The organism is Microcella frigidaquae (genome assembly GCF_014200395.1).
Lineage (GTDB): Bacteria > Actinomycetota > Actinomycetes > Actinomycetales > Microbacteriaceae > Microcella > Microcella frigidaquae.
Genome location: NZ_JACHBS010000001.1, coordinates 1126247 through 2032220, shown reverse-complemented (window position 1 = coordinate 2032220; position 905974 = coordinate 1126247). Strand labels below are relative to the sequence as shown.

Genomic DNA, 905974 nt, shown 5'->3' with positions numbered 1-905974 from the left:
GGCCGAACGCCACCGGCTCGGCGAGGGTGACCACCGACAGGCCGTCGCAGCGCACCTCGGGGCCGGGGCGCGCGTGCGCGAGAGCCAGGCCGGGTGCGATCACGATGTACGGGCCGTGAGCATCCACCATGCGGATCATCGCCTCGGTGTACTCGCCCGTCGTGCAGCCGCTGTCGACGAGGGCATCGCCGGCGGCACGGATCGCGTCGCGCCAGTCAGCCGCACGGGCCTGCAGCACGATGGCGCGATCGGCGAGGGCGGGCAGGGTCACAGGGCGCCCTCGAAGCCGTCGATGAGGGTGTCCATGAGCGCCTCGCGGTCCTCCACGGGCAGGAAGGCGGCCTGCGCCGCGTTCAGCTGCAGCGCGAGCAGGTCGTCGAGGTCATACGCGAAGGCCTCGGCGACGAGCGCGAGCTCGCGGCTGAGGGTGGTCGCGCTCATCAGGCGGTTGTCGGTGTTGACCGTCACCCGGAAGCCCAGCTGGTAGAAGAGGTCGAGCGGGTGGTCGACCATCGCATCGCCCCAGGCCGCGATGGCACCGGTCTGCAGGTTCGAGCTCGGGGAGGTCTCGAGCGCGATCTGGCGGTCCTTGACCCACTCGGCGACGGGGCCGAGGGTGGCGATCGTGCTGCCGCCTTCCTCGGTCAGCGTGATGTCCTCGAGCAGGCGCACGCCGTGGCCGAGGCGCAGCGCGCGTCCGTCGAGCAGGGCGCCACGGATGGACTCGAGGCCGTCGGCCTCGCCCGCGTGCACGGTGGCCGGGAAGAAGCTGGCGGCGAGCAGGTCGAAGGCGTCGCGCATGCGGCCGGCCGGGAAGCCCGCCTCGGCACCGGCGATGTCGAAGCCGACGACGCCGCGGTCGCGGTGGCGCAGCGCGAGCTCGGCGATCTCGCGACCGCGGTCGGCGTGGCGCATCGCGCTCACGAGCTGGCCGACACGGATGCGGTGGCCCGCGCCGCGCGCCTCCTCCACCCCGGCGTCGAGACCCGCCTGCACGGCCTCCACGGTCTCGTCGAGGCTCAGCCCGCGCGTGAGGTGCTGCTCGGGCGCCCACCGGATCTCGCCCCACACCACGCCGTCGGCGGCGAGGTCGAGCACGAACTCGCGGGCGACGCGCTCGAGGCCCTCGCGCGTCTGCATGACGGCGGTGGTCACATCGAAGGTCTTCAGGTACTCGACCAACGAGCCCGAGTCGCTCTTCTCGGCGAACCAGGCGCCGAGCGCAGCGGCATCCGTCGCCGGCAGCTCGAGGCCGATCGCGTCGGCGAGTTCGATGATCGTCTGGGGGCGCAGACCGCCGTCGAGGTGGTCGTGCAGCGACACCTTCGGCAGCGATTCGATCGCGATCTCAGTGCCCGGAAGAAGGTGCGGTGTCGCCGTTGTCATACCCACAAACCTACCGGTTCGTTACCGGGTCGTGACCCGCTCTAGGCTCATTGCATGTCCGATTCGATGCCCGAGAAGATCATCCTCGACTGCGACCCCGGTCACGACGACGCGGTGGCGATGCTGCTCGCGCACGGCAGCCCCGCGATCGAGCTGCTGGCGGTCACGACGGTCATGGGCAACCAGACGCTGGAGAAGGTCACGCGCAACGCCCTCTCGGTCGCGCGAGTCATCGGCATGGATGCGGTGCCGATCGCCCGCGGCGCCCACCGGCCGCTCGTGCGCACGATCGAGACGGCCCCGGACATCCACGGCGAGTCGGGCCTCGACGGCCCCGTGCTGCCCGAGCCGGTCGTCGAGCTCGACCCGCGGCACGCCGTCGACCTCATCATCGACACCGTCATGAGCCACCCGCCGAAGACGGTGTCGCTCGTGCCGACCGGGGCGCTGACCAACATCGCGCTCGCCGTGCGCAAGGAGCCGCGCCTTGCCGAGCGCGTGAAGCAGGTCGTGCTCATGGGCGGCGGCGTGCATGTCGGCAACTGGAGCGCCGTCGCCGAGTTCAACATCATCATCGACCCCGAGGCCGCGCACATCGTCTTCAACGAGCCCTGGCCGCTCACCATGATCGGGCTCGACGCCACCCACCAGGCGCTCGCCACCGACGAGGTCGCCGCGCGCATCGCCGCCGTCGGCACCGCCCCGGCCCGCTTCGTCGGCGAGCTGCTCGAGTTCTTCGCGCATTCGTACAAGGACGCGCAGGGTTTCGACCACCCGCCCGTGCACGACCCGTGCGCGGTCGCGTTCCTCATCGACCCCACCCTGCTGCGCGTGGTCAAGGCCCCCCTCGACGTCGAGCTGACGGGCGGCCTCACGCTCGGCATGACCGTCGCCGATCTGCGCGGCCCGGCTCCCGAGGGATGCACGACGCAGGTCGCCCTCGACATCGACAACGACCGCTTCTGGGGCCTGGTCGTCGACGCGCTCAAGCGCATCGGCGACGTGCGGGTCTGAGCGCGCCCCGCTCTCAGGGCGGGGAGTCGACGAGCGAGCCGAGCAGCGCGATCAGCGCGGGCTCGACGAGCTGCGGCGGCAGCGCCTCGATGAGGGCGGTCAGTGTCGCCGCCTCAGCGGGCAGGGTGCCGTCGGGGCCGATGCCCGCGAGCCCGAGCAGGGCGCCGAGTGCCTCCGGCGGCACCGGGCCGGTCGGCCCACCCGCGGCGACCGCGAGCACATCGGGCGGCAGGGAGCTGAGGAGGGAACCCGTGTCGACCGACGGGACGCCGCGCACCTCGTCGGCGGCCGCGCGCAGCACCGCGCCGAGGGAGTCGACGCTCTCGGCCGTCACCGGCGTCACCGTGAGGTGCGTGCTGCGCGGCAGGTGGGTGCCGTCGCCCTGCACAAGGCCCGGCTGCTGCTGGAGGACCCAGCCGCGCCGGCGCACCGCGTCGGCCCAGTGATGCGGATCGACACGGTTCTCGGGGTCGCTCTCATCAGCGACGACGGCGAGCAGTGGTCCGACCGGCGCACCGAAGACCCGCAGACCGGGGACGTCGTCGATGGTCGCCCGCAGCGTCTCGGTGGCCGCTCGTGCGCGCTGCATGAGCTCGCCGTACCCCTCGACCCCGAGCGCCTGCACGATCGCCCAGGCGGCAGCGAGCGGCCCAGCGGAGCGCGAGCCGAGCATGGTCGGGTTGACGACCGGGTAGCCCGGCCACCGGGTGGTCGCGAAGTACTGCGCCGCGCGGCGCTCGCGACTGCGGTGCAGCAGCACGCTCGCGCCCTTCGGAGCGTAGCCGTACTTGTGAAGGTCGGCCGAGATGCTCGTGACCCCCGGGACGCGGAAGTCCCACGCCGGCACGTCCGGCCACCAGGGCAGCGCGAAACCGCCGATGCACGCGTCGACGTGGCAGGCGATGCCCCGAGCGGCGGCCGCAGCAGCCACCTCCGCGATCGGGTCGAGCGCCGCGTGCGGGTACGACGGGGCGGAGACGACGACGAGCGCGACATCGCGGTCGAGCCGGTCGGTCATCCGTTCCGCGATGACGGCGCCGGTCGCCGGGTCGACCGGGACGAGGTCGAGAACGAGACCGAAGTAGTGCGCCGCCTTTTGGAACGCCGCGTGCGCGGTCACGGGCGCGACCAGGCGCGGGCTGCCCTCGCCGCCCGCGGCGCGCCAGAGGTCGCGCGCGGCCTTCACGGCGAGCAGGCAGCTCTCGGTGCCGCCGGTCGTGACGGTGCCGACGATGTCGCCGTCGTCGTCTCCATGCAGCATCGTGCGGGCGAAGGCGACGAGCTCGCCCTCAAGGCGCGCCACGGAGGGGAACGCCGTCGGGTCGAGGCCGTTGATGGCCTGCACCCGGCGCATGGCCGACGCCGCGAGCTCGTCGAGATCGGGGCGCCCGGTGTCGTACACGTACGAGAGCACGCGCCCGCCATGCGTGGGCGCGTCGTCGACGCGGAGAGCGTCGAGCCGCGCGAGCACCTCCTCCGCGGTCGGCCGCGGGGTCACGCGGCGCTCCGTGCCGCGACAGCGCCGCCGACCGGGTCGGCGTCGATGTCGTCCCGCCGCAACCGGTAGCTGCGGAACACGAGCAGGCTCGCGAGCAGCAGCGCGGCCGGCAACAGGCTGAAGGTGAGCGCGATGCCGAGCAGGGCGCTGTCGGGCTGGGTGGGCACCACCTCCGCGGTCGACTCGACGTAGCCGGTCACGGCGAGAACGATCGCGAGCACCGTCGCCCCGAGGGCCATGCCCGCGGTCTCCCCCGCCGTCCAGACGCCGCTGATCACGCCGCCGCGGGCCGTGCCCCGTGCGCGAGCATCGTGGTCGATGACATCGGGCAGCATCGCCAGGGGCAGCGCCTGCATGCCCGCGTAGGCGGCCCCGGCGAGCGCGACAGGCAGATAGATCCAGTCGCCTGGAGCCAGCGCGACCGGTACGACGCCGAGTGCGGCGATGCCGAACAGCACGGAGGCGAGCAGGAACGCACGCTCCTTGCCGACACGGCGGGCGAGCATCCCCCAGAGCGGCGTCACGAGCACCGCGGGCGCGATGAGGGCGAGGAACAGGAGCGTCACCGCATCTTCGCTGCGCAGCAGCCAGGTCGCCACGTACTGCGCCGCCGCGAGCATGATCCCCGTGGCGAGCGCCTGCAGCACGAAGGCACCGAGCAGCGCGCGGAGCGCCGGCACCTCGCGCAGAGCTGCGACCGCCTGCGGGTAGCCCGCAAACGGGTTCGCGCGCGGCTGCGGGATGCCCGCCGCACCCCGCGGCGCCGTCAATGCCGCCACGAGCAGACCGGCGCCGATGACCAGACCAGCGACCGCGGCCATGACCAGGTAGCCCGTGCGAGGGTCGTCACTGAGACCGCGCAGCAGCGGACCGCCGGCGCCGAAGAGCAGGATCGCGACGGTGAGCACGATGACGCGCCAGGTGAGCAGGCGGGTGCGTCCGTCGTAGTCGCCGGCCAGCTCGGCGGGCAGCGCGATGTACGGCACCTGGAAGAGGCTGAAGGCCGTCGTCGAGAGAACGAACGCGGCCACCACCCAGACGGCCGCGACCGCCGGCGCGAATCCGGCCGGTACGGCGAAGGTCGTGAGGAAGGCGAGCGGCAGGGTGAGCGCGCCGGTCAGCATGAGCTGCCGGCGCGTACCCGAGCGCGACTGCAGGCGGTCGCTGAGGGTGCCGATGAGCGGATCGATGACGACGTCCCACAGCTTCGCAAGGCCGATGATCACGCCACCGATCAGGGCGGTGATGCCCAGCGAGTCGGTCATGTAGTAGAGCAGGACCAGCCCCGGGAGCGTGCCGAAGCCCCCCGTGCCGAGCGAGCCGATCGCGTAGCCAACGACGGTGCGCCGACGGAGGGGCGCGATGGGTGCGGGCGCCTGCGCGCCGGTGAGCGGAGCCATGGCGCGAGCCTAGCCGGAGCCTCGCCCCGTCGGCGATCGCCGGGCTACGCCTCGACGACCCCCGCGACGAGCGGGCCGCCCGTCTGCACGGCCTCTCCCGCGTCACCGATGCGGTAGCCGCCCTGCAGCGCCTCGAGGGCGCGCTCAAAGCGCGCCGGCTCGTTGGTGTGCATGGTGAACAACGGCTGACCCGCCGTGACGGCGTCGCCCGGCTTGACGTGCAGGTCGATGCCCGCGGCGTGGTCCACCGGGTCCTCCTTGCGGGCGCGGCCGGCACCCAGGCGCCAGGCGGCGATGCCGAAGGGCAGCGCGTGCTGCTCGACGAGCACGCCGTCGCGCTCGGCGGTGACGACGTGGTGCTCGCTCGCGACCGGGAGCGCCGCATCCGGGTCGCCACCCTGGGCAGTGATCATCGCGCGCCAGGTGTCCATCGCCTGGCCGTTCGTCAGGGCACCCTCGACGTCGGCATCGGTGATGCCGGCGAGCTCGAGCATGTGACGGGCGAGCGTCACGGTCAGCTCGACGACGTCGGCGGGGCCGCCGCCGGCGAGCACCTCGACCGACTCGCGCACCTCGTTGGCATTGCCGATGGCGAGGCCCAGCGGCACGTTCATGTTGGTGAGCACGGCGCGCGTGGCGACGCCGGCGTCCTCACCGAGGCGCACCATGACCTTCGCCAGCTCGCGCGACTGCTCGGTGTCCTTCAGGAAGGCGCCCGAGCCGAACTTCACGTCGAGCACGAGCGCGGCCGTGCCCTCGGCGATCTTCTTCGACATGATCGACGAGGCGATGAGCGGGATGCACTCGACAGTGCCGGTGATGTCGCGCAGCGCGTAGAGCTTGCCGTCGGCGGGGGCCAGGCCCGAGCCCGCGGCGCAGACGACCGCGCCGGCGCTCTCGAGCTGCGCCATCATCTCGTCGACGCTCACGTTCGCGCGCCAGCCCGGGATGCTCTCGAGCTTGTCGAGCGTGCCACCCGTGTGGCCCAACCCGCGGCCGGAGAGCTGCGGCACGGCCACGCCGAACGAGGCGACGAGCGGCGCCAGCGGCAGCGTGATCTTGTCGCCCACACCCCCGGTGGAGTGCTTGTCGGTGGTCTTCTTCGACAGGCCGGAGAAGTCGAGGCGGGTGCCCGTAGCGACCATCGCGAGGGTCATGTCGCGCACCTCCTCACGGGTCATCCCGTTGAGGAAGATGGCCATCGTCATGGCCGACATCTGCTCGTCCGCGACGTAGCCGCGCGTGTAGGCGTCGACCATCCAGCCGATCTGCTCGGTGGTCAGGGCGCCCTTGTCGCGCTTGGTGCGGATCAGGTCGACGACGTCGAACGGCTCGATGGTCATGAGCGGTACTCCTCCAGGGTGCGCGGCCCGAACGCGTCGGGCAGCACCTCATCGATGGTCTTGATGCCCGAGACGGTCTCGAGCAGCATGCCCTCGGCCGAGTGCTCGAACAGCAGCTGACGGCACCGCCCGCAGGGCATGAGTGCGCCGCCGTTGCCGTCGACGCAGGTGAAGGCGACGAGCTTGCCGCCCCCGGTCATGTGCAGGGTCGACACCAGGGCGCACTCGGCGCACAGCGTCAGACCATAGGAGGCGTTCTCGACGTTGCAGCCAGCGATCACGCGACCGTCATCGACGACCGCGGCCACCCCGACCGGGAAGTTCGAGTACGGCACGTAGGCGTGCGTCATCGCCTCCAGGGCGACCGCGCGGAGGGCATCCCAGTCGATGCTGTCGGCGGGCGTCACGGATGCTCCGCTCACGACTTGACGTAGGGCTTGCCGGAGGCGGCCGGCGGGCGCGAGAAGCCGACCAGGCCGGCGACCGCGAAGATCGTGACCAGGTAGGGCAGCATCAGCATGAACTCGCTCGGCACCGGCGAGCCCACGATCGACAGCGTCGACTGCAGGTTCGTGGCGAAGCCGAAGAGCAGCGCCGCGAGGGTCGCCTTGATCGGGTTCCACTGGCCGAAGATGACGGCCGCGAGGGCGATGAAGCCCGCGCCGTTGGTCATCTCCTTGGTGAACGAGCCGATGGCCACCAGCGTGAAGAACGCACCGCCGCCACCGACGATGACGCCGGCGAGCAGCACGTTCCAGAAGCGGGTCTGCGCAACCTTGATGCCGACGGTGTCGGCGGCCTTCGGGTGCTCACCGACCGCGCGGAGGCGCAGGCCCCAGCGGGTCTTGAACAGACCAAACCAGACCAGCGGTACGAGAAGGAACATGGCGTACACGATCAGCGACTGGTTGAACATGATCGGTCCGATGACCGGGATGTCGCTCAGCAGCGGGATCGGAAGGCGCTCGAAGCGCGCCGGCTTGTTGAACAGATCAGGGTTGCCGACCATGACCGTCGAGTAGAGGAAGCTCGTGAGCCCGATGACGAGCACGTTGAGCACGACACCGACGATGACCTGATCGACCAGGTACTTGATGGCGAACGCGGCCAGCACGGCCGAGACCGCGGCCCCGGCGACCATGGCGGCGATGAGCCCCGCCCAGGCCGAGCCGGTGGCCGTGGCGACGAGCGCGGCGGTGAACGCGCCCGCCAGCAGCTGACCCTCGATGGCGATGTTCACGACGCCGACGCGCTCGCTGATGACGCCGCCGAGCGAGCCGAAGATGAGCGGCGTGCTCACCGTCAGGGCGCCCGCCAGCAGGCCGACGAGCGGCACGGTGGAACCGGCCGCTGCCCAGGTCAGGAACCCGAGCAGGAACAGGATGGCGAAGATCGTGGTCAGCCAGAGCGGGATGCGCCGGCCGGCCCGCACGATGAGGAAGCCGTAGACCGCGATCGCCGCCATGAGCAGCACGGTGACGATGCCGGTCGCGTCGGCCGGCAGCACGATGGCCGGCAGCACGATGGCGTCGCCGTCGTTGCTGAGGCGGTAGGTCGTGTCGCCGCCGCGCGCGAGTGCGATGAACAGCACCGCGCCGAGCACGCTGAAGATCGCGAACGCGATCGGCGCCTTCCAGCTGCGCACCACCATGGGCGAGGGGGCGAGGCCCGAACCGGCCTCACGGGTCGTCGTCACGACGCTCACTGGGTCACCTCCGCCTTGGGGGCAGTCGCAGGGGTCTTGGGGGCACGCCACTGGAAGAGCGGATCCGGCGTAGGCAGGCGGAAGATCGCGCGCACCAGCGGCGGCGCCGCGATGAAGAGCACGATGAACGACTGCACGACGAGAACGATGTCGACCGGGATGCCCTCCGACGCCTGCATCGTGTAGCTGCCGGCCTTCAGGGCGCCGAACAGGATGCCCGCGAAGAAGACTCCCCAGGGCTTCGAGCGCCCGAGCAGGGCGACGGTGATCGCGTCGAAGCCGATGCCCGCATCCAGACCCGCGGCGAAGCCGCCGGTGAAGTTGCCGAGCACCTGGTAGACGCCGGCCAGGCCGACGAGGGCACCGGCGATGAGCATGACCTGCACGTACACGCGCTCGACCTTGATGCCGGCGACGCGAGCGGCGTGCGGGTTCTCACCGACGGCGCGGAAACGGAAGCCCATCGCCGAGCGGTTGAGCAGGTACCAGACGTAGATCGTCGCGACGATGACCAGGATGAACCCGAGGTTCAGGTTGTACTGATCGCCGAGGAGCGCCGGGAACTGCGCGCTCTCGAGGATCGGACCGCTCTTCGGGTTGTTCTGGCCGGGGGCCTGCAGCGCGCCGGGGGTGCGCAGCAGGTACGAGACGAGGTAGAACGCGATGTAGTTGAGCATGATCGTGACGATCACCTCGTGGGCGCCGGTGCGGGCCTTGAGCAGACCCACCAGGCCGCCCCAGAGCGCGCCGCCGATGAGGCCGACGATGAGCGCCACCAGCAGGTGGACGACTGGCGGCATGGGGATGTACGCGCCGACGTAGCCCGCCGCCGCTGCGGCGATCAGCATCTGGCCGCGGCCACCGATGTTGAACAGGCCGACGCGGAAGGCGAGAGCCACACCGAGACCGGCCGCGATGAGCGGGGTCGCGTTGGCGAGGGTCTCGGTGATGGGACGGAAGGCGACCGCGAGGTCGTCGACCCGGAGGTAGTTGAACACCGAGCCGCGGAACAGCGCCGAGTAGGCACCCGCGACGGCGTCCCACGCCGCCTGGAGGGTGTCGAGCGGGCGGGAGAAGAAGTAGGCGCTCGCCTGCGCGACCGCCTCGTCGGTGAAGACGATGAGGATGCCGCCGAAGACAAGGGCGAGCAGCACCGCGAACACGGAGATCGCGGCGCTGCCGCCGAAGATCTCGCGAAGGATCTGGTTGCTGCGCGGCGCCTCGGGAGCGGCGGAGTCCTTGCCGGTCTCGTGAGCCACGACCTGCTCGTGCACGGCCTCGGCGGTCGCGACGTCGGTCGTCGGCGCCGCGGGCTTCTTCGCCGCGGGCTTCTTCGCCGCGGGCTTCTGGGTCTCGTCGGTCACGCTGCCACCTCCGCCGGGGTCTCGCCGGCCATCATCAATCCGAGAACGTCACGAGGCGTGTCGCCCGGCACGATGCCGACGATGCGCCCCCGGTACATGACCGCGATGCGGTCGGCGAGCGCCGCCACCTCGTCGAGCTCGGTCGAGACGACGATGACGGGGATGCCCGCGTCGCGCGTGGCGACGATGCGCTTGTGCACGAACTCGATCGACCCGACATCGAGGCCGCGCGTGGGCTGCGCAGCGACGAAGAGTGCGAGGTCGCGGCTGAGCTCGCGGGCCAGCACCACCTTCTGCTGGTTGCCGCCCGAGAGCCGGCCGGCCTGCTGGGTGATGCCCTGGGTGCGCACGTCGAACTCGCGCACGCGCTCCTCGGCGAAGCGGGCGAGCTCGTCGAGCTGCAGGGTGCCCCACTTGACGAAGGGCTCGCCGGTCGACCGGTCGAGCATGAGGTTCTCGGCGATGGTGAAGGTGCCGACGAGGCCGTCCTCCGTGCGGTCCTCGGGCACGAAGCCGACACCGGCGTCGAGCACCTCGCGCGTGCTGTCGCCGACCAGTTCATTGCCCTCGAGCACGATCGAGCCGTGCACGCGGGACTGCAGGCCCATGATCGCCTCGGTGAGCTCGGTCTGGCCGTTGCCCTGCACACCCGCGATGGCGAGGATCTCGCCGCGGTGGAGGGTGAACGAGACGTTGTCGACGAGCACCTGGCCGCGCGGGTCGGTGACGACGAGGTCCTTCACCTCGAGCGAGGGCTCGCCCGGGCTCGCCGGGGCCTTCTCGACGGTGAGCTCGACGGCGCGACCGACCATGAGCGAGGCCATCTCGGCGTTGGTCGCCGTCGGCGAGGCCTCGCCGACCACCTTGCCGAGGCGGATGACGGTGATGCGGTCGGCGACTTCGCGCACCTCGCGCAGTTTGTGGGTGATGAAGACGATCGAGGTGCCCTCGTCGCGCAGCTGGCGCATGATGCCCATGAGCTCGTCGGTCTCCTGCGGCGTCAGCACGGCGGTGGGCTCGTCGAAGACGAGCACGCTGGCATCGCGCGACAGGGCCTTGATGATCTCGACGCGCTGCTGGACCCCGACGGGCAGGTCTTCGACGAGCGCATCGGGGTCGATGTCGAAGCCGAAGCGGCCGGAGATCTCGCGCACCAGCGCTCGTGCCGCGTCGAGGTCGAGCAAGCCTCCCGTCTTGGTCTGCTCGTGACCGAGCATGACGTTCTCGGCAACCGTGAACACGGGGATCAGCATGAAGTGCTGGTGCACCATGCCGATACCGGCGTTCATCGCGTCGCCGGGGCCCGCGAACTTCTGCACGACGTCGTCGAGGAGGATCTCGCCCTCATCGGCCTGGTAGAGGCCGTAGAGCACGTTCATGAGCGTGCTCTTGCCGGCGCCGTTCTCGCCGAGCAGGCAGTGGATCTCGCCCGGCTCGACGACGAGGTCGATGTGGTCGTTGGCGGTCAGCGCACCGAAGCGCTTGGTGATGCCGCGAAGCTCGAGCTTCATGCTCCTTGGCCTTCCTGCGCCGGTGTCGGGGCCAGCGCGGTATCGGATGCGGGTGCGGCGCACGCGAGAGGCCGAAGCGACTGCGGTGTGCTCGTGACACCACTGTAGGGGAGAGTCGGCGGGCGAATCTGAGCAGTGCAGCGCGCATCTGAGCAGAAACTCCGATCGTCGCCGGATGCCCGGAAACGGGCCGGGGGAGGCCAGCAGTGCTGGCCTCCCCCGGGTGGAACCGGTGTTGCTTACTGACCGGGCGACGCCGGCGAGGTGACCTCGATCGAGCCGTCGATGATGCCGGCGATCAGGGCCTCGACCTCACCCGCGAGCTCCGCGTCGACAGTCGACTCGAAGTCGTGGAACGGAGCGATACCGACGCCACCGTTCTCGAGCGTGCCGACGTACGGCGCCGAGTCGAAGCCGCCGGTGGCGGCACCGGTGACGACGTCGTAGACCGCGGTCGAGATGTTCTTCAGCACCGAGGTGAGAACCAGGTCGGCGATGTCGGGGTCGGACACGAAGATGTCCTTGTCGACGCCCATCAGGGCGATCGAGCGACCCGAGTCGCGGATGGCCTCAGCAGCGCTGAAGTAGATCGGGCCACCGACGGGCAGCAGCACGTCGGCGTTCTGGTCGATGAGGCCCTGGGCGGTGGTCAGCGCCTCGGTGCCGGGGGCGAAGCCACCGGTGAAGGCACCGGTCTGGCCGGCGAGGTCCCACCCGAGCGCCTGCACCGAGGTGCCCTTCTGCTCGTTGTAGTAGTCGACGCCCTGCACGAAGCCGTCCATGAAGATGGTGACGGGCGGGATCGGGATGCCACCGAAGGTGCCGACGACGCCGGTCTCCGAGTAGCTGGCGGCCACGTAGCCGGCCAGGAACGCGGCCTCGACCGTGTTGAACTGGATCGGCTTGACGTTCGGGGCGTCGATGAACTCGTCGATGATCGCGAAGTTGATGTCGGGGTTCGCGGTGGCGGCGTTGGTGGTCGCCTCAGCGAGGAGGAAGCCGACGGTCACGATGATGTCGCAGCCCTGGTCGACCATCTGCTGCACGTTCGGCTCGTAGGCGTTCTCGTCGGCCGACTCGACCGCGGTGAACTCGACACCGAGCTCCGCAGCGGCCTGCTCCATGCCGTCGTACGCGGCCTCGTTGAACGACTTGTCGTCCCAGCCGCCGGCGTCGGAAACGATGCAGGGCGTGAAGTCGAGCGCCTCGGTCTCATCGGGCGTCTCCTCGGGGGCCGCGGCGCAGCCGGCGAGCACGAGGGCGCTCGCGCCGAGCAGAGCAAGCCCGCCGAAGGCGCGCTTACGGGTAGTGGTGATCACTGTGTCCTCCAAAATTGCTGCCCAGCAGGACGCTGGAGCGAATTGGCTCCACGTTAGCGAACGGCGTGGGGGTTGAGCAGTGCCGAAGGGCCCTCCGAGGGCAAGCGTTACGAATCCGCGACCCGGGCGTGATTCCGCGGAAACACGGGGCACCATGCCCCGCACGCGCACGCGGGTGCGCAAATGAGCACGTCGACGGGCTGACCCGAGGCGCTCCCGGCCCGCGCGCGTCGGCTAGAGGAGGTCGTCGCGGCCGGCCTGCTTGATGGCGTCGACGACGCTCTTCACGCGCTGCGCGTGCTCCCGCGTGGTCACCAGGAGGGCATCCGGGGTGTCGACGACGACGATGTCGGTGACCCCGATGAGGGAGATCAGCCGTTTGCTCTGCGTCACCACGACGCCGCTGGAGGCGTCGGAGAGCACACGGGCCCCCTCGCCGAGGATCGCCAGGTCGCCCGAGCGCCCACCGGAGAGCAGCTTCGCCAGCGACGAGAAGTCGCCCACGTCGTCCCACGGGAAGTCGCCCCGCACCACGGCCAGGCGCCCGGCGGCCGCGGCGGGCTCGGCGACGCTGTAGTCGATCGCGATCTTCGGCAGCAGGGGCCAGACCGCGTCGACGACGATGTCGCGCTTCGAGGTGTCCCAGGCGGCCGCGATCTCGAGGAGCCCCTCGTGCAGGAGCGGCTCGGTCTCGGCCAGCTGGGCGAGCAGCTGATCGGCGCGGGCGATGAACATGCCCGCGTTCCAGAGGTAGTCGCCCGACGCCAGGTAGGCGGTCGCGGTGGCGAGATCGGGTTTCTCGACGAACGAGTCGACGAGATGGGCGTGGCTCGCGCCCTCGATCGCCAGCGGCGCCCCGCAGCGGATGTAGCCGAAGCCCACCGAGGGCTCGCTCGGCGCGATGCCGATGGTCGTGATGTAGCCCGACCGGGCGACGGCCACGGCCTCCTCGACCGCCTGGCGGAACCGCTCGCCGTCGGTGATGACGTGGTCCGCCGCGAACGAGCCGACGATGACCCCGGGGTGACGGCGGTTCAGGATGGCCGCCGCGAGGCCGATCGCCGCCGACGAGTCCTTCGGCTCGCTCTCGAGGACGATGTTGACCTCGGCCAGCTCGGGCAGCTGCTGCTGCACCGCCGTGCGATGCGCACGGCCGGTCACGACCATGACCCCCGCCGCGCCCGCGAGGGGCAGGATCCGGTTCCAGGTGTCGCGCAGGAGCGTCTCGCCGCTGCCCGTGAGATCGTGCAGGAACTTCGGGGCCTCGGCCCGCGAGAGCGGCCACAGCCGCGAGCCCACGCCGCCGGCCGGGATGATCGCGTGGAAGTCGGGGAGCGCCCCCTCGATCGCATGCATGCGCGCCACCCTATCGGGCCGCGCCCAGGGCACCGGCCGCCTCTGCCGGGCACTCAGAAAAGTGGACGTAGACTGCGTGTATCGGCGACCACCAGTCGAGAATTTCGGAATCCAACCGGAGACCGCACGCGCGAGCGATCGCGCGTGTCGTCACTGCCCTGAGGAGGGTTTCTCGTGCCAGCGAAGGCAACGGGAGCCGGAGCATCCAGCTCGTCGGCGACCATCGAAGTACCCGCACCGCGCCGATCGGTCATCCCCGGCGGCACGCTCTATCGCGGGAATGAAGGCATGTGGTCGTGGGTGCTGCACCGCATCACCGGGATCGCGATCTACTTCTTCCTGCTCGTGCACATTCTCGACACGGCCTTGATCCGCGTCAGCCCGGAGGCGTACAACATCGTCATCGGCGCCTACAAGACGCCGATCATGGGGCTGGGCGAGCTCGCGCTGGTGGGTGCCATCGGCTTCCATGCCCTCAACGGCCTGCGCATCATCCTGGTCGACTTCTGGGGCGTCGGCACCCGGCACCACAAGGCCATGTTCTACGGCGTCCTGGGCGTCTGGGCCGTGCTCATGCTCGGCTTCGCCCCCCGCCACCTGATGCACGTGTTCGGAGGCTGACAATGAGCACTGACCTGACTCTCGACGCCCCCCGCTCGCCCTACGCCCGCACGAAGCGCGGCATCAACTGGGAGAAGTGGGGCTGGATCTACATGCGCGTCTCGGGCGTGCTGCTGGTCGTGCTGATCTTCGGCCACCTGTTCGTCAACCTGATGGTCGGCGAGGGCATCAACCGCATCGACTTCGCTTTCGTCGGCGGCAAGCTCTCCGACCCGTTCTGGCAGTGGTACGACGCGCTGCTGCTCTGGCTGGCGCTCATCCACGGCACGAACGGCATGCGGACGATCGTCAACGACTATGTGGCGAACCCCCGGGTGCGCCGCATCCTGCACGTGGCCCTCATCGCCTCCACGGCCGTGCTGCTCGTCCTCGGCACCCTCGTGCTGTTCACCTTCGACCCGTGCCCGCCCGGGGCTGACCCCGAGCTCGTCGCATCCTTCTGTGGAGACATCCTGTGAGCACCGCTACTGAGAGCACCGCGACCGCGCCCGCCGGGCCGGTCGAGCACCACCACCAGTTCGACGTCGTGATCGTCGGCGCCGGTGGCGCGGGCATGCGCGCCGCCATCGAGGCCGGCCCGAACGCGAAGACGGCCGTCATCTCGAAGCTGTACCCGACCCGGTCGCACACCGGCGCGGCCCAGGGCGGCATGGCTGCCGCGCTCGCGAACGTCGAAGAGGACAGCTGGGAGTGGCACACCTTCGACACCGTGAAGGGCGGCGACTACCTCGTCGACCAGGACGCGGCGGAGATCCTCGCGAAGGAGGCCATCGACGCGATCATCGATCTCGAGAACATGGGCCTTCCCTTCAACCGCACGCCCGACGGCAAGATCGACCAGCGCCGCTTCGGCGGTCACACCCGTGACCACGGCAAGGCGCCGGTGCGCCGCGCCTGCTACGCGGCCGACCGTACCGGTCACATGATCCTGCAGACGCTGTTCCAGAACTGCGTGAAGCTGGGCATCGAGTTCTACAACGAGTTCTACGTGCTCGACCTCATCATGAACGAGGGCAAGGCCGCGGGCGTGGTCGCCTACGAGCTCGCGACCGGCGACCTGCACATCTTCCACGCGAAGAGCGTCGTGTTCGCCACCGGCGGTTTCGGCAAGATCTACAAGACGACCTCGAACGCGCACACCCTCACCGGTGACGGCGTCGGCATCGTCTGGCGCAAGGGCATCCCGCTCGAGGACATGGAGTTCTTCCAGTTCCACCCGACCGGGCTCGCTGGCCTGGGCATCCTGCTCACCGAGGGCGCTCGCGGTGAGGGCGCCATTCTGCGCAACGCCAGCGGCGAGCGCTTCATGGAGCGCTACGCCCCGACCATCAAGGACCTCGCGCCGCGCGATATCATCTCCCGCTGCATGGTGCAGGAGGTCGCCGAGGGTCGCGGCGCTGGGCCGAACAAGGACTACGTGCTGCTCGACTGCACCCACCTGGGTGCCGAGGTGCTCGAGACCAAGCTGCCCGACATCACCGAGTTCGCGCGCACCTATCTGGGCGTCGACCCGGTCGTCGAGCCGGTGCCGGTCATGCCGACCGCGCACTACGCGATGGGCGGCATCCCGACCAACATCAAGGCCGAGGTGCTCAGCGACAACGACACCGTGATCCCCGGCCTGTACGCCGCGGGCGAGTGCGCCTGCGTATCGGTGCACGGCTCGAACCGCCTCGGCACCAACTCGCTGCTCGACATCAACGTCTTCGGCAAGCGCGCCGGCCGCTACTCGGTCGAGTACGCGAACAGCGCCGACTTCGTGCCGCTGCCGGCCGACCCGGCGAAGGATGTCCGCGAGCTCGTGGAGCGCCTGCGCAGCTCGAACGGCACCGAGCGCGTCGCCGCGCTCCGCAAGGAGCTGCAGGAGGAGATGGACAAGAACGCCCAGGTCTTCCGCACCGAGGAGAGCCTGGCCAGCGTGACGGAGACCATCCGGAGCCTGCGCGAGCGCTACCAGAACATCGGGATCCACGACCGGGGCAAGCGGTTCAACACCGACCTGCTCGAGGCGATCGAGCTGGGCTTCCTCCTCGACATCGCCGAGGTCGTCGTCTACTCGGCGCGCAACCGCAAGGAGAGCCGCGGCGGACACATGCGCGACGACTACCCCGACCGCAACGACGCCGAGTACATGCAGCACACGATGGCCTACCTCACGGGCGACGCGCACAGCGCCGACGCGAGCGACCACATCCGCATGGACTGGAAGCCCGTCGTGATCACCCACTACCAGCCGATGGAGAGGAAGTACTGATGGCGACCGCCCCCGCCGCCGAAGTCGGTGCTGTGCAGGAGTTCACGGTCACCGTCATCGTCCGCCGCTTCGACCCCGAGGTCGACGCCGAGCCGTACTGGCAGGACTTCGACGTTCCGATGTACTCGACCGACCGCGTGCTCGACGCGCTGCACAAGATCAAGTGGGAGCAGGACGGCACCCTGTCGTTCCGCCGCTCGTGCGCCCACGGCATCTGCGGCTCGGACGCCATGCGCATCAACGGCCGCAACCGCCTCGCGTGCAAGACGCTGATCAAGGACCTCGACATCACGAAGCCGATCTACATCGAGGCGATCAAGGGCCTTCCGCTCGAGAAGGACCTCATCGTCGACATGGAGCCCTTCTTCGAGTCGTACCGGCAGGTGCAGCCCTTCCTGCAGGCCAGCTCGAAGCCCGAGAAGGAGCGACTGCAGTCGATCGAGGAGCGGGCGCGCTTCGATGACACCACGAAATGCATCCTCTGCGCCGCGTGCACCTCGTCGTGCCCGGTGTTCTGGACCGACGGCCAGTACTTCGGCCCGGCCGCGATCGTCAACGCGCACCGCTTCATCTTCGACAGCCGCGACGAGGCCGCCCAGGTGCGCCTCGACATCCTCAACGACAAGGAGGGCGTCTGGCGCTGCCGGACGACCTTCAACTGCTCGGAGGCCTGCCCGCGCGGCATCGAGGTCACGAAGGCGATCTCCGAGGTCAAGGCGGCGATCCTGCGCGGCAAGCCTTAACGCCGAACGCTCTCGGTCGAGGGGCGCGTCTCCGCATGGAGATGCGCCCCTCGCTCGTTTCGAGCACGTCGCGCTGTCGCGCCGGTGGCAGGGGTGCTGACTAGGCTCGACCCGTGATCGAGCGCGCCAAGAACATCGCCGCCCGGGTGCGGCAGTGGCGCGTATCCCGAGCCCTGCAGCGCTACTACGCGCGCTCCGGCCCGATCCTCGCCTCGGGCCTCGCCTACCGCGCGCTCTTCGCGAGCTTCGCCGGCCTCTGGGTCGGCTTCGCGATCGCCGGCACCGTCGTCTCGAGCAGCACCGCGCTGCAGGATGCCGTGCTCGGCCTCATCGCCCAGGCCGTCCCCGGTCTCATCGACCTCGGCGAGGGCGGGGCGATCGACGCGCAGCTGCTGATCGACGCCCGGGTGTTCGGAGTGACCGGCGCGATCGCGCTCGTCGGCCTGCTGTTCACCGCCCTCGGGTTCCTGCACGCCCTGCGCGGTGCGGTGCGGCAGCTGTTCCACCTGCCGCCGCGGCCCGAGCACCTGATCCTGTCGCGGGTGCGCGACTTCGGCCTCGCCCTCGCCTTCGGCCTGCTCATCATCGTCTCAGCGGCCCTCAGCGTGGTCGGCACGCAGGCGACGGCGTGGATGCTCGACCTGCTCGGCGTCAGCGACTCGACCTTCGCCCTCGTGCTCGGCCGCAGCGTCTCGCTGCTCATCATGTTCGGCCTCGACCTCGTGACGCTCGGCACGCTGTTCCGCGTGCTCAGCGAGGTCGCGATCCCCTGGCGGTACCTGCGCACGGGGGCTCTGCTCGGCGCGCTCGCCCTCGGCGGCCTCAAGATCGTCGGTGGCCTCCTGCTCGGCGGCGCCTCGTCGAACCCGCTCATCGCCTCCTTCGCCGTCATCATCGGTCTGCTGATCTGGTTCAACCTGGTCTGCCAGGTGATCCTCATCAGCGCGGCGTGGATCGCCACGCGCTCCGACGACGCGGGCGAGATCCTCGACCGCGCCGCGTTCGAGCACCGGCTCGAGAACGCCCGTGCGCTCGTGCGCGAGCACGGCCTGACTGATGCTGAGCCCGAGCGGCCCGGCTTCTGGGCCCGTGTGCGCGGCGTGTTCGGGGGGCTGGGCCGCGGCTGAGCATCCGGCGACCGGCTCGTAGGATGGCCGTATGGCCACTCCCCTGCGCGTCGCGAGCGTCAACGTCAACGGCATCCGGGCCGCGTACCGCAAGGGCATGGGCGACTGGCTGGCCACGCGCGACGTCGACGTTCTCGCGCTGCAGGAGGTGCGGGCCTCGACCGACGACGTCACCGGACTGCTCGGGCCGGAGTGGACCGTGCTGCACGACGCCGCCACCGCGAAGGGCCGCGCCGGTGTTGCCGTCGCCGCCCGCCGCGAGTTCGCCGCGCACCGCACCGCGCTCGGGCCCGACGACTTCGACTCGGCCGGCCGCTGGCTCGAGGCCGACCTCGACGTGGGCGGCACCACCCTCACGGTCGTCAGCTGCTACGTGCACTCGGGCGAGGTCGACACGCCCAAGCAGGTCGAGAAGTACACGTTCCTCGACGCGATGACCGAGCGCCTGCCGCAGCTCGCCGCCCACACGCCCTACGCCCTCGTCGTCGGCGACCTCAACGTCGGCCACCGCGAGCTCGACATCAAGAACTGGAAGGGCAACCGCAAGAACGCCGGCTTCCTGCTGGAGGAGCGCGCCTACTTCGACCGCTTCTTCGGGGCGCTGGATGCTCCGGTCGCGTGCGTCGACGGCGTCGAGCGGAGCGGCCTCGGGTGGGTCGACGTCGGCCGCGTGCAGGCCGGCGAGGTGCCCGGCCCCTACACCTGGTGGTCGCAGCGCGGGCAGGCATTCGACACCGACACGGGCTGGCGCATCGACTACCACGTCGCCACTCCCGCCCTCGCGGCCACCGTGCAGAGCTACACCGTCGACCGCGCCGCCGCGTACGACCAGCGGTGGAGCGACCACGCCCCCGTGGTCGTCGACTACCTGATCCCCTGACCGCGCTCGCTGCGAGCATCCACCGGAAGACCCTCATGAGCCTCCCCCGCCTGTTCTCGGGCATGCAGCCCTCCGCCGCCAGCCTGCACCTCGGCAACTACGCCGGAGCCCTGCTGCAGTGGCGCGAGCTGCAGACCACGCACGACGCCGTGTTCTGCGTCGTCGACCTGCACGCCATCACCGTGCCGCAAGACCCGGCCGCCCTGCGCGAGCAGACCCGCCGCACCGCCGCCCAGTACATCGCCGCCGGCATCGACCCCGAGCACTCGACCCTGTTCGTGCAGTCGCACGTGAGCGCGCACGCCCAGCTCGCCTGGGTGCTCAACACGATCACCGGCTTCGGCGAGGCAAGCCGCATGACGCAGTTCAAGGACAAGTCGTCCAAGGGCGGCGTCGACGCGGCCTCGGTGGGCCTGTTCACCTACCCGATGCTGCAGGCCGCCGACATCCTGCTCTACGACGCCGCCATCGTGCCCGTCGGGGAGGACCAGCGGCAGCACATCGAGCTCACCCGCGACCTCGCCGCCCGCTTCAACTCGCGGTTCGGCGACACCCTCGTCGTACCCGAGGTCAGCATCCTCAAGGAGACCGCGAAGATCTACGACCTGCAGAACCCGGGGTCGAAGATGTCGAAGTCGGGCGAGAGCCCGGCGGGCATCCTGTGGCTGCTCGATGAGGACGCGGCCCTGGTCAAGAAGGTGAAGTCGGCGGTGACCGACTCCGACGGTGTCGTGGCCTACGACCCGGCCGGCAAGCCCGGCGTCTCGAACCTGCTGTCGATCCTGTCGCTGCTGACCGGCGAGACCGTGGAAGCTCTCGTCGCCTCGTTCGCGGGCCTGCAGTACGGCGCGCTCAAGGGCGCGGTCGCCGATGCCGTGGTCGCCGCGTTCGCGCCGATCCGCACCCGTACCCTGGAGCTGCTCGACGACCCCGCCGAGCTCGACCGCCTGCTCGCGCTGAACGCTGGCCGCGCCGAGGAGATCGCCGAGGCCACGCTCACGCGCGTGTACGACGCGGTCGGGTTCCTGCCGCGCGCGCGGGCGTGAGCGCGGCCGACTCGGGCGCCGGCACGGGTGCCGCGGGCTCGGGGGCGGGGGCGGGGGCCGCAGGCTCAGGGGCGGGCGGGCGCCGCATCCGGGCCCTGCTGTTCGACCTCGACGACACGCTCATGGCGCACACCCGGGCGGTCGACGAGGCCATCGCGCGGGCGCAGGGCGCGGCGGGTGGGGCGTTCGGAGCCGACGACACGTCCGCCGTGCAACGGCGGTGGGCCGAGCTCGAGGAGCACCACTACACCCGCTACCTGACCGGCGAGCTCACCTACCTCGGCCAGCGGATCTGGCGAGCGCGCGACCTGCTCGCGCCCTACGGCATCGAGCTCGAGGACGACGCGGCGCTCGCCTGGTTCGACGACTACCTCGTCGGCTACCGCGATGCCTGGCGGCTCTTCGAGGACGTGCTGCCCGCGCTCGCCGCGCTGCGGGCCGCGCGCCCCGATCTGCTGCTCGGCATCATCACGAACGGCGACCTCGCCTTCCAGGCCGACAAGCTGCACCGCATCGCGCTCTGGGACGAGCTCGACCTCACTCCCGTGCGGGCCGACGGCTCCGTCGACGACCGGACGCGCCGGGGCCGCCTCATCGCCTCGGGCGAACTCGGTGTCACCAAGCCCGACGCGCGCATCTTCCACGCTGCCACTGCTGCCCTCGGCGTGGAATCCGGGGCATGCGCGTACGTCGGTGACCGCGTGCGCACCGACGCGGTCGGGGCGCACGCTGCCGGGATGCTCGGCATCTGGCTCGACCGCGGCGACGCCCGCAACCCCGTGACCGACGGCGCCGAGGGCGAGCCGCCCGCGGGGGTGGCCCGCATCCGCACCCTCACCGAACTGCCCGCCCTGCTCGCGTAGACTGCCGCGCCGCCGGCTCCCCTGACCGCCCTGCTTGCCCGCTGCGCCGGCAGGCGGGGGGATCTCGTGCGGTGGTGTTGTTCGCAACTCAGGCTGAGCCGGCCGATGTGACCCAGTGCTGGCGCACGCTGGGCGATTCAGCCTGAGTTAGGAACGCCGATGCCGACGTGCGGCACGCACAGAGCGACTCGTGCGCACAGCTCGCTCGACAGCCGCGACCACCGCATCGCGCCCGTTCATTGCCTGCTGATACCGGACGCGTACCACCACGAACCCCAGCCGATGGAGCTCGAGGTCACGCCGGGCATCCTCGGCGAGTTGCTCTGGAGTCGAGTGCCACCGATCACTGTCGACCTCGACGACGACCCGAGTTCCGACGAGAAGGTCGACCAAGCCGACGCCGGGTATGCGGACTTGCGGAGTGACTCGGAAACCCGCATCGTGCAGCGCAAGCCGCACAAGCGACTCGGTGCCCGAGCCCGCGCGCCCATCCGCGAGCAACACCCACGGGCGTCGGTCGTTCGGCAGGACAGCCTCGAGGGCAGGCAACTCGTGCGGGCCGATGACACCCACCCTCATGGCGCTGTCGAGCACCGCGATGGCGAGCTCACGTGGCAGGCACCGCACACACTGCGCGACCGCGTCCAACGCGCCGACGCGCCACGAGTTGGCCGCGCGCTGGTCGACCAGTGGGTGCCAGTGCGTGCGGAGTTGGGTCCGGTCGGCGAGCGCCAGGGGTACCCGACGGCTGTGGGCGCTCCGGAGTCGGGAAGCCTGACGCGGCAACCACACCTCCGTCAGCCTGTGCTCCGGAACCCAGAGACCGAAGGACTCTGCCGCCGTGGTGCAGGCGGCGAGGCCCCCGACCCTCAGTGCGCGGACGACGAGGGTCGGCGCACTGGACGGCGCGTACACGCCGCGGCGCGCGCGGATCACCAGCCCGGCGTGCACCGAGGCGGCAATGGAACGTGGCGACACCCCCAGGGCGAGCAGCTCGGCTCGCGTGAGGCAGAGGGTTGAGCGCACGGAGAACGCTGTGAGGGCATCCATGCCGGAACGGTGGCGGAAAGCAGCGGTCGGCCGTCCGCCACTTTCGAGGACCGAGGACAACGACGTCAGCGAGAACCCTGTGACGGAGTGCTGTTCGCAACTCATGCTGAACCGGCTGAGGTGAAGCGTTACCCGACCACAAACAGCCGTACAGCATGAGTTGCGAACGGATCGTCGCGAGGGCGAGAGCGGGCGCGGCGGAGGGCGGCGGGACCCGGCGGGCCGCGGCGGGGCGCCGCGGGGCGCGGCGGGCCGCGCGGCTACTTCGTGTCGAGGTCGACCCAGTCGAGGGTGCGGGTGACCGCCTTCTTCCAGACGCGCAGACGGCGCTCGCGCTCATCGGCGGGCATCTGGGGCTCCCAGCGCCGGCCCTCCTGCCACAGCGAGGTCAGCTCGTCGCGCGACGACCAGAAGCCGACGGCGAGCCCCGCGGCGTAGGCCGCCCCGAGGGCGGTCGTCTCGATGATCTCGGGCCGCACGACCGGCAGGCCGGTGATGTCGGCCTGGAACTGCATGAGCAGCTCGTTCGCCGTCATCCCGCCGTCGACGCGCAGCTCGGTGATCGGCGCGGGGGCCTCCTCCTGCGCGACGTCGAGCACTTCGCGGGTCTGGAAGGCGGTGGCCTCGAGGGCCGCACGGGCGAGGTGCGCCTTGGTGATGAAGCGGGTGAGGCCGACGATCGCGCCGCGCGCATCGGGCCGCCAGTAGGGGGCGAAGAGTCCGCTGAACGCGGGCACGATGTAGGCGCCGCCGTTGTCGGGCACCGAGGCGGCGAGGGTCTCGACCTCAGCGGAGGTCGAGAGCAGGCCGAGGTTGTCGCGCAGCCACTGCACGAGCGACCCGCTGACCGCGACCGACCCCTCGAGGGCGTACCGCGCCGGTTCGTCGCCGAGCCGGTAGGCGACGGTGGTCAGCAGCCCCGCATCCGAGTGCACGATGTTCTCGCCGGTGTTGACGATCAGGAAGTTGCCGGTGCCGTAGGTGTTCTTCGACGCCCCCGCCTCGAAAGCCGCCTGGCCGAACGTGGCCGCCTGCTGATCGCCCAGGATGCCCGCCACGGGCACCTCGCGCAGCAGCGAGCTCGACCGCGCGACCCCGTACACCTCCGACGACGACCGCACCTCGGGCAGCAGGGCGCGGGGGACGCGGAACGCCGCGAGCAGCTCGTCGCTCCAGTCGAGCGTGGCGAGGTCGAGCAGCAGCGTGCGCGAGGCGTTGGTGACGTCGGTGGCGTGCACGCCGCCGTCGGGGCCGCCGGTGAGGTTCCAGAGCAGCCAGGTGTCGATGGTGCCGAAGGCGAGCTCGCCGGCCTCGGCGCGGGCTCGAGCGCCCTCAACGTTGTCGAGGATCCAGCCGATCTTGGTGGCGCTGAAGTAGGTGGCGAGCGGCAGGCCGGTGATGCCGGCGAAGCGGCGGACGCCGCCCTCATCCTCCGCGGCGAGCGCATCGACGGCGTCCTGCGTGCGGGTGTCCTGCCAGACGATCGCGTTGTAGACCGGCTTCCCGGTGGCGCGCTCCCAGATCACGGCGGTCTCGCGCTGGTTGGTGATGCCGATCGCGGCGACGTCGTGCCGGGTGAGGCTGGCCTTGCCGAGGGCCTGGCCGATGACCTCCTGGGTGTTGGTCCAGATCTCGAGCGGGTCGTGCTCGACCCAGCCGGCCTGCGGGAAGATCTGCTCGTGCGGATGCTGCCCGACGGAGACGATGCGCCCGGCGCGGTCGACGACGACGGCGCGCGTGCTGGTGGTGCCCTGGTCGATGGCGACGATGTGCGTGGTCATGCTCAGCCCTTCTGCGTGTGCTCCGGCGCACCCGCCAGCTCGATGCCGTGCCGGTCGGCGAGGTACAGCCTGGCACCGGAGACCTCCTCGGCGCGACGGTCGGCGTCCCAGCCGAGCGCGTCGCCGAGCACCTCGGCGAGCTCGACGAGCAGCGCGTCGGTCACGAGGCCGCGGAACGCGAGCGAGGTGCGCCGCAGCAGCACGTCGACAAGGCGCACGACCTGCTCGGTCTCGGCGAGGTGCTGCAGCTCGGCGCGCGAGTACTCGGGGGCGGCGAGCACGGGCGCGTCATCCGTCGCCTCGATGCGGCGGATGATCGCCTCGGCGCTCGTGCCGTACCGGTCGAGCAGCGCGGCCGCGCGCTCGGCGCCCACGACGGTGCCGTGCGCGGCGAGCCACGCGTCGCGGTCGGCGGAGGTGGTGGGGTAGCCGACCGCCCCGCCGATGAGGCGACCGTCGGTGCTCACGGTGCGCGAGCGGCCGAGGATGCCGAGCACCCGACCGGCGAGCTGCTCGCCGAGAGCGCGGAAGGTGGTCCACTTGCCGCCGACGAGGCTGAGCACCGGCACGCCGCCGCGGTCGCTCTGCTCGACGCGGTAGTCGCGGCTGATCTGCCCGGTCGAGACGGCGTCCTGCCGCGGCAGCGGGCGCACCCCCGAGAAGCGGAACACGATGTGCGAGCGGTCGACCGGAATGGCGGGGAAGACGTGCCGCACGACCTCGAAGAAGTAGTCGACCTCTTCCTCGGTGCAGCGGATGGGCTCGGTCATGTCGTGCGCGAGATCGGTGGTGCCGATGAGCACGCGCCCCTTGAGCGGGTAGATCAGCACGATGCGGCCATCCGAGAACTCGAAGAAGATCTCGCGGCCGTTGCAGGCGGCGAGCAGCTCGGGGTGGTCGACGACGATGTGCGAGCCCTTCGTGCCGCCCATGTACCGGGTGGGCTCGCCGAGCGCGCTGTTGGTGAGGTCGGTCCACGGCCCGGAGGCGTTGACGACGACGCGGGCCCGCACCGCGAACTCGTCGCCGGTCACGGTGTCGCGCAGGGTGACGGCGCCGTCGTCGGCCATCGCCACCGCTTCGAGGTAGTTGGATGCTCGCGCGTGGTCGCCCGCCGCGACGCCGTCCATCAGCACGTCGAGAGCGAGTCGCTCGGGGTCGTGCATCGACGCGTCGTAGTAGGTCGCCGTCCACTTGACGTCGTCGCGCAGCGCGGGCAGCAGTTCGCGCGAGGCGCGTGCCCCGCGGAACTGGTGGCGCGGCACCCGCCCGCCGTCGCGCGAGAACGTGTCGTAGATCGTGAGACCGACCTTGATGATGAGCGCCCCGCGCTCTTTGCGGCCTTTCGTCTTGATGCCGATGAACCGCAGGGGCGCGGCGAGCAGGCTCGAGAAGGTCGAGAAGATCGGGATCGTCGTGGGCAGCGGCCGCACGTAGTGCGGAGCGAGCCGCAGCAGCGCATTGCGCTCGTGCACCGACTCCTGCACGAGGCGGAACTCGCCGTTCTCGAGGTACCGGATGCCGCCGTGGATCATGTGCGACGAGCCCGACGACGCCCCGGCGACGTAGTCGTCGCGGTCGACGAGCACCACGTCGACGCCGTTGAGGGCGAGGTCGCGGAACGTTGCGATGCCGTTGATGCCGGCACCGATGATGAGCACGTCGCACTCGGGGCGCTGGCGGATCGCCTCAACGGTGGAACGGGCGGGCTGGGGGTCGCGGGTGCGGGTCATGGTGGTGGAGCCGTTCTCTGGAGGCAGCGCTCATGGGTACGTGATCGCTCCCATTCTGCGGGGCCGAGGAAATCGTTGCCAGGGCTTTGCACAAACGTGCAGCACGCCGCGAGCATCCACGAAGGCGGCTACCGCGGGCCCGGTGCCGCGACGCCGACGAGGGCGCTCGCGAGACTCTCGTCGAGGATGAGATCGGTGATCAGGCCGGCCGCTAGCGCGCCGCGCAGGCTCGGCAGCTTCTGCACGCCGGAGACGACGCAGATGCGGCGGGCGACGCGACGCAGGCGATCGAGATTCGGCCCGGAGGCCCGGGCGTTGAGCTCGATCGCGTCGAAGGTGCCATCGCCGCGGTAGAAGACGGTGGCGATGTCGCCGACGACGCCGTCGGCGCTCAGGCTGCGGTAGTCCTCCGCGTCGAGGTACCCGCCGATGTAGACCTGGCTCGGCACCTCGGCGAAGGGCGAGCCGAGACCGAAGACCGCGACATCCATGCGGGCCTGGATCTCGAGCAGCCGACGGGTGCTCCGCTCACGCCACAGCCCGTCCTTGGTGCGGGGATCATCGAAGAAGGCCGGAACCGGGAACTGCTGCACCTGTGCAGAGAACGCCTCGCCGAAGCGATGCAGGATCTCGCTCGCGTAGTCGATGCCGGTGGTCTGCGTGTTGCCCGCACCGTTCATCTGCACGATCGTCGAGTTGTGGGTCAGCTTGCGCACGAGGTGGCGGCTGATCGCGCCGACCGTCGAACCCCACGCCACTCCGACCACCATGTTCGAGTCGATGTAGCGCCCGAGCTGACGGCCGGCGGTCATCGCGACGCGCTCCAGCCGGTCGACGTCGCTGATCGTCTGCGGCATGGGCACGACGTGGGCGACGACCCGGTGCGTGGTGTGGATCGCGTGCTCGAGGCGCGAACCGCGATCGAACGGCGAGCGGATCTGGATGTCGACGAGACCTGTCTCGCGGGCGAAGGCGAGCAGCCGCGAGACCGACGAGCGCGAGGTCGACAGCTCGCTAGCGATTGCACCCATCGTGAGGTCTTGCATGTAGTACATCTGCGCGGCGCGCAGCGCCGCGACCACCTTCGCGTTCTCAGGGTTGCTCTCCGCCACGCGGCCCTCCCGGTGTGAGAAATCGTGCAACCCCGATGGTCGGGGATGCACGCTCACGGTACGCCCTCCACGACACCGTCTCGGCACCCCCGGACGGAGTCTGCACATGTGTGCAGATTCCTCGCGACCGGCGTCCCTGGTTTGGTGTCACTAATAGTGTCGCGAGTGATGCTGGGCTCGGGACACCGGGCCCCTTCCCCTCACCCCCTGTTCACAACGAAGGAGTTTGAACTGCCATGAGATCCGCCCTCCTCCGACGAAACGGCTTCTGGCTGGTCGTCGCCCTCGTGCTCGCGCTGGTCTCGGCGCTCGGCGCGTCGCTCGTGCAGACCAACGCCGGTTCCGTCACCGTCAAGGACCTCAAGTGGGAGACCGCGAGCGGCCGGATGATGAACGCCCTGCTGTTCACTCCCAACGGCGCCACGGCCGACGAGCCCGCGCCGGCGATCGTCGTGAGCCACGGGTGGTGGAACAACCGCGAGATGCAGGCGGCGAACTACGTCGAGCTCGCACGCCGCGGCTACGTCGTCATGTCGATCGACATGTACGGTCACGGCAACTCCGACCCGCTCCCCGCCGACGAGCTCGCGGTCGGCGGAACCGGCATGTACGACGCCGTGCTGCTGCTGGCCGACCTGCCCTACGTCGACCGCGACCGCATCGGTGTCTCCGGGCACTCCAACGGAGCCCGGGCGGCGAACTTCTCGATCCCGCTCGACGACGCCTCCGGCGATCCGCTCATCGCCTCCGTGCTGCTGGTCGACAACGATCCGGTCTACACCGACGCCGACGGCGCGTACGCGAATGTTTACGGCGCCCGCGACGTGGGCCTGATCCAGGCCCAGTACGACGAGTTCTTCTTCCGCAGCTACAGCCCCGAGGGTGTTCCCCTGACCGCTCCGCGCGACTACCTGGGAACCCCCAACGCGCAGTCGTTCCTGCACTTCGGTGCGGCGCCGGAGGATGTCGCCGACGAGGTTCGCGAGCAGGGCACGGTCTACACCGAGTCGATCGACGGCACCGAGGCCATGCGCGTGATCTACTCGCTGCCGCAGACGCACCCGTGGACGACGATCTCGAGCACCGCGGTCGGTCACCTCGTCGACTTCTTCGAGGAGTCGTTGGGTGCGCCCCAGCCGATGGATGCGGGCAACCAGCTGTGGCAGTTGAAGGAGTTCTTCACTGCTCTCGGGCTCATCGCCTTCGGAATCCTGCTGGTCACGGTGCCGCGCGCCCTGCTCGAGACGCGCGCCTTCCGCGCGCTGGCTGTGCCCGCCGCGCCGGCCGCCGCACTCAGCGGTCGCATCCCCGCGATCTGGTTCTGGGGCGGTCTCGTCGTCTCGGTCGTGATCTCGGGCTGGAGCTACATCCTGCTGAGCCAGACACCCGCCGTCCTGGGCATCACCTTCAACGTGGTCCCGTCGATCGTGCCGCAGGGCTCGATCTTCTTCATCGGGGTCTGGGCCGCCATCAACGGTCTCGCCGCGCTGGTGCTCATGGCGGGGGCATACGTGGCGTTCGCGAAGAAGAGCGGCATGGACCTCCGTGCGGTAGGGGTGCTGCCCGGCTGGCGGTCGTTCCTGCACGGCATCGGGCTCGCCCTGACGACCGTGGTGCTCGTCTACGCGGTCGTGTTCGTGCTCGACTTCCTGTTCAAGACCGACTTCCGCCTCTGGGTGATCGGCGTGAAGTGGTTCTCGGTCGACAAGATCGGGCTGGCGCTGTTCGTGCTGCCGCTGTTCCTGATCTACTTCGTCGCGAACTCGGTCGCCATCAACGCGTTCAACCGGTTCACCATCGCCGGGCGCGAGTGGGTCAACACCGCGATCCTCGCGATCGCGAACTCGCTGGCCCCGGTGGTGCTGGTCGTTGCCCAGTACACGGTGTTCGCGATCTCGGGAGAGCTGATCCCGGGGTTCGGGGGCATCTTCAGCATCTGGCTGTTCCCGGTCATCGTGATCCTGGCGGTCACGGCGATCATCTCGCGCAAGCTCTACCGCGCGACCAACAACCCCTACATCGCGGGGTTCCTCAACGCGGCGATCGTCGCGCTGATCTCGGTGTCGAACTCGCTGGTGATCACCTACTAGCAGTCCGCACACCCTCCGGTGGCCCCTCGCTCTTCCGAGCGGGGGGCCATCGACGTCCACGGCATTCCCAGCCAGCGTTCGGGAATACCCCAGTGCCGGGGCGGTTGACTACCCTGATAGCAAGAACGTGTTCCGGGGTCGGTGAAAATCCGAGCCGGCGGTGACAGCCCGCTACCCGCGACCGAAGCGATTCGGAGACGGTGGAACCGGTGGAATTCCGGTGCCGACGGTGAAAGTCCGGATGGGAGGAGCACGCTCGCGGCAGCCTGCCGTGCGCACGCCACCCCCGGAACCGTCCCGACCAGAACCGAGGACCCCGGATGACCAGCGGCGCACCGATCGACGAGACGATCGTCTCGGCGATGCGGCGCGCCCTCTCGCTGGCCGAGCGCGGCCCGGCGGTCGGCGACAACCCGCAGGTCGGCTGCGTGCTGCTCGACGCCGCCGGCACCGTCGTCGCCGAGGGCTGGCATCGCGGCGCCGGCACCGCGCACGCCGAGGTGGATGCTCTCGCGCAGGTCGACAGCGCGACGGGTCTCACGGCCGTCGTCACGCTCGAGCCCTGCAACCACACCGGCCGCACCGGCCCCTGCGCGCAGGCCCTCATCGACGCCGGGGTCGCCCGCGTCGTCTACGCGCTCGACGACCCCAACCCCGTGGCGGGCGGCGGTGCCGACCGCCTCCGCGCCGCCGGAATCGCGGTGCAGGGCGGCGTGCTCGCCGCGGAGGCCGACGAGCTGCTGCGCCCCTGGCTGACGAGCGTGCGCCTCGGCCGGCCGTTCGTCACCGTCAAGTGGGCGTCGAGCCTCGACGGCCGCGCTGCCGCCGCCGACGGCACCAGCCAGTGGATCACCGGCACCGCCGCCCGCCAGCGCGTGCACGAGCAGCGCGCCGCCCACGACGCCATCGCCGTCGGCACGGGCACCGTGCTCGCCGACGACCCGACGCTGACAGCGCGCGGCGACGGCGGCGAGCTGCTGCCGCACCAGCCGATCCCCGTGGTGTTCGGCACGACGCCCGTTCCCGCCGATGCGCGCCTGCGTCAGCATCCGGCCGGACTCATCGAGCTGGGGCACCGCGACCTGGATGCGGGCCTGCAGCACCTCGCCGAGCGCGGCATCCGCCGGCTCTACGTCGAGGGCGGCCCGACCCTGGCCAGCGCGTTCCTGCGCGCCGGGCTCGCCGACGAGGTGTTGGTGTACCTCGCGCCGATGCTGATCGGCGGCCCGAAGGTGGCCCTCGACGACCTGGGGGCGACCACGATGAGCGAGGTGCATCGGCTCCGCATCCACCGCGTCGAGACGCTCGGCGACGACCTGCTCGTCGTCGCCCGACCCAGTATCAACACCTCTCGCGCTGACGCGGGCGACACCTCTCCCACCCCTGGAGGTCACTGACCATGTTCACCGGACTCATCGAAGAACTCGGCACCGTTGTGCGCTGGGAGCCCCGCGGCGACGCGGCGCGGCTGACCGTGCGCGGCCCGCTCGTCGTGAGCGACGCCGCCCACGGCGACTCGATCGCGGTCAACGGCGTGTGCCTCACCGTGATCGAGCAGGGCGACGACTGGTTCACCGCCGACGTCATGGGGCAGACCATCGCCATGAGCACGATCAGCAACTGGTCGGAGGGCGAGCCGGTCAACCTCGAGCGCGCGGCCGCCGTCGGCGACCGCCTCGGCGGCCACATCGTGCAGGGGCACATCGACGGCACGACGACCGTGCTCGAGATCCGCCAGCAGGACGCCTGGCGGGTGCTGCGCTTCTCGCTCGACGCCGCGCACGCACCCCTCGTCGTCGACAAGGGCTCGATCGCGGTCGACGGCGTCAGCCTCACCGTGAGTGCGGCCGGCGACGACTGGTTCGAGGTCTCGCTGATTCCCGAGACGCTCGCCGTGACCACCCTCGGCCGCAAGCAGGTCGGCGACTCTGCCAACCTCGAGACCGACATCCTCGCTCGACATGTAGCACGGCTGGTGCGATTCGGCGCCACCGCTGACGGAAGGACCCTGTCATGAGCATCGGAACGATCCCCCAGGCCCTGGCCGCCCTCCGCGAGGGCAAGCCGGTGCTCGTCGCCGACGACGAGAGCCGCGAGAACGAGGGCGACGTCATCATCTCGGCCGAGCTCGCCACCCCGCAGTGGATCGCCTGGACGATCCGCCACACCAGCGGGTTCCTGTGCGCGCCGATGACCAACGAGGTCGCCGACCGCCTGCAGCTGCCCCTCATGGTCAGCGACAACCAAGACCCGCGGCAGACCGCCTACACGGTCACCGTCGACGCCGCCGACCGCATCACGACCGGCATCAGCGCCGGCGACCGCGCGCACACCCTGCGCGTGCTCGCTGACCCGACGGCGACCCCGGCCCGTCTCATCCGCCCGGGCCACATCCTGCCGCTGCGCGCCGTCGACGGCGGCGTGCGCGAGCGCGCCGGGCACACCGAGGCGGCCGTCGAGCTCATGCGGCTGGCCGGCCTGCAGCCGGTCGCGGCGATCGGCGAGGTCGTCACCGACGAGGGCGACATGATGCGCCTGCCCGAGCTCATCCGGTTCGGCGAGCAGGAGGGCGTCGTGGTCATCACGATCGTCGACCTCATCGCCTACCTCGAGTCGGGTGAAGACTTCGCTGCGGCATCGCCCGCCCGCACCGGCGAGCGCGCGAGCAGCGTCACCTTCGAGGTGGCCACGACCGTGCCGACCACGCATGGGCCGTTCTCGATGCGCGCGTACCGCGACCGCAAGACGGGCGCCGACCACGTGGCGATCGTCAGCGGGATGCCCCACGACGACATGATCGTTCGCGTGCACTCCGAGTGCCTCACGGGTGAGGCGTTCGGCTCGCTCAAGTGCGAGTGCGGCCCCCAGCTCGACGCCGCGCTCGACGTCATCCAGCGCCAGGGCGGAGCGGTGCTCTACATGCGCGGGCACGAGGGGCGCGGCATCGGCCTCATCAACAAGCTCAAGGCTTACCGGCTGCAGGAGGACGGCTACGACACCCTCGACGCCAACCTCGCGCTCGGCCTGCCGGCCGATGCCCGCGACTACGAGGCGGCGAGCGACATGCTGCGCGACCTCGGCGTCTCGCGCGTGCGGCTGCTCAGCAACAACCCCGAGAAGCAGCGTCAGCTGACCCAGTACGGTATCGAGGTGAGCGCGCTCGTGCCGCTCGTGGTGGGCGTCGGCGACGACAACGAGGGCTACCTCAGCGCGAAGCGCGACCGCATGGGCCACCGCCTGCCGGACAGCATCACGAGCGCCCCCGTGTTCGCGACCATCGAAGGGAAGACCGCATGAGCGGCGCCGGATCGCCCACCCTCACCACCGACGGCACCGGCCTGACGGTCGCGATCGTCGCCGGGCAGTGGCACACCGCCATCAGCGAGGGCCTCAAGGCCGGCGCCCGCCGCGTGCTCGAGGCCGCAGGCGCCACCGTGGTCGAGTACGCGGTGCCCGGGTCGTTCGAGCTGCCTGTGGTGAGCAAGGCCGCGCTCGAGGCGGGGGCCGATGCGGTGGTCGCGCTCGGCGTGATCATCCGCGGCGGAACGCCCCACTTCGAGTACGTGAGCGCCGCCGCGACCGATGGGCTCACCCGGGTCGCGCTCGACACGGGCAAGCCGGTCGGCTTCGGGGTGCTGACCCTGGATGACGAGCAACAGGGTCTGGACCGTGCGGGGCTGCCCGGCTCGACGGAGGACAAGGGCGCCGAAGCGGCCGAGGCGGCGCTGGCGACCGCGCGGGTGCTGCAGGTCATCCGGGGCTGACTCGCCTTATCGTGCGGAGCTACCACGACCTCCGGGCACGTGGCGTCCGCCGGTTCCATGGGGCGACCTCATGTACCGCCTCCGCGTAACTGTCCTGAACCAAGGTAATCACATGGTCCAGAGCAAGCCGTGAGATCTCGGGTAGGTCTGCAGGTCTGTTTGTGTCAGTGGCCTGGACGAGGGCAGCTAGGAATGGTTGCCGGAGCGAGGTGATCACTCTCTCGCGCGACCTGTCGTCTCCTGCCGCGTGCCCGCCAAAAGCCTGAAGGTATGCGTCAAGTTCTTGAGAGACCGTTTGGTCTCCAACGTTGCCAGACGAAGACCCGATCACAGCCTGAAAACGTCGATCAACTGCGTACTCCAGCGCCCTGAGAGCAGTCGAGAGACTGTAATCACGGCTGTTCGAGAGCCTTCGTGCGTCCCAGCGGGGCAAACCACCCGCTTCGAACTGCCGGATGCTGACTTTCGTCGTCTGCATCTCGGGGTAGAGATCTCCGAATGTGTGCTTGAGTCCGTCGAAGTCCACCCGCTCCATCAGGGACCGAAAGCGAGCGACCTGTGTGAGCATTTCCGCGAACTGGGCATCGATGTACGAGCGGGTGCTGACGAACGCAGATTGTCGTGAGATTCGGACTGCTACGTACGCGAGTACCAAACCAAAGACCGCTGCGAAAGCCGTTACCGTCGACGCGATTCCGTTGACCTCCGCCCATTGGTCAGAAGTAAGCCCGAATAGGAGCGAGTCAACCTCAGAAGGAGTGTTCATAGCTGCACGCTAGTGCACCTGAGGATCCTTCTCTACTACTTCAGGAACAGCGCCCGCAGCCGGCTCGTCGTGAAGACGATGCCGATCGCGATCATCACCAGGTAGTACCCGACGTGCACGAGCATCATGCTCGACAGCGCGCCCGTCGTGAGCCCCCGCACGAGCTCGACGCCGTGCCACAGCGGCAGTGCCTGGATCACCCACTGGATCGCCTGGGGGTAAACCGTGATCGGGTAGAAGGTCGCCGAGAACAGGAACATCGGCAGCATGATGAAGGCGATCCAGTCCATCTGGTTGAACGTCTTCATGTAGCTCGTGATCGCCATGCCAAGGCTGGCGAAGCCGAAGGCGATGAGCAGCACGGCCGGCAGCGCCAGCAGCGCCGTCCAGGCGAGGTTGAGACCGAAGACCTGCATGATCACCATGAATCCGACGGCGTACATCGCCCCGCGCACGAGAGCCAGGAAGATCTCGCCGAGGGCGACGTCGAGCGGGCCGAGCGAGGTGGCGAGCATCCCGTGGTACAGCCGCGAGTAGTTGAGCTTGAAGAAGACGTTCCACGTCGAGTCGTAGACCGCGCCGTTCATGGCCGAGACGGCGAGCAGCGCCGGCGCGATGAAGGCGGCGTACGGCACCTCCTGACCCGTCGACGTCTGCACGGTGCCGACGAGCGCCCCGAAGCCGATGCCGAGCGAGAGCAGGTAGAACACCGGCTCGAAGAAGCCGCTGAGCACGACGAGGCCGTTCGTGCTGCGCGTCGCGAGAAACCCGCGGTGGATGACCGCCCGCGTGTTGCCCGCGTACAGCGCGCTGCGGCGCGGGGCGAAGTCGTGCTCGGTCGAGGTCGTGGCGGTCACTTGTTGAGCCTCCGCGCGAAGTGGCGGTGCGTCGCCCAGAGCCCGACCGCGAACAGGGTCACGAGGTAGCCGACGCGGGTGACGGTCAGCCACAGGGGCTCCTCGAGGCCGTAGCTGAACACGCGCCCGAGCTCGGTGCCGTGCCAGAGCGGCGAGGCCCAGCCGAGCGGCTGAAGCCACAGCGGCAGCTGCTCGAGAGGGAAGAACGTGCCGGAGAACAGGAACAGCGGAGTGATCGCGAAGCGCTGCAGCATCGCCATCTGCCCCTTGTCCTCCGTGATCGTGGAGGTGTACGAGGCCTGGGCCGCGCCGATCGCCATGCCCGTGAGCGTCGCCGCGATGATCGCCAGCCAGCCGGCGGGCGAGGGCACCGCCCCGAACAGGATGATGATGCCGAAGTAAATCGCAACCGTGACGACGATGCGGATCGCGAGCTGGATCATCGTGCCGTTCACGATCTGCGCGGGCGAGATCGGCGCGGCGTTCATGGCGAAGAAGATCGGGTTCCACTTGAAGCCGGCCATGATCGGGTAGCTGGTCTCGTTAGCGGCGATGGTCATCGCGGCCGTGGCCATGAGGGCGGGCGCCACGAACTGCAGGTACGTGACGCCGCCGACGCCCTGCGGCACGAGGCTCGCGAGCCCCACCCCGAGCGCGAAGAGGTAGATCAGCGGGTTGCCGAAGCTCTGAAAGATCGCGTCGGGCAGGTAGCCCTTCATGCCGCGGAGGCGGTGCTCGGCGACGTACCACGAGCCCCAGCGGCGCGGGGCGATGCCGGCGGCGAGCGCGCGCTCCGCATCCGTCGTCGCGGTCAGGGGCGCCGCGGGCGTCTGATTCAGCGCACTCATTCGATCAGGCTCCGTCCGGTGAGGCGCAGGAAGACGTCCTCCAGGCTCGACCGGCGCACCAGGGAGGTGATCGGTTCGAGGCCGAGGCGCGTGATCGCCTCGAGGGCCGCCTCGCCGTTGTCGCTGTAGACGAGGATGCGGTCGGGCAGAACCTCGAGGCGCTCGCCGACCCCGGCCATCCGCTCGGCGGCCTCGGCGTTCTTGTCGCTGCCGAACCGCACCTCGAGCACCTCCTTGCTGGAGTACTCGCGGATCAGCGCCGCCGGCGAGCCCTCGGCCATGATCCGACCCTTGTCGACGACGACGAGCCGGTCGCAGAGCTGCTCGGCCTCGTCCATGTAGTGGGTCGTCAGCACGAGGGTCGTGCCGCGCTCCTTGAGGCGGAACAGGCGGTCCCAGAGGATGTGCCGCGCCTGCGGGTCGAGGCCCGTCGTCGGCTCGTCGAGCAGCAGGATGCGGGGCTCGTTGATGAGAGCGCGCGCGATGGTGAGACGGCGCTTCATGCCACCGGAGAGGTCGTCGACCTTGGCCTTCGCCCGGTCGGTGAGCTGGGCGAACTCGAGCAGGGCGTCGGCACGCTCGGCGATGACCCGGCGCGGCAGGCCGAAGTAGCGACCGTAGACGAGCAGGTTGTCGCGCACCCGCAGCTCCTGATCGAGGTTGTCCTGCTGCGGCACCACCCCCAGCTGCGAGCGGATGTCGGGGCCGTGCTGGTTCGGGTCGAGGCCGAGGATGCTGAGCTCGCCGCCGGTGCGCGTCGACACGGCCCCCACCATGCGCATGGTGGTCGACTTGCCGGCGCCGTTCGGGCCGAGCAGGCCGAACGACTCACCGGGGGCGACATCGAAGTCGATGCCGTCGACGGCGGTGAAGTCGCCGTAGGTCTTGGTCAGCTGGCGGGCGGAGATCACGGGGTGGGGCACGAAGAACCAGCCTAGACCTGCGGCGAGCGCCGGCGGTGGGGAGCCGCGCATGCGCGACCAGCCGGCACCGAGGCGGGGTCGGCCAGGATGGACGCATGAGCGCGAGCACCGCATCCCCCCGCCGCCGCTTCGGCCGTCCCGCCGGTTCTGTCGCCGACGACGGGCCGCGCGCGACCTTCCGCCAGCTGCTGCCCTACCTGCTCGAGCACCGCACGGTGCTGAGCTGGGTGATCGTGATCAGCGTGCTCGGCGCGGCGGCCTCGCTCGCGCAGCCCCTGCTGGTCTCGCAGGTGATCGGCATCGTCGAGCGGGGCGGCGACCTCGCGCCCGTCGTCACGCTGCTCGTCGTGCTCGTCGTCGCCGCCGGACTGCTGAGCGGCTTCGGCCACTATCTGCTGCAGCGCACCGGCGAGGGGGTCGTGCTGTCGAGCCGGAAGGGGCTCGTGCGCCGCCTGCTGCACCTGCCGATCAGCGAGTTCGACGAGCGGCGCACCGGCGACCTCGTCAGCCGCGTCGGCAGCGACACCACCCTGCTGCGGGCCGTGCTGACCCAGGGTCTCGTCGAGGCGATCGGCGGCAGCCTCACGTTCCTCGGCGCGCTGATCGCGATGACCATCATCGATCCGGTGCTGCTGGGGCTCACGGTGCTCGTGATCGCCGTGTCGGTCGTCACGGTCGTGGTGCTGTCGCAGCGCATCCGCATCGCCAGCCGGAAGGCGCAGGAGAGGGTCGGCGAGCTCGCGGCGGCGGTCGAGCGGTCGATCTCGGCGATCCGCACCGTGCGGGCGGCGGGCGCGACCGAGCGCGAGATCGCGGCCATCGAGAGCAGCGCGCGCGGGGCTTGGCAGCAGGGCATCGCGGTCGCGAAGATCTCGGCGCTCGTCGTGCCGATCTCGTCGATCGCCCTGCAGGTGTCGTTCCTGGTCGTGCTCGGGGTCGGAGGCTTCCGCGTCGCCTCCGGCGTCATCTCGGTCGGCGACCTGGTCGCGTTCATCCTGTTCCTGTTCCTGCTCATCGGCCCGCTCGGGCAGGCGTTCGGCGCGATCACGAGCGTGAACGCCGCGCTCGGGGCGCTCGGGCGCATCCAGGAGATCATCGGCCTGCCGAGCGAGCGCGAGCGGGATGCGGGCATCGTGCCCGCCGCCCCCTCCGCCTCGACGGCCGCGGTCGCATTCGACGACGTGCACTTCGCCTACCCGGTGAGCGCCCACCAGACGGAGGCCGAGAAGGTGATCGCAGAGGTGGTGGGTGAGCCGGAGCGCGACACCACGGTTCTGCGCGGGGTGACCTTCAGCGTGCCGGTCGGCTCGCGCACCGCGCTGGTCGGGCCGAGCGGCGCGGGCAAGAGCACGATCCTGGCTCTCATCGAGCGGTTCTACGACCCGACGGCGGGGGTGATCCGCATGGGTGGCATCGACATCCGGGCTCTCGACCGCGACGAGCTGCGCGCGCGCATCGGCTACGTCGAGCAGGACGCCCCGGTGCTCGCCGGCAGCCTGCGCGACAACCTGCTGCTCGGCAGCCCCGACGCGACCGACGAGCAGTGCGTCGCGGTGCTGCGCTCGGTGAACCTCGATGACGTGCTCGACCGCGACCCGCGGGGGCTCGACGCGCAGGTCGGCGAGGAGGGCGTCATGCTCTCGGGCGGTGAGCGCCAGCGGCTCGCGATCGCCCGGGCCCTGCTCGCCGCGCCGCCGGTGCTGCTGCTCGACGAGTCGACGTCATCGCTCGACGGCGCCAACGAGCAGCGCATGCGCGAGGCGATCGACGCCGTCGCGCAGGACCGGACGCTGATCGTCATCGCGCACCGGCTGTCGACGGTGGTCGACAGCGACCAGATCGTCGTGCTCGACCACGGGCAGGTGGTCGGGGTCGGGACGCACAGCGAGCTGGTGCGGGCCGTGCCGCTCTACCGCGACTTGGCGAAGCACCAGCTGCTCGTCTAGCCGCCCCTGCTCGTCTCGACACCGCGGCCGACGGATGCGGGCCTCAGGCCCGCGAGGGCACCACCTCGGCGCCCGCCGCCGCGAGGTCGCGCAGGGCCGCCGCGCTCGTCTCGGGCGCGACGCCCGCCACGAGGTCGGAGAGCACGCGCACGCGGCGTCCTGCCGCGAGCGCGTCGCGGGCCGAGGCCAGCACGCAGTAGTCGGTGGCGATGCCGACCACGTCGACGTCGGTCACCCCGAGCTCGTCGAGGGCGGTCACGAGTCGCCGGCCATCATCGGTCGTGCCCTCGAAGATCGAGTAGGCGGGCACGCCCTGCCCCTTGCGCACGTGGATGTCGATGAGGCCGGTGTCGATGTCGGGATGGTACTCGGCGCCCTCGGTGCCGGCCATGCAGTGCCGCGGCCAGGTGGTGACGAAGTCAGGCGCGGCATCGACCGCGAAGTGGCCCCCGTTGTCGTTGTCCGGGTCGTGCCAGTCGCGGGAGGCGATGACGACGTCGTAGTCGTCGGGGTGATCGCGCAGGTGCTCGGTGATGCCGGCGGCGACGGCGGCGCCTCCGGCCACGCCGAGGGCGCCGCCTTCGGTGAAGTCGTTCTGCACGTCGACGATGACGAGTGCACGGGCCATCAGGGCCTCCGATCGGGAGCGGATCAGTTCGGGGAGAGGTTGTCGCCGCAGGTGAAGACAGCGGCGGCGAGGGAGTCGAGGGCATCGCGCCCCGCGGAGCCGATGCCGTCGCGCACCGCGAGGAAGCCGATGCTCAGCACCGTGCCGTCGTCGGCCCGCACGATGCCGGCGAGGGTGCGCGCCGTCGTCAGCTCGCCGGGCATCGCGGTGACCGCACCGCGGGCGATGGCGTTGGGCCCGCTGAAGCGGCCGGCGAGCGCGCCGCTCACCCCGGCGACCGGGAGGGCATCCATGATGATGCCCGCGTCGCCGGAGCCATCGTTGAGGATGGCGAACAGCTGGGCGAAGTACTGCGCCGGAACGGCATTGTCGGTCGCCAGACCGGAGCCGTCGGTCACGACCATGCCGTCGGTCGGGACACCGTAGGGGTTGAGAGCGCCCGTGATCGCCCCGGTCAGCGAGGCGGTGGTTCCGGCCAGCCCGAGCTGCTTCGAGGTGACGCGCGCGAGCATCTCGGCGAGCACGAAGTCGGTGTTGGTGAGCATCTGCGTGACCAGGGTGCCCACCGGCTGCGACTGCACCTGGCCCAGGACCGTCGAGCCGACCGCGGAGCCCGAGGTGATCGTGGGCGTTCCGGCCGGATTGCCCGCGGCGGCGAGCGCCGCGGCGAACGCCTGACCGGCGCGGCCGACGGGGTCGTTGGAGCGCGGGCTGACCTGCTGGCGCGGATCGGCCCGATCGCCGTCGACCATGAGCGCGGTCGCGGGCGCCTGGATGCCGGCGGCGATGCGGTCGCGGTTCCACCGGGGGTTCCAGGCGTCCCCGGCGGGCCAGTACGACGCGTCGACGACGAGGGTGGTGATGCCCGGGGCGTCGGGGTTCGCCGCGGCGTAGGCGGCGACCACCTGCGCCGCGAGCTCGTCGAGCTTCGGCGCGCCCCGGTAGACGCTCTCCTGCCCGGCCGGCAGGCGGCTCAGCGTGGCGTCGCCGCCGCCGACGAGCACGACGCTGCCCTCCGTCGACCCGGCGACCACCCGGGTCGTCAGCCGGAAGTCGGAGCCGAGCACGGCGAGCGCCGCGGCGGCGGTGAGAACCTTCATGGCACCGGCGGGCCGGACCGGCGTCGCGCCGTCGCGGTCGAGTAGCACCTCGCCCGTGGAGACGTTGACCACCGAGGCGAACAGGCGGTTCAGGCGGTCATCGCCGGTGAGCGACGCGACGCTGCAGGTGCGCAGCCGGCTCGGGTCGGCGATCGCGGCGGGCAGCACGCGCGGGTCGGGCGTCGGGGTCGGCGTCTCGCTGACCACGGGCGCCGGAGCCCCCTGGGCGGAGCCGACCGCGATGCCCGCGAAGAGCGAGCCGGTGGCGAGCAGCAGGAAGCCGACGCCGAGCGCCGTGGCGAGCACGGCGCGCGGGTGGGCGCGCACGAAGGCGGCGATGCCGCGCGGGGCGTCGGGGTCGGCGGCATCGGTGGCCGCATCGGTTGCCGCATCGGTTGCCGGCTCCGCGGGCGCCGCGGCCGGCAGCACCCCGGGCTCACCGGGCACGAGTGGTTCCGTCGGAAGAGCGTCGACGACGGACGGGACGGCACCGCCGGGGGGAGGGAGGGCGGCGGACGGAAAGGCGACCGTGGCCGGCTCCGGCGGGGTCGCGGCGGGCATCCCGCCATCAGACCGGCCGCGCCCTCGGCGAGCGGCCGCCGCCTCGGCCTCACGGCGAGCACGTCGGCTGAGCGGCTGCTCGGGCTCGGTCATCCCGTCATGATACCGAGCGGAGGGTGAGCCTCACTCGCCCGGATACCGCAGCCCGATGAGAGCCCGCACCTGGTCGAGCACGGCCATGATCGCGACCGTCTCGTCGATGGGCAGGCTGGACGGCGCGGCCCCGGAGACGCGGCGCTCGAGCTCGGCCGCCTGGAACTGCATGCCCCGGCCCGAGACCGCGGGGCGCAGCTGCTCGACCACGTTCCATTCGCGGTCGTAGCGGGTGACGGTCGTCGGGGTGTACCAGACCCGGTCGAGCTCGAGGGCTCCGTGTGTGCCGAGCACGACGGCCCGGTTCGAGCCGGCCGTGTCGAGAGCGCAGTGCAGCACCGACTGGCGGCCGCCCTCGTGCTCCAGCAGGATCGCGGTCTGCCGGTCGACACCCGTCGGCGTCCGGGAGGCGTGGGCCTGCACCGCGGTCGGCAGCCCGAGCACATCGACCGCGAACGACACCGGGTAGATGCCGAGGTCGAGCAGGGCTCCCCCACCGAGCGCGGGGTTCTGCAGGCGGTGGGCGGGGTCGGTCGGCAGCGCCTGGGTGTGGTCGGCGATCACCGTGCGCACCTCGCCGATCGCGCCGGCCGCGAGCAGGGCGCGCAGCTGCACCATGTGCGGCAGGAATCGCGTCCACATCGCCTCCATCGCCACGACTCCGGCGGCCGCGGCCGCCTCGGCGATGCGGGCCGCCTGCGCGGCGTTGAGGGTGAAGGGCTTCTCGACGAGCACGTGCTTGCCGCCTGCGATGGCGAGCAGGGCCGCATCGAGGTGCGCCGGATGCGGGGTGGCGACGTAGATCACGTCGACCCCGGGGTCAGCCGCCAGCTGCTCGTAGCTGCCGTGCGCGGTCGGGATGCCGAACTCGGCCGCGAAGGCCGCCGCCGCGCCGGGCGCGCGCGACCCGACCGCCGCGACGGTGTGACCCGCATCGATCAGGTCGCGGGCGAAGCTGCGGGCGATGCCGCCCGTGGCGAGAATGCCCCAGCGCAGTCCGGTGCTCATCGTCGACCCTTCCGTGGGCTCCCGTGCGGAGCCCTCGCGGGTCAGCCTAGCCAGCGCGCCGGGGCGCGCGGTCGACGAGCGGAGCGGTCAGACGGTGATCAGCAGTTGACCCAGCGGGCCGCGGCGCGGGTGAACGCGTACGGCTCGTTCGGCACACCGCCGTGGGTCATGGCGAAGAGGATGCACACGCCCGCGGTGCTGCCCTTGTAGGTCGGCTTGTAGAGCGAGGTGCGGTGCCCGCTCGAGTCCCACCACTTCTGAGCGACGGTCGCCCCGGTGTTGTTCGAGCCGCCTGCGAGGTTTCCGTCGCAGCCGACGCTCGGCACGCCGTCGCTGCGCTGCGAGCCGATGTGGCCCCACGCGCTCGACGGGTCGGTCGAGGGGTCTTCCGCCATCCAGAACAGACGGTCCTCCATGCAGGAGTCGTATCGGATGTTGCCGAAGGGCACCGGCGGCAGGCAGTTGGCGACGCGGATGGCGTTGAACTTCTCCGCGAACGACTGCAGGTCGGCCGAGGTCGTGCCCGCGACACCGAGAGCAGAGGTGCGGCTCGGGGCGCCGGGCGTCGAGCCCGAGATCGCCTTCGGGCAGGCCGGCGGCTCCGGGGCCGGCGGCGGGGGCGGAGGCGTGGTCGGCGTCGGGCTGGGAGACGGCGAACCGGAACCGCTGCCGGAACCCGAGCCGCTGCCCGAGCCGGAACCGCTGCCGGAACTCGAGCCGTTGCCCGAGCCCGATCCGCTGCCCGAACCCGAACCCGAGCCGGTCGAGCCGGAGCCGGAACCGGTCGACCCGGAGCCGGAACCCGAGCCCGCATCCGTGTCATCGCTGCCCGTGGGCGCCGTGGAGCCGTCCGGGTCCTGCGCGGTGTGCTCGTCGTCCGTGGACTGCGCTCCCGCCTGCTCGGCGGCGGCGCGGCGCTCGATGAACTCCACGAGCGGAACGGTCGACTCGTCGCTCGTGCGCGACCCGACAGCCGTGATGACGGGGGAACTGCTCGACGAGCCGGTCGCGGCGATCGCCGCGAAACTCCCCTCGGGCCCGCCGAGGAACGGCAGGGTGACGAGCATCACCGCTGCGAGAGCGGTTCCTGCGGACGCGACTCTAAACATCTGCCATACCCCCGTGCTGTGGCATCTGGACAGCCCCCCGGCTGTCGAATAGGGCTTAACGCTAGGACCTCCGGGGCTTCTCGCCAACCCCCCTATGGTCGGAAAACGAACGACGTTCCCAAAAGACGTTCGGAGCAGGCTCGGGAGCGGATTGCCCGATGAGGGTGGCGCAGGGGCCGCCAGGGACTCGAACCCCGCGACGCATCGCGTCGCGCATGGAGCCGACTGCGGGACTCGAACCCGCAACCGCCCGATTACCGAGCCATGGGTGGGGTTGATGTGCAGGAGTTGCCGGACTCTTGACTTTTCCAGGGTTCTTCTTGCCGGGAGATGCCGTGGTGACGCTCCCCAAGCCGCTCAATGTGCGGGGTAAGTGCGGGGGCTGTGGCCTCGCCTAGACCGTGTCGATCGGCGGCAGCTCCTCGAGGGCGCGCACCTCGTCGATGAGCTTGAACCCATTCTTGAGGGCGAGCTCGTGGGCCTTGTAGCGGGTCAGGAGGTCGGCCCGCACCGAGGCGTCGAGGTTGAACCGGACGTACTCCCCCGCCGGCAGGAACCGATTGAAGACCGCTTCGAACCGTGCCGCCCAAGGGCGGAGGGTTCGGGTCGCAAATCGCAGCTGATCCTGCTCGAGGTTCTTGTAGGTGATCGAGGTCCCGCCTTCGATCGATCCGCCGACGTCTTCCGGCGCGACACGGTAGGCGGCCGCGATCTGGTTGGCGGTGGCTCGGACGCCGGCGAGGAATTGCACGTCGGCGGCGGGCAGCTGGACGGCTGTGTACTCCCAGTCCGCGCCGACGACCATGGGCTCGTGGTTCTCGATCGCGAGGTTCAGTCGCGCCTTGACCGCGGCGGCATCCTGCGGGTTGACCTTCTGTTTCTCGTTCTTGAAGATCGCGTTCGGCATGGTGCCGCGGGTGAAGAATCGGCGGCCGAAGGTCTGCGCCTCGAGGCCGGTCTCGAGCTGGACGCGGAACAGGCCGATCGGGGAGAGACCTTCGGGACTGCCCGGCAGAACGTAGCCGGGGATGTGGATGAGGTCGGCACGGGGCAACTCTTCCCCTCGCCACCGGTACGTGACGGCTCCGTCGACGACGCTGATGGAGACATCTTCGGGGCGCAGCCATGCCACTTTGGCGGGGATACCACGGCCGTCGATCTCCTGGATCAGTCCGTAGGCGTTGCCCTGGAGGAGGACGGACGTCGCGGCCTGGTGGACCCAGCTGTAGCGGTCGAGGCCCACGCCGGGGTCGACGCAGAGGGCGGGCTGCTCGGGGAGGCGCTGCGGGCGGCCACCGGCGTCGCGGTAGGCGTGCAGGGGCGCGGATGCGAGGTGGTCGGCGATGAGGTTGGTCGCGGCATAGACCGGGACGATCGCGAGGGCACCCTTGGATCCGCGGCCGAGACTGATGCCCGAGCCGATCCAGGGGTGGGGGTTGGCGAAGGGGTGGCGGCTACGTGTGCGCCACGGGAGAGAGAGCTTCATGGTGATCCGATCGTTGGTGCTCCCGGCGTTCTGACCCACACGGCCCACAGCCGCCGAGCCCTCCGCGGGGAGAGAAAAAAGGGAACAGGCCGCGGTCTACCAACCTGGGACATTCTTGAAAAACTCGCGAGGAGAATGCCTGGTCAGAGGCCAGTTCTGTCTTCTGGTGCCCGGTTGCCAGGATGCGGCTGCACTTGAGGGGTGTCGAGCTGGTGTGGGTCATGGCGTGCACCACGTCGTGGGGCTGGGTGTGGGGCCGCCCGGCCCGGATCTTGGTCCGGGCGGCCCTCCATGCGCTGGTGCGGTGTTCGCGACCTCCCGAAAGGTGTGAGAGGTCAGCCGCGACCATCCTTCCTCCGTGGCCCATGGACTAGGCGCTCGTGAGGTGAGGTTGACGCATGCTCGTGGCGATCGTTAGGCGGTGATGCCGGTGATCGCGTGGACGGCCTCGGGGTTGATGACGCCGAGGTCGACGCGCGTGGTGAGGCGGATCGCGGTCGAGTTCTTGTCGAACGCGAAGTCCTCCGAGTAGGCGAGGGTCACGTCCTCACCCATGCCGACCACGACCTGGTCGAGATCCACGGCGAGCGCCGATGCGGTCGGCACGTTGGCGCTGACGTAGACGGGCGAGCCGAAGAGGGACGGGGTGGCGTCGGTGGCGAGGTCGGGCATGAGCAGGTAGCGGTCCTGCAGGTCCTTGATGCCTCGGATGACGGCCCAGTCGGCGGGGGTCATGAAGAACGCGATGCGGTTGCGGTTGGCTCCGCTGGCCTCGAGGGTGGCCTGAACCTCGAGGAGGAGGTCGAGGGTGAGGGGGCCGGCTGCTCCGACGGTCTCGATGCCGGTGACGTTCAGGAGGCCGTAGATGCGGTGCGGGCTGACCGCGCCGGTGCCGTTGAACATGTCGGCGTCGAGCTTGGTGGCGCACTGGCGGAGCAGGTCGGCCTCGACGATCTCGCGGGCCTGGCCGTTGCTGTCGCGCAAGACCTCGTTGGCGACGACGGTCATGGCGGCGTAGCTGACGGGCTCGAGCGTCAGGGAGTCGAGGCCGGGGTCGGTGGGGGTGATCGCCTCGGTGTCGTTGCGGGCGGCGACGGTGACGCTGGAGGTGATGATCGGGTAGCGGGCGGCGTGCTCGGCGACGGTGACCATGCGGGGGCCGGCGGCGAGGAAGACGCTGCGGTTGCGGAGCCGGTCGAACCAGACCTCCGACTGCTCGGTGTCGAGCAGGACACCGCCGCTGCTGGCGCCCGAGCCGAGGGCACGCTGCTGGGAGCGCATGTCCTCGAACTCTCGCCAGGACGGGATGAGGGTGCTGCCGCTGCGGGTGCCGTTGGCGGGCGCGGGGTTGCTGCGCTGTCCGAGCATGTCGTCCACGATGCGGTCGATCTGCTGGGTGATCGCGGCGCGGTCGGCCTTGATGCGGTCGGCCTCGCGCTTCTCGTCGGCGGTGAGGGTGCTGCGGCCCTCGCTGTTGACGCGGTCCAGGATCGCCTGGCCGCGGGCCTTGAGGTCGGCGCTGCGCTCTCGCAGCTGCCGGAGGGTGTTGCTCATGGGGTCTCCTCGTGATGGTCGCGAGTCGCGCGGTAGTGCGCGAGCTCTTCTCGTGCGATCCACCACTGGCCGCCGCGGTGGAAGCCCGTGAGCTTCTTCTCGGCGAGCGCCTTCCGTACTGCCCGGGATGTGATCCCGAGCACGTCAGCCGCTTGGGTCGTGGTGAACCATTCGTTCGATGGTTCGACGGGTTCCGCGGTTGCCGCAACTGGGGTTCCGCGGTCGGCCCGTTGCGCGGCCCATCGGCGGCCGGCGAGGTCGAGGGCGGTGAGGATGGTGTCGAGCTCGGGGTCGACGCCGCGGATCCTGCTGCGGTAGCTGTCGAGGATCTTGACCATGAGCAGGCGAGCGATGCGGGCTGGGACCATGACGGAGCCCGCGGGCACGATGTAGGTCTCGGGAGGTCGGATCATGCAGCGCCTCGACTCTCCACAGGGGCACGTAAGGTGCGCGCCTGAGCCGAGGTTGATCCTCTATCTGGTTCCTGTGGTTCCTGTGGTTCCTTGGGGGGTACTGATAGACCCTCCTGAGCGGTACTGATAGTTCCGCTGAGCGGTACTGAAAGTTCCTTCTCAGGAGGTACTGACAGTTCCGGCGCGATGAGAGTCGGGATGGTGATTTTGTACTCGGCTCGCTGCCACTTCTGACCCCGTTTGCGACGCTGGATGTAGCCGCGGTCGACGAGCTCGGTGGTCGCGCGTCGAACCATGCGGAGGGCCGAATCGCGCTTCCTGCGGAGACTGTCAGCCTCGGGGTCGGCATCGTCGATGTGGTCCGAGATCATGTGGCCGAGCCCGAGCGCGCTGTCTTCGGGCCTGCGGTAGTAGAGCGGGCTGGGATCGCTGTCGAGGGCAGAAAGCGCCATCCAGATGAGGAGCAGGCGCGCGTTCGGCGTGAGTGCGCTCGGGTCTCGCGCGATCGCGGCGTAGGCGCGCCCAGCGAGTCGTGCACCCATCAGGCGACCTCCGGCGAGCGCCGTCTGTTCGTTCGGGTCGGGATCGCGACGGTGGGGATCTTGGTGATGGCGTCGAGGATCGCGAGGTCGTCGGGCTTGACGTAGCGGGAGAGGGTCGCGGGGTTTGCGTGGCGCATGGCGTGGCTGGCGACGGTGGTGGAGACTCCGGCGCGGATCATCTCGGTGGCGAAGGTCGCGCGCAGCTGGTGGGCTCGGTGGCCGGACATGCCGGCGCGCTTGATCGCTGCGCACAGGGTGTTGGATACCGACTTCGGGCTGATCGGTTGTCCGGGCAGGGTGTGGCTGGGGAACCAATAGCCCTCGCGCGGGAGCGTTTGAATGACCTCCCAGATGATCGGGTGGAGCGGGCGCCAGACCTTCACTCCCCCCTTGGCGGCTTCGATCCAGAGGCGGCGGCGGTCCCAGTCGACGTGCTCGCCTCGCAGCTGGGCGATCTCTGCCGCGCGGAGACCCATGTAGAGGGCCAGGAGCACATAGAGGCGAGTTCTGCCGTAGATGCCGGACTCGAGCAGTCGCTGGACTTCCTCGATGGTGAACGGGTGAGGCTCGAGGCGGGCGACGTGCACGCGCGGCAGGCGGGCGGCGGGGTTGTCGTGCCGGATGCCCTCGTCCTGCATGAGCGTGAACAGGGTGTGCATTGCGCTTCGGTAGTTCTGGCGGGTGCGCGGGCTGAGGTGGGCGCGGCCGAGGTACTCGACGAGGTCGAGCTTCGTGGCGGTCGCGATCGGCTTGCCGAGCGTGCGGGCGAGTTCGCGGAACCAGATGCGGCGGTTGCGGATCGTGCGGTCGGTGCAGCCGCCGGCGCGCATGTGGACGTCCCACAGCGCCCACACCTGATCGTCTGTCGCTGTCACGCGCGCGGCCGCCTCTCGAGGTCGTCGAGGAGGGCGGCGAGGGCGGTAGCGGCCTCTGCCAGGGCGCGGGCGTCTGCCGCGGTGGGGACGTAGATCAGCTCGAGCGAGGTCGCCGACAGGGAGAGTGTGCCTGCCGTGGTTCCGAGCTCGAAGCGAGGTTCGATCGATCGCCTCGTGTCGGTGCATTCGAGGCGAGCGACCGCGGCGGGGTTCGGTGAGGCGTCGGCGCTTCGCCACACAGTGAGCCGCTCCTCGTACTCGTCGAGCTCGGGGTCATCGTGGAACGTTCGGACGTAGACCTCGCTCGCGACGGGATCGGCCCAGTCGGGCGCGGCGAGGACGCGCACGGTCGTGCTCATCGGCGGGCCCCCTCGCTGCTGGTGAGGACGGTGGCGAGGTCGTGGAGGGCTTCGGCGAGCGCCGTGATCTCGGTGGGGCTGTGGAGCAGGGTCTCGCCGAGGAGGACGGTGTCGGTGCGGTCGATGAGGGTGCCCTCGGTGTCCCATCGAACCTCGCGGAGCAGGCTCATGCTGGTGGTGCCGTTGGTGGGCGGGATGAGGCGGCCACGGTGGACGACGATGGTGGAGCCGTCGGGACTGCTGCTGGTGTCGTGGGCCTGGTTCGGGTCGGTGGCGTCGTGGCTGGCGCACCATGAGGGGCAGTAGGCGCGGGTCATGAGAGCCGCACTCGGGCTCGGCGCGGTAGCCTGGAAGTCGTTCATTGTTCGTGTACTCCGTTCGATGGACTCGACCCCCGGTTGCCCCCGGGGGTTTCTTCTTGCGGTGAGGTCTACTGGGGCTCGAGGCCGGTCATCCGGCGAGCGCCGAGTGCCGGGAAGCAGGCTCAGCGCGTGAGTCCAGCCACTCTCGGACGTGCTGCTTCTGGTACCTCACGGCGCGGCCGAGGCGTGTGATGCGGGGCCCTCGGTTGACCTCGCCAGCGACGGCCCAGCGGGCGAGTGTTTGTTCCGCGATCCCAGCGAGTGCAGCGAGCTGTCGACGAGTGATGAGGTCCGGGAGGTCCTCGAGTCGAGGCACGCTCTCCTGATGAGGTGAATGGCCGTTCATGGCTTCTCCGTGACTGTTGTCCTGGTGCGCATTGTTGCGCTTGGCGACAACTTAGCACACGTCTTGCGATTCGGTGCAAGAATGTCGAGCATGACAAGCGATCCCACGGGCCCGGCACAGCTCAGCGTCTTTGCGCAGAACGTGGCCCGCTACAGAGCTGCACGCGGTTGGACTCAACGAGAGCTTGCAGAAGCTCTCAGCAGCCGAGGGATGCCGGTCGATTCAACCGCCGTCTCGAGGATCGAGAACGGTACGAGAGATGTCCGACTGTCGGAAGCGCTCCTCATTGCCGATGCCCTCAGCGTCGACCTAGATCGACTGCTGATTGGGATGCGATCCCCAGCGCAGGAGCTGAGGCACCGGCGCGAAGTCAGCGACGACTGGGCCCTCCAATTCAGCGAGATCCTGCCGAACTGGCTCCACTCCATGCGGAGAACATCGGAGTTCCTCCAGGAGAACCCGAATCTCGTTGCCACGGTATTCGATGACCGTGTCGGCCGACCGAAGTCGGCGGATGACTACCTCCCGTGGGTGATGCGACGGATTCGGTCGAAGAACGATCAGTTCCGTATCGCTCGAGCATGGCAAGGGGTGGTGGTGAGAACCGATATCGAAGCCCGGCAACTCATGCAGGTCATCGGCGCTGCTCTCGAGGGCTTGCTGACGGTCGCAGAGGGCGAGGATGCCCAGGCGCGGCACCCCCATGAGATCGTCGAGCTACTCGAGAATCTGACCTTCCTGGAGAGGAGCAACAACGGTGGCTAGGCCCCGGACTCCCGTCGGCTCCCACGGTGCGATCTCGGTGAAGGAGGTCGCGCCCGGGAGGTGGCGGGCGCGCGCTCGCTACCGATTCGCTGACGGTACCTATCGACAGATCGAGAGGTTCGTTACCGTGCCCCTCGACGCTGGCATGAGCTCGAGCAGGCGAATCGCAGCCGAGAAGGCCGGCCGCCGCAGAGCGGCCGAGGCAATCGAGCGGGCCCTGGTCGAACTAACGAGGAGTGGTGGCGATGCGCCAGCGCCGACGATGAAGATCGCGCAGCTGGGGCAGGCCTTCCTCACGTCGAAGGCTGGCGATCGCACGGCGCCCGCGACACATGCACTCTACGCCCGAACTCTCGACAAGCTGATCTTGCCCCGATTCGGGTCCCTTACGGTCACAGAGGCGACCGTGCCGCGACTGCAGGCTCTCGTCGACGGGATCCGCGCCGATCACGGTCCAGCCAGCGCAAAGAGCGCCCGGAGCGTGCTCAGCGGCATGTTCGCTCTAGCCGTGCGCACCGGGGCGCTCCAGCGAAACCCGGTGCGAGAGCTCGAGGGGATTCGCCAGGCGCGCGATGGCGCGAAGGCGATCACGCAGAGCGAGCTTGAGTTCTTGCTCGCGGCCGTGCGCACAGACGCTCGCCTGTCCGAGCTCGACCTCGTCGACCTCATCGAGTTCATGGCGGGGACCGGGTGTCGGGTCGGCGAGGCGATCGCGCTGCAATGGGACGACGTCGACCTCGGCAACGGAACGGTACGCCTCCACGCGACCGTCGTGCGAGTGGTCGGGCGTGGACTGGTTAGGCAGGATCACGGCAAGACGGCGGCGAGCGGTCGCACGATCCAGATGCCTGCAAGACTGCTGGAGGTACTCAGCGCACGACGAGAGCGCATCAGCGGAGCGTTGGTGTTCCCTACGGTGCTCGGCAACCTCCGCGACCCTCAGAACACGTCGAGGGACTGGCGAGAGGCTCGAGAGCGGCTTGGTCTGGGCGACGTGAAGCTGCACGCTTTCCGCAAGACCGTCGCGACGCTCTTGGACTCGGCCGGGCTCTCCGCCCGCGACATTGCCGAGTACCTCGGTCACGCGAACCCGTCGATGACCCAAGACGTCTACATGTCGAAGACCGCGGGAACAGCACGAGCGGCCGCTCTACTCAGCGAGATCGTCGTCTGAATCTGCGGGGTTTATGCGGGGCTCCGCACCCGCGTCTGGCGCGAGCCCGCCAATTCACAGGGGTCTAGAGCCGACTGCGGGACTCGAACCCGCAACCGCCCGATTACAAGTCGGGTGCGCTACCAATTGCGCCAAGCCGGCAGAGCCGCGAACGGCTCACCCCAGGGTACCGGCGCTACGGCGTAGGCGTCGGCGTGGGGCTCGGCGTCGGGTTGGTCGAGAACTCGTCGCCCGCCGCCTGCAGCACGAACTGGGCGAAGTCCTCCTGCTCGAAGGGATAGCGGTACTCGAAACGCAGCCCGTTGACGAAGATCGTCGGCGTGCCCTCGACGCGGTCGACCGCGATGTCGCGGATCGCGAGCGGCCCGGTCAGCGCTCGATCCGTCGCGTCGCGCACCCACGAGGCGAAGGTGCGGTCGCGGATGCACCGCTCGACGGTCGGCGCTGTGGCCCCCGCCTCGCCCGCGAGCTCGATGAGCCGCTCGTCGTCCAGACCCGGCGTGCCCTCCTCGGGCTGCTCGGCGAACAGGCTGGCGTTGAAGTCGAAGAAGGCCGCCGGATCGCGGTCGGCGACGCAGGCAGCGGCGTTGGCGGCGCGCAGCGAGTACTCGGTGCCGGCCGAGCGGCTCGTGAGGATCGCGATCGGGCGGTACTCGACGGTCGCGGCGCCCGAGGCGATCAGGGTCTCGATGAACGCTCCGTTGGTCGCCTCGAACTCGCCGCAGATCGGGCAGAGGTAGTCGACGACGATCTGGATGTCGACCACTCCCGGCGGGTTGGCCTCGGAGACCAGTGGGTCGCGCCCGGCCGGCAGCGAGGCGGTCGGCACGACCTGGAACTCGGCGCCGATGCGGATGCCGTCGCTGGCCATGTTGCGCGGCCCGGGGCCGTCGGGACGCACCGAGTTGACGAGCACGAGGGCGATGACCGCGACGATCGCGATGGCCGCGAAGGCGACACCGCCCTGCAGCAGCCAGCGGTTGCGCCGCTCCTTCTTCTGCTGCTCCTCGCGCAGCTGCCGGGCCTTCTCGCGGGCCTCGGCACGCCGCTGATTCTTCGAGGGGCGCTCGTGCCCGGAGCGGTGCTCGTTCATCCGACCTCATTCGTTCCGGGGGCACAGCCTGCCGGTTACACGGTGAAGGGCGCTCGTCGCGCCCTCGATCCATGGTACGACGAGAGCCGGAAGATGGCATACTGAGCCCCGGTGGCCGATGACGTCCGCCACGCCACCTGGCACATCCATTCACAACGGATCGTCCGGCACGTACCTGCCGGTGAAGGAGAAGTACACCCATGGCAACTGTGACCTTCGACAAGGCCACCCGTCTCTACCCGGGCTCGACCGTTCCCGCCGTCGACGCCCTCGACCTCCAGATCGCCGACGGCGAGTTCCTGGTTCTCGTCGGCCCCTCCGGCTGCGGCAAGTCGACCTCGCTGCGCATGCTCGCCGGCCTCGAGGAGGTCAACGACGGCAACATCTTCATCGGCGACCGCAACGTCACCGACGTGCCGCCGAAGGACCGCGACATCGCGATGGTCTTCCAGAACTACGCGCTGTACCCGCACATGACCGTGGCCGAGAACATGGGCTTCGCGCTCAAGATCGCCGGCGTCAGCAAGGACGAGCGCGCCAGCCGCGTGCTCGAGGCCGCGAAGCTGCTCGACCTCGAGCCCTACCTCGACCGCAAGCCGAAGGCCCTCTCGGGCGGTCAGCGCCAGCGCGTCGCGATGGGCCGCGCGATCGTGCGCCAGCCCCAGGTCTTCCTCATGGACGAGCCGCTGTCGAACCTCGACGCGAAGCTGCGCGTGCAGACCCGCACCCAGATCGCCTCGCTGCAGCGCCGCCTCGGCGTCACCACGGTCTACGTCACCCACGACCAGACCGAGGCCCTCACCATGGGCGACCGCATCGCGGTGCTCAAGGACGGCATCCTGCAGCAGGTCGGCACCCCGCGCGACCTCTACGAGACCCCGAACAACGTCTTCGTGGCCGGCTTCATCGGCTCGCCCGCGATGAACCTGTTCCCGGCCGAGGTCGCCGACGGCGGCGTGAAGTTCGGCTCGGCCATCGCGCCGGTCGCGCGCGACGTGCTCGCGTCGACGAGCGAGAAGCTCGTCACGGTCGGTGTGCGCCCGGAGGACCTGATCATCAACGAGAAGGGCGACGGCCTCGCCGTCACCGTCGACATCGTCGAGGAGCTCGGGGCCGACGGCTACCTGTACGGGAACGCCGAGGTCAACGGGCAGCGCGTCGACATCGTCGCCCGCGTCGACGGCCGCGTGCACCCGCACAGCGGCGACACCGTCTACCTGACCCCGGAGCCGAAGCACGTGCACGTGTTCGACACCGCTTCGGGCCTGCGTCTCAACAAGGAGCCGGTCGCGAGCTGATTGCGCAGAACCTCGATGGCGAGGGCGGACGTACCGACCGGTGCGCCCGCCCTCGTCGCGTTTCGCGGCCCGAGCGCCGCATCCTGAACCCCCGACGGGAGACCCCATGAGCGCCTCGCTCTCGATCACCTCCGCCGTCACCGATCCGGCGCTGCTCGACCTGCCCTGGCACCAGCCGCTCGAGCTCTGGCCGGACGACACGATCGCCTCGCTGCCGAAGGGCATCTCGCGGCACCTCGTACGGTTCGTGCACCTCGGCGACGTCGTCGTGGCGGTGAAGGAGACGACCGAGGAGATGGCGCGGCGCGAGTACGACCTGCTGCGCACCCTGCAGCGCCTCGACATCCCCTGCGTCGAGCCCGCCGCGGTCATCACCGAGCGGGTCGCCGACGACGGCGAGGCGCTGCTGCCGGTGCTCGTCACCCGCCACCTGCGCTTCTCGCTGCCCTACCGGGCGCTGTACTCGCAGACGCTGCGCCCCGATACCGCGACCCGCCTCGTCGACGCGCTCGCCCTGCTGATGGTGCGACTGCACATCGCGGGCTTCTTCTGGGGCGACGTCTCGCTGTCGAACACGCTGTTCCGGCGCGACGCGGGCGCCTTCGCCGCCTACCTGGTTGACGCCGAGACCGGGCAGCTCTACGAGGGCGGCCTGTCGAACGGCCAGCGGGAGAACGACCTCGAGATCGCCCGCGTGAACATCGCCGGCGAGCTGCTCGACCTCGAGGCCGGCGGCCGCCTCGACGAGGACATCGACGCCATCGAGACGAGCAACCGCATCATCGAGTCGTACCGCTCGCTGTGGAAGGAGCTCACCGGCTGGGAGTCGTTCGACCGCTCCGAGCGGTGGCGCATCACCGACCGCGTGGAGCGGCTCAACGACCTCGGCTTCGACATCGAGGAGCTCGCCATCACCACGGACGGCGACAGCACGCAGGTGCGCATCCGCCCCAAGGTCGTGGATGCGGGCCACCACTCGCGCCGCCTGCTGCGGCTCACCGGCATCGACGCCGAGGAGAACCAGGCGCGGCGGCTGCTCAACGACCTCGACGCCTACGCCGCCCAGAACCATCCCGACCGCGAGGGCGACGAGGAGGTCGTCGCGCACGAGTGGCTCATGCGCGTGTTCGAGCCGGTGATCCGGGCCGTGCCGAAGGATCTGCGCGGCAAGCTCGAGGGGCCGGAGCTGTTCCACCAGCTGCTCGAGCACCGCTGGTACCGCTCGCAGGACGAGGGCCGGGCGATCCCGCTCGCCGAGGCGCTGAGCTCGTACATCGACACGGTGCTGCGCCACCGCCGCGACGAAGCGACGATGATCGCGCCCGTCACCGAGACGCTCTCGCTGCCCGTGCTCGACACGAGCGAGATCGAGATCGTCGAGGGCGACGAGCTGGCCCCGGGCAGCTGGCGCGACAAGGTCTGATCGGCGGCGCGGGGCGGGCGGAGCCAGGCCCCCGAACGCGATCGCCGCGCGGGCCCGAGGGCTCCGCGCGGCGACCGGCAGGGCATCCGTCTACAGGTTCTTGACGGCGGTGAGCACCTTCGTCAGCGAGTCCTTCGCGTCGCCGAACAGCAGCGTTGTCTGCGGTTCGAACAGCAGGTCGTTCTCGATGCCCGCGAAGCCGGGACGCATCGAGCGCTTGAGGAAGACGACCTGACGGGCCGCGGCGACGTCGAGGATGGGCATGCCGAAGATCGGCGACCCGGGGCTCGTCTTCGCGGCCGGGTTCACCACGTCGTTCGCTCCGACGACGAGGGCGACGTCGGCGTTCTTGAACTGCGGGTTGACCTCGTCCATCTCGCTGAGCACCTCGTAGGGCACGTTCGCCTCGGCGAGCAGCACGTTCATGTGCCCGGGCATGCGGCCAGCGACCGGGTGGATGCCGAACACGACCTCGATGCCCTTCGACTCGAGCGTCGCCGCGAGCTCGGCCATCGTGTGCTGCGCCTGGGCGACGGCGAGACCGTAGCCCGGCACGACGATGACGCGCTGCGCGTAGCCGAGCAGGATCGCCACGTCCTCCGCGCTCGAGCTGCGCACCGGGCGGTCGCTCTGCGCGGTCGAGCCAGCGGTCGAGCCGCCGCGGAACGCCCCGAACAGAATGCCCGCCACGCTGCGACCCATGGCCGAGGCCATGGCGCGCGTGAGGATCGTGCCCGAGGCGCCGACGAGCGTGCCCGCGACCAGCAGCAGCGTGTTGCCGAGCACGAGGCCCGAGGCCGCCACCGTGAGGCCCGTGAAGGCGTTCAGCAGCGAGATGACGATCGGCACGTCCGCGCCGCCGACCGGCAGCACGATCAGCACACCGAGCGCCGTGCCGAGGGCGAGGAGCACGTAGCTGGCGACCGCGTCGCCGGTGAGCACGAGCCAGACGGCGCTCGCGAGCGAGCCGAGGGCGACGAGGCTGATGACGACCGGAGCGCCCGGGAAGACGATCGGGCGGGTCGGCATGAGCTCCTGCAGCTTGGCGAAGGTGATCGCCGAGCCCGAGAAAGAGACCGCCCCGACGAGCACGGTGAACGCTACCGCGATGACGGCGCCGAGCTCGTCCGCGACGAGCGGCAGCTCGAGCAGGGCGACCAGGGCCGCCGCGCCGCCGCCGACGCCGTTGAACAGGGCGACGAGCTGCGGCATCTGCGTCATCTTCACCAGGCGCGAGGCCGGAACCGCGATGACCGTGCCCAGCGCGATCGTGCCGAGGATGAGCGCGATGTTGTCCAGCTCAGTCGAGAGGAAGACGACGACCATGGCCACGAGCGCGCCGAACGCGCCGATCAGGTTGCCGCGGCGCGCCGACTTCGGCGACGACAGGCCCTTGAGGGCCAGGATGAAGCAGACCGCGGCGACCAGGTAGAGCAGAGCGGTCCACTCGGGGGTGAGCACGATCACTTCGACTCCTCCTTCTTCGCCGACGACGCCGGCGCGGGCTTGCGTCCGCCGAACATCTCGAGCATGCGGTCGGTGACGACGAAGCCGCCGACCAGGTTGACGGTGGCGAGCAGCACCGCGATCAGGGCGACGACGAGCACCGGGATGCTCTCCGCCTGCCCGGCGACGATCACGGCGCCGACCAGGATGATGCCGTGGATGGCGTTCGCGCCCGACATGAGCGGGGTGTGCAGCGTGCTCGACACCTTCGAGACGACCTCGAAGCCGACGAACACGGAGAGCACGAAGAACGTGAGCAGGGTGATGGCGTCCATTACTTGCCGCCCTTCCGGTCGGCGAGGGCGGCGGCGGTCGGCTCGTGCCGCACCGCTCCCTCGTGGGTGAGACAGGCGCCCGCGACGACCTCGTCGTCGAAGTCGGGCACGAGGGCGCCATCGCGCGTCATGAGCGCGACGAGGTTGGCGATGTTCTGACCGAGCAGGCGCGAGGCGTCGTACGGCATCGTCGAGGCCGCGTCCTTCATGCCGACGATCGTGACGTGGCCGCCGTCGACCGGCACCTGGACGTCCTCGCCGGGCGTGGCGCCCTCGACGTTGCCGCCGGTCTCGGCGGCGAGGTCGACGATGATCGAGCCGGCGGCCATGCCCTTCACCATGCTCGCGGTGACGAGGCGGGGCGCAGGGCGGCCGGGGATCGCCGCCGTCGTGATGATGATGTCGGCATCGGCGACGTACGGGGCGAGCAGTTCGCGCTGGCGGTCGGCGCGGTCGGCGGCGAGCTCCTTGGCGTAGCCGCCCGCCGCGTCGGCGGCGGCGTCGAGGTCGAGGTGGATGAACGTGCCGCCCATCGACTGCACCTCATCGGCGGAGGCCGAGCGCACGTCGTAGGCCGAGACCTTCGCACCGAGGCGCTTGGCAGTGGCGATGGCCTGCAGGCCGGCGACGCCCGCACCGAGCACGAGCACCCGCGCGGGCGGGATCGTGCCCGCCGCCGTCATGAACAGCGGCAGGAAGCGCGGGAAGCGCATCGAGGCCTCGAGCACGCAGCGGTAGCCGGCGACGAGCGCCTGCGAGGTGAGGGCGTCCATCGACTGCGCGCGCGAGATGCGCGGAATCAGCTCGAGCGAGAAGGCGGTCACGCCGCGGTCGGCGAGCGCCTTGACCGCGTCGAGCTCGCTCGCCGGCGAGGCGAAGCCCACCGTGATGGCGCCCTTCGGCAGCTTCGCGATCGTCTCGCGGTCGAGCGGGCGCACGTGCGCGAGCACGTCGACCTTCGACAGCGGGATGCTCGCCGCGAGCTCAGCGCCGGCCTCGGCGTAGGCGGAGTCGGGGTAGCCGGCCGCGACGCCCGCCCCCTTCTGGACCGTCACCGCGTAGCCCGCGGCGACGTACTGGGCGACGGCCGCGGGGGTGGCCGCGACGCGGCGCTCCCCCTCGATCGGCTCGCGCCGGATGGCGATCTTCATGCACAGCTCCACTTCGGAGGGTCAGGAAACACGGTCAGAGTATCCCGATCCAGGCCCCCGGAGCGGCTTCTTCGCGCGTCTTGACTTGAAAGATTCTGCGATGTTTACCAGATCGCAGACGGCGGTCAGGCGAGGATGGAGACCGGGTTCTCGATGCGGGCCACGAAGGCGGCGAGCCAGCGTGCGGCGAGCGCGCCATCCAGAACGCGGTGGTCGGCCGACAGCGTGACCGACATCACGGTTCCCACCGCGAGAGCCCCGTCGACGACGACGGGGGCCTGGCGTGCCGCGCCGACGGCGAGGATGCCCGCCTGCGGGGGGTTGATGATCGCGCTGAACTCCTGGGTGCCGAACATGCCGAGATTCGAGACGGCGAAGCTGCCGCCCTCGATCTCGTGCTGCTTCAGACCCCCGCTACGGGCGCGCGTCGCCAGGTCGACGATCGCAGCCGACAGCGCGGAGACCGAGAGCCGCTCGACGCCGCGGACCACCGGGGTGACGAGACCGTCGTCGAGCGAGACGGCGATCGCGATGTCCACCGTGCGGTGGCGCAGCATCCCCTCGTCGGTCCAGGTCGTGTTGGCCTCCGGCACGTCGACGAACGCCGCGGCGACCGCCTTGACGACCAGGTCGTTGACCGAGACCTTGACGCCGTCGATCGCGTTGAGCTCGCGCCGCAGTTCGAGGAGGCGGTCGACCCGGCACTCGGCCGTGAGGTAGAAGTGCGGCACCGTGCTCTTGCTCTCGGTGAGCCGGCGCGCGATCGTCTTGCGCATGCGCGAGGCCGGGATCAGCTCGGGCTCGAGGCCGGCGGGCGCGGTGGGCACCGCAGCCGGCGCCGGAGCAGCGGCGGGAGGAGTCGCGGCGGGGGCGGCAGCCGTCGTGGCCGCAGCGGGAGCACCGGCGAGCAGCGCCTCGATGTCGCGGCGCACGATGCGTCCCTCGGGGCCCGAGCCGCGCACGCTCGCGAGGTCGAGACCGTGCTCGCGAGCGAGGCGCCGCACGAGCGGGCTGATGAACCGGCGGCCGTCCGCGGCCGGAGCGACGCTCGCAGCATCGGCGGCAGGTGCGGCGGCCGGTGCCGGAGCGGCGGGCGCCGGTGCCGGAGCCACGGCGGCAGGAGTCGCTGCCGCGTCCGACGGGGCCACCACCACAGAACCCCCGGCGGACGCGGCAGACGGGTCTGCCGCGGGGGAAGCGGGGGCCACCTCCCCCGCCTCCCCCACGAGTGCGATCGGGGCGCCGACGTCGACAGCGTCGCCCTCCCCGATGAGGAGCTGCAGGACGGTGCCTGCGGTCTCGGCCGTGTACTCGACGACGGCCTTCTCAGTCTCGATCTCGGCGAAGGGCTGACCGACCTCGATCGTGTCTCCCTCGGCCACGAGCCACTTCTGCACGGCCGCCTCGGTGACGTTGGCGAGCACCTCGGGCATGCGGATCGTGGTTGCCATCAGCGGGCTCCCCCGGCGTTGCGGCGCACCGACTCGAGGCCGGCGACGACCTCCTCGGTGCGGGCGATCGCGGCGCGCTCGAGCACGCGCGAGATCGACGGCGACGACTCCTGGCCGGTCACCCGCTGCACGGGCTGATCGAGCCAGTCGAAGAAGCGGCGCTGGATCTCGTCGGCGAGCCATCCGCCGTAGCTGGTGCCGATGGCTCCCTGCTCGACGATGAGCACCGCGTTGGTCTTCTTCACGCTGGCCTCGATGGTCGCCCAGTCGAGCGAGGCGCGGTCGAGCCAGCGCAGGTCGATGAGCTCCGCATCCATGCCGGTCTGCTCGATCGCCTCGACGCAGTGGCGCACCATCGAGAGGTAGCTGATGACCGTCACCTCGGAGCCCTCGCGGCGAACCGCGGCGGTTCCCGGCGGGATGATGTAGTCGAGGTCGCCGGCGAGGATCGTGTCCTTCTCGTTGTACAGGTCGACGTGCTCGATGACGAGCACCGGGTCCTGCAGTGCGAGGGCCGCGTTCATGAGGCCGACGTAGTCGGCGGCCGACGAGGGGGCGACGATGCGCCAGCCGGGGCTGGTCGCGAAGATGCCGGCCGGGTCCATGAGGTGCTGCGAGCCGTAGCCCGAGCCCATAGCGACCTTGGTGCGCAGCACGAGCGGCACCGGGTTGTCGCCGCCGAACATGTGGCGCGCCTTGCCCACCTGGTTGAACACCTGGTCGGCCGCCACCCACATGAAGTCGGGATACATGAACTCCACGACGGGGCGGAACCGGCCGTCGAGGGCGAGGCCGCCCCCGAGTCCCATGAAGGCGTTCTCGCTGATCGGCGTGCCGAGCACGCGGTCGGGGTAGGCGGCGGCGAGGCCCTTGGTCGCGCCGTTCGTGCCGCCCTTGAGGCGGTGGATGTCCTCCCCGAGCACGACGATGCGCTCGTCCTCGCCCATCCGACGCTCCATCACCGCGGCGACGGCGTCGACGAACTTGATCTCCTCGCGCGCGGCGTCGGAGCGGCTCGGGTCGAGCACGCGCAGGCCGCTCAGCTCGGAGCCGTCGCCGCGCACACCGACGTTGACGAAGGCGGTGTCGGGCCACAGCTCGGGGCGGATCCGCCGACGACCCTGCTTCTCGGGGTCGGCCTCGAGCAGCTCGGCGGTGGCCGCATCCATCGCGGCGACGGCCTGGGCGCGCACGCTGTCGACGCCGGCCTGGTCGATGAGGCCGAGCTTGATCATCTCGGCGGCGACCCGGTCGAGCGGGTCGCGCTTCTTCCACTCCTGCTCCTCCTCCTTCGTGCGGTAGCCGAAGGCGCTGCCCGGGTAGGGGCCGTTCTGGTGGAAGAAGCGGTAGACCTCGGCCTCGACGACGACCGGACCCTTGCCGCTGCGCATGTGCTCGATGGCCTCCTGCATCGCGAGGTGCACGGCGAGCGGGTCCATGCCGTCGACGCGCCAGGAGGGGATGCCGAAGCCCTGGCCCCGCACCGAGAGGCGGGTGTCGGCCACGGCCTCCTCGATGTGGGTCGAGACGGCGTAGAGGTTGTTCTCGACGAAGAAGGCGACCGGCAGCTTCCACGCGGCGGCGAGGTTCATCGACTCGAGCACCGAGCCGATCTGCGCGGCGCCGTCGCCGAAGTAGTTGATCGTCAGGTCGGTCGTGCCGGCGTGCTTCTGGGCCCAGGCGTTGCCGGTGGCCATGGGGGCGCCGCCGCCGACGATGGCGTTGGTGCCGAGGGCGCCGGCCTCGAACCACTGCAGGTGCATCGAGCCGCCGCGACCGCGGCAGTAGCCCTGGGCGAGACCGAGGATCTCAGCGAGCGTGCGCTGCAGGACGGTCTGGATGTCGGCGGTGACGAGCGCGTCGAGGGCGAGCCCGCTCGGGGCGACGTGGGTGAGCGCCTTGGCGAGGAACTGGTGGTGGCCGCGGTGCGAGCCGTTGACGGCATCGCTGGAGCGCAGGGTCACGATCGAGCCGACCGCGCCGCCCTCCTGCCCGATGGACGAGTGGGCGGGGCCGTGCACGAGGCCCTCGGCCGCGAGGTCGAGCACGCGCTCCTCGAAGGCGCGGATGAGGTGCAGCTGACCGAGCATGGTGGCCAAGAGGCCCGGGTCGGCCGCCTTCCAGTCGGCGGCGGTGGTCGTGATCTCGACCCACGGGACCTCGGTCTGCAAACGTCGCTGTTTCGCCATACTGCACACGGTAGCGGGCATTGCATCCAATCGCAACCGCGTTTGGGGCTTTTCCTTCCTAGCGATGCCCGAGGGCGGCTATATTGCATCCAGTCACCGAATGATCTTCCGCTGGAGGCACCCATGGCACTGCCCGGACTGCGCGGCACCGAGCACATCGGCTTCACGGTGCCCGACCTGGAGGAGGCGCACCGCTTCTTCGTCGATGTCATCGGCTGCGAGTACGTGTACCGGCTCGGCCCCTTCGAGCGCGACGACGACTGGATGCAGGAGCACCTCAACGTGCACCCGCGCTCGGTCATGCGCGAGCTGCGCTTCTACCGCTGCGGGCACGGCCCCAACTTCGAGGTCTTCCAATGGGAGCCCGCCGACGGGCAGGCGCCGCAGCCGCGCAACAGCGACATCGGCGGCCACCACCTCGCGTTCTACGTCGACGACCTCGACGCGGGTGTCGCGCACCTGAGGAAGCACGGCATCCGCGTGCTGGGCGAGCCGACCGCGAGCCGCAACGCGAGCGAGGGCCAGCGCTGGGTGTACTTCCTCAGCCCGTGGGGCATGCAGTTCGAGCTCGTGAGCTTCCCCGACGGCAAGGCCTACGAGCGCGACACCGACGTGGTGCTGTGGCACCCGGCGCGTCCGGCAGAGTAGACCGGTGACCCCTCCCCGCGAGCACGGTGCCGCCACGGCGCACGTCGCCGACCGCGTGCGCGAGGCGATCATCCGCGGCGCGTACCCGCCCGGCACGCGCATCCGGCAGGAGGAGCTCGCCGAAGAGACCGGCGCGAGCCGCGTTCCCGTGCGCGAGGCCCTGCGCGTGCTCGAGGCCGAGGGACTCGTGACGCTCGTCGCCAACACCGGCGCCTGGGTCTCGTCGCTGAGCCTCGGCGAGTGCCAGGAGATCTACCGCGTGCGCGAGCGGGTCGAGCCGCTGCTGCTGCGCATGAGCGGGCCGGGGCTCTCGGGCCCGGTGCTCGACGAGCTCGAGGCGCTCGCCGAGCGCATGTCCGCATCCGACGACCCCGAGGCCTTTCTCGAGCTCGACCGCGCGTTTCACCTGCTGACCTACACCGGCACCACCACGGTCGTGCTGACCGACCTCGTGCACCGGCTCTGGAACCGCACGCAGGCGTACCGGCGCGTCTACACCCGGCTGATGGATGATCGCGCCCGTCGCACCGTGCACGACGAGCACCGGCTCATCGTCGGGGCCCTGCGCGACCACGACATCGACGCCGCCGAGAGCCTGCTCGCCGGGCACATCCGGCGCACGCGGCGCCAGCTCGCGAGCCACCCGGAGGTGTTCGCCACGCCCGAGGAGGGCTGAGCCGCCCCACCGGGGCGCGCCGGCCCACCGGGGCGCGCCGGCCGAGCGGTCAGCGACCGGGCCGCATCGCCTTCATGGCCTGCAGCACCTCGACCGCCGAGGCGGGCGGGCGCGGCTCGGCGTCATCGTCGGCGTGCCCCAGGTCGGCGAGCGACTGGTACGCCATCTCGCGCCGGCCGATCACGAACCAGATGCCGCGCGCGGGCGTCTCGCTCGAGTTGATGTAGAGGTGCGGCCGGTTGGCGTCGAAGCAGAACGAGTCGCCGGGCTCGAGGTCGTAGCTCTCGAAGTCGATGCGGAGGGTCAGGCGACCCTCGAGCAGCACGCCGTACTCGAGCGCGGCGTGGCGCATGAGCTTGCCCTCGACCGATGAGGAGGCGCCGGGAGCGTAGGTGACGATGAGCGGGTCGGCCACGGCGCTCTCGCCGACGGAGAGGCGCTCCCAGGTGACGCCGTTCTCCATCTCGATGACCGGGTTGTCCTCCCGACGCTGCACGACCGCGTCGCTGCGCCGGTCGGTCGACGGCTCGGGGGCGCTGCCGACGGACGACACGTCGCCTGCCGAGAGCGGACCGGGCATCACCCGATTGGTGCCCATGAGGGCGTCGAGCGAGATGCCCAGGTGGTTGACGAGGGCGTACAGGGTGCTGACCGAGGGCTGGGTCTTGCCGGTCTCGACCTGCGAGAGCAGGCTGGCCGACACTCCGACCGCCGAGGCGACCGCCCGCAGGCTCAGCTTCTTCGACTCGCGCACGCGGCGGAGTTCGGAGCCGAGATCGAACTGCATGGGTCGCCCTTTCGTCGTGCATGATCGTCGTTGATCAACAGCCTCGGTGAACAACACCGTCCCGCGAGCATACCCGACGAGGCGGTCTACCCCCGCCTGAGCCGCCGCTTGCCAGCAACTCGGAAGCGCCGCAGTGCCGACGCCCTGACTCTCGAGGCTGTGAAGCGCTACTGTACAGAGGGGTGCACAGGCGCGCCCCTCGATCGAGAGGACCTCCTCATGGACACCGCTCCCACCCGCATCGGCTTCCTCGGACTCGGCGCCATGGGGCGCGGCATGACCGCCCGGCTCGTCGATCAGGGCTACGCGGTGCTCGCCTGGAACCGCAGCGCCGAGCCGACCGAGCAGCTCGCCGCCGAGCACGCGGCGGTCACCCGCGCCGACAGCGTCGCGGCCGCCTTCGCCGGCGCGAGCGTCGTGCACTCGATGCTCACCGACGACGCGGTCGTGCTGGGGGTGTTCTCCGACGAGCTGCTGGCGGGCATCCCGGCCGGCCGCGTGCACGTCAACCACGCGACCATCAGCCCAGCCGCCGCCGCCGAGCTCGCCGAGAGACACGCCCGGCACGGCGTCGGCTACGTGAGCGCCCCCGTGCTCGGCCGCTCGACGGTGGCGCACACGGGCGCCCTGCTCGTGGTCGCCTCGGGCGACCCCGACGCGATCGCGATCGCGACGCCGACCATGGAGGCCCTCGGCGCGCGGCTCTGGAACCTCGGCACCGACCCGCGCCTGGCCGCCGTCGTCAAGATCGCCGTCAACTACTCGATCCTCAACGCCCTGCAGTCGATCGCCGAGTCGGTCACGCTCGTCGAGGCCGGGGGCATCGACCCGAGCACCTTCGTCGAGATCCTCACGCACACCGCGTTCAGCGGCTCGGCGCACAAGGGCTACGGGCCGATCATCGCCGAGAAGCGCTACCAGCCGGTCGGCTTCGCGATGTCGCTCGGCCTGAAAGACCTCACTCTCGTCGAGGATGCGGCGGCCGAGCTCGGCGTCGCCCTCCCCGTGGCTCCGGTGCTGCACGAGCTCTTCGAGGCCGCGCTCGCCGACCCCGAGCTCGCGCAGCTCGACTGGTCGGCGGTGGCCGAGATCACGCGGAGGCGGCGCGGCTGAGCGGGCGCATCCCGCGCGAAGGAGGGCCCGGTGGTGCCGACCCGAACGGCGCCACCGGGCCCACCGCGACCCGACGCCACCGGGTGATCCGATGACGCCGGGCGGGATCGTGCGCTACTTGCCGCCGCGACCGTCGATGGTGTTGAGGTGCGACTGCGAGTCGCGCAGCGTGCTGAGCTCGCCGCCGACCGCGTAGTAGCGCTTGCCGGCCACGAGCAGCGTCTCGGCCGGGAACTTCGTGATGACCTCGCAGCCGTCCTTGGTGACGACGACTTCCTCCTCGATGCGGGCGGCGCCCCAGCCATCGGCCGCGGGCCAGTAGGTCTCGAGGGCGAAGACCATGCCCTCCTCGAGTACCTCGGGGTGGTCGAACGACGTCAGGCGCGAGAAGATCGGCTTCTCCCAGATCGACAGACCCACGCCGTGCCCGTACTGCAGGGCGAAGGCGGCCTCCTCGTTCGCGAAGCCGAACTCCTCAGCCTTGGGCCAGACGGCGACGACGTCGGCCGTGGTGGCACCGGGCTTCACGAGCGCGATGGCGCGATCCATGTACTCGCGGGCCCGTGTGTACGCATCCTTCTGCGCCTGGCTCGCCGAGCCCACCGCGAAGGTGCGGTAGTAGCAGGTGCGGTAGCCGTTGTAGCTGTGCAGGATGTCGAAGAACGCCGGGTCGCCCGGGCGGATCAGCCGGTCGCTGAACACGTGCGGGTGCGGCGAGCAGCGCTCGCCCGAGATCGCGTTGACGCCCTCGACGTACTCGGAACCGAGGTCATAGAGGGTCTTGGCGACGAGACCGACGGTCTCGTTCTCGCGCACGCCGGGCCGGAGGAAGTCGTAGAGGTTCTCGTAGGCGGCATCGACCATCGACGCGGCCTGGGTCAGCAGGCGGATCTCGTCGTTGGTCTTGATGCGACGGGCCTCGAGGAAGATCTGCTGGCCGTCGACGACCTGGATGCCCTCCTTCTGCAGCGCGAACAGGATGGGCAGCTCGATCACATCGACCCCGAGCGGCTCGTTCGCGAGCCCGAACTTCTCGAGCTCGCGCTTGACCTTGCGGGCGACCTCCTCGGCGATGCCGGCGTCGGGCGGGAACGCGCCGCGGAGGGTCGAGATGCCCGCGCGCGAGCCCGACTCGAGCCGAGGCCGAGTGGCACCGTGGTGCGGGGCGTGCGGGTCGGCGTCGGCCTCCGAGTGCGTGTGGTCGAGCCACGGGTTGTAGAGCGAGTGGTGCTTCGCCGCCGAGCCGAAGTCCCAGACGATGGGGTCGGTCTTGCGGGTGAGCAGCGCGAAGCGGATCAGCTTGTCCATCGCCCAGGTGCCGATGTGGGTCGCAGACATGTAGCGGATGTTCGAGAAGTCGAAGGCCAGGACGGCCCCGACGTCAGACTTCTCGAGCTGCGCCTTCAGCCGGAGGAGACGCTCGGTACGGAGGCGGTCGAAGTCGACGCGTGCCTCCCAGTCGACAGCGTTCATGCCCGTGGTGCCGGTGCTCTTCATGGAGATCGCTCTCTTCTCTTGCTCGTTCGGCCGTCCTCGTCGATCAGACGAGGATCATGCCGCCTTCGATGGGGATGATCTGGCCGGTGATGTAGTCGCTGTCGGAACCGGCGAGGAAGATGCCGGTCGGCACGATGTCCTCCGGGTCGGCCGGACGGCCGAGCAGGATGCCCGAGGACATCGAGGCGAAGTTGTTGTGCGCCTCGCCGATGGCCTCGAGGTCGCGGTCGAGCTTGTCCCACAGCGGTGTCGCGACGACACCCGGCGCGAAGCCGTTGACGGTGATCCCGTGCTCGGCGAAAGCGCGCGCGGCCGACTGGGTGAGTGAGATCACCGCGGCCTTGGCCGCGCTGTACGGGGCGAACGACGAGAAGCCCTGCCGGCCCGCGATGGACGCGGTGTTGACGACCTTGCCGCCCCCGCCCTGGGCGATGAACTGACGGACGGCCTCCTGGGTGCCGATGAGCACTCCGAGGGTGTTGACCTTCATGATCAGCTCGAAGTTGTCCTCGGTGATGTCGAGGTACTTCATCGGGGCGTTCATGCCCGCGTTGTTGAAGTAGGCGTCGAGCCGGCCGTGCCGCTCGACGGTCGTGGCGATGCCGGCGGCGACGGATGCGCGGTCGGTGACGTCGACGCGCACGGCGCTGGCGCTGCCGCCCGTGGCGACGATCTCGTCGGCGAGCGCCTGAGCACCCTCGAGATTGAGGTCCGCGATCACCGCGGTGGCACCCTCGGCCGCGAATCCGCGCACGAGGGCGGCACCGATGCCGGAGGCGCCCCCGGTGACGATGATGGTCCGGTTCGTGAGTCGACCCGTCATGAGGATGCTCCTTTGCGTCCAGGTTTCGGTCGTAGCGGGAGGGGTGGATCGCACCACCGCTCGGTGTTCACTATAGGTGAACTTGGCGGATGGCGCCATCCCTGTTGGCTGAACAGCCCTCGCCGACCAGCCCCCGTTCCCGTCGCGACACCAGCCGCCGATTTCCGGAAAGTCCCGCGCGATTTCGGGCGAGATGCAGGGTGCATCGGCACGCACGGGCTTGCCTCCGGCCGGTTGCGTGGTGTTGAGTCTGGGTACAAGCATGGCCTGCAGTTCCCGCGACGCGTCTGCCGAGCCTGCACGGAGTCCAGCACGAAGGAGTGACACCATGGCATTCACCGTCACCGGCGTCCACCATGTGGGCATCACGGTCCGCGACATGAAGCGATCGTTCGAGTGGTACACCCGCATGTTCGGGGTGCAACCCGGCCCCGTGAACCACGGGTCGGGCCCTGACCTCGAGCGGGGCGTGCAGGTGCCCGGCGCCGAGCTCTCGTTCTCGATGATCCGCATCGGCAACGTCAATGTCGAGTTCCTCGAGTACCACCAGCCGGAGGGCAAGGACTGGGACCGCAGCAACGGCGACGTCGGCTCGGCGCACATCTGCCTCGAGGTCGACGACATGGACGCCGCCTACGCCGAGCTGATCGAGCGCGGCGCGGTCTTCAACGGCCCGCCGGTGACGCTGACCGACGGTGACCTCGCCGGCTCGCAGTGGGCGTACCTGCGCGATCCCGACGGCATCCAGCTCGAGATCTGGCAGTACCCCAAGAACTGAGCCGACGACGAAGGGCGGGCCCCTCAGGAGCCCGCCCTTCGCGGTCGTTCGGCGGCCTAGTGCTTGTGGCCGTCCTCCTCGCCGAGGTACTTGTAGGGGTTCGCGATCGGCTCGTCCTCGGGCAAAGCGGGGTTCATCCACTCCTTCCAGGCGTCCTCTCCGAGCTGGCCGCGAACGTACTCGACCGAGGCGGCGACGCGGTCGGCGACCGGCTTGAGCGGCATGCCGATGCGCTGGCCCTGGTACTTGACGACCTTGCCGTTGACCACGACCGTGTGCACGTCAGCGGTGCCCGCCTGGTACACGACGTGGGCGTAGGGGTTGAGGATCGGCGTCATGACCGGCGACTCGTCGTTCTTGAGCAGCACGATGTCGGCCTTCTTGCCCACGGTGATCGAGCCGAGCTTGTCGGCCATGCCGATCGTGTGCGCGCCACCCATGGTGGCCTGCCACACGGCGTCCTCCGCCTTCATGCGGTTGACGTTGACCGTCTCGCCCTTGTTGTGGGCCTCGAGGTGGTCGCGCGACCGGAACGAGCTGAGGGTGGAGCGCATCGCCGAGAAGAAGTCGGCGCTCCACCACACGCTGGTGTCCATCGACAGCGAGGCGGTGATGCCGTACTTCTTGGCGACCCACGCCGAGGGGTAGCCCTGGCCGGCGCTCTGCTCGCTCTCCGTGGCGATCGAGATGGTGCCGCCGGTCGCCGCGATCTTGTGGTAGCTGTCGGGGCCGAGCGACGATGCGTGCACGTAGGTGACGGTGTCGTCCATGAAGCCGTGCTCGTACATCAGGTCGATGTTGGGGTCGCCGTTGACGCCCCAGACACCGGCGTGGGTCGTGACGCGCAGGCCGAGCTCACGAGCCGCCTCGAAGGCGCCCTTCTCGTGGAAGTCGGGGCCCGAGTTGACGTCGAAGGCCACCTGCAAGCCGAACATGTCGTCGGTCGTGAAGTTCTTCACCCACTGCTGGAAGCCGGGCTCGTTCATCCACTCCCACGGAGCGCCGAGGTAGTTGCCGTACGCGAGCACGTACCGACCGGGGATGCTCTTCAGCGCCTCCACGGCGGCGTCGGCGTACTCGGGGGTGCGCAGCGCGTGCGACCAGTCGACGGTCGTCGTGACGCCGTCGTCGACCGACTCGAGCGCGCTGAGCTGGTTGCCCGCCGCGATGTCCTCGGCACGGAAGACGTGGCCCCAGGTGAGGTAGTAGAAGACGAAGTACTGGCTCAGCGCCCAGTCGCCGCCGTAGCCGCGCAGCGCGGTCTGCCACATGTGGCGGTGCGTGTCGATCATGCCGGGCATGACGATCCCGCCCTTGGCATCGATCTCGAGCGTGCCCGCGGGCACCTCGAGGTTGTGCCCGACACCGGCGATGGTGTCGTCGATGATCAGCACGTCAGCGTTCTCGAGAACACCGGCCGAGTCGACCGTGATCACCGCCGTGGCGTTGCGGAAGACGACGGGCCGGCCGGGAGCGAAGTCCTCGGCGCGGGGCGCGACGGCATCGGTCATGAGTTCCTCCTCGTTGAGCAATTCATCAAAGGTGTACGTAGGTGTACAGCGCTGCTGAAATACTAAGTCCATACGCCTGAATCTTTCTAGTCCTCACAGCAACCCTTCGGAAGGGGATCGCGCATGGTGATCGACCCGAAGCAATGGGGGGCTCGCGTGGCCGGAATGGCGACCATCGCCGCCGCCGGCGTCGCCGTGATCTACGTCCCGCAGCCGGTGCAGCCGCTGGTCAGCGCCGAATTCGGCGTGACGGGCCCGACCGCCTCGGCGGCCACCATCGCGGTGCAGGTCGGCTACGCGCTCGGGGTGGTCCTGCTCGTCTCGCTCGGAGACCGATACTCCGCGCGGCGTCAGGTCACCGCGCAGCTGGTCGCGACGTCGGTCGCGCTCGTCGCAGCGGGGCTCGCGCCCGCGTACAGCATCCACGTCGCACTCTGCCTCGTCGCCGGGGCGACCGCGACCGTCGGGCAGCTGCTGATCTCGGCCGCTCTCCGGCTCGCGCCCCCGGCAGCCCGCGCACGCACCGCCGCGGTGCTGCTCGGCTCGTTCCTCGTCGGACTGTTCCTGGTGCGCACGGCGCTGGGCGCGGTCGCCGAGGCTGTCGGCTGGCGCGGCGCCGTCGTGCTGTGCGGGATCGTCGTGCTCGCCCTCGTGCCGCTCAGCCTCCGCGTCTCGCCCGCCGAGGCGCCGTCCTCTCCCCCGGCCTACCGGGCGATCCTCGCGACCATCCCGCGAGTGGCCGCGCAGTCGTCGACGCTGCGTCTCATGACAGTGGTGCACACCCTGTGCTTCATGGCGTTCATCGCCCTGTGGGCGACCGCGACACCCTACGCCATCGAGGAGCTCGGCCTGAGCGTCTCCGCCGCGGCCCTGCTCGGCGTCTCCGGCCTGCTCGGCGGCGTCATCACGATGACCGCCGCACCCGTCCATGCGCGGGTCGGGGTTCCTCGGTCGCTCGCCATTTCGATCGCGACGGGCTTCGTCGGGGTCACCGCGCTCGCCCTCGCTCCGAACGCGCTCCCGGTCGCGGCGCTCGGGCTCCTGCTGCTGTCGGCGGGCATGAGCAGCGAGCAGGTCTCGACCCAGGCGGTCGGGCTGGCTTCGGTCGCCCCCGAGCAGGGCGGGCGGGCGAACACCGTCTACATGGGCACCACGTTCCTGGGCGGCGCACTCGCCTCGACGGTCGCGGCGGCCCTGTACGCCGAGCTTGGCTATCGGGCCGTGGCCGTGCTCGGGGCCACGCTCATCGCGGCCGCCGCATCCCTCGCCCTCATCGCGCATCGACGCGGGATGCTCACCCCGACACCGCGCTGACGGCGCGGGGCCCGGCGCTCCTGCGCACGGGCCCCGCGGCTCCCTCGATGGGTGGTATCAGGTGAGGCGCCACCCGCGGTCGACGTACAGGCTCGCGCCGGAGATGCCCTGGTTGTCGAGCAGGAACATCGTCGCGTGCACGACATCACCCATGGTCGCGAGCTTGCCGCCGGGCGTGCGCGCCTCATAGCCCTCCAGTGCCGCCGGCTTGTCCGCCCAGAAGGGGCTGTCGCCGATGATGCCGGGGTGCAGGCCGTTGACGCGCATCGGCGCGAGCTCGAGGGCCATCGAGTGGGTGAGGCCCTCGACGCCGCCGTTGATCGTGGCGACCGTCGTCGACCCGGGGTACGGGGCGTCCTTCGCCCGTCCGCCGAAGAGCACGATGCCGGTCTCGCGGCTGGCCGGCATCCGGTCGAGCAGCGTGTGCACGGTCTCGGTGTACCCGACGAGCTTGAGGGTCACCAGGCGGCGGGCGCGCGCGATGTCGTACTCGCGCACGGTGTTCGCGTCGCGCTCGATCGCGGCGAGCACGAGGCCGTGGATCTCCCCGACGGGCTTGAGGCTCTCGGCGATCTGCTCGGGCTCGGAGATGTCGACGGCGAGGCCCTGGGCGTTCGGCCCGACCTCGGCGGCGACGGCTGCGGCGCGCTCCTGGTCGCGACCAGTCAGGATGACGTTGTCACCACGGCCGACCACCTCCTTCGCGATCTCGAGGCCGATGCCGGAGGTGCCTCCGACGACGAGGATGGTGCGCTGGCTCATTGCTCCTCCTTGAGCGTGATGCGGCGTGAGCGGCGTCACACCGGGTCGGGTGGGGGCGCGGGCCTACTCGGCGCCGAGCTTGTCGGTCAGGTACGTCCAGTCGCGCTGGAACCGGTAGGCGTGCCGCGGCGGCATCTGCGGCGACTGCGTCTCCAGCCAGCGCACCGGGGCTCCGGTGGCGCGGAACGAGTGCACGCAGCCGACGCCCGCCCAGGCGATGTCACCGGGCTTCATGCGCACCTCGTAGCCGTCGAAGGTCGCGTCGACCTCGCCGTCCATGATCAGGTACGCCTCCTCCAGCGGGTGGTCGTGCGGGCCGGCGACGCCGTCGGGCTCGTACTGCACCATGAACATGGTGTGCAGCACCGAACCGAGGTCGCTGTCGACCATCATCTTCAGCGAGATGCCGCTGTAGACCAGCAGGGCGGTGCGCATGCTCGCCGACTGGGCGAGGAGCTCCTGCGACTGCTTGCCGGGGTTCATCTGCTCGGTCGTGATCGCCCCGAACGAGCGGGTGCGCGGGTCGCGCGGGTCGACCTTCACGGGCTCTCCCGGCGCGATGTCCGCGACGCGGTAGGTGTCGTAGTCGTGCTGCGGCCGCGGGGGCGGCGAGTAGATGTCGCTCCAGACGGCGACCTCGTCACCGGTGTTGTGCCACGAGTGCGGCACGCCGAGCGGGATCACGCCGTAGTCGCCGGCGACCAGGTGCACGGTCGCCTCCGGAGTGACGAGGATCACCTCGCCCTCGACGAGGTGGAACGACTCCTCGAAGGAGTGGATGTGCGTGGGGATGATGCCGCCGGGCTCGAGGCGGGACATCCCGAAGTCGGTGTGGGCGGATCCGTCCTCGAAGCCGACGGCGCACCAGCGGGTGTAGCCGCGCGCGTCGGGCGCGAGCGCGCCGGGCTCGCGGTAGTCGGCCTCCTCGGCACGACGGACGACGTAGCGATCGGTCATCATCGACTCCTCCAGCAGTAGGACGGCAAATCCCGTCCGTTCACTATAACTGAACGAGGTCTATGCGGTCGTATCTTTCTCGGTCAGCTCGCGGCGAGCAGGTCGCGCAGCAGCGGGGCGTTCTCCGGAGAGGGTGAGAGCTCTCCGCGCTCCAGTCGCTCGGCGAGGCGCAGCACGGCCTCGTTGACGGGAGCCCGTCCGCCGAGCTCAGCCCGCTTGCGCACGATGTAGCCGCTGAAGGCGTCGAGCTCACCCCGGCGGCCCTTCTCCCAGTCCTGCAGCACAGCGACCTTCGTGCCTGGCTGCGAGAAGTGCGAGAGCACGCGGTCGAGCAGGTCGAGCGAGTACTGGTCGCCATCGGGGACGTCCTCGGGCGCGATGCCGAGAGCGGGGCGGATGGCGATGCCGAGGTCGAGCGCCAGCGCATAGGCCTCGCGCGACATCGCGTCCATGACCGGCCGGATGCCCGGCATCGTGGCCGCCTCCAGCAGGGGCACCCCGAGCAGGGCGGAGGGCAGCATCTCGGGGATGTTGGCGATGAGCTTCATCCACTTTGCCGAGCGCACGTCGTCGGTCACCTCGACCGTGGCCGCGGGCGCGAGGACGGCGGCCAGCTGCTCGAGCCGCGCGGTGCGGGCACCGTCGAGCGTGCCGATCGCGAACCAGGTGCCCGCCGGGGTGACCTCGCGGTTGATGTAGCCCGGCTCGGGAAGGTTCGCCGCGATGCCCATCGCGCAACCGATCGTGCGCTCGGCGCCGAGCAGCTCGGCGCTCTCGTCGATCGTCATGCCGTTCTGCAGGCCGACGAAGACCGAGTCCTCGCGGAGGAGCGGCCGCATCAGCTCGGCGACCCAGCGGGTGTCGTAGGTCTTGACCCCGGTCAGCACGATGTCGAACGGCTGGCGCAGCTCTGCCACCTCGCACAGGTGGCGGGCCCGCACCGCGACGGTGCGCTCGGCGCCGAGGGTGTTGACCGTGAGCCCGTCGGCGCGCATGGTCTCGACGTGGGCGGGCCACTGGTCGATGAGCGTGACGTCGAACCCCGCCTCCGCGAGGTCGGCGCTCACCGACCCTCCGACAGCTCCCGTTCCGACGACCGCGATCCGTACCGACTCGAGCTCCATCGCCCGCTCCCTCACTGTTCAGCGACTATGAACAGGGCGAGAGTACCCCGCCGAAGCGGCATCGCGCGATTCGCGGGCTAGCGCTCCGCGCGCCGCCGCGCCACCTCGTACAGCGCGACGCTCGCCGCGATGCCGGCGTTGAGCGACTCGGTGGCCGCCGAGATCGGGATCGACACGATCGCGTCGCAGGTCTCGGTGACCAGGCGCGACAGGCCCTGGCCCTCGCTGCCGACCACGATGACGAGCGGTCGGTCGGCCAGCTCGAGCCCGGGCAGCGCGATGTCGCCGCCGCCGTCGAGGCCGAGCACGAACACGCCCTCGGCCTTCATCGCCTTGAGCGTCTGGGTCAGGTTCGCGGCCATCGCCACGGGCGTGCGCGCGGCGGCGCCCGCCGAGGTCTTCCAGGCCGCGGCCGTCACGCCGACCGACCGGCGCTGCGGCACGATCACGCCGTGCCCGCCGAACGCGGCCGTCGACCGGATGATCGCCCCGAGGTTGCGCGGGTCGGTGATGCCGTCGAGCGCGACGAGCAGCGGCGTCTGCCCGCGGTCGACCGCGCGCGAGACCAGGTCGAGCGGGTGCGCGTACTGGTAGGCCGGCACGGTGATCGCGATGCCCTGGTTCACCGAGTTCTCGCCGGTGAGCCGATCGAGCTCGGGGCGCATCACCTCGAGCACGGGAATGCCCTTCTTGGTGGCGAGCGCCAGCGACTCCTTCACGCGGTCGTCCATCTCGACGCGGGCCGCGATGTAGAGCGTGGTCGCGGGCACCTTCGCGCGCAGCGCCTCGAGCACCGAGTTGCGGCCGCTGACCACCTCGACGTCGCCGTTCTTCTTCGGTGAGCGGGCTCGGCCCTGCTGACCGCCTCCCGCGGATGCTCCCCCGCGGCCCTTCGCCGCCGCGAGTCGCTCCTGCGCGGCCTTGCGCTTGCCCGCGGGGTGCCAGCTGCGGTCCTCCGCCTTCGGCGTCGGGCCGCGGCCCTCGAGCGCCTGGCGCCCCTGCCCTCCGGATCCGACGGTCGGGCCCTTCTTCTTCTTGCTCGCGCCGGGGCGCTTAGGGGTGGCCATCGATACTCCAGTCGGTCGTGGTGAGGGTGTCTTCGAGCTGGATGCCCGCGGCGGTCAGCTCGTCACGGATGCGGTCGGCGGCCGCGAAGTCGCGCTCGGCCCGGGCGGCCCGCCGCTCGGCGAGCTTGAGCTCGACGAGCGCGGCGAGCGCGCGGCCCGCGGCCGCGGCACCCCGCCCGCTCGGGGCGGCATCGTCGAGGCCGAGCACGTCGACCATCGCGTCGACCTGCTCGAGGGCGGTACGGGCGGCCTCATCGTCGCCGGAGTCCAGCGCACTGTTGCCGGCACGCACGGTCTCGTGCAGCGCGGCGAGCGCCTGGGGAACCGCGAGGTCGTCGTCGAGCGCGGCGGCGAAGGCTTCGGGAACGGCGGTGGCGGGGGTGCCGGGCGACGGCGGCGGAACATCCGCCGCCAGGCGCGCCCGCGCCCGCCCGCGGAAGGCGCGGATGCGGCCGAGGGCCTCGCGAGCCTCGTCGAGCGAGGTCGGCGTGTAGTCGATCGTCGAGCGGTAGTGGGCCGAGCCGAGCCAGTAGCGCACGACGGCCGGCTCGTGCGCGGCGAGCAGGTCGGCCGCGAACACCGAGTTGCCGAGCGACTTCGACATCTTCTGGCCCTCGACGGTGACCAGGCCGTTGTGCACCCAGTGGCGAGCGAAGGCGTGCCCGGCCGCGCTCGACTGCGCGAGCTCGTTCTCGTGGTGCGGGAACCGCAGGTCGAGCCCGCCGCCGTGGATGTCGAAGGCCTCGCCGAGGTAGCGCGCCGCCATCGCCGAGCACTCGATGTGCCAGCCGGGCCGCCCGCTGCCCCACGGCGACGCCCAGTGCGCGCTCGCGGGCTCGTCGGCCTTGGCGCCCTTCCAGAGGGCGAAGTCGCGGGGGTCGCGCTTGGCGCGGGCGGGAGCATCCCCCGCCTCGGCCATGTCGTCGGGGCTCTGCCGGGTGAGCGCCCCGTACGTCGGCCAGCTGCGCACGTCGAAGTAGACGTCGCCGCTGCCGTCGTCGGCGGCGTAGGCATGGCCGCGCTCGATGAGGGTCTCGATCAGCGCGTGCATCTGCGCGATGCTGGCGGTCGCGCGCGGCTCGTACGTGGGCGGCAGGATGCCCAGGGCCCGGTACCCGGCCGAGAACTCGAGCTCGACGCGGTAGGCCAGGGCGTACCACGCTTCGGCGTCGCTCGCGTTGGCGAGGATCTTGTCATCGATGTCGGTGACGTTGCGGATGAACGTGACCGTGTAGCCGCGGTGGATGAGCCAGCGCCGCCACAGGTCGTAGACGAGCGCGCTGCGCAGGTGCCCGATGTGCGGCGCCGACTGCACGGTCGGGCCGCAGACGTACATGCCGACGTGGCCCTCGACGCGCGGTTCGAGGTCGACGACGGCCTGCTGCAGGCTGTCGTAGAGGCGCACGGTCACCGCCCCAGCCTACCGGCGGGCTACGAGGAACCCTTGGCGGGAAGCGCGGAGGTCGGCGACCGCGCTCGGCGGCCGGAGCGCATCGCGCCGCAGAAGCGGCGGCGCGATCAGGATTGAACGCAGCGGCGGCGCGATCAGGAATGAAGCAGTGCCGTGGCGACGGCCGCCACACCCTCGGCGCGGCCGGTGAAGCCGAGGCCATCGGTCGTGGTCGCCGCGACGCTCACCGGTGCCCCGAGCAGACGGGTGAGCAGCGCCTCGACCTCGTGCCGCCGGGCCGCGAACCGGGGGCGCTTCGCGACCACCTGCACGGCGACGTTGACGACCTCGAAGCCCGCGTCGCGCACCAGCTCGAGGGTCGCGGTCAGGAACACCTCGCCGCGCGCATCCGCGAACCGCGGGTCGTCGACGCCGAAGCGCGAGCCGATGTCGCCGAGCCCCGCGGCCGAGAGCAGGGCGTCGCAGATGGCGTGGCTGATCGCGTCGCCGTCGCTGTGCCCGGCGAGCCCGGGCTCGTCGGGCCAGTACAGCCCGCCGAGCCAGAGCGGCCGCGCGTCGTCATAGGCATGCACATCGATGCCGATGCCCGTGCGCAGGGCCGGGCCGGCGCCGCGCACCAGCTGCTCGGCCCGGCGGAGGTCCCACGGAGTGGTCACCTTGAAGGCGCGATCGTCGCCCTCGACGGTGACGACGGGATGCCCAGCCGCGGCGAACACGCTGGCATCGTCGGTGTGCTCGACGCCGGGGACGATAGCCGCGACGGCCGCGCGGTACGCCGCGAGCGGGAAGCCCTGCGGCGTCTGCACCGCGGCCAGCTCGGAGCGGTCGACCTGGCCGAGCACGGCTCCCTCCGGCGTGCGGCGCGCGATCGTATCGACCACGGCGAGCGCCGGGATGACACCCGCCCGGTCGGCTCGCACACGCTGCACGACCCGGGTGAAGACCTCGGCGGGCGTGAGAGCGCGCGCCGCATCGTGGATCAGCACGACGTCGGCGGTGTCGGCCACCGCGGCGAGACCCGCCGACACGGAGGCCGCCCGGCTGTCGCCGCCGACCACCACCGTGAGGGCATCCGCAGCGATGCCGGCGACACGACGGCCGATGGCGACCGCCTCGGCGCGGTGGCTGGCGGGAGCGACGACGACGACCTGCGCCGGTTCGGGCTGGTCGAAGACACGCTCGAGAGCGTGCTCGAGCAACGGTCTGCCGGCCAGTGGCACGAACGCCTTCGGAACCCCGAGGCCGAGGCGCGTGCCGCTGCCCGCGGCCACGACGATGATCGCCAGGCGAGGCGCCTCGGCGGCCGCAGGAACGCTCACGCTCGAGCCGTCGACGGGAGTGCGACTAGGAGGCGAGGACCTCGTCGAGCACCGTCGAGGCCTTCTCCTCGTCGGTCTTCTCGGCGAGGGCGAGCTCACTGATCAGGATCTGACGGGCCTTGGCCAGCATCCGCTTCTCGCCGGCGCTCAGGCCGCGGTCCTGATCGCGGCGCCAGAGGTCGCGCACGACCTCGGAGACCTTGATGACGTCGCCCGACGCGAGCTTCTCGAGGTTCGCCTTGTAGCGGCGCGACCAGTTCGTGGGCTCCTCGGTGAACGGGGCCCGCAGCACCTCGAACACCTTGTCGAGGCCCTCCTGGCCGATCACGTCACGCACGCCGACGAGGTCGACGTTCTCGGCCGGGACCTCGATCGTCAGGTCGCCCTGCGTGACGTTGAGCTTGAGGTAGAGCTTCTCTTCGCCCTTGATGATTCGGTTCTTGACTTCGATGATCGTCGCCGCCCCGTGATGGGGGTACACGACCGTCTCGCCGACCTGGAAAAGCATGGATGGTGGTCCTTCCGCAGAACCCCCAGTCTACCACAGCGGTTTCTCAGCAATCGGGGCCGGAGGGCCTCCGGCAGCCCGCCGAGAGGCCGCTGAACGCTCGCTAGACTAGACTCGACCGGGCCCCCTGCGAGTCGCCTGCGACGCGTGCGCCAGGGCCCCCGACGGCCTGTTAGGAGACCACTCGTGAAATCTCGCGTCGCGGCGTCGATCGCCCTCGCGGCCGCCCTCCTCCTCGGCAGCACGGGCTGCACCTTCTCGGCGAACATCGCCACCCAGAAGGACTACGACCCGAGCGACGGGGTCGGCGCCGAAGTCGGCGACCTGGCGATCCGCAACGCGCTGCTCATCGGCGACGACCCCGACGAGCTCAACCTGGTCATGACCGTCGTCAGCACCGCTGACACCGACCGCCGCGTCACCGTGCAGTGGCAAGCGGGCGGCGAGCGCATCACCGAGGAGATCTTCGTCGGCGCGAACGGGCGCACCGCCTTCGGCGGTCCGGAGCAGGACCAGCTGCTGATCACCGGCACCGGCGCGACCATCGGTGGGCTCGTGCCCGTCTTCTTCGCCTACCCCGGCGCCGAAGGGGTCGAGGTTCTGGTGCCCGTGCTCGACGGGGCGCTGCCCGAGTACGAACTCTTCGTACCCTAAGGCGACCTGCGGAGGGCGACCCGCCCTGCTACGCCTCGAAGCGGTAGCCGAGCCCCCGCACCGTCACCAGCATGCGCGGGTTCGAGGGGTCGGGCTCGATCTTCGAGCGGATGCGCTTCACGTGCACGTCGAGAGTCTTGGTGTCGCCGAAGTAGTCGGCGCCCCACACCCGGTCGATCAGCTGGCCGCGGGTGAGCACGCGACCGGCGTTGCGCAGCAGCAGCTCAAGCAGCTCGAACTCCTTGAGCGGCATCGCCACGACCTCGCCGTCGACGGTCACCTGATGCTTCTCGACATCCATGCGCACGGTACCCGCGGCGAGCACGCCGTCATCGATGTCGCCCGCATCCGTCTGACGCCGCAGAACGGCCCGGATGCGCGCCAGCAGCTCGCGCGTCGAATACGGCTTCGTCACGTAGTCGTCGGCGCCCAGCTCGAGCCCCACGACGATATCGACCTCGCTGTCTTTCGCCGTGAGCATGATGATCGGCACGGTCGAGCGCTGCCGCAGCTCGCGGCACACTTCGGTGCCGGCCAGACCCGGCAGCATGAGGTCGAGCAGCACGAGGTCGATGCCGCCCCGGTCGAAGGCGGCGAGCGCCTCCAGCCCGTTGTCGGCGACCACGGTCTCGTAGCCCTCGCGGGTCAGCAGGTAGGCGAGGGGCTCGGCGAGCGCGGCCTCGTCCTCGACGAGCAGGATGCGGGTCATGAGCGGGCCTTCGTGAGGGTCGGTGCCGGCTCGAGAACGCGCGGCAGGCGTATGGTGAACGTCGAGCCGCGGCCCGGCTGGGACCAGACGCGCACATCGCCGCCGTGGTTCTGCACCACGTGCTTGACGATGCTCAGGCCGAGGCCCGTGCCGCCCGTCGTGCGCGACCGGGCCTGGTCGACGCGGAAGAAGCGCTCGAAGACGCGGTCGAGCTCGTCCTCGGGAATCCCGATGCCCTGATCGGTGACGGCGATCTCGATGACGTCATCGGTCGCCGTGACGCCGATGCCGACGCGCGACGGCGAGGGCGAGTACTGCACGGCGTTGTGCACGAGGTTGTGCACGGCCGTGATGAGCATGGCCTCGTCGCCCCAGACTCGCAGGCCCTTCTGCCCGCCGCCGACGAGGGCGACGCGGCGCGAGTCGGCGAGCACGCGGTTCTGGTCGATGGCGGCGGCCACGACCTGATCGAGCTCGACGACGTCGGGGTGCAGAAGCGCGTCCTTCGCCTGCAGGCGCGAGAGCTCGATGATCTCCTGGGTCAGGCTCGCCAGGCGCGCCGACTCCTTCGACAGCTGCTCGGCGAAGCGGCGCACCTGCACGGGGTCATCGGCGGCGTGACCGAGGGCCTCGCCGAGCAGGCCGATGGCGCCGATGGGGGTCTTCAGCTCGTGGCTGATGTTGGCGACGAAGTCGCGCCGCACGGCGTCGAGGCGGTACGACTCGGTGCGGTCTTCGACGAGCAGCAGCATGTACCGGCTGCCCAGGCGGGCGGCGCGCACCGAGAGATGCAGCGCGGCGTCGCCGAGCGGGCCCCGCGAGAGCTCGAGCTCCTCGGTGATCGGCTCACCGGCGCGGCGCGCCCGGTCGACGAGCTCGACGAGGCGGGCATGCACGAGCGTCCGGTTCCAGACCAGGCCGAGGGTGACGGCGCGGGGGGATGCGGAGACCACGTTGTTGCTGGGGTCGAGCACGACGCCCGCCGACTCGAGCACCTGGATCACCTGATCGACCCCGTCGGGAACGCTCGTCGACGCGACCTCGGCGGCCATCCGCCCCCGGCGCGCTGCCCCGATGACCGCGACGACCGCACCTCCCCCGACGACCGCGCCGAGCGCGAGAGCGAGGGGCACCAGCAGTGCCGAGTCCATGGCGACTAGATTAGTGACCGGTGATGAGCCCTCGGAGCGCCGAAAGGCCCCAGACGGGCGGCGTCGCCGAGAATTAACCTGCGGGCAAGAGGCCGTTCACCGCCGAACGGCACGGTGACAGGGAATGCGCCGACACCCGCCGACCATGAAGAGGACGTGACCTGAGATGCGCGAAGTGTTCCAGCAGGAGCTCCGGGAGGTGCGCGAGCGCCTCGTCGAGATCGCCGAGCTCGTCGCGGTCTCGATCGAGAACGCGACGACCGCGTTCAACGAGTCGAACGTCTCCCTCGCGGAGACGGTGATCGCCGACGACACGCGCATCGACGTCGCCGCGGCTGAGCTCGACGAGCTCGCGATCAACATCCTGGCTCGCCAGCAGCCGGTCGCCCGCGACCTGCGCGTCGTCGTCAGTGCTCTGCGCATCAGTGCCTCGCTCGAGCGCATGGGCGACATGGCCGAGCACATTGCCCAGCTGGCGCGCTACCGGTTCCCCGACAAGGTCGTGCCGAAGAGCCTGCGCGGAACCTTCAAGGAGATGGGCGCTCTCGACGTCGAGATCGCTCGCAAGCTCGTCGAGCTGCTGATGACCGAGGACGTGGCGATCGCCGAGCACATCCGCAATGAGGACGACAAGATCGACGCCCTGCACCTCAGCGTGTTCGACAAGGTGCTCGGCGAGACCTGGAAGGGCGAGGCCATCGACACGGTCGACGCCACGCTCGCGTCGCGCTACCACGAGCGCTTCGCCGACCACGCCGTCTCGATCTCGAAGAAGGTGCAGTACCTGGCGACGGGCGACTGGTCGCCCGTCGACTGACCCCTACTTCTTGCCCTGCGCGGCGACCGCCGCGGCCCCGGCGGCGGCGGCCTCCGGGTCGAGGTACTCGGCCGGCTTCACGGGCATGAAGTCGTCGCCCAGCTCGTAGACGAGCGGGATGCCGGTGGGGATGTTCAGCTCGGCGATCGCCTCGTCGCTGATTCCGTCGAGGTGCTTCACGAGGGCGCGGAGCGAGTTGCCGTGGGCGGTCACGAGAACCGTCCGGCCCGCGGCGAGGTCGCTCGTGATCTCGGCGTGCCAGTAGGGCAGCATCCGGTCGATGACCAGCTTGAGGCTCTCGGTGCGCGGCACGTCGCCGTCGATGCCGACGTAGCGCGGGTCGTGCACCTGGCTGTACTCGGCGTCGTCGGAGAGCGGCGGCGGCGGGGTGTCGAAGCTGCGGCGCCAGGTCATGAAGAGCTCCTCGCCGTGGGCGGCCAGCGTCTCGGCCTTGTTGAGGCCCTGCAGGGCGCCGTAGTGGCGCTCGTTGAGGCGCCAGCTGCGCTTCACCGGCAGCCAGTCGAGCTCGGCGACCTCGAGCGCGATGTTGGCGGTGTGGATCGCGCGCTTCAGCAGGCTCGTGTGCAGCACGCGGGGCTCGAGGCCGGACGCCGCAATGAGCTCGCCGGCGCGGCGCGCCTCGGCCCTGCCCTGCTCGGTGAGGCCGACGTCGACCCAGCCGGTGAAGATGTTCTTCTCATTCCAGACGGAGTGGCCGTGGCGCAGCAGGATCAGCGTGGAGGTCATGCCTCCAGCCTACCGAGGGCGCGGCGGTCGGCCGCGGGCACGAGAATGGTCGCATGGCGGAGGGACGGATCACGCGGGGCACGACGGGCGTCAACCGTCTCCGGCGCATGGATCGGTTCATCGCCGCGCATTCCGCGCTGCGGCGCGCATCCGACCCCCTCATCGTCGACCTCGGCTACGGGGCCGCGCACTGGACGGCGCTCGAGCTGCTCGAGCGCGCCCGACGGGTGCGGCCCGACGCCCGGGTGGTCGGCATCGAGATCGACCCGGAGCGGGTGGCCGCCGCCGCGCCGTTCGCGCGGGACGGGCTGACCTTCCGGCGGGGCGGATTCGAGGTGCCGCTCGACGGGGATGCCCGGGCGGCGGTCATCCGCGCCGCCAACGTGCTGCGGCAGTACGAGGAGGGCGAGGTCGCGGCGGCGTGGGCGCTGATGCGGTCGCGGCTCGCCTCCGGGGGGCTGCTGCTGGAGGGCACCTGCAGCGAGGTCGGCCGGGTCGCCAGCTGGGTGGCGCTCGACCCCGAGGGTCCGCGGTCGCTCACCGTGGCGCTGCACCTCGGCACGCTCGACGAGCTCGGCGGGCCGTCGGTCGTCGCGGAACGGCTGCCAAAGGCCTTGATCCACCGCAACGTGCCCGGAGAGGGCGTGCACGCCCTGCTGCGCGAGCTCGACGCGCAGTGGGCCCGCAACGCTCCCCTGTCGACCTTCTCGCCCCGCCAGCGCTTCGTCGCCGCGGCGCGGGGGCTGCGCGAGGCCGGGTGGCCCGTGCTCGGCGGCCCCGAGCGCTGGCGGCTCGGCGAGCTCACCGTCGCCTGGGAGGCGGTCGCCCCGCACCCTTGAGCCGCCCGCCTCACACAGCTCCTTACCGCCCGTTGCCCCCCGGTGTCACAAATCACGGACTATTGGGCCGACGCGATATGGTGCGCGCCGACGTGCGGGCTGCGACCGCTCGATATTCCGTGATTCGTGACAGCGGCAGCTCACTCAACCGGTCGCCTCGCGCCGCGCGTCACGGCAGGTGGTCGCCGCGCCCGATGGCCGCAAGCACTGCGGCCTCGACGGTGTCCCAGCGGTCGAAGACCTGGCGGTACGAGAACCGCAGCACGCGGTACCCGAGAATCGACAACTGCGCGTCTCGATCGCGGTCGTGGTCGAAGGACGATTCGCGGTCGTGGAACTCCCGCCCGTCAACTTCGATGACGAGCCGCTCCCCGATCAGGAAGTCGACCCGCCCCACAGACGGGATGCGCACCTGGCGGGTGACGGGCAGACTGTGGCGCCGCATCCGCAGCCAGAAGACCGTCTCGGTGCCTGACTCGCAGATGCCGATGACGCCGAGCGGGCGCAGCGCGACCGCGGCCGGGTGCTGAGGGGACAGCACTCCGCGATGCAATGCGCTATCGACGGCGACCGCTCGATGCTCGAGCGGGGCACACCGCGCGTAGTCGTCGATCGCGTCGGCGACCGACGAGACCATCGAGGTCGTCGCGGTGGATGCCCTCCGCCAGTGCACGACGACGTCAGGGTCGAGCGGCTCGAGTCGGCGACGCGGGTCGCTCGCCGACCGCAACTGTGTGGCGTGCCGGTTGACGGCGACGTGGATGCAGGGTGCGGCATGCACCCACACCCCGTGCAGGGCGAGCGCGGTGGAACACGTGAGCTGCCCGCCGACGCGGACGGCCTCGACGACAGGGTTCGGCGTGCCGGGGAGCACGTACCAGCCGTGTCGCACGCGCGTGAGCTGGCCCGCATGGCAGAGGGCGGCGATTCGTCGAGGCGAGAGCCCGCTCTGCCGCAGTCGAAAGGTCGGGATGAGTCCGCCGCGCTCGGCGGCCAGAGTGGTGAGGCGTCGCATCGCCGCAGTGTCGGCGGGCTGCGGGCGCCCCCGCCGCACGTCGTCGAAACCGGTGAGCGATGACGAGCCGCCTCCCATACGGGAGGAGCCGTGTGACGAATCACGGACTTTCGGTGCACGCTCGGGTATCTCACGCGCGAAAGTGCCCCTCCCCTTCCCAAGACTCCGTGATTTGTGGCACGGCGACTGTCGGGGTGCGGGCGCGCGAGCCGGGCTCCCCGCGCGGCTCAGAGCGGGGGCAGCAGGGCGCGTGCGTCGTCGGGCGGGGTGCCGAGGTGCACGAGCACGTCGAAGGTGAGCGGGCGCAGCAGCACGACGACAACCTGGTCGGCGACCCCGTCGACCGCGGTGGGCGCGCAGCGGGCGGCGAGCCCCGCCGCGACGGCACGGGCGGCGTAGCGGGCGGCCTCGTCATCGCTGCTGCGGGCGAGCAGCCGCAGCAGCTCCGCGGCCTGGGCGAGCAGCTCGGCGAGCAGCGGGCGGGGCACCCCGTCGCGGGCGACAACCTCGACCCGGCGCGCGAGCGCCCGCACGTGCCGCGTGACGAGGTCACTGACCTGCTGCAGGGCGGACTCCTCGGCCAGCCGGTGCCGCTGGCGCCGCAGCCAGGGCGACACAGCCGCGACGGCCCGCGCACTGTCGAGCCCGCGGCTCCAGTCGTCGAGCAGCGACTGGGTGCGGCGGCTGCGCGCGAGAGCGAGCTCGGCGGCGGCCGCGTCGCCGAGCCGCAGGGCGTCGTGCATACCCGTCGCGGCCTGATCGAGCAGCGAGTACAGGGCGGCGACCTCTCCACGCGGGCGCAGCAGGTCGAAACGCGGGATCAGCGCCGTGATGAGCAGCGCGACCGCTCCGCCGATGAGCCCGTCGAGGCTGCGGGCGAACACCCCGCCGTCGGGCGACGGCAGCACGGCGACGAGCATCGACTGCACGCCGGCGGCGATCGCGAACGGCGCGGAGGGCGAGAGCAGGCGGGCGATCACGAGGGTGACGGCGAGGATCACCGCGATCTGCCACGCGCCGCGGCCGATCCCCTGCACGAGGAGGGCGGCAATCGCGATGCCGATGTTCATGCCGACGACGGTCTCGGCGACCCGGCGCGGGGTGGTGTCGCGCGCGAGGCCGAGCGACACGATCGTCACGGTGACGGCGACGAGCGGCAGCTCGTGCCCGAGCAGCCCCCGCGCCAGTAGGTAGGCCAGCGTCGCCGCGACGACGATCTGGCCGATGGCGGGCAGCGAGCGCAGGGCGCGGTCGAGCGCGGTGCGGGCATCCAAGCGCAGACGGATGCGGCGCTCCAGCCGCCGCAGCTCCGCGCCGCCCTCGCTCATGCCGACCGCCGCCCGGCTCAGGTTGCGCGCGGCACCGCGCCGAGGCGCGGGATGCGCGGCACGTTCGCGGTGGCACCGGCGTCGGGAGGCACGATCACCTGCTGCGCGGCGGCGATCGGAGTGCCTTCCGCCTCGACGACGAGCGCCGCGGCCGGATCGAGGCCGCGCTTGACGAGGGCGAGCGCGATCGGCCCGAGCTCGTGGTGCCGCGCCGCGGCGGTGAGGGTGCCGACGACCGCGTCGCCGGCGCGCACCTCCGCGCCGGGCTCGGGCAGCAGAGCGTCGGAGCCGTCGAGGTGCAGCAGCACGAGGCGGCGCGGCGGGTGGCCGAGGTTGTGCACCTTGGCGACCGTCTCCTGGCCGCGGTAGCAGCCCTTCGTGAGGTGAACGGCCGAGCGCAGCCAGTCGACCTCGTGCGGGATCCCGCGCTCGTCGACCTCGGTCATGCGGGGCCGCCAGGCGGCGATGCGGAGCGCCTCGAGGGCGAGCGCGCCGGCGAGGGGGAGCGTGCCCGCGCGCGCGGCGTCGGCGACCTCCGCGAGTCGCGCGCGCTCGACGAGCAGCTCGACGGCGGGGAAGTCGGCGGCGGGGTGCTCGTCGGCGGCGGCGTACTGCCAGCCGCCGGCCTGCACGGCCGCCCAGGGGTCGCGCCACAGCAGCGGCACACCGTTCGGCGCGGCGGGGGCGACGAGCGGTGCGTCGGCGCCTCCATCAGCTCCGGCACCAGCTCCGGCATCGGCACCCGCGGGCAGCAGCTGCCCGAGCGTCGCCCACTCCCCCGACGCGTCGGCGACCTCCACGCGCATCATGAACCGCATGCGGTCGAGCCAGGCGGCGAGCGGCGCGGCCTGCGGGCCGTCGATCAGCAGCCACGCGGTGGTGCCATCGTCGATGACGCGGATGCTGTGCTCGAGCCGTCCGTTCGGGTCGAGCAGCAGCGTCTCGGCGCCGACGCTCGGCTCGAGCCCGGCGAGCGACTGCGAGGTGAGCGAGTCGAGCCAGGTGAGCCGGTCGAGGCCGGTCACGGTCACCACGCCGCGGTCGGAGAGGTCGACGATCGCGCGGCCGGCGGCGAGCATCCGCTGCTCGGCGACCGGGTCGCCGTAGTGCGCCGCCGTCGCGGTCGCGGCCGGCGCGGAGCCGGCGACGGCACCGGGAAGCCCGAGCAGCGGCGAGGGGCCGGACGACAGCTCAGCCATCGCGGGTCAGCGTTCCGGAGGCGTGGGTGCGGAGGTCGTTGCCGAGCGCGGCGATATCCCACGCCCAGAGGAGTTTGCCGTCGACGAGCCCGTAGAGGCGGGTGGCGGCCGAGTACTCCTTGGCGCTGGCCGAGCGCATGACGGCGTCGGTCTGCAGGTCGATGCGGGCGCCCGCGGTGCGGCCGAGGTAGAGCTCGCTGATGCCGCTCGGGTGGATCAGCGCGACCTCGACGTCGAAGCCGCCGTGCTCGGCCCGGAGGGTCTCGACCTGCTCAGCGGTCGCGAACGGCCGCGGCCCGTCGCCGGGCAGCATGCCCGGGCCGGGATCGCCCGCGGCAGAGGGGCGGTGCAGGCGCCAGTAGCCGGCTTCGGCGTTCAGCGGCGTGTTCTCGTCGTCGAGCAGCCAGGTGGTCGACGAGTAGTTCAGGTAGTTGAGGCCGTCGTGGCTGAAGCTCACGCGCTGCCCGAACTCGTGGGTGCGGGTGCGATCGCCGTCGCGGTAGTGGACGACCCCGGTGCCGTCCCAGACGCCGATCAGCCAGGCGAGCGGGGCGAGCTCGGCCGGCAGGTTCGTGTCGAGGGTGATCACGGGGCCGGCGCGATCAGCGCTGGCCGCGGTACAGGTTGACGAGCACGACCGCCGAGACGAGGCCGATGGCGATCGTCGCTAGGCCGAGGAGGCCGAGGAAGAAGAACTCCAGAGCGATGAGCATGTGCCCAGTCTACGCCGGGAGAGACTGCGAGAAGCCCCTAGAAGCCCGCGAGCAGCAGCGTGATGAGCGAGGCCGCGGCGAGCAGCACGAAGACCCCCGACACGGTGACGAGCATGCGGGTGACCAGGCCGTCCTTCGACTGCAGGCTCACCTGGATCACGAACGTCAGCAACGTGGCGCCGGCCGCGATGACCGGCAGGATGCCCCACCACTGATCGCGCGGCACCAGCAGCGCGACCGCGACGGCGGCACCCGCGACGACCACCCAGACGGGCAACGCGGTCGCGATCGTGCGGGACATGCCCCCATGCTAGGGCGCTTGTAGACTGTGCGGGACACCGGGAGGGCCCATGGCGCAGCTGTTGATCCTGACCTCGCAGGTGGACAGCGACGTTCTGCCGGCTTTGGGGCTGCTCAGCCACCGCGTGCGGCGGATCCCCGCCCAGCCCGCGGCGCTCGTCGGCGCGCCCCCGGCCGACATCATCCTGGTGGATGCCCGCGCCGACCTCGCGAGCGCCAAGTCGCTCTGCAAGATCCTGACGACCACGGGGGCGGGCTCGCCGATCATCGTGGTGCTCACCGAGGGCGGCCTGACCGCGGTGAACGCGGAGTGGGGCATCGACGACGTGCTGCTCGACTCGGCGGGGCCGGCCGAGGTGGATGCGCGCATCCGGCTCGCCATCGGGCGCCAGGATCGCGACCAGGGGTCGTCGATGATCCGCGCCTCCGGGGTGGTCATCGACGAGGCCAGCTACTCGGCCAAGGTCAACGGCCGGCCGCTCGACCTCACGTTTAAGGAGTTCGAGCTGCTGCGGTTCCTCGCGACGCACCCGAGCCGCGTCTTCACGCGCGAGCAGCTGCTGAGCGAGGTGTGGGGCTACGACTACTTCGGCGGCACCCGCACCGTCGACGTGCACGTGCGGCGCCTGCGCGCGAAGCTCGGAGACATGGAGTCGCTGATCGGCACGGTGCGCAACGTCGGCTACCGCTTCACGCTGCACGAGGATGACAGCGAACCGGCGACGGAGTCGGTCGACGCCTGACGGCGCGCGTCGTCACCCCGCAAGCCCGGCCGCCCGGCGCAGGTCTACCCGAACTTGCCCGAGACGTAGTCCTCGGTGTCCTTGACGCTCGGGTTCGAGAAGATCACCGAGGTGTCGTCGTACTCGATGAGCTTGCCCGGCTTGCCGGTGCCGGCGATGTTGAAGAACGCCGTCTTGTCGCTCACGCGGCTGGCCTGCTGCATGTTGTGGGTGACGATGACGATCGTGTAGTTCTGCTTGAGCTCTTCGATGAGGTCTTCGATGGCGAGCGTCGAGATCGGGTCGAGGGCCGAGCAGGGCTCGTCCATGAGGATCACCTCGGGCTCGACGGCGATCGCGCGAGCGATGCAGAGACGCTGCTGCTGGCCGCCCGAGATGCTCGAGCCGGGGCGCTCGAGGCGGTCCTTGACCTCGTTCCAGAGGTTGGCGCCGCGCAGCGACTTCTCGACGAGGTCGTCGGCGTCGGTCTTGCTGATACGACGGTTGTTGAGCTTCACACCGGCGAGCACGTTGTCGCGGATCGACATGGTCGGGAAGGGGTTGGGGCGCTGGAACACCATGCCGACCTGGCGGCGCACGAGCACCGGGTCGACGCCGGGGCCGTACAGGTCATCGCCGTCGACGAGCACCTGGCCCTCGACGTAGGCGCCCGGGATCACCTCATGCATGCGGTTGAGCGTGCGGATGAAGGTCGACTTGCCGCAGCCCGAGGGGCCGATGAAGGCGGTCACGCTGCGGGGCTCGATGACCATAGTGACGTCCTCGACGGCCTTGAACTTGCCGTAGTAGACGTTGAGGTCGTTGACTTCGATGCGCTTGGACACGAGTGCGGGTTCCTTCGATCGGTAGGGGGCTCAGCGGCCGAGCTTGGGGGCGAAGAAGCGGGCGATCAGGCGGGCGATCAGGTTGAGCAGCATCACGATCAGGATGAGCGTGAGCGCGCCCGCCCAGGCGCGGTCGAGGTAGGCCTGGGTGTCGACACCCTGGATGGAGTACGAGGTAAACACGAACACCGGCAGCGACTGCATGCGGTCGGCGAACAGGTTGTAGTTCATGCTCTGCGAGAACCCGGCGACGATGAGCAGCGGCGCTGTCTCGCCGATGACACGGGCGATCGAGAGCATGATGCCGGTCGCGATGCCCGCGGCCGAGGTGGGCAGCACGACGTTGAGGATCGTCAGCCACTTGGGCACGCCGAGCGCGTACGAGGCCTCGCGCAGCTCGTTCGGCACGACGCGGAGCATCTCCTCGCACGAGCGCACGACGACGGGGATCATCAGCACGGAGAGTGCGATGGCCCCGGCGAAGCCCATGCGGATGCCCGGGTCGAAGAACAGGGCGAACAGTGCGTAGGCGAACAGGCCGGCGACGATCGAGGGGATGCCCGTCATGACGTCGACGAAGAACGTGATCGCCCGGGCCAGGGGGCCGCGGCCGTACTCGACGAGGTAGATCGCGGTGAGCAGACCGATCGGGATCGAGATGATGGCCGCGGTGCCGGTCATGAGGAGCGTGCCGACGATCGCGTGGATCGCGCCGCCCCCCTCGCCGACGACGTTGCGCATCGAGCTGGTGAAGAACTGCACATCGAAGCGCGCAGAGCCGTTGACGACGACCGTGAACAGCAGCGACACGAGCGGGGTCATCGCGACGAGGAAGGCGCCGGTGACGAGCGCCGTCACGAAGCGGTCAGTGGCCTGGCGCGAGCCCTCGACCTGGCGGCTGATGACGACCACCATCACCAGGTAGAACAGCGCGCCGAGGGCCACCGTGCCGACGAGCGAGAACGCGGAGTCGGTGGAGGCGGAGATCAGCGAGACGATGCCGGCCGCGGCCGTCAGCGATAGCCCGAGGATCACCCACGGCGTGCGCGGGTGCAGGCGCCCCTGGGTGAGGCTGTTGGTGATGCCGGCCGGAGCCTGGGTCGCGGTCATCTCAGTTCGCTCCCGAGAAGTCTTTGCGGCGGTTGACGATGTAGCGCGCGATCGAGTTGACGGCGAGCGTGATGAGGAAGAGCACGAGGCCGGTGAAGATCAGCAGGTTCACGTTGACCCCGTACGACTCGGGGAAGCTCAGGGCGATGTTCGCGGCGATCGTGTTCGGGTTGGCCGACTGCAGCAGGGCGAAGGTGATGATCGCCTGCGGCGACAGCACCATGGCGACCGCCATCGTCTCGCCGAGCGCCCGGCCGAGGCCGAGCATGGCGCCCGAGATGATGCCCGGGCGGCCGAACGGCAGCACCGCCATCGTGATCATCTCCCAGCGCGTTGCCCCCAGGGCGAGCGCCGCCTCCTCGTGCAGCACCGGGGTCTGGAGGAAGATCTCGCGGCAGATGGCGGTCATCACCGGCAGGATCATCACCCCGAGCACGATCGCGGCGGTGAGGATCGTGCGGCCCGTGCCCGACACCGGGCCGGCGAAGAAGGGGATCCAGCCCAGGTTCTCGGTGAGCCACTGGTAGGCCGGCAGCACGGCCGGGGCGAGCACGCCGATGCCCCAGAGCCCGTAGACGACCGAGGGCACCGCGGCGAGCAGGTCGATGATGTAGCCGAGCAGCTGAGCCAGGCGCCGCGGGGCGTAGTGCGAGATGAAGAGCGCGATGCCGATCGCGAGAGGGAGCGCCATGACGAGGGCGAGCGTCGCCGACCACAGCGTGCCGAAGACGAGGGGCCAGACGTAGTCCCACAGACTCGCCGGCTTGCCGATGAAGTCGCCGGGATCGGCGACGACGGCGGGGAGGCTCTGGGCGACGAGGAAGATCGCGACGAGAGCGAGGATGAGGAGGATCGCAGAGCCCGAGATCAGGGCCGCTCGCGAGAAGACGATGTCGCCGAGGCGCTGCTTCGCGCGGAGGGGCGTTCTCTGCTGTGCCGCTTCGGTGGGCTCTGTCGCTTCGGTGGCAGACATCGAGGCGGGATCCTTCCGGGGGGTCTGAAGCAGAGGAGCGTCTGGGTGCTGCGGGTTCAGTCTGACGGGCGTGGGGTGCGGAGGCAACCGCATCCGCACCCCACGCCGTCGATGGTGCTAGTGCTTCCGGTTACTCGGCGGCGCCGATGACCTCGATCGCGGCGGTCACGCGCTCGAAGAGCGCGGCCGAGATCGGGGCCGAGCCCGCGCCGGCCTGAGCGTCGGCCTGGCCCTCGGGGCTGGCCATGTAGGTGAAGTAGGCCTTCACCAGCTCGGCCTTGGCCGGGTCGGTGTAGGTCTCGCAGGCCACCAGGTACGCGACGAGCACGACGGGGTACACGCCCGACTCGGTGGTGTCGCGGGCCAGCTCGATGCTCAGGTCGTAGTCGGCGCGACCCTCGACGAACGGCGAGGCGTCGACGACGGCCGCGGCGGCCTCCGGCGAGAAGGGCACGAACTCGTCGCCCACGCCCACCGAGACGGTGCCGAGGTCACCGGCGCGCGAGGCGTCGGCGTAGCCGATGGTGCCGGTGCCGTTGGTGACGGCGTCGACAACACCCGAGGTGCCCTGAGCAGCCTCACCCGAGTCGAGCGGCCACACGCCGTCGGCCTCGTAGGTCCACACCGAGGGAGCGGCCTGGGCGAGGTAGTCGGTGAAGTTCTCGGTGGTGCCCGAGTCGTCCGAGCGGTGAACCGGCGTGATGGCCAGGTCGGGCAGCTCGACACCCTCGTTGAGGGCGGCGATGGCCGGGTCGTTCCAGTTGGTGATCTGCTCGGCGAAGATGCCCGCGATCACGTCGGCGGTCATGTTGAGCGAGTCGATGCCCTCGAGCTGGAAGATGACGGCGATCGGCGAGATGTAGAGCGGAAGCTGCACGATGCCCGAGTCGGGGGCGCAGCCCACGAACTCGACGCCGCCGTTGAGCTCCTCGTCGTTGAACGCCCGGTCGGTGCCAGCGAAGTCCGAGCCGCCGCCCGCGAAGGTCTCGCGACCCGCGCCCGAGCCGGTGGGGTCGTAGCTGACGGTGACGTCGGGGTTCGCGGTCTGGAAGGCCGCGATCCAGCTCTCCTGCGCCGCGCCGACGGCCGACGAGCCGGCACCGACCAGGGTGCCGCTGAGGCTCGCGCCGGTCTCCTCGGGCGCCTCGCCCTCGTTCGCCGCGCAGGCGCTCAGAACAAGAGCACCGACGACGGCCATGGCAGCAACGCTGCCCGCACGCTTGATGTTCACTGTGGTCCCTTTCTAGGGATAGGTGTCAGGAATGCTTGCGCGGCTCGGAACGCCGTGCGGTGTCACGCTAAGCACGGCTGGTGACCAGGCTCCGCCGACGAGGTGAACGGAAGGTTAACGACGGACGAAGCCGGTCACGCCTCGACGGCGGGAGCGTGGGTCTCGATCGCGACCAGGCGCGGATGCTCGCTCTCGCGCGCGAAGTGCATGACCGTGAACTCCCCGGTGGAGAGGGCCGCACCGCGTCGAACGGCGGGCGTCACGCCGATGCCGGCGAGTTCGGCGGCCGCGGCGATGATCTGCGGGATGACCGGGCCGTGGCTGCAGAGCACGGCCGTACGACGGCGCCCGAGCCGTTTGGCGACCTGCCGCTGCACGCGCGCGCCGTCAGCGGAGTAGGCGTCTTGACTGATGCCGGTCGAGTGCTTCACCGGCAGCGCGGTGGCTGCCGCGGTCGGCGCGATCGTCGCCAGGCAGCGCGCCGCCGTGCTCGAGACGAGCACCTCAGGGCCGAAGGCGGCGATGCCGCCGGCGACCGACTGCGACTGCTCGAGGCCGTGGTGCAGCAGGGGGCGCGAGTGGTCGGGGCCATCCCACCGCTCGTGCGGCATGGCCTTGCCGTGCCGCAGCACGATGAGCGCGAAGGTGCGGGCGAGCCCCGCATCGAGCTGGGCGGCGAAGCGCTCGACGATCTCGGCGTCGTGCGCGTAGCTGAGGCGCTTGGCCGCCTTCGCGAGCGGCACCCACTCGAGCGCGCGGATCTCGCCATTGGCCTCGTAGCTGTGCCGCTCGGCCTGGCCGGGATCGACCTCGGCCGACCAGTAGTGCACGACCTTCGGCTTGCCGTTCGGCAGCACGTACTCGACCGTGCCCAGCGGCGCGCCGAGCACGACGTCGAAGCCGGTCTCCTCCGCGATCTCGCGCACGGCGGTGTGCGGAAGGGTCTCGCCCGGGTCGACCTTGCCCTTGGGCAGCGAGACGTCCTTGTGCTGCGTGCGGTGCACGAGCAGCACCCGCGCCTTGCCGTCGACCATCTTCCAGACGAGGGCTCCGGCGGCGAGCACCGGGTCGGCCTGGGCCGGCCGGGTGGCGACGGGGGCGGATGCGGAGCTCATGCGCGCGTCGCGCCTCGTCGCCGTGATGTCACCTGGTTCATGACCACATTCTGCAGGTCGGCGAGCGGCCGACCGTGCTCATCACGGTGGTGGCGCTGCCACGAGCCGTCGCTCTGGAGGTGCCACGAGGCCGTCGTGCCGGCCATCGTGGTCGTGAAGAGCTCGTCGATGTAGGCCAGGTGGGCGGGGTCGGTGAGCCGGATGAGCGCCTCGACCCGCCGGTCGAGGTTGCGGTGCATCATGTCGGCGCTGCCGATGTAGACCTGCGGGTCGCCGTTGTTGTGGAACGCGAAGATGCGCGAGTGCTCGAGGTAGCGGCCGAGCACGCTGCGCACGCGGATGGTCTCGCTGAGGGCATCCCGCCCCGGAACGAGGGCGCAGATGCCGCGCACGACGATGTCGACCGGCACACCGGCCTGGCTGGCCCGGTAGAGGGCGTCGATGATCGCCTCGTCGACGAGCGAGTTCACCTTGATGCGGATGCCCGAGGGCAGCCCGGCGCGCGCGTTCTCGGTCTCGGTGCGGATGTGCTTGAGCAACCCGCGGCGCAGGTAGCGCGGCGCCACGAGCAGGCGCTTGAACTTCTTCTCGATCGCGTATCCCGAGAGCTCGTTGAACAGGCGGGTGAGGTCTTTGCCGACCTGGTCGTCGGCGGTGAACAGCCCCAGGTCTTCGTAGATGCGGCTCGTCTTCGGGTTGTAGTTGCCCGTGCCGATGTGGGCGTAGTGCCGAAGCTCGCCGTTCTTCTCCTGCCGCACGACCAGGGCCAGCTTGCAGTGCGTCTTCAGCCCGACCAGGCCGTAGACGACGTGCACGCCCGCCTTCTCGAGCTTGCGCGCCCACTCGATGTTGTTCTGCTCGTCGAAGCGGGCCTTGATCTCGACGAGGGCGAGCACGGCCTTGCCGGCCTCGGCGGCGTCGATGAGCGCCTCGATGATCGGGCTGTCGCCGCTCGTGCGGTACAGGGTCTGCTTGATGGCGAGCACGTTGGGGTCGCGGGCCGCCTGCTCGAGGAAGGCCTGCACGCTCGTCGCGAACGACTCGTAGGGGTGGTGCACGAGGATGTCGCCGCGCGCGATCGACGCGAACACATCGGGTGCGGCGTTCGGCTCGGCCGGCTGCAGCTGCAGCGGCGTGACGGGAACATGCTTCGGGTACTTCAGGTGCGGACGGTCGAGCTTGGCGACCTCGAAGAGGCCGCCGAGGTCGAGGGGCGCCGGGAGGCGGTACACCTCGTTCTCGGTGATGCCGAGCTCGCGCACCAGCAGGCCGAGGGTCACGTCATCCATGTCATCGGTGATTTCGAGGCGGATCGGCGGGCCGAAGCGGCGCCGCAGGAGCTCGCGCTCGAGGGCCTGGATGAGGTTCTCGGTCTCGTCCTCCTCGATCTCGACGTCCTCGTTGCGGGTGACCCGGAACTCGTGGTGCTCGAGGATTTCCATGCCCGGGAAGAGCTCGTCGAGGTGGTTCGAGATGAGGTCTTCGAGGGTGAGGAACCGAACACGGCCCGAGCCGTCGTCGGGCAGCTGCACGAAGCGCGGCAGTACCTGCGGCACCTTCAGGCGGGCGAACTCGACGCGGTCGGTCTTCGGGTTGCGCACCCGCACCGACAGGTTGAGCGAGAGCCCCGAGATGTAGGGGAACGGGTGCGCCGGGTCGACGGCGAGCGGCATGAGCACGGGGAAGATCTGGGCGGAGAAGATCTCGTCGACGCGCGCGCGGTCGGCCTCGTTGAGGTCGGCCCAGGTCTCGATGTGGATGCCCGCGTCGTCGAGGGCCGGCTTCACCAGCTCGTGGAAGGCGCGCGCGTGCCGCAGCTGCAGCTCGAGCGCGAGCGCGTTGATGTCGGCGAGCACGTCGGCCGGCGCCCGGCCGGTGTTGGTCGGCACCGCGAGCCCGGTGACGATCCGACGCTTGAGCCCCGCCACGCGCACCATGAAGAACTCGTCGAGGTTGCTGGCGAAGATGGCGAGGAAGTTCGCGCGCTCGAGCAGGGGCACCGCGTCGTCCTCGGCCAGCTCGAGCACGCGCTGGTTGAACCGCAGCCAGCTCAGCTCGCGGTCGAGATAGCGGTCGATCGGGAGCGTGCCGTCGTCGACGCTCGTCGACTCGTCGTAGTCGTCGAGGAAGTCGCCGCCCACGCCGCCGTCGACCTGGTAACCCGCCTCGGTCAGCCCGTCCTCCTGCATGGCGCCCATTGTGGCAGGAAACCCGGGCCTGCCCGCTCGGCGTCGCCCGGCGTTCACCGCGCGTTCACGGCTCTCGCGTTCACTGGGGGAATGACCGGGGCAACGACGGGGCGGATGCGTGCCGACGCCGCACGGACGGGCGAGCGCGCGGTGCCGCGGTGACGCTCCACGCCCCCCGCGCCCTCGACGTGCTCGACCGCATCAGCGAGCGGCTGGCGCGCCGCTACTCCCGCGTCGCCCCGGTCGAGCAGGTGCGCGAGCTGGTGCTCGACAGCGCCCGGCGCTACCGGCACCTCGACCACCCGACGGCGCACGCCCGGGCGCTGACCGCGCAGCTCGCGGCCGACCGGCTCGAAGCGCTGCGCTGGCGCGCGGCCTCGCAGGGCCGGGCCGCCGCGCCCCCGTCGTTCCTGTTCGTGTGCGCGGGCAACGGCGGACGCTCGCAGCTCGCGGCGGCGCTGATGCGCGCGGCCGTCGCGCCGGGCGTGCGGGTGGCCAGTGCCGGCGTCGATCCCGTGGCGCGCATCCTGCCCGCGGTGATCGAGTCGCTCGACGAGCTCGGCGTCAGCACCGTCGGGGAGTACCCGAAGCCGATCACGCCCGAGTTCGTGGCCGCGGCCGATGTCGTCGTGCAGTTCGACTGCGGCGACCCGCTCGACCACCTGGCCGGCCCTGCCCTGCAGACCTGGAGCCTCGCGGGCGGGGCGGGCAGCGGCAAGGGCGGCATGCGCCGCACGCGCGACGAGCTGGCACAGGCGGTCGTGCGGTTGGCGCGCCAGCGCGGGCTCGAGGCGGTCGAGCCCTAGGGGCTCACGTCCCGCGGCACGAGCACGAACCGCACGACGATCACGCCGAGCAGGGCACCAAGCAGCTGCGCGCCGACGAAGGCGGGCGCGTTCGCGGGGGCGATGCCCGCGAACGAGTCGCTGAGCATGCGCCCCACCGTGATGCCAGGGTTCGCGAAGCTCGTCGAGCTGGTGGCGAAGTAGGCGCTGCCGATGTACAGGCCGACGGCGGCCGGCACCCAGCTGCCCTGCCCGCGCAGAACGAGAGTCAGGATGACCGCCACGAGCCCCGCCGTGGCGACCACCTCACCCAGCAGCAGCGGCACCCCGGCGCGCTCGGTCGTGCTGATCGACACGGCCGCGCCGCCGAACATCAGGTTGGCGAGCACGGCGCCCGCGACGAAGCCGACGAGCTGCGCGACGACGGTGGGCAGGATCTCCCGTGCGGGCACCCGCCCGACGGCGACGAGCGCCGCGGTGACCGCGGGGTTGAGGTGGGCGCCGCTCACCGGCCCCAGCACGACGATCAGCACGACGAGCGCGGCGGCCGTGGCGACGGCATTGATGAGCAGCTGAACCCCGGGGTCGTCGCTCAGGTGGGTCGCCATGATGCCCGAGCCGATGACGGTGGCGGCGAGCCCGGCGCTGCCGAGGGCTTCGGCGAGCATCCGGATCGGGAGGGAACGGGGAGCGGGAGCGGTGGGGAGGCCGGCGGGCTGCGGGTCGGTCACCCGCACACTGTAGGGCATCGCATAGACTTGGGTCTATGCGAGCGGCAGGAGCGGCGGCGAACGCGGGGCGATCCCCGGAGCCGCTCGCGCCGGAGCTCGCCGCCCTCGGCGATGCGACCCGCGGCGCGATCGTCCGGTTGCTGCTGGACGCGCCCGATCGGGCGCTCACCGTCGGGCGGCTCACCGATGCGCTCGCGCTCCGGCAGCCGACGGTCTCGCATCACCTGCGGGTGCTGCACGAGGCGGGCCTGCTCGACCGGACGCCGCGCGGTCGCGAGGTCTGGTACGCGCTTCCCGAGCAGGTGGCCACGCGCCTCGAGGAGTGGGCGGCACCCGTCGGCGACTCGGCCGTGAGCGGCGCCCTTCTCGGGCGCATCATTGACGATCTCGGCACGCGCTTCGCCGGCACGTTCTCGCGCGAGACCGTGCAGCGGGTGGTGCTCGAGAGCTATGACCTGCTCCGCGAGCGGGATGGTGCGGGACGGGCACTGCCGTCGGCGACCGCGCAGTTCGCCGCCGAGCGGTTGAGCGCGCAGCAGCGGAGCGCGGGGACGGCGAGGGACGAACGACGACGAGAGGCCGGCGCGCCGATCGACGTGCTGTTCGTCTGCGTCCAGAACGCCGGTCGCTCGCAACTGGCCGCGGCCATCATGCGGCACCTCGGCGGCGACCGGGTGCGGGTGCGCACGGCGGGCTCGGCGCCGATCGATGCGATTCGGCCCGCGGTGGTGACCGCGCTCGACGAGATCGGCGTGCCGCTGGGAGGCGAGTTCCCGAAACCCCTCACCGACGATGTCGTCCGCGCCGCCGACGTCGTGGTCACGATGGGGTGCGGCGACGCGTGCCCGGTCTACCCGGGCCGGCGCTACCTCGACTGGGCAGTCGATGACCCCGCGGGGCAGCCGCTCGAGGCGGTTCGACGCATCCGCGACGACATCGACGGGCGCGTCCGCGACCTCCTTTCCCAACTCATATAGATATGTGTCTATACTTTGAGTCATGAAGAAGCATGACACCGCCCCCGCCAAGCCGACCGTGCTGTTCGTCTGCGTGCACAACGCCGGACGCTCGCAGATGGCCGCAGGCTACCTGCAGCACCTCGCGGGTGACCGCGTGACCGTGCTGTCGGCCGGCTCGGAGCCCAAGGACCAGATCAACCCCGTCGCCGTCGAGGCGATGGCCGAGGAGGGCATCGACATCGCGCACAACGTGCCGAAGGTGCTCACCGTGCAGTCGGTCGTCGACTCCGACGTCGTGATCACCATGGGCTGCGGAGACGCCTGCCCGATTTATCCGGGCAAGCGCTACGAGGACTGGGCGCTGGAGGACCCGGCCGGTCAGGGCATCGAGTCGGTGCGCGCGATCCGCGATGAGATCCGCGGCCGCGTCGAGGCGCTCATCGCGGAGATCGCCCCGGCTCCGGCCGCCTGAGCACGCGCGACGGGGGTCCGGGGCGCGTACCACCCCGGGCCCCCGTCGTTCCCCCTGCTACGTGCGGTCGCGCTCCCGCAGCGCCAGCACGATCGAGGGCAGCGTGAGGGCCAAGCCCTCGAAGGTCCAGAAGATCGCCATTGCACCGCCCCAGGTGAGCTCGAGGGCCACGACGTCATCGCTGCTGACGACCACGAACCAGACGAGCGCCGCCGTGGCCGCGGTCAGCGTAATGCCGGCGAACCACCGGTAGGCGTCGACGTAGGCCCGGTCGCGCACACGGGCCTGCCGTTCGTCGAGGTACTCCTCGGGGAGATCGGCGACCACGCGAACTGACATGCGCAGGGCCCACCAGACGACCACCGCGAGGGCGATGACGCCGAGCGCGGCGAGGGCGGGCAAGGTCAGCCACGCGATCGGGATCGCGATGAGCATCACGATCATCAGGGCGACGATCCCGCGGCGGGCGGCACGGGTGCGCATCCAGTCCCAGCGGGTGTCGCGCATGACGCTGTCGGCCATCTCGGCGACGGCCTGCTCGTTGCGGCGGGATCGGGGGGTTGCAGACATGATTCAGACCTCCTCGGTCGTCGGGGGGAAGGGCGTGAGAGAGAAGAGCTGCTCGACCGGCACGCCGAGCAGCTGGGCGATGCGCAGCGCGAGCGCGAGCGACGGGGCGTACTCGCCCCGCTCGAGGTACCCGACCGTCTGGTAGTGCACGCCTACGGCGTCGGCGAGCTCCTGCCGGCTCAGGCCCGCGCGGCTGCGCAGCTCCTCGATGCGGCTGTAGACCGGATCCTCGGCCTTCGGTTTGCGTCCCATGCCCATAGCATAAGTACTACATAGTAATAATGCAACAGGATGATCGCCGCGGGCACGCAGAAGGGCCCCGCGCGTGCGCGGGGCCCTTCTGGTCGTACGGCCTCAGGTCGTGGCGCTCGGCCGATGCACCGAGGCTCTCGCTTCTAGGCCGTGGCGATCGCCACGATCGGGTCGCTGGTCGGCGCCGGGCTGCCCGACGCGGGCTCGACGGTCACCCCGACGATGGTGCCCGCCTCGAAGGCGCCCTCGAGCACCTGCACCACGGCACCGTCGCCATCGACGGCGAACAGGCCCGCCGGCGTCGGCACGCCATCCGTGATGTACCAGAGGGCATAGCGCTCGTCGGCCGACAGCGGGTCGAGGCCGTCGAACACCATCGCCGACAGGCCGACCGACGCGCTCGCCACGAGCGTCGCGGTCGCACCCCCGGCGACCTCGGCGGTCGTCGTCGTCACATCGGCGGCGGCGACGATGGTCGCCAGCTGGTCGGCGGCGCTCGGCGCCGTCGGACGCACCAGGTCGGCGGCGAACACCCCGCCGAAGAACAGCGCGACGGCGGCCGCGGCCGCGGTCACGAGCATCGCCGGCCGCGAGAACCAGCGCGCCTGCGCCCGAGCAGCCGCCGAGCCGGCGACCGGCGCGGCAGCAGCATCCGTCACCGGCGAGGCCACGGCGGCGAGCACCGGCTCGGCCGGAAGCTGCGGCGTCTCGGCGATCGCCGCCATCAGGTTCTGCTTCAGCTGCGGCGAGGGCGCGACCGGCGGCACCGCCAGGCCCAGCGCGGCGCGCACGTCGGCGAACTCCTCGTCGTGCATCAGGTCGTTGTGCATCAGGTCGTCGTCGCGACTCATGACGCCACCCCCAGTTCTTCGCGCAGACGGATCATGCCGTCGCGCAGTCGTGTCTTCACGGTTCCCATCGGAACCCCGAGCATCTCGGAGACCTCGCTGTGGCTGTACCCGCCGTAGTAGGCAAGCTCGACGGCCTGTCTCTGCAGCTCGGTCAGTCGGCCCAAGGCCCTCTCCACTCGTTCATGTTCCAGGCGGATCTCCGCCCGTTCAGCGACCTGGTCGTAGTCACGATCGAGATCGCGGATGCCCACCCTGGTATCCCGGTCGCGCGACGACTGCGCACTGCGCACGCGGTCGATCGCCCGGCGGTGGGCCATGGTGAGCATCCAGGTCACCGCTTTCCCCTTATTCGGATCGAAGCGGGCAGCGGTTTGCCAGATCTCCAGGAGAACCTCCTGCACGACCTCCTCCGACTGCGCGTGGTCCTTCAGCACATGCCGCACGAGGCCGAGCATGCGGGGCGCGATCAGGTCGTAGAGCTCGCCGAACGCGCGCTGATCGCCCGTGGCGACCCGCTGCAGCAGACGATTCGTGGTCTCGACCGTGACGTCGGCCGCGGGCGCGACGTCGTCGAGAGCGGTTTCGGAAGGCACGAGTACCAGCATCGCAGTTTCTTCCTGATCGAGAAGCACGAAACGGCCGACGGGGCGGGGCTCGGGTCCCCTCCCCGCCGGCCGGCGGTCGCGGTGGATGCCCGCCCGCGAGTGCGAGCGGGCATCCACCCCGATGGTTCTGGCGACTACTGGATGCCCAGGTTCGCCGCGATGCCGCCGGCCAGGGCCTGCGCGGTCATCGGCATGTGGCTCGCGGCCTCCTTGAGGAGGTCGAAGTAGGCCGGGTCGCCCGCGATGTTCGCGTCGATCGCGGCGAGCAGCGTCTCGGCGTGCATCTCGAGCTCGGCCTGCACGGCCTCGGCGGGCAGCTCGGGAACGACCGAGTTGATCAGCTGGCCGAACGACACCGCGTAGGCGCCGAGGTCGGCGACGGCCTGCTCGGCGAGCGCCTCGTCACCGGTCGCCTTGCCCAGCGTGTAGTTGACGAAGAACGGGATGTGCGAACGCCACGAGTCGAGGAACGGCTGCTCGGCGTCCGGGTAGGCGGAGCCGACGAGCGCGGCGACCTCGACCGAGTTCTCGTCGAGAGCGGCCACGGCAGCCTGCACCTGCGGCGTGGTCAGGTCGCCACCGTCCTGCAGAGCCTGGTCGATGGCCGCACCGGCGAGGTAGACGTGGTCGGCGAGCAGCGCGGTCAGCTGAGCGCGGAGGCCCGCGCCGTCGCTGTTGACGGTGTCGATGACGGCGGCCTCCTCCATGGGGGCCTCCGCCTCCGCGGTGGTCGAGCAGCCCGACAGGACGAGAGCGGCAGCCAGGCCGAGGCCGGCGAACGCGATGGACTTGCGCATGTGATTCCCCTTTTGTGTGTGTTGGTGTGATGCGGGCCGTGCCGGTGGAGCGGTCTCCGTTCTGCGCGCCGCTAGCCCTCGACGATGACGCGAGCGTTCATCGTGAGGTGCGGCTGGCAGAAGTAGAGGTACTCCCCCGGCTCGGTGAAGGTGAACGAGAAGGTGTCCCCCTCCTGTCCCATCGGCGCGAGCGCGTGATCGAACAGGCCGTCAGCCGACTGGGTGCCCCGCAACCCGGTGCTCTCGTTCACGTCTCCCCAGGCACCCGAGGTGATCGTGTGCCCGATGGATTCGCCGTTGCGCCAGGTCACGGTGGTCCCGACGGGCACCGTGATGTCCTCCGGCATGAACCGGAGGCCGATCGTGATGACCTCGTCGGGGCCCGGCTGCAGAGCGTCCGCGCCGGACATGCCGTCGTCGACGGTCGACGTCAGCGGCGTCGGATCGGCGATCAGCGCCGGGGTCGACCCGGTGCAGGCGGCGAGCGCGACGAGCAGCGTCGGCACGACCACGAGGGTCAGTCCGAAGCGGGCGGTGGGAGCAGTCGGTGACATGCCCTGTGTTCGGCGCCCCCGGCCGGAAGGTTTGGAACGGGTGGGCAGTATCAGCGAACTGCCAGGTTCGGGGATGCGCGGCGGGTGGCGGCGTGGCGGACAGCGCGGGTGAGCTCCCCCGGGTGAGCTCCCCCGGAGACGCGAGAGCCGGGCCGCAGAACGCCTCTCGGCGGAAGGCCGCTCGTAGCGGCGAAAAGTGGAGCCCGGGGTTACTGCGGCCCGGCTACAGCAGTGTAACCGCGGGGGGCCGCGCGGCATTCCGCGGGCATCCCGTCACGGCCCCGTCAGTGTCACAAATCACGGAGTTCTTGCCGACGGCGAGTGTGCATGCCCGAGAGCAGGGGCACGAGAAGCGAGAAGTCCGTGATTTGTGACAGGAGAGGATCGGGCGAGGGCGGGATGCTCGCCGTCAGTCGAGCGAACCGGCGCGCTCGAGGCGGGCGCAGGCGGCGAAGTCGCGGGCCGACGCAGCCAGTCGGGCGGCGCGGCTCGTCAGCTCGGTGGCGCGCGTGTCGTCAGCGGCCGCATCGGCGTCGTCGGCGAGATCAGCGGCGCCCGCCGCGGCGGTGCGGCAGAACGCCGCCGCCCGCTCGAAGGCGACCGCCACATCGCCGACGTAGACGCCACGCAGCACGGCGTCGGCGAGCACGCGGATCTCGTCGGGCCCCGTCGGCGCCTCGGCCCCGGCGATCACCGGGTCGGCCGTCGCAAGAACCTCGCTGCCGCGCTGGAAGAGCAGGGCCACCCCCGGCGGGTCGGAGCGGATGAGCGCCCGCAGCAGCGACAGCCGCCAGAGCACCCCCGGCAGGGTGCGGGCGCCGGCGCGCGACCACAGCTCGGCGAGCGTGTCGAGACCGTGCTCGTCGGTGAAGGCGACCATGCGCTCGACCAGATCGGGGTCGTCGCTCGCCCGCACCCGGTGCACCAGCGCGCGGGCCGAGTCGTGGGCGATGCGCAGCGTGACCGCCGGATCGAGCCCGCCCTCGTTCACCTCGAAGGCCGCGCTCGGCAGGCGCACGGGGCGGCGGGGGCGGTCGGTCACGCCTCCACGGTAGCCCGCGGCGCTGAACGGTGCTGGGCGGTAGATTGGATGCGGGCCTCTAGCTCAGTTGGCAGAGCAGCGGACTTTTAATCCGCGGGTCGTCGGTTCGAGCCCGACGGGGCCCACGTCACCCAGGCGCTAGTTGTCGAGGCCGTCCCGCGGCGCCGGGGTGTCGTCGCGCACGCGGAAGGTGCCGATGGTCGTCGTGCCGTCCGACTCGTAGACGTCGATGTTGTAGACGGCGTTCGCGTCGGGGTCGGAGCGCACGAGGTTGCGCGTGAACTCGAGCTCGCTGACCCGCACGTACCCGAGCTTGCCGCCCTCGGCGCGGGCCAGGATGAGATCGGGCACGCGGTCGTTGATCGCACTGCCGTAGGTCTCGCCGTTCTCGTTGACCGCGAACTCGACGGGCCCTCCCACCACCGACGCCCCCGGCGCGGCCGACTGGTCGACGAGCGCGCCGATCGCGGGAGCAGCGGCGAAAGCGCCGCCGACGAGCAGCACGCCCCCCACGATCATCACCACGGTCTTCGGTGCAACGGCCATGGCCGACCCCCCTGTCGAATGCATGCGTGCGTCACGCGGAGAGCATCCCCCACTCTCCGCGCTCATCCAATCAGGTGCGCGCGCCGCCGTACAGCCCTGCGTTCACCCCCCGTTCGCGGGCATTCGCGGGGCTGCCGGATGCTCGACTCAGGCCGGGCGGCAGATTCCCCAGCTGCCCGACCACGAGGCGCCCGGCTCGATCCAGCGCAGTCCGACCCCCGAGTTCAGCGCGTCGGCTGGCGCGGTCATCGGTTCGACGGCGATCGCGGTGACGCCGCCCTCGGCGGTCGGGAAGGCGCGCGTGATGAACAGCTGCAGCCACTCCCAGTCGGCCTCTTGCCACACCTCGGTCTCGGTGCCATCGGGCGCGGCGAGGACGGTGCGGATCATCCCGTCGGCGTCGGGCTCGACCCGGAAGGCATCGTCGAGAGCGAGCGCGCCGATGCGGCGGCCCTCGCGCAGATCCCATCCGCCCTCGGCCGGCTCCATGCCGACGGGGTTGAGGCGGTCGTCGACCATGACGTGCTCAACGGTCTGGGCGGTGATGGTGAGGTCGTCGACCGGGTGGCTGCCGACCCGGATGAACGGGTGGGTGCCGACCGCGTAGGGCGCGGGCTCGGCGCCCAGGTTGGTGACGCCGTGGGTGACGGTGATGCCGTTGCCGGTGAGCCGGTACTCGACGGTGGTCCAGAGGTGGAATGGCCAGCCGTGCTGCGGCACGACGGCGGCGCCGAGGGTGACGGCGTCGTCGCTCTTCTCGACCAGCTGGTACGGGGTGTTGCGCAGCAGGCCGTGGATGGCGTTGGTGCGCTCGACCTCGGTGAGATCGAGCTGCTGCACCGCGTCCTTGTGCACCCACCGTCCGTCGCGCACGCGGTTCGGCCACGGCGCGAGCACGATGCCGCAACCGAAGGGTGCCGCGACATCCGCGTCGAAACCCTGGACGAGCGCGTGACCGTCGACCGTGAGGTGCCGCAGAGCGGCGGCGACCGAGGTGACGACGGCCTCGACGGGTCCGTGGGCGCCGTCGTGGCGCAGCCGGTACTGCTCGCCGGTGGGGGGTGCGGGCTCGTGCATGGTGGTCATGCGGTCATGCTACGCGCGGCGCGGCCCGGCTCCGCGCGGGGTCACCGTGGTGACGCGCAGGCCCGCGGCGCGGAGGGGCGCGAGCGCCGCATCCGTCGCCGAATCGTCGGTGATTAGCTCGTCGAGCTCGTCGATGCCGCACACCCGCCCCAGGTGCACCGTGCCGAGTTTCGAGGCGTCGGCGGCGAGGATGCGGCGGGCCGCGCAGGCGACCATGCGGCGCTTCACCTCGGCCTCCGGCAGGTTGACGTTGGTCACCCCGGCCGCGGCGTCGACGCCGGTCGCGCCGAGGATCGCGAGGTCGACCCGCACGTCGTCGAGCAGCGTCGTGGCGAGGGGGTTGACCAGCGAGTGCTGCAGCGAGCGCACGGTGCCGCCCGTGACGACGACCGTGAAACGCGGGATAGCCGGCTCAAGCGCGAGCGCGATGGCGAGCCCGTTCGTCACCACGACGAGCTCCTCCAGCTCGGGCCGCGCGACGAGCTCGTGGGCGACGGCGAGCGCGGTGGATCCGACGTCGAGCAGCAGGCTCTCGCCGGAGCGCACGCGCCCGGCGGTCTCGGCCGCGATCGCGCGCTTGGCCCGGGCGAGCCGGGTGCGCGACTGCTCGAGGCTCGACTCGCGCTCGGCGACGAGGCCGCGCGGCATCGCGCCGCCGTGCACGCGGGTGACGCGGCCCTCGCCCTCGAGCGCGGCGAGGTCGGTGCGCACGGTGACCTCGCTGACGCGCAGCTCGCGCGCGAGGTCGACGACGCGCGCGAATCCGCGGTCGGCCACGAGCAGCGCGAGACGTTCGCGGCGCTGCGGCGCAGCATCCATCAGCCGCCCTTTCGATTTCTGTCGATATCGGAAGCGTACCGCTTGCGATTCCGCAAGTCGCGGGCCGTAGCATCGTGAGGTGCCGATCCGCTTCCACTCCACGACGCTCGCCGACGGGCGCGAGCTCATCTACGTCGACGACGCCGACACCACCCTCGGGCCGGAGCGCTCGATCGACCGCCGCGTGCTCGACCCGCGACCCGAGACCGCGAGCATGCGGCAGGACGTGCTGACCGGCGACTGGGTGTCGATCGCGAGCAACCGGCAGAACCGCGTGTTCATGCCGCCGCCCGACCAGGATCCGCTGGCGCCGCAGAGCGATGCGAACCCCAGCGAGATTCCGAGCCTGTACGACGTCGCCGTGTTCGAGAACCGCTCGCCGAGCTTCGGGCCGGCGCTGACGCACGAGAACGCTCCGCGGGGGCTGGATGACCTCGCCGAGATCGGCTTCGGCCGCAGCCGCACGAGCGTCGGGCGCTGCGAGGTCGTCTGCTTCTCACCCGACCACGAGGGCTCGTTCGGCTCGCAGACGGTGAGCCGCGCGCGCACCGTCATCGAGGCCTGGGCGCACCGCACCGCCGCGCTCAGCGCGATGGAGGGCATCGAGCAGGTGTTCCCCTTCGAGAACCGCGGGGCCGAGATCGGCGTCACGCTGCCACACCCGCACGGGCAGATCTACGCCTACCCCTTCATCACGCCGCGCACCACCGCCCTGCTGCGGTCCATCGACGCGGTCGGCGGCGACCTGTTCGCGCGCATCCTCGAGACCGAACGGGCCAGCGAGCGGGTCGTGCTCGAGGGCGAGCACTTCACCGCGTTCGTGCCCTTCGCCGCACGCTGGCCGATCGAGGTGCACCTGCTGCCGCACCGCCACGTGCCCGACTTCGCCGCCCTGACCGATGCCGAGAAGGACGAGCTCGCGCCGCTCTACCGCCGACTGCTGCGCGGCATCGACGCGCTGTACGACACCCCCACGCCGTACATCGCGGCCTGGCACCAGGCGCCCGTGCATCGCGGGCGCGACACCGTGCGACTGATGCTGCAGGTGACCAGCCCCCGCCGCGGCGCTGAGAGACTGAAGTACCTCGCCGGCTCGGAGGCCGCGATGGGCGCCTTCATCGGCGACGTCGCCCCCGAGGCGCAGGCCGCATTCATCAGAGAGGGGATTGCGAAGGTTCATGACTGACATCCGCGACGACGCCCGCGCCGGGTTCGAGGCCGTCTTCGGCCGGGCCGCCGACGGGCTCTGGTCGGCCCCGGGCAGGGTCAACCTCATCGGCGAGCACACCGACTACAACGAGGGCTTCGTGCTTCCCTTCGCGATCGACCGCCGCACGGTCGTGGCCCTCGGCGTGCGCGACGACCGCCGCGTGCGGGTGGCGAGCACCTTCGCCGACGAACTGGCGGAGATCGACCTCGACGCGCTCGCGCCCGACGCCCTCGGCGGCTGGTCGGCCTACCCGCTCGGCGTCGCCTGGGCGTTCGGCGAGTTCGGCGCCGACCTCGGCGCCGTGCCCGGGGTCGACCTGTTCATCGACTCCGACGTGCCGGTCGGCGCGGGGCTGTCGAGCTCGGCAGCCATCGAGAGCGCCGTCGCCCTCGCGCTCAACGACGTCTGGCAGCTGGGCCTCGACCGCCGCACGCTCGCCCGGGTCGGGCAGCGCGCCGAGAACGTGGCCGTCGGCGCCCCCACGGGCATCATGGACCAGTCGGCCTCGCTGCTCGGCCAGGCAGACCACGCGGTCTTCCTCGACTGCCGCACGCTCGACAGCGAGCTCGTGCCGCTCGGCCTTGCCGAAGCGGGCCTCGCGATCCTCGTCATCGACACGGGTGTGAAGCACAGCCACGCGACCGGCGGCTACGGCGAGCGCCGCGCGGCCTGCGAGCGCGGGGCCGCCGCGCTCGGCGTCAGCAGCCTGCGCGACGCGACCGTCGACGACCTGCCCCGCGCGCAGCAGCTGCTCGACGACGTGACCTTCCGGCGCATCCGCCACGTCATCACCGAGAACCAGCGCGTGCTCGACACCGTCGCGGTGCTGCGCGAGCAGGGCGCGTCGGCGATCGGCGAGCTGCTGGATGCCTCGCACCGCAGCATGCGGGACGACTTCGAGATCTCGGTGCCCGAGCTCGACCTCGCCGTCGAGACCGCGGTCGCCGCCGGAGCCCTCGGCGCGCGCATGACGGGGGGTGGATTCGGCGGGGCGGCCATCGCGCTCGTCCGGGTCGGCGACCTCTCGCGCGTGCAGGTCGCCGTCGACAATGCGTTCGGCGAGCACGCCTTCGGGCAGCCTGACACCTTCGTCGTCACGGCCTCCGACGGGGCCGCCCGCAACTAGGCCACGGCATCCCGCGGCCCGGCCCCTCGCCGCGGGCTACCAGCGGTTCTGCGCCTGCTCGGCCCAGCCGACGAGTCCGTCGACGCTGACGCGCGCACCGCTGGAGTCGAGCATCCACCCGCTCCAGGTGCCGAGCGCCTGGTGAATCGTGCTGGCCACGACGACCGCGTTCGTCTGCTCGAGCCGACGGTGCCACGGCGTGAGGGTCACGTCGGCGTGCTCACCGACGATGCGCCAGGGCGAGTGCTCGTCGTCGAGGTCGTACTGCCAGGCGAGCTCCTCGCCGATGTAGTGCTGCACGCCATCGACGAACACGGCATTCTCGGTCGAGCCGGTGCCGTCGGTCCACTTCCCGCCGAGCTGGAGGCCGATGCGACGCCCGTCGACGATGCCCGAGCCGGCCGCCCATTTCCAGGTCATCCGGTAGGGCCAGCGACCCCGGCCGCGGTCGAGCACCGCCCAGCTGCCCTCGCCGACCGCATACTCGCGTCCGTCGATCAGGATCGTGCCCGAGACGGGCCGGGCGACATCCTTCAGCGTGTACTGGAAGAGGCGGTCGCTCCACGGCACGACCACGCCGAGCGCGTCACCGGCGTCGGGGCTGGTCACGTCGATCGCGAAGCCCGGTGCGGTGCCGCGGATGCTCGTGGCCGAGCCCGCGGAGAGCATCCGGAGCTCGCTCGCCCCCAGGCGACCACCCCACCGCGCGCTCGCCTCGAACGGCGGCAGCGTGTCGGGGATGCTCGTGCCGCGCCCGAGCGGCTCCAGCCCGCCGATCGTCCGGTGCTCGCCGGTGGCGCGCACCACCAGGTAGATCGAGGGCACGGCCGCGTAGTCGAGGCTCGCGACGGTCATCCCGACGAACACCTCGGGGGTCATGATGCCCCAGTACTCCCAGCGCTTCGAGCGTCCCCAGCCGCGTAGCGGGCTGCAGTGCAGGGGCGTGCGAGTGCGGCCGACGGCGGCCGGGTTGAGCCGCCCACTGGGCAGGCACAGGTCGACGGGGTCGGTGATCTCGGGCAACGTCATCGGTGCCGGTCCTTCCGGGTGGGGCAGGGTGGAGCGTGCGAACGCCCGCGGCTAGCGCGAGATCGCGAGCGCCGCCGCCGTCGAGCTGAGCACCTCGTCGGCGAAGGCCGGGTCGTCGGAGACCGCGCGGCCGTAGCTGGGCACCATGGCCTGCAGGCGCGGCCGCCAGCCCTCGACCCGATCCGCGAAGCACCGCTCGATGAGGTCGAGCATGATCGACGGCGCGGTCGAGGCCCCCGGCGAGGCGCCGAGCAGGCCCGCGATCGATCCGTCGGCCGCCGCGACGACCTCGGTGCCGAACTGCAGAGTGCCGCCCTTGCCGGGCACGTTCTTGATGATCTGCACCCGCTGACCGGCGGTCAACTGGTACCAGTCGTCACCGTCGGCCTCCGGGTAGAACTCGCGCAGGGCGTCGAGCTTCTTCGAGCGCGTCGCCAGCAGCTCGCCGACGAGGTAGGTCACGAGGTCGAAGTTGCGCAGGCCCACTTGGATCATCGGCACGATGTTGTGCCAGCGGATCGAGCCGAAGAGGTCCCACCACGAACCCGTCTTGAGGAACTTCGGGGTGAACCCGGCGTAGGGCCCGAACAGCAGGCTCGGGGTGCCGTCGACGACACGGGTGTCGAGGTGCGGAACCGACATCGGCGGAGCGCCGACCGAGGCCTTGCCGTAGATCTTGGCGTTGTGCTTCGCGACGACCTCGGGGTTGTCGCTGCGCAGCCACTGGCCGCTGACGGGGAAGCCGCCAAAGCCGCGGATCTCGGGGATGCCGCTCTTCTGCAGCAGCGGGAGGGCGTGCCCGCCGGCGCCGACGAACACGAACCGCGCGGTCACCTCGACCGGTGTCGCGCCGACCTCGTGGCGCATCGAGAGCTTCCAGAGGCCGTCCTTGGTGCGGCGGATGCCCGTCACGCGGTGCTCCAGGTGCAACGATGCGCCGTTCGCGACGAGGCCGTCGACGAGGGCGCGGGTGAGCGCCCCGAAGTCGACGTCGGTGCCCGCGGCCATGCGCGTGGCGGCGATCGGCTGCGACTTCGCCCGACCCGGGATGACGAGCGGCGCCCACGAGCGGATCACCGCGGCGTCGTCGCTGAACTCCATGCCCGCGAAGAGCGGGTGGTCCTTGAGGGCCTCGTACCGCTTGCGGAGGTACTCGACGTTCGCCTCGCCCCACACCATGCTCATGTGCGGCGTGGCCGAGAGGAAGGCGGTCGGCTCGGGCAGCACGCCCTCGCTCACCAGGAACGACCAGAACTGCCGCGAGACCTGGAACTGTTCGTTGATCTTCACCGCGTTGGCGATGTCGATCGTGCCGTCGGGCCGCTCGGGCGTGTAGTTGAGCTCGCAGAGGGCGGCGTGCCCCGTGCCCGCGTTGTTCCACGGGTTGGAGCTCTCGAGCGCGACATCGCTCAGGCGCTCGTAGATGCGGATCGTCCAGGTGGGCTCGAGCTGCTGCAGCATGGTGCCGAGCGTCGCGCTCATGATGCCGCCGCCGATGAGGGCGACGTCGATGGGTTCGGTCACCCCGACAGTTTAGCCGCGCTTCACAGCGCCCCTTCCGCCGCGGGCTAGGCTGGCGCGGTGATTCTGCCCCTTCTTTCGATCGGCGTGATCGGGGGACTCTTCGCGGGTCTCTTCGGGGTCGGCGGCGGCTTCATCATGGTGCCGCTCATGCTGCTGTGGCTGCGCTTCGATCAGCGGAGAGCATCCGCCACCTCGCTGCTCGCGATCGTGCCCCCGGCAGCTCTGTCGGCGACGCTGTACGGCGCCCAGGGGCAGATCGACGTGCTCGCGGCCGCGATCATCGCCGCCGGCGCCCTCGGCGGCGCACCCCTCGGGGCGATGCTGCTGCGCCGCCTGCCGCTGGTGGCGCTGAAGTGGCTGTTCATCGCGGGGCTCGTGGCGACGGCGCTGCGGCTCGTGCTCACCGTGCCGCAGCGCGACGGCGCGATCGACTACGGCGTGGCCGCCGTGATCGGGCTTGTGGCGCTCGGGCTGGTGATGGGCGTCGTCGCCGGCCTGCTCGGCGTCGGCGGCGGCATCATCGCGGTGCCCGTTCTCATCGCGCTCTTCGGCATGGGCGACCTCCTGGCGAAGGGCACCTCGCTGCTCGCGCTGATCCCGGGAGCCCTGCTCGGCACGCTCGCCAATCGCCGAGCCGGACTGCTCCACGTGCGCGACGCCCTGCTGATGGGTCTCGCCGCGGCGGCGAGCTCGGTGGGAGGCGTGGCACTGGCATTCTGGCTGCCCGCGCAGCTGTCGGCCTGGCTGTTCGCCGCCCTGCTGCTCGCGGTGATCATCCAGCTGGCCCTCAGACCAGCAGGGCCGTCGCCCCGTCGATCAGACACCGCCACGCCCTGAATGCGACAGGATGTCTGGCATGGGCGAGCGGAGAGACGAACCTGATGCACCTCGTGTGCCGCTGACGACCATCGCCAAGGTGACGTCGATCATCCTCGAGGTCGCGCGCGAGAACGGACCGATTGGCGTTCGAGAACTGGCGCGAAAGACGGGAGTCGACCGAAGCGCCGTCAGCAGAATCGCGGCGGAGCTCCGTGAACTCGGCATCTTTGCCGAGACTCCCGACGGCACCTGTGCGCCAGGCCCAGAACTGTGGGCGCTCTCGAGCCACCTACGCCGGTCAACCTCCATCGACGCCGCGGCTGGGCGCACCGTGAGCGACCTCGCCAGCCGCTTTCGCGAGACTGCGGCGGCCGTCATCGTCGGAGACACCGGCGCTCGGGTAATGCATGCCTCGATTGCGGGCGGCCCTGTCGCGGTGATTCTCACTCCCGGAGCTCTCGCGCCGGTCTCGATATCAAACTCTCGCCACGACAGCACAACCGTCGTAGCCGCTCATGACGGAGCAACATACATCTCGGCCGAGGTCGGCTCTGACGAAGCAGGTCGTCGGTGGTGGCTACTCCTCGCACTGCCTGAGCATCGCACCACCGCGGAGACCATCTCACGGGCACAGCGCGCCCTGTCGGAGGCCGTCGGCACCCTTCGCCTCGACACCTCTTGGTGACCGTCACGACGATCGGCGATGCAAGGACTCGTGAAGAGCTCGCCCCTCCCGATCAGAGGCCGAGCTCGGCGAGCGCTGCATCCATCTTCTCGAGCATGAGGGCGTAGCCTTCGTCGTTGGGGTGCAGCCCGTCGGTGGCCATCAGGCCGGGAGCGCCCGCGATCCAGGTCGACGCCCCCGGGATGAACGGCAGGTCGTAGCGCTCGGCCGCGGCGCGCACCCAGCCGATGATGGTTTCGAGCGACGCGGGCCGCTCGGCCGTGTACCAGAAGGGCTCGACGACGACGATGCGCGCCTCCGGCAGCGCCTCGGTCAGGCGGGCGAGATCGGTGTCGATCTGCTGCTCGATCTCGTCGGCACGCGCGTCGAACGAGAAGGAGTCGTTGAGCCCCATCGTCACGATGACGATGTCGGGCTGCTGGTCGATGATCAGTGCCGGCAGGTCGGTGTCGGCGAACGCGCGCCGGTTGTTGATGAAGCCGAGCCCGTTGACGCTCGGGTTGAACTCGCGCCAGCCGCGCCGCTCGGCCAGTTGGGTCGACCACCGCACCGAAAGGTCGCTCGCGCCGGTGCCGAGCGTGTACGAGTCGCCGTAGAAGGCGACGAGCGGCCGATCGTCGTCGGCCGGGTCGACGCCGGTGCCGGGTGCGACCGCGGGCGCGCATCCCGCCAGCACGGCGAGCGCGGTCAGGGCGGCGACGACGGCTCCGACCAGCGAACGGGGGCGGCGGATGCTCATGCCCCCTATTCGACGCCCTCCGGCTGAGGGTTCGCCCGGGGTCGCACCCGCCCGTCACCCACCGAAACCGCGCCCTCGACGATGCCCCCTCGGGCTGGGGCGAAGGGGCGCGCAACCTTCCAGATCTGCGGACCGGAATGACCAGCGTTCACCTCGATCCGCAATTCCGGAAGGTACGGAGACCGGTGGAGCCGCCGCGGGGACGAGGGGACGGTGGACGCCGACGACAGCGATGAGGACAGCGCCAGGATGCGCACGACGCAGCGCGACGCCCTACGTCAGTTCATCGGCACGCACAGGTGCCAGCGTCGGGCGCTTCGCCGTCCGGTGGTCGCCCGAGGAGCGACCGGTCAGGCGGCGGCCGATCCATGGCAGCACGTAGCGGCGCCAGTACTCCGCGGTCCGCGGGCGGGCGGAATCGTCGACGCCGGGGAGGTCTTCCGCCTGGGCGTCGGGCGCACCGGGCGGGGCGGGCACGGCGACCTCGAGCGCGGCGAGCACGTTCGCCGCCGCCCGGGCGTGACCCCGCGCGTTGAGGTGCAGCCTGTCGACCGACCAGTAGGCGAGCTCGGGCAGGTGCGGGTCAGACCAGTTGTCGACGAAGAGCACCCCCGAGCCCTCGAGCCGCTCGCGCACCGCGCGGGCGAGCGCGTCGCCGCGGCGCGCGAACGTCGAGCCCATCGGGAGGTGCCGGGTCGGGTTGCCCCCACTGACGATCATCACCCGCACACCCTGGTCGCGGGCGGCGAGCGCCGCGGCGGTCAGGCGGTCGGCGACGCCGTCGATCGAGACACGCGGCCGCAGAATATCGTTGCCCCCGCCGTTGATGCTCAGCAGCTGCGGGCGCAGCGCGAGTGCGGCTGGCAGCTGGTCATCGACGATCGGCGCGAGGAGCCGCCCGCGGATCGCGAGATTGGCGTAGCCGACCGACCCGCCTGCCGCGTGCGCGAGGGCCGCCGCGACGAGGTCGGCCCAGCCGCGCGGCGTGCCGTCGGCCCGCTCGTCGCCCATGCCCTCGGTGAAGCTGTCGCCGATCGCGGCGTAGCTCGGCACCGGCGGCATCAGAGTCTCCGTGCCGCGCCGCTCAGCGCTTCGCGGCGACGAGCTCGGCGAGCTGCACGGCGTTGAGCGCCGCCCCCTTGCGGAGGTTGTCGTTGCTGATGAACATCGCCAGGCCCCGACCGCCGGGAACACCCTCGTCGGCGCGGATGCGCCCGACCAGCGAGGGGTCGTCGCCAGCGGCGTCGAGCGGGGTGGGAACATCCATCAGCTGGACACCCGGCGCATCGGCCAGCAGCTCGCGCGCGCGCTCGGGGCTGATCGGCCGCGCGAACTCGGCGTTGATCGCGAGCGAGTGGCCGGTGAACACCGGCACCCGCACGCACAGGCCGCTGACGCGCAGCTCGGGCAGCTCGAGGATCTTGCGCGACTCGTTGCGCAGCTTCTTCTCCTCGTCGGTCTCGCCCAGGCCGTCATCGACGAAGGAGCCCGCCTGCGGAATGACGTTGAAGGCGATGCGCTTCGGGAAGGTCCGCACCTCGGGGTACTCGACGGCGTCGCCGTCGTGCACGAGCCCCATGGCGTCGTGCGCGACGACCGCGCGGGCCTGCTCGAGCAGAACCTCGCCGCCGACGAGGCCCGCGCCGGAGACGGCCTGGTAGGTGCTGACGATGAGCCGCTCGAGGCCGGCCTCGGCGTCGAGCACCTTCAGCACCGGCATCGCGGCCATCGTCGTGCAGTTCGGGTTCGCGATGATCCCCTTGACCGCCTGGTCGATGGCGTGCGGGTTGACCTCGCTCACGACGAGCGGCACCTCCGGGTCCATGCGCCAGCCGGAGGAGTTGTCGATGACGGTCACGCCCGCCGCGGCGAAGCGCGGCGCCTGCGCCTTGCTGAGCGTGGCACCCGCGCTGAAGATCGCGATGTCCAGCCCGCTCGGGTCGGCCGTCTCGGCATCCTCCACGACGATCTCGCGATCGCCCCACGGGATGACCGTTCCGGCGCTGCGCGCACTGGCGAAGAAGCGCAGCTCGCCGACGGGGAAGTCGCGGTCGAGCAGCAGCTGGCGCACCACGGCGCCGACCTGCCCGGTGGCGCCGACGACGCCGAGGTTCACGGTGGTCGCCATGGTCATCGCCCCGTTCCCGCGTAGACGACCGCGTCGGTGTCACCATCGAGGCCGAAGGCCGTGTGCACGGCCCGCACCGCGTCGTTCAGCATGTCCGCGCGGATGACCACCGAGATGCGGATCTCGGAGGTGCTGATCATCTCCATGTTGATGCCCGCGTTCTTCAGCGTGGTGAACAGCTGCGCCGAGACGCCGGCGCTCGTGCGCATGCCGCCGCCGACCACCGACAGCTTGCCGATCTGGTCGTCGTAGGCGAGTGCCTCGAACCCGAGGGTCGCCTGCACCGCCTTCAGCGCGGTGAGCACCTTCTCGCCGTCGGCCTTCGGCAGGGTGAAGCTGATATCGGTGCGGCTCGTCGCGGCGGTCGACACGTTCTGCACGATCATGTCGATGTTGGCACCGGTCTCGGCGACGATCGTGAAGATGTCGGCGGCCATGCCAGGGGTATCGGGCACGCCGACCACGGTGATCTTCGCCTCGCTCAGATCGCCGGCGACCCCGGTGATGATCGGCTCTTCCATCGTCTCTCCCTCTGTTCCGCTGACAACCCAGGTGCCCTCGTTGGGCGTGAACGACGACCGCACGTGCAGAGTGACCCCGTGCCGGCGGGCGAACTCGACCGCGCGGATGTGCAGCACCTTCGCGCCCGCGGCCGCGAGCTCGAGCATCTCCTCCGCCGTGACGCGGTCGACCTTGCGCGCCTTCTTCACCACGCGCGGGTCGGCGGTGAAGACGCCGTCGACGTCGGTGTAGATCTCGCACACGTCAGCGCCGAGCGCCGCAGCCAGCGCGACCGCGGTGGTGTCGCTGCCGCCGCGACCGAGCGTCGTGATGTCGCGACTGTCGCGGTTGAAGCCCTGGAACCCGGCGACGATCGCGATGGCCCCCTCGTCGAGGGCCTCCTGCACGCGCACCGGGGTGACGTCGACGATGCGGGCGGCGCCGTGGCGGGCATCCGTGATCATGCCGGCCTGGCTGCCGGTGAACGAGCGCGCGTCGTGACCCATGCTGCGGATCGCCATGGCGAGCAGCGCCATCGAGATGCGCTCGCCCGTCGTGAGCAGCATGTCCATCTCGCGCGGGTCGGGCAGCGGGGTGACCTGGTGGGCGAGGTCGATGAGCTCGTCGGTGGTGTCGCCCATCGCGCTCACGGCGACGACCACCTGGTTGCCGGCGGTGCGGGTGGCGACGATGCGCTTGGCGACGCGCTTGATGCTCTCGGCGTCGGCGACCGAGGAGCCGCCGAACTTCTGCACGATGAGGCTCACGGCGGATCTCCTGGAAGGGTGTGACGCAGCGGGGTGACGCAGCGGTGCTTGTGGCGAATGGTGGCGGCGGCGCGGTGCGCAGTGCAGGCCCGGCCGCAGGCGCGACGTCGATGGCGAGCCGTGGAGGCCGATTCTACCCGTGCCGGATGCCCGCTCGGGCATGCGGGCCGGCGCGATCCGCTCCAACCGGGGTCAGAGCGTGCGGCGCCCCTCGAACGCGCGGCCCAGCGTGACCTCGTCGGCGTACTCGAGGTCGCCGCCGACGGGCAGGCCGCTCGCGAGCCGCGAGACGGTGAGCCCGGGCTGCACGAGCAGACGGGAGAGGTAGGTTGCCGTGGCCTCGCCCTCGAGGTTCGGGTCGGTGGCGATGATGACCTCGGTGACGGTGCCGTCGCGCAGGCGGCCGAGCAACTGGCTGATGCGCAGATCGTCGGGGCCGATGCCGTCGATCGGGCTGATCGCGCCGCCGAGCACGTGGTACAGCCCGCGGAACTCGCGCGTGCGCTCGATCGCGACGACGTCTTTCGCCTCCTCGACAACGCAGATGCTCGTGGGGCTGCGGCGCGGGTCGCGGCAGATCGAGCACTGCGCCTCTTCCGCGACATTGCCGCAGATCTCGCAGAAGCGCACCTTCTCGCGCACGTCGATGAGCAACTGCGACAGCCGGGTGACGTCGAACGACTCGGTCTGCAGAATGTGGAAGGCGATGCGCTGCGCCGACTTCGGCCCGATACCGGGCAGGCGCCCGAACTCATCGATCAGGTCTTGGATGATGCCGTCGTACATCAGTACTCATCCCGGAACGGGTCGGGCGCATCGGCGCTCGACGGCTGATCGGGATCGCGCGGCGCCGGGGCGGCGTCGGGGATGCCCTCCGCGGGCAGCTCGGCCCCACCGGCCACGCTGACCGCGGGCTCGAGGATCTCCTCGCCGAGGAAGGTCGCGCCGAGCACCTCGCGCACCACGGCCTCGCCGTAGCGCTGACGGCCATCGACCTCGGCGCGATGCACGACCGCGGCGGGGGCGGCGGGCGGGGCGGATGCGGTCTCGGGGCTGCTCGCGGGGCTGGCCGCACTGGCAGCGCTGCTGGGGCTGTCGGCGCTGGCCGGGCTGGCGCTCGCCGGGCTCGCAGACGCCGGGCTGGCGCTCGCGGGGCTCGCAGACGCCGATGCGGTGCTCGTCGGGATCGGCGCGACGACCCAGTCGGTGACCGGTGCGGCTGCGGGAGAGGGGGGCGGCGTGGCGGCGGGCTTGGCCGGCGCGGACTTCGGCGGGGCAGATGCGACGGCGGGCTTCGGCGCGGCGGGCTTCTCGGCCGGCGCCGTCGCGGCGGGGGTGGCGGGCGACGCGGCGGGAGCATCCGTCACCGGCGTGACCCGGACGATGAACTTGACGCGCACGCCGAGCACCTGCTGGATCGCTGCGCGCACGTGCTCGCTGACGCTGTCGGCGGGGGCGGTGCGCTGCTTGAACGCGGCCGCGTCGGCCTCGGTCGGGAAGGCGATCGTGAGCACGTCGTCATCGAGGGCGGCGGGGGTGGTCGCGAAGACGATGGTCCACGAGCTGCGCTTGTGCTGCTGCACCGCGTCGAGCACGGCGGGCCAGGCCTCCTGCACACGGGCGAGCGTGAGGGGCTCGGCCGGAGCGGCGGGCTGGGTTGCGGCCGGCTCGACTGCGGCTGGCTCGGCCGCGGCGGGCACGGCCGCGACGGGCACGGCCGCGACGGGCTCGGGCGGAGCGGGCGGAGCGGCCAGGGGCTCGGGCGCCGACGGCGCCGCCGCCGGCACGGGTGCTGACGCGGCAGCCCGGGTGGGTGACACGGGTGTGGCGGTCTTCGCGGCCTCGCCCCCGAGGGCGACGAGCACGCGCGCCGTCATGAGCTCGAGGTGCAGCCTCGGCGAGGTCGCGCCGGTCATCTCGGTGAGAGCCTTGTTGACCACGTCGGCCGCGCGCGACAGCTCGGCGGGCGTGAAGCCGGCGGCCTGCTCGCGCATCGCCTGCAGGTCGGCATCGGGGATGCCGTGCAGCACCTCGGCGGCGTTGTCGGCCGTCGCCTGCACGACGATGAGGTCGCGCAGGCGCTCGAGCAGATCATCGACGAACCGGCGAGGGTCCTGCCCGGTCTGGATGACCCGGTCGACGGCGTGGAAGGCGGCCGCGGCGTCGCGCGCACCAATCGCCGTGACGACCTCGTCGAGCAGGGCGCCGTGCGTGTAACCGAGCAGGGCGACCGCGCGCTCGTAGGTGACGGTCGCGTCATCCGAGCCCGCCATGAGCTGGTCGAGCAGCGAGAGCGTGTCGCGCACCGAGCCGCCGCCGGCCCGCACGACGAGCGGCAGCACGCCGGGCTCGATCGTGACGTTCTCGCTCGCGCACAGCTGCTGCACGTACTCGAGCAGCTGCGCGGGCGGCACGAGCCGGAACGGATAGTGATGCGTGCGCGAGCGGATGGTGCCGATGACCTTCTCGGGCTCGGTCGTCGCGAAGATGAACTTCACGTGCTCCGGCGGCTCCTCCACGATCTTCAGCAGCGCGTTGAAGCCCTGCGGCGTCACCATGTGCGCCTCGTCGAGGATGAAGATCTTGTAGCGGTCGCGTGCGGGGGCGAACACGGCGCGCTCGCGCAGATCGCGCGCATCGTCGACGCCGTTGTGGCTGGCGGCATCGATCTCGACGACGTCGAGTGAGCCGCCACCCTCGCGGCTGAGCTCGACGCAGCTCGGGCACACGCCGCACGGGGTGTCGGTCGGACCCTCGGCGCAGTTCAGGCAGCGGGCCAGGATGCGGGCCGACGTCGTCTTGCCGCAGCCGCGCGGCCCGCTGAACAGGTACGCGTGGTTCACCCGGTCTCCGCGGAGGGCGGCGCGCAGCGGGTCGGTCACGTGGCTCTGGCCGATGAGCTCGGCGAACGTCTCGGGCCGGTAGCGGCGGTAGAGGGCGGTGACCACGTGCCCAGCGTAGTCGCCACCTCGGATGCCCGAGCCGGGCATCCCGCCCCCGTGGTTGCACGAATGAAGGACTTCCGGGCGCGGGTCACGGCGAGTCGCGGCGACACGCCGACGCAAGATGCCCGGCGTCCTTCATTCGTGCAGGCGCAGCCGCGGGGCTCAGGCGACGAGGGCGGCGGCGGCCTGCGCGATCGCGAGCTCCTCGTTCGTCGGCACGACGAGCACGGCGACGCGCGAGCCCTCCGGCGAGATGACGCGAGCGTCGCGCGAGGGCGACTCGTTGCGCGCGGCGTCGAGCGCGAGCCCGAGGTGCTCGAGCCCCGCCAGCGCCCGCGCGCGCAGCGCGGGCGCGTTCTCTCCGACGCCGGCCGTGAAGACCACGGCGTCGAGGCCGCCCAGCTGGGCGAGGTACGCCCCGACGTAGTGCCGGATGCGGTGCGCCCAGACCGCGAGCGCGCGCTCCGCATCCGCATCGCCCGATTCGGCGGCCGCGCGCACGTCCCGCATGTCGGACGATCCGGCGAGACCGAGCAGCCCGCTGCGGCTGTTGAGCAGGCGGTCCAGCTCATCGATGGAGAGCCCCGAGCGCAGCAGGTGCAGCAGCGCCCCCGGGTCGAGGTCGCCCGAGCGTGTGCCCATGACAAGCCCGGCGAGCGGGGTGAGCCCCATCGAGGTGTCGATCGAGCGGCCGCCGTCGATCGCCGTCGCCGAGGCGCCGTTGCCGAGGTGCAGCACGATGAGCTTGAGCTCGGCCAGCGGGCGCCCGAGCAGCGCCGCGGCCCGGACGGCCACGAACTGGTGGCTCGTGCCGTGGAAGCCGTAGCGCCGCACGCCGTGCTCGGCCGCGACGGCGCGGTCGATCGCGTAGATCGCGGCGGCGGGCGGCATCGTCTGGTGGAAGGCCGTGTCGAACACCGCGACGTGCGGCACGCCGGGCAGCGCGGCGCGCGCGGCCCGGATTCCCGCGAGGTTCGCCGGGTTGTGCAGCGGGGCGAGAGCGCTGACCGCCTGGATGCTCGCCTCCACCTCCGCGTCGATCACCACGGGCGCCGTGAACACGTCGCCGCCGTGCACGACGCGGTGCCCGACCGCGGCGATGGTGCCCGCCTCGGCGCCGAGGCGCTCGAGCACGAGCATCATGCCCGCCGTGTGGTCAGCCGCGTCGCCCGCCGGCTGCCCATCAGTATCGCGCTGCCCGATGCGCTCGAGCATCCCCGCCAGCACCACCTGCTCGCTCGCGACGTCGATGAGCTGGTACTTGATCGAGCTCGACCCCGAGTTGACGACGAAGACGCGCACTACGCCGTGCCCCCGATGGTCGAGATCGGCATGGTCGGCGGCGGGGGCGTGCGCTGCGCCTGGATCGCGGTGATGGCGACCGTGTTGACGATGTCGCTCACGAGAGCGCCGCGGCTGAGGTCGTTGACGGGCTTGCGCAGACCCTGCAGCACCGGCCCGACGGCGACGGCGCCCGCCGAGCGCTGCACTGCCTTATAGGTGTTGTTGCCGGTGTTGAGGTCGGGGAAGACGAACACGGTCGCGCGGCCGGCCACGGGCGAGCCCGGCATCTTCGAGGCCGCGACGCTCGGCTCGGCCGCCGCGTCGTACTGCATCGGCCCGTCGACCAGCAGTTCGGGCGCCCGCTCGCGCACCAGCTGGGTCGCCGCGCGCACCTTCTCGACGTCGTCACCCGCGCCCGAGTCGCCGGTCGAGTACGACAGCATCGCCACGCGCGGCTCGATCGCGAACTGCGCCGCCGTCGCCGCCGACGAGATCGCGATGTCGGCGAGCTGCTCGGCGGTCGGGTCGGGAATCACCGCGCAGTCGCCGTAGACGAGCACGCGGTCGGCGAGGCACATGAAGAACACGCTCGACACGACGGAGACGCCCGGGTCGGTCTTGATGATCTCGAAGCTCGGGCGGATCGTGTGCGCCGTCGTGTGCGCCGCCCCCGACACCATGCCGTCGGCGAGCCCGAGGTGCACCATCATCGTGCCGAAGTAGCTGACGTCGGTGACGACATCGCGCGCGGTCTCGTAGGTGACGCCCTTGTGGGCCCGCAGCCGCGCGTACTCCTCCGCGAAGCGGTGCCGGTGCTGCTCATCGAGCGGCGACAGGATGCGCGCCCCCGACAGGTCGAGCCCGAGCTCGGCGGCGCGCGCCCGCACGGACTGCTCGTCCCCGAGAATCGTCAGCTCGCACACCCCGCGCTGCAGCAGGGTGCCGGCCGCGCGCAGCACGCGGTCATCGTCGCCCTCCGGCAGCACGATGTGCTTGCGGTCGCCGCGCGCCCGCTCGAGCAGGTCGAACTCGAACATGAGGGGCGTCACGGCGCCGGCCCGCGTCACATCGAGACGGTTCATGAGCGCCTCGGCGTCGATGTGGCGCTCCCACAGCGCCAGTGCCGTGTCGTACTTGCGCTGGCTGTCAGCGGCCAGCCGACCCCGGGCGCTCATGATGGCGCGCACGGTGTCGTAGGTGCCCGACTCGGCCCGCACGATCGGCAGGCTCGGGTCGAGCCCGTCGACGAGGCTCTGCACCGCATCCGGGGTCTCGAACCCGCCGTAGAGGATGATCGCCGCCAGGCTCGGGAACGTCTCGCTGGCATGCGCCATGAGCACGGCCAGCAGCACCTCGCTGCGGTCGCCCGGAATGAGCACGACAGCGCCCTCGGTGAGGCGCGGCAGCACGTTCTCCATCGACATGCCGGCGACGACCGCACCCAGCACCTCGCGCTGCAGCAGGGCAGGGTCGCCGCGCACGACGGTGCCACCGACCGCCTGCACGACCGCGTCGACGGTCGGGGCGATCAGGTACGGGTCCTCCGGGATGCTCGCCACGAGCGCCTCGGGGGCCACGGTCTGCACGGCCGCGACGATGGCGTCGAGCGCCCCGGGGTCTGCCCGGTTCGCGATGATGCCGAGCAGCTGCGCGTGCTCGTGCTGCAGCTCGGCGACCGCCACCTCGGCGACCCGGCGCATGTCGTCGGCCGAGCGCGGCCCCGACTCGTCGAGCCCGCGGCCGCCCGTCGACCCGCTCTCGCGCCCGCCGATCACCAGCAGCACCGGAGCGCCCAGGTTGGCGGCGATGCGCGCATTGAACGAGAGCTCGGTCGGGCTCGACACGTCGGTGTAGTCGCTGCCGACGATGACGACCGCGTCGCTGCGCTGCGCCACCGCGTGGTAGCGCTCGACGATCACGGCGAGCGCCGCCTCCGGGTCGGCGTGCACCGCGTCGTAGCCGACGCCCACGCACTCGTCGTAGGAGAGGTCGACGCCGTCGTGCGCGAGCAGCACGTCGAGAACGTAATCCCGCTCCTCGCTCGACCGCGCGACGGGCCGGAACACCCCCACCCGCTTCACGCGATGACTGAGTGAGTCGACGAGCCCGAGAGCGATGGTCGACTTGCCCGAGTTGCCCTCGGCGGAGGTGACGTAGATGCTGCGCGACATTTCGCCCAGCCTAGAGCGACGGCCTCGGAGGGCCCAGGGTCGATGGTCCCGACGGGCAGCGGCGGGCATCCGCACCCACAAAAAAGGACCCCTCGCGCACCCGCCAGAGCCCGGTTACCCTTGCTGCATTTCTGCCCTGGGGGAGTTGGCCTGGATGGCGCCACGCGAGGAGCCGCCCCTAGTTTACGGGTAGCATGGCCGAGTCGTCGCGCGCGAGCGCTGCGGCCGCCCGGAGGATTCGCCTAGTGGCCTATGGCGCACGCTTGGAAAGCGTGTTGGGTGCAAGCCCTCGGGGGTTCGAATCCCCCATCCTCCGCCACACCGCCCCGCGCGAGGTGCTGCAGCTCGGGCGGTCAGGCCACCACGGGAGAGCGCTCCTCGAGACCCCAGGCCTGCCCGTAGCCGCCCTCGGCCTCGGGGCGCGCCATGAGGTCGAGGAAGGGCTGCGCATCGAAAGCCTCCGGGCCCAGCACGCCGGCGCCGCTCCACGCGCCCGTGGCGAGTAGCTCGAGCGCGATGACGGGATTGAGCGCGGTCTGCCACACAACGCACTGGCTCTCGTACTCGGCCATCGTCCACTCGTTGTCGGAGACGTGGTACAGGTACACCGCGCGGGGCTGGCCGTCGACCCCGGTGCCGGTCACCCAGAGGCCGGCGCAGGTCTTGCCGGTCATCCGCGGGCCGAGGGTGGCCGGGTCGGGCAGACCGGCCGCGACGACGTCGCGGGGCGCGACCTCGACGGGGCCGCTCTTCGACCGCACCCGAATCGGCTCGGTCTTGTCGAGGCCGAGCTGGTTGAGGGTCTTGAGAGTGCCGATGAACTCGTCGCCGAGGCCGTACTTGAAGGTCACGCGCTTGGCCTCGAGCCAGCGCGGCATCAGCAGCACCTCCTCGTGCTCGACGTTGACGCACTCGACCGGGCCGATTCCCTCGGGAAAGTCGAAGACCTCGGGCTCGCTGAACGGCGGGGTGGTGAACCAGCCGCGGCCCTTCTCCCAGATCACCGGCGGGTTGAGGCACTCCTCGATGGTCGTCCAGATCGAGAACGAGGGGGCGAAGATCTCGTTGCCCTCGTCGTCGCGCACGACGAGGTTGGCGCCGTCGCGCGTGCCGAGCTCGTCGACCTCGCGGAACAGGTGGTCGACGGCGTAGCGCGCGAACACGTCGCTGAGCCCGGGCTCGACGCCCATGCCGACGAGCGCGAGGCGACCCGCCTTCTCCCACTCCTCGGCGACGGCGAACTGCTCGTCGCCGAGCTTCACACCGGTCAGCTCGTAGGGCTGCGAGGGGTGCGGCACCGAGAGGCTCATCGCCATGTCCATGTAGTCGGCGCCGGCGGCGATCGCCCCGCGGAAGATCGGCATGACGAACTTCGGCTCAACGGCGTTCATGACGTGCGTGGCCCGATGCTCGCGCGCGACGCGCTCGACGACGGCGGCGTCGGAGGCGTCGATCTGCGCGGCGACGAAGCGGTCACCCTGTGGGCCGTGCTTGGCCTCGATCCAGGCGATGGTGCGCTCGGCGCGGGCGATGTCGTAGTCGCTGACGATGATCGTCTCGAAGAACGAGCGGCGGGCGGCAATCTTTGCGATGGCGTCTCCGACGCCTCCGGCGCCGACAAGCAGAATCCTCATGCGGTCATGTTATCCAGATGGACAACACGTCCGCCACCCTCGCTTTACGCGGTCCCGGCGGGCGGCTGCGCAGGCGCGGTCAGCGCTCGAGCGGCGGAACCGTGCGCGGCCGCACGATAAGCCACAGGCTCACGATCGACACGACCGACGTCGCGGCCATGACGGATCCCATCGGCACGGCGCTCGTGATGCCGAACAGACCGACGATCGGCGAGAGCAGCCCGGCGAGCCCGAAGTTCATCGCCCCCAGCAGCGAGGCCGCGGTGCCCGCCTCGCTGCCGTGGTTGACCAACGCGAGCGCCTGCACCATCGGGAACCCGAAGCCGCAGGCGGTGATGAAGAACCACAGCGGCACGACCGTGCCCCAGAAACCCGCGCCGGCCAGGTCGAGCACGATGATCGCCATCGAGCTGCCCAGAAGCACGAGCGTCGACACCGCCAGAATCCATTGCGGGGGGATGCGGCGCGCAAGCCGCGAGCTGACCTGCACCCCCGCGACCACGCCGATCGAGTTCATCGCGAAGAGCAGTCCGTAGCCCTGCGGGTCGAGGCCGTAGACCTCCTGGAACAAGAACGGCGAGGCCGAGAGGTAGGCGAACAGACCCGAGAAGGACATCCCGCCGATGACCGCGACGCCCAGGAAGATGCGGTCGGAGAACAACGCGCGGTAGCGGTCGCCGATCGTGGCGTGCCCAGCCGTGACCCGCCGCTCGGGCGGGAGCGTCTCGACGATCAGCAGGCTCGCCGCGACGACGATGACGACCCCGTACGCCGCGAGCACGACGAACAGGCCGCGCCACGGCATCACGAGCAGCAGCTGAGAGCCGATCACCGGGGCCAGGATCGGGGCGAGACCGTTGACGAGCGACAGGCGCGAGAGCATCCGCACAAGCGGATAGCCGCCGAAGAGGTCGCGCACGGTCGCCATCGCGACCACGCCGCCCGCGGCCGCGCCGAAGCCCTGCAGCACGCGGAACACCATCAGCCAGGTCACATCGGGGGCGAGCGCGACGCCGAGGCTCGCGACGACGTGCAGGCTCGTGGCCAGGATGAGCGGCAGCCGGCGTCCGACCGCGTCGCTCCACGGGCCGACCAGCAGCTGCCCGAAGGCGAAGCCGATCGTCGTGGCCGTGAGCGTCAGCTGGATCACCGCCGTCGAGACGGCGAGATCGGCCTCCACCTGGGGGAAGGCGGGGAGGTACAGGTCGATCGTGAAGGGGCCGAGTGCGGTCAGCGCTCCGAGCACGATGACGTAGAGGGCCCGCTGGCGGCGGGTGAGCAGGTCTCCGGGGTGCACGACGGACGACACGGAGAACGCTCCAAAGAAAAGGGGAATGGGGGTGGCCGACCGGCCACCCCCATCCTACGAAGGCTTCGCTCAGCGCGAGGTGCTGGCCCCCGCACGGCGCTTGTTGTACACGTCGAACGCCACGGCGAGCAGCAGAACGAGGCCCTTGACGGCCTGCTGCCACTCGATGCCGATGCCCATGATCGACATGCCGTTGTTGAGCACGCCGATGATGAGACCACCGATGATGGCGCCCGAGATCGTGCCGATACCGCCCTGCACCGCCGCGCCACCGATGAAGGCGGCCGAGATGGCCTCGAGCTCGAAGCCGTCACCGGCCTTCGGGCCGGCCAGGTTGAGGCGGGCGGTGAACACCAGGCCGGCGAGCGCGGCCAGGATGCCCATGTTGACGAACAGCCAGAAATCGACCGAGCGGGTCTTGACGCCCGACAGCTCCGCGGCGCGGCGGTTGCCGCCGATCGCGTAGATGTGGCGGCCGAAGACCGTGCGGTTGGCGACGATGCCGTAGATCATGACGAGCACGGCGAGGACGATGAGCGTGACCGGGATGCCCTTGAAGGTGGCGAGCGCGTAGGTGAACGCGCCGACGCCGACCGCGACGAACACCATCTTCGCGATGAACCACACGGTCGGGTCGACCGACTGGCCGTACTTGATGCGCCCGGCGCGCGTGCGCACCTGCTGCACGATGAGGCCGACGATCGCCAGGGCGCCCACGACCATCGTGAAGACGTCGATCGCCGCGTCCGGCCCCGCGAAGGAGATGAAGCCGTTGCCGAGCGCGCGGTACTCCTCCGGGAACGACCCGATGTTCGAGTTGCCGAGCGTGATGAGGGCGAGGCCGCGGAAGATGAGCATGCCCGCCAACGTCACGATGAAGGCGGGGATGCCCACATAGGCGATCCAGAAGCCCTGCCAGGCCCCGACGACCGCGCCGATGACGAGCGCGCCGATGATGGCGAGCCACCACGGAAAGCCCAGTTCCTGAATAAGCACACCCGAGAACGCCCCGATGAACGCGGCGATCGAGCCGACCGACAGGTCGATGTGGCCCGCCACGATCACGAGCACCATGCCGATCGCGAGGATCAGGATGTACCCGTTCTGCACGATCAGGTTCGAGATGTTCTGCGGGCGGAGGAGGATGCCGTTCGTCGTGATCGAGAACAGCACCACGACGGCGATGAGCGCCAGGAAGATGCCGTTCTTGCCCAGGTCGCTCACGATGTGGGCGAGGGTGGGCGGAAGCTGGAAGCCCGGCTTCTTCTTGGCCGGGGTCGTGACTGCGGTGTCGGACATTATCGCTGCTTCTCCAGGGTCATGAGCTTGAGCAGGGCTTCGGGGGTGGCGTCGGAGACGGGCATCTGGCCCGTGATCCGGCCCTCGGAGAGGGCGTAGATGCGGTCGCAGATGCCCAGCAGTTCGGGCAGCTCGGAGGAGATGACGATGATCGCCTTCCCCTCGCTCGCGAGGCGGTTGATGATCGTGTAGATCTCGTACTTGGCTCCGACGTCGATGCCGCGAGTGGGCTCATCGAGGATGAGCACCTCCGGGTCGGAGTAGATCCACTTCGAGAGCACGACCTTCTGCTGGTTCCCGCCGGAGAGCTGGCCGGTCTTGGCCAGCACCGTCGGGCTCTTGATGTTCATGCTCTGGCGGTACTCGTTGGCGACCTTGTACTCCTCGTTGTCGTTCACGAGTCCGCCGCGCACGAGCTTCCGCAGCGAGGCCATCGAGATGTTGCGCTTGATGTCCTCGATGAGGTTGAGCCCGTACATCTTGCGGTCCTCCGTCGCGTAGGCGATGCCGTTGCGGATCGCCTCGTCGACGGAGCGCGTCTTGATCTCGACGCCGCGCTTGTAGACCTTGCCCGAGATGCGGCTGCCGTAGCTGTGGCCGAACAGGCTCATCGCGAACTCGGTGCGGCCGGCCCCCATGAGGCCGGCGATGCCGACGATCTCGCCCGCGTGCACGGTCAGGTCGACGCTGTCGACGATGACCCGCGAGACATCCTGCGGGTGGTGCGCCGTCCAGCCCTCGACCCGCAGCACCTCCTCGCCGATGTGCGGCGTGTGGTCGGGGTAGCGGTTCTCGAGATCGCGACCGACCATGCCCTTGATGATGCGGTCCTCCGAGACATCGGCGCGACGGATCGTCTCGATCGTCTTGCCGTCGCGGATGACCGTCACCGAGTCGGCGATCTTCTTGATCTCGTTGAGCTTGTGGCTGATGATGATCGACGTGATGCCCTGCTCCTTCAGGTGCAGGATCAGGTCGAGCAGGTGGTCGGAGTCGGCGTCGTTGAGCGCGGCGGTCGGCTCGTCGAGGATGAGGAGCTTGACCTCCTTCGACAGCGCCTTCGCGATCTCGACGAGCTGCTGCTTGCCGACGCCGATGTCGAGGATCCGGGTGACGGGGTCCTCGTCGAGCCCCACCCGCGCGAGCAGCTTCTTGGCCTCGAGGTTCGTCTTGTTCCAGTCGATGAGGCCGAGCGGCCCCTTCACCTCGTTGTTGAGGAAGATGTTCTCGGCGATCGAGAGGTAGGGGCTCAGCGCGAGCTCCTGGTGGATGATGACGATGCCCTTGGCCTCGCTGTCGCGGATGTCCTTGAACTCGACGGTCTCGTTCTCGAAGACGATGTCGCCGTCGTAGCTGCCGTGCGGGTAGACGCCCGACAGAACCTTCATCAGGGTCGACTTGCCGGCGCCGTTCTCACCGCAGATGGCGTGCACCTCGCCGCGCGCCACCTCGAGGGTGACGTCGGAGAGCGCCTTGACACCCGGGAAGGTCTTCGTGATCGACCGCATCTCGAGGATGTTCTGGGTCACGTGCTGCCCACTTCCTTACGTCGTTGGGGGAAAGAGCCGGTGGTGGGGAGCCTAATGCGACTCCCCACCACCGGCCAGATGCATCACTGGTGGTGCGGTAGTGCGACCTCGTTAGAGGCCGAGCTCCTCAGCCGTCCAGTAACCGGTGTCGACCAGCGCCTCCTGCACGTTGTCAGCGACAACCGGCACCGGGCCGAGCAGGAACGACGGAACGACGAGGACGCCGTTGTCGTAGGTGGTGGTGTTGTTGATCTCCGGCTCGCCGCCCTCGAGCAGGGCGACGGCCATGCCGGCCGCGACCTTCGCGAGCTCGCGGGTGTCCTTGAAGATCGTCGCGTACTGCTCACCCGAGAGGATCGCCTTGACCGAGTCGACCTCAGCGTCCTGACCCGAGATGATCGGGAAGTCGACGCCCACGGCGTAGCCCGCGTCGGTGAGGGCCGAGATGATGCCACGGCTCAGACCGTCGTAGGGCGACAGCACGGCGTTGACCTTCGAGCCGTCCGAGTAGTGCGCCGTGAGGAGGTCCTCCATGCGGCTCTGGGCGACCTCGCCGTCCCAGCGCAGCGTGGCGGCCTGCTCGATGTCGGTCTGACCCGACTTCACGACGAGCGTGCCGTCATCGATCAGCGGCTGGAGCACGTCCATCGCGCCGTCGAAGAAGAAGAAGGCGTTGTTGTCGTCGAGCGAGCCGGCGAACAGCTCGATGTTGAACGGACCGGCCGGAGCGTCGGGGAGCGCGTTGCCCTCGAGGTCGGTCAGGCCGAGGCCGTTCAGCAGGGTCCAGGCCTGCTGCTGGCCCACGAGGAAGTTGTCGAACGTCGCGTAGTAGTTGACGTTCTCCGAGTCGCGGATCAGACGGTCGTAGGCGATGACCGGGATGTCGCTGTCGGCAGCGGTCTGCAGCACCTCGGTGAGGGTGGTGCCGTCGATCGCGGCGATGATCAGGGCCTCAGCGCCCTTGGTGATCATGTTCTCGACCTGCGAGACCTGGGTGGGGATGTCGTCCTCAGCGAACTGCAGGTCGACGGTGTAGCCAGCCGCCTCGAGCTCGGCCACGAGGGCGTCGCCGTCCGCGATCCAGCGCTCCGACGAGCGGGTGGGCATGGCGACGCCGATGAGGCCGCCGCCCTCGCCCTCGCCCTCGGCAGCCGGGGCCGAGCAGGCGGCGAGACCGAAGGTCATCGCGCCGATGGCCACGGCGGAGAGAAGAAGGTTCTTCTTCACTGTGTGTCCTTTCATTGGGGATGTGGTGGTGCTGCGGAACCCGGCTCGACATCGGGCCGGGGCCGTTCCCGGGGCGTGAGCCCCGGGACGTCTAGGGGGTGATCGGCGCCGTCATAGCGACTGCGCCAATCGGTAGTACGCGGCGTTCGTGCGCACGTCGCGCGCGAAACCCTCGAGCGAGGTGGTCTCATCGATCACCAGCAGCTCGACGCCAGTCATCTGCGCGAAGTCGCGGACGACCTCGACGCCGACCTGAGTGGTCATGACGGTGTGGTGGGCGGCTCCAGCCGTCAGCCAGGCTGCGGCGGAGGTCGTGAAGTCGGGCGCGGGCTTCCACACCGCGTGGCCGACGGGAAGCTTCGGCATGGGCTCGGGCAGCGCGACGTTCTCGACGACGTTCGCCACGAGACGGAAGCGGTCGCGCAGGTCGCTCAGGGCGACCACGAGCGCGGGGCCGGGGTCGGCCGTGAACACCAGGCGCACCGGGTCCTCCTTGCCGCCGATGCCGAGGGGGTGCACCTCGAGGCGCGCGCGCTGGCTCGTCAGCGAGGGGCTGACCTCGAGCATGTGGGCGCCGAGGATGAGCTCCTTGCCCGGCTCGAGGTGGTACGTGTAGTCCTCCATCAGCGAGGCGCCACCGGGCAGCCCGGCGCCCATGACCGCCGCGGCGCGGACGAGCACCGCGGTCTTCCAGTCGCCCTCGGCTCCGAATCCGTAGCCGTCGGCCATCAGCCGCTGCACGGCGAGACCCGGCAGCTGGCGCAGCGCGCCGAGGTCTTCGAAGGACGTGGTGAAGGCGGAGAATCCGCCGCCTTCGAGGAACCCGCGCAGCCCCAGCTCGATCGCCGCACCGTAGCGCAGCGACTCGTGCCGGTCGGCCCCCGGGTGCAGCTCGGGGGCCACGTCGTAGCGGTCCAGGTACTCCTCGACGAGGGTGTCGATGTCGGCATCGGCGACGGCGTGCACCGCGTCGGCCAGCTCGGTGACGCCCCAGGTGTTCACCTGCACGCCGAACCGCAGCTCGGCCTCGGTCTTGTCGCCCTCGGTGACCGCGACGTAGCGCATGTTGTCGCCGAAACGGGCGAGCTTGAGGTTCTGCGTCGCGTGCCGACCGGCGGCGGCGCGCGCCCACGTTCCGACGCGGTCGGTGACCGCGGGGTTCGACACGTGGCCGACCACGGTGGTGCGGGCCACGCCGAGGCGCGACACGATGTAGCCGAACTCGCGGTCGCCGTGCGCGGCCTGGTTGAGGTTCATGAAGTCGAAGTCGATCTCCGACCATGGCAGCGCGACGTTGGCCTGGGTGTGCAGGTGCAGCAGCGGCTTCTGCAGCGCGTCGAGGCCGGCGATCCACATCTTGGCCGGGCTGAAGGTGTGCATCCACGCGATCACGCCGATGACGTTCTCGGCGGCGTTCGCCTCCTGCATGACCCGCTTGATGCTGGCGCTGTCGACGAGCGTGGGCTTCCAGACGATCGAGACCGGGATGCTGGCCGCGGCCTGCAGCCCCGCGACGACCTGCTGCGACTGCTCGGCGACCTGCCGCAGGGTCTCGTCGCCGTAGAGGTTCTGGCTACCGGTGAGGAACCAGACCTCGAGGGTCGACAGGTCGGGGACGATGCTGCGGGTCACGAGAGGGCTCCGGTGGGTAGGGCGGCGAGAGCGGCGCGCTGGACGGCGAGTCCGCTCTCGAAGCGGTCGAGGTAGACGGCGAAGCCGTCGCGGTCAGCGGGGTCGGGGGCGACGACGCTCGTCGCGACGCCCGCGAAGACGGTGGTGTCGAGGTGGGCGGCAAGGTCGCGCCCCCCGACCGTGCCGCCGCCGGCAGCGAAGGCGGCGAGCAGGGCCATGCCCCAGGCTCCGCCCTCGGCGGCGGCGCCCGCAACGCCGACAGGCGCGTCGAGGGCGGCGGCGAGCGTGCGCTGTGCGACACCCTCGGTGCGGAACAGACCGCCGTGCGCCTGGAGGCGGTCGACCTGCACACCTTCGGCGTGCAGCACGCGCATCCCGACCGCAAGGGTCGCGAAGACACTGAGCAGCTGCGCGCGCACCAGGGCCGCCAGAGTCAGAGCGCTCTCACTGCCGCGGAGGACCATGGGCCGACCGGCGTCGAGCCCGAGAACCGGCTCGCCCGCCTCGAGCGGGTAGGCCACGACACCGTCGGCGTCGGCACCGGCCGTCATGGCCTCGTCGAGCAGCAGTCGGTAGGCGGCGTCGGCGTCGAGCGGGGCACCGGCGATCTCGGCGACGCGGCGGAGCACCCCGACCCAGGCGGCGAGCTCACTCGTGCCGTTGTTGGCGTGCACCATCGCGACCGGGTGGCCGGCCGGCGTGGCGACGAGGTCGATCTCGGGGTGGATGCCCTGCAGGGCGCGCTCGAGCACGACCATCGCGAAGATGCTCGTGCCGACGCTCACGTTTCCGGTGCGCGGGGCGATCGCGTTGGTCGCGACCATGCCGGTGCCGGCGTCGCCCTCGGGCGGGCACAGCAGGGCGCCGGGCTGCAGCGTTCCGCTCGGGTCGAGCAGGGCGGCGCCCTCGGCGCTGAGCGTGCCAGCGGCGGCACCGGCGGGCAGCACGGCCGGGAGCATCCCGGCGAGGGGCCCCGCGAGAGCCGAACCGGCGAGGGCGTCGTAGCGGGCCAGCAGTGCGGCGTCGTACCCCGCGCCGTCGGCCGCGAGCGGGAACATGCCCGAGGCGTCGCCGACGCCGAGCACGCGGTCGCCGCCGATCAGCTCGTGCACGTAGCCGGCGAGAGTCGTGATGCGGTGCACGCGGCCGACGTGCGGCTCGTCGTCGATGACCGCCTGGTGCAGGTGCGCGATCGACCAGCGCTGCGGGATGGCCGTGCCGAAGAGCTCGGTGAGAGCGGCCGCGGCCGCGCCGGTCGTGGTGTTGCGCCACGTGCGGAAGGGCACGAGCAGGTCGCCGGTCTCGTCGAATGCGAGGTGGCCGTGCATCATCGCCGAGACGCCGATCGCCGCGAGGCGGGCGGGCGCGGCACCGTGCCGCGCCGCGGCGTCGGCCGCGAGCGCGGCGTACGCGGCCTGGAGTCCCGCGTGCACGGCCTCGAGCGCGTAGCTCCAGTACCCGTCGACGAGCTCGTTCTGCCACTCGTGCGCGCCCACGGCGAGCACGGTGCTGTCGGCCGGGTCGATGAGGCAGGCCTTGATGCGGGTCGAGCCGAGCTCGATGCCCAGCACCGCACGGCCCTCGGCGATCACCGCGGCGCTCATCGTGCTGCCCCCGCGCTCGTGGGCTGGCCGTAGACGTTCTGGTAGCGGTCGAACAGCGCGTCGATCGCGGCGGGCTCGATCGGCAGCGGGTCGCCGAGCTGGCGTGCGATGTGCACGGTGCGCGCGACATCCTCGAGCATCACGGCCGCCTTGACGGCATCACGGGCGTCGCGCCCGATGGTGAAGGGGCCGTGGTTGCGCATGAGCACCGCGCGCGATCGGTGCCCGCGCAGGGTGTCGACGATGCCGCGGCCGATCGAGTCGTCGCCGATGATCGCGAACGGCCCGACGGGGATCTCGCCGCCGAACTCGTCGGCCATCGCCGTGAGCACGCAGGGGATCGCCTCGGCGCGAGCGGCCCACGCCGTGGCGTAGGTCGAGTGGGTGTGCACGACGCCCCCGACCTCGGGCATCTCGCGGTAGACGTACGCGTGCGCCGCGGTGTCGCTCGAGGGACTGCGGTCGCTGCCGGGGGTGTTGGGCACGACCTCGCCGTCGAGCGTGCACAGGATCATGCTCGAGGCGTCGAGGTCGTCGTACGAGACCCCGCTGGGCTTGATGACGAAGAGGTCGGCACCCGGCACCCGACCGGAGACGTTGCCGCCGGTCCAGACGACGAGGCCGGAGCGCACGAGCTCGGCGTGGAGGGCCGCCACCTCGTCACGCACGCGCGCGATCGCCACCTGGGTCTCGGGGCTGAACGCGGTCATGCGCGCACCTCGGCCGAGCACTCGGCTGCTGCGGGGGCGGTGACGCTCACGGGACTCCATCGTCGCGACGGCGACGGGTGGACCCGGCGCCGGGGTGGTTCAGGGGTGGCGGGTCGGGGCTGAGCCCCGCTCCGGCGCCGTGACCGTTTTGTGATCGTTCACATGGCGCGAGAGCACTCTAACGGCGAAACGGTCACATCTGTCAACCGGCGGACGACACGAAACGATCACAAGTCGATAACGAAGGGGGTGCGCGGGCGCGCGGCGGGCATCCGTCAGCCCAGATCCCTCAGCCCAGATCCGTCAGCACAGACCCGTCAGCCCAGACGGGATGCCCGGGCCGTCGATTCCCGGATGATCAGCTCGGGCTGCACCGGGTCGTGGCTCAGGTCGGTCTCGCCCCGCAGCTCGCCGAGCAGCAGCGCGATCGCGCGGCGACCGATCTCGGCGAAGTTCTGCCGCACGGTCGTGAGCGGCGGAGCGAAGTGCGCCGCCTCGGGAACATCGTCGAAGCCGACGATCGAGATGTCGCCCGGCACCGAGAGGCCCATCTCGCGGCAGGCGTGCATGAAGCCCAGGGCCATCTGGTCGTTGCCGGCGAAGACCGCCGTGAAGTCGCGGTAGCGCAGCAGCTCGAGCCCCGCGTAGTAGCCGAACGAGGCCGTCCAGTCGCCGAGGATCGGCGCGCGGGTGCGCAGGTCGGCATCGCCGAGCTCGCGCAGGAAGCCCTGCATGCGGGCCTCGGCCTCGATCCAGTCCTGCGGGCCCGAGATGTGCATGATCTCGGTGTGGCCCAGCTCGATGAGGTGCCGCGTCGCCATGCGGGCGCCCTGCACCTGGTCGACCCAGAGCGAGTGGTCGGAGCTCAGGCCGGTCGCCTCGAGCGTGACGAACGGCACGCCGACCTGCAGGTCGTGGATGGCCTCGAACACCCGCACCTGCGGCGCGATGACGATGAGAGCCTCGACGGCCTGACTCATCAGGTAGTCGAGCCCGCTCTTGATCGAGGCGTACTCGCTCGACGAGATGTTCGTGATCGACAGCCGGTAGCCGGCCTCGCGCGCCGCGGTCTCGATCGCCTGGATGCTTGTTGCCGGGCCGTAGTGCACGGTCTGCGCCGCGAGCACCCCGATCGTGCGCGATCGGCTCGTGACGAGCGCCCGCGCCGCCTGGTTGGGGCGGTAGCCGAGCTCGTCGATCGCGTCGCGCACGCGCTGCAGCGTCTCGGGCCGGATGTTCGGGCTGTCATTGAGAACCCGCGAGACCGTCTGGTACGAGACCCCCGCCACCCGCGCGACATCGCGGATGTTCGGCGCGCGCACGCGATCGGGTTCGATCGGCCGCTCGGCTTCGGTGGTCATCTTCGTCCGTCCGTGTCGCGATGTGTACGTTCACATCCGCGCCCCATTATGCACGGCCCAGGCGAACACGCACCGGGCCGCTGCGGCCTGGGCCCCGCCGCTACAGCGCCGCGAGCCCCTGCTCGACGTCGGCCACGAGATCGGCCGCGTCTTCGATACCCACCGAGAGCCGCACGATCGCGTCGCTCACCTCGAGCTCGGTGCCCCGCACCGAGGCGTGCGTCATCTCGCTCGGGTAGTTGACGAGCGACTCGACACCACCGAGCGACTCGGCCAGCTGGAAGACGCGCAGGCTCTCGGCGAACGCGCGCGCGGCCGCGTCGCCGCCGGCGAGCTCGAGCGAGAGCATCCCGCCGAACAGGCGCATCTGCCGCGCGGCCAGGGCATGGTCAGGGTGCTCGGGCAGTCCCGGGTAGTAGACCCGGGTGACGGCGGGATGCCCCTGCAGGGCCTCCGCGATGGCCTGAGCATTGGCCGAGTGGCGCTCCATGCGCACGGCCAGCGTCTTGATGCCGCGCGAGGTGAGCCACGCATCCATGGGGCCGGAGACCGCGCCCGCCGCGAACTGGTGAAACTGCACCTGCTCGGCCAGCTCGAGGTCGTTCGTGACAACCGCGCCGCCCAGCACGTCGGAATGCCCGCCGAGGTACTTGGTCGTCGAGTGCACGACGACATCGGCGCCGAGCACGAGCGGCTGCTGCAGGTAGGGCGTGGCGAAGGTGTTGTCGACGACGACGAGCGCGCCGACCGCGTGCGCGAGCTCGGCGAGCGCCGTGATGTCGGTGACCTTCATAAGCGGGTTGCTCGGGGTCTCGAGCCACAGCACGCGCGGCCGCAGCCGCTCGAGGGCCTCGCGGGCGACCGCGAGGTCGCCGAGCTCGACCGTGGTCAGCTCGACCTGCCAGGGCCCGAAGATGCGCCGCACGAGGCGGTGTGTGCCCCCGTAGACGTCGTTGCCCATGAGCACGTGGTCGCCGGGGCGCAGCACCGCGCGCAGCAGGGCGTCTTCCGCCGCGAGGCCCGACGCGAAGCTGAAGGCACGGGCGCCCGACTCGAGTGAGGCGAGCTGGGTCTGCAGCGCGTCGCGCGTGGGGTTGCCGCCGCGGGCGTACTCGTAGCCGCCGCGCAGATCGCCGATCGAGCGCTGCACGAAGGTCGACGTCAGGTAGACGGGCGGCGTGACCGCTCCCGTCGTGGGATCGAACTCTTGCCCGGCGTGGATCGCGCGCGTGGCGAAGCCCTGCAGGATGTGCGGGTCGTGCTCGGTCATGCTGCCCCTCCCGCGAGCGCGGCGATCAGGTCGGTGCGGTGCAGCAGCCCGATGGGGTTGCCGCCGTCGAGCACGAGCAGGGTCTCGGGATGCTGGCCACCCGCCGCGCGGTCGCCGAACCGCTCGCCCGCGGCCTCGAGGCTCTCGTGCGCGCCGACGAGCGGCAGGCCCGGCCCCATCGCCGCGGTGATCGGATCGGCCGGGGTTACCGCGCCGGTCGCGAGCGCGCGCAGCAGCGTGCGCGCGTCGACCGCGCCGATCACCTCGCCGAGCACGAGCGGCGGTTCGGCCGCGACCACCGGCAGCGCACCGCCGTGCGCCTCGAGCGCCGCGACGGCGTCAGCCACGGTGTGCTCGCGCCGCAGGTGCGCGATCGGGCGGGCGGGGCTGCCGAGCAGGTCGGCGACGGTCGGCGAGCCGGTGGCGTGCGAGAAGCCGTGGCGGCGCATCCAGCCGTCGTTGAAGATCTTGCCGAGGTAGCCGCGCCCGCCGTCGGGCAGCAGCACGACGACGATGTCGTCGGGGCCCAGCTCGCGCGCGACCTCGAGGGCGCCCTGCGCGGCCATGCCGCACGAGCCGCCGACGAGAAGCCCCTCCTCGCGAGCGAGCCGCAGTGTGAGGTCGAAGGCCTGCTGGTCGCTCACGGCCACAATGCGGTCGACGACGGCGGGGTCGTAGGCGGAGGGCCAGAAGTCCTCTCCCACCCCCTCGACGAGGTAGGGGCGGCCGGTGCCGCCCGAGTAGACGCTGCCGACGGGGTCGACGCCGACGATCTGCACCCGGCCGCCGGCGCGGTCGGCGCTGACCTCGCGCAGGTAGCGACCGGTGCCGGTGATGGTGCCGCCGGTGCCGACGCCGGCGACGAAGTGGGTGACGCGGCCGTCGGTGTCGGCCCAGATCTCGGGGCCGGTCGTCTCGTAGTGGCTGCGCGGCCCGTTGGGGTTCGCGTACTGATTGGGCTTGAACGCGCCCGGGATCTCGCGGGCCAGACGGTCGGAGACGCTGTAGTACGACTCCGGGTCCTCCGGCGCGACGGCCGTCGGCGTGACGACGATCTCGGCACCGTAGGCGGTGAGGACGTTGCGCTTGTCCTCGCCCACCTTGTCGGGCAGCACGAAGACGCAGCGGTAGCCGCGCTGCTGCGCGACGAGGGCGAGGCCGACGCCCGTGTTGCCACTCGTGGGCTCGACGATCGTGCCGCCGGGCTTCAGCAGGCCCTCCCGCTCGGCGGCGTCGATGATGCGGGTCGCGATGCGGTCTTTGGCGCTGCCGCCGGGGTTCAGGTACTCGACCTTGGCGAGCACGGTGGCGCTGATGCCCTCCGTGACGCGGTTGAGGCGGACGAGGGGGGTTCCGCCGATGAGATCGACGACCGAATCGGCGTACTTCATGCGCCGAATCTATCAGCGGAGGTGCGCGCGTGACGGGGCGCCCCCGCGCTCGGCTCACAGCATCTCCTGTGGTGATCTGGGATGATGGGAGACGGCGTGTGCGCCGAATCCCCTCCCCTCCCGCCCGACAGGAGCCCCCATGCCGGACAGCACCTCCGACCTCACCGTCAAGCAGCAGCGCGAGCAGCGCCGTGCTGAGAAGGTTGCCGCCCTCAAGGCGAAGCAGGCCCGCGAGAAGCGCAACCAGCGCCTCGGGCTCATCGGCGCGATCGTCGGCGGCACGGCCGTGGTCGCGATCATCGTGGGTGTCGTGGTGACCTCGGCGACCCCGCCGGTCGACCCCGCCACGATCGAGATCGAGGGCCTCGAGACCTTCGACGGCCTCGAGTCGCTGCACGTGCAGACCGCCGTCGACTACACGATGACGCCGCCTGCCGGCGGGCCGCACAACCCGACCTGGCTGAACTGCGGCATCTACGAAGAGGCGGTGCCCGCGGAGTACGCGGTGCACTCCCTCGAGCACAGCGCGGTCTGGGTCACCTACGACCCCGAGCAGGTGCAGGGCGCTGACCTGGATGCCCTCCGCAACGCGATGCCGCGCTCCTACATCATCCTCTCGCCGTTCCCGGGGCTCGAGGCCCCGGTGGTCGCGAGCGCGTGGGGCGTGCAGGTGGCGCTCGACGGCGTCGACGACCCGCGCCTGCGCGACTTCATCGTGAAGTACCGCCAGTCGCCCGACGCCCCCGAGCCGGGCGCGCTGTGCAGCCAGGCGCTCGACGGCCCGGGCAAGATCTCCTGACCATGACCGGCGAGGGCACCGCGACGGCGACGGCCGGGGGCGACTCGCCCGGCGCCGTGCCGTCGTTGAGCCGCACCCGCCTGGCAGTGGTCGGCGTGCTGCTGGTGCTCGTGGCGCTCGTCGCGGGGGTGCTGCTCGGGCGCCTGTCGAGCGGTGCCCCGGCGCCGATGCCCAGCGACAGCAGCGCCGAGGCCGGCTTCGCGCGCGACATGCAGGTGCACCACGGGCAGGCCGTCGAGATGGCCCTGCTCGTGCGCGACCGCAGCGATGACGCCGAGATCCGGCTCCTGGCGCTCGACATCGCCACCGCCCAGACTCAGCAGCAGGGGCAGATGTTCGCCTGGCTGGCGATGTGGGGTCTGCCGCAGACCTCGACCGCCCCCGAGATGGAGTGGCTGTCGCGCCCGGTGATCGACGGCTCGGCCGGGCACGACGGTCACGGCGCTCATGTTCCGGGCGAGCCGATGCCGGGCGTCGCGACCTTCGAGCAGATGCAGGCGCTGCAGGACGCGACGGGGGTCGAGGCCGAGCGCATCTTCTTGGAGCTGATGATCGCGCACCATCAGGGCGGGGTCGAGATGGCCGAGGCCGTGCTGGCCCGCAGCGACAACCCGCAGGTTCGGGCGCTCGCCGAGGGCATGGTGCAGCTGCAGCAGAAGGAGCTCGACTACATGGCCGAGCTTCTCGCCGCCCGCAGCTAGCCCGGCCTAGATGGGCGGGGCCGCGGCGGCAGCCTGCTCGGCGACCAGGCGCGCGTACAGCCCGCGCTGCGCAAGAAGCGCGGCGTGGGCACCGCTCTCGACGATGCGGCCGCGATCGACGACGTGGATCTCGTCCGCGCCGATGATGGTCGAGAGCCGATGGGCGATTGCGATCGTCGTGCGGCCACTCGCCGCCGAGTCGAGAGCGCGTTGCACGACGCGCTCCGAGACCGCATCGAGCGCGCTCGTCGCCTCGTCGAGGATCAGCACCGGGGGGTCCTTGAGCAGCACGCGCGCGATGGCCACCCGCTGCTTCTCCCCGCCGGAGAGGCGATAGCCGCGCTCGCCGACGACGGTGTCGTAGCCGTCGGGGAAGCCCGCGATCGTGTCGTGGATGCTGGCCGCACGGCACGCGGCCTCGAGCTCCGCATACGTCGCATCGGGTTTCGCGTAGCGCAGGTTCTCGGCGATGCTCGCGTGGAAGAGGTAGGTCTCCTGGCTGACGATGCCGATGCTGGCGATGAGGGATGCCCGCCGCAGTCGCCGCACGTCGACGCCGCCGACCTCGACGCTGCCGCCGGAGACCTCGTGCAGGCGCGGGATCAGGTACGAGATGGTCGTCTTGCCCGCGCCGGAGGGGCCGACGAAGGCGACGAAGCGCCCGGGCTCGATGGTCAGGCTCACCCCGTCGAGCGTCGGCAGAGCCTCCGAGGGGGCGTCGGGGTAGCGGAACACGACATCGTTCAGCCGCACCCGCCCGCGCTGGGCGGGGTCGGGCTCGACCGCGTCGGGGGCATCGGTGATGCGCGGCTGCAGGTCGAGGTACTCGAAGATGCGGGCGAACAGCGCGCCCGAGGTCTGCAGATCGAGCGCCACCCGCATGAGGCCCATGAGCGGGAAGGTGAGGCGGGCCTGCACCGTGGTGAAAGCGACGATCGTGCCCGCGGTCACGGCGACATCCTGCTGCAGCAGCCAGGCGGCCGCGAGGTAGACGACGGCCGGGATCACCGAGAGGAACACGTTGACCATGGCGAAGAACCACTGGCCGCTCATCGCCAGCCGCACCTGCAGGTCGCGCTGGCGCGCATTCTCGACGCGGTAGCGCTCGACCTCGGCGCCCTGCTGGTCGAAGCTCTTCGCGAGCAGGATGCCCGAGACGCTCAGGGCCTCCTGCGTGATGGCGGTCATGTCGCTCAGCGACTCCTGCGTCGCCGTGGCGATGCGGGCGCGCACCTGGCCCACCCGGCGCTGGGCGATGACGAGCACTGGCAGCAGCACAACCGCGACGATGGTCAACTGCCAGCTCAGCAGGAGCATCGCGACGAGTGCGGCGATGACCGTGACCGTGTTGCCGATGACGCTCGAGACCGTGTTGCTCAGCACGCCGGCGACCCCGCCGACGTCGTTCTGCAGGCGCGACTGGATCACGCCGGTCTTGGTGCGGGTGAAGAAGGCGAGCTCCATGGCCTGGAGGTGGGCGAACAGGCGCACCCGCAGCTGCGCCATGACGCTGTTGCCGACCGTGGCGGTGAGGTGGGTCTGCGCGATGCCGAGGCCGGCCGAGACCACCCACAGCGCGAGCATCGCTCCGACCAGCTGCAGCAGCACCGGCACGTTCGGGGTGCCCTCGGGCGGGAAGAGCCCAACGTCGAAGGCCTGCTGGGTCAGCAGCGGCGGCAGCACGCTGAGCGCGGCCGAGACCAGCACGAGCGCGATCGTGATCGCGAGCGCCGTGCGGTGCGGGCGGAACAGCTCCGCGATACGACCGAGCAGGTTGGGGATGCGCGGCGCCTGCGCGTTGGCCGCCCGCTGTGCGGCGTGGTCGCCGCCCGACACGCGCGACCCCCGGCCGCCCCCACCCATGCTCATGCTGCGAGCCTAGGCGGGACCACCGGGGGTCGACGCCGTGACCGGATCAGCCCTTCGTCGAGCCCGCCAGCAGGCCGCGCACGAAGTAGCGCTGCAGGCTGAAGAACACGATCAGGGGCACGATCAGGGAGATGAACGCCGCCGCGGGGAGGCGCTCGGTGTTCCGGCCGAAGTTGCCCACGAGCTCCGCGAGACGCTGGGTCAGCGGTGCGACGTCGGCAGTGCCGCCCGAGAAGACGAGCGCCACGAGCAGGTCGTTCCAGACCCAGAGGAACTGGAAGATCCCGATCGAGGCGAGCGCCGGCAGCGACAGCGGGATGATGATGCGGAAGAAGATCTGGGTGTGGTTCGCGCCGTCGACGCGCGCCGCCTCGATCACCTCCGCGGGGATCTCGCTGATGAAGTTGTGCAGCAGGAAGATGCACAGCGGCAGGCCGAAGATCGTGTGGGCGATCCACACCGCAGGGAAGGTGCCGCTGATGCCGAGCACCTCGCTGAAGATCTGCAGCAGCGGGATGAGCGCCATCTGCAGCGGCACGATCTGCAGCGCGAAGATCAGCACGAAGAGCGGTGCCGAGCCGCGGAACTTGATCCACGCGAAGGCGTAGGCGGCCATCGTGGCGAGGATGATCGGGAACAGCGCGGCCGGGATCGCGATCACGAGCGAGTTGACGAAGTACGACCCCAGGTTCGCCGACGAGGCGCCCTGGATGGTCAGCACGTCGACGTAGTTCTCGAGCGTGAAGCTCGGGCTGACGAAGATGTTCCACCAGCCGTTGGTGCGGATCTCCTCCGGGGTGCGGAACGACGACACCAGAAGACCGAAGGTCGGGATGGTCCAGACCACGGCGATGACGATCGCGGCGGCGGTCGCCCACGGGGATGTCAGGCGGTCCTTCACCCGGCGCGCCTTGCCGCCTCCGGCGGCCACGGCGATCGCCCGGGTGCTGGTCTGCTCGGCGGCAGCGGACGCAGCGGCGGGGGCGCTCATCGGATCTCCTTCTGCTTGCGCATGACGCGCACGTTGTAGAGCACTATCGGCAGGACCATCACGAACAGCACGACCGCGAGCGCCGAGCCGTAGCCGGTCTCTCCGCGGTTGAAGGCCTGCGTGTACATCTCGTTGGCGACGACCGAGGTGTTGAAGTTGCCGCCGGTCATCGCGCGGACGATGTCGAAGACCTTCAGCGTCGCGATCGAGATCGTGGTGACGACCACGACGAGGGTGCCGCGGATGCCCGGGACGGTCACGTTCCAGAACGACTGCCAGGCGTTCGCGCCGTCGAGCCGGGCGGCCTCGATGATCTCGACCGGCACGCCCTTGATGGCCGCCGACAGCAGCACCATCGCGAAACCGGTCTGGATCCAGACCATCACGACGATGAGGAAGAAGGTGTTCCACGGCGAGTTGACGAGGAACGGCTGCGGGTCCTGCCCGAGCCAGACCAGGATCTGGTTGAGCAGACCGATCTGCTCGCTGAAGCCCACCTCGCGGTACTCGTACATGAAGCGCCAGATGATGCCGGCACCGACGAACGAGATCGCCATGGGCATGAACACGAGCGACTTCAGCACCTTCTCGCCGTGCGACTTGTCGATGAAGACGGCATAGGCGAGGCCGAAGATCGTGGACAGCAGCGGCACCAGCGCCACCCAGATGAGGGTGTTGATGATCACGATCGTGATCTCGGGTTGGGTGAACATCCAGACGAAGTTGTCGAGACCGACCCACTCGGAGCCGTTCGCCGTCTGGCGGCTGAAGAAGGCGAGGATCGTGGTGCGGATCGCCGGGTACACGAGGCCCACGGCGAGCAGGATCAGCGCGGGGCTGAGGAACGCGGCGAGCTGCAGGAAATCCCTGCCGCGCTTCGGGGCTCGATCGGCGAGGAACAGCACGATGCCGACGACCGCCGCGAACGCAGCCAGGCCGAGGAACATCACCCCGAACTTCTCGAACAGGTCGGACCAGAATTCCATACCGGATCAAACCTCCATTGGTTTGGGTGGACTTTCACGCTACCTGACAGACCGGCCCATCGGACAAGGTTCGTCCGATGGGCCGGCCATCAGTTGTTCAGCTCGCGCTGAGGGTTACTGCGGGAACGTCGCGTCGATGGAGCGGAGGACGTCCGCCGTCGGCGTGCCGTTCACCCAGTCGACCATGCCGGTCCAGAACGAGCTGGTGCCGACGGCGGCGGGCATGAGGTCGGAGGCGTCGAAGCGGAAGATGGTGTCCTCCCCCTGCAGGATCTCGATCGACTGGCGACCGAGCTCCGAGCCGGCGAGCGACGGGTCGAGACCCTTGTTCGCCGAGATGACGCCACCGCGCGAGACGCGCTCGTTGGCGAAGGTGTCGCTCGACAGGTAGGCCTGCAGAGCGGCGGTCGCCTCGCGGTCGTTGAACGCGGCCACGAACTCGCCACCACCGGTGACGGCCGAGGGGTCGCCCTCAGCGATCGGCGGGGTCAGGAAGGCCCAGACGTCGCCGTCGGGAGCAACCGTCACGCCCTCGCCCCACTGCGCCTCGTAGAACGACGCCTGGTGGTGCAGCGAGCAGGTGCCGTCGAGGATCGAGAGGCCGCCATCCTGGAAGGTGGTGGTCACGATCGACTGCACGCCACCGAAACCGCCGTTCACGAACTGGTCGTTGAGGAGAACCTCACCGACGAGGTCGAACGCCTCGGTGATCTCGGGCGAGTCGAACTTCAGGTCACCCGCGACCCACGCGTCGTAGGCCTCGGGGCCCGAGTTGCGGAGCACGAGGTCCTCGACCCAGTCGGTGCCGACCCAGCCGGTCGCGTCACCCGAGCCGAAGCCGACGCACCACGGACGGTACGGGCCGTCGTTGCGCTCGGTCATCTGCTCGGTGAGGTCGAGAAGGCCCTGGTAGGTCGTCGGGATCTCGTAGCCGTTGTCGGCGAAGTCGGCCGGCGAGTACCAGATGTAGCCCTTGACGCTGGCGAGCAGCGGCGCGGCGTAGAAGGTGCCGTCGACGGTGCCGTAGCCCTTCCACGACTCGCTCCAGAACTCGTCGACGTTGGCCTCGACCGCGGCGGGCGCGGGCACGACGTAGCCGTCAGCGATGAGGCGCTGGAGCAGACCGGGCTGCGGGATGATCATCAGGTCGGGAGCGTCACCGGCAGCGGCACGCACGTTGATCTGCGTCTCCGCCTCCTGCGTGCCGTTGTACTCGACCGTGATGCCCGTGCAGGCCTCGAAGTCGGCCATGCTCTCGACGAGCGCGTCAGCCTCGGTGTCGATGATCGTCGCGTACAGCTCGACGCTCTCGCCCTCGAAGGTGCCGTAGGCCTCGTAGGCCGAGCAGTCGACGTCGCCGCCGGCGCCCGGGTCGGTCTCGGCCGCGCAGCCCGCGAGCACGAGGCTCAGGGCTCCCAGGGCCGCAGCAGGCGCAATCAGCCTGCGTCGGAGAGTGGAACTCATTGTTTCCTCCTCGTTGAGGTCGGTCAGCGCGCCGATCGACGCGCAGTGTGGTGGTGGTGCAAGAGGTGGAATCGGCCTGCAGACCACCCGTGGGGCACGTCATCGGGAACCGGTTCCAGAGTTCACCGTATGTGACGAATACGTCATTCGCAACCCACGATCGGCAAGCCGTTACCGTTCCGTTGCCGAACTCCCCTCGAGCATCCAGGGAACGGGCGGGGGTGATCACCGCAGGAAACCGGTCTCACATGGCATCGGTTCCACAACAGGCCCTTTCCGGATACACTGGCTCGACGGCCGACCCGGCGACCCGCACCACCACGGGGTCGCACGGTCGCGAACCGACACGACTCGTCCAACGGAGGGCCCGCGCCATGAGCATCCTCGCCGACGTCGCCCGCAAGGCGGGCGTGTCGAAATCGACGGCCTCGCGCGCGCTCAGCGGACGCGGCTACGTCTCCGACGAGACGCGGCGCCGGGTCGAGGATGCCGCTGCCGAGCTCGGCTATGTGGTCTCATCGACCGCCGCGAGCCTCGTGACCGGGCGCACGCGTAACGTCGCGGTCGTGATCCCGTACATCAACCGCTGGTACTTCGCCGAGGTGCTCGAGGGCATCGAGGCCGCCCTGATCCGGGCCGGCTACGACCTCACCCTGTACCGGCTGAGCACCGATAGCGACCTCCGCCGCCGCGTCTTCGACTACTTCCTCGTGCGCAAGCGCGTCGACGCCGTGATCTCCGTCGCCATCGACCTCAGCCCGCACGAGATCCAGATGCTCCAGGCCCTGGGCAAGCCGCTGGTCGGCATCGGCGGACGCATCGACGGCATACCCTCGCTGTCGATCGACGACGTCGAGGCCGCCCGGCTCGCGACGGAGCACCTGCTCAGCCTCGGCCACCGCCGCATCATGCACGTCGGCGGCGACCAGAACGAGCAGATGGACTTCCGCGTTCACGCGCAGCGGTACACCGGCTTCACGCAGGCGCTGCGCGACGCGGGCGTCACGGTCGACGACGACTTCCGGCAGGCCGACTTCTCGATCGAGGGCGGCTACGCCGTCGGCCTCTCGGTGCTCGGGGACCCGCGGACGCGACCCACCGCGATCTTCGCGGGCTGCGACGAGATCGCCATCGGCATCAGCGTGGCGGCTCGCCAGCTCGGCATCGGGATTCCCGGCGAGCTGTCGATCATCGGCGTCGACGGCCACCCCCTGGCCGAGATGTTCGGTCTCACGACCTTGGCGCAGCATCCCGAGACCCAGGGCGCCCGCGCGGTGGAGCTGCTGCTGAACCAGCTCGAGCACGCCGACGCCGCGCCGCCGGACGAGCACCTGCTGCTGCCGACGGCGCTGACCGTGCGCACGAGCACGGCCGCGCGCCGCGTGCCGACCGCCTGAGCGCCGCCCGGAACGCGAACGAGCCCCGCACCGTCATCTGACGGGCGGGGCTCGCATGGTTCAGCAGACGCTGGCCGGAGGGCCGGTGACTACTTGAGCACCACCGTGGCGCCGGCCTCCTCGAGCTGAGCCTTGGCCTTGTCGGCGGTCTCCTTGTTGACACCCTCGAGCACGACGCCGGGGGCGCCGTCGACCAGGGCCTTGGCCTCGCCGAGGCCGAGGCTCGTGAGCGCGCGGACCTCCTTGATGACCTGGATCTTCTTGTCGCCGGCGGCCTCGAGCACGACGTCGAACGACGACTTCTCCTCGACCTCCTCAGCGGCAGCGCCGCCACCGGCGGCGGGGGCGGCCGCGACGGCGACCGGCGCAGCGGCGGTGACCTCGAAGACCTCCTCGAACTTCTTCACGAACTCGCTGAGCTCGATGAGCGAGAGCTCCTTGAACGCCTCGATGAGCTCGTCAGTGGTGAGCTTGGCCATGATTTCTCCTTTGTAGCGGGGTTGGTGTGGTGTGTCGTCGACCGGTCAACGCCTAGGCGTTGCCGGACTCCTGCTTCTGCCGCAGGGCGTCGACCGCACGAGCGGCCTGCGCGAGCGGCGCGTTGAACATGTAGGCGGCACCGAAGAGCGAGGCCTTGACGGCACCGGCCAGCTTGGCCAGCACCACCTCACGGCTCTCGAGCTCGGCGAGCTTCATGACATCGGCGGCCGAGAGCGCGTTACCGTCGAAGTAACCGCCCTTCACCACCAGGTTGGGGTTCGCCTTGGCGAAGTCACGCAGGGCCTTGGCCACCGTCACGGGGTCGCCGTGGACGAAGGCCAGAGCCGACGGACCAGCGAGCATGTCATCGAGCGAGTCGATGCCGGCCTCGCGGGCCGCGATCTTGGTGAGCGTGTTCTTCACCACGGCGTACGACGCGTCAGCACGGAGGTTCGTGCGCAGCTGCTTCAGCTGCGCCACCGTGAGACCGCGGTACTCGGTGAGCAGGACGGCAGTCGAGCTGGAGAACAACTCCTTCAGCTCGGCGACCGATGCTTCCTTGTTCGCCATGGTGCTCCTCTGGTTGGAATTCGAGTTCTGCCGCGACCGCTTACGCAGTGCCACCCGGAGCGCACATGGGAGAAGGCCCGGCGCATGCGCACGAGCCTTCGGCGAGCATCCGCTTCAGATCACGGATGGTCGATGTCAGTTCACACACCTGCGCGGGTCGTCGCCCCTCCCATGAGGGAGTGCACGAGCCTTCGATCGGTGCCCCTGCGAGCAGGCGCTCCGATGACCAGCGGTCTACGGCAAGAGGCCAGCATACGGCACGCCGTGGCCCTCGACCAAAACGGCCCCGCTCACTCGACGGCGTCGAGCCAGGAGTGCCGCGGCGTGTAGCCGAGGTCGCGCCGTGCGGCGTCGATCGACAGCAGCGTCTCGCGCCCGAGCAGCGGCCGCGAGACCGGGACGCCCGGGAACTGCTCGGCGAGGAGGTCGGCGGAGTCGCGCCGCATGACGGTGTCGGCCGCGGCGATGATGTACGTTGCGTAGCCGGGCCCGCGCACGGCGAGCGCGCGCTCGACGGCGTGAGCACCGTCACGGCGGTCGATGTAGCCCCAGAGGTTCCAGCGCCGCGCGGCCGCGTCGTGCTGCCAGCTCTCGAACGCGGCGTAGTCCTCGGGTGCCATGACGTTGCTGAATCGCAGGCCTGTGATCGAGAGCGCCGGGTCGAGGCGGCAGAGTTTCCGCCCGAGCTCCTCCTCCAGGTGCTTGCCGACGGCGTACATGAAGTTGGGCCGCACCGGCTGGTTCTCGTCGATGGGCACCGCGGGCGGTGCCTCGTCGAGCGGCAGCCCGAGCAGGGTCTCGCTCGAAGCGTGAACGATGCGGGTGATGCCCGCGCGGCGGGCCGCCTGGAACACCGCGATCGTCATCGCGAGGTTGTCCTGCAGCAGTGCCGTATCGGGGCGGATGCCCGGGGCCGGGCTCGCGGCGAGATGCACGACGGCGTCGAGCCGGTCGTAGCGCTCCTCGACCCCGGCGAGGGCATCGAGCACCTGGCCCGTGTCGGCGAGGTCGACCCGCACGAAGCCCTCACCCGGGGCGCCGACGGCGTCGAGCCCGGTCACGGAGTGGCCGGTCTCGACCAGGTGGGCGACGACGGCCTGCCCGAGCTTGCCGGAGGAGCCGGTGACGGCGATGCGCATGCCGCGAGCCTACGCGGTGGTCGCGGCCGCGAGCCTACGCGGTGGTCGCGACCGCGGGCCCCGCGGCAGGGTCGGCCGCGGTGGCACCGCCAGAAGCAGTACCGGCCCCGCCCGGCGCGAGCGGCAGGCTGACGCGGAACACGGTCTCACCGGGTCGCGACGAGGCGGCCACCTCTCCCCCGTGCGCCTGCACGACCGCGGCGACGATCGCGAGCCCGAGGCCCGTCGAGCCCGTGGCGCGCGAGCGCGAGGTGTCGGCGCGGGCGAACCGCTGGAACAGCACGCCCTGCACCTCGGCGGGGATACCCGGACCGGTGTCGGTGACGGTGATGATGGCGCGGCCCTCGAGGGTGCCGAGCGCGGCCGTGACCCGGGTGCCCTCGGGCGTGTGCACCCGCGCGTTGGCGAGCAGGTTGGCGACGACCTGGTGCAGCCGGTGCTGGTCGCCGATGACGGTGACCGCGCGATCGGGCACCCGCACCACCCAGTCGTGCGCGGGCGAGGTGGCCCGGGCGTCGGCGAGAGCATCCGTCAGCAGGGCCGCGAGGTCGACCGGGTCGCGCCGCAGCGCGCGTCCCTCGTCGAGCCGGGCGAGCAGCAGGAGGTCGTCGACGAGGGCGGACATCCGCACCGACTCCGACTCGATGCGCGACAGCGCGTGCCGGATGTCGTCGGGCAGCTGGTGCCCGCTGCGCCGGGTCAGTTCGCTGTATCCGCGGATCGCCGCGAGCGGCGTGCGCAGCTCATGGCTGGCGTCGGCGACGAACTGGCGCACCTTCTGCTCGCTGGCCTGCCGGGCGTCGAAGGCGCTCTGCACGTGCTCGAGCATGCGGGTGAAGGCGGCGCCGAGCTGGCCGACCTCGGTGCTCGGGTCGGTGTCGAGGGTCGGCAGGCGGTCGGCGAGCGCGACCGTCCCCCGGTCGAGGGGCAGCTGGGTGACGGCGGTGGCGGCCTCGCGCACCCGGGTCAGCGGGCGCAGGCCGAGCCGCACCACCTCGCGCCCGGCGACAGCGGCGACGACGAGGATGCCCGCGAGCACCGCGGCGATGACCGCAGCCAGGTGCGCCGTCGTCGAGGTGACGTCGGCGGTGGAGAGGCCGACGATGAGCACGGTCTCGCGGTCGGTCGGGGTGGCGAGCACGCGGAACTCGCCGAGCCCGCCGGGCAGGCGCACGGTGGCCGGCTCGCCGAGCGTGCGCGCGGCGATGACCCGCACCTGCACCTGGCTGAGCTCGCGCACCGTGGCGTCGTCGTCGAGGTACGCGGCGACCGCGGTGCCGTCGCGCTGCACGACGCCGATGAGCGAGCCGGTGGGGAGGCCGGGCCCCTCGAAGCTCTGGGCGGGCCCGCGACCGGGCGCGGCGATGCTCTCGATGCGCTGCGCGATGATGCGCAGCTCGTCATCGAGCTGGGCGACGAGGCTGGCGCGGAGGAAGTACACGCTGAGCACGCCGATGGCGAGCGTCGCCATCATGAGCAGTACGAGAACGCCGGCGACGAGCCGCTTCTGCAGCGACCAGCCGCTGCCGGCGAGCGGATGCTCAGGCGGCGTGACGCCGTGCATCAGCCGACGGGCTTGATCATGTACCCGACGCCGCGCACGGTGTGGATCATGGCCGGGCCGAGGGTGTCGATCTTCTTGCGCAGGTACGAGATGTAGATCTCGACGATGCTCGAGCGGCCGCCGAAGTCGTAGCTCCAGACGCGGTCGAGGATCTGCGCCTTCGAGAGCACGCGCTTGGGGTTGCGCATGAGGTAGCGCAGCAGCTCGAACTCGGTCGCGGTGAGCTCGATCTCGGTGTCGCCGCGGCGCACCTCGTAGCTCTCCTCGTTGAGCACGAGGTCGCCGACGCGGATCTCCGGGTCGGCCCGCTCGCTGACCACGAGGGAGCTGCGGCGGATGAGGCCGCGGAGGCGGGCGACGAGCTCCTCGAGGCTGAAGGGCTTGGTCACGTAGTCGTCGCCGCCGGCGGTGAGACCGACGACGCGGTCATCGACCGAGTCCTTGGCGGTGAGGAAGAGGACGGGCACGTCGTTGCCGTCGGCGCGCATCCGCCGCAGCACCTCGAGGCCGTCGATGTCGGGGAGCATGATGTCGAGCACGACGATGTCGGGCTTGTGCTCGCGGGCGTGCTGCAGGGCCTGCTGGCCGGTCAGCGCGGTGCGGACATCCCAGCCCTCGTACTTGAGCGCCATCGAGACCAGGTCGCTCAGCGAGGGCTCGTCATCGACCACCAGGGCCCGCACGGGCGAGCCGTCGGGGCGGGTGAGGCGCGGGGTCTCGGGCAGCTCGTCGTCGCTCATGCCTCCATTCAGGCGCAGATTCCTATGAACCGGCTTTGAGCGCGCTATGCCCGCAGGGGCGCGGGGTGCCCCGATGCCCGGGGACGAGAAGAGCCCCGGCCACATGGGGGGATGCTGGCCGGGGCTCTGCGCCGGCCACGAGTGGCTGCGGCGCTGTCGGTCGGGTCGATCGGGCGCGATCAGGCGCGGTGCGCTCCGCGCGAGCGACGACCCGTGCCGGCGATGGCGACCATCAGCCCGAAGAAGCCGACGAGCGACAGAATCAGGATCAGGGGGAGGGTCATCGGGAGCTCCAGCACGGATTCGGGGGACCAGTGGGGCTCACCGGTTCGGGTCCGGTGTCCGCACTGTGGGGGACTCGGTTCGTCCCCCGCATCCAGTGTGCGCTTTTCGAACATGTTTCGCGCGCCCCACAATGGGGGCCCGCCGCTTTCACTTTCCGGGCGCTCGGCGCCCGGCTCTCCGCGACTCGCGCTCGTTGCCCCGCGCTCAGTCCTGGTTCGAGAAGGCCGCGTCGAACGACTGCTCGGGCAGGTCCCACAGCAGCGAGCGCACGAACTCCACGGCTTCGGCCGCCCCGTGCAGGCGGCTCATGCCCGCATCCTCCCACTCGATCGAGATGGGGCCGCTGTAGCCGATCGCCTTGAGCGCACGGAAGGAGTCCTCCCACGGCACATCGCCGTGTCCGGTGGAGACGAAATCCCACCCGCGCTTCGGGTCGCCCCAGGCCAGGTGCGAGCCCATGACGCCGGCCCGGCCGTTGCGCGGGCGAACCCGCGTGTCCTTGCAGTCGACGTGGTAGATGCGATCGGCGAAGTCGACGATGAAGCCGACCGGGTCGATGTTCTGCCACATCATGTGCGAGGGGTCCCAGTTGAACCCGAAGGCCTCACGGTGGTCGATCGCCTCGAGCGAGCGCACGCTCGTCCAGTAGTCGTACGCGATCTCGCCGGGGTGCACCTCATGGGCGAACCGCACGCCCTCGCTATCGAAGACGTCGAGGATGGGGTTCCAGCGCCGCGCGAAGTCCTCGTAGCCGCCCTCGATGACGCTGGGCGGCACCGGCGGGAACATCGCCACGTAGGGCCAGATGCTCGAGCCGGTGAACCCGACGACCGTGTCGACGCCGAGGCGCCGGGCGGCGCGGGCGGCGAGCTTCAGGTCCTCCGCCGCACGCTGGCGCACGCCCTCCGGCTCGCCGTCGCCCCACACCCGGCTCGACAGGATCGCCTGATGCCGGAAGTCGATCGGGTCGTCGCAGACGGCCTGCCCCGCGAGGTGGTGCGAGATCGCGTAGACCTTGAGGTTGTGCCGCTCCAGAATGTCGAGGCGGCCCTGCAGGTAGGCATCGTCCTCCACGGCGCGCTGCACGTCGAGGTGCTCGCCCGAGCAGGCGATCTCGAGCCCGTCGTAGCCCCACTGCTCGGCGAGCGTCGCCACCTCCTCCAGGGTCAGGTCGGCCCACTGGCCGGTGAACAGGGTGACGGGATGCGTGGCCATGACGGGCTCCTTCGTGGTGGTCTGGGCGTCCGGTGGTTCGAGGCTAGAGGGCGATCCACTCGCCGGTGCGGGCGGAGGCGAGCACCGCATCCGTGATGCGGGTGGCACGGACGCCGTCGGCGAAGACGGGCAGGCCCTCGGGGGTCGCCCCGCGCACGGCGGCGTAGGTGTCGGCGGCGAACGCCGTGAAGGCATCCTGGTAACCGAGCGGGTGGCCGGGCGGCAGCACCGACAACCGGGCGGCGTCGGGGTGCAACTCGTCGGTGTTGCGCAGATGGCGTTCGCTGGCCGTGCGGCGGCCGATCCAGAGCTCCTCGGGGCGCTCCTGCTCGAACCGCAGCGACTCGCTCGCGCCGTGCACCTCGAGCACGAGACCGTTCTTGCGCCCCGGCGCGACCTGCGACACGAGCAGGCTGACAACGGCCCCGGACGCGGTCTCGGCGAGCACGCCGGCGAGATCCTCCGTCGCGACGCGCCCCGTGGATGCCCGCTCGGGGTGCACCGTGCGGGTCACCGCCTGCAGCCGCACCAGACGGTCGGCCGTCACGAACTCGAGCAGGTCGCACAGGTGCGAACCGATGTCCGCGAAGGCCCGCGAGGCTCCGCCCGCCTCGGTCGAGACGCGCCAGTTGTCGTCAGCGGACCCGAGCAGCCAGTCCTGCAGGTAGGCGCCCTGCACGCTGAACAGCGGCCCGACCTGCCCGGACGCGACGCGCGCGCGCGCCTCGCGCACCATGGGGTGGAACCGGTAGACGAACGGGACGGTCGCGACCGTCCCGGCCCCCTTCGCCCGCGCCTGCAGGTCGATCGCCTCGCCGACCGTGGTGGCGAGGGGCTTCTCGGTCACGACGTGCTTGCCCGCGTCGAGCACCCGCACGGTGAGCGCGTGGTGCGTGTCATTGGGGGTCACCACGTGCACCACGTCGACGCGGTCGTCGGCGAGCAGAGCATCCACGTTCTCGTAGGCTGTCTCGGCGCCGATGCGCTCGGCGGCCTGCCGCGATCGCTCGGGCGTCGAGCTCGTCAGGCCGATGACCCGGGCTCCCGCAGCGCGCGCGGCACGGCTGTGCACGTCGGCCATGAATCCGCCGCCGATGAGGGCGATGCCGAGCGGGGCGGTGCTGGTGGGGGCAGCGGTCATGCGGTCCTCCTGAGCGGGTGCGGTCGGGCGGGTGCGGTCGGGCGGGTGCGGTCGGCCGGGTGCGGTCGGGTCAGAGGGTGGCGGCGGTCGGGTCCCAGTCCTCCGGCAGCGCCGGCGGAACGGTGACGGTGCTGGCGATCTCGACCGCGGCGCCGTCGGACTCGGCAGAGCCCTGGATCGACACCATGAGGTCGAGAACGTGGAAGGCGAACTCGCCGGAGGCGCGCTCGGGCCGCCCGGCGCGGATGGCCCGGGCAAGCTCGACGACACCGGCGCCGCGCGAGAAGGTCGAGCCGGTCGCGGGCACGACCTCGGCCTCCGCCTCCTCGACCATTCCGTCGCGCCAGATGCGCACCTCGCCGTCGAACGTGTTCGGGTCGGGCAGGCTGAGCGTGCCCTCAGTGCCGGCGATCTCGACCACGCCGACGCGGGGTCGGCTCGACTGGAACGAGAACGTCGACTGCGCGGTCGTGCCGCTCTCGAAGTCGATGAGCGCGGCGACGTGGGTGGGCACCTCGACCGGGAAGGCCGTGCCGGCGCGCGGCCCCGATCCGATCACGCGGGATGCGCGCGCCTGCGACCCGCGCGCCACGACCCGCGCCGCCGGCCCGAGCAGCTGCACGAGGGTCGACAGGTAGTACGGCCCCATGTCGAATAGCGGCCCGCCGCCGCGCGCGTAGAGGAACTCGGGGCTGGGGTGCCACGTCTCGGGCCCCGAGACCTGGAACAGGGTGAGCGCGGTGAGCGGCTCGCCGATGGCACCCGCCTCGATGAGGCGGCGCCCGGTCTGGATGCCCGCGCCGAGCACGGTGTCGGGCGCGCACGCCACGCGCAGCCCGGCCCGGTGGGCCTCGTCGAGTAGGGCCTGCCCGCTTGCGAGGTCGAGCGCGAAAGGCTTCTCGCTCCAGACGTGCTTGCCCGCGGCGAGCGCGTCGAGCGCGACGGGCACGTGCGCGGCCGGGATCGTGAGGTTGACGACGATCTCGATGTCGTCGCGCGCGAGCAGTTCGGCGACGCTCCCGCTCGCGGGCACGCCGTACTCGGCGGCGCGCGCGGCGGCCCGGTCGGTGTCGAGGTCGGCGACCATCACGACGCGCACGTCGGCGGCGCGCGTGAGGTTCTCGAGGTACTGCTGGCTGATGACGCCGGCTCCGATGACGCCGACGTTCATCGGGCCGCTGCCGCTCACAGCGCGACCCCGAGGGTGCGCACGAACCGGATGCTCTCGGCGATGCCGTCGAACAGGTCGCCGGCGTACGCGTCGAACTCGATGACGGGCCGCGCGTGCGGTGCCGCGGCGAGGATCGCCGCGATCGGCAGCTCGCCCGAGCCCGCCGGCTGCTGGCGCTCGGTCTCGCGCGTCACCGGGCCGTCCTTGATGTGCAGGGCCACGACCCGCTCGCCGAGCCGCTCGAGCAGCCCGACGGGGTCGACACCCCCGACGGCGCTCCAGTACGTGTCGACCTCGAGCACGACGCCGTCGCCGAGGTGATCGGCGAAGACCTCGAGCGCGGGGGCGCCGTCGATGCGCTGCTCAAGCTCCCACCAGTGGTTGTGGTAGCCGATGCGCACGCCGTGGTCGGCGGCGCGCTCAGCGGCCTCGGTCAGGCGGGCGGCGATCGCGGCGACCTGCTCGCGCGTCGACCACAGCTCTTCCGGGATGAACGGATCGATCACTGTCTCCGTGCCGGTACGCTGCGCGGCGGCGAGCAGCGCATCGAGGTCGGCGCCGAGAACCGTCGCGTGCGCGGTCGGTGCCGTGAGCCCGGCGGCCGCGATCGCGGGCTCGAGCCGGTCGACGAACTCGACGAGCCCGTAGGGCTCGACCGACCGCAGACCGAGGTCGGCGAGGCGCTGCAGGGTGCCGGCCGGGTCGGCGGCGAGCGCGTCGCGCACCGTGTAGAGCTGCACCGAGGCGGGGGGACGGGTCACGCGGGGTTCCTCTCGAGGGCTCGGGATGCCGCGGCTCCGCCGCGGTCCCGACCACTCTACGGGCGGTCGAGCACCGCTACCAACAAAGGTATGACCTAAGGATGCGCGGCGTCAGGCGCGGCGGGCTCGAGCTCCGCATCCCCGGCCGCATGCCGCGCGCCCGGGCCGCGCCGCAGCCGCGAGATGCGGATGACGCCAGCCCCCACCAGCCCGATCACCGCGGCGATGAGGATGACGTAGAAGGCGACCGAGAGGTAGCCGTTCGCCGAGGTCACGGGGTTCAGGAAGGGGTACGGGTACCAGGGGCCGTCGGTGACGACGTCGTAGGTGAGCGGGCCGCGGATGAGCGTGTAGGTGGCCCACACGATGGGGAACGCGCCGATCGTGCCGATGTGCTTCCAACCGAGGCGATGCCGCCCGGGGGCGAACAGCCAGTCGACCACGAGGTAGAGCGGTCCCCAGACATGCAGGATCTCGTTCGACCAGTCGAGGGTCGAGCCCTGCGGCAGCTCGATTCCGCGCAGCAGCAGGTTGTACACGATCCCCGTCGTCGCCATGTAGGTGGTCACCACCGCGCGCAGCATCGAGATCCAGCGCGGGTCGCGCCGCAGGAGGGTCAGCCCCACGGCCATCGTCAGCACGACCACCGAGGCGACGTTCGACTCGATCGTGAAGAAACTGAAGAAGTTCACGAGCCGGAAGGGGATGTCGGTGAGTCCCTGAGCCGTCCAGAACGCGATCGACGTGACGATCTGGCCGACGACGGCGGCGCCGATCGCCAGGATCGCGCCGAGACGGAGGACGAGGAAAAGAGCGGTCACGGGCGGCCCTTCGTGCGCTGACGGATGCTCGCTCATGCTACGTGGCCGCGCCGGAAACGTGAATGGCCCCGCCGGAGCGGGGCCATTCACGAACTGCGGTGCTAGATCGAGTTGACGTCGAGCGGGATGCCCGGGCCGAAGGTCGTCGAGAGCGAGCCCTTCTGCAGGTACTTGCCCTTCGAGCTCGACGGCTTGAGGCGCATGACCTCGTCGAGCGCGGCCTTCAGGTTCTCGTGCAGCTGCTCCTCGGAGAACGTGGTCTTGCCGATGACGAAGTGCACGTTCGCGTGCTTGTCGACGCGGAACTCGATCTTGCCGCCCTTGATGTCGGTGACGGCCTTCGCGACGTCGGGGGTAACGGTGCCGGTCTTCGGGTTCGGCATGAGGCCGCGGGGACCGAGCACCTTGCCGAGGCGGCCGACCTGGCCCATGAGCTCGGGGGTCGAGACGGCCGAGTCGAAGGCGGTGTAGCCGCCGGCGACCTTCTCGATGAGCTCCACGCCGCCGACCTCGTCGGCGCCGGCCGCGATCGCGGCCTCGGCCGCGGGGCCGGTCGCGAACACGATGACGCGCGCGGTCTTGCCGGTGCCGTGCGGCAGGTTGACGGTGCCGCGCACCATCTGGTCGGCCTTGCGGGGGTCGACGCCGAGCTTCAGGGCGACCTCGACGGTCGAGTTGGTGTTCTTCGAGCCGGTCTCGCGCGCGACGGCGACCGCCTCGAGCGGAGCGTAGAGCTTGCCCGGCTCGATCTTCTCGGCCGCGGCCCGGTAGGCCTTGGACTTCTGTGCCATGTTGTGTCTCCTGTACGTGAGTTCGCGGTTGACGAGCCTGGCTGGCTCTCCCGCTGAGGTGAAAGTGGAAGGGGTCGAGCTACTGCTCGACGGTGATGCCCATGCTGCGAGCGGTGCCGGCGATGATCTTCTCCGCCGCCTCGATGTCGTTGGCGTTCAGGTCGACCTGCTTCTGCTCAGCGATCTGACGCACCTGCTCCTTGGTGAGCTTGGCCACCTTCACGGTGTGGGGGGTCGACGAGCCCTTCTGCACGCCCGCGGCCTTCTTGATGAGCTCAGCGGCCGGCGGGGTCTTGAGGATGAACGTGAACGAGCGGTCCTCGTACACGGTGATCTCGACCGGGATGACGTTGCCGCGCTGCGACTCGGTCGCCGCGTTGTACGCCTTGCAGAACTCCATGATGTTGACGCCGTGCTGACCGAGCGCCGGGCCGATGGGCGGGGCGGGGTTGGCGGCGCCGGCCTGGATCTGCAGCTTGATCAGACCCGTGACCTTCTTCTTCGGTGCCATGTTCTTCTTCTTTCTGTCGAGCAGCACCCGGGTGGATGCTGCGCTCCCGCCTGCGCGCCCTCTGCGCGCCGCGGTGAACTGGGGTGAGGGGGTTCGTGGGGGCTAGAGCTTGGTGACCTGGTCGAAGCTGAGCTCGACCGGGGTCTCGCGCTCGAACAGCGAGACGAGCACGGTGAGCTTGCCGCTCTCGGGCTTGATCTCGCTGATCGTGCCGGGGAGGCCCGCGAACGAGCCCTCCTTGATGGTGATCGTCTCGCCGACCTCGAAGTCGATCTCGGCCGGGATGACGCGCGCCGCGACACCGCCGCCCTTCGCCCCGCCCGCCTTGGCCGGAGCCTCGGCGATCTGCACGGTCGACTTCAGCATCTGGAAGGCCTCGTCGAAGCGCAGCGGGGTCGGGTTGTGGGCGTTGCCGACGAAGCCGGTCACGCCGGGCGTGTGGCGCACGACCGACCAGCTGTCCTCGTTGAGGTCCATGCGCACGAGCACGTAGCTGGGGATCCGCACGCGGGTGACGAGCTTGCGCTGACCGTTCTTGATCTCCACGACGTCCTCCATGGGAACCTGCACCTCGTAGATGAAGTCCTCCATGTTCATCGAGATCTTGCGGTTCTCGATGTTCTGCTTCACGCGCTTCTCGAAGCCCGCGTAGGAGTGCACGACGTACCACTTGCCCGGCTTCATGCGCAGCTCGAGCTTGAACTCCTCGTAGGGATCGACCTCAGCCGGGTCGACCTCGGCATCCGCATCCGTCGCCGCCTCGTCGCCCGCCTCGTCGTGCGTGGCCTCGGCGGCCGCCTCGGCCTCGTCGGCCGAGTCGATGTCGAGCGCGTCGTCGACGATGGCGTCGGCCTCCGGGTCGGCGGCGGCCTCGAGCGCGTCGAGCAGGCCGTCGAGGTCGGGCTCGTCGCTCTCGTCGACGACGTGCATGGCGCGGTGCTCGGCGGCGTCGGCCGCGTGCAGGTCGGCGTCGAGGGTGTTGCCCTCCTGAGCCTCGTCCTCCTCCGACGACTGCTCAGCGGCGGTCGAGTAGTCGAGGTCGCTGGGGAGCTTCTCGGTCACAGTGGTCTCTCTCCTTCAGTACGGTGCGGGTGCGGGGGGGCGGGGCTACAGCCCCACCGCCGTCGTTCCGTCACCGAAGATGAACCGCACGAGCCACAGGAACACGATGTCCAGGCCCGAGACGATCGCCATCATGATGATCACGAACACGAGCACGACGAGGGTGTAGGTGACGAGCTCGCGGCGGGTGGGAGTGACCACCTTGCTGAGCTCGCTGATCACCTGGCGCAGGAACAGGGCGATGCGTCCGAAGGGGCCGCGCTTCTCGGCGCGGTCCTTCTTCGCGTTCGCGACGATGTCCTCGCCGGGCTCGTCGATCACATTGCTCACGTGATGCTCTCCTCACGACTCGCGGTCGTCTTCTCGGGTGCTGCTGTGCTTCGCGCCGCGCCCTCCGGGAGCGCTGCGGCGCATGTCACCGCCGTTCCCGGGAGGCTCCCTGAGGAGCCTCCCGGGCCGACGACTCTGCAGGGCGGACAGGACTCGAACCTGCAACCTGCGGTTTTGGAGACCGCTGCTCTACCAATTGAGCCACCGCCCTCTGCGGTGGATGGCTGATCTGCAGGCACGCGAAAGCATGGCAGAGATCAACTACCTCGACCCAGTGTAGGCGACGCGGCGGGCTGCTCCAACCCGAGGGCGCTTCCGTGAGGGCGGACGGGCGGCTCCGGGCGAGCATCCGATGACCGCCACCAGATGCCCGCCCCTAGAATCGCAGGCGTGACCGCCGACTCCGCCCGCATCGCCCGCCGCATCGCCGCCATCGCCGAATCCGCGACCCTCAAGGTCGACGCCCGCGCCAAGGCGCTGAAAGCCGCGGGACGCCCCGTGATCAGCTACGCAGCCGGCGAGCCCGACTTCCCGACCCCCGAGCACATCGTGGAGGCGGCGGTCGCGGCCGCGCGCGACCCGAAGAACCACCGCTACACCCCGGCGGCCGGTCTGCCGGAGCTGCGCGAGGCGGTCGCCGAGAAGACCGCGCGCGACAGCGGGCTCACGGTGCCGGCCAGCCAGGTGATCATCACCAACGGCGGCAAGCAGGCCGTCTTCCAGGCGGTCGCCACGATCGTCGACGAGGGCGACGAGGTGCTGCTGCCCTCGCCGTACTGGACCACCTATCCCGAGGTCATCCGCCTGGCTGGCGGCGTACCCGTCGACGTGTTCGCGGGTGCCGACCAGGACTACCTGGTGACCGTCGAGCAGCTCGAGGCCGCCCGCACCCCGCGCACGAAGGCGATGCTGTTCGTGAGCCCCTCGAACCCGACCGGCTCGGTGTACAGCCCCGAGCAGACGAAGGCCATCGGCGAGTGGGCCCTGCAGCACGGCATCTGGGTGATCAGCGACGAGATCTACCAGGCGCTGACCTACGACGGGGCGCGCGCCGTGTCGATCGTCGAGGCCGTGCCGGAGCTCGCCGAGCAGACCATCCTCGTGAACGGCGTGGCCAAGACCTACGCGATGACCGGCTGGCGCGTGGGCTGGATGGTCGGCCCGACCGACGTCATCGCAGCCGCCTCCAACCTGCAGTCGCACCTGTCGAGCAACGTCGCCAACATCTCGCAGCGCGCCGCGATCGCCGCCCTCACCGGCCCGCAGGATGCAGTGGCGACCATGCGCGAGGCCTTCGACCGCCGCCGGAAGGTCGCCGTCGCCGAGCTCAACCGGATTCCGGGCATGATCACGCCCACGCCGACCGGCGCCTTCTACGTCTACGTCGATGTGGCCGGGCTGCTCGGTCGCGAGTGGAAGGGCTCGACGCCCACTTCCTCGCTCGAGCTCGCCGACCTGATCCTCGAGCACGCCGAGGTCGCGGCGGTGCCCGGCGAGGCCTTCGGGCCGAGCGGCTACCTGCGCTTCAGCTACGCGCTCGGCGACGCCGACCTCCTCGAGGGCATCCAGCGCGTGCAGGCCCTGTTCGGCACGCGGTAGGTCTCAGGCGGCGGGCCGCAGCGCGGCCCGTGCTCCCGTCTCAACGGCGTCGGCAACGCGGTCGAGCGACGACGACCGCAGGCTCCACTGCTGCCAGTACAGCTCGACCTCGATCGGGTCCCCACCGATGAGCACGAGGCGGCCGTCGCTGAGCGCCGCATCGCACTGGGCATCGGGCAGCATCCCCCACCCCGCGCCGAGGTGCACCGCGGCGGCGAACTCCGTCGAGGAGGGGATCACGTGCCGCGGCGGCTCGTCAGGGTCGACTCCGCAGGCTCGGAGGTAACGGTGCTGGAGATCGTCGTGCCGGTCGAACTGCACGAGCGGAGCATCGCGCAGCCAATCGATCCCCGGCCCGCCGCCGTGCCGCGCGACGTAGGCGGGGGTGGCGACCGCACGGTAGCGCATCGACCCCAGCGCCCTCACGACGCAGCCCGCGACCGCCGCGGCCCGTGCGGTCACCGCCGCCATGGCGTCCCCCGACTCGAGCAGCTCTGCGGTGCGGTTCTGATCATCGCGATGCACCTGCACGACGAGGTCGTCGGTGCGGAAGAGAGGGCCGAGGGCCGGCATCAACCAGGTGGCCAGAGAGTCGGCATTGACCGCGACCGTGACGATCGCGACCCCCGTGTCGCCGGCACCGAGCTCCGCCCGTGCCTCCTGCTCGAGAAGCGCGAGCTGTCGAGCGAGCCGCACGATCGTGCGGCCGGCAGGGGTCGGTCGCACGGGCTTCTCGCGCACGAGGAGCACCTGACCCAGCTGGTGCTCGAGCGCCCGAACCCTCTGGCTCACGGCAGATGGCGTCACGCGCAGTCGCCGGGCGGCTGCGTCGAAGGTTCCGAGATCGACGACGGCGAGCACCGTGCGGGCGAGTTCGATCGAGAGTTCCATGAACTGAGGCTAATGGTCATCAAGAATCATTAACTGGAGTGACTGCTGAAGCGACCGTAGGGTCATGGCATGACCGCTCTTCTCGCCGGGCTCGGCCTCGGCCTGTCGCTGATCATCGCGATCGGCGCGCAGAACGTGTTCGTGCTGCGGCAGGGCATCCGACGCGAGCACGTGCTGGCGGTCGTCATCATCTGCGCCGTCTCCGACGCGGTGCTCATCGCCGCGGGGATCGCCGGTCTGGGTGCCGTTCTCGAGGTCGTTCCGTGGCTGATCGACGTCGTGCGCTGGGCGGGCGCGGCCTTCCTCGTCGGGTACGGGATGCTCGCCGCACGCCGCGCCTGGCGCCCCCCTGGCGCACTCACCATCGACAGCGCCCTGCCGCAGTCGGCGGACAGCGCAGCGCCCGCCGGACCGGGCGACGGACGCCCGGCGACCATCGTCGCGGCACCCGCCCGTCTGCGCGGGGTGCTGCTGACGGCGCTCGCCCTGACCTGGCTGAACCCGCACGTGTACCTCGACACGGTGTTCCTGCTCGGGTCGATCGCGAGCACGTGGGAGGACCAGCGCTGGCTGTTCGGCGCGGGCGCGATGCTGGGGAGCGTGCTGTGGTTCACGGCGCTCGGCTTCGGCGCGCGCTACCTCGGACGCTGGCTATCGACCCCGCGGGCGTGGCGCTGGCTCGACGCGGGCATCGCAGTCGTGATGGTCGCGATCGCCGTGTCGCTGGTCTGGCCGCGCTAGCGCGGCCAGCTATCAGCGCAGCGCCGCGCTAGGCGCGGTCAGCTATCCGTTCTGCTCTAGCGCTGCGCGGCGGCGTACGCCTCGCGCACCTCGGCCGGGATGCGGCCGCGGTCGCCGACCGTGTAGCCGTTCTTCTGCGCCCACTCGCGCACCGCGGCGGTGTCACCGCTGGCGGCGGCGCGCTTGCGCGGCGCGGCGCCCGCACGACGGCCGGTCGACCGGGCGCGCGCGATGAACGGTGCGAGGGCATCCCGCAGCGCCTGCTGGTTGGGCCGCCCGAGGTCGATCTCGTAGCTCGCGCCATCGAGCGCGAAGGTGACCGTGCCGCCCTCGCCGGGGCCGATGACGGTGCCGTCGAGGTCGTCGACCAGCTCGGTGGTAATGCGCTTCATGAGAATTCCCCTCGGTATTCGTGTAAACCGCAGTGAGTTTATCGGAAATGTCACGCACTAAACGCAATGGGAATTGCGCATTCCTGCCGTCCACCGATCGGTGGACCCGCGAATCCGCCGGGCGGAGGTACCGCCGACCGCGCCGGCGCGGGATGCTGGAGCCATGACGTCACCTGAGAACGTCGTCGAGGTGCGCGACCTGCGCAAGGCCTACGGCGACCTGACCGCCGTCGACGGCGTGAGCTTCGACATCCACCGCGGCGAGACCTTCGCCCTGCTCGGCCCGAACGGGGCCGGCAAGTCGACCACCATCGAGATCCTCGAGGGGTACCGCGACCGCACGAGCGGTGCCGTGAGCGTGCTCGGCGTCGACCCGCAGAAGGGCGGGCTCGACTGGAAGGCCCGCCTCGGCATCGTGCTGCAGTCGAGCGGCGAGAGCGGCAACGTCACCGTCGCCGAGCAGCTGCGCCACTTCGCGGCGCTGTACCCGAACCCGCGCGACGTCGACGAGGTGATCGCCGCCGTCGGGCTCGAGAGCAAGGCGGGCGCCCTGATCCGCAAGCTCTCGGGTGGGCAGCGTCGCCGCGTCGACGTCGCGGTCGGCATCGTCGGTCGGCCCGAGCTGCTGTTCCTCGACGAGCCGACGACGGGCTTCGACCCCGAGGCGCGCCGGAGCTTCTGGCAGCTGATCCGCACGCTGCAGAGCGAGGGCACGAGCATCCTGCTGACCACCCACTACCTCGACGAGGCCGCCCAGCTCGGCGACCGGGCCGGCATCATCGCGGGCGGCCGCATGGTCGACCTCGCGCCGATCGACGAGATCGGGGGCGCGGATGCCCGCGTGCCGTTCGTGCGCTGGCGCGAGAACGGCACGGTGCACGAGCGGCGCACGCACGCCCCGGCCGCCGTCGTCACCGAGCTCGTCGCCCGCCTCGGCGGCGAGCCCGAGGGCCTCGAGGTGATCCGCCCGAGCCTGGAGGACGTCTACCTCGACCTCGTCGGCCGCGAGCACGCGAGCGACCTGAGCTCGGAGGCCCTGAACGAGACGGAGGCGGCACGATGAGCACAACCACCACGGCGACGCGGCGCCGCGAGAGCCCGCTCGCCCGGGCGGTCCGCCTCGGCGGACTCCGCATCGGCTACGAGGTGCGCGCCTACTTCCGCCAGGGCGACACGGTGTTCTTCACCTTCCTCTTCCCCGTCGTGATGCTGACGATCTTCTCGGTCTCGTTCAGCGAGGCGAGCTTCGGGCAGACCGCCGACGGCGACGAGATCACCGCGGCCTGGTTCTTCCTGCCCGCCATGCTCGCCGCCGGCGTGCTGCTGAGCGGCCTGCAGAACCTGGCGATCGACATCGCCGTCGAGAAGAGCGACGGCACGCTCAAGCGCCTGGCCGGCTCGCCGCTGCCGGTCATGAGCTACTTCATCGGCAAGCTCGGGCAGTCGTTCGTGACCGGTCTGCTGCAGGCGGCCGTGCTCCTGCTGCTCGGCTTCACGGTGTTCCAGGTGCCGTTGCCCGAGGACCCCGCCAATTGGTGGGTGTTCGCCTGGGTGTTCACGCTCGGCGTGCTGTGCTCGGCGATCCTCGGCATCGCCCTGAGCGCGGTGCCGCGCTCCGGCAAGAGCGCGACCGCGGTCGTCATCCCGATCACGCTCGTGCTGCAGTTCATCTCGGGCGTCTACCTGCGGTTCAGCGACCTGCCCGAGTGGCTGCAGAACGTGGCCGCCGTCTTCCCGCTCAAGTGGATGGCCCAGGGCATGCGCAGCGTCTTCCTTCCCGATGAGCTCGTGGTGCTCGAGCAGAACGAGTCGTGGGACCACCCGGGCATCGCGCTCGCGCTCGCCATCTGGCTCGTCGCGGGGCTGATCTTGACGAGCCTCACCTTCCGCTGGATTCGGAAGGACAGCTGAGCGGTGCGCATGACCGCGCGCCGTTGGTGGTGGGTCGCCGTGCTCGGCATGGCGGCCCTCGCTGGCGCGCTCGCCGTGCTGTCGCTGCAGACCCCCTGGCGCCTCGCGCTGGCCCTGACCGGCATCGGGATGCTCATCGCCAGTTGGGCACTGTGGGGTGATCGGCGGGTCATGGCGGGCGAGACCTCCGTCGCTGTGATTCTCGGAGTGGCCCTCGCCGCGGGCACGGCCACCGCGGGCTTCGCCTCCCTCGCCATCCTGCAGGCGATCGCGTACCCGATCGCCTGGGTGTTCAGCAGTAGGCTTCGCGATGCCCTGCTCGCCAACCTCGCCGTCGCGCTCGCGGTCGGCGTCGGGTTCGCAGCGAGCATCGGCACCGAGCCCGACGACCTCCGGCAGATCGTGTTCACGCAGTCGCTGGCCCTGGGGTTCAGCCTGGCTATGGGGTTCTGGATCAGCCGGATGACCGAGCTGGGCGAGGAGCGCGGCCGGCTGCTGGTCGAGCTGCAGGGCGCCCAAGAGCAGATCGCGGCCCTCAACCGGGAGGCCGGGGCCGCGGCCGAGGGCGAGCGCCTAGCCCGTGAGCTGCACGACACGATCGCGCAAGACCTCACCGGCCTCGTCATGCTCGCCCAACGCGCCCGCCGCGAGGCCGCCGCACCCGACGGCACCCTCGCGATGATCGAAGAGGGCGCCCGCGCCGCGCTCGGCGAGACCCGGGCCCTGGTAGCCGCGGGTGCCGCGCTCGACACCGACGGGCTCGGGCTCGATGGCGCCCTGCAGCGGCTGGCCGAGCGCTTCGAACGTGAGACCGGCGTCGCCGTCTCGCTCGCGATCGACGAGGGCGTGGCCCTCTCGCGCGACGCCGAAGTGGTCGTGCTGCGGTGCGCACAGGAGGCCCTGAGCAACGCCCGCAAGCACGCCCGAGCTCGCCAAGTCGTGCTGGATGTCGGCATCGCGGAGGGCGGCCCGGAGCGTCGCATTCGGCTCACCGTGAGCGATGACGGCATCGGGTTCGACCCCGACAGCGCTCCCGCCGGGTTTGGCCTGAGCGGCATGAACGAACGCCTCGCACTCGTCGGCGGCACGCTCCGGGCGACGAGCGCGCCCGGGGCCGGGACGGTCATTGTGGCCGAGCTGCCGGCGAGCATCCCGAACCCCACCGGGGCGTCGACGATGGAGGCCCCGCGGTGAGCGGCGCGCAGAACGGGATTCGCGTGCTCGTCGCCGACGACCATGCCGTCGTGCGCGCGGGCATCGTCGCGCTTCTCGCCAGCGAACCCGACATCACCGTGATCGGCGAGGCCTCCGACGGCGAGCAGGCGGTCGAGCGAGCTCTCACCCTGCGTCCCGACGTGGTGGTCATGGACGTGCGGATGCCGGGACTGACCGGCGACGCGGCCACGGCCCGCATCCGCGAGCACGACACCGCGGTACGTGTGCTCGTGCTGACCACGTACGAGTCCGACGCGAGCATCCTCGCCGCCATCGAGGCGGGGGCGAGCGGCTACCTGCTCAAGGCGGCGCCGGCCGAAGAACTCATCGCCGGCGTGCGGTCGGTCGCGGCAGGCGAGGTGGCGCTGTCGCCCGCGATCGCGACGCAGCTGGTGTCACGGATGCGCGCTCCCACCCCGTCCTCCCTCACCCCGCGCGAGACCGAGGTGCTGCGGCTCGTCGCCGAGGGCCTCTCGAACCGCGCGATCGGCGAGCGCCTGTTCGTCGGTGAGGCGACCGTGAAGACCCACCTGCTGCGGGCCTTCGAGAAGCTCGGAGTGAACGACCGCACGCGGGCGGTCACCCTGGCGATGGAGCGCGGTCTGCTCTAGCAGGGCCCGCCCGGAGGCGCCGCGGGGTGCGGCCTACAGGCTCAGCCCGACGAGCACCGGCTCGGGGTGCAGCAGCACGCCGTACGCGCTGAGCACGCGGGTTTGGATGTACCGAGCGAGCTCGGCGACCTCGGCAGCCGTCGCGCGCCCGCTGGCGTTCGTGAGGGCGAGGGTGTGCTTCGACGACACGGATGCGCCCGAGCCCGGCAGGGCGAAGCCGCGCGCGATGCCGGCATGCTCGATCAGCCAGGCGGCGCTGAGCTTCACGGTGCCCTCGGTCACCGGCGGTGGAGCCGCCGGCTCCTCGCCGAGCGGCACGGCGACGGGGCTCAGCTCCGGCTGCTGCGGCCAGCGTGGAGCGTCGGCGGGCAGGGTGCGGGCGAAGCTCTCGCGGACGATCGGGTTGGTGAAGAACGAGCCGGCGCTGCGCGACTGCGGGTCGTCAGCATCGAGCACCATGCCCTTGCTCGCGCGCAGGCGGAGGGTGGCGGCGCGCACGCCGGCGAGCGGGGCGCGGTCTCCCACGGCGACCCCGAGCGCCTCAGCGAGCTGCGCGTAGGCGACCGGGCGACTGAGGCCCGCCGGGTCGTGCTCGAGGGCGAGGTCGACGCTCAGCACGACTGCCCGCCAGCCCTGCTTGATCACACTGGTGCGGTAGCCGAGCTCGAGAGCCGGCGCCGGGATGCTGCGGCGCTCGCCCGTGTCGAGGTCGAGCACCTCGACGGCGACGAGGCTCTCGGCGACCTCCTGCCCGTAGGCGCCGATGTTCTGGATGGGAGCGGCGCCGGTCGAGCCGGGGATGCCGCTGAGCGCCTCCATGCCGGCCCAGCCCTGCTCGACGGTGTGCGCCACGACCGAATCCCAGGGCTCGCCCGCCTGCACGCGCAGACGCACCGGTCGCGGCGAGCCGACCGCATCCGGAAGCCGCTCGATGCCACGGGTCGCAACGCGCACGACGGTTCCGTCGAACCCCGCGTCGGCGACGAGCACGTTCGAGCCACCGCCGAGCACGAGCCAGGGCTCGCCATCGGCCTCCGCCGCGAGCACGGCCTCGACCAGCTCGTCGGCGGTGGTCGCGGTGACGAGACGCTCGGCCGGTCCACCGACGCCGAGCGTCGTGAGGTCGGCGAGACGCATCAGAGCAGCATCCGTATTCAGGCCAGGGGCGTGACGCGCACGTGCGCCTTGCCGAGCACCGTCTGGTCGTCGCACACGGCGGTGAGGTCGATGCGCGCACCCGCGTCGTCGAGCGCGCCGACCGTGGCCGTCACGGTGACGGTCGCGCCGTGCTGGGGGTCGACGACGACCGGCCGGGTGAATCGCACCTGGTAGTCGCTGACCCAGCCCGCCGACCCGAGCCAGTCGACGACCGGCTGCACGGCGAGGCCCATGGTGAGCATGCCGTGCGCCAGCACGCCGGGCAGGCCGACGGCGGCCGCCACGTCGTCGCGGTAGTGGATCGCGTTGAAGTCGCCGCTCGCGCCCGCGTAGCGCACGAGGCTGTCGCGGCTGATCGGGAAGGCGCGCTCGGCGACGACCTGGCCGACCTCGAGACCGTTCAGGATGCTCACGCGTCCTCCCCCCGGATCACGAGCGTCGACACGCTCGTGACGACGTGCTCGCCGCGCGCGTCGACCATGCTCGACTCGCTCGTCACCATGCTGTTGCCGCCCAGCGTCTTGATGCTCGTCACGCGAAGCGTGGCGGTGAGCTCGTCGCCGGCGACGATCGGGCGCGAGTAGGTGAACCGCTGGTCGCCGTGCACGACGCGGCTGAAGTCGATGCCCGCGTCGGGCTCGGCCAGCAGCCGCTGAAGGGTCGCCTCGGCGATGACGATCGGAAAGGTCGGGGGCGCCACGACGTCGGCGAAGCCGGCGGCGCGGGCCGCCTCCGGGTCGTGGTGCAGGGGAGCGGTGGCGAACACGGCGCGCGCGAACTCGCGCACCTTCTCGCGACCGACGAGGTAGGGGGCCGCCGAGGGGAAGGCGCGCTCGACGAGATCGGGGTTCACGGGCACCCGCCCAGTCTAGGCGGGCGCCTCAGAGCAGGGTGGTGATCAGAGCAGGGTGGTGATCAGAGCAGGGTGGTGATCAGAGCAGGGTGGTGATCAGAACAGGGTGGTGCCGAGCAGGCGGTCGACCATCGACCGCCCGAGGGCGCGCTCGGCCGCGTGCCCCCGGCTCTCGCCGCGCACCATCAGCTCGAGCGCGCGCGTCGCCGCGACCGCCCGCAGGGCGAGGTCGTCGCGCTCGGTCGGGGTGCGGCCGTAGCCGTGCAGGAAGGCGGCGCGCAGCCAGGGCTCGTCGCGCCACGGACCGAACTCGAGCCAGAGCAGGTCGACGATGCGCGGCTCGAACTCGAGGTGCGAGAAGTCGATGAGGCGCACGTGCCCGCCCGGGTCGATGATCCAGTGCCGGGCGGTCAGCTGTCGGTGCGCCGGAACATGGTCGAGCTCGCCGATGTCGAGGGCGGCAGCGACGTGCTGGCGCAGCAGGTGGCGCTCGGCGGCGAGGCGCTCGGCCCGCTCGTCGAGGCCGTCGAGGCCGTCACCCCACAGCTCGTCCGCGGCGCGGCTCCAACGCTCGAACTCGGCGGCGATCATGGGGCCGAAGCGACCGTGACGGCGCGGCGGCTCGGCGTCATGCAGGCGCCGCACAAGCTCGCCGAGGCGCATGTGGACGTCGGGGTCGCGCTCGTGCGGCGTGCCGGCCGCGGGCTCTCCGAGCAGCCGCGAGAGCGTCACCATGCGCAGCGAAGGCTCGGTGATCACGATGCGCGGGGCGTCCCCGCCGAGCGCCGCGGCGTACTGCGCCAGGGCTTCGGATTCGCGGCGGTGCGGGCCCGCATCCCGATGCCATTTGACGACCGCCTGCTCGCCGCCGCGGGTCACGACGTGCAGCACGCGCGAGAGACGGTGCGCGCCGGTGTGCTCGGCGACGACGTCGACGGGGCCGAGCGTGCGGTGCACACGGTCGAGAACCTCGGCATCGCTGGCGAGTCGGGGGCGCGCATCGGTGACGGCGCCCAGGGCGACCGAGGCATCCGGGCCCATGGCGCCGCTCACCGCCTCGATGCTCATCGCGCGCTCCTCCCTGCGAGACCCTGTGCTTAAGCGAGACCCCGGTGCGCCGTCAGTGGCGGACCGGGGTCTCGGATGATGTCGTCAGCGTGCGGCTACTGGCAGCTCTCGCACTGCAGCAGGTCCATCGGGTCGACGGGCACGGCGTAGCCGCCAACGGTCTCGTTGTCGTTGTCCATGACGGACCTCCTCTGGTGGTGAATCCTCCGCCCGTGGCGGCTGGGCCTTCACTATATAACGGGAATCACACGCCTGTCATTCCCCTAGATGTTGTGTTTTCGGCGTGTCGCGATCGATTCCGCGGGGATGCTCGCGCCGCGGCTCGCAGCGTCGCGCCAGGCGCGCCCTCAGGCGCGAGGCCTACCCTGGAGGCACCCCTTCCCTCCGCCGCGAGAGTGATCATGCGCTTCTGGCCCGCTTCTGCCCCCGTGGTCGGCACGCGACCGCCGGAGCTGCCGCGCGACCTGCGCCACCAGATCGATGAGGGGTACCTCGTCGCCGTGGCAGCGCTGCGGCTCGCGGTGAAGAACGGCGTCATTCGGCGCATCCTGGGCGATGGCGTCGACTGGAACGAGGAGGAGGCGCTCGCGCTCGCCCGGGAGGCCATCGAGACCCTCATCAGCGAGCAGCGCGCGGGAGCGGTGCGGCTGTCGGAGGAGAGCGTGCGCGCCGCACCGACGGCGCGCGAGACGCGCCGGGCGTCGTCGAAGCGCGACCGCGCGAAAGTGCGCCGCAAGCGCGAGGAGGCCGACCGGCTCGCCGCCCGCAGCCGCACCCTGCGAGGAGTCGTCGAGAAGCTGGAGGCGGCACGCGCCGACGAGGACTTCCTGCACGAGCTCGCCATGCGGGCCCGCGAGGAGACCCTCGGCGAGCTCATGCAGGCGCGGCTGATTCCCCGCGCACCGGTCATCGAGCAGACCGAGGAGGAGCGCCGCGAATCGATCGCGGGCGTGCTCGCCGACCTGCAGCGGCTCATGGACGAGCGAACGGGCTACTGAGCATTCCCTGAAACGGTAGCGAGGGCGGGACTCGAACCCGCGACACCACGATTATGAGCCGTGTGCTCTAACCACCTGAGCTACCCCGCCGGGCAGAACTCCCCGCGAGGAGGAGGTTCAGAGCCCCGAGTCAGGATTGAACTGACGACCCCTTCCTTACCATGGAAGTGCTCTGCCACTGAGCTATCGGGGCGCGACCGCTCGCCGCATCCGGCGAAAGGCACCAGAGAAGATTAGCACCTGACGCAGGCCTCTCCGAACCGGTCTCCCCGCCAGAATCACCGGGATCCCGCTATGGAACCGATTCCACTTTTCGCTCCGGGGTGCCATAGGGTGGCGGAATGTCGAACGAGTCCACCACCTCGATCCTGCACACCGCCGTCGACCACCGCCGCTCCAGCGCACCGGGCCAGGAGTGGTGGCGATCGGCCGTGATCTACCAGATCTACCCGCGCTCGTTCGCCGATGCGAGCGGGGACGGCATCGGCGATCTCGCCGGCATCACCGAGCGCCTGCCCGCGCTGCGCGAGCTCGGCGTCGATGCCGTGTGGCTCTCGCCGTTCTTCCGCTCGCCGCAGCGCGACGCCGGCTACGACGTCAGCGACTACTGCGACGTCGACCCGATCTTCGGAACTCTGGGCGACTTCGACGCCCTGCGCGACCGCGCGCACGAACTCGGACTGCGAGTCATCGTCGACCTCGTGCCCAATCACTGCTCGAGCGACCACCCGTGGTTCCAGGAGGCGCTGGCCGCTGGCCCCGGATCACCGGAGCGCGACCGGTTCATGTTCCGCGAGGGTCGCGGCGAGCACGGCGAACTGCCGCCCAACAACTGGCAGTCGATCTTCGGGGGCAACGCGTGGACCCGCGTGGTCGAGGCCGACGGGACGCCCGGCCAGTGGTATCTCCACATCTTCGACAGCTCGCAGCCCGACTTCAACTGGAAGAACCCCTGGGTGTGGGAGCAGTTCCGGCAGATCCTCCGGTTCTGGCTCGACCGCGGCGTGGACGGGTTCCGCGTCGACGTCGCTCACGGACTCATGAAGAAGGAGGGTCTGCCGGATATCGCGGAGGCCGGGGCGGGCGAGAGCCTCGCCGAGGGCATGATGAAGCCCGACGAGGTCCCCTACTGGGCGCAGCCCGAGGTGCACGACGTCTACCGCGACTGGCACCGCGTGCTCGCCGAGTACGAGGGCGACCGAGTACTGTGCGCCGAGGCCTGGGTCGAGCCGCTGGCCAAAGCCGCGCTCTGGGTGCGCCCGGACGAGATGCACCAGGCGTTCAACTTCAGCTATCTGGGCACGCCCTGGGAGGCTCCGCGCCTGCGGTCGGTGATCGACGAGTCGATCGCCGCGTTCCAGAGCGTCGGGGCCCCCAGCACCTGGGTGCTGTCGAACCACGACGTCGTGCGCCACACCAGCCGGTACGGCCTGAGCACCTACGGCGCCGCCCCCGCGAGCGGGATCGGCCCGCGCACGGAGGACAAGCCGGATGAGGTGCTGGGCCTCAGGCGCGGCCGCGCCGCCTCGTCCCTGATGCTCGCTCTGCCGGGCAGCGCCTACCTCTACCAGGGCGAGGAGCTCGGTCTGCCCGAGGTCATCGAGCTCGACGACCACGTGCGCGAGGACCCGACGTTCCACCGCACCAACGGAGAGGTCTACGGCCGCGACGGCTGCCGCGTGCCGATCCCGTGGGAGACCGCCGCCCCGGCCTTCGGATTCAGCGGCTCCGGGGAGAGCTGGCTCCCGCAGCCGGCGACCTTCGCCCGGTTCGCGCGCGACGTGCAGCGCGGCAACCCCGCCTCGACTCTCGAGCTCTACCGCGCGGCGCTGTCGCTGCGGGCTCAGCACGAACTGGGAAGCGGCGCGGTCGAGTGGCTGCCGGGCTACGGCGACGACGTCGTGGCTCTGCGCAACCGCTCGGTCATCGTCATCGCCAACCTGGGCGCGGAGCCGGTCGCGCTGCCGGAGGGCGCGCTGCTGCTGGCCAGCAACCCGCTCGAGGGCGGCATGGTGCCGACCGACACCACGGTCTGGATCGCCGCCGACTGATCACCGCTTCGACCGAATGGTCGGGGATGCGCAGCGCGGGTCGGGGTTCACCTCGGCCCGCGCTTCCGCGTGCGGGAGGGTCAGCCGGCGTTGGCCTTCAGCCAGGCGAAGGGGTCGATCGCCACATCGTCGACGTGGATCTCGAGGTGAAGGTGCGCGCCGGTCGACAGACCCGTGTTGCCGACGGCGCCGACGATCTCGCCCGCGACCACCGTGTCGCCCACGGCGAGAACCGAGCTGTTGTCGATCATGTGCGCGTACCTCGACATGACCTTCTGGCCGTTGATGACGTGCTCGATCTCGACGCGGTAGCCGTAGCCCACGCTGCGGCCCACGGCGATGACGATGCCGTCGGCGATCGCGCCGACGGGGGCGCCGTATCCGGCATCGATGTCGAGGCCGCGGTGATAGGTGGAGCACCCGTAGCAGGGGGCTGCACGCTCGCCGAACGCGGAGGTGATCGGCGCCGCGAAGGGGAAGGGCCAGCGGATGGCGCCGCTGCCGGACGCCGTGTACGCGTAGTTGGTGCTGCCGTAGCGGAGTCGGAGCATCTCGGCGTAGGTGGTGACGCCCCACTCGTCGCGTGAGGCGGCCGCGGTGGCGAGATCCTCGGACATCTCGCCCTCGATGGCCTGCGCCTCGACGTCGAGCTGCTCAGCGGTCGTCGCAGCCTCGGTCGACGGCAGCGAGGAGAAGGCGAGGGAGGCGGGGGTCGACTCCGGGTCGAACAGGGCGTTGGCGGGAACCGTCGTCCCGACGAGGAGCATCGCGACGCTGGCCATGACCAGGGCCGGGAATCCCTTGCTCGCGATCGCGCGACCCATGGAGGCTCCGGAGACGCGGGGCGCGGCTGCGGCGGCGGAGGCCGCCGACGTGCGGGGCGCCGCGGAACGAGGGCCCGCGGCCTGGCGGCGACCGTGCGGAGCGGCGGACGGCGCGGTGCGGGCATCCGCCTCGGGGCGGGCGGAGAGACGAGGGGCGCGGCGGCTGCGGGCAGCGTCGGCGCGCTCAGCCTCGCGGTGAGCACGACGAGTGCCGGACGGAGCGGCGGCCGCAGCGGGAAGGACTGGCCCGGCGGGCTGGGCCACGACCACTGCTCCGGCCGTGGGAGCCGCCTCGGCCTCGGCTCCGGAGGCACGGTTCGCGAGGTCGCGGAACCACTCCTCTGCGGAGGGGGTCGCCGTCGGCTCGGAGCCGGCCGGCGGCCAGGAAGTCTGTTCGGTCACGGTGTCAGTCAGTCTCGTCCAGGTGGTCAGGAGGCGACCCTCGCCCGGCTCCGAGGAGCCTCGGGAGGGCAGGGGGTACCGCTGACGCGAATATCACGGATTGGTAAAGGGTAACCGCCCCGGGCCCGGAACGAAAGTCCGCGAACGAGACTCACGGGCGATCCTTGCTCGCGGCGGCAGTCTCGTCGGCCTCGCCGGGCACCGCCCCGACCGCGTCCAGCACGCCGTCCAGGGCCTCCGCGACATCGGGATGCGCGGCCAGGAGGAAGCGATGATCGGGTCGTCCGCCCCCAATGCCGGTGACCCGTGCCCCTGCCTCCGCGGCGATCAGCGCCCCCGCCGCGTGGTCCCACGGATTCAGCGTGCGCTCGAAGTAGGCGTTCACCCGACCGCTCGCCACGGCGCACAGGTCGAGCGACGCCGTGCCCATGCGGCGGACATCCCGGACCATCGGCAGGAGCCGGGCGACGGCCGCCCCCTGCTCGGCCCGGGTCTCGGAGCGGTAGGCGAATCCGGTGGCGATCAGGGCCTCGGCCAGCGGCACGGGCGGGGCGACCGCGATCGCACGTTCGCCGAGCTGGGCACCGCCGCCGGCCGTCGCGGAGAACAGCTCGCCCGTGGCGGGATTCACGACGACGCCGGCGAGCGCCGTCCAGGTGTGCGGGTCGGCCTCGCCCTCGACGACCGCGATGCTCACCGCGTAGTGCGGGATGCCGTACAGGAAGTTGACGGTCCCGTCGATCGGATCGACCACCCAGGTGAGGCCGGTCGTGCCGCCTCCACCCCCCGACTCCTCGCCGAGGAAGCCGTCGCCGGGGCGCAACTCGGCGAGGCGCCCGCGGATCAGCGACTCGGCATCGCGGTCGACTTGCGTGACGACATCCACCGGCGACGACTTGCGGTCGGCGACCTCGACGGCACCGCGACGGGCCTCGACGACCAGCTGGCCGGCCTCGAGGGCGATCGCGCGCGCCACCGAGAGCAACTCGGCGGTGGCGCGGGGTGATGGTGACATGGTGGCGAGTGAGGGATTCGAACCCCCGAAGGCTACGCCGGCTGATTTACAGTCAGATCCCTTTGGCCGCTTGGGTAACTCGCCCGGAGCGCTCCCGACCGGTGTGCTCACCGACCGGACGCGCTCGTCAAGAATACAAGAGCGGCGGGGTGCCTGTGACCACGGCGCTCAGTCCCCGTTCCGGCCCGTCCGCTCAGCCGCTGCGGAGTACTGCGCCGCGGCGGTAGCGACCGCATCCAGGTAGGCGGGGTCGCCGTTGTAGGCCGCGATGCCCGTGCGCCACGACTGCTCATCCCCGAGAGTCGGCGTCGCGCGGCACAGGTAGTTGGCGGCCGCGAGCGCGGCATCGTCGATGTTGTGCGGGTCGGCGACGCCGTCGGCGCTGGCGTCGACGGCCCAGTTGCGCCAGCTCTGCGGGATGAACTGCATCGGCCCGATCGCCCGGTCGAACTCGGCATCGCCGTCGAGAGTTCCGCCGTCGCTGTCGGCGATGAGCGCCGTGCTGCCGCCGTCGAGCGCGACGCCCACGATCGGCGGGCTGACGGTGCCGTCGGCGGCGATGGATGATCCACCGTGGCTTCCGTGGCGCGACTCGACCCAGCCGATCGCGGCGAGGGTGTTCCAGCCGAGGGCGCAGTCGGGGCGCTCGGCGTGCTTGGCGAGCGCGGCGCCGGCATAGGCGGCGAGGGCGCGCTCGGGGATTCCCGCGGCCCCGGCCACCGCGCTCACCCACGCGGGGTCGGGGCGGGTGGAGGTTCCGGGGCGGTCGCGGTCGGGGTCCTCCGCGGGCAGCGGCGCCGGCGCCGCCCACCGGGGAGCGAAGTCGGCGGCGGGCTGCGCGGGAGCATCCGGCCCGCTGCCGGCCAGGCGCGGAGCGAGCCCGACGCCGACCACGATGGCCGCGGCGGCGAGCACGGCCGCGGCGATCAGCGCGACGTGCGTGCGGCGGAGACTCATGCGTCCAGCCCAGCACGCTCTCCTCTGCCTCCGCTGAACCGCGCATCGCTAGCATGGGCGCCATGGCAGATTCCTCGTTCGACATCGTCAGCAAGGTCGACAAGATGGAGGCGGACAACGCCGTCAACCAGGCGCAGAAGGAAGTGGCGCAGCGCTACGACTTCAAGGGCGTCGGCGCATCGATCGAGTGGAGCGGCGAGAAGCTGCTGCTGAAGGCCAGCGCCGAGGAGCGCGTGAAGGCCGTGCTCGAGGTGCTCGAGTCGAAGATGATCAAGCGCGGCATCAGCCTGCGCAGCCTCGACACCGGCGAGCCCTATGCCAGCGGCAAGGAGTTCCGCATCGAGGTGGGGCTGAAGAACGGCATCTCGAGCGATGACGCGAAGAAGGTCTCCAAGATCATCCGCGACGAGGGCCCGAAGAGCGTGAAGGCGCAGATCCAGGGCGACGAGCTGCGAGTCACCTCGAAGAGCCGCGACGACCTGCAAGCCACGATGGCGCTGCTGAAGGGCAAAGATCTGGACATCGCGCTGCAGTTCGTGAACTTCCGCTGAGGCCGCGATGCCCGGCGACGTGACGATCAGCGGGGCCGGAGCCTGGGTCGTGCTGATCGCCAGCGTGCTGGTGCTGGTGCTCATCGTGACGATCGCGCTCGTCTCGCTGGTCGTCGTGCCGCGCAACCGCCGGCCGCAGAGCGCGCTGGCCTGGCTGCTGCTGATCTACATCCTGCCGCTCATCGGCTTCCTGCTTTTCCTGATGCTCGGCTCCCGCCGGCTGCCGAAGCGGCGACGGAAGCAGCAGGAGGAGATCAACCGGTACATCCTCGAGACGACCGAGGGCATGGACCGGGTGAGTCAGGACGGCGCGTGGCCGCCGTGGCTTCAGCCGATCGTCGAGCTCAACCGCAACCTGGGCGCGATGCCGCTCGTCGGCGGAAACGCCGCGACCGTGTTCACCGACTACAGCGCGTCGATCGCGGCGATGACGGAGGCGGTGCAGCAGGCCGAGCGCTCGGTGTACGTCGAGTTCTACATCATGTCGGTCGACGACGAGACCGAGCCGTTCTTCGCCGCGCTCGACGACGCGGTGCGGCGCGGCGTCACCGTACGGGTGCTGTACGACCATGTCGCGTCGCTGCGGGTGCGCGGCTACCGGCGGATGCGCCGACGGCTGGACGCCATCGGCGCTCAGCACCACCCGATGCTGCCGCTCAAGCCGTTCAGCGGGCAGTGGCAGCGCCCGGATCTCCGCAACCACCGCAAGTTCCTCATCGTCGACGGCTCAATCGGCTTCACCGGCTCGCAGAACCTCATCGAGCGCGGCTACGGCCGGCGGCGGCGGCTCGACGGCTCACGCCTCGCCTGGAAGGAGCTGATGGTGCGCTTCGAGGGGCCCATCGTGGCGGGCATCGAGGCGCTGTTCGCTACCGACTGGTACAGCGAGACCGACGAGCTCCTGCTGCGCGAGACGGTGATCCCGCTCGAGATCGACCCGGCCGAGGGGCTCGACGCGCAGGTGGTGCCGAGCGGTCCCGCCTTCGAGGGCGAGAACAACCTGCGCCTGTTCAACTCGCTCGTCTACGCCGCGCAGCACCAGATCCAGATCTGCTCGCCCTACTTCGTGCCGGACGAATCGATGCGGTACGCGATCACGACCGCCGCGCAGAGCGGGCTCGACGTGCAGCTCTTCGTCTCGGAGATCGGAGATCAGACGCTCGTCTTCCACGCCCAGCGCTCGTACTACGAGGAGCTGCTGCGGGCCGGGGTGCGCATCTGGCTCTACCGGTCGCCGACGATCCTGCACGCCAAGCACTTCACGATCGACGACCAGGTCGCCATCATCGGCTCGAGCAACATGGACATGCGGTCGTTCAGCCTCAACCTGGAGGTGTCGGTGATGGTGCGCGGGGCATCCATCATCAGGGAGCTGCGGGCGATCGAGCAGTCGTACCGCGAGAACTCGCGCGAGCTCACCCTCGACGCCTGGCTGCACCGCCCGGCGCACATGCGCATCTTCGACGACCTGGCGCGGGTCACCGCGACTGTTCAGTAGGGAGGACAGGGATGACGCAGAAGACGCTGCCGACGGACATTCCCGTCGAGGAGTTCCTCGCGACGCTCGACGCGCGCCGCAGCGCGGAGGGCGCCGAGCTCGTCGCGCTGTTCCGCGAGGTCACCGGAGCAGAGCCGGTCATGTGGGGCCCGTCGATGATCGGCTTCGGGCAGTATGCGTACCGGTACGCCAGCGGGCACGAAGGCGTCTGGCCGCGCGCCGCCTTCTCGCCGCGGAAGGCGAAGCTGTCGCTCTACGGCCTGCAGACGCATCCGGATGCGGGGCCGCTGCTCGACCGCCTCGGCCCTCACACCTCCGGGGTCGACTGCGTGTACGCCACCCGGCTCGACCGCCTCGACCTCGCGGTGCTGCGCGAGCTCGTGGCGCTGTCGTGGCAGGTGACGGCCGCCGACGCCGTCTGAGCGCTCCCGGCGCCGCACCCGACTCTCCACTCGGCACTCCTTCCACAACAACAGAACGGGTGAATTGAGCTCACGCGCTCCGTGGTTGCGGAAGGAGCAGGAACGGACACAAGGCCCCCGCAGGGGCGCCGGGGCGCAGCGTCCCGCCCCTGTGGAGACGCACCATCCCTCCCCCGCCCTGGCGCGCGGGGTCGAGACGGAGGCTCGCCGTCGAAGACGGTCGGAGAGGAGGGCGCGGCTGGTACTGCTCCGCCGAGGTGCCCGCCGAGGTGCGCGAGGCATGGAGGCACGGCGGCCCACTCGCGTGCGGCAGCGCACTGCAGTGGTACGGAGTCCTCCCGCTGAGCGGAGATGACGCGGCCGTGCACATCTGCCTCCCCCGGCATACCCACCGCCGTGGCGTCGAGACGCGCGCGCCCTGAGGTGAAGCGCTAGTCGCGCGAGATGCGGATCATCTCGTCGCGCGGGACGACCTTGATGCGCTCGCGGCCCTGAGGGGCGCCGAGGGCGACCTCGTGGGCGTCGAGGCGGTGCCAGCCCTCGAGATCGGTCCACAGCACGCCGCGCGACTGCAGCAGGTCGACGACGGCCTGCTCGTCCGGCTCGGCCGGGTTCCACCACGAGGCCTGGTCGGTCACCAGGTGCTGGATGGTCTCCATGGCGTCGCTCTTGGTGTGGCCGATGAGGCCGACCGGGCCGCGCTTGATCCAGCCGGTCGCGTAGACGCCCGACATGACGCTGTTGTCGTCCGCGAGCACCTGGCCCTCGTGGTTCGGGATCACGCCGTGGCGGTCGTCGAAGGGGATGCCGTCGAGCGGCGAGCCGAAGTAGCCGACGGCTCGGTAGAGCGCCTGCACGGCGACCTCGCGCACCTCCCCGGTGCCACGCACGCCGCCCTGGCCATCCGGCTCGGTGCGCTCGTACCGGAATGCCGCGACGCGGCCGTCGGCGTCCGTCACGACCTCGAGCGGCTTCGCGTAGAAGTGCAGGTGCAGGCGGCGCGAGGCCTGCCCGGTCTGGCGCTGGCGCCACTGGGTGAAGATGCGGTCGATGACCGTGATCTGCTTGTTCGACTCGATCGCCCGCTGCGAGGCCTCGTCGTAGTCGAAGTCCTCCTCGTGCACGATCATGTCGACGTCGCGCAGCTCGCCGAGCTCGCGCAGCTCGAGCGGGGTGAACTTCACCTGCATCGGACCACGTCGGCCGAACACGTGCACATCGGTCACCGGCGACGCCTGGAGGCCGTCGTAGACGTTGTCGGGAACCTCCGTCGGCAGCAGGTCGACCGGGTGCTTGACGAGCATCCGCGCGACATCGAGGGCGACGTTGCCGTTGCCGATGACGGCGACCGACGAGGCATCCAACGGCCACGTGCGGGGAACGTCCGGGTGGCCGTCGTACCAGCTGACGAAGTCGGCCGCGCCGTAGCTGCCGTGCGCGTCGATTCCGGGGATGCTGAGCTCCGCATCCCGAATCGCCCCCGTCGCGAAGATGACCGCGTTGTAGTGGCGCTTCAGATCGTCGAGCGTGATGTCGACCCCGTAGCGCACATTGCCGAAGATGCGGATGTCGCCCGAGTCGAGAACCTCGCGCAGCGCGTTGATGATGCCCTTGATGCGCGGGTGGTCGGGGGCGACCCCGTAGCGCACGAGCCCGTACGGCGCGGGCAGCTGCTCGAACAGGTCGATCGAGACGTCGAACGACCGCTCGTGCTTGAGGAGGATGTCGGCGGCGTAGATGCCGGCGGGGCCGGCGCCCACGATGGCGAGCCTGAGCTTGGTCATCGGCGTGCGGTTCTTTCTCTGATCGGGATGAGGTGCGCGGCGCGGCGCGCGGGGTGGTGGCGGGGCGCCCCGAGCGGCTCGGAGGGCGACCCGGTGGGAACGACTCAGGTGCTGCGCTCGACCACGGCTTCGGCGAACTTGGTGAGCGCCAGCTTGACGGGGCCCTCCGGCAGGGGCGCGAGGGCCGCGACCGCCTCGGCGGCCCAGCGGCGCGCCTCGTCGAGGGTCTCGGCGGTGACGGCGTGCGCGCGGAGCTCGGCGATGGCCTCCGCGAGCTCCGGGTCGTCGGGATCCGCCCCGACGCTGCGCTCGATGCGGGCGAGGAGCGCGGCGGCCTCCTGGTCGGTGAGCGCGGCACGACGCAGAAACAGCAGGGGCAGTGTCGCCACCCCGCTGCGCAGGTCGGTGCCCTGCGCCTTGCCGGTCTCCTCCGGCTCGGCCAGGTCGATGACGTCGTCGATGAGCTGGAAGGCGACGCCGATCTTCTCGCCGAAGGCGACGACCGGGGCCGAGAGCTCCTCCGGCGCCTTGGAGAAGATGACGCCCATGTGGGCGGCGGCGGCGATCAGCGAGCCGGTCTTGTCGGCGAGCACCTGCAGGTAGTGCTCGATCGGGTCATCCCCCGGCCGGGGGCCGATCGTCTCGTGCAGCTGGCCGAGACAGAGTCGCTCGAAGGTGTCGGCCTGCAGCTTGATCGCGCCCTCGCCGAGCCCGGCCACGAGCTTGCTCGCGCGCGCGAAGAGCAGATCGCCCGTGAGGATTGCGACCGAGTTGCCCCACACGTTCTGCGCGCTCGGCACGCCGCGGCGCATCTCCGCCTCGTCCATGACGTCGTCGTGGTACAGCGAGGCCAGGTGGGTGATCTCGACGGCCTGCGCCGCGGTGATGACGGCGGGGTTGTTGCCCTCGCCGAGCTGCGCGGTGAGCAGAGTCAGCACCGGACGGATGCGCTTGCCTCCCGCCTCGAGCAGGTAGCGCGAGGTGACGTCGGCCATGTCGTCGGCGAAGGCGACCTCGCGCAGCAGGCCCTCCTCGACCTCGGCGAGGCCGGTCTCGATCGCGTCGGCGAAGCGGCGCTCCTCGCTGGAGGCGAACAGCTTCTCGCCGAGTCCGAGCGACGCGCTGAGCGTCTTGCTGCGGCGGGCGAGCGGAGGGAGGCGGGTCAACGGTCTGCCGATCTGTCTGCGGAGGATGCGGGCTCAGTGCGCGGTGCTGTCGGGCGTGCGGCCGCGGTGGAGGGCGACGACACCGAAGGTCAGGTTGCGGTAGCCGACGCGCTCGAAGCCGGCCTCCCGGAGCCACTGGGCGAGCTCCGGCTGCGCGGGCCACTCGCGAATCGACTCGAACAGGTAGGTGTAGGCATCCGGATTCGAGCTCGCCGCCCCCGCGATGAGCGGCATCACGTGCCGCAGGTAGGCGTGGTACCCGGCCCGCAGCACCCCGAGGGGCGGGCGGGAGAACTCGCAGATGACGACACGGCCGCCCGGCTTGAGCACGCGGTGCATCTCCGCGAGGGCGACCTGCGGATGCTGCACATTGCGGAGCCCGAAGCTGATCGTGACCGCGTCGAACTCGCCGTCGGCGAAGGGCAGCTTCTCGGCGTCGCCCTGCACGAACATGAGGTCGGGGTGGCGCTTGCGCCCCTCCTCGACCATGCCGGGAGAGAAGTCGAGGGCGATCACCTCGGCCCCGCTCTTGGCCAGCGCGGCCGAGCTGGTGCCCGTGCCGGCGGCGATGTCGAGCACGCGCTCGCCCTTCTGCGGGTCGACCGCGCGCACGGTCGCGATGCGCCACAGCGCGGCGTTGCCCACGGAGAGCACGGCATTCGTGCGGTCGTAGCCGCGGGCGACGCCGTCGAACATCGCCGCGACGTCGCGCGGGCTCTTCGACAGGTCGGCTCTCGTCACACCCCGAGTCTAGTGAGCGGCGCCCGCGGGTTCGCCGGGAGCCGCCTGGGGGACTGTCGGGTGCCGAGTACCCTGGCGATGTGCCTGCCCCTGTCGCGCCCGTCGCCGCGCTGCGGGCGGTGACCGTCGAGGTCGCCGATCCCGAGATCCTGCTGGCGCATGCCGACCCTCTCGCGCCGCTCGTGGCCCTGCGCCGCGGTGACGGCATCGTCGGTCTCGGCGAGCGCCTGCGCCTCACCTTCTCAGGCCCCGACCGCCTGCGCGCAGCGGCCGCCGACTGGCGCGCGATCGCGCAGGCCGCCAGCGTCGACGATGCCGTGCACCGCCCCGGCTCGGGACTGGTCGCCCTCGGATCGTTCGCCTTCGCCGACGACTCGGCCGAGCACAGCGTGCTCGTCGTCCCCGAGGTGATCGTCGGCCGGCACGCCGGGGTCAGCTGGGTGACGAGCATCACCCCCGCCGACGCGCCGACGGGGGTCACCGGCACCGCGCTGCTGCCCGATCCCCGGCCGTTCGGCGCGCGCCCGCGGGCGACCCTCGCCGCGGCGTCGCTGAGCCGCGAGCAGTTCACGGCGGTCGTCGGTCGGGCCGTCGCGGCGATCCGCGAGGGGCGGGTCGAGAAGGTGGTGATCGCGCGCGATGCGACGGCGAGCATCCCGCCCGATGCCGACCGGCGGGCGCTGCTGCGCGACCTCGCCGATCGCTACCCCGACTGCGTGACCTTCGCCGTCGACGGGCTGCTGGGCGCGAGCCCCGAGACGCTGATCAGCGTGCACGCCGGTGAGGGCTCGGCGCGCGTGCTCGCCGGCAGCACCGCCCGCGGCGCGAGCAGCGCCGACGATGCGGCCGCCGCCGCCCGGCTGGCCACGAGCCCCAAAGACCTCGACGAGCACGCGTTCGCGGTGCAGAGCGTGCTCGACGCGCTGCGTCCGCACGCCCGTGCGGTGATGGCGAGCGAGCTGCCGTTCACGCTGAAGCTGCCCAACCTCTGGCACCTGGCCACCGACGTCGAGGTGCAGCTGGGGGCGGGAGCCAGTGCGCTCGACGTCGTGGCGGCCCTGCACCCGACGGCGGCCGTCGCGGGCTCTCCGACGGATGCGGCGCTCGCGCTCATCGCCGAGCTCGAGCCCTTCGACCGCGGCCGCTACGCCGGGCCGGTCGGCTGGATCGACCAGGACGGCGACGGCGAGTGGGTGATCGCGCTGCGGTGCGCACGCATCGACGGCGACGGGACGCTCACGGCGTACGCGGGGGCCGGCATCGTCGCCGACTCGGATCCGGAATCGGAGCTCGCCGAGACGCGCATGAAATTCCGGCCGATCGCGGACTCACTGCGGTGATCGCACGGCGCATCGCTCGCGTCTTGACCGTCGAACTGCCCGCACCGCCACGACAAGGATGGCAGCGGCCAGGACGTACACGAGCGTGCTTGCCGCGATGAACTCGACATCATTGATGGGAGAAACTGGTGGCTGGTAGAGCGGCCGAACATCGGCGCGGACTCCATCCGGTTCCACGGTGATCCACGACTCGAGCGGCCCGATCGACGATGAGAACTCGGCGTAGATGAACCACAGGGCATCGTCGTCGGCAAGATTGAGCGAGCCGCGAACCACACCGGGCTCGTCACCCGGCAGCTGGTGCGTCGCGGTAATGATCTCACCCGCACGTCGGGCGACGATGCGCTCGAGCCGAATTGGCGCGCTCGAGGTGACGGGCTCGACCGTGACAAGTACCTGCGACCCTCGACGCTCAACGGTCATGCTGATCTCTCCACGATCGGTGCCCTGGCCGGGATCGTGGGCGAACGCTGGCGCAGCGTCGACGCCGACCGATGTCGCAACCAGCATGATCACTCCCGCTGCGACGGACGTTCTTCCTGAACGGTGAGCGATGAGGAGCCATCCGATCGCCACCACAAGAAGGACAACCGCAGAGGGGAGGACTGACTCGGCAGCCACGCTACTGAGGCCCGTGACCGACGCCGCTAGCTGGATGAGCGTCAGGGCGATCGTGGCAAGAGCCCGCTTCGTGCCCGCTCGCACCCGCGGCAGGTCGAGGACCACGAGTCCGAGTAGCGCGAGCGGCACGTCGACCGCCGGCCAATTCCACCACGTCAGAACTCCCCAAATGACCGCTCTCTCGAGAATCACGCCAAGAACGACCAGCGTCATGATGCGGGTACCGCTCATTGTGCCGTCGACCACCCACGCGGCGAACAGCGCGGCGACGACGACGATGGGGAGATACAGCAGTTCCGAGAATTGCGGCACCCGAGAGTCGTACTCCATCACGGGCAGCATGGCGGCGCTTACAAGCACAACCCCCAGTAACACACCGTTCAGCCGAGATCTGCCGACTTCGCCTCTGCTGATCGCAAAACCTACTACCAGCACCAGACTTCCGATGACTCCGAGAAGGTGCGGAGGGGACCAGAGAACCGAATCACGCCCAAAGTATTCGTGCCAGACCACATCGAGCACCGCGGAGCCAGCAATGACTGCGAGCGCCACTGCAGCGAGCCTCAATGCTAGGTTCCGAAATGCTGACGCAACTGAACGGTGGACGATCAGAATCGTCAATGCCCACGCCCCCACGGCCACCGCAGCGAGGGCGATACTCGCGTACAGCAGGAGGTGAGGAGCGGCAAACGTACTATCTCGCCCGAGATGAGTATGCCACGCGCCATCCCAGTAAGTCGCGGCGACTGCCATCACGCCGGCGACGACTGCCAGCCACCGCACGGTTATCGGCGCAGTTAACTCTCGCCCATTGCGAGAGGACGGCGGGGGGCTTGCGTTCGTCATCGTGGCACGATGGTACCCCAGGGGGGTACCATCGTGCCAGCAAGTCGCGAGCCGTTGGCACCACCGCGGGGAGCGGCAGGCGTTAGTTGTTCCGGGTTTTCGGCTTTCGACTAGCGACTACACCACCGAGGACCAACAGCAGCATGGCCATCGGGTACCCGACGGCAAGGTCGAGCCACAGTGGAGGCTGTTCGGGCCCGAACGCCTCCAGGTGCGTCAGCCAGTGGACGACCGCCATAATCCCCCCCGCCACCATGATGACCTGGCCGACGCGCAGGTACAGTCGGCGGCGAGTGTAATCGTCCATCGTCTTCCGCGGCCACGGACGCGCGATTCTCATGATCGTCCGCCTCCCGCCGCACTCGAAGAACTGCGATCTTCTGGGGCCGCCGCGTGGAGAACCGCGCCTGTTCTCTCAAGCCGCCGTGCGAGCGCAAGCGCGATGAACGCCACGCCGACCAATGCCGCGAGCGCGGCGGTCACGACGTTGACCTTGATGCCGAGCACCTCGAACTCGGTCGGGTCGAGACGGAACGTGTTGAACCAGGCCCTTCCAACTCCGTACCAGAGGAGATAAAGTCCCAGCGCAAGGCCTCGGGGGACGTCCGACGCTCGGCTGCGTCGCCACAGCCGTTCGGCGACCACTATGACCGCGAAGCCGACAACATTCCAGAGCATCTCGTAGAGAAACAGTGGGTGGAAGAGCGTTCCGTCTGGCGTCCCTGGGGGGATCGCGGCGTTACGCGGGTCTACGTGGAGCCCCCAGGGCAATGTGGTCGCCGTTCCGAACAGTTCTTGATTGACGAAGTTGCCCATCCGTCCGATTGCCTGAGCGAGAAGGAGCCCGGGGACGAGAGCATCGGCCGCGTCGATGAATCTGACGCCTTCTTGACGCGAACCGATCCACACGCCGATGGATCCGGCGAGAACGGCGCCGAAGATGGCGATACCCCCTTCCCAGATCGCGAAGACCTTCCACAGGTCTGCCCCCTCGAAGAAGTAGTCGGTGGGGTGGGTGAGAACGTGATAGAAGCGGGCTCCGATGATGCCGAAGGGCACGGCCCACAGTGCGATCGTCAGAGCTGCTTCCTGGGGAAGCTCTCGTCGTCGAAGACGGCGGGTCATGATGATGACCGCGACCGCCATCCCCAACAGGATGAAGAGAGCGTAGAAGCGAATCTCGACGAACCCCAGATCGAGCGAGTTGACGTCCGGACTGTATAGCCCGTATTCGAGTGGTTTGATACGAAAGATCACGAAAAGCTCCGATGTATCCAGTGGCGTCGTGGTTGCCACGAGCCGAGATGGTGCGGCCGAACTGCTGACCGCCGGAAGTGGTGAGCGGGACCGGGCTTGGTCCGGTTCCTGCTACGAGGGCCGAGAAGCGAAGCGTCGCTGGAATGCGGTGGACTGCGGACGCCGTCGATGCTGGCGCGTGATCAGCGCACGCAGACAGACAAGGACATCAGGTCGGGCCGAAGCCAGGGCATTCTCGTCGAGTCCGGTATCGAGAACCCCGCCCGCGCCGGTTGCGATCCGTCCGGCTTGTCGGCGAAGGAGCGGAGACTCACGGCCGCGACCAGTGAAAGTGCAGAACCCGCCGTTCCGGCTAGTTCAGAGTCGGGGCAGGGCTCCGTGAGCGACCCTCCCGGAGGCGCGACGGCCGGGCTAGAGGGCCTCGACTCGACGGCGACGCTTCCGGGCGAATCGACCCGGGCGGTCGAGTCATCCACAAGAGGAATGCCTGCCGAGGCCGCGGCGGGGAACCCGGTTCCGGCGATTAGTGCACAGGTGACGATGATGAAGGTGCCCAGGGCCGCGACAACACCGCGAACGATGAGCTCGCGACTGGAGGGCACCATGAAGCCCGAGCCGTCCTGACGTCGCATGAGTCTGATCATAGCGAGCCGTCGAACCTGTCGTGGCGAAGCCCTAGGACCCGGCCAGGCGCTCGTGCTCCACATCAACGTCGAAATCCGCCGCCGGCCACTGGGGGTCGAGGGCGCGGAGCTCGCGCAGCAGGAGGTGCTGGACGGCGAGCCGAGCGAACCACTTGCGGTCGGCCGGCACGACGAACCAGGGCGCGTGGTCGGCGTCGGTCTCGGCGATGGCACGCTCGTAGGCCTCCATGTACGTCGGCCAGAGCATCCGCTCATCGACGTCGCCGGGGTTGTACTTCCAGTGCTTGTCCGCGCGGTCGAGGCGCTCCTGGAGGCGCTCCTTCTGCTCGTCGGGCGAGATGTGGAGCATGACCTTGATGACCCGCGTGCCGTCGTCGACGAGTCGGCGCTCGAAGTCGCGGATCTCGCCGTAGCGGCGCTCGATCTCGTCGGCGGGGGCGAGCTCGCGGACGCGAGCGATGAGGACGTCCTCGTAGTGCGAGCGGTCGAAGACGCCGATCATGCCGGGGCCGGGCAGACGGCGCTCGATGCGGGCGAGGAAGTGCTCGGCGAGCTCCTCCGGCGTGGGCTTCTTGAAGGCGGCGAGGGCAACGCCCTGCGGGTCGACGGCGCCGACGACGTGGCGGAGGATGCCGCCCTTGCCCGCGGTGTCCATCGCCTGGAGGACGAGGAGGATGCGCCGCTCGTCGCCCGCGCGGCTCGCGGCGAAGAGCTTCTCCTGCAGGGCGCCGAGCTCGTCGGCGCCGGCGGCGAGCGCCGCCTCGCCCGCGGCCTTGTCGCCGTCGAAGCCGGGGGTCGCACGGGTGTCGAGGTCGGCGAGGCGCACGTCGGCGCCGGCGCGCAGCAGCTGATCCATGCGGCGACGCTACGCGGCTCGCGGTCCCCGCGTCGAGCATCCTCACGATGTGGAGGAGTGACGTAATCGGATTTCGTCACTCCTCTGCATCGTGAGCGCAGCAGACGGCGAAGGACCTTGAGCGCCTACGGCTCGAGGGGCACGTGCACGAGCAGCAGGCGCTCGCGCGCCGTGAGGGCGTCGTCGAGCTCGGCGCGCGTCGTGACGCGGCGGTACTCCCACCCGCCAGCGGCGGCGAGCGCCGCGAAGTCGACGGCTACGGGCGTGCGCATGACGCGCGCGAAGTCGTCGGCATCGGCCGTCGCGGCGACCTCGAGCGAGTCGAAGATCGTTCCCCCGCCGTCGTCGCCGACGAACACGTGCAGCGAGACGTCGTCGGGCAGCGGAACGAGCAGGGCTCCCGCGTCGTGCACCGCGGCGAGATCGCCGAGCAGCACGCGCACGACGCCGTGGCGCTCCGAGCGGCGGGCGGCGAGCGCGATGCCGGCCGCGGTCGAGATCGTCCCGTCGATGCCGGCGAGGCCGCGATTGGCGTGCACGGGGATCCTCTTGCCGGGCACGATGCGGTCGGCCTCGCGGATGAGGCGCGACGCCCCCAGCACGAGGCGGTCGTGCGGCCAGGTGGATGCCCAGAGCGCGCGGGCGAGCATCCGCCGGTCGACGGGGGCGCGCAGGATCGCCATCTCGGCGCGAGCGAAGGCGGCGCGCACGCTCGGGTCCTCCGAGACCGCCGCGCCGAGGTCGGGAGCGGGGTCGTCGGGCGCCTCCGACTCGAGGACGGCGCGCGACATCGCGACCCAGCCGCCCACCCAGCGTCGAACGACCGCGGGGTCGGGGGTGCCGTGCACGCGGACGCCGTCGACGATGCGCCCGCGTCTGCCGGGGTCGTAGGCCTCGACGCCCGGGGTGCGGATGACGATCGCCTCGACGTCGGGCCGCTGCAGCAGCGCGGGCACCTCGCGGCTCAGCGTGGGGTGGCCGACGACGATCGCGCGGGCGACGGCGTCGCCGTGCGGGCCGCGCAGGACCTCCCGGTAGGCCGCGACGACGTGCCGACCGAAGCGCGACTCGCTCGCGACCTCGGCGATGAGCGGGGCGCCGAGCTTCTCGGCGAGCTCCGTCGCGAGCGGCCCGGCGCCGGTGCCCGCGATGACAACGGTCGCGTCGTCGGGCTCGAGGTCGAGCACGACGCGGTCGCGCCGATCGCCCGGTGCGGCTTCGTCGACGGCGGCCCCGGCGGCCGGATGCTCGCCCGCGGCGAGGTCGGCGGGAAGCTCCACGGCTCCGCTGAGCGGCTCGCGGTAGGCGAGGTTCACGTGCACCGGGCCCTCCGCCGCGGCGCGGACGGCGAGCTCGGCCAGGTCGCCCGCGTCGTCGACCTCGTGGGCCGCCCCGACGGGAGCCGCGACATCCCAGTCGGCCCGCACGAGGTCGCCGAAGATGCCCGGCTGCACGGTCGTCTGGTTGCTGCCGATGCCCCGCAGCTCGGCAGGGCGGTCGGCGGTCAGCACGATCAGGGGCACGCCCGAGTGGTGCGCCTCGAGCACGGCGGGGTGCAGATTGGCGACGGCGGTTCCCGAGGTGCAGACGATCGCGACCGGGCGGCCGGTCTCGACCGCGAGGCCGAGCGCGGTGAACCCGGCGACGCGCTCGTCGATCCGCACGTGCAGGTGCAGGTGCCCGGCGCGGGCGAGCGCGGCGGCGGCGAGGGCCAGCGCCTGCGAGCGCGAGCCGGGGCTGAGCACGAGGTCGGTCACCCCGTGCCGGATCAGCCCGGCCAGCAGGGCCATCGCCGCGGCGCTCGCGGGCGATGGCGCGCTCTCCGCGGCCGGCGGCGTTGGCATCGCCGGACCCGGGTCAGCGCTCGGGGGCGGCGGGAGGGTCATCGTCGAGGTCTGCGAGCTCCTGCTCGAGGCGGCGCAGACGCTCATCCTGCTCGGCGCGCTTGGCGAGCTCCTCCGCCGAGAGCGTGCGCAGGAAGGTCGGGTCGTCGTCGGGCGCGATGGGCCGGGCGACGCCGCCGCGGCGGCGGGCCTTGCCGACCGCGAGCCACAGCACTCCGCCGATCACCGGCAGCAGCACGACGCCGATGGCCCAGACCGACTTCGGGAACGCCCGGACCCGCGCGCGCTCAGTCAGCAGCACGTCGACGAGCGTGTACACCGTGAAGGCGACAGCGACCACGACGAGCACGATCAGGAGGCGGGTCATGCTTCGAGTGTAGGCCTGGGCTTCTGGGCGGGCACCGAGAGGGCGCTCGTAGACTGATCGGGTGAGCCCCTGGATCCAGTACACACTGCTGCGCCTCGGCCTGTTCGGCGTCACCTTCGGAGTGCTGATGGCCATCCAGCTCGACTGGTGGTGGGCCGCCATCGTGGCCTCGATCATCGCCATGACCGTGTCGTACATCTTCTTCGGCACGCTGCGCGACGCCGTGGCGCTCGACCTCGCCGCGCGCCGCGAGAAGCCGGCTGCTGACCCGGATGCGGAGGCCGAGGACGCCGCCGCGGATCCGTCCTCCTCCTCACCGTCGTCCCCCACCCCGTAGACACGACGGCGCCCTTCCGGCCGTGATCGTGGTCACGGCCGGAAGGGCGCTCGGCGTCAGGACTCGCGGGAGACCGTCGGGATCGCTCCCGTGCGGCGGCGGATCTCGTCGGCCACCGCGATCGCATCGCCCTCGGGGGCGGTCGACCCGCGCTCGGGCCGCGCGATCAGCAGGTAGGCGAGACCCGTGACGGCCACGACGCCGAGGCCGATGAGCACCACCCAGTCGGTGAAGAAGTCGCCCGACGCGCCGGGCTGCGCGAGCAGGTACATCGCGAAGATGCCGTAGGCGAGCGCGAGCACGTTCACGATGAAGCCAGCGCGGCCCAGCGAGAACGGGCCGGCCGGGCGCCAGCCCTTGACGCGCTGGCGGAGCGCGCCGAGCACGACCATCTGGAACGCGACGTAGATGCCGAGCACGGCGAACGCGGTGACCGGAACGAGCAGGTCGGCGTTGATCCACACCAGAACGGCGATGATCGCCGGGATGGTGCAGGCGACGATCAGGGCGTTGGCGGGCACCTTGTTGCGCGGCGAGACCTTCGCCAGCCAGCGGTGGCCGGGCAGCATGCCGTCGCGGCCGAAGGCGAACAGGAGGCGGCTGGCCGCGGCCTGGAGGCTCAGCACGCACGAGATGAACGCGGTGACGGTGATGGCGAGGAAGACCTTCGCTCCGACCGGGCCGAGCGTGGCCTCGAGGATGCTCGGGATCGGGTCGGCATCGGCCCCGGAGACGATATCCTGCAGGTTCGGTGCCGCGAGCACGTAGCCGCTGAACGAGAACAGCGCGGAGACGCCACCGACGAGGATCGTCAGGATCATCGCGACCGGGATGCGGCGCGCGGGCTGCGCGACCTCCTCGGCGACATCGCCGCAGGCCTCGAACCCGTAGAAGAGGAACAGGCCGGCGAGCGCCGCACCGAAGAACGCGGCGAGGTACGTGCCGTCGCCCTCCACCCCCATCGAGTCGAAGAAGACGCTGAAGTCGTTGCGGCGCTGGAAGATCAGCAGGTAGAGCCCGAGGCCGATGACGCCGACGAGTTCAGCGGCGAGGCCGATGCGGGCCACGCGGGCGAGCCACTTGGTGCCCGAGAAGTTGATGCCCAGGGCGAGCAGCAGCAGCGCGAGGGTGATCAGCAGGTTCGAGGTCGCGTTCGACTCGATCCCGATGAGGCTGGCGGCGAAGCCCGCCCCGTACTCGGCCACAGCGGTGACCGTGACGATCATCGCCCAGATGTAGACCCATCCGGCGAGCCAGGCGTAGCGGCGGCCCCATAGGCGCCGGGCCCAGGGGTAGATGCCGCCGTGGATCGGGTACTGCGAGACGACCTCGCCGAAGACGAGGGCGACGAGCAGCTGCCCGGCGCCGACGATGAAGATCCACCAGATGGAGGGCGGCCCGCCGACGCTGAGCGACAGCGCGAAGAGCGAGTAGACGCCCACGATGGGCGAGAGGTACGTGAAGCCGAGGGCGAAGTTCGCCCAGAGGCTCATGGAGCGCTGGAAGGTGTCGTCGTATCCGAGCACCTCGAGGTGCTCGCCGTCGCCCAGCGTCGTCGGCTGGGGAGGTGTCTGGCTCATGGCTGCCTTTCGATCGTCATTGAACGGTACGCGCCGGCCTACTTGCGTAAAACCTGCATCAAGGCATTATTATGCACGAAACCGAACGGAAGAGGTGAGATCAATGTTGATCACCGGGATCAAGAGCCGCCCGGTCTATGACCAGCTCGTGCCGATGGCCAGCGGACTGCGGCATATCGCGGTCGCGCAGGGCAGCGGCGGCAAGCCCGTGCTCCGCCTCCTCGCGGAGATGACGGCCGGCCAGCGGGCGTCGACGACCGTCGTCTACTCCACAGAATCATTCACTGGCAACTCTTATTTGAGCGAACTCCAGGACCAGGACGACGTCGAGCTGCGGGTCGTGGCGACCAACAGCGAGGCCCTCCAGGCGCTCGACGACGTGCTGTCGACCGCCAACATGGGCACGCGCCTCTACCTCGCCGGCTCGGAGGGCTTCATCGGCACCGCCATGCAGGTCGCGAGCGCCTACGGTCTCGACCGCGACGAGATCCTCCGCGAGCACGCGGGCTCGTTCGTTCGCCGGGTCTGGTGCGCCCACTGCGACACGTACACCGAGAACGTGACCACGCGCGTCTTCCGCTGCCCCGGATGCGAGCTCGACCTCGTCGTCCGCGACCACTACTCCAGCCGGCTCGCCGCCTTCCAGGGCGTGAAGGCCGATGGCGAGGTGCCGGGAGAACTGCCCGAGATCGAGGAGCTGGACACATGACCACTGCCCACAACGGAACGCTCGCCCTCCGCGTCGACCGCATCGAGCCGGTGACGCCGGAGATCAATCGGTACACGCTCAGCGCGACCGACGGCGCGTGGCTGCCGCCCTTCTCGGGCGGAAGCCACCTGACGCTGCTCATCGACACCGAGAACGGCACCCGCCGCAACGCGTACTCGCTCATGAGCTCGCCCTACGACGCCAGCGTGTACCAGATCGCGGTGCGACGCATCGAGGATGGCAAGGGCGGATCGGTCGCGATGCACCGGCGCATCAGCGTCGGAGACGTCATCCCGGTCACGATCCCGGCGAACCTCTTCCCGCTGTCGAAGCACGCCCGGCACCACCTGTTCATCGCGGGCGGCGTCGGCATCACGCCGATCTTCGCCCAGCTCGAGGAGCTCAACCTCAAGGGCGGCTCGTTCGAGGTGCACCTGGCCGTGCGCGGTCCGGAGCACGCGACTCTGGGGCGCGAGCTGATCGAGCGCTACGGCGACCGCGTCACCCTCTACGGCGACGGCGAACGCGGCCGGATGGACATCGCGGCGGTGCTGGCCGAGCGTCCGCTCGGCACCCACGTGTACGTCTGCGGGCCCGCCCGCATGATCGACGACGTGGTTGACCGTGCCCACGAGCAGGGCTGGACCGACTCGCACATCCACTACGAGAAGTTCGAGGATGCCGGCTCGACGGGCGAGCCGTTCACCGTCACCCTCGCCAAGTCGGGAGCCGTGATCGAGGTCTCGCCCGAGCAGTCCCTGCTCGAAGCGGTCGAGGAGAGAGGGTTCAAGCTGCCCTACCTCTGCCGCGGCGGGGCGTGCGGCGAGTGCGAGACCGAGGTTCTGGAACTCGACGGCACTCTCGACCACCGGGACGACTGGCTCTCGGAGAAGGACCGCGCCTCGAACGCGATCATCATGCCCTGCGTCTCGCGGGCGACCTGCTCGAAACTCGTGATCAACGCCTAGGAGGCAGCCATGACCGACACCGCCGTTCCCCCCGCCTTCAAGGCCGACGAGACGTACACCCCCGAGGGGCAGTACACCTTCGCGAACTCGCGCGAGGGGGTGCGCCGCCTGCCATTCCCGTTCCCCGACGACGAGTACATGTACTCGATGAACCTCGAGCCGCACGTGCCCGCCGGCGACGGAGCCATGCGCGCGGCGTTCGACATCGACGAGCACTACATCTCGGAGTGCCGGCACCGCGTGCAGATGCTCGAGGAGATGCCCGGAGTGCACTACGTCGCGCTGCCGCACATGATGGAGGCGCAGTGGGACCTGCTCGAGCTGCTGTTCGAGTCGTACGCCCGCGACTATCCCGAGCACTTCACGCTCACCAAGAACGGCAACGAGTGGCACTGGCAGAACCGCCTGCTCGGCATCGACGACACCTTCACGTTCGGTGACCCGTCGACGCTCGAGCTCGAGCCGATGGAGTACGCGACCCGGCAGGCCCAGGGCGAGTTCGTGGTGCTCGAAGAGCGCGACGGCGATCTCGTGATCGGGGCGGGCATGACGACTCAGCGTGCCGACTACTCGCTGCGCTTCAACGTCGGGATGCGGTTCTTCGAGTTCCACGGACCGGTTCCGAAGCTGCACGAGATGGGCATCCTCGATCGCGCCCTGAAGTTCCTGCTGCGCATGAAGCCGGGCCACCCGGTGCGGCGCGTCAACTGGACGCTCACCGTCAACCCGCGCCTGGAGACCTCGGTCGAGACGCTGCCCGACTGGGCGCCCGACCGCGCGACGGTCACCGACGAGAACGCGGGCGACCTCGTGCACCTGCGCATCGAGCTGCAGCCGCTGCACCGACTGCCGCGCTCGAACGCGATCGTGTTCCCGGTGCGCACCTACCTGGTGAGCCTCGCCGAACTGGTCGAGCACGCGCCCGACTGGGCGAAGCGCCTGCACCGCGCGCTCGCGACCCTCGACCCGGCCCTCGTCGACTACAAGGGCCTCACCCGGTATCACGCGGCCGCCGTGAGCTGGCTCGCGCAGTACGACGACGGGGCCCCGCTCGCCGGCGGGTATCCCTGGGCCGACGGCGGCATCCAGCCGGGAGCCTGAGCCGCGACACTACGATTACCGACGAGCCGTCGTGTTCGGGGCCCCGTCTGACGGAGCGCCCCCGCAGAGGAACGACACCGGGGAGGGGAGCGGAATGGTGCAGGAGCACGGGCCGCTCCCCTTCTCCGACGAGGCGAGCCCCTCGGCAGGCGGCGCCGCCGTGGCGGAGCGCATCCTCTCCTCCATCTCACTCGGGCTCCTGACGGTCGGGGAGCGCCTGCCGCCGGAGGTCGAGCTCGCCCAGCAATTCGGCGTCGCCGTCAACACCCTCCGCAAGGGCCTGTCGGAGCTCCGCGACCGCGAGATCGTCGTGACCCGCCGTGGCCGCAGCGGCGGCACCTTCATCGTGCGCGCACCGTTCCCCTCCCCCGACGAGGTTCGGGAGCGTCTGCGGGAGTCGAGCCTGGTCGACCTGCGCGACCTGCGCGACGAGCAGGTCGCTGTCGGCTCGGCGATCGCGCGGCTCGCCGCCACCCGCGCCTGGGGCACCTCCATCGAGCGGCTGGCCGCGCTGGCCGCGCGCGTCACTCGCGCCGCGACCGCTGCCGAGGCGGCGAGCGCCGACAGCCGGTTCCACATCGAGCTCGCGGTGCTCGCGCAGTCGCCGCGCCTGCTGCGGGCGGAGGTGCGCATCCAGAGCGAGATGGCCCCCCTGCACTGGATCCTCTCCGACTTCGAGCAGACGCGCTCGGTCGTCGAATCCGACCATGAGAGCGTCATCCGCGCCGTCCGCGCGAACGACGGCACGGCCGCGGCGCTGGCGATGAGCGAGCATCTCCAGCACGATGGGGTGCGCATGATGGACGCCAAGCTCTCGATCGACCCCGACCTGTGAGAGACGCCCCGTGCACCGAGGAGCCCCATGAGCAGCGTTGAGTCGACCCCGACCCCGACCGCGAGCGCCGCGGTCGATGCGGTCGCGCAGTGGTTCGCGGCGCTGCATGCCGACCTCGAGGGCATGAACCGCGACATCGAGGCGATCCTGAGCTCCGCATCCGACCCCACCGCCGACGTGGCGCGCCTGGCGAAGGCGGGGCGCGATGGCATCAAGGACCGCGTTCGCGTGCTGCTGGGCGAGCGGCCGCGCGTCAACGGCGCGGGTCTGATCTTCTCGCGCTCGGCGCGCGGCGAAGGCAAAGGCGTCACCGAGTGGTGGGTGCGCGACGGTGATGGTGACGTGACCCGGTACCAGTTCGGGGTGAATCCCGGCGGCCAGCGCTTCTACGACTACGAGACTCTCGAGTGGTTCACGGTCTCGTTCACGACCGGGAGGCCGTGGTTGACCGGGCCGTACATCGACTACCTCGGGGTGGAGGAGTACATCGTCACCGCGACGGTGCGCGCCGAGGTGCACGGTCGCGCCGTCGGCGTGACGGGGCTCGACATGACGGTCGCCGAGCTCGAGCGCGAGCTGCTGCCGCTGCTGCGCCTCGCGCGGCGGCCGAGTGCCCTTCTCAACGCGCACGGCGGCGTACTGGTCAGCAGCACGAGCAGCTTCGCGCCGGGCGACCTCGTGACGGCTCCACCGGCAGGTTTCCTCCGCCTCCCGATTCCGGCGCTGGATGCGACGCTCTCGCTGCTCGTCGCGGACGCGCCGGCGGACGCTCGCTAGAACGCGATCGCGGCGGCGAGCCCGAGACCGGTGAGCAGCGCGGCGAGCGACGTCAGCTTCAGCGCGAGCACGAGCTCGCCCGGTGTCTTCGCGAGCAGCACGATGAGCGCGACCGGGGCTGTGATCAGCAGGGTGAAGAAGACCGCCGGAGCCCAGGTGTAGAGCAGGGCGAACGGCACGACCGCACCGTACGCGCCGGCCAGCAGCACGACGAAGACGATGCGGGCGGGCAGGTCGCCGACGCGCACGGCGAAGGTCTTCTTGCCAGCACGGGCGTCGAGTTCGCGGTCGCGGATGTTGTTGACGAGCATGATCGCCGCCGCGAAGAGGCCGGCGAGCGCCGCCGCGAACCAGGTCTCGAACGGAACCTGCTCGATCTGCACGTAGACGGTGCCGATCGTGGCGACGAGCCCGAAGAACAGGAAGGCGACGAGCTCGCCGAGCCCGAGGTAGCCATACGGCAGCTTCCCGCCCGTGTAGAACCAGGCGGCGACGATCGCGACGGCTCCGACGGCGAGCAGCCACCAGATGCCGGTCAGGACGACGATCGCGAGGCCTGCGGCAGCGGCGAGTCCGAAGAACACGAGCGCGACGGTGAGGACCGTGCGCGGTTTCGCGGCGCCCGAGCCGGTGAGACGGCTCGGCCCGACGCGCAGGGCATCCGTGCCCCGCACCCCGTCGGAGTAGTCGTTGGCGTAGTTGACGCCGATCTGCAGGAAGACGGCGACCGCCAGGCAGAGCAGCGCGAGCGCGAGGTTGTAGCCGAGGGTGACGTACGCGAGGGCGGTTCCGAGCGCGACGGGCACGATCGCGAGACTCAGGGTGCGCAGGCGGGCCCCGGCGATCCAGTCGCGCGCGGTCGCCTTCTGCACCTTGGCGGGGTTGCCGGATGCGGCGCTGACCCTGCTCGGATTCGTCCGCGTCGCGGCACCCCGCGCGGGCTTCTTCCTGGCCGTCTTCTTCGTCGTCTTCGCTGCCACGACCGCGAGTCTAGTCAGCGGCGGGCGGCTAGGAGCCGACCAGGCGCGCGAGCGCGAGGCGGTCGGGCTTGCCGCTCGGCAACAGCGGCAGGGCATCCACCGTCAGGATGCGGTCGGGCCGCGCCTCGGGGGCCAGCCGCGCACCGACTGCGCGCCGCAGCCCGTCGAGCTCGGGGCGTTGCGTGGTGACGACCACCGGCACCTCGCCCCACTCGGGGTGGTGCCCGGCGACGACGACCGCGTCGGCGAGGCCCGGCTGCTCGCGCACGATGCGCTCGACGTCGCCCAGCCGTACCTTGAGCCCTCCGGTGACGATGGTGTCGTCGAGGCGGCCGAGCACGCGCAGCACGCCCGTCCGCTCGTCGAGCTCGCCCGCGTCGTCGGTGCGGTAGCAGCGCTGGCCGTCGCGCTCGACGAACGCCGTCGCGGTGCGCTCCGGGTCGCCGAGGTAGTACTCGGCGAGGGTCGGGCCGCCGAGCTCGACGCGGCCGTCGACGATGCGCACCTCGGCCTGCCCGATCGCGCGTCCGTCGTAGACGACGCCGCCGCAGGTCTCGCTCGAACCGTAGGTGCGGGTGATGCGCCAGCCGAGGGCGCCGGCGCGCTCGATGAGCGGAGCGGGGGTCGCCTGACCGCCGACGAGGATCCGCTCGAATCCGCCGAGCGCGCGGCGCAGGTCGTCATCGGCCTCGGCCTCGTCGACGAGGCGGCTGAGCTGGGCGGGCACGAGGGCCGTGAACCGCCGCGGATGCTCCATCGCCGCGATCGCCGCCAGCACCGTGTCGCGGCGCAGGCGACCGGGTGCCACGACCACGGGCTCCGTGCCCGCGGCGATCGACCGCGCGAGCACGTTGCTACCCGCGATGTACTGCACCGGTAGCGCGAGCAGCCACTGCCCGGGGCCCTCGAGAGCGCCCTCAGTGGCGGCCGCGCTGGCGAGCACTGCGTCGGCGCTGAGCGCGACGCGCTTGGGCCGTCCGGTGGTGCCGCTCGTCTCGACGACGAGCGCGATGCGCTTCTCGACCTCGAGCGGCGCCGTGTGCACGGGGTTGACGCCTCCGCCGCGGAACAGCACCGCGGGTCCGACGCCCTCGAGCGCGTCGCGCAGGGCTCCCAGGCACGCGAGCGGGTCAGCGGTGTCGACGACGGCGAGCGGGCGGGTCACGCTGCCACGCTACCCCGCAGGCCCCAACTGTTCTCGCCAGATCTGGGCCTAACGGGCGCTTGCAGCGCTGCGTTGCGCCCACGTGGCCCAGATCTGGCAGCGGTCGGGCGCGGGGTCAAGAGCCGGCGACCGCCGCGGTGCGCACCATGAGCTGGTAGGGCAGCTGGCGCTGCTTGAGCTGGTTGACCGTGCCGACGACGAGCACGCCCGAGCGCGCATCCCGGTACCAGACGACGCCCGACGCGCCGGAGTGGCCCTGGAACTCGAACGAGCGGAAGCCCGTGAAGACGGCAGGGAGGCGAAAGCGCATGACGCCCGTGCCGTACTCGAGCGGCGAGAAGATGCGGTGCCAATCGATGAGCATCTCGTCGAGCAGCGCGGCATGGAACAGGCAGCCGTCGAAGAAGGCCTGCAGGAAGGTGACGCCGTCGCGCAGGGTGGAGACGACGCCGCCCTGCCCGCCGCACGAGGCGAGCAGCAGCGGCAGGCGCAGGTCGCGGTCGCCGTGGCGGATGACCGCCATCTCGTCGAAGCGGTCGAGCGTCTCGGTCGTGAAGACGTAGGTGCGGTCGAGCCCGAGCGGCTGGGTGATGCGCGCGCGCACCGATTCGGCGAACGGGCGGCCGTCGAGGCGCTCGACGACGCCGTCGAGCAGCTGGAAGCCCGTGTCGCTGTAGAGCCCGCGGCCGCGGCGGGCGGGGGTCATCGCGCGGGTCCACTCGATGACCTCGGCCTCGCCCCAGCCGAAGTCGCTCTGCAGGGCTCGCTCGAGAGTGGTCGGCCCGTCGGGGCGCGGGCCCTCGAAGTAGTCGGCGAGGCCCGCGGTGTGGCCCATCACCTCGCGCACGGTGATCTCGCCACTGACGTCGCGAGCTCTGCCGTCGCGAACACTGCCGTCGCGGCCCTTCTCGACCGCGAGGCCGCTCAGGTCGAGGTCGGGCAGGTAGCCGGCGATGGGGGCATCCCAGTCGAGGCGGCCCTCGTCGCGCAGCTGCGCGAGGCACACGACCGTGAAGAGCTTGCTGACGCTCGCGATGAAGAACGGCCGGTCGAGGTCGCCGTGCACGACATCGAGGCCCGGTTCGCCGTTCGTGGCGGGCGCGACGACGCGCCAGAGCACCTCGCCCGTGCGGGGGTCGGCCGCACTCCGCTCGATGAGGCGGTGGATGCGCTGCTCGCGTGTGCTCATGGCTCTCGCTGCTCCTGGCGGTGGTCGGGCGCTCACGCGCTCGTGTTTACGGCGTTAACATCTGCCGCTATGTCTAGCGCACCGATGTGTACACTGTCAACATGCCCGACCGCTCGCGCTACCACCACGGCGCCCTGCGCGACGCGCTCGTCGACGCGGGCGAGGCGCTCGCGCGCGCCGAGGGCCTCGAGGGCGTGACCGTGCGGCGCATCGCCGCCGCGTGCGGCGTGAGCGCCGCGGCCGTCTACCGGCACTTCCCGAGCGGTGACCACCTCATCGCGGCCGTCGCGCAACGGGCGCGCGAGATCATGGCGCGCGACATGTTCGCGCGGCTCGACGCCGCCGCCGACAAGCCCCCGATCGACCGGCTGCGCGAGGTCGGCGAGTCGTACATCGCCCTCGCCCTCGCCGAGCCGCGGCTGTTCTCGCTCGTGTCGATGCCCATGACGACCCCGCCCGATCGACCGGACGACCCGAACGCCGCCGACCTCGTGCGCGACATCGTGCTCGAGCTCGAGCCGCCGGGCGCGGTCGACGAGCAGCGCGTCGCGAGCCGCATGATGCTCGCGCAGGCGAGCGCGCACGGCCTCGCCGTGATCCTGCGCGACTTCGTTCCCGACGCTGGGGCACGCGCGATGCTCATCGCCGGGGTGCTCGACCGCGTGGGCGTGGGGCTCGAGGCCTGAGGTGATCGCGCCAGCATCCATCGGTCACTCGTTGCGGTCGCCGAAGGGAGCCGCGCCAACGAGTGACCGATAGACGCCGTCGAACAGCATCGCTCGTCACCGCGACGCGCGCGGCAGGCATACCGGGCTCAGTACTGCCAGGGGAAGGGCGACCAGTCGGGGGCGCGCTTCTGCAGGAACGAGTCACGGCCCTCGACGGCCTCGTCGGTGCCGTAGGCCAGCCGCGTGGCCTCGCCCGCGAAGAGCTGTTGACCGACCATTCCGTCGTCGGTGAGGTTCATGGCGTACTTCAGCATGCGGATGGCCGTCGGGCTCTTGGTGAGGATCGTCTCGGCCCAGTCGAGCGCCGTGGCCTCAAGTGACGCGTGCGGCACGACGGCGTTGACCGTTCCCATCTCGTAGGCGCGCTGCGCGTCGTACTCGCGGGCGAGGAAGAAGATCTCGCGCGCCACCTTCTGCCCGACCTGCTTGGCGAGGTACGCACTGCCGTAGCCCGCGTCGAACGAGCCGACATCGGCGTCGGTCTGCTTGAAGCGCGCGTGCTCGCGGCTCGCGATCGTGAGGTCGCACACGACGTGCAGCGAGTGCCCGCCGCCGGCCGCCCAGCCGGGCACGATCGCGATGACGACCTTCGGCATGAAGCGGATCAGCCGCTGCACCTCGAGGATGTGCAGCCGCGATGCGCGAGCCGGGTCGACCGTCTCGGCCGTCTCGCCCTCCGCGTACTGGTACCCCGCGCGCCCGCGGATGCGCTGGTCGCCGCCCGAGCAGAACGCCCAGCCGCCGTCTTTCGCGCTTGGGCCGTTGCCCGTCAGCAGCACCACGCCGACCCGCGGGTTCTGCCGCGCATCGTCGAGCGCCCGGTACAGCTCGTCGACCGTGTGCGGGCGGAAGGCGTTGCGCACCTCCGGCCGGTCGAACGCGATGCGCGCGATGCGCCCCGAGGTGTCGAGGTGGTAGGTGAGGTCGGTCAGGTCGTCGAAGCCCGGCGCGGCCACCCAGCGCGCGGCGTCGAAGGTCTCGGAGACGAACGGCTCGGCCATGCGGCCAGCCTACGCGCGCCGCCTGTTCGCAACTCAGGCTGTACGGGCAGTTGTGCGCCAGATACGCCGCACTTGTGGCCGTACAGCATGAGTTGCGAACACCGCACGTCAGACTGGGGGTATGGATGCCCTCCCGCCGCTCGACGAGGTGCTGGCCCGCGCCTACGTCGTGAGCGTGCCGCTCGTCACCCGGTTCCGCGGCGTCGAGCACCGCGAGGCCGTGCTGCTCGACGGCCCCATCGCCTGGAGCGAGTTCGCGCCCTTCGTCGAGTACGACGACGCCGAGGCGAGCACCTGGCTGGCCGCGGCCTTGAGCTTCGGCTGGGAGCAGTCGAGCGTGCCGCGGCTGCGGGCGAGCATCCCGGTCAACGCGACCCTGCCGGCCGTGCCGCTCGAGCGCGTGGCGTCGACCCTCGCCCGCTTCGGGGAGTGCCGCACCGTGAAGGTCAAGGTGGCCGAGCGCGGCGAGACCCTGGCCGACGACCTCGCGCGGGTCTCCGAGGTGCGGCGGCTTCTCGGGCCGGAGGGGCGCATCCGCCTCGACGCGAACGGCGCCTGGAACCTCGACGAGGCCGAGCACGCCATCCGCGCCCTCGAGCAGTTCGACCTCGAGTACGTCGAGCAGCCGTGCGCGAGGGTCGATGAGCTCGCCGAGCTGCGGCGGCGCATCCATCGGCTCGGCGTGCCGATCGCCGCGGATGAGAGCGTGCGCAAGGCCGCCGATCCCCTCGCCGTCGCCCGCGCGGGTGCCGCCGACCTGCTCGTCATCAAGGCGGCGCCGCTCGGCGGCATCGACCGTGCCCTCGCGATCGTCGCCGAGGCAGGGCTACCCGCCGTCGTTTCGAGCGCCCTCGACACGAGCATCGGCCTCGCGATGGGAGCCGAGCTCGCCGCCCGCCTGCCGCAGCTCGACCACGACTGCGGTCTCGGCACCGCCGCCCTGCTCGCCGACGATGTCACCGCCGACCCCCTGCGACCGGTCGACGGCGCCATCGCGGTGCGGCCGGTCGCCGCCGATGCGGATGCCCTCCGCCGCCTCGTCGCCGACCCGGCCCGCGCGGCCTGGTGGCGCGAGCGTCTCACGCGCTGCCACGCACTCCTTTCGGCCTGAGGTGCCGCGGCGCTAGCCTCGAGGCGTCCGACCGCGAAGCCTCACCCCGAGGAGCCACCATGCGCCGCGCCCCGATCGTCGTCACCGCCGCCACCGCCGCCCTGCTCGCGCTCACCGCATGCTCGGTCGGCGAACCGACCGAGGCCGAGACCGACGGAGCGACCGACCCGGAGGCGAGTGCGAGCTCCGACCCGGTCGACCCTACCGACCCCGGCTGCCTGGTCGGCGACTGGCGCATCGCGCAGGACCAGATGCAGGTGTTCTACGACGCGGTCTCGGCCGCGAGCGAGGGGCTCGCCCTGACGATCGTCGGCGACACCGGGCTGAGCTTCACCGACACCGAGTACCTGTACACGCCGGGCTTCACCCTGCAGCTGGAGGTCGCCGGGCTCGTCGGCGAGGGGGTCACGACGGGCTCGATCGGCGGCACCTGGACGGCCGACGCCGGCGTCATCACCACCGCCGTCGGCGACAACAGCCTGTCGACCATCGTCACGATCAACGGGGTGACGCAAGACGCCTCCGACCTTCTCGGGGGCATCATCGCCAGCGACCCCATCAATGAGGCGCCGTTCGACTGCAGCGATCCCACCGCGCCGGTGCTGCAATTCGACACCGGGAGCGGGCGGGTGCCGGTGGCGTTGACGCCGGCGGGTTGAGGAGAAGAACCGATGGAGTCGGGCCAGAGACCCGACCGCTCACGACAACAACAGGCCCGAGGCGGTGCCCTTTCGTATTCAGGCCTACAGGCCTGAATACGAGTGCAGCCCCTTGAACGCGATGTTCACGACCGTGTAGTTGAAGATCACGGCCGAGAAGCCGATGATCGCGAGCCAGGCCGAGCGGTCGCCGCGCCAGCCGCGCGTCGCACGGGCGTGGATGTAGCCGGCGAAGAGCACCCAGATGATGAAGGTCCAGACCTCCCTGGTGTGCCAGCCCCAATAGCGGCCCCACGCGCGCTCGGAGCCTGACTCGGTTTCGCGGACACCTGAGTTGAGGCGATGATCGTCTCGGAAGGAGTCCGTGAGATGCCTGCTGCCCACCCGCCGGAGTTCCGGCGTCGAGCCCTGGATCTGGTCGCGGAGGGAGACCCGGTCGCTCAGACCGCCCGCGGTCTCGGGATCAGCGAGTCCTGTCTTCGCAACTAAATGCATCGCGATGCAGTCGACTCGGGCCGCAAACCCGGCGCGACCTCCGACGAGCATCGCGAACTGGTCGAGATAAGGCGACGGTTGCGGGTGCTGGAGATGGAGAGCGACATCCACAAGCGCGCGTTGGCCTACATTGCGCGGGAGAACGTGCTGCCGGAATAGGGTTCCGGCTGGTCCAGGTGCTGAGCCGACTCGCGAGCAGCGTATGGTGCGCCGCGAGTGCTGGCCGAGTTGCGGCTCGGGCTTAGCGTTCACGTCGCCCGCAAACGTGTCGCCAGGCTGATGCGGCAAGACGGGTTGGTCGGCGTCTCGCATCGTCGCAAGCGGGGAGGCTGGAAGCCGGACACGGCCACGCACGAGGTCCTCGTAAATCGGCAGTTCCGCGCTGACGGGCCAAACCGGCTCTGGTTCTGCGACATCACGCAACACCGTGCGAAAGACGGCTGGGTCTATTGCGCTGCCGTGATCGACGCCTACTCACGCCGCATCGTTGTTGCGCCCCGGGTCTGGTGGAGGCTCCTGACATCCCGAAAGGATGAGGAGCATGCCGAAGCTATCGAAGTATCCGCCCGAGTTGAAAGAGCGCGCGATCCGTCTTGTGTTGGCCGCTCGTGACGAGGAGGGAGGTCGTCGAGGAGCGTGCACGCGTGTCGGGCAGCAGCTCGGGATTCCTAGCGACACGTTGCGAGGGTGGGTGCAGCGTGCCGAGGTCGATGGTGGTCTGCGGCCGGGGCGCTCCACGGACGATGCGGAGCACATCGCGAACCTGGAGAGAGAGGTGCGGGAGTTGCGTCGTGCGAACGCGATCTTGCGCACCGCGTCGGCTTTTTTCGCGGCGGAGCTCGACCGCCCACACAGCTGATGGTCGACTACATCGATGCGCACAAGGTCGAGTTCGGGGTCGAGCCGATTTGCAAGGAGTTGCCGATCGCCCCGTCGACGTACTACGCGTCCAAGAGTGCTGAGCCATCGGCTCGAGCCGTGCAAGACGACAAAGCGTTGACCGAGATTCGTCGCGTGCACTCGGAGAACCTCGGGGTTTATGGGGTTCGGAAGGTGCATGCGCAGTTGCGGCGGGAGGGGCACGCGTTTGCTCGCTGCACGGTGGAGCGATTGATGCGCTGCGATGGGCTGCGGGGCGTGTCTCGGCGCCGAGGACCGCGCACCACCATTGCCGGGAACCCTGCCGAGTTGCCGATGGACTTGGTCGAGCGGGCTTTCATCGCCACCGCCCCCGACCAGCTCTGGGTGGCCGACATCACCTACATTCGCACTTTCGCCGGCTGGGTCTATGCCGCGTTCGTGATCGATGTGTTCTCTCGCCGCGTGGTCGGCTGGCAGCTCTCCACCAGTTTGCGCACCGATCTGGCGTTGGACGCGTTGGAGATGGGCCTGTGGAACAGGAGGCGGCATGGCCGCGAGATAACCGGGCTGAAGCATCACAGCGACAGGGGCGTTCAAGGCGAATTCAACTGGTCGTCGCAACACCTCGATCAGGAGGTGTTCGATGGTTCGTCGTCAGCAGGGCGCGGACAGGGCGGTTCGTCCGAAGCTCCGCTCGCCGGGGCATCCGAAGTTCCAGAAGCCGGTCGAGGCGGCGTTCTGGGTGCAGATCGCGAAAGGGCTGCTCGCGGAGGAAGCCGCGGGTGTTGTCGGCGTGGCGTCCGCGGTCGGCGCGAGATGGTTCCGACACGCTGGCGGCATGGCGCCGTTCGACATCACCCAGCAGCCGTCGGGCCGCTACCTCTCGTTCGCTGAGCGCGAGGAGATCGCGATTCTCAAGGAGAAGGGCAAGGGCGTTCGCGAGATCGCTCGCTCCATCGGCCGCGATGCCGGGACGATCTCTCGCGAGCTGCGGCGCAACGCGGCCACGCGGGGCGGGAAGCTGGAGTATCGGGCCTCGGTCGCGCAGTGGAAGGCGGACATGGCCGCGAAGCGACCCAAGGTTGCGAAGCTTGTCGCGAACCTGAGGCTGCGCGCGTATGTCGAGGATCGCCTGTCGGGGAAGATCACCCGCTCCGATGGCACGGTCGTCACCGGTCCCGAGCCGCCGCGGTTCACCGGGAGAGGCAAGCCGCATCGGAAGGACAGGGCCTGGTCCTGGGCTTGGAGTCCGGAGCAGATCTCGCACCGGTTGAGGATCGACTTCCCGGATGATGAGTCCATGCGCATCAGCCCAGAGGCGATCTACCAGTCGCTCTACATCGAGGGCCGCGGCGCGCTCAAGCGCGAACTCGTCTGGAGCCTCCGTACGGGCAGGGCGCTGCGCGTCCCGAGGGAGCGGTCGCGGCGCAAGACCTGGGCGCACGTCACGTCGGAGACGCTCATCAGCGAACGGCCAGCGGAAGCCGACGACCGCGCTGTTCCAGGCCATTGGGAGGGCGATCTGCTGATCGGGTTGGAGCGCTCCGCGGTCGGCACGGTCGTCGAGCGCAAGACCCGTTACACGCTGCTCGTCCACCTCCCGCGAGAAGAGGGTTATCGGCACAAGGAAACGCCGAAGAACGGGCCGGCGTTGGCTGGCTACGGCGCAGTCACGATGAAGAACGCTCTCGCGAACACGATGTCGGCGCTGCCGGCGCAGCTGACACGTTCGTTGACCTGGGATCGCGGCAAGGAGATGTCTGCTCACGCGCAGTTCCGCGTCGAGACGGGCATCCCAGTGTTCTTCGCCGATCCGCAGTCGCCCTGGCAGCGCGGCACGAACGAGAACACGAATGGCCTGCTGCGTCAGTACTTCCCGAAGGGCACCGACCTGTCCCGATGGAGCGCCGAAGACATCGAAGCCGTCGCATTCGCGCTGAACACGCGCCCTCGCAAGTCGCTCGGGTGGATGACCCCCGCGGAGGCCTTCAACGAGCAGCTACTGTTGCTCCAACAGGCCGGTGTTGCATCGACTGGTTGAGCCCGGTCAATATCGAGCGATTCGCTACACCGAACGACTCGCCGAGGCCGGCGCGGTCGCCTCGGTGGGGTCCCGAGGAGATTCCTATGACAACGCCCTGGCCGAGGCCTTCAACTCGCTGTTCAAGGCAGAGCTCGTGCGCCACCGCGGGCCGTGGAAATCGATCGACGATCTGGAGTTCGCCGTCGCGGAATACATCGACTGGTTCAACAACCGACGGCTGCACTCAGCGAGGTGACGTCCCGCTGAGTGGTGGAGTTTCTCAACACCGTGCGGGTCAGCTGTTGTGATTATGCCGCAGCGAGTTCCGGGATCGCGACCTCCTCTTCGGTGACGTTCAGGAGCTTCATGGAGTGCTCGCTGAAGTAGCGGCGGTCAGCGCCGTCCCATTCGTCGTGTTGCTCGATCAGGACGTGTCCGGCCAGGCGCAGCAACGCGGCGGGGTTGGGGAATGTGCCGACGACGTCGGTGCGGCGTTTGATCTCCTTGTTGACCCGCTCGAGCGGGTTCGTGGACCAGATCTGCCGCCAGTGTGTGGCGGGAAACTGACAGAACGCGAGGATGTCGTTCTGCGCGTCCTCGAGCATGCCGGCGATCTTCGGGTGCGACCTCGAGAGCATGCGGACGACTTCGTGGAATTGGGTGAACACGTGCTCGGTGTCTGGCTGGGCGAAGATCGTGCGGATGATCGACGCGACCATCGGCCCAGCGGTCTTGGGGACGTTGGCAAGCACGTTGCGCATGAAGTGGACCCGACACCGCTGCCATGACGAGCCTTGGAAGACGGTGTCGATCGCCGCGATCAGCCCGGTGTGCGCGTCGGAGATCACCAGCTTCACTCCGCCCAGCCCGCGGGCCTTCAGCGAGCGAAGGAACGCGGTCCAGAACGGTTGCGATTCGGTGTCCCCGACCTCGAAGCCGAGGACTTCCCTGCGCCCGTCGGCGGCGACACCGACCGCGACGACGACGGCTTGGGAGACGACCCGCCGGCCGACGCGGGCTTTGCAGTAGGTCGCGTCGAGGAACACGTACGGGTACGTGCTGTCCGCGAGCGGCCGATCGCGGAACGCCGCGACGTCCTCGTCGAGGTTGCTGCAGATCCGCGACACCTCCGACTTGCTGATCCCGGTGTCGGCACCGAGCGCCTTCACCAGGTCGTCGACCTTGCGGGTGGAGACGCCGTGGACGTACGCCTCCATCACGACCGCGAACAGGGCCTGATCGACCCGGCGGCGGCGTTCCAGCAGCGACGGGAAAAACGATCCCTGCCGCAGCTTCGGGATCCGCAACTCCAGCTCCCCCGCGGTGGTGGTGAGGGTCCGCAGCCGGGTCCCGTTGCGCTGCGTCGTACGGTCCGGGGAGCGTTCGAACGGGGCAGCGCCGATGAACGCAGCTGCTTCCGCGTCGATCAGCTCCTGGTAGAGCGTCTCGGTCGCGACCCGGATCCGGTCGTTCACATCGGTGAGTTTCAGTTCCCCGAGTAGCTCGAGGAGGGCAGACTGGTCAAGAGCCATCGTGCGTTTGTGTCCTTCCGTGAGATTCCTAGACAGTTCTCACTGACCATCGCACGATGGCTCACCACGTCCACGACGTGACACCCGAGCCGGGAAACTACACCAACCCAGGGGACGCCACCCTCAGCGATCGGGATGATTCCCCCCGTTGAGTCCGAGCAGGGCTACTACGATTCACACCACACGCCCGTCGCGGACAGCGAACGGGTCACAACGAGCCTCCGATGAACCCGGGGCGCAACACTGCAGACACATGACGAACGGCGCGAACTCGATCTGCGTCGGGGCGTCTCGACTCGTCATGTGACCCTGATCGGTCCGCAGGGCCGGCAACTGAGCGTCGTGCAACGCTCCTTCGTCTCCCTGCATGATCCCCACCTGGCTGTGCTCGAGACGACGATCCGCGCCATCGGATGGAGTGGACCCGTCACTCTCAGCGCGGGGATTGACGCCGGGGTCCGCAACACGAACGTGGCCGCCTACATCGGGTCAGACAGCACACACCTGACGTCACCGACGTTCACCCGGGTCGGCGACACGCTGCTCTGCGAGGTAGAGACCCGGAACAGCCGAATTCGGGTCGCCACCGCCCTCCGCGTGGATTTCACCGGCGCCGACGCAGCCCGGCCTCGGGAGGTCAGAGAAGCGGGGCGGCAGTTGAGCACGACGGTCGAGCTCGAACTGACCGAGGGACGGCCGGCGACGCTCACCAAGACGGCCTCGATCTTCACCTCCCGCGACTCCGCCATCGCTTCGCCAGGAACGGCCGCAGTCGAACGACTCCAGGTTCTCGCGGGCGACACAGAAGGCGAGCTGCATCGTCACGAGGCGGCGTGGGAGCGTTTGTGGGAGCGTTTCGCCATCACGATCGAGGCTGACCCGCGCAGCCAGCTCGTGCTGAACCTTCATCTTTTCCACCTGCTGCAGACACTGTCACCCCACTCTGCCGATCTGGATGCCGGCGTGCCGGCTCGCGGCTTGCACGGAGAAGGCTACCGAGGGCACGTGTTCTGGGATGAGCTGTTCGTGCTGCCCGTGCTCGGCCCGAGAACGCCGCACGTTGCCCGGGGCTTGTTGAACTACCGATGGCGCCGGCTGGAATCCGCCCGCGCAGCGGCACGAGCGACCGGATTACCCGGAGCGCTGTTCCCGTGGCAGAGCGGCAGCGACGGGCGCGAGGAGACACCGCACGAGCTCTACAACCCTCGATCTGAACGATGGATGCCCGACCACTCCCGCCGTCAACAGCACGTCGGCCTCGCGGTCGCGTATAACGCCTGGCGGCACTACCAGGTGACGGCCGATCGTGACTGGCTCGCCGAGCGAGGCGCCGAACTCATCATTGGGGACTGATGCACGTTTAGGTGACAGGTTTAGTCACGCGGCAACGGCCGTGCTGGTGCTCATCATGGTCTCGAACTCGATGGGGGTCAAACGGCCCAACGCGGCCTGACGGCGTTGCCGGTGATACTTCCGCTCGATCCAGGTCACGATCGCGATTCTCAGCTCCATGCGGGTGGTCCAGGAGCGGCGGTTCAGGACGTTCTTCTGCAGCAGCGCGAAGAAGCTCTCCATGGCGGCGTTGTCTCCGGCAGCACCGACGCGGCCCATCGATCCGACCAGGCCATGACGCTCCAACGTGCGCAGCACTTTCCGGCTTCGAAATTGACCGGGCTCAACCAGTCGATGCAACACCGGCCTGTTGGAGCAACAGTAGCTGCTCGTTGAAGGCCTCCGCGGGGGTCATCCACCCGAGCGACTTGCGAGGGCGCGTGTTCAGCGCGAATGCGACGGCTTCGATGTCTTCGGCGCTCCATCGGGACAGGTCGGTGCCCTTCGGGAAGTACTGACGCAGCAGGCCATTCGTGTTCTCGTTCGTGCCGCGCTGCCAGGGCGACTGCGGATCGGCGAAGAACACTGGGATGCCCGTCTCGACGCGGAACTGCGCGTGAGCAGACATCTCCTTGCCGCGATCCCAGGTCAACGAACGTGTCAGCTGCGCCGGCAGCGCCGACATCGTGTTCGCGAGAGCGTTCTTCATCGTGACTGCGCCGTAGCCAGCCAACGCCGGCCCGTTCTTCGGCGTTTCCTTGTGCCGATAACCCTCTTCTCGCGGGAGGTGGACGAGCAGCGTGTAACGGGTCTTGCGCTCGACGACCGTGCCGACCGCGGAGCGCTCCAACCCGATCAGCAGATCGCCCTCCCAATGGCCTGGAACAGCGCGGTCGTCGGCTTCCGCTGGCCGTTCGCTGATGAGCGTCTCCGACGTGACGTGCGCCCAGGTCTTGCGCCGCGACCGCTCCCTCGGGACGCGCAGCGCCCTGCCCGTACGGAGGCTCCAGACGAGTTCGCGCTTGAGCGCGCCGCGGCCCTCGATGTAGAGCGACTGGTAGATCGCCTCTGGGCTGATGCGCATGGACTCATCATCCGGGAAGTCGATCCTCAACCGGTGCGAGATCTGCTCCGGACTCCAAGCCCAGGACCAGGCCCTGTCCTTCCGATGCGGCTTGCCTCTCCCGGTGAACCGCGGCGGCTCGGGACCGGTGACGACCGTGCCATCGGAGCGGGTGATCTTCCCCGACAGGCGATCCTCGACATACGCGCGCAGCCTCAGGTTCGCGACAAGCTTCGCAACCTTGGGTCGCTTCGCGGCCATGTCCGCCTTCCACTGCGCGACCGAGGCCCGATACTCCAGCTTCCCGCCCCGCGTGGCCGCGTTGCGCCGCAGCTCGCGAGAGATCGTCCCGGCATCGCGGCCGATGGAGCGAGCGATCTCGCGAACGCCCTTGCCCTTCTCCTTGAGAATCGCGATCTCCTCGCGCTCAGCGAACGAGAGGTAGCGGCCCGACGGCTGCTGGGTGATGTCGAACGGCGCCATGCCGCCAGCGTGTCGGAACCATCTCGCGCCGACCGCGGACGCCACGCCGACAACACCCGCGGCTTCCTCCGCGAGCAGCCCTTTCGCGATCTGCACCCAGAACGCCGCCTCGACCGGCTTCTGGAACTTCGGATGCCCCGGCGAGCGGAGCTTCGGACGAACCGCCCTGTCCGCGCCCTGCTGACGACGAACCATCGAACACCTCCTGATCGAGGTGTTGCGACGACCAGTTGAATTCGCCTTGGCTGCCTCTGTCGGAATGGACCACGCAGCCGGCAACGTCGCCGCGGCGGGCGATCGCGTTCTGAAGCGCGTTGACGACCAGGCGGGCCTGCATGCGGTCGGAGATGGAATAGCCCACGATGCGGCGGGAGAACACGTCTTTGATCGCGCAAAGATAAAGCTTCCCTTCCGCAGTCCTGTGTTCCGTGATGTCGCTGAGCCAGAGCTGGTTCGGGGCATCAGCGGTGAAGTTGCGCATGACGTGGTCATCGAAGACCGGAGGGCCCGGCTTCTTGCCCCGCTTCTTGCGGGTCTTGATGATCGCGGCCATGATCCCGGCCTTCGAGCACAATCGCCACGCGGTTCGATCCGCCATCGGGAACCCGGCATCGCGCGCTTCGTCGGCCAACAGTCGATAGCCGAACTCGACGTCGTCCTCATGGGCGGCGGTGAGGGCAGCAACACGCTGCTTTCGGAGCTGCTCGGCGGGACCTTCAGGGTTTCGCACCCATCGGTAATACGGGGCGCGCGCAAGCTTCAATACCCGACACGACACCGCCACGGGAATCCCGTCGACGGCGAGCTCACTTACGAGCGGGTAGAACCTTTTCCCGGCAGGGAGCCCTGGGAGACATACGCTAACGCGCGACGCAGCACCTCAGCTTCTTGCTCCAGCAGACGAATGCGTTTGTTCGCCTCCCGCAGCTCCGCCGACTGCTCACTCGTGACGCCCGGCTTCACGCCGTCTTCCACATCAGCACGGCTCAACCACTTCGACAGCGTCATCGGGTGAACGCCGAAATCGGCGGCGATCTGTTCCAAGGTGACGCCGGGCTCGCGGCTACGGGCGACCCGCACGACGTCCTGGCGGAACTCGATCGGATAGGGCTTGGGCATGAGGTTCATCCTTCCAGGCCGCCCTTACGGGCAAGCCAGATCAGATGTCACCTATCCGTGCATCAGTCCCTTGAGGTCGCTCGATACTTCGCCGCCTCCGTCGAGTACGACGAGGCGACCGATCGCTTCCACATTTCAGGCGTGATGGGTCCAGACGAATACCACGACGGTTACCCAGACGCCCCGGGTGCAGGAGTTCGAGACAACACCTACACGAATGTGATGGTCGCCTGGGTGTGCCAGCGCGCTGGCGAAGCACTCGCGGAACTCGCCGGTCATCTCCGCGACGACATCACCGACCGTTTGGGAGTCGGTCATGACGAGATCGAGCACTGGGCTCACGTGAGCGAACGTCTCGCCATCTGCGTGCACGCTGACGGGATTCTCAGCCAGTTCGATGGCTACGAGAGCCTCGTAGAACTGGACTGGGCCGGCTACCGGGAGCGCTACGGCAATATCGGTCGGCTTGATCTCATCCTCGAATCCGAAAACGACACCACCAATCGGTACAAGCTCGCCAAGCAGCCGGATGTCGTCATGCTCGTCTATTTGCTCGGCCACGACCAACTGAGGCACCAGCTCGCCCGACTCGGCTACCCCTGCTCGCACGACGACATTGTTCGTACCGTCACGTACTACCTCGAGCGCACCTCGAACGGTTCCACCCTCAGCCAAGTCGTGAACGCATCCGTGGCCACGTCCCGCTGAGTGGTGGTCTTTCGTTTCCACGCGATGATCAGCTGGCTGCAGTCTAGGCGGCCGTGATCTCGGGCAGCATCACCGCGTCCTCGACCGAGCTGGTGGCGGTGAGTTCGGCCATGGACGCTTCGGAAAAGTAACGGCGGTCGCCAGCTTCCCATTCGTCGTGCTGCTCGATCAAAACGGCGCCGGTCAGGCGCAGCAGGCTGGCAGTGTTCGGGAACACTCCGACGACGTCGGTGCGACGTTTGATCTCACGGTTCAGCCGTTCCAGCGGATTCGTCGACCAGATCTGCCGCCAATGCCGGGCGGGGAAGTGCTTGAACGCCAGCACGTCGGCTCGGGCATCGTGGAGCATCTGGGCAGCCTTGGGGTGAACGCGGTCGATCATGCGAGCAACCTCCTCGAACTGCGCGTCAATATGCTCAGCGTCGGGTTGGGCGAAGATCGTGCGGATGATCGAGGCCACCATCTCCTGCCGACCCTTAGGCAGGACGGTGAGCACGTTGCGCATGAAATGCACGCGGCACCGCTGCCAGGCCGCTCCCTGCACCACCACCGCGATAGCTGCTTTCAAACCCGCGTGCGCGTCGGAGATCACCAGCTTCACCCCGGAAAGCCCTCGAGCTTTCAACGATCGCAGGAACGCTTTCCAGAACTCCTCCGTTTCGCTGTCGCCCACGTCAAAGCCGAGCACCTGACGGTGCCCGTCAGCGGTGATCCCGATCGCGACCACAACCGCTTGAGACACCACCCGCCCGTCGATGCGAACCTTGCAATAGGTGGCGTCCAAGAAGACGTAGGGGTAGGCGATCTGAGACAGGGATCGGTCGCGGAATGCCGCAACCGTCGCGTCCAGGCCGGCGCAGATGCGAGACACCTCGGACTTCGAGATGCCCGTGTCGGCGCCGAGCGCCTTGACCAGATCGTCAACCTTGCGGGTGGAGACGCCGTGCAGGTAGGCCTCCATCACCACGGCGAACAGCGCCTGATCGACCCGGCGGCGCCGCTCCAACAACGACGGAAAGAAACTGCCGGCCCGCAGCTTCGGGATCCGCAACTCCAGATCTCCCGCAGTGGTCGACAGGGTGCGCAACCTCGCCCCGTTGCGAGTCGCAACGCGCTCGGCGGTGCGCTCGTAGGGTCCGGCGCCGATCACCGACGCGGCTTCGGCGTCGATCAGTTCTTGGTAGAGCCGTTCGGTCATCTGACGGATGCGGTCGGTGGTGTCGGTGAGTTTCAGCTCGGCGAGCAGCTGAAGCAGGGCAGACTGATTGAGGGCCATCGTGCGATCTCCTGTCGTGAGTAACTTGGTCGTTCTCACTGACCATCGCACGGTGGCCCCTCACGTCAACGACACGACGCTCAGGACCGGAAAGTCCACCACCCCACGGGACTCAGGCGGCTTGACCTCGTCACCATCGCTGCCAAGGGAGCCCACACCCAGACGCACAATCACTACTGGACGATCCAACTCACCCGCCCCGCAACTCGCGACGAGGTGATTGCCGCGCTTCGGGCGGCACCGAGAATTGCGTTCATCCGCATTTCCGACGGGCTCGTGGCGCTGAACTCCACTATCGAACTCATGCGTGACCTCGGCCGTCCCCGAGGCGACATGTGGGAGGTCGCGGTATGGGAAGACCTCGTGACGGTTCAGGGCGACGAGGTCTTCTTGACGTACCAGGTCTACAACGAAGCGATCGTCATTCCCGAGACCATTGACGCGATCCGTGCGCTGACGAAGCTCGCTCCGGATGCCGCGTCATCGATGGCGATCACCGACTCGACGCTGGGTATGCGAAAGGATTTCCTCTCAGCGCAGCTTCCCTGAACGACGGTCTCGAGCATCCGAACCCCTGACGGATTCTGTAAGTGGCGACGAGACGGCGACCCTCACGCGACTAGGGCGTACCGCCCAGAGTTTCAACGCGTTCACGGTATTCGTCGGTGGTCAACTCGCCCCGGGCGAACCGCTCATCGAGAATCTGTCGCGGCGTCGGCGTCATCGCTACAGGCGGGTTGCCCCTGCTCGTTCCGGCCGTCGAATTGCGGACCAGAACCACCACGAGAACCACGACCCCGATGACGAAGAGACTGCCGACAACCCACATCCAAGCCCAGCCGTCGTATCCGTATCCCCACATCATGATCGTGCCCTTCTGAACTTTTGCGCCGGTGCGCCGCAGTGCCATCGCACTGGTACGCACTAGCGTCCTCTACGCCGAGCCCCGCCGCCACGGCCTTTAGTCCCCAATGTTCGACAGTTCGCCCGTATGGTCCCCACGCCGTCGTCCTCGGTAGGGGACGAACTCTTCGAAGAAGTCCTTGCGGCCCTCGTCAAGTACCGCTTCGACGATGTCGGCGCACCGTTAGCTGGCTGGACGGCAGTTGCTCCGGTTCTCGACGAACCACGGATGCTCACCGACAGGTGCGTCGAAACAGCCCCAGTATCAATCGACGAGTCTGCTGCGAATCTACTGGTCAGCCTCGTCGTCCGGGGCGCGGCAGAATGCCGGCAGAGTTCAGGGCGAGCCAGGCGGACACGTCAGCGCGCGCGACGACCCCGGTCACATGGAACCCGTCGATCGCGAACACGGCGCAAGCAGACGCGCACGAAGCGCACCCAGAAATAGAGTGAGACACGTCGAGGTCTTTCCGTTGGAGGAGTGTAGGAACTCCCATCGTGGAAGACCTCGACCCCCACCCCCGACCGCCACGCCCGCGACCCTCACCCCCGCTTCATGACGAAGAGCCGATAAACGCCGCACAATGGCCCGCTCAGCCCAAGTTGCGAACAAGACCCACCAGACTGGGGGCATGGATGCTCTGCCCGAGCTCGACGACGTGCTCAGCCGCGCCCACGTGGTGAGCGTTCCGCTCGTGACGCCGTTCCGCGGCGTGGACCGCCGCGAGGCCGTGCTGCTCGACGGCCCGGCCGGATGGAGCGAGTTCAGCCCCTTCGTCGAGTACGACGACGCCGAGGCGAGCACGTGGCTCGCCGCGGCCCTCGACTTCGGGTGGCGCGACTCGGGCGCACCGGCGGTCAGGGAGAGCATCCCCGTCAATGCGACACTGCCGGCCGTGCCGCTCGACCGCATCGCGCACACGCTCAGCCTGTTCGGCGACTGCCGCACGGTGAAGATCAAAGTGGGCGAGCCGGGCGAGACACTCGCTGACGACGTCGCGCGCGTGGGCGAGACGCGGCGGCTGCTCGGGCCTGCCGGGCGCATCCGCCTCGACGCGAACGGCGCGTGGACGGTCGACGAGGCCGAGCACGCCGTGCGCGCGCTCGAGCAGTTCGACCTCGAGTACGTCGAGCAGCCGTGCGCGAGCGTGCCCGAGCTCGCCGAGCTGCGGCGGCGCATCCACCGCATCGACGTGCTCGTGGCGGCCGATGAGAGCGTGCGCAAGGCCGCCGACCCGCTCGCGGTCGCGCGTGCCGAGGCCGCTGATCTGCTCGTCATCAAGGCCGCACCGCTGGGCGGCATCGACCGCGCGCTCGCGCTCGTCGCCGAGGCGGGGCTGCCGGCCGTCGTGTCGAGCGCCCTCGACACGAGCATCGGGCTCGCGATGGGCGCCGAGCTCGCCGCACGCCTGCCCGCGCTCGACTTCGATTGCGGGCTCGGCACCGCCGCCCTGCTCGCCGACGACGTCGTTGCCGCGCCGCTGCGACCGGTCGACGGCGCGATCGCGGTGGGCCGCATCGCCGCCGACCGGGATGCCCTGGGCCGGCTCGCCGCCGACCCCGAGCGCACCGCAGCCTGGCGCGAGCGCCTCACGCGTTGCCACGCCCTGCTCGCCGGCTAGTCAGCAATTTCTCGCGCGGGGCAGCCGGGGCGGAGTTACTCTCGACTCATCCCCCGAACCGTAGGAGCCCTCATGCGCCGTGCCCCGCTCGCCCTGACCGCCTCGACCGCGGCCCTGCTGCTGCTCGTCGGATGCACGACGTCGTCCGAGGGCGACCCGGCCGTCGACCCCGGCGCGACCGCCGAGCCCACTGCTCCTGAGACCCTGAGTCTCGAACCGCCGGAGTGCCTCATCGGCGAGTGGACCATCACGCAGGAGGAGCTGCAGGTGTTCTACGACTCGGTGCGCGACGCCACGGATGGTGCTGTCACCTTCGTCGTCGAAGGCGACACCGGCCTGTCGTTCACGGAGGCTGACTTCGCGTACACCCCTGACCTCACGCTCACGATCACGACCCCGGCGACCGCGGGAGTCGCGACCCTCTCCGGATCGATCGCGGGCGGATACACCGCCGACACCACAACGGTGACGACCGCCAATGAGACCGTCGACGTCGCCTACGACTACATCGTCGACGGCGTCGCGCAAGACGCCTCGGTGATCTTCGGCAACGCCGTGCTGGGCGCACCGATCAACGGCGGCGACTACGAGTGCACCCCGGCCGGACCGCTCATCAGTTTCGACAACGGCTTCGGTCGCGTGCCGGTGCAGCTCGTGCCGTTGCGGTAAGGGCGACGCTCTTCTCCGTCAGCTCGCAAAGATGGCGGGGAACTCGAGCACGATAGCGATCACGATCACCGCGTAGTTCGCGAAGACGAGCGTCAGCACATGAGGCGCAAGAATTCTTCCGGCGGATCGAGTCGCTTCGTTTCCCCACGCACCATGGCTCAGGCTGACGACGACGGTCGCCCACCACAGGGGAATCGTCGCCGCCCACACCACGAGGCAGTACGGGCAGAGCACGCCGATGACAAAGGTGCTCTGCACGAAGAGCCACGTCACAAATGCCCATGCGCCCAAGTGACCCAGAACGAAGGCACGCCAGAACCACGGGGCGAATCGTCCCCCTGCGAGCAGTACCAAGCCCACAACGACGGGAACGACGAAGCCCGCCACGCCGATGATGGGATTCGGGAAGCCGAGCAGTGAGGCTTGCCATCTGTCGAAAAGCGCGCCGCAGGATACGAAGGGGTTGATGTCGCAGGAGAGTGTGACCGCAGGATCTTGAAGGGTTCGGATTCGCTCAACCAGAAGCAATGTTGACGCAATCCATCCGACAACCCCACCCACGATCAACATGACGGCGAACGCCCGTAGTGGTCGCACTGAGCTCGCTCCGGGTGGAGCACTGTGCTCTAAGAGTTCAGTCTTCACTTCCATCGTTCGTCTCTTCGCTGTTGCTGTCAGCAGTGTAGTTCTCCGCCGCCACAGTAGATCTCAAGGTCGCCGGGTACCATCGGAGTCGTGCCAAACTCGCGTACTCTCCCTCGCGCGCAAGCGCTTTCGAAATCGATTGGCAGGCACTTCGCTCTCGTTGTTATCGCTTTCGCGGTTGTTATGACGGCGCTCTTCACTGTCGATCATGTCGAACCGACCGCCGCGTCGTCAGGCCACAGTTCGGTAGAGACTGTTGACAGAGCCATCGACGCGGGCCGCGGTTGCGTCGGTGGCGACCGTGTAGTGGCATCATTCCCCTTTGCCGCCCCGGTCGCGCCCGTCGTTCCTGACGCGAAAGCCCAGCTCTTCTCTGGCTGGGATCGACGCATTGACCCCGGATGCACGACGTGGGCGCAATTCGAACGAACCGCGTGGATGCGCGCTGACGAGCCCGACCGTACCGCGCTCGAGATACACCGCGCCTGAGGCGGCGCCAACGCGCGCTTCTCGCTTCATCGCCACTTCGTGACAATTTCCTGATCCGAAACTCGGCGCCCCTCTTGCATGTCCGTCCCTCGGGTCTCGAGAAAGGCCTTCTCCATGTTGTCCAGCACCAACGTCAAGATCTCCCTCGCACTCTCGGGTGCGATTCTCCTCGTCGTCATCGCCTTCATCTTCGTTGCTGTCATGCAAGCGCCATCTCCCGCAGCCGCTCCCGGCCAAGAGAGACCATCTCAGACCACAGAGTCGGTGCTCCAAGCGGATACTCACATCCTCGACAACGCGGGTGAGGGTGCCGTCACGCTCGTGGAGTTCCTCGACTTCGAATGCGAGGCCTGCGGGGCCTTCTATCCGGTCGTGGAAGACCTACGTGAAGAGTTTGCGGGCGAAGTGACCTTCGCATTCCGATACTTTCCGCTTCCCGGCCACACGAATTCGGTGAATGCTGCCATCGCCGTTGAGGCGGCCGCACAGCAAGGCAGACTCGAAGACATGTTCGCGCGCATGTACGAGACGCAGATCGAATGGGGAGAATCTCAAGAGTCGAAGGCAGCACTTTTTCGGCAGTTCGCCGGTGAGCTTGGTCTCGATCTCGTCGCATACGACGCGGCGGTTGCCGCGCCTGAGACGCTCGAGCGTGTGATGGCCGACTTTGACGCCGGCGTAGCTCTGGGGGTTCAGTCAACCCCGACCTTCTTTCTGAACGATCGCCCCGTGCAACTGTCGTCGTTCGACGATTTGCGAACCGCAATCGAGGCCGAGCTTCAGTAACGGCCAGGCGACATTGACCCGATGAGTCTCGTGAACACACCTTTGCCTCCACCCGGCTTGGGGGAGTTCCTCGGCGTGTCTGCGACCTCGTCGTTCGTCATGCCGATTGCGGCAGCGGTGTTGGCCGTGGCGTACCTCATGGCCGCGGTAGGGCTGTGGGTGCGCGGCCGGCGCTGGTCTATTGCCCGCACGATCTCGTTCATCGTCGGGTGCGTTCTGGTCGCCCTCACGACGGGCTTGTCCCTTGACGACTACAGCCAGGTCATGCTTTCAGTGTTCATGTTTGAGCAACTGACGCTCATGATGCTGGTGCCGCCGCTGCTCGTGCTCGGCTCACCCATCCGCCTCATGCTGCGAAGTGTGCCGCACCGCGGCCTTGGCAGGCTCGTTCTCGTTGCGGGGCTCTCCTCGCTTCGCAGCAGGCTGCTCCGGTGGGTGCTTCACCCTGTCGTGAGCGTGCTGTTGTTCCTGTTGCTCTTTTACGGTCTCTACCTCGGCGACCTCGTCGACCCGATTCTCGCGTTGCCCGCCGGTCATGTGTCGCTCGAAGTGGTGTTCTTGGTGGCGGGCATCCTGTTCGCCATTCCCATCGTGAGCGATGATCCTGTGCCGATTCGCATGACCTACCCCGCCCGGGCTCTCGATCTCTCGGCCGAAGTGGCGCTTCACGCCTTCTTCGGAGTGTTTCTGATGATCAGCCCGACCCTGATCACCGACCACTTTGCGAATCCGCCGGCATCCCTCGCGATCGATCCGCTTGTCGACCAGGGCATCGCGGGCGGCTTGGCATGGTCGTACGGCGAGGGCCCGACCGTACTGATTCTGCTGTACATCTTGCACCGGTGGTTTCGCGATGACACACGAAAAGCAGAGGCGGCGGATGTCCGCGCCGACCAATTCGGAGACCCCGACCTCGACGCCTACAACGACTACTTGGCGCGCCTCCGTGGTCGCGGGCACAAACGAGAACATTCCGGCCGTGGCGGGGACGATCTGCGTGTGAACGACACTGATTCCTCACCGACTCCGAAAGGCGGCCCACAGTGAAGCAACGATCGAACCCAGATGAGCCCCAGACTGTGCGCCGAATAGCTCTCGCGCCCGGACTCGTCGGCTCCGTCACCGCGATTCTCAGCGTATTCGCGATCGGCACCGAGTGGTTCTTCGTTGTCAGCTTCGTCATTGCCGTGGTCGCGCTCATCATCGGATGGTTCGCGGTTCAGTCGCGCCAGTGGTGGTGGCTGCCTCTTCCAGCCGCGATCGCCGTGGTGTGGAATCCGGTGTTTCCTCTGGCTTTTGCGGACGGGGTCTGGCTCCCCCTGCAGTACATCGCTGCCGCCGCGTTCATTGCCGCTGGTCTCAGCATCCGGGTGTCGGACGACGTTCAACGGTGAGCAGATCGCTGAAGACGTTCTGCACGAGCTTCCTCCACTTGCGTTGACGATGCCGGTAGAACAAGGCTGCGTAAAGCCAGTACAGGGGTGTGAGAACACCGGCGTTGATCTCAATCGTGTCGGAGTAGCGCGACCCGTCTCTCTCGGGCCTGACCGCGATCAGGTGGTCCCACTTCTTTAGCCCGATCTCGCCGTGCTCCCGCGACTGCATAGTCCGCGTACGGTCATCAACACTTTCGATGAGAATCGTTCTGGTCCCGACCGGAATGACCGAGAACATGAAGCTTCGACCGTCGTATGCAGTTCCCGGAATCCAAGCGCCCCGGGTTTCTCCATCGAGGGGAGAAAACTTGCCCATTGGGGAGATGACGTGAGCCTGAGTCCCGTGGGGTGGTGGACTTTCCGGTCCTGAGCGTCGTGTCGTTGACGTGAGGGGCCACCGTGCGATGGTCAGTGAGAACGACCAAGTTACTCACGACAGGAGATCGCACGATGGCCCTCAATCAGTCTGCCCTGCTTCAGCTGGCCTGAGTCCCGTGGGGTGGTGGACTTTCCGGTCCTGAGCGTCGTGTCGTTGACGTGAGGGGCCACCGTGCGATGGTCAGTGAGAACGACCAAGTTACTCACGACAGGAGATCGCACGATGGCCTGAGTCCCGTGGGGTGGTGGACTTTCCGGTCCTGAGCGTCGTGTCGTTGACGTGAGGGGCCACCGTGCGATGGTCAGTGAGAACGACCAAGTTACTCACGACAGGAGATCGCACGATGGCCCTCAATCAGTCTGCCCTGCTTCAGCTGCTCGCCGAGCTGAAACTCACCGACACCACCGACCGCATCCGTCAGATGACCGAACGGCTCTACCAAGAACTGATCGACGCCGAAGCCGCGTCGGTGATCGGCGCCGGACCCTACGAGCGCACCGCCGAGCGCGTTGCGACTCGCAACGGGGCGAGGTTGCGCACCCTGTCGACCACTGCGGGAGATCTGGAGTTGCGGATCCCGAAGCTGCGGGCCGGCAGTTTCTTTCCGTCGTTGTTGGAGCGGCGCCGCCGGGTCGATCAGGCGCTGTTCGCCGTGGTGATGGAGGCCTACCTGCACGGCGTCTCCACCCGCAAGGTTGACGATCTGGTCAAGGCGCTCGGCGCCGACACGGGCATCTCGAAGTCCGAGGTGTCTCGCATCTGCGCCGGCCTGGACGCGACGGTTGCGGCATTCCGCGACCGATCCCTGTCTCAGATCGCCTACCCCTACGTCTTCTTGGACGCCACCTATTGCAAGGTTCGCATCGACGGGCGGGTGGTGTCTCAAGCGGTTGTGGTCGCGATCGGGATCACCGCTGACGGGCACCGTCAGGTGCTCGGCTTTGACGTGGGCGACAGCGAAACGGAGGAGTTCTGGAAAGCGTTCCTGCGATCGTTGAAAGCTCGAGGGCTTTCCGGGGTGAAGCTGGTGATCTCCGACGCGCACGCGGGTTTGAAAGCAGCTATCGCGGTGGTGGTGCAGGGAGCGGCCTGGCAGCGGTGCCGCGTGCATTTCATGCGCAACGTGCTCACCGTCCTGCCTAAGGGTCGGCAGGAGATGGTGGCCTCGATCATCCGCACGATCTTCGCCCAACCCGACGCTGAGCATATTGACGCGCAGTTCGAGGAGGTTGCTCGCATGATCGACCGCGTTCACTGTCGACAACGCTCGAAAATTGGACAGTATCGACGCTTGAAAAGTGAACACTCGACGATTGGAGAGTGATCACTTTGGAAGATTGGGCATTGATTCGGAGGTTGGCTGCGGAGGGCGTGCCGAAGGCGCGGATCGCGGCGCGGTTGGGGATATCGCGGACCACGGTGGTGAAGGCGGTGCAGTCAGATTCCCCGCCGAGGTATCAGCGCAAACCTGCCTCGTCGTCCTTCAGCCCCGTCGAGGCGCGGGTGCGGCAACTGTTGGAAGACAATCCCGAGTTGCCGGCTGTGGTGCTCGCGGAGCGGGTCGAGTGGACGGGGTCGATGAGCTGGTTCCGTCAGAACGTGAAGCGGCTGAGGCCGGATCATCGCCGGATTGATCCCGCGGACCGGCTCACCTGGGAGCCAGGAGATGCTGCGCAGTGTGATCTGTGGTTCCCGCCGCGGAAGATCCTGTTGGAGGACGGCACGCTGAAGCTGCTGCCGGTGCTGGTGATCACCGCCGCCCATTCCCGGTTCACCGTCGCCACGATGATCCCGACTCGCAAGACGGAGGATCTCTTGTTGGCATCGTGGGAGCTGATCCAGCAGTTGGGTCGCGTGCCGCGCAGACTGATCTGGGATAACGAGCCTGGCATCGGCCGGGGTCGGTCTGGCGCCGATGGTGTTGCCTCCTTCATGGGCACGTTGGCGACGAGGTTGGTGTTGTTGCCGCCCAGAGATCCGGAGTCCAAGGGCATCGTGGAGCGACGCAACGGCTGGTTCGAGACCTCATTCATGCCCGGCCGTTCCTTCATCTCCCCGGCGGACTTCAACACTCAGTTCTCCGACTGGCTCACTCGCGCGAACTCGCGGGTGGTGCGCACGATCAAGGCGCGCCCGATCGAGAGGATCGATGCTGATCGTGCCGCGATGCTGCCCCTGCCGCCAATCCCGTTGCATTTGGGGTGGCGCTCCAGGATCCGGTTGGGACGCGACTACTACGTTCGGTTGGACACCAACGACTACTCCGTCGATCCGAGCGTGATCGGTCAACTCGTCGATGTCACCGCGGACCTGCACCGCGTCCGGGTTCGCGCCGCGGGACGCTTGGTCGCCGATCACCCCCGAGCGTGGGCGCGGGGGATGACGATCACCGATCCGGTCCACGTTGAGCGTGCGGCACGCTTGCGTCAACAGTTTCAGGAGCCACGCCCGGTTCGCGTTGCTGATGATCTGGCCCGCGACCTTGGCGACTACGACCGCGCATTCGGCCTGACCGGTGAGGTCAGCTGATGGCAACCTCGAAGACGTCCTCGGAGTCGGTGAAGCAGATCACCTATCTCGCCGCCGCGCTCAAAGCGCCCCGGATCGTGGAGGCCGCCACGCGCCTGGCTGACCAAGCCCGAGATGCCAGCTGGACGCACGAGGACTACCTCGCCGCCGTGCTGGAGCGCGAGGTGTCCGCTCGGAACGCCTCCGGAGCAGAGCTGAGGATCAAAGCCGCAGCCTTGCCGACCCGCAAGACGTTGGAAGACTTCGACTGGGACGCTCAACCGGCAACACGTCAGCAGATCGCAGCACTGGCCTCGGGGGCCTTCCTCACCGAGGCTCGCAACGTGGTGCTGTTGGGCCCGCCCGGCACCGGCAAAACGCACCTCGCGACAGCGCTCGGGATCGTCGCGGCCCGCGCCGGGCATCGCGTGCTCTTCGCGACAGCGACGGACTGGGTCACCCGCCTCACCGACGCCCACCGGCAAGGTCGCCTCCCGCAAGAGCTCGCGCGGTTGCGGCGTTACGGGCTGATCATCGTCGATGAGGTCGGCTACCTCCCCATCGAGCAAGACGCCGCGAACCTGTTCTTCCAACTCGTCTCTTCCCGCTACGAACACGCCTCGCTCATCTTGACCAGCAACCTGCCGTTCTCCAGCTGGGGCAACGTCTTCGGCGACCAAGCCGTCGCCGCGGCGATGATCGACCGCATCGTGCACCACGCCGACGTGCTCACCCTCAAGGGCGCCAGCTACCGACTGCGCGGCCGAGGCATCGACAGTCTCCCCAGCAGTCGCACCACGACCGACAACACCGCTGGCTAGACTGCCCGCAACCGTTCACTTTTCCAGCGTCGGAACCGTCCAGAACTCAAGCGTCGTCGACATTCACCCCAAGGCTGCCCAGATGCTCCACGATGCCCGAGCCGACGTGCTGGCGTTCAAGCACTTCCCCGCCCGGCATTGGCGGCAGATCTGGTCGACGAATCCGCTGGAACGGCTGAACCGTGAGATCAAACGTCGCACCGACGTCGTCGGAGTGTTCCCGAACACTGCCAGCCTGCTGCGCCTGACCGGCGCCGTTTTGATCGAGCAGCACGACGAATGGGAAGCTGGCGACCGCCGTTACTTTTCCGAAGCGTCCATGGCCGAACTCACCGCCACCAGCTCGGTCGAGGACGCGGTGATGCTGCCCGAGATCACGGCCGCCTAGACTGCAGCCAGCTGATCATCGCGTGGAAACGAAAGACCACCACTCAGCGGGACGTGGCCTCTGGGCTGGGTTTCGGTACGCCGAACTGTGAAGTTGCAGCACCTCTTCGGTTGCCGATGCCCACGTCGGCATCCGGGGGGTCTGAAACGGTCCCGTGGCAACCACGACCGCTGGTGCTGTGTAGATTGCCGACTCCGTCGCGACGGTGAACAGTTCGCCACGTTTTGTGACCTCGAGAACTGCCTGATCAAGCACGACATTGAGGTCGAAGTTCTTGGCGTACTGCTGCAAGTAATCGGCTACCTCGTCCCTAGACGGATACCCATCCGCGTCGCCCGATAACGGGAGGTCTGGAAGGCCGCTATACGCTCGTGGAGTTAAGAGGGTCAAGCTGTCATACCGTTCGCGCCACGTACTCCCAATGGCGTTGCTTGCCTCCAGGATGAGGTAGTTCAATCCCTGCTTGTGAGCGTGACGGCCAGCGGCAAGTCCAGACTGACCTCCACCGATAATGATGAGTTCGTACTCTTGGGCCATGAGTGTTCGTGTGACTCGCATTTCTCAGCAGTAGATTCGGGCAATTCCTCGCACCCGAATAGAGGGAAATTCTTGATGCCCGTTGTGTTCCCCGTCAGTGGAGGTCGTGCGACGGCACTGCTCCTGCGGGTTCGAGCTGGAAGGTGGCATGGTCGATCGCCACGGGAAAGTGCTCGGAAACGCACGTCTGCAACGCTTGCGTGATTTCGGGCGCATGACCGTCATGGAAGCATTCCGCCTCGACAACGACGTGCGCGGTAAGCACCGGAAGCCCTGTCGCGATCTGAGTGATATGCAGGTCGTGCACATCGACGACATGGTCTTCGTCGAGAAGGTGCTGACGAACGGCGTCGAGGTCGATACCGCGGGGTACCGACTCCAACAGCACGTCGACAGCGTCGCGCAACAGTCGCAGCGTGCGGGGAATGATCAGGGTCGCCACCAGCAAAGCGGCAACCGTGTCAGCCTGCTGCCAGCCCGTCGTCATTATGACGATCGCCGCGCCGATGACCGCAACCGACCCGAGCGCGTCATTGAGTACTTCCAAGAAGGCAGCGCGCATATTGAGGTTGTCGCCCCGCCCGCCAGACAGCACCACAATCGACCCGACGTTGGCCAGCAGACCCACCACGCCGAAGATGAGCAATTCGACGCTGGCGATTTCGGCCGGCCTGCTGAAACGCTGCACGGCTTCGACTGCCACGAAGATGCCGACGGCCAGCAAGACAGAGGCTTGCACGGTGGCAGCGAGCACTTCGGCGCGGCGTAACCCCCAGGTGCGCCGCGATGTGGCTGCTCGCTCCATGAGCCGCGCCGCGATGAGGGCAATGAGCAACCCTCCCGCATCGGTCAGCATGTGTGCAGCATCCACCAGCAAGGCCAGCGAGCCGGTGATGATCGCCCCGATCACTTCGGCGACCAGCACGCTCGCCGTGAGGGTGAAGGCGATCGCCAGGCGTCGGCGATTCACCGTGCCACCGGTGTGGGAGTGGCCTTCAGGGCTCACGAGTGGCCCTCACCCTCATGGCGATGGGTATCGCGTGCAGCTGACTCCATGATCTCGCCCACCGCCGTTGCACAGGTGTCACCGTTCCATGCCTCGATTCCTTCCCGAACGGCGAATGCACCGATGATCAGGGCGACGACCGCGTCGGCCCAGGCCCATCCGAACGCGGCATTCGCCACAAGCCCGATGAGAAGCGACGCCGACAAGAGGGAACAGATCAGGGTTTGCTTCGAGTTCGCCACAACAGAGGCAGAGCCAAGTTCTGTGCCCGTTCGACGCTCAAGCAGAGAGAGAACGGGCATGACGACAACACTCACCGCGGCAAGCGCGATACCCACGCCGCTCGACTCTGGACTCGTCACGCCCGTCAACGTCAGCACGGAGCCGACGATCGTGTAGGCGGCGAGCGCAAAGAATGCGAGCGCGATCACCCGCAAGACCGACTTCTCGTAACGCTCAGGGTCGCTGCGCGTGAACTGCCACGCCACTGCGGCTGCCGAAAGAACCTCGACGCCAGAATCAAGACCGAACCCGATGAGCGCTGCCGAAGCCGCTTCGGTACCGGCGGCGAGCGCAATGATGCCCTCGATCAGGTTGTAGGCGATGGTCACCGCAACGATGATCGTGACGCGGCGACGCAGCACCGCGGTGCGGTTCGGGGTGGGAATCGTTCGCGGCGAGGCCGTCACGCGGTCACCGCGCATTCATCGTCATCGGGTGCACAGTCAAGGCTGTTGTCGACGACGAGCACGACGTCAACCAGGTCATGCAAGGCGTGCCGCAGTCGTGCGTCAGAGATCTCGTAGAGCACTCGCCGCCCCACAGGCTCGGCAACCACGATGCGACAGTCGCGCAGGCACGCGAGGTGGTTGGAAACACTTTGCTTGGTGATGCCGAGTTCGTGCGCGAGATCAGCGGGGTACCGTGCGTCGTCGAGTAGCGCCAGCAGTATGGCTGACCGGGTTGGGTCAGCAAGCGCTTTCCCGACTCGACGCAGCGCTGTCGTGCGCTCAGCAATGGAGACCGTCATGCTCAAACAGTACACCCACTCGTGTACCGAGGCGAACGCACGTGTCGGTAAGCCGTCCGAGCCAGCAGCGCAAAGCCAACGGGCCTCCTCACTAACTCGGAGTCGTCACCAACCCGGAGTACGAGTGCAGACCGGTGAACATGGTATTGACCACCGTGTAGTTGAAGATGATCGCGGAGAACCCGACGATCGCCAACCACGCAGAGCGATCGCCGCGCCAGCCGCGCGTTGCGCGGGCGTGGATGTAGCCGGCGAACAGGGTCCAGATGATGAAGGTCCAGACTTCCTTGGTGTCCCAGCCCCAGTACCGTCCCCACGAACGCTCGGCCCAGATCGCTCCGGCAATCAGCGTGAAGGTCCACAAAACGAATCCCACGATGTTGATGCGGTACGCCAACGACTCGAGGGTTGCGGAGCCAGGCAGGGTGTCGAGAAAACGAAGGCCGGCGACCGCACGTGCTTCGCGCCGATAGCGCAGCAACTGCACGACAGAAAGCCCGGCACCCAGAGCGAAGAACGCCGTCGCAAGAGAAGCCACGAGCACGTGAATGACTAGCCACGCTGATTGCAACGCGGGCGGTAGGGGCACGACATCGACGTAGTAATTGACCGTAACGATGCCGAGTGACAAGACCGTGAAGCCAGTGATGTAGGCCCCCAGGAACCGAAGGTCCTTCCAGAGCTGCGCAAGAAGAAAGACCCCGACCCCCATCGCAGTCGCGACCAACCCAAACTCAAACAGGTTGACCCAGGGCACCCGTTGGGCCGCGATGCCGCGAAACACGACAGCCGCGAAGTGCAGCACCCAGCCGAGAATCGTCAGCGCGAAAGCCGCGCGCTGAAAACGGGTCGCACCGCCGAGGCCCTCAGAGTCGGCGCGTGGCAACTCAGTGCGGGAGAGCTCTGTTTGCTCAAGCGCCTCAGCCGGTGCTGACGCGCCGACACTCGCACCCACAGGCGCCTGAGTTCGTTGGGGAACCTCGGTACTGCGCTTGGCGAGATCGAGCGTGAAGAGCAGGAACGCGACGGTATAGACGCCCATCGCGGAATACACCGCGACGACCGACAGCGAAACGAGATTGTCCATGATTCTCCTAAAGTACGCCGCGCTACCTGGAAGTGCGGCCCGAAATCGCCTGTTCGTGCTGCTGAGCGAGTTGAGAGACGGCCGCTTCAAGCCCTGGGTCGTCTCCGCGCGAGAGTCCGGCGTATTGCAGATCAACGACACCGTCGCGAGCCGCCGCAGCCACCCACAAGCGCCGTCGCGGTACGAAGAGGCTCGTCAACAGGCCAGCAAGCGCAAGCAATGCGGCGACGAGCACGACTGCTTGGGTGGGGTCATGATGGATCTCAACGCTCACAAAGCGCGGCAGGCTGGTGAATTCCACCGAGCCGAGGCCTGCAGGAAGTTGAGCGGAATCTCCCATTCCAAGAATGATCGACTCCTCTCCCGAGTCACCACCCGTGAGTTGCGTGAGTGACTCCGTGTCGAGCGCGTACACGTTGCGCGGTACTCCGTCGTTGATGCCGAGGTCGCCGACGAAAGCGTTCAGCGTGACAACAGGTTGGTCCGGTTCCGGAAACAGCGATGTCAGAGCCCCTGACTCGAGTTGAGCCGCTGAGGGGTAGAAGAACCCGATCAACCCGACCTGTTGGTCGAGTCCGTCGGGAACTTTGATGATACCGAGGCTCGTGAGATTCGAGTCCTGGGGCAAAAACGGAACAGGTTGACTGAACACAGCGGTTCCGTCTGCATCACGAACCGTGATCCACGGCGCGAACCCGTTGCCCAGCAGGTAGGTGGTCGTGCTCCCGATCCCCACCGGCTGGTTGACCTTGATCTCCTCCTCGCGTTCCCCCCCCTGCTCGACGATCGTGACGGCAGCGGTGTAGTCGAGAGCGATCGGGAAACCCGTCGTGGTGTCCAGGTCGTAAACGGGAACAAACTCGTCGAGCCGAATGGAGAACGGATCAAGTCGAGACTCGTCGAAGAATCTCCCAGGGCTGAACGAGTCATAGCTCGTCAACTGATTCGTAAAGGTTTGTCCTTCCACGATGACACGCTGACCGTAGTAGCGAAATCCGCCGAGAAATCCAACGGCGATCAACACCAAGACGAGCGAGAAGTGAAAAACCAGATTGCCCGTCTCGCGAATGTATCCACGCTCAGCGGAGATCGAGTCTCCGTACCGTACGACCCGGTACCCCTGTCGGCGCAGCACCCGCTCGCCGTCGTCAAGTACGTCATCCACCTGTCCTTCTGCCTGTCGTTCGGTGAAACCCACCAGTCGGTTCAGGCGCGCAGGTGTCGCGGGTGGCGCAGCTCGCAACGCTCTCCAGTGGTGAAGTGTGCGCGGTATCACGCAGCCGATGAGCGAGATGAAGAGAAGAAGGTAGATCGCTGAGAACCAGGCAGAACTGTAGGTGTCGAACAGCTGGAGGCCATCGAGAATCGGAAACAGATCGGGGTTGTTGCGCTTGAATCTGATGACTCCGTTGGGGTCGGCTGAGCGTTGCGGCACGAGCGAGCCGGGGATCGCCGCGACGGCGAGCAACAACAAGAGCACCAGGGCCGTGCGCATGCTCGTGAGTTGCCGCCACCCGAAACGCAACCACCCGACGGCGTTGAGCTTGGGTTGCGTGATCGATTCGCGCTTGCTGTCGTGGTGATCAGAGGGGCGTAACGGTTCCACCGATCACCGCCCCCAGACTCGACACAAACATTTGCCACAAACCGGTCACCATGGCGAGTCCAATCGCGATCAGCAGGCTGCCGCCGATGATGTTGATAATGCGGATATTGCGCTTGAGCCACTCGGTCGCGCCCGCCACCCAGCGGAACCCGAGCGCGACGAGCAAGAACGGAATGCCCAGACCGAGGCAGTACATCAGCGCGATGAGAGCCGCCCGACCGATATCGCCCTCGTTGAGCACGAGCGCGTTGACGGCGACGAGCGTGGGGCCAATGCACGGCGCCCACCCGAGCCCGAAGACGACACCCAACAGGGGCGCGCCGCCCAGACCGGTCGCGACCCGGATGCGCGGCGCAAGAGATCGCTGCAAAAACGACACCTGCCCAATGAAGACGAGCCCCATGAGAATCACAATGACGCCAGCGATGCGCGTGATGAGGCCGATCCAGGGCAGGAGCAAGAGCCCCGCAGTGGCGAACACGATCGACAGGCTCACGAACACGACGCTGTAGCCGAGCACGAAAAGCGCGACGCCGAGCAGGAGTCGACCCCTGCGCTGATCGAGTTCGGTGGAGTTGGTGACTCCTCCGATGTAGGCGAGGTAGCCCGGCACGAGTGGCAAAACGCACGGCGACGCGAAGGCCAAGAACCCTGCGGCGAGCGCGATCGGCACCGCGAGCAGCAGGTTGCCGCTCAGCACGATCTCACCAATCGGGTTCACCACACTGCTGAACGCACCCGCGAGAGCGGTCACGGTGCCTCAGCGAGTGCGTCGGTGATCATTGAGCGCAGCACGCTCGGCTCACTCAGCAACCCAGAGATACGAGCGGCAACGCGCCCCTGTCGATCGAGCACGAGCGTCGTCGGCACCGAGTTCGGCGCCACTTCGCCCGCGAACGCGAGACGCACAGATCCAGAGTTGACGTCGAGGATCGACGGGTAGGTCACCCCAAATTCGTTGGCAAACGCGAGAGCGGTGGGGGCCTGATCGTAGATGTTCACTCCCAAGAAGCTCACGCCGTCAGCGGCGAACTGCTGGGCGATCTGCTCCAGGTCGGGTGCCTCGACGCGACAGGGTGGGCATGCTGCAAACCAGAAGTTCACGACAAGCACGTCACCGCGATAGTCATCGCTCGAGACCGTGTCGCCATTCTCAACCTCGCCGACAAATTCGATCGGCTCGCCACGGTCGGCCTCGGCGATAACGGTGAACGCGCCATCGCCGGAGATGTACCCCTGACCGGTGCCAGCGCGGTACTGCTGAGCAAGAGGATCGCTCGCGGCACACCCGGCGAGAAGGATTAGCGCCGTGGCGAGGACAGTGACGCTCCCGAACCACGCGGACGTGTGACGCTTCATACTGCTCCTAGGTCGGTCGACTCTGTGACTAAGTCTGCACTCGGTTCCTGATAGCCGCTCTCAGCGAAGCGGCCGTCGACCCACGCGAAGCTCGTGAGGCTCGAGAGCGAGCAGCGGCGGCGGCGGGGGTCGTGGTGCAGCGGCTCGCCGGCGAGCGCGCGGTGCACCATCCAGATGGGCAGCTGGTGGCTGACCATGACGACCTCGCCCGCGTCGACGGCCTCGCGCGCCTCGTGCATCGCGGCGAGCATCCGGGCCGCGATATCGACGAACGGCTCGCCCCAACTCGGCACCCGGGGGTTGCGCAGCAGGTGCCAGTTGCGCGGGTCGGCGATCGTGCGGCCGTTCATGCGCTTGCCCTCGAAGCGGTTGGTCGGCTCGATGAGGCGCTCGTCGGTGCGGATGTCGAGGCCGAAGGCTTCGGCCCACGGCGCCGCCGACTCCTGCGCGCGCTGCAGCGGGCTGGCATAGAGGGCGGTCACCGGATGCCCGGCCAGACCCGTGACCGCCGCGGCGGCCATGCGGTGCCCGAGGTCGCTGAGCCCGAACCCCTCGAGCCGCCCGTAGAGCACGTGCCCGGGGTTGTGCACCTCGCCGTGGCGCACGAGATGGACGAGGTCGGCGGGCACGACTCAAGTCTAAGAGAACGGAGAAGCCTGGGTCGCAGCCCCGGCATGGCCAGCACCGCGCACCCGTCGGAGCCGAAGCGGCGGGAACGCTCGCCAGAACTGGCGGCCGGATAGTGTGCCGTGACACTGACAGGAGTGGCGTCAGCGAGACGCGGCGCCGTAGTTCTTGCAGAGGGTCACAGATTCGCCGGTGGCGTCGAGCAGCCGCTCAGCTGAACGGAGTAGGTCAAAGAGCTCAGGGTGGGTGAGCGAATACAGCGAGGAACGCCCCACCGGGCGCACTGCCACCAGTTCACATTCGCGGAGACAAGCAAGGTGCTGGGAGACGGTGGACTGAGCCAAGCCGAGTTGCTCGGTGATCTCGGCAACCCTCTTCTCTCCGCTCATAAGAATCTGTAGCACTCCGAGGCGAGCGGGATCGGCGAGGCTGTGAAACAGAGCGGCCGCCGGTTTGAGAACCGACCGAGCGGAATCGGACGTCGACACCGTCATGATTCGATCGCAAGGGTCAGCCGAGGACATCGATCAACCGAGGAACAACGCCCGACTCGACAAGGATGAAGAGGCCGAGCCCGATGAAGACCACGGGCACGAGCCAATGCTCTATTCGTTCGAGCGCCTCGGTCACTCTCCGGTTCGTGCCGATCGCCCGCCCGAGCGCGCACCATGCGGCCACGAGGACGAGGAACACCACGATCGTAATCGCCGTGTCTGTCGGCGAAAAGGTGCGGAACACCGGCGTGTAGAGCGAGATATTGTCCGCTCCATTCGCAATGGTGATCCCCGCGACACCGAGAAGCCCGACCGCCTTCAGCGCCGACTCTGCTTCGTCATCGTCATCGTCTTTGCTCTTGCGGAGCCCGCGAAAGAGCCCGATGACGCCGATAGCAAGTGGTATGACGCCGAGGAAGCCAACCCACTGATCCGGAACAACGGTGAGACCCAGCGCGGCGACCACGCTGATGGCGACCAAGGTACTGAAACCGAGGTACTGGCCCAGCACGATCTGCCAAGGTCGGGGTCCGCCCCGCGTCGAGGCCAGGAACAGGACCGTCAGCACCACGATGTCATCGATATTGGTCGCCGCGAACATGCCTGCAGCGACAACGATCGTTGAAATCACGCTGGCTCCTCTTCGTTCTGTAAACATTAAGTATCAGCGATGTTATCGTCCTTTAGCGATGATGAATACCTTGCAGAAGGTTTCAGGCTGTTGCCGAACCCTCGATGTGCGGCCTACAACGTCACTGATGTGAGCGTTGCCCCGACGAGCGGCAGGGAAGCCGTAGGGTCAGCCTCGCCGGACACGCCAAAGATGCCAGCGGGCGGATACGCGGACCTCTCACGAGAGAGCCCCGAGCCGCGCATCCGGGCGACGGTAGGCTCTTCTCTCGTGACTCGCACCCCCATCAAAAACCTCGCCCCCTTCCCCGACGGCTTCGTGACAGTGGCGGGGTGGGTCGAGACCGTCCGCGACCAGAAGAAGGTGCAGTTCGTCATCCTGCGCGACGAGTCGGGGGCTGTGCAGCTGGTCAACCCGGCGACGAGAGACCTCGAGGACGGCGCCTCGGCAGAAGAGCACGCCGCCGCTGCGCTCACCGAGACGATCGGCGGGCTCGCGCACGGCACGATGATCCGCGTCACGGGCGAGCTCAAGCACGACGAGCGCGTGAAGCTCGGCGGTATCGAAGTCAAGATCGCGACCCTCGAGGTGGTGAGCGAGGCGCTTCCCGAGACGCCCATCGCCGACGACTCGAGCCTCGACAAGCGCCTCGACTGGCGCTTCCTCGACCTGCGCCGCCCCGAGGCCTCCCTGATCTTCAAGATCCAGACCACCTTCGAGCACGCGCTGCGCAGCTGGTGGGTCGAGCGCGACTTCATCGAGATCCACACGCCCAAGCTCATGGCGAGCGCCTCCGAGAGCCGCGCCGAGCTGTTCGAGATGGAGTACTTCGAGACGAAGGCCTACCTCGCGCAGAGCCCGCAGTTCTTCAAGCAGATGGCGCAGCCGGCCGGCTTCGGCAAGGTGTTCGAGATCGCCCCGGCCTTCCGCGCCGACCCCTCCTTCACCTCGCGGCACGCGACCGAGTTCACGTCGATCGACGCCGAGATCAGCTGGATCGACTCGCACGAGGACGTCATGCAGATGCACGAGCAGCTGCTCGCGCACGCGATCGGTGCCGTGGCCGCGAAGCACGGTGCGGCGATCGAGGCGGCGTTCGGTGTCGAGCTGAGCGCGCCGACGACGCCGTTCCCCCGCATCCCGCTCGCCGAGGCGCGCCAGATCGTGGCGGATGGCGGCTACGAGATCCCCCGCGCCGACGGTGACCTCGACCCGGAGGCCGAGCGCCGTCTGTCGGCCTGGGTGAAGGCCAACCACGGCAGCGACTTCGTGTTCGTCACCGACTACGCCACCGGAATCCGGCCTTTCTACCACATGCGCCGCGAGGGCGACCCGACGGTCACCAACAGCTACGACCTGCTCTACAACGGCACCGAGATCTCCACCGGCGCCCAGCGCGAGCACCGTCTCGACGTGCTCATCGGGCAGGCGCGCGAGAAGGGGCTGGAGCCGGAGGAGCTCGAGTTCTACCTCGACTTCTTCCGCTACGGCGTGCCGCCGCACGGTGGCTTCGGCATGGGCCTCGCACGCGTGCTGATGCTCATGCTGGGCCTCGGGTCGATCCGCGAGACGACGTACCTCTTCCGCGGACCGACCCGCCTGCTGCCGTAGCGCGCCGCACGGCGCCGCGCCGCGCCGGCCCCGGCCGCCATGAGGTCGCCCGTTGGCGATGACGCCGAACATTCGCAGTCACCGCGAACAGAGCGACTCATCGCCAGGGCGATTCGGCCGACCGAGCTGCACGTCGCGACCTGCGCAACGCGCGGCGCCTAGGTGAGGTCGACGATCGTCGCGCCCGCGGCGTTCTTCATGACCGACTCGACGGCGCTCTTCGCCGACGACTTCTGCACGTAGTTCTCGCTGACGGCAAGCGTCTGGCCGTTGGCCGACACGATGCGCCAGAAGTACGGCTGCTTCTCGCTCTTGCCCTTGACGATCTCGAACTTCATCGGACTCTCCCGTCTGTGGACGGCTCCATCGCCACCCCTGTTCGGGATGCTATGCCGCGGCCGCACGCCGCGCCAGACCCCGTGGGCGCATGCGCGGCGACTAGAGAGTGAAATCGGGTCGCACGCGCCAGCCGGTGTCCTCCTCCAGGCGCGCGAGCAGGGTGAGCGCCTGCAGCCGCGCGTGATCGTCGCTGACCGTCGAGTAGACGTCGATCGCGAGCGGCGGCGGCTCGCCGAACTTGGGGATCTCGATCTCGACCCACGCGCCGTCGCGGTACCCGGCGCCGTCGAGCAGCACGTACGGGCGCATCGTCTTCTGCTGCTCGACGGGGCGGTCAACGGCGAGGGCGACGATGGCGAGAGCATCCAGCTTCGTGACGGCGCTCATGACGACGATCGTGGCGCAGTACTCCGCGGGCTCGGCCGGGCGGCGCAGCAGCTGGCGGAGGGCGTCGAGCATGCCCCCACGGTAGAACGACTTGCTGAGCGGTTGCCCCGGAATACGCCTGGCGCTCTATGCGTTTGCATGGATATCATCGAGAGCCCCCGATCGAAAGAGTCGACCATGACCGCAACCACCGAAGGCCTGCACCACGTCACCGCGATCGCCGGCGACCCGCAGAAGAACATCGATTTCTACATCCGCGGGCTGGGCCTGCGCCTGGTCAAGAAGACCGTCAACTTCGACGACCCCGGTACCTACCACCTGTACTACGGCGACGAGTCGGGTCGCCCCGGCACGCTCATGACCTTCTTCCCGTGGCGTGGCATCCAGCCCGGCCGCATCGGCGCGGGCCAGTCGACCTCGACCGCCTTCTCGGTTCCGGCCGGCTCGCTGGGCTGGTGGGTCGACCACTTCGCCTCGGTGGGCGCCGAGGCGCGCATCACCTCGACGTCGTCGAGCGAGGAGCGCCTGCTCGTGCGCGATCCCGACGGCCTGCAGATCGAGCTCGTCGCCACGCACCAGCACGATCCGCGCGACCCGTGGGACTCGGCGAGCGTTCCCGCCGAGTACGCCATCCGTGGCCAGCACTCCAGCGTGCTGACGGTGCGCGACGCCGAGCGCACCATTGCTCTCATGGTTAACGACCTCGGCATGCGCATCGTCGAGGAGGAGGGCAATCGCACCCGTCTCGCCGCGGGTGACGGCATGCCCGGCGCCCTCGTCGACGTGCACGCCTCGAGCCTCGCCCCCACGGGCCTGAGCGCGGGCGGCACCGTGCACCACATCGCCTTCCGCGTGCCCGACCAGGCCACGCAGCAACTGTGGCGCGACGAGCTCGCGAGCAAGGGCCACCGGGTCACCGAGATCCTCGATCGCCAGTACTTCACTTCGATCTACTTCCGCGAGCCGGGCGGGGTGCTCTTCGAGATCGCCACCGACACCCCCGGCTTCGCCATCGACGAGCCGCTGCTCGAGCTCGGCCGCTCGCTCAAGCTCCCGCCGTGGCTCGAGCCCTCGCGCGAGCAGATCGAGCGCGCCGTGATCCCCGTGCAGCTGCCGGAGGAGAACAACCCCGAGGTGGCCGCATGAGCGCGGATGCTCTGCCGACGGTCGACCTCACTGAGTGGCCGCACACCTTCACCGAGGGTGACGCCGCCGACGCGCCCGTCGTGCTCACGCTGCACGGCACCGGCGGCGATGAGCGGGAGATCGCCGCACTGGGCCCCGCTCTCGTGCCCGGCGCCGCCGTGCTCTCGCCGCGCGGCCGTGTGCGCGAAGGGACGGCGAACCGCTGGTTCCGCCGTCTCGGCGAGGGGGTGTTCGACGTCGACGACGTGATCGCCCGCGCCGGCGAGCTCGCCGCCTTCGTCACCGCGGCGCGCGAGCGCTACGGGCTCGGCGAGCGCCGACTGATCGCCACAGGATTCTCGAACGGGGCCAACATCGCGCTCGCGACCGCGCTGCTGCACCCGGGCGTGGTGTCCACCGTCGTCGCGTTCAGCGGCATGCACCCCTTCGCCGACCGCGAGCCGAGCGGCTCGGCGGCCGGGGTCGCACTGCTGCTGCTCAACGGCGACCAGGATCCGATGGCACCGGCGGCGAGCGTCGACCGGCTCGAGGCCTACGCGACCGCGCGGGGCGCATCCGTCGGCCGGCACCGCCGCCCCGGCGGGCACGGCATCGACCGCGCCGAGCTGGCCGCGGCGCAGCAGTGGGTGGCCGCGCGGCTCTGACCGCCCTCGCCGGCGACAGGCGGCGAGTTCCGGGCGGCGGGCTGCGTTCGGCGCGCACCGCGAGGCCCGCGGTGGCAGAGTGGGCGGCATGATCGAACCTGCTCCGCCGACTGCGGCCCTCGCCGATGCCTGCGTGCGGCTCGGCGTGCCGCTGCGCGTCGGGCCCGCATCCCTGTGCCCGATCGCCCCGCACGCCCCGATCGCGGGGCCGGCCATGCCGGTCACGCACGCCGGGAGCGTCGACGTGTTCCTCGAGGCGATCGACGATGCGCCGACCGGAGCGGTGCTCGTCGTCGACAACGGCGGCCGCGATGACGAGGCCTGCGTCGGCGATCTCGTCACCCTCGAGGCCCGCGAGGCAGGACTCGCGGCCATCATCATCTGGGGCCGCCACCGCGATACGGCGCAGCTGATCGAGATCGGTCTGCCCGTGCACAGCCGCGGCGCCCTCCCGCCGGGACCGCGCCGGGTTCCGCCCGCCGGGCGCTCGATGCGCACGGCATGGCTCGACGGCGTCGAGGTGACGGCCGACGACATGGTCGCGGCCGACGACGACGGGGTGCTGCTCATCCCGACCGCCGACTGGCCGCGCGTCCTCGAGTCCGCTCGGGCCATCCAGCAGGTCGAAACCGCCCAGGCCGAGCGGATGCGGGCCGGCGCCAGCCTGCGCGCGCAGCTCGACTTCGCGGGCTATCGAGCCCGGCAGGCGACCGAGCCCGACCTCAGCCTGCGGCGCTACCTCGCCGAACGCGGCGGCGCGATCGAGGTCTGACCACACCCGGGTGCGCCGGACGGGTCAGCGCGGCAGGTTCGCCTCGATGAGGGCGATGATCTCGGGCGCGTCGGGCTGCACGTTCGGGCGGAAGCGGTGCACCTCGCCGTTCGGCAGCACGAGGAACTTCTCGAAGTTCCAGGCGACCGGGCCGGCGAGCCCGTGGCTGTCGGGGGTCTCGACGAGCTGCGCGTAGAGCGGATGCCGCTTCTTGCCGTTGACCTTGGTCTTCTCGGTCATCGGGAAGGTCACGCCCCAGGTCATGCTGCAGTACTCGGCGATCTTCTTCTCACTCGAGAGCTCTTGCAGGAACTGGTTCGAGGGCACGCCGAGCACGGTGAAGCCACGATCGCTGTACGTCTTCTGCAGCCGCTCGAGCGACTCGTACTGCGGCGCGAGACCGCAGCGCGATGCGACGTTGACCACCAGGACGACCTGACCGGCGAACTCGGCGAAGGTCGTTTCGCGGCCGTCAATCATCGTGAGCGGGGCATCCAGGAGAACGGTCATGACTCGACGGTAGGAGGCCCGGCTGGGAATCCCCGGGTCGTATGCAAAACTTCTACTCTGAAAGTACCCGGCGCACGGGCCGCCGACGAGAGGGCGAGGGAGCATGGCACGGAAGCTCGATGAGCCGCAGGCCGCCGACGCGCCCGCGCTCGACCTGCCCTACCGGTCGGCCGCGCTCGCGGCGATCATCCGTCTGATGTCGACGTTCTCGTCGGCGCGCTTCCAGCGGCAGGTGGTGGATGCCCGCGCCCTGCCCGACGACCCGAACGCGCTGCCCGCCCTCTTCGCGATCAGCACCGGGCAGGCGCGGACACCCACGGCCCTGGCCGCGGCGCTGCACTGCTCGCCGGCCACCGCCAGCCGGGTGATCGAGAGCCTCGCCGCCTACGGGATCGTCGTGCGCGCCCCTCATCCCGACGACCGGCGCTCGACGGTGCTCGCGCTGACCCCCGCTGGCCGCGCGCAGGCGAGCGCCCTGTTCGCGGCGGGCGACCAGCTCATGGAGCGCCTGCTGAACGACTGGAGCGCCGACGACCGCGCCGACCTGCAGCGACTGCTCCTGCGCTTCGCCGCCGCCCTCGACCGCGAGGCGGCCGGACCGCCCGTCGCCTGACCACCGCCGTCACGACACCCGTCGACCGACCGCATCACCGCGACCGCGCACGCGCGCGGCGCACACCCCAGAAAGAGAGAACGACATGGCCATCTACGCCGTCACCGGCTCGGCATCGGGCATGGGCCGCGCCGCCGCCGACCGCCTCCGCGCCGCCGGGCACACCGTCATCGGTGTCGACCTGCGCGACGCCGAGGTCATCGCCGACCTGTCGACCCCGGAGGGTCGCCGCGCGGCCATCACCGCGGTGCTCGCCGCAGCGGGCCCGCGCCTCGACGGGGCCGTGCTGGCCGCCGGGCTCGGCCCCGGCAAGGGCGACGAGCGGCTGCGGCTGATCGCCGAGGTCAACTACTTCGGCACCGTCGAGCTGCTCGAGGGCTGGCGCGAGGCGCTCGCGGCCGCCGGCGGCGCGAAGGTCGTCATCTTCTCGTCGAACTCGACCACCACGGTGCCGCTGGTGTCGAGCCGCACCATCCGGGCATTCCTGAAGGGTGATCGGGCCAAGGCCGTCGCCTCGACGAAACTGATGGGCGACAACGCCGGCGCCTTCGTCTACGCGGGCTCGAAGATCGCGCTGACCCGGTGGATGCGCCGCGCGGCCGTGCGCGCGGAATGGATCGGTGCGGGCATCCGTCTCAACGCGGTCGCCCCGGGCGCGATCCTGACGCCGCTGCTGCAGGCCCAGCTCGATGACCCCGAGACCGCGGGGGCGATCGAGTCGTTCCCGGTTCCCGCCGGCGGGTTCGGCACCCCGGAGGGCATCGCCGCCTGGGTCGAGTTCATGCTCTCGCCGGCCGCCGACTTCCTGGTCGGCAGCCAGATCATCGTCGACGGCGGCACCGACGCCTACTTCCGCAGCGATGACTGGCCGGTGCCGGTGCCGCTGCGCGGCCTGCGCGCCTACCTGCGCCGCAGCAAGGAGTTCGCCGCGGCGAAGGCCGCACGCTGAGAAACGAGGGCCGCCTCCGGGGCGGCCCTCGTTCGTCGCATCGGCGGGGAGCTCAGCGCATGCGCTCGGGGCGCAGGTCGAGTCGCCGCAGCAGCTGCGCGTTCAGCGCGACCACCACGGTGGACGCCGACATGAGCAGCGCCCCGACCGACATCGGGAGGATGAACCCGACGGGAGCAAGGATGCCCGCCGCGAGCGGCACGGAGAGCAGGTTGTAGCCCGCCGCCCACCAGAGGTTCTGCTGCATCTTGCGGTAGCTCGCGCGCGACAGCTCGATCACCGACAGCACCGAGCGCGGGTCGTCGCTGGCCAGGATCACGCCGGCCGAGCCGATGGCGACGTCCGTGCCCGCGCCGATCGCGATGCCGACGTCAGCAGCCGCGAGCGCCGGGGCGTCGTTGACGCCGTCGCCGACCATCGCGACCGTGAGGCCCTCGGCCTGCAGCTCGGCCACCTTCGCGGCCTTGTGCTCGGGCCGCACCCCCGCGAACACCCGGTCGATGCCGAGCTCGCGGGCGACCGACTGCGCGACCGCTTCCGCGTCACCCGTGATCATGACCACGGTGATGCCGCGAGCGTGGAGGGACTCGACGGCTTGCCGCGACTCGGCGCGGATCTCATCGGCGAGCGCGAGCGCCCCGACGACCTCCTCGTCGACCAGCACGTGCAGGATGATCGCGCCCTCCTCGCGCCAGGCGTCCGCGACGGGCAGTTCGGCGGCATCGTGGCGGGCGAGCATGGCCGGCCCGCCGACGCTCACCGTGAGCGCGCCGATCCGAGCGGTCACGCCGGTCGCGGGGCTCGATGTGAAGTCGGCCGCCGTCGGGATGCTCAGCCCGCGCCCCTCGGCGGCCCGCACGATCGCCCGCGCCAAGGGGTGCTCGCTGTCCGCCTCCGCCGCGGCGGCCAGGGCCAGCAGTTCGTCGGCATCGTGGTCCCCCGCCGACTCGACGTCGGTCACCGTCGGGGCACCCTTGGTCAGCGTGCCGGTCTTGTCGAAGAGCACGGCGTCGACGGTGCGCATGCGCTCGAGCGCGAGGCGGTCCTTGACCAGCACACCGCCGCGGGCCGCGCGCTCGGTGGCGATCGACACGACGAGCGGGATCGCGAGGCCGAGCGCGTGGGGGCACGCGATGACGAGCACGGTGATCGTGCGGATGATCGCGTCCCCGGGCATCCCGACCGTGAACCAGACGACGGCGGTGATGGCGGCGGCGCCGAGCGCGAACCAGAACAGCCAGGCCGCGGCGATGTCCGCCAGCCGTTGCGCACGCGACGATGAGGCCTGCGCCTCGGCGACGAGGCGACGGATGCCCGCGAGCGCCGTATCGTCGCCGACGGCCGCGACGCGCACCCGCACCCCCGAGTCGGTCGCCACCGTTCCCGCCACCACCGTGCCCCCGGCCGCCCGGCGGACGGTGCGGGATTCTCCGGTGATCATCGACTCATCGAAGGACGCCGCGCCGTCCACGATCTCCCCATCGGCCGGCACCCGTGCACCCGGGCGCACGACGACGACGTCACCGACGCCCAGGGAGCTCGGCGCGACCGCCTCGATGCCGTCGGCGGTGACGCGCTCGGCCTCGTCGGGCAGAAGTGCCGCGAGCGCGTCGAGCGCATTCGTGGTCTGCGCGAGCGAGCGCATCTCGATCCAGTGGCCGAGCAGCATGATCACGACCAGCAGGGCGAGCTCCCACCAGAAGTCGAGCTCGTGCGGCAGCACGCCGAGGCTGGCGCCCATGCTGGCGACGAAGGCGGTCGTGATCGCGAGGCCGATCAGCAGCATCATGCCGGGGCGCCGACGGCGCAGCTCGTCGACCGCCCCCGTCAGGAAGGGGCGACCACCCCACGCGAAGATCACCGTGCCGAGCACGGGGGAGATCCACTCGATGCCCGGGATCTCCGGCAGCTCGTAGCCGAGCACCATCGCGAACATGCCGCTGAAGGCGACGACCGGGATCGCGAGGAGCAGGTTCCACCAGAAGAGGCGGCGGAAGATCGCGACGTGGCCGTCGTGGCCGCCGTGATCGCTGTGGCCGTGGTGCACGCCGTGAGCATCGTGCGCGCCGTGAGCATCGTGCGCGCCGTGCGCATCGTGCGCCGCGCGGTCGTGGTGCGTGGATGTCTCGTTCATGCCGACCACGGTAATACCCCCCTGGGTATTTTCAACGGTCGGCGGAAACGACGATGCGGCGGAGGGCATCCCCCGCCGCATCGGTCGGTGCATGCTGCTGCTAGTGGCGCGAGGCGGGCTCCTGCTCGACATCGCCGGCCTCCCGGCCGGCGTCCTTGCGGGTCTTCCACAGGCTCAGGACGGTGGCGACGATGATCGTCGTCGCGATGAACCCCAACGAGAACCAGATCGGGATCTCGGGAACCCACTTCACCGGCTCACCGCCGTTGATGAAGGGCAGCTCGTTGACCTTGAGGGCGTGAGAGATCAGCTTGATGCCGATGAACGAGAGAATCACCGCGAGGCCCTGCGCGAGGTAGACGAGACGCTCGAGCAGTCCGCCGATCAGGAAGTACAGCTGGCGCAGACCCATGAGCGCGAAGGCGTTCGCGGTGAAGACGATGTACGCCTCCTCGGTCAGGCCGTAGATGGCCGGGATCGAGTCGACGGCGAAGATGAGGTCGACGAATCCGATGGCGACGATCACCAGCAGCATGGGCGTGAAGAAGCGCTTGCCGTCGATCTTCACCGACATCTTGTCGCCGTGATACTGGTCGACGAAGGGCAGGTGGCGGCGAGCGAACTGCACGATGCGCAGGTTCTGCGGGTCGTTGTCATGCGAGGCGAAAGCCTGACGGTAGGCCAGCACGAGCAGCAGGGCGCCGAAGATGTAGAAGATCCACGAGAAGTTCGCGATCAGGGTCGCGCCCACGGCGATGAAGATTCCGCGCATGATGAGCGCGATGGCGATGCCGATCAGGAGCACCTTCTGCTGGTACATCTTGGGCACCGCGAAGGCCGACATGACCAGGAGGAAGACGAAGAGGTTGTCGACCGACAGCGCCTTCTCGGTGAGGTAGCCGGCGAAGTACTCGCCGCCGAACTGCCAGCCCGACACCATTCCGATGCCCACGCCGAAGAGCAGCGCCAGGGCGATGTAGAACGCCGACCACTTCGCCGATTCGGCGATGGTCGGCTCGTGCGGCTTGCGCACGTGCGCGTAGAACTCCCAGATGAAGAACGCGACAGTGACGGCGATCGTGATGATCCAGATGAGGGGTGTGACACCCATGAGGGCTCCTTGGACAGGGCGGCTGACCAAGGTCTCGTCCGCACCATCTGCATGATGCAAGCCGCCCGGAGCGCGATGGCGCGCCCGTACTGACGAGTCGGCTTCGAAGGACTACTCCCCTTGAACCGACTTAGGATACCGGCAATCCGAGTCGGGTTCGTGCCGCTCTCGGCGTACTCGGAGTTCGGTGCCCTCGCCGTTCTAGGCTGAGACTCCCCAATGCAAGGAGGGTTCATGCGCGCGATCGTCATGACCGAGACGGGCGGGCCCGAGGTGCTGCGGGCGACGGATGCTCCGCCTCCCACCCCCGCCCCCGGCGAGGTGCTCGTGCGCACGCACGCCGCCGGGCTCAACTTCATCGAGATCTACCAGCGCACCGGCGGCTACCGCGTGAGCCTGCCCTTCACCCCGGGTTCGGAGGGAGCCGGCGTCGTGGAGGCGCTCGGCGAGGGCGTCACGACCCTGCAGATGGGCGACCGCGTGTGCACGGCCGAAGCGACCGGCACCTACGCCGAGCTGTTCACCGTGCCCGCCGAGCGCGCGGTCGTGGTGCCCGAGGGCATCGGGCTCGACGTCGCCGCGGCCCTGCCGCTGCAGGGGCTGACCGCGCACTACCTGGCGACCGCAGCGGCGCATCCGAAGCCCGGAGAGACGGTGCTCGTGCACGCCGGCGCCGGCGGGGTCGGCCTGCTGCTCACCCAGGTGCTCGTCGCCCGCGGGGTGCGCGTGATCACGACGACCTCCGATGACGAGAAGGCCGAGCTGAGTCGGGCGGCGGGTGCCTGGCGCAGCATTCCGTACGAGGGCTTCACGGATGCGGTGCGCGCGCTCACCGACGGCGCAGGCGTTCCCGTGGTGTACGACGGGGTCGGGCGGGCGACCTTCGACGACTCGCTGGCGAGCCTCGCGGTACGCGGCGAGCTCGTGCTGTTCGGCGCCGCGAGCGGACCGGTGCCGCCCTTCGACCTGCAGCGCCTCAACGCGGGCGGGTCGCTTAGCGTCACCCGCCCCTCGCTCGGGCACTTCCTGCGCACCCCCGCCGAGCGGTCGGGCCGCTACCGCGAGCTGTTCGCGATGCTCGAGTCGGGGTCGCTCGACGTGCGCATCGGCGCCCGCTTCCCGCTCGCCGAGGCCGGCGCCGCGCAGGCCGCACTCGCGAGCCGCGGCACGACCGGCAAGGTGCTGCTGGTGCCGTAGTCGCCGCCCGACGGCCGGCATGCGAAAGGCCCCGAGTCGATCGACTCGGGGCCTTCACACTGGCGGTGACGGTGGTGTCTAGTTTCAGGACATAGGAAACCCCTGTCTCACGACATAGGAAACATCCCGACACCCTCAAGGACGTGTCCAAAGCGCGCCTGATCATCACCGCCATCACCATCCAGGGCCTGACCCAAGCCGAAGCAGCCCGCACCTACGGCGTCTCACCCGGATGGGTGTCAAAACTCATGGCCCGCTGGCGCATCGACGGCGACGCGGCGCTGGAGCCGCGCTCCCGCCGCCCCCGCACCACCCCGAACGCGATCCCTCCGACCACTGTTGAGCTGATCGTGCAGCTGCGCGAGCAGCTCACGCGGAAAGGTCTCGACGCCGGCGCCCACACCATCGCCTGGCACCTGCACCACCACCACGACACGGTCGTATCGCCGGCGACGATCTGGCGCACCCTGAAACGGCAAGGCCTCATCGAGCCCGAACCGAAGAAACGCCCCAAGTCCTCCTATGTCCGCTTCGAAGCCGCGCTGCCCAACGAACGCTGGCAGTCCGACGTCACCCACTATCGTCTCGACGGCGACGGCGACGGCGACGGCGCGAACGCCGAGATCCTGACCTGGCTGGATGACTGCACCCGCCTCGCCCTCTCGGTGACCGCCCACCAGGCGGTCACCACCCCGATCGTGGTCACCACCTTCCGAGCTGCCGCCGAAAAGCACGGCGATCCCGCGTCAACGCTGACCGACAACGGCATGATCTTCACCGTCAAGCACTCCGGATACGGGCGCCGAGGAGGCCGCAACGCCTTCGAAACGGAACTGCGCACCCGCAACATCGTGCAGAAGAACGGCTCCCCCTCGCACCCGCAAACGCAGGGCAAGGTCGAACGGTTCCAGCAGACGATGAAGAACTGGCTCCGAGCGCAGACCCCGCAACCGGCGACGCTTCAGCAGCTGCAACAGCTGCTGGATGAGTTCGTCGAGGAATACAACTTTCGCCGCCCGCATCGGTCCCTGCCCCACCACGCGACCCCCGCAGCCCGCTACCAAGCCTTACCGAAAGCCTCCCCGACCCCCGGCGCACGAGACGCCGACCACCACACGCGCATCCGCCACGACCGCATCGACAAGACCGGCTGCATCACCCTGCGCATCGCCAGCAGACTGCACCACATCGGCATCGGACGAACCCACACCGGAACCCACGTTCTCGTGCTCGTCAACGACCTCGACGTCACCGTGATCAACGCCGCAACCGGCGAGCTGCTGCGCGAGCTCACCATCGACACCAGCCGCGACTATCAGCCCACCGGACGACCGAAAGGCCCCCAGAAACGAAGGAAACCCCCGAACCAATAGGTTCGAGGGTTTCCTATGTCCTGAGACAGGACACTGGCGGTGACGGTGGGATTTGAACCCACGGTGGGCTCAACACCCACACAACTTTTCGAGAGTTGCACCTTCGGCCGCTCGGACACGTCACCGCGGGAGAGTTTAGTACAGGCGAGCGGGTGGGTCGAACCGGCGTCGGACGCGGGCCCGCATCCGCCCGCCGCCCTGTGCGGGACCGGCACCGAGGCGTCGGTGGCGGCCCGTATTCTGTAGCGACCATGGCTAAGCCCACCGCGAACTTCGTCTGCACAGAGTGCGGCTGGACGACCCTGAAGTGGGCCGGGCGCTGCGGCGAGTGCCAGCAGTGGGGCACAGTCATCGAGAAGGATGCTCCGGCCCAGCCGCGCACCGCCGCGAGCCGCCCCGCCGCGGGTCGGGCCGCACGCCCCATCACCTCGATCGAGCCGCGCGAGACCAGCCACACGCCCACGGGCATCGCCGAGTTCGATCGGGTGCTCGGCGGGGGCATCGTGCCCGGCGCCGCCATTCTGCTGTCGGGCGAGCCGGGGGTCGGCAAGTCGACCCTGCTGCTCGAGGTCGCGGCGCGGGCGGCGAAGCATGGCCAGCGCGTGCTCTACGTGAGCGCGGAGGAGTCGGTGGCGCAGGTGCGGCTTCGGGCCGAGCGCACGGGCGCGCTGACGCCCGAGCTCTACCTGGCGAGCGAGACCGATCTCGCGACGATCCTCGGCCAGATCGACGAGGTGCAGCCCGCGCTCGTCATCGTCGACTCGGTGCAGACCGTGGCGTCGTCGCTCGTCGAGGGGCTCGCCGGCGGCGTCTCGCAGGTGCGCGAGGTCGCGGCGACGCTGATCCGTGTGGCGAAGGAGCGCGAGGTTCCCGTGGTGCTCGTCGGCCATGTGACGAAAGACGGCACGATCGCCGGCCCGCGTCTGCTCGAGCACCTCGTCGACGTGGTCTGCCAGTTCGAGGGCGACCGCCAGACCGCACTGCGGTTCGTGCGCGCGCTCAAGAACCGCTTCGGCCCGACCGATGAGGTCGGCTGCTTCGAGATGACCGGCGACGGCATCGCCGAAGTCGCCGACCCGTCGATCCTGTTCCGCTCGGGCTCGAGCACCCCCGTGAGCGGCACGTGCGTCGCCATCGCCATGGAGGGCCGTCGCGCCCTGCCCGTCGAGGTGCAGGCGCTCATTGTCGCCTCGAACGCCCCCCAGCCTCGCCGGGTCGTCAATGGCGTCGACTCGTCGCGCGTCGCCATGCTGCTCGCCGTGCTCGAACGGCGCTGCGGCATGCCGCTCTCGGGCTTCGACGTCTACGTGTCGACCGTCGGCGGCATCCGCCTGACCGAACCCGCCGCCGACCTCGCCATCGCCCTCGCCGTCGCGAGCGCGCGCCGCGAGAAGGCCCTGGATGCTCACCTCGCGGCGATCGGTGAAATCAGTCTCGCCGGCGAGATCCGCGCGGTGTCGGGCGCCAGCCAGCGGGCCGCCGAAGCAGCGCGCCTCGGCTACACCACGGTGGTCGACGCCTCGGCGCTGCACCTGCGCGAGGCCGTGCGGCTCGCGTTCGCGAGCGCGCACGACGACGCGCTCGACGTGCCCGAGTTCTAGGCCTGGGCGTCGTCGCCGGCAGCCGGGTCTGCACCCTCGCGCGGCAGCCGCAGCGCGTCGAGCACGTCCTGCGGCTCGGCCTGCATCGCGTACGGGCCGGCGACGTCGAACCACACGGCCTCGAGCACGCCGATGTTCTGCTCGAGGAAGTCGCGCAGGGTCTCGCCGTCGTAGGCGAGCACGCGGTGCTCGGGCTCCTGCGGGGTCATGGCGGCGTAATTCTCCGGCGCCGAGAACAGCAGCAGCATGTACTTGTCGGCCTCGCCGCGGCGGAACACCCGCACCTGCGGCTCGCCCTCGACGGGCAGCAGCGGCACGATCACGTGGTCGTTGCGCAGGGCGAACGCCACGGCGGCGGCATCCTGGCGGGCGAGCGCGGCTCCGAGCCGCTGCTCGGGCGGCAGGGTCGAGGCGGGCAGCGCGGCGGCGGGCAGGCCGACGGGCCGCGGCGCGCGGCCGGGGCGTTTCGAGGGGCGCTTCTTGGGCATCCCGAACAGCCTACGCGGGGGCGGTGCGCGCTAGTTGAGGATGAACGGGCGGTCGCCGTCGCTCTCGAACTCGCCCACGCTGACGCTGAGGCGGTATGTCGCGCCGCCGGCGATGACGGGGGCCCGCTGCGCGTCGCAGTCGTTCGGCGACGAGCGGGTGCGGCTCCACGGGAACGGCGTGCTCGACACCTCCTCGCCGGGCTGCAGGATGCGCTCGGCCGCGACCGGTTCCTGCTGGCAGTCGGTCGAGGCCCAGATGCGGTCGCTGCCCGAGGTGATGACGTACGACTGCACGTCGGTACCGACCTGCATGGTGCACGGGGCGGCGCCAGTGTTGGTGATCGTGAGCGACAGCTGCGGCTGCTGGTCGGGGCCGTACACGTCGGAGTCGGTGACCGGCGTGACCTCGATCTGGTCGGCGGTGCACGCTGTCACCTCGCCGAGGGCGCCACCCGACTCCGTGTCTCCCTCTCCGCCGGGAGCGGCGCTCTCGGTCGTCGCCGGGTCGGGGGTCGGCTGATCGGCTGGCTCGCCCGAACCGGGGCGCACGATGATGAGCACGATGATGACGATCACGGCGAGGGCGCCCAGGCCCACGACGAGGCGGCGGCGCCAGTAGACCTCCGGCGGCAGCGGTCCGACAGGGTTGCGGATCGTCGACATGCCGTCAGGGTAGGCCCGGCGCGGTGCGGGGGCCGGATGCTCGCCCGGCGTGTGGCCGCCTTCGCAGGGCTCGCCAAGGCGCGGGTGCGCGGCTACAGCGTCTTGAGCATGCGCGTGTTGCCGAGGGTGTTCGGCTTGACGCGCGAGAGGTCGAGGAACTCCGCGATGCCCTCGTCGGGCGAGCGGACGAGCTCGGCGTACACCTCGGGGTCGACGAGCAGCTGCTCGCCGGTCGGCTCGAAGCCGTGCCGCGTGAAGAACTCGACCTCGAAGGTGAGGCAGAACAGGCGCTTCAGGCCGAGTTCGCGCGCCTCGGCCTCCAAGCTCTCGAGCAGAGCGTGCCCGACGCCCTTGCCGCGCCAGTCGTCGCGCGCGGCGAGGGTGCGCACCTCGCCCAAGTCCTCCCAGATCACGTGCAGGGCGCCGCACCCGATGACCTCGCCCGTGGCGTCGTCGACGGCGACGCGGAACTCTTGCAGCGACTCGAAGAACACGACGAGCTCCTTGCCGAGCAGGATGCGCTGCTGCACGAGCGGCTCGACCAGCCGCTTGATCGCCCGCACGTCGGTCGTGCGCGCCGGGCGCACGTGGAAGCTCCTGCTGGTCACCCCGCCAGCCTAGAGCCGCGCTGCCTGTCACAAATCACGGAACTCCGGCTCCGCATCCCGCGCGTCATCGGCAAGCAACCCCCTCGGCAAGCCGAAGATCCGTGATTTGTGACATCGGCGAACGGGCACAACGACCACGCGGCGGGCATCCGGTGTGGGATGCCCGCCGCGTACGTGCGTGACGGCCTAGTCGAGCGGCGGCAGCTCGCCGGCGTCGGCCGCCGAGGCAGCCGACGCGCCCGCGGGCCCGGCCTCGACGGCCGCGAGCTCGCGCTTCGTGGTCGCGAAGGTGAACGCCCCGTCGACGAAGTCGACCGCGATGTGGTCGCCGGCGTCGAGGTCGCCGTGCAGGATGCGCTCGCTGAGGGCATCCTCGATCTCGTGCTGCACCGCGCGGCGCAGGGGTCGGGCACCGAGCGTCGGGTCCCAGCCCACCTTGATGAGCTGCTCCTTCGCGGCCTGCGAGACCTCGATCGTCATGTCGCGGTCGAGCAGACGCTCGCGCAGGCGCTTCACGAACAGGTCGACGATCTGCAGCAGCTCGTCCTGCGTCAGCTGCGGGAAGACGATGGTCTCGTCGACACGGTTCAGGAACTCGGGCTTGAAGTGCTTCTTCAGCTCCTCGACGACCTTGGCGCGCATCGCCTGGTAGGTCGCCGCCTGGTTGCCCTCGATCGTGAAGCCGACCGGGCCGCCCGTGATGTCCTTCGTGCCGAGGTTGGTCGTCATGATGATGACCGTGTTCTTGAAGTCGACGACGCGACCCTGACCGTCGGTCAGGCGCCCCTCCTCGAGCACCTGCAGCAGCGAGTTGAAGATGTCGGGGTGCGCCTTCTCGATCTCGTCGAAGAGCACCACCGAGAACGGCTTGCGCCGCACCTTCTCGGTCAGCTGGCCGCCCTCCTCGAAGCCGACGAAGCCGGGAGGGGCACCGAACAGGCGCGAGACGGTGTGCTTCTCGCCGTACTCAGACATGTCGAGCGCGATGAGCGCGCCCTCGTCGTCGAACAGGAACTCGGCGAGCGCCTTCGCGAGCTCGGTCTTTCCGACACCCGTGGGGCCGGCGAAGATGAACGAGCCCGAGGGGCGCTTCGGGTCTTTCAGGCCCGCGCGCGTGCGGCGGATCGTCTTGGCGAGCACCGAGATCGCCTCCTCCTGGCCGATGACCCGCTGGTGCAGGGCCTTCTCCATGAAGATGAGGCGGCTCGACTCCTCCTCCGTCAGCTTGAAGACGGGGATGCCCGTGGCCTGGGCGAGCACCTCGGCGATGACGCCCTCGTCGACGACGCCGCTCGCGGCGACCTCGCCCGCGCGCCACTGCTTCTCGAGACGCAGCCGCTCACCGAGCAGCTTCTTCTCGTCGTCGCGCAGCGCGGCGGCCTTCTCGAAGTCCTGGTTCTCGATCGCCAGCTCCTTGTCGGCGCGCACGGCCGCGATCTTCTCGTCGAACTCGCGCAGCTCGGGCGGCGACGACAGGATCGACAGGCGCAGGCGAGCGCCGGCCTCGTCGATGAGGTCGATGGCCTTGTCGGGCAGGAAGCGGTCTTGCACGTAGCGATCGGCGAGGTTGACCGCGGCGACGATCGCGCCGTCGGTGATCGACACCTTGTGGAAGGCCTCGTACTTGTCGCGCAGCCCCTTGAGGATGTTGATCGCGTGCGGCAGCGCCGGCTCGTTGACCATCACCGGCTGGAAGCGGCGCTCGAGAGCGGCATCCTTCTCGAAGTGCTTGCGGTACTCGTCGAGGGTCGTCGCCCCGATGGTCTGCAGCTCGCCGCGCGCCAGCAGAGGCTTCAGGATGCTCGCCGCATCGATCGCTCCCTCCGCAGCACCGGCACCCACGAGGGTGTGGATCTCGTCGATGAAGACGATGATGTCGCCGCGGGTGCGGATCTCCTTCGTGACCTTCTTCAGGCGCTCCTCGAAGTCACCGCGGTAGCGCGAGCCGGCGATGAGCGAGCCGAGGTCGAGCGAGTACAGCTGCTTGTCTTTGAGCGTCTCGGGCACCTCGCCCTTGACGATCGCCTGGGCGAGGCCCTCGACGACGGCGGTCTTGCCGACGCCGGGCTCGCCGATCAGCACGGGGTTGTTCTTCGAGCGGCGCGAGAGAATCTGCATGACCCGCTCGGCCTCCTTCTCGCGGCCGATCACCGGGTCGAGCTTGCCCTCGCGCGCGGCCGCCGTGAGGTTGCGGCCGAACTGGTCGAGCACCTGCGAGCCCTTGTCGGGGCTGGGGCTGTCGCCGCCGACAGCGACGGCCTCCTTGCCCTGGTAGCCCGACAGCAGCTGGATGACCTGCTGGCGCACGCGGTTGAGGTCGGCGCCGAGCTTGACGAGCACCTGAGCGGCGACGCCCTCGCCCTCGCGGATCAGGCCGAGCAGGATGTGCTCGGTGCCGATGTAGTTGTGGCCGAGCTGCAGGGCCTCGCGCAGCGACAGCTCGAGCACCTTCTTGGCGCGCGGCGTGAACGGGATGTGCCCGGTCGGCTGCTGCTGCCCCTGGCCGATGATGTCTTGCACCTGCTCGCGCACGGCGTCGAGCGAGATGTTGAGCGACTCGAGCGCCTTCGCGGCGACGCCCTCGCCCTCGTGGATCAGGCCGAGGAGGATGTGCTCGGTACCGATGTAGTTGTGGTTGAGCATCTTGGCTTCTTCTTGCGCCAGCACCACCACACGACGGGCCCGGTCGGTGAACCGTTCGAACATCTCGCACTCTCCTCACGCGACGCCGTCGACAGGATGCGGAGCCGCTGTATCGAGGGTAACCAGGGCACCCCCGCAGAACTGCCCGTGTTCGCCGTAGGCGTGAGGGTTTGTGGCGACGGGTAGCGGCGCCCCGCGCATCCTCGTACGATATCGAATATCGTTAATAACGAATATCGATAGGAACTGTGATGGATCCGTTCACGATCGTCCTGCTCGCCGTACTCGTATTCGCTGTACTGCTCGTGGGCGGCATAGGTCGGCGAGAATCCCCACGCCCCTGGTTGCCGCGACTCGTTGCTGGCGGGTCCCTCGTGCTCGCCCTGCTGTCTGCCGTCGCGGGCATCGTCGGCATCGTCGCCGCGTTCGCGTTCCCGACGCTCAGCCTGCAGGTGCCCGTCATTGCGAGTGCGGACATCCCGCCAGCAGACCTTCGAGCGAGCGACGCGAGCGTGGTGAGCGGAGGCACCGAACAGGTGACCATGACGCTCACTGCCAGCGGTCTCGACGTGCTGACTCGAATTCTCGTGGTGGCTGAGGTCGTCATCACTACCGTCGTCGTCGTGACGCTGCTCGTGATGGTCGCGCGACTGGCGCGGCAGTCGGTCTCGGCCGAACCATTCACGCCACACCTTGCCAGGCTCATAGTGATCGGCGGCTCGGTGCTCGCCATCGGGTCGATCGCCGCACAGCTCGCCAGCGCATTCTCGGGGGCTCGCGCGGCCGAAATGCTCTCTACCCTCCGACCCGACGTCAACGGGGAAGGTTTGACCTCCATCCCGCCGACAGTCGTCGTCGATCTCGTGCCGGTGGGTGTCGGCCTCGCGCTCGTGGTCATCGCGGGGCTGATCCGCAACGGCGAGCGCCTGCAGAGCGACACCCGCGGGCTGGTCTGATGAGCCCGGCGGTCTCGGATGACGAGGAGACGGGCATCCACTGCCGGCTCGACGAGCTGCTCGAACAACGCGGCATGACGCTCACCCGGCTGAGCGAGCTGGTCGGCGTGAGCATCGTCAACCTCTCGGTGCTGAAGAACGACCGTGCTCGGGCGATCCGGTTCTCGACCCTGCGGGCGATCTGCACCGCGCTCGACTGCGAGGTCGGCGACCTGCTCGTCATCGACCGCTCGTGATGTGGCGGGCCCGTTCGCAACTCAGGCTGTCGTGCCGAATGTGTCGCGGCACCGCGGCACATCGGCCGATTCAGCATGAGTTACGAACACAACCCAGCCCAGCGCGGCAGTCGTAGGGTGGCGGCATGAGCAACCTCGAGGCCGAGCCCGCCGAGCTCGTCTGCGACGATGGGCCCGGGGCGGGCATCCAGGTGCTCGAGCCGCGCGAGGTTCCACTCGGCGGGCCGCGCGCCATGACCGTTCGCCGCACGCTGCCGCAGCGGGCGCGTAGCATGATCGGGGCGTGGTGCTTCGTCGACCACTACGGCCCCGACGATGTCGCCGAATCGGGCGGCATGCTCGTGCCGCCGCATCCGCACACCGGCCTGCAGACGGTGACCTGGCTGTTCGAGGGCGAGGTCGAGCACCGCGACTCCACCGGAGCGCACCAGCTCGTGCGCCCCGGCGAGGTGAACCTGATGACGGCCGGCTCCGGAATCCAGCACTCGGAGGTCTCGACGCCGCCGACCCGGCGCCTGCACGGCGCGCAGCTGTGGGTCGCACTGCCCGACCGCGACCGGCACGTCGCGCCGTTCTTCGAGCACGCGGCGATCGCGCCGGTGACCGTCGGCCCGGCGACCCTGCGCGTCTTCGTCGGGCGACTGGCGACGGATGCGGAGGGCAGCGGCCCCGTCACCATCTACACCCGCCTGCTCGGCGCACAGCTCGACCTGCCCGCCGGGGCGACCCTCGACCTGCCCGTGGATCCGGCCTTCGAGCACGGCCTGCTCGTGGATGCGGGGCCCGCGCATCTCGAGGGCACCGAGCTGCCCGCCGCGCACCTCGGCTCCGCGCCCGCGGGTCGCTCGCGGCTGCGGATCGCGGCGGGCGAGCATCCCGTGCGCGCGCTGCTTCTGGGCGGCGAGCCGCTCGGCGAGCCGATCGTCATGTGGTGGAACTTCATCGGCCGCGAGCACGACGAGATCGTGCGATTCCGGGCCGAATGGCAGGCCGATGTCGTCGAGCTCGGCACGGCGACCGGCCGCTTCGGCATCGTCGAGGGGTGGGACGGCCGCGCGCTGCCCGCACCCGTCATGCCCGATGTGCGGCTGCGCCCGCGCGACTGAGCCTGTTCGGCTGAGCGCTATCGGCCGAGCGCGTTCGGCTGAGCCGCAGAACCGCCGAGGCCCTACTCGTGCGGGTCGGCCCCGGCCTTGCTGCTCTGCTGCCGGGCGATGCGGTCGCGCTCCTCGGCCTCGACCTTCGCGTAGGTGTCGCGCTCGGCGCGGTCGGCGCGGATGATCGCCCGCATGGCGAACCAGAAGATCAGGCCGACAACGATAGTGGGCGTCACCGAGAAGATCGCGTTGCCCCAGAAGTCGTCCGGCATGACCCCTATGGTACAGCGCGCACCTGCGTGCGAGCGCGACGGCAGCCGGCGACGGGAGCGCCCCGGCGGCACGGTCACCGCGTGACGCCGGACACGACCGCGATCGGGCCCCGGTCAGGCCGCGGTGCGGCGGCGCCCCCAGAGCCCGGCACCGAGCGCGACGACGGCGAGCGCGAGGGTGAGAGCGAGCACGACGGCACCCAGCAGCGGCGCGTTGCCGCCGAGGCTGAGCATCGCCGGCGGAGCAGTCGACGCGAGAGGGTCGGCGTCGTGGGTTCCGCCGAGCGCCTGGGTCGACAGCTGCAGCTCGTCGACCTCCTCGCCCGGGGTCACGGTGTTGTTGACGGTGATGTCGGCGAGCACGGCTGAGAGGTGTCCCGCATCCGCGACCGCGACGAGGCAGTAGACGCCATCGGGCACCTCGGTGGTCGGGATGCTCACGGTGAACGCGCCCGCCCCCTCGACACTGCGTGACACGACGACGGCGCCGCACTCGCCGAGCAGCTGGGGCGCGAGCCCGACCTGCACCTCGACGGCACGGTCGACGGTGACCGCCCCTTCGACGGCGAGGGGTCCCGAGACGGTCGTTCCGGCCGCGGGCGCGGTGATGCGCAGAGCATCTGCGGCCTGGGCCGCGGTGTCGATGCCGAGCACCGCGATCAGCACGATGGGCACGCCCGCGATGACGGCGCGAAGACGGGGAGAGATCATGAGTCGCCGTTCGGGTTGGGCGAGACGAGGAGGCGAAGGCCTCCCCGCGGACGTGGGTCAGTGTGGTGCGGGTACCGCCAGGCTAGGCGTGCACCGCTGACCCCGTGAGTCCCCCATCCTGGGGGTACTGACGAATCATCAGCCCTTGGCGATGATGCCGATCACGCCCGAGATCAGCAGGTAGGCGCCGATTCCGCCGACGACCAGCCAGAGCGCCAGGCGGTTCATGCTGACGGCCGGCTTCTTGTTCTCGTCGCCGGGCAGCTTGAGCTCGTCATCCCGATTGAAGACCATGCGCCGACCCTACCCGTCCGCTACTTGACCAGCGGGAAGAGGATCGTCTCGCGGATGCCGAGGCCCGTGAGCGCCATGAGCAGGCGGTCGATGCCCATGCCCATGCCGCCCGACGGCGGCATGCCGTGCTCGAGCGCGGTCAGGAATGCTTCGTCGAGGCGCATCGCCTCGGGGTCGCCGCCCGCGGCGAGCGCCGCCTGCGCGACGAAGCGCTCGCGCTGGATGACCGGGTCGACGAGCTCGGAGTACGCGGTCGCGAGCTCGAAGCCGCGCACGTAGAGATCCCACTTCTCGACCATGCCGGGGCGCGACCGGTGCTCGCGCACGAGCGGGCTGGTGTCGACGGGGAAGTCCATGACGAAGGTCGGCCGCACGAGGCCTCCCTTGACGAAGTGCTCCCACAGCTCCTCGACGTACTTGCCGGGCAGGGGGTGGTCGATCTCGATCTCGACCGCATCCGCCAGCTTCTTTAGCTCGGCCATGGGGGTCTGCGGCGTGATCTCGACACCGGCCGCGGCGCTCAGCGAGTCGTACATGCTCAGGCGGTCCCACTCGCCCCCGAGGTCGTACTCGGTGCCGTCGGCCCAGGTGACGACGTGCGAGCCCGACACGGCGACCGCGGCGTTCTGGATCATCTCCTGCGTCAGGTCGGCCATCTGGTGGTAGTCGCCATACGCCTGGTACGCCTCGAGCATTGCGAACTCGGGGCTGTGCGTCGAGTCGGCGCCCTCGTTGCGGAAGTTGCGGTTGATCTCGAACACCCGCTCGATACCGCCGACGACGGCGCGCTTGAGGAACAGCTCGGGGGCGATGCGCAGGTACAGCTCGGTGTCGAAGGCGTTCGAGTGCGTGACGAACGGGCGGGCGGATGCGCCGCCGTGCATCGTCTGCAGCATGGGCGTCTCGACCTCGAGGTAGCCGTGGCTCGCGAAGGTGCTGCGCAGGCTGGCGACCGCGACCGCGCGGGCGCGCACGGTCTGGCGCGCCTGCTCGCGCACGATCAGGTCGAGGTAGCGCTGGCGCACGCGCGTCTCCTCGCTGAGCTCCTTGTGGAGGGTCGGCAGCGGCAGGATCGCCTTCGCCGCGATCGCCCAGTTCGACACCATGATGCTCAGCTCGCCGCGGCGGCTCGTGATGACCTCGCCCTCGACGAAGACGTGGTCGCCGAGGTCGGTGAAGTCCTTCCAGCGCTCCAAGCTCTCGTCGCCCACCTCGGCGAGGCTCACCATCACCTGGAGGCGGCTCCCGTCACCCGCCTGCAGAGTGGCGAAGCAGAGCTTGCCGGTGTTGCGGCTGAACACGATGCGGCCGGCGAGGGCGACCCGCTCGCCCGTGGCGGTGTCGGGTTCGAGGTCGGGGAACCGCGAGCGGACATCCGGGATCGTGTCGGTGACGGCGAGGCCGACCGCGTAGGGATCGATGCCGGCGTCGAGCAGCCGCTGGCGCTTGTCGAGGCGCACCTGCTTCTGCTCAGCGATCTCCTCGACAGTGGGCTCGGTGTCAGCGGTGTCGGGCTCGACGATGTTCTCGCTCATCAGACCCCCAGCCTACCGGCGGCGGGATGCGGGCTTCGGGCCCGGGTCAGCCGAGGTGCAGCAGCGCGGTGTCGATGAGCCGGGTCGAGCCGACCCGCGCGGCGATCAGGGCGCGGGCCGGGCCGCGGTGGTCGTCGTCGACGGGCTGGAAGGTGTCGGGGCGCACGACGGCGATGTAGTCGAGCTCGACACCCTCGGCACCCATGAGAACGCCCTGCGCGGCGGCGAGCACCGCATCGATGCCCCGGTCGGCCGCCGACTGAGCGGCCTCGAGCGCGTCGGGGATCGAGCGGGCGGCTCGACGCTGCCGCTCGTCGAGGTAGGCGTTGCGGCTCGAGAGGGCGAGCCCGTCGGCGGCGCGCACGGTCTCGACGACGTCGACGCGGGCGCGGATGTCGAGGTCGCGCACCATGCGCTGCACGAGGAAGACCTGCTGGGCATCCTTCTCGCCGAAGACGACGACGTGCGGCTGCGTGATGGCGAGCAGCTTGGCGACGATCGTGAGCATGCCGTCGAAGTGGCCGGGGCGCGAGCGGCCCTCGAAGAGTCCGCCGACCGGCCCGGCGGTGACGCGGGTCTGCACGGGTCCGGTCGGATACATCTCGTCGACGGCGGGGGCGAACACCGCGTCGACACCGAGCCCGGCGAGGGCGACGCGGTCGGCCTCGAGGTCGCGCGGGTAGCGGTCGAAGTCCTCGGTCGGCCCGAACTGCATCGGGTTGACGAAGATCGACACGACGACGACGTCGGCCGTCTCACGAGCCCGCTCGACGAGGGCGAGGTGCCCCTCGTGCAGCGAGCCCATGGTCGGCACGAGGGCGATGGTGCGCCCGGCGGCCCGCACTGCGTCGAGGCGGGATCGCAGCCCGGCGATGGTCGACTCGACCGGCGGCAGGGCCGGAGTGGGGGTGGAGCTCACCGGATGAGCCTATCCGCGCCATCGCCGGTGCCGTCGGCGCCGCCCGACTGCAGGGCGTTCTCGACAGCGGAGCGCACGACCCCGCCGAGCAGGCGACCCGGCTCGTCGACGCCGATCGCGCGCAGCGCGGCGACCGACTGCCCGATGAGCGCGCCCGAGAAATCGGCGACGGCTCCGACGGCGTCGGCGTAGGCAGCGCGGTCGCCCTCGGCGATGACGACCGGCTCGGCTCCCATCTCGACGACGAGCGCCTGGGCGATGGGCAGCACCGGGGCGGGCGCGGTCACGGCGCACCACGCGTCGCGCAGGCGGGCCAGGTCGACGCTCGTGCCGGTGAAGGCGAGAGCCGGATGCACGGCCAGCGGGATCGCGCCCGCGGCCCGCGCGGGGTCGAGCACCACGGTGCCGTACCGGGCGGCCGTGTGCAGCACGAGCTGCCCGGGCTGCCAGGCGCCGAGGATCGCGAGCCCGCTCACCAGCTCGGGCAGCTGGTCGTCGGGCACGGCCAGCACGACGAGCTCGCTGCGCTCGACGATGGCCGGCACGTCGAGCACGGGCGCTCCGGGCAGCAGCGCCTCGACGCGGTCGCGCTCGTCGTCGGTGCCCGCCGAGATGCCGACGAGGGCGTGCCCGGCGGCGGCGAGCGCGGCGGCGAGCACGGGGCCGACCCGGCCCGCGCCGACGACACCGACGCCGAGCCGACCGTCGCGACCGCTCACGCCTGTCGCCACCGGTGGCTCGTGTCGGTGCGGGCCGCGCTCACGGAGGCGGCGGCAACGTCGTCGAACAGCCGCAGAGCATCAGTGCGGTCGAGGGCTCCGAGCTGCGGGACGATCGGGCCGAACACCGTGTGCACGTGCACCTCGCCGAGGCGCAGCGCGCGCAGCAGGGGGCCCTGCACGACCGCGACCGACTGGGTTCGACTGAGCGGCACCACCGTCAGCGAGCGCCAGATCGCGCCGCGGCGCAGGAGCACGGCCGTCGGGCTGAGCAGGAAGCCGTTGCGGCGGCGCGAGAACCAGCGCAGCGCGCGGGCCCGCGGCGGCGAGACCGTCCAGCCGCCCTCGGCATCGCGGCCCAGGATGCCCTGCTCGAGCACCGGCATCGCCTCGTCGGTCGCCACGTCGGGCAGCAGCAGGCGCAGCACGGCCCGCACGTCGTCGAGGTTGCCGACCGGCAGGATCGTCGTCTGCTGCTGCCCCGCGGCACCGTTCTGCGACGAGCGCGACGCGCGGTTGACGGCGATCTGCCACCAGCCCGCGGGCCGCCACAGCAGCGGCTGACTGACCTTCACCGAGTGGATGCGCCCGGGCGGCAGCGTCTCGTTCGTCGTCGAGAGCAGCCCGAACCCGACACGCACGCCGTCGGGCGTCGCCGCGATCGAGTAGCGCAGCGAGCGCGTGATGCGCGTGACGAGGAAGCCGCCGAGGCCGATGAGGCCGGGGAACATCGCGAACAGCAGGGCGAGCTCGCCGGTGGTCACGCTCGTGACGACGATCGTGACGAGGATCGCCACGAGCACGATCATGGTGTCGCTGAGCAGGGTCGAGCCGATGAGCCGCCCGGGGTTCATCCGCACGACCGACTCGGGGGCCGCGACCTCGACGTCGAGCTCGGGGGCGAGAAGCTCCGCGGCACGCTGCTCGAGCATCCCGCTCACGCCGCCCGCGAAGCCGTCGCCGCCCGCGCCCTCCGCGGGCGCGGTCGGGCGCTGGGCTCCGGATGCGAGCAGGAGGATGTCGCGACGCAGGGCATCGGCATCCGTGCCGCGCAGGTAGGCCAGCGGCACGCTCGCGTCGTTGCCGGCGACGGTGATCTCGAGCTTGGCGGCCCCGAACAGGCGCGGCACGAACGGCCGGGCGATGTTGATGCCCTGGATGCGGTCGAGGCGCGCCTTGCGGTTGGTGCGGAAGAGGATGCCGGAGCGCACCTCGACGACCTCGTCGGTGATGCGGAACATGTGCACGCGCCAGGACAGCCAGAAGCCGAGGACCACGAGCAGCAGCACGCCGACCCCGGCGGCGAGGGCCACGAGCACGAGGTTCTCGCGCACGATGAAGTCGATCGCGTCGGATTCGAGATCGCCGCCCGGCACGGAGTCGTCGTCGGCTCCGAAGAAGAGCGCGAGTACGCGGTCGCGGAGGTTGACGATCAGCACGCCGAGGATCGCGAGCACGGCGAGACCGCCGCGGAACAGCGGGGTCGCCGGGTGCAGCCGGTGCCACTCGCCGTCGGCGAAGTCGGTGCGCGCTGCAGGCGGTGCGGTGGGCGGTGCGGTGGGCGGTGCGGTGGACGGCGCGGCGGGCTCCCCGGCCGGCTGCGCGACGGGCTCGGGCGTCGACTGCGGGTCGCTCACAGACCCGCCCGACGGGTCTCGGCGACCGCGACGAGGTGGTCGCGCAGGCGCTCGGCCTCGGCCAGCGGCAGACCCGGGATGAGCACGCCGCTCGAGGCGGCCGCCGTCACGAACTTGAGCTCGGCGAGGCCGAACGCGCGGGCGATCGGCCCGCGGCTGATGTCGACCAGCTGCATGCGGCCGTACGGCACGGCCACGAAGCGCTGGAACATGATGCCGCGGCGGAACAGCAGGTCGTCCTCGCGCAGCAGGTAGCCGATGGCCCGCACCCGGCGCGGGGTCAGGGCGAGGATGACGAGGAAGATCGCGCCGAGGCCGGCGCCGATGAACCAGCCCTCCTGCCAGCCGAACCAGAACGGGATGAAGCCGGCGACCGTCGCGATCGCGCCGAAGATCAAGGTTCCGAGCATGTCGACCGGGATGTACCGGGGAGAGACCCGCTGCCATTCCGTCTCGGGGCGGGTGAGACTGCGGGGCTCGGTCTGCTCCGTCTGGACGGCGCTGTCGGCCCTCTCGGCGCTGTCGGCCTTCTCGGCGTGCTCAGTCTTCTCGGCGCTGTCGGTCACGGGGCGGCCTCCTCGGTCGGGTCGTCGGGCGGCAGGGCGCACCAGTGCTCGGCGACGAGCGCGGCGATCAGCAGCAGCACCGCGGCCACCACGGTTCCCCCTGCAGCCAGGCTCGAGCCTAACGGCACGACCGTGCGCGTCACGAGGTACAGCAGGATGCCCGCCGACGCCCCGGCGAGCAGCGCCCCGGCGAGTGCGCTGGCCTGGGCGAGCACGACCACGCGCAGGGCGTAGAACGGGTCGATGCGCCGCTCGCCCGTCGCCGCCCGGCGCACCGGCCAGGCGAGGGCGACAAGCACGGCGCCGATCAGCACGAGCGCGACGGCGAGCGAGATCGGCGGAACGACGACCGCGAGCCCGCGCATCGCCAGCACCGTGTCGAGGGCGAAGGCCGCGGCGACGCCGAGCAGCGCCGCGGCGATGAGCGTGAGCGGGCGGGTGCGGGTCACGGTGCCCCCGCGTCGGACTCGGGGCCGGTCGCGCGCAGGCGCTCGAGCAGCGCGGCGATGGGGCCGTGGCCGATGAGCTCCGCATCCGGCTGCAGCTCGAACCAGGGCGCGAGCACGAAGTCGCGCTCGTGCGCGCGCGGATGCGGCAGCTGCAGCACCTCGGAGTCGATCTCGAGCTGATCGAGCGCGATGAGATCGAGGTCGAGGGTGCGGTCGCCCCAGCGCTCGGCCTGCGGGTCGGTGCGGTCGCGGCCGTTCTCGACCTCGATGCGCAGCAGCTCGTCGAGCAGCGTGTACGGGTCGAGGCGCGTGCCGAGCAGCGCGACGCCGTTGAGGTAGGCGGGCTTCGCGGGGTCGAGACCATCCAGGGTGAGCGCGACAGTGCCGTGCCACGACGACACGGCCAGGACGCTCGACTCGGGCAGCGCGTCGAGCGCGGCCACCGCCCGCTGCAGCGTGGCCTCGCGGTCGCCGAGGTTGCTGCCGAGCGCGATGACGGCCGTGGCGCGGTGGGCGTGGGTCTCGTGGTTGTCGGGGCTCATGGCCGGCCCCGCACGATCGTCACGCTGACGTCGCTGAACGGCACCGTGATCGGCGCCTGCGGCTTGTGCACGGTCACCGTGGTCTGCCAGACCGCGGCATGGGCGAGCACGACGGCGGCGACCCGCTCGGCGACCGTCTCGATGAGGTCGACCGGGTCGGTCTCGACCGCGGCGACGACCTGCTCGGCGAGCTCGCCGTAGTGCACGGTCGCGGCGAGCTCGTCGTTCGCGGCGGCGCCGCGCAGGTCGAGGTGGGCGACGACGTCGATGACGAACTCCTGCCCGTCGCGGCGCTCGTGGTCGAAGACGCCGTGGTGGGCGAAGGCGCGCAGGCCGCTGAGGGTGATGCGGTCGCCGGTGTGCGGGGCAGCCGAAGCGGGTGCCGCCGCCGAGTAGGCGCCCTCGAGGGCGACGATCGCCGACGCGGCGGCGGGGCCCGCGGCAGCGAGCGACCGCTGCACCGCGAGGGCGCGGGCGCTCGCGGCGACGTCGTGCACGCGCAGGGCATCCACTCGATCGGCGACCAGCGCCGAGAGCACCGCGGTCAGCAGGTCGCGCTCCTCGACGGGGGCGCCGTCGGGCAGGAGCGCGCCGAGGAAACGCTTGCGCGAGGTGCCGACCAGCACGCGGGCGCCGAGCGCCCGCAGCTCGTCGAGGTGCGCGAGCAGCTGCCAGTTGTGCTCGGCGCGCTTGGCGAAGCCGAGGCCCGGGTCGACCCAGAGCCGGTCGACCGCGATGCCCGCCTCCTGCGCGGCCGCGAGGCGCGCGCGCAGCTCGTCGGCGACGTCGCGCGGGGCCCAGGCGTAGTCGCTCACCTGGTCCCACACCGCGCTCGGGCCGCGCCAGTGCATGAGCATGTAGTCGCAGGGCAGGGCGGCGACGGTCGCGAGCATGGCCGGATCGGCGAGGGCGCCGCTGACGTCGTTGACGATCGCCGCTCCGGCCTCGACGGCGGCAGCCGCGGTCTCGGCATTCATGGTGTCGATCGAGACGCGGATGCCCTCCGCGGCCAGCGCGGCCACCACGGGCAGCACGCGCGCCCGCTCCACCTCCGGCGCGACGGGCTCGGCGCCCGGCCGGGTCGACTCGCCGCCGACGTCGATGACGGACGCGCCGGCGGCGACCAGCGCCCGCCCCTGCGCGAGAGCCGCGGCGGGGTCGAGGTAGCGCCCGCCGTCGCTGAACGAGTCGGGGGTGACGTTGAGCACGCCCCAGACCTCGGGGCGCGGCGCGACGCCCTCGCCGGTCACGCGGCGCCCCCGCCGATGAGCGCCATCACCTCGGTGCGGCGCGCGGGGTCGGCGAGCATCCCGCTCGCGGCGACCGTGACCGTCGTGCTCTCGGCCTGCCGCGGGCCCCGCGCGCCGACGCAGCCGTGCCGCGCGTCGAGCACGACGAGCACGCCCTGCGGTGCGAGCGCGGACTCGAGGGCGTCGACGATCTGCTCGCCGAGGCGCTCCTGCAGCTGCGGGCGCGAGGCGAGGGTCTCGACGCAGCGCGTGATGCTGCCCAGACCGACGAGCCGCTCGCCGGGCAGGTAGGCCACGTGGGCCACGCCGACGAACGGCAGCAGGTGGTGCTCGCAGATCGAGCGCAGCGCGATGTCGCGCAGCAGCACGACCTCGCCGGTGCGCTCGGGGGCGTCTTGCGTCGCGAGCTCGTCCTGCAGCAGCGGCACGGGGTCGACGCCGACCCCGGCGAAGAACTCGGCGTAGGCCTCGGCGACCCGCTGCGGGGTGGTGGCGAGGCCGGGCCGGGCCGGATCCTCGCCGATGGCGACGAGGATCTCAGCGACGGCCGCCTCAATGCGGCGGGTGTCGACGGTCATGGCGCGGCTCAGTCGCGCGCGCCGTCGGCGGTCGAGTCGGCGGCGGGCTCGGTGCCCCTCGCCCGCGGGGCGCGCTTGGCGCGGGCGGGTGCGGTGTCGGCGCTCTCGGCGACCTTCGCCCGCGGGGCGCGCTTCTTCCGCACGGGTGCGTCGGCCGCCTCGCTGGCGAGGACGCCCGCATCGACGGGCGCCTTGGTCGGCATCGGCACCGGCGGGATGTTCGGCAGCGGTCGGCCCAGGCTCGAGAGCCACTGCGGGCGCTCGGGCAGCTTCTTGACGTCGGCGAAGATCTCGGCGAGCTGCAGGTGGTCGAGGGTCTCCTTCTCGAGAAGCTCCGTCGCCAGGCGGTCGAGAATCTCGCGGTTGTCGTTGATGACCTGCCACGCCTCGTCGTGCGCCTGGTCGACGAGCGCCCGCACCTCGGCGTCGACGCGCTCGGCGACGCTGTCGCTGTAGTCGCGCTGGTGACCCATGTCGCGGCCGAGGAAGACCTCGCCGCTCGACTGGCCGAGCTTCACGGCGCCGATGGTGGCGCTCATGCCGTACTCGGTGACCATGCGGCGGGCGATCGCCGTGGCCTTCTCGATGTCGTTGCTCGCACCGGTCGTCGGGTCGTGGAAGACGATCTCTTCTGCGACGCGGCCGCCCATGGCGTAGGCCAGCTGGTCGAGCAGCTCGTTGCGGGTGACCGAGTACTTGTCGTCGACGGGCAGCACCATCGTGTAACCGAGGGCGCGGCCGCGCGGCAGGATCGTCACCTTGGTCACCGGGTCGGTGTTGCGCATCGCGGCGGCCGCGAGCGCGTGCCCACCCTCGTGATAGGCGGTGATGAGCTTCTCGTGGTCGCGCATCACGCGGGTGCGGCGCTGCGGGCCGGCCATGACGCGGTCGACGGCCTCGTCGAGCGCCTCGTTGGTGATGATCTGCTCGTGGGCGCGGGCGGTCAGCAGCGCGGCCTCGTTGAGCACGTTCGCCAGGTCGGCGCCGGTGTAGCCGGGCGTCTTGCGGGCGAGCACCTCGAGGTCGACGTTCTCGGCCATGGGCTTGCCCTTGGCATGCACCTCCAGAATCCTCTGGCGGCCCTTCATGTCGGGGGCGTCGACCTGGATCTGCCGGTCGAAGCGGCCCGGGCGCAGCAGGGCGGGGTCAAGGATGTCGGGCCGGTTGGTGGCCGCGATCATGATGACGTTGGTGTTGGCCTCGAAGCCGTCCATCTCGACGAGCATCTGGTTGAGCGTCTGCTCGCGCTCGTCGTGACCGCCGCCCATGCCGGCGCCGCGGTGACGGCCGACGGCGTCGATCTCGTCGACGAAGATGATGGCCGGCGCGTTCTCCTTGGCCTGCGTGAAGAGGTCGCGCACGCGGCTCGCGCCGACGCCGACGAACATCTCGACGAAGTCGGAGCCCGAGATCGAGTAGAACGGCACGCCCGCCTCGCCCGCGACCGAGCGGGCGAGCAGCGTCTTGCCGGTTCCGGGCGGGCCGTAGAGCAGCACGCCCTTCGGAATCCGCGCGCCGACCGCCTGGAACCGCGTCGGGTCCTTCAGGAAGTCCTTGATCTCCTCGAGCTCCTCGATGGCCTCATCGGCTCCGGCGACATCGGCGAAGGTGACCTGAGGGGTCTCCTTGCTGACGAGCTTCGCGCGCGACTTGCCGAACTGCATGACCCGGCCGCCGCCGCCCTGCAGGCGGGTGAGGAGGAAGTAGAAGATGACGCCGATGATCAGGAAGGGGATGATCAGGCCGAGCAGGCTGACGAAGAAGTTCGTCTGCGGCACCTCGTCGGTGAACTCCTCCGCGACGTTCGCGGCGTCGACGGCCTCGACGATCGCGGGGCCGCGGGGCGCCACGTAGTAGAACTGCACGTTCTGGCCGTACTCATCGTCGGGCTCGGCGAGCACGATGTCGACGCGCTGCTCGCCGTCGACGATCTTCACGCTCGTGAGCTCCGCCTCCTGCAGAAACTCGAGGCCCTGCTGGGTGCTGATCTGCCGGAACCCGCCGATGCCGCTGAGCAGGGCGAAGCCGACCCACAGCACGAGGGCGCCGGCGACGATGTAGAGGAAGGGTCCTCGAGTGATGCGCTTGAGCTTCATGGGCTGGCGGGCGTTGCGCCCCGCACCTTTCTTCCGGTGAGACGTGCCTGCCAGGTTATCGCGCGACCCTTGGCGCGCTGTGTGCTGTTCGCCCGCGGCGGAGCGGGCGGCGAGCCCGACCTAGTGGCTGTAGACGTGCGGCGCGAGCACGCCGATCGCCCGCAGGTTGCGGTACTTCTCGGCGTAGTCGAGGCCGTAGCCGACGACGAAGGCGGGCGGGATGTCGAAGCCGACGTACTCGACGTCGACCTCGACCTTGGCCGCCTCGGGCTTGCGGAGCAGGGCGAGGATCTTCACGCTCTTCGCCCCCCGCGACTCGAGGTTCGCGCGCAGCCAGGCGAGCGTGAGACCCGAGTCGATGATGTCCTCGACGATGAGCACGTCGCGGCCGGCGATCTCGGTGTCGAGATCTTTGAGGATGCGCACGACGCCGCTCGACTCGGTGCTCTTGCCGTAGCTCGAGACGGCCATCCAGTCCATCTCCGCCGAGAACGACAGCTCGCGCGCGAAGTCGGCCATGACCATGACCGCGCCCTTGAGCACGCCGACCAGCAGGGGCGGAGTGTCGCCGTAGTCGGCCTCGACGCGGCGGGCCAGCTCGGCCAGCTTCGCGTGGATCTCCTGCTCGGTGACGAGCACCTCGGTCAGGTCAGAGCGGATGTCGTCGACGTCCACGGGGGTCCTCCGGCGGGGTCAGGGGCGGTCGGGCAGATGCTCATCGCTGTCGTCGTCTCCGACGATGTGCTCGTTCTCGAGGGCGAGGACGAACACGATGCGACCTGCGGTGCGTTCAACCCTAACGCCGGGCAGGTGCACCGGCCCCTGGCCGTGCCAGTCGGTCACGAGCCGTGCCACCTCCAGGGTCTGGGCGCGACTGATGGCGACGCCGAACTGACTGCGCATGACGAGCCGGATCAGCCGGTGCCGGATCGCGGGAGGGTTGGCGAGAAGCCCCGCGACCGTCAGAGAGCAGCCGCCGTCGGCCAGGTCGGTGAGCTCTTCGGCGACCTCGTCGACCATGTGGTCGAGCGCCTCGGCGTCCTCCCGGGCGATCGCGGCGGTGCGGGCGAGCGCCTCGACGATCCCCGCATCGAGGTGCTCTTCGAGCATCGGCAGGATGCGGCGCCGCACCCGCACGCGGGCGAAGCGCTCGTCGCTGTTGTGCGGGTCGCTCCACGGCTCGAGCCCCTGATCGACGCAGGCCTGCGCGAGCGTCGCGCGGCGGATGCCCAGCAGCGGCCGCCGGTACAGCCCCGCGACTGCGGCCATGCCCGCGATGCTCAGCGTGCCGCTGCCGCGGGCGAGCCCCAGCAGCACGGTCTCGGCCTGGTCGTCGAGCGAGTGCCCGAGCAGCACGGCCGCGGCACCGAGCCGTGCAGCCTCGCGCTCGAGACGGGCATACCGGGCATGCCGCGCCGCCGCTTCGGGCCCGGCTGAGATTCCGACCATGACCCGCTCGATCTGGATCGGGTCGAGCCCGAGCGCCCGCGCCGCCACCGCCGCGCGCTCGGCCACCGCACCCGAGTCGGGCTGCAGACCGTGGTCGACGATCACCGCCCCCGCGCGCAACCCGAGCCGAGGGGCCTCGAACCCGGTGGCCGCGGCGAGCGCCAGCGAGTCGGGGCCTCCGCTCAGGGCGACCAGGGCGAGCGAGCCCGCCGGCAGGTCGGCGAGCGCCTCGCGCACCGCGCGGCGCGTGTCGGCAACCGCCGGCGTGAGCCGGGGGCGCCGGGCTGCCGGGCTGGGCTCGGAGGGCATCCACTAAGGTTAGAGCCGCCAATCGGCACGCGACTTTTTCGTTCTCCCCTCCGTTCTGAAGGAGCACCCCCATGGGCGCCTACCCCGTCGTCATCGAGATTCCCCGCGGCAGCCGCAACAAGTACGAGGTCGACCACGAAACCGGTCGCGTCTTCCTCGACCGCGTGCTCTTCACGCCGTTCGTCTACCCGACCGACTACGGCTACTTCGAGAAGACCCTCGGCCTCGACGGCGACCCGGTCGACGCGCTCGTGCTACTCGAGTTCCCGGTGTACCCCGGCGTGGGTGTCGAGGTGCGCCCGGTCGGCGTGTTCAACATGACCGACGACGGCGGCAGCGACGCGAAGGTGATCTGCGTGCCCGCGAAGGACCCTCGCTGGGCGCACATCCAGGACATCGCGGATGTTCCGGAGCAGACCCGCAAAGAGATCGAGCACTTCTTCGAGCACTACAAAGACCTCGAGCCCGGCAAGTGGGTCAAGACCGAGGGCTGGGGCGACGCGGCCGAGGCCGAGGCCGTCGTGCAGGCCGGCCTCGCGGCGTACGTGCCCGGGGCGCACTAGCTCACGCCCCCGAGTGCCAGATCTGGCGCAAACGGGCGCTCCGGCCGCACGGGTGCCACCTTATGCGGCAGATCTGGGCCGCTGCGCGCAGCACTAGCCGCTGGGTCGCGCGACGAAGGGCACGCGGTCGTAGCTGCGCGCGGTCGTGATGCGCACCGGCACACCCGGGTACGGCGCTTCGATCATCTGGCCGTTGCCGATGTAGATCGTCACGTGGTACTTCGACCCGGAGGTCGAGCCGCCCGCGCTGTAGAAGATCAGATCGCCGGGCTGCGCCTGCGCCCACGGCACCAGCAGGCCGCGCGAGGCCGCCCGGGTGTACTGCGCTGACGCGCCGTGGCCGCCGATCGCGATGCCGGCCGCCGAGTAGGCCATCATCGTCAGGCCCGAGCAGTCCCAGGCGTTGGGCCCGGCCGCACCGAACTGGTACGGCTCGCCGAGCTGCGCTCGCGCGAAGGCGATGGCCGCCGCCACCGCGGCGGCGTTCGGCTGCGGCACCGCCACAGGCGGCGGGGTCGACGTCGTCGGAGACGGGCTCGGCGCGGGCGCACTGGGCGACGGGGCCGGAGCGCTCGGGCGCGGGGTCGGCGACGACGTGCTCGGCGACGGCGCGGGAGCGCTCGGCCGCGGGGTCGGCGTGCTGGGCTGCGGGTTCGGCGCACTCGGCGACGGGGTCGGGATGCTCGGCTCCGGCGCGATCGACTCGAGGTACTCGCGCTCGAGCGCGGCCGATCGGCCGGTCAGCTCGGCCAGCAGGGTGGCGAGCTCACCGAGCCGCACCTGCTGCTCCACGACCCGCTGCTCGGTGGCGCGGCCTCGTCGGCGGCCTCGTCGGCGGCCTCGACGGCCGCGGCGTGCGCGACCGCGGCGGTCTCGGCGGCTGCGGTCAGGGCATCCGCCTGGTTGCGGTCGACCACGGCGGCGCTCAGCACGGCATCGGTGCGGCTGGTGAGGGCGCTCATCGTTCCCAGGCGGTAGAGCAGGGAGTCGGCATCGTCGCCGCTGAGGACGAGGGCGACGGTGACGTCGCCTCCGCCCGCGCGGGCGAGCTGCGCGGCCAGCTGGCCGGCCTGACGGGCGAAGGCATCGGCGCGCTCGCGCGCCGCATCCGCCCGCCGCTCGGTCGCGGCGAGGGTCTGCGCGGCCTGCTCGGCGGCGAGGGTCGCCTGCTGCAGCTGCTCGCCGGCGATGAGGGCGGCGATGCGCTGCTGCTCGAGCTCGCCGTTGAGCTGCGCGACGACCTCGACGATGCGGTCGACGGCGCGCTGAGTCGCGGCGGCGTCGCCCTTGGCGGCCTGCACGTCGTCCCAGGTGGGCGGGGCGGGGGCGGCGAGCGCCGGGCTGGAGAACGACGAGGTTCCAGCGACGAGGGCGGCCGAGAGTGCAACGGCGAGGGCCGTCGCGAGGGCGACGGCCCGATGGCCGCGACCCTCGTTGGGTCGCATCAGACGCGTCTACCCAATGGTGAGCCCCTTGCTGCGCAGGAACGGCACGGGGTCTTGCGGGTTGCCGTTGGTGCGGATCTCGAGATGCGTGTGGCACCCCGTGGAGAGGCCGGTGGTGCCGATCTTGGCGATTTGCTGCCCGACGACGACCTCCTGGCCCTGCTGCACGAGGATGCCGCCCGGCTGGATGTGTGCGTACGCCGAGGTCAATCCGTTGCCGTGGTCGATGCGCACGAAGTTGCCGTAGCCGCCGCTCCAGCCGGCGTACGTGATGGTGCCGCTGGAGGCCGCATAGATGGGGCGACCGCAGCTGGCCGCGATGTCGGTGCCCGAGTGGAACGACACATTCCCGTAGAGGGGGTGCACGCGCGTGCCGTAGGGCGAGGTGATGTAGCCGCTCACCGGCACGACCCAGCCGCTGACGATCTGGCCGGCGTCGACGTTCGAGCCGGCGCCGTACTGGGCGCGCACGCCCGCCTGGTAGTCCTTCTCGGTGGCGTCGCGGTTCTCGACCAGCACGGCCAGCTGCGCCTCGAGGCGCGCCTGGTTCTCCTGCTGAGCGATCAGGGCGGTCTGCGCCTCCTGGGCGGCGGCCTGCGCCTCCTGATAGGCGGCCTCGGCCTCGGCGCGCAGCTCGTCGCGGATGCCCTTGGCCACGTTGGCCTGCTCGGTGAACGACTGCGCCGCGTTCTGGTCTTGCAGGGCCGCGGCGTAGATGCCCTCGGCCTGCTCGGTGATCTTGCTGGCGAAGCCGAGGCGCGAGAGCAGCTCGTCGGCCTGGCCGGGGTTGGTCAGCAGCGAGGCCGACAGGTCGCCGCCGCCCGAGCGCGCGAGCTCGGCGACGAACTGGCCCGCCCGCAGCTTCGAGGCATCGGCGCGCGCCTGGGCCTCGTCGGCCTGGGCCTGCAGCTGCTCGGCGGTGTAGGCGGCCTCGTCGAAGGCGATCTGGGCCTCGTAGTAGATGTCGCCCTTCTCCTGGGCGATGGCCTGCGTGCGCTCGACCTCGGCCGTGATGGCCTCGATCGCGGCGCGGATCTCCTTGATCTTCTGCTGGGCGCGCGCGACATCGCGGCGGGCCTCGAGCACGTCGTTCCAGGAGGGGTAGTCGACGGCGTAGGCGGGCTTCTCGGTGACGGCGATGGTGCCGGTCGCGAGCAGGGCGGCAGCGGCGAGCGCCGCGACGATCGCCGTCCCCCGACGTGATGTTGCCCGCATGACTTTCCCCTCTGGCCGAGGTGGTCGTCCTGACATCGTTTCGTTATGTCACAACTCTCACACCAGCACCATTGACAATAGTACCAACGGATGCTCGCCACGACCAGGCGCGGCGCGCCCCGCGGGGGCGTGCCGCTCGCCGAGCCCTGCTCGGGCATCCTGCCCGCGACGCTAGCCCGCCGCGCCCCCGCCGGCCGGGAGGTCACCCGGACCGTCGCCGAACCCGATTGGCGAAGTCGCCCCCCGACCCGTATGCTGGTGCACCGGTTGCTGTGCGGCTCGCGCCACCACGGCCCCATCGTTTAGTGGCCTAGGACACCGCCCTTTCACGGCGGCAGCACGGGTTCGAATCCCGTTGGGGTCACGAACAGCCCTACAATTGAATATCTGCAAGGCCCTGTAGCGCAGTTGGTTAGCGTGCCGCCCTGTCACGGCGGAGGTCGCGGGTTCAAGTCCCGTCAGGGTCGCCACGGCGACGGGCCCTCTCCTCGGAGGGGGCTTGTTCCGTACGGGGCGTCACCGCCCCACGGCTCTGTAGCTCAGTTGGTAGAGCGCACGACTGAAAATCGTGAGGTCACGGGATCGACGCCCGTCGGAGCCACCACACAACCTTCTTCTCGCGTGAGCCTCCGCGCTTGTCGGTGAACGCTGTTCACCGGCGCCGCCCTCTCGCGGCGCGAGTAGCCTGGAACCGAGCGATCACGCACCTCGGCACCGCTTTCTCGCGCACCCCTCGGGTACGCCGGTGCCACCCAGAGAAAGAGGAACACATGACCGTCGTCGATGGCACCTGCCCCGTGGTTCACGGAGCCAACACCTCCATGAAGAGCGGGCAGGAGTGGTGGCCGAACGCGCTGAATCTGGACATCCTGGCGCAGCACGACACCAAGACGAACCCGCTCGGCAGCGCCTTCAACTACCGCGACGAGCTGAAGAAGCTCGACGTCGACGCGCTGGTCGCCGACGTGAAGCAGCTGCTCGTCACCAGCCAGAGCTGGTGGCCGGCTGACTGGGGCCACTACGGCGGTCTGATGATCCGCATGGCCTGGCACTCGGCCGGCACGTACCGCATCGCCGACGGCCGCGGGGGCGGCGGGTCGGGCACGCAGCGCTTCGCGCCGCTGAACTCGTGGCCCGACAACGGCAACCTCGACAAGGCGCGCCGCCTGTTGTGGCCGATCAAGAAGAAGTACGGCAACCGCATCAGCTGGGCCGACCTGATGATTCTCGCCGGCACGCTCTCGTACGAGGCGATGGGCCACAAGACGTTCGGCTTCGCCTTCGGCCGCGAAGACCTGTGGCACCCCGAGAAGGACACCTACTGGGGCAGCGAAAAGGAGTGGCTGGCTCCGAGCGACGAGCGCTACGGCAGCGTCGACGACCCCAGCACGATGGAGAACCCGCTCGCCGCCGTGCAGATGGGTCTCATCTACGTGAACCCCGAGGGCGTCAACGGCCAGCCCGACCCGCTGAAGACGGCGGCCCAGGTGCGCGAGACGTTCGCCCGCATGGCGATGAACGACGAGGAGACCGTGGCGCTCACCGCCGGCGGGCACACCGTCGGCCGGGCGCACGGCAACGGGCGGGCCGAGAACCTCGGGCCCGCTCCGGAGGGTGCGGACATCCACGAGCAGGGGCTCGGCTGGAACAACCACGTCAGCCGCGGTGTCGGCAAAGACACCGTGACCAGCGGCATCGAGGGCGCCTGGACGACCAACCCCACCCAGTGGGACAACGGCTACTTCACCCTGCTGTTTAAGTACGACTGGCAGCTGGCGAAGAGCCCGGCCGGCGCATGGCAGTGGGAGCCGGTGGACATCGCCGAGGAGGACAAGCCCTTTGACGTCGAGGGCACCGCTCGCCAGAACCCGATCATGACCGACGCCGACATGGCGATGATCAAAGACCCGATCTACCGCGAGATCTCGGAGCGCTTCTACAACGACCCCGAGTACTTCAGCGAGGTCTTCGCCCGCGCGTGGTTCAAGCTGACCCACCGCGACATGGGCCCGCGCACGCGCTACGTCGGCCCGCTGCAGCCCACGGAGGACCTCATCTGGCAAGACCCCGTGCCGGCCGGGAAGGCCGACTACGACGTCGCCGCGGTGGCGCAGCGCATCCGCAACAGCGGACTGTCGCAGACCGACCTGATCGTGACGGCGTGGGATTCGGCGCGCACGTACCGCGACTCTGACAAGCGGGGCGGCGCGAACGGCGCGCGCATCCGGCTGGCGCCGCAGCGCGACTGGCACGCCAACGAGCCCGAGCGCCTGCACCGCGTGCTCGGCGTCTACGAGGCGCTGTCGGCCGAGACCGGCGTGAGCGTCGCCGACCTGATCGTGCTGGGCGGCAACCTCGGGGTCGAGGATGCCGCGCGCGCGGCCGGCGTCGAGGTCAGTGTGCCGTTCCACCCCGGGCGCGGTGACGCGACCCAGGAGTGGACCGACGCTGACTCGTTCGCTCCGCTCGAGCCGACGCACGACGCCTTCCGCAACTACCTGCAGAAGGACTACACGGTTCCGGCGGAGGAGCTCATGCTCGACCGCGCCAGCCTCATGAACCTGACGGCGGTCGAGCTGACCTGCCTCGTCGGGGGCATGCGCGTGCTGGGCACGAACTTCGGCGGCACGCAGCACGGCGTCTTCACCGACCAGGTCGGAGCGCTGACGAACGACTTCTTCGTCACCCTCACCGACATGACCTACGTGTGGGAGCCCGCCGGCTTCAACGCCTACAACCTGCGCAACCGTTCGACGGGTCAGGTGGAGCACACGGCCACCCGCGCCGACCTCGTGTTCGGCTCGAACTCAATCCTGCGCGCCTACGCCGAGGTGTACGCGCAGGACGACAGCCGCGAGAAGTTCGTGCACGACTTCGTCGCCGCCTGGACGAAGGTCATGAACGCCGACCGCTTCGACCTGGTGGCCAGCTAGCCGCCGCCGCGTCCGGCTGCAGGATGCTCGGGCCGGGGTCTCCACGGAGGCCCCGGCCCTTTCCGTTGCGTCGACGTGTGAGCGAGGCGACGCGGCACCTCAGAACCTGAGCGTCCTCCCGTACCTATGGCCATGTCACTCCTATCGTCAAGACTGTGGTGAATGAAGACGAGCGAGGGTCGATGAAGAAGCACATCACCGTGGTTGGGGCGGTCATCGTCCGTGACGGCCTGGTCTACTGCGCTCGTCGCGGCCTCAGTGGGGCGCTACCTGGGATGTGGGAGTTCCCCGGCGGCAAGGTCGAGAAAGACGAGTCGTTCGCCGACGCTCTCATCCGAGAGATCAACGAGGAGCTCGGATGTGAGATCTCTGTGTTGCAGCCCGTCGAAACAACCACCCACGAGTACGACTTCGCGGTGATTACTCTCGCGACGTTCATATGCGAGCTCGTCGCCGGCGAGCCGCAGTCGAATGAGCATGCGGAAGAACGGTGGCTGCCTGTCGAGGCACTCGACACTCTCGAATGGGCACCTGCGGACATCCCAGCCGTAGAGAAGCTGCGAGCAGCTGGTGTCTGAACCCCGCGAGGACTTCTGGAAGTCGCCGCTGGGTCGGGAGACCGAGTTCGGCTACTTGCTCGAGTCCGCCCTCGTGCCGCACAACCTCAACCCGGAGGTCGTGCTCAACAACGAGAACTCATCCGTGCTTCGAGTGCTGCGCCGTGAACTGAAGCACGCCGAGCGCTTTCTGTTCTCCGTCGCATTTGTGACGCCGAGAGCACTTACTCTCCTCAAACAGGAACTTGTGGACTTCCGCGGCACGGGCACGATCGTCACTTCCGACTACCTGGGCTTCAACAGCCCCGGCGTGTTCAAGGAGCTGAAGGCACTCGAGAAAGTGGGGGTCTCCGCTCGAATTCACTCGAGCAAGGCTTTCCACGCCAAGGGGTACATCTTCCGTCGGCCCGACCGATCGGTGGCGCTGTTCGGCAGCGCCAACCTGACGGAGTCCGCTCTCGTAGCGAACCTTGAGTGGAACATAAAGGTCTCGGGGTCGCCTCAGAGCAATCTCTCCCGCCAGCTCGACGAGCTCGAGCTCGAGCAATTAGAGAACTCCCTGGACCTCACTACGGAGTGGATCGCGGAGTACGAAACACGCCCACGACCGACCACCGTCTGGACGCCCGGCAAGGTGGCCGAAGCTCCGACCCCTATCGAATCACCAACAGGATCCGAATCCGTCGTGGCACGGTTCGAACCCAACGCTATGCAGCGGGAAGCGCTGGCGGCAATCGAACGCATGCGCGCGGAAGGGAAGAGCAAGGTTCTCGTCGTATCCGCGACCGGAACGGGCAAGACTGCGCTGGCCGCCTTCCACGTAGGAATAGTTAAGCCAGAACGCTTCCTGTTCATCGTCCACCGGGAGCAGATTCTCGATCGAGCCATCCAAGAATTCACGAATCTTCTCGGGATCTCGGCACAGGAGGTTGGGAAGCTCGCCGGCGGCAGCAGGCAGACAGACAAGCGCTTCGTCTTCGCCACCATTCAGTCGCTGTCCCGGCTAGACGTTCTGGACAGTGTGAGCCCAGACGAGTTTGACTACGTCGTCGTCGACGAGTCGCACCACGTCGGGGCGCAGTCGTACCGACGGGTCATGGACCACCTGAAGCCGGCCTTCACAATCGGCCTGACGGCGACACCCGAACGCTCGGATCAGTCGGATGTATTCGAACTCTTCAACTACAACGTCGCCTACGAGATTCGTCTTCAGGCTGCCCTCGAAGCCGACATGCTCGCGCCGTTCCACTACTTCGGTGTTGCTGACGTTGAGTTCGAAGACGGAACGACGACCGACGACGCGACAACGATCGAGCGTCTAGCTTCGCGGCTGCGAGCAGAACATGTGGTTCGAAATCTCGAGCTCTACGGTCATGCGGGCACCTCTCCCAAAGGCCTGATCTTCTGCAGCAGAGTCGACGAGGCAACGGCTCTCTCCAACGAACTGAACAGACTGACCCTTCACGGCAGGCCGCTCAGGACCGTCGCGCTTTCGGGGGTGCACTCCGTCGATGAACGACTGCAGACAGTCGACAAGCTCGAGCGCGGAGAGCTCGACTACATCCTTACAGTGGACATCTTCAACGAGGGCGTGGACATACCTTCGGTCAATCAAGTGGTGATGCTTCGACAGACCAAGTCAGCCATCGTGTTCGTCCAACAACTCGGGCGTGGTCTGCGCAAGGCACCCGCAAAGGACTACACGATCGTCATCGACTTCATCGGGAACTACACGAACAACTACCTCATCCCGATCGCCCTCTTTGGTGATAACTCGCAGGACAAGGAGTCACTCCGGCGCCGGCTGATCGAAGCTGAGGAACGCGGAGTGCTCGCAAACATCTCAAGTATTCGCTTCGACAGGATCGCCCAAAAGCGCGTACTCGACTCCGTCGCCGTGACGAAACTCAGCAGTGCCGCATTACTCAAGCCTTCGCTGGAAGCCATGAGATCCCGGCTCGGGCGGACGCCACGCCTCATCGACTTCGCGGAGTCTGACTCGACCGACCCGGTCGTCCTCGCAACAAGCCTGAAGCACTACCCGGAGCTCCTCCGCCGTACCTTAAGGGTTGACAACAAGCTCACCGACGAGCAATCGCGGATGCTCGACTTCCTCGGAAACGAGGTCCTTGCAGCAAAGCGGCTTGCCGAAACGGAAGTGCTCTTTGAACTCCTGAGAGGAAGGCCGCTCCCGCTCAAGGAACTGTCACAGCGCACAGCCGCCGTCGGTGACGAGGCAGATATGGAACTCACGATGAGCGCGCTGAGAACGCTCACGTTTCAGTTCCTCACCGAAGCAGAGCGATCGCGATATGGAACCAGTCCGGTTACTCGCAGCGACGACGGCCAGTATCGACTTGGCGATGTGTTCCGCCTCAACCTGGAGACCAGTCACGACTTCCACAACGAAATCCACGATCTGCTCTGGACAGCCCGTTCGATCATTCCCCGCAAGTACGGCGATGCCGAGCCGTTCAGCGTTGGACGTCAGTACTCCCGCAAAGACGCGTCTCGGCTACTCCGCTGGCGGTCGAACATGATGGGCACGATCTTCGGCTACAAGGTCGACGCTGACACTCGAACGTGCCCGATCTTCGTGACGTATCACAAGGCAGAAGATGTGACGGCGAGCACGCAGTACGAGGATCAGCTCATCGACACGCGAACCATGACGTGGTTTACGCGCAGCCGCCGAACGCTCGACAGCGCCGAGGTCAAGGCGATCGTGAGCAACTCGGTCGAGATTAATGTCTTCGCGAAGAAGGACGACAACGACGGTACGGACTTCTTCTACCTGGGTCGGGCCCAGGCGACGAACGCGTTCCAAACGTCGATGTCCGACAAGAACAACGAGTCAATCCCGGTGGTCCGAGTCACGCTTCTGTTCGATGACCCCATTCCACAGGGCTTGTTCGACTACTTCCAGCCGTCGATAACCGAGTAGCCATTCCCAAGAGAGAACCCCCTTGATAACCCCGTCGGCACAAGACGGTGGCGGACGCGGAGTGTAACCTAGCGCCCGTCGTGAGTTTCAGTCATGACGTAAAGCACCTCGTCCCACCAAAGAACAAGAGGCCTCTTTGCCAACACCACTCTTCATCACACTCTTGGTACTGGTTCCCGTGATCCTGAACGGAGTCGCCGGACCCTTCGGGTTCCTTCTCGGGCTCGCGCTGGTCCTCGGCGGAAACCCAATCATCTGGAACTACAGGAAGAACAAATACTTCGGCTCAGAGGAGTTCCAGGCACTCCGCGCCGACGCGACCGCGGTCGTCAAGGAACACAACGAAGTCATTCAGTACGTCGAGGAAATTCGGGCGCAGGGATCCTTTGAGCTCGGTGCTTCGGCAAGCGGTCAACACGCACACTTGGCTGCTTTCGAAAACACTTCGGCATGGAACAACCGTCGCGACAGGAACGTCGCCGAATATGCCCCTCATGTTCACAACGCGTCACTGCAGGTGGTCAGGAATGCAAGTGTCGAACCGATCAAGTACCTCATGAAGTACTTCTCCATAAAGCCCGACCAGGAGACCCTCGCGGACGTGCAACGTGTCGCGACCGACATCTCCCGTCTCGAGGAGGCAATCCAGAACGCGCATGTTCGCGAGCAGGACATCCTTTCGCGCATGAGACCGCCGGCCTTCATTCTCAAGCGGTACTCGAAAGAGTTCTGGAGCCTAATTGGGGTTGAGTTGACCCCGATCACGGTTCCCTACCCCAGGTACAAGTTTCAGTACGTATCTGCCGGTGGAAACTCCGGCCAACAGGTCAACATCACACTTGACACCCCTACGCTTGACGCACTTTCGGAAGCGCTTGCGGCCAAGATCCGGTGGGCCAAGTCAGCTGCCGGTCAACGGGCTCTCATGACCGCACGGCTGAGAAACCAGATCAAGACGCGTGATGAGCACACGTGTCTCCATTGCGGTGTGTCAGTTGCAGCCGAGCCTCACCTGCTCTTGGAGGTGGACCACATCGTCCCCGTCTCAAGAGGTGGGCTCAGCACTGAAGAGAACCTCCAGACACTCTGTTGGCGATGCAACCGATCAAAAGGAGCCAAGCTTCCAAGCTAGGCAGGTGGCACTATGGGGCTCATGGCTGAGGGCAGAGCATCCACCGGCAACGACGGGTTCACCGCGGACGAGCGCGCCGCGATGAAAGAGCGCGCGGCCGAGCTGCGCGCGCAGGCGAAGCGGGCCAAGGGGGCCGCGAAGGCTGAGGCCGAGCTGAACGACCTGCTCGAGGCGATCGCGAAGCTTCCTGACGAGGGCGACCGCGCGCTCGCCACGACGCTGCACGAGGTGATCATGGCGGCGGCTCCGCAGCTGGCTCCGCGCACCTGGTACGGCATGCCCGCCTATGCGCTCGACGGCAAGGTGCTGTGCTTCGTGCAGCCGGCCAGCAAGTTCGACACCCGGTACACGACGCTCGGGTTCAACGACACCGCCCAGCTCGACGACGGTGCCATGTGGCCGGCGTCGTTCGCGGTCATGAGTATCGGGCAGGCCGAAGAGCAGCGCATCACCGAGCTGGTGCGGCGCGCCGTCGGCTGAGTTTACCAATCAGTAGAATCTGGTTTCTACCAAATGGTAAAGTCTGGATTGTACTCTTTGGTAGAATGATCAGGCGAGGTGACCAGATGAAGCAGACGGATGCAGTCTGGCGCACGCTGGTTGACCATGCTCTCGACGGTCGCCGAGAGTGGCCCAGCACGGCCGAACTGGCGTGGCATGCGGGAGTCGGCCAGCAGCTCGCATACAAGGCCCTCGCAAGACCGATCGAGATTGGCGCGGTCACCCGCCATCGTCCGCCGGCGGGAGGCTTCAGCGTGACCGACCCCGAGCGGGTGCTCACACTGTTTGCAGTCAGTCGCACGTTGCGGGAGGCGACGGCCACAACGCTCGAAGCGGCCCACGAGCTGACCGAGCGCGTTGCACACTACGCCGTCGGGGGAACGCGGGCGGCCGTACACCACCTCGACGGGCGCAACACGATCGCCGATCACGGCGCGGCCATCCTCTACGTGCCGACCGGCAGCGACCTCACCCTCCTCCCCGAAGGAGACGGTGCGCTGGTCTTCACCGTCGACGAGACAACGCTCGAAGCCTGGGGCGATGGCTACACCAGCCGAGGGCAGACCTACGCCGACCTGTTCGCGCAGCCGGGATGGCAAGCCAGCGAGTTCCGCCGCGCGCTCTGGCGCCGATGGTTCAGCGTCGACGACTGGTCACGAGCGGAATCAGTCAATGGCTGAGATTCCGTTCGATGACGAGGGGCACCTCCTCGAGGTGCTTGACTTTCTCGGCGATGAGCTCGAACCCTCGATCCTGATCGGTGGATGGGCGACCGTACGCCGCGTCGGCGGTGAGATCAGCCGGGACATCGACCTCATCATTGCGTCCGATGCTGTTCGCCAGAAGATCGAGGCGACCCTGTCTGAGCTCTCGCGCTCAACACACCTGCAAGGAACGAAATGGCGCGGCACGTTCGACGGCGTGCACGTCGACGTCTACCTTCCGCATCAGTCGCAACTGGGCGGCGTGTTGCGACTGCGAGTAGAAGAACTGGCCAAGCACACCGAGAGGCTCGAAGGCTCACGGTGGCAGCTGCTCACCATCGAGGCGCACACCATCTCTAAGTTCGCGGCGCTGCTCGACCGTCCAGACACAGAGAAAGGCTTCAAGGATGCACGCGAGATCGTGCGGCTACTCGAGGCCCGGGTCGACGCGTCGATGGCGTGCCGTGTTCTCGCCGCTGCCACTGCGGGAAGTCGAGACGACTTACCGCAGCATGTCGCCGCCGTCTTCGACCTCATCGGACCCCGCGCGAAACCGACGAAGCCGCAACAGAAGCTCCTGCAACAGGCGCGACGCGAGTGGCTGAGGGCGATCGAAATAGCCGTGCGGGACACGACCCGAGCACGCCCTCCGTTGCTCTGACCGCACGGCCGCGGCGGCGCATCCGTCATTCGAAGATGACGTAGACCTTCTTCAGCGGCTCCGTGACCTCCCAGAAACCCTGCCAACCGACCGGGAAGATGACGAGGTCGCCGGGCTCGATGTCGATCGGGTCGTGCCCGTCCTCCGTCACCGTCATTCGGCCCGAGATGACGTAGATGACCTCGCCGCTGTCGGTGAACTCCCACCGCGAACGGCCCGGGTCGGTCTCCCAGATGCCCACGTCGAGCGAGCTCGCCTTGCCCGAGAAGACCTCCAGATAGGTGGTGGCGATGTCGGCGCCGAGCGGGTCGGCCAGCGGCAGCTCGAGCGGAGTGTGGGTCTGATCGGCGCGGGTGACGGTACCGGTGCGGCAGACGATGGCCATGAGGGAAGCCTTTCGACAGGAAGAGACAGAACCCTTCGACCCTAGCCGCGAGCGCAGAGCGCGTCCCGGGGCTCGGCAACTTCTCAGCGTCACAGGTGGCCTCAGAGTCACGAAATGTGATTCCCTTGTCTGCGGAGGGGAGTATCCCCGTCACCGCCCGCTGTCGTCACTCCGTCGAGCTCGTGCACGACCGGCAGCGGGGGCGCGCCGCACGTCGGCCGCGCTGGGACAGACCTCCTGAACCCTCGCCGATTCAGGAGACCTCTCATGGACGTACCCCTCTGGCTCTGGCTGGCCGTGCTCGGCGTCATTCTCACGATGCTCGCCATCGACCTCTTCGCCCACCGCACGGCGCACGTCATCGGCCCGCGTGAAGCTGCCGTGTGGTCGATCATCTGGGTGAGCCTCGGCGTCGCCTTCGGCGGCTACATCTGGTGGGAGTACGGGGCCGAGCTCGGGCAGCAGTACTACGCCGGCTACCTGATCGAGAAGTCGCTCGCCGTCGACAACGTGTTCGTGTGGGCGATCATCTTCGCCTTCTTCGGGGTGCCCCGTGAGTTCCAGCACCGCGTGCTCTTCCTCGGCGTGATCGGTGCTCTCGTCTTCCGCGCGATCTTCATCGCGCTCGGCGCGGTGCTGATCGACCAGTTCTCGTGGATTCTCTACGTGTTCGCCGCCTTCCTGCTCTACACGGGTTACGTGATGATCAGGAAGCGCAACGAGCACATGGATGTCGCCAACTCGAAGATCCTCAAGCTGTTCAAGCGCTTCGTGCCGATGACCGACGCCTTCCACGGGCAGAAGTTCCTCATCCGCAAAGCCGGCGTCATCGTCGCCACCCCGCTGCTCGCCGTGCTGGTGCTCGTCGAGGTGACCGACATCATTTTCGCCGTCGACTCGATCCCCGCCATCTTCGGCGTGACCACCGAGCCGTTCATCGTCTTCACCGCCAACGCCTTCGCCATCCTCGGCCTACGCGCCATGTACTTCCTGCTCGCCGACCTCATGCACCGCTTCATCTACCTGAAGCTCGGCCTCGCGTTCGTGCTCATCTGGGTCGGCATCAAGATGCTGCTGCTCGACGTCTACAAGATCCCCACGAGCGTCTCGCTCGGTGTGGTGGCGGTGATCATCGCGATCTCGATCATCACGAGCCTGCGGGCCACCCGCGGGCAGGGGCGTCACGCCGTCGAGGTCGAGAACGCTCCCCCGTTCCGCGTCGCGACGCCCGAAGAACTGGCGGATGCGGAGCCGCTGTTCCGCTACGGACCCAAGGCCGTGACCGGCACGACGGTCACCCCATCCGGACGGCGGTAGCAGAAGCGCCCGCCCGTCACGACGATCAGAGCAACCGGTTCACCATGGCGCTCACGATCAACCTTGCGCGCCATGGTGAGCAGAGAGCGCGCGGCTTCGTCGGCCGCCGCCTCTCCGAGCTTCACCTCGACGGCGGCCCAGCGGCCGTTCGGAAGCTCGATGACGGCGTCAACTTCGTGCCCGAGCTGCGAATCTCGCCACGACGAGAAACGGGCCTGGAGGGCCTGGCCGTAGGTGCGCAGATCGCGCAGCACCAGCGACTCGAAGTGGAATCCCGCCGCCTCGAGGTCACGCTTCAACTCAACGATCCCCGCACCCAACGCTGACACGGCGATCGACGGATCGACGAAATGGTGCACCGGTGTCGTCCGCAACCGCGTGCGCGAGCGCAGGTGCGAGACCCAGGGCGGCAAAGGTTCCAGCAGCATCAACCGATCGAGGGCATCCACGTAATTGGCGAGGGTTCTCGGGTCGATCGACCCACGCGATCCGCCCACCTCGGTGGCCGTCGCTGCGTTGTTGATCGTCCCCCCTACCACTCGCGCCAAGGAGGCAAGAAGGCGCTCGATGTTGCCGGGGTTACGCCGTGGCCCAAGAGCGGGCACATCGACCTCAGCAACGTTTCGCAGGTAATCACCCATCCAGGCTCGCGCGTCGCTTTCGGTCATGTCGATGGTCTCGGGCCACCCCCCGACAACAACACGCTCCAAGAGTTCAACGACGCTGAGCGGCAGAGGTTTGGCCCCCTCAACAGTCTCGCCGTTGAGCAACGCCGCAAGACTGACCTCACCGCTCGAGTGGCCAGATTCGTACAACGACATCGGGCGCATGCGGAGACGACCAATTCGCCCTGCCCCAGAGTGCATTCGTGCGGTATCGCGCGGCCGCGATGAGCCGGTCAGCAGGTAGAGACCTTTGCCCTCATGGTCGTCCACGGCGCGACGGGTCAGGTTCCAGATCTCCGGGGTCTCTTGCCACTCATCGAAGAGTATGGGGGTCGGGTTGTCGAAGAGCAGCGTCGGATCGGCGACCAGGGCGGCACGCGCGACGCGATCGACATCCATTCGAAAGACTGTCGTAGCGGCCTGCGTCGCCGTCTCCGTCTTCCCAACCGCCTTAGGGCCGTCGATGAGAACAGCACCATTGACACGAAGCTTGTCGGCGAGCTCAGCGTCGACGACCCGAGGTCTGTAGTCGTTCATGACGTCAGGCTAGGCAGAGGGCACATCCCCATGCAATATTTGTCGACAACCAGATGCAAGATTCGTCACCCCTGAAATACGAGATCTGTTGACTCCGAACTGCGATGCTCGTCGTTTCGGGGCCTCAGAGCCCGAGCAGCCGCTCGGTGTCGCCGAAAACCTCCAGGCCCGAGGCGTGCGCGGTGCCCTCGAGCAGGATGCGGCCCGACGCGTCGCGGTGGCGCAGCGTGATGCGCGCATCCAGCGTCTCTTCGACGCGCTGATGCATCGCGGTGCGCAGCGGTGCGTGCAGCAGCCCGCCGCGCACCCGCTCGGCCTCGAGCTCGAGCCGGCCGTCGCGGCCCTCGATGCTCCAGCGCACGTGGCTGTCGTCGATCTCGAGGCGGCGCTCTCGGGCGCGCGTGTACGTGGTCCAGCGATGCAGCTTCCCGCTGTGCTTCAGCCCGACGATGAAGCCCCGGAACGACCCGCCGAGCCACGGGATGATCGCCACCGAGCCGATGAAGCTCGCCCCGGTGTCGGAGCCGTCGGGCGCGTCGATGTGGTTGCTCGCCATCCAGACGTAACCGGCCGGGAATGCCTTGCCCCAGTCCTTCTCGATGTAGCCGCGGCCGCCGTCGAAGCTGCGCTGCTCCCCTTCAACGGAGAGCTCGCCGGCCAGCCCGTGACCGAACGAGACGATGCCGTGGAAGCACTCCATGAACGGCACAAGCCCGTACCAGCCCATGATCCCCGGTTCACGCAGCGTCACCGGCCAGGGGTCGAGCGCGGTGGTGTAGCGGATGCTCCCCCGCAGCTGCGGCAGGTCGAGCGTGACCCCGTCGGGAGAGAAGGTGTTGCCGCCGACGCGCACCGCGAACCGATCGCTCGCCGCCTCGAAGTCGGCCGGATCAAACCGGTGGTACCAGCTGCGCCCCGTCAGGCCGTCGAGCACCTGCACGAAGGCTTCGTCGCGCGCGCCATCCTCGCCGGCCAGCCCGCGGAACACCCCGGGAATCACCGCCCACCGCTGCGAGCGGTCGGCCGACACGAGCTTGATGTACCAGCCCTCGAAGTAGCCGCGGTGCACACCCCGCCCGTGAAAGGCCTCGGGGTGCCGCACACCGCGCACGTAGTCGACCGGGGTTCGCATGGCGCCACCCTATGCGGGCTGGGCTGGTTCGTGCCATGGCGACGACGGGAGGACGCCGCGCGGTCAGCTCAGCGCTGCGGAACTCGGAGACTGCACCATCACCGCTCGACCCTTCCAGATCTGCGGATGGGAATGAGAGCGGTTCGCGATCATCCGCAGTTCTGGAAGTGCCGTCACGGGGAGACTCGCCAGATCGCCGTGCCACCGACCCTTCGCCGTTGTCGGCCCGCCTCGATAGCGTGAGGCCACTGATCGGTCGCCGACCGAACACACGAGAGAGGAACCGTCGATGGCGAAGGCAGCACAAGAAGGTTGGTACGACGACGGCAGCGGCCGTCAGCGGTGGTGGGACGGGCAGCAGTGGACGGATCGCTATCAGGACCCGTCAGAGGCGCCGAGCGCAGGGGGCCTCATCGATCAGATCAAGGCGGAGGCCGTCGCAGGCGCGCAGCCCCGGCCCGCGCCGCAGGGCATGAGCTACGTCGTTCTGCAGGTGGTGCTGAAAGAGAAGTTCTTCGGGTCGGGCTCGGGCAACCTGACAGAGCTCGAGCGGGCGATCAACGCCCAGGCCGCCCTGGGCTACCGGCTGCACACGATCACGACCTCCGCGTCGGGCAGCAAGGGCATGGGCGGTGGCGACCGTATTCAGGCCACGCTCGTGTTCGAGAAGCTCACGTAGGGCACCGTTCGGGCACGAACAGGCTGTGCCGCGGGGCTACGCTGAACCGGTGATCGTCGGCCTCGGCACCCTGCTCAACATCGTCACCATCGTCGTCGGCGCGGCCATCGGCGTGCTCATCGGCAACCGTCTGCCCGAGCGCACGAACCGGGTCGTCACCGACGCGCTCGGCCTCATCACGATCGTGCTCGGCGGCCTCAACCTCATGGCGCTCACCGACACCGACTTCGTCGGCGCGGTCGGCGCTGGCGGCACCTTCCTCGTCGTCATCGGCGCCCTGCTGATCGGCAGCATCGTCGGCTCGCTCGCCGGCATCGAGGCGCGGCTCGAGCGGTTCGGCGGCTGGCTGCAGCGGCGATTCACGCGGCCTGCGGCACGGGATGCCCGTGTCGAGCATCCCGATGGCGCCCCGCTCGCCCTCACCGGTCGCGACCGCTTCATCACCGGGTTCGTCGACGCCTCGCTGGTGTTCGCGATCGGCCCGCTCGCGATCCTCGGCGCCTTCCAGGACGGCACCGGTCAGGGCTTCGACCAGCTCGCGCTCAAGGCCACGCTCGACGGCTTCGCCTCCGTCGCCTTCGCGGCGTCGCTCGGCTGGGGCGTCGCGTTCTCGGCGATCCCCGTCGGCATCTGGCAGGGGCTGCTGACCGTGCTCGCGTTCTTCCTCGGCACCGTGATGTCGGGTGCGGCGATCGCCGCCCTCACCGCGACGGGCGGGGTGCTGCTGCTCGGCGTCGGCCTGCGCCTGCTCAACGTGCGCGCGGTGTCGGTGGCCGACATGCTGCCCGCGCTCATCGCGGCGCCCCTGCTGACCATCGGGGTGCAGGCGCTGCTGGGCTAGCTAGTCGACCACGTTGGTGAGCGGGTCGATCGGGCGCACGACCGCGCCCCGGGCATCCTCGACCGGATACCCCTCGCGCGCCCAGTACTCGAAGCCGCCGATCATCTCTTTCACCGGCACACCGAGGCGCGCGAGCTCGAGCGCCGCCTTCGCGCCGCCGTTGCAGCCGGGCGACCAGCAGTACACGACGACCGGGATGCCCTCACCGAGCTCGGCGACCCGCTCGGCCAGCTGCTGCCGCGGAATGTGCAGGGCGCCCGACGCGTGCCCCTGATCCCACGCAGCCTGGCCGCGCACGTCGACGAGGTGGAAGACCTCGCCCGCCTGACGGGCCGCCCAGACATCGGAGGCGTCGGTCTCGACGGCGAGCTTCGCGGCGTAGTGGGCGGCGGTCGACGACGGGTCGCCGAACAAACCCAAAGCCGAACTGGTCATCACCCCATGGTGCCAGGTGGTGGGAACACCGCGCGAGCGGCCCGCGTTATCGTTCAGCATGACGGATGATCTCGCCCCCGCCCCCGGAACCATCACCATGTACGGCGCCGACTGGTGCCGCGACTGCCGCCGAACCGAGGCGCTGCTCACCGACCTCGGCGTCGAGTGGACCAAGATCGACGTCGAGGCGTCGGCTGAGGCCGCCGCGCAGGCGCAGGCGATCAGCGGCCGCACGAACATCCCGGTGGTCGTGTTTCCCGACGGTTCGCACCTCGTCGAGCCGAGCGACGACGCCGTGCGCGAGAAGCTGTCGCTCTAGCCTCCGCTCGGAGCAACGACGGAGACAGCCCGTCTGCAACGGTGCTCTTCGCGGATATACCCGTTGTGGAACCCGGGTCTCCGTCGTTGCTCCGACTGCCTATCTCAGGTGCCGCCGGAAGAAGCGGTCGATGCGCCCCCAGGCGTCCTCGGCCTCGGCGGGGCGGTGACCGCCGGCCATCATCGGCTTCATCAGCACGCGCATCAGCGCCGGGCCGGCCGGCAGCGGGTTGAGGAAGGCGTGCCCCGCCTCGGGGTACTCGTGCACGTCGTGGTCGATGCCGCGCGCGGCGAGGGCCGCCTCCAGTTTCGCCGCCGCGCCGGGCAGCGTGCGGTCGCGCCCGCCGAAGCTGCCGACGATCGGGCACGCGCCGTCGAGGGTGTCGTCGAGGTCGGCGGGGAGCATCCCGTAGTTGACGGCCGAGGCGTCATAGTCGCCCGAGCTCGCGAGCAACAGTGCGAAACCGCCGCCCATGCAGAACCCGATCACACCCGCGCGGTCGCCGGTGTCGTCCCGCTCGAGCAGCAGGCGTCGCGCGGCCGCGATGTCGTCGAAGGCCGGGCCGGTGCCCGCCCGCAGCGCGCGGAAGGTCGCCGTCAGACAGCGTCGCGCCCCGCCCCGGCTGAACAGGTTCGGCATGAGCACCGCGTAGCCGAGGCCGACGAGCCGCTCGAGGTGGGCGCGCATCGAATCGTCGACGCCGAACACCTCGTGCACGACGACCAGCGCCGGATGCGGGCCCGGCCCGCTCGGAACCCCCAGCACCCCGGTCAGCTCGCCGCCGCGCGGGTCGCCCGGCTGCGGGATGATGACCTCCGTGAGCACGCTCTGCTCGGGCGCGGCGGCCGCGCCGCCCGGAGTGCCCGCGCTCACGACCGCACCCGCCCGATTCCGGGCACGAGCCGCCCGACCCGCGCGGCGTAGTCGCGGTAGCCGGGGTACTGGTCGAGCAGCATGAGGTCTTCGAACCGCGCCTTGGCCATGAGGATGCTCAGCAGCGCGATCCAGGCCAGCAAGTGCAGCAGCGAAGCGCCGATGGCGATGAGGCCCAGACCCAGCACGAGCAGGCCCGAGTAGATGGGGTGCCGCACCAGGCTGTACACGCCGCTCGTGACGAGCTGCCCGTCGGCCTTCGGAATCGGGCTCGGCGTCAGCGTGCGGCCCAGCGCACCGCCGGCGGCGAGCGCGATGCCCACGCCAAGCGCGACCAGCACGAGCCCGATCACGATGGTCGCGGCCTCCCGCGGCCAGAGCGAGCCCCACGGCAGGAAGCCGAGCAGCAGGAGGAACACGAACTGGGCCGCGACGAGCGCCCAGGCCGCCGCCGGGTGCAGTCGGAACGGCGCGGGCGCGGGGTCAGCATCCATGCCCCGACCCTACGCCCGAATCTCGGAGCAACGACGGAGACGGTGTGTGGAACCGGCCCTCTTTCGCAGAAGACACCGTTCCACAGTCGGTATCTCCGTCGTTGCTCCGAGCGAACGAGCCTCTAGCGGCGGGCCTTCTTCGCGGCGATCAGGTCTTTCTCGTCGATCGGCGCGAGGCCGCGGGCCGCCAGGTCGGCGTAGTACGCGCGGGCCTCCTCCTGCCGCTCGCGCTCGACACCGGTCGCGATCTCGGCGCGGATGTGCTCATCGCGCAGCAGGAAGGCGTCGGTCAGCGCGAGAGCGTGCGGCCGCAGGCGCGGCAGCAGGCGGTCGTCGATGTAGTCGGTGATCGCCTGGGCGCGGTGGTCGCTGAGCCGGCCGTGAATGACATACCAGGCCAGGTTCTTCTCGATCAGCCCGAGGCCGAAGAGGTCGCGCAGCCAGGTCAGCACCTGGCGCGTGCCCGCGTGCTCGACGTGCTCGAGCGCCTGGGTGAAGGCCTCCCACTGCAGCAGCTCACCGTGCGCGCGCGCCGTCTCGATGAGCGCGTTCTGGTGGCGGTTGAAGAGGGCCGCGGCTTCGTCGCGGGGCAGCTTGGATGCGGAGCGCAGCTTGCCCGCCAGCTCGGCCACCATCGTCTCGACCCGGTCGGTCAGCAGCTGCCGCTGCGCCGCGGTGTCGCGCACGTAGCCCACCGAGCGAGCGGTCGAGCCGAAGTCGACGACCGACTGGGCGAGCCTGCGCAGGCCCGAACGGTTGACGACGGCCTCCTCGACCTGGTCGGCGACGTAGTGGGCCATGACGCCCGCGTCGGCCTTCGCGAAGGCGCGCGAGTAGTCGGTGAGCAGCCGCTTGGCGACGAGCTGCAGCAGCACGTTGTTGTCGCCTTCGAACGTGGCGTAGATGTCCATGTCGGCGCGCAGCTGCACGAGCCGGTTCTCGGCGAGGAAGCCCTGGCCGCCGCACGCCTCGCGGGCCTCCTGGATGATGTCGAGCGCCGCCCAGGTGCTCAGCGGCTTGAGCGCCGCGGCGAGGGTCTCGAGGTCCTCCCGGTCGGCATCCGTATCGGCGGCGCCGGAGAAGACCGCGTCGAACTTCTCGAGGAAGACCTCGTGGGCGAACGACATGGCGTAGGTCTGGGCGAGGCGCGGCAGCAGGCGACGCTGGTGCCGCTGGTAGTCCATGAGCACGACCTCGCCGTCGGCGCCGTCGAACTGCCGCCGCTCGGAGCCGTAGCGGATCGCGATCGTCAGGGCGAGCTTGCTGGCCACCGTCGCCGCGCCGTCGAGCGAGACGCGACCCTGCACGAGCGTGCCGAGCATGGTGAAGAAGCGCCGGCCGGGGCTGGCGATCGGCGAGGTGTAGACGCCGTTCTCGTCGACGTCGCCGTAGCGGTTGAGCAGGTTGGTGCGCGGCACCCGCACGTTCGTGAAGTGCAGCCGGCCGTTGTCGATGCCGTTGAGGCCGCCCTTAAGGCCGTCGTCCTCGCCGCCGACACCGGGCAGGAAGGCACCGGTCTCGTCGCGCAGGGGCACGAAGAACGCGTGCACCCCGTGGTTGACGTTGCGGGTGATCAGCTGCGCGAAGACGACCGCGGCGCGGCCGTGCAGCGCGGCGTTGCCGAGATAGTCCTTCCACGCCGCGCGGAACGGCGTGTGGATGACCCACTCGTCGGTCGCGGGGTCGTAGGTGGCGGTCGTGCCGATGGCCGAGACGTCGCTGCCGTGACCGGTCTCGGTCATGGCGAAGGCCCCCGGCAGGGCGAGGCCGAGCGCGTCGGGCAGCCAGCGCTGGTGGTGCTCGTCGGTGCCGAGGTGCTGAATGGCGGCGGCGAACAGGCCCCACTGCACGCCCGACTTGATCTGCATGCTGGGGTCGCCCAGCACGAGTTCTTCGAAGCTCGCGATGTTGCCGCCGTTGTCCTCCTGGCCGCCCACCGACTTCGGGAAGGCGCGGTGCACCGAACCGTTCTCGACCAGCAGCTTCAACTGCCCGAGCACGCGCTCGCGGTGCTCGTCCATGCCGAGGTGCGGCAGACGCTGGAACTCGGGGCGCGCGACGAGCTCGCGCGAGTGCCGCCGGGCGTCGGCCCAGCGGCCGAGCAGCTGCTCGCCGAGCGCGGTGACGTCGACCGTGATGTCGTCGGGCACCGGAGCGGACGGCACCGAGGATGCGGCCGCGGTGGCGGGGTCGACCGCACCGGTGGCATCGACGGCCGCAGTGGGGGAGCCGGTGGCGGAGCCGGTCGCCGCGGGCGCCGGCTCGGGTGCGGAGGCGGGGGCCGAGGTCTCGAGCGTGCTCATGCCACCCACGGTAGGGCGGGGTGGTCGAGCGCGGGGGTTCGTCGTGCGGGGTCACGAACGCCCGGGGGCGGGCGGCAGGGCCTTTTGTGGATGCCCTCACAAACCCGGGGAATCGCATAGTGGGCGAGCGCAGGTTCTGCGGCCGCGCATCCCGCCCCCGTTCGCCCGCGGAGAATACCCCCCTGGGTATGCCGGGGATGTGGCATGATGGTGCCATGGCAACCGTTGAGCTGACCGCCGCCGACTTCGAGCAGACCGTCACGCGCGAAGGCATCACCCTCGTCGACTTCTGGGCCGAGTGGTGCGGCCCGTGCCGCATGTTCGCGCCCATCTTCGAGAAGGCCAGCGAGCAGCACCCCGACGTGACCTTCGGCAAGGTCGACACCGAAGCCGAGCAGGCGCTGGCGTCGGCGGCGAACATCCGCTCGATCCCGACGCTCATGGCGTTCCGCGACGGCATCCTCGTCTTCGCCCAGCCCGGCGCACTGCCGGCGCCCGCGCTCGAGCAGGTCATCACCGCGGTCAAGGGGCTCGACATGGACGAGGTGCGCGCGCAGGTCGCCGCCGCCGAGGCGCAGGCCGACAGCTAGCCGTGCACGGTCGGCGCGCGCTGAGCATCCACGTCCCCTGACGGGAGTGGCGTCGGCGCGGTGCTCTCGGTCATCACGAGTGCGTTCCTGGTGTTCGAGCTCATCGAGGGGCGCACCTACGGCTGGTGGCTCGCGACCGACGGGCTGACGCTCGGCGACTGGGTGTGGCCGCTCGCCCTCAGCCCGGTACCGATCGCGTTCGTGCGCTGGGGCCTGCGGCGCGAGCGGGCCGGCACGAATCTGCTCGCGCTCGCGGGCGGGTCGTTCCTCGCCAGCGGCGCGGGCGGCTCGCTCGGCAGCGCGCTCGACGGCCGGCTCGACGCCGCGGGGTTGCCGCCGGAGGCCCGTGACGACGTGGTCGCCGCGGTGGGCGACAGTGCCGGAGCCGCGATGAGCGGGCTCGGCGACAGGGCGTTGGCCGGCTACAGCTCGGCGCGGGCGCGGGCGCGGAAGAAGCGGCGCACGCGCTCGCGCACGGTCGCGGGCGGCGGCTCGTTGTAGCGATCGACGTATTCCTGACCCGACATGCTCTGGATGCGGGCCATGATCGCGTCGGTCGCGTGGCGGCGGGCACGGCCCGAATCGGCGGTGCCGAAGGGGGTGAGATCCATCGGCTCGCCGAAGTGCACGGTGATCGGCACCCGCCGGATGCGTCGCGAGCCGACCGGCTGCAGGTGCTGCGTGCCGATGAGCGCGACCGGCACGACGGGGGCACCCGCCGTCAGTGCGAGCCAGGCCACGCCGGTCTTGCCGCGGTAGAGGCGACCGTCGCGCGACCGTGTGCCCTCGGGGTAGATCGAGAAGGCCTGGCCCGCCTGCAGCTTGGCGAGCCCGGCATCGAGCGCCTCCCGCGCGGCCTGACCGGCCCCGCGCGTGACCGGGATCGCGCCGACGCCCGAGAAGAACGAGCGGGACGCCCATCCCTTCAGCCCGCGACCCGTGAAGTACTCGTCCTTCGCCAGGAAGCTCACGGGGCGTCGCGCGAGCAGGCTGATGACGATCGAGTCGATGAACGACAGGTGGTTGCTCGCGACGACGACCGGACCCTCGGCCGGCATGTTCTCGCGGCCGATCACGGTGGGCCGCCAGATGAGCCTCGCAATGGGCGCGAGGAACGCGCGAGCGAGGAAGGTCAGCACTGCCCTATCGTGGCACGGGTTCTATTCCGCCGGAGGAATGTCGTCGGGCGGAACGTCATCGACGGGCGGCTCGACGGCGAGCGCAGGCTCGTCGAACGGCGTCGACTCCGAGGGCGCGGGCGGCTCCTCGCCGCGGACGATCGCGAGCACCGCATCCCCGAAGCGCTCGAGCTTGGCCGCGCCGACGCCGCTCACCTGCGACAGCTCGTCGAGCGTCGATGGCTCGGTGAGGGCGATGCCGCGCAGTGTCGCGTCGGCGAAGACCACGTAGGCGGGGGCACCGAGCGCGCGAGCCGTCGCCGCCCGCCAGGCGCGCAGGCGCTCGAACAGCGGCGCGGCCGCGGGCGGCAGGTCGCTCGCGGCGGCGCTGCGGCTGCGGCCGGAGCGACTCGCGCGCACGACCTCACGGCGCAGGGCGACGGTGCGCTCGCCGCGCAGCACGGTGCCGCTCGCTTCGGTGAGCACGAGCGTGCCGTAGCCGTCGCCGTGCACGGCGAGCAGGCCCTGGGCCAGCAGCTGCCGCACGACGCCGCGCCACTCCACGTCGCTCAGCTCGGTGCCGATGCCGAAGGTCGCGAGGTCGGCGTGCCCGAGCTGCTCGACGCGCGGCGTGCGCTTGCCGAGCAGGATGTCGATGAGTTGACCCGCGCCGTAGCGCTGCCGCCGCTCGCGGTCGAGCCGCACGATCGTCGAGAGCAGCTTCTGGGCCGGCACCGTGCCGTCCCAGCTCTCGGGCGGGTTCAGGCACGTGTCGCAGTTGCCGCAGCGGCCGCCGGGCAGCTCCTGCCCGAAGTACGCCAGCAGCTGCGCGCGACGGCACTCGACGGTCTCGCAGAGGGCGAGCATCGCATCCAGCAGCTGGCTCATGCGGCGCTTGTGCGCCGCGTCGCCCTCGGACTTGTCGATCAGCTGGCGCTGCTGCACCACGTCCTGCAGGCCGTAGGCGAGCCAGGCGGTCGAGGGCAGGCCGTCGCGGCCCGCACGCCCGGTCTCCTGGTAGTAGCCCTCGACGCTCTTCGGCAGGTCGAGGTGCGCGACGAAGCGCACATCGGGCTTGTCGATGCCCATCCCGAACGCGATCGTCGCGACCATCACGATGCCGTCCTCGCGCAGGAAGCGCGACTGATGGTCGGCGCGCACCGCGGCGTCGAGGCCCGCGTGGTACGGCAGCGCCGGGATGCCCTGCGCCTGCAGCTCGGCCGCCGTCTTCTCGACGCTCGCCCGCGACAGGCAGTAGACGATGCCCGCGTCACCGGGGTGCTCGGTGCGGATCAGCTGCAGCAGCTGCTGCACCGGCTGGTTCTTCGGCTCGATGCGGTACTGGATGTTCGGCCGGTCGAAGCTCGCCACGAACCGCCGCGCCTGGCCGAGGTCGAGCCGCTGCACGATCTCCTGCGCCGTCGCCGCCGTCGCCGTCGCCGTGAGGGCGATGCGCGGGATGCTCGGCCAGCGCTCGTGCAGCACCGACAGCGCGAGGTAGTCGGGCCGGAAGTCGTGGCCCCACTGCGAGACGCAGTGCGCTTCGTCGATCGCGAACAGGGCGATGCGGATGCTCGCGAGGAGCTCTTGCGTGGCGGGCACGGTGACGCGCTCGGGCGCGAGGTAGAGCAGATCCACCTCGCCGGCCCGCAGCGCCTGCTCGACGGCACGGCGCTCGTCGGGCGTCTGCGTCGAGTTGAGGAACGCGGCGCGGACGCCGACGGCCTCGAGGGCATCCACCTGGTCTTTCATCAGGGCGATGAGGGGCGAGATGACGACACCGACGCCCTCGCGCACGAGCGCCGGGATCTGGTAGCAGAGGCTCTTGCCGCCGCCGGTCGGCATGAGCACGAGGGCGTCACCGCCCGCGACGACGTGCTCGATGATCGCCTGCTGCTCGCCGCGGAAGGCCGGATAGCCGAAGACCCGCTCGAGCACCTGCTGCGGGCCAGGCGCGCTGGTCTGCTCGGCGCCTGTCTGCTCGGCGCCCGTCGGCTCGGCGGTCGTGGTCACCCGCCCCAGGCTAGTCGGCGCCGCCGACCCCGGCTTCGCGCTCGCGGCGCACGTGCGAGCGCGCGTGCTCGACCGCGTCGTCGAGGGAGGCGATGAGGTGCGCGGGGTGCCGCAGGCGGTGCGTGACACCGACGCGCTCGATGAGGTCGCGGTGCTCGGGCTGCACGCCCTTGACGATCGCGGTCACGCCGCGGCGCTCGAGGGCGTCGATGATGTCGGCGATCACGCGGGCGCCCGTGGCGTCGAGCGACCGCAGCTGCGACAAGCGGATGATGACCACCGAGACGTCGTCGATCGCGGCGATCTCGTCGAGCACGCGCTCGGCCGCCCCGAAGAAGAGCGAGCCGTCGAGGCGCACGACCGCGATGCGCTCATCGCCCGCCTGAGCGATGCCGGCGATCGGCTCGCGCGTCACCCGGCTCGACCGAGCGAGATCGCGCAGCGCCACGAGTGCCGCCGCCGCGATGCCGATGAGCACCGCGGTGATGAGGTCGAACGCGACCGTCACAATCGCCGTGCCGATGAAGATGAGCGCGTCAGAGCGGGTCGAGCGCAGGATGGCGCGCACGGTGGCCGGCCCCACCATGCGCGTCGCCGTGATGAGCAGCACGCCGGCGAGCGCCGCGAGGGGGATGCCCGCCACGAGCCCGCTCGCCACGAGCACCACGACCAGCAGCACGAGGGCGTGCACGATGGCGGACAGCCGCGTGCGGCCGCCCGAGCGCACGTTGACCGCGGTGCGGGCGATCGCTCCCGTCGCGGGCATGCCGCCGAAGAGCCCCGAGGCGACGGAGGCGAGCCCCTGGCCCAGCAGCTCGCGGTCGGCATCCACCCGGCCGGTCGGGGCGAGGGAGGCGGCGACGCGCGCCGACAGCAGCGACTCGATCGCGGCGAGCGCCGCCACGGCCGCCGCCGGGCCGATGAGTGCGAGCGGGTCGATGCCGGCGAGCGACGGCAGCCCGGGCGCGGGCAGCTGCGCGGGCAGCTCGCCGATCACCGCGACGGGAGCGTCGAGCAGGGTGGCGAGCACGGTGACGATGACGATCGCGATGAGCGAGGCGGGCATCAGGCGGTGGATGCGGGGCAGCAGCAGCATGAGCACCGCGACGATCGCCACGATGCCGAGAGTCCAGCCGACCACGGGCCACTGCGCGGCGAGCACCGCATCGACCGCACCGAGCAGGGCGTGCGGCTCGACCTCGACGGGAACGCCGAGAGCGGCCGGCACCTGCTGCGCGGCGATGATGACCGCGATGCCCAGCGTGAAGCCCTCGATCACCGGCCACGGGATGTAGGTGACGACGCGGCCGATGCGCGCGAGCCCGGCGGCGATCACCATCGCGCCGGCGATGAGCGACACTACGGCGACGGCGGCGACGCCGTACTGCACGACGATCGGCGCGAGCACGACCACCATCGCCCCCGTCGGGCCGGAGACCTGTACGTTCGAGCCCCCGAACACGGCGGCGACGAAGCCCGCCACGATGGCGGTCACGAGCCCCGCCTCCGCGCCCACCCCGGAGCTCACCCCGAAGGCGAGCGCCAGCGGCAGCGCCACCACGCCGACGGTGAGCCCGGCGAGCAGATCGCCCTTCCAGGTGCGGCGCAGGTCGCGGTAGTCCCGGCGCGACGGCAACATGCCTCCCAGAATGCCCGGGGGCTGCCGGTCGGACTAGGGCTGAAAGTCCTGCCGCTAGATGTGGATAGCGGGGTCGACGACGAAGCCGTCGGCCCCCGTGCGGCCCGCGCCGCGCTCGATCGGGCGCGAGGTGGCCGGGATGCCGGTCGCGACGGAGTCGGCGGGAACATCCTTCGTCACCAGGGCGAGGGCGCCGATCTGCGAGCGATCGCCGATCGTGACGGGGCCGAGCACCGTGGCGTTGGCTCCGATGAGCACGCCGTTGCCGACCGTGGGGTGGCGCTTGCCGCGCTCGAGGGTGCGACCGCCGAGCGTGACGCCGTGGTACAGCATGACGTCGTCGCCGATCTCGGCCGTCTCGCCGATGACGACGCCCATGCCGTGGTCGATGAACAGCCGCTTGCCGATCGTCGCCCCGGGGTGGATCTCGATGCCCGTCCACCAGCGCGCGCCCTGCGCGACCATGCGGCCGAGCAGCTTGAACCCGTGGCGCCACAGCCAGCTCGCGACGCGGTGCCACCAGACGGCGTGCAGGCCCGCCGAGGTGAGGAACACCTCGAGGGCCGACCGCGCGGCCGGGTCACGCAGACGGGCCGTGCGGATGTCCTCCCGCACGCTCATCTACGCCTGCAGGTCTTCGTACAGCACGCTCGAGAGGTAGCGCTCGCCGTAGCTCGCCACGATCACGACGATCGTCTTGCCGGCGTTCTCGGGGCGCTTCGCGAGCTCGACGGCGGCGTGCACGGTCGCGCCCGACGAGATGCCGGCGAGGATGCCCTCCTCCGCCGCGAGGCGGCGCGCCATCGAGACGGCCTGGCCGATGTTGACGTCGACGACCTCGTCGTAGATCTCGCGGTCGAGCACCGCGGGCACGAAGTTGGCGCCGATGCCGGCGATCTTGTGGGGGCCGGGCTGGCCGCCGTTGAGGATCGGGCTCTCCTCCGGCTCGACCGCGACAACCTGGAGGCCGGGCTTCTGCTGCTTGAGGTACTGGCCGGTGCCGGTGATCGTGCCGCCCGTGCCGACGCCCGCGACGAAGATGTCGACGGCGCCGTCGGTGTCGTTCCACACCTCGGGGCCGGTGGTCGCTCGGTGGATGGCGGCGTTCGCCTCGTTCTCGAACTGGCGGGCGAGCACGGTGCCCGGGCGCTCGGCGACGACCTTCTCGGCCGCGGCGACAGCGCCCTTCATGCCCTCGCCCGCGGGGGTGAGGATGAGCTCGGCGCCGTAGGCGCGCAGCAGCATCTTGCGCTCGTTGCTCATCGACTCGGGCATGGTCAGCACCGCGTGGTAACCGCGCGCGGCGGCGATCATGGCGAGGGCGATGCCGGTGTTGCCGCTCGTCGCCTCGACGATCGTGCCGCCCGGCTTCAGCGCGCCGCTCTTCTCGGCGGCGTCGACGATGGCGACACCCAGGCGGTCCTTCACGCTCGCGGAGGGGTTGTAGAACTCGAGCTTGGCGAGCACCGTCGCGCCGGCACCGTCGGTCACCTTCCGGAGGGTCACGAGCGGGGTGTTGCCGAAGACCTCGGTGATGTCGGAGTAGATGCGAGCCATGGTGTTCTCCTCAGGGTGCAGCGCCTCAGCGGGGCCACGGGGCGGCGGATGCGGGCGGGGCCAGCATCCAGGGTACGGGGGCGCCCTGCCCGTCGCCCGTTTGTGACGGAGCGGCGCCACGGGAGACAACGACGGCGGGGCGGGAGTATTCCCCCGCCCCGCCGCCGTCACGCCCGCGCTGAACCCTGCGCTAGCGCACGCGCGGCCCGGGCCCCGGCTTCCCGGGCACCCGGCGGTCATCGCTGACGGTCGTCGTCGGGGCGAAGCCCTCCGCGGTCACCGTCACCGCTACCGAGAGCCAGGTTCCGGCGTCCCCCGCCGTCACCCGGTAGGTGCTCGCCGTCGCGCCGTCGATCGGCACACCGTCACGCAGCCACTGGTAAGCGAACTGCGCGTCGTCGGCGGCCACGCGCGGGTCCTTCACGCGAGGCTCCTTGCCGACCACCGCCGGGCCGACGATCTTCGGCTCGCGCAGCACCTCGATGGCGGGCAGCGGTGCCGCCAGCTCGAGCGGCACGGCGATCTCGGTGCCGTTGTCGGGCACGGCGATCACCAGCTGCTGCGGACCGCTCAGACCCTCGGGCAGGGTCACCGTGAGGGTCGCGCGACCCGTCTCATCCGATCGCGCGACGATGGTCGCGTCGATCGGCGCCGAGCCGAGCACCTCGCCGCCGAGGCTCACCACCACATCGGCCTCCCGGTCACCCTGATTGGTGAACAGCAGCGAGCTGAGCGTGATGGTCACCTCGTCGCCGCCCCGATAGCCGTCGGGACCGGGAGCGCTGAGCGACAGCCCCACCGACCGCTGGGCGAGATCGGGGCTGATCGGCGAGAAGGCGCCGACGTAGTCCACGAACGCCTGCAGGTCGATGCGGCCGGAGTCGGCGCGCTGCGTTCCCTGCGCGAGGGTGGCGAAGTTGTCGCCTCCCGCCGCGAGGAACGAGTTCACCACCACGCGCACCTGCTGGCCCGCCGTCACCGGCTCGCCGTTGAGCAGCATCGTGCCGATGCGCTCGCCCGCGGGCCGCGTCGGGTCGTAGTCGTACGCGAAGGTCGACGAGACACCGAGCTTCAGGAAGGGTCGGCTGCTGCCCGCCGGCTGCCACTGCTGCTCGAGCACCGAGCGCAGCTGGGCGCCCGTGAGCGTCATGGTGAACAGCGTGTTGGCGAATGGCTGCACGTTGGCCGCCTCCCGGAAGGTGAGGTTGCCCGCCGGATCCTGCGCGCCGCTGGACGCGAACAGCAGGTTGGCGCGCAGACCGCCCGGGTTCATGAGGGCGATCTCGGTGCCGAGGTCGCGCGTCGCCCACAGCTGGGCGTCGGCGACCACGTTGCCGAGCGTCGACTCCGCCCCGCGGTTCTCGTTCACGGCGCCGTTCTGGCCCGTGAAGTCGATGCCGCGGAGGAAGTCGTCGGTGATCTCCCCCAGGCTGGCGTTGCCGGCGACGGCCGCGAACGCGACCGCCTCCGCCACGATGGCGGCGATCTCCGGGTCGGGCTGCGCGGCCCCCACGAGCGGCTTCACGCCGGCCGTGATGCTGAGCAGCTCGCTCGACGCCGGGTCGACCGTCAGCTCGAGGTGCCCGTAGGCCTCACCGTACTGGCCGCCCTGGATCAGCGGCATCACCTCATCGGTGCCCGGGACGGGAACCTCGAGGTCGTACTGCAGGTGGGTGTGGCCCGACACGACCGCGTCGACCTTGCCGAGCACGCCGCGGATCAGATCGCCGAACTCGCTGTCGCCCGTGGCCGCCTCGAGGGTCGTCGAGGGAGCGCCCTCGTGCACGACGAGGATGACCACGTCGGCCTCCCCATTGGCGGCGACGCCGTCCTGCAACTGGTCGGCCACCCGCACGGCCGCGGCGGTCATGTCGCCGAAGTCGAGCGTCGCGATGCCATCCGGGCTCACCAGCGACGGCATGCTCTCGGTCAGCACGCCGATGAAGCCGATGTCGACACCGTCGACCTCGATCACCTCGTACTCCTGGTAGGCCGGGGTCTGCGTTCCCTTCTCGTAGATGTTCGCGCCGAGGTAGGGGAAGTCGGAATTCGGGATGACCCGGTCATCGACATCCGCCCGCCCCTGATCGAACTCGTGGTTGCCGAGCGTGCTCAGGTCGAGACCCATCGCGTTGAGGACGTCGAGGGTCGGCTCGTCGTTCTGGATGAACGAGGTGAAGGTGGACGCCCCGATGCTGTCGCCCGCCGAGATGAACAGGGTATTCGGGTTCGCGGCGCGCGTCGCCTCGACCAGCCCGCCGAGAACGGCGGCACCGGCGGCCGGCGGAGCGGCCTCGAGCCGACCGTGCAGGTCGTTGATGGTGAGGATGTCGATCTCGACCGGTGCGTCGGAGATCGCGATCGGCTCGGCCGAGGCCGGAGCGGCCGTCAGCGTGACGAGACCGAGCGCGACGGCGACAGCGGTGCCGAGCGCGGTGGTGCGGCGGGCGGCAGCGCGATGCGCGTCACCGCCGAGCCTCGGTGGTGTGGAAAACGGCATGACGAAGAGTCCCCCCTCGTGAAACGATGTCAGATGTAGACACATCTGTTTACCCCCGTTCGGGGGTCACGCGGCCGACTCTAGACGACACCGCCCCCGCCCGTCGAGTGCTCGCATGAGTGGACGATGAAACGTCAGCGAAGCGTCGCGCACTGTTCACCGTCGCCGACCTGGCATGATCGAGCGCGGAGGTGCACGTCGTGCTCACAGTGGTCCTCGGGCTCGCCGGCGCCCTCGTCTACGGCGCCGCCGACTTCCTCGGCGGACTCTCCGCGCGCCGCATCTCGGCCCTGCGGGTGACCGCCGTCGGGGCGCTCTCGGGCGTCGTGCTGCTGTTCGCGGCGACCCTCGTGATTCCCGGGCGCTGGTCGTGGGAGGCCGTGCTGTGGGGCGGCATCTCGGGCATCACGGGGGCCGCCGCCATCGCGCTGCTCTACGCGTGCCTGGCGATCGGGCCGATGAGCATCCTGTCGCCGCTGACCGCCGTGACCTCGGCGATCGTGCCGCTCACCTGGGGGCTCGCCACCGGTTCGCAGCTGGGAGCCATCGCATACCCGGCGTTCGGCCTCGCGCTCATCGCCGTCGTGCTCGTCGGCTTCGTGCCGTCGAAGGAGGCCGTGCGGCCGACGGCGGCGGGGCTCGTCATGGCAACCGCCTCGGGCACGCTCATCGGAGCGTTCTACATTCTCGTCGACCAGACGCCCGACGACTCGGGGCTGGTGCCGCTCGTCGCCAACCGCACGGTCAACGCCACGATCATGATCACGCTCATCGTCGCGCTCGCCATCATCGCCGCTGCGCGGCACGTGCGGGCGGCGGATGCACCGCTCGCGGTGCTCGACGGCGCGCACGGCGCGCCGCACGGGCTCGGCGACGCGCACGCGACGGGGAGGATGGGCTCGGGTATCCCGGCCGCACCCGGCTCCGGCGGGACTGCGCGCGGCGGACTGCTCCGGGCGAGTGCGGCCGCCCTGCGCGGCGGCTGGCGGGGCGGCTTCTGGCTCGCCGTCGGCTGCGGCGTGCTCGACGCGCTCGCCAACATCATCGTGCTCATCGGCCTGCGGGTCGGCGACCTCACGATCGTGTCCGTGCTGACCGCGCTCTACCCGGCCGGCACGATCCTGCTCGCCGCGCTCGTGCTGCGCGAGCGCATCGCGCGGCTGCAGTGGGTCGGGCTCGCGCTCGCCCTGGCCGCGAGCGCGATGCTCGCCGCGGCCTGAGCCCGCATCCCGCACCGCCCGTCGTTGCTCCGAGAAACGGGCTAGAGGGCGGCGAGATCGTCGAGCAGGCGGTCGCCCGCGCGCACAGCAGTCGTCTCGGCCTCGATCTCGGCGCGCTCGAGCAGCTCGCCAAAGCGGCGGGCGCGCGGGCGCGTGATGAGGGTGACGACGGTGCCGGGCTTGCCGGCACGGCCGGTGCGCCCCGCGCGGTGCAGGTACGTCTTGTACTCGTCGGGGGCGTCGGCCTGCACCACGAGCGAGATGTCGTCGACGTGGATGCCCCGGGCCGCGACATCCGTCGCCACGAGCACGCGCACGCGCCCGCTCGTGAGCTTCTCGAGGTTGCGGGTGCGGCGGGCCTGGTTGAGGTCGCCGTGCAGGCTGACCGCGGCGATGCCCGCGTCGTCGAGCTGATCGGCGAGCTCCTCAGCGAAGGCGCGGGTGCGGGCGAAGACGAGCGTCTTGCCCGGGCCGGCGACGAGCTGCTCGATGACGGCGCGCTTCTCGCGCTGCTCGACGAGCAGCACGCGGTGCTCGATGGTCGACGACTGCTGGTCCTCGCCCGCGACCTCGTAGACGGCGGGTTCGGTCAGGAACTCGTCGACGAGGCTCGCGACCCCGGTGTCGAGGGTCGCCGAGAACAGCAGGCGCTGCCCCCCGGCGCGCGTGCGGCGGATGATGCGCTGCACCGGCTCGAGGAACCCGAGCTCGCACATGTGGTCGGCCTCGTCGAGCACGACGACCTCGATCTGGCTGAGGTCGAGCCGGCGCTGCTCCACGAGGTCCTCGATGCGACCGGGGGTGCCGATGATGATGTCGACGCCGCGCTGCAGGGCTCCGACCTGGCGGCCCTGGGGCACACCGCCGTAGATCTGCGTCGTGAACAGACCCACGCTGCGGGCGATCGGCTGCACGGTCGCGTCGATCTGCAGGGCGAGCTCGCGGGTCGGGGCAAGGATGAGCGCGCGCGGGGCACGACCCATCTCGCGGCGCGTGCCGCCGCGGTTCTGCATCAGACGCTCGACGAGCGGGGCGCCGAAGGCGATCGTCTTGCCCGAGCCGGTGCGACCGCGGCCGAGCACGTCGCGGCCGGCGAGCACGTCGGGGATCGTCGCCGCCTGGATCGGGAACGGCTGCTCGGCCCCGAGGTCGGCGAGCGTGCGCACGATGTTGCCGCCGAGCCCGAGGTCGGCGAAGGTCACACCCTCGACGTCGGCGGCCTCGACGGCCCGTGCGGCGAGCCGCTCGAGAACGACATCGTCGGTCGCGGCCGGGGTCGCCGCGCGGTCGGGGTAGAAGCTCGAGGGGCGCGCGGCGTCCTGCTCGCGCTGCGTGCGCACGGGAGCGGCGGACTGCGAGCGGGCGGGGCGGGGCTCGCGGGTCGGCCGGGCGTCGCGCGCGGGGCGGGCGGGGCGGGGCTCGCGGGTCGGCCGGGCGTCGCGCGCGGGGCGGGCGTCGCGGGCGGGATGCTCGTCGCGCGCCGGGCGGGCGGCCCCGGTCTTCGGGCGCCACTCGGGGCGGTGCACGGCCCGACCCGTGCCGGTGCGCTCGGCACCGTCGCGCGAGGGGGTGCGGGGCGCGCCGCCGCGGGTGGACCCGCGGGGAGCTGCGCCGCGCGCGCCGCCAGATCGCGGCGCGGCGCCGCGCGTGGGCGCAGCATCCCGACCCGCGGTGCGGCGGTCGCTGTCACGGGGCTCGTCGCGCGACTCGGTGCGGCCGGAACCGCCGCGCTCGGCGCTGAGGCCGCGCTCGACCCGCTCGTCGCGGCTCCAGCGCGGCTTCTTGCCCGTCGACGACGCGGAGGCCGCGGCCTCGTCGGGACGGTAGCCGCGGTGCTTAGGGCTGCGCGAGCCGGGGGCTCCGGCGCGGGCGGTCGAGCCGCCGGTCGAGCGGGCAGGCGTGCGGGGGGTCTGGCCGGCGCGCGGGGCGCCGCCCTTCTTGTTCTGAGGCATGGTTCTTTCTGGGGTAACGCAAGAAGCTTCGTCGGCGCACGCGCGCCGCGATCCCAGGCCGCCGATGGCTGGGGGCCGTCACATCTCGAGGTGAGCCCGTACCGTCGATCGACGGCGGGCACCGGCCCTGAGGCGCACACAATGCAGATGGCGGGAACTCCCGCCCGCCTCCAGCCGACCCCTCAGGGTACCCCACCACCCTCCGGCCCGGCCCGGTGCAGCCCGTATTCTGGGCGCATCGTGATCACCGTGACCGTCGAAGACCCGCGCCAGCCCGAGGTGGAGGCCCTGCTGCGGGCGGGCGACGCCTACGCGCTCAGCCTGTACCCGCCGGAGAGCTGCTACATGCTGAACCTCGACGAGCTCGGGGCGCCGGGCGTCACCGTGTTCGTCGCGCGCGACGCGCAGGGCCGCGCGCTCGGCATGGCCGCGCTCGTCGATCGGGGCGACGGCACGGGCGAGCTGAAGCGGCTGTACGTCGACGAGGCCGGGCGCGGTCAGGGCATCGCGACGACGGTCATGGATGCTCTCGAGGCGGCCGCGGAGGCGCAGGGCATCCGCACCCTGCAGCTGGAGACCGGCCCGAAGCAGCTCGCTGCGATCACGCTCTACGAGCGGCGCGGGTACCGGCACATCCCGAACTTCGGGCCGTACGTCGGCGACGAGTTCAGCGTCTGCATGGAGAAGCCGCTCGGCTCGTGAGGGTCGGCGCTCAGCCGGCGATCACCCAGTCGAGCGCCTCTGCCACCGCGGTGAGGTCGAGCGAGAACGCGGCGTTGTTGGGGCCCATCTCGCGCGCCTGCTCGCCGGAGCGCCCGATGATGGCCCCGTACTCGAGGCCGCCCGCGACCGCCAGCGTGCAGTAGTAGCCGTACAGGTGCGCGTCGCTGAAGATCTCCAGCACCCGCGTGCCCGGCGCGCAGGAGGCGATGCCGGTGAGCGCGGACCCACTGACCCCGACGACGGCCGCGGCGGCCGCGAAGTCGGCGGCCTGGTCGTCGCTCGTCATCGGGTCGTAGCGCTCGAAGCCGCGGGCGTCGGCGAGGGCCTCGATCTGCTCCCACTCGATCGGCTCGCGTCCGTAGCCGTCACGCACGACGAGCAGGCGGCGGCCTCCCCGGGGCGGATCGCCCAGCGCGGCGCGCAGCAGGTGCGGCACCATCGGCAGGTACTGCCGCCGGAGGCCCGGCAGGGTGGGGGCGAGCGCCCGGTCGACGCGGAGCTGCTGCCCGCGCTCGAGGCGCACGAGCCGATCGTCCGCGAGCCCGAGGCGGGCGAGGGTGCGCTCGCCCTCCGGGGAGCGGTGGGCGGGCACGACCACCGCATCGACGCTCGCGAGGTCGAGTCCCGCCGCGCGGGCCACGGCGAGCCGCCCCAGGGCGTCGGGGATGAAGTGCCCGAAGTGCTCGCCCCAGGTGCTCATCAGTACGAGCGCGGTGCCCCGGATGCGGGGCGCGCGCCGATCGCGCGGCGGCGGCGCCTCGGCTTCAGCGATGAGGTGAACGTCGGATCCGAACCAGGTGAGCTCGGGATGCACTCGACCACGCCGGTCGAGCACCCATCCGCCCGAACCGACGATCGTCGCGCCGTCGAGCTCGAGAACCCCGCGCTCGGGCATCTCGGGGGCGAAGAAGGTCGAGAGCGGCAGGGGGAGGTCACCGAAGACCCGCACGTCGGGGGGCGCAACCGCGGCGCGCTCAGTGGCGCGATGCCACCGGGCTCCCGCGGCGACGGCGTCGGCGATGCTCGCGTACTGGGGTGCGCCGCGGAGCCTCACGGCGCGCCCGTCCCGCCGCCGGCCGCGCGGGCCGCCGTCGTACGGCGGCGCGGCGTCGCGCCGACGGTCACGGGTTCTGACGCGGGGTCCGGCTCCGGCTCCGGCGGCAGGGAGGGCACGGCGAGCAGCTCGAGCACGACGAGCAGGGCGGCGGCGAGCAGGGCGCTCGCGAGCACGCTCAGCACCGACAGGGGCGGCTGCAGGAGGGCGGGCAGCGCGGCGAGCACGACGAGCACCGCACGGGCCCAGCCCCGCTTCGCGTGCAGGGCCGCGGCGACCGGGCTTGGACCGATGCCGAGAGCATCGCGGGCCGAGACGAGGCCCGCGGCGACGGCGGTGCGGGCGCGCGCCGCGAGACCGGACGCGCCGACCCACCAGGCGACGAGGAGCACGACGACGCTCAGCGCGACGAGACCGAGCACGGTCGACAGGGCGTAGCCGGTCATCGCGTCGAACACGGCGGCGGCGAAAGCCGACGAGTCGGGGCCGACGTAGGCACTGATCGCGGTGCGGGCGAGCGAGAAGCCGAGGGCGAGCGCCGCGGTGACGCCGAGGCCGACGAACCCGAGAGCGCGCAGCGTGCGCGGTCGACGCGGGGCGAGCAGCACGGCACCGACCAGCAGGGCGGCGGTGATCCAGGGCAGCCAGAGCCCGACCGTCATGCCGACCTGGAAGAGCACGCGCGCGAGCGCGAGGTTCGGCACCTCCGCGAGCACGATGGCACGATCGATGTCGGGGATCGCCGCGGCGAAGGGCACCCCCTGCTCGACGAGCGCCTCGCGGACATCCGCGACGATCGGCCCGAGCGGAAGGCTCAGCGTGCCGTCGCGATCGAGGGCGAGGAGCGAGTCGGGCGAGCCCGACAGCAGCCGGATGCTCTGCGTGTGCAGCACCGCGACGGAGCGCTCCCAGGCCGCACTGAAGGCATCGGACCGCACGACCTCGGCGACCACGTCAGCGACGAGCGAGCGCACCCCGGCGGCGATCGGCGCGCTGACCAGGTCGAGCGCGGCCTGCGCGCGCGGGCCGAGCTCGAGGGCCTCGCCCAGCCCGCCGAGCAGCTCGGCCGTGACCGCATCGATGTCGACCTGCTCGTCGACGAGAGCGGTCACCTCGACGATGATGCGCTCCTGCACCACCGGGTCGTCGGCGAGCGGGGCCAGCGCGCTGACGAAGCGCTCGGTCTGCGCCAGCTGGGTGGTCGCCCAGTTCGCCATGATGGCGCCGGGCAGCAGCAGCAGACCGAGGGTGGCCAGCACCCCCGCACCGAGCGCCCGCCCGCGCATCAGCGCGCGCCGCTCTTCAGGCGCTCGATCTCGTCGCGGATGCGCTGGATGTGGTCGGGGGATGCCGTACCGGCGCCGGCGACCTCATCGAGCTCGGCCGCCAGGGCGTCGAGCTCGGCGCGGGCCGCGCGAGCATCCGCGTCGGCGGCGCGATCGGCGGGCGACGGCAGCCGGATCGTGCCCGTCGCGGTCGGCAGGCCCTCCTTCGCGCGATCGGCGGTGACCTCCTCGCGCGCCTGATCCATGGCGGTGATGACGATGCCGATGAGGATGTTCAGCACCGTGAACACGATGAAGAACATGTAGCTCAGGAAGTACAGCAGCGCCCACGGGGTGATCGCGAGGCCGCCGAGGAAGGAGTCGGGGAAGTTCTCGAGGGTCAGCATGACCGTGAGCGTGATCATCGCGGTGCCGATGTCGCCCCAGCGGTCGGGCGCCTGCTGCCCGAACAGGTACACGCCGGCCATGGCGTAGATGAACATCAGGAAGAGGATGAGCACCGCCAGACTCGCGAGCGGCGCGACCGACTTGATCATCGACAGCATGAGGATGCGCGCCTCCGGCAGGAAGCGGAAGATGCGCAGGATGCGCAGCAGGCGCACGAGCCGGAACATGACCGTGCCGCCGTCGAGGAACGGGATGAGCACGACGATGAGGAAGTCGAAGACGTTCCACGGGTTGCGGAAGAACATCCACGGCTTGGCGCCGTAGGAGATGAGCCGCAGGACCACCTCGACCGTGTAGAAGACAAGCGCGGCGCGGTCGATCGCGTGGGCCACGGCAGCGACCTGCGGGTCGACGTCGGAGTAGGTCAGCACAGCGAGCGCCGCCGCATTGACGATGATCACGCCGATGACGAAGAACTCGAAGACGTTGCCGTACATGATGCGGGCGAGCCACTGGATGCGGTACGGGGCGAGCTGTACGGAGGTCTGCGTGAAGACGCCCGGGGAGACGGTCGTCGAGGCGGTCGTCGAGGCGCTCGGAGAGGCGGTCGTCGAGGCGCTCGGAGAGGCGCTCGAGGAGGCGGAGCCGCGATCGTCGGCGGGGGCGGGAGCGGTCATGGCGAATCGCTTTCGGTCGGGGGTGTGCTCACGCTAGCAACACCCCCGACCGACCGCGACGACTACTGCGCGGCGCGTGCCGCCTTCGCCGCGCGCCGGGCGGCGGTGCGCTCGAGGCGCTCGGCCTTGCGCTCCTTGGCGCCCTCGACGACGTAGTACAGCGCGGGCAGCACCACGAGCGTCAGCAGGGTCGACGAGATGAGGCCGCCGATGACGACGATGGCGAGCGGTTGCGAGATGAACCCGCCGCTGCCGGTGATGCCGATCGCCAGCGGGGTGAGCGCGAAGATCGTCGCCGCGGCGGTCATGAGGATCGGCCGCAGACGGCGCGAGCCGCCCTCGATGAGCGCCTGGTAGGCGCTCAGCCCGCGCTCGCGGTACTGGTTCACGAGGTCGATGAGCATGATCGCGTTGGTCACCACGATGCCGACCAGCATGAGCACGCCGATGAGCGAGGGAACACCCAGCGGGATATCGGCGATGAGCTGCAGACCGATCGCACCCGTCGCCGCGAACGGCACCGAGATCAGCAGCAGCAGCGGCTGCCGCAGGCTGCGGAAGGTCGCGACCATGATCACGTAGACGATGAGGATCGCCGCGAGCAGGGCCAGGCCCAGCTGGCTGAAGGCCTCCGACTGCTGCGAGGCGACACCGCCGAGGCTGGCCTGCACGCCGTCGGGCAGCTCGGCGCTGTCGACGGCCTCCTGCACCGCGACGGTGGCCGCGCCGATGTTCTGCACCGACGGGGTGACCGTGATCGTGGCGCTGCGCACGCCGCGCACCGTCGTGATGCTGGCCGGGCCATCGACCTGCTCGATGGTGGCGAGCTCCTCGAGCGGCTGCGGCCCCAGGGCGGTCGGGATGCTGAACTCGCGCAGCTCCTCGACCGTGGTCGGAGCATCCGTGTCGCGGAGGAAGATCGACAGGGTGCGGTCGTCGATGACGACGCTGCCCACCGAGGCCGGGAACATCGCCGCGGTGACGATGCCGCCGACGGCGATCTCGCTGAGGCCGAGTTCGGCAGCGCGCTCGCGGTCGACCTGGATGGCGAGGTAGGGCTGCGTGTCAGCGAGGTTGCTCGTGGCCTCGGCGGTGACGTCGAGGTCGCGCACGGCCTCGAGCAGGTCGGCGGTGGCCGACTCGAGGTCGTCACGGCTGGTCGCCGTGAGGTCGATCTCGATGTCGCTGCCGCCGAAGGCGGGGCCCTGCTGGGTCTGCACGCTCAGCTCGCCCACGTCGGTGAGGTCGGCGAGCGCCACGCGCACGGTGGCCTGCAGCTCGTCCTGGTCGAACGACTCGTCGGTCGTCAGCGAGAAGGTGATGTCGCTGCCACCGAAGATCGCGGCGAGCGTTCCGGTACCGGAGCCGATCGAGGCCTGCACGGTCGTGATGCCGTCGATCGCGAGCAGCTCCTCCTCGACGACGGTGGCGGCCGCGTCGAGCTCCTCCAGGCTCGAGCCGTTGGGCAGGGTCTGTGCGACGGTGAGCGTGTTCTGGCCGGAGTTGCCGATGAAGTTGGTCTGCAGGCCGGTCGACAGCGCACCCGTGCCGACGAGCACGAGCACCGCCAGCAGCAGCGTCGCGACGGGCCGCTTGAGGGTCCAGCGGATGACGGGCAGATAGCCGCGCTGGAGCAGCGTGGGCCGCGCCGACTCCTCCTCGAGGCTGAGCGGGCGAGCCTGCTCGTCGGCCCCGACGCTCGCGACCGCATCGGCGTTCTTCGGCTTCGGCGCGCGGAGGAACCAATACGAGAGCACGGGCACGATCGTCAGCGAGACGAACAGCGATGCCGCGAGCGCGATCGCGGTGGTGAGGGCGAAGGGCCGGAACAGCTCACCGGTGATGTCGCCGACGAGGGCGACGGGCAGGAAGACCGCGATCGTGGTGGCGGTGGCGGCGGTGATGGCGCCGGCGACCTCCTTGACGCCGATGAGGATCGCCTGCGTCTTCTCCTCGCCGCGGGCGAGGTGCCGCTTGATGTTCTCGACGACGACGATCGAGTCGTCGACGACGCGGCCGACCGCGATCGTGATCGCGCCGAGCGTGAGGATGTTCAGGGTGTAGCCGGCGACCTGCATGCCGATGAACGTCAGCAGCACCGAGGTCGGGATCGAGATCGCCGTGATGATCGTCGACCGCACCGAGAGCAGGAAGATCAGGATGACGATGACGGCGAAGGCGAGACCGAGCAGACCCTCGGTCGCCAGCGCCTCGATCGACTTCTCGATGAACGGGGCCTGGTCGAAGACGACGGTGAACTCGGTGCCCGAACCGATCGCGTCGGCGATCGCGGGCAGGGCCGCCTGCACGGCACGGGAGACCTCGACCGTGTTGCCGGCGGGCGTCTTCGTGATGGCGAGCGTGAGGGCGGGCTCGCCGTTGACGCGCGAGTAGCCGGTGACCGGGTCGTTCTCGACCTCGACCGTGGCGACGTCGGAGATCGACGTGCCGGCGACGTCGGCGGTGAGCAGCGGCAGGGCCGCGAGCTCGTCGGCGGTCGTGATGCGCACCCCCGAGATGACGGGCAGCTCGAAGCCGTCCTCGGTGATCACGCCCGCGGGCAGCAGCACGCCGTAGGCGTCGAGGGCGTCGGTGATGTCGGCGGTCGACAGCCCGCGCGCGAACAGCTCCTCCTTGTCGGGGGTGATCGTCACGCGCTCGCCGACGGCGCCCTGGATCGAGACTTCGCGCACGCCGTCGAGGTCGGTCAGCTCGGTGACGGCCTGCGACTCGAGCGCCGCCTCCAGCTCGCCGGGGGTGAGGTTGCTCGTGACCGCGACCTGCAGGATCGGGAAGTCGTCGATGGAGCCGGTGAGCACGCGCGGCTCGACGTCGTTCGGCAGGTCGAGGCGGTTGATGGCGAGCTGCACGCGCTGCTCGGTGCGCACCAGGTCGGTGCCGAAGGCGAAGCTCGCCGACACGATCGAGAAGCCAGTGCTCGAGGTCGCGTTCGAGCCATCGAGGCCCGGGATGCCCTGCACGGCGGTCTCGATCGGCGTCGAGACGTCCTGCTCGACGATCTCCGGCGCCGCACCCGGGTACTGGGTGATGACGATCACCTGCGGGAAGGCGACGGAGGGGATCAGCTCCTGCTTCAGGGTCGTGAGGGCGATGCCGCCGAACAGGCCCACGACGATCGTGACCAGGGCGATGAGCGCTCGGTTGCGCAGGCTGAACACCGAAAGCAGGTGCACGGGGAGACTCCGGTCGTGGGGCGGGCTCAGGGCCCGAGGTGGCTGTGTGAGTGCGGCGCGGCAGGGCGCGGAGCGCCGATCAGCATCCCAGCGCACGCTGAGTATTCACACAGCGGGCGATGGGTGCGCCCCCCGAATCCGACCGATCGGTCAGGATGCGCGGGCGGCCTCCATTCTCACACGACGGCGCTCAGCACCTCGTCGTCGGGCCCGGCGACCGGCGCCCCCGCTGACCCGCCGACCCGCGCCCACGCCCGCTCGAGCAGGTCGAGGGCGGCGAGTGTGGTGTCGGCCGGCAGGCAGAACGGCAGACGGAGGAACCGCTCGAACGCTCCGTCGACGGCGAAGCGCGGGCCGGCGCCGACGAGGAGTCCTTCGGCGCGCGCGGCGAGCGCGAGCTGCGAGCTGACCGGCTGGCCGAGGTTCACCCAGAGGCTGAGGCCGCCGTCGACGGGCGGCACGATCCACGTCGGGAAGCGACGCGCCAGCTCGATGGTCAGCAGGGCGTGGCCGGCGCGGAGATCGGCGCGGCGGGCATCCAGCAGCCGGTCGTACTGCTCGAGCAGGCGCAGCAGCACGAGCTGCTCGAGAATCGGCGAGCCCAGGTCACCGGCGAGACGAGCGTGGGCGAAGCGGGTGATGAGGTCGCGATCCGCTCGGATCCAGCCGAGGCGCACGCCGCCCCAGATGCTCTTTCCGACCGACCCGAGCGTGACGACCTCGGCCCGCGGGCCGGAGGGCTGCGCGAGCGCGGCGGCGGCGAACGGCGGGGGCTGCACCGCACCGGGAGCGAAGCCCAGCTCGGCCATCGTCTCGTCGACGACGAGCACCGTGCCGGCTTCGGCCGCGCGGCGGAGCAGCAGGGCGCGCTGCTCGGCCGGCATGGTGCGGCCGGTCGGATTGTGGAACTCGGTCATGAGGTACGCGAGCGCGGGCGCTGTGCGGGGAAACACCTGGTCGAGCGCCTCGGTGTCCCAGCCGCCATCGGTCGTGACCGGCACGGCGACCAGCCGGGCACCCGCCTCGCGGAGGGCCTCGACGGCGTGCGGGTAGCTCGGCGACTCGATGAGGGCACGGTCGCCACGGGCGAGCAGCGTCCGGGCGACGAGCGCGATCGCGTGCTGGGCACCGAGCGTGATCATCACCTCGTCGACCGTCGTCGGCACGCCGCGCGCGGTGTAGCGGTCGGCGATCGCCTGCCGCACGGCGAGGAGCCCCCAGGCGTCGAACCCGGTCTCGTGCAAGAAGCCGGGCAGCAGCTCGGCGGCTTCGCGCGCGACTTCCGCGACGAGAGGGATCGCCGGCAAGGTCGCCTTCGAGAAGTCGACGACGCCCGGCTCGGGGCGCTCGCCGATGCTCGGGGTCGAGAACGGCGCCGCTCCGGGTTCGAGCGCGGGGAGGCGGGCAACACTGCCGGATCCGCGGACCGAGCGCAGGTAGCCGAGCTCGCGCAGGCGAGCGTAGGCGTTGGCGACCGTGGTGCGGCTGAGCTGCTCGTGGTCGGCGAGGAGCCGCTCGGCGGGCATCCGTGTGCCCAGCGTCACGCGCCCGTCGAGGATCAGGAGGCGGATGCGGTCGGCGAGCGCCTCGTAGAGCGGGGTCGCTCCGAGCGGGCGCCAGTCGCCCAGCTGAGAGGCCAATGCGCGGGCGGAGAGGGCGGCCATGCGGCCACGGTACCCGAATTGGCATCTTGTGAGAAGGCCAATTGCGCGAGGAGGATGAACGGCATGACATCCCGCAGCAGCGCATCGAGCAGCATGGCCGAGAGCGCCGGCGCATCCCGCCGCATCCTCGTCCGCCGCTGGGGCCAGCTGCTGCTGGGCCTGTTCTTCTACGGCATCGCCGTCGCCCTTCTGATCCAGGCGAACGTCGGCCTCGACCCGTGGACGGTCTTCGCGCAGGGCCTCGAGGTGCAGACGGGACTGTCGATCGGCCTGATCGTCGTGCTGATCGGCTTCGGTGTTCTGCTGCTGTGGATCCCGATCAAGCAGAAGCCCGGTATCGGCACCGTGCTCAACGTGCTGCTGATCGGACCGGTGCTCGACCTCGCGATGCTGGTCATCGAGACGCCCGACCAGCTGTGGGCGCAGTGGCTGATGTTCGCCGGCGGGCTCGCGCTGCTGGCAATCGCGACCGGCCTCTACATCGGGGCCCGCTTCGGCCCCGGCCCGCGCGACGGGCTCATGACCGGCGCGCACGCGCGCTTCGGCTGGAAGATCTGGAAGGTGCGCACGGGCGTCGAGGTGACCGTGCTCGCCATCGGCTGGCTGCTCGGCGGCACCGTCGGCTTCGGCACCATCGCGTTCGCGCTGCTCATCGGCCCCATGGTCGGCGTCACCCTGCCGCTGCTGCGCGTGCCGGAACCGACGCGTCCGCCGGCTCCGGTGCCGAGCTAGCTACGCGAGCTCGCTCGCCGCGTAGACGCCCATCGCCTCGCGCACGTACTCCGCGCCCTCGGCGCCGCCGTAGTGCTTCGCGAAGCGCGGGTCGGCGACGTACATGTCGCCGAGCCCGAGGTACGCTTCGGCGCTCGGCGCCACGTCGCCCCACCCGGCGCGCACCCACGCGTAGTGCCGCGCGGCGAGCGCCTGCACCGCGGGGTCACCGGCGGGTGTGCCCGCCGCGTGCGCCGCCGCGAACCCGGTCTGGATCGCCGCGGCCTCGGCGCGGAACGCCGCCTGGCCCTCGGCACCGAGCCCGCGCCACCAGCGGTCGCTGCGGGCGTAGGCGTCGGCACCCCAGCGCTGCTCGACCTCCTCCTTGTAGACGGTGTGGTCGAAACCGTCGAATGCTTCTTCTGCCATCAGTTGTTCACCTCCTTCCAGTCGCTCGATGGTCGTGGTCACGCTCGCGATCAACCGGTCGACCCGGTCGCGCTCCTGCTCGAGCAGCCGGCGGTGCGTCGCCAGGGCGGCGACGTCATCGGTCTGGCCGTCGAGCACCTCGGCGATCGCCGGCAGCCCCAGACCCAGCTCGCGCAGCAGCAGGATGCGCTGCAGGCGCACGAGCGCGGCCTGGTCGTAGTACCGGTAGCCGTTCGCGCCGACGCGGGTCGGCGGCAGCAGCCCGAGGTCGTCGTAGTGCCGCAGGGTGCGGCTCGTGACGCCCGACAGGCGGGCGAGCTGCTGGATGGACCACTCCATGCCCTCGACGGTAGAGGTTGACGTTGCGTCAATGTCAAGCGCCGCATCCGCTCGCCCCTTGCGCGGCAGGCAGACGCGATATATCGTGACTCTCACAACAACGCGATATATCGCGAACGGATGCCCGCCTCGGGCTTGAGCAAGGAGCACTGTCATGGCCCAGGAGACGTGGATCGTCACCGAACCCACCGTCATCGACCTCGAACTGGTGCGCGCCCTCAAGGTGGGGCTCATCGGCGGCCAGGTCGACATCGTCGCCCACGACGAGCCCGGCGCCCGCGTGGCCGTGCACAGCGTGGCCGGCCGCGACCTCAAGGTCTCGCTCGAGGGCGACACCCTCGTGGTCGACCACCCGCAGTTGAAGTGGGAGACCTTCTTCGACAACTTCCGCCTCTTCAGCGGCAAGGCGCGCGCCGACGTGAGCATCCTCGTGCCCCGCGTCACCGCGGTGACGCTCAGCGTCGTGGCGGCCGAGGCCATGGTCAGCGGCGTGCACGGCACGACGACGGTCAACACCGTGAACGGCGATGTCGTGCTCGACGGACTCGTCGGCGACCTCACCGTGCACGCCGTGACGGGCGAGGTGGGCGTGCGCGACCACCGCGGCGACCTCAGCATTCAGACGGTGGGCGGCGACGTCGTCGTCTCGGGCGAGATCCCACGGTTCAGCTGCGACGGGGTCTCGGCCGACGTCGTCGCCGACCTGCGGGGAACCCCCGACCGCATCAAGAACAGCAGCGTCTCGGGCGACCTGACGGTGCGGCTGGATGCGGGGGTTCCCGCGCAGTACGTGATCAGCACCCTCACCGGCCGGCTGCAGCTCGACGACGCGCAGATCACGGGCGTGAAGGGCACCTACTCGGGGCGCTACGGGCAGCTCGCCGGAACCTTCACGGAGCTCAAGGCCAACTCGGTGTCGGGCGACGTGTCGGTCGTGCACACGGAGCGCTCCGCATCCGCCGCCGCGGAGTCGGCCGACGCGGCCAGCGCCGACGCCGAGGCCTCGTCGTGAGCCCCGCGGTGTTCGGCCACGGGCACCTGCGGCTGTACCTGCTGCACGTGCTCAGTGAGCGGCCGATGCACGGCTACGAGATCATCCAGGCGCTGAAAGACCGGTTCGGCGGCACCTATGTGCCGTCGGCGGGCACGATCTACCCGCGGCTGGCGAAGCTGGAGGCCGAGGGGCTGGTGACGAAGCAGTCGGATGGCCGCAAGACGGTCTACGCCCTGACCGATGCCGGGCGGCAGGAGCTCGAGGATCGCCGTGACGAGCTCGACGGCATCGAGGCCGGGCTCGGCGATTCGGTGCGCCGGCTCGCCGATGAGGTGCGGTCGTCGGTGACGGAGGCGATGTCGACGCTGCGGGCCGAGCTCGCGGCGGCGGCGCGCGATGCGCGGGACGAGTTGCGCCCGGCGGCGGATGCGGCCCGCGAGGCCGCGCGCGAGACCGCACGCGATGCGACCACGGCCGCTCGTGATGCGGCCGACGCCGTGCGGGATGCGACCGCCTCGATGCACTCGACGATCACCGAGGAGCGCTCGGATGCCCGCGCCCAGGTGCAGCGCGCCGAGGTGCTGCTGGCCGAGTTCCGGCAGGATGCCCGCACCGAGCTGCGCGCAGCCGCGGCCCGCGGGGCCGAGCTGCGCGCCACGGTCGACGAGCTCGAGCGGTCGCTCGCCGCGGTGCGCGAGAGCCTGCGCGACACGCTGCGCTGAGCCCGGGTGCGCGCTTCGGCGCCGCACCCTCCGGCGGGCCGTCGGCACCAGGTGTCTTCGGCGACGTGTCGCGGCCCCTTCCAGATCTGCGGATCGAAGTGAGCTGCATTCATGTCAATCCGCAGATCTGGAAGGCGCGATGGGAGGGGCCGGCCGGGTAGGCCCGGCGGGCCCGCGCAACATCACCTCACATCGCGCGACGCGGGCGGTTGGCCGAGTGGGCTCGTTCCGCCCACGCCACGGAGAGGGGTGAGGCTACTCGGCCCAGGAGAGCGGCACGTAGAGGTCTTGCACGCGGTCGCTGGCGGCGGTGTGGTCGTTGCGGGTGTAGAGCCCGCAGGCCTCGACCGTGCAGTCGACGTTCTCGTCGGCGGCGGCCGGCACCTCGATGTAGGCGGTGAATGCGCCGGTCGCGGTGTCGTCGAAGCTGCGCGCGCCGAACAGGCGCCAGGCGAAGGCCTCGTTGATCCAGTTCGACGGCGCCCACTGCACGACGCCTTCTTCGAACTCCTCGACCTCCTGCGAGCCGACGCCGCCGAGGCAGGGCCCGGGCTTCGCATCCAGCTCGTCGGGGATGCGGCAGACGGCGACGTAGAGTCCACGGTCGCCGTCGTAGCCAGCGCCGGTGACGACGAGGCGGTCGCCGGCCTGCACCGCGCTGAGGTCGGGAGCGTTGCCGTTCTCGGCGGCGACACTGAGGGTGCGCTCGCGGCCGTCGTCGCCGGTGGCGGTCACCTCGGTCGGATACTCGCCGGCGGGCACGCGGCCCTGGCCCGACGATCCCTGCGGGTTGTGCAGCACGATCGGCAGGGCGACGGCCGCGACGATCGCGAGCAGCAGGGCGACGATGACGCCGACGATCCACGGCCAGCGGCGTCGGCGGCGGGTCTCGGGGGCGGCGGTCACTCGCTCAGTGTAATGAGCGGCGCGGGCTGCGGCCCCGGGGCTGGCTAGGCTCTGCCCATGAGTTCGGCGCCTTCCGTCAGCGTGCGGCGGGTCTCGGCGCTCGAGCTCGCGGCCGTGTTCGTCGGTGGCCTGATCGGCACGAGTCTGCGCCTGCTCATCGACCTCGCGCTGGCGCACGATCTCGACGAGTTCGCGCTCAGCACCCTGCTCGTCAACACCCTCGGAGCCTTCGCGCTCGGCGTGCTGGTCGCGGCCCTGTGGCCGCGCGTGCCGGGGTGGGTGCGGGCGGGGCTGGGCCCGGGCATCCTGGGGTCGTTCACGACGTTCTCGGCGCTCGCGGTCTCGGTTGTCGCGCTGACCCAGGCGGGCGATCTCGTCGGTGCGGTGCTGACCGTGGTGCTGAGCATCGGGCTCGGGATGCTCGCCGCGTGGTCCGGCCTCACCCTCGGTGCCCGGCTCGGGGGCCTGGGGTCGCGCGGCTCTGCCGCCTCGCCAGCGGGCGGCGCGGGTGATGGCGACCGAGAGACTCCCGAATCCAAGGACGTCGACCGGTGACCCCGCTGCTGGTGCTCGCCGTCGCCGTGGGCGGAGCCCTCGGCGCCGTGCTGCGTCACCTCGCGGCAGTGGTCCTCACGTCGGGGAGTCTCTCGGGCCGCGGCCGCATTCCGTGGGGCGTGCTCGCGGTCAACGTCGTAGGGTCGTTCATCGCCGGGCTCGCGCTGGGCCTGCCCCTCGACCCGACCTGGAAGCACATCATCCTGACCGGATTCTGCGGCGGCCTCACGACCTTCAGCACGCTGTCGGTCGACACCCTGCAACTGATCCTTGACGGCAAGCGCCGCGCGGCCGCGGTGAGCGTGCTGCTCAACCTCGCGCTCGGCATCCCAGCCATGCTCCTCGGCCTCGGCCTCGCGGCTAGCCTCCGATTGGGGTGACTCCTTGGTAGGCGCCGCGGTTGTACTCCAATGGTCCGCCGACAGGTCTAGATCAGATGGCGTTCGGCTTGGTGTGAGTCGCTCCGGGCGCGCTCCCGCTACTCAAGAGCTGATCAGCGACCGACCTCAAATCAAGAACTCACGCCCACAGGCAATCGCCGGTTCAGATGTAGCCTCAACATTGCCTACAAAAGGAATCAGGGAACCTCACATTCGCGAGATTCCCTGCCCCTAGTTGGTGCGCCCGATAGGCGCTTCCTGAAGTGTACATCGTCCGGTTCCTCAGGCCTAGGAGGTCCGTATCGCCATGAGCGAAGTCCTTACTCTTCTTCCTGAACGACTCTTGGAACAAATCGAGCCTTGGACGCCTTGGGATCGTCGCGCCTGGGAGCCGGGTACCGTCCTGACGCTTAGGGAACTCTCGGAAGCGATCGCTTGGGTTCCAGAGGGCGTGCTTTCGTCAGGCTCGGTTGATTGGTTCAGGCAGGAGACACGAAGTCGAATCGGACAAGACAGCGGGCTCGCCGCTGGTGCAGTGCGGCAGCAGTTGGACGAAATCCTGCGGTCACCCATCCGGGCTGAAAGCCAAGCGCACAGGAGATTCGACGAACTCATTCGTTTCCTGTCCAAGTCCTACCTTGAGAACTGGAGGGAACAGTGTGCGATGAACCCTGACCTGGTCAACCTGGAACGAGCATCGAGACACATCTCTTCGCACGTTATCGATACGGGCTACAGCCCTGACTGGCTTCGAAAGAAGACTCAGCAACTCATCAGAGACAAGGCGAGCGCGCTAGACATTCTGGACGAATACATCGAACTCACTCGCCAGAAGCCCAAGCTTTTTGATGGCTTCGTGTTGGTTCACAATGCTCCGGATCTGCAACTGCTTGTGAAGCAAGAGAATTGGGTATCTCACGCGGAGACGAAACATCGACTTGAGAACGCCGGGGTCGAGGTCAGCGAACTCAACTTTGTAGGGTCCTTGTGGTTCAAGGTCCCGGCGCTCGACGAACGCTCAGCGGCAGAAGAGGTTGAGGAGCGCCTGCAACGCGTCGTAGTCCGGTCCAGCTTTCGGCGGGGCTCAGGGCGGATCGAGTTCGGTTCGAACTTCTACACGCGTCAGGGTCCGATGCGATTCTCGCAGGCCCGAAGGGGAATCGAGATGCCAAACTTGACTCAGGCGGTCTACGCTCCGCCCTCAGACGATGCGATAGCAGCCGCGCTTGACGATGCACTTCAACTTGCCTCGCCGATCTTGTCGGCAAGAAGCACCAGCGCCGTCGCCGGCGCGTGGGCGGCAATCGAATCTCTCCTTGTCACAGGACACGACTCGTCCGATCGCTTGATCGGAAGAGCAATCGCTGCAGATCGCGCCTCAACAGTGGTGACCGCGAGTTGGCCTCGCGCTGAACTCACCCGCCTTGCGTACCGAGTGTTGGGTAACTCGTCAACGAATCCAGCCCTGAAGGGGGAACTCGAGGTCACGAAGTCTGCCAAGTTGCTTCTTGCCAACACGGTGTTGACTTGGATCGAGCGTGGTACGCCGTTTCACTTCAAGGATGCTCGCGACCGTTGCGCCGAATTGCGAATGCAGGCCCTGGTTCGAAATCCTTACGCGGTCTTGGGTCGAGTGAAGCGATACACGACAAGCTCGTTCCGACGGCTCTACCGGCAACGAAACATGATCCTGCACGGCGGATCGGTGCGCCCGATTGGAGTAGGAGCTACCTTGCGCACTGCCGGTCCGCTATTGGGCGTGGTTATCGATCGGCTTACTCAAGCACATGCGCAAAGTGGCTTCAGGCCTCTTCAGGCCGTAGCCCACGCAGAAGTTGCAATTGCGTCAACCCGAGATGGCACGAGTTCGTACCTATCAACGCTTTCAGGGCCTTAATCTCCGAGGCCTTCAGTCTTTCGTCCACGCAGGCCCCTCTAGTCGCGACTCATGTCCGACGAACGCGACCCACCTCAGCTGACGCGGAACTCCAGCACCCCGCGCAGCGGGCGCGCGTGCAGCTGGTACTGCGGCAGTACGCCCGGCCCGCAGGCGGCTGTGCCCGCGCCGTGCTGCGCGAGGTCGAGCACGATGTGGGTGCGGGCATCCCGAACCAGCAGGTGATCGTGCGTCGTCGCGGCGAGGGTCTCGGTCGACCACGGGCGCACGGTCAGCGCCACGCCCTCCGGGGCGACGACCTCAAGCGCCGACGAGGGGCCACTCGACGCGCCGGCCAGCCGGGCCCAGCGCACATCGGCGCGGGCCCCCGACTCCTGCGGGCGCACCGTGCGCTCGAGCATGCCGTCGAGGGTTCGGGTGAACCAGCCCCAGTGCGCGGCCTGGCCCGTGTCGGGGTAGGCCGGGCCGGGGCCGCGGCCGAACCAGCGCACCTCGTCGACGAGGCCGGGCAGCGCGAACGAGACGCCCGCTCGCGCCCAGCGCAGGTCGACGCCCTCGGGCACGTGCGGCTGCAGGTCGACCGCGAGGCGCAGCGCGCCCGACTCGGCCGTGAAGACCCACGTGGCCGTGAGGCTCCAGTCGAGCGCGGCCGCGCCGATGCGCGTCACGACCTCGACGCGCTCGGGCGTGCGCTCGAGCGACACCAGGCGTGAGCGCAAGCGGTCGAGGCCCAGGGACTCCCAGCGCTCAGCATCCGACGGCGCCCCGCCCGTGTCCCAGCCCGCACCGCGATCGTTGTCGATCGGCGCGCGCCAGAGTTCGAGCCGCCAGTCCTCCACAGCCTGCGAGCCGAGCGCGGTAACCGCACCGGTCGCGTCATCGATCACCAGATCACTCAGCGACAGGATGCTCGCCGCCGTCAGCTCAACCGGCCGAACATCCGCGGCTCCTGTGGTCACGACCTGCGCTCGCGCCACGACCCAGCCGCGCGGAGCCCACGCCGTGTCGTCGGACTCCGAGGCTTCGACCGTCACGACCACACCGGGAGTACGCACGAGCGCGAGCAGATCGTCCGCAAGTGCGAACTCGCGGGTCTCGCGCGGCGGCACCGGCTCGAGCACGAGCCATCCGGCCGCGCCGTTGACCACGGTTGACTCGACACGGAAGTGGAACGCATACCGAGAGGTGTCGGTGTGGTCGAGGCGGCTGCGCACGCGCAGCACTCCGGCCTCCGCATCCAGATCAAGAACGACCGGCGAGAAGACGGCCGCGAGGTCAGCGAGTTGCGCGCGCGGCGTGCGGTCGGCGGCGATGAGTCCGTCGATGACGAAGTTTCCGTCGTGCAGGGGCTCGCCGAAGTCGCCGCCGTAGAACGTGCCCGTGCCACCACCGGGCAGCGCGCGGTGAATGCCGTGCTCGAGCCATTCCCAGACGAACCCGCCCATCAGGCGCGGGTAGCGGTCGAACAGCTCCTGGTACTCGGTCATGCCGCCGGGGCCCGTGCCCATCGCGTGCACGTACTCGCACAGCACGAACGGCATGCCGCGACGCCGCTCGTGCAGGGCGACCGGGTCGTTGTCGGGGCCGAGCTTCACCCAGGGGTCGTCGCCGAGCGGCGGCTCGAGGCCCTGCCCGATGAGCTCGACATCGGCGTGCGAGGCGTACATGCGGCTCCACACGTCCACATCGACACTCGCCTGGTCGCCCTCGTAGTGCAGCGGACGGGTGGCGTCGCGGCCGCGGATCTCGTCGGCCATCGCGGCGAGGTTGCGGCCGACCCCGGCCTCGTTGCCGAGCGACCACAGGATGATGCTCGGGTGGTTCTTGTCGCGCTCGACCATGCGCGCGGCGCGGTCGCGCAGGGCGGCCTCCCACTGCGGGCCGTCGGTGGGGTTCTCGCGCCAGCCGACGTCGCCGAAGCCGTGCGTCTCGAGGTCGCACTCGTCGATCACCCAGAAGCCGAGCTTGTCGGCGAGGTCGAGCAGGTCGGGGTGCGGCGGGTAGTGCGAGGTGCGGATGGCGTTGACGTTGTGCCGCTTCATGAGGTGCAGGTCGCGCACGAGCGTCTCGTACGGCACGGCCCGCCCGAAGTCGGGGTGGTGCTCGTGGCGGTTGACGCCGCGCAGCTGCACGGGGGCGCCGTTGACCTGGAAGACGCCGTCGACGATCGCCACCGTGCGGAAGCCGATGCGGGTCTCGACCGTCTCGCCGCCGGCTTCGGCCGGGCCGCTCGACACGCGGAGCGTGTACAGCTGGGGGCTCTCCGCCGACCACGGCTGAGCATCCGGAACCGCGACCTCGATACCGGGCGTCACCGTCAGCCCCAGTTCCGCGATCTCCGCCGTGATCGGGGCGTCGGATGCCGCGCGCACGTCGACCCGCAGGCTCGCGCCGCTCGGCCCCCACGCCGCCTCCGCGCGCACGTCGTCGATCGCGTGCGCGGGCCGCGCCCGCAGGGTCACCGAGCGGATGATGCCGGGGTTCCACCACTCGTCCTGGTCCTCCAGGTACGACGCGGCGCTGAAGGTGTGCACGCGCACCACCAGAACGTTCGAGGCGGCGAGCAGATCGCCGACCTCGAACACGGTCGGCAGGCGGCTGCCGCGCGTCGAGCCGACGAAGGTGCCGTTGAGCCACACGTCGCCGGCGCCCTCGATGCCCTCGAAGCGCAGCTGCGCCCGCTCGGCCGACGCGATGAACGCGGGGTCAGCGGAGAACCGCAGCCGGTGGTCGCCGATCGGGTTCTCGTCGGGCGGGTTCGGCGGGTCGAGCGGGAAGGGGTACTTCACGTTCGTATAGGCGGGAGCGCCGTGCGGCCCGCCGACCGTCGCATCGTGCACCGGCATCGTGAAGCTCGAGGGCACCGCGATGCCGCCCCAGGCACTGTCATCGAAATCCGGATGCTCGACCGAACGACCCGCCGCGTCGAGCTCGGCCGCCCGGGCACTCGGAGCCCAGCGGAACCGCCACAGCCCGTCGAGGCTGAGCACGGGCGCATCGGTGTCGACGGTCGCCACCGGCGCGAGCGCGCCCGGCGCGGGGCGCACGTCGTCGAGCGGGTGCGGGGCGGCGGGGCGGGGAACGGACGGCAGAGCATCCGCAGTCATCAGGCGCTGACCTCTCGTGCGGCGCTGACCTCGCGGAAGCGCAGGGTGCGCAGCTGGAACGGACGGAAGGGCAGCTCGATGCTGTCACCCTGCGCGGCCGGAGCGAAACCGGCGTCATCGGGCTCGAGTGCGCGCTCGAGCAGGTCACACACCTCGATGCGCGCGGCCCTGCCGTCGAGCGTGATCGTCGTGCGGGCCTTGCCGCCGCGCGACTCGTACAGCCGAACGACGAGGTCGCCCGAGCCGTCCTCCGCGAGCTTGACCGTCTCGACGACCACGGCCGGGTCGCTGCTCGTCACGAGCGGAGCGATCGGGGCCGCCGCGCGCAGCCCGCGGAGGGGGACGGCGAGGTCGTAGCCGAGCGCGACCGCGTCGCCGATGGTGGCTCCGGGCGCGATGCGGAAGCGCAGCAGGTGCTCGCCCTGATCGCTCTCGGGGTCGGGGAAGAGCGGGGCGCGCAGCAGCGAGAACCGCACGGTCGTCGTGGTGCCGCCGTCGGGGCGGGTGTCGCGGCCGACGTCGTAGCCGTAGGTCGAATCGTTCGCGATCGCGACGCCGTAGCCCGGCTCGGCGAGGTGCACGAAGCGGTGCTGGCAGGCCTCGAACCGCGCGGCGTCCCAGCTGGTGTTGGTGTGGGTGGCGCGGAACAAGTGCCCGAACTGTGTCTCGGCCGCGATGCGGTCGGCGTGCACGTCGAGCGGCACGGCGAGCTTGAGGATCCTCTCGCGCTCGCGCCAATCGATGCGGTTCTCGATCTCGAGCGCCGTCGCGCCCGCGCGGAGGATGAGGCGCTGCTCGATCGTGCTGACGGGCTTGTCGCCGCCGCCGATGCGGCGCACGGTGATGACGGTCGCCTCGTCGTCGGATGCCCGCACCCGGCGCTCGTCGGCGTCGAGCAGCTCGGTGACCGTGCGCTGGTAGTGCTGGTCGAGGTCCCACGCGTCCCACAGGTTCGGCAGGTCGCGGTGCAGGCGCAGCACGTTCGCGGGCTGCCCGACCGGGATCGCCTCACGCCCGTCGGCGTGGGCGATGAGCGAGGTCACGTGGCCCCGGGCATCCACGACCGCGCGGATGATGCCGTTGTCGAGCACCGTCGCGCCGTCGGGGCCCTCGGTCGCGGTGACCGACGGATGCGATGCCGCGAGCGGTGCCGCCCCCAGGGCCGGCACGCCCTCCCGCGCGAAGGGTGATGCGTTGACGACCACATCGTGGGCCGCGCCGTCGGCCGGCTCCCCGGCGAGCGCCGCGAGCGCCTCGCCGATGATGCCCTCGAGCGTCTCGGTCACGGCCGCGTGCCGCTGCTCGGCCTCGCGGTGCACCCAGGCGATGGAGCTTCCCGGCAGGATGTCGTGGAACTGCAGCAGCAGCACGGTCTGCCACGCGCGCTCGAGCGCCTCGCGCGGGTAGACGTAGGGCGAGGCGCTGCCGCGCGTGCGGACGGCGGCCGTCGCCGCCCACAGCTCGGCCTGCCGCAGCAGGGCCTCGTTGCGGCGGTTGCCCTGCTTGGTGCGCAGCTGCGAGGTGAACACGCCGCGGTGCAGCTCGAGATACATCTCGCCGCTCCACACGGGCGCCTGCGGGTACTCGGCCTGGGCATCCTCGAAGAATTCGCGGGCCGTGCCGATCGTGACGCGCGGCGAGCCCTCGAGGTTCGCGGTGCGGTGCGCGGCCTGGATCATCTCGCGGGTCGGCCCGCCGCCGCCGTCGCCCCAGCCGAAGGGCACGAGCGAGGTCGTGGCGCGACCCTTCTCGCTGAAATTGCGCTCGGCGTGCGCGAGCTCCTTGCCCGACAGCTCGCTGATGTAGGTGTCGACGGGCGGGAAGTGCGTGAAGACGCGCGTGCCGTCGATGCCCTCCCACCAGAAGGTGTGGTGCGGCATGGTGTTGATCTGATTCCACGAGATCTTCTGCGTGAGGAACCAGCGCGAGCCGGCGGCCGCGACGATCTGCGGCAGGGCGCCCGAGTAGCCGAACGAGTCGGGCATCCAGGCCTCCTCGCACTCGACCCCGAACTCGTCGAGGAAGAAGCGCTTGCCCGCGATGAACTGCCGCGCCATCGCCTCGCCACCCGGCATGTTGGTGTCGCTCTCGACCCACATGCCTCCGACGGGCACGAACTGGCCAGCCGCGACCTTCTCGCGGATGCGGGCGAACACCTGCGGGTGGTGCTCCTTCATCCAGAGGTACTGCTGGGCGCTCGAGCACGAGAACACGAAGTCGGGGTGCTCGTCCATCAAGTCCATGACGTTGGTGAACGTGCGGGCGCACTTGCGCACGGTCTCGCGCAGCGGCCACAGCCAGGCCGAGTCGATGTGGGCGTGGCCGGTGGCGAGGATGCGGTGGGCGCTCGCACTGGCGGGCTTCGCGAGCGCGGGTGACAGCGCGTCGCGGCCGGCCTGCGCGGTCGCCGGGATGCCCTCCGGATCGAGCACGTCGAGCATGTCCTCCAGCGCGCGCAGAATCTCGTGGCGCCGCGACGAGCCCTCGGGCAGCTCGTCCATGAGCCCCCGCAGGGTCCAGATGTCGGCCAGCAGGTGCCAGACGGTCTCGTCGCGCAGGGCCACCTCGAGCTGCTTCAGCTCGTACAGCGGCTCGTCGGGCGCGGTCTCCCACTGCCCGTACGGCGTCGGGTCGAAGGTGTACTCGCCCGCGACATCGGGGTTCGCCGCGGCCTCGATGAGCACGTCGATCCTGCGCTCCCCCGGCGCGACGGGCAGCCACGAGTTGAGCGGCGCGATCGACTTGATGAGGGTGCCGTCGGGCCGGTAGGCGAGCCCCTCGGCCTGGAAGCCCGAGCGCGAGCGGTTGTAGCCGAAGTCGACGAGAACCTCGATGCGCGTGCCAGCGGGCGGCTCGGGCAGCCAGGCGGCGGGCACCTCGCCCGTGACGCGCAGCCACACCGTCGACCAGGCGCGGCCCCAGCGCCAGCCGAGCGGCACGGGCTCGAAGCGCTGCCCGACCGCGGTCTCGAAGGGCACGGGTTCGCGCTCGACCTGCCACGCGGTCGCGGAGAGCGGATGAGCATCCCGATACAGCGCCGGCTGCAGGTGATCGCGTACGAAGCGATCGAGGCGGGCGACGACGAGGGCATGGTCCTTGTGCATGGGGGCTCTCTGCTGGTGGTGGGGCTGGTGGTGGAGGTGGACGAAGAAGGGCTAGCGCTCGGGCTCGATGATGAGCAGCCACGAGGTGATGGGGTCGTCGCCGAGCAGAGCGAGGCCATCCTCGAACAGCTCGACGCCCGACATGCGCCGCACATCGCCGTCGGCGAGGTCGCGCACCCGGTAGGTCGCATTCGGCTCGAGGCCCTGCAGGCGCACGCCGGCGGGCCGCGCACCGCCCTCGAGCACGAACGCGGCGAGCAGCACGCGGCCATCGGGGTGATTCACCTGGATGCTCGGCGCGCGCTCGCCGAACCCGCCGCGCTCGGGGCTCGCGGTGAGGGGCTGCAGCACGCCGTCGCGCACGAAGGGCACGAGCTCGGTGCGGAACAGCGCGACGTGCTCGCGCAGCCGCTCGAGCAGCTCGGGCCGCAGCTCGGGCAGCCGCAGGCTCACCCCGAAGCGGTGGACCATGGCCGCGCGCAGCATGCGATCGAACTCGTCGGTGCCCAGCGTCGCCCAGTCGCGCCGCGACGGCGGGTAGTCGCCCCGCCACTGCGACCACGACCAGTGCAGGATGCCGATGGGCGGCAGCAGGTGCCGCACGCCCCACAGCACCTGCAGGTGATGCTCGGTGTAGTCGGGGTCGCTCAAGAAGAAGCCGTGCACGTGGCGGGCAAGACCGAGGTCGATGCGCAGCCCGCCCGACGAGCACGACTCGACCAGGATGTCGGGGTGCCGCTCGCGCACGGCGTCGAGCACGGCGTAGAGGCCCTCGTAGTGCCGCAGCAGGCCGTCGCCCGCGCCGTGCCCGTGGTCGGTGCGCGTGCAGCCCGCGTCGGGGTCGATGTTGAAATCGAGCTTGATCCAGCGCGCCCCGGTCGTCGTGATGAGCGTGCTCATCGACTCGAGCACGTGCTCGCGACCCGCGGGCGAGCCCAGGCAGACGTAGCCCAGAAAGGTGGGGTCGTCGGGGTCGAGCGACTCGGTCTGCACGCGGTACGAGGGGTCGGCGCGCCGCGCCTCAACGCTGTGCGCCATCGCCTCCGGCCGCGCGGCCCGCAGCAGCGAGTGCGCGCCGACCGCCTCGGCCTCGATCCACATGCCCGGCAGCACGCCCGCGTCGCGGATGCTCTGCCCGAGCGCGGCGAGGCCCGAGGGGAACCGCGCGGTGTTGACGCTCGCCCAGTCGCCGCGCTGCTCCTGCCAGTAACTCGTCGGGTCGGCGGCGCCGAACCAGCCCGCGTCGACCGTGGCGACCTCGATGCCGACCTCGGCCGCGACGCGCGCGTTCTCGGCGATGACCTGCTCGTCGACCTCCTGGTCTTCGTACGGCCACCAGTGGTTCCACTCGACGGGCACGGCGTCGGTGAAGGGGGTGCGGGGCAGCCAGTCGGCGGCGACGGCGCGCTGCAGGGCGACGGCGGCCGAATCCAGCGTCGGGGCGATCGTCAGCACGACGCTCGGGGCGGTGACGCTCTCACCAGGAGCGAGCTCGACGAAGAACTGCCAGGGCGAGATGCCCGCGGTGACAAGCCCTCCGGCCATCGCGTGGATGTGCCAGTTGCCGCTGTAGGCGGGCGCGACGGTCACCGCGGCGCGCGGCTGATCGCCGCCCGGCACCGGGCGCGTCGTGGTCGCGACCGGCCCGCGCTCGAGCCCGAGCCAGGGGATCATGCCGTGCGAGCTGCGGCCCGACCGGCTCTCGAGCACGAGGTGATGCCCGGCGTGGCCGGCGAGCGGGCGAAACTCGTCGCCCCACGCGCTGCGGAACCCGTGGGTGCGCCAGTCGGCGCCGACGGCGAGCGACAGCGGGTCAATGCGCGTGATGGTCACGGGATGCTCGCCGTCGTTGCGCAGCACGAGCGCGTGCTCCCACACGGGCTCGCCGGCGATGCGGCGCGCGCTCCAGGTGGCGTGCAGCCGGTGCTCCACATCCCGACCGGCCGTGGCCAGCACGCCCGCGATCGTGACCCGATCGGCGTCGGTCGTGATCTGCGGCTCGCGCCAGCGATCGACGGGCCGGCGGTCGATCTCGACCAGAAGGGCGGGGGCATCGCTCAGAATGGTCTCGGCGAGCGCGACCGACACACGGCCGCCCTCGTCGGGCCGGGCGCGCAGCACTGCGTCGGTCATGCGGTCATCCTCACCTGTAGGCTTTACATCATACCTAAAGGGGTGTCGTGCGCGGCACCCCCGACGACCCTCCCCACCACCCTCTCGTCGAAAGAATCCGCCCGTGGCATCCTCCTCCCCCGCCAGGCCCGCACCCCTCCGCACCCGCCCGCTGCGCGTCGGCATCGTCGGCCTCGGCATGGGCTCGGTGCACCTCGAGGCCTTCGGCAGCCTGCCCGGCGTCGAGGTCGTCGCCCTCGCCGGCAAGGAGACCGATCGCCTGAACGCGCTCGGGGCGATGTACGAGATCCCGCACCTCCTCACCGAGTGGCAGGACCTCGTCACCCTGGAGGACCTCGACATCGTCAGCATCGCGACCCCCAACGCCCTGCACCACCCGATCACGATGGCCGCGCTCGCCGCCGGCAAGCACGTCTTCTGCGAGAAGCCGCTCGCGCTCGACACCGCGCAGGCCCGCGAGATGGTCGCCGCGGCGATCGAGCACGACCGCGTGCTCGAGGTGGCCTTCAACCACCGCCGCCGCGCCGACATCCAGTACGCCAAGCGCTACCTCGACGAGGTCGGCATCGGCCGGATCTACCACGCGCGCGCCTCGTGGAAGCGGCGGGCGGGCATCCCGGGCCTGCGCTCGTGGTTCACGAGCAAGCGCATGGCGGGCGGGGGCGCGCTCATCGACCTCGGGCCGCACGTGCTCGACTCGCTGCTCTTCCTGCTCGGCGAGCGCAAGGTCGCCGCCGTGAGCGCCGTCGCGCACGGCGAGCTGGGCCGGGCCGGCTACGGCGCGATGGACCGCAGCGAGCAGATGGCCTCCGATACCGGCGCGTTCGAGGTGGAGGATCTCGCGAGCGCGCTGTTCCGCTTCGACGACGGCTCGAGCGCCGCGTTCGAGATCACCTGGGCCGGCCACACGGTGGACGACGAAGACATCTCGATCGAGCTGCTCGGCGTCGACGGCGGGCTGCGCGTGTTCGTGCCGCGCTACGCGAGCGACGACACCCTGCGCATCTACCGCGACGTCGCCGGCCGCCCGGTCGACATCGCGCCCGAGGTGCACGTGCCCGGCGGCGAGCACCCGATCGTCATCGCCGAGTTTCTCGACCACGTGCGGTCGGGCCAGTGGGAGCACCACCGCGGCGAGTTCGCCCTGCACCGCACCGAGGTGCTCGACGCCTGCTACCGCTCGGCCGCCGAGGGCCGCGAGATCCGACTGGAGAGCTGATGACCGCCACCGCCCCCGCCGCCGGCGCGCCGCTGCGCGTGACCGTCTGGAACGAGAACCGGCACGAGAACTACCCCGACTCGCTCACCGCTCGGTTGTATCCGACGGGGATGCACGGGGCCATCGCCGCCGGCCTGACGAGCCTGCTCGGCGACGCCGTCACCGTGCGCACCGCGACGCTCGACGAGCCCGAGCACGGCCTGCCGCAGTCGGTCGTGGACGACACCGATGTTCTGCTGTGGTGGGGCCACGAGGCGCACCCCGAGGTCGACGACGCCGTCGTCGACCGGCTCTACGACGCGGTGCTCGGCGGCATGGGCATCATCGTGCTGCACTCGGGCCACTACTCGAAGATCTTCAAGAAGCTCATGGGCACGACCTGCTCGCTGCGCTGGCGCAACGACGGCGACCGCGAGGTGGTGTGGACGGTCGACCCAACCCACCCGATCGCCGCCGGGGTGCCCGACCCGCTCGTGATCGAGGCGCAGGAGATGTACGGCGAGTTCTTCGACATCCCCACACCGGAGGAGCTCATCTTCATCTCGTCGTTCTCGGGCGGCGAGGTGTTCCGCTCGGGCTGCACCTGGACCCGCGGGCACGGGCGCGTGTTCTACTTCTCGCCGGGCGACCAGGAGTATCCCGTCTACAACGACCCGAGCATCCACCGCGTGCTCGCCAACGGCGTGCAGTGGGCCGCCCCCACGCGCCGCGGCCCCGCCATCGACGCGACCTTCCACGCGCGCGGCTGGTTCGACGGCGAGCGGTAGAGCCGGTCACCTCGACAGCTCGCGAGGCCGGGCGCTCGGGCAGCCCGGCCCCGCGAGGTCTGTGACGCCTAGCGGCTGACGCCGACCTGCAGGCCCTGCATGATGTACTTCGACGCGAAGGCCAGCAGGATCAGCGGGATCGACGCCGTGATGAACAGGCCCGCCGAGACCAGCGGTTGATCGGTGAGGAAGCGGTCGCCGATGCTCGCGAGCGTCGGGGTGAGCAAGCGCATCGACTCCTCGGGGATGAGGATGAAGGCGAAGATCAGCTCGTTCCAGACGCCGAGGAACTGCAGCACGGCGAGGGTCGCCACCCCACTCGAACCCATCGGCGCGACGATCGACCACATGATGCGGAAGAAGCCGGCGCCGTCGATGCGGGCCGCCTCGATGACCTCGTCGGGGATGCCCCGGAACGAGAGCGTCAGGAAGAACGTCGCGAACGGCAGACCGGTCGCCACGTAGACCAGGATCAGGCCCCAGTAGGTGCCGACCAGGTCGAGGCGGGCGAGCATCAGGTAGATCGGGATGATCAGCACCGGGCCGGGGATGAGCATGACCGACACGAACGTCGCCGTGATGTACTTCGTGCCCGGCACCGGCAGCTTCGCCAGAGCGAAGCCGGCGAGCGACGCGAGGACGAGCACGATGGCGACCGACACGGTGCTGACGAACATGCTGTTGAGGAAGGCCTGCCCTGCCCCGTACGTGGTCGAGAGGTTCAGGTAGTTGTCGAACGTCCAGATGCCGGGAAGCCCGAAGGGATCCTGCAGGTAGTCGGCATTCGGTCGCAGCGACGTGATGATGACGAAGTAGAGCGGGTACACGATCGTGGCGGCGACCACGACGAGGGCGATGAAGATCGGCCACTGGGTGCGGCTCGATGAGATGCGCTTGCTGACGACGACGTCGTCTTCGACGACGGCCATGTCAGTCCTCCTCCTGCAGCTTGAAGACCTTGTTCTGGATCAGCGTCAGGATGCCGATGAACAGGAACAGGATGACCGCCAGCGCCGCGCCCGAGCCGAGGTTCGTGCTCGAGAACGCCCGCAGGTAGACGAGGTAGTCGATCGTGGTGGTGTCGAAGCCCGGGCCGCCCGCCGTCATGACGAAGACGAAGCCGAACAGGGACGAGAACGTGTAGAGCACGTTGATGATGAAGACGAAGCCGAGCACGCGCCGGATGTTGGGCAGGGTGATGTACCAGAGACGCTTCCACCATCCGGCCCCGTCGATCGCGGCCGCCTCGAAGACGGCGGGGTTGATCGAGGTGAGGCCGGCGAGCAGCAGCAGGGCCTGGTAGCCGAATCCCGCCCAGACGAGGGCGAGGATGATGATCGCGATCGCGGTGCCGCCGTTGGTGAAGAACTGGATCGGCTCGATGCCGAACAACCCGAGGGCCTGGTTCACCCCGCCGTAGTAGCCGAAGGCGTTGCGGAACATGATGCCGATGACGGCGACGGAGAGCACGTTCGGCAAGAAGAAGATGACGCGGAAGAACTTCCAGCCGCGCACGCGCTCGAACAGCAGCACCGACACGATGAGTGCCGCGAAGATCACGAGCGGAACCGAGATGAGGAACTTCAGGTTGTTGAGGAAGACCTGGTGGACGATCGGGTCGTTGAAGAGCGCGATGTAGTTGTCGAGTCCGCGCCACTCGTAGGTGAGGCCGTTCGTCTTCGTGAACGAGATGAAGAGCGCGAATCCGACGGGGAAGGCCATGAAGCCGACGACGATGAGGAAGGCCGGAAGAACGGCGAGCAGACCGACAATACGGTCACGCCGGCGGATGCCTCCGGGCTTGCGGGGGGCCCCGCCCGTGGGCGCCGCCGAAGCGGCACCCACGCGCGAGGTCAGAGCGGCTGAGGTCACTGGTTCGCGATCTCAGATTCGTACGACGCCTTCAGCTGCGCGACCGCGTCCTCCGGCGTGATGGTGCCGAGGAAGACACCGGCGTTCACGCGGTAGAAGAGGTCGATCGTCGCCTGGGGCATGACCGAGTCGAACGCGAAGGTCACGCCGTCGGTCGCCAGCGCCAGCTGCTCGAACTGCTGACGCAGCAGCGGGCTCTGGATCTTCGACGGGTCACCGTCCTTGTGGTTCGAACCCTGGGTCTGGTACAGCTCGACGAAGACGTCCTGGTTCTCGGCCTGGGCCAGGAACTTGAGGAACTCCGCGGCGAGCTCCTTGTTCTCGGAGGTCTCCGAGATCGAGATCGCGATCTCGGGGCCACCGGCGCCGATGGCCGGGTAGGGCGAGCCCTCGAGCGTCGGGATGAAGAACGAGCTCACGCCGTCCTCACCGAACGCGTCGAGCATGTTGTTGTTCTCCCAGCTGCCGACGAGGTAGTAGGCGCTGCTGCCGTTGACGAAGCCCGCGGTCGACTCACCGTTCGACACCTGGCCGGCGTCAGGGTTGGTCAGGCCGCTCGCGCCCCACTCGGCGAACGCCTCGTAGGCGCGCACCATGGCGGGGTCGTCGACGGGGATGTCACCGGCGTACATCTGGGTGAAGACCGACTCGCCGAGCTGGCCGCCGACGAGCGCGGAGATCATCCAGGCGCCGACGTAGCCCTCGAGGTTCGCGACCCAGAAGCCGTTCTTGTCGGTGTTGTCGACAACCTGCTGGCCGTTCGCCATCAGCTCCTCCCACGTCGTGGGCGGGTTGGCGGGGTCGAGGCCGGCCTCCTCCAGAACGGCGTGGTTCTGGAAGACGGTGAAGAGGTTGCCCGCACCGTAGGGCATGCCCAGGAGGCGACCGTCGGTCTTGAAGCCCTCGCGGTTGACGTTGACACCGGCAAGGTTGTCGAGAACCTCGGGCCCGAGCAGCGGGTCGAGGTCGGTGAAGAAGTCGGCGAACGAGATGGTCGGGCCACCCGCGTACTGGATGCGGATGTCGGGGCCGTCACCGGCGATCGCGGCTGCCTGGAACTGTGCACTGTTCGCGGTGATGTCGCCACCCTGCTGCACGACCTCGATGCTCACACCGGGGTTGGCCTCTTCGAACTTCGCCGCCATCTGGTCGATGAACGAGTTCTCGAGGTCGGGGTCGCCGTTCTCGAGCGTGCGCCCGAGGATTCCGGTGTCCCAGATGAGCAGCTCGCCGCTGGCCTCTTCGGCCGGCTCAGCCGGGGCGCAGGCCGCAAGACCGGCGACCAGGCCGACGGTCGCGACGATCGCCGCTACCTTCCGTGTTGACATTGCTGTGTCCTTCCTATTGGGCACACGACCGGGTGCTCCCGGCCGTTTCGGGAATCGCACGCAGCAGGACGGCACGTCGCCGGGCCGTCTCGTCAGCGGCGAGCTTCGGGCGAGCGGGGGAGCCCGCCGAAGGTCTCGGGGAACGCGGTACGGACGGCAGCAGGCGCGAGCCACGGCGGGCAGCCGGGGTGCTCTCGAGCGTCTGCGACATCATCGTCCGTTTCTTTCGCATGGTGGTCACGCCACCTCGATGCGGTCATTACATCATATGTAGACACCTGATGCGCAAGCACGGTTGCCAATTTGTTACCGACTTCCGGCCCCACCGTCGGTGTAACGTATGATGTAACGGTGCTCCGCGCGGTGGCGAGCACGGGCGACCCGCCCGCGTCTCCCCCGGCGGCAGGCGCTCACCATCCGACCATCGCGAAGGCGGCACACGGCCCATGAACATCGACTCCGTCGACTTCTTCTACGCTTCGATGCCCGAGGTCACCCTCGAGGCCGACGGCAGTCAAGACGCCCTCCTCGTGCGCGTGACCGCCGGCGGGCACATCGGCTGGGGCGAGTGCGAGGCCTCGCCGCTGACGTCCATCGCCGCGTTCGTCACCCCCCGATCGCACGGCGTGTGCCAGCCGGTCGCCGACTCCGTTCTCGGCGAGCGCATCGACTCGCCCGCCGACATCCTGCGCATCGCCCGCAACGTCGGGCGCAACAGCATGGACCTGCTGCAGGCCGGCCACACCTGGTCGGGCATCGAGATCGCGCTGTGGGATCTGCTCGGCAAGGCCAAGGAGCAGCCCGTCTGGCAGCTGCTGGGGTACGAGCGCACGTACGCGAAGCTTCCGTACGCTTCCATGCTCATGGGCGACACCCCGCAGGGCACTCTCGACCGCGCGCGGCTCGCGCGCGCCAACGGGTTCCGCGCCGTGAAGTTCGGCTGGGGCAGCTACGGCACCGGAACGGCCGCCGACGACGCCGACCACGTCGCCGCGGCCCGCGAGGGCCTCGGCGATGACGCGCAGCTGCTCATCGACGCGGGGCAGATCTGGGGCGACGACGTCGAGGCGGCCGCCGCGCGGCTCGAGGCGCTCGAGAAGGCGCACGCGACCTGGCTCGAAGAGCCCTTCCTGCCGCACGCCTACGTCGCCCACTCCCAGCTTGCAGGGCGGGCCCGCACGGTCGGCATCGCCGGCGGAGAAGGCGCCCACACGGTGCACATGGCGACCAACCTCATCGACTACGGCGGGGTGCGCTTCATCCAGGTCGACGCGGCACGCATCGGCGGTATCGGCGCCTCGAAGGCGGTCGCCGATCATGCCGTGCAGCGCGGCGTCACCTACGTCAACCACACCTTCACGTCGCACCTCGCGCTCTCGGCATCGATGCAGCCCTACGCGGGCCTCGCCGACCACCGCATCTGCGAGTACCCCGTCGAGCCGAAGCCCGTCGCCCTCGCCATCTCGAGCAATCACATCCTGCTCGACGAGAACGGCGAGGTGCGGGCTCCCGACGCGCCCGGGCTCGGAATCGACGTCGACCTGGCTGGTCTCGTACCGTATCTGCGTCACGTCGAGATCTCGATCGACCACGAGCGCGTCTACACGAGCCCCGATGTGCCCCATAGGGTGAGTGAAGTCGTCTAGCAGGCAGGAGGCCCGCGCATGGCAGAGATCGTCGCCGATGCCGATCGCGCCGCGGGGTACGCCATGCGAGGCCTCCAGGCCAGAGTCATCGACGGCGTCGGCCGCCAGATCATCAGTGGGCAGTACCGCCCCGGCGACCTCCTGCCGAAAGAGGCCGAGCTCACCGACCACTTCGGCGTCTCGCGCACCTCGGTGCGGGAGGGCATGCGCGTGCTCGCCGCGAAGGGCCTTGTCGACATCCGTCAGAAGATCGGCACCCGGGTGCGGCAGCCCGAAGCGTGGAACGTCTTCGACAGCGACATCCTGCGCTGGCACACGGAGGTCGGCCGCGGTGACGAGATCATGCGCAACCTCGTCGAGGTGCGCCAGATCATGGAACCGGCCGCCGCACGCCTCGCGGCCGGTCGCGCATCGATGGACGACCTGCGGCGCATGGACGACGCCCTCGCCGCGATGGTCGCCAACTCGACCCACCGCGAGGGCTACGCCCACGCCGACGTCGAGTTCCACCTCGCTGTCTACGCCGCCTCGCACAACGTGCTGCTGCGCCAGTTCGGCAGCGTCGTCGCCGACTTCATGTACGCCTCGTTCAACGTGCAGCAGGCGACCGCGGCCGACGACGAGGTCTTCCTCGAAGACGCCGAGACGCACGCGGCCGTGTTCCACGCCATCAACGGCGGCAACGGCGAGAAGGCGGCCGACGCCATGCTGCGCGTCGTGCTCGACGGCAAGAACGCCCTCATCAAGGCCCTCAGCGAGCAGCGCGACAGCGCCTCCTGAGACCGGCGCCGTCGTGATCGGGGGCGATGGATGACCGCGCAGCCCGCCGTGACGCTCGAGCGCGGTCGGGTCACGGCGAGGGTGCTGCCCGACGAGGGCGGCGTGCTCGTCGACCTGCTCGTCGACGGTCGGCCGGTGCTCGCGACGACGCCGTGGGCGAGTTCGGTGCAGCCCGCCGCCTCGGCAGCGGCCGCGATCGCCCCGAGCGAGGCCGACTGGGTCGGCCGCTGGCGCGGGGGGTGGCAACTGTGTTATCCGACAGCGGGGCAGCCCAACCCGCGTGCGGCGGTGCCCGAAGGCTTTCACGGCGCGGCCTCGCAGGCGCCGTGGCTGCAGGTCAGCCGCGCCCCCGACGCGATCGCCCTCGGCTGGGCCGACCGGCATGGTCTGAGCGCTGAGCGACTCTGGCGGCTCAGCGATAGCGGTGCGGCCGTCGGCATGCGCGTGCGCAACGACGGGCCGACGACGCGCTCGCTCGCCATCGCCGAGCACCTCATCCTCGGCGGCTCGCTGCTCGCCGCGCCGCTCTCCGTCGCGCCGCCGCCGGGCACGGTGCTGCGCGAGCTCGACTACGCGGGCCTGCCGACCGGTCGCCGCGACCGGTGGCCGGGCGACCCCGGTGACCGCTGGGCCGTCGTCGACGCGGCGACCCCCGCCCGGGTCGTCGCCCTCGAGCACCTCGCGCCGCAGCGCATCGAGCTGCGCGGAGCGCACGCCGCGGTCGTCGTCGAGTGGCAAGGCGCGGCCCTTCCGCACGCGCTGCTCTGGGAGGAGCTGGCCGTCTCGACCGACCCGCCCTGGAACGGGCAGGTGCGCGCCCTCGGCATCGAACCGACCTCGACCCCGCACGGCGCGGGCACCGCGCTCGACGAGGGCATCGTGCGGCTGCCGCCCGGCGGCGAGCTCAGCTGGAGCGTCGCGCTCGACGTGACGTGGGCATCCGCACCCGGCACCCCCGCACCCGACCCCGCCCCTCACCCCGAATCGGAGGCACCATGACCGACCCCGCCCTGCGCACGATCGTCACCGGAGCGGCCAACGGCATCGGCGCGGCGATCGCCGACCGGCTGCGCCAGCGCGGCGACACCGTCGTCGGCCTCGACCGCGAAGCCGGCGACGACATCATCACCGTCGACCTCGCCGACCCGGCCGATCGCGCCCGTGCGGTGGATGCGGCGCTCGCGCAGCTCGGCGGCGCCGACGTTCTCGTGTGCGTCGCCGGCGTCTTCCGGCAGGGGTCGATCCACGACAGCGGCTTCGACGACTGGCGCGCGGTGTGGGCGGTCAACCTCGATGCCCCGCTCGACCTCATGCGCATGATCAGTCCCGGGATGGCGGCGCAGGGCTTCGGGCGCATCGTGACCATCACGAGCGTGCACGCCCGGCAGGCGCAGCCCGGCTGCCTCGCCTACGACGTCTCGAAGGCGGGGCTCGAGGCGGCCACGCGCTCGGCCGCGCTCGACCTCGCCCGCCACGGCGTGCTCGCCAACGCGGTCGCGCCCGGCTTCGTGCGCACGCGCATGAGTCTGCTGCCCGACGGCACCGACGAGACCGACACCGACGAATTCCGTCAGCAGTATGTGACGAGCGGCAAGCTGCCCCTCGGCCGCGCGGCCCATCCAGCCGAGATTGCTCCTGCGGTCGAGTTCCTGACATCCCGCGCCAATACGTACACCACCGGCCAGGTGCTGACCGTCGACGGCGGTCTCACCATGACGTTCTAGGGGCGCGCCATGATGCTCGACGGTCTCGGCTTTCCCGAAGCCCTGCGCTGGCGCGATGGCGCGCTCTGGTTCAGCGACATGTTCCGCTCGCGCGTGGTGCGGTGGCGCCTCGATGCCCCCGGATTCCCGGCCGAAACGGTGATCGACGCCGCGACCGGCGGGCCCGCCATGCCGGGCGGCCTCGGCTGGCTCCCCGGCGACGACGGGCACCCGGGCGACCTGCTCGTGGTCGACTGCCTCGAGCGGCGTGTGCTGCGGGTGCCGCTCGACGCCGCGGGCCGCGCCGCCGGTGCGCCGCTCGTGCACGCCGACCTGAGCGCCGTGATGTCGCATTCCGCGAACGACATGCACGTCGACCCCGACGGCACCGCGTGGGTGGGCGGGTACGGTTTCGACCCCGAGGCGGACGAACCGGTGGCATCGCCGCTCGTGCGCGTGCATCCCGATGGCGGCATAGACGTGACCGAGGCGACCTTCGTCTTCCCGAACGGGTGCGAACGCGACGCCTCGGGCGCGCTGCTCGTGGCCGAGACCTTCGCCGACCGGGTGTCGGCGTTCGTCATGCCGGCGGCATCACACGGCGCCGACGGCGCGGAGGTCGTGCGGTTCGCCGCGGGCAGCGGGCCCGACGGGCTCTCGATCGCGCCCGACGGCACCGTCTATGTCGCGCTCGCCTTCGCCGGAGCGCTCGCGCGCGTCGACCGCGGCGCGGCGGCGGATGCGGAGCCCGCGATCGTCTACCGCCCCGAGCCGATCGCCACGGGGCCCGGAGCCGGCCCGCTCGGCGTCTACGACTGCGCCGTGCTGGGTGACACCGGCCGCATCGCCGTCGCCATGGCGAGCCTCGACGAACCTCTCGCCGAGCGCGTCGACACCGGCCGCATCGTCATCCTCGACCGAAAGACCCTGTCGTGACCGCACCGGCACCCGCGCACCCCCTCCAGCCGCTGCTCCACGACGAGCTCGTCGTGCTCCGCGCGCCCACGCAGGTGTGGTCGGCCTCCGACGGCAGCATCGGCGCCGCCGCCATCCACGGCATCGCCCACAGCGACGTGCGCGTCGTACGCGCGCTGCGCTGGAGCATCGGCGGCCAGCAGCCCGAGCACCTGCAGACCGACGAGGCGGCCGCCGACCGGGTGCGCATCCACGGCCTGCTGCGGCACCTCGACGACCCGACGCCCGACCCCGGGGTGCGCGTCGTGCTCGAGCGCACCGTCGAGGCCACCGGCGTCTCCGAGACCCTCACCGTCAGCACGCGGCACGACCAGCCCATCGACACGACGGTCGAGCTGCACCTCGAGCCCGACGCCACCCTCGTCGACCAGCTCAAGCAGGGTCTGCCGCCGACGCCCCGCGTCGCGGTCGAGGTGCGCGACGAGGGGGCGCAGTGGCGGGGCGAGAACGTCACGGCGACGCTGCGCACCGACACCCTGAGCACCGAAACCCTGAGCGTGAGCGACGTCGACGGCGCGCTCGTGCTGCGTGCGCGGCTCGTCGTGCCCGCGCGCGGCTCCGCCTCGGTCGGGTGGCGCCTCGACGTGCACGACGCGATCGCCGCGGTGCGGGGGGCTGAGCAGCCGGTTCCGTGGGTGCGGCCCGTGGTCGAGCATCCCGATGCCCGCCTGCACCGCTGGGTGGCCCGGGCACTCGACGACCTCGACGCGCTACGGCTCGAGACCGTGGCCGTTCCGGGCGAGCAGTTCCTCGCCGCGGGCGCGCCGTGGTTCTTCACTCTCTTCGGCCGCGACTCGCTCTGGGCGGCACGCCTGCTGCTGCCCCTGGGCACCGACCTGGCCGGCAGCACCCTGCGCGTGCTCGCTGCTCTGCAGGGCTCGGTGCGCGACGACGACACGGCCGAAGAGCCGGGCAAGATCATGCACGAGCTGCGCCGCCAGACCCTCGTGATCGACGGCGATGTGCAGCTGCCTCCGCTCTACTACGGCACGGTCGATGCGACGCCGCTGTGGGTGTGTCTGCTGCACGACGCCTGGCGCGCGGGCCTGCCCGAGACGGAGGTGCGCGCCCTGCTGCCGCACCTGCGCGCCGCCCTCGGGTGGATGCGCGACCACGGCGACGCCGACGGCGACGGGCTGCTCGAGTACATCGACCGCTCCGGCCGCGGGCTCGCCAACCAGGGCTGGAAGGACTCGGGCGACAGCGTGCAGTGGCACGACGGCCGCCTCGCCCGCGGTCCGATCGCCCTCTGCGAGGTGCAGGCCTACGCCTACGAGGCGGCGCGCGGCGGCGCGGCGGTGCTGGATGCTCTCGGCGAGCCCGGCGAGGGCGACGCCTGGCGGCGCTGGGCCGACACCCTGCGCACCGCCTTCCACGAGCGCTTCTGGGTGACCGACCCGGCGCGGGTCGGAGAGCTCGGCCCGTACCCGGCGATCGCGCTCGATGCCGACAAGCAGCCCGTCGACTCGGTGACGAGCAACCTCGGGCACCTGCTGGGCACCGGACTGCTCGATGCCGAGCAGGCGGCCCTCGTCGCCCGGCGGCTGGCCTCCCCCGCCCTCGATTCGGGCTTCGGCCTGCGCACGCTGTCGACCGAGGCGGCCGGGTACTGGCCGTTCAGCTACCACGGCGGCTCGGTGTGGGCGCACGACACGGCCATCGCCATCCAGGGCCTCGTGCGCGAGGGGCACCGCGATGCCGCGGCGTCGCTCGCGGAGGGGCTGCTGCGCGTCGCCGAAGCGGTCGATTACCGCATGCCCGAGCTGCACGGCGGCGACGGCCTCGACGTCACCGGCCGGCCGATCCCGTACCCAGCGTCGTGCCGCCCGCAGGCATGGTCAGCGGCGGCCGCCATCGCCGTGCTCGGCGCCCTCACCTGAGCCGCCATCCGGCTCGGCGCTGTCTCCTGAGCCGCCATCCGGCTCGTCGCTGTCTCCTGAGCCACCATCCGGCTCGTCGGCGGCGAGCGCGCGCCGCACCGCCGGGCCGAGCACGAGCGCGGCGATGGAGCCGAGCACCACGACCAGAACCCCGAGCACCGCGAGGGTCAGGCCGAGGATGAGCCCCGCATCCACGGGTCTAGCGCCCCATCTTGCTGAGCTGGGCGACGACCTGGCGCGCGATGTTGCGGCCGGCGCGGTTGGCGCCGATCGTCGAGGCGGCGGGCCCGTAGCCGGCGAAGAACACGCGAGGGTCGCGGCCCGAGCGGTAGCTGTCGACGGTCACGCCGCCCTCCTTCTCGCGCAGGCGAAGCGGCGCGAGGTGCCGCAGCTCGGGGCGGAAGCCAGTTGCCCAGATGATCGCGTCGGCGGGCTGGCGCGTGCCGTCGTCCCACACCACCGCGTCGGGCTCGATGCTCGCGAACATCGGCCGGAAGTCGAGCACCCCACGATCGATCGCGGCCTGGATGCGACGCGTGCGCGGCACACCGGTGCCCGAGACGATGCTCGGCAGGGCCCGCCCGGCCCGCGCCGCGTCGTCCTGCTCGGCGACCGCTCGCTCGCGCGCCTCGAGGTTCAGGTCGACCTCGTCGATGAACTCGGGCGGTCGGCGCGTCGCCCAGGTGACGCTCGCCGCGTGCGGCTCGAGCTCGAGGATGAACCCGATCGCGCTCGTGCCGGCGCCGACGATGATGACGTTCTGCCCCGCGAACTCCTCGGCCGCCGTGTAGTCGGAGGTGTGCACCTGCCGCCCCGCGAACCGATCGCGGCCGGGGTACCACGGCACGAAGGGCGAGCCCCAGGTACCCGTCGCGTTGACGATCGTCGACGTGCCGAGCTCGAGCGGGCCGTTCTCGGTCGTCAGGCGCACCAGCAGGTCGCGCCCCTGGTCTTCGACATGAGTCACGGATGCGGGGCGCACGACCTGCAGCCCGTAATGCTGCTCGTACCGCGCGTAGTAGTCGGCGACCACGTCGCGAGCCGGAGCGTGGTGATCGGCGGTCGTGAAGCTGAGCCCCAACTCGTCCATGCCGGGCAGATCGTTGACCCGGTGCGCCGAGCCGAGACGCAGCGCCTCCCAGCGGTGCTGCCACGCGCCGCCGGTGCCGGGGCCGCGGTCGATCAGCACGAACTCCTGGCCGGCCTCGAGGCCGAGACGCCGCAGGAAGTACGCCACCGAGAGGCCTGCCTGACCAGCCCCGATGACCACGCAGGAGGTGGTCAGCTCGGGGATCGTCACCCGGTCAACGCTACCCGCTCGCGGGCGCGATGCGGCAGGCCGCCCGAGACTCGAATATGCCCGTGCGTGCTAAACTTCGGCACAGTTTTTCCACCGTCCCGACTCGGCATTCTGGGGTTCTCCCTAGCTCACCCGACGACACATTGTGAGGGGGTCACGCATGGGGCGCGGCCGACAGAAGGCGAAGCACACCAAGGTGGCGCGGGAGCTGAAGTACTTCACTCCTGACACCGACCTGACGCAGCTCGAGCGCGAGCTCGCTGCGGCAGCACACGCCGACGAGTACGAAGACAAGTGGGCGCACCTCGTCGACGACGAGGATGACGAGGACGACGACCTCGACGCCGAGCAGGGCCCAGCAGCGCAGACCGCGTAAGCCATCACGTGGCATGGAGGTGATCCGTTGAGGAACAAGGGCTCACTCCCGGCAGCGGGTCTTTCGCCGTTGCAGAGACTGATCGTGGAAGGTCGCGCGGTACTACCGACGCGATCTCTGAACGATCTGCCTCACCCTGTCGAGGGGCCCAGCCTGACGGCAACTCTCGAAGAACAGCGCAACTCCGACAACCGCTGAGAAAGCCGAGACCTCACGGTCGCTCTGCGAGCATCTGCTGCAAGGCACCGATCACGTCGAGGCGCCATCGAAAGTCAACCTTGTCAAGCTCGGTGGCGAGCCCGTCTGCGCTGAGCTCGGCACGATCAACTGACTCAGCTATCGCCACGGGAAGCGGAACGGCCGCGAAAGACTCCTCTTCGACGTTGTAAGCGAGTGCTCGCTCATCGCACTCCGCTCCGAATCGCTCCCACGCCGCGTCAAGTCGTTCCTCAAGCACCCGCGCCTCATGGTCTCGCATCGACCTGATCCACGCCTCGACTGAACCCAATGCCATCCGACTCGGCGACTCGGGTGGAAGGGCAACAACACCCATCACTCCAGTTTTCTTGATCCACACGTGGTCTCCCCTCCGCAGGCCGTCGTGGGTTGCCCGCCCCTTCGAACTACGTCGCGTAGGCCCCGACGAGCTTCACGGCCCCGCCGTCGACGCCCTTGGCGCCCTGCTCGAACCCGGTGAGGTCGTGCGCGGTCGTCGAGACCCGGCCGGCGACCCACGCGGGCACGCCACGGCTCTCGAGCGCGCGGATGACGGAGCTCGCGCTGTCGTGCGCGACGACGGCGAGCATCCCGACCCCGAGGTTCCACGTGCCCTCGGTCGACTCGAGCGAGTCGCCCGCCAGCTCGCAGAGCACCCGGAAGACGGTGGGCGGGCTCCACGAGCCGCGGTCGAGCTCGGCCCAGGATCCGACGGGCAGCACGCGCGCGAGGTTCGCCGCGATGCCGCCGCCCGTGACGTGGCTGAGGGCGTGCACCGCGCCGGGCAGCTCGGCGAGCACGTCGAGCAGCGGCGCGGTGTAGAGCGCGGTCGGCTCGAGCAGCGCACGGCCGACGACGCCGCCCAGCTCGGGCAGCTCGTCGTGGTACCCGATCTTCTTCGTGGCGAGGATGTGCCGCACGAGCGAGAAGCCGTTGCTGTGCAGGCCCGAGCTCGCCATCGCGATGACGACGTCGCCGTGCTGCACGCGCTCGGGCCCGAGCACGTCGTCAGCCTCGACGACGCCGACCGCGGCACCCGCGACGTCGTAGTCGTCGGGGCCGAGCAGGCCGGGGTGCTCGGCGGTCTCGCCACCGACGAGCGCGGTGCCGGTGGCCGCGCAGGCTTCGGCGATGCCGCGCACGATGGCGGCGATGCGCTCGGGGTGCACCGTGCCGCAGGCGATGTAGTCGGTCATGAAGAGCGGCTTCGCGCCGACCACGACGATGTCGTCGACGACCATCGCCACCAGGTCGTGCCCGATGGTGTCGTGGATGTCGAGGGCCTGCGCGATCGCGACCTTCGTGCCGACGCCGTCGGTGCTCGTGGCGAGCAGCGGGCGGCGGTAGTCGCGCAGCGCCGAGGCGTCCCACAGCCCGGCGAAGCCGCCGACCCCGCCGAGCACCTCGCGCCCGTGGGTCGCGGCGACCGAGGCCTTCATGAGCTCGACGGCGCGGTCTCCCGCGGCGGTGTCGACTCCGGCGGCGGCGTAGGAGTTCGTCATTCGTTCATCCGTTCCGCGGTCTGTCAGACTGGCCTCAGTCACCGTCAACCTTACGGTCTGGAGCACGCCCCGCATGTGCGGCATCGTCGGTCTCGTCTCTACGAGCCCCGTCAACCAGCAGGTGTACGACGCACTCGCTCTTCTGCAGCATCGCGGGCAAGACTCGACGGGAATCGCCACCGCCGAGGGCCGCGTGCTGCACATGGCGAAGGCCAAGGGCCAGGTGCGCGAGGCCTACCGCACCCGCGACATGCGCAGCCTGCTCGGCACCATGGGGCTCGGGCATGTGCGCTACGCGACCCGCGGCTCCGCATCCAGTGAAGAAGAAGCCCAGCCGTTCTACGTGAACGCGCCCTACGGCATCATCCTCGTGCACAACGGCAACCTCACGAACACGCGCGAGCTCACGCGCGAGCTGTTCGAGATCGACCGTCGGCACCTCAACACCTCGAGCGACACCGAGCTGCTCGTCAACGTGCTCGCCCACGAGCTGCAGGCGCAGGTCACCGGCAGCGACCTCGACCCCGACCAGGTGTTCGCCGCGATCAGCCGCGTGCACGAGCGCGTCGAGGGCTCGTACGCCGCGATCGCCCTCATCGCGGGGCACGGGATGCTCGCCTTCCGCGACCCGTTCGGCATCCGGCCGCTCGTGCTCGGGCGCCGCTCCGCGGGCCTCACAGGGTACGAGTGGGTGGTGGCGAGCGAGTCGCTCGTGCTCGAGGCGGGCGGATACGAGACCGTGCGCGAGGTCGCCCCCGGCGAGGCGGTGTTCATCACCGTCGGCGGCGAGATGATCTCGCGCCAGTGCGCGGCAAACCCGCGCCTGGTTCCGTGCTCGTTCGAGTACGTGTACCTGGCACGTCCCGACTCGATCATGAACGGCATCTCGGTCTACGAGGCGCGGCTGCGCCTGGGCGACCGGCTCGCCGACACCATCGCCCGCTACACCCCGATGGGCGACATCGACGTGGTCATGCCGATTCCCGACTCGTCGCGGCCCGCCGCGATGCAGGTGGCGCAGAAGCTGGGCATCCCGTACCGCGAGGGCTTCTACAAGAACCGCTACGTCGGGCGCACGTTCATCATGCCGGGGCAGGAGACGCGCAAGAAGAGCGTGAAGCAGAAGCTCAACGCGATGTCGTCCGAGTTCGCCGGCAAGAACATCCTCATCGTCGACGACTCGATCGTGCGCGGCACGACGTCGCGCGAGATCGTCGAGATGGCACGGGCCGCCGGCGCCAACAAGGTCACCTTCACGTCGGCGGCGCCGCCGGTGCGCTACCCGCACGTCTACGGCATCAACATGCCGACGCGGCGCGAACTCATCGCGCACGGCCGGAAGATCCCCGAGATCAACACCGAGCTCGGTAGCGACCACCTGATCTACCAGGAGGTCGAGGACATGCAGGCCGCGATCATCGAGGGCAGCGACGTCACCGAGCTCGAGATGAGCTGCTTCACCGGCGAGTACGTCACCGGCACCGTCACCCCCGAGTACCTGCGGTGGGTCGAGGAGAACCAGCTGAGCTGAGCGCGCTGCGGGCGCAGTCCGGAGCCCGCGGCTCAGGCTCGTCGCTCCGTCTGCTCGCTCAGTCCTCGAGCTCGCCCTCCAGCGGGGCCGCGTCGACGACCTGCCGCTCGGCGGCGACCGTGCGCACGCTCTTCTGCGAGCGGCGGTCGAGCACGACGCCGATGATCGCGCCGAGCAGCACGCCCGCCGTCACGCCGTAGATCGAGAAGTAGCCGAGCAGAGCGGCGAACCCGACGAGCGGGTCGGCCGGGAAGAGGCTCGTCGCGACGAGGGTGGCGAGGAAACCGATGAGACCGCCCACCACCATGAAGGCGGGGATCTTCGGCGCGCGCCGAACCTGCACGGTGGCGCGCTCGGTCGTCGGCTCGGGGGCGCCACTCGGCTCAGTCACGCCCCCATTCTGGCGCACCGCGCTGAGTGGCCGGTCAATACGCGAGCGGGAAGAGCGCCGAGAGATCGGAGCGGGCGCCCGAGGCGTGCACACGGCCCGCGGCGACGGCGCTCGCCCAGTCGAGACTGCCGGTCGCGATCGCCAGGAAAGTCGCAGGGTCGAGCTCGACGACGTTGGGCGGGGTGCCGCGGGTGTGCTTCGGACCCTCCACGGCCTGCACGGCGCCGAACGGGGGCACGCGCACCTCCACGCTCTTGCCAGGGCTGGCCTCGGCGAGCACCTGCAGCAGGTAGCGCACGGCGAGCGCCGTCACGGTGCGGTCGGGTGGCGTGCGGTCGGTATGCTCGCTCGCGGCGAGCACCGTGCGCACCGCATCCCGCCCCGCGGTCTCGTCGATGCGCGCTCTCGCCACGCACCGAGGCTACGCTCCCCCGGGCCGACGACGCCGCGCTCGCTAGGCTGACCGGGTGAGAATCCTCGTCCTCGGCTCGGGCGCGCGCGAGCACGCCATCATCACGGCCCTGCTGCGCGAGCGCGATGCCGCCGGCGCAGCCGCCCACGAGATCACCGCGGCCCCCGGCAACGCGGGCATCGCGACCGCCGTGCCCGTCGTCGCCCTCGATGCGACCCGCGGCGACGTGGTCGCCGACTACGCGGTCGACAACGACATCGAGCTCGTCGTCATCGGGCCCGAGGCACCGCTCGTGTCGGGCGTCGCCGACGCCGTGCGCCGGCGCGGCATCGCCGTGTTCGGCCCCGGCCAGGCCGCGGCGCAGCTGGAGGGCTCGAAGGCCTTCGCGAAGCGCATCATGGACGCCGCAGGCGTGCCGACCGGCCGCGCCGTGCGCGCCGGCACCCTCGCCGAGGTCGAGCAGGCGCTCGACGACCTGGGCGCCCCCTACGTGGTGAAGGCCGACGGGCTCGCCGCCGGCAAGGGCGTCATCGTCACGAGCGACCGCGCGGCCGCGGTCGACCACGCCGCGCACTACCTGCAGCAGGGCGGCGTGCTCGTCGAGGAGTTCCTCGATGGCCAAGAAGTCAGCCTCTTCCTGCTCAGCGACGGCCACACCGTCGTGCCGCTGAGCCCCGCGCAGGACTACAAGCGCATCGGCGATGGCGATACCGGCCCGAACACGGGCGGCATGGGCGCGTACTCGCCACTGCCGTGGGCGCCCGAGGGCTTCGTCGACGAGGTGATCCGCACGGTCGCCGAGCCGACGGTGCGCCAGCTCGAGAGCGAGGGCACCCCCTTCATCGGCCTGCTCTACTGCGGGCTCATCGTCACCGCGCAGGGCATCCGCGTCATCGAGTTCAACGCGCGTTTCGGCGACCCCGAGACCCAGGTCGTGCTGCCGCGTCTCGTCACGCCGCTCAGCGAGCTGCTGTTCGCGGCGAGCACCGGGCAGCTCGCCGGCCGGGCCTATCCCGAGTTCAGCGACGACGTCGCCGTGACCGTCGTGCTCGCGAGCGAGGGCTACCCGGTGAGCGCGGCGCCCAGCCGGCCCCTCACCGGGCTCGACGAGGCCGCCGCCGTCGAGGGGGTCACGATCGCGCACGCCGCCACCGCCCGTTCGACCGACGGCTTCGTCGCCACCGGCGGGCGCGTGCTCAGTGTCGTCGCCACCGGAACCGACTTCGCGCAGGCCCGCGCTCGCGCCTACGAGGCGATCGGCCGCATCGGCCTCGAGGGCGGGCAGTACCGCACCGACATCGCGCTGCGGGTCGTCTGATGGCGGATGCCCTCGCCGTGCACGGCTGGCAGCACGTCTACTCGGGCAAGGTGCGCGACCTCTACGAGCATCCCGAACACCCGAGCCTCATGCTCGTCATCGCGAGCGACCGGGTCAGCGCGTTCGACCACGTGCTCGAACCGGGCATCCCCGGCAAGGGCGCCCTGCTGACCCAGCTGACGCACTGGTGGTTCGCGCGACTGGCCGAGGGGGAGCATCCCGTCGCCAATCACCTGGCCGACGCCGGGTCGGGTGCCGCGCTGCCCGCGGTGCCGGCCGAGGTCGCCGACCGCGCGATGCTCGTGAAGCGCCTCGACATGCACCCCATCGAGTGCGTCGTGCGCGGCTACCTCACCGGCTCGGGCTGGGCCGAGTACCGCGCGTCGGGAACGGTGTGCGGCATCCCGCTGCCCGCCGGCCTCACCGATGGCGACCGCCTACCCGAACCGCTCTACACACCCGCGTTCAAGGCGCCGCTCGGCGAGCACGACGAGAACATCAGCTTCGAGCGCTCGGTTGAGCTCGTGAGCGCGCCGATCGCCGAGGCGCTGCGGGATGCGTCACTCGCGATCTTCCGCCGCGCGAGCGACATCGCCCTCGAGCGCGGGGTGATCCTCGCCGACACGAAGTTCGAGTTCGGCACCGACCCGGCCACGGGTGCGCTGACCCTCGCCGACGAGGTGCTCACGAGCGACAGCTCGCGCTACTGGGACGCGTCGCTCTATGCGGCCGGCGGCCCCTCGCGCATGGACAGCTTCGACAAGCAGATCGTGCGCGACTGGCTCGCCGCCCACTGGGACAAGACGGGAGAGCCCCCGGCCCTCCCCGCCGAGATCGTCGAGCGCACGGCCGCCCGCTACCGCGAGCTCATCGCCCGCCTCTGCGGCTGACCCCCCCAACCCCGTTCTTGCCAGATCTGGCACAAACGGGCGCTACAGCCGGGGCAAACCACCATCACGCGGCCAATCTGGAGACTCTCATGGTGCAGTCGCGCGGAATGGGGCGGGAGACGAAGCGGTTGACTTGCGCATGACCGACACCGCACGGCTCGCCGCCGACACCGCCATGGGCGCCGTCACTCTCGACGTGGCCGACCTCGACCTCATGACGCGGTACTACGGCGGCACGCTCGGCCTCGACGTGCTCAGTGCCGAGGGCGGGATCGTGGTGCTCGGGCGCGCGGGCGGCGCGGGCTCCGTATCCGGTACCGATGACCGCGGGCGTCCCGCCCGACCCCTGGTCGTGCTGCGGCACGCGCCCGATCTGCGCCATGCGAGCCCGAGCGAGGCGGGGCTGTTCCACACGGCGATCCTGTTCGAGACGCAGGCTGCGCTGGCCGCGGCCGTGTACGCGGTGGCCCAGGCGCACCCGGGCAGCTTCACCGGCTCGAGCGACCACCTCGTCAGCCAGGCCTTCTACTTCGACGATCCCGAGCACAACGGCGTCGAGCTGTACTGGGATCGCGACCGCACCGAGTGGTCGTGGGTGCACGGGCGCGTCGAGATGAGCACGCTCTTCCTCGACCCGAACGGCTTCCTGCGCGAGCACCTCACCGAGGAGGCGCTCGCCGCGCACGGCACGGCGGCCGCGACGGTCGGGCACGTGCACCTCAGCGTCGGCGATGTCGCCACCGCGCGCGACTTCTACGTCGACCGGCTCGGTTTCGACCTCACCACGACGTACGGCGACCAGGCGATCTTCGTGAGCGCCGGCGGGTATCACCACCACATGGCGATGAACACGTGGCGCTCGCGCGGCGCCGGGGTGCGCACGCGCGCCCTCGGGCTGGGGCAGGTCGACATCGTGCTACCCGACGCCGACGAGCTCGGCGCGACGGCCGAGCGGCTGCGTCACCACGGCCTCGCCGTGCGCGACGACGGTCGCACTCTCGAGGTCGACGACCCGTGGGGCACCGTGCTGCGGCTCGCCCCGGCTGTCGCCTAGCGGCCTATGCGCCGGAAAAGAGAGCGGGAAGCCCCAGAGCGACGAAAGCGAACCCGCTGCCGACGCTGATGAAGATGAGGGTGCACACCTGCGGCCAGTTGCGAGCAAGCAACTCAGACGGCAGGAGCAGCGCAGCCCCCACCAACACGCCGACACTGGTGATGGCCAGCCCGACGTCTCGCGCCAAAGCCGACTCCGCAGCATCGCGTGACGCGATTGCCCACGCCGTGAGCATCATCACGACGAGCACCACGAAGGCCATCGATACAACGGCCCACCCCGCGACCCACAGCCCCAGTGCGGGCTGGCGAACCCACTCTGGCCCGACCATTGCGGCGTGCTGAGTGTCGATGGAGCTCGCGAGACGTCGATTGACACTGGGCCGACGCGGGGGTTGAGGAAGTCGGGGGAGCTTCTCGTAGCGCGGAAGCAACAGAACCCGATACGGATCCACTGACCACTGCTGCAGGAAGACCGCAAACGCGCGTCGCTCACGGTCGGTCGCCCACTCCGGCGTCAGCGCGCTCCACCGACCAGCCTGCTCAGCGTGGCCGAGGTCGCGATACAGCTCGGCGAGCGCGAGCCGTGCCCGCGTGGACTGCGGGACATCACGAACCAGTTGGCGAAGCGAGTCGAGTGCGGCCCGACTGCGACCGGCGACGTGCCAGGTGTGAGCGCGCTCGATTCGCGATTCGATGTCCATGGTCAGAACCTAAGCAGAGTCTTCTCGTGCACGCGCAGCTCTCACCCCAGGGTGACCGTGTACGCCTAGACTCGCGCCCGTGCACGACGCCCCACCGCCCACGGCCCTGCGCTTGAGCCGCGCGATCATCGCCGCGCAGGCTCCCGTGCTGCTGCCGCAGGGGCGTCGGCTGCGGCGCGAGACACCGCGGCTTCCGGATGCTCCGCTGCCGTGGAGCGGCCGCGTCGAGCCCGGCGGGCTCGCGCCGACCGGGCTGCTCGAGCCGGGCGACCCGGCGGCCGGCGTCGATGCCCTCGAGCCGAAGACCGACCCGGCATCGGCATCCCGCCCCCTGCACCTGCTCGTGCTGGGCGACTCGACCGCGGCGGGCGTCGGGGTCGAGCACGCCGACCTCGGGCTCGGCGGGCGGCTCGCGGAGGCGATCGCGGCGCGCACCGGGCGGCCCGTGGTGTGGCGCGCGGCCGGAGCGAACGGCGCGACCTCGCGCGACCTCGTGCGGCAGTATCTGGCGGACGCGCTCGTTGGCCCGACCGACCTGGTCTTCCTCACGATCGGCGCCAACGACGCGCTCGCCCTGCGGTCGGCGCGCGCGTTCCGGCGCGACGTGCGGCGCATCGTCGAGCGGACGTTCCACGCGCATCCGCACGCGGCGCTGCTCATGTCGTCGCTGCCGGCGTTCTTCCGGTTCACGCTGCTGCCCGAGCCGCTGCGCGGCAGCCTCTACCGGCACTCGCAGGCGCTCGAGGCGGCGGCGCGGGCCCTCATCGCCGCTCAGCCGCGGGCCCACATGTCGCCGCCCCCGCCGCCCTACACCGAGGGGTTCTTCGCGAGCGACGACTTCCACCCGAGCGCCATCGGCTACAGAGACTGGGCCGACTTCGCGGTGGAGGATGCCTGGAGCGTCGGCTTCGGCCGGCTGCTCGACGAGCGCTGAGGCACCCCGACCGGGCTGCTGTGCAGACCCCGGGCCTAGACTCGCGCCCATGACCGCCAGCCCGCGCCCCCTCCGTGGTCGGCGGCTCAGCCGCGCGGTCGCCCTCGCCCTCGCCCCGATGCTCGTACCGCAGACGGTGAAGCTGCGGGCGACGGTGCCGAGGCTGCCCGAGCCGCCTCACCCGTGGGAGGGCGGCGGCGGAACCGACCCGCTGCACCTGCTCGTGCTCGGCGACTCGATGGCGGTGGGCGTCGGGGTCGACGACGCGGCCGACGGCCTCGCCGGCCACGTCGCGGAGGAGCTCACCGAGCGCCTCGGCCGCCCCGTGCGGTGGCGCGCCCGCGGGCGCAACGGCGCGACGGCGCGCGATGTGATCCGCGACCACCTCGACGACGCGCTCGCCGACCCGACCGACGTGGTCGTGATCAGTCTCGGCGCGAACGACGCCATGCAGGTGCGCTCGCACCGCGCCTTCCGCCGCGACGTCCGGCACATCGTGCACGACATCGCTGCCCGGCACCCGGAGGCGATCGTGCTGATGAGCGCGCTGCCCGCCTTCCACCACTACGGCCTGCTGCCCGAACCGCTGCGCAGCACCCTCGCCCTGCACGCGCAGGCCCTCGAGGTCGCCGCCCGGCGCGCGCTCGAGCGCTTCCCGCGCGCCCACATGACCCCGCCGCTGCCGCCCTACCCCGACGACTTCTTCGCCTCCGACGAGTTTCACCCCGGGCCCGCGGGCTACCCGGTGTGGGCGCGCTTCATCGTCGCCGACGCCGTGCGGCACGGCATCGCGGCACGCATCCCGGTGTGAGCGGCGGCCCGTCGGCGGCTGCGGGCCGCGCCCCGGTCGACCTGGCGACCCTCGCCGGGATCGTCGAGGGGATGCTCGCCGCGCGCTCCGCATCCGGCCCGCTGCTCGTGGGCCTGGTCGGAGAGCCCGGCGCCGGCAAGTCGACCGCGGCCGCCGAGCTCGCCGACCGCCTGCCGGCCGCGCGGGTGCTGCCGATGGACGGGTTTCACCTGCCGCAGGCCGAGCTCGTGCGGCTCGGGCGCCGCGACCGCATGGGCGCCCCCGACACCTTCGACGTCGAGGGTTTCGTCGCCCTGCTCGAGCGCCTCCGCGATCTCCACAACTCAGGAGAGACCGTGCACGCGCCCGGCTTCGACCGGCGTGTCGAAGAGCCGGTGCCGGGCGCACTCGCGCTGACTCCTGAATTGCGGTGCATCGTCGTGGAGGGCAACTACCTGCTGCTCGAGCAGGGGGGCTGGCAGCGGGTCGCGCCGCTGCTCGACCTCACGGTCGGGGTCGTGCTCGACGCGGCGACGCGGCACGAGCGGCTCGTCGCGCGACACATCGCCTTCGGCAAGAGCCCCGGGGCCGCGCGGGCCTGGGTGCTCGGCCCCGATCAGGCGAACGCCGCCCTGATCGCGCCCACGCTCGCCCGCGCCGACCTGCTGCTCGGCGTCGACTGAGGCGGGCGCAGCCGCCCGCGCCGACGTGCTCGTGCAGGCTCAGTAGACTCGAGGCATCCACCCGCTGACGCACCCAGGGAGTCTGCCGTGCCCACCATCGTCGTCGAGGTCATGCCCAAGGCCGAACTGCTCGACCCGGCCGGCAAGGCCGTCGCCGGCGCGCTGCACCGCCTGGGCCACGAGGGCATCAGCGATGTGCGCATCGGCAAGCGCTTCGAGCTGCACGTCGACGTCGCCGACGCGGCGATGCTCGAGACGGCCCGCCAGCTCGCCGCCGACATGCTGAGCAACGGCGTGATCGAGGACGTCGTGAGCGTGCACGTCGCCGAGGAGGCGGTTCGCTAGTGCGCATCGGCGTCGTCACCTTCCCCGGCTCGCTCGACGACCGCGACGCCCAGCGCGCGGTGCGCCTCGCGGGCGCCGAGCCCGTCGCGCTCTGGCACGGCACGCACGACCTGCAGGGCGTCGACGCCATCGTGCTGCCCGGCGGCTTCAGCTACGGCGACTACCTGCGCTGTGGCGCCATCGCGGCCCGCTCGCCGATCATGGCCGAGGTCGTCGATGCGGCGAACAGCGGGATGCCCGTCCTGGGCATCTGCAACGGCTTCCAGATCCTCGTCGAGGCGCACCTGCTGCCCGGCGGCCTGATCCGCAACGACCACGGCGACTTCATCCGTCGCGACCAGCGGTTGCGCGTCGAGAGCACCGACAGCGCCTGGACGAACGGCTTCGAGCTCGGCCAGGAGATCACGATCCCGCTCAAGAACGGCGAGGGCGGCTTCATCGCCGACGAGGCCACTCTCGACCGCCTTGAGGGCGAGGGTCTGGTCGCGTTCCGCTACCTCGACGTCAACCCGAATGGCTCGCTGCGCGACATCGCGGGCCTGCGCAACGAGCGCGGCAACGTCGTCGGCCTCATGCCGCACCCCGAGCACGCGGTCGAGCCGGGCTTCGGCCCGAACACCCCCGAGGCGATGCGCTCGGGCGTCGACGGCCTGACCTTCTTCACATCGGTGATCAAGCAGAGCGTGCTGAGCTAGAGGCGTGACCTCGACTGCCGCGCCGACCGCGCGCCTCACCCCGAAGACGCTCTACCGCATCGTCGCGATCGCCGAGGCGATCACGTGGACGATCCTGATCGCGGCCCTCGTCTTCCGCGCCGTCGTCGGCGAGGAGAACGCGGGCCCCGCCGTGACCATCGGCGGCAGCATCCACGGCTTCGTCTTCCTGACCTACGGTGCGACGGCCGTGCTCACCGCGATCAACCAGCGCTGGAGCCCCGGCCTCGCCGTGCTCGCCGTCGCGACCGCGGTGATCCCCTACGCCACGATCCCGTTCGACATCTGGGCGCACCGCACCGGCAGGCTCGAGGGCGACTGGCGCCGCGAGGCCACCGACGACCCGCGCGATCAGCGCTGGTTCGACCGCCTCGTGCGGTGGATGCTCAACCACCCGTACCTGCTGGCGGCACTGATCCTGCTCGCGGTCGTGGTGCTGTTCACCGTACTGCTGATCCTGGGCCCGCCGGTCCCGAAGAGCTAGCCGGTCAGCACGACGGCGTCACGCCCCCGCGCGGCTCGGCGCCTCGGGGTCGGCCGACGGCGCCATCATCTGCGTCGCGCGCTGCTGCGCCTCCGGGGTGCCGCTGAACAGCTGGCGCGCCGCCGTGCGATCATCGCCGGTCGCGACGGATGCGGATTCCCCCTCACCGCCCGACGGAGCATCCACCACCTGCACGCGCGTGCGCGGCATCGCGCCGGGGCTCTCGTGCCGCACCCACTCGACGAGCTGCTCTCGCACGTAGTTGCGCAGGTCGAACAGCGAGCCAGCATCCGCTGCGCTGACGAGGATGCGCACGCGCACGTGCCCGCCGGTCGCGTCGGAGACCTGCAGCACCGACACCCGGCGATCCCACAGGGGCGTGCCGTCGAGCACGGCATCGAGCCGCGCGCGCATCGCCGCCGGGCTGACCCGCCAGTCGAGGTCGAGTTCGACCGAGCCGAGGAGTTCGCTGCCCGTGCGCGTCCAGTTCTCGAAGGGGGTGGTGGTGAAGTGGGTCGACGGCACGACCAGGCGCCGGTCATCCCAGATGCGCACCACCACGTAGGTGAGCGTGATCTCCTCGATGCGGCCCCACTCGCCCTCGACGATGACGATGTCGTCGACGCGGATCGCGTCGGAGAACGCGAGCTGCACGCCCGCGAAGACGTTCGACAGCGTCGACTGCGCGGCGAGGCCGGCGATGATGCTCGCAAGCCCGGCAGAGGCGAGCAGGCTGCCGCCGAGCGCCTGCATCTGCGGGAAGGTCAGCAGGGCCGCGCTGACGGCAACGACGATGATCGTGACGGTCGCGAGGCGCTGCAGGAAGGTCAGCTGGGTGTGGGCGCGGCGCGTGCCGCGCGTGGCGTCGGCGCCGGTCGGGTAGCGCGCCATCGCACCGTCGAACGCGTGGTCGACCACCTCGATGAGCACCCAGGCGAACAGGCCGATCACGGCGATCGTCAGCAGGCGGTCGAGCGCGACCGAGAACCGCGTCTCGGGTGCGGCAAGGCTCACGGCGATCTGCACGGCGACGCCGGCGAGCAGCAGGCGCAGGGCGAGCCGCGTCTCGCGCAGCAGGGATGCGGCCCAGGGCTGCGACGGCGCGACGAGCCGCACGATCAGCTCGATGATGAGCACGACGAGCGCGGCGACCGCGAGCAGCAGCACGGTCAGCAGCAGCAGAAAGCCGAGCCCGCGCTCGGGCACCCCATCGAGGTCGACGAAATCGAGGAGTGCCGTCGGGATCATGCGCTCAGCATCCCGCGGTCACCCGTTGAGCGCCAGCCCCAGGAACATCGCGCCGAGGAAGACGAGGATGCCGATGGCGGCGTACATCCAGATCATGCGGGAGGTCATGGCGGCTCCGGTGGTGGTCGGGTGAGCGGGCGACGGCACCAGCCTAGGCCGCCGGTAGGCTGGCAGCCGTGACGAACCCCGCCCCCGGCCGTCCCGCTCCGGACACCGTCGAGAACGCCGCCGCCACCCCCGACAAGGTGCAGCCCTTCGAGGCTCTCGGCCTGAAGGCCGACGAGTACGCCGAGATCAAGGCCCTGCTCGGGCGGCGCCCGACCAGCGGCGAGCTGGCCATGTACTCCGTCATGTGGAGCGAGCACTGCTCGTACAAGTCGAGCAAGGTGCACCTGCGCCAGTTCGGCCAGAAGGTCAGCGACGAGATGCGCGAGCACCTCATGGTGGGCATGGGCGAGAACGCCGGCGTCGTCGACATCGGCGAGGGCTGGGCCGTCACGTTCAAGATCGAGAGCCACAACCACCCGAGCTACATCGAGCCGTTCCAGGGCGCCGCGACGGGCGTGGGCGGCATCGTGCGCGACATCATCTCGATGGGCGCGCGACCGGTCGCGGTCATGGATGCCCTCCGCTTCGGCGCCATCGACCACGCCGACACGGCGCGCGTCGTGCCCGGCGTCGTCAGCGGCATCAGCCACTACGGCAACTGCCTCGGCCTGCCCAACATCGGCGGCGAGACGGTGTTCGACGCGGTCTACCAGGCCAACCCGCTCGTCAACGCGCTCGCGGTGGGCGTGCTGCGGCATGACGACCTGCACCTCGCGAATGCGCGCGGCGTCGGCAACAAGGTCGTGCTGTTCGGCGCGCGCACGGGTGGCGACGGCATCGGCGGCGCGAGCATCCTCGCGAGCGACACCTTCAGCGAAGGTGGACCCACCAAGAGACCTGCGGTGCAGGTGGGCGACCCGTTCGCCGAGAAGGTGCTCATCGAGTGCTGCCTCGAGCTGTTCCAGGGCGAGCTCGTGGAGGGCGTCCAAGATCTGGGCGCCGCCGGCATCTCGTGCGCGACCAGCGAGCTCGCGAGCAACGGCGACGGCGGCATGGTCGTCGACCTCGACCAGGTGCTGCTGCGCGACCCCTCGCTGACGGCGGAGGAGATCCTCATGTCGGAGAGCCAGGAGCGCATGATGGCCATCGTGCGGCCCGAGAAGCTCGACGCCTTCCTCGCCGTCACCGCCAAGTGGGATGTCGAGACGAGTGTGCTGGGCGAGGTGACCGACACCGGGCGCCTCGTCATCCACTGGCAGGGCGAGACGATCGTCGACGTCGACCCGAAGACGGTCGCGATCGACAGCCCCGTGTACCACCGGCCCTACGCGCGGCCGGCGTGGCAAGACGGGCTGCAGGCCGACTCGGCCGCCCGGCTCGCCCGACCCGCCGACGACGCCGAACTTCGGGCGCAGGCCCTGCGCGTGCTCGGCGGCCCGAACCTGGCCGACACAGCCTGGATCACCGACCAGTACGACTACTACGTCGGCGGCAACACCGCGCTCGCGACGCCCGACGACGCCGGCATGATCCGCGTCGACGAGCAGTCGGGTCTCGGGGTCGCGCTCGCGACCGACGCCAACGGCCGCTACTGCCAGCTCGACCCCTACACGGGCGCGCAGCTCGCGCTCGCCGAGGCGTACCGCAACGTCGCCGCCACCGGCGCGGTGCCGCGCGCCGTCTCCGACTGCCTCAACTTCGGCAGCCCCGAGAACCCCGACGTCATGTGGCAGTTCGAGCGCGCGGTGACGGGCCTCGCCGACGCCTGCCTCGAGCTGGGCATCCCGGTCACGGGCGGCAATGTGTCGTTCTACAACCAGACCGGCGACGTTCCCATCCACCCGACCCCCGTCGTCGCCGTCATGGGCGTCATCGACCACGTCGACCGCCGCCTTCCCTCCGGCTGGCAGGACGACGGCGAGAACCTCTACCTGCTGGGCATCACGCGCGACGAGCTCGACGGCTCGGTGTGGGCCGACGTCGTGCACGGCCACCTCGGCGGCCTCCCGCCGCGCGTCGACCTCGCGGCCGAGAAGAACCTCGCCGGCCTGCTCGCCGCCGCGGCCTCCGACGGCCTGGTCACGAGCGCCCACGACCTCTCGGAGGGCGGCCTGCTCGCCACCCTGGCCGAAGGCGTGCTGCGTTTCGGCATCGGCGCCCGCGTCTGGCTCGGCGAGCTCATGGAGCGCGACGGGGTGGATGCTCTCGCCGCGCTGCTCGCCGAATCGCAGGCCCGCGCGCTCGTGTCGGTCGCCCGCGAAGACGACGTGAAGTTCCGCGGCCTGTGCGCGGGCCGCGACGTGCCCGTGCTGCGCATCGGCGTGACCGACGCCGAGGTCGACGGCCTCGAGGTGCAAGACCGGTTCACGCTCTCGCTGGCCGAGCTGCGGCACGCCCACCGCGACACGCTGCCCGCCCGCTTCGGGCCGCTGGTCGGGGGCTGACCGCCACTCCCGTGAGTAGGGCAACGTGTCGGGCAAGCTCGAACGCTCAAGCCGAATCAACAGTTGCTCGAGTACTGGGCAAGCAATGCTTCGTACTTCGTGTATTCCGGTATCGGCTCCCCCGAAACGTCATTGAAAGGTCCCGTTTCCCACGAATAGGTGTTGGTCCGGTTCTCCCAACGAGACAACTTGGCCTCAAGGTAGGTCGTCAACTGATCGAGCTCGGCTCGTAGCTCTATGCAAGACGAAATCTGCTGTTCCTGTCGCTCGATCTCGAGCAACTCAGCCTTGAGCGCCTGGGAACCTTGGCCGATCAGCAAGAACGCAATCAGAACTAGGAATGCGGCAGGAACGAGTACCCACTTCCGCCACGTTGCCCAATCAGCGCACTTCCACCACATGATCACGGCAGTCAGGAAACCAACAACTCCGCCAGTCGATAGATCCCCCCACTGCACGTACTCAGCAATGCCGAAGACCAACGCAGCGGTGTACTGAGACACCGTGGAGACAAGGGCAAGAGTGCCGAGACTCGCGACCGCGAACTTCCATCTTGGAACACGCGGCTTGTCAATCGGTGTCAGAATTCCGGTACTGACTCCCAAACTTGACGGCGATTGTTCGTCGTCCCGGTCTTTCCAGATCCTCTCGTCCATAACCACATCCGATCGTCTAATGCAGGCTTACCTTTTGCGCCAGCGCTCGCGGGACTTCCTCTCTTGAGTACTCCACCTCATTCGTGGGAACCGACGCAAGAGATAGGTTCGCTTCCGGGGCGCTAGGCATGAAGATCGCATAGTGCGGTAGTCAGCACGGGTTAGGCCTGCGCATAGGGTTGCGCGGCTAGGCTCGCGCGCGTGAGCCTGCCGACGCCGCCGACCCCCGACACTGCGACGCCGACCTCCGGGGTTCAGCCCCCGGTCGCCCTAAGTCTCGCCGAGGTGCGCGAGCGCCTGGCCCGCGGCGAGGGCAATGCGATGCCGAGCGACACGGGTCGGTCGTTCTGGCGCATCATGCAGGCGAACCTGTTCACCCTCTTCAACCTCATCGTGGGCGGCAGCTTCGCTCTACTGCTCGTGCTCGGCTACTGGCAGGATGCCCTCTTCGGCTTCTTCGTCATCGCCAACGTCGTCATCGGGGTGGCGCAGGAGTTCCGCGCCAAGCTCACCCTCAGCCGGCTCGCGGTGCTCAACGCTCCGCTCGCGCGCGTGCTGCGCCGCGACGACACGGGCGCCGAGTCGATGCACGAGGTGCGCGTCGCCGACGTCGTGCTCGACGACATCCTCGTGCTCTCCGCGGGCGACCAGGTCACCGCCGACGCCGTCGTGCTCGAGGCGAACGGGCTCGAGGTCGACGAGTCCCTGCTCACCGGCGAGGCCGACGCCCTCGACGCGGCGCCGGGGCGCGAGCTGCTCTCGGGCTCGTCGATCGTCGGGGGCAGCGGGCTCGCGCGGGTCATCCGGGGCGGCGCCGACTCGTACGCCGCGCGCATCACAGCCGAGGCGAAGCAGTTCTCGCTCGTGCGCAGCGAGTTGCGCACGGGCATCGCGCGCATCATCCGATGGATCACGATCGCCCTGCTGCCGGTCGGCGCCATCGTCGTCAACGGGCAGATGCAGGCGGTCGGCGGCTGGGAGGTCGCGATCGCGACCGGTGCCTGGCGCGAGGCGACGGTCGCCTCGGCGGCGAGCCTCATCGCGATGATCCCGCAGGGGCTGGTGTTCATGACGAGCGTCGCCCTCGCGGTCGGCGCGGTGAAGCTCGCCCGGCACGAGGTGCTCGTGCAAGAGCTCGCCGCGGTCGAGGGCCTCGCCCGCGTCGACATGCTCTGCCTCGACAAGACGGGCACGCTCACCGAGGGGAGGCTCGTCCTCGACTCCGTCGAGGAGGTCAATGGACATCGTCTCGACTCCCCGCTCGGCGCCCCCACCGGCTGGGATGCGGCGCTCGGCCACTTCGCCGCCGATCGTGACGCCAACGCGACCGCGCAGGCTCTCGGCGAGCGCTTCGCCGCGGTGGCGAGCCTCGAACTGGCGGCAGCCGTGCCGTTCAGCTCGGCGCGCAAGTGGAGCGCGGCCGAGTTCCGCGACCCGCGCGCCGCGGGCAGCTGGGTGCTGGGGGCGCCGGACATCGTGCTGGGCGGGGCCGACCGCCGGGCGGTCGGCGCCGTGCTCGCGCGCACGAGTGAGCTCGCCGCGAGCGGCCTCCGCACCCTCGTGCTGGCGCACTCGCCCGAGGCGCTGCCCGAGACCGAGCCGGCCGCCGCACGGCTGCCCGCGCGGCTCGCGCCCGCCGCGGTGCTGACCTTCCGCGAGAAGGTGCGGCCCGATGCGCACGAGACGCTGGGGTACTTCCGCGAGCAGGGGGTGAGCATCCGCGTCATCTCGGGCGACGACCCGCGCACGGTCGCCGCGGTCGCGCGCGAGGCCGGCGTCGAGCACGTCGGCGACGGGTTCGACGCCCGAACCCTGCCCTCCGACGAGACCGAGGAGGGGCGCGCCGAGCTCGACGCGATCATGGCGCGCGAAGCCGTGTTCGGCCGGGTCACCCCCGAGCAGAAGAAGGCGATGGTGCTGTCGCTGCAACGCCTCGGCTACACGGTGGCGATGACCGGCGACGGGGTCAACGACGCCCTCGCCCTGAAGCACGCCGACATGGGGATCGCGATGGGCTCGGGCGCACCCGCCACCCGCGCGGTCGCGCGCCTGGTGCTGCTCGACGGCCAGTTCAGCCGCCTGCCGCGCATCGTCGCCGAGGGCCGGCAGGTCATCGCCAACGTCGAGCGGCTCGCCAAGCTATTCCTGTCGAAGACCACCTACGCCATCCTGTTCGCCGTCGTGTTCGGCCTGCTGCTGTGGCCGTTCCCCTTCCTGCCGCGGCAGCTGTCGATCGTCGACGGCCTCACGATCGGGCTGCCCGCGCTCGTGCTCGCGCTGCTGCCCAACGTGCAGAAGTACCGGCCCGGGTTCCTGCGTCGGGCCGCACGCTTCTGCATCCCCTCCGGGCTCATCGTCGGCGGCACCCTGATCTCGGTCGTCGCCTACGCCTACCTGGGCGGCCATGAGCCGGCGATCGTGCAGACCACCGCCGTCATCACCCTCACGCTCACCGCGCTCTGGGTGCTGGTGATCCTCTCGCGGCCGTTCACCTGGATCACCGGGCTCGTGGTGGTCGCCGCCTACGCGGGCCTGGGGGTCGTCCTGGCGATCCCGCTCGCCACCGACTTCCTGCAGCTCGGGATGCCCCCGCTCGAGCTCATCATCGTGGCCATCGCCGCGAGCGCCATCGGCTCAGCCGTTCTCGACGTCACCCATCGCCTGATCGCACGCGCCGCGCCGGCAGGCGCAGCCGGCGCTGCGCGAGCAGCACGCCGAGGATGACGAGCAGGGCACCGACCGGCTCGTTCCAGACGAGCACCTCGCCGAGGGCGAGCACGCCCAGCAGCACGCCGACGGGCGGCGACAGGTAGGTGACCGTCGCGGCGCGGGTCGGTCCCCACGCGCGCACGACGTTCTGGTTCCACGCGTAGGCGAGGCCCGTGCCGAGGGCTCCGAGCAGCACGATGGCGATGATCACGGTCGGCGTGAGCGTCATCGGCTGGGCACCGATCGCGGGCGTCAGCAGCAGCATCCACCCCGCCGCGAGGCCGATCATGACGAAGCTGAACACGGTCGCACTGACTCCGCTGTCGGCGAGGAAGCGGCGCATGTACGAGAGGCTGAAGCCGTAGCAGGCGGTCGCGCCGAGCAGGGCGAGGTAAGGAGCGATGCCCCCCGAGCCCGGCTCGAGACCCTGCCAGGGCCCGACGATCACGACGACCCCGACGATGCCCACGACGATGCCGAGCACCTGCTCGCGCGAGAGCCTCTCGATGCGGAACGCGAGGCCCGCGATGAGCGCCGTCATGATCGGCGTGGTGGCGTTGAGGATGCTCGCGATACCCGAGGCCACGTACTGCTGCGCCCACGCGAACAGCTGGTACGGGATGACCGCGAACGTGATCGACAGCACCACCAGGTGTCCCCACACGCGGGCCGACCGCGGCAGCCGGTCGCGGGTGACGAGCACGAGCAGACCGAGCGTGATCGCGCCGAACAGAGTGCGGCCGGTCGCGACCTGCACCGGAGACAGGCCCTCCAGCGCCAGGGCGATGAACAGGAAGCTCGCACCCCACGTCACGCCGGCGAGCGTGAACTGGAGGGCGATCCAGGTGTCGGAGGAGCGTCTCACGCAGAGTCGGCTGTCTGCACCGTGCCCGTCGTGGCGATCTGCTCGTGGTGGTGGATGACCTCCGCGACGACGAAGTTGAACCACTTCTCGGCGAACGCGGGGTCGAGCTGCGCGTCGATCGCGAGGGCCCGCAGGCGCGCGATCTGCTGACGCTCGCGCTCCGGGTCGCTCGGCGGCATGCCCGACGCCGCCTTGAGACGCCCGACGGCCTGCGTGCGGGTGAAGCGCTCGGCGAGCAGGTGGATCAGCGCGGCGTCGATGTTGTCGATGCTGCGGCGCAGCGCCGCGAGCTGGGCGAGGGCGGCGTCATCCATGCGTCGAGCGTAACGCTCCGCACCGGTGCACGGCTCTCGACCCGGGCCGCGCGCGGCCCTACAGTGGCGCCATGACGATCGAGGCACCCGCACGGCGCACCTGGCGCGATGCCGCCGCCCTCCGCGTGCTCGGCTCGGTGCTGGCCTGGTTCTCGACGGCGGCCGCCCTGACGCTGCTGTACCGCTCGACCGACGCGCTCGCCGCGCTCGGCGGGTACTGCGCCCGCGGCGGCCCGTACGTGATCGCGGTGGAGTGCACCGACGCGATCGCGCTGTTCATGCCGCTGAGCATCCTCGGCGGCCTGGCGGCCCTGGCGATCGGCACGGGGCTGGCCCGCGGCTTCGGCACCCCGACCTGGCTCTACGCCTGGCCGGGGCTCTTCGTGAGCCTCAGCATCGTCTTCTTCCGCACCTTCCTGCTGGGCGGCGACGGCGTCGGCCTGTTCCTGGGCCTGCTCTTCCTGGTCATGGGGCTCGCCCCGCTCGCGGTGATCCTGCCCGCCGCGCCGCAGCGCATGCTGATCGGGCGGGTGGATGCCCGGGGCCGCGCCTTCTGGGAGGCCCACCCCGCGCGCGCCCACCTGCTGTCGATGGCTGCCCCGGCGGCCCCGGGCGAGAACCGCGCCTCGGCCGCGGACTGGGCGCTCAGTCTCGGCATCGCGGTCGGCGCCTCGGCGCTCGGTGTCACGGTGGGCGCCGCCTGGTTCAGCTCGGTCGCCTAGCGCCGTCGCTGTGCACCCGGCCCCGTCAGGCCGTCGCGCCCAGTCGTCGCTCGAGGCCGGCGCGCACGGCGGGCCAGTCGTCGACCGTGATCGCGTAGACGGCGCCGTCGCGCCACGAGCCGTCGGCGCGTGGCGCGTCGCGACGCGCCACGCCCTCGAACTGGGCGCCGAGCTTCTCGATGCCGGCCCGCGACCGCGCGTTGCGCACGTCGGCCTGCAGCTTGACGCGGCCGTAGCCGTGCTCGAAAAGGTGGGTGAGCAGCAGCAGCTTGCAGGCGGGGTTGACGTCCGTGCCCCAGACGTCCGGCGTGTAGGCGGTGTAGCCGATGTGGGCCGACTCGGTCGCGGGGGTGAGGTCGAGGATCGTTGTGGTTCCGATGATCGTCGGCTCCGCATCCGCCGCCGGGGCCTCGATCGACGGAACGGTCAGCACCGTGTAGACGTGGGCGCGGCCGAGCGGCAGGTAGGTCGGCAGCCAGGCGGCGAACGCTTCGCCGGTACAGGCTCCGGCCGGGCCGCCGCCCCACCCGCCGGCGAAGACCTCCTCGCGGCCGAGCGCCGCCGTCAGCCCCGGCAAGTGCGCCGGGTCGTAGGGCTCGAGGCGCACGCCGTGGCCCTCGAGCACCGTGTACGGCAGGGTGTCGGCGGCCATGGTGCGGGGCCGGCTCAGTCGAGCAGGTCGTGGCGCACGACGATCGCGTCGCGGCCGGGGCCGACGCCGATCGCCGAGATGCGCGCGCCGCTCATGGCCTCGATGGCGAGCACGTAGTCTTGCGCGTTCTTGGGCAGGTCGTCGAAGGTGCGGGCACCGGTGATGTCCTCCGACCAGCCGGGCAGGTTCTCGTAGATCGGCGTCGCGTGGTGGAAGTCGCTCTGCGAAACGGGAACCTCGTCGACGCGCACGCCGTCGACCTCGTAGGCGACGCAGACCGGGATGCTCTCGAGCCCCGTGAGCACGTCGAGCTTGGTCATCACGAAGTCGGTGACGCCATTGACGCGCGCCGTGTAGCGGGCGATGGGCGCGTCGTACCAGCCGCAGCGGCGGGGGCGGCCCGTGGTGGTGCCGAACTCGAAGCCGGTCTTGCGCAGGAACTCGCCCGACTCGTCGAAGAGCTCGGTCGGGAAGGGGCCGGAGCCGACACGGGTCGTGTAGGCCTTGACGATGCCGATGACGCGGTCGATGCGGTTGGGCCCGATGCCCGAGCCGGTGGCGGCCCCGCCCGCAGTCGCGTTCGACGAGGTCACGAAGGGGTAGGTGCCGTGATCGACATCGAGCATGGTCGCCTGGCCGCCCTCGAACAGCACGGTCTCGCCGCGCTCGAGCGCCTGGTGCAGCACGAGACCGGTGTCGACGACCATCGGCCGCAGGCGGTCGGCGTAGCCGAGCAGCTCGTCGACGATCTCGTCGACGCCGATCGCGCGCCGGTTGTAGACCTTGACGAGCAGGTGGTTCTTGACGTTGAGGGCGCCCTCGACCTTCTGGCGCAGGATGTTCTCGTCGAACAGGTCTTGCATGCGGATGCCGATGCGATTGATCTTGTCGGCGTAGGCCGGGCCGATGCCGCGGCCGGTGGTGCCGATCTGGCGCTTGCCGAGGAACCGCTCGGTCACCTTGTCCATCGTGCGGTGGTAGCCGGTGATGACGTGAGCGTTGGCGCTGATGAGCAGCTTCGAGACGTCGACGCCGCGCGCGCTGAGCGCGTCGAGCTCGCCGAACAGCACCTCGATGTCGACCACGACGCCGTTGGCGATCACGGGCGTGACGCCCTCGGTGAGGATGCCGCTCGGCAGCAGGTGCAGCGCGTACTTCTCGTCGCCGACGACGACCGTGTGGCCCGCGTTGTTGCCGCCGTTGAACTTCACGACGTAGTCGATGCGGCCGGCGAGGAGGTCGGTGGCCTTGCCCTTCCCTTCGTCGCCCCACTGGGCGCCGATGATGACGACGGCAGGCATGGGTGTCCCTTCGAGAGGTGGTGAGGGCGTGCCCCTCAGTCTATCGGGGAGCCTCGCCGCACTATCGAGCGGGGGCGTCGGCCCACTGCCCGCGGGCGGGCACGGGGTTGGCGCGGGCCAGGATGCCCGGCTCGAGCCCGAGCTGGCGCTCGGCGACCCCGAACACGATGTCGTTGGCCTCGTCGACCCCGATGACCCCCACCACGTGGTGCTGCACGGCGACGCCGTCGGCGACGGCGGTGAGCAGGCGCGAGTCGGCCGCGGGGTCGGCGCTCGCGCCGAGCCCGGCATCCACCACCCGCTCGATGACCCGGGTCAGGATGCGCTCGCAGTCGTCGTGATGCCGGGCGAGCGCGGCGGCCAGGGCGGGGGTGCGCGGCGCTTCGCTCCAGGCGTCGATCCACACGTGGTAGTGGTTCTCGTTGGTGGCGGCGAGCCAGCCGGCGAGCGCCGCGATGGGGTCGAGCCCGTCGAGCTGCTGCTGGTCGGCGGCGAGCTCGCGGGTGACGGCGACGTCGAAGGCGGCGGCGACGAGCTCGTCGCGGCTCGCGAAGTAGTGGCGGATGAGCCCGTGCACGACGCCGACCTCGGTGGCGACCTCGCGGAGGGTGACGCCGGCGAAGCCCTTGGCGGCGACGAGGCGCAGGGTGGCGCGCACGATCTCGTCGCGCCGCTCATCGCTGCTCTTGCGCGCGGCGCTCCTCTTCTCGCTCACGCGTCGAGCATAGGCCGCGATACCGTTCTGTTGTCCATCCGGATAGGCGGTGCTAGCCTTATTGTCCAGTTGGACAACAACTCGGAGAGGTCCCCATGTCCCCGCAGCAGCGCGCGCACCGCCAGCGACGGTTGCTCGTGCCCAGCGTCGTCGCCGCGATGGTGATCCTGTCGTCGGCATCGTTCGTCATCTTCCCGCTCATCCCTGCCCTGCAAGGCACCCTCGGCGTGAGCACCGCCGAGATCGGCTACCTCGCCGCGGCCGGTTTCGCCGCCGCCCTCGTCGCCGAGCTGCTCGTCGCCCCCGCCGCCGACCGCGGCCACGCCCGCCTCATGGCGGTCATCGGCGTCGTCATGGTCGCCGGCTCGCTCGGCCTGAGCGCGCTCGCCACGGAGGGCTGGCACCTCATCGCCGGCCGCGCCGTCGGCGGCTTCGGCTTCGGCATCTTCGTCATCGCCGCGAGCGCCCTCATCGTGCGGTTCGACCATGCGCGCAGCGGCGAGCTGCTCGGGCGCCTCGGGGCCGCCGAGCTCGCGGGCATCGCGGTGGGGCCCCTCGCATCCGGCATCGCTCTCGCGTTCGCCGCGCCGTCGGCGATCCTCGCCGTGTCGGCCGTCGTCGTGCTGCTGGCGCTCATCCCCGTGCTCGTCGGGTTCTTCGAGGCGGCGCACGTGGCCACTCCCGTGACGGCGGGCGATTCGCGGTTCCGCCACGATGACCCCCACCCGCCGACCGGCGGCATCGCGGCGGGCGTCATCGGCTTCGACGGCACGGATGCCGACCGCACGCTGCGCTTCGGCGCGAGCGCCCCGCGCACCAGCCTCGACCTGCTGCGCTCGCCCCGCATCATCGGCATCGTGCTGCTGTACGCCGCGGTCATGGTGCCGACCGGAGCCTACGACGGCATCTGGCCGCGGTTCATGGCCGACATCGGCGCCGACCCCGTGCTGACGGCGGCGAGCTACGCTCTCTTCGCCCTGCCCTATGTGCTCGTCGCCGGGTGGGCGGGCCGCCTCGCCGACCGCCGCGGCGGCGTCGCGGCCTACGCCCGCGGGCTGCTGATCCTGCTGCCGATCGTCACCCTCTACGGGTTCGTCGGCAACCCCTGGCTCGCCACGGGCATGGGGTTCGTCGAGTCGACCGGGCAGGCCCTCGCCTTCATCGGCGCGGCCGCCGCGATGGCCCACGCCGTCGACCCGGCGCGCGCCGGCTCGGCGCAGGGGCTGCTGCGCGGCATCGGTCTCGCGGCCGCGACCATCGCCGCCGGTGTCTCGGGGCTCGCCTACGAGGCGGGCGGCGCGACCCTGCTGTTCGTCGGCACCGCAGTGACGGTGCTCGTCGTCGCGGGGGTCGGGCTGCTGCTGGCGCGCAGCCGACGGGCTGGCGACCCGAGCGCTCGAAGCTAGTCGTCGGCTTCGTCGGGCAGGCTGACCGCATGGTTCGGCAGCGAGACACGCGGGCAGAAGGATCCGCTGACCCGCGCGCCGAGAAGGTCTGCGGCTCGTGCGGCCGCCGCATCGAGTGGCGCGCGAAGTGGGCGCGCGACTGGGAGGCGGTGCGCTGGTGCAGCGACGCCTGCCGCGCCCGCGGTGTGCGGCCCGTGGATCGGGCGCTCGAGGAGAGCATCCGGAGCCTGCTCGCCGATCGCGCGGCCGGCGCGACGATCTGCCCGAGCGAGGCCGCGCGGGCGGTCGCGGGCGACGCCGATGAGGATGCGTGGCGCGCGCTGATGGAGCCCGCTCGCCGCGCGGCCCGACGGCTCGTCGCCGCCGGCGAGGTCGAGATCACGCAGGGCGGAAAGGTCGTCGACCCGTCGACGGCGAAGGGCCCGATCCGGATCCGCCGCGCGCGCTGACCGCCGTTCTAGGGCACTGCGACGTTGCCCAGCAGCCCTGCCTGATACAGAAGCCCCAGCCCGACGATGACGAGCACCACCGCAGCGAACCAGATGATCCTGCGGGCGCTCATCTGACTAGTCCCCGGCGGGCGACTGCTGGTGCGCGCCGACCCGCCAGCGCCCCTCGCTGTAGACGTAGGTCGTCGTCGCCCACAGGTCGACGGGCGCGCCATCGCGCGTGCCCCGCAACCGGTAGGCGAGCAGTGCCGCGCGATCGCCGAGGCGCACCACGCGCTGGTCGCTCATGCGGCAGTCGCTCCACACCACGCCGTCGAGCGCCGCGATGACCGCGCCGCGCTCGAGCAGCGTGCCCGGGAAGACCATGATCGCGTCGGGCAGCATCGCCGTGTACGAGTGCGTGCCGCCCTCTCCGCGGGTCATCGCCTCCCACCCCTCGTGCTCCTGGTGGATCAACTGGGCGGGCAGATCATCGGTGATCACCGTCATGCGCTCAGTCCATCGGCTGGGCGGATGCTCGTCAAGGGCTCGCGTGCACCCGCACCCACTCGTGCATCACGATCGCGGCCGCGGCGCTCGCGTTGATCGACCGCGTCGACCCGAACTGCCGGATCTCGACGACCCGGTCGGCGGCGGTGAGCGCCTCCTCCGAGAGACCGGGGCCCTCCTGGCCGAAGAGCAGGATGCACGCGTGCGGCAGCGGCTCCGCATCCACCGGCACCGACCCCGGCACGTTGTCGACCGCGACGATCGGCAGACGCGCGTGGCGCGCGAACGCGACGAGCTCGCCGATGTCGGAGTGGTGCCGCACGTGCTGGTAGCGGTCGGTGACCATGGCGCCGCGCTTGTTCCAGCGGCGGCGGCCGACGATGTGCACCTCGGCGGCGAGGAAGGCGTTGGCGCTGCGCACGATCGAGCCGATGTTGAGGTCGTGCTGCCAGTTCTCGATCGCGACGTGGAAGGGGTGCCGCCGCGCATCGAGGTCGGCGACGATCGCCTCCATGCTCCAGTAGCGGTAGCGATCGATGACGTTGCGGGTGTCGCCGTGGGCGAGCAGCTCGGGGTCGAGGCGCGGGTCGTCGGGCCAGGATTCGGGGTCGCCCGGCCAGGGACCGAGCCCGTGCGTCGTGAGCTCGACGCTCGGCTCGGGGCGCGCGGCACCCCCGGGATCGTCGCCGTTCGTCATGCTCCCAGCGTACGGTCGGCGCATATCCGGGCACGCGCGGCACCTTCCCGCAGCACGCCGCCGCGCGTAGCCTGAAGCCACCATGGGCAGCACCGCACGCGACAGAGCCGTCGACCTGACGAGGGCGGCGTGCCTGGTCGTGGTCGTCGGCCTGCACGTGATGATGGCCGGCATCACCGTCGAGAGCGGCGGGCTCGCCATCACGAACTCGCTCGACGGGCATCCGATCTTCGCCTGGAGCACCTGGCTCGTGCAGGTCATGCCGCTGTTCTTCGTGATGGGCGGCTTCTCGAGCCTGCTCGCCTGGCGGCGCCAGCGCGGGCGCGGCGTGACTGGCTCCGAGTACGTGCGCGACCGCGTCGCTCGGCTCGCCCGGCCCGCCCTGCTGCCGCTCGGCCTGGTCGGCATCACCCTGGCGATCCTGGGCCTGGTCGGGCTGCCCGATGACGTTCTCGGCGACGTGGGCTTCCGCATCGGGCAGCCGCTGTGGTTCCTCGCGGTCTATCTCGGATGCTCCGGCCTCGTGCCCCTCATGGCCCGCCTGCACGAGCGCGCGCCGTGGGCGACCCTGCTGACGCTGCTCGGTGCGGTCATGATCGTCGACACCATCGCACTGCTCACCGTGCAGCCGCTGATCGGGGCCCTCAACCTCGCGTTCGTGTGGCTGCTCATCCAGCAGCTCGGGTTCTGCCTCGCCGACGGCTGGTTCGACTGGCGCCGGCGGTGGATGCTCGCTCTCGCCGGCCTCGCCGCCTTCGGCGGCCTCCTGTTCCTCACCACCGTGGTCGGCTACTCGACCGACATGTACGACAACCTCAACCCGCCGACCGCGGCGCTGCTCGTGCTCGGTGTCGGCCAGACGCTGCTCTTCGCGTGGCTGCGCCCGTGGCTCGCGCGCCTCGCCGAGCGGCCGACGCTCGCGGGGCTCAGCGACGCGATCAACCGCAACGCGATGCAGATCTACCTGTGGCACGTTCCCGTGATCGTGCTCGTCGCCGTGGTGCTCGTGGTGGCCGGGGCCCCCTTCCCCGAGCCGCTCAGCGCCGGCTGGTGGCAGAGCCGCCCGCCGTTCCTGATCGCCGTGGCCCTGATGCTGATTCCCATCGTCATCGGGGTGGCATGGCTCGACCGGCGCGACGAGGCACGCGCCGCCCGAGCTGCGGAGGCGGCGAGCGCCGCGGCATCCGCGCGGGGCGAGGCGCCCGCCGAACCCGCCGGGCTGGGGCCGTGGATGGCCGCCCTCAAGGTGATCCTGGGCATCGCCGGAGTAGTCACGCTGCTGATCGCCGGGTTCACGCCGGCCTACGGCGCCGCGATCGGGGTCACCCTGCTGCTGCTGGCCGTGCTGCTGCGCTCGCCGCGTCGACGTGAGCGCCCGCATCCGGCCCCGCTGTTAACCTCGGGCCATGAGCCCGCCGACGCCGCCACAGCCGCTGAACGCCCTGTGGACGCCGACCGCGCCTGACCTGCTCGTCGCGGGGGACAACCTCGCCGTGCTGCGCGCCCTGCCCGAGGCGAGCATGCAGCTGGTCTATCTCGACCCGCCGTTCAACACGGGCCGCACGCAGAAGCGCCGCACGACCCGCAGCGTGCGCGACCCCGAGGGCACCTACCTCGGCTTCTCGGGCGAGAGCTACACCCGCACGGTCGAGGCGCTGTCGAGCTACGACGACGCCTTCGCCGACTACTGGGCCTTCCTCGCCCCGCGCCTGATCGAGGCGCACCGGGTGCTGCGCGACGACGGCACGCTCTACCTGCACCTCGACTGGCGCGAGGCGCACTACGCGAAGGTCGCGCTCGACGCGCTGTTCGGGCGCGAGTGCTTCCTCAATGAGCTCATCTGGGCCTACGACTACGGCGCCAAGGCGAAGAGCCGCTGGCCCACGAAGCACGACACGATCCTGGTCTACGTGAAGAACCCGGCCGCCTACTGGTTCAACAGCGAGGCCGTCGACCGCGAGCCGTACATGGCGCCCGGCCTCGTCACGCCCGAGAAGGCGGCCCGCGGCAAGCTACCGACCGACGTGTGGTGGCACACCATCGTGCCCACCGCCGGGCCGGAGAAGACCGGCTACCCCACGCAGAAGCCGCTCGGCGTGCTGCGCCGCATCATCCAGGCCTCGAGCCGCGAGGGCGACTGGGTGCTCGACCCCTTCGCCGGCAGCGGCACGACGGCCGCGGCCGCCCGCGCGCTCGGGCGGCGCAGCATCAGCATCGACCAGCACCCGGATGCCCTCCGCATCGCCAGCGCCCGCCTCGGCCTGCCCATCACCCCGTTCGCGGGATAATCGGGGGGTGACCAGCGACCCCGAGCTCGGCGACTCCGAAGACGCCGCCGCCCGTGCCCTCGCCGCGGGGCACCTGGTGGCCTTCCCGACCGAGACGGTGTTCGGGCTCGGGGCCGACGCCGCCAGCCCCGCGGCGGTCGCCCGCATCTTCGCCGCGAAGGGGAGGCCGGCCGATCATCCGCTGATCGTGCATGTCAGCGACGCGAGCCTGCTCGACGCGCTGGCGACCGAGGTGCCGGAGTACGCCCGGGCCCTCGCCGCCGCTTTCTGGCCAGGGCCGATGACGCTGATCCTTCCGCGCTCAGCCGACGTCAGCGATGCCGTGACCGGCGGCCAGCCGACGGTCGGCGTGCGGGTTCCGAGCCACCCCACCGCGCACCGCCTGCTGCAGCGGTTCGAGCAGCTCGGCGGCCGCGGGGTGGCCGCGCCGAGCGCCAACCGCTTCGGGCGGGTCTCGCCGACGACCGCCGACGCCGTGCGGGCCGAGCTGGGCGACATGCTGCTGCCGACCGACGTGATTCTCGACGGCGAGCGCTCGCAGGTCGGCATCGAGTCGACGATCATCGACTGCACCGGCCCCGCGCCGGTCGTGCTGCGCCCCGGCTCGATCACCGATGAGCAGATCACCGCGGCGACCGGCCTGGCGCTCGGCGAGCAGCGATCGACGATCCGGGTCAGCGGCTCGCTGCCCTCGCACTACGCGCCGCACGCGACAGTCCTCCTCGACGAGCGTCCGCGCCCGGGCGACGGCTTCATCGCCCTGCACGAGCACGGCACGCCCGAGGGCGTGGTGCGGCTGGCCGCGCCCCGCACGGTCGACGCGTACGCCCACGAACTCTACGCCGCGCTGCGCGCGGCCGACGATGCGGGGCTGCGGCGGGTCGTCGCCTGGCAGCCGAGCGGCGGCGGGGTGGCGGTCGCGGTGCGCGACCGGCTGGGTCGCGCGGCGCACCGCGAGACGCCCGGGGCCGAGGGGGCTCAGAGCGACGAGTGAGGGCCTCGACGCCCGACGGGACCAGCCCGTCGCCTAGAGGCGGGTCGCCCGCTCGAGCAGCTCGAGCACGTGCGTGTACGGCAGGCCCGTGGCGCGGGCCATGCCGAGCTCGCAGGTGCGGTTGGCGCTGACCGCGGCGTCGAAGGCGCCGCCCTCTGCGGCCAGCCGGGCGAGGTCGGCGACCTCGGGGGCGGTCGCGGCGGCCGTCAGCGCGGGGTGCAGCATGCCGCGATCGCCGGCGAAGGCGCAGCATCCCCACGCGTCGGGCACGACCGCCTCGCCGGCGACCGCGCGCGCGATCGCGACGAGAGCGCTCGTCGCGCCGAGCGCCTCGGTCGAGCAGGTCGGATGCACGGCGACACGACCCTGTCGATGCCGCACCGTGAGGAGCGGCAGCAGCACCTCGGCGGTGAAGGTCACGGCGTCGCGCACGCGAGCGCCGACGCTCGAGCTCTGCTGCCCGGCGAAGCCTTCCGAGCAGGAGGCGGCGTCGCTCACGATCGGCAGCCCGGCCGCAACCGGGCCGAGCGCCTCGAGCGCAGCCGTCACGCGGTCGCGCATCGCGGCGGCGCCGGCGCGGTGGCCCTTCGACTTCCAGGGGGTGCCGCAGCAGAGGCCGTCGATGCCCTCGGGCACGAGCAGCGTGACGCCCGCCCGCTCGCACAGGGTGAGGAACGCAGCCGTCGCACCGCGGGCGTGTTCGTCGGCCGCCGCGCCCTCCGGTCCGAACATCGTCCCGACGCACGCCGGCAGGTACACGGCCGCGGGCAGCGTGCCGGCCCCGGCCGCCTCGGCCACCGGGGGCGCGAACCGCACAGCGGACGACTCCGCGAGCACGGACGAGCGGCGCCGGCCGCCACGCGGCAGCCCGGCCTCGTAGCGGGGAACGGTGTCGGCGCCGAGCACGGCCCGCACCGCCGAGCTCGCGGCACGCACGAGCGGCGTGGGGAGGGCATCCGCCACCGTGAGCGCGGCGGCCGCGGTGCGGGTGGTGGCGTCCCAGCGGTGGGCGGCGGCATTCCACGCGCCCCGGCCGGGAGTACGGCTCTCGGCGCGCAGGCGTCGCACGAGGTCGCCGGTATTGATGCTGACCGGGCAGGCGATGCCGCACATCCCGTCGACCGCGCAGGTCTGCACGCTCTCGTACCCCTCATCGGCGCGCAGCGCGGCGGCGAGCGCGGTGTCGCCGCGGGCCTCGGCGGCGGCGAGCTCGCGCCGCACGACGATGCGCTGCCGCGGCGTGAGGGTGAGCGTGCGGCTCGGGCAGGTCGGCTCGCAGTAGCCGCACTCGACGCAGCGGTCGACCTCGGCCTCGACGGTCGGCGTGGTCTTCAGATGCCGCAGGTGCGCCTGCGGGTCGTCGGTGAGCACGACCCCCGGGCTGAGCACGCCGGCCGGGTCGCACAGCCGCTTCAGCTCGCGCATCACCGCCGTCAGCTCGGCGCCGTACTGCCGCTCGACGAACGGGGCCATGATGCGGCCCGTGCCGTGCTCGGCCTTGAGGGTGCCGCCCTGCGAGAGCACGAGCGCGACGATCTCCTCCGTCACCGCCGCGTAGCGCGCCACGCCCTCGGGGGTGTCGAAGCGCTCGGTGAGCAGGAAGTGGACGTTGCCGTCCTTCGCGTGGCCGAAGATCACGGCGCTCTCGTAGCCGTGCCGGACGAACAGCGCCTCGAGCGCCTCGCACGTCGGCAGCAGGTTCGCCACCGGCACCGCGATGTCCTCCAACAGCGCGGTCGTGCCGCTCGGCCGGGCCTCAGCCACGGCCGGGTAGAGGCCCTTGCGCACGTGCCACAGCGCGGCGCGCGCGGCGGGCTCGCGCGTGAGGGTGAACGGGGCGGCGAGCGGCAGCCCGGCGGCGAGTGCCTCGAGGCGGGCGGTGCCGTCGGCGAGCTCCGCATCCGCCGACGCGTGCACCTCGACGAGCAGCGCCGCGTGGCGGTCGACCGTGAGCCCGGTGATCGTCGCGGGCGCGTCGGAGAGGGTCTGGGCGACGCGCAGCGACGTCGCGTCCATGAGCTCGATCGTCGCGAGCCCGACGTCGAGGAGGGCGGGCAGGGCCGCCGTCGCGTCGGAGAGCCGCGGGAACACCAGCAGCCCTGTCGTCACGAGCGGCGCGACCGGCACGGTGCGGAACACGGCTTCGGCGACCCAGCCGAGCGTGCCCTCGCTGCCGATCAGCAGGCGAACGAGCAGGTCGATCGGCCGCTCGTGGTCGAGGAAGGCGTTGAGGCCGTAGCCCATCGTGTTCTTCATCGCGAACAGGCGGCGGATGCTCGCCACCGACTCCCCGTCTCCGAGCACCCGCGCCCGCAGGGCCGCCAGCCCCGCCCAGAGCTCGGGAGCGGCGAGCCGCAGCTGCTCGTCTGAATCGGCGGCAGCGGAGTCGATCACGGCCCCGCTCGCCAGCACGAGCGTCATCGACTCGAGCGTGCGGTAGGTGTTCTGCTCGGTTCCGCACGCCATGCCGCTGGAGTTGTTGGCGATGACCCCGCCGATCGTGCAGGCGATCTCGCTCGCCGGGTCGGGGCCGAGGCGGCGACCCGTGCGGGCGAGCCGCGCATTGACCTGCCGCACGGTCGCGCCGGGCTGCACGCGCACCCGCACGCCGCCGTCGAGCACCTCGATGCCCGTGAACGCGCGCCGCGTGTCGACCAGCAGCTGGTCGGTGACCCCTTGGCCCGAGAGGCTCGTGCCACCCGAGCGGAAGGTCAGCGGGCGGCCGGTGCGCGTAGCCTCGGCGAGCAGCGCCGCGACCTGCGCGACGCTCTCCGGCCGCGCGACCTCGGCGGGGCGCAGCAGGTAGTGGCTCGCGTCATGCGCCATCGCCACGAGATCGATCGGCCGCTGCGTGCGCGGCGCGAGCACAGCATCCACCTATTGATCATACCTATGGCGCCGAGTCCGGAGGGGGCGCGGACCCAGCCAGTAGGCTGGCGCCATGGGCGACCGACGCAAGATCCAGTGCTGGCTCACCGACATGGACGGCGTCCTCGTCCACGAGAACACCCCGCTGCCGGGAGCCGTCGAGCTGATCCGCCAGTGGCGTGACACCGGCACCCCCTTCCTGGTGCTCACCAACAACTCGATCTTCACGCCCCGCGACCTCGCCGCACGGCTCTCGGCGAGCGGGCTCGATGTTCCGGAGGAGGCGATCTGGACGAGCGCGCTCGCCGCCGCCGACTTCTGCGCCAGCCAGATCCCCGGCGGTCGGGCCTTCGTCATCGGCGAGGCCGGGTTGACGACCGCACTGCACGAGGCGGGCTTCATCATGACCGAGACCGACCCCGACTACGTGGTCGTCGGCGAGACCCGCAACTACTCCTTCGAGGCGATCACGAAGGCGATCCGCCTCATCGGGCAGGGCGCGCGCTTCATCGCGACCAACCCCGACGCGACCGGGCCGAGCGCCGACGGACCGCTTCCGGCCACGGGCGCGATCTCGGCCCTCATCACGAAGGCGACGGGCAAGGAGCCCTACGTCGTCGGCAAGCCCAACCCCATGATGTTCCGCTCGGCGATGAACCGCATCGGCGCGCACAGCGAGGTGACCGCGATGATCGGCGACCGCATGGATACCGACATCGTCGCGGGCATCGAGGCCGGCCTGCACACCGTGCTCGTGCTCACCGGCATCAGCGACGAGGCCGAGATCGCGCGCTACCCCTTCCGGCCCGACGAGATCCTCGCCGGCGTGCACGAGCTCGTCGACGCGTCCCCCTCCGAGACCGAGCTGTAGCTGCCGGCAACCGGCACCCCCGGGCAGGCAGCTCCTGGCGCGTGGCCGCGGCCCGGGCCGCTGCGCGTCAGCCCGCGGGCGGTGCGGTCGGCAGGGCCGTCGGCGCGGGGCCCGAGCCGACAAGGCTCACCGTCAACGGCTCGCCCGACGACCGCGAGACGAAGCAGAAGTAGTCCCGCTCGCCGGCATCCCACTCTTCCGGCGAGACCGGGAAGGCCGCCTGGAGGACGATGTCGCGGAACTCTCCGGCGGCAGCGAGGTCGAGCACGCCCGCCGAGGAGCACAGCTGCAGGGCCTGCGAGGCGAGCAGCGGCTCGCCCGGGTACGGGCCCGCCGTCAGAGCCCCCTCCGCGAGAGGTAGCTCGGCGCGCAGCACCAGCTGCCCGCCGTGCGGGGTCGCGCAGTCGACGACCGTGACGGTGTCCTGCCACGCGTCGATGAACGGCTCCAGGCACTCGCCGCCGCCCAGCTCGTCCCAGCGGTAGTCGCCGGGCGGCACGGGTCCGACGCGGCCCGCGTCGACGGACGCGGTGGGCGTGGGGCTGGCCGACGCGATCGGCTCAGCACCCGGCGCGGGGCCGAGCAGCAGCGGGATGCGGGTGCCGACCACGAACACCGCGACGAGCGCGAGCACCGCGGCGAGGCCGCCTGCCACCCAGAGCAGCACCTTCTGCGTCCGGCCGAGCGGCGCGCGCGCGGCCGGCTCGCCGCCATCGCCATTGCCGTCGCCACCATCCCCGCCGTCGCCGCCCGACCCGCGGCGGGCGCGGCGCTCGGAGCGCGGCGGGGCCGGGATGAGGGTGTCGTCGTACTCCTGGAAGCTGCTCTCGCCGAACAGCTCGTCCAACGACGCGCCGGTCTCCGGCTCGCGGAGGAGCTCGGTCGTGGCGTCACCGAGCACCGCGGCCGGCGGCACGACCTCGGCGGGCTGCGTGGGCTCGGGCTCGATGACGGCCGCGGGCGGAGCGAGGGGCGGCGCAACGGGCTCCACGAGCGCGGGCGGCACGGGCCCGGGCGGCACAGGCCCGGGCGGCACAGGCGCAGCCGTCGGCGGCGGTACGGCGGGCTCCGGCGCGCCGCCGAACTGCGCGCGGAACCAGGCGTCGGCGTCGAAGCTGCCGGTCGCGTCGTCCGGTTCCTGCCCCGGCTCGCGGTCGCGCTCGTCCGTCATGCGAGTCCGAGATCGTGCAGGCCGATGGCGGCGCGGTACTCGTACCCGGCCTCCTCGATCACGCGGCGAGCATCCGTCGCCCGGTCGACGACGACCGCGACAGCGACGACGATCGCACCGGCCGCCTCGAGGGCGCGAGCCGCGGTCAGCGGCGAGCCGCCGGTGGTGGAGGTGTCCTCGAGCACGACGACCCGCTTGCCCTCGACGTCGGGGCCCTCGACCTGCTTGCCGCGGCCGTGGTCCTTCGGCGCCTTGCGCACGACGAAGGCGTCGTAGCTGCGGCCGAGCGCGGGCGCCTGGTGCAGCACGGCGGAGGCGATCGGGTCGGCGCCCATCGTCAGTCCGCCGACGGCGGCGATGTCGGGCAGGTCGTCGATCAGCTCGGTCATGACTCGGCCGATGAGCGGAGCCGCGCGGTGGTCGAGGCTGAGCGTGCGGAGGTCGATGTAGTAGGTAGCCTTCGCGCCGCTCGTGAGGGTGAAGTCGCCGTGGAACACGGCCTCATCGCGGATGAGCTGGATGAGCTGAGAACGAGCGTCGGTCACGGCTTCACTGTAGTTCGTAGGCTGATGCCATGCGCATCGCGACCTGGAACGTCAACTCCATCCGCACCCGGTACGGCCGGGTCGTCGACTGGCTCGTGAACGCCGACGTCGACGTGCTCGCGATGCAGGAGATCAAGTGCACGCCCGCGCAGTTCCCGATGGAGCCCTTCGAGGAGGCCGGCTACGAGGTGGTGCTGCACGGCCTCAACCAGTGGAACGGCGTGGCCATCGCCAGCCGCCTGCCGATGACCGACGTCGAGATCGGTTTCCGCGGGCAGCCCGGCTTCGCGAAGGGGCACGAAGGTCCGGACGCCCCGCTGGAAGCGCGCGCGATCGGCGCGACGATCGACGACGTGCGCATCTGGAGCCTCTACGTGCCCAACGGCCGCGCGCTCGATGACCCGCACATGGACTACAAGCTGCGGTTCCTCCGCACCCTCGCCGCCGACGCCGGCGACTGGATGGCTGCGAACCCCGGAGCGCCCCTCGCCCTGGTGGGCGACTTCAACGTGGCCCCGCTCGACGCCGACATGGGCGACCCCAGCTTCGTTCCCGGCGCCTCGACCCATATCTCGCCCGCCGAGCGCGCGGCCTTCGCCGCCCTCGAGGAGGCCGGGCTGAGCGACGTGGTGCGACCGCTCGTGCCCGAGGGCTACACCTTCTGGGACTACAAGCAGCTGCGGTTCCCCCGCGACGAGGGCATGCGCATCGACTTCATCCTCGGCTCGCCGGGCTTCGCCGACCGGGTGGTGGATGCCCGCATCGAGCGCGAGCAGCGCAAGGGCGACGCCCCGAGCGACCACGTTCCCGTCGTCGTCGCCCTCGCCGTCGAGGGCGATGACGATGACCGCCCGATGATCTTCTAGCGCCGAGCCCGCGGCAGAGCGGGGCGCGCCCCGGTAGGGTCGAGACCCGTGAGCATCGATGAGTGGGCCATCAGCATCATGGAGACCCTGGGCGTCTGGGGTGCCGCACTGCTGGTCGCGATCGAGAGCCTCTTCCCGCCGATCCCGAGCGAGCTGATCCTGCCGCTCGCCGGCTTCACGGCCAGTCGCGGCTCGTTCGACCTGATCTCGGTGATCCTCACGACGACGGCAGGCTCCCTGGTGGGTGCTCTGCTGCTGTACGCGCTGGGCCGCGGGCTCGGTGCCGAGCGGCTCGCGCGCTGGGCAGACCGCATCCCCCTGATGAGCTCCGAGGATGTGGAGAAGGCCATGGCCTGGTTCCACCGCTTCGGGCCGGCGGCCGTGTTCTTCGGCCGGTTCATCCCCATCGTGCGCAGCCTGATCTCGATCCCGGCGGGTGTCGACCGCATGCGGCTGTGGCTCTTCGTGCTGCTGACCACGCTCGGCAGCGGCCTCTGGAACACGCTCTTCGTCGTGCTCGGCTTCGTGCTCGGCGAGAACTGGACCATCGTCGAGGACATCGCCTCGCGGTACAGCCGCGGCGTGCTGATCACCGCGATCATCGTGCTCGCGGCGATCATCGCCTGGCGCATCCTGCGCATCGTGCGGCGCGAGCGGGCAAAGCGCCGGGAGGCGGCGCGAACGGATGACGGGCTCGAGCCCTAGCGCGGCGCGAGCAGCGCGGCGATCACGATGAGCGCGGGAACGCTGAGCACAGTCGTGATGAGCACGGCATCCCGGGCCACCGGCACAGCGCGCTCGAACCGCAGCGCGTAGTTGAACACGTTCTGAGCGGTCGGCAGGGCGGCGAGCACGACGACGGCGAACAGCGGCAGGCCCTCGAGGCCGATGACGAAGCCCCCGATGGCCCAGGCGAGGGTCGGCATGACGACGATCTTGAGCACCACGGCCACGAGGATGTCGCGGCGTCCCGAGCCGGGCTGGAGAATGCGCCGCCCGTGCAGGGACATGCCGAACAGCAGCAGGACGGTGGGGACTGCAGCCGCCCCGATGAGGTGGAAGGGCTCCATGACGGGGGCGGGCAGCTCGATGCCGGTGACCGAGAGCACCAGGCCCAGTGCCGACCCGATGATGAGCGGGTTGCGCACCGGCTGGCTCAGCACCCTCCCGACGGAGAGCGTTCCGCTGGTCGAGACGTCGAGGATGGTCAGGGCGATCGGGGTGAAGATCACCAGCTGCAGGAGGATCAGGGGCGCGGCGAAGGCGGGGTCGCCGAGCACGTAGGCGGCGATCGGCAGGCCGATGTTGTTGGCGTTGGCGTAGCCGGAGGAGAGGGCCCCGATCGTGGTCTCGGGCACGGCCCGCCGCCACAGCAGCCGCGCGATCAGCGCGAAGACAGCCATGCAGGCGAGGGCGGCGGCCGCCGACACCGGCAGGAGTGAGGAGAACAGCTGCCGTGCATCAGCCTCGGCCAGCACCGTGAACAGCAGGGCGGGCGAGAGCACGAAGAAGGCGAAGCGACTGAGCACGAAGTCGGCATGCGGGCCGAGGATGCCAAGGCGCCCCACGAGGTAGCCGACGGCGATCACCGCCCCGATGATCGCGAAGCCGATCAGCACGCCTGCCATGAAGACAGTGTCTGGCAAGTAGTGACTACTCATGGCATCGATTCGGCCGCGGGAGCACACTGGTCGTACAGCACCGGTGCGCGCCGCGCGCCGACCCGACCGCACCTGGAGGCATCATGCGCCGCACCGTTCCCGCCGTCGCCGCTCTCGGGGTGGGCCTCGCGCTCACCCTCACCGGCTGCTTCGGCAACCCACTCGAGCAGCTCACCGAGGGCATCGTCGAGGGCGGCGTCGAGCAGATCATCGAGGACCAGACGGGCGTCGACGTCGACGTCGACGGCAGCGGGGGCGCGAGCCTCCCCGCCGACTGGCCGGCCGAGGTTCCGACCCCCGACGGCGACATCGTGCTCTCGTCGTCGGCCGGCGGGGTCTTCAGCGTGATCATCAACGTCGCGAGCTACGACGAGGTGCAGCGCGCCTTCGACGAGATGCTGCTCGCCGGCTATGCCGAGATCTCGACGCTCGACCTGGGCGAGGGCGCCATCACGCGCATCTACGAGAACACCACCTGGAACGTCGGCATCCTCGGCGCCCAGAACGACGACGGCACTGCGACCATGCAGTACACCGTCACGCCCGTCACCCAGTAGGGCGGCACCGACCCGGGGGCGCGGGCGGAATCGACCACCGGTCGAGACCGCCCGCGCAGCTCGTTAACCCGCCCCGCTGACGCGCCGCGCCCGGCGCGAGCCGCCACCCCGCTCACGAGCGCTCGCGCAGCTCCGCCTCCAGCTCGGCCCGCCCGCTGATGCCGAGCTTGCGGTAGACGCTCGCCAGGTGGTTGTCGACCGTGCGCACCGAGACTCCGAGCCGCTCGGCGATCTCGCGGCTGCGCTCACGGCGGGCCGCCGCCTGGGCGATGATCCACTCGCGCTCGGTCAGGCCCGCCTCGCTGCGCGGCGAGCGGATGCTGCGCACGCGCGTCACGGTGAGGCCCAGCTCGGCGGCCCGCACGCGCGCACGCCGTTCGAGCATGCGGTCGCCGTCGGCGAGGGTCGCGGCGCTCTCGAGCGCGGCGTGCGCCACCGCGACCAGTCCTCCGGCGACGAGCGGCTCGACCAGGGCGATGACGCGTGCGGCATCGCCCTGGTCGAGGGCAGCCGCGAGGCCGGCCACCCGTTCGATGAGCGGCGAGCCGGAGGCCGCCGCCGAGGCGTCGAGCAGCGGGCGCACCGCAGCGCTGCCGCCGAGACGCACGGCGACAGAGGCGGTCAGCGCCGCGAGCAGGAGGTGCCCCAGCTCGACCCCGCGGGCCACGGCCGCCGCGAGCGCACCGATGGCGACCGCCGCGTCGTCGTCGGTGACGACGGCGAGCCACGCCTCGGCTTCGGCCGCCTGCAGCACCACCTTCACGTCGTCGCGCTGCGCCGGTTGCAGCGAAGCGAGCAGGGAGCGCGCCGCGTCGACCTCGCCGCGCTGCGCGTGCACGGTGGCGGCGAGGGCGATCGCCGGGCCGAGCAGGCCGGTGAAGTCGCGCCAGCGCAGCTGGTCGACGGCGAGCAGCGCGAGAGGAAGAGCGTCGTCGGGTCGGCCGCCATGCAGGTGCACGATCGCCAGCGCGTACGACCAGACGCCGGCGGAGTCGGCAAAGGGCTCGCGACGCCGCTGCTCGGCGAAGGCGCGTGCGGCCGCGATGTCTCCGTCGGCGACGTGCACGAGGAACGCCGAGAGGTCGAGCAGACCCCCGGCGAACGGCTGCACGGCGGCGAAACGATCGGCGAGCGGGCGGCCCGCATCGACCGCGCGCCGAGCGTCGGCGACCCGCCCTGCCATCGTCGCCATCATCGCCATGCCGATGGCGGCGTTGAGGGCGGCGCCCGAGTCGGATGCGGTCTGATCGGCGAGGGGCGTCTCGAGCGCGGCCGCGTCGCCGGCCATGAGGCGCCACTTGGCGAGGTCGGGGGTCAGCAGAGCGGCGGCCGAGCCCAGCTGCGGCAGCAGCTCCGTGGCACGGCGCGCGGCGCGCGCGGGGTCGAGCTCGCGCAGCGCGGTGTGCTGCCCCCAGCGCACCTCGACCGCCGCTCTGCCGTCGGCGTCGACCGCGAGCTCCGCTGCGCGGGCGAAAGCGGCCTCTGTCTGGCCGGGGTCGCCGCCCAACGCACTCAGTGCGCTCGCCGTGATGAGCGCGGCGTGCGCCGTGATCGTCGGCGAGACCGCCGTGCCCTCGAGGGCCATGACCTCGTCGGCCGCGCGCACGGCCCGCGCATGGTCGCCGACGCGGTGGGCGTACTCGGCGGCCCACACCAGATCGTCCGCCGCCACTGGCCCACCGGCATCGCTCAGCAGGCACACGCCGGTGAAGCGCAGCGGATCATCCTCCAGCGCGAGGAGCCGCTGGGCCGCCTCCCGACGCCTCTCCGCCCGCTGCTGCGACCCCAGCGAGCCGAGCAGCGCCTCGGCGTAGATCGGATGCGCGAGGTGCAGGTACCCCGCCGCCTCGGGCGCGGCCGGTGCGAGAACACCCGCGTCGAGGAGGTCGTCGACGATCGCCCGCTCCTCCGCCGCGACCGCCGCCCGCGGCCACGGCTGGGCCACGGCCACGAGCTCGGCGATGCGCCGCTCGCCCGGATCGAGGTCGGCGAGCCGCCCGGCGACCGTGTCGAGCACATGAGCGGGCAGTCGCGCGGGGTCGATCTCGAGACCGTAGGGCCCTCTGGCCACCCGGTCGGAGCGCTGCGCCGCGAGGGTGAGCTCGCGCAGGAAGAGGGGATTGCCCGCGGTCGTCGTGTACAGCCGCTGCAGCGACTCCGGGCGCGGATCGGCCCCCAGGTGGCGGCGCAGCACCGTGCGCGTCTCGTCGAGGGTGAGCCCGTCGAGATCGATCACGGTCACGAGGTCCTCGTGCAGCAGTCGCGCGACGGCGCCCTCGAGCGCGTGCTCGTCGCGGGCGGTCAGCAGCGCCGGCACCCCGAAGACCCGCACGAGCTGGTACAGCGCGGCGGCGGAGGCCTCATCGAGCAGAGGCGCGTCGTCGACGATGATCAGGTAGCTGTCGGCATGCCGGCCCACGTTCGCCACGAGCTCGCTCAGGCGGGCCGCCACATCGCTCGCCCCCTCGACCGGGGCCGAGAGCAGTGGAGCGAGGGCACCGAGCGGCACCTCGCTGAGCTCGGCGAGGGCGACCACCGGCACGATCGTTCGTCCCTGCGCTCCGAGCGTCGCGGCGACCGCCGCGGCCACGGTCGTCTTGCCGACGCCGCTCGGCCCGCGCAGAAGGTGCGAGCGCGCGGGTCGCCGGGCGAGGCCCTCGGCGAGAGCATCCACGACGGCGGGGCGCGCCACGATCGGCCAGCTCGGCATCGCCGGGTCCCTCCCTGCCTCGGTTCTCGCGCGGCGACGGCCGACCGACCGCCCCGGGCGACGCTAACACGCTCCGCGGCGCATTCGCCGAGGCGAGCATCCGCTGCGCGGGGGTGTCCCAGAGCTGAGAATTGCGTCGCAGAATCGTGCGTCTACGCAACGATCGTGCGCCGTTCACAACCACGTTGGGCGGCCCTCTGCCTAGGCTCGAAGGGTCTGCAGCCCCACGCGAGAGTCGACGAAGGAGGGACCCATGACCGACATCACCGCCGCCCCCGGCCGCGCCATCATCGGAGAGCCCGAGGTCGTCGAAGACGCCGCGCTCACGGGCCCCAGCGCTCACGAGATCAACGCTCACGAGATCAGCGCTCGAGAGATCAGCGCCGCCGAGATCGTCGCCGACCCCCAGTGGCTGCGGCTCAAGACCGCCGCCGAGGCCATCCGTGCGCACCAGATCAAAGACGGCTCGATCCCCGACGCGGATGCCCACGCCGAGGCCGCCCGCCAGGTCGGCCTCATCGTCGAGGCGCTGCGTCACTTCGCCCCGCTCATCCAGCACGACACCGCCTACCTGCTCGCCGCCGCCCGCGATTTCGAGGCCTGGCGCGACGGCGGCTTCGGTGTGCCCGACTTCTACGACGCGCTCGACGCCTTCCGCCCGGCCGAGCAGCGCCGCGATGGTGTCGCGCACCTCGTCGTCTTCCCCATGTACACCCAGAACGGCTCGACCGACCGGCTCGTCGAGGCCGTCGTGTTCGAGGTGATCTGGCCCGACTTCGTCGCCGAGCTCGAGCGCACGGCGTACGGCAACGCCCTCTACCTGGGCCTGCGCTTCGCCGACTTCACCCCGGGCTACGACACCAACTCGGCCGTGCTCTTCCCCGAGTCGGTCGCCGTCACGCCGCGGGTTCCGGCGGGTGCGCCCGAGGGCACCCCCGCTCAACTGCCGGTGTTCACCTGGGGTGCGATCTTCGCCGACCGCGAGGCTGCGCGCTACCGCCGCGTCGTGCGCGCCGCGGCCGAGATCACCAAGCTCGACCTGCCGGCCGACGCGCAGCAGCTGCTCGACGACCAGCAGCTCGCCGAGCGCACCTTCGTGATGTGGGACATGATCCACGACCGGGCCCACATGCGCGGCGACCTGCCGTTCGACCCGTTCATGATCAAGCAGCGCATGCCGTACTTCCTCTACACGCTCGAGGAGCTGCGCTGCGACCTGACCGCCTTCCGCGAGGCCGTCACCCTGTGGCGGGCCGAGGGCACCGACGACATCACCCGCCAGCACGCCCGGCTCGTGCAGTACGCCGTGATTTTCGACCGCATCTTCCGGTTCGCGCTGACCGGCAGCCGGGTGCGCAACTACGACGGGGTGGGCGGTCAGCTGCTGTTCGCGTGGATGCACCAGAAGGGTGTGCTGCACTGGACCGACACCCAGCTCGCGATCGACTGGGATGCCGTGCCCGACGTCGTCGTCGAGCTCTCGAACGCGATCAACGAGCTGTACTGGGCCTCGATCGACCGACCGAAGGCGGTGCACTGGCTCAAGGCCTACGAGCTCGTCTCGAGCACCCTGACCCCGCACCCCGCCTCGAACTGGGCTCGAGGCCTCAGCGACGACGTTCTCGCCGGCCCGCTCAAGGGCTACACCGACCTCGTGCTCGACGACGAGTTTCCGCTCTCGATGTTCTACGAAGCGCTCAGCAAGAAGATGGCGAGCGTCATCGAGTCGACCGCGGGCATCACCGGTCGCGACGCGTGACGTCTCCCCTCGCTGACCGCACGGTCGTCGTCGCCGGAGCCGGCGGCGTCGGCGGGCGGGCGGTCTGCGCGGCCCTCACCGCCGCGGGCGCGCACGTCGTCGCCGTCGGATCCCGCGCCGAGTCCCTGGTCGGCGTTGACGCGGCGGAGGCCGCGGTCGTCGACCTGGCCGACCCCTCGGCGGTCGCCGCGTGGGCGCGCGAGCTGCGCTCGCGTCGGCCGAGCATCGACGGCGCGCTGCACCTCGTCGGCGGCTGGCGCGGCGGCTCGGGGTTCGACGACTTCGCGTGGCTCGAGCGCCGCGTTCTCAGCACTCTGCGGGTGCTCAGCCGCGAGCTGCGCACCGACCTGGCGGCGTCGGGCGCGGGGCGACTGGCGATCGTGAGCTCCGCATCCGTCGCCGCACCGACGTGGGGCATGGCCAACTACGTCACGCTCAAGGCGGCGGCCGAGATGTGGGTGCAGGCGATCGCGGGCACCTGGCGGGCGAAGCACGAGCCGGCCGCGGCGGTGACCTTCATCGTCGGCGCGCTCGACGACGCGGGAGTGACCGAGCTGCTCGCCACCGCGTGCGCCGGGCTGTGGAGCCTGCCGACCGAGGAGCTCAACGGCGCCCTCATCGACCTGAGTCGCGCCACCGAGTCGGCCTCCGAGTCAGCCACCGAGCCCGCCACCGACCAGGGAGAATGATCTCCGTGACGCGCATCCATGACACCAGCTTCCGCGGCTTCGCCAGCGACAACTACGCGGGCGTGCACCCCGAGGTGCTCGCCGCCATCGCCGACGCCAACGGCGGCCACCAGATCTCGTACGGGGAGGACCAGTACACGGCCCGCCTCACCGAAGTCGTGAAGGCCGAGTTCGGAGACCAGGCCGAGGTGTTCCCCGTCTTCAACGGCACGGGCGCGAACGTGCTCGCGCTCACCGCGCTCATGCCGCGCTGGGGTGCGGTGATCGCGAGCGGCACCGCGCACATCCACACCGACGAGGGCGGGGCGCCGGAGCGCGTCAGCAGCCTGAAGCTGTTCACCGTGCCGACGCCCGACGGCAAGCTCACCCCCGAGCTGGTCGCCACCGAGGCCTTCGGCTGGGGCGACGAGCACCGCGCGCAGCCGCTCGCCGTCAGCATCACGAACACCACCGAGCTCGGCACGCTGTACACGCCCGACGAGGTGCGCGCGATCGCCGACTACGCGCACGCGCACGGGATGGCCCTGCACCTCGACGGCGCCCGGGTCTGGAACGCCGCCGCAGCCCTCGGCACCAGCATGCGGGAGTTCACGGTCGACGCGGGGGTCGACATCCTGTCGCTCGGCGGCACCAAGAACGGCCTGCTCGGCGCGGAGGCCATCGTCGTGCTCAACCCCGAGCGCGTCGAGGGGCTCATCTACCTGCGCAAGATGTACATGCAGCTGGCGAGCAAGATGCGCTTCCTCTCGGCGCAGCTGCTCACCCTGTTCGACGAGGGGCTGGGCATCCGCTCGGCCACGCACGCGAACGCCATGGCCGCCCGGCTGCGGGCGGGCCTCGAGGGGATGCTCGCCGACGGCTCGCTGCCCGCCGGCTCGCTCGGCTTCAGCCAGCAGACGCAGGCCAACGCCGTGTTCGCGCTGCTCAGCAACGACGCCGCCGACCGGATCCGCGAGCGCGTGCGCTTCTACGACTGGGATCGCGCACGCGGCGAGGTGCGCTGGATGTGCGCCTTCGACACCACCGAGGCCGACATCGACGCGTTCCTGCAGGTCATCCGCGAGGAGCTCACGCGGTAGCGGCGGCGAAGCGCGCCCGCAACGATTGACCCATCTATCGAAGAACGATAGTTTTCTCTCGTTCCTCGATAGATCGGATCTCCTGTGCCCCGCTGGACGCGCCTTCCCCTCCTCACCCTGCTGACCCTGATCGGGCTGCTCGTGCTCGCCCTGCAGGTCGGCGCCCTGCCGGTGCTCGCCGCCGAGTGGGCGCGCGAAGCTCCCGAGTTCGGCTTCCTCGCCGTGCCGCTCGCCGTCGCGGCGGTCGGCGCCGGCATCTGCGTGCAACTGGCGCTCGTCGTCACCGGGCGGCTCGTCGGCTTCGTGCATCGCGGCCGCATCTTCGATCGCGCGGCGCTGCCCTGGGTCAATGGGCTCGTGCTGTGCGGCGCCCTGGCCACGACGATCGTGCTGCTGACGTTCATCGTGCTCGCCGTCGTCGGCACCGGCGGGCCGCCCGCGCTCAGCATCCTGATGATCGTCACGATCATCGGCGGAGCCACCACGACCCTCCTGCTGGTCGTCATGCGGGCGCTGCTGCGGCAGGCCGTGACGCTCGACGCCGAGCTGCGCGAGGTCGTCTGATGGCGATCGTCATCAGCATCGACCGTCTACTCGCCGAGCGCCGCCTCAGCGTGGGCGAGTTCGCCGACCGCATCGGCATCACGCCGGCGAACGTCGCGGTGCTGAAGAACGGGCGAGCGAAGGCCGTGCGCTTCACCACGCTCGACGCTATCTGCCGGGTGCTCGACTGCCAGCCGGGCGACATCCTGCAGTGGGTGCCCGACGCCGACTGAGTCTCCGAGCGTCGGGGCGGGATGCTCGCCGCGCCCTCAGCACCTGCCAAGCCGTGCCGCGCACGCTGGAGGGGTGAACAGCCCCGACCCGCGCATCCTGCAGCCCGGCGACCCCGGGTACGAGGCCGCGGGTGCCGCGCCCCGCATCACGCGACCGCGCACGGCGGCCCGATCGGCGCGCGAGGCGATCCGCCGCAACCCGAAACTCGACCAGGCCTACCGCACGGGCGTGAAGGTCGTGGGCGGCACCACGGTGGGCCTGGGGGTGGTGCTCATGCCGCTTCCGGGGCCCGGAACCCTCATCGCCCTCGGGGGCCTCGCCATCCTGGGCACCGAGAGCGAGCGGGCGAAGAAGCTCAATCAGCAGGGGGTCGAGCTGGCGAAGCGGGCCGCGGCCCGCGCGCGAACGGCGGGTCAGAAGCGGGCCGCCCGAACGGAGCCGCCGCGCGCGTAGCGTAGGGCCCATGCGATTCGGACTCTTCATCCCCCAGGGCTGGCGCCACGACCTCGTCGAGATCGACCCGAGCGAGCAGTGGGGGGTGATGAAGCGCCTCGCGCAGCATGCCGACCGCGGACCGTGGGAGTCGATCTGGGTCTACGACCACTTCCACACCGTGCCGGTGCCGAGCGACGAGGCGACGCACGAGGCCTGGACCCTGATGTCGGCGTTCGGCGCCGTCACCGAGCGCGTGCGCCTCGGCCAGATGTGCACGTGCATGGGCTACCGCAACCCCGCCTACCTCGCGAAGGTCGCCGCGACCGTCGACCACGTGTCGGGGGGCCGCGTCGAGATGGGCATCGGCGGCGGCTGGTACGAGCACGAGTGGCGGGCCTACGGCTACGGCTTCCCCGAGATCGGCGACCGCCTGCGCGCGCTCGACGAGGGCGTGCAGATCATGCGGCAGGCCTGGTCGCAGGGCACGGCGACACTCGATGGCCGGTACTTCCAGGTCGACGGCGCGATCGTTCGGCCGCTGCCGGTGCAGAAGGAGGGCATCCCGCTCTGGATCGCCGGCGGCGGCGAGAAGGTGACCCTGCGCATCGCCGCGCAGTACGGGCGGTACACGAACTTCGGCGGCACGGCGGAGGAGTTCGCGGCGAAGAGCGAGATCCTCCGCGGGCACTGCGAGCGGCTCGGCACGAGCTTCGACGCGATCACCCGCTCGTCGAACTACAACGTGGTCGTCGGCCGCGACGAGGCCGAGGTGGCCGACCGCATCGCCGCGATCGAGGCGCGACTGACCCGTTTCATCGGCGCCGAGCGCGCGACGAAGGCCGTGGCCGACCTGCGCAACGGCTCGGGGCTCGCGGGCACTCCCGAGCAGATCGTCGAGAAGCTGCAGGCCATGCAGGGGCTCGGCATGACCTACGCGATCACCTACTTCGCCGAGGCCGCCTACGACACGAGCGGCATCGAGCTGTTCGAGCGCGAGGTCATCCCGGCCCTGCAGTAGTCTCGGTCGTCCGTCGTTCGCGCGCGCCTCGGCACGACGCGGTCTGATCGAGAGGAACCCTGTGCTCGACGCACTCGTCGCCGGCGTGCTCGCCGGCTATGCCATCGCGATTCCCGTCGGGGCGATCGCGGCCCTGCTCATCACGCTCGGCGCGCAGCACGGCGCCCGCGTGGCGGCGGGCGGCGCGCTCGGCGCGGCCACCGTCGACGGCCTGTACGCGACCGTCGCCGTGACGGCCGGCGCGGTCATCGCGCCGATCATCGCGACCGTTGAAGAACCGCTGCGCTGGATCTCCGTGGCTGTGCTCGTCGTGCTCGGGGTCATGCTCGCTCGGCCGGCCTTCCGACGACGCACTGCTCCCGTGGCCGCCGCGACCCTCGACGACACGGCGCCCCCGCCGGTCGACGACGCCACGGATGCGCGCGCGACGCCGCGGGTGCGCACGACGACCTTCCGCCGCCTGTTCGTGACCGTCGGCGCCCTCACGCTCGTCAACCCGGTCACGGTCATCTACTTCGCCGCGCTCGTTGGCAGCTCGACGCTGGCCGTGGATGCCGCCCCCGTCGAGCGCATCGTGTTCGTGCTCGCTGCCTTCGCCGCATCGCTCAGCTGGCAGCTGCTGCTGACGACCGCGGGGTCTCTCGTCGGCCGAGTGCTGACCGGGCCGACGGGCGCGCGCGTCACCGCGCTGGTCGGCGGTGCGCTCGTGATCGCACTCGCCGTGCGGGCCGCGCTCGCGCCGTGACGGTCTAGGGCTGGAGGTCGGCCTCGAGGTCGCCCATGCCCGCGACGGGCGCGTCGGCCATGCGCTCGACGATCAGGTCGTCGCCGTCGGGCGACACCTGCACACGCACCACGTCGCCGTCGCTGATCGTGCCGGCGAGGATGGCGCGGGCGAGCGCGTCGTCGATCTCGTGCTGCATGAGCCGCCGCAGCGGGCGCGCGCCGTACACGGGGTCGTAGCCGCGCTCGGCGAGCCAGGTGCGGGCATCCGGCGTCACCGCCAGCTGCAGACGACGCTCGGCGAGCCGGCGCTCGAGGCGGTCGATCTGCAGCGAGACGATCTGGCCCAGGTCGTCGGTCGACAGCGGCGAGAACACCACGATGTCGTCGAGCCGGTTGACGAACTCGGGCTTGAAGGCCTGCCGCACGACCTCGTTGACGCCCGCGACCTTCGCCTCCCAGTCGAGGGAGGGGTCGATGAGCAGCTGCGAGCCGAGGTTCGAGGTGAGGATGAGGATCGTGTTGCGGAAGTCGACCGTGCGGCCCTGGCCGTCGGTGAGGCGGCCGTCATCGAGCACCTGCAGCAGCAGGTCGAAGACCTCGGGGTGCGCCTTCTCGACCTCGTCGAGCAGGATCACCGAGTAGGGGCGACGGCGCACGGCCTCGGTGAGCTGGCCGCCCTGCTCGTAGCCGACGTAGCCGGGGGGCGCGCCGATGAGCCGCGAGACGCTGAACTTCTCGCCGTACTCGCTCATGTCGATGCGCACCATCGACTTCTCGTCGTCGAACAGGTAGTCGGCGAGCGCCTTCGCGAGCTCGGTCTTACCGACGCCGGTCGGCCCGAGGAAGAGGAACGAACCGGTGGGGCGGTCGGGGTCGCTGATGCCCGCGCGCGTGCGGCGCACGGCCTCGCTGACCGCGGTCACGGCATCCTTCTGGCCGATAATGCGCTTGCCGAGCTCGGCCTCCAGCGTCAGCAGCTTCTCGGTCTCGCCCTGCGTCAGCTTGTCGACCGGGATTCCCGTCCAGGCCGCCACGACCGCGGCGATGTCATCGTCGGTCACCTGGTCGTTGACCATGCGCGGGCCGCTCTCAGCCGTCTCCGCCTCGGCCAGCTGCTTCTCGATGCCCGGGATCACCTCGTAGTTGAGCTTCGACGCGGTCTGGTAGTCGCCCTCGCGCATGGCGCGGTCGAGCTCGATGCGCGCGTCGTTGAGGCGCGTCTTGAGGTCGCCGACCGCGGTCAGGCCCGACTTCTCGGCGGCCCAGCGCTTCTCGAGAGCATCCCGCTGGGCGGTCTTCTCGGCGAGCTCCTCGCGCAGTTTCGTGAGGCGCGCCTTCGAGGCGTCGTCCTTCTCCTTCTTGAGGGCGAGCTCCTCGATCTCGAGGCGGGTGACGGCGCGCTTGAGCTCGTCGAGCTCGACCGGGCTCGACTCGATCTCCATCTTCAGCCGGCTGGCGGCCTCGTCGACGAGGTCGATCGCCTTGTCGGGAAGCTGGCGGCTTGTGATGTAGCGGTTGCTGAGCGTGGCCGCTGCGACGAGGGCGCTGTCGGCGATGGCGACCTTGTGGTGGGCCTCGTAGCGCTCCTTGAGGCCGCGGAGGATCGCCACCGTGTCCTCGACGCTCGGCTCGCCGACGTAGACCTGCTGGAAGCGGCGCTCGAGCGCGGCATCCTTCTCGATGAACTCGCGGTACTCGTTGAGCGTGGTCGCGCCGATCAGGCGCAGCTCGCCGCGGGCGAGCATGGGCTTCAGCATGTTCGCGGCCGCGACCGATCCCTCGCCGCCGCCGGCGCCCATGAGGGTGTGCAGCTCGTCGATGAAGGTGATGACCTGGCCGTTCGACTCGTCGATCTCCTTGAGCACGGCCTTGAGACGCTCCTCGAACTCTCCGCGGTACTTCGCCCCGGCGATGAGGGCGGCGATGTCGAGACCGACCAGCTGCTTGTCCTTGAGCGAATCGGGCACGTCGCCCGCGACGATGCGCTGGGCGAGACCCTCGACGACGGCGGTCTTGCCCACGCCGGGCTCGCCGATCAGCACGGGGTTGTTCTTGGTGCGGCGGCTGAGCACCTGAGTCACCCGCCGGATCTCCGCATCGCGACCGATGACGGGGTCGAGCTTGCCCGAGCGGGCGATCTCGGTGAGGTTGATGCCGTACTGCTCGAGGGCAGACTTCTGGGGCTCCTGGCTGGAGGGGGCGCCCTGCATGTTGGCCATCGTGTGCACTCCTGAGTCAAACCTGAGTCGGTCTGACTCAAGTTTACGACGATGAACCTGAGTGCGCCAGGTCAGGCGGCCCCGGGAGGCTCCGCCGAGGGCGAACGGGGCGAGACCGTGCGGGTCGTGAGCGACGGGGTCGACGGCTACGGGGTGGACGACTGCCGGGTCGACGGCGCCGCGACGGCGCCGATGAGAGCGCGCCAGCGCTCGAGCGCGCGAGCCGGGCCCGCCTCGCACGCCCAGGCGAGCGCGGCCCGCGATCGCTCGGCGAGCAGGGCCGGGTCGCCGAGGTGCTCGGCGATCGCCTCGGCGAGCGCCGCGACATCGCCCGACGGCACAAGTCGGCCCGAGACGCCGTCCGTGATCATCTCGGCCGGCCCGTAGGCGATGTCGTACGCGACCGCCGGGCAGCCTCGCGCCATCGCCTCGGCGATCACCAGCGACTGGCCCTCGTACGCGCTGGTCAGCACCATGACCGCCGCCGTCCGCGCCTCCTCGGCGGCACCGTCGCGGTGCCCGTGCAGCGTGATCGAGCCGGTGAGTCCGAGCTCGGCGATGCGCTGCTCGAGCGCCGGGCGCAGCGGACCCTCTCCGTAGACATCGAGCCGAGCACCGGGGTGCCGCTCGACCACGAGCGCCCACGCCTCGACCAGCTGGTCGAGGCGCTTCACCGGCGCCAGCCGCGCGATCGTGATCGCCCGCAGCGGGTCGCGACCCCCCGCACCGGCCGTCGCGTCGGCGGGCACCAGGGCAGGGTGCGGGATCACCCAGCCGGGCGCCTCCTCGCGCCCGCGACGCCGCACCACGTCCGCCCGCTGCCGCTCGGTCAGCCAGACGACCGCGTCGTAGCGCGGCAGGGTGTCGAGCCAGCCCTCCCACACCGGGTCCATCGGGCTGTCCCAGGCGTGCGGGGCCAGCGTGTGCGCGCTGTGCACCGTGTGCACGACGGGCAGGCCCGGGATGCCCGCGAGCAGCTCGCCGACCTGGCGCGCCTCGGCGATCGCGACGACGGGGAGCCGCGGCTCCGCATCCCGCGCCTCGCGCACCACCTCGCCCCACCACGCGCGGTACAGCCCCCGGAAGCCGTCGAGAGTGCCGAGCGGCGCGCCGCGCTCATCGAACACCGGGATGCGGACGGCGGCGCGCCACCAGTCGGGGCGCTGCAGGTACGGAAGCCGGAAGAGCGGCCGGCCCTGCTCGTCGAAGAAGTCGGTGTGGACGACGGCGCCGGCTGCATCACGCACCAGCTGACGCCAGGGCCGGCCGTGCCCGTCGAGCTCGAGCGGGTCGGGATGGAGCGCCTCGGCATCAAGCAGGGCGGGCGCCGGTGCAGGCGCGGTGGCGGAATCGAGTGCCGCCCCGCGCAGAATCTCCGGGCGGTGCCGCACCTCCTGCAGCAGGTTGCGCAGCTCGGTGCGCTCGTCGGCGAGGCCGATCTGCACGAACCCCTCGCGGTCGGCCGTGTTGTCAGGGATCAGATCGACGGTGAGCAGCGTGACCGGGAACCCGCCGTCGGCGAGCATGCGGGCACGCTGCAGGGTGGCGATCGTGGAGCCGCCGTCCATGCCGGGGCGCAGACGACTGGTCGCGATCAGGAGGCGGGCGAGCGGCACGGCGCCAGCCTACTGAGGGCGTCCGCCCGGGGCGCCCTCGCGGGCAGCGGCGCGCGAGGCGGTGACCGTGAACTTCGCCGTGCGGGCCAGCTGCCGGGTCGGGCCGACGAGGCGCTCCAGCGCGGGCCGGTAGTCGAGGTGGCTGTTCCAGACCGCGCGCAGCTCGCCGCCCGGGCGCAGCACGCGCGCCGCCTCGGCGAAGAGCCGTAGGGCGAGCCCGGTGTGCACCGCGGCGCCCACGTGGAACGGCGGGTTGAGCACGACCAGGTCGGCGCTCGCGTCGGGCTGCCGCGCGAGACCGTCGTCGTGCACCGCATGGATGCGCACGCCGTTGGCCTCGGCGGTGAGGCTCGCGCTGGCGACGGCGATCGCCGACACGTCGCTCGCGATCACCCGGGCCCCGGGGGTGCGACGGGCGAGCGCGCTGGCGAGCAGCCCCGACCCGCACGCCAGGTCGATCGCGGTCGTGAACGGAGAGAGGGTGTCGAAGGTCGCCAGCAGCGCCCGGGTGCCGATATCGACGGATGCTCCCGCGAAAACGCCCGGCAGCGCGACCACGTGCAGCGCGTGTTCGGGGTCGTACCCCCGCGCGGGCTCGAGGGGCTGGCGTCGGATCGGCCCGCGTGCCGTCAGCAGCCGCGCCTTCCCCCGAGCGAGCGACACGTCGACGCGGGCGAAGCTGCCCCGGAGCACCTCGTTCTGGGCCGGCGTCATGTGCTTGACCATGTTGCCGGCGATGAGCACGGCGTCGTCGGTCGCCCGCGCGGCGAGGAGGCGGGCGACGGCGTCGAGGCGGGCGAGCGAGCGCGGCAGGCGGAGCAGCAGGAGCCCAGCATCCGTCGCCACCGTGTCGAGTTCGTGATGATCGATCGGGGCCGCGGGGGCGAGGCGCGCGGCGTTGCGCTCGAGCGCGTTCCGGGCGACGAGGGAGTCCTGATGCACGCGGACCACCGAGGTGCCGAGAGTGAGGGCTCCGAGGGCGAGTGCTCCGTGCGTGTCATCGATGACGGCGACCGGCCGGTCGGGAGCACCCTCGATCACCGTCGTCGCGGTGTCGAGCAGGTAGCGGTCTGCGGCATCCCAGGCGCGCAGCTCGGGCGCCTCGAGGTCGGGAGCGCGGCGCAGGGCAGCGAGCGTCGCCTCGAGGGGGGCGGAGCTCACCGGGTCGGGCACCCGGCCAGCCTAGGTGCGCGCGAGCAGGTCGGCGACGCGCTGCTGCAGCTCGCCTGACCGGAAGGGCTTGATGATGAAGTCGTCGACTCCGGCGGCGAAGGCCGCGTCGATGTCGCTCTGCTGGGCCCGCGCGGTCAGCATGAGCACGCGAGTGCGGCTGGCCTCGGGATGAGCACGTAGTGCGGTGCAGACCTCCAGTCCGCTCAACCCCGGCATCATCCAATCGAGGAGGAGAAGTTCGGGACGGTGTTCGAGAGCCTTCCTCAGGCCCTCGTCGCCGTCCGCGGCGGTGATCACGTCGTAGCCCTCGCGCTCGAGTCGAGTCGCGATGAGCGCGAGAATATCTGGCTCATCCTCACACACGAGTACGCGCGCCACGCCACCCTCCCCGATCGCTTCGCTGGGTCTAGTCTCAGCCGTGTGAACTCGGTTCGTCAACGCGACCAGCTGCACCACGACGCGGCTGTGCTCAGCGTGGTCAGCCTCATCCAGCGCCTGCGGGATGCCCCGCGACCGGTGTACCTGGGCGTCATCATCGGCCTCGCCACGGTGACGTTCGCGCTCGGCCTCGCCGCCCTCTACCTCACGCCCGCGGGAGGAACGGCGGCGATCTGGTGGCCCGCGGCCGGCACGAGCGCTCTCCTCGCGCTGCTGTACCGCGGTCCGCGCTGGCAGGTCTTCGTGCTCGTCGCCATCGTTGCGGCGGGCTCGAACCTGTTCATCGGGCGCCCACCGGTCTTCGCGCTCTGGGCCATGATCATCCTCGTCGCCGAGCTGCTGGTCTTCCTGCTCGTGCTCGGACCCCAGGGCCGGGGCGCCCTGCTCTCCACCACTCTCGGGTTGCTCCGCTTCATCGCCGCGAGCATCGCCGCGGCGACGACCGTCGGCCTGATCGGAGCGGCCTCCTTCGTGCTGCTCGTCGGTGCCGACCCGCTGCTGACCTTCGCCTCCCTGGTGCCCTCGCACCTCTCTGCGCTGCTCCTGATCGTGCCACTGGTGCTCGTCCCGATGCCCCGCGGGCTCTCGAAGCAACGGGTCGAGCTCGTCATCCAGGCCGCTCTCACGGGAACGGTCACCCTCCTCGTGTTCGCCCCCTTCCAGAGTGAAGCAATCGGCGCGCTCCTGTTCCCGTTCTTCGGCTGGGCGGCTGTTCGCTTTCCCCCGATCGTGGCGACGGCAGAGCTCGTGGTGCTGGGGGCCGTCGGTTCGGTTCTCACCGTGCTGGGCGGCGGCCCTTATGCGCATGAAGGACCCGGACTCCCTGCGGCGCTGCTCGTGCAGGTGTACCTCCTGTCGATCGCCATCACGATCCAGTTCATCATCACGGTGCGCAGCGAGCGGGCCGAGCTGCGCGCCGAGAACCTGCGCCGAGCATCACTCTTGCGCGGGGGGTTCGTCGGCTCGCAGCTGGGCTCGACCTTCGCGCGCGTGCTGCCCAGCGGCGATGTCCGGATCGTCAAAGCGAACGCGATGGCGGAGTCATTCATCGACCCGACCTGGTTCGACCCCTTCGTCGCCGCCTGGCTCGAGAGCGGCACCGATGACGTGAGCACCGAGGTCCTGCTCGACGACGGCCGTACGCTGCAGGTCTATGGGCGCCGCCTGCCCGCCGAGGACAGCGACGACGTGCTCGGCATCCAACTCGTGGACATCAGTGACTTCGTCGCCGCTCAGACCGCGATGGCGCACGCCGTCGAACGGGAGCGACGAGTCGCCGATGAGTTGCGTGCCCTCGCGCAGCAGAAGGATGACTTCGTCTCCTCCGTCAGTCACGAGCTTCGCACGCCGATCACGAGCATCGTCGGTTTTGCCGAGGAGCTCGACGAGACGGCGACAGCGCGGCAGAAGGAGTTCACGACGATCATCCTGCGCAACGCGAACCGTCTCGGGGCGATGGTCGAGGAGTTGCTCGAACTCGGCCGGATGACCGCGCGGAACCCTGCGCACGAGCGCGGAACCATCGAACTGTCCACCATCGCCGCCGAGGCCGTCGCCGACCAGTCGCCGTCGGCGCGCGACCGGGGGGTGACCATCGAGCTGGTCTCACCCGCCGAACCGTCGCTGGTGACCGGCAACGCCACCACGTTCGGCCGGATCGCCACCAACCTCGTGGCGAACGCGATCAAGTTCACCCCCGCAGGGGGTCATGTTCGCGTGTCGATCGCCGGTGACGCAACGGAGGTGCATCTCGCGGTCGACGACTCCGGCCCCGGAATATCCGAGGAGGATGCCCCGCGCGTGTTCGAGAGGTTCTTCCGCTCGGCCGACCCCCAGAAGCTGCAGGCGCCCGGCACCGGCCTGGGCCTGTCGATCGTGCGGGCGCTCGTTGACCTGCTGGACGGCACCATCGGGGTCGAACGCTCCGATCTGGGCGGCGCACGGCTGCTCGTGGTGCTGCCGCGCGCGACCGCGGGTGAGCCGAGTGAGGCGCAGGAGCAGCCGGCCGGCTAGATGTAACGACCCGGGACGTTGTGAACGTGTGAAGTAGCGAAGACCTCCGGAACGATGTGGGTATCTGACAACTCTCATCGAGACCGGAGGTCTTCGTGGTTCACGCTAATGCCGATCTGACACCGAAAGGGCGTCTGCGTGTCGCTCGCGCCGTCGTCATCGACGGGTGGAGTCTTGCTCGAGTCGGGGAGCGGTTTCAATGCTCGCCAGCAACAGCGAAGAAGTGGGCCGATCGATATCGAGCAGGCCAGCCGATGACCGACCGCAGCTCGCGACCCCGTCACTCGCCCCGACGCCTCAGTCAGCGCACGGAGCGACGGATCATTGCGTTGCGATTCACGCGCCGCTGGGATGCGCGTCGGATCGCGTGGCATCTGGGGCTCAACCCCTCGACGGTCGGTCGAGTGCTGGCCCGCTATCGAATGCCTCGGCTGTCGCACCTGGACCGCAACACCGGCTTGCCGATTCGGAAGCAGCAACCGGTCCGGTTCGAAGCGGCTGCCCCTGGGGACATCGTCCACGTTGACATCAAGAAGCTCGGTCGTATCCCGGACGGTGGAGGGTGGCATGTTCATGGTCGCGGGTCACCCCAAGACCGTCGTGCCGGTGCTGCCCGGGATCGCGCTGCCCGACGCGGAGCCTCGTCATCGCGCGGCTACACGTTCCTGCATCACGCCGTCGATGGATGCACAAGGTTGGCCTATTCCGAAGAACTTCCGGATGAGCGCAAAGAGACCGCGGCCGCGTTCTGGGTTCGTGCTCGCCAGTTCTTCGCCGATGCCGGCTTCGAGGTCAAGGCGGTCATGACCGATAACGGCGCCTGCTACCGATCCCGTGACTTCGCCGCCGCTGTCGGACAGGCCCGACACATCCGCACCCGCCCCTATCGACCGCAAACTAACGGCAAGGTCGAGCGCTTCAACCGCACACTGGCCGCCGAGTGGGCTTACGCAGCGAACTACACCTCGAACGAGGCCCGATCAGCGACCTATGCTGACTGGCTCGAGGAATACAATCGCCGACGACCCCACAGCGCCCTCGACGGTCACACGCCCGCTTGCCGCGTTCACAACCTCACGGGTCGTTACAGCTAGAACTCGGTGACGAACCGGGCGCGGCATGCCTACCCGCGGCGCAGGGGTCGCCAGACGACGAGCTGGTTCGGCTTCTGCACGCGCGTGCCGGCCTTGATCGACACGACCTCGCCCTCGACTCCGGCGGCGAAGACGCGGCGACCGGGGCGGGTGAGCAGCTCGTCGGCGAGCGCCGTCTCGAGCTCGCGCACCCGGGCGCGCAGTGCGACGACCTCGTTCTCGAGCTCGAGGATGCGCCGGATGCCCTCGAGGTTGAGCCCCTCGGCGCTGAGCCGCGCGATCTCGCGCAGCTGCACGACGTCGCGCATCGAGTAGCGCCGGCTCTGGCCAGCCGTGCGGGTGGGCGAGACCAGCCCGAGCCGGTCGTACTGCCGGAGCGTCTGCGGGTGCATGCCCGCGAGCTCGGCCGCGACGGCGATCGCGAAGATCGGGCTGTTCTCGTCCATGGCCGTCATCCCTGCGCGCGCGCGATCAGCTCGTCACGGGGGTTCTCGTCGGGCAGCGCCGCGGCGAACTGCTCGAGCTTCTTGGCGGCGTCGGCGCTGAGGCGCGAGGGCACAACCACCTGCACGGTGGCGAGCAGGTCGCCGGTGCCCTTGGCGGTGGTGACTCCGCGACCCTTGACGCGCAGCACGCGACCGCTGGGCGTGCCAGCGGCGACCTTCAGCTTGACGGTCTCGCCGCCGAGCGTCGGCACCTCGATGGTGGCACCGAGAGCGGCCTCGACGAACGTGACGGGAACATCCAGTCGCAGATTCAGGCCGTCGCGCGTGAACACGGGATGCGGGCGCACCTGCACCGTCAGCACCAGGTCGCCGGCCTCGCCGCCGTCGGGGCTCGGCTCACCCTTGCCACGCAGCCGGATCTTCTGCCCGTCGGCCACACCGGCGGGGATCTTCACCTGGATCGGCTTGCCCCCGCCCGGGCGCTCGAGCTTCACGGTGTCGCCGCGCACGGCGGTCATGAAGTCGAGGGCCACGGTCGCGACGTGATCGCGACCCTTCGTGGGGCCCCCGAACCGTCGACCGCCGCCCGGGGCGCCGCCGCCGAACAGCCCGCCGAAGATGTCGCCGAGGTCGCCCGGCGTCGCGCCGCGGCGAGCGCCGCCCGGCGGGTAGCCCCCGCCGAACATCCCGCCGAAGACGTCCTCGAAGCCGCCCGGCGCACCGCCGGCCGTGAAGCGCGCTCCCGAGCCCATGGCCCGCAGCTGGTCGTACTCGGCCCGCTGCTGGGGGTCGGAGAGCACGGCGTGCGCCTCGCTGATCTCCTTGAACCGCGCTTCAGCCTTCGGGTCGCCCGGGTTCGCGTCGGGGTGGTACTGCCGGGCGAGCTTGCGGTAGGCCTTCTTCAGCTCGGCATCCGAGACGTCCTTGCTGACGCCGAGCACGGCGTAGAAGTCTTTCTCGAACCAGTCCTGGCTCGCCATGCCGCCTCCTAGCCCTGCGGAACTGCGACCGCGACCTTCGCCGGCCGCACCAGCCGCTCGCCCAGAGCCCACCCGATCTCGACGACGTCGGCCACGGTCTGCTCGGTGGCGTCAGGGCTGGGCAGCTGGGCGATGGCCTCGTGGATGCTCGGGTCGAACACCTCGCCCACCGCACCGACCCGGCGCAGGCCGTAGCGCTCGAAGGCCTGCTGCAGCTTCTGCGCGACGAGCTCGAGGGGGCTGCCCTCGAGGTCGCCGTGCGCGGCGGCGCGGTCGAGGTCATCGATCGCGGGCAGCAGCGACCGCACGACCTCGGCGATGACCGCCTCGCGGTTCGCCTGCCGGTCGCGCTCCACCCGGGTGCGGAAGTTCGCCAGCTCGGCCTCGGCGCGGGCAGCGCGGTCGCGGTACTCCTCGATCTCGCGCTGCCCGGCCTCGGAGAGGATGTGGTCGATGTCGGCGTCGAGGCTCGACGCGTCGTCGAGCGCGGGCTCCGCATCCGACGCGCCGTCGGCCGGCCCCTCGGCGGGCGCCGCGGCGGCCGACTCGTCGTCGACCGCGCGCGGCTCGCCCGTCTCGGGGTCGATGCGGCGCTTGTCCTTGACGACGGGCTCGTGCTCGTCGTCGTCGCGCTTCTTCGCCATGACTACTTCGCGTCCTTGTCCGCGGAGTCGCCGGTGTTCGGGGAGTCCTCATCCTCGACGATCTCAGCGTCGACGACGTCCTCGTCCGCGGCGGCCGGGGTCTGCTGGTCGGCCGAGGGGGTCGGGTCCATCTGCGACGCGGCGTAGATCGCCTCGCCCAGCTTGGTCTGCGAGGCGTTGAGGGCGTCGAAGGCGGTCTTCACCGCGGCGTCGTCCTCACCGGCGAGCGCAGCCTTGAGAGCGTCGACGTCGGCCTGCACCTCGCCCTTGACGTCGTCGGGCAGCTTGTCCTCGTTCTCCTTGATGAGCTTCTCGATCGAGTAGACGAGCTGCTCGGAGTTGTTGCGGATCTCGGCCTTCTCGCGACGCTCCTTGTCTTCGGCAGCGTGCTCCTCGGCCTCGCGCACCATGCGCTCGATGTCCTCCTTCGCGAGCGACGAGCCGCCCGTGATGGTCATCGACTGCTCCTTGCCGGTGCCCTTGTCCTTCGCCGAGACGTGCACGATGCCGTTCGCGTCGATGTCGAAGGTGACCTCGATCTGCGGGATGCCCCGCGGAGCGGGAGCGATGCCCGTGAGCTCGAAGGTGCCAAGGTTCTTGTTGTCGCGCGTGAACTCGCGCTCGCCCTGGAAGACCTGGATGGCGACCGAGGGCTGGTTGTCGTCGGCCGTCGTGAAGGTCTCGCTGCGCTTGGTCGGAATGGCCGTGTTGCGCTCGATGAGCTTGGTCATGATGCCGCCCTTGGTCTCGATGCCGAGGCTCAGGGGGGTGACGTCGATGAGCAGAACATCCTTGCGCTCGCCCTTCAGCACCCCGGCCTGCAGGGCCGCGCCCACGGCGACGACCTCGTCGGGGTTGACGCCCTTGTTGGGCTCGCGGCCGCCGGTCAGCTTCTTGACGAGCTCGGTGACGGCGGGCATGCGGGTCGAGCCGCCGACGAGCACGACGTGCGCGATGTCGCCGACCTTGACGCCGGCCTCGCGGATGACGTCCTCGAAGGGCTTCTTGGTGCGCTCGAGCAGGTCGCTCGTGAGCTCCTCGAACTTGGCGCGGGTGAGGGTCTCGTCGAGGTTGGCGGGGCCGTTCTCGGTCAGCGACAGGTAGGGCAGCTGGATGCTCGTCGAGGTCGAGCTCGAGAGCTCCTTCTTCGCCTGCTCCGCAGCCTCCTTGAGACGCTGCTTGGCGATCTTGTCGTTGCTGACGTCGACGCCGGTGGTCTCCTTGAAGCGCTGGATCAGGTACGAGACGACGCGGTCGTCCCAGTCGTCACCGCCGAGGCGGTTGTCGCCCGCGGTGGCCTTCACCTGGATGGTGCTGAAGTCTTCGTCTTTGCCCACCTCGAGCAGGCTGACATCGAAGGTGCCGCCACCGAGGTCGAAGACGAGGATCAGCTCGTCCTCCTTGCCCTTGTCGAGCCCGTAGGCGAGGGCCGCCGCGGTCGGCTCGTTGATGATGCGCAGCACGTTGAGGCCCGCGATCTCGCCGGCCTCCTTGGTGGCCTGGCGCTCGGCGTCGTTGAAGTAGGCGGGCACGGTGATGACGGCGTCGGTGACGCTCTCGCCCAGGTACTGCTCCGCATCCCGCTTCAGCTTCGCGAGGATGCGCGCGCTGATCTCCTGCGGGGTGTACTTCTTGCCGTCGATCTCCTTCTTCCAGTCGGTGCCCATGTGGCGCTTGACGCTCGCGATGGTCCGGTCGACGTTGGTGACGGCCTGGCGCTTCGCGGTCTCGCCGACGAGCACCTCGCCGTCTTTCGTGAACGCGACGACCGAGGGTGTGGTGCGGAAGCCCTCGGCGTTGGTGATGACGGTGGGCTCGCCGCCCTCGAGAACGGAGACGACGGAGTTGGTGGTTCCGAGGTCGATGCCGACGGCACGGGCCATGGTGGTGCTCCTTCCGGTAATGGGTGTGAAGCGTGCGTGCGCGAAAGGTTGAGTCGCGCTGTATCAAGTTTGAGATTCCGGATGCGGGCTGTCAAGTCGAGCGGCAAAAACCTGCGTCGCTCTGGCTCAACTCTCAGGGTCGCCCCGCTGGCGCCCGGCGAACCCTGGCGCCCGGCGAAATCGACACCGATTCGCGCTACCCGCCGTTCACCCCTGCGAGATAGCGTGAGCGCATGACTGACAAGCAGGCGGACGACGAGGTCGGCCAGGTCCCGGTTCCCCCCACGATCGCTCGTACCGGAGCGGTCGCTGCCGTTCCCTCGGAACTCGACGACAAGGTCGTTCCCCGCAAACAAGTGTGGTCGTGGGCTCTGTGGGACTGGGCGACCCAACCCTTCAACACCGTCATCCTCACTTTCGTCTTCGCTGCGCTCTACCTGACGAGCGAATCATTCATTGACCCCGAGATCGTCGCGCTCGGCGAAGACGATCCTGCCTTCAGAAGCGCGCTCGACCAGCTTGCGGCTGGCATCGGATTCGCCGGCCTTATCGCCGGCATCCTGATCGCGCTCGTGGCACCCGTACTCGGACAGCGGGCGGACGCTGCTGGGAATCGCAAGCTGTGGCTGGGAATCGGCACGGGCCTGCTCGTCCTGTCGACCGCTGGGTTGTACTTCGTCGAGGCTGCACCCGCCTGGTTCTGGCTTGGCGCATCTCTCATCGCCGCTGGCTCGGTCTTCAGCGAGATCGCGGGCGTCAACTACAACGCCATGCTCAACCAAGTCTCCACGCCGAGAACGGTCGGCAGGGTGAGCGGACTCGGGTGGGGCTTCGGGTACCTCGGCGGCATCATCGCGATGGTCATCGTGGTCATCGCCGACTCGTTCGACTTCTTCGGACTCCCCGCGGAGAATGGTCTTCCCTTCCGCGTTATCGCGCTCGGCTGTGCCATCTGGATCGTCCTGTTCTCAATCCCGATCTTCCTCAACGTTCCCGAAGTGCCGCCGGCGCCCGGTCGAGAGCGCGTGAGCTTCTTCCGCTCGTATGCCGTTCTCGTCAAGGACATTGGTCGGCTCTACCGCGAGAGCCGCCAGACGTTCTGGTTCCTTCTCGCCGCTGCTGTCTACCGCGACGGCCTCGCCGGTGTTTTCGCATTCGGCGCGATTCTCGCCGCAGTCGCTTTCGGGTTCTCCGACACTGAGGTGATCATCTTTGGCATCGCCGCGAACCTCGTCGCGGGTGTGTCAACGATTGCCGCCGGGCGCATGGATGACCGATTCGGTGCGCGAACCGTGATCCTGGCCGCACTCGGCGGACTCGTGATCGCCGGCCTTCTGGTCTTCTTGCTCGCGCCCCTCGGCACGATCGTGTTCTGGATCTTCGGCCTCGCTCTGACGATCTTCGTCGGGCCTGTGCAAGCAGCGAGTCGTTCGTTGCTTGCGCGCGTGACCCCGCCTGGCCGCGAGGGCGAGATCTTCGGGCTCTATGCGACGACCGGGCGCGCAGCGAGCTTCCTGTCACCGGCGCTCTGGGCTCTCTTCATCACGCTCTTCGGAGCCACGATCTTCGGCGTACTCGGCATCGTGGTGATCTTGGCGGTCGGATTCGTGCTGATGCTGTTTGTCAAGCCGGGAGAGCACGCGAAGATCGCTTGAGAGAGCCCCGCCTGGGGATGAACAGTGCGGACGCACTTAGTCGGAGCGGGACCCTGCCACGAAGCGGGCCAGCAGTGCGGCGAGCTGGGCGCGCTCCTCGGCGGTGAACCCCTCGAGCGAGCGCTCGACCGCGGCTCGCCGGTCGCGGCGGCGCTCGTCGAGCACGGCGCGGCCGGCGTCGGTGAGCGTCACGAGCGTGCGCCGCGCGTCAGCCGGGTCGGTCGCGCGCGCGACGAGCCCCCGTGCCGCGCAGTCGGCGATGACGCGGCTGGCCCGCGGCTGGTCGACGCCGATCGCGGCGGCGAGGTCGCTCACGCTCGCCCCATCGCCCAGGCGGTCGAGCTGCGACAGCAGGCGGTAGCGCGCCATCGTCGAGAAGGGATGCTCGTGCCGACCGCGCCCGTGCCACGGGTGTTCTCGCGGCTCCGGCTTCGGGCGGACCCGCGGGCCCGAGCGGCGCAGCTCGGCGATCGCGCGCTCGATGGCCGCGACCGGGTCGGCGGCGGGGTCGGGCTCGATGCGGTCGGCGGCGGGAGGCGGAGCATCCATGGATGTCACGGTACATCGATCGCGCAGGGCGAACGGCGCGAGGTTGCATCCCGGGGGAATACATGTCATGGTGCATTAGTTGCACAGTGACATATAACCTGTCTGAAGGAGACACCATGACCACCGACACCACCAACGACACCCCGCAGCCCGAGAACACTCCCCGCCGCGAGGCCACGCCGCGCACCTGGCTGGGCCGCATCGCCCGCCGGAAGCGGATGCTCGCCCGCGAGCAGTGGCGCCGCCTCGACGACGTCGCGCGCGAGGGGATCAGCGACGAAGACTACGCCACGACGATGGCGACCCTCGAGGCCATGGCCCGCAACCTGGGCTGGGACGAGAGCCAGGCTGGGGATGAGGCTCGCGGGCACGGCGGGCATCACGGGCGCTGGCATGGGCAGGGGCGCGGCCACGGCCACGGCCACAAAGGCCACCACGGGCACGGGCATCACGGTCGCTGCGCCGAGCGTGCCACAGTGGAGGCATGACCCCCGCGCTGACGCCGCCTGCCCCGCAGCCCTCGACCGCCGAGAAGGCCGCGGCCCTCGCCGCCCTGCACGTGCCGGGTGATCCGCTCATCGTCGTGAACGTGTGGGACGCCATGACGGCCCGCATCGTCGCCCGCACCCACGGGGTGCGGGCGCTCGCGACGGCGAGTCACTCGGTCGCCTATGCCCTCGGCGTGGAGGACGGCGAGGGCATGACCGTCGACCAGGCGCTCGACGCGGCGGGCCGCATCACCGCCGCGACCGCACTGCCGGTGAGCGTCGACTTCGAGCGGGGATACGCCCCGGATGCCGCCGGCGTTCAGGCGAATGTCGCACGGCTCATCGAGCGCGGCGGCGCCGGGCTCAACCTCGAAGACTCCCTGGCAGGCGCGACCGGGCCGCGGCGCCCCCTCGCGGAGGCCGCGGCCCGCGTGGCCGCCGCGCGCGCCGCGGCCGAGGCGGCCGCCGTTCCGCTCGCCATCAACGCGCGCACCGACACCCTGGCCGCCCAGCCAGACGCCTGGGCCGAGGCGATCGACCGGGCGAATGCCTACGTCGACGCGGGCGCGACGAGCATCTTCATGCTGGGCCTCACCACCGAGCAGCTCGTCGCCGATGCGGTCGCGGCGGTGCGTGCGCCGATCGCGGTGTTCGCCCGGCCGGGCGGCATCCCGCTCGCCCGCCTGGCCGAGCTCGGCGTCGGGCGCATCTCGTTCGGCCCGCAGTTGCTCGGCCTCACCCTCGCGCACCTCGCCCGCGCGGCCGAGCAGCTCACCGCGCGCGGCGAGTACCCGGCTGAGCTCGGCTACCGTTACGAGCTGTGAGCACCGCGCAGCCGCACGACCGCGACCCCGACCGCGACACTGACACCGACCCCGATCGCACCGCGGCCGGCTGGCAGCCCCTGCTCGAGCGACCCGGCTACGAGCAGTGGTGGGACGGCTCGGCGTGGCGCGGGCGCGCCCATCGCGAGCCCGAGCCCTTCTCGGCGTTCACGCCCGAGCTCACCCGCGCTCTGCGGCCCGGCCCGAACCGCGCGGCCCATGTCGCCCGCGCGGGCATCGCGGCGATCCTGCTCGGCTTCGGCCTGCAGACGCTCGTCGCGACGAACACCCTCACCCTCCCGGGGGTGCCGCAGATCGCGCTGGTGGTCGTGGCGCTCGTGATCTCGGCCGTCATCGGTATTGGCACCGCGGTGGCCGCGAGCCTCGCGCTGCGGGTCGCTCCGCGGCTCGGCGGTCGAGCGATCGCGTCGCTCGCCCTCGGCGTGAGCATCCTGCTCGGGCTCGCCCCGGTGCTGCTGCTCGTGGCGATCGGTCTCGCCGGCGGCGTCTGAGCCCCGCGACCCGGCGCCGGGGCGTCAGCGGTTGATCGCCCAGTAGATCATCAGCATCGTGACGATCGCGCCCGCGATGAAGTTGAGCAGCAGGAAGCGCTTCCACCCGCGGTTGGCCGTCTCGGCCGTCTCGTCGGTGATCATCCAGAACCGCGCGGTGATCGCCACATAGGGCAGCGCGGCCGCGATCGCGAGCGGGCCCGGCCAATCGGTGCCTAGCACGAGCACGCCAGCGAGCGCATAGGCCGCGACCGAGAGCCGGGTCGTGAGCCGCGCACCGAGCACGGTCGCGATCGACGCGAGGCCGCCCTCGCGGTCGGCGATGACGTCCTGCACCGCCCCGAAGGCGTGTGAGGCCATGCCCCACAGGAAGAACGCGACGAGGATCAGCCAGAGCGCCGGGGTCCACGTCACACCCGCGAGCACGAGGCCGTACACCGCGGGGCTCACGAAGTGCGTCGACGAGGTGATCGAGTCGAGCACCGGCTTCTCCTTGAAGCGCAGGCCCTTCGCCGAGTAGGCGATGACCGCGAACACGCTGACCGCGAGCACGAGCCACGACAACGGCGACCCGAGCACCACGAGCACCACGAGGAACGGCACGTTCGAGATCACCGCCGCCCACAGCGTGGTGCGGTGGATGCTCGGATCGAGCAGCGCGCCCTCCACGCCGCCCTTGCGCGGGTTGCGCAGGTCGCTCTCGTAGTCGAAGACGTCGTTGATGCCGTACATCGCGAGGTTGTACGGAATCAGGAAGTAGAGGGTGCCGACCCAGAACGCGAGGTCGAGGCGCCCGGTCGTCAGCAGGTACGCCGCGGCGAACGGGAAGGCGGTGTTGATCCAGCTCAGGGGGCGCGAGCTGACGAGCAGCTGACCGAGGGTCCTCACGGCTCCCCATCATGCTGGGTCGGCGCGCGCCGCAGCAGCTCCCACACCGAGGGCAGCAGCACGAGCGCGGCGACCGTGTACGCGAAGTCCTCGATCGGCGCGATGCCGATGCGCACCCCGCTGATGAAGCTGTCGTCGTAGGCGACGATGCCGGTGCCGATGATCACGTTGTCGAAGATCGCGGTGAGGGTCAGCATGAGGATCGCCGCGAGGCCGACGGCCTTCCAGCGCGGCGAGCGCCGGGCGAGCACCGCCGCGACGGCGACCACACCGACGACAGCCAGGAACGGCGCGTTGAGCAGCAGGTACGTCATGCGCCCGCCTCCGCATCCGTCGCCGCCGCGGCACCGGCAGGGCCGCCGGATGACCGGCGCGCGGCCCGCCGATCGAGCAGGTCGCCGGCCGCCGTGTACGCGATCATCGTGTTGTAGCAGAGCAGCGTGAGGAAGAAGACCTCCTCGAGCGGAAGCTCCGGCCCGACCAGCACCCCCGTCATGAAGTCGGTGACTCCGCGGAAGAAGATGCCGAGCACGATGCCCCCGACATCCCAGATCAGGAAGAAGATCACCCCGAGCGGCAGCACGATCGCCGCGCGACGGGCGTCGCGCCAGAAGAACAGTCGGAACCGCCGATCGAGCACCATCATGCCGGTGATCGAGATCAGCAGCGCGCCCAGATAGGCGAAGTTGACCAGTTCCACGGCGCCTCCGGGCTCAGGCGGCGGCCGGAGCGCCGGAGCGCACGGTCGGCTCGAGCGGCTCGGGCAGAGCCTCGGTCGAGGTGTCGCCCCGCAGGCGCTTGACGAGGATCTCGGCGCTGATGAGGCACATCGGCAGGCCGATGCCGGGGATCGTCGAGCCCCCCGCGTAGTAGAGGCCCTTCACCTTCTTCGAGACGTTGCCGGCCCGGAAGAACGCGCTCTGCGAGAGGATGTGCGCCGGCCCGAGCGCGGTGCCGCGCCAGGCGTTGAGGTCGTCGTTGAAGTTGCCGGGGCCGTAGGTGCGCCGAACGACGATGCGATCAGCGAGGTCGGGAATCTTCGCCCAGTCGGCGATCTGCGCGATGATGCGGTCGGCGTAGACCTCCAGCGGGGTGTCGCCGTCGCCGTCGACGTCGCCGCGGCCGAAGCTCAGGTGCGGCGGGGCCGGCACGAGCACGAAGACGTTCTCGTGGCCCTCGGGCGCGACCGAGGGGTCGACGCCGCTCGGCTTGCAGATGTAGAGCGAGGCCGGGTCGGGCAGCGCCGGCTGCGGGCCGAAGATCGCCTCGAAGTTCTCGCGCCAGTTCGCGGTGAACAGCAGCGTGTGGTGCTCGAGCTGCGGCAGCTCGCCCTTCACGCCGAGGTACAGCAGAATCGCGCTGGGGCCGGCGGTCTTCTTGTCCCAGTACTCCTGTGGGTAGGTCTGCAGCTCGCGCGGCAGCAGCTGCGTCTCGCTGTGGTGCAGGTCGGCCGCCGAGACCACGATGTCGGCCTCGATGGCCGTGCCGTCAGCCAGCTCGACCCCGGTGACCTGCTTCGAAGTCGGGTCGACGACGATGCGCGCGACGGGCGAGGCGGTGCGGATGCTCACCCCCTGCTGCTCGGTGACCGCAGCGATGCGCTCGATCAGCTTCGTGAAGCCGCCCATCGGGTAGAGCACGCCGTCGGTCATGTCGAGGTGCGACATGAGGTGGTACATCGCCGGCGTGAGGAAGGGCGACGAGCCGAGGAAGACCGCGGGGTAGCCCAGGATCTGCCGCAGGCGCAGGTCGCGGAAGCGGCGCCCGACGTAGTCGTCGAGGCTCTGGAAGAGCATCTTCACGAGCTTCGCCGAGCGCTTCAGCACGTCGCCGCGCAGCAGCGGGCCGTACGAGGCGAAGCTCGTGTAGAGGAAGCGCTTCTTGGCCATCTCGTAGGTGTCGACCGCCGAATCGAGGTAGCGCTCGAGCTTCGCTCCGGCGCCCGGCTCGATCGACTCGAACAGCGCGATGTTCTCCTCGCGCGAGGCGGCGATGTCGGTCGGGGTGTCGAAGCCCTGCGTGATGACCCGGTAGCCGGGGTCGAGCTGCACGAGCTCGAGCTGCTCGGCGGCGCTCGTGCCGCACAGCTTGAAGAAGTGGTCGAAGACCTCCGGCATGAGGTACCACGAGGGGCCCATATCGAACCGGAAGCCGTCCTTCTCCCACGATCCGGCGCGGCCACCCAGCTCGTCGCGCTTCTCGACGAGGGTCACCTCGTGCCCGTCGCGGGCGAGCAGGGCGGCGCTCGAGAGACCGGCGATGCCTCCGCCGATGACGACGACGCGGCTCATGATCAGGCTCCGATCGATGCAGGGCGCGCAGCGCTGGTGCGAGCGGCGCGCGGGCGGGGGGTGCGGCCGGCGAGGGCGCCGAGGGCGATGCGGGCCTTCACCGGGTCGGGCACGCGGACGCGGGCGCGGATGAGCTCGGTCGCCGGGGTGCGGCGCAGGCGCACCGACAGCTCGGCGAAGAGGCCCTGGGCGAGCGCGACGGCGCGGCGGCTTCCCTTGGGCAGGTCGGGGATCACCGCGGCGGAGGTGCGCAGATCGGCGTCGATGTCGTCGAGCAGCCGCACCTTGTCCTCCTCCGTGAACGAATCGACGTTGACCCCCGGGAAGTAGCTGCGCCCGAGCGTCTCGAAGTCGGCCGAGAGGTCGCGCAGGAAATTCACCTTCTGGAAGGCGGCTCCGAGCGCGCGTGCCCCGGCGACCATGCGCTCATTCTGCTCGGCGCTCATGTCGACACCCTGAACGAACGCCCGCAGGCACATGAGCCCGACGACTTCCGCCGAGCCGTAGACGTAGCGGTCGAAGCTCTGCTGGTCGTGCTCGGTGTCGGTGAGGTCCATGCGCATCGAGTGGAAGAACGGCTCGGTGAGCTCCTCCCCGAAGCCGACCTCGCGCGCCGTGCGGGCGAAGGCGTGCACGACGAGGTTGGTCGAGTAGCCCGACTGCATGGCCGCGTTCGTCTCCGCCTCGAACTCGTTCAGATACCGCGCCGCGTGCACCGCGTCGAGACCGGCCTCGGCGACCCCGCCGTCGACGATCTCGTCAGCGACCCGCACGAGCGCGTAGATGTTCTCGACGTGCTGCCGCACCGCCGGCTCGAGCAGGCGCGAGGCGAGCCCGAAGGAGGTCGAGTAGCGGCGGATGACCACCGCGGCGGTCTCGTCGGCGACGCGGTCGTACAGGCTCAAGCGATTCATCGCACCCGTTTCAGCACGGTCTCGGCGACAGGATGGAGCTCGTCGCGCAGGGAGGCGGGAATGTGGGGTTCGGCGAGCCGGGCCAGCGCACGGTTGGCGTAGCCCCGGGCCAGATCGTCGGCGAAGGCGCGGGCGCCGCACGCGATGAGGAGCGAGCGCGCCTCGTCCGCCTCGTCGAGACTCAGATCGACCTTGCCGATGAGGTCGCAGAGCCGGGCCCAGGCCGGGGTCGAGCAGGCGAAGGCGATCATGACGGTGCGCTTGCCCTCGCGCAGGTCACCGATGGTCGTCTTGCCCGTCGCCTCCTCCTCGCCGAAGACGCCGAGCACGTCGTCGACGATCTGGTACGCGATGCCGATCTCACGACCGAAGTCGCCGAGCGTGCGCACCGTGTCCTCGCTCGCTCCGGCGAGGATCGCCCCCGCCTGCAGCGGCGTCTCGAACGAGTAGACCGCGGTCTTGAGACGCTCCATCGTGACGATGTCGTCGACGAGCGGCATGTCGGGGTCGATCGAGAAGTCGACGTCGATGAGCTCGCCTGCCGCGCTCGCGAACATGGCCTCGTCGAGAACATCCAGCAGGCGCTCGCGCATGGGCGAGCCCACGCCGCTGCGGTCGATCAGGCGGTAGGCGTTGAAGAGGGCGAGGTCGCCCGCGATGACGGCCGCCGAGACCCCGCGGTGCTCGGCGATATCGACCGCCACGCCGCGGTCGACGGCGTGGTCGCGGTAGGCGCCCGAGATGTTCGGGATGCCCCTCCGCACGAAATCGCGATCGATCACGTCGTCGTGCACGATGAGGGCGGTGTGCAGCAGCTCGAAGCTCGCGCCGACGTAGGCGGCCGCATCCATGTCGGTGCCCCCGAGACCCGCGTAGGCGGCCATGACCATGCGCGGCCGGAACCGCTTGCCGCCCTGCGTGTTGCGCTCGAGCAGGCCCCAGAGGTGCTCGTAGTGCGCGCCCAGGGGGGCGGCCCGCTTCTTGGATAGGCTGAAGAAGCGCTCCAGCACAGCGTCGACCATCGCCGCCCGCGACCCCGCGACCGTCGAATGATCGTTCCTACTCACCCGAGCAGACTACCCCGGCCCATGAGCGAAACCCCCGAAACCGTCGTCCTGCTCGCCGATGACGGCACCGTGATCGGCGAGGCGCCGAAGGCGACCGTCCACACGGCAGACACTCCCCTGCATCTGGCGTTCTCGTGCCACGTGTTCGATCCGCAGGGGCGGGTTCTGGTGACCCGCCGGGCCCTGAGCAAGAAGACCTGGCCCGGAGTCTGGACCAACTCGTTCTGCGGGCACCCCGCCCCGGGGGAGGACACGGTGGAGGCGATCGCACGCCGTGCCGAGCGGGAACTGGGTCTGGCGCTCACCGACGTCCGCGTCGCACTGCCCGACTTCCGATACCGCGCCATCGACGCCTCCGGGGTCGTCGAGAACGAGGTCTGCCCGGTCTACACCGCTCGCGCGTCCGACGACCCGCGGCCGGCCGCCGACGAGGTCGCCGAATGGGCCTGGCTCGACCCGGTCGAGCTGCGGTCGGCCGTCGCTGCGGCGCCCTTCGCCTTCAGCCCCTGGCTGGGCTGGCAGCTGGCGGCCTGGCAGGGCGGCTACACCGCGGAGTCGACCGGCAGCTGAAGCGCCGCGGTCGGCGGCGGCGTCCGGGGGATGCGAACCGTGACCGTCGTGCCGCGAACGCCGTCCGAACTCAGGGCGACCGTCCCCCCGATCCGGCCTTCCATCAGGCTGCGGACGATCGGCAGCCCGAGGCCGGTCCCCGGCACTGCGCGATGCGCGGGCGACTGCACCCGGTAGAAGCGACTCCAGATCGCCTCCTGCTCCTCCAGCGGGATGCCCGGCCCCTCATCGGTGATGGTGATCTGAACATCAGCGGAATGGCCGGTCACCACGACGGAGACCGCGCCGCCCGCAGGACTGAACTTGATGGCATTCGAGAGGATGTTCGAGCAGACCCGCACGATGTCCTGCTCGACCGCTTCCACCAGCACGGGGTGCTCAGCGCCGACGAGTTCGACGTGCACCTGGCGGTCGGCCGGCACGATGCCGACGGTGTCCTCGATGCAGTGCCGCAGCAGACGCGCGAGGTCGACCGTCTCCGCCGTACGGCTGCTCGCGCGCTGGGTGCTCAGGCGGCTGAGCTCCAGCACATCCTCGATGACATCGGCGAGACGTCGGGCGTTGCGGTAGATCACCTGGCCCGCTTGCTTCACCTCCGGATCCGGGTCGCCCTCGAGCAGGGTCTCCGAGAACCCGATGATGCTCGTCACGGGCGTGCGCAGCTCGTGGCTGACGGCGGAGATGAAGTCGTCCTTCTGCTGGTTGAGGCGTCGGAGATCCTCCGCGACCCGCTGCGCGTCGCGCTCGCGATCGGCCAGGGCCTCGGTCGTGGCCGTCCAGTCGTGGGCTTGCCCGGCGACGAAGACGCCGGCGGCGGCGTGAGTCATGATGAACAGCTGGAGGGCGATGATCGCCCCGCGGAAGTCATGGTCGACGAGCTCGGCGAACGGCCCGACGTTGACCGAGGTCGCAAGGGTGGCGACGAAGGCGAGAAGGATCGTCTGGATCGCCGGCGCCAGCGGCGGGAGGCGGAACGCCCCCCACATCAGGGTCGTGATGATGAAGAAGGTCAGAGCGAGAGCGGCCGCCGGAGCGAAGACGACGAAGGTCAGGAGCACCAGGGCGATCGACTGCACGATCGGCTCCCACACCGGCGCCCGGAGGGGCACGGTGAGCGGCACGAGGAAGAGCGGCACGATCGCGAAGATCGCGCTCGCGTGGGAGGTGAACAGAGACGGCACGATCACGAGGAGGTCGGCTCCGACGAAGACGGCGGCTGCGCTTCCGGCGAGGACGGCGATCACCGCAGCTCCCATACCGGCCGCCACGAGGAAGCGGCCCGCCTCGGGGAGGGTGACCATGCGCGGGAAGGGGCGATGCCGCGTGAGCCACCAGCACACCACCGCTGCCTCGATTGCGTTGGCAACGCCGTAGGCGGTACTCAGCCCGAGGGGTCGGCCGACACTGTCATTGAGGAGGGTGAAGATGACGGCGACAAGGATCGTGACCCCGAGGCGGCGCCCACGACTGGCCACCACGGCCACGACGGCGAAGGCTGCCGCCGGCCACCAGAGCGCGATGGGAATATCCGGAGTCACGGCGTTGAGGCCGACCCAGGACAACATGACCATGCCCAGGAGGAGAAGGGCGATGACCGCCCGCCGTTGCCATGGGGGCAGGTCGTGGATGCGGGCGGCGATGCCCCGTTCGTCCATGGGTGATCCTCGCTCGGGGAGGCGGTCAGACGACCGTGTGAGCCGATGATACGGCCGGAGCGGCCGCGGGGAGCACCACTTCGACGGTCGTTCCGCCGCCCGGGGTTTCGAGCAGGCGGGCCGACCCGCCGAGCCGCGACTCCAGGAGGGCCTTGACGATCGGGAGGCCGAGCCCGGTACCGGGCACGAGCCGGTGGGACTCGACCGGCGCGCGGGTGAACCGCTCCCAGACCATGTCGCGGAATTCCTCCGGGATGCCCACACCATGATCGATGACGCGCACGATCGCACCCCCGTCGTCCGCGGGAGCGAGCGCCACCTCGATGACCGCGTCGTCGGGCGAGAACTTCACCGCATTGGAGAGGAGATTGGCGCACACCCGCACCAGGTCGCGTTCGCGGGAGCGCACGACCAGCGACGCCGGTGCGTCGTCGGCGACGTCGACCCGAACCCGCCGACCGAGCGCCAGGCCCTGGGCGTCGCCGGCGCACTCGTGGGCCAAACGCACGAGGTCAACGTCGGCGGGCGGGGGAAGCGGGCCACCGAGCGCGCTCAGGCGGCTGAGCTCGAGGACATCCTCGATCACATCGGCGAGGCGGCGGGCGTTGCGGGCGATGATCGAACCCGAGGCCGCGAGCTCGGGCGGCAGCCGACCGTCATCCAGGTCTTCGCTGAAGCCGATGATGCTCGTCACCGGCGTCCGCAGCTCGTGGCTGACCGCAGCGATGAAGTCGTCCTTCTGCGCGTTCAGGCGGCTTAGCTCCTCCGAGAGCTCCCGCGCCTGCCGTTCGCGCTCCTCGCGCTCGGTCACATCGATGATGACGATCGAGATCAGATCGGCGCCGCCCGCCGACCCCGTGCCGGCAAGCACCGCCTCGAAGGCATGCCCCGCCCGCTCGAACTCGACGCGGGTGGTCGCGCCGGCAGCGATCGCAGCGTCGAGGGTGGGGATCGCGTAGGGCGGCAGCTCGCCCTGCAGGATCTCCCGGGCCCGAGGATTGATGGCCACCGGATGCGGCTCATCGAGCGAGCGGTCGAGGATCACGATGCCCGCATCGGCCGTCACGATGCCCTGCCGGAGCGCCTCCTCCTGCGCCTTGAGCCGCCGGATCAGTTGGAACCAGTCGCTGCGCGCCCCCGCGATGAGCAGAGCGCTGGTCGCATAGACGAGGAGGAAGATCTGGATCAGCACGACGGGCGCACGCATGTCATCACTCACCGCGGCGAACGGACCGCCGCCGAGCGTTGTGAGCACAATGACCGCGATCGCCGTGACCGCGAGCTGCAGCGCGGTGACGATGAGCGAGAACCGCAGTGCCGCCCAGAGGAGGGCGACGACCGGCACGAATGCCGTCGGCCAGTCGTTGCCCGGCCAGAAGACCACCGCGACCAGGCCGCCCAGCGCCAGCGACTGCACCGCGACCTCGAGAGCCCGCATCGGGCGGCCGTCGACGAGGGGAACCAGCACGAGCGGCAGCGTCACGAGGGTCGCCGACGCATGAGAGGCGGTGAGTTGAACAGCCGCCTCGACGAACGGCCGCTGCAGGAAGACGGTGGCGACGGCACCCAGAGCCACGCCCGCCCCGATGGCGCCGATGAGCGCCACGACGATGAAGCGCGAGGCCGTGCGCAGAGAGGCGATCCGCAGCGCGGCACCCGCCGGTGCGAGCAGCGCGGCGATCACCATGACCTCGACGCTGTTGCCGAGCCCGAGCAGGAAGGCGAAGAGGGGGTCGCGCCCGGCGAGCAGGTTGCCGCTGCCGGTCGCCAGAGCGACGAGCAGGATGACCACCCACCGTCCGCGGCCGCGCGCGAGCATCCCGGCCATCACCGAGAGCCCGGCCGCGGGCCACCAGGCGGCGAGCAGGGGGTCGGCAACACTGAAGGCGACGGCCAGGTAGGCGGTCGGGACGGTCGCGAGGAGGAGCAGGGCGATCGTCGCGCGCCGGACGTTGTCTGGCAACGAAGCGAGCCGCTGCATGATGCTCACGTCGAACTCCTTCCGCGGACTCGGGCCCGGCATGGTTCGAAAGCGGTGCTGCGTGAGAGACTAGCCGCAGCCGAGGATGATTGGGGGTGTGATGGCTGAGGTGTTGATCGTCGAGGACGAACCCGACGTGCTGCTGCTCTTGGAGAACCGAGTGCGCGCCGCCGGGCACGCGGTCGAGAGCGCCACCGACGGCGAGACCGCCATCGACATCCTGCGCGAACGCCGCCCGGCCGTTATCGTGCTCGACTGGATGATGCCCCGCGTCAGCGGCATCGAGGTTCTCGAGCAGTTGCGGGCCGACGACCCCGACCACGCCGTCAAGGTGCTCATGCTCACCGCGAAGTCGCAGCAGAGCGACATCGACCGTGCGTACTCGGCCGGAGCCGACGACTACATCGTGAAGCCGTTCAGCTCGCGCGACCTCATCGAGCGCATCGCCGCGCTCGTCGAGAAGGAGTAGTCGGCTTCACGAGGGTGCGGGTTAGTGCCCGTCGTTGCCGTGCGGTGGCACCTCGGTGCGGTGGAAGTTCTGCCATGAGCGCGACGCCGTCGGCCCCCGCTGGCCCTGGTAGCGGTTCAGGTAGTCGCCGGTGCCGTACGGATGCTCGGCCGGCGAGCTGAGGCGGAAGAAGCACAGCTGCCCGATCTTCATGCCCGGCCAGAGCATGATCGGCAGCGTTGCCACGTTGCTGAGCTCCAGGGTCACGTGACCGGTGAAGCCCGGATCGATGAAGCCCGCCGTCGAGTGCGTCAGCAGGCCGAGGCGGCCCAACGAGCTCTTGCCCTCGAGCCGCGCCGCCACGTCGTCGGGCAGCGTCACCTGCTCGAGCGTGGCACCCAGGACGAACTCACCCGGGTGCAGGATGAACGGCTCTCCCGGCTTCGCCTCGACCAGTCGGGTCAGCTCAGGCTGATCGAGCGAGGGGTCGATGAACGGGTACTTGTGGTTGTCGAAGAGCCGGAACAGCGAATCGAGCCGCACGTCGACGCTCGAGGGCTGCACCATGGCGAGATCGAGCGGGTCGAGGCCGATGCGGCCGGAAGTCAGCTCGGCCCGGATGTCACGGTCGCTCAGCAGCATGCGGCCAGCCTAGCGAGCGCGTTCGCTACACTGGGGCCGTGGCGCCCCGGTGCCGCATGGGGATGTAGTTCAATGGCAGAACTCCAGCTTCATCACCCCAACTCCACCCCTCCTCTGGCCCAATCCGCCTGAGCCCTGCAATCGCAAGGCTCCAGTGGTGTCTCCGACTTCACTGGAGGCCACTGATGGCACTGCATTCGACGGATTTTCGACGGAGAAACCCCGATTTCGGCCCTGAATCGGCCCTCCGACGTCACCGTTCTGCCTCCAGACGTGCCCGACGTTCTACTCGACCGGAACTGTCTGCACGTCGCGCGCACCTGGGGCGCATGGCACAGCGCACGACCCCCGCCGGCGGCGAGCCGGCACCGCTCGATCCGACCCGGCTCGACCTGACCGCCGACGGCGCACCGATCATGTGGACGGTCGAGGAGACGGCCGCCTTCCTCGGACTCACCCGGCACACCCTCGACGTGTGGAGGTCGAGCAAGGCCGGAGGACCGGTCTACGTCAAGATCGCCGGTAACCGCGTCCGCTACTTCCCCGCGGACGTGCGGGACTGGCTCATCGCCCAGCGACGGGGGTCGTGATGCCCAGGCCCAAGAAGCAGCCGGGCGAGCTCGGCAAGGTCAACATCCAGCAGTACGGCGAGCGATTCCGCGCCGACACCATCATCCGAGACGGCGTAGGGCGTGCGCACCACATCCAAGGGTGGGGCGCGTCTCCCGAGATTGCACATGATGACCTGGAGCGCAAGGCCCACGTCATCTGGGGCGGCGTATTCCAGCAGGTCGACCCTGCGGGGACTATCGAGCAGCTCGCCGTCGAATGGTTGCTGGACCTCCGCAAGAATCGGCAGTGGGACGAGGACGACCCGCAGCCGGGCAAGATCAAGCCGCAGTCGATCGACCGCTACGAGGGGACGCTCCACAGCACCATCAAGCCCCTACTCTGGGAGGTGCGGATCGCCTCGCTGACGCCAGCGCGCATCTACAACTTCCTCCACGAGGTTGCGCGCACGAAGTCGAACCACGAGGCCCTGATGGCCCGCAGCGTGCTCGCCGGGATGTTCGACCTCGCGATCCTGCATGGGGTCGTCGCGCCTGGAGCGAGCCCGGTGCCGTCGATCAAGATGCTCGCCCTCCACCGCCCGGCCTCGAAGCTGATCGTGCTGAGCGACGACGACCTCGCCGTCATCATCCAGCTCGTACTCGCCTGGGAGGAGGACCGCGGGAGCAAGCCCGGGGCGCGACCCGACGTGCGCCTGCTCGCAGATCTGCTCATCCTCACCAACCGACTGACCATCCGGCTCTCCGAAGCGTTGGCGATCAGGCGGGAGGATGTCGTCCTCCGGCCGAACAAGGCCGGCGCATTGACCGAGCACGTCTCCATCAACGGCACGATGACGCATACCAAGGAGAGAGGTCTCTACCGACAGTCCGAGCTGAAGGGAAAGAATCAGGAGCGGCTGATCGAGGTTGCGAGCGACGACGTGCACGCCGTGCTCAAGAGGCGGATGGCTGACTCTCGCGGTGATCTGCTGTTCGTGACGCGAGCCGGGAAGGGAATGTACCCGGAGCGGCCGCAGTCGTTGGCTCGGCAGTTCCGCAAGGCGCACGAGGCTGAGCTCGACGCCCTCGGCGTGCCCCAGGACATGTTCGTCTACCGCTCGATGCGGAAGTCGGCCGCCGCTGCCCTCGGCGCGGACACGGCCCAGGAAGTCCCCGCCCACGAGAGCAAGCGGACCACCACCAGGCACTACACCGGTGCTGAGGAGAAGGTCATCGGCGCCGAGTCGCTCGTTGCGCTGAGCGGATCACTGGAGCGTCGGAGCGTGCCGTCGTAACGAGCCGGCCCAGAGATTGGCCGCCGTCCGGTAGGCTAGGGGACACCTACTCGGGGACGTCGTTCAATGGTAGGACGGCTGCTTCCCAAGCAGCCAACGCGGGTTCGATTCCCGTCGTCCCCTCCATGTGATGTCTCGGGCATGCTCGACGTGGGGTCAAGTGCGCGCGTCAGAGCCCTCGCGTCAGCGGTTCTCCGCAGGGCTCCTTCGAGGCAGGCGGCGGCGGCTCTCGCCGGATCACCCCTCGTCGGCTGTATGCCTTGCGGTCCTGGCCGCTAGCCGTTGCCCCCTCGGCCGGTTCGGGTGAATCACCCGCACCGCCGCCGGTTCGCAGACGCTATCTGATCGGCACCCGAGGCCAGACTCCCACCTCCTCTCCTGGCGGCACTCGCCGCCTAACCCACTCACAGGAGGAGAGTCCATGTCGTCTGCAATCTTGCCCGGGCCGGCCGGGGTCGGCGATCCGCCGCGGAGGACCCGCCTGCGCGCGGTGCTGTCGGTGGTGGTCGCGCTGCTGCTGGCGTTCAGCGGTCTGTTCGTCGCCACGCAGCCGGCGCAGGCCGGCAGTCGCGGTGTGGGCTATGACATCGGTCAGGGCTGGCTGGGCGCCTACCAGGCCGATGACGGCCGCCAGGTGTACTGCATCGACCTCGGGCTGGACGTGCCGTTGTCCCCGACGTCGGGACCGCACACCGTGACCTCGCTGGACTCGCTGTCGCGCCAGCAGCTGGCCGAGCTGAACTACGTCATGGCCCGATGGGGGCAGTCCGGGGATCCGAACGTGACGTCGGCCGTGGCGATGTTCGTGTGGTCGATCGCCGATGCCGGGACCTACAACAGTCATGGGATGAGCGGGGACGCCTACTACATCGCCCGGGCACCGAGCGGGGCCCGATCGACGATCCTGGGGCTGCTGGCGCAGATGCGGGCGGAGGCGCCCGCGTACGCGGTGACGGACCCGTCGCTGTCGCTGTCGATCGAGATGGTGGATCAGTACACGGGCACGCTGACCGTGGCGGCGCACCCCTCGCATCTGCAGGGCACCGCGAACCTGTCCGGCGCGGTCTTCGACAACGGCACGACCTCGCGCACGCTGGGGGCGGGCCAGTTCGGGATCACCGGCACGCCGGCCGACGGGGCGCCCTGGTATGAGATCGGCGCGTCGATGTCGGTCGCGGCCGAGGGCTACGGGGCGAAGGTCGACCTGTACATGGCCGGCGCCGGCGAGCAGCGCACGATTGCGGCGGTCGCTGGGTCGCCCGGGAGCCTCTCCGCCTCCGCGCAGACGCCGCGGATCGACCTCGACTTCCAGCCCGTGATCGGCACGCAGGTCGCCTCGCGGTTCGTCGCTGAGGGCGACCCCTTCGTGGACCAGCTGACGGTGTCCGTGACCAAGGGCACCTGGACGATCCTCGATGGCGCCCGGATCCCGATCACCGCGGCCGGGACGCTCTTCGGACCCTTCGACGAGCAGCCCGCCGAGGCGGACTCCCCGCCGATCGGCGCGCCCGTCGCCGGCGTGGAGGAGCTCACCCTCGCCGGCGCCGGCGACTACACCTCTGCCGGCTCGATCACCGCGCCCTCGTCCGGGTTCTACACCTGGGTGTGGGAGATCGACAAGGACGCGCAGGGCGAGCTCGGCCGCTACCTCATCGGCTCCTACACGGACCGATTCGGGCAGGTGACCGAGACGAGCGTGGTCCCGTTCCAGCCGAAGGCGGTCTCGACCGCGCAGCAGCGCCTCGTCGTCCCGGGGGACCCGCTGACGGACCGGCTCGTGGTCTCGAGCGTGAACGGCCCGTGGCTGAAGGTCGACGGGCAGCCGATCCCGGTGGTCCTCGAGGGCACCCTCTACCAGGTGCCGGGCACCCGACCGCCGACTCAGAACGCGGCCGTGGATCTCGACGCGGTGCCGATCGGCACCGTCACGGTGACGGCGACCGGACCGGGGAGCTACATCTCCCCCGTCGTCACCGCCCCGGCGGCCGGGTTCGTGACGTGGGTGTGGGAGGTCAAGAAGTCATCCCAGCCGGAGTGGGTGCGCGACTACCTCGCCTCCGGCTGGTCGGACGACTACGGCGTGCCGACCGAATCGACCTCGGTGCGCTGGCCGATCCACACCACCTCCGAGTTGCGCGAGTACAACGTGCACCCCGGCGGCAGGGCGTTCGACATCGTCACGGTCTCCGGGTTCCCGGCCGACCACGGCGACTTCCACGGCGACGGCTACTGGCTGGCCGACGTCGACGAGCTCGTGCACACCGTGTACGGCCCGTTCGACACGGACGCGGTGCTCACCGACGATCTGGATCTGTCGGACGCGCCGGTGCTGACCAGCATCACCACGCCCGCCAGAAACGGCGTCTACCGGCTCGGCTACGAGGACGGCGACCGGATCACTCCGACCGAGGCGGGCTACTACGTCGTCGTCACCAGCTTCGCCGGCGACGACCGCGTCCAGCCCTACACTTCAAGCCCGGCCGACATCCTCGAGCGGTTCTACGTGCCCCCGGCCACCCCGCCGGCGACACCGCCGACGGTCATCACGCAGGCCACCCCGGCCGCGCTGGTCGGTGAGCCGTTCGACGACATGGCGCTCGTGCAGGGCACGATCCCGGACGGCGCGACGCTGGTGTTCCGTGCTTACGGCCCGGTGCCCGACGGCGAGGCGGCGGTCTGCGAGGAGGCGTTCTACGTCTCCGACCCGATCCCGGTCACCCAGCCGGGCGTCTACAGGTCCGGGTCGACAAGCGTCGATGCGGCGGGCAGCGTCCACTGGATCGAGACGCTCTACGACGCCGACGGCGAGGTGCTCGTCGAGGGCAGCTGCGGGGCGCCCGGGGAGACGACCGTGGTGACCGAGCAGCCCGTGGAGCTGACGGTGACGACCCTCGCGACCCCGACCGTGGTGCTCGGCGAACCGGCCACCGACACCGCGATCGTCTCCGGCACGGTGCCGGAGGGAGCCACCATGGCGTTCGAGGCGTACCGGCAGCACGGCGACGCCCCGGTCTGCACGGCGGAGGAGCTCGTCTACGCCGGCGAGCCGATCCCGCTCGACGGGCCTGGCGACTACCTCTCCGAGCCGGTCGTGTTCGAGCACGTCGGCACCTACTACTGGATCGAGACCGTCCGCGACTCCGAAGGCGAGATCCTCAGCCGCGGCCTGTGCGGAGCACCCGGCGAGACGACGACGGTGACCGATGTCCCCGCGCCGCCCCCGCCGCAGCCGCCGACCGACAAGCTGGCCTACACCGGGACCGGCGACTGGATCTGGCCGGTGGGGATCGCCGGCGGCGTGTTCCTGCTCGCTGGCGCCGCCGCTCTCGTCTTCGGTCGACGTCTGGCGATCCTCCGTGAGCGCAACGGCTACGTCCGCGAGGAGGACCTCGAGTACGGCGGCTTGGAGGACATCGACGGGCTTGACCTCGGCTCCTCCGACACACCCTGAGCACCTGGTAACGCAACAGCACTGCTGCCCGCGCCGTTGGGGTGCGGGCAGCAGTGCTGCATGCGGCGCGCAGCCACCATGTCACGATGGATCATGACGTCTCGACAACGCGGTTCCTTGTCGAGCGCCGCCGCAGCACCCGAGGGTCGCAGCCGTCCTCTGCCCTGGCGGGCGCCTCCCGGCGCCTGGAAGAGCGGCTGGAAGCAGGCCCGTGTGTCGGCGCCCCTGCCTTAACGCCGGCTCGCGCATGGCCACGCGGCGGGCGTCGTCCGGTTCAGCTCCCGAGGCCCAGCGCGGGGAGTCCGTCGACGACGCGGGCGCGGGTCGCCATAGGCTCGCCCGCGAGCTCGGCTTCGCGATCGAGGCAGGCGATCGCGATGTCCGGCGCCCGCTGGTAGCTCATGCCGACGGGATTGATCTCGCCGCGCACGTAGCGGACCCGCGGCCGCCGGGGTTCGCTGGCCTCGGTGCGGATGGCATCACGCTCCGCGCGCAGGCGGCTCAGCAGCTGGTGGGTGGGGTGCGTGGCGCGCTCGAGCCAGAGCTGCAGCCGGCGGCGCTCCAGGGCGTGCTCTCGGGCGTGCTCTTGTCGGCCCAGCCGCGGCGGCGGCAGCAGGGCTGCGGCCGGCGGCGGCGAACTCATCGGAACGTCGATCTGCCGGGAGGGTTCGGCTTCGCGGAGGATGGCGTTTCGCCGAGCGGCGTCGAGGTGCTCGAGGCCGGCCCAGAAATCCGTGGCGGCGCGCGCATCGGCGAGGATCTCATCCGCGCTGCGCGCCGTGCGGCCGAACGGTGCCGGGTGGGTGGCGGACATGGAGGGGCTCCCGTGTCGTGTGCGACACAAGTGCCCGCCGCGCCTCGGGCGCGGATCAGCCGCTCAGGAACTCGGCATGCTGGGGGCGGTTCAGCGGGTGGCGAGGGCCTGCCGGGCCGAGGCGCGCAGCTGCTCCCGCTGCTCGGCGGTGTAGTCCGGTGTCGGGTTGCCGGCGGCCTTCGCCTCGCGGCGCCATTGGCGACGGACCCGCCACATCAGGATCGCCTCGCGGACGCTGTGGCCGACCAGGAGCACGATGCTGAACGGGACGAAGAGGGCGAACTTGGCCAGGCTGATCACCGAGAACATGCCGAGCAGGATGCGTAGCCAGTCCAGCCAGCCCCACTGCTGGTTCTCGGCGGACAGGATCAAGAAGAGAGGGTAGTAGACGGCGACCCCGGCGAGCCCGACGGGCACGCCCCACCTCAGGCGGTCGCGCTGGCGGAAGTGGTTGAGCACGATGTTGCTCGGGAAGAAGGTCTGACAGAACCATGCGACCGGGGGAACGAGCCGGAGGAACAAGTAGATCAGGATCAGGACGGCGATGATCATCGGACGGCTCCTCTCGGGTTTGTGGCTGGCCTCCCTCACGGTAGGCGTCGGCGGCGGCGCTGTCGCCCGCGTGCTGTGGATAACTTCGGCGCGAGGGAGTGCCTGTGGGCAACTGTCAGAGGGCCGACGCGGCGAGGCCAGCCAGGGTCGGAGCGTCCCGCTCGGACCGGGCATGCGCCTCGGCGGTGAGCTGGGCGGCGCGGGTCAAGGCCCGGCGGGCGAGGTCACGGTCCCGGGTGCGTGGCCAGTCCTCCGGCGTCTCGCTTCCGAGCGGAACCGAGTCGGTGACACTGTGCCGGTCGCGGTAGGCGGCGACGGTCGTCGCCAAGCGCAGCCACGCCTCACGTCGGGTCGGGTCGTCGGGTGCGGGGCCGAGCTGTGTAGTCCAGGGCTGTCGGGTCGTGATGGCGGTCTCGGCGAGGGAGCGCGCCCGTTTCGTGATTAGCCTGGCACGCTCGGTCAGCGCCGCCCGGGTGGCGTCGTCAGCCGGGACGGCGGCTTCGGGGATGAGACCGGCGATGAGACGCGGAACGCCCTTGGCGCGCGGCAGCTCACTGTTGGTGAAGCGGTGCAGCAGGACCGCACCGATGTCCTCCACGTCATAGAGCGATCGCTGGGCGACGAGGACGGGCAGGGCGGCGGCGAGATCGACGCGATCGGCTTCGGCACGGCGGAACTCGGCGAACAGCGGCCCGGCCGAGTCGGAGGCCAGGACGTCATCGAGCTGCTGCTCGGTCAACCCGGATGCGGTCAAGAGTGCGACCCAGCGGTGGCGGCCGGCGTCGGCGTCGATGGTGTCGTACTCGGCCGCGAGCTGGGCGATCCCGGCCCACCGCTCGTGTTCGGCGGCGAGCGTATCCCTGGCGGACAGCTCGGCGCCGGTGTTGTGCAGGATCCGGTTCAGCACCGCCAGAGCGTCGGGCATGACGTGCTCCGGGCGGCGCTGGTGCTCCTCGAGGTGGGCCTCGTCGACGGCGACGTAGGCGATGTTGGCATGCTGGCCGCGGGTGAGGGCGACGTAGAGCGCCTCACGGGTCATGGCCTGAGAGGCGACCAGCGCGTGCGAGGTGTCGACGGTGAGCCCCTGGGCGCGCTGCACGGTGACGGCGTAGCCGAGGTCGACGTGCGCGGCCACATACCAGGCCGGCAGCCGCACCCAGCCGACTCTGCGGCGGGTGGTGCGGCGGGCCGTGAGGGAGCCGTCGAGATGGGTCGCGGTGACGACCCATCTGTCGTTGTTCTTCACCCAGCCACGGCCGGTGGTCAGGCGACGCTCGATCTTGCGGGTGATGATGAGATCGCCGGCGCCGACCGTGGTGCCGTCGTGCAGCCGCAGCCCGCCAGCGGTGACCTTGCCTGCGGTGACGCGATCGTAGCGAGCGCGCTCGTTGAGCTCGGTGACCGCCTGCAGGGTCTCGGTGACGAGGATCGAGCGGCGTCCGGCTGCCACGTCCGCACGCCAGGCGGCATAGGCCGCCTCGACCATCTGCTCGTAGCCGCCGGAGACGATCCGATCGTGCTCGGCGTAGTCCTGCAACACGGCTTCATCACCCAGGCGGAGTCGCAGCGAGGCGTCCCGCTCCCATTCGGCGGCAAACCGTCGCACGTCCACGAGCGTAGGTGTGTCGTCGCGCTCGTTAGCGAGCATGCCGAACGCGCCGCCGGAGTCGATGGGCTGCATCTGCGCGGCGTCACCGACCAGCAGCAGCTTCGCACGCGCCCGGTGCACCTCGAGAGCGAGCCGTTCCAGCGCGAAGGTTCCGACCATCGCAGCCTCGTCGACGATGAGCAGCTGCCCCGGCTGGAGCTGCCACTGGCCGATCCGGTTGCGGAGCGTGTCCAGGCGGTTGCGGATCATGCGCTCGAGCGACTTGGAGCTGCGGCCGGGATCCAGCAGCCCGGCCTTCTTCGCCGCGTCCGCGACCCGCGGGGATGCCGCCCGCAGCCTCGCCTCCCAGACGTCGGCCGGGCCGCCGACCGCGCTCACCCCGCGCAGCAGCCGAGTCAGCGCCTCGAGCTCGGCACGGCGGTCCGTGGCCTGGTCGGTCTCGTAGAGGAACTTGATCGTGTTCTCAGCCGTCACCCCCAGCTCCTGCCCGAGCACATCGGCCGCCGCCGCGGTGGGGGCGAGGCCCATCACCGAGCCGCGGCCGTGCACCTGTTCCCAGGCGCGGCGCAACGCCGAGAGCATGGTCGTCTTGCCGGTCCCGGCCGGGCCGACCAGCAGGTCCAACACAAGGCCGGAGCCCCCGATGCGGGCCAAGGCGGTGAGCTGGTCGTCGGCCAGACGGCGACCGCGCTCGTCGCGGCGGCGTGCGGCACGCAGGATCGCCGCCTCGGTCAGGATCGGTCCGCCGCGGGTGCGGGAGGCGCGCAGCAGCGTCTCCTCGGCGCCGAGCATCCGCTCGCTGCTGAACACGACCGATCCGACAGGGCGGAACATGCTCGACCCGTCCGGCCGGATGAACGCCGGCGGAGTCGGGGCCAGCTCGGGCGGGGTGAGCCGGAGCGAGCCGGCCTCGGCGGCATCGGCGACCCGCTGCAGCACCGCATCGCGATCGAGGGCTGAGGCGAAGCGGTGCTCGACGATCTGCCGGGCCGCCTCGGCAATGAGGTTCCACCGCCGCCAGGTCGACCGCTTCTCGCCCACAGCCTGGAGCACCGCACGGGCGACGGTGTTGATATCGACCGTGGTCCAGTCGTCGGCACGCAGCGTGCGCACCGGGTGAGGTGCGCCGGCGAGGCCCACCGCCCACCTGGTCGCGTCGCGTCCGAGGATGCTGGTCGCGCGGGTACGCCACTGCCGGGTCAGCTCGGCCAGCGAGTGCAGGGTCTTGGACGGCCGCGTGCTGATGGTCGCCTGCTGCCGCAGCCGGATGATGGTCTGCCGGGACGGGCGGCGGCCGTGTTCGGCCTTGTAGGCGGCGATCAGGCGCTCGTGCTCGGCGTCGATGTCGTGCGATCGGGAGGAGAACTCCGCGATCAGCTCCTCCGGGACCCCCTTGATCTCCCAGGCCGGAGTTCGCCGCTCGCCCCGGTCCCGCTGCTCCCACACCGCCCCGAGCTCGCGGTGCACCCGGTCCATGAGCATGCCGGTGTAGGTCTCCGACAGCGCAACCACGGCAGCGTGGATCGGTCGGCCATCGAGGGTACGCCACCGTCCGTCTGGACCCTGCGCCCGGTTGGCGATCACAACGTGGGTATGCAGGTGGGGGTCGGAGGCGCGGGATTCGTAGTGGTCGAAGGCGGTCGCCACGACGCCGCGCACCGGGATCTGTGCTGCCGCGCCGTCGGGACCTTTCGACCCCGTCCTGGTCGCCGCGATGTCGCGCTCGATGATGGCGAGCATGTCGCGGATAGTCTCGTGATGGGCGGTCGCGATCAGCGCCTGGGTACCGGCGTCGGCGACCGCCCACAGGGCGCTCAGCGACTTCGGCAGCGAGAACGTGTGATCGTAGCCCGCGACGGCGCGACGGCGGGCGCCGTTTGCATCGGTGGCGAAGTCGCGGTGCGCCCGGCCGAGCGGGGCACCGGTCAGCGGGTCGCGCCCCTCACCGAGCAGGCGCCGCAGTTGCTCCTCGGTGACCTCCTGGCCCTCGACGACACGAGTGCCCGGGATGCCGAGTGCGGGCACCCCGGAGCCGAACCACCGGCCGGGCGGGGTACCCTTGGCCGTGTAGTAGCGGATCAGCGGAGCGGTCATGTCGCGGCTGCCATCGCCGACGGCCACCGACTTCAACAGGTAGCGGTACGCCGCCCCGGCGGACATCACCCGCATCGACATCGTCACTCGCACGACCTCCGGACATGAGGTGCGTCGCGACGTCCGAGATCGCAAAAAGAGCAGCTTAGCTACCGGTGGTCACCATCGCGAACACGGATCTTGGCTGGTCACCGGGCTCACCGTTGCACAAGCAGGAACCTTTTCCCGCGCCCTGCTCGAGGGACGAGAGGAGAGATGCGCACCCTGGAGCGGGCTCCGGTTGGACTCCTCAGCGTCGCTGCTCGTCGGCGGCAATGGCATGGGCCGCGACAGACGCAACGGGTAGTAGGCCCACTGCCACAGTCGCTGCCCGGAGAGCATCTTCACGGTTGGAGTACGGTTCGGGAGAATGCAGGACTGGCCTTCTGTCTCGTTCCGCGTTCCACAAGGTGTGACGCTCCTCCGTCGTGATGAAGTGCAGCGTCAGGTCTTCGGCAAACTCTTGGATGGTCCGAGCATCCCGCTCGGCCATCACGATCGTCGGGAATGCCCAGCTGCTCTCCGCCACATGGATGCCGCGACCGTCTTCGAGCGCCCACGTGTACGCGATTGAAGAGTCCGCGCCCCGAAACCACCGAAGCGCGTCCGCAACCTCGGCGAAGTAGACAACGGGCGCACTCGATTCAATGCGAGATGCCAGAGCAGCCTGCGGTCGCGCGTCCGCAAGTGAGAACCGTCGACGGCGCGTCCATTCCTGCAAAGACACAGAAACGCCAAGGTCGTGTGCAAGCAAGATGAGGTTAGGGCCGAGGCGCCGGGAGGACTGTCTCCAGCCCGCGGAGTCGCCTAAGTGTTGTGTCATCGAAGCGTGGCGTGAGTTGTCAAGATCGCGTCGCCTCGTACGGTCGAGGCAGGACCGTCGCAGCGATACCGCAGACCGCGTCGAACTCGTCGAGGATCATGATGGGTTGGTGATAGGCGATGTGGGTTCCGGAGCTATCGTCGGTACCGACCGCGAGCCTTCCTTCGTTCTCCACGTCGCTGGTCACTGCCGGTATCCGATGACCGTCGTCATGCCGGACTCGGCGTGGTAGATGTTGTGGCAGTGGGCGACCCAGAGGCCTGGGTTGTCAGCGTCGAAGTCGACGGTGAGGGTCTGCTTGGGCAGGATGATCGAGGTGTCTTTCCGCGGGCCGCCGCCTTCGTGCTGGTAGGTGTGACCGTGTAGATGGAATGGGTGCCACATCGCGGTGTCGTTAGTGATCGTGAACCGGACGCGTTCGCCTTCGCGGATCTCGTGCGCGCCGTCGAGGGGCTGATTCATGTCAAACCGTCGCCCGTCGATGCCCCAGTCGTAGTCGGCCATATCTCCGGTGAGAGTGATCGCCACGGTCCGATCAGGCTGCCGTGGGGACAGCGCAACGCTGCTTTCTGCCGTCAGTAGCCGTGCGGTCCCGATCCGGCTGCTAGTGAGCTCCGGGATGCTCACATCGGCCGTCGGTGCTGCCGCGGTGCTGCCGGTGCGGATGACGGCGAAACCGCGATCGCGTTTGCCCTCGGCCTGAGCGATGAGGGGGAACGCGCCGTCATCCAGGGTGATGATCGCGTCGTAGCGTTCGCCCATGCCGATGAGGATGCTGTCGACTTCGACCGGTTCCACGGGGAATCCGTCGGTATGGGTGATGGTGAGCGTGTGACCGCCGATGGCGAGGCGGAACGCGGTGTCGCTGCCGACGTTGATGATCCGCAGCCGCACCTTCTCGCCGGCCCGCCCGGTGAACTGGGTCGGGTCGGCGGGGGGCTTCCCGTTGACGAGGTAGAGGGGATAGTAGACGTCGCCGGCGTCGCCGCCGAGCAGGTCGGAGGTGGCGCCCATGAGGGTGTTGCCCATCCGCATGAACATGTCGCCCATCCCGCCCATGTCGCCCATCCCGGCGGACAGCTCGTCAAGGACGTCGTCGGGGGTGGCGGTGACGCCGTCGAGCCAGTCGTCGAGGATGATGACCCACTCGTCCTCGTACCCGCCGGGCTCGGCGGGGTCCTCGACGATCAGCGCCCCGTACAGGCCACGGTCCAGCTGCACGCCGACGTGGGGGTGGAACCAGTAGGTGCCGGGATCGGGCGCGATGAACTCGTAGTCGAAACTGGCCCCGGCCTTGATGGGCTGCTGGGTGACCGGCGGGACGCCGTCCATGTCGTTGCGCAGCGCGAGCCCGTGCCAGTGCACGGAGGTGTCCGCCTCGAGCTGGTTCCGGACGGTGGCCTTCAGAGTGTCTCCGGCGCCGAGACGGATCACGGGCGCCGGAACAGACCCGAACGCCCAGGTCGGCGCGGTCGCCCCGGCTAGGTCCAGCACGGTCGGGGCGGCGGTGAGGGTCGCGGTGGTGACCTTCCCGGTGCCGCCGCGGCGCCGCTCGGCGCCTTGGACCTGGGCGCCGTCGGGCTGCACCCAGTTCGCCGCCGGCGCGCAGGATGCCAGCGCGACCGTCGCGACGGCGCCAATGCTGACGCCGAGGAACCCTCGCCGAGTTAGGAGGAAGCGGGGGCGTGGGGCGGGCGACGGGTTCATCGTTGTTTCCTTTCCGGCCGGGAGCGCGGGCCGTGGTTTTCGTCAGGGAGGCCGTCCGGGTCGGACGTCGCATGATCGGCGGAGGCTCGTGGGGCACGATTGCCGGTTGCCGTGACGGCCGAGGGCTCTGAGCGCCTGGATCCGATGGCGAGCAACGCCATTGCGATCAGCACGATCACGGTCCCGATCCAGCCCCACAGGCCCGGGTCCTCGCGCAGGATCAGCAGCGACAGCAGGGTAGCGAAGACCGGCACGAGCAGCGTCCACGCGGCGAGGAGGTCGAGCCGGGCACGTCCGATCTCGGTGAACCAGGCGACCGTGGTGGCGGCGGTGCCGACCAGTGATAGGAACAGCAGGGTGAGGATGAACTGGATGTTCCAGTCGATCGTGGGCGGCCCTTCTGTGACGGCTGCGGTGCCGGCGAGGATCGCACCTCCGATGAGCAGCTGAGCTGCCGCCACGATTCGGACGTCTGCGTGCACGATCCGTCCGATGAGGGTGCCTGCGGTGATCGCGGCGGCGGAGGTCAGTGAGAGCCACGCTCCGGTGCCGAGCCCGGAGGGAAGGACGATGATGAGTAGGCCGGTGAAGCCCAGGCCGATCGCGGCGATCGCGGCCGGGGTGGGACGCTCGCGGTAGAGCCACCACGCGGGCAGCAGGATCAGGATTGGCTGCGCGTTGGCGAGCACCGAGGCAATCCCGGTCGACAGTCCGGTGGCGGCGACGAACATCGTCGCGAATGCCAGGGCGATGTTCACCAGTCCGAGGCAGCCGATCAGTGCCCATGTCTTCGGGTCGCGGGGAAGAGGTGCCCGCTGGATGCCGGCGACGGTTGCGAGCGCGACCCCGGCGATGAGGGCTCGCAGTGCCGCGAGCCACAGCGGCGGGGCGTCTTGCAGGCCGACGGTGATCGCGACGAAGCACGACCCCCAGGCGAGCGTGACCCACAGCATCCGCAGCGGTCGGGGGTGCCCGTGCCGGCTGGCGTCCGCGAGGGGGCGGACGACGGTGTTCACGACGACTCTCGCGTGTCGGTCCCGCTGTCGCCCCCGTGGCGTCGATGATTCGAGTCGTGGGCGCCGGTGTGGTGGCGGTGGCCGAACAGGTGCATGGCGGCCATGCCGATGATCGCGACGTAGGGCAGCACTGCGACGACGTGGGGAAGGTGGTCGATGAACAGGTAGATCGCGATCCCGAGCACGGAGATCCCGATGATCAGCCACGCCGTCACAGGCATCCGTCGCCGCGGGTCGCCTTCGCCGGGATGGTCGGCGGGCGGTTGGTGGTCACCGGTCATGGTCGGGCTCCTCCGCCGGTGTGAGGAAGTCCTGGCGCATGCCGAGGCTCTCGTCGGTGAGGCGGATCGAGGTCGCGGCGTCGGGGACGGTGCCCGTCAGCGCGCGGATCGCGTCGATCGTCTCGGGCACGACGATGGCCTCGTTGTAGACCTGGTAGGCGAGGTAGGCCTCGCTGCCGTTCACGGTGACCAGGTCCTCCCACACGGCGACCTCCCACATGTCTCCCCGGGGGCGGCCGAGATCGCGCATCAGCTCGACGGTGGAGTTGAGGGCGACCAGGCCGTCGGACATCCGGATGAACGCGATGCGGGGCGCGGCGCGCAGGGCGTCCAGCACCTCGTCGCGGGTCGCCTCCCGGGTCAGTTGCAGCGTCCAGTAGTGGCTGTGGGTCTGCGTGTGGGCGCCTTTGGCGGCGATGGTGACGACATCGAGTCCGGGGAGCACGGTCTGTGCGTCGGGGCCCTGATGAGAGGGGATGGTCGGTTCTGGGACCATCGTGTTCATGATCCCGCCGAGGTGCGATTCCCACGGGTCGGTGGCGCGGCGGATGAGCACCCCGCGGGCGCGCAGCAGGAGTCCGGCCGCATCCAGCGCGCCGAGGATCCGCACGATGCTGGTGGTGTTGCAGGAGACCACCCGGGTGCTGTCCCTGCCGATGGCGCTGGCGTAGTTGGCTTGGGCGACGAAGGAGTGGCCGGTGGTGGAGTGGGACTCGCCCCCTTGGAGCACTGCCTTGACGCCGAGGGCGCGGTAGCGCTCCAGGTTTCCCGCTGCCACATCCTTGGGGGTGGTGTCGACGACGACGTCGCACTGCGCGAGAAGGTCGTCGAGCACTCCCTGTGCGGGCACGTCGGCGCCCCGCATGGCCTGCTGCGCCTCGATGGTGGAGGCGAACACGGGCAGGCGGTTCGCTGCGGACTTGATCCGCCAGTCGGTGGCGATGTCCGCGACGCCGACCAGGTCCATGTCCGACTGCAGCAGGACCGCGTCGGCGACGCGCTTGCCGATGACGCCGTAGCCGTTGACGCCGACTCGAATGGTGTTCATGTGCGTGCCTTTCTGATGAGGGATGGGAGCCGCGGCGGTCATCGCCGTCGCCGCGTGGTCCAGAGCAGGTAGCCGCCGAGTGCGGTGACCACGCTCGCGCCGGCGCCGATCATGACGCCTTCCCGCGAGCGCCATCTCGTGTTCCCGCTGACGAGTTCGCCGATGCCGCTGATCAGGGCGGCGGTGATCATGCCGGCGATCAGGCGATTGCCGATCCGTTCAGCCCGTCCCACGAGCGGTTCCAGTTCGGCCGCGCGCAGGTGCACCTCGAGGCCGCCGTTCTCCAGCACCCGCCGGAGCTGCTTGAGTGTTCCGGGCAGCTCGAGCAGCAGTGCTCCGGCATCCGCGGATGCCTGTGCCCAGCGTTTCGCCAGGGCGGGGAGGGAGAACTGTCGCTGCACGATCCGCTCCGAGAAGGGGGTGAGCGCCTGCAGCATCTCGAACTCGGGGTCGAGCCGTGCCGCCAGTGCCTCGCCCATCATCAGGACCTTGAACAGCAGAGCGGTCTGCTGCGGCAGCTGGAGGTGGTGGTGTCGCAGCAGGGCGAGCAGCTCTCCGAGCAGGTGGCTGAGGTTAATGTCGGACAGGGGGCGTCCGAGATACCGCGACACGAAGACGTCCAGGGAGCGGCCGAGCTCGCCGCGGTCGGAGGTGTTCTTGGTGATCGAGAGCGCGAGCAGGGCGGTGGCGAGCGCGTTGGAGTCTCCGCGGGTGAAGGCGAGCAGCACGTCGGAGAGCTGCTCGGTGACCTCTTCGTCGAGTTGGCCGACCATGCCGAAGTCGATGAGGGCGATGGATCCGTCGGTTTGGATGAACAGGTTGCCCGGGTGCGGGTCGGCGTGGAAGAAGCGGTTCTCGAACACCATGGTGAGGATGAGGTCTGCGCCTCGCCTGGCCAGCTGGTTCCGGTCGATGCCGGCCGCGTCCAGAGCGGGCAGGTCGTCGACTCGGATGCCGTGCATCCGTTCCAGGGTCAGCACGCGTGACGTGGTCGTCTCCCAGAACACCTGAGGGACGGCGACGTCGGGTGAGTCGGCGAAGTCGGCGGCGAACCGCTCCGCGTTCCGGCCCTCCTGCAGATAGTCGAGCTCGGCGCGCAGCGTGCGGGAGAACTCCTCGACGATGCCCGGCAGGTTGTACTGGCGGGCGGCATCCCACCGCTTGTCGGCGCGCTCGGCGAGGTTCTGCAGGATCTCCAGGTCTTCGTGGATCTGGGCGACCGCTCCGGGGCGGCGGACCTTCACGACGACCTGGGTGCCGTCGTGAAGGGTCGCGGCGTATGCCTGCCCGATCGACGCGGCGGCCAGCGGTTGCGGGTCGAACTGTGCGAAGAGCTGTTCGGGGTCGGCGCCGAGCTCCTCGCGGATCACCGCTTTCATCGGCTCCCAGGCCTCGGGCGGCGCGGCGTCCTGAAGCTTGACCAACTCGGCGAGGTAAGCGGCGGGCAGCAGGTCGTTGCGGGTGGACAGCAGCTGGCCGAGTTTGATGAAGGTCGGTCCGAGCTCCTCGAGGGCGAGTCGGAGGTGTTCCGGACTGGTGTAGGGCTCGTCCCGGCGCGCATGCCCGAGAACGCCTTTGTTGAAGGGAATCCACTTCTCCAGTCCGAGCAGCCCGAGGCCGAGCCCGAGTCCGTGGTGCTCGAGGATGGTGGCGATGCGCCGATACCGGCTCCGATGCGTGCTCATCAGTCGAGGCCTCCTCCGCGGTTGGTCGCGTCGCGGGCCGAGGTGCCCGGGCCGATCGCGAACGTCTTGGTCTGTCCGGCCGAGATCGGCACGGCGACCGCGCCGACGCGCACGTGGATCGCGGGTGCTGAGCCGGCGTGCACGCGAAGCTCCAGGCTGCGGTCACGGAGCATCACGTCGACGAGGTGGCCGCGGTATCGGATCTGGAACCCGACCCGGGTGAGGTTCGGCGGCAGTCGGGGGGCGAAGACGAGCTCGTCGTCACCGAGGGCCATGCCGGCGAAGGAGCGGACGGGCAGGTCGATGGTGCCGGCCATCGCGCCGAGGTGGATCCCTTCGCGGGTGGTGCCGCCCTGGGAGTCGTCGAGATCGGCGATCAGCGCCTCGCGGAACGCGATCCAGGAGCGGGACGGGTCGATGCCGGCCAGGACGGAGGCGTTCACGACTCGGCTGAGCGTCGACCCGTTGGCGGTGCGCGCGAGGTAGTACTCGACCGTGCGGGTCAGGTCCTGCTCGGAGAACGGGTAGCCGAGCGTGGCGAGCTGCGCCCGGAGCCCGTCGTGACCGAGCAGGTAGACCAGCATGACGACGTCGGGCTGCTTGGCGAGCTTGTACCGGTTGGTGCTGTCGTTCTCGGACTCGAGGATGAGATCGAGCCGGCCGATGTTCCCGTACTCCTCGCGGTAGTGGTCCCAGTCCAGCTCCCGCAGGCTCTCATAGCCGTCGAACTGGGTGAGGATGCCGTCGCGGTGGAACCCCACCGCCAGTCGTGTGCTGAGCCGGGCCCATCCCTCGACCTCCTCGTCGGTGACGCGGAGCCGGTCGCGGAGGATCTCGCCGCTGTGCCCGTTGAGCAGGGCGAGTGTCTGGGCCGCTCTCGTGGCGACCCACGAGACGAGGACGTTGGTGTACGTGTTGTCGCGCAGGCCGCTGCCGGGAGAGTCCGCGGCGCCGTCATGGAACTCGTCGGGTCCCATCACCCCGGCGATGTGGAAGCGGTCGGTGGCGCTGTCGTGCTCGGCGAGCGAGGCGAACAGGCGGGTGACCTCGATGATGAGCTCGCCGCCGCGTTCGGCGAGCCACTCGAGGTCGCCGGTGGCCTGGTAGTGCTGCCAGGCGTTGTAGGCGATGGCGAGGCCGACGTGGCGTTGACGGTAGGAGTTGTCCGGCATCCACCGACCGGAGCGCGGGTTGTAGAGCGCCTCGGGCGTCTCCTCGCGACCGTCGCTGCCGCTCTGCCAGGGGAAGAGGGCTCCGCGGAGTCCGGCGGCGGTCGCCGCGGCGCGGGCGGCGTCCAGTCGCCGCCAGCGGTAGTCGATCAGCGCCCGGCTGATCTCGGGCGTGCGCAGAGCGATCACGGGCAGGACGAACACCTCGTCCCAGAAGACGTGCCCCCGATACCCCTCGCCGTGCAGGCCGCGGGCGGGCACCCCGGCGTCGAGCTCGACGGTGTGCGGCGAGAGGGTCTGGAGCAGGTGGAAGACGTGCAGGTTCAGGATGAGTCGGCTGTGCGTGTCGGCGTCCAGGGTGACCGCGAAGCGTTCCCAGAGTCGCCGCCACGCCGCCGCGTGGCGTTCCCGCAGCGCCTCGACGTCGCCACCGCGTACGGTGAGCAGGGTCAGGGCGGCACCACCCGGCTCGCTGATGGCCCGATCGTGGGAGGTGTAGATCGCGGCCGTCTTGGTGAGGGTGACCGGTCGACCCTGCTCCAGAGGGATGCGCAGCTCCCGGGTGTGCGGCGATGGCGTGTCGATGCGGTGATCGGTCGCGCCGTCGGTTCCGGTGAGGGTCGAGCGGACGGCGGTGGCGATGTGGACCCGGCTCTGCCGGGTCCACACCTCGCAGAGGGTGGTGTCGCCGACCTGGCGGAACGTCGGCTGCGTGAGGTGGGTGGCGTCCGATCCGAGATACGCGGCCACGTTGCTGTTGCGCACCCCGGCGTCGATCCCGGCGCGGAGGGTGACCGTGCCGCTCCAGTCGGGGGCGGTGAGCGTGGTTTCCAGCACGGCCAGGTGAGGCTCGTCCAGGGAGGTGAACGTCGTCTGCACGAAGTCGAGTCGATCCCCGTTCGGACCGGTGAGGACCGCGCGGCGGACGACCAGGCCGCGGCGCAGGTCGAGCTCGCGTCGTTCGCTGTGCGTCACGACCTGGCCGGTGGACAGCCACGGCCCGTCTCCGAGGCGGAGGTCCACCGGAAGCCAGTTGGGAGTGTTGACGAGATGCTCCTCCTCGAGCTCGCGCCCGTGGATGGTGCTCGCCAGCCGGTTGTACACCCCCGCGAGGTAGGTGCCGGGATAGTGGATGCCGTCGTCGTGGTGCTCGGGCCGGGCGCCCCGGGTGGCCAGGTAGCCGTTGCCCAGCGCGGTGAGCGCCTCCCGGTGCCCTTCGTGCGCGGGGTCGAAGCCATCGTAGACCAGCCGCCACGGATCCGTGGTGGAGACGCCCAGGTCGAGCTCGGCGACATCGGCCAGGACGAGGTCGGCGCCCGCGGCCTCGAGCTGCTCCCGCGCTCCGGCGCGGTCGATGCCGACGACGAAGCCGAACCCTCCGCGCCTCCCGGCCGCCACGCCGGCGACCGAGTCCTCGACGACCGCGGTGCGGGCCGCAGCGACACCCAGTCGCCGGGCTGCCTCGACGAACATGGCGGGATCCGGCTTGCCTTTCAGGTGATGCGAGAGCGCGATCCGGCCGTCCACCACGGTGTCGAAGCAGCCGGCCAGTCCTGCGGCGGCGAGCATCTGCTGCGCGTTCCGGCTCGCGGTGACCAGCCCGACCGGAACGGCCGCGCTCCGCAGGCGATGCAGCAGCGCCACGGTGCCCGGATAGACGCGCAGCCCGCGGGTGCCCAGCTCCGCCAGGAACAGCTCGTTCTTGCGCGCCGCGAGCCCCGCGATCGTCCACGCCGTTGGTGGGTCTCCGGGATCTCCGGCATCCAGGGCGATCCCACGGGCCGTCAGGTACGCCGATACCCCGTCCTCGCGGGTTCGCCCATCCACATAGCGGCGGTAGTCGGCGACCGGGTCGAAGGTCGTCTCGGGGTCGTCCACCTGCACACGCGGGTCTCGCAGCACCTCGTCGAACAGCTGCTTCCACGCGGCGGCATGGATCGCGGCGGTGTTCGTGACCACGCCGTCCATGTCGAACAGCACCGCGTCGTAGACGGCATCGAGGTGGTGAGTCCCGCGCTCTGCCGACCGCGGAGTCATCGCGGCGCCTCGCGTCCGGTCATGAGGCGCCGCCGGGCGTCGACGCCGGGGCGAGGCTGCTCGCCTCTGCCGGGGCCGCGGGGGCCTGCTGGGCGGGCAGCCGGAGCCGCTTGAGCAGGAGCGCGTTGACGGCGACGATCACGCTGGAGCCGGACATGCTGATGGCGGCGATCTCCGGGGAGAGCATGATCCCGAACGCGGGGTAGAACACGCCGGCGGCGATGGGCAGGGCGATGGCGTTGTAGCCGATGGCCCAGCCGAGGTTCTGCCGCATCTTCCGCAGTGTTCCCTTCCCGATCCGCAGCGCGACCGCGACATCCTGAGGATCCGAACGCATCAGCACCACGTCAGCGGTCTCGATGGCGACATCCGTGCCAGCGCCGATGGCGATGCCGAGGTCGGCCTGGGCGAGGGCAGGGGCGTCGTTGACGCCGTCACCGACCATGGCCACCTTCTTCCCAGCCCGCTGCAGTTCGGCGATCTTCGCGCTCTTGTCCTCTGGCAGCACCTCGGCGATCACCGTGTCGATGCCCAGCAGGGATGCGATGCGCTCGGCGGTCGGGTGGTTGTCGCCGGTGAGCATCACCACCTCAATGCCGGACTCATGGAGGGCGTCGATAGCGGCTCTGGCGGTCTCGCGGGGGGCGTCGGCGAGTGCGATGACGCCGGCGACCTCCCCGTCGACGGCGAACATGATCGCCGTGCGCCCGCTCTCGGCGAGGGACTTCTGGGCGTCCTTGACCGGGGAGATGTCGATGCCCTCCTGCGCCATCAGGCGCATGTTGCCAAGGGCCACCTCCCGGCCATCGACGGTGGCGATCGCCCCCTTCCCCGCGACGTTGCGGAAGGCGGAAGCGGCGCGTCGCGGGATGTTCCGGGCGTCGGCGTAGGCGACGACTGCCTTCGCGAGGGGGTGCTCGGACTCGCGTTCGACGGCGGCCACCAGCGCGAGCAGCTCAAGGTCGTCCTCGCCGACGGGCAGATAGTCGGTGACCTCTGGTTCTCCCTTGGTGAGGGTACCGGTCTTGTCGAGGACGACGGTGTCGATGCGGGCGGCGGTCTCGATGCCGGTAGCGTTCTTGAACAGCACTCCCCGTCGGGCGCCGAGCCCGGTGCCGACCATGATCGCGGTGGGGGTAGCCAGACCGAGCGCATCAGGGCAGGTGATGACGACGACGGTGATCGCGAACAGGATCGCGGTCGGCACGGGCGCGCCGGTCAGCCACCAGGCCAGGAAGGTCGCGCTTCCGCCGATCAGGGCGACCAGCACCAACCAGTACGCGGCGCGGTCCGCGAGCTGCTGGCCAGGGGCTTTGGAGTTCTGCGCCTCCTGCACCAGCTTGACGATCTGGGCCAATGCGGTGTCGGCGCCGACCTTGGTGGCGCGCACCCGGAGGGTGCCGACGGTGTTCACGGTCGCGCCGATAACCATGGACCCAGGCGCTTTCTCCACTGGCATGCTCTCGCCGGTGACCATCGACTCGTCGACCTCGGACTCGCCGTCTTCGACCTCCCCGTCGGTGGGGACCTTCGCGCCGGGACGTACGAGCATCAGGTCACCGGGGATGATCTCGGAGGTGGATACCTCGAGCTCTTGCCCGTCGCGGATCACGATGGCACGAGCGGGAGCGAGTTCCAACAGGCGGCGGATCGCGTCGTTCGCTCCCCCGCGAGCACGCATTTCCACCCAGTGGCCGAGCAGCACGAAGGTGGCCAGCACGGTGGCGGCTTCGTAGAACACCTCGCCGCCTCCTGTGAGGGTGACGATGAAGCTGTAGATCCAGCCGGCTCCGACGCCGACGGCAACGAGCACCATCATGTCCAGCGTTCGCGCCCTCAGGGCTCTGAACGCACCGTCGAAGAAGATCCAGGCCGAGTAGAACATCACGGGCAGGGACAGGATCAGGGAGATCACGTCATCCCGCAGCCCGAACGGTGCAGGCACCGTGAAGCCCAGAACTTCCCGCCCGATCGGGGAGAACAGGGTGATCGGGATCGACATGATCAGCGCGAACAGGAACCGGTTGCGCATGTCGCGGATCATCGCCGCCATCGACATGCCGCCGTGATGCCCGCCGTGGCCCATCACATCCTGCGCGCTGCGGCCGGCCGGCTGAGCCCCGTGATCGTGTCCGCCCTCGGTGGCCGGAGCGTGACCGGCATGCGCGCCGGCGTCCATGGCGGAGTGGTCCGCGTGGTCCGCTGCCGGGTGCGGGTGCGGGTGCTCGTGCCCCGCCGGGGTGTCATGACCGGTGGAGACCGCGCGTCCCTCGTGCTCGGCGTGGTCGTGGTGGTCGGCGTGCTCGTGAGGTTCGTGGGCGGGGTCGCAGATGTGGTCCGGGACGGACTGCCCGGCGCAGTGGTAGCCGCATTCGATCACCCACTTCTGCAGGTGCGCGACCGAGGTGGTCTGCGGGTCGTAGGTGACGGTCGCGGTCTGGGAGACCGGGTTCGCGTCAACGGACAGGACGCCCGGCTGGCGGGCGAGGTGGGCTTCGGTGACGTTCTTGGAGGTCGCGCGGATCATGCCGCTGACCTGCAGGGTCACGGTCTTGGTGTCGGTCATCGGATTTCCTTCGCGGTGGAGGGGCGGTTCGGGTCGGTGTCGGGGTGGGGCCAGCGCCAGTCGGCGACGGCGGGGATGTCGGTGCCGTGCTCGCGGGTGTGGGCGCGGGCGCGCAGGCGGGCGTCGACGAGTTCCTGCCGCAGCTGCGCGTGGGTCGCGGCAAGGCCCGGGACGTGGTCGAGGACGTCGATCGCGAGCCGGTAGCGGTCGAGGTCGTTGAGCATGACCATGTCGAACGGGGTCGTGGTGGTGCCCTTCTCCACGAAGCCGTGGACGTGCAGGTTCTGGTGCCCGGCGCGCTTGTAGGTGAGACGGTGGATCAGCCACGGGTAGCCGTGGTAGGCGAAGATCACCGGCTTGTCGGGGGTGAAGATCGCGTCGAACTCCCGGTCCGGCAGGCCGTGCGGGTGCTGGTCCTCGGATTGCAGACGGGTCAGGTCGACCACGTTCACGACCCGCACGGACAGGTCAGGGATGTGCTCGCGCAGCAACGCGGCCGCGGCGAGCACCTCGAGGGTGGGCACGTCGCCGGCGGCGGCGAGCACCACGTCCGGCTCGGCGCCCTCGGTCTCGGTGCCGGCCCAGGGCAGGATGCCCAGGCCCCGGGTGCAGTGCTCGATCGCCTCGTCCATGGTGAGCCACTGCGGGGCGGGCTGCTTTCCGGCGACGACGACGTTGATGTAGCCGGTGGAGCGCAGGCAGTGGTCGTAGGTGGACAGCAGCGTGTTCGCGTCGAACGGGAGGTAGACGCGGACGATGTCGGGGCTCTTGTTCAGGGCGAGGTCGATGAACCCCGGGTCCTGGTGGGAGAACCCGTTGTGATCCTGCCGCCACACGTGACTGGACAGCAGGTAGTTGAAGCTCGGGATCGGGTCCCGCCAGGCCACGTCGCGGGCGGCTTCGAGCCATTTGGCGTGCTGGTTGAACATCGAGTCGACGATGTGGGTGAACGCCTCGTAGCAGTTGAACAGCCCATGCCGGCCCGTGAGGACGTAGCCCTCGAGCCAGCCCTGGCACTGGTGCTCGCTGAGCACCTCCATCACCCGCCCGGTCGGCGCCAGATGCTCGTCCACCGGCAGCACGGTCGCGTTCCACTGCTTGCCGGTGGCCTCGAACACGGGCGGGGCGAGCCGGTTGGAGGCGGTCTCGTCGGGGCCGAAGATGCGGAAGTTGTTCGGGTTGTGCCGGATCACGTCGGCGAGCCATTCGCCGAGCATCCGGGTCGCCTCCGCCGTTCCCGTGCCTCGCGCCTCGGGGTCGACCGGGTGGGCGTGGTCGCGGAAGTCGCCCAGGCGCAGCGGGACGGTCAGCTGCCCGCCGTTCGCGACCGGGTTAGCGCTCATCCGCCGCGCTCCGGCCGGGGCGGCGGCGACCGTGGCGGGGAACGGGGCGCCGTCGGCGTCGAAGAGCTCGTCGGGCCGGTAGGAGGCCAGCCAGTCCTGGAGGAGCTGCAGGTGCTCGGGGGTGTCGCGGACCTCGGCGAGCGGCACCTGGTGGGACCGCCAGGTGCCCTCCACGGGGAGCCCGTCGATCACCGGCGGGCAGGTCCAGCCTTTCGGGCTGCGCAGCACGATCGCTGGCCACGCCGGCCGGCCTTCCAGGGTGCCGGCCGCCGCGGCGGTCTTGATGTCCGCGATCCGGTCCAGCACCTCGTCCAGCACGCCGGCGAACCGGGCGTGGGACTCCCGCGGGTCCTCGCCGTCGAAGCCGACCGTGACCACGAACGGCTCATGCCCGTAGCCGCGCAGCAGCGCGACCAGCTCGTCCTCGGGGATGCGGGACAGCACCGTCGGGTTGGCGATCTTGTACCCGTTCAGGTGCAGGATCGGTAGCACCACCCCGTCCGCGGCTGGGTTGAGGAACTTGTTGCCGTGCCACGCGGTCGCCAGCGGCCCGGTCTCGGCCTCCCCGTCGCCGATCACGCACGCGACCAGCAGGTCCGGGTTGTCGAACGCGGCGCCGTAGGCGTGGACGAGGGAATAGCCGAGCTCGCCGCCCTCGTTGATCGACCCGGGCGTGTCCGGGGACGCGTGCGAGGGGATGCCGCCGGGGAAGGAGAACTGCCGGAACAGCGCCTTGAGCCCCTCCTCGGTGCGGTCGATCCGCGGGTACAGCTCCGTGTAGGTGCCGTCCAGGTAGGCGTTGGCGACCATGCCCGGCCCGCCGTGCCCCGGCCCGGTCACGTACAGGGTGTTCAGATCCCGGTCGGTGATCGCCCGGTTGAGGTGGGCGTACAGGAAGTTCAGGCCCGGGGTGGTGCCCCAGTGCCCCAGTAGTCGAGGCTTGATGTGCTCCGCGGTGAGCGGGTCGCGCAGCAGCGGGTTGTCGAGCAGGTAGATCTGCCCGATGCTCAGGTAGTTCGCCGCCCGCCACCACGCATCCACCTCCTCCAGTCGTTCCGGGGTGACGGCGGTGGTGCGGTATGCCCAGCGGGCCGGTGCGGGTGTGGTGGTCATGGTTGTGCTCCTGAGGGTTGGTGTGCGGTGCGGTTGCCCGGCGTGGTGGTCATGATGTCGCCTCGGTCGGGAGCACGACGGTGGCCTCGGCGCCGCGAACCCAGACGACGCCGCGGTCGTCGACGAGCACGACCGCGCCGTCGCTGCTGACCCCGAGCGCCTGCACCGTGCCGGCGACGGCCCCGAAGCGCTCCCACGTGGTGCCGTCGAAGGCCCAGAGCGTGCCGTCGGTATCGACGCCGACGAGGCCGCCGCCTAGGTCGGCCTCCACCAGGTACAGCAGCGGTGCGTCCGCCACCGGGGTGAAGGTCACGCCGCCGTCCTCACTGCGCTGCAGTCCGTCCTGCGTCGTGGCATACAGCGAACCGTCAGCGGCGCCGGCCAGGTCGTTGGGGGCGAGCTCGGCGCCGGCGCTCCAGGTCACGCCGCGATCCGTGCTGGTGCGCACGGTGATCGAACTGGATCCGACCCCGTGCAGGGTGCCGTCGGCGGTCGCGGTCAGGACATGGAAGTCCTCCAGCCCGGTGAACGCGACCGGCTCCCAGGAGAGCCCCGCGTCGGTGCTGCGGATGATGCCCAGGTTCGGGGCGCCGAGCTCCGCGGGCGTGTCCGGCCCCGGATGCCCGGAGGCGTACAGCGTGTCGCCGGCGCCGGTCAGGCTCATCGCGTCGAAGTCGGCGCCGCCGACCGGCCCGGTGGCGGTGCCGTCCTCGGTGAGCGTGTAGAGCCCGGTGTGGGTGCCCAGCAGGACGGTGCCGTCGCCGGCGTCGACGATGCCGTGCACATGGCCGAAGTCCCGCAGCGTCGGCGCCGCGGCCGTGGGCGCGGGAAGGGCCGGGCTGGTGCAGCCGGTCAGGAGTAGCGCCGCCGCGGCGGCGACGGTCAGTGTCGTGATCGTGCGTGCGGGGTTCATGCGGTCGCCTGGATGAGGAGGATGGTCGCCGTGGACAGGATGACCAGGGCGAGGAAGATGGCCACGAAACAGGCGGCGAGTGTGCGGGAAGTCATGACGGGGCCTTTCGACGGGTCGACCGCGTTCGCTGTGCCCAGCGGCGCGTCGGGCGGGTCGCCGGGCCTCGGACGGAGCCGGTCCAGGGGGTCGGCGCCGTCCGAGGGGTCCGGGGTCAGAGGGTGGCGAGGATGTCCTGCATGGTGGTAATCTCGGCGGTCTGTCCGTCGATGATCTGCTGCGCCAGGGCGGCGACATCCGGGTTCTGCCCGTTGTCCAGCACCATCTGCGCCATCGTGACGGCACCCTGGTGGTGGGTGATCATGCCCTCCAGGAACAGGCGGGTCGCCTCGACACCGGTGGCAGCGTCCAGGGCCGCCATGTCGTCGTCGGACATCATGCCGTCGCCGTGATCCATCCCCTCCATGCCGCCCATGCCGGACATGGAGTCGTCGTAGGGGATGCCCCAGTCCTGCAGCCAGCCCTTCATGGTCTGGATCTCGGGGTCCTGGGCGGCCTTGATCTGCTGAGCGAGGGCCACGACCCGCTCATCGATGCCGTCCTTGGCGAGGATCTGATCGGCCATCTGGATGGCCTGCTCGTGGTGCGGGATCATCATCGTGACGAACATCTCGTCCGCGGCGTTGAACGCCGCGTCGTCGGTGGGTTCGGGTGTGCTGCTGGTCATGCCGCCGGGGCCGTGGTCCATGCCGGGCATGGAGCCGCCGGTGGGGGCGCAGCCGACGAGCACGAGCGCCGCGGCCAGGGCGCCGGCCGTGAGCGCGAGAGTACGGAAACGCATGGTAAGGGACCTTGTCTGTCAGTCGAACGGTGGTCAGCGGATTCCTGCTGCCGCATGGTGGGCAGAGTGAAGCGTCGTCCCGGTGCGGTGATCGTGCCGGGAGCGCAGGGAATCAGGTTCGACTGATGGACAGGACGATAAGAGAGGGTGGTCGTGGGTGCGGTAGCGCAGCCAACACGTTCCGGCCGTGCAGGCGCAGCAGCGCCAGCGCGGCGCCGAGGCGGGCCAGCAGCACGATGACGGCGGCCAGCAGCGCAAGCACGCACGCCATCATCAGCATCGAGTGATCCGGCATCCCGCCGGCATCGCCGCAGTCCCCCGGACAATGGTCGGCGGAGGCATCCGTGACCATGCCCGGGTCAGCGCCGAGGACCGCCGCTGGTGCGATGGCCGAAGCCATCGCGGATTCGGTGCCGTGGCCGGTGCCCTCACTGGCTGCGGCGGGGGTGTCGGTGTGCCCGAGGGTGAGCGTGCCGGTGAGAGTGTGCATGGCCAGCAGGCCCGCGATCAGCAGGAAGGCGGTCGCGAAAGTCAGCAGCAGCCGGTGCAGCCCGGATGGGGCATGCACCAGGGCTCGGATGTGGTTCACGGCCGACCTCCTTCCCACCTCCAGGGTACCTCCCCGCTCAGCAGCCTCCCAGGCGTCGTCCGCCGCGCCGACCCTCGAACGCTCCCGCCCAGTCTGCCCACCCGGCCGATGCCGTGTCACAGGCGAAAGTCCCGGACCGGGACGGGAGCGCTGCAGCGGGCTCATCGGGCGCGGTTCCCGGCGCGGTGCGCCTTCTCGATCAGGGCGAGCAGCCCGAGGGTGTCGTCCTTGATCTGGGTGCGGCCGACCGTGGCCCAGTTGCGGCTGAGATGCTCACGGAGGTAGTCGAGGATGTGCTCCAGCGGGACGATGTGCCAGTTGCCGGGCCTGTTCGGGTGAGCGGTGTTGCCGAACGCGACGGTGCGGATCAGATGCCCCTCGGGGGCGGTGACCTGCCCGACCGTGAGCAGTTCCTGCACGAGCGCTGGTGCGTCGGCGGGGGCGCAGCAGCCGAACCGGGCGAACGCGGCCTCCAGCACCGCCGGGTCGCGCATCGCCGGGTTCAGTTTCGGGGTGCCTTCCTTGACCTCGCCGACGATCATGTCCGGCACGCCGGGCCGCGCGCCCAGCATCGGGTCGGGGTCGTCGCCGGGGGCATGGTGCAGGCGGATCGCGAGGATGTCCAGGTCGGTGACGGTGCGCGGGCCGCCGGGGCCGGTGGCGTCCAGCACGGGGTATTCGGCGACGGTGAAGTAGCCGTTGACGCGCAGGTAGGCCTGCACCAATCCGACCGCCGTCTCCATCCCGTGCTCCTTTCGCGTGCGCTGGCGTGGGTTAGGCGGCGTCGGTGTAGCGGGCGGGGTCGGCGTCGAACAGCGGCCCGCACTCGGCGCAGCAGAACCAGTACCGGGTGCCCTGGTAGTCGCGGAACAGGCCGCGCTGCTCGGCCCAGGCCGGGTCGACCTGGTTGCCGGGCATCACCGGGCAGGTCACCAGGTTCGTCGCCCCCGCCGGCGGCTCGTGATGGTGATGCTCGTGTGCGCCGTGATCGTGTGCGCCGTGATCCGGCTCGTGACCGTGGTCATGCGGGTGGTCGTGCTCGGCGTGATCGTGGTGGTGGGACATGGCAATCCTCCTTCGCGTGGGATGGGTCAGGCCCTGATCGGGGCCGGCTCCCGGGCGGCCGGGGCCGTGCCGGGTGTCGGGGTGGGCAGGGGGCGGAAGCGGCGCAGTCGGAGGCTGTTGGTGACGACGAACACGCTGCTGAACGCCATCGCCGCTGCGGCGAGGATGGGGTTGAGCAGGGCGAGCATCGCGACCGGGATCGCGGCGACGTTGTACGCGAACGCCCAGAACAGGTTGCCTTTGATCGTGCCCAGGGTGCGGCGGGCGAGCCGGATCGCGTCGGGCACGAGCAGCAGGTCGCCGGAGACGATGGTCAGGTCGGCGGCGGTGATGGCCGCGTCGGTGCCGGTGCCCATCGCGATCCCCAAATCGGCGGCGGCGAGCGCGGCGGCGTCGTTCACGCCGTCGCCGACCATCGCGACCACCCGGCCCGCGGACTGCAGCTCCCGGATGGTGTCGAGCTTGCCGGCCGGGGTGACCCCGGCGCGGACGTCCTCGATGCCGGCCTGGTCGGCGATCGCTTTCGCGGCACCGGGGTTGTCGCCGGTGAGCAGGATCGGGGTCAGCCCGAGGTCCCGCAGCCGGGCGATCGCCTCGCCGCTGGTGGGTTTGATGGTGTCGGCGACGCTGATCGCCCCGCGCACCTGCCCGTCCCACGCCACCACGGTCACCGTCGCCCCGGACGCCTCGTCCGCGGTGATGGTGTCTGCGAGGTCGGTGGGGATCGGGAGCGCCCATTGGGTGGTGATCCAGGTGGCGCGGCCGGCGGCGACCATGCGGCCGTCGACGATGCCCTGCACGCCCTGCCCGGCCGCCGCCTGGAACGATTCGACCGGGTCGAGCGGGTCGGGTGCGGCGGCGGTGATGGCGCGGCCGATGGGGTGCTCGGAGCCGTGCTCGAGCGCCGCGGCGACTCGCACCAGCTCGGCCTCGTCGGTCCCTGCGGCGGGGTGGGTGGCAGTGACGGTCATGGTGCCGGCGGTGATGGTGCCGGTCTTGTCCAGCACGACGGTGTCGATGCGGCGGGTCTGCTCCAGCACCTGGGGTCCGCGGATCAGGATGCCCAGCTGCGCGCCACGGCCGGTGCCGACCAGCAGCGCGGTCGGGGTCGCCAGGCCCAGCGCGCACGGGCAGGCGATGATCAGCGTGGTCACCGCGGCGGTGAACGCGACCTCCGGGCCGGCACCGACGAGCAGCCACACGATGAACGCGGCCACCGCGAGGCCGATCACGATGGGCACGAAGATCGCCGAGACCCGGTCGGCCAGGCGTTGCACCTGCGCCTTGCCGGTCTGCGCCTCCTCCACCAGCCTGGCCATCCGGGCCAGCTCCGTGTCGGCGCCGACGCGGGTGAGCTCCACCAGCAGGCGGCCGCCGGTGTTCACGGTCGCGCCCACCACTCGGGAGCCGGGGCCGACCTCGACCGGGACGGACTCGCCGGTGAGCATCGACTCGTCCACCGCCGAGACGCCCTCGGTGACGACGCCGTCGGCGGGGATCTTCTCGCCGGGGCGCACCACGACGATGTCGCCGGGGGTCAGCTGGGCGACGGGGATGCGCTGCTCGAGCCCTGTGCGCAGGACGACGGCGTCTTTCGCGCCGAGCTCCAGCAGCGCGCGCAGTGCCTCGCCAGATTGCCGCTTCGCGCGGATCTCCAGGTAGCGGCCGAGCAGGATGAACACGGTCACCAGCGCGGCGACCTCCAGATACACCTCGTGGCCGCCGGCCTGCGGGGTGCCGACGAAGGTGACGCTCATCCGCATCCCCGGCATGCCCGCCCCGCCGAAGAACAGCGCATACAGCGACCAGCCGAACGCGGCCAGCACGCCCACGCTGATCAGGGTGTCCATCGTCGCCGCCCCGTGGCGGGCGTTGATCGCCGCGGCCCGGTGGAACGGCCACGCCCCCCACACCACCACCGGGGCGGCGAGGGTCAGGGTCAGCCACTGCCAGTAGGTGAACTGCAGCGCCGGGATCATCGACAGCACCGCCACCGGCACCGCCAGCGCGGCCGAGACGATCAGCCGCTGCCGCAGCGACACCAGCTCCGCATCCTGCGGCGCGGTCTTCTCATCGGGGGTGTCGGCGGGCGGGGCGGGGACGGATGCCCCGTACCCGGCCTGCTCGACCGCCGCGATCAGCTCCGCCACCGCCACCGGCGAGTCGGCGTGCACGCGGGCCTTCTCGGTGGCGAAGTTGACCGTCGCCGCCACCCCGGGCAGCTTGTTCAGCTTGCGCTCCACCCGCGTCGCGCACGACGCGCAGGTCATCCCGGTGATGTCCAGATCGACATCCGAGGTGGTGGTGCTCATGATGCGCCGGCGAGGCTGTAGCCGGCCTCCTCGACCGCCTCCCGCACCCGCGCCGCGTCCACCGGCACCGTGCTGGACACGGTCACCGTCGAGACGCCGCCGGCGTGCAGGTCGACCGCGACGTCGGAGACGCCGTCGATCGCCGAAACCTCCTCGGTGACGCTGCGCACGCAGTGCGAGCAGGTCATCCCCTCCACCAGGAACTGCGCTGTGACATCACCCGCCGCCGACTCAGCCGCCGCAGTCGCCGGGGCTGCGGTGGCGTGGGAGGTGGGGCTGCAACACGCGCACCCGCCGCCGTTGGTGGCCTGCAGTCCGAGGTCCTGGAATCCCTGTCCGGTCATGATGTGCTCCCTTCACGAGCCTTGTCGAATGTGGGTGGTGTGAACGTTTCAGGAGCGCACGAGGCGCGCGATCGCGGCGTTCGCCTCGCGCAGCTTCTCCTGCGCGATCGGGCCGCCCTGCGCGGTCGCCTGCGCGACGCAGTGCGCGAGGTGATCCTCCAGCAGCGTCAGCGCGACCGACTCCAGCGCCTTGGTCGCCGCGGAGACCTGGGTGAGGATGTCGATGCAGTACACGTCCTCATCGACCATCCGCGCGATCCCGCGCACCTGCCCCTCCGCCCGACGCAACCGCGCCAGCAGCGCCTGCTTGTCATCGACATATCCGTGCGCCATCCCGACCACCTCCAACCCCCATCGTATACCCTCTAGGGGTATAGAGTACTTCGGCGGCGGAGTATTCCGGAGTCCTGCGGATCGAAAGGGCGAACATGACCAACTGGTACGTCATCACCGGCGGCCCCAGCTCGGGCAAGACCACCACCGTCAACCTGCTGCGCGACCGCGGCTACACCACGACGATCGAGCACGCCCGCCACTACCTCGACCTCCAGCGCATCGCCGGGCGCACCGTAGAGGAGGTCCGCGCCAAGCAGCGCCAGTTCCAGCGCGGCGTGCTGGACATGCAGCTCGCCGAGGAAGCCGCCCTCGATCCCGACGCGACCGTGTTCCTGGACCGGGCCGTCCCCGACTCCCTGGCCTACTACCGCTTCCTCGACCTCGAACCCGACCCGATCCTGATCACCGCCCTCGAGCAGGTGAACTACCGCGGAACGTTCATCCTCGACCTGCTGCCCCTGGCACCCGACTACGCCCGCACCGAGGACACCGCCGCCCAGCAGCGCATCCACCAGCTGCTCACCGAGGTGTATGAAGCGCTGCCGTTCCCGGTCGTGCCGGTCCCGGTACTGCCCGCCGCGGAGCGCGTCCAGTACATCCTCGACCGCCTGCTGCCTGCCGGCTAGGCCGAGAGCGCGGCGAGGGACTGCCGGGCGATCTCGAGCTCCTCGTCGGTCGGAACGACCAGGACGGCGATCGGCGAGTCGACGTCGGAGACGGTCCGGGCATGGTCGGCGGCCTCCGCGTTGCGGTCAGCGTCCATGCGGATGCCGAGACGCTCCATCCCCTCGACGGCCGCCGCGCGGGTCGCAGCGGCGTGCTCGCCGACTCCGCCGGTGAACACAATCGCGTCCGCGCCGCCGAGCTGGGCGAGGTAGGCGCCGAGATAGTGGCGCAGCCGGTGGTGGTAGACCTCGAGCGCCCCGGCTGCGGCCGGATCGCCGCCGGCCGCTGCGGCATGCACGTCGCGCATGTCCTCGGTCCCCGCCAAGGCGCGCAGACCGCTCTCGCGGGTCAGTATGGTTTCGAGCTGGTCCCATCCGAGGCCGCTGCGGCCCAGCGCGATCAGCACCCCCGGGTCCAGGTCGCCCGCCCGCGTGCCCATCACCAGGCCCGGCAGCGGTGTCATGCCCATCGAGGTGTCCACCGAACGGCCGCCAGCGATCGCGCACGCCGACGCGCCATTGCCCAGATGGAAGACGATCAGGCGCAGCTGCGAGAGCGGGCGGCCGAGCATCTCCGCGGCCCGCGCGGAGACGAACTGGTAGGAGATGCCGTGGAATCCGTATCGGCGCAGCGCATGCCGCTGAACGAGATCCGCCGGAAGCGCGTACGAGGCGGCGGCCGCGGGCAGCGTGCGATGGAACGCGGTATCGAACACCGCGACATTCGGGACGCCTCCGAACGTGCTCCGCGCGGCGCGGATGCCAGCGAGGTTGACCGGGTTGTGCAACGGCGCAAGCACCGCGAGCTCCGCTATCTGCTGCTCGACCTGATCGGTGATCACCGTCGCCGACTCGAACCGGCTGCCGCCGCGCACCACCCGGTGCCCGATGACGGCAATGCGGTCCTGACCCAGTTCGGCCAGCACGTCGCGGATCGCCGCCTCGTGCTCCTGCCCGTCGCCACGGTCGTGGCCGAGCCGCTCCACGATCCCGCCCCGAACCGGTATCTCGGAGACACTGTCGATCAGCCTCCACTTCAACGAGGAGGAACCCGCGTTCAGCACCAGGACGACCGTCATCCGCGGAGTTCAGAGAGCGTCGTTGTCATCGTCGTCGGATTCTATGTCGCCCAGCACCGGCCGCCGGTGGTGCTGGGCGACAGGCCTGCCGAGCAGTCGTGGCCGGACGGGCGCGCGGAGTTCATCCTCGACCGGCTCTGAACCCGTCCTGCTACCCCGAGCCTGCCCAGCGGCTCGGGCCGATCTCCATGATGCCCGCCCGCATGCGGGGTATGCGACAGTTGCCGAAGGCCAGACACCGTCTCGGTGAGAATATACCCCCATAGGGTATACGGTTCAGGTCGGCGGTCCGTCACGAGGCGAACCCCAGGACCGGCGAGAAGGGATGTCCCTGATGCAAACACGAGAAGTTGTCCGCAAGGACATGCTGAGCGGTGTCCTCACCACCGTGCTCGGCGCCCTTGCGCTCGGCGTCGGCGGGTACTTCCTGTTCCTGCGTCCCACGCTGCTGCCCGAGGACATCCGGCACACCGGCATCGACCCGACCACGTTGCCCCCGGCGTTCCTGGACTGGCTCGGAATCGTCTTCGCCACCTGGGGCGGCTTCATCGCCGGCTTCGGGATCCTGCTGCTGGGTATCGGCATCACCCTGCTCTCGCGCCGGACACTGTGGCTCTACCTCGGGACGGCGGCCGGTGTGCTCGTCGCGTTCGGACGCTTCGTCCTCAGCAACATCCTCATCGGCTCGGACTTTCTCTGGTTCATCGCGACCCTGTTCGTCCTGGCCCTGGCGCTGGCGATTGTCCTCGTCGTCACCGCGGTCCGGCGACACCCCACCCGACGCACCGACGCGCCAGAAGGATGACCAGTGCCGCCGCTCGAGCGGTTGCGTTGGGCGTGACGTTCAGAAGCTCAGCACCACCCGCCCCCGCACGGCTCTGGACTCGAGGTGACGATGCGCTTGGGCCGCTGCGGTGGCAGGATACGTCGCCGCGACGACCAGTGGAAGCAGCCCCGACTCGACCTGTTCACGCAGGCGGACGATAGCGGGGTGGTCGGTGGCGCGGTCGCGCACGTTGACCGGCACGACGATGACCCCGAGCCGAGCGTCGCCTGCCCAGCCGCGGAGCGTGGCAAGCGTGCCGCCGTCGCGGATGGCGGGTGCGATGCGCTCGTGCAGAGCAGCCGTGTCGATCACCGCGTCGACGCCGCCCGGCACGGCAGCCGTAACCTCGGCAGCGGCATCGGCAGCGCGAGGAACGAACACGTCAGCGCCGAGTGAACGCACCGTATCCTCGTCGGCCGCGGCGGCGAGTGCGACGACTCGGAGTCCGCCGGCGTGGGCCAGGGCGGTGGCGTAGCGGCCGACGCCGCCGGCGGCGCCGGTGACCAGCACCGTCGCCCCGCGGGGCAGGTCGAGGAGATCCAGTGCGGTGCGTGCAGTCAGGGCGGGCATGAGGAACGAAGCCGCCTCCGCAAGCGTCGCGCCGGCCGGGGCAGCGGTGACGGAGGCGGCGGGGAGGACGACGTAGTCGCTGTAGCCACCGACCTGACCGTGGTTGTCCACGATCCCCACGACCTGCTGCCCGAGGTGCAGGTCGCTGACGTCGGTGCCGACCTGGTCGATGACCCCGGCGATGTCCATCCCGGGAATGAACGGGGGCTCCTGCCCCGCGTACCAGTCGGCCAGCGACCCGTCGCGCAGCATCACGTCGGCGGGGTTCACCGCAGCGGCCTGCACCCGGACCCGCACCTGCCCGGCCCCAGCCTCGGGGGTAGGCAGCTCGACCTGCTCCAGCGCTTCGGGGCCGCCGTAGCGGATGACGCCAACTGCTCTCATCGGGGTCCGGTTCTCCCTGCTCGGTTGTCGTCGTGTGGGGGGTGGTTACTCGGGCATTGGCTCCGCGTAGACCCGGAACTCGTCCGGGTGGGTGTGCAGGTGCCACAGCTTCCCGGCGAGGACGTCGGGGCCGTGGGTGGCGTGTCCGGGGGTGATGGCGCCGGGGATGATGAGCTGGCCGACCTGGATGCCCTCGCCGGCCAGGGTGTCGTGGAGCATGCGGGCGTAGGCGGATTCTCCGGCGAACGCGATCGAGGTGCCCGCGACGTTCGGGTTCGGGCGGGCGCCGGAGCCGCCGTTGATGAACAGGATCGACCCGCGACCCAGGAACCGCATGCCCTGCAGCACCTGGTGGGCGGCGGTGACGGGACCGTAGATGGAGAACTCCACCGCCCCGGCCAGGTCGTCGACGGTGGTCTCCAGCACCGGCCGGAGGAACTCCTTCTGCGGCAGCGGACTGTAGGTCAGCACCTCGATCGGGCCGAGGTCTTGCCCCGCCCGGTCCAGCGCGGTGACGAGCGACTTCGGGTCGCGCACGTTCGCGGCATACCCGCGGGCGGTGAAGCCCTCCGCGGTGAGCTCGGCGGCGAGGGCGTCGACACGGTCCTGACTGCGGGACAGCAGCGCGATGTCGAAGCCTTCCTTCCCGAAGGTGCGGGCGATGGCAGCTCCCAGGCCGCGGCCAGCTCCGACAAGGGCGATGGTGGTCATGGTTCTCCTTCATGCGCGTCTCAGCGCGCGTGTGAACGGGTGGTGGTCGGTGCCAGGCCGTGACACCGCCCGGGGCTCGAGGGGGCTATTCGGCCATTCGACTGGTGGGCTCGACAGCCTCGGACGGCTCTGCGGAGACGGGCGTGGTCTCGGCGTGGGTGGTGGCGGCCCAGCTGGCGAGGAAGGCGAACTTGTCGGCGGAGTCGGTGCCGGGCGGGACGCTGTAGGTGACGATCTGCAGGCCGGCCTCGCCGGGCATCTCGAACACGTCGAACGCGACCTCCACCAACCCGACCTCGGGATGCCGGAACGCCTTGACCCCGGTGCGGTGCTGGTGCACGTCCTGGCGGGCCCAGTCCTGCCGAAACAGCGGACTGCGGGTGGACAGTTCGCCGATCAGCGCCGTCAGCTGGGTGTTGAGGGGGTCGCGGCCGGCTTCCAGGCGCATGATCGCCGCGGTCGTGCGCCGCGCGAGGGTCCAGTCGACGTAGTAGTCCTGGGTGTGATGTCTCAGGACATCGTGGACGGGTGAACCCCCAGCGGGAGGGTTCGCCCGTTTTTCACGTCTTGGCTTGGTAGCCCTTGTTCGGGTCGATCAGATGCTCGGCAAGCACTTCGCCGTCGGGGGTGATTGTGACGGCGTGCAGGCCGTGGATGAGGACGATCACGGCGGTGCGGGCCAAGCCTCGCCCGTAGCCGAGGTGCATCATGCGGTTGCCGAAACGCAGGGAGACTTTCCCGTGCGCGTCGATGGTGTCGTAGCGGACCCGCCAGATGTTTGGGTCATCAGGCTGCGTCGGTGCTGCTTTCGGGATCAGCGTGTAGGCGAAGGGCCTGAGTCCCGTGGGGTGGTGGACTTTCCGGTCCTGAGCGTCGTGTCGTTGACGTGAGGGGCCACCGTGCGATGGTCAGTGAGAACGACCAAGTTACTCACGACAGGAGATCGCACGATGGCCCTCAATCAGTCTGCCCTGCTTCAGCTGCTCGCCGAGCTGAAACTCACCGACACCACCGACCGCATCCGTCAGATGACCGAACGGCTCTACCAAGAACTGATCGACGCCGAAGCCGCGTCGGTGATCGGCGCCGGACCCTACGAGCGCACCGCCGAGCGCGTTGCGACTCGCAACGGGGCGAGGTTGCGCACCCTGTCGACCACTGCGGGAGATCTGGAGTTGCGGATCCCGAAGCTGCGGGCCGGCAGTTTCTTTCCGTCGTTGTTGGAGCGGCGCCGCCGGGTCGATCAGGCGCTGTTCGCCGTGGTGATGGAGGCCTACCTGCACGGCGTCTCCACCCGCAAGGTTGACGATCTGGTCAAGGCGCTCGGCGCCGACACGGGCATCTCGAAGTCCGAGGTGTCTCGCATCTGCGCCGGCCTGGACGCGACGGTTGCGGCATTCCGCGACCGATCCCTGTCTCAGATCGCCTACCCCTACGTCTTCTTGGACGCCACCTATTGCAAGGTTCGCATCGACGGGCGGGTGGTGTCTCAAGCGGTTGTGGTCGCGATCGGGATCACCGCTGACGGGCACCGTCAGGTGCTCGGCTTTGACGTGGGCGACAGCGAAACGGAGGAGTTCTGGAAAGCGTTCCTGCGATCGTTGAAAGCTCGAGGGCTTTCCGGGGTGAAGCTGGTGATCTCCGACGCGCACGCGGGTTTGAAAGCAGCTATCGCGGTGGTGGTGCAGGGAGCGGCCTGGCAGCGGTGCCGCGTGCATTTCATGCGCAACGTGCTCACCGTCCTGCCTAAGGGTCGGCAGGAGATGGTGGCCTCGATCATCCGCACGATCTTCGCCCAACCCGACGCTGAGCATATTGACGCGCAGTTCGAGGAGGTTGCTCGCATGATCGACCGCGTTCACCCCAAGGCTGCCCAGATGCTCCACGATGCCCGAGCCGACGTGCTGGCGTTCAAGCACTTCCCCGCCCGGCATTGGCGGCAGATCTGGTCGACGAATCCGCTGGAACGGCTGAACCGTGAGATCAAACGTCGCACCGACGTCGTCGGAGTGTTCCCGAACACTGCCAGCCTGCTGCGCCTGACCGGCGCCGTTTTGATCGAGCAGCACGACGAATGGGAAGCTGGCGACCGCCGTTACTTTTCCGAAGCGTCCATGGCCGAACTCACCGCCACCAGCTCGGTCGAGGACGCGGTGATGCTGCCCGAGATCACGGCCGCCTAGACTGCAGCCAGCTGATCATCGCGTGGAAACGAAAGACCACCACTCAGCGGGACGTGGCCGGCGAAGGCGGGCGTGCGTCGGTTCAACGCCCGGTGCGGGCGGTGCTGGTTGTAGTGGTCAACGAACTCATCCAGCTCACGCTGCAGCTCTTCCAGGCTGCTGGCGGGCCGCATGGTCAGGCGCTTCTTCAGCGTCTGCCAGAACCGTTCGATCTTGCCTTGCGTGGTGGGCTTGTAAGGTTTGCCGTTCTTCTGGGTAATGCCGTGCAGGGCCAACAGTGTCTCGAACGCATTGCCAGAGGTGCGAGCCTTCAGGCCGCCGGCGAAGCGGGTGGTGAAGATGTTGCCGTTGTCGGTCAACGTTGCCGCGGGGAACCCGTGCACGGCGGCCGCCTGCTGGAAGGTGTCAGTGACGGTGCGGCCCGTGACGCGCAGGTGGCACGACAGATGCGTGACGAAACGGGAGTGGTCATCGATCCAACCGATGATCTCCACCTCTGACCCGTCGGCAAGGCGCCAGTGGGTGGTGTCGGACTGCCAAAGCTCGTTGGGTTACTCGGCCGTGAAGCGTTGCCAGGAGGAACGGGGACGTTTCTGCGGTTGCGGCACGATCACCTCGGCGCTGCGCAGGATGCGCCAGATCGTCGACCGTGACAGGGTCACCTGCTCGGCGGCCAGGAGTGAGCAGACTGTGTCGGCGCCGGCATCCAGGCCGTCGGCAGTGAGCTGCGCACGCAACTGCAGCACGCGAGCGCGGATCGCGTCGGGTGTGCGGGCAGGCTGCGACCGCGGTGCCCTCGAGCGAGCAGTGAACGCGGCCTCCCCCTCGGTGAGCCACCGCTGATGCAGCTTATGGACCAGCGATTTCGACACCCCGTGGATGCGGGCGGCTTCGCGGTAGGACAGGCCCTGCACGGTGACGGCGAGGATCAGCACTTCCTGTTTGCTCACCCATCGACCCTGACCGGGTGTCCACGATGACGTGAGACATCACGGCGCAGGGTGGGTCACTGTCCACGATGTCGTGAGACAGGTGTCCACGATGTGCTGAAACCAGACACCGTCATCCCCTCTGTGTTGATTTCTGGCAGCGCCGCCGCTCCTGCGGCGCAGCGCGCTCCGCGCACCGAACGCGGTCGCTGCGCTTCGCTTCTCGCGGCTCCCGCTCGCTGACCTGCCGCTCCTGCGGCGCAGCGGGCTGCGCGCCAACTTCTCTCCCAACCGATCTGCGGTGTGCTCCGAAGAAGAAGTACAGGCAAGGGGAGAGACAGGAGCAGCGATGAGCCGATGGTTCGTGGCGATGCCGGCGGCGGGGGCCGCCAGCATCCATGGTGCCGCAGCCGTCACGGCCACCGATGGGGGCGTCGGCGCTGTTCTCGGGCTGGTCGCAGCCGCCGAGCTCGTCATCGCGGTGGGGGTCGCGATGCGCGCTCGGCGGCTGCCGGCGCCGCAGGTGATCTCTCTCGCCCTGGTGACCCCGGTGCTGCTGTGGGCGATGCTGCTGCTCATCGCCGTCACGGCCGACGCACCGAGCCTCGCATCGGCACTCGTCACCGTGCCGCTGGCCGCAGCATCGCTGCTGGGTCTCATCGCGGCCGCATCCGCGGGGGCGGATGCTCGGCGCACGCGGGTGGGGGCCCGCGTGTGCCCGGCCCGCGGTGCCGTCGCGCTGGCGGCCGCGGTCGCTCTCACGCACACCGTGGCGGCCCCGGCCGTGGCAGCCGCCCTACCCGCGGCACCGGCGAGCGCCGCACTGCCCGAGAACGCGCCGCCACCCGCACCCTCGATCGAGTTCGGCTCGCACGAGGGTCACGACATGACCGGTCACGACATGCCCGGTCACACCGACTGAGCGACGGCCCGTCCGATTCCCGGTTCGGCCTCGGCCATGAAGCGGCGAACATCGTCATCGACGATGATGTCGCTCGGCCGCAGCGGGCGCACCAGGTGCAGACCCTCGAGCGCGCGCAATCGACTGAGGGCGACGTAGGTCTGCCCCGGGGCGAACGCCCGGGGGCCGAGATCGATGATCGCGCGATCGTAGGTCGAGCCCTGCGACTTGTGGATCGTGACGGCCCAGGCCAGGCGCAGCGGAAACTGCGTGAACTCGGCCACCACATCTTTCGACAACCGCTTGGTGGCGCTGGAGTAGGTGTAGCGGTACTTCTCCCAGGTCGCCGGCAGCACCTCGTGACTCTCGCCGTCGACCTCGACGTGCACGGTGCGGCCGATGCGCTCGACCGTGCCGAGGGTGCCGTTGACCCAGCGCGGCGTGCCGTCACCACTGGTGTCGTTGCGCAAGAACATCACCTGCGCTCCGACCTTCAGCTGCAGCTCCTCATCAGCCGGGTAGCCGCCGCGCGGGCCGAACTCGCCCGCGATGTCGGCGCGGGCGGTCTTCGGTTCTCCGGGCAGGCGGCGGAGGGCATCCGCGTTGATGCGAGTGACGGTCGCATTGGTGGTCGCCAGGGTCAGCGTGCCCTCGGGAGCCGGGCGCTGACCCGCCTCGTTGAGCGCCCACCCGATCTCAGGCGTCACCGTGCCGTGCCGCACCGCGGTGAGCATGGCGCGGAAGTCGGCGTCGTGCTGGCGGTGGATCGCCTGCAGCTCGATGATGCGCAGGTCGGCCTGCTGCCAGACCCGGGCGTCGAAGAACCAGATCGAGCGGTAGTGGTCGGCGTAGTACGCCCGCTCGCCCTCGCCACGACCCGGCACTGGTGCGAGCTGGTACGGGTCGCCGAACATGACCAGCTGCGCTCCGCCGAACGGCTCGGCCGGGCGCGAGCGGGCACGGCGCAGGCGTCGGTCGATCGCGTCCATGAGGTCGGCGCTCACCATTGACACCTCGTCGATGACGATGGTGTCGACGGAGGCCAGCAGGCGCCTCAGCTCGGCGGGCGGGTCGTCGAGGTCATGGTCGGCGATGAGCCCGATCGGCAGCCGGAACAGCGAGTGGATCGTCTGACCGCCGACGTTCAGGGCGGCGACCCCAGTCGGTGCGCACACCACGACCGACCGCTCGGTCGAGGCGATGAACGTCTCGAGCAGGGTCGACTTGCCAGTGCCGGCGCGACCGGTGACGAAGACGTGCTCGCGGGTGGAGTCAATGAGGTCGAGCACCGCGCTCTGCTCAGCACTGAGCGGGGTGCCGTCGGGGGCGGTGCGGGGCGTGCCCTCGGCGGCCGCCCGGTCGCCAGTGCGTCTAGCCACGCGCACCACCCTCCGCTCGCTCGGCCGTGCTCCACCCTAGCCGCGGGCCCGTCCAGGTTCGCATCGGCGCCACGGGGTGCGGAGGCCCCGTGCGTAGGCTGGGCGCATGTCCCGGGCTCGACTCGCGTGGGGAGGGGGTGCGGCCGCCCTCCTGGCGGCCGGCGCGATCGGCATCGGAGCCGCCCTCGCGATGACGGCCGGGCCGGAGCACCACGTCGAGCGGTACCTCGACGCCCTCGCTCGCGATGACCTCGTCACCGCCGCGCGGCTGGCCGGGCTCGCGGAGGACGCACCGCTGCCGCTCGGCGATGAGGGCTCGGCCAGCATCCGCCGCATCATCGCGACCGCGCCGCGGAGTGACGGACGCGTCGCGGTCACCGCGGAGTACGGCGATCAGCGGGATGCCGCGCGCACGACCTTCCTGCTCGAGCCCGCACCTCCCACCGCCGGGGTGATCCCGGCCTGGCGCTTCGTCGACCCGCCGGTGACCGCGCTCGTGGTCGGGGTCGACCAGCACGATGCTCTCGTCGTCGGCCCGGTCGCGGTGACCGCTCCCGGCCCGGGCGAGGTCGCCCGGGTCGCGGTGCTGGTGCCGGCCCGGGTCACGGTGCGGCTGGCGGAGCCCCTGCTCCTCGCCGAGCCCGTGACGGTGCGCGCGACGGGTCTGCCCGACGCTCCGGGGTCGGAGGCGTCGCCCGTGGTGCTGCGCGCCGTCCCCTCGATGCTGCTCGAGCGCGAGGTCGGCCGGCTGCTCGACGAGTTGCTCGCCGGGTGCGCCGCGCAGCCGGTGCTGAAGCCGGCGGCCTGTCCGTTCGGGGTCGCCATCGAGAACCGGGTCACAGAGCCGCCGGTCTGGAGGATCGACGAGCGCGCAGAGGTCGTGCTCGAGCCGGGCGCCGCCGTCGGAGAGTGGCGTCTGCGCGCCGACGGCATCGCCACCGTGGCCCTCAGCGTGCAGCGACTGTTCGACGGGCGGGTGTTCGAGCGCGAGGAGTCGGTCGCGTTCACGGCCGCCGGAACGGTGCGCCTGTCGGGCGGTCAGCCCGAGCTTCAGGTGGACCCGGCGCGGCCCTGAGCCGCCGAACGACCCTGCGCCGCTGAACGACCCTGCGCCGTCGCCCGCTCGCTCGCGGCCGCGCGCTCGGCGAGCATCGCGTTCCACGCCTCGAGGTCGGCGTCGCCGTCGCGGTCGGCCTTGCGGTCGAGCCGGGTCGACTCGCGCTTGTCGGCGCGGCTCCAGCTCCACATGACGAGCAGAGCGAGCAGGAGGGTCGGGATCTCCCCGACGCTCCACGCGATGCCGCCGCCGGTCTGCTGGTCGGCGAGCGGCGTCTGGCCCCACTCGCGGCCCATCGCGCCGAACCACTCCGGCAGCAGAAGGCCGGTGCCGGTGATGAGCGAGAGCCCGAAGAACGCGTGGAACGCCATGGTGGCGAGGAGGATGATGAGCCGGATCGCGTACGGCGGGCGGTACGGAGCCGGGTCGATGCCGATGAGCGCGTTGACGAACAGGTACCCGCTCAGCAGGAAGTGCAACACCATCCACTGGTGCCCGATGTGGTCGCTGACCGCCCAGGAGAAGAGCGGCGAGTAGTAGAACACCAGCAGCGAGACGGCGAAGACCACCGAGGCGACCAGCGGATGGCCGACGAGCCCGGCGAAGCGCGAGTGCACGATGGCGAGGATCCACTCGCGCGGTCCTCGCGAGCCGTCCTTACGGGCGTGGATCGCGCGTGCGGCGAGCGTGACGGGCGCGGCGAGCACGATGAGCACGGGAATTCCCATGCTGAGGATCATGTGCCCGAGCATGTGCACGCTGAACAGGTACCGCTCGTAGACCGCGAGCCCGCTGCTCGTGACGAACACGATCAGGGCCATGCCGGCGACGAACATGAGGGTGCGCGCGATCGGCCAGCGGTCGCCGCGCCGCTGCAGCCTGAGCGCGCCCGCCACGTAGAAGAACGCGCCGAAGGCGGCGATGAGGGTCCAGAGCAGGTTGAGATCCCACTCGGTGAACAGGCGCCAGGGCTCGTACGGCGGCGGGAGGGGTGCCCCGGTGAGGATCTCCGCAGGGGTCGGGTTGGCCAGCTGATCAACGGGCACCTGGGGAACGGGTGTGGCGGTGCGGGCAAGTGCCGCCGCGAGGCCCGACGCGGCGCCCATGAGGGCGAGCTCGGCGCTGACGATGACCCAGAACGCACTCCGCGGAGCCGCGGCTCCGGCCTCCATCGAGGCCGTCAGACGGCGGATGATCGAGCGACGATACGCCGCCCCGAACGCTCCCAACCCGATGAGGGCGAGCACCTTGGCGGCGACAAGCAGCCCGTACGGCGTCGCGAGCGCCTCGACGCCGCCCATGCGCAGCTGCGCACTGACGAGCCCCGAGCTCGCGACGACGATGAAGGCCACGAGCGCGATCGTCGAGTAGCGGGCGAGCACCACGGGCAGGCGCTCGGCGAGCGCGTGCCGGATGAGCACGATGGTGGCGAGGCCGCCCACCCACAGCGCGGCGAACACGCTGTGCAGGTACACCGCGGTGACGGCGGCGTCGTGGTCGGCGGTTCCGCCCGTGTGCCCGGTCTGCGCGACGGGCCAGAGGGCTGCGACGGCGACGACCAGCACCCCGGCGAGCAGCGCGGGCGACCGCAGTGCGAAGCACAGCACGGTGACGACCGCCGCCATGAGGGTGGTCGCGAGCCAGGCCTGCCCAATCTCACGGGTACTGAGGAAGTTCGAGAGCAGCGCGCCGAACTGCGGGTCGAGGGTCACCGGCTGGGCGTAGATGGCGAGGAAGGTCAGGAATCCGGAGGCCGCGGAGGCGAGCGTCCAGAGCGCGGCGGATGCGGCGGCCACGTCGAGCGCGCGCCCGAACTCGGGCCGCTCGGGCGCGAGGGCCAGCAGGGCGAGCAGTAGTGCGCCGATCGCACCCGCCGCACCGAGTGTTCCGAGCAGCTTCGCGAGGGGGAGCCCGTAGCGGACGACCGGCCCCGGGTCGGAGAGCAGCGGCGCCTCCGCGCCACCGCCGAGCACGAGCCCCACGAGGGTCGCCATGAACGCCGCAGCGACGAGCGCGGTGACCCCGATGACTCCCCAGGGGAGGGGCTCGGTGCGCAGTCGGGGCGCGGCGGTCGTGGTCACCCGTCCAGACTAGGCGAGAGTGCTGTGCACGGGCTCCGACACCGGCCCACCGGGGCTCAGCAGCCGCCGGGAAAGCGCGGAGGGCGACCCCCCGTCACCGGGGTGCCGCCCTCGAGCGTAGGGGAAGGCTGCCTACTTGGCGGCGGCCTTCAGCTTGCTGCCGGCGCTGACCTTGACGCCGTACGACGCCGCGATCTGGATGGCCTCGCCGGTCTGCGGGTTGCGGCCGGTGCGCGCGTCGCGGTGGGTGCGCTCGAAGGAGATCCAGCCGGGGATCGCGACCTTCGTGCCGCCCTTGACGGCGCCCGAGACGACCGAGAAGAGGCCGTCGATGGCGCGGTTGACGTCGGCCTGGCTCAGACCCGACTCAGCGGCGATGGCCGCGACAAGCTCGGAACGGTTCATGGTGTCCTCCTCGGACCTCAATGTGGGTGGTGAAGCGCGAAGTCGTCCTCTGACCCCGAGCCGCCTCGACGGTACCAGCACACCCGCGGGATTCCGGGCAATTCGGCACGGTGCGCCCGAAATGCGCGGATGTGCGGGACGGGTCGTCCGGGAACGACGGAGGGGCATCCCGAACCCGGGATGCCCCTCGCGTGGTGATGCGGAACTACCAGCTCGACTTGGTGATGCCGGGCAGCTCGCCGCGGTGCGCCATGTCGCGGAACCGCACACGCGAGATGCCGTACTTGGTCAGCACACCGCGGGGGCGGCCGTCGACGGCGTCGCGCGAGCGGACGCGGACCGGGGAGGCGTTGCGGGGCAGCTTCTGCAGGCCGATGCGCGCGGCCTCGCGCGACTCGTCGGTGCCGTTCGGGTCGACGAGGGCCTTCTTCAGCTCGAGCCGCTTGGCGGCGTACCGCTCGACGACAACCTTGCGCTGCTCGTTGCGCGCGATCTTGCTCTTCTTCGCCATGACTTAGCGCTCCTCGCGGAATTCGACGTGCTTGCGGATCACCGGGTCGTACTTCTTCAGCACGAGGCGGTCGGGGTCGTTGCGACGGTTCTTGCGGGTCACGTAGGTGTACCCGGTTCCCGCCGTGGACTTCAGCTTGATGATCGGACGGACGTCCTGCTGCTTCGCCATTAGATCTTCTCCCCACGGGCCAGGAGGTCCTTGACCACGGACTCGATGCCACGGGCGTCGATGACCTTGATGCCCTTCGCCGACAGGGTCAGCGTGACGTTACGGCGAAGCGACGGCACGTAGTACGTCTTCTTCTGGATGTTCGGGTCGAACCGGCGCTTGGTGCGTCGGTGCGAGTGCGAGATGTTGTGCCCAAAGCCGGGAGTGGCTCCGGTCACCTGGCAGACGGCTGCCATGGTTCCTCCAATTTCAGCTACCGTACGGCGATCGCCGTACCCAAGGTCACTTGTCGGCACGCTGACATCCGGTGGTGCCCACGGTGAGGCTGCGGGCCCGGACGAGCGCACAAGAAGAGCGGATGGCCGCTCACACAAACCCCTAGCCTACGACGGCGAGGGGTTCGCCTGCAATTCGGCGCAGGCGGCGCACAGCCCGAAGACGTCGACGACGTGCTCAGGGCGGGTGAACCCGTGCGCGGCGGCGACGTCGCGCGCCCACTGCTCGACGGCGTCTGCCTCGATCTCAACGGTGAGCCCGCATCCGCGGCAGATGAGGTGGTGATGATGGCTGCCGGGAGTGCAGGCGCGATAGAGCGCCTCGCCGTCCTGCTGCAGCGAGTCGGCTTCGCCCTCCTCGGCGAGGTCGGCGAGCGCGCGGTAGACGGTGGCGAGCCCGATGCTCGACCCGCCCTCGCGGAGGCTCGCGTGCAGCGCCTGCGCGCTGACGAAACCGTCGTTATCGGCCAGGGCGGCGCGCACCGCCTCGCGCTGCCAGGTGTTGCGCTTCATCGCAGGGCTCCCGTGCGGCGACCGATGAGGCGGCAGACCATATAGATCGCGAACGAGATGGTCGTGATGTACGGGCTGATCGGCAGCGAGCCGCCGATCGCGAGCAGGATGCCCCCGACGGCGGAGACGAAGCCGAACAGCATGCTCAGCACGGGCACGAGCACGGGCGAGCTCGAGACCCGCAGGGCAGCCGCGGCCGGTGTGACGAGGAGGGCCATGACGAGCAGCGCTCCGATGATCTGCACCGACACCGCGACCGTCAGCCCGAGCAGCGTCATGAATACGATGCTCAATGTCCGGCCGGGCACACCACGCGCGCTGGCGACCTCGGGGTCGAGGCTGTCGAAGGTCAGCGGGCGCCAGACGACGAGTAGCGCGACGAGGACGACGATGCTGATGCCGATCAGCAGCCCGAGCTGCGGAAGGTCGACGCTGATGATCTGCCCGGTGAGCAGCCCGAACTTGTTGCCGCTGCGCCCCGGGTAGAGAGCCAGGAAGAGGATGCCCAGCCCGAGCCCGAAGGGCATGAGCACCCCGATGATCGAGTTGCGATCGCGGGCCTTCGCGCCGAGCACCCCGATGAGCGCGGCGGCGACGAGCGAGCCGACGATCGAGCCGCCCACGACGTTGAGGCCGAGCAGCAGCGCGGCGGCAGCCCCGGCGAACGACAGCTCACTGATGCCATGCACGGCGAACGCCATGTCGCGCTGCATGACGAAGACGCCGACGAGTCCGCCGACGATGCCGAGCACCGCGGCGGCGATGATCGAGTTCTGCACGAGCGCGAGCAGCTGCACATAGGTACCGGGGTCGACGGTGATCACGCGATCACCTCGTGGTGGTGCTCGGTCTCGGGCACGCCCACGACGATCACGCGGCCGCGCGAGCGGAACACCTCGACGGGAGTGCCGTAGAGGCGCGAGAGCACGTCGTCGCGCAGCACCTCGTCGGGCCTGCCGACGGTGAATCGCCCCTGGGCGAGGTACAGCACGCGATCGACCATGCCGAGCACGGGGTTGATGTCGTGAGTCACGAAGACGACCGCCGTGCCGTGCTCGCGCCGACGCGCGTCGATGAGCTCGCTCACGGCCCGCTGGTGGTTGAGGTCGAGGCTCATCAGCGGTTCGTCGCACAGCAGCAGGGTCGGGTCGTCGGCGAGAGACTGGGCGACCCGCAGGCGCTGCTGCTCGCCGCCCGAGAGGCTGCCGAGCGGACGGTCGGCGAACGCCTGCGCCCCGACCGCCTCGAGCAGAGCATCCACTCGTTGGCGATCAGCCCGCGTCGAGATCGGCGGACCCCAGCGGGTGCCGTTGACGCCGAGCGCCACGAGGTCGCGCCCGCGCAGGGGCGTGCCGGGCGCGGCGATCTTCTGCTGCGGGATGTACCCGATGCGGCGATGGCCGCGGTGCGCGGCGTGACCGTCGACGAGCACCGTGCCCTCGTCGAGCCGCCGCTCACCGAGCATGGCCCGCAGGAGGCTGGTCTTGCCGGTGCCGTTGCCGCCCAGCACAGCGATGAACTCGCCGGCGCGCACGTCGAGGTCGAGGCCGCTCCAGAGCACGCGATCGCGCACACGGAGGGCCCCGCCGCGGACGCTCAGCACGGGCTGGGCTTCCGCGGCGGGGCCGCTCTCCGGTGAAGCGTTCGTCACGCGGCGAGCGCCGCGGCGACCGCTTCGATGTTCAGGCGCATCCACGAGATGTAGTCTTCCCCCTCCGGGAGGGTTTCGACGAACGAGACCACCGGGATGCCCGCCGCTTCGGCCGCGGCGCGCACCCGCTCGGTCTCGGGGCTCGCGGTCTGCTCGTTGTAGCCGAGCAAGCGCACCTCGCCCGAGTCGATGAGGTCGAGCACCTGCTGCAGCGCGAGCGGGGGAACGTCCGCGCCCTCCTCGATCGCCTCGGTGAACGCGTCGGGCGTCGCGTCGTCGAATCCGAGCTCGGCGAGCAGGTAGGCGGGCACGGTCTCGGTCTTGGCGACGACACCGCCGCCGAGTGTGGCGGCGGTCTCCTCCAGGAGTGCCTCGAGCCCCTCGAGTCGCTCCTGGAACGCCGTGAGGTTCTGCTCGAAGACCGTCGCGTTCTCCGGGTCAAGCGCGGCGAGCTCGGTGGCGATCGCCGCGGCGACGTCCTCCATCACGTGGATGTCGTACCAGACGTGCTCGTTGGTGCCCTCGAGGTGGCCGTGGCCGTCGTCCTCGCTGTGGGCCTCCTCCCCCGAGTGGGCCTCGTCGGCGTGCGACTCCTCCTCGGCGTGCGCCTCCTCCTCGCTGTGGCTGTGGGCGTCCTCACCCTCCTCGAGCAGTCCGCCGACGACGACGGCGCTGATCACAACGGCCTCGGTGCCCGAGCCCTCGACGAGCACGTCGACGAACGGGTCGTACCCGCCGCCGTTCTCGATGATGAGGTCGGCGGTCGAGATCACGAGCTGGTCCTGCGCGCTCGCCTCGTAGCTGTGCGGGTCGATCGTGGGGGAGTCGATGATGCTCGTCACGGTCGCGGCGTCACCGGCGATCGCGGCGGCGACGTCGCCGTAGACGTTGGTCGAGGCGACGACGGAGAGGCCCGTGGCCTCGTCGGCGGGTGCGGGCGCGGCGCACCCGGTGAGGGCGAGGCCGGCGGCGGAGGCGACGAGCAGAGCGGGAAGGGCGCGGCGGGTCGAGGTCATGCTCCGATCGTACGTCTTATCGAGAACGATTGTCAAAACGGTTCTCAATAAGCCCTGTCGTCGTCCGCCCGTCGCGCTTCGGCATCCCGATTCAGGATGCTCCGCTACCGTCGCCCGCATGTCGAACCGCCGCACGATGCTCACCATCACGGCCCTGCACCACGCCGTGCTGCGCCTGACCGGCAACCGCCTCGGCCGTCGGCTCGGCACCATGCCCGTGATCGAGCTGACCACGACCGGACACAGCTCGGGGCTTCCCCGCACCGCGCTGCTCACCGTGCCGGCCCGCGAGCCCCTGCCCGGCGGGCAGAGCGGCGAGCGTCTGATCGTGATCGCGAGTCGCGGCGGCGACGACCTGCAGCCCGCGTGGTACCTCAACCTCGTGGCCGAGCCGCGCGTGCTCGTCGCGGCACCGGGCGAGCATCCGCGCCCCTACCGAGCCCGCACCGCCGACCCGGACGAGCGGGCCCGCTGGTGGCCGGAGGCCGTCCGCGCCTACGGGGGCTACGCGCAGTACCAGCGGCGCACGCGACGCGAGATCCCCGTCGTCATCCTCGAGCCGGAGAACCGCGCCGAGGTCGATCGCTGATGATCACCGCGGTGACGAGCGCGCCCGCCAGTGCGATGACGGTGGCGACGGTTCCGAGCGGGTCGAGCCAGGGTGGCCGCGGGTCGAGACCGATACCGACGCCGAACGTCCAGAGGGCGATCGCGCCGGTGCCGATGACCGCGAAGACGGCCAGGATCAGCGCGTCGCCCGACGGCCCGGGGCGACCGACGGCACCCGCGACCAGGCGACCGCCGAGAAGCGCCGCGATGAGAGAGGCGAGAAACCCCGTGAGCATCGCCGTTGCGAAGAGGATGGCCGGGCCCGTGCCCCACCCCGCGGGGTCGGTCGCGTCGGGCACGAGCACGGCGAGCACGAACGCGCCGCTGATCGCGAGCAGGGCGGCCGAGAGCGCGACCACGAAGGCCACGATCGTCGCTCGGCGAGGAGTGCGATGAGCATCCATCACACGATCATGCCCGACTAGTCGAGCAGTAGCGCCGGCTCCTCGATAACCGACGCGACGTCGGCGAGGAAGCGGCTGGCGACGTCGCCGTCGACCACGCGGTGGTCGAACGAGCCGCCGAGCGTCGTCACGAAGCGCGGACGCACCTCGCCGTCGACCACCCACGGCTTCTGCTTGATCGTGCCGAGGGCGACGATCGCGACCTCGCCGGGGTTGAGGATCGGCGTGCCGGTGTCCATGCCGAAGACGCCGATGTTGGTGATCGTGATCGTGCCGTCGGCCATGTCGGCGGGCTGCAGCTTGCCGTCGCGCGCGGTGATCGTCATCGCCTCGATCGCCTGGGCGAGCTCGCGCAGGCTCAGGTCCTGCGCGTTCTTGATGTTCGGCACGACGAGCCCGCGCGGGGTGGCGGCGGCGAATCCGAAGTTCACGTAGTGGTGCACGATGATCTCGGTGTCGGTCCAGGTCGAGTTCACCGTCGGGTTGCGGCGCACCGCCCACATCATCGCCTTCGCCATGATCAGCAGCGGCGACACCTTGATTCCGGCGAAGTCGGGGCTCGCCTTGAGGCGCTTGACAAACTCCATCGTGCGCGTCGCGTCGACGTCGACGAACACGCTCACGTGCGGGGCGCTGAACGCGCTCTTCACCATGCCCGCGGCGATCGCCTTGCGCACGCCCTTGACCGGGATCCGGTCCTCCCGCTCGCTCGGCCACGCCGGCGTCTGGATGTTGCGGAACACGCTCGCCTGCTGCGCGTGGCGGATCACGTCGTCGCGCGTGATCTCGCCGGCGAGGCCCGTGGCGGTCACCTGGGTCAGGTCGACATCCAGGTCTTTGGCCAGCTTGCGGATCGGCGGCTTCGCGATCACGGGCAACGACTGCGCGACGGGCACCGAGGTCGGGCGCGGCGCCGCCGCGACCGACGATGCGGCGGGGGCGGCGGATGCGGGGCCCGCGGCGGGCGACGGCGCGGCCGCGGCTCCGCGACCGCGGGTGCGGCGCGAGGCGACGTGGCCCTTCGCGCCGTAGCCGACGAGCACGGCGTTCGACGCCGGCTGCTCCGACTCGTGCGCGGTCGTCGTGGCGGTGTCGGCCGCACTGGAGGCGACGGGGTCGTCAGCCGCAGCATCCGGCCCCTCGCCGCGCACCGCGATGATCGGGGTGCCGACCTCGACGGTCTGGCCCTCCTCGACCAGCAGAGCGTCAACGGTGCCGGCGAACGGCGAGGGCAGCTCGACGAGCGACTTGGCGGTCTCGATCTCGACGATGACCTGGTTGATGGCGACCGCGTCGCCGGGCTTGACGCGCCACGACACGATCTCGGCCTCGGTCAGGCCCTCCCCGACGTCGGGGAGCGGGAACTCGGAGACGCTCACGATTCCTCCAGGGTCGGCTGCGGTCAGTATGCCAGCGCGCGGTCGACCGCGTGCAGGATGCGGTCGACGTCGGGCAAGTAGACGCCCTCGAGCTTCGCGGGCGGGAAGGGGGTGTCGTAGCCGGAGACGCGCAGCACGGGCGCCTCGAGCGAGTAGAAGGCCTTCTCGGTGACGGTCGCCGCGATCTCCGAGCCAATGCTGACCGAGCCGGGCGCCTCCTGGGCGACGACGAGCCGCCCGGTGCGGTGCACCGAGTCGAGCAGCGGCGCGTAGTCGATCGGCGAGAGCGAGCGCAGGTCGACGACCTCGATGCTCGTGCCCTCCGCGGCGGCGAGCTCGGCGGCGTCGAGCAGCATGCTCACCATCGCGCCGTGTCCGACGACGGTCACGTCGGTGCCGGCGCGCACGATGCGCGACTCGTGCAGGGCGGCTCCGGACGCGGCGAGATCGACGTCGCCCTTCGGCCAGTAGCGGCTCTTCGGCTCGAAGAACATGACCGGGTCGGTGCTGGTGATCGCCTGCTGGATCATCCAGTAGGCGTCGTGCGGGGTCGCCGGGCTCACCAGGCGCAGGCCCGCCGTGTGGGCGAAGTACGCCTCGGGGCTCTCCTGGTGGTGCTCGACCGCACCGATGTGGCCGCCGTAGGGAACACGGATGACGACGGGCAGCTGCATGGCACCCTCGTGCCGCGCGGTGAGCTTCGCCAGCTGGGTCGTGATCTGGTCGAAGGCCGGGAAGATGAAGCCATCGAACTGGATCTCGACGACGGGCCGGTACCCGCGCATCGCCAGGCCGATCGCGGTGCCGACGATGCCCGACTCGGCGAGCGGGGTGTCGAGCACGCGGTGGACGCCGAACTGCTTCTGCAGCCCCTCCGTCACCCGGAAGACACCGCCGAGCGGGCCGATGTCCTCGCCCATCAGCACGACCTTCTCGTCGGCCGTCATCGCGGCGGCGAGGCCCATGGTGAGGGCTTTGGCCATCGTCAGAGTCTCGATCGCCATCACGCACCTCCCTCGAACGAGGCCTCGAAGTCGGCCAGCGCCTGGCGCTGCGCATCCATCACCGGGTGCGGCTCGCTGTAGACATGGGCGAACATCGACTCGGCCGACGGCGGCTCGAGGGCGAGGGTGCGAGCGCGAGCTTCGGCGGCGAACTGCTCGGCCTCCTCCGCCACCTCGGTGAAGAACGCCTCGCTCTCGCCGAGGCCGCGCAGGTAGGCCTCGAAGCGCGCGATCGGGTCGCGCTCCTGCCAGTAGTGCAGCTCGTCGTCGTCGCGGTACTTCGTCGGGTCGTCGCTCGTCGTGTGGGCGCCCATGCGGTAGGTGAGGGCCTCGATGAACTGGGGCCCTTCGCCGGCGCGGGCGGCATCGAGGCTCGCCGCCGTCGCGGCGTAGCTCATGAGCACGTCATTGCCGTCGATCTGCTGGCTGGGGATGCCGAACCCGCGCGGCCGGTGGAACAGCGGCGTGCGCGACTGCACGCGCACCGGCACCGAGATCGCCCAGTGGTTGTTCTGCAGGAAGAACACCTGCGGAGTCTGGTAGCTCTGCGCGAAGACGAAGGCCTCGTTGACGTCGCCCTGGCTGGTCGCGCCGTCACCGAAGTACACGAGCACCGCGGTGTCCTTCTCGGGGTCACCTGTTCCGACGAGACCGTCGAAGCGCACGCCCATCGCGTAGCCGGTGGCATGCAGCGACTGCGAGCCGATGACGAGCGTGTAGAGGTGGAAGTTGCCGGTCTCGGCGGGGTTCCAGCCCCCGTGCGTGAGGCCCCGCAGCATCTTGATGATCTGCACCACGTCGAGACCGCGGATATGGCCGACGGCGTGCTCGCGGTACGCGGGGAAGATGTGGTCGTGCGCGCGTGCGGCGAAGCCCGAGCCGACCTGCGCGGCCTCCTGGCCGAGGCTCGGAATCCAGAGGGCGAGCTGCCCCTGGCGCTGCAGGTTGCCGGCCTCGATGTCGAAGCGGCGGATCACCCGCATCGTGCGGTAGAACTCGCGCAGCTGCTGCTCGGTGAGAGCATCCACGTACGGCAGGTAGGCCTCGGTGGCATCGCTGACGACCCGGGTTCCGTCGGGCGCGAGCAGCTGCAGCGTCTCCGGGGTGTACGACATGCGTTCCACTCTAGGGCCGGGCCCGGGGGGCCCGGTCAGAGGGTTCGGACAACCTCGGCCGCGACCCGCACCAGGGTCTCGACAGATTCGGCTTCGCCGATCGAGATGCGGATGCCCTCCGGTGGGAACACCCGTGCGACGATCCCGGCCGCGGCGAAGGCCTCGCCCGCGGCGGCCGTGGCCGGCCCGGTCGGCAGCCAGACGAAGTTGCCCTGCGACACCGGCAGCTCCCAGCCCTGCTCGCGCAGCGCGGCCTGCACGGCGTCGCGGCGCGCGGCCAACTCGCGCACGCGCGCCAGCAGCTCGTCCTCGACGTCCATCGCGGCGAGCACGGCGTGCTGCGCGGCGGCGGTCACGGCGAGCGGGATCGCCGTGCTGCGCGCGGCGTCGAGCACGGCAGTCGGGCCGATCGCGTAGCCGACGCGCAAGCCGGCGAGGCCGTACGCCTTCGAGAACGTGCGCAGAATGACGAGGTTCGGGAAGCGCCGCACGAGGGTCGCGCCGTCGACCGCGGCCGGGTCGTCGACGAACTCGGCGTAGGCCTCGTCGAGGATCACGAGGCGGTCGGCGGGCACGGTCGCCATGAAGGCGGCGAACTCCGCGGCCGTGACGATCGGGCCCGTCGGGTTGTTGGGCGTGCAGACGATGATCGCCCGGGTGCGGTCGGTCACCGCGGCGGCCATCGCGGGCAGGTCGTGGCGGGCATCCGGGGTCAACGGCACACGCACGCTCGTCGCCCCGGCGACGGTGACCAGGCCGGGGTAGGCCTCGAAGCTGCGCCAGGCGTAGACGACCTCGTCGCCGGTGCCGGCGGCGGCGCTGATCAGCTGAGCGAGCAGCGCGACCGACCCGGCGCCCACGATGATCTCGTCGGGCGTGACGCCGTGCCGCGCGGCCAGGCGCTCGCGGACGACCAGCGCCGTGGCATCCGGGTAGCGGTTGATGTCGAGGTCGCGAATGGCGGCCAGCACAGCCGGATGCGGGGGGAAGGGATTCTCGTTGCTCGAGAGTTTGAACGCATCGGGCGCGGCAGGGCGACCCTGCTTGTAGGCCGGCAGCGAGACGATCTCGGGGCGCAGCCGGACGGGGGGCGCGGTGTCGGTCACCCGTTCAGCCTACGTCGGCAAGCAGGTGCACCCGGTGGTGCTCGGATTGCCGGAGGCCCCTCCCGCTCGGCATAGTGGAGCCATGGGACGCTTCCTGATCCGCGTGATCATCACCAGCATTGCGCTCTGGCTCACGACGATCATCGTCGAGGGGGTGAAGGTCGTCTCGTACGGCTCGGCGGACGACCAGGTGGCGCTCGCCCTGACCTACCTGATCGTGGCGGCCATCTTCGGCATCGTGAACTCGGTGATCGGCAACGCGATCCGCATCGTGGCCTTGCCGATCTATCTGCTCACGCTCGGCCTCATCGCCCTGGTCGTGAACGGGCTGCTGCTACTGCTCGTGGCCTGGATCTCGAGCCTGCTCGGCTTCGGTCTCACGGTCGACGGCTTCTGGTGGGGTGTGCTGGGCGCCATCGTGCTCGGCCTGCTCAACTGGCTGATCGGCGTGCTGCTGCGCCCCGTCGTCGGGCGCAAGCGGGTCTGAGCTCCCTCCCCGCGGGCCGACGGGCAGCTCTCGTCAGTCGACGGTGATCCGGCGCGCGGTGTAGGCCGTGCGCACCCCCGCGCCCTCGGGCACGGGAAGCCGCGCGAGCGCGTCGGTCAGCGAGGGCGCGTCGAGCTGGTCGGCGCGCTCAGCGGTCGCGCGGTAGCGGTCGCGATCATGGGCGGGCAGGGCCTCACCGGGCGGTACGACGTCCGGCAGCGCATCCGCCCGCACGATGACCGCGGTCGTCTCGCGTCGGAGCCCGGACAGCACGGGCACGAGATCGTCACGATGCTCGATGACGATCGCCGGGTACGCGCCAGTGACCGGGATGCCGCCCGTGGGCGCCCCGATCGTGACGAGCCCTGCCGTGGCGTAGTCCCCCGACTCGGCGAGCAGGGTGGCGATGGCGCCGCCCTGCGAGTAGCCGGTGAAGACGATCGAGGTGCCCGGCGTGACCCCCTCCGCGGCGAGCGCCGCCCGGACGGCCTGGAGCGAGGAGGCCTCCTGCTCGGCGACGAGGGCGATGTTGCTGGCCATGTCCCAGGGCTGCTCGCCGCCGAGGGCCGCGTGCGCGTCCGTGCCGGCGATGTACACCTCGACATGGGGCGCCCCGTCGGGCAGGGTGTAGCGCTCGATGACGATCGGCGCTTCCGCGTCAGGAAGGCGACCGATGCGATCGGCGAGCGACCCGGGCGGGGCGACGGCCGTGGATTCGCCGCCGCGTCGACGGTCGCCGCCGACCCGGTCGATGAGCACGGGTGCCGTGCCGCGCGCGCCCGCGACGGCGGCCGCGATGCCGACGAGCGCTGCCGCACCGTCGAGCCGCACGACCCCCAGGCCGCCCTCGCCGAGCGCCGCGACGGCCGCGGGAGGAATGCCGAGCGCGCCGAGCAGCGCGTCGTCGACGAGGCTCAGCCCGGCCCGGAGCACCTCGACGACCCGGGGGTCGCTGAGGAGGACGGTCGCGCGATCGGCGAGGAGGCGCCGCGCCTCCGGGGTGAGCAGCGCCGCGCCCGCCGCGACCGCGGCGGTCGCGGTGAGCAGTGCGGGGGCGACGAGGAGGCCGAGCCGGGCGAGCACGAGCCCCGCCCCGGCGGCCGCGTGGGAGGCGACGACCTCGATGGCGCGGGCGGCCTCGCGGTCGGCGTTGTCGTAGAGCGCGGCCGCCGTGCGCAGCGCCCGGGCGAGATCGCTGAGCCGGTCGGCCGAGCGCTGCAGCGAGCTCTGGGCCTGCCAGAGATCGGCATCCCGACCCGGGCTCGACCCGGTGCGCAGCGGCGGCAGCCGGAGGGCGATCTGCGCCGCCCCCTCCGCGCTGCCCTCCGCGAGACGAGCGAGCCGCTCGAGCTCCTCGATCGCGATCCCGACGCCCACGCCGACGGTGAGGCTGCTCCCGGCGTCATCGTGCCCACGATCACTCACGGCAGGAACCCGACCGGCACGCTCTCCTCCAGGAGCCGCTGCTCGTGGCGCAGCTGGATCTCGACGCTCTCGAGCCGCCACCCCTCCCGCTCCAAGCGCTGGCGCTCGAGGTCCAGCGCCACGTGGAGCGCCTCCCGAGCCGGCCCCCACCACGCGCCCGCCACCCGAGCGGCGCGCAGCGCCGCAACGATCTGATCGAGCGACCGGATGAGCCCCTGCACCGTCGCCGCCTGCCGCGCCAGAGCGGCGGCGGCGGCGTCAATGGCCGCACCGGCCGATGCGGACGGTGCGGGGGGCGAAGGATGGGTCACGGCGGGGTCCTCTCGGCAGAGGCCGGGCATCCGGCACCCCGCATCGTGACGCGCCCGCGGCGCCAGGCAGGTCGCATGCAGGCGCGCGGGGAGGCGGCCGGGGCGGGCCCGGGCTGTGGAGGAGGTGCTCCTGGGCCACAATGGGGGCATGACCTTCGACCGGGAGCGCCCCGAGCCCGGCGTCTTCCGCATCTGCTTCGTCTGCACCGGCAACATCTGCCGGTCACCGATGGCCGAGGTCGTGTTCCGCGCGCTGATCCGCGCCCGCGGCTGGGAGAAGTACGTCAGCGTCCAGTCGGCCGGAACCGGCGAGTGGCACGTGGGCGAGAGCAGCGATCCGCGCACCACTGCCGCCCTCCGGGCGCGCGGCTACAGCGGCGTCGGCCACCGCGCGCGGCAGTTCGATGTCTCGTGGTTCGAGAACCTCGACCTCGTCATCGCCTTCGACCGCACCCACGAGCGCATCCTGAAGTCATGGGCCCCCGATGAGGATGCGCGCGCGAAGGTGCACCTGCTGCTGAGCTTCGATCCCGACGCCGGCGGCGCCCTCGACGTGCCCGACCCGTACTACTCCGACACCGCGATGTTCGACGGCGTGCTCGCCATGATCGAACGATCGTGCGCCGCTCTGTTCCGTCAGCTCGAACCCGGTATCCGACAGGGAGTCACCTCATGAGCCCGCTCAGCACCCAGCCCCTCAGCCCCCTCGACGGCCGCTACCAGCGGCAGGTCGCGGCGCTCGGCGAGCACCTCAGCGAGGCCGGGCTCAATCGCGCGCGCGTCCAGGTCGAGGTCGAGTGGCTGATCCACCTCACCGAGCACGAGCTGTTCGGAGCGCGACCCCTGACCGCGGAGGAGACCCGGCAGCTGCGGGCGATCGTCACCGACTTCGGCGACGACGATGTCGCCGACCTCGCTCGGCGCGAGGCGATCACGCGCCACGACGTCAAGGCGGTCGAGTACTTCGTGCGCGACAAGCTCGCCGCGCTCGGGCTCACCGAGCTCGCCGAGCTCACCCACTTCGCCTGCACGAGCGAGGACATCAACAACCTCGCGTACGCGATCACGATCCGCGCGGCCGTGCGCGATGTCTGGATGCCGCGCGCGCGGTCGGTGATCGAGACGCTCCACGGCCTGGCCGTCGACCTGCGCGCCGTGCCGATGCTCGCGCACACGCATGGTCAGCCCGCCACCCCCACCACCATGGGCAAGGAGCTGGCCGTGACGGTGCACCGGCTCGAGCTGCTTCTCGCCACGGTCGACGAGGTCGAGTACCGCGGCAAGTTCTCCGGCGCGACCGGAACCTTCTCGGCCCACCTCGCCGCCGACCCCGATCATGACTGGATCGCCGCGTCGCGCGACTTCGTCACCGGGCTGGGCCTCACGTGGAACCCCCTGACCACCCAGATCGAGTCGCACGACTGGCAAGCGCAGCTGTACCAGCGCATCAGCCACGTGGGCCGGGTGCTGCACAACCTCTGCACCGACGTCTGGACCTACATCTCGATGGGCTACTTCCGGCAGATCCCGCAGCCGGGGGCCACCGGGTCGTCGACCATGCCGCACAAGATCAACCCGATCCGCTTCGAGAACGCCGAGGCGAACCTCGAGCTCGCGAGCGCGCTGCTCGACTCGCTCGCGGCGACCCTCGTGACCTCCCGCCTGCAGCGCGACCTCACCGACTCGACGACTCAGCGCAACATCGGTGTCGCCCTCGGGCATTCGCTGCTCGCCCTCGACAACATCGAGAAGGGACTCGGAGAGATCGCCATCGACGAGGAGGCGCTCGCTCGCGACCTCGACGCCAACTGGGAGGTCCTCGGCGAGGCGATCCAGACCGTCGTGCGCGCGGAGATCACGGCCGGACGCAGTTCGATCGCCGACCCGTACGCGATGCTCAAGGAGCTCACCCGGGGTCACCGGGTGGGGCCGGACGCCCTCCGCGCCTTCGTCGAGGGGCTCGACATCGGTGACGACGCCAAGCGGCGGCTGCTCGCCCTGACGCCCGCGGGGTACGTGGGCGCCGCATCCCGCCTCGTGGGGTTCATCGAGGGCGACTGAGCCCGGCCGCGCGGCGGGAGTGAGCCGAGCGGCTCAATCGTTCAGCGTGTCGGGCTGGCGCTCGCCGTCGGCCGGTTTGTTCGGCGTGATCGCCAGCATGAGCATCGCGAGAACCACCAGGTCGAGCACGAAGGCGCCCCCGAAGGCGATCAGCGCGATCAGGAGGTCGCGCGTGACCATGAGCGTGATCAGGCCGATGAAGACCGCGACCAGGGCCGCGAGCGCGACGAGCTCGGAAGGGCGCAGCGTGATACGGGCGGAGGGTTCGGTCATGGCGCGGGGCTCTCTGGGACGGGCGCCGACCACTTCAGGCTGAAGCCGGCGATGACGAGGTAGACGCCGATGATGACGGCGTAGGCACCGAAGAAGCCGACCGCGCTGACCGCGTCGCCGACGAAGGCGAGCACGAGCGCGAGCGCGAGGGTTCCGGTGCCGATGACGATCGCGTCGCGGGCGAACGCGTCGCGACCGCGGTGCCGCAGGCCCCAGACCAGCTCGAGCGCCCCGGCCAGCACCGCGTAGCCGCCGACGAGCAGGAGGAACAGCGGCAGCCCCGCGGCGCCGGTCAGCAGCACGACGACGGCGAGAGCGCCGACCACCGCTGCGATGACCGCGAGCGTGCGGTGCAGGCCGCCGAGCGCCTGGGTGCGCGGCAGGCGGAGCACGGTGCCGAGCAGGATCGTGGCGGAACCGAGGCCGAACACGCTCAGCATGATCAGACCGATCGCGGGGGAGTGGTCGGCGGTGAAGGTGATGGCGAGGCCCGCAGCCACGGCGGGCAGTGCGCGGAGCACGGGGGCGAGCCAGAGGCCGCTCAGCGCGGGCGCCTCGGAGGCGGTGGATGTCACGGCTCCATCCTACGGGCGCGCGGGTGTGAGCCTCCTGCGACCGGGATCGATCGCGCGACCCCCGGGTGGGCTGCCTACATGCGGGGCATGTCGGCGAAGCGCGACAGGTGGCCCTGGAAGGCGACCGTGATGGTCTTGGTCGGACCGTTGCGGTGCTTGGCCACGATGAGGTCGGCCTCGCCGGGGCGGGCGCTCTCCTTCTCATAGGCGCTGTCGCGGTGCAGCAGGATCACCATGTCGGCGTCCTGCTCCAGCGAACCCGACTCGCGCAGGTCGCTGAGGGCGGGCATCTTGTCGGCACGCTGCTCCGGACCGCGGTTGAGCTGCGAGAGGGCGACGACCGGCACCTGGAGCTCCTTGGCCATGAGCTTCAGCGCCCGCGAGAACTCGCTGACCTCCTGCTGACGGCTCTCGACGCGCTTGCCGCTGGTCATGAGCTGGAGGTAGTCGATGATGACCATCTTCAGCCCGACCTTCTGCTTGAGCCGGCGGCACTTCGCCCGGATCTCCACGAGGGTCATGTTGGGACTGTCGTCGATGTACAGCGGGGCATCGTTGATGCGCCCCCGCGTGGCCGCGATGGTGGTCCAGTCGCGCTGGTCGACCGTGCCCTTGCGCATCGCCTGGAGCGGCACCGACGCCTCGGCGGAGAGCAGGCGCATCGCGATCTCGCTGCGGCCCATCTCGAGCGAGAAGATGATCGTCGGCAGGTCGTGCTTGATGGCGGCGCCGCGCGCGAAGTCGAGAGCGAGGGTCGACTTGCCGAGCGCGGGGCGCGCGGCGACGAGGATCAGCTGACCGGCGTGGAGCCCGTTGGTGAGCTCATCGAGGTCGGCGAAGCCGGTGGGCACGCCCGTCATCGAGCCGTCACGGCCCTTCGCGGCTTCGATCTCGTCGATCGCGACGGTGACCGCCTCGGTGAGAGGGATGTAGTCCTCGGACTCGACGCCGCCCGCCACGTCGTAGATCTCGCGCTGGGCGTTGTTGACGAGGTCGGTGACCTCGCCCTCGGAGGCGTAGCCCATCTGCACGATGCGGGTGCCCGCTTCGACCAAGCGGCGCAGCACGGCCTTCTCGGCGACAAGCGAGGCGTAGTAGCCGGCGTTGGCGGCCGTGGGCACGATCGCGGTCAGGGTGTGCAGGTAGTCTGCGCCGCCGGCTCGCGACAGTGAGCCCGACTTCGTCAGCTCGTCGGTGACGGCGATGACGTCGGTCGGCTCGCCGTGCGAGTAGAGCGTGAGGATCGCGTCGAAGATCACCTCGTGCTTCGGGATGTAGAAGTCGACGCCGCGGACGGTCTCGACGACGTCGGCGACGGCGTCCTTGCTGAGCAGCATGCCGCCGAGGGCGCTTTGCTCGGCGAGCAGGTCGTGAGGCGGGACGCGCTCGGCACCGCGACCCTCGCCGGCCGGGGACGGGGCGGCCGAGATGTGCGCGATGGACATGATCGACTCCCCTCTCCGATGCCGCCGGTGGATGCTCCGACCGGTCTACCGCCGACCTCCGACGACGGGGCTGCCGGGTCTCGGGGCCACCCGCCGCTGGGCGACGCCCCACCCTAGGAAGCGGTGCCCCGAGCCCTCAAGTCGGGCCTGTGGACAGCGCTGTGGAATGCTGCGGAGAAACGCCGGGGCCGATGTGGGGAAGCTGTGGAGACCGCTGTGGGATCACGGCGAACTTCCGCGGGGATGTCTGCCTTGATCAGGGATTTCTCTTTTCGCACGGTGTGTGGAGAAACAGGCTTCAAGTGGAGGGTGAAGCTTCCCCCGCTGGGGACGGGGATGTGGACGGATGGGCGGTCTACCCCTTGACAGACGGCAACAGAAAGGGGTATCCGCGCCGTGGCGCGGATACCCCTTCTCCGGGTGTCGCGAGGACTACTTGGCCGCGACGACCGAGACCGTGATGGTCGCGACGATGCCGTCGCGCAGCTTCAGGATCGCCTCGTGCTTGCCGAGACCCTTGATGGGCGCGACGAGCTCGATGAGGCGCTTGTCGACCGGGCCGAGACCCGCGGCCGCGACCGCGTCGGCGATGTCGCCGGTCTTAACCGAGCCGAACAGGCGGCCCTCGGCACCGGCCTTGACGGCCAGGGTGACGGGGTTGGCCTCGAGGCGCGCCTTGAGGTCCATGGCCTCCTCGATCGTGGCGTGCTCGCGCGCGGCGCGGGCGGCCTTGATCGACTCGACCTGCTTCTCGCCACCGCGGGTCCACGAGACGGCGAAGCCCTGGGGGATGAGGTAGTTGCGGGCGTACCCGTTCTTGACCTCGACGACATCACCGGGAGCGCCGAGCCCCGTGACGTCCTGCGTGAGGATGACCTTCGACATGATGCGCTTCCCCTATCGTCCTGCGCCGGCGTACGGCAGCAGGGCCATCTCGCGCGCGTTCTTGACGGCGCGGGCGATGAGGCGCTGCTCCTGCACGGAGACACCGGTGATGCGACGGGCGCGGATCTTCCCGCGCTCCGAGATGAACTTGCGAAGCGTCGCGACGTCCTTGTAGTCGATGACGCCGACGCGGATCGCCTTCGCGGGGGCGGCGTTCTTCGCGCCCTTCCCGCCGCGCGGCTTGCGGCGGTCGCCGCTGCTCTTGCCAGCCATGTGGTTGTCCTTTACGTGATGTGATGCGGAATCGATCCGGGAGCGCCCCTCTCCGGGGGCTCACCGGATCAGAACGGGGTGTCGTCCGAGAACGAGCCGGGCGTGTTCCAGACGTCGCCGCCCGAGGCCGCCGGAGCAGCCGGAGCGCCCCACGGCTCGTCGGCGATCGGAGCGCCACCGCGGCCGCCGCCCATGGCGTTGCCCGCGCCGCTCGCGCTGCGGGTCACCTGGGCGGTCGCGTACCGCAGGCTCGGGCCGATCTCGTCGACCTCGAGCTCGATGGTGGTGCGCTTCTCGCCTTCCTTCGTCTCGTACGAGCGCTGCTTCAGGCGGCCCTGCGCGATGACGCGGCTGCCCTTGGTCAGCGAGCTCGCGACGTGCTCGGCGAACTCGCGCCAGACGCTCGCGCGGAGGAACAGCGCCTCGCCGTCCTTCCACTCGTTCGACGCGCGGTCGAACGAGCGGGGGGTCGAGGCGATGGTGAAGTTCGCGACGGCGAGTCCGCTCTGCGTGTAGCGGAGCTCGGGGTCGGCAGTCAGGTTGCCGACAACGGTGATGATGGTCTCGCCGGCCACGACTACTCCGCGGCCTTCGTCGCGGCGGCCGCCGCGCGCTTGGCCTTGGCCTCGGCGCGCGCGGTGTTCTCCGCCTCGATCGACGCGGCGCGGGCCACGGCCTCCTCGGTGCGGAGCACCTTGGTGCGCATGACGGCCTCGCTGAGCTTCAACTGGCGGTCGAGCTCCTGGGTCGCGGCCGAGGTCGCTGTGAAGTTGACGACGGCGTAGATGCCCTCGTTCTTCTTGTTGATCTCGTACGCGAGCCGGCGACGGCCCCAGATGTCGACGTTCTCGATGGTGCCGCCGTCATTCCGGATCACGCCGAGGAACTTGTCCAGGCTCGGAGCGACAGTGCGCTCGTCGATCTCGGGGTCGAGGATGACCATCAATTCGTACTGATGCATGACTCACCCACCTCCTTCGGACTCGAACGGCTGCAGACGGTCTGCAGCAGGAGGGTTATGGCATCGGTCGCCGCCGCGCGAGGCGGGGCAACCTGCAGAGTCTAGTCGGATGCGGAGGCCGACTCAAACCATCGGTCCGGTCATCCCCGCTCGGCGTGCCAGGCGCGCAGCCGGCGCTCGGCCTCCTCCGCGCCGAGCGGCCCCTCGTCGAGACGCGCCTCGAGCAGGAAGCGGTAGGCCTCGCCGACGACCGGGCCCGGCCGGAGCCCGAGGATCGCCATGATCTGCTCGCCGTCGAGGTCGGGGCGGATCGCCGCCAGCTCCTCCTGCTCGGCGAGCACGGCGATGCGCTGCTCGAGCTCGTCGTAGGCACCGCGCAGCCGTGCCTCCTTGCGACGATTGCGGGTGGTGACATCGGCCCGGGTGAGGATGTGCAGGCGCTCGAGCAGCTCATCCGCGTCGCGCACGTAGCGTCGCACCCCCGAGTCCGTCCAGGGAGCATCCGCATAGCCGAAGAAGCGCAGGTGCAGCTCGATGAGGCGGCTGACCGCGCCGATGGTCTCCTTGTCGAACCGGAGTGCCGTGAGGCGCTTGCGGGCGAGCTTCGCGCCGACGAGGTCGTGGTGGTGGAAGGTGACCGCGCCGTTCGCCTCGACCTTCTTCGTCGCGGGCTTGCCGATGTCGTGCAGCAGGGCGGCGAGCCGCAGCACCGCGTCGGGAGCGGCGTCGGGGTGGCGCTCGCCCTCGAGGGCGATGGCCTGATCGAGCACCGTGAGCGAGTGCTCGTAGACGTCCTTGTGGTGCGCGTGCTCATCGATCTCGAGCCGCAGGGCCGGCAGCTCGGGCAGCACATGCTCGGCGAGACCCGTCTGGACGAGCAGCTCGAGCCCGCGCCGCGGAGCCGGGGTCAGGAGCAGCTTCACCAGCTCGTCGCGGATGCGCTCGGCGGAGACGATCGACAGCCGGTCGCGCATCCCGACCATCGCCTCGAGCACGGCCGGGTCGACGTCGACATCGAGCTGCGCCGCGAACCGGACGGCCCGCAGCATGCGCAGGGGGTCGTCGCCGAAGGACTGCTCGGGCCGCGTGGGCGTCATCAGCCGGCGGGCGAACAGGTCGTCGAGGCCGCCCGAGGGGTCGACCAGGGTGAGCGACGGCAGTCGGAGGGCAAGCGCGTTCATCGTGAAGTCGCGCCGCACCAGATCGCCCTCGAGGGTGTCGCCGAACGCCACCTCGGGCTTGCGCGATTCGGGCGAGTAGGCGTCGGAGCGGTAGGTGGTGATCTCGACCGTGTGGTCGCCGAGCCGCGCCCCGATCGTGCCGAAGGCGCGCCCGATGTCCCAGTGCGCGTCGGCGACGGGCCGCACGATCCGCACGATGTCGTCGGGCCGTGCCGATGTGGTGAGGTCGAGGTCGTTCAGGGGACGGCCGAGGAAGGCGTCGCGCACCGGCCCGCCGACGAGCGCCAGCTCGTGCCCGGCCGCGGCGAAGCGCGCGGCGAGGGTGGCGAGGGGCTCGGCGGAGGCGAGCTCGCGCAGGCTGGTGACGGCCGCAGCCACGCTCTCCATAGTCACCAGAGTCTAGACTTCCCGGTATGTCGGCCGAGCGGGTACGAGGGGGTCGTCGCGCGCCCGGCACGCTCGACCACGCCGCCGGCCATCGGCGCCCTGGAGGGCGGCGCGGGCTGCGCGGGCCCCTGGTGGTCGGACTCCTGGCGCTGAGCGCGGCTCTCACCTCGACTCCTCTGCTCGCCCCGGCGGGCCTGGCCGCGGCCGCAACGACGACCGCGACGGAGACGCGGATCACCCTGCTCGCCGCGCCCAGCGCGAGTGGCATCGCTCGTCCGGGTGAGCCCCTCAGCGTGCGGGTTACCGTGACCAACACGGGGCAGGAGGCCACGCCCGAGCTCGCGCTCGCCCTCGCGATCGAGGGCGCGCGGCCGTCCGCACCGGATCGCGTCGAGCAGTGGCTGGCAGGCTCCACCATCGAGTCGGATGCCCGGACCGCGAGCACGGCGACGATCTCGCCGATCGAGCCCGGTGCGAGCGCGGTGCTCGACCTGATCGTTCCCGCATCCCGCCCCGCTGCGAGCGGCGCTTTCGGAGCGCGGCTCGCCGTCGTGCGGGCGACCGCCGGCGATGAGCTCATCGCGGCCGACCGCACCGCCGTGGTCTGGGTTCCGACGGGCTCCACGCCGCCGAGCGCCCGCACCGTGTTCATCGCGCCCATCAGCACCCCCGGCATCGCCGACGGGCTGCTCGACGCCGAGACCCTGGCCGCACTGACCGCGGAGGCCGGCGACCTGCACCGGCAGCTCGACGCCGTCGCCGGGCGACCCGTGCTGGTCGCGATCGACCCGCGGGTGGTGGCCTCGATCCGGCTGCTGGGCGCGGACGCCCCCGCGAGCGCCCTGGCGTTCCTCGAGCGGCTCGCCGCCATGCCCAACGAGACGACCCTGCTTCCGTGGGCCGACGCGGATGCGCTCGGGGTGCTCGCCGTCGGCGGCCGCGTGCCCGAGCCCGAGGGGGCCGGAGCGGTCGCGCCGACCGACGGCGAGGGGGCGAGCGATGACCCTGAGCCATCGCCCTCCGCGCTCGATCTCGCCACGGCGGCGGAGTGGCCGACGACCTTCGACGAGCTGCTCTGGGCGGGTGACGGCCTGAGCGCCGACCTGCTGTCCGGCATCGCGGATGCGGGCGCGCGCACCGTCATCGCCCCGAGCACCGCCCTCGAGGGTCGCGAGGTCTCGCAGACCGCGGCTGGGCTGCGCCTGATCCGGGCCGATGCCGCCCTCGGAGCGGTCGCTCGCGACGCGAGCACGGCGATGTCGCAGCAGCGGTTCGACCGCGCCGTCGCGCAGGTATCGGCGCTGCTCGCCGCGCAGGCGGCCGCCGACCCCCAGAGCGTCGCCGTGATCCCGCTCAGTCGCGATGTTCTGCCCTCGAGCGACCGTCTGATCGACACGATCGGTCGCACGGTGTCGCTGCCGTGGTCGACCGCCGGCACGCTGGCCGAGGCTGTCGCGGAACCGTCGGCCGACGCCGCGATCACGGGAGCGGCCGCGAGCGGCGCTCGCGCGGACGCGATCGAGGCAGCGCTCGCCGCGGAATCGGCCGATCGCGCGTTCGCGGCGGTCGCCGTCGAGCCAACCGCGATCACTGACGTGCGACGGCTCGAGCTGCTCGCCGCCCTCTCACAGGGCTGGGGCGACCGCTCGGTCGACGCGCTCACCGCGTTCGTGGAGGCCTCCGCGCGGCTGCGCTCGGGCATCCGCGTTGCCGAGAGCAGCGCGATCACCCTCCTGGCCGATCGCGCCTCGCTGCCGGTGACGGTGCAGAACGATCTCGACGTCCCCGTGCGGGTGTTCGTGCGGGTCGAGCCTGACACCACGCAGCTGCGCGTGCTCGACCCGCGCGTCGAGGTGCTCGTCGAGCCGCGATCGCAGACACGGGCCGTGGTGCCGGTCGAGTCGCTCACGAATGGCCGGGTCGACATCACCGTGACCGTGCAGGACGGCTCCGGCACGCGGATCAGCGAGCCGACGCGGGTCTCGCTGAACCTGCTCGCCGGATGGGAGACGGCCGGCACGATCACCGTGGGAATCGCCGTCGTCGTGCTGCTCGTGGTCGGGATCAGCCGGGACATCCGCAAGCGCCGTCAGCAGAGCGCGGGAGAGACGGGCAGGGCGGAGACGAGCACGCTGGAGACGAGCACGGCCGAGTCGAACGGGACGGAGCGATGAGCCAGAGCGGCAGCATCGGGCGAGCGAGCGTCGTCCTCGCCTCCGGCACGGTGGTGTCACGCATCCTGGGATTCATCTCGGCGGTGCTGCTGACGTCGACCATCGGCGCCCTCGGCGCGGGAGCGAACGCCTTCGCGCTCGCGAACTCGCTGCCCAACGCGATCTACGCGGTCGTCGCCGGCGGCATCCTCAGCGCGGTGCTGGTTCCGCAGATCGTGCGCGCGAGCGTCAACGACGACGGCGGACAACTGTTCATCAACCGGCTCATCACGATCGGCGTCGTCGTCTTCCTCGTCGCCGGAGCCCTGGCGACCCTCGCCTCCCCACTGCTCGTCGACCTGTACACGGCGGCTGACGAGACCGGGCAGCGGGGCTTCTCGCCCGCCGAGGTCGAGCTCGCGATCGCGTTCGCCTACTGGTGCATGCCGCAGGTGCTGTTCTACGCGCTCTACACGCTGTTCGGCGAGGTGCTGAACGCCCGCCGGGTGTTCGGCCCGTTCACCTGGGCGCCGGCGATCAACAACCTCGTCGCCATCGCCGGTCTGATCGCGTTCCGGCTGATGTTCGACGCGGATCCGGGTGTCGCGGAGGCCTGGAGCCCAGAGATGGTCGCCGTGCTCGGTGGCTCGGCGACACTGGGTGTCGCCGCGCAGGCCTTCGTGCTCGTCCTGTTCTGGCGTCGTGCGGGGCTGCGGTACCGGCCGGACTTCCGCTGGCGGGGGGCCGGACTGCGCGCGACAGGACGCGCGGCGGGCTGGGTGTTCGCGATGATCCTCGTGATGCAGGTCGGCGGGCTCGTGCAGACCTACGTCGCCTCGATCGCCGCCACGGAGGACACGGCGTCGCTGATGGTGATGCGCACGGCCTGGCTGCTGTTCATGCTTCCCCACTCGGTGATCGTCGTCTCGCTCGTCACCGCGTACCTCACCCAGATGAGCACCCACGCGCGGGATGGCGACACGGCGGCCGTGCGCGCCGATACCGAGACCTCGATCCGCATCACGGCTCTCTTCATGACGCTCGCCACCGCCGGGCTCATCGCCGTGGCGGTGCCGTTCGGGCGCATCTTCGATGCCGCCGCGGTCGACCCCATCGCGATCGTCCTCGTGTGCTTTGTCATCGGGCTCGCACCGTTCAGCGTCTACTTCGTGATGATGCGGGTGTTCTACGCACTGGACGACACCCGCACGGTGTTCTGGCTGCAGGTGGCGTACACGATCTTCTTCGTCCTCGGAGCGCTGGCGGCATCGGTGCTGCCCACCGCGTCGATCGTCCCGGCGATCGCCCTGGTCACCTCCGCCGGCTCGTTCTTCCAGATGATCCTCGGGGGCGTCGCCCTGCGGCGGCGGCTCGGCGGGCTCGACGTCCGCGGCATCGCGGTGCAGGTGGGCATCGCGCTGCTGGCCGGCATGGCGGCCCTCGGCGTCGGCCTCGGGGTCGCCGCCAGTCTCGGCGCCTTCACGGCCGGGGGGTTCGCCCGCGACACCGTCGTGACCGCTGGCATCAGCATCCTGCTCATCGGGCTTCCGATGGTCGCCGTGTTCGTCGGGGTCCTGTGGCTCACCCGGTCGCCCGAGCTCACCCGGGCGCTCACGCTTCTCGGGCGCTTCCGCGGTCGTTAACCCGAGCGGAATAGCCGCCGCCTATGCTGGGTTGGCCCTAGCGTCGGGAAACCGACCCCGTGCGGCGCGGACGAGCGCGTCGACAGACCGAGGAGCACCATGCGCCACGTCATCATCATCGGCTCCGGCCCGGCCGGATACACGGCCGCCATCTACGCCGCGCGCGCCAACCTGGCCCCGCTCGTCATCGCGAGCTCGGTCGAGTTCGGCGGCGAACTGATGAAGACCACCGAGGTCGAGAACTTCCCCGGCTTCCCCGAGGGCATCATGGGCCCCGACCTCATGACCCGCATGCAGCAGCAGGCCGAGAAGTTCGGCGCCGAGATCATCTACGACGATGTCGTCGCGCTCGAGCTCGAGGGCCCGGTCAAGGCCGTCACCCTCGGCAATGGCGACCGCCACGAGGCGCACGCGATCATCTACGCGACCGGCTCTGCCTACCGCAAGCTGGGTCTGCCCGACGAAGAGCGCCTGAGCGGCTACGGCGTCTCGTGGTGCGCCACCTGCGACGGCGCCTTCTTCCGCCAGAAGACGGTCGCCGTCATCGGCGGCGGCGACTCGGCAATGGAGGAGGCGACCTTCCTCACCCGCTTCGCCGACACGGTCTACATCGTGCACCGCAGCGACACCTTCCGCGCCTCGGCCGCCATGCTCGACCGCGCCCGCGCCGACGAGAAGATCCAGTTCATCACCAACGCGCGCGTCCAGCACATCTACGGCGCCGAGCTGGTGACCGGCATCGGCCTCATCGACACCGTCACGGGCGAGGAGCGCACGCTCGATGTCCAGGGCGTGTTCGTGGCGATCGGCGCCGACCCGCGCACCCACCTGGTGCACGGCGTGCTCGAGCTGACCGAGCAGGGCACCATCGCGGTGGATGGCCGCTCGTCGCGCACGAGCGTGCCGGGCGTCTTCGCCGCGGGCGACGTGGTCGACCCGACCTACAAGCAGGCGATCACCGCCGCCGGCAGCGGCACCGTGGCCGCCCTCGATGCTCAGCACTACCTCGAGACCATCGCCGACTCGGCCCGCGCAGGCAGCGCGGCCGTCTGACCCACCGACCACCCACACACGAGGAGATCCCATGAGCACCCGCGACGTGACCGATGCCACCTTCGAGGCCGAGGTTCTGAAGAACGAAAAGACGATCATGGTCGACTTCTGGGCCGAGTGGTGCGGCCCGTGCCGGGCCGTCTCGCCGATCCTCGACGCGATCGCGGCCGAACACCCCGACAAGCTCGAGATCGTCAAGCTCAACGTCGACGACAACCCCGAGACCGCGATGAAGTACCAGATCACCTCGATCCCCGCGATGAAGGTGTTCCGCGGCGGCGAGGTCGTCAAGACCGTCATCGGCGCGAAGCCCAAGCCGGCCCTCGAGGCCGATCTCGCCGAGTTCCTGGCCTGAGACCGCGTATTCTGAGTGCCACTGCCGACTGAGGCAGCGGCACGAAGCTCTTGTGCCGACGAGCGAGCGCAGGCGGCGGCATGACGATCTCCTCCGAGGGAACGACCCTCGACCCCTGGTACGAGCAGTACGCCTCGCGCACGGCGGGGCTGAGCGCCTCGGAGGTGCGCGCCCTGTTCGCCGTGGCCTCGCGGCCGGAGGTCGTCTCGCTCGCCGGCGGCATGCCCGCCGTCTCGGCGCTGCCCCTGCCGGTCATCGCGGCCTCAATGGAGCGAGTGATGAGCACGCGCGGTCCCGCCGCGCTGCAGTACGGCTCCGGACAGGGGACCCCCGAGCTCCGCGAGCAGATCCTCGAGGTCATGGCGCTGGAGGGCATCCGTGCCGGCGTCGATGACGTCGTCGTGACGACCGGGTCGCAGCAGGCGCTCGACCTGGTCGCCAAGCTCTTCCTCGATCCCGGCGACGTGGTGCTGGCCGAATCCCCGTCGTACGTCGGGGCGATGGGGATCTTCCGGTCGTATCAGGCCGAGGTCGCGCACATCCCGATGGATGCGGACGGGATGATCCCCACCGCTCTCAGCGAGCGCATCGCGAGCCTCCGCGCGGCCGGGCGCAGCATCAAGATGCTCTACCTGATCCCCAACTTCCAGAATCCCGCGGGCGTGACGCTCTCGAGCGAGCGCCGCCTGGCCATCATCGACATCGCGCGGTCGGAGGGCATCCTCATCATCGAGGACAACCCCTACGGCCTGCTGTGGTTCGACCGACCGGCCCCCGCCGCGATGCGCAGCGTCGAGGACGACGGCATCGTGTACCTGGGGTCGTTCTCGAAGACGCTGGCTCCCGGGTTCCGGGTCGGATGGGCGCTCGCGCCGCACGGTATCCGAGAGAAACTCGTTCTTGCGGCGGAGGCCTCGATCCTCAGCCCGAGCTCGCTCAATCAGATGATCATCAGCGACTACCTCGCGCACGCCGACTGGAAGGGCCAGATCGACGTCTTCCGCGGCCTGTACCGCGAGCGGCGGGATGCGATGCTCGAGGCCCTCGAGCAGCACCTCCCCGACCTCACGTGGGAGGTGCCGAACGGCGGCTTCTACGTCTGGGTCGGACTCACCGAGGGACTCGACTCGAAGGCGATGCTGCCCCGCGCCGTGAAGGAGCTCGTCGCCTACACGCCGGGCACCGGCTTCTACGCCGACGGCCAGGGCCGGCAGCACCTGAGGCTCGCGTTCTGCTACCCGCAGCCGGCCGAGATCCGCGAGGGCATCCGCCGCCTGGCCACCGTCGTGCGCGGCGAGCAGGAGCTCCTGGAGACCTTCTCGGCCACCGGGCCGATCCCGGCGGTCGCCTACGACCCGCACGTCGCCGCGCCGCCGCCCAACATCGGCTGATCCGACTCGGCTGACCCGACCCCCGAGGAACCCGTGCCCACCACACCCCCTCCGCTCGCATCCCGCGTCGCCGTGCTCGCCGGCGGCATCTCCCACGAGCGCGACATCTCGCTGAAGTCGGGCCGACGGGTGGCCGACGGACTCGCCGCCCACGGCGTCGAGGTGCGGCTGCTCGACCCCGACGCCGCCCTGCTGCCCGCCCTGCTCGCCGATCGGCCCGACGTGGTCTGGCCGACGCTGCACGGGGCGAGCGGGGAGGACGGGGCACTGCGGAGCCTGCTGGAGTTCCTGGGGGTGCCCTACGTCGGCTCGACCGCCGGAGCAACTCGGCTCGCCTGGGACAAGCCGCGCGCGAAGACCATCGTCGAGCGAGCAGGTGTGCCCACGCCGCACTCGATCGCGCTGACCCGCGACGCGTTCCGCGAACTGGGGGCGGAGAGCGTGCTGAGCGTGGTGCGGGGCGAGCTGCCGCCTCCCGTGGCCGTGAAGCCGGCCCAGGGCGGCTCGGCCCAGGGCGTCACGCTGGTCGACTCGGATGACGAGCTGCGGCGCGCCATGGTGCTCGCCTTCACGTACTGCGACGTCGCGCTCATCGAGCAGCGCATCACTGGCACCGAGGTGGCTATCGGCATCATCGACACGGGAGACGGTCCGCGGGCTCTGCCTGCCGTCGAGATCGAGCCGCTCTCGGGCGTGTACGGCTTCGAGGCGCGCTACAACGCGGGGGAGACGCGGTTCTACGCTCCGGCCCGCGTGGCGGCGGATGTCGCGTCGCGCGCGACCGAGGTGGCCCTGGCGGCACACGAGGCGCTCGGACTCCGGCACATCAGCCGCATCGACCTCATCATCGACGGAGCAGGAACCCCGTGGTTCCTGGAGGCGAGCGTCATGCCCGGACTCACCGAGACCTCGACCTTCGCGCTCGCGCTCGAGGCCGCTGGCTACGACGTCGGGTGGGCGTACACCGAACTGGCCCAGACCGCTGTGCGCGACGCTGTGCGCTGAGGCGCGGCCGGAGAACGACCAGCCTCGGTCAGCGGAAGCCGTCGACCCCGAGCTCGCCGAGGATCCGATTGAGGTCGCCCACCGTGGCGAAGTCGATCACGATCGACCCCTTCTTCTGCCCCAGGCTGATCGTGACGCGGGTGTCGAGTCGATCGCCGAGACGCTCGGCGATCTCGTTCAGCTGACCCTGCCGCGAACCGGCCGACGGCTTCGTCGTCTTCGTGCCGGACGTCGTGCCGGCGATCTGCGCCGCTGCCGCCTCGGCCTGCCGCACCGAGAGCTCCTCGTTGACGATCTTGTCGGCGAGCTTCAGCATCGCCGCCGCCGACCCGGCGGCGAGGACGGCACGGGCGTGGCCCGCGGTCAGCACGCCGGCGGCGACGCGCGCCTGCACCGGCTCCGGCAGCTTGAGCAGGCGGAGGGTGTTCGTGATCTGCGGCCGCGAGCGCCCGAGCCGCTCGGCGAGCTGCTCCTGCGTGATGCCGAAGTCCTCGAGCAGCTGCTGGTACGCGCTGGCCTCCTCGAGCGGGTTCAGCTGCGCCCGGTGGAGGTTCTCCAGCAGAGCATCCCGGAGCATGTTCTCGTCGGCGGTGCTGCGGACGATCGCGGGGATCGCCTCGAGACCGGCGATGGTGGATGCACGGAGCCGGCGCTCACCCATGATGAGCTCGTAGGTGGGCTCACCGGGCTGGGCTCCGGCCCGCTCCCGCACGACGATGGGCTGGAGCACCCCGAACTCGCGCACGGAATGCACGAGCTCCTGCAGCTCTTCCTCGCGGAACTCGGTGCGCGGCTGCTGCGGGTTGGGGACGATGTCGCTCGGCGCGATCGCCGCGAGACGGGCACCCGGCACCGCCGCGAGCTGCTCGCCCTCGGTCGGTGCCGGAGCCGGGAAGAAGACATCGACGGGCCGCTCGCCCTCGCCCGTCGGGATGAGCGCGCCGATGCCGCGCCCGAGTCCGGTGCGCTTCTGCGCCATCAGGCCCCCTCTCCGCGTCGAGCGATCTCCGCCGCGGCCTCCAGGTAGGAGAGCGAGCCGGGGGAGCCCTCGTCGTAGCTGATCACGCTCTGCCCGTAGCTCGGTGCCTCACTGATGCGCACGGAACGCGGGATGACCGTCTCGAGCACCTGCTGCGGGAAGTGCTCGCGCACATCACTCACGACCTGGTTCGCGAGGTTCGTACGGGCGTCGTACATGGTCAGCAGGATCGTCGACACCCGCAGCTGCGGATTCAGGTGCCGCTCGATGAGCTGGATGCTGTTGAGCAGCTGGCTGAGGCCCTCGAGCGCGTAGTACTCGCACTGGATGGGGATGAGCACCTCGCGCGCGGCGACGAACGCGTTGATGGTGAGCAGGCCCAGCGACGGCGGACAGTCGATGAAGACGTAGTGGAAGGGCTCGCCGCTGGCTGCGAGGAAGGCGTCGAGCGCCGTGCGGAGGCGCTGTTCGCGGGCGACGAGCGAGACCAGCTCGATCTCGGCACCGGCCAGGTGGATGGTCGCCGGGACGCAGTAGAGGGTCTCGAACTCGGGGCTCTTCTGCACGACGTCCGCGAGGGGGGAGTCGCCGACGACCACGTCGTAGACGCTGGGCGTCTCGGCGCGATGCTCGACACCGAGGGCAGTGGAGGCGTTGCCCTGCGGGTCGAGATCGATGACGAGCACGCGGGCGCCCGAGCGCGCCAGTGCCGCCGCCAGGTTGACGGTCGTCGTGGTCTTGCCGACACCGCCCTTCTGGTTCGACACCGTGAAGACCCGCGTTGTCGCCGGAAGGGGCAGCGACGCGCCCTCGAGGGCAAGCCGCCGACGGGTGATCTCCGCGACCTCGCGGGCCAGCGGGGTGCTCTCGTCGTACACGCCCTCGGTCGTCACCAGTGAGCCTCCTGCTCGAATGTTTCACGTGAAACGGGCGCCGATCGACGACGCCCGCCCGGGACCTTCCGCTCGCGCCGCCCAGGGCGACGGCTCAGGATGCCCCGCCTACTGTAGCCCGAAACAGCCGGGTGATCTCGGGCAGCAACCCGACCCCGAGTTCGAGCACCGCGATATCGCGGACGCGGTGCTTCTGCAGTACCTTCGTCGCCGCGGCGATCTCGTCGTCGACCCGCGCCCCCTTGAGGAAGAGCAGCTCGCCGCCCGCCCGGACGAGGGGTGCGGTGATGGGAATCAGGGTGCGGAGAGCGCTGACCGCCCGCGCGGTGACCTGATCGAAAGGTCCGGCGTCACGGGCATCCTCGGCTCGGGCCCGCAGCACGGTCACGTTTGTCAAGCCCAGCCGGGCCGACTCGTCGCGGAGCCAGTCGGTGCGGCGCTCCATCGGCTCGATCAGCGTGACCTCGACGTCAGGTCGGACAAGCGCGAGCACCAGGCCGGGGAGACCGGCTCCGCTGCCGATGTCGGCCAGGCGGCCTCCCGACTGCAGGAAGGGGGCGACGAGGGCACTGTTCAGCACATGCCGCGTCCACACACGTCCGACTTCGAGGGGGCCGATCAGGCCAAGCCGCTCGCCATGCTCGATGAGGTCGGCGGCGTACCGGCGTCCGAGCTCGAGCGCGGCGCCGAGAACCTCGGCTGCTGCCGCAGGCTCCGGCTCGGGGCCGGGCGATGTTTCACGTGAAACGCCCCACCCCGGCTCAGCCACGGCGGATGACCGTGTGGCGGTCCGCGCCCTCGCCTTCCGACTCGGAGACGTAGCCGCGCTCAGCCACCAGATCGTGGACGAGCTTGCGCTCGTAGCTCGACATCGGGGGGAGGGCAGCCGACGCGGCCCCGGCCTCGAGGCGCTCGACGGCCCGATCCACCAGGCGCTGTAGCTCGTCGGCACGGGCATCGCGCGAGCCGGCGATATCCAGGATCAAGCGGGAGAACTCACCCGTGCGAGCGTGCACCGCCAGCCGGGTGAGCTCCTGGAGCGCCGCGACGGTGTCGGGCTTGGAGAGCACGCGGAGAGCATCCGGCTCGTCCGCCTCGATGGAGAGGTAGACGCGGCCGGCCGTCGTCGTGATCTCGATATCTCCGTCGAGGTCGGCCAGGTCGAGCAGCTCCTCGAGGTAGTCCGCGGCCACGTCGCCCTCGTCGACGCCCGCAGGGGCAGCCGTGGTCTCGAGGGTCGTGCCGTCGACGACGGCATCAGGAGTGGAGGTCATGGTCTAGCGACCGCCCTTCTTCTTCGCACGGTTCTTGCTGACCGGCTGCTGGCGCTGGGTCTTCTTGGGCTCCTCGATCACGGTGCCCTCGATCTCCTCGTCGACGATTCCCTTCTTCTGGCGCTTCTTGGCCAGGCGGGCCTCGCGGGCGAGAGCGGCTTCGCTACCGGGGGTCGGCATGTTCCGGATGACGATGAACTGCTGGACCATGGTCCAGATGTTCGAGACGAACCAGTAGAACATCACGCCGAGCGGGAAGGCGATGCCCGAGAACAGGAAGACGACCGGGAGGACGTAGAGCAGGATGCGCTGCTGCCGGTACATCGGCGAGGCCTTCATCTCGGCACTCTGGTTCTTCGACATGATCTGCAGCTGCGTGATGAACTGCGATGCCGTCATCAGCACGATGAGGATCGCGGCGATCACGATGACCCAGGCGTTGCCGTCGTTGTTGACCATCGTCGCGCCGAGGGGAGCGATGCCGAAGAGGGTCGCCCGTCCGAACTCCTGCGACAGCTGCTCGTTGAGGAGGCCGACACCGGTGAGTCTGTTGAAGGAGTTGTTCAGCACCGAGAAGAGGCCGAAGAAGATCGGCATCTGCACGAGGATCGGGAGGCACGACGCGAAAGGGCTCGTCTTGTGCTTGCCGTAGAGCGCCATCGTCTCCCGTGACATCGCCTCGCGGGAGAACTGGTCGCGCTTGCCCTTGTACTTGTCCTGGATCTTCTTGAGGTCCGGGGCGATCTCGAGCATCTTGCGCTGGCTCTTGATCTGACGCACGAAGAGGGGGATCAGCGCGGCGCGGACCACCACAACGAGGCCGGCGATCGACAGCACCCAGGTGAGGCCGGCCTCGCTCTGCAGGCCGAGCGCCGTGAAGAGCGAGTGGAAGCCCACGAGGATCGCCTCGATCGCCCACTTGATGGGCCAGAGGATGAGACCGAAGAAGTCCATCGGGTCTACGCCTTTCTATCGATCACCATGAGGCCCCACCGCGCACGGCGGTAGGGGGACGTCTCGTTGACGGGCCAGTCGTCGATCCCGCCATCTGCCCACGGGTGGCAGCGCGCGAGCCGCCGGACCGTGAGCCAGCCGCCGCGCACCACGCCGTGCTCCTGCACCGCGCCCAGCCCATACGCCGAGCAGCTGGGGTAGTAGCGGCACACCTGACCGTACAGCGGAGAGATCACTGCTCGGTACACGCGAAGCAGGAGGATGACGATGTTGCGGGGGATCAGTCCGATGGTGCGCAGGATGCCGACGACCGTGTCGTTCATACCGCCATCACCGCCCGTCGAACCGCTCCGCCGATCTCCGCCCGCAGGGTATCCCACTCGGCTTCGCGCGCACTCGGCAGGGCGCGCACGACGACAAGCTGCCCCGGTGCGGCATCGCGGACGGTCTCCGCGCAGATCGCCTGGATACGACGGCGGATGCGGTTGCGGACGACTGCGTTGCCGACCTGCTTCGAGACGATCACGCCGAACAGCGGACCATCGACCTCCGCAGCGATGCGGTAGCAGACAGCTGAAGCCGTCGGAAAACGGCGCCCCCGTCGAACAGCGAGACGGAAGTCATCAGCCCGGGTGAGGCGATGTGCTCGTGGGAGCACCGCGGGGCTCAGGCGGAGAGTTCGGTGCGACCCTTGCGACGACGCGCGGCGAGGATCGCGCGGCCGGCACGGGTGCGCATGCGCAGACGGAAGCCGTGAACCTTCGCGCGGCGGCGGTTGTTCGGCTGGAAGGTGCGCTTGCTCATGGTTCTCTCCTCGACCCTGCGGGCCTGCGACGACGAAAGGGACTGCCCGACCGCCAGAGATGGCGCAGACAGAAGTCAACCGGTTAACAATAGGCTCCGGCCGCACCATGGTCAAACCGCACGATGACCGACGGCATTATCCACATGCTGGGGAGAGGCCCCTGGCAACGACGCGCCGTGGTCGGATTACAGTTATCTACACCGCTGTCCACCGACGTCCGAGGAGCCCGCATGTCCACCGAGATCGAGTCCCCGCAGGAGCTCTGGGAGTCGGTCCGCGCGGTGCTCACCGCAGATGAGCGCATCACCCCCCAGCTGCACGGCTTCATCAATCTGGTGGAACCGCGCGGCGTCATGGCGGGCACCTTCTATCTCGAGGTGCCGAACGAGCTGACGCGGGGGATGCTGGAGCAGCGCATCCGTTTGCCCCTGCTCAGCGCGCTCTCGATCGTGGCCGACGACGCGGTGACGAGCTTCGCGATCGTCGTGAACCCGGAGATCCAGAACGAGGTGCTCGACGCGAGCCCGGACGTCACCGAGCAGAGCCCCTCGTACATCGAACAGCCGGTGGCGACCCCAACCCTCGAGACCCCGGGCCGCCGCAGCGACAGCCGGCTCAACGAGAAATACAGCTTCGACAACTTCGTCATCGGCGGGTCGAACCGCTTCGCGCACGCCGCGGCGGTCGCCGTGGCCGAAGCGCCGGCGAAGGCGTACAACCCGCTCTTCATCTACGGCGAGTCGGGGCTGGGCAAGACCCACCTCCTGCACGCGATCGGCCACTACGCCGAGAGCCTCTACCCGGGCATCCGCGTTCGGTACGTGAGCTCGGAGGAGTTCACGAACGACTTCATCAACTCGATCGCCAACAACCGTGCGAGCCTCTTCCAGTCGCGCTACCGCGAGATCGACATCCTGCTGATCGACGACATCCAGTTCCTGCAGGGCAAGGATTCGACGCAGGAGGCGTTCTTCCACACCTTCAACACGCTGCACGATCACAACAAGCAGGTGGTCATCACCAGCGACCTGCCCCCGAAGCACCTCACCGGCTTCGAGGACCGCATGCGGAGCCGCTTCGAGTGGGGGCTCATCACCGACGTTCAAGCACCCGACCTCGAGACCCGTATCGCGATCCTGCGCAAGAAGGCGCAGAACGACAAGCTGCAGGTTCGGGATGACGTGCTCGAGTACATCGCCTCGAAGGTCTCGAGCAACATCCGCGAGCTCGAGGGTGCCCTGATCCGAGTGACCGCGTTCGCGAACCTGAACCGCACGCCCATCGACCTTCAGCTCGTGCAGACGGTGATGAAGGACCTCATCAGCCTTGACGGCGACAACGTGATCGAGCCGGTCAACATCATCAATCACACCGCGGCCTACTTCAAGTTCACCGTCGATGACCTGTACGGCTCCTCGCGATCGCAGGCAATCGCGACCGCTCGACAGATCGCGATGTACCTCTGCCGTGAACTGACGAACATGTCGCTGCCGCAGATCGGCAAGCTGTTCGGCAATCGCGATCACACGACGGTGATGTACGCGAACAAGAAGATCAGCGAACTCATGAAGGAGCGCCGCTCGATCTACAACCAGGTCACCGAGCTCACCAGCCGCATCAAGCAGAACCAGCGCTACAGCTGAACTGCCGGCGCCCGATTCCGGTCGCGCACAGCGTTCGTCCAGTTTCACTGCACGTTTCGCACACTGGGGACAGCCTGTGGATAACTTCCGTCGACGGTGGGGATGACATGTTGACGAGCATCCGCTCGATGTGAGCGACGGCGAGTTCTCCCCCACAGCCCTCCCGAGCCTCGACCAGATCTCCCCGCAGCGTTTCCACATCTTCCACGGCTGTAGTTCCTCATGATCCCGGGCGTGGAGGGCGGTTCTCCACAGTGTGAACAGCGGTTAATGATGCTGTTCTTCTTCTCTCTTGGTTAAGCATCCGGTCGATAACCTGAGGAGACGAGCGCGCCATCGCCCCCGGCTCGGCGCTGTGCCAGTATGGAAGGCCCCGCCCGGGGCCGTGTCGATGAGAGGGACCAGCGTGAAGTTCCAGGTGAATCGCGACGTCTTCAGCGAAGCGGTGTCGTTCGCCGTCAAGCTTCTTCCTCAGCGCACGACGCTGCCGATCCTCAGCGGAGTTCTGCTCCGCGCCGAGGGTTCGACGGTCACGCTCTCGAGCTTCGACTACGAGGTCTCGGCGCAGACCTCGATCACCGCCGATGTCACCGAGGACGGCACCGTTCTCGTCTCCGGCCGGCTGCTCGCCGACATCGCCTCGCGCCTGCCGAATGCACCGGTGGAGTTCACGACCGATGAGGGCAAGATCGCCGTCCGCTGCGGGTCGGCCCGATTCACACTCTCGAGCATGCCCGTCGAGGAGTACCCGAGCCTTCCGGTCGTCGACGGATCCAGCGGAGTCCTGCCGGGTGATGCCTTCGCCGATGCGGTCGCGCAGGTCGCCGTCGCGGCATCGCGCGACGATGTCACTCCGGTCATCACCGGTGTGCAGCTCGAGATCACGGGCAACCGCCTCTCCCTCGTCGCCACCGACCGCTACCGCGTCGCGGTCCGAGAGATCGATTGGGAGTCGACCGGCTCGGTCGACGGTGTCACCGCGCTTGTACCGGCTCGCACGCTTTCCGAGATCGGCAAAATCTTCGCCCACGCCGCCACCGTGTCGGTCACGATCGTCAGCGGAGGAGATCGGGAGCTGATCGCTTTCTCGGCCGACCAGAAGACGGTCACCTCGCTTCTCATCAAGGGCAACTTCCCGCCCGTCAAGCGTCTCTTCCCCGAGACCGTCGAGAACTACGCCGTGATGAACACGGCTGAGCTCGTAGAGTCGACTCGTCGCGTGCAGCTTGTTCTCGAGCGGGATGCGGCGCTGCGGTACAGCTTTAACGATGACGGTCTCACCCTCGAAGCGATCGGTTCCGAGAACGCTCAGGCCTCGGAGACCATCGACGCCCACCTGACCGGTGGCGACACGACGGTGTCGCTCAAGCCGCAGTTCCTCATCGACGGGCTCTCAGCCGTGCACAGCGAGTTCGTGCGCATCGGCTTCACGAAGACCGACAACCCGAACAAGCCGGGTCCCGTCCTGATCACGAGCCAGTCGTCGAAGGACCAGCCGGGCTCCGACAACTACCGCTACCTGCTGCAGCCGAACCTGCTGCTGCGCTGACGGGCGTGCACGTCACCCACCTGCAGCTCGTCGACTTCCGCAACTACGCCCAGGTCGACCTCGCCCTGCAGGCCGGCCCGGTGCTCTTCATCGGCCGCAACGGCCAGGGCAAGACGAACCTCGTCGAGGCAATCGCCTATGCCGGGTCGGCCTCGTCGCACCGGGTCTCCGGCGACCAGCCCCTGATCCGTTTCGGTGCGGAGTCCGCAGTCGTCCGGGTGCGCGTGCAGCACGATGAGCGGGCCCTCGTGATCGAGCTGCAGCTCAACCGCGGCGCACCCAATCGTGCACAGGTCAACGGATCCGCGATCCGCATGCGGGATCTGCCGCGCTACCTGCGCAGCGTGCTGTTCGCACCGGAGGATCTCGCCATCGTCCGTGGCGATCCCGGTGTCCGACGTGCCTTCCTCGACACTCTCGTCGCGCAGCGCTCGCCGCGCATGGCCGGCGTCATGTCCGACTACGAGCGCGTCGTCCGGCAGCGCAACTCGCTGCTCAAGTCGGCCCGGTCCTCGCGGCTCCGGCCCGATCAGCTCACGACCCTCGATGTGTGGGATGAACGACTCGTCGACCTCGGCACTCAGATCATCACCGCGCGGGCCGACGCGGTCGCGCAATTGCGGCCGCACGTGGGTGCGGCGTACTCCGCGGTCGCGGGGGATGAGCATCGCACGCGGATCGCGCTGCGGCTCAGCATCCATGGATCCGCCGATGAAGACTTCCCTCCCGAGACGGTGGATGATCCGACCACTCTGGCCGAAGCGTTTCGCGCCGCGGTCGCCTCACGGCGACGGGACGAGCTCGACCGGGCGGTGACCCTCGTGGGCCCGCATCGCGATGATCTCGTGCTCGAGTTGAACGGCTTGCCCGCGCGGGGGTATGCGAGCCACGGCGAGAGCTGGTCCTACGCACTGGCGCTCAAACTCGCCACTGCTGAAGTGCTCCGCGCTGATGAGGTGGCTGGTGACCCGGTGGTCATCCTCGACGACGTGTTCGCCGAGCTTGACCACGGACGGCGCGAGCGTCTCGCCGACGCGGTGGGCGGATACGAGCAAGTGCTGATCACGGCGGCCGTCGGCGCGGATGTTCCCGCGAGGCTGGCGGCGGCCCGGGTGGGGATCCGCGCCGGAGAGATCGTGGAGGACGGCGCGTGACTGGGAGCGATGACATGACGTCGCCCGCGGAGTCGGCGGCGAACGCGGAGTCGGAGTCGAGCGCCGTCTATCGCCGTCTGCGCGGCTTGCTGGGAGACCCTGCCTTGCGGTCGAAGGATGGCCGGCGTCGAGCCGCACGGTCGCTCGACGGCACCGCCCCCTTCGAGAACGGCCGCGACCCGGCGGGCCTCGGCGACGTCATCGATGCGGTGACCCGCTCGCTCGGCTGGAGCTCCCCGCTCGCCCGGGGCGAGCTCCTCGTGGCCTGGCCCGAGCTCGTCGGCTCCGACACGGCCGCGCACAGCGAACCCGTCGGCATCGAGGAGGGCGTGCTCATGGTGCAGTGCGACTCGACAGCCTGGGCCACCCAGCTGAGGCTGATGCGCGCGGAGATCCTGACGATGATCCTGCAGCGGTTCCCTGACGCGGAGGTGTCCTCCGTGCGGTTCATCGGGCCCGGTGCGCCGAGCTGGAAACGCGGTCCGCGATCGGTACCCGGTCGAGGCCCCCGAGATACCTACGGCTGAACGAGCGGAGCCACAACCGCAAATCAGTCCACCGTCGTCCAGAAATCTCCCCAGAGGGCCATTCTGAAGCCTCCTGAAGGCATTCCGTTGCTAGGATGGACCCGCCAGTTCGGGGCGTTGTTCAGCCCCCTGATCTGCCACCAGCGATCGACCCGGCAGGAGCGCCCATCCAATGACCATGTCCTCCTCCACCCCCGACGGCACGTCTGCGAAGAACGAGGCCTCCTACGGGGCCGGAGATATCCAGGTTCTCGAGGGCCTCGAAGCGGTGCGCAAGCGGCCCGGCATGTACATCGGCTCGACCGGCCCGCGCGGTCTGCACCACCTCGTCTACGAGATCGTCGACAACTCCGTCGATGAGGCGCTCGCCGGGCACTGCGACACCATCCATGTCACCCTCCTCGCCGATGGGGGAGTCCGGGTCATCGACAACGGTCGCGGCATCCCGGTCGATGAGCACCCCGTCGAGAAGAAGTCGACCGTCGAGGTCGTGCTCACCATCCTCCACGCGGGCGGCAAATTCGGCGGCGGCGGGTACGCGGTCTCGGGTGGTCTGCACGGCGTCGGCAGCTCCGTCGTCAACGCGCTCTCCGAGCGGCTCGAGGTCGCGGTACGTCGACAGGGCAACGTCTACACGCAGAGCTACCGCCACGGTGTTCCGGATGCTCCCCTCGCGAAGGGCGAGCCCACCACCGAGACCGGCACGACCATCGCGTTCTGGCCGAACAGCGAGATCTTCGAAACCGTCGAGTTCGACTACGATACACTGCGCACCCGCTTCCAGCAGATGGCCTTCCTCAACAAGGGCCTGCGCATCACCATCACCGACGAGCGTCCTGAGGCGCTGACCGATGAGGGCGCCCGGCACGAGGAGTTCCTCTACGAGAAAGGCCTTGTCGACTATGTCGAGTACCTGAACTCGGCGAAGAAGATCGAGGTCGTGCATCCCGAGATCATCTCGTTCGAGTCGGAGGACCCGGAGCGCCGCATCGCGCTCGAGGTCGCCATGCAGTGGACGACCGCGTACTCCGAGTCGGTGCACACCTACGCGAACACGATCAACACGCACGAGGGTGGTACTCACGAGGAGGGCTTCCGTGCCGCGCTGACCACACTGGTCAACAAGTACGCGCGCGACAAGGGCATCCTCAAGGAGAAGGACGAGAACCTCTCCGGCGACGACGTGCGCGAAGGCCTCACCGCGGTGATCTCGATCAAGCTCGGCGAGCCGCAGTTCGAGGGGCAGACCAAGACCAAGCTCGGAAACACCGAGGCGAAGTCGTTCGTGCAGAAGGTCGCTGGCGAGCACCTCGCCGACTGGTTCGACCGGAACCCCGCGCAGGCGAAGGACGTCATCCGCAAGGCGCTGCAGGCCTCGGCGGCGCGCATCGCCGCACGCAAGGCGCGCGAGCAGACCCGGCGCAAGGGCCTGCTGGAGTCGGGCGGCATGCCCGGAAAGCTCAAGGATTGCCAGTCGAAGGATCCCTCGCTCAGCGAGATCTTCATCGTCGAGGGCGACTCGGCCGGCGGCTCGGCGGTCCAGGGCCGCAATCCCGAGACGCAGGCGATCCTGCCGTTGCGCGGCAAGATCCTCAACGTCGAGAAGGCGCGACTCGACCGCGCCCTCGGCAACGCCGAGGTCCAGGCGATGATCACCGCCTTCGGCGCCGGCATCGGGGAGGACTTCGACCCGGACAAGGTGCGGTACCACAAGATCGTGCTGATGGCCGATGCCGATGTCGACGGCCAGCACATCACGACGCTGCTTCTCACCCTGCTGTTCCGCTACATGCGGCCACTGATCGACCTCGGCTACGTGTACCTCGCGCAGCCGCCGCTGTACCGGCTCAAGTGGTCGAACGCCGACCACGAGTACGTCTACAGCGATCGCGAGCGCGATGCGCTGCTCGAGGCGGGCCTCGCAGCCGGCAAGCGCATCCCCAAGGACAACGGGATCCAGCGCTACAAGGGTCTGGGCGAGATGAACCATCAGGAGCTGTGGGACACCACGATGAACCCGGAGTCCCGCACGCTCCTTCAAGTCACGCTTGATGACGCGGCGATGGCCGACAGCGTCTTCTCGACCCTGATGGGCGACGACGTCGAATTGCGCCGCACGTTCATCCAGCAGAACGCGAAGGATGTGCGCTTCCTCGACATCTAGTCGACAGCGACCGCGCACCCGCACTCCACCACTGAAGGGCATCCGATGGCAGACGAGACGACCGGCACCGAGACCTCCGAGCACGGCCCGGGCGGCAAGGTGAACCAGGTCGACCTGCAGCTCGAGATGCAGCGGTCGTACCTCGACTATGCGATGAGCGTCATCGTCGGTCGCGCCCTGCCCGACGTGCGCGACGGGCTCAAGCCCGTGCACCGCCGCGTCATCTACGCGATGTTCGACGGCGGCTACCGTCCTGACAAGGCGTACTCGAAGTGCTCGCGCGTCGTCGGCGACGTCATGGGGCAGTTCCACCCGCACGGCGACTCGGCGATCTACGACGCCCTCGTCCGCCTCGTGCAGCCGTGGTCGATGCGGTATCCGCTGGCCGCCGGCCAGGGCAACTTCGGCTCTCCCGGCAACGACGGCGCCGCGGCCCCGCGGTACACCGAGACCAAGATGGCCCCGCTCGCCATGGAGATGGTGCGCGACATCGAGGAAGACACCGTCGACTTCCAGGACAACTACGACGGTCGAACGCAGGAGCCCAGCATCCTGCCCTCGCGGTTCCCGAACCTCCTCGTCAACGGCTCGGTCGGCATCGCGGTCGGCATGGCCACGAACATCCCGCCGCACAACCTGCGAGAGGTGGCGTCGGCCGCGCTCTGGCACCTCGAGCACCCGGAGGCCGATCGCGAGGAGCTCCTCGAGGCGATCCTTCAGCGGGTGAAGGGTCCCGACTTCCCGACCGGCGCACAGATCCTCGGCATCAAGGGCATCCAGGATGCGTACCGCACCGGCCGCGGGTCGATCACGATGCGCGCGGTCGTCACGGTCGAGGAGATCCAGAACCGCACCTGCCTGGTCATCACCGAGCTGCCGTACCAGGTCAACCCTGACAACCTGGCGATCAAGATCGCCGACCTCGTCAAGGAGGGCAAGCTCGGCGGCATCGCCGACATCCGTGACGAGTCGTCGGGCCGCACCGGCCAGCGTCTCGTGATCGTCCTCAAGCGCGACGCGGTCGCCAAGGTTGTGCTCAACAACCTGTACAAGCACACCCAGCTGCAGGACAACTTCGGTGCGAATATGCTCGCCATCGTCGACGGCGTGCCGCGCACACTGCCGATCGACGGCTTCATCACGTACTGGACCGCGCACCAGATCGACGTCATCGTGCGGCGCACCGCCTTCCGGCTCAAGAAGGCCGAGGCCGATGCCCACATCCTGCGCGGCTACCTGAAGGCGCTGGATGCCCTTGACGAGGTCATCGCGCTGATCCGTCGCTCGCCCACCGTCGAGGAGGCCCGCGACGGACTGATCGCGCTGCTCGACGTCGACGAGCTGCAGGCGACGGCCATCCTGAACCTGCAGCTGCGCCGCCTGGCCGCTCTCGAACGCCAGAAGATCCAGGAGCAGGCGGAGGAGCTCGAGCGCCTCATCGCCGACTACCAGCAGATTCTCGCCAGCCCCGAGCGCCAGCGCTCGATCGTCTCGGAGGAGCTCACCGAGATCGTCGACAAGTACGGCGACGACCGGCGCACCGAGATCATGTTCGGCTTCGATGGCGACATGAGCATGGAGGACCTGATCCCCGAGGAGGAGATGGTCGTCACCGTCACCCGAGGCGGCTACATCAAGCGGACGCGCAGCGACAACTACCGCTCGCAGCACCGCGGCGGCAAGGGCGTCAAGGGTGCCCAGCTCCGCGCGGACGACGTGGTCGAGCACTTCTTCGTCACGACGACGCACCACTGGCTGCTGTTCTTCACCACCACTGGCCGGGTCTACCGGCTCAAGGCGTACGAGGTGCAGGAGGCCGGCCGCGATGCGAAGGGGCAGCACGTCGCCAACCTCCTCGCGCTGCAGCCGGAGGAGGAGATCGCGCAGATCCTGGACATCCGCGACTACTCGGTCGCGCAGCACCTCGTGCTCGCCACGCGCAACGGCCTCGTCAAGAAGACCGCGCTCACCGAGTACGACACCAACCGCACGGGCGGCATCATCGCCATCAACCTGCGCGAGGGCGACGAACTCGTCTCGGCCATGCTCGCCGACGACTCCGACGACCTGCTGCTGATCTCACGCCAGGGAATGTCGCTGCGGTTCACCGCTGACGACGCGGCTCTGCGCCCGATGGGCCGCTCGACGAGTGGCGTGACCGGAATGAAGTTCCGCGCCGGCGACGAGCTGCTGTCGGCCGATGTCGTCACCGAGGGCGGCTACGTCTTCGTCGTCACCGAGGGCGGGTTCGCCAAGCGCACAGCCGCCGACCAGTACCGGGTGCAGCAGCGGGGAGGCCTCGGTATCAAGGTCGCCAAGCTCAGCGACGACCGCGGCGCGCTCGCCGGCGGGTTGATCGTCGGCGACGACGACGAGGTGCTCGTGGTGATGGAAAACGGCAAAGTGGTACGCTCCTCCGTGGCCGAGGTCCCGGCCAAGGGCCGCGACACCATGGGGGTCGTCTTCGCTCGGCCCGACGACGATGACCGCATCATCGCGATCGCCCGCAACAGCGAGCGCAACCTCGCCGATGACGACACTGCTCCCGCCGATGCGGCGGAGGGCGACAAAGACACCACCGCGGCACCCGACGCCGCGGCGGGCGGAAAGGACGACAACCCGTGAGCACAGTCGCCGAGAAGCTGCAGCGCAAGTCGCAGCGCCAGGCCCCGACCAAGCAGGTTCGCCTGAAGCTCGTCTACATCGACTTCTGGTCGGCGGTGAAGCTCTCGTTCCTCGTCTCGATCTGCGGCGCCATCCTGCTGATGGTCGCCACCCTGTTCGTGTGGATCGTGCTCAACGCGCAGGGCGTCATCGCCAAGGTCGACTCGGTCTTCAGCGCCATCCTCGGGGAGGACGCCGGTCTCGTGAGCCTGTTCTCGCTCGGGCAGGTGATGCTGTTCGCGACCATCGTCGCCATCCTCAATGTCGTGGGCGGCACCGCCATCGGCGCGATCAGCGCCCTCCTCTACAACCTGATGGTGCGCGTGACCGGCGGCCTGCTCGTCGGCTTCACCAACAACTGATCGGGCGCTCCTCCCGAATTGGGAGAGCCCGACCGGGTGCTGTACAGTGGCATCCGGTCTACGGGGATATAGCTCAGGCGGTTAGAGCGCTTCGCTGATAACGAAGAGGTCCCAGGTTCAAGTCCTGGTATCCCCACGGTATTGATTGTCACGCCGCCGATTCTGCGGCGTGACGTCCCGATCCCTCCTTCTTCCCGTCTCCGCGACGCGGCGTGCGGGTAATCTGGGGGATGCGGGGCCTTAGCTCAATTGGTAGAGCGCCTGCTTTGCAAGCAGGAGGTCAGGGGTTCGATTCCCCTAGGCTCCACGGTTTTTCTGATCGCGCCGCCGCTCCTGCGGCGCGATGCCGCTTCCGCGAGACGAGCGTGGTCGTCTCGCTTCGCGTCTCGGATCGAGTTCTGCGAGCCCGCTCCTGCGGCGCGATGCCGCTTCCGCGAGACGAGCGTGGTCGTCTCGCTTCGCGTCTCGGATCGAGTTCTGCGAGCCCGCTCCTGCGGCGCGATGCCGCTTCCGCGAGACGAGCGTGGTCGTCTCGCTTCGCGTCTCGGATCGAGTTCTGCGAGCCCGCTCCTGCGGCGCGATGCCGCTTCCGCGAGACGAGCGTGGTCGTCTCGCTTCGCGTCTCGGATCGAGTTCTGCGAGCCCGCTCCCGCGGCGCGATGCCGCTTCCGCGAGACGAGCACCTTCGCTCTGCCGCGTCAGGGGTCGAGGTGGGTGCCGGCGAACTCGACGGTGGCGACGAGACCGCGCGGGTCGCCGCGCCTCAGGGTCGCCTCCGCTCCGCTCGCGCGCGCGAGCTCGGCGACGATGGCGAGGCCGAGCCCCGTGCCGGGGGTCGTCGTCGACCCTCGCCAGAAGCGGTCGAAGGCGCGGGCGAGCTCTTCGTCGGACATCCCGGGCCCCTCGTCGATGATGCTGACGGACGGCCGCTCACCGCCCGTCACCAGAACCCGCACGACGGTTCCCTCGGCCGAGACGGCGAGGGCGTTGTCGAGCAGGTTGTCGATGATTTGCTCGACCGCGGTCGGGATCGCGAGCACCCCGGCGCTCGGCGCACCCTCGACGCGCACCTCGACACCCGACTCGGCGGCGAGAGCCTCCCACTGCTCAACGCGCGTACGAGCCACTGCTCCGAGGTCGGTCGGCGCGGGGCGCACCGTGGGTGCCCCCGCTCGACCGAGGGCCAGCAGCCCCTCGACGATGGTGACCAGCCGGTCGGTCTCGCGCTCGGCCGCGACCAGCCGTTCGGCGGCACCCGACGGGTCGGACTCGAGCAGGTCGTGCGCGCGCTCCAGCTTGAGGCGCAGCGCGGTGAGGGGGGTCCGCAGCTGGTGCGAAGCGTCGGCGGCGAAGGCCCGCTGCTCGTCGATCAGCGCGGAGAGACGATCAGCCATCCGGTTGAAGGTCGATGACAGCTGCATGAGCTCGGGGGCTCCTCGACCGGTGTCGGCCCGCGCATCCAGGTCGCCCCCGGCGAGCCGCTCGCTCGCGGCCGTGAGCACGCGCAGGGGTCGCGTCACCGTGCCCGAGAAGATCACCCCCGCGATGCCGGCCATCAGGAGCGTCAGCAGGGCGACGATGCCGATCACGCTGAGCCGTTCGGCGACCTCCTCGTCGACGACTGCTGCGGGGTACGTCAAGCGCACGGCGCCGACGATGTCCTGACCGCTGATCACCGGCACGGCCACGTAGACCAGCTGTTCGTCGAGGGTCGTCGAGAAGCGCGACCCGGTCGCGATCGTGCCGGCGAGGGCCTGCGCGATCTCCGGTCGGGTCGAGTAGTCACCGCCGACCGCTGACTGGTCGTCGTCGCTCGTCACGACAGCAGTGCCGTCGATATCCGTGATGACCACGCGGCCCCCGCCCGATGCGCGGTACTCCTGGGCGATCGCGGCGATGCCGGCCACCTCGGCCGGTTCGAGCGCCTCCAGCGCCTCCTCCGCGCGACCCGCCAGCACGAACGCATCGCGCTCGAGGCCGGTGATGAGGCGATCGGTCTCGACCGCGCGCAGGTACTGGGCGAGGGGTACGGTCTGCACGAGCAGCACGAGCGCGGTGATCACCATCACCATGCCCATGAACCGCCAGCGCATCAGGGCTCGACTAGCTTGAAGCCCACGCCGCGGACAGCCTCGATCCAGCGCGGGTCACCGAGCTTCTTGCGGATCGCCGCGATGTGCGCATCCAGCGTCTTCGCCGTGCCGAACCAGGTGGTGTCCCAGACGTCGCGCAGGATGTCCGCCCGCCGGAAGACGGCGCCGCGGTCGCTGTCGAGGTACTCGAGCACGTCGAACTCGCGGGGCGTCAGGTGAACCTCGACATCGTCGAGCAGCACGCGCCGCGCCCGGCTGTCGACCACGAGGCGGCTGGTTGATTCCGCGGAGGGGGGGCTCGCGGCGGCATCCTGGACCGTCCGGCGGGTGACGGCATGGATGCGGGCCACGAGCTCGCGCATTCCGAACGGCTTCACCACGTAGTCATCGGCACCGATCTCGAGTGCGACCACGCGGTCGACCTCCTCGTCGCGGGCGCTGACGATGATGATCGGGACGGCGCTCGTCGCGCGCAACCGGCGGCAGACCTCGGTGCCGTCCATGTCGGGAAGCCCGAGGTCGAGCACGACGAGATCGGGCTGGAGGCTCGCCACGGCGGCGATGCCCTCGGTGCCCGTCGCGACGCGCGTCGTGGTGATCGAGCGGTCGGAGAGACCATCGACGATGCCGTCGGCGACGGCGTCGTCATCCTCGATCACCACAACATGCATGCGCTCATCCTGCACCCGTCCCGTCCGGCTCGCACGGATCCCCTCGGGTCGATCGCCATCTTGGATGAATCTTGGATATCCGGCGGGCGCTCCTGAAACGACAACTCCGTACGGTCGAAGCATGAAGAACCAGATCATCACGGCCCTGTCCATCGTCGCCGTTCTCGGTGCCGCGAGCGGCGCCTACGCCGCGAACCAGTCCGTGCTCAGCTCCGCGTCGAGCGAGCCCTCCGTCATCGGGACGGCCACCCCGGTTCTCGTCCCCGTCGCGCCCAAGGGCAGCGACATCCCGGAGGAGTACCGGCAGCGTCTCGCCGACGCGGAGAGCGGCACCATCCCCGGCCAGGGCGACGACGGCACCTCGACTGAGACCCCCGCGGTCCCGGTCCAGCCCGCTCCGCCGACGGCGGGCAATTCCGCCGGTTCGTACGACGACGACGACGACGATGATGAGTACGAGGACGAGAGCCACGAGTCCGAGGATGACGAGTCGGACGACGAGAGCCACGAGTCCGAGGACGAGACGGACGATGACGACTAACACCCACCCGGCCGCGGTGGCGCGCTCCCTCACGGGAGCCGGCACCGCGATCGCCCTCATCGGCATGGTGACCGGCTTCCAGATCTCAGCGGCGCACGCCGAGCAACAGGCTGCCGCGGCCGCGGTCGTCGACGCGGCGCCCGCGAGCGTCCCCGCCCGGGCGCTGGCCGTGCGGGTGCTCGATGCGGGCCTGCTTCCCGAGCCCGTCGCGGCACCTGCCGCACCGAGCAGCACGTCGAGCGGCAGCACGAGCCCGCGTTCGGGCGCCGGTACGGCTGCGCCCGCGCCGGCCGCGCCCGCCCGTCCGGCACCGGCGCCTGCCCCGGCGGCGCCTGCCCCGGCACCCGCACCTCCCGCCGACGGCACCACCGCCGGCTCCGGCGGCTGATCGTCCGCATGCCGACCACCGAGGCGCCGTCGCGCATCATCGATCGCGCGGTCCGCGCGATGGGCGGGGGCGCCCGCCTCCGCATCGTCCTCGCTCCCGAGGGTGCGGATGTCGACGAGGACCTCGGCATCCAAGCGGTCGCTCGTGCCGAGCGCCGCCTTGTCGAGCTCGAGCAGCGTTGGAGCCGCTTCCTCCCGGACAGCGACCTCACCCGCGTCAACACCGCCGAGGGGCGGCCGACCAGGGTGCACGCCGACACGATCGTGCTCCTCGATGCGATGCGGGCCGCCTGGCACGAGACCGATCGCGACTTCGACCCCGGTCTCCTGCCTGCGCTCGTGGCCGGGGGCTACGGCCGGTCGCTCGTCGACGGGAGCCGGTCCACCGCCCTTCCTCCCTCCGCCCGCGACCGCGCCGACCTCGACGCCATGCGGCTCGATGGCGCGACGGTGACCCTGCCGGTCGGCACGACGCTCGATTCCGGCGGCATCGGCAAGGGCCTGGCCGCCGACCTGATCGCCGATGAGCTGATGGCGCTGGGGGTGGCCGGCTGTCTCATCGAGGTCGGCGGCGATGTGCGGGTGCGCGGCACCGCACCAGACGGCATCGCCTGGCGTGTCCGGGTCGAGGACCCGTTCGACCTCGCGAGCACGCGCACGACCGTGCGCCTGGGCGACGGCGGCATCGCGACCTCCAGTCAGCGCAAGCGCCGCTGGCTCGGGGTGGACGGCGCGGACGCCCACCACCTCATCGACCCGGCCACCCTGCGCAGCACCCGCACGAGCACCCAGACCGTCACGGTCATCGCCGCCACGGCGGCGCGCGCGGAGGCCCTCACCAAGCCCGGCGTCCTCCGCCCCCTCGACGACTACCTCGCCTGGCTCCCCACCCGTGGTGCCGCGGCCCTCACCATCGATGCCGACGGCGTCGAGCGCACGACCCCGAACTGGAGCGATTACGCATGAACGACCCGCACTTCTGGTGGTACGTCACCCGCGCGAGCGCGGTGCTCGCCTGGATCGTGATGACGGTCGCCGTCCTCTGGGGAATCCTGCTGTCGACCCGCGTCTTCCGGGGGGCGGACAACCCGGCGTGGCTGCAGGGCCTCCACCGCTATCTCGGTGGTTTGGCCCTCGTGCTCACGGGCATCCACTTGGTCTCGCTCATGCTCGACCCGTGGCTCGCGATGCCCCTCGACCAGCTGCTGGTCCCGCTTGTCGCCGAGTACCGGCCCGTTCCCGTGGCCCTCGGCATCCTGTCGTTCTACGTCCTGCTCGCCGTGCAGCTCACCTCGCTGGTGATGAACCGGCTGCCTCGCCGTTTCTGGAAGGCCGTGCACTACCTCAGCTACGTCGCGGTGCTCGCCGTCGCGGTCCACGGTACGCTCGCCGGCACCGACGCCGGGGCCGTCTGGTATCAGCTGGTGGCGACCGTCATCGTCACGGCGAGCCTGCTCGCCCTGGCGGTCCGCGTGGTCATGGCGCGCCGGTCCCGCGCCGCGGCCGCTTCGAGCTCGGCTCCGGCACCGGGGGGAGCCGGTGTCGTCCCCTCCCTCGCCGAGGCGAACCCCGGCGACCCGCTGGCGGTCACCAGGATGCGCATCATCGCGAAGCACCCGGTCGCCGACGGCGTCGTGCGCCTGCGGTTCGCCCGGGTCGACGGCCGGCCCATCGATCCCTGGTACGCCGGGGCGCACATCACGCTCCGTCTGCCGATCGGCATCGAGCGCCAGTACTCGCTGTGCAGCGACCCCGCCGATCGCGACCACGTCGACATCGCCGTGCTGAGGGCCGAGCCGACTGGTGTCGGCAGCGCCTGGCTGCACGACATCGCCCAGCTCGGCGACGAGCTCGACGTGATCGGGCCGCGCAACCACTTCCCCCTGGAGGCGGCGCACGACTACCTGTTTATCGCGGGCGGCATCGGCATCACGCCGATCCGCGCGATGATCGAGGCCCTGCCGCCGACGCGTACCTGGCGCCTGCTCTACCTGGGTCGCACCCGGAGCCAGCTCGCCTTCGCCGCCGAGCTCGAGCAGCGGTACGGCGATCGCGTGCAGGTCGTCGCGGGCGATGAGCGCAGCGAGCGCCTCGACCTCGCGCGGGTCATCGCGGCGACCGGGCCGGAGACCGCCGTCTACTCCTGCGGCAGCAGCACGCTGCTCGATGCCGTCGAGCAGGCGACCCCGCGCGACCGCTGCCACACGGAGCGCTTCATCGCGACCGACCGTTCCGTCGGTGTCGAACGAGTGGCCGTCACGGTCGTCGCGCAGCGCTCGGGGACGCGCGTCGAGGTCGCGGCGGAGGAGAGCATTCTCGCCGCCCTGCAGGGGGCGGGCCTGCCGGTCGCGACCTCGTGCGGCACCGGCGTGTGCGGCACGTGCGAGACGCGGGTGCTCCGCGGCACGCCGCTCCACCTCGACTCCGTCATGCCGGATGCCGACAAGGACGAGGTCGGGGTCTTCTACCCATGCGTCTCGCGGGCGCGCACGCCCGAGCTCGTGCTCGACCTGTGACGGGGGCGGCTCACGCCTCCGGCGCGGCGATCTCCTCCTCGACCCAGAGGTCGTCGTCGGTGCGCAGCGTCTGCCAGGCGGCGTAGGCGATCGCGGCGGTCGCCACCACGCCGAGGCCGATCAGGATGTACCGGCCCGGCCCGGGCTGAGACTTGACCTCGACGATGCCCACGCGCTGACTCCCGCGCGTGGCGAGCTCGCGGCCGGTCGAGGAGACCTGGCGGAGAGCATCCCGGATGCGCTTGTCGCGCGCGACATCGAGCACCGCGATCGCGGAGCCGATCGCGCCGGTGACCGCGGGAAGGACGTCGTCGACGAAGCGGTCGCGCGTCGCCGACGCGGCGTGCCGCACGGAGTCGACACCGGCTTCCACGCCGGGGACGATGCGCTTCTCATAGGTCTGCCGAACGCGCGGGGCGACGTCATCCCGGGCGACCGAGGCGGCCTGCCGACTGGCATCGCGCAGAATTCCCGCGGCACGCTCGAGAACCTCGCGCTGCTCGTCCCAGACGTTCTCGGCCTCGCGGCGCAGCTTCTTGAGCTCGCGTTGGCGCTTGCGTGACAGTTCCATGGTGACCCTCCTGCATCGTCAGTGGTCGACACCCCCATCCTGGCACTCCCCGACCCCGCGCCCAACAGATGCGCCGCCGATGCTCAGCCAGCCGCCAGCAGCCTCCATGCCAGAATGGGCGGCATGTCGATCCACACCGCTGTCGCCACCATCCACACCAACCACGGCGACATCGTCGTCAACCTCTACGGCAACCACGCCCCCAAGACCGTGCGCAACTTCGTCGGCCTCGCCACCGGCACGCTGGAGTGGACGCACCCGCGCACCGGGCAGGCGACGACCGAGCCGCTGTACAACGGCGTGATCTTCCACCGCATCATCAAGGACTTCATGCTCCAGGGCGGTGACCCGCTCGGGCAGGGCATCGGCGGCCCCGGCTACGAGTTCGACGACGAGATCCACCCCGAGCTGCAGTTCAGCGAGCCCTTCCTGCTCGCCATGGCCAACGCGGGCAAGCGCGGCGGCCGCGGCACCAACGGCTCGCAGTTCTTCATCACGACCGTCGCGACGCCGTGGCTCAACGGCAACCACACCATCTTCGGTGCCGTCGCCGACGACGACTCGAAGGCCGTCGTGAAGGCGATCGAGGCGGTGCCGACGAACGCGAACGACAAGCCGCTGCATGATGTCGTCATCACGAGCATCGAGGTCGTCGAGGTCGCGTGACCGATCCGGCGGCGGGCGAGCCCCGATCCGGGACCGGCGCGGGAAGCTGCTATCGCCACCCTGATCGGGCGAGCGGCGTGCGCTGCCAGCGCTGCGACCGCGCCGTCTGCCCCGAGTGCTGGACGCCCGCGGCTGTGGGTGTCCAGTGCCCGGAGTGCGTCGCCGCCGCGCGGGCTTCCCTGCCGCGCCGGGCTCCGGCCGTCGTGCGGGCGTTCCGCCCGGGCAGCCGTGCTCCGGTGGTCAGCTACAGCATCTTGGCGGTCACCCTCGCGGTCTTCGTGCTGCAGTGGGTGACGCAGGGTGCCGTCACCGCGGCACTCGCCTACTTTCCGCCGCTCACCGCGATCGAACCGTGGCGGATGCTCACCGTCGCGCTCGTGCACAGTGACAGTTCGATCTTCCACATCATGTTCAACATGTACTCGCTGTGGGTGCTCGGTCCGCTGCTCGAGAGCCTGATCGGGCGCGCGCGGTTCGCGGCGGTGTACGTGCTCTCCGCCCTCGGCGGCTCAGTCGCGGTGCTGTGGCTCGCGCCGCTCAGCATCGTGGTGGGAGCATCCGGCGCCATCTTCGGTCTTCTCGGCGCGTTCTTCGTCATCCAGCGCCGGCTGGGCGGCCGGAACATCCAGCTGGTCGTGATCATCGCCATCAATCTGGCGCTCGGGTTCCTGATCCCGGGCGTCTCGTGGCAGTCGCACGTCGGGGGCCTGCTCGTGGGGGCGGCGTGCGCCGCCATCATGCTCCGAACCCGGCGCACGGATCAGCAGCGGAAGCAGGCCTGGCTGCTCGCGGGCATCGGTGCGCTGCTCGTCGCGGCGACCGTGCTGCGCCTCGTCATCGGCTGAGCGCCGCGGGCGCTCTCCACGACTTATCCACAGGGGTGTCCACAGTGGGGATAATCACACCCGTGTAATTCGAAGAATCGTCGCGCCCTGTGCCGAGCGTCAGCGCCACCGGATCGTCATCAGAAAGCCGATGAACATGATCCCGAAGCCGACCATGATGTTCCACGGCCCGAGGCTCGGCACCGGCCAGGACGCCTGGCTGATGTAGTACACGAGGATCCAGATCAGGCCGACGAGCATGAAGCCGAACATGATCGGCTTGAACCAGACCGGATTTGGGGCGTCAGCACCCCGCGGCGTCTCGGGGTTCTCGGCGTTGCGCGTCGTCGTACGGGCCATGCGAAGCAGTCTAACCGCAGGGCCCCCCCGGAACCTGCGGCTAGAATCGAGCCGTGACCGAGCAGGAGCCCTCCGCCGAGGCAAGCGCCGCGCCCGCGACGGCCGAGCAGGCCGTTCCGGAGCGCCGCCGCGGCCGGCGGGCGGCCGCGGCTCCTCGCCCACCTGCCCGCATCACGGTGACCGGGGTGCTCGGCGAGCTCCTCATCACTGCCGGTGTCGTCGTCATGCTCTTCCTCGGCTGGTACCTCTGGCTGAACGATGTCGTCGTCGGCTCCAACCAGCAGGTCGCCGCCGAGGAGGTCCAGGAGGAGCTGCAGACCCGCTGGGAGCGCGGGGAGGGAACGGCCGAGCGCCCGGCCGATCCGGGCGAGCCGGTCGTCACCCCCGAGCCGACCCGCGAGGGAGAGGTCTTCGGGGCCCTCATCGTTCCGCGTTTCGGCGCCGAGTGGAAGCGCTCGATCGCCCAGGGCGTCGACGTCGAGACGGTGCTGAACAGCTGGACTGTCGGAGTCGGTCACTACATCGGCACGCAGATGCCGGGCGAGGTCGGCAACTTCGCCCTCGCCGGACACCGCTGGACGTACGGCAGCGCCTTCGGCGACATCGACACGTTCCGCCTGGGCGACAAGATCTATGTCGAGACGGTCGACGGCTGGTACCAGTACGGCTTCCGCGGGCTCGAGTACGTGTGGCCCTCAGGTGTCGACGTGCTCGAGCCGGTTCCGGCGGCTCCCGGCGTCGCGCCGACCGATCGGGTGCTGACCCTCACCAGCTGCAACCCTCCCTGGTCGACAGCAGAGCGGATCATCGCCTACGCGGCGTTCGAGACGTGGTACCCGCGCGCCGTCGGCCCGCCGCCCGAGATCTCATCGCTCGTCGAGGCCGGGCGATGAGCCCCATGGGCCCCAGAGGGGCGGTCTGATGTACGCAGCGCTGTGGCGCATCCTCCCTGGGCCTGTCTGGGTGCGGGTGCTCATTCTGATCCTGCTCGCCGCGGTGGTCATCGCGGCCCTCGTCCAGTGGGTGTTCCCCTGGGCTGCCGATCTCCTGCTGCCGCAGGACTCATCCGTCGGAGGACCGTGACGTGCGCGTGCTCGTGATCGACAACTACGACAGCTTCGTCTACACCCTCGACGGCTACCTGCAGCAGCTCGGCGCCGAGACCACGGTGATCCGCAACGACGCCGTCCCGGCCGCGGAAGCTGCCGCGCTCATCGCCGAATACGACGCAGTGCTCGTCTCGCCCGGTCCGGGGAATCCGGCGTCGGCCGGCATCTCGATCGCCGTCGTGCGGGCGGCGCTCGCCGCCCGCACGCCGCTGCTCGGGGTCTGTCTCGGCCACCAGGCCATCGCCGAAGCTCTCGGCGCGACGGTGAGCCACGCCGATGAGCTCATGCACGGCAAGACCTCGCAGGTGCAGCACGACGGCACCGCGTTCTTCGATGGTGTGCCCGAGAGTTTCCGCGCCACGCGCTACCACAGCCTCGCCATCGTCGACGGAACGGTGCCCGACGAGCTCGTCGTCACCGCGCGCACCGAGGGCGGGATCATCATGGGCGTGCGGCACCGCTCGGCACCGATGCACGGCGTGCAGTTCCACCCCGAATCGGTGCTGACCGAGGGCGGCTACCGGATGCTGGGCAACTGGCTGGCCGAGGCCGGCCTGCCCAGCGCGGCGGAGACGGCCGTCGGGCTCAGCCCGCTCGTCGCGATCACGCCGCGCGATTGACCTCGCGGCGGGGCTCGGCGATGCCGACCTGAGACTCCGTCACAGCACCTCTACCGCGCGGCAGCGGATCACCCCTCGCCGGAGGACCCTTCGAGCCCACTGCAGTAGCGCAGCGTGACGGCCGAGCCCTGCGGCTGGTCGCCCGGCGGCAGGGACTGCGCGGTCACCTTCTGGCCGCTGCACGACGCGTCGCCCTCCACGGTGATCTGCAGGCCCAGTGCGGTCAGCTGCGACGAGGCTTCACCGATCGACAGGTTGCGCACATCGGGCACGGTCACGCGGCCCGTCGAGATCACGAGGTTGACGGTGTCGCCCTCGCGCAGCTCGGACCCCGTATCCGGATCGGAGCGGATGACGATATCGCGCGCGACCGAAGCCGAGTTCTCCGCGGTGACCGTGCCGAGGGTGAGTCCACGCTCGAGGAGCGCCTGCTCCGCCTCCTCGAGGGTGAGCAGGGTGAGGCTGGGCACGCTGATGCGCTGCGGGCCGGCCGAGACGACGACGCCGACCACCTGACCGGGGGCGACCGTGATGCCCGCCCGCGGATCGGTGCTGATGATCTGGCCCTCGGGAACGGTCGCGCTGACCTCGGTCGTGGGCTGTGGTTGGAGCTCGGCGTCGAGGAGGATCTGCGCCCCCTCCTCGTAGTCGAGGCCGACGATGTTGGGCACGGCGACGGCGGTGCCCTGGGCGATGGGCCTGCTCTCGAGGTTGACCGCCCAGAACAGCACGGCGGCGATGACGACACCGACCACGGCGATGCCGGCCCAGATCCAGGCGACCGGGGGCCGCGACTGGGTGCGGCTGCGGCGCTCATCGTCGTCGACGCTCAACTGCCGCATCGCCGCCTCGGTGTCGGCGGTCGCCCGCGGGTCGACACCGAACAGGGTGGAGGTGAAGTCGGCGGCGGGTGCGGCGGGCGGCGGGGGAGCCTCCCCGGCGGCCGCGGCCCGGAGCGCCGTGTGGAACTCGCTCGCCGTCTGGAATCGCGCGAAGCGGTCCTTCGTCAGGGCGCGCAGCACGACGGCATCGACGGCCGGGTTCAGCGCGGGGTTCAGGGTGCTGGGTGCCACCGGCTGCTCGCTGACGTGCTGGTAGGCGACCGCGACGGCCGACTCGCCCTGGAACGGCGGACGACCGGTGAGCAGCTCGAAGAGCACGACGCCGGCGGCGTAGAGGTCGGTGCGAGCATCCACCGTCTCGCCGCGCGCCTGCTCCGGCGAGAAGTACTGCGCCGTTCCGAGGATCGTGCTGGTCTGGGCGACCGTCGCGGCGGAGTCGGAGAGGGCTCGCGCGATGCCGAAGTCCATGACCTTCACTTGGCCCGACGACGTCACCATGACGTTGCCCGGCTTGATGTCGCGGTGCACGACGCCTGCCCGGTGCGAGTACTCGAGGGCGGTCAGGATGCCCTCCGTGATGCGGATCGCCTCGTCCGCGGGCAGCGGCCCCTCGGCGATCATGTCCTTCAGCAGGCGGCCCTCGATGTACTCCATGACGATGTACGGAACGATCTTCTCCGTGCCGTCGGCCTCGGTCGCGACCTCCTCGCCGGCGTCGAATACCCGCACGATCGTGGGGTGCGCCATGCGGGCGGCGGACTGCGCCTCCTGCCGGAATCGGGTGCGGAACACCGGCTCGGACGCCAGGCTTGAGCGCAGCAGCTTCACCGCCACGCGGCGACCGAGCTTGGCATCGGTAGCGAGGTGGACGTCGGACATCCCGCCGGTGCCGATCAGGCGGCCCAGCTCGTATCGTCCGGCGATGAGTCGTGCGCCGTGCGCGACCTCGTCCATCGGTGCCTCGGTCTCCTCGGTGAAGGGATGCTGCGCTGCGGTGGTGCCGTGCAGCCGTGGTGCTCTGCTGTGGTGGTCAGTCTAGGCGGGTGAGGGCCGCTCGATTCGGATCTAGCCGATCGGGATGGCGAGCTCGTTCGACCGCTCGGACCGCAGGGTCGAGCAGATCGCCACGTAGGTGACGCGCAGCTGCCCGCTGGCGGTGAGGGTCACGGGCAGCTCGGTCGCCGACGCCGCGAGCGGCAGGGACGAGCCGGGCGATCCGCCGACGATCGTGAAGTCGTAGCCGGTCAGCGGGAAGCCTGCCGGGCAGGAGGTGTACGCCGGCCAGCTCAGCACGACGTTGCTGGAGCCGGGGTACGGACCGCTGCCCGGGTCGATCGCGAGGTTCGACGGTCGTTCGGGTACCGGGATCGGCGCGTAGAAGAACACCGTGATGACGGCGTTGGGCAACACCGTGCTGCCGCCGCGCGGGTTGATCTCGTACGAGAGACCCTCCTGCTCCTTCGACGGGGCGATGTTGCGCACGACCGGATCGAGCCGCAGGCCGAGCTCGGCCGCGAGAGCCTCGATGGCGGTGCGGGTCTTGCCGATCCACTCCGACTCGACGATCGCGACCGTCTCGACCGTCGGGGTCGGCGACGGGGTGTTGCTCTCCGTCGGCTCGGCCGACGGCGTGTCGCTCGGTTCGGGGTCCGGCCCGGGGTTGGGCTGGGCGAAGACGGCGATGAGGGCGCCGATGAGGAGCACCACCAGGATGCCGATCAGGGCTACCAGCGGCCAGGTCCACGGACTCCGGCGGGTGTCGGTCGGCATCGCGGGCGTCGGAACCGGGCCCACGCTCGGCAGCACGCGCGTGGTGTCCTCGTTGCCGGGCAGCACCGCGGTCGCGGCGGTCGCGCCGCCGGTCAAGATGGCAGGAACGATCGCGGCGGCGCCGCCCACGTCCCCGCGACGCAGCGCCTGCGCGGCTCGAGCGAATGCCTGCGCCGAGGCGGGCCGCTCTGCGGGCTTCTTCGCGATGGCGGCGAACACCAGATTGCGCACCGGCTCGGCGACGGTCACCGGCAGCTCGGGCGGCGCCTCGTTGATCTGCGCCATCGCGATCGCGACCTGCGACTCGCCCGTGAACGGGCGGCGCCCGGCGAGCGCCTCGTACGCGACGATGCCGAGCGAGTAGATGTCGGTCGACGGCGAGGCCGGATGCCCGCTCGCCTGCTCCGGCGACAGGTACTGCACTGTCCCCATCACCTGGCCGGTCGCGGTCAGGGGCACCTGGTCGGCGATGCGGGCGATCCCGAAGTCGGTGATCTTCACCCGGCGGTCGGGCGTGATCAGGAGGTTGCCGGGCTTGATGTCGCGGTGGACGAGACCCGCCTGGTGGGCCGCGTGCAACGCCGACGCGGTCTGCGCGACGATGTCGAGTACCTGGTCGGCGGGCAGCACCCGCTCGCGCTCGAGGATCGTTGAGAGCGCCTCCCCGGGTACGAGCTCCATCACGAGGTAGGCGCTGCCCTCCTCCTCGCCGTAGTCGTAGACGTTGGCGATGCCCTCGTGGTTGACGAGCGCCGCGTGGCGAGCCTCGGCGCGGAAGCGCTCGAGGAACCCCGGGTCGCCCATGTACTCGTCCTTGAGGATCTTGATGGCGACGGTGCGGCCGATGACGAGATCGGTCGCCTGCCAGACCTCGCCCATGCCGCCGATGGCGATCCGGGAGAGGAGCTGGTAGCGCCCCCCAAAGGTGAGCCCGCTGGTCGGTCTCATCTGCTCAGCACCGCCTCAAGTACTCGCTTGCCGATGGGGGCCGCGATCTGGTTGCTCGACCCGGATTGGCCGAGCCCTCCTCCGTCTTCGATGACCACCGCCACGGCGACCCGCGGGTTGTCGGCCGGAGCGAAACCCGTGAACCACAGCGTGAACGGCGCGTCACCGCCGTTCTCGGCCGTGCCGGTCTTCCCGGCCACGTCGACGCCTTCTATTCTGGCATTCCCCGCGACACCGTTGGCCACTGCGTCGACCATCAGTCGGGTCACGGTCTCGGCCGTGGCGCGCGAGACGGGCTGGCCCAGGAGAGTCGGCTCCGGCTGCTGGATGATCGACAGGTCGGGCGCGATGATCCGGTCGAGCAGGGTGGGCTGCATCAGGTTGCCTCCATTGGCGATCGCGGCGTTGACCATGGCCATCTGCAGGGGGGTCACGCGCACGTCGAACTGTCCGAACGACGAGAGCATCAGCTGGGCGTCGTCGAGGCCGCGCGGGAACCGCGAGGGCGTCACCGCCATCGGCACCTGCAGCTCCGCGCCGAAGCCGAATCGGTCCGCGTATTCGGCGAGGGTCTCCTCGCCCAGGGCCAGGCCGAGCTCGGCGAACGGGATGTTGCAGCTGAGGCGCAGAGCCGTTGCGATGGTCACGGTGCTGCCCGAGCCGCAGGGCCCCCGGGTGGCGTTGCGGACCACGGCATCACTCAACGGCAGCTCGAGGGTGGCGGGGTTCGGGAAGGTGGACTCGGCGGTGAACCGGCCCGAATCGATCGCGGCGGCGGCGACGAGCACCTTGAACGTCGAGCCGGGGAAGTACTGGTCACCGCTGATCGTGCGATTGATCAGCGGGTCATCGGGGTCGTTGAGCAGCTGCTCATAGGCCTCGATGACGCTCGCGGTGTCGTGCGCCGACAGCCGGTTCGGGTCGAACGACGGCGTGGAGACCATCGCCAGAATGCGACCGGTGGAGGGCTCGATGGCGACGACCGCGCCCTTCAGGTCGCCCATCGCCTCGCGCGCGGCCTGCTGCACGACGGGGTCGATGGTCAGCTCCACGGCGGCGCCGCGCGGGCGCTGGCCGGTGACGAGGGCGCCGAGCTGATCGAGGAACTGCTCGTTGGCGGTGCCGGTCAGGAAGTCGTTGTAGGCCCCTTCGATGCCGGTGTTGCCCTGGTTGAGGGTGAAGTAGCCGGTCACCGGCGCGTAGAGCCCGGGCTCCGAGTAGACCCGGAGGAAGGCGAAGACCGACTCGGGGGCTTCGACCGATTCGGCGATCGGCCGGCCGTCGACGAGGATCGGCCCGCGCTCGGCGGAGTAGCTCGCGTACAGGGTGCGCACGTTGCGCGGGTCGGCCCGCAGCTCGTCGACGGCGAACACCTGGATCACGCTCGTCGACACGAACAGCGCCAGGAACATGGCGAGGGTGACCACGCTGACGCGCCGCAGCTCCTTGTTCATCAGTCCTCCACCACCAGGTGGGGCTGGTTGCGCACCGTGTCGCTGAGGCGCAGCAGGAGGGCGACGATGATCCAGTTCGCGACGAGGGACGAGCCGCCCGCCGCGAGGAACGGCGTGGTGAGTCCGGTGAGCGGGATCACCCGCGTCACCCCGCCGATGACGACGAACACCTGCAACGCGACGATGAACGCGAGGCCGACGGCGAGGAGGCGCCCGAAGTCGTCGGTGCCGTTGAACCCGATGCGGAAGCCGCGGGCGACGAGCAGCACGTACAGGCCGAGAATGGCGAACAGGCCGACCAGCCCGAGCTCCTCCCCGAGGCTGGCGATGATGAAGTCGCTCTCCGCGAGCGGCACGATGTCGGGGCTGCCCTGCCCGAGCCCGGTACCGATGAGGCCGCCGTTCGCGAGACCGAACATCCCCTGCACGAGCTGGAAGCTGCCGCCGATGGCCTCGTAGTTCTCCTGCTCGAAGGCGCCGAGCCAGCCGGCGAAGCGGCCGCCCACGTAGCTGAGGGTCTGACTGGCGATCAGGGCCCCGCCGATGAACAGCGACAGCCCGAGCACCACCCAGCTGAGCCGGGCCGTCGCGACGTAGAGCATCACGAGGAAGAGGCCGAAGTAGAGCAGAGAGGTTCCCAGGTCGCGCTGGAAGACCAGCACGGCCATGGCCGCCACCCAGACGATGAGGATCGGGCCGAGGTCGCGCCCGCGCGGCAGTCGCATGCCCAGCACCGTGCGACCGACCATCGACAGCGACTCGCGTGCGGTCACCAGATATCCCGCGAAGAAGACGGCGAGGGCGATCTTGCCGATCTCTCCGGGCTGGAAGGAGAAGATGCCGAGGTCGACCCAGAGCCGGGCCCCGTTGATCGTCTGCCCGATGCCCGGCAGCATCGGCAGCAGGAGCAGGCCGATGCCGGCGAGCATCGCCAGATAGCGGTAGCGGGCCAGGATGCGGTGGTTGCGCACGATGAGGAGGGTGGCGATGGCAATGGCCATGGCGATCGCCGTCCACGCCATCTGGCGGATGCCGTAGCTCTCCCACCCGGTCAAGCCCTCGGCGATATCGAGCCGGTAGATCATGGCCACGCCGAGCCCGTTGAGAGTCACGGCGATGGGGAGGATGAACGGGTCGGCGTCGGGCGCGGTGACCCGCAGCACGACGTGCATGCCGAGGGCGAGCATCCCGAGACCGGCCCCGTAGCCGATGATCGTGCCGTCCAGCTCGCCGATGGCACCGAGCTGCACGAGCGCGACGGCGGCGCCGGTCACCCCGATCGCGAACAGGAGCAGCAGCAGCTCGAGGTTGCGCAGCTTCGCGGGAGTGCGCAGCCGGATGGTGATCGACTCGGTCATGGTGGCCCGGGGGGCGCCGAGGTCGACGGTCGCGCCCACGCGGGGGTCGGCGGGCCTAGTCGAGCTCATCCTGCAACCGATCGATGATCGAGAGCGCCTCGGGCAGGTCGCGGGCGTTGATGGTCGACTCAACCCGCTCGCGGCTGAACGGCGAGAGGTCGTCGATGTCGATGTCGCTCTCGAAGTACACGCTCGACAGCGGGAAGGGGCCGAATCCCTGCTGGACGCCCTGGAACACCGCCACCTGGCCGTTGGAGACGCCGACGAAGTAGCGCGACTGCGTCCACTGGTATCCGGCGACGAGCGCACCGACGATGAGGGATGCGATGAGCACGAGCCCGACCGACCACGTGATGCGCCGCCGCACCTTGCGGCGCTTGTTCTCGGCGAGCAGCTCGGCGAGCAGCTCCTCCGACTCGGGCTCGAAGTACTCGTCTTCCGGATCGGTCACGGGGGTGAGCGGGTGCAGCAGCAGCGCGGGCAGACGCGCCGAGCGGCGCTGGGTCGGCGAGACGTAGCTGAGCGGTCGCGAGGCCGAGCCGACCGTCTGCGGCAGGCCCGCGCTGCTCGAGGGGGTGTCGTCGACGCCGACGACGATGACCGTCACGTTGTCGGGCGCGCCGTGATCGAGGCTCTCGTCGATGAGCGCCTCGACGGCCGCGCCGGCGTCGGGGTTCTCGTCGAGCAGCTCGCCGATGCGGTCCTCCTCGACAAAGCCGCTCAGGCCATCGGAGCAGAGCACCCAGCGGTCGCCGGGTCGCGTCTCGAGCACCTCGACGTCGATCTCGGGCGAGAGCTCGACGTCGCCGAGCACCCGCATGAGCACCGAGCGCCGCGGATGCACGGCGGCCTCCTCGGCGGTGATGCGGCCGCTGTCGACGAGCCGCTGCACGAAGGTGTGGTCCTTCGTCATCTGGGTGAGCGTGCCGTCGCGCCAGCGGTAGACCCGGCTGTCGCCGATGTGCGCGAGGGCGAGGCGGTCGCCGACGCGCACGAAGCCGCTCACGGTAGTGCCCATCCCGGCGAGCTCCGGATGCTCGAAGACGGTCTCGGCGAGCTCCTGGTTCGCCTCCAGCAGGGCGTCACGCAGGGCCGCGGCAGCGTCGGAGGCGGTGTCGAAGGGCCGGTCGATGTGAGCGATCGACTGGATGGCGAGCGCACTGGCGACGTCGCCGCCCGCGTGGCCGCCCATCCCGTCGGCGACGACGAACAGGTGCTCTCCGGCGTAGCCCGAATCCTGGTTGTTGGCGCGCACCTTGCCGACGTGCGAGGCCGCTGCCGAGAGCGTCGTCATGCGCCTACCGCCGCAGCTCGAACGTCGTCGTGCCGATGCTCACCGGGGTGCCGAGCGGAACCGGGGTTGGTCGTGCGATCTTCTTGCCCTTGACGAAGGTGCCGTTCGTCGAGCCGAGGTCGTCGATCGTCCAGACCCCGTCGCGCAGGGTGAGCCGCGCGTGGTTGGTCGAGGTGTAGTCGTCGCGGATGATCAGCCCCGAGTCGGCGGAGCGGCCGATGGTCAGCTGGTCGTCGTCGAGAGGCAGCTCGAGCCCCTCCTTCGCGCCGGAGGTGATGACGAGCCGGCGGGCGGGGGCGCTGGGGTCGGGGGCCGCGACCGGGCTGGTCGGGTCGGCGCTCGCCGCGGAGGCCGCGCTGGGCGTCGCGAACGCCGCCGCGGCGCTGGCGCTCGCCGCGCTCGCGGTGGGGAGCCGGCGCACCTTCGTGCCGAACAGGTCGGAGCGCAGCGCGTAGACGATCGCGAACACGAACGCCCACATCAGGATCAGGAACCCGATGCGGAGCACCAGGAGCGTCAGCTCGCTCATCGGCCTCCTCCGGGTCGTCGGGTGCGGGGGTCGGCGACGTCGCCGCGCTGAGCCAGCACGCGGAACAGGATGCGCGTGCGCCCCAGCTCGATCACGCTATCCGGCGGCAGCACCGCGCGGCTCACCGGCTCACCGTTGAGGCGCGTGCCGTTCGTCGAGCCGAGGTCGGTGACCTGCGCCCGCTCGCCGTCCCACAGGATCTCGAGGTGCTTGCGGCTCGTGCCGGTGTCGTCGAGCGTGATGTCGGCCTCGCTGCCGCGGCCGATCACCGTGCGCGACCGGGTGAGCGGGTGCCGCACGCCGTCGATGTCGAGCACGGGGCTCCACACCACGGAGCCCTTGACCGTCTGCGACGACACTGCGACGACCCCCTCGGCGAGGGAGTGGTCGGCCTCGAGGCTGATGCTGATGCCGCCGGGGAAGGAGTAGCGCTGCGCGGTCGCGTGCTGCTGCAGCAGCTGCGTCAGCTCGTCGATCAGCGACTCGCCGAGAGCATCCATGCGCGCGTGGTCGGCGGGGGAGAGCGCCACGTGCAGCTCGTTCGGGACGAGGATGCGGTCGCGCGAGACGACCGCCGCCTTCGTGTCGAGCTCGCGCCGCAGCGCGGCCGAGATCTCGAGCGGCTGCACCCCGCTCTTGAAGGTCTTCGCGAAGGCGCCGCCGACGGCGCGCTCGAGGCCGCGCTCGAAGCTGTCGAGAAGCCCCACCTGCGCCCTCCCTCGGCCGATGACCCTCTGATGGTAGTCGGCCCGCGTTGCGGCCACCGCACAGCCGCCCGGCCCCGCTGTGATAATCTCGCTGGGTTGACGGGGTTCGCCCCGTCGCGCGCGAGTGGCGGAATAGGCAGACGCGCTGGCTTCAGGTGCCAGTGCCCGAAAGGGCGTGGGGGTTCAACTCCCCCCTCGCGCACCAGATCTTCTTTCTGGTGCTGATGCATCACGCGCGCCGCCGTGCGCCGGAGTCGGCCCGCGATCGCGACGCAGGGTGCCCGGCTAGGCTCGGGCGTCATGGCAGCCGGCGCAGTGGTGCACACCTTCACGGGGTCGCTCGCCGACGTCGACCGCGGCGTCTACGACGAGCTGAGCCTGCGCGTCGCGCGGCACCCGAGCGAGACCGACGCCTACATGCTCACGCGCGTGCTCGCCTACTGCCTCGAGCACACCGACGGCATCGCGTTCAGCGAGGGCCTCTCGTCGACCGACGAGCCCGCCATCATCGTGCGCGACGCGACCGGCCTGCTGCGGGCCTGGGTCGAGATCGGGGCCCCGGATGCGGAGCGCCTGCACCACGGAAGCAAGCAGGCCGAGCGCACCGTCGTCTACACGCACCGCGACCCCGCCAAGGTGCTCGCCCTCTGGGCCGGAAAGCGCATCCACCGCGCCGAGTACCTCGCCCTCTACAGCTTCGACCCGGGATTCATCGACGCCGCCGTCGCGGTGCTCGAGCGGCGCAACGACATTACGGTCTCGGTGACCGAGGGGCAGCTCTACCTCGACCTCAACGGGGTGACGCTGAGCTCAGCGGTGCACGAGCACCGGGTGGGGTGAGCGGGATCGGCAAATCGCCGCACTGCCGGAGCGGTCCCACCGATGTCGGTTCAGTCCCGCATAGTGTGACCTTGTGTTCCTTGAAGATGCGGAGATCGAGGCGGCGGACACCGCCGCGCTGAGGAAGGCGCGTGGAGCGTTCTTCACTCCGGACGGAATCACTCGGCATCTGGTCGAGTGGGCAATCCGATCTCCTGACGACAGCGTCCTCGAGCCGAGCACGGGGGACGCGGCTTTCCTGACTGCCGCGGTAAGGCGGCTCCAGGAGCTGGGCGCGCCTCGGCCGTCCCTCGATGGTGTCGAGATTCATCCTCCTAGCGCGGCGGAAGCTGCTGTCGCGGTTTGTGCGGCTGGTGGTGATGCGCGCATCAAGGTCAGCGACTTCTTCCTCGTCGAGGCTGAAGGCAGGTATGACGCCGTTATCGGGAATCCACCCTTCATCCGATATCAGGACTGGACGGGCGAGCAGCGAGATCGCGCTCGCTTTGCGGCACTCCAACAAGGGGTGGCTCTCTCGGGGCTCTCTTCAAGCTGGGCTGCATTTGTCGCGCACTCTGCCGGTTTCCTGAAGCCGGGTGGGCGTCTTGCACTTGTGTTGCCAGCCGAACTCCTGAGCGTCAATTACGCAGCGCCAGTCCGGCGATTCCTGCTCGAGCGATTCGCCCGCGTTGAGCTGGTGGTCTTCGACGAGCAAGTTTTTCCGGATGCCGAGGCGGACACAGTCTTGGTGAAGGCCGAGGGTTGGGGCCAAACTCCCCGCGGGAGCGCTGTACTCCGTCAGACACGGAACGCCATGAGCTTGGGATCTCTTAGGCAAGGTTCGACGTGGGCGCCTGTTGATCTTTCCGACAGATGGTCGCCGCTCGCGCTCAACGATCTGACGCTCAGAGCGATGGGTGCCCTCCGCAACGCTGAGGCGTTCGTCCCGCTTGCTGAGTATGGGGACACATCTCTTGGTGCTGTCACTGGGGCCAACCGATATTTTGCCCTCTCGCCCGCGCGGGTTGCGGACCTAGGGATCCCGCGACGAGATCTGGTTCGGATAAGTCCACCCGGCAGCGCACATCTCCGCGGGCTGGAGTTCACATCTGCTGCCCTAGATCGACTCGGCGCTGAAGGCCAGTCGACCTGGTTGCTCAGCCCAAGTCATAGACCGGCGGAGGCGACACTCAGCTACATTTCCTCTGGCTCAGCCACTGGAATCGACTTGGCCTACAAGTGCCGAGTGAGGAAGCCGTGGTGGCGGGTCCCCCTTCTGGCTGTACCGGATCTCTTCCTGACCTACATGAACGCAGATACTGCAAGGCTCACGACGAATCGCGCAGGCGCACGTCACCTCAACAGCGTGCACGGGGTCTATTTGAACGGCCACACACGCGAATTGGCGAATGATGTGCTTCCTGTCGCGTCGCTAAACACGATGACCGTCTTGTCCGCGGAGCTCGTCGGCCGCTCCTACGGCGGCGGAATCCTCAAACTTGAGCCCAGAGAGGCAGACAAGTGGTGGATGCCCTCGTTGATGGCTCTGGAGCACAACCGGAAGGCACTCCGGACGCTCAAGCCCCAAGTCGAAGTATTGCTTCGCGAACGCCAGCTCGAGGTAGCGATCCGACTTGTGGATGAAGTGGTCTTGGACGGATTGGTGTCGGAACGTGAACTGAAGGCACTGAGGTCGGACCGCATTGCGCTCGCAGCACGACGTGCCTTACGTGGGAAGAGCCGCAATAGGAGCGAGGACTGATGGAGAGCAGACCGGATTCGTTCAGTGCCTTCGACGCTGAGCTCGCGTCCGCTTCGATGACCGACCCGTGGCTTCACGGTCGAGGTGAGGAGCCGTTTTACTCGCCTGACTTTGAGTTGCTGGAACGGCTCCTGACTATTCCGGTTCGTGGTGAGAAGGGTTCGGCCAGCGGTGCGCTCGCCAATGGTGTCGACTCGTGGCTGGCTCATGAGTTGCGCCGGGCAGGATTTGGACCGGATGAGGTGTGGCCGCGGGCGTCCCGACCGAGAGTTCTGCCTCGCGAGGTGGCTCTCCTTCTCGAGAAGCTTCCGCGAGCATTGGCCGATGAGGTGCGTCAAAAGCTGGAAACGATGTCCGTGGTGGCACCCACCGACGCGAAGTACCTCGGACGGGCCTACGAGAAGCAGGTAGATGTTTCGATCTCCCGTTGGGATCGTGGACCAGAGCTTCTGATTTCAACGAAGACGCAGGTCTCGTCCTTCGGGAAGAACCTCTCGAACAGGTTTGAAGAAGCGTACGGCGACGCGGGGAACCTGCGTAGTCGGTATCCGTTGGCGGCGGTTGGCTTCTTCTTCGTTCAACGCTCGACAGTCCTGCGAGATGAGCCCGCCGCGTTCGAGCGCACCGTTGACATGATGCGGAAGCTTCGGGATATCGGCGACGGCAACGGCTATACCGCGACCGGGTTGGCGCTAGTCAGTTGGACCGATGAAGATCCAGAGGTCAAAGTCGAACTTGGACAGGTCCCGGTCGACATCAGACCCGAACAGTTCTTCACGCGGATCATCGATCGCGTCTTGCTGGCCTCTTCGGTAGGGCACCACGTCCAGGTTCGAGGGGGCTTTGAGAGGCGACAATTGGCGCTTGAGGAGGACTTTACCGCCTAGCTCATCTCAATTCGGGTGCGAGAGCTTCCTGATTCTCCGTTCCGAAGTGATGTCGGAGAATGCGCTTTTGGCTACTTGCCCCGCCGCTTTAGGTTCTCATAAGCGGTGGTCGTTGCAGAGAGTACGTGCAAGACGCATCCGAACAGGTGAAGACCAATTCCCACCGTTATGCCGAAAAGGACAGGGCTGACGACAGCGGTTGGATCCTGCACCGCTGCGACCGCTCCTGTGATCAGGGTCAGGGCCAACGCCACGAGCGAGGCGTACAAGACACCAGCAAACATCTCGTCGATCAACGGTCGGACTCGCAAATCTTCCATGGGAGTGTCCGGTCCCGTCGCCTCATCGTTAGTCGCGTCGTAGCTCACTCGGAGTTGAAACACGAAGATGGCGTGGGCGAACAAGAGCCCCCCAAGGACTCCAAAGCTTGAGGCGATAACAGCCGGGTCCCTGAACTGGACAATCTCCGCAGTTGACAGAAATCCCGCTGCCACTCCGCCGATGACGGGAACGGCAATCAGCAACGTGAAGTACAGATAGGAGATTTGGCGCACGCGACCGCGGGTAGGCCAGATGACGCCCAAGACCCCTTCTAGCAAAAAGCGCAATGGTTAGGCCTTCCACTCATGCGCAACCCATTGCTGCGCAGCCTCGCTGTTCACCCAGTTGGGATCCCAGCTCTTCTGGAGCCCTTTGTAAAACGTCTTGACCTGCTCATCGACTTCTCGGTGAAAGCTGGGGATATCCAGGGGGGGCTGGCCGTGGTCTGTGAGAAGTGCACGGACAGAGGGAACTCCGTCGGTACCCAAAGCGAATTTCTTCTGGCGACCGTCTCGTTCCACCGTTACGTACACGTCTTCGTCGGGGTCCTGTAGGTCCCCCTCGCCCCGTCGGAGCCCGATGAACGATGCGGCCTCAATCTGGCGATTTCGAAGTCGATCCCAGATTTCCTGAGGCCAGTAGCGTGTCCCACGAGGAGGGACTGCCGTATGGATCACGCTACCGCGGACGAACTCGTCCGTGCGGTCGGGGTCTAGTCCAGTTGAGTAGTTCAAGGGCTGGGTGTGTTGCACTACAGAAACTTCGAGCAGCTGCCCAGAGGCCGACCATGCTGACTGTTCAAGGACGGTCTCGTAGGGGAACCAAAACTCCGGGTGACGCTCGGACATCACCTCACGAAACGATGTGACCAATCCGCCTCCGCTCACTGACCCCGACTTGTACTCAAGTGCAATAGCCAGTCGAGTGGCGCCCGGAGGGGCCCAAACAGTCAACCGAGATTCGGTGGTCGGGGCCTCATCCTCTGACTTCTCGTGAGTCTTCTCATGGGTCTTGACGTTGTAGGTGCTGCCGGGCTCCCCGAAAAGTCCCGACTCGGTGATTACAGTGATCGAGTAGCCGCGAGGCACGACATCCTTCACCTGCAGATACCGACTCCTCGCGCTGTCCACAATCGGGTTTGAGCGGGCATGGCTCAGGAACGCGCCGAAGTGCGACATCAGATGATGACCATCAACGTTCTCGTTACCCCCTTCGTAATCCTTCTTGCGAGGCTTTGCGTGGAGTGTCTTCAGCGCGAGTGAGGTCTTCGTCATTCGAGGGCTTTCGGGGTCGTTGGGAGAGTATGTCTCATCATTATCGAGAGTTCTTGTTTTGGATAGGGCCTGCCCCTTCGCCACAGCGCCACGGCCTGCTGCGAAAGGCGCCACTTAGAACTCTTCAAGCCGGACGGTCATGAAGACCTCGACCCAGGCCCACCGACGGCTTAGGGAGCGTCAAACCTGGGAAGACCGCAGGGCGCGGTCGCCCAGGGTGACGAGTGCCATGTGGGGCACGGTCAGGGCCGCCAGCCCGATGAACACCACGCGGAGCAGCTGCTCGTCGAGGGCGGCGGTGCCGGCGGTATCCACGAGGAACACCGCCGCGAGCGCGAGCGGCGCGAGCGTGTACGCGGCGACCACGAGCAGCGTCAGGCGTCGGCCGTGGCCGTGCTCCTCCCGGAAACCCCCGCGCAGGTGCCGGGCGCTGTGCAGGGCGCAGAAGTAGACGATGAAGAACATCAGCGGCGGAGCCAGCAGGGCGAGAGCGGCCGCGCCGAGCAGCTCGAACGCCTCGTGCGGCGCGCGGCGGGCGGCGATGACCGCGGCGACCGCCAGGCCGACGAGTAGCACGGGCCCGAGCGCGGCCTGCGCGGCGGCCACCGCACGCGCGCCGTCGCCCGCGAGGGTGACGTAGAGGTCGGCCACCGCATCCTGATCGCGCAGCGACGGCAGGCTGAGCAGGGCCGCGCCGGTGAGGAAGCGGAGGGCGAGCGGGCGCGCGCGGTTCCAGTCGCTGCCGAAGTGGGCGGCCGAGATGAGTAGGAACGCGACGAGGCTCGGCACGGGTGTCAGCAGCCACAGGCTGACGACCGCCGCCGCGACCGCCGTGTAGCCGAGGTTGAACGCCGCGAACGTCAGCGGCGTGCGCCACAGCCCGAGCCGGCGCGCGATGAGCGGGTCGAGCGCACCGTGCGGCATGCCGAGCACCGCGGCGAGGATCGCGATGGCGGCGATCTGCACCACGAGCGGCGGCTCGGGGTCGGCGATCAGGAAGGCGAGCGCGGTCAGCAGCGCGAGCGGCAGGAACAGACGCGTCTCGAACGGGATGCGGGCGCGCGGTTCGCGAGCCCCCGACGGCGCTCCGACCGGCGTGGTCGGGTCGGCCGCGACCGTCACCGCGCGACCCGCTGCGCCACCGCGGCGCTCGCCGCCGCTACGAGCCGCTCGCGCCGGTCGGGCAGCTGCGCCAGGAACGGCAGCAGCGGCAGGCTCAGGATGATGCTCGCGAGGTCGCCGGCCGACGCGCGGTCGGTGAGGAAGCGCAGCAGGCGGCGCGGCGGCACGCGGGTCGCCATCGCCAGGAAGTAGTCGGCCGAGCGCTCGGGATGTGCGCGCAGCGCCTGCAGGAAGATCCTGTCCATCTGCCGCCGCACCCAGGGCTCGCGCGGGTGCGCGGGCGGGGCCTCCCCGCGCGCGAGGGCCGCCGCGCACCGCGTCGCCCAGCGCTGGATGCGGAGGAACGCGTACCCCGAGGCGTCGCGCAGAGCGCCGCCGGCGTTGCCGGCGAGCGCGACGCCGGCGAGGGGCGCGGTGGGAGCATCCAGTCGACCCATCGGCAGGATGCCCTGCTCCTCCCGCACGACGACCGCGTCGCCCAGCCCGAGGGCGGCAAGCTCGGCGTCGCGCTCGGCCGCGACCTCGTCGAGCGGCAGGGGAGTCGGGCTGAAGCGCGTCCACTCCACGAGCGCACGCGTTGAGCTGAGGGGGAGCACGTACACGAAGCCGAGGCCCTCGGCGCCACTGCGCATGCGGGTCATCAGGCCGACCGCGTCGGCGTCGGTCGCGAGTCTGCCCCCATGCTCGATCTCGACGCCGCTGAAGCACTGGTAGAGCAGCGCGCGGGTGCGCTGCGGGCGGGTGTCGACGACCCGGCGCGCGAGCACCGGGCCCGCGTCGGTCGTGACGCGCACCCCGTCGCCGCCGTCGTCGAGGGTGACCCCTGCAAGCTCGTGCGCCCCGACGCCGAGGTGAAGGGTAATGCGCGGGTCGGTCGCGATCGCGTCGAGCGCCCAGCGGTAGAAGTCGATGCCGCGGATGTACTGGTACGTCACGCCCGGCACGCGGTGGGTCGCCGCACGGCCGTCGAGGCCGCGGTAGGTCCAGCCGCTCCACTCGTGGGCGACGATGCTGCGCAGTTCGTGGTGGTCGTGGTGCCAGAAGCTCCAGCTGCGGTCGTCGCCGTGATCGGTGCGCGGGTCGATCACGGCGACCCGCAGGTCGCCGTCACCCTGCGCCATCCGTGCCGCGAGCGAGAGCCCCGCGCAGCCCGCGCCGAGGATCACCAGGTCGTACGGCTCGTCGGTCACGAGCGGCAGCGCGGTCATCGGCGACTCCACGGCGGGGGACGGGGGCGGCGGGGAGGGGCCCCGACCCGCTGACGCTAAGCGCGCCGCCTGGAGCCCCACCGCCCATCGCCTGCGGAGAACCTGGGTGGCGCATCCATGCTCGCCGTGCTCGATCACCGAGGCGCAGGGGGAGGCGCAGGGGGCAGCGCAGGGGAGGCGCAAGGCCGGCGCAGGGGTTGCGGCGGTACCGTTGACGCATGACGTCGCCCGATGCAGCCCCGTCGGCCGACGCCGACGCGACCCCCACCCTCACCTTCGCCGACCTCGGGCTCGGCGATGCCGTCCTCAAGGCGCTGCGCGACGTCGGCTACGAGACGCCGTCGGCGATCCAGGCCGCGACGATTCCGACCCTGCTCGCCGGCCGCGACGTCGTCGGCCTCGCCCAGACGGGCACAGGCAAGACTGCCGCGTTCGCCCTGCCGATCGTCGACCGACTGGATGCGACGCAGAAGACCCCGCAGGCCCTCGTGCTCGCACCCACGCGCGAGCTCGCCCTGCAGGTGTGCGAGGCGTTCGAGAAGTACGCCGCCCACCTGCGCGGGGTGCACGTGCTGCCGGTGTACGGCGGGCAGGCCTACGGCGTGCAGCTCTCGGCGCTGCGCCGCGGCGTGCACGTCGTCGTCGGCACGCCCGGCCGCATCATGGATCACCTCGCGAAGGGCACGCTCGACCTGAGCGCCCTCAAGTACCTCGTGCTCGACGAGGCCGACGAGATGCTCAAGATGGGCTTCGCGGAGGACGTCGAGACGATCCTCGCCGAGACCCCGGTCGACAAGCAGGTCGCCCTGTTCTCGGCGACCATGCCGCCGGCGATCCGCCGCATCGCGCAGCAGCACCTCCGCGACGCGGAGGAGATCACGGTGAAGACCACCACGACGACCTCGGCGAACACGACCCAGCGCTACCTCGTGGTGTCCTATGCACAGAAGGTCGATGCTCTGACGCGCATTCTCGAGGTCGAGAACTTCGACGGCCTCATCGTGTTCGTGCGCACCAAGAACGAGACCGAGGCGCTCGCCGAGAAGCTGCGGGCCCGCGGCTACTCGGCCGCGGCGATCAGCGGCGACGTCGCGCAGGCGCAGCGCGAGCGCACGGTCAACCAGCTGAAGGCGGGCAAGCTCGACATCCTCGTCGCGACCGACGTCGCCGCGCGTGGGCTTGACGTCGATCGCATCAGCCACGTCGTCAACTTCGACATCCCCGTCGACACCGAGTCGTACGTGCACCGCATCGGCCGCACGGGCCGGGCGGGTCGCTCAGGTGCGGCCATCAGCTTCATCACCCCGCGCGAGCGCCGACTGCTCGACGCGATCGAGAAGGCGACCCGCCAGCCCCTCACCGAGATGCGTCTGCCGAGCGTGGAGGACATCAACACCACGCGCCTCGCCCGCTTCGACGATGCGATCACGGCCGCCCTCGGGCAGGCCGAGCGCATCGCCGAGTTCCGCGACATCGTCGCCCACTACGTCGAGCACCACGACGTGGCCGAGCTCGATGTCGCCGCGGCGCTCGCGCTCGTGGCGCAGGGCGACACCCCGCTGCTGCTCTCCGAAGAGGAGGAGCGCGCCGCGCGCGCTGACGAGCGACGGGCGCGGGATGCCCGCTCCGACCGCGACGGCGGCGCGAGCCGCGGCGCATCGGGCGATGATGCTCGCGGCGAGCGTCGTCCGCGCCGCGACTCCGGCTCGTTCGCGAAGTACCGCATCGAGGTCGGCCGGCGGCACCGCGTCGAGCCGCGCCAGATCGTCGGCGCGATCGCCAATGAGGGCGGGCTCGGCCGCGACGACTTCGGCGCGATCCAGATTCTCTCGGACTTCTCGATCGTGGAGCTGCCCGCCGACCTGTCGCCTGCCGTTCTGAAGAAGCTGGCCGGCACGCGCATCAGCGGCAAGCTCATCGAGATCCAGCCCGACCGCGGCCGGCCGGGGCGCCGTCCGCGCGAGCGCGGTTAGCTCTCCGGCACGGGGTGGTACCCCCGGGGGGTTTGATAGCATCGTGGCCATGGAGACGACGAACCGACTCGACCTTCTCACCGGCGCGCCCCTCGGCGCTGTGGATTCCGCGGGCGGCTGCTGCGGCGGGGGCGGAGCGTGCATGTGCAGCTCCGGCGCCGCCACCGAGCGCATTCCCCACGACCGGGTCGTCACCGATCCGATCGGTGAGCACGTCGCGGCCGCCCCGTCGACGGATGCGGGCACTGAGTTCCTCGTCACCGGCATGACCTGCGGGCACTGCGTCGCGAGTGTCACGGAGGAGGTCGGCGCGATCGCCGGCGTGCAGAGCGTCGACGTCGTGCTGAAGAAGGGCGGCGCCTCGCGCGTCACCGTGCACGCGGACGGCCCGGTCGACACCGAGGCCGTGCGCGCCGCCGTCGAGGAGGCCGGCTACCAGCTGGCCTGAGCTGAGCTGAGCTGAGCTGAGCTGAGCTGAGCTGAGCTGAGCTGAGCACGGGCGGGGGCGCGGCTGCCTGCTGCGCCCCTTCCTTTTCGCTCTTGACATACCCAGGGGGGGTATGTGAGGATCGCAGCATGATCATCGCAAGCCCGCGGCCTGGCCGTCGAACGACGGTGGTCGCAGCCCTGAGCGCCGCCACCCTCATCCTGACCGGGTGCGTCACGATCACGTCGGGCGGCATGCATGGTTCCGGTGACCTGCCGGAGGACGTCAATGCCGCCGACGTGATGTTCGTGCAGATGATGATCCCGCACCACGAGCAGGCCATCGAGATGGCCGATCTCGTGCTCGACACCCCGGGCGTCGATCCGGCCGTCGTCACGCTCGCCACGCAGATCATGGCGGCGCAGGGGCCGGAGATCGAGCAGATGGAGCAGTGGCTCGACGACTGGGGTATGCCCGCGATGCCCGGTGGCCACGGCGGTCACGGGGGCATGGACGGCATGCTCTCGGAGGAGGAGCTGCAGCGTCTCGATGATGCGGAGGGCGAGGAGGCCACGCGCCTCTTCCTCGAGGGCATGATCGAGCACCACGAGGGGGCCATCGACATGGCCGACGACGTCATCGACGACGGCGAGAACGCCGCCGTGCGCGAACTGGCCGACACGATCATCGTGACCCAGCAGGCCGAGATCGACCTCATGCGCGACCTGCTCGCCGCGCGCTGATCGACCGAGCCCCACCATCTGAGCACCATCGACCGACCACGGAGACCGACGGCATGTCCACCACCGCTCCCGCGCCCGACCTGCAGCTCGAGCTCACGGGCATGACCTGCGCCTCGTGCGCGAACCGCATCGAGCGCAGCCTCAACAAGGTCGCGGGCATCCAGGCGACCGTCAACTACGCGACCGAGAAGGCGACCGTGCGCGCGGTCGAGGGCGGCCCGCTCGACGGCGCACCCCTCGATGTCGATGCCCTCATCGCCGCGGTCGAGAAGGCGGGGTACGGCGCGGCCCTCGTGGCTCCTCCCCGCCCGGCGCCGCTGGGCACCGACGGCGCGGTGACGGATGCGGCGCCGCAGCCCGCCGACGAGCTGGCTCCGCTGCGCCAGCGCCTGGTCACCTCGGCGGCACTCACCCTGCCCGTGCTCGTGCTGTCGATGGTGCCCGCGCTGCAGTTCACCAACTGGCAGTGGCTCGCCCTCACCCTCGCATCGCCCGTCGCCGTCTGGGGGGCATGGCCCTTCCACCGCGCGGCCCTGCGCGGCGCGCGTCACCTCACCACGACGATGGACACCCTGATCTCGGTGGGAGTCACCGCCGCGTACGTGTGGAGCCTGTACGCCCTCTTCTTCGGCGAGGCCGGCATGCCCGGAATGACCATGACGCTCCAGCTGCTCGGCCGGCCGGAGGAGGGCGCCCACGAGATCTACCTCGAGGTCGCCGCCGCCGTCACCGTGTTCATCCTGCTCGGGCGATACCTCGAAGCCCGGGCCAAACGCTCCTCGCGCGAGGCGCTCGACGCCCTTCTGACTCTCGCCGCGAAGGACGCGGCCGTGCTCCGCGACGGCGTCGAGGTGCGCGTGCCCGTCTCGGCGCTGCAGCCCAACGACCGCTTCGTCGTCCGGCCTGGCGAGACCATCGCGACCGACGGCGTCGTCGTGGAGGGCGCCTCGAGCGTCGACGCCTCGCTGCTGACCGGTGAGAGCGTGCCCGTCGACGTCGAACTCGACAGCCGGGTCGTCGGCGGCACCATCAACGTCTCCGGCCGCATCGTCGTCGAGGCATCGCGCGTCGGCGCCGACACCGAGCTCGCCCGTATGGCCCGGCTCGTCGAGGAGGCCCAGACCGGCAAGGCCGAGGTGCAGCGCCTCGCCGATCGGGTGTCGGGAGTCTTCGTGCCGATCGTCTTCGTGCTGTCGCTGCTGACGCTCGTCGGCTGGCTGCTGCTCGATGGCTCGATCGAGCTCGCGTTCACCGCGGCCGTCGCGACGCTCATCATCGCGTGCCCGTGCGCGCTCGGGCTCGCGACCCCGACCGCGCTGCTCGTCGGCACGGGGCGCGGCTCGCAGCTGGGCATCCTCATCCGCGGTCCGCAGGTGCTCGAGAGCACGCGCCGCATCGACACCATCGTGCTCGACAAGACCGGCACGGTCACGACCGGGCAGCTGGCCGTGACCGCCGTCAAGACGGTCGGACAGGTCGATGGCGCGCGGATGCTGGCTCTGGCCGCGGCCGCGGAGGACGGGTCGGAGCATCCGCTCGCCCGGGCGATCGTCGACCACGCCCGCGCGACCGGCCTCGATGCCCTTCCTGCGGCCGAGGAGTTCCGCGCCCACGCGGGCGCCGGCGTCACCGCGGTCGTCGAGGGTCACGCGCTGGCGATCGGCCGCGCCAGCTGGCTGCGCGACGAGTGGGCGATCGACGTGGCCGCGACGCCCGCCGCCGAGCTCGTCGAGCGGTTCGAAGGCGAGGGCGGCACCGCCGTGGTCGTCGCGATCGACGGGGCGGTCGCCGGGGTCGTCGTGCTCGCCGACACGCTCAAGCCCTCCTCGGCCGAAGCGATCGCGCGCTTCCGGGCGCTCGGTCTCGACCCCGTGCTGCTCACGGGCGACAACGAGGGCGCCGCAGCGTCGGTGGCTGCCCAGCTCGGCATCGACGAGGTCTACGCGGCGGTGACTCCCGCCGGCAAGCTCGAGGTGATCCGCGAGCTGCAGGCCGCGGGGCACGTGGTCGCGATGGTCGGCGACGGTGTCAACGACGCCGCCGCGCTCGCCGCGGCCGACCTCGGCATCGCGATGGGCGGCGGCACCGATGCGGCCATGGCGGCCAGCGACCTCACCGTGGTGAGCGGCGACCTGCTCGTCGTCGCCGACGCGATCCGGCTCGCGCGCCGCACGCTGCGGACGATCATCGGCAACCTGTTCTGGGCGTTCGGCTACAACGTGGCGGCGATCCCCGTCGCGATGCTCGGTCTGCTCAACCCGCTGCTCGCCGGGCTCGCGATGGCGTTCTCGAGCGTGTTCGTGGTGACGAACTCGTTGCGGCTGCGCGGCTTCCGCCCCGCACCGCGCTAGTCGCGCGCCGGGGCGCAGATCTGGCCCAAACGGGCGCAATGCACGCGTCCAGAAGCCCGTTTGGCCCAGATCTGGGCCAAACGAGCAGGGGTCAGGCGCGTCGCACTCGCGGCATCCCCAGCGACACCGGCAGGCGCAGCTCGCCGGGAGCGCCGGCCGGCACGACGGGCGACCGCGGCGGCACGGGGGCGACCGGGGTGTAGGCGGCGCCGAGCGCAGGGCGGGCATCCGCATCGCCGCGATTCGGCCAGAGCGCGAAGGCGCGCTCCGCCTGCGCGGTGATCGTCAGCGAGGGGTTGACGCCGAGGTTCGCCGAGATCGCCGCACCGTCGACCACGTGCAGCCCCTCGTGCCCGTACACGCGGTGGTAGGGGTCGACGACCCCGGTCTCGATCGAATCGCCGATTGGGCAGCCGCCGAGGAAGTGCGCGGTCATCGGGATGTCGAACACCTCGCTGATGCCCGACTGCGCGAAGCCGTTCATGTGCTCGGCCATGCTCGCGTATGCCTCGTTGGCCCGCGGGATGAACGTGGGGTTCGGCTCGCCGTGGCCCTGGCTCGAGCGCAGCCGGATGCGCCCGAAGACCGTGCGGTGTGCTCGCACGGTGAGCGAGTTGTCGCGGTTCTGCATGACGAGGCCGACGATCGTGCGGCGGCTCCAGCTGCCGAGGCCGAACACCATGGAGGCCACGCGCGCGGGGTGGCGCAGCAGCTGGCCGAGCCAGAGCAGCCACCGCGGCGTGCGGCCGCCGCCCGGCACGGCGAGCGTCGCGAGCAGCGCGAGCGCGTTCGAGCCGTGGCCGTAGCGGCAGGGCTCGACGTGGGTGTGCTCATCAGGATGGATCGACGAGGTGATGGCCACGCCGCGCGTGAAGTCGACCCCGCGCGCGTGACGCAGGGCGGTGGATGCTCCGCCCAACGACTCGGAGTTCGTGCGGGTCAGCTCGCCCAGCCGGTCGGAGAGCCCGGGAAGGTGCCCCTCCGCCTTCATGCGGTGCAGCAGCTGCTGGGTGCCCCAGGCGCCCGCGGCCACCACCACCTGGTCGGCCGTCCAGACCGTCTCGGTGCGCCGGCCCTTGCCCGTGGTGCGGGTGGTCACCGCGTACCCGCCGCTGCCGTCGGCGCTGCCGCGCGGTTCGAGGCGCGTCACGGTCGTGAGCGCGTGCACCTCGGCACCCGCGCGCTCGGCGAGGTGCAGGTAGTTCTTGACGAGCGTGTTCTTCGCGTTGTGGCGGCAGCCCGTCATGCACTCGCCGCACTCGAGGCAGCCGCGCCGCGCCGGGCCCATGCCCCCGAAGTACGGGTCGGGGCTCTCGACACCCGCGCCCTCGCCGAAGTGCACGCCGACGGGCGTCAGATGGAACGAGTCGGGCACGCCCATGTCGGCGGCGACCTTCTGCATGATCTCGTCGGCCGGCGTGATCGAGGGGTTGAGCGTGACACCGAGCATGCGCGAGGCCTGGTCGTAGTAGGCGTCGAGCTCGGCCTTCCATTCGGTGATGTGCCCCCACTGGCGGTCGCGGAAGAACGCGTCGCTCGCCGGCCGGTACAGCGTGTTGGCGTAGACGAGCGAGCCCCCGCCGACGCCCGCGCCGGCGAGGATCATGACATCGCTCAGCAGGTGGATGCGCTGGATGCCGAACAGCCCGAGAGCGGGAGCCCAGAAGAACGTGCGCAGGTTCCACGAGGTGCGGGCGAACTCGTCGTCCGCGAAGCGGCGACCCGCCTCGAGCACCGCGACCGAGTAGCCCTTCTCGACGAGGCGCAGGGCGGCCACCGAACCGCCGAAGCCCGAGCCGATGACCACGACGTCGTAGTGGCGGTCACCGGTGACCGCGGCAGTGGCCGGCATCGTCATCCCTTTCGATAGCTGTCGATGGCGGCGGCGCCGATGGGGGCGGCGATGACCCACGAGTCGATGCCCGCGAACCGCGTGAGGCGCCGCGCGGTGACGTGCGCCGTGCGGTTGTCGACGAACCACAGCGGGGTGGGCGAGGGCTTCCACACGCCCGAGCCGACCGTGCGCTCGACATGCTCGGGGTCGAGCAGCAGCGCGTTGTGCACCACGCCGATGCCGCTGCCGACCTCGGCGAGCGTGTTGCCCGGGTAGGCGCCCCAGCTGCCGCCGGGCATGCCGAACACCGTGCCCGTCCAGGCGTTGATGCCGATCGTGCCGTAGTGCAGCTCGGCGACGGCGCGATCGAAGTGCTCGCCCAGCGCCTCGCGCGTGCGGGGGTGGATGTGGATGCCCGCGCCCAGGTGCCCGACCAGGCGATCGTTGGCGAAGCGCACGGCGGCGTCGAGGAACGCCTGCGGTTCACGCGAGCCGGGCAGCCGCACGACGCCGAGCACCGGGCCGAACGCCTCGACCGTGAACAGGTGCTCGTCGGCCTTCTCGGGGTCGAGGTGGTCGACGAGGGTGCGCGGAGCCTCGGGGTCGCCGCCGAGCACGCTCGCCTCGGGGTGCACGGTGACGGTCGCGAGCTGGCGGCTGGATGCTCCCGGGTAGTAGGCCGGCCGCTCGGGCGCCTCGGCGAGCCGCCGCTTGAGCGCCTCGACGAACTCGTCGGCGCGCTGCCACGCGGCCGGGATGACGACGATCTGCGTCGCGACGCAGTTGAAGCCGCTGTTGTGCAGGCGCTCGGTGGCGATCGCGCGTGCGATCTCGTCGACGTTCTCGCTCGTCCAGCCGTCCTCCGGCACCACGATCGACGGGCCGACGCCGCCGAGCTCGCTCGTGATCGGCTTCGTCAGCAGGGGCGTGCCGGCCTTCTTGCGCTTCGCGGCCTCGGCGTCGGTGCCCCAGACGATGGCGTCATGGCTGTGCTTGCTGCCGGTGATGTGCACCGCATCCACCGCGTCATGCGCGATGAGGGCGGCGCCCAGCTCGTGGTCGCCCTCGGTGATGTGCACGACGCCCAGCTCGATGAGAGGCGCGAACGCGGCGCGCAGGGCATCGCCGATGGCGCTGTTGACGGGGTTGAGCTTGACGATCACGGCCGAGGCCTCGCCGTAGAGCGCGGTCAGCACGTCGAGGGCGGGAATGCCCGTGATGTTGCCCGCACCGAGCACGAGAGTGACGCGGGCCGGGCGGTTCGGGTCGCGCAGCGCGCGCGCGATGCCGCGGCGCGCCTGGTCGAGCGAGACGCCCGGCCGCAGCCACAGCCGCGCCTCGTAGCCAGGCAGCACGAGGTCTTTCGTGAGATACGGAAAGACCTTGAGCGTCGTTCGACCCCCCGGAGCCGTGCCGAGCTCGACCTCGTCGAGCGGCGAGCGGCCCTTCTCGAGCAGGCCGAGGGTCTTCTCGATCGCACTCGTCGCGCTGATGAGCGCGTACGGGCCGCTCGACCACTCCTCGCCCGCGGCGGGACTGTGCGGGTCGATGCGCTTCACCGCGCACGCCGCCTCGACCCAGGCGGGGGCCGCCTCGAGAGCGGCGGCGCGGATGGCGCGCAGCAGCGCGCGCCGCTCGGGCATCGTCATGCGCACCCAGTGCTCCGCCCCCGCGCGCAGGGTGCGGAGGGTGGGCTCGAGCTCGGCGATCGTGGCCATCTCAGGCGTCCTTCCGCTGCCCCTCGTCAGTGAGGCGACAGCGCTTCGACCCTACTCGCGGCGGCCGGAGGCTCCCTCCCCCTTTGTGCGGGGGCTACAGGCCGAGCAGCCCCCGCAGCGCGGCGACATCGTCGGCGACCGCCACCGCGTGCGCGTGCTCGGCGTCATCGCCGTAGCCCCAGCGCACCGCGATGGTCGGAATGCCGTGGGCGGCAGCCCCCTCGACGTCGTGCACGCGGTCGCCGACCATGACGGGGCGCGAGAGATCGGCATCCATCGCGCGCAGGCGCACCAGGGCCTCGGCGACCACGTCGGCCTTCGCGCTGCGGGTCTCGTCGGCCGACGCGCCGGTGATGATCGTGAAGTGCTGGGCGATCGTGAAGTGCTCGAGCATGAGCGTCGCCGGCAGCTCGGGCTTGGAGGTCGCGAGGCTGAGGGGGATGCCCGCCTCGGCGATATCGCGCACGAGCTCGCCCATGCCGGGGTAGAGCACGGCGTCGTAGGCGCCGCGGTCGAGGTACCGCTCGCGGTAGATCTCGAGCGCCCGCATCCGCTCGTCGAGGGTCATGCCGGCGCGGTCGCGGAACGAGTCGAGAATCGGCGGGCCGACGTAGCGCAGCAGCTCGTCGGCATCGGGCACCTGCCGCCCCAGAGCCGCGAACGTGTAGGCCAGCGTGTCGGTGATGCCGGGCGCCGAGTCGGTGATCGTGCCGTCGAGGTCGAGCAGGATCGCGGTGTAGGGGAGGGATGTCATGAGGCTCTGAGCGTATCCAGAGCCGCATTGGCGCAAGGCGAACGCGGGGCCGCCCCCGTCAGGTGCGTCTGGTCGGCGACCTTGAGACCATGGCGCACCGCACCCCTTCTCGTTCGGCTGACCCGCGGTCACCGCGACTTCTTCGAATCGGAGCCTCTCGTGTCTCTCGACCTCACGCGCGGGGCGGCCGTGACCGCCGTCTCGGCCGCATTGCTGATCTCGCTGGGCGCGCTGCCGGCATCGGCAGCTACCGTCGTCGCCACCATCTCCGTCGGAGCCCTGCCGGTCGGAGTCGCCGTCTCGCCCGACGGCTCGCTCGTGTACGTGACGAACCTGAACAGCAACTCCGTTTCGGTCATCGACGCCGACACGCAGGCGGTGACGGCGACCATCTCCGTGGGTGCACGGCCGCATGGGGTGGCCTTCACTCCGGACGGGTCGACGGCCTTCGTCACGAATCTCGACAGCAACACGGTGTCGGTGATCACCGTGGCTACCAGCACGGCCGCATCCTCCATCGCCGTCGGCCAATCGCCCCACGATGTCGCGGTGACCCCGGACGGCTCGACGGCGTATGTCACAAACCGCGCGAGCGACACCATCTCGGTGATCGATGTCGCAGCCGGCACGACAGGCACCCCGATCGCGGTCGGCGACCAGCCCTTCGGAGTCGCCGTGTCGCCGGATGGCGCGGAGGCCTTCGTGACCAATATCGGTGCCGACACCGTCTCGGTGATCGATACGGCCACGGCGTCGGTCGTGGCGACCATTCCGGTGGGTCCGGCTCCCCTCGGCGTCGCCTTCGCGCCCGATGGCGCCACGGCCTACGTCACCAACCATGGCAACAACACGGTCTCGGTCATCGACGTCGCCACCCGCACGACGACGAGCCCGATCACGGTCGGAAACAGCCCGTGGGAGGTCGCCGTGACCCCCGACGGCACCACGGCGTACGTCGTGAACCTCGGCCCGAGCACCGTCTCGGTCGTCGACCTCGCAGCCGGGGCAACCCGCGGCTCGGAGATCGCCGTGCAGTCGGGTGCACGAGCCATGGCGTTCTCGCCCGACGGCACCCTCGCCTGGGTCGCCAACCAGAACAGCGGCACCGTCTCGGTTGTCACCATCGAGACGCCCGCCGTGCTGGCCGACACCGACACCCTTCCGACTCTCGTTGTGGGCGCTCCCGTGACGTTCCGCGCCGCGGTGTCGTCCGGAACGCCTGGCGCCGATTTCGCCATCTCCGACGGCGCACTGCCGGCGGGACTGAGTCTCGACACCGAGTCCGGCGTGATCTCGGGCACTCCGACGACCGCGGGTGACTTCGAGTTCACCCTCTCCGCCACCAACGTCGTCCAGACGGTGACGGCGACCTACGTCGGCACCGTCGACGTGGCGCCCACGCCGGAACTCGCCGCGACGGGGAGCGCTCCCTGGTCGCTCGCGATGGGCGCGGGGGCAGCGGGGATCCTCCTCGGCGCGTTACTGCTCGCGCGCGGCGGGCGGGCTCATCGCAGTTCCATCGGCAGAGCCTGATCGAGGCTCGACCGCCAAGACTCGCGAGCGTATTGACGCTTTGCGAACGCCCGCGGCGATCGGACATTAGTAGAAGCTGATTCTTTTCTGATTCACTCGCGGAGTCCTCTGCCCTCGTCACCCGAAAGGACATCCCCGTGACGAACCCCTCCCGCCTGCTGCGGTCGCGGGCGACCGCGGCGCTCGCCGTCGTCGCCCTCGCGGCTACCGCGACCGGCGTGCTCGCCAGCGCCGCCTCGGCCAGCCACTTCCGCGCCAGCGGCCCCGACTTCTCGGTCTCCGGCGACACCGCCACCTGGGAGATCGTGACCGCCTGGGCCAGCAACGACCACGACACCTTCGTCGGGCTTGGCAACACGACCGATGTTCGCGCGATCTCCTCGTATGCCGACGCACCCGGCACGGGCATCTCGACCGGCGTGACGCTCGAGGTGATCAGCGAGGTCGAGTCGGATGAGCCGCTGTACGCCCAGGTCGTCGAGACGTTCCAGGGCGACCTGTCGAGCCTGCCCGACGGACTGTACGAGCTCTACGTCGAGGAATGCTGCCGCGTGGACGACATCTCGAACAGCGCGGCGGAGGACTTCTCGCAGTGGGTGCGGTTCAGCAAGAGCGGCGGCGTCTACAGCGTCGCGCCGCGCCTGACCTCGCCGATCATCTACGCGCCCCTCGCGCTCGACGGCACGACCACGATGGTCTCGTACGCAGCGCCGGGCGCCGCGTCCTGGTCGGTCGTGTCCGACTCCAACAGCCCGTTCCTCGGCTCGAACGCCCTGCCGTGCTCGACCTTCAGCGGCGGCGCCCTCGAGATCGGGGCGGAGCACTGCGGCGTCGGTGAGGTCTGGGCTGACATCTACGTCGCCGGGTCGTTCTGGGCCTTCAAGACGGAGATCGTCGATGCGGCCGGTCGCCAGAGCGTCGCCGAGACCCTCTTCCGCGTCGAGAGCATCCCCGCGCCCTACATCGACCGCCACGCCTGGGTCAACGGGGGCGCCTCCGCCCAGATCTGGGCCTTCGCCGAAGACGTCGTCGTCACCAGCTGGGCCGTGACCTGCACCAACATCGCCGATCCGACGGACATCCTCACCGGCACCGGCACCTCGATGCCTGTCACCGTGAACGGGTTCACGGCGGCCGAGACCTACGACTGCATCGCCGCGGCGACCAACGGAGCCGGCACCGGCACGACGGGGCCCGGGGACTACGGCGACATCACGGCGCCGGATCTCGCCCTCGCTCTCGACTTCGGCCCCGGCGACATCTATGCCGGCAACAGTGCGCTGCTCGAGGGCTCGGGCCTCGACCCCGAGAGCGCCTACACCCTCACCATGTACTCCGACCCGATCGAGCTGTACTCCGGCATCACCGACCCGAGCGGCTCGTTCTCGAACGAGGTCATCATTCCGGAGGAGGCGTGCATCCCCGGTGAGCACGAGCTGCGCCTCGTCGGCTTCTCGCAGGACGCCGAGGTGAGCGCCTCGCAGTACGTCGAGATCGACGAGAACTGCTACGTGGTCGCGGTCAACGGGCAGCAGCTCCAGCTCGCCGCGACCGGTGCCTCGCCGGTGGCCGTCGGTGCGGGCCTGGCCGGTCTCACCCTCGCCCTCGCGGGTGCCGCGCTCATGGCCCTGCGCGGCGCGCGGCGGGCATCCACGACGACCGCCTGATCGAACCGCCTCGAACTGCCCCGGCTGGTTGAAGCCGGGGCAGTTCGTCGATGCGGCCGCCTAGCGTGCGGCGCGCGAACGGAGTGAGCGCAGCGTCAGCGCCCCGGCCACCGACAGCGCCAGAGCGAGCGCAAGCAGCAGGGGCAGAGCGGGCGATGGACCGGTCGCCGCGAGCCCACCGCCGGTGAGGGCGGCATCGTCACTCGCGTCGCCCTCGCCCTCGTCGTCGGGCAGCGGCAGCGTCGGCAGGTCGCTGTCGACCGGCAGGGCGGCGAGCTCGTCGTCCCAGACGACGTCCGTCACGCCGACCACCGAGACACCGGCGGCGCGGACGGTGCGCGAGATGGTGCCCGCGAGAGCGTCGTCGTCGGTCACGATGTACTCGTCGACGGCCCAGCACGTCGTCCACGCGCCCGGTTCGAGGGCGATCGCATCGCACGTGACGGTGCCGAAGACGGGGTCATCGACGGTGACGTTGTCGAGCGGCGCGTTGCCGGCGTTCGTGACGGTGAACCAGGCACGGATGCGGTCGCCCGCGATCGGCGTGCCGCCTGGGTCGGTCGCGCTCAGGTTCTCGTGCGTCACGGCCACGGTGATCGCCGGCTGCAGAGCGGCCGTGCTGATCGTGGCGATCGACTCGGCCGACTCGACGGCCGCGGCCCCGAACGGCGGCGTCGCCCGCGCGACGGCGCCGTTGGCCACCGAGCCGGCGCCGAGGTCGGCCGCGTCGACCGTGCGCACCGCGGTGGCGGTGCACGTCGCCGTCTCGTCGACCGCGAGCGTGGTCGGAACGCAGGTGATCGTGCCGCCCTCGGTGTCGATGACGCCGACGTCGGTCAGCGTGACGTCGCCGGTGTTGGTGACGAGGTACGACCAGGTGATCGTGTCGCCGACGGCCGCGGCGTCCTGCCGCTCGGCCGGGCTCACCGTGCCGGTGGTCACGATCGAGAGCGCGGGCGCATCCGGTGCGACGGCGGTCTCGGTCGTGTTCGAGGTCGACGTCATGGCCGTTGCGGTGACGGTGTCGGTGAACTGCGCGGTCGCCGTGTTCTCGACCCCCGCCAGCGCGGCGACGTCGTCGACGACGACCGAGAAGCTGACCGCGGCGGATGCTCCGACCGCGAGGCTTCCGCCCGACGACTCCGTCGCCCCCGCGCCGACCGGCACCCGCAGCTCGCGCGTCGCCGGGTCGTACGTGCCGAGGTCAGAGTTCAGGGATCCGGGCACGAGCGTCACGCCGGCCGGCAGCACGTCGCTGAGCACGACACCCGTCGCTGCGGCGCCCCCGTCGTTGCGCGTCGCGATCGTGTAGGTGAGCGTCTCGCCGAGGCGCACGGGGTCGCTCGCGGCGGAGGTGTCGACGCTCTTGGTCGTGACGAGGCAGGCGCTCGAGGTCACCGAGACGTCGTCGATGAAGTTGCCGAAGGTGGCGTTGCCGTTGGCGCTGCTGATCGACACGAACGCGAGCCGCGTCGTCGTCTGCCCGGCCGGAACGGTGTACAGGCCGGAGTAGGTGGTCCAGGTGAGACCGGTCGACGCCGTCGTCTGCAGTGCGAGGGTCGTGTCGGGCGCGCCCAGGCGCACCTCCATGACGTCGACGCCGGTGCGGCCGCGGTGCTGCACCTGCCAGCGGATCGTCTCGCCCGGGGTCGTGGCGATGTCCTGGAACATCGTCGCCCGCTGGTTCGCATTGATCTCCGCGAACTGCGAGCCCTGCGGCACCGGCACGCCCTGGAACGGTGAGCGCCAGATCTCGATGCGGTTGTCGGTCGCGCTGGTCTCCCAGCCGGGAACGGCCGACTCGAGCACCGACGACCAGCTGTTGGCGGCGATGCTCGGGGTCTCGAACGACCCGTTCTCGAGCGCGACGGGCGCGCAGGCGGTGGGGCTCTGCAGTGCCGCGGCCGGCGAGAGGGGAGAGGTGGGCACGACGACGCCCGCCAGGCCGAGCGTGACGGCCCAGGCGGCCGCCGCGGCACGACGGCGCGCGCGAGAATTCGGGTAGTGCTGCACGGGTTCGGGCTCCCTGCGAGTGGGTGAAAGTGAAGAGTATCCAGCCTTGTGCCGGGGCGGGAGGGGTTCTGGCTGGGAAAGGCTCCGCATCCCACTCCCAAAAGGCGGGGTGCGCGCGAGCAACTAGAAGAGGCGCGGAACCCCGTCGTCCATGCCGCGCATGGCGTCGTAGTCGAGCAGCAGGCAGCGGATGCCGCGGTCTTCGGCGAGCGTGCGCGCCTGCGGCGTGATCTCCTGCGCGGCGAACACGCCGGCCACCGGCGCGAGCAGCGGGTCGCGGTTCATGAGCTCGAGGTAGCGCGTCAGCTGCTCGACACCGTCGATGCCGCCCCGGCGCTTGATCTCGACGGCAACGGACGCTCCGCTCGCGTCGCGCGCCAAAATGTCGACCGGGCCGATCGCCGTCATGTACTCGCGGCGCACGAGCGTGAAGCCCGGCCCAAGCAGCTCGATGTGCTCGGCCAGCAGCTTCTGCAGGTGGGCCTCGACACCGTCTTTCTGCAGACCCGGGTCGACGCCAAGCTCGTGCGCCGAGTCGTGCAGCACCTCGTGGATGCTCACCACGAGCAGGTCGGCCGTCTTCGCGTGCGTGACGCGCCACAGCTCGACCACGCCGGCCTCGCGCTGGTCGTCGTCGGGCTCATCGACGACGAGCGTGCACGGCGGGCTCATCCAGTTGAGTGGCTTGTAGCTGAGGGAATCGGCGTGCACGAGCAGGCTGCCGTCGCTCTTGTGGATCAGCAGGCGCGTCGCGAGCGGCAGGTGCGCGCTGAGCCGACCGGCGTAGTCGACCGAGCAGCGGGCAATGACGAGACGCACCCGTTATGCCCGGAGGTCGCGGCGCAGGTGCTCTGGTGATGCCTGTGATTGTTCGTGCCCGTCGACGGTCAGACCGAAGAGTGTCGACACGGCTGCCATCACCTGGTCAGAGCGGCCGGCCGCCGCGTGATGGCGGGCCAACGTCGAGGGGGTGTGCAAGAGAACGCCCGAGAGGTGCCGCAGAGCTTCCGCGATGCGACCGTCGTGATCGCGGGACTGCGTGCGTTCGATCTCCCGTTCGACGACGGCGAGAACGTGTTCGCGTAACGCGACAATCGCGGGTTCGACCGAGGCCGAGGTGGTGTAGGCGTGGGCGGCCGAGTCGACGACGGCGCGCGCATCCTCTTCGGCCGACCAGTGCAGCAGCGGAGCGTGGAGGCGAATCGTCTCGAGGTCGAGTAGCGAAACGCCGTCGACGTCCCCCACCGCGGGGTCAACATTGCGCGGCAGGCCGAGGTCGACGACGAGAGCGTGCGTACCCTCGGGAACATCATCGGCGTTCACCGACAGCCGCGTGGTGCAGGTGATGACGACATCGTTCGTGGCGAGAGCGTCGCGCAGGTCGTTGGTCGGGGTGAGTCCGTAGCGCGTGGCGAACATTTGCGCTCGCCCCGTCGGCGAGTACACCGTGATCTGCCGAGCGCCCCGCTCGACCAGCGAGGCAACCGTCGTCGCCGCGTAGCGACCCGTGCCGACGAGCAGCACGCGCGTGCTCCCCCAATCGGCGATGCGACTTTCAACCATGTCCAGTGCCAGTCGGGCCAACGAGCGATCAGTCTTACTGGCGTCGCCGTGGGCGCGGGCTCGCCGTGCCGTACGAACGGCCTCTTGGAGGACGTGATCGAGACGCCCCGAACTGGCGCCGATCTCGCGCGCCGTGGCGGCCGCACGGCGAACCTGACCAGCAATCTCTTCTTCGCCGACGGCGACAGAGTCAAGCCCCGCGCACACCGAGAAAAGGTGGTGAACGGCCGCGGCGTCGTCAATCAACTCGACACCTGCAGCTGCGGTCAGCACCTCAGGCCCGGCCAGTTGTTCCAGCGTTTGACGGAAGCTTTGCTGCGCGATCGCGTGAGCTTTGATGGGCGGGGCATCGACGTCGAGGTACACCTCGAGGCGATTGCAGGTTGCCAGAGCGACGGCACCCTGCACGGCGTCATGCGAGCCCCGCGCCATGCGGGCGAACTCTTCACCGTCGACAGCAAGCCGTTCGAGCGCATCAAACGGCGTGTTGCGGTGGTTCGCGGTGATGCAGAGGAGCACGGGAGAACAGTCTACGCGCAGGCGCACCACCGAATCTGACCGGTGGCGGAGTGGCAGGGCGGGGTACGCCCCTCCGGGAGGTCTCGCAGTCTGCGGAGCCTATCCTTGATGAGTGACCCTGACTGAACAGCACCCGATCATGGACGGCCGAACGACCTCGGCCCCCCTCGTGCGTGCGCTTCGGGGCGAACGCGGCCCCCGCCTGCCCGTTTGGTTCATGCGGCAGGCCGGTCGGTCGTTGCCGGAGTACCGCGCGCTGCGCGCGGGCGGCGACATGTTGCAGGCGTGCCTGACTCCCGAACTGGCGAGCGAGATCACCCTGCAGCCGGTGCGCCGCCACGGTGTCGACGCCGGAATCTTCTTCAGCGACATCGTCGTTCCCGTGCTTCTCGCCGGCCTTCCGATCCGGATTGAGCCGGGGCGGGGGCCCGTGCTCGACGATCCGATTCGCTCCGCATCTGACCTGGCACGCCTGCGGCCCCTCGACGCTGAAGCCCTCGAACCCATTCGGGCGGCGGTTGCGCTCACCGTCGCCGAACTCGGGTCAACCCCGCTGATCGGCTTCGGTGGCGCTCCCTTCACGATCGCCGCGTACCTCATCGAGGGCGGGCCTTCGAAAGATCAGGCGCGCGCTCGAGCCATGATGCACGCCGACCCACAATCGTGGGCGACGCTGCTCGACTGGTGTGCTGACATCACCGGGCAGTTCATGCGCGCGCAGGTTGAGGCCGGGGCGTCGGCGGCGCAACTGTTCGACTCGTGGGTCGGAACCGTGTCGGCCCTCGACTACGAGCGTTCGGTCGCCCCGCACACCCGACGCGCACTGGCCCACCTCGACGGGCTTGATGTGCCGCGCATCCATTTCGGATTGGGAACTGACCGCATTCTGACGCAGATCGCCGCCTTCGACGTTGATGCCATCGGTATCGACTGGAGGATTCCGCTCGACGAGGCAAGCAGGGTGATCGGCGACACGAAACCACTGCAGGGCAACATCGATTCGGCGCTGCTATCGGCACCGTGGCCGGTGCTGCGTGAGCATGTCGATGATGTGTTGCGCCGCGGTCAGCGCGCCCCCGCCCACGTCGTCAACCTTGGCCACGGTGTTCCGCCCGAGACCGATCCCGACGTCTTGACCCGACTGGTGGCCTACATTCACGAGCATGACGCGGCGAGCCGAGAGTAATGACCGACACGATCGTCGTCGGCGCGGGGATCGCCGGACTTGTCGCCGCTCGCGAACTGGTGCTGCTGGGTCACACCGTTCGGGTGCTCGAGGCCTCTGATCGCGCCGGAGGGCAGATTGCCGCCGCAACGGTCGACGGCGTGCGGATCGACCTCGGAGCCGAAGCGTTTGCCACGCGGGGCGGACTCGTGCGCGACTACCTCGAGCGGCTTGGCCTCGCCGACCGCATCGAATCGCCCTTGGATGCTCCCGCCTGGTTGTGCACCCCCGAAAACGATCTCGTGCCCTTGCCGGCGGTGAGCCTGCTCGGGATTCCCTCGGCACCGCTCGCCGCCGACGTCGTTCGCGTGGTCGGGCGCCGCGGCGCATGGCGAGCTCAACTTGACGCGTTGTTGCCCGGCCCGATCGGCTCCCGGATGACCACCGTGGGCGGCGTGGTTCGTCGGCGCATGGGCGCCGCGGTTCTCGAGCGACTCGTCGCCCCCGTCGTCGAAGGAATCCACTCGGTACACCCCGACCAGTTGCCGCTCACCTCGGTGCCGGGGCTGCGGCATCACCTGTTGCGGGAAAACTCGCTGGCCCGAGCTGTCATGCGGATGCGCATTGACGCACCCGCCGGATCGTTGGTGGCCCGCATCGACGGCGGCATGACCACTCTCGTTGATGCCCTGCTCGCCGAACTCGACCGCTTTGGGGTTGCGATCGACTATGGCGTGCGGGTCATTGCCGCCCACCCCGACCACGTTGTGGTGGCCGGCGACGGGGGAGACGAGCATGTGATCAGCGGTCGGGTGCTGGTTGCCGCTCCGGGAATCGTCGCGAACGAGCATGGCGAAACGGGTGGTACGACCCAGACCCACCTCGTGACGCTGGTGCTCGCCGCCGACGGCCCCTACCGTGACGCACTGGTCACGGCCCCCCGCGGCACGGGTGTGCTCGTCGCACGCGGCAGCACGGTTCAGGCTCGAGCGCTCACCCACGCGACCGCGAAGTGGCCGGGGCTGCGTGAGCGCGCCGCGGGGCGAGAGATCGTGCGGCTCAGCTACGAGCAACCGGTCGACGTCGAGCAGGCCCGCCGCGATGCCTCCGTACTGCTGGGCGTGAGCATCCCGGCCGACAGCATTGAGCATGTCGAGACGGTCAGCTGGAATCGCGCTCAGCGCATCACCGTCGACAACGAGCTTCCCCTCATTGGCGAGCAAGTGGCCGGCACCGGCCTCGCGGCCGTGATCGCGCACGCCGTTGACACCGCCCACGAATTCGGTGCACCCACCGACAACGCCCCACCGAGCAACGAACAGAAAGAGAGCGCAGCATGACCGAGACGCTCGCGTACACCCTGTACGCCGTATTCAAGAGGGACGCCCTGCGCCCCAGCACGGGAGCCGGAGTCGCGGAAGCGGTGGAGGCGGTGACCGCGACGGGGGTCACCGTTCGCGGCATCTACGACGTGGGCGGCTTGCGGGCCGACGCCGACATCATGATCTGGATGCACGGCGAAACCCCCGACGGCCTGCAGGCAGCCTTACGCACGCTTCGCCGGGCACCCCTGCTGCAGAACCTGCTTCCGACCTGGAACGCGATGGGTGTGCACGTGCAGGCCGAGTTCAGCCGGAGCCACGCTCCTGCCTTCATGCTGGGCAAAGAGCCGAAAACGTGGCTGTGCGTGTACCCGTTCGTGCGCTCGTACGAGTGGTACCTGCTGCCCGAAGCCGAGCGACGGGAAATGCTCGCCGAGCACGGCCGCAAGGGCAGCGCCTTCACCGAGGTGCTCGCGAACACCGTGGCGAGTTTCGCGCTCGGCGACTACGAGTGGCTGCTCGGGCTCGAAAGTGACAACGCGCTCGACCTCGTCGACATGATGCGCGACCTGCGCTACACCGAAGCGCGTCGCCACGTCCGCGAAGAGGTTCCCTTCTTTACCGGCCGGCGCCTGAACCCGGCCTCGATCGATGACGAAATTCTGGAGGTGCTCGCGTGACCATCACGAACAACGGGCTCGGCCCCGACGGCAAGGCCGTCGTTGTTGACCTGACCGACGGCCGATACGAGGGCGAGCAGTTCGCTCGTGCGGCCACTGACACGGCGCAGGTCTACGCGGTGCCCGGACGTGTCGAGCAGCCCGTCGCTTACGACGCGGTGATCCTCGCCGGCTTTGGCGGCCCCGAAGGTCAAGACGACGTGATCCCCTTCTTGCGCAACGTCACCCGCGGCCGCGGCATCCCTGACGAGCGTCTCGAAGAGGTCGCCCACCACTACCGGCACTTCGGGGGAGTGAGCCCAATCAACCAGCAGAACCGCGACTTGCAGGCTGCCCTGCAAGCTGAGGTTGACCGCCGTGGACTCGGCCTGCCGGTCTACTGGGGCAACCGCAACTGGAGCCCGTACCTCCCCGAAGCGCTGCAGCAGGCCTTCGATGACGGTCACCGCACAATCTTGGGTCTCGCCACCAGCGCGTACTCCAGCTTCTCGAGCTGCCGGCAGTACCGCGAAGATTTCGCTCGCGCCCTCGACGAGACCGGCCTGTGGGGTCAGGTGCGCATCGACAAGGTGGCCCAATTCTTTGACGCGCCCGGCTTCGTCGCGCCCTTCGTCACCGGCGTCGTGGATGCTCTGCGCACGTTCCTGAACGACGGCGTTGACCTCACCACAACGCGCGTACTGTTTGCCACCCACAGCATTCCGACGGCCGACGCCGAACGGAGCGGCCCGCGCGACGTCGACTGGGGCGAGGGGGGAGCGTACGCCGCTCAGCATCTCGCCGTGAGCGAGGTGATCATGCGCAAGGCGCTCGCCGAACTGCGCGACGAGTACCCCGCGCTGCCCGACGTTGACTGGCAACTCGTCTACCAGAGCCGCTCGGGCCCCCCCAGCCAGCCGTGGCTCGAGCCCGACATCAACGATGCGATCGCCGACCACGCCGCCTCGGGTGCCACAGCGATTGTGATCGTGCCGGTCGGCTTCGTCAGTGACCACATGGAGGTCATGTGGGACCTCGACACCGAGGCGCTCGAGACCTGCGAGGAGCATGGTCTGCGTGCCGTGCGTGTGCCGACTCCCGGTGTCGACCCGGTCTACGTCAGCGGGCTCGTCGACCTCATCGAGGAGCGACTGAAGGGCACCCCCAGTAACGAGCGGGTGCGTGAGACCACTCTCGGACCCTGGTACGACGTGTGCCGTCCGGGCTGCTGCGAAAACGTGCGCGCCGGCTTCAAACCGGCGATCTCAGGTTTGCAGCCGTGAGCGCTGCCGAGACCGCCCCGATCCGGCTCGGCACGCGCGGGAGTGCGCTCGCCCTCGCGCAATCGCAGCGGGTGGCCGACTCGATCGCGGCCCGAACCGGTAGCCCCGTCGAGCTGGTTCCGATCACCACCCACGGAGACACCTCGACGGCGTCGCTGGCCAGCATGGGCGGTGTTGGTGTCTTCGTCGCCGCGGTGCGTGAAGCCTTGCTTGCGGGCGATTGCGACGTGGTCGTGCACTCGTTGAAAGATCTGCCGACGACCCCGCATGACGGGCTCGTCGTCGCGGCCATGCCGAAACGGGCTGACGCTCGCGACGCGCTGGTCAGCCGCGACGGTGTCCTCCTCGACGCGCTACCCGACGGTGCGCGGGTCGGTACGGGCTCGCCTCGCCGCCGCGCCCAACTGCGGCGTCGTCGACCTGACCTGCAGATTGTCGACCTGCGCGGCAACGTCGACACCCGCATCGCTCGCGTGCTCGGCGACCGCGACGGCGTCGAGGCTGACCTTGACGCGGTCGTACTCGCCGCAGCCGGTCTCGAACGCATTGGGCGTGACGGCGTCATCACCGAACATTTCGGCATCGACGGTTGGCCCACGGCCCCCGGCCAGGGGGCGCTCGCCGTCGAAACGCGGCTTGGCCTGCGCGGTCCGCTTCAGGCGGCCCTGCAGGCCATCGATCACCGCTCGACGCGGCTCGCCGTCGACGCTGAACGCGCGGTGCTTCGTCTGCTCGAAGCCGGCTGTTCGGCCCCGCTTGGCGCCCACGCTTTCATCGACGGCGGCATGCTGTTTCTCGCGGCGCGGGTGTACTCGCCCGAAACCGGCGAGCAGGTGTCGAGCGCGCACGCTCTCTACCTTGACGACACCACCACCCCGGCACTCGATGCCGCCCACCGCGTGGTCGACGAACTGCTGCAGCTGGGAGCCGCCGACCTCGCCCCGCTCGGAGGAACCCCGTGACCGCGGCCGCACACGACGCCTTCCGGCACGACGTTGTCACGGCCGCCCTGGCCCCGAGCATCCGCCCCCGCCGATTGCGTCAGAGCGCCGCCATGCGGCGACTGGTCAGCGAGACCGATCTGCGCCCGCGGCACCTGGTACTGCCCCTTTTTGTGCGGGAGGGCCTGGAGCATCCGCAGCCGATTGCGTCGATGCCGGGCGTGCAGCAGCACTCGCTCGACAGTCTGCGGCGCATTGTCGCCGAGGCCGCGCAGGCAGGCCTCGGCGGGGTCATGCTGTTCGGGGTTCCGGCGACGCGTGACGCCATCGGGTCAGGCGCGACCGATCCTGACGGCATTCTCAATGTGGCGACCCGCGCCATCGTCGCCGAGGTTGGAGACGCGCTCGTGGTGCAGACCGATCTCTGCCTCGACGAGTTCACCGACCACGGGCACTGCGGGGTCCTGGATGCTCGGGGCCATGTCGACAACGATGCGACCCTGCAGCGGTACACGGCGATGGCGATCGCCCAGGCTGAGGCCGGCTCGCACCTGCTCGGACTCAGCGGCATGATGGACGGTCAGACGGCGGCGGTGCGGGCCGCGCTCGACGCGGCCGGACACACCGACGTCGCCCTCCTTGCCTACTCGGCGAAGTACGCCTCCGCCTTCTACGGACCGTTCCGCGACGCCGTTGAATCGCAGCTCACCGGCGACCGTCGCACCTACCAGCTCGACCCCGCCAACGGGCGTGAGGGGGTGCGCGAAGCCCTGCTCGACCTCGACGAGGGGGCCGACATCGTCATGGTCAAACCCGCCCTCGCCTACCTCGACGTGCTGCGGCAGGTCGCCGACCGGTCGACCGTGCCCGTGTGGGCGTACATGGTGTCGGGCGAGTACGCGATGATCGCGGCCGCCGCGCAGAACGGCTGGCTCGACGGTGACCGCGCGCAACTCGAAGGGCTCGTATCGATTCGCCGAGCCGGGGCCGACGTTGTGCTCAGTTACGCGGCCCTCGACCTCGTGCAGAAAGGACTCGTCTCATGACGCGCTTCATCTCGGGCCGCACGCCCACCACGAACGCCGAAGCGTTCGACCGCGCACTGCGGGTCACCCCCGGGGGCGTCAACTCGCCGGTGCGCGCCTTCCGCTCGGTTGGCGGAACTCCGGTCTTCTTGGCGAGCGGCCGCGGCCCCTACGTGGTCGACGTGGAGGGCACCGAATACGTGGATCTCGTCGGACAGTGGGGGCCCGCACTGCTCGGCCATGCGCATCCGGAGGTTATTGCGGCCGCTCACGCCGCCGTTGACCGTGGGCTCGGATTCGGCGCCGCCTCGACCGGCGAGGTTGAACTCGCCGAACTGGTGCTTGACCGTCTGACCCTGACCGGGCCAGACGGAGCTGAGCGTCGCGGCATCGAGAAGCTGCGTCTGGTGTCGACCGGCACCGAGGCGACCATGACGGCCATTCGTCTCGCCCGTGGGGCGACCGGGCGACCGCTGTTGGTGAAGTTCGCCGGGCACTATCACGGGCACTCCGACTCGCTGCTGTCGGAGGCCGGCTCGGGGATCGCGACCCTCGGTATTCCTGGTTCGGCGGGGATTACGCCCGAGACGGCCGCCCAGACGATCGTGATTCCGTACAACGATGAGGATGCGCTCGCCGAGGTGTTCGCGGCGCATGGCGACCGTATCGCCGCGATCATCACCGAGGCCGCCGCCGCCAACATGGGGGTTGTGCCGCCAAAGCCGGGCTTCAATAGGCTGCTTGCCGACACCGCGCACGCTCACGGCGCCCTGCTGATCGCCGACGAGGTGATGACCGGCTTCCGTGCGAGCGCGGCAGGCTGGTGGGGGCTCGAAGAGCGTGAAGGGGTGCCGTACGACGCGGACCTCACCACCTTCGGCAAGATCATCGGCGGCGGACTGCCCCTCGCCGGGCTCGGCGGTCGGGCCGACATTCTTGACCTGCTCGCCCCCCTCGGCCCCGTCTACCAGGCGGGCACGCTCAGCGGAAACCCCGTTGCCGTCGCGACGGGTGCGGCGATGCTGCGTGGCGCTGGCCCGGAAGTGTACGAGTACCTGCCGCGGGTCGCCCACGAGATTGCCGACGGACTCTCGTCGGCCCTCAGCGCTGAAGGTGTTGCCCACACGGTGGCGTGGACGGGTTCGCAGTTCTCGATCTTCTTCCGCGACACCGCACCGCAGAACTACGCCGAAGCGCAAGATCAAGACGTGTTCCGCTTCGGTCCGTTCTTTCACGCGATGCTCGACCACGGGGTTTCTCTGCCGCCGAGCGTGTACGAGGCCTGGTTTGTCTCGGCCGCGCACGACGCCACGGCCGTCGAACGGGTGTTGGCCGCCGCCGTGCCCGCCGCGAAGGCGGCGGCCGCTGCAAAGGCCCCGGCGGCGTCGTAGTGGTGACGCCCCTCCTCGGCTGGCGCGTGCTTGTGCCGCGCGGCGGCGCACGGGGTGACGGCATCGCCGCGCAGTTGCGCGCCCAGGGAGCCGAGCCGGTCATCGCACCCCTGATCACCTTCGCGCCCTCGAGCGAGCCCGAACGACTCGCTCGCGAACTGGAGGCACTTCAGGCGGGCTCGTACGGCTGGCTCGTGGTGACCAGCGCCACCACGGTGGAGGTGCTGGCCCGCCACGGGGTGCGCGTTCCTCCGACCACCCGGGTAGCTGCCGTCGGCGACGGCACGGCGCAGGCACTGCACGCCGCCGGGTATTCGGTTGACTTCGTTCCCGGTGATCATTCGGCGCGGGGTCTTGTTGCGGAGTGGCCGGGCACCGCCGAGCAGGGTGCGGTCTTGATTCCACAGAGCGCGATCGCCGAGCCAACTCTCGTGCGCGGCTTGACCGCGCGTGGGCTTGAGGTGCGTTCGGTGCCGGCCTATCGCACGGTCGGGGTCACTGCCGGGGCAACGGTTGCGGCCGACATCGCGGCCGGCCGCATCGGCGCGATCGTTGTCAGTTCGGGCAGCATCGCGCGGCAGCTTGCGCAGCAGTTCGCACCCCTGCCCGACGACACGGTTATCGTGTGTATCGGCCCCCGCACCGCTGTCGACGCGCGCGAAGCAGGGTTGCCGGTCCACCGCATCGCCGAGGAACGCTCCGCCGCGGGGCTTGTGCGCGCGCTCGTCGACCACGTCACGAACCGCGACGACAGCCGTCCCGCCGTCACGTCGTAGGGTGCCGCATCCGCTTTCAATGATCGGCGGCGGTTATGACCAGAGGCCGGGGCGGCGTTCTTCGGCCGTCGAATTGCCGCCGTCGACGACGAGCAACTGGCCGGTGACGTAGCTCGCTCCCGGAGAGGCGAGCCACGCGATCGCGCTGGCGACCTCGTCGGGCCGGCCGCTTCGGCCGAGCGGCACCAGTTCGCCCTCCTGCGCCTCCTGGGGCAGCTGGGATCCGGTGGCGATCCAGCCGGGCGCCACCGCGTTCACGGTGATCCCGTGACGCGCTTCATCGACGGCGAGTCCGCGGGTGAAGCCGAGCACGCCGGCTTTGGCGGTCGCATAGCCGAGGTCATCGCGCGCCGCCTGCACGGCCCCGGTTGTTGAGGCGACGGTGACGATGCGGCCCCACCCAGCATCCCGCATCGCCGGCACCAGCGCGCGCGTGACGAGAAACACGCTCGTCAGGTTCACGTCGACCGCGCTCCGCCACTCGTCGACGCTCATGCCGATGTCGCCGCGCGGCATCTCCTCGCCGACCGCCACCATGCCCGCGTTGTTGACGAGGATGCTGAGCTCGCCCACCGCCCCGACCGCCGCTGCGACGGCCCGGGTCGCGCCCTGCTCGGTCTCGAGCCGCGCGACGACCCCGTGCGTCGCGAACCCCGCGGCGGCCAGCTCGGCGACACGATGCTCGATGCGGTCGGTCGTGGCCGTCATCACGACGCGGGCACCCCGCTCGGCGAGCGCGCGAGCGGTGGCGAAGCCGATGCCCGAGGCCGATCCGCACCCCGTGACGAGGGCCGCGCGACCGGTCAGATCGAGGTCGGCGGGCAGGGCGGGGCGTGCGGTCGTGGGGCTCGTCATGCGAGGAGCCTAGAGGCGGAGCATCCGCTGCCGGGAGGGGCCCGGTGCGACAACGCTAGTGCGCAGCGACCCGCTCGGAACCGGCCGCCGCACCGACCTCGCGCGCCGCGGGCGTTGCGACGAACGCGACCCCGATGAGCACGAGCACGATCCAGAAGGCGGTGAGCAGCCCAACCGCTTCGCCGAGGAACCCGATGAGCGGCGGTCCGACGAGGAAGGCGAAGTAACCAACGGTCGCGACAGCCGAAACGCGGGCGGCGGCCTTGGCGGGGTCGTCGGCGGCGGCCGACATTCCGACGGGGAACCCGAGCGACGCACCGAGGCCCCACGCGACGATGCCGATGCCCGCCGCGATCGGATTGTCGACCGTGATCAGCAGGGCCAGGCCTGCGAACGCGAGCAGCGCCGAGGCGCGCAGCACCGGCACGCGGCCGAAACGGTCGAGCACCCACACCCCGCCGATCCGGCCGGCCGTCATGGCGACGGCGAAGAGCGTGAAGGCCAGCGCGCCGGTGGCCTCGTCGGCCCCGCGGTCGTCGACGATCGCGAGGGCGAGCCAGTCGTTGGCCGAGCCCTCGGCGAAGGCCATGCCGAGCACGATGAGGCCGATGAGGAGTGTGCGCGGTTCGCGCCAGATCGCCATGCGCTCGCCGAAAGTCGTGCGGGCCGGGCCGTCACCGTCGTCGTCGAGACCGGGCAGGGCGCGGTTCTTCGGCAGGTACCGCACGACGACGAGCGCGGCGGCACCGAGCACGAGCGCCATGAAAGCGGTGTGCGCATCCACGCCGATGTTCAGGGCGCTGACCCCGGCGGCGATGCCCGCACCGGTGATCGTGCCGAGGCTCCACGAGGCGTGGAACCACGGCATGATGCTGCGGCCCTGCGCCTGCTCGACGCCCGCGCCCTCGACGTTCATCGCGACGTCGGTGAGGCCCGAGGCGGCACCGAACAGCGCGAGGCCGATGAAGGTGACCGCGAAGCTCTGCAGGGTGGCCGCGCCGAAGCCCATGACGGCGAGCGCGCCGAGGCTCGTCAGCAGCGCGATCAGGATCGTCGTGCGCGAGCCGATGCGGGCGATGATGTGCGACGAGGCGAGCAGGCCGATGATCGAGCCGCCGGCCATGCCCATGATCAGGAACCCGAACTCGTCGGTGCGCACGTCGAGCGCGTCGCGCACGGCGGGCGTGCGCGCGAACCAGGTGGCCATCGCGAGCCCGTTGATGGCGAACACCGCGAAGACGGCGAGGCGCCAGGCGGCGAGCGACGGACGGGTGCCGGTGGAGGTGGTCACGACGGCCTTTCGACGGGGGCGGATGCTCGCACGCCGCCCCGCGGCGCTCCGAGCCATTCCAACCCTAACGAACGGGCCTACCCGCGCCGACTTGCATTCGGGCGGCGCAGGACTAGAGTCTGCGGGTGCCTCTTTCGAGGGCGCCCCAGCGACGCTCAGCATTCCGCATCCGTGTCAACCCGCCCCAGGTGGTGGTGCTCGGATTCCTCGGGGCTATCCTCCTCGCGACAGCCCTGCTCTCCCTGCCCATCGCGCACGCCCCCGGCGTCGAGGTGACCCTGCTGCAGGCAGCATTCACCGCGGTCTCGGCCGTGTGCGTGACGGGGCACATCGTCGTCGACACGGCGACCGTCTGGTCGCCGTTCGGGCACGCCGTCATCGTCGCCTTCATCCAGATCGGCGGCCTCGGCATCATGCTCGTCGCCTCGCTCATCGGTCTCGCGCTGCTGCGGCGCGTCACTCTGCGAGGGCGCATGCTCGCGGGCGCCGAGAACCGGGGCGTCACCACGGGTGACGCGGCGCGGCTCGCGCGGGGCATCCTGCTGGTCTCCCTCGTCATCGAGGCGATCGTCGCGGTCATCCTGACGCTGCAGTTCTGGCTCGGCTACGGGGTCGCCCTGCCGACCGCGATCGGCCGCGGCATCTTCCTCGCCATCTCGTCGTTCAACAACGCGGGCTTCGCGCCGTTCAGCGACAACATGATCGGCTTCGCCACCGATCCGATCATCGTGCTGCCGATGTGCATCGCCACGATCCTCGGCGGCCTCGGGTTTCCGGTGCTGCTGCAGCTGCGGCGCGAGCTGCGGCGGCCCCTGCACTGGAGCATGAACACCAACCTCGTGCTCGCGATGACCGGCCTGCTGCTCGTGCTCGGCACGGTCGTCATCGCCGCGTTCGAATGGAGCAACCCCGACACCATCGGCCTGATGTCGCCGGTCGACCGGGTGCTGGTCGCGTTCTTCCACTCGGTGCAAACCCGCACCGCCGGCTTCAACTCGATCGACATCGGTCAGATGACGAGTGAATCGTGGCTCGTCATGGACGTGCTGATGTTCATCGGCGGCGGCCCCGCCGGCACCGCGGGCGGCATCAAGGTCACGACCTTCGCCGTGCTGCTGTTCATCATCATCACCGAGCTGCGCGGTGAGGGCGCCGTCAACATCTTCGGCAAGCGCCTCTCTCGCGCCGTGCACCGCGAGGCCATCACCATCACCCTGCTCTCGATGGCGGCGGTGATGAGCGCGACCATCGCGCTCATGGTCATGACCCACCTCGACCTCGATGTTCTGCTGTTCGAGGTGGTGTCGGCCTTCGGCACGGTCGGCCTCAGCACGGGCATCACCTCGGCCCTGCCGCCCGCGGGCCAGCTCATCCTCATGCTGCTCATGTTCCTGGGCCGGCTCGGCCCGCTCACCCTCGGAACCGCACTCGTGCTGCGTCAGCGCCGGGTGCTCTACGAGCTCCCGAAAGAGAGGCCCGTCATTGGCTAACTCCGGAATCTTCAGTCGCGACCGCGCGACCCGCATCGCCGAGGCCGACTCGGTTGCCGTCATCGGGCTGGGCCGTTTCGGCCGCGCGATCGCGCTCGAACTGATGGCGACCGGCACCGAGGTGCTCGGCATCGACACCAGTGAAGAGATCGTGCAGTCCCTCAACGGCGAGCTGACCCAGGTCGTGCGTGCCGACACCACGAAAGAGGAGGTGCTGCGGCAGCTCGCCGTCGACGCCTTCGACCGGGTGGTGGTGGCGATCGGCTCCGACATCCAGTCGAGCATTCTGACCACGTCGATTCTGCTGCGGATGGGCATCCCGCACATCTGGGCGAAGGCCGTCAGCGACGCGCATGGGCAGATCCTCACCCAGCTGGGCGTCGCCCACGTGATCTACCCCGAGCACGACATGGGCCGACGGGTCGCCCACCTGGTGCGCGGCGCCGCCCTCGACTACATCGAGGTCGACGACGACTACGCGATCGTCAAGATGGGCCCCAACCGCATCGTCGAGGGCAAGCGCCTCGGCGACACGAACCTGCGCCAGGAGTACGGTGTCACCGTCATGGCGGTGCGGCGCGAGGGCACCACCTGGTGCAACGCGGATGCGGAGACCGTGATCGCCGCCGGGGATACCATTCTCATCGCCGGCCCGATCAAGAAGGCCGAGGCGTTCGGCCAGCTGCGCTGACCGTCATCACCGTCAAGGAGACACTCATGGGCTCGAACCTCACCGGCTGGCACGGCCTCATTCTGCTGCTCGTGGTGCTGCTGCTCTTCGCGGCGCCCAAGCTCCCCGGCCTGGCCCGCAGTCTGGGGCAGTCGATCACGATCTTCCGCGGCGAGGTGCGCAAGAAGGATGACGCGGCCGAGAGCGCGCCCGCCGACGACGTGTCGTCGCGCCCCGGCGCCTGACGCCCGCCGTCTCCCTGACCGTGCCCGTTATCGATAGCGCCGTCTACGTCGACGGCGTGCGGCGCCCCGACGTCGTCGGCCTCGACCAGACCTACGACGTCACGCGCGCGACGGGCGGCGTCGCCTGGATCGGGCTGTACCGCCCGACCCGCGACGAGCTGCAGTCGGTCGCGGACGAGTTCGGCCTGCATCACCTCGCCGTCGAGGACGCCTTGAAGGGCCACCAGCGCTCGAAGCTCGAGCGCTACGGCGACACGCTCTTCGTGGCGCTGCGCACGGCGCGCTACATCGACGAGACCGAGACGGTCGAGTTCGGCGAGCTGCATGTCTTCATCGGGCCGCAGTTCGTGGTGACCGTTCGCCACGCCGAGTCGCCCGACCTGGGCCTCGTGCGCGACCGCCTCGAGAACGATCCGGCTCTGCTTTCCAAGGGCCCCGAGGCGATCCTCTACGCCGTGCTCGACGAGGTCGTCGACGAGTACGAACCGGTCATCGCGGGGCTCGAGAACGACATCGACGAGATCGAAGACCAGCTGTTCGGCGAGACCGCGCACGAGGCCCTCACGCGGCGCATCTACGACCTCTCGGGCGAGGTCATCGGGTTCCAGCGGGCCGTGCAGCCGCTCGTGACCATCATCGGCGGCCTCCAGCGGGGCAGCGACAAGTACGGCGTCGACCTCGACCTCAGCCACCACCTGGGTGACGTGCTCGACCACGTCACGCGGGCCGGTGAGCGCGCCGACGCCTTCCGCTCGCTGCTCGACAAGGCCCTGCAGGCGCAGTCGACGCTCATCACCCGGCGCATGACCGAGGTCAGCGTCGCGCAGAACGAGCAGATCAAGCGCATCACCTCGTGGGCGGCCATCCTGTTCGCCCCGACGCTCGTCGGCACCGTCTACGGCATGAACTTCCGCTTCATGCCCGAGCTGCAATGGGTATGGGGCTACCCCTTCGCCCTGCTGCTCATGCTGCTGCTCGGCCTCGGGCTCTACGTCGCCTTCAAGCGTCGCGACTGGCTCTAGCGGCCGGCATGCTCACCGTATTGCGCAACAGATGGTTCGCCGCTCTCTTCGCGTCGCAGGTGTCGTCGCTCGTCGCGACCGGGCTGCTGACCGTCGCCCTCGCCCTCGTCGCGGTGCGGCTCGACCCGGGTGCCGCGGCGGGCATCATCGGCACGGCCCTCACCATCCGCATCGCCGTCTACGTCGTCGTCTCGCCGCTCGCGAGCGCGCTGCTCGCCGGGCGCTCCAGCCGGGCGGTGCTCGTCGGCGCCGACCTCGTGCGTCTGATCGTCGCCGGGGCGCTCGTCTTCGCGACCGCACCGTGGCAGCTGTACGTCGGCATCGTGCTGCTTCAGACCGCCTCGGCCGTCTTCACGCCCACCTATCAGGCGGTGATCCCGCGCGTGCTGCCCGACGAGCGCGACTACACGGCGGCCCAGTCGCTGTCGCGGCTGGCCTACGACCTCGAATCGCTGCTGAGCCCGCCGCTCGCGGCGCTGCTCGTGCTCGTGCTGCCCCCGCAGGCGCTGTTCGGCATCGTCGCGCTCGGCTTCCTCGGCTCCGGGCTCGCGGTGCTGCTCGCCCGCCTGCACGACCAGGTCGGGTCGACGGCCGAGCCCGTGCGACGACGCCTGCTGCGCGGGCTCGGAGTTCTGGCGCGCACCCCCGGCCCCCGGTTCGCCGCCGTGCTCGACGCCGCGACCGCCACCATCTACGCGACCGTGCTCGTGTCGAGCGTCGTGCTGCTCATCGACGCGGGCGCCGACCCTGTTGACCCCTCGGCGGCGCTCGCCGCCGTGCTCGTCGCCTTCGGCCTCGGCTCCATCGCGGTCGCGGTTGCGCTGCCCGCCCTCCTGCGGCGCCTGCGCGACACCACCGTCATGCTGCTCGGCGCGGGGGTCGCGGTGCTGGCGCTCGCCTGCGCGGCCGCGGCCGCGCTGCTCGACGGCCTGAGCGTGCTCGGCATCGGCGCGCTCTGGGCCGTGCTCGGAGCATCCAGCAGCGCCATCAGCACCCCGAGCGCCCGTCTCATCCGCACCGAGGTGGCCGCCGATCAGCACGCGGCGGTGTTCGCCGCCCGGTTCTCGACCTCGCACGCCTGGTATGCCGTGACCTACCCCGTCGCGGGGCTGCTCGGCACCATCGCACCGTCGGGTGCCGCGACCGCCGCGCTCGCGGGTCTCGCGGCCGCCGCGCTCCTCGCCGGTCTCGCCATGGTTCCTCCTCGATCGCCCGACTAGGCTTCCCCGCGTGACTCAGGCCCTCGCGAGCGGCATCGACCGCGACGAACTCGACCCCGCCATCCGTCCGCAGGACGACCTGTACCGGCACGTCAACGGCCGCTGGGTCGCCCGCACGCCCATCCCGGCCGACAAGGCGCGGTACGGCTCGTTCATGATCCTCGCCGAGGACGCCGAGAAGGCGGTCAAGGAGATCATCGAGCAGGCGCAGCAGGCCGAGTCCGGTACGCCCGAGCGCAAGGTCGGCGACCTCTTCGCGAGCTTCATGGACGAGGCGCGCATCGAGGCGCTCGGCGCGGCCCCGCTGGCCCCGCTGCTGGCCGAGGTCGACGCAATCGATTCGACGGATGCCCTGCTCACGACCGTCGGCAGCCTCGAGCGGCGCGGCATCGCGGGTTTCGTGCAGCTCTTCGTCGACAACGACCCCGGCGACCCCGAGCGCTACCTCGTCTTCGTCGAGCAGGGCGGCATCGGCCTGCCCGACGAGTCGTACTACCGGGAGGACGCGCACGCCGACACCCGCGCCGCCTACCGGGCTCATGTCGAGCGGATGCTGGCCCTCGCCGGCCTCGACGACGCGGCCGCCCGTGCCGACCGTGTGGTGTCGCTCGAGACCGCGATCGCCGCCCACCACTGGGACAAAGTGCGCAACCGCGACGCCCAGGCCACCTACAACCTCGCGACGTGGGACGAGTGGGCGGGCCGCGCCGCCGGTGTCGATGGCGCTGGCGTCGACCTCGCGCTCTGGCGCGACGGCTACGGCATTCCCGCGGCGGCGCTCGCCGAGGTCGTGCTGCGGCAGCCCGACGTGACCGACGGCCTGGCCGCCGAGCTCACCGGCCGCGCGCTGGACGACTGGCGCGACTGGCTGCGGTTCGCGATCATCCGGTCGATGGCGCCCTACCTGTCGAGCGCGTTCGTCGACGAGAACTTCGCGTTCTACGGCCGCACCCTCACCGGGGCGCCCGAGCTGCGCGCCCGCTGGAAGCGCGGCGTTTCGCTCGTCGAGCGCGCCATGGGCGAGGCGGTCGGGCAGGCCTACGTCGATCGGCACTTCCGCCCCGAGGCGAAGGCGGCGATGGACGACCTCGTCGCGAACCTCATCGAGGCCTACTGGCAGAGCATCGAGGGCCTGGAGTGGATGACTCCGGCGACGCGCGAGCGCGCCCTCGACAAGCTGCAGAAGTTCACCCCGAAGATCGGCTACCCGGTGCGCTGGCGCGACTACTCGGCGCTCACGATCACAGCCGACGACCTGCTCGCGAACGTGCAGGCGGCGGGCGAGTTCGAGTTCCAGCGCGAGCTGCGCAAGATCGGTGCGCCGATCGACCGCGACGAGTGGTTCATGACGCCCCAGACGGTCAACGCCTACTACAACCCCGGCTTCAACGAGATCGTCTTCCCGGCGGCGATCCTGCAGTACCCCTTCTTCGATGCGGGGCGGGATGCGGCGGCCAACTACGGCGCCATCGGCGCGGTCATCGGCCACGAGATCGGGCACGGATTCGACGACCAGGGCTCGCGCTTCGACGGCGACGGGCGGTTGCACGACTGGTGGACGGCGGAGGATCGCGCCGCGTTCGAGGCGCGCACCGCATCCCTCATCGCCCAGTACGACGCGCTCGAACCGGCCGAGACGCCGGGCCACCACGTGAACGGCGCGCTCACGATCGGCGAGAACATCGGCGACCTCGGCGGGCTCGGCATCGCGTGGAAGGCCTACCTGCTCTCGCTCGACGGCGCGGAGCCGCCCGTGATCGACGGGCTCACGGCCGCCCAGCGGTTCTTCCTCTCGTGGGCACAGGCCTGGCAGATCGCGATCCGGCCCGAGGAGGCGCTGCGCCTGCTCTCGATCGACCCGCACTCGCCCAACGAGTTCCGGTGCAACCAGATCGTGCGCAACATCGACGCGTTCTACGAGGCCTTCGGCGTGACGGCGGACGACGCCCTCTGGCTCGCCCCCGACGAGCGGGTCACCATTTGGTAGACGGCCCCCTCCTCCGCGACCGGGGCGGCCGTGCGGGCGCCCCCGGTCGCGCGCGCCACCTCGCGGACGTGCGCCAGCCGAGCTTCCGTCCCGCGTACCGTGCGCTGGGTGCGCTCGCCTACGAGGGGGCTCGCGTCTCGGTGGCGGTGGTCGACATCGCGACGGGCGAGAGCGTCTTCGCGGTCGATGAGCGCATCGTGCTGCCGACGGCGAGCATCGGCAAGATCCTGCTGCTCATCGAGGTGAGCGCACGGTTGACCGACCGCACCGTGAGCGATTACTCGATCGCCGACCGCACGGCGCACGACGCGGTCGCCGACAGCGGATTGTGGCAGCACCTGCAGGCCCCCGCGTTCCCCATCGCCGACCTCGCCGCCCTCGTCGGGGCGACGAGCGACAACCTCGCCACGAACGTGCTGCTGCGGCAGGTCGGGCTCGACGCCGTGCGCTCGCGCACCGAGCGGCTGGGTCTCGTGCGCACGGCGCTGCTCGACCGCGTGCGCGACGTGCGCGGGCCGGATGACGCTCCGCAGCTGTCGGTCGGGTCGACCGCCGAGCTCGCCTGGCTCTTCCAGGCGCTCGCCAACGGCCACATCATCGATCCGACGACGAGTCAGCGGGTGCTGAGCTGGCTCTCGCTCAACGCCGACCTCTCGATGGTGGCGAGCGCGTTCGGCCGCGACCCGCTCGCGCACCGAGGCGTTGAGCACAACACGTGGATGGTCAACAAGACCGGAACCGACGCCGGTGTGCGCAGCGAGGCCGGAATCCTGCGGGGTCCGCGCGCGGGCGTCGCCTACGCGGTCTCGGTGCACTTCGATGATTCCGACCTCCCTCGCCGACTGCGGGTGATGGATGCCCTCCGCGCGCTCGGCCTCGACCTCCTGGAATTCGTCCACTAGTCGGCCCCCCCGAATCGCGGGTAGACCGTTCTGTCTATCCTGACAAAGTACTGAGAGCGGCGTACTGTTCACCTCGCAGACCCGGCACACCCGACATTCGCCGGGGGTTGCGCGCACCACCTACCCGAATACCCGAATACCCGAATACCCGAACGTCCCTCGCCGGGCCCCCGCGTGGATCTTTGGGCTCCCTACCCCCAGGAGCACATCATGATGCGTACCCGTTTCTTGGCGGCAGCAACTGCCGCCGTTCTCATGCTGGGCATGAGCGTCGGCGGCGTTGGCGCCGCCTTCGCGGTGCAACCGCCCGGAGTCGGACAGGGCGAGGGCGGTGGTGGCGGCGGCGGAACGACCAACCCCGCCGACAGCCCGTGCAGCCAGAACCCGTTGTTCGACGGCGGCACGAAGTACAACATCGGTGAGGAAGTGGGCGTCTCCGGCACCATGTCCTTCGAGTGGGGAACCCTGTCGTGGACGGCACAGCAGCTCGTCTTCACGGCCAACCCCGGCTGGACCGTCGACCTCTGCGTCAAGGGCGGCTCGCAGGAGTCGAACTCGATCGTGCTCGACACGGGCAGCGTCACGATCAACCGCGTGCAGAACATCTCGCACTTCATGTGGGCGAACCCGAGCTTCACCGCTCCGGTGGCGACCGCGGCCATCTCGACCACCCCGCGCGACTGCGACACGGCGACGACCTGGAACCTCGCGGGCGCCAGTATCACGAACGCCACGTGGGGCTCGCCCGTGATCTCCGGGTCGACGATCTCCATCACCGCGACAGCGACGGGCGCAGCGCTCTTCGCGGCCGGTGACGGCGTCTCGGGCGACCGGAAGTCGAAGACCTTCACCGCCGCGTACGAGGAGGCCGGTGGCGAGAACTGCGTCCAGCCGCCCGTCGCGACAGCGAGCGTCTCGGTCGAGCCGCGCAACTGCTACGTCGCCACGTCGATCGTGATCAACGAGGGCGCCAGCTCGAACGTCACCTGGGGCGACCCGGTGATCAGCGGCGGCACCATCTCGATCACCGCGACGGCGACGGGCGATGCCCTCTTCGAGGAGGGCCTGTCGGGCGTGTCGGACGACCGCACCCAGCGCACGTTCTCGGCGACCTACGAGGAAGCCGGCGGCGACGATTGTGTTCTGCCCTCGATCGACGTCACCGCGTCGATGACGCCGCTGACCTGCGAGCCGAACACCGGCTCGTTCACCGCCGGGCTCTTCGACCCCAGTGACCCGAACGCGGACAAGCTGACCTGGACGACCTCCCAGGGCACGGTGCCCAGCGCATCGGCGAACACGGTCAGCGGCCCGGGAACCGTGACGGTCACCGTGCGCGTCGCTAACGACTACCTGGGCGACTACGCCGTCAACGACGCCTCGGGCCTCGGAGTGGTGAGCACGATCATGGTGGGAGATGTCGAGACGGCCCTCATCACCTTCACGTTCACGTTCACCGAGGCGCAGGACTGCGAGCTCGATGCCGTCGTGGTTCCGGCCGTCACGTACTCCGACGAGTGCGTCGGCGAGGGTCGCGACGCGGTGCAGGTCGCGGAGTTCACCGTCACCCGTGCCGAGAACGTCAGCTACACGTACACCGTGAATGGCGGCGACCCGATCGAGATCGTGTTCCCGGACGGGGATGAGACCGTGACGATCGATGTCGCGGCCCTCGACGAGGTCGTCGTGACAGCCGTCGCAGCCAGCGGCTTCCGTCTCCCGGACGGGTACGAGCCGTGGAGCCACTCGTTCATCGGTGCGGCGTTCTGCCTCGACACCTTCCCGACCACGACGGCGAGCGCCGAGATCGTCATGCCCGACTGCCTCGGCAACGCGGGCACGATCACCCTCACCAACGGCCTGGGTGTGATCTGGACGCTCAACGGCACCGTCGTCGCGGGCAACACCACCCACTCGGTCCCGACGGGAACGGTCGTCGACCTGCAGGCCTCTCTCGAGGGTCCGTCGGAGGAGTACCCGGGCGGCTTCGGGTGGAACGATCCTGAGCAGCAGACCCAGTGGGATGCGGTGATGGAGGTCGACCCGTCCGTCGGCGGCGAGGAGTGCCTGCTCGATGAGGAGGAGCTGCCGACGCTCGCCCTCACCGGCGCGAACGGACTGACCACCTGGCTCGGCGTGTTCGCGGTGATCGCGATGCTGGTCGGCATGGGCTTCGTCGCCCGCCGCCACCAGGTGACCGTGTAACCAGTCGCGCAACGACGCGCCCCCCAGAGAGCGGCTAAACAGACCGTTCCATGGGGGGCGCGTCGGCGTTCACCCGCTATGATTGCGGAGCAAGTCTCGGATCACGCACACCCGACGTTCGCGTGAGGTCGAGACGCACCCCCACCCGAATACCCGAACACCTGTACTCGGCGCACCCGCACCCACGGGAGGCACCGGGCCCGGGCTCCCTCCCCCAGGAGCACCCATGTTGCGCAAAGAAGCTCGTCGACGTCTGCGTCGCCGTGAGATCCGCACCCGGTTCGTCGCCGGTGTCACCGCGATCGCGATCGGCCTCGGCCTCGCCGTCGGTGGCACGGTCGCCGCGACGGCCAACCCGAACGCGACGTTGAGCACGCCCGTCGTGAACAGCGGCGGTGTGGTCACGTACAACCAGAACGGGCTCGTCTGCAACTCGTCGCTCATCAACTTCCAGAAGCCGGCCGCCATCGACGGCTCGAACCTCGACAACGACGGAACCTACACCGCGCCCTGGGGCACGCTCTCGTGGGACGTCAGCGAGCGCACCGTCACCTGGTCGATCACGCCCGGATGGGACGTCGACGTCTGCGTGAAGGGCGGCACCTACCTCTCGACCATCGACACGAGCACCGCGAGCGGCACGAGCTACACCCACACCTACGCCGGCCTCTCGCACCTGGGCTTCCGCATCAATGCCGCGCAGCCCACCAACAACCTCACGTGCGAGATCGCCACGAACTACACCGGTCGTGCTCTCACCAACGGTGACCACATCAACATGGACATCGTCCAGAACGGCCAGAAGTTCCAGGTCAACGCCCAGATCGATATCCGCCAGGCGCAGGATCCGGTGAGCGAGTCGGGTCTGGTCGTCCGGGTCAATGCTCCCGGCGGCCCCTACACCCTGCCGCTCACCACCGCGCAACGCGACTCCGGTGTCTTCGCGTTCACCTACTCCACCTACCTGTCGGATGCGTTCACGGTCGAGTGGGTGCAGTTCAACAGCACCTACTTCAACCAGAACCGCGACCAGTCCCGCTTCCTCGTCTGCGGCGACCTCCCGACGGAGGAGCTCGTCACGCCGACCGCCCGCATGGTCGACCTCACGTGCGACGCCGCGGGCAGCTACACGCTCGACGACATCGAGGGCATCCGCTGGTTCATCGGCAGCGTCGAGGTGCAACCCGGCACCTACCCCGTCGCCAGCGCCGGCACCGTCGTGGTGCGCGCCGAGGCCATCGCCCCGGATTACGGCCTCGAGCCCGGTGCGCAGTCGGAGTTCACCTTCGTCTTCACCGAGCCGGATGCGGGGTGTGCGGCGATCGACGTCAACCTCACGCTGACCTACATGGAGGAGTGCGCGCCCGACAGCACGTACACCTTCCGCGTGCGCAACGCGCAGAGCTTCTCGGTGCCCTACACCTTCACCGTCGCTGGCAACCCCGCGCTCAACGGTTCGGGTGTCGCGGCTCCGGGTGACAGCTTCTTCGACCTCGACGTTCCGCGCACCAACCCCGCGCAGTCGTACACGGTCACCCTGAAGTGGGGCGACGGTACGACGATCCTCGCCGAGCAGACCGTCAAGGCCAGCGGCCGCGATAAGGTCTGCGAGCTGACGGTCGAGCCGGTCGTCGACATCGCCTGCGCCACCCCGGGCTCGTACACCGTGCCCACGGTGCTCGGCGTCTCGTGGAGCATCGCCGGCCAGCCGGTCGCCCCGGGCACCTACACGGTCGACGACCCCAGCACGCTGACGCTGCGGGCGACGGCGACGAGCGGGCACGTTCTCTACCTCAACGGCCAGCTGTCGACGACCCGCGACTTCACGCTGTCATTCACGAGTCCGGAGCCATGCGACCTGCCCGAGCTGCCCGTGACGAACGCGTCGATCGCCTTCCTCGAGCCGACGTGCGACCTCGGTCAGCAGCTCGACCCGGCTAACTTCGTCGTCGAGGATGCGGAGCTCGCGCGCTACGCCCCCGAGCTCTCCGACCTCGAGGGGCCGAGCTACTCGGTCGTGTTCGTCATCACCGATGACGACGCGGTGTTCTTTGACTCGTCGGAGCCCACCCCCGGGCGCACGGTGTCGGACGGCGGCAAGACGTTGACCTTCACCGGCACCCTGCTCGGCCCCGACCGCAGCGAGGAGTGCGTCACGGTCATCGAGCTGCGCGACCCGGTGAGCTACGTCGACACCTGCTTCGAGCAGAGCTTCACGATCACCCGCGTCGTCGGCATCGTCTACACCGTCCTCATCAACGACGAGACGCCGTTCGTGGTCGAGTGGGTCGGCGACGAGACCACCCGCACCTACGCGGTCGACGAGGGTGACAGCGTTCGCGTCGTGCCCTCGCCGGCGAGCGACCGGTACACGATCTCGCCCGAGCCTGCTCCCTTCGAGCGCACGTTCGCCGTGTACCCGTTCGAGTGCCTCGAGACCTCGCCGCTCACCACCGCGAGCGCGTCGTTCACCCCGGCGAGCTGCGACGACATGACCAACTGGCTCACGCTCGAAGACGCTGAGGGCGTGCAGTGGTGGGTCAACGGTCAGCGGGCCGAGCCGGGCACCTGGCCGATGTCGACGGGCAAGACCGTCGTGACGGCGACGCCGCTGCAGGGCTTCGGGTTCCCCGTCGAGCAGCCCACGCGCTGGGAGTTCGCGGGCGTCGACCCGTCGGGCGAGTGCCTCGAGCTGGCGTCGACCGGTGTGGGCCAGGGCGCGCTCACCGCCGGGATCGCCGGACTCGTCATGCTGCTGCTCGGTGCGGGCATCCTCGGCTACCGCCGTCAGCGCGCCTAGTCGCCGATCGCACCGACCGGTGCACCGGGCCGACCCGATCACGGCCCGGTGCACTGTCGCGCCCAGGCGGTGCCCGGGTGCGCGTGCGACCATGGCGCCATGATCTCGACCGGGCTGGCGCGCCGTCTGCGCGATGCCGGCCTGCGCTGGACGCCCGCGTCCGGCGACCGCTTCCAGATCGACCGGGCCGAGCTCGATGCCGAGATCTTCACGATCAGCGAGCTGACCATCGAGGCGCATCAGTACCCGACCGGGACGGTGCTCGGGTTCAACGGCACCACCGAGTGGGCGCTCGACTCGGTCGAGGTCGACGACACCCTCTGGTTGCCCCGCGAAGACCAGTTGCGCGACCTCCTGCGCGGCTCCTTCCGGCGGCTCGATCGCACCGACGACGGCTACCGCGTGACGATCGCGATCGATGGCGCTGAGCAGCAGCACGAGAGCGTCTCGGCCCCCGAGGCCTACGGGCTCGCACTGCTCGCCCTGCTCGAGCGCACGCGCGAGTGAGCGCCCCCTACCCTGGAGCCATGAGCGGCGCGCGCGAGGAGATGCTGGTGGTCGGGGCAGGTCTCGCCGGCCTCGTCGCCGCCCGCGAGCTCGTGCTGCTCGGGCACCCGGTCCGCGTGCTCGAGGCCTCGGAACGTGCGGGCGGGCAGCTCGAGGCGTGCTCGCTCGACGGCGTGCGCGTCGACCTCGGCGCGGACCGGTTCACGCCGGATGACGAGCTCGCAGCGGCCCTCGACCGGCTCGCTCTCGGCGCCGAGCTCGTCGCGGCCGAGCCCACGCGGACGTGGCTGTGCACGGCCGATGACCGCACGCTCCCGCTGCCCGAGCCGACCCTGCTGGGAATCCCGATGGCTCCGCTCTCGGCCGATGCGGTAGCTATCACCGGACGCTCGGCCGGATGGCGCGCGCAGCTGGACGCCCTCCTGCCCGGCCCGGTGGGCTCACGCGCGGCGACGCTCGGCGCCCTCGTGCGACGGCGCCTCGGGGATGACGCTCTCGAGCGACTCGTCGCTCCGGTCGTGCTCGCGCTGCGCGGCGTGCACCCCGACGCCCTGCCCCTCTCGGCGGTGGGCGGCCTGAAGCACCATCTGCTGCGCGAGAACTCGCTCGCGCGAGCCGTCGCCCGTGTGCGGCTCGAGGGCGCGCTTCCCGGGCAGCTCGACCAGTCGATTGCGACCCTCCGAGGGGGCGCGACCGTGCTCGTCGACCGGTTGCTCGACGAGCTCGAGCGGTTCGGCGTGCCCATCGAGCACGGCGTCGAGGTCACGGGCGTCGCGCCCGACCACGTGGTGCTGTCGGGCGGCGGTGACGGCGGCGGTGGTGACCCCGACGGCGGTGGTGACCCCGACGACGGTCGTGACCCCGACGAGGCCGCCGAGCGGGTGCGCCGCGGCCGCGTGCTCGTCGCTGCGCCGGGGCTCGTCGCCGGGCCGCCCCGCGACACGACGACGGACTACTCCGGCGATGTCGCCGTGCTGCTGGTCGACGCCGGCGCCGTGGTCTCCGCGGCTCTGCAGGGATCGCTGCCAGCGGGCGGGGTGCTCGTCGACCCGCGCTCGAGCAGTCTCGTGCGCGCGCTCGACCTGCCGACGGCGCGGTGGGGCCCGCTGCGCGACGCGGCGGGCGGCCGCGCGGTCGTGCGGGTGCACTATCGGGATGCCCCCGCCGGCACCCCCGTCGACACCGAGCAGGCGCGCCTCGATGCGCAGCAGTTGCTCGGCGTGAGCATCCCGCCCGCCGCGGTGCACGCCGCCGCGGTGCGGCGCTGGCAGACCGCGGGCCGCATCGACGTCGAGGGGTCGGAGGTGCCGGTGGTCGGCGAGCAGATCGTCGGCGCCGACCTCGACCGCATCGTGGCGCACGCTCGCGCGACCGCGCGTGCGGTCGGCCCGCCCGCGTAGGCAGCTCCGCCTCCGTCGACGGGAGGTCCCCTCGACATCGCATCAGGGCGCAGGGCTACGCTGGAGGGGCTGAACGCGACCGGGCCATCACGGTAGCGCAGCGTGAGGAGTGCGTCATGAGAGGCAAGATCCTGTTCGCCGCTGGCCTCGCCGTCGGCTACGTGCTCGGCACGCGCGCCGGGCGCGAGCGGTACGAGCAGATGAAGCGCGCCGCGCAGGGATTCTGGAACGACCCGCGCGTGCAGCGACGCGTCGACCAGGTCGAGGACTTCGTGCGCGAGAAGGCGCCCGAGGTCGCCGAGTTCGTCACCGACGGGGCCAAGAAGGTCGTCGACCAGGTCAGCGGGGCCTCCCGCAAGGCCGCTCCCACGTCCTCGAAGCAGCCGGCATCGAAGCCTGCGCCCTCGAAGCCCGCGTCCTCGAAGCCCGCCGCACGCAGCCGCACGCAGCCGACCGCCCCGGGCTCGAGCGGCTCCGGCGCGACCTCATGAGCACCCCCGCTCCCACGCGCGAGCGTCGCGGACTGTTCGCGCTCATCGCCGACCTGCCGCGCCTGATCCGCGAGCTGATCGAGGCGGAGCTCGCGCAGCTCAAGGCCGAGGTCATCGGCAAGCTCAAGGCCGCCGGTATCGGCGCCGGCTTCCTCGTCACTGCGGGCGCCTTCGCCTTCTTCGGTGTTCTGGTGCTGACGGCCGCCGGCGTGCTCGCCCTGGCCCTCGTCATGCCGGCCTGGGCGGCCGCCCTCGTGGTCGGCGGCGTGCTGATCGTGCTCGCCGCGATCGCCGCCGCAATCGGCGTGCAGCAGCTGCGGGCGAGCGTTCCGCCGACCCCCACCCAGACCATGGAGAGCGTCAAGGAGGACGTCCGCGTGCTGCGCGGGCTCGGAAAGCGAGGAGCATCATGAGCGACACCGTCTCGAGCACCGTCTCGGCCGCGCGCGCCCGGCTGGAGCACACCCTCGACGCCATCGACGACAAGCTCGACGTGCAGAAGCAGGCGGGCGAGCTCGCGCAGCGGGTGCAGCGCTCGTACCGGGCCAACCCGGTGCCATGGATCATCGGTGCTACGGCGGCGGCGGTGGTCGTCGCAGGTCTCGTCGTCTGGGCCATCGTCACCGACGACTGATGCCGGTCGAGCCCCGGTCGATTATGACTCTCGCCGGGGCAGGGTCATCATGGAGGGGATGTCCTCCCTGCACGATGTCACCATCGAGCGCACCCCGACGGGGGCGCTCCCCGTGGTGAAGCCCCTGCTCGGCTGGCGCGTGCTCGTTCCGCGCGGCGGCAAGTGGGGCGACGGCGTCGCCGCGCAGCTGCGCAATCTCGGCGCCGAGCCGGTCATCGCCCCACTCATCAACTTCGCGCCCTCCGATGAGCCCGAGCGGCTCGCCCGCGAGCTCGAGGCGCTGCAGGCGGGCGCCTACGGCTGGCTGATTGTGACCAGCGCCACCACGGTCGATGTGCTCGTCGGCTACGGAGTGCGGCCGCCGGCGACCACCCGCATCGCGGCCGTCGGCGAGACCACCGCGCACGCGCTGCACCTTGCCGGGTACTCGGTCGACGTCGTGCCGAGCGATCACTCGGCCCGGGGTCTCGTGCGCGAGTGGCCGGGAACCCCGCAGCAGGGGCCGGTGCTCGTTCCGCACAGCGAACAGGCCGAACCGACCCTGGTCACCGGCTTCGCCGAGCGCGGCATCGACGCCATCTTCGTCTCGGCCTATCGCACGGTCGGGGTCGCGGCGCCGGAGGTCGTGACCGCCGACGTGGCCCGCGGCGACATCCGCGGTCTCGTGGTCAGCTCGGGCAGCGTCGCCCGGCAGATCGCCGCCCAGTTCGCCCCGCTGCCCGACAGTGCCGTCATCGTCTGCATCGGCCCTCGCACGGCCTTCGACGCCCGCGCCGCCGGTCTCACCGTGCATCGCATCGCCGAGGAGCGCACCACCACCGCGCTCGTGCGCGCGCTCGCCGAGCACGCGATGGACCCCGACGACAGCGCGCCGCCGGTCATCCCCTGACGGGGGACCCGCCGCGGCTGCCGACTATCGGCCGACGAGCAGCAGCACGACAGCGAGCAGCGGGGGCAGTGCCTGCGCGAGCGCGGCGGCGAGAAGTCGGGGCGGCGCGGTGAGGGCGAGCGCGGCGCCCGCGACGACCATGACCGAGCATCCGGCGATCGTCAGCGCGAGCCCTGCGATCGCGAGGTCGGTCGCGTTGCCCGCCGTCGCCTGCAGCACGACTCCCAGGGCGACGACGATCGCGAGGGCCAGGTTGTAGACGCCCTGGTTGACGGCGAACAGTCGCAACGGCGGCGAGTCGTGCTCGGCACGCACTCCGAACAGCCGCCGGCCGGCCGGCCGCCGGAAGAGCACGCTCTCGAGCACGAAGAACACCCCGTGCAGCAGCGCCGCGATGCTCGCGAACAACAGCGCCAGCGTGGTCAGCACGGTCACGCGTCTCCTCCGAGAGCGTCACTCTCCGCGGCGGGGGCGGATGCGGGCTCGCCGACGCGCACCGCGAGCCGCCCGGCCACCCGGCCGGCGAGCACCTCGGCCGCGGCCTCCCGCGCCTCCTCGAGCGGGATCGACCGCACCACGGCGTCGACGACCCCCGGGTCGAGGTCGCGCGCGAGCCGCTGCCAGGCCTGCTCGCGCAGCGCGCGCGGGGTGAGCGACGAGTTCACGCCGACCAGCGAGACGCCCCGCAGGATGAACGGCATCACGGTGGTCGCGAGGGCGGGGGAGGCGGCATTGCCGCAGGCGACCGCGACCCCGTTCTGCCGCAGTTGGGCGAGGGCCGTCGCGAGGGGTGGGCCGCCGACGGCGTCGATGACTCCGGCCCAGTGCTGCGATTCGAGGGCGCGCGAGGGGCGGTCGAGCTCGGCGCGGTCGAGCACGATCGCGGCCCCGAGCCTCTGCAGCCGCTCGGCGTTGTCGGGGCGGCCGGTGACCGCAGTCACGACGAAGCCGGCCCGGGCGAGCAGGGCGATCGCGAACGATCCGAGTCCGCCGCTCGCGCCGGTGACGAGCACCTCGCCGTGCGTGATGCCGTGCCGCTCGAGGGCGAGCACGGCGAGCATGGCCGTGAAGCCCGCGGTGCCGATGCCGGCCGCCTGCTCGTCGGTGAACACCGAGGGCGTGGCGACGAGCGTGCCGCCGTCGAGGTGGGCGCGCTGGGCGAGACCCCCGTGCCGCGTCTCGCCCGCTCCTGCACCGTTGAGCAGCACGCGATCGCCGACCCGCCAGCGCGGGTTCGACGAGGCGGCGACGGTGCCGACCGCGTCGATGCCGGGCACCAGGGGTGAGGTGCGCACCACGCCGCGGTTGCCGGCGAAGGCGAGGGCATCCTTGTAGTTGAGCCCGGACCACGTCACGTCGACGACGACGTCGGCCGTCGCATCCAGGGCATCGGATGCGGGTCGCAGCGCCGTATCGTCGAGGTCGACCAGCGCGACCGCGGGGTCGCCCTCGCCGAGGGTGATCTGCCAGCCGCGGGTCATGCCCGCCAGCCTAGGCCGGTCGCCCCGCCGAGGGGAGGGGACTAGCCGAAGAGCAGCGCGGCCTCGTCGTAGCGCTCCTGCGGAACGGTCTTGAGCGAGCCGAGCGCGGCCTCGAACGGCACCCGCACGATCTCGGTGCCGCGCAGCGCCACCATCTCGCCCCAGCGCTCGTCGTTGACCGCGGCGATCGCCGCCATGCCCAGGCGCGTGGCGAGCACGCGGTCGAACGCGCTCGGCGTGCCGCCGCGCTGGATGTGGCCGAGCGTGGTCGCGCGCGTCTCGATGCCCGTGCGGGCCTCGATCATCGGCGCGATGAGCTCGCCGATGCCGCCCAGCCGCGGTCGACCGAAGGCGTCGAGCCCGCGCTCCGAGTGCGGCTCGTCGGCCCCGTCGAGCGTGAAGCCCTCGGCGACGACGACGAGCGGCGCGCGTCCGCGGTCGTAGGCGCTCTGCACCCACGCGCACAGCTGCTCCATGCTCGTGTTCTGCTCGGGGATGAGGATGGCGTGCGCACCGGCGGCCATGCCCGAGTGCAGGGCGATCCAGCCGACGTGGCGGCCCATGACCTCGGCCACCATGCAGCGGTTGTGGGCGTCGCCCGTGGTGCGGAGGCGGTCCATGGCCTCGGTGGCGATCTGCACGGCGGTGTCGAAGCCGAAGGTGTAGTCGGTGGCATCGAGGTCGTTGTCGACGGTCTTGGGCACGCCGACGATGCGGATGCCCGCATCCGTCAGTCGCTTCGCCGCCGCGAGGGTGCCCTCGCCGCCGATCGCGATGAGGGCGTCGAGGCGGTTCTCGGCGAAGACCTCGTTGATGCGGTCGACGCCGCCGCGGCCCTCGAAGGGGTTGGTGCGGCTCGTGCCCAGGATCGTGCCGCCCTGCTTCGAGATGCCCTTCACCTCGTGCCGCGTGAGCGGCAGGGTGTCGTTCTCGACGAGGCCCTTCCAGCCGTCTGTGAAGCCGACGAACTCGTGGTGGTAGACGGAGGTTCCGACGAGCACGGCCCCGCGGATCACCGCGTTGAGGCCGGGCGCGTCGCCGCCGGAGGTCAGCATTCCGATGCGCATGGGTTCTATCTTGGTGCGTCGCGCCGGTCACGGCGAAACGGGGTGCATGCGGGGGGTTCTCGGATGCGCGCGCTAGCCTGGCGCGCGCCCCAGCCCGGCACCGGCGGGCGACCGAGGAGGAGCATCCATGACCGAATCCGCGCGCGACGCCCTGCTCGCTCTCGCTGACGAGCAGTACGTGCTGCTGACCACCGCTCGCCGCTCGGGCGATGGCGTGCCGACCCCGGTCTGGGTGGCGCGCGACGGCGACGGACTGGTCGTCACGACGGGTGCCGAGGCGGGCAAGGTCAAGCGGATCCGGCACACCCCGCGCGTCACGCTGCAGGCCTGCGATCGCGTCGGGCGCCCGCGCGACGGCGCTCCGATGATCGTCGCGCACGCGACCGTGCACGACGACGAGGCCAGCCGCGCCGCGCTCGACGCCGCCCTGAGCGAGAAGTACGGCGTGCAGTACGCGGCGATCCGCGCGATGGGTCGCCTGCGCGGGCGGCGCAGCCCCGGTTCGGTCGTGCTGCGGCTCGTCGCCGAGCCGGAGGCGCCGGGCCGCTGAGCGACCGGCGGCGGCCGACCGGCGAAACTGAGCAGTTTCTCCTCTCCCGCCGCGCCACCTGGCGGGGCTACGATGCACCCGAACGGGGTCAACCCGGCCCCCCACCCCCCAGGAGTCAGAATGTCCGACGTTCCTCCCCCTCCGCCCACTGCTCCCGCCTACGCCAGCACCCCCGCCGCCCCGGTCAACCCCGGCAAGACAATGGGCATCATCGCCCTGGTGCTGTCGATCCTGCCGTTCCAGCTGATCGGCATCATCCTCGGCTTCGTCGCGCTCAGCCAGTCGAAAAAGGCCGGCCAGAAGAACGGGTTCGCGCTCGCCGCGATCATCATCGGCTTCATCGGCCTCATCATCGGCCTCATCGTGATCCTCGCCGGAGGCGCCCTGTTCGGCAGCCTGTTCGGCGGGCTCGCGCAGGTCTGCAACGAGCTCGGCTCGGGCGTCTGGGAGATCAACGGCGTCACCTACACCTGCCCGTAGTTCTCGCGCACCGCACGGCGGGGAGCCTGCTCGCATCGAGCGGCCTCCCCGCCGTTCTGCGTGAGCCGGGCGTATGGTCGGCGCAGCGCTCTACCCTGAGCACGTGGGCGAGGCGACACCGGATGCGGAGCGCGAGCTCGCCCTGCCCGAGCCTGTCGACCTCGCCGAGACGCTGATCTTCCTGCGTCGCGGCCGCGGCGACCCCACGACGCTCACCGCCGACGGGCCCGCCTCCTGGCAGGAGATCTGGCGCGCGCAGCGCACGCCCGAGGGCCCCGCGACGCTGCGGCTGCGCGTGCTCGACGGTCCGCCGACCGCTGCCGCTCGGCTGCACGCCGCAGCGTGGGGTCCTGGTGCGACGTGGAGCCTGGAGCGAGCGGGCGAGCTGCTCGGAGCCGGTGACGACTGGAGCGGGCTCGACGCCCTGCTCGCCGCCCGTGCGGGGGAGGCCGACGCGGTGCCGGGCGACCCGGCGGCCGCCGCACTGCAGCGCGTTCGGCGTCGGCGCCGCGGGCTGCGCCTCACCCGCTCGCACCTCGTGCTGGAGGCGGCCGTGGCCGCCGTGCTCGAGCAGAAGGTGACGGGCGTGGAGGCCCGCCGTGCGTGGCGGCAGCTGGTACGGCAGCACGGCGAGCGGGCGCCCGGCCCGGCACCGGAGGGGCTGACCGTGATGCCCGACGGGGCGGGGTGGCGCCGCATCCCCGACCACGACTGGCATCGCGCGGGGGTCGGCCCGCAGCGCATGGCGACGATCCGGCGCGTGGCGGCCGTCGAGGCGGGCCTGCAGCGCACGCTCGCGCTCGGCCGCGGCGGGCCGGAGGCGGTGGCGGCGTTCCGGTCGATCCCGGGGGTGGGGCTGTGGACGGCGGCGGAGGTGCTGCAGCGCGCCCACGGCGACCCCGATACGGTGAGCGTCGGCGACGCGCACCTGCCGCACGTGATCGGCACCTGGTTCACCGGTGATCGCACCGACGACGCGGGCATGCTCGCGCTGCTCGCGCCGTACGCGGGTCATCGGCACCGCGTTGTGCGCCTCATCACGTCGCTCGGCGTGGAGGCGCCCCGTTTCGGTGCGAAGGCCACCATCGAGGACCACCGCGCGCGCTGACCTGCCTAGCCTGGCGCGCATGAACAAGCTGTTGCGCCTGCTCTGGCTGATGTGGCGCGCCCGCCGCGCGCCGCGGCTGGCCCCGACCGACGTCAGTCGCGTGCCCTTCCGCGTGCTGCCCAACGACCTCGACCTGCAGAAGCACATGAACAACGGCGTCTACCTGTCGATCATGGATCTCGGGCGGATGGATCTCATGGTGCGCTCGGGGGTCTGGCGCGAGCTGAGTGCGCGCGGCTACTACCCCGTGGTGGTGAGCTCGACCATCACCTACCGGCGCTCTCTCGACCCGTGGCAGTCGTACGTGCTGGAGAGCCGCATCATCGGCATCGACGACATCGCCGGCTACATGGAGCAGCGCTTCGTGCGCGACGGCGAGATCTGCGCGCGCGGCGTCATCAAGGCGCGCTTCCTGAAGAAGAGCGGCGGCATCGTGCCCGTGCCCGAGCTGCTCGAGCTGTTCGGTCTCGACCCGGCCGAGCATCCGCTGCCCGACTGGATCGAGCAGTGGAGCGCGCAGGTCGCGCTGCCCCCGCGCCGCGAGCCCGCGCCCAGCGTGTGGGAGTGAGCGGGGCGTCGAGGGCGAGTAGCGTCGAGCCATGACCGCGCCGACCGACCGCCGACGACCCCGCAGCGTCTACGGGGTCGGCGACGAGCCCGAGGTGCAGGCCTCGCTCGCGAACGAGCGCACGGCGCTCTCGTGGATTCGCACGGGGCTGACGCTCATCGCCGGCGGTGTCGCGCTCGCCACGCTGTCGGGCTTCGGCGACCTGCCGCTGGTCGTGCTCGTCATCGCCGGCCTCGCCGCGCTCGGCGGCGGCGCGCTGGGGGTGTGGGCGCTCGTGGCCTGGGCGCGCACCGAGCGCGCTCTGCGGCTGCGCGAGCCGATTCCCGACCCGTCGGTGCTGCCCTGGGTGGTGGCGGGCGTCGTCGCCGCGGGGCTCTTCGTGGCGGGCTTCGCCGCCTTCGAGGCGATCGAGCTGGCGCGGTGAGGCGTCGCGCGTGAGCGCCTCGGTGTCGGGCGCCGATCGTGACGGGGGCAGGGATGCTCGCCGCGCGCCCGTCGACCGCACGAGCCTCTCGTGGCAGCGCACGGCGTTGCAGGCCTCTTTCGTCGCCCTCTTCGCAGCACTGACCGCTCTACGACTGGGTGAGCCGACCGTCGGGGTGATCGCGGCGGTGCTCGCCGTGGCGGCCGTCGTCGCGGGCGCGGCGACCCCGCGCGTGAAGCGCGCCGAGCTCGACGGCCGTGACCCCTGGGGGCTCATGCTGCGCACGGTGCTCGTTCTCAGCGCCTCGGCGCTCGTGACCGTCGTGCTCGTGGTGGCGGTCGCGCTCGAGCTGTAGGGACCTGCCGGGCCGGTCTCCAGCGATGAACCGACCCGTGACAGTCGCTCTCGTCTTCGGTAGACTTGGAGGACGACGAACCGGTTTCCGGGGCGTTGTTCGCCTGAAGCCCCGCCTGCGGGGCTTCAGTGCTTAAGTCGTAGAACGCGATAGGAGTGGCGCAGGTCTACGGATCCCAGCGCCGGGCAGACGGTCGCAAGGGATGCGTCTCGGTCCACAGTTCGCGAGCGGACCGGGCTGCGCGATCATCGAGATGTTCGTGGGCGTCGACTCGGCGGTAGAGATAGACGATCATGTCGGCGCACTGGATGCCGGGAGATTCGGCCGACTTGCCGAATGTGATCGGAAACTCGATGCGAGCGAGCTTGCGCGGCTTGTACCCGCCGGTCGTCAACGACTGGTAGCTCGCCATCCTCATGGCGTGGGCTTGCTGGTCAGGAACCTCATCGGCGATCACGACGACGCGATCGCCCACGCGTGACGCGTACTCGTTCAGCCTCTCGAGGAGGTGGCGCAACGCGATCTGGTGAGGCGCTTGCGGATAGCGATAACGAGCATTCAGGCGGGGGATGTCGACGCCCTCAACGAAGGCACGGGCTCCCGGAACCGCCGCGATCTCGGCGAGTGCCCGCCGGTAGACGGAGAGAGCAGCACGAGCTTTGCCCCGCAGCGGTGACCACGCGTCCTTACCCGACATGATCTCGTAGCCGTGAAGCTCGGCTGCAGCGTGGACCCCAAAACCTTCCGCGTACCTCAGCGCGGTGTGGACAGCCTTCTTGACAATCGCCAACTGGTCCTCGCGAACGACGTATGCGCCGACGAAGTACCGATCCCGCGAGTACGACTCGTCGACGAACGCGTACCTCACCCAGCCGCGTCCTTCTCCTTGACGAGGTCGAGCAGCAGAGCGACCCGCTCGTCAGGGGCGGTGAATCCTTCGGCGCGATAGAGCCTGTCGACGTAGTCGTCGTTCGCGCTGTGCGCCTTGCGCAGCTCGGAGGGCATCGTGGTCGGGTCGTAGAGGTCGGCGAGCGTCGAATCTGGGTAGAGCGCCCGTGCGTTTAGGATCCCCTGGCCGAGCTCGGCGAGGCTTGCGCGCTGCCCGTCATCGATCGGCGGCAGAACGAAGTTGTTGTACACGACGTCTTTCGAGTACCGGAGGTCGCTCTTGAGTCGGCCGCCGACGACGCGCAGCCAGTCCATGTGCATCCGGCTCGTCAGGAGGGCGAACAGTTCAAGAGTGCCCGCTTCCACCGCAAGGCACGAGTCAGCGACGACGTGTCCCGATTCGAAGAAAGCCATTGGCACGTACTCGCGTCGCTCCGACGATACGCGCGGGATCACCAGCACGGGCTGTTCGGGGGACTGCGTGATCTGCGCGAACAGGTGAGGCACATCCGCGAGGTGTGGACGAGCTGACGTCAAGCGCTCCTGTCGATTCGCGGCGACTCGGGCGGCGACGGTGGGCATCGCCCGCAACTGCGCGGGTGTCACGCCCTTCAGCCACAACGTCCATCGCTCGCCGCCCTGCAGGAACTCTTTCGCGCCGATGTACGGCAGCACCCACTCGGCTGCCGCAGGTTCGGAGGCGAGCAGGGCATCGCGCTCCGACCGGCTCAGAATCAGGTTGCCCCCATCTGCCGGCATGTTGCCGAACGCCATCGAAGGAGCTCCGCTGATCTGCTCCTGCCGGTTGGATACGACGAACTCGTCGCCGGCGATCAGGTACGGGCTGATGGACTCGACGAGGTCGAGCACGGGCTCGCCAGCGATGTCGGGATAGTCGAAGAGCAGCGCGGGTCTCCGTGCCGTTCGCGCGAAGCCGACAATCACGCAGTGCACTGCGGCAACGCCGCGAGCGGCGTTCATCCAGCGGAAGGTTCGGTGGGCGAAAGTGATGTGGTTGCCATTCGCGTAGAGCTTCGGCCAGAGGATGCCCGGCTGCTCACCCTGACTGATTGAGTTCGTCGAGACGAACGCTGCCTCGATCGCGGGGTTCTGGGCCATCATCCGGTCGGCGAGGATGTACCACGCCGTGACGAAGTCGAGGAACCCAGCCTGCGGGAAACCCTTCGCGACGGCTCGCAGGTCGGCCTTCTGACCCTTGTCCATCGTGCGGGAGCCCAGGAACGGCGGGTTGCCGAAGATGAAGTCGAGGTCCTCCGGCTTGACGACGCTCGACCAGTCGGTGGTGAGGGCGTTCGAGTGCACGATGTGAGCACCCTCGGTGAGAGGCAGACGGGAGTACTCGTGACCGATCTTCCGGCCCGCCTCGAGGTTCATCTGGTGGTCGGTCAGCCACATGGCGGTTCGCGCGATCTGCACCGGGAACTCGTCGATCTCGATGCCGTAGAACTGCTCAACGCGAACGCGCAGGTCTGATTCGAAGACGACGATCGTTGAGTGCTTCGCTTTGGCCTCGATGACCTTCAGCTCGAGTCGTCGAAGCTCTCGGTAGGCAACGATCAGGAAGTTGCCCGAACCGCACGCGGGGTCAAGGAAGGTGAGGCTGGCCAACTTGTCGTGGAACGTATCGAGCAACTGGGCACTGTTCTTCGATGCGCGAGCCTTCTCGAACTCGGCGTAGAGGTCATCCAGAAAGAGCGGCTTGATGACCCGGAGGATGTTCTCTTCGCTCGTGTAGTGGGCTCCGAGGTCGTGACGGTCATCGCCGTCCATAACGCCCTGGAACATCGCTCCGAAGATCGCCGGCGAGACCTTGTGCCAGTCGGGCTGCGACGCCAAGAGCAGCGCCAGGCGCAAATTCGCGTCAAAGTCGGGGGCGGGCGTGTTCTCGGCGAAGAGACCGCCATTCACATAGGGGAAGGCTTTGAGGTCGTCATCGAGCAGCGCAGACCGCTCTTCGGGAGCAGTGTTGAGAACCTCGAAGAGCTTGGTCAGCCGCAGCCCGGTATCGGTTCCGTCCTCCGCCGTGCGGCTTCGGATGTAGTCGCGGAACTGCTTCGGCTCGAAGATGCCGGCATCTTCGGCAAACAGGCAGAACACAAGACGGACCAAGAAGAGTTCGAGCTTGTGGCCGATGTAGCCAGCCGCCTCGAGTCGGTTGTGCAACTCAGCCATGCGTTCGGCCGCTTGACGGTTGACCGGCGAGGTCTCCTCGATCGAGGTCGCCTGCTCGTCGACTAGCGGAGCGAACAGGCGCACGTAGTCGGGCAGTTCTTCGAGCCGGAACTCCACGACCTGTCGAGTGTCGAGGTCGACGTGCTGGAACGTGGCGAAGTCGGAGAGGACTACCGCCTGCGGCAGGTCATGGTCATCGAGCCCGTCGAGGTACTCGAACGCCTGCCCTCGGGCTGCGTTCAGGTCGCGCCCACCCGACTTTTGCTCGGCCAAGAGCCTTCCTGGGAGGAACATGTCGATGTAGCCACGACGCCCACCGCTGAGCTTGACCGCGTACTCGAAGTACCCTCCGGCACGACGACGGTTGATGCCGAACACGTCGAGGAAGTCAGCCCAGAACGACTGGCTCTCGCCCTTCTCGTACGTCTCGCCTTCCCACTCTTCCGCGAAGCGAGCAGCGCGAGCGCGAATCTCATTCCAAGACAGTCGTGTCACACGCTCACCTTACGTCGCACCACCCACGCGACGAGGGATGGCGTTCCGGGCGGCCTGCTCAGCAGTGGGCGAGCACGTGGTCGGGGCTCGAGGGGGGAGCGAGCATCCGGTCGCGCAGCACGGTGAGCGCGGGAATCTCGCCGCGCGCGCAGACCTCGGCCCACGTGCCGCGCAGGTCGTCGGTGTACTCGATGTTGATCACCTGGTCGCCGTAGACCTCGGCGGCGAGGGCGCACTCCTCCCAGCGGTCGCACTCCTCGAGCACGGCGAAGTCGAAGCCGGCTTCGTCCCGGCCGCGCGGGCCGAGCTCGAGCGCGTTCTTCTGCCCGGCGGCGAGACCCGCCGCGTGCGCCCGGTCGACGAGCAGTGCGGCGAGAGCGAGCGCATCATCGGCGGTCAGGGCGCCGTCGGAGCGCGTGTAGCTGTCGAGGTTGTCGAACTCGACCGCGACGAAGCCCGCGGCGGCGCAGCCGTCGATGAGGGGGCCGAGCCGCGCGACGATCGCGGCGCGGGCGGTCGGCGTGCGCGGGTCGAGCAGCGCCTCGTCGGGCCAGCCGGGGTCGATCACCGGGTCGCCCGCGGCGTCGCGCAGCACCGCCTCGGGCGCCGCGGCGAGCCAGGCCTCGAGCTCGCCGGGCTGGGTCTGGAAGCCGTTGACGTAGCAGATGCTCGCGACGCCCGGGGCGGGCGACTCGGTCGCGTCGCGCACCACGAGCGTCACGCCGGGCGCCGGCGGCGAGGCGCCGCCGAGCTGGTAGTCGATGCGACCGTCGGGCGGCAGGGTGAAGAGGGCGGGCTGGTCGGAGGGTGCGGGCTCCGGTGGCGCGGCCGGCGGGCTCGCGGCGCACGCGCTGAGCACGATCGCGGTGCTCGCGGCGAGCATCCCGATCGCCCGACGGGTCATCGTGATTCGAGCACCGCCATCGCGGCGTTGTGGCCGGCGATGCCGCTGACCGCCCCGCCGCGGCGGGCACCCGAGCCGCACAGCAGCACACCGGGCAGCCCGGTGTCGACGCCCCAGCGGCGGGCGGGGGTGTCGAGCGGCTCGTCGTCCTCCGCCCACGGCCAGGCGAGGTCGCCGTGGAAGATGCTGCCGCCGGGCAGGCGCAGGGCGTGCTCGAGGTCGCGCGTGGTCTTCGTCTCGACGCACGGGTCGCCGTTGGCGTCGGTCAGCAGCAGGCTCTCGATCGGCTCGGCGAGCACCGCGTTGAGCGAGTCGAGCACGGCGCGCTGCAGACGCTCGCGCATCGCGTCGTTGGTCGTCTCGGTGAGCAGCCGGTCGGGTACGTGCAGCGCGAACACCGTGAGCGTCTGCGCACCCGATGCGCGCAGCTCGGGGCCGAGGATCGTCGGATCGGTGAGCGAGTGGCAGTAGATCTCGGCCGGGATGACGCTCGGCACCTGCCCGGCGACGGCCTCGTCGTAGGCGCGCTGCAGCTGGCTGAAGGTCTCATTGATGTGGAAGGTGCCGCCGAACGCCGCAGCCGGGTCGATGCTCGCATCGCGCAGCCGCGGCAGGCGCGTCAGCAGCAGGTTGACCTTCACCTGCGCACCCTCGGCGGGCGGCACGGCCAGGCCGGCACTGTCATCGATGCGGGCGGCGGATGCGTCGCTCGCGCCGCCCGCCGCGAGCAGCCGCGCCAGCTCGTGCGGCGAGCAGTTGACCAGCACGTGCTCGGCGGCCGTCTCGTGCTCGACGCCGGCCTCGTCGCGCCAGCGCACGATGCGCGTCTCGTCGTCGCCGCCGGATCCGGCGGCGAGCGCGAGAACCTCGGCCCCGGTCGTGAGGGTCGCCCCGGCGAGCCGCGCGGCCCGCTCGAGCTCGCCCGACACCGCGCCCATGCCGCCGACGGGCACGTTCCAGTCGCCCGTGCCGCCGCCGATGACGTGGTACAGGAAGCAGCGGTTGGCGAGCAGGCTCTCGTCGTCGTTCGAGGCGAACGTGCCGATGAGCGCGTCGGTGTAGACGACGCCGCGCACGAGGTCGTTCTGGAAGGTGTCGGCGATGGTGCGGCCGACGGGCTGCTCGATGAGGGCATGCCACAGGGCGGCGCCATCGAGGCCCGCACTGTCGGCGGCGGCGATCACAGCGTCGCGCGCCTCCGTGCGCGTCAGCAGCGGGTCGGTGACGGTCGGAAACAGCACGCGCGCGAGCGTCTCGGTGCCCGCGTAGAAGCGCTGCCAGGCCTCCGCGTCGTCGGCCGCCCCGATGGCGGCGAAGCTCGCCGCCGTCGCCGCGAGGTCGTGGTTGTCGACGAGCAGTCCGACGCCCTGCGCTCCGGCATCGCCGGGCACGGGCGTGTACGAGCTGTAGCGGCGCGGGGCGAGGGCGATCTCGAGCCCGAGATCGTCGATGATGCGCTGCGGCAGCAGGCTGACGAGGTACGAGTAGCGGCTCAGGCGGGCATCCACACCGGGAAAGGCCTCGGCCGAGATCGCGGCACCGCCGAGCACGTCGAGCCGCTCGAGCACCTGCACGTCGAGGCCGGCCTTCGCCAGGTAGGCGGCGGCGGTGAGGCCGTTGTGGCCCCCGCCGATGATGACGACATCGCGCTGCTCGGTCACGGATGCTCCTTCTCTGCTGTGCCGCGCTCAGGGTATCCCGCTCCTCCTGGAGGCTCGATCGACAGCGCGAGAACCCCTCGCACGGCGACGATCGCCGGGCGGTCGGCCGTGGATCGGCGGGCCGCGGTGAAGAGCGAGCGGTGCGGGTCGCTGGGCAGCGTGATGAGCGAGACGCGGGGGTCACGACCACTCCACACGAGGTCGGGCAGCAGCGCGACCGCGTGCCCGGCCTCGACGAGGCTGATGTGGGCCTGCAGGTCGGCCGTCTCGAAGCGCACGTCGGGCTCGAAGCCCGCCAGGCGGCAGACCTGCTCGGCCCAGTGGCGGCTGGCGGTGCCGCGGGGCTCCATGACCCAGGCGCGCTGCGCGGCGTCGCCGAGCGCCTGGATGCCGCTGCCGCTCGCCACCCCAAGGCGCAGGGCGTCGCGCCCGAGCGGCACCCGGTCGAGCTCGCGACGCCGCGGGGCGGCGTGCGCGGGGTACTCCTCGGCGATCACCAGGTCGAACTCGCGCGCCCAGACCTCATCGAGCGCGCTCTCGGGCTCGCGCTGCGTGACCTCGACGCGCAGGGCGGGGTAGCGCTCGGCGAGCAGGCTCAGGGCGCGCGGCACGATGCCGAGCGCGGCCGACTGGAAGACCGCGAGCCGCACGGTGCCCGAGACCGTGCGGTCGGTGGCGGCGAGCGCGCTCTCCAGCTGCTCGAGATCGGTGAGCAGCGTGTCGGCCCCCTCGACCAGCAGCAGCCCCGCCGGGGTGAGGTGCACCCGCCGGCCGGTGCGCTCGAGCAGCGGAACGCCCGCCTCCTGCTCGAGCAGCCGCAGCTGCTGCGAGATGCTCGACGGGCTGTACGACAGGGCCCGCGCCACCGCGTGCAGCGTGCCACGGCGGTGCACTTCGCGCAAGAGCGAAACGCGGCGCAGGTCGAGCATGGGTGCTCCCGAGGGGTCGGCGAATTGTTCGGCAGAACCAAACAGCGATGTACCGATTTCATCACTAGATGCGCACAGTGTCGACCAGCAGACTGGATGCATGAGCACCGACGTGTCGACCCCCGGCCCCTCGCCCGATCTCGGCTCGGCTGACACCCACGCTGACGCTGACACGAACGCGACTGCCGACGCCGCCGTCGCGCTCGTGCGGCAGTGGCTCGCCCAGACCGAGGGGGTGCGGCCCGATGCCAGCGCCGCGCGCCTCGCCGGGCTGCTGCAGGACGAGGGGGGGCTCGCATTCGCGATCGGGTTCGTCGACCGGGTGGCGCGGCCCGATGACCTCGGCGTCGCGGCGCGCAACCTCGAGCAGCTCGCGCAGAGCATCCCGAACTTTCTGCCCTGGCTCCTGCGCGCGCTCATCGCCATCGGCGGCCCGCTCGCCCGCCTGCTGCCCTGGCCGATCGTGCCCATCGCGCGTCGCGTGCTGCGCGGCATGGTCGGGCACCTCGTCATCGACGCGACGCCGAGCCGCCTCGGGCGCACGCTCGAGCACCTGCGCGCCGACGGCGACCGGCTCAACCTCAACCTGCTCGGCGAGGCCGTGCTCGGCGACGGCGAGGCCGATCGACGGCTCGCCGGCATCACCGAGCTCGTCACGCGGCCCGACGTCGACTACGTGTCGGTGAAAGTCTCGGCGATCGCGAGCCAGCTGAGCATGTGGGCTTTCGACGAGGCCGTCGACCGCGTCGTCGACCGGCTCGTGCCGCTCTACGAGACGGCCGCGCTCGGCGTCACCCCGACCTTCCTCAACCTCGATATGGAGGAGTTCCGCGACCTCGACCTGACCATCGAGGTGTTCCAGCGCCTGCTCGACCGGCCCTCGCTGCGGCAGTACGAGGCCGGCATCGTGCTGCAGGCCTACCTGCCCGAGGCGCTGCCCGCCCTCGATCGCCTCACCGCGTGGGCGCAGGCGCGCCGGGCCGCGGGTGGCGCGGGCATCAAGGTGCGCGTCGTCAAGGGCGCCAACCTCGCCATGGAGCGCGTCGACGCGGCCCTGCACGGCTGGCCCGTCGCCGTGCTGCAGAGCAAGCAGGCGAGCGACGCCAACTACAAGCGCGTTCTCGACGCGGCGCTGCGCCCCGATCGGGTGGATGCGGTGCGCATCGGCGTCGCGGGCCACAACCTGTTCGACATCGCGTGGGCCTGGCAGCTCGCCGAGGCCCGCGGAGTCGCGAGCAGCGTCGAGGTCGAGATGCTGCTCGGTATGGCACCCGACCAGGCCGCCGCCGTGCGCCGCACCGTCGGGCACCTGCTGCTGTACACGCCGGTCGTGCACCCGCGCGATTTCGACTCGGCCATCAGCTACCTGATCCGCCGGCTGGAGGAGAACGCGAGCACCGACAACTTCCTGTCGGGCGTGTTCGAGCTGACCGCGTCGCCCGAGATCCTCGCGCGGGAGGAGCAGCGGTTCCGCGCGGCGCTCGCCGACCTCGCGGCGTCGCCCGCGGCGCCGGCGCCCCACCGGGTGCAGAACCGGCTCGAGCTCACGCCGGTCGCCGAGGGTGGCGCAGGCGCCGCGGTCGCGCTGCCCGAGCCGGGCGGGGTGCGCCGCGGCTTCGCCAACGAGCCCGACACCGACCCCGCGCTGCCCGCCAACCGCGAGTGGGGGCGCGCGATCCTCGCGCGCTCCGCCACGAGCACCCGCGGGCAGGGGCTCGTCGACGCGAGCGCCCTCGCCGACGGCCCGCGCGGCATCGCCGCCGTCGAGCGCATCGTCGCCGAGACCCGCGAGGCCGGCGCCGGGTGGGCTGCGCGGTCGGTCGATGAGCGGGCGGGCATCCTGCACGCCGCCGGTCGGATGCTGGCCGCCCGCCGCGCCGACCTGCTCGAGGTGATGGCGGCCGAGGCCGGCAAGACCCTCGCCGAGGGCGACCCGGAGGTGAGCGAGGCCATCGACTTCGCCCACTACTACGCCGAGAGCGCGCGCGACCTCGCCGCGATCGACGACGCGACCTTCACGCCCGTGCGGCTGACGGTGGTCGTGCCGCCGTGGAACTTCCCCGTCGCGATCTCCGCCGGGGGCGTGCTGGCGCCGCTCGCCGCGGGCAGCGCCGTCATCATCAAGCCCGCGCCGCAGACGCGCCGCAGCGCCGCCGTCATGGTCGAGGCGCTGTGGGATGCCGGGGTGCCGCGCGACGTGCTGCGCTTCGTCGACGCGCCCGAGAACGAGGTCGGGCAGGCGCTCATCGCGCACCCCGCCGTCGATCGGCTCGTGCTGACGGGGGCGTGGGAGACCGCGGCGCTGTTCCGCTCGTGGCGGCCCGACCTGCCGGTGCTCGCCGAGACGAGCGGCAAGAACGCGATCGTCATCACCCCCTCGGCCGACCTCGACCTGGCCGTCGCCGACCTGGTTCGCTCGGCATTCGGCCACGCGGGGCAGAAGTGCTCGGCCGCGTCGCTCGCGATCCTCGTCGGCTCGGTCGCGACCTCCGAGCGTTTCGAACGGCAGCTGGTGGATGCGGTGCGCACGTTGCGCGTCGGCCGCCCCACCGACCCGACCGCGGTCGTGGGGCCGCTCGTCGAGCGCGCGTCGGGCACGCTGCTCGGCGCCCTCACCGCCCTCGGCACCGGCGAGCAGTGGCTCGTCGAACCGCGGGCGCTTGACGCGAGCGGCGAGCTGTGGAGCCCCGGCGTCAAGCGCGGCGTCCTGCCCGGCAGCGCCTTCCACACCACCGAGTACTTCGGCCCCGTGCTCGGGCTCATGCGCGCTCGCGACCTTGACGAAGCCCTCGACCTGCAGAACGGCGTCGCCTATGGCCTCACGGCCGGGCTGCACTCGCTCGACGCGCGCGAGGTCGCGTACTGGCTCGATCACGTCGAGGCCGGCAACCTCTATGTCAACCGCGGCATCACGGGCGCCATCGTGCGCCGCCAGCCTTTCGGCGGCTGGAAGCGTTCGAGCGTCGGCGGCTCGACCAAGGCCGGCGGCCCGTCCTACGTCATGGGCTTCGGGTCGTTCGCGCCCGTGCCGCGCGCACCGAAGCAGTCGCTGAGTCTGCGCGGGCTCGACCGCGGTGTGCGCGACGTGCTCGAGGCGAGCCAGCCCGGGCTCGACTTCGCGGGCTTCGACGCCGCGCGCGCCGGCGCTCTGAGCGACCAGCGCGCGTGGGAGGACGAGTTCGGGGTCGCCCGCGACGACAGTCGGGTCGAGGTGCTGGCCGACCAGCCGATCGAGCGCAACGTGCTGCGCTACCGGCCCGCGCCGGTGACCGTGCGGGCCGCCGAGGGTGCCGCGCCGGCCGACCTCGTGCGGGTGCTGCTCGCGGCGACCCGCGCCGGATCGCCTGTCGCCGTCAGCGCTGCCGCTCCGCTGCCGGCGAGCCTGCTCGGGCTGCTCGACTCGGGCGCCTCGGGCCTGCGGGTGACCGCGGTCGTGATCGAGCCCGACACGGAGTTCGCCGGCCGCGTGGCGGTCGAGCGGCCGGCCCGCATCCGGGTGATCGCGCCGGCGGGCGCCAACGACCCGCACGCGACCGGGCGGGCACTGCTCGAGGCCGTCGACGGCGACCCCGACGTCGCCGTCTGGTCGGGTCCGGTGACGGCCTCCGGCCGTGTCGAGCTTCTGCCCTTCCTGCGCGAGCAGGCGGTGTCGATCACCGCGCACCGGTTCGGCAACCCGTACCCGGCGCTCGCCGAGCTGCCGCTGTAGGGGCGTGGGGGCGCGGGATGCTCAGCCGCGCTGCGCCGCGCGCACGAGGTCGAGCGCGCTCGCGTCGTCGAGCCCGAGCCGCCGGGCCTGCTCGACGAACGCGCGCGCGGCGGCCTCCGCCTGGCGTCGCACCGCATCACCCTGCGGGGCGACGAACGAGCCGGCGCGGCCCCGCGTCTCGATGATGCCGTCGGTCTCGAGCTCGCGGTAGGCGCGCGCGACCGTGTTGACGGCGAGCCCGAGCTGCTCGGCAAGCGCGCGCACGGTCGGCAGCTTGGCACCCGCTATGAGCTCGCCGGCCGCGACCGCGTCGCGCACCTGCACGCGCAGTTGCTCGTACGGCGGGGTCGCCGCGCTCGCGTCGATCGAGAACCTCATGCGGCACCCCCCGTCGGCGCGTGCCGCTCGAGAAACCCGAGCACCTCGGTCTGATCGACGCCGGGAAACGACTCCGTCGGCAGCGTCGCCAGCAGGCTGGCATGGATGCGCGCCTGCGGTCGCGCGCGCCCCTGCCACTTCGCCGCGAGCGCGTCGGGTGCCCGGCGGCAGCACCCCGGGTCGGGGCAGGTCGACGCCCCGCGCCGGGTGGTCTCCCGCCCGCGGAACCACTTGACGTGCGCGAACGGCGTGCCCACCGAGATCGAGAAGTCGCCGCCGGTGCCCGACTCGATGCGCGAGGTGCACCAGTAGGTGCCGGTGGGCTTGTCGGTGTACTGGTGGTACGGGCTGAAGCGGTCGGGCTCGTCGAACACCTGCCGCGCCGACCACTGCCGGCAGACGAGCTGCCCCTCGACCGCGCCGAGGGCGTCGGTCGGAAACTGCACGCTGTCGTTCTCGTAGGCCTTCGACAGCACGCCCTGCGCGCTCACCTTGAGGAAGTGCACGGGAATCTCGAGGTGCTCGGTCGCGAGGTTCGTGAACCGGTGCGCGGCCGTCTCGTACGAGACGGCGAATGCGTCGCGCAGGTCCTCCACCGCGAGCTCGCGGCGCTGCTTCGCGCGCTGCAGGAACGCGACCGCATCGGCCTCGGGGATGAGCAGCGCCGCCGCGAGGTAGTTGGTCTCGACCCGCTGCTGCAGGAAGTCGGTGTAGTCGCGCGGCTCGGGCCGGCCGAGCACGTGCCCGGCGAGCGCCTGCAGCAGCACGCTGCGCGGGTCGCGGCCCGGTGCCGTCTGCACGGGCAGGTAGATGCGGCCGTGCTCGAGATCGGTGACCGACCGGGTCGAGCCGGGCAGGTCGCCCACGTAGTGCAGCGTGAAGCCGAGGTGCGCGGCGAGCTCGGCGGCGAGGCGCTGCGACAGCGGGCCGCCCTCGTGGCCGACGGCGCGCAGCAGCCCGGCCGCGGTCTGCTCGAGTTCGCCGAAGTAGTTGCCGCGCGCCCGCATCGCGCGCCGCAGTTCGGTGTTGGCTCGCCGAGCCTCCTCGGGCGTCGCGGCCCGCTCCGAGTGCACCCGCTGCAGCTCGGCGTGCAGCGCCAGCACCGTGCGGATCGCCTCGTCGCTGAGGCTCTTGCGCACCGGCAGCGGCGGGATGCCCAGGGCCGAGAACAGCGGACCGCCCTGCACCCGCTCGAGCTCCACCTCGAGGGCCGCGCGGCCGCTCAGCGGCGCGGCGCTCACCAGCTGCTCGAGGCTCGACCCGAGCACCCGCGCGATCGCCTGCAGCTCGCTCAGCTTTGCCTCGCGCTTGCCGTTCTCGAGCACGCTCAAGTGCGAGGTGGCGGTGCCGATGGCCTCGGCGACCTCGGCGAGCGTGAGCCCCGCATCCGTTCGCAGGGTGCGGATGCGGCGGCCGAGCGTCAGCGGATCGATCACCTCCTCAGCCTGGGCGCGCGAGAGCGGTGAATCGAGCATGCCGCGAGCCTGCCAGCGCGCGAACTTCAGCGCAACTGAAATCTGCCTCTATTTCAGTCGGTTCGGCCGGGGTTCAGGGGTTGTTCTTCGCCCACAGTTGCTCACACGAACCTCGCAAGCCCAGCCGTCGCTGGGGTTGTGTTCGTAACTCAGGCTGAGAGCCGGAATGTGCGCGAGTCGTCGATCACAGATCGACCTACAGCCTGAGTTACGAACACACACCCGGCGGCGGCCGACCGAAGGAGCACCTCATGACAACTCAACCGACCCGCCCCGACCAGCCGACCCGACCGGGCGACCAGACCGAGACCGCCGCCGAGCTCGAGACCCGCTGGAAGACCGACGCGCGCTGGAGCGGCGTGCGCCGCGACTACAGCGCCGACGACGTCATCGAGCTGCGCGGCCCCGTGCGCGAGGAGCGCACGCTCGCTCGCCGCGGCGCCGAGCAGCTGTGGCAGCTGATCCAGCAGAACGTCACCGACGCCGGCGAGTGGACGTACGCGCTCGGCGCCCTCACCGGCAACCAGGCCGTGCAGCAGGTGCGCGCGGGCCTCAAGGCCATCTACTTGAGCGGCTGGCAGGTCGCCGCCGACGCCAACTTGAGTGGCCAGACTTACCCCGACCAGAGCCTGTACCCGGCCAACTCGGTGCCCGCCGTCGTGCGCCGCATCAACAACGCCCTGCTGCGGGCGGGGCAGATCGAACCCGACAAAAACTGGATGGTGCCGATCGTCGCCGATGCCGAGGCCGGCTTCGGCGGCCCGCTCAACGCCTACGAGCTCATGCACGGCATGATCGAGGCTGGCGCGGCCGGTGTGCACTGGGAGGACCAGCTCGCGAGCGAGAAGAAGTGCGGCCACATGGGCGGCAAGGTGCTCGTGCCGACGAGCCAGCACATCCGCACGCTGCAGGCCGCGCGGCTGGCCGCCGACGTCGCCGACGTGCCCACCGTCGTCATCGCCCGCACCGACTCGCTCGCCGCCACCCTGCTCACCAGCGACGTCGACGAGCGCGACCGCCCCTTCACCACGGGTGAGCGCACCGCCGAGGGCTTCTACGAAGTCGAGCCGGGCCTCGGCCCGGTGCTGGCCCGCGCGCACGCCTACGCCGAGTACGCCGACCTCATCTGGGTCGAGACGAGCGAGCCCGACCTCGAGCTGGCGCGGGCCGTCGCCGAGAGCATCCACCGCGAGCATCCCGGCAAGCGCCTCGCCTACAACTGCTCGCCGAGCTTCAACTGGAAGCGGCACCTCGACGACGCGACCATCGCGAAGTTCCAGCGCGAGCTCGCGGCCATGGGCTACGCGTTCCAATTCATCACCCTCGCCGGCTTCCACTCGCTGAACCACTCGATGTTCGAGCTGGCCCGCGGCTACAACGAGCGGCAGATGACCGCCTACGTCGAGCTGCAGGAGGCCGAGTTCGCGTCGGAGGCCGACGGCTACACGGCCACCAAGCACCAGCGCGAGGTCGGCACCGGCTACTTCGACCGCATCGCGACGGCCCTCAACCCGCAGAGCGCGACGCTCGCGCTCGTGGGCTCGACCGAGTCCGAGCAGTTCCACTGATCCCTCGCAGGAATGAAGGAGCAACGACCCTGGTCCGCGGCGTGTCGACCTCGACACGCCGCGGGTGGGGTAGCGCCGTCCTTCATTTGTGCGTTCCCACCAGACAGGAGATGACCATGACCACGACCTCCCTCACCATCAATGGCCCGATGCGGCCGCGGTACGACGAGATCCTGACCCCGGATGCCCTCGCCTTCGTCGAGCGCCTGCAGCACCGCTTCGGCGGCCAGCGGCACGCGCTGCTCGCCGACCGCATGCAGCTGCGCTACGACCTCGGCAACGGCCGAGACCTGCGCTTCCTGCCCGAGACGGAGAGCATCCGCCGCGACCCCGACTGGCGCGTCGCCGGAGCGGGGCCGGGCCTTCACGACCGCCGCGTCGAGATCACCGGCCCGTGCGACCCGAAGATGACGATCAACGCCCTCAACTCCCGCGCCAACGTGTGGCTCGCCGACCTGGAGGACGCGACGAGCCCCACCTGGGCGAACATCATCGAGGGACAGCTGAGCCTGTTCGACGCGATCCGCGGGCGGCTCGAGTACACGAGCCCCGGGGCCGATGGAGCACCGGGCAAGGAGTACCGGGTCACCGCCGAACGCACCCCCACGATCGTGATGCGCCCGCGCGGCTGGCACCTGGTCGAGAAGCACATCGAGCACACCGACCGCAGCGGCCGCACCTTCGCCGCCAGCGCGAGCCTCGTCGACGTCGGGCTGTACGCCTTCCACAACGCGCACGCGCTCATCGCCGCGGGCCGCGGGCCGTACTTCTATCTGCCGAAGCTCGAGAACCACCGCGAGGCGCGGCTCTGGAACGAGGTGTTCACGTTCACCGAGGCCGAGCTCGGCCTGCCGCACGGCACGATCCGCGCGACGGTGCTCATCGAGACCTTCCCGGCGGCGTTCGAGATGGAGGAGATCCTCTACGAGCTGCGCGACCACTGCGCCGGGCTCAACGCCGGGCGGTGGGACTACGTGTTCTCGATCATCAAGAACTACCGCAACCGCGGCCTGCGGTTCGTGCTGCCCGACCGCGACCGCATCCTCATGACGCTGCCGTTCATGCGGGCGTACACCGAGCTGCTCGTGCAGACGGCGCACAAGCGCGGCGCCCACGCGATCGGCGGCATGAGCGCGTTCATCCCCGACCGCCGCAGCCCCGAGGTGACCGAGCGCGCGCTCGAGCGGGTCGCCGCTGACAAGCGCCGCGAGGCCCGCGACGGCTTCGACGGATCGTGGGTGGCGCATCCCGATCTGATCCCGGTGGCGCGCGCCGAGTTCGACGCGGTGCTCGGCGACCGGCCGAACCAGCTCGACGTGCTGCGCGAGGAGGTCGCGGTGACCGCGAGCGAGCTGCTCGACATCCGCTCGGCGGGCGGCGAGATCACCCTCGCGGGGGTGCGCGCGAACGTGTCGATCACGGTGCGCTACCTCGAGTCGTGGCTGCGCGGCATCGGCGCCGCGGCGATCGACCACCTGATGGAGGACGCGGCGACGGCCGAGATCAGCCGCTCGCAGCTGTGGCAGTGGATGCACCACGAGCTGCGCTGCGCCGACGGCACCTTCATCACCCACGACCTGGTCGAGGGGATGCTCGCCGAGGTTCTCGCGGAGCTGCCGCGCCCTGACGGCCACAAGCTGGCCGAGGCGGAGGAGGTGTTCCGGCAGGTGACGCTGGGGGAGGACTTCCCGACCTTCCTCACGGTGCCGGCCTACGCGCGGTTCCTCGTCGAGCGCGACGAGGAGCCGATCGACAGCGCGACGGATCAGCGCGCCGCGTGACGAGCGATCTGATCGACCGCCGGGGCCCTACTGGTTCCGGCGGTCGATCAGCCGCGTGAGGATGATCGCGCTGCGGGTGTGGTCGACGTTGGGGGCCACGCGCACCCGCTCGAGGGCATCCTCGAGCGAGGGGATGTCGCGCGAGCGGATGTGCACGATCGCGTCGGCATCGCCGGTCACGGTGCCGGCGTCGACGACCTCGGGCACGGCGGCGAGGATGCGGCGCAGCTCATCGGGCGCGACGGTGCCGCGGCAGAACAGCTCGACGTAGGCCTCGACGGCCATGCCGTCGACGGCGGGGTCGACCTGCACGGTGAACGAGCGGATCACGCCGTCGGCGACGAGCCGGTCGACGCGCCGCTTGACGGCGGATGCGGAGAGACCGACGACATCACCGATGTCGCCGTACCCGGCGCGGGCGTTCTGCCGCAGCTGGTCGATGATGCGGTAGTCGATCGCGTCCACACCCGTGAGCGTAGTGGGCGGCAGGTTCTGGCGGATTGGTGGCGTGAGTCAGGTAAGGCTATCCTTACCTACCATGCGCGCTTCTTCGCTTTCGCTCCCAGCCATCGCCACCGTCGGTCTGCTGCTCGCTGGCTGCTCCGCGCCCGCTCCCGCCGAGACCGACCTGCCGGCCGAGCCCGTCGCCGACGGCAGCTTCACTCTCTACTCGGGCCGTGACGAAGAGCTCGTGCAGCCGCTCATCGACCAGTTCACCGCCGAGACCGGCATCGAGGTCGAGGTGCGCTACGGCAACACCGCCGAGCTCGGCGCCCTGCTGCTCGAGGAGGGCCCTGCGAGCCCCGCCGACGTCTTCCTCTCGCAGGATGCCGGCGCGCTCGGGGCCCTCAGTCGCGCCGGGCTCTTCACGACCCTGCCGGCGGAGATCGCCGATGCCGTGCCCGCCGTCTTCACCTCGACCGACGGCAGCTGGGTCGGGGTCACCGGCCGCGCGCGCGTCGTCGTGTACGACGGCGAGCGGCTCACCGCCGACGAGCTGCCCGACACGATCGACGGCTACGTGACGGAGGAGTGGAACGGCCGCCTCGCGGTCGCGCCGACGAACGCGAGCTTCCAGTCGTTCGTCACCGCGCTGCGCGTGCTCGAGGGCGAGGAGGAGGCGGCGGCGTGGGCCCAGGCGCTCGCCGGCAACAGCCCGCAGATCTTCGAGGGCAACACGCCGATCCTCACCGCAGTCAACGACGGCGCCGTCGAGGCGGGGCTGATCAACCACTACTACTGGTTCCGCGCGGCCTCCGAGGTGGGCGTCGAAAACATGCGGGCGCAGCTGAAGTACCTGACCGCCGGAGACGCGGGCTCGATCGTGAACGTCACCGGAGCGGGCATCCTCGCCGGGGCGGAGGGCGATGCCGACGCCCTCGAGTTCGTGCGCTACCTCGTGTCGGAGGCCGCCCAGACCTACTTCGTCGAGCAGACCTTCGAGTACCCCCTCGTGCCGGGAATCGCCGCGCCCGAAGGCTTGCCGAGCCTCGAGAGCCTGCTCAACCCGCAGCTCGACCTCAGCGATCTCGACGACCTCGCGACGACGCAGCAGCTGCTCGCCGACGCCGGGCTCATCTAGCCGGGCCCGACCCGGGCCCTTCGTCCCTGCCGCCTCCCGGCCGTGCCGTGATGCACTAGACCCATGACGATCGCGCCGCCGCTCGCCGACGGGGTTCCGGATGCCCGGGGCCCCCTCGTCGAGCCTGCGCACCCGGCACGTCCGACGGCGGGGCGCCGCCCGCCGCTCGCGCTGCTGGTCGCCGCGAGCGTCGCCGCGGCCGCCGCGGCCATCCCGCTCGTGTACCTCGTGGTGCGCGCCGCCGAGGCGGGGCTGCCGACGGTCATCGCGACCCTCAGCCGGGGCCGCGTGCTCGAGTACGCCGCCAACTCGCTCGCGCTCGCCGCGGCGACGACGGCGACCGCGCTCGTGCTCGGCACCGCCGTGGCCGTTGTGCTCACGCGCGTGCGGGTGCCGTTCGCGCGCGCGTGGCTGCTGATCTCGGCCCTGCCGCTCGCGGTGCCGTCGTACCTCGCCGGCTACGGGTGGCTCGTGCTCGCTCCGGGCCTCAACGGGTTCGTGCCGAGCTGGTTGCTGCTCACGGCCGTCACAGTTCCGTACGTGACGCTGCCGGTGGCGGCGGCCCTGCGCGGAGCATCCGGCGACCTGGAGGGCGTCGCGCGCACGCTGGGGCGCGGGCCGTTCCGTGCATTCCTGGTGGCGACCTGGCCGACGGTGCGGCCCGCCGCGATCGCCGGATCGCTGCTCGTCGCGCTCTACGCGCTGAGCGACTTCGGGCTCGTCGCGATGATGCGCTACCCGACCCTCACCTGGGGCATCAACGCCGCCTACTCGGCGAGCTTCGACCGCGCGCAGGCGGCGACGCTCGCGCTGCTGCTCGTGGTGCTCGCGCTCGTCGTCGTCGCGGGCGAGCGCACGGCTCGGCGGCAGGTGCCGCGCGCGGCCGCCCGAGCCGTCGCACCCCGGGCCGTCGGCCGCGGGATGCTCGTCTCGCTGCTGCCCGTCGTCGCGGCCGCGCCCCTCCTTGGCGTGGGGGTTCCTCTGCTTGGGCTGCTGCTGCGCCTGCTCGACGCGGCCACCCTGCGGACGATCGACGTGTCGCGGCTGCTCGAGGCCGTCGGCGCCACGGTCGGCGTTGCGGCGGCGGCGGCCGCGCTGGCGCTCGTGCTCGCGCTGCCGATCGCGGCGCTCGCCGCCCGCTACCGCGGCCGGCTCGTCACCGCGATCGAGTCGGTCGGATACCTCGGCCACGCGCTGCCCGGCATCGTCGTCGGCCTCTCGCTCGTGTTCTTCGCGCTCGCCGTCGTGCCGGCGCTGTACCAGAGCCTGGTAGTGCTGGTCTTCGCCTACGCGGTGCTGTTCATGCCGAAGGCGATCGGCACGGTGCGCGCCGGCCTCGGCGACGTGCCGCCGCGGCTGGTGTCGGTCGCGCGCACGCTCGGCCTCTCGCCGCTGCAGGCGTGGTGGCGCGTGACGGTGCCGCTGGCTCTGCCGAGCCTCGGGGTCGGCGCCCTGCTCGTCGCCATCGCGACCATGAAAGAATTGCCGGCGACGCTGCTGCTGCGCCCAACCGGGGTGCAGACGCTCGCGACCGAGCTGTGGAATCGCACGGTGGTGTTCGAGTTCGGCGCCGCCGCGCCCTACGCGGCGCTACTGGTGCTGATCGCCGCCGTACCCGCCATGGTGCTCTCGGGTGTGCGCAGCGCCGCCAAGGAGGAGTTGTGAGCGACCTCGTCGTCGAGCATGTCAGCGTCACCCACGGGTCGACGCTCGCTGTCGACGACGTCTCGCTGAGCATCCGCAGCGGCGAGCTGGTCGCCGTGTTGGGGCCCTCGGGATGCGGGAAGACCACGCTACTGCTCGCGATCGCCGGGCTGCTGCCCGTGCAGGAGGGCACGATCGCGGTCGGCGGGCGCGAACTGTCGCGCTCGGGCCGCACGGTCGCTCCCGAGAAGCGCGGCGTCGGCTGGGTGCCGCAGGAGGCCTCGCTGTTTCCGCACTTGTCGGTCGGCGAGAACATCGGCTTCGCGGTGCCCGGCGGCCGCGGCGGTGCTGGCCGGGGTGCCGCCCGCGCAGCGCGCATCGCCGAGCTCGCCCAGCTCGTCGGCCTTGGCGAGCTGACCAATCGCGCCCCCAACCAGCTCTCGGGCGGACAGGCCCAGCGCGTCGCCCTCGCCCGCGCCCTCGCTCCGCGGCCCGAGCTGCTCCTTCTCGACGAGCCCTTCGCGGCCCTCGACACCCAGCTGCGCACCGGTCTGCGCCGCGAGGTCGCCGAGCTGCTGCGCGACCAGGGCACCACTTCGGTGCTCGTCACGCACGATCAGGAGGAGGCCCTGACCCTCGCCGATCGCGTGGCCGTGATGCACGACGGCAGACTCGCCCAGTTCGGCACGCCCGAAGAGGTGTACCAGCAGCCCGCGTCGGACTGGGTCGCCTCGTTCGTCGGCGACGTCGTCGAGCTCACCGGCACCTGGCGGGCGGGCCGCGTGCTGTGCGCGCTCGGATCGGTCGAGGCCACCGCGGTCGGGTTCGCGCCTGCCGACGGCGCGACCGTGCGGCTCATGCTGCGCCCCGAGTGGATCGTGCCGCGCCCCGACCTGCTCGCGCAGGCCGCAGCCGGGGCCGACGCGCGTGTCGCGGCCATCTCGTATGCCGGCCACGACGCGATGATCACCGCCGACCTCGTCGACGGGCCCTCGGTGCTCATGCGCATGGCCGCCGTCGAGCTGCCGAGCGTCGGCGACGACCTGCGCCTCGCCGTGCAGCGCCCCGGCCTCGCGTTCGCTGCCGCCTGACGCGCGCGCCCATCGGTCGAGCATCCCAGGGGTGCGACGGTTGCGCGGTGCGGACGAGGGCGCCGATCGGTCACTTGTTGCGGCCCGACCGCCACACGTCAGCAACGAGTGACCGATCGACGCCGTTTGGCCGCGAGTAGGCTCGCGGCATGAGTGACGCCGACGCCCCGCGAACAGCGAACCCCGCCGAGCTGCGCGCCCGCGCCGCCGTTCTCGACGCCGCCGACCCGCTGGACGCCTACACCGCGCACTTCGTGCCGGGCGACGATCTGGTCGCCTACCTCGACGGCAACTCGCTCGGGCGTCCGGTGGCGAGCGTGCCCGCCGCCCTCGACGCCTTCGTGCGCGCGGAGTGGGCCGGGCGGCTCATCCGCGGCTGGGACGAGCTGTGGCTCACCCGCCCGCGTGCGCTGGGCGACCGCATCGGGGCGGCGTGCCTCGGTGCCGCATCCGGTCAGACGGTCGTCGCCGACTCGACCACCGTGCTCATCTTCAAGCTGCTGCGGGCCGCGATCGCCGACGTGCGCGCCGCCGACCCCGCGCGCGACGAGCTCGTCGTGCTCGCCGATGAGTTCCCCACCGATCGGTACATCGTCGAGCGCCTGGCCGCCGACCACGACCTCACGGTGCGGTGGGTGGATGCTCCGCTCGACGCTGGCATCACCCCCGAACTCGCCGCCGAGGTGGCGGGCCCGCGCACCATCGTCGCCCTCTTCAGCGGGGTCGCCTACCGCAGCGCCTGGTGGGCCGACATGGCCGAGGTGACGCGCGTGGTGCAGGCCGCGGGCGCGCGGGTCGTGTGGGACTGCTCGCACGCCGTCGGGTCCGTCCCCCTCGAGTTCGACGCCTGGGGCGTCGACTACGCCGTCGGCTGCTCGTACAAGTACCTGAACGGCGGCCCGGGTGCCCCGGCGTGGGTCTACGTCGCCGAGCGGCACCACGCGTCGCTGCGCAACCCGATCCCCGGCTGGCTCGGGGCGGCCGCGCCGTTCTCGATGACCGAGGGCTACAGCCCGGCGCCCGGCGTCGGGTCGCTCGTCAGCGGAACGCCGCCCATTCTCAACATGGTCGCCCTCGCCGAGATGGTGACGCTGATCGAGGCGGCGGGCATGCCGGCGATCCGCGAGAAGTCGATCGCGTTGACGAGCTACGCGATCGAGCTCGTCGACGCGCTCATCCCGAGCGCGACGGTGTCGACGCCGCGCGACCCCGCGCGCCGCGGCAGCCACCTGACGATCGACCACCCCAACTCGGCCGTCGCTGTGCAGCGGCTCTGGGCGGGCGGGGTCATCCCCGACTTCCGGCACCCGAGCGGCGTGCGCATCGGCCTCTCGCCGCTCAGCACGAGCTTCGCCGAGGTCGAGCGGGGCATCCGCGCGCTCGCCGACGCGCTGTCGTGATCTTCTTCTCGTGCCAGATCTGGCGTGTATGGGCGCATGCGCTTGGGATGATGCGCCCACAGGTGCCAGATCTGGCAGGAGGCTCGCACGCCAGCGCGAGTAGCGTGAGGGCATGACGAGCGGCGACCGTGCGGCGAGCGTGCTGACCCCCGACCTGCTCGCCCGGGTGCGCGAGCGCGCGCCCGGCTACGACGCGGCGAACGGCTTCTTCTTCGAGGATCTCGCCGAGCTGCGGGAGGCGGGCTATCTGCGTCCGCGCAGCCTGAGCGCGGCATCCGCCGACCAGCGGCTGCTCGCCGCCCACGCGCCCGCGACGGCGCTGGGGCTCACCATGCACCTGGTCTGGATGGGCGTCGCGCGCGATCTCGTCGCCGCAGGCGACGACAGCGTGCAGTGGGTGCTCGACGACTGCGCGGCCGGCGAGCTCTTCGCCTTCGCGATCAGCGAGGCGGGCAACGACCGCGTCATGACCGATTCGGTGACGCGGGCCGAGCGGGTCGAGCCGGGAGAGCGTTCCGACGGGCGGGGCGGCTGGGCGGTCACCGGCACGAAGATCTTCACAAGTCTCAGCCCGGCGTGGACGCGGCTCGGGGTGCTCGCCCGGCACGAGCCGGCGGGCGGCCCGGCCGACGGCGCCCACCCGGCCGAGACCGGCCCCGCCGGCACCGACCCGCGCATCATCCACGGCTTCCTCCTGCGCGACGCCCCGCCGTCGACCCCTGAGCGCTTCGAGCCTCACCCCGCGCCCGGCGTCACGGTCACCCCCGACTGGAACACCCTCGGCATGCGCGCCACGCAGAGCCACACCACTCGCCTCGAGGCGGCGTTCATCGCCGACGAGCACGTGTCGCGCATCCTGCCGGTCGGGCCGACGGCCGATCCGTTCCTGCTCGCGATCTCGGCCAACTTCCTGACCCTCATGGCTGCCGTCTACGCGGGGCTGGCCGACCGGGCGCTCGAGCTCGCCGTCGAGAGCGCGCACCGCCGCACGAGCCTCAAGAACGGCGGAGCCCCGCAGGCGCACGACCCCGACATCCGCTGGCGCATTGCGGATGCGGCGCTCGCGCTCGATGCCCTCACCCCGCAGCTCGCCGCCGTCGTGCACGACCGCGACCACGGCGTCGACCGGGGTGCGCGGTGGCACCGCGACCTGGCGGGGCTCAAGCACCGCAGCGTCGAGACCGCCCGGCACGTCGTCGACCAGGCGATGCGCATCGCAGGCGGCGGCGCCTACCGCACCACCGCCGAGCTGAGCCGTCTGCAGCGCGATGTGCTCGCGGGCATCTATCACCCGAGCGACCCGGAGGCCGTGCACGCGACCGTCGCGGCCGACCTGCTCGGCCCGCTGCCGTGAGCGGCCCTGCCGGCGCTTAGGCGACCGTGCACGAGCTTGACCTGACGCGACCCGACGGCCGCACCGTGCACGCCTATGACACGGGCGGCGAGGGTGCCGTCGTGCTCTGGCAACACGGAACACCCAACGTCGGGGCCCCGCCGCAGCCTCTGCTCGCTCCGGCCGCCGAGCTCGGGCTGCGCTGGGTGTCGCTCGACCGCGGCGGGTACGGGGGCTCGAGCCCGCATCCCGGCCGGTCGATCGCCGACGCGGCGGCCGACGCCCTCGCCGTGCTGGACGCGCTGGGGATGGACCGGTTCGCCGTCATGGGCTACTCGGGCGGTGGGCCGCACGCGCTCGCCTGCGCGGCCCTCGCGCCCGGTCGCGTCGCCGCGGTCGCGGCGATCAGCCCGCTCGCCCCGATCGACGCCGACAACCTCGACTGGTTCGCCGGGATGGGCCCGACCTCGGAGGGGGCCCTGCGCGCGGCGCTCGCCGGGGTCGACGACCGCCGCCGGTTCGAGTTCGAGAACGCGGATGCGCCGCTCGACTTCACCGCCGCCGACTGGTCGGCGCTCGCTGGGCCCTGGGGGTGGCTCGGAACGGTGGCCGCGGAGGGGCTCGCCGCCGGCCTGGACGGACTCATCGACGACGACCGCGCCTACGTCACCCCGTGGCAGGTCGACCTCTCGGCCATCTCCGCGCCGGTGCGGATCGTGCACGGGGAGGACGACCGGGTCGTGCCGGTCGCGCACGCGCGCTGGCTCGCCCAGCGTCTGCCGACGGCCGAGCTGCGGGCGCTGCCGGGTGCCGGGCACATCGCGGCGATCGCGGATGAGCAGCGGGGGGCGCTGGACGCTCTGCGCTGGCTCGCGCAGCGGCTGCCCTAGGCGATCCAGCCAAGCTCGCGCAGCCAGGCTTCGCAGCTCCGCGTCCACTCGACGGCGGCCCCCGCCTCGGCGACGTCCTCGGCGCTGACCTGCTCGCACTCCCGCACGAGCCCGAGCCCGTGCCGCCCGTTCGGGTACACGTGCAGCGCGTGCGGAATCCCATAGCGGGCGAGCTCCCGAGCGAGGCGGTACGGATGCTCGAGCGGCACCGAGGCGTCCTCCGCGGTGTGCCACACGAAGGTCGGCGGCATCGCGGGCGTGACGAGCCGCTCGACGGAGGTCGCGGCTCGCGCCCACGGCGGTGCCCAGGGGCCGAGAAGCTGGCGGCGCGAGCCGCCGTGCGTCGGCGTCATCATCGACACCACCGGGTAGCAGAGCACGGCGGCGTCGACCAGGCCGAGCGCCGCGGCGTGGCCGGCCAGGTGCCCGCCGGCGGAGAAACCCAGCACGCCGAGCCGGGTGACGCCCTGGGCGCGCAGCTCGGCTGCCCGCATCCGGAACGCCGTGATCGGGCCGGGATGCCGGGTGCGCACGGGGTAGGCGAGCACGCTCGCGTCGAGGCCCAGCCCGCGCAGCCACTCGGCGACCGGCTCGCCCTCGTGCGCCGCGCGGTAGCTGTACCCGCCGCCGGGCAGCACGATCACGTGCGGGCGCTCGCCGGGCATCGCCGTCGCGCTCACCGCCCGGTGAAGGCCGCGTTCAGCAGCTCGTCGATCCGCACCCCGACATCGGGCTCACCGGTGTCGAGGCGGTTGGTCAGCAGCACGACGCAGCGGCCGGCAGTGCGCGAGACCCACAGCTGCGAGCGGCACCAGCCCTCGTGGCCGAACGTGCTGTGGTCGAGCAGGCTGAGCCGGCGCGGCAGGTTGAAGCCGATGCCGAAGTCCTCCGGGTGGCGGGTGAGGTCGGCGTCGAGCACCGTCAGCCCGCTCGTGCGCGGGCGCAGCATCGCCTCGAGGGTGATGCGGTGCACGACGCGGTCGTCGCCCACGAGCAGCGACTGCCCGATGGCGAGCAGGTCGGCGGCGCGGGCGGCCGCACCGGCCGCCGGGTGCCGCAGGGCGAACAGCCCGGCCGGGTCGTGCCCGTAGCGCTCGGCGGCGTGGATGTGGTGGACGTCGTCGGTGTCGAACGAGAGCCCCTCGGCCCCGACGCTCGCGGCCATGTCGGCGAACTCCTGCTCGAAGGCGCGGCCGGTGGCGTGCTCGATGAGCGCCGCGACGCCCTCCCAGGTGAGGTTCGTGTAGCGGCGCGCGGTGCCGGGCGCGAAGTCGAGCGGCGCCCGCTCGAGCGCCTCGCGCACCGTCGTTGCCCGTCCGTGCGAGAACGGAGTCGGACCGCCCTCGAGTACGACGTCGGCGACCCCCGAAGTGTGGCTCGTGAGGTGCGCCAGGGTGACCTCGGCGCTGCCGAACCCGGGCAGGGCATCCCGCAGCGGGGTCTCGGTGGTGAGCAGTCCGCGCTCGACGGCCCGCATCGCGGTGAGGGCGACGAGCGGCTTCGTCACCGAGTACAGGGCGAAGCGGTCGTCGACGTGCGCGGTGCGGCCGCTGACCGGGTCGGTGCCGAACGCGGCCATGTCGACGACGCCGTTCACGTCGGCGATGGCGAGCACGGCGACGGGCAGGCGGCCGGCGTCGACGTGGCGGCGGGTCCAGTCGGCGGCGGTGCCGAAGGCGGTGGTGGCGGTCATGGATGCTCCCTCAGGCCAGGCGCGGCAGGACTTCAGCGGCGATGAGGTCGAGATGGTCGAGATCGGAGAGGTCGGTCACCTGCAGATACACGCGGTCGACTCCGAGGTCGCGCAGCGCCCGCAGCTTCTCCGCCACGACCTCGGGCGTTCCGACGAGGCGTCGCTCGTTGTCGTTGTCGCTTGCGCCGTTCGCGTTCAGCCGGCGGTCGAGTTCCGCCTGGTCAGTGGCGACGACGGTGCGCCAGGCGGCGGAGAGTTTCAGCGTGGCCGGGTCGCGACCCTCCTCCGCGCACACGGCGCGCACGTTGTCGTAGACCTCGGCGAAGCCCTCAAGGGTGCGGAAGCCGATGTTGAACTCGGTGGCGTAGAGCGCGGCGAGGCGCGGGGTCTTGCGCGGCCCGCCGCCGCCGACGATGACGGGCATGCGCTCCTGCACGATCTTCGGCAGGGCGGGCACATCGACGAGCGTGTAGTGGTCGCCCTCGAACGAGAAGGTGGCGCCGTCGGGGGTGGCCCAGTAGCCGGTCACGATGGCGAGCTGCTCCTCGAGCATCCCGAACCTCTTGTCGGGGAAGGGGATACCGAAGGCCTCGTGCTCGCGCTCGTACCAGCCGGTTCCGAGGCCGAACTCGATGCGCCCGTGCGACATCTGGTCGACCTGCGCGACCTGCACGGCGAGGATGCCGGGGTGCCGGTGCGTCGCCGAGCTGACGAGCGTGCCGAGGCGGATCGTCGACGTCTCGCGAGCGAGCCCGGCCAGAGTGGTCCAGGCGTCGGTCGGTCCGGGCAGGCCGTCGTCGTCACCCATCACGAGGTAGTGGTCGCTGCGAAACCAGCCGTGGAAGCCGAGCGCTTCAGCCCGCTGCGCGTGCGCGACGATCGTGTCGTAGCTGGCGCCCTGCTGGGGCTCGGTGAAGACGCAGTACTCCATGGGATGAGACTACGACCCGCACCCGCCCCGGATGCCCGCAATAGGTATGATCTAACGCATGACCCGCACCGCGATCGTCACCGGAGGACTGAGCGGCCTCGGTGCCGCGACGGCCGAGCGGCTGCGCGCCGACGGCATCCGCGTCCACACGCTCGACCTCGCCGCCGCGAGCGAGGGCGATCCGCACGCCGCCGACCACCATCAGCTCGACATCAGCGACGACGCGGCGGTCGCTGCCGTTGCCGAGCGGGTCGGGCCCGTCGACATCCTCGTCACCTGCGCCGGCATCGTGGGGCCCAACAGGCCGCTGCTCGAGACCACGGCCGACGAGTGGCGCCGCACGATCGACGTGAACGTCATGGGAACGGTGGCGAGCATCCGCGCCTTCGCCCCGGGCATGGTCGCGAAGGGCTGGGGCCGGATCGTCACCGTCGCGTCGATGGCGGGCAAGGACGGCAACCCGAACCTCGCCGCCTACTCGGCCACCAAGGGCGCGGTCATCGCACTCACCAAGTCGATCGGCAAAGAGCTCGCTCAGACCGGTGTGCTCGTCAACGTCATCGCGCCGGCCGTGCTGGCGACTCCTCTCAACGCCAAGACCGATCCGGCCGTGCTGCAGTACATCACCGACCTGATCCCCATGAAGCGCGTCGGCCGGCCCGAGGAGTTCGCCGAGCTCGTCGCCTTCCTCACCTCCGACCGCGTCAGCTTCTCGACCGGCGCTGTCTACGACCTCAGCGGCGGCCGCGCCACCTACTAGTCGACGGGTCTCCACCGGGAGACTCCCGAATCCAAGGAACTGCGATGAAGCTCATGCGCCTCGGCCCGGCGGGCCACGAGAAGCCTGTCGTGCGCGTCGACGAGACCCACTACGTCGACGTCTCCGATGTCACGCCCGACTTCGACGAGCGCTTCTTCGGCGCCGCGAGCACCGGGGGCGGGATGCTCGGTCTCGAGCAGGTCGTGGCGGAGCGCGTCGCGGCCGGCGCCGTCCATCCGTTCGTCGCGCCGGACGGAACGCGCGAGCGCATCGGCGCCCCGATCGCGCGCCCGCATCAGATCCTCTGCATCGGGCTGAACTACTCGGACCACGCGGCGGAGTCGGGCATGCCGGTGCCCGAGGAGCCGATTCTCTTCACCAAGAGCCCGAACACCCTCGTGGGGCCGGACGACGACGTCCGTATGCCGCGTGGGGCGACCAAGCTCGACTGGGAGGTCGAGCTCGGCATCGTCATCGGGGCGCGCACGAGCTACCTCGACAGCCCCGAGCAGGCGAAGGACCACATCGCTGGCTATCTCGTCGTCAACGACGTGAGCGAGCGGGCCTTCCAGATCGAGCGTGGAGGACAGTGGGCGAAGGGCAAGTCGGCCGAGACGTTCAACCCGGCCGGGCCGTGGCTCGCGACTCCCGACGAGCTCGACGACGTGATGGACCTCGGCATGTGGCTCGACGTCAACGGGCAGCGCCGTCAGACCGGCTCGACCGCGACGATGATCTTCGACCCGTTCGTGATCGTGCACTACCTGAGCCAGTTCCTCGTGCTCGAACCGGGTGACCTCATCAACACCGGCACCCCGCCCGGCGTGGGCCTGGGCATGACGCCGCCGACCTATCTGCAGGTGGGCGACGTGATGGAGCTCGGCATCGAGGGTCTCGGCGCGCAGCGGCAGACGGTCATCGCCCCGCGCTGATCCGAACCGCGCCGCCGATGCCCGCTACCGCTCCGGCGGCGTGATCTGCGAGCGGCCGACGATCGCGACGATCGACTCGCCCCGCTTCAGGCGCACCTGCAGCCGCAGAGCGCCCGAGCGCGCGATGAGCACTCCGATGACGATCGCGGCCGCGGCGGGCACGGCGCCCGAGATGATGAGCGCCGTCTGCGGCCCGAGCCACTCGGCGAGCCCGCCCATGAGCGGCCCGCCGATCGCCTGCCCGCCGACCATGATGATCACGTAGAACGACATGACGCGGCCCCGGATGCCCGGGTTGCAGCTGAGCTGCACGAGCGAGTCGGCCATGATCGCGTAGATGAGCCGCGCGATGCCGATGCCGATCAGCAGCGGCAAGAACAGGCCGTACACGGGAGCGAGACCGGCGAGGGCCTGCAGGGTTCCGTACACGAGCGCGGCGATGATGATGGTGCGCAGGCGGAGGGTGCGCATCCGGGTCGAGAGCAGCGCGCCGGTGAGGGCGCCGATCGCGACGAGCGAGGTGTAGAGCCCGTAGCCGGTCGACCCGGAGTCGTAGACCTCGTCGGCGACACCGGTGAGGATCACCGGCAACGACATGCCGAAGACGGCGACGAACATCAGCAGGATCATCGGCCAGAAGATGGTCGGCTTCGACCGCACGTACTGCAGTGCCTGCCGGATCTGCCCGCTCTGCCGCGGCTGCACGGGGATGATGCGCAGCTCATCGCTGCGCAGGGTGGCGAGTGTGATGACGACGACGAGCGCCGCGACGGCGTTGACGGCGATGGCCCAGCCCGAGCCGGCGGCCGCGATGATGAGGCCGGCGACCGCGGGGCCGATGAATCCGCCGAAGTGGAAGACCGAGGCGTTGAGGCTGATGGCGTTCTGCAGCAGGCGCGGCTCGACCATCTCGGTCACGAGCACGACGCGCGCCGGGCTCTCGACCACGAACACGCAGCCGATGACGACCGAGATCGCGTACACGTGCCACAGTTCGACCACGCCGGTGAGGGCGAGCGTCGCGAGCAGAGCGCTCAGCAGTCCGAACGCGGTGTAGACGCCGATGAGCAGCCGGCGTTTCGAGAAGCGGTCGGCGATCACGCCGCCGTACGGGCCCAGCAGCAGCATCGGGCCCCATTGCAGGAAGATCGTCACCCCGACCGCGGCGATGTTGCCGGTCAGCTCGAGCACGAGCCAGTCGGTGGCGATGCGCTGCATCCACCCGGCGGTGTGGGCGAGCAGCTGCGAGCCCTGGAAGCGCCGGTAGTTGCGGATCTGCAGCGAGGCGAACGAGTCGCGCAGGCTCGTGCTGCCGCGGTGCACCGGAATCGGCTCGGTGGGCGGGAAGGCGGGAGCGAGAGGGTCGGGCACGGTGCTTTCGGTGCGGGGTCGCCAGACGGGGCGACGGATGCGGGGCCGGGGCTCGGCCGGTCTCCAGCCTACGCCCGCCCGAGAGCGCGCCGGCGAACCCGCTCGCGGGGTCTGCCACGGGTGCGCTGCAACCCCTACGCTCGATATGTGACCCGCGTGCTCGACCGCTCCGGCGTGGTGCTCGGCATCGCCGCCCTCGTCCTCAACGAGGGCGCGACTGACGACAACGCCCGTGAGGTCATCGCCGCGGCCGTCGACGCTGGCGTGCTCGCCCTCGACACCGCACGGGCGTACGCGCGGCTCGATGACGACGGCGTCGGCGAGCGTCTCGCCGCCGAGGGTCGCGCGCTCCGCCCGGGCCTGCCGATCATCACCAAGGCGGGCCACTACCGAGCCGCGGCCAACGCCTGGAACTCCGACGGGAGCGCCGAGCGCCTGAGGGCCGATGCCGCACGCAGCGTCGAGCTGCTCGGCCGCCCTCTCGACCTCCTGCTGCTGCACCGCGCCGACCGCGTCGACGACCTCGAGGAGTCGGTGGCGGCGCTCGCCGCCCTCCGCGAGGAGGGTCTCGCCCGCGCGGTCGGGCTCTCGAACGCCTCCGCCGACCTCATCGACCGCGCTCTCGCGGTCGCCCCGATCGACGCGGTGCAGAACCGCCTCGGGCTCGGGGTCGACAGCTTCGCCGAGTACCACCGCTGCCGCGAGGCGGGGCTCGACTTCTTCGGCTACGCACCCTTCGGCGGTCCCCGGGCCGCTCCGCTGGCGACGCGCGTGCCGCACGTTGCCGCCCTCGCCACGGAGCGCGGAACCTCGGTGCACCGTCTGACCCTTGCCGCGGTGCTCGCGGTGCTGCCCGGCTACTGGCCGGTGATCGGCTCGACCCGGGCCGAGTCCGCGCGCGACGCGATCGGTGCGATGACCGAGGCGGTCGATGACGAGCTCCGCGAGGCGCTGCTCGGCGACCTCGCCTCGCGCGGGGTGCCGGTCTAGCCTGGGGCGATGGACGCGACCCCCGGCACTCCCGCATCCACACCCGCCCCGATCCTCACCCTCACGGTCAACCCGGCGCTCGACCTCAGCACCTCGACCGAGCGCCTCGAGCCGGAGCACAAGCTGCGCTGCGGCCCCAGCGTCGTGGAGGCCGGCGGCGGCGGGGTCAACGTCAGCCGCGTCATCGCCCGCCTCGGCGGAATCTCGACCGCGCTCGTCACCGTCGGCGGTGCGACGGGCGGCGCGTACCGCGACCTGCTCGCCGCAGAGTCCGCCGCGCTCGCCGCTCTGCCCGGTGACGGCGCTCTCGCCACCGAGCTCATCCCCATCGCCGGCGCCACCCGGCAGAACATCACCATCGACGAGACCGCCACCGGCTCGCAGTTCCGGTTCGTGCTGCAGGGCCCCACCCTGAGCATCGACGAAGGGATGCTCTGCCTCGACACCCTCGGGGGCGCCCTGCACCCCGGCACCGACTACGCCGTGCTCAGCGGCTCCCTGCCGCCCGGCGCCCCCGACGACTTCTACGCCCGTGCGGTGCGGCGCGTCCGCGAGCACGGCACCCGCGTCGTCGTCGACGCATCGGGTGCGGCGCTCGCCGCCGCCGTCGAGGCGGCGCCCCACGTCATCAAGCCCTCCGGGCGCGAGCTGCGCGAACTCGCCGCGGCCCTCGGGCTCGCCCCGCGCGGCATCGCGACCGAGCAGGTCGAGGTCGACCAGCTCGTCGCCATCGCGCGGCAGCTCATCGTGAGCCGGGGCGTCGAGGTCGTGGCACTCACCCTCGGCGCGCAGGGCGCTGCCGTCGTCACCGCCGAGGGAGTGCTGCGCCTGGCAGCCCCCGACGTGTCGGTGCGGTCGACCGTCGGCGCGGGCGACTCCTTCCTCGGGGCGATGGTGCTGCGCCTCGCGCAGGGTCACGACCTCGCCGCCGCCGCCCGGGCGGGGGTGGCGGCGGGTGCCGCGACCGCGGCCATGCCGGGCACCCAGCTGGGGGAGCGCGCCGACGTCGAGCGGCTCGAGGCGCAGCTGGCGGGCGGCCCGGGGTGAGCATCCGCGGAAACATCGCCGCAACACGCCGGGGCTAGGCTCGGCGCATGGCCGACCTCTTCGACGGGTACGCGGCGTCCGCCGCCCGTTCCGGGTCGGCCGTCGCCTTCGACGAGATGTTCGCGCCCGACTCGACCGTGCGGCTGCCCTACCGGCAGATCCACGCCGCCCTCGCGCAGTTGTCGCAGGAGGAGCTGCGCGGCCGCACCGAGGCCCTCGCCTCCAGCTACCTGGCGCAGGGCGTCACCTTCGACTTCGCCGGCGAGGAGCGTCCGTTCCCGCTGGATGCCGTGCCGCGCGTCATCGAGCGCACCGAGTGGAGCCACCTCGAGGCGGGGGTCGCCCAGCGCGTGCGCGCCCTCGAGGCCTTCCTCGCCGACATCTACGGGCCGCAGCGCTGCATCGTCGACGGGGTGATCCCCGCCCGGCTCATCTCCAGCTCGGTGCACTTCCACCGCGCGGCGGCGGGCATCGAGAGCGCCAACGGCGTTCGCATCCAGGTGTCGGGCATCGACCTGATCCGCGACGAGCACGGCACCTGGCGCGTGCTCGAGGACAACGTGCGGGTGCCGAGCGGCGTCAGCTACGTGATCTCGAACCGCCGGGTGATGGCGCAGACGCTGCCCGAGCTGTTCGTCGCGATGCGCGTGCGCCCGGTGGGCGACTATCCGACGCGGTTGCTCGACGCACTGCGGGCATCCGCCCCCGCCGGCGTCGACGACCCGACGATCGTCGTGCTCACGCCGGGCGTCTACAACTCGGCCTACTTCGAGCACACCCTGCTCGCGCGGCTCATGGGTGTCGAGCTGGTCGAGGGCCGCGATCTGTTCTGCGCGGGCGGGCGCGTGTTCATGCGCACGACGGCGGGCCCCCAGCGCGTCGACGTGATCTACCGACGCGTCGATGACGAGTTCCTCGACCCGCTGACCTTCCGCGCCGACTCGATGCTCGGCACGCCGGGGCTCATGCTCGCGGCCCGCCTCGGCACGGTGACGATTGCCAACGCCGTCGGCAACGGCGTGGCCGACGACAAGCTCGTCTACACCTACCTGCCCGACCTCGTGCGGTACTTCCTGCACGAAGAGCCGATCATCCCCAACGTCGACACCTGGCGTCTGGAGGAGCCCGACTCGCTCGCCGAGGTGCTCGACCGCCTCGATGAGCTCGTTGTGAAGCCCGTCGACGGCTCGGGGGGCAAGGGGCTCGTCGTGGGACCGGCGGCGAGCCGCGCCGAGCTCGACGAGCTGCGCGAGCGCCTGCAGCGCGACCCGCGCGGATGGATCGCGCAGCCGGTCGTGCAGCTCTCGACCATCCCGACCCTCGTCGACGAGGGCATGCGACCCCGGCACGCCGATCTGCGACCCTTCGCCGTCAACGACGGCCGGGAGGTGTGGGTGCTGCCCGGCGGGCTCACCCGTGTCGCCCTGCCCGAGGGGCAGCTCGTCGTCAACTCCAGCCAGGGCGGCGGCTCGAAAGACACCTGGGTGGTCGGCCAGCAGCCGATGGTCGCCGACAGCCACGACGTCGCCGGCCTCGTCGCCGAGCAGGCGACCGTCACGCAGTCGATCCCGATCATCACGGATGCGGCGGCGCACGTTCCCGACCACAATCCGCACGACGACCCGCGGCGCGACCAGCAGCAGCAACAGCAGCAGGCGCGCGCGCATCACGTCCACCAGCCGAGCAACGGCGCTCGCACGAGCTCGAGGGGGGTCGAGCCATGTTGAGCCGCATCGCGGAGAGCCTGTTCTGGATCGGCCGCTACGTCGAGCGCGCCGATGGCACGGCCCGCATCCTCGACGTGCACCTGCAGCTGCTGCTGGAGGATCCGTGGATCGACGAAGACACCGCGTGCCGTTCGCTGCTGAGCGTGATGGGCAGCGAGGTCGACCCCGCCCAGGCCCTGACCCGGTCTGATGTGCTGGGGCTGCTCGCGGTCGATCGCGCGCATCCCGCCTCGATCGCCTACTCGTTGGGCGCGGCTCGCGAGAACGCGCGGCGGGCGCGCGAGGTGGTCAGCACCGAGCTGTGGGAGGTGCTCAACACGACGCGGGCGCGCATGCCCCGCAAGGTCGCGCCCGAGAAGGTGCACGAGTTCTTCGGCTGGGTGCGCGAGCGCTCGGCGCTGGCGGTCGGCATCGTCGAGTCGGCGACCAGCCGCGACGAGGCCTACGCCTTCTTCACCCTCGGCCGCTCGCTCGAGCGCGCCGACATGACCGCGCGCCTGCTGGCGACCCGCTCGCTGACGGAGGCGAGCGGCCCGTCGTGGACGACGATCCTGCGCAGCGTCGGCGCCTACGAGGCGTACCTGCGCACCTACCGCGGCGTGCCGAGCGCGAAGAACGCGGCCGAGTTCCTCCTCCTCGACCGGCTCTTCCCGCGCTCGATCCTGTTCGCCGTCACGCGTGCCGAGCAGTGCCTGCGCGACATCGAGCCGCGGAGCGACCGCGCGGGCATCGGCGACCAGGCGCTGCGGCAGCTGGGGCAGATCCGCAGCGAGCTCGAGTACCGCCCGATCGGCGACATCCTCGACGACCTGCAGCGGCACATGGACGCCGTGCAGACGGCGACGAGCGCCACGAGCGAGGCGGTGCGGCAGCGCTACTTCCCGACCAACGCGGCCCCGAGCTGGGTGGCGGAGAAGTCGTGAACCGCCTCCGCATCCGTCACGCGACGGGCTTCCACTACGCCGGCGAGGTGACCGCCTCGTACAACGAGGCCCGCATGCTGCCGGCGAGCGGTGACGGGCAGCTCGTGCTGTTCTCGCACCTCGAGATCACCCCCGCCTCCTCGCAGCACCCCTACGTCGACTACTTCGGCACCCGCGTGATCGCCTTCGAGCAGCTGGCGCACCACCGCGAGCTGTCGCTCACCGCCGACAGCCTCGTCGAGCTGCGGCCGCGCCCCTCGGGCATCGAGGCGGCGGGCTGGGATGCTCTGCCCGCGCTCGTGGAGCGCACCGTCGCCCTCGTGGAGGCCACGGTGCAGACCGGCCTCACGGCCCCGCCCGCCGAGGTCGCCGAGCGCGCCCGCGCGCTCGCGGGCGCCGCGGCCGATCCCGCGTCGGCGGCCCGCGCGATCTGCGACTGGCTGCACGCCGAGGTGGAGTACATGCCGGGCGTGACGGGCGTGCACACCACGGCGGCGGAGGCCTGGGCGCACAGGCGCGGCGTCTGCCAGGACATCACGCACCTCGCGCTCGGGGCCCTGCGCACCGTGGGCATCCCGGCCCGCTACGTCAGCGGGTACCTGCATCCCGTGGCCGACGCCGAGGTGGGGCAGACCGTCGCCGGCGAGTCGCACGCCTGGGTCGAGTGGTTCGACGGTGACTGGCGGGGCTTCGACCCCACCAACGCGATCGCGATCGGCGACCGCCACGTGATCGTCGGCCGCGGCCGCGACTACCGCGACGTGCCGCCGTTGCGCGGGGTCTATGCCGGGCCGGCGAGCTCGAGCCTGTTCGTGACCGTCGAGATCACGCGCGAGGCGTAGCAGAAGGTCTCGGACCGGGACTCCGGCCGCGGGCTCAGACCACGGCCGGCGGGCAGTGCAGCCGGGTCGCGGTGGTGCCGGTGCCGCGCTCGATGCGGTGGTCGGCCATGAGCGCGCCGCACAGCGGGCACGTCGGGTTGGCGGGCGGCACGTAGGGCTCCTCGGGCCGTCCGATGCCGACCGCGGCCGGGCCGGTGACCGTCCACAGCACGCGACCGAACGCGCCGAAGAACCCCTTCGCATCCTTGAAGGGGTTGAGCGGGTTCACGTGTCGCGCCACGAGACAATCCTCTCGCGCTCAGCCCTTGCGGGCCTCCGCCTCGACGATCGCGATCTCGGTGGTCGCGGTCTCGAGGTCGCGGAAACGATTCGCCGGGTCGGCGGCCTGCGCCGCTTCGTGGTCGTCGCCGTCGTAGCGCACGGCCAGGTGCCACCACCGGGCGTCGGCCGGGTGACGGCGGATGCGCAGGTTGCGCGTGCTCCGCATCCAGAGCACCGCGACGATCGCGGCGAGCAGGCCGGCCAGCGCCCCGACCCCCATGGCCCAGCGGGCGCCGAGCTCGTTCGCGACGAGACCGAGCAGGGGGGCGCCGACGGGCGTGCCGCCCATGAAGATGGTCAGGTACAGCGCCATCACCCGGCCCCGGATGCTCGCGCGCGTCGTCGTCTGCACGTAGGCGTTGGCGCTCGTGATCATGGTCAGCGCGAAGTAGCCGACGCCGATCAGGGCGAGGCCGAACAGCTCGAACGTGGGCATGAGGGCCGCGACGACCATCGATCCGGCGAAGCCGAGCGCGGCGAGCACGATCACCCGCAGGCGCGGGCGCTCGCGCCGCGCCGACAGCAGCGCGCCGGTGACCGAGCCGATGGCGAGGATCGACGACAGCAGCCCGAAGTCGGCGGCGTCGCGCCCGAATTCGACGCGCGCCATCGTGGCGGTGAAGATCGCGAAGTTGAAGCCGAAGGTTCCGACGAGGAAGACCATCGTGAAGACCACGACGAGGTCGGCCCGGCGGGCGACGTACCGGATGCCCGCCCGCAGCTGCCCGCGCCCTCGCGCCGCCTTGCTCATGGGGTGCAGCTCGTCGGCCCGCAGCAGGGCGAGGGTGGCGAGCATCGCCCCGAAGGTGAGCACGTTGAGCAGAATGACCCAGCCCGCCCCCACGAGCACGGTGAGGAAGCCCGCCACGGCGGGGCCGATGAGGCGCGCGGTGTTGAACGAGGCCGAGTTGAGGGCCACGGCGTTGGGGAGGTCGGCGGTGCCGACGAGCTCGCCCACGAAGGTCTGGCGCGCGGGCGCGTCGACGGCGGTGGCGATGCCGAGGCCGAGGGCGAGCAGGTACACCATCCAGAGCTCGGCGATGCCGAGCACGATGATGAGCCCGAGCGCGAGGGCCAGCAGCGCCTGCGCGAGCTGCGTGAGGGCGAGCAGGCGGCGGCCGGGCATCCGGTCGGCGATGACGCCGGCGAACGGACCGATCAGCAGTGCCGGGCCGAACTGCAGGGCCATCGTCACGCCGACGGCGGCGGCATCGTTGTCGGTGAGTTCGGTGAGCACGAACCAGTCCTGCGCCGTGCGCTGCATCCACGTGCCGACGTTCGAGATCAGCGCGCCGGCGAACCAGATGCGGTAGTTGATGCCCGCCAGCGAGCGGAACATCGCGTTCACGCGTCGGCCAGCCGTCGCAGGATCGGCCGCACCTCCTCGAGGGCACTGCGTTCGGCGTCGCTGAGGGTCTCGAGCTGGGAGTGGAACCACTGCTGCCGCAGCCGTCGCGTCTCGGCGATGACCTGCTCGCCGGCGGGCGTGATGGTCACCCACACGCTGCGCGCGTCGTCGTCGCTCGGATCGCGGCGCACGAGGCCGCTGGCCTCCAGCGCGTTGAGGGTGCGGTTCATGCTCGGAGCGCTGACTTTCTCGGCGGTCGCGAGGCCGCTCGGGGTGCAGCGGCCCTCGCTGGCGAGCCGCCACAGCACGCCGAGCTGGCTGTCGCTGATGCCTTCGCCCGCTCGTTCGGCCCGGATGCGCCGGGCGACCTTCTGGATGAGCACCCGCAGCTCCTCCTCGGGGTCGGTCGCGTGCAGGTCCATGGTCGTTAGCCTAACTCATTACCTTTGCTAACAGAATTCGGGATGCGGTGCCGCGGCCGCGACCGCGCGGAGGATGCTCGGCCGTAGGATTCTCGCCAGGAGGCCCACCCATGCCGAAGTTCACCGCCGAGCGCCAGCACCGCACCTTCACCGACGCCCACGGGGTCGTCGTGCACTACTACGTGTGGGCACCGGGCAAACCGAAGGCGGTCGTGCAGCTCGCCCACGGTGTCGGCGAGCACGCCCTGCGCTACGAGCTGCTCGCGCAGGCGCTCGTGGCCGCGGGGTACGCGGTCTACGCCGACGATCATCGCGGCCATGGCCAGACCGGCGTGGAGTACTGGAAGGGCGACCTCTCCCAGATCGGCAAGCTCGGCGTCGGAGGCCTGCGGGCCACCCAGCAGAACCTGCTCGACCTCACGCGCATCGCGCAGGAGGAGAACCCCGGGCTGCCGTTCGTGATGCTCGGCCACTCGTGGGGCTCGCTCATGGTGCAGAACCTGCTCAGCGCCGGCCCGCATCCGTGGAGCGCCGTCGTGCTGACCGGCACCGCCTTCCGCACGCCGTTCGACATGAACGGCGGTGACTTGAACGCGCGCCACAAGCACCTCGGCGACACGGGCGCCGAGTGGCTGAGCCGCGACCCGGCCGTCGCCCGCGCCTTCGTCGACGACCCGCTGACGACCGACGCCAAGGTGCTGCAGCTGTTCGGTGTCGCCGATGGGCTGCGCCTGTACGGAACACCGAAGGCCGTGCAGCCGCCGGTGCCGCTGCTCATCATGGTCGGCGACGACGACCCGCTCGGAGGGGAGAAGAGCGCGAAGAAGCTCGCCGACGCCTACCTGCGCCGCGGCGGCCTCACCGACGTCGAGCTCATCGTCTACGCGGGTGCCCGCCACGAGGTCTTAAACGAGACCAACCAGGCCGAGGTGCGCGCCGACCTCATCGCCTGGCTCGACGACCGCCTGTTCTAGCCCCTCAGGGGCAGGGGAAGCGCCGTCAGCAGCAGAGCGCTCGGCTCGAGCGCCTCGACACGGTGGCGACCGTCGGGGATGCGGCCGAGAAAGCCGGCCGCGAGGTCGAGCGCACGCGCCTCGGTGCCGTCGGCGCCCAGACTCACCAGGCGCACCTGGCCGCGCAGAACCTGCAGCACGGCCTCGCCCGGGTTGTCGTGCGGGGGCAGCTCCGAACCCGCGGTGAGGCCGATGCCGGTCATCCGCAGGTGCTCATGATCGAGCGCGACGGGCTGCAGGTGCCGCCCGTTCGGGCTCTCGGCGGCCTGCGCCTCGAGATAGTCGGCGAGCATGGTCAGGTCGACAGCAACGGGATCCATGCCCGCATCCTACGCTGGTCGCCATGATCGCGCCCTTCGTCTCCGTCGCCGAGCTCGATCGGATGCGCGCCGACGCCGCGCACGGCAAGACGACGGGTGCGGTGCCACGGGTGGTGGTCGTCGACAGCCGCTGGTACCTCGACGGGCGCTCCGGGGCCGAGGCCTACGCGAACGGGCACCTGCCGGGCGCCGTGTTCGTCGACCTCGACACCGTGCTGGCGGCGCCGCCGTCGGCGGCGGCCGGGCGGCATCCGCTGCCCGAGCCGGAGGTCTTCGCGCGAGGGCTCGAGGCCGCCGGGGTCGGGGACGACGCCACGGTGGTCGTCTACGACGACGCCGGCGGGGTCATCGCCGCGCGCCTGGTGTGGATGCTGCGCACCCTCGGGCAATCCGCCGCCGTGCTCGACGGCGGGCTCGCGGCGTGGCAGCAGGAGCACCCCGAGGAGGCGCTCGAGGCCGGGGAGCCCGCGGGGGCCGGCGGCGCGAGCCCCGCATCCCGCACGGTGCGATCGTGGCCCGCGGCAGCCCTCGCCACCATCGACGAGACCCAGGCGGCGGCCGCCGACGGCACCGCGATCGTGCTCGACGCGCGCACCGCCGACCGCTACCGCGGCGACACCGAACCCGTGGATGCCCGCCCCGGGCACATCCCGGGCGCGGCGAGCCTCTCGTGCCGCGACAATGTCGCCGCCGACGGCACGCTGCTCGACACTGCGACCCTGCGCGAGCGCCTCACGGCGCTCGGCGCCGACCGGCTTCCGGTGATCAGCTACTGCGGCTCGGGCGTCACCGCCTGCCACACCCTCCTCGTGCTCGAGCAGGTCGGACTGCCCGCCGGTCGCCTGTACCCCGGCTCGTGGTCGCAGTACGCGGCTGACGCCCAGCGCCCGGTCGCCACCGGCGAATAGGCTGAGCGCGTGCACGGTGAATACAAGGTGCCCGGGGGCAAGCTCGTCGTCGTCGACCTCGAGGTCGCGGACGGGCGCATCAGCGCGCTGCGGTTGGCCGGTGACTTCTTCGTCGAGCCCGACGAGGCGATCGCCGCGATCGAGGCCGCCCTCATCGGGCTGCCCGCCGACAGCGACGCGGCGCACCTGACGGCTGCCGTCCGCGATGCCCTTCCCGGCGGCGCGGTGCTGCTGGGCTTCGGCCCGGAGGCGGTGGCGACCACCGTGCGCCGCGCGCTCGCGAGCGCCACGACGTTCGCCGACTACGACTGGGAGCTTGTGCGCGGTCCGGCGCTCACCCCGCTGCAGCAGCTGGCCGTCGACCAGGTGCTCGCCGAGGAGGTCGGCGAGGGGCGGCGCGGCCCCACCCTGCGCTTCTGGCAGTGGGCGAGCCCTGCCATCGTCATCGGGTCGTTCCAGAGCGTGAAGAACGAGGTCGATCTCGAGAACGCCGATCGCTACGGCTTCGAGGTGGTGCGGCGCATCTCCGGAGGCGGTGCGATGGTCATCGAGCCCGAGTCGGCCATCACCTACTCGCTGTACACGCCCGTGGCCCTCGTGCAGGGCATGAGCTTCGCCGAGTCGTACGCCTTCCTCGACGACTGGGTCATCCAGGGGCTGCGGTCGCTCGGCATCGAGGCCACGTACCAGCCGCTCAACGACATCGCGAGCCCGGCCGGCAAGATCGGCGGAGCCGCGCAGAAGCGCCTCGGTTCGGGCGCCGTGCTGCACCACGTGACCATGGCCTACGACATGGACGGCGACATGATGACGCAGGTGCTGCGCATCGGGCGCGAGAAGCTCAGTGACAAGGGTGTGAAGAGCGCCAACAAGCGGGTCGACCCGCTGAAGTCGCAGACCGGGCTGGCGCGCGACGCGATCATCGAGCGGCTCATCGGCACGTTCCGCGCCAGCAACACCGTCGTCGACGGAGCCCTGACCGAGGCTGAGCTGGCCCGCGCCGACGCGCTCGTCGTCGAGAAGTTCGCGACCCCCGACTGGCTCTACCGGGTGCCGTGAGCCCGCGCTCGCGGGCCGTCGCCCTCACCCTGCTGCTCGCCGGCCTGCTGGTCGGCGGGGTCGTGCTGTCGGCCATCACCGGGCAGCTCGCTGTCACTCCGACCGAGGTTGCGGGCTCGCTGCTGCGCGCCATCGGCATCGACACCGACTGGGCGCCCACCGACCCGATCATCGAGAGCACGCTCTGGGTGGTGCGCTTCCCGCGTATCGTCATGGCGCTCGTCGTGGGCGCGGCGCTCGCCGTGGCGGGCGCCGTCATGCAGGCGATCTTCGGCAACCCGCTCGCCGAGCCCGGCGTGGTGGGAGTCTCGTCAGGAGCCGCCCTGGGTGCGGCGACGGCGATCGTGGTGGGAGCATCCGTGCTCGGCGTCGCCGGCGTCGCGGTCTTCGCCTTCCTCGGCGGGCTCGTGGCGACGCTCCTCGTCTACGTCGTCTCGCGCGCCGGCGGGCGCACCGAGGTCGTCACCCTCCTGCTGACCGGCATCGCCGTCAACGCGATCGCGCAGGCGGGCATCGCCTTCGTGCTGTTCGTGGCCGACTCGGCCAGCCGCGAGCAGATCGTGTTCTGGCAGCTCGGCTCGCTCGGTGGTTCGCTGTGGTCGCAGGTCGCCGTGGTGGCCGCGGTCGCCGTGCCGGGCGTGCTCGTCGCCCTCGCGCTCGCGCGACGGTACGACCTGCTCGCGCTCGGCGAGCGCAACGCCCGGCACCTCGGCGTCGACGTCGAGCGCCTGCGGCTGGTCTCGATCGTGCTCGTCGCCCTGCTGACCGGCGTCGCGGTGGCATTCACCGGCATCATCGCGTTCGTCGGCCTGGTCGTGCCCCACCTCATCCGCATGATCATCGGGCCCGCCCACCGCGGGCTCGTGCTCGCGAGCGCGGTCGGCGGCGGGGCCCTGCTCGTCATCGCCGACCTGCTGACCCGCACCCTCGTCGCCGGGGCCGAGTTGCCGATCGGCATGCTCACCTCGCTCGTCGGCGGCCCCTTCTTCTTCTGGCTGCTCTATCGCCAGCGTCGTCGCAGCGGGGGGTGGGCATGAGCGCGGCAGCAGAGGTGCCGGCGACCCTCGACGGGGCCGAACCGGTGATCGTCGCCCGCGGGGTGCGCCTGACGCGCGATGGCCGCGAGATCCTCACCGGCATCGACCTCGACATCCTGCCCGGCGAGGTGCTCGCCCTCGTCGGCCCGAACGGCGCCGGTAAGTCGACACTGCTGTCGGTGCTGAGCGGCGACCAGGACCCTTCGGCGGGTAGCGTCGAGCTGCTCGGCCGGCCCGTCGGGGCCTACCGCCCGCTCGAGCTCGCGCGGCGCCGCGCGGTGCTGAGCCAGGCCAACACGGTGAGCTTCCCCTTCCGCGTCATCGAGATCGTGCAGATGGGGCGCAGCCCCTGGCTGCGCACCGCCGAGCTCGCCGACGACCAGGCGGCGGTGCTCGAGGCGATCAGGGCGACCGACATCGAGCACCTGCTCGGCCGGCGGTTCACGAGCCTGAGCGGCGGCGAGCAGGCGCGCGCATCCCTGGCCCGCGTGCTGGCCCAGCGCACCCCGATCGTCTTCCTCGACGAGCCGACGGCGGCGCTCGACCTGCGCCACCAGGAGGACGTCATGCGCGTCGCGCGCGGCCTGGCGGCCGAGGGCCGTGCGGTCGTCGTGGTCGTGCACGACCTGTCGCTCGCGGGGGCCTACGCCGACCGCATCGCGCTGCTTGACCACGGTCGGCTCGACGCTGTCGGCACGCCGCACGAGGTCATGACGGCCGACCGGGTGGGTCGGGTCTACGGGCTTGCGGTTCAGATTCACCGCGTGGGCGACAGCGAGCGTCCGATCGTGCTGCCGCTTCGCGACTGAGCGGCGCGAGCGACCGCGTCGGTGTCGAGAATTCCTCCGTGCCGCCGGGGTAGGCTGGCGAGGTGATGCCGTGGTGGGGCTGGCTGGTGATCGCGACCATCGCGATCCCGCTCGGGATGCTCGCCCAGCGCCGCGGTTGGATCGACCTGCGCGGCGACGGTCGGCGGGGCGGCACGGGCGCCGGTCTCGTCGGCATCGGTGATGAGGTCTTCAACCCGACCCGGCACGAGGCCGCCCTCGAGCTCGACCGGCAGACCGCGATGCCCGCACCGGCGCCGGTGCCCGGCGATGACCACCCCGGCGTGCCGCGCATCGAGAGCGATCCGGAGGAGGGGGGAGGGTACCGCGGGTCGATCCGGCTCTAGCCGGGCGGGCCGTACCCCGCGCAGGTCAGCGGGTCTGCGCGTGGTCAGGACAGCGCGTGGTCAGGTCAGCGGGTCGTCAGGTCGGCGTACTCGGGGTGCCGACGCATCCACATGACCACGAAGCCGCACACCGGCTGCACGCGGTCGGTTGTCGTCGCCCGCAGTTCGTCGAGGATCGCGCGCACGACCTCTCCGCCGACGCCCTTGTTGCGCATCAGCGGCGGCACCTCGGCGTGCAGCAGTCGCACGGTGCCGTCGACCCGGTCGTAGACGATCCAGCCCTGCAGCTCGTCGCCGTCGTAGACGGCGTAGCGGTCGGTGTCGGGCTCGTGGGTGACGGTGAGGCTCATGGCACGAACCCTACTCGGGCAGCTTCTGCTCCCACCGGGTCTGCTCCTCGGGTGGAGGCGCCGGGGCCGGTGCGGGCCGACTGCCCGACAGCAGCTTCCAGATTCCGACGGCCGCCGCGATGAGCACGCCGGCGTCGTCGAGCAGGCCGGCCGGTCCGAGCAGGATCTCCGGAGCGAGATCGAGGGGCGAGACCCCGTACAGCAGCGCGGCCGCCCCGACCAGCACGGCGGCGATGATGGCGCGGCGACGGGACATGGGCCTCACAGTACCGGGGCGATCATCCGGGCGCGATTAGGCGCTCGTGCGCACCACGATCGACGTCGGCATGAGGTGGCGTCGGGCGACCGGGCGCCCGGCGAGCAGATCGAGCAGGATGCGCGCCATGCGCTCGCCCTGCTCGACCGAGGGTTGCCGCACCGTGGTGAGCGGCACCTCGCAGGCGAGGGCCGCGGGCGAGTCGTCGAAGCCCATGACGGCGACCTGCTCGGGCACGGCGATGCCGCGCTCGCGCAGCACCGTGACGGCCCCCATGGCCATGAGGTCGCTCGCGACGAAGATCGCGTCGAGGTCGGGGTGGGCGTCGAGCAGCTCGCGCGTGGCGCGCATGCCCCCCGCCAGGGTGAAGTCACCGTGCACGGCCGCGTCGGGCTCGAGCCCCGCATCCGTCATCGCCTGCTGCCAGCCGGTCAGCCGGTCGACTCCCGCGGGCATGTCGGCAGGGCCGGCGATCGTGCCGATGCGGCGGCGGCCGCGCTCGATGAGGAACCGGGTGCCGTCGGCGGCGGCCGCGATGTTGTCGACGTCGACGTAGTAGCTGTCGGTCGATGCGGGGTCGGCGGGGCGACCGCCGAAGACGACGGGGATGCTCTCGCCCAGCTCGGCGAGCACGTGATCGTCGGTGTGGTGCGACACCACGAGGGCGCCGTCGACGTTACCCCCGCGCAAGTAGGCGACGGTGGCGTCGAAGCGGCCGCTCGCACTCGCCAGATGCAGGGTGAGCGCGTACCCGGTGTCGTCGAGCGCGGTCGAGATGCCCTGCACGATCGCGGCGAAGTAGGGGTCGCCGAAGAAGCGCGTCGTGTCCTCCGGAATCACCAGGGCGATCGCCATCGCCTTGCGGTTGGCCAGCGAGCGCGCGGCGCGGTTGGGGGTGTAGCGCAGCTCGGCGATCGCGGCGGTCACCGCGGCGACCGTCTCGTCGCTCACGCGCGGCGACCCGTTGACGACGCGCGAGACGGTCGCGCGCGAGACGCCCGCGCGCTCGGCGACCATCTCGAGCGTCGGAGCGACTCGGGTGCCTGCTCCGTCCGCCGTCATGGGGGAATCCTACGGGCGCGGATCGAGCGGGGGCGCAACGCTGCGCCCCGCGATCATCGCCTGGTAGAGCCGTCCGCTGCGCTTCACGGTGCGGCTCTGCGAGTCGTAGTCGACGCGCACGAGACCGAAGCGCTTGTCGTAGCCCCAGGCCCACTCGAAGTTGTCGAGCAGCGACCAGTAGAAGTACCCGCGCACGTCGACACCGGCCTCGATCGCGTCGACCACCGCGTCGACATGCAGGCGCACGAACTCGGCCCGCTCGATGTCATCGACGAAGCCCTCGGCGTCGGGCACGTCGGTGTAGGCGGCCCCGTTCTCGGTGACGTACAGCACCACGCCGGCGGGCCGGGTGTACTCGGCGTCGATGCGCCGCAGCAGGCGGGTGAGCCCCTCGGGCTGCACCTCCCAACCCATCGCCGTGACGGGCAGCCCGCGCGGGTGGGTGAAGATGCCGTCGCCCGCGGGGAAGGGCGAGCGCTTCGGTCGCTCCGAGGGCGCGGCGCTCGACAGCGGTGCCGCAGCGGGCGGATGCGCGCTCACCGCATCGCCGTGGTAGTAGTTGACCCCCAGCGCGTCGATGGGTGTCGCGATCGCGGCGAGGTCGCCCTCCTGCACGGGCAGGTGCAGCCCGCGCGCGGCGAGGTCGTCGAGCAGGTCGGCGGGGTAGGCACCGCGGAAGATCGGGTCGAGGAAGAGCCGGTTGTGCTGCGCGTCGATGCGCCGCGCGGCGTCGAGGTCGGCGGGGTCGTGCGGGTCGACGGGGTCGGCCACGGTCATGTTGAGCGTGATCCCGAGGTCGAGCGACGCATCCAGCGATCGCAGGCGCTGCGTGGCCAGGCCGTGCCCCAGCAGCAGGTGGTGGGCGGCGTCGAGGGCGCGCTGCGGGTTCTGCTCGCCGGGGGCGTGCTCGCCGCTGAGGTATCCGAGGAAGGCGGAGCACCACGGCTCGTTGAGGGTCGTCCAGTGGTGGATGCGGTCGCCGAGCGCAGCATGCACGTCGGCGGCGTAGTCGGCGAAGCGCAGCGCCGTGTCGCGCTCGGGCCAGCCGCCGACCTCCTGCAGCGCCTGCGGCAGGTCCCAGTGGTAGAGGGTCAGCCAGGGCGTGATGCCCGCCGCGAGCAGCTCGTCGGTCAGGCGCCGGTAGAAGTCGAGGCCGGCGGGGTTCGCGGTGCGGCCATCCGGCTGCACGCGCGCCCACGAGGTCGAGAACCGGTAGACCTGCACCCCGAGCTCGCGCATGAGGGCGACGTCGTCGCGGTAGCGGTCGTAGTGCTCGCACGCGCGCTCACCGCTCTCGCCGCCGACCACGGCGCCGGGGATGCGGCTGAAGGCGTCCCAGATCGAGTCTGCGCGCCCGTCGCGGTGCGTGGCGCCCTCGATCTGGTAGGCGGCGGTGGCGACCCCGAGCAGCAGCTGGGGCGGAAGCGGGCGCGCGGCAGCGCTCGCCCCGGTCGGGGCGGGAGTGGTGGCGGTCATCCCTTGACGGCTCCTTGCATGATGCCGCTCACGAGGTGGCGGCCGGCGACGACGAACAAGATCAACAGGGGGATCGTGCTGAGGATAACCCCGGCCATGACGATCGAGTAGTCGACGAAGTAGTTGCTCTGCAGCAGCGACAGGGCCACGGGCAGCGTCGGGTTCTGCCGGTCGAGAACGATGAAGGGCCAGAAGAAGTTGGTCCAGGTGGCGATGAAGGTGAAGAGGGCGAGCATCGCCGCGGCCGGGCGTGCGGCGGGAAGGGCCACCGACCAGAAGGTGCGGATCATGCTCGCTCCGTCGACCCGGGCCGCCTCGATGAGCTCGTAGGGCAGGGCCTGGCTCAGGTACTGCGTCATCCAGAACACCCCGAACGCGCTGACGACGGCGGGCAGGATGACCGCCCACAGCGTTCCGGCGAGCTGCAGCTGGCTCATCGCGATGAAGAGAGGCACGACCCCGAGCTGGGTCGGCACCGCCATCGTCGCGATGACGAAGACGAGCAGCCCGTTGCGGCCCCGGAAGCGCAGCTTCGCGAAGGCGAAGCCGGCGAGCGTCGAGAACAGCACGACGGATGCGGAGACCACCGTCGACACGATGATCGAGTTGCCCAGCGCCCGCCAGAAGTTGACCGCGTCGGCCGCGAGCACCGCGGCGGCGTTGCTCAGGAAGTTGCCGCCCGGCCACCACACGATGTCCTGCTGATTGATGGTCGAGGCGTCACCCGAGCCGATCAGGAAGGACCAGTAGAGCGGGAACATCGAGCCCAGCAGCACGGCGGTGAGGAAGCCGTAGCCGAGCCAGCCGGGACGCTGCCCGTTGTCGATGCGACGGCGACGCGGGCGGCCGCGCTCGAGGAGTCCGTATCCGGTGCTCATGATGCCCTCGCGATCGAACGGGTGATCACGACGTTGAGGAGGCCGACGATCACGATGATGAGGAACAACAGCCAGGCCACGGCGGCTGCGCGGCCGAAGTTCAGCTGCCCCCAGCCGAGGTTGTAGAGGTAGATGGTGATGGTCATCCACTGGCTGCTCGCGCCGCCCTGGCCCGCGGTGTCGTAGAGGCGCGGCTCGTCGAAGATCTGCAGCCCGCCGATCGTCGAGGTCACGATGACGAAGATCAGGGTCGGCCGCAGCTGCGGGATGGTGATCGAGAAGAACTGCCGCACGGTGCCCGCGCCGTCGATCATCGCGGCCTCGTAGTAGTCGCGCGGGATGGCCTGCATGCCGGCGAGGAGGATGAGTGCCGTGTAGCCGGTCCAGCGGAAGTTCACCATGGTGGCGATCGCGATGTGGCTCGGCAGCACTTCCGAGTGCCAGCCGATCGGGTCGATGCCGAGGTCGCCGAGCAGGTTGTTGATGAGCCCGTACTGGTCGCCGAACATGTTGCTGAAGATCAGGGTGACGGCGACGGGGGCGACCACGTAGGGCAGCAGCACGCCCATGCGCCAGAAGGTCTTGGCCCGCAGATTGCGGTCGAGCACGGCGGCGATCAGGAGGGCGAGGATGATCTGCGGCACGGCCGAGATCAGGAAGATCGAGAAGGTGTTGCGCAGCGCGATCCAGAACGGCGGGTTCGAGAGCACGAACGCGAAGTTGTCGAAGCCGACGAAGTCGCCCTGGCCGCCGATGAGGTTCCACTCGTGCACCGAGACCCACGCCGTGTAGACGAGCGGGAAGAGCCCGGTGATCGCGAACAGGATGAAGAACGGCGAGATGTAGAGGTACGGCGAGACCTTGACGTCCCAGCGCGAGAGCGTCTGCGAGAACGCGACGCGGCGCACGGACCGCTCGGGCGCGGTGACGGTTGACATGGTTCCTCCTCGTCGGTGAGGGGTGCCCGGGGGCCGCAGGTGGGCGGCCCCCGGGCGGGTGGTGGACCTAGAGGGCGTTGACGTCAGCGACGAAGAGCTCCCACGAGCTGTCGATGGTGTCGGTGCCGTCGACGTCGACCCGGGTGAGCGCCCGCTGCAGGGCGTCGTTGATCGGGAAGTACTTCACGCTCTTGAACGGCGCGACCTCGATGGCCTGCGAGCGCTCGATGAGGATCTGCCCGACGGGCGCCCCGTTGAAGTACTCGTTGGTGGCCTCCTGCAGCTCGGTCGACTCGTACGCCTCGACCTGGCTCGGGAAGGTGCCCGCGGCGGCGAACGCGCTCATCTGCTGCTCGGGCGCGGTCAGCCACGCGGCGAGCTTCTTGGCCTCCTCGATGTTCTGGCCCTGAGCCGGAACGGTCAGGTACGAGCCGCCCCAGTTGCCGCCGCCGCCGGGGAAGACGTTGGCCACGTCCCAGCCGGTGACGTCAGGAGCGTTGCCCGAGATGACGCCGAGCATCCAGCCCGGGCAGAGCATCGTGGCGAAAGCGCCGTTCGAGAGACCGGCGAACCAGTCGTCGCTCCACTGCGCGAGGTGCGCCGAGAGGCTCTCCGAGGCGGTGAGCACCTCGGTGTAGATCTGCTTGACCTCGGGGTTCTCGGTCGCGATGACCGTGCCGTCGGCCTCCTCGTAGGCGTACTCGACCTGGTTGATCATGCCCTGGTAGATGGCGCCCGCGGCGTCGAACCAGGCGGCACCCGAGGCGTCAACGTACTGCTGGCCGACCTCGAAGTAGCGATCCCAGTCGCCCTCGAGCAGGGCGGCGACCTCGTCGCGGTCGGTGGGCAGGCCGGCGGCCTCGAACAGGTCGGCGCGGTAGCACACGGCCTGAGGGCCGATGTCGGTGCCGTAGGCGACCAGGCGGCCGTCGGCGTCGGTGGCGGCGGCGGTCTTCCAGTCGACCCAGCGATCGGCGACGGCCGGGTCGCTGAGGTCGGCGAGACGGTCGCTGTACTGCATCATCTCGGCGAACCAGTCGACCTCGACGGCCTCGATGTCGGCGAGGCCGCTGCCGGCGCCGAGCTTGGTGAAGAAGTTGTCGCGGGCCTCGTTCGACGTGGCCGCGCGGTTGTGCACGATCGTGATGCCGGGGTTCTCGGCCTCGTACTGAGCGAAGAGCTCGTCGGTGTAGCCGAAGTCGTTGAACGTGGCGACGGTGAGGGTGATGTCACCGCCCTCGGCACCGGGGTCGGTGGCCGTGCTGCAGCCGGTGGCGATCAGGGCGACAGCGGCGGCGCCGGCGATGGCGGCGCTCGCGGTGGTGCGACGTGAAAGGATCACGGTTCACTCCTTTGTGTGCGTGGGTGGTGGAGTGAGAGCGCTCTCATTCAGTGGGCATGAGAGCGCTCTCACATTGCCGGGAACACTACGCAGGTCGGAACTGGGATGTCAACACTTGTTCCAGATCGGAGTGAAATGCCAGGTCAGAGCCCTCTTCAACGCCGTCGCGACGGGCGACTAGGCTGACGGGATGCTGCGCTCGAGCCTCGCCGCCCTCCTGCTCGGCGCGCTCATCACGAGCGTCGCCGGGTGCGCCGTCACGCGCGAGCCCCTCGTGCTCGACCCCAGCCCGTCCGCCTCCTCGATGCCCTCCGCGAGTCCGACTCGGACGCCCACGCCGACACCCGCGCCCACGCCGAGCCCCACCTTCGATCGGGCCGCGCGGTCGATCGACGACCCCGCGAGCGCCTGGGTCGTCGTGAACAAGCTGCGCCCGTTGCAGCCGGCCGACTTCGTGCCGCCGAACCTCCGGGTCGCCCGCATCGCCGCGACCCAGCAGCTCGAGATGCGCGACGGCACGGCCACCGCCGCCGAGGCCATGTTCGCGGATGCGGCGGCGGCCGGGGTGCCCCTGCGGATCACCAGCGCCTACCGCAGCTTCGAGAGCCAGGCCCGCATCAACCGCCAGCTCGTGCAGCAGCTCGGGCAGGAGCGCGCCGACATCGCCAGTGCCCGTCCTGGCCACAGCGAGCACCAGACCGGCCTCGCCATCGACGTCGGCGCCCTGTCGGGCACCTGCGAGCTGGACGCGTGCTTCGGCACGACGCCGCAAGGGCTCTGGCTGGTCGAGAACGCGTACCGCTACGGGTTCATCCTGCGCTACCCCGACGGTCTGACCGCGATCACGGGCTACGCCTACGAGCCCTGGCACTGGCGCTACGTGGGGGTCGAGCTCGCGACGGAGATGCGCGAGACCGGAGTGGCGACCCTCGAGGAGTTCTTCGGCCTCCCGCCCGCCCCGGCGTACGCCGGCTGAGGGTTCGGAGGGCGCCGGGTCGCGAGCGCGCGGGTCAGGCGTGCGCGGCCGTCACCAGTGCGTCCACGATCCGCTCGACGAGCGGCCGCGGGGTCGCCAGGATCACCCGTACGTGCCCGGCGCCCGCGGCGCCGCACGCCCGCCCGTCGGTGACGGCGAGTCCGGCACGCTCGCGCAGCGTCGCGGCGGGATCGTCTCCGAGGCCGAGACGCGCGACGTCGAGCCAGGCGATGTACGTGCCCTCGGGCATCCGGTAGCCCACCTCGGGCAGCCGCTCGGAGAGCAGGTCGCTCAGGGCGCGGCGGTTCTCGTCGTAGTAGGTGACCGTGGCGGCGAGCCAGTCGCGACCGTCGCGGTAGGCGGCCGTGTTCGCGATGATGCCCAGGATGCTCGCCCCGTGCCCCGCCATGGGCCCGAGCTTCTGCCACACCGCCTCGTCGGCGTCGTTCGTGAGGATCAGCTGGGCCGCCTTCGCGCCCGGCAGGTTGAAGGCCTTCGACGCGCTCGTGACCGTGATGCTGTGGCTCGCCGCCGCCGTGCTGACGCTCGCGTAGGGCACGTGCCGCGCCCCGTCGAAGACGATCGGAGCGTGCACCTCATCGGCGAACACCCGCGCCCCGTGCCGCTCGACGACCTCGGCGAGGGCGGCGAGCTCGTCGCGCGCGAACACCCTCCCACCGGGGTTGAGCGGGTTGCACAGCACGACCAGCCCGGCGCCGGCGGCGAGCTCGCGGTCGATCGCGGCGAGGTCGAGGGCGGCGCGCCCGTCGACCTCGGCGAGCGCCACCTCGATGACCGTGCGGCCATGCCGCTGCGGAACGGTGAGGAACGGCATGTACGCCGGGGTCGGCACGATGACCGCGGATCCCGGTCGGGAGTAGTGCTCGATGGCGACGTCGAGGCCGCTGATCACGTCGGCCAGGTGGTGCACCCGGCTGCGCGGCACCTCCCAGTCGTAGCGGTCGCGCATCCAGTCGCTCGTCGCGGCGGCGTGCGCGGCGGCGACCGGGCGCGGCAGGTAGCCGAGCTGCCCGGCGTCGATCGCCGCGTGCAGCGCGGCCGTCACGGCGGGGGCCGTGCCGAGGTCGCTCTCGGCCACCCAGGCGCCGATCGTGCCCGGGAACATCGTCCACTTCATCGAGCCCTGGGCGCGCAGCTGCTCGGGGGTGAGGGCGTCCCAGTGGGCGAAGAGGGCTGAGCGGTCGAGCCGGGGAGTCCCGGCCGCCGCCCCGGCGCCGACGGCGCTGCCCGGTTCAGGCGAGTGCGGCATCGACGATCTCCTTCGCCTCCACCTGCACGCGGCGCAGGTGCGCCTCGTCGACGAACGACTCGGCGTAGATCTTGTAGACGTTCTCGGTGCCACTCGGGCGGGCGGCGAACCAAGCGCGCTCGGTGACGACCTTGACGCCGCCGATGGCCGCGCCGTTGCCGGGCGCCGCGCTCAGACGGGCCGTGATGGGGTCGCCCGCGAGCGCGTCGGCTGTGATCGCCGCGCCGTCGAGCTTGCTGAGCGCGGCCTTCTGCGCGGCGGTGGCGGCAGCATCCACCCGCTCGTAGACGGGCGTGCCGAAGCGGCCGGTGAGGTCCGCGTAGAGGGAGGAGGGGGTGCGGCCGGTGACCGCCGTGATCTCGGCGGCGAGCAGCGCGAGCAGGATGCCGTCCTTGTCGGTCGTCCACGCGGTGCCGTCGCGGCGCACGAAGCTCGCGCCCGCGCTCTCCTCGCCGCCGAACGCGACCGAGCCGTCGATGAGCCCCGGCACGAACCACTTGAAGCCCACGGGCACCTCCCACAGCCGACGGCCGAGGCTTGAGGCGACGTGGTCGATCATCGTCGACGAGACCAGGGTCTTGCCGATCGCGGCATCGGCGCGCCAGTCGGGGCGGTGCCGGTAGAGGTAGTCGATCGCGACCGCGAGGTAGTGGTTGGGGTTCATGAGCCCGCCGTCGGGCGTCACGATGCCGTGCCGATCGGCGTCGGCGTCGTTGCCGGTGAGCAGGTCGAAGTCGTGCCGGCGGGCGACGACGCTCGCCATCGCGCTGGGGCTCGACGGATCCATGCGGATCCTCTCGTCCCAGTCGAGCGTCATGAACGCCCAGCGCGGGTCGACGGTCGGGTTCACGACGGTCAGATCGAGGCCGTAGCGCTCGGCGATGAGCGCCCAGTAGCTGACGCTCGCCCCGCCGAGCGGGTCGGCCCCGAGGCGCAGCCCGCTCGCGCGCACGGCATCGAGGTCGAGGATGCTCGCGAGGTCGGCCACGTAGTGCTCGCGGTAGTCGTACCGCTCGGGCGCTGGCCGCGCATCCCGCCGCACCGCGCGGTTGCCGCCCGCGATGAGGGCGTTGGCGCGCTCGGCGATCCAGCCGGTGGCGTCACTGTCGGCCGGGCCGCCGTGCGGCGGGTTGTACTTGAAGCCGCCGTCGCGCGGCGGATTGTGGCTGGGGGTGATGACGATGCCGTCGGCGCGCGCGGCCGGGGTCGGCACGCTGCCGGTCACGCCGCCGGCGTTGTAGCGGATGATCGCGTGGCTCAGCGCGGGTGTCGGCACCCAGTCGTCGTTCGCGTCGACGAGCGCCGTCACGCCGTTGCCGGCGAGCACCTCGAGCGCGGTGCGCAGCGCCGGAGCGCTGAGCGCGTGGGTGTCGGCACCGATGAACAGCGGACCGCCGATGCCCTGGCTCGCGCGGTACTCGACAATCGCCTGTGTGATCGCGGCGATGTGCGTGTCGGTGAAGGCGCCGTCGAGGCTCGAGCCGCGGTGCCCGCTCGTGCCGAACGCCACCCGCTGGGCGGGGTCGTCGAGGTCGGGCACCCGGTCGGCGTACGCGCCGAGCAGGGCGTCGAGGTCGATCAGGTCGTTCGGCTGGGCGGGGGTACCGGCGCGGCTCATGCGCCCATCCAACCACCGCGCGGCGACGGCGGGATGCTCCGCCGTAGACTGCCGAGCATGACGAGCCCGGCCGCCGCCACCCCGGAGTCTTCCGCCCGCAGGTACAGCTACCTGGGCCCGGCCGGCACCTTCACCTGGCAGGCGCTCGGGCAGGTGCCCGAGGCCGTCGGCGCCGAGTGGCACCCGGTCAGCAACGTCGGCGAGGCCCTCGACGACGTGGTTGCCGGGCGCAGCGTCGCGGCGATGATCGCGGTTGAGAACTCCGTCGAGGGCGGGGTGAGTGCGACCCAGGATGCGCTCGCGACGATCCCGGGCCTGCGCATCATCGGGGAGTACCTCGTTCCGGTCACCTTCAGCCTGGTCGCACCGCGCGGGGTGACCCTTGGTGACGTGCGGGTGGTGGCCGCGCATCCCGTTGCCTACGCGCAGTGCCGCCGCTGGCTCGAGAGCGCGCTGCCCACTCACGGTCACGTGCCCGCCGCGTCGAACGTCGCCGCCCCGCTGAGCCTGCTCGAGCCCGGGTCGGTCGCCCAGGCGGCCATCGCCCCCGCGGGCATCACGACCCTGCACGACCTCGACGAGCTCGCGACCGGCATCGGCGACAACGCGAACGCCGTCACGCGCTTCGTGCTCGTGAGCCGCAGCCGGGCGATCCCGCCGCGCACGGGCGCCGACAAGACGAGCATCATCGCCGAGCTGCCCGACGACGCCCCGGGCCGCCTGCTCGAGATGCTCGAGCAGTTCGCCACGCGCGGCGTCAACATGAGCCTCATCGAGTCCCGACCGATCGGCGACGCCCTCGGGCGCTACCGGTTCGTCATCGACCTCGACGGACACGTGCACGACGAGCGCGTGGCCGACGCGCTGCTCGGCCTGCGCCGCTTCAGCCCCAACGTCATCTTCCTGGGCTCGTACCCGCGCGCCGACGCCCGCCAGATCGAGGTCGTCTCGCAGTACGGCGACGACGTCTTCACGGATGCGCGCGACTGGTTGCGCGCGATCCTCAGCGGCGAGCCCGAGGGGTAGGGGCGCCGATGGCGGAGAACTGGACCAGCGCCCTCCTCCCGATCATCACGCTCGTGTTGGGAGCTGTGCTGACCTTCCTTGCCGAGTCGATCCGGCACCGCACCGAGCGACGTGAGCGGCTCCAGGACGCACTCACGGCACGAAGGGCCGACGCCGCAACAGCCTTTATCGATGCCGCACATGAGTCGGCGCACCTCCTCGGCCGGATGACGCCGGGCTGTCCGAACCCGCTTCCGCTGGATGAAGATAAGTACTGGTTGATCGACAGTGCGGTTGCTGCGCGCCTCAACGATCTCGCCCTCGTCGCTTCATCCCCGTCGCTTGCCGCCGCCCGCGCATTGCATGGGGCACTTCAAGGGTTCCGAGCATCGGTGATGTCGGGGATCACCTACGGATCGAATGAGTACTGGTCGGCATACGCTCCGGTGAGGGCGGCGCGGACCGCATTCATCGATGCGTCCCGTGCAGACATCGTCGGCTGAGTGAACTCGTCGCGGGTTTCGGCTCCGGCGTGACGCCCGCCGTCACCTCTCGCGAGGAACCCGCACCACGAGCGCGGCCGGCGCGACCCGCACCGCGATCGCGGTGACCTCCCCCATCGCCTCGCCGTCGATCTCGAACTCCTCGGCGCGGTCGAAGCGCAGGGTCATCCGCCGCCCCTGGAAGTAGCGCAGGGCGCGCACGCGCTTATCGGCGGCCATGATGCGACGGCCCATCTTCGTCCGCTGTAGAACCCCGTTCTCCCACGCCACGGCGTAGCCCACCCGCATCCAGCCCCACAGGTTGCGCGGGCGCATCGCCACGACGTCGAGCAGGCCATCGTCGATCTCGGCCTCGGGGAGCAGCAGCACGCCGCCGGGCAGGGTGCCGCAGTTGCCGATGAGCAGGGTGTGCACGGTCGTGGCGCGCTCGGGGCTGCCGTCGAGCGTGTAGCGCACGCGCACGGCGTCGACGTCGCGCACGATGCGCGCGGTCGCCTCGACGTAGGCGAGCCAGCCGACGCGCCTCTTCAGCTCGGGGTTGGTCGCGCTGATCATCTTCGCGTCGAGACCGATGCCGACCATGACGACGAAGGCGTGCCGCTCGCGCGCCCCGCCCGCGCGGGTGATCTCCGCGAGCCCCACATCGATGGCGTGGTCGACGCCGGTGAAGGCGGTGCTCACCGACTCGGCCATCCGGCCCATGGGCAGGCTGAGGTTGCGCGCGAGCAGGTTGCCCGTGCCCGACGGAACGAGGGCGAGCGGGATGCCCGAGTCGAGCATCCCCTCGGCGACCGCCCGCACGGTGCCGTCGCCGCCGGCCGCGATGACGACGGTCGCACCTGCCGCGACGGCCTCGCGCGCCCGGCCCTGGCCGGGGTCGTCGACGCTCGTCTCGAGCCAGAGCGACGGAGCCCAGCCGGCCTCCTGCTCGGCGGCCTCGACCGCCGCACGCAGAGCGGTCTCGTCGACCTTCACAGGGTTGACGATCACCGCGGCACGGGCGCGATCGGGTGCGCCGCCGGGGCTGGTCATGGCGCCAGGGTAGAGCATCGCGCCCAGCGCGCGCCGAGGTTCTCTCGCCCTCTCTCGCCCCTTCTGAGCCCCCGGCGTCAGCCCGTGCGCGTGCCAGACTAGAGGCGTGATCGACCCCCAGCTGCTGCGCGAGAATCCCGACATCGTCCGACGCTCGCAGCGCGCGAGGCGAGCGGATGCGGAGCTCGTCGACGCCGCCATCGAGGCCGACCGGCGCCGGCGCGAGGCCATCGCCGCCTTCGAGGCCCTGCGCGCCGAGCAGAACGCCCACGGCAAGCTCGTCGCGGCCGCGCCGAAGGAGGAGAAGGCCGCTCTGGTCGCCCAGGCGCAGCAGCTCGCTGCCGACGTGAAGTCCGCTCAGGCCGTGGCGACCGAGGCCGAGGCGCGCTTCGAGGAGGTCGCGGGGGGCATCCCGAACGTCATCATCGACGGCGTGCCGGAGGGCGGCGAGGACGACTTCGTGACCCTGCGCGAGGTCGGCGACAAGCCCGTCTTCGACTTCGAGCCGCGCGACCATCTGGCGCTCGGCGAGCTGCTCGATGCGATCGACATGCCGCGCGGCGTGAAGGTCTCGGGGGCGCGCTTCTACTTCTTGAAGGGCGTCGGCGCCCGCCTCGAGCTGGCGCTCATGAACTACGCCCTCGACACGGCCCTCGAGGCCGGGTTCGTCCCGCTGATCACCCCGACGCTCGTCAAGCCGGAGGTCATGCGCGGCACTGGGTTCCTCGGCGCGCACGCCGACGAGATCTACTACCTGCCCGATGACGAGCTCTACCTGACGGGCACGAGCGAGGTCGCCCTCGCCGGCTACCACGCCGACGAGATCGTCGACGTGAGCGGCGGCCCGCTGCGGTACGCCGGCTGGTCGACCTGCTACCGCCGCGAGGCCGGCAGCTACGGCAAGGACACCCGCGGGATCATCCGGGTGCACCAGTTCCAGAAGCTCGAGATGTTCAGCTACATCGCGCCCGACGACGCCGAAGCCGAGCACGAGCGCCTGCTGGCGATGCAGGAGGGCATGCTGCAGTCGCTGGGCCTCGCCTACCGCGTGATCGACACGGCCGCCGGCGACCTCGGCTCGAGCGCCGCCCGCAAGTTCGACGTCGAGGCCTGGGTGCCGACGCAGGGCGCCTACCGCGAGCTGACGAGCACGAGCAACTGCACGACCTTCCAGGCCCGGCGTCTCGGCGTGCGGTTCCGGGGCGAGGGCGGCAAGACCGCCCCGGTCGCGACCCTGAACGGCACGCTCGCCACGACCCGCTGGCTCGTCGCCCTTCTCGAGACGCACCAGCGCGCCGACGGCTCGGTCGTCGTGCCCGCCCCGCTGCGCCCCTACCTGCGCGGCCTCGAGGTGCTGGAGCCCGTGGGATGACCGGGCAGGACCTGACAGCGCAGCGCCCGGCGGGCACGAAGCTCATCGCCCTCGACATCGACGGCACCGTGCTGCACGAGGACGGCACGCTGCCCGACGCGGCGCTCGCCGAGGTGCACCGCCTGCGTGACGCCGGCCACGAGGTCATGCTCGCCACCGGCCGCTCGGTCGCCATGACCCTGCCCGTGCTCGATCGGCTCGACATCACCCCGGCCTATGTCGTCGCCTCGAACGGCGCGATCCTCCTCAAGCGCGACCCCGACGCCCCGACCGGCTACCGGCGTCACCACGTCGAGACCTTCGATCCGACCGAGGTGCTCACGAGCATCCGGCCGCACCTCAAGCACGCAAATTACGCCGTGGAGGACGAGACCGGCCTGTACCGCTACACCGGCTGGTTCCCCGACGGGGCGCTCGGCGCGGTCAGCGAGGAGGTGCCGTTCGAGCAGCTGTGCGCCGAGCCCGCCACCCGCGTCGTCGTCATCTCGCCCGGACACGCGATGGACGAGTTCCTCGCCGCGGTCGAGCTTATGGGCCTCCACCAGGTCAGCTACAACGTCGGCTGGACGGCGTGGCTCGACATCGCGCCCGACGGCGTGAACAAGTCGACGGCGCTCGAGCGCGTGCGCACGGCCCTGGGCATCCCGGGCGAGGACGTCGTCGCGATCGGCGACGGGCGCAACGACATTGAGATGCTCTCCTGGGCCGCGGCTCTGGGTGGCCGTGGCATCGCGATGGGGCAGGCGCCGGAGGAGGTGCGCGCCGTGGCCTCTGAGTCGACGGCGCGCGACACCGACGACGGACTGGCGAAGGCCCTCGCGACGGTCTGACCGGATGCTCGGGAGTGCGGCCCTGTCGGATGCCCATCGGGGCTTCTTGGGCAACGCATAGTCGCCCCATCCGGACTCGGTGAGGCCTCGTCGGCTAGACTGGAGGACTGATGTCCAAGGAGGGCTGTCCGAGCGGCCGATGGAGCCAGTCTTGAAAACTGGTGGGCAGCAATGTCTCGTGGGTTCGAATCCCACGCCCTCCGCTCGTGACCACCCGATGTTGAGGGGGTACCCATGTCGGAGCCGGTCCGCGATCGCGCGACGCGCTCGCTTCCGACGGCGGCCGTCCGTCACGGTCGGCAGCGCCGTTCGCGCGCCATCACGACGATCCTGACGACCGTCGCCGCCGCTCTCGCGGTGGTCATGGTGAGCACCGTCTCGGTCGGCGCGATCGCCGTCGCCCAGCTCAACGCGAACATCGACTACGTCGACCTCGCCGTGGCCGAGGGTCAGGAGGAGCGCGTCATCCCCACCATCGGTGAGTGGGAGGGCGGCTTCAACGTCATGCTCGTCGGCATCGACAACGACGGCAAGCAGGGCGACGCGGCCGATCGCGGTGGATCGGTGCTCAACGACGTGAACATCCTCGTCCACGTGGCGGAGGACAAGCAGTCGGCTGTCGCCATCAGCTTCCCGCGCGACCTCGTCGTGCCGATCCCGTCGTGCCCGCGCCCCGATGGCACGAGCTCGTTCGCCATGTCAGCGCAGCCCATCAACGTCGCCTACTCCTACGGAGGCCTGGGCTGCGTCGTCCTCACCGTCGAGGCCCTCACCGGGCTGACGATCCCGTACGCCGGCACCATCTCGTTCACCGGGGTCGCTCGCATGTCGTCGGCGGTCGGTGGCGTCGAGGTCTGCGTCGACGGCCCGATCAACGACCGTCTCACCGGCCTCAAGTTCCCCGCGGCGGGCAACTACACCGTCGAGGGCTACCAGGCGCTCGCGTTCCTTCGCACGCGCTACGGCGTCGGTGACGGCAGCGACCTCGGCCGTATCAGCTCGCAGCAGGTCTACCTCTCGTCGCTCATCCGCAAGGTGCAGAACGAGGGCGTGCTGACCGACTTCACGAAGCTGTACGGACTCGCGCAGGTCGCCAGTTCGTCGATGCAGCTCTCCCGTACGCTCACCCCGGACGCGATGGTGTCGATGGCCCAGGCCCTCCGCGACATCCCGACGGAGAACATCGTCTTCGTGCAGTACCCGACGCGCTACGGCCAGGCCCCGCCCTACCTCGGCAAGGTGGAGCCGCTGCGCGACCAGGCCGCGGCGATCTTCGACCGCATCAAGGCCGGCAAGCCGTTCACGCTCGACGGCGACAGCACGGGCGTCGGGTCGAACCTGAACCCGAACGCTCCCTCGGCGGAGCCGACGCCGGAGGCGACGCCCACCGAGGAGCCGCGGCCGCCGAAGAACGGCAAGGTCGAGCCCGAGCCGACGGCTGAGCCCACGGTGCCGCCCGTCGGGCCGACTGAGGAGCCCGACAAGGTGTCGGGCCTCCAGGGTCAGACCGCCGCCGACTTCACCTGCTCTCGCGCGAACAACTAGGAACCGCCCTCCCTGGGGGGCTGGATCGCGCGTGCCCGCGCCCCGGCTGCTGCCGGTATAGTGGAGCGCGCATCAGGAGACGTCGCATAGTCCGGTCGAGTGCACCACCCTGCTAAGGTGGAGACCCCGTTTAGGGGTCCGAGGGTTCAAATCCCTCCGTCTCCGCGGAAAGAGCCGCACAGCGCTGCTGGTAGGCTTATCCGGTTCGCCTCGGCGAGCATGCGCCCGTAGCTCAATGGATAGAGCATCTGACTACGGATCAGAAGGTTAGGGGTTCGAGTCCCTTCGGGCGCGCGATCAGCCCCCCGTCTCCGACGGGGGGCTTCGTCGTTCCCGGGCCCGAGCGGTGTGCTCCCTCCGGGCGCGCATCGGCGCACCGCGGCGGCACCGTGCGGGCGCTAGCCTGGCTCGGTGACCATTCTGCACCTCTCCGACGAGGTCGCCTCCGCCCTCGCGGATGCCCGCCCCGTCGTCGCTCTCGAGTCCACGATCATCAGCCACGGGCTGCCCCGGCCGCGCAACCTCGAGGCCGCGCGCGAGTTCGAGGCGATCCTGCGCGACCAGGGGGTCACCCCCGCCACGATCGCCGTGCTGGACGGCGTCGCCCACGTCGGGCTCGACGACGAGGGTGTGCGCCGCATCGCGGAGGAGGACCTCGCGAAGGCGAGCGTGCGCGACCTGCCGATCCTCGCGGCCCGCGCGGCGAGCGGCGCGACCACGGTCGCGGCCACCGCGCATCTCGCGGCCAAGGCGGGCATCCGGGTCTTCGCGACCGGCGGCCTCGGCGGCGTGCACCGCGGTGCGAGCGAGACCTTCGACGAGTCGGCCGACCTCTCGACGCTGGCCGTCACCCCGATCACGGTCGTGTCGGCGGGCGTGAAGAGCGTGCTCGACATCGCGGCGACCCTCGAGCGCCTCGAGACCTACTCGGTGCCGGTGGTCGGCCTCGGCACGACGATCTTCCCGAGTTTCTGGCTGCGCGAGAGCGACTTCACCCTCGACTGGGCGGTCGACAGCCCGGAGCAGGTCGCCGACGTCATGGCCGCGCACGACGCGCTCGGTCACACGCAGGGCATCGTGGTGGCGAATCCGATCCCGGCCGAGAAGGCGTGGCAGCGCGACGAGCACGACCGCGTGCTGGCGACCGCGTTCGCCGAGGCCGAGGCCCAGGGCATCCGCGGCAAGGCGGTCACGCCGTTCCTGCTCGGCCGCATCGTCGAGCTCAGCGATGGCCGCAGCCTCGAGGTGAACCTCGACCTCGCGCGCAACAACGTCACCGTGGCCGGCCGCATCGCCACCGCGTGGGCCGCCCGCGCGGCGCGGGCCTGACCCCGATGCGCGGTGTCGGCGGTCGGGGTCTGACGGAGCCGGCGCCGTGATCGGTCGTCGCGCCCTGGTGGTCGGCGACGTGATCGACGACATCATCGTCGTGCCCGAGGGGCCGATCCGGCCCGACACCGACACGACGGCGAGCATCACGCGGCATCCGGGCGGCAGTGCGGGCAACACGGCCGCGTGGCTCGCCTGGCTGGGCACCCCGGTCGACGTGGTGGGCCGGGTCGCCGCGGGCGATGTCGAGCGTCACGCGGCGGTCTTCCGCGCGCTCGGCGCGACGCCGCATCTGCAGGCCGACGCCCACCGCCCCACGGGCACCATCGTGATCGTCGTCGGCGAGGAGACCCGGACGATGCTCACCGACCGCGGCGCGAACGCGGGTCTCGATGCGGGCGCCATCGATGATGCGCTGCTGCGGGGAGCGGGCGTGCTGCACCTCACCGGCTACAGCCTCTTCGACGCCTTCTCGCTCGATGACCTCGCCGCGCTCACCGCCCGAGCGCGGGCGGCAGGAGCGACGGTGACCTTCGACCCGGGCTCGACCGGCTTCATCGCGGACTACGGGGTCGAGCGGTTCCGCCAGGCGCTCTCGCACATCGACGTGCTGCTGCCGAACCTCGACGAGGGACGCCTGCTGTCGGGGTGCGACGATCGCGCGGCGGTCGTGGATGCCCTGCTCGAGTACTGCCTGGCCGTCGTGCTCACCGGCGGGCGAGATTCGGTGCTCGTCGCCCGCCGCGGTGATGCGGTTGTCGAGGTGCCGGTCGCGGCGCAGCGCGCGGTCGATCCGACCGGCGCCGGAGACGCCTTCACCGCCGGGTTGATCGACGCCCTGCTGCGCGGCTCGACGCTGGTCGACGCGGCGGGCGCCGGCGTGCGCTGCGCGGGTGTCGCCGTCATGCAGGCGGGCGGGCGACCGCCGGGGGCCGCCGACCGCTGAGCACCGCTCCGACGCTGGCCGCGATCACGGCCGCGATGGCGATCAGCTGCACGGGCGAGAGCAGCTGGCCGAGGACGAGCAGCCCCGCAAGCGCGGCCACCGCCGGCCCGAGGCTCGATAGCACCCCGAAGACGCGCGTCGGCATCGACTTCAGGGCGATGAACTCGAGCACGTAGGGCACGACCGAGGTCATGATGGCGATGCCGATGAAGGCGAGCAGCAGCCAGGGGACCGCGGCGACGGCGGTCGTTGCCGGTGCCGCGCCGAGCGGCGCCACGATGAGGGCGGCGACGACCATGGCGACGGCGAGCGCGTCGACCCCGCGAGCGCGCGGCCCGAGCCGCGCCGACGCCACGATGTAGAGCGCCCAGAATGCGGCGGCGCCCGCCGCGGCGAGCACGCCCACCAGGGCCAGCCCGCCGTCGGAGCGCTCGAGCCCGAGGAGCAGGACGCCGGCGCCGGCGAGAGCCACCCACAGCAGGTCGCGCGCCCGTCGCGTGCCGGCGACCGCGACGGCGAGCGGGCCGAGCAGCTCGATCGTCACGGCCACGCCGATCGGGATGCTCGCGATCGCGAGGTAGATGAGCACGTTCATGCCGCCGAGGCCGAGGCCGAGCATCCCGACCCCGAACCAGGTGCGACGGTCCCACCCGGCCACGCGGGGGCGGATGACCGCGAGCAGGATCACCGCCGCCAGCACCAGACGCAGCGCGGCGGCGCCGAGCGGACCGGCCTGCGCGAAGAGGGTGCCGGCGAGGGCGTTGCCGAACTGCACGCTGAGGATCGCCAGGACGGCGAGCAGCACGGGGTTCACGGGCCCCGCGCGGGTGGGCTCCGGGGGCGTGGGGGGCACGAGTGCGAGCATCGCACACTCGGGGGCCGGAGCCGCACGCGCGGCTGCCCGCCCCGCGAACGTGAGCGGCCCGCGACGCTGTCAGCAGCGGTCGCGGGCCGTTCCGGCTTCTCGGTCGGCCACCCCCCTGACGAGGCCGACCGGGTGCGTCAGTCGTTCGAGGCGGGGCTCACGGGCGACGGCACCGAGGCGGGCGAGACCGGCGAGGCCGGGGTCGGGGGCGTCACGGGCGACACCGGGCTCACGGCCGAGGCGACGGTGACCGGGGTCGCGGGGGTGATCGGGCTGGGGCTGGCGCTGGAGCTGGGCTCCGGGGTCACGATGCTGTCGCTCGTGACCGTGAAGTCGAGCGGCACCGTCGCCTTGGTGTCGTCACCGGGCACGGTGATGCCGGGCACCTCGATGTTGGTGGTGCCGGCGACCAGCGGGATGGCGTTGGCGGTGCTGACGGCACCCGCCGCGACGACGCCGAGGCCGAGGGCTCCGGCGGCTCCGATGGCGATCCAGTTCTTCGCGTCCATGAGGGTGATCCTTTCCGATGGTTCTGGTGGCTGTGGGGGAGGGGCCGGATGCGGATCCGTCCTCCGTGTTGCCTTCATCGTGCCGAGCGCGCATGAGACCAGCAGGAGGCTTCCGTGAGAGGACTCTCATCTTCCGGGGCCTTGTGGCGCGGCCCCCCCGCCCGGCTCAGGCCTGCTTCGCCGCCTTCACGACCTCGTACGCGGCCAGTGCCGCGGTGCGCGAGGCGGCGAGGTCGACGATCGGGCGCGGGTAGGCCCCGGTTCCGAGCTCGGGCACCCACTGCCGCACGTAGGCCTGGTCGGGGTCGAACCGCTCGGCCTGCAGAACGGGGTTGAAGACGCGGAAGTACGGTGCCGCATCCGCCCCCGACCCCGCGACCCACTGCCAGCTGGCCGCATTGCTGGCCTCGTCGGCGTCGACCAGGGTGTCCCAGAACCACGCCTCGCCGACCCGCCAGTCGATGAGCAGGTTCTTCGTCAGCAGCGAAGCCACGATCATGCGCACCCGGTTGTGCATCCAGCCGGAGGTCCAGAGCTGGCGCATGCCCGCATCGACGAGCGGGATACCCGTCATGCCTCGCCGCCAGGCCTCGAGCACGGCGGGATCGGGTGCCTGCCACGGGAAGGCGTCGAAGTCGCGGCGCACGTTCTCGGTCGCGATCGACGGCTGATGGAAGAGGATGCTGTACGAGAACTCGCGCCAGCCGATCTCGCTGAGGAACTTCGGCCGGTTCGCGATCGCCGCCGGGGCGAGCGGACCGCGCAGCCGCGCCCACACCTGGTGCGGGCTCAGCTCGCCGAAGCGCAGGTGCGGGCTGAGCCGGCTGGTCGCCTCGATACCGGGCTCGTCGCGCCGGTGGTAGAGCGGCAGCCCGTGCTCGACGAAGTGCTCCAGGCGAGCGTGGGCACCTTGCTCGCCTGGGGTCCAGGCCGCGCGCAGCCCCGCCGCCCAGTCGGGGCGGGTGGGCAGGAGCGCCCAGGTGTCCAGGTCGTCGCTGGCCACCGCGAGGCCCTCGATGCGCTCGGGGGGCTGTAGGGGCGCGCGCGGGTCGTCGCCCGCGAGGCACGCCCGCCAGAACGGGGTGAAGACCTTGTAGGGGTCGCCGGCCCCGGTGGTTATGGTCCACGGCTCGAACAGCAGCGAGGCCCCGAAGCTCTGCACGTCGAGGCCGTCGGCGCGCAGGCGCGACTTCAGCTCCGCATCCACCTCGCGCAGCGCCCCATACCGGCGGTTCCAGTAGACGGCGCCCGCGCCGCTCTCGGCGACGAGCTGCGGGATGACCGTTCCGGCCGCCCCGCGTCGCAGCGTGAGGTGGGCGCCCCGGTCGGCGAGCTCGGCCGCGAGAGCGGCGAGGCTGCCGTGCAGCCACCAGCGGCTCGCGCCGCCGAGCGGGCGGGCTCCCGGCGACTCCTCGTCGAGCAGATACAGCACGACGACGGGCCCACCGCGATCGACGGCCGCGCTCAGCGCGGGGTTGTCGGCGACGCGCAGATCGTCGCGCAGCCACACGATGCTGGGGGTGGAGGGCATGAGGGTCACGCTAGACGATATGGGTCTTCGGTCTGGTTCTTGAGGCTGGGGCCTCGATTCGCGTATTCGTGGGTTGCCAGCCGTTGAGGGCTGGCCTGTCCACCAGGCGAATGGAGGCCCCAGTTGAGAATCCAGCGTACGAGCGTCGGTCTGGACGTGCACGCCCGCAGCGTCGTGGGATGCGCGATCGACGAGGACACTGGGGAAGTGATCCGTCACCGTTTCGGCTACGACCCCGCGGCAGTGCTGGAGTGGGTGCGGAGCCTGCCGCAGCCGGCAGCGGTGACGTATGAGGCCGGGCCGACCGGGTTCGCTCTGGCCCGCTTGTTCACCGCCGCAGGCATCGAGTGCCTCGTGGCGGCGCCGTCGAAGTTGCAGCGCCCGGTCGGGGAGCGAGTCAAGACCGACGCCAGGGACGCGATGCATTTGGCAAGACTGCTGCGACTGGGAGAGATCGTCGCGGTTGCCGTGCCCACGATCGAGCAGGAAACCGCACGCGACCTGGTGCGAGCACGAGAGGACAATCGGGGTGAGCTGATGGCTGCACGGCATCGGCTCTCGAAGCTGCTGTTGCGCCACGGGATCATCTATGACGGCAAGCAGGCGTGGACCGGCGCGCATGATGCCTGGCTGCGCCGGCAAAGGTTCGACCATCCCGGACTGCAGGCCGCGTTCGATGCCGACTACGAAGCAGTGCAGCAGGTGCGCGCCCGCAAAGACCGACTCGACGCGATCATCGAGCAGATGGCCGCGACCAGCAACTACGCGCCCGTGGTGCGACGCCTGGGGTGCTTGCGCGGGATCTCGACCTTGACCGGGTTCGGCCTCGCGGTCGAGATCGGCAACTGGGAGCGCTTCACCGGATCCAGCATCGGCGCGTTCGTCGGGCTGGTGCCCTCAGAGCACTCCTCCGGACAGTCACGCTCGCAAGGCTCGATCACCAAGACCGGCAACACTCACGCCCGCCGCCTGCTGGTCGAGGCCGCCTGGCATCACCGCAAACCCTATCGGCCCGGAGCGGTGATGCAGGCCCGGTGGGCTGCCGCGCCCAGCCTCGCCGTGTCCCGCGGCGACGACGGCAACCGGCGCCTGCATCAGAAATGGCAGCACTTCACCGCACGCAAGAAGCGGCCCACGATCGCGAACGTCGCCATCGCCCGCGAGCTCGCCGGCTGGTGCTGGTCCCTGGCTGTGATGCCCGACTGACCTGGGCCCCCTGACCGGTCGGTTCAGACGGCAGGTGACGGCAGCGCGAGGAGCGACCCGCGGAACAGCTATGAGCAGCCCGCCCGAAGGGCAGGCGACGCTCGATCCTAGACAAGCGGAACCGCTCCAGCCGAACAGCACGTCCTGCGGTAACCAACCCGCGCATATCAGTCTGACCGCGCGTCGCCCACGACACGCACGACACCCACACCGCCCGCGCCGACCACACGAAAGAGCGCCCGAAGCATGATCACTCCGGGCGCTCTTTCCCCTGCCACTTGACAGGAATCAGTCACATATCAGCTGTAGGTGCCGCCCGAGCCGCTGAAATCGTCGCTCGAGAAGGTGTCGAAGTCGACGAACGACAGGTCGGCCTCGCTGAAGTCGCCGTCGGACGCGAAGATGCGGTTCGGGTAGCGCTCCGCCTTCGCCTCCTCCGTGGCCTCGACCGTCACATTGCGGTACGCGGGCAGACCGGTACCGGCCGGGATCAGCTTGCCGATGATCACGTTCTCCTTCAGGCCGAGCAGCGGGTCGCGCTTGCCCTCCATCGCGGCCTGCGTGAGCACGCGGGTGGTCTCCTGGAAGGAGGCCGCCGACAGCCACGACTCGGTCGCGAGAGACGCCTTGGTGATACCCATGACCTCCTGGCGGGCCGAGGCGGTCTTCTTGCCCTCGGCCAGCGCGGCACGGTTGATCTGGTTGTACCGCGAGCGGTCGACCAGCTCACCCGGCAGCAGCTCGGTCTCGCCGTGGTCGACGACGGTGACCTTGCGCAGCATCTGGCGCACGATGACCTCGAGGTGCTTGTCGTGGATCGGCACACCCTGCGAGCGGTAGACCCCCTGCACGCCCTCGACGAGGTGCTGCTGCACGGCGCGGACGCCCTTGACGCGCAGCACCTCCTTCGGGTCGACGGTGCCGGCGAAGATCTGGTGGCCCAGCTCGACGTGCTGGCCGTCCTCGACCTGCAGAGTGGCGCGCTTGGAGACCGTGTACGCCACCTCCTCGTCACCGTTGTCGGGCGTGAGGATCACCTTCAGCTGGGCGCCCGCATCCTCGATGCGGATGCGACCGGCGCTCTCGGCGATCGGGCTCGCCCCCTTCGGAGTGCGGGCCTCGAACAGCTCGGTCACGCGCGGCAGACCCTGGGTGATGTCGGCCGCCGAGGCCGAACCACCGGTGTGGAAGGTGCGCATGGTGAGCTGGGTGCCGGGCTCGCCGATCGACTGGGCGGCGATGATGCCGACCGCCTCGCCGAGGTCGACGCGCTGACCGGTGGCCAGCGAGCGGCCGTAGCAGGCGGCGCAGACGCCGACAGCCGACTCACACGTGAGCACCGAGCGGACCTTGATCTCGCTGACGCCCGCCGACACCAGGGTGTCGATGAGCACGTCGCCGACGTCGGCGCCGGCCTCGGCCACGACCTCGCCCGACGCGTTGACCGCGTCAGCGGCGAGCGTGCGCGCGAAGACCAGGTTCTCGACGTTGTCGTCGCGGACCCAGGTGCCGTCGATCTCGTGCGCGATGGTGAAGTCGAGGCCCTTGCTCGTGCCGCAGTCCTCCTCGCGGATGATGACGTCCTGCGCCACGTCCACCAGACGACGGGTCAGGTAGCCCGAGTCGGCCGTGCGCAGAGCGGTGTCGGCGAGACCCTTGCGGGCACCGTGGGTGGCGATGAAGTACTCCGCCACCGACAGGCCCTCGCGGTACGAGTTGATGATCGGGCGGGCGATGATCTCACCGCGCGGGTTCGACACCAGACCGCGCATACCGGCGATGTTGCCGACCTGCAGCCAGTTGCCTCGGGCGCCCGAGGTGACCATGCGGTTGATGGTGTTGTCGACCGGGAAGTTGGCGCGCATCTCGTCGTTGACGGCCTTCGTGCCCTCCGTCCAGAGCTCGACGAGCTCGCGACGCCGCTCGTCGTCGGTCATGAGGCCCTTGTCGAACTGCGACTGGATCTTCGCGGCCTTCTTCTCGTACTCGGCGACGATCTGCTTCTTCTTCGGAGGGCTGAGCACGTCGCTCAGCGCCACCGTGACGCCCGATCGGGTCGCCCAGTAGAAGCCGGCGTCCTTGACCTTGTCGAGGGTCGCGGCCACGACCGTCTTCGGGTACCGCTCGGCCAGGTCGTTGACGATCTGCGAGATGGTGCCCTTGTCAGCGACGGCGTCGACGAACGGGTAGTCGGCCGGCAGCTGCTCGTTGAACAGCGCGCGACCCAGCGTGGTCTCGCGCAGCTCGCGCCCGTCGGCGAACTTCTCGCCGTAGAGGCGGATGCGCACCGTGGCGTTGAGGTGCAGCGAGCCCTGGTCCATGGCCATGATCGCCTCGGCGACCGACGAGAACGCGCGGCCCTCACCGGTGGCGCCCTCACGCACGGTCGTCAGGTGGTGCAGACCGATGATCATGTCCTGGGTCGGCACGGTCACCGGGCGGCCGTCGGACGGCTTGAGGATGTTGTTCGAGGCGAGCATCAGGATGCGGGCCTCGGCCTGAGCCTCCACCGACAGCGGGAGGTGCACGGCCATCTGGTCGCCGTCGAAGTCGGCATTGAACGCCGCGCAGACGAGCGGGTGCAGCTGGATGGCCTTACCCTCGACGAGCTGCGGCTCGAAGGCCTGGATGCCGAGACGGTGCAGGGTGGGCGCGCGGTTCAGCAGCACGGGGCGCTCGCGGATGATCTCCTCGAGCACGTCCCACACCTGTGGACGCGAACGCTCGACCATGCGCTTGGCGCTCTTGATGTTCTGCGCGTGGCCCAGATCGATGAGGCGCTTGATGACGAAGGGCTTGAAGAGCTCGAGCGCCATCAGCTTCGGCAGACCGCACTGGTGCAGCTTGAGCTGCGGGCCGACCACGATGACCGAACGGCCCGAGTAGTCGACGCGCTTGCCGAGCAGGTTCTGACGGAACCGGCCCTGCTTGCCCTTGAGCATGTCGCTGAGCGACTTGAGCGCGCGGTTGCCCGTGCCCGTGACCGGGCGGCCGCGGCGGCCGTTGTCGAACAGAGCGTCGACGGCCTCCTGCAGCATGCGCTTCTCGTTGTTGACGATGATCTCGGGAGCCCCGAGGTCGAGAAGGCGGCGCAGACGGTTGTTGCGGTTGATGACGCGGCGGTACAGGTCGTTCAGGTCGGAGGTCGCGAAGCGGCCGCCGTCGAGCTGCACCATCGGCCGGAGCTCCGGCGGGATCACCGGAACGACATCCAGCACCATCGCAGCCGGCGAGTTGCCGGTCTGCAGGAACGAGTTGACGACCTTAAGGCGCTTGATGGCGCGGATCTTCTTCTGACCCTTGCCGGTCGCGATCTGCTCGTGGAGCAGCTCGCTCTCGGCGGCGAGGTCGAAGGCCTCGAGGCGGCGCTTGATGGCCTCGGCACCCATGTGGGCCTCGAAGTACAGGCCGTAGCGGTCCTGGAGCTCCTGGAAGACGGCGTCCTCCGGCTTGAGGTCGCCCACCTTGAGAGTGCGGAAGTCCTCCCACACGCGCTCGAGCTGGCCGATCTGCTCGTCGAACGACTTGCGGAGCTGGGCCATCTCCTTCTCGCCGGCGTCCTTGACCTTGCGCTTCTGGTCGGCCTTGGCGCCCTCGGCCTCGAGCTCGGCGAGCTCGGTCTCGAGCTTCTGCAGGCGGGCGGCCACGGCGCTGTCGCGCTGGCCCTCCAGGGTCTTGATCTCGAGGCGCAGCTCGTTCTCGAGCCCGGGGAGGTCGGCGTGGCGACCCTCCTCGTCGACCGAGATCACCATGTAGGCGGCGAAGTAGATGACCTTCTCGAGGTCCTTCGGCGCCATGTCGAGCAGATAGCCGAGGCGGCTCGGCACACCCTTGAAGTACCAGATGTGCGTCACGGGGGCGGCGAGCTCGATGTGGCCCATGCGCTCGCGGCGGACGGAGGACTTGGTGACCTCCACGCCGCAGCGCTCACAGACGATGCCCTTGAAGCGGACCCGCTTGTACTTGCCGCACGAGCACTCCCAGTCGCGGGAGGGGCCGAAGATCTGCTCGCCGAAGAGGCCGTCCTTCTCGGGCTTCAGCGTGCGGTAGTTGATCGTCTCCGGCTTCTTGACCTCACCGTGCGACCAGCGACGGATGTCGTCGGCGGTCGCGAGGCCGATGCGGAGCTCATCGAAAGTCTTTGCGTCGAGCACAGATATCTCTTCTCTTGCGTGTTTTGCGTCAGCGATGTGCGAGTGCGGGGCCCGGCTCAGATCTCGTCGATCGACGAGGACTCGAAGCGGGTGGAGATGTTGATGCCGAGCTCCTCAGCAGCACGGAAGACCTCGTCGTCCGTGTCCTTGAGGCTCAGCACGGTGCCGTCGGCCGAGAGCACCTCGACGTTCAGGCAGAGCGACTGCATCTCCTTGATGAGCACCTTGAAGCTCTCGGGGATCCCGGGCTCCTGAATGTTCTCGCCCTTGACGATCGCCTCGTAGACCTTGACGCGGCCGAGGATGTCGTCGGACTTGATCGTGAGGAGCTCCTGCAGGGCGTACGCGGCACCGTAGGCCTCGAGCGCCCACACCTCCATCTCGCCGAACCGCTGGCCGCCGAACTGGGCCTTACCGCCCAGGGGCTGCTGCGTGATCATCGAGTAGGGGCCCGTCGAGCGCGCGTGGATCTTGTCGTCGACGAGGTGGTGCAGCTTCAGGATGTACATGTAGCCGACCGAGATCGGGTCGGGGAACGGCTCACCGGTGCGGCCGTCGAAGAGTCGCGCCTTGCCGGTCGAGTCGATCATGCGCACGCCGTCGCGGTTCGGCAGGGTCGCATCGAGCAGGCCGGCGATCTCCTCCTCGCTCGCACCGTCGAACACCGGGGTGGCGACCTTCGTGCCGGGCGCGGCCTCACGAGCGCCGGCGGGCAGGTTCGCCGCCCACTCCGGAGCGCCCTCGACCTTCCAGCCGCGCGAGGCGGCCCAGCCGAGGTGGATCTCCAGGACCTGGCCGAAGTTCATGCGGCCGGGGACGCCGAGCGGGTTGAGCACGATGTCGACGGGGGTGCCGTCCTCGAGGAACGGCATGTCCTCGACCGGGAGGATCTTCGAGATGACGCCCTTGTTGCCGTGGCGGCCGGCGAGCTTGTCGCCCTCCGAGATCTTGCGCTTCTGGGCGATGTAGACGACCACGCGCTGGTTGACGCCCGAGCCCAGCTCGTCGTCGCCGTCCTGCGCGTCGAACACCTTGACACCGATGACGGTGCCCTGCTCGCCGTGCGGCACCTTCAGCGAGGTGTCGCGCACCTCGCGCGACTTCTCGTTGAAGATCGCGCGCAGCAGGCGCTCCTCGGCGCTGAGTTCGGTCTCGCCCTTCGGCGTCACCTTGCCGACGAGGATGTCGCCGGGGCGGACCTCGGCACCGATGCGGATGATGCCGCGCTCGTCGAGGTCGGCCAGCAGCTCGGGGCTGACGTTGGGGAGGTCGCGGGTGATCTCCTCCTTGCCGAGCTTCGTGTCGCGGGCATCCACCTCGTACTCCTCGATGTGGATCGACGACAGGGTGTCGTCCTTCACGAGGTTCTGGCTGAGGATGATCGCGTCCTCGAAGTTGTGGCCCTCCCACGACATGAACGCCACGAGGAGGTTCTTGCCGAGCGCGAGCTCGCCGTTCTCGGTGGCCGGGCCGTCGGCGATGACCTCGCCGACCTCGACGCGGTCACCGGCGTTGACGACGACGCGGTGGTTGTAGTTGGTGCCCTGGTTCGAGCGGTCGAACTTGCGCAGGTAGTAGTCCTGCGTGCCGCCCTCGTCGAGCTGCACGGTCACGGCGTCGGCCGAGACCGAGGCGACGACACCGGCCGCGGTGGCGGTGATGACATCGCCCGCGTCGACCGCCGCGTAGCTCTCCATGCCGGTGCCGACGAGCGGCGACTCGGAGCGGAGCAGCGGGACAGCCTGGCGCTGCATGTTGGCGCCCATGAGCGCGCGGTTCGCGTCGTCGTGCTCGAGGAAGGGGATGAGCGAGGTCGCGACCGACACCATCTGGCGCGGCGAGACATCCATGTAGTCCACCTCGTCGGCGGGCACGAGCTCGACCTCGCCGCCCTTGCGGCGCACGAGCACGCGCTCCTCGGCGAACGAGCCGTCCTTGTTCAGCGGGGCGCCGGCCTGAGCGACGACGTGGTCGTCCTCCTCGCTGGCGGTCAGGTAGTCGATGGTCGACGTGACCTTGCCCTTGGTGACGCGGCGGTACGGGGTCTCGATGAAGCCGAAGGCGTTGATGCGCGCGAACGAGGCGAGCGAGCCGATGAGGCCGATGTTCGGGCCTTCCGGGGTCTCGATCGGGCACATTCGGCCGTAGTGCGAGGGGTGCACGTCGCGCACCTCGACGCCGGCGCGCTCGCGGCTCAGACCGCCCGGGCCGAGCGCCGACAAGCGACGCTTGTGGGTCAGGCCCGCGAGCGGGTTGTTCTGGTCCATGAACTGCGACAGCTGCGAGGTGCCGAAGAACTCCTTGATCGCGGCCACGACAGGGCGCACGTTGATCAGGGTCTGCGGCGTGATCGCCTCGATGTCCTGGGTGGTCATGCGCTCGCGGACGACGCGCTCCATGCGCGACAGACCGGTGCGGACCTGGTTCTGGATGAGCTCGCCGACCGCACGGATGCGGCGGTTGCCGAAGTGGTCGATGTCATCGACATCGAGGCGCAGGTCGACGGGCTTGCCGTCGCGGACGCCGGCCAGGGTCGTGCGGCCCTCGTGCAGCGAGACCATGTAGCGGATCGTCGCAACGATGTCGTCGACGGTCAGCACCGAGTCGCTGAGGGGGGCGTCGAGGCCGAGCTTGCGGTTGAGCTTGTAGCGGCCCACCTTGGCGAGGTCGTAGCGCTTCGGGTTGAAGTAGAAGTTGTCGAGGAGCGCGCGGGCGGCCTCAGCGGCGACCTGCTCGCCCGGACGCAGCTTGCGGTAGATGTCCTTGAGCGCCTCCTCCTTGGTGAGGATCGCGTCCTTCTCGAGGGTCTGCTCGATCGAGTCGAAGCCGGCGAACTTCTCGCGGATCTCCTCGGTGGTCAGGCCGAGGGCCTTGAGGAAGACGGTGACCGACTGCTTGCGCTTGCGGTCGATGCGAACGCCGACCTGGTCGCGCTTGTCGACCTCGAACTCGAGCCAGGCGCCGCGGCTGGGGATGATGCGCGCGGTGTAGACATCCTTGTCGGTCGTCTTCTCGATCTGACGCTCGAAGTAGACACCGGGCGAGCGGACGAGCTGCGACACGACGACGCGCTCGGTGCCGTTGATGATGAAGGTGCCCTTCTCGGTCATGAGCGGGAAGTCGCCCATGAAGACCGTCTGGGTCTTGATCTCGCCCGTCATGTGGTTCATGAACTCGGCCTCGACGTAGAGCGGCGCGGCGTAGGTCTTGCCGCGCTCCTTGCACTCGTCGATCGAGTACTTCTGCTCTTCGAGGTAGGGGTTGGTGAACGAGAGCTGCATGGTCTCGCCCAGGTCCTCGATCGGGGAGATCTCCTCGAAGATCTCCTCCAGCCCGCTCTTGCTCGGCACGTCGCTGCGGCCGGCGGCCTGCGCCTCGGCGAGCCGCTCCTTCCACGCGTCGCCGCCGACGAGCCAGTCGAAGCTCTCGGTCTGCAGCGCCAGGAGGTCGGGGACCGTCAGGGTGTCGCTGATCTTGGCGAACGAGAGCCGCGATGCGGTGCGGCCGTTCTTGGGGGACTGGGAATTCTTAGCGGTGCGCGCAGCAGCCAAGGAACTAACCTCCGTGGGGCCCGAGAGCCCGGGTTCTGTCGGACGTCGACAGGTGAATGCGGTCGAATGGACGCGCCGGACCCGTGGGGATTCCCGCATGAGGAATCCGCCCCGCCGCTATACTCGGGGCACGATCGCCGCCCGCCATATGGCGGCAGATCAGACATGGGAGCGCAAACCTCAATACTAGGGGCGCTCGCGCGGTCGTGTCCAGTCTGTTTCTTGACCATCGCCCCTCGCTGCGCTATAACCGCGCGACCCGAGCCCCACCGCACGGGGTCCGGCAGACGTGACGGGGCGGGGATGCCCGTCTCGAGCATCCCCGCCCCGCGCAGTCGACCGGGCTCAGGCGCGGCCGCGGCTCTGGCGAACCCGCGGCGCGACCAGCCCGAGCCCGAGCATGAGGGCCAGGAGCGCCCCCCCAGCCGATACCGGGCACCACGTCGGCCGCACCGGTGTAGGCGAGGCTGTCGCGACCGGGGGTGGCGGGCTGCTCGCTGAGGTCGGGGTCACCCGTCGGGCTCTCCGGCTCGGTCGGCTCCGGGAGGGTCGGGATAGTCGGCGAGCCGGGCTGGTCGGTCGGGCCGCCCTCGCCGTCCTCGTCATCGGGGCACGAGATCTCGCCCCGCTCATCGCTGGCGATGATGCGGACGGTCGCGACCGCGCTCTCGCTGGTGGCATCGGCGGCCAGGTACGTGAACGAGGTCTCGCCGCAGAACCCGGCCGGGGCGGTCCAGCTGAAGCCGCCCGCCGCGTCGAGGACGAAGCCGCTGCCGATGACCGGCGCTGCGACGAGCGTCGCGGTCAGGTCATCGCCGTCAGCATCGCTGTCATTGCTGAGGACACCCGAGACCGCCGCCACCGTGAGCGTCTGGCCGGGCTGCACGGAGTGGGCGTCATCGACGGCGACGGGAGCGCTGTTGAGCACCGGAACGGGGTCGCCGCAGTCGAGGAGCCCGTCGACCTGCTCGGAGTAGGCGCGGAACTCGATCGTCGTGAGGTTGCCCGACTCAATCCCATCGAAGGGTCGGTACTGGAGCTCGAACACTCCGCAGAAGTCGGCGGGCACGCTCCACGCGATGGATCCGTTGGGAGACTGCACGGCATCGCCCGGCAGTGTGTTGACCCACTGCGCGGTGATCGAATCGCCGTCGACATCGCTGTCGTTCGCCAGCACAGCCGTGCCATTGAGCGAGTAGTTCTGACCGGGCGTGACGAAGAACCAGTCGTCGACACCGACGGGAGGCGTGTTGACCACCGGCTCGACGGGCGGCAGCACCGTGATGGTGACGGTCACCAGGTTGCCCTGAGCCTTGTGGTCGAAGGCGCGGTAGGTGAAAGTGACGTCGCCCGAGAAGCCCGGATCCGGCGTGAACGTGAACGTGCCCTGGTCGCTCGCCGGCCAGATCATGCCGGCGGAGGGCGCCCAGCCGGAGAGCGCGATGATCGGGTCGCCATCGGGATCCGAGTCGTTGAGCAGCAGACTCTCGGCCGCGGAGACCACGAGCGGGGTCTCGTACGGGGTGGTGTACGTGTCGGCGACAGTCACCGGCGCGGTGTTGGGGTCGACGGGCGGGTCGACGGTGATGGTGACGGTTGCCCAGTCGCTGAACTGGTTCGTCCCGACCTCCATGGCGCGGTACTGGAACGAGGTCGTCCCCGTGAAGCCGGGCGTCGGGTTGTAGGTGAAGCCTCCGCCGTTGTTCGCGAAGACCGTGCCCGCGATCCCCGCCGAGTCGACCGAGAGCAGGGTCAGGGTCGAGTCGGGGTCGACATCGTTGGCGAGGAAGCCGGGGTTGGCCACGACGAGCTGCGTGCTCATCGAGGTCGAGTAGGCGTCATCCACGGCGATCGGGAGGACGTTCTCGCCCTCGGCCGCGGCGGGTGCTGCGACGCCGACGAGGGCCGATGCCGCGACGACCGCGGTGACCGCGAGGGTCGCCAGCACGCGCGGGATGGGCAGGTGGTGCGGGGGAAGCTCGACCGGGAGGGCCGGGGCGGTGGTGTGCATCGGAATCGCTTTCTGTCGAGATCAGTGAGGGGTGGATGCCGGGGCGGCAGCCGGGATGGCTACCGGGGTGGTGGCGGCGCCGTTCAGCGGCGCGATCTCAGAGTCGTCGAGCGGCACGGCTCGGTGATGGGCAACGGTTGCTCAACTCCGGTCGGCCGATTACTCAGTTGGGCCTCCCGCGACGGCGGGAGTGCTGAGTACACTTCGAGGACGCGCTCGGCCACAGCGCGCATCCGCTCGTCATGAAGGACGCGCCCCGCGATGACCCCTCCCCCGCCCGCCGCGCCGACAGGCCTGCCGGGCGCGTGGCCGATGGTCGGGCGCGACGGGATGCTCGCCCAGACCCGCGCCGCCCTCGCGGTCGACGGCCTCGCGCTCGTGGTGCTCTCGGGCGAGGCCGGCGTCGGCAAGACGCGGCTCGCCACCGAGGCCGCCGAGCGGCTCGAATCGGAGGGCTGGCGGATCAACCGGGTGATGGCCAGCGCGAGCTTGTCGGATGTCCCGCTGGCGGCACTGATCCCGCTCATGGGCGCGACTCGGCAGGACATCACCCGCATCGGCACGGACACCGCGACCTTGATGGGCTTCGCCCGCGACCTGGCCGCCGAGCGCGGCCGGGAGGGACCGCTGCTCGTGGTGGTCGATGACGCACCCCAGCTCGACACGCTCTCGATCGCGGTGCTGTCGCAGCTGGCCGCCGCGGGAGCCATCGCCCTGCTCGCCACGGTGCGCGACGGCGAGCCGCTGCCCGACCCGCTCGTCGCTCTCTGGACCTCCGACCGCGCCCTGCGCATCGCCCTGCAGCCGCTGAGCGTCGACGACCTCGACGCGCTGCTGCCCGCGGTGCTCGGCGGAACGGTCGCCCACCAGACGACGGTCGCACTGCACGGAGCCTCGGGCGGGAATCCGCTGTTCGTGCGGGAGCTGGTTGCGAACGCGCTCCGCACCGGTGCGCTCACCGAGCAGCACGGCACCTGGCTGCTGACCGGGGTTCCGGGAGGATCGCGCGCGCTCGACGAGCTCATCGCCGCCCGGCTCGGGGAGCTCGACCCGGCCGCCCGCGAGGTCATGGAGCGTCTCGCCGTGTGCCAGACGATCCCGGTGGCGCACATCGTCGAGCCGGCGCTGCGCGCGGCGCTCGACCGGCTCGAGCAGGCACAACTGGTGACGGTGCGACCGGAGGTGCACCGCTACGTGGCGGCGATCGCCCACCCGCAGTACGCCGCCGCCATGCGGCAGGCGGTGCCGACGCTCCGGCGCATCGACCTCCTGCTCGATCACGTCAGCCGCGCCGAGGGGTCGAACGACCGCGAGGCCGACGCGGTGCGCATCGCGACGTGGCGGCTCGATGCCGGCGCCCCGGGCGACGCGGGCCTGCTGACCGACGCGGCCCGGCTGGCCCTGCTGGCGGACGACTTCGACCTCGTGGCCCGGCTCGCCGAGGCCGCGGAGCGATCCGGCGGCACAGACCCCGAGCTGCTGCTGCTGCACGCGGATGCTCTCATCAAGCTCGGCCGGGTCGACGCCGCGCTGGGGATCCTGGAGCGCGCCCGCGCTCTCGACGACGTCAGCCCGGTCGATGCCCACCGCACGGCGCGGATCCTCACGATGACCTCCACCGCGCTCATCACGGTCAACGGGCGCTTCGAGGAGGCCCTCGCCCTGCTCGACGGGACGGCGGAGCGGCTTCCGGCCGCCGCACGGCGGTTGCGCCAGGCGCGCGCCCGCATCCTGGTGGGCCTGGAACGGCCGCGGGAGGCGCTCGACGAGCTGGCCCTCATCCCCGATGGCGGGACCGCCGCCGAGAAGGCCGAGCTGGCGGTCAACAGCGTCGTGCCGCTCCTGGCACTGGGGCGCACCGACGAGGCGCTGCGCGCGACCGAACGGGTGCTGGCGTCGGGTCAGCTGGATGAGGCCACGGTTCCCGGTCGCGTGGCGGCGCTCATGCGGGCGGTCGTGCTGGCTCAGGCGTGCCGCCTCGAGGAGGCGCGGTCGGCCGCCGCCGACGCCCTCGCCGACGCGATCGTGCTCGACGACGCGCTCCGGACGCGGCAGGCGGAGTTCACCCTGGCCGCCATCCACATGTCGATGGGACGCCTCGAGACTGCGGCCCGCTGGGCGAAGGACGCGCTCGCCGGAGCACGCTCGCGCGGCCCGGCCGGGTACGAACCGCTCGCCCGTGCTCTGCTGGCCCGGATCCGCGCGCAGCAGGGGCAGCGCGCGGAGGCGCAGGCGGTGCTCGCCTGCATTCCGGCGCGGATGATCGACGACGACTCCCTCGTGCTGCTGGCCTGGGCCTGGGTGGAAGCGGTCGATGGCCGCGCAGCCGGAGCTCGGAGCCGTCTCATCGAGCGGACGCGGCAGCGCATCGCGAGCGGCGACCTCGACTTCGCGAGCGTGCTCGCGCTCGATCTCGCCCGGCTCGGAGACGCTCGCACGGCCGCCGAGCTGCTCGAGCAGATGAGCGCGGAGGCCTCCGCACCGGTGATCGCCCTGCGCGCCCGGACGGCGCGCGCGATGGCCGACGACGATGCGGACGCCCTGGCGCGCGCTGGCGATGATTGGGAGCGCCACGGCTACCTGCTGCACGCGGCCGAGTGCCTCGCGCTCGCCGCCGAGGCGGCGCGGCGGGCCGGACGCGCGCGCGACGCCGCCCAGCTGACCGGGCGTGCCCGCGGTCTCGCCGAGCGCACGGAGGGCGCCTCGACGACCCCGCTCGCGGTCGGCGAGCAGGTGGAGCCGTTGACGCCCCGCGAGCGCGAGATCGCGACGCTCGCGGCGCACGGCCTCGCCAGCAACGAGATCGCCGCCCGCCTCTTCCTCTCGCCGCGGACGGTGAGCAACCACCTGCAGTCGGCCTACACGAAGCTCGGTGTGCGGCGCCGCACCGAGTTGGCGGCGGCCCTGGGGCTGACCGAGCAGAGCGCCTGACCGCTCAGCGCGCAGAGCGCCTGACCGCTCAGGAGGCCGGAGCGGACTCGATCTCGACGATGCCCGCAGACTGTCCGCGGAGGTCGTCGATGACCATCGCGACCTGCTGATAGCTGAGGCCCAGATCGAAGAGGGTGTACGCGAGGTGCTCGAGCACCCGGTCGAAGGCATCGATGGTGATGCCGAGGCCGGCGTGCGCCGCGGGCATCGAGCGCCCGGTGAAGAGGTCGGGCCCGCCGAGGGCCGCGGTCAGGAACGCCCGCTGGTGGGCCTTCAGCCGCACGAGGTCGATCCCGGCGAACCAGGGCGCGAGCTCGGGGTCGTCGGCCACGCGGCCGTAGAAGACCTCGACCGCGGCGGTCACCGCGGGCGTTCCGCCGAAGTCGTCGAACAGACTCACGGGTCCTCCTTCCGCTGTCGGGCCGCACGGCTATCCCGTGCCCTTCCAGTGTGCCCGCTTCCGACGACGGCCGGGGGGCTCCGATTACTCAATTCCGGGTCACGGTGCTCAGGGCGCGCCTGCCCGGATGTGGCACGCTGTCGTGCATGACCGCCCCCGTCGAGCGCCGCCTCGCGAGCGGCCAGCGCGCAGTCATCGAGGTCGACCGATGGTCGCCCGGCGCCTTCACGCTCGTCGTCGACGGCACCCCCCAATCGCACGTCGACCTCGACGACCCGAGCCGGCTGTTCTTCGAGTACGTGCAGCGCATCGGCCATGTCATCGACGAGTGGGGCGAGCCGGGCCAGCCGCTCACTGCGGTGCACCTCGGTGCGGGCGGGCTCACCCTGCCGCGCTACATCCACGCCACGCGCCCGGGATCGCGGCAGCAGGTGATCGAGCTCGACGAGGAGCTCATGGGCTTCGTGCGTGAGCACCTGCCGCTGCCGCGGAACGCCGGCATCCGCATCCGCTACGGGGATGCCCGCGCGACGCTCGCCCGGCTGCCGGCCGCCCTGCGCGGCGCCGTCGACCTCGTCGTGGTGGACGTGTTCAGCGGGGCGCGCATCCCGGCCCATGTCACGAGCGCCGAGTTCTACGGCGAGGTGGCCGCCCTGCTGGCGCCCGGCGGCATCGTCGCGGTGAACATCGCCGACGGGCCGGGGCTGGCCTTCGCCCGCGGTCAGGCAGCGACGCTGCAGTATGCGCTCGGCCAGGTGGCCGCGCTCGCCGAGGCGAGCGTGCTCAAGGGCCGTCGGTTCGGCAATGTCGTGCTGATCGCCTCGCGATCGGAGCTGCCCCTCGACTGGCTGCCGCGCCTGATGGCGCGCGGCCCGCATCCCGCGGCGGTACTCGCGGGCCGTGAACTGCGCGACTGGACGGCGGGCGCTCCGGTCGTCATCGACGCGACCGCCGCACCCTCCCCGGCCCCGTCCTCCGGGGTCTTCAGCCGAGGCCGCGGTTGACGATCGCGGGCCGCAGCCCGCGCACGAGACCGGCGAGCTCATCCACGGCCACGGCGTTCGCGCCCGTGTCGCGAGCGCTCTCGACCACGTGCGCGAGGAAGCGGTCGAACAGCTCGTCGTCGATGCGGAGGGGGCGATGAGCCTCGCGCAGGCCTCGGCCGTCGTAGACCTCCGGGCCGCCGAGGACGGCCGCGAGGTAGTGCGCGTGCTGGCGACGCAGTCGGTCGCGATCGACACGGGCGAAGAGGGGAGCAAGGGCGGGGTCGGCGTCGAGCCGGTCGGCGAGGGCGGCGGCCAGTCGATCGAGCCCCGCCGAACCGCCCAGCTGGTCGAACAGCATCGTCGACGACCTTTCCTCATGTATTCGGAGACTGTACACCTCCGGGGCGACATGCCTGACGCACGGGAGGCGGCGTCGGCGCTCGCGCCTAGCATCGACACGTGAGCGAGCTGGAGCGGGTGCGGCACTGGGCGGAGGCCCTGCTCGCCCTGCACCTCGACCCGTCGTGGACCTTCGGCTTCGATCGCGCCACCCGCCGGGCGGGCCTCTGCGACTTCGGCCGCAAGCGCATCACCGTGTCGCGCCACCTCGCCGAGCGCTTCGACGACGACGCCATCCACCAGGTGCTGCTGCACGAGGTCGCCCACGCCCTGGCCGGCCCGGGCGTCGGGCACGGCGCCGCCTGGCGGCGGATCGCCCGAGAGCTCGGCTACGTTGGCGGGCGCACCCACGACGGCCCGATCGCCGACGAGCGCGCGCGCTGGCGCGGCACCTGCCCGAACGGGCACGAGTTCGTGCGGTTCCGTCGACCGACGCGCACCGTGTCGTGCGGGCGGTGCTCGCGACGGTTCAGCGCCGCCGCGATCATCTCCTGGTCAGAGACCGCCGCATCCTCTACTCGCTGACCGTGACCTCTTTCCAGAAGGCGACGTAGTTCGAGAAGTCCTTGCCGACGCGCGCGATACCGCTCGGGTACGGAGTCGGGTAGCTCCAGGCGCGGTCGGGCAGGCTCTGGCCGTCGACCGTGACGGTGAAGTACTGGCACTCGCCCTTCCACGGGCAGGTGTAGGGGGTCGGGCTCTCGGTGAGCATCCCGGGCACGATGCTCGACGGCGGGAAGTACCAGTTGCCCTCGATCGTGATGAGCTCGCTCTCGGGAGCCTCGGCGATGACGGTGCCGTTGACGTGGGCCTTCATGGTGTCCTCCTGCGGTCGATCGGGTCGGCGGCCGCGAACGCGCGGCTGCCGGGTACAGCCTCAGGCTGGCAGAGCGAATTCCCGCAGAACGACCAGTTCGGAGGATTCCCAGCGCGCTCGCGCCGCCGTCACGGCCGCGGGGCCCTCGCTCGCGGCGAGCATCCGCCCCCCGACCGAGGCGGTGAGCATGTGCGCGACCGCCCCGCGCAGGCCCTGGTACGCGGCGGCCGCGGCGGCCGCCTCCGGGCTCGTGGCGTCGATGCCGACCGCACCGAGGGCGTCGATCACGGCGCCGGCCAGCAGCAGGTCCTCGACCGGGATGCCCTCCGGCGCCTCCACGGGCGCTCCGGCCGCGACGACCGCGACCATGGTGCGCTCGCCCCGCGCGGCCTGCAGCTCGAGCAGCCGCTGCGCGATCGCGGCTGCCGCCCCGCAGCGCGCGTCGATCACCTCGGCGTGCGGCGGCAGCGCGTCGACCGGCGCCGGCTCGGTCGCCAGGCCGTCGCACCAGACGACCAGGTGGGCGCTCGCGCCGATGCGGCGCGCGCCATCGAGCCCCACATCGAGCCGCACCTGGTAGCGCTGCTGCTCGTCGGGCGGGGTGGTGTCGATCAGGCCGGTCACAGGTCGATCGTATCGACGTGCCCCAGACTGGGCGCATGCGCGTGCGCCTCGATCTCCTGCTCGACTGCCCGGCCGATGCCGCGTGGGAGGCACTGCACTCCCCCGCCGTGTTCCGGGCCGTGTCCGGGCCGTGGACGACCGCCGAGTCGCTCGAGGCGGGAGGCTTCCCCGAGCGCTGGCCGAGCGGTGAGCATCGGGTGCGGCTCCGGCTGCTCGGCGTGCTGCCGATGGGCGAGCAGGTGATCCGACTCCGCGACGAGACGCTCGACGATCCGCTGCTCGGCGCGGGCGCCCGCGCCGTGCACGACGAGGGCGGGCCGGTGCGCGGTCCCATGGTGATCGTGCGCCACTGGCACCACCGCATGGCCGTGGCGCCGAACCCGCTCAGCCCCCGCACGCGCACCCGCTTCACCGACACGCTCGACGTGCGCGCGGGGCTGCTCACGCCGCTGGCGTGGCTCGGCTTCCGGGTGTTCTGGAGCCTGAGGGCTCGCCAGCTGCGCCGACGCGCCCCGGGGTGGGGGGCGCAGTTCGCGGCGGGCGGCGCGGCGTGAGCGCAGCATCCGCCACCCCCGACCGCGCGATCGACGCGCTGGCCGTCGCCGACTGGCGGCGCCGCATCGCCGCGCTCTACGCCGACCTGCGGGCCGCGACCGACCTGACGGCGGCGCACGACCACTGGCGGCGCACGCGCGACGAACTGTTCGCCCACCACCCGGCGTCACCGCTGCTGCCCGCCGATCGCGATGCCTTCACGGGGCTGCGCGGGAAGCCGTACGACCCCGCGTGGCGGTTCGAGTGCGTGATCGAGGATGCCCCGCCGCAGCGCCTCGAGGTGCCGACCGGCACCGACGGGGTCGTGCCGTTCGACCGCATCGGCCTCGTCGACGTTCCCGGCGTCGGCACGCTCGACGTGTGGCGGCTCGCCTCGTACGGCGGCGGCCTCTTCGTGCCGGTGAAGGACGCCCTCTCGACCGTGCCGGGCGGCACCCACGGCGGGGGCCGCTACCTCATCGACACGGTCAAGGGTGCCGACCTCGGCGGAGGCCGGGCGCCGTGGTCGCTCGTGCTCGACTTCAACTTCGCCTACAACCCCTCGTGCGCCTACGACCCCGCCTGGGCGTGCCCGCTGGCCCCGGCCGGCAACACGGTCGCCGTCGAGATCCCCGTCGGCGAGCGGTCCGGCGACGGGCGACTGGTGCTCTGACGCCGGCGGGCTCGAGCCCACTCCCGCCGGGCCGGCGGGTCGACCTGCTACGGTTGACGCAGAGGCGCAGCCACTGCTGGCTCGCCCGCGTCGTAGAACGCTTCCTCCTCCCGCCCACCGCGCACCGACTCGCGCACCGGAGCGGTTCGACACTTTCTCACGGCGAACGATGTCGGCCACCGCCGCCGTCGCCACTTCACGATCGGCCCGCTGCGCCGTGCGCGCGCAGCCGATCGGCACGTTTCGAAAGGGACCACTGTGTCCAGCAGCACCACCAGCACCCCGTCCACCATGACCACCTTCAGCGCCCTCGGCGTGCCGCACCCGCTCGTCGAGGTGCTCGCCGCGCAGGGCAAGACCGAGGCCTTCCCGATCCAGGTCGACACCCTCACCGACACGCTCGCCGGGCGCGACGTGCTCGGCCGCGGCAAGACCGGCTCGGGCAAGACGCTCGCGTTCAGCATCCCGCTCGTCGCCCGCATCGGGATGCGCACCGGCGCGCCGCGCCGCCCCATGAAGCCGCTCGGCCTCGTGCTCGCCCCCACCCGCGAGCTCGCCACGCAGATCCTCGCCGTCATCGAGCCTCTGGCCGAGGCCTACGGCATGACGGCCATGACGATCTTCGGCGGCGTCTCGCAGAACAAGCAGGTGCAGCAGCTGCAGCGCGGCGTCGACATCGTCGTGGCCGCGCCCGGCCGCCTCGAAGACCTCATGAAGCAGGGCTTCGTGTCGCTCGACGCCGTCGAGATCACCGTGCTCGACGAGGCCGATCACATGGCCGACCTCGGGTTCCTGCCCGGTGTCACGCGCATCCTGAAGGCGACGCCGGCCACCGGCCAGCGCCTGCTGTTCAGCGCGACCCTCGACAACGGGGTCGACAGGCTGGTGACGCAGTTCTTGTCGAACCCGGTGCTGCACTCGGTCGACGAGGCCAACTCGCCCGTCGCCGACATGACGCACCACGTGTTCGAGCTCGCTGGCACCGAGGAGAAGAAGCGCATGATCACCGCGCTCGCCTCCGGCAGCGGCCGCCGCATTCTCTTCATGCGCACGAAGCACACGGCGAAGAAGCTCGCCAAGCAGCTGACCGCCCAGGGCATCCCCGCCGTCGACCTGCACGGCAACCTGTCGCAGCCGGCGCGCGACCGCAACCTCGCCGCCTTCGGCGACGGCAGCGTGCGCGTGCTCGTCGCCACCGACGTCGCCGCGCGCGGCGTGCACGTCGACGACATCGAGCTCGTGATCCACGTCGACCCGCCGATGGAGCACAAGGCGTACCTGCACCGCTCCGGCCGCACCGCGCGCGCCGGGGCCTCGGGCGACGTCGTCACGCTCGTGCTGCCCGAGCAGCGTCGCGACACCGCGGCCCTGCTGCGCCAGGCGAAGATCAGCGTGCAACCGCAGCAGGTCACCGCATCGTCACCGGCCGTCACCCGCCTCATCGGCGAGGTCGCCCCGCTCGTCGCCGAGCACGAGCTGCCCGCCGTGCTGCGCCCGCAGCCGCAGGGCGGCGGCACCTCGCAGGGCGCGAACGCGCAGCGCAAGCGCGCGGCGCGCGGCGGCTCCGGGGCGGATGCCGCTGCCGGCCGCGGCGCCCGCGGCGGTCGTGGCGGCGCTCGCGGCGGGTCCTCCCGCACGAGCACGTCGCAGTCGACGCCCCGCCACTCGGGCTCGGCGCAGCCCGGCACGACCCGCGCCGGGGGATCGCACAGCGACGCCGCCCGTGCGGCCGCGCCGCGCACCGAGTCGGCCGCCGCCCCGGCCCGCGCCCGTCAGGGCTCGCGCCGCGCCTCCTCGCCCGCGGGCGGGGCGGCCGGGTCGGCGGGCGGAATCCGCGTCGGCCAGGTCGTGCGCCAGAACGCGGCGGGCGGCCAGCGCCGCGGGCGCTGACCGGTAAGCACAGCGCCGCGGGCGCTGACCCGCGGCGGCATCACCGCGCACGCGGCACGAGGCCCCGGCAGAGCATCCTCTGCCGGGGCCTCGTGCTGTCGTGCGGCGCTAGATGTAGTTCCTAGGGACGTTGTTCAGGTCGGGCTCCTCCAGGCTTGAGGGTGTCTAGTCGCTCTCACCTGAAGGAGCCCGATGGAGCTTCACGCTAATGCCCGTTTGTCTGTTGAAGGTCGACGACTGCTGTGTCGACGCGTTCGCGAGCTGAACTGGAAGGTCGCCGACGCGGCCTTCGCGGGCGGGATCAGCGAACGTCGCGCCTACGAATGGTTGGCCCGGTTCGATGCCGGCGAAACCCTCGCTGACCGGTCGTCACGGCCGAAGTCGTCCCCGAAGAAGACCCCAGCCAGTGTTGAAGCGGCCATCGTGCGCCTGCGAACACTGCGCAAAACGGCGTCCACGATCGCTGCGATCCTGCAGATGGCGGTCTCGACAGTCTGCGCGGTGCTGGCCCGCGTCGGGTTGAACCGACTGTCGAAGTTGGAGCCCGTCGAGCCGGCGAACCGGTATTGCCGTCGCCATGCCGGGGAGCTGATCCACCTGGACATCAAGACGTTGGGCCGCTTCCGCCGCCCCGGCAAACGCGCCCTCGGCCAGGGAGCAGACCGACGCAGTCGGAAAGCCGGTTGGGAGGCGGTGCATGTCGCCGTCGATGATGCGACCCGACTGTCTTACGTGGAGGTGTTGCCTGACCAGACGGCTGCGACCACGGTCGGGTTCCTGCACCGCGCGATCGCGTGGTTCGCCCGGCATGGCGTGATCGTGCAGGAGGTGATGACCGACAACGGGTCCGCGTATGTCTCCCGGCTGTGGGCGGCAACGTGCGCCGAGGTGGGGCTGGTGCATATTCGCACGCGCCCGTACCGGCCGCGCACGAACGGCAAGGCCGAACGGTTCATCCAGACGCTGTTGCGGGAATGGGCGTACGCGGCGACCTACCGCGACAGTGACCACCGACGAGCGGTGCTGCCAGAATGGGTGCGCTACTACAACACTCAGCGACCCCACGGTTCCCTCGGCCACAAGGCGCCCATGACCGTCCTCGCGGCGGCATGAACAACGTCCCTAGGAACTACAGCTGATATGTGACTGATTCCTGTCAAGTGGCAGGGGAAAGAGCGCCCGGAGTGATCATGCTTCGGGCGCTCTTTCGTGTGGTCGGCGCGGGCGGTGTGGGTGTCGTGCGTGTCGTGGGCGACGCGCGGTCAGACTGATATGCGCGGGTTGGTTACCGCAGGACGTGCTGTTCGGCTGGAGCGGTTCCGCTTGTCTAGGATCGAGCGTCGCCTGCCCTTCGGGCGGGCTGCTCATAGCTGTTCCGCGGGTCGCTCCTCGCGCTGCCGTCACCTGCCGTCTGAACCGACCGGTCAGGGGGCCCAGGTCAGTCGGGCATCACAGCCAGGGACCAGCACCAGCCGGCGAGCTCGCGGGCGATGGCGACGTTCGCGATCGTGGGCCGCTTCTTGCGTGCGGTGAAGTGCTGCCATTTCTGATGCAGGCGCCGGTTGCCGTCGTCGCCGCGGGACACGGCGAGGCTGGGCGCGGCAGCCCACCGGGCCTGCATCACCGCTCCGGGCCGATAGGGTTTGCGGTGATGCCAGGCGGCCTCGACCAGCAGGCGGCGGGCGTGAGTGTTGCCGGTCTTGGTGATCGAGCCTTGCGAGCGTGACTGTCCGGAGGAGTGCTCTGAGGGCACCAGCCCGACGAACGCGCCGATGCTGGATCCGGTGAAGCGCTCCCAGTTGCCGATCTCGACCGCGAGGCCGAACCCGGTCAAGGTCGAGATCCCGCGCAAGCACCCCAGGCGTCGCACCACGGGCGCGTAGTTGCTGGTCGCGGCCATCTGCTCGATGATCGCGTCGAGTCGGTCTTTGCGGGCGCGCACCTGCTGCACTGCTTCGTAGTCGGCATCGAACGCGGCCTGCAGTCCGGGATGGTCGAACCTTTGCCGGCGCAGCCAGGCATCATGCGCGCCGGTCCACGCCTGCTTGCCGTCATAGATGATCCCGTGGCGCAACAGCAGCTTCGAGAGCCGATGCCGTGCAGCCATCAGCTCACCCCGATTGTCCTCTCGTGCTCGCACCAGGTCGCGTGCGGTTTCCTGCTCGATCGTGGGCACGGCAACCGCGACGATCTCTCCCAGTCGCAGCAGTCTTGCCAAATGCATCGCGTCCCTGGCGTCGGTCTTGACTCGCTCCCCGACCGGGCGCTGCAACTTCGACGGCGCCGCCACGAGGCACTCGATGCCTGCGGCGGTGAACAAGCGGGCCAGAGCGAACCCGGTCGGCCCGGCCTCATACGTCACCGCTGCCGGCTGCGGCAGGCTCCGCACCCACTCCAGCACTGCCGCGGGGTCGTAGCCGAAACGGTGACGGATCACTTCCCCAGTGTCCTCGTCGATCGCGCATCCCACGACGCTGCGGGCGTGCACGTCCAGACCGACGCTCGTACGCTGGATTCTCAACTGGGGCCTCCATTCGCCTGGTGGACAGGCCAGCCCTCAACGGCTGGCAACCCACGAATACGCGAATCGAGGCCCCAGCCTCAAGAACCAGACCGAAGACCCATATCGTCTAGAGCGCGGCCGCCCGTCGGCGGGCGAGCAGCAGCAGCACGGCGCCGAGGAACAGCAGGGCGCCGATCAGCCAGAGCGTGAACACGATCTCGACGCCCGTCTCGGCGAGCGTGATCATGAACACGTTCGTGAGGGTCGAGTCGTTCGCTCCCCCTGCGAGCGCAAGATCGCCGAGCTGCAGCACGCCGTCGAGCCAGAGCAGCTGGCCGGTGGCCCCGCCGCTGTCGACCTCCGCGATCGAGCAGACGGCCGTGGCCGGCAGGTTCTCGAACGTGATGGTCACGCCGTCGGAGATCTCGCTGCGCACGCCGGTCGGCTGCTCCGTCGGATCGGCCGAGTCGCCGTCGGCGCCGCCGAGGTCGCCGTCGCCACCGCCCTCGGTCCACCAGTCGCCGGGCAGCATCGGCACGAGCACGCCATCGCGCTCCCACATGCAGGAGGTCTCGATGATGAAGACGCTGTCGCTCGCCTCGAACGCGAACGGCCCCGCGAGCTCCTTCGTCACCGAGAAGGCGGCGAGCAGGAACGTGTTCTCGATGCCGACCGTGTGCTGCTCGCCGGCCACCACCGTGAACTCGCCGTCGGTGATCGCGGTCGACGTCGCGCCACCCGTGCGGCTCTCGGTGACGACGCACGCGGCACCGGCGGGAATCTGCTCCCACGACGCGCGGTAGCCGTTCGCGGTCGTGAGCTCCCGGGTCGCGCCGCCGGGGATGTCGAGCGCCGTCACGACGCCGTCGATCTCGAGCGTGCAGGCGAGGCTCGCCTGGAACGCGCCGCGCACGAACTGCCCGGTGCCGTCGCCCGCGAAGGTCTTCTCGACCGCGACGCTGCCGACATCGAAGGTGTTGGTCACGACGAAGCCCACGGGCTCGGAACCGACCGTCACCACGTCGAGGTCGATCGCGCTCGAGGTCGCGCCCGCCGTGCGCGTCTCGACGGCCGAGCACTCGGCGTCGTGCGGCAGGCCCGTCCAGCTGGCCTCGTAGAGCGAGTCGGAGCTCAGCTCGCGCGTCGCACCGCCCGGAATCTCGATCGCCTGCTCGACGCCGTCGATGTCGCGCGTGCACGACAGCTCGACCTCGAACGGTCCGGCGCCCCACGTCGCAGCGCCCTCGCCGTCGCGCACCTTGCTGACGGAGACCTCGCCGAGCAGGAAGGTGTTGGTGACCGTGACCTCGTGCCCGCCGTCGCCGATCAGCACGTCGGCGGTGAGGTCGGCGACCGGATCGCCGCCGTCGACGACGATCGTCGTCGCGGATGCTCCACCGGTGGCCGACTCGGTGACCGAGCACAGGGCGCCCGCGGCGAGGTTCTCGATGAGAACGGGGTCGTCTCCGCGCTGCAGCGTGTACGACTGCTCGAAGACGGTGCGCTCACCGCTCGCGTCGTCGAGCACGCAGCGCACGTCGAGCTGGAAGGGGGCATCCGCCCAGGCGTCGGCCCCGGCACCCGTGACCGCCTTGGTGACGGTCAGCGAACCGACGTCGTAGGCGTTCTCGATGGCGACCGAGCTGGTCGTTCCGAGAACGACCGACGTGTCCGTGCCCTCGACCGTGTCGGGGTCGCCGCCGTCGACGACGACGGTCAGGGTCGTGCCCGCGGCGTCCATCGCGTCGGTCTCGGTCACGGTGCAGGTGGCCCCGTTGGGCAGCCCCTCGATCGTCCAGCTCGCGCCATCGGCGAGGCTCTGCGCCATCGGAGTGTCGGCGTCGTAGCCCGTTCCGTACACAGCAGCGCCCTCAAAGAGACAGTCGACGGTGACCGGGAACGGGCCGTACGCCACCGCGGTGCCCGACTGGTCGACCGCCGAGCTGTCGACCGACTTCGACACCGTCAGCGAGGCGAGCTCGAAGGTGTTCTCGACCTCGCGCGCGGGCTGCGTCTGGTTGTCGAGCAGCACGCTGTCGTCGACGACGACCGTGAAGGTCGTGCCGGTGGCGACATCGTCCGTCAGCTCTGCGCCGTTCTCGTCGAGGATGCGGCTCGAGGTCGCTCCGGCCGGATCGGTCTCGGTCAGGGTGCACTCCGCGCCGGAGGGCAGCAGCGTGTACGAGGCGGTGCCGCCCGCCGTGATCGACCGGGTCGCCCCGCCGGCGATGTCGACGGCGATACCGTCGCGCTCGCAGGCGAGAGTGACCTCGAAGGGACCGTCACCGAAGGCTGCGCCCGCCCCGAGCACGGTCTTGCTCACCTCGAGCTCACCCGTCAGGTAGTAGTTCTCGAGGGTGACCCGACCGGGCTCATCGGCGGTGATGACGATGTCGACGCCGTCGATCACCGTGCCCTCGTCGTCGACGATGCGGTGCGCGTCGGCGCCCGTGAGCTCGACGTCGCGCTCGAAGACGGTGCAGGTCGACCCGTCGGCGAGGTTCTCGATCGTGGTCACGCCGTCGGCCGCCACCACCACGTCGCCGTCGAACGAGACGACGCCGTCGGCGGTCTCGCAGTAGAGCGCGGCGGTGAAGGATGCGGGCGCGAACTGGTCGACACCCCCACCGATGACGTCCTTCGTGATCGTGAAGCTCGACACCCCGTAGCGGTTGGTGAACTGCGTGGAGTTGCGCGTAACCGGGTTGGTCGCGTCCGCCGCGAGCGAGGCGATCGTCGTCGTCACGCCGTCGATCGAGGTCTGCGTGCTGTTGACCGTGCGCAGGATCGATGTCGAGTCAGCACCCTGGGTGTTCGTCTCGGTGACGGTGCACGAGCCGCCGGCGGGCAGGCCGGTCAACGTGCGGGTCTCGCCGTGGCGCAGCGTGAACGTCATCGGCGAGCTGCTGAAGCCGCTCGCGAGCACGGTCTGCGACTGGAAGGTGCACGCCACCTCGTACGCGAAGGGGTCGGCCGGGTAGACCGGGTTGCCCTCGGCGTCGACGGCCGCGGTCTGCACGGTCTTGCCGACCGTGAGCGAGGCGAGGTCGAAGCGGTTGGTGATCGTGCGCGCAACGGTCGAGTTCGCCGTGATCGTGGCATTGCTCGGCAGCGTCACCGCGGTGGCACCGGCGTTGTTCGGCTCCGTGATGACGCAGACCGACCCCGCCGGGATGTTGTCGATCGTGCGGGTCAGCGAGCTCGGCGGGTTGCTGTTGTCGAGCGTGAACGTGCCCCACCACACCGAGTTCGCCGGCGCGCCGACGGTGGTCGGTGTGGCCGATGCTCCCGTGCGCGTGCAACTGACGCGCACGGTGAAGGTGCCGTCGCCGTACTCGGCCGCGCCAGCGCCGGTGATGGCCTTGGTGACGCTGAGCGATCCGACCGCGATGGTGTTGGTGTAGTCGACCTGGTTCGTCGGGGCGCCTCCGGCCGTGTCGGGTGCGAGCACGATGTTCGACGCGATCGCGCCGGACGTCGAGCTGCCCGCGACGCCGCCCACAGTCACGACCTTGGTGACCGTCGCGCTGCGGGTGGTCGTCTCGGTGACCGTGCAGACCGCGCCCGCCGGGAGGTCGGTGTACGTGCGCGACCCCCCGTGGCTGAGCGTGAAGGTCGAGGGCGTCATGGTGACCGCCGTCGGGCCGGACCCGTTGTCGTAGGTGCAGGCGATGCTGAACGCGAAGCTGCCCGGCGAGACCGGGTTGCCAGCCTCGTTCACGGCACCGTTCATGTTCACGGTCTTGGTGATCGTGATCGACGCTTCCTCGTACGTGTTCGTGACCGTGCTCTGCTCGATCGCGGGGCGATCATCGAACGCGGGCACGGGGTTGAACACGGTCGAGGGGCTCGAGGGCAGTGCTCGCGAGACGACCTGCTCGGGGCTGATGACCGTCTCGGTCGCCCCGGTCGTGCCGACCTCGCTCACATCGCAGACGGCGTACAGCGGGATGCCGAGGATGCGCGTCGCGGCCGCATCGCCCGTCAGGGTGAACGGCGAGCGGTTGGCACCCGTGCTGCTCAGCAGCTGGATGGGCTCGGGATCATGCTCGGTGCCCGCGCCGTCGATGTCGACCGTGCAGGCCAGCGCGACCTGGAAGGTTCCGGGCGCGAACCGCTCGCCCGTGCCGTCGACGACCTTCGCGAGGTCGACCGCGCCCGTGGCGAGGGCGACGCCGACCTTGCGCGGCTCGGTCACGAACCGGTACGGCAGGTCGTTGACGCCGTCGAAGCCGCGCGCGGCGCCGGCGATCGAGTTGTAGGCGATGGAGTCGCGCGCGAGGTTCGCGTTCGTCTCGCGCAGCACCGGCTCGAGCGCCGTGCGGGTGCGGTAAGCGATCGACACAGCCTCGCCGGGCGCGAGCCCGACGGGGGTGATGCCGCCGACTTCGAAGTCGATGACGAACTTCAGCGCGACGACGCTCTCGAGCAGCGCGGTGGAGGGGGCATCGGGCATGACCCGCCAGCCCGTCGAAGGGTTCGCACGGTCGAGCAGACCGCCCGCGGCGGCGCTGCTGACGCAGGGCCAGTACGCCTCGACCATGGGCGGGTCGCTCGTCGGCGACATGCCCAGATCGTTCTGGATGTCGGCGCCGTTGCACGCGGGCGTGGCCATGTCGAGCCGGTCGGTGTAGTAGACCGTCAGGGCCTCGTCGGGGTAGCCGACGAGCCGCGGGCGCTCGAGCAGGATCGGCGCCCAGCGCGAGCTGCGCGCGTCGTTGATGATCACGCCGCGGTCGTTCTCGCGCGGCAGCACGTCGATCGACGAGATCTGGTACACGCGCACGTTGCCGGCGTTGAAGAAGTAGCCGACCCACTCCTCCTCGCCGCCCGGTCGCGTGATCGGCACGCAGGGGTAGCGGTAGTAGAGCTCGCCGTCGACGGCGAGCGTCGGGGCCGAGCAGTCGGCGGGGTTGCTCGGCACGGTCTTGATCACGCCGAGGTCGTCGTAGGGCGCGCCCGTCGCCGGGTCGATGAGCGGCAGACCGTCCGTGCCGAGCGGCCCGGCCTCCACACCCTTCACGCCCTTGATGATGGTCATGGGCGCGCTCGGCAGTGCCCAGACGCGCGTGGTCGCGGTGCAGGAGGCCACCTCGAAGATCGTCGGATCGAGCACCGTGTCGGTCGCCGGGGTGCACTCGTCGAACGGCTGGTCGCTCGTGACCGTCGCGCTGTTGAGCACGAAGTTCTCGGTGGCACTGCCCGCCTCGAAGAACTGGCGGAACTGCAGCGGCGCGCTGATCGTCAAGGTCCAGTCGTGCTCGAGCACGAAGGCGGGGTCGATCGTGATCGTGAGCGGCTGCCCCGTGACCTCGGCGGTGCCGAGGGTGGCCGTGAAGCTCGGCGCGGCGACGGGCTGGTTGGCCTCGTCGAGCACCGTGAGCTCGATGATGTCGGCGGGCTCGTAGGGCAGGCTCGTCTCGGGGTCGAGCGGCAGCACGAGCTGCGGGCCCTGGCCGTCGACGGGGATCAGGTCGACGATCTCGAGCCCGGTCAGCTGCTTGTCGAGCCCGCTGCCGCGGTTCGTGACCTCGATCTCGTAGGGGATCGGAGCGCCGAGCGTGAGCGGGCCGAACGGCGTCTTGATGATCTGCACCTTGGCCGGGCGGTGCTGGAAGAGGATCTGCTTGGTGTCGTTGTCGGTCGCTTCCCAGAGGGGAGCATCCGTGCCGTTGTCGGCCCACGAGGTGACCGTCAGGTCGTTCGTGAAGACGCCGATCTCGGTCTCTCCCGGCGCGGGCTGCGTGTAGATGTACAGCGTCGAGGGCACGGGCTCGTCGACCGGCTCGACGAGCGTGTCGCGGCGGGTCACCGTGAAGCGCAGCGTCTGGCTGGGGTTGAAGGGGCGCTCCCACGCGGCGCCGTCGGCGCGCGTGTACTGGGCACGGATGCCCCGGATGTCGGCCACCGTGGCACCGGGCGGCAGCGTCGGCAGCGCGAGCGAGCTGGCGAGGGTGCCCTCGACCCAGCAGGCCGAGAGGTCGGTGCTGCCCGCGCACTCGACGATGAGGTCGCCCGTGCCCGGGTCGACGCTGTAGTCGACCCCGATGAGCACATCGAGCTTGACCCGGTTGATCGGGGTGGCGAACGAGTGCGAGCCGAACGCGGTGAAGCTGTACGCGTTCCAGAAGGTCGGGCTGATGTCCTCGAACAGCATGTCGGTCGACCGGACCGTGCCCGAGGGCTGTCCGGTGAGCGTCACCGTCGCGACGCGCGAGTTGCCGTCGATCTGCGTCGCGGGCGTGCTGGGGGTCGCGGTGGTGTCGGCGACGATGCCCTTCGTGGCGGTGACGCCGTAGGTGAAGTCGACGACGGCGACTGACGCCGAGTCTTCGGCGAGCAGCGTGTAGTTCGCCTCGCCCAGCGGCGGGGCGATGACCCCGCCCGGGTCGACGATGCGCGCCTGCGCGGTGTTGTCGACGATCGGGCTGCTCGTCGAGTCGACCCGCGTGCCTGCGTCGCTGCGCAACGTGGGCCGCAGCTGGGTGTCGATGACCAGCCGGGTCGATGCCTGCACGTCGATGCGACCGGTGTGCACGACCTCGATGCCCACGACGTCGGCGAGCTGCGCCGTGGTGAGCGCGAGCGCGGCGCTGACCGTGTGGCTGGTCACGCCGCCGCCCTCGCGGGTCAGCAGCACCTCGCTCGCGGTCGCGCCCGAGGGCACGGTGAGCGTGACGATGTCGAAGAGGTTGACCGCGTCGAAGGGATCGGTGCCGCCGACCGGGTCGACGATGGCGAGCTCGTCGACGCGGGAGACCGACTCGTTCGTCGCCTCGATCGTCATGCGCGCGCGGGGGTAGAGCGACTGCGGCGTGCCGTCGGGCGGCGTGCCGAGCGGGCCGTCGACCCAGGTCTTCGTGATGTCGACCGTCAGCGGCGTGTCGAGGATCAGGATGTCGTCGCTCGCGGTGCGCGAGAGCAACACGGCCTCGGCCGCATCGCGCCCCTGCATGAGAGCGGAGTTGCGCACCAACCCGAAGTCGCCCGGCAGGTTGTACTCGGCCTCGCGGGTCGATCCGAGCACGGCGACGCTCGGGTCGCTGCGGCGCACATCGCGCACCTCGAAGACCAGGCGGAGGTCGCGGCTCAGACTCATCGAGGGCGCGACACCGGTGCCGACGGGCGGCGCGAGCGGGTTCGTGCCGATTCGGCTGCCGCGGGTCGGGCTCTCCTCGACGATGAGGCGCACGCCGGTGGCGTTGGCGCTCTCGCTCGCTGTGAGCGTGTAGCCCGGGAAGGTTCCGTCGCAGGCGCTGCCCGCGCAGGGGTTGCCGCTCGCGGGCGTCCACCCGGAGCCCGGCAGGTAGAGCTCGACGGCGACGATGCGGTCGTAGGTCAGCAGCGGGTCCATGGCGGGGGTGATCGCCGGGATGCGCACGAGATCGAAGGCCTCGAACACCGTGTCGGCGACCGAGGTGGTGGCCGGGTCGCTCGCCGTGTCGGCCACGACGACCGAGTCGAAGGCCGCCCCGCCCGTGCCCCAGCTGATCTCGACGGTCGCCTCGTCGGCCGAGCGGGCGTTGACCGCCTCGATGCCCGTGCTCGTGACCGGCAGCCAGCGCTTGGCGATGGCGGTGACGTTGCCGCCGGGGCCGCCCGTTCCGCCCTCGGTCGCGGTCGGCAGCAGCGTGATGCTCTCGGTGGTGTCGGCCGTCGCCTCGGTGGGGTCGGCGGTCGGGTTCGCGACGCGGCTCTGCGCGGGGTTGTCGATGACGACGGTCTCGGTGCGCGTGCCCGACGCGGCCTCGCCCGTGCCGTCGCGCAGCTGATCGCGCAGGCTCACCGACAGGTTCGGCTGGGCGCTGAAGCCGGGGTTCAGCAGGGTGCCGAGCGTGTCGTAGTCGACGTGACGGTAGGTGAAGCGGATGCCCTCGAGCTCGCTGCGGATGGCCGGGTCGATCGTCGTCGACAGGAAGGTCGGGCCGACGATGCCGGTCGCACCGGGCAACGGCAGCCAGTCGGTGCCGTCGAAGTACTCGACCGACAGCGTCGTGCTGCCGGGCACCGCTGTGGCGACGATCGCTCGCAGGTCGAACCAGTTCCAGAACTCGTCGGTGCCCGCGTCGAGCGGGTCGGTGATGACCAGCGCGGTCGAGCCGACCGTCGACGCGGTGGGGTCGACGACCGCCGCCGGGAGCGGCGTCACCCGGGCCGGGATCGAGATGAGGCTCGTCGCCCCGGCGATCCCGTAGAGCTCGTCGGGGCTCGCCGTCTTCGCGATGGACGTGTTGACGCGCGCGGTGCGCCGGGTCAGGTCGTCGTCGGCCTCGGCGGAGTCGGTCTCGTCGGCGAGCGTGACGACGTCGACGCGCACCGTGTTCGTCTCGGTCGCGTCGCTCAGCACAGCGTCGGTCATGGCGAGGAACGGGAGCACGGCGTACTGGCCGGGAGCCATGCCTCCGGGCAGGGTGCTGAGGAACCGCACGCGGATGTCGGTCACGAGCGCCGCATCCACCGGATCGGGAAGGGTGTCGGCCGTCGTCGTGACGATCGGCGCGCTGAAATCGAGGTCGCCCTCGTAGCGGTAGCTCACCTCGGCGCTCGTGGCCCCGACGGGCCACTCGATGTCGGCCTGCACCCAGCCGTCGAAGGTGAGGCCCTGGTCGGCGAGCGACGTCGAACCCGGAGCCGGCTCGGTGATGGTCAGCTCTTTGAGCCCGAAGTCGCCGCCGTTCGAGCCGCCGATCTCGGCGCGCACCTGCTGGCCGCCGATGATCGAGTTCACGTCGAACTGCTTGGTGGCGATCGGGCGGATGCTCGGCGGCCCGATCACAATCGAATCGGTCGCCTGCACCGGGGTCGTGTTGTCGCTCGCGAAGGTCACCCACGACGAGGCCGTGTTGGTGATGGTCGTCGGCTCGGTGACCGCCGCGGCGGCCGCGCTGAGCTGCGTGTCGAGCGTCAGGGCCGCCGTGGCCCCGATGGCGATGCGCCCGCCCGTCGAGCTCGTGAAGACGAAGCGCAGGGCCTGGATGTCGGCAGGCGCGACGCCGCTCGGCAGCGCGGCGGTCACGGAGGGGGTTCCCGTGGACCACGTGGTGCCGTTGAACCAGTCGACCCGCACCCGGTCGGCGCCGCTGGGCATCGTGACGCCGCTGATGCCGCTGGGCTGCAGGAGGTCGAGCACCGTCGACGCGGTGTTCGAGGGCTCTTGGATGACCAGCGAGTCGACCGAGCCGTTGCTCGTGTTGGTGGCCCCGAGCGCAATCGCGACGCTCGTGCCGAGAACGGCCGTCGCCGACTCGGGGGTCACGGTCTTCGTCACCTGCGAGGCGAGCGTGCGCGTGACCGCGAAGACGACCTGCGCACTCGACTCGAGCGTGCTGCGGCGCGGCGGGTCGAGGGTGAGGTCCTCCCGGTTCGACACCGTGACGGTCGCGGTGTTGTCGACGACGACGCCGTCCCAGTCGGCCGACAGATCGGCCGGCACGGTCGCGGTCGCGTTGAGCTGGATGCCCGTGCCGGCCTGCAGCCCGACGAGGGTGCCGGCGGGGCCGTCGAGGTCGTCGATGATGCGCACCGTGAACGCGTTGCCCGTGATGTCGACATCGATCGGGGGGATCGATTGCGCGGTGGTCACGGACTGCAGCTCGAGCGGCTCGGGCACGACGTCCTCGAGCGTGAGGTTGAGGCAGTCGGTCTCGAGCGAGGAGCAGTTGACCGTGAACTGGTAGGTGACGGTGCCGCCGGGCACGACGGCGGTCGGATTGGCGGGGATCGCGTCCTTCTCGAACTGCACGAGAACGGGCTCGTCGATGTCGCCCTCGGCAGCGACGGCCGACTGCAGCACGGCGAACGGCGCCAGCAGGCCGGCGAGGGTGACGAAGGCCACTGCGGGCATCGCGTGACGGAGGCGACGGCGCCACCGAGTGCGTCGACGACTGGATGCTGCGGCCATGCGGTGGGTCCCCCCTGGACGTCACACTGACTCGCGCCCCGTGGGTAGATTCCGGGTTCTACCCCCCGAACGGGTTACGCGAGAAGCGTTCACCATACGGCGAACGTCGCTCACTCTATGGCGCAGAAGGAGAGGAACGTGTCACCCGAGCAGGGGGACATTTCTCTCCCCTTTCGGGGGGTATCGGCGCGAAAGGGCTGCGACGAGGGATGCGTGGTTACGGCAGCACGCCCACCGAGGCCAGCCCGGCGCGCAGGAGGGCCCCGCGGCCGCCTTCCAGCTCGTCCGCCACCCGCTGGGAGGCCGCCTCGTCCGGCGTCATCCAGGTCAGCTCCAGGGCGTCCTGCCGCGGCTCGCACGTGCCAGTCACCGGCACCACGTAGGCGAGGGCGACGGCGTGCTGGCGGTCGTCGCTGAACCGGGTGGGGCTCGGGAAGGGGAAGTACTCGGCGACCGTGAAGGGGGTCGGCGATGCGGGGAGCTGCGGGAAGGCCATCGGCCCGAGGTCCTTCTCCAGGTGCCGGAAGAGCGCGTCGCGGAGCGTCTCGCCGTGCATGACGCGGCCGCTCACGAGGGTGCGCGTGATCGCCCCCGCGGGGCTCACCCGCAGCAGCACCCCGACCTCGGTGACGACGCCCATGCCGTCGACCCGCACCGGGATCGCCTCGACGTAGACCAGCGGCAGCCGGCGGCGCACCTCGTCGAGCTCCTCGTCGGAGAGCCAGCCCGGGTTCGGATCAGGAGTGCGCACAGTGGCCATGCTCCATTCTGACCGCTCCGACGGCGGGGCGGGCGACCGGACACGACCGGGCTCGCGCCTGCGACGATGGTCGAGTGAGCACCGTGCAGCTGATCGACGAGTCCGCCATCATCTGGTCGGCCCCCGCGCACGAGCGCGCCGGGCGGCCCCTGCTCGTGCTGCTGCACGGCTACGGCTCGCATGAGGGCGACCTGTTCGGCCTCGCCCCGCACCTTCCGCTGCAGCCCGTCATCGCGGCGCTGCGGGCGCCGCTGCGCGCCGGTCCCGGCTACGCCTGGTACGGGCTCGACGGCGCGACGAACGAGAGCCGTCTCCAGGGCGCCGACGCGGCGGCGCGCGGCGTGCTGCAGTGGCTCGACGGGGTGCAGGCGACCTCGGTGGGGCTGCTGGGGTTCTCGCAGGGCGGGGCGATGAGCATCCACCTGCTGCGCCACGCGCCCGACCGGTTCGCGTTCGCGGTCTCGCTCGCCGGCTTCGTCGTGCCGGGCGAGGCTCCTGCGGATGCGCGGCTCGCGGCCCTCGCCCCACCGGTGTTCTGGGGGCGGGGCACGCATGACACCGTGATCCCCGGCTCGTTCGTCGAGGCGACGCAGCGCTGGCTGCCGCACCATGCGACCCTCACCGAGCGCATCTACGAGGGCCTCGGCCACGCGGTCAGCGAGGCCGAGCTCGCCGACGTGCTCGCCTTCCTCCGCCCGCACTACTCCTGACTGGCGCCCGCCTCTACCTCCCGCCGCGCCGCTGTCACGAATCACGGACTTCTCGATCATCAACCCCCCGACTGCCGCACGCGCGTGCTCGCAGGGCGGCCGAAGTCCGTGATTTGTGACAGCGGGTCGAGCGGGGCGGGGTGTCAGCGGACAGGGCGACAATGGGGGGATGACCGTGCCCGCGCCCGACGCCGTGCTGGGCCGGTTCGCGCCCGCCACGCGGGAGTGGTTCACCGGCGCGTTCCCCGCCCCGACGCCCGCGCAGCTCGGCGCGTGGGAGGCCATCTCGACGGGCCGTCACGCACTGGTCGTCGCGCCGACCGGCTCGGGCAAGACGCTCGCGGCGTTCCTGTGGTCGATCGACCGGCTGGCGAGCGAGCCGCAGCCCGACGACCCGCGCCGCCGCACGCGCGTGCTCTACATCAGCCCGCTCAAGGCGCTCGGTGTCGACGTCGAGCGCAACCTGCGGTCGCCCCTCATCGGCATCACGCAGACCGCGAAGCGGCTGAGGCAACAACAGGGGCAGGGGGCGGATGCGGTGCCGCTGCGCGTCGGCGTGCGCAGCGGCGACACCCCGAGCGCCGAGCGCCGCGCGCTGCAGAAGGAGCCCCCGGACATCCTGATCACCACCCCCGAGAGCCTGTACCTCATGCTCACGTCGAGCGCGCGCGAGACGCTCGACGGGGTGACGACGGTGATCGTCGACGAGGTGCACGCCGTCGCGGGCACGAAGCGCGGGGCACACCTCGCCCTCACGCTCGAGCGGCTCGACGCGCGGCTCGCCCGGCCGGTGCAACGCATCGGCCTGTCGGCGACCGTGCGCCCGCCGGAGGAGGTGGCGCGGTTTCTCGGCGGCAGCCAGCCGGTGACGGTCGTGCAGCCACCGGCGGCCAAGACGTTCGACCTGCGCGTCGTCGTGCCGGTCGACGACATGACGCAGCCGCCGGCGATCGGGTCGGGCGCCGCGAGCGGGCGCAGTGCGACGGGCGACGCCGACCCGCTCGACGCCTCGTTCGCCGCGCAGCCGCCGTCGATCTGGCCGCACGTCGAGGAGGACATCGTCGACCGGGTGCTGGAGCACCGCTCGACGATCGTGTTCGCGAACTCGCGCCGGCTGGCCGAGCGGCTGACGGCCCGGCTCAATGAGATCTACGCCGAAAGAACGGAGACGGACGAACTGCTCGCCCGCGCCCATCACGGCTCGGTGAGCAAGGAGCAGCGCGGCGAGATCGAAGACGCGCTGAAGGCCGGCCGGCTGCGCTGCGTCGTCGCGACGAGCAGCCTCGAGCTGGGCATCGACATGGGCGCGGTCGATCTCGTGATCCAGGTGGAGGCCCCGCCGAGCGTCGCGAGCGGCCTGCAGCGCGTCGGGCGCGCGGGGCACCAGGTGGGCGAGATCAGCCGCGGCGTGCTCGTGCCGAAGCACCGGCTCGACGTGCTGCACGCGACGGTCACGAGCGAGCGCATGACCGCGGGCCTGATCGAAGAGCTGCGCGTGCTCGCCAACCCGCTCGACGTGCTCGCCCAGCAGACGGTCGCCCACGTCGCCCTCGAGCCGGCACGGGTCGACGAGTGGTTCGAGCAGGTGCGTCGCAGCGCGCCGTTCGCGACGCTCCCCCGCAGCGCCTACGAGGCCGTGCTCGACCTGCTGAGCGGGCGGTATCCCAGCGACCGCTTCAGCGAGCTGCGCCCGCGCCTCGTGTGGGATCGCGTGAACGGCACAATCACCGGCCGGCCGGGCGCGCAGCGGCTCGCGGTGACGAGCGGCGGCACGATTCCCGACCGCGGCCTGTTCGGCGTCTTCATCGCGGGCGAGGGCAGCGGCCGCCGCGTCGGCGAGCTCGACGAGGAGATGGTCTACGAGTCGCGGGTGGGCGACGTGTTCGCGCTGGGCACCACGAGCTGGCGCATCCAGGAGATCACCCATGACCAGGTGATCGTGACGCCCGCGTTCGGCCAGCCCGGCAAGGTTCCGTTCTGGAAGGGCGACGGGCTGGGCCGCCCGGCCGAGCTGGGCCGCGCGCTGGGGGCGACGACCCGCGACCTCGCCACCGCGTCACCGGATGCCCGCCGCGCGCGCCTCGCCGCCGCGGGTCTCGACGACCGCGCGGTGGCGAACCTCGAGGCGCTGCTGCTCGAGCAGGCCGCGGCGACCGGACAGGTGCCGAGCGATCAGACGCTCATCGTCGAGCGGTTCCGCGACGAGCTCGGAGACTGGCGCGTGGTGCTGCACTCGCCCTACGGCCTGGCCGTGCACGCGCCATGGGCGCTCGCGGTCTCGGCGCGCATCCGCGAGCGGCACGGCTACGACGGGGCGGCGATCGCGGCCGACGACGGCATCGTCGTGCGGCTGCCCGACACAGCGGCCGAGCCACCCGGGGCTGAGCTGTTCCTGTTCGAGCACGATGAGCTCGAGGCGCTGGTGACGAGCGAGGTCGGCGGTTCGGCCGTGTTCGCCGCGCGCTTCCGCGAGTGCGCGGCCCGCGCCCTGCTGCTGCCCCGCCGCGACCCGGGCCGCCGCAGCCCGCTGTGGCAGCAGCGCCAGCGGGCGAGCCAGCTGCTCGAGGTCGCCCGCGAGTTCCCCGACTTCCCCATCGTGCTCGAGACCGTGCGCGAGGTGCTGCAGGACGTCTACGACCTGCCCGCCCTCATCGACATCACGGCGGGCATCGCCCAGCGCCGGGTGCGGCTGCTCGAGGTGGAGACGCCGAGCCCCTCGCCCTTCGCCCGCAGCCTCCTGTTCGGCTACGTCGCCGCCTTCCTCTACGAGGGCGACAGCCCGCTCGCCGAGCGGCGCGCGGCGGCGCTCAGCATCGACCCGGCGATGCTCGCCGAGCTGCTCGGCCGGGCCGAGCTGCGCGAAGTGCTCGACGAGGCGGTCATCGCCCAGCTGGAGGCCGAGCTGCAGCGGCTCGCGCCCGACCGCCGCGCGCGCGACGCCGAGGGGGTGGCCGACCTGCTGCGACTGCTCGGACCGCTCACGATCGCGGAGGTCGACGACCGCACGCTCGACGAGGTGGACGTGACGGCGGCCCTCGAGGACCTGGAGCGCGCGGGCCGCGTCTTCCGCGCGGGCATCGGCGGCGAGCAGCGCTGGGCCGCGGTCGAGGATGCCGCGCGACTGCGCGATGCGCTCGGCACGGCCATCCCGCACGGCGTGCCCAGCGCCTTCCTCGACCCCGTGCCCGACCCGGTCGGCGACCTCGTCGCCCGCTTCGCCCGCTCGCACGCGCCCTTCACGGCGGCCGAGACGGCAGCCCGCTACGGCCTCGGCGTCGCCGTGGTGACGGATGCCCTCCGCCGCCTCGCCGCCGACCGCCGTGTTCTCGACGGCGAGTTCCGGCCCGGCGCCGCGGGCACCGAGTGGGTCGACGCCGAGGTGCTCCGGCGCCTGCGGGCCCGCAGCCTCGCGGTGCTGCGCAAGGAGATCGAGCCGGTCAGCCACGGCGCCCTCGGGCGGTTCCTGCCGGTGTGGCAGCACGTCGGCTCCGCGGGCCGCTCGGAGGGAGCGGATGGGGCTCTGCGGGGCATCGACGGCGTGCTGCAGGCGATCGAGCAGCTGCAGGGCGTCGCCCTTCCCGCGTCGGCCTGGGAGACTCTCGTGCTGCCGAGCCGCGTGCGCGACTACTCGCCGGCCTGGCTCGATGAACTGTGCGCGAGCGGCGAGGTCGTCTGGGCTGGCGCGGGCTCGTTGCCCGGCAGCGACGGCTGGGTGAGCCTGCACCTCGCGGCGACCGCGCCGCTCAGCCTCGCCGAGCCCGACAGCGTCGACCTCACGCCGCGGCAGCGGGCGGTCATCGAGGCGCTCGCGGGCGGGGGCGGGTTCTTCTTCCGGCAGCTCGCGACCGCGGTCGCGGCCGCGGCCGAGCCGGGCGAGGGTCCGCTCGACGACGCGGCCCTCGTCGACGACCTCTGGCAGCTCGTGTGGGCGGGACGCCTCACGAACGACACCCTCGCGCCGCTGCGCGCGCGGCTCGGCGGCACCGCGGGCGCGCGGGCCGCGACCCGCCGAGCCGCGCCGCGAGCGCGGGCGTACCGGGGCTACGCGCGGCCCGCATCGGCCACGCTCGGCGGACCGCCCACGGCCGCGGGCCGCTGGGCGCTGCTGCCCGCCCTCGAGTCCGATACGACGCTGCGCACGACGGCCGCCGTCGACCGCCTGCTCGAGCGGCACGGCATCGTCACGCGCGGCGCCGTGCATGCCGAGGGGCTGCGCGGCGGCTTCGCGCTCGCCTACCAGGTGCTCGCGCGCATGGAGGAGGCGGGCAGCGTTCGCCGCGGCTACATCGTCGACGGGCTGGGCGCGGCGCAGTTCGCGACGCCCGCCACCATCGACCGGGTGCGCACCTTCAGCCGCGACCCGGATGCTCCGCCGGCGCTCGCCGCCCGCGTGCTCGCCGCCACCGACCCCGCGAACCCGTTCGGCGCGGCGCTGCCCTGGCCGCCGAGCCAGCCCGACGCGGCGGCGGGCGCCACCGCGCACCGACCGGGCCGCAAGGCCGGAGCCCTCGTCGCGCTCGTCGACGGGCACCTCGCCGTCTACCTCGAGCGCGGCGGCAAGAGCGTGCTGACGTTCACCGACGAGCCGGCCGAGCTCACCGCCGCCGCCCGCGAGCTCGCCGCCGTCGTGCGCGCACGCCTGCGGTCGCTGCGGGTCGAGCGGGTGAACGGCGCGAGCGTGTTCGGCACGCCGCTCGCCGAGGCGCTGCTCGAGGCCGGCTTCGTCGCGACGCCGCAGGGCCTGCGGCTTCGGGTGTAGCGGCCGGATCGGGAAGGGAGGTCACCCATGCCTGAGGGCGACACCGTGCACCGCGCGGCCGACCGCCTGCACGCCGCACTCGCCGGCCAGACGGTGCTGCGCAGCGACGTGCGCGTGCCGCGCTTCGCGACCGCCGACCTGCGCGGCGCGGTCGTCGACGAGGTGGTCGCGCGCGGCAAGCACCTGCTCATGCGCGTCGGCGACGTGACCGTGCACTCGCACCTGAAGATGGAGGGCGCCTGGCACCTCATGCGCCGCGGCGAGCGCTGGCGGCGGCCCGCCTTCGAGGCCCGCATGGTGCTCGAGACGACCGCGATCTCGGGCGATCCCTGGCAGGCGGTCGGCTTCGCGCTCGGCGAGCTCGACCTCGTGGCGCGGGATGCGGAGCACGAGGTCGTCGGCCACCTCGGCCCCGACCCGCTGGCCGACGACTTCGATCGTGATGAGGCCCTGCGGCGGCTGATGGCTGACCCGGCGCGGCCGATCGGGTTGGCCCTGCTCGACCAGCGCTGCGTCGCCGGCTTCGGCAACGACTACCGGAACGAGCTGCTCTTCCTGCGCGGCGTGCGCCCCGAGACGCCCGCGGGCGAGGTCGACGTCGCCGCCGCCCTCGACCTCGGGGTGCGGCTGATCCGCGCCAACCGGCATCGCGACGAGCGCACGACGACGGGCGACACCCGCAAGGGTCAGCGGCTCTACGTCGCGCACCGCGACGGCCGCCCCTGCCGCCGCTGCGGCACGCCGATCGCCCGCGGCCTGCTCGGCGACGACGCGCTCACCGAGCGCATCACGTGGTTCTGCCCGAACTGCCAGCGCTGAGCAGCCGGCGCTGAGCCGCCTGAGCCCTCGGAGTTGCGCTCCATGTCCCCTTCCGGGTTGCGCTCCATGTCCCCTTCCGGGTTGCCCTCCATGTCCCCTTCCGGGTTGCCCTCCATGTCCCCTTCCGGGCTACCTTTCGATCAACCTTCCAGATCTGCGGATGGAAGCGAGTCGCGTTCAGGTCCATCCGCAGTTCTGGAAGGAGCGCGCAGGTGCCCCCAGCTGTCGACTGCGGATCGCAGCAGGCGGCGTCAACCGCCGCAGGGGCGGGACAGGTGCCGCGACGACAAGACAAGCGCCGCGGCGGCAAGGCCGACCGACGCGGCGGCGCCGGGTCAGTCGCGGGGCACAGCGCGCGCCGCGCTGGGACGCCAGGCGACGATCTGCAGCGCGGTCTCCGCGACCAGCGCCAGCACGCCGGCAATGACGAGCGGCTGCGCGAGCGCCTCCGCGATGCGCGGCACGATGTAGACGCTTGGGTCGTAGATGCCCGAGGTGGCGGCGCTGAACGCGAGCTCGGCGTAGATGGTGAGCGCGAATCCCGCGACGATGGCGATGCCGCCGATCACCCAGAGGGTGCGCAGCCAGGGGTTGCCGGCCACGACCAGCTCGGCGTAGCGCACGTCGCCGGGCTCGACCTCGCTGGGAATGCCGTCCGAGACGCCGTCGACGGGCGCCGACGCGGCGATCGGGGTGGTCGGGCTGGGGCGATCCGCGCGGCGGGCGGCGGGCATCCGCCCCGCGGCCGGTGCCGCTCCGCGCACGACGGCCGGGTCGTCGACGACGGGAGCGCTCGCTGCGCCGCCGCGCTGGAAGGCCTCGGGGTACCGCGGGTCGAGCCCGCCCGACCCGCTCGACGCTGCTGCCATGGTGCTCCTTCGCCGCCGGTGCTGCCGAACGACACCAGGCTAACCCCGCGCGCACCGGCTGTCAGGGGTCGCCGGGTAGCCTCACAGCATGCTGTCCGTCCTGCGTCCGATCGCGCGCCCTCTCGTCGTCGTCGGGCTCATCGGCCTCATCGGCTCGGTCGACGGCTGCCTCGACTCGGGCACGCGCGGCGAGGCGGGGTACGGCCCGGGCGACGGTTTCGAGGGGCCGACCGGGGTCGCGCTCGACGGCACGGGCACCGTGGCCGCGATCACCGACGGCGACACCCTGCGGCTCGAGGTCGAGGGGCAGGAGCTCCGGGTGCGCCTGATCGGCGTCGACACCCCCGAGGTCTACCCCGATGTCGAATGCTTCGGCCCCGAGGCGACGGATGCCCTCACGGCGCTCGCCCCGCCCGGCAGCACCCTCGGCTACACCTACGACCGCGACGAGCGCGACCAGTACGACCGCGAGCTGATGTACCTCTTCACGCAGGACGGCATCCTCATCAACTACGAGCTGGTGGCACAGGGCGCCGGCACGGCCGTGCTGTTCGAGCCGAACGACCGGTACTGGAGCGACCTGCAGGCCGCCGAGCGGGCTGCCCAGCGCGACGGCCTCGGCCTGTGGGGGCAGTGCTAGCTGTAGTTCCTAGGGACGTTGTTCAGGTCGGGCTCCTCCAGGCTTGAGGGTGTCTAGTCGCTCTCACCTGAAGGAGCCCGATGGAGCTTCACGCTAATGCCCGTTTGTCTGTTGAAGGTCGACGACTGCTGTGTCGACGCGTTCGCGAGCTGAACTGGAAGGTCGCCGACGCGGCCTTCGCGGGCGGGATCAGCGAACGTCGCGCCTACGAATGGTTGGCCCGGTTCGATGCCGGCGAAACCCTCGCTGACCGGTCGTCACGGCCGAAGTCGTCCCCGAAGAAGACCCCAGCCAGTGTTGAAGCGGCCATCGTGCGCCTGCGAACACTGCGCAAAACGGCGTCCACGATCGCTGCGATCCTGCAGATGGCGGTCTCGACAGTCTGCGCGGTGCTGGCCCGCGTCGGGTTGAACCGACTGTCGAAGTTGGAGCCCGTCGAGCCGGCGAACCGGTATTGCCGTCGCCATGCCGGGGAGCTGATCCACCTGGACATCAAGACGTTGGGCCGCTTCCGCCGCCCCGGCAAACGCGCCCTCGGCCAGGGAGCAGACCGACGCAGTCGGAAAGCCGGTTGGGAGGCGGTGCATGTCGCCGTCGATGATGCGACCCGACTGTCTTACGTGGAGGTGTTGCCTGACCAGACGGCTGCGACCACGGTCGGGTTCCTGCACCGCGCGATCGCGTGGTTCGCCCGGCATGGCGTGATCGTGCAGGAGGTGATGACCGACAACGGGTCCGCGTATGTCTCCCGGCTGTGGGCGGCAACGTGCGCCGAGGTGGGGCTGGTGCATATTCGCACGCGCCCGTACCGGCCGCGCACGAACGGCAAGGCCGAACGGTTCATCCAGACGCTGTTGCGGGAATGGGCGTACGCGGCGACCTACCGCGACAGTGACCACCGACGAGCGGTGCTGCCAGAATGGGTGCGCTACTACAACACTCAGCGACCCCACGGTTCCCTCGGCCACAAGGCGCCCATGACCGTCCTCGCGGCGGCATGAACAACGTCCCTAGGAACTACAGCTAGCTGCCCGCGCGGTGCCCCGGCGGCTCAGCCGAGCGGCACGATGAGCTCGGGCCCGTCGCCCTTCAGCGGCGCGACCGGGTGGAGCTCGAGCCGCTCGAGCACCTGCTCGCTCTCGTGCACGACCATCGTGACGAGGTCCTGGTCGCCCTCCACGGTCGGGTCGAGCCACTCGTCCCAGACCTCGCGCGGCAGCATCACCGGGGCGCGATCGTGGATGCTCGCCGCGGGCCCGTGGGCAGCCCGCGTCAGCATCGTCGCCGTCAGCACCCACGGCGACGGCGGCTGCCCCTCGGCGACGGGGGCGCGCCACCACGAGTACAGCCCGGCGAAGGCCAGCTCGCCCTCGACGGGGTCGTGGATGTAATGGGGCGTCTTCACGGTGCCCTTCGCCCCGTCTCCGACGGTATGCCACTCGTAGTAGCCGTCGGCGGGCAGGATCGCCCGGGACCGCACAAGCGCCCCCGTGAAGGTGCTCTTCTCGTGCACGGTCTCGCTGCGCGCGTTGAACGTCGGGTACGGCGAGGCGAGCTCGGTCGCCCACCGCGGCACGAGCGACCAGCGCGCGGCGGTGACCAGCCGGGAGGGCATCCCGTCGGGATCGTCCTTGGGGAGCCGGTCGACGACGATCGGCACCTGCTGGGTGGGCGCGATGTTCCAGCTCGGCGGCAGGCGCACCTCGTCGACCTCGTCCGCCTCGAAGTAGCGGCCGAGCTCCTCACCGCTCTTGGTGTTGGCATAGCGTCCGCACATCGGGGGCTCCTTCGTCAGGCCTGTGCGGCGGCGAGCGCCGCCCGCAACCGATCGGCGTCGACCCGGTAGATCGTGTGCACCGCGTCGTCGATCATCACCACGGGAATCTCGTCCCAGTAGCGCTCGTGCAGGGCGGGGTCGTCGAGGATGCTCCGCTCGAGCATCCCGACCCCCGGGAACTCGGCCAGCACGGCGTCGACCACCGCGCGGGCGTCCTCGCACAGGTGGCAGCCCGGCTTGCCGATGAGCGTCACGGTCGTCACGCCCCCAGCCTAGGCACCGCGCCCCGCCGCAACCTGCCTAAGCTTGTCGGGATGTCCTCCCCCGTCACCGGCGACCCCCGCGATGACCACACCCCGGTGATCGCCTTCTTCGACGTGGACAACACGCTCATGCGCGGGGCGAGCATCTACCACTTGGGGCGCGCCGCGTGGCGACGCGGCTTCGTGGGCTGGCGCGACATCCTGCGCTTCGGCTGGCACCAGGCACGCTTCATCGCCGTCGGCGAGAACCAGAAGCACCAGCTGACGGTGCGCGATCGGGCGCTCGAGCTGGTGGCCGGGCACACGGAGGCGGAGCTCGCGCTGCTCGCCGCCGAGACCTACGACGACCGGGTCGTGCACCTGCTGCTGCCCGACACGGTCGCCCTCGCCCAGCGGCACCTCGCGCGCGGGCACGAGGTCTGGCTGATCACCGCCACCCCCGAGGGCTTCGCGACGATCATGGCCGAGCGCCTGGGGCTGACCGGCGCGATCGGCTCGCGCATCGAGAGCGTCGACGGCGTGTTCACCGGGCGACTGCTCGGCCCCGTCATGCACGGAGCGCACAAGGCCGACGCCGCGGCCGCGCTCGCGGCCGAGAAGGGCGTGCGGCTCGCCGACTGCTGGGCGTACAGCGACTCGCGCAACGACATCCCGCTGCTCGAGCTGGTCGGGCATCGCACCGTCGTCAACCCCGATGCGGCGCTCGAGCGCTACGCGCGGGCGCGCGGCTGGCCGATGCTGCACGCGCGGCCCTGAGCATCCGCCGCCCGCAACGCAGAAGGCGCCCGACCAGCCGGTCGAGCGCCTCGCGGCGGGGCGTGCCCCTACTTCTTGTTGCGACGCTGGTGACGCGTCTTGCGCAGCAGCTTGCGGTGCTTCTTCTTGGCCATCCGCTTGCGGCGCTTCTTGATGACTGAACCCATGACAATCCTCTGATCGTGGTCTGGAACGGGAGAACGGCCCGTTCAGGACCGTGCGATGTACCGAGCGAGTCTACCGGACGTCTAGCCGACGTCGGCGATGGGGGTCTGGATGGCCGAGGCGACGGCCGACTCGGGGATGCGGAAGCTGCGGCCGAAGCGGATGGCCGGGAGTTCCCCGGCGTGGACCATGCGGTACACGGTCATGGTGGAGACGCGCATCATGTCGGCGACTTCGGCGACGGTGAGGAACCGAACGTCGGAGAGATCCCGGCCCATGGGCAGCCAATCCTGTCGAGTGTGCGCACCGCACCCGGGTGGCGCGTGTGCCAAGAGTTCACTGTAGGGGCTGGTGTGACTGCTGTAAAGACGCCTGAGTAGGGGTCATCGGGCCGTCGTCAGCGGTCGCCCTCGGAGTGCTTCCAGGGCAGGCGCTTGGCCACCGCATCCTGGACGTCCTGCAGCTTCTCCTGCACATCGTGCAGCCGCTCCTGGGCGCCCTCGATGAGGGTCCGCGCCTGGTGCGAGGCATCGGCCGCGACTCGGCCGACGGTGCTGCCGGCCGAGGTCACGTCGGTGCCAGCCCAGGCGGCGAAGACCGCCGCGCCCGCCTCCGCCTCGGCGTCGAAGTCGGCGCTGAGGAAGGGGATGATCCAGTCCTCGACCTCCTCCAACGGCCCCGGCTCGACGGCATAGTAGCGGTGCTGGCCCTCCTCGCGCACCGAGACCAGCCCGTGGTCACGCAGCACCTTCAGGTGCTTCGACACGGTGGGCTGGGTCGCATCCATGCGGTCGACGAGCTCGCTCACGCTCAGCTCGCCCGTGCCGTTGTCGCCGCGCAGCGAGGCATCGAGCAGGTGCTGCAGCAGCTCCCGACGGGTGGAGTCGGCGATCACGTCGAAGATGTCGGCCATGGCACCAGGCTAGTCAGCCGCGGCCGGGAGTACCATGACTCGCGGTCTGCGGGCCGGTGAGGAGCGTCGATGTCCACGAGCACCCGCATCCGCGGCAACAACGGCGAAGGCAGCGTGAACCCGTTCCGCCGCGCCTGGAGCACCCTCTCCGAGTCGGCGATGGCATCGCCCGCGCGGTTCGCGATCCTCATCTTCACGATCCTCATCCTCATCACGACCCTGCTGCTCACCCTGCCGATCGCCCGGGCCGGCAGCGGCACGGGCGGCACCCCGCTCGCCGACGCGCTCTTCACGGCCGTCTCGGCGATCTGCGTGACCGGTCTCACGACCGTCGACATGGCCACCCACTGGTCGCCGTTCGGCAACATCGTCATCATCCTCGCGATGCAGGTCGGCGGCATCGGCGTGTTGACGATGGCGAGCATCCTGGGCCTCGTCGTCGCGCGCCGCATCGGCCTGCGCGCCAAGCTGATCGCCGCGAGCGACACCAACGCCGCGCGCGTGCACGGCGGCCCGGTCTCCGAGTCGCAGGCGGTGCGGCTGGGCGAGATCGGCGGCCTGCTGTTCACCGTCGCGGCGAGCGCGATCGTCATCGAGCTGGCCATCACCGCCCTCATCGTCCCGCGGCTGCTGATCGAGGGCTTCGACCCCTGGACGGCGATCTGGCAGGGCTTCTACCTCGCGCTCTCCGCCTTCACCAACACCGGTTTCGTGCCCTTCGCGCCCGGCATGGAGCGCTTCGCGGCCGACCCGTGGATGCTCTCGGTGCTCTCCATCGCGGTGTTCCTCGGCGCGATCGGCTTCCCGGTGATCTTCGCGCTCGGCCGCTGGCTGCGCACCCGCGCACGCCTGACCCTGCACGCGCGCATCACGCTCTGGACCACGCTGATCCTCATCGCGTTCGGCGGCCTCGTCATCGCCGTGCTCGAGTGGACGAACCCCGCCACGCTCGGCGCGCAGGACGGCCCGGTACGCCCGATGACGGCGGTCTTCACCTCGATCATGTCCCGGTCGGGCGGCCTGTCGACCGTCGACATCGGCGAGATGAACGGGTCGACCCTGCTCGTGCTCGACATGCTGATGTTCGTCGGCGGCGGCTCCGCATCCACCGCCGGCGGCATCAAGGTGACCACGCTGGCGGTGCTGTTCTTCGCGGCCGTGGCCGAGGCGCGCGGGGTCGACGACATGGAGGCCTTCGGGCGCCGGATCCCCACCGACGTGCTGCGCCTCGCGGTCAGCATCGTGCTGTGGGGCGCGACGATCGTCGCCACCGCGTCGGTGCTCGTGCTGCACATCACGAAGGCGCCGCTCGACTACGTGCTGTTCGACGTGATCTCCGCCTTCGCCACCTGCGGCCTGTCGACGGGGCTCACCAGCAACGAGCTCCCGGATGCGGCGAAGTACGTGCTCGCGGCCACCATGTGGGCGGGTCGCGTTGGTACAGTGACCCTCGCCGCGGCCCTCGCCGCCAGTCAGCGCCGGCAGCTGTTCCGCCGGGCAGAAGAGAGGCCCATCGTTGGTTGAGAGAATCCGCCACGACGCTCCCGTGCTCGTGATCGGCCTCGGTCGGTTCGGCGCGGCGACCGCGGGGCAGCTGCAGAGGCTCGGCCGCGAGGTGCTCGCCGTCGATGAGGACCCGGCGCTCGTGCAGAAGTGGGCCGAGCGGGTCACCCACGCGGTGCAGGCCGACGCCCGGTCGCTGGATGCCCTCCGCCAGATCGGCGCCGACGAGTTCAGCATCGCCGTCGTCGCGACGGGCTCGTCGATCGAGTCGAGCGTGCTGATCACGGCGAACCTCGTCGACCTCAAGATCCCGCAGATCTGGTCGAAGGCCATCAGCCAGTCGCACGGCAAGATCCTCGCCCGCATCGGCGCGAACCACGTGATCTACCCGGAGGCGGAGGCCGGCGAGCGCGTCGCCCACCTGGTCTCGGGCCGCATGATCGACTTCATCGAGTTCGACGACGACTTCGTGCTGGTGAAGATGTACCCGCCGAAGCCGATCCGCGGGCTGTCGCTGACCGAGTCGAAGGTGCGCTCGAAGTACAACATCACGGTCGTCGGCGTGAAGAGCCCGGGCAAGCCCTTCACCTACGCCACCGAGCAGACCGTGGTGTCGAACCACGACCTCATCATCGTGTCGGGCACCGAGCGCGACATCGACCGGTTCGCGTCGCTCGACAGCTGAACCGGCCGATGCCGCCCCGGCGACGGATGCGGGGCTAGGGCGCGGGCGTCGCGGGAGCGCCCGGCTCGATGCCCTGCTCCTGCAGCCATTGCTCGAACTGGGCGCGCAGCTCGTCGCGCTGCTCCTGGCGCTCGTCCATGCGCTCGTCCATGCGCTCGTTCATCCGCTCGTCCATGCGCTGCTCGATCCGCTGCTCGACGCGCTCGCCGCTGCGCTCGCCGTGCGGGCCGCGCAGCAGCTCACCGGCCTGGGCGATGGCGGGGCCGCGGTCGCCGGGGCCGCCGGGCAGGGCCTGCCCGAGGGCGACGCCGCCGGCGAAGGTGAGCCCGAGGGTCAGCACCGAGCCGACGGCGATGCCGGTGATCGCGAGCGCGCGGCCCGCTCCGCCACGCGCGGGTGCGGCCGCGGGCGCGGCGTCGGGCGTGGATCCCGCACTGTCGGCGGAGGCGCTGGTGGTGGGGTCGTTGGTGGCCATGGGGCACTCCCTCGTGTCGGGGACCCGCCTCGGTCGGCGGATCGACGACGCAACGGTGCGCGCCGACCCTATGACATTCCTATACGGCGTCTATGCCCCGGCGGCCAGTTCCCGTGCACGTTCCTGTGCGGCACGCGCGGCCCGCTCGAACACGGTGGCGAGCTGCGCCTCCTGCAGCACGGCGATCGCCCGCTCGGTGGTGCCCTTGGGGCTCGTGACGCGACGCCGAAGCTCGGCCGGCTCCTCGCCGGTCGCCTCGAGCAGCAGGGCCGCGCCCGAGAAGGTCTGCTGCACGAGCAGCGCCGCGACGTCGGGCTCGAAGCCCATCGCCTCCGCCGCGCGGGTGAGCTCCTCGATGAGCAGGAAGACGTAGGCCGGGCCGGAGCCGCTGATCGTCGAGAGGGCGTCGATCTGCGCCTCGGGCAGCTCGACGACCGTGCCCACGGTGCGGAAGAGGTCGTCGGCGAGCGCGAGGTGCGCGGCCGTCGCCCGCGCTCCACCCGCGATGCCCGTGACGCCGCGACCGATCAGCGCGGGCGTGTTCGGCATCGCGCGCACGACGGGGTTCGGCACGACGTCCTCCATGGCCGCGGTCGTGATGCCCGCGGCGACGCTCACCACGAGCGCGTCGGGGCGCAGGCTCGGGGCCAGCTCGGCCAGCACCGTCGTGATCTGCGCGGGCTTCACGCCCAGCAGCACGAGCCCCGCATCCGACACCGCCCAGGTGTTGGCGGCGCTGTCGTGCTCGGTCGCCCGCGCCTCGACGCCGTTCGCGCGCAGCGCGGCGGCCGAGGCCTCAGAGCGTGTCGTCGCGCGGAGGCCAGGGAGCCGGACGCCCGGCGCGCGGAGGCCAGCGAGGATGGCGCCGCCCATCGACCCGGTTCCGATGATGGCGACGGCGGGGAGGGAGGCGTTCACACGTCGAGTGTAGGTTGGAGGGCGCCCACCGTTCCGACGAGCGACGCACGAGGAGGCCGGCATGCAGGCAGCGGCGATCCAGGAGGTGCTGCTGGCGACGGCCGGCATCCAGACGGTCGAGTCGGTCGGGGTGCATCCGCTGGCCGCCGGCGGCCTGCTCGTGACCGCGCGTCTCGGCTTCGGCCCCAGCACCCCGAACGGCGAGGTGGTGGCCCTTCTCGAGGTGGCGCGCACGGAGATCCGCGCGATCGCCCCGGAAGCGAGCGCGGTCGTGCTCGAGCCCGTGGTCGCGGGGCCGCGCGACGACGCGAATCCGCCCACCGACGTGTTCGTCATCCGCGGCGCGAACTGAGCTCGTTCTTGGCCGCGCGCCGATAGCCTGGCGACGAGCGCACAGACGCGCCCCGATCACCCGAAGGGTTCACCGCCATGGACATCCTCCACTCCGTCATCCTCGTCGGCCACTTCATCGGCCTCGCCGCGATCGTCGGCCCGTTCCTCATGCAGGCCCGCTGGAAGGGGCAGTACGCGTTCCCGGTTGTGCTCGGCGGCGCGATCACGCAGCTGGTCACGGGCATCCTGCTGACCGGTCTCGCCGAGATGGGAGAGGACGAGGGGCCGCTCAACTACGCGAAGATCGGCGTGAAGCTGACCATCGCGACCGTCATCTTCGTCGCGGCCCTCCTCGGCTTCCTCAAGCAGCGCAAGGCTCAGGGCGGCGGCGGCCGTGAGCTGCTGCCCTTCTTCCACGCCGCCGGCGGCCTCGCGCTCGTCAACATCGCCCTCGCCGTCTTCTGGTGATCGGCACGCGCGCGCACCGCCCGAGGCGCCGATGAGCGCCTCGGGCGGTGCGCGCGCCATCATCGCGGCGCTGCTCGCCAACACCGGCATCGCCGCCACGAAGTTCATCGCCTACCTCGTCTCCGGCTCGAGCGCCATGCTCGCCGAGAGCGTGCACTCCGTCGCCGATGCCGGCAACCAGGTGCTGCTGCTGGTCGGGCAGCGCCGGTCCCGGCGCGCGGCCGATCAGGAGCATCCCTTCGGGTACGGGCGCGAACGCTACGTCTCCGCGTTCGTCGTCGCGATCATCCTCTTCTCGGTCGGCGGCATGTTCTCGCTGTACGAGGGCGTGCTGAAGCTCGGCGAACCGCACCCGATCGAGAACGCCTGGCTGCCCATCACCGTGCTGCTGATCGCCATCGGGCTCGAGACCTACTCGCTGCGCACGGCGGTGCGCGAGTCGAACCACGTGCGCGGGGGCCAGAGCTGGATGGCGTTCATCCGCCGCGCGAAGGCGCCCGAGCTGCCCGTCGTGCTCATGGAAGACGTCGCCGCGCTGCTGGGCCTGACGTTCGCGCTGGCCGGCGTGGGGCTCACCGTGCTGACCGGCGATCCGGTGTGGGACGCCATCGGCACGATCCTCATCGGCGCCCTCCTCGTGCTCGTGGCGATCGTGCTCGGCATCGAGACGAAGAGCCTGCTGGTCGGCGAGGGCGCCACGGCCGATGACGCCGCCGCCATCCGCGACGCCCTGCGCGCCCATGATCTCGTCGTCGCGCTCGTGCACATGAAGACGCTGCACCTCGGCCCGGAGGAGCTGCTCGTGGCCGCCAAGGTGGCCTTCCGTGCCGGAGCGACGCTCGAGCAGGTCACCGCGGCGATCGACGAGCTCGAGCGCGCGGTGCGGGCCGCCGTGCCCAGCGCCCGGGTCATCTTCATCGAGCCGGGGCTCGCCACCACCCCCGCTGTCGGCGAGGCGCGGCTCAGCGCCGAGCGCTGAAGAACGCGGCGAGCAGGGATGCGCACTCCTGCTCGTCGACCCCGCCGACCACCTCGCCCACGCGGTGCGGCAGCCGCCGCTCGCGCAGCAGGTCGACCACGCTACCCGCGGCTCCGGCCTTCTCGTCCCACGCGCCGAACACGACGCGGTCGATGCGCGCGGCCAGGATCGCACCCGCGCAGAGCACGCACGGTTCGAGGGTGACGACGAGCGTGCATCCGCTCAGCTGCCAGTCGCCCCGCGACGCCGCCGCCTGTCGTAGCGCGACCACCTCGGCGTGCGCGGTGGGGTCAGCGCCCTTCTCGCGCTCGTTGCGGCCGCGGCCGATGATCGCCCCCGCCTCGTCGAGCACGATCGCACCGACCGGCACGTCGTCGCTGGCGAGGGCGGCGCGGGCCTCGACGAGCGCCGCGGCCATCGCCGCGCGATCGCTCTCGGTGACCGTCGTCATGACCCGCCCTTCCGTTAGATTGAGCCTATGCGAGTCCACGTTGCCGACCACCCGCTGATCACGCACAAGCTGACGGTGCTGCGCGATCAGACCACTCCGTCGGCCACGTTCCGGGCCCTCACCGAAGAGCTGGTGACCCTGCTGGCCTACGAGGCCACACGGCACGTGCGCACGCACGAGGTGACGATCCAGACTCCGGTCGCGCAGACGGTGGGCCTCGCCATCAGCGAGCCGCGGCCGCTCATCGTGCCGATCTTGCGCGCGGGTCTCGGCATGCTCGAGGGCATGGTCAAGCTGGTGCCGAGCGCTGAGGTCGGCTTCCTCGGGATGGTGCGCGACCACGACACGCTCGAGCCGAGCGTGTATGCCGAGCGGCTTCCCGACCACCTCGAGGGTCGGCAGTGCTTCGTGCTCGACCCCATGCTCGCGACCGGTGGCTCGCTGCTGGCCGCGATCGAGTTCCTGTTCGAGCGAGGCGCCGACGACGTGACCGCGGTGTGCATCCTGGGCGCGCCCGAGGGCCTGGAGATGATCGAGAAGGCGACGGCGGGCCGCGACGTCACGATCGTGCTCGGCGCGCTCGACGAGAAGCTCAACGAGAAGGGCTACATCGTGCCGGGCCTCGGCGATGCCGGTGACCGCCTGTACGGCACGGTGGGCTGAGCCTGCCCTGACTTGACGGTCTTCCGGCGGCTCGGGGATACTGAGCCGCATGACCGTCACCGCGAATCTCCTGACCGCCCGCGAGGCCGTGGAGACCGCTGGCATGATGATGCCGGCGAGCGCTGACGCCTGCTGTCGAATGTGCGCCTGATCGCCTGACCGCCCGAGTCGTGCCCCTCTGCCGATCCATCGCCTGACGATGTCCGATCGCGACGAGCGCCGACTCTCCGCTCCGGCTCCGGATGCTCCGGGCCGCGACGCGCGCACCCTCGACTCACCCGCTCCGAACGCTCGACCGCCGCGCGGCGAACCGTTCGACTCCGCAGAAAGCGTCTCCTCCATGTCGCTCGCCGCTCTCTCCCCCCGTCCGACCACCTCCCGTCCCGCCGCCGCCCCCGCTCCGGGTGTCGTGGCACCGCCCGCCCCCGCCCCGGGTGCATCGGCCGCCCCGCGCCTGCGCGCGGTACCCGATGGCACCGAGGCCCGCGGCTTCGTGCTCTACGTCGGTCTCGACGAAGCGAAGGCCGCCGCCGCGGGAATCGACCTCGGCCGCCTGGTCACCGAGTTGAAGCGGCTCACCGCCGAGCTCGCGCCGACAGCCGAGACGCACGCCGCCGTCGCTCTCGCCCCGGCGGGTGCGGGCGGCCGCGACGTCGATGTCGTGCGGCTCGCCCTGCAGGATCCGTCGGCCCTCGCCCGCTACCGCCGCACCGACGAGGCTCCCACCGAGCCGGTCGCCGAGGGCGTCGTCATCGACATCTCGCGCAAGCGAGTGCTGCTCGATGGGGAGACCGCGGCGCTCACGTACAAGGAGTTCGAGCTGCTGCAGTACCTGGTGCTGCGCGAGGGCCGCACCATCGAGCGCGCCGAGCTGATCAGCGCGCTGTGGGCCGACGGCGCCGAGGGCGATGACGACGTGCCGAACGAGCGCACGATCGACGTGCACGTGCGTCGGCTGCGCGCGAAGCTCGGCGGCTACGACGACATCGTGCGCACGGTGCGCGGCGCGGGCTACCGCTTCGACCGCCACGCGGACGTGTCGATCCGGTACGCGTCGACGCCGAGCCCCGACTTCTTCTGACCGGCGCGGATCGCCCTCGCCCGCCCGACGGGGCGCTCGGGCGACGCATCGGGGATCCCCAGGAAAAATAACGGAACGATAACTAGACACCGTTATCTTTCCGTTATACATTCGTCATGCGTCGATCGTTTGCTGTGGCGGGAGACGCGGAATGTGATTGCAGGACACTCTTGGTGCAAGGGAAGAGGGCCGGTCGCTCGCCTCAGCGACCGGCCCTTCGCCATTCCTGGCCGCGCACAGATCGCACGCGAATGGCCCATTCCGACGCATAGAGTTGGCGCATGACGGAGAAGGCGCTCGCGGTCGACGCGTGGGAGGCACTGTTCCGCGCCCAGGTCTCGGTCCTGCGGCAGCTCACAGCGGAGTTCCCCACCAACGAGATCTCGTTCACCGAGTACGACGTGCTGTTCAACCTGTCTCGGGCGGACGGCCGTCGGCTGCGCATCCGCGACCTGATCCCGCACCTCCTGCTGAGCCAGCCCAGCGTCAGCCGCCTCATCGACCGCCTCGCCCAGCGCGGCCTCGTCGAGAAGCTGCCCGACGCGACCGACGCGCGCGGCACGATCGTCGCCCTGACCCCGGCCGGCTACGAGCTGTTCAAGCGGGTCGCGGTCAACCATGTGGAGTCGATCTCGCGGCGGGTCGGCGGGCGGCTCTCGCCCGACGAGCTCGCCGAGCTGACCGCGCTCTGCCGGCGCTTGCGCGACTGAGTCTCCACGCGCGGGTGCGGCACCGAGATGCCGCGACCGCGCGGCCCGACCCCCGGCGAATTCGCGGCGGGCGGCGCTAGCTGTAGTTCCTAGGGACGTTGTTCATGCCGCCGCGAGGACGGTCATGGGCGCCTTGTGGCCGAGGGAACCGTGGGGTCGCTGAGTGTTGTAGTAGCGCACCCATTCTGGCAGCACCGCTCGTCGGTGGTCACTGTCGCGGTAGGTCGCCGCGTACGCCCATTCCCGCAACAGCGTCTGGATGAACCGTTCGGCCTTGCCGTTCGTGCGCGGCCGGTACGGGCGCGTGCGAATATGCACCAGCCCCACCTCGGCGCACGTTGCCGCCCACAGCCGGGAGACATACGCGGACCCGTTGTCGGTCATCACCTCCTGCACGATCACGCCATGCCGGGCGAACCACGCGATCGCGCGGTGCAGGAACCCGACCGTGGTCGCAGCCGTCTGGTCAGGCAACACCTCCACGTAAGACAGTCGGGTCGCATCATCGACGGCGACATGCACCGCCTCCCAACCGGCTTTCCGACTGCGTCGGTCTGCTCCCTGGCCGAGGGCGCGTTTGCCGGGGCGGCGGAAGCGGCCCAACGTCTTGATGTCCAGGTGGATCAGCTCCCCGGCATGGCGACGGCAATACCGGTTCGCCGGCTCGACGGGCTCCAACTTCGACAGTCGGTTCAACCCGACGCGGGCCAGCACCGCGCAGACTGTCGAGACCGCCATCTGCAGGATCGCAGCGATCGTGGACGCCGTTTTGCGCAGTGTTCGCAGGCGCACGATGGCCGCTTCAACACTGGCTGGGGTCTTCTTCGGGGACGACTTCGGCCGTGACGACCGGTCAGCGAGGGTTTCGCCGGCATCGAACCGGGCCAACCATTCGTAGGCGCGACGTTCGCTGATCCCGCCCGCGAAGGCCGCGTCGGCGACCTTCCAGTTCAGCTCGCGAACGCGTCGACACAGCAGTCGTCGACCTTCAACAGACAAACGGGCATTAGCGTGAAGCTCCATCGGGCTCCTTCAGGTGAGAGCGACTAGACACCCTCAAGCCTGGAGGAGCCCGACCTGAACAACGTCCCTAGGAACTACAGCTGATATGTGACTGATTCCTGTCAAGTGGCAGGGGAAAGAGCGCCCGGAGTGATCATGCTTCGGGCGCTCTTTCGTGTGGTCGGCGCGGGCGGTGTGGGTGTCGTGCGTGTCGTGGGCGACGCGCGGTCAGACTGATATGCGCGGGTTGGTTACCGCAGGACGTGCTGTTCGGCTGGAGCGGTTCCGCTTGTCTAGGATCGAGCGTCGCCTGCCCTTCGGGCGGGCTGCTCATAGCTGTTCCGCGGGTCGCTCCTCGCGCTGCCGTCACCTGCCGTCTGAACCGACCGGTCAGGGGGCCCAGGTCAGTCGGGCATCACAGCCAGGGACCAGCACCAGCCGGCGAGCTCGCGGGCGATGGCGACGTTCGCGATCGTGGGCCGCTTCTTGCGTGCGGTGAAGTGCTGCCATTTCTGATGCAGGCGCCGGTTGCCGTCGTCGCCGCGGGACACGGCGAGGCTGGGCGCGGCAGCCCACCGGGCCTGCATCACCGCTCCGGGCCGATAGGGTTTGCGGTGATGCCAGGCGGCCTCGACCAGCAGGCGGCGGGCGTGAGTGTTGCCGGTCTTGGTGATCGAGCCTTGCGAGCGTGACTGTCCGGAGGAGTGCTCTGAGGGCACCAGCCCGACGAACGCGCCGATGCTGGATCCGGTGAAGCGCTCCCAGTTGCCGATCTCGACCGCGAGGCCGAACCCGGTCAAGGTCGAGATCCCGCGCAAGCACCCCAGGCGTCGCACCACGGGCGCGTAGTTGCTGGTCGCGGCCATCTGCTCGATGATCGCGTCGAGTCGGTCTTTGCGGGCGCGCACCTGCTGCACTGCTTCGTAGTCGGCATCGAACGCGGCCTGCAGTCCGGGATGGTCGAACCTTTGCCGGCGCAGCCAGGCATCATGCGCGCCGGTCCACGCCTGCTTGCCGTCATAGATGATCCCGTGGCGCAACAGCAGCTTCGAGAGCCGATGCCGTGCAGCCATCAGCTCACCCCGATTGTCCTCTCGTGCTCGCACCAGGTCGCGTGCGGTTTCCTGCTCGATCGTGGGCACGGCAACCGCGACGATCTCTCCCAGTCGCAGCAGTCTTGCCAAATGCATCGCGTCCCTGGCGTCGGTCTTGACTCGCTCCCCGACCGGGCGCTGCAACTTCGACGGCGCCGCCACGAGGCACTCGATGCCTGCGGCGGTGAACAAGCGGGCCAGAGCGAACCCGGTCGGCCCGGCCTCATACGTCACCGCTGCCGGCTGCGGCAGGCTCCGCACCCACTCCAGCACTGCCGCGGGGTCGTAGCCGAAACGGTGACGGATCACTTCCCCAGTGTCCTCGTCGATCGCGCATCCCACGACGCTGCGGGCGTGCACGTCCAGACCGACGCTCGTACGCTGGATTCTCAACTGGGGCCTCCATTCGCCTGGTGGACAGGCCAGCCCTCAACGGCTGGCAACCCACGAATACGCGAATCGAGGCCCCAGCCTCAAGAACCAGACCGAAGACCCATATCGTCTAGGCGTCGCACCACCGGGAGAGCCCGCGGAGCCATCGGCTCCGCGGGCTCTCCCCGTTCGGGGGTCTGGCGGGCGGGCGGGCCCGGGGGTTGGATGTCGCTCGTGCGGGTTCGCAGAGCGGGATCGACGGGCGGTCGTCCACGGGTCGCTGGGCGTCCGGGGCCCCCGGACGATCGGGGTTTCACGCTCATCGAGCTGCTCGTGGTCATCCTGATCGCCGGCATCCTGGCGGCGGTCGCCGTGCCTGTCTTCCTCGGCGCGCTCGATCAGGCGCGGGCGTCGTCCACCCAGGCCGCGCTCGCGACCGCCCGCCTCGCCGTCACTCTCGCCGTCGTCGAGGAGGGTCAGCTGCCGACGCTCGCCGAGCGCGACGCGATCCTCGCGGGGGCGGCCGACCCCGCGGTGACCCTCGATATGACCGGCACCGGCACCGACTTCTGCCTCGCCGCGACCCACGATCAGCTCGTCGACACGTGGGCAAGCACCCAGCGCGTCGTGCCGACCCAGGGCGCTTCCTGCGCGCTCGACGGCTCGATCATCCTGCCCTGAGCCACCTCCGCGAGCAGTCGCTCCGAATACCGTGCACGCCCGGGCATCCGCGTGGGGCTGATGTTAACAATGTGACTGGTGTGGACTACCCCCGAACACGGGACTATTGTCGGCAGTACGGCGTGTCGTACCGTGACGGTCTGGCAGTCCGTGCAAGCCCCTCGCGCTCGAGCGGCTTGCATCCAGGGGGGAGGGTTCTGCCGTGGTATCCGTGAGTGAAGTGCTCATCATCCGTGGGCTGCTGCCCATCGAGTCGCTCGACAAGGTGCGCGACGAGGGCGACGAGGCCGTCGTCGGCGAGTTTCTCGAGCGCGGGCTCGTGAGCCCCGCGCAGGTCGCCTCCGCCAAGGCCGAGGTCGCCGGTCTCTCGTTCGTCGAGCTCGCCGAGTACCCGGTCGACCGCACCGCGGTGGCGATGGTCCCTGCGGCCCTGTGTCGACGGCACAGCGTGCTGCCCATCCACGCCACGGCCACGACGATCACGCTCGCGATGGTCGAGCCGGGCGACGTGCTCGCCATGGATGACGTGCGGGCCATCACCCGCATGCACGTCGTCGCGGTCGTCGCCGAGAAGAACGACCTTCTCGCCGCCATCAACCGCTTCCACCGCGCTGACAGTGAGCTGAGCGACCTCACGACCGCGATCGAGGAGGAGTCGGCCCCCTCGTCCTCCGACGAGATCGCGGTGCGCGAGGCCGACGCCGACGACGCCCCGATCGTGCGGTTCGTGAACCTCATCATCGGCCAGGCGATCCAGGATCTCGCCTCCGACATCCACATCGAGCCGGGCGAGTTCGAGATGCGCGTGCGGTACCGCATCGACGGCGTCCTCCACGACGTCCAGCAGGCGCCGAAGAACATCCAGAACGGCGTCATCTCGCGCCTCAAGATCATGAGCGACATCAACATCGCCGAGCGCCGGCGCCCGCAGGACGGCCGCATGTCGGTGCAGCACGGCGGGCAGGTGATCGACCTCCGCGTCGCGACACTGCCCACGGTCTGGGGCGAGAAGGTCGTCATGCGCATCCTGGACAACAACGCGACCCAGCGCGACATCTCCGATCTCGGGATGCTCGAGCGCAACCTCTCCGTCTACCGCGGCTCGTACACCAAGCCCTACGGCATGATCCTCGTCACCGGGCCGACCGGTTCGGGAAAGTCGACCACCCTCTACACGACGCTGCACGCGGTGGCGCGCCCCGAGATCAACGTCATCACGGTCGAGGACCCGGTCGAGTATCGAATGGCCGGCATCAACCAGGTGCAGGTGAACCCGAAGGCGGGCCTGACGTTCGCGAGCGCCCTGCGCAGCATCCTGCGCTCCGACCCCGACGTCGTCCTTATCGGTGAGATCCGCGACCAGGAGACCGCCCAGATCGCGATCGAGGCCGCCCTCACCGGCCACCTCGTGCTATCGACCCTGCACACGAACGACGCGCCGAGCGCCATCACGCGCCTCATCGAGATGGACATCGAGCCGTTCCTGGTCGGCTCGGCGCTCGACTGCGTGGTCGCCCAGCGACTGGCTCGCCGACTCTGCGACCGCTGCAAGCAGCTGCAAGAGTACGAGCCCCCGCACCTCGACAGCCTCGGCTTCGGCCGCCGTGAGGATGAGCTCTCGCCGCGGTTCTACCACGCGGTCGGGTGCTCGGCCTGCTCGGGCACCGGGTACCGCGGCCGACTGGCCCTCCACGAGGTCATGATGGTCTCGGAGGAGATCGAGCGTCTCGCGGTCGCCCGCGCGTCGAGCATCGAGATCATGCAGACGGCGACCGAGCAGGGCATGCTGACCTTGCGGCAGGACGGCTGGGCGAAGGTCCGGGCCGGCCTGACCTCGATCGAGGAAGTGCTGCGCGTCGTCGCCTGACGCGCAGCGGCAGAAGGAGCAGAACATGACGGACTCGCTCGGGCTCGGGCCCGCCGTGGACCAGGGCGGCGCCCCGCGCCGCGTATGGTCGGTCACCGCCGATGACGGGGCCGTTGCCGTGGCCGCGCAGGCTGCGGCGCAGGCCGCCGCGCCGCCGCCGGCAGGGCCGATGGGCGCTCCTGTGCTCGCGCCGCCCCCGCCCGTCGGGGTGCCCACTGTCTCGCCGCTGCCCGATCTCGCGACCGGTGCGCCGCATCTCGCCCCGCCGCCCCCGGTCGGGCAGCAGGCGTACACGGCGCCGCCGCCCGCTGCTCCGGTCGCGACCGCTGCCACGCCCTCCGTGACGACCGCGGCTGTGGATGCTCCGCCTCCGCTCGGCGCGGCCGCCCTGCCCGCGCCGCCGCCCCTGGGCTCGGCGCAGGCCATGACGGGCATCCACCCGGCCCTGCTCGCGGCGCTCGATGACGTCGTCGCCCGCGGAGGGTCCGACCTGCACGTGGCCGCGGATGCGCCGCCCATGGTGCGCGTCGATGGCGAGCTCACCCCGGCCACCGGCTCGACGATCTGGAGCCGCGACGATGTCACCGCGATGCTCGAGACGATCATGAACGAGCACCAGCGGGAGGTCTTCGCGCGCGAGTGGGAGCTCGACTTCGCCATCAGCCCGCGCGGCGACTTCCGCTTCCGGGTGAACTTCTACAAGGACCGCGACGCGATGGCGGCCGCCTTCCGTCTCATCCCGACCGAGATCAAGTCGCTCAAGCAGCTCGGCGTGCCCGGTGTGGTGGCGAAGTTCGCCGCGCTCCCGCGCGGGCTGGTTCTCGTCACCGGGCCGACCGGCTCGGGCAAGTCGACAACGCTCGCCGCGCTCATCGACCTGGTGAACAAGACGCGTGCCGACCACATCGTCACGATCGAGGACCCGATCGAGTTCGTCCACCGCAACCAGCGCGCGCTCGTCAACCAGCGCGAGGTCGGCTCCGACACGCACTCCTTCGCCGACGCGCTCAAGCGCGTGCTGCGGCAGGACCCGGATGTGATCCTCATCGGCGAGCTCCGCGATCTCGAGACGGTCTCGACCGCGCTCACCGCGGCCGAGACCGGCCACCTCGTCTTCGCGACGCTGCACACGCAGTCGGCCGCGCAGACGATCGACCGCATCATCGACGTCTTCCCGCCGCACCAGCAGGGCCAGGTGCGCTCGCAGCTCGCGCTCACCCTGCAGGGTGTGGTCTGTCAGACGCTGCTGCCGCGCGCCACCGGCCAGGGCCGCATTATCGCGACGGAGATCATGATGACCACGGGCGCCATCGCCAACCTGATCCGCGAGGGCAAGACCTACCAGATCACCTCGGCGCTCCAGGCGGGCCGCGATGCCGGCATGCACACGATGGACCAGCACCTCGCCGACCTCGTGAACAGCCACATGGTCACCCACGAGGCCGCGCAGGCGAAGATGCAGGACCCCGAGAACTTCAATCGTCTCGTCCATCGTGCCGCTCCTGACGGCGCCCCGGCGGGTCAGCCGTTCGCCGACGGATTCGGGGGTGCCCGGTAATGGCGGCGACTCTCACCTTCGCCTACACGGGCCGCGACTCCAGCGGCAAGGTCGTCAAGGGCCGCGTCGATGCAGCGGGCGAGGCCTCGGTCGTCTCGCGCCTGCGCACCATGGGCATCGCCCCCATCTCGATCGAGCAGGTGACCGGCGGCACGGGCCTCCAGCGCGAGATCTCGTTCGGCGGGCTCTTCGACAAGAAGGTCAGCATCAAGGACCTCGCGGTGATGAGCCGCCAGCTCGCCACCATGATCAGTGCCGGTCTGCCGCTGCTGAAGGCGCTGACGATCCTCGCCGACCAGTCGGAGAACCCGAAGCTCGCGTCCACGCTCGACGAAGTGCGCTCGGGGGTCGAGGAGGGCAGCACGTTCTCCGACAGCCTGGCGAAGCATCCGCGCATCTTCCCGCCGATCTTCGTCAATCTCGTCCGCGCGGGCGAGGTCGGCGGCTTCCTCGAGACCTCGCTCGACTCGATCGCGAAGAATTACGACAAGGAGGTCGAGCTCAAGGCCACGATCAAGTCGGCGCTCACCTATCCGGTCGTCGTCCTGATCATGGCGCTGCTCGCCGTCGTCGGCATGATCCTGTTCATCGTCCCGGTCTTCGACGACCTCTTCAAGGATCTCGGGGGAGAGCTTCCGCTTCCCACGCGCATCCTCGTCGTCATCTCGCAGAACATGGTCTGGCTCGGGCCGCTCGTGATCGTCGCCATCATCGTCGGCACGATCTGGTGGCGCGCCAACCGTCACACCCCGAAGTTCCGCTCGGTGTGGGAGCCCGCGCTGCTCAAGATGCCCGTGTTCGGCGAGCTGTTCAAGAAGATCGCCATCGCCCGCTTCACGCGCAACTTCGGCACGATGATCGGCGCCGGCGTGCCGATCCTGCAGGCGCTCTCGATCGTCGGCTCGACCTCCGGCAACTGGCAGGTCGAGCAGGCGGTGCAATCGGTGCAGGACTCGGTGCGGCAGGGGCGCTCGATCGCCGCGCCGCTCGCGACCGAGCCGATCTTCCCGACCATGGTCACCCAGATGATCGCCGTCGGCGAGGACTCGGGTGCGCTGGAGACCATGCTCGAGAAGATCAGCGACTTCTACGACAGCGAGGTGCAGAGCACGACCGAGGCGCTCACCTCGCTGATCGAGCCGCTCATGATCGCCTTCCTCGGCGTCATCCTGGGTGGCATGATCGTGGCGCTCTACCTTCCGATATTCGACGTCTTCAACCAGATCTAATCGACACGCCGCACTGTCCCCCGCACGGGGGATGCCCTGAAGGGGCTGGGAGTGGCACAGTAATCACCTGGGGGGCCGGTTTCATGTTCCGTGGGGGGCCCACCTGTCAACCTTCACTTGATGGGAAAGGAAACGGACACATGTCCATTCGCACTGCTCTGCAGAACCGCCTCGAGCGCATCGAGAACGACGAGAAGGGCTTCACCCTGATCGAGCTTCTCGTCGTCGTCATCATCATCGGCATCCTCGCCGCGATCGCCGTCCCGGTGTTCCTGGGCCAGCAGGCGCAGGCGCAGAACTCGGCCGCCATCTCCGACCTCGCCACCGCCAAGGTCGCCGTGGTCAGCTCGCTGGTGTCCGACCCCGACGGCCCCGACGCCGCTCTCGCCGGCGCCGCTCCGCAGGCGCTCACCGACCTGGGCTTCCCGGGCAGCGTCGAGATCGCCACCGGTGGTCTGAACTTCTGCCTCGAGGCCGTCAGCGCCAGCGGCGCCGTCTTCAGCGTCGGCCCCGGCGCTGCGGGCCCCGCTGAGGTCCCCTGCCCGTAATCCGGAGCAGATCGTCACGATCGATCGGATGGGGCCGCCCCTGGGCGGCCCCATCTGCCGATTCTCGGGCGAATCGGTCACACTAGAGCGACCGAATCTCGACAACTGAACAGACACGCACCATCGCGACAGGATCGGGGGGATCACTATGACGCAGCAGCGAGCACTCGCTCCGCGTGCCGTCGTGCCCGCCGACGCCCGTCGCGCCGCCGCGGATGATCGCGGCATCGGACTCATCGAGATCATCATCTCGATGTTCCTGATCTCCCTCCTGGCGATCGCCTTCGTCCCGGTCCTCGTCACGGCCCTCCGCGCCTCCGAGGTCAACTCGACGAGCGCGACCGCGAACCGTCTCGTGTCGCAGGCGATCGACGCGGCCCGGACGCGCGGGGCGGCCGACTGCGCGGGCGCCCAGCTGCTCAACGCGACGAGCGACACCGTCGACGCCCAGGGCGTCACTCTCCGGGTGGTCACGTCGGTGCCCGCTGTCGCGTCGTGCACGGACGGCACGGCGATGCGCGTCACCGTCGTCGCGTTCGATCTGGCCGACGCGACCCGCACACCGATCGCTGACGCGCGCACCCTCATCTACCTGGACGGCACGCCGTGAGCGCCGTCGTGATGCGCCGACAGAGCCGCGCCGCCGCCCGCACCGCCGACGACCGCGGATTCACGCTCATCGAGCTCCTCATCGCCTCGGCGCTCTTCGGCGTCGTCATCACGATCGTCGCGAGCGTGGTCATCAGCGCCATCCAGGCCGACCGCACCGTGCGCGACGTGACCGGCTCGACCACCGACGGCCAGCTCGTGGCGAACAGCGTCGAGCAGATCGTGCGCAACTCGACCGCCGTCCAGGTGACCCCGATCTCCGGCGGGCAGTCCGTCACCGTGCGGGTGCGCACCACCGCCGGCGGCACCGCACGCTGCCACGCCTTCTTCTACGACGCGACCCTCGGCCAGGTCTACCAGCGGTCGAGCACGTCGCTGATCACGGCGCCCACCCCCGGAGCCGTCGGCTCCGAATGGACTGTCGTGAGCGCTGGAATCGAGCCCGTCATCGGCAGCGGTGGAACCCCGCAGCCGGTGTTCGCCGCGCAGGGCACGCGCGGCGTGGCCGTGAACTTCACCGTCGACGGGGACGCCGGCCCCGCATCCCTCTTCGTGACGGCCGCCACTGGCCGTGGTCCTCAATCGAATGCGAGCCCGCAATGCTTCTGATCAGCCCTCTGCGCCGCAGCCTCCGCCGCATCGATCGCCTCGGCCGTGCCGACGGCGAGCGCGGCAACGCCATGATCGCCGTCATCGGCCTTCTCGCCGTGACCTCGATCATCACGATGACGGTCACCAGCGCCACGGTGCAGGCACTCGGCTTCACGTCCCTCACGCGGGCCAGCGTGCAGTCGAACGCCGCCGCCGAGGCGGGCGTCGACGCGATGATCGCGGCGCTCTTCGCCGACGACTGCCCTGCCTCCGGCGAGCTGACGGCGACCCAGGGCTCGGTCGACCCGGCGCTCACCGGTGCCGCTGCCGCGGCGCCCTTCTTCGAGTCCACCATCGCCTACCGCATCAGCACGGCGGCGGCCTGGACCGCCGGCTGTCCGATCGATGCCGCGACGCAGATCCGCATCCAGTCGGTGGGCTTCGCAGCCGACGAGGGTGTCGCCGAGTCGGCTTCGGCCGGTGACGCCTCGGCCGTGCAGGCCATCTACACCTGGCGCCCCGGTGCGAACACCGCGGCGGTGACGGGTGCCGCGGTCTTCAGCTACGGCACGCCGGGTCTCGCGAACAGCCTCGAGCTGCTCTCCTTCAACGGCAACCAGGCCAACGTCATCGTCGCTGAGGGCAACATCCTCTGCAGCAACAGCGTGTACGTTGAGGGCGATATCGTCGCCGCGAACGGCAACATCCAGCTCGACAACACCTGCAGCGCCGGGGGCAATGTCTGGGCGTCGGGCACCGTGACGCTGCAGGGCAACAAGACCATCGGCGGAGATGTCATCGCCGCCGGCACCGGACTCACGCGCATCGACCCGAGCACCACGATCGAGGGCGGTGTCTACGCCCGCGGCGAGATCGACAGCTGGGGCCAGCGCTGCACGACCGGTGCGACGGGCTGGGACGCTGCCGGTGACGCCTGCTCGGTGGCGCGCACGACGGGCGCCGACCCGGTGTTCTACAACCGCGCCGATGTCGTGGCGCCCACGCGTCCGCCGTGGGTCGACGTGAACTTCGTCGCCGCCGACTGGCAGTCGCGCGGCTGGACGGTGCGCACCTGGGGCGGCTCCTGCATCATCGACAACAAGACGGTGAGCTCGGCGGCGGTGACCGCGATCAGCGGGTACACGACACCGACCGTCATCGATGCTCGCGCCTGCTCGTCGTTCACGATCTCGTCGAGTGCCAAGTGGAAGCTGACCATGCGCACCGACATCACGTTCATCCTGCCGCGCACCGCGAACATCGAGGACTTCACCGCGGTCTCGAACGGGAGCATCGACCGCGCCCTGCGCTTCATCACGCCGGACACGGTGGCGGACGGCAAGCCCACCAGCACCGGCTGCGGCCGCATCGACATCAACAACCAGAACGAGCTCGAAGCGCCCATCGCGGTCATCGTTTACACGCCGTGCCCGGTGTTCAATAGCAACAGCCTCACTTGGCGCGGGCAGTACTACGCCTCGAACGTGTCCTTCTCGAACAACAGCGAGCTCACCTACGTGCCGATCGGCATCCCCGGGTTCGACCTCGGCAATGGCGCGGGCGGCCCCGGTGGCGGCGGCGCGGTCGGCGGCGAGCCGCTGCCCGGCACCCCTGGCGACCTGATCGAGTACACCGACATCGACGTTCCTGCGTGATGAATCCGTCCACCTCCGTGACGCACGGGCGCCGATGACGGTCGTCATGCCGCTCATCGTCGGGGTGCTCGGTGCCGCGATCGGTTCTTTCCTCAACGTCGTGATCCACCGGGTGCCGCGCGGCCTCTCGGTGGTCTCCCCGCCGAGCGCGTGCCCGAGCTGCGCGGCGCCGATCCGGCCTGGCGACAACATCCCCGTGCTCTCCTGGCTCCTTCTGCGTGGGCGCTGCCGGTCGTGCGCGGCGCCCATCGCGGCGCGCTACGCGGTCGTCGAGCTCGCCACGGCCCTGAGCTTCGCCGGGCTCGCCGCCCTCGTCGCGCCGCGCATCCTCGCCGCAACGACCCCGGCCGACGTCGCGGCTGCGGTGCTCGAGCTGGTCGCGCTGCTGTGGTTCGCCGGCATCAGCATCGCCCTGACCGCGATCGATCTCGAGACCCATCGCCTCCCCGACCGGATCGTGCTGCCCTCCTATGCCGTGCTCGCGGTGCTGCTCGGTTCCGCCGCGCTCCTCACCGGAGCGGGGGAGGCGGCTGGGCGGGCCGCGGCCGGGGCGGGCATCCTGTTCATCTTCTACCTCGCTCTCGCGCTCATCTCGCCGCGCGGCATGGGGATGGGCGATGTGAAGCTCGCCGGCGTCATCGGGCTCGTGCTCGGGTGGGTCGGCTGGGAGGCGCTCGCCGTCGGTGCGCTCGGAGCGTTCCTGCTCGGAGGCCTCGCGGCCCTCGTGCTGATCGCGGCGCGCCGGGCGCGTCGCACCACGGGAATCCCCTTCGGGCCGTGGATGCTGGGGGGAGCCTGGATGGGGATCCTGCTGGGTGAGCCGATCGCGCGGGGGTATCTCGCGCTGTTCGGACTGGACTGAGAGGACGGCGATGGCAGGCGGAGTAGTCGGAGTCGACATCGGCAGCTCGATGCTGCGCGCGGTCGAGATCGACGACGCGAGCAAGGCGCGTCCGACGATTGTGCGCGCCCACGAGGTCGCGCTGCCGGAGGGATCGGTGAAGCGCGGCGAGGTGCTCGAGGTGCACACCGTGGCCTCGGCCTTCAAGCGGCTCTGGGCCGCCGGCGGCTTCCGGACGAAGGACATCGCCCTCGGCATCGGCGGGCAGAGCGTCATCGTGCGCGACCTCGCCGTGCCGCGCATGCCGCTCGCCCAGATCAAGGAGTCGCTCCCGTTCCAGGTCCAGGACCTCCTGCCCGTGCCGATCAATGACGCGGTTCTCGACTACTACCCGATCTCCGAGGGTCAGGGTGAGTCGGGTCCGATCGTCAACGGGCTGCTGGTCGCTGCCTTCAAGCAGGCGGTCACGACCAACGTCACCGCCGCGACCCTCGCCGGCCTCAACCCGGTCAGCATGGACCTCCTGCCGTTCGCGATGACCCGCGTGCACACCCTGTCGAGCCCGACCAGCGGGTTCGCGGTGCACATGAACATCGGCGCCAACGCCACCTCGATCGTGATCGTGCAGGCCGGCGTGCCGCTCTTCGTCCGTATCGTGCCCGCGGGGGGCGATGACGCCACGCGCGCCCTCATGACGCGACTGAGCCTCCCGCGCGACCGCGCCGAGGCGCTCAAGCGCGATCTGGGCTTGACCTCCGTCGGCACCACCGACGACGAGCGCATCGCCGCCGAGGTCATCCACGAGGCGACCAGCGAGCTGCTCACCGCGGTGCGCAACACCCTCGCCTACTTCGCCGGTCTGCGCTCGGGCGTGGCCTTCGATCACCTCTCCGTCGCCGGCGGGGCGACCCGGATGCGCGGCTTCGCCAGTGCACTGGCCGAGTCGACGCGCATCTCGGTCGTGCCGGTCAACCCGCTCGCCGGGGTGACCGCCTCGCACACCCTGCGCGGCAAGGCCAGCGACGAGGAGATGCAGACCTGGATCACGGCGATCGGCCTCGCGGTGGGGAGCGGCGCATGAGCAAGCGCGAGAAGTCGGAGGGCGGGGCCCTCATCTACGGCGGCATCCCCCGGGCGAACCTCATGCCGCCGGAGGTCGCGCAGCGCCGACGCGAGTCGACGCGGCGCCGATCACTCATCGCCCTGAGCGGCCTCGTGGTCGCCGTCGTCATCGGCGGGGTCGTCGCCTCGTTCCTGTACGCGGCGGCGGCCGAGCAGCGCCTCGCCGAGGAGCGCCGCATCACCGATCAGCTCCTGGCGACGCAGCTCGAGTACGCCGAGGTCACGCAGATCCGCGGCGACCTCCAGACGATCGTGACGCTCCGGCAGCAGCTGGCGGAGGTCGAGGTGCTGTGGGCGGATGCTCTCGACCCGTACCTCGCGGCGCTGGGCTCCGGCAACGCGGTGTCATCGGTGACCTTCCTCGGCGATCAGGCGGCGCAACCATCGCTCGGGATCGCTGGACCCTTGCGCGAGCCGCGCGTCGCCACCATCTCGATGGTGGTCACAACATCGGAGTCGCCGCGCCCCTGGGTCTGGATTCGCGCGTGGGAGCAGCTCGACACCTTCGCCGATGCCAGCATCGACCGGGTGACCCTCAATGAGGGCAGCAGCTACGACGTCGTCGTGACGATCAACCTCAACGCCGAGGCGCTCTCGCAGCGATTCGCCCCCGAGGGTGCTGATGCGGCCGACGGCTCCGACGGCACCAGTGAGGAGGACGACCAGTGAACTCGGCATCGACCCGTGTCTGGAGCTTCGCCACCGTCCTCCTGATCATCGTCGTGGTCGCTCTCGGGTGGTTCCTCGGCATCTCGCCGAAGCTCGCTGAGGCTGCTCGTTTCGACTCCGACCGCCTCGCCGTGCAAGCGCAGAACGAGGTCACTCGAGCGGCCATCGCCCAGCTCGAGGCCGACTTCGAGCGCATCGAGGAGCTGCGGTCGGAGCTCGCGCTGCTGCGGGCGGAGTTCCCGACGCAGGCCGAGTACGACGACGCGGTGCAGGAGTTCATCACGACGATCCTCGCCGAGGACCTCGTGCTGCAGAACCTGCAGATCAATGAGCCCTCGCCGACGACCGCCGCCGTGCTCGGGCCGGACGAGGTGGTGCCCGAGCCCGAGATCGACGGCACCGGCGTGCTTCCTGCCGGTTCTTTGCTGCTCGTGAGCGTCTCGATCACTGTCTTCGGTCCGCTCGATGCGACGCTCGCGTTCATCGACGAGCTCCAGCGTTCCCCGCGATTCGGTGTGATCCCGACGGCGACCTTCGCGGCCGATGGTGGCGACGGCGGCGGAGAGACCACGATCACGCTCAACATCTACGTCATCTCGGGGGAGGACCTCGTCGAGGTGCCGCCCGTGCCGGAGCCCGAGCCGACGGCGACCCCGACCCCCGGAGCGACCGATCCTGCCGCGACCCCGACGCCGGGCGCGCCGACGCCGACCCCGACCCCGTAGGGCTCCGGGATGCCCGGGCCGGGCATCCCGGACTCCTCGATGGAAGGCGTCCTTGGTAGGGTGGCGCGGTCGCACCCGCGGCGCGACCGCCCGCGAAAGGACGCCTCATGGCAACCACCACTGCTCCTGACGAGAACGCCCCCGACCAGACCGCCCCGGACGAGACCGCTCCCCCCGCCGATGCAGTGAACTCGCCGTCGGCGTCGGAACCGGCCATCGAGCCGACCGTCGAGCCGGCCGTCGAGCCGGCATCGGAGTCGGCACCGGCGGAGTCCGCAGCTCCCGAGCCGGCGGCGCCCGCCGTCGTCTACGTCACCGCTCCGGCCGCGCCGCGCGCCCGCGGCGCCCGCGGCGTCGGTGTGGTGGTCGCTCTCCTCGGCGCGGGGATCTTCGCCGCTCTCTACGGTCTCCTCGCCACCCTGCTGGCGCCCTTCCTGCCGGAGTTCGCCGCCGTCGGCGGCCTGCTGTTCACCGCCACCCCGGCCTTCTGGATCCCCGTCGTGGTCTTCGCACTGGCCTACATCCTGCTGATCGTGATCGTGAACCGCGCCGGGTGGTGGGCGCACGTCCTGGGCGGGTTCCTCGTCGCGATCGTGGTCTGGGTCGGCTTCCTCGGCGCCCAGCTCATCATCGCGGGCGCCGTCGGTGAGGCCCTGCCGGTGGTCGGCGCGGTCGTCGCCACGCAGCTCATGAACCCGGTCGGCTTCCTCGCCGCGATCATCGCACGGGAGGTTCCGGTGTGGGTCGGCTGGATCGTCGCGCGCCGCGGTCGTACGGCCCGCGCCCGCAACGAGGCCGCCCGGGCGGCCTACCAGAAAGAGCTCGCCGAGCACCAGGCCACGGTCAGCGGCCGCACCGCCGTTTGACCCGGCCGGGCGCGCCGTCTATCCTTGGCGGTGTGTGTGCTTCGGCGCGCGGCTGTGTCATGCCGTCGCGCGCGGATGCTCGCACAGAGGGTCCCTCACCCGGCGGCCGCTCCGGCGATCGTCGAGTGACACCCCCACGGCATATCCGTCGGCGGTGAGCCTGCTCACCGCAGCCCACGGATTTCGCGTGAGCCCCGCCCGGCCCTGCCGGTCGGGGGACATCCAACCGCAACCGCTGTCACCGTGCAGCATTCATGAGGAGCACTGTGCCCACTATCCAGCAGCTGGTCCGCAAGGGCCGCTCGCCGAAGGTCTCGAAGACCAAGGCGCCGGCCCTGAAGGCCAACCCCCAGCAGCGCGGCGTTTGCACGCGCGTCTACACCACGACCCCCAAGAAGCCGAACTCGGCTCTGCGGAAGGTCGCTCGTGTGAAGCTCAGCAACGGCACCGAGGTCACCGCCTACATCCCGGGCGAGGGCCACAACCTGCAGGAGCACTCGATGGTGCTCGTGCGCGGTGGTCGTGTGAAGGACCTCCCCGGCGTGCGCTACAAGATCGTGCGCGGCGCGCTCGACACCCAGGCCGTGAAGAACCGCAAGCAGGCGCGCAGCCGCTACGGCGCGAAGATGGAGAAGAAGTAATGCCTCGCAAGGGTCCCGCTCCGAAGCGCCCCGTCGTCGCCGACCCCGTCTACGGGGCGCCGATCGTCAGCCAGCTCGTCAACAAGATCCTCCTCGACGGCAAGAAGGGCCTCGCCGAGCGCATCGTCTACGGTGCGCTCGAGGGAGTCGCCGCGAAGAGCGGCCAGGACGCCGTTGCCGTGCTCAAGAAGGCTCTCGACAACGTGCGCCCCACCCTCGAGGTGCGGTCGCGTCGTGTCGGTGGCTCGACTTACCAAGTTCCGGTCGAGGTCAAGCCGCACCGCGCGAACACCCTCGCGCTGCGCTGGCTGACCTCGTACGCCAAGGCCCGTCGCGAGAAGACGATGACCGAGCGCCTGATGAACGAGATCCTCGACGCCTCGAACGGCCTCGGCGCCGCCGTGAAGCGTCGTGAGGACACCCACAAGATGGCCGAGAGCAACAAGGCGTTCGCTCACTACCGCTGGTAAGCCGAAGGCTTCCCAGCTGGGTAGTGAGCCGAGGTTCGCTAAAGGCGGGGGCCATTTCTGGCCCCCGCTGCGAACCTCGGGTGGCGGCCCGTCCCGGGCCGACACGGGGGAGACCCAGCCACCACGCTCCAGCAATCCAACACTGACGAAATACCGAACGTAAGGACATCCCGTGGCACTCGACGTGCTCACCGACCTCAAGAAGGTCCGCAACATCGGCATCATGGCTCACATCGATGCCGGCAAGACCACCACGACCGAGCGCATCCTCTTCTACACGGGTGTGAACCACAAGATCGGTGAGACGCACGATGGCGCGTCGACGATGGACTGGATGGCGCAGGAGCAGGAGCGCGGCATCACGATCACGTCGGCCGCGACGACCTGCTTCTGGAACAAGCACCAGATCAACATCATCGACACCCCCGGCCACGTCGACTTCACCGTCGAGGTCGAGCGCTCGCTGCGCGTCCTGGACGGCGCGGTCGCGGTGTTCGACGGCAAGGAGGGCGTCGAGCCCCAGTCGGAGACCGTGTGGCGTCAGGCCGACAAGTACGACGTGCCTCGCATCTGCTTCGTCAACAAGATGGACAAGCTCGGCGCCGACTTCTACTTCACCGTCGACACGATCGTGAAGCGCCTCGGCGCCCGGCCGCTGGTCATCCAGCTGCCGATCGGCTTCGAGTCGACCTTCACCGGCGTCGTCGACCTCGTCGAGATGCGTGCCCTGGTGTGGCCCGGCGATGCCAAGGGTGACGTCACCATGGGCGCCGAGTATGAGATCCAGGAGATCCCGGCCGAGCTCAAGGAGAAGGCCGAGGAGTACCGCCAGGCCCTGCTCGAGACCGTCGCCGAGAGCGACGACGTGCTGCTGGAGAAGTTCTTCGGCGGCGAGGAGCTCACGGTCGCCGAGATCAAGGGCGCGATTCGCAAGATGACGATCGCCTCGGAGATCTACCCGGTGCTGTGCGGCTCGGCGTTCAAGAACCGCGGCGTGCAGCCGATGCTCGACGCGGTCGTCGACTACCTGCCGAGCCCGCTCGACGTTCCGGCCACCGTCGCGCACGACCCGCGCGACGAGGAGAAGGAGATCGTCCGCAAGCCCGACGCGACCGAGCCCTTCGCGGCTCTCGCGTTCAAGGTCGCGGTGCACCCCTTCTTCGGTCGCCTCACCTACGTGCGCGTGTACTCCGGCGCGATCGACTCGGGTGCCCAGATCGTCAACTCGACGAAGGGCAAGAAGGAGCGCATCGGCAAGATCTTCCAGATGCACGCCAACAAGGAGAACCCGGTCGAGTCGGTCACCGCTGGCCACATCTACGCGGTCATCGGCCTGAAGGACACCACGACGGGCGACACTCTGTGCGACCCGAACAACCCGGTCGTGCTCGAGTCGATGACCTTCCCGGAGCCCGTGATCGAGGTCGCCATCGAGCCGAAGACCAAGGCCGACCAGGAGAAGCTCGGCACGGCCATCCAGAAGCTGGCCGAGGAGGACCCGACGTTCCGCACCGAGCAGAACGTCGAGACCGGCCAGACCGTCATCAAGGGCATGGGCGAGCTGCACCTCGACATCCTCGTGGACCGCATGAAGCGCGAGTTCAACGTCGAGGCCAACGTCGGCAAGCCGCAGGTGGCCTACCGCGAGACGATCAAGAAGACCATCGAGAAGTATGACTACACCCACAAGAAGCAGACCGGTGGGTCGGGTCAGTTCGCGAAGGTCCAGATCTCGCTCGAGCCGCTCGAGGTCACCCCTGAGACGAGCTACGAGTTCGTGAACGCCGTCACCGGTGGTCGCGTGCCGCGGGAGTACATCCCTTCGGTCGACGCGGGCATCCAGGACGCGATGCAGGTCGGCGTGCTCGCCGGCTTCCCGACGGTGGGCGTCAAGGCGACCCTCATCGACGGCGCCGCGCACGACGTCGACTCCTCGGAGATGGCGTTCAAGATCGCCGGCTCGATGGCCTTCAAGGAGGCTGCGCGCAAGGCGAACCCCGTGCTCCTCGAGCCGCTCATGGCGGTCGAGGTGCGCACCCCCGAGGAGTACATGGGCGACGTCATCGGCGACCTGAACTCCCGCCGCGGTCAGATCCAGTCGATGGATGACGCGACGGGCGTGAAGGTCGTCCGCGCCCTCGTGCCGCTGTCGGAGATGTTCGGGTACGTCGGCGACCTTCGGTCGAAGACGTCCGGACGCGCCGTCTACTCGATGACGTTCGACAGCTACGCGGAGGTCCCGAAGGCCGTCGCCGACGAGATCGTCCAGAAGAGCAAGGGCGAGTAATCGTCCAACCTGCGAGGGCTCGCCGAGCCTGAGTACGATACATCCATACCAAATCGCGCGGCGTCTGAACCCCGGATGCTGAGCACCAAGTCCTGAGGAGGACCCACAGTGGCTAAGGCCAAGTTCGAGCGGAGCAAGCCGCACGTCAACATCGGAACCATCGGTCACGTCGACCACGGCAAGACCACGCTCACCGCCGCCATCTCGAAGGTGCTTGCCGACAAGTACCCCTCGGCGACGAACGTCGTGCGCGACTTCGCCACGATCGACTCGGCTCCGGAGGAGCGTCAGCGCGGTATCACCATCAACATCTCGCACGTCGAGTACGAGACCCCGAAGCGTCACTACGCGCACGTCGACGCCCCCGGTCACGCCGACTACATCAAGAACATGATCACCGGTGCCGCTCAGATGGACGGCGCGATCCTCGTGGTCGCGGCGACCGACGGCCCGATGGCCCAGACCCGCGAGCACGTGCTGCTCGCCAAGCAGGTCGGCGTTCCCTACCTGCTGGTCGCGCTCAACAAGAGCGACATGGTCGACGACGAGGAGATCCTCGAGCTCGTCGAGATCGAGGTCCGCGAGCTCCTCTCGAGCCAGGGCTTCGACGGCGACAACGCCCCCGTCGTGCGCGTCTCGGGCCTGAAGGCTCTCGAGGGCGACGAGAAGTGGACGCAGTCGATCCTCGACCTCATGGACGCCGTGGACAACTCGGTTCCGGACCCGGTGCGTGACAAGGACAAGCCGTTCCTCATGCCCATCGAGGACGTCTTCACCATCACCGGCCGTGGCACGGTCGTGACGGGTCGCGCCGAGCGCGGCACCCTCGCGATCAACTCCGAGGTCGAGATCGTCGGCATCCGCCCGACGCAGAAGACCACCGTCACGGGCATCGAGATGTTCCACAAGCAGCTCGACGAGGCCTGGGCCGGCGAGAACTGCGGTCTCCTGCTCCGCGGCACCAAGCGCGAGGACGTCGAGCGCGGTCAGGTCGTCGTGAAGCCGGGTTCGGTGACCCCGCACACCAACTTCGAGGGCACCGCGTACATCCTCTCGAAGGACGAGGGTGGCCGTCACAACCCCTTCTACACGAACTACCGCCCGCAGTTCTACTTCCGCACCACCGACGTCACCGGCGTCATCTCGCTGCCCGAGGGCACCGAGATGGTCATGCCCGGCGACACCACCGACATGACGGTCGAGCTGATCCAGCCCATCGCCATGGAGGAGGGCCTCGGCTTCGCCATCCGTGAGGGCGGCCGCACCGTCGGCGCCGGCACGGTCACGAAGATCATCAAGTAGTTCTTCGCACTGCAACGAGCGGGGGTCGGGCGCAAGCCCGGCCCCCGCTTCGTCGTTCCCGCCTGCTCCCATTGCGGCACCGCGGGGCGCTACAGTCGCGGCAGAGCGTCCGCGATGACACGGATGCCCGGCGAAGGGCGGCACGAATGGGCAAGCGGATCCTCACCGAGGTCGGGTCGATCCTCGGCATCACGATCGTCCTCGCCCTCGTCGGGCTCTCCCTCGTCACGACGGGAGACGCCGCGGCACCGGGCGATATCGTCCCGAACGCCGCCCGGTTCCTCTTCGGCGCCACGGGCATCGCCCTCGGGCTCTGGACGCTCCTGCTCATCGCCGGGTCCCTCGCATTGCGGCACCGCCCGGTCGGCGTCCGCATCGGCGTGCACCTGCTGAGCGCGGTCATCGCGGTGGGCGTCAACACGGGCCTGCTCGCGCTCGTCGCCGGGCCGGCCGACAGCGGCTGGTCGGGCCTCATCATCGCGATCGCGCTCGGCGCGGGCGCCGTCCTCCTCGTCGCGGCCATCATCGCGGTACTCGTCACCGAGCTGCTGATCGTTTCCCCCCGTCGCAGGAGCCGGTGACCCACGCGAGTCAGCCCGCCGGGTCGCCCGCGGCACGCATCCCGGTGTCAGTAGCCGATGAACTCCTCCGTGAAGATGTCCCGCTCCGGCACCCCGAGACCCCGGAGGTCGGCGACAGCGCTACCCACTCGAGTGGGAGGGCCGGAGAGGTACCAGATCGCGTGCGGGTGCTCGTCACGAGCCCGCTCCAGGTCGGCGAGAGCCAGTGAGGAGGATCGAGCGAGAAGCCGGATCGCGGGGTTCTCCGCAGCGCACCGAGTGAGTTCATCCGCATAGGCGACGCGCCTCTCGTGATTCGCGACGTGCAGCACGGCGATGGGGACGTCCAGCGCCTCCTCGGAAGCGAAGCGAATCATGCTCACGTGAGGGGTGATTCCGACGCCGAACGCGACCAGGACGCGGGGCCTGTCCGACTTCCTCGTCAGCGTCACGTGGCCGTAAGGTCCCGACAGCCTGACCGTCGAACCGAAGGCGAGGCCGGCGAGGGTCCGCTTGTAGGCGCTCGGAGACCGTCGAAAGGCGACGGCCAGGATGTCTCTGTCGTTGGGCGACGAGGTGATCGAGAAGACGCGCGAACGGCCATGCGGGTCGCGTCCGTCCAGTGCGAGGACGCCCAGTTGTACGTGCTGCCCCGCGTCGAAATCGAAGCCCGGGGGGCGGCTCACCGAGATCTCGATCACATCCGGAGCGATCACTCTCCGATCCACGATGCGGGTCAGCCATGAACGTCGCCGGGCGTGCCCTCTCACCGATGATCCCTGCGTCTCCATGGCCTGCGGCCGGTCATCGCCCCGCACCCTACGGCCCGGCCGGCGTCACGACGGCGTCGGGGGGGAGCGTGAAGATCGCCGGATCGATGGGGTCATCCACTGCGTGGATGACCACGTTCACCGTGGTGCCGTCAGCGAGAGGGATCTGCTGCTCCCCCGCCCCGAACTGCGCCGCCCACTGCGCCGGTCCAGCGGAGAGATCGGGGAGCCCGAGGGCCTCCGGCTCCACAGGAGACAGCACGGACCAGGCCGGCGCGTCCGGGGATCCGCCATCCGACGTGTAGAGGGCGCGCTCATCGAATCGGTAGATCTGGTCGGACACGACCGTGCCGCCCGCTGTGATGGTCTGACGGAAGAACGGTTCCGTATCCAGGTCGACCAGCCACAGATCGATCGTTCGCTGCTCCTCGAGGATCGTCATCGCGAACGTCTGCGCGTAGGGAGCGGCGGTCTCGCTCTGCTGTGCCGCGGACGCTCTGCTGGTCACCTGCTGCTCGGCCGCGACGACGACGACCGACAGCAGGGCGAGAGGGAGGACGAGGCTCAGTCCGATCAGAGCGAGACCGGTCGCTCGCAGTGCACCTCTCATCGGGGGAGCTCCGCGCCAGGTCGACGACTGTTCGACCGCATCAGAGCGCTCCGACCTTCTGTCGGCGCCAGACGGCGGCGGTGAATGCGGAGGCCTGAGCGCCGACCGCGGTCAGGAACAACGCCAGGTAGTAGTAGCGGAGCGGATTCGGTTCGTAGATCGTCAGCCTCGTCGGTGATGGCGAATAGTGGATGAAGGCGAAGTAGAGCACGTGCAGCGTGACGAGGTAGAAGGCCGCATAGGCCAGAGTGTGCATCCACTTCCATGAGCCGATCCCGAGAAACGCGACGGCACGATCGAAGGATGTCGCGGCGAGCGCGAGGCCGAGTCCGAGCGCAGCGACGCCGAGGAGGTTGGCGAGGCCGAAGCCGGGCTCTGCTCGCAGGTAGAGTCCCGACTCCGGTGAGAACTGGTACCCAAGAAGGCCGGCGACATCCCACCGGGCCCAGCCGTCCCAGACGAGGTAGCCGTGGAGCGCGCTGACGAGAGCGAACCAGATCCCGGCCTCTCGTCGCCAGGGGACCAGCCCGGAAAGTCGAGGCAACAGGCGGGCGAGCGGTCCGATGATGATGGCCCACCAGAGCAGCCCGATCGCGGACACCCCGAGCGACTTCCAGAGCCTCATGTCGGCGCTCCAGGAGCTGTACAGCGCCCAGGCCGCCCCCGCGAGCGCGAGGGCTATCGCCGCCATCACGAGGTGTCGCAGGGCGACCGTGCCCCCCGATCGTGCTCCTAGCATCATGGCCGATCCTCCTCGTCGCCCTTCACCATGCAACGAATCGTGTCACGCGTGACATTTGAATCCGCTCAGCGCCCCGTGAGACGGGCCGTCAGGGCGTCGGCGGCCGCGCGCACCGCGCGCGCGAGCGCGGCCTCGGCGAGGGCATCCACCGCCTCGCCCCGATAGGTCAGGCCGATGCCCGCACTCGGGTAGCCGGTGCGGTCGGTCGCCGCGGCGGCGACGGAGGAGTAGTCGGGCGTGATCTCTCCGTGCTCGCCGGCCCAGCCGCGCTCGCGGGTCTTGGCGAGGATCCCGTCGAGCTCGCGCAGGGTCGCCGGCCCGATGCCGTGCCGCGTGATGAGCGCGTCGCGGTGCGGGTAGAGCGCCCGCACCTGCGCGGTGGGCAGCGCCGCGAGCATCGCGCGCCCGGTCGCCGTGAGGTGCGCGGGCAGGCGCACGCCGAGCCGCGCGACCGTCGTCGGCGCGCGCGGGGCGGAGGCCTGGCCGACGTACGAGACGTCGGATCCGCTGAGCACCGCGAGCTGCGCAACCGCCGGCACGGGCGCCTCAGCCACCAGGCGCTCGATGAGCGGGTTCGCGAGCCGCGCGAGCCGACTGGCCTGCAGCACGCTCGACCCGATCTCGGCCACGACCCCGCCGAGCCCGTAGGCGCGCAGCTCGGGGTAGTGGACGACGTAGCCCTCCTCCTGCAGCACGCGGATGAGCTGGTACGTCGACGACCGCGGCAGTCCGAGATCGCGCGCGATCGTCGACGCCGGCACGGGCTCGCTGTGGTGGGCCAGGTGCGTGACGATGCGCAGGGCCGCGCGCGCCGCGGGAACATCCGGCATCGCCTCACCCACTCTCGCGTGAACGCCGTCTGAAATCTCAGACACTTTATCGCGCGGGGCCGGTGCCGCCGCCGTGCGCGAGCGGTTCACTGGGGCCATGCGCATCACGGTCGGCTCCCGCACCCTCACTCGCGACGACGTCGTCGCCGTCGCCCGCCACGACGCCGAGGTCGTCATCGACGCGGATGCCCTCGCCGCCATGACCGCGACGCGCGCTCTCATCGCGGGGCTGGCCCACGACACCGTGCCCCACTACGGCGTCTCGACCGGGTTCGGAGCCCTCGCGACCACGCACATCCCGCTCGAGAAGCGCGCCGAGCTGCAGCGCTCGCTCGTGCGCTCGCACGCCGCGAGCTCGGGCGCCGAGGTCGAGCGCGAGGTCGTCCGCGCGACGATGCTCCTGCGCCTCGCGACGCTCGCGACCAGCCGCACCGGCGCGCGGCCCGTCGTCGCCGAGACGTACGCGGCGATGCTCAACGCCGGCATCACCCCGATCGTCGGCGAGTACGGCAGCCTCGGCTGCTCGGGCGACCTCGCGCCGCTCGCGCACTGCGCGCTCGCCGCGATGGGCGAGGGCTCGGTGCGGAACGCCGCGGGAGACCTCGTGGCCGCAGGCAGTGCGCTCGCGGCGGTGGGCATCCGCCCGCTCGAGCTCGAGGAGAAGGAGGGCCTCGCCCTCATCAACGGCACCGACGGCATGCTCGGGATGCTCTGCCTCGCGCTCGCCGACCTCGACCTGCTCGTCGCCACCGCCGACCTCGCCGCGGCCCTGAGCGTCGAGGGCCAGCTCGGCACCGACGCGGTGTTCGCCTCGGATCTGCAGGAGCTGCGCCCCCACCCCGGTCAGGCGACGAGCGCCGCGAACCTGCGCGCCGTGCTCGCCGGCTCGGCCATCGTCGCGAGCCACCGAACCGACGACTGCACGCGCGTGCAGGACGCCTACTCGCTCCGCTGCGCGCCGCAGGTGCACGGCGCCGTGCGCGACACGATGGCGCACGCGGCTCTCGTCGCGAGCCGCGAGCTCGCGAGCGCGATCGACAACCCCGTCGTGACGCTCGATGGCCGGGTCGAGTCGAACGGCAACTTCCACGGTGCGCCCGTCGCGTTCGTGCTCGACTTCCTCGCGATCGCCGTCGCCGACCTCGCGAGCATGAGCGAGCGGCGCACCGATCGGTTCCTCGACCCGGCGCGCAACGCGGGGCTTCCGCCGTTCCTCGCCCACGACCCCGGCGTCGACTCGGGCCACATGATCGCGCAGTACACGCAGGCCGGCATCGTGAGCGAGCTCAAGCGGCTCGCGAACCCGGCGAGCGTCGATTCGATCCCGTCGAGCGCGATGCAGGAGGATCACGTCTCGATGGGCTGGTCGGCCGGCCGGAAGCTGCGGCGCGCGATCGACGGCCTCGGCCGCGTCGTCGCGATCGAACTGCTGACCGCGGCCCGCGGGATCGACCTTCGCGGCATCGCGCCGTCGCCCGTGACCGCCGCGGTCGTCGCGGCCCTCCGCGCCGAGGTCGAGGGCCCCGGCCCCGACCGGTACCTCGCGCCCGAGATCGAGCGCGCCGTCGCCCTCACCCAGAGCGGCGCGCTGCTCGCCGCCGCCCGCTCGGTCGTCCCCGAGCTCGTCTGAACCCGCATCGCACGAAAGGCCTCTCATGAGCATCGCGACCCACCGCCCCGACGCCGGCACCGGCGCCAGCGACGCGCGCCCGGCATCCGGACCCCGCCCCGTGCGCGCCCACCGCGGCACGCAGCTGCACACCCTCGGCTGGCAGCAGGAGGGCGCCCTGCGCATGCTGCAGAACAACCTCGACCCCGAGGTGGCCGAGCACCCCGACGAGCTCGTCGTCTACGGCGGCACCGGCAAGGCCGCGCGCGACTGGGCGAGCTTCGACGCGCTGACCCGCACGCTCGCGACCCTCAAGGGCGACGAGACGATGCTCGTGCAGTCGGGCCGCCCCGTCGGCATCATGCAGACGCACGAGTGGGCGCCGCGCGTGCTCCTCGCCAACTCGAACCTCGTCGGCGACTGGGCGAACTGGGACGAGTTCCGGCGGCTCGAGCAGCTCGGCCTCACGATGTACGGGCAGATGACGGCCGGCTCGTGGATCTACATCGGCACGCAGGGAATCCTGCAGGGCACGTTCGAGACCTTCGCCGCGGTCGCGACGCAGAGGTTCAACGGCACCCTCGCCGGCACCATCACCCTCACGGGCGGACTCGGCGGCATGGGCGGCGCCCAGCCCCTCGCCGTCACGATGAACGGCGGCGTCGCGATCTGCGTCGACGTCGACCCCTCGCGCATCGCCCGGCGCATCGAGCACCGCTACCTCGACGTGCAGGCCGACTCGCTCGATCATGCGATCGAGCTCGCGACGCAGGCGCGGGATGCCCGCCGCCCGCTCTCGATCGGAGTCCTCGGCAACGCCGCGGCCGTCTTCCCCGCCCTGCTGAAGATGGGCGCCCCCATCGACATCGTCACCGACCAGACGAGCGCGCACGATCCGCTCGCGTACCTCCCGCTCGAGCACACGATGGACGACTGGCACGCGGCGCGCGAGCGCGACCCGATCGGCTTCGCGGCCGCGGCGCGCGCGTCGATGGCCGTGCAGGTCGAAGCGATGGTCGGCTTCCAGCGGGCCGGTGCCGAGGTCTTCGACTACGGGAACAACATCAGGACGGAGGCGAAGGCGGCCGGATTCGCGGACGCGTTCTCCTTCCCCGGGTTCGTGCCCGCGTACATCCGCCCGCTGTTCGCGCAGGGGAAAGGGCCGTTCCGGTGGGCGGCATTGAGCGGCGACCCGGCCGACATCGCGGCGACCGACAAAGCGGTGCTCGAGCTGTTCCCCGAGAACGAGAGCCTGCAGCGGTGGATCCCGCTCGCGCAGGAGCGCGTGCACTTCCAGGGCCTGCCGGCGCGCATCTGCTGGCTCGGCTACGGCGAGCGCGACGTCGCGGGCGAGCGCTTCAACGACATGGTCGCGTCGGGCGAGCTGAGCGCCCCCGTCGCGATCGGCCGCGACCACCTCGACTCGGGATCGGTCGCGAGCCCGTACCGCGAGACGGAGGCGATGAAGGACGGCTCGGACGCGATCGCCGACTGGCCGCTGCTCAACGCGCTCGTCAACACGGCGTCGGGGGCGACGTGGGTGTCGATCCACCACGGCGGCGGGGTGGGCATCGGGCGGTCGATCCACGCCGGGCAGGTCGTCGTCGCCGACGGCTCGGCGCTCGCCGGCCAGAAGGTGCAGCGCGTGCTGACGAACGACCCGGGCATGGGAGTCATCCGCCATATCGACGCGGGCTACACCGAGGGCGAGGCGGTCGTCGAGCAGTACGGCGTGCGCATCCCGATGCGCGAGCACTGATGTCCGCGCTCGCGCACGACCCGCTGTGGCCCCGGGCCGGCGACTGGCCGGCCTGGGAGCCGGGCGCGCGCGCCGACGCGGTCATCGTGGGCATCCCGACCTGGCGCACCGCGCTGTCGCCGGGGCAGGCGCACACGACCCCCGCGGCGATCCGGGATGCCCTCCGCTTCTACTCCGCTGACGCCCTCGCTCGTCCCGACGGCTCCCGGCTGACCGTGCTCGACGCGGGTGAAGTGCCCGAGCCCGACGGCCCCGGCGAGGAGGCCGCGACGGCGCGGGTGGCCGAGCTCGCGAGCACTGCATCCCTCGTCATCGTGCTCGGCGGCGACAACGCCGCGACCGTGCCGGCGGCCCTCGGCGCCTGGGGAGCTCGCGGCGGGGCGAGCCGTGCGGGACTCATCACCCTGGATGCCCACCACGACCTGCGCGACGGAATCAGCAACGGCTCGCCGGTGCGGCGCCTGCTCGAAGCAGGGCTCGACGGCGCGCGGGTCAGCCAACTCGGCATCGAGCCGCTCGCGAACTCGGCGGCGTACCGGGCCCGGGCCGAGCGGCACGGCATCGCCGTCGTCACCCGTGCCGAGCTCGCCCGCACCCCGATCGAGGCGGCGATGGCGACCGCGCTCGGCCGCGCGGCCTCGGCGGGCGGCCCGGTGCACGTCGACCTCGACCTCGACGTGTGCGACCGCGGCGTCGCGCCCGGCTGCCCGGCGAGCGTGCCCGGCGGCCTCAGCGCGCTCGAGCTGCGCACCGCGGCGCGGCTCGCGGGCGCGCATCCGTCAGTGATGAGCATCGACCTGACCGAGCTGGACGCCGCGCGCGACACCGCCGACCGGCGCACCATCCGGCTCGCCGCGCTGTGCGTGCTCGAGGTTCTCGCGGGGCTCGCCAGCCGGCCGCCGAAGGAGGGCGCATGAGCACTCTGGTTGCGAATATCGGACAGCTGGTCACTCTCGACCCGGCCGAGCCCGACCGCCCGATCCGCGCCGGCGCGGCGCTCGTCATCGACGGCGGCCAGGTCGCGTGGGTGGGCGATGCCGCCGCCGCACCTGCCGCCGACCGCCGCATCGACGCGGAGGGGGCGGCGGTCATCCCGGGCTTCGTCGACAGCCATAGCCACCTCGTCTTCGGCGGCGACCGGGTCGACGAGTTCGAGGCGCGCATGGCCGGGCGCGCCTACACGGCGGGCGGCATCCGCACGACCGTCGCCGCTACGCGCGCCGCGAGCGACGACGCGCTGCGCACCCGCCTCGCCCACCTCGCCGCGCAGGCCCGGGCGCAGGGCACGACGACCCTCGAGATCAAGAGCGGGTACGGCCTGACCGTGCACGACGAGGAGCGCGCCCTGCAACTCGCCCGCGAGCTCACCCCCGAGACCACGTTCCTCGGCGCACACGTGGTGCCCGCCGAGTTCGTCGACGACCGTGCCGCCTACGTCGACCTCGTCTGCGGCGCGATGCTCGCCGCCTGCGCCCCGCACGCCCGCTTCATCGACGTCTTCATCGACCGCGGCGCCTTCACGGTCGACGAGGCGCGGCGCATCCTCACCGCCGGCGCGGATGCGGGGCTCCTCCCGCGCGTGCACGCCGCCCAGCTCGAACCCGACGGCGGCACGGCGCTCGCCGTGGAGCTCGGCGCCGCCAGCGTCGACCACGGCACCTTCCTCACCGACGGCGACGTCGAGCTGCTCGCCGCGAGCGCGCGGGCCGAGGCAGCCGGGGGGCCGCTCGCCACCGTCGCCACCCTGCTGCCCCTCGTCGAGTTCGCCACGAGGCAGCCCTACCCGGATGCCCGCCGCCTGCTCGACGCCGGCGCGGCCGTGGCGCTCGCGAGCGACGGCAACCCGGGGTCGAACTTCTCGACGAGCATGCCGCTGGCCGTGGCGCTCGCGGTGCGCGAGCTCGGCATGACTCCGCTCGAGGCGCTGGCCGCGGCGACCCGCGGGGGAGCGCGGGCTCTGCGGCGGGGTGATGTCGGGCACCTGGGGGTGGGCGCGCGGGGCGATGCGATCATCCTGGATGCCCCCGATCACCGCTACCTCGCCTACCGGCCCGGCGTGCCACTGGTGCGGCAGGTGCTCGTCGGCGGCGAGCCGACCAGCTAGGCTCCTGCCACCGCAGTCGGAAGGTCGAGGAGGTCCGCGATGGCGCGACGAATCACGGTCGAGGTCGCGCTGATCCTCGTGCTGACGATCCTGCTGTCCTGGACGGTGCTGGGGGCCTTCGCGCTCACCGACTCGGCCGACCCGGTCGGAACCCTCGTCGATCAGACCCCGCGTGTGCTCTTCGGGCTGCTCGGTATCGGTCTTGCCCTGTGGACCATCCTGCTGATCATCGGCGCCATCGTCTCCCGGCGACGGTCGGCGGGCTGGCGCGTGGCGACGCACCTGTTCTCGCTGCTGGTGGCCCTCGCCGTCAACATCGGTGTCTTCGCGCTGCTCAGCACCGCGGCGGGCGGCTCGGGCGGCGAGGACTGGGGGATGTTGGTCGTCGCGATCGCGGGCGCCGCGGCCGCGGCAGTCTTCGCCTCCGGAGTCATCGTCGTGCTCGTGGTCGAACTGCTGGTGCTGCCGAAACTGCCCCGAACCTGAGGCGACACGCCCGGGTTGCAGGTCCTTGCCGGGTGTGGCAGACTTTCCTGGTTCCACACGCCGCGCTTTCGCGCGGCTCACTGCCCGGCAGTGCATAGGACGAGCTTCGCACCGAGGGCCCGAGAGGGCGATCGTGAGCGGGAAGCCATGAGCCTAGGCCGCAGGCAGAAGAACACAGCTTAAGCCGACACCACTCAGCTCCGGGGAGACCCGTGTGCCTGAACCGGGCGACACGCCCGGGCGCGGGGGTCGGCGGCAGGCGTTGGATCGACGAGGCCGAATCCGGTGCGCGCGTGAGCGCGAGCGGGCTGCAACCAGGCGATTGACGTTTGACAGAAGAACAGTGGTGCGACAGCGAATTGCGCTCCGCGTGAGGTGCGCCCCGACGGGCGCATCACGTCCAAGAAGGAAGAGAGTTGAGCATGGCGGGACAGAAGATCCGCATCCGGCTTAAGTCGTATGACCACGCAGGTCTCGACGCATCGGCGCGCAAGATCGTGGACACGGTCACCCGTGCCGGCGCCACGGTCGTGGGCCCCGTGCCGCTGCCGACGGAGAAGAACGTGATCGCCGTCATCCGGTCGCCCCACAAGTACAAGGACAGCCGCGAGCACTTCGAGAAGCGCACGCACAAGCGTCTCATCGACATCATCGACCCGACGCCGAAGGCGGTCGACTCGCTCATGCGCCTCGACCTGCCCGCCGACGTCAACATCGAGATCAAGCTCTAAGGAACCCGGACATGTCTGCAACCAAGACGACCAAGGGTCTGCTGGGCACGAAGCTCGGCATGACGCAGGTGTGGGACGAGAACAACAAGCTCGTGCCCGTCACCGTCGTGGAGATCTCCCCCAACGTGGTGACGCAGGTGCGCACCCCCGAGGTCGACGGCTACGCCGCCGTTCAGATCGCCTACGGCGCCATCGACCCGCGCAAGGTCACCAAGCCGCTCACCGGCCACTTCGAGAAGGCCGGCACCACGCCGCGCCGTCACGTCACCGAGGTGCGCACGGCTGACGCCGCCGAGTACACCCCCGGCCAGCAGCTCGCTGTCGACATCTTCGAGGCCGGCCAGCTGGTCGACGTCGTCGGCACCAGCAAGGGCAAGGGCTTCGCCGGTGTCATGAAGCGCCACAACTTCAAGGGCGTCTCCGCCTCGCACGGTGCGCACCGCAACCACCGCAAGCCCGGCTCCATCGGCGCGTCGTCGACCCCCAGCCGCGTGTTCAAGGGCATGCGCATGGCGGGCCGCATGGGTGGCGACCGCGTGACGGTGCTCAACCTGAAGGTCCACTCGGTCGACCTCGAGAAGGGTCTGCTGCTCGTCAAGGGCGCGGTTCCCGGCGCTCGCGGCCGTCTTGTTTTCGTCCGCAACGCCGTGAAGGGAGCGTAAGCGCCATGGCTACCTCGCTCGACGTGATCGACGCCGCCGGCAAGAAGACCGGTTCGGTCGACCTGCCCGCCGCCGTCTTCGACGTTCAGACCAATGTCCCGCTGCTGCACCAGGTCGTCGTGGCCCAGCTCGCGGCCGCTCGCCAGGGCACCCACTCGACCAAGGGTCGCGGTGAGGTCTCCGGCTCGGGCGTCAAGCCGTTCAAGCAGAAGGGCACCGGCCGCAGCCGTCAGGGCTCGGTGCGTGCGCCGGAGCACCGCGGCGGTGGCATCGTCCACGGCCCGACCCCGCGCAACTACGCGCAGCGGACCCCCAAGAAGATGATCGCCGCCGCCCTGCTGGGCGCGCTCAGCGACCGCGCTCGCGGCGAGCGTCTGCACGTCGTCGAGGCGTTCGGCACCGACGCGCCCTCGACGAAGGCCGCGGCCGCCGTGCTCGCCCAGCTGAACACGGGCCGCAATGTGCTCGTGGTCATCGAGCGCGACGACGAGATCAACCTCAAGAGCGTGCGCAACCTCAAGGGTCTGCACGTGATCAGCCCCGACCAGCTCAACGCGTACGACGTGCTGGTCAGCGACGACATCGTGTTCACGAAGGGCGCCTACGAGGCCTTCGTGGCGTCGAAGACGAAGAAGGAAGAGGTCGGCGCATGAGCATCCACGCTGTCGCCCAGAACAAGGACCCGCGCGACATCATCATCGCGCCGGTCGTGAGCGAGAAGAGCTACGCGCTGATCGACGATGGCAAGTACACCTTCCTCGTCGACACCCGTGCGAACAAGACCGAGATCAAGCTCGCCATCGAGAAGATCTTCAACGTCAAGGTCGCGTCGGTGAACACGCTCAACCGCACGGGCAAGACCCGCCGCACCCGCTTCGGCATCGGCAAGCGCAAGGACACCAAGCGCGCCATCGTCACGCTGAAGTCGGGCTCCATCGACATCTTCACGGCCGTCGGCTAGGCACGAAGGACACACGACAATGGCTATTCGCAAGTACAAGCCCACGACCCCGGGTCGTCGCGGCTCGTCGGTCGCCGACTTCGCTGAGATCACGCGGTCGACGCCCGAGAAGTCGCTCCTGAAGCCGCTGCCGAAGACCGGTGGCCGCAACAACTCGGGTCGCATCACCACCCGCCACATCGGCGGTGGCCACAAGCGCCAGTACCGCGTCATCGACTTCCGTCGCAATGACAAGGACGGCGTGAACGCCAAGGTCGCGCACATCGAGTACGACCCCAACCGCACCGCGCGCATCGCGCTCCTGCACTACGTCGACGGCACCAAGCGCTACATCCTGGCGCCGAACAAGCTGGCGCAGGGCGACATCGTCGAGTCGGGTCCCTCGGCCGACATCAAGCCGGGCAACAACCTGCCGCTGCGCAACATCCCCGTCGGTACCGTCGTGCACGCCATCGAGCTGCGCCCGGGCGGCGGGGCCAAGCTGGCCCGCTCGGCCGGCGCCTCGGTGCGCCTCGTCGCGAAGGACGGCCCCTACGCCCAGCTGCGCCTGCCCTCGGGTGAGATCCGCAACGTCGACGCGCGCTGCCGCGCCACCGTCGGCGAGGTCGGCAACGCCGAGCAGTCGAACATCAACTGGGGCAAGGCCGGCCGCATGCGCTGGAAGGGCGTCCGCCCGACCGTCCGCGGTGTCGCGATGAACCCGATCGACCACCCGCACGGTGGTGGTGAGGGCAAGACCAGCGGTGGCCGCCACCCGGTGAGCCCCTGGGGTCAGTCGGAGGGCCGCACGCGCCGCCCCAACAAAGAGAGCGACAAGCTCATCGTCCGTCGCCGCACCGTTGGCAAGAAGCGCTAGTAGGAGTCGAGAACAATGCCTCGCAGTCTCAAGAAGGGTCCGTTCGTCGACGACCACCTGCTCCGCAAGGTGTTCGCCCAGAACGAGGCCAGCACGAAGAACGTCATCAAGACCTGGTCGCGCCGTTCGATGATCGTCCCCGCCATGCTCGGGCACACCATCGCCGTGCACGACGGCCGCAAGCACATCCCCGTGTTCGTGACCGAGACCATGGTCGGCCACAAGCTCGGCGAGTTCGCGCCGACCCGCACCTTCCGCGGCCACGAGAAGGACGACAAGAAGGGTCGTCGCCGGTAACCCGGCGGCGTGAAGAGGAGTACAGACATGGTGGAGTCGATCGCCCGCGTGCGACACATCCGCGTGACGCCTCAGAAGGCTCGTCGCGTCGTCGACATGATCCGCGGCAAGCAGGCCCTCGAGGCGCTGGCCATCCTGAAGTTCGCCCCGCAGGCTGCGAGCGAGCCCGTCTACAAGCTCGTCGCGTCGGCCATGGCCAACGCCCGGGTGAAGGCCGACGCCGCGAACGCCTACCTCGACGAGCAGGACCTCTACATCTCCCGCGCGTTCGTGGATGAGGGCACGACCCTCAAGCGGTTCCAGCCGCGCGCCCAGGGCCGCGCGTTCCGCATCAACAAGCGCACCAGCCACATCACCGTCGTGCTCGCCACGCCGGATGAGCTGGTCGCCGCGGGCCCGAGCAAGAAGAAGGCGAGCAAGTAGTCATGGGTCAGAAAGTCAACCCGTACGGTTTCCGTCTCGGAATCACCACCGACCACGTGTCGCGCTGGTTCTCCGACAGCACCAAGCCCGGTCAGCGCTACGCCGACTACGTGGCTGAGGACGTCAAGATCCGCCGGATGCTCACCACGAGCCTCGACCGCGCCGGCGTGGCGCGCATCGAGATCGAGCGCACCCGTGACCGCGTCCGCGTCGACATCCACACCGCCCGCCCGGGCATCGTGATCGGTCGCCGCGGTGCCGAGGCGGAGCGCATCCGCGCCGACCTCGAGAAGCTCACCAAGAAGCAGATCCAGCTGAACATCCTCGAGGTGAAGAACCCCGAGGCCGAGGCGCAGCTGGTCGCCCAGGGCATCGCCGAGCAGCTGAGCGCCCGCGTGGCGTTCCGCCGCGCGATGCGCAAGGGCCTGCAGGGTGCGCAGCGCGCGGGCGCCAAGGGCGTCCGCATCCAGGTCTCGGGCCGTCTCGGCGGCGCCGAGATGAGCCGGTCGGAGTTCTACCGCGAGGGTCGTGTGCCGCTGCACACGCTGCGCGCGAACATCGACTACGGCTTCTACGAGGCCAAGACCACCTTCGGCCGCATCGGCGTGAAGGTCTGGATCTACAAGGGCGACATCACCAACAAGGAACTCGCTCGCGAGCAGGCGGCCCAGAAGTCGTCGCGCCCCGAGCGTCGTGACTCGGACCGCGGTCCTCGCCGTGACGGTGGCCGTGGTGCCACCGCTGCGGCTCCCGTCGCGGCCGGAGCGGAAGGCTAGGAACAATGCTGATTCCCCGCAAGGTCAAGTACCGCAAGCAGCACCACCCCAAGCGGAGTGGGCATGCGACCGGTGGCACCGAGGTCACGTTCGGCGAGTTCGGCATCCAGGCCCTCACCCCCGCGTATGTGACGAACCGGCAGATCGAGTCCGCTCGTATCGCCATGACGCGTCACATCAAGCGTGGTGGCAAGGTCTGGATCAACATCTACCCCGACCGTCCGCTCACCAAGAAGCCGGCCGAGACCCGTATGGGTTCCGGCAAGGGCTCGCCCGAGTGGTGGGTCGCAAACGTCAAGCCGGGTCGCGTCCTCTTCGAGGTCGCGGGCGTCAACGAGCAGCTCGCTCGTGAGGCCATGACCCGTGCGATTCACAAGCTGCCCCTCAAGGCACGCATCATCAAGCGCGAGGGAGGCGACGCGTAATGGCGATCGGATCGAAGGAGCTGGCGCCCGCCGAGCTCGACACGTTTGAGGACGAGCGTCTCGTCGACGAGCTGAAGAAGGCCAAGGAGGAGCTGTTCAACCTGCGCTTCCAGGCCGCGACCGGCCAGCTCGAGAGCCACGGCCGCCTGCGCGCGGTCAAGCGCGACATCGCGCGGATCTACACGATCATCCGCGAGCGCGAGCTCGGCCTGCGCGCCACCCCGGCGCCGCTCGAGCTGCCGGAGAAGCCGGCCAAGAAGGCGGCGAAGGCGAAGGCGGATGCTCCCGCCGAGGCCGAGAAGACTGAGGAGAAGAACTGATGGCGACGACCGAGAAGAAGGCCGCTGCCGGCCACGAGTCGGCCGAGCACGACGTTCGCGACGCCTCGGCGCGCGGCTACCGCAAGGTCCGCCGCGGATACGTCACGAGCGACAAGATGGACAAGACCATCGTCGTCGAGGTCGAGGACCGCGTGAAGCACCCGCTCTACGGCAAGGTCATGCGCCGCACCTCGAAGGTCAAGGCTCACGACGAGCAGAACACCGCCGGCATCGGCGACCTCGTCCTGATCTCCGAGACCCGTCCCCTGTCCGCCACGAAGCGCTGGCGCCTCGTCGAGATCCTCGAGAAGGCCAAGTAGGCCCGCGCCTGCTTGTCCACTAGGAGACAGAAATGATCCAGCAGGAATCCCGGCTCAAGGTCGCCGACAACACCGGTGCCAAGGAGCTGCTCACCATCCGCGTGCTCGGAGGCTCCGGCCGCCGCTACGCGGGTCTCGGTGACGTCATCGTCGCGACCGTCAAGGACGCGATCCCCGGCGGCAACGTCAAGAAGGGCGACGTCGTCAAGGCGGTCGTGGTGCGCACCGTCAAGCAGACCCGTCGTCCCGACGGCTCGTACATCAAGTTCGACGAGAACGCCGCCGTCATCCTCAAGAATGACGGCGACCCTCGTGGGACCCGCATCTTCGGACCGGTCGGTCGCGAGCTCCGCGACAAGAAGTTCATGAAGATCGTCTCGCTCGCCCCGGAGGTGCTCTAGCCATGGCCAAGATCAAGAAGGGCGACCTCGTCCAGGTCATCAGCGGTGCCACCGAGGCCCGCGGCGGTGACCGTGGCAAGCAGGGTCGTGTCATCGAGGTCATCGCGGACAAGAACCGCGTGATCGTCGAGGGCGTCAACTACGTCACGAAGCACGTGCGCGTCGGCCAGACGCAGCGCGGCACGAAGACCGGTGGCATCGAGACCGCTGAGGCTCCGATCCACGTCTCCAACGTGGCGCTCGTCGACCCGAAGACCAAGAAGCCGACCCGCGTGGGTTTCCGCGAGGAGGTCGTCGAGAAGAACGGCGTCAAGAAGACCGTCCGCGTCCGGTACGCCAAGAAGTCAGGTGAGAAGCTCTAATGTCCACTGAAACTGCCGCGTCGACTGGCGCTGTCGTGGCGAACACGGTCCAGCCGCGCCTCAAGCAGAAGTACCGCTCGGAGATCAAGAAGCAGCTCACCGAGCAGTTCGGCTACGCGAACCCGATGCAGGTCCCCGGCCTCGTCAAGATCGTCGTGAACACCGGTGTCGGCGAGGCCGCCCGCGACTCGAAGGTCATCGACGGCGCCATCAAGGACCTCACCGCGATCACCGGTCAGAAGCCCATGGTCACCAAGGCCCGCAAGTCGATCGCGCAGTTCAAGCTGCGCGAGGGCATGCCGATCGGCGCGCACGTCACGCTGCGCGGCGACCGCGCCTGGGAGTTCATGGACCGCCTGATCACCCTCGCCCTGCCCCGCATCCGCGACTTCCGCGGCCTCAGCGACCAGCAGTTCGACGGCAACGGCAACTACACCTTCGGCCTCCAGGAGCAGAGCGTGTTCCACGAGATCGACCAGGACAAGATCGACCGCGTCCGCGGCTTCGACATCACCGTCGTCACGACCGCGAAGACGGATGACGAGGGCCGCGCCCTGCTGCGCGCTCTCGGCTTCCCCTTCCGCTCGAGCGACAGCGCCCAGTAACACCCCATCCGGCCCTTCGGGGCCACGATCGGCCAGGTCGGCCCCGGTGTACCGGGAGTCGAAACCGGACGAGAAACGGAAAACCGCATCATGACGATGACAGATCCGGTCGCAGACCTGCTGACCAGACTGCGGAACGCCAACTCGGCGTACCACGACACGGTGTCGCTCCCCAGCTCCAAGCTGAAGACGCACATCGCTGAGATCCTCAAGCGCGAGGGCTACATCGCCGACTGGAGCGTCGCCGACGCCCGCGTCGGCAGCACGCTGACCCTCTCGCTGAAGTACGGCCCGAACCGCGAGCGGTCGATCGCCGGCATCAAGCGCGTCTCGAAGCCGGGTCTGCGTGTCTACGCGAAGTCGACCGAGATCCCCACCGTCCTCGGTGGCCTCGGCGTCGCGATCCTGTCGACCTCCTCGGGGCTCCTCACCGACCGCGAGGCGATGAAGAAGGGCGTGGGTGGGGAAGTCCTCGCCTACGTGTGGTGATCGGTCATGTCACGTATCGGACGCATGCCCATCGACATCCCCGGTGGTGTCGAGGTCAAGATCGACGGCCAGGCCGTCACCGTCAAGGGCCCGAAGGGTGAGCTCTCGCTCACCGTCGCGAGCCCCATCGAGGTCGCCATCGAGGATAACCAGGTCGTCGTGACCCGTCCCGATGACGAGCGCAACTCGCGCTCGCTGCACGGCCTCACCCGCACGCTCATCGCGAACCAGATCGTCGGCGTGACCCAGGGCTACTCCAAGGGCCTCGAGGTCGTCGGCACCGGTTACCGCGTGCAGGCCAAGGGCGAGGGTGTCGAGTTCTCGCTCGGCTTCTCGCACCCCGTCACCGTGAACCCGCCCGCGGGCATCACCTTCACGGTCGAGGGCAACAACAAGCTCACCGTCAGCGGCATCGACAAGCAGGCCGTCGGTGAGGTCGCTGCGAACATCCGCAAGATCCGCAAGCCCGAGCCGTACAAGGGCAAGGGCGTTCGGTACGCCGGCGAGGTCGTGCGTCGCAAGGCCGGAAAGGCTGGGAAGTAGTCATGGGTCTCGGTACGAGAGGCAAGAGCAAGTCGGCCGCCAAGGGCCGCCGTCACGCGCGTCTGCGCAAGCGCATCACCGGCACGGCCGAGCGGCCGCGTCTGGTCGTGACCCGTTCGTCGCGGCACGTCTTCGTGCAGATCGTCGACGACACCAAGGGCCACACCGTGGCGAGCGCGTCGACCATGGAGGCGGACCTCCGCGGCTTCGAGGGCGACAAGACCGCCAAGGCCCGCAAGGTCGGCGAGCTGGTCGCTGAGCGCGCCAAGAAGGCGGGCGTCGACGCGGTCGTGTTCGACCGCGGCGGCAACCGCTACGCCGGTCGCGTCGCTGCGATCGCCGATGGAGCGCGAGAGGCAGGGCTGGACCTGTGACGGACAACGAGAAGGAGCAGACCGTGGCGGCAGAGGCCCCCGTGGAGACCGCTGTGGCGTCGGAGACGGCGACCGAGCCCCGTGAGGCTCGCCGTGGCGGTCGCGAGCGCAACCCCAACCGCGACCGCGGTCAGCGCGAGACCGAGAAGAGCCCGTTCCTCGAGCGTGTCGTGACGATCAACCGTGTGTCGAAGGTCGTCAAGGGCGGTCGTCGCTTCAGCTTCACCGCCCTGGTGGTCGTCGGTGACGGCAACGGCATGGTCGGTGTCGGCTACGGCAAGGCCCGCGAGGTGCCGACCGCGATCTCGAAGGGTGTCGAGGAGGCCAAGAAGAACTTCTTCCGCGTCCCCCGCGTCGCCGCGACGATCCCGCACCCCGTGCAGGGCGAGGCCGCTGCCGGCGTGGTGCTGCTGCGCCCCGCCGCCGCCGGTACCGGTGTTATCGCCGGTGGTCCGGTGCGCGCCGTGCTGGAGTGCGCTGGCATCCACGACGTGCTGAGCAAGTCGCTCGGTTCGTCGAACACGATCAACATCGTCCACGCGACGGTGGAGGCGCTCAAGCAGCTCGAAGAGCCGCGCGCCGTCGCCGCCCGCCGTGGGCTCGAGTTCGAGGACGTGGCTCCGGCCCGCCTCGTGCGCGCCGAGGCCGCTGCGGCCACGGCTGCCGGGAAGGGTGGTGCGTGATGGCCGCGCAGCTCAAGGTGACCCAGATCAAGTCCGTCATCAGCGAGAAGCAGAACCAGCGCGACACGCTGCGGAGCCTGGGACTCAAGCGGATCGGCGATGTCGTCGTCCGTGAGGACACCCCGGCCAACCGCGGCTACGTCCGTGCGGTCGCCCACCTCGTGACGGTCGAGGAGATTGACTAATGGCTGAAGAGAAGAAGCCCGCCGCCGAGAAGGCGCCGGCGAAGAAGGCGAGCACCGCCGCGGCTGCGAAGCCCGCTGCGGAGAAGAAGCCCGCGACCAAGGCCGCTGCCAAGCCCGCTGCCGAGAAGGCTCCGGCCAAGGCCGCTGCGAAGCCGGCCGCGGAGAAGGCTCCGGCGAAGGCGGCTGAGAAGCCGGCCGCGGAGAAGGCCCCGGCCGCTGCGAAGCCCGCGGCCGAGAAGGCCGCCCCCGCCGCCAAGAAGGCGCCCGCGAAGAAGGCCGAGTCGGGCGACGTCGCGCGCCCGCAGGTGCTCAAGGTCCACCACCTCCGCCCGGCCGCCGGTGCGAAGAAGGACCGCACCCGCGTCGGCCGCGGTGAGGGCTCCAAGGGCAAGACCGCGGGTCGCGGAACCAAGGGAACCAAGGCCCGCTACCAGGTCAAGCCCGGCTTCGAGGGCGGCAACCTGAACTCGGTGATGCGCGCGCCCAAGCTGCGCGGCTTCACGAACCCGTTCCGGGTCGAGTACCAGGTCGTCAACCTCTCGGCGCTGGCTGCCCTGTACCCGAAGGGGGGCGACGTCACCGTCGCCGACCTCGTCGCGAAGGGTGCCGTGCGCAAGAACGAGAAGGTCAAGGTTCTCGGGGACGGCGACATTGCGGTTAAGCTCAACGTGACCGTCGACAAGGTCTCGCGCTCGGCCGAGCAGAAGATCGTCGCCGCCGGCGGTTCGATCCAGTAGGTGATGGGTGGCCCTTCGGGGCCACCCTCCCCTGCGGTTCCGACCCACCTCGGGTCACGGCCCACACGGGCCACAGCATCCCTCGTCGCCGGGCGGGCGGGTGCTCTTGGTTGTTCTACGGGAGGTCCACGTGTTCAGAGCTATCGGGCGGATCTTCCGCACGCCCGACCTGCGCCGCAAGATCGGCTTCACGCTGGCGATCGTCGCGATCTTCCGCCTCGGGTCGTTCATCCCGGCGCCGTTCGTCGACTTCCAGAACGTGCAGATCTGCCTCGCGGGCAACCAGGGTGCGACCGGCCTCTACCAGCTCGTGAACCTCTTCAGCGGCGGCGCCCTGCTGCAGCTCTCGATCTTCGCGCTCGGCATCATGCCGTACATCACCGCGTCGATCATCACCCAGCTGCTCCGCGTCGTGATCCCCCACTTCGACACCCTCCACAAGGAGGGCCAGGCCGGTCAGGCCAAGCTGACGCAGTACACGCGCTACATGACGATCGCGCTCGCGGTGCTGCAGTCGACCACGCTGATCACGGTTGCGCGTGCGGGTGCGCTCTTCCCGACCACCAGTGGCGAGCCCGCGTGCACCCAGCTCATCACGAACGACGCGTGGTACGCCATCCTGCTCATGGTCATCACGATGACCGCCGGAACGGGCCTCATCATGTGGTTCGGCGAGATGGTGACCGAGCGCGGCATCGGCAACGGCATGTCGCTGCTGATCTTCGTCTCCATCGCCGCCACGTTCCCGTCGGCTCTGTGGGCCATCGCCGTGTCGCAAGGCTTCGAGATCTTCCTCATCGTGCTCGCCCTCGGCTTGCTCGTGATGGCCGCGGTCGTGTTCGTCGAGCAGTCGCAGCGCCGCATCCCGGTGCAGTACGCGAAGCGCATGGTCGGTCGCCGCACCTACGGCGGAAACAACACGTACATCCCGATCAAGGTGAACATGGCCGGCGTCGTGCCCGTCATCTTCGCCTCGTCGCTGCTCTACCTGCCGGCGCTGATCGCGCAGTTCAACCAGCCGGCCGCGGGAGAGACCGCGCCCGAGTGGGTGGTCTGGATCCAGAACAACCTCGTATCGGGCGACAACCCGATCTACATGGTGCTGTACTTCCTGCTCATCGTGGGCTTCACCTACTTCTACGTGGCGATCACCTTCAACCCCGAAGAGGTCGCCGACAACATGAAGAAGTACGGCGGCTTCATCCCCGGCATCCGCGCCGGTCGCCCGACGGCCGAGTACCTCGACTACGTGCTGACCCGCGTCACCCTGCCCGGCTCGCTCTACCTGGGTCTCATCGCGCTGATCCCCCTGATCGCCTTCGCGGCGGTCGGGGCCAACCAGAACTTCCCGTTCGGCGGGGCGAGCATCCTGATCATCGTGGGCGTCGGCCTCGAGACGGTGAAGCAGATCGACGCCCAGCTGCAGCAGCGCCACTACGAGGGCCTCCTGCGATGAGCTCTCGTCTGCTCCTGATCGGCCCGCCCGGAGCGGGCAAGGGCACGCAGGCGCAGCGGCTCTCGCAGGCGCTGGGTGTGCCGGCCATCTCGACCGGGGACATCTTCCGCGCGCACCTCCGCGACGAGACCCCGCTCGGCAAGCAGGCGAAGGCCTACATGGATGCCGGCGACAACGTGCCCGACAGCCTGACCAACGACCTCGTGCGCGACCGCCTCTCGCAGCCCGACGCCGCCGAGGGCTTCCTGCTCGACGGCTACCCGCGAACGATCGATCAGGTGCGCGCCCTCGATGAGCTGCTCGCCGAGAGCGGCCAGGCGATGGACGCCGTGGTCGAGCTCGTCGCCGACCCCGACGTCGTCGTCGACCGACTCAAGAAGCGGGCGCTCGAACAGGGCCGTGCCGACGACGACGAGGCGGTGGTGCGCCACCGGCTCGAGGTCTACGCCGAGCAGACCGCGCCGCTGATCGGCGTGTACGCCGAGCGGGGCCTGCTCGCCAAGGTCGACGGCATCGGCGAGATCGCCGAGGTGACGGAGCGCATTGCGTCCGCGCTCGCGGCCCGGGGCATCCTGTTCACTGCGTGAGCAGCCACCCCGCCGACTTGCTCTCGGACCTCTTTATCACCTAGGCTCGACCCTTGGTGCTTTTGGCACGCCTTCGGCGTGTCTCTCGAGACCCCGCCGTGCAGAGGGGGTCGACCGGAGCAGCACCGCGTCATCCGCACGACCGGTACGACCAACACTTTTAGCGACGAAGAGGCAATGGCCAAAAAAGACGGTGTCATCGAGATCGAAGGCTCGGTGGTCGAAGCGCTGCCCAACGCGATGTTCCGCGTCGAGCTGACCAACGGCCACAAGGTGCTCGCCCACATCTCGGGCAAGATGCGCCAGCACTACATCCGCATCCTCCCGGAGGACCGCGTGATCGTGGAGCTGAGCCCCTACGACCTGACCCGCGGCCGCATCGTCTACCGCTACAAGTAAGCGTCGCGCCGGATAAGGAACGGCCCGGGAAACCACCCGGAGCACGAGGCCAGCGAGAGAGAAGAGCAACCATGAAGGTCAACCCCAGCGTCAAGCCCATCTGCGACAAGTGCAAGGTCATCCGCCGGCACGGCAACGTGATGGTCATCTGCGAGAACCCGCGGCACAAGCAGCGCCAAGGCTAAAGCCTCGTCGCTGCTTGCGCCCCGCCCTGCATTCATGGGCGAACTGAGCAAGCTCAGTTCGCCGCCAGCGCCAGGGCCTTGAAGACTCACAACTGAACACGGTCAACCGGCAGTTCCAGAATCCGCGCGAGCGGAGGACACCCAGGGCGAGGGGCCCTGGCACCGGAACTGCTCCACACCTCTCACACACCTGAAGGAGCCATCATGGCCCGTCTTGCCGGAGTCGACATCCCGCGCGATAAGCGCGTGGAGATCGCACTCACCTACATCTACGGCGTCGGTCGCACGCGTTCGCACGAGACCCTCGCCGCCACGGGCATCGACCCGAACATCCGCGTCAAGGACCTCACCGACGACCAGCTCGTCGCGCTCCGCGACCACATCGAGGGCACCTACAAGGTCGAGGGTGACCTCCGCCGCGAGGTCGCCGCCGACATCCGCCGCAAGGTCGAGATCGGCTCGTACGAGGGCCTGCGTCACCGCCGTGGCCTCCCGGTGCGCGGTCAGCGCACCAAGACCAACGCTCGTACCCGCAAGGGCCCGAAGCGCACCGTCGCCGGCAAGAAGAAGGCGCGCTAGTCCCGGGCCCCGCCCGCTAGCGCCTACGAACAGGTTCAGGAGAAGACCATGGCAGCACCCAAGTCGGCCGCGCGCAAGCCCCGCCGCAAGGAGAAGAAGAGCATCGCCGTCGGGCAGGCTCACATCAAGTCCACCTTCAACAACACGATCGTGTCGATCACCGACCCGAGCGGCGCCGTCATCAGCTGGGCGTCGTCCGGCCAGGTCGGCTTCAAGGGCTCGCGCAAGTCGACCCCCTTCGCCGCCCAGCTCGCCGCCGAGTCGGCCGCGCGCCAGGCGCAGGAGCACGGCATGAAGAAGGTCGACGTCTTCGTGAAGGGCCCGGGCTCGGGTCGCGAGACCGCGATCCGCTCGCTCCAGGCCGCCGGCCTCGAGGTGGGCTCGATCAGCGACGTCACCCCGCAGGCGCACAACGGCTGCCGCCCGCCCAAGCGTCGCCGCGTCTGACCGCTGTCCGTGCCGACCCGCCTGAGGCTGGTCGGCACGGGGCGGCCCGCAGCCGCGCCCGGTCGATCACGACCCCCGAACGTCGATAACTCCACACTCTCGACGAGCCAGCCACTCGTCGCGCCACAAGTGTCATATGGCGGACACTTTGCCGAAAGGAATCCACAGTGCTCATCGCACAACGTCCCACGCTGACCGAGGAGAACGTCTCCGAGTTCCGCTCCCGGTTCATCATCGAGCCGCTCGAGCCGGGCTTCGGCTACACGCTCGGCAACTCGCTGCGCCGCACCCTGCTCTCGTCGATCCCCGGTGCCGCCGTGACGAGCATCCGCATCGACGGCGTGCTGCACGAGTTCAGCACCATCGCCGGCGTGAAGGAGGATGTCACCGAGATCATCCTCAACATCAAGAACCTCGTGGTCTCGAGCGAGCACGACGAGCCGATCACCGCCTACCTGCGCAAGCAGGGCGCTGGCGAGGTCACCGCCGCGGACATCTCGGCTCCGGCCGGTGTCGAGATCCACAACCCCGAGCTGGTCATCGCGACCCTCAACGACAGCGCGAAGTTCGAGCTCGAGCTCACCATCGAGCGCGGCCGCGGCTACGTCAGCGCCACCCAGAACCGCAGCGAGTTCAGCGAGGCCGGGCAGATCCCCGTCGACTCGATCTACTCGCCCGTGCTGAAGGTCACCTACCGCGTCGAGGCGACGCGTGCCGGTGAGCGCACCGACTTCGACCGTCTCGTGGTCGACGTCGAGACCAAGCCGGCGATCTCGCCGCGCGACGCCATCGCCTCGGCCGGCCGCACGCTGGTCGAGCTGTTCGGTCTCGCCCGTGAGCTCAACACCGCGGCCGAGGGCATCGAGATCGGCCCCGCGCCGGTCGACGCCCTGGTCTCGACCGAGCTCTCGATGCCGATCGAGGACCTCGACCTGTCGGTGCGCAGCTACAACTGCCTCAAGCGCGAGGGCATCAACACGGTGAGCGAGCTCGTCGCGCTCTCCGAGACCCAGCTGATGAACATCCGCAACTTCGGGCAGAAGTCGGTCGACGAGGTCAAGGACAAGCTCGTCGAGATGGGTCTCTCGCTCAAGGACGCCGTTCCCGGCTTCGACGGCGCGCACTTCTACAGCTACGACGACGAGGAGAGCTAGGCCCTCTCGCGCCCGGCACCCCTCCCGCTCCTGAACCGAAAGAACACACATCATGCCTCAGCCCACGAAGGGTCCCCGCCTCGGCGGCGGTCCGGCCCACGAGCGCCTGCTGCTCGCCAACCTCGCGACCGCGCTGTTCACCCACCAGCGCATCACGACCACCGAAACGAAGGCGAAGCGCCTGCGCCCCCTCGCCGAGCGTCTCATCACCTTCGCGAAGCGCGGTGACCTGCACGCCCGTCGTCGCGTCATGCGCATCGTCACCGACAAGACCGCGGTGCACCTGCTGTTCACCGAGATCGCGCCGCTCATGGCCGAGCGCGAGGGCGGCTACACCCGCATCACGAAGGTCGGCTACCGCAAGGGCGACAACGCCCCCATGGCCGTCATCGAGCTGGTGCTCGAGCCGGTGAACCCGAAGCCGAAGAGCGCCAAGAAGTCGGCCGCGCCCGCGGCGGCTCCGGCTGCCGCTCCGGTCGAGGAGGCCCCGGTCGAGGAGGCTGTCGCGGAGGAGACCTCTGCGGAGGAGGTCGTCGAGGCTGCTGCTGAGGAGACCGCCGCCGAGGAGGCGCCCGCGGCCGAGGTCGTCGAGGAGGCTCCGGCCGAGGAGACCGCCGCCGAGGACGAGGCGAAGTAGGTCCTCCGCGATCACGATCGCGTCACGGCCCCCGCTCGAGAGAGCGGGGGCCGTACTCTTTCCCCCGTGACCGAGCAGCTGCTGCCCCTCCGCGACCGCATCGAGGCGCCGGACGACCCGGGTCGTCCTGAGGGCCCGGAGGGCATCCGGTGGCGGCCCCTGGCGACCGACGACGCCCCGCTGCTGGTCGACCTCGCCGAGCGCATGAGCCGTCGCGACCACCCCACCTGGAGCGAGTCGCTCGACGAGCTGCAGGAGGAGCTCGAGCACTCGTGGGTCGACCCGGTCCGCGATGGCCTGATCGCGCTCGACGACGCGGGCACGGCGGTGGCGTGGGGGCTGTGCGTGATGCCGCCCGACCCCGAGTCGCTCGTGCGGGTGATCCTGTTCGGCGGCGTCGACCCTGCTGCGCGTGGCCGCGGCATCGGTCGTCGTCTGCTGCGCTGGCAGCACGATCGTGCGCTGGGGATGCTCGCCGCGAGCCCGCTGCGCCTGCCGGCCTGGGTGCTCAGCTATGCCGCCGATCGCGCGCCCGAGCACGGCGCCCTGCTGCGGCGCCTCGGCTTCGACGCGGCCCGCTGGTTCACGACTCTCGAGCGCGACCTCGGGGCGCCGCCCTCGCCCGCACCCCCGCTGCCCGACGGGCTGCGCGTCGAGCCGTTCGACCCCGCCCGAAGCGAGCCCGTGCGGGCCGCGCGCAACGCGGCCTTCGCCGACCACTGGGGCAGCCAGCCGACCTCGCGCGAGGCGTGGGAGTCGACAGCGGGGCTGCCCACCTTCCGTGGTGATCTCAGCCGCGTCGCCTGGGCCGGCGACACCGTCGCAGGATTCGTCATCGCCGAGGTCAACGAGGACGACTGGGAGCGCCAGGGCGCCCGATCGGGCTACATCGGCCTGGTCGGCACCGTGCGCGAGCATCGCGGCCGCGGCCTCGCCGGCGCGCTGCTCGCCGACGTGCTCGACGCCTTCCGCCGTGAGGGCCTCGAGCTCGCCGCGCTCGATGTCGACACCGACAACCCGACGGGCGCGCTCGGCGTCTACACGCGGCTGGGCTTCGCGCCGACGGCCCGCGATGTCGCGTACCGCATCGCGCTCTGACGCCGATCCGACGCGGGGGCGGTAGACCGGGTCACCGCGGTCGATGCAGATCCGGGTAGGCCCCGTAGTCGACGGGCTCGGGCAGGTCGACGAGGTACTGCAGGGCATCCGCGATGGTGCCTGTGTAGATGCGGGCTCCGGTCGGCCCGGGGTGGACCTGGTCGGGGGCGAGGATGTCGAGGCGGGGGGCGATGGCACCGCGCCAGTCCGCGATGACCACGTTGCGGTAGTCGTCGGCGAACGCGCGGTAGTGCCGGGAGACGGCGGGTATCCAGCCGCGCGGGGCCTGCGGGTTCACGAGAACGAGCCAGCGGTCGGGGCCGATCACGCGGCGGATGTCACGCAGGGTCTGCGGATCGATCGAGCCGTTCGTGCCGAGCCCCAGCACGACGAACTCGCGCAGCCTCCCGGAGGCCGCGAGCTTCTCGATGATGCCGAGCCCCTGCCAGAGCTGGCGCGAGACCGCCGCGTCGATCGCGATACCCGGGAACCGCGCCTGGAGCTGCGGCGCCGAGGCCAGCATCACCGAATCGCCGACCGCGGTGATCCGGTTCCCCCCGGGCAGGGGAGTCGTACCGGGGTCCTGCGGGCCGCGCTCCTCCATCGGCAGCCGCAGCGGAACTGCGGGCGGGGGAGCGTCGAGTGCGGCCTGGCCGGCCGCGATGAGGGCCGCCGCCTCCGACTGGTCCGGCGCGCGGGTGACCGCCAGGCCCACGCCGGCCGCCATCGCGATCGCGATGACGGATGCGGCGACCGCGCCCGCCCGCCGCGTCGCGACCCCCGCGCCACCGCGCCCGAGCACGACGGCCCAGCCGTGCCGCCGCACGGGCTGCTCGACCAGGCGGTAGCTGCCCGCGGCCAGGACGACCGACAGTGCGAGCGCGGCGAGCCCGAGCCACCACGATTCGAGGCCGCCGCGGTCGATCGCGGGGAGGGCGGCACCGAGCAGAACGATCACGGGCCAGTGCCAGAGGTAGAGGCCGTACGACCGCTCGCCGACCCAGCGGGGGAGTCCCGCATCCGCGATGCCCGCCGCGCGCCCGTGCGGACTGCGCAGGCAGACGATGAGCACGCCGGTCAGCAGCGCCGCGGCGGCGAGCCCGCCGCGGTATGCCGCCGCCTGGTCGATGCTCAGCACGAGGGCGAGCGCGACGAGCCCGCTCGCTGCGAGCAGGGCGCCGACGTCGGCCAGCACGCCGAGCGCAACCGGCGCGAGGCGGGCAGGGGAGGGCCGGGCGTCGGTCCGCTCCGCCGGTCGGAGCGGATCGAGCGCGAGCGCGAGACCCGCCCCGAGCAGTAGGCCGAATCCGTGCATCAGGGTCGAGAGGTAGGCGATCGAGGCGGTGCCCGGGTCGAGCGCGGGGTCGCCCGCGAGCAGCGCCAGCCCGCCTGCCGAGGCGAGAGCGAGCACGAGTGGCACCGCGACCCGCACCGCGCGCAGCGGGATCAGCAGCAGCGCGAGCAGGGCGAGCGGCCAGAGCAGGTAGAACTGCTCCTCGACGGCGAGCGACCATGCGTGGCGAAACAGCTCCGGGCTCGTCTGGTCGAGGTAGCTCGCGCCCTGCGCGATCGACCACCAGTTGTAACTGAACGTGAAGACGCCGAGCAGCTGCCATCCGATGCCGACCAGCACGTCACCGCCCATCGACGCGGCGACCAGCGACACGGCAGCGATGACGAGCACCAGTGCGGGCAGCAGCCGTCGGGCGCGCCGTGCCCAGAAGGAGCCGAGCCGGATCGTGCCGCGGGTGCGGTGCTCGTGCACGAGCAGCGCGGTGATGAGGTAGCCGCTCACGACGAGGAAGACGTCGACGCCGACGAACCCGCCCGGCGCGAGTCCCGGGAACAGGTGATAGCCGAGCACCAGGGTGATCGCCAGCGCCCGCAGGCCGTCCAGCCCGGGGAGCCGCCCGGGGGACGCATTCTCGATCGACATGACCCTCCTAGGGTCACCCGTGCCGCCGCCGTGGTCAAACCGACCGGCCTAGACTCGCTCATCGTGGACACGGTGCGCCTGCGGATCGACGCGGCCTACGACGGCACGGCCTTCGCCGGCTGGAGCAGCCAGCCCGGGCTGCGCACTGTGCAGGGCACGATCGAGGCCGCGCTCGCGACCGTGCTGCGCGACCCCGCCGAGCAGGTGCGCCTCGTTGTGGCCGGACGCACCGATGCGGGCGTGCACGCCACCGGCCAGGTCGCGCACCTCGACCTCTCGGCCGAGCGCTGGGCCGCCCTCGCGGCCGACCGGCGGCGCGGTGAGCCGACCACGGCGCTCGCCCGGCGACTGAACGGCGTTCTCGCCTCCGCCGATCCCGACGTGGTCATCACCGGCATCGCGCTCGCGCCGGCCGGATTCGACGCCCGCTTCTCGCCGATCTGGCGCCGCTACGCCTACCGCATCGCCGATGAGGCTGCCCTGCGCGACCCCCTCCGGCGGGCCCACACGCTCTGGCAGCCCGGCACGCTCGATGCGGCGGCGATGGATGCCCTCGCCCAGAGCCTCGTCGGCCTCCACGACTTCGGCGCCTTCTGCAAGCCCCGTGAGGGCTCCACGACGATCCGCACCCTGCTCGACTACCGCTGGCGACGGGATGACGACGGGGTGCTGCTCGCGACCGTCCGCGCGGATGCCTTCTGCCACTCGATGGTGCGCGCGCTGGTCGGGGCCGCCGTGGCCGTCGGGCTGGGGCGGCGCGAGCCCGATGCGATCGTCGAGCTGCTGCGCTCGGCGCAGCGCACCTCGCTCTTCCCGGTCGTCGCGGCGAAGGGGCTCACGCTCGTCGAGGTGGGTTACCCGCCTGATGCCGAGCTGGCGGCCCGCGCCGAGCAGACCCGCGCGCGCCGCCAGCCGCTCGGCTCCGCATCCCCTGCCGCAACGGCCGCGGACGGCGCTTCTTCAGATTGACCGCACGGGGCGGGCCCGCTAGGCTCGACCCTTGGTGCCCGTCGCCGACGGTCATCCGGTTGAGCCCTCCACCTGGGCGTTCACGCTCGATCCGAGCACGAACTCCCTCCCGGAGCGGGATTCACGAACTCCTCGACACGAAAGTCCGCACTGTGACGCGTACATTCAGCCCCACTCCCGCTGACGTTCAGCGTAACTGGGTCGTCATCGACGCTACCGATGTCGTCCTGGGCCGCCTCGCCAGCCACGCCGCCGCCCTGCTGCGCGGCAAGCACAAGCCCACCTTCGCTCCGCACATGGACATGGGTGACTTCGTCATCATCATCAACGCCGCCAAGGTCGCGCTGACCGGCTCGAAGCTGACCCAGAAGATGGCCTACCGCCACTCGGGCTACCCGGGCGGCCTCACCGCCACCTCGTACACCGAGCTGCTCGAGAAGAACCCCGAGCGCGCCGTCGAGAAGGCGATCCGCGGCATGCTGCCGAAGAACTCGCTGGGCCGCGCCCAGATCAAGAAGCTCAAGGTCTACGCGGGCGCCGAGCACCCGCACGCTGCCCAGCAGCCCACGACCTACACCCTCGACCAGGTCGCTCAGTAGCGGCCGCGCAGACTGTAAGGAACAGCATCGTGGCAGACGTGACCACCAACGACGCAGTGAACACTGACGACATCACCCCCGACTCGGCTCCCGAGTCGTACACGACCGAGTCGGCTGCGCCCGTCGCGGCCGCGGCGCCCCGCGCCGTGCTCTCGGTCTCGGGCCAGGCCGTGGGCCGCCGCAAGCAGGCCATCGCCCGCGTGCGCATCACCCCCGGCGCCGGCACCTACTCGGTGAACGGCCGCACCCTCGAGGACTACTTCCCGAACAAGCTGCACCAGCAGCTGATCAACGACCCCTTCACGGTCCTGCAGCTCGGCGGCGCCTACGACGTCACCGCGCGCATCACCGGCGGCGGCCCCTCGGGCCAGGCGGGCGCCCTGCGTCTCGCCATCGCGCGCGCTCTCAACGAGATCGACCGCGAGAACAACCGCCCGACCCTGAAGAAGGCCGGCTTCCTCACGCGCGACGCCCGCGTGATCGAGCGCAAGAAGGCCGGTCTCAAGAAGGCCCGCAAGGCTCCGCAGTACTCGAAGCGCTAGTCGCTGCGGCCGCGAACGCGTCATGGGTCGACTTTTCGGCACCGACGGAGTCCGGGGGCTGGCGAACGGTGACCTCACCGTCGAGCTGGCCCTCGGGCTCTCGCAGGCCGCCGCGGTCGTGCTCACGCAGGGTCGGCACGCCGATGAGCTGCGCGCTCAGGGCAAGCGGCCGACGGCGATCGTCGCGCGCGACCCCCGGGTCTCCGGACAGTTCCTGACGGCCGCCGTCTCGGCGGGTCTGGCCAGCTCGGGCATCGACGTGCTCGATGCGGGCGTGATCCCGACGCCGGCCGCCGCGTTCCTGGTCGGCGACATCCGGGCCGACTTCGGCGTGATGATCTCGGCCTCGCACAACCCGGCCCCCGACAACGGCATCAAGTTCTTCTCCTTCGGCGGCACCAAGCTGCCCGACGCGGTGGAGGACCGCATCGAGCTGGCGCTCGCGGGCGACAAGCTCGCGCCGACCGGGGAGGGCGTGGGCCGCATCCGCCGCTTCGCCGACGCGGAGGACCGCTACCTGCTGCACCTGCTCGCCACGCTCGACGTGTCGCTCGAGGGCCTGCACGTCGTCATCGACTGCGCGCACGGCGCGGCCGCGGGCATCTCGCCGCAGGTGTTCGCCGACGCCGGCGCACGCGTCACCGTGATCGGCAGCGACCCCGACGGGCTCAACATCAACGAGGGAGTCGGCTCGACCCACCTCGGTCCGTTGCAGGCGGCCGTCGTCGAGCACGGAGCCGATCTCGGGATCGCGCACGACGGCGATGCCGATCGCTGCCTGGCGGTGGATGCTCAGGGCCGGCTCATCGACGGCGACCAGATCATGGCGATCCTGGCCCTGTCCCTCAAGAACCGCGGTCGGCTCACCGACAACACTCTCGTGGCGACGGTGATGAGCAATCTCGGCCTCAAGCGCGCGATGGCCGAGCACGGCGTGACCCTGATCGAGACGAAGGTCGGCGACCGCTACGTGCTCGAGGCGCTCGCCGAGCACGGCCTCGCACTGGGCGGCGAGCAGTCGGGCCACATCATCTTCAGCGAGCACGCGACCACCGGCGACGGCATCCTGACCGGGCTCCAGCTCGCGGCCGAGATGGCCCGGACCGGGCGCACCCTCGCCGAGCTCGCCGATGTCATGACGGTCTTCCCGCAGGTGCTCATCAACGTGCGCGGCGTCGACCGCACCGCGCTCGAGGGCCACCCGGTGGTGGCGGCCGCCGTCGCGGCGGAGGAGGCGGCCCTCGGCGACAGCGGCCGGGTGCTGCTGCGGGCCAGCGGCACCGAGCAGATGGTGCGCGTCATGGTGGAGGCGGCCCATCAGGCCACCGCCGAGGAGGTCGCCGAGCGTCTCGCCGCGATCGTGCGGGAGCACCTCGCCGTCTGAGCGCCTCCTTCCGGAGTCGTGACCCCGTGTCCGCGCGCGGGCCGACCGGCGGATCAGATCTTGCGCAGCATCACCGTCTCGACCGTGTGGTCGCTGGCCTTGCGCAGCACGAGGGACGCCCGCGCCCGGGTCGGCAGGATGTTCTGCACCAGATTGGGCTCGTTGATCTCGCGCCAGATCTCGCGCGCCTTGGCGACCGCCTGGTCGTGGTCGAGGGCGGCGTAGCGGTGGAAGTAGCTGCGCGGGTCGGCGAACGCACCCCGCTGCAGGGCGAGGAACCGCTCCTCGTACCACTGCGCGATGTCGGTCGTGCGGGCATCCACGTAGATGGTGAAGTCGAACAGGTCGCTGACGGCGAGAGCCGTGCCCGGTGCGGGCGGCTGCAGCACGTTGAGCCCCTCGACGATGAGGATGTCGGGCCGTCGGACGATGATCTCCGCGCCGGGAACGCGGTCGTAGCTCAGGTGGCTGTAGACCGGTGCCCGCACCTCGTCGGCACCCGCCTTGACCCGCGCCACGAAGCGCAGCAGCGCCCGCCGGTCGTACGACTCGGGGAAGCCCTTGCGATGCAGGATGCCCCGTCGTCCGAGCTCGGCCGTGGAGAGCAGGAAGCCGTCGGTCGTGACCCGCTCGACGCGAGGGGTGTCGGGCCAGCGCGACAGCAGCTCGCGCAGCAGGCGCGCGATCGTCGACTTGCCGACGGCGACCGAGCCGGCGACGCCGATCACGAAGGGCGTCGGCGCGCTCGCCTCGCCCAGGAAGCTGCGGGTCGCCTGGTGAAGCTCGCGGGCACCCACGGCATACAGGCTCAGCAGGCGGCTCAGCGGCACGTACACCTCGGCCACCTCGCGCTCGTCGAGCGCATCACCCAGGCCGCGCAGCTGCACGAGCTCGGTCTCAGTGAGGGGCCGGTCGGTGATCGGCGCGAGGGCCGCCCAGCGCTGCCGGTCGATCTCGTCGAACGGGCTGGTGTCGCGCACGCCGTGGGGCTCGGTCATCGCCCCCCACAGTACTCCCGGGCGCCGTCCGCCGACGCGCCGGGAGCCCGCCCGCGCGGCTCGCAGGACCGCCCGCCGACCGGTGGCTCGGGTCGGAGACCTAGAATGGTGGGTTATGTGCGGAATCGTGGGCTATGTCGGGAGCCGGGGGAGCATCGACGTCCTCCTGGGCGGTCTGAAGCGCCTGGAGTACCGGGGATACGACTCCGCGGGCGTCGCCGTCATCGACGACTCTGGGCACCTCGGCACGCGCAAGCACGCGGGCAAGCTGGGCATCCTCACCGATGACCTGGGAGCGACCCCGCTCACCGACGGGCACACCGGCATCGGTCACACCCGGTGGGCGACCCACGGCGGGCCGACCGACGAGAACGCCCACCCGCACCTCGGCGACGGCGGCAAGCTGGCGCTGATCCACAACGGCATCATCGAGAACTTCGCCGCGCTGAAGGAGGAGCTGCTCGCCGCAGGGCACAGCTTCACCTCCGAGACCGACACCGAGGTCGCCGCACTCCTCGTGGGCGACGCCTTCCGCCGCACCGGCGACCTGACCGCCGCGATGCTCGAGGTCGTCAACCGGCTCGACGGCGCCTTCACGCTGCTCGCCGTGCACGCCGACCAGCCGGGCGTCGTCGTCGGCGCTCGCCGCAACTCGCCGCTCGTCATCGGCCTCGGCGAGGGTGAGAACTTCCTCGGCTCCGACGTCGCCGCCTTCGTCGAGTACACCCACCACGCGATGGAGATCGGGCAGGACCAGCTGGTCACCATCCGTCCCGACAGTGTCGAGGTCGTCGACTTCGCCGGCACCCCGGTCACCCCGCCCACCTTCGAGGTCGACTGGGACGCCTCCGCCGCCGAGAAGGGCGGCTGGTCGAGCTTCATGGCGAAGGAGATCAGCGAGGAGCCCGAAGCAGTCGCCAAGACGATCCTGGGCCGGGTGCACGACGGCCTCGTGGACCTGCCAGAGGTCACGGCCCTCGGCGCCGAGGTGCTGCGCGGCATCGACCGCGTGCTGATCATCGCCTGCGGCACGGCCGCCTACGCGGGGATGGTCGGCAAGTACGCGATCGAGCAGTGGGCGCGCATCCCGGTCGATGTCGAACTGGCGCACGAGTTCCGCTATCGCGAGCCGGTGCTGTCGCCCAACACCCTCGTGGTGTCGATCAGCCAGTCGGGCGAGACGATGGACACCCTCATGGCGGTGAAGTACGCGCGCGAGCGCGGCGCCCGCACGCTGTCGATCTGCAACACGCAGGGCGCGACGATCCCGCGCGAGTCGGATGCGGTCGTCTACACCCACGCCGGCCCCGAGGTCGCCGTGGCGTCGACGAAGGCCTTCGTCGCCCAGATCGCGGCGACCTACCTGCTCGGGCTCCAGCTCGGGCAGGTGCGCGGCACCCTGAGCGACGACGAGGCCCGCGGGCTGGTCGCCGAGCTGCAGGAGGTGCCCGAAAAGCTGCGCACCGCGCTCGGCGTCGGGGAGCGCATCAAGGACCTCGCTCACTGGATGGCCAATACCCGCTCCGTGCTCTTCCTGGGCCGCCACGTCGGCTACCCGGTCGCTCTCGAGGGCGCCCTGAAGCTGAAGGAGCTCGCCTACATCCACGCCGAGGGCTTCGCCGCCGGCGAGCTGAAGCACGGACCGATCGCCCTCATCGAGCCCGGGCAGGTCGTGTTCGTGCTCGTGCCGAGCCCCCGGGACCCGCGCTCGCTGCACAGCAAGGTCGTCTCCAACATCCAGGAGATCCGCGCCCGCGGTGCGCGCGTGATCGCGATCGCCGAGCAGGGCGACGCGGCCGTTCTGCCGTACGCCGACGAGGTCATCCGGATCCCGCTCGCCTCGCCCTTCTTCGAGCCGATGCTGGCGGTCGTGCCGCTGCACTACTTCGGCATGGAGCTCGCCGCGGCGAAGGGCCTCGATGTCGACCAGCCGCGCAACCTGGCGAAGTCGGTCACGGTCGAGTAGCCGGTCACACGGGCGGACGGAGCGGCGGGCGGTCATGGGGCGCATCGTGGGGATCGGGGTCGACGTGGTCGACCTCGCCCGCTTCGAGCGCGCGCTCGACCGCACGCCGCGATTGCGCGAGCGCCTGTTCACCGCGCAGGAGCGCGAGCGGCCGCTGCGCTCACTGGCGGGTCGCTTCGCCGCGAAGGAGGCGCTGCTGAAGGCGCTCGGGGCGACCGACGGCATCGGCTGGCACGACATGGAGGTCATCAGCGACGCCGAGGGCAACCCCGACATCGCGGTCTCCGGCCGGGCTGCCGAGATCGCCGCCGCGCGCGGCATCGCATCGCTGCACGTCTCGATGTCGCACGACGCGGGCGTCGCGATCGCGTTCGTGGTGGCCGAGTCATGACCCGGCCGTTGCGCGAGGCGCGGATCGACGCGGGGGCGATCGCCGAGAACGCAGCGCTGCTGCGAGCGCGCATCCCGACCGTGCACGCCATGGCGATCGTCAAGGCCGACGGTTACGGGCATGGCGCCGCGACGGCCGCCCGCGCGGCCCTCGAGGGCGGCGTCGACCAGCTCGGTGTCGCCGACCTCGACGAGGCCTTCGAGCTGCGGGCCGCCGGGATCGATGCGCCCGTGCTCGCCTGGCTGCTCGACCCCGCGGTCGATGCCGCCGCGGCGGCCGAGGCGGGCATCACCCTCGGCCTCAGCTCGCGCGGCCAGCTCGCGCAGGTCGCGGCGAGCGGGCACCGCGTCGCCGTGCACGTCAAGGTCGACACCGGGCTCTCCCGAAACGGGGTCACCGAGGGCGAGTGGGGCCCGTTCGTCGACGAGCTCGCGGCGGCGCAGCGCTCCGGCGCCCTCGACCTGCGCGGCGTCTTCAGCCACCTGTCGAACACCTCGCCGGAGGACGACCGCCGGCAGCTCGTCGCCTTCGAGCGGTTCCTGGATGCGGTGCGCAGCGTCGGGCTCGAGGCGGGCATCCGTCATCTCGCCGCCTCGGCCGCCGCCCTCGACCACCCCGCGGCCCGCTACGACATGGTCCGCTACGGCATCGCGCTGTACGGCATCGCCCCCGAGCGGCACCAGCGCGGCGCGCTGCCGCTGCGACCCGCGATGCGCTTGAGCGCGCGGGTGGCGGGAGTCAAGCGCGTTCCGGCGGGCAGCGGCATCTCGTACGGCTACCTGCACCGCACGACCGCGCCGACCACGCTCGCGCTCGTGCCCCTCGGCTACGCCGACGGCGCCCCGCGCGCGGCCCTCGGTGCGCCCGTGGCCATCGGCGGCCGGCTGCACCGGGTCGTCGGGCGGATCGCGATGGACCAGTTCGTCGTCGATGTGGGCGACGCGCCGGTCGCGGTCGGCGACGAGGCCGTGCTCTGGGGAGACCCGGCCGAGGGGGAGCCGAGCGTCGACGACTGGGCCGACGCCGCGGGAACGATCGCCTACGAGCTGGTGACCCGGCTCGGCCGGCGCGTCCGCCGCACCGCTCGGAGCGCGGCGTGACCGCACCTGCCGTCACCCTCACGATCGCCGACCCTGAGGCGATGGCGCGGCTCGGCGCCCTGCTGGCCGGGCAGCTGCGGGCGGGCGATGTCGTGCTGCTGATCGGAGAGCTCGGGGCGGGCAAGACGACCCTCACCCGCGGTCTCGGCGATGCGCTCGCGGTGCGGGGCACCGTCACCAGCCCCACCTTCGTGCTCGCCCGCACGCACCCGCGCGCCGAGGGCCCACCGCTCGTGCACGTCGACGCGTACCGCCTGCGCGACGCCGCCGAGCTCGACGATCTCGACATCGACTTCGCCGGGTCGATCACCGTCGTCGAATGGGGGGCCGGGCTCATCGAGCACCTCGTCGACGACTGGCTGGCCATCACCATCGAGCGCCCGACCGGCGGCTCGACGGCACCGGAGGACGATCCGGACGCCGCTCCCGTCGAGCCCCGTCGCGTGACGATCACAAGCGTGGGCGAGCGCTGGACCGACCTAGGCTGGCTGCATGCTGCTGGCGATTGACACCTCGGCCGGCACGGCCGTCGCGCTCGTCGCCGACGACGGCCGCGTGCTCGCCGAGCGCTCGACCGACGACACCCGACGGCACGCCGAAGTCATCGGCCCGTACCTCGACGAGGTGCTGCGCGAGGCCGGAGCGACCGCCACCGCGCTGCGCGGCGTCGTCGTCGGCATCGGCCCCGGCCCGTACACCGGCCTGCGGGTCGGCATCGCGGCTGCGCGGGCGGTCGCGCTCGCGGCGGGCGTTCCGCTGCTGCCGGTTCCTAGCCACGACGCCGTCGCGCTGCGCCTCGTCGAGGGCGGCGTCGCCGCCGGTCGCTTCGCGGTGGTGACGGATGCCCGCCGCCGGGAGGCCGCCGTCACGGTCTACTCGGCCGCCCTGCCGCTGCCGCAGGTCGTCGAGCCCGCGCACCTCGTCCTGCGCGCGGGGTGGATGCCGCCCGAGGGAGTGGTCGCGCACGAGGTGCTCGAGATCCCCGCCGCCCCGCTCGCGCACGTCGCCCTCGCCCGGCTCGCCGCCGCCCTGCCGTTCGCCGCGCCCGACCCGCTCTACCTGCGCGCCCCCGATGTCACGCTGTCGAGCCCGAAGCGGGTGACGTCGTGACCACCCCCGTGCTGCGTGACGCCACCCTCGACGACCTGGACGCGATCATGGCGCTCGAGGAGCGCCTCTTCCCCGGTGATGCCTGGAGCGCCCCCATGATGGCGGCCGAGCTCGCCGCCCCCCACACCCGCTACCTCGTCGCCGAGGCCGAGGGCGCCATCGTCGGCTACGCGGGCCTCAGCGCGCTGCCCGGTTCGCCGCAGGCCGACATCCAGACCATCGGGGTCGCCCCCGCCTGCCGCCGGCTCGGGCTGGGCACCGCGCTGCTGACCGCCCTGCTCGAGGAGGCCGAGCGGCGCGGGGCGACCGAGGTGCTGCTCGAGGTGCGCGCCGACAACCCGGGTGCCCAGGCGCTGTACGAACGGCACGGCTTCGCGGCCATCGCCGTGCGCCCGCGCTACTACCAGCCCGACGACGTCGACGCGATCGTCATGCGACGGGAGGGTGGCGCATGAACCGCGGGGACCCGCTCGTGCTCGGGATCGAGACCAGTTGCGACGAGACCGGCATCGGAATCGTGCGCGGCACCACCCTCCTGGCGAACGTCATCTCGTCGTCGATGGAGGAGCACGCCCGCTTCGGCGGCGTCGTGCCCGAGGTCGCGGCGCGCGCCCACCTCGAGGCGCTCGAGCCCGCCCTGCGGCGGGCACTCGACGAGGCGGGAATCGCCCTCGGCGACCTCGACGCGGTCGCCGTCACGAGCGGCCCGGGACTCTCGGGCGCCCTCATGGTCGGGGTCGGTGCCGCGAAGGCGCTCGCCGTCGCCCTCGACAAGCCCTTCTACGCCGTCAACCACCTGGTCGGGCACGTCGGCGCCGACGTGCTGCGCACCGAGGGCGAGCCCGAGATCGAGCTGCCGACGATCGCGCTGCTGGTGTCGGGAGGCCACACCTCGCTGCTGCACGTGCGCGACCTCACGAGCGATGTCGAGCTGCTCGGCGAGACCATCGACGATGCCGCGGGGGAGGCCTTCGACAAGGTCGCCCGCCTGCTCGGCCTGCCCTACCCGGGCGGCCCGCAGATCGACCGCGTGGCCGCCGACGGCGACCCGACCGCGGTGCGGTTCCCGCGCGGGCTCACTCTGCCGAAGGATCTCGAGCGCCACCGCTACGACTTCTCGTTCTCGGGCCTCAAGACCGCGGTCGCCCGACACGTCGAGAAGCTGCGGGATGCGGGCCTCGAGGTGCCCGTCGCCGACATCGCCGCCTCGTTCCGCGAGGCCGTCGCCGACGTGCTCACGGCGAAGGCGATCGCGGCCTGCAGCGACCGCGGTGTGCCGCGCCTGCTGCTCGGAGGGGGTGTCGCCGCGAACGCGCGGGTGCGGGCGCTGGCCGCCGAGCGTGCCGCCGCCGCGGGGGTCGAGCTCCGCATCCCGCCGCTGTCGCTGTGCACCGACAACGGAGCCATGATCGCGGCGCTCGCCGCGCAGCTGATCATGGCCGGGCGCGAGCCCTCGGGGCTGGCGGTGAGCGCCGACTCGACGCTGCCCGTCACGACGGTGCAAGCCTGACCCGACGAGGCTCGAGGCGCGCCCGCCGCCTCGTTGACACCCCCGGGGGTCGCTGACAGCATGGGCCGTGCCCGCACCCGGGCCGCCACCGATCGATACTCAGGAGACCGCATGTCTGACGTGACCCCGCCCCCCGCACCGACCCCGCCCCCGGCCGCTCCGTACGCGCCGGCCGCCGCCGGGCCGAAGACCAACACGCTGGCGATCGTCTCGCTCGTGCTGGCCTTCTTCGTGTCGCTCGGCGCGGTGATCTGCGGCCACATCGCCCTCAGCCAGATCAAGAAGACCGGCGAGAACGGCCGCGGTCTCGCGATCGCCGGCCTCGTGCTCGGCTACCTCGGCCTCGTCGCGGGCCTCATCGGCGTCATCGCCTGGATCGGCTTCTTCGCCATCGCGGCGAGCAGCGGCGGCATCACCTTCGCCCCCTGACCGCTGCGCTGAGCGAACCGCGCATCGACTGATCGGCCCGCGGGGCCGATTAGAGGCTCGCACCGAGGTGAATGCCCGGTGCGAGCCTCTATCATGTGCGGAGCATCCGACCCGACCCGAACGGCCCGCCCATGACTGACGCCGCGTCTCCCGCCCCTTCGCCCGCTGCCGCTTCCGGTGCGCCCGGTGCGCGCAACCGCCTGGCGCCGGTCGCCCTCGTGCTCGCCCTGCTCGTGCCGGTCGCCGGCGCGGTGCTCGGCCACATCACCCTCCGTCAGATCGCGCAGACCGGGGAGGGCGGCCGTGGGCTCGCGCTCGCCGCAACGATCATCGGCTGGGTCGGCACCGTCGCCTGGTTCGTGTTCTGGGGCGTCTTCCTGGCGACTCTGAACGCCCTCGGCGCCTGACCCGCCCGCAAGAACCGTCCGCTCCGCCCGAGCCGCCACAGGAGGATCCCATGGCCGAGACCACGCCCCCGCCGCCCCCGCCCCCCGCACCCGGGCAGGGTGCCGCGGATGCTCCGCTCGAGCCCGCGAAGAAGCCGACGCGCCGCACGCCGGCCGCCACGACGAAGGCGCCCGCCGCCGCCTCGGCGGCGAAGAAGACTCCTGCCGCCGCCTCGGCGGCGAAGAAGGCCCCTGCCGCCGCCTCGGCGGCGAAGAAGACCTCCGCCGCTGCTCCCCCGGCGAGGAAGACCCCTGCCTCGGCCGCGGCTGCGACGGCACCCGTCGCCGCTCCGCCGCCGATCGAGGCGACGCCTCCTGCTTCGCGCCCCGATCCGTATTCGGCCCCCGCGCCCGCTGCGGCGAGCCCCGCCCCTGCGGCTGCCGCCCCGGTCGCGCCCGCGGCCCCCGCGACTCCGGGCGCTCCCGCGGCGCCCGCCGCGCCCGCCGCGACGCCCTACAGTGCGCTGCCCGCCAGCCCCGCCTCGACGCTCAGCGTGCTGGCGCTCGTGCTCGGCATCATCGGCCTGGTCTTCTCTTTCGCCGCCTTCGGGCTCCTGCCGGCCATCGCCGGCGTCATCCTCGGCCACATGGCGCTCAAGCGCGAGCCGCACGCGCGCGGCATGGCGGTCGCGGGGCTCGTCTGCGGCTACGTCGGGATCGCGATCTCCGTGCTGTGGGGAATCCTGTTCCTGTTCCTCACGCTGCTGCCGATCATCTTCTTCTCGAGCGTCGGGAGCATGGGCGGGTTCTGACCCCCGCCATCGGCACGGTCAGAGGCGCTCGGCGAGCAGGGCCGCGCGCTCGCCGGCGATGCGCGTCAGCACCAGCACACCCGCGGCGTCGCCGCGCAGGGCCAGCTTGGGCCGCAGCCGGGCGGGGTCGATGTCGACGCCGCGCTTCTTGATCTCGAGCGTCCCGATCCCGCGCGCGGCGAGCGCGCGCTTGAGCCGGGCGATATCGATGGGCAGCCGCTCCACGATGCGGAACCCGCGCGCGAAGGGCGTCTGCATGGCGGTGTCGCTCGTCACGTAGGCGATCGTGGGGTCGAGCATCCGGCCCCCGATGCTGCGTGCGAGGTCGCCGATCAAGCGCGCGCGAATCACCGCGCCGTCGGGCTCGTACAGGTACTCGCCGAGCGGCCCGGCGTCGACGTCGGCGCTGTCGGTCGCGCTGCGCAGCTCGGCCGGGGGTGCGTCGCCGCGGAGCACGAGCGCCGCCCGCCCGACCCCGGGGCGGGCCAGGGCGCCGCTCCACAGCACGAGCTCGACGACCTCGCCGTCGACCGAGATCCACTGCGCCTCGAGGCCCTCGGGCAGCAGCCCGCGGTCCATCCCGGGGGCGAGTTTGATACCCGCCGGGCGGCGACCGGCGATCGCGAGCGCGTCGGTGAGGCTCGGCGACCAGTCGTCCGGGGAGTTCAGTCGCACGGCTCCCGTGCGCCGTGCGGGGTCGAGCCAGACGGCGCCGACGTCATCGAGGCTCTGCGCGAGGGCATCGCCGTGCACGACCCGCGCGGTGGGGAAGGGCGCCAGGTTGTAGGCGGCGATCGCGGCCGTCACCTCGTCGCGCTCGACCGCTGTCACCGTCAGGTCGAGCGAGGCCAGCGCCAGGGCGTCGCCGCCGATGCCGCAGCCGAGGTCGGCCACGCGCTGCAGGCCGGCGGCGGCGAAGCGTCCGGCATGCTGGGCCGCGACCCGCAGTCGGCTCGCCTGCTCCAGCCCCTCGGCGGTGAAGAGCATCCGCCGCGCGAAGGGGCCGAACTTCTCCTCGGCCTTCCGCCGCAGCCGGTACTGGGTGAGCACGGCGGCGACGCGAGCGGGCGGATGCCCCTGCTTGCGCAGCCCGGCCACCAGCGCCACGACGTCGGCGGTCGAGTCGCTCGGCGCGAGCGTGTCGAGCAGCGCCAGCGCCTCCGGGGTGAGCAGCTCCCGCAGCTCGGCGGCATCCATGGGTCGATCCTGCCACCGGACGGTTCTCCTGTGCGCGCGCCGCGGGCTGGCACTCGGATTGCGAGAGTGCTAATCGCTTCGGTACAGTTGCTCTGGCACTCGCACGTCGAGTGTGCCAACCCCCTCATCGTCGTCAGAAAGAAGAGGTCAACCGTGTCGGTCAGCATCAAGCCGCTCGAGGATCGCATCGTCATCAAGCAGGTCGAGGCGGAGCAGACCACCGCTTCGGGTCTCGTCATCCCCGACACCGCCAAGGAGAAGCCCCAGGAGGGTGAGGTCGTCGCCGTCGGCCCCGGCCGCATCGACGACAACGGCAACCGTGTTCCGCTCGACGTCGCCGTCGGCGACCGCGTGCTCTACTCGAAGTACGGCGGCACCGAGGTGAAGTACGGCGGCGAGGAGTTCCTCGTCCTGTCGGCCCGCGACGTCCTCGCGGTCGTCGTCCGCTAACGACGCACCCCCCGCCCGAGCGCTCGGCGCTCGATCGCGGCTCCACGAGACCCCCGGCGCGCATCCGTGCGACCGGGGGTTCGTGCTGTCGGGGCGGCCTCCGGCGCGGACTACAGTGACCCTGTGCCCGAGAACCGCCTGTCGCCCTCCGGGCTCGCGCTGGCGGTCGGGGCCTACGGACTCTGGGGCTTCCTGCCCGCCTACTTCCTGTTGCTCGAGCCGGCCGGCCCGATCGAGATCGTCGCCTGGCGCATCGCGCTCTCCCTCGTCTTCTGCGTGATCCTGCTCGCGGCGACCCGGGCCTTCCGGCCGTTCGCCGCGCTGCTGCGCGACCGGCGGGTCATGGGGCTGAGCCTCGTGGCCGGCATCCTCATCGCCATCAACTGGATCGTGTACGTCTACGGCTCGACGAGCGGCTTCGTCGTCGAGGCCGCGCTCGGCTACTTCATCAACCCGATCGTCTCGATCGGCCTCGGCGTGATCTTCCTGCGCGAGCGGCTGCGGCCCGGCCAGTGGGCCGCGGTCGGCATCAGCGTGCTCGCCGTGCTCGTGCTGGCGATCGGCTACGGACAGCCGCCGTGGATCGCGCTCACCCTGGCCTTCTCCTTCGGCTTCTACGGCTTCATCAAGAACCGCATGGGCGGGCGCGTCACCGCCGTCGCGGGCCTCACCCTCGAGACCGCCTGGCTCGTGCCCGTCGCCGTGGTCGCGCTCGTCGCCGTCGAGCTGACCGGGGGCATCACGATGGGACGCGCCGGTCTCGGCCACGCGCTGCTGCTCTCGCTCGCTGGCGTCATCACCGCGGTGCCGCTGCTGCTGTTCGCCGCCGCATCGCGCCGCCTGCCGCTCACCGTGATGGGCTTCATCCAGTACCTGGCGCCGCTCATGCAGTTCGCATTCGGCGTGCTCGTGCTGCTCGAGCCGATGCCGCTCGAGCGCTGGATCGGCTTCGCCCTCGTCTGGCTCGCGCTCGCGGTGCTCACCGCCGAGGCGGTCGTGCACCGTCGGCGCGCCGTCAGCCGAGGTCGCGCAGGGCTCCCTCCAGCTCCGTGATGAACCGCTCGGCGTCTCCGTGCGAGAACGGCAGCGGCGGGCGGATCTTGAGCGCCGCGTTGTCGCGCCCCGACGCGCTGATCAGGATGCGCCGCTCGCGCAGCCCGCTCACCAGGGCCGTGGCGGCCGGCTGGTCGGGCAGCCCCGTCGCCGGATCGACGACGTCGACGCCGAGGTAGAGCCCCGCACCGCGCGGGTCGCGCAGCCGCGGGTGCCCCCCCGTCAGCTCGCGGAGCATGCCGAGCAGGGCGGCCCCCACGGCCCCGGCGTGCTGCGGCAGGCCCTCGTCGTGCAGCACCTCCCACGTCGCGCGTGCGGCCGCGACCGAGACGGGCGTGCCGGCGAAGGTGTTGAAGTACCGCACGCGCTCGCCGAACGCGGCCATGAGCGGCCGCCGCGCGACGAGCCCCGCGACCGGGAGGCCGTTCGCCATCGGCTTGCCGATCGTCACCAGGTCGGGGTCGAGGCCGTGCCGGACGAAGCCCCAGAGGCTCGGCTTCTCTGCGGTGGCGCCGAGCCGGCCGAAGCCGGGCTGCACCTCGTCGGCGATGACCAGCCCGCCCGCGGCGCGCACCGCCGCGGCGACGGCGGCGAGGGTGGCGCGGGTCGCGGGGGAGGGGGCGAGGAAGCCGTCGCTGGCGAAGGCGGTGTCGACGATGAGCGCGGCCACGCCGTGCCCGGCGGCCTGCAGCGCGGCGATCGCGCGCTCCGCATCCGCCACCATCGCCCGCCCGTCGCCGACCGGCGGCCGCACGGTGCGGGTCCAGGCGGCGAGCGAGTCGTCGCCGCCGAGCGAGGGCGAGATCGCCGCGATCTCGGTCGTGACGCCGTGGTACGCGTTCTCGGTCACGATGACGCCGCGGTGTCCGGTCGCCTGCTTCGCCACCCGCAGCGCGAGATCGTTCGCCTCCGAGCCCGTGCAGACCAAGGTGAGGGTGTCGAGCGCAGCGGGGAAGGCCTCGACCAGTCGCTCGGCATAGTCGATGAGCCCCTCGTCGAGGTACCGCGTGTGGGTGTTCAGCCGCGCCGCCTGCTCGGCGATCGCCGCCGCCACCCGCGGGTGCGCATGCCCGACCACGGGCACGTTGTTGTACACGTCGAGGAACTCCTCGCCGTCGCGCGTGTACAGCTTCGTGCCGCTGCCGCGCACGAACTCGACGGGGTGCGCGTAGAACAGCCGGTAGCCGGGCGACAGCACCGCCTCGCGCCGGTCGATGAGCGCGCGCGTGCGCTCGTCGAGCGCGGCGCGGTGCTCGGGCCGGTAGTACGTGGCGGGTCCGATCACGGGGTGCCTCCGATGCGGTGCGGGGTGCTCGCGCCCAGCTCGCGCAGGTCGCGGGCGATGGCGCTCAGGTTGCGGCTCGCGTACTCCGCGGCCCGGGGGTTCGCGGCGGCGATGGCCGAGTTCAGGATGCCGCGCTGGGCCAGCCGCAGCAGAACCAGGTCGGGCAGCAGCGCGTGCTCGGCCGGGTCGAGCGGCTCGACGCTCTCGTAGCCCGCCACGTAGGCGGTCGCCGCGGCCCAGGGCGGACCGGCCTCGCCGACCCGGCCGCGGGCGTACGAGGCGGCGACGGCGAGGTCGGCGACCCGCGCGGTGCGGGTCATGTCGCCGAAGTCGAGCACCCCCGTCACCTCCAGCGGGGTGCCGGGCGGCCCCGGCCGTACGAGCACGTTGTCGCCGTGCAGGTCGTTGTGCGCGAGCACCGCGGGCAGGGCGCGCGCGGGCGCGAGCACCGCATCCGCCGCCCGCTCGATGACCGCGGCGATGGCCGACCGCAGCGCCGGGTCGCCGATCGCGGGCACGAGCGGGCCGTAGCGCTCGAGCGCGAGCAGGTTCCACTCCGTCGGGGCGCCCTGCAGGGGCGGGTCGGCCGCATCGCCGATCGCCGCGATCGCGCGGGCCAGGCGGGCGTGCAGGGCACCCAGTGCGCGCAGGTCGCCGAGCGACCGCGGCGCCGAGCCCAGCGTCTCGCCGTCGAGGTGGGTGAGCACCCGCAGCAGGCGCGGCCCGTCGACGGTCTGGATCGTGGCTGACAGGGCGCCGTCGGCGGCGGGCAGCACGCGCGGCACCGGCAGGTCGGGGCGGATGCGGGCCAGCGCCTCGAGCACGGCCAGCTGATCGGCCACCACGCGCGGATCGTCGAGCGGGTGCGCCAGCTTGGCCACGAGCATCCGGTCGCCGGACCGCACCCGGAAGGTGTCGTCGCGCTCGGTCGCCAGCCGCTCGACGGCATCGACCGCGAGCGCGTGCGTGCGGGCCAGCAGGGCTGCCGCGCGCTCGACCGGCACCGCCGCGAACGGCGCGGTCAGGTGCGGGGGCGACGGCGCGGTCACCGCACCAGCCTACGGGCGGGCCGCTACAGTTCCGGTAGCCCCTGGACGCCCGGAAGGAGCCTCGCCATGCCGCGTCGCCCCGCTTCCCCGACCGATGCGCGCCGACCCGGCGCCCGCCGACTCGGTGCTCCCCGGCACGCCGCTCGTGCCGCCGTCGCGGCGCTCGCCGCGCTCGCCACCGGCGCGCTCCTCGTGGGCTGCGCCGCGCCCCGTCCGCTGCCGACCCCGACCCCCACGCCCACCGAGACCCTCGTGCCGACGGGCGATGGCGTGCTGCGCATCGGCACGCTGCTGCCGATGAGGGGCGACATCGCCTTCATCGGCCCCGGCATGGTCGCCGCCGTCGAGGTCGCCGTGCGCGACATCAATGCCGCCGGCGGGGTGCTGGGCCAGCCCGTCGAGGTGCTCTACCGCAATTCGGGCACCGCGGAAGAGGACCGGCTGGAGACCGCCTTCGCCGACCTCGTCGAGCGCGGCGTCGATGTCATCATCGGCCCGGCCACCTCGGCGCTCGCCGAGCGGCTCGTGCCCCTCGCCGCCGCCGCCGACATCACCGTCATCTCTCCCGCCGCGACCTACCCGACCGTCCGCTCGGCGACGCCGCCCGGCGTCTTCTTCCGGACCATTCCCGCTTATGACCAGCAGGCTCGCGCCATCGTCGCGGCGCTCGAGAGCGACGGCGTCGAGGCTGTCTCGCTCGTCACCACCGGCGACCAGCTCGGCTTCTCCTTCGAGCTCGCCGTGCGCGCGGCGCTCGACGAGCGCGGCATGCGATTGAGCGGCATCGAGCAGCTGGATGCGGCCACCAACCCCGCCCGTCTGGCGTTCAGCATCGCCGGGGGAGACCCCGAGGCGGTCGTCGTCGCGACCGGGGCGAGCCTCGCCGAGCAGAACGCCCGCGTGCTGACCGCGCTCATCGAGCGGGGCATCGCGCCCGAGTCGCTCTGGCTGACCTCGCAGAACCTCTCCGACTTCTCCGAGGCCGTCGAGGCGGGCGTGCTCGAGGGGGTCAACGGCGTGCTCGAGGGCGCGGTCGTCTCCGACGAGCTGCTCGCGCGGCTCCAGCAGTCCGACCCCTTCCTGCGCAGTGCGCGCTTCGGACCCGAGGCCTACGACGCCGTCGTGCTCGCCGCGCTCGCCGCGGTGCTCGCCGAGGACGACGGCGGGCCTTCGATCGCCCGCAGCCTCGCCGACGCGGCCGGCTCGGGCGTACCCTGCGCCAGCTTCGGCGAGTGCCTCTCGGTGCTCGAGACCGAGCCCGCGATCGACTACGACGGGCTCTCGGGCCCCCTCACCCTCGATGACGCCGGCGATGTCATCGACGGCGTGCTGAGGCTGTACCGCTACACCGCGGAGAATCGGGCGGAACTGTTCGGCGACCTGCCGATCGTCGCCCGATAGCACCGCGCACGGACGGCTCAGGGGCGCCGGGCACGAAAGTCGACGAAAACCCTCGTCGGTGAGCGTGCACGCGCAAGGAATCCGTCGCAGACCCCTCGGCGCGACAGTGTTTCAGGGTGTTACAGGGCTGTAACCCTAATCGGTTGTGAACGCCTACTGAACACCGTACGGTGGCACAACGGGCACTGTTGTGCCTGCATCCTGAACACCAATGAACCCAAGGAGCAACATGGGCGTTTTCACTTCCGGCTCTGGCCGTCGCTCTCGCTCTCTTCAGTCGATCCTCGGCGGCATTGCCGTCGTGGGTGCCAGCGCGCTCGTTCTGAGCGGCTGCGCGCCGGCTGAGGAGGCGCCTGCTGGCCCCGCCGAAGACCTGACTCTCAAGATCGGCACCATCCTCCCGCAGAGTGGTGCCCTGGCCTTCCTCGGCCCGCCCGAGGAGGCGGGTGTTGCTCTCGCCGTCCAGGAGGTCAACGAGGCCGGTCTCGGCATCACCGTCGAGGCCATCTACCGCGACTCGGGTGACACCACGACCGACACCGCCACCGTCTCGGTGACCGACCTGCTCTCGCAGGACGTGACCGCCATCATCGGTGCCGCGTCGTCGGGTGTGTCGTTCACCGTCATCGACCAGATCGTCGGTGCGGGCGTCGTGCAGTTCTCGCCGGCGAACACCTCGCCCGACTTCACGAACTATGACGACAACGGCCTCTACTGGCGCAACGCTCCGAGCGACCTGCTCCAGGGCGAGGTTCTCGGCAACCTGATCGCCGAGGAGGGCGCTGCCACGCTCGGCCTGCTCGTCCTGAACGACGCCTACGGCACCGGCCTCGCCGGCGCCCTGCGCGCCACGTTCGAGGCGGCCGGTGGCGAGGTCGTCGCCGAGGAGCTGTTCAACGAGGGTGACACGAGCTTCGACGCTCAGGTCTCCGCGCTGACCGCCGCCAACCCCGACGCGATCGCCGTGATCACGTTCGACCAGGCCAAGGTCGTCGTTCCCGCCCTGGTGGGTGCCGGCTACCCCGGCAGCCAGCTGTACTTCGTCGACGGCAACCTCGCCGACTACAGCGCCGACTTCGAGCCGGGCCTGATCGAGGGCGCCAAGGGCACCCTCCCGGGTCTCGACATCTCGAGCCTCGGCAACTTCCAGGACCGCCTCCTCGAGGTCGACCCCGACCTGACCGAGTTCAGCTACGCGGCTGAGTCGTACGACGCCGTCATCCTCCTCGCGCTCGCCGCTCTCGCGGCCGGCTCGACCGAGGGTGCCGACATGGCTGCGAAGCTGCAGGAGGTCTCGGGTGGCTCGGGCGGCGGCGAGAAGTGCGCCGACTTCGCGTCGTGCGCGGCGATCCTCGCCGACGGCGGTGTCATCGACTACGACGGCGCCTCCGGCCCCATCACCTTCGACGAGAACGGTGACCCGACCGAGGCCACGATCGGTATCTTCGAGTACCAGGCCGACAACACCTTCGTGCGCATCAACTAAGACACGCACGAGCGGTACAGCGAGGGGCCCCGGCATCACGCCGGGGCCCCTCCCTTGTGTCCCGACTTCTCTCCTTTGCCCTCCTCCACTTCGGAGCAACGACGGAGACAGCGGCGTTCCACAGCCCCCACGCGCGACGACCGCCCGTTCCACCCCCGCGTCACCGTCGTTCGAGCGAGCTCGGGCGCACCGTGAAAGGGCCCCGCCGAGCCGAATGGCTCTGCGGGGCCCTGTACGGCCGTCTGACGGTCTATTCCTGGCCGAGGGTGCCCAGGTAGAGGCCGATGACCTTCGGGTCGTTCAGCAGCTCACGGCCGGTGCCCGTGTAGGCATCGGTGCCCTGGTCGAGAACGTAGCCGCGGTCGCAGATCTGCAGGCAGCGGCGGGCGTTCTGCTCGACCATGATCGTTGTGACGCCGGCCTTGTTGATCTCCTTCACGCGGAGGAACGCCTCGTCCTGCCGCACGGGCGACAGGCCGGCGCTCGGCTCGTCGAGCAGGATCACCTCGGGGCTCATCATGAGCGCGCGGCTCATCGCCACCATCTGGCGCTCACCGCCCGACAGCGAGCCGGCGCGCTGGCTGAGGCGCTTGCCGAGCTCGGGGAAGATCGAGATGACGAACTCGAGCCGGTGGTCGAGCTCCTTGGGCTTCTGGAAGAGGCCCATCTCGAGGTTCTCCTGGATGGTGAGCGTCGGGAAGACGTTGTTCGTCTGCGGCACGAAGCCGACCCCCTTGGCCACCAGCTTGTTGGCCTTCATGTTGGTGATGTCGTCTCCGTACAGCGAGATCGTGCCCTCGCGCACCTTCACGAGACCGAAGATCGCCTTGAGCAGCGTCGACTTGCCGGCACCGTTCGGGCCGATGATGCCGATCAGCTCGCCGTCGTGGGCCGTGAGCGAGCATCCGTTCAGGATGTTGATGCCCGGCAGATAGCCCGCGGTGACGTTGTCGACGTGGACGACGACCTTGCGGGTCTCGGTCACGGACTCAGTGCTTGTCGTCGTCGGCGTCGTCATCAGCCAGCTCCTTGATCGCGGTCATGACCCCGGTGTCGAGGTTGCCCAGGTCTTCGTCGTGGTGCGAGCCCAGGTAGGCGTCGATGACGGCGGGGTTGGCCATCACCTCGTGCGGGTCGCCCTCGGCGACCACGCGGCCCTCCGCCATGACGACCACCCAGTCGGCGATGTGGCGCACCATGTGCATGTCGTGCTCGACGAAGAGCACCGTCATGCCCTGGGTCTTCAGGTCGAGGATGTGGTCGAGCAGCGACTGCGTGAGGGCCGGGTTCACGCCGGCCATCGGCTCATCGAGCATGACCAGGCTGGGCTCGCTCATGAGGGCGCGCGCCATCTCGAGCAGCTTGCGCTGACCGCCGGAGAGGCTGGCCGCGTAGTCGTCCTTCTTGGCGTCGAGCTTGAAGCGGGTGAGCAGCTCGATCGCCCGCTCCTCGATCGCCTGCTCCTGCTTGCGCCAGAACCACGGGAAGAGGGCGCGGGCGAGGCTCTCGCCGCTCTGGCCCTTCGCGCCGAGCTTCATGTTGTCCAGCACGGTCAGCAGGCCCAGCGCCTTGGTGAGCTGGAAGGTGCGCACCTGGCCCTTCCGGGCCACCTTGAAGGCCGGGATGCCCGAGATGCCCTGACCGTCGAAGGTCCACTCGCCGGTGTCGGGCTTGTCGAAGCCGGTCAGCAGGTTGAACAGCGTGGTCTTGCCGGCACCGTTCGGGCCAATGAGAGCCGTGATCGCACCGCGCGGAATCTCCAGGTGCTCGACCTGGACGGCCGTGAGGCCGCCGAAGGTGCGGGTGATGTTGTCGGCCACGATGATCGGGTCGACCTTCTTCACCCCGGGAGCCGGCTCACCGATGTGCAGGCCGGTCGACTTGATGGGGGCGCCCTGGGCGCCGGCGCTACTTGACAAAGGCCAGCTCCTTCTTGTTCCCGAAGATTCCTTGCGGTCGATAGATGACGATCAACATGATCGCGATGCCGACCAGGATGAAGCGGAGCTGACCGGCCTGGACGTTCGACAGGAACGGCAGCCAGCCCACCTCGACCGCTCGGGCGATGAAGCCCGAGAAGAACGACAGCAGCACCCAGAAGATGACGGAGCCGATGATCGGGCCGAACACCGTCGCGGCCCCGCCCAGCAGCAGGATCGCGTAGATGAAGAACGTCAGCGACGTCTGGTAGTTCGACGGCACGACCGCGCGGGGCAGGATGAAGATCATGCCGGCGAGGGCACCGAAGACACCGCCGATCACGAGCGACTGCATCTTGTAGAAGTAGACGTTCTTGCCGAGGGCGCGCACGGCGTCCTCATCCTCGCGGATGCCCTTGATCACGCGGCCCCAGGGGCTCTTGAACAGGCGCCAGGTGATGAACGCGGCGAGGGCCACGAGGCTCCAGCCGAAGATGCGCACCCACCAGTCGTAGGGGTTGTAGACCCACGGGCCGAACCCGATCAGGTCGTTCTCGTTGAAGAACAGCAGCAGCGGGTTCAGGGCCTCGAAGCCGCCCTTGTAGCCCTGCAGACCGTTCGCCGAGCCGGTCACCGGCTCGAAGGTGTTCGTCGTGAACAGCAGGCGTACGATCTCGGCTGCCGCGATGGTCACGATGGCGAGGTAGTCGGCGCGCAGCCGCAGGGTCGGGATTCCGAGGATCAGCGCGAAGACGATCGAGGCCACGACGCCCGTGAGGATCGCCGCCCAGACCGGCCAGCCGAAGGTGAGGGTCGCGATCGCGAAGCCGTAGGCCCCGAGCATCATGAAGCCCGCCTGACCGAAGTTCAGCAGGCCCGTGAACCCGAAGTGGATCGCCAGGCCGAGGGCGGCCAGGGCGTAGGCGGCCGTCGTCGGGGAGATGATCTCCTGCGCGGCGTTGGAGAAGAGAAGGATCCAGTCGATCATGGTCAGCCCCTAGCCGATTCGTTCTTTGCGTCCGAGGATGCCCTGAGGCCGCACCAGCAGCACCAGGATGAGGATCACCAGCGCCCCGACGTACTTCATGTCGGAGGGGATCACGAGCGTCGAGATCTCGACGAAGAGGCCCACGATCAGGGCGCCGACGAGGGCGCCGAACGCCGTGCCGAGACCGCCCAGCGTGACCGCGGCGAAGGTGAGCAGCAGGATCTGGAAGCCCATGTCCCAGCTCACGCCCGGACGGAAGTAGGCCCAGAGGATGCCCGACAGGCCCGCGAGCGCGCCCGCCATGACCCACACGACGCGGATGACCCGGTCGACGTCGATGCCGCTCGCGGCCGCCAGCGCGGGGTTGTCGGAGACTGCGCGGGTCGCCTTGCCGATGCGGGTGCGGAGCAGGAAGTAGGCGACGCCGAGGAGCACGATCACGCTGATCGCCATGCTCGCGACATCCGTCCACGACAGGCCGAAGGCGCCGATCGAGAGCGTCGTGTCGGTGGCTCCCGGCAGCTGCTGGGTGTCGCCGCCGACGAACAGCTGGAAGATGTACCGCACGGCGAGCGAGAGACCGATCGAGACGATCATCATCGGAATCAGGCCCACGCCCTTGCGGCGCAGCGGCTTCCAGAGCGCCGCGTCGTTGACGTAGCCGAGCCCGGCGCTGAGGATGAGCGCGATCGGGATCGCGATCCAGATCGGCCAGCCGAGTACGACGCCGAAGAGCAGCGTCATGAGGCCACCGAAGGTCACGAGCTCGGCGTGGGCGAAGTTGCTGAGGCCGGTGGTGCCGAACACCAGCGAGAGGCCGATCGCGGCGAGCGCGAGCAGCAGGCCGAAGTTGAGGCCGTTGAAGAGTCGCTCGACCACCTGGTCGAAGAGGCTCACCGTGTTGCGCTCGCCCTGACCGATGAAGAAGTTCGCCACGGCGCTGCCCGACTGCCCGACGGTGATCTCGCGCACGTTCGGCGTCTCGTCCTCGGGGTCGATCACCGCGATGCCCTCGGGCAGCGTGTTCTCGTCGAGGGTCACGGTGAAGTCGCCCTTCTCGGGCACGCCGACCGCCCAGCGGCCGTCCTCACCGCTCTCGACCTCGACGCGGAACCCGCCGCCCTCGACGACCAGCAGCACGTCGGCGAGCGGCTCGTCGGCGAGCTCGACGAGGCCGCTGATCTTGAAGTCGTACTCGTCCAGCCCGACCTCGTCCGCGGCGGCGGGAGCCGCCATCGAGAGACTGAGTGCGCTGACGATTCCGGCGAGGATCACGGCGGCGAAACGCCGCGGTGCTCGCCTGGTGAACGGTCTGCTAGCAGCGTGTGCCACGAAACCTCCAGGTCGTTTCGGGGGTCGAGAGCCAGGCTCTCGCGGGCCAGCAGGCCCTGGTCGTCGACGGTGACGATACGGACTGTCTGTTTCCGGGGGGTTTCCGGATAGGGCGGTCCGCCAAGCCATTATTGCCACGGAATACGTTTCGACCTAACCGGCTTAAGATGAGACACCGGAATCCAGCGCGGCATCCCGGGTCTCGCGACCCGCCGTGCGCGGGAACGCTCACACATCACCCACGACCTCAGGGGAGCAGATGGACCAGCCCGATCCCTTCGGATTCATCGGACTCACGTACGACGACGTCATGCTCCTGCCGGCGCACACCGACGTCATCCCGAGCGAGGCCGACACGGCATCGCGGCTGACGCGGCGCATCCGTGTTCATGCGCCCCTGCTGTCGGCGGCCATGGACACCGTCACGGAGTCGCGCATGGCCATCGCCATGGCGCGCCAGGGCGGCCTCGGCGTCGTGCACCGCAACCTCTCGATCGACGACCAGGCGCTGCAGGTCGACAAGGTGAAGCGCTCCGAGTCGGGCATGATCACCAACCCCGTGACGACCACTCCCGACGCGACGGTCGCCGAGGTGGATGCTCTCTGCGGGCAGTTCCGCGTCTCCGGCCTGCCCGTGGTCGAGGGCGATGGGCGCCTCGTCGGCATCATCACGAACCGCGACATGCGCTTCGTCTCGCGCTTCGAGGCCGCGACCACCCGCGTGCGCGACGTGATGACCCCGGCGCCGCTCATCACCGGCCCGGTCGGTATCTCGCAGGAGGACGTGCTCGCCCTCTTCGCCCAGCACAAGATCGAGAAGCTGCCGCTCGTCGACGACGAGGGCCGCCTGCACGGCCTCATCACGGTCAAGGACTTCGACAAGAGCGAGCAGTACCCGAACGCGACGAAGGACGAGGAGGGCCGCCTCCGCGTGGCCGCCGCCATCGGCTTCTTCGGCGACGCCTGGGACCGCGCGGGGGCCCTGCGCGACGCTGGCGTCGACGTCATCGTCGTCGACACGGCCAACGGTGACAGCCGCGGCGTGCTCGAGATTATCGCGCGCCTCAAGGGCGACCCCGCCTTCGCGCACATCGACGTCATCGGCGGCAACGTCGCCACCCGATCGGGCGCCCAGGCGCTCGTGGATGCGGGTGCCGACGCCGTGAAGGTCGGCGTGGGCCCCGGCTCGATCTGCACGACCCGCGTCGTCGCGGGCGTGGGCGTGCCGCAGGTCACCGCCGTCTACGAGGCCGCGCTCGCGGCCCGCGCGGCCGGCGTTCCGGTCATCGCCGACGGCGGCCTGCAGTACTCGGGCGACATCGCGAAGGCGCTCGTCGCCGGTGCCGATACCGTCATGCTCGGCTCGCTGCTCGCCGGCACCGACGAGAGCCCGGGCGACCTGATCTTCGTCAACGGCAAGCAGTTCAAGTCGTACCGCGGTATGGGCTCGCTCGGCGCGCTGCAGACCCGCGGCACGAAGACCTCGTACTCGCGCGACCGCTACTTCCAGGCCGATGTGCCCAGCGATGAGCAGCTCATCGCCGAGGGCATCGAGGGACAGGTGCCCTACCGCGGCCCGGTCGGCTCGGTCGTGTACCAGCTGCTCGGCGGCCTGCGGCAGTCGATGTTCTACACCGGTGCCCGTACGATCGACGAGCTCAAGCAGCGCGGCACGTTCGTGCGCATCACCGCCGCGGGCCTCAAGGAGTCGCACCCGCACGACATCCAGATGGTCGTCGAGGCGCCGAACTACCGCCGGTAGCCGCTGGCCGCGCGCCGGTCGCTGGCGACCGGTAGCCGGTCGGGGGTAGGTCGGTGCCCGGTAGCTGGTCGGGGGTAGGTCGGTGCCCGGTAGCTGGTTGGGGGTAGGTCGGTGCCCGGTAGCTGGTTGGGGGTAGGTCGGTGCCCGGTAGCCGGTTGGGGGTAGGTCGGTGCCCGGTAGCCGGTTGGGGGTAGGTCGGTGCCCGGTAGCCGGTTGGGGGTAGGTCGGTGCCCGGTAGCTGGTTGGCCCTCGCTGGCGGGGCGGCAACATCCCTCGCCGCCTCACATCATTCGCGACACTTCCCACGACCCGAATCGTGGGAGCGGTCGCAAACGATGTGAGGCACGGTGGGTCGTCCCTCCCAGAGGGCGACGAGGGGGGAGTCGTGCACAGCGCGGACGCGCACGGGGCCTGCGGCTGCCGATCGGGGCATGGTGCCACCATGAACGCCACCGCCGCCACCGCCGCCACCGCCGCCGCCGCCACCACCGTTGCTGCCCCCGCTGCCCCCGCCGCCGCCCTCGATGAGGCACTCGACCACGTCGTCGTTGTCGCCGAGGTCGACGACCCGTCGCTCGTACGCGTCGTTCACCGCGCGACCGCTCGGGGAGACTTCGCGCGACTCGTGCGCGGAATCTACATACCGGCCGGGGTCATCGTCGACCTGAAGCCGTGGGAGCGCGAACTGCTCCGCGTCACGGCTGCCGCAACCCGAGGGCGTGTCCGCCAGCCGCTGTGCGGTCTCTCTGCGGCACGCGTCTGGGGTGTACCGATCCTGGAGGACGAGTACTCGCCGAGGGTCGATGTGCTGGGGTGGCATGCTCGCGCAACGCGGCAGGTCTCCGACCTCCGGTACTGGGCGACTGCCGATGATCGGTACCGCGTGGTGGAGCGCCGAGGCGTCACGGTCACGGATCTTCCGCGGACGACTGTTGAGCTCGCGGTGCGGTCGTCGTTCGCGCGTGCGGTGGCCGCGATTGACTGGGCTGTGCGCGTGCGGCGGCACCCCGGCGCCCCGGCGACAACTCTCGAGGAGATCCGTGCGACCGCAGCCGAACTCGGCGTCGTGCGCGGCGGGGCTCGTCTCGAGCGTGCGCTCGTGTTCGCGGACGGTCGCTCGGAGTCACCGGGCGAGTCGTGGATGCGCGTGCTCATCCACCAGTTGGGGTTCGAGGTTCCCGACCTGCAGCACGGGTACCGGCTGTCGGATGGTCGACTGTTCCGTTCGGATTTCCGGTGGCCGAGCATCCGGCTCGCGGGGGAGTTCGACGGCAGCCTCAAGTACAAGGCGGGAGAGGTTCGGGGCGGGCGCACTCCTGAGCAGGTGGTCATCGAGGAGAAGGACCGCGAGGATGCGATTCGCGCCACCGGCGACGGGATGCTCAGGGTCGTGACGGACGACCTGCGCGACCCGCGCCGCCTGCGGCACAAACTCGAGGCGGCGGGTGTACCTCTGCGGTCGCGACGAGCACGGCGTGGCTGACTCACACGGAATGCGACACCTCATACGCGCTGAGACGTGTGAGGTGTCGCATTCCGTGCGAGAAACGGACGACGTGGCAGTGTGCGGGTGGGCTGCCCGCGGGCGGGCGGGGCTACGCGCCGCCCGCGGGCAGCGTCGGCACGCGGGCCCCGGTCTCGTGGGCGCGGATCGCGGCGTGCGCGAGCTCGAGAGCGCGCCGACCCGCCGAGGCGCGGACGGGCGGCGGGGCGCCCGTGCGCAGAGCGGTGAGCACCGCATCCAGGTGCCGGTCCATCGTGCGCTCGAACGACCGAGCCTCGTCGTCGAAGTAGCCGGCCCGCCAGACGCGCTCCGTCTCGTCGCCGACCGACTGCAGCGACAGCTCGCGCACCGTGTCGCGGATGACCGCCCGCCCCGCGGTGCCGTTCAGCTCGACCCGCTGGGTGTCGGGGTAGGCGTACGACGAGTCGTACGAGCCGAGCATGGTGCCGACCGCGCCGGAGGCGAACTCGAGCGCGAGGGCCACCGTGCTGTACGCGCCGTAGGTCATGCGGGTCATCTGCGCCGAGATCGAGGCGATCGGGCCGCAGAGGTGCTCGAGCAGGTCGAAGCCGTGGCACTGGGTCTCGATGAGGTTGGCGTGCGGTGAGGGACCGCGGTTCGCTTCACCACCGAACCGCCAGGTGGCGAACACGAGCTCGCCGAGCTCGCCGGCCTGCACCGCCGCCCGTGCTCGCAGCACGGGCTCGGCGTAGCGGTGGTTGAAGTTGATGGCGAAGAACGTGTCGCCAGCGGCCTCGAGCAGCGCATCCGCCTCGTCGAGGTCGAAGACGAGCGGCTTCTCGACCAGGAGGGGGACGCCCGCGCGCAGCAGCTGCATCGTGGGCTCGAAGTGCTGTTCGTTCGGCAGGCTGACGGTGACCAGGTCGGGATGCTCGGCCTCGAGCATCCCGTCGATCGAGGTGTAGGCGCGCGCCCCGTAGTCGGCCGCGCGCACCGCGGCCCTCCCGGGGTCGCGGCCGACGACGGCGACGAGCTCGCAGTCGAGGCGCGCGGCGAGGGCCCGGGCGTGCTGGGCGCCCCAGCCGCCGGTGCCGACGACGGCGACGCGCAGGGGTGCGGCGTCGCGGTCTCCCGGTCGTTCGATGCCCAGTGCGCTGCCGGCCATGGCGGCTCCTCTCGCTCGTCGCCACGCTACCCCGCCGCCCGCGCGCCCCACCGCCTGCCTCGCTCGCGCCGCGCCCGATAGGCTGGGCGGGTGACGGAGATCGAGATCGGCCGCGGCAAGCGGGCACGCAGGGCGTACTCCTTCGACGACATCGCCGTGGTGCCGAGCCGGCGCACGCGCGACCCCGAGGTGGTGTCGCTCAACTGGACCATCGACGCGCTGACGTTCAGCATCCCGGTGATCGCCGCGCCCATGGACTCGGTCGTGAGCCCGGCGACCGCCATCGCCCTCGGGCGGCTCGGCAGCCTCGGCGTGCTCGACCTCGAGGGGCTGTGGACCCGCTATGAGGATGCGGAGGCGCAGCTCGCCCGCATCCGCGAGCTCGACGACGCGGGCGCGACGGCCGAGATGCAGCGCATCTACGCCGAGCCCATCAAGCCCGAGCTGATCGGCGCGCGGCTGGCGGAGATCCGCGCGGCGGGCGTGCCGGTCGCCGCCGCGCTGAGCCCCCAGCGCACGCAGGAGCATCACCAGGCCGTGCTCGACGCCGGCGTCGACCTGTTCGTGATCCGCGGCACCACCGTGAGCGCCGAGCACGTGTCGAACAGCACCGAGCCCCTCAACCTCAAGAAGTTCATCTACGAGCTCGACGTGCCGGTGATCGTCGGCGGCGCGGCGACGTACACCGCGGCCCTGCACCTCATGCGCACCGGCGCGGCGGGCGTGCTCGTCGGCTTCGGCGGCGGGGCTGCCAGCACGACGCGGCTCAGCCTGGGCATCCAGGCGCCGATGGCGACCGCGGTCAGCGATGTCGCCGCCGCGCGCCGCGACTACATGGACGAGTCGGGCGGCCGTTACGTGCACGTCATCGCCGACGGCGGACTCGGCACCAGTGGCGACATCGTCAAGGCGGTGGCCATGGGTGCCGACGCGGTCATGCTCGGCACGGCGCTCGCGCGGGCGACGGATGCTCCGGGTGGCGGGTGGCACTGGGGCCCCGAGGCGCACCATCCCGAGCTGCCGCGGGGCCGCCGCGTGCAGGTCGGGCAGCTGGCGCCGCTCCAGCAGCTGCTGTTCGGGCCGAGCTCGACCGCCAACGGTCAGGCGAATCTCATGGGCGCTCTGCGACGATCGATGGCGACGACCGGGTACTCCGACGTCAAGGAGTTCCAGCGGGTCGACGTCGTCGTCGCGCCGTACACGGCCCGCTGAATCCCCCATCGGGAAGGCGGGTTGAGGTGTCTGACGCGGTCGTGAGCGCGCCCGGCTTCTGGCGCATCGCCCGGCGCCCGCGCTGGATCGCGGCCCTGCTGCTCGCGCTCGGCATCGCGGGCGGGTTCGCCGCCCTCGGCCAGTGGCAGCTCGAGCGCTCGCTCGAGTCGACGGCCGAGGACACCCGCGACACCGAGACGCCGGTGCCCCTCACGTCGGTGGCCGAGCCGCAGCAGGTCATGACCACCGAGGCCAGCGGCCGGCTCGTGACCGTGAGCGGCACGTGGGCCGAGGGCGACGACCTCGTCGTCACCGGCCGGCTCAGCGGCGACGACGGCTCCGGCACCCGGGGCGAGCCGGGCGACTGGATCATCCGGCACCTCGTGACCGACAGCGGCGCGAGCCTCGCCGTGGCCGTGGGCTACGGGGAGGTCGGAGCGGGCATCCCGAACCTGCCGTCGGGGGAGGCGGAGCTCACCGGGCGCTACGTACCCAGCGAGTCACCGCAGGTCAGCGACTTCGAGGCGGGGGAGCGCACCGCGATCGCGGTGGCCGAGCTGATCAACCTGTGGGCGTCGGTCGACACGGTGTACTCGGGCTACCTCGTGCTCGACGAGGCGCCGCCGGGTCTCTCGACGATCGCCGCCCCGCCGCCGGAGGCGCCGACCGAGCTGAACCTGCTGAACCTGTTCTACGCGATCGAGTGGGTGATCTTCGGCGGCTTCGCCATCTACCTGTGGTGGCGGCTGGTGAAGGATGAGCAGGAGAAGGAGCAGGCGCGCGCCGCCGACCCCGAGGGTGCCGGGCCCGAGCGTGCCGAGCCCGAGCCTGCCCGGTCTGCGGGCCGAGAAGCCGCTCAGACCGCGGCTCTAGACTGAGCGCATGGCGTTCGGCCCTCAGCCCTCAGACATCCCGCTCATCCGCCGCGCCCTCGCGGTCTACAAGGTCTCGTCGGTGCTCACCGGCACCTTCCTGCTCGGACTCGTCGTCATGATGGTGACCCGGTACGGCTTCGGCGTCGACATCGAGTTCAACGGCGCTTCGGGCCAGCTGCTCGCCCTGACCGACCCCGACGCGATCACCGGCGTCAACGTGTCGATCCTGCTGCTCGCCGTGCACGGCTGGCTGTACGTGCTCTACCTCGCCTGCGACTTCCTGCTCTGGCGCCTGCTGCGGTGGCCATTCTGGAAGTTCGTCTGGATCGCCATGGGCGGCATCGTCCCGCTGCTGTCGTTCTTCTTCGAGCGGCAGGTGCCGCGCCAGATCGAGGCGATCATCGCCGATCTCGAGGCGCGCACCGCCGCGTCCGACTCCGCGGCCGGTACCGGGGCCGGCGTGAGCGAGGTCTCCGCGTGAGCGACACCGCGCACCGCCCCGTCCTCGTCGTCGATTTCGGCGCCCAGTACGCCCAGCTGATCGCCCGCCGCGTGCGCGAGGCCGGTGTCTACAGCGAGATCGTGCCGCACAGCATCACGGCCGCCGAGGTCGCCGCGAAGAACCCGGCCGGCATCGTGCTCTCCGGCGGCCCCTCGAGCGTCTACGAGCCGGGCTCGCCGAGCCTCGACCCGGGCATCCTCGCCCTCGGCCTGCCCGTGATGGGCATCTGCTACGGCTTCCAGGTGATGGCCCAGCAGCTCGGCGGCGAGGTCGCGCAGACCGGCCGCCGCGAGTACGGCGCCACGACCATGACCGTGCACGGCGACGGCGGCGCGCTGCTCGCCGAGCAGCCGCCCACCCAGACCACCTGGATGAGCCACGGCGACTCCGTCGCCCGCGCCCCCGAGGGTTTCACGGTGCTCGCCTCGACCGCCGACACCCCCGTCGCGGCCTTCGCCGACGATGAGCGCAAACTCTACGGCGTGCAGTGGCACCCCGAGGTCAAGCACTCCGAGTACGGCCAGCGCGTGCTCGAGAACTTCCTGCACCGCGCGGCGGGCATCCCCGCCGACTGGAACAGCGGCAACGTCATCGCCGAGCAGGTCGAGCGCATCCGTGCCCAGATCGGCGACGCCCGCGTCATCTGCGGCCTCTCCGGCGGCGTCGACTCGGCCGTCGCGGCCGCGCTCGTGCACGAGGCGGTCGGCGACCAGCTGGTCTGCGTCTTCGTCGACCACGGCCTGCTGCGCGCCGACGAGCGCCGCCAGGTCGAGGAGGACTACGTCGCGGCGACGGGCATCCGTCTGGTGACGGTGGATGCTCGCGAGCAGTTCCTCACCGCCCTCGCGGGCGTGACCGAGCCCGAGACCAAGCGCAAGATCATCGGCCGCGAGTTCATCCGCACCTTCGAGCAGGCCGCCGCCGACCTGGTCGCGGAGGCGGCCGACGAGGGGGGATCGATCGACTTTCTCGTGCAGGGCACGCTCTACCCCGACATCGTCGAGTCGGGCCACGGCTCGGGCACCGCGACCATCAAGAGCCACCACAACGTGGGCGGCCTGCCCGACGATCTGCAGTTCGCGCTCGTCGAGCCCCTGCGCGCCCTGTTCAAGGACGAGGTGCGCGCCATCGGCCGCGAGCTCGGCCTGCCGGCGGAGATCGTGAACCGTCAGCCGTTCCCGGGCCCGGGTCTGGGCATCCGCATCATCGGCGAGGTGACGCAGGAGCGCCTCGACCTGCTGCGCGAAGCCGACGCGATCGTCCGCGCCGAGTTGACGGCGGCGGGCCTGGATGCGGAGATCTGGCAGTGCCCGGTCGTGCTGCTCGCCGACGTGCGGTCGGTGGGCGTGCAGGGTGACGGCCGCACCTATGGGCACCCGATCGTGCTGCGACCGGTCAGCTCGGAGGACGCGATGACCGCCGACTGGACCCGCCTGCCCTACGACGTGCTCGCCCGCATCTCGAACCGCATCACCAACGAGGTCGCCGGCGTCAACCGGGTCGTGCTCGACGTCACGTCGAAGCCGCCGGGAACGATCGAGTGGGAGTGACCGCGCTGAAGGCGACGGCCATTTCTGGCCGTCGCGCGCGGTCACTCCGAGCGCCGTCCCGGCGCTCGGTCGAATGGAAGGGCCGCCCCCCACGGGGGGCGGCCCTTCGCCTGTCCGGTACCGGCTACTCGCCGCGGAGGATCGCCAGCAGGCGCAGGATCTCCAGGTAGAGCCAGATGACGGTGACCATGATGCCGAAGGCGGCCGTCCAGCCGTACTTGGCGGGAGCGCCGCGCTCGACGCCGGTCTTCACCGCGTCGAAGTCGAGCACGAGCGAGTACGCCGCGAGCAGGATCACGAAGACGCCGATGATGACGCCCAGCGGGATGCCGAACGGTCCCTCGATGCCGCGCAGACCCCACGGGTCATCGGTGACGCCGAACAGCATCAGGCCCATGTTGATGAGCGAGAAGACGGCGTAGCCGATCATCGCGACGAGGAAGATCTGCGTGGCGCGCTTCGAGGCGCGGATCTTGCCGCTCGCGAACAGGGCGAGCGTCACGCCGACGACGGCGAAGGTGCCGATGACCGCCTGGGTGACGATGCCGGGCCAGGCCGACTCGAAGAACATCGAGATGCCGCCGACGAACAGGCCCTGCGCCGCGGTGTAGGCGAGCACGAGAGCCGGTGACGGCTCCTTCTTGAAGATGTTCACGAGCGCGAGCACGAAACCGACGATCGCGGCGGGCAGCATGAGCGCCGGGATGAACCACCCGACCGCCGCGGTCGCGAGCAGCACGACGAAGGCCAGCACGGTCTTCTGGATCGTGTTCTCGTAGGTCATGCGGCCCATGGCGTCGGGCGTCGCTGCCGAGCGGGCGTACAGCTCGTCGAGCTGCTGGGCGGAGGGCTCCTGCGTCCACTGGATCGCCTTGGTGGCGCTCTGCGAGAACGCAGGGGAGTTGGAGAAAGCGGGGTTGGAAGTGGCCATGCCTGAAGTGTAGAGAACCTCGCCTCGGAAGGCCCGGTCGCGCGCCTATGCGCTTGCTGTGCCCGTGCTGCCCGGCTCCGCGGTCACGGCGGCGGATGCGGGGGCCGGGCGCGCCATCGCCCACGCCCACCACGCGGAGCCGGTGAGCACCACGGCCGAGAGGCCGAGCGCCAGCAGCTGCTGGTCGTACTCGCGGAAGAGGGCGATCGCGAGCGCCCCGTTGAGCAGCACGGGGGCGAGGGTCAGGTAGCTGCGGGCCGGGCGGTGCCGCGCGACGAGCCAGCCGACGTAGGGCACGATGAGGATCCACATCGATTGCGGCCCGGTGAGCAGCAGCCAGATGGCGAGCGCGCTCGGCCCGGCGGGCCCCAGGCGTCGCCCCGCGCTCGCCGGCAGGATCGCCCAGCCGGCGACGTGCGCGGCCGTGCCGACGGCGAGCGGCAGCAGGTTGAGGGTGCTGGCGGCCTGGAGGTGCACGAGCCCGCCCACGATCAGCACGAGGCCGGCGACGACGCGCTCCCGGTAGCCGCCCCAGCGCAGCGGCAGCAGCGCCGCGGGCTCGACCCAGGCGCGCGCGGTCATCCCCCGAGCACCCGCCCGAGCAGGCCGCCCAGCAGATCGTCGAGCAGGCCGCCCTCGAGAACGCCGCCGCCGAGCGCGACCGAGAGTCCGACGGCGACGAGGAACAGCGCGGTCAGCCAGAGGTAGCCGAGGCCCACCGCGACCCAGGCGATCGTCCGGCCGCGCTCGCGGCCCTCCGAGCGCCGGATCTGCCCGACCGCGAGGTGGCCGAACAGCGCCGCCAGCGGGCTGAGCAGGATGCCCAGCACGAGCGCCGCGACCGCGAGGGGGTTGAGGCGCGCGGCGTGCGCGGCCCGCGGGCGGCGCTCGGCCGCCGCGGACGGCTCCGCCGCCGGTACCGCCTCCAGCGCAGGCTCCGGCGCTGATACCGCCTCCAGCGCAGGCTCCGCCACCGGCTCGGGCGCGGTCGGGTCGCTCATGCGCTCGACGGTATCCCGTACCGTGGGCGGGGTGACCGAGCACACGCCCGAGACCGCGCGCGAGCATCCGCGCCCCCTCGTCGTCGCGCATCGCGGGGCGAGCGGCTACCGGCCCGAGCACACCGCGGCCGCCTACCGGCTCGCGCTCGCCCTCGGGGCCGAGGCCATCGAGCCCGACATCGTGGCCACGCGCGACGGCGAGCTCGTGCTGCGGCACGAGAACGAGATCTCGGGCACCACCGACGTCGCCGACCGGCCCGAGTTCGCCGATCGGCGCACGACGCGCGAGATCGACGGGCAGCGGCTCACCGGCTGGTTCACCGAGGACTTCACCTGGGCCGAGCTGAGCACTCTCCGCGCGCGCGAGCGGCTGCCGCAGGTGCGGGGCGCCTCGACCCGGTTCGACGGGCACTACCCGCTCGTGCGGCTTCGCGACCTGCTCGGGATGCTCGCCGAGGCCGCACCGGCTCCCTCGGGCGCGCCCGTGCGCCTCGTCGCCGAGGTCAAGCACGCCACCTACTTCGCGAGCATCGGCCTGCCGCTCGACGAGCTGCTGGCGGCCGAGCTCGCGCCGTGGGCGGCGGCGCATCCGGGCCGCCTGGTGGTCGAGGCCTTCGAGCAGACGGTGCTCGGGCAGCTGCAGCAGCGCGGCCTGCCCGCCGAGTATGTGTACCTGCTCGAGAAGGCGGGCAGCCCGGCCGACCTCGTCGCGCGCTACGGCCGCGCCGCGCTCTCGTACGCGGGGCATCTGACGACCGCGGGGCTCGCCCGGCTGCGCGCCGCCGGTATCGACGGCATCAGCGTCGACACGGCACTGCTCGTGAAGGCCGCACCGAAGGAGACCGACCGGCCCGGCTCGGCCTGGCACTCGATCGGCGGCGGGCTCGCCGCCTCCGACCTCGTCGACCGCGCGCACGCGGCCGGCCTCGGCGTCTACACCTGGACCCTCCGGCCCGAGAACCGCTTCCTCCCCGCACCCTGCCGGGTGGGCTCGACGGGGGCGGCGCACGGCGACTGGCACAGCTGGTTCGGCGCCCTCATGCGCACCGGTCTCGACGGCGTGTTCGCCGACCACCCCGACCTCGCGCTCGAGGTGCGCGCGGCCCTCTGACGCCGCCCGTCCTCTCGCCCTCCCGAGCACGCGATGCACGAATGAAGGACGCGCCTTCCAACGTCACGGCGTGTCTCTGCGACACGCCGTGCTGAGGTGAGCGGAATCCTTCATTCGTGCGAACCCGTCGAGGAGGCGCGGTCTGCGGGTTCGGGAGTTCAGCGGAGGTGGTCGCCGCGCCCAACGACGGAGAGCACTGCGGCCTCAACGTGGGTCCAGCCGTGAATCACCTGGTCGTGGCTGAAGCGCAGGGGGAGATACCCGAGGGCATGGGCGAAGGCATCCTTCGCCCTGTCGCGGGCGAACTGGTCGGCCTCGTCGTGGAAGGTCGCCCCGTCAACCTCCACCAGGAGCCGGGACCCGATCAGGAAGTCGAAGGGGCTCGACCCGGGAATGCGCACCTGTCTCCATGGGTGGATGCCCAGCCTCAGCATCCGCCGATAGAAGACGTTCTCGGTGCCTGACTCGCAGCGTCCGTCGACGCCCTCCCACTCCGACACGCCATATCGCTCGAGGAGTCTCTCCCGGTCGACCGGCCTCGTGCGGATGACGGAGTCGAGTCCGCCCAAGGCCCAATCGCGGGGAGCGCATCGGAACCAGTCGTCGAGTGCATCCTCAGGGCTCGCAACCAGGCGGCGCCTCTCAGGGAAACCATCGCGCCAATGAACGGTGACCATCGTCGGTCGATCGGAGAGCCGACGGCGGGAGTCTTCAGCGCTGCGCAGGCGGCACGCGTTGCGCGGGACGCGCACGTGGGTGCCGCGGTCGGAGACGGACCAGAAGCCATGGGCGCTGAGAGCTGTGGCGCAGGTGAGGACGCCACCCACGCGGACAGCCCGGCGCACGACCGGCGCGATGTCCGGCAGCGCGTACCACCCCTGCCGCACGCGATGCATGCGGCCCGCGTCGAGGAGCTTCACGATGCTCGTGCGAGTGATGCCTGCGGCGTGCAACTCATGAGTCGCGATAGCGCCGCCCGCGCGGCGGATCAGTTGCTCGATCGAGGTCATGCGCAGGAGTGTCGCGCCGTCACCCGGTGTGCGGATACGCGTGTCGACAGCGTGGAACGTACCGGTTTGCGGCGGACCCGGGGAGGGGGTCCTGCACAAGTGAAGGACTGCAGCGCGCATCCGTCGGCGTGTCAGCGCGACACGCGGTGGAGAGCGCGGTGCCGTCCTTCATTTGGGCCCAGCGATGGGGCGGGGCGACCGGATGCTCGCCGCGATCCGGTCGGGGGCGCGACCTAGACTGGGGCGGTCATGAGCACCCCCGCCTCCGCATCCGTGGCCGACGCCGACCCTCTGCTCGACGGGCTGAACCCGCAGCAGCGCACCGCGGTGCTGAGCCGGGCGCAGGCGCTGCTCATCGTCGCCGGCGCCGGGTCGGGCAAGACCGCCGTCCTCACGCGCCGGGTCGCCCGGCTGATCCGCGACCGCGAGCTCTGGCCGAGCCAGATCCTCGCCATCACCTTCACCAACAAGGCCGCGGCCGAGATGCGCGAGCGCGTCGAGCTGCTCGTGGGGCGCGAGGCGGCGCAGGGCATGTGGATCTCGACGTTCCACTCGGCCTGCGTGCGCATCCTGCGGCGCGAGGCCGAGCAGTTCGGCTTCGGCGCCGCGTTCACGATCTACGACTCGGCCGACTCGCGGGCGCTCATCAAGCGGCTCGTGAAGGAGATGCAGGCCGACACGATGGGCTTCACGGTGAGCGCCGTCGCGGGCAAGATCTCGCGGCTCAAGAACGAGCTCGTCGACGCCGAGGGCTACAGCCGCCAGCTCAACCCGAACGACCCGACCGAGGTCATGTTCCTCGAACTATTCCGGCGCTACACGGCCGAGCTGCGGCGCGCGAACGCCTTCGACTTCGACGACCTCATCGCGCAGACCGTCTACCTGTTCCGCGCCTTCCCGAAGGTCGCGGCGCTCTACCAGCGGCGCTTCCGGCACATCCTCATCGACGAGTACCAAGACACTAACCACGCCCAATACGCCCTCATCCGCGAGCTGACCCGGCCGGTCGAGCCCGTGCACGTGCCCGCCGATACCCGGGTCGAGCTCGACGCGAGCGGGGGCATCCCCGGTGCCAGCCTCACGGTCGTCGGCGACTCCGACCAGTCGATCTACGCCTTCCGCGGCGCCGACATCCGCAACATCGTCGAGTTCGAGCGCGACTTCGCGGGCGCCGAGGTCGTGCTGCTCGAGCAGAACTACCGCTCGACCCAGACGATCCTCGACGCGGCCAACGCGGTCATCGCCAACAACTTCGACCGCATCGCCAAGAACCTGTTCACGGCCGTCGGCGCGGGCGAGAAGATCGTCGGCTTCACGGGCTACACGCAGCACGACGAGGCGCAGTTCGTCGCCGACGAGATCCAGAAGCTGCATGAGGCGGGCACGCCCTACAGCCAGATCGCCGTGTTCTACCGCACCAACGCCCAGACCCGCGCGCTGGAGGAGATCTTCATCCGCGCCGGGCTGCCCTACCGCGTGCTGGGCGGCACGAAGTTCTACGAGCGCGCCGAGATCAAAGACCTCATGGCCTACCTCATCGCGGTGGCGAACCCGGCCGACGGCCTCGCCATGCGGCGCATCCTCAACACCCCGAAGCGCGGCATCGGTCCGGCGACCGAGACGGCGCTCGCCAACCATGCCGACGAGCTCGGGGGCACGATGCACGATGCGCTGCGGGATGCCGCGGCGCTCGGTCTCGGGCCCAAAGTGACCACGGCCATCCTCGACCTCGCCGCGATCCTCGACCGCGCCGCCGACTCGATCGGCACGGCCCTGGTGCCGGATCTGCTCACGGGCATCATCGAGGCGACCGGGTACCTCGCCGCCCTGCGCGCGAGCCGCGACCCGCAAGACGAGGCGCGGGCGGAGAACGTGGAAGAGCTCGTGGCGGTGACCCGCGACTTCCAGAAGAACAACCCGGAGGGTCGGCTCGTCGACTTTCTCACCGAGGTGGCCCTCGTCGCCGCCGCCGACGACCTCGACGACTCGAGCGGCACGGTCTCGCTCATGACCCTGCACACCGCGAAGGGGCTCGAGTACGACGCCGTCTTCATCACGGGGGTGGAGGAGAACCTGCTGCCGCACCAGATGAGCGCGGCCGAGCCGGGCGGACCGGCCGAGGAGCGCCGGCTGTTCTACGTCGGCATCACGCGCGCCCGCAAGGTGCTGCACCTGAGCCTCGCGATGACGCGCTCGACCTTCGGCGACACCCAGGTCGCGAGTCCGAGCCGGTACCTGCAGGAGATCCCGGGCGAGCTCATCGACTGGCGCGACTCGCCCGGCATGGGCGCCCGCTCGAGCACGCGCAGCCTCGGCACGGGCCGCGATGGCTTCCGCTACTCGGCGTCTTTGCCGCCCGCCGGCAAGCCCAAGACCGAGTGGGCCAACCGGGTCACGGCGAGCGTGCGCGACAACGGCGACCTGACGCTCGCGGTCGGCGACCGCATCCGCCACGTCGACTTCGGCGACGGCACCGTGAGCGCGGTGACCGGCGTGGGGCCCAAGAGCATCGCCGAGGTGCAGTTCGACACCGCGGGGCGCAAGCGCCTCCTCATAAAAATCGCTCCGATCGAAAAGCTGTAGGGCGCGGCCCGGACCATAATGGGGGCACGGGTCGACGGGGAGGACGGTCAATGGATATCACGGTGGTGCACCACCCCTTCGGGGTCGCCGAGGTCACAGTCGGCGGGCGCCTCAACATGGTGACGGCCGCGCGCATGCGCGAGGCCATCGAGCAAGCGGTCGACGCCAACCACCCGAACGTCGCGGTCGACCTCTCGCAGGTCGTGTTCCTCGACTCCTCGGGGCTGGGTGCGCTCGTGGCGGGTCTCAAGTCGGTGCGGGCATCCGGCGGCGATCTGCGCCTCGTGCGACCGGCCGAGCAGGCCCAGCTCGTGCTCGAGCTCACCAACATGGGCTCGGTGCTGAAGAGCTTCGACTCGGTCGGCGCCGCCTTCCCGCATGCCTGAGGTCGTCTCGCGGTCGTTCCGGCTGCACTGCCCGCCCGACACGGTCGACACGCTGCAAGACCTGCTCGCGACGATCTGGGCGCAGACCCCGCACCTCGACGCGGCCGACCGCATGGCGGCCGAGCTCTCGATCGTCGAGCTCGCGGCCAACGTCATGGAGCACGCGAACAACGGCGAGCCCGTGAGCTTCACGATCTCGATCGTGGTCTACGACGACCGCATCGAGGCCACGGCGACCGATGAGGGCGTGGTCGATCACGTCGACCTGCGCGATCGCGCGATGCCCGACCAGTACGCCGAGCGCGGTCGGGGGCTGCCGATCATGCAGGCGCTCTCCGACAGCGTCGAGCACCGGCGCATCGAGGGCTTCAACCACTGGACGGTCGTGCGTGGCCGTCGCCACGGCGGCGCCCCACCGCGCAAGGCGATGCCCTCGATCTCGATCGCCGGCGTCATCGACGAGATGGCGCGCCAGCGCGCGCTCGACGACATGGGCATTCTCGACACCCCGCCCGAGGAGCGCTTCGATCGCGTCACGCGTCTCGCGCGCCAGCTGTTCGGCGTCGAGACCGCGGCGGTCAACCTCATCGACGGCGACCGGCAGTGGGCGAAGTCGGTGTCGGGCATCGGGCCCGTCGAGATGCCGCGCGACGAGTCGATGTGCACTGTCACCATCCAGCACGACGAGCCGCTCGTGGTTCCCGACCTCTCGGCCGATCCCGCCCACGCCCACAAGATGGTGCCGGGGCTCATCAACTTCTACGCCGGGTTCCCGCTCTACGCCCCCGGCGGCGAGCGAATCGGCGCGTTCTGCGTCTACGACTCGCAGCCGCGGCACTTCTCGGCGCGCGAGACCGAGATGCTGCGCGACCTCGCCGGCTGGGTGCAGCAGGAGCTGACGGTGAGCCAAGAGCTCAGCCGGGCATCCGAAGTGCAGCAGGGCCTGCTGCCGCAGCAGCTGCTGAGCCTCCCGGGCTGGAAGACCGCGGGCGTCTGCATTCCGGCACGTGCTGTCGGTGGCGATTTCTACGACTGGTACCCCGTGGGCGAGGGTGCCGCGCTCACGCTCGCCGACGCCATGGGCAAGGGCATCGCGGCGGCCATCATCGCGGCGACCGTGCGCGCGGTGCTGCGATCGGCGGCCCGCTTCGGCGATGTCGCGGGTGCCGTCGACGCGGCATCCGCGGCCCTCACCGTCGACCTCGACAACGCGGGCGTCTTCGTCACCGCCTTCCACTCGCGGCTCGATATGGACTCGGGAGTGCTGAGTTACGTGGATGCGGGGCACGGCCTCTCGATCGTCGCGCGCGCCGACGGCAGCTCTCAGCGCCTGCGGTCGACCGCCCCGCCGCTCGGCGTCGACCCGGAGACCGAGTGGCAGGTGCAGACCGTGCAGCTCGACCCGGGCGACACGCTCATCGTCGTCAGCGACGGCGTGCTCGACCTCTACGACGGCACGCTGCACTCGCTCGACAACCTCGTGACCCTCGCCCTGCTCGCGCAGGATCCGTGGGAGATCATCGAGGCCATCCGGGCGCGGGCGCGCGGCGCGAGCAGCGACGACGTCACGGTGCTGATCGTGCGGCGCGACGACGCCGACTGACCTCGGGCCGGGCATCCGCCCGTCGTGGGGCCCCGTGCGCGGGCGGTACAGTAGAGGCTGCGATTTGTCTCGATATCGAGAAATCTCTCCGGTGAGGAATCTCACGATCGAGAGGCCGACCGCATCCCCTTATCTTTCTCTTTTCGCACGCGGATGGGACGAGCAGCGTGGATCTTTTCGAGTATCAGGCCCGAGACCTCTTCGAGAAGCACGGTGTTCCCGTGCTGCAGGGCATCATCGCCGACACCCCGGAGGAGGCTCGCGCGGCTGCCGAGTCGATCGGCGGGGTGACGGTCGTCAAGGCGCAGGTCAAGGTCGGTGGCCGCGGCAAGGCCGGCGGTGTCAAGGTCGCGAAGACCGCGGATGACGCCGAGGCCGCAGCCCGCGACATCCTGGGCCTCGACATCAAGGGCCACGTCGTGAAGCGCGTAATGGTGGCGCAGGGTGCCGACATCACGGAGGAGTACTACTTCTCGGTGCTGCTCGACCGCGCCAACCGCAACTACCTCGCGCTGTGCAGCTACGAGGGCGGCATGGAGATCGAGCAGCTCGCCGAGGAGCGCCCCGAGGCGCTCGCGCGCGTCGCGGTCGACCCCGCCGTGGGCATCACGCTCGAGAAGGCTCGCGAGATCGCGGTCGCCGCGAAGTTCCCGGCCGAGCTCGTCGACAAGGTCGCCCCCGTGTTCGTCGCCCTCTACGGCGTCTACGTCGCCGAAGACGCGACGCTCGTCGAGGTCAACCCGCTCGTGCTCACGGGCGCCGGCGACATCGTCGCGCTCGACGGCAAGGTGAGCCTCGACGAGAACGCCGGCTTCCGGCAGCCCGGCCACGAGGCCCTCGAAGACAAGGATGCTGCTGACCCGCTCGAGGCGAAGGCCAAGCAGCACGACCTCAACTACGTGAAGCTCGACGGCGAGGTCGGCGTCATCGGCAACGGTGCCGGGCTCGTCATGTCGACGCTCGACGTCGTCGCCTACGCAGGCGAGAACCACGGGGGCGTGAAGCCCGCGAACTTCCTCGACATCGGCGGTGGTGCCTCGGCCGAGGTCATGGCCGCGGGTCTCGACGTGATTCTCGGCGACCCGCAGGTCAAGAGCGTCTTCGTCAACGTCTTCGGCGGCATCACCTCGTGCGTGGCGGTCGCCAACGGCATCGTCGCGGCGCTCGAGATGCTCGGCGACGCCGCGACCAAGCCGCTCGTGGTGCGACTCGACGGCAACCAGGTCGACGAGGGCCGGGCGATCCTCGCCGCGGCCGCGCACCCGCTCGTCACGCTCGCCACGACCATGGACGACGGCGCCGACAAGGCTGCCGCGCTCGCCGCGAAGTAAGGGAACAGAACACCATGTCGATCTTCCTGACCAAGGATTCGAAGGTCATCGTTCAGGGCATCACGGGCGGTGAGGGCACCAAGCACACCGCGCTCATGCTTAAGGCCGGCACCCAGGTCGTCGGCGGCGTCAACGCGCGCAAGGCCGGCACTACGGTGACCCACACTGCTGCCGATGGCTCGACCATCGAGCTGCCCGTCTTCGCGACAGTCGCCGAGGCTATGGCCGCGACGGGCGCCGACGTCTCGATCGCCTTCGTACCGCCGGCGTTCTCGAAAGACGCCGCGTTCGAGGCCATCGATGCGGGAATCCCGCTGCTCGTCATCATCACCGAGGGCATCCCCGTGCTCGACACCGCTGAGATCTGGGCGCACGCTCAGGCCAAGGGCAACACCACGCGCATCATCGGCCCGAACTGCCCCGGCATCATCACGCCCGGCGAGGCGCTTGTGGGCATCACGCCCGCGAACATCACGGGCAAGGGCCCCATCGGCCTCGTCTCGAAGTCGGGCACCCTGACCTACCAGATGATGTACGAGCTGCGCGATCTGGGCTTCTCGACCGCGATCGGCATCGGCGGCGACCCCATCATCGGCACGACGCACATCGACGCCCTCGCGGCCTTCGAGGCCGACCCCGAGACGAAGGCGATCGTCATGATCGGCGAGATCGGCGGCGACGCCGAAGAGCGCGCGGCCGACTTCATCAAGGCGAACGTCACGAAGCCCGTCGTCGGCTACGTCGCCGGCTTCACGGCGCCCGAGGGCAAGACCATGGGCCACGCCGGCGCGATCGTCAGCGGTTCGGCGGGCACCGCGCAGGCCAAGAAAGAAGCCCTCGAGGCCGCGGGCGTCAAGGTCGGCAAGACGCCGAGCGAGGCGGCCGCCCTCATGCGCGAGATCATCGCGGGGCTGTAGCCCGCATCCTGCAGCCGACGGCCCCGCCCCTCCGGGAGGCGGGGCCGTCGACGTTCTGATGATGTCTCGAGTGCGGCGTGCAAGACTGACCCCGTGGGCACGCGCGCGATCCGGGTCGAGACGGTCATCGCGGCGGACATCGAGACGGTCTGGCGGCTTACGCAGGAGCCGATGGCGCACGCCCGCTGGGACGCTCGCTTCAGCCGCATCGTCCCGACCGAGCGCGGCGCCGACGGCCGGTGGCGCTTCCGTTACGAGCGGCGGATGCTCATCCGCACGATCCGTGGAACCGGCATCGCCCTCGGTACCCGCGATGGCGCCGATGGCGCCCGCACCTCGGCGCTGCGGTTCACAACGAGCGACCGGCTCTCGCCCCTGAGCGATGGCCGCGGCTTCTGGCGCTACGAGCCCGTCAACGGCGGCGTGCGTTTCATCACCGGCTACGACTACGCGCCTGGATGGGGGTCGCTCCTCGACCGCGTGCTCGTGCGGCCCCTCGTCGCCTGGATGACCGCCTGCAGCTTCGCGCGGCTTCGGTGCTGGGCCGAGCGCGGTGAGGAGCCGGAACGCTGGCCGCTCTGGCGCATGGTGCTGCCGGGGCGGCGAGACCGTCCGCGGGCCCGTGACTGCGTCTGGAGCATCGGGCGGCCGGAGGCGCTGCGCGACGCTCCCGCGACGCTCGTCGGTCTGGAGGCGCCGTGAACGACGACGCCCGGAGCATGTTCGCCCGCGCGATGGGCGACGAATTCGCTCGGCTGCATCCAATGCTGCGTCGCAGGTTCGGCGTCGGTCTCGCCGCTGGGTACGCCTGCGTCGGGCGCGGTGTCATGACGCGCATCCGGCGGGGCCCCTGGTGGACGGTGCCGTTCCTGCACATTGGCCGCATCCGCAACATCCTCGCCCCCTTCCCGGGCGAGCAGGTGCCGTTCACGGTCGAGAACTACCCGTACCGCGACCCGCTCGGGCGCGAGACGGTGACGTTCGTGCGCACCTTCGCGTACCCCGATCGCCCCGGGCGACCCGGCCGCTTCGACGCGACCATGATCCGCGGCCGTGACGGACGCATCGTCGACTACTTGGGGACCCACCAGCACCTCGCGGTCGACCTCGCGCTGCGCGCGGAACCGGACGGCTCGCTCCACCTGACCTCCGACGCCCAGCGCTTCTACGCCGGCCCGCTCGGCTTCCGGTTCCCGATGCTGTTCTCGGGTCGAGCAGACCTCCACGAGTCGTTCGACGACGTGACCGGCGAGTACGTGATTCGCCTGAGCGTGCACAACCGCGTCCTCGGCTTCCTGTTCGGCTACGAGGGCCGCTTCACCTGCGAGTTCCCCTCGGTCGACGGCTCCCCGCCCCCGCACGTCCTCCCCGTGCGCCACGAGGGACGGGAGTAGCCGCTCCGAGCGCTGCCGTTCCGCGCGGTCGCACCACCGCTGGCCTTTCTCCGTCGCGACCCCTCCCGCCGCGTTGTTTTCGCAATGTGCCTCTCGCGGCACATGCCGCCGGAGGCACATTGCGAGAACGGCACTGTCGTGCCCGCAGTCCCGTCTGCACCCGCGGGGGGCGGGGGCACGGGCCTGCGGCCTAGACTGGCGGCGCTATGCACGAGCTGACGGTGGGTGCCGCGACCGCGTGGCTGCGCGGGTGGGCGGCCGCCATCGGCGAGAACGAGCAGCATCTGACCGCCCTCGACGCGGCCATCGGCGACGCCGACCATGGCGCCAACCTGCGCCGCGGTGCCGCCGCCGTCATCGAGCGGTGGGATGCGCACCCGCCCACGAGCGTGCACGAGGCCCTGACGCTCGCCGGCGAGGCTCTCGTCGGCACGGTCGGGGGCGCCAGCGGACCGCTGTTCGGCACCCTGCTGCTGCGGGCCGCCGCGGAGATCGGTGACCGCACGACTGTCGACGCAGCGACTCTCGCCGCTGCTCTCCGGGCCGGCACCGCCGGCGTGCGCGAGCGCGGGCGGGTCGAGCTCGGCGACAAGACGATGCTCGACGCTCTGGTGCCGGCCGTCGACGCGCTCGATGCCGCCCTCGCCGGCGGGCAGCCGCTCGCGGAGGCGATGGCCGCCGCGGCCCACGCCGGCCGCTCGGCGCGCGACGCGACCGCGCGCATGGTCGCCAGGCGGGGTCGCGCCAGCCAGCTCGGCGACCGCAGCCTCGGAGCCATCGACCCCGGCTCGGCCTCGGCCGCCCTGCTGCTCGACGCACTCGCCGCCGCGCTCGGTGCTGAGCCGCCGACCACCACGGAGAACGCGACCCTGCCGTCGACGGGCGGCGACCGCTCGTCGCCCTCCACGGCGCGTGTCGGCATCGTGCTCGTCTCGCACAGCATGGACCTGGCGATGGCGGCGCGGCGTCTCGCCGACGAGGTCGCGGGCGAGCATCCGCCCCGCATCGCCATCGCGGCCGGTCGTGCCGACGGTGGCACCGGAACCAACGCGACTCGCGTCGCCGCCGCCATCAGCGAGGCCTCACAGGGGCGCGGCGTCGTCGTCATCACCGACCTCGGCTCGGCCGTGCTCAGTGCCGACATGGCTCTGGAGCAGCTCGGCGGGCGCATCGCGGTGCGCGTCGTCGCGGCTCCCTTCGTCGAGGGCCTGCTGGCCGCAGCCGTGCGCGCCGGCATCGGCGACGACCTCGACACGGTCGCCGCCGAGGCCGAAGCCGCTCTCTCGCCCAAGAGCGCGCTGCTGCAGCGGCCCGCTCCCGGCCCGAGCGAGCCCGCCCGCCCGCCCGCCGAGCTCGCGGACGATGACGCTCTCACCGTGAGCGCTCCGGCGGTCGTCGTCAACGAGGGAGGGCTGCACGCCCGCCCCGCCGCCGAGATCGCGGCGCTCGCCGCCGGCTTCACCGCCGAGCTCACGCTCACCGTCGACGGCAAGCCGCCTGCCTCGGCCCGCAGCCCGCTCGCCATCGCCGTGCTCGCGGCCACGGCGGGCACCGCGGTGCGCATCGACGCGGCGGGGGTGGATGCTCGCGCCGCCGTCGACGCCCTCGTCGCGCTGCTCGCCACCGGGTTCGGCGAGCCGCTCATCGCCGAGCTCGTCGAGCCCGCCGACGCCGGCACCGCCATCGGCACCGCCACTGCCACCAGCGCCGACGACAGCATTGCCGCTGCCGCCCCCGCCCCGGTGTCCGGCACCGGGCCCGGCACCGGGCCTCTCGGGGTCAGCGCCGGTCGCGTGATCGGGCCGGTCGCGGTGCTCGTGCACGCGATCGCCGAGCCCCCGGCGACGGCCGTGCTGGCCCCACCCGCCCGCGCAGCCGCGGCGGGCATCCTGCGGGATGCCCTCGAGGCGACCGCCCGCGACTACCGGCGCCGCGCGGAGGAGACGAGCGGTCATCGCGCCGAGGTGCTCGTGGCGACGGCCGCCATGGCCGGCGACCCGCAGCTGATCGAGGAGGCCGCCGGCGCGATCCGGGCCCGCGGCCTCACGCCCGAGCGCGCCGTCTGGGAGGCGATCGCAGACGTCGCCGAGCAGTACCGCGCCGCCGGCGGCGAGCTGTTCGACCGCATCACCGACCTGCACGACGTGCGCGACCGCGTCATCGCGCGGCTGACCGGCGTCGAGCCGCCCGGGCTCCCCGAGCGCCGCGAGCCCTACGTGCTCGTCGCCGACGATCTCGCGCCCGCTGACACGGTCTCGCTCGACCCCGCGACCTGCATCGCCCTGGTCACCGAGGGGGGCGGCCCCACCTCGCACACGGCGATCATCGCCCGCGAGCTCGGCCTGCCCGCCGTCGTCGGGGTGGAGGGCGCGACCCGCATCGCCGACGGCACGCTCGTGCTCGTCGACGGCGAGACGGGCGAGGTGATCGTGCAGCCCGACCCCGGCCTCCAGGCGACGGCGACCGGCGTCATCACCCTGCCGCCGTTCCGCGGTCCGGGTTCGACCGCCGATGGGCACCGGGTCGTGCTGAGCGCCAACGTCGGCGCCCCGCGCGAGATCGCCCGCGCGGTCGAGCGCGGCGCCGAGGGAGTGGGCCTGTTCCGCACCGAGTTCTGCTTCCTCGACCGGGCCGACGAGCCGAGCGTCGCCGAGCAGGTGGCCGCCTACCGCGAGGTCTTCGCGGCCTTCCCCGACCAGCGGGTCATCGTGCGCACCCTCGATGCGGGCAGCGACAAGCCGCTCCCGTTCTTCACGCCGATCCACGAGCCGAACCCGGTGCTCGGGCTGCGCGGCGTCCGCACGGCGATCCGCGACCCGCTCGTGCTCGAGCGGCAGCTTCGGGCGATCGCCGAGGCCGCGGCCGCAGAGCGCGCTGACGTCGCGGTCATGGCGCCGATGATCGCGACGCTGGCCGAGACGCGCGAGTTCGCCGCCCGGGCGCGCGAGGCGGGCATCCGGAGCGTCGGGGTGATGCTCGAGACGCCGGCGGCGGCGCTGACCGCGATCGAGCTGTGCGGGGCCGTCGACTTCCTCAGCGTCGGCACCAACGACCTCTCCCAGTACACGATGGCCGCCGACCGCATGTCGGCGGCGCTCGCCCCGCTCGCCGACCCGTGGCAGCCCGCCCTGCTGCGCATGATCCGCATCGTCGGGGAGGCCGCCGAGGCGACCGGCACCCCGATGGGGCTCTGCGGCGAGGCGGCGGCCGACCCCGACTTCGCCGCCGTGCTCGTCGGCCTGGGCGCGACGAGCCTGTCGATGGTCGCCCGGGCGATCCCGACCGTCGGCGCCCGGCTCGCTGGCGTGACTCTCACGCAGTGCCGGGATGCGGCTGCCGCCTCCTGCGCCGCTCCCGACCCGCTGGCCGCTCGGGCCGCCGCGCGCGCCGCGCTGGGGTGAGGCCCGGTGCGTGTGCGCGCCGCCGCGGTCGGCGCGGGGCACCGCGGCTAGGCTCGCCCGCGAGATGAACCGCCGCCTGACCGCCGTGCTGAGCGCCTTCGAGGCGCTGCTGATCGTCGCGATCGGCATCGCGGTGCCGCTCAGCGTCCTGACCCTGCAGTGGGCCCTCCAATTCGGCTTCCAGATCGACTGGGTCGTCTTCTGGCGCGCGGCCGTCATCATCTGGATGCTCGGCCACGGCGTCGACGTCACCTTCCAACTCGACCCCCAGACGGCGCTCGCGCTCGACGTGCTCGGGGTCGGCGAGCCCTTCCTCGTCTCGATCGCCCTCACCGGCTTCACGCTGGCCATGGCGCTGGCGGGGGTCGCGGTGGGCCGCCGTCTGCGCCACGAGCCGCACCGCATCGTCGGCGAGCTGGTCGCCCTGGCGACGGTCGTCCTGCTCTCGACCGTGCTGCTGCTCACCGTCAGCGGGGTGCCGGGCGTGCTGCCGTCGCGCTGGCAGGCGGTTCTCTTTCCGGCGCTGATCCTCGGCCTCGGCATCGCGATCGGCTCGATCGGGGCGACCAACCCGGCCCGCGTGCGGCTGCGCCGCATGATCGCCGAGGGCCCGCAGCCCTGGCTCGCCGCGGGCGGTGCCGCCCTGCGCGCCGGGCTGGGAACGGTCGCGACCGTCGCGGCGATCGCCGCGCTGCTGACCGCCGCCGCGCTGCTGGCCGGCTACGGGCAGGTGATCGCGCTGTACGAGAGCGTGCAGGCGGGCGTGCTCGGCGGCATCGCGCTCACGGTGGCGCAGCTGGCCTTCCTTCCCACCCTCGTGGTCTGGACCTCCGCGTGGCTCGTCGGCCCCGGCTTCGCCGTCGGCGCCGGGTCGACGGTCAGCCCCATCGCGGTGACGCTCGGGCCGCTGCCCGCCGTGCCGGTGCTCGGCGCGCTGCCGACCGAGCCCTCGCCGCTGGGGTTCCTGACCCTCCTCGTGCCGGTGCTCGCCGCTTTCGCCGCCGGCATCGCTGTGCGCCCGCGCCTCGCGGCGGCCGCCGCCTCGGCGGGAGTGGAGGGCGGGGCGCTGCGGCTCTGGTCGCTCGGCGTGGGGACGGTCAGTGCCGTCATCGCCGGTGCCGCCATGGGGTTCCTCGCCTTCGTCGCCGCGGGGGCGGCCGGGCCCGGACGCCTCGCCGTCGTCGGACCCGACCCGCTGGCGGTGGGGCTCTGGATGCTCACCGAGACCCTCATCGGAGCATCCCTGGGTCTGCTCGCCGGGGGTGCGCGCCTGCCCCGGCCGCTCGCCTCCGCCGCCAGCCGGTAGCCTGGGCGGGTGCTGCGGGTCGTCGTGCTGATCTCGGGCGGCGGGTCGAACCTGCGCGCTCTTCTGGAGGAGTGCCGCGACCCCGCGTTCCCCGCCCACGTGGTCGCCGTCGGCGCCGACCGCGCCGCCGACGGCCTGGCGCATGCCGAGCAGTTCGGCCTCCCGAGCTTCACCGTGCCGTACAGCTCCTACGCCTCGCGCGACGAGTGGGGCGACGAGCTGCTGGCCGCCGTGCAGCAGTGGCAGCCCGACCTCGTGGTGCTGAGCGGGCTCATGCGCCTCCTGCCGCCGCGGGTCGTCGAGGCCCTCGCGCCGCGGCTCATCAACACGCACCCCGCGTACCTGCCCGAGTTCCCCGGCGCCCACGGCGTGCGCGACGCGCTCGCCGCGGGGGTCGCGCAGACCGGCGCGAGCGTGATCGTCGTCGACACCGGCGTCGACACCGGCCCGATCCTCGCGCAGGAGCGCGTGCCCGTGCTGCCCGACGACACCGAGCACAGCCTGCACGAGCGCATCAAGCCCGTCGAGCGGCGCCTGCTCATCGACGTCGTGCGGGGCATCGCCGAGGGATCCCTCCGCCTCGGCTCCGCATCCACCCCCCTGACCCCGACCCCGCCCCTCGCGACCCAGGAGTTCCTCATGGCCGGCCCCGCCCACGACCCCGCCCTCTACCGCCACCGCGATGCTATTCCGGTGCGGCGTGCGCTCATCTCGGTGAGCGACAAGACGGGCCTGCTCGAGCTGGCCGCGCAGCTGGCGGCGGCGGGCGTCGAGATGGTGTCGACGGGCTCGACGGCGGCGACGATCGCGGCGGCCGGGCACCCGGTGACCGAGGTGTCGCAGGTGACGGGCTTCGCCGAGACGCTCGACGGGCGCGTGAAGACGCTGCACCCCGCGGTGCACGCGGGCATCCTCGCCGATCTGCGGCTCGAGGCGCACGAGGCCCAGCTCGCCGACCTGGGGGTATCGCCTTTCGACCTCGTGATCGTCAACCTGTACCCCTTCGTCGAGACGGTCGCCTCGGGCGCAGAGGGTGACGCGGTGGTCGAGCAGATCGACATCGGCGGGCCGGCGATGGTGCGCGCGGCGGCGAAGAACCACGCGAACGTCGCGATCATCGTCGACCCTTCCGACTACGTGATGGTGACGAAGGCGCTGACGCTCGGCGGCACGACCCTGCTGCAGCGCCAGCGCTTCGCCGCCAAGGCCTTCGCGCACACCGCCGCGTACGACACCGCCGTCGCCGCCTGGTTCGCCGACACGCTCGGCGTGAGAGGAGTTCACCCGGCCGCCGACGGCAGCCCGTCGACGCTACAGGTGTCGGCGCGGCTGCAGCAGGTGCTGCGCTACGGCGAGAACAGCCATCAGCACGCCGCGCTCTACCGCGCCGACGGAGCCCACGGCATCGCCCAGGCCACGCAGCTGCACGGCAAGGAGATGTCGTACAACAACTACGTCGACGCCGACGCGGCCGTGCGCGCCGCCTACGACCACGACGCCCCGGCGGTCGCGATCATCAAGCACGCCAACCCGTGCGGCATCGCCGTGGGGGCATCGATCGCGGATGCTCACGCGGCGGCGCACGCGTGCGACCCCGTCTCGGCCTTCGGGGGAGTGATCGCCGCCAACCGCGTCATCACCCGCGCGGCGGCCGAGTCGATCGCCCCGATCTTCACCGAGGTCGTGGTGGCTCCCGGCTTCGACGACGATGCCCTCGCGGTGCTGCGCGAGAAGAAGAACATCCGGCTGCTGCAGCTGCCCGCCGGGTTCGCCCTGCCCGACACCGAGCTGCGGCAGGTGAGCGGCGGATGGCTGCGGCAGAGCGCCGACCGGCAGTTCGCGGCGGCGAGCGACTGGCAGCTGGTCTCCGGCTCGCCCGCCTCGGCCGAGCAGCTGGCCGACCTCGAATTCGCCTGGCGCGCGTGCCGCGCCGTCAAGTCGAACGCCATTCTGCTGGCGTCGGGCGGAGCATCCGTCGGCGTGGGCATGGGCCAGGTCAACCGCGTCGACTCGTGCCACCTCGCGGTGTCGCGCGCCGGCGACCGGGCGCGCGGCTCGGTCGCGGCGAGCGACGCGTTCTTCCCGTTCGCCGACGGGCTGCAGGTTCTCATCGACGCGGGCGTCAGCGCCGTCGTGCAGCCGGGGGGCTCGGTGCGCGACGAGGAGGTCATCGCCGCGGCCCAGGCGGCCGGCGTGACGATGTACGTCACGGGCGAGCGCCACTTCTTCCACTAGACGGGCGCGACGGGCCCGTCCACCCGCCGTCCGCCCGGCGCGTCACACATCACGGACTTCCGGCACATCCCGGTCTCCGTCGTGCCGGTAAGGGCGGCGGCGAGCCCGCATTCTCCGTGATTTGTGACGCGCGGAGCGGCGGGTAGCGTTATCGGGTGACTCAGCCCCTCTCGCGCCGCCTGCTCGACTCCGCCCTCGCCGCCGCCGCGGTCGCGATCGTCACCCACTTCGTGACGGTCGTGCTGTTCTCGGCGATCAACGGCGCCACGCTCGAGGTGCTCGTGCAGGTCAACGGCGTCTTCGGCTTCTCGTCGATGCTGCTGTTCGTCTTCCTCGCCATCGTCGGCACGGCGGGCATACTCGACAACCGCTGGATCACCCTCGCGGTCGGCCTGCTCGCCGCCTTCGTGTCGTCGTGGCTCGGCGCGATGCTCGCCATCGTCTCCGCCGGCAACCCGATCAGCGGTGCGCTCATCGACTACCTCTGGCTGAGCGTCTTCGGCTTCAACCTGCTGTTCCAGGTGGTCGCGGTGCTCGCGACCCTGCTGGTGGGCCGCCGTATCTGGGCCGCGCGCCGGGCCGCGGCCTCCGCATCCCGCCGCATCGCGATCGTGCGGATGCCCAGCTCGCGCCTCGCCGACGGCGAGCTCACCCACCAGGAGCGCGTGCCGGTCGACCTCGATCTCGCCGAGCGGCAGTGGGAGGACTACGTCGGCGCACTGCGGGCGGAGGGCTTCACCATCGTCGAGGTGCCGCCGGCCGAGGAGCTGCCCGACTCGGTGTTCGTCGAGGACACCCTCGTGATCATCGACGGCACCGCGATCGTCACCCGCCCGGGTGCCGTCTCGCGGGCGCGCGAGATCGACGACGCCGCGCCGACCGCCCGCGATCTCGGCCTGCGCGTCGAGCGCATCGTCGAGCCCGGAACGCTCGACGGGGGCGACGTGCTGCAGATCGGCTCGACCGTCTACGTCGGCCGTGGCGGTCGTACGAATGCGGAGGGCATCCGCCAGCTGCGCGCGATCGCCGGGCGCCTCGGGCGCGAGGTCGTCGCGGTGCCCGTCTCGAAGGTGCTGCACCTCAAGAGCGCGGTCACGGCCCTGCCCGACGGCACCGTCATCGGCCACCCCTCGACGATCGACGACGCGTCGATGTGGCGCTCGTTCCTGCCGATGCCCGAGGCGGAGGGCGGCCACGTCGTCGTGCTCGGCGACGACGCCGTGCTCATGGCGACCTCGGCGCCCGCCTCGGCCGAGCTCGTGCGCTCGCTCGGCTACCGGGTGGTGACGGTCGACATCTCCGAGTTCGAGAAGCTCGAGGGCTGCGTCACCTGCCTGAGCGTGCTCGTGCGCTGAGCGGCACGGTCGGCGTGCGCGCGCGATAACAGCACCGTCACGATCCCCCCTCGGTTCTTCATTCATATGACCTGAGGCATAGGGTGGAAGGCTGCCCCGGGCCACCCCCGGAGGCCGCGCACCACTCCGCCGCAGCACTGTGCCGCAGCACAGCGCCACGGCACTCCGGCCACCATTACTGCACCGCGCCCGCCACGAGCGAGCGCGGACCATCGAGGACGCACCATGTCGACGACCGCTCCACCCCCGCCCGCCGCGGCCCCCGCGCCCGCGCCGCTGCGCCTGAGCACCGCCCGGGCGCTGGCGCGCATCCTGCCCTACGCGAAGCCGGCCATGCCGTGGATCTACGCGGGCATGGTCGCGGCCCTGCTCGCCGGGGTCATCGCACTCGCCATTCCGCTCGTGCTGCAGAGCCTCGTCGACGGGCCGCTCGCCACCGGCGACCCGAGCCAGATCTGGCCGGCCGCGATCGCGGTGCTCGTGCTGGGCATCCTCGAAGCCGTCTTCATCGCGCTCCGCCGCTTCTTCGTGCTCACGCCGGGCACCCACATCGAGGCGCGCATGCGCAACGGGCTCTACGCGCAGCTGCAAGACCTGCCGGTCGCCTTCCACGACCGCTGGCAGTCGGGCCAGCTGCTGAGCCGCGCGGTGAGCGACCTCAACCTGATCCGCCGCTGGCTGTCGTTCGGCTTCGTGCTGCTGATCGTCAACGGCATCACGATCGTCATCGGCTTCGTCGTGCTGTTCAGCTGGAGCCTGTGGCTCGGCCTGCTGTTCTTCGTCGTGAGCGTGCCGCTGTGGATCTACGGCTACCTCTTCGAGCAGAAGTACTCGGTCATCGCGCGGCGCGCGCAAGACCAGCAGGGCGACCTCGCCACGGCGGTCGAGGAGAGCGTGCACGGCATCCGCGTGCTCAAGGCCTTCGGCCGCGGCACGCACTCGCTGCTGAAGTTCGCCGAGCAGGCCGAGCTGCTGCGCGCCACCGAGATCGACAAGGCGAAGGCCATCGCCGGCATCTGGTTCTGGCTCGTGCTGATCCCCGACGTCGCGTTCGCGCTGTGCCTGCTCGGCGGGGTCGCGCTCGCGGCGAACGGCGAGCTGAGCGTCGGCGAGCTGTTCGCGTTCTTCGCGACGGCGACCGTGCTGCGATTCCCGATCGAGTCGATCGGCTTCCTGCTCGCGATGACCTACGACACGCGCGCGGCGACCGACCGCTTCTTCGAGGTCATGGACGAGGTCAACACCATCACCGACCCCGCCGCGCCGGTCAGCATCGAGGCGCCCACCGGGCGGCTCACGTTCGAGAACGTGGTCTTCCGGTACCAGGATGCTCCCGCCGACCAGCCCGGAGTGCTCGACGGCGTCACCCTCGAGCTCGAGCCCGGCGAGACCATGGCCCTCGTCGGTGTCACGGGCAGCGGCAAGACCACGATGACCGCCCTTGCGACGCGGCTCTACGACGTGACCGAGGGGCGGGTGCTGCTCGACGGCGTCGACATCCGCGACCTCACGCGGGAGGAGCTGCGCCGCCACATCGCGATGGCCTTCGAAGACGCGACCTTGTTCTCCGCGAGCGTGCGCGACAACGTTCTGCTCGGGCGCCCCGACCTGACCGAGAGCGACGACCCTGCCGACGCGGCCGAGGCCGAGCGCGTGCTCGCCGAGGCGCTCGACATCGCGCAGGCCGACTTCGTGCACAGCCTGCCCGACGGCGTCGACACGACGGTGGGCGAAGAGGGGCTGAGCCTCTCGGGCGGCCAGCGCCAGCGGCTCGCGCTCGCCCGCGCCGTGGCGGCGAACCCCGCCGTGCTCGTGCTCGACGACCCGCTCAGTGCGCTCGATGTCGACACCGAGGCCCTCGTCGAGGCGGCGCTGCGGCGCGTGCTCGCGACGACCACCGGCCTCATCGTCGCGCACCGGCCCTCGACCGTGCAGATGGCCGACCGCGTCGCGCTGCTGCAGGAGGGCCGCATCACCGACGTCGGCACGCACAGCGAGCTGCTCAAGCGCAACGAGCACTACCGCTACGTCATCTCGTCGCTGGAGGATGAGGAGCTCGCGGCAGCCGAGCGCGTCGAGCGCGATCTCAAGCTCGCCGAGCAGGAGGGCCGACGGCGCGATGCGATCGACCGCGAGGCCCGTGTCATCGACTCCGCTTCTGATGGACCCCGAGGGGAGGCCGCCCGATGAGCGTCACCGGCGTCGAGGGCGAAGAGCGCTCGAACTACACGCGCGCCGAGTCGCGGCAGATCCGCGCGCGCTCGCTGCGGCTGCTCGGCTCGCTCGTGCGGCCGGTGCGCGGGCGCATCGCGGCCACCATGGCCATCATCGTCGTGTCGATCGCGCTGCAGGTCGCCGGCCCGGCGCTCATCGCGCTCGGCATCAACCAGGGCCTGCCCGCCCTGCTCAATTCGAACGACTGGATGCCCGTCTCGCTGACGGTGGCGGCCTACCTCTTCACGGCCATCGCCGGGGCGTCGCTCATCGCCCTGTACCAGGTGATGAGCGCGCGTCTCAGTCAGGCGATCCTGCTCGACCTGCGCAAACGGGTCTTCCTGCACACGCAGCGGCTGTCGCTCGAGTTCCACGAGTCGTACACTTCGGGCCGCATCATCGCGCGCCAGACGAGCGACCTCGACTCGATCCGCGAGCTGCTCGACTCGGGCCTCAACCAGCTCGTGTCGGGGCTCATCTACATGGGCTTCACGGCGGCGGCGCTCGTGCTGCTCGACCCCACCTCGGGCATCGTGCTCGCCGCGTCGCTCGTGCCGCTGCTGCTGCTCACGCGCTGGTTCCAGGTCCGCTCGCAGAAGCTGTTCCGCCAGACCCGCGTGGCCTCGGCCCGCCTCATCGTGCACTTCGTCGAGACCATGACGGGCATCCGGGCGGTGAAGGCGTTCCGCAAGGAGCCCCGCAACGCGACCCAGTTCGCCGGGCACGTCGAGGATTACCGCCATGCCAACGCTCGGGTGATCCAGCTCTTCGGCATCTTCGACCCGGGGCTCGTGCTCATTGGCAACGTGACCGTGGCCGGGGTGCTCGTGGTCGGCGCCTTCCGGGTCGTCGAGGGCGAGCTGCTCATCGGCACCCTGCTCGCCGTCGTGCTCTACACCCGCCGGTTCTTCGACCCGGCGGAGGAGATGGCGATGTTCTACAACTCGTACCAGTCGGCCGCGGCCGCGCTCGAAAAGATCTCGGGCGTGCTGGAGGAGAAGCCCTCCGTGCCCGATCCGACGACTCCCATCGACCTCTGGAAGGCGAAGGGTGCGGTGCACTTCGACCGCGTGCGGTTCGCGTATAACCCCGAGACGATCGTGCTTCCCGAGCTCGAGCTGAGCATCCCGGCCGGCCAGACGATCGCGCTCGTCGGCACGACGGGCGCCGGCAAGTCGACGCTCGCCAAGCTCATCGCGCGGTTCTACGACCCGACCGAGGGTGCGGTGACGCTCGACGGCGTCGCTCTGCGCAAGATGCACCCGAAAGACCTGCGACGCGCGATCGTGATGGTCACGCAGGAGGCGTACCTGTTCTCGGGCACCGTCGCCGACAACATCGCGCTCGGCAACCCCGAGGCGAGTCGCGAGCAGATCGAGGCCGCCGCGAAGGCGGTGGGGGCGCACGACTTCATCGTGTCGCTGCCGCAGGGCTACGAGACCGACGTCAACAAGCGCGGCGGTCGCGTCTCGGCCGGGCAGCGGCAGCTGATCTCGTTCGCGCGCGCCTTTCTCGCCGACCCGACCGTGCTGATTCTCGACGAGGCGACGGCCTCGCTCGACATCCCGAGCGAGCGACTCGTGCAGCGCGGCCTGCAGACCCTGCTCGCCGACCGCACGGCGGTGATCATCGCGCACCGCCTCTCGACCGTCGCGATCGCTGACCGCGTGCTCGTCATGGAGCACGGTCGCATCATCGAAGACGGCACGCCTGCCGAACTCATCGCCGGTACGGGCAAGTTCGCTCAGCTGCACGCGGCCTGGCGCGAGTCGCTGGTCTGATCGCGTTCACCGACGCTGGGTAGGGTTCGCCGTGTGACCGATCGGCCCGCGGATGCTGCGCCCGAGCCCGGCGACGCCCCCGAGTCGCCCCTCCGCGGTCCGGAGGGCTCGGCGCGCGAGGTGCTGGGCGCGTTCACCCGGCTCGGCCTGACGTCGTTCGGCGGCCCGGTCGCGCACCTCGGATACTTCCGCGACGAGCTGGTCACCCGCCGCCGCTGGATCACCGACCAGGGCTACGCCGAACTCGTCGCCCTCGCGCAGTTCCTGCCCGGCCCCGCGTCGAGCCAGGTCGGCTTCGCCCTGGGGATGCACCGGGCCGGGCTGCTCGGCGGCCTCGCCGCCGTCACGGCCTTCACCCTGCCGAGCGCGGTGCTGCTCGTGCTGGCCGCGCTCGCAGCCCCGCAGCTGGCCTCCTCGTTCGGAGCCCCGCTCGCGGCGGGGCTCTTCGGCGGGCTCACGGTCGTCGCCGTCGCCGTCGTGCTGCACGCCGTGATCGGGATGGCCCGCGTGCTCGCGCCCGACCTGCGCCGGGCGGCCATCGCTCTCGGCGCCGGACTTCTCGTGCTGATCGTCGGCACCGGATGGGCGACGCTGCTCGCCATCGCGCTCGGCGCCGGGCTCGGCCTGCTTCTCTGCCGCGCGGGCGGGGTTCCGGCCGGGGCGGCTGGCTCGACGCAGGCGGGGACGTCCGAGCACGGTGCGCTGCGCATCCCGGTCTCGCGCCGCGCGGGCGCCGCGTGCCTGGCCGTCGTCGCCGCGCTGCTCCTCGGGCTTCCCGTCGCGGCGGCGCTCGTCCCCAGCACGGCGCTCGCCGTGGCCGACGGATTCGTGCGGGCCGGCGCACTCGTCTTCGGGGGCGGGCATGTCGTGCTGCCGCTGCTCGAGGCCGCTGTCGTCGAGCCGGGCCTCGTCTCGTCGGAGCAGTTCCTCGCCGGCTACGGCGCCGCGCAGGCCGTGCCGGGCCCGCTGTTCACGTTCGCGGCGTACCTCGGCGCGGTGATCGTACCCGGTGTCGAGGGTCTGGCTCTCGCCGGCATCGCGCTGGTCGCGATCTTCCTGCCCGGCCTCCTTCTCTTGGTCGGAGTCCTGCCGTTCTGGGAGGTGCTCCGCGGCCGCCCCGCGGTGGCCGCGCTCGTGCGGGGCGCGAACGCCGCCGTCGTCGGGGTGCTCGCGGCCGCCCTCATCAACCCGGTGGCGTCGAGCGCGCTGCTCGATCCGGCGCTCGCCATGACGGCCGGAGTCGACGTGCCCGCCGTCGCCCTCGCCGTCATCTGCGCGGTGCTGCTCATCGTCGTGCGCGTTCCCGCCTGGGTGGTCGTGATCGTCGGTGCCAGCGGCGGGATGCTCCTCGCGGCGCTCTGACCGCGGCGCGCTACTTCCGCATCGCGGCGGTGTTCTCGGCGATCGCGACAAGCGCCACGTTGACCTCGACGATCATGCGGGCCAGCACGACGGCGACCAGCGTGCCGATCGGTGCGAGCACGATGCCGCCCAGCACGGTCAGGACGCCCGAGACCGGCTGCCCGCCGAGCATCTGCCCCACGCCCGTGACCACGATGCCGAAGAAGGCGACGAGCCCGGCGAGCACGATGCTCACCAGGAGGATCGCGTAGATGAAGCCCGCGATGCGCCGGGTCACGAAGGTGACGAACCTGAAGTCGATGAGGGCGCGGAAGAAACCCGGCACGGCACTGACATCGATCGCGAGGGTCTGCGGGGCGGCGCTCGCGGGCGCGGCGGCGACCGGCTCGGGTGCGGCGGCTGGCGCGGCGGCCGTGCGGGCGCGGGGCTTCGGGGCGGGCGAGTCGGTCACGAGAACCTCCGGTGGTCGGGATGCGCGGCGCGCGCCGCACCCCGGCACAGTACCGCCGCTGCGGGCGAGGGTCTAGAACGGTCGCCAGCGCGCCGCGCGCAGGTCGAGGCGGTACGCCAGCGCGTCGGTGTCCGCGGTGGAGGGGGAGTCGGTGCGGGGTGCGAGCAGCGGGGTTCCCTCCGCCCGGTAGTGCTCGAGAGCCTCGGCCTCGTGCCCGGCGGGCGGGCGCCCGTCGGCGCGGACGACGCGCCACCACGGCACGCTCGAGCCCTCGAGCGCCATCACCCGCCCGACGGCGCGCGCACCGCGCGAGCCGAGCTCGGCGGCCACGTCGCCGTACGTCATCACGTGCCCGGGCGGGATGCCGTCGACCACCTGCAGCACGGCGCCGCCGAAGTCGAGGACGACGCCGTCGACGACGGGCTCGGGGGTGGAGGGCATCCGGCGATCGTTCGGGGCGCCGTCGTCAGACGTGCAGGGCGCCGATCTTCTCGCCGTACTCGGTCTCGCCGATCTCGACAAAGCCGATGCGCCGGAAGAACTCGCCGGGACCCTCCTCGCCGGTCTCCCAGATGACGGTGACGGTGTCGAAGCCGCGCTGCCGCGCCTCGTCGGCGAGGGCGTGCACGGCGAACTTTCCGATGCCGCGGCCCTGCGCGGTGGCGTCCACGTTGATGCGCCAGATGCAGCTGCGGAACTCCGGGCGCGGGTTGTCGGGGTCGAAGTTGCCGCGGATGAAGCCGACGACGTCGTCGCCGTCGAGCACCACGCGGGCCCAGGTGGTCGTCGGGTTCACGTAGGCGTCGGCGGCGGAGTACGACACCGGCGTGACGAACTGCTCCTGACCCGGACGGAGCGTGAGTCCGTTCGCCGCGACGATCGTGCGGGCCGACAGTTCCTCGAGTCTCAGCGCGTCCATGCCACCCAGGGTAGACGGTGGGCGGCGACCGCGGAGGGGAAGATCCCTGGCGGAGGACCTCCGCCATGTATCTCGATATCGAGACAACCCGGGCGAGCCGCTAGGCTGGCAGGCGGCACATCACCGATGGAAAGGCGCCCCGCAGTGGAGAAGATCAAGGTCGAAGGCACGGTCGTCGAGCTCGACGGCGACGAGATGACCCGCATCATCTGGCAGTTCATCAAGGACCGCCTGATCCACCCCTACCTCGACGTCACGCTCGAGTACTACGACCTCGGCATCGAGAACCGCGACGCGACCGACGACCAGGTCACCATCGACGCCGCGCACGCGATCATCAAGCACGGCGTCGGCGTCAAGTGCGCCACGATCACGCCCGACGAGGCCCGCGTCGAGGAGTTCGGCCTCAAGAAGATGTGGAAGAGCCCGAACGGCACGATCCGCAACATCATCGGCGGCGTCATCTTCCGCGAGCCGATCGTCATCTCGAACATCCCGCGTCTCGTGCCCGGCTGGAACAAGCCGATCATCATCGGCCGTCACGCCTTCGGCGACCAGTACCGCGCCACCGACTTCCGCTTCCAGGGCAAGGGCACGCTGACCGTCGAGTTCACGCCCGAGGACGGCTCGGAGCCCATGAAGTTCGAGGTGTACCAGTCGCCGGGCAGCGGTGTCGCCCAGGTGCAGTACAACCTCGACGAGTCGATCCGCGACTTCGCCCGCGCCTCGCTCAACTACGGCCTCGCCCGCAACTACCCCGTCTACCTCTCGACAAAAAACACCATCCTGAAGGCCTACGACGGCCGCTTCAAGGATCTCTTCGAGGAGGTCTTCGAGAACGAGTTCAAGGCCCAGTTCGAGGCCGCCGGCATCACCTACGAGCACCGCCTCATCGACGACATGGTCGCCTCGGCCATGAAGTGGGAGGGCGGCTACGTCTGGGCCTGCAAGAACTACGACGGCGATGTGCAGAGCGACACCGTCGCGCAGGGCTTCGGCTCGCTCGGTCTGATGACGAGCGTGCTGACGAGCCCCGACGGCAAGGTCGTCGAGGCCGAGGCGGCCCACGGCACGGTCACCCGTCACTACCGGATGCACCAGCAGGGCAAGCCGACCTCGACCAACCCGATCGCCTCGATCTTCGCGTGGACCCGCGGCCTCATGCACCGCGGCAAGCTCGACGGCAACCAGGCCCTCATCGACTTCGCCGAGACCCTCGAGGACGTCGTCATCACCACCGTCGAGAGCGGCAAGATGACGAAGGACCTCGCGATCCTCATCAGCCCCGAGCAGGCCTACCTGACCACGGAGGACTTCCTCGCGGCGCTCGACGAGAACCTGAAAGCGCGACTCGCTTAGGGGCCGCTCTACAACGGATGCCCGGGGCCGTGCGCCTCGGGCATCCGTCGTCTCGGCCGGGCCCGGTGTTGCAGGGAAGATACCCCCAGGGGTATGCTGGGAGCGCGCGCCGACCGGGGCGCAGCATCCATTGAAAGGAACCGCCATGTGCTCACCCGCCCGTTGCTCCGCCTGCGGCAAGGTCACCTGGACCGGCTGCGGCCAGCACATCGAGCAGGCGCTCGAGGGCGTGCCCCAGGCCGAGCGCTGCACCTGCGGCTAGGTCGCGCCGTGCGCGTGCTGGTCAACGGCGCGGCAAGCGGGTAGACACGACAGCGTGACCCGCCTCGTCGCGCTCGTGCGCCGCTTCCCCCTCGTCGCGCTGACCGTGCTGGTCGCGATCATCGCCGGCGCGCTCGCACTCAACGGCCTCGAGCCCGCTGCCCGCTGGCTCGTCTCGCTCTACGCGCTCGGCATCGCCGTGATGGAGGCGGTCAGCATGGTGCGCGGCCTGCTCGCCCAGCAGTTCGGCCTCGACATCCTCGCCGTCACGGCCATCGTCAGCACGGTCGTCGTGGGCGAGTACTGGGCCAGCCTGATCATCGTCTTCATGCTCGCCGGCGGCGAGGCGCTGGAGGTCGCTGCCGCGGGCCGGGCCCAGCGCGAGCTGCGGGCGCTGCTCGACCGCGTGCCACAGCAGGCGCACCGCATCGAGGCCGACGGCTCGGTCGCCGATATCGCCGTCGACCAGGTGCGGGTCGGCGACCGGCTCCTCGTGCGTCCGGCCGAGATCCTGCCCGTCGACGGCGACCTCGCCAGCGGGCTCGCGAGCCTCGACGAGTCGTCGCTCACCGGCGAGAGCCTGCCGGTCGACAAAGCCATCGGCGACCCGGTGCTGAGCGGCTCGGTCAACGGCCCGACCGCGATCGAGATCGTGGCGACCGCCGTCGCCGCCGATTCCCAGTATCAGCGCATCGTCGAGCTCGTGCGCGAGGCCTCGAGCAGCAAGGCCCCCCTCGTGCGGCTCGCCGACCGCTATGCCCTGCCGTTCACCGGCGTCTCCCTCGCGATCGCGGGCGTCGCGTGGGCGGTCAGCGGCGACCCGGTGCGCTTCGCCGAGGTGCTCGTCGTCGCCACGCCGTGCCCGCTGCTCATCGCGGCGCCGGTGGCCTTCATGGGCGGCATGAGCAGTGCGGCGAAGCGCGGCATCGTCATGAAGAGCGCTGCCTCGCTCGAGAAGCTCGCCCGCGTGCGCACGGTCGCGTTCGACAAGACGGGCACGCTGACGCAGGGGCGCCCCGCCGTCGTCGGCGTGCACCCGCAGCCCGGGTTCGACGAGCGCGAGCTGCTGCACCTCATGGGCTCGGCCGAGCAGTACTCCTCGCACGTGCTCGCCGCGTCGATCCAGCAGGCGGCGCTCGACCGTGCGGGCAGCCTCAGCCCGTCCACCGACGCGCGCGAGGTCGCGACCTTCGGTGTCGAGGCGACCATCGACGGTCGGCGGGTGCGGGTCGGCAAGCCCGCTTTCGTCGCCGAGCACGCGGCCGACCTCGTGCCGCACGCGGCCGAGAGCGGCGCGGCCGTGGTCTACGCGGCGGTCGACGGCCGCTTCGCCGGCGTCATCGTGCTGCGGGATGCGGTGCGCGACGACGCCGCCGACACGCTCGTCGCCCTGCGCGGGCTCGGAGCCGAGCGCATCCTCATGGTCACCGGCGATGTCGCGGCGACGGCCGGGCCGATCGCCGCGTCGCTCGGCATCACCGAGCTGCACGCCGAGTGCCTGCCCGACGACAAGGTGCGCATTATCCGCGAGGCGCAGCCGCGCCCGGTCGTCATGGTCGGCGACGGCGTCAATGACGCTCCCGTGCTGGCTGTGAGCGACGTCGGCATCGCGATGGGCGCCAAGGGCTCGACGGCGGCGAGCGAGTCGGCCGACGTCGTGATCCTGCTCGACGACATCGCCCGCGTCGCCCGCGCGGTCGCGATCGGCCGCCGCACGGTGCGCATCGCCCTGCAGAGCATCTGGCTCGGCATCGTCATCTCGGTCGGCCTCATGCTCGTCGCGGCCGTCGGACTGCTGCCCGCCATCGTCGGCGCGACGCTGCAGGAGGTCGTCGACCTCATCGCCATCCTCGGGGCGCTGCGCGCCGTGCGCGCCGGCGTCGCCCCGGTCGCGGGGCTGGATGCTGCGCCGCGGTCGTCCCGCACGACGACGGGCCCCGTGCCCGACGCGGAGGCGTCGCTCGGCACGGGGCCCGCAGGGCCGCTGGTCGACCGGTGACGGCGACCGCGCCTAGGCGGTCACCTCGGCGCGGTCGCTCGCCGTGGCGATGGCGATCTTGCGCGGCTTGGCCTTCTCGGCCACCGGGATCATCACGCTCAGCACGCCGTTCTCGTAGTGGGCAGAGATGCCCTCGGTGTCGATGTCGCGGCCGAGGGTGAGCTGACGCTGGAACGCCCCCGCGGCGCGCTCGCGGGCGAGCCACTGCACGCCCTCCTGCGAGCGCGGCGTGCGCTCGGCGCGGATCGTGAGCAGCTGTCCGTCGACATCGACGTCGACGCTGCCCGGGTCGACGCCCGGCAGCTCGGCCGTCAGCACGAAGTGGTCGGCGTCGCGGTAGAGGTCGATCGGCATGATGCGCGGCGTGTCGCGTCGGTCGAGCAGCGTCGCGGCCATGCGGTCGAGCTCGCGGAACGGGTCGAGGCTCATCATCATCTCGGTCTCCCTTCTCGGTGCCGCCGAGTGGGCGGCTGCGCTGGTTCTGGAGTTGAGTCAGGTCGACTCAACTACGACGAGATTAGCACTCTCACTATGCGAGTGCCAGACTTTCGCGCACAGCGAAATGCCTGGTCAGCGGTGCTTCTGGACCGTTGACGCGGTGCGCGCTGGGTGTCGCGTGCGACCTAGTACCCGGCGAAGTAGTCGGTGTGCACGCGGCGGACTCCCGCGCGCCGCAGGGCCGTGCGGGCCGTGGCGACGAGCGACGGCGCGCCGGAGACGAACCCGCGCCGGGAGGCGAGGTCGGGCACGAGCTCGGGGAGGGCATCCGGTGTCAGCTGGTCGGGGGAGGCCTCGACGATGCGGGCTCCCGCGGCCTCGGCCGCCTCGCGGTAGAGCACCTCGCCGGGGTTCGAGCTGACGACGAGCAGCACGATGTCGCGCTGGTCGCCCCGCGCGGCGAGGCTCGCGAGCTGGCTCGCGAACGGCGTCATGCCGATGCCCCCGGCGACCATCAGCAGCGAAACCGCCGGGTCGCGGGGCAGCAGGAAGTCGCCCGCCACCTGGGTCACGGCGACGGGGGTGCCGGGTTCGAGCTGGGCGAGCGCCGCCTTGAACGAGCTGCCCCCCTCGGGGGTCCGCATGCCGATCGCGACGCGCGACTGCTCGGTCGCGGCCAGCTCGGGCGCCGACGCGATCGAGAACGTGCGGCGCGTGCCGCGGATGTCGGCGCGGTGCGGCAGGTGCAGCTCGAGGTATTGCCCGGCCTCGAAGGCGAACCGGCGGGAGGGCTCGAAGCGGTACTCGGTGGCGTGGTCGGAGAGCGGAGCGCGCTCGACGAGCCGCAGTGAGACACCGCCGCGGCGCGAGACCGCGAAGGCGACGATGTTGCCGAGCACGAGCGCGAGCTCGGGGGAAGTGTAGATCGGGCCGAACCCGAACGGGATCGAGAAGGCCACCGCGGTGACGGCGGCGGTCAGCCACTGCTGCCAGCGGCGCGGCGGCAGGGTCAGCGGCTCGCTCAGCATGAAGCCGGCGAGGAAGACGACCGGGAACAGCTGCAGCACCGTCGTCACCGCACCAAGCGGTGCCGTGCCCGTGGCCACGAGCCGTGCGCCGATGATGACGATCGTGAGCAGCACGAAGACCAGACCCACGTCGAGGCGCCGCGTGCGGTCGAGCAGCAGAAGGGCACCGACCGCGACCGCCGGCAGCAGGGCGGGCGTCGCCACCCACCAGAAACCGACGCCCTGACCGAAGCCGTAGCCAATGAGCCCCGCGACCCACACGCCGGTCGCGGCGGGGTTGAGCAGGTGCCGCCCGCGCCAGACGACCAGGTATTTCGACAGCGCGGCGAGAACGCCCGCGCCGGCGGCCGCGACGAGGCCCGGCATCGTGAGGCTCGGCTGCACGATGCACGTGACGATGAGCGCCGTGATGACGCTCGACTCGCGGTGCGGAACGACGCGCGCGAGCCGCGCCGCGATCTCGTTCGCGCCGAGCGTCGCGACGATCACGACGCCGAGCGTGCCGAGGATCGCGTACGGGTCGGGCCCGATGACGTCGAGGAAGGCGAACAGCACGGCCTGCGCGAGCACGATCGCGAGCGTGATCGTCGCCAGCCGGTACATGCTGACCCGGCCGGTCAGTGCGTCGATGCGTGCCCTCATGCGAACAGCTCCCCTCGAAGACCGGCGCTCGCCTCGAGCCGCCCGTCAGCCATCAGTCGAACCCATTCCACCGCGAAAACCCTGCACAGACGCGCCGGGTCGGCCAGGAACATCGCCGTCGCGACGCCATCGGCCACGAGCGCGGAGTCGGCGATGACCCAGGTCGCGACGACGGCGTCGACCGGGCGGCCGGTGATCGCGTCGATGATGTGGTGCAGCCCCTCGCCCCAGGCCCGCCGCGTCGTCGCCGAGGCGCACAGGGCCTGATCGCGCAGCTCGACGACGCCGAGCGCCTTCGAGGGGTCGAACGGGTTCTCGAGGGCCACGCGGATGCTGCGCTCCCCCCGCACGCGCACGTCGCCGCTCGCGTCGACCACCGTGTCGGGCAGCCCGCGCTGCACGAGTAGCTCGCCCACCAGGTCGACGAGGTACCCCTTGCCGGCCGCTCCCACATCGAGCAGGAGCGGCGTCGCCGTGTCGAGCACCAGGCCGTCGGCGGTGCGGCGCAGGGAGAGCGAATCCTGCCAGCGGGGTGCCGGCAGCGGGTCGCCGGCGGGTTGCAGGCGGTAGGCGGCGTCGTAGCCGAGCCGTTCGAGACTGGCGCCGACGAGGGGGCTCAGGCGGGCATCCGTCGCCGCGTGCAGGCGTTCGTAGAGGTCGAGCAGGGGCTCGGCGTCGGCCGGAAGGGTCCACGACCCGGGCTCCCGGGCGATGCGGGAGACGAGGGAGTCGTCGCGGAAGCGCGACCAGTCGCGATCGAACTGCGCGATGCGGGCGAGCACGGCCTCCCTATCGTCCTCGCTCAGCGCGGCGCCGAGGGAGGAGGTCGGCGTGCCGGAGCCGCCCAGACCGATGCGCCAGGCAGTGCCGATCGCCTCGAACGCGGTCGGGCCGGTCTGCGTCACGCGCGGTGCCGGCTCAGCTCTCGACGGCGTCGGCCTTGATGGCCGTCAGCGCCTCGCGGAAGCCGTTGCTGGTCAGGGACGAGCCGGCGACGACGGTGACATCGAGCTGATCGATGTCGCGCCCGACGACCAGATCCGCGATGCCGGAGGCGAACTGGCCCTGGTAGTTGGCGGTGGTGGGGTTGTTGGGGTTGGTGGTGATCTCGACGTCGGTGACGATGTCGTTCTCGAGCTCGATGAGCACGATGATGTTCTCGCTGCCGTTCGGCGACTCGTAGGTGCCGTTCGCCTGATAGGTGCCGTCGCGGTAGCTCGCGTCGACCGGGGTCTGCACCTCGGCCTCGGCGGCCGCCGTCGCGCAGCCGGTCAGCGTGCCGAGTAGGGCGGCGGTGGCGCCGATCGGGGCGGTGACGCGCGCAGCGGTCGTGCGGGCGCGGCCGGTCATCATGCGGGTCATCGTCTCTCCAGGGCGTCGCAGGGTTCAGGCGGCATCCAGCCGACGGACATCATCCTGTCGGCGCTCGATGGATATTCGCTGTACTGGCCTGAAGGGTTTGCCGCGAGCCGCCGCCGCTAGGTGAAGATCACGGTGCGCTGGCCGTCGAGCAGCACGCGATCCTCCGCGAACCAGCGCACGGCCTGGCTGAGCGTGCGGCTCTCGATGTCGCGGCCGATCACCACGAGCTCCTCCGGCGAGCGCGAGTGGTCGACGCGCGTGACGTTCTGCTCGATGATCGGGCCCTCGTCGAGGTCGCTGGTGACGAAGTGCGCGGTCGCGCCGATGAGCTTCACGCCGCGGGCGTGGGCGCGGGCGTAGGGGTTCGCGCCCTTGAAGCCGGGCAGGAAGGAGTGGTGGATGTTGATCGCCCGCCCGGCGAGCGCCGCGCACAGCTCGGGGGAGAAGATCTGCATGTAGCGGGCGAGCACCACCAGCTCGATGTCGTGCTCGTCGACCGCGGCGAGGATGCGCGCCTCCATGGCCGCCTTCTGCTCCGCATCCGTCACCGGATGCGATGCGAACGGCACCCCGTAGAACGCGGCCAGCTCGCCGAGGTCGGGGTGGTTGCCCAGCACCAGCGGAACCTCGATCGGCAGCGTGCCGCTGCGCTGGCGGAAGAGCAGGTCGTTGAGGCAGTGGCCCGCCTTCGACACGAGCACGAGCGTGCGCAGCGGTCGCCCGACCGCGTCGATGCGGCACTCGGCGCCGTAGCGGTCGATGACCGGCTGCAGGGCGGCGAGCAGTGCGTCGTGGTCGGCGTGCGTCTCGGTCTGCAGGCGCAGGAAGAACCGGCCCGAGCCGAGGCTCGAGAACTGCTGCAGCTCGGTGATGTTGCCCTCGGCCTCGACGATCGCGCCGGTCACCGCGTGCACGATGCCGGGGCGGTCGTCGCAAACCAGCGTCACGATCCAGTGGTGGGGGGTCTCGCTCACCCGAGCAAGCCTATGCGCGGCGGACGGTAGCCTGGACGCGGAAACCCGTTCCGGGATCCCCGTTCCCGTCAGCGGCGCTTCGCTGGCCGTGAAAGCACCGCCACGTCATGTCTCAGCACGACCGCCCGTTCCCCTGGGTCGGGCTCATCACCCTCGCCGTCGCCATCTTCTTCCTGGTGACCAGCGAGTTCCTGCCCACGGGCCTGCTGTCGGCGATGGCCGACGACCTTGCCGTCACCGAGTCGCAGGTCGGCCTGCTCATCTCGATCTTCGCGGGCACCGTCGTCGTCTCGGCGGCCCCGCTCGCCGCCCTCACCCGCCACTACCCGCGCAAGAGCCTGCTGCTCATCGTGCTCGTGGTCTTCGCCCTCGCCAATGTGCTCGCGGCCATCGCGCCGAGCTATGAGCTGCTCGTCGGCGCCCGCGTGCTCGGCGGCCTCGCCCACGGACTGTTCTGGGCGGTGGCCGGCGCCTACGCCAGCTACCTCGTCCCGCGCCAGCAGCTGGCCCGGGCCGTCGCCGTCACCAGCGCGGGAGGCACCGCCGCGTTCGTGCTCGGCGTGCCGCTCGGCACCGCGCTCGGCCTCGCCGTCGGCTGGCGCGCGGCGTTCGGCGTGATCGCCGCGACCGTGGTCGTGCTGGTGCTGCTCGTCATCAAATTTCTGCCCGCGGTCGAGCACCGCGTGCCGCTGACGACCGGCGAGATCCGCATCCCGGCCCGCCGCGACCCGACCATGCCGGGCGTGCTGTTCATCTGCCTGCTCGTGGTGATCATCGTCACCGGGCACAACGTCTTCTACACGTACATCGCGCCCTTCGTGCTCGACACCGCGGGCTTCGATCCCGAAGCGCTGAGCATCCTGCTGTTCCTCTACGGCGGGGCCGGAGCCATCGGCCTCGTGCTCGCGGGCGTGGTCGGCAGTCGCTACCCCCGCGGCGGCCTGTACGGGATGCTCGCCACCGTCATCCTCGCCGTCAGCGTGCTGGCGCTCTTCGCCGGGGTGCCGCTCGTGGTTGTCGTCGCCTTCGTCGTGTGGGGGGCGGCCTTCGGGGGCATCCCGACCCTGCTGCAGACGCGGCTGCTGAAGATCGCCTCGCCCAACGTGCGCGACGTCGGCGCGGCCCTGCTGACCACGTCGTTCAACATCGGCATCGGCGGCGGCGCGGCGATCGGCGCCGTCATCTTCGCCCGCACCGGCACCACCTGGCTGCCGTGGATCGAGGCCGGCTCGATCGCGCTCGCCATCGTCGCCCTGCTCATCATGGAGTCGCGCCGCCGCGCCCGCGGCGTGCCGCTCACGACGCGGCCGATCACCATCGTCGAGGCCGAATCGCCGTAGCGGGTCGCGCGGCGAGGGCGCGCATCCGCACCGCCATCGCGCACCGCGCGCGAGGCGGGCGCGAGGGTTAGACTGGCGCTGTCGCGACTGGCGTTCGGATGGGTCACCATCAGGGAGCGACCGACACGGAGTGGGGCCGTACGCCTGGGCCCCCTGCACGCCCCCGCCGGCGCGCCCGGCAGACCCTCGAAGGAGATCCCCCGTGTCTGACAAGCTGCCCTCGACCTTCAACGACCCGCTCGCGACGGTCGACCCCGAGATCGCTGCCGTGCTCGACCAGGAGCTCAGCCGCCAGCGCCACACGCTCGAGATGATCGCGAGCGAGAACTTCGTCTCGCGCGCCATCCTCGAGGCGCAGGGCTCGGTGCTCACCAACAAGTACGCCGAGGGCTACCCCGGCAAGCGCTACTACGGCGGCTGCGAGTTCGTCGACATCGCCGAGAACCTTGCCATCGAGCGCGCCAAGAGCCTGTTCGGCGCCGAGTTCGCCAACGTGCAGCCCCACTCGGGCGCGCAGGCGAGCGCCGCGGTGCTGCACGCCCTCGCCAACCCGGGCGACACCATCCTCGGCCTCGAGCTCGCCCACGGCGGCCACCTCACGCACGGCATGAAGCTCAACTTCTCGGGCAAGGTCTACAACGCCACCAGCTACGGCGTCGACCCCGAGACGATGCTCGTCGACATGGACGTCGTGCGCGCCAAGGCCCACGAGGTCAAGCCGGCCGTCATCATCGCCGGCTGGTCGGCCTACTCGCGCCACCTCGACTTCGCGGCCTTCCGCGCGATCGCCGACGAGGTGGGTGCCAAGCTTTGGGTCGACATGGCGCACTTCGCCGGTCTCGTCGCGGCGGGCCTGCACCCCTCGCCGCTGCCGCACGCGCACGTCGTGTCGTCGACCGTGCACAAGACCCTCGCGGGTCCGCGCTCGGGCATCATCCTCAGCAACGACGAGTCGCTGTTCAAGAAGCTCAACTCGGCGGTGTTCCCGGGCCAGCAGGGCGGCCCGCTCATGCACGTCATCGCCGCCAAGGCCGTCGCCTTCAAGCTCGCCGCCATGCCGGAGTTCGTCGAGCGCCAGCAGCGCACCATCCGCGGCGCCCAGATTCTCGCCGAGCGGCTCACGCAGAGCGACGCCACCGGGGCGGGCATCAACGTGCTCACCGGCGGCACGGATGTCCACCTCGCGCTCGTCGACCTGCGCGAGTCCCCCCTCAACGGCCTCGAGGCCGAGAACGTGCTGCACGAGGTCGGCATCACCGTCAACCGCAACGGCGTGCCCTTCGACCCGCGCCCGCCGATGGTGACCAGTGGCGTGCGCATCGGAACCCCGGCCCTCGCGACCCGCGGCTTCGCCGACGCCGAGTTTGGTGAGGTGGCCGACATCATTGCGCACGCCCTCATGCCGAACCCCGACATCGCCGCGCTCCGCGGCCGCGTCGAGGCCCTCACGACCGCGTTCCCGCTCTACCCGGGGCTGTAGGCATGAGCGGTTCGACCGCGCAGAAGCTCGACGGCACCGCGACCGCCGCGACCATCAAGGCCGAGCTGCGCGAGCGGGTCGCCGCCCTGCGCGCGCGCGGCATCGTGCCCGGGTTGGCGACCGTGCTCGTCGGCGACGACCCGGGCTCGCAGTGGTACGTGGCTGGCAAGCACAAGGACTGCGCCGAGGTGGGCATCGCGTCCATCCGCCGCGACCTGCCGGCCACGACGACGCAGGCCGAGCTGGAATCCGTCATCGACGAGCTGAACGCCGAACCGGCGGTGACGGGGTTCATCGTGCAGCTGCCGCTGCCGAAGCACCTCGACACCGACGCGATCCTCGAGCGCGTGCATCCCGACAAGGATGCCGACGGGCTGCACCCGACCAACCTCGGGCGCCTCGTGCTGCGGGTCGACCGCCCGATCGACACCCCGCTGCCGTGCACGCCGCGCGGGGTCATCGAGCTCGTCGAGCGGCACGGGCTGTCGTGGGCGGGCAAGGATGTCGTCGTCATCGGTCGCGGTGTGACCGTCGGGCGCGCCATCGGCTCGCTGCTGACGCGGCGCGAGTACAACGCGACCGTCACCCTCACCCACACGGGCACGCGCGACCTCGGCGAGCACCTGCGGCGCGCCGACGTGATCGTCGCCGCGGCGGGCGTGCCGGGCATCGTGCGGGCGGCCGACGTGAAGCCGGGTGCGATCGTGCTCGACGTGGGCGTCTCACGGCTCGTCGACCCCGACACCGGGGTCTCGCGCATCGCGGGAGACGTGGCCGACGACGTGGCGACCGTGGCCTCGTGGATCTCGCCCAACCCCGGCGGGGTCGGGCCGATGACGCGGGCTCTGCTACTGGCCAACGTCGTCGAGACCGCGGAGCGCCAGGCCGGCTGACCCGGTCTTCCCCCTGGCGGCGAGCTCCTGGGCTACGCGATCTCCTCATGTGGCGAGCACGCGCCGCAACCCTCCGAGCATCACGCCGAGCGTTTGCCGAGAAGCGGGAGGGCTCGGAGAGGTCTTCCAATAACGTTCGGCAGGATATGGAGCGTGTCCATCACGCGGAGACCTCCAGTCAGGATGTAGACCCAGCCTCCCGCGACGGCGGCGGATAGGAAGGCTAGCTCGCCCGGGAGGATGGAAATTGTCCACCATGCCAGGAACACCCCTCCGGTAAGCACCGCCGCGAAGAGCAACCAGGCAAACAGCGTTCCGAGTCGAACCAACGGGGTTCGCTCTTGAAGTTCGGCCTCGATCGATCTAAGGCGATTTCGAAGCTCCACATTCCGATTGGCCAACTGGGACTGCTCGATGGTCGAGCCGGTTCTAGTTTCACCAGTGCGGCTCTCCACACTTCGCGGCAATTCTTGTGCCAATCGGTTGAGCACGGAAGGCAATCTGCTCTCGACCGTCGCGAGTGCCAGAAACACTCGGGCGTCAACGCTCCGGCCTTCTTCGACCCGCGACCCGTCGATGTGGGATCGCAGAACTGTCACGGCCCGCCCGATTCGAGGGTAAAGAGCTTGGGAGTCACGACCGTCCAGAGCCGCGCTCACCCCCATGACGACATTGGCGCTGCCCTCCAGGCTCATCCAGATTCCATTCCGCTCGGCCGATTCCGCCGCGGACAACAGTCGGTGAACGACGGCACCAGCCTCGTCAGTTGAGATACTCAGTCCCTGAATGTGAGTCGCGAAACCAAGCCAATCAAGCACGCGAATCGCTTCGGCGGAAGTCAAGTCCTCCTTTCCCACGATTGCGCTTAGGGGTATCTCCTCGCCTGCGCCGGAACTTGCGGACAGGCAGAACGCCGCGAACCGGGATGCGGCGGAGTCATCCGCCAGTCTCTCCAGTTCCTTCTGGGCCTGACGTCGAAGGTCGTCAGAGCCGTTGAAGGCGATGATGGTCTGCACGCTGGCAAGCACCGAAGTCACGGTCATTCCCTCGAAGAAGTGCTCCTCCGGTGCAAGCAGACCTGGTGCGAATTCACGGGCGCTCAATGACAATCCGGGTGTGGGGAACTCGCGGTGAAAGTACGAGATCGCCGTAATGACGTTTCGTCGAGGGTACGGTTCGCGTTGTTGGATGGCGCGATCGCTGATCGCTGCAAGTGACTCGAAGAATCGGCGCGCAAGCTCAGGTCGGCTGTCCCCAGCAAGTCCTGAGATAGAGGAAATCGTGGCGTGGGGCCCTCGATCAAAAGAAAGCGCAATGCCTCGGAAACCTGCGCCGCCATCCGTGCATTGACCAACGGTGGTCACCATCGCGGCCGATTCCTCGAAAATGTGCAGCATCTCTCGGCGGAGTAGCCACTCTCGGAGTGATTCCTCCTCGGCTCGTGCTGCAACTGTGACGCTCCCGGGAAGGCTCCGGATCGAAGGTGAAACGTAGCGAGAGGCGGAGGGGCGCTCTCCGTGTGCCCACAACGCCACTTGGGGGGCGCCGACCGCCGCATATCGAAGGAGGTTCCTCAGAAGAGGCATCGACCTGTGCCAGTCGAGGGGAATTGCGCTAAGTGCCACGCGCCACGGGAAAACTTCTTTCGACTGTGCAACGAGCCAATCACCGGCAGCACTTGTGATGAGGGGTTCGAATCCTTCGGCCGAGTCCGATTCGATCCGCATCCACGACAACACGGAGGCAAGCTGGCCCTCAGATGAGCTCGTTATGGCGTCGGGCTCGATGCGATGCGGGAAATTCAGAACAGCGTGGTCTGGCCGGCCGGGATCAAGAAGTGGGGTGAGGGGTTGCCGTGATCTGAATCGCAGAGCAGGCCATGCGCCATTGGGCAAGCGAAGCCCGATAGGCCCTTCGCGGTACTGGTGGAGGAAGACTATGCCTCGACCGCCCGAAAGAAACCGTCCGACCTCAGTGGCACTCTCGCGGACCGCCGTGACAATGTCGCTCTCCGGATGGCGGAGCGCATTAGACGCAAACACAGCGGCCGCGTAGTCGGTCTCGTCTAGCCTTCCAAGAACGCTAGCGCCCATCGAGTCCGCGAGGACATCGACATGGACGGGACGGCCACCGATGGTCAGGCCTTCCGCCGCATCCGTGATCGCCGCGCCATTGTCTGCGTGGTACTGACGCGTGTTCTCTAGACCGTCAGTAAACACCGCGATTCTCATCCTGCGAGAGTAATGGCACGGAAGCCAGACACATCGACAGGGCCAGCATCTTGGCCTGCTCCACGGGTCATCTACCGGCCCGCCGCTCGCACCCGCTCCGGCAGCTGCCGGGTCGGCACCCCCCAGGTGAGGGATGGTCGAGGACGGTGCACTGGGTCAGAATGGAGCCGACTCCATGCGCCCGCATGGAGAGGGGGGAGGCAGCGCGGTGCCGCTCGGTCTTCCGCCGCACCTCGCCGCCCGCACGACGAGCACGGCCGTCGCCCGGGCCGGTCACGCAGCGGCTGCCGTCTGCCTCACCGCGGTCGGCCTCGTCGTGCTCTCGATCCAGGCCTCCGTGCCGCAGGTGCTGCTCTGGCCCGCCGTCGTGGTGCTGATCCCGATGATCGTGCTCCTCGCGCTCCTCGAGCGCAGCCCCTCGGCCTTCATCGCCGCGAGCTACCTCGTCATCGGCGGCCTGTGCGTGGTGTGGTACTCGCTGATCACCTCCACGCAGCTCGACACCCCGGTCGCCAACGACGACTTCACGATCGTGCTGCTCAAGATCGCGCTGATCCTCGTCATCGGGGTGGGGCCCGGCATCGGCACCTCGATCGGGTGGACGACCGCCGGCTATCTCGTCGGGGAGGCCGCGTCGGCGGCCGCGATCATCTGGCTCGGGTCGCCGTGGACCTTCGACGCCGTGTCGTTCGCCGCCTGGTTCATCGTGGTCGGCCTCCTCGCGGTGCTCCGTGCTGACCTGCTCAGCGGTCGGCATGCGCAGACGGAGCTCTACCGCGCTGCACGGGAGGAGATGCTCGCGGATGTCCGCCGCGGGTTCGAGCAGCGCGCGACCGCGCTCCTGCACGACACGGTGCTGAACCAGCTCGCCGTGATCACGACCACGAGCGGGTCGCTCCCGCCCGCGGCGCGGGAGAGCATCCGCAACGACCTCGAGCTCATCGTCGGGCACGAGTGGTTCGGTCTCGAGGAGGACCCCGTCGATGACCTCGAGCTGCCGGAGGGCATGCTGCGCGCGACCCGGGGTGATCGGCTGCGCCGGGTCGTCGATGAGGCTGCCGCCGGGGCGGTCACGGTGGCCATCGAGGGCGACCCGGCCGTGCTCGACGCCCTCGACGGGGAGGCCTTCGACCAGTTCAGCCGCGCCGTCGCCCAGTGCATCGCGAACGTGCGGCGGCACGCCGGCACCGACACCGCCGATGTCGTGCTCGGCGGCTCGCCGCACGAGGTGTCGGCGATGGTGGTCGACGCCGGGCGCGGCTTCGCGCTCGATGCGCGCACCGACAGCCGCCTCGGCGTCGGCACCAGCATCGTCGGGCGACTGGAGACGGTCGGCGGCTCGGCCACGGTGTGGTCGCAGCCAGGTCGCGGCACCTCGGTGCTGCTCCGGGTGCCGACCGGTGCCCGAGGCGATACCGGCGAGGGGGAGCGATGACGCGGCCCGCGCCGCTGCCTGCGCGGCTCCCCGCGGCGGAGATCACCCTCGAGCGCCTCGACCCCTTGTCGGCGGCCGCAGCCCGCCCCGTGACCACCGGGGCAGCCCTGCTTGCCGGAACCGTTCCCCTGCTCGTCGCCGTGACACGCCCGTCCGAGATCGTGCAGCCGCTGTGGTTCGTGATCTCCTACCTCCTGGTCGTGGCGGCCTGCGTTCTCCTCCTCGACCGCTCGCGGCCAACGCGGCCGGTCTGGCAGGCACCCTCTGCCCAGGTGTTCCAGCTGCTGCTCATGGCGACCGCGGTCACCAGCGCGCTCTCGACGGCAGGGGCGAATGAGCGCCTCCGCGACGACTGGCCGCCACTGGTGATCGGCATACTCCTGCTCGCGAGCACCCCGTACCGGCCCGCGCGCGAGATCGTCGTCTGGACGGCCCTGCATACGCTGTTCTGCGCCGGCCTCGGCATCGCGCAGGCACCCACCGCCGTCAGCGATGTGCCCACCGTCACCTACGCGATCACCGGCTCCTTCATCGTCGCGCTGCTCGGCCTGGCCGCCGCAGCCTATGCGCACTCGCTCAACACCTCGACGCGGCTCTGGCAGGAGCGTGCCTGGCAGTCGGCCGCCGCGGTTTCGCGCGAGCACCGCACGGGGGTCGCGCGGTCGGTGCAGCAGCAGCGCATCACCGTGCTCAATCTGGAGGCGGTGCCGACTCTCCAGCGCATCGCGGAGGCCGACGAGGTGACCCCGGCCGATCGTGAGGAGGCACGGCGGCTCGCGCAGAGCATCCGTGCACTGCTGGTCGCGGACGTCGAGCGGGGCTGGGCTCAGCAGATGCTCGACGATGTCGTCGCCCGTCACCCGCGCCGGGCGGTCGATGCCACCGCCGATGACCCCGACGACCTCGGGCGCCGGGCCGCCCTCGAGCGCCGCACGCTGCTGCGGGCTCTCGCGGTGGTCGCCATCGAGACGCTCGACGCCTCCGAGATCGTGCTGCGCCTCCAGGCGCACGAGGGGCGCCTCTCCGTCGAGTGGGAGATCACGACCGCGTGGTCGGTGGCGGATGCCCGCCGCGCGCTGCGCTCGATGCTCGAGCTGATCCGCGGGCTCACGCGGCGGTCGTCCCTGCGTGAGACCGATGGTCGTCTGGTTCTAGAGTTTGAGTATGGATACTGAGGCGCAGACGGCTCGTCGAGTACGTCTGGCGATCCTCGACGATCACGAGCTGCTTCTCGACAGCCTCTCTTCCTGGGTCGCGGCGCACGCTCGCGACTTCGAGCTCGTGCTGACGGCGCCCACCTGGTTCGAGCTGGTGCAGAGCGACCAGTTCCCGACCGACCTCGTCCTGCTGGACTTCCAACTCCAGGAGCCCGTCTCGATCGAGGCGCGCGTGCGCACCTGCCGTGCCGCCGGGGCGAAGGTGATCGTGCTCACCAGCCTCGACACCGCGGAGGCTCGCGACCGCGCCTTCGATGCGGGCGCCTCGGCCTTCCTCTCGAAGACGATGCCGCTCAGCGAGGTCATGGAGACCGCGCGCCGCGTCATGGGCATGGAGTCGACCGGCACGCCCGTTCGCGACTGGCGGCCGCTGCCGAAGGGTGCCCAGCACCCCGCGCGCCCGAAGCTCTCCACGAGCGAGCGCGAGGCGCTCGTGCTCTATGCGGGTGGCTCGAGCATGAGCGAGGTTGCCAGCCAGATGAACGTGCAGTACGAGACGGCGAAGACCTATCTGCGCCGCACGCGCGAGAAGTACGCCCGGGCCGGTCGGCCCGCGAGCACGAAGGCCGACCTGATCCGTCGGGCCGCAGAGGACGGGTACCTGCAGTAATGGCGAAGCTCTACTTCCGATACGGCGCGATGAACAGCGGCAAGAGCACGGCGCTGCTGCAGGCCGCCTACAACTACGAGGAGCGCGGGCAGCTCATCGTGCTGGCCAAGCCGCGCATCGACACGAAGGGCGACCAGACGATCGTGTCCCGGCTCGGCGTGACGCGGCCTGTCGACTTCACGGTCGACCTCGACGACGACATCTACACGCGCTTCCAGGCCCATCGTGCGGCGGCGATCCGTGACACCAGCCGCGACGTCTCGTGCCTGCTCGTCGACGAGGCGCAGTTCCTGAGCACCCAGCAGGTGGACGACCTGCTCCGCATCGCGGTTCGGGAGGACGTGCCGGTGCTGGCCTACGGCATCCGCACCGATTTCCAGACGGTCGCCTTCCCGGGCAGCCGCCGGTTGCTCGAGATCGCCCACTCGCTCGAGGAGCTCAAGACGATCTGCCGGTGCGGCCGCAAGGCCGTGTTCAACGGCCGCTCGGTGGACGGCCGGTTCGTGTTCGACGGCGACCAGGTCGCGATCGACGGCGTCGACGTCACCTACGAGTCGCTGTGCGCCGCGTGCTACCTCGATGAGTCGGGAGACACCCTCGCGACCGGCCGCCGTTCGGCGGTGCCCCTGGATGCGGGCCTCGAGCTCGGTCCCGACCCCGACTTCAGCTGACGCGGGCCGCCGTCGCGAGCCGCCTCCGCGGTCGGAGCGCTTGCGCTCCGGATGCCCAAGGCACCAACGAGAAATGGGACCGCCGAAGGCGGTCCCATTTCTCGTGTCGGGGTAACAGTGTCTAGTTTCAGGACATAGGAAACCCCTGTCTCACGACATAGGAAACATCCCGACACCCTCAAGGACGTGTCCAAAGCGCGCCTGATCATCACCGCCATCACCATCCAGGGCCTGACCCAAGCCGAAGCCGCCCGCACCTACGGCGTCTCACCCGGATGGGTGTCAAAACTCATGGCCCGCTGGCGCATCGACGGCGACGCGGCGCTGGAGCCGCGCTCCCGCCGCCCCCGCACCACCCCGAACGCGATCCCTCCGACCACTGTTGAGCTGATCGTGCAGCTGCGCGAGCAGCTCACGCGGAAAGGTCTCGACGCCGGCGCCCACACCATCGCCTGGCACCTGCACCACCACCACGACACGGTCGTATCGCCGGCGACGATCTGGCGCACCCTGAAACGGCAAGGCCTCATCGAGCCCGAACCGAAGAAACGCCCCAAGTCCTCCTATGTCCGCTTCGAAGCCGCGCTGCCCAACGAACGCTGGCAGTCCGACGTCACCCACTATCGTCTCGACGGCGACGGCGACGGCGACGGCGACGGCGCGAACGCCGAGATCCTGACCTGGCTGGATGACTGCACCCGCCTCGCCCTCTCGGTGACCGCCCACCAGGCGGTCACCACCCCGATCGTGGTCACCACCTTCCGAGCTGCCGCCGAAAAGCACGGCGATCCCGCGTCAACGCTGACCGACAACGGCATGATCTTCACCGTCAAGCACTCCGGATACGGGCGCCGAGGAGGCCGCAACGCCTTCGAAACGGAACTGCGAAACCGGAACATCGTGCAGAAGAACGGCTCCCCCTCGCACCCGCAAACGCAGGGCAAGGTCGAACGGTTCCAGCAGACGATGAAGAACTGGCTCCGAGCGCAGACCCCGCAACCGGCGACGCTTCAGCAGCTGCAACAGCTGCTGGATGAGTTCGTCGAGGAATACAACTTTCGCCGCCCGCATCGGTCCCTGCCCCACCACGCGACCCCCGCAGCCCGCTACCAAGCCTTACCGAAAGCCTCCCCGACCCCCGGCGCACGAGACGCCGACCACCACACGCGCATCCGCCACGACCGCATCGACAAGACCGGCTGCATCACCCTGCGCATCGCCAGCAGACTGCACCACATCGGCATCGGACGAACCCACACCGGAACCCACGTTCTCGTGCTCGTCAACGACCTCGACGTCACCGTGATCAACGCCGCAACCGGCGAGCTGCTGCGCGAGCTCACCATCGACACCAGCCGCGACTATCAGCCCACCGGACGACCGAAAGGCCCCCAGAAACGAAGGAAACCCCCGAACCAATAGGTTCGAGGGTTTCCTATGTCCTGAGACAGGACAGTGTCGGGGTAACAGGATTTGAACCTGCGGCCTCGTCGTCCCGAACGACGCGCGCTACCAAGCTGCGCCATACCCCGGTGCCGCCCGCTCGAGAGCGGGCAACCCGTCAAGAATAGCCGATGTCGTCGCCCACCAGTGTCACGAGCACCGCCTCGGGCGGGCAGGCGAACCGGATGGGCGCGTAGATCGATGTGCCGAGCCCCGCCGAGACGTTCAGGTACGAGGCCTGATGGGCGTGGTGCCACACCGACAGCCCACGGGCGCGGTCGCGCGGCAGGTCGCAGTTGGTGACCAGCGCTCCCACTCCGGGAACACAGACCTGGCCGCCGTGGGTGTGCCCGGCGAAGATCACGTCGGCGCGCTGGGTGGTGAAGGCGTTGAGCACACGCTGGTACGGCGCGTGCGTCACCCCGAGGACCACGGCCGGGTCATCGGTGTCGTCCTCGTCGAGCTCGCGCAGGGCATCCATCATCGCCGGCAGGCGGTCGAGGCGGTCCCAGCCGCGGTGGGCGTCGTTGGTGCCCATCAGGTCGAGGATCGTGCCGTTGACGGTGAGCTGCCCGACCGCGTTGTTGAGCGGGATCCAGCCGAGCCGGTCGCGCAGCAGAGCCTCGAGCGCCTCGATGTCGAGCCGCGTCGCGGTGGCGGTCTCGCCCTTCGACGGCCCGGTCAGGTAGGCGAGCGGGTTCTTCGGGGTGGGGGCGAAGTAGTCGTTCGACCCGTGCACGAAAGCACCGGGCACGCCGTCGAAGGCGCTGAGTGCCTCCGCGAGCGCCGGCAGGGCATCCGGATGCCCCAGATTGTCGCCCGTGTCGATCACCAGATCGGGCTTCAGGTCGGCGAGCGAGCGCACCCACTCGATCTTGTCCCGCTGCCACGGTGCGAGGTGGAGGTCGCTGAGGTGGAGCACGCGGATCGGGTCGGCGCCGGGGGAGAGGACGGGCACGACCTCGCGGCGCACCCGGTACGCCTTCCGCTCGATCAGCGTCCCGTAGACGGCCGCGGCCGCCGCGATCCCGAGGGAGGCGACGGCCGCGGCCCGGACTGCTCGACTCATCCGCAGTCCAGGCGTTCGACGGTGATGGTGACGGCCGTGCCGAACTTCACCTTCGCCCCGCCCTTCGGCGTCTGGTCGACCACGATGTTGTCCTTCTCCGGCGGCGAGTCCGCCGGGAGCTCCTGGCAGATCTCGCTGATCGTGAGGAACCCGGCCGCGTTGAGGGCGGCGATCGCGTCGGGCGCGGTCAGATCGCCTCTCGACACGGTCGGGACCACGATGAGGTTGCCGCGGCTGATCGAGACCTTCACGGTCTGGCCGCGGGCCAGCAGGGTACCCGGCTTCGGCGAGGAGGTGACGATGAGGCCCTCGGCCAGATCGGAGTCGACCCGCTTGCCGATCTCGAAGCGGAAGCCGAGGCCCTCCAGGAGGTCCTTCGCCTGCTCGGCGGTGAGTCCGGCGACGTCCGGCAGGGTCACGCCCGACCCGTTGAGCAGCCGTGCCGGAACGGCCGGGAACTGCCCGCCGCCATACTGCCGGTTGGCCTCCGCCTGCGCGATGCGGAACACGTTGTGGCGCATCAGGGTGCCGGCGGGAAGGAACGTGATGTTGTACTGCCCGACCACATTGCCGACCCACACGACCGTCGTGACCTTGGTGCTGCCGCCCGCCATCCAGGTGTGGACGGCGGCGTCGGTGGTTCCGGTCTTGCCGATTAGGGGGATCCCGTCGCCGACGACGGAGGTCCGGGCGGTTCCGAGGCCGAAGACATCGCGCATCGGGCCGGTGGCGGCTGCGGCCACCTCCTCCGAGAGCGCACGCCGGCACTCCTGCTCCTGACCCTTCAGCTCCTTGCCGTCGCGGTCGATGAAGCGGTCGACGATGATCGGCTCGCAGAAGATTCCGCCGCTGCCGATCGCCGCGTAGGCCGCGGCCATCGTGAGCGGAGCGATCTCGTTAGTGCCGAGGATCGCCGAGGGGTTCGTCTGCAGGGGATCGCCGTCGGCGCGGTGCACGCCCATCGCCTCCGCCGTCCGGCGGATCTCGCACAGGTCGAGCTGCTCGGCCATCGCGGCGAACGCCGTGTTCACCGACTGCACCGTGGCATCCCAGACGGAGAGCGCGGGGGCCGCCGGTCCGAAGTTGCCGACGTTCCAGGGGCCGCCGTGGGGGCCGCCACCATCTTCACAGGTGTCCCGGAACGCGCTGTTCTGCAGCCGGTTGCGCGTCGTGTCGACGACCTCGCGCAGGCCCCGGTTCTGCTCGAGCCACTCGAGCAGCGTGAAGATCTTGTAGGTCGATCCGACCTGGAAGCCGCTCGACCCGCCGTAGTCGCGGTCGGTCGCGTAGTTCACGGCCGTTGTGCCGGGCTTGCCGCCCCCGAAGTCGGGGCTGCGGTTGTCGAAGCGCTTGTTGATCGCCATCGACAGCACGCGGCCCGTGCCGTTCTCGACCTGCACGGCGACGCCGCCGAGGTTGGTCTGGGAGACGTTCGCCGGGACGACCTCCCACATGCGCTCCTGCGTCGCGTTCTGCAGCGAGAGGTTGAGGGTGGTGTACACGTCGTAGCCGCCCAGGTGCCATGCCTCGAGACGCTCCTCCTCGGTCGCACCGAGCGCCTCGAAGTCCTTGACCGAGTTGATGACGTAGTCGCAGAAGAACTTCGCGCGCGGGTGCGCGGCGAAGCAGCCGCTCTGCGGCGGGTTGATCTGCACGAACTCCTCGTCGACCGGGATCGCGATCGCCTCGCGGTACTCGGCCTCGGTGATGTAGCCCTCGCCGTACATGAAGCCGAGGATCACGTCGCGGCGCTTCTGGTTGGCCGCGTAGTTCTCGGGCGTGCCGAGCGAGCGGGCGCCGGGCTGCTGCACGATCGCGATGAGGCTCGCCGCCTGTGCGATGGTCACCTCGGAGGCCGGCACGCCGAAGTACTGCTGCGCGGCTGCCTGGATGCCGTAGGTGTTGCCGCCGAATCCGGCGATGTTCAGGTACGCGAGGAGGATCTCGTCCTTCGTGTAGTCCTTCTCGAGGCCGATCGCGAACTTGGCCTCCTGCAGCTTGCGCTCGAGCGTCTGCTCCTGCGCCTGCGCGATCAGCTCGTCGCGCTTCTCAAGCGTCGGGGCCTTGAGGGCCTCGGTGATGAAGATGTTCTTCACCAGCTGCATGGTGAGCGTCGATGCGCCCGACTCGATGCCGCCCGAGACGGCGTTGCCGACGGCGGCGCGCACGATCGACTGGACATCGACGCCGTTGTGCTCGTAGAAGCGGCGGTCCTCGCCGGCGACGGTGGCGTCCTTGATGTACTGCGAGACCTCGTCCCAGCCGACCTCCTCGCGGTTCTCCGCGTAGACGGTGGCGATCGCGCGGTAGCCGTCGGCCGGGTCGGAGGTGCGCTGCGCGTAGAGGACGTTGCGCTGCGTCTGCTCGTTGATCCGCAGATACTCGGGCAGGCTCTCGAAGATGCCGATGGTGTTGCTCGCGGCCATCCCCGTGACAGCGAGCGCGGGAGTGACCATGACGGTCACGAGAACACCCGCGACGGCGCTGAGACCGACCATGCCGGCGATCGCGCCGAGCACACCGGTGACCTTCTGATTCTGGGCAGACATATGATCAAGGGTACGCCACTGCCCTTATGACCCCCCTGAATGGAGCCTATGGTGACCCGTTGGGAGTACGTGACGACCCCCCTCATGATCCACACGACCCAGGCGATCCTCAACAACTGGGGCAGCGAGGGCTGGGAGCTCGTGCAGGTCGTCCAGGGCCCGGAGGGCGGGCTCGTGGCCTACCTGAAGCGTCCGGTCGAGGAGGTCTCGGCGTGAGCGCGATCGAAGCTCGCTTGAGCGAGCTCGGCATCAGCATCCCCCCGGTGACGAAGCCCGTCGCCGCCTACGTCCCCGCCGTCGCGACCGGCAATCTCGTCATGACGGCGGGGCAGCTGCCCTTCGTCGACGGCGCGCTGCCGGCGACCGGCAAGGTCGGCGCGGAGGTCGCGGCCGAGGACGCCGCGGGGTACGCGCGCACCGCCGTGCTCAACGCCCTCGCCGCCGTGCAGGGCGCCATCGGCTCGCTCGACCGCGTCACCCGCATCGTCAAGGTCGTCGTCTTCGTCGCCTCGGAACCGGATTTCACCGGCCAGCCGGCGGTCGCGAACGGCGCGTCGACCGTTCTCGGGGAGATCTTCGACGAGCGCGGCCAGCACGCGCGCAGCGCCGTCGGTGTCGCGGTGTTGCCGCTGGATGCTCCGGTCGAGGTCGAGCTGATCGTCGAGTTCGCCTAGCGCGCGTCCCTCCGCTCGCGTCTCCCCCTTCTGCACGCGCGAACAGCCCCGGCCCGAGGCCGGGGGTGTTCGCTTCGGAGGCGTCCCTCTCGGAGCGGCGGCGGCTCAGTCGAGCGTGCCGCGGATCGACTGCACGACGTTCACATCGGTGAGCGTCGTCGTGTCGCCGATCTCGCGTCCCTCGGCGATGTCCTGCAGCAGGCGCCGCATGATCTTGCCCGAGCGGGTCTTCGGCAGCTCGGCGACGACGAACACCTCGCGCGGCCGGGCGATGGCGCCGATCTGCTCGGCGACGTGCTGCCGCAGCATCGTGCTCGCCTCGGTCGCGGTGACGCTGCCGGCCTTCTTCGCCCGCAGGATCACGAAGGCGACGACCGCCTGACCGGTGGTCTCGTCGCTCGCGCCGACGACGGCCGCCTCGGCGACGATCGGATGCGAGACGAGAGCCGACTCGATCTCCATCGTCGACAGCCGGTGGCCCGAGACGTTCATCACGTCGTCGACGCGGCCCAGCAGCTGCACGTCGCCGTCGGCGTCGAGGTGCGCACCGTCGCCGGCGAAGTACAGCGGGCCGTTCGGCAGGTGCGCGAACTTCGACCAGTACGTGTCGCGGAACCGCTCGGGGTCGCCCCAGATGCCCCGCAGCATGCTCGGCCACGGCTCGGTGATGACGAGCAGGCCGCCCGCCTCCTTGCCGACGTGCACGCCCTCCTCGTCGAGCACGTCGACGCTGATGCCCGGCATGGGCACCTGGGCCGAGCCCGGCTTGGCGACCGTGATGCCGGGCAGGGCGCTGATCATGATCGCGCCGGTCTCGGTCTGCCACCAGGTGTCGACGACGGGGGTCGTGCCGCCGCCGATGATCTCGCGGTACCAGACCCAGGCCTCGGGGTTGATGGGCTCGCCGACGGAGCCGAGCACGCGCAGGCTCGACAGGTCGAACGACTGCGGGATCTCCCGCCCAAGCTTCATGAACGAGCGGATCGCCGTCGGCGCCGTGTAGAAGATGCTCACCCCGTACTTCTGGATGATCTCCCACCAGCGGCCCGGATGCGGCGTGTCGGGCGTGCCCTCGTACAGCACCTGCGTCGCGCCGTTGGCGAGCGGTCCGTAGACGACGTAGCTGTGGCCGGTGATCCAGCCGACATCGGCGGTGCACCAGTAGACGTCGGTCTCGGGCTTGAGGTCGAAGACGTTCTTGTGCGTGAACGCCGCCTGGGTGAGGTAGCCGCCGCTGGTGTGGAGGATGCCCTTCGGCTTCCCGGTCGTGCCGCTCGTGTACAGGATGAAGAGCGGGTTCTCGGCCTCGAAGCCCTCCGGCTCGTGCTCGTCGGAGACGCCCTCGAGCTGCTCGTGCCACCACAGGTCACGGCCGTCGGTCCAGTCGACCTCGTTCTCGCCCCGGCGCACGACGAGCACGTTCTTCACGCTCGTCTCGCCGGCGGCGAGCGCGGCGTCGACGGCGCCCTTGAGCGGGAAGACCTTGCCCTTGCGCCAGCCGCCGTCGGCGGTGATGACGAGCGTGGCATCGGCATCCTCGACGCGCGCCCGGATGCTCTCGGCACTGAACCCGCCGAAGATCACCGAGTGGATCGCGCCGAGGCGCGCCACGGCGAGCATGGCGATGACCGCCTCGGGGATTACCGGCAAGTAGATCGCCACCCGGTCGCCCTGGCCGATGCCGAGACCGGCGAGCATGTTGGCGGCGCGCTTCACCTCGCGGGTGAGCTCGGCGTAGGTGATGCTGCGGCTGTCGCCGGGCTCGCCCTCCCAGTGGATGGCGACGCGGTCGCCGATACCGGCGGCGACGTGGCGGTCGAGGCAGTTCTCGGCCACGTTCAGCGTGCCGTCGGCGAACCAGCGCGCGAACGGCGGGTTCGACCAGTCGAGGGTCTCGGTGAACGGGGTCTGCCAGTGCAGCTCGCGGGCCCGGGCCGCCCAGAAGGCGAGCCGGTCGGCGCGGGCCTCGTCGTAGATCCCGGGCTGGGCCACCGCGGCCGCGGCGAACTCGGGGCTCGGCGGGAAGCGCCGGTCTTCGTGCAGGAGGCTGTCGATCGAGGTCGTGGACATCGTCATCCTTGGTCGATGTGAAGCGGACTGGCCTGGTCTGCCGACTTCGAAACAGAGGTGGCATAAGCATAGGGGGCCGCCGGTGCGGTGTTCGACCCGCGATTCTGTCCCCCCGCCGGGGGACATTTTGCTGAGTCCTCCCTATGGAGGACATTCTGGGGGGGCGAATTCGCTTGACCTGAGATTTCCCCGCCCTACACTTGACCTGTCAGCAGCAAGCCTGACTTTGGCAGCACGACCGATTCCCCCCAATCACGTGTTGCTGTGGCGGTGCCCGATTCCCCCCAATGCGGGCACCGCCCCCGACGTCCCGACGGCCCCTCCCCACGAGGGGCCGTCGGTGTTTCCGGCCCCGGAAGCGGGGCGCGCCCTCGGCACCGGACTCTCCCGCGCGACCCTGCGGTCGTGCAGCCCTTCGTGCCCGTCGCCGGCGTGCCGCGCGAGCGGCCCCTCGCGCCGCCGGTGCGCGCGGCGCTCGGGCCGCTCGCCGCGCTCGCTGCCGACCCGGTGGCGACCGACGTGTTCGTGACACCTGACGGCGGCGTCTGGGCCGACCGCGGTGCGGGCGTCGAGCGCGAGCCGGGCCTGCGGCTGCTCCCCGAGGCCGCGCGAGCCCTGGCCGTCGGCATCATCGCCGCGGGCGGCCGCCACGTCGACGAGGCGAGCCCGAGCGCCGACGTGCGGCTGGGCGCGGGCATCCGGGCGCACGTCGTTCTGCCCCCGGTCGCGTGGGCGGGCACCGCGATCTCGCTGCGGCTGCCGCGCGTCGACCGGGTCACCCTGGCGGGCTGGGGGCTCGAGCCTGCGGTGCTCGCCGCACTGCACGGCGCCCTGCTCGAGCGGCGCACCGTGCTGTTCGCCGGCGCCACCGGCAGCGGCAAGACCACCCTCATGGCGGCCTGGCTGAGCGCCGCGCCGCCCACCGACCGCATCGTGCTCATCGAGGACGTCGCCGAGGCGCCGGTCGAGCATCCGCACGTCGTCGGGCTCGAGTGCCGGCAGCCGAACATCGAGGGCGCCGGTGGTGTCGACCTCGCGCGCCTGGTGCGCGAGGCGCTGCGGATGCGGCCCGATCGACTGGTCGTCGGCGAGTGCCGCGGGGCGGAGGTGCGCGAGTTCCTCGCCGCCCTCAACACCGGCCACCGCGGGGGAGCGGGCACCCTGCACGCCAACTCGCTCACCGATGTCGCCGCCCGGCTCGAGGCGATCGGCCTCATCGCCGGGCTGCCTCCCGCCGCGCTCGCGCGGCAGGTGCTGAGCGCCATCGATCTCGTGGTGCATCTCGCCCGCGGAGCCGACGGCCGTCGCACCGCCGCGATCGGGCGCTTCGTGCTCGACGCGCGGGAACGGCTCGTCGTCGTCCCCGCCGAGGGGGAGCAGGGATGACGGAGGCCGGCGCTGAGGCCGGCGCTGACGCGGGCGCCGAGCCCGAGGCCGCGCTCGCCGCGGCGCTGCAGCGCGTCGCCGTGCTGATCGGGGCGGGGCTCTCACCGCGCACCGCGTGGGCGCACGTCGGGGAGGCCTCCGCCGACGCGACGGTCGCCGCCGTGGGGGCGCGCGTCGCCCAGGGTGACGCCGTGCCGGTCGCGCTGGTCGAGGTCGCGCTGAGGGTCGTCGCGTCGCGCTCGCGCCGCGCAACCGTCGCGGGCGCCGATGGGCTGGCCGCCTGGCGCTCGACCGCCGCCGCCTGGCGGGTGGCGGAGACGAGCGGCGCCCCGCTCGCGCCGGCCCTGCGTGCGTTCGCCGAGGGGTTGCGCGATCGGGAGGCGGCCCGCCGCGACATCCGCATCGCGCTCGCCGGGCCGCGCTCGACGGCATCGATCGTGCTGCTGCTGCCGGCGATCGCGCTCCTGCTGGCCCTGCTCATGGGTGTCGACCTGGTCGGCGCGCTCGCCTCTCCGCTCGGCGCGGCCGCGCTCGTCGCGGGCGGCGCGCTCGTGGTCGTCGCCCGGCGCTGGATGCGGCGCCTCCTGCGCGCCGCCGAGCCACCCGCGCCGACCACGGGCCTGGCGCTCGACCTGCTCGCCGTCGCCGCCGGCGGGGGAGCCTCGCCCGAGCGCGCGGTCGCCCTCGTCGCCGCGGAGCTGCGGGCCGCGCATCCCGAGCTCGCCGCGGGCGGCGCTCTCGACCCCGACCTCGCCGCCATCGCTGACCTGGCCGCGTTCTCACGCCGCGCGGGCGCACCCCTCGGCGAGCTCGCCCGTACCGAGGCCGCCGAGCTGCGGGCGCGCGCCCGGGCGGCCGCCCGCGAGACGGCCGAGGCGCTCGGCGTGCGGCTCATGCTGCCGCTCGGCGCGTGCATCCTGCCCGCGTTCCTGCTGATCGGCGTCGTGCCGATGCTCATCGGGCTGCTGTCCTCCACAGCGGGCGCGCCGTGACACGGGCCGCCGCCCATCCTCCGGCTTGCTCCCGACGGATGCGGGATCGCGGCATCATCGAACCGTTCGTGCCGCCCATCCCGCCCCCTCGGGGGCTCGATCGAACGGACGAGCCATGACCCGCACGACCACCCCCTCCACCCCCTTCCGTCGCGCGCAGCGCCTGCTGCCGCGCCTCCGCCCGACCGCCGACGACCGTGGGGCCGCGACTGCCGAGTACGCGATCGCCACCATGGCCGCGGTCGGCTTCGCGAGCCTGCTCGTGGTCATCATGCAGAGCGACGAGGTGCGGGGCATCCTCACCGACCTCGTGCGCACCGCCCTCACCGTCGGCGGCTGAGCGTGAGAGGTCGCGGCGGGCGCGGCGCAGGCTGTGCTGGTGGGCACTGCGCCGATACCGGCGCAGGCTGTGCTGGTGGGCACCGCGCCGATATCGGCGCAGTGACGGCCGAGCTGGCGGTCGGGCTGCCGGTCGTCGTGCTCGTGCTCGGGGCCTGCCTCGGCGGGCTCGGGGCGGCCACCGCACAGCTTCGCGCGCATGACGCGGCCGCCGATGCTGCGCGACTGCTCGGGCGGGGCGAAACGGTGGCGAGCGCCGAGCGCGTCGTCGAGCGCACCGTGCCCGGCGGGCGCCTCGCCGTCTCGCGGCCCGACGAGCTCATCTGCGCGAGCGTCGCGGTCGAGCAGCGCGTGCTGCTCGTTCCGATCATCGTCAGCGGGCGATCGTGCGCGCTCGACGCGGGATGGTGAGCATCCCCGCTCGTCCGGTCGCACCGGCTCCCCCCGACCACGGGGCGGGCACGGTGCTCATCGTCGGACTGGTCGCCGTGCTGCTCGCCGCGGGACTGGCGCTGGTCGGCGCGGGCGTCGCACTGGCGCGCGGGCAGCAGCTCTCCGCCGCCGCGGATGCGGCCGCGCTCGCCGCCGGCGACGTGCTGCTCGGCTGGGTTCCGGGGGAGCCGTGCGCGGCGGCGGCGCGGGTCGCCGCGGCGCACTCCGCGCGGCTTCTCGACTGCTCGAGCGAGGGGCTCGCGGTGACCGTGCGGGTCGGTGCGAGCATCCTGGGCATCGCCGTCGAACGGTCGGCGCGCGCGGGCGCCGCCGACCTCGCGGAGTAGACGTGCGGTGAATCCTGTGTATCGTGTGGCTCACCGCGGCATCGGCCGCGCACCGGTCGGGGTGCGGATGCGATCCCCCCGCCACACAGACAGGGATGTACCGAGCAGCGTCGAATCGGCGCATTAAGAGGAGCACGATGCCGCAGGGCAAGAAGCTGGTGATCGTCGAGTCGCCTGCCAAGGCGAAGACGATCGGCAAGTACCTCGGGGACGAGTACGAGGTGCAGGCATCGGTCGGCCACATCCGCGACCTCGTCGAGCCGAAGAACCTGCCGCCGGAGCTCAAGAAGGGCCCGCTCGGCAAGTTCTCCATCGACGTCGACAACGGCTTCGAGCCGTACTACGTCGTCTCCGACGCCAAGAAGAAGACGGTCGCCGAGCTGAAGCGCGCGCTCAAGGAGGCCGACGAGCTCTGGCTCGCCACCGATGAAGACCGCGAGGGCGAGGCCATCGCGTGGCATCTGCTCGAGGTGCTGAAGCCGAAGGTGCCGGTCAAGCGGATGGTGTTCCACGAGATCACCCAGGAGGCGATCCAGCGCGCCGTCGACGCCACCCGGGAGCTCGACACCGCGCTCGTCGACGCGCAGGAGACCCGGCGCATCCTCGACCGGCTGTACGGCTACGAGGTCAGTCCCGTGCTGTGGCGCAAGGTCGGCCCCGGCCTCAGCGCTGGCCGCGTGCAGTCGGCCGCGACCCGCCTGGTCGTCGATCGCGAGCGCGAGCGCCTGGCCTTCGTCAGCGCGAGCTACTGGGACCTCGACACGACCCTCACCCCTGCCGGCGCGAGCACGCCGTTCACCGCGCGCCTCGCCCGCCTGGACGGCAAGAAGGTGGCCACCGGTCGCGACTTCACCGACCGCGGCGAGCTGAAGGCCGCGGACGCGATCGCCCTCGACCAGCACCTCGCGACTTCGCTCGCCGAGGCGCTGCGCGACCCGGCCCTCGCCGTCACCGTCACGAGCGTCGAGTCGAAGCCCTACACGCGCCGACCCGCTGCCCCGTTCACCACCTCGACCCTGCAGCAGGAGGCCGGCCGCAAGCTGCGCTTCACCGCACGGCAGACGATGTCGATCGCGCAGTCGCTCTACGAGAACGGCTACATCACCTACATGCGCACCGACTCGACGACCCTGTCGCAGCAGGCCGTCGACGCCGCCCGCTCCCAGGCCGCCGCGCTCTACGGCGCCGACAGCATTCCCGACAGCCCCCGCGTCTACGCCAGCAAGTCGAAGAACGCGCAGGAGGCCCACGAGGCCGTGCGCCCGGCGGGCGACGTCTTCCGCACTCCCGCCGAGCTCGAGGGCACGCTGCGCGGCAACGACTGGAAGCTCTACGACCTGATCTGGAAGCGCACCGTCGCCAGTCAGATGGCGGATGCTCGCGGGCAGACCGCGTCGGTGAGCATCCAGGCCGGCCCCACCGGGCAGGCCGCGACGCCCGCGAACACGACCGCCGAGTTCGCCGCGAGCGGCACCGTCATCACCTTCCGCGGCTTCCTCGCCGCCTACGAGGAGGGCCAGGACGAGGCGCGCGACGCCGAGTCGACCGAGCCGGAGGAGGCCAAGCTGCCGCCGCTCATCGTCGGCCAGACGCTGAGCGTCGTCGACGTCGAGCCGAAGGGCCACGAGACGAGCCCGCCCGCGCGCTACACCGAGGCGAGCCTCGTCAAGGCGCTGGAGGAGCGCGGCATCGGCCGCCCCAGCACCTACGCCGCGATCATCTCCACCATCGTCGACCGCGGCTACGTGACCCCGCGCGGCTCGGCCCTCGTGCCGAACTGGATCGCCTTCTCGGTCGTGCGCCTGCTGGAGGAGAACTTCGCCGACCTCGTCGAGTACGACTTCACCGCCGAGATGGAGGCCGACCTCGACCGCATCGCCAACGGGGAGGCCGACCGCACCGAGTGGCTGAAGGGCTTCTACTTCGGCGACGACCACCAGCCGGGTCTGCGGCCCGTCGTCGACAACCTGGGCGAGATCGACGCCCGCGCCCTCAACTCGATGCCGATCACCGACACGATCACGCTGCGCATCGGAAAGTACGGCCCCTACCTCGAGGTCGTCGAGCCCGACGCCGCGCCCGGGCCCGATGGTGCCCCGACGCCGCGTCGCGTCAACCTGCCGCAGGATCTCGCGCCCGACGAGCTCACGCCCGCCAAGGCGATCGAGCTCGTCAACGCCCCGGTCGTCGGCGACCGCGTTCTGGGTGTGAACCCCGCGAACGGCAAGAACGTCGTGGTCAAAGACGGCCGCTTTGGGCCCTACGTCACTGAGGTCGACCCCGAGCCTGCGCCGGATGCTCCTACCGAGCCCGCCGCCGAGCAGGTCGACCCCGCCACGGGCGAAGTGCTGTCCGCACCGAAGAAGCGCGCGGCCAAGAAGCCTCCCGTCGAGAAGCCGCGCACCGCATCCCTCTTCAAGGAGATGTCGCCCGCTGAGGTCGACCTCGAGACCGCCCTGCGGCTTCTCGACCTGCCGCGCGTCGTCGGCGACGACCCCGAGAGCGGCGAGCCGATCACCGCGCAGAACGGCCGCTACGGCCCGTACCTGAAGAAGGGAACCGACACGCGATCGCTCGACAGCGAGCAGCTGATCTTCGACATCGACCTCGCGGGGGCGCTCGCCCGGTTCGCCGAGCCGAAGTACGGTGCCCGCAAAGCGTCGAGCGCGCTCAAGGAGTTCGACGCCGACCCGGTCAGCGGCAAGCCGATCAAGCTCAAAGACGGCCGCTTCGGCCCCTACGTCACCGATGGCGAGACGAACGCCACCGTGCCGCGCGGGGAGGACCCGATGGAGATCGACTTCGACCGCGCCGTGCAGCTGCTCGCCGACAAGCGCGCCAAGGGCCCGGCCAAGAAGCCCGTCAAGCGTGCTCCGGCCGCCGGGGCCACGAAGGCGCCGGCGAAGCGGACGACGAAGAAGTAAGGGCGACGACCGATGAGCGGCGACGCGGAAGGAGTGGCGTGAGTGCGGCGTCGCCCGGCCTGTTCATCACCCTCGAGGGTGGTGACGGCTCGGGCAAGACCACGCAGATGGCGGCGCTCGCCGCCTGGCTGCAGGAGCGCGGCCGCACGGTCGTGCAGACGCGCGAACCGGGCGGTACCGACCTCGGGGTCGAGCTGCGCGAGATCATCCTGCACCGCCGCGGCTACATCGCCCCGCGCGCTGAAGCCCTGCTCTACGCCGCCGACCGCGCGCACCACATCGCCACGCTCGTGCGCCCCGCGCTCGCGCGCGGCGAGGTCGTGCTGCAAGACCGCTACCTCGACTCCTCCGTCGCCTACCAGGGCGCGGGCCGCGTGCTCGAGCCCGGGGAGGTGCGCGACATCTCGCTATGGGCCACCGAAGGTCTGCTGCCCGACCTCACCGTGCTGCTCGACCTCGACCCCGCGGTCGGGCGTGCACGGCTCGACTCCAGCCGCACGCGGTACGACCGTCTCGAGGCCGAGCAGAGCGAGTTCCACGAGCGCGTGCGCGACGCCTACCGCGCTCTGGCCGACGCCGAGCCCGCGCGGTTCCTCGTGCTCGAGGCGAGCCGGCCGGTCGACGAGCTGCAGGCGAGCATCCGCGACCGGGTGTCGGCCCTGCTCGGTTAGGGTGGCCGCATGACGACCGCCTGGGAGGAGCTGACCGGCCAGGAGGCCGCCATCGCGGCGCTGCGGGATGCTGCTGCGGACCCCGAGGCGATGACCCACTCCTGGCTGATCACGGGCCCGCCCGGCTCGGGCCGCTCGAACCTCGCGTTCGCCTTCGCCACCGCGCTGCTGCAGGGATCCTCCAGCGGGCCCGATGGCGACCACGCAGCGGCTGCGCGCACCGCGGCGCAGGTCGCGGCCCGCACGCATCCCGACCTCGCCGTTCTCGCGACCGACCGGGTCGTCATCACGATCGAGGAGGTGCGGCAGCTCGTCGCGCAGAGCCAGTTCTCGCCGAGCATCGCCCCGTACCGCGTCATCATCATCGAGGATGCCGACCGCATGACCGAGCGCACGTCGAACGTGCTGCTGAAGGCGCTGGAGGAGCCGCCGCCGCGCACGGTCTGGGTGCTGTGCGCACCGAGCGCCGCCGATCTGATCCCGACGATCCGCTCGCGCGTGCGCGTCGTGCGGCTGCGCGTGCCGAGCGTCGCCGAGGTCGCCGAGCTGCTCGTGCGCCGTGACGGCATCGAGCCGGCGCTCGCCGAGCGCGCCGCCCGTGAGGCGCAGACGCACATCGGCATGGCGCTGCGCCTGGCGACCGACCCCGAAGCGCGCGAGCGCCGCGCCCGCACCCTGCAGCTCGCCCTCGGCGTGCAGAGCGTCAGCGGTGCCGTCGCCGCGGCCGAGCAACTGGTCGCGATCGCCACCGAGGACGCCAAGGCTCTGACCGCCGAGCGCGACGAGGAGGAGCGCAGCGCCGCCCTCCGCTCGCTGGGGCTCGAGCCGGGCGCGACGGTGCCGCCCGCGCTGCGCGCGAGCCTCCGAGCGCTGGAGGACGACCAGAAGCGCCGGGCGACCCGCTCGGTGCGCGACGGCATCGACCGCGTGCTCGTCGACCTCATGTCGCTCTACCGCGACCTGCTGATGCTGCAGCTCGGCTCCGGGCTCGAACTGGTCAACGAGGCGGTGCGCGGCGACCTCGAGCTCGCGTCCCGCGCCGGCAGCGCCGAGCGCTCGCTCGCGGCGCTCGACGCGATCGCCGTCGCCCGCCGTCGCATCGAGGGCAACACGCCCCCGCAGCTGGCCCTCGAGGCGATGCTCATCACGGCGGCGGGAAGGGTGCCGGCGCTAGGCTCTGCCCCGTGACCGGAGCCGACCGACCCACCGCCCTTCGTCCCTCGCGCCGTCCCTCGCGCTGCCGCGTGGCGCCCGGCCGCCGGGCCGCTGCCCTCGCCGCGCTCGTGCTCGTGCCCGCCCTGCTGCTCAGCGCGTGCGTGCCGGCGTGGCTGCAGGGCCTGGTGAACGGCGGCGAGACCTCGACCCCCACCGGCGAGGAGGTCGCCGAGGAGCTGCGGCCGTACTACACGCAGGTGCTCACCTGGACGGACTGCGGCGGGGGTGCGCAGTGCGCGACGGCCACGGCCCCGCTGGACTGGGAGAACCCCGGCGCGGGCGACGACATCGATCTGGCCCTCGTGCGGCACCCGGCGACGGGGGGACAGTCGCAGGGCTCGCTGTTCATCAACCCCGGAGGCCCCGGCGCGTCGGGCGTCGACTTCGTGCGCGACAGCGTCGACTTCGCGGTCAGCGCCGACCTGCAGCGCGAGTTCGACATCGTCGGGTGGGACCCTCGTGGCGTCGGCCGCTCGAGCGCGGTCGCCTGCTACACCGACCCCGCCGATCTCGACCAGTTCATCTTCGGCATCCCCGAGGCGGAGTTCGGCACGCCGGAGTGGGAGGCCGAGGTCACCGAGAGCTCCATCGCCTTTGCCGAGGCCTGCGCCGAGAACACAGGCCCGCTGCTCGAGTTCGTCGACACGAACAGCACCGTGCGCGATCTCGACATGCTGCGGGCGATCGTGGGGGATGCCCAGCTGAACTACCTCGGATACTCCTACGGCACCGACATCGGCGCGCGCTACGCCGACCGGTTCCCCGAGAAGGTCGGGCGGCTCGTGCTCGACGGAGCGACCGACCCGACGACGACCACCTTCGAGGTCGTGCTCGCGCAGTCGGAGGGTTTCGAGAACGCGCTGCGCGCCTACCTCGAGGCGTGCCCCGAGACCGATGCCTGCCCCTTCCCCGGCTCGGTCGACGAGAGCCTCGTACTGGTCCGCGCGCTGTACGACCGGCTCGATGCCGACCCGATCCCCGCTGACGACGGACGGTTCTTCGACGGCGCCGTGCTCGACATCGCCATCGCCACGGCCCTGTACGACGAGGGCTCCTGGTCCTTCCTCAGCCAGATGTTCACCGAGCTGCGGACGGGCATCGTCGACACGGGCTTCCTGCTGGCCGACTTCTACTACGGGCGCGAGAACGGCGAGTACATCGACAACTCCCTCGAGGCCTTCATCGCCATCAACTGCCTCGACTACCCGGTCGAGACCGACCGTGCGGTGATCGCCGAGCAGAACGAGCAGATCCGTGCCGTCGCGCCGACCACGGCCGACCCCTCGCCGCTCGGTGACGTGCTGTGCGCCAACTGGCCGTACCAGTTCGAGGGCGAGCTCGGCCCGGTGAGCGGCACGGGCGCCGCGCCGATTCTCGTCGTCGGCACGACGGGCGACCCGGCGACGCCGTATCAGTGGGCGGAGGCCCTGGCCGAGCAACTCGAGAGCGGCGTGCTGCTGACCTACGTGGGCGAGGGACACATCGCCTACGACGAGGGCGACCCGTGCATCGTCGACGCGGTCGACGCGTACTTCATCTCGGGCACCGTGCCCGTCGATGGGCTCGTCTGTCAGGGCTGACTCTCGCGTCTTCGGACAGCACAGGACGCGTCGGCGCACACAGGCGGAATCGGCTAAGCTTTCACACCGTGCCGCGGCTCGCCGCGCGCGCCGCCTTAGCTCAGTCGGCAGAGCGATTCACTCGTAATGAATAGGTCAAGGGTTCGATTCCCTTAGGCGGCTCCGATTCCCCTTCTACAAAGTTGACGCGCTCACCTGTAGCGTCCTCAACATGGGACTCCGTGTATTCCAAGGCTCTCGGCAGGCCTCTGCTCCGTACGAACTGAGTTTCTTCCGGAAGTTCGCGGCGGGTGTCTCCGCGATGTTTGAGCAGCAGAACCTGGATGGCGTCCTGCTTGGTCATCCCCGTGCACGAGAGACCCCGCGCCTTCAACCCGACGTCCTTCTTGTGCTTCCTCATTGCGTGGTGGTCATTGACTTCAAGAACATCTCTGAAGATGCAACGGTGTACCTGCCACGAGACTCTGGTGAGTTCCGTAGGGGCCGTTGGATGGCGACCGACAGGAGCGGCAAGTCGTTCGAGGTCAAGGGTGGCAAGAGCGTCAACCCATGTCAGCAGCTACATCGCCAGAGCAGCCTGGTGAAGGACATCCTTGTTGATCGCGTTGGCGTGGAGGTCCCGGTCTACGGTTGCGTTCTCTTTCACGGCGGCGCGCAGATTGTCGGGAAGGTACCTGGTCAACTTCAGCGGTACTTCTGGATAGCCAATTCGGATGACTACTTGAACGTTCTGCACGACCTCATCAACACCCGAGGTCTAGAGGCTGCTCTTGATCTCGATGCCGTTCTTCCGTTCTTCGAAGTATCTGAGCTCCGGGATCTCAGCCCACTTTCGGCCATGAGCCTGCAGAAGGCTCGAGAGGTGGGCGAAGTCAGCCAGGAGGCCTCCAAGCAGGCGACCGGGCTTGTTGACTTGCAGACCCGCGTGACGGAATTGGAGGAAAAGATCCGGGCTGGTACTGGTGTCTCCGAGTTGCGCGATCTCGCAGCGGAACTTGAGTCGCTCCGGGAGACTGAGAGGCTCGCGAGCGAGCGGGTGGCAAGGCTGACCCAGAAGTTGGAGACAGAACGAATGCAGCTCGCACTCGAGATCGAGCGCGAGCGCACGAAGCAACGAGAGCTGGAAGTCGCTGCGGAGTCAGCAAGGTTGCGGGCCAATGCCGCAGTAACGGTGCCCAGCGGAGTGAGTCGCCCACTAATCGTCGGTGCTGGTCTTCTTGCAGTTTCTGCCCTCATCGCGACAGCCGTCTGGGCAATCTCCAATTCGTCGAACTCGGAGAGTCAGACCCTTTCAGATCAGCGCGCCGGGAGTGAATGTGTCGAGGCCGCCGAAATGGCCAGTTTTGTCACAGCCAACGAGGCCGACGGAGTGGAATCTCTTGAGAACGTCTGCGTCAGCTTCTTCGCTACCAACGTCTATTCGAACGGTGAGCAGGTCTTCATCGAGGAAGCAGAAGGGGAAGGATTCAAGATCTACATCCCCTCGAGCGAGTACATCACTGAAGAGACGGCACGAACCGAGTACCTCGACAGGACGCTCGAGGTCCGCGGAGAGTTCAGCGTGTACGAGGGTGATGGTCGGCCTCAAGTCGAGGTGAGAGACACCGCGCAAATCGACGTGATCGACTAGTTTGGGAGGGTTTAGAGAGCGGCTCTCTACATATCAGCCATGTGCCTGCTGAATGCTGCCTCATGAGAATCCCGTTCCGCGCGGCACGCCGCCGAGTCTATGACTAGACCGGCTCGAATGTTGCGGTATCCAGTGAGCGCCATCGTGACCATTAGCGGCTCTCTCGCCGATGGCGACCGCCAACTGGGCGCTGATGCACAGCAAGTCGCTCGACCGTTCTTGCGCAATGGCTCCAGAGACCCTCGGGATCCTGCAATCGTTGAGCGTGGACCGTGCAACGGTTAGGTGACTTCACCGGACTCGTGATCGGTTGAGTTCACACCAAGCCCGCTGTCCCTAGAAACCAGAAGGGAGTCAAAATTGGAGCTCTCCGATGAGATCGTGAAACTCCTGAAGGCCCAAGTAGAGGCCCAGAACAGGACGACGAGAGCCGTTCGAACTCTTGCAGTCATTTCCATCTACTCGTGGTTGACCGCTCTGGTGGCCTCGCCGTTGCTCGTTTGGGGCGTTCTTGCGCCGCCATGGGACTCAGCCCGCGGTTGGGGAGTTGGGCTTGGTATCGCAGTACTCGCTATAGGTGCAATCGGCACTCTCTTGCTGGCTGCGAGCGAGTTCTGGAGATCACGACCCGACGATTGACAACTGTTTCGCTCGAATGTCGCGGCGCTACCCTTGACGCGTACCAGCCGCTAACCGTGCGAGGGGTTGGGTCCGGGCTGGGCGGCGACCGTGTTGAACGGCCATCTGCAGTGGAGATCACCCCTGCGCGGCGTGGGATGCTGATGCCGATGGACTCAACCCCTGAGCGGTCCGGCTCGACGCAGTTCGGTTCTGGGACGCCCGCTGCGGCGCAGGCCGGCGCGACCACGGCACTGCGGCGAACCGTTCTCGTCGTCGCCGCGATCAACGCCGCCTACTTCGTCGTCGAGGTCGCGGTGGCGCTCGCCATCGGCTCCGTCGCGCTGCTCGCCGACAGCGTCGACTTCCTCGAGGACACGGCGGTCAACCTGCTGATCGCGCTCGCGCTCGGCTGGTCGCTCGCCGCGCGGGCGCGGGTCGGGCGGGTGCTGGCCCTGGTGATCCTGCTGCCGGCGGCCGCCGTCGTCGTGCAGGTCGTGCTGAAGGTCGGCGACCCCGAGGCGCCCGCGGTGGCACCACTCGTGCTCGCGGCCGCCGGGGCCGCGCTGGTCAACCTGGTGTGCGCGCTGCTCCTGGCTCGCATCCGCGCCGCCGGAGGCTCGATGGTGGGCGCCGCCTGGTACGCGGCCCGTAACGACGTGATCATCAACCTCGCCATCATCGCGATGGGGTTCCTGACGCTCCTCGTCGGCACCGGCTGGCCCGACATCGTGCTCGGCGTTCTCATCATCGTGCTCAACGGGCGCGCCGCGCTCCTCGTCTGGCGACTTGCGGGCGAGGAGAGCCTCGCGGCCCGCGCGCTCGCGGGGGAGGACCTCGACGATGACTGACCCGATGCCCGTCAACCCCTCGGAGCCGGCCCGGCACCCGCGCCTGGTGACCGCCGCCGCGATCGCTGCGACCATCGGCGCCGGCGTGCTCGTCGCCACCCAGCATCGCGTCAACGGCGAGCTCGGGCAGCGCCTCGACGACGGATTCACCGCCGCGCTCATCTCGTTCGGCAGCGGCTGGCTGCTGCTCATGGCCGTGCTCGCCGTGTCGCCGCGCGGGCAGCGCGGCCTCCGCGCCCTCCGCACCGAGGTGCGGGCCGGGCGACTGCCGTGGTGGCTGCTCCTCGGCGGGCTCGGGGGCGCCGTGCTGGTGCTCTCGCAGGGGCTGGTGGCGGGCATCCTGGGCGTCGCGATCTTCACCATCGCGTCAGTCACCGGGCAGACCGTCAGCGGCATGATCGCCGACGCCACCGGGTTCGCGGGCATGGGGCGCACGCCCGTGACGGCCCAGCGCGTGCTCGGGGCAGTGCTCACGCTCAGCGCGGTCGCCGTCGCGGTGGGGCCGCGGCTCGCGACCGACGTGCCGGTCGCGGCGATCATCCTGCCCCTCGTCGCCGGTCTCGCGATCGGTCTGCAGCAGGCCGTGAACGGCCGGGTGCGCCGCGACGCCGACTCGGCACTCGCCGCCACCACCCTCAACTTCGCGATCGGCACGGCGGCCCTCGTCGTGGCGACCGGGGCGCACCTGCTCATCGTCGGCCTGCCCGCGACGCCGCCGAGCGAGCCGTGGCTCTACCTGGGCGGCGCGGTCGGCGCGATCTTCATCGCTATCCAGACGGTGACGGTGGCGCGCATCGGCGTGCTCGTGCTCGGGCTGAGCCTCGTCGCCGGGCAGCTGGCCGGGGCGCTGCTCTACGACCTCGTGGCCCCGATCGGGGTGCCCACGACGGGCTCGACCGCGCTCGCCGTGACGCTCACGCTCGCCGGGGTGACGATCGCGGCGCTGCCGCGGCGTGCCGCGGGTCCGCGCCCGGGCGGTGCTACTCGCTCTCGGGAGTGAAGTTCAGCGCCAGCGAGTTCATGCAGTAGCGGTCGCCGGTGGGCGTGCCGAAGCCGTCGGGGAAGACGTGGCCCAGGTGCGAGCCGCAGGTGGCGCAGCGCACCTCGGTGCGCACCATGCCGAGCGAGGTGTCCTCGAGCAGCTCGACCGCCTCCGGCCGCACCGACTCGTAGAAGCTCGGCCAGCCGCACCCCGAGTCGAACTTGGTGCCCGCCTGGAAGAGCTCGGCGCCGCACGCGCCGCAGGTGTAGAGGCCGGCACGGCTCTCGTCGAGCAGCTCGCCCGTCCAGGCGCGCTCGGTGCCCGCCTGGCGCAGCACCTGGTAGCGCTCCTCGCCGAGCTCGGCGCGCCACTGCTCCTCGGTCTTCTGCACCGCGTAGGTCTTGTCGTCGGCTGCCGGGTTGTGGCCCATCGTTCCTCTTCTCCCCGCCCGCGAGCGGTTGATCCTCCCCCCATTAAACTCGCAAACGTGGTCGACTCTTCCCCGGTGCGCCGAACCTGGAGCGACCTGACTCTCGACGAGTTCTTCGACATCGCCGCCCTGCGCACCGAGATCTTCTTCCTCGAGCAGCGCATCGACGAGCCCGAGCTCGACGCCCGAGACCGCGAGGCGACCACCGAGCACTGGTGGATCGCCGACGAGCACGGCCCCGCGACCTATCTGCGCGTCGTCGTCGACGACACCCCGCAGCCGGGCAATCGGGATGCCCGCACCCTGATCGGCCGCGTCGTCACCCGCGCCGACCGCCGCGGCGAGGGTCTCGCGCGCCGCCTGCTCGCGCACGTCGTCGAGCAGCACGGTCATGAGCCGCTCGCGCTCCACGCGCAGGTCTACGCGCAGCCGCTGTACGCCGGCGTCGGGTTCGAGGCCTATGGCGACGAGTACCTCGAGGCGGGCATCCCGCACATCGGCATGTATCGCGCGGCCGCGACACCCTCGATCGGCATTCAGCCCCGCCGCGTACGCTGACAGCATCATGCTCGCCGCGCTCGCTCTCACCGCCTCGTTGGTGGCCGCGCCGGCATCGGCCTGCGTCGCCACCGAGGGCGGATTCGACTGGGGCTTCAAGGAGTCCTTCCGCGCCTACCTGAGCGGCTCGATCGCGAACGGCGCGTGGACCACCGAGGGCGGCATCGGCTACGAGACCCCGGTCTTCACGACCGACGCGCTCGAGGGCGACCTCGCACTGGCCCCGCTGAGCGGCGAGCTCGCCGTTGACGGCGCGATGCGCTTCACCGGTCACGAGGGAATCCTCGACACGACGATCTCGAATGTGCGGCTCGGGCTCGTCGACGGTCAGCGGCTCGAGCTCGTCGTCGACCTGCGCGGCACAACGCAGGAGTTCGTCGAGGTCGACACCGCTGACGTGCTCTTCGCCACGGGCGACCTGGCGGCCGCCGCGTGGACGGCAGGGGACGACGGGCTGCTCATCGCGGGCATTCCGCTGACGCTCACCGAGCAGGGGGCCGAGGCGTTCGGCACCTACCCGGCCGGCGAGGCCCTCGACCCCCTCGACCTGCGCCTGACGACGACCGCGGACTGCGCCGAGCAGGCGATCGCCGCCCGGCAGTCGGGGGCGGGGATGCTCGCGCCGCTGCTGATCGTCGGCGTCGTGCTGATCGGGGTCGCAGCCTCGGTCGTCGTGCACCTGCGGCTCCGCGCCGCGAAGCGCCGTTCACACACGGTGAACATTCAGGACGAATGATTTTCACGGGATAAGGTAAGCCTAACCTTACTTTTTCTCGACCCGGGAGTCCTCTGTGCCCATTGCACCACCCCGGCGACGCTCGCGCCTGCGCGCGTCGCTCGTCGCTCTGACCGCCGCTCTCGCGGTGCTCGCCCCCTCGCTCCTCGTCGTCGGAACCGCACCGCCGACCGCGGCCGCGGCCACCGTGACGGCGGCCGAGACGGCGGTTCCGACCGTCACCGTCACGCCCAGCACGGGCCTCGAGCCCGGTGATGTCGTCACGGTGACGGGCACCGGCTTCGGCCCGCAGCCGCCCGCGACCACGGCATCGCGCCCGCCGCTCGCCGGCCAGTTCGGCGGCGTGTATGTCGTCTTCGGCGCGTTCGCCAGCACCTGGAAGCCGAGCGAGGGCGCGCCCTCCTCCGCCCGCGTGGGCGCCCCGGGCCAGACCCGGTGGGTCGTGAACCCCGAGAACGTGGCCACGATCGGCGGCGCGAGCCGCGGCGGCGTCGCGATCAACCCCGACGGCTCGTTCACGGTCGAACTGACGGTGACCGACGAGTTCACCGGGATGCTCGCCGACGGAACCCTCGGCGTCTACACCTTCGCGGGCGGCGGCGTGGTCTACGCGCCCTTCGAGACGGCCACGCCGGTCACCTTCGCGCCGCCCCCTCCGAGCATCACCGTGACGCCGACCGAGGGCCTGCAGCCCGGCGATACCGTGACCGTCACCGGTGCGAACTTCGGCCCGCAGCCGCCCGCGACCACGGCATCGCGCCCGCCGCTGGCCGGCCAGTTCGGCGGCGTCTACGTCGTGTTCGGCGCGTTCGCGAGCACGTGGAAGCCCAGCGAGGGCGCGCCCTCCTCGGCCCGCGTCGGGGCGCCCGGCCAGACCAAGTGGGTCGTGAACCCCGAGAACGTCGCCACGATCGGCGGTGCGAGCCGCGGCGGTGTCGCGATCAACCCCGACGGCTCGTTCGAGGTCCAGCTGACGGTCACCGACGAGTTCGCCGGGATGCTGGCCGATGGCACCCTCGGTGTCTACACCTACGCCGGTGGCGGGGTGGTCTACGCGCCCTTCGAGACCGCGACGCCGCTCAGCGTCGGAGCCCCCGAGCCGACGCCCACGCCGACCCCCACCCCGACGCCGACCCCGACCCCCACCCCGACCCCGGACGTGACGCCGCCGCCCGCCGACCCCTCGACGGCCGGCAGCCTCCGCTGGGGCGTCAAGCAGTCGTTCGACGACTACGTCGTCGGCCCGATCGCTCAGGGCACGATCACCGTGTCGGGTGCGAGCGCCCAGGGCTCCGTCGTCGTGTTCCCGCAGAGCTCGCCGGCGGGAACCACCGGCACCGTCGCCTTCCGCGGCGCGGTGCGCTACCTCGGCCACGACGGCACCCTCGACGTGACCATCGCGAACCCCACGGTGCGCCTCGTCTCCGACGCCCGCGGCGAGCTCGTCGCCGCCGTGAACGGCACCCGCGTCGTGCTCGCGAGCCTCGCGCTCGACCGCGGCTCCCGCAGCGAGCTGCCTGACGGCTCGGTGCGCTGGGCCGGAGTTCCCGCGACGCTCACCGCGGCGGGAGCTCCCGTGTTCAGCTACCAGGGCAATGCCTTCTACGCGCCCGGCACGGCGCTCGACCCCGTGACGTTCACCATCGGGGCGCCCTCCGAGGCGCGCGCGGGCAGCCGCCTCGTCGGCGCGTTCGTCGAGCGCAGCATCCCGAGCTCGCCGCCCGCCACGACCGGCCTGTCGGTCGTCGGGGCCGAGCCGAGCGCCCTGCAGCCCGGTCAGCGCGTGACGCTCAGCGCCGACGGGTTCGGTGCGGGCGAGACGGGCATCGACGTCGTCGCCTACAGCGATCCGACGGTGCTCAGCGAGACCGTCGTCGCCGACGCGAACGGCGTCGCGACCTGGTCGGGCACCCTGCCGGCCGACCTCGTCGGTGTGCACACCCTCACCCTGCAGGGCAGCGTCGACCGCGGCATCGTGGTCACGATCCGCGAATTGGCCGCCACCGTCTCGATCGCGGGCGCCTGCCAGCTGCAGGATGCGGAGCTCGGGTGGGGCTTCAAGGAGTCCTTCCGGGCCTATGTGAGCGGGGCGATCGCGCGCGGCGAGTGGGAGGCGCTCGACGGTGCCGTCTACGAGACGCCGACCTTCCGCTTCAGCGGCGCGGGCGCTCTCGAGCCGGGCACGGGGGAGGGCGAGATCGTCTTCGCCGGCGGGATGCGGTTCACCGGTCACGGGCAGATGCTCGACACCACCCTCGCGAACCCGCGCCTGGTGATGCTCGACGCCGACACTGCGCAGCTGGTGCTCGACGTGACGGGCACCACGCAGGCGGGCGATGCGGTCGCGGCCGAGGGCGTCGTGTTCGCCGATGTCGACCTCGGCGCCGCCGAGCGCTCGGCCGAGCAGGGCCGCCTCGTCATCGCGGGGGCACCCGCCACGCTGACGGCGACCGGCGCGGAGGCCTTCGGCACCTACCCGGCCGGGGAGACCCTCGACCCGATCACGCTCACGGCGAGCCTCGCCGACGACTGCGGAGCACCCGCGGCCGTCGAGACGGGCGCCGCGGCGCCGGTCGCCGCGACCGAGGCGGGCGTGCCCGCCTGGGTGTGGGCGCTGATCGCCGGTCTGCTCGCCGTGATCGGCGTGCTGGTCGCGCTGGTGCTCCGCCGCCGCGCGGTCTGATCCGCATCCCGACCCGCCGCGCCGCGGCGGCCACCGCGGTGGTGCTCGCGGGCCCTGGAACAATGGGCCCGTGAGCACCACCGCTGAGCGGTACCACCGCTTCGCCCGCGAGGCGCGCGAGCGCTCGCCGAGCTACGCGGCCTGGGCGCGCGCCGTCGCCGAGAACGACGAGTGCCTCGCCCTCATCGACACGCTGCCCGTCGCCGACCGGCAGCCCGTTCTCGTGCTGACCGCCGCGCGCTTCTCCGGTCTCCCCCGCGGCGGCGACATCGTGCCCTGGCTCGAGGCCGAGTGGGACGCCGTGGCGGCCATCGCCCGGGAGCGCGCCACCCAGACCAACGATCCGCGGCGCACCTCGGCGCTGCTCGCCGCCCTGCAGGGCATCCCGGGGCCGATCGCGCTCCTCGAGGTCGGGGCCTCCGCCGGCCTCGGCCTGCTGGTCGACCGCTACAGCCACGTCTACATCGACGCCGACGGATGCCCGCACCGCGTCGACCCCGCCGACGGCCGCTCGCCCCTCGAGCTGGAGTGCCGCCTCGGGCCGGGCGTGCCCGTGCCGACCGCCATGCCCGACATCGTGTGGCGCCTCGGCCTCGAGCGAAAGCCCGTCCGGCTCGACGACGCCGAGGACGAGCGCTGGCTGCGAACCCTGATCTGGCCGGAGGAGCGGGAACGGGCGGTGCAGCTCGACCGCGCGATCGCCGTCGCCCGCGAGCATCCGGTGCGGGTCGTCACCGGCGATGCCGTCGACGGGCTCGCGAGCGCCTGCGCGCAAGCCCCGGCCGGGGCGACGCTCGTCGTCGCGAGCCCGGCGGTGCTCGTCTACCTGAGCCCGGCCGACCGCGCGCGCTTCGTCTCCGCGGTCGGCGAGCTCGCCCACCACTGGATCTCGCTCGACGGCCGCACCGTGCTGCCCGACCTGCGCGCTGCCGCCGACGTCAGTCTGCCGGGCGACGACGGGGACTTCCTGCTCAGCCGCGACGGGGAGCCGCTCGGCGTGGTCTCGCCGCACGGGGAGCGCATCGACCGTTGGGTCAGGGAGCGTAGATCGCTCTAGCCAGTGCGTCGAGCACCGCGGGCGTGCGCGGCCCGAAGCTCAGCACCTCGCCGTCGGCCATGTCGACGAAGCGGCGCGCCTCGCCGGCGCGGGTGAGCGCCACGGCGGGCTTCTCGGCGAGCAGCCCGTCGACGCCGCCGACGCTCTCGAGACCCGCGGTCATCACGAGGATCAGGTCGGGATTCGCGGCGATCAGCGCCTCATCGGTCATCGGCCGCAGGCCCTGCCAGCCGATCTCGCCGGCCACGTCGATGCCGCCGAGGGCCGTGATCAGCTCGTCCGCTCCCGACTCCTCGCCGAACAGGTAGTAGATGCCGGAGGCGCCGCGCAGGTAGAGGAACAGGATGCGCACGCGGTCGGCCGGGTCCTCCGGGCGGATGCCCTCGATCGCGGTCACGACGTCGTCGATCTCACCGTCGAGCCGCTCGGCGAGCAGCTCGCCGGCCTCGGGGGCGCCGAGCGCGGCCGACACCTGGCGGGCTAGCTCGGCGGGGGCGGCGAGCCCCGGCTCCGCATCCACGTAGACCACCGTCACGCCGGCGTCGCGCAGCTGCAGCACCACGTCGGTCGGCCCGACGGTGCCGTCGGTGATGACGATCGAGGGCCGCAGGGCCAGCACGGCCTCGCTGTTGATCGCGTGACCGCTGCTGGTGACGATCGGCAGACCCTCGGCCTCGGGGAAGGTTGTCGAGATGTCGCGACCGATGACGGAGTCGCCGAACCCGAGAGCGAAGACGGTCGCGGCGATCGAGCCGGCGATGTCCAGCGGCAGGATCCGGCTGGTGTCGGTGACGGTGATCTCGCGGTCGCCGTCGAGGTCGCGCGAGACGACGGTCGCGGGCAGGCTCTGGGCGGGGTCGGTCGTGATGGGCTCGATCGCCGCGTCGGCGATGAGAGCCGTCGAGGGTCCGGTCAGCGATCGGGGGTCGTCGCTCACCACGAGCTCGCTCAGCGGCACCCGCGGGCCGATCGGCGCGGTGGGCTCGCTCGTCGATTCCGGTGCGGCGACGGCGCACCCGGCGAGCAGTGCGACGAGCGCGAGGGCTGCGGGCAGGGCGAGAGTGGTGCGGCGGGTCATCGGAGTCCGGTCGGTCGGTGCGCCGCTCGGCGGCGTGGGGAGCGGCACAGGGCGTGCTCGGAGAGTTAGGCAAGCCTAACCTGCTCCCCTGTGGGGAGGATGTGCGCCCTTGCGAGCCTGCCCGAGCCGCCGCGAGCCGTCCAGGGCCGAAGGTCCTGGCCGCGTACCCTCGACGCTGTGGATGCCCCTGCCGAGTCCCTCGACGAGCGCGCGCAGCGCGTGCTCGAGTTCGAGCGCGCGTGGTGGGGCCACAGCGGCGCGAAGGAGCTCGGCATCCGCCGCGAGTTCGGGTGGACCGCGGCCCGCTACTATCAGGTTCTGAACGCCGTGATCGACACCGAAGTCGCCGTGCGGTACGACCCCGTTCTCGTGGGGCGGCTGCGCGACGTGCGCGACGATCGCGCGCAGCGGCGCCGCACCCGACGTGCGGGCGCCTCCGGCGCTGCCTGAGACCACCCTCCTCTGGAAGGCATCATCACGATGGCCGAGTTCCCCCGCGACCGCTTCGACGAGGTCCCCGCATCCCTGGGGCGCGTCGGCGCCCACCGCGCCCCGCGCTCGCGCCGCGGCGCATGGGTCGCCACGGCCTGGGCCGCCCTCGCCAGCGGACTGCTCGTCGTGCTCGGGCTTTACCTGCTCTCCACGATCACCGACCGGGTGACGTTCGAGATCCCCGGCTTCGGCACGGCCGAGCCCATGCCCACCCCGACTGCGACGCCCTCGCCGACCGCGACCATCGAGCCGATCATCGACCCGGCCGAGGCCGAGCTGCCCGACGGCTTCACGATCACGGTGCTCAACGGCACCGCGGTCGACGGCCTCGGCGCCACGGCTCGCGGGCTCATCGTGGACCCCGGCTGGCGCGTCGGCACGGTCACGGCCGCCGCGCAGACCGACATCGAGGAGACGGTCGTGTTCTACAACGACCCCGCGCTCGAGCGAGTGGCCGCCGGCATGGTGGCGCTGCTCGGAGCGGGCACGATCGAGCAGTCCGATGCGTTCCCGGGCGCCCCCATCACGATCGTGCTGGGTGCCGACTTCGCCGCCGTCGCCGGCGGTTGATCGGCGGCTGATCGGCGTCGGAGCGAGGTCTCCCCGCCGCGGCGGGGAGGTGCGGGCCCGGATGCGGTCCGCGCGTTACGCCCGCGTTTCGGGGTCGTAACGAGTCTGTTCACGCTGCCTCCGAGCCCTTCTCCGATCGGCCCGCCGCCCGTATTCTCGCCGCACAACCGTTCTGCGAGGAGCTCCACCATGCCCCAGGGGACCGTCAAGTGGTTCAATGCCGAGAAGGGCTTCGGCTTCATCACCCGTGCCGACGGCGAAGGCGACGTCTTCGTCCACTACAGCGGCATCGATATGCCCGGCTACAAGGTGCTCGAGGAGGGCCAGACGGTCACCTTCGAGATCGGAACCGGCTCCAAGGGGCCGCAGGCTGAGGGCGTTCAGGTCGCCTGACGCTCCGCCGCGTTCGACCGCAGGACGCAGGCCGGGGGTTACAGTGGCCGACATGAGCCGGAGCGCAGCCCGCAGCCGTCGATGGGCGCGGTCGGTCGTGGTCGTCGGGGCCGTGGTCGTCGCCGTCACGGGGTGCGCCACTGAGCCGCCGCCGATGCCGAGCCCCTCACCCACCGAGACGTACGTCTCGACCTACGTGCCGCCCGAGCCGTACGACATCGCGCCGCTCACCGGCGAGCAGGTCGCCGTCGGCAGCCTCACCGAGCCCTCACTGGCCGCGAAGGTCGACAACCATCCCGCCGCGCGCCCGCAGATCGGGCTCGAGCGCACCGACATCGTGTACGAGGAGCTCGTCGAGGGCGGCCTCACCCGGTACGTCGCGGTCTGGCACTCGGACGTTCCCGACCTCATCGGACCGGTGCGGTCGATCCGTCCGATGGACCCGGACATCATCTCTCCGCTGGGCGGCATCGTCGCCTATTCGGGCGGCCAGTACCGCTTCGTCGAGATGATGCGCGCCGCTCCCGTCGTCAACGCCATCCACGGCCAGGCCGACACTGCCGACACCTTCTTTCGGGGCGACAACGCATTCGCCCCGCACAACGTGCTCGTGCGCGCGCCCCAGGTGATCGCCCAGCACAGCGAGCTCAAGCCGCCCGCGCAGCAGTTCGCGTTCTCCGAGAGCATCGCCTCGGCCACCGCCACCAAGGAGGGCTCGCCGACGAGCCGCATCGACCTGGTCTTCGGCGGCTGGAGCACCCCCTCGTGGCGATGGAAGGCCGAAACGGAGCGCTGGGTGCGCTTCCAGACCGGCGGGGCGGCCGATACGGATGCCCAGGGCGATCAGCTCAGTGCCGTCAACGTCGTCGTGCTCCGCGTGCCCGTGCAGGTCATCTCGGGCATCCCGACCACGAAACTCATCGGCAGGGGCGAGGCCTGGATCTCCACGGGCGGCGCAACCGTCCGCGCGACGTGGTCGAAGGCCTCGATGACCGCGCCGATCCGCATCCTCGACCGGCATGGTGTCGCCGTGCGGCTCGCGCCGGGCAACACCTGGGTCGAGCTCGTACCGCTCGACGGGTCGGCCACCTTCCGGTAGAGCATCCGTCGCCGCGCCCGGCGCAGCGAGCCGGGTGCTGCCGCCGCCCCGCCCCGGTGCGGATGCCGCCCGCGCGGCTTGCACTCGCCTGCTCCGAGTGCCAGAATCATTTAGCACTCATGCTCTGTGAGTGCCAACAGCTACCGCACGTGAGACGTCCGGGAGGGACGAGAACACATGGCAAAGATCATCGCTTTCGACGAGGAGGCCCGTCGCGGCCTCGAGCGCGGCCTCAACACCCTGGCCGACGCCGTCAAGGTCACGCTGGGCCCGCGCGGCCGCAACGTCGTCCTCGAGAAGAAGTGGGGCGCCCCCACCATCACCAACGACGGCGTGTCGATCGCCAAGGAGATCGAGCTCGACGACCCCTTCGAGAAGATCGGCGCCGAGCTGGTCAAGGAGGTCGCGAAGAAGACCGACGACGTCGCCGGTGACGGCACCACCACCTCGGTCGTGCTCGCCCAGGCGCTCGTGCGCGAGGGCCTCCGCAACGTCGCCGCGGGCGCCGACCCCATCAGCCTCAAGCGCGGCATCGAGAAGGCCACCCAGGCCGTCTCGGCCCAGCTGCTCAAGAACGCCAAGGAGGTCGAGACCAAGGAGGAGATCGCCGCCACCGCGAGCATCTCGGCCGCCGACCCCGAGATCGGCGCGCTCATCGCCGAGGCCATCGACAAGGTGGGCAAGGAGGGCGTCGTCACCGTCGAGGAGTCGAACACCTTCGGCACCGAGCTCGAGCTGACCGAGGGCATGCGCTTCGACAAGGGCTACCTGTCGGCGTACTTCGTCACCGACCCGGAGCGCCAGGAGGCGGTCTTCGAAGACCCGTACATCCTCATCGTCAACGGCAAGATCTCGGCGATCAAGGACCTGCTGCCCGTCGTCGACAAGGTGATCCAGAGCGGCAAGCAGCTGCTCATCATCGCCGAGGACGTCGAGGGCGAGGCCCTGGCCACGCTCGTCGTCAACAAGATCCGCGGCATCTTCAAGTCGGTCGCCGTCAAGGCCCCCGGCTTCGGCGACCGCCGCAAGGCCATGCTGCAGGACATCGCGATCCTCACCGGCGGTCAGGTCATCAGCGAGGAGGTCGGTCTCAAGCTCGAGAACGCGACCCTCGACCTGCTCGGCCGCGCTCGCAAGGTCGTCATCACCAAGGACGAGACGACGATCGTCGAGGGTGCTGGCGACGCCGAGGCGATCGCTGGTCGCGTCAAGCAGATCCGCGCCGAGATCGAGAACACCGACTCGGATTACGACCGCGAGAAGCTGCAGGAGCGCCTCGCCAAGCTCGCTGGCGGCGTCGCCGTCATCAAGGCGGGTGCGGCCACCGAGGTCGAGCTCAAGGAGCGCAAGCACCGCATCGAGGACGCCGTGCGCAACGCGAAGGCCGCCGTCGAGGAGGGCATCGTCGCCGGTGGTGGCGTCGCCCTCATCCAGGCCGGCAAGATGGCGTTCGAGTCGGCCGAGCTCACCTCGCTCACGGGTGACGAGGCGACCGGTGCGAACATCGTGAAGGTTGCGATCGACGCTCCGCTGAAGCAGATCGCCCTCAACGCGGGCCTCGAGCCCGGCGTCGTCGCCGACAAGGTGCGCCACCTCGAGGTCGGCTTCGGTCTCAACGCGGCCACCGGCGAGTACGTCGACATGCTCGGCGCTGGCATCGCCGACCCGGTGAAGGTGACCCGCTCGGCGCTGCTCAACGCTGCCTCGATCGCCGGCCTCTTCCTCACCACCGAGGCCGTCGTCGCCGACAAGCCCGAGAAGGCTTCGGCGCCGATGGGCGACCCGAGCGGCGGCATGGACTTCTAGTCCAGGCCACCCGCCGAAACGTCAGGGCGGCTCCCCTCCGGGGGAGCCGCCCTTCGTCGTCGTCGGGGGGATCCGGGCCTCGCCCGCGCGGCAGTGCGCGCTAGGCGGCCGCGGTGCGGGCGCTCAGCTGCTCGAAGATGCGCGTGTTGAAGTCGTAGGCACGCAGCACCTCGTCGACGACGCGCTCCTGCTCGCCGGGAGCCCAGGGTGCGGCGTCCAGCTGGCTGCGGTACGCATCCTTGAAGGCGGCGGGGTCGGCGATGTCGTCGAACAGGTAGAAGCCGATGCCGTTGGTCTCGAAGCCGAACTGCCGCCCGATGACGCGGCCGATGTGCAGGCCGCCCGAGAGGTCGCCCAGGTAGCGCGTGTAGTGGTGGGCGATGTAGCCGGCGGGCCAGGTGGCGGCGACCTCGCGGATGCGAGCCGCGTAGGCGATCGTCGCCGGCACCAGCTGCAACTGCTCGCGCCAGTCGTCGCCGATCAGGAAGGCCAGGTCGGCTTCGAGCGCGGGCAGACGGGTGAGCGCGGGGGAGAGGAAGGGAGCGACGAGCGCGACCTCGCGCATCGCGGGCTCCACGCCCTCCAGCGCCTCGTAGATCGCCCAGTGCTGCGATACCAGGGCGATGTAGTCGTCGCGGGTCGCCTCGCCCTTGAGCAGGCCGTGCATGAATCCCGCGCCCTCGCTGTCGCGGTGGCTGCCGCTGCTGCGCTCGCGGACGAGGCGCGAGAAGGGGATGACCTCGGCGGTCGGGGCGAGGGCGTCGGTGGTGGCGGTCATGCGGTCTCCTGGGGAATAGGTAAGGCTAACCTTACCGACCGGCGCGCCACCGCACCAGGCCGAGAGGTCACGAACAGCCAAGGAATGGCTGTGCTCCGGCCAGCTGGGTTCAGTCGTGGGGCCGCGGCTCGACGCCCAGCGCGGCGCAGGCCCGGTCGTACAGCGCGACGATCTCCTGCCGGATCTGCGGACGCTCGCTGATGGGCTCGCGCCACACCAGGCGCAACGCCTGCTCGGGGCCGTCGCCGACCGCGAACAGCCAGTCACCGCCGACACCGTCGACCCCGACCATCCGCGCGGTCGACGCGGCCGGGTCGCCGAACGCTCGAGCGAACAGCAGATTGTCGTCCGCGTGGTCGTCGTTCATGTGGTGCAGCACCCCGGCGACGATCGCGGGGTCGAAGGCGAAAGGCTCAGTGCTCACCCGAGTAGCCTAGGCGGGCCTCAACGGAGGAACATGCGCGCGGCCTGCGCCTCGACCTCCGCGTAGCCCTGGCCGGCGTGCGCGAGCGCCTCGTTCATGGCGGTGAGGGTCTGCTCGACGCGCTGGTAGGCGGCCGTCCACTCGGCGACGAGGCTCTGGAAGGCGCTCGCGGCCGAGCCGCTCCAGGTGCTCTGCAAGCCCGACAGAGTGCCCTGGAGCACCGCGGCCTCCGACTGCAGGCGCCCGATCGAGCCGCGGGTGGCGGCGGTGGCGGCGATGACGGCCTCGCTGTCGACCTGGTAGCGCGTCATGGTGGTCTCCTCCCGGGCCGGGTCACTCGCCCGGCGCCGCGGCGACGCTACGCCGTGGGCGCGGCGCCGGGGGAGGCGGGTGACGACGGGGGAGCATCCGGTGCCGAGGGCGCGCTGGGGAGGACGCTCGCGCCGTCGGCGAGATCGCTGGCGAGATCGTCGACGAGGTCGTCGGTCGGCTCGGCCAGCGGCATCGTCACGCGGAAGGTCGCGCCGCCCCCGGGGGTGTCGAGCACGTCGACGCGACCGCGGTGCAGGCCGACGATCGAGGCGACGATCGACAGGCCGAGGCCCGAACCGCCCGTGTCGCGGGCCCGTGATGAGTCGGCGCGGAAGAACCGCTCGAAGATCTTCTTCTTCAGCTGGTCCGGGATCCCATCGCCGTGGTCGACGACCGCGATCGAGGCGGTGCCGGCCGCGGCGTCGACGCCGACGACGAGCTCGATCGGCGACTCGGCGGGCGAGAACCGCACCGCGTTGCCCATCAGGTTCGTGATCACCTGCCGCAGCTTGTTCTCATCGCCCATCACGATCGCCTCGGGGGCTTCGTCGGGGGCGATGACGATCGGGTCGAGGATGCTGGCCGCCGCCCGGCGCCCCCGTCGGCCGCGCAGCCGCGCGAACGCCGCGCCGGCGAACCCCGCGGCCGGCGCGGCGGCACCGCTGCCCGACGCGGGCGCGGGCGCCGCATCCGTCGTGTCAGCCGCATCGGAGCTCCCGTCGGCGACGATCACGGTCACCGGCCGGTCGGGAGCGCTTGCGCGCGCGTCGAGCGCCGCGTCGCGGGCGAGCGGCACGAGGTCGACGGGCGTCAGCTCGAGGGGCCGCGACTCGTCGAGGCGGGCGAGCTCGAGCAGGTCGCTGACAAGCGCGCTCATGCGGATCGCCTCCTTCTCGATCCGCTCCATGGCCTGGGCGACGTCGTCGGGCTCGGCGATCGCGCCCATGCGGTACAGCTCGGCGTAGCCGCGCACCGAGACGAGGGGCGTGCGCAGCTCGTGGCTCGCATCGCCGACGAAGCGGCGCATCTGCGAAATGGTGGCGGCGCGGTCGGCGAAGGCGCTGTCGATGCGGGTGAGCATCATGTTGAGCGAGCTGCTGAGCCGCCCGATCTCGGTGTTGGGGGTGGCGCCGCTGAGGCGCTGGCTGAAGTCGCCGCTGGCGAACCGCGCCGCGGTGGCCTCGACGTCGCGCAGGGGACGCAGCGTCGAGGTGACCAGGATGCGCGTGAGCGCGGCACTGAGGATGACGACGACGAGGCCGAAGCCGAGGAAGATCGAGGCGAACGAGCCGATGACGGCGTTGCTGTCGGTGAGGTCGGCGCCGATGACGAGCGTTGCGGTCGAGCTCTCGCCCGAGCCGGCGTCGGTGACACGCAAGGGGAAGGTCAGAACGCGCCACTGGGTGGTGCGGTCGGTGCTGATGAGGGTCATGCCCCCGCCATCGAGCCGGTCGACCATGTCGCCGGTGAGGCGAGAGACGTCGGGAGCCTGCGCGCGGCTGCCCTCGCCGACGTTGTCGTCGATAATCCGGCCCTCGGTGTCGACCGCGCCGAAGTAGAACGGGTTCGAGAAGGCCGAGGGGGTCAGTTCTTCGAACGAGCCGAAGTCGTCGACGGAGAACGACTCGGGAAGGTCATCCGATGCCTCGAGGATCTGCCGGTCGACCTCGTCGAGAAGGGTGCGCTGCAGCACCGTGAGGGTGCCGAAGCCGACGACGAGCAGCCCGATGGTCACCACGAAGACGGTGACGCCGGTGATCTTCGATCTCAGCGAGATCGACTGCCACCACTGGGTCAGCTGCTCATGCATCGGGGGCCGGGGCTCAGCCCTTGGCGGCCTTCAGCATGTACCCGAACCCGCGCTTGGTCTGGATCAGCGGCTCGTCGGTGTGCGGGTCGAGCTTGCGGCGCAGGTACGAGATGTAGCTCTCGACGATGCCGGCGTCGCCATTGAAGTCGTACTCCCAGACGTGGTCCAGGATCTGCGCCTTCGACAGCACGCGGTTCGGGTTGAGCATCAGGTAGCGCAGCAGCTTGAACTCGGTCGGGCTGAGCTCGATGACCTCGTCGCCGATGGTGACCTCGTGGGTGTCCTGGTCCATGGTGAGGTCGCCAGCGCGGATGATCGCGTCGTCGTCCTCCTGCATGGTGCGGCGCAGGATTGCCTTGATGCGGGCCACGATCTCGTCGAGGCTGAACGGCTTGGTGACGTAGTCGTCGCCGCCGACGGTCAGGCCCATGATCTTGTCGTCGGTGTCATCCTTCGCCGTGAGGAAGAGGATGGGGCTCGTGTAGCCGCTCGACCGAAGGCGCTTGGTGACGCCGAAGCCGTTGATGTCGGGCAGCATGACGTCGAGGATGATGAGGTCGGGCTCCTCCTCGAGCACGGCCGAGATGGCCTGCGCGCCGTTGCCGACGGCCCGCACGGCGAAGCCGGCGAAGCGCAGGCTCGTGGTGAGCAGGTCGCGGATGTTGGGCTCGTCGTCGACGATCAGAATCTTGGGTCCGTCAGGCATGGCACCAGTCTCTGGGCTTTTAGTGGAAGTTTCCTGAATGCGCTCGGCCTGTCGCGATATCCGTCGGCCTGTCGCCCGCTCGGTGCAGGGCACTACCGTGCAGGAATGCAGATCCTCCTCATCCCCGGCTTCTGGCTCGACGGCGACTCGTGGGCGCCCATCACCGCGGCGCTCGCCGGGGCGGGCCACACGCCGCACCCGTTGACGCTGCCCGGCAAGAGCCGCGGCGAGACGACGCTCGCCGGCATCGGGCTGCGCACGCACGTGGATGCGGTGCTCACCATCGTCGACAGCCTCGCGTCGACCGACCCCGACCCCGTGGTGCTCGTCGGGCACTCCGGCGGCGGCACGATCGCGTGGGCCGCGGCCGATGCGCGGCCCGACCGCATCGCCCGCGTGGTGATGGTCGACTCGCTGCCGATGCCGGCGGGCTCGCCGATCAACGACGAGCTGCCCGTCGAGGGCGATGCGGTGCCGCTGCCCGACTGGGAGCTGTTTGAGCCGGAGGACCTCGTCGACCTCGACGACGCCCTCCGCGAGCGCTTCCGCGCCATCGCGGTGCCCGAGCCGAAGGGTGTCGCGCACGAGCCGACGCAGCTGCACGACCCGCGGCGCTTCACCGTGCCGGTCACCGTCATCGCCTGCGAGTTTCCCGCTGCGCTCGTGCGGCAGGCGATCGAGAACGGCCGCGAGTGGGCGGGCGAGCTCGCGGCAATGCAGCACCTCGACATCGTCGAGCTGCCCACCGGGCACTGGCCGCAGCTGACGAAGCCGGATGAGCTCGCGGCGAGCATCCTGACCGCGATCGACGGCTAGCGGCGATCGGCCGGGTCGCTCCCGGGGCTCAGGTCGCGAGCTGGTCGGCGTCGAGGATCGTGTAGCTGTAGCCCTGCTCGGCGAGGAACCGCTGGCGGTTCTGCGCGAAGTCCTGGTCGACGGTGTCGCGCGCGACGAGCGTGTAGAAGCTCGCCGGAATACCGCTCTGCTTCGGCCGCAGCAGCCGGCCGAGGCGCTGCGCCTCCTCCTGCCGCGAGCCGAACGAGCCCGAGACCTGGATCGCGACCGTCGCCTCCGGCAGGTCGACCGAGAAGTTCGCGACCTTCGACACGACGAGCACCGGCGTCGTGCCGTCGCGGAACTCCTGGAACAACCGCTCGCGCTCGTCGACCGGCGTCGAGCCGGTCAGCTGCGGCACCCCGAGCGCCTCGGCGAGCTCGTCGATCTGATCGAGGTACTGCCCGATCACCAGGATCCGCTCGCCCTGGTGCTGCTTCACCAGGCGCTGCACGACCCCGAGCTTGGCTGGTGCCGTCGCGGCCAGCCGGTAGCGCTGGTCATCGGCGCTCGCGGCGTACTCGAGCCGCTCGCTCGCGGGCAGGTCAATGCGCACCTCGAAGCAGCTCGCGGGCGAGATGTAGCCCTGCGCCTCGATCTCCTTCCACGGGGCGTCGAAGCGCTTGGGGCCGATGAGGCTGAAGACGTCGCCCTCGCGGCCGTCCTCGCGCACGAGCGTGGCGGTGAGGCCGAGACGGCGGCGGGCCTGCAGCTCGGCCGTCAGTTTGAAGACGGGCGCGGGCAGCAGGTGCACCTCGTCGTAGACGATGAGCCCCCAGTCGAGGGCGTCGAGCAGGGCGAGGTGGGCGTACTCGCCCTTCCGCTTGGCGGTGAGGATCTGGTACGTCGCGATCGTGACCGGCTTGATCTCCTTCAGCTGCCCGGAGTACTCTCCGATCTCCTCCGCGGTCAGCGTCGTGCGGCGCAGCAGCTCGTCGCGCCACTGCCGTGCCGAGACCGTGTTGGTGACGAGGATGAGCGTCGTCGTGTCGGCCTGCGCCATCGCGCCCGCGCCGACGAGCGTCTTGCCGGCCCCGCAGGGCAGCACGACCACGCCCGAGCCGCCGGTGAAGAACTGGTCGATCGCCTGCTGCTGGTAGGGCCGCAGGTGCCAGCCCGAGAGATCGAGGTCGATGTCGTGCGGGGTGCCCGGCGTGTAGCCTGCCAGGTCTTCGGCCGGCCAGCCGATCTTCACGAGCTCCTGCTTGATCTGGCCGCGGGCCCACGGCGCGAGCTCGAACGCCGAGTGGTCGATGCGGCGGGTCAGCAGCGGGGCGACCTTCTTGCTCGCGGCGATCTCGGTGAGCACCGCGGCGTCGGTCGAGCGCAGCACGAGGGCGCCCTGCTCGTCGCGCAGGATCATCAGCCGGCCGTAGCGCCCGACCGTTTCGGTGATGTCGATCGTCACCGACTGCGGCACGGCGAACTTCGCGTACCTGTCGAGAACGGCGAGCATCTCAGAAGCCTCGTGGCCGGCGGCCCGCGCGTTCCACAGGCCGAGCCGCGTGATGCGGTAGGTGTGCACGTGCTCGGGCGCGCGCTCGAGCTCGGCGAACACGGCGAGGGCGTGCCGCGCCTCCTCCGCCAGGGGGTGGGCGACCTCGAGCAGCACGGTGCGGTCGCTCTGGACGATGAGCGGGCCGTCGGGATTCATAGCGGGCCAGTCTAGGCCGCCCGCCTGAGAGCCCCGGCGCTAGTCGAGCGGCTCGAGCGCCGTGATGCTCGCCACGGGCAGCGTGCGCTCGACGTCGGCGACGCGGTCGCGCCCGCGCACTCGCCCGGCCGCGATGCCCGTCGGTTCGAGCTCGAAGGCGCGCTCGGTGCCGTCGGGCAGCTGCACGGTGGCGCGCAGCGCGAGGCGCCCGCGCAGCGCCAGCTGCCACTGCCGGGCCACCCAGGCGCCGTCGCCGTCGATCGCGGGGCTCGTCGCGGCCCGGATGCGCGCCACCGCCGCGCGAACCGCCTCGTCGCCCGGCGCGTCGGCCAGCGCGTCGGCCAGCGCATCGGCCGGGGCGCCGCCCGCTGTGCCGCCCGCTGTGTCGGCCGGCGCCGCGCTGCCGCTCGGCACCGGGTCGGCCGGCGGCATGACAGCCGCCACCGCGCTCTCGCCGATCGCGGGGTACCGCGCCTCGGTGAGGGTCTCGAGCACGACCGCCGGGTCGAGCCGACTGACGACGCGCGCCGCGTCGACCCGTCGCAGCCCGAGCGCTGCGGTCGCCGAGTCGACGGTGAGCGCCTCGAGCAGCACCGGATCGTCGCTGCGCACAAGCGTGCGCGCGCCCGGGGCGCCCAGTTCGGCGGCCTCGGTCGACTCCACCCGCCGCACCCGGACGGCGCCGAAGCGCTTCGCCGTCTGCTCGATGAGGTACTGCACCGGTTGCGGCACGCCCGTGAGCGAGCATCCGTGCAGGAAAGCCAGCATGCTGTCGGCGGTCTCGCCGAGGGCGATCGCCCGCGAGACGCTCTCGGGGCTGATGCGGTAGCGCCCGGCCAGACCCGCGCTCTCGACGTCGGCCAGGCGCCGCAGCCGCGCGTCGACCGCGCCCGCGAGCGGACCCGGCGACACCACCGTGAGGTCGTGCTGCAGGTAGACCTTCTCGACTTCGGGCGGCAGCAGCGGCATGAGCGCATCGTGGGCGGCGTCGGCCCCCGTCGTCAGCAGGGCGCGGCCCAGGATGCTCGGCCAGCCCTCGACGACGAGCCCCAGCCGCGAGGCCTGAACGCCGCGCAGCCGCAGCCGCGCGAGCAGGGCGTCGCCGCCGGCCGGATGCAGCCAGGTGATGAGGTCGATCAGGGCGGGGCTCCACGGGGCATCGGCGCGCTCGGCGAGCAGCGCGCTGAGTCCGGGCGGTAGCGCCCGCACCCACCCGTCGGCGAGGGTGCGCCACCGTGCCGCCGCCGAACCGGCGGCCGCGGCTTCGGCTGCGACGGTGGCGTGCAGCTCACCGGCGCGGGCGATCACCAGGCCCGCGCACTCGAGCAGGTCGACGAGTACCGGCACGTCGTCGAGAGCGCAGCTCGCGGCGGTCGCCAGGCGCTTCGCCTCGGGAAGCGCCAGGCCGCCGCGGGCGAGCAGTCGGGCCGGGGTGCGCGCGACGGCGCGCACCAGCTCGCCGGCCGCGGTCGCGACGCCGAAAGCCTGATCGGCAGCGGCGCGGTCGAGGGTGCGCCGGTCGACATCGTCCACGCGCTCGAGCACCGGCGGCGGCGGCGCCAGCCGGAGGGCGGCGGCATCGGGCAGGTCGCGGGCGGGCCAGCCGGCGAGCACTTCGGCGACGGCGGGCCACACGGTAAGACGGTCGTGGACGAGGTCGGCGAGCAGGGCATCCAGAGCCGGTAGCAGGGCGGCGCGCACCTCGTCGGGGGCGCGGTCGACGAGGGCCGCGAGCTCCGGCACGCTCAGGGGGGCGTCGCGCTCCGCGGCCGTGGCCAGCGCGGCGAGGGTCGGTCGGCTCAGCCCGGCGAGGGTGCGGTCGATGACGGCGGCGTCGAGGAGGGCCTCGGCCAGGTCGAAGATGTCGCGCAGCCCGCCGGGGGCGATGCCCCGCTCGCGGATGACGCGCACGAGTGCGGCGTCGTCGAGCTCGCGCAGTCGCGCCGCGAGCGCGAGGGAGGCGGCGCTAGTTGCCGGCATCCTTGGCGGCCCGCGTCCGGCGCACAGCACTGACGACGAGCAGCACGATGATCAGCACGAAGCCGATCGGCAGGCCGATGAGCGGCAGGATCGTCACCGTCGGCCAGATGCCCTGCGCGAAGTCCTCGCGCTCGAGCCCGATGGCGGTGCCCGCGATGAGGGCCACGAAGGCGACCAGGCTGAGCACGACGATGCTCGCCACCATGTAGGCGAGCACGCGCTCCACACGGTTGCTCATCACGAACGACTCCTCCGGCACGCCCTCCAGGATAGGCCCCGAATCGTGAGCCTCCCTACCCCGCGACCTGGGGGCACGGCCGCGGGGTGCGCCGGGCAGGTATCCTCAGAGGTTGGATCACCGATCAAGGAGTGCGCGCATGCCTACCGGCAAGGTCAAGTTCTACGACCAGGAGAAGGGTTTCGGCTTCATCGCCAGCGATGAGGGCGACGAGGTTTTCCTGCACGCCTCCGCGCTGCCCGAGGGGGCGGTGGTCAAGGCGGGCACCCGCCTCGAGTTCGGCGTCGCCACCGGCAAGCGCGGTGCGCAGGCCCTCTCGGTGCGCATCCTGGATGCGAAGCCCTCGCTCGCGCGGGCCAACCGCAAGTCGGCCGACGACATGGCGATCATCGTCGAAGACCTCGTCAAGCTGCTCGACGGCATCGGCGGCAACCTGAGGCGCGGCCGGTACCCCGACGCCGCGCACGGGGCGAAGATCGCGGCCGTGCTGCGCCGCGTCGCCGACGACCTGGAGGGCTAGGCCCTCGTGGCGCGCACGACCAAGAAGGCCGCTGCCCGCGCCGCGGGCGGTGCCGCCGACCGGGCTGCCGTCGCCGCCGGCTCTGCGGCCGTCACCGATGCCGCCGCGCTCGAGGCGCTCGCCCGTGGGGCGCTCGGCGAGATCACCCGCCCGGCCCACGTCGGGGTGCTGCGCGACATCACCGTCGCTGACGATGTCGCGACGGTGCGCTTCGCGACGACGCAGGGCGGCTACCCCGGCTGGGTGTGGACCGTCGCGGTCGCCGTGAACCCCGGCATGGAGCCGAGCGTGCTCGAGACCGAGCTGATCCCGGCCGAGGGCGCCCTCGTCGCGCCCGACTGGGTGCCCTGGGCCGATCGGCTCGAGGAGTACCTCGCTCAGCAGGCGGCCGAGGCCGCGCTCCGCGGGGAGGAGCTCGAGGGCGACGAGCTCGACGACATCGAGGACGATGAGGACGACGACGAGGACGACGACCACGACGACGAGCACGATGACGACGAGCTCGTCGTGGACGACGATGTCGACGGCGTCGACATCGACCTGCACCTCGACCTGCACCTCGACCTGCACCCCGACCTGCACCTCGACCTGCACCTCGACTCGGTGGAGGACGAGGAGGAGTAGTCGGGGCGCCTCGCGCTCCTGACGCCGTCGGTCAGCGCGGGCGGCGGCGTGAGACGGCGAGCCCGAGGGCGCCGAGCACGAGTCCGACGGCGATCGTGCCGAGCACGGTCGGGCTCGAGGGCATCGCGCCGAGGGCGGTCATCCCGAGCACGATGACCAGGGCGAGCAGCCACAGGATGAGCCCGGCTCCGAAGGCGAGCGCGTCGTTGGTCGGCGCCGGCTCGGGGTGCGGGCGGCGCTCGTCGTGCGGCACGAAGAGCTTCATGGGCTCAGTGTGCCAGGTCGGAGCCGCCCCCGGTCGCGGAGGTCGCCGGGTCAGGTGGCCGGCACGGTCAGTCGGCGAGACGCTCGAGCACGTAGTCGATCGAGCGGGTGAGCTGCCGGATGTCGTCGGGCTCGACGGCGACGAAGGTCGCGATGCGCAGCTGGTTGCGGCCGAGCTTGCGGTACGGCTCGGTGTCGACGATGCCGTTCGCGCGGAGCACGCTCGCGAGCCGTGCCGCGTCGACCGACGCGTCGAAGTCGATCGTCACGACGACCGGCGAGCGGTGCTCCGGGTCGGTCACGAACGGAGTGGCGAGCGGGTGGGCGTCGGCCCAGCCGTAGAGGTGCGACGCGCTCTCGTGCGTGCGCGCGGCCGCCCACGACAGGCCGCCTTCGGCGAGCATCCACCGCAGCTGGCTGTCGAGCAGAACGAGTGTGGCGAGCGCGGGCGTGTTGAGCGTCTGGTCGAGGCGCGAGTTGTCGATCGCCGCCGTCAGCGACAGGAACGGCGGGATGTACCGGGCCGACCCGTCGATCGCGTACGCGCGCTCGATCGCCGCGGGGCTCATGAGCGCGAACCACAGGCCGCCGTCGCCCGCGAAGTTCTTCTGCGGGGCGAAGTAGTAGACGTCGGTCTCGGTGACGTCGAAATCGATGCCGCCGGCCGCGCTCGTCGCGTCGACCACCGTCAGCGCCTCGGGCGCGCGGCCGAACCGCCGCACCGGCGCGCTCACGCCGGTCGAGGTCTCGTTGTGCGGGTAGGCGTAGACGTCGACGCCGTCGACCTCGGTGAGGGTGCCGCGCGTGCCACCAGGGGTCTGCACGACGTGCGGGGTCTCGAGCCAGGGCGCCGAGGCGGAGGCGACGAACTTCGACCCGAACTCGCCGAAGTCGAGGTGCGCGCTGCGGCGGGTGATGAGGCCAGCGGCTGCGACATCCCAGAAGGCGGTCGAGCCGCCGTTGCCGAGCACCACCTCGTAGCCCTCGGGCAGGCGGAACAGCTCGCTCAGCTGCGCCCGCACACGACCCACGAGCTGCTTCACGGGGGCCTGACGGTGCGAGGTGCCCAGGATGCTCGCCGCCGCGGCGAGGTCGGCCAGCTGCTCCTTCCGGACCTTGGAGGGCCCGCATCCGAAGCGCCCGTCGGCGGGAAGGAGCGCGGCGGGGATCGTGATGTCGGCCATTCGTTCATCGTACCGAGCGCGCTCGGCCGCCCCGTCCGCCTGCCCGACCGCGTCGATTAGGCTAGGCAAGCCTCACCCGAGGCGTCCGCGGCAGCCGAGGGAGAGGAGCGCCATGACCGATCTCGTCGACACGACCGAGATGTACCTGCGCACGATCCTCGACCTCGAGGAAGAGCAGATCACCCCGCTGCGCGCGCGCATCAGCGAGCGTCTCGGGCACTCCGGCCCGACGGTGTCGCAGACGATCGCCCGCATGGAGCGCGACGGTCTGGTGCGCGTGGAAGGCGACCGGCACCTCGAACTGACTGACGACGGGCGGGCGAAGGCGGTGGCCGTGATGCGCAAGCACCGGCTCGCCGAGCGGCTGCTCGCTGACGTGATCGGGCTCGACTGGGCGCTCGTGCACGACGAGGCCTGCCGTTGGGAGCACGTGATGAGCGAGCAGGTCGAGCGCCGCATCCTCGAGCTGCTCGGCGACCCGGTGGAGTCGCCGTACGGCAACCCGATTCCCGGGTTGGAGGCGATCGGCGGCTCGGCCGCGAACGCCTTCCTCGACGGCGTCATCTCGCTCACCCATGCGGCGGCGGCGGGCGCGCGCGAGGGCACGATCCGCCGTTTGGCTGAGCCGGTGCAGGTGGACCCCGACCTCCTCCATCAGTTGCGCGAGGCGGGTGTGACGCCGGGTGCGGTCGCGCGGTTCCGGCCCGAGCCGAACGGCTACGTCAGCGTAGAGGTGCTTGGCCGGGCGGAGGGAATCGACCTTCCCGCCGAGGTCGCGCAGCACATCTACGTCGCCGAGTAGCCGTCAACTGCCCCAGGGCGGGCGGCGTGGCGCGCGCTGGTGTTCACGCTTTCGTCACCCGGGTGGGTTACCCTGACCCCGTGGTGCCGCAGAGGCACCCGAGGAGGGCTCATGGACAGGCGGCACGACATCCAAACCGTGGATGCGCGCGCTGTCTTCCGGATAGCCGCTCGCGCTCGTTGGGTCGCGCCCTGTCGCGGCCCCGCGCAATGAGCACTGTCGTCTCGGCGACAGTGCTTTTTTTGTGCCCGTGAGGGCAGGTGCGGCCTCGGCCGATGCGACACCACGACCCCGGAAAGAACGCCCGCAGGCCATGCGGGCCCGTTCGACAGGAGCCGTCGATGCGCACACTCGTTCTCAACGCGGGCTATGAGCCCCTCGCCGTCGTGTCCTTCCGCCGAGCCCTCGTGCTCGTGATGAACGGCAAGGCGACGGTGCTGGAGACGGATGGTGAGCATCCGGTCTTCGGCATCGACGATCGGTGGGATCGCCCGAGCGTGATCGTGCTGCGCCGCTATGTGCGGGTGCCGCACTCGCGCCAGGTGCCACTGACCCGCCGCGGGGTGCTGCGGCGCGACGGCCACCGCTGCGCCTACTGCGGGGCGTCGGCATCGACGATCGACCACGTGATGCCGCGCTCGCGCGGCGGTGCCGACTCGTGGGAGAACCTGGTCGCCTGCTGCCTGCGCTGCAACAACGTGAAGGGCGACCGCACCCCGGCCGAGATGCGCTGGCAGCTGCGCGTGGTGCCCAAGGCGCCGCACGGCACCGCCTGGCTCGTGCGCGGCATCGAGCGCCCGCAGCCCGATTGGGACGAGTACCTGGCGCCGCTCGCCGCCTGATCGCGGGATGCTCGGCCCGAGCCGTACTCCGCGCGTGCTCGGCGGCAGGTGTCGCCACCCGTTTTCGCAGTGTGCCTCTCGCGGTACATGCCGCCGGAGGCACATTGCGCTAGCCGACCGCGAGCATGCGGCGCAGGGCGTCGAGCTGCCGCTGCACGGTGTCGCGCGAGACCGCGGCATCCGGCTCGGCCGCGTCGAAGCCGTGATACGCGCCCTCGATGACGTGCAGCTCGGTGGGCACGCCCGCTTCGGTGAGGCGGCGTGCGTACTCGACGTCTTCGGCGTGGAAGAGGTCGAGGGTGCCGACGCCGATCCACGTCGGCGGCAGGCCGCGCAGCGCGGCGGGGCCCTGCTCGGCGCGGCGCGCCGGCACGGCGAGGGCGAGCTCGTCGGCGGAGAGCGGCGTGGCCTCGGGTCCCTTCGTGCCCGCGCCGAGGTACATGCCCCAGCCCAGGCGATTGCTACGCGGGTTCCAGAGCCGCAGCATGCGCGGGTGGGTGGCGGCGGCCTGCCCGGTGCGGTCATCCAGCATCGGATACAGCAGCACCTGACCGGCCAGCGCGACCTCGCCGCGGTCGCGAGCGCGCAGGGCGAGGGATGCGGCGAGCCCGCCTCCGGCGCTCTCGCCGATCACAGCGATGCGGGCGGGGTCGACGTCGGGTTGGGCGGCCAGCCATCGCAGCCCGGCTTCGGCATCGTCGAGCGGCGTCGGGTAGGGGTGCTCGGGCGGCATGCGGTAGTCGACGCTGATGGCGACCGCTCCGAGCTCGTCGGCGATGCGGCGACAGAGTCGATCGCCCTGCGTGGCCGAGCCGATGATGAGGCCGCCGCCGTGCAGGTGCAGCACGGCCGGGCGGCGCGCGCCCGCATCCGTCGCCGATGCCGAGGTCGGGCGGTGCACCCGCAGCAGCACGTCGCCGCCGAGGTCGACGAGCTCACCGTCAGTCGGCGGCTTCGTGCGACCGAGTCCGCTGACGAAGCGCAGCAGGGCCCGATTGCCCCGCGTGGCCGAGGTCGGCGGCATGAACCGCGCGCGCGTGAGGTCGGGGTGGAAGGCGGGGGAGTCGTCATTGACCATGCCCCGAATCTAGTTCGCCGCGGGGCTACCCTGGCCGCATGCCGGTGAGCCGTTTCGAGAGCCCGTTGACGGGAGGGCATCCGAACTCGCTCGGCAACACCCAGAGCGTCGTCGACGAGGTGCTGGCCGATCGGGCGCTGCTCGCCGAGCTCGTGGCCTGCTATCGCAGCGACGATGCCGTGGTGCGACTGCGCGTGTCGAGTGCGGTCAAGCGGGTGGCGCAGCGGCATCCCGAATGGGTGGCCGCCCACCTCGACGACTTGCTCGGCTGGGTCGCCCAGATCGACCAGGCTTCGACCAAATGGACGCTCTCGATTCTCTTCGTGCTGCTCGACGACTACATGACCCCGTCCCAGCGCGATGCGGCCATCGCCCTCATGCAGGCAAACCTGCACTACGACGACTGGATCGTGCAGAACACCACCGCCGACTCGCTCGCGCACTTTGCCCGGCAGCGCCCCGAGCTTGCCGCGTGGCTCGTGCCCGAGCTGCGCGTCTTGACGAGCAGCCGCCACAAATCGGTGCGCGGTCGCGCCGCGAAGTTGCTCGCGTCGCTGGCCACCCCCTCGCCGCAACCCGGCGAATAGACTGGATGCACCGCCTCTGTAGCTCAATGGAAGAGCAGTTCCGTCCTAAGGAAAGGGTTGGGGGTTCGAGTCCCTCCAGGGGCACTGTGTGATGTCTCAGGACATCGTGGACGGGTGAACCCCCAGCGGGAGGGTTCGCCCGTTTTTCACGTCTTGGCTTGGTAGCCCTTGTTCGGGTCGATCAGATGCTCGGCAAGCACTTCGCCGTCGGGGGTGATTGTGACGGCGTGCAGGCCGTGGATGAGGACGATCACGGCGGTGCGGGCCAAGCCTCGCCCGTAGCCGAGGTGCATCATGCGGTTGCCGAAACGCAGGGAGACTTTCCCGTGCGCGTCGATGGTGTCGTAGCGGACCCGCCAGATGTTTGGGTCATCAGGCTGCGTCGGTGCTGCTTTCGGGATCAGCGTGTAGGCGAAGGCGGGCGTGCGTCGGTTCAACGCCCGGTGCGGGCGGTGCTGGTTGTAGTGGTCAACGAACTCATCCAGCTCACGCTGCAGCTCTTCCAGGCTGCTGGCGGGCCGCATGGTCAGGCGCTTCTTCAGCGTCTGCCAGAACCGTTCGATCTTGCCTTGCGTGGTGGGCTTGTAAGGTTTGCCGTTCTTCTGGGTGATGCCGTGCAGGGCCAACAGTGTCTCGAACGCATTGCCAGAGGTGCGAGCCTTCAGGCCGCCGGCGAAGCGGGTGGTGAAGATGTTGCCGTTGTCGGTCAACGTTGCCGCGGGGAACCCGTGCACGGCGGCCGCCTGCTGGAAGGTGTCAGTGACGGTGCGGCCCGTGACGCGCAGGTGGCACGACAGATGCGTGACGAAACGGGAGTGGTCATCGATCCAACCGATGATCTCCACCTCTGACCCGTCGGCAAGGCGCCAGTGGGTGGTGTCGGACTGCCAAAGCTCGTTGGGTTGCTCGGCCGTGAAGCGTTGCCAGGAGGAACGGGGACGTTTCTGCGGTTGCGGCACGATCACCTCGGCGCTGCGCAGGATGCGCCAGATCGTCGACCGTGACAGGGTCACCTGCTCGGCGGCCAGGAGTGAGCAGACTGTGTCGGCGCCGGCATCCAGGCCGTCGGCAGTGAGCTGCGCACGCAACTGCAGCACGCGAGCGCGGATCGCGTCGGGTGTGCGGGCAGGCTGCGACCGCGGTGCCCTCGAGCGAGCAGTGAACGCGGCCTCCCCCTCGGTGAGCCACCGCTGATGCAGCTTATGGACCAGCGATTTCGACACCCCGTGGACGCGGGCGGCTTCGCGGTAGGACAGGCCCTGCACGGTGACGGCGAGGATCAGCACTTCCTGTTTGCTCACCCATCGACCCTGACCGGGTGTCCACGATGACGTGAGACATCACGGCGCAGGGTGGGTCACTGTCCACGATGTCGTGAGACAGGTGTCCACGATGTGCTGAAACCAGACACCTCCAGGGGCACTGCTATTCCGGTCGGCTATTCCGGTCGAGATCCCCACAGGTGCTCTTTCAGGGCGAGCAGCCGGCAAAAAGACTTGCCCCTCGTTCGCTCACGCGACTGGGCGCCATACTCGGTGATTCCTCCTTGATGTGTTGGCGGCTGCCGGCAATTTGTTGATGCGTCCTTAGGCTGGGTGGCTGGTCGCACTCTCATTCCCGCCCGCTTGTCCTCCGAAATGCCGACAGCGACGATCGCTCACCGATGCGTACATTGCGGAGTGATGCACCCTCGGGGCCTGACCCCGGTTCTTGGACACGCTGAATCCAGCACCTGGTGCTGGGGAAGCGAGATGATCGAAGAACCATGGCCAGGAAGAACTACTCCGAAGAGTTCCGTCGTGAGGCCGTCGACTTGTACGAGTCCACCCCGGGCGCCACGGTCCGCGGCATCGCCGAGGACCTCGGCATCGTCCGCGGCACCCTGCGGCACTGGCTCGAGGCCTACGGGACCGGCAAGAAGACCGCCGCTGACGGGACGTTGACCTCCAGCCCGCTGCAAGCCAAGACGTCCGCCGCGAGCTCGTCGGCACCGACGGACGAGACGCCGGAGCAGAGGATCGCCCGGCTCGAGGCCGAGAACGCGGCGTTGCGAGCGGAGACCACCAAGCTCACGACCGAGCGGGAGATCCTGCAGCGGGCGGCCAAGTATTTCGCCGGGGAGACGCGCTGGTGAGTCGCTTCCAGTTCGTCGCCGACAACTCCGCCACCTTCGAGGTGAAGCGACTGTGCGAGCTCGTCGAGATCGAGCGCTCGTCCTACTACGCCTGGCTCAAGGCCGCGCCGGCCCGCGAAGCCAGAGCAGCTGACGACGCAGCGCTGGCTGAGCGGATCAGAGCGGTCCATGCCGAGGACAACACTCAGGGCGCGCCGCGGATCACCGCCGAGCTCAACGCTCAACTCGGCGACAGCGCGGCTGCCGGTGAGCGGGTCAACCACAAGCGTGTCGCGAGGGTGATGCGCTTTGAGGGCATCCGCGGCTACATGAAGAAGCGCCGGGTCCGCACCACGATCCCCGAGCCGTCGGGGCAGAAGTACCCCGACCTGCTCAAGCGTGACTTCACCGCCGAGCGCCCCAACGAGCGCTATGTCGGCGACATCACCTACCTGCCGCTGGCCGACGGGACGAACCTGTACTTGGCGACCGTGATCGACTGCTACTCCCGTCGGCTGGCCGGGTGGGCCATCGCCGACCACATGCGCACCGAACTCGTCGAGGACGCCCTCAAGGCCGCCGCCGCGACCCGGGGCAGCCTCAAGGGCGCCGTGTTCCACAGTGACCACGGGTCGGTCTACTGCTCGAAGGCCTACGCCACGCTCTGCCGCAAGCTCGGCGTGACCCAGTCCATGGGCGCCGTCGGATCCAGCGCGGACAACGCCCTCGCAGAGTCGTTCAACGCCACGATGAAGCGTGAGGTTCTCCAAGACGCCGCCTGCTGGAGTGACGAGCTGACCTGCCGTCGGCAGGTCTTCAGATGGCTCGTCCGCTACAACACCAAGCGACGCCACTCGTGGTGTCGCTACACCTCGCCGGTCGCCTTCGAGACCGGCTACACCGCTACGCTGCGACCTGCTGCGTAATCACACCCCGTGTCCAAGATCCGGGGGTAGGGCCCCTCACCTCCTAGAGGTTGCGCGCCACCCCCCTTGCGCTGGAGTGTGTGATGGTTGCATGGTCGTCGATGGTTCGTGGACTCGGACTGGTAACCGGTTTCACGCTGATTGTCACTCTGGCAGTGATGCCGGGCACCGAGGACGTTGCGGCGGCCGCGCCGGAGACTGTGCCGGAATTAGACCTTGATGTCGCCCTGCCAGCCTTGGAGTCCACCCCCGCGGAGGCGGTGACCCCGACCATTCCGGAGGGCGACTTCAGTCTCGATCGTGCACCCGAGGCATTCGACCTGCCATTCCGGTCGTTCAACCGCCCAATGCTCTTGGATCTGGAGAAAATCGATCTCGAGAGCCTTGAAGTGATCAGTCGCGATCAGTTCACCACGACGTATGACGGTCCGAGCGGCGCCTCGATCGTGTCGATCGGTGAGGTGCCGCAGAACGTTGAAGTTGAGGGCGAGTGGGTGCCGATCGATGAGACACTTCAGAAAACTGAGACGGGGTGGGAGTCGGAGCTGCATCCGCTAACGCCGGAGGTGGCATCGTTCTCCAACGGCCAAGGCCACGTCCCGCTGAGTGGTGGTCTTTCGTTTCCACGCGATGATCAGCTGGCTGCAGTCTAGGCGGCCGTGATCTCGGGCAGCATCACCGCGTCCTCGACCGAGCTGGTGGCGGTGAGTTCGGCCATGGACGCTTCGGAAAAGTAACGGCGGTCGCCAGCTTCCCATTCGTCGTGCTGCTCGATCAAAACGGCGCCGGTCAGGCGCAGCAGGCTGGCAGTGTTCGGGAACACTCCGACGACGTCGGTGCGACGTTTGATCTCACGGTTCAGCCGTTCCAGCGGATTCGTCGACCAGATCTGCCGCCAATGCCGGGCGGGGAAGTGCTTGAACGCCAGCACGTCGGCTCGGGCATCGTGGAGCATCTGGGCAGCCTTGGGGTGAACGCGGTCGATCATGCGAGCAACCTCCTCGAACTGCGCGTCAATATGCTCAGCGTCGGGTTGGGCGAAGATCGTGCGGATGATCGAGGCCACCATCTCCTGCCGACCCTTAGGCAGGACGGTGAGCACGTTGCGCATGAAATGCACGCGGCACCGCTGCCAGGCCGCTCCCTGCACCACCACCGCGATAGCTGCTTTCAAACCCGCGTGCGCGTCGGAGATCACCAGCTTCACCCCGGAAAGCCCTCGAGCTTTCAACGATCGCAGGAACGCTTTCCAGAACTCCTCCGTTTCGCTGTCGCCCACGTCAAAGCCGAGCACCTGACGGTGCCCGTCAGCGGTGATCCCGATCGCGACCACAACCGCTTGAGACACCACCCGCCCGTCGATGCGAACCTTGCAATAGGTGGCGTCCAAGAAGACGTAGGGGTAGGCGATCTGAGACAGGGATCGGTCGCGGAATGCCGCAACCGTCGCGTCCAGGCCGGCGCAGATGCGAGACACCTCGGACTTCGAGATGCCCGTGTCGGCGCCGAGCGCCTTGACCAGATCGTCAACCTTGCGGGTGGAGACGCCGTGCAGGTAGGCCTCCATCACCACGGCGAACAGCGCCTGATCGACCCGGCGGCGCCGCTCCAACAACGACGGAAAGAAACTGCCGGCCCGCAGCTTCGGGATCCGCAACTCCAGATCTCCCGCAGTGGTCGACAGGGTGCGCAACCTCGCCCCGTTGCGAGTCGCAACGCGCTCGGCGGTGCGCTCGTAGGGTCCGGCGCCGATCACCGACGCGGCTTCGGCGTCGATCAGTTCTTGGTAGAGCCGTTCGGTCATCTGACGGATGCGGTCGGTGGTGTCGGTGAGTTTCAGCTCGGCGAGCAGCTGAAGCAGGGCAGACTGATTGAGGGCCATCGTGCGATCTCCTGTCGTGAGTAACTTGGTCGTTCTCACTGACCATCGCACGGTGGCCCCTCACGTCAACGACACGACGCTCAGGACCGGAAAGTCCACCACCCCACGGGACTCAGGCACGGCCAAGTGCTCTCAGTGTCTGACGGCGAGTTCGCGGTGTCGTGGCGGCTGATCGGCGCGGCGACAAAGAAGGGCGCCGTGGGTGTATCGGCCGATGGGGAGCAAGGCCCGGTCCGATTCCAGGATGTTCTCGACGGGGTTGACCTCGTGTACGACATTGAGCCGTCCGCAGTCAAGGAAGTCATGGTCGTGCAGGAGCCTCCGGCGGATGCTCCGCAGTACGAGTGGCTACTGACCGCTCCGGGACTCACGGTCGACGGGGACGGCGCTGGCGGGTTTGTGCTTCGCGATGACACGGGCGAGGTGCGGTTTTCGATTCCGACACCGGTGATGTGGGATTCGGCCGGCATCAACGGGGTGCGAGAGCCCGCGATGGCGATCGTCGACGCCACCGTCGAGCGGCTGAGGGATGACTGGCTGTTCACTCTTGAGCCGGACCAGGCATGGTTGACCGATCCGGAGCGGGTGTATCCGGTACATGTTGACCCGTCAACGTCGTGGGGGCCGAGCAACCGCCGCTCATACAAGTCTGACGGTGTTGTGCAGTCGGGCGCGACGTGGTTCGGCAATCCTTGGCAGGCGAACCAAGCCTTGTATTGGCGGGGTTGGGCGCAGTATCCGCTCAACAACATTGCGGGCAAGTACGTCGTGGACACCGCCATGAGCCTCGGCTACACAACTGGCACGACGACGTGTCAGGTTGGCTACCTCGGGTCCGGATCCTCCAACCCGACCAGTGTCTCCAGTTACGGGTCAACTGTCTCGTCGTTCACTCTCTGTGGCGGAAGCGCATCAGCGAGCAGCAACACAGAGGACGGTCTTGACTCAACGATTGCGGGCTGGGTGCGCAATGGTACCTACACCCGCTGGGTTGGGTTCCGCAGCAGCGCCGAAGCGAACACGGGGTACAGCTACAAGGGGGCGAACTCGTCCCTGGTGGTGGTGTACGCGAACTACCCCGCGGTCACCGGCGTGACGTCGCCCACCCCGACCGGCGGTGTGACGGCTCCTCGTTCTCCCGAAATGCATGCCACCGGCAGCACCAACAGTGGTACCGCGTTGCAGTTCCGCTATCAGTTCGAGAAGACCGGAGGCGTCGGAAACGGCGCAGGCGCGGGCACGTTCGCCACCATCGACTACGACACGGGATGGGTGAACTCCGGGGTCTTCAAGATTCCCTCGAACGCTTTGGAGTCAAACACCGCATACCGATATCGGGTGATGGTGAAAGATGGCAATGACGGTCAACTTGGCAATGACACCCAAAGTGACCCGATGACAAATACGGCGTGGCACTTCGTGACGCAGGCCACACCAGACATCCCTCAGTCGACTTCTGTGCCGGCTGACGAGACTGTTGTGACAACAACGAGTCCGCAGTTCCGAGTCGACTATGTTCCGGACCCGGACAGTGCCATCCCGGTGCGCTACCGGTTCGTGGTCGCCACGGGTGCCGATGGCCGGTTGGGGACCGTGGTGAACTCCGGCTGGCTTGATGCGCCAAGCACGATGCCCGGAATGGACGTGACATGGACGCCGCCAGCCGGGTCACTGCAAGACGGAGTGTCATACACGTGGCGGGTGTGGGCATCGGATGGCGTCGATGAAATCGAGCAACCGTGGGTCGGACGCTTTACCGTGAACATGCGATTGGGCACCACCGGTCCGTCGCCGTTCGACACTGCCGGGCCTGCGTCGGTGAACTTGGCGAACGGAAACCTCGCCTTGTCGTTTTCGTCCCCGACGGTGACGTCGGTGGGTGGGCCGATGGGGTTGGCGTTCAGCTACAACTCTCAGGCCGACCCGAACGCCAACCGGGGGCTCATCGGTTCCTACTACAACGCTCTGGATCCGGGCCAAACGTCGACGTCGACTTTCGCGATCGGCTCGCGCACTCCGATCTTGACGCGGACAGACCCGGTTGTGGACTTCAACACCTTGGACGAGGTTGCGCCCGGACTGCCCGAGGACCACTGGATGGCTCGGTGGGAGGGTTTCGTCACCGTTCCCACCACAGGCCAGTACACATTCGGTGCCTTCCGAGATGACGGCGTCCGTATCTGGGTTGACTCGAATGCGACCACACCGAATGTGATGGATCAGTGGAACGCGTCCCCGGCCGTTACCCAATTCGGCACTCCGGTGACCTTGCAGCAGGGCTCGGCGACGCAGATCAAGATTGAGTACTACGAGCGACTTGGCGCAGCTGTTCTGCAGCTTCGTGTCAAGGGTCCTGGCCTGCCTGCCGAGGGTGTGCCGGTGCCTGCGGACTGGTTCACCAAGCGCATCCAGTACCTGCCCGGAGGCTGGTCGAACTCGGGCCCGATCGCTGGCGCTGGCGGCTCGTACGTTTCGGCGGTGAAGAACAGCTCAACCGTCACCCTGACTGATGTCACCGGCGGAGTGCACACCTACACGCGCAAGTCCGACGGCGGCTTCCGAGCGCCGGCTGGACAGTACGGGGTGCTGGCTTTGGATGCGGCAGGTCTCATCACCCTGACTGAAGGTGGCACCGTCCATCAGTTCGATGCCTCGGGGAAGGTGACGTCGGTGACGACGGTCGCGGATGCAAAGAAGCCAGCTACAGCATCCATCACCTATCGGGCTAACGGGGTTCCCAGTGTGATCAGCGACCCGGTCGCCGGTGGAACGAACCGTGCGGTGCGATTCGTGTATCAGGGGGACGTCATCTCCGACATTCCAGGGCTCGGACCGGCCGACGCGGGCACCGGAAACTCTGCCTGTGAAGACCCTGACGCTGCTGGGCTGGCTGCGCCGCCTGACGGGTTCTTGTGTCGGATCGTGTACCCGGACCATGTAATCGGTGGCGTCGATGTGGGCAACGGCCAGTTGGTCGACAACTCGACCCAGTTGTTCTACAACGAACACGGTCAGCTCGCAGAAATCCGCGACCCGGGAGGAGAGCGGGTCCGTTTCGGTTACACCGATGGGCGCTTGACAACCATCATCGATCCGCTGGTGAACGACTGGATCGCGGCAGACCCCGCCACGCGGACGGCCCTTGAGAACATCGTTTCGACAACGATCGAGTACCAGAACACCAAGGTCGCGTCGGTGACCCTGCCCGCACCAGACGGAGCCACCGCCAGTCTTCGCCCGCAGACGACCTACACCTACACCGAAGGCGCGACCGCGGTGAACGTGGCAGGGCTTGACTTGAGCTCCCGTCCGCTGGGAACGAATGCGCGTGAAGTCACCTATGACTCCGGGTGGCGAGCGACATCAGCGACGTCGGCCTTGGGTTTGACGTCATCCCAAACGTGGAGTGGCGAGGACCAGCTGCTATCCAGCACCGACGCCTCTGGGCGGATGTCGACCACCATCTACGACTCCTACACCGACCTGCCAACCGACTCGTACGGGCCGGCACCGATCGCGTGCTTCACCTCGCAACGCACGCCGACCTCGGCTGCAGGGTGTGCGACGATGCCGCACTCGACGACCTCATACGACGAAGGCCTGCAGGGTCTGCAGGTGACGTACTTCGCCACCAACTCCTTCTCGGGCCGACCCTTCGACTTCGGCCTCGGCCTCTCTGGCGGCACCGGCAACCTGGCCTCCCGCGACTGGGGCGCTGGTTCACCGGTGACTGGCTTGTCGGCGGACAACTTCTCCTTGCGCATGCACGGGGTGGTGACGTTCCCCAGCGCCGGTAATTGGCAGTTCCGCACCACTATGGATGGCGGCGGCCGCCTCTATCTTGATGACAACCTGATCATCAACGACTTCCCCGTTGATGCGGTCGCGTCGACAGTCAACAGTCAGATACTCACGGGCATCGCTGCGAACGAGCAACGGCGCATCCGGTTGGACTTCTACGAGCGCACCGGCGATGCAGAGCTCACGTTGCAATGGAAGAAAGAGACCGAGTCAACGTGGGTGAACGTTCCGGACTCGGCACTGCGGCCCGACTTCGGCCTGGTCACCTCCACCCTCACGCGAGACCAAGTGCTGCCCGGTAGCGCCATCGACTCGACGGCGGTCACCAACCTCACCACGGCAACCTCATACGGCAACCGACCCTGGCTGGGGGCGCCGACCGCGACCACGGTTGACCCGGGCGGTTTGGCACTCACCACGACGACGAGCTACGAGACACCCACGACAGCGGCGAACTCCTGGCTACGACGCCTGACTCGTGACCTCCCGTCAGGGACCGCGTCGCGCACCACCTCGGTCTACTACAACGACACCGAACAAGCGGGCGCGAACGACTGCGGGTTGCCGTCGAACACACCGCAGTTCGGCATGTTGAAGCAGATCACCGGACCCACGCCTGCCTCCGGACCAGCTGTGACGACTCGGTTCATCTACGACAAGGTCGGTCGCGTTGTCGGCAGCAAGACCGGGTCTGACCCGTGGTCGTGCGTCACCTTCGATGTGCGCGGACGCACGGTCACGAGCACGGTCGGTGTTGCCTCGCCGAACCTGCGGACGGTGACCAATAACTACGCCGTCGCCGGTGACCCCTTGGTGTCGTCCGTGACAGATTCGGCGGGAACGATCACTGTCAGGGTCGACCTGCTCGGTCGCACTGTCGCCTACACCGACGTGTGGGGCGTGGTGACGACTCCGACGTTCGAAGCCCAGACAGGTCGCGTGCTTACAACGACGATCACGCCCACCTCCGGGGCGGCGATCGTCTACAACTACGACTACGACGTCGACGGCAAGGTGCTGACTGTCTCCACTCCTGCGCACCCGGGCCCCCTCGCAACAGCCGCCTACAACCCCAACACCGGTGAGTTGACCGGTGTGACCTACGGCAACGGGTCGTCATTGACGGGCCTGCAACGCTCCCCGTCGGGGGCGCCGCTGTCGATGGAGTGGGCATTCCCACAAGCTGGCGGTCAGCCGCAGGCGTCGGTGGTGGAGCAGGTTGAGCGCACCCGTGCGGGTCGCATCGTCGCCAACACCGTCACCTCCGGCTCGCAAAGCTACAGCTCGTGGTATCGGTTCGATGGAGCATCCCGGATGACGCAGGCGACCCTGTCGCTGAATGGCGCAGTTGATCATGTGCTCAACTATGGGTTCGGTTCGGCGGGCACAGCCTGCTCCGGCTTCACGGGTGCGGTAGCGAATGCGGGTGCGAACGGTAACCGCACCACGTTCAGTGATGCTCACACCACCGTGGTGGAGGGTGTGCCGACCACGACGACCTCGTCGACGACCTATTGCTACGACGCAGCCGACCGGCTGCTGGGTTCTGTGGTGTCGGGAGATCTGATCCCGGAGGCGAACCCGGTCGCTGATGGCCTTGCGGCATCGGAGTTGGCGTATGACGCGCGCGGCAACACCACGAAGTTGGCTGATCAGTCGCTGGTGTTCGACCTCAGCAATCGGCACGTGTCGACTACGGTCACGGCAGGCAGTGACGCCACGAAGGTGTCGTACCTGCGTGATGCGACGAACCGGATCGTGTCGCGCACGGTGACTGTCAACAATGTCGACACGGAGACAACCCGGTACTCGCACACGGCGACCGCTGATGTGTCGGGTTTGGTGGTGGATGCTGCCACCGGGGCTGTTCGTGAGTACACGGTGTCCCTTCCCGGCGGTGCCGCTGTGCGGTTCGTGCTGGGTTCTAACGCGCGTGAGCAGTGGACGTATCCGAACATGCTCGGCAGCGTGATTCTCGAAGCCGACGGCGACGGCGTTCGCAGCGCGACCGTCGTCCGGTATGACCCATGGGGGCAGCCGATCGACCCGCTCACCGGGCGCATCGGCACGGCGACCGCGGATGACACGGTGATCGACAACGCTGAAGGGGATGCGGACTATGCGTTCGTCGGCGGACACCGGAAGCTGTATGAGCATCAAGGGTCGGTGGCTGTCATCGAGATGGGGGCACGGGTGTACGTGCCGGCGTTGGGACGGTTCCTCTCGGTGGACCCAATCGAGGGTGGGGTTGATAACGCATATGTGTATCCGACGGATCCAGTCAACAAGCTTGACCTGACCGGAATGTTCAGCTGGGACTCAGTGGGGAATGCGCTGGCTGACTTCGGTACGGCAGCACTGGACTTCGGAAAGGCGGCGCTCGACAATCCGCTAGTGCGCGCGGTGCTCGTGACTGCTGTGCTTGTCGTCGCATGTACCAACCCGATCACTTGCATTGCTGCGGGCGCAGTAGCCGGCACAGCTCTGGGGGCGGCGAACTGGGCGGTGAATCATCAAGATGAGAATCTTGGCGACCACCTGCTACGTGGCGCCGTGGAGGGGGCCACGGTGGCCGCTGGTGGCCTCGTAAGGGCGGGGGTTGCGAATGTGGCGCGGCTCCAGCCTGCGAGATTCAGCTTCCTCAACATGGTTTCTCGTAGGCCAGTGATTCGGCCAGGCCCACTTCACTCCGCACAGCGACCAGTGTTCAATACATGGGGCCAGTCATTCGCACGAGTTATCGTGACAGCTCAGCGTGGTCGGACCGCAATCTAGCGAGCCTTTCCGAATGCAGCGTTCAATCAGGACTCGATAAAGGTGATGAAATGGCGAGAAAAGATCGAGGCGACCATAGGCGCTCAAGGTTGATTGCTGTAGCAGCAGCGGTCCTTCTGGTCGGACTCGCCTGCTTGCAGTTCCTGGTCATCCTCGTTCCGGAAGCGGGGCCTTATCTCGGTCCCGTACTGTTTATGATCGCGCTTGGCGTTTTGTACGTTATCGCTCGTGTCGTTGCCAAGAGAGACGCGCTCAAGGAGGCCGCGCGCTTGGCTGAGGTCGATGGTGCCCAGTGGTATCCGAGCCGGGTAAGGCAATCTCGAGGCTCAGGTTGGGCCTGGCGCGCGGTCTCTCTCGGCCCGAGGATAGTTCGTATTGGCCAGGGAAAGGAATCGGAAGCGCGACTTGTCCTGGTCTCTGCGAGAGTCGTCGCCTCTGATGCTGAGCGCGATCAGGGGCCGAGTTGGGTTGAATTCATTGGGGAACATGGCTGCCTGGACGTTGTTCTCTTCGACCCGAGGGGAACAAGGCTGACCAGAGCTGACCATGAGCGCGCCCTACTCGAGGCGGGGATTCTCGTCGAATGAAGTCTGCGTGATCGATTTGAGCAAAGAGGTTGATGAAGCTTCATGTGCTTCCTTCTTCGTTGCGGAGTTCTCTGCGAGCAGCTGATGGCCTAATCACTACAGCGCGGATTTGCAATGCATTCAAGATCGTGTGATTTTCGAGACCAAGCTGAATTGCAATCGAGGCGCTGGACAGCCCACGTCCGTAGAACTCGGCGGCTTGGGCAATCTGGGACTCGTTCATCCCGCGTGAAGTGTCGATGCCGCGCTCGGCAAGGCTGTGAGGCACCGTTGTGCGCGAGAGCACGACCTCGGCAGAGACAACTCGAACTTCGCTCATCGTGTCGGCGCGTGAGCTTAAGCAGTTCAGTAGCTACGAGCCGGCTGAGGCAATCGTTCGTCTCCTGGAGGTGTTCGAAGACAACGAGCGGCACACATGGAACTTGGAACAGGCGCTTCGGGGGCAACCTGAAGGAGAGCACCTGGTCGCCGTCCTAGCCTGACTGCGCATTAGCCCTGTCGCGACTGCAGCGACGAATTCATCTCTTTGAAAGCTCCTCGGGTCACGATCGTGGAGACTGGTGAATGTTGAAGTGTCTTTTCCACTTCAGTCCGTTCGATTCGGCTGTTGGTGGACTGCCGGTCTGATCGCAACGCTGCGAGCTCGCAACGCTTTCAAGATCGTGTGGTTGTCGAATCCCAGCCGCTGTCCGATGGCGGCGCTCGAGAGCCCTTGTCCGTAGAGCGCGGCTGCAGCGGAGATCTGTGCGTCGGTCATTCTGCGGGATGCGTCGATTCCGTGTTCGGTGAGGATGCGTGCGACAGTCGTGCGGGACATCTGGAGATCTCTGGCAACGGTTCGGATGTTGCGGACAGTGAGGTAGCGAGTCACGACGAGGTCGACTTCATGCGCTCGAAGCTGACGTGCTCGCCGGCTGGGCGAGCTGCTGGCCTGCTGCGGCTCACGTGACTCCGATCGGAAGAGTAGGTTCTGAGGTGTGGTGACACCTGGTGCGGGGTTCGAGTAAACCTGTAGCAGGTGCACCGACCGGAATATCCGACCGGAATATCTGAACGGGTTTTCATCAGCAGTGTTGTACGCCTTTCGGCGCCGCTCGGGATCGCATTTGTCAGAACATGGAGCCGAGGTCGGAGCCGACGGAAGGATAGGTGGCCGTCACGGACTTCAGCTGTCGGGTGGTGAGTCCGAGCTTGATGGCGAGGCCAAACGTGTTGATCACTTCTGAATAGCCTGGGCCGAGTAGGTGCGCCCCGAGAATCAAGTCGGTCGCTGGATCTACGATCACCTTCGTGGCGGCGGTAGTCTCACCGATTCGGTAATTGCTGTACCAGCCGCTGGTGTCGTGGTAGCGCACAGAAATCTCTCGACCATCGCGTGCAGCTTCTTGTTCGAGCATCCCGACCCGGTTTAGTTCTGGAATCGTAAACACCGTCGAGGGCACGCCGGCGTAGTCGGGCACGGTCTCGATGCCTTTGAGCATGTTGGATGCGGCGACCTTACCTTCGACGACGGCCACCGGCGTCAGGCGTTCGCCCGGGGTGCCCGCCGCGTCACCTGCTGCATAGACGTACGGATTGCTACGGCTCTGCAAGTGCCCGAAGACGTCAATGCCCTGTGGCCCGTGCGCGATATCGGCTGCCTCCAGATCGAGGCCGTCGAAGTTGGGTACGCGGCCCGCTCCGTGCACCACAAGGTCGGCGTCGATGTTGGACGTCGCGCGGTCCCGCTCGATTGCAACGTGAAAGCCCGTGGAGGTGTGCGTGACTGCGCTCACGGAGGTGCTGTGGTGCACTCGTATTCCAGCCTGTTCGCTGCGGCGCACAAGCAGATCTACGAGGTCCGGGTCGAATGCGCGCAGCGGCTTTGTGCCGTGGTCGATGATCACGCACTCCACGCCAGCGCGCGCTGCGATGTGCGCCAACTCGAAGGAAACAAACCCGCCGCCGACGAACACGATTCTTCTGGGCAGCGCTTCGAGGTTCAGGAATTCGGTGCTGTCGACCAGAAGCTCCTGGCCGGAGAACTCGAGCGGCCGAGGGCGGGCTCCGGTGGCGATGAGAAATCGTGCTGCGGAATGCTGTTCGCCGTTGATGTCGACGTGATGGCGGCTGACGAATCGGGCATCGCCGTGGAACGTGGACACACCGTTCCGTTTCAGCGTGGACTCCATGGCGCCTGGAATATCGTCGGTGAAGCCGTGCTTGTGCCGCATGAGGGCGGGCCAATCGAGTGTGAGGCCATTCTGGTTAACGCCTTTGCCGTGCATGAGGCGTGCATCGTCGATGATTTCGGCGCCTCGGCGGAGAATTTTCTTGGGGTCGCAGCCGCGAAGAGCGCAGGTGCCTCCGTAGGGAAGGGTGTCGACGATGCCGACTTTCCAGCCTTGGGACGCGCAGCGGTTGGCCGCAGTGGTCCCTGCCATCCCGGCACCGATGACGAACAGGTCGTACTCCGCGTTCACAGTGCGACTCCATCGTGCTGTGCGGTGATCGCCATGCGCAGTTGTTCCAGAGTGGGGGCGCCAGCGCGACCTGCGGGTGTGCTGTACACACGGCAGGCCAGGCCGACGGGTGCCGACGAGTCGGCGAACGGGTCCACTCCGTCGACGAGAATGCTGGGCGAGCCGCGGAAGCCGAGCTTCTCCGCGTCATCGAACGTTTCGACGAGCCGGTGAAGAACGGTGATGTCGGGGCGTTCGGAGGCGATCGTCGCCAAGCGCTCGGCGGCAATCGACCAATTCGGGCAACCAGTGAAGTACTGCAGCGTGATCTCCATTCCCGGAGAATAAACCTTGTAGCGCGATGCAAGGTCAAGTGGTGAAATGGAGCCCATGAAGATCGGCGACCTGTCCAACGTCAGCGGTGTTCCCTCACAGACAATCCGTTTCTATGAGCGACGAGGACTTCTTTCGCCCTCTGCGCGTGAAGGAAATGGCTATCGCCGCTATGACCACGCGGCCGTATCGCGACTGAACTTCATTCGATCCGCGCAATCGGCGGGTCTCACCCTTGCTGAGATCGCCAGTGTGATCAACATCCGCGACGCGGGCGAAGCGCCCTGCGCTCATGTCTCAACTCTGCTCGAGGAAAAGCTCGATGAGGTGCAGCGGCGGCAACGTGAGCTTGCTGTCTTGGAAGCTGAATTGAATCAATTGATCGCGGCGGGTCGAGACCTCGACCCGACCGACTGCGAACCGGGGGGCGTCTGCAGCGTCATCGTCTCGACGGGAGGCTGACCCTTTAGGAGACGCTTCCTGAATCACCCTCTCGCCTTTGAGCGGCCGCCAGCCTGATCCTGACGCCGCGGCTTCGCAGCCCCTTCAAGATCGTGTGATTGTCGAAGCCTAACTGCTTGCCGATCACGGCACTCGACTGGCCACTTTCGTAGAGTTCGACGGCGATCGCTATCTGGCCCTCGGTCATCCTTCGTGACGCGTCGATTCCGCGATCGCTCAGGATTCGGGCCACGGTAGTCCGGGAAAGGCCGAACTCGGCGGCGACGGTTCGAACGTTGCGCACCGCGAGGTAACGGGTCGCGACAGCTTCTGCTTCGTCAGCCCTCAGTTGGCGGGCTCGCCGACGAGTTCCGGTTGTCGAACTTTCCTGGTTGCGGGGGCTCGAGCGGAAGAGTAGTTCTTGAGGTGTGATGACCCCAGGTGCGGGGTTCGAGTAAACCTGTAGCAGGTGCACTGTGTGATGTCTCAGGACATCGTGGACGGGTGAACCCCCAGCGGGAGGGTTCGCCCGTTTTTCACGTCTTGGCTTGATAGCCCTTGTTCGGGTCGATCAGGTGCTCTGCAAGCACCTCCCCGTCGGGGGTGATCGTGACGGCGTGGAGGCCGTGGATGAAGATGATCACGGTGGTGCGGGCCAAGCCGCGCCCGTAGCCGAGGTGCATCATGCGGTTGCCGAAGCGCAGGGTGACCTGTCCCGGGTTCCGTGGAGTGTTTCGGTTTGATCATGCCGCCGTCACAGCACTCTTGTGAAGGGTCTCGAACTCGTCCGGGCTGAGGTAGCCCAATGCCGAGTGGCGGCGGCGCCGGTTGTAGAACCCCTCGATCCACTCGAACATCGCCGTGGCCAGCTCGCGTCGCGTGCCCCACGCTCGCCGGTCCAGCAGCTCGATCTGCATGGAGCCCCAGAAAGACTCCATGAGCGCATTGTCATAGGCCGAGGCGACCTTCCCCATCGAGCCCATCAGCCCCGCCTCGCGCATGCGCGTGCCGAACAGCCAAGAGGTGAACTGACTGGGCTCAACCGGTGGAAGCAACACCTGATCGGAGGGTGTTGTGGGAAGACCATCGAACTGGATGAAGGAAGTGACCGGGCGAGCGCCGATGCGGTCACCTGGCGCACCATCGCACCCGCGAGTGAAGGAGCGTGAGTTCTGGACGAAGATCAGCACCGGCTTGCTCCCGACGGAGGCGGGCGTCGCGATCGGCGTGGCTCCAGTCTTGGGGTCGCGGTGGTTCCGACAATCAGGCGGTATGTCACCGTATTCATGGCCGGCGCAGTCGGGCCGGTATCTCTCGCTGGCGGAACGCGAAGAGATCGCGATCCTGAAGGCAACAGGCGCCGGGGTGCGCGCGATCGCCAGAGCGCTGGGACGCGACCCATCGACGATCTCGAGAGAGTTGCGGCGGAACGCCGCGACGCGGGGCGGGAAGCTGGACTACCGTGCCTCGGTCGCGCAGTGGAAGGCGGAGTTGTTCGCCCGAAGACCGAAAGTCGCCAAGCTCGCCGCGAACCCTCAGCTGCGTGAGTACGTGCAGGAGCGGCTCTCTGGCCAGATCCGACGGCCTGACGGGAGCGTTGTCGTGGGCCCCGTGTCGCCGCAGTGGATCGGGAGGAACAAGCCTCACCGGAAGGACCGCCGATGGGTGTCGGGGTGGAGTCCGGAGCAGATCGCGAACCGGATCGCGCTCGACTTCCCCGATGATGACAGCATGCGCATCAGCCACGAGGCCATCTATCAGGCGCTGTTCATCGAGAGTCGCGGTGCGCTGAAGCGCGAGCTCATACTGTGTCTGCGCACCGGGCGAGCGCTGCGCATGCCGCGGGCACGGTCCAAACGGGTTCCATGGGCTCACGTCACCGCCGACGTCCTGATCAGTGAGCGGCCCGCGGAGGCGGAAGACCGGGCCATCCCTGGCCACCACGAGGGCGACCTCATCATCGGCATCAACAGGTCCGCGATCGGCACCGTGGTGGAACGCACCACGGGGTTCGCCACGCTCGTTCATCTGCCCCGTGAGGACGGATGGCGCGAACAGCCGATCGTCAAGAACGGGCCGGCGCTATCCGGCTACGGTGCGCTGTCGATGAACCGGGCGTTGGCGGCAGCGATGAGCACCTTGCCGGCGGAGCTCAAACGCTCGCTGACCTGGGATCGTGGGAAGGAGATGTCTGCTCACGCCCAGTTCGCGATCGACACCGGCTTGACGGTCTACTTCGCAGACCCGCACAGCCCCTGGCAGCGCGGCACGAACGAGAACACGAACGGGCTGCTTCGGCAGTACTTCCCGAAGGGCACCGACCTCTCACGCTGGACCCCGGACGACCTCGCCGCCGTCGCACACGCGCTGAACACGCGACCCCGAAAGCGACTCGGCTGGCGAACCCCCGCTGAGGCCCTGGACGAGCACCTACACTTGCTGCAAACAGGCAGTGTTGCGACGACCAGTTGAATTCGCCCTGAGTGCCGCGGTCGGAGTGCAGAACGGTGCCCTCGGGGCGGCGCCTGATGCGAGCCATATCGACCGCGTCGAGCACGAGCTCGGTGCGCAGATGGTCCGCGATCGACCAGCCCACGCAACGACGCGAGAAGACATCGATCACCGCAGCGCAATAAACCCATCCCTCGCCCGTGCGATGCTGCGTGATGTCGGTCACCCAAAGCTTGTCGGGCCGATCCGCGACGAACTGACGCTGCACGTGGTCCTGGAACACTGCCGGCAGCCTGTTGCCACCGCTGCGCCGCCACCGGCGATGATGCACGCCCTGCAAACCGGCCTGCCGCATCAGCCGCTCCACTCGGCCATGACCGATCGTGAGCTGGCGACCCAAGCGCAGTTCGGCGTGCACGCGCCGAACCCCGTAGGTTCCTCGCGAGTCACGGTGAATCTCATGCAGGGTTGCCGTCAGTGCTTTGTCGGCTGTTTCTCGTCGCGATGGCGGCCGCGATTTGGCTGCGTGGTAGCCGGACTCGGATACGTGCAGCACCCGGCAGGCCACCGCGGCAGGAACCCCTTCCGCGGCCAGGTCACGGACCAGCCGGAACGTCATATTGGGAGGACGTTCTCTTTCGCGAAATAGGCCGCGGCGCGTTTGAGTATCTCGTTCTCCATCTCGAGCCGGCGGATCTCGCGCCGCAACTGGGTCAGCTCGTCGCGGTCGCCGGTGGTGATGCCGGGCTGTTCCCCGTCGTCGATCCGCGCTTGCCGGATCCAGTTCGCAATCGTGGTCGACGCGACCCCGAGCTGCTTGGCCAGGGCATCCATCGACACCCCACCGGAGCGATACAACTCCACGGCTCGCTCTCGGAACTCGCGCGGGTAGGCGTTATTCTTCGCCATCAGGACTCCAATCCACGGGCCTTAGCCCGATGCTAGGACTCCACGGAACCCGGGACAGGTCAGTGCGACAACCGCACCGTGGCACGCGGCGTTGCAGTCGCCATCAGCCCCCGACTGCCTGTCGCGATCGCCCGGGACTCCGTCGAACACACCTGGCCGGGCTACATCGCAGGCTTCGACTCGCTCGTGCGCGACCCAGAGTGGACTGACGCACTTGACGACCTGGCGGCGCGGAATGTCCCGGTGCGGCTGGTCGACGGCGACAAGGACCCAGTCCCCGTTCCCGGTCGTGCTGACGAGCTCGCCGCGCGGTTTGCGAACATTTCGGCCGCACGCCGACTAGGCGGTCATCGCCTGCCGCTCAGCGACCCGATCGGCTGTGCATCGATCGTGCGCGCCGTTCTCAGCGAACATGGTGCATCGGATTCCTGAGGTGTGAGAAGATACCCCCTGGAGGTATGACAGATGCTTCGGCGCTTCGGCTACGTGCTGCTGATCGCAATATTCGCGGTCGTCGGCGTCGCCATGGGCGCTCATGGATCGACCCCTGCCGGTCATTCGACCGCTGCTTCGAGCTCGGTCGCTGGTTCTGCCATGTCTGTGGAGCACAACCACGCTGACACTGTCGCTCCGCACTCTGACGCCACTGCGCCACAGGGTCAGGATGCTCCGTGCGCGGATTGTGCCGGCGATCACGCCGCGCTCCTGATGGCATGCGTATTTCTGGCGCTCATCGTGGTCGTCAGCCTGGTTCTCCCACTGGTGGCTCTCCGCTTTGGCGTCGTGGCCCCGGGCGTATCGACACTGGACAGCACACCTCGTCGACTTGCGGACTCGCGCCCTCCGGAACTCTCAGAACTCTGCATCAACCGTCAGTGATTCGCCGCCTGATGACTGCGTAGTCACGCCGTCATCATTGCGACCCGAACATTCAACACTGACGAAAGAAGCACAAAAATGAAGAAGTCATTCCGCACCCGCGCTCTCGCGGCGGGTGCACTCGCCCTCATCAGCATGGTCGGGCTCGCTGCATGCTCGACCACCACAGAGCCACCCGAGAGCTCCGGCGCCAACATGGCAGACGTCATGTTTGTGCAGATGATGATCCCCCACCACGAGGGAGCCATCGAGATGAGCGACATCCTGCTTGCCAAGTCGGGAGTCGATCCCGAGGTCGTAGAGCTGGCAGAGCAGATCAAGGCCGCCCAGGGCCCCGAGATTGAGCAGATGAAGCAGTGGCTCGACGACTGGGGCATGCCCGCCATGAGCGACAGCATGGACGGCATGGACCACGGCGGCATGGGCGGCATGGACGGCATGGCAGGCATGACCGAAGAGGACATGCAGGCACTCGAGGACGCCAGTGGGCCTGAAGCAGGTGACCTGTTCCTCGAGCAGATGATCGTCCACCACCAGGGCGCAATCGAGATGGCGGAGGACGTCCTTGATGATGGCGAGCACCCCGCTGTGCGTGAGCTGGCGGAAAACATTATCGCCAGCCAGACTGCGGAGATCGAGCTGATGCGCTCGATGCTCGACTCCTGATGCGGCGGATAGGAGTGGCGGCCGTGACAGCGGCCGCCGTCCTTTCCGTCGGTCTAGCGGGATGCACTTCCCCCACGACGGAGACCCCCATCGTCGTGTCGCACGTGCACGCGGTGGACTACGACCTGCAGCGCGGAAGTGCCTACGTCGCGACGCATGACGGAGTCCTCAGCGTGGCAGCGGACGGTTCGGTCGAACGCATCGGTCAATGGGCAGGCGATGTGATGGGGATGGCGCGCCTCGGCGACACCATCTACTTCTCCGGCCACCCGGCACCCGACGAGAATCTGCCGCCGAACATCGGCGTCTATGAACTCAGCGTGCCGATTGGGGAGTTCGCGCCGATCTCCCTTCTCGGGGAAGTAGATTTTCACAGCATGACGATCGCGCAGTCGTCTGACGGGATGGCGTTGGCCGGCATCGACTCGGCGACAGGTCAGGTCATGGTCAGTCGGGACGGTGCGCAGAGTTGGGCGGCAGGGATGCCGATCGGTGCGCGCTCCCTCAGCTGGGATGCGAACGCCGAGAGTCTCTACGCAACGACGGAGCAGGGTCTCCTCGTCAGCACCGACGACGGCATGACGTTCACCGCCGCGGACGGCGCTCCGCTTTTGGTTCTGATCGCGTCCAGCCCGGCAGACGTGTCAACCGAGGCATTCCTGGTCGGAGTCGACGTCGACGGCTACGTTCACACCAGCCCCGACGGGGTGACGTGGACGTCGATCGGGCTGGCGCCAGCCCTCACGGATGCCCTGGCCGTTGGCAACGATGGCTCGATCGTCGTGGCCGGAATCGAGGGCGTACACAGGTCCGAAGATCGCGGAGCGACCTGGACGATGATGGCGGAGTTCTGAACTGCGTGGGGTGCGGCAGAGCGCCGCACCCCACGTGCACCAGCGAACGGTGTCTAGTCCAATTGCGCGTGTGAAGCCGCATTCTCACTTCCGGTGGGCAGCCGGCCTGATGGGTACTCCACGCCGACGCAGGGCCCTTAAGATCGTGTGGTTGTCGAATCCCAGCTGCTTGCCGATCACTCCGCTTGACAGCCCCTGCTCGTAAAGTTTGGCCGCTTCGGAGATCTCGGCTGTGGTCATCCTGCGCGTTGCGTCGACGCCGTGTTCATTGAGGATACGAGCAACAGTTGACCGAGAGAGCTGTAGCTCTGCAGCGACGGTTCGAATGTTGCGGACCTCGCGGTAGCGACCGACAACAGCCTTAGCTTCGTGCGTTCGAAGTTGGCGGGCTCGCCGACGTGGTTCGGGGCGAGCATCCTGGTGCTCATTAGCTGTCGAGCGGAACAGCAGTTCTTGAGGTGAGGGAGCAGAGCGCGAGGGGTTCGAGTAAACCTGTAGCAGGTGCACTGCTATTCCGATCGGTATTCCGTTCGCTCTCGCAGGAGGGCGAGGCGAGCGAGGTGATGTGACCTGGTCGATCTCTGTCCTGCCATCGGTGATCGGCGGAAGGCCAATCCGTAGCGGTCCTGAGCGCCCATCCTTTCAGTGGCGACTCAGTTGCTTCAGATCTGGATTTACCGAAACCATGAGCAGTCCCCCTGGATCGAAAGCAGGCTGAGACCACGTGCGCGTTCGCTATGCGGCTGCCAGAACTGCATCCTGCTCGGCACTAGCGGCGACTCGGCGCTGACGGCCGACCTTGATCCCCAGGTAGGTGGCGACGCCGATGATGATCCCTAGGAAGATAACGCTGGTGACGGTGGTTCCGAGGCCGAGGCCGCCATCGGCTGGTGCCTGTGAGAGCAGGTCGCCCATCGATGCCCCGAGGGGGCGGGTGCCTGAGTCCCGTGGGGTGGTGGACTTTCCGGTCCTGAGCGTCGTGTCGTTGACGTGAGGGGCCACCGTGCGATGGTCAGTGAGAACGACCAAGTTACTCACGACAGGAGATCGCACGATGGCCCTCAATCAGTCTGCCCTGCTTCAGCTGCTCGCCGAGCTGAAACTCACCGACACCACCGACCGCATCCGTCAGATGACCGAACGGCTCTACCAAGAACTGATCGACGCCGAAGCCGCGTCGGTGATCGGCGCCGGACCCTACGAGCGCACCGCCGAGCGCGTTGCGACTCGCAACGGGGCGAGGTTGCGCACCCTGTCGACCACTGCGGGAGATCTGGAGTTGCGGATCCCGAAGCTGCGGGCCGGCAGTTTCTTTCCGTCGTTGTTGGAGCGGCGCCGCCGGGTCGATCAGGCGCTGTTCGCCGTGGTGATGGAGGCCTACCTGCACGGCGTCTCCACCCGCAAGGTTGACGATCTGGTCAAGGCGCTCGGCGCCGACACGGGCATCTCGAAGTCCGAGGTGTCTCGCATCTGCGCCGGCCTGGACGCGACGGTTGCGGCATTCCGCGACCGATCCCTGTCTCAGATCGCCTACCCCTACGTCTTCTTGGACGCCACCTATTGCAAGGTTCGCATCGACGGGCGGGTGGTGTCTCAAGCGGTTGTGGTCGCGATCGGGATCACCGCTGACGGGCACCGTCAGGTGCTCGGCTTTGACGTGGGCGACAGCGAAACGGAGGAGTTCTGGAAAGCGTTCCTGCGATCGTTGAAAGCTCGAGGGCTTTCCGGGGTGAAGCTGGTGATCTCCGACGCGCACGCGGGTTTGAAAGCAGCTATCGCGGTGGTGGTGCAGGGAGCGGCCTGGCAGCGGTGCCGCGTGCATTTCATGCGCAACGTGCTCACCGTCCTGCCTAAGGGTCGGCAGGAGATGGTGGCCTCGATCATCCGCACGATCTTCGCCCAACCCGACGCTGAGCATATTGACGCGCAGTTCGAGGAGGTTGCTCGCATGATCGACCGCGTTCACCCCAAGGCTGCCCAGATGCTCCACGATGCCCGAGCCGACGTGCTGGCGTTCAAGCACTTCCCCGCCCGGCATTGGCGGCAGATCTGGTCGACGAATCCGCTGGAACGGCTGAACCGTGAGATCAAACGTCGCACCGACGTCGTCGGAGTGTTCCCGAACACTGCCAGCCTGCTGCGCCTGACCGGCGCCGTTTTGATCGAGCAGCACGACGAATGGGAAGCTGGCGACCGCCGTTACTTTTCCGAAGCGTCCATGGCCGAACTCACCGCCACCAGCTCGGTCGAGGACGCGGTGATGCTGCCCGAGATCACGGCCGCCTAGACTGCAGCCAGCTGATCATCGCGTGGAAACGAAAGACCACCACTCAGCGGGACGTGGCCGGGCGGGTGAGAACGTATGCGGCCCAGAAGCAGAAGACCACGTTCACACGGAAAGTGAACCGAGCGATCGCGATCACGCCGATGAGGCCGGCGAACAGGAGCGTGCCGAAGAGATAGCCGAGTCCGAAACCTTCGGTGATCAGGTCTCCCGCGGCCGTGCCCAGCGCGAAGGTGAAGAGGATCGCAACCCAGTAGAAGGTCTCGCGGCGGCGGGTGAAGATTGTGTGGATGGAGAGAGTGCGTTCGCGGGCGAACCAGATCCCGAACGTGACCGCGAGCAGGGCGGAGAAGGCGACGGTGCTCAGCCAGAGTGGAACCCCGAAGCTGTCGGTCATCGTGTCTGTCAGCAGGGTTCCGACGACGCTGATGAGCACCACGACGGCCCAGTAGATCCCGGACGTGTAGCGCTTAGTCGCGAACTGCGCGATCAGGGCGATGACCAGTAGCCCGGTCATGATCCATGACGTGATCGCCAGTCCGAGGCCGAGGGTCGAATTGAGGTAGTCCGCCGCGGTTTCACCGGAGGTGGTGGAGAGGATCTTGATCACCCAGAACGCGACAGTGACCTCGGGCACCCGGTTGAAGAGGATGGTGCGGACGTGGTCAGGCAGGGTTGCGGTCATGAGAGGAGTGCTTCCATTCGGTTGGGTTGCGAACCGGAGATCTCAGTGCGAGTTGGGGTGGCCTGAGGGTGTTGCGTTCCGCGGTCTTTCTGAACACCGCCGTGATAGCAGCGGCGACGATGAGAGCGACCGACGCCCCTAGCACTGCACCGGTGAGCACGTCGGTTGCCCAGTCGACGAGCAGGTAGGTGCGGCTGACTGCCATCACCGGAACCCAGGCGGCGGCGAGCACCCATGACCACATGTGAGGGAACGCGAGGGCGATGGCCACGGTGAGAGCAGCCGCCGTCGTCGTGTGGCCGGACGGGAACGAGTCCAGCCCGGTGTCGACGATTCCGTCGAGCGGACGGGGCCGGGCGATGAGCAGCTTCAGCACGGTGGATGCTCCGGATGCCGCGGCGACCGTGACGCCAATGCGGAGCGCCTCGCGCCACCGGCGCCGGAGGAGGAGGACCGCGATCAGGATGGCGACGACCGCGACGATTGACCATGTCCCTCCGAACACGTTGAGGAGCCGAGCACCGGCATCGGCAAGGGCATTGCGGTGGGCGGCAAGCAGGTCATGCCACCAGGAGTCGATGGGCAGCGGCTGGTTCTGCCACGTGGATCGGATAATCACGCCGGTGAGCACGACGAACGTGAGACCAAGGGCGCCGAAGAACGCACCGATGGGCGGGGTGCCCGACGTGCGGTTCAGTGAGCTCATGGTGGAGGCCTCGTAGGAGTCGATGGGAGGGTGGCACGAGACTGGGGGCCAGCGTTTATCGCCGGCCCCCACGGTTCACGCGTCAGTCTTGGTGGCCGTCTTCGACCTCAACACCGTTGATGTCATCGCTGGTGTCTTCCGTCTCTGACTCGTCGGACCCTTCGTTGTCATCGGCAATCTCGCCGTCGTCCGTGCCGTCTTCGACCTCGGCGCCGTCCTCAACCTCGGTGCCGTCGTCGGTGCCGTCTTCGACCTCGTCCTGAACGTTGTCAGAGTCGGTCGCGTCCGTGGGCTCGACGACCGAGACCGACTTACCGGCCGGGGCCGCCTGAGCGGGCATTGCCAGAGCAACGCCTCCGGCGATGAGGATCGCGAGCGCAGCTGCGGAGCCGGCGGCGACCTTTGCGGTCTTCTGCATGGTCTTGTCCTTTCGTGGAGCTGCGCCATGCGAGCTGCATGGCGTGTGTTCCACGGTAGGGAGGGACGCGTGAGGGGAGCGTGAGAGACCCGAAATCGAAGCAGGGCGTCACGGCAGCATCACCGGAAAGACCAGAGTGACGGTTGTTCCCACGCCCACCGCCGACTCGACGCTGACCTGACCGTGGTGGGCCATCACAATCTGTCGCACCAGCGGCAGCCCGAGACCGAAGCCGGGGGTTGTTCGAGACTTTTGGGCGCGCCAGAAACGATCAAAGGCGCGTGCTGACTCAGCTTCGGTCATCCCGACCCCGTTATCACGCACAGTCAGCTCAGCGAACTTGCCCGCGCTCGACACGGTCAATACGACCGTGCCCTCGCGGCCACTGAATTTTAGGGCGTTGTCGACCAGGTTCGAGACTGCGCGCCGCAGTAGCTCCGGTGAACCGTAGACCGCCACGGGGTCGTCGTCGATCAACGACAGTCGCACTGTTTCCGTCGTGTGCGAGTCGACAATCGTGCGGGCAAGGTCGTTGAGCGAGACAGCGACGAATGACTCTTCTAACTCGTGAGTGTTTCCTCGCGTCAGCATGAGGAGATCACCGGTCAATTGGCTGAGACCCTCTGTCGCGGCGAGAGCGGTCGCTATCGCCGTTCGATATTCGGCGGCCGTACGGGAACGAGAGAGCGCCAACTCGAGTTCTCCCTGCACGACGCTGAGAGGGGTACGGAATTCGTGCGATGCCGCATCGACGAAGTGCTGCTGAAGTTCATAACTTCGTTGAACCGGAGCCAGGGCTCCCCGCGCCATGACGTAACTCGAGACAGGAAGAAACAGCACGAGAAGGGCATACCCCGCGATGAGGCCAGTGCGCAGATTCGTAAAAGCTTGCTCGACATCGAGTGATGACTCTCCGTCTTCGATTGCCGCGTCGAAGTCGAAGGTTCCCGTGACATAGGCGTACACCCCGAGCGCGAACGCGCCGAACAACACCAGTTGCACGATCGTGTACGTCAGCGTCAGCCGAATCAGGGCGCGGCGGAAAATCATCGGTCGGCTGCAATCACATAGCCGGCGCCGCGGCGGGTCTCGATTACGTCGGTCTCGCCCGCCACGGTCAGCTTCTGCCGCACATAGCGAATGTAGGTCTGTACGACATTGCTGTAGCCGTCGTAATTGCTGTCCCACGCATGATCGATGAGCTCACTCGCGCTGACGATGTGGCCAGCATTGCTCATGAGGTACTCCAACACGGCAAACTCCTTCGCCGTCAGAACGATCACGCGGCCGTTCCTCGTCGCCGTGCGCGTCGCCGGGTCAAGGGCGACGCCCTGTGCAGTGAGGATGGGCGCATGCGCCCGCGGCGCCCGCCGAAGCAGCGCACGAACGCGGGCGACAAGTTCGACGAGGTGGAAAGGTTTGACGAGATAGTCATCGGCCCCAGCATCTAGCCCTTCGACCCTTTTGCGCGTCGAATCCAGCGCCGTCAGCATCAGCACGGGGATGTCATGGTTGAGTTCGCGGATGCGGGCACACACGTCCATGCCGCCTCGAGGCAGGCCAGGCAGCATCAGGTCGAGGACGACGAGATCGTAGGTCTCGATCTCGAACGCCTCAACCCCGGCAGGTGCGGTGTGCACGACGTCGACCGCGTAGCCGGCTTCAGAGAGTGTGCGGCGGACGACGTCCGCAATGCGGACGTCGTCCTCCACGATAAGGAGCTTCACGGGCAGGCTCTCAGTGCCGGATTAGTCTGCGGCATCCCCTTCACCCGATCCCTTCGTGGCGGTGGCGTTGGCCACCTGGACCCCGGCGGCGCTGACCTCGATCGTGAAGTCCACCTGATTCTTGGAGCTGCGGTACAGGCTGAATGTGTTCTCCGGGAAGTGGCCCGGTCCGCTCTCACCGTCGAACGACAGCGTACCCGTCGCCCCAGCGGCCAGGGTGAAGCCGGGGAGCGCCTGGTAGTAGGCCTCGCTCTGCCCAGTCGTTACATCCGTCATCACGTAGTAGACCTCGAACGAGGTCAGTTCGCTGGTGGTGTCGTTGCGCACGGTCACCTGAAGCCGGTCGTCGATTGCCGCATTCGTGACGGGGTCGACGTTGTCTTCGGCAGCGGCTGACACAATCGTGAGCCCCGCAACGGTGCTCGCGTTGACGATGGGGTTCGAGTCGACAGGGAGGACCGCTGTTGTCGTCGAGCCTGACGCGGCTGAGGAGCTGGCCGGAGCGGTAACCGCGGCTTGGCAACCAGCCAAGCCCGCAACCGTCAGGGACGCCACCAAGGCGATAGGAACAAGCAGTCGTCGGTTCATGAGATCTTCCTTTGCAGATTGCGCCGAGTGGTAACCCCGACGGCGAAGGTCACGGAGGCGAAGGCCGCCGCCGCGAGCGTGATGGCATAACCCCACATGTCGGCCCACACGAGGCCTAGGGGCAGCTGGTTGTACTTGTCTTTGATGCCCAGGAATGCGAAGGAGAGGCGCTCGAAGTGCTTGGTGATCGAGGAGACCTCCAGACCGTTGCGGATGCCGTCGAAGGCCGCGAAATTCGCCAGCACTTTCAACTCGTCCGGCTTCTGGATCTGCAGGGCGGCGAACAGTCCGCCGGGAACCTGGTTGTCGGGATCCATCGTGTCGCCGATCTGCGGGATGATCAGCACGAAGGCCAACCACACCACAATGGACACGATCAGACCGGTGCTCAACCGGGGCGAGAGAGCGGTGATCCCGATCGCCAGCGAGCTCCAGAACACGAGATACACCCACGCCACGACCGCACCGATGAGGATCCTCACGAGGTCGATCCCCTGCAACGGCGCGCTGCCGATCACGAGGATGGCGAGGGTCGTCAGCAGCGTCAGCACCGCGACCACGACAAGCCACACCACGGCGAGCCCGAGCACTTTGCCGGCCGGGATCGCGAAGCGGCCGACCGGCCGACTCAGCAACAGTTGCAGGGTTCCCCGGTACTTCTCTTTGGCCACGGTGCCGTAGCCGAGAACGATGGCGAACAGCGCGCCGAGGATCTCGAGGTACTCCACCCCGCCGCGTAACAGTTGCAACGGGAAGAGCTGCGGAGCCGCGGGGGCAGTCGTGCTGCCGCTGGCAGCGAGCTGCTGCACATACAGGTTGTAGGCATCCAACTCGGTTCCGAAGCTCGCCGCGGCGACCCCCACGGAGATCAGCGTCGCGATCGCGAGGAATCCGATGAGCACAGCGAACAGCCGGTCCCGGCGCAGATCCAACAGTTCCTTGCCGGCGATGACCCAGGTGCTACTCATGGAGACCACTCCTCATTCGATTGCGCGGAGTCAGCACGACGACGACCGACATGACGATCAAGAAGGCGAGGAGGATGAGGATGCTCACCGTCGCCTCACCCGTGACGTTCGGGTCGTGCAGGATGATGCTGGACGCGAACTTGAACTGCTCGGTCACCGAGAGCGGACCGGTGAACGCGGACACGACGTCGAAGTAGCCGCCCGTAGACGCCACGGCCGGAACGGGATTGAGTAGTGAGACCGGGCGGGCCGCCGTTCCGATCTGCGGGAGAACGAAAGCCACGGCACTCCAGATCACGAACGGTACGAGCAGCGCTGTGGTCTCCTGTTTGCTTCGCAGTCCGGTGAGCATCCCCAGAAGGGCGAAGATCGTCAGAAGCACCCACGACAGCAGTCCGAAGGCGATGACCCGCCCCGTGTCATCCCAGCCGAGCGGAGCGCCGTTGATGATGCTGATGATCAGCCAGCTAACGGAGAAGCTGATGGTGATTACGGCCGCGAGCACCACCGAAAGCCCGGCGAGTTGACCCAGCAGTCGGGCTGGAGTGGCAACCGGTCGGCTGAGCACCAGGTCGACGGTGGCGGCCTTGCGGTCACGCAACGTGGCCTGCACCCCGAGCACGATCGCCATGAGGGAGCCGATCAGCAGCACGTAGATCACGGCGTTGCGGGCGTAGTACAGCGGACTCACACCGGCGAACGGATTCGGCGCCGTGGTCAGACCGTCGGCGACTACCTTCTCGTAGACGCCCGTGACGGTCTCGTTCGTGACCCACCCGATCACGGATGAAGCGATCACCATGCCGATGAAGACGATGAGGAGGATGTGGGCGGTTCGAGCACGCCGCGTGTTGAGCATCTCGTGCCGAGCGCTCACCAGGAACGTGTTCACGAGACCTTCTCCGACTCGAGCTGGAAGTAGATCTCCTCCAGGGATCCCTCACCCGGGAAGTTGGAGAGGGTCTTCGCCAGAGTGTCGTGATGAATGAGCGTGCCGCCCCGCAGGATTCCGATGCTGGTGCACGTCTTGGTCACTTCGGAGAGCAAGTGGGTGTTCATGAAGATCGTCATGCCGAACTCGGAGTTCAGGCGCACGATCGTCTCGCGCAGAGTACGCACCCCTTCCGGGTCCAGACCAGACGTCGGCTCGTCGAGGAACAGCACGGACGGTGCGTGCAGGATCGCCTGCGCGATCCCCACGCGCTGGCGCATCCCCTTGCTGAAAGTGCCCATTCGCTGGCGGTCGCGTCCCTCGAAATCGAGGATGCGCAACACATCGCGAATGCGTTGGTCCGGGCGTCGCAGGCCCGACAGCTCGGCGAAGAACCGCAGGTTCTCCATGAGCGTGAGATTGTCGTAGAACTGCACGTTCTCAGGCAGGTAGCCGATCGACCGCCGAACACCCATGGCATCGGCGGTGACGCTGTGCCCCGCCACCTCCGCAGTGCCCGAGGTGGGCCCGAGCAGCGTGGTGAGCACGTTGACCGTGGTCGTCTTGCCGGCGCCGTTATGGCCCAACAGTCCGAACACCTCTCCCGCGGCGACCTCGAGGGTCAGCGCGTCAAGGGCGAGCGTGTTTCCATACGACTTCGACAGGGTGTCCGTCGCGATTGCTGAGTTCGTCATGGTTCCGACCGTATTCAGCACTCCGTGAGACCACGATGAGAGGCCCCCGTCAGCCCGTCACGCAGCCACGACCGTCCGTGGCGAGCTCACGAAGGGGTTGACTACCGTCAGAGGCGGTCGTCTATCCAGGCGATGAAGTAGGCACGCATCGATAGTGCACGCTGTTCTCGGCCAATTGGGAATGCGGACAGGTTAGGTGACTCCTCCGGTGTGGTCCTCGCTAGCGTGGCTGCCGAGGGGTGCGAGGTAACTGTTGTAAGCCTCAAAGTCGGCATTAACGAGTCGGTCAGCTCACCTCGTAGTGCGGGGCGCTGTGACGCTCTCGATGACGATGTCGTCGAGGTTGGGTAGTGCCTTGGCAAGGCTGGTGCGGATCGCTGCGTTGGCGTTCTGTTCGACGCCGTGCTCAACCTGGATGGTGGCGGTGCCGCTGAGACGGTGCCCGAGCCAGCGCAGCTGGACGCGCTCAACCGACACGACGCCGGGGCTGGCCGCGATCGCGGCCTCAGCACGGTCAAGCAGTTCGGGGTCGATGCCGTCGAGAAGCCTCCGGCCGACGCTCCGCACCGTGCCGATGAGCAGGACGAAAATCGCGACCGAGATGACGATTCCGACGATCGGGTCGGCCAGCGGGAACCCGAGGATCACGCCGATGGCACCGAAGACCACGGCCAGGGAGGTGAACCCGTCGGTGCGGGCGTGGACCCCGTCGGCGACGAGGGCGGCCGATCCGATCCGCCGGCCTACTCGGATGCGGTAGACGGCGACGATCTCGTTGCCGAGGAAGCCGACAACGCCGGCGCCGAGTACCCAGCCGATGTTGCTTAGCGGCTGCGGGTTGATGAGCCGCTCGATGGACTGCCAGGCTGCGATGACTGCTGAGAGGGCGATCATTGCCACTATGAACAGGCCCGCGAGGTCCTCGACGCGGCCGAGGCCGAACGAATAGCGACGCGAGGCCGCGCGCCTGCCGAGCACGAAGGCGATCCACAAGGGGACAGCCGTCAGTGCGTCGGAGAAGTTGTGCACCGTGTCGGCGAACAGGGCGACCGAGCCGCTGAATAGCACGACCACGAGCTGCAGCGCCGTGGTGATCAGAAGGATCACGAGGCTGATCTTTAAGGCGCGCACGCCCTCCTTGCTCGCCTCGAGGGCGCTGTCGATCGAGTCCGATGCGTCGTGGCTGTGGGGCACGAAGAGGCCGACGAGGAAGCCCTTCACCCCGGTCGGGTGAGCGTGGCCGTGCTCGCCATCGTGGCTATGCCCGGCGTCGTCATGCCGGTGCGGGTGGCTGTCTTCCTCTGCGTGCGCGTGCGCGTGCGCGTTCACGCCGTCGTGGGCGTCGTGCGGGTGGTCGTGGGCGTCGTGCGCGTGGTCCTGGGCGTGGTGCGGGTGGGCGTGTGCGTCTGGGGTGGTCATCTACTTCTCCGTCTTTGAGGCGAGGTGGTGCCGGGGCGCGCGCTCGAGCGAGTGCTCCGCCTGGTGGATGGCGTCCATGACCAGCTCCACCGCGTGCTCGTTCTCGAGCTTGTAAAACACCCGGGTCCCGTGCTGCCGGGTCGAGACCATGCGGGCCAGGCGGAGCTTCGCCAGGTGTTGTGAGACCGACGCCGGGCTCTTGTCGACGATGTCTGCCAAATGGTTCACCGACATCTCACCGTCCTTCAGCGCCAAGATCAGCCGCACTCGGGTCGCGTCGGCCAGCATCCCGAAGATCTCGACAGCAAGATGCACGAGGGGCTCTTCCGAGTCGCGAAGGATATGCGTATCTAATTGCATACGCAGATACTATGCATCTACCAGAAGATTCGGCAACCGCCACGATCATCGGCGGCCTCATCCCGACTAGCGAGGTGGCGCATTTGTGGGCACCGCATCACGAACCGCTCTTGACGTCACCGCAGTTGCGATCCTCCTGATCGGGGCGCTGGTTCCCGCAACTGCATCATGGGCCGACCCGGCCCTGGTGGGAATGCGGACAGGTTAGGTGACTCCTCCGGTGTGGTCCTTTTGCCTCGGACTGGCTGCCCGCCTGATCGCAACACCGCAGCCTCGCAAGGCCTTCAAAATCGTGTGGTTGTCGAACCCCAGCCGCTGGCCGATCGCGGCGCTCGAGAGCCCTTGTTCGTAGAGCGCGGCGGCGAGGGCGACATGGGTGTCGGTCATCGTGCGGGATGCGTCAATTCCGTGTTCGGTGAGGATGCGTGCGACAGTCGTTCGGGAGACCTGGAACTCTCGGGCAACGATTCGGATGTTGCGGACAGCGAGGTAATGAGTAACGAGGAGTTCCGTTTCGTTCGCTCGTAGCTGACGGGCTCGCCGGAGGGTCGCGCGGTTATCCTGTGGGCGTCTTCGTGAAGTCGATCGGAAGATTAGCTCTTGAGGTGAGACGATCCCCGGTGCGGGGTTCGAGTAAACCTGCAGCAGGTGCACTGTTGTGATGTCTCAGGACATCGTGGACGGGTGAACCCCCAGCGGGAGGGTTCGCCCGTTTTTCACGTCTTGGCTTGGTAGCCCTTGTTCGGGTCGATCAGATGCTCGGCAAGCACTTCGCCGTCGGGGGTGATTGTGACGGCGTGCAGGCCGTGGATGAGGACGATCACGGCGGTGCGGGCCAAGCCTCGCCCGTAGCCGAGGTGCATCATGCGGTTGCCGAAACGCAGGGAGACTTTCCCGTGCGCGTCGATGGTGTCGTAGCGGACCCGCCAGATGTTTGGGTCATCAGGCTGCGTCGGTGCTGCTTTCGGGATCAGCGTGTAGGCGAAGGCGGGCGTGCGTCGGTTCAACGCCCGGTGCGGGCGGTGCTGGTTGTAGTGGTCAACGAACTCATCCAGCTCACGCTGCAGCTCTTCCAGGCTGCTGGCGGGCCGCATGGTCAGGCGCTTCTTCAGCGTCTGCCAGAACCGTTCGATCTTGCCTTGCGTGGTGGGCTTGTAAGGTTTGCCGTTCTTCTGGGTAATGCCGTGCAGGGCCAACAGTGTCTCGAACGCATTGCCAGAGGTGCGAGCCTTCAGGCCGCCGGCGAAGCGGGTGGTGAAGATGTTGCCGTTGTCGGTCAACGTTGCCGCGGGGAACCCGTGCACGGCGGCCGCCTGCTGGAAGGTGTCAGTGACGGTGCGGCCCGTGACGCGCAGGTGGCACGACAGATGCGTGACGAAACGGGAGTGGTCATCGATCCAACCGATGATCTCCACCTCTGACCCGTCGGCAAGGCGCCAGTGGGTGGTGTCGGACTGCCAAAGCTCGTTGGGTTGCTCGGCCGTGAAGCGTTGCCAGGAGGAACGGGGACGTTTCTGCGGTTGCGGCACGATCACCTCGGCGCTGCGCAGGATGCGCCAGATCGTCGACCGTGACAGGGTCACCTGCTCGGCGGCCAGGAGTGAGCAGACTGTGTCGGCGCCGGCATCCAGGCCGTCGGCAGTGAGCTGCGCACGCAACTGCAGCACGCGAGCGCGGATCGCGTCGGGTGTGCGGGCAGGCTGCGACCGCGGTGCCCTCGAGCGAGCAGTGAACGCGGCCTCCCCCTCGGTGAGCCACCGCTGATGCAGCTTATGGACCAGCGATTTCGACACCCCGTGGATGCGGGCGGCTTCGCGGTAGGACAGGCCCTGCACGGTGACGGCGAGGATCAGCACTTCCTGTTTGCTCACCCATCGACCCTGACCGGGTGTCCACGATGACGTGAGACATCACGGCGCAGGGTGGGTCACTGTCCACGATGTCGTGAGACAGGTGTCCACGATGTGCTGAAACCAGACACCTCCAGGGGCACAGCTATTCCGGTCGGCTCTTCCGGTCGGCGACCTGCAGGCTGATCGAGAAAGCAGTCGCGCAAGTCGCTTCCGAATGAGGGCGGTTCTTCATGCGGGACCAACCACCGGCGTCGACGTCAGCGTGCACTGGGCCGTTTCCCGCCGGTCGAGATGCAGGTAATCATGACCGCATCGGCAGCGCCCGCCGCTTCACAAGAAGAGTCACCAAGACTCTCAGCAGTCCCTTCCGCTGACGAGGCCAACGACCGGATTCGGCATATGGGCTGGTTCGAGGCGCTGCTCTCGCAAGGTCCAATGGCCGAGAGGGTGTGCCACTGGATGTGCGACAACCGCACCGTGGCACGCGGCGTCGCGGTCGCAATCAGCCCCCGACTGCCCGTAGCGATCGCCCGCGACTCAGTCGAACACACCTGGCCGGGTTATATCGCAGGCTTCGATTCGCTCGTGCGCGACCCTGGGTGGTCTGATGCACTTATCAACTTGGCTCTCCGGAACGTCCCGGTACGGTTGGTCGACGGCGACAAGGACCCGGTTCCCGTTCCCGGGCGCGCCGACGAGCTGGCCGAGCGGTTTGCGAACATTTCGACCGCACGCCGACCAGGCGGTCATCGTCTGCCGCTCAGCGACCCAGTCGGCTGCGCATCGATCGTGCGCGCTGTTCTCAGCGAATACGCTGCATCAGATTCCTGAGCTGTGAGAAGATACCCCCTGGAGGTATAACAGATGCTTCGGCGCTTCGGGTACGTGCTGCTGATCGCGACGTTCGCGGTCGTCGGCGTCGCCATGGGCGCCCATGGCTCGACCCCTGCCGGTCATTCGACCGCTGCTTCGAGCTCGGTCGCTGGTTCTGCCATGTCTGTGGAGCACAACCACGCCGACACTGTCGCTTCGCACTCTGACACCACAGAGCCACAGGGCCAGGGCGCTCCGTGCGCCGACTGTGCCGGCGATCACGCCGCGCTCCTGATGGCATGCGTATTTCTGGCGCTCATCGTGGTCGTCAGCCTGGTTCTTCCTCTCGTGGCCTCCCGATTTGGCGTGCTGGCCCCGGGCGTATCGGCACTCGACAGCACACCGCGCCGTCTCGCGGAACCGCGCCCTCCTGAACTTGCAGAACTCTGCATCAACCGCCAGTGATTCGCCGCCTGTTGACCCCGTAGCCACGCCGTCAACACTGCGACCGAACATCCAACACTGACGAAAGAAGTAGAACCATGAAGAAGTCATTCCGTACCCGCGCGCTCGCAGCGGGTGCACTCGCCCTGATCAGCATGGTAGGGCTCGCCGCATGCTCGACCACCACCGAGCCGTCAGAGAGCTCCGGCGCCAACATGGCAGACGTCATGTTTGTGCAGATGATGATCCCCCACCACGAGGGAGCCATCGAGATGAGCGACATCCTGCTTGCCAAGTCGGGAGTCGATCCCGAGGTCGTAGAGCTGGCAGAGCAAATCAAGGCCGCCCAGGGCCCCGAGATTGAGCAGATGAAGCAGTGGCTCGATGACTGGGGCATGCCCGCCATGAGCGACAGCATGGACGGCATGGATCACGGCGGCATGGGCGGTATGAACGGCATGGCGGGTATGACCGAAGAGGACATGCAGGCACTCGAGGACGCCAGCGGGCCTGAAGCAGGTGACCTGTTCCTCGAGCAGATGATCGTCCACCACCAGGGCGCAATCGAGATGGCGGAGGACGTCCTTGATGATGGCGAGCACCCCGCTGTGCGTGAGCTGGCGGAAAACATTATCGCCAGCCAGACGGCGGAGATCGAGCTGATGCGCTCGATGCTCGACTCCTGATGCGGCGGACAGGAGTGGCGGCCGCAACTGCGGTCGCCGCCCTTTCCGTCGGCCTGGCGGGGTGCAGTTCCCCAGCGGCGGAGACCCCCATCGTCGTGTCGCACGTGCACGCTGTGGATCTTGACCCGCTGAGCGATTCTGCCTACGTCGCGACGCATGAAGGAGTCCTCAGCGTGGCGGCCGACGGTTCGGTCGAACGTATCGGTCAATGGGCAGGCGATGTGATGGGGATGGCGCGCTTCGGCAACACCATCTACTTCTCAGGCCACCCGGCACCCGACGAGAATCTGCCGCCGAACATCGGCGTGTATGAACTCAGCGTGCAAAGTGGGGAGTTCGCTCCGATTTCCCTTATCGGAGAAGTGGACTTCCACAGCATGACGATCGCGCAGTCGCCTGACGGCATGGCGCTGGCTGGCATCGACTCGGCCACGGGTCAGGTGATGGTCAGTCGAGACGGGGCGGAGACCTGGACTACAGGAGTGTCGATCGGCGCGCGCTCCCTCAGCTGGGATTCGAACGCCGAGAGGCTCTACGCAACGACGGAGCGGGGTCTCCTTATCAGCACCGACGACGGCATGACATTCACCGCCGCGGACGGCGCTCCGCTCTTGGTTCTGATCGCGTCGAGCCCGGCAGACGTGTCAACTGAGGCATTCCTCGTCGGAACGGACGTCGACGGCTATGTTTACACCAGCCCCGACGGTGTCACGTGGACGTCGATTGGGTTGGCACCACCACTCTCGGATGCCCTGGCGGTCGGCAGCGACGGCTCGATCGTCGTGGCCGGGATCGAGGGCGTGCATCGGTCTGAAGATCGCGGAGCCACCTGGACGGTGATCGCGGAGTTCTGACTTGCGTGGGGTGCGGCAGC

At 70.3% G+C, this 905974-nt stretch carries 865 protein-coding genes, 21 tRNA genes, 1 other RNA gene, 13 pseudogenes, 2 riboswitches and 1 other annotated feature (1 of these 903 only partly in view); of the genes and pseudogenes, 442 read left to right on the top strand and 458 right to left on the bottom strand.

Annotation, left to right across the window (positions count from 1 at the left end; all coding sequences use genetic code 11):
- On the bottom strand, positions 1 to 271 hold the 5' portion of the coding sequence (locus BJ959_RS10030; RefSeq protein WP_153981483.1) for a PTS sugar transporter subunit IIA. The gene continues 194 nt to the left of window position 1, outside the view; the window shows 271 of its 465 coding nt (coding positions 1–271); its start codon is at positions 269 to 271; its stop codon lies off the left edge, out of view.
- Positions 268 to 1386 (bottom strand): adenosine deaminase, encoded by a 1119-nt coding sequence (locus tag BJ959_RS10025; protein WP_153981484.1) that lies wholly within the window; start codon positions 1384 to 1386, stop codon positions 268 to 270. The genes BJ959_RS10030 and BJ959_RS10025 overlap by 4 nt, the downstream gene beginning before the upstream one ends.
- A 66-nt stretch (positions 1387 to 1452) precedes the next feature.
- Between BJ959_RS10025 and uriH the strand changes: the two genes are divergently transcribed.
- Positions 1453 to 2400, top strand: a complete 948-nt coding sequence (gene uriH, locus BJ959_RS10020; RefSeq protein WP_153981545.1) for a uridine-preferring nucleoside hydrolase UriH — start codon at positions 1453 to 1455, stop codon at positions 2398 to 2400.
- 13 nt (positions 2401 to 2413) lie between these two features.
- On the opposite strand, the gene BJ959_RS10015 is transcribed toward uriH, so the two are convergent.
- From BJ959_RS10015 to BJ959_RS09975, 9 genes are all read right to left on the bottom strand, one after another.
- A complete protein-coding gene (locus BJ959_RS10015; RefSeq protein WP_153981485.1) occupies positions 2414 to 3898 on the bottom strand; it encodes an aminotransferase class V-fold PLP-dependent enzyme in 1485 nt (494 codons plus the stop codon).
- On the bottom strand, positions 3895 to 5298 hold the full coding sequence (locus BJ959_RS10010) for an MFS transporter (protein WP_153981486.1): 1404 nt from the start codon (positions 5296 to 5298) through the stop codon (positions 3895 to 3897). The genes BJ959_RS10015 and BJ959_RS10010 overlap by 4 nt, the downstream gene beginning before the upstream one ends.
- Positions 5299 to 5342: 44 nt before the next feature.
- Positions 5343 to 6641: a thymidine phosphorylase gene (locus BJ959_RS10005; protein ID WP_153981487.1), complete on the bottom strand. Its 1299-nt coding sequence runs from the start codon at positions 6639 to 6641 to the stop codon at positions 5343 to 5345.
- On the bottom strand, positions 6638 to 7063 hold the full coding sequence (locus BJ959_RS10000) for a cytidine deaminase (RefSeq protein WP_153981488.1): 426 nt from the start codon (positions 7061 to 7063) through the stop codon (positions 6638 to 6640). The genes BJ959_RS10005 and BJ959_RS10000 overlap by 4 nt, the downstream gene beginning before the upstream one ends.
- A complete protein-coding gene (locus BJ959_RS09995) occupies positions 7060 to 8346 on the bottom strand; it encodes an ABC transporter permease (protein WP_424960744.1) in 1287 nt (428 codons plus the stop codon). Before BJ959_RS09995 ends, BJ959_RS10000 begins: the two co-directional genes overlap by 4 nt.
- A complete protein-coding gene (locus BJ959_RS09990) occupies positions 8343 to 9710 on the bottom strand; it encodes an ABC transporter permease (RefSeq protein ID WP_424960745.1) in 1368 nt (455 codons plus the stop codon). The genes BJ959_RS09995 and BJ959_RS09990 overlap by 4 nt, the downstream gene beginning before the upstream one ends.
- Complete coding sequence (locus BJ959_RS09985) at positions 9707 to 11221, bottom strand: ABC transporter ATP-binding protein (RefSeq protein WP_153981489.1); 1515 nt, start codon at positions 11219 to 11221, stop codon at positions 9707 to 9709. The genes BJ959_RS09990 and BJ959_RS09985 overlap by 4 nt, the downstream gene beginning before the upstream one ends.
- Positions 11222 to 11460: 239 nt before the next feature.
- A complete protein-coding gene (locus BJ959_RS09980) occupies positions 11461 to 12540 on the bottom strand; it encodes a BMP family lipoprotein (protein WP_341799922.1) in 1080 nt (359 codons plus the stop codon).
- A gap of 234 nt (positions 12541 to 12774) precedes the next feature.
- Entirely contained in the window at positions 12775 to 13896 is a 1122-nt protein-coding gene (locus tag BJ959_RS09975; protein ID WP_153981491.1) for a mannose-1-phosphate guanylyltransferase, read from the bottom strand.
- Positions 13897 to 14118: 222 nt separating this feature from the next.
- On the opposite strand from BJ959_RS09975, the gene sdhC reads away from it, so the two are divergent.
- The 8 genes from sdhC (at position 14119) to BJ959_RS09935 (ending at position 21430) form a co-directional block, all read left to right on the top strand.
- Positions 14119 to 14517, top strand: coding sequence for a succinate dehydrogenase, cytochrome b556 subunit (gene sdhC, locus BJ959_RS09970; protein ID WP_153981548.1), 399 nt, complete (start codon positions 14119 to 14121; stop codon positions 14515 to 14517).
- Between the two features lie 2 nt (positions 14518 to 14519).
- Complete coding sequence (gene sdhD / locus BJ959_RS09965) at positions 14520 to 14975, top strand: succinate dehydrogenase, hydrophobic membrane anchor protein (protein ID WP_153981492.1); 456 nt, start codon at positions 14520 to 14522, stop codon at positions 14973 to 14975.
- A complete protein-coding gene (gene sdhA, locus BJ959_RS09960) occupies positions 14972 to 16771 on the top strand; it encodes a succinate dehydrogenase flavoprotein subunit (protein WP_153981493.1) in 1800 nt (599 codons plus the stop codon). The genes sdhD and sdhA overlap by 4 nt, the downstream gene beginning before the upstream one ends.
- Positions 16771 to 17514 carry a succinate dehydrogenase iron-sulfur subunit gene (locus BJ959_RS09955; RefSeq protein ID WP_153981494.1) on the top strand — a complete coding sequence of 248 codons (744 nt, stop codon included), beginning with the start codon at positions 16771 to 16773 and terminating at the stop codon, positions 17512 to 17514. Before sdhA ends, BJ959_RS09955 begins: the two co-directional genes overlap by 1 nt.
- Positions 17515 to 17627: 113 nt before the next feature.
- Entirely contained in the window at positions 17628 to 18641 is a 1014-nt protein-coding gene (locus BJ959_RS09950; protein WP_153981495.1) for a YhjD/YihY/BrkB family envelope integrity protein, read from the top strand.
- Between the two features lie 31 nt (positions 18642 to 18672).
- A complete protein-coding gene (locus BJ959_RS09945; RefSeq protein WP_153981496.1) occupies positions 18673 to 19521 on the top strand; it encodes an exodeoxyribonuclease III in 849 nt (282 codons plus the stop codon).
- A gap of 35 nt (positions 19522 to 19556) precedes the next feature.
- Complete coding sequence (gene trpS, locus BJ959_RS09940) at positions 19557 to 20567, top strand: tryptophan--tRNA ligase (protein ID WP_243738922.1); 1011 nt, start codon at positions 19557 to 19559, stop codon at positions 20565 to 20567.
- Complete coding sequence (locus BJ959_RS09935) at positions 20564 to 21430, top strand: HAD family hydrolase (protein ID WP_153981497.1); 867 nt, start codon at positions 20564 to 20566, stop codon at positions 21428 to 21430. The genes trpS and BJ959_RS09935 overlap by 4 nt, the downstream gene beginning before the upstream one ends.
- A 147-nt stretch (positions 21431 to 21577) precedes the next feature.
- Here BJ959_RS09935 and BJ959_RS09930 read toward each other — a convergent pair whose 3' ends face one another.
- The 4 genes from BJ959_RS09930 to BJ959_RS09915 all read right to left on the bottom strand — a co-directional run bounded on the left by BJ959_RS09930 (position 21578) and on the right by BJ959_RS09915 (position 27049).
- Positions 21578 to 22480 carry a type IV toxin-antitoxin system AbiEi family antitoxin domain-containing protein gene (locus BJ959_RS09930; protein WP_165878999.1) on the bottom strand — a complete coding sequence of 301 codons (903 nt, stop codon included), beginning with the start codon at positions 22478 to 22480 and terminating at the stop codon, positions 21578 to 21580.
- Positions 22481 to 22740: 260 nt separating this feature from the next.
- Positions 22741 to 24261, bottom strand: a complete 1521-nt coding sequence (gene glpK / locus BJ959_RS09925; protein WP_153981499.1) for a glycerol kinase GlpK — start codon at positions 24259 to 24261, stop codon at positions 22741 to 22743.
- Positions 24262 to 24263: 2 nt separating this feature from the next.
- Positions 24264 to 25994, bottom strand: a complete 1731-nt coding sequence (locus tag BJ959_RS09920) for a glycerol-3-phosphate dehydrogenase/oxidase (protein WP_153981500.1) — start codon at positions 25992 to 25994, stop codon at positions 24264 to 24266.
- 128 nt (positions 25995 to 26122) lie between these two features.
- Positions 26123 to 27049, bottom strand: a complete 927-nt coding sequence (locus tag BJ959_RS09915; RefSeq protein WP_243738935.1) for a sugar-binding transcriptional regulator — start codon at positions 27047 to 27049, stop codon at positions 26123 to 26125.
- Positions 27050 to 27342: 293 nt separating this feature from the next.
- Between BJ959_RS09915 and BJ959_RS09910 the strand changes: the two genes are divergently transcribed.
- The 5 genes from BJ959_RS09910 to ribH all read left to right on the top strand — a co-directional run bounded on the left by BJ959_RS09910 (position 27343) and on the right by ribH (position 32960).
- Positions 27343 to 29196, top strand: a complete 1854-nt coding sequence (locus BJ959_RS09910) for an alpha/beta hydrolase family protein (RefSeq protein ID WP_207949173.1) — start codon at positions 27343 to 27345, stop codon at positions 29194 to 29196.
- Positions 29197 to 29320: 124 nt separating this feature from the next.
- A riboswitch (FMN riboswitch) is annotated at positions 29321 to 29453 on the top strand.
- A 63-nt stretch (positions 29454 to 29516) separates the two neighbouring features.
- Positions 29517 to 30593 carry a bifunctional diaminohydroxyphosphoribosylaminopyrimidine deaminase/5-amino-6-(5-phosphoribosylamino)uracil reductase RibD gene (gene ribD, locus BJ959_RS09905; RefSeq protein ID WP_243738923.1) on the top strand — a complete coding sequence of 359 codons (1077 nt, stop codon included), beginning with the start codon at positions 29517 to 29519 and terminating at the stop codon, positions 30591 to 30593.
- Between the two features lie 2 nt (positions 30594 to 30595).
- Entirely contained in the window at positions 30596 to 31213 is a 618-nt protein-coding gene (locus BJ959_RS09900) for a riboflavin synthase (RefSeq protein ID WP_153981502.1), read from the top strand.
- On the top strand, positions 31210 to 32493 hold the full coding sequence (gene ribB / locus BJ959_RS09895; RefSeq protein ID WP_153981503.1) for a 3,4-dihydroxy-2-butanone-4-phosphate synthase: 1284 nt from the start codon (positions 31210 to 31212) through the stop codon (positions 32491 to 32493). Before BJ959_RS09900 ends, ribB begins: the two co-directional genes overlap by 4 nt.
- Positions 32490 to 32960 (top strand): 6,7-dimethyl-8-ribityllumazine synthase, encoded by a 471-nt coding sequence (gene ribH, locus BJ959_RS09890; RefSeq protein WP_153981504.1) that lies wholly within the window; start codon positions 32490 to 32492, stop codon positions 32958 to 32960. Before ribB ends, ribH begins: the two co-directional genes overlap by 4 nt.
- Before the next feature lie 19 nt (positions 32961 to 32979).
- Here ribH and BJ959_RS09885 read toward each other — a convergent pair whose 3' ends face one another.
- The 4 genes from BJ959_RS09885 to BJ959_RS09870 are packed head-to-tail and all read right to left on the bottom strand — an operon-like array spanning position 32980 to position 36354.
- Positions 32980 to 33726 (bottom strand): hypothetical protein, encoded by a 747-nt coding sequence (locus BJ959_RS09885; RefSeq protein ID WP_153981505.1) that lies wholly within the window; start codon positions 33724 to 33726, stop codon positions 32980 to 32982.
- Between the two features lie 35 nt (positions 33727 to 33761).
- Positions 33762 to 34583: an ABC transporter permease gene (locus BJ959_RS09880; RefSeq protein WP_153981506.1), complete on the bottom strand. Its 822-nt coding sequence runs from the start codon at positions 34581 to 34583 to the stop codon at positions 33762 to 33764.
- Positions 34580 to 35431, bottom strand: coding sequence for an ABC transporter permease (locus BJ959_RS09875; RefSeq protein ID WP_153981507.1), 852 nt, complete (start codon positions 35429 to 35431; stop codon positions 34580 to 34582). The genes BJ959_RS09880 and BJ959_RS09875 overlap by 4 nt, the downstream gene beginning before the upstream one ends.
- Positions 35428 to 36354, bottom strand: coding sequence for an ATP-binding cassette domain-containing protein (locus BJ959_RS09870; protein ID WP_153981508.1), 927 nt, complete (start codon positions 36352 to 36354; stop codon positions 35428 to 35430). The genes BJ959_RS09875 and BJ959_RS09870 overlap by 4 nt, the downstream gene beginning before the upstream one ends.
- Positions 36355 to 36449: 95 nt before the next feature.
- On the opposite strand from BJ959_RS09870, the gene BJ959_RS09865 reads away from it, so the two are divergent.
- A complete protein-coding gene (locus BJ959_RS09865) occupies positions 36450 to 38300 on the top strand; it encodes an ABC transporter ATP-binding protein (protein WP_153981509.1) in 1851 nt (616 codons plus the stop codon).
- Positions 38301 to 38343: 43 nt separating this feature from the next.
- Here BJ959_RS09865 and BJ959_RS09860 read toward each other — a convergent pair whose 3' ends face one another.
- The 10 genes from BJ959_RS09860 to BJ959_RS09815 all read right to left on the bottom strand — a co-directional run bounded on the left by BJ959_RS09860 (position 38344) and on the right by BJ959_RS09815 (position 48345).
- Entirely contained in the window at positions 38344 to 38928 is a 585-nt protein-coding gene (locus tag BJ959_RS09860; protein WP_153981510.1) for an isochorismatase family protein, read from the bottom strand.
- Between the two features lie 23 nt (positions 38929 to 38951).
- Complete coding sequence (locus BJ959_RS09855; protein WP_153981511.1) at positions 38952 to 40682, bottom strand: D-alanyl-D-alanine carboxypeptidase; 1731 nt, start codon at positions 40680 to 40682, stop codon at positions 38952 to 38954.
- 30 nt (positions 40683 to 40712) lie between these two features.
- Positions 40713 to 41690: a Gfo/Idh/MocA family protein gene (locus BJ959_RS09850; RefSeq protein WP_153981512.1), complete on the bottom strand. Its 978-nt coding sequence runs from the start codon at positions 41688 to 41690 to the stop codon at positions 40713 to 40715.
- 98 nt (positions 41691 to 41788) lie between these two features.
- Positions 41789 to 42799 carry a CAP domain-containing protein gene (locus BJ959_RS09845; protein ID WP_183321973.1) on the bottom strand — a complete coding sequence of 337 codons (1011 nt, stop codon included), beginning with the start codon at positions 42797 to 42799 and terminating at the stop codon, positions 41789 to 41791.
- A 394-nt stretch (positions 42800 to 43193) separates the two neighbouring features.
- Positions 43194 to 44285 (bottom strand): phage portal protein, encoded by a 1092-nt coding sequence (locus BJ959_RS09840; protein WP_153981513.1) that lies wholly within the window; start codon positions 44283 to 44285, stop codon positions 43194 to 43196.
- Between the two features lie 414 nt (positions 44286 to 44699).
- Positions 44700 to 45839 carry a phage major capsid protein gene (locus BJ959_RS09835; protein ID WP_153981514.1) on the bottom strand — a complete coding sequence of 380 codons (1140 nt, stop codon included), beginning with the start codon at positions 45837 to 45839 and terminating at the stop codon, positions 44700 to 44702.
- On the bottom strand, positions 45836 to 46252 hold the full coding sequence (locus BJ959_RS09830) for a helix-turn-helix domain-containing protein (RefSeq protein WP_153981515.1): 417 nt from the start codon (positions 46250 to 46252) through the stop codon (positions 45836 to 45838). Before BJ959_RS09830 ends, BJ959_RS09835 begins: the two co-directional genes overlap by 4 nt.
- Positions 46253 to 46793: 541 nt before the next feature.
- Positions 46794 to 47669, bottom strand: a complete 876-nt coding sequence (locus tag BJ959_RS09825; protein ID WP_153981516.1) for a tyrosine-type recombinase/integrase — start codon at positions 47667 to 47669, stop codon at positions 46794 to 46796.
- Entirely contained in the window at positions 47666 to 48028 is a 363-nt protein-coding gene (locus tag BJ959_RS09820) for a hypothetical protein (protein ID WP_153981517.1), read from the bottom strand. The genes BJ959_RS09825 and BJ959_RS09820 overlap by 4 nt, the downstream gene beginning before the upstream one ends.
- A complete protein-coding gene (locus BJ959_RS09815) occupies positions 48025 to 48345 on the bottom strand; it encodes a hypothetical protein (RefSeq protein ID WP_153981518.1) in 321 nt (106 codons plus the stop codon). Before BJ959_RS09815 ends, BJ959_RS09820 begins: the two co-directional genes overlap by 4 nt.
- A 481-nt stretch (positions 48346 to 48826) precedes the next feature.
- Between BJ959_RS09815 and BJ959_RS09810 the strand changes: the two genes are divergently transcribed.
- On the top strand, positions 48827 to 49501 hold the full coding sequence (locus tag BJ959_RS09810; RefSeq protein WP_165879001.1) for a helix-turn-helix domain-containing protein: 675 nt from the start codon (positions 48827 to 48829) through the stop codon (positions 49499 to 49501).
- Between the two features lie 145 nt (positions 49502 to 49646).
- On the top strand, positions 49647 to 50675 hold the full coding sequence (locus BJ959_RS09805) for a tyrosine-type recombinase/integrase (RefSeq protein WP_431356662.1): 1029 nt from the start codon (positions 49647 to 49649) through the stop codon (positions 50673 to 50675).
- 68 nt (positions 50676 to 50743) lie between these two features.
- Here BJ959_RS09805 and BJ959_RS09800 read toward each other — a convergent pair.
- Together BJ959_RS09800 and BJ959_RS09795 are read right to left on the bottom strand one after the other, a co-directional pair.
- Positions 50744 to 50816, bottom strand: a tRNA-Thr gene (locus BJ959_RS09800).
- A gap of 34 nt (positions 50817 to 50850) precedes the next feature.
- The gene (locus BJ959_RS09795; RefSeq protein ID WP_153981521.1) at positions 50851 to 51768 is read right to left on the bottom strand and encodes a DsbA family protein; all 918 of its coding nucleotides are present in this window, start codon (positions 51766 to 51768) and stop codon (positions 50851 to 50853) included.
- A gap of 200 nt (positions 51769 to 51968) precedes the next feature.
- Between BJ959_RS09795 and BJ959_RS09790 the strand changes: the two genes are divergently transcribed.
- Both BJ959_RS09790 and BJ959_RS09785 read left to right on the top strand, forming a co-directional pair.
- Positions 51969 to 53066, top strand: a complete 1098-nt coding sequence (locus BJ959_RS09790; protein WP_153981522.1) for an ABC transporter ATP-binding protein — start codon at positions 51969 to 51971, stop codon at positions 53064 to 53066.
- 106 nt (positions 53067 to 53172) lie between these two features.
- Positions 53173 to 54489 (top strand): DUF4032 domain-containing protein, encoded by a 1317-nt coding sequence (locus BJ959_RS09785; RefSeq protein WP_153981523.1) that lies wholly within the window; start codon positions 53173 to 53175, stop codon positions 54487 to 54489.
- Positions 54490 to 54579: 90 nt separating this feature from the next.
- Here BJ959_RS09785 and BJ959_RS09780 read toward each other — a convergent pair whose 3' ends face one another.
- From BJ959_RS09780 to BJ959_RS09760, 5 genes are all read right to left on the bottom strand, one after another.
- Entirely contained in the window at positions 54580 to 55956 is a 1377-nt protein-coding gene (locus BJ959_RS09780) for an NAD(P)(+) transhydrogenase (Re/Si-specific) subunit beta (RefSeq protein ID WP_153981524.1), read from the bottom strand.
- Positions 55953 to 56270, bottom strand: a complete 318-nt coding sequence (locus tag BJ959_RS09775; RefSeq protein WP_153981525.1) for an NAD(P) transhydrogenase subunit alpha part 2 — start codon at positions 56268 to 56270, stop codon at positions 55953 to 55955. Before BJ959_RS09775 ends, BJ959_RS09780 begins: the two co-directional genes overlap by 4 nt.
- A complete protein-coding gene (locus BJ959_RS09770) occupies positions 56270 to 57421 on the bottom strand; it encodes a Re/Si-specific NAD(P)(+) transhydrogenase subunit alpha (RefSeq protein ID WP_153981526.1) in 1152 nt (383 codons plus the stop codon). Before BJ959_RS09770 ends, BJ959_RS09775 begins: the two co-directional genes overlap by 1 nt.
- A gap of 125 nt (positions 57422 to 57546) precedes the next feature.
- Positions 57547 to 58872: a dihydrolipoamide acetyltransferase family protein gene (locus tag BJ959_RS09765; RefSeq protein ID WP_183321969.1), complete on the bottom strand. Its 1326-nt coding sequence runs from the start codon at positions 58870 to 58872 to the stop codon at positions 57547 to 57549.
- Positions 58872 to 61061, bottom strand: coding sequence for an alpha-ketoacid dehydrogenase subunit alpha/beta (locus BJ959_RS09760; protein WP_153981527.1), 2190 nt, complete (start codon positions 61059 to 61061; stop codon positions 58872 to 58874). The genes BJ959_RS09765 and BJ959_RS09760 overlap by 1 nt, the downstream gene beginning before the upstream one ends.
- A gap of 123 nt (positions 61062 to 61184) precedes the next feature.
- On the opposite strand from BJ959_RS09760, the gene BJ959_RS09755 reads away from it, so the two are divergent.
- Both BJ959_RS09755 and BJ959_RS12725 read left to right on the top strand, forming a co-directional pair.
- A complete protein-coding gene (locus BJ959_RS09755; RefSeq protein WP_153981528.1) occupies positions 61185 to 61709 on the top strand; it encodes a VOC family protein in 525 nt (174 codons plus the stop codon).
- 4 nt (positions 61710 to 61713) lie between these two features.
- The gene (locus BJ959_RS12725; RefSeq protein ID WP_153981529.1) at positions 61714 to 62385 is read left to right on the top strand and encodes an FCD domain-containing protein; all 672 of its coding nucleotides are present in this window, start codon (positions 61714 to 61716) and stop codon (positions 62383 to 62385) included.
- Positions 62386 to 62434: 49 nt separating this feature from the next.
- Here the strand turns inward: BJ959_RS12725 and BJ959_RS09745 are convergent, their stop codons facing one another.
- Positions 62435 to 63172, bottom strand: coding sequence for a cupin domain-containing protein (locus tag BJ959_RS09745; protein ID WP_153981530.1), 738 nt, complete (start codon positions 63170 to 63172; stop codon positions 62435 to 62437).
- A gap of 219 nt (positions 63173 to 63391) precedes the next feature.
- Between BJ959_RS09745 and BJ959_RS09740 the strand changes: the two genes are divergently transcribed.
- On the top strand, positions 63392 to 64285 hold the full coding sequence (locus BJ959_RS09740; protein ID WP_153981531.1) for an NAD(P)-dependent oxidoreductase: 894 nt from the start codon (positions 63392 to 63394) through the stop codon (positions 64283 to 64285).
- 114 nt (positions 64286 to 64399) lie between these two features.
- Here the strand turns inward: BJ959_RS09740 and BJ959_RS09735 are convergent, their stop codons facing one another.
- Both BJ959_RS09735 and BJ959_RS09730 read right to left on the bottom strand, forming a co-directional pair.
- Positions 64400 to 65782 carry a M24 family metallopeptidase gene (locus tag BJ959_RS09735; protein WP_153981532.1) on the bottom strand — a complete coding sequence of 461 codons (1383 nt, stop codon included), beginning with the start codon at positions 65780 to 65782 and terminating at the stop codon, positions 64400 to 64402.
- 43 nt (positions 65783 to 65825) lie between these two features.
- Positions 65826 to 66605, bottom strand: coding sequence for an SDR family NAD(P)-dependent oxidoreductase (locus BJ959_RS09730; RefSeq protein ID WP_153981533.1), 780 nt, complete (start codon positions 66603 to 66605; stop codon positions 65826 to 65828).
- A 328-nt stretch (positions 66606 to 66933) separates the two neighbouring features.
- Between BJ959_RS09730 and BJ959_RS09725 the strand changes: the two genes are divergently transcribed.
- Positions 66934 to 67383 carry a VOC family protein gene (locus BJ959_RS09725; RefSeq protein ID WP_165879003.1) on the top strand — a complete coding sequence of 150 codons (450 nt, stop codon included), beginning with the start codon at positions 66934 to 66936 and terminating at the stop codon, positions 67381 to 67383.
- A 56-nt stretch (positions 67384 to 67439) separates the two neighbouring features.
- Here the strand turns inward: BJ959_RS09725 and BJ959_RS09720 are convergent, their stop codons facing one another.
- Entirely contained in the window at positions 67440 to 68894 is a 1455-nt protein-coding gene (locus tag BJ959_RS09720; RefSeq protein ID WP_153981535.1) for an amidohydrolase family protein, read from the bottom strand.
- A 123-nt stretch (positions 68895 to 69017) separates the two neighbouring features.
- On the opposite strand from BJ959_RS09720, the gene BJ959_RS09715 reads away from it, so the two are divergent.
- The gene (locus BJ959_RS09715) at positions 69018 to 70208 is read left to right on the top strand and encodes an MFS transporter (protein WP_153981536.1); all 1191 of its coding nucleotides are present in this window, start codon (positions 69018 to 69020) and stop codon (positions 70206 to 70208) included.
- Between the two features lie 57 nt (positions 70209 to 70265).
- Here BJ959_RS09715 and BJ959_RS09710 read toward each other — a convergent pair whose 3' ends face one another.
- The 7 genes from BJ959_RS09710 to BJ959_RS09680 form a co-directional block, all read right to left on the bottom strand.
- Positions 70266 to 70970 (bottom strand): SDR family NAD(P)-dependent oxidoreductase, encoded by a 705-nt coding sequence (locus BJ959_RS09710; RefSeq protein ID WP_153981537.1) that lies wholly within the window; start codon positions 70968 to 70970, stop codon positions 70266 to 70268.
- Between the two features lie 63 nt (positions 70971 to 71033).
- The gene (locus tag BJ959_RS09705; protein ID WP_153981538.1) at positions 71034 to 71927 is read right to left on the bottom strand and encodes a cupin domain-containing protein; all 894 of its coding nucleotides are present in this window, start codon (positions 71925 to 71927) and stop codon (positions 71034 to 71036) included.
- Between the two features lie 83 nt (positions 71928 to 72010).
- Positions 72011 to 73051 carry a ketopantoate reductase family protein gene (locus tag BJ959_RS09700; RefSeq protein WP_153981539.1) on the bottom strand — a complete coding sequence of 347 codons (1041 nt, stop codon included), beginning with the start codon at positions 73049 to 73051 and terminating at the stop codon, positions 72011 to 72013.
- A gap of 77 nt (positions 73052 to 73128) precedes the next feature.
- Complete coding sequence (rlmB, locus tag BJ959_RS09695; protein ID WP_183321967.1) at positions 73129 to 74118, bottom strand: 23S rRNA (guanosine(2251)-2'-O)-methyltransferase RlmB; 990 nt, start codon at positions 74116 to 74118, stop codon at positions 73129 to 73131.
- Positions 74105 to 75529, bottom strand: a complete 1425-nt coding sequence (cysS, locus tag BJ959_RS09690; RefSeq protein ID WP_183321965.1) for a cysteine--tRNA ligase — start codon at positions 75527 to 75529, stop codon at positions 74105 to 74107. The genes rlmB and cysS overlap by 14 nt, the downstream gene beginning before the upstream one ends.
- Before the next feature lie 134 nt (positions 75530 to 75663).
- On the bottom strand, positions 75664 to 76848 hold the full coding sequence (gene ispD / locus BJ959_RS09685) for a 2-C-methyl-D-erythritol 4-phosphate cytidylyltransferase (protein ID WP_153982158.1): 1185 nt from the start codon (positions 76846 to 76848) through the stop codon (positions 75664 to 75666).
- A gap of 25 nt (positions 76849 to 76873) precedes the next feature.
- Positions 76874 to 77356: a CarD family transcriptional regulator gene (locus BJ959_RS09680; protein ID WP_047565183.1), complete on the bottom strand. Its 483-nt coding sequence runs from the start codon at positions 77354 to 77356 to the stop codon at positions 76874 to 76876.
- 186 nt (positions 77357 to 77542) lie between these two features.
- Here BJ959_RS09680 and BJ959_RS09675 point away from each other — a divergent pair, with 186 nt between their 5' ends.
- The gene (locus BJ959_RS09675) at positions 77543 to 78010 is read left to right on the top strand and encodes a hypothetical protein (RefSeq protein WP_153982159.1); all 468 of its coding nucleotides are present in this window, start codon (positions 77543 to 77545) and stop codon (positions 78008 to 78010) included.
- A 28-nt stretch (positions 78011 to 78038) separates the two neighbouring features.
- Here the strand turns inward: BJ959_RS09675 and BJ959_RS09670 are convergent, their stop codons facing one another.
- Positions 78039 to 78719 carry a response regulator transcription factor gene (locus tag BJ959_RS09670; protein ID WP_153982160.1) on the bottom strand — a complete coding sequence of 227 codons (681 nt, stop codon included), beginning with the start codon at positions 78717 to 78719 and terminating at the stop codon, positions 78039 to 78041.
- On the bottom strand, positions 78716 to 79870 hold the full coding sequence (locus tag BJ959_RS09665) for a sensor histidine kinase (protein WP_153982161.1): 1155 nt from the start codon (positions 79868 to 79870) through the stop codon (positions 78716 to 78718). Before BJ959_RS09665 ends, BJ959_RS09670 begins: the two co-directional genes overlap by 4 nt.
- Before the next feature lie 166 nt (positions 79871 to 80036).
- Between BJ959_RS09665 and phoU the strand changes: the two genes are divergently transcribed.
- On the top strand, positions 80037 to 80687 hold the full coding sequence (phoU, locus tag BJ959_RS09660) for a phosphate signaling complex protein PhoU (RefSeq protein ID WP_153982162.1): 651 nt from the start codon (positions 80037 to 80039) through the stop codon (positions 80685 to 80687).
- A gap of 3 nt (positions 80688 to 80690) precedes the next feature.
- On the opposite strand, the gene BJ959_RS09655 is transcribed toward phoU, so the two are convergent.
- Positions 80691 to 81434, bottom strand: coding sequence for a phosphoglyceromutase (locus tag BJ959_RS09655; RefSeq protein ID WP_153982163.1), 744 nt, complete (start codon positions 81432 to 81434; stop codon positions 80691 to 80693).
- A 53-nt stretch (positions 81435 to 81487) separates the two neighbouring features.
- On the opposite strand from BJ959_RS09655, the gene BJ959_RS09650 reads away from it, so the two are divergent.
- Entirely contained in the window at positions 81488 to 82273 is a 786-nt protein-coding gene (locus tag BJ959_RS09650) for a class I SAM-dependent methyltransferase (protein ID WP_153982164.1), read from the top strand.
- A 169-nt stretch (positions 82274 to 82442) separates the two neighbouring features.
- Here the strand turns inward: BJ959_RS09650 and BJ959_RS09645 are convergent, their stop codons facing one another.
- From BJ959_RS09645 to BJ959_RS09625, 5 genes are all read right to left on the bottom strand, one after another.
- Complete coding sequence (locus BJ959_RS09645; protein WP_165879004.1) at positions 82443 to 83288, bottom strand: type IV toxin-antitoxin system AbiEi family antitoxin domain-containing protein; 846 nt, start codon at positions 83286 to 83288, stop codon at positions 82443 to 82445.
- A 227-nt stretch (positions 83289 to 83515) separates the two neighbouring features.
- Complete coding sequence (locus BJ959_RS09640; protein WP_153982166.1) at positions 83516 to 84616, bottom strand: FUSC family protein; 1101 nt, start codon at positions 84614 to 84616, stop codon at positions 83516 to 83518.
- A 17-nt stretch (positions 84617 to 84633) separates the two neighbouring features.
- Positions 84634 to 85815 carry a CAF17-like 4Fe-4S cluster assembly/insertion protein YgfZ gene (gene ygfZ, locus BJ959_RS09635; protein WP_153982167.1) on the bottom strand — a complete coding sequence of 394 codons (1182 nt, stop codon included), beginning with the start codon at positions 85813 to 85815 and terminating at the stop codon, positions 84634 to 84636.
- A complete protein-coding gene (locus tag BJ959_RS09630; RefSeq protein WP_153982168.1) occupies positions 85808 to 86404 on the bottom strand; it encodes a heme-binding beta-barrel domain-containing protein in 597 nt (198 codons plus the stop codon). The genes ygfZ and BJ959_RS09630 overlap by 8 nt, the downstream gene beginning before the upstream one ends.
- A 161-nt stretch (positions 86405 to 86565) precedes the next feature.
- Complete coding sequence (locus BJ959_RS09625; protein WP_153982169.1) at positions 86566 to 86829, bottom strand: hypothetical protein; 264 nt, start codon at positions 86827 to 86829, stop codon at positions 86566 to 86568.
- 49 nt (positions 86830 to 86878) lie between these two features.
- Between BJ959_RS09625 and BJ959_RS09620 the strand changes: the two genes are divergently transcribed.
- Positions 86879 to 87571: a winged helix-turn-helix transcriptional regulator gene (locus BJ959_RS09620; protein WP_153982170.1), complete on the top strand. Its 693-nt coding sequence runs from the start codon at positions 86879 to 86881 to the stop codon at positions 87569 to 87571.
- 44 nt (positions 87572 to 87615) lie between these two features.
- On the opposite strand, the gene pstB is transcribed toward BJ959_RS09620, so the two are convergent.
- The 6 genes from pstB to BJ959_RS09590 all read right to left on the bottom strand — a co-directional run bounded on the left by pstB (position 87616) and on the right by BJ959_RS09590 (position 95013).
- On the bottom strand, positions 87616 to 88395 hold the full coding sequence (gene pstB, locus BJ959_RS09615; RefSeq protein ID WP_153982171.1) for a phosphate ABC transporter ATP-binding protein PstB: 780 nt from the start codon (positions 88393 to 88395) through the stop codon (positions 87616 to 87618).
- Between the two features lie 30 nt (positions 88396 to 88425).
- Positions 88426 to 89505 carry a phosphate ABC transporter permease PstA gene (gene pstA / locus BJ959_RS09610; protein WP_153982172.1) on the bottom strand — a complete coding sequence of 360 codons (1080 nt, stop codon included), beginning with the start codon at positions 89503 to 89505 and terminating at the stop codon, positions 88426 to 88428.
- Position 89506: 1 nt separating this feature from the next.
- Positions 89507 to 90478 (bottom strand): phosphate ABC transporter permease subunit PstC, encoded by a 972-nt coding sequence (pstC, locus tag BJ959_RS09605; RefSeq protein WP_153982173.1) that lies wholly within the window; start codon positions 90476 to 90478, stop codon positions 89507 to 89509.
- A gap of 130 nt (positions 90479 to 90608) precedes the next feature.
- Positions 90609 to 91709, bottom strand: coding sequence for a phosphate ABC transporter substrate-binding protein PstS (locus tag BJ959_RS09600; RefSeq protein WP_424960746.1), 1101 nt, complete (start codon positions 91707 to 91709; stop codon positions 90609 to 90611).
- A 134-nt stretch (positions 91710 to 91843) separates the two neighbouring features.
- On the bottom strand, positions 91844 to 92824 hold the full coding sequence (locus tag BJ959_RS09595) for an NUDIX hydrolase (protein WP_153982174.1): 981 nt from the start codon (positions 92822 to 92824) through the stop codon (positions 91844 to 91846).
- Positions 92821 to 95013 carry an RNA degradosome polyphosphate kinase gene (locus BJ959_RS09590; RefSeq protein ID WP_153982175.1) on the bottom strand — a complete coding sequence of 731 codons (2193 nt, stop codon included), beginning with the start codon at positions 95011 to 95013 and terminating at the stop codon, positions 92821 to 92823. Before BJ959_RS09590 ends, BJ959_RS09595 begins: the two co-directional genes overlap by 4 nt.
- Positions 95014 to 95171: 158 nt before the next feature.
- Between BJ959_RS09590 and BJ959_RS12875 the strand changes: the two genes are divergently transcribed.
- Positions 95172 to 95819 carry an arsenate reductase/protein-tyrosine-phosphatase family protein gene (locus BJ959_RS12875; protein WP_165879005.1) on the top strand — a complete coding sequence of 216 codons (648 nt, stop codon included), beginning with the start codon at positions 95172 to 95174 and terminating at the stop codon, positions 95817 to 95819.
- Here the strand turns inward: BJ959_RS12875 and BJ959_RS09580 are convergent.
- Positions 95816 to 96529: an aquaporin gene (locus tag BJ959_RS09580; protein WP_341799925.1), complete on the bottom strand. Its 714-nt coding sequence runs from the start codon at positions 96527 to 96529 to the stop codon at positions 95816 to 95818. The two genes, BJ959_RS12875 and BJ959_RS09580, sit on opposite strands and share 4 nt — an antisense overlap.
- 35 nt (positions 96530 to 96564) lie before the next feature.
- On the opposite strand from BJ959_RS09580, the gene BJ959_RS09575 reads away from it, so the two are divergent.
- Both BJ959_RS09575 and BJ959_RS09570 read left to right on the top strand, forming a co-directional pair.
- Positions 96565 to 97506, top strand: a complete 942-nt coding sequence (locus BJ959_RS09575; RefSeq protein ID WP_153982178.1) for a metalloregulator ArsR/SmtB family transcription factor — start codon at positions 96565 to 96567, stop codon at positions 97504 to 97506.
- Between the two features lie 22 nt (positions 97507 to 97528).
- Positions 97529 to 97960: an arsenate reductase ArsC gene (locus tag BJ959_RS09570; protein ID WP_153982179.1), complete on the top strand. Its 432-nt coding sequence runs from the start codon at positions 97529 to 97531 to the stop codon at positions 97958 to 97960.
- A gap of 57 nt (positions 97961 to 98017) precedes the next feature.
- Here BJ959_RS09570 and BJ959_RS09565 read toward each other — a convergent pair whose 3' ends face one another.
- The 7 genes from BJ959_RS09565 to BJ959_RS09535 form a co-directional block, all read right to left on the bottom strand.
- A complete protein-coding gene (locus tag BJ959_RS09565) occupies positions 98018 to 98530 on the bottom strand; it encodes a hypothetical protein (protein WP_153982180.1) in 513 nt (170 codons plus the stop codon).
- A 3-nt stretch (positions 98531 to 98533) separates the two neighbouring features.
- On the bottom strand, positions 98534 to 98782 hold the full coding sequence (locus BJ959_RS09560) for a helix-turn-helix transcriptional regulator (protein ID WP_207949191.1): 249 nt from the start codon (positions 98780 to 98782) through the stop codon (positions 98534 to 98536).
- Between the two features lie 143 nt (positions 98783 to 98925).
- Positions 98926 to 99633 (bottom strand): anti-sigma factor, encoded by a 708-nt coding sequence (locus BJ959_RS09555; RefSeq protein WP_153982182.1) that lies wholly within the window; start codon positions 99631 to 99633, stop codon positions 98926 to 98928.
- Positions 99630 to 100238, bottom strand: coding sequence for an ECF RNA polymerase sigma factor SigK (gene sigK, locus BJ959_RS09550; protein ID WP_153982267.1), 609 nt, complete (start codon positions 100236 to 100238; stop codon positions 99630 to 99632). Before sigK ends, BJ959_RS09555 begins: the two co-directional genes overlap by 4 nt.
- 134 nt (positions 100239 to 100372) lie before the next feature.
- Positions 100373 to 101035 (bottom strand): hypothetical protein, encoded by a 663-nt coding sequence (locus tag BJ959_RS09545; protein ID WP_153982183.1) that lies wholly within the window; start codon positions 101033 to 101035, stop codon positions 100373 to 100375.
- Positions 101036 to 101106: 71 nt separating this feature from the next.
- Positions 101107 to 101589 carry a cupredoxin domain-containing protein gene (locus BJ959_RS09540; protein ID WP_153982184.1) on the bottom strand — a complete coding sequence of 161 codons (483 nt, stop codon included), beginning with the start codon at positions 101587 to 101589 and terminating at the stop codon, positions 101107 to 101109.
- Positions 101590 to 101998: 409 nt separating this feature from the next.
- Positions 101999 to 102631: a DNA-directed RNA polymerase subunit beta gene (locus tag BJ959_RS09535; protein WP_153982185.1), complete on the bottom strand. Its 633-nt coding sequence runs from the start codon at positions 102629 to 102631 to the stop codon at positions 101999 to 102001.
- A gap of 52 nt (positions 102632 to 102683) precedes the next feature.
- On the opposite strand from BJ959_RS09535, the gene BJ959_RS09530 reads away from it, so the two are divergent.
- A tRNA-Lys gene (locus BJ959_RS09530) sits at positions 102684 to 102756 on the top strand.
- Between the two features lie 13 nt (positions 102757 to 102769).
- Here the strand turns inward: BJ959_RS09530 and BJ959_RS09525 are convergent.
- The 3 genes from BJ959_RS09525 to BJ959_RS09515 all read right to left on the bottom strand — a co-directional run bounded on the left by BJ959_RS09525 (position 102770) and on the right by BJ959_RS09515 (position 105082).
- Entirely contained in the window at positions 102770 to 103177 is a 408-nt protein-coding gene (locus tag BJ959_RS09525) for a hypothetical protein (protein WP_153982186.1), read from the bottom strand.
- Positions 103178 to 103324: 147 nt separating this feature from the next.
- Positions 103325 to 104263, bottom strand: a complete 939-nt coding sequence (locus tag BJ959_RS09520) for an aldose 1-epimerase family protein (protein ID WP_207949192.1) — start codon at positions 104261 to 104263, stop codon at positions 103325 to 103327.
- A 9-nt stretch (positions 104264 to 104272) separates the two neighbouring features.
- Positions 104273 to 105082, bottom strand: a complete 810-nt coding sequence (locus BJ959_RS09515) for a DeoR/GlpR family DNA-binding transcription regulator (RefSeq protein ID WP_153982187.1) — start codon at positions 105080 to 105082, stop codon at positions 104273 to 104275.
- 79 nt (positions 105083 to 105161) lie between these two features.
- On the opposite strand from BJ959_RS09515, the gene galT reads away from it, so the two are divergent.
- Positions 105162 to 106268: a galactose-1-phosphate uridylyltransferase gene (galT, locus tag BJ959_RS09510; protein WP_153982188.1), complete on the top strand. Its 1107-nt coding sequence runs from the start codon at positions 105162 to 105164 to the stop codon at positions 106266 to 106268.
- Positions 106261 to 107418 (top strand): galactokinase, encoded by a 1158-nt coding sequence (galK, locus tag BJ959_RS09505; RefSeq protein ID WP_153982189.1) that lies wholly within the window; start codon positions 106261 to 106263, stop codon positions 107416 to 107418. Before galT ends, galK begins: the two co-directional genes overlap by 8 nt.
- Before the next feature lie 36 nt (positions 107419 to 107454).
- Here the strand turns inward: galK and BJ959_RS09500 are convergent, their stop codons facing one another.
- Both BJ959_RS09500 and BJ959_RS09495 read right to left on the bottom strand, forming a co-directional pair.
- The gene (locus tag BJ959_RS09500; RefSeq protein WP_153982190.1) at positions 107455 to 108447 is read right to left on the bottom strand and encodes a DUF2804 domain-containing protein; all 993 of its coding nucleotides are present in this window, start codon (positions 108445 to 108447) and stop codon (positions 107455 to 107457) included.
- Between the two features lie 51 nt (positions 108448 to 108498).
- Positions 108499 to 109971 (bottom strand): malate:quinone oxidoreductase, encoded by a 1473-nt coding sequence (locus BJ959_RS09495; RefSeq protein WP_153982191.1) that lies wholly within the window; start codon positions 109969 to 109971, stop codon positions 108499 to 108501.
- 57 nt (positions 109972 to 110028) lie between these two features.
- On the opposite strand from BJ959_RS09495, the gene BJ959_RS09490 reads away from it, so the two are divergent.
- Positions 110029 to 110808: a TSUP family transporter gene (locus BJ959_RS09490; protein ID WP_153982192.1), complete on the top strand. Its 780-nt coding sequence runs from the start codon at positions 110029 to 110031 to the stop codon at positions 110806 to 110808.
- 19 nt (positions 110809 to 110827) lie between these two features.
- Complete coding sequence (locus BJ959_RS09485) at positions 110828 to 111475, top strand: MarR family transcriptional regulator (RefSeq protein ID WP_165879006.1); 648 nt, start codon at positions 110828 to 110830, stop codon at positions 111473 to 111475.
- A gap of 52 nt (positions 111476 to 111527) precedes the next feature.
- Here BJ959_RS09485 and BJ959_RS09480 read toward each other — a convergent pair whose 3' ends face one another.
- From BJ959_RS09480 to ffs, 9 genes are all read right to left on the bottom strand, one after another.
- Positions 111528 to 112214, bottom strand: a complete 687-nt coding sequence (locus BJ959_RS09480; RefSeq protein ID WP_153982194.1) for an SGNH/GDSL hydrolase family protein — start codon at positions 112212 to 112214, stop codon at positions 111528 to 111530.
- Between the two features lie 273 nt (positions 112215 to 112487).
- Entirely contained in the window at positions 112488 to 113276 is a 789-nt protein-coding gene (locus BJ959_RS09475; RefSeq protein ID WP_153982195.1) for an SGNH/GDSL hydrolase family protein, read from the bottom strand.
- Positions 113277 to 113298: 22 nt separating this feature from the next.
- A complete protein-coding gene (locus BJ959_RS09470) occupies positions 113299 to 114342 on the bottom strand; it encodes an aspartate-semialdehyde dehydrogenase (RefSeq protein ID WP_153982196.1) in 1044 nt (347 codons plus the stop codon).
- A 2-nt stretch (positions 114343 to 114344) separates the two neighbouring features.
- Positions 114345 to 115610 (bottom strand): aspartate kinase, encoded by a 1266-nt coding sequence (locus BJ959_RS09465; RefSeq protein WP_153982197.1) that lies wholly within the window; start codon positions 115608 to 115610, stop codon positions 114345 to 114347.
- 192 nt (positions 115611 to 115802) lie between these two features.
- Entirely contained in the window at positions 115803 to 116396 is a 594-nt protein-coding gene (gene recR / locus BJ959_RS09460; RefSeq protein ID WP_047565140.1) for a recombination mediator RecR, read from the bottom strand.
- A complete protein-coding gene (locus tag BJ959_RS09455; RefSeq protein ID WP_153982198.1) occupies positions 116396 to 118558 on the bottom strand; it encodes a DNA polymerase III subunit gamma and tau in 2163 nt (720 codons plus the stop codon). Before BJ959_RS09455 ends, recR begins: the two co-directional genes overlap by 1 nt.
- A gap of 159 nt (positions 118559 to 118717) precedes the next feature.
- Complete coding sequence (locus BJ959_RS09450; RefSeq protein WP_153982199.1) at positions 118718 to 119857, bottom strand: acetate/propionate family kinase; 1140 nt, start codon at positions 119855 to 119857, stop codon at positions 118718 to 118720.
- A complete protein-coding gene (pta, locus tag BJ959_RS09445) occupies positions 119857 to 122010 on the bottom strand; it encodes a phosphate acetyltransferase (RefSeq protein ID WP_153982200.1) in 2154 nt (717 codons plus the stop codon). Before pta ends, BJ959_RS09450 begins: the two co-directional genes overlap by 1 nt.
- 80 nt (positions 122011 to 122090) lie before the next feature.
- Positions 122091 to 122187, bottom strand: an RNA gene (ffs, locus tag BJ959_RS09440) — signal recognition particle sRNA small type.
- Between the two features lie 54 nt (positions 122188 to 122241).
- Here ffs and BJ959_RS09435 point away from each other — a divergent pair.
- A tRNA-Ser gene (locus tag BJ959_RS09435) sits at positions 122242 to 122329 on the top strand.
- Between the two features lie 34 nt (positions 122330 to 122363).
- Here BJ959_RS09435 and BJ959_RS09430 read toward each other — a convergent pair.
- The 11 genes from BJ959_RS09430 to BJ959_RS09380 form a co-directional block, all read right to left on the bottom strand.
- Positions 122364 to 123644, bottom strand: coding sequence for a saccharopine dehydrogenase family protein (locus BJ959_RS09430; protein ID WP_153982201.1), 1281 nt, complete (start codon positions 123642 to 123644; stop codon positions 122364 to 122366).
- 79 nt (positions 123645 to 123723) lie between these two features.
- Entirely contained in the window at positions 123724 to 124953 is a 1230-nt protein-coding gene (locus BJ959_RS09425; RefSeq protein WP_153982202.1) for a Bcr/CflA family efflux MFS transporter, read from the bottom strand.
- Positions 124954 to 125022: 69 nt separating this feature from the next.
- On the bottom strand, positions 125023 to 126252 hold the full coding sequence (mmsB, locus tag BJ959_RS09420) for a multiple monosaccharide ABC transporter permease (protein WP_153982203.1): 1230 nt from the start codon (positions 126250 to 126252) through the stop codon (positions 125023 to 125025).
- Positions 126252 to 127781: a multiple monosaccharide ABC transporter ATP-binding protein gene (gene mmsA, locus BJ959_RS09415; protein ID WP_153982204.1), complete on the bottom strand. Its 1530-nt coding sequence runs from the start codon at positions 127779 to 127781 to the stop codon at positions 126252 to 126254. The genes mmsB and mmsA overlap by 1 nt, the downstream gene beginning before the upstream one ends.
- A gap of 111 nt (positions 127782 to 127892) precedes the next feature.
- Positions 127893 to 129008 carry a multiple monosaccharide ABC transporter substrate-binding protein gene (gene chvE / locus BJ959_RS09410; protein ID WP_341799927.1) on the bottom strand — a complete coding sequence of 372 codons (1116 nt, stop codon included), beginning with the start codon at positions 129006 to 129008 and terminating at the stop codon, positions 127893 to 127895.
- Positions 129009 to 129119: 111 nt separating this feature from the next.
- Positions 129120 to 130628, bottom strand: coding sequence for an L-arabinose isomerase (gene araA, locus BJ959_RS09405; RefSeq protein WP_153982269.1), 1509 nt, complete (start codon positions 130626 to 130628; stop codon positions 129120 to 129122).
- Between the two features lie 8 nt (positions 130629 to 130636).
- Complete coding sequence (locus BJ959_RS09400; protein WP_153982206.1) at positions 130637 to 132244, bottom strand: FGGY-family carbohydrate kinase; 1608 nt, start codon at positions 132242 to 132244, stop codon at positions 130637 to 130639.
- A complete protein-coding gene (locus tag BJ959_RS09395; RefSeq protein WP_047566671.1) occupies positions 132241 to 132954 on the bottom strand; it encodes an L-ribulose-5-phosphate 4-epimerase in 714 nt (237 codons plus the stop codon). The genes BJ959_RS09400 and BJ959_RS09395 overlap by 4 nt, the downstream gene beginning before the upstream one ends.
- 317 nt (positions 132955 to 133271) lie before the next feature.
- The gene (locus tag BJ959_RS09390) at positions 133272 to 134315 is read right to left on the bottom strand and encodes a LacI family DNA-binding transcriptional regulator (protein WP_153982207.1); all 1044 of its coding nucleotides are present in this window, start codon (positions 134313 to 134315) and stop codon (positions 133272 to 133274) included.
- Between the two features lie 100 nt (positions 134316 to 134415).
- Positions 134416 to 135585: a cystathionine gamma-synthase gene (locus BJ959_RS09385; protein ID WP_183321963.1), complete on the bottom strand. Its 1170-nt coding sequence runs from the start codon at positions 135583 to 135585 to the stop codon at positions 134416 to 134418.
- Positions 135582 to 136976, bottom strand: a complete 1395-nt coding sequence (locus tag BJ959_RS09380) for a cystathionine beta-synthase (RefSeq protein ID WP_153982208.1) — start codon at positions 136974 to 136976, stop codon at positions 135582 to 135584. Before BJ959_RS09380 ends, BJ959_RS09385 begins: the two co-directional genes overlap by 4 nt.
- A gap of 139 nt (positions 136977 to 137115) precedes the next feature.
- Between BJ959_RS09380 and BJ959_RS09375 the strand changes: the two genes are divergently transcribed.
- Together BJ959_RS09375 and BJ959_RS09370 are read left to right on the top strand one after the other, a co-directional pair.
- A complete protein-coding gene (locus tag BJ959_RS09375) occupies positions 137116 to 137775 on the top strand; it encodes a thioredoxin-like domain-containing protein (protein WP_153982209.1) in 660 nt (219 codons plus the stop codon).
- Between the two features lie 2 nt (positions 137776 to 137777).
- Positions 137778 to 138476 carry a DUF305 domain-containing protein gene (locus tag BJ959_RS09370; RefSeq protein WP_153982210.1) on the top strand — a complete coding sequence of 233 codons (699 nt, stop codon included), beginning with the start codon at positions 137778 to 137780 and terminating at the stop codon, positions 138474 to 138476.
- A gap of 6 nt (positions 138477 to 138482) precedes the next feature.
- Here BJ959_RS09370 and BJ959_RS09365 read toward each other — a convergent pair whose 3' ends face one another.
- The 4 genes from BJ959_RS09365 to BJ959_RS09350 form a co-directional block, all read right to left on the bottom strand.
- The gene (locus BJ959_RS09365) at positions 138483 to 140345 is read right to left on the bottom strand and encodes an ABC transporter ATP-binding protein (RefSeq protein WP_153982211.1); all 1863 of its coding nucleotides are present in this window, start codon (positions 140343 to 140345) and stop codon (positions 138483 to 138485) included.
- Between the two features lie 46 nt (positions 140346 to 140391).
- The gene (locus BJ959_RS09360; RefSeq protein ID WP_153982212.1) at positions 140392 to 141336 is read right to left on the bottom strand and encodes a carbohydrate ABC transporter permease; all 945 of its coding nucleotides are present in this window, start codon (positions 141334 to 141336) and stop codon (positions 140392 to 140394) included.
- Complete coding sequence (locus BJ959_RS09355) at positions 141333 to 142322, bottom strand: carbohydrate ABC transporter permease (protein WP_153982213.1); 990 nt, start codon at positions 142320 to 142322, stop codon at positions 141333 to 141335. Before BJ959_RS09355 ends, BJ959_RS09360 begins: the two co-directional genes overlap by 4 nt.
- A gap of 114 nt (positions 142323 to 142436) precedes the next feature.
- Positions 142437 to 143786 carry an ABC transporter substrate-binding protein gene (locus BJ959_RS09350; RefSeq protein ID WP_153982214.1) on the bottom strand — a complete coding sequence of 450 codons (1350 nt, stop codon included), beginning with the start codon at positions 143784 to 143786 and terminating at the stop codon, positions 142437 to 142439.
- Between the two features lie 374 nt (positions 143787 to 144160).
- On the opposite strand from BJ959_RS09350, the gene BJ959_RS09345 reads away from it, so the two are divergent.
- The gene (locus BJ959_RS09345) at positions 144161 to 145183 is read left to right on the top strand and encodes a LacI family DNA-binding transcriptional regulator (RefSeq protein WP_153982215.1); all 1023 of its coding nucleotides are present in this window, start codon (positions 144161 to 144163) and stop codon (positions 145181 to 145183) included.
- Positions 145184 to 145272: 89 nt separating this feature from the next.
- On the opposite strand, the gene rplL is transcribed toward BJ959_RS09345, so the two are convergent.
- From rplL to BJ959_RS09270, 15 genes are all read right to left on the bottom strand, one after another.
- Positions 145273 to 145662, bottom strand: coding sequence for a 50S ribosomal protein L7/L12 (gene rplL, locus BJ959_RS09340; protein WP_153982216.1), 390 nt, complete (start codon positions 145660 to 145662; stop codon positions 145273 to 145275).
- A gap of 52 nt (positions 145663 to 145714) precedes the next feature.
- Positions 145715 to 146233 (bottom strand): 50S ribosomal protein L10, encoded by a 519-nt coding sequence (rplJ, locus tag BJ959_RS09335; protein WP_153982217.1) that lies wholly within the window; start codon positions 146231 to 146233, stop codon positions 145715 to 145717.
- A 290-nt stretch (positions 146234 to 146523) separates the two neighbouring features.
- Positions 146524 to 147372 carry an NAD-dependent epimerase/dehydratase family protein gene (locus BJ959_RS09330; protein ID WP_153982218.1) on the bottom strand — a complete coding sequence of 283 codons (849 nt, stop codon included), beginning with the start codon at positions 147370 to 147372 and terminating at the stop codon, positions 146524 to 146526.
- Between the two features lie 34 nt (positions 147373 to 147406).
- On the bottom strand, positions 147407 to 148936 hold the full coding sequence (locus BJ959_RS09325) for a sensor histidine kinase (protein ID WP_153982219.1): 1530 nt from the start codon (positions 148934 to 148936) through the stop codon (positions 147407 to 147409).
- Positions 148936 to 149676 carry a response regulator transcription factor gene (locus BJ959_RS09320; RefSeq protein ID WP_153982220.1) on the bottom strand — a complete coding sequence of 247 codons (741 nt, stop codon included), beginning with the start codon at positions 149674 to 149676 and terminating at the stop codon, positions 148936 to 148938. Before BJ959_RS09320 ends, BJ959_RS09325 begins: the two co-directional genes overlap by 1 nt.
- Positions 149677 to 150165: 489 nt before the next feature.
- A complete protein-coding gene (locus tag BJ959_RS09315; protein WP_153982221.1) occupies positions 150166 to 151176 on the bottom strand; it encodes a sugar phosphate isomerase/epimerase family protein in 1011 nt (336 codons plus the stop codon).
- A 43-nt stretch (positions 151177 to 151219) separates the two neighbouring features.
- Positions 151220 to 152317 (bottom strand): Gfo/Idh/MocA family protein, encoded by a 1098-nt coding sequence (locus BJ959_RS09310; protein ID WP_153982222.1) that lies wholly within the window; start codon positions 152315 to 152317, stop codon positions 151220 to 151222.
- A 70-nt stretch (positions 152318 to 152387) separates the two neighbouring features.
- Positions 152388 to 153488, bottom strand: a complete 1101-nt coding sequence (locus BJ959_RS09305; protein ID WP_153982271.1) for a Gfo/Idh/MocA family protein — start codon at positions 153486 to 153488, stop codon at positions 152388 to 152390.
- 14 nt (positions 153489 to 153502) lie between these two features.
- Positions 153503 to 154249 (bottom strand): sugar phosphate isomerase/epimerase family protein, encoded by a 747-nt coding sequence (locus tag BJ959_RS09300; protein WP_341799930.1) that lies wholly within the window; start codon positions 154247 to 154249, stop codon positions 153503 to 153505.
- A 95-nt stretch (positions 154250 to 154344) separates the two neighbouring features.
- Positions 154345 to 155070, bottom strand: a complete 726-nt coding sequence (locus BJ959_RS09295) for a Pr6Pr family membrane protein (protein WP_341799931.1) — start codon at positions 155068 to 155070, stop codon at positions 154345 to 154347.
- 101 nt (positions 155071 to 155171) lie between these two features.
- On the bottom strand, positions 155172 to 155861 hold the full coding sequence (gene rplA / locus BJ959_RS09290; protein ID WP_153982223.1) for a 50S ribosomal protein L1: 690 nt from the start codon (positions 155859 to 155861) through the stop codon (positions 155172 to 155174).
- A gap of 79 nt (positions 155862 to 155940) precedes the next feature.
- Positions 155941 to 156372: a 50S ribosomal protein L11 gene (rplK, locus tag BJ959_RS09285; protein WP_153982273.1), complete on the bottom strand. Its 432-nt coding sequence runs from the start codon at positions 156370 to 156372 to the stop codon at positions 155941 to 155943.
- Positions 156373 to 156474: 102 nt separating this feature from the next.
- Positions 156475 to 157434, bottom strand: a complete 960-nt coding sequence (gene nusG, locus BJ959_RS09280) for a transcription termination/antitermination protein NusG (RefSeq protein WP_153982224.1) — start codon at positions 157432 to 157434, stop codon at positions 156475 to 156477.
- 45 nt (positions 157435 to 157479) lie between these two features.
- Positions 157480 to 157764 carry a preprotein translocase subunit SecE gene (secE, locus tag BJ959_RS09275; protein ID WP_341799932.1) on the bottom strand — a complete coding sequence of 95 codons (285 nt, stop codon included), beginning with the start codon at positions 157762 to 157764 and terminating at the stop codon, positions 157480 to 157482.
- A gap of 138 nt (positions 157765 to 157902) precedes the next feature.
- Positions 157903 to 157975, bottom strand: a tRNA-Trp gene (locus BJ959_RS09270).
- A 155-nt stretch (positions 157976 to 158130) separates the two neighbouring features.
- Here BJ959_RS09270 and BJ959_RS09265 point away from each other — a divergent pair.
- Positions 158131 to 159363, top strand: a complete 1233-nt coding sequence (locus BJ959_RS09265; RefSeq protein WP_153982225.1) for a pyridoxal phosphate-dependent aminotransferase — start codon at positions 158131 to 158133, stop codon at positions 159361 to 159363.
- 3 nt (positions 159364 to 159366) lie between these two features.
- Here the strand turns inward: BJ959_RS09265 and BJ959_RS09260 are convergent, their stop codons facing one another.
- Positions 159367 to 160254, bottom strand: a complete 888-nt coding sequence (locus BJ959_RS09260; RefSeq protein ID WP_153982226.1) for a LysR family transcriptional regulator ArgP — start codon at positions 160252 to 160254, stop codon at positions 159367 to 159369.
- A gap of 69 nt (positions 160255 to 160323) precedes the next feature.
- Here BJ959_RS09260 and BJ959_RS09255 point away from each other — a divergent pair, with 69 nt between their 5' ends.
- Positions 160324 to 160995: a LysE/ArgO family amino acid transporter gene (locus BJ959_RS09255; protein ID WP_153982227.1), complete on the top strand. Its 672-nt coding sequence runs from the start codon at positions 160324 to 160326 to the stop codon at positions 160993 to 160995.
- A gap of 56 nt (positions 160996 to 161051) precedes the next feature.
- On the opposite strand, the gene BJ959_RS09250 is transcribed toward BJ959_RS09255, so the two are convergent.
- Positions 161052 to 161387, bottom strand: a complete 336-nt coding sequence (locus BJ959_RS09250) for a histone-like nucleoid-structuring protein Lsr2 (protein WP_153982228.1) — start codon at positions 161385 to 161387, stop codon at positions 161052 to 161054.
- A gap of 163 nt (positions 161388 to 161550) precedes the next feature.
- Here BJ959_RS09250 and BJ959_RS09245 point away from each other — a divergent pair, with 163 nt between their 5' ends.
- The 4 genes from BJ959_RS09245 to BJ959_RS09230 are packed head-to-tail and all read left to right on the top strand — an operon-like array spanning position 161551 to position 165124.
- Positions 161551 to 162450, top strand: coding sequence for an ABC transporter ATP-binding protein (locus tag BJ959_RS09245; RefSeq protein ID WP_153982229.1), 900 nt, complete (start codon positions 161551 to 161553; stop codon positions 162448 to 162450).
- Positions 162447 to 163298, top strand: coding sequence for an ABC transporter permease (locus BJ959_RS09240; RefSeq protein WP_183321961.1), 852 nt, complete (start codon positions 162447 to 162449; stop codon positions 163296 to 163298). Before BJ959_RS09245 ends, BJ959_RS09240 begins: the two co-directional genes overlap by 4 nt.
- Positions 163299 to 163307: 9 nt before the next feature.
- Complete coding sequence (locus BJ959_RS09235; protein WP_153982231.1) at positions 163308 to 164492, top strand: sensor histidine kinase; 1185 nt, start codon at positions 163308 to 163310, stop codon at positions 164490 to 164492.
- On the top strand, positions 164489 to 165124 hold the full coding sequence (locus BJ959_RS09230; protein WP_341799934.1) for a response regulator: 636 nt from the start codon (positions 164489 to 164491) through the stop codon (positions 165122 to 165124). Before BJ959_RS09235 ends, BJ959_RS09230 begins: the two co-directional genes overlap by 4 nt.
- A 33-nt stretch (positions 165125 to 165157) precedes the next feature.
- On the opposite strand, the gene BJ959_RS09225 is transcribed toward BJ959_RS09230, so the two are convergent.
- The 4 genes from BJ959_RS09225 to BJ959_RS09210 all read right to left on the bottom strand — a co-directional run bounded on the left by BJ959_RS09225 (position 165158) and on the right by BJ959_RS09210 (position 168203).
- The gene (locus BJ959_RS09225; RefSeq protein WP_153982232.1) at positions 165158 to 166261 is read right to left on the bottom strand and encodes a UDP-N-acetylmuramate dehydrogenase; all 1104 of its coding nucleotides are present in this window, start codon (positions 166259 to 166261) and stop codon (positions 165158 to 165160) included.
- A gap of 17 nt (positions 166262 to 166278) precedes the next feature.
- The gene (locus tag BJ959_RS09220) at positions 166279 to 166686 is read right to left on the bottom strand and encodes a MaoC/PaaZ C-terminal domain-containing protein (protein ID WP_153982276.1); all 408 of its coding nucleotides are present in this window, start codon (positions 166684 to 166686) and stop codon (positions 166279 to 166281) included.
- 5 nt (positions 166687 to 166691) lie between these two features.
- Positions 166692 to 167141 (bottom strand): FAS1-like dehydratase domain-containing protein, encoded by a 450-nt coding sequence (locus tag BJ959_RS09215; RefSeq protein ID WP_153982233.1) that lies wholly within the window; start codon positions 167139 to 167141, stop codon positions 166692 to 166694.
- Between the two features lie 90 nt (positions 167142 to 167231).
- Entirely contained in the window at positions 167232 to 168203 is a 972-nt protein-coding gene (locus tag BJ959_RS09210; protein ID WP_153982234.1) for an aminoglycoside phosphotransferase/kinase family protein, read from the bottom strand.
- A gap of 401 nt (positions 168204 to 168604) precedes the next feature.
- Here BJ959_RS09210 and BJ959_RS09205 point away from each other — a divergent pair, with 401 nt between their 5' ends.
- Complete coding sequence (locus BJ959_RS09205) at positions 168605 to 169201, top strand: hypothetical protein (protein ID WP_153982235.1); 597 nt, start codon at positions 168605 to 168607, stop codon at positions 169199 to 169201.
- 16 nt (positions 169202 to 169217) lie between these two features.
- Here the strand turns inward: BJ959_RS09205 and BJ959_RS09200 are convergent.
- A tRNA-Met gene (locus BJ959_RS09200) sits at positions 169218 to 169291 on the bottom strand.
- Positions 169292 to 169322: 31 nt separating this feature from the next.
- A tRNA-Thr gene (locus BJ959_RS09195) sits at positions 169323 to 169394 on the bottom strand.
- Positions 169395 to 169542: 148 nt separating this feature from the next.
- On the opposite strand from BJ959_RS09195, the gene BJ959_RS09190 reads away from it, so the two are divergent.
- Entirely contained in the window at positions 169543 to 171252 is a 1710-nt protein-coding gene (locus BJ959_RS09190; protein WP_153982236.1) for a glycoside hydrolase family 13 protein, read from the top strand.
- An 80-nt stretch (positions 171253 to 171332) separates the two neighbouring features.
- Here BJ959_RS09190 and BJ959_RS13030 read toward each other — a convergent pair whose 3' ends face one another.
- From BJ959_RS13030 to BJ959_RS09170, 4 genes are all read right to left on the bottom strand, one after another.
- A complete protein-coding gene (locus BJ959_RS13030; protein ID WP_153982237.1) occupies positions 171333 to 172478 on the bottom strand; it encodes a peptidoglycan DD-metalloendopeptidase family protein in 1146 nt (381 codons plus the stop codon).
- 151 nt (positions 172479 to 172629) lie between these two features.
- Positions 172630 to 173493, bottom strand: coding sequence for an inositol monophosphatase family protein (locus BJ959_RS09180; protein WP_153982238.1), 864 nt, complete (start codon positions 173491 to 173493; stop codon positions 172630 to 172632).
- Positions 173493 to 173577, bottom strand: a tRNA-Tyr gene (locus BJ959_RS09175). Before BJ959_RS09175 ends, BJ959_RS09180 begins: the two co-directional genes overlap by 1 nt.
- 84 nt (positions 173578 to 173661) lie before the next feature.
- Positions 173662 to 174450 carry a lytic transglycosylase domain-containing protein gene (locus BJ959_RS09170; protein ID WP_153982239.1) on the bottom strand — a complete coding sequence of 263 codons (789 nt, stop codon included), beginning with the start codon at positions 174448 to 174450 and terminating at the stop codon, positions 173662 to 173664.
- A gap of 62 nt (positions 174451 to 174512) precedes the next feature.
- Here BJ959_RS09170 and BJ959_RS09165 point away from each other — a divergent pair, with 62 nt between their 5' ends.
- From BJ959_RS09165 to BJ959_RS09155, 3 genes are read left to right on the top strand one after another with little or no spacing between them, the layout of a single operon-like run.
- Entirely contained in the window at positions 174513 to 175001 is a 489-nt protein-coding gene (locus BJ959_RS09165) for a YajQ family cyclic di-GMP-binding protein (protein ID WP_153982240.1), read from the top strand.
- A 7-nt stretch (positions 175002 to 175008) separates the two neighbouring features.
- Positions 175009 to 176499 (top strand): cardiolipin synthase, encoded by a 1491-nt coding sequence (gene cls / locus BJ959_RS09160; RefSeq protein WP_153982241.1) that lies wholly within the window; start codon positions 175009 to 175011, stop codon positions 176497 to 176499.
- Positions 176500 to 176510: 11 nt separating this feature from the next.
- A complete protein-coding gene (locus tag BJ959_RS09155; protein WP_153982242.1) occupies positions 176511 to 176921 on the top strand; it encodes a DUF1801 domain-containing protein in 411 nt (136 codons plus the stop codon).
- A gap of 431 nt (positions 176922 to 177352) precedes the next feature.
- Here BJ959_RS09155 and BJ959_RS09150 read toward each other — a convergent pair whose 3' ends face one another.
- The 3 genes from BJ959_RS09150 to BJ959_RS09140 all read right to left on the bottom strand — a co-directional run bounded on the left by BJ959_RS09150 (position 177353) and on the right by BJ959_RS09140 (position 180612).
- Positions 177353 to 178705 (bottom strand): FAD-dependent oxidoreductase, encoded by a 1353-nt coding sequence (locus BJ959_RS09150; protein WP_153982243.1) that lies wholly within the window; start codon positions 178703 to 178705, stop codon positions 177353 to 177355.
- A 104-nt stretch (positions 178706 to 178809) separates the two neighbouring features.
- Positions 178810 to 179871 carry a polyprenyl synthetase family protein gene (locus BJ959_RS09145; RefSeq protein ID WP_153982244.1) on the bottom strand — a complete coding sequence of 354 codons (1062 nt, stop codon included), beginning with the start codon at positions 179869 to 179871 and terminating at the stop codon, positions 178810 to 178812.
- Positions 179872 to 179904: 33 nt separating this feature from the next.
- Entirely contained in the window at positions 179905 to 180612 is a 708-nt protein-coding gene (locus BJ959_RS09140) for a demethylmenaquinone methyltransferase (protein ID WP_153982245.1), read from the bottom strand.
- 80 nt (positions 180613 to 180692) lie between these two features.
- Between BJ959_RS09140 and BJ959_RS09135 the strand changes: the two genes are divergently transcribed.
- A complete protein-coding gene (locus tag BJ959_RS09135) occupies positions 180693 to 181952 on the top strand; it encodes an isochorismate synthase (protein ID WP_341799935.1) in 1260 nt (419 codons plus the stop codon).
- Here the strand turns inward: BJ959_RS09135 and BJ959_RS09130 are convergent.
- From BJ959_RS09130 to BJ959_RS09105, 6 genes are all read right to left on the bottom strand, one after another.
- Positions 181941 to 183125, bottom strand: coding sequence for a hypothetical protein (locus BJ959_RS09130; protein ID WP_153982246.1), 1185 nt, complete (start codon positions 183123 to 183125; stop codon positions 181941 to 181943). The genes BJ959_RS09135 and BJ959_RS09130 overlap by 12 nt on opposite strands.
- 376 nt (positions 183126 to 183501) lie before the next feature.
- Complete coding sequence (locus tag BJ959_RS09125) at positions 183502 to 183759, bottom strand: hypothetical protein (protein WP_183321959.1); 258 nt, start codon at positions 183757 to 183759, stop codon at positions 183502 to 183504.
- Positions 183756 to 184715 carry a prolipoprotein diacylglyceryl transferase gene (lgt, locus tag BJ959_RS09120; protein WP_341799936.1) on the bottom strand — a complete coding sequence of 320 codons (960 nt, stop codon included), beginning with the start codon at positions 184713 to 184715 and terminating at the stop codon, positions 183756 to 183758. Before lgt ends, BJ959_RS09125 begins: the two co-directional genes overlap by 4 nt.
- A gap of 636 nt (positions 184716 to 185351) precedes the next feature.
- Positions 185352 to 186176: a PPK2 family polyphosphate kinase gene (locus tag BJ959_RS09115; RefSeq protein WP_153982247.1), complete on the bottom strand. Its 825-nt coding sequence runs from the start codon at positions 186174 to 186176 to the stop codon at positions 185352 to 185354.
- A 125-nt stretch (positions 186177 to 186301) separates the two neighbouring features.
- Positions 186302 to 188020 carry a 2-succinyl-5-enolpyruvyl-6-hydroxy-3-cyclohexene-1-carboxylic-acid synthase gene (gene menD / locus BJ959_RS09110; protein ID WP_153982248.1) on the bottom strand — a complete coding sequence of 573 codons (1719 nt, stop codon included), beginning with the start codon at positions 188018 to 188020 and terminating at the stop codon, positions 186302 to 186304.
- 13 nt (positions 188021 to 188033) lie between these two features.
- Positions 188034 to 188387: a PLD nuclease N-terminal domain-containing protein gene (locus tag BJ959_RS09105; RefSeq protein WP_153982249.1), complete on the bottom strand. Its 354-nt coding sequence runs from the start codon at positions 188385 to 188387 to the stop codon at positions 188034 to 188036.
- 61 nt (positions 188388 to 188448) lie between these two features.
- Between BJ959_RS09105 and BJ959_RS09100 the strand changes: the two genes are divergently transcribed.
- Positions 188449 to 188724 (top strand): DUF4229 domain-containing protein, encoded by a 276-nt coding sequence (locus tag BJ959_RS09100; RefSeq protein WP_153982250.1) that lies wholly within the window; start codon positions 188449 to 188451, stop codon positions 188722 to 188724.
- A gap of 56 nt (positions 188725 to 188780) precedes the next feature.
- Here the strand turns inward: BJ959_RS09100 and BJ959_RS09095 are convergent, their stop codons facing one another.
- Positions 188781 to 190304 carry an APC family permease gene (locus BJ959_RS09095; protein WP_153982251.1) on the bottom strand — a complete coding sequence of 508 codons (1524 nt, stop codon included), beginning with the start codon at positions 190302 to 190304 and terminating at the stop codon, positions 188781 to 188783.
- Positions 190305 to 190407: 103 nt separating this feature from the next.
- Here BJ959_RS09095 and BJ959_RS09090 point away from each other — a divergent pair, with 103 nt between their 5' ends.
- From BJ959_RS09090 to BJ959_RS09070, 5 genes are all read left to right on the top strand, one after another.
- Positions 190408 to 191013, top strand: a complete 606-nt coding sequence (locus BJ959_RS09090) for a dimethylamine monooxygenase subunit DmmA family protein (RefSeq protein ID WP_153982252.1) — start codon at positions 190408 to 190410, stop codon at positions 191011 to 191013.
- On the top strand, positions 191010 to 191981 hold the full coding sequence (locus BJ959_RS09085) for a PDR/VanB family oxidoreductase (protein WP_153982253.1): 972 nt from the start codon (positions 191010 to 191012) through the stop codon (positions 191979 to 191981). The genes BJ959_RS09090 and BJ959_RS09085 overlap by 4 nt, the downstream gene beginning before the upstream one ends.
- 9 nt (positions 191982 to 191990) lie before the next feature.
- A complete protein-coding gene (locus tag BJ959_RS09080) occupies positions 191991 to 193082 on the top strand; it encodes a heme-dependent oxidative N-demethylase family protein (RefSeq protein WP_153982254.1) in 1092 nt (363 codons plus the stop codon).
- Positions 193083 to 193176: 94 nt separating this feature from the next.
- The gene (locus BJ959_RS09075) at positions 193177 to 193917 is read left to right on the top strand and encodes a FadR/GntR family transcriptional regulator (RefSeq protein WP_153982255.1); all 741 of its coding nucleotides are present in this window, start codon (positions 193177 to 193179) and stop codon (positions 193915 to 193917) included.
- A 27-nt stretch (positions 193918 to 193944) separates the two neighbouring features.
- On the top strand, positions 193945 to 194694 hold the full coding sequence (locus BJ959_RS09070) for a cache domain-containing protein (protein WP_153982256.1): 750 nt from the start codon (positions 193945 to 193947) through the stop codon (positions 194692 to 194694).
- Here BJ959_RS09070 and BJ959_RS09065 read toward each other — a convergent pair.
- The 3 genes from BJ959_RS09065 to BJ959_RS09055 form a co-directional block, all read right to left on the bottom strand.
- A complete protein-coding gene (locus BJ959_RS09065) occupies positions 194691 to 195674 on the bottom strand; it encodes a 1,4-dihydroxy-2-naphthoate polyprenyltransferase (protein ID WP_341799937.1) in 984 nt (327 codons plus the stop codon). The genes BJ959_RS09070 and BJ959_RS09065 overlap by 4 nt on opposite strands.
- Before the next feature lie 28 nt (positions 195675 to 195702).
- On the bottom strand, positions 195703 to 196839 hold the full coding sequence (locus tag BJ959_RS09060; protein WP_341799938.1) for an AMP-binding protein: 1137 nt from the start codon (positions 196837 to 196839) through the stop codon (positions 195703 to 195705).
- Positions 196840 to 196954: 115 nt separating this feature from the next.
- Positions 196955 to 198028 carry a serine hydrolase domain-containing protein gene (locus BJ959_RS09055; RefSeq protein WP_153982258.1) on the bottom strand — a complete coding sequence of 358 codons (1074 nt, stop codon included), beginning with the start codon at positions 198026 to 198028 and terminating at the stop codon, positions 196955 to 196957.
- Positions 198029 to 198129: 101 nt separating this feature from the next.
- Here BJ959_RS09055 and BJ959_RS09050 point away from each other — a divergent pair, with 101 nt between their 5' ends.
- The gene (locus BJ959_RS09050) at positions 198130 to 198714 is read left to right on the top strand and encodes a TetR/AcrR family transcriptional regulator (RefSeq protein ID WP_153982259.1); all 585 of its coding nucleotides are present in this window, start codon (positions 198130 to 198132) and stop codon (positions 198712 to 198714) included.
- 128 nt (positions 198715 to 198842) lie between these two features.
- Here BJ959_RS09050 and BJ959_RS09045 read toward each other — a convergent pair whose 3' ends face one another.
- Positions 198843 to 199757, bottom strand: a complete 915-nt coding sequence (locus tag BJ959_RS09045) for a 1,4-dihydroxy-2-naphthoyl-CoA synthase (protein ID WP_153982260.1) — start codon at positions 199755 to 199757, stop codon at positions 198843 to 198845.
- Between the two features lie 121 nt (positions 199758 to 199878).
- Here BJ959_RS09045 and BJ959_RS09040 point away from each other — a divergent pair, with 121 nt between their 5' ends.
- Together BJ959_RS09040 and BJ959_RS09035 are read left to right on the top strand one after the other, a co-directional pair.
- On the top strand, positions 199879 to 200868 hold the full coding sequence (locus BJ959_RS09040) for an o-succinylbenzoate synthase (RefSeq protein WP_153982261.1): 990 nt from the start codon (positions 199879 to 199881) through the stop codon (positions 200866 to 200868).
- Positions 200869 to 200927: 59 nt separating this feature from the next.
- Positions 200928 to 201527: a hypothetical protein gene (locus tag BJ959_RS09035; RefSeq protein ID WP_153982262.1), complete on the top strand. Its 600-nt coding sequence runs from the start codon at positions 200928 to 200930 to the stop codon at positions 201525 to 201527.
- 84 nt (positions 201528 to 201611) lie between these two features.
- Here BJ959_RS09035 and ccsA read toward each other — a convergent pair.
- A pseudogene (ccsA, locus tag BJ959_RS09030) lies at positions 201612 to 201833 on the bottom strand (cytochrome c biogenesis protein CcsA); the annotation flags it as partial.
- A 183-nt stretch (positions 201834 to 202016) separates the two neighbouring features.
- On the opposite strand from ccsA, the gene BJ959_RS09025 reads away from it, so the two are divergent.
- From BJ959_RS09025 to BJ959_RS09005, 7 genes and pseudogenes are all read left to right on the top strand, one after another.
- Entirely contained in the window at positions 202017 to 202181 is a 165-nt protein-coding gene (locus BJ959_RS09025; protein ID WP_153982263.1) for a hypothetical protein, read from the top strand.
- Between the two features lie 39 nt (positions 202182 to 202220).
- A pseudogene (locus tag BJ959_RS13085) lies at positions 202221 to 202331 on the top strand (helix-turn-helix domain-containing protein); the annotation flags it as partial.
- Positions 202317 to 202634: a DDE-type integrase/transposase/recombinase gene (locus BJ959_RS13080; protein ID WP_424960747.1), complete on the top strand. Its 318-nt coding sequence runs from the start codon at positions 202317 to 202319 to the stop codon at positions 202632 to 202634. The pseudogene BJ959_RS13085 and the gene BJ959_RS13080, both read left to right, overlap by 15 nt.
- Positions 202564 to 202881, top strand: a complete 318-nt coding sequence (locus BJ959_RS09015) for a transposase (RefSeq protein ID WP_047570703.1) — start codon at positions 202564 to 202566, stop codon at positions 202879 to 202881. The genes BJ959_RS13080 and BJ959_RS09015 overlap by 71 nt, the downstream gene beginning before the upstream one ends.
- Positions 202842 to 202955 (top strand) — a sequence feature (AL1L pseudoknot). (Overlaps the previous gene by 40 nt.)
- Positions 202881 to 203468, top strand: a pseudogene (locus tag BJ959_RS12710) (IS3 family transposase); the annotation flags it as partial. Its footprint overlaps the feature before it by 75 nt. The gene BJ959_RS09015 and the pseudogene BJ959_RS12710, both read left to right, overlap by 1 nt.
- A gap of 58 nt (positions 203469 to 203526) precedes the next feature.
- Positions 203527 to 204924 carry an IS30 family transposase gene (locus BJ959_RS09010; protein ID WP_183321856.1) on the top strand — a complete coding sequence of 466 codons (1398 nt, stop codon included), beginning with the start codon at positions 203527 to 203529 and terminating at the stop codon, positions 204922 to 204924.
- A gap of 7 nt (positions 204925 to 204931) precedes the next feature.
- Positions 204932 to 205147: pseudogene (locus tag BJ959_RS09005) on the top strand (integrase core domain-containing protein); the annotation flags it as partial.
- A gap of 67 nt (positions 205148 to 205214) precedes the next feature.
- On the opposite strand, the gene BJ959_RS09000 reads toward BJ959_RS09005, so the two are convergent.
- Complete coding sequence (locus tag BJ959_RS09000; protein ID WP_166194845.1) at positions 205215 to 206438, bottom strand: IS256 family transposase; 1224 nt, start codon at positions 206436 to 206438, stop codon at positions 205215 to 205217.
- A 243-nt stretch (positions 206439 to 206681) separates the two neighbouring features.
- On the opposite strand from BJ959_RS09000, the gene BJ959_RS08995 reads away from it, so the two are divergent.
- Positions 206682 to 207791: a glycoside hydrolase family 65 protein gene (locus tag BJ959_RS08995; protein WP_279535964.1), complete on the top strand. Its 1110-nt coding sequence runs from the start codon at positions 206682 to 206684 to the stop codon at positions 207789 to 207791.
- Positions 207792 to 207815: 24 nt separating this feature from the next.
- Here the strand turns inward: BJ959_RS08995 and BJ959_RS08990 are convergent.
- From BJ959_RS08990 to BJ959_RS08980, 4 genes and pseudogenes are all read right to left on the bottom strand, one after another.
- Positions 207816 to 208106: pseudogene (locus tag BJ959_RS08990) on the bottom strand (integrase core domain-containing protein); the annotation flags it as partial.
- A gap of 7 nt (positions 208107 to 208113) precedes the next feature.
- A complete protein-coding gene (locus tag BJ959_RS08985; RefSeq protein ID WP_183321856.1) occupies positions 208114 to 209511 on the bottom strand; it encodes an IS30 family transposase in 1398 nt (465 codons plus the stop codon).
- A 58-nt stretch (positions 209512 to 209569) separates the two neighbouring features.
- A pseudogene (locus tag BJ959_RS13075) lies at positions 209570 to 210100 on the bottom strand (DDE-type integrase/transposase/recombinase); the annotation flags it as partial.
- Between the two features lie 26 nt (positions 210101 to 210126).
- Complete coding sequence (locus tag BJ959_RS08980) at positions 210127 to 210435, bottom strand: IS3 family transposase (RefSeq protein ID WP_047571054.1); 309 nt, start codon at positions 210433 to 210435, stop codon at positions 210127 to 210129.
- A gap of 57 nt (positions 210436 to 210492) precedes the next feature.
- On the opposite strand from BJ959_RS08980, the gene BJ959_RS08975 reads away from it, so the two are divergent.
- Positions 210493 to 211143 (top strand): glycoside hydrolase family 65 protein, encoded by a 651-nt coding sequence (locus BJ959_RS08975; RefSeq protein WP_207949387.1) that lies wholly within the window; start codon positions 210493 to 210495, stop codon positions 211141 to 211143.
- 43 nt (positions 211144 to 211186) lie between these two features.
- On the opposite strand, the gene BJ959_RS08970 is transcribed toward BJ959_RS08975, so the two are convergent.
- The gene (locus tag BJ959_RS08970; protein ID WP_183321849.1) at positions 211187 to 212419 is read right to left on the bottom strand and encodes an IS256 family transposase; all 1233 of its coding nucleotides are present in this window, start codon (positions 212417 to 212419) and stop codon (positions 211187 to 211189) included.
- Positions 212420 to 212635: 216 nt separating this feature from the next.
- Here BJ959_RS08970 and BJ959_RS08965 point away from each other — a divergent pair, with 216 nt between their 5' ends.
- Positions 212636 to 212968, top strand: a complete 333-nt coding sequence (locus BJ959_RS08965; RefSeq protein ID WP_243739093.1) for a hypothetical protein — start codon at positions 212636 to 212638, stop codon at positions 212966 to 212968.
- Positions 212969 to 213038: 70 nt separating this feature from the next.
- On the opposite strand, the gene BJ959_RS08960 is transcribed toward BJ959_RS08965, so the two are convergent.
- Positions 213039 to 213344 (bottom strand): SHOCT domain-containing protein, encoded by a 306-nt coding sequence (locus tag BJ959_RS08960; protein ID WP_341800066.1) that lies wholly within the window; start codon positions 213342 to 213344, stop codon positions 213039 to 213041.
- A 610-nt stretch (positions 213345 to 213954) separates the two neighbouring features.
- On the opposite strand from BJ959_RS08960, the gene BJ959_RS08955 reads away from it, so the two are divergent.
- A complete protein-coding gene (locus BJ959_RS08955; RefSeq protein WP_153983170.1) occupies positions 213955 to 214944 on the top strand; it encodes an o-succinylbenzoate synthase in 990 nt (329 codons plus the stop codon).
- 72 nt (positions 214945 to 215016) lie between these two features.
- Positions 215017 to 215613, top strand: coding sequence for a hypothetical protein (locus tag BJ959_RS08950; RefSeq protein WP_153983171.1), 597 nt, complete (start codon positions 215017 to 215019; stop codon positions 215611 to 215613).
- An 18-nt stretch (positions 215614 to 215631) separates the two neighbouring features.
- Here BJ959_RS08950 and BJ959_RS08945 read toward each other — a convergent pair whose 3' ends face one another.
- Positions 215632 to 216264 (bottom strand): vitamin K epoxide reductase family protein, encoded by a 633-nt coding sequence (locus BJ959_RS08945; protein WP_153983172.1) that lies wholly within the window; start codon positions 216262 to 216264, stop codon positions 215632 to 215634.
- A gap of 597 nt (positions 216265 to 216861) precedes the next feature.
- Here BJ959_RS08945 and BJ959_RS08940 point away from each other — a divergent pair.
- Genes BJ959_RS08940 through BJ959_RS08930 form a run of 3 tightly spaced genes read left to right on the top strand, consistent with a single transcriptional unit; the run spans position 216862 to position 218927 of the window.
- The gene (locus BJ959_RS08940; protein WP_153983173.1) at positions 216862 to 217533 is read left to right on the top strand and encodes a DsbA family protein; all 672 of its coding nucleotides are present in this window, start codon (positions 216862 to 216864) and stop codon (positions 217531 to 217533) included.
- A gap of 21 nt (positions 217534 to 217554) precedes the next feature.
- Entirely contained in the window at positions 217555 to 218580 is a 1026-nt protein-coding gene (locus tag BJ959_RS08935) for a cytochrome c oxidase assembly protein (RefSeq protein WP_153983174.1), read from the top strand.
- On the top strand, positions 218577 to 218927 hold the full coding sequence (locus BJ959_RS08930; protein WP_047566724.1) for a DUF6804 family protein: 351 nt from the start codon (positions 218577 to 218579) through the stop codon (positions 218925 to 218927). The genes BJ959_RS08935 and BJ959_RS08930 overlap by 4 nt, the downstream gene beginning before the upstream one ends.
- Here BJ959_RS08930 and BJ959_RS08925 read toward each other — a convergent pair.
- Entirely contained in the window at positions 218893 to 219207 is a 315-nt protein-coding gene (locus BJ959_RS08925; RefSeq protein WP_153983175.1) for a hypothetical protein, read from the bottom strand. The two genes, BJ959_RS08930 and BJ959_RS08925, sit on opposite strands and share 35 nt — an antisense overlap.
- A 484-nt stretch (positions 219208 to 219691) precedes the next feature.
- Here BJ959_RS08925 and BJ959_RS08920 point away from each other — a divergent pair.
- The 4 genes and pseudogenes from BJ959_RS08920 to BJ959_RS08905 all read left to right on the top strand — a co-directional run.
- Positions 219692 to 220597, top strand: a pseudogene (locus BJ959_RS08920) (IS256 family transposase); the annotation flags it as partial.
- 71 nt (positions 220598 to 220668) lie between these two features.
- Positions 220669 to 221877: an IS21 family transposase gene (istA, locus tag BJ959_RS08915; RefSeq protein WP_183321862.1), complete on the top strand. Its 1209-nt coding sequence runs from the start codon at positions 220669 to 220671 to the stop codon at positions 221875 to 221877.
- Positions 221877 to 222677, top strand: a complete 801-nt coding sequence (gene istB, locus BJ959_RS08910; protein ID WP_152584343.1) for an IS21-like element helper ATPase IstB — start codon at positions 221877 to 221879, stop codon at positions 222675 to 222677. The genes istA and istB overlap by 1 nt, the downstream gene beginning before the upstream one ends.
- 67 nt (positions 222678 to 222744) lie before the next feature.
- A pseudogene (locus BJ959_RS08905) lies at positions 222745 to 223065 on the top strand (transposase); the annotation flags it as partial.
- A 15-nt stretch (positions 223066 to 223080) separates the two neighbouring features.
- Here the strand turns inward: BJ959_RS08905 and BJ959_RS08900 are convergent.
- The 11 genes from BJ959_RS08900 to BJ959_RS08850 form a co-directional block, all read right to left on the bottom strand.
- A complete protein-coding gene (locus BJ959_RS08900; protein WP_165879068.1) occupies positions 223081 to 223602 on the bottom strand; it encodes an NAD(P)-binding domain-containing protein in 522 nt (173 codons plus the stop codon).
- A gap of 94 nt (positions 223603 to 223696) precedes the next feature.
- A complete protein-coding gene (locus BJ959_RS08895) occupies positions 223697 to 224608 on the bottom strand; it encodes a cation diffusion facilitator family transporter (RefSeq protein ID WP_047566725.1) in 912 nt (303 codons plus the stop codon).
- Positions 224605 to 225312: a cation diffusion facilitator family transporter gene (locus tag BJ959_RS08890; protein ID WP_052225796.1), complete on the bottom strand. Its 708-nt coding sequence runs from the start codon at positions 225310 to 225312 to the stop codon at positions 224605 to 224607. Before BJ959_RS08890 ends, BJ959_RS08895 begins: the two co-directional genes overlap by 4 nt.
- The gene (locus BJ959_RS08885; RefSeq protein WP_047566726.1) at positions 225294 to 225638 is read right to left on the bottom strand and encodes an ArsR/SmtB family transcription factor; all 345 of its coding nucleotides are present in this window, start codon (positions 225636 to 225638) and stop codon (positions 225294 to 225296) included. The genes BJ959_RS08890 and BJ959_RS08885 overlap by 19 nt, the downstream gene beginning before the upstream one ends.
- Before the next feature lie 91 nt (positions 225639 to 225729).
- The gene (gene ccsB / locus BJ959_RS08880) at positions 225730 to 226725 is read right to left on the bottom strand and encodes a c-type cytochrome biogenesis protein CcsB (RefSeq protein ID WP_047566727.1); all 996 of its coding nucleotides are present in this window, start codon (positions 226723 to 226725) and stop codon (positions 225730 to 225732) included.
- A 22-nt stretch (positions 226726 to 226747) separates the two neighbouring features.
- On the bottom strand, positions 226748 to 228220 hold the full coding sequence (gene resB / locus BJ959_RS08875; RefSeq protein ID WP_243739086.1) for a cytochrome c biogenesis protein ResB: 1473 nt from the start codon (positions 228218 to 228220) through the stop codon (positions 226748 to 226750).
- 88 nt (positions 228221 to 228308) lie between these two features.
- Positions 228309 to 229085 carry a cytochrome c biogenesis protein CcdA gene (locus BJ959_RS08870; RefSeq protein ID WP_197075249.1) on the bottom strand — a complete coding sequence of 259 codons (777 nt, stop codon included), beginning with the start codon at positions 229083 to 229085 and terminating at the stop codon, positions 228309 to 228311.
- Positions 229082 to 229690: a TlpA family protein disulfide reductase gene (locus tag BJ959_RS08865; RefSeq protein ID WP_153983107.1), complete on the bottom strand. Its 609-nt coding sequence runs from the start codon at positions 229688 to 229690 to the stop codon at positions 229082 to 229084. Before BJ959_RS08865 ends, BJ959_RS08870 begins: the two co-directional genes overlap by 4 nt.
- Positions 229687 to 230319 carry a histidine phosphatase family protein gene (locus BJ959_RS08860; protein ID WP_153983106.1) on the bottom strand — a complete coding sequence of 211 codons (633 nt, stop codon included), beginning with the start codon at positions 230317 to 230319 and terminating at the stop codon, positions 229687 to 229689. The genes BJ959_RS08865 and BJ959_RS08860 overlap by 4 nt, the downstream gene beginning before the upstream one ends.
- A gap of 141 nt (positions 230320 to 230460) precedes the next feature.
- The gene (locus tag BJ959_RS08855; protein ID WP_047566731.1) at positions 230461 to 230811 is read right to left on the bottom strand and encodes an ArsR/SmtB family transcription factor; all 351 of its coding nucleotides are present in this window, start codon (positions 230809 to 230811) and stop codon (positions 230461 to 230463) included.
- Positions 230812 to 230827: 16 nt separating this feature from the next.
- Positions 230828 to 231442 carry a cadmium resistance transporter gene (locus tag BJ959_RS08850; protein WP_047566732.1) on the bottom strand — a complete coding sequence of 205 codons (615 nt, stop codon included), beginning with the start codon at positions 231440 to 231442 and terminating at the stop codon, positions 230828 to 230830.
- A gap of 270 nt (positions 231443 to 231712) precedes the next feature.
- Here BJ959_RS08850 and aspS point away from each other — a divergent pair, with 270 nt between their 5' ends.
- Positions 231713 to 233053, top strand: coding sequence for an aspartate--tRNA(Asn) ligase (gene aspS, locus BJ959_RS08845; protein WP_341800061.1), 1341 nt, complete (start codon positions 231713 to 231715; stop codon positions 233051 to 233053).
- Positions 233054 to 233211: 158 nt separating this feature from the next.
- Here the strand turns inward: aspS and BJ959_RS08840 are convergent, their stop codons facing one another.
- Positions 233212 to 233391, bottom strand: coding sequence for a YegP family protein (locus BJ959_RS08840; protein ID WP_153983104.1), 180 nt, complete (start codon positions 233389 to 233391; stop codon positions 233212 to 233214).
- 100 nt (positions 233392 to 233491) lie between these two features.
- Positions 233492 to 233851, bottom strand: a complete 360-nt coding sequence (locus tag BJ959_RS08835) for a hypothetical protein (RefSeq protein WP_153983103.1) — start codon at positions 233849 to 233851, stop codon at positions 233492 to 233494.
- 105 nt (positions 233852 to 233956) lie between these two features.
- On the opposite strand from BJ959_RS08835, the gene BJ959_RS08830 reads away from it, so the two are divergent.
- The 3 genes from BJ959_RS08830 to BJ959_RS08820 all read left to right on the top strand — a co-directional run bounded on the left by BJ959_RS08830 (position 233957) and on the right by BJ959_RS08820 (position 236341).
- Positions 233957 to 234925 (top strand): ring-cleaving dioxygenase, encoded by a 969-nt coding sequence (locus BJ959_RS08830; protein WP_153983102.1) that lies wholly within the window; start codon positions 233957 to 233959, stop codon positions 234923 to 234925.
- A complete protein-coding gene (locus BJ959_RS08825) occupies positions 234922 to 235569 on the top strand; it encodes an alpha/beta hydrolase (RefSeq protein WP_153983101.1) in 648 nt (215 codons plus the stop codon). The genes BJ959_RS08830 and BJ959_RS08825 overlap by 4 nt, the downstream gene beginning before the upstream one ends.
- 88 nt (positions 235570 to 235657) lie before the next feature.
- Positions 235658 to 236341, top strand: coding sequence for an RraA family protein (locus tag BJ959_RS08820; protein WP_153983100.1), 684 nt, complete (start codon positions 235658 to 235660; stop codon positions 236339 to 236341).
- Between the two features lie 24 nt (positions 236342 to 236365).
- Here BJ959_RS08820 and BJ959_RS08815 read toward each other — a convergent pair whose 3' ends face one another.
- Positions 236366 to 236851 carry a glutathione peroxidase gene (locus BJ959_RS08815; protein WP_153983099.1) on the bottom strand — a complete coding sequence of 162 codons (486 nt, stop codon included), beginning with the start codon at positions 236849 to 236851 and terminating at the stop codon, positions 236366 to 236368.
- 103 nt (positions 236852 to 236954) lie between these two features.
- On the opposite strand from BJ959_RS08815, the gene BJ959_RS08810 reads away from it, so the two are divergent.
- Positions 236955 to 237464, top strand: coding sequence for a MarR family winged helix-turn-helix transcriptional regulator (locus BJ959_RS08810; protein ID WP_153983098.1), 510 nt, complete (start codon positions 236955 to 236957; stop codon positions 237462 to 237464).
- Between the two features lie 85 nt (positions 237465 to 237549).
- Positions 237550 to 238413, top strand: a complete 864-nt coding sequence (locus BJ959_RS08805) for an SDR family oxidoreductase (RefSeq protein WP_183321955.1) — start codon at positions 237550 to 237552, stop codon at positions 238411 to 238413.
- Positions 238414 to 238465: 52 nt separating this feature from the next.
- On the opposite strand, the gene BJ959_RS08800 is transcribed toward BJ959_RS08805, so the two are convergent.
- Positions 238466 to 240547, bottom strand: a complete 2082-nt coding sequence (locus tag BJ959_RS08800) for a heavy metal translocating P-type ATPase (protein WP_243739094.1) — start codon at positions 240545 to 240547, stop codon at positions 238466 to 238468.
- Positions 240548 to 240647: 100 nt separating this feature from the next.
- On the bottom strand, positions 240648 to 241658 hold the full coding sequence (locus tag BJ959_RS08795) for a TerC family protein (RefSeq protein WP_153983184.1): 1011 nt from the start codon (positions 241656 to 241658) through the stop codon (positions 240648 to 240650).
- A 234-nt stretch (positions 241659 to 241892) separates the two neighbouring features.
- Here BJ959_RS08795 and BJ959_RS08790 point away from each other — a divergent pair, with 234 nt between their 5' ends.
- A complete protein-coding gene (locus BJ959_RS08790; protein ID WP_153983185.1) occupies positions 241893 to 242855 on the top strand; it encodes a quinone oxidoreductase family protein in 963 nt (320 codons plus the stop codon).
- Between the two features lie 143 nt (positions 242856 to 242998).
- Positions 242999 to 244228 (top strand): IS481 family transposase, encoded by a 1230-nt coding sequence (locus tag BJ959_RS08785; RefSeq protein ID WP_183321953.1) that lies wholly within the window; start codon positions 242999 to 243001, stop codon positions 244226 to 244228.
- A 34-nt stretch (positions 244229 to 244262) separates the two neighbouring features.
- Here BJ959_RS08785 and BJ959_RS08780 read toward each other — a convergent pair.
- A tRNA-Ser gene (locus BJ959_RS08780) sits at positions 244263 to 244353 on the bottom strand.
- A gap of 126 nt (positions 244354 to 244479) precedes the next feature.
- Here BJ959_RS08780 and radA point away from each other — a divergent pair.
- Positions 244480 to 245829 carry a DNA repair protein RadA gene (gene radA / locus BJ959_RS08775; protein ID WP_153982024.1) on the top strand — a complete coding sequence of 450 codons (1350 nt, stop codon included), beginning with the start codon at positions 244480 to 244482 and terminating at the stop codon, positions 245827 to 245829.
- On the opposite strand, the gene BJ959_RS08770 is transcribed toward radA, so the two are convergent.
- The 4 genes from BJ959_RS08770 to BJ959_RS08755 all read right to left on the bottom strand — a co-directional run bounded on the left by BJ959_RS08770 (position 245826) and on the right by BJ959_RS08755 (position 250294).
- Positions 245826 to 246317: an SseB family protein gene (locus BJ959_RS08770; RefSeq protein ID WP_183321951.1), complete on the bottom strand. Its 492-nt coding sequence runs from the start codon at positions 246315 to 246317 to the stop codon at positions 245826 to 245828. The genes radA and BJ959_RS08770 overlap by 4 nt on opposite strands.
- A gap of 30 nt (positions 246318 to 246347) precedes the next feature.
- Positions 246348 to 246980 (bottom strand): hypothetical protein, encoded by a 633-nt coding sequence (locus BJ959_RS08765; RefSeq protein ID WP_153982025.1) that lies wholly within the window; start codon positions 246978 to 246980, stop codon positions 246348 to 246350.
- 92 nt (positions 246981 to 247072) lie between these two features.
- Complete coding sequence (locus tag BJ959_RS08760; RefSeq protein WP_153982026.1) at positions 247073 to 247588, bottom strand: amino-acid N-acetyltransferase; 516 nt, start codon at positions 247586 to 247588, stop codon at positions 247073 to 247075.
- A gap of 186 nt (positions 247589 to 247774) precedes the next feature.
- Positions 247775 to 250294, bottom strand: coding sequence for an ATP-dependent Clp protease ATP-binding subunit (locus BJ959_RS08755; RefSeq protein ID WP_153982027.1), 2520 nt, complete (start codon positions 250292 to 250294; stop codon positions 247775 to 247777).
- A gap of 188 nt (positions 250295 to 250482) precedes the next feature.
- Here BJ959_RS08755 and BJ959_RS08750 point away from each other — a divergent pair, with 188 nt between their 5' ends.
- From BJ959_RS08750 to BJ959_RS08740, 3 genes are all read left to right on the top strand, one after another.
- On the top strand, positions 250483 to 251187 hold the full coding sequence (locus tag BJ959_RS08750; protein ID WP_153982028.1) for a hypothetical protein: 705 nt from the start codon (positions 250483 to 250485) through the stop codon (positions 251185 to 251187).
- The gene (locus BJ959_RS08745) at positions 251187 to 251423 is read left to right on the top strand and encodes a helix-turn-helix domain-containing protein (RefSeq protein WP_153982029.1); all 237 of its coding nucleotides are present in this window, start codon (positions 251187 to 251189) and stop codon (positions 251421 to 251423) included. Before BJ959_RS08750 ends, BJ959_RS08745 begins: the two co-directional genes overlap by 1 nt.
- Before the next feature lie 125 nt (positions 251424 to 251548).
- Complete coding sequence (locus tag BJ959_RS08740) at positions 251549 to 252529, top strand: pirin family protein (RefSeq protein WP_153982030.1); 981 nt, start codon at positions 251549 to 251551, stop codon at positions 252527 to 252529.
- Between the two features lie 62 nt (positions 252530 to 252591).
- Here BJ959_RS08740 and BJ959_RS08735 read toward each other — a convergent pair whose 3' ends face one another.
- The 15 genes from BJ959_RS08735 to tilS all read right to left on the bottom strand — a co-directional run bounded on the left by BJ959_RS08735 (position 252592) and on the right by tilS (position 265846).
- Positions 252592 to 252792: a hypothetical protein gene (locus BJ959_RS08735; protein WP_153982031.1), complete on the bottom strand. Its 201-nt coding sequence runs from the start codon at positions 252790 to 252792 to the stop codon at positions 252592 to 252594.
- Between the two features lie 114 nt (positions 252793 to 252906).
- Positions 252907 to 253503 carry a hypothetical protein gene (locus BJ959_RS08730; protein ID WP_153982032.1) on the bottom strand — a complete coding sequence of 199 codons (597 nt, stop codon included), beginning with the start codon at positions 253501 to 253503 and terminating at the stop codon, positions 252907 to 252909.
- 138 nt (positions 253504 to 253641) lie between these two features.
- The gene (locus tag BJ959_RS08725) at positions 253642 to 253797 is read right to left on the bottom strand and encodes a hypothetical protein (protein WP_153982033.1); all 156 of its coding nucleotides are present in this window, start codon (positions 253795 to 253797) and stop codon (positions 253642 to 253644) included.
- Between the two features lie 20 nt (positions 253798 to 253817).
- Entirely contained in the window at positions 253818 to 255332 is a 1515-nt protein-coding gene (lysS, locus tag BJ959_RS08720; protein WP_153982034.1) for a lysine--tRNA ligase, read from the bottom strand.
- Positions 255333 to 255378: 46 nt separating this feature from the next.
- A complete protein-coding gene (gene panC / locus BJ959_RS08715) occupies positions 255379 to 256251 on the bottom strand; it encodes a pantoate--beta-alanine ligase (RefSeq protein ID WP_153982035.1) in 873 nt (290 codons plus the stop codon).
- Positions 256248 to 256970, bottom strand: coding sequence for a DUF2520 domain-containing protein (locus BJ959_RS08710; protein ID WP_153982036.1), 723 nt, complete (start codon positions 256968 to 256970; stop codon positions 256248 to 256250). The genes panC and BJ959_RS08710 overlap by 4 nt, the downstream gene beginning before the upstream one ends.
- A complete protein-coding gene (locus BJ959_RS08705) occupies positions 256967 to 258607 on the bottom strand; it encodes a PH domain-containing protein (protein ID WP_153982037.1) in 1641 nt (546 codons plus the stop codon). The genes BJ959_RS08710 and BJ959_RS08705 overlap by 4 nt, the downstream gene beginning before the upstream one ends.
- Positions 258604 to 259029, bottom strand: a complete 426-nt coding sequence (locus tag BJ959_RS08700; protein WP_341799917.1) for a PH domain-containing protein — start codon at positions 259027 to 259029, stop codon at positions 258604 to 258606. The genes BJ959_RS08705 and BJ959_RS08700 overlap by 4 nt, the downstream gene beginning before the upstream one ends.
- A 140-nt stretch (positions 259030 to 259169) precedes the next feature.
- Entirely contained in the window at positions 259170 to 259622 is a 453-nt protein-coding gene (locus tag BJ959_RS08695) for a DUF3180 family protein (RefSeq protein ID WP_153982038.1), read from the bottom strand.
- A complete protein-coding gene (folK, locus tag BJ959_RS08690; protein ID WP_153982039.1) occupies positions 259619 to 260164 on the bottom strand; it encodes a 2-amino-4-hydroxy-6-hydroxymethyldihydropteridine diphosphokinase in 546 nt (181 codons plus the stop codon). The genes BJ959_RS08695 and folK overlap by 4 nt, the downstream gene beginning before the upstream one ends.
- Positions 260161 to 261414 carry a dihydropteroate synthase gene (gene folP / locus BJ959_RS13020; RefSeq protein ID WP_153982040.1) on the bottom strand — a complete coding sequence of 418 codons (1254 nt, stop codon included), beginning with the start codon at positions 261412 to 261414 and terminating at the stop codon, positions 260161 to 260163. Before folP ends, folK begins: the two co-directional genes overlap by 4 nt.
- Positions 261411 to 261992 carry a GTP cyclohydrolase I gene (folE, locus tag BJ959_RS08680; protein WP_153982041.1) on the bottom strand — a complete coding sequence of 194 codons (582 nt, stop codon included), beginning with the start codon at positions 261990 to 261992 and terminating at the stop codon, positions 261411 to 261413. Before folE ends, folP begins: the two co-directional genes overlap by 4 nt.
- Before the next feature lie 8 nt (positions 261993 to 262000).
- A complete protein-coding gene (gene ftsH / locus BJ959_RS08675; protein ID WP_153982042.1) occupies positions 262001 to 264088 on the bottom strand; it encodes an ATP-dependent zinc metalloprotease FtsH in 2088 nt (695 codons plus the stop codon).
- A gap of 120 nt (positions 264089 to 264208) precedes the next feature.
- On the bottom strand, positions 264209 to 264763 hold the full coding sequence (gene hpt / locus BJ959_RS08670; RefSeq protein ID WP_153982043.1) for a hypoxanthine phosphoribosyltransferase: 555 nt from the start codon (positions 264761 to 264763) through the stop codon (positions 264209 to 264211).
- Positions 264764 to 264781: 18 nt separating this feature from the next.
- Positions 264782 to 265846, bottom strand: a complete 1065-nt coding sequence (gene tilS, locus BJ959_RS08665; RefSeq protein WP_153982044.1) for a tRNA lysidine(34) synthetase TilS — start codon at positions 265844 to 265846, stop codon at positions 264782 to 264784.
- Positions 265847 to 265917: 71 nt separating this feature from the next.
- Between tilS and BJ959_RS08660 the strand changes: the two genes are divergently transcribed.
- Complete coding sequence (locus BJ959_RS08660; RefSeq protein WP_153982045.1) at positions 265918 to 266409, top strand: inorganic diphosphatase; 492 nt, start codon at positions 265918 to 265920, stop codon at positions 266407 to 266409.
- 93 nt (positions 266410 to 266502) lie between these two features.
- On the opposite strand, the gene BJ959_RS12865 is transcribed toward BJ959_RS08660, so the two are convergent.
- The 3 genes from BJ959_RS12865 to BJ959_RS08645 are packed head-to-tail and all read right to left on the bottom strand — an operon-like array spanning position 266503 to position 269069.
- On the bottom strand, positions 266503 to 267201 hold the full coding sequence (locus tag BJ959_RS12865) for an NlpC/P60 family protein (RefSeq protein ID WP_153982046.1): 699 nt from the start codon (positions 267199 to 267201) through the stop codon (positions 266503 to 266505).
- The gene (locus BJ959_RS08650; protein WP_153982047.1) at positions 267150 to 267854 is read right to left on the bottom strand and encodes a hypothetical protein; all 705 of its coding nucleotides are present in this window, start codon (positions 267852 to 267854) and stop codon (positions 267150 to 267152) included. Before BJ959_RS08650 ends, BJ959_RS12865 begins: the two co-directional genes overlap by 52 nt.
- Before the next feature lie 9 nt (positions 267855 to 267863).
- The gene (locus tag BJ959_RS08645) at positions 267864 to 269069 is read right to left on the bottom strand and encodes a peptidoglycan DD-metalloendopeptidase family protein (RefSeq protein ID WP_153982048.1); all 1206 of its coding nucleotides are present in this window, start codon (positions 269067 to 269069) and stop codon (positions 267864 to 267866) included.
- A gap of 291 nt (positions 269070 to 269360) precedes the next feature.
- Between BJ959_RS08645 and BJ959_RS08640 the strand changes: the two genes are divergently transcribed.
- The 10 genes from BJ959_RS08640 to BJ959_RS08595 all read left to right on the top strand — a co-directional run bounded on the left by BJ959_RS08640 (position 269361) and on the right by BJ959_RS08595 (position 278501).
- Positions 269361 to 269433, top strand: a tRNA-Glu gene (locus BJ959_RS08640).
- A gap of 29 nt (positions 269434 to 269462) precedes the next feature.
- Positions 269463 to 269539, top strand: a tRNA-Asp gene (locus tag BJ959_RS08635).
- A gap of 58 nt (positions 269540 to 269597) precedes the next feature.
- Positions 269598 to 269673 (top strand) — tRNA-Phe (locus tag BJ959_RS08630).
- A 166-nt stretch (positions 269674 to 269839) separates the two neighbouring features.
- A complete protein-coding gene (gene katG, locus BJ959_RS08625; RefSeq protein WP_153982049.1) occupies positions 269840 to 272002 on the top strand; it encodes a catalase/peroxidase HPI in 2163 nt (720 codons plus the stop codon).
- Positions 272003 to 272184: 182 nt separating this feature from the next.
- Positions 272185 to 272580, top strand: a complete 396-nt coding sequence (locus tag BJ959_RS08620; protein WP_153982050.1) for a (deoxy)nucleoside triphosphate pyrophosphohydrolase — start codon at positions 272185 to 272187, stop codon at positions 272578 to 272580.
- On the top strand, positions 272573 to 275503 hold the full coding sequence (locus tag BJ959_RS08615) for a DUF3427 domain-containing protein (protein WP_153982051.1): 2931 nt from the start codon (positions 272573 to 272575) through the stop codon (positions 275501 to 275503). The genes BJ959_RS08620 and BJ959_RS08615 overlap by 8 nt, the downstream gene beginning before the upstream one ends.
- Positions 275504 to 275681: 178 nt before the next feature.
- A complete protein-coding gene (locus tag BJ959_RS08610) occupies positions 275682 to 276635 on the top strand; it encodes an HNH endonuclease (protein WP_341799904.1) in 954 nt (317 codons plus the stop codon).
- A gap of 21 nt (positions 276636 to 276656) precedes the next feature.
- Positions 276657 to 277115: an iron chaperone gene (locus BJ959_RS08605; protein WP_165878991.1), complete on the top strand. Its 459-nt coding sequence runs from the start codon at positions 276657 to 276659 to the stop codon at positions 277113 to 277115.
- 275 nt (positions 277116 to 277390) lie between these two features.
- Positions 277391 to 277816, top strand: coding sequence for a hypothetical protein (locus tag BJ959_RS08600; protein WP_183321949.1), 426 nt, complete (start codon positions 277391 to 277393; stop codon positions 277814 to 277816).
- Positions 277809 to 278501 carry a hypothetical protein gene (locus tag BJ959_RS08595; RefSeq protein WP_153982053.1) on the top strand — a complete coding sequence of 231 codons (693 nt, stop codon included), beginning with the start codon at positions 277809 to 277811 and terminating at the stop codon, positions 278499 to 278501. The genes BJ959_RS08600 and BJ959_RS08595 overlap by 8 nt, the downstream gene beginning before the upstream one ends.
- A gap of 25 nt (positions 278502 to 278526) precedes the next feature.
- Here the strand turns inward: BJ959_RS08595 and BJ959_RS08590 are convergent, their stop codons facing one another.
- A complete protein-coding gene (locus tag BJ959_RS08590; protein WP_153982054.1) occupies positions 278527 to 278886 on the bottom strand; it encodes a cupin domain-containing protein in 360 nt (119 codons plus the stop codon).
- Between the two features lie 267 nt (positions 278887 to 279153).
- Between BJ959_RS08590 and BJ959_RS08585 the strand changes: the two genes are divergently transcribed.
- The gene (locus tag BJ959_RS08585; protein WP_153982055.1) at positions 279154 to 280203 is read left to right on the top strand and encodes a TerC family protein; all 1050 of its coding nucleotides are present in this window, start codon (positions 279154 to 279156) and stop codon (positions 280201 to 280203) included.
- On the opposite strand, the gene BJ959_RS08580 is transcribed toward BJ959_RS08585, so the two are convergent.
- Together BJ959_RS08580 and BJ959_RS08575 are read right to left on the bottom strand one after the other, a co-directional pair.
- Positions 280149 to 281405: an ATP-binding protein gene (locus BJ959_RS08580; protein ID WP_153982056.1), complete on the bottom strand. Its 1257-nt coding sequence runs from the start codon at positions 281403 to 281405 to the stop codon at positions 280149 to 280151. The two genes, BJ959_RS08585 and BJ959_RS08580, sit on opposite strands and share 55 nt — an antisense overlap.
- 124 nt (positions 281406 to 281529) lie before the next feature.
- Entirely contained in the window at positions 281530 to 282537 is a 1008-nt protein-coding gene (locus BJ959_RS08575) for a tocopherol cyclase family protein (RefSeq protein WP_153982057.1), read from the bottom strand.
- Positions 282538 to 282826: 289 nt separating this feature from the next.
- Here BJ959_RS08575 and BJ959_RS08570 point away from each other — a divergent pair, with 289 nt between their 5' ends.
- Both BJ959_RS08570 and BJ959_RS08565 read left to right on the top strand, forming a co-directional pair.
- Complete coding sequence (locus BJ959_RS08570; protein WP_153982058.1) at positions 282827 to 283216, top strand: DUF4177 domain-containing protein; 390 nt, start codon at positions 282827 to 282829, stop codon at positions 283214 to 283216.
- Positions 283217 to 283265: 49 nt separating this feature from the next.
- Positions 283266 to 284057, top strand: a complete 792-nt coding sequence (locus BJ959_RS08565; RefSeq protein WP_183321947.1) for a DUF554 family protein — start codon at positions 283266 to 283268, stop codon at positions 284055 to 284057.
- Here BJ959_RS08565 and BJ959_RS08560 read toward each other — a convergent pair whose 3' ends face one another.
- Positions 284058 to 284492: a rhodanese-like domain-containing protein gene (locus tag BJ959_RS08560; protein ID WP_183321945.1), complete on the bottom strand. Its 435-nt coding sequence runs from the start codon at positions 284490 to 284492 to the stop codon at positions 284058 to 284060.
- A 58-nt stretch (positions 284493 to 284550) separates the two neighbouring features.
- On the opposite strand from BJ959_RS08560, the gene BJ959_RS08555 reads away from it, so the two are divergent.
- Positions 284551 to 284811, top strand: coding sequence for a glutaredoxin family protein (locus BJ959_RS08555; RefSeq protein WP_153982059.1), 261 nt, complete (start codon positions 284551 to 284553; stop codon positions 284809 to 284811).
- A 99-nt stretch (positions 284812 to 284910) separates the two neighbouring features.
- On the opposite strand, the gene BJ959_RS08550 is transcribed toward BJ959_RS08555, so the two are convergent.
- From BJ959_RS08550 to BJ959_RS08540, 3 genes are all read right to left on the bottom strand, one after another.
- Positions 284911 to 285684: a dienelactone hydrolase family protein gene (locus BJ959_RS08550; protein WP_341799905.1), complete on the bottom strand. Its 774-nt coding sequence runs from the start codon at positions 285682 to 285684 to the stop codon at positions 284911 to 284913.
- Positions 285681 to 286178, bottom strand: a complete 498-nt coding sequence (locus BJ959_RS08545; RefSeq protein WP_153982060.1) for a methyltransferase family protein — start codon at positions 286176 to 286178, stop codon at positions 285681 to 285683. The genes BJ959_RS08550 and BJ959_RS08545 overlap by 4 nt, the downstream gene beginning before the upstream one ends.
- 122 nt (positions 286179 to 286300) lie before the next feature.
- Entirely contained in the window at positions 286301 to 288481 is a 2181-nt protein-coding gene (locus BJ959_RS08540) for an acyl-CoA dehydrogenase family protein (protein WP_153982061.1), read from the bottom strand.
- Between the two features lie 215 nt (positions 288482 to 288696).
- Between BJ959_RS08540 and trxA (BJ959_RS08535) the strand changes: the two genes are divergently transcribed.
- A complete protein-coding gene (gene trxA / locus BJ959_RS08535) occupies positions 288697 to 289071 on the top strand; it encodes a thioredoxin (RefSeq protein ID WP_153982062.1) in 375 nt (124 codons plus the stop codon).
- A 60-nt stretch (positions 289072 to 289131) separates the two neighbouring features.
- Positions 289132 to 289572: a hypothetical protein gene (locus BJ959_RS08530; RefSeq protein WP_153982063.1), complete on the top strand. Its 441-nt coding sequence runs from the start codon at positions 289132 to 289134 to the stop codon at positions 289570 to 289572.
- Here the strand turns inward: BJ959_RS08530 and BJ959_RS08525 are convergent.
- The 6 genes from BJ959_RS08525 to BJ959_RS08500 form a co-directional block, all read right to left on the bottom strand.
- Positions 289494 to 290210, bottom strand: a complete 717-nt coding sequence (locus BJ959_RS08525) for a lysophospholipid acyltransferase family protein (RefSeq protein WP_341799906.1) — start codon at positions 290208 to 290210, stop codon at positions 289494 to 289496. The two genes, BJ959_RS08530 and BJ959_RS08525, sit on opposite strands and share 79 nt — an antisense overlap.
- A gap of 21 nt (positions 290211 to 290231) precedes the next feature.
- Positions 290232 to 292202, bottom strand: a complete 1971-nt coding sequence (gene recQ / locus BJ959_RS08520) for a DNA helicase RecQ (RefSeq protein ID WP_153982064.1) — start codon at positions 292200 to 292202, stop codon at positions 290232 to 290234.
- A 10-nt stretch (positions 292203 to 292212) separates the two neighbouring features.
- Positions 292213 to 293841 (bottom strand): SulP family inorganic anion transporter, encoded by a 1629-nt coding sequence (locus BJ959_RS08515; protein ID WP_153982065.1) that lies wholly within the window; start codon positions 293839 to 293841, stop codon positions 292213 to 292215.
- Between the two features lie 54 nt (positions 293842 to 293895).
- Positions 293896 to 294462: a serine O-acetyltransferase EpsC gene (gene epsC / locus BJ959_RS08510; protein WP_153982066.1), complete on the bottom strand. Its 567-nt coding sequence runs from the start codon at positions 294460 to 294462 to the stop codon at positions 293896 to 293898.
- Positions 294463 to 295398, bottom strand: a complete 936-nt coding sequence (gene cysK / locus BJ959_RS08505) for a cysteine synthase A (RefSeq protein WP_153982067.1) — start codon at positions 295396 to 295398, stop codon at positions 294463 to 294465.
- A gap of 190 nt (positions 295399 to 295588) precedes the next feature.
- Entirely contained in the window at positions 295589 to 297898 is a 2310-nt protein-coding gene (locus BJ959_RS08500) for a bifunctional metallophosphatase/5'-nucleotidase (protein WP_165878992.1), read from the bottom strand.
- Positions 297899 to 298098: 200 nt separating this feature from the next.
- On the opposite strand from BJ959_RS08500, the gene BJ959_RS13015 reads away from it, so the two are divergent.
- Positions 298099 to 299118 carry an EamA family transporter gene (locus BJ959_RS13015; protein WP_341799907.1) on the top strand — a complete coding sequence of 340 codons (1020 nt, stop codon included), beginning with the start codon at positions 298099 to 298101 and terminating at the stop codon, positions 299116 to 299118.
- 41 nt (positions 299119 to 299159) lie between these two features.
- On the opposite strand, the gene BJ959_RS08490 is transcribed toward BJ959_RS13015, so the two are convergent.
- On the bottom strand, positions 299160 to 301070 hold the full coding sequence (locus BJ959_RS08490) for a DEAD/DEAH box helicase (protein ID WP_183321943.1): 1911 nt from the start codon (positions 301068 to 301070) through the stop codon (positions 299160 to 299162).
- Positions 301071 to 301310: 240 nt separating this feature from the next.
- Between BJ959_RS08490 and BJ959_RS08485 the strand changes: the two genes are divergently transcribed.
- Positions 301311 to 301772: a GNAT family N-acetyltransferase gene (locus tag BJ959_RS08485; RefSeq protein WP_341799908.1), complete on the top strand. Its 462-nt coding sequence runs from the start codon at positions 301311 to 301313 to the stop codon at positions 301770 to 301772.
- A gap of 10 nt (positions 301773 to 301782) precedes the next feature.
- Here BJ959_RS08485 and BJ959_RS08480 read toward each other — a convergent pair whose 3' ends face one another.
- The 5 genes from BJ959_RS08480 to yczR form a co-directional block, all read right to left on the bottom strand.
- Entirely contained in the window at positions 301783 to 302847 is a 1065-nt protein-coding gene (locus BJ959_RS08480) for a glycosyltransferase 61 family protein (RefSeq protein WP_153982071.1), read from the bottom strand.
- A complete protein-coding gene (locus BJ959_RS08475) occupies positions 302844 to 304133 on the bottom strand; it encodes a hypothetical protein (protein ID WP_153982072.1) in 1290 nt (429 codons plus the stop codon). The genes BJ959_RS08480 and BJ959_RS08475 overlap by 4 nt, the downstream gene beginning before the upstream one ends.
- On the bottom strand, positions 304133 to 305197 hold the full coding sequence (locus BJ959_RS08470; RefSeq protein ID WP_153982073.1) for an ion transporter: 1065 nt from the start codon (positions 305195 to 305197) through the stop codon (positions 304133 to 304135). Before BJ959_RS08470 ends, BJ959_RS08475 begins: the two co-directional genes overlap by 1 nt.
- Before the next feature lie 62 nt (positions 305198 to 305259).
- Positions 305260 to 308391 carry an efflux RND transporter permease subunit gene (locus tag BJ959_RS08465; RefSeq protein ID WP_153982074.1) on the bottom strand — a complete coding sequence of 1044 codons (3132 nt, stop codon included), beginning with the start codon at positions 308389 to 308391 and terminating at the stop codon, positions 305260 to 305262.
- A 176-nt stretch (positions 308392 to 308567) separates the two neighbouring features.
- Positions 308568 to 310055, bottom strand: a complete 1488-nt coding sequence (gene yczR / locus BJ959_RS08460; protein ID WP_153982075.1) for a MocR-like transcription factor YczR — start codon at positions 310053 to 310055, stop codon at positions 308568 to 308570.
- 63 nt (positions 310056 to 310118) lie between these two features.
- On the opposite strand from yczR, the gene yczE reads away from it, so the two are divergent.
- Positions 310119 to 310787 carry a membrane protein YczE gene (gene yczE / locus BJ959_RS08455; RefSeq protein WP_243738893.1) on the top strand — a complete coding sequence of 223 codons (669 nt, stop codon included), beginning with the start codon at positions 310119 to 310121 and terminating at the stop codon, positions 310785 to 310787.
- Here the strand turns inward: yczE and BJ959_RS08450 are convergent, their stop codons facing one another.
- Positions 310788 to 311534 (bottom strand): MerR family transcriptional regulator, encoded by a 747-nt coding sequence (locus BJ959_RS08450; RefSeq protein WP_153982076.1) that lies wholly within the window; start codon positions 311532 to 311534, stop codon positions 310788 to 310790.
- 154 nt (positions 311535 to 311688) lie between these two features.
- Between BJ959_RS08450 and BJ959_RS08445 the strand changes: the two genes are divergently transcribed.
- Both BJ959_RS08445 and BJ959_RS08440 read left to right on the top strand, forming a co-directional pair.
- Entirely contained in the window at positions 311689 to 312546 is an 858-nt protein-coding gene (locus BJ959_RS08445; protein WP_183321941.1) for a DUF4097 family beta strand repeat-containing protein, read from the top strand.
- Complete coding sequence (locus BJ959_RS08440) at positions 312543 to 313250, top strand: helix-turn-helix transcriptional regulator (RefSeq protein WP_153982077.1); 708 nt, start codon at positions 312543 to 312545, stop codon at positions 313248 to 313250. Before BJ959_RS08445 ends, BJ959_RS08440 begins: the two co-directional genes overlap by 4 nt.
- 255 nt (positions 313251 to 313505) lie before the next feature.
- Here BJ959_RS08440 and BJ959_RS08435 read toward each other — a convergent pair whose 3' ends face one another.
- Positions 313506 to 314156 carry a hypothetical protein gene (locus BJ959_RS08435; protein WP_153982078.1) on the bottom strand — a complete coding sequence of 217 codons (651 nt, stop codon included), beginning with the start codon at positions 314154 to 314156 and terminating at the stop codon, positions 313506 to 313508.
- Positions 314157 to 314213: 57 nt separating this feature from the next.
- On the opposite strand from BJ959_RS08435, the gene BJ959_RS08430 reads away from it, so the two are divergent.
- The 3 genes from BJ959_RS08430 to BJ959_RS08420 all read left to right on the top strand — a co-directional run bounded on the left by BJ959_RS08430 (position 314214) and on the right by BJ959_RS08420 (position 316988).
- Positions 314214 to 314711, top strand: a complete 498-nt coding sequence (locus tag BJ959_RS08430; protein ID WP_153982079.1) for a fluoride efflux transporter FluC — start codon at positions 314214 to 314216, stop codon at positions 314709 to 314711.
- The gene (gene crcB / locus BJ959_RS08425) at positions 314708 to 315091 is read left to right on the top strand and encodes a fluoride efflux transporter CrcB (protein ID WP_341799909.1); all 384 of its coding nucleotides are present in this window, start codon (positions 314708 to 314710) and stop codon (positions 315089 to 315091) included. Before BJ959_RS08430 ends, crcB begins: the two co-directional genes overlap by 4 nt.
- A 307-nt stretch (positions 315092 to 315398) precedes the next feature.
- Complete coding sequence (locus tag BJ959_RS08420; RefSeq protein ID WP_153982080.1) at positions 315399 to 316988, top strand: hypothetical protein; 1590 nt, start codon at positions 315399 to 315401, stop codon at positions 316986 to 316988.
- A gap of 74 nt (positions 316989 to 317062) precedes the next feature.
- Here the strand turns inward: BJ959_RS08420 and BJ959_RS08415 are convergent, their stop codons facing one another.
- From BJ959_RS08415 to BJ959_RS08405, 3 genes are read right to left on the bottom strand one after another with little or no spacing between them, the layout of a single operon-like run.
- Positions 317063 to 320095 (bottom strand): glycoside hydrolase family 2 TIM barrel-domain containing protein, encoded by a 3033-nt coding sequence (locus BJ959_RS08415; protein WP_153982081.1) that lies wholly within the window; start codon positions 320093 to 320095, stop codon positions 317063 to 317065.
- On the bottom strand, positions 320095 to 323199 hold the full coding sequence (locus BJ959_RS08410) for an alpha-mannosidase (protein ID WP_153982082.1): 3105 nt from the start codon (positions 323197 to 323199) through the stop codon (positions 320095 to 320097). The genes BJ959_RS08415 and BJ959_RS08410 overlap by 1 nt, the downstream gene beginning before the upstream one ends.
- Before the next feature lie 51 nt (positions 323200 to 323250).
- A complete protein-coding gene (locus tag BJ959_RS08405; protein WP_165878993.1) occupies positions 323251 to 325332 on the bottom strand; it encodes an alpha-galactosidase in 2082 nt (693 codons plus the stop codon).
- A gap of 103 nt (positions 325333 to 325435) precedes the next feature.
- Here BJ959_RS08405 and BJ959_RS08400 point away from each other — a divergent pair, with 103 nt between their 5' ends.
- Both BJ959_RS08400 and BJ959_RS08395 read left to right on the top strand, forming a co-directional pair.
- On the top strand, positions 325436 to 326551 hold the full coding sequence (locus tag BJ959_RS08400; protein ID WP_207949145.1) for a Gfo/Idh/MocA family oxidoreductase: 1116 nt from the start codon (positions 325436 to 325438) through the stop codon (positions 326549 to 326551).
- On the top strand, positions 326551 to 327318 hold the full coding sequence (locus BJ959_RS08395) for a ThuA domain-containing protein (protein WP_153982085.1): 768 nt from the start codon (positions 326551 to 326553) through the stop codon (positions 327316 to 327318). The genes BJ959_RS08400 and BJ959_RS08395 overlap by 1 nt, the downstream gene beginning before the upstream one ends.
- Positions 327319 to 327386: 68 nt before the next feature.
- Here the strand turns inward: BJ959_RS08395 and BJ959_RS08390 are convergent, their stop codons facing one another.
- The 3 genes from BJ959_RS08390 to BJ959_RS08380 are packed head-to-tail and all read right to left on the bottom strand — an operon-like array spanning position 327387 to position 330518.
- Complete coding sequence (locus BJ959_RS08390; RefSeq protein WP_153982086.1) at positions 327387 to 328247, bottom strand: carbohydrate ABC transporter permease; 861 nt, start codon at positions 328245 to 328247, stop codon at positions 327387 to 327389.
- A 1-nt stretch (position 328248) separates the two neighbouring features.
- Positions 328249 to 329190, bottom strand: a complete 942-nt coding sequence (locus tag BJ959_RS08385; protein ID WP_153982087.1) for an ABC transporter permease subunit — start codon at positions 329188 to 329190, stop codon at positions 328249 to 328251.
- Complete coding sequence (locus BJ959_RS08380; protein WP_153982088.1) at positions 329187 to 330518, bottom strand: ABC transporter substrate-binding protein; 1332 nt, start codon at positions 330516 to 330518, stop codon at positions 329187 to 329189. Before BJ959_RS08380 ends, BJ959_RS08385 begins: the two co-directional genes overlap by 4 nt.
- A 446-nt stretch (positions 330519 to 330964) precedes the next feature.
- Between BJ959_RS08380 and BJ959_RS08375 the strand changes: the two genes are divergently transcribed.
- Genes BJ959_RS08375 through BJ959_RS08350 form a run of 6 tightly spaced genes read left to right on the top strand, consistent with a single transcriptional unit; the run spans position 330965 to position 337502 of the window.
- Complete coding sequence (locus BJ959_RS08375; RefSeq protein ID WP_153982089.1) at positions 330965 to 332164, top strand: mandelate racemase/muconate lactonizing enzyme family protein; 1200 nt, start codon at positions 330965 to 330967, stop codon at positions 332162 to 332164.
- Positions 332165 to 332182: 18 nt separating this feature from the next.
- Positions 332183 to 332944: a FadR/GntR family transcriptional regulator gene (locus tag BJ959_RS08370; RefSeq protein WP_153982090.1), complete on the top strand. Its 762-nt coding sequence runs from the start codon at positions 332183 to 332185 to the stop codon at positions 332942 to 332944.
- A gap of 30 nt (positions 332945 to 332974) precedes the next feature.
- Positions 332975 to 333943: an aldose epimerase family protein gene (locus tag BJ959_RS08365; RefSeq protein ID WP_153982091.1), complete on the top strand. Its 969-nt coding sequence runs from the start codon at positions 332975 to 332977 to the stop codon at positions 333941 to 333943.
- Positions 333940 to 334668 carry an SDR family NAD(P)-dependent oxidoreductase gene (locus BJ959_RS08360; RefSeq protein ID WP_153982092.1) on the top strand — a complete coding sequence of 243 codons (729 nt, stop codon included), beginning with the start codon at positions 333940 to 333942 and terminating at the stop codon, positions 334666 to 334668. Before BJ959_RS08365 ends, BJ959_RS08360 begins: the two co-directional genes overlap by 4 nt.
- Positions 334669 to 334677: 9 nt before the next feature.
- Positions 334678 to 335583 carry an SMP-30/gluconolactonase/LRE family protein gene (locus BJ959_RS08355; protein WP_153982093.1) on the top strand — a complete coding sequence of 302 codons (906 nt, stop codon included), beginning with the start codon at positions 334678 to 334680 and terminating at the stop codon, positions 335581 to 335583.
- Positions 335580 to 337502, top strand: coding sequence for a glycogen debranching N-terminal domain-containing protein (locus BJ959_RS08350; protein ID WP_153982094.1), 1923 nt, complete (start codon positions 335580 to 335582; stop codon positions 337500 to 337502). Before BJ959_RS08355 ends, BJ959_RS08350 begins: the two co-directional genes overlap by 4 nt.
- Here the strand turns inward: BJ959_RS08350 and BJ959_RS08345 are convergent.
- Together BJ959_RS08345 and BJ959_RS08340 are read right to left on the bottom strand one after the other, a co-directional pair.
- Positions 337461 to 337697: a hypothetical protein gene (locus BJ959_RS08345; protein WP_153982095.1), complete on the bottom strand. Its 237-nt coding sequence runs from the start codon at positions 337695 to 337697 to the stop codon at positions 337461 to 337463. The two genes, BJ959_RS08350 and BJ959_RS08345, sit on opposite strands and share 42 nt — an antisense overlap.
- Positions 337698 to 337701: 4 nt before the next feature.
- Positions 337702 to 338802: an NAD(P)-binding domain-containing protein gene (locus tag BJ959_RS08340; RefSeq protein ID WP_153982096.1), complete on the bottom strand. Its 1101-nt coding sequence runs from the start codon at positions 338800 to 338802 to the stop codon at positions 337702 to 337704.
- Positions 338803 to 338962: 160 nt separating this feature from the next.
- On the opposite strand from BJ959_RS08340, the gene BJ959_RS08335 reads away from it, so the two are divergent.
- On the top strand, positions 338963 to 339178 hold the full coding sequence (locus BJ959_RS08335; RefSeq protein ID WP_047560922.1) for a DUF3073 domain-containing protein: 216 nt from the start codon (positions 338963 to 338965) through the stop codon (positions 339176 to 339178).
- Between the two features lie 623 nt (positions 339179 to 339801).
- On the opposite strand, the gene purM is transcribed toward BJ959_RS08335, so the two are convergent.
- Positions 339802 to 340896 (bottom strand): phosphoribosylformylglycinamidine cyclo-ligase, encoded by a 1095-nt coding sequence (purM, locus tag BJ959_RS08330; protein WP_153982097.1) that lies wholly within the window; start codon positions 340894 to 340896, stop codon positions 339802 to 339804.
- A gap of 73 nt (positions 340897 to 340969) precedes the next feature.
- Here purM and purF point away from each other — a divergent pair, with 73 nt between their 5' ends.
- Positions 340970 to 342427, top strand: coding sequence for an amidophosphoribosyltransferase (gene purF, locus BJ959_RS08325; protein ID WP_153982098.1), 1458 nt, complete (start codon positions 340970 to 340972; stop codon positions 342425 to 342427).
- A 58-nt stretch (positions 342428 to 342485) separates the two neighbouring features.
- Here the strand turns inward: purF and BJ959_RS08320 are convergent, their stop codons facing one another.
- Positions 342486 to 342818 (bottom strand): hypothetical protein, encoded by a 333-nt coding sequence (locus tag BJ959_RS08320; RefSeq protein WP_153982099.1) that lies wholly within the window; start codon positions 342816 to 342818, stop codon positions 342486 to 342488.
- A gap of 34 nt (positions 342819 to 342852) precedes the next feature.
- The gene (locus BJ959_RS08315) at positions 342853 to 343230 is read right to left on the bottom strand and encodes a sterol carrier family protein (RefSeq protein WP_153982100.1); all 378 of its coding nucleotides are present in this window, start codon (positions 343228 to 343230) and stop codon (positions 342853 to 342855) included.
- A gap of 55 nt (positions 343231 to 343285) precedes the next feature.
- Between BJ959_RS08315 and purD the strand changes: the two genes are divergently transcribed.
- From purD to BJ959_RS08300, 3 genes are all read left to right on the top strand, one after another.
- Positions 343286 to 344548 carry a phosphoribosylamine--glycine ligase gene (gene purD / locus BJ959_RS08310; protein WP_153982101.1) on the top strand — a complete coding sequence of 421 codons (1263 nt, stop codon included), beginning with the start codon at positions 343286 to 343288 and terminating at the stop codon, positions 344546 to 344548.
- A complete protein-coding gene (locus BJ959_RS08305; RefSeq protein WP_153982102.1) occupies positions 344548 to 345438 on the top strand; it encodes a phosphoribosylaminoimidazolesuccinocarboxamide synthase in 891 nt (296 codons plus the stop codon). Before purD ends, BJ959_RS08305 begins: the two co-directional genes overlap by 1 nt.
- Positions 345439 to 345577: 139 nt before the next feature.
- Positions 345578 to 346492 (top strand): VOC family protein, encoded by a 915-nt coding sequence (locus BJ959_RS08300; protein WP_243738894.1) that lies wholly within the window; start codon positions 345578 to 345580, stop codon positions 346490 to 346492.
- 4 nt (positions 346493 to 346496) lie between these two features.
- Here the strand turns inward: BJ959_RS08300 and BJ959_RS08295 are convergent, their stop codons facing one another.
- Complete coding sequence (locus tag BJ959_RS08295; protein WP_153982103.1) at positions 346497 to 347195, bottom strand: DUF6584 family protein; 699 nt, start codon at positions 347193 to 347195, stop codon at positions 346497 to 346499.
- Between the two features lie 79 nt (positions 347196 to 347274).
- On the opposite strand from BJ959_RS08295, the gene BJ959_RS08290 reads away from it, so the two are divergent.
- The 6 genes from BJ959_RS08290 (at position 347275) to BJ959_RS08265 (ending at position 351144) form a co-directional block, all read left to right on the top strand.
- Positions 347275 to 348129: a GDSL-type esterase/lipase family protein gene (locus tag BJ959_RS08290; RefSeq protein ID WP_153982104.1), complete on the top strand. Its 855-nt coding sequence runs from the start codon at positions 347275 to 347277 to the stop codon at positions 348127 to 348129.
- A 49-nt stretch (positions 348130 to 348178) separates the two neighbouring features.
- Positions 348179 to 348940, top strand: coding sequence for an SGNH/GDSL hydrolase family protein (locus BJ959_RS08285; RefSeq protein ID WP_165878994.1), 762 nt, complete (start codon positions 348179 to 348181; stop codon positions 348938 to 348940).
- Entirely contained in the window at positions 348937 to 349602 is a 666-nt protein-coding gene (locus BJ959_RS08280) for a nucleoside/nucleotide kinase family protein (protein WP_341799910.1), read from the top strand. The genes BJ959_RS08285 and BJ959_RS08280 overlap by 4 nt, the downstream gene beginning before the upstream one ends.
- Before the next feature lie 87 nt (positions 349603 to 349689).
- Positions 349690 to 349947 carry a phosphoribosylformylglycinamidine synthase subunit PurS gene (gene purS, locus BJ959_RS08275; RefSeq protein ID WP_047560947.1) on the top strand — a complete coding sequence of 86 codons (258 nt, stop codon included), beginning with the start codon at positions 349690 to 349692 and terminating at the stop codon, positions 349945 to 349947.
- Positions 349947 to 350642 (top strand): phosphoribosylformylglycinamidine synthase subunit PurQ, encoded by a 696-nt coding sequence (gene purQ / locus BJ959_RS08270; protein WP_153982106.1) that lies wholly within the window; start codon positions 349947 to 349949, stop codon positions 350640 to 350642. The genes purS and purQ overlap by 1 nt, the downstream gene beginning before the upstream one ends.
- Positions 350643 to 350646: 4 nt before the next feature.
- A complete protein-coding gene (locus BJ959_RS08265; protein ID WP_153982107.1) occupies positions 350647 to 351144 on the top strand; it encodes a DUF3817 domain-containing protein in 498 nt (165 codons plus the stop codon).
- Positions 351145 to 351162: 18 nt separating this feature from the next.
- Here BJ959_RS08265 and BJ959_RS08260 read toward each other — a convergent pair whose 3' ends face one another.
- Entirely contained in the window at positions 351163 to 352392 is a 1230-nt protein-coding gene (locus tag BJ959_RS08260) for a mechanosensitive ion channel family protein (RefSeq protein ID WP_153982108.1), read from the bottom strand.
- A 176-nt stretch (positions 352393 to 352568) separates the two neighbouring features.
- Here BJ959_RS08260 and purL point away from each other — a divergent pair, with 176 nt between their 5' ends.
- Entirely contained in the window at positions 352569 to 354884 is a 2316-nt protein-coding gene (gene purL / locus BJ959_RS08255; protein ID WP_153982109.1) for a phosphoribosylformylglycinamidine synthase subunit PurL, read from the top strand.
- 56 nt (positions 354885 to 354940) lie between these two features.
- On the opposite strand, the gene BJ959_RS08250 is transcribed toward purL, so the two are convergent.
- Positions 354941 to 355540 carry a hypothetical protein gene (locus BJ959_RS08250; protein WP_153982110.1) on the bottom strand — a complete coding sequence of 200 codons (600 nt, stop codon included), beginning with the start codon at positions 355538 to 355540 and terminating at the stop codon, positions 354941 to 354943.
- 201 nt (positions 355541 to 355741) lie between these two features.
- On the opposite strand from BJ959_RS08250, the gene BJ959_RS08245 reads away from it, so the two are divergent.
- The gene (locus BJ959_RS08245; RefSeq protein WP_341799911.1) at positions 355742 to 358264 is read left to right on the top strand and encodes an HAD-IC family P-type ATPase; all 2523 of its coding nucleotides are present in this window, start codon (positions 355742 to 355744) and stop codon (positions 358262 to 358264) included.
- Here the strand turns inward: BJ959_RS08245 and BJ959_RS08240 are convergent.
- The gene (locus BJ959_RS08240; RefSeq protein WP_153982111.1) at positions 358191 to 359114 is read right to left on the bottom strand and encodes an EamA family transporter; all 924 of its coding nucleotides are present in this window, start codon (positions 359112 to 359114) and stop codon (positions 358191 to 358193) included. The two genes, BJ959_RS08245 and BJ959_RS08240, sit on opposite strands and share 74 nt — an antisense overlap.
- Positions 359111 to 359428, bottom strand: a complete 318-nt coding sequence (locus BJ959_RS08235; RefSeq protein ID WP_153982112.1) for a chorismate mutase — start codon at positions 359426 to 359428, stop codon at positions 359111 to 359113. Before BJ959_RS08235 ends, BJ959_RS08240 begins: the two co-directional genes overlap by 4 nt.
- Positions 359429 to 359499: 71 nt before the next feature.
- On the opposite strand from BJ959_RS08235, the gene BJ959_RS08230 reads away from it, so the two are divergent.
- Positions 359500 to 360150, top strand: a complete 651-nt coding sequence (locus BJ959_RS08230) for a hypothetical protein (RefSeq protein ID WP_153982113.1) — start codon at positions 359500 to 359502, stop codon at positions 360148 to 360150.
- 25 nt (positions 360151 to 360175) lie between these two features.
- Here the strand turns inward: BJ959_RS08230 and BJ959_RS08225 are convergent, their stop codons facing one another.
- The 3 genes from BJ959_RS08225 to BJ959_RS08215 all read right to left on the bottom strand — a co-directional run bounded on the left by BJ959_RS08225 (position 360176) and on the right by BJ959_RS08215 (position 362818).
- A complete protein-coding gene (locus tag BJ959_RS08225; protein ID WP_153982114.1) occupies positions 360176 to 360802 on the bottom strand; it encodes a GNAT family N-acetyltransferase in 627 nt (208 codons plus the stop codon).
- A 14-nt stretch (positions 360803 to 360816) separates the two neighbouring features.
- Positions 360817 to 362103, bottom strand: a complete 1287-nt coding sequence (locus BJ959_RS08220; RefSeq protein ID WP_047560983.1) for an adenylosuccinate synthase — start codon at positions 362101 to 362103, stop codon at positions 360817 to 360819.
- Positions 362104 to 362164: 61 nt separating this feature from the next.
- Positions 362165 to 362818: a TetR family transcriptional regulator C-terminal domain-containing protein gene (locus tag BJ959_RS08215; RefSeq protein WP_165878995.1), complete on the bottom strand. Its 654-nt coding sequence runs from the start codon at positions 362816 to 362818 to the stop codon at positions 362165 to 362167.
- 95 nt (positions 362819 to 362913) lie between these two features.
- On the opposite strand from BJ959_RS08215, the gene BJ959_RS08210 reads away from it, so the two are divergent.
- Together BJ959_RS08210 and BJ959_RS08205 are read left to right on the top strand one after the other, a co-directional pair.
- Positions 362914 to 364224 carry an MFS transporter gene (locus BJ959_RS08210; RefSeq protein ID WP_153982116.1) on the top strand — a complete coding sequence of 437 codons (1311 nt, stop codon included), beginning with the start codon at positions 362914 to 362916 and terminating at the stop codon, positions 364222 to 364224.
- 29 nt (positions 364225 to 364253) lie between these two features.
- Positions 364254 to 364673 carry a DUF3253 domain-containing protein gene (locus BJ959_RS08205; protein ID WP_153982117.1) on the top strand — a complete coding sequence of 140 codons (420 nt, stop codon included), beginning with the start codon at positions 364254 to 364256 and terminating at the stop codon, positions 364671 to 364673.
- A 117-nt stretch (positions 364674 to 364790) separates the two neighbouring features.
- On the opposite strand, the gene BJ959_RS08200 is transcribed toward BJ959_RS08205, so the two are convergent.
- Together BJ959_RS08200 and BJ959_RS08195 are read right to left on the bottom strand one after the other, a co-directional pair.
- On the bottom strand, positions 364791 to 365162 hold the full coding sequence (locus BJ959_RS08200; protein WP_052225027.1) for a DUF4440 domain-containing protein: 372 nt from the start codon (positions 365160 to 365162) through the stop codon (positions 364791 to 364793).
- A 31-nt stretch (positions 365163 to 365193) separates the two neighbouring features.
- Positions 365194 to 365859 (bottom strand): TrmH family RNA methyltransferase, encoded by a 666-nt coding sequence (locus BJ959_RS08195; protein ID WP_153982118.1) that lies wholly within the window; start codon positions 365857 to 365859, stop codon positions 365194 to 365196.
- An 82-nt stretch (positions 365860 to 365941) separates the two neighbouring features.
- Between BJ959_RS08195 and BJ959_RS08190 the strand changes: the two genes are divergently transcribed.
- Genes BJ959_RS08190 through BJ959_RS08180 form a run of 3 tightly spaced genes read left to right on the top strand, consistent with a single transcriptional unit; the run spans position 365942 to position 369141 of the window.
- A complete protein-coding gene (locus BJ959_RS08190) occupies positions 365942 to 367324 on the top strand; it encodes an acyltransferase family protein (protein WP_153982119.1) in 1383 nt (460 codons plus the stop codon).
- Positions 367266 to 368147: a DNA-methyltransferase gene (locus BJ959_RS08185; protein WP_153982120.1), complete on the top strand. Its 882-nt coding sequence runs from the start codon at positions 367266 to 367268 to the stop codon at positions 368145 to 368147. Before BJ959_RS08190 ends, BJ959_RS08185 begins: the two co-directional genes overlap by 59 nt.
- A gap of 7 nt (positions 368148 to 368154) precedes the next feature.
- Positions 368155 to 369141 carry an L-threonylcarbamoyladenylate synthase gene (locus BJ959_RS08180; RefSeq protein ID WP_207949146.1) on the top strand — a complete coding sequence of 329 codons (987 nt, stop codon included), beginning with the start codon at positions 368155 to 368157 and terminating at the stop codon, positions 369139 to 369141.
- Between the two features lie 33 nt (positions 369142 to 369174).
- Here the strand turns inward: BJ959_RS08180 and BJ959_RS08175 are convergent, their stop codons facing one another.
- Complete coding sequence (locus BJ959_RS08175) at positions 369175 to 372018, bottom strand: FAD-binding and (Fe-S)-binding domain-containing protein (RefSeq protein ID WP_341799912.1); 2844 nt, start codon at positions 372016 to 372018, stop codon at positions 369175 to 369177.
- Between the two features lie 64 nt (positions 372019 to 372082).
- Here BJ959_RS08175 and BJ959_RS08170 point away from each other — a divergent pair, with 64 nt between their 5' ends.
- Positions 372083 to 372880, top strand: a complete 798-nt coding sequence (locus BJ959_RS08170) for an HAD-IIA family hydrolase (protein WP_153982122.1) — start codon at positions 372083 to 372085, stop codon at positions 372878 to 372880.
- Between the two features lie 67 nt (positions 372881 to 372947).
- On the opposite strand, the gene BJ959_RS08165 is transcribed toward BJ959_RS08170, so the two are convergent.
- Both BJ959_RS08165 and pyrE read right to left on the bottom strand, forming a co-directional pair.
- Positions 372948 to 374051 carry a hypothetical protein gene (locus BJ959_RS08165; RefSeq protein WP_153982123.1) on the bottom strand — a complete coding sequence of 368 codons (1104 nt, stop codon included), beginning with the start codon at positions 374049 to 374051 and terminating at the stop codon, positions 372948 to 372950.
- Positions 374048 to 374596, bottom strand: coding sequence for an orotate phosphoribosyltransferase (gene pyrE / locus BJ959_RS08160; RefSeq protein WP_153982124.1), 549 nt, complete (start codon positions 374594 to 374596; stop codon positions 374048 to 374050). Before pyrE ends, BJ959_RS08165 begins: the two co-directional genes overlap by 4 nt.
- A gap of 29 nt (positions 374597 to 374625) precedes the next feature.
- Between pyrE and BJ959_RS08155 the strand changes: the two genes are divergently transcribed.
- Both BJ959_RS08155 and BJ959_RS08150 read left to right on the top strand, forming a co-directional pair.
- Positions 374626 to 375462, top strand: coding sequence for an exodeoxyribonuclease III (locus BJ959_RS08155; protein ID WP_153982125.1), 837 nt, complete (start codon positions 374626 to 374628; stop codon positions 375460 to 375462).
- Between the two features lie 48 nt (positions 375463 to 375510).
- Entirely contained in the window at positions 375511 to 376167 is a 657-nt protein-coding gene (locus BJ959_RS08150; protein WP_341799913.1) for a DedA family protein, read from the top strand.
- Here BJ959_RS08150 and BJ959_RS08145 read toward each other — a convergent pair.
- Complete coding sequence (locus BJ959_RS08145) at positions 376164 to 377090, bottom strand: AEC family transporter (protein WP_153982126.1); 927 nt, start codon at positions 377088 to 377090, stop codon at positions 376164 to 376166. The genes BJ959_RS08150 and BJ959_RS08145 overlap by 4 nt on opposite strands.
- A gap of 116 nt (positions 377091 to 377206) precedes the next feature.
- On the opposite strand from BJ959_RS08145, the gene BJ959_RS08140 reads away from it, so the two are divergent.
- Positions 377207 to 377680, top strand: coding sequence for a hypothetical protein (locus tag BJ959_RS08140; RefSeq protein ID WP_153982127.1), 474 nt, complete (start codon positions 377207 to 377209; stop codon positions 377678 to 377680).
- Positions 377681 to 377792: 112 nt separating this feature from the next.
- Here BJ959_RS08140 and BJ959_RS08135 read toward each other — a convergent pair whose 3' ends face one another.
- Positions 377793 to 380390, bottom strand: coding sequence for a LuxR C-terminal-related transcriptional regulator (locus tag BJ959_RS08135; RefSeq protein ID WP_153982128.1), 2598 nt, complete (start codon positions 380388 to 380390; stop codon positions 377793 to 377795).
- A 253-nt stretch (positions 380391 to 380643) separates the two neighbouring features.
- On the opposite strand from BJ959_RS08135, the gene BJ959_RS08130 reads away from it, so the two are divergent.
- From BJ959_RS08130 to BJ959_RS08095, 8 genes are all read left to right on the top strand, one after another.
- A complete protein-coding gene (locus BJ959_RS08130; RefSeq protein ID WP_153982129.1) occupies positions 380644 to 382149 on the top strand; it encodes a DUF6421 family protein in 1506 nt (501 codons plus the stop codon).
- Positions 382146 to 382838, top strand: coding sequence for an SDR family NAD(P)-dependent oxidoreductase (locus tag BJ959_RS08125; RefSeq protein ID WP_153982130.1), 693 nt, complete (start codon positions 382146 to 382148; stop codon positions 382836 to 382838). Before BJ959_RS08130 ends, BJ959_RS08125 begins: the two co-directional genes overlap by 4 nt.
- A gap of 5 nt (positions 382839 to 382843) precedes the next feature.
- Positions 382844 to 383917 carry a threonine aldolase family protein gene (locus tag BJ959_RS08120; protein ID WP_341799914.1) on the top strand — a complete coding sequence of 358 codons (1074 nt, stop codon included), beginning with the start codon at positions 382844 to 382846 and terminating at the stop codon, positions 383915 to 383917.
- An 84-nt stretch (positions 383918 to 384001) separates the two neighbouring features.
- Positions 384002 to 384481 (top strand): DUF2975 domain-containing protein, encoded by a 480-nt coding sequence (locus BJ959_RS08115; protein ID WP_165878996.1) that lies wholly within the window; start codon positions 384002 to 384004, stop codon positions 384479 to 384481.
- Positions 384481 to 384693: a helix-turn-helix domain-containing protein gene (locus tag BJ959_RS08110; protein WP_153982132.1), complete on the top strand. Its 213-nt coding sequence runs from the start codon at positions 384481 to 384483 to the stop codon at positions 384691 to 384693. Before BJ959_RS08115 ends, BJ959_RS08110 begins: the two co-directional genes overlap by 1 nt.
- Positions 384694 to 384766: 73 nt before the next feature.
- Positions 384767 to 385147 carry a PGPGW domain-containing protein gene (locus tag BJ959_RS08105; protein WP_341799915.1) on the top strand — a complete coding sequence of 127 codons (381 nt, stop codon included), beginning with the start codon at positions 384767 to 384769 and terminating at the stop codon, positions 385145 to 385147.
- A 10-nt stretch (positions 385148 to 385157) separates the two neighbouring features.
- Entirely contained in the window at positions 385158 to 386147 is a 990-nt protein-coding gene (locus tag BJ959_RS08100; protein ID WP_153982133.1) for an LLM class F420-dependent oxidoreductase, read from the top strand.
- 61 nt (positions 386148 to 386208) lie between these two features.
- A complete protein-coding gene (locus BJ959_RS08095; protein ID WP_153982134.1) occupies positions 386209 to 386892 on the top strand; it encodes a LysE family transporter in 684 nt (227 codons plus the stop codon).
- Positions 386893 to 386896: 4 nt separating this feature from the next.
- Here BJ959_RS08095 and BJ959_RS08090 read toward each other — a convergent pair whose 3' ends face one another.
- From BJ959_RS08090 to BJ959_RS13005, 4 genes are all read right to left on the bottom strand, one after another.
- Positions 386897 to 389092 (bottom strand): ATP-dependent Clp protease ATP-binding subunit, encoded by a 2196-nt coding sequence (locus BJ959_RS08090; RefSeq protein ID WP_153982135.1) that lies wholly within the window; start codon positions 389090 to 389092, stop codon positions 386897 to 386899.
- A 146-nt stretch (positions 389093 to 389238) separates the two neighbouring features.
- Positions 389239 to 390708 (bottom strand): glycosyltransferase, encoded by a 1470-nt coding sequence (locus BJ959_RS13010; RefSeq protein WP_183321939.1) that lies wholly within the window; start codon positions 390706 to 390708, stop codon positions 389239 to 389241.
- A 9-nt stretch (positions 390709 to 390717) separates the two neighbouring features.
- The gene (locus BJ959_RS08080) at positions 390718 to 391881 is read right to left on the bottom strand and encodes a class I SAM-dependent methyltransferase (RefSeq protein WP_341799916.1); all 1164 of its coding nucleotides are present in this window, start codon (positions 391879 to 391881) and stop codon (positions 390718 to 390720) included.
- Between the two features lie 9 nt (positions 391882 to 391890).
- Positions 391891 to 392259 carry a response regulator gene (locus BJ959_RS13005; protein WP_153982137.1) on the bottom strand — a complete coding sequence of 123 codons (369 nt, stop codon included), beginning with the start codon at positions 392257 to 392259 and terminating at the stop codon, positions 391891 to 391893.
- A gap of 42 nt (positions 392260 to 392301) precedes the next feature.
- On the opposite strand from BJ959_RS13005, the gene BJ959_RS13000 reads away from it, so the two are divergent.
- A complete protein-coding gene (locus BJ959_RS13000) occupies positions 392302 to 394332 on the top strand; it encodes an ATP-binding protein (RefSeq protein WP_153982138.1) in 2031 nt (676 codons plus the stop codon).
- 95 nt (positions 394333 to 394427) lie between these two features.
- Positions 394428 to 395426, top strand: a complete 999-nt coding sequence (locus tag BJ959_RS08065) for an IS481 family transposase (protein WP_183321938.1) — start codon at positions 394428 to 394430, stop codon at positions 395424 to 395426.
- A gap of 29 nt (positions 395427 to 395455) precedes the next feature.
- Here BJ959_RS08065 and BJ959_RS08060 read toward each other — a convergent pair whose 3' ends face one another.
- The 4 genes from BJ959_RS08060 to dnaK are packed head-to-tail and all read right to left on the bottom strand — an operon-like array spanning position 395456 to position 399379.
- Positions 395456 to 395872 (bottom strand): heat shock protein transcriptional repressor HspR, encoded by a 417-nt coding sequence (locus tag BJ959_RS08060; RefSeq protein ID WP_153982895.1) that lies wholly within the window; start codon positions 395870 to 395872, stop codon positions 395456 to 395458.
- A 5-nt stretch (positions 395873 to 395877) separates the two neighbouring features.
- A complete protein-coding gene (locus BJ959_RS08055; RefSeq protein ID WP_153982896.1) occupies positions 395878 to 396852 on the bottom strand; it encodes a DnaJ C-terminal domain-containing protein in 975 nt (324 codons plus the stop codon).
- Positions 396853 to 396860: 8 nt separating this feature from the next.
- Positions 396861 to 397496, bottom strand: a complete 636-nt coding sequence (locus BJ959_RS08050; protein WP_153982897.1) for a nucleotide exchange factor GrpE — start codon at positions 397494 to 397496, stop codon at positions 396861 to 396863.
- Between the two features lie 2 nt (positions 397497 to 397498).
- A complete protein-coding gene (gene dnaK / locus BJ959_RS08045; RefSeq protein ID WP_153982898.1) occupies positions 397499 to 399379 on the bottom strand; it encodes a molecular chaperone DnaK in 1881 nt (626 codons plus the stop codon).
- Between the two features lie 233 nt (positions 399380 to 399612).
- Here dnaK and BJ959_RS08040 point away from each other — a divergent pair, with 233 nt between their 5' ends.
- Complete coding sequence (locus BJ959_RS08040; RefSeq protein WP_153982899.1) at positions 399613 to 401034, top strand: MFS transporter; 1422 nt, start codon at positions 399613 to 399615, stop codon at positions 401032 to 401034.
- Positions 401035 to 401070: 36 nt separating this feature from the next.
- Here the strand turns inward: BJ959_RS08040 and BJ959_RS12675 are convergent, their stop codons facing one another.
- The gene (locus tag BJ959_RS12675) at positions 401071 to 401583 is read right to left on the bottom strand and encodes a MarR family winged helix-turn-helix transcriptional regulator (RefSeq protein WP_243739049.1); all 513 of its coding nucleotides are present in this window, start codon (positions 401581 to 401583) and stop codon (positions 401071 to 401073) included.
- Between the two features lie 116 nt (positions 401584 to 401699).
- Here BJ959_RS12675 and BJ959_RS08030 point away from each other — a divergent pair, with 116 nt between their 5' ends.
- From BJ959_RS08030 to BJ959_RS08020, 3 genes are read left to right on the top strand one after another with little or no spacing between them, the layout of a single operon-like run.
- Entirely contained in the window at positions 401700 to 402071 is a 372-nt protein-coding gene (locus BJ959_RS08030) for a hypothetical protein (protein WP_153982900.1), read from the top strand.
- Positions 402068 to 402895, top strand: a complete 828-nt coding sequence (locus BJ959_RS08025) for an isocitrate lyase/PEP mutase family protein (RefSeq protein WP_153982901.1) — start codon at positions 402068 to 402070, stop codon at positions 402893 to 402895. Before BJ959_RS08030 ends, BJ959_RS08025 begins: the two co-directional genes overlap by 4 nt.
- Complete coding sequence (locus tag BJ959_RS08020; RefSeq protein ID WP_153982902.1) at positions 402892 to 403407, top strand: hypothetical protein; 516 nt, start codon at positions 402892 to 402894, stop codon at positions 403405 to 403407. The genes BJ959_RS08025 and BJ959_RS08020 overlap by 4 nt, the downstream gene beginning before the upstream one ends.
- A 24-nt stretch (positions 403408 to 403431) precedes the next feature.
- Here the strand turns inward: BJ959_RS08020 and BJ959_RS08015 are convergent, their stop codons facing one another.
- From BJ959_RS08015 to BJ959_RS07990, 6 genes are read right to left on the bottom strand one after another with little or no spacing between them, the layout of a single operon-like run.
- On the bottom strand, positions 403432 to 404295 hold the full coding sequence (locus tag BJ959_RS08015) for a prenyltransferase (protein WP_153982903.1): 864 nt from the start codon (positions 404293 to 404295) through the stop codon (positions 403432 to 403434).
- On the bottom strand, positions 404292 to 404609 hold the full coding sequence (locus BJ959_RS08010) for a lycopene cyclase domain-containing protein (protein WP_153982904.1): 318 nt from the start codon (positions 404607 to 404609) through the stop codon (positions 404292 to 404294). The genes BJ959_RS08015 and BJ959_RS08010 overlap by 4 nt, the downstream gene beginning before the upstream one ends.
- Positions 404606 to 404995 carry a lycopene cyclase domain-containing protein gene (locus tag BJ959_RS08005; RefSeq protein WP_424960757.1) on the bottom strand — a complete coding sequence of 130 codons (390 nt, stop codon included), beginning with the start codon at positions 404993 to 404995 and terminating at the stop codon, positions 404606 to 404608. The genes BJ959_RS08010 and BJ959_RS08005 overlap by 4 nt, the downstream gene beginning before the upstream one ends.
- A gap of 13 nt (positions 404996 to 405008) precedes the next feature.
- Positions 405009 to 406586 carry a phytoene desaturase family protein gene (gene crtI / locus BJ959_RS08000; protein WP_165879052.1) on the bottom strand — a complete coding sequence of 526 codons (1578 nt, stop codon included), beginning with the start codon at positions 406584 to 406586 and terminating at the stop codon, positions 405009 to 405011.
- 2 nt (positions 406587 to 406588) lie between these two features.
- Positions 406589 to 407500 carry a phytoene/squalene synthase family protein gene (locus BJ959_RS07995; protein WP_165879053.1) on the bottom strand — a complete coding sequence of 304 codons (912 nt, stop codon included), beginning with the start codon at positions 407498 to 407500 and terminating at the stop codon, positions 406589 to 406591.
- Positions 407497 to 408567, bottom strand: coding sequence for a polyprenyl synthetase family protein (locus tag BJ959_RS07990; RefSeq protein WP_341800045.1), 1071 nt, complete (start codon positions 408565 to 408567; stop codon positions 407497 to 407499). Before BJ959_RS07990 ends, BJ959_RS07995 begins: the two co-directional genes overlap by 4 nt.
- 21 nt (positions 408568 to 408588) lie before the next feature.
- Here BJ959_RS07990 and idi point away from each other — a divergent pair, with 21 nt between their 5' ends.
- A complete protein-coding gene (gene idi, locus BJ959_RS07985) occupies positions 408589 to 409137 on the top strand; it encodes an isopentenyl-diphosphate Delta-isomerase (RefSeq protein WP_153982905.1) in 549 nt (182 codons plus the stop codon).
- Here the strand turns inward: idi and BJ959_RS07980 are convergent.
- Together BJ959_RS07980 and BJ959_RS07975 are read right to left on the bottom strand one after the other, a co-directional pair.
- Positions 409110 to 410792, bottom strand: a complete 1683-nt coding sequence (locus BJ959_RS07980) for a sensor histidine kinase (protein WP_153982906.1) — start codon at positions 410790 to 410792, stop codon at positions 409110 to 409112. The genes idi and BJ959_RS07980 overlap by 28 nt on opposite strands.
- Before the next feature lie 25 nt (positions 410793 to 410817).
- Positions 410818 to 412773: an ATP-binding protein gene (locus BJ959_RS07975; protein WP_243739051.1), complete on the bottom strand. Its 1956-nt coding sequence runs from the start codon at positions 412771 to 412773 to the stop codon at positions 410818 to 410820.
- Between the two features lie 100 nt (positions 412774 to 412873).
- Between BJ959_RS07975 and BJ959_RS07970 the strand changes: the two genes are divergently transcribed.
- A complete protein-coding gene (locus BJ959_RS07970; protein WP_153982908.1) occupies positions 412874 to 413242 on the top strand; it encodes a response regulator transcription factor in 369 nt (122 codons plus the stop codon).
- A 21-nt stretch (positions 413243 to 413263) separates the two neighbouring features.
- Here the strand turns inward: BJ959_RS07970 and dcd are convergent, their stop codons facing one another.
- A complete protein-coding gene (gene dcd, locus BJ959_RS07965) occupies positions 413264 to 413863 on the bottom strand; it encodes a dCTP deaminase (protein WP_153982909.1) in 600 nt (199 codons plus the stop codon).
- 329 nt (positions 413864 to 414192) lie between these two features.
- Between dcd and BJ959_RS07960 the strand changes: the two genes are divergently transcribed.
- The 4 genes from BJ959_RS07960 (at position 414193) to BJ959_RS07945 (ending at position 419160) form a co-directional block, all read left to right on the top strand.
- Positions 414193 to 414453: a helix-turn-helix transcriptional regulator gene (locus BJ959_RS07960; RefSeq protein ID WP_207949344.1), complete on the top strand. Its 261-nt coding sequence runs from the start codon at positions 414193 to 414195 to the stop codon at positions 414451 to 414453.
- On the top strand, positions 414453 to 415709 hold the full coding sequence (locus BJ959_RS07955) for a hypothetical protein (protein ID WP_153982910.1): 1257 nt from the start codon (positions 414453 to 414455) through the stop codon (positions 415707 to 415709). Before BJ959_RS07960 ends, BJ959_RS07955 begins: the two co-directional genes overlap by 1 nt.
- Positions 415710 to 415761: 52 nt before the next feature.
- A tRNA-Gly gene (locus BJ959_RS07950) sits at positions 415762 to 415835 on the top strand.
- Positions 415836 to 416130: 295 nt separating this feature from the next.
- Positions 416131 to 419160 (top strand): hypothetical protein, encoded by a 3030-nt coding sequence (locus tag BJ959_RS07945; protein WP_153982911.1) that lies wholly within the window; start codon positions 416131 to 416133, stop codon positions 419158 to 419160.
- 274 nt (positions 419161 to 419434) lie between these two features.
- Here BJ959_RS07945 and BJ959_RS07940 read toward each other — a convergent pair whose 3' ends face one another.
- The 21 genes from BJ959_RS07940 to BJ959_RS07840 form a co-directional block, all read right to left on the bottom strand.
- A complete protein-coding gene (locus tag BJ959_RS07940; protein WP_153982912.1) occupies positions 419435 to 419974 on the bottom strand; it encodes a hypothetical protein in 540 nt (179 codons plus the stop codon).
- Positions 419975 to 420064: 90 nt separating this feature from the next.
- Entirely contained in the window at positions 420065 to 420526 is a 462-nt protein-coding gene (locus tag BJ959_RS07935) for a hypothetical protein (protein WP_153982913.1), read from the bottom strand.
- A 115-nt stretch (positions 420527 to 420641) separates the two neighbouring features.
- Positions 420642 to 424304, bottom strand: a complete 3663-nt coding sequence (gene mobF / locus BJ959_RS07930; RefSeq protein ID WP_165879055.1) for a MobF family relaxase — start codon at positions 424302 to 424304, stop codon at positions 420642 to 420644.
- A gap of 214 nt (positions 424305 to 424518) precedes the next feature.
- Positions 424519 to 424995, bottom strand: coding sequence for a hypothetical protein (locus BJ959_RS07925; RefSeq protein WP_183321936.1), 477 nt, complete (start codon positions 424993 to 424995; stop codon positions 424519 to 424521).
- Positions 424996 to 425110: 115 nt separating this feature from the next.
- Positions 425111 to 425278, bottom strand: coding sequence for a hypothetical protein (locus BJ959_RS07920; protein WP_153982915.1), 168 nt, complete (start codon positions 425276 to 425278; stop codon positions 425111 to 425113).
- On the bottom strand, positions 425275 to 426798 hold the full coding sequence (locus BJ959_RS07915) for a multicopper oxidase family protein (protein ID WP_153982916.1): 1524 nt from the start codon (positions 426796 to 426798) through the stop codon (positions 425275 to 425277). The genes BJ959_RS07920 and BJ959_RS07915 overlap by 4 nt, the downstream gene beginning before the upstream one ends.
- Positions 426795 to 427814, bottom strand: coding sequence for an EamA family transporter (locus BJ959_RS07910; protein WP_153982917.1), 1020 nt, complete (start codon positions 427812 to 427814; stop codon positions 426795 to 426797). The genes BJ959_RS07915 and BJ959_RS07910 overlap by 4 nt, the downstream gene beginning before the upstream one ends.
- Positions 427811 to 428095 carry a DUF2933 domain-containing protein gene (locus BJ959_RS07905; RefSeq protein ID WP_033107642.1) on the bottom strand — a complete coding sequence of 95 codons (285 nt, stop codon included), beginning with the start codon at positions 428093 to 428095 and terminating at the stop codon, positions 427811 to 427813. Before BJ959_RS07905 ends, BJ959_RS07910 begins: the two co-directional genes overlap by 4 nt.
- Entirely contained in the window at positions 428085 to 429143 is a 1059-nt protein-coding gene (locus tag BJ959_RS07900) for a type II glyceraldehyde-3-phosphate dehydrogenase (RefSeq protein WP_153982918.1), read from the bottom strand. The genes BJ959_RS07905 and BJ959_RS07900 overlap by 11 nt, the downstream gene beginning before the upstream one ends.
- Positions 429144 to 429181: 38 nt before the next feature.
- The gene (locus tag BJ959_RS07895) at positions 429182 to 430828 is read right to left on the bottom strand and encodes an ABC1 kinase family protein (protein ID WP_153982919.1); all 1647 of its coding nucleotides are present in this window, start codon (positions 430826 to 430828) and stop codon (positions 429182 to 429184) included.
- Complete coding sequence (locus BJ959_RS07890; protein ID WP_153982920.1) at positions 430828 to 434034, bottom strand: HAD-IA family hydrolase; 3207 nt, start codon at positions 434032 to 434034, stop codon at positions 430828 to 430830. The genes BJ959_RS07895 and BJ959_RS07890 overlap by 1 nt, the downstream gene beginning before the upstream one ends.
- Positions 434035 to 434053: 19 nt before the next feature.
- Complete coding sequence (locus BJ959_RS07885; RefSeq protein WP_153982921.1) at positions 434054 to 436600, bottom strand: heavy metal translocating P-type ATPase; 2547 nt, start codon at positions 436598 to 436600, stop codon at positions 434054 to 434056.
- A complete protein-coding gene (locus tag BJ959_RS07880; protein WP_153982922.1) occupies positions 436597 to 439056 on the bottom strand; it encodes a phosphoketolase family protein in 2460 nt (819 codons plus the stop codon). The genes BJ959_RS07885 and BJ959_RS07880 overlap by 4 nt, the downstream gene beginning before the upstream one ends.
- 49 nt (positions 439057 to 439105) lie before the next feature.
- Positions 439106 to 439969 carry a F510_1955 family glycosylhydrolase gene (locus tag BJ959_RS07875; RefSeq protein ID WP_153982923.1) on the bottom strand — a complete coding sequence of 288 codons (864 nt, stop codon included), beginning with the start codon at positions 439967 to 439969 and terminating at the stop codon, positions 439106 to 439108.
- Positions 439970 to 440180: 211 nt separating this feature from the next.
- A complete protein-coding gene (locus BJ959_RS07870; RefSeq protein ID WP_153982924.1) occupies positions 440181 to 440807 on the bottom strand; it encodes a DUF305 domain-containing protein in 627 nt (208 codons plus the stop codon).
- Between the two features lie 112 nt (positions 440808 to 440919).
- Complete coding sequence (locus BJ959_RS12860; protein WP_153982925.1) at positions 440920 to 441396, bottom strand: DUF6153 family protein; 477 nt, start codon at positions 441394 to 441396, stop codon at positions 440920 to 440922.
- 161 nt (positions 441397 to 441557) lie between these two features.
- Complete coding sequence (locus BJ959_RS07860; protein ID WP_153982926.1) at positions 441558 to 442139, bottom strand: hypothetical protein; 582 nt, start codon at positions 442137 to 442139, stop codon at positions 441558 to 441560.
- 31 nt (positions 442140 to 442170) lie between these two features.
- Positions 442171 to 442461, bottom strand: a complete 291-nt coding sequence (locus BJ959_RS07855) for a YHS domain-containing protein (RefSeq protein ID WP_153982927.1) — start codon at positions 442459 to 442461, stop codon at positions 442171 to 442173.
- 26 nt (positions 442462 to 442487) lie between these two features.
- A complete protein-coding gene (locus BJ959_RS07850; RefSeq protein ID WP_153982928.1) occupies positions 442488 to 444773 on the bottom strand; it encodes a heavy metal translocating P-type ATPase in 2286 nt (761 codons plus the stop codon).
- Positions 444770 to 445117, bottom strand: coding sequence for a heavy-metal-associated domain-containing protein (locus tag BJ959_RS07845; protein ID WP_153982929.1), 348 nt, complete (start codon positions 445115 to 445117; stop codon positions 444770 to 444772). The genes BJ959_RS07850 and BJ959_RS07845 overlap by 4 nt, the downstream gene beginning before the upstream one ends.
- 48 nt (positions 445118 to 445165) lie before the next feature.
- The gene (locus tag BJ959_RS07840) at positions 445166 to 445450 is read right to left on the bottom strand and encodes a metal-sensitive transcriptional regulator (RefSeq protein ID WP_153982930.1); all 285 of its coding nucleotides are present in this window, start codon (positions 445448 to 445450) and stop codon (positions 445166 to 445168) included.
- 95 nt (positions 445451 to 445545) lie between these two features.
- Here BJ959_RS07840 and BJ959_RS07835 point away from each other — a divergent pair, with 95 nt between their 5' ends.
- Positions 445546 to 446079, top strand: coding sequence for an AAA family ATPase (locus tag BJ959_RS07835; RefSeq protein WP_153982931.1), 534 nt, complete (start codon positions 445546 to 445548; stop codon positions 446077 to 446079).
- Here BJ959_RS07835 and BJ959_RS07830 read toward each other — a convergent pair.
- The gene (locus BJ959_RS07830) at positions 446076 to 447197 is read right to left on the bottom strand and encodes an acetate/propionate family kinase (protein WP_153982932.1); all 1122 of its coding nucleotides are present in this window, start codon (positions 447195 to 447197) and stop codon (positions 446076 to 446078) included. The genes BJ959_RS07835 and BJ959_RS07830 overlap by 4 nt on opposite strands.
- A gap of 364 nt (positions 447198 to 447561) precedes the next feature.
- Here BJ959_RS07830 and BJ959_RS07825 point away from each other — a divergent pair, with 364 nt between their 5' ends.
- Positions 447562 to 448002: a hypothetical protein gene (locus BJ959_RS07825; RefSeq protein ID WP_221234921.1), complete on the top strand. Its 441-nt coding sequence runs from the start codon at positions 447562 to 447564 to the stop codon at positions 448000 to 448002.
- 39 nt (positions 448003 to 448041) lie between these two features.
- Here the strand turns inward: BJ959_RS07825 and BJ959_RS07820 are convergent, their stop codons facing one another.
- The 4 genes from BJ959_RS07820 to BJ959_RS12855 form a co-directional block, all read right to left on the bottom strand.
- Complete coding sequence (locus BJ959_RS07820; RefSeq protein WP_153982933.1) at positions 448042 to 448977, bottom strand: NADP-dependent oxidoreductase; 936 nt, start codon at positions 448975 to 448977, stop codon at positions 448042 to 448044.
- Between the two features lie 45 nt (positions 448978 to 449022).
- Positions 449023 to 449688: an SDR family NAD(P)-dependent oxidoreductase gene (locus tag BJ959_RS07815; protein WP_153982934.1), complete on the bottom strand. Its 666-nt coding sequence runs from the start codon at positions 449686 to 449688 to the stop codon at positions 449023 to 449025.
- Between the two features lie 85 nt (positions 449689 to 449773).
- Positions 449774 to 450202: an MmyB family transcriptional regulator gene (locus BJ959_RS07810; RefSeq protein WP_243739054.1), complete on the bottom strand. Its 429-nt coding sequence runs from the start codon at positions 450200 to 450202 to the stop codon at positions 449774 to 449776.
- A gap of 46 nt (positions 450203 to 450248) precedes the next feature.
- Positions 450249 to 450371, bottom strand: coding sequence for a hypothetical protein (locus tag BJ959_RS12855; RefSeq protein WP_280529688.1), 123 nt, complete (start codon positions 450369 to 450371; stop codon positions 450249 to 450251).
- A gap of 267 nt (positions 450372 to 450638) precedes the next feature.
- Between BJ959_RS12855 and BJ959_RS07805 the strand changes: the two genes are divergently transcribed.
- The gene (locus BJ959_RS07805) at positions 450639 to 451871 is read left to right on the top strand and encodes an IS256 family transposase (RefSeq protein ID WP_183321849.1); all 1233 of its coding nucleotides are present in this window, start codon (positions 450639 to 450641) and stop codon (positions 451869 to 451871) included.
- Here BJ959_RS07805 and BJ959_RS12850 read toward each other — a convergent pair.
- Positions 451868 to 452410: pseudogene (locus tag BJ959_RS12850) on the bottom strand (integrase core domain-containing protein); the annotation flags it as partial. The gene BJ959_RS07805 and the pseudogene BJ959_RS12850 overlap by 4 nt on opposite strands.
- 12 nt (positions 452411 to 452422) lie before the next feature.
- The gene (locus BJ959_RS07795; RefSeq protein ID WP_183321934.1) at positions 452423 to 452821 is read right to left on the bottom strand and encodes a helix-turn-helix domain-containing protein; all 399 of its coding nucleotides are present in this window, start codon (positions 452819 to 452821) and stop codon (positions 452423 to 452425) included.
- A gap of 328 nt (positions 452822 to 453149) precedes the next feature.
- On the opposite strand from BJ959_RS07795, the gene BJ959_RS07790 reads away from it, so the two are divergent.
- Complete coding sequence (locus tag BJ959_RS07790; RefSeq protein WP_153981261.1) at positions 453150 to 453722, top strand: hypothetical protein; 573 nt, start codon at positions 453150 to 453152, stop codon at positions 453720 to 453722.
- Here BJ959_RS07790 and BJ959_RS07785 read toward each other — a convergent pair.
- A complete protein-coding gene (locus BJ959_RS07785; protein ID WP_153981262.1) occupies positions 453710 to 455080 on the bottom strand; it encodes an AAA family ATPase in 1371 nt (456 codons plus the stop codon). The genes BJ959_RS07790 and BJ959_RS07785 overlap by 13 nt on opposite strands.
- Positions 455081 to 455186: 106 nt before the next feature.
- Between BJ959_RS07785 and BJ959_RS07780 the strand changes: the two genes are divergently transcribed.
- Positions 455187 to 456155, top strand: a complete 969-nt coding sequence (locus tag BJ959_RS07780; RefSeq protein ID WP_153981263.1) for a hypothetical protein — start codon at positions 455187 to 455189, stop codon at positions 456153 to 456155.
- Here the strand turns inward: BJ959_RS07780 and BJ959_RS07775 are convergent.
- The 9 genes from BJ959_RS07775 to BJ959_RS07735 all read right to left on the bottom strand — a co-directional run bounded on the left by BJ959_RS07775 (position 456131) and on the right by BJ959_RS07735 (position 462760).
- Complete coding sequence (locus tag BJ959_RS07775; RefSeq protein ID WP_341799884.1) at positions 456131 to 458218, bottom strand: bifunctional copper resistance protein CopD/cytochrome c oxidase assembly protein; 2088 nt, start codon at positions 458216 to 458218, stop codon at positions 456131 to 456133. The genes BJ959_RS07780 and BJ959_RS07775 overlap by 25 nt on opposite strands.
- 132 nt (positions 458219 to 458350) lie before the next feature.
- A complete protein-coding gene (locus tag BJ959_RS07770) occupies positions 458351 to 458623 on the bottom strand; it encodes an HU family DNA-binding protein (protein WP_153981264.1) in 273 nt (90 codons plus the stop codon).
- Between the two features lie 205 nt (positions 458624 to 458828).
- Complete coding sequence (rpsN, locus tag BJ959_RS07765; protein ID WP_153981265.1) at positions 458829 to 459134, bottom strand: 30S ribosomal protein S14; 306 nt, start codon at positions 459132 to 459134, stop codon at positions 458829 to 458831.
- Positions 459135 to 459137: 3 nt separating this feature from the next.
- A complete protein-coding gene (rpmG, locus tag BJ959_RS07760) occupies positions 459138 to 459305 on the bottom strand; it encodes a 50S ribosomal protein L33 (RefSeq protein ID WP_137737339.1) in 168 nt (55 codons plus the stop codon).
- A complete protein-coding gene (gene rpmB / locus BJ959_RS07755) occupies positions 459305 to 459541 on the bottom strand; it encodes a 50S ribosomal protein L28 (protein ID WP_047561095.1) in 237 nt (78 codons plus the stop codon). Before rpmB ends, rpmG begins: the two co-directional genes overlap by 1 nt.
- A gap of 147 nt (positions 459542 to 459688) precedes the next feature.
- Complete coding sequence (locus BJ959_RS07750; protein ID WP_153981266.1) at positions 459689 to 460093, bottom strand: Fur family transcriptional regulator; 405 nt, start codon at positions 460091 to 460093, stop codon at positions 459689 to 459691.
- Positions 460090 to 460917, bottom strand: coding sequence for a metal ABC transporter permease (locus BJ959_RS07745; RefSeq protein ID WP_153981267.1), 828 nt, complete (start codon positions 460915 to 460917; stop codon positions 460090 to 460092). Before BJ959_RS07745 ends, BJ959_RS07750 begins: the two co-directional genes overlap by 4 nt.
- Positions 460914 to 461744, bottom strand: coding sequence for an ATP-binding cassette domain-containing protein (locus BJ959_RS07740; protein ID WP_153981268.1), 831 nt, complete (start codon positions 461742 to 461744; stop codon positions 460914 to 460916). Before BJ959_RS07740 ends, BJ959_RS07745 begins: the two co-directional genes overlap by 4 nt.
- Positions 461741 to 462760, bottom strand: coding sequence for a metal ABC transporter solute-binding protein, Zn/Mn family (locus tag BJ959_RS07735; protein WP_153981269.1), 1020 nt, complete (start codon positions 462758 to 462760; stop codon positions 461741 to 461743). The genes BJ959_RS07740 and BJ959_RS07735 overlap by 4 nt, the downstream gene beginning before the upstream one ends.
- A 118-nt stretch (positions 462761 to 462878) precedes the next feature.
- Between BJ959_RS07735 and BJ959_RS07730 the strand changes: the two genes are divergently transcribed.
- Positions 462879 to 463349, top strand: a complete 471-nt coding sequence (locus BJ959_RS07730) for a nitroreductase/quinone reductase family protein (protein WP_153981270.1) — start codon at positions 462879 to 462881, stop codon at positions 463347 to 463349.
- Here the strand turns inward: BJ959_RS07730 and BJ959_RS07725 are convergent.
- Genes BJ959_RS07725 through BJ959_RS07705 form a run of 5 tightly spaced genes read right to left on the bottom strand, consistent with a single transcriptional unit; the run spans position 463309 to position 468377 of the window.
- Positions 463309 to 463773 (bottom strand): hypothetical protein, encoded by a 465-nt coding sequence (locus BJ959_RS07725; RefSeq protein WP_153981271.1) that lies wholly within the window; start codon positions 463771 to 463773, stop codon positions 463309 to 463311. The two genes, BJ959_RS07730 and BJ959_RS07725, sit on opposite strands and share 41 nt — an antisense overlap.
- A 17-nt stretch (positions 463774 to 463790) precedes the next feature.
- Positions 463791 to 465152 carry a 2-oxo acid dehydrogenase subunit E2 gene (locus BJ959_RS07720; protein ID WP_153981272.1) on the bottom strand — a complete coding sequence of 454 codons (1362 nt, stop codon included), beginning with the start codon at positions 465150 to 465152 and terminating at the stop codon, positions 463791 to 463793.
- Positions 465153 to 465175: 23 nt separating this feature from the next.
- Positions 465176 to 466135 carry an alpha-ketoacid dehydrogenase subunit beta gene (locus BJ959_RS07715; RefSeq protein ID WP_431356660.1) on the bottom strand — a complete coding sequence of 320 codons (960 nt, stop codon included), beginning with the start codon at positions 466133 to 466135 and terminating at the stop codon, positions 465176 to 465178.
- Positions 466136 to 466155: 20 nt separating this feature from the next.
- Positions 466156 to 467271 (bottom strand): thiamine pyrophosphate-dependent enzyme, encoded by a 1116-nt coding sequence (locus BJ959_RS07710; protein WP_153981274.1) that lies wholly within the window; start codon positions 467269 to 467271, stop codon positions 466156 to 466158.
- 35 nt (positions 467272 to 467306) lie between these two features.
- A complete protein-coding gene (locus BJ959_RS07705; protein ID WP_153981275.1) occupies positions 467307 to 468377 on the bottom strand; it encodes a histidinol-phosphate transaminase in 1071 nt (356 codons plus the stop codon).
- A gap of 82 nt (positions 468378 to 468459) precedes the next feature.
- On the opposite strand from BJ959_RS07705, the gene BJ959_RS07700 reads away from it, so the two are divergent.
- Positions 468460 to 468864: a phage holin family protein gene (locus BJ959_RS07700; RefSeq protein WP_153981276.1), complete on the top strand. Its 405-nt coding sequence runs from the start codon at positions 468460 to 468462 to the stop codon at positions 468862 to 468864.
- 33 nt (positions 468865 to 468897) lie between these two features.
- Here the strand turns inward: BJ959_RS07700 and BJ959_RS07695 are convergent, their stop codons facing one another.
- Together BJ959_RS07695 and BJ959_RS07690 are read right to left on the bottom strand one after the other, a co-directional pair.
- A complete protein-coding gene (locus BJ959_RS07695) occupies positions 468898 to 470289 on the bottom strand; it encodes an alpha/beta hydrolase family protein (protein ID WP_153981277.1) in 1392 nt (463 codons plus the stop codon).
- Positions 470286 to 470600, bottom strand: coding sequence for a hypothetical protein (locus BJ959_RS07690; protein ID WP_153981278.1), 315 nt, complete (start codon positions 470598 to 470600; stop codon positions 470286 to 470288). Before BJ959_RS07690 ends, BJ959_RS07695 begins: the two co-directional genes overlap by 4 nt.
- Before the next feature lie 148 nt (positions 470601 to 470748).
- Between BJ959_RS07690 and BJ959_RS07685 the strand changes: the two genes are divergently transcribed.
- Entirely contained in the window at positions 470749 to 471276 is a 528-nt protein-coding gene (locus BJ959_RS07685; protein WP_153981279.1) for a low molecular weight protein-tyrosine-phosphatase, read from the top strand.
- Positions 471273 to 472661 carry an adenylosuccinate lyase gene (purB, locus tag BJ959_RS07680; RefSeq protein WP_153981280.1) on the top strand — a complete coding sequence of 463 codons (1389 nt, stop codon included), beginning with the start codon at positions 471273 to 471275 and terminating at the stop codon, positions 472659 to 472661. Before BJ959_RS07685 ends, purB begins: the two co-directional genes overlap by 4 nt.
- A 33-nt stretch (positions 472662 to 472694) precedes the next feature.
- Here purB and BJ959_RS07675 read toward each other — a convergent pair whose 3' ends face one another.
- The 8 genes from BJ959_RS07675 to BJ959_RS07640 form a co-directional block, all read right to left on the bottom strand.
- On the bottom strand, positions 472695 to 472934 hold the full coding sequence (locus tag BJ959_RS07675) for a hypothetical protein (protein ID WP_153981281.1): 240 nt from the start codon (positions 472932 to 472934) through the stop codon (positions 472695 to 472697).
- Positions 472931 to 473509 (bottom strand): hypothetical protein, encoded by a 579-nt coding sequence (locus BJ959_RS07670; protein WP_153981282.1) that lies wholly within the window; start codon positions 473507 to 473509, stop codon positions 472931 to 472933. Before BJ959_RS07670 ends, BJ959_RS07675 begins: the two co-directional genes overlap by 4 nt.
- 74 nt (positions 473510 to 473583) lie before the next feature.
- A complete protein-coding gene (gene dnaB, locus BJ959_RS07665; protein WP_153981283.1) occupies positions 473584 to 474954 on the bottom strand; it encodes a replicative DNA helicase in 1371 nt (456 codons plus the stop codon).
- Between the two features lie 432 nt (positions 474955 to 475386).
- Positions 475387 to 475839: a 50S ribosomal protein L9 gene (rplI, locus tag BJ959_RS07660; protein WP_153981284.1), complete on the bottom strand. Its 453-nt coding sequence runs from the start codon at positions 475837 to 475839 to the stop codon at positions 475387 to 475389.
- A 12-nt stretch (positions 475840 to 475851) separates the two neighbouring features.
- Positions 475852 to 476112 (bottom strand): 30S ribosomal protein S18, encoded by a 261-nt coding sequence (gene rpsR / locus BJ959_RS07655; protein ID WP_047561128.1) that lies wholly within the window; start codon positions 476110 to 476112, stop codon positions 475852 to 475854.
- Positions 476113 to 476180: 68 nt separating this feature from the next.
- Positions 476181 to 476687: a single-stranded DNA-binding protein gene (locus BJ959_RS07650; protein WP_153981285.1), complete on the bottom strand. Its 507-nt coding sequence runs from the start codon at positions 476685 to 476687 to the stop codon at positions 476181 to 476183.
- A gap of 2 nt (positions 476688 to 476689) precedes the next feature.
- A complete protein-coding gene (gene rpsF, locus BJ959_RS07645) occupies positions 476690 to 477073 on the bottom strand; it encodes a 30S ribosomal protein S6 (RefSeq protein ID WP_153981286.1) in 384 nt (127 codons plus the stop codon).
- Positions 477074 to 477213: 140 nt separating this feature from the next.
- Positions 477214 to 478641, bottom strand: coding sequence for a CCA tRNA nucleotidyltransferase (locus tag BJ959_RS07640; RefSeq protein WP_153981287.1), 1428 nt, complete (start codon positions 478639 to 478641; stop codon positions 477214 to 477216).
- 26 nt (positions 478642 to 478667) lie between these two features.
- On the opposite strand from BJ959_RS07640, the gene BJ959_RS07635 reads away from it, so the two are divergent.
- From BJ959_RS07635 to BJ959_RS07610, 6 genes are all read left to right on the top strand, one after another.
- Positions 478668 to 480815, top strand: coding sequence for a DUF6049 family protein (locus BJ959_RS07635; protein ID WP_165878983.1), 2148 nt, complete (start codon positions 478668 to 478670; stop codon positions 480813 to 480815).
- Complete coding sequence (murJ, locus tag BJ959_RS07630) at positions 480812 to 482437, top strand: murein biosynthesis integral membrane protein MurJ (RefSeq protein WP_165878984.1); 1626 nt, start codon at positions 480812 to 480814, stop codon at positions 482435 to 482437. The genes BJ959_RS07635 and murJ overlap by 4 nt, the downstream gene beginning before the upstream one ends.
- Positions 482438 to 482536: 99 nt before the next feature.
- Entirely contained in the window at positions 482537 to 483490 is a 954-nt protein-coding gene (gene trxB, locus BJ959_RS07625; protein WP_153981289.1) for a thioredoxin-disulfide reductase, read from the top strand.
- A gap of 31 nt (positions 483491 to 483521) precedes the next feature.
- Positions 483522 to 483845: a thioredoxin gene (gene trxA, locus BJ959_RS07620; RefSeq protein ID WP_047561142.1), complete on the top strand. Its 324-nt coding sequence runs from the start codon at positions 483522 to 483524 to the stop codon at positions 483843 to 483845.
- Positions 483846 to 483925: 80 nt separating this feature from the next.
- A complete protein-coding gene (locus tag BJ959_RS07615) occupies positions 483926 to 485236 on the top strand; it encodes an aminotransferase-like domain-containing protein (protein ID WP_153981290.1) in 1311 nt (436 codons plus the stop codon).
- A gap of 33 nt (positions 485237 to 485269) precedes the next feature.
- Positions 485270 to 486241, top strand: a complete 972-nt coding sequence (locus tag BJ959_RS07610) for a D-alanine--D-alanine ligase (RefSeq protein ID WP_153981291.1) — start codon at positions 485270 to 485272, stop codon at positions 486239 to 486241.
- Positions 486242 to 486269: 28 nt separating this feature from the next.
- Here the strand turns inward: BJ959_RS07610 and BJ959_RS07605 are convergent, their stop codons facing one another.
- The 8 genes from BJ959_RS07605 to rpmH form a co-directional block, all read right to left on the bottom strand.
- Positions 486270 to 487220, bottom strand: a complete 951-nt coding sequence (locus BJ959_RS07605; protein WP_153981292.1) for a ParB/RepB/Spo0J family partition protein — start codon at positions 487218 to 487220, stop codon at positions 486270 to 486272.
- Entirely contained in the window at positions 487220 to 488113 is an 894-nt protein-coding gene (locus BJ959_RS07600; RefSeq protein WP_341799885.1) for a ParA family protein, read from the bottom strand. The genes BJ959_RS07605 and BJ959_RS07600 overlap by 1 nt, the downstream gene beginning before the upstream one ends.
- Positions 488114 to 488207: 94 nt before the next feature.
- Entirely contained in the window at positions 488208 to 488882 is a 675-nt protein-coding gene (gene rsmG / locus BJ959_RS07595; protein WP_341799886.1) for a 16S rRNA (guanine(527)-N(7))-methyltransferase RsmG, read from the bottom strand.
- Positions 488875 to 489387 carry a Jag family protein gene (locus tag BJ959_RS12660; protein WP_243738864.1) on the bottom strand — a complete coding sequence of 171 codons (513 nt, stop codon included), beginning with the start codon at positions 489385 to 489387 and terminating at the stop codon, positions 488875 to 488877. Before BJ959_RS12660 ends, rsmG begins: the two co-directional genes overlap by 8 nt.
- A gap of 3 nt (positions 489388 to 489390) precedes the next feature.
- Positions 489391 to 490341, bottom strand: a complete 951-nt coding sequence (gene yidC, locus BJ959_RS07590) for a membrane protein insertase YidC (protein ID WP_153981295.1) — start codon at positions 490339 to 490341, stop codon at positions 489391 to 489393.
- Between the two features lie 5 nt (positions 490342 to 490346).
- On the bottom strand, positions 490347 to 490664 hold the full coding sequence (gene yidD / locus BJ959_RS07585; protein WP_153981296.1) for a membrane protein insertion efficiency factor YidD: 318 nt from the start codon (positions 490662 to 490664) through the stop codon (positions 490347 to 490349).
- Positions 490661 to 490999: a ribonuclease P protein component gene (rnpA, locus tag BJ959_RS07580; RefSeq protein WP_153981297.1), complete on the bottom strand. Its 339-nt coding sequence runs from the start codon at positions 490997 to 490999 to the stop codon at positions 490661 to 490663. The genes yidD and rnpA overlap by 4 nt, the downstream gene beginning before the upstream one ends.
- An 8-nt stretch (positions 491000 to 491007) precedes the next feature.
- Positions 491008 to 491145: a 50S ribosomal protein L34 gene (rpmH, locus tag BJ959_RS07575; protein WP_022881903.1), complete on the bottom strand. Its 138-nt coding sequence runs from the start codon at positions 491143 to 491145 to the stop codon at positions 491008 to 491010.
- Between the two features lie 231 nt (positions 491146 to 491376).
- On the opposite strand from rpmH, the gene dnaA reads away from it, so the two are divergent.
- The 9 genes from dnaA (at position 491377) to BJ959_RS07530 (ending at position 501516) form a co-directional block, all read left to right on the top strand.
- A complete protein-coding gene (dnaA, locus tag BJ959_RS07570) occupies positions 491377 to 492789 on the top strand; it encodes a chromosomal replication initiator protein DnaA (RefSeq protein WP_153981298.1) in 1413 nt (470 codons plus the stop codon).
- Between the two features lie 406 nt (positions 492790 to 493195).
- Positions 493196 to 494338, top strand: coding sequence for a DNA polymerase III subunit beta (dnaN, locus tag BJ959_RS07565; RefSeq protein ID WP_153981299.1), 1143 nt, complete (start codon positions 493196 to 493198; stop codon positions 494336 to 494338).
- A 5-nt stretch (positions 494339 to 494343) separates the two neighbouring features.
- Complete coding sequence (gene recF, locus BJ959_RS07560; RefSeq protein ID WP_153981300.1) at positions 494344 to 495492, top strand: DNA replication/repair protein RecF; 1149 nt, start codon at positions 494344 to 494346, stop codon at positions 495490 to 495492.
- Positions 495493 to 495506: 14 nt separating this feature from the next.
- Positions 495507 to 496019 (top strand): DciA family protein, encoded by a 513-nt coding sequence (locus BJ959_RS07555; RefSeq protein WP_153981301.1) that lies wholly within the window; start codon positions 495507 to 495509, stop codon positions 496017 to 496019.
- Positions 496020 to 496197: 178 nt separating this feature from the next.
- Positions 496198 to 498183 carry a DNA topoisomerase (ATP-hydrolyzing) subunit B gene (gyrB, locus tag BJ959_RS07550; RefSeq protein WP_243738865.1) on the top strand — a complete coding sequence of 662 codons (1986 nt, stop codon included), beginning with the start codon at positions 496198 to 496200 and terminating at the stop codon, positions 498181 to 498183.
- 45 nt (positions 498184 to 498228) lie between these two features.
- Positions 498229 to 500808, top strand: coding sequence for a DNA gyrase subunit A (gyrA, locus tag BJ959_RS07545; protein ID WP_153981303.1), 2580 nt, complete (start codon positions 498229 to 498231; stop codon positions 500806 to 500808).
- Positions 500805 to 501209 carry a DUF3566 domain-containing protein gene (locus tag BJ959_RS07540; protein ID WP_153981304.1) on the top strand — a complete coding sequence of 135 codons (405 nt, stop codon included), beginning with the start codon at positions 500805 to 500807 and terminating at the stop codon, positions 501207 to 501209. The genes gyrA and BJ959_RS07540 overlap by 4 nt, the downstream gene beginning before the upstream one ends.
- A gap of 62 nt (positions 501210 to 501271) precedes the next feature.
- Positions 501272 to 501345, top strand: a tRNA-Ile gene (locus tag BJ959_RS07535).
- 98 nt (positions 501346 to 501443) lie between these two features.
- Positions 501444 to 501516: transfer RNA gene (locus tag BJ959_RS07530), tRNA-Ala, on the top strand.
- Positions 501517 to 501907: 391 nt separating this feature from the next.
- On the opposite strand, the gene BJ959_RS07525 is transcribed toward BJ959_RS07530, so the two are convergent.
- Both BJ959_RS07525 and BJ959_RS07520 read right to left on the bottom strand, forming a co-directional pair.
- Positions 501908 to 503302 carry a sensor histidine kinase gene (locus BJ959_RS07525; protein ID WP_243738866.1) on the bottom strand — a complete coding sequence of 465 codons (1395 nt, stop codon included), beginning with the start codon at positions 503300 to 503302 and terminating at the stop codon, positions 501908 to 501910.
- A complete protein-coding gene (locus tag BJ959_RS07520; RefSeq protein ID WP_153981305.1) occupies positions 503302 to 503973 on the bottom strand; it encodes a response regulator transcription factor in 672 nt (223 codons plus the stop codon). The genes BJ959_RS07525 and BJ959_RS07520 overlap by 1 nt, the downstream gene beginning before the upstream one ends.
- Positions 503974 to 504094: 121 nt before the next feature.
- Here BJ959_RS07520 and BJ959_RS07515 point away from each other — a divergent pair, with 121 nt between their 5' ends.
- From BJ959_RS07515 to BJ959_RS07500, 4 genes are read left to right on the top strand one after another with little or no spacing between them, the layout of a single operon-like run.
- Complete coding sequence (locus BJ959_RS07515) at positions 504095 to 504514, top strand: hypothetical protein (protein WP_153981306.1); 420 nt, start codon at positions 504095 to 504097, stop codon at positions 504512 to 504514.
- Positions 504504 to 504902 (top strand): hypothetical protein, encoded by a 399-nt coding sequence (locus BJ959_RS07510; RefSeq protein ID WP_153981307.1) that lies wholly within the window; start codon positions 504504 to 504506, stop codon positions 504900 to 504902. The genes BJ959_RS07515 and BJ959_RS07510 overlap by 11 nt, the downstream gene beginning before the upstream one ends.
- Before the next feature lie 8 nt (positions 504903 to 504910).
- Positions 504911 to 505867, top strand: a complete 957-nt coding sequence (locus tag BJ959_RS07505) for an FAD:protein FMN transferase (protein WP_153981308.1) — start codon at positions 504911 to 504913, stop codon at positions 505865 to 505867.
- On the top strand, positions 505864 to 507417 hold the full coding sequence (locus tag BJ959_RS07500) for a 2Fe-2S iron-sulfur cluster-binding protein (protein WP_153981309.1): 1554 nt from the start codon (positions 505864 to 505866) through the stop codon (positions 507415 to 507417). Before BJ959_RS07505 ends, BJ959_RS07500 begins: the two co-directional genes overlap by 4 nt.
- 10 nt (positions 507418 to 507427) lie before the next feature.
- Here BJ959_RS07500 and BJ959_RS07495 read toward each other — a convergent pair whose 3' ends face one another.
- Positions 507428 to 507988 carry a hypothetical protein gene (locus BJ959_RS07495; RefSeq protein ID WP_153981310.1) on the bottom strand — a complete coding sequence of 187 codons (561 nt, stop codon included), beginning with the start codon at positions 507986 to 507988 and terminating at the stop codon, positions 507428 to 507430.
- A gap of 123 nt (positions 507989 to 508111) precedes the next feature.
- On the opposite strand from BJ959_RS07495, the gene BJ959_RS07490 reads away from it, so the two are divergent.
- The gene (locus tag BJ959_RS07490; protein ID WP_153981311.1) at positions 508112 to 508654 is read left to right on the top strand and encodes a peptidylprolyl isomerase; all 543 of its coding nucleotides are present in this window, start codon (positions 508112 to 508114) and stop codon (positions 508652 to 508654) included.
- A gap of 77 nt (positions 508655 to 508731) precedes the next feature.
- The gene (locus tag BJ959_RS07485; protein WP_343997594.1) at positions 508732 to 509499 is read left to right on the top strand and encodes a rhomboid family intramembrane serine protease; all 768 of its coding nucleotides are present in this window, start codon (positions 508732 to 508734) and stop codon (positions 509497 to 509499) included.
- A gap of 99 nt (positions 509500 to 509598) precedes the next feature.
- Here BJ959_RS07485 and BJ959_RS07480 read toward each other — a convergent pair whose 3' ends face one another.
- Positions 509599 to 509838, bottom strand: coding sequence for a cell division protein CrgA (locus BJ959_RS07480; RefSeq protein ID WP_153981313.1), 240 nt, complete (start codon positions 509836 to 509838; stop codon positions 509599 to 509601).
- A 53-nt stretch (positions 509839 to 509891) separates the two neighbouring features.
- Here BJ959_RS07480 and BJ959_RS07475 point away from each other — a divergent pair, with 53 nt between their 5' ends.
- Genes BJ959_RS07475 through BJ959_RS07465 form a run of 3 tightly spaced genes read left to right on the top strand, consistent with a single transcriptional unit; the run spans position 509892 to position 511567 of the window.
- A complete protein-coding gene (locus BJ959_RS07475) occupies positions 509892 to 510731 on the top strand; it encodes a class E sortase (protein ID WP_341799889.1) in 840 nt (279 codons plus the stop codon).
- Positions 510732 to 510759: 28 nt separating this feature from the next.
- The gene (locus BJ959_RS07470; protein WP_165878985.1) at positions 510760 to 510921 is read left to right on the top strand and encodes a hypothetical protein; all 162 of its coding nucleotides are present in this window, start codon (positions 510760 to 510762) and stop codon (positions 510919 to 510921) included.
- A gap of 1 nt (position 510922) precedes the next feature.
- Positions 510923 to 511567 (top strand): glutamine amidotransferase-related protein, encoded by a 645-nt coding sequence (locus tag BJ959_RS07465; protein ID WP_183321932.1) that lies wholly within the window; start codon positions 510923 to 510925, stop codon positions 511565 to 511567.
- A 68-nt stretch (positions 511568 to 511635) separates the two neighbouring features.
- Here BJ959_RS07465 and pknB read toward each other — a convergent pair whose 3' ends face one another.
- The 7 genes from pknB to BJ959_RS07430 all read right to left on the bottom strand — a co-directional run bounded on the left by pknB (position 511636) and on the right by BJ959_RS07430 (position 520469).
- Positions 511636 to 513363 (bottom strand): Stk1 family PASTA domain-containing Ser/Thr kinase, encoded by a 1728-nt coding sequence (gene pknB / locus BJ959_RS07460; RefSeq protein ID WP_153981315.1) that lies wholly within the window; start codon positions 513361 to 513363, stop codon positions 511636 to 511638.
- Positions 513364 to 513474: 111 nt separating this feature from the next.
- Positions 513475 to 515127 (bottom strand): protein kinase domain-containing protein, encoded by a 1653-nt coding sequence (locus BJ959_RS07455; protein ID WP_153981316.1) that lies wholly within the window; start codon positions 515125 to 515127, stop codon positions 513475 to 513477.
- Positions 515124 to 516581, bottom strand: coding sequence for a peptidoglycan D,D-transpeptidase FtsI family protein (locus BJ959_RS07450; RefSeq protein WP_153981317.1), 1458 nt, complete (start codon positions 516579 to 516581; stop codon positions 515124 to 515126). Before BJ959_RS07450 ends, BJ959_RS07455 begins: the two co-directional genes overlap by 4 nt.
- Complete coding sequence (locus tag BJ959_RS07445) at positions 516581 to 518008, bottom strand: FtsW/RodA/SpoVE family cell cycle protein (protein ID WP_153981318.1); 1428 nt, start codon at positions 518006 to 518008, stop codon at positions 516581 to 516583. Before BJ959_RS07445 ends, BJ959_RS07450 begins: the two co-directional genes overlap by 1 nt.
- Positions 517995 to 519233, bottom strand: a complete 1239-nt coding sequence (locus BJ959_RS07440; protein ID WP_153981319.1) for a PP2C family protein-serine/threonine phosphatase — start codon at positions 519231 to 519233, stop codon at positions 517995 to 517997. Before BJ959_RS07440 ends, BJ959_RS07445 begins: the two co-directional genes overlap by 14 nt.
- A gap of 4 nt (positions 519234 to 519237) precedes the next feature.
- Positions 519238 to 519762 carry an FHA domain-containing protein FhaB/FipA gene (locus BJ959_RS07435; RefSeq protein ID WP_153981320.1) on the bottom strand — a complete coding sequence of 175 codons (525 nt, stop codon included), beginning with the start codon at positions 519760 to 519762 and terminating at the stop codon, positions 519238 to 519240.
- Positions 519759 to 520469: an FhaA domain-containing protein gene (locus tag BJ959_RS07430; protein ID WP_153981321.1), complete on the bottom strand. Its 711-nt coding sequence runs from the start codon at positions 520467 to 520469 to the stop codon at positions 519759 to 519761. Before BJ959_RS07430 ends, BJ959_RS07435 begins: the two co-directional genes overlap by 4 nt.
- 118 nt (positions 520470 to 520587) lie before the next feature.
- Here BJ959_RS07430 and BJ959_RS07425 point away from each other — a divergent pair.
- The 4 genes from BJ959_RS07425 to BJ959_RS07410 all read left to right on the top strand — a co-directional run bounded on the left by BJ959_RS07425 (position 520588) and on the right by BJ959_RS07410 (position 523937).
- Positions 520588 to 520674 (top strand) — tRNA-Leu (locus tag BJ959_RS07425).
- Positions 520675 to 520769: 95 nt separating this feature from the next.
- Positions 520770 to 521309 (top strand): YaeQ family protein, encoded by a 540-nt coding sequence (locus BJ959_RS07420; protein WP_153981322.1) that lies wholly within the window; start codon positions 520770 to 520772, stop codon positions 521307 to 521309.
- Between the two features lie 73 nt (positions 521310 to 521382).
- Complete coding sequence (locus BJ959_RS07415) at positions 521383 to 523050, top strand: N-6 DNA methylase (RefSeq protein ID WP_153981323.1); 1668 nt, start codon at positions 521383 to 521385, stop codon at positions 523048 to 523050.
- Positions 523050 to 523937: a hypothetical protein gene (locus tag BJ959_RS07410; RefSeq protein WP_153981324.1), complete on the top strand. Its 888-nt coding sequence runs from the start codon at positions 523050 to 523052 to the stop codon at positions 523935 to 523937. Before BJ959_RS07415 ends, BJ959_RS07410 begins: the two co-directional genes overlap by 1 nt.
- Before the next feature lie 71 nt (positions 523938 to 524008).
- Here BJ959_RS07410 and BJ959_RS07405 read toward each other — a convergent pair whose 3' ends face one another.
- The 4 genes from BJ959_RS07405 to BJ959_RS07390 form a co-directional block, all read right to left on the bottom strand.
- A complete protein-coding gene (locus tag BJ959_RS07405) occupies positions 524009 to 524521 on the bottom strand; it encodes a hypothetical protein (protein ID WP_183321930.1) in 513 nt (170 codons plus the stop codon).
- Positions 524522 to 524548: 27 nt separating this feature from the next.
- Positions 524549 to 525646, bottom strand: coding sequence for a hypothetical protein (locus BJ959_RS07400; RefSeq protein ID WP_183321928.1), 1098 nt, complete (start codon positions 525644 to 525646; stop codon positions 524549 to 524551).
- A gap of 66 nt (positions 525647 to 525712) precedes the next feature.
- Positions 525713 to 526654 (bottom strand): beta-carotene 15,15'-dioxygenase, Brp/Blh family, encoded by a 942-nt coding sequence (locus BJ959_RS07395; RefSeq protein WP_153981327.1) that lies wholly within the window; start codon positions 526652 to 526654, stop codon positions 525713 to 525715.
- Positions 526651 to 527862 carry a lycopene cyclase family protein gene (locus BJ959_RS07390; protein ID WP_153981328.1) on the bottom strand — a complete coding sequence of 404 codons (1212 nt, stop codon included), beginning with the start codon at positions 527860 to 527862 and terminating at the stop codon, positions 526651 to 526653. Before BJ959_RS07390 ends, BJ959_RS07395 begins: the two co-directional genes overlap by 4 nt.
- Before the next feature lie 218 nt (positions 527863 to 528080).
- Between BJ959_RS07390 and BJ959_RS07385 the strand changes: the two genes are divergently transcribed.
- The 4 genes from BJ959_RS07385 to BJ959_RS07370 all read left to right on the top strand — a co-directional run bounded on the left by BJ959_RS07385 (position 528081) and on the right by BJ959_RS07370 (position 533356).
- Complete coding sequence (locus BJ959_RS07385; protein ID WP_153981329.1) at positions 528081 to 529835, top strand: DEAD/DEAH box helicase; 1755 nt, start codon at positions 528081 to 528083, stop codon at positions 529833 to 529835.
- 49 nt (positions 529836 to 529884) lie between these two features.
- Positions 529885 to 530283, top strand: coding sequence for a heavy-metal-associated domain-containing protein (locus BJ959_RS07380; protein WP_243738867.1), 399 nt, complete (start codon positions 529885 to 529887; stop codon positions 530281 to 530283).
- A gap of 128 nt (positions 530284 to 530411) precedes the next feature.
- The gene (locus BJ959_RS07375; protein ID WP_153981330.1) at positions 530412 to 531005 is read left to right on the top strand and encodes a DUF305 domain-containing protein; all 594 of its coding nucleotides are present in this window, start codon (positions 530412 to 530414) and stop codon (positions 531003 to 531005) included.
- 53 nt (positions 531006 to 531058) lie between these two features.
- Positions 531059 to 533356, top strand: a complete 2298-nt coding sequence (locus tag BJ959_RS07370) for a heavy metal translocating P-type ATPase (protein WP_153981331.1) — start codon at positions 531059 to 531061, stop codon at positions 533354 to 533356.
- A gap of 91 nt (positions 533357 to 533447) precedes the next feature.
- On the opposite strand, the gene BJ959_RS07365 is transcribed toward BJ959_RS07370, so the two are convergent.
- The 3 genes from BJ959_RS07365 to BJ959_RS07355 form a co-directional block, all read right to left on the bottom strand.
- Complete coding sequence (locus BJ959_RS07365) at positions 533448 to 535208, bottom strand: FAD-dependent oxidoreductase (RefSeq protein WP_183321926.1); 1761 nt, start codon at positions 535206 to 535208, stop codon at positions 533448 to 533450.
- A 2-nt stretch (positions 535209 to 535210) separates the two neighbouring features.
- Entirely contained in the window at positions 535211 to 536908 is a 1698-nt protein-coding gene (locus BJ959_RS07360; RefSeq protein ID WP_153981333.1) for an aldehyde dehydrogenase family protein, read from the bottom strand.
- Between the two features lie 94 nt (positions 536909 to 537002).
- A complete protein-coding gene (locus BJ959_RS07355; RefSeq protein WP_153981334.1) occupies positions 537003 to 537662 on the bottom strand; it encodes an HAD hydrolase-like protein in 660 nt (219 codons plus the stop codon).
- Positions 537663 to 537821: 159 nt separating this feature from the next.
- Between BJ959_RS07355 and BJ959_RS07350 the strand changes: the two genes are divergently transcribed.
- Both BJ959_RS07350 and BJ959_RS07345 read left to right on the top strand, forming a co-directional pair.
- Positions 537822 to 539195, top strand: coding sequence for a beta-propeller fold lactonase family protein (locus BJ959_RS07350; RefSeq protein ID WP_153981335.1), 1374 nt, complete (start codon positions 537822 to 537824; stop codon positions 539193 to 539195).
- A gap of 137 nt (positions 539196 to 539332) precedes the next feature.
- A complete protein-coding gene (locus tag BJ959_RS07345; RefSeq protein ID WP_153981336.1) occupies positions 539333 to 540862 on the top strand; it encodes a hypothetical protein in 1530 nt (509 codons plus the stop codon).
- 60 nt (positions 540863 to 540922) lie between these two features.
- On the opposite strand, the gene BJ959_RS07340 is transcribed toward BJ959_RS07345, so the two are convergent.
- The 3 genes from BJ959_RS07340 to BJ959_RS07330 form a co-directional block, all read right to left on the bottom strand.
- Positions 540923 to 542875, bottom strand: a complete 1953-nt coding sequence (locus tag BJ959_RS07340) for a DUF7507 domain-containing protein (protein WP_165878986.1) — start codon at positions 542873 to 542875, stop codon at positions 540923 to 540925.
- 123 nt (positions 542876 to 542998) lie between these two features.
- The gene (nucS, locus tag BJ959_RS07335; RefSeq protein ID WP_153981338.1) at positions 542999 to 543694 is read right to left on the bottom strand and encodes an endonuclease NucS; all 696 of its coding nucleotides are present in this window, start codon (positions 543692 to 543694) and stop codon (positions 542999 to 543001) included.
- A gap of 3 nt (positions 543695 to 543697) precedes the next feature.
- The gene (locus BJ959_RS07330) at positions 543698 to 544957 is read right to left on the bottom strand and encodes a glutamyl-tRNA reductase (RefSeq protein WP_153981339.1); all 1260 of its coding nucleotides are present in this window, start codon (positions 544955 to 544957) and stop codon (positions 543698 to 543700) included.
- A 112-nt stretch (positions 544958 to 545069) separates the two neighbouring features.
- Here BJ959_RS07330 and hemE point away from each other — a divergent pair, with 112 nt between their 5' ends.
- The 8 genes from hemE (at position 545070) to BJ959_RS07290 (ending at position 553519) form a co-directional block, all read left to right on the top strand.
- The gene (gene hemE / locus BJ959_RS07325) at positions 545070 to 546143 is read left to right on the top strand and encodes a uroporphyrinogen decarboxylase (RefSeq protein ID WP_153981340.1); all 1074 of its coding nucleotides are present in this window, start codon (positions 545070 to 545072) and stop codon (positions 546141 to 546143) included.
- On the top strand, positions 546143 to 547462 hold the full coding sequence (locus BJ959_RS07320; protein WP_153981341.1) for a protoporphyrinogen/coproporphyrinogen oxidase: 1320 nt from the start codon (positions 546143 to 546145) through the stop codon (positions 547460 to 547462). The genes hemE and BJ959_RS07320 overlap by 1 nt, the downstream gene beginning before the upstream one ends.
- On the top strand, positions 547459 to 548124 hold the full coding sequence (hemQ, locus tag BJ959_RS07315) for a hydrogen peroxide-dependent heme synthase (RefSeq protein ID WP_153981342.1): 666 nt from the start codon (positions 547459 to 547461) through the stop codon (positions 548122 to 548124). The genes BJ959_RS07320 and hemQ overlap by 4 nt, the downstream gene beginning before the upstream one ends.
- 119 nt (positions 548125 to 548243) lie before the next feature.
- Complete coding sequence (locus BJ959_RS07310) at positions 548244 to 549386, top strand: ferrochelatase (protein ID WP_341799901.1); 1143 nt, start codon at positions 548244 to 548246, stop codon at positions 549384 to 549386.
- Entirely contained in the window at positions 549383 to 550348 is a 966-nt protein-coding gene (hemC, locus tag BJ959_RS07305; RefSeq protein ID WP_153981427.1) for a hydroxymethylbilane synthase, read from the top strand. The genes BJ959_RS07310 and hemC overlap by 4 nt, the downstream gene beginning before the upstream one ends.
- 47 nt (positions 550349 to 550395) lie before the next feature.
- Positions 550396 to 551373 carry a porphobilinogen synthase gene (gene hemB / locus BJ959_RS07300; RefSeq protein ID WP_153981428.1) on the top strand — a complete coding sequence of 326 codons (978 nt, stop codon included), beginning with the start codon at positions 550396 to 550398 and terminating at the stop codon, positions 551371 to 551373.
- Positions 551370 to 552743 (top strand): glutamate-1-semialdehyde 2,1-aminomutase, encoded by a 1374-nt coding sequence (locus tag BJ959_RS07295; protein WP_153981343.1) that lies wholly within the window; start codon positions 551370 to 551372, stop codon positions 552741 to 552743. The genes hemB and BJ959_RS07295 overlap by 4 nt, the downstream gene beginning before the upstream one ends.
- Positions 552743 to 553519 (top strand): uroporphyrinogen-III synthase, encoded by a 777-nt coding sequence (locus tag BJ959_RS07290; protein WP_153981344.1) that lies wholly within the window; start codon positions 552743 to 552745, stop codon positions 553517 to 553519. The genes BJ959_RS07295 and BJ959_RS07290 overlap by 1 nt, the downstream gene beginning before the upstream one ends.
- A 33-nt stretch (positions 553520 to 553552) precedes the next feature.
- Here the strand turns inward: BJ959_RS07290 and BJ959_RS07285 are convergent, their stop codons facing one another.
- Positions 553553 to 554374, bottom strand: coding sequence for an SDR family NAD(P)-dependent oxidoreductase (locus tag BJ959_RS07285; RefSeq protein ID WP_153981345.1), 822 nt, complete (start codon positions 554372 to 554374; stop codon positions 553553 to 553555).
- A gap of 55 nt (positions 554375 to 554429) precedes the next feature.
- Entirely contained in the window at positions 554430 to 555665 is a 1236-nt protein-coding gene (locus tag BJ959_RS12995) for an MFS transporter (RefSeq protein WP_207949115.1), read from the bottom strand.
- Between the two features lie 125 nt (positions 555666 to 555790).
- Between BJ959_RS12995 and BJ959_RS12650 the strand changes: the two genes are divergently transcribed.
- The 15 genes from BJ959_RS12650 to BJ959_RS07210 all read left to right on the top strand — a co-directional run bounded on the left by BJ959_RS12650 (position 555791) and on the right by BJ959_RS07210 (position 572127).
- Complete coding sequence (locus tag BJ959_RS12650; RefSeq protein WP_341799891.1) at positions 555791 to 557155, top strand: TrkH family potassium uptake protein; 1365 nt, start codon at positions 555791 to 555793, stop codon at positions 557153 to 557155.
- Entirely contained in the window at positions 557148 to 557846 is a 699-nt protein-coding gene (locus BJ959_RS07275; protein ID WP_243738868.1) for a potassium channel family protein, read from the top strand. The genes BJ959_RS12650 and BJ959_RS07275 overlap by 8 nt, the downstream gene beginning before the upstream one ends.
- 26 nt (positions 557847 to 557872) lie before the next feature.
- Positions 557873 to 558070, top strand: a complete 198-nt coding sequence (locus tag BJ959_RS07270; protein ID WP_153981347.1) for a twin-arginine translocase TatA/TatE family subunit — start codon at positions 557873 to 557875, stop codon at positions 558068 to 558070.
- A 20-nt stretch (positions 558071 to 558090) separates the two neighbouring features.
- Positions 558091 to 559092: a magnesium/cobalt transporter CorA gene (gene corA, locus BJ959_RS07265; RefSeq protein WP_153981348.1), complete on the top strand. Its 1002-nt coding sequence runs from the start codon at positions 558091 to 558093 to the stop codon at positions 559090 to 559092.
- Positions 559093 to 559100: 8 nt separating this feature from the next.
- A complete protein-coding gene (locus BJ959_RS07260; RefSeq protein WP_165878987.1) occupies positions 559101 to 560312 on the top strand; it encodes an MFS transporter in 1212 nt (403 codons plus the stop codon).
- Between the two features lie 10 nt (positions 560313 to 560322).
- Positions 560323 to 562299: a M13-type metalloendopeptidase gene (locus BJ959_RS07255; protein ID WP_153981350.1), complete on the top strand. Its 1977-nt coding sequence runs from the start codon at positions 560323 to 560325 to the stop codon at positions 562297 to 562299.
- Between the two features lie 68 nt (positions 562300 to 562367).
- Positions 562368 to 563201, top strand: coding sequence for a serine hydrolase (locus BJ959_RS07250; protein ID WP_341799892.1), 834 nt, complete (start codon positions 562368 to 562370; stop codon positions 563199 to 563201).
- A gap of 210 nt (positions 563202 to 563411) precedes the next feature.
- Entirely contained in the window at positions 563412 to 565406 is a 1995-nt protein-coding gene (locus BJ959_RS07245; RefSeq protein ID WP_153981352.1) for a hypothetical protein, read from the top strand.
- Positions 565407 to 565632: 226 nt separating this feature from the next.
- On the top strand, positions 565633 to 568206 hold the full coding sequence (locus BJ959_RS07240) for an LPXTG cell wall anchor domain-containing protein (protein WP_153981353.1): 2574 nt from the start codon (positions 565633 to 565635) through the stop codon (positions 568204 to 568206).
- A 99-nt stretch (positions 568207 to 568305) separates the two neighbouring features.
- Positions 568306 to 568713 carry a hypothetical protein gene (locus BJ959_RS07235; RefSeq protein ID WP_153981354.1) on the top strand — a complete coding sequence of 136 codons (408 nt, stop codon included), beginning with the start codon at positions 568306 to 568308 and terminating at the stop codon, positions 568711 to 568713.
- A 20-nt stretch (positions 568714 to 568733) separates the two neighbouring features.
- Positions 568734 to 570113, top strand: coding sequence for a protoporphyrinogen/coproporphyrinogen oxidase (locus BJ959_RS07230; RefSeq protein ID WP_153981355.1), 1380 nt, complete (start codon positions 568734 to 568736; stop codon positions 570111 to 570113).
- A 116-nt stretch (positions 570114 to 570229) separates the two neighbouring features.
- A complete protein-coding gene (locus BJ959_RS07225) occupies positions 570230 to 570604 on the top strand; it encodes a YtxH domain-containing protein (protein ID WP_153981356.1) in 375 nt (124 codons plus the stop codon).
- A complete protein-coding gene (locus BJ959_RS07220) occupies positions 570601 to 571017 on the top strand; it encodes a phage holin family protein (protein WP_153981357.1) in 417 nt (138 codons plus the stop codon). Before BJ959_RS07225 ends, BJ959_RS07220 begins: the two co-directional genes overlap by 4 nt.
- A complete protein-coding gene (locus BJ959_RS07215; protein WP_153981358.1) occupies positions 571014 to 571238 on the top strand; it encodes a DUF3618 domain-containing protein in 225 nt (74 codons plus the stop codon). The genes BJ959_RS07220 and BJ959_RS07215 overlap by 4 nt, the downstream gene beginning before the upstream one ends.
- Positions 571239 to 571296: 58 nt before the next feature.
- Entirely contained in the window at positions 571297 to 572127 is an 831-nt protein-coding gene (locus BJ959_RS07210) for a uroporphyrinogen-III synthase (RefSeq protein WP_153981359.1), read from the top strand.
- A gap of 24 nt (positions 572128 to 572151) precedes the next feature.
- Here BJ959_RS07210 and BJ959_RS07205 read toward each other — a convergent pair whose 3' ends face one another.
- From BJ959_RS07205 to BJ959_RS07195, 3 genes are read right to left on the bottom strand one after another with little or no spacing between them, the layout of a single operon-like run.
- Entirely contained in the window at positions 572152 to 572562 is a 411-nt protein-coding gene (locus BJ959_RS07205; RefSeq protein ID WP_207949116.1) for a DUF1304 family protein, read from the bottom strand.
- Positions 572559 to 573608, bottom strand: coding sequence for an acrylyl-CoA reductase family protein (locus BJ959_RS07200; protein WP_153981360.1), 1050 nt, complete (start codon positions 573606 to 573608; stop codon positions 572559 to 572561). The genes BJ959_RS07205 and BJ959_RS07200 overlap by 4 nt, the downstream gene beginning before the upstream one ends.
- A gap of 41 nt (positions 573609 to 573649) precedes the next feature.
- Positions 573650 to 574675 (bottom strand): 6-phosphofructokinase, encoded by a 1026-nt coding sequence (locus BJ959_RS07195; protein ID WP_153981361.1) that lies wholly within the window; start codon positions 574673 to 574675, stop codon positions 573650 to 573652.
- A gap of 127 nt (positions 574676 to 574802) precedes the next feature.
- On the opposite strand from BJ959_RS07195, the gene BJ959_RS07190 reads away from it, so the two are divergent.
- The 6 genes from BJ959_RS07190 to BJ959_RS07165 all read left to right on the top strand — a co-directional run bounded on the left by BJ959_RS07190 (position 574803) and on the right by BJ959_RS07165 (position 578160).
- Positions 574803 to 575225, top strand: a complete 423-nt coding sequence (locus tag BJ959_RS07190; RefSeq protein ID WP_153981362.1) for a PPOX class F420-dependent oxidoreductase — start codon at positions 574803 to 574805, stop codon at positions 575223 to 575225.
- Between the two features lie 120 nt (positions 575226 to 575345).
- Positions 575346 to 575705 carry a DUF4190 domain-containing protein gene (locus tag BJ959_RS07185; RefSeq protein WP_183321922.1) on the top strand — a complete coding sequence of 120 codons (360 nt, stop codon included), beginning with the start codon at positions 575346 to 575348 and terminating at the stop codon, positions 575703 to 575705.
- A 103-nt stretch (positions 575706 to 575808) separates the two neighbouring features.
- Entirely contained in the window at positions 575809 to 576813 is a 1005-nt protein-coding gene (locus BJ959_RS07180; RefSeq protein ID WP_153981363.1) for a DNA-3-methyladenine glycosylase family protein, read from the top strand.
- Between the two features lie 19 nt (positions 576814 to 576832).
- Positions 576833 to 577381, top strand: a complete 549-nt coding sequence (locus tag BJ959_RS07175) for an acyl-CoA thioesterase (RefSeq protein ID WP_153981364.1) — start codon at positions 576833 to 576835, stop codon at positions 577379 to 577381.
- A 31-nt stretch (positions 577382 to 577412) separates the two neighbouring features.
- A complete protein-coding gene (locus BJ959_RS07170) occupies positions 577413 to 577805 on the top strand; it encodes a YidH family protein (protein WP_153981365.1) in 393 nt (130 codons plus the stop codon).
- 10 nt (positions 577806 to 577815) lie between these two features.
- Entirely contained in the window at positions 577816 to 578160 is a 345-nt protein-coding gene (locus BJ959_RS07165) for a DUF202 domain-containing protein (RefSeq protein WP_153981366.1), read from the top strand.
- Between the two features lie 166 nt (positions 578161 to 578326).
- On the opposite strand, the gene BJ959_RS07160 is transcribed toward BJ959_RS07165, so the two are convergent.
- From BJ959_RS07160 to BJ959_RS07140, 5 genes are read right to left on the bottom strand one after another with little or no spacing between them, the layout of a single operon-like run.
- A complete protein-coding gene (locus tag BJ959_RS07160; protein WP_153981367.1) occupies positions 578327 to 579028 on the bottom strand; it encodes a DUF3800 domain-containing protein in 702 nt (233 codons plus the stop codon).
- Positions 579025 to 581736, bottom strand: coding sequence for a DNA methyltransferase (locus BJ959_RS07155; RefSeq protein ID WP_153981368.1), 2712 nt, complete (start codon positions 581734 to 581736; stop codon positions 579025 to 579027). The genes BJ959_RS07160 and BJ959_RS07155 overlap by 4 nt, the downstream gene beginning before the upstream one ends.
- 58 nt (positions 581737 to 581794) lie before the next feature.
- Positions 581795 to 582640 (bottom strand): endo alpha-1,4 polygalactosaminidase, encoded by an 846-nt coding sequence (locus BJ959_RS07150; protein WP_153981369.1) that lies wholly within the window; start codon positions 582638 to 582640, stop codon positions 581795 to 581797.
- Positions 582637 to 584301 carry an FAD-dependent oxidoreductase gene (locus tag BJ959_RS07145; RefSeq protein ID WP_153981370.1) on the bottom strand — a complete coding sequence of 555 codons (1665 nt, stop codon included), beginning with the start codon at positions 584299 to 584301 and terminating at the stop codon, positions 582637 to 582639. Before BJ959_RS07145 ends, BJ959_RS07150 begins: the two co-directional genes overlap by 4 nt.
- Positions 584298 to 585230 carry a LysR family transcriptional regulator gene (locus BJ959_RS07140; protein ID WP_153981371.1) on the bottom strand — a complete coding sequence of 311 codons (933 nt, stop codon included), beginning with the start codon at positions 585228 to 585230 and terminating at the stop codon, positions 584298 to 584300. The genes BJ959_RS07145 and BJ959_RS07140 overlap by 4 nt, the downstream gene beginning before the upstream one ends.
- 100 nt (positions 585231 to 585330) lie before the next feature.
- Between BJ959_RS07140 and BJ959_RS07135 the strand changes: the two genes are divergently transcribed.
- On the top strand, positions 585331 to 588939 hold the full coding sequence (locus BJ959_RS07135; protein ID WP_153981372.1) for a proline dehydrogenase family protein: 3609 nt from the start codon (positions 585331 to 585333) through the stop codon (positions 588937 to 588939).
- 21 nt (positions 588940 to 588960) lie between these two features.
- On the opposite strand, the gene BJ959_RS07130 is transcribed toward BJ959_RS07135, so the two are convergent.
- Complete coding sequence (locus BJ959_RS07130; RefSeq protein ID WP_153981373.1) at positions 588961 to 589317, bottom strand: GntR family transcriptional regulator; 357 nt, start codon at positions 589315 to 589317, stop codon at positions 588961 to 588963.
- Positions 589314 to 590792, bottom strand: a complete 1479-nt coding sequence (locus tag BJ959_RS07125) for a helix-turn-helix transcriptional regulator (RefSeq protein ID WP_153981374.1) — start codon at positions 590790 to 590792, stop codon at positions 589314 to 589316. Before BJ959_RS07125 ends, BJ959_RS07130 begins: the two co-directional genes overlap by 4 nt.
- A gap of 251 nt (positions 590793 to 591043) precedes the next feature.
- Here BJ959_RS07125 and aceA point away from each other — a divergent pair, with 251 nt between their 5' ends.
- Both aceA and aceB read left to right on the top strand, forming a co-directional pair.
- Complete coding sequence (gene aceA / locus BJ959_RS07120; protein WP_153981375.1) at positions 591044 to 592360, top strand: isocitrate lyase; 1317 nt, start codon at positions 591044 to 591046, stop codon at positions 592358 to 592360.
- A 110-nt stretch (positions 592361 to 592470) separates the two neighbouring features.
- The gene (aceB, locus tag BJ959_RS07115; protein WP_183321920.1) at positions 592471 to 594141 is read left to right on the top strand and encodes a malate synthase A; all 1671 of its coding nucleotides are present in this window, start codon (positions 592471 to 592473) and stop codon (positions 594139 to 594141) included.
- Between the two features lie 27 nt (positions 594142 to 594168).
- Here the strand turns inward: aceB and BJ959_RS07110 are convergent, their stop codons facing one another.
- Positions 594169 to 594606, bottom strand: coding sequence for an AsnC family transcriptional regulator (locus tag BJ959_RS07110; RefSeq protein ID WP_153981376.1), 438 nt, complete (start codon positions 594604 to 594606; stop codon positions 594169 to 594171).
- A gap of 73 nt (positions 594607 to 594679) precedes the next feature.
- Between BJ959_RS07110 and BJ959_RS07105 the strand changes: the two genes are divergently transcribed.
- The 6 genes from BJ959_RS07105 (at position 594680) to BJ959_RS07080 (ending at position 602081) form a co-directional block, all read left to right on the top strand.
- On the top strand, positions 594680 to 595723 hold the full coding sequence (locus tag BJ959_RS07105) for an extracellular solute-binding protein (protein ID WP_153981377.1): 1044 nt from the start codon (positions 594680 to 594682) through the stop codon (positions 595721 to 595723).
- Between the two features lie 63 nt (positions 595724 to 595786).
- The gene (locus tag BJ959_RS07100) at positions 595787 to 597388 is read left to right on the top strand and encodes an ABC transporter permease (RefSeq protein ID WP_153981378.1); all 1602 of its coding nucleotides are present in this window, start codon (positions 595787 to 595789) and stop codon (positions 597386 to 597388) included.
- Entirely contained in the window at positions 597385 to 598458 is a 1074-nt protein-coding gene (locus tag BJ959_RS07095; RefSeq protein ID WP_165878989.1) for an ATP-binding cassette domain-containing protein, read from the top strand. The genes BJ959_RS07100 and BJ959_RS07095 overlap by 4 nt, the downstream gene beginning before the upstream one ends.
- A gap of 149 nt (positions 598459 to 598607) precedes the next feature.
- Positions 598608 to 599858, top strand: coding sequence for a kynureninase (locus BJ959_RS07090; RefSeq protein ID WP_153981380.1), 1251 nt, complete (start codon positions 598608 to 598610; stop codon positions 599856 to 599858).
- 112 nt (positions 599859 to 599970) lie between these two features.
- On the top strand, positions 599971 to 601212 hold the full coding sequence (locus BJ959_RS07085) for an acyl-CoA dehydrogenase family protein (RefSeq protein WP_153981381.1): 1242 nt from the start codon (positions 599971 to 599973) through the stop codon (positions 601210 to 601212).
- Positions 601213 to 601238: 26 nt separating this feature from the next.
- A complete protein-coding gene (locus tag BJ959_RS07080; RefSeq protein ID WP_153981382.1) occupies positions 601239 to 602081 on the top strand; it encodes an alpha/beta fold hydrolase in 843 nt (280 codons plus the stop codon).
- On the opposite strand, the gene BJ959_RS07075 is transcribed toward BJ959_RS07080, so the two are convergent.
- Genes BJ959_RS07075 through BJ959_RS07065 form a run of 3 tightly spaced genes read right to left on the bottom strand, consistent with a single transcriptional unit; the run spans position 602078 to position 604705 of the window.
- Positions 602078 to 602746, bottom strand: a complete 669-nt coding sequence (locus tag BJ959_RS07075) for an alpha/beta hydrolase (RefSeq protein WP_153981383.1) — start codon at positions 602744 to 602746, stop codon at positions 602078 to 602080. The two genes, BJ959_RS07080 and BJ959_RS07075, sit on opposite strands and share 4 nt — an antisense overlap.
- 11 nt (positions 602747 to 602757) lie before the next feature.
- Positions 602758 to 603774, bottom strand: a complete 1017-nt coding sequence (locus BJ959_RS07070) for a serine hydrolase domain-containing protein (RefSeq protein ID WP_153981384.1) — start codon at positions 603772 to 603774, stop codon at positions 602758 to 602760.
- Positions 603775 to 603784: 10 nt separating this feature from the next.
- Positions 603785 to 604705: an LLM class F420-dependent oxidoreductase gene (locus BJ959_RS07065; protein WP_153981385.1), complete on the bottom strand. Its 921-nt coding sequence runs from the start codon at positions 604703 to 604705 to the stop codon at positions 603785 to 603787.
- Positions 604706 to 604763: 58 nt separating this feature from the next.
- On the opposite strand from BJ959_RS07065, the gene BJ959_RS07060 reads away from it, so the two are divergent.
- Positions 604764 to 605465 carry an SDR family NAD(P)-dependent oxidoreductase gene (locus BJ959_RS07060; RefSeq protein WP_153981386.1) on the top strand — a complete coding sequence of 234 codons (702 nt, stop codon included), beginning with the start codon at positions 604764 to 604766 and terminating at the stop codon, positions 605463 to 605465.
- Between the two features lie 44 nt (positions 605466 to 605509).
- On the top strand, positions 605510 to 606397 hold the full coding sequence (locus tag BJ959_RS07055) for a fumarylacetoacetate hydrolase family protein (protein ID WP_153981387.1): 888 nt from the start codon (positions 605510 to 605512) through the stop codon (positions 606395 to 606397).
- A gap of 24 nt (positions 606398 to 606421) precedes the next feature.
- On the opposite strand, the gene BJ959_RS07050 is transcribed toward BJ959_RS07055, so the two are convergent.
- Positions 606422 to 607768, bottom strand: a complete 1347-nt coding sequence (locus BJ959_RS07050; RefSeq protein ID WP_341799897.1) for an MFS transporter — start codon at positions 607766 to 607768, stop codon at positions 606422 to 606424.
- 147 nt (positions 607769 to 607915) lie between these two features.
- Here BJ959_RS07050 and BJ959_RS07045 point away from each other — a divergent pair, with 147 nt between their 5' ends.
- The 5 genes from BJ959_RS07045 to BJ959_RS07025 are packed head-to-tail and all read left to right on the top strand — an operon-like array spanning position 607916 to position 613297.
- Complete coding sequence (locus tag BJ959_RS07045) at positions 607916 to 608758, top strand: aldo/keto reductase (protein ID WP_165878990.1); 843 nt, start codon at positions 607916 to 607918, stop codon at positions 608756 to 608758.
- A 9-nt stretch (positions 608759 to 608767) separates the two neighbouring features.
- A complete protein-coding gene (locus BJ959_RS07040; RefSeq protein ID WP_153981389.1) occupies positions 608768 to 609805 on the top strand; it encodes a 1-phosphofructokinase family hexose kinase in 1038 nt (345 codons plus the stop codon).
- A gap of 47 nt (positions 609806 to 609852) precedes the next feature.
- Entirely contained in the window at positions 609853 to 611532 is a 1680-nt protein-coding gene (locus tag BJ959_RS07035) for a circularly permuted type 2 ATP-grasp protein (RefSeq protein ID WP_153981390.1), read from the top strand.
- Positions 611526 to 612455, top strand: coding sequence for an alpha-E domain-containing protein (locus tag BJ959_RS07030; RefSeq protein WP_153981391.1), 930 nt, complete (start codon positions 611526 to 611528; stop codon positions 612453 to 612455). Before BJ959_RS07035 ends, BJ959_RS07030 begins: the two co-directional genes overlap by 7 nt.
- Positions 612452 to 613297, top strand: a complete 846-nt coding sequence (locus BJ959_RS07025) for a transglutaminase domain-containing protein (protein WP_153981392.1) — start codon at positions 612452 to 612454, stop codon at positions 613295 to 613297. The genes BJ959_RS07030 and BJ959_RS07025 overlap by 4 nt, the downstream gene beginning before the upstream one ends.
- A gap of 34 nt (positions 613298 to 613331) precedes the next feature.
- Here BJ959_RS07025 and BJ959_RS07020 read toward each other — a convergent pair whose 3' ends face one another.
- The 3 genes from BJ959_RS07020 to BJ959_RS07010 are packed head-to-tail and all read right to left on the bottom strand — an operon-like array spanning position 613332 to position 615388.
- Complete coding sequence (locus BJ959_RS07020) at positions 613332 to 613577, bottom strand: hypothetical protein (RefSeq protein WP_153981393.1); 246 nt, start codon at positions 613575 to 613577, stop codon at positions 613332 to 613334.
- An 18-nt stretch (positions 613578 to 613595) separates the two neighbouring features.
- Entirely contained in the window at positions 613596 to 614966 is a 1371-nt protein-coding gene (locus BJ959_RS07015; RefSeq protein ID WP_153981394.1) for an MFS transporter, read from the bottom strand.
- On the bottom strand, positions 614963 to 615388 hold the full coding sequence (locus BJ959_RS07010; RefSeq protein ID WP_153981395.1) for a MarR family winged helix-turn-helix transcriptional regulator: 426 nt from the start codon (positions 615386 to 615388) through the stop codon (positions 614963 to 614965). Before BJ959_RS07010 ends, BJ959_RS07015 begins: the two co-directional genes overlap by 4 nt.
- A 110-nt stretch (positions 615389 to 615498) precedes the next feature.
- Between BJ959_RS07010 and BJ959_RS07005 the strand changes: the two genes are divergently transcribed.
- Complete coding sequence (locus BJ959_RS07005; protein ID WP_153981396.1) at positions 615499 to 616362, top strand: alpha/beta fold hydrolase; 864 nt, start codon at positions 615499 to 615501, stop codon at positions 616360 to 616362.
- Here the strand turns inward: BJ959_RS07005 and BJ959_RS07000 are convergent.
- Entirely contained in the window at positions 616359 to 616721 is a 363-nt protein-coding gene (locus BJ959_RS07000) for a cupin domain-containing protein (protein ID WP_153981397.1), read from the bottom strand. The two genes, BJ959_RS07005 and BJ959_RS07000, sit on opposite strands and share 4 nt — an antisense overlap.
- 23 nt (positions 616722 to 616744) lie before the next feature.
- On the opposite strand from BJ959_RS07000, the gene BJ959_RS06995 reads away from it, so the two are divergent.
- From BJ959_RS06995 to BJ959_RS06975, 5 genes are all read left to right on the top strand, one after another.
- A complete protein-coding gene (locus BJ959_RS06995; RefSeq protein ID WP_153981398.1) occupies positions 616745 to 617629 on the top strand; it encodes a sulfurtransferase in 885 nt (294 codons plus the stop codon).
- A 9-nt stretch (positions 617630 to 617638) separates the two neighbouring features.
- Positions 617639 to 618688, top strand: a complete 1050-nt coding sequence (lplAB, locus tag BJ959_RS06990) for a lipoate-protein ligase LplAB (protein WP_153981399.1) — start codon at positions 617639 to 617641, stop codon at positions 618686 to 618688.
- Complete coding sequence (locus tag BJ959_RS06985) at positions 618685 to 619725, top strand: FecCD family ABC transporter permease (protein WP_341799898.1); 1041 nt, start codon at positions 618685 to 618687, stop codon at positions 619723 to 619725. Before lplAB ends, BJ959_RS06985 begins: the two co-directional genes overlap by 4 nt.
- Positions 619722 to 620534, top strand: a complete 813-nt coding sequence (locus BJ959_RS06980; RefSeq protein ID WP_183321918.1) for a heme ABC transporter ATP-binding protein — start codon at positions 619722 to 619724, stop codon at positions 620532 to 620534. The genes BJ959_RS06985 and BJ959_RS06980 overlap by 4 nt, the downstream gene beginning before the upstream one ends.
- A gap of 62 nt (positions 620535 to 620596) precedes the next feature.
- Complete coding sequence (locus BJ959_RS06975) at positions 620597 to 620899, top strand: hypothetical protein (protein WP_153981401.1); 303 nt, start codon at positions 620597 to 620599, stop codon at positions 620897 to 620899.
- Positions 620900 to 620964: 65 nt separating this feature from the next.
- On the opposite strand, the gene BJ959_RS06970 is transcribed toward BJ959_RS06975, so the two are convergent.
- From BJ959_RS06970 to BJ959_RS06940, 7 genes are all read right to left on the bottom strand, one after another.
- The gene (locus BJ959_RS06970; RefSeq protein ID WP_153981402.1) at positions 620965 to 621249 is read right to left on the bottom strand and encodes a GNAT family N-acetyltransferase; all 285 of its coding nucleotides are present in this window, start codon (positions 621247 to 621249) and stop codon (positions 620965 to 620967) included.
- Positions 621250 to 621259: 10 nt separating this feature from the next.
- Entirely contained in the window at positions 621260 to 621505 is a 246-nt protein-coding gene (locus BJ959_RS06965; protein ID WP_153981403.1) for a YkvA family protein, read from the bottom strand.
- Between the two features lie 36 nt (positions 621506 to 621541).
- Positions 621542 to 622567, bottom strand: coding sequence for a LacI family DNA-binding transcriptional regulator (locus tag BJ959_RS06960; protein WP_153981404.1), 1026 nt, complete (start codon positions 622565 to 622567; stop codon positions 621542 to 621544).
- Positions 622568 to 622576: 9 nt separating this feature from the next.
- Positions 622577 to 624043, bottom strand: a complete 1467-nt coding sequence (locus tag BJ959_RS06955; protein WP_153981405.1) for a GH1 family beta-glucosidase — start codon at positions 624041 to 624043, stop codon at positions 622577 to 622579.
- Complete coding sequence (locus BJ959_RS06950; RefSeq protein WP_153981406.1) at positions 624040 to 624921, bottom strand: carbohydrate ABC transporter permease; 882 nt, start codon at positions 624919 to 624921, stop codon at positions 624040 to 624042. Before BJ959_RS06950 ends, BJ959_RS06955 begins: the two co-directional genes overlap by 4 nt.
- Positions 624918 to 625859, bottom strand: coding sequence for a carbohydrate ABC transporter permease (locus tag BJ959_RS06945; protein ID WP_153981407.1), 942 nt, complete (start codon positions 625857 to 625859; stop codon positions 624918 to 624920). Before BJ959_RS06945 ends, BJ959_RS06950 begins: the two co-directional genes overlap by 4 nt.
- 67 nt (positions 625860 to 625926) lie before the next feature.
- Entirely contained in the window at positions 625927 to 627198 is a 1272-nt protein-coding gene (locus BJ959_RS06940; RefSeq protein WP_183322020.1) for an ABC transporter substrate-binding protein, read from the bottom strand.
- 193 nt (positions 627199 to 627391) lie between these two features.
- Here BJ959_RS06940 and BJ959_RS06935 point away from each other — a divergent pair, with 193 nt between their 5' ends.
- Entirely contained in the window at positions 627392 to 628177 is a 786-nt protein-coding gene (locus BJ959_RS06935) for a M15 family metallopeptidase (RefSeq protein WP_153981408.1), read from the top strand.
- A 34-nt stretch (positions 628178 to 628211) separates the two neighbouring features.
- Here BJ959_RS06935 and BJ959_RS06930 read toward each other — a convergent pair whose 3' ends face one another.
- Both BJ959_RS06930 and pgm read right to left on the bottom strand, forming a co-directional pair.
- Positions 628212 to 629447, bottom strand: a complete 1236-nt coding sequence (locus BJ959_RS06930) for a MalY/PatB family protein (protein WP_153981409.1) — start codon at positions 629445 to 629447, stop codon at positions 628212 to 628214.
- Complete coding sequence (gene pgm, locus BJ959_RS06925; protein WP_153981410.1) at positions 629431 to 631065, bottom strand: phosphoglucomutase (alpha-D-glucose-1,6-bisphosphate-dependent); 1635 nt, start codon at positions 631063 to 631065, stop codon at positions 629431 to 629433. The genes BJ959_RS06930 and pgm overlap by 17 nt, the downstream gene beginning before the upstream one ends.
- A gap of 57 nt (positions 631066 to 631122) precedes the next feature.
- On the opposite strand from pgm, the gene pheA reads away from it, so the two are divergent.
- Positions 631123 to 632091, top strand: a complete 969-nt coding sequence (gene pheA, locus BJ959_RS06920; RefSeq protein ID WP_153981411.1) for a prephenate dehydratase — start codon at positions 631123 to 631125, stop codon at positions 632089 to 632091.
- 8 nt (positions 632092 to 632099) lie between these two features.
- A complete protein-coding gene (locus tag BJ959_RS06915; protein ID WP_153981412.1) occupies positions 632100 to 632573 on the top strand; it encodes a hypothetical protein in 474 nt (157 codons plus the stop codon).
- 42 nt (positions 632574 to 632615) lie between these two features.
- Here the strand turns inward: BJ959_RS06915 and BJ959_RS06910 are convergent, their stop codons facing one another.
- Positions 632616 to 633605: a diacylglycerol/lipid kinase family protein gene (locus BJ959_RS06910; RefSeq protein ID WP_153981413.1), complete on the bottom strand. Its 990-nt coding sequence runs from the start codon at positions 633603 to 633605 to the stop codon at positions 632616 to 632618.
- 106 nt (positions 633606 to 633711) lie between these two features.
- Between BJ959_RS06910 and serS the strand changes: the two genes are divergently transcribed.
- From serS to BJ959_RS06870, 8 genes are all read left to right on the top strand, one after another.
- The gene (gene serS, locus BJ959_RS06905; RefSeq protein WP_153981414.1) at positions 633712 to 634977 is read left to right on the top strand and encodes a serine--tRNA ligase; all 1266 of its coding nucleotides are present in this window, start codon (positions 633712 to 633714) and stop codon (positions 634975 to 634977) included.
- Positions 634974 to 635807 (top strand): HAD family hydrolase, encoded by an 834-nt coding sequence (locus tag BJ959_RS06900; RefSeq protein ID WP_153981415.1) that lies wholly within the window; start codon positions 634974 to 634976, stop codon positions 635805 to 635807. The genes serS and BJ959_RS06900 overlap by 4 nt, the downstream gene beginning before the upstream one ends.
- Positions 635808 to 635925: 118 nt before the next feature.
- Positions 635926 to 636010 (top strand) — tRNA-Ser (locus tag BJ959_RS06895).
- 31 nt (positions 636011 to 636041) lie between these two features.
- On the top strand, positions 636042 to 637352 hold the full coding sequence (locus BJ959_RS06890; RefSeq protein WP_153981416.1) for an LCP family protein: 1311 nt from the start codon (positions 636042 to 636044) through the stop codon (positions 637350 to 637352).
- A gap of 75 nt (positions 637353 to 637427) precedes the next feature.
- Positions 637428 to 637517 (top strand) — tRNA-Ser (locus BJ959_RS06885).
- 56 nt (positions 637518 to 637573) lie between these two features.
- A tRNA-Arg gene (locus tag BJ959_RS06880) sits at positions 637574 to 637646 on the top strand.
- Between the two features lie 117 nt (positions 637647 to 637763).
- Positions 637764 to 638681 carry a pseudouridine-5'-phosphate glycosidase gene (locus tag BJ959_RS06875; RefSeq protein WP_153981417.1) on the top strand — a complete coding sequence of 306 codons (918 nt, stop codon included), beginning with the start codon at positions 637764 to 637766 and terminating at the stop codon, positions 638679 to 638681.
- A 46-nt stretch (positions 638682 to 638727) separates the two neighbouring features.
- Positions 638728 to 639627 carry a PfkB family carbohydrate kinase gene (locus BJ959_RS06870; protein WP_153981418.1) on the top strand — a complete coding sequence of 300 codons (900 nt, stop codon included), beginning with the start codon at positions 638728 to 638730 and terminating at the stop codon, positions 639625 to 639627.
- Here BJ959_RS06870 and BJ959_RS06865 read toward each other — a convergent pair.
- From BJ959_RS06865 to BJ959_RS06855, 3 genes are all read right to left on the bottom strand, one after another.
- The gene (locus BJ959_RS06865; RefSeq protein WP_341799900.1) at positions 639584 to 640480 is read right to left on the bottom strand and encodes an EamA family transporter; all 897 of its coding nucleotides are present in this window, start codon (positions 640478 to 640480) and stop codon (positions 639584 to 639586) included. The two genes, BJ959_RS06870 and BJ959_RS06865, sit on opposite strands and share 44 nt — an antisense overlap.
- A 149-nt stretch (positions 640481 to 640629) precedes the next feature.
- Positions 640630 to 641001: a hypothetical protein gene (locus BJ959_RS06860; protein ID WP_153981420.1), complete on the bottom strand. Its 372-nt coding sequence runs from the start codon at positions 640999 to 641001 to the stop codon at positions 640630 to 640632.
- 166 nt (positions 641002 to 641167) lie between these two features.
- A complete protein-coding gene (locus tag BJ959_RS06855) occupies positions 641168 to 642532 on the bottom strand; it encodes a cryptochrome/photolyase family protein (protein ID WP_153981421.1) in 1365 nt (454 codons plus the stop codon).
- Between the two features lie 123 nt (positions 642533 to 642655).
- Between BJ959_RS06855 and BJ959_RS06850 the strand changes: the two genes are divergently transcribed.
- Positions 642656 to 643738 carry an IS110 family RNA-guided transposase gene (locus BJ959_RS06850; protein WP_183321837.1) on the top strand — a complete coding sequence of 361 codons (1083 nt, stop codon included), beginning with the start codon at positions 642656 to 642658 and terminating at the stop codon, positions 643736 to 643738.
- 299 nt (positions 643739 to 644037) lie between these two features.
- Here the strand turns inward: BJ959_RS06850 and rpoC are convergent, their stop codons facing one another.
- The 3 genes from rpoC to BJ959_RS06835 form a co-directional block, all read right to left on the bottom strand.
- Positions 644038 to 647892, bottom strand: coding sequence for a DNA-directed RNA polymerase subunit beta' (rpoC, locus tag BJ959_RS06845; protein ID WP_153983057.1), 3855 nt, complete (start codon positions 647890 to 647892; stop codon positions 644038 to 644040).
- 56 nt (positions 647893 to 647948) lie between these two features.
- A complete protein-coding gene (rpoB, locus tag BJ959_RS06840) occupies positions 647949 to 651443 on the bottom strand; it encodes a DNA-directed RNA polymerase subunit beta (RefSeq protein WP_153983058.1) in 3495 nt (1164 codons plus the stop codon).
- Positions 651444 to 651687: 244 nt separating this feature from the next.
- Positions 651688 to 653454 carry a cadherin-like domain-containing protein gene (locus BJ959_RS06835; protein ID WP_153983059.1) on the bottom strand — a complete coding sequence of 589 codons (1767 nt, stop codon included), beginning with the start codon at positions 653452 to 653454 and terminating at the stop codon, positions 651688 to 651690.
- A gap of 261 nt (positions 653455 to 653715) precedes the next feature.
- Here BJ959_RS06835 and BJ959_RS06830 point away from each other — a divergent pair, with 261 nt between their 5' ends.
- Entirely contained in the window at positions 653716 to 656385 is a 2670-nt protein-coding gene (locus tag BJ959_RS06830; RefSeq protein WP_153983060.1) for a LuxR C-terminal-related transcriptional regulator, read from the top strand.
- Between the two features lie 28 nt (positions 656386 to 656413).
- On the opposite strand, the gene BJ959_RS06825 is transcribed toward BJ959_RS06830, so the two are convergent.
- Positions 656414 to 656785, bottom strand: a complete 372-nt coding sequence (locus BJ959_RS06825) for a globin domain-containing protein (RefSeq protein WP_153983061.1) — start codon at positions 656783 to 656785, stop codon at positions 656414 to 656416.
- Positions 656786 to 656931: 146 nt separating this feature from the next.
- On the opposite strand from BJ959_RS06825, the gene BJ959_RS06820 reads away from it, so the two are divergent.
- Positions 656932 to 657789: a spermidine synthase gene (locus tag BJ959_RS06820; RefSeq protein WP_153983062.1), complete on the top strand. Its 858-nt coding sequence runs from the start codon at positions 656932 to 656934 to the stop codon at positions 657787 to 657789.
- Here BJ959_RS06820 and BJ959_RS06815 read toward each other — a convergent pair.
- Positions 657770 to 658129 (bottom strand): group I truncated hemoglobin, encoded by a 360-nt coding sequence (locus BJ959_RS06815; RefSeq protein ID WP_153983063.1) that lies wholly within the window; start codon positions 658127 to 658129, stop codon positions 657770 to 657772. The two genes, BJ959_RS06820 and BJ959_RS06815, sit on opposite strands and share 20 nt — an antisense overlap.
- Positions 658130 to 658230: 101 nt before the next feature.
- Here BJ959_RS06815 and BJ959_RS06810 point away from each other — a divergent pair, with 101 nt between their 5' ends.
- Entirely contained in the window at positions 658231 to 658695 is a 465-nt protein-coding gene (locus BJ959_RS06810; RefSeq protein WP_153983064.1) for a SprT-like domain-containing protein, read from the top strand.
- On the opposite strand, the pseudogene BJ959_RS06805 reads toward BJ959_RS06810, so the two are convergent.
- Together BJ959_RS06805 and BJ959_RS06800 are read right to left on the bottom strand one after the other, a co-directional pair.
- Positions 658685 to 658990: pseudogene (locus BJ959_RS06805) on the bottom strand (DUF427 domain-containing protein); the annotation flags it as partial. The gene BJ959_RS06810 and the pseudogene BJ959_RS06805 overlap by 11 nt on opposite strands.
- Before the next feature lie 57 nt (positions 658991 to 659047).
- Entirely contained in the window at positions 659048 to 659611 is a 564-nt protein-coding gene (locus tag BJ959_RS06800) for a hypothetical protein (RefSeq protein ID WP_153983066.1), read from the bottom strand.
- Positions 659612 to 659646: 35 nt separating this feature from the next.
- Between BJ959_RS06800 and BJ959_RS06795 the strand changes: the two genes are divergently transcribed.
- The 4 genes from BJ959_RS06795 (at position 659647) to BJ959_RS06780 (ending at position 663821) form a co-directional block, all read left to right on the top strand.
- Positions 659647 to 660165 carry a hypothetical protein gene (locus BJ959_RS06795; RefSeq protein WP_153983067.1) on the top strand — a complete coding sequence of 173 codons (519 nt, stop codon included), beginning with the start codon at positions 659647 to 659649 and terminating at the stop codon, positions 660163 to 660165.
- Positions 660162 to 660818: a DUF1684 domain-containing protein gene (locus BJ959_RS06790; protein ID WP_341800059.1), complete on the top strand. Its 657-nt coding sequence runs from the start codon at positions 660162 to 660164 to the stop codon at positions 660816 to 660818. Before BJ959_RS06795 ends, BJ959_RS06790 begins: the two co-directional genes overlap by 4 nt.
- Before the next feature lie 291 nt (positions 660819 to 661109).
- Positions 661110 to 662708 carry a DEAD/DEAH box helicase gene (locus BJ959_RS06785; protein ID WP_153983069.1) on the top strand — a complete coding sequence of 533 codons (1599 nt, stop codon included), beginning with the start codon at positions 661110 to 661112 and terminating at the stop codon, positions 662706 to 662708.
- A gap of 192 nt (positions 662709 to 662900) precedes the next feature.
- Positions 662901 to 663821: an IS481 family transposase gene (locus BJ959_RS06780; RefSeq protein ID WP_183321834.1), complete on the top strand. Its 921-nt coding sequence runs from the start codon at positions 662901 to 662903 to the stop codon at positions 663819 to 663821.
- Between the two features lie 325 nt (positions 663822 to 664146).
- Here the strand turns inward: BJ959_RS06780 and BJ959_RS06775 are convergent, their stop codons facing one another.
- The 3 genes from BJ959_RS06775 to BJ959_RS06765 all read right to left on the bottom strand — a co-directional run bounded on the left by BJ959_RS06775 (position 664147) and on the right by BJ959_RS06765 (position 675872).
- On the bottom strand, positions 664147 to 665229 hold the full coding sequence (locus BJ959_RS06775) for an IS110 family RNA-guided transposase (RefSeq protein ID WP_183321837.1): 1083 nt from the start codon (positions 665227 to 665229) through the stop codon (positions 664147 to 664149).
- A 109-nt stretch (positions 665230 to 665338) separates the two neighbouring features.
- Positions 665339 to 675055: a DUF5979 domain-containing protein gene (locus BJ959_RS06770; protein ID WP_153983070.1), complete on the bottom strand. Its 9717-nt coding sequence runs from the start codon at positions 675053 to 675055 to the stop codon at positions 665339 to 665341.
- Positions 675056 to 675329: 274 nt separating this feature from the next.
- Positions 675330 to 675872, bottom strand: coding sequence for an NUDIX hydrolase family protein (locus tag BJ959_RS06765; protein ID WP_153983071.1), 543 nt, complete (start codon positions 675870 to 675872; stop codon positions 675330 to 675332).
- A gap of 74 nt (positions 675873 to 675946) precedes the next feature.
- On the opposite strand from BJ959_RS06765, the gene BJ959_RS06760 reads away from it, so the two are divergent.
- The 3 genes from BJ959_RS06760 (at position 675947) to BJ959_RS06750 (ending at position 682160) form a co-directional block, all read left to right on the top strand.
- Positions 675947 to 676582 (top strand): alpha/beta hydrolase-fold protein, encoded by a 636-nt coding sequence (locus BJ959_RS06760; RefSeq protein ID WP_153983072.1) that lies wholly within the window; start codon positions 675947 to 675949, stop codon positions 676580 to 676582.
- Positions 676583 to 676751: 169 nt separating this feature from the next.
- Entirely contained in the window at positions 676752 to 681341 is a 4590-nt protein-coding gene (locus tag BJ959_RS06755; protein ID WP_153983073.1) for an Lhr family ATP-dependent helicase, read from the top strand.
- A 27-nt stretch (positions 681342 to 681368) separates the two neighbouring features.
- Positions 681369 to 682160, top strand: a complete 792-nt coding sequence (locus BJ959_RS06750) for a DNA-formamidopyrimidine glycosylase family protein (RefSeq protein ID WP_153983074.1) — start codon at positions 681369 to 681371, stop codon at positions 682158 to 682160.
- 335 nt (positions 682161 to 682495) lie between these two features.
- On the opposite strand, the gene BJ959_RS06745 is transcribed toward BJ959_RS06750, so the two are convergent.
- Positions 682496 to 683029 carry a hypothetical protein gene (locus tag BJ959_RS06745; RefSeq protein WP_153983075.1) on the bottom strand — a complete coding sequence of 178 codons (534 nt, stop codon included), beginning with the start codon at positions 683027 to 683029 and terminating at the stop codon, positions 682496 to 682498.
- 88 nt (positions 683030 to 683117) lie between these two features.
- Between BJ959_RS06745 and BJ959_RS06740 the strand changes: the two genes are divergently transcribed.
- Both BJ959_RS06740 and BJ959_RS06735 read left to right on the top strand, forming a co-directional pair.
- A complete protein-coding gene (locus tag BJ959_RS06740) occupies positions 683118 to 683669 on the top strand; it encodes a thermonuclease family protein (RefSeq protein WP_153983076.1) in 552 nt (183 codons plus the stop codon).
- An 80-nt stretch (positions 683670 to 683749) separates the two neighbouring features.
- A complete protein-coding gene (locus BJ959_RS06735) occupies positions 683750 to 684670 on the top strand; it encodes an IS481 family transposase (protein ID WP_183321834.1) in 921 nt (306 codons plus the stop codon).
- Between the two features lie 50 nt (positions 684671 to 684720).
- Here BJ959_RS06735 and BJ959_RS06730 read toward each other — a convergent pair whose 3' ends face one another.
- Both BJ959_RS06730 and BJ959_RS06725 read right to left on the bottom strand, forming a co-directional pair.
- Positions 684721 to 685446 carry an SOS response-associated peptidase gene (locus tag BJ959_RS06730; RefSeq protein WP_153983124.1) on the bottom strand — a complete coding sequence of 242 codons (726 nt, stop codon included), beginning with the start codon at positions 685444 to 685446 and terminating at the stop codon, positions 684721 to 684723.
- A gap of 14 nt (positions 685447 to 685460) precedes the next feature.
- Positions 685461 to 685709: a glutaredoxin family protein gene (locus tag BJ959_RS06725; RefSeq protein ID WP_153983123.1), complete on the bottom strand. Its 249-nt coding sequence runs from the start codon at positions 685707 to 685709 to the stop codon at positions 685461 to 685463.
- Positions 685710 to 685760: 51 nt separating this feature from the next.
- Between BJ959_RS06725 and BJ959_RS06720 the strand changes: the two genes are divergently transcribed.
- On the top strand, positions 685761 to 686465 hold the full coding sequence (locus tag BJ959_RS06720; protein WP_153983122.1) for an HAD family hydrolase: 705 nt from the start codon (positions 685761 to 685763) through the stop codon (positions 686463 to 686465).
- 68 nt (positions 686466 to 686533) lie between these two features.
- Here the strand turns inward: BJ959_RS06720 and BJ959_RS06715 are convergent, their stop codons facing one another.
- The 3 genes from BJ959_RS06715 to BJ959_RS06705 form a co-directional block, all read right to left on the bottom strand.
- On the bottom strand, positions 686534 to 686632 hold the full coding sequence (locus tag BJ959_RS06715; protein WP_003792170.1) for a 30S ribosomal protein bS22: 99 nt from the start codon (positions 686630 to 686632) through the stop codon (positions 686534 to 686536).
- A gap of 81 nt (positions 686633 to 686713) precedes the next feature.
- The gene (locus BJ959_RS06710; protein WP_153983121.1) at positions 686714 to 686908 is read right to left on the bottom strand and encodes a helix-turn-helix domain-containing protein; all 195 of its coding nucleotides are present in this window, start codon (positions 686906 to 686908) and stop codon (positions 686714 to 686716) included.
- Between the two features lie 119 nt (positions 686909 to 687027).
- Positions 687028 to 687543, bottom strand: a complete 516-nt coding sequence (locus BJ959_RS06705; RefSeq protein ID WP_153983120.1) for an ArsR/SmtB family transcription factor — start codon at positions 687541 to 687543, stop codon at positions 687028 to 687030.
- Between the two features lie 69 nt (positions 687544 to 687612).
- Here BJ959_RS06705 and BJ959_RS06700 point away from each other — a divergent pair, with 69 nt between their 5' ends.
- The gene (locus tag BJ959_RS06700; protein WP_183321914.1) at positions 687613 to 689067 is read left to right on the top strand and encodes a TrkH family potassium uptake protein; all 1455 of its coding nucleotides are present in this window, start codon (positions 687613 to 687615) and stop codon (positions 689065 to 689067) included.
- Positions 689060 to 689731, top strand: coding sequence for a potassium channel family protein (locus tag BJ959_RS06695; RefSeq protein ID WP_153983119.1), 672 nt, complete (start codon positions 689060 to 689062; stop codon positions 689729 to 689731). Before BJ959_RS06700 ends, BJ959_RS06695 begins: the two co-directional genes overlap by 8 nt.
- 34 nt (positions 689732 to 689765) lie before the next feature.
- On the opposite strand, the gene BJ959_RS06690 is transcribed toward BJ959_RS06695, so the two are convergent.
- Complete coding sequence (locus BJ959_RS06690) at positions 689766 to 690206, bottom strand: hypothetical protein (RefSeq protein WP_153983118.1); 441 nt, start codon at positions 690204 to 690206, stop codon at positions 689766 to 689768.
- A 90-nt stretch (positions 690207 to 690296) separates the two neighbouring features.
- Positions 690297 to 691124, bottom strand: coding sequence for a pyrroline-5-carboxylate reductase (proC, locus tag BJ959_RS06685; RefSeq protein WP_165879070.1), 828 nt, complete (start codon positions 691122 to 691124; stop codon positions 690297 to 690299).
- 61 nt (positions 691125 to 691185) lie between these two features.
- Between proC and BJ959_RS06680 the strand changes: the two genes are divergently transcribed.
- From BJ959_RS06680 to BJ959_RS06670, 3 genes are all read left to right on the top strand, one after another.
- A complete protein-coding gene (locus tag BJ959_RS06680) occupies positions 691186 to 691476 on the top strand; it encodes a hypothetical protein (RefSeq protein WP_153983116.1) in 291 nt (96 codons plus the stop codon).
- A 77-nt stretch (positions 691477 to 691553) separates the two neighbouring features.
- Positions 691554 to 691925: a hypothetical protein gene (locus BJ959_RS06675; protein WP_153983115.1), complete on the top strand. Its 372-nt coding sequence runs from the start codon at positions 691554 to 691556 to the stop codon at positions 691923 to 691925.
- A gap of 31 nt (positions 691926 to 691956) precedes the next feature.
- Complete coding sequence (locus BJ959_RS06670) at positions 691957 to 692904, top strand: cation diffusion facilitator family transporter (RefSeq protein ID WP_153983114.1); 948 nt, start codon at positions 691957 to 691959, stop codon at positions 692902 to 692904.
- Here the strand turns inward: BJ959_RS06670 and BJ959_RS06665 are convergent.
- Positions 692888 to 693355 carry a nucleoside deaminase gene (locus tag BJ959_RS06665; RefSeq protein ID WP_243739087.1) on the bottom strand — a complete coding sequence of 156 codons (468 nt, stop codon included), beginning with the start codon at positions 693353 to 693355 and terminating at the stop codon, positions 692888 to 692890. The two genes, BJ959_RS06670 and BJ959_RS06665, sit on opposite strands and share 17 nt — an antisense overlap.
- A gap of 27 nt (positions 693356 to 693382) precedes the next feature.
- Between BJ959_RS06665 and upp the strand changes: the two genes are divergently transcribed.
- The 3 genes from upp (at position 693383) to BJ959_RS06650 (ending at position 695809) form a co-directional block, all read left to right on the top strand.
- Positions 693383 to 694018: a uracil phosphoribosyltransferase gene (upp, locus tag BJ959_RS06660; protein ID WP_153983113.1), complete on the top strand. Its 636-nt coding sequence runs from the start codon at positions 693383 to 693385 to the stop codon at positions 694016 to 694018.
- Positions 694019 to 694358: 340 nt separating this feature from the next.
- A complete protein-coding gene (locus tag BJ959_RS06655; protein ID WP_153983125.1) occupies positions 694359 to 695099 on the top strand; it encodes a winged helix-turn-helix domain-containing protein in 741 nt (246 codons plus the stop codon).
- Between the two features lie 281 nt (positions 695100 to 695380).
- The gene (locus BJ959_RS06650; protein ID WP_153983112.1) at positions 695381 to 695809 is read left to right on the top strand and encodes a MarR family winged helix-turn-helix transcriptional regulator; all 429 of its coding nucleotides are present in this window, start codon (positions 695381 to 695383) and stop codon (positions 695807 to 695809) included.
- Positions 695810 to 695911: 102 nt separating this feature from the next.
- Here the strand turns inward: BJ959_RS06650 and BJ959_RS06645 are convergent, their stop codons facing one another.
- Together BJ959_RS06645 and BJ959_RS06640 are read right to left on the bottom strand one after the other, a co-directional pair.
- The gene (locus BJ959_RS06645; protein ID WP_183321834.1) at positions 695912 to 696832 is read right to left on the bottom strand and encodes an IS481 family transposase; all 921 of its coding nucleotides are present in this window, start codon (positions 696830 to 696832) and stop codon (positions 695912 to 695914) included.
- Between the two features lie 383 nt (positions 696833 to 697215).
- A complete protein-coding gene (locus tag BJ959_RS06640) occupies positions 697216 to 698298 on the bottom strand; it encodes an IS110 family RNA-guided transposase (RefSeq protein WP_183321837.1) in 1083 nt (360 codons plus the stop codon).
- Positions 698299 to 698610: 312 nt separating this feature from the next.
- On the opposite strand from BJ959_RS06640, the gene BJ959_RS06635 reads away from it, so the two are divergent.
- From BJ959_RS06635 to BJ959_RS06550, 18 genes are all read left to right on the top strand, one after another.
- A complete protein-coding gene (locus BJ959_RS06635; RefSeq protein WP_165879044.1) occupies positions 698611 to 698958 on the top strand; it encodes a hypothetical protein in 348 nt (115 codons plus the stop codon).
- Positions 698959 to 699160: 202 nt separating this feature from the next.
- On the top strand, positions 699161 to 700825 hold the full coding sequence (locus BJ959_RS06630) for an ATPase, T2SS/T4P/T4SS family (protein WP_153982758.1): 1665 nt from the start codon (positions 699161 to 699163) through the stop codon (positions 700823 to 700825).
- A gap of 25 nt (positions 700826 to 700850) precedes the next feature.
- Entirely contained in the window at positions 700851 to 702383 is a 1533-nt protein-coding gene (locus tag BJ959_RS06625; RefSeq protein ID WP_279535934.1) for a type IV pilus twitching motility protein PilT, read from the top strand.
- Positions 702383 to 703612 (top strand): type II secretion system F family protein, encoded by a 1230-nt coding sequence (locus BJ959_RS06620; RefSeq protein ID WP_153982759.1) that lies wholly within the window; start codon positions 702383 to 702385, stop codon positions 703610 to 703612. Before BJ959_RS06625 ends, BJ959_RS06620 begins: the two co-directional genes overlap by 1 nt.
- A 140-nt stretch (positions 703613 to 703752) precedes the next feature.
- A complete protein-coding gene (locus BJ959_RS06615; protein ID WP_153982760.1) occupies positions 703753 to 704160 on the top strand; it encodes a type II secretion system protein in 408 nt (135 codons plus the stop codon).
- A gap of 148 nt (positions 704161 to 704308) precedes the next feature.
- On the top strand, positions 704309 to 704770 hold the full coding sequence (locus tag BJ959_RS06610; RefSeq protein WP_153982761.1) for a type IV pilus modification PilV family protein: 462 nt from the start codon (positions 704309 to 704311) through the stop codon (positions 704768 to 704770).
- On the top strand, positions 704767 to 705378 hold the full coding sequence (locus BJ959_RS06605) for a PulJ/GspJ family protein (RefSeq protein ID WP_153982762.1): 612 nt from the start codon (positions 704767 to 704769) through the stop codon (positions 705376 to 705378). The genes BJ959_RS06610 and BJ959_RS06605 overlap by 4 nt, the downstream gene beginning before the upstream one ends.
- Complete coding sequence (locus BJ959_RS06600) at positions 705369 to 707015, top strand: hypothetical protein (RefSeq protein ID WP_153982763.1); 1647 nt, start codon at positions 705369 to 705371, stop codon at positions 707013 to 707015. The genes BJ959_RS06605 and BJ959_RS06600 overlap by 10 nt, the downstream gene beginning before the upstream one ends.
- A gap of 34 nt (positions 707016 to 707049) precedes the next feature.
- Positions 707050 to 707877 carry a prepilin peptidase gene (locus BJ959_RS06595; RefSeq protein ID WP_153982764.1) on the top strand — a complete coding sequence of 276 codons (828 nt, stop codon included), beginning with the start codon at positions 707050 to 707052 and terminating at the stop codon, positions 707875 to 707877.
- A gap of 10 nt (positions 707878 to 707887) precedes the next feature.
- Positions 707888 to 708937, top strand: a complete 1050-nt coding sequence (gene pilM, locus BJ959_RS06590) for a type IV pilus assembly protein PilM (protein ID WP_153982765.1) — start codon at positions 707888 to 707890, stop codon at positions 708935 to 708937.
- A complete protein-coding gene (locus tag BJ959_RS06585) occupies positions 708934 to 709647 on the top strand; it encodes a hypothetical protein (protein ID WP_153982766.1) in 714 nt (237 codons plus the stop codon). Before pilM ends, BJ959_RS06585 begins: the two co-directional genes overlap by 4 nt.
- Entirely contained in the window at positions 709644 to 710372 is a 729-nt protein-coding gene (locus tag BJ959_RS06580) for a hypothetical protein (RefSeq protein ID WP_183321912.1), read from the top strand. Before BJ959_RS06585 ends, BJ959_RS06580 begins: the two co-directional genes overlap by 4 nt.
- Positions 710373 to 710479: 107 nt before the next feature.
- Entirely contained in the window at positions 710480 to 711238 is a 759-nt protein-coding gene (locus BJ959_RS06575; protein ID WP_153982767.1) for a hypothetical protein, read from the top strand.
- Between the two features lie 266 nt (positions 711239 to 711504).
- The gene (rpsL, locus tag BJ959_RS06570) at positions 711505 to 711879 is read left to right on the top strand and encodes a 30S ribosomal protein S12 (RefSeq protein WP_021010916.1); all 375 of its coding nucleotides are present in this window, start codon (positions 711505 to 711507) and stop codon (positions 711877 to 711879) included.
- Positions 711879 to 712349, top strand: a complete 471-nt coding sequence (rpsG, locus tag BJ959_RS06565) for a 30S ribosomal protein S7 (protein WP_047561485.1) — start codon at positions 711879 to 711881, stop codon at positions 712347 to 712349. Before rpsL ends, rpsG begins: the two co-directional genes overlap by 1 nt.
- A 172-nt stretch (positions 712350 to 712521) precedes the next feature.
- The gene (gene fusA / locus BJ959_RS06560) at positions 712522 to 714636 is read left to right on the top strand and encodes an elongation factor G (protein ID WP_153982768.1); all 2115 of its coding nucleotides are present in this window, start codon (positions 712522 to 712524) and stop codon (positions 714634 to 714636) included.
- Positions 714637 to 714744: 108 nt separating this feature from the next.
- Positions 714745 to 715938: an elongation factor Tu gene (tuf, locus tag BJ959_RS06555; RefSeq protein WP_153982769.1), complete on the top strand. Its 1194-nt coding sequence runs from the start codon at positions 714745 to 714747 to the stop codon at positions 715936 to 715938.
- A 146-nt stretch (positions 715939 to 716084) separates the two neighbouring features.
- The gene (locus BJ959_RS06550) at positions 716085 to 716519 is read left to right on the top strand and encodes a hypothetical protein (protein ID WP_153982770.1); all 435 of its coding nucleotides are present in this window, start codon (positions 716085 to 716087) and stop codon (positions 716517 to 716519) included.
- 47 nt (positions 716520 to 716566) lie between these two features.
- Here BJ959_RS06550 and BJ959_RS12845 read toward each other — a convergent pair whose 3' ends face one another.
- The 4 genes from BJ959_RS12845 to BJ959_RS06530 form a co-directional block, all read right to left on the bottom strand.
- Positions 716567 to 717199, bottom strand: coding sequence for a ferredoxin reductase domain-containing protein (locus BJ959_RS12845; RefSeq protein WP_165879045.1), 633 nt, complete (start codon positions 717197 to 717199; stop codon positions 716567 to 716569).
- Between the two features lie 118 nt (positions 717200 to 717317).
- A complete protein-coding gene (locus BJ959_RS06540; RefSeq protein WP_153982772.1) occupies positions 717318 to 717878 on the bottom strand; it encodes a hypothetical protein in 561 nt (186 codons plus the stop codon).
- 40 nt (positions 717879 to 717918) lie between these two features.
- A complete protein-coding gene (locus BJ959_RS06535; protein WP_153982773.1) occupies positions 717919 to 718620 on the bottom strand; it encodes a ferric reductase-like transmembrane domain-containing protein in 702 nt (233 codons plus the stop codon).
- Positions 718621 to 718685: 65 nt separating this feature from the next.
- Positions 718686 to 719450, bottom strand: coding sequence for an IclR family transcriptional regulator (locus BJ959_RS06530; RefSeq protein ID WP_153982774.1), 765 nt, complete (start codon positions 719448 to 719450; stop codon positions 718686 to 718688).
- Positions 719451 to 719547: 97 nt separating this feature from the next.
- Between BJ959_RS06530 and hutH the strand changes: the two genes are divergently transcribed.
- The 34 genes from hutH to BJ959_RS06360 all read left to right on the top strand — a co-directional run bounded on the left by hutH (position 719548) and on the right by BJ959_RS06360 (position 742100).
- Positions 719548 to 721080, top strand: coding sequence for a histidine ammonia-lyase (hutH, locus tag BJ959_RS06525; protein WP_153982775.1), 1533 nt, complete (start codon positions 719548 to 719550; stop codon positions 721078 to 721080).
- Between the two features lie 25 nt (positions 721081 to 721105).
- Positions 721106 to 722818, top strand: coding sequence for a urocanate hydratase (hutU, locus tag BJ959_RS06520; RefSeq protein ID WP_153982776.1), 1713 nt, complete (start codon positions 721106 to 721108; stop codon positions 722816 to 722818).
- Entirely contained in the window at positions 722818 to 723735 is a 918-nt protein-coding gene (locus BJ959_RS06515) for an arginase family protein (protein ID WP_153982777.1), read from the top strand. Before hutU ends, BJ959_RS06515 begins: the two co-directional genes overlap by 1 nt.
- Positions 723732 to 724922 (top strand): imidazolonepropionase, encoded by a 1191-nt coding sequence (gene hutI / locus BJ959_RS06510; protein WP_153982778.1) that lies wholly within the window; start codon positions 723732 to 723734, stop codon positions 724920 to 724922. The genes BJ959_RS06515 and hutI overlap by 4 nt, the downstream gene beginning before the upstream one ends.
- Positions 724923 to 724961: 39 nt before the next feature.
- Positions 724962 to 725408 carry a hypothetical protein gene (locus tag BJ959_RS06505; RefSeq protein WP_153982779.1) on the top strand — a complete coding sequence of 149 codons (447 nt, stop codon included), beginning with the start codon at positions 724962 to 724964 and terminating at the stop codon, positions 725406 to 725408.
- A gap of 422 nt (positions 725409 to 725830) precedes the next feature.
- Complete coding sequence (gene rpsJ / locus BJ959_RS06500) at positions 725831 to 726139, top strand: 30S ribosomal protein S10 (protein ID WP_047561503.1); 309 nt, start codon at positions 725831 to 725833, stop codon at positions 726137 to 726139.
- Between the two features lie 11 nt (positions 726140 to 726150).
- On the top strand, positions 726151 to 726801 hold the full coding sequence (gene rplC, locus BJ959_RS06495; RefSeq protein WP_153982780.1) for a 50S ribosomal protein L3: 651 nt from the start codon (positions 726151 to 726153) through the stop codon (positions 726799 to 726801).
- 5 nt (positions 726802 to 726806) lie between these two features.
- Positions 726807 to 727454 (top strand): 50S ribosomal protein L4, encoded by a 648-nt coding sequence (rplD, locus tag BJ959_RS06490; RefSeq protein WP_153982781.1) that lies wholly within the window; start codon positions 726807 to 726809, stop codon positions 727452 to 727454.
- Complete coding sequence (gene rplW / locus BJ959_RS06485) at positions 727451 to 727762, top strand: 50S ribosomal protein L23 (protein ID WP_153982782.1); 312 nt, start codon at positions 727451 to 727453, stop codon at positions 727760 to 727762. The genes rplD and rplW overlap by 4 nt, the downstream gene beginning before the upstream one ends.
- 19 nt (positions 727763 to 727781) lie before the next feature.
- A complete protein-coding gene (gene rplB, locus BJ959_RS06480; RefSeq protein ID WP_153982783.1) occupies positions 727782 to 728618 on the top strand; it encodes a 50S ribosomal protein L2 in 837 nt (278 codons plus the stop codon).
- A 15-nt stretch (positions 728619 to 728633) separates the two neighbouring features.
- Positions 728634 to 728915 carry a 30S ribosomal protein S19 gene (gene rpsS / locus BJ959_RS06475; protein ID WP_153982784.1) on the top strand — a complete coding sequence of 94 codons (282 nt, stop codon included), beginning with the start codon at positions 728634 to 728636 and terminating at the stop codon, positions 728913 to 728915.
- 27 nt (positions 728916 to 728942) lie between these two features.
- Positions 728943 to 729338 carry a 50S ribosomal protein L22 gene (gene rplV / locus BJ959_RS06470; RefSeq protein ID WP_153982785.1) on the top strand — a complete coding sequence of 132 codons (396 nt, stop codon included), beginning with the start codon at positions 728943 to 728945 and terminating at the stop codon, positions 729336 to 729338.
- Between the two features lie 2 nt (positions 729339 to 729340).
- Positions 729341 to 730114, top strand: coding sequence for a 30S ribosomal protein S3 (rpsC, locus tag BJ959_RS06465; RefSeq protein ID WP_153982786.1), 774 nt, complete (start codon positions 729341 to 729343; stop codon positions 730112 to 730114).
- Between the two features lie 5 nt (positions 730115 to 730119).
- The gene (rplP, locus tag BJ959_RS06460; RefSeq protein WP_153982787.1) at positions 730120 to 730539 is read left to right on the top strand and encodes a 50S ribosomal protein L16; all 420 of its coding nucleotides are present in this window, start codon (positions 730120 to 730122) and stop codon (positions 730537 to 730539) included.
- The gene (gene rpmC, locus BJ959_RS06455; protein WP_153982788.1) at positions 730539 to 730859 is read left to right on the top strand and encodes a 50S ribosomal protein L29; all 321 of its coding nucleotides are present in this window, start codon (positions 730539 to 730541) and stop codon (positions 730857 to 730859) included. The genes rplP and rpmC overlap by 1 nt, the downstream gene beginning before the upstream one ends.
- Complete coding sequence (gene rpsQ / locus BJ959_RS06450; protein WP_153982789.1) at positions 730859 to 731179, top strand: 30S ribosomal protein S17; 321 nt, start codon at positions 730859 to 730861, stop codon at positions 731177 to 731179. The genes rpmC and rpsQ overlap by 1 nt, the downstream gene beginning before the upstream one ends.
- A gap of 32 nt (positions 731180 to 731211) precedes the next feature.
- The gene (gene rplN, locus BJ959_RS06445) at positions 731212 to 731580 is read left to right on the top strand and encodes a 50S ribosomal protein L14 (protein WP_153982790.1); all 369 of its coding nucleotides are present in this window, start codon (positions 731212 to 731214) and stop codon (positions 731578 to 731580) included.
- Between the two features lie 2 nt (positions 731581 to 731582).
- Positions 731583 to 731942, top strand: a complete 360-nt coding sequence (gene rplX / locus BJ959_RS06440; protein WP_153982791.1) for a 50S ribosomal protein L24 — start codon at positions 731583 to 731585, stop codon at positions 731940 to 731942.
- Positions 731942 to 732547, top strand: coding sequence for a 50S ribosomal protein L5 (rplE, locus tag BJ959_RS06435; RefSeq protein WP_153982792.1), 606 nt, complete (start codon positions 731942 to 731944; stop codon positions 732545 to 732547). Before rplX ends, rplE begins: the two co-directional genes overlap by 1 nt.
- A gap of 90 nt (positions 732548 to 732637) precedes the next feature.
- Positions 732638 to 733036, top strand: a complete 399-nt coding sequence (gene rpsH, locus BJ959_RS06430) for a 30S ribosomal protein S8 (protein ID WP_153982793.1) — start codon at positions 732638 to 732640, stop codon at positions 733034 to 733036.
- Positions 733037 to 733042: 6 nt separating this feature from the next.
- Positions 733043 to 733579 carry a 50S ribosomal protein L6 gene (gene rplF / locus BJ959_RS06425; RefSeq protein WP_153982794.1) on the top strand — a complete coding sequence of 179 codons (537 nt, stop codon included), beginning with the start codon at positions 733043 to 733045 and terminating at the stop codon, positions 733577 to 733579.
- Between the two features lie 2 nt (positions 733580 to 733581).
- Positions 733582 to 733953 (top strand): 50S ribosomal protein L18, encoded by a 372-nt coding sequence (gene rplR / locus BJ959_RS06420; RefSeq protein ID WP_153982795.1) that lies wholly within the window; start codon positions 733582 to 733584, stop codon positions 733951 to 733953.
- Complete coding sequence (gene rpsE, locus BJ959_RS06415; protein ID WP_153982796.1) at positions 733950 to 734636, top strand: 30S ribosomal protein S5; 687 nt, start codon at positions 733950 to 733952, stop codon at positions 734634 to 734636. Before rplR ends, rpsE begins: the two co-directional genes overlap by 4 nt.
- A complete protein-coding gene (gene rpmD, locus BJ959_RS06410) occupies positions 734636 to 734821 on the top strand; it encodes a 50S ribosomal protein L30 (RefSeq protein WP_153982797.1) in 186 nt (61 codons plus the stop codon). The genes rpsE and rpmD overlap by 1 nt, the downstream gene beginning before the upstream one ends.
- A complete protein-coding gene (gene rplO / locus BJ959_RS06405; RefSeq protein ID WP_153982798.1) occupies positions 734821 to 735558 on the top strand; it encodes a 50S ribosomal protein L15 in 738 nt (245 codons plus the stop codon). The genes rpmD and rplO overlap by 1 nt, the downstream gene beginning before the upstream one ends.
- 130 nt (positions 735559 to 735688) lie before the next feature.
- Positions 735689 to 737014 (top strand): preprotein translocase subunit SecY, encoded by a 1326-nt coding sequence (gene secY, locus BJ959_RS06400; protein ID WP_153982799.1) that lies wholly within the window; start codon positions 735689 to 735691, stop codon positions 737012 to 737014.
- On the top strand, positions 737011 to 737601 hold the full coding sequence (locus tag BJ959_RS06395) for an adenylate kinase (RefSeq protein WP_183321910.1): 591 nt from the start codon (positions 737011 to 737013) through the stop codon (positions 737599 to 737601). The genes secY and BJ959_RS06395 overlap by 4 nt, the downstream gene beginning before the upstream one ends.
- 177 nt (positions 737602 to 737778) lie before the next feature.
- Positions 737779 to 738000, top strand: coding sequence for a translation initiation factor IF-1 (gene infA / locus BJ959_RS06390; RefSeq protein ID WP_021759551.1), 222 nt, complete (start codon positions 737779 to 737781; stop codon positions 737998 to 738000).
- 71 nt (positions 738001 to 738071) lie between these two features.
- Positions 738072 to 738185, top strand: coding sequence for a 50S ribosomal protein L36 (gene rpmJ, locus BJ959_RS06385; protein ID WP_047561540.1), 114 nt, complete (start codon positions 738072 to 738074; stop codon positions 738183 to 738185).
- Positions 738186 to 738389: 204 nt separating this feature from the next.
- Positions 738390 to 738764 (top strand): 30S ribosomal protein S13, encoded by a 375-nt coding sequence (gene rpsM / locus BJ959_RS06380; RefSeq protein WP_153982800.1) that lies wholly within the window; start codon positions 738390 to 738392, stop codon positions 738762 to 738764.
- A 48-nt stretch (positions 738765 to 738812) separates the two neighbouring features.
- Complete coding sequence (gene rpsK, locus BJ959_RS06375) at positions 738813 to 739211, top strand: 30S ribosomal protein S11 (protein WP_047561544.1); 399 nt, start codon at positions 738813 to 738815, stop codon at positions 739209 to 739211.
- Between the two features lie 167 nt (positions 739212 to 739378).
- Entirely contained in the window at positions 739379 to 740365 is a 987-nt protein-coding gene (locus BJ959_RS06370) for a DNA-directed RNA polymerase subunit alpha (RefSeq protein WP_153982801.1), read from the top strand.
- A gap of 52 nt (positions 740366 to 740417) precedes the next feature.
- Positions 740418 to 741002, top strand: a complete 585-nt coding sequence (gene rplQ, locus BJ959_RS06365; protein ID WP_153982802.1) for a 50S ribosomal protein L17 — start codon at positions 740418 to 740420, stop codon at positions 741000 to 741002.
- Between the two features lie 66 nt (positions 741003 to 741068).
- On the top strand, positions 741069 to 742100 hold the full coding sequence (locus BJ959_RS06360) for a GNAT family N-acetyltransferase (protein WP_153982803.1): 1032 nt from the start codon (positions 741069 to 741071) through the stop codon (positions 742098 to 742100).
- Between the two features lie 31 nt (positions 742101 to 742131).
- Here BJ959_RS06360 and BJ959_RS06355 read toward each other — a convergent pair whose 3' ends face one another.
- A complete protein-coding gene (locus BJ959_RS06355) occupies positions 742132 to 744036 on the bottom strand; it encodes an acyltransferase family protein (protein WP_153982804.1) in 1905 nt (634 codons plus the stop codon).
- Positions 744037 to 744108: 72 nt separating this feature from the next.
- Between BJ959_RS06355 and BJ959_RS06350 the strand changes: the two genes are divergently transcribed.
- The 4 genes from BJ959_RS06350 (at position 744109) to glmM (ending at position 747530) form a co-directional block, all read left to right on the top strand.
- Positions 744109 to 745005: a tRNA pseudouridine synthase A gene (locus tag BJ959_RS06350; protein ID WP_153982834.1), complete on the top strand. Its 897-nt coding sequence runs from the start codon at positions 744109 to 744111 to the stop codon at positions 745003 to 745005.
- A 152-nt stretch (positions 745006 to 745157) separates the two neighbouring features.
- On the top strand, positions 745158 to 745604 hold the full coding sequence (gene rplM / locus BJ959_RS06345; protein ID WP_153982805.1) for a 50S ribosomal protein L13: 447 nt from the start codon (positions 745158 to 745160) through the stop codon (positions 745602 to 745604).
- A gap of 71 nt (positions 745605 to 745675) precedes the next feature.
- Positions 745676 to 746146 (top strand): 30S ribosomal protein S9, encoded by a 471-nt coding sequence (gene rpsI, locus BJ959_RS06340; protein ID WP_424960756.1) that lies wholly within the window; start codon positions 745676 to 745678, stop codon positions 746144 to 746146.
- Between the two features lie 22 nt (positions 746147 to 746168).
- On the top strand, positions 746169 to 747530 hold the full coding sequence (glmM, locus tag BJ959_RS06335) for a phosphoglucosamine mutase (RefSeq protein WP_153982806.1): 1362 nt from the start codon (positions 746169 to 746171) through the stop codon (positions 747528 to 747530).
- 53 nt (positions 747531 to 747583) lie between these two features.
- On the opposite strand, the gene coaA is transcribed toward glmM, so the two are convergent.
- The gene (coaA, locus tag BJ959_RS06330; protein ID WP_153982807.1) at positions 747584 to 748528 is read right to left on the bottom strand and encodes a type I pantothenate kinase; all 945 of its coding nucleotides are present in this window, start codon (positions 748526 to 748528) and stop codon (positions 747584 to 747586) included.
- A 115-nt stretch (positions 748529 to 748643) separates the two neighbouring features.
- Between coaA and glmS the strand changes: the two genes are divergently transcribed.
- The 10 genes from glmS (at position 748644) to BJ959_RS12640 (ending at position 756232) form a co-directional block, all read left to right on the top strand.
- Positions 748644 to 750494 (top strand): glutamine--fructose-6-phosphate transaminase (isomerizing), encoded by a 1851-nt coding sequence (gene glmS / locus BJ959_RS06325; RefSeq protein WP_153982808.1) that lies wholly within the window; start codon positions 748644 to 748646, stop codon positions 750492 to 750494.
- 34 nt (positions 750495 to 750528) lie between these two features.
- A complete protein-coding gene (locus BJ959_RS06320) occupies positions 750529 to 750885 on the top strand; it encodes a holo-ACP synthase (RefSeq protein ID WP_153982809.1) in 357 nt (118 codons plus the stop codon).
- Complete coding sequence (alr, locus tag BJ959_RS06315; protein WP_153982810.1) at positions 750882 to 751985, top strand: alanine racemase; 1104 nt, start codon at positions 750882 to 750884, stop codon at positions 751983 to 751985. Before BJ959_RS06320 ends, alr begins: the two co-directional genes overlap by 4 nt.
- Positions 751982 to 752494, top strand: a complete 513-nt coding sequence (tsaE, locus tag BJ959_RS06310) for a tRNA (adenosine(37)-N6)-threonylcarbamoyltransferase complex ATPase subunit type 1 TsaE (protein ID WP_341800039.1) — start codon at positions 751982 to 751984, stop codon at positions 752492 to 752494. Before alr ends, tsaE begins: the two co-directional genes overlap by 4 nt.
- Positions 752478 to 753095, top strand: coding sequence for a tRNA (adenosine(37)-N6)-threonylcarbamoyltransferase complex dimerization subunit type 1 TsaB (tsaB, locus tag BJ959_RS06305; protein ID WP_153982811.1), 618 nt, complete (start codon positions 752478 to 752480; stop codon positions 753093 to 753095). Before tsaE ends, tsaB begins: the two co-directional genes overlap by 17 nt.
- Complete coding sequence (gene rimI / locus BJ959_RS06300; protein WP_341800040.1) at positions 753092 to 753550, top strand: ribosomal protein S18-alanine N-acetyltransferase; 459 nt, start codon at positions 753092 to 753094, stop codon at positions 753548 to 753550. The genes tsaB and rimI overlap by 4 nt, the downstream gene beginning before the upstream one ends.
- Positions 753547 to 754605 (top strand): tRNA (adenosine(37)-N6)-threonylcarbamoyltransferase complex transferase subunit TsaD, encoded by a 1059-nt coding sequence (gene tsaD, locus BJ959_RS06295; protein WP_153982812.1) that lies wholly within the window; start codon positions 753547 to 753549, stop codon positions 754603 to 754605. The genes rimI and tsaD overlap by 4 nt, the downstream gene beginning before the upstream one ends.
- A gap of 111 nt (positions 754606 to 754716) precedes the next feature.
- The gene (locus BJ959_RS06290; RefSeq protein ID WP_153982813.1) at positions 754717 to 755034 is read left to right on the top strand and encodes a DUF4190 domain-containing protein; all 318 of its coding nucleotides are present in this window, start codon (positions 754717 to 754719) and stop codon (positions 755032 to 755034) included.
- Between the two features lie 131 nt (positions 755035 to 755165).
- On the top strand, positions 755166 to 755441 hold the full coding sequence (locus tag BJ959_RS06285; RefSeq protein ID WP_243739031.1) for a DUF4190 domain-containing protein: 276 nt from the start codon (positions 755166 to 755168) through the stop codon (positions 755439 to 755441).
- Between the two features lie 50 nt (positions 755442 to 755491).
- Positions 755492 to 756232: a DUF4190 domain-containing protein gene (locus tag BJ959_RS12640; RefSeq protein ID WP_153982815.1), complete on the top strand. Its 741-nt coding sequence runs from the start codon at positions 755492 to 755494 to the stop codon at positions 756230 to 756232.
- An 18-nt stretch (positions 756233 to 756250) separates the two neighbouring features.
- On the opposite strand, the gene BJ959_RS06275 is transcribed toward BJ959_RS12640, so the two are convergent.
- On the bottom strand, positions 756251 to 757429 hold the full coding sequence (locus BJ959_RS06275; protein ID WP_153982816.1) for a THUMP-like domain-containing protein: 1179 nt from the start codon (positions 757427 to 757429) through the stop codon (positions 756251 to 756253).
- 153 nt (positions 757430 to 757582) lie between these two features.
- Here BJ959_RS06275 and groES point away from each other — a divergent pair, with 153 nt between their 5' ends.
- Positions 757583 to 757879: a co-chaperone GroES gene (gene groES / locus BJ959_RS06270; RefSeq protein WP_153982817.1), complete on the top strand. Its 297-nt coding sequence runs from the start codon at positions 757583 to 757585 to the stop codon at positions 757877 to 757879.
- Between the two features lie 123 nt (positions 757880 to 758002).
- The gene (rarD, locus tag BJ959_RS06265) at positions 758003 to 758932 is read left to right on the top strand and encodes an EamA family transporter RarD (protein WP_153982818.1); all 930 of its coding nucleotides are present in this window, start codon (positions 758003 to 758005) and stop codon (positions 758930 to 758932) included.
- Here the strand turns inward: rarD and BJ959_RS06260 are convergent.
- The gene (locus BJ959_RS06260; RefSeq protein ID WP_165879046.1) at positions 758895 to 760217 is read right to left on the bottom strand and encodes an aminotransferase class III-fold pyridoxal phosphate-dependent enzyme; all 1323 of its coding nucleotides are present in this window, start codon (positions 760215 to 760217) and stop codon (positions 758895 to 758897) included. The genes rarD and BJ959_RS06260 overlap by 38 nt on opposite strands.
- Entirely contained in the window at positions 760214 to 761266 is a 1053-nt protein-coding gene (locus tag BJ959_RS06255; RefSeq protein ID WP_153982819.1) for a phosphotransferase, read from the bottom strand. Before BJ959_RS06255 ends, BJ959_RS06260 begins: the two co-directional genes overlap by 4 nt.
- Positions 761267 to 761332: 66 nt before the next feature.
- Between BJ959_RS06255 and BJ959_RS06250 the strand changes: the two genes are divergently transcribed.
- Both BJ959_RS06250 and BJ959_RS06245 read left to right on the top strand, forming a co-directional pair.
- Complete coding sequence (locus BJ959_RS06250) at positions 761333 to 762667, top strand: ABC transporter substrate-binding protein (protein ID WP_153982820.1); 1335 nt, start codon at positions 761333 to 761335, stop codon at positions 762665 to 762667.
- Positions 762668 to 762896: 229 nt separating this feature from the next.
- A complete protein-coding gene (locus BJ959_RS06245; RefSeq protein WP_153982821.1) occupies positions 762897 to 764153 on the top strand; it encodes an ABC transporter substrate-binding protein in 1257 nt (418 codons plus the stop codon).
- A gap of 250 nt (positions 764154 to 764403) precedes the next feature.
- Here BJ959_RS06245 and BJ959_RS06240 read toward each other — a convergent pair whose 3' ends face one another.
- The 4 genes from BJ959_RS06240 to BJ959_RS06225 are packed head-to-tail and all read right to left on the bottom strand — an operon-like array spanning position 764404 to position 768296.
- Positions 764404 to 765171, bottom strand: coding sequence for an ABC transporter ATP-binding protein (locus BJ959_RS06240; protein WP_153982822.1), 768 nt, complete (start codon positions 765169 to 765171; stop codon positions 764404 to 764406).
- Positions 765143 to 766072, bottom strand: a complete 930-nt coding sequence (locus tag BJ959_RS06235; protein ID WP_153982823.1) for an ABC transporter ATP-binding protein — start codon at positions 766070 to 766072, stop codon at positions 765143 to 765145. The genes BJ959_RS06240 and BJ959_RS06235 overlap by 29 nt, the downstream gene beginning before the upstream one ends.
- A complete protein-coding gene (locus BJ959_RS06230) occupies positions 766062 to 767057 on the bottom strand; it encodes an ABC transporter permease subunit (protein ID WP_153982839.1) in 996 nt (331 codons plus the stop codon). The genes BJ959_RS06235 and BJ959_RS06230 overlap by 11 nt, the downstream gene beginning before the upstream one ends.
- Positions 767058 to 767069: 12 nt before the next feature.
- A complete protein-coding gene (locus BJ959_RS06225; RefSeq protein ID WP_153982824.1) occupies positions 767070 to 768296 on the bottom strand; it encodes a branched-chain amino acid ABC transporter permease in 1227 nt (408 codons plus the stop codon).
- A 355-nt stretch (positions 768297 to 768651) separates the two neighbouring features.
- Here BJ959_RS06225 and guaB point away from each other — a divergent pair, with 355 nt between their 5' ends.
- On the top strand, positions 768652 to 770154 hold the full coding sequence (gene guaB / locus BJ959_RS06220; protein ID WP_153982825.1) for an IMP dehydrogenase: 1503 nt from the start codon (positions 768652 to 768654) through the stop codon (positions 770152 to 770154).
- A 442-nt stretch (positions 770155 to 770596) separates the two neighbouring features.
- Entirely contained in the window at positions 770597 to 771637 is a 1041-nt protein-coding gene (locus tag BJ959_RS06215; protein ID WP_165879043.1) for a hypothetical protein, read from the top strand.
- Between the two features lie 112 nt (positions 771638 to 771749).
- Here BJ959_RS06215 and BJ959_RS06210 read toward each other — a convergent pair whose 3' ends face one another.
- The gene (locus BJ959_RS06210) at positions 771750 to 772784 is read right to left on the bottom strand and encodes a Gfo/Idh/MocA family protein (RefSeq protein ID WP_153982827.1); all 1035 of its coding nucleotides are present in this window, start codon (positions 772782 to 772784) and stop codon (positions 771750 to 771752) included.
- Positions 772785 to 772874: 90 nt separating this feature from the next.
- Here BJ959_RS06210 and BJ959_RS06205 point away from each other — a divergent pair, with 90 nt between their 5' ends.
- Genes BJ959_RS06205 through guaA form a run of 4 tightly spaced genes read left to right on the top strand, consistent with a single transcriptional unit; the run spans position 772875 to position 776923 of the window.
- A complete protein-coding gene (locus BJ959_RS06205) occupies positions 772875 to 773996 on the top strand; it encodes a GuaB3 family IMP dehydrogenase-related protein (RefSeq protein ID WP_153982828.1) in 1122 nt (373 codons plus the stop codon).
- A gap of 26 nt (positions 773997 to 774022) precedes the next feature.
- Positions 774023 to 774874, top strand: a complete 852-nt coding sequence (locus BJ959_RS06200; RefSeq protein ID WP_153982829.1) for an SURF1 family cytochrome oxidase biogenesis protein — start codon at positions 774023 to 774025, stop codon at positions 774872 to 774874.
- 4 nt (positions 774875 to 774878) lie between these two features.
- Positions 774879 to 775352 carry a DUF3817 domain-containing protein gene (locus BJ959_RS06195; protein ID WP_153982830.1) on the top strand — a complete coding sequence of 158 codons (474 nt, stop codon included), beginning with the start codon at positions 774879 to 774881 and terminating at the stop codon, positions 775350 to 775352.
- Positions 775349 to 776923 (top strand): glutamine-hydrolyzing GMP synthase, encoded by a 1575-nt coding sequence (guaA, locus tag BJ959_RS06190; protein ID WP_183321908.1) that lies wholly within the window; start codon positions 775349 to 775351, stop codon positions 776921 to 776923. Before BJ959_RS06195 ends, guaA begins: the two co-directional genes overlap by 4 nt.
- Positions 776924 to 777047: 124 nt before the next feature.
- On the opposite strand, the gene BJ959_RS06185 is transcribed toward guaA, so the two are convergent.
- The 3 genes from BJ959_RS06185 to BJ959_RS06175 are packed head-to-tail and all read right to left on the bottom strand — an operon-like array spanning position 777048 to position 778855.
- Positions 777048 to 777854, bottom strand: a complete 807-nt coding sequence (locus tag BJ959_RS06185) for a Bax inhibitor-1/YccA family protein (protein WP_153983018.1) — start codon at positions 777852 to 777854, stop codon at positions 777048 to 777050.
- 45 nt (positions 777855 to 777899) lie between these two features.
- The gene (locus BJ959_RS06180) at positions 777900 to 778436 is read right to left on the bottom strand and encodes a hypothetical protein (protein WP_153983017.1); all 537 of its coding nucleotides are present in this window, start codon (positions 778434 to 778436) and stop codon (positions 777900 to 777902) included.
- Entirely contained in the window at positions 778433 to 778855 is a 423-nt protein-coding gene (locus BJ959_RS06175; RefSeq protein WP_153983016.1) for a DUF4190 domain-containing protein, read from the bottom strand. Before BJ959_RS06175 ends, BJ959_RS06180 begins: the two co-directional genes overlap by 4 nt.
- 31 nt (positions 778856 to 778886) lie before the next feature.
- Between BJ959_RS06175 and BJ959_RS06170 the strand changes: the two genes are divergently transcribed.
- Positions 778887 to 779966, top strand: coding sequence for a glycerophosphodiester phosphodiesterase family protein (locus BJ959_RS06170; RefSeq protein ID WP_341800053.1), 1080 nt, complete (start codon positions 778887 to 778889; stop codon positions 779964 to 779966).
- A 158-nt stretch (positions 779967 to 780124) separates the two neighbouring features.
- Here the strand turns inward: BJ959_RS06170 and BJ959_RS06165 are convergent, their stop codons facing one another.
- The gene (locus BJ959_RS06165) at positions 780125 to 780976 is read right to left on the bottom strand and encodes a type IV toxin-antitoxin system AbiEi family antitoxin domain-containing protein (RefSeq protein WP_165879059.1); all 852 of its coding nucleotides are present in this window, start codon (positions 780974 to 780976) and stop codon (positions 780125 to 780127) included.
- A 249-nt stretch (positions 780977 to 781225) separates the two neighbouring features.
- Here BJ959_RS06165 and BJ959_RS06160 point away from each other — a divergent pair, with 249 nt between their 5' ends.
- The 15 genes and pseudogenes from BJ959_RS06160 (at position 781226) to chrA (ending at position 802844) form a co-directional block, all read left to right on the top strand.
- Complete coding sequence (locus BJ959_RS06160) at positions 781226 to 783559, top strand: ATP-dependent helicase (protein WP_153983013.1); 2334 nt, start codon at positions 781226 to 781228, stop codon at positions 783557 to 783559.
- 50 nt (positions 783560 to 783609) lie between these two features.
- Positions 783610 to 783945 (top strand): STAS domain-containing protein, encoded by a 336-nt coding sequence (locus BJ959_RS06155; RefSeq protein ID WP_153983012.1) that lies wholly within the window; start codon positions 783610 to 783612, stop codon positions 783943 to 783945.
- Positions 783938 to 785548, top strand: coding sequence for a SpoIIE family protein phosphatase (locus BJ959_RS06150; RefSeq protein WP_153983011.1), 1611 nt, complete (start codon positions 783938 to 783940; stop codon positions 785546 to 785548). The genes BJ959_RS06155 and BJ959_RS06150 overlap by 8 nt, the downstream gene beginning before the upstream one ends.
- A gap of 167 nt (positions 785549 to 785715) precedes the next feature.
- A complete protein-coding gene (gene sucC / locus BJ959_RS06145) occupies positions 785716 to 786879 on the top strand; it encodes an ADP-forming succinate--CoA ligase subunit beta (RefSeq protein ID WP_153983010.1) in 1164 nt (387 codons plus the stop codon).
- 14 nt (positions 786880 to 786893) lie between these two features.
- Positions 786894 to 787796, top strand: a complete 903-nt coding sequence (gene sucD / locus BJ959_RS06140; protein WP_153983009.1) for a succinate--CoA ligase subunit alpha — start codon at positions 786894 to 786896, stop codon at positions 787794 to 787796.
- A gap of 93 nt (positions 787797 to 787889) precedes the next feature.
- Positions 787890 to 788498 (top strand): SRPBCC family protein, encoded by a 609-nt coding sequence (locus BJ959_RS06135; protein ID WP_153983008.1) that lies wholly within the window; start codon positions 787890 to 787892, stop codon positions 788496 to 788498.
- A 62-nt stretch (positions 788499 to 788560) separates the two neighbouring features.
- Positions 788561 to 789190: a DUF4166 domain-containing protein gene (locus BJ959_RS06130; RefSeq protein WP_243739068.1), complete on the top strand. Its 630-nt coding sequence runs from the start codon at positions 788561 to 788563 to the stop codon at positions 789188 to 789190.
- 206 nt (positions 789191 to 789396) lie between these two features.
- Positions 789397 to 792591 (top strand): phosphoenolpyruvate--protein phosphotransferase, encoded by a 3195-nt coding sequence (ptsP, locus tag BJ959_RS06125; RefSeq protein ID WP_153983007.1) that lies wholly within the window; start codon positions 789397 to 789399, stop codon positions 792589 to 792591.
- Between the two features lie 64 nt (positions 792592 to 792655).
- Positions 792656 to 793897 (top strand): cell division protein PerM, encoded by a 1242-nt coding sequence (locus BJ959_RS06120; RefSeq protein WP_153983006.1) that lies wholly within the window; start codon positions 792656 to 792658, stop codon positions 793895 to 793897.
- A 9-nt stretch (positions 793898 to 793906) separates the two neighbouring features.
- Positions 793907 to 794464 (top strand): annotated as a pseudogene (gene purN, locus BJ959_RS12635) (phosphoribosylglycinamide formyltransferase); the annotation flags it as partial.
- Positions 794465 to 794536: 72 nt separating this feature from the next.
- Positions 794537 to 796132, top strand: a complete 1596-nt coding sequence (gene purH / locus BJ959_RS06115; RefSeq protein ID WP_243739072.1) for a bifunctional phosphoribosylaminoimidazolecarboxamide formyltransferase/IMP cyclohydrolase — start codon at positions 794537 to 794539, stop codon at positions 796130 to 796132.
- A 155-nt stretch (positions 796133 to 796287) separates the two neighbouring features.
- A complete protein-coding gene (gene ddaH, locus BJ959_RS12840; protein WP_341800052.1) occupies positions 796288 to 797487 on the top strand; it encodes a dimethylargininase in 1200 nt (399 codons plus the stop codon).
- 225 nt (positions 797488 to 797712) lie between these two features.
- A complete protein-coding gene (locus BJ959_RS06105) occupies positions 797713 to 799677 on the top strand; it encodes an ABC transporter ATP-binding protein (protein WP_153983004.1) in 1965 nt (654 codons plus the stop codon).
- Positions 799674 to 801482, top strand: coding sequence for an ABC transporter ATP-binding protein (locus BJ959_RS06100; RefSeq protein ID WP_153983003.1), 1809 nt, complete (start codon positions 799674 to 799676; stop codon positions 801480 to 801482). The genes BJ959_RS06105 and BJ959_RS06100 overlap by 4 nt, the downstream gene beginning before the upstream one ends.
- A 33-nt stretch (positions 801483 to 801515) precedes the next feature.
- Positions 801516 to 802844: a chromate efflux transporter gene (gene chrA, locus BJ959_RS06095; protein ID WP_153983002.1), complete on the top strand. Its 1329-nt coding sequence runs from the start codon at positions 801516 to 801518 to the stop codon at positions 802842 to 802844.
- 10 nt (positions 802845 to 802854) lie between these two features.
- On the opposite strand, the gene BJ959_RS12990 is transcribed toward chrA, so the two are convergent.
- The 3 genes from BJ959_RS12990 to BJ959_RS06080 all read right to left on the bottom strand — a co-directional run bounded on the left by BJ959_RS12990 (position 802855) and on the right by BJ959_RS06080 (position 804214).
- A complete protein-coding gene (locus BJ959_RS12990; RefSeq protein WP_153983001.1) occupies positions 802855 to 803295 on the bottom strand; it encodes a DUF4282 domain-containing protein in 441 nt (146 codons plus the stop codon).
- Positions 803296 to 803367: 72 nt separating this feature from the next.
- The gene (locus BJ959_RS06085) at positions 803368 to 803736 is read right to left on the bottom strand and encodes an MGMT family protein (protein ID WP_153983000.1); all 369 of its coding nucleotides are present in this window, start codon (positions 803734 to 803736) and stop codon (positions 803368 to 803370) included.
- Between the two features lie 25 nt (positions 803737 to 803761).
- Positions 803762 to 804214 (bottom strand): GNAT family N-acetyltransferase, encoded by a 453-nt coding sequence (locus tag BJ959_RS06080; protein WP_153982999.1) that lies wholly within the window; start codon positions 804212 to 804214, stop codon positions 803762 to 803764.
- Between the two features lie 144 nt (positions 804215 to 804358).
- On the opposite strand from BJ959_RS06080, the gene BJ959_RS06075 reads away from it, so the two are divergent.
- The 3 genes from BJ959_RS06075 (at position 804359) to BJ959_RS06070 (ending at position 807833) form a co-directional block, all read left to right on the top strand.
- Positions 804359 to 805573 carry an NADP-dependent isocitrate dehydrogenase gene (locus BJ959_RS06075; protein ID WP_153982998.1) on the top strand — a complete coding sequence of 405 codons (1215 nt, stop codon included), beginning with the start codon at positions 804359 to 804361 and terminating at the stop codon, positions 805571 to 805573.
- Between the two features lie 145 nt (positions 805574 to 805718).
- The gene (locus BJ959_RS13090) at positions 805719 to 805835 is read left to right on the top strand and encodes a hypothetical protein (protein WP_489114197.1); all 117 of its coding nucleotides are present in this window, start codon (positions 805719 to 805721) and stop codon (positions 805833 to 805835) included.
- Positions 805836 to 805889: 54 nt separating this feature from the next.
- The gene (locus BJ959_RS06070; protein WP_153982997.1) at positions 805890 to 807833 is read left to right on the top strand and encodes a heavy metal translocating P-type ATPase; all 1944 of its coding nucleotides are present in this window, start codon (positions 805890 to 805892) and stop codon (positions 807831 to 807833) included.
- 12 nt (positions 807834 to 807845) lie between these two features.
- On the opposite strand, the gene BJ959_RS06065 is transcribed toward BJ959_RS06070, so the two are convergent.
- From BJ959_RS06065 to purU, 5 genes are all read right to left on the bottom strand, one after another.
- Positions 807846 to 808268, bottom strand: coding sequence for an Hsp20/alpha crystallin family protein (locus BJ959_RS06065; protein ID WP_153982996.1), 423 nt, complete (start codon positions 808266 to 808268; stop codon positions 807846 to 807848).
- Between the two features lie 188 nt (positions 808269 to 808456).
- On the bottom strand, positions 808457 to 809941 hold the full coding sequence (locus tag BJ959_RS06060) for an FAD-dependent oxidoreductase (protein WP_153982995.1): 1485 nt from the start codon (positions 809939 to 809941) through the stop codon (positions 808457 to 808459).
- Complete coding sequence (locus BJ959_RS06055; protein ID WP_153982994.1) at positions 809938 to 810846, bottom strand: FAD:protein FMN transferase; 909 nt, start codon at positions 810844 to 810846, stop codon at positions 809938 to 809940. Before BJ959_RS06055 ends, BJ959_RS06060 begins: the two co-directional genes overlap by 4 nt.
- 13 nt (positions 810847 to 810859) lie before the next feature.
- The gene (locus BJ959_RS06050; protein WP_243739067.1) at positions 810860 to 811294 is read right to left on the bottom strand and encodes a PLP-dependent aminotransferase family protein; all 435 of its coding nucleotides are present in this window, start codon (positions 811292 to 811294) and stop codon (positions 810860 to 810862) included.
- 125 nt (positions 811295 to 811419) lie between these two features.
- Entirely contained in the window at positions 811420 to 812277 is an 858-nt protein-coding gene (gene purU, locus BJ959_RS06045) for a formyltetrahydrofolate deformylase (RefSeq protein WP_153982993.1), read from the bottom strand.
- Positions 812278 to 812384: 107 nt separating this feature from the next.
- On the opposite strand from purU, the gene BJ959_RS06040 reads away from it, so the two are divergent.
- The 3 genes from BJ959_RS06040 (at position 812385) to BJ959_RS06030 (ending at position 815990) form a co-directional block, all read left to right on the top strand.
- Positions 812385 to 813617 carry an MFS transporter gene (locus BJ959_RS06040; protein ID WP_153982992.1) on the top strand — a complete coding sequence of 411 codons (1233 nt, stop codon included), beginning with the start codon at positions 812385 to 812387 and terminating at the stop codon, positions 813615 to 813617.
- Positions 813618 to 813690: 73 nt separating this feature from the next.
- A riboswitch (ZMP/ZTP riboswitch) is annotated at positions 813691 to 813774 on the top strand.
- Positions 813775 to 813819: 45 nt separating this feature from the next.
- Entirely contained in the window at positions 813820 to 815097 is a 1278-nt protein-coding gene (gene glyA / locus BJ959_RS06035; RefSeq protein ID WP_153982991.1) for a serine hydroxymethyltransferase, read from the top strand.
- A gap of 2 nt (positions 815098 to 815099) precedes the next feature.
- Positions 815100 to 815990, top strand: a complete 891-nt coding sequence (locus tag BJ959_RS06030) for a bifunctional methylenetetrahydrofolate dehydrogenase/methenyltetrahydrofolate cyclohydrolase (protein ID WP_153982990.1) — start codon at positions 815100 to 815102, stop codon at positions 815988 to 815990.
- Between the two features lie 80 nt (positions 815991 to 816070).
- Here the strand turns inward: BJ959_RS06030 and BJ959_RS06025 are convergent, their stop codons facing one another.
- Positions 816071 to 818221, bottom strand: coding sequence for a hypothetical protein (locus BJ959_RS06025; RefSeq protein WP_183321906.1), 2151 nt, complete (start codon positions 818219 to 818221; stop codon positions 816071 to 816073).
- Between the two features lie 175 nt (positions 818222 to 818396).
- Between BJ959_RS06025 and BJ959_RS06020 the strand changes: the two genes are divergently transcribed.
- The 5 genes from BJ959_RS06020 (at position 818397) to BJ959_RS06000 (ending at position 823576) form a co-directional block, all read left to right on the top strand.
- Positions 818397 to 819656 carry a sensor histidine kinase gene (locus BJ959_RS06020; RefSeq protein ID WP_153982988.1) on the top strand — a complete coding sequence of 420 codons (1260 nt, stop codon included), beginning with the start codon at positions 818397 to 818399 and terminating at the stop codon, positions 819654 to 819656.
- The gene (locus BJ959_RS06015; RefSeq protein WP_153982987.1) at positions 819653 to 820831 is read left to right on the top strand and encodes a hypothetical protein; all 1179 of its coding nucleotides are present in this window, start codon (positions 819653 to 819655) and stop codon (positions 820829 to 820831) included. Before BJ959_RS06020 ends, BJ959_RS06015 begins: the two co-directional genes overlap by 4 nt.
- A complete protein-coding gene (locus BJ959_RS06010) occupies positions 820821 to 821483 on the top strand; it encodes a response regulator transcription factor (protein ID WP_153982986.1) in 663 nt (220 codons plus the stop codon). Before BJ959_RS06015 ends, BJ959_RS06010 begins: the two co-directional genes overlap by 11 nt.
- The gene (locus tag BJ959_RS06005; protein WP_153982985.1) at positions 821483 to 822154 is read left to right on the top strand and encodes a thymidine kinase; all 672 of its coding nucleotides are present in this window, start codon (positions 821483 to 821485) and stop codon (positions 822152 to 822154) included. Before BJ959_RS06010 ends, BJ959_RS06005 begins: the two co-directional genes overlap by 1 nt.
- 186 nt (positions 822155 to 822340) lie before the next feature.
- Entirely contained in the window at positions 822341 to 823576 is a 1236-nt protein-coding gene (locus BJ959_RS06000; RefSeq protein ID WP_183321904.1) for an IS481 family transposase, read from the top strand.
- A 36-nt stretch (positions 823577 to 823612) separates the two neighbouring features.
- Here BJ959_RS06000 and BJ959_RS05995 read toward each other — a convergent pair.
- From BJ959_RS05995 to BJ959_RS05985, 3 genes are all read right to left on the bottom strand, one after another.
- Positions 823613 to 823686, bottom strand: a tRNA-Pro gene (locus BJ959_RS05995).
- A 29-nt stretch (positions 823687 to 823715) separates the two neighbouring features.
- Positions 823716 to 824666, bottom strand: a complete 951-nt coding sequence (locus BJ959_RS05990) for a metallophosphoesterase (RefSeq protein WP_153982940.1) — start codon at positions 824664 to 824666, stop codon at positions 823716 to 823718.
- Positions 824663 to 827215 carry a transglycosylase domain-containing protein gene (locus BJ959_RS05985; protein WP_153982941.1) on the bottom strand — a complete coding sequence of 851 codons (2553 nt, stop codon included), beginning with the start codon at positions 827213 to 827215 and terminating at the stop codon, positions 824663 to 824665. The genes BJ959_RS05990 and BJ959_RS05985 overlap by 4 nt, the downstream gene beginning before the upstream one ends.
- Positions 827216 to 827263: 48 nt before the next feature.
- Between BJ959_RS05985 and sp36 the strand changes: the two genes are divergently transcribed.
- Positions 827264 to 827431, top strand: coding sequence for a Sp36 family protein (gene sp36, locus BJ959_RS12625; RefSeq protein WP_153982942.1), 168 nt, complete (start codon positions 827264 to 827266; stop codon positions 827429 to 827431).
- The gene (locus BJ959_RS05975; RefSeq protein WP_153982943.1) at positions 827428 to 827889 is read left to right on the top strand and encodes an Atu1372/SO_1960 family protein; all 462 of its coding nucleotides are present in this window, start codon (positions 827428 to 827430) and stop codon (positions 827887 to 827889) included. Before sp36 ends, BJ959_RS05975 begins: the two co-directional genes overlap by 4 nt.
- A 105-nt stretch (positions 827890 to 827994) precedes the next feature.
- Here the strand turns inward: BJ959_RS05975 and acs are convergent, their stop codons facing one another.
- Positions 827995 to 829959, bottom strand: a complete 1965-nt coding sequence (acs, locus tag BJ959_RS05970; RefSeq protein WP_153982944.1) for an acetate--CoA ligase — start codon at positions 829957 to 829959, stop codon at positions 827995 to 827997.
- Between the two features lie 405 nt (positions 829960 to 830364).
- On the opposite strand from acs, the gene BJ959_RS05965 reads away from it, so the two are divergent.
- The 13 genes from BJ959_RS05965 to BJ959_RS05905 all read left to right on the top strand — a co-directional run bounded on the left by BJ959_RS05965 (position 830365) and on the right by BJ959_RS05905 (position 843944).
- Positions 830365 to 831345, top strand: coding sequence for a TadA family conjugal transfer-associated ATPase (locus BJ959_RS05965; RefSeq protein ID WP_341800046.1), 981 nt, complete (start codon positions 830365 to 830367; stop codon positions 831343 to 831345).
- Complete coding sequence (locus BJ959_RS05960) at positions 831342 to 832337, top strand: type II secretion system F family protein (RefSeq protein ID WP_153982945.1); 996 nt, start codon at positions 831342 to 831344, stop codon at positions 832335 to 832337. Before BJ959_RS05965 ends, BJ959_RS05960 begins: the two co-directional genes overlap by 4 nt.
- 115 nt (positions 832338 to 832452) lie before the next feature.
- Positions 832453 to 832677 carry a DUF4244 domain-containing protein gene (locus BJ959_RS05955; protein ID WP_153982946.1) on the top strand — a complete coding sequence of 75 codons (225 nt, stop codon included), beginning with the start codon at positions 832453 to 832455 and terminating at the stop codon, positions 832675 to 832677.
- A gap of 101 nt (positions 832678 to 832778) precedes the next feature.
- Positions 832779 to 833087 (top strand): TadE family type IV pilus minor pilin, encoded by a 309-nt coding sequence (locus tag BJ959_RS05950; RefSeq protein ID WP_153982947.1) that lies wholly within the window; start codon positions 832779 to 832781, stop codon positions 833085 to 833087.
- Complete coding sequence (locus tag BJ959_RS05945; protein ID WP_341800047.1) at positions 833084 to 833455, top strand: Rv3654c family TadE-like protein; 372 nt, start codon at positions 833084 to 833086, stop codon at positions 833453 to 833455. Before BJ959_RS05950 ends, BJ959_RS05945 begins: the two co-directional genes overlap by 4 nt.
- Before the next feature lie 137 nt (positions 833456 to 833592).
- The gene (topA, locus tag BJ959_RS05940; protein WP_153982948.1) at positions 833593 to 836379 is read left to right on the top strand and encodes a type I DNA topoisomerase; all 2787 of its coding nucleotides are present in this window, start codon (positions 833593 to 833595) and stop codon (positions 836377 to 836379) included.
- A gap of 38 nt (positions 836380 to 836417) precedes the next feature.
- On the top strand, positions 836418 to 837050 hold the full coding sequence (tmk, locus tag BJ959_RS05935; protein WP_153982949.1) for a dTMP kinase: 633 nt from the start codon (positions 836418 to 836420) through the stop codon (positions 837048 to 837050).
- Positions 837051 to 837059: 9 nt separating this feature from the next.
- On the top strand, positions 837060 to 838238 hold the full coding sequence (locus BJ959_RS05930; protein WP_153982950.1) for a DNA polymerase III subunit delta': 1179 nt from the start codon (positions 837060 to 837062) through the stop codon (positions 838236 to 838238).
- Positions 838235 to 839845: an alpha/beta hydrolase gene (locus BJ959_RS05925; protein WP_341800048.1), complete on the top strand. Its 1611-nt coding sequence runs from the start codon at positions 838235 to 838237 to the stop codon at positions 839843 to 839845. The genes BJ959_RS05930 and BJ959_RS05925 overlap by 4 nt, the downstream gene beginning before the upstream one ends.
- Positions 839846 to 839934: 89 nt before the next feature.
- Positions 839935 to 840007, top strand: a tRNA-Thr gene (locus tag BJ959_RS05920).
- Positions 840008 to 840056: 49 nt separating this feature from the next.
- Positions 840057 to 841475, top strand: coding sequence for an NERD domain-containing protein (locus tag BJ959_RS05915; protein WP_153982951.1), 1419 nt, complete (start codon positions 840057 to 840059; stop codon positions 841473 to 841475).
- A 788-nt stretch (positions 841476 to 842263) separates the two neighbouring features.
- Entirely contained in the window at positions 842264 to 842944 is a 681-nt protein-coding gene (locus BJ959_RS05910; RefSeq protein ID WP_243739055.1) for a cation efflux transmembrane domain-containing protein, read from the top strand.
- On the top strand, positions 842937 to 843944 hold the full coding sequence (locus tag BJ959_RS05905; RefSeq protein ID WP_243739056.1) for a DMT family transporter: 1008 nt from the start codon (positions 842937 to 842939) through the stop codon (positions 843942 to 843944). Before BJ959_RS05910 ends, BJ959_RS05905 begins: the two co-directional genes overlap by 8 nt.
- Here the strand turns inward: BJ959_RS05905 and msrB are convergent.
- A complete protein-coding gene (msrB, locus tag BJ959_RS05900; protein ID WP_153982952.1) occupies positions 843925 to 844356 on the bottom strand; it encodes a peptide-methionine (R)-S-oxide reductase MsrB in 432 nt (143 codons plus the stop codon). The genes BJ959_RS05905 and msrB overlap by 20 nt on opposite strands.
- 57 nt (positions 844357 to 844413) lie before the next feature.
- On the opposite strand from msrB, the gene BJ959_RS05895 reads away from it, so the two are divergent.
- From BJ959_RS05895 to BJ959_RS05880, 4 genes are all read left to right on the top strand, one after another.
- Positions 844414 to 844914: a GNAT family N-acetyltransferase gene (locus BJ959_RS05895; protein WP_341800049.1), complete on the top strand. Its 501-nt coding sequence runs from the start codon at positions 844414 to 844416 to the stop codon at positions 844912 to 844914.
- Positions 844915 to 844921: 7 nt separating this feature from the next.
- Positions 844922 to 845650, top strand: coding sequence for an HtaA domain-containing protein (locus tag BJ959_RS05890; protein WP_165879056.1), 729 nt, complete (start codon positions 844922 to 844924; stop codon positions 845648 to 845650).
- 55 nt (positions 845651 to 845705) lie between these two features.
- The gene (locus BJ959_RS12985) at positions 845706 to 848333 is read left to right on the top strand and encodes an HtaA domain-containing protein (RefSeq protein WP_153982954.1); all 2628 of its coding nucleotides are present in this window, start codon (positions 845706 to 845708) and stop codon (positions 848331 to 848333) included.
- Positions 848334 to 848403: 70 nt separating this feature from the next.
- Positions 848404 to 849390, top strand: coding sequence for a DUF2332 family protein (locus tag BJ959_RS05880; protein WP_183321902.1), 987 nt, complete (start codon positions 848404 to 848406; stop codon positions 849388 to 849390).
- On the opposite strand, the gene BJ959_RS05875 is transcribed toward BJ959_RS05880, so the two are convergent.
- Positions 849368 to 850468 (bottom strand): heme/hemin ABC transporter substrate-binding protein, encoded by a 1101-nt coding sequence (locus BJ959_RS05875; protein WP_153982955.1) that lies wholly within the window; start codon positions 850466 to 850468, stop codon positions 849368 to 849370. The two genes, BJ959_RS05880 and BJ959_RS05875, sit on opposite strands and share 23 nt — an antisense overlap.
- A gap of 177 nt (positions 850469 to 850645) precedes the next feature.
- On the opposite strand from BJ959_RS05875, the gene BJ959_RS05870 reads away from it, so the two are divergent.
- The 5 genes from BJ959_RS05870 (at position 850646) to groL (ending at position 854828) form a co-directional block, all read left to right on the top strand.
- Complete coding sequence (locus BJ959_RS05870) at positions 850646 to 850918, top strand: DUF3263 domain-containing protein (protein WP_341800051.1); 273 nt, start codon at positions 850646 to 850648, stop codon at positions 850916 to 850918.
- Between the two features lie 30 nt (positions 850919 to 850948).
- Complete coding sequence (locus tag BJ959_RS05865; RefSeq protein ID WP_153982957.1) at positions 850949 to 851530, top strand: LytR C-terminal domain-containing protein; 582 nt, start codon at positions 850949 to 850951, stop codon at positions 851528 to 851530.
- A gap of 189 nt (positions 851531 to 851719) precedes the next feature.
- Positions 851720 to 851923 carry a cold-shock protein gene (locus tag BJ959_RS05860; protein WP_153982958.1) on the top strand — a complete coding sequence of 68 codons (204 nt, stop codon included), beginning with the start codon at positions 851720 to 851722 and terminating at the stop codon, positions 851921 to 851923.
- A gap of 52 nt (positions 851924 to 851975) precedes the next feature.
- Positions 851976 to 853022 (top strand): DUF3048 domain-containing protein, encoded by a 1047-nt coding sequence (locus BJ959_RS05855; protein ID WP_153982959.1) that lies wholly within the window; start codon positions 851976 to 851978, stop codon positions 853020 to 853022.
- Positions 853023 to 853199: 177 nt separating this feature from the next.
- Positions 853200 to 854828: a chaperonin GroEL gene (groL, locus tag BJ959_RS05850; protein WP_153982960.1), complete on the top strand. Its 1629-nt coding sequence runs from the start codon at positions 853200 to 853202 to the stop codon at positions 854826 to 854828.
- Positions 854829 to 854928: 100 nt separating this feature from the next.
- Here groL and BJ959_RS05845 read toward each other — a convergent pair whose 3' ends face one another.
- The 5 genes from BJ959_RS05845 to BJ959_RS05825 all read right to left on the bottom strand — a co-directional run bounded on the left by BJ959_RS05845 (position 854929) and on the right by BJ959_RS05825 (position 858858).
- Entirely contained in the window at positions 854929 to 855606 is a 678-nt protein-coding gene (locus BJ959_RS05845) for a biliverdin-producing heme oxygenase (RefSeq protein ID WP_153982961.1), read from the bottom strand.
- A 109-nt stretch (positions 855607 to 855715) separates the two neighbouring features.
- Positions 855716 to 856030: a DUF2470 domain-containing protein gene (locus tag BJ959_RS05840; protein ID WP_153982962.1), complete on the bottom strand. Its 315-nt coding sequence runs from the start codon at positions 856028 to 856030 to the stop codon at positions 855716 to 855718.
- Positions 856031 to 856050: 20 nt separating this feature from the next.
- On the bottom strand, positions 856051 to 856341 hold the full coding sequence (locus BJ959_RS05835; protein WP_153982963.1) for a WXG100 family type VII secretion target: 291 nt from the start codon (positions 856339 to 856341) through the stop codon (positions 856051 to 856053).
- Positions 856342 to 856388: 47 nt separating this feature from the next.
- The gene (locus tag BJ959_RS05830; RefSeq protein ID WP_153982964.1) at positions 856389 to 858152 is read right to left on the bottom strand and encodes a sensor histidine kinase; all 1764 of its coding nucleotides are present in this window, start codon (positions 858150 to 858152) and stop codon (positions 856389 to 856391) included.
- A 13-nt stretch (positions 858153 to 858165) separates the two neighbouring features.
- On the bottom strand, positions 858166 to 858858 hold the full coding sequence (locus tag BJ959_RS05825) for a response regulator transcription factor (RefSeq protein WP_153982965.1): 693 nt from the start codon (positions 858856 to 858858) through the stop codon (positions 858166 to 858168).
- Between the two features lie 105 nt (positions 858859 to 858963).
- On the opposite strand from BJ959_RS05825, the gene BJ959_RS05820 reads away from it, so the two are divergent.
- Positions 858964 to 859674 (top strand): alpha/beta fold hydrolase, encoded by a 711-nt coding sequence (locus BJ959_RS05820; protein ID WP_153982966.1) that lies wholly within the window; start codon positions 858964 to 858966, stop codon positions 859672 to 859674.
- A 28-nt stretch (positions 859675 to 859702) separates the two neighbouring features.
- On the opposite strand, the gene BJ959_RS05815 is transcribed toward BJ959_RS05820, so the two are convergent.
- Genes BJ959_RS05815 through BJ959_RS05805 form a run of 3 tightly spaced genes read right to left on the bottom strand, consistent with a single transcriptional unit; the run spans position 859703 to position 863564 of the window.
- On the bottom strand, positions 859703 to 861346 hold the full coding sequence (locus BJ959_RS05815; RefSeq protein ID WP_153982967.1) for a DNA repair helicase XPB: 1644 nt from the start codon (positions 861344 to 861346) through the stop codon (positions 859703 to 859705).
- Between the two features lie 39 nt (positions 861347 to 861385).
- Positions 861386 to 863326, bottom strand: coding sequence for a helicase-associated domain-containing protein (locus BJ959_RS05810; protein WP_153982968.1), 1941 nt, complete (start codon positions 863324 to 863326; stop codon positions 861386 to 861388).
- Positions 863313 to 863564, bottom strand: coding sequence for a multidrug ABC transporter ATPase (locus tag BJ959_RS05805; protein WP_424960758.1), 252 nt, complete (start codon positions 863562 to 863564; stop codon positions 863313 to 863315). Before BJ959_RS05805 ends, BJ959_RS05810 begins: the two co-directional genes overlap by 14 nt.
- Before the next feature lie 139 nt (positions 863565 to 863703).
- On the opposite strand from BJ959_RS05805, the gene BJ959_RS05800 reads away from it, so the two are divergent.
- Both BJ959_RS05800 and BJ959_RS05795 read left to right on the top strand, forming a co-directional pair.
- On the top strand, positions 863704 to 864084 hold the full coding sequence (locus BJ959_RS05800; protein WP_153982970.1) for a cold-shock protein: 381 nt from the start codon (positions 863704 to 863706) through the stop codon (positions 864082 to 864084).
- Positions 864085 to 864090: 6 nt separating this feature from the next.
- The gene (locus tag BJ959_RS05795) at positions 864091 to 864708 is read left to right on the top strand and encodes a DUF3027 domain-containing protein (protein ID WP_153982971.1); all 618 of its coding nucleotides are present in this window, start codon (positions 864091 to 864093) and stop codon (positions 864706 to 864708) included.
- A 31-nt stretch (positions 864709 to 864739) separates the two neighbouring features.
- On the opposite strand, the gene BJ959_RS05790 is transcribed toward BJ959_RS05795, so the two are convergent.
- Together BJ959_RS05790 and serC are read right to left on the bottom strand one after the other, a co-directional pair.
- On the bottom strand, positions 864740 to 864973 hold the full coding sequence (locus BJ959_RS05790; RefSeq protein WP_153982972.1) for a hypothetical protein: 234 nt from the start codon (positions 864971 to 864973) through the stop codon (positions 864740 to 864742).
- A 67-nt stretch (positions 864974 to 865040) separates the two neighbouring features.
- Entirely contained in the window at positions 865041 to 866156 is a 1116-nt protein-coding gene (serC, locus tag BJ959_RS05785; RefSeq protein ID WP_153982973.1) for a phosphoserine transaminase, read from the bottom strand.
- Positions 866157 to 866268: 112 nt separating this feature from the next.
- Here serC and BJ959_RS05780 point away from each other — a divergent pair, with 112 nt between their 5' ends.
- Both BJ959_RS05780 and BJ959_RS05775 read left to right on the top strand, forming a co-directional pair.
- Positions 866269 to 866958, top strand: coding sequence for an iron-dependent transcriptional repressor DtxR (locus tag BJ959_RS05780; RefSeq protein WP_153982974.1), 690 nt, complete (start codon positions 866269 to 866271; stop codon positions 866956 to 866958).
- 341 nt (positions 866959 to 867299) lie between these two features.
- Complete coding sequence (locus BJ959_RS05775) at positions 867300 to 867800, top strand: HNH endonuclease (protein ID WP_153982975.1); 501 nt, start codon at positions 867300 to 867302, stop codon at positions 867798 to 867800.
- Between the two features lie 109 nt (positions 867801 to 867909).
- Here BJ959_RS05775 and BJ959_RS05770 read toward each other — a convergent pair whose 3' ends face one another.
- The gene (locus BJ959_RS05770) at positions 867910 to 868878 is read right to left on the bottom strand and encodes an alpha/beta hydrolase (RefSeq protein ID WP_153982976.1); all 969 of its coding nucleotides are present in this window, start codon (positions 868876 to 868878) and stop codon (positions 867910 to 867912) included.
- A gap of 38 nt (positions 868879 to 868916) precedes the next feature.
- Here BJ959_RS05770 and BJ959_RS05765 point away from each other — a divergent pair, with 38 nt between their 5' ends.
- Positions 868917 to 869465 carry an alpha-amylase family protein gene (locus tag BJ959_RS05765; RefSeq protein WP_153982977.1) on the top strand — a complete coding sequence of 183 codons (549 nt, stop codon included), beginning with the start codon at positions 868917 to 868919 and terminating at the stop codon, positions 869463 to 869465.
- Between the two features lie 12 nt (positions 869466 to 869477).
- Positions 869478 to 869549: transfer RNA gene (locus BJ959_RS05760), tRNA-Arg, on the top strand.
- Between the two features lie 62 nt (positions 869550 to 869611).
- Here the strand turns inward: BJ959_RS05760 and BJ959_RS05755 are convergent.
- The gene (locus BJ959_RS05755; protein ID WP_183321858.1) at positions 869612 to 870766 is read right to left on the bottom strand and encodes an IS481 family transposase; all 1155 of its coding nucleotides are present in this window, start codon (positions 870764 to 870766) and stop codon (positions 869612 to 869614) included.
- A 464-nt stretch (positions 870767 to 871230) separates the two neighbouring features.
- Between BJ959_RS05755 and BJ959_RS05750 the strand changes: the two genes are divergently transcribed.
- Together BJ959_RS05750 and BJ959_RS05745 are read left to right on the top strand one after the other, a co-directional pair.
- A protein-coding gene (locus BJ959_RS05750) for an IS3 family transposase (RefSeq protein WP_425560386.1) occupies positions 871231 to 872504 on the top strand; the annotation gives its coding sequence in 2 pieces (ribosomal slippage) (positions 871231 to 871579 and positions 871579 to 872504; 1275 coding nt in all).
- 83 nt (positions 872505 to 872587) lie between these two features.
- Complete coding sequence (locus BJ959_RS05745; protein WP_153983197.1) at positions 872588 to 873157, top strand: hypothetical protein; 570 nt, start codon at positions 872588 to 872590, stop codon at positions 873155 to 873157.
- On the opposite strand, the gene BJ959_RS05740 is transcribed toward BJ959_RS05745, so the two are convergent.
- On the bottom strand, positions 873154 to 874386 hold the full coding sequence (locus tag BJ959_RS05740) for an IS256 family transposase (protein ID WP_183321849.1): 1233 nt from the start codon (positions 874384 to 874386) through the stop codon (positions 873154 to 873156). The genes BJ959_RS05745 and BJ959_RS05740 overlap by 4 nt on opposite strands.
- Positions 874387 to 874521: 135 nt before the next feature.
- Between BJ959_RS05740 and BJ959_RS05735 the strand changes: the two genes are divergently transcribed.
- The gene (locus tag BJ959_RS05735; protein ID WP_153983077.1) at positions 874522 to 880962 is read left to right on the top strand and encodes a PA14 domain-containing protein; all 6441 of its coding nucleotides are present in this window, start codon (positions 874522 to 874524) and stop codon (positions 880960 to 880962) included.
- Positions 880963 to 881589: 627 nt separating this feature from the next.
- Here the strand turns inward: BJ959_RS05735 and BJ959_RS05730 are convergent.
- The 4 genes from BJ959_RS05730 to BJ959_RS05715 all read right to left on the bottom strand — a co-directional run bounded on the left by BJ959_RS05730 (position 881590) and on the right by BJ959_RS05715 (position 884325).
- Positions 881590 to 881868 (bottom strand): hypothetical protein, encoded by a 279-nt coding sequence (locus BJ959_RS05730; RefSeq protein WP_153983078.1) that lies wholly within the window; start codon positions 881866 to 881868, stop codon positions 881590 to 881592.
- A 267-nt stretch (positions 881869 to 882135) separates the two neighbouring features.
- A complete protein-coding gene (locus tag BJ959_RS05725; RefSeq protein ID WP_153983079.1) occupies positions 882136 to 882366 on the bottom strand; it encodes a hypothetical protein in 231 nt (76 codons plus the stop codon).
- A gap of 292 nt (positions 882367 to 882658) precedes the next feature.
- Positions 882659 to 884011, bottom strand: a complete 1353-nt coding sequence (locus tag BJ959_RS05720) for an FAD-dependent oxidoreductase (RefSeq protein WP_137736376.1) — start codon at positions 884009 to 884011, stop codon at positions 882659 to 882661.
- A complete protein-coding gene (locus BJ959_RS05715; RefSeq protein ID WP_137736444.1) occupies positions 884008 to 884325 on the bottom strand; it encodes a thioredoxin family protein in 318 nt (105 codons plus the stop codon). The genes BJ959_RS05720 and BJ959_RS05715 overlap by 4 nt, the downstream gene beginning before the upstream one ends.
- A gap of 55 nt (positions 884326 to 884380) precedes the next feature.
- Here BJ959_RS05715 and BJ959_RS05710 point away from each other — a divergent pair, with 55 nt between their 5' ends.
- Positions 884381 to 884785 carry a heavy metal-responsive transcriptional regulator gene (locus BJ959_RS05710; protein ID WP_130484801.1) on the top strand — a complete coding sequence of 135 codons (405 nt, stop codon included), beginning with the start codon at positions 884381 to 884383 and terminating at the stop codon, positions 884783 to 884785.
- A gap of 515 nt (positions 884786 to 885300) precedes the next feature.
- On the opposite strand, the gene BJ959_RS05705 is transcribed toward BJ959_RS05710, so the two are convergent.
- Entirely contained in the window at positions 885301 to 885450 is a 150-nt protein-coding gene (locus tag BJ959_RS05705) for a hypothetical protein (protein ID WP_183321899.1), read from the bottom strand.
- 57 nt (positions 885451 to 885507) lie between these two features.
- A pseudogene (locus BJ959_RS05700) lies at positions 885508 to 885795 on the bottom strand (transposase); the annotation flags it as partial.
- Positions 885796 to 885859: 64 nt separating this feature from the next.
- Here BJ959_RS05700 and BJ959_RS05695 point away from each other — a divergent pair.
- Positions 885860 to 887236: an IS30 family transposase gene (locus BJ959_RS05695; protein WP_165879065.1), complete on the top strand. Its 1377-nt coding sequence runs from the start codon at positions 885860 to 885862 to the stop codon at positions 887234 to 887236.
- Positions 887237 to 887255: 19 nt separating this feature from the next.
- Here BJ959_RS05695 and BJ959_RS13070 read toward each other — a convergent pair.
- Positions 887256 to 887834 (bottom strand): annotated as a pseudogene (locus tag BJ959_RS13070) (IS3 family transposase); the annotation flags it as partial.
- Positions 887831 to 888124, bottom strand: coding sequence for a transposase (locus BJ959_RS05685; protein WP_153983082.1), 294 nt, complete (start codon positions 888122 to 888124; stop codon positions 887831 to 887833). The pseudogene BJ959_RS13070 and the gene BJ959_RS05685, both read right to left, overlap by 4 nt.
- Positions 888125 to 888202: 78 nt before the next feature.
- Between BJ959_RS05685 and BJ959_RS05680 the strand changes: the two genes are divergently transcribed.
- From BJ959_RS05680 to BJ959_RS05670, 3 genes are all read left to right on the top strand, one after another.
- A complete protein-coding gene (locus BJ959_RS05680; RefSeq protein ID WP_153983083.1) occupies positions 888203 to 888556 on the top strand; it encodes an alpha/beta fold hydrolase in 354 nt (117 codons plus the stop codon).
- 525 nt (positions 888557 to 889081) lie between these two features.
- Entirely contained in the window at positions 889082 to 889669 is a 588-nt protein-coding gene (locus tag BJ959_RS05675) for a DUF305 domain-containing protein (RefSeq protein WP_153983084.1), read from the top strand.
- Between the two features lie 23 nt (positions 889670 to 889692).
- Positions 889693 to 890523 carry a WD40/YVTN/BNR-like repeat-containing protein gene (locus tag BJ959_RS05670; protein ID WP_153983085.1) on the top strand — a complete coding sequence of 277 codons (831 nt, stop codon included), beginning with the start codon at positions 889693 to 889695 and terminating at the stop codon, positions 890521 to 890523.
- A gap of 735 nt (positions 890524 to 891258) precedes the next feature.
- Here BJ959_RS05670 and BJ959_RS12835 read toward each other — a convergent pair.
- Positions 891259 to 891525 (bottom strand): hypothetical protein, encoded by a 267-nt coding sequence (locus BJ959_RS12835; RefSeq protein WP_348531757.1) that lies wholly within the window; start codon positions 891523 to 891525, stop codon positions 891259 to 891261.
- A gap of 52 nt (positions 891526 to 891577) precedes the next feature.
- Between BJ959_RS12835 and BJ959_RS05655 the strand changes: the two genes are divergently transcribed.
- The gene (locus BJ959_RS05655) at positions 891578 to 892810 is read left to right on the top strand and encodes an IS256 family transposase (RefSeq protein ID WP_183321849.1); all 1233 of its coding nucleotides are present in this window, start codon (positions 891578 to 891580) and stop codon (positions 892808 to 892810) included.
- A gap of 43 nt (positions 892811 to 892853) precedes the next feature.
- On the opposite strand, the gene BJ959_RS05650 is transcribed toward BJ959_RS05655, so the two are convergent.
- The 13 genes from BJ959_RS05650 to BJ959_RS05590 all read right to left on the bottom strand — a co-directional run bounded on the left by BJ959_RS05650 (position 892854) and on the right by BJ959_RS05590 (position 903175).
- Positions 892854 to 893492 (bottom strand): COG4705 family protein, encoded by a 639-nt coding sequence (locus tag BJ959_RS05650; protein WP_153983161.1) that lies wholly within the window; start codon positions 893490 to 893492, stop codon positions 892854 to 892856.
- Positions 893473 to 894198 (bottom strand): phosphatase PAP2 family protein, encoded by a 726-nt coding sequence (locus BJ959_RS05645; protein ID WP_183321897.1) that lies wholly within the window; start codon positions 894196 to 894198, stop codon positions 893473 to 893475. Before BJ959_RS05645 ends, BJ959_RS05650 begins: the two co-directional genes overlap by 20 nt.
- A gap of 82 nt (positions 894199 to 894280) precedes the next feature.
- A complete protein-coding gene (locus tag BJ959_RS05640) occupies positions 894281 to 894616 on the bottom strand; it encodes a hypothetical protein (RefSeq protein ID WP_153983159.1) in 336 nt (111 codons plus the stop codon).
- A 108-nt stretch (positions 894617 to 894724) separates the two neighbouring features.
- Positions 894725 to 895666, bottom strand: a complete 942-nt coding sequence (locus tag BJ959_RS05635) for a sensor histidine kinase (RefSeq protein ID WP_153983158.1) — start codon at positions 895664 to 895666, stop codon at positions 894725 to 894727.
- Positions 895663 to 896343 carry a response regulator gene (locus tag BJ959_RS05630; protein WP_153983157.1) on the bottom strand — a complete coding sequence of 227 codons (681 nt, stop codon included), beginning with the start codon at positions 896341 to 896343 and terminating at the stop codon, positions 895663 to 895665. Before BJ959_RS05630 ends, BJ959_RS05635 begins: the two co-directional genes overlap by 4 nt.
- Before the next feature lie 21 nt (positions 896344 to 896364).
- Positions 896365 to 896931, bottom strand: a complete 567-nt coding sequence (locus BJ959_RS05625) for a hypothetical protein (RefSeq protein WP_153983156.1) — start codon at positions 896929 to 896931, stop codon at positions 896365 to 896367.
- Positions 896928 to 897899 carry an ABC transporter permease gene (locus BJ959_RS05620; RefSeq protein ID WP_153983155.1) on the bottom strand — a complete coding sequence of 324 codons (972 nt, stop codon included), beginning with the start codon at positions 897897 to 897899 and terminating at the stop codon, positions 896928 to 896930. The genes BJ959_RS05625 and BJ959_RS05620 overlap by 4 nt, the downstream gene beginning before the upstream one ends.
- The gene (locus BJ959_RS05615) at positions 897892 to 898791 is read right to left on the bottom strand and encodes an ABC transporter permease subunit (RefSeq protein WP_153983154.1); all 900 of its coding nucleotides are present in this window, start codon (positions 898789 to 898791) and stop codon (positions 897892 to 897894) included. The genes BJ959_RS05620 and BJ959_RS05615 overlap by 8 nt, the downstream gene beginning before the upstream one ends.
- Complete coding sequence (locus BJ959_RS05610; RefSeq protein WP_153983153.1) at positions 898788 to 899525, bottom strand: ABC transporter ATP-binding protein; 738 nt, start codon at positions 899523 to 899525, stop codon at positions 898788 to 898790. The genes BJ959_RS05615 and BJ959_RS05610 overlap by 4 nt, the downstream gene beginning before the upstream one ends.
- A gap of 291 nt (positions 899526 to 899816) precedes the next feature.
- Positions 899817 to 900944, bottom strand: a complete 1128-nt coding sequence (locus tag BJ959_RS05605; RefSeq protein ID WP_153983152.1) for a cation diffusion facilitator family transporter — start codon at positions 900942 to 900944, stop codon at positions 899817 to 899819.
- On the bottom strand, positions 900945 to 901259 hold the full coding sequence (locus BJ959_RS05600) for a metalloregulator ArsR/SmtB family transcription factor (RefSeq protein WP_165879072.1): 315 nt from the start codon (positions 901257 to 901259) through the stop codon (positions 900945 to 900947). It abuts the gene before it with no gap.
- 249 nt (positions 901260 to 901508) lie between these two features.
- Positions 901509 to 901691 carry a helix-turn-helix domain-containing protein gene (locus BJ959_RS05595; protein ID WP_153983150.1) on the bottom strand — a complete coding sequence of 61 codons (183 nt, stop codon included), beginning with the start codon at positions 901689 to 901691 and terminating at the stop codon, positions 901509 to 901511.
- 329 nt (positions 901692 to 902020) lie between these two features.
- Complete coding sequence (locus BJ959_RS05590; protein WP_183321808.1) at positions 902021 to 903175, bottom strand: IS481 family transposase; 1155 nt, start codon at positions 903173 to 903175, stop codon at positions 902021 to 902023.
- A 285-nt stretch (positions 903176 to 903460) separates the two neighbouring features.
- Between BJ959_RS05590 and BJ959_RS05585 the strand changes: the two genes are divergently transcribed.
- The 4 genes from BJ959_RS05585 (at position 903461) to BJ959_RS05570 (ending at position 905954) form a co-directional block, all read left to right on the top strand.
- Positions 903461 to 903988 carry an alpha/beta fold hydrolase gene (locus BJ959_RS05585; protein ID WP_153981754.1) on the top strand — a complete coding sequence of 176 codons (528 nt, stop codon included), beginning with the start codon at positions 903461 to 903463 and terminating at the stop codon, positions 903986 to 903988.
- Between the two features lie 33 nt (positions 903989 to 904021).
- Entirely contained in the window at positions 904022 to 904435 is a 414-nt protein-coding gene (locus tag BJ959_RS05580) for a hypothetical protein (RefSeq protein WP_153981753.1), read from the top strand.
- Between the two features lie 77 nt (positions 904436 to 904512).
- The gene (locus tag BJ959_RS05575; RefSeq protein WP_153981752.1) at positions 904513 to 905100 is read left to right on the top strand and encodes a DUF305 domain-containing protein; all 588 of its coding nucleotides are present in this window, start codon (positions 904513 to 904515) and stop codon (positions 905098 to 905100) included.
- 113 nt (positions 905101 to 905213) lie between these two features.
- Positions 905214 to 905954, top strand: coding sequence for a WD40/YVTN/BNR-like repeat-containing protein (locus tag BJ959_RS05570; RefSeq protein ID WP_153981751.1), 741 nt, complete (start codon positions 905214 to 905216; stop codon positions 905952 to 905954).
- The last annotated feature ends 20 nt before the right edge of the window (positions 905955 to 905974 follow it).

Bases quoted from the DNA above. Each gene is read 5' to 3' on its own strand.
- BJ959_RS05865 (WP_153982957.1), top strand. From the start codon at position 850,949: ATGGCCGAGTTCCCCCGCGACCGCTTCGACGAGGTCCCCGCATCCCTG.
- BJ959_RS08725 (WP_153982033.1), bottom strand. From the start codon at position 253,797: ATGGTCTTCAATCGGGATGACGAGCTCAAGCTGCCCGGCGACGAGAAC.
- purH (WP_243739072.1), top strand. From the start codon at position 794,537: ATGGCCGGCCCCGCCCACGACCCCGCCCTCTACCGCCACCGCGATGCT.
- BJ959_RS05715 (WP_137736444.1), bottom strand. From the start codon at position 884,325: ATGGAGATCACGCTGCAGTACTTCACTGGTTGCCCGAATTGGTCGATT.
- hemQ (WP_153981342.1), top strand. From the start codon at position 547,459: ATGACCGAGACGCTCGCGTACACCCTGTACGCCGTATTCAAGAGGGAC.
- hutU (WP_153982776.1), top strand. From the start codon at position 721,106: ATGAGCATCGCGACCCACCGCCCCGACGCCGGCACCGGCGCCAGCGAC.
- glmS (WP_153982808.1), top strand. From the start codon at position 748,644: ATGTGCGGAATCGTGGGCTATGTCGGGAGCCGGGGGAGCATCGACGTC.
- BJ959_RS09125 (WP_183321959.1), bottom strand. From the start codon at position 183,759: ATGAGAATCGCGCGTCCGTGGCCGCGGAAGACGATGGACGATTACACT.
- BJ959_RS07035 (WP_153981390.1), top strand. From the start codon at position 609,853: ATGGCCGACCTCTTCGACGGGTACGCGGCGTCCGCCGCCCGTTCCGGG.
- BJ959_RS08985 (WP_183321856.1), bottom strand. From the start codon at position 209,511: ATGGTTCGTCGTCAGCAGGGCGCGGACAGGGCGGTTCGTCCGAAGCTC.
- BJ959_RS06655 (WP_153983125.1), top strand. From the start codon at position 694,359: ATGTCGCTCGCCGCTCTCTCCCCCCGTCCGACCACCTCCCGTCCCGCC.
- BJ959_RS08515 (WP_153982065.1), bottom strand. From the start codon at position 293,841: ATGTTGCCGTCGCGCCGGGACTACCGCGACCTGCGCCGCACCTGGAAG.
- BJ959_RS08645 (WP_153982048.1), bottom strand. From the start codon at position 269,069: ATGCGGGCAACATCACGTCGGGGGACGGCGATCGTCGCGGCGCTCGCC.
- BJ959_RS06100 (WP_153983003.1), top strand. From the start codon at position 799,674: ATGAGCGTCACCGGCGTCGAGGGCGAAGAGCGCTCGAACTACACGCGC.
- groL (WP_153982960.1), top strand. From the start codon at position 853,200: ATGGCAAAGATCATCGCTTTCGACGAGGAGGCCCGTCGCGGCCTCGAG.
- BJ959_RS12675 (WP_243739049.1), bottom strand. From the start codon at position 401,583: ATGGATGCTCCGCCTCCCGCCGCCGACCGCATCGAGCCCGACCCCGCC.
- rplO (WP_153982798.1), top strand. From the start codon at position 734,821: ATGGCTGAAGAGAAGAAGCCCGCCGCCGAGAAGGCGCCGGCGAAGAAG.
- purB (WP_153981280.1), top strand. From the start codon at position 471,273: ATGAGCCCGCTCAGCACCCAGCCCCTCAGCCCCCTCGACGGCCGCTAC.
- BJ959_RS08900 (WP_165879068.1), bottom strand. From the start codon at position 223,602: ATGGCCCAAGAGTACGAACTCATCATTATCGGTGGAGGTCAGTCTGGA.
- guaB (WP_153982825.1), top strand. From the start codon at position 768,652: ATGGACCAGCCCGATCCCTTCGGATTCATCGGACTCACGTACGACGAC.
- BJ959_RS09725 (WP_165879003.1), top strand. From the start codon at position 66,934: ATGGCATTCACCGTCACCGGCGTCCACCATGTGGGCATCACGGTCCGC.
- BJ959_RS06675 (WP_153983115.1), top strand. From the start codon at position 691,554: ATGGACATCCTCCACTCCGTCATCCTCGTCGGCCACTTCATCGGCCTC.
- BJ959_RS06245 (WP_153982821.1), top strand. From the start codon at position 762,897: ATGGGCGTTTTCACTTCCGGCTCTGGCCGTCGCTCTCGCTCTCTTCAG.
- BJ959_RS07365 (WP_183321926.1), bottom strand. From the start codon at position 535,208: ATGCCGGCCACTGCCGCGGTCACCGGTGACCGCCACTACGACGTCGTG.
- BJ959_RS08295 (WP_153982103.1), bottom strand. From the start codon at position 347,195: ATGGACATCGAATCGCGAATCGAGCGCGCTCACACCTGGCACGTCGCC.
- purF (WP_153982098.1), top strand. From the start codon at position 340,970: ATGTGCGGCATCGTCGGTCTCGTCTCTACGAGCCCCGTCAACCAGCAG.
- BJ959_RS09180 (WP_153982238.1), bottom strand. From the start codon at position 173,493: ATGTCACCATCACCCCGCGCCACCGCCGAGTTGCTCTCGGTGGCGCGC.
- BJ959_RS09900 (WP_153981502.1), top strand. From the start codon at position 30,596: ATGTTCACCGGACTCATCGAAGAACTCGGCACCGTTGTGCGCTGGGAG.
- BJ959_RS09795 (WP_153981521.1), bottom strand. From the start codon at position 51,768: ATGAACGAGCACCGCTCCGGGCACGAGCGCCCCTCGAAGAATCAGCGG.
- rpsM (WP_153982800.1), top strand. From the start codon at position 738,390: ATGGCCCGTCTTGCCGGAGTCGACATCCCGCGCGATAAGCGCGTGGAG.
- rpsG (WP_047561485.1), top strand. From the start codon at position 711,879: ATGCCTCGCAAGGGTCCCGCTCCGAAGCGCCCCGTCGTCGCCGACCCC.
- BJ959_RS07125 (WP_153981374.1), bottom strand. From the start codon at position 590,792: ATGCTCGATTCACCGCTCTCGCGCGCCCAGGCTGAGGAGGTGATCGAT.
- pknB (WP_153981315.1), bottom strand. From the start codon at position 513,363: ATGGACGAGGTCGCGCACGGCGCACGACTCATCGCCGGACGATACGAG.
- BJ959_RS06855 (WP_153981421.1), bottom strand. From the start codon at position 642,532: ATGCCCTCCACCCCCAGCATCGTGTGGCTGCGCGACGATCTGCGCGTC.
- BJ959_RS08395 (WP_153982085.1), top strand. From the start codon at position 326,551: ATGACCGCCACCGCCCCCGCCGCCGGCGCGCCGCTGCGCGTGACCGTC.
- BJ959_RS05845 (WP_153982961.1), bottom strand. From the start codon at position 855,606: ATGACCGCCACCACCGACGCCCTCGCCCCGACCGCCGAGGTCATCCCC.
- BJ959_RS09260 (WP_153982226.1), bottom strand. From the start codon at position 160,254: ATGGAACTCTCGATCGAACTCGCCCGCACGGTGCTCGCCGTCGTCGAT.
- BJ959_RS09730 (WP_153981533.1), bottom strand. From the start codon at position 66,605: ATGACGGGTCGACTCACGAACCGGACCATCATCGTCACCGGGGGCGCC.
- BJ959_RS09515 (WP_153982187.1), bottom strand. From the start codon at position 105,082: ATGGATGCTGCGCCGCAGCGCCGCGAACGTCTCGCGCTGCTCGTGGCC.
- rpsS (WP_153982784.1), top strand. From the start codon at position 728,634: ATGCCTCGCAGTCTCAAGAAGGGTCCGTTCGTCGACGACCACCTGCTC.
- BJ959_RS05810 (WP_153982968.1), bottom strand. From the start codon at position 863,326: ATGCCGGCAACTAGCGCCGCCTCCCTCGCGCTCGCGGCGCGACTGCGC.
- BJ959_RS08190 (WP_153982119.1), top strand. From the start codon at position 365,942: ATGGGCAGCACCGCACGCGACAGAGCCGTCGACCTGACGAGGGCGGCG.
- BJ959_RS09760 (WP_153981527.1), bottom strand. From the start codon at position 61,061: ATGGCGAAACAGCGACGTTTGCAGACCGAGGTCCCGTGGGTCGAGATC.
- BJ959_RS05575 (WP_153981752.1), top strand. From the start codon at position 904,513: ATGAAGAAGTCATTCCGTACCCGCGCGCTCGCAGCGGGTGCACTCGCC.
- BJ959_RS07140 (WP_153981371.1), bottom strand. From the start codon at position 585,230: ATGCTCGACCTGCGCCGCGTTTCGCTCTTGCGCGAAGTGCACCGCCGT.
- BJ959_RS05905 (WP_243739056.1), top strand. From the start codon at position 842,937: ATGACTGACCCGATGCCCGTCAACCCCTCGGAGCCGGCCCGGCACCCG.
- rpsK (WP_047561544.1), top strand. From the start codon at position 738,813: ATGGCAGCACCCAAGTCGGCCGCGCGCAAGCCCCGCCGCAAGGAGAAG.
- BJ959_RS08415 (WP_153982081.1), bottom strand. From the start codon at position 320,095: ATGACTGCGGATGCTCTGCCGTCCGTTCCCCGCCCCGCCGCCCCGCAC.
- BJ959_RS06195 (WP_153982830.1), top strand. From the start codon at position 774,879: ATGGCGTTCGGCCCTCAGCCCTCAGACATCCCGCTCATCCGCCGCGCC.
- BJ959_RS06980 (WP_183321918.1), top strand. From the start codon at position 619,722: ATGAGCGCGGCAGCAGAGGTGCCGGCGACCCTCGACGGGGCCGAACCG.
- BJ959_RS08970 (WP_183321849.1), bottom strand. From the start codon at position 212,419: ATGGCCCTCAATCAGTCTGCCCTGCTTCAGCTGCTCGCCGAGCTGAAA.
- BJ959_RS06085 (WP_153983000.1), bottom strand. From the start codon at position 803,736: ATGCCCTCCACCCCCGAGCCCGTCGTCGACGGCGTCGTCCTCGACTTC.
- BJ959_RS07875 (WP_153982923.1), bottom strand. From the start codon at position 439,969: ATGAACCCCGCACGCACGATCACGACACTGACCGTCGCCGCCGCGGCG.
- BJ959_RS06730 (WP_153983124.1), bottom strand. From the start codon at position 685,446: ATGTGCGGACGCTATGCCAACACCAAGAGCGGTGAGGAGCTCGGCCGC.
- BJ959_RS09765 (WP_183321969.1), bottom strand. From the start codon at position 58,872: ATGGCAACCACGATCCGCATGCCCGAGGTGCTCGCCAACGTCACCGAG.
- upp (WP_153983113.1), top strand. From the start codon at position 693,383: ATGCGAGTCCACGTTGCCGACCACCCGCTGATCACGCACAAGCTGACG.
- BJ959_RS09735 (WP_153981532.1), bottom strand. From the start codon at position 65,782: ATGAAGAGCACCGGCACCACGGGCATGAACGCTGTCGACTGGGAGGCA.
- BJ959_RS09480 (WP_153982194.1), bottom strand. From the start codon at position 112,214: ATGAGCATCCGCCGCCCCCGTTCGCTGGTCGGAGCCGTCGTCGCCGCC.
- BJ959_RS07040 (WP_153981389.1), top strand. From the start codon at position 608,768: ATGGACGCGACCCCCGGCACTCCCGCATCCACACCCGCCCCGATCCTC.
- BJ959_RS08230 (WP_153982113.1), top strand. From the start codon at position 359,500: ATGACGATCGAGGCACCCGCACGGCGCACCTGGCGCGATGCCGCCGCC.
- BJ959_RS05855 (WP_153982959.1), top strand. From the start codon at position 851,976: ATGAGCCGGAGCGCAGCCCGCAGCCGTCGATGGGCGCGGTCGGTCGTG.
- BJ959_RS08475 (WP_153982072.1), bottom strand. From the start codon at position 304,133: ATGCGCGGGCGGGCGCTCGGTGCGGGGGTGCTGGCCACCCTCGGTCTG.
- BJ959_RS07010 (WP_153981395.1), bottom strand. From the start codon at position 615,388: ATGGACCTGCACGCGACCGACCCCGAGGAGGAGCTGCGGGTGCTCATC.
- gyrB (WP_243738865.1), top strand. From the start codon at position 496,198: ATGTCCTCCTCCACCCCCGACGGCACGTCTGCGAAGAACGAGGCCTCC.
- BJ959_RS08305 (WP_153982102.1), top strand. From the start codon at position 344,548: ATGGCGGATGCCCTCGCCGTGCACGGCTGGCAGCACGTCTACTCGGGC.
- ribH (WP_153981504.1), top strand. From the start codon at position 32,490: ATGAGCGGCGCCGGATCGCCCACCCTCACCACCGACGGCACCGGCCTG.
- BJ959_RS09770 (WP_153981526.1), bottom strand. From the start codon at position 57,421: ATGAAGATCGCCATCCGGCGCGAGCCGATCGAGGGGGAGCGCCGCGTC.
- BJ959_RS06650 (WP_153983112.1), top strand. From the start codon at position 695,381: ATGACGGAGAAGGCGCTCGCGGTCGACGCGTGGGAGGCACTGTTCCGC.
- rplD (WP_153982781.1), top strand. From the start codon at position 726,807: ATGGCTACCTCGCTCGACGTGATCGACGCCGCCGGCAAGAAGACCGGT.
- BJ959_RS07615 (WP_153981290.1), top strand. From the start codon at position 483,926: ATGACGATCTCCTCCGAGGGAACGACCCTCGACCCCTGGTACGAGCAG.
- rplW (WP_153982782.1), top strand. From the start codon at position 727,451: ATGAGCATCCACGCTGTCGCCCAGAACAAGGACCCGCGCGACATCATC.
- BJ959_RS07840 (WP_153982930.1), bottom strand. From the start codon at position 445,450: ATGGCGCACGGATATGTCGATGACAAGCAGGCGCTGCTGGCGCGGTTG.
- BJ959_RS06735 (WP_183321834.1), top strand. From the start codon at position 683,750: ATGGAGCTTCACGCTAATGCCCGTTTGTCTGTTGAAGGTCGACGACTG.
- BJ959_RS09920 (WP_153981500.1), bottom strand. From the start codon at position 25,994: ATGACCCGCACCCGCGACCCCCAGCCCGCCCGTTCCACCGTTGAGGCG.
- BJ959_RS08935 (WP_153983174.1), top strand. From the start codon at position 217,555: ATGAGTCTCGTGAACACACCTTTGCCTCCACCCGGCTTGGGGGAGTTC.
- BJ959_RS07885 (WP_153982921.1), bottom strand. From the start codon at position 436,600: ATGACCGACACCAAGACCGTGACCCTGCAGGTCAGCGGCATGATCCGC.
- BJ959_RS05695 (WP_165879065.1), top strand. From the start codon at position 885,860: ATGAAGGAAGTGACCGGGCGAGCGCCGATGCGGTCACCTGGCGCACCA.
- BJ959_RS09835 (WP_153981514.1), bottom strand. From the start codon at position 45,839: ATGAGCAACACCCTCCGGCAGCTGCGAGAGCGCAGCGCCGACCTCAAG.
- BJ959_RS06795 (WP_153983067.1), top strand. From the start codon at position 659,647: ATGCGCGTGCGCCTCGATCTCCTGCTCGACTGCCCGGCCGATGCCGCG.
- BJ959_RS06585 (WP_153982766.1), top strand. From the start codon at position 708,934: ATGAGCAAGCGCGAGAAGTCGGAGGGCGGGGCCCTCATCTACGGCGGC.
- BJ959_RS06815 (WP_153983063.1), bottom strand. From the start codon at position 658,129: ATGCTGTTCGACCAGCTGGGCGGTTCGGCGGGGCTCGATCGACTGGCC.
- BJ959_RS09855 (WP_153981511.1), bottom strand. From the start codon at position 40,682: ATGACCGAGCCCGAGCAGCCGCTCAGCCGACGTGCTCGCCGTGAGGCC.
- BJ959_RS05775 (WP_153982975.1), top strand. From the start codon at position 867,300: ATGCGCACACTCGTTCTCAACGCGGGCTATGAGCCCCTCGCCGTCGTG.
- BJ959_RS07780 (WP_153981263.1), top strand. From the start codon at position 455,187: ATGTCCCGGGCTCGACTCGCGTGGGGAGGGGGTGCGGCCGCCCTCCTG.
- BJ959_RS09350 (WP_153982214.1), bottom strand. From the start codon at position 143,786: ATGAGTTCCACTCTCCGACGCAGGCTGATTGCGCCTGCTGCGGCCCTG.
- folE (WP_153982041.1), bottom strand. From the start codon at position 261,992: ATGACCGTCGACACCCGCCGCATTGAGGCGGCCGTCGCTGAGATCCTC.
- BJ959_RS09545 (WP_153982183.1), bottom strand. From the start codon at position 101,035: ATGCGCAAGTCCATCGCGTTCGCCGGCCTCGGCCTGGCTGCCGCTCTC.
- BJ959_RS05650 (WP_153983161.1), bottom strand. From the start codon at position 893,492: ATGACCGCAACCCTGCCTGACCACGTCCGCACCATCCTCTTCAACCGG.
- BJ959_RS07385 (WP_153981329.1), top strand. From the start codon at position 528,081: ATGACGTCGCCCGATGCAGCCCCGTCGGCCGACGCCGACGCGACCCCC.
- BJ959_RS06025 (WP_183321906.1), bottom strand. From the start codon at position 818,221: ATGAGAATCGCGGTGTTTACTGACGGTCTAGAGAACACGCGTCAGTAC.
- BJ959_RS07520 (WP_153981305.1), bottom strand. From the start codon at position 503,973: ATGCATGTTGTGGTGATCGAGGATGACGACGCCGTCGCCGACGGCATC.
- BJ959_RS06540 (WP_153982772.1), bottom strand. From the start codon at position 717,878: ATGAGAGGTGCACTGCGAGCGACCGGTCTCGCTCTGATCGGACTGAGC.
- BJ959_RS07515 (WP_153981306.1), top strand. From the start codon at position 504,095: ATGAAGAACCAGATCATCACGGCCCTGTCCATCGTCGCCGTTCTCGGT.
- BJ959_RS09910 (WP_207949173.1), top strand. From the start codon at position 27,343: ATGAGATCCGCCCTCCTCCGACGAAACGGCTTCTGGCTGGTCGTCGCC.
- BJ959_RS09840 (WP_153981513.1), bottom strand. From the start codon at position 44,285: ATGAAGCTCTCTCTCCCGTGGCGCACACGTAGCCGCCACCCCTTCGCC.
- pgm (WP_153981410.1), bottom strand. From the start codon at position 631,065: ATGAGCCGCGCCGGTACCCCCGCCCAGCCGAACGACCTGATCGACCTC.
- BJ959_RS05725 (WP_153983079.1), bottom strand. From the start codon at position 882,366: ATGTCCCGCACGACTGTCGCACGCATCCTCACCGAACACGGAATCGAC.
- BJ959_RS06960 (WP_153981404.1), bottom strand. From the start codon at position 622,567: ATGACGGCGGACGGAGCAGGCACCCGAGTCGCTCCGACGCTCGAGATG.
- BJ959_RS08200 (WP_052225027.1), bottom strand. From the start codon at position 365,162: ATGACGGTGATCACCGATGATCTGCCCGCCCAGTTGATCCACCAGGAG.
- BJ959_RS07725 (WP_153981271.1), bottom strand. From the start codon at position 463,773: ATGGATGCTCATCGCACTCCTCGCCGAGCGACGATCGTGGCCTTCGTG.
- BJ959_RS08360 (WP_153982092.1), top strand. From the start codon at position 333,940: ATGACCGACCCCGCCCTGCGCACGATCGTCACCGGAGCGGCCAACGGC.
- BJ959_RS08790 (WP_153983185.1), top strand. From the start codon at position 241,893: ATGCGCGCGATCGTCATGACCGAGACGGGCGGGCCCGAGGTGCTGCGG.
- BJ959_RS06915 (WP_153981412.1), top strand. From the start codon at position 632,100: ATGGCGGAGAACTGGACCAGCGCCCTCCTCCCGATCATCACGCTCGTG.
- pstC (WP_153982173.1), bottom strand. From the start codon at position 90,478: ATGTCTGCCACCGAAGCGACAGAGCCCACCGAAGCGGCACAGCAGAGA.
- BJ959_RS09790 (WP_153981522.1), top strand. From the start codon at position 51,969: ATGGCAACTGTGACCTTCGACAAGGCCACCCGTCTCTACCCGGGCTCG.
- BJ959_RS09720 (WP_153981535.1), bottom strand. From the start codon at position 68,894: ATGACCGATGCCGTCGCGCCCCGCGCCGAGGACTTCGCTCCCGGCCGG.
- BJ959_RS08055 (WP_153982896.1), bottom strand. From the start codon at position 396,852: ATGGCGAGCCAGGACTGGTTCGAGAAAGACTTCTACGCCGTGCTCGGC.
- dnaA (WP_153981298.1), top strand. From the start codon at position 491,377: ATGTCCACCGAGATCGAGTCCCCGCAGGAGCTCTGGGAGTCGGTCCGC.
- BJ959_RS05825 (WP_153982965.1), bottom strand. From the start codon at position 858,858: ATGCCTGACGGACCCAAGATTCTGATCGTCGACGACGAGCCCAACATC.
- BJ959_RS05585 (WP_153981754.1), top strand. From the start codon at position 903,461: ATGACCGCATCGGCAGCGCCCGCCGCTTCACAAGAAGAGTCACCAAGA.
- BJ959_RS06050 (WP_243739067.1), bottom strand. From the start codon at position 811,294: ATGATGACCGGCCGCGCCCGCACGACCGCTGCGCGCGTCACCGCCCCG.
- BJ959_RS05815 (WP_153982967.1), bottom strand. From the start codon at position 861,346: ATGAATCCCGACGGCCCGCTCATCGTCCAGAGCGACCGCACCGTGCTG.
- BJ959_RS08300 (WP_243738894.1), top strand. From the start codon at position 345,578: ATGACCGACACCGCACGGCTCGCCGCCGACACCGCCATGGGCGCCGTC.
- BJ959_RS08370 (WP_153982090.1), top strand. From the start codon at position 332,183: ATGGCAGAGATCGTCGCCGATGCCGATCGCGCCGCGGGGTACGCCATG.
- BJ959_RS06120 (WP_153983006.1), top strand. From the start codon at position 792,656: ATGAACCGCCGCCTGACCGCCGTGCTGAGCGCCTTCGAGGCGCTGCTG.
- BJ959_RS05835 (WP_153982963.1), bottom strand. From the start codon at position 856,341: ATGACGCGCTACCAGGTCGACAGCGAGGCCGTCATCGCCGCCACCGCC.
- BJ959_RS05765 (WP_153982977.1), top strand. From the start codon at position 868,917: ATGCCGGTGAGCCGTTTCGAGAGCCCGTTGACGGGAGGGCATCCGAAC.
- rplN (WP_153982790.1), top strand. From the start codon at position 731,212: ATGATCCAGCAGGAATCCCGGCTCAAGGTCGCCGACAACACCGGTGCC.
- BJ959_RS08820 (WP_153983100.1), top strand. From the start codon at position 235,658: ATGATCGAACCTGCTCCGCCGACTGCGGCCCTCGCCGATGCCTGCGTG.
- BJ959_RS07455 (WP_153981316.1), bottom strand. From the start codon at position 515,127: ATGAGACCGACCAGCGGGCTCACCTTTGGGGGGCGCTACCAGCTCCTC.
- BJ959_RS08170 (WP_153982122.1), top strand. From the start codon at position 372,083: ATGGGCGACCGACGCAAGATCCAGTGCTGGCTCACCGACATGGACGGC.
- BJ959_RS07945 (WP_153982911.1), top strand. From the start codon at position 416,131: ATGTCGTCTGCAATCTTGCCCGGGCCGGCCGGGGTCGGCGATCCGCCG.
- BJ959_RS08865 (WP_153983107.1), bottom strand. From the start codon at position 229,690: ATGAAGCGTCACACGTCCGCGTGGTTCGGGAGCGTCACTGTCCTCGCC.
- BJ959_RS09080 (WP_153982254.1), top strand. From the start codon at position 191,991: ATGACCGACACCGCCGTTCCCCCCGCCTTCAAGGCCGACGAGACGTAC.
- mmsB (WP_153982203.1), bottom strand. From the start codon at position 126,252: ATGTCCGACACCGCAGTCACGACCCCGGCCAAGAAGAAGCCGGGCTTC.
- rplA (WP_153982223.1), bottom strand. From the start codon at position 155,861: ATGGCACAGAAGTCCAAGGCCTACCGGGCCGCGGCCGAGAAGATCGAG.
- BJ959_RS09000 (WP_166194845.1), bottom strand. From the start codon at position 206,438: ATGGCTCTTGACCAGTCTGCCCTCCTCGAGCTACTCGGGGAACTGAAA.
- ygfZ (WP_153982167.1), bottom strand. From the start codon at position 85,815: ATGGCTGAGCTGTCGTCCGGCCCCTCGCCGCTGCTCGGGCTTCCCGGT.
- BJ959_RS06515 (WP_153982777.1), top strand. From the start codon at position 722,818: ATGTCCGCGCTCGCGCACGACCCGCTGTGGCCCCGGGCCGGCGACTGG.
- sucD (WP_153983009.1), top strand. From the start codon at position 786,894: ATGTCGATCTTCCTGACCAAGGATTCGAAGGTCATCGTTCAGGGCATC.
- BJ959_RS09155 (WP_153982242.1), top strand. From the start codon at position 176,511: ATGACGCAGAAGACGCTGCCGACGGACATTCCCGTCGAGGAGTTCCTC.
- BJ959_RS07815 (WP_153982934.1), bottom strand. From the start codon at position 449,688: ATGACCACCATCGCCCTTGTCGGAGCTGGCCGCGGCCTGGGAGCTGCC.
- BJ959_RS09055 (WP_153982258.1), bottom strand. From the start codon at position 198,028: ATGAGCACACGCGAGCAGCGCATCCACCGCCTCATCGAGCGGAGTGCG.
- BJ959_RS07470 (WP_165878985.1), top strand. From the start codon at position 510,760: ATGTACGCAGCGCTGTGGCGCATCCTCCCTGGGCCTGTCTGGGTGCGG.
- hutH (WP_153982775.1), top strand. From the start codon at position 719,548: ATGCGCATCACGGTCGGCTCCCGCACCCTCACTCGCGACGACGTCGTC.
- BJ959_RS09540 (WP_153982184.1), bottom strand. From the start codon at position 101,589: ATGTCACCGACTGCTCCCACCGCCCGCTTCGGACTGACCCTCGTGGTC.
- BJ959_RS06720 (WP_153983122.1), top strand. From the start codon at position 685,761: ATGTCCTCCCCCGTCACCGGCGACCCCCGCGATGACCACACCCCGGTG.
- BJ959_RS07905 (WP_033107642.1), bottom strand. From the start codon at position 428,095: ATGACCGGTGACCACCAACCGCCCGCCGACCATCCCGGCGAAGGCGAC.
- purM (WP_153982097.1), bottom strand. From the start codon at position 340,896: ATGACGAACTCCTACGCCGCCGCCGGAGTCGACACCGCCGCGGGAGAC.
- BJ959_RS06765 (WP_153983071.1), bottom strand. From the start codon at position 675,872: ATGGCCACTGTGCGCACTCCTGATCCGAACCCGGGCTGGCTCTCCGAC.
- BJ959_RS05790 (WP_153982972.1), bottom strand. From the start codon at position 864,973: ATGAAGCTCTTCGTGCCGCACGACGAGCGCCGCCCGCACCCCGAGCCG.
- BJ959_RS08375 (WP_153982089.1), top strand. From the start codon at position 330,965: ATGAACATCGACTCCGTCGACTTCTTCTACGCTTCGATGCCCGAGGTC.
- BJ959_RS09165 (WP_153982240.1), top strand. From the start codon at position 174,513: ATGGCAGATTCCTCGTTCGACATCGTCAGCAAGGTCGACAAGATGGAG.
- BJ959_RS06250 (WP_153982820.1), top strand. From the start codon at position 761,333: ATGCCGCGTCGCCCCGCTTCCCCGACCGATGCGCGCCGACCCGGCGCC.
- BJ959_RS08445 (WP_183321941.1), top strand. From the start codon at position 311,689: ATGGCCCAGGAGACGTGGATCGTCACCGAACCCACCGTCATCGACCTC.
- BJ959_RS06005 (WP_153982985.1), top strand. From the start codon at position 821,483: ATGGCGAAGCTCTACTTCCGATACGGCGCGATGAACAGCGGCAAGAGC.
- BJ959_RS08060 (WP_153982895.1), bottom strand. From the start codon at position 395,872: ATGGACGAGAACAGCCCGATCTTCGCGATCGCCGTCGCGGCCGAGCTC.
- dnaB (WP_153981283.1), bottom strand. From the start codon at position 474,954: ATGTCCATCGCGCACATCTCGGCCGCCCCGTCCCCGGCCGGCGAGGGT.
- BJ959_RS07685 (WP_153981279.1), top strand. From the start codon at position 470,749: ATGACCTTCGACCGGGAGCGCCCCGAGCCCGGCGTCTTCCGCATCTGC.
- BJ959_RS07105 (WP_153981377.1), top strand. From the start codon at position 594,680: ATGCGCGCTTCTTCGCTTTCGCTCCCAGCCATCGCCACCGTCGGTCTG.
- BJ959_RS07435 (WP_153981320.1), bottom strand. From the start codon at position 519,762: ATGAGCGAGCTGACGCTCCTGGTGCTCCGCATCGGGTTCCTGATCCTG.
- BJ959_RS08840 (WP_153983104.1), bottom strand. From the start codon at position 233,391: ATGAAGTTCGAGATCGTCAAGGGCAAGAGCGAGAAGCAGCCGTACTTC.
- BJ959_RS08335 (WP_047560922.1), top strand. From the start codon at position 338,963: ATGGGGCGCGGCCGACAGAAGGCGAAGCACACCAAGGTGGCGCGGGAG.
- BJ959_RS09810 (WP_165879001.1), top strand. From the start codon at position 48,827: ATGACAAGCGATCCCACGGGCCCGGCACAGCTCAGCGTCTTTGCGCAG.
- BJ959_RS06645 (WP_183321834.1), bottom strand. From the start codon at position 696,832: ATGGAGCTTCACGCTAATGCCCGTTTGTCTGTTGAAGGTCGACGACTG.
- BJ959_RS08355 (WP_153982093.1), top strand. From the start codon at position 334,678: ATGATGCTCGACGGTCTCGGCTTTCCCGAAGCCCTGCGCTGGCGCGAT.
- BJ959_RS08660 (WP_153982045.1), top strand. From the start codon at position 265,918: ATGGGCGCCTACCCCGTCGTCATCGAGATTCCCCGCGGCAGCCGCAAC.
- BJ959_RS06165 (WP_165879059.1), bottom strand. From the start codon at position 780,976: ATGACCTCGATCGAGCAACTGATCCGCCGCGCGGGCGGCGCTATCGCG.
- BJ959_RS07555 (WP_153981301.1), top strand. From the start codon at position 495,507: ATGACGTCGCCCGCGGAGTCGGCGGCGAACGCGGAGTCGGAGTCGAGC.
- BJ959_RS07940 (WP_153982912.1), bottom strand. From the start codon at position 419,974: ATGTCCGCCACCCACCCGGCACCGTTCGGCCGCACGGCGCGCAGCGCG.
- BJ959_RS09095 (WP_153982251.1), bottom strand. From the start codon at position 190,304: ATGAGCCAGACACCTCCCCAGCCGACGACGCTGGGCGACGGCGAGCAC.
- BJ959_RS06010 (WP_153982986.1), top strand. From the start codon at position 820,821: ATGGATACTGAGGCGCAGACGGCTCGTCGAGTACGTCTGGCGATCCTC.
- idi (WP_153982905.1), top strand. From the start codon at position 408,589: ATGAGCGAAACCCCCGAAACCGTCGTCCTGCTCGCCGATGACGGCACC.
- BJ959_RS09245 (WP_153982229.1), top strand. From the start codon at position 161,551: ATGACGTCACCTGAGAACGTCGTCGAGGTGCGCGACCTGCGCAAGGCC.
- BJ959_RS06150 (WP_153983011.1), top strand. From the start codon at position 783,938: ATGCCTGAGGTCGTCTCGCGGTCGTTCCGGCTGCACTGCCCGCCCGAC.
- pheA (WP_153981411.1), top strand. From the start codon at position 631,123: ATGACGAGCCCGGCCGCCGCCACCCCGGAGTCTTCCGCCCGCAGGTAC.
- BJ959_RS09345 (WP_153982215.1), top strand. From the start codon at position 144,161: ATGAGCATCCTCGCCGACGTCGCCCGCAAGGCGGGCGTGTCGAAATCG.
- BJ959_RS07450 (WP_153981317.1), bottom strand. From the start codon at position 516,581: ATGAACAAGGAGCTGCGGCGCGTCAGCGTGGTCACCCTCGCCATGTTC.
- rpsH (WP_153982793.1), top strand. From the start codon at position 732,638: ATGACGATGACAGATCCGGTCGCAGACCTGCTGACCAGACTGCGGAAC.
- BJ959_RS07490 (WP_153981311.1), top strand. From the start codon at position 508,112: ATGTCGATCCACACCGCTGTCGCCACCATCCACACCAACCACGGCGAC.
- BJ959_RS07735 (WP_153981269.1), bottom strand. From the start codon at position 462,760: ATGACCTCGACCCGCCGCGCCCTTCCCGCTCTGCTCGTCGCCTCCGCC.
- BJ959_RS06715 (WP_003792170.1), bottom strand. From the start codon at position 686,632: ATGGGTTCAGTCATCAAGAAGCGCCGCAAGCGGATGGCCAAGAAGAAG.
- katG (WP_153982049.1), top strand. From the start codon at position 269,840: ATGACCGTCGTCGATGGCACCTGCCCCGTGGTTCACGGAGCCAACACC.
- BJ959_RS07380 (WP_243738867.1), top strand. From the start codon at position 529,885: ATGGAGACGACGAACCGACTCGACCTTCTCACCGGCGCGCCCCTCGGC.
- ptsP (WP_153983007.1), top strand. From the start codon at position 789,397: ATGCACGAGCTGACGGTGGGTGCCGCGACCGCGTGGCTGCGCGGGTGG.
- BJ959_RS12660 (WP_243738864.1), bottom strand. From the start codon at position 489,387: ATGACCTCCACTCCTGATGCCGTCGTCGACGGCACGACCCTCGAGACC.
- BJ959_RS08100 (WP_153982133.1), top strand. From the start codon at position 385,158: ATGCGATTCGGACTCTTCATCCCCCAGGGCTGGCGCCACGACCTCGTC.
- yidD (WP_153981296.1), bottom strand. From the start codon at position 490,664: ATGAACGACACGGTCGTCGGCATCCTGCGCACCATCGGACTGATCCCC.
- BJ959_RS07935 (WP_153982913.1), bottom strand. From the start codon at position 420,526: ATGATCATCGCCGTCCTGATCCTGATCTACTTGTTCCTCCGGCTCGTT.
- BJ959_RS09330 (WP_153982218.1), bottom strand. From the start codon at position 147,372: ATGCGCATCGCCGTCACCGGCTCCTCCGGCAAGCTCGGGCAGGCCGTC.
- BJ959_RS09390 (WP_153982207.1), bottom strand. From the start codon at position 134,315: ATGACCACCGAAGCCGAGCGGCCGATCGAACCCGATCGCGTGCGCGCG.
- BJ959_RS06890 (WP_153981416.1), top strand. From the start codon at position 636,042: ATGTCGGAGCCGGTCCGCGATCGCGCGACGCGCTCGCTTCCGACGGCG.
- BJ959_RS07240 (WP_153981353.1), top strand. From the start codon at position 565,633: ATGTTGCGCAAAGAAGCTCGTCGACGTCTGCGTCGCCGTGAGATCCGC.
- BJ959_RS09700 (WP_153981539.1), bottom strand. From the start codon at position 73,051: ATGGAGCTCGAGTCGGTACGGATCGCGGTCGTCGGAACGGGAGCTGTC.
- BJ959_RS06225 (WP_153982824.1), bottom strand. From the start codon at position 768,296: ATGGCGGCTCCCGCCGCCGCGGACGAGGTCGGGCTGGACGAGTACGAC.
- BJ959_RS06705 (WP_153983120.1), bottom strand. From the start codon at position 687,543: ATGGCCGACATCTTCGACGTGATCGCCGACTCCACCCGTCGGGAGCTG.
- BJ959_RS07225 (WP_153981356.1), top strand. From the start codon at position 570,230: ATGAGAGGCAAGATCCTGTTCGCCGCTGGCCTCGCCGTCGGCTACGTG.
- BJ959_RS06275 (WP_153982816.1), bottom strand. From the start codon at position 757,429: ATGGATGCCGCCGAGCTGCGGGAGCTGCTCACCCCGGAGGCGCTGGCG.
- BJ959_RS07900 (WP_153982918.1), bottom strand. From the start codon at position 429,143: ATGAACACCATTCGAGTCGGCGTCAACGGCTACGGCGTCATCGGCAAG.
- BJ959_RS09400 (WP_153982206.1), bottom strand. From the start codon at position 132,244: ATGAGCGCCGCGGTGATCGCCGAGGGCCGTGCGGTGCTGGGCATCGAG.
- BJ959_RS09035 (WP_153982262.1), top strand. From the start codon at position 200,928: ATGCGCCGCGCCCCGATCGTCGTCACCGCCGCCACCGCCGCCCTGCTC.
- BJ959_RS08040 (WP_153982899.1), top strand. From the start codon at position 399,613: ATGACTGACAAGCAGGCGGACGACGAGGTCGGCCAGGTCCCGGTTCCC.
- BJ959_RS07995 (WP_165879053.1), bottom strand. From the start codon at position 407,500: ATGAATCGCTTGAGCCTGTACGACCGCGTCGCCGACGAGACCGCCGCG.
- BJ959_RS09040 (WP_153982261.1), top strand. From the start codon at position 199,879: ATGGATGCCCTCCCGCCGCTCGACGAGGTGCTGGCCCGCGCCTACGTC.
- BJ959_RS06900 (WP_153981415.1), top strand. From the start codon at position 634,974: ATGACCGGGCAGGACCTGACAGCGCAGCGCCCGGCGGGCACGAAGCTC.
- BJ959_RS06670 (WP_153983114.1), top strand. From the start codon at position 691,957: ATGAGCGCCTCGGGCGGTGCGCGCGCCATCATCGCGGCGCTGCTCGCC.
- BJ959_RS09250 (WP_153982228.1), bottom strand. From the start codon at position 161,387: ATGAAGCGCATTACCACCGAGCTGGTCGACGACCTCGACGGCACCGTC.
- ccsB (WP_047566727.1), bottom strand. From the start codon at position 226,725: ATGGACAATCTCGTTTCGCTGTCGGTCGTCGCGGTGTATTCCGCGATG.
- BJ959_RS09070 (WP_153982256.1), top strand. From the start codon at position 193,945: ATGAGCAGCGTTGAGTCGACCCCGACCCCGACCGCGAGCGCCGCGGTC.
- BJ959_RS06610 (WP_153982761.1), top strand. From the start codon at position 704,309: ATGACGCAGCAGCGAGCACTCGCTCCGCGTGCCGTCGTGCCCGCCGAC.
- BJ959_RS09740 (WP_153981531.1), top strand. From the start codon at position 63,392: ATGGACACCGCTCCCACCCGCATCGGCTTCCTCGGACTCGGCGCCATG.
- BJ959_RS06550 (WP_153982770.1), top strand. From the start codon at position 716,085: ATGGGCAAGCGGATCCTCACCGAGGTCGGGTCGATCCTCGGCATCACG.
- BJ959_RS07190 (WP_153981362.1), top strand. From the start codon at position 574,803: ATGACCGAATCCGCGCGCGACGCCCTGCTCGCTCTCGCTGACGAGCAG.
- BJ959_RS07375 (WP_153981330.1), top strand. From the start codon at position 530,412: ATGATCATCGCAAGCCCGCGGCCTGGCCGTCGAACGACGGTGGTCGCA.
- BJ959_RS08420 (WP_153982080.1), top strand. From the start codon at position 315,399: ATGAGCGAAGTCCTTACTCTTCTTCCTGAACGACTCTTGGAACAAATC.
- BJ959_RS08260 (WP_153982108.1), bottom strand. From the start codon at position 352,392: ATGATCCCGACGGCACTCCTCGATTTCGTCGACCTCGATGGGGTGCCC.
- BJ959_RS05910 (WP_243739055.1), top strand. From the start codon at position 842,264: ATGGACTCAACCCCTGAGCGGTCCGGCTCGACGCAGTTCGGTTCTGGG.
- BJ959_RS09565 (WP_153982180.1), bottom strand. From the start codon at position 98,530: ATGTCTGCAACCCCCCGATCCCGCCGCAACGAGCAGGCCGTCGCCGAG.
- BJ959_RS09395 (WP_047566671.1), bottom strand. From the start codon at position 132,954: ATGACCGCGTTCAGCCCCGAGACCCAGGTGGCGATCGCGCGCGTGCGT.
- yczE (WP_243738893.1), top strand. From the start codon at position 310,119: ATGACATCCCGCAGCAGCGCATCGAGCAGCATGGCCGAGAGCGCCGGC.
- BJ959_RS09715 (WP_153981536.1), top strand. From the start codon at position 69,018: ATGGTGATCGACCCGAAGCAATGGGGGGCTCGCGTGGCCGGAATGGCG.
- BJ959_RS06930 (WP_153981409.1), bottom strand. From the start codon at position 629,447: ATGCCGCACTCGCCTGAACCGGGCAGCGCCGTCGGCGCCGGGGCGGCG.
- BJ959_RS06595 (WP_153982764.1), top strand. From the start codon at position 707,050: ATGACGGTCGTCATGCCGCTCATCGTCGGGGTGCTCGGTGCCGCGATC.
- tilS (WP_153982044.1), bottom strand. From the start codon at position 265,846: ATGCCCTCCGAGCCCAGCCCGGCAGCCCGGCGCCCCCGGCTCACGCCG.
- BJ959_RS06745 (WP_153983075.1), bottom strand. From the start codon at position 683,029: ATGGCAGCAGCGTCGAGCGGGTCGGGCGGGCTCGACCCGCGGTACCCC.
- BJ959_RS09650 (WP_153982164.1), top strand. From the start codon at position 81,488: ATGGCGGAGGGACGGATCACGCGGGGCACGACGGGCGTCAACCGTCTC.
- BJ959_RS06680 (WP_153983116.1), top strand. From the start codon at position 691,186: ATGCAGGCAGCGGCGATCCAGGAGGTGCTGCTGGCGACGGCCGGCATC.
- BJ959_RS09525 (WP_153982186.1), bottom strand. From the start codon at position 103,177: ATGGCCGTTGCACCGAAGACCGTGGTGATGATCGTGGGGGGCGTGCTG.
- BJ959_RS05955 (WP_153982946.1), top strand. From the start codon at position 832,453: ATGACCCGCACGACCACCCCCTCCACCCCCTTCCGTCGCGCGCAGCGC.
- trxB (WP_153981289.1), top strand. From the start codon at position 482,537: ATGCGCCACGTCATCATCATCGGCTCCGGCCCGGCCGGATACACGGCC.
- BJ959_RS08585 (WP_153982055.1), top strand. From the start codon at position 279,154: ATGGACGTACCCCTCTGGCTCTGGCTGGCCGTGCTCGGCGTCATTCTC.
- BJ959_RS06965 (WP_153981403.1), bottom strand. From the start codon at position 621,505: ATGTCCCGTCGCCGCGCCATCATCGCCGCCGTGCTGGTCGGGGCGGCC.
- trxA (WP_153982062.1), top strand. From the start codon at position 288,697: ATGGCAACCGTTGAGCTGACCGCCGCCGACTTCGAGCAGACCGTCACG.
- BJ959_RS09560 (WP_207949191.1), bottom strand. From the start codon at position 98,782: ATGGGACGCAAACCGAAGGCCGAGGATCCGGTCTACAGCCGCATCGAG.
- rpsJ (WP_047561503.1), top strand. From the start codon at position 725,831: ATGGCGGGACAGAAGATCCGCATCCGGCTTAAGTCGTATGACCACGCA.
- BJ959_RS06530 (WP_153982774.1), bottom strand. From the start codon at position 719,450: ATGCCGGATGTTCCCGCGGCGCGCGCGGCCCTGCGCATCGTCACGCAC.
- BJ959_RS05990 (WP_153982940.1), bottom strand. From the start codon at position 824,666: ATGAGTCGAGCAGTCCGGGCCGCGGCCGTCGCCTCCCTCGGGATCGCG.
- BJ959_RS09235 (WP_153982231.1), top strand. From the start codon at position 163,308: ATGACCGCGCGCCGTTGGTGGTGGGTCGCCGTGCTCGGCATGGCGGCC.
- galK (WP_153982189.1), top strand. From the start codon at position 106,261: ATGACTGACATCCGCGACGACGCCCGCGCCGGGTTCGAGGCCGTCTTC.
- uriH (WP_153981545.1), top strand. From the start codon at position 1,453: ATGCCCGAGAAGATCATCCTCGACTGCGACCCCGGTCACGACGACGCG.
- recR (WP_047565140.1), bottom strand. From the start codon at position 116,396: ATGTACGACGGCATCATCCAAGACCTGATCGATGAGTTCGGGCGCCTG.
- BJ959_RS07915 (WP_153982916.1), bottom strand. From the start codon at position 426,798: ATGAACCCGTCGCCCGCCCCACGCCCCCGCTTCCTCCTAACTCGGCGA.
- msrB (WP_153982952.1), bottom strand. From the start codon at position 844,356: ATGGGCCACAACCCGGCAGCCGACGACAAGACCTACGCGGTGCAGAAG.
- BJ959_RS08955 (WP_153983170.1), top strand. From the start codon at position 213,955: ATGGATGCTCTGCCCGAGCTCGACGACGTGCTCAGCCGCGCCCACGTG.
- BJ959_RS06970 (WP_153981402.1), bottom strand. From the start codon at position 621,249: ATGAGCCTCACCGTCACCCACGAGCCCGACACCGACCGCTACGCCGTC.
- BJ959_RS06155 (WP_153983012.1), top strand. From the start codon at position 783,610: ATGGATATCACGGTGGTGCACCACCCCTTCGGGGTCGCCGAGGTCACA.
- BJ959_RS08545 (WP_153982060.1), bottom strand. From the start codon at position 286,178: ATGGATGCTGACCCCGCGCCCGCGCCGTTCCGACTGCACCCGGCGGCG.
- pilM (WP_153982765.1), top strand. From the start codon at position 707,888: ATGGCAGGCGGAGTAGTCGGAGTCGACATCGGCAGCTCGATGCTGCGC.
- BJ959_RS06615 (WP_153982760.1), top strand. From the start codon at position 703,753: ATGTCCATTCGCACTGCTCTGCAGAACCGCCTCGAGCGCATCGAGAAC.
- ribB (WP_153981503.1), top strand. From the start codon at position 31,210: ATGAGCATCGGAACGATCCCCCAGGCCCTGGCCGCCCTCCGCGAGGGC.
- BJ959_RS08365 (WP_153982091.1), top strand. From the start codon at position 332,975: ATGACCGCGCAGCCCGCCGTGACGCTCGAGCGCGGTCGGGTCACGGCG.
- BJ959_RS09010 (WP_183321856.1), top strand. From the start codon at position 203,527: ATGGTTCGTCGTCAGCAGGGCGCGGACAGGGCGGTTCGTCCGAAGCTC.
- BJ959_RS06060 (WP_153982995.1), bottom strand. From the start codon at position 809,941: ATGAGGGCACGCATCGACGCACTGACCGGCCGGGTCAGCATGTACCGG.
- BJ959_RS06535 (WP_153982773.1), bottom strand. From the start codon at position 718,620: ATGATGCTAGGAGCACGATCGGGGGGCACGGTCGCCCTGCGACACCTC.
- BJ959_RS09310 (WP_153982222.1), bottom strand. From the start codon at position 152,317: ATGACCGCTGCCCCCACCAGCACCGCCCCGCTCGGCATCGCCCTCATC.
- BJ959_RS08730 (WP_153982032.1), bottom strand. From the start codon at position 253,503: ATGATCTCTCCCCGTCTTCGCGCCGTCATCGCGGGCGTGCCCATCGTG.
- BJ959_RS09710 (WP_153981537.1), bottom strand. From the start codon at position 70,970: ATGAGCCAGCGCACCATCCTCGTCGTCGGAGGCACCTCCGGCATCGGC.
- rpmC (WP_153982788.1), top strand. From the start codon at position 730,539: ATGGCGATCGGATCGAAGGAGCTGGCGCCCGCCGAGCTCGACACGTTT.
- BJ959_RS06210 (WP_153982827.1), bottom strand. From the start codon at position 772,784: ATGGCCGGCAGCGCACTGGGCATCGAACGACCGGGAGACCGCGACGCC.
- BJ959_RS06065 (WP_153982996.1), bottom strand. From the start codon at position 808,268: ATGATGATGAGCCTCGACCCGTTCCGCGAGCTCGACCGCATGGCCGCG.
- BJ959_RS07320 (WP_153981341.1), top strand. From the start codon at position 546,143: ATGACCGACACGATCGTCGTCGGCGCGGGGATCGCCGGACTTGTCGCC.
- BJ959_RS07980 (WP_153982906.1), bottom strand. From the start codon at position 410,792: ATGGACGAACGGGGCATCGCCGCCCGCATCCACGACCTGCCCCCATGG.
- BJ959_RS07830 (WP_153982932.1), bottom strand. From the start codon at position 447,197: ATGACGGTCGTCCTGGTGCTGAACGCGGGTTCCTCCTCGTTGAAGTGG.
- BJ959_RS08945 (WP_153983172.1), bottom strand. From the start codon at position 216,264: ATGGAAGTGAAGACTGAACTCTTAGAGCACAGTGCTCCACCCGGAGCG.
- BJ959_RS09815 (WP_153981518.1), bottom strand. From the start codon at position 48,345: ATGACCCGCGCCTACTGCCCCTCATGGTGCGCCAGCCACGACGCCACC.
- BJ959_RS06175 (WP_153983016.1), bottom strand. From the start codon at position 778,855: ATGAGCGACCCGACCGCGCCCGAGCCGGTGGCGGAGCCTGCGCTGGAG.
- BJ959_RS08470 (WP_153982073.1), bottom strand. From the start codon at position 305,197: ATGACCGCTCCCGCCCCCGCCGACGATCGCGGCTCCGCCTCCTCGAGC.
- BJ959_RS06240 (WP_153982822.1), bottom strand. From the start codon at position 765,171: ATGACGACGCCGACGACGACAAGCACTGAGTCCGTGACCGAGACCCGC.
- BJ959_RS08380 (WP_153982088.1), bottom strand. From the start codon at position 330,518: ATGTCAACACGGAAGGTAGCGGCGATCGTCGCGACCGTCGGCCTGGTC.
- sdhD (WP_153981492.1), top strand. From the start codon at position 14,520: ATGAGCACTGACCTGACTCTCGACGCCCCCCGCTCGCCCTACGCCCGC.
- rplP (WP_153982787.1), top strand. From the start codon at position 730,120: ATGCTGATTCCCCGCAAGGTCAAGTACCGCAAGCAGCACCACCCCAAG.
- BJ959_RS09655 (WP_153982163.1), bottom strand. From the start codon at position 81,434: ATGACCTCCACGCTGATCCTGCTGCGCCACGGCCACTCCGTCTGGAAT.
- BJ959_RS06620 (WP_153982759.1), top strand. From the start codon at position 702,383: ATGGCGGCGACTCTCACCTTCGCCTACACGGGCCGCGACTCCAGCGGC.
- BJ959_RS06600 (WP_153982763.1), top strand. From the start codon at position 705,369: ATGCTTCTGATCAGCCCTCTGCGCCGCAGCCTCCGCCGCATCGATCGC.
- sigK (WP_153982267.1), bottom strand. From the start codon at position 100,238: ATGCTGGTACTCGTGCCTTCCGAAACCGCTCTCGACGACGTCGCGCCC.
- BJ959_RS07890 (WP_153982920.1), bottom strand. From the start codon at position 434,034: ATGACTCCGCGGTCGGCAGAGCGCGGGACTCACCACCTCGATGCCGTC.
- lysS (WP_153982034.1), bottom strand. From the start codon at position 255,332: ATGAGCGAGAACATCGTCGAGCCCGACACCGCTGACACCGAGCCCACT.
- BJ959_RS06710 (WP_153983121.1), bottom strand. From the start codon at position 686,908: ATGGGCCGGGATCTCTCCGACGTTCGGTTCCTCACCGTCGCCGAAGTC.
- tsaD (WP_153982812.1), top strand. From the start codon at position 753,547: ATGAACCGCGGGGACCCGCTCGTGCTCGGGATCGAGACCAGTTGCGAC.
- BJ959_RS05685 (WP_153983082.1), bottom strand. From the start codon at position 888,124: ATGGCGAAGAATAACGCCTACCCGCGCGAGTTCCGAGAGCGAGCCGTG.
- BJ959_RS09090 (WP_153982252.1), top strand. From the start codon at position 190,408: ATGTTGATCACCGGGATCAAGAGCCGCCCGGTCTATGACCAGCTCGTG.
- BJ959_RS07440 (WP_153981319.1), bottom strand. From the start codon at position 519,233: ATGACGACGCTCTCGGCAGCGGCCTCGCACGTCGGCAAGGTGCGCGCC.
- BJ959_RS08210 (WP_153982116.1), top strand. From the start codon at position 362,914: ATGTCCCCGCAGCAGCGCGCGCACCGCCAGCGACGGTTGCTCGTGCCC.
- rpsF (WP_153981286.1), bottom strand. From the start codon at position 477,073: ATGCATCAGTACGAATTGATGGTCATCCTCGACCCCGAGATCGACGAG.
- BJ959_RS09885 (WP_153981505.1), bottom strand. From the start codon at position 33,726: ATGAACACTCCTTCTGAGGTTGACTCGCTCCTATTCGGGCTTACTTCT.
- BJ959_RS07090 (WP_153981380.1), top strand. From the start codon at position 598,608: ATGAGTGACGCCGACGCCCCGCGAACAGCGAACCCCGCCGAGCTGCGC.
- BJ959_RS09500 (WP_153982190.1), bottom strand. From the start codon at position 108,447: ATGACGTTGCCCGAGATCACCGACCCCGTCGACCTGTGCCTGCCCAGT.
- BJ959_RS07790 (WP_153981261.1), top strand. From the start codon at position 453,150: ATGAGCCGATGGTTCGTGGCGATGCCGGCGGCGGGGGCCGCCAGCATC.
- BJ959_RS08890 (WP_052225796.1), bottom strand. From the start codon at position 225,312: ATGCGCGGTGACCGCGTGACGGCCTCGCCGCGAACGATTCCCACCCCG.
- BJ959_RS07750 (WP_153981266.1), bottom strand. From the start codon at position 460,093: ATGAAGCGCAACACCTGGCAGCGCGAGGCGGTGCGCGCCGCCCTGGCC.
- BJ959_RS06785 (WP_153983069.1), top strand. From the start codon at position 661,110: ATGACCACCTTCAGCGCCCTCGGCGTGCCGCACCCGCTCGTCGAGGTG.
- phoU (WP_153982162.1), top strand. From the start codon at position 80,037: ATGCGCGAAGTGTTCCAGCAGGAGCTCCGGGAGGTGCGCGAGCGCCTC.
- BJ959_RS09830 (WP_153981515.1), bottom strand. From the start codon at position 46,252: ATGATCCGACCTCCCGAGACCTACATCGTGCCCGCGGGCTCCGTCATG.
- BJ959_RS09470 (WP_153982196.1), bottom strand. From the start codon at position 114,342: ATGGCGACCACCGTGAACCTCGGCGTCGTCGGCGCCACCGGGCAGGTC.
- BJ959_RS08235 (WP_153982112.1), bottom strand. From the start codon at position 359,428: ATGGATGACGCCGCCCTCGCCCAGCTCGCGGCGCTGCGCCGCAGCATC.
- BJ959_RS05890 (WP_165879056.1), top strand. From the start codon at position 844,922: ATGCTCGCCGCGCTCGCTCTCACCGCCTCGTTGGTGGCCGCGCCGGCA.
- BJ959_RS09745 (WP_153981530.1), bottom strand. From the start codon at position 63,172: ATGCAGTTCGATCTCGGCTCCGAACTCCGCCGCGTGCGCGAGTCGAAG.
- BJ959_RS07710 (WP_153981274.1), bottom strand. From the start codon at position 467,271: ATGTCGTACACCCCGGAGACGCTGCAGCTGCTCGCGCCCGACGGAACC.
- BJ959_RS08815 (WP_153983099.1), bottom strand. From the start codon at position 236,851: ATGACCGTTCTCCTGGATGCCCCGCTCACGATGATTGACGGCCGCGAA.
- BJ959_RS09595 (WP_153982174.1), bottom strand. From the start codon at position 92,824: ATGAGCTCCGCATCCGCCCCCGTCGCCACCCGGCCGGCCCAGGCCGAC.
- rpmG (WP_137737339.1), bottom strand. From the start codon at position 459,305: ATGGCGAAGCAGCAGGACGTCCGTCCGATCATCAAGCTGAAGTCCACG.
- BJ959_RS08560 (WP_183321945.1), bottom strand. From the start codon at position 284,492: ATGACCAGTTCGGCTTTGGGTTTGTTCGGCGACCCGTCGTCGACCGCC.
- BJ959_RS08575 (WP_153982057.1), bottom strand. From the start codon at position 282,537: ATGCGAACCCCGGTCGACTACGTGCGCGGTGTGCGGCACCCCGAGGCC.
- BJ959_RS08145 (WP_153982126.1), bottom strand. From the start codon at position 377,090: ATGGCAGGCGTGCTGATCGGCTTCGCGATCATCGGGGCGGTGATCGCC.
- BJ959_RS05580 (WP_153981753.1), top strand. From the start codon at position 904,022: ATGCTTCGGCGCTTCGGGTACGTGCTGCTGATCGCGACGTTCGCGGTC.
- pta (WP_153982200.1), bottom strand. From the start codon at position 122,010: ATGTCGCGCAGCATCTACGTCACCTCCGCCGAGGGCAACTCGGGCAAG.
- BJ959_RS07055 (WP_153981387.1), top strand. From the start codon at position 605,510: ATGAAGCTCATGCGCCTCGGCCCGGCGGGCCACGAGAAGCCTGTCGTG.
- BJ959_RS05770 (WP_153982976.1), bottom strand. From the start codon at position 868,878: ATGGTCAATGACGACTCCCCCGCCTTCCACCCCGACCTCACGCGCGCG.
- BJ959_RS08570 (WP_153982058.1), top strand. From the start codon at position 282,827: ATGGCGAAGGCAGCACAAGAAGGTTGGTACGACGACGGCAGCGGCCGT.
- BJ959_RS06740 (WP_153983076.1), top strand. From the start codon at position 683,118: ATGCTGTCCGTCCTGCGTCCGATCGCGCGCCCTCTCGTCGTCGTCGGG.
- BJ959_RS08205 (WP_153982117.1), top strand. From the start codon at position 364,254: ATGGTTCGGCAGCGAGACACGCGGGCAGAAGGATCCGCTGACCCGCGC.
- coaA (WP_153982807.1), bottom strand. From the start codon at position 748,528: ATGACCGAGCCCCACGGCGTGCGCGACACCAGCCCGTTCGACGAGATC.
- BJ959_RS07640 (WP_153981287.1), bottom strand. From the start codon at position 478,641: ATGGAGAGCGTGGCTGCGGCCGTCACCAGCCTGCGCGAGCTCGCCTCC.
- BJ959_RS08925 (WP_153983175.1), bottom strand. From the start codon at position 219,207: ATGTTCTCGGTCATTCCGGTCGGGACCAGAACGATTCTCATCGAAAGT.
- serC (WP_153982973.1), bottom strand. From the start codon at position 866,156: ATGGCCGACATCACGATCCCCGCCGCGCTCCTTCCCGCCGACGGGCGC.
- BJ959_RS07005 (WP_153981396.1), top strand. From the start codon at position 615,499: ATGCCGAAGTTCACCGCCGAGCGCCAGCACCGCACCTTCACCGACGCC.
- mobF (WP_165879055.1), bottom strand. From the start codon at position 424,304: ATGCGGGTGATGTCCGCCGGGGCGGCGTACCGCTACCTGTTGAAGTCG.
- BJ959_RS08980 (WP_047571054.1), bottom strand. From the start codon at position 210,435: ATGCCCAAGCCCTATCCGATCGAGTTCCGCCAGGACGTCGTGCGGGTC.
- rlmB (WP_183321967.1), bottom strand. From the start codon at position 74,118: ATGGCCACCCCTAAGCGCCCCGGCGCGAGCAAGAAGAAGAAGGGCCCG.
- BJ959_RS07805 (WP_183321849.1), top strand. From the start codon at position 450,639: ATGGCCCTCAATCAGTCTGCCCTGCTTCAGCTGCTCGCCGAGCTGAAA.
- BJ959_RS08750 (WP_153982028.1), top strand. From the start codon at position 250,483: ATGGATCCGTTCACGATCGTCCTGCTCGCCGTACTCGTATTCGCTGTA.
- BJ959_RS08830 (WP_153983102.1), top strand. From the start codon at position 233,957: ATGACCGCAACCACCGAAGGCCTGCACCACGTCACCGCGATCGCCGGC.
- rpsQ (WP_153982789.1), top strand. From the start codon at position 730,859: ATGGCGACGACCGAGAAGAAGGCCGCTGCCGGCCACGAGTCGGCCGAG.
- BJ959_RS05800 (WP_153982970.1), top strand. From the start codon at position 863,704: ATGCCTACCGGCAAGGTCAAGTTCTACGACCAGGAGAAGGGTTTCGGC.
- trpS (WP_243738922.1), top strand. From the start codon at position 19,557: ATGAGCCTCCCCCGCCTGTTCTCGGGCATGCAGCCCTCCGCCGCCAGC.
- BJ959_RS09485 (WP_165879006.1), top strand. From the start codon at position 110,828: ATGGGCGAGCGGAGAGACGAACCTGATGCACCTCGTGTGCCGCTGACG.
- BJ959_RS12640 (WP_153982815.1), top strand. From the start codon at position 755,492: ATGGCCGAGACCACGCCCCCGCCGCCCCCGCCCCCCGCACCCGGGCAG.
- BJ959_RS08220 (WP_047560983.1), bottom strand. From the start codon at position 362,103: ATGCCTGCCGTCGTCATCATCGGCGCCCAGTGGGGCGACGAAGGGAAG.
- BJ959_RS07230 (WP_153981355.1), top strand. From the start codon at position 568,734: ATGAGCGGCGCGCGCGAGGAGATGCTGGTGGTCGGGGCAGGTCTCGCC.
- BJ959_RS09865 (WP_153981509.1), top strand. From the start codon at position 36,450: ATGAGCGCGAGCACCGCATCCCCCCGCCGCCGCTTCGGCCGTCCCGCC.
- BJ959_RS08390 (WP_153982086.1), bottom strand. From the start codon at position 328,247: ATGGCCGTCGTCGAAGACGACGTCGTCGTCAGCAAGCGCATCTCATCG.
- BJ959_RS09025 (WP_153982263.1), top strand. From the start codon at position 202,017: ATGCATCGCGATGCAGTCGACTCGGGCCGCAAACCCGGCGCGACCTCC.
- rplF (WP_153982794.1), top strand. From the start codon at position 733,043: ATGTCACGTATCGGACGCATGCCCATCGACATCCCCGGTGGTGTCGAG.
- BJ959_RS05675 (WP_153983084.1), top strand. From the start codon at position 889,082: ATGAAGAAGTCATTCCGCACCCGCGCTCTCGCGGCGGGTGCACTCGCC.
- BJ959_RS09915 (WP_243738935.1), bottom strand. From the start codon at position 27,049: ATGTACTACATGCAAGACCTCACGATGGGTGCAATCGCTAGCGAGCTG.
- BJ959_RS07480 (WP_153981313.1), bottom strand. From the start codon at position 509,838: ATGGCCCGTACGACGACGCGCAACGCCGAGAACCCCGAGACGCCGCGG.
- crtI (WP_165879052.1), bottom strand. From the start codon at position 406,586: ATGAGCCGCGTCGTCGTCATCGGCGGAGGCATCGCCGGTCTCTCGAGC.
- BJ959_RS07500 (WP_153981309.1), top strand. From the start codon at position 505,864: ATGAACGACCCGCACTTCTGGTGGTACGTCACCCGCGCGAGCGCGGTG.
- BJ959_RS07970 (WP_153982908.1), top strand. From the start codon at position 412,874: ATGGCTGAGGTGTTGATCGTCGAGGACGAACCCGACGTGCTGCTGCTC.
- BJ959_RS09045 (WP_153982260.1), bottom strand. From the start codon at position 199,757: ATGGCCGAGCCGTTCGTCTCCGAGACCTTCGACGCCGCGCGCTGGGTG.
- BJ959_RS07700 (WP_153981276.1), top strand. From the start codon at position 468,460: ATGGGACGCTTCCTGATCCGCGTGATCATCACCAGCATTGCGCTCTGG.
- BJ959_RS07960 (WP_207949344.1), top strand. From the start codon at position 414,193: ATGGCACAGCGCACGACCCCCGCCGGCGGCGAGCCGGCACCGCTCGAT.
- rpsN (WP_153981265.1), bottom strand. From the start codon at position 459,134: ATGGCGAAGAAGAGCAAGATCGCGCGCAACGAGCAGCGCAAGGTTGTC.
- BJ959_RS08800 (WP_243739094.1), bottom strand. From the start codon at position 240,547: ATGAACGAGACATCCACGCACCACGACCGCGCGGCGCACGATGCGCAC.
- BJ959_RS09775 (WP_153981525.1), bottom strand. From the start codon at position 56,270: ATGGACGCCATCACCCTGCTCACGTTCTTCGTGCTCTCCGTGTTCGTC.
- aceB (WP_183321920.1), top strand. From the start codon at position 592,471: ATGACCATGACCACGACCTCCCTCACCATCAATGGCCCGATGCGGCCG.
- BJ959_RS10025 (WP_153981484.1), bottom strand. From the start codon at position 1,386: ATGACAACGGCGACACCGCACCTTCTTCCGGGCACTGAGATCGCGATC.
- BJ959_RS09475 (WP_153982195.1), bottom strand. From the start codon at position 113,276: ATGCCGCCGGTGCCGAGCTACGCCGCGATCGGCGACAGCTTCACCGAG.
- BJ959_RS08595 (WP_153982053.1), top strand. From the start codon at position 277,809: ATGGCTGAGATTCCGTTCGATGACGAGGGGCACCTCCTCGAGGTGCTT.
- BJ959_RS06505 (WP_153982779.1), top strand. From the start codon at position 724,962: ATGGCGCGACGAATCACGGTCGAGGTCGCGCTGATCCTCGTGCTGACG.
- BJ959_RS07895 (WP_153982919.1), bottom strand. From the start codon at position 430,828: ATGAGCACGCATCGGAGCCGGTATCGGCGCATCGCCACCATCCTCGAG.
- BJ959_RS09325 (WP_153982219.1), bottom strand. From the start codon at position 148,936: ATGCACGGCGTCACGCCGCCTGAGCATCCGCTCGCCGGCAGCGGCTGG.
- BJ959_RS07730 (WP_153981270.1), top strand. From the start codon at position 462,879: ATGTCGAACCGCCGCACGATGCTCACCATCACGGCCCTGCACCACGCC.
- BJ959_RS06755 (WP_153983073.1), top strand. From the start codon at position 676,752: ATGACCGTGCCCGCGCCCGACGCCGTGCTGGGCCGGTTCGCGCCCGCC.
- rplJ (WP_153982217.1), bottom strand. From the start codon at position 146,233: ATGGCGAACAAGGAAGCATCGGTCGCCGAGCTGAAGGAGTTGTTCTCC.
- tsaB (WP_153982811.1), top strand. From the start codon at position 752,478: ATGCTGCTGGCGATTGACACCTCGGCCGGCACGGCCGTCGCGCTCGTC.
- rpmB (WP_047561095.1), bottom strand. From the start codon at position 459,541: ATGGCAGCCGTCTGCCAGGTGACCGGAGCCACTCCCGGCTTTGGGCAC.
- BJ959_RS09370 (WP_153982210.1), top strand. From the start codon at position 137,778: ATGACCGGCGAGGGCACCGCGACGGCGACGGCCGGGGGCGACTCGCCC.
- BJ959_RS09570 (WP_153982179.1), top strand. From the start codon at position 97,529: ATGAAGAAGCATGACACCGCCCCCGCCAAGCCGACCGTGCTGTTCGTC.
- BJ959_RS09845 (WP_183321973.1), bottom strand. From the start codon at position 42,799: ATGTTTAGAGTCGCGTCCGCAGGAACCGCTCTCGCAGCGGTGATGCTC.
- BJ959_RS07185 (WP_183321922.1), top strand. From the start codon at position 575,346: ATGTCCGACGTTCCTCCCCCTCCGCCCACTGCTCCCGCCTACGCCAGC.
- folK (WP_153982039.1), bottom strand. From the start codon at position 260,164: ATGAGCCCCGACAACCACGAGACCCACGCCCACCGCGCCACGGCCGTC.
- BJ959_RS08620 (WP_153982050.1), top strand. From the start codon at position 272,185: ATGAAGAAGCACATCACCGTGGTTGGGGCGGTCATCGTCCGTGACGGC.
- BJ959_RS06780 (WP_183321834.1), top strand. From the start codon at position 662,901: ATGGAGCTTCACGCTAATGCCCGTTTGTCTGTTGAAGGTCGACGACTG.
- BJ959_RS09875 (WP_153981507.1), bottom strand. From the start codon at position 35,431: ATGAGTGCGCTGAATCAGACGCCCGCGGCGCCCCTGACCGCGACGACG.
- BJ959_RS08405 (WP_165878993.1), bottom strand. From the start codon at position 325,332: ATGACCGACGCAGTGCTGCGCGCCCGGCCCGACGAGGGCGGCCGTGTG.
- BJ959_RS08810 (WP_153983098.1), top strand. From the start codon at position 236,955: ATGGCACGGAAGCTCGATGAGCCGCAGGCCGCCGACGCGCCCGCGCTC.
- BJ959_RS07235 (WP_153981354.1), top strand. From the start codon at position 568,306: ATGATCTCGACCGGGCTGGCGCGCCGTCTGCGCGATGCCGGCCTGCGC.
- BJ959_RS07390 (WP_153981328.1), bottom strand. From the start codon at position 527,862: ATGACCGCGCTGCCGCTCGTGACCGACGAGCCGTACGACCTGGTGATC.
- BJ959_RS08140 (WP_153982127.1), top strand. From the start codon at position 377,207: ATGCGCCGCACCGTTCCCGCCGTCGCCGCTCTCGGGGTGGGCCTCGCG.
- BJ959_RS07420 (WP_153981322.1), top strand. From the start codon at position 520,770: ATGGCAGCCGGCGCAGTGGTGCACACCTTCACGGGGTCGCTCGCCGAC.
- BJ959_RS05830 (WP_153982964.1), bottom strand. From the start codon at position 858,152: ATGCATGAGCAGCTGACCCAGTGGTGGCAGTCGATCTCGCTGAGATCG.
- BJ959_RS08825 (WP_153983101.1), top strand. From the start codon at position 234,922: ATGAGCGCGGATGCTCTGCCGACGGTCGACCTCACTGAGTGGCCGCAC.
- BJ959_RS09225 (WP_153982232.1), bottom strand. From the start codon at position 166,261: ATGCGTCTCGCCGACCTCACGACGCTCGGCGTCGGTGGACCGGCCGAG.
- BJ959_RS08165 (WP_153982123.1), bottom strand. From the start codon at position 374,051: ATGACGGACGAGCGCGACCGCGAGCCGGGGCAGGAACCGGACGACGCG.
- BJ959_RS07070 (WP_153981384.1), bottom strand. From the start codon at position 603,774: ATGACCGCCACCACCGCCTTCGGCACCGCCGCCGACTGGACCCGCCGC.
- BJ959_RS08130 (WP_153982129.1), top strand. From the start codon at position 380,644: ATGACCGACATCACCGCCGCCCCCGGCCGCGCCATCATCGGAGAGCCC.
- BJ959_RS08090 (WP_153982135.1), bottom strand. From the start codon at position 389,092: ATGGCCAACATGCAGGGCGCCCCCTCCAGCCAGGAGCCCCAGAAGTCT.
- BJ959_RS06625 (WP_279535934.1), top strand. From the start codon at position 700,851: ATGACGGACTCGCTCGGGCTCGGGCCCGCCGTGGACCAGGGCGGCGCC.
- BJ959_RS09665 (WP_153982161.1), bottom strand. From the start codon at position 79,870: ATGGACTCGGCACTGCTGGTGCCCCTCGCTCTCGCGCTCGGCGCGGTC.
- BJ959_RS06030 (WP_153982990.1), top strand. From the start codon at position 815,100: ATGAGCGGTTCGACCGCGCAGAAGCTCGACGGCACCGCGACCGCCGCG.
- BJ959_RS09520 (WP_207949192.1), bottom strand. From the start codon at position 104,263: ATGACCACCATGCACGAGCCCGCACCCCCCACCGGCGAGCAGTACCGG.
- BJ959_RS07845 (WP_153982929.1), bottom strand. From the start codon at position 445,117: ATGACCGGACAGGGATTCCAGGACCTCGGACTGCAGGCCACCAACGGC.
- BJ959_RS07285 (WP_153981345.1), bottom strand. From the start codon at position 554,374: ATGACGAGCCCCACGACCGCACGCCCCGCCCTGCCCGCCGACCTCGAT.
- BJ959_RS08030 (WP_153982900.1), top strand. From the start codon at position 401,700: ATGACCACCGACACCACCAACGACACCCCGCAGCCCGAGAACACTCCC.
- BJ959_RS08590 (WP_153982054.1), bottom strand. From the start codon at position 278,886: ATGGCCATCGTCTGCCGCACCGGTACCGTCACCCGCGCCGATCAGACC.
- BJ959_RS09430 (WP_153982201.1), bottom strand. From the start codon at position 123,644: ATGAGGATTCTGCTTGTCGGCGCCGGAGGCGTCGGAGACGCCATCGCA.
- BJ959_RS08795 (WP_153983184.1), bottom strand. From the start codon at position 241,658: ATGGGTGTCACACCCCTCATCTGGATCATCACGATCGCCGTCACTGTC.
- rplR (WP_153982795.1), top strand. From the start codon at position 733,582: ATGGGTCTCGGTACGAGAGGCAAGAGCAAGTCGGCCGCCAAGGGCCGC.
- BJ959_RS05605 (WP_153983152.1), bottom strand. From the start codon at position 900,944: ATGACCACCCCAGACGCACACGCCCACCCGCACCACGCCCAGGACCAC.
- BJ959_RS05595 (WP_153983150.1), bottom strand. From the start codon at position 901,691: ATGACCGACACCCATGTCGCCCTCGCCGCCGCGCTCTACGAACAAGGG.
- rplV (WP_153982785.1), top strand. From the start codon at position 728,943: ATGGTGGAGTCGATCGCCCGCGTGCGACACATCCGCGTGACGCCTCAG.
- BJ959_RS09625 (WP_153982169.1), bottom strand. From the start codon at position 86,829: ATGTCCCGCACGATCGCGACCGCGTTGCCCGTCTGGGTGGTCGTCGCG.
- BJ959_RS08250 (WP_153982110.1), bottom strand. From the start codon at position 355,540: ATGGACGAGAGGATCTGGAAAGACCGGGACGACGAACAATCGCCGTCA.
- BJ959_RS09210 (WP_153982234.1), bottom strand. From the start codon at position 168,203: ATGAGCATCGAGGCGGTGAGCGGCGCCATGGGCCCGGATGCCTCGGTC.
- BJ959_RS08885 (WP_047566726.1), bottom strand. From the start codon at position 225,638: ATGACGGTCTCCATTGCTGAGCGCACGACAGCGCTGCGTCGAGTCGGG.
- BJ959_RS05710 (WP_130484801.1), top strand. From the start codon at position 884,381: ATGAAGATCGGCGACCTGTCCAACGTCAGCGGTGTTCCCTCACAGACA.
- BJ959_RS06750 (WP_153983074.1), top strand. From the start codon at position 681,369: ATGCCTGAGGGCGACACCGTGCACCGCGCGGCCGACCGCCTGCACGCC.
- BJ959_RS05915 (WP_153982951.1), top strand. From the start codon at position 840,057: ATGGGACTCCGTGTATTCCAAGGCTCTCGGCAGGCCTCTGCTCCGTAC.
- BJ959_RS08410 (WP_153982082.1), bottom strand. From the start codon at position 323,199: ATGCACAAGGACCATGCCCTCGTCGTCGCCCGCCTCGATCGCTTCGTA.
- BJ959_RS07215 (WP_153981358.1), top strand. From the start codon at position 571,014: ATGAGCGACACCGTCTCGAGCACCGTCTCGGCCGCGCGCGCCCGGCTG.
- ftsH (WP_153982042.1), bottom strand. From the start codon at position 264,088: ATGAAGCTCAAGCGCATCACTCGAGGACCCTTCCTCTACATCGTCGCC.
- BJ959_RS09375 (WP_153982209.1), top strand. From the start codon at position 137,116: ATGCCGGACAGCACCTCCGACCTCACCGTCAAGCAGCAGCGCGAGCAG.
- BJ959_RS07270 (WP_153981347.1), top strand. From the start codon at position 557,873: ATGGGCTCGAACCTCACCGGCTGGCACGGCCTCATTCTGCTGCTCGTG.
- aceA (WP_153981375.1), top strand. From the start codon at position 591,044: ATGACAACTCAACCGACCCGCCCCGACCAGCCGACCCGACCGGGCGAC.
- BJ959_RS13090 (WP_489114197.1), top strand. From the start codon at position 805,719: ATGTGCTCACCCGCCCGTTGCTCCGCCTGCGGCAAGGTCACCTGGACC.
- BJ959_RS07525 (WP_243738866.1), bottom strand. From the start codon at position 503,302: ATGCGCTGGCGGTTCATGGGCATGGTGATGGTGATCACCGCGCTCGTG.
- BJ959_RS08555 (WP_153982059.1), top strand. From the start codon at position 284,551: ATGACGGATGATCTCGCCCCCGCCCCCGGAACCATCACCATGTACGGC.
- BJ959_RS06105 (WP_153983004.1), top strand. From the start codon at position 797,713: ATGTCGACGACCGCTCCACCCCCGCCCGCCGCGGCCCCCGCGCCCGCG.
- BJ959_RS07245 (WP_153981352.1), top strand. From the start codon at position 563,412: ATGATGCGTACCCGTTTCTTGGCGGCAGCAACTGCCGCCGTTCTCATG.
- BJ959_RS09620 (WP_153982170.1), top strand. From the start codon at position 86,879: ATGGCGCAGCTGTTGATCCTGACCTCGCAGGTGGACAGCGACGTTCTG.
- pstA (WP_153982172.1), bottom strand. From the start codon at position 89,505: ATGACCGCGACCCAGGCTCCGGCCGGCATCACCAACAGCCTCACCCAG.
- BJ959_RS08225 (WP_153982114.1), bottom strand. From the start codon at position 360,802: ATGGCCGCCGACACCCTGCCGTACACGGTGCTCGAGGGCCACGGCGTG.
- rplL (WP_153982216.1), bottom strand. From the start codon at position 145,662: ATGGCCAAGCTCACCACTGACGAGCTCATCGAGGCGTTCAAGGAGCTC.
- BJ959_RS08650 (WP_153982047.1), bottom strand. From the start codon at position 267,854: ATGCGACCCAACGAGGGTCGCGGCCATCGGGCCGTCGCCCTCGCGACG.
- BJ959_RS08755 (WP_153982027.1), bottom strand. From the start codon at position 250,294: ATGTTCGAACGGTTCACCGACCGGGCCCGTCGTGTGGTGGTGCTGGCG.
- yczR (WP_153982075.1), bottom strand. From the start codon at position 310,055: ATGGCCGCCCTCTCCGCCCGCGCATTGGCCTCTCAGCTGGGCGACTGG.
- BJ959_RS09860 (WP_153981510.1), bottom strand. From the start codon at position 38,928: ATGGCCCGTGCACTCGTCATCGTCGACGTGCAGAACGACTTCACCGAA.
- BJ959_RS08740 (WP_153982030.1), top strand. From the start codon at position 251,549: ATGAGCAACCTCGAGGCCGAGCCCGCCGAGCTCGTCTGCGACGATGGG.
- BJ959_RS06860 (WP_153981420.1), bottom strand. From the start codon at position 641,001: ATGGACGCGAAGAACTGGATCGCCATCGGAGCCGCCGGAGCCCTCGGC.
- BJ959_RS07510 (WP_153981307.1), top strand. From the start codon at position 504,504: ATGACGACTAACACCCACCCGGCCGCGGTGGCGCGCTCCCTCACGGGA.
- BJ959_RS05875 (WP_153982955.1), bottom strand. From the start codon at position 850,468: ATGACCCGCCGCACCACTCTCGCCCTGCCCGCAGCCCTCGCGCTCGTC.
- BJ959_RS05740 (WP_183321849.1), bottom strand. From the start codon at position 874,386: ATGGCCCTCAATCAGTCTGCCCTGCTTCAGCTGCTCGCCGAGCTGAAA.
- BJ959_RS07195 (WP_153981361.1), bottom strand. From the start codon at position 574,675: ATGCGCATCGGAATGCTGACCTCCGGCGGCGACGCGCCCGGCCTCAAC.
- BJ959_RS05805 (WP_424960758.1), bottom strand. From the start codon at position 863,564: ATGAGCAACCGTGTGGAGCGCGTGCTCGCCTACATGGTGGCGAGCATC.
- BJ959_RS09265 (WP_153982225.1), top strand. From the start codon at position 158,131: ATGCCCGCCCCTAGAATCGCAGGCGTGACCGCCGACTCCGCCCGCATC.
- BJ959_RS09365 (WP_153982211.1), bottom strand. From the start codon at position 140,345: ATGAGCATGGGTGGGGGCGGCCGGGGGTCGCGCGTGTCGGGCGGCGAC.
- BJ959_RS06820 (WP_153983062.1), top strand. From the start codon at position 656,932: ATGACCGCCCCCGTCGAGCGCCGCCTCGCGAGCGGCCAGCGCGCAGTC.
- sp36 (WP_153982942.1), top strand. From the start codon at position 827,264: ATGGTGACCCGTTGGGAGTACGTGACGACCCCCCTCATGATCCACACG.
- BJ959_RS07360 (WP_153981333.1), bottom strand. From the start codon at position 536,908: ATGGCCACGATCGCCGAGCTCGAGCCCACCCTCCGCACCCTGCGCGCG.
- BJ959_RS08605 (WP_165878991.1), top strand. From the start codon at position 276,657: ATGGCTGAGGGCAGAGCATCCACCGGCAACGACGGGTTCACCGCGGAC.
- rplE (WP_153982792.1), top strand. From the start codon at position 731,942: ATGTCCACTGAAACTGCCGCGTCGACTGGCGCTGTCGTGGCGAACACG.
- BJ959_RS06285 (WP_243739031.1), top strand. From the start codon at position 755,166: ATGACTGACGCCGCGTCTCCCGCCCCTTCGCCCGCTGCCGCTTCCGGT.
- BJ959_RS09105 (WP_153982249.1), bottom strand. From the start codon at position 188,387: ATGACCCGCCTCCTGATCGTGCTCGTCGTGGTCGCTGTCGCCTTCACG.
- BJ959_RS08835 (WP_153983103.1), bottom strand. From the start codon at position 233,851: ATGCTCGACGCCCTCCGCCAGCTGCTGCGCCGCCCGGCCGAGCCCGCG.
- topA (WP_153982948.1), top strand. From the start codon at position 833,593: ATGCCGCAGGGCAAGAAGCTGGTGATCGTCGAGTCGCCTGCCAAGGCG.
- glpK (WP_153981499.1), bottom strand. From the start codon at position 24,261: ATGACCACGCACATCGTCGCCATCGACCAGGGCACCACCAGCACGCGC.
- BJ959_RS08025 (WP_153982901.1), top strand. From the start codon at position 402,068: ATGACCCCCGCGCTGACGCCGCCTGCCCCGCAGCCCTCGACCGCCGAG.
- murJ (WP_165878984.1), top strand. From the start codon at position 480,812: ATGAGCCAGAGCGGCAGCATCGGGCGAGCGAGCGTCGTCCTCGCCTCC.
- rpsC (WP_153982786.1), top strand. From the start codon at position 729,341: ATGGGTCAGAAAGTCAACCCGTACGGTTTCCGTCTCGGAATCACCACC.
- BJ959_RS09315 (WP_153982221.1), bottom strand. From the start codon at position 151,176: ATGGCCACGCATCCCGTCACCCTGTTCACCGGCCAGTGGGCCGACCTG.
- BJ959_RS06935 (WP_153981408.1), top strand. From the start codon at position 627,392: ATGCTGCGCTCGAGCCTCGCCGCCCTCCTGCTCGGCGCGCTCATCACG.
- ribD (WP_243738923.1), top strand. From the start codon at position 29,517: ATGACCAGCGGCGCACCGATCGACGAGACGATCGTCTCGGCGATGCGG.
- hutI (WP_153982778.1), top strand. From the start codon at position 723,732: ATGAGCACTCTGGTTGCGAATATCGGACAGCTGGTCACTCTCGACCCG.
- BJ959_RS08285 (WP_165878994.1), top strand. From the start codon at position 348,179: ATGACCGCCAGCCCGCGCCCCCTCCGTGGTCGGCGGCTCAGCCGCGCG.
- BJ959_RS09590 (WP_153982175.1), bottom strand. From the start codon at position 95,013: ATGCAGGAGGACGGGCTGACCGAGGCGGGTTACCAGGTCGACGGCGGC.
- BJ959_RS09085 (WP_153982253.1), top strand. From the start codon at position 191,010: ATGACCACTGCCCACAACGGAACGCTCGCCCTCCGCGTCGACCGCATC.
- BJ959_RS09985 (WP_153981489.1), bottom strand. From the start codon at position 11,221: ATGAAGCTCGAGCTTCGCGGCATCACCAAGCGCTTCGGTGCGCTGACC.
- BJ959_RS07060 (WP_153981386.1), top strand. From the start codon at position 604,764: ATGACCCGCACCGCGATCGTCACCGGAGGACTGAGCGGCCTCGGTGCC.
- BJ959_RS07635 (WP_165878983.1), top strand. From the start codon at position 478,668: ATGTCGGCCGAGCGGGTACGAGGGGGTCGTCGCGCGCCCGGCACGCTC.
- BJ959_RS07825 (WP_221234921.1), top strand. From the start codon at position 447,562: ATGCTGAGCGGTGTCCTCACCACCGTGCTCGGCGCCCTTGCGCTCGGC.
- rplQ (WP_153982802.1), top strand. From the start codon at position 740,418: ATGCCTCAGCCCACGAAGGGTCCCCGCCTCGGCGGCGGTCCGGCCCAC.
- BJ959_RS09385 (WP_183321963.1), bottom strand. From the start codon at position 135,585: ATGACCGAGCACGACCCGCACATCCTGCAGGGCTTCGCCACGCGCGCG.
- BJ959_RS07370 (WP_153981331.1), top strand. From the start codon at position 531,059: ATGTCCACCACCGCTCCCGCGCCCGACCTGCAGCTCGAGCTCACGGGC.
- BJ959_RS09785 (WP_153981523.1), top strand. From the start codon at position 53,173: ATGAGCGCCTCGCTCTCGATCACCTCCGCCGTCACCGATCCGGCGCTG.
- BJ959_RS07220 (WP_153981357.1), top strand. From the start codon at position 570,601: ATGAGCACCCCCGCTCCCACGCGCGAGCGTCGCGGACTGTTCGCGCTC.
- BJ959_RS07675 (WP_153981281.1), bottom strand. From the start codon at position 472,934: ATGACCGAACCCTCCGCCCGTATCACGCTGCGCCCTTCCGAGCTCGTC.
- BJ959_RS08110 (WP_153982132.1), top strand. From the start codon at position 384,481: ATGGCGATCGTCATCAGCATCGACCGTCTACTCGCCGAGCGCCGCCTC.
- BJ959_RS09360 (WP_153982212.1), bottom strand. From the start codon at position 141,336: ATGAGCGCCCCCGCCGCTGCGTCCGCTGCCGCCGAGCAGACCAGCACC.
- BJ959_RS07150 (WP_153981369.1), bottom strand. From the start codon at position 582,640: ATGACCCGTCGGGCGATCGGGATGCTCGCCGCGAGCACCGCGATCGTG.
- BJ959_RS09575 (WP_153982178.1), top strand. From the start codon at position 96,565: ATGCGAGCGGCAGGAGCGGCGGCGAACGCGGGGCGATCCCCGGAGCCG.
- infA (WP_021759551.1), top strand. From the start codon at position 737,779: ATGGCCAAAAAAGACGGTGTCATCGAGATCGAAGGCTCGGTGGTCGAA.
- BJ959_RS08940 (WP_153983173.1), top strand. From the start codon at position 216,862: ATGTTGTCCAGCACCAACGTCAAGATCTCCCTCGCACTCTCGGGTGCG.
- acs (WP_153982944.1), bottom strand. From the start codon at position 829,959: ATGTCCACGACCTCGATCGACAGCCTCCTGCACGAAGACCGGCGCTTC.
- BJ959_RS09975 (WP_153981491.1), bottom strand. From the start codon at position 13,896: ATGCATGCGATCGAGGGGGCGCTCCCCGACTTCCACGCGATCATCCCG.
- BJ959_RS06020 (WP_153982988.1), top strand. From the start codon at position 818,397: ATGCGCCCGCATGGAGAGGGGGGAGGCAGCGCGGTGCCGCTCGGTCTT.
- BJ959_RS06700 (WP_183321914.1), top strand. From the start codon at position 687,613: ATGTCCACGAGCACCCGCATCCGCGGCAACAACGGCGAAGGCAGCGTG.
- BJ959_RS07860 (WP_153982926.1), bottom strand. From the start codon at position 442,139: ATGGAGACGGCGGTCGGATTGGTGCAGGCCTACCTGCGCGTCAACGGC.
- BJ959_RS05780 (WP_153982974.1), top strand. From the start codon at position 866,269: ATGACCGATCTCGTCGACACGACCGAGATGTACCTGCGCACGATCCTC.
- BJ959_RS07605 (WP_153981292.1), bottom strand. From the start codon at position 487,220: ATGGCGCAGAAGCGCACCGGACTCGGGCGCGGCATCGGCGCGCTCATC.
- BJ959_RS07260 (WP_165878987.1), top strand. From the start codon at position 559,101: ATGCTCACCGTATTGCGCAACAGATGGTTCGCCGCTCTCTTCGCGTCG.
- gyrA (WP_153981303.1), top strand. From the start codon at position 498,229: ATGGCAGACGAGACGACCGGCACCGAGACCTCCGAGCACGGCCCGGGC.
- BJ959_RS06690 (WP_153983118.1), bottom strand. From the start codon at position 690,206: ATGGCCACCAACGACCCCACCACCAGCGCCTCCGCCGACAGTGCGGGA.
- BJ959_RS09115 (WP_153982247.1), bottom strand. From the start codon at position 186,176: ATGGATCAGCTGCTGCGCGCCGGCGCCGACGTGCGCCTCGCCGACCTC.
- BJ959_RS09850 (WP_153981512.1), bottom strand. From the start codon at position 41,690: ATGAGCACCGGACTGCGCTGGGGCATTCTCGCCACGGGCGGCATCGCC.
- BJ959_RS07135 (WP_153981372.1), top strand. From the start codon at position 585,331: ATGAGCACCGACGTGTCGACCCCCGGCCCCTCGCCCGATCTCGGCTCG.
- BJ959_RS09805 (WP_431356662.1), top strand. From the start codon at position 49,647: ATGAGCTCGAGCAGGCGAATCGCAGCCGAGAAGGCCGGCCGCCGCAGA.
- BJ959_RS07075 (WP_153981383.1), bottom strand. From the start codon at position 602,746: ATGCCCGGCGAGCGCCCGCACGTGATCGTGCTGCCCGGCGGCGGGTAC.
- BJ959_RS06015 (WP_153982987.1), top strand. From the start codon at position 819,653: ATGACGCGGCCCGCGCCGCTGCCTGCGCGGCTCCCCGCGGCGGAGATC.
- BJ959_RS07955 (WP_153982910.1), top strand. From the start codon at position 414,453: ATGCCCAGGCCCAAGAAGCAGCCGGGCGAGCTCGGCAAGGTCAACATC.
- BJ959_RS05645 (WP_183321897.1), bottom strand. From the start codon at position 894,198: ATGAGCTCACTGAACCGCACGTCGGGCACCCCGCCCATCGGTGCGTTC.
- BJ959_RS08195 (WP_153982118.1), bottom strand. From the start codon at position 365,859: ATGACGAACGGCGACGATCCCGGGGGTGCCGCGCGCCCCGAGCCGAGC.
- BJ959_RS06160 (WP_153983013.1), top strand. From the start codon at position 781,226: ATGAGCACCCCCGCCTCCGCATCCGTGGCCGACGCCGACCCTCTGCTC.
- BJ959_RS05635 (WP_153983158.1), bottom strand. From the start codon at position 895,666: ATGATTTTCCGCCGCGCCCTGATTCGGCTGACGCTGACGTACACGATC.
- BJ959_RS07820 (WP_153982933.1), bottom strand. From the start codon at position 448,977: ATGAGAGCAGTTGGCGTCATCCGCTACGGCGGCCCCGAAGCGCTGGAG.
- rpmH (WP_022881903.1), bottom strand. From the start codon at position 491,145: ATGAGCAAGCGCACCTTCCAGCCGAACAACCGCCGCCGCGCGAAGGTT.
- resB (WP_243739086.1), bottom strand. From the start codon at position 228,220: ATGCGCACGGCCCTGGTGCTCTTGTTGTTGCTCGCCGTCGCGGCGATC.
- cysK (WP_153982067.1), bottom strand. From the start codon at position 295,398: ATGGCTCGCATCTACTCCGACATCACCGAGGTCTTCGGCAACACCCCG.
- BJ959_RS09355 (WP_153982213.1), bottom strand. From the start codon at position 142,322: ATGGAATTCTGGTCCGACCTGTTCGAGAAGTTCGGGGTGATGTTCCTC.
- BJ959_RS06910 (WP_153981413.1), bottom strand. From the start codon at position 633,605: ATGACCAGCCCCGGCGGCGCACCCGATCGCGCCCGTGCCGCGGTGATC.
- BJ959_RS09670 (WP_153982160.1), bottom strand. From the start codon at position 78,719: ATGACCCGCATCCTGCTCGTCGAGGACGAGGCCGCGCTCGCCGAGCCC.
- BJ959_RS05620 (WP_153983155.1), bottom strand. From the start codon at position 897,899: ATGAGTAGCACCTGGGTCATCGCCGGCAAGGAACTGTTGGATCTGCGC.
- BJ959_RS07175 (WP_153981364.1), top strand. From the start codon at position 576,833: ATGAACAAGCTGTTGCGCCTGCTCTGGCTGATGTGGCGCGCCCGCCGC.
- BJ959_RS05985 (WP_153982941.1), bottom strand. From the start codon at position 827,215: ATGTCTGCCCAGAATCAGAAGGTCACCGGTGTGCTCGGCGCGATCGCC.
- BJ959_RS08580 (WP_153982056.1), bottom strand. From the start codon at position 281,405: ATGAACGACTACAGACCTCGGGTCGTCGACGCTGAGCTCGCCGACAAG.
- BJ959_RS05705 (WP_183321899.1), bottom strand. From the start codon at position 885,450: ATGATGCACCTCGGCTACGGGCGCGGCTTGGCCCGCACCACCGTGATC.
- BJ959_RS05820 (WP_153982966.1), top strand. From the start codon at position 858,964: ATGCAGATCCTCCTCATCCCCGGCTTCTGGCTCGACGGCGACTCGTGG.
- BJ959_RS06180 (WP_153983017.1), bottom strand. From the start codon at position 778,436: ATGACCGCGCGCGCCTGGGTCGAGCCCGCGGCGCTGCTGCCGCTGCGC.
- BJ959_RS06080 (WP_153982999.1), bottom strand. From the start codon at position 804,214: ATGGACGCGCTGAGACTCGAGGAACTGTCGGCCCGCACGATCGTCGCG.
- BJ959_RS08540 (WP_153982061.1), bottom strand. From the start codon at position 288,481: ATGAGCACGCTCGAGACCTCGGCCCCCGCCTCCGCACCCGAGCCGGCG.
- rpsR (WP_047561128.1), bottom strand. From the start codon at position 476,112: ATGGCTGGCAAGAGCAGCGGCGACCGCCGCAAGCCGCGCGGCGGGAAG.
- rplX (WP_153982791.1), top strand. From the start codon at position 731,583: ATGGCCAAGATCAAGAAGGGCGACCTCGTCCAGGTCATCAGCGGTGCC.
- BJ959_RS08855 (WP_047566731.1), bottom strand. From the start codon at position 230,811: ATGACGGTGTCGACGTCCGATTCCGCTCGGTCGGTTCTCAAACCGGCG.
- BJ959_RS05610 (WP_153983153.1), bottom strand. From the start codon at position 899,525: ATGACGAACTCAGCAATCGCGACGGACACCCTGTCGAAGTCGTATGGA.
- BJ959_RS08135 (WP_153982128.1), bottom strand. From the start codon at position 380,390: ATGCCGAGCTGGCCGATCGTGGCGCGCCCCGCCGTCGTGGATGCTCTC.
- BJ959_RS09255 (WP_153982227.1), top strand. From the start codon at position 160,324: ATGACCGCTCTTCTCGCCGGGCTCGGCCTCGGCCTGTCGCTGATCATC.
- BJ959_RS08490 (WP_183321943.1), bottom strand. From the start codon at position 301,070: ATGCCTCAGAACAAGAAGGGCGGCGCCCCGCGCGCCGGCCAGACCCCC.
- BJ959_RS07355 (WP_153981334.1), bottom strand. From the start codon at position 537,662: ATGACATCCCTCCCCTACACCGCGATCCTGCTCGACCTCGACGGCACG.
- rpmJ (WP_047561540.1), top strand. From the start codon at position 738,072: ATGAAGGTCAACCCCAGCGTCAAGCCCATCTGCGACAAGTGCAAGGTC.
- yidC (WP_153981295.1), bottom strand. From the start codon at position 490,341: ATGGACTTCTTCGGTCTCATCCTCTGGCCCATCAAGTGGGCGATCGAG.
- BJ959_RS09170 (WP_153982239.1), bottom strand. From the start codon at position 174,450: ATGAGTCTCCGCCGCACGCACGTCGCGCTGATCGCCGCGGCCGTGCTC.
- BJ959_RS09190 (WP_153982236.1), top strand. From the start codon at position 169,543: ATGTCGAACGAGTCCACCACCTCGATCCTGCACACCGCCGTCGACCAC.
- BJ959_RS07130 (WP_153981373.1), bottom strand. From the start codon at position 589,317: ATGAGGTTCTCGATCGACGCGAGCGCGGCGACCCCGCCGTACGAGCAA.
- BJ959_RS06830 (WP_153983060.1), top strand. From the start codon at position 653,716: ATGACCCCTCCCCCGCCCGCCGCGCCGACAGGCCTGCCGGGCGCGTGG.
- epsC (WP_153982066.1), bottom strand. From the start codon at position 294,462: ATGAGCGTGCGGGAGGACATCCGCACGGCCCGTCTGCGTGACCCGGCC.
- BJ959_RS07880 (WP_153982922.1), bottom strand. From the start codon at position 439,056: ATGACCACCACACCCGCACCGGCCCGCTGGGCATACCGCACCACCGCC.
- BJ959_RS06185 (WP_153983018.1), bottom strand. From the start codon at position 777,854: ATGGCCACTTCCAACCCCGCTTTCTCCAACTCCCCTGCGTTCTCGCAG.
- trxA (WP_047561142.1), top strand. From the start codon at position 483,522: ATGAGCACCCGCGACGTGACCGATGCCACCTTCGAGGCCGAGGTTCTG.
- rpmD (WP_153982797.1), top strand. From the start codon at position 734,636: ATGGCCGCGCAGCTCAAGGTGACCCAGATCAAGTCCGTCATCAGCGAG.
- BJ959_RS10010 (WP_153981486.1), bottom strand. From the start codon at position 5,298: ATGGCTCCGCTCACCGGCGCGCAGGCGCCCGCACCCATCGCGCCCCTC.
- BJ959_RS09320 (WP_153982220.1), bottom strand. From the start codon at position 149,676: ATGAGCGACGACGAGCTGCCCGAGACCCCGCGCCTCACCCGCCCCGAC.
- BJ959_RS07855 (WP_153982927.1), bottom strand. From the start codon at position 442,461: ATGTCCCACCACCACGATCACGCCGAGCACGACCACCCGCATGACCAC.
- BJ959_RS06040 (WP_153982992.1), top strand. From the start codon at position 812,385: ATGTCTCAGCACGACCGCCCGTTCCCCTGGGTCGGGCTCATCACCCTC.
- BJ959_RS09955 (WP_153981494.1), top strand. From the start codon at position 16,771: ATGGCGACCGCCCCCGCCGCCGAAGTCGGTGCTGTGCAGGAGTTCACG.
- BJ959_RS06770 (WP_153983070.1), bottom strand. From the start codon at position 675,055: ATGCCCGCAGTGGCCTTCGTCACCCTCGCCGGCCTGCTGGCGCCGTTC.
- BJ959_RS08185 (WP_153982120.1), top strand. From the start codon at position 367,266: ATGAGCCCGCCGACGCCGCCACAGCCGCTGAACGCCCTGTGGACGCCG.
- BJ959_RS09755 (WP_153981528.1), top strand. From the start codon at position 61,185: ATGGCACTGCCCGGACTGCGCGGCACCGAGCACATCGGCTTCACGGTG.
- rplB (WP_153982783.1), top strand. From the start codon at position 727,782: ATGGCTATTCGCAAGTACAAGCCCACGACCCCGGGTCGTCGCGGCTCG.
- BJ959_RS08450 (WP_153982076.1), bottom strand. From the start codon at position 311,534: ATGGAGTGGTCCATCCAGCAGCTCGCCCGCCTGTCGGGCGTCACGAGC.
- BJ959_RS05730 (WP_153983078.1), bottom strand. From the start codon at position 881,868: ATGAGCGAAGTTCGAGTTGTCTCTGCCGAGGTCGTGCTCTCGCGCACA.
- radA (WP_153982024.1), top strand. From the start codon at position 244,480: ATGGCTAAGCCCACCGCGAACTTCGTCTGCACAGAGTGCGGCTGGACG.
- BJ959_RS07850 (WP_153982928.1), bottom strand. From the start codon at position 444,773: ATGAGCACCACCACCTCGGATGTCGATCTGGACATCACCGGGATGACC.
- BJ959_RS09930 (WP_165878999.1), bottom strand. From the start codon at position 22,480: ATGGATGCCCTCACAGCGTTCTCCGTGCGCTCAACCCTCTGCCTCACG.
- BJ959_RS07085 (WP_153981381.1), top strand. From the start codon at position 599,971: ATGACGAGCGGCGACCGTGCGGCGAGCGTGCTGACCCCCGACCTGCTC.
- glmM (WP_153982806.1), top strand. From the start codon at position 746,169: ATGGGTCGACTTTTCGGCACCGACGGAGTCCGGGGGCTGGCGAACGGT.
- BJ959_RS08770 (WP_183321951.1), bottom strand. From the start codon at position 246,317: ATGCCCAAGAAGCGCCCCTCGAAACGCCCCGGCCGCGCGCCGCGGCCC.
- BJ959_RS05745 (WP_153983197.1), top strand. From the start codon at position 872,588: ATGGTTGCATGGTCGTCGATGGTTCGTGGACTCGGACTGGTAACCGGT.
- rplI (WP_153981284.1), bottom strand. From the start codon at position 475,839: ATGTCGAAGGTCATCCTCACGCAGGACGTCACGGGGCTCGGCGCTCCC.
- BJ959_RS07100 (WP_153981378.1), top strand. From the start codon at position 595,787: ATGACGATCGCGCCGCCGCTCGCCGACGGGGTTCCGGATGCCCGGGGC.
- BJ959_RS06945 (WP_153981407.1), bottom strand. From the start codon at position 625,859: ATGTCAACCGTCACCGCGCCCGAGCGGTCCGTGCGCCGCGTCGCGTTC.
- dcd (WP_153982909.1), bottom strand. From the start codon at position 413,863: ATGCTGCTGAGCGACCGTGACATCCGGGCCGAGCTGACTTCCGGCCGC.
- BJ959_RS08430 (WP_153982079.1), top strand. From the start codon at position 314,214: ATGAGTTCGGCGCCTTCCGTCAGCGTGCGGCGGGTCTCGGCGCTCGAG.
- BJ959_RS07870 (WP_153982924.1), bottom strand. From the start codon at position 440,807: ATGCGTTTCCGTACTCTCGCGCTCACGGCCGGCGCCCTGGCCGCGGCG.
- dnaK (WP_153982898.1), bottom strand. From the start codon at position 399,379: ATGGCCCGTGCCGTCGGCATCGACCTCGGAACCACCAACTCCGTCGTC.
- BJ959_RS07000 (WP_153981397.1), bottom strand. From the start codon at position 616,721: ATGGATCCCGTTGCTGTCGACCTGACCATGCTCGCCGACTATCTCGAG.
- BJ959_RS06130 (WP_243739068.1), top strand. From the start codon at position 788,561: ATGCTGCGTCGCAGGTTCGGCGTCGGTCTCGCCGCTGGGTACGCCTGC.
- BJ959_RS09555 (WP_153982182.1), bottom strand. From the start codon at position 99,633: ATGAGTCGCGACGACGACCTGATGCACAACGACCTGATGCACGACGAG.
- BJ959_RS09820 (WP_153981517.1), bottom strand. From the start codon at position 48,028: ATGAGCACGACCGTGCGCGTCCTCGCCGCGCCCGACTGGGCCGATCCC.
- BJ959_RS08765 (WP_153982025.1), bottom strand. From the start codon at position 246,980: ATGTCGACGATCCGCAACCCTGTCGGACCGCTGCCGCCGGAGGTCTAC.
- BJ959_RS09380 (WP_153982208.1), bottom strand. From the start codon at position 136,976: ATGAAGTACGCCGATTCGGTCGTCGATCTCATCGGCGGAACCCCCCTC.
- BJ959_RS08010 (WP_153982904.1), bottom strand. From the start codon at position 404,609: ATGACGTACCTGCTGCTCAACGCGCCGTTCCTGGCTGTCGTCGGTGTG.
- BJ959_RS07445 (WP_153981318.1), bottom strand. From the start codon at position 518,008: ATGAGCTCGACTAGGCCCGCCGACCCCCGCGTGGGCGCGACCGTCGAC.
- BJ959_RS06950 (WP_153981406.1), bottom strand. From the start codon at position 624,921: ATGAGCACCGGATACGGACTCCTCGAGCGCGGCCGCCCGCGTCGCCGT.
- BJ959_RS07170 (WP_153981365.1), top strand. From the start codon at position 577,413: ATGACCGCGCCGACCGACCGCCGACGACCCCGCAGCGTCTACGGGGTC.
- rplK (WP_153982273.1), bottom strand. From the start codon at position 156,372: ATGGCACCGAAGAAGAAGGTCACGGGTCTGATCAAGCTGCAGATCCAG.
- BJ959_RS06355 (WP_153982804.1), bottom strand. From the start codon at position 744,036: ATGTCGATCGAGAATGCGTCCCCCGGGCGGCTCCCCGGGCTGGACGGC.
- BJ959_RS08500 (WP_165878992.1), bottom strand. From the start codon at position 297,898: ATGCCGTTTTCCACACCACCGAGGCTCGGCGGTGACGCGCATCGCGCT.
- BJ959_RS07835 (WP_153982931.1), top strand. From the start codon at position 445,546: ATGACCAACTGGTACGTCATCACCGGCGGCCCCAGCTCGGGCAAGACC.
- BJ959_RS09240 (WP_183321961.1), top strand. From the start codon at position 162,447: ATGAGCACAACCACCACGGCGACGCGGCGCCGCGAGAGCCCGCTCGCC.
- BJ959_RS09305 (WP_153982271.1), bottom strand. From the start codon at position 153,488: ATGAACGTCGGCGTCATCGGAGCCGGCGTCATCAGCCAGCAGTACCTC.
- BJ959_RS07210 (WP_153981359.1), top strand. From the start codon at position 571,297: ATGTCCTCCCTGCACGATGTCACCATCGAGCGCACCCCGACGGGGGCG.
- BJ959_RS07770 (WP_153981264.1), bottom strand. From the start codon at position 458,623: ATGAACCGTTCCGAGCTTGTCGCGGCCATCGCCGCTGAGTCGGGTCTG.
- BJ959_RS09205 (WP_153982235.1), top strand. From the start codon at position 168,605: ATGCGCTTCTGGCCCGCTTCTGCCCCCGTGGTCGGCACGCGACCGCCG.
- BJ959_RS10005 (WP_153981487.1), bottom strand. From the start codon at position 6,641: ATGACCATCGAGCCGTTCGACGTCGTCGACCTGATCCGCACCAAGCGC.
- menD (WP_153982248.1), bottom strand. From the start codon at position 188,020: ATGCCAACGCCGCCGGCCGCGGAGAGCGCGCCATCGCCCGCGAGCGCC.
- BJ959_RS07410 (WP_153981324.1), top strand. From the start codon at position 523,050: ATGGAGAGCAGACCGGATTCGTTCAGTGCCTTCGACGCTGAGCTCGCG.
- BJ959_RS06955 (WP_153981405.1), bottom strand. From the start codon at position 624,043: ATGACCGCCACCACTCCCGCCCCGACCGGGGCGAGCGCTGCCGCGCGC.
- BJ959_RS09680 (WP_047565183.1), bottom strand. From the start codon at position 77,356: ATGCTTTTCCAGGTCGGCGAGACGGTCGTGTACCCCCATCACGGGGCG.
- BJ959_RS05640 (WP_153983159.1), bottom strand. From the start codon at position 894,616: ATGCAGAAGACCGCAAAGGTCGCCGCCGGCTCCGCAGCTGCGCTCGCG.
- BJ959_RS06665 (WP_243739087.1), bottom strand. From the start codon at position 693,355: ATGACGACGGTCACCGAGAGCGATCGCGCGGCGATGGCCGCGGCGCTC.
- BJ959_RS08950 (WP_153983171.1), top strand. From the start codon at position 215,017: ATGCGCCGTGCCCCGCTCGCCCTGACCGCCTCGACCGCGGCCCTGCTG.
- BJ959_RS06320 (WP_153982809.1), top strand. From the start codon at position 750,529: ATGGGGCGCATCGTGGGGATCGGGGTCGACGTGGTCGACCTCGCCCGC.
- BJ959_RS07030 (WP_153981391.1), top strand. From the start codon at position 611,526: ATGTTGAGCCGCATCGCGGAGAGCCTGTTCTGGATCGGCCGCTACGTC.
- rplC (WP_153982780.1), top strand. From the start codon at position 726,151: ATGTCTGCAACCAAGACGACCAAGGGTCTGCTGGGCACGAAGCTCGGC.
- alr (WP_153982810.1), top strand. From the start codon at position 750,882: ATGACCCGGCCGTTGCGCGAGGCGCGGATCGACGCGGGGGCGATCGCC.
- BJ959_RS08050 (WP_153982897.1), bottom strand. From the start codon at position 397,496: ATGGCGAAGAAGCGCGACGACGACGAGCACGAGCCCGTCGTCAAGGAC.
- BJ959_RS09705 (WP_153981538.1), bottom strand. From the start codon at position 71,927: ATGACCGATCGCTACGTCGTCCGTCGTGCCGAGGAGGCCGACTACCGC.
- BJ959_RS06215 (WP_165879043.1), top strand. From the start codon at position 770,597: ATGAACGCCACCGCCGCCACCGCCGCCACCGCCGCCGCCGCCACCACC.
- BJ959_RS07295 (WP_153981343.1), top strand. From the start codon at position 551,370: ATGACGCGCTTCATCTCGGGCCGCACGCCCACCACGAACGCCGAAGCG.
- cls (WP_153982241.1), top strand. From the start codon at position 175,009: ATGCCCGGCGACGTGACGATCAGCGGGGCCGGAGCCTGGGTCGTGCTG.
- BJ959_RS09645 (WP_165879004.1), bottom strand. From the start codon at position 83,288: ATGCGACGCCTCACCACTCTGGCCGCCGAGCGCGGCGGACTCATCCCG.
- BJ959_RS08735 (WP_153982031.1), bottom strand. From the start codon at position 252,792: ATGCCGGACGACTTCTGGGGCAACGCGATCTTCTCGGTGACGCCCACT.
- BJ959_RS09050 (WP_153982259.1), top strand. From the start codon at position 198,130: ATGCCCGACCGCTCGCGCTACCACCACGGCGCCCTGCGCGACGCGCTC.
- BJ959_RS06575 (WP_153982767.1), top strand. From the start codon at position 710,480: ATGGCAACCACCACTGCTCCTGACGAGAACGCCCCCGACCAGACCGCC.
- BJ959_RS09150 (WP_153982243.1), bottom strand. From the start codon at position 178,705: ATGACCAAGCTCAGGCTCGCCATCGTGGGCGCCGGCCCCGCCGGCATC.
- BJ959_RS05930 (WP_153982950.1), top strand. From the start codon at position 837,060: ATGACGACCGCCTGGGAGGAGCTGACCGGCCAGGAGGCCGCCATCGCG.
- istB (WP_152584343.1), top strand. From the start codon at position 221,877: ATGGCAACCTCGAAGACGTCCTCGGAGTCGGTGAAGCAGATCACCTAT.
- BJ959_RS07065 (WP_153981385.1), bottom strand. From the start codon at position 604,705: ATGGAGTACTGCGTCTTCACCGAGCCCCAGCAGGGCGCCAGCTACGAC.
- BJ959_RS06835 (WP_153983059.1), bottom strand. From the start codon at position 653,454: ATGCACACCACCGCCCCGGCCCTCCCGGTCGAGCTTCCCCCGCACCAC.
- BJ959_RS05625 (WP_153983156.1), bottom strand. From the start codon at position 896,931: ATGAACCGACGACTGCTTGTTCCTATCGCCTTGGTGGCGTCCCTGACG.
- BJ959_RS07975 (WP_243739051.1), bottom strand. From the start codon at position 412,773: ATGCAGCGGCTCGCTTCGTTGCCAGACAACGTCCGGCGCGCGACGATC.
- BJ959_RS07505 (WP_153981308.1), top strand. From the start codon at position 504,911: ATGCCGACCACCGAGGCGCCGTCGCGCATCATCGATCGCGCGGTCCGC.
- BJ959_RS06995 (WP_153981398.1), top strand. From the start codon at position 616,745: ATGATCGCGCCCTTCGTCTCCGTCGCCGAGCTCGATCGGATGCGCGCC.
- BJ959_RS08745 (WP_153982029.1), top strand. From the start codon at position 251,187: ATGAGCCCGGCGGTCTCGGATGACGAGGAGACGGGCATCCACTGCCGG.
- BJ959_RS05655 (WP_183321849.1), top strand. From the start codon at position 891,578: ATGGCCCTCAATCAGTCTGCCCTGCTTCAGCTGCTCGCCGAGCTGAAA.
- BJ959_RS09945 (WP_153981496.1), top strand. From the start codon at position 18,673: ATGGCCACTCCCCTGCGCGTCGCGAGCGTCAACGTCAACGGCATCCGG.
- BJ959_RS05960 (WP_153982945.1), top strand. From the start codon at position 831,342: ATGACGGAGGCCGGCGCTGAGGCCGGCGCTGACGCGGGCGCCGAGCCC.
- BJ959_RS09015 (WP_047570703.1), top strand. From the start codon at position 202,564: ATGCCGAAGCTATCGAAGTATCCGCCCGAGTTGAAAGAGCGCGCGATC.
- BJ959_RS08155 (WP_153982125.1), top strand. From the start codon at position 374,626: ATGCGCATCGCGACCTGGAACGTCAACTCCATCCGCACCCGGTACGGC.
- BJ959_RS06395 (WP_183321910.1), top strand. From the start codon at position 737,011: ATGAGCTCTCGTCTGCTCCTGATCGGCCCGCCCGGAGCGGGCAAGGGC.
- BJ959_RS07200 (WP_153981360.1), bottom strand. From the start codon at position 573,608: ATGACCCGCGGCTGGCAGATCACCCTCGGCGAGGGCGACCCCGCGGTC.
- BJ959_RS09640 (WP_153982166.1), bottom strand. From the start codon at position 84,616: ATGAGCGAGGGCGGCGCGGAGCTGCGGCGGCTGGAGCGCCGCATCCGT.
- BJ959_RS06290 (WP_153982813.1), top strand. From the start codon at position 754,717: ATGTCTGACGTGACCCCGCCCCCCGCACCGACCCCGCCCCCGGCCGCT.
- BJ959_RS09075 (WP_153982255.1), top strand. From the start codon at position 193,177: ATGGTGCAGGAGCACGGGCCGCTCCCCTTCTCCGACGAGGCGAGCCCC.
- BJ959_RS05860 (WP_153982958.1), top strand. From the start codon at position 851,720: ATGCCCCAGGGGACCGTCAAGTGGTTCAATGCCGAGAAGGGCTTCGGC.
- BJ959_RS08805 (WP_183321955.1), top strand. From the start codon at position 237,550: ATGGCCATCTACGCCGTCACCGGCTCGGCATCGGGCATGGGCCGCGCC.
- BJ959_RS07715 (WP_431356660.1), bottom strand. From the start codon at position 466,135: ATGGCCAAAGCCCTCACCATGGGCCTCGCCGCCGCGATGACGGCCGAC.
- BJ959_RS07495 (WP_153981310.1), bottom strand. From the start codon at position 507,988: ATGGAACTGTCACGCAAGCGCCAACGCGAGCTCAAGAAGCTGCGCCGC.